828 protein-coding genes, 7 tRNA genes, 1 other RNA gene, 12 pseudogenes and 2 riboswitches (2 of these 850 cut by a window edge) are annotated in these 918,365 nt (G+C 58.7%); of the genes and pseudogenes, 356 read left to right on the top strand and 492 right to left on the bottom strand.

The genetic code is table 11. The features are described from left to right. Window positions 1-767, top strand: the 3' portion of a protein-coding gene (gene copD / locus ACA056_RS19185) for a copper homeostasis membrane protein CopD (RefSeq protein ID WP_497266942.1). It extends 166 nt beyond the left edge of the window; 767 of the gene's 933 nt are visible here — the last part of the coding sequence; its start codon lies beyond the left edge, outside the window; its stop codon occupies window positions 765-767. A gap of 120 nt (window positions 768-887) precedes the next feature. Beyond that, window positions 888-1,673: a transporter substrate-binding domain-containing protein gene (locus ACA056_RS19190; protein WP_497266944.1), complete on the top strand. Its 786-nt coding sequence runs from the start codon at window positions 888-890 to the stop codon at window positions 1,671-1,673. A 134-nt stretch (window positions 1,674-1,807) separates the two neighbouring features. Here ACA056_RS19190 and ACA056_RS19195 read toward each other — a convergent pair whose 3' ends face one another. Further along, the gene (locus ACA056_RS19195) at window positions 1,808-2,026 is read right to left on the bottom strand and encodes a hypothetical protein (RefSeq protein WP_497266946.1); all 219 of its coding nucleotides are present in this window, start codon (window positions 2,024-2,026) and stop codon (window positions 1,808-1,810) included. A 473-nt stretch (window positions 2,027-2,499) separates the two neighbouring features. On the opposite strand from ACA056_RS19195, the gene ACA056_RS19200 reads away from it, so the two are divergent. From ACA056_RS19200 to tal, 4 genes are all read left to right on the top strand, one after another. Further along, a complete protein-coding gene (locus tag ACA056_RS19200; RefSeq protein ID WP_497266949.1) occupies window positions 2,500-2,769 on the top strand; it encodes a short-chain dehydrogenase in 270 nt (89 codons plus the stop codon). A gap of 365 nt (window positions 2,770-3,134) precedes the next feature. Beyond that, complete coding sequence (locus ACA056_RS19205; protein ID WP_497266951.1) at window positions 3,135-3,881, top strand: hypothetical protein; 747 nt, start codon at window positions 3,135-3,137, stop codon at window positions 3,879-3,881. A 406-nt stretch (window positions 3,882-4,287) separates the two neighbouring features. Then, the gene (gene dusA / locus ACA056_RS19210; protein WP_497266953.1) at window positions 4,288-5,283 is read left to right on the top strand and encodes a tRNA dihydrouridine(20/20a) synthase DusA; all 996 of its coding nucleotides are present in this window, start codon (window positions 4,288-4,290) and stop codon (window positions 5,281-5,283) included. Window positions 5,284-5,461: 178 nt separating this feature from the next. Beyond that, a complete protein-coding gene (gene tal / locus ACA056_RS19215; RefSeq protein ID WP_140679686.1) occupies window positions 5,462-6,388 on the top strand; it encodes a transaldolase in 927 nt (308 codons plus the stop codon). 73 nt (window positions 6,389-6,461) lie between these two features. Here the strand turns inward: tal and rssC are convergent, their stop codons facing one another. The 3 genes from rssC to ACA056_RS19230 all read right to left on the bottom strand — a co-directional run bounded on the left by rssC (window position 6,462) and on the right by ACA056_RS19230 (window position 9,168). Beyond that, window positions 6,462-6,944, bottom strand: coding sequence for an anti-sigma factor antagonist RssC (rssC, locus tag ACA056_RS19220; RefSeq protein WP_007935262.1), 483 nt, complete (start codon window positions 6,942-6,944; stop codon window positions 6,462-6,464). Next, window positions 6,944-8,125, bottom strand: a complete 1,182-nt coding sequence (gene rssB / locus ACA056_RS19225; protein WP_010456296.1) for a two-component system response regulator RssB — start codon at window positions 8,123-8,125, stop codon at window positions 6,944-6,946. The genes rssC and rssB overlap by 1 nt, the downstream gene beginning before the upstream one ends. A 353-nt stretch (window positions 8,126-8,478) precedes the next feature. Beyond that, the gene (locus ACA056_RS19230; RefSeq protein WP_497266956.1) at window positions 8,479-9,168 is read right to left on the bottom strand and encodes an MlaA family lipoprotein; all 690 of its coding nucleotides are present in this window, start codon (window positions 9,166-9,168) and stop codon (window positions 8,479-8,481) included. Window positions 9,169-9,368: 200 nt separating this feature from the next. Between ACA056_RS19230 and pcrP the strand changes: the two genes are divergently transcribed. Together pcrP and ACA056_RS19240 are read left to right on the top strand one after the other, a co-directional pair. Next, the gene (pcrP, locus tag ACA056_RS19235) at window positions 9,369-9,989 is read left to right on the top strand and encodes an HAD superfamily inactivated hydrolase PcrP (protein ID WP_497266958.1); all 621 of its coding nucleotides are present in this window, start codon (window positions 9,369-9,371) and stop codon (window positions 9,987-9,989) included. A gap of 110 nt (window positions 9,990-10,099) precedes the next feature. Next, window positions 10,100-10,363, top strand: coding sequence for a DUF4404 family protein (locus ACA056_RS19240; RefSeq protein WP_462049288.1), 264 nt, complete (start codon window positions 10,100-10,102; stop codon window positions 10,361-10,363). A gap of 172 nt (window positions 10,364-10,535) precedes the next feature. Here the strand turns inward: ACA056_RS19240 and queF are convergent, their stop codons facing one another. Both queF and copI read right to left on the bottom strand, forming a co-directional pair. Then, window positions 10,536-11,366, bottom strand: a complete 831-nt coding sequence (gene queF / locus ACA056_RS19245; protein WP_403138621.1) for an NADPH-dependent 7-cyano-7-deazaguanine reductase QueF — start codon at window positions 11,364-11,366, stop codon at window positions 10,536-10,538. Window positions 11,367-11,427: 61 nt separating this feature from the next. Continuing rightward, window positions 11,428-11,958, bottom strand: a complete 531-nt coding sequence (copI, locus tag ACA056_RS19250; RefSeq protein ID WP_497266961.1) for a copper-resistant cuproprotein CopI — start codon at window positions 11,956-11,958, stop codon at window positions 11,428-11,430. A gap of 155 nt (window positions 11,959-12,113) precedes the next feature. Between copI and ACA056_RS19255 the strand changes: the two genes are divergently transcribed. Both ACA056_RS19255 and ACA056_RS19260 read left to right on the top strand, forming a co-directional pair. Further along, a complete protein-coding gene (locus ACA056_RS19255; RefSeq protein WP_497266963.1) occupies window positions 12,114-12,794 on the top strand; it encodes a heavy metal response regulator transcription factor in 681 nt (226 codons plus the stop codon). Then, window positions 12,794-14,143, top strand: a complete 1,350-nt coding sequence (locus ACA056_RS19260) for a heavy metal sensor histidine kinase (RefSeq protein WP_497266965.1) — start codon at window positions 12,794-12,796, stop codon at window positions 14,141-14,143. The genes ACA056_RS19255 and ACA056_RS19260 overlap by 1 nt, the downstream gene beginning before the upstream one ends. Window positions 14,144-14,249: 106 nt before the next feature. On the opposite strand, the gene ACA056_RS19265 is transcribed toward ACA056_RS19260, so the two are convergent. The 3 genes from ACA056_RS19265 to ACA056_RS19275 all read right to left on the bottom strand — a co-directional run bounded on the left by ACA056_RS19265 (window position 14,250) and on the right by ACA056_RS19275 (window position 17,502). Next, a complete protein-coding gene (locus ACA056_RS19265) occupies window positions 14,250-15,494 on the bottom strand; it encodes a lipoprotein-releasing ABC transporter permease subunit (protein ID WP_497266967.1) in 1,245 nt (414 codons plus the stop codon). Window positions 15,495-15,560: 66 nt separating this feature from the next. Continuing rightward, window positions 15,561-16,244, bottom strand: coding sequence for a lipoprotein-releasing ABC transporter ATP-binding protein LolD (gene lolD / locus ACA056_RS19270; protein ID WP_497266969.1), 684 nt, complete (start codon window positions 16,242-16,244; stop codon window positions 15,561-15,563). A 7-nt stretch (window positions 16,245-16,251) separates the two neighbouring features. After that, window positions 16,252-17,502 carry a lipoprotein-releasing ABC transporter permease subunit gene (locus tag ACA056_RS19275; RefSeq protein ID WP_109629005.1) on the bottom strand — a complete coding sequence of 417 codons (1,251 nt, stop codon included), beginning with the start codon at window positions 17,500-17,502 and terminating at the stop codon, window positions 16,252-16,254. A 94-nt stretch (window positions 17,503-17,596) separates the two neighbouring features. Here ACA056_RS19275 and ACA056_RS19280 point away from each other — a divergent pair, with 94 nt between their 5' ends. Beyond that, window positions 17,597-18,178: a PilZ domain-containing protein gene (locus ACA056_RS19280; protein WP_497266971.1), complete on the top strand. Its 582-nt coding sequence runs from the start codon at window positions 17,597-17,599 to the stop codon at window positions 18,176-18,178. Between the two features lie 14 nt (window positions 18,179-18,192). Then, window positions 18,193-18,915, top strand: coding sequence for a glycerophosphodiester phosphodiesterase (locus ACA056_RS19285; RefSeq protein ID WP_095128741.1), 723 nt, complete (start codon window positions 18,193-18,195; stop codon window positions 18,913-18,915). Between the two features lie 42 nt (window positions 18,916-18,957). Here the strand turns inward: ACA056_RS19285 and sthA are convergent, their stop codons facing one another. Next, window positions 18,958-20,352, bottom strand: a complete 1,395-nt coding sequence (gene sthA, locus ACA056_RS19290; RefSeq protein WP_347804296.1) for a Si-specific NAD(P)(+) transhydrogenase — start codon at window positions 20,350-20,352, stop codon at window positions 18,958-18,960. A gap of 207 nt (window positions 20,353-20,559) precedes the next feature. Continuing rightward, on the bottom strand, window positions 20,560-21,609 hold the full coding sequence (locus tag ACA056_RS19295; protein ID WP_497266974.1) for an FAD:protein FMN transferase: 1,050 nt from the start codon (window positions 21,607-21,609) through the stop codon (window positions 20,560-20,562). A 134-nt stretch (window positions 21,610-21,743) separates the two neighbouring features. Here ACA056_RS19295 and ACA056_RS19300 point away from each other — a divergent pair, with 134 nt between their 5' ends. Further along, window positions 21,744-23,042: an MFS transporter gene (locus tag ACA056_RS19300; protein ID WP_497266976.1), complete on the top strand. Its 1,299-nt coding sequence runs from the start codon at window positions 21,744-21,746 to the stop codon at window positions 23,040-23,042. Between the two features lie 179 nt (window positions 23,043-23,221). On the opposite strand, the gene ACA056_RS19305 is transcribed toward ACA056_RS19300, so the two are convergent. After that, window positions 23,222-24,685 carry a glyceraldehyde-3-phosphate dehydrogenase gene (locus ACA056_RS19305; RefSeq protein WP_095052060.1) on the bottom strand — a complete coding sequence of 488 codons (1,464 nt, stop codon included), beginning with the start codon at window positions 24,683-24,685 and terminating at the stop codon, window positions 23,222-23,224. A gap of 362 nt (window positions 24,686-25,047) precedes the next feature. Here ACA056_RS19305 and mfd point away from each other — a divergent pair, with 362 nt between their 5' ends. From mfd to ACA056_RS19320, 3 genes are read left to right on the top strand one after another with little or no spacing between them, the layout of a single operon-like run. Further along, window positions 25,048-28,497 carry a transcription-repair coupling factor gene (gene mfd, locus ACA056_RS19310; protein ID WP_497266978.1) on the top strand — a complete coding sequence of 1,150 codons (3,450 nt, stop codon included), beginning with the start codon at window positions 25,048-25,050 and terminating at the stop codon, window positions 28,495-28,497. A 10-nt stretch (window positions 28,498-28,507) separates the two neighbouring features. Further along, complete coding sequence (locus ACA056_RS19315) at window positions 28,508-29,074, top strand: CsiV family protein (protein ID WP_497266980.1); 567 nt, start codon at window positions 28,508-28,510, stop codon at window positions 29,072-29,074. Between the two features lie 10 nt (window positions 29,075-29,084). Beyond that, window positions 29,085-31,772, top strand: coding sequence for a DEAD/DEAH box helicase (locus tag ACA056_RS19320; RefSeq protein WP_497266982.1), 2,688 nt, complete (start codon window positions 29,085-29,087; stop codon window positions 31,770-31,772). A gap of 122 nt (window positions 31,773-31,894) precedes the next feature. Here the strand turns inward: ACA056_RS19320 and ACA056_RS19325 are convergent, their stop codons facing one another. The 3 genes from ACA056_RS19325 to ACA056_RS19335 form a co-directional block, all read right to left on the bottom strand. Beyond that, on the bottom strand, window positions 31,895-32,632 hold the full coding sequence (locus ACA056_RS19325) for an S-methyl-5'-thioinosine phosphorylase (protein ID WP_497266984.1): 738 nt from the start codon (window positions 32,630-32,632) through the stop codon (window positions 31,895-31,897). Window positions 32,633-32,644: 12 nt separating this feature from the next. Further along, window positions 32,645-33,643: a beta-N-acetylhexosaminidase gene (nagZ, locus tag ACA056_RS19330; RefSeq protein ID WP_497273569.1), complete on the bottom strand. Its 999-nt coding sequence runs from the start codon at window positions 33,641-33,643 to the stop codon at window positions 32,645-32,647. Window positions 33,644-33,813: 170 nt separating this feature from the next. Next, complete coding sequence (locus ACA056_RS19335) at window positions 33,814-34,521, bottom strand: TetR/AcrR family transcriptional regulator (protein WP_497266986.1); 708 nt, start codon at window positions 34,519-34,521, stop codon at window positions 33,814-33,816. 229 nt (window positions 34,522-34,750) lie between these two features. Here ACA056_RS19335 and lexA point away from each other — a divergent pair, with 229 nt between their 5' ends. Next, window positions 34,751-35,359, top strand: coding sequence for a transcriptional repressor LexA (lexA, locus tag ACA056_RS19340; protein WP_007933171.1), 609 nt, complete (start codon window positions 34,751-34,753; stop codon window positions 35,357-35,359). Window positions 35,360-35,369: 10 nt separating this feature from the next. Further along, a complete protein-coding gene (gene sulA, locus ACA056_RS19345) occupies window positions 35,370-35,843 on the top strand; it encodes an SOS-induced cell division inhibitor SulA (protein ID WP_008151409.1) in 474 nt (157 codons plus the stop codon). A 95-nt stretch (window positions 35,844-35,938) separates the two neighbouring features. On the opposite strand, the gene ACA056_RS19350 is transcribed toward sulA, so the two are convergent. From ACA056_RS19350 to ACA056_RS19390, 9 genes are all read right to left on the bottom strand, one after another. Beyond that, a complete protein-coding gene (locus ACA056_RS19350; protein ID WP_497266988.1) occupies window positions 35,939-36,172 on the bottom strand; it encodes a hypothetical protein in 234 nt (77 codons plus the stop codon). A gap of 144 nt (window positions 36,173-36,316) precedes the next feature. Beyond that, window positions 36,317-36,874 carry a LemA family protein gene (locus tag ACA056_RS19355; RefSeq protein ID WP_497266990.1) on the bottom strand — a complete coding sequence of 186 codons (558 nt, stop codon included), beginning with the start codon at window positions 36,872-36,874 and terminating at the stop codon, window positions 36,317-36,319. Between the two features lie 3 nt (window positions 36,875-36,877). Next, window positions 36,878-37,912, bottom strand: a complete 1,035-nt coding sequence (locus ACA056_RS19360; protein WP_497266992.1) for a hypothetical protein — start codon at window positions 37,910-37,912, stop codon at window positions 36,878-36,880. A 52-nt stretch (window positions 37,913-37,964) separates the two neighbouring features. Further along, window positions 37,965-38,489 carry a DUF6586 family protein gene (locus ACA056_RS19365; protein ID WP_497266994.1) on the bottom strand — a complete coding sequence of 175 codons (525 nt, stop codon included), beginning with the start codon at window positions 38,487-38,489 and terminating at the stop codon, window positions 37,965-37,967. Window positions 38,490-38,630: 141 nt separating this feature from the next. Next, the gene (gene topA / locus ACA056_RS19370; protein ID WP_497266996.1) at window positions 38,631-41,264 is read right to left on the bottom strand and encodes a type I DNA topoisomerase; all 2,634 of its coding nucleotides are present in this window, start codon (window positions 41,262-41,264) and stop codon (window positions 38,631-38,633) included. Window positions 41,265-41,378: 114 nt separating this feature from the next. After that, entirely contained in the window at window positions 41,379-41,615 is a 237-nt protein-coding gene (locus tag ACA056_RS19375; protein WP_046047845.1) for a DUF1653 domain-containing protein, read from the bottom strand. A 99-nt stretch (window positions 41,616-41,714) separates the two neighbouring features. Beyond that, window positions 41,715-42,890, bottom strand: coding sequence for an acetyl-CoA C-acyltransferase FadA (gene fadA / locus ACA056_RS19380; protein WP_008007076.1), 1,176 nt, complete (start codon window positions 42,888-42,890; stop codon window positions 41,715-41,717). 29 nt (window positions 42,891-42,919) lie between these two features. Next, window positions 42,920-45,067 carry a fatty acid oxidation complex subunit alpha FadB gene (fadB, locus tag ACA056_RS19385; RefSeq protein WP_347804304.1) on the bottom strand — a complete coding sequence of 716 codons (2,148 nt, stop codon included), beginning with the start codon at window positions 45,065-45,067 and terminating at the stop codon, window positions 42,920-42,922. A 541-nt stretch (window positions 45,068-45,608) separates the two neighbouring features. Beyond that, complete coding sequence (locus ACA056_RS19390) at window positions 45,609-46,046, bottom strand: hypothetical protein (protein WP_497266999.1); 438 nt, start codon at window positions 46,044-46,046, stop codon at window positions 45,609-45,611. A gap of 104 nt (window positions 46,047-46,150) precedes the next feature. Here ACA056_RS19390 and ACA056_RS19395 point away from each other — a divergent pair, with 104 nt between their 5' ends. Further along, window positions 46,151-46,588 (top strand): universal stress protein, encoded by a 438-nt coding sequence (locus ACA056_RS19395; protein WP_008151425.1) that lies wholly within the window; start codon window positions 46,151-46,153, stop codon window positions 46,586-46,588. Between the two features lie 66 nt (window positions 46,589-46,654). Here the strand turns inward: ACA056_RS19395 and ACA056_RS19400 are convergent, their stop codons facing one another. Continuing rightward, complete coding sequence (locus ACA056_RS19400; RefSeq protein ID WP_497267001.1) at window positions 46,655-48,574, bottom strand: ATP-binding cassette domain-containing protein; 1,920 nt, start codon at window positions 48,572-48,574, stop codon at window positions 46,655-46,657. Between the two features lie 213 nt (window positions 48,575-48,787). On the opposite strand from ACA056_RS19400, the gene ACA056_RS19405 reads away from it, so the two are divergent. Continuing rightward, window positions 48,788-50,716 carry a transglycosylase SLT domain-containing protein gene (locus ACA056_RS19405; protein WP_497267003.1) on the top strand — a complete coding sequence of 643 codons (1,929 nt, stop codon included), beginning with the start codon at window positions 48,788-48,790 and terminating at the stop codon, window positions 50,714-50,716. Between the two features lie 72 nt (window positions 50,717-50,788). Here ACA056_RS19405 and ACA056_RS19410 read toward each other — a convergent pair. Continuing rightward, window positions 50,789-51,819 (bottom strand): annotated as a pseudogene (locus tag ACA056_RS19410) (Fic family protein). 68 nt (window positions 51,820-51,887) lie between these two features. After that, on the bottom strand, window positions 51,888-53,663 hold the full coding sequence (locus tag ACA056_RS19415) for an ABC transporter transmembrane domain-containing protein (RefSeq protein WP_497267005.1): 1,776 nt from the start codon (window positions 53,661-53,663) through the stop codon (window positions 51,888-51,890). 261 nt (window positions 53,664-53,924) lie between these two features. On the opposite strand from ACA056_RS19415, the gene ACA056_RS19420 reads away from it, so the two are divergent. Beyond that, entirely contained in the window at window positions 53,925-54,104 is a 180-nt protein-coding gene (locus ACA056_RS19420) for a PA1571 family protein (RefSeq protein WP_497267007.1), read from the top strand. A 187-nt stretch (window positions 54,105-54,291) separates the two neighbouring features. Here ACA056_RS19420 and pdxB read toward each other — a convergent pair whose 3' ends face one another. Continuing rightward, a complete protein-coding gene (gene pdxB, locus ACA056_RS19425; RefSeq protein ID WP_497273570.1) occupies window positions 54,292-55,434 on the bottom strand; it encodes a 4-phosphoerythronate dehydrogenase PdxB in 1,143 nt (380 codons plus the stop codon). Window positions 55,435-55,767: 333 nt separating this feature from the next. On the opposite strand from pdxB, the gene ACA056_RS19430 reads away from it, so the two are divergent. Beyond that, on the top strand, window positions 55,768-57,177 hold the full coding sequence (locus tag ACA056_RS19430) for an MATE family efflux transporter (protein WP_497267009.1): 1,410 nt from the start codon (window positions 55,768-55,770) through the stop codon (window positions 57,175-57,177). Here the strand turns inward: ACA056_RS19430 and tusA are convergent. Both tusA and rlmM read right to left on the bottom strand, forming a co-directional pair. Continuing rightward, window positions 57,174-57,425 carry a sulfurtransferase TusA gene (gene tusA / locus ACA056_RS19435; protein ID WP_095052036.1) on the bottom strand — a complete coding sequence of 84 codons (252 nt, stop codon included), beginning with the start codon at window positions 57,423-57,425 and terminating at the stop codon, window positions 57,174-57,176. The genes ACA056_RS19430 and tusA overlap by 4 nt on opposite strands. 177 nt (window positions 57,426-57,602) lie before the next feature. After that, window positions 57,603-58,676, bottom strand: a complete 1,074-nt coding sequence (gene rlmM / locus ACA056_RS19440; protein ID WP_129442892.1) for a 23S rRNA (cytidine(2498)-2'-O)-methyltransferase RlmM — start codon at window positions 58,674-58,676, stop codon at window positions 57,603-57,605. Between the two features lie 222 nt (window positions 58,677-58,898). On the opposite strand from rlmM, the gene acnA reads away from it, so the two are divergent. The 7 genes from acnA to ACA056_RS19475 all read left to right on the top strand — a co-directional run bounded on the left by acnA (window position 58,899) and on the right by ACA056_RS19475 (window position 67,746). Then, window positions 58,899-61,640, top strand: a complete 2,742-nt coding sequence (acnA, locus tag ACA056_RS19445; RefSeq protein ID WP_497267012.1) for an aconitate hydratase AcnA — start codon at window positions 58,899-58,901, stop codon at window positions 61,638-61,640. 401 nt (window positions 61,641-62,041) lie between these two features. Beyond that, window positions 62,042-62,833, top strand: coding sequence for a CPBP family glutamic-type intramembrane protease (locus ACA056_RS19450; protein ID WP_497267014.1), 792 nt, complete (start codon window positions 62,042-62,044; stop codon window positions 62,831-62,833). Between the two features lie 237 nt (window positions 62,834-63,070). Further along, window positions 63,071-63,862 carry an ABC transporter permease gene (locus tag ACA056_RS19455; RefSeq protein ID WP_497267016.1) on the top strand — a complete coding sequence of 264 codons (792 nt, stop codon included), beginning with the start codon at window positions 63,071-63,073 and terminating at the stop codon, window positions 63,860-63,862. A gap of 13 nt (window positions 63,863-63,875) precedes the next feature. After that, complete coding sequence (locus ACA056_RS19460) at window positions 63,876-64,529, top strand: ABC transporter ATP-binding protein (RefSeq protein ID WP_497267018.1); 654 nt, start codon at window positions 63,876-63,878, stop codon at window positions 64,527-64,529. Window positions 64,530-64,577: 48 nt separating this feature from the next. Next, entirely contained in the window at window positions 64,578-65,684 is a 1,107-nt protein-coding gene (locus ACA056_RS19465; RefSeq protein WP_497267020.1) for a KpsE/RkpR family capsule polysaccharide export protein, read from the top strand. 40 nt (window positions 65,685-65,724) lie between these two features. Next, complete coding sequence (locus ACA056_RS19470; protein WP_497273571.1) at window positions 65,725-66,804, top strand: polysaccharide biosynthesis/export family protein; 1,080 nt, start codon at window positions 65,725-65,727, stop codon at window positions 66,802-66,804. 153 nt (window positions 66,805-66,957) lie between these two features. Then, the gene (locus tag ACA056_RS19475) at window positions 66,958-67,746 is read left to right on the top strand and encodes a YqiA/YcfP family alpha/beta fold hydrolase (RefSeq protein ID WP_497267022.1); all 789 of its coding nucleotides are present in this window, start codon (window positions 66,958-66,960) and stop codon (window positions 67,744-67,746) included. A gap of 157 nt (window positions 67,747-67,903) precedes the next feature. Here ACA056_RS19475 and ACA056_RS19480 read toward each other — a convergent pair whose 3' ends face one another. The 6 genes from ACA056_RS19480 to ACA056_RS19505 form a co-directional block, all read right to left on the bottom strand. Further along, a complete protein-coding gene (locus ACA056_RS19480) occupies window positions 67,904-68,926 on the bottom strand; it encodes an SGNH/GDSL hydrolase family protein (RefSeq protein WP_497267024.1) in 1,023 nt (340 codons plus the stop codon). A gap of 240 nt (window positions 68,927-69,166) precedes the next feature. Then, the gene (locus ACA056_RS19485) at window positions 69,167-70,093 is read right to left on the bottom strand and encodes an FkbM family methyltransferase (protein ID WP_497267026.1); all 927 of its coding nucleotides are present in this window, start codon (window positions 70,091-70,093) and stop codon (window positions 69,167-69,169) included. Then, complete coding sequence (locus ACA056_RS19490; RefSeq protein ID WP_497267028.1) at window positions 70,090-70,770, bottom strand: 6-hydroxymethylpterin diphosphokinase MptE-like protein; 681 nt, start codon at window positions 70,768-70,770, stop codon at window positions 70,090-70,092. Before ACA056_RS19490 ends, ACA056_RS19485 begins: the two co-directional genes overlap by 4 nt. Beyond that, window positions 70,757-71,722, bottom strand: a complete 966-nt coding sequence (locus ACA056_RS19495; RefSeq protein WP_497267030.1) for a glycosyltransferase family protein — start codon at window positions 71,720-71,722, stop codon at window positions 70,757-70,759. The genes ACA056_RS19490 and ACA056_RS19495 overlap by 14 nt, the downstream gene beginning before the upstream one ends. After that, window positions 71,706-73,871, bottom strand: coding sequence for a glycosyltransferase (locus ACA056_RS19500; RefSeq protein WP_497267032.1), 2,166 nt, complete (start codon window positions 73,869-73,871; stop codon window positions 71,706-71,708). Before ACA056_RS19500 ends, ACA056_RS19495 begins: the two co-directional genes overlap by 17 nt. A gap of 198 nt (window positions 73,872-74,069) precedes the next feature. Further along, window positions 74,070-75,005 (bottom strand): KpsF/GutQ family sugar-phosphate isomerase, encoded by a 936-nt coding sequence (locus ACA056_RS19505; RefSeq protein ID WP_497267034.1) that lies wholly within the window; start codon window positions 75,003-75,005, stop codon window positions 74,070-74,072. Window positions 75,006-75,272: 267 nt separating this feature from the next. On the opposite strand from ACA056_RS19505, the gene ACA056_RS19510 reads away from it, so the two are divergent. The 7 genes from ACA056_RS19510 (at window position 75,273) to ACA056_RS19540 (ending at window position 84,224) form a co-directional block, all read left to right on the top strand. After that, complete coding sequence (locus tag ACA056_RS19510) at window positions 75,273-76,358, top strand: phosphotransferase family protein (protein ID WP_497267036.1); 1,086 nt, start codon at window positions 75,273-75,275, stop codon at window positions 76,356-76,358. Window positions 76,359-76,503: 145 nt separating this feature from the next. Next, window positions 76,504-78,537, top strand: a complete 2,034-nt coding sequence (locus tag ACA056_RS19515; protein ID WP_497267038.1) for a capsule polysaccharide biogenesis protein — start codon at window positions 76,504-76,506, stop codon at window positions 78,535-78,537. A gap of 26 nt (window positions 78,538-78,563) precedes the next feature. Further along, the gene (locus ACA056_RS19520; RefSeq protein WP_497267040.1) at window positions 78,564-79,796 is read left to right on the top strand and encodes a capsule polysaccharide biogenesis protein; all 1,233 of its coding nucleotides are present in this window, start codon (window positions 78,564-78,566) and stop codon (window positions 79,794-79,796) included. Next, on the top strand, window positions 79,793-80,569 hold the full coding sequence (locus ACA056_RS19525) for an SDR family NAD(P)-dependent oxidoreductase (RefSeq protein WP_497267042.1): 777 nt from the start codon (window positions 79,793-79,795) through the stop codon (window positions 80,567-80,569). Before ACA056_RS19520 ends, ACA056_RS19525 begins: the two co-directional genes overlap by 4 nt. Before the next feature lie 4 nt (window positions 80,570-80,573). Beyond that, window positions 80,574-82,124 carry an LTA synthase family protein gene (locus ACA056_RS19530; protein ID WP_497267044.1) on the top strand — a complete coding sequence of 517 codons (1,551 nt, stop codon included), beginning with the start codon at window positions 80,574-80,576 and terminating at the stop codon, window positions 82,122-82,124. Next, window positions 82,117-82,728 (top strand): GNAT family N-acetyltransferase, encoded by a 612-nt coding sequence (locus ACA056_RS19535; protein WP_497267046.1) that lies wholly within the window; start codon window positions 82,117-82,119, stop codon window positions 82,726-82,728. Before ACA056_RS19530 ends, ACA056_RS19535 begins: the two co-directional genes overlap by 8 nt. Beyond that, window positions 82,725-84,224, top strand: a complete 1,500-nt coding sequence (locus ACA056_RS19540; protein WP_497267048.1) for a capsular polysaccharide export protein, LipB/KpsS family — start codon at window positions 82,725-82,727, stop codon at window positions 84,222-84,224. Before ACA056_RS19535 ends, ACA056_RS19540 begins: the two co-directional genes overlap by 4 nt. Here ACA056_RS19540 and ACA056_RS19545 read toward each other — a convergent pair. Next, window positions 84,219-85,568 (bottom strand): aminotransferase class I/II-fold pyridoxal phosphate-dependent enzyme, encoded by a 1,350-nt coding sequence (locus ACA056_RS19545; protein ID WP_497267050.1) that lies wholly within the window; start codon window positions 85,566-85,568, stop codon window positions 84,219-84,221. The genes ACA056_RS19540 and ACA056_RS19545 overlap by 6 nt on opposite strands. An 8-nt stretch (window positions 85,569-85,576) precedes the next feature. Continuing rightward, a complete protein-coding gene (locus ACA056_RS19550) occupies window positions 85,577-93,154 on the bottom strand; it encodes an SDR family NAD(P)-dependent oxidoreductase (protein ID WP_497267052.1) in 7,578 nt (2,525 codons plus the stop codon). Window positions 93,155-93,481: 327 nt separating this feature from the next. On the opposite strand from ACA056_RS19550, the gene ACA056_RS19555 reads away from it, so the two are divergent. Next, a complete protein-coding gene (locus ACA056_RS19555) occupies window positions 93,482-95,047 on the top strand; it encodes a methyl-accepting chemotaxis protein (RefSeq protein ID WP_497267054.1) in 1,566 nt (521 codons plus the stop codon). Window positions 95,048-95,279: 232 nt separating this feature from the next. Here the strand turns inward: ACA056_RS19555 and ACA056_RS19560 are convergent, their stop codons facing one another. After that, entirely contained in the window at window positions 95,280-95,981 is a 702-nt protein-coding gene (locus ACA056_RS19560) for an alpha/beta family hydrolase (protein ID WP_497267056.1), read from the bottom strand. Window positions 95,982-96,090: 109 nt separating this feature from the next. Here ACA056_RS19560 and ccoN (ACA056_RS19565) point away from each other — a divergent pair, with 109 nt between their 5' ends. From ccoN (ACA056_RS19565) to ccoP (ACA056_RS19600), 8 genes are all read left to right on the top strand, one after another. Next, on the top strand, window positions 96,091-97,515 hold the full coding sequence (gene ccoN, locus ACA056_RS19565) for a cytochrome-c oxidase, cbb3-type subunit I (RefSeq protein ID WP_046057047.1): 1,425 nt from the start codon (window positions 96,091-96,093) through the stop codon (window positions 97,513-97,515). A 10-nt stretch (window positions 97,516-97,525) separates the two neighbouring features. Beyond that, on the top strand, window positions 97,526-98,134 hold the full coding sequence (gene ccoO, locus ACA056_RS19570; protein ID WP_497267058.1) for a cytochrome-c oxidase, cbb3-type subunit II: 609 nt from the start codon (window positions 97,526-97,528) through the stop codon (window positions 98,132-98,134). Window positions 98,135-98,155: 21 nt separating this feature from the next. Further along, window positions 98,156-98,356 (top strand): cbb3-type cytochrome oxidase subunit 3, encoded by a 201-nt coding sequence (locus ACA056_RS19575; RefSeq protein ID WP_497273572.1) that lies wholly within the window; start codon window positions 98,156-98,158, stop codon window positions 98,354-98,356. After that, on the top strand, window positions 98,353-99,306 hold the full coding sequence (gene ccoP / locus ACA056_RS19580; RefSeq protein ID WP_497267060.1) for a cytochrome-c oxidase, cbb3-type subunit III: 954 nt from the start codon (window positions 98,353-98,355) through the stop codon (window positions 99,304-99,306). Before ACA056_RS19575 ends, ccoP (ACA056_RS19580) begins: the two co-directional genes overlap by 4 nt. A 483-nt stretch (window positions 99,307-99,789) precedes the next feature. Then, entirely contained in the window at window positions 99,790-101,232 is a 1,443-nt protein-coding gene (gene ccoN, locus ACA056_RS19585; RefSeq protein ID WP_008157290.1) for a cytochrome-c oxidase, cbb3-type subunit I, read from the top strand. Further along, on the top strand, window positions 101,232-101,840 hold the full coding sequence (gene ccoO, locus ACA056_RS19590) for a cytochrome-c oxidase, cbb3-type subunit II (protein WP_018925301.1): 609 nt from the start codon (window positions 101,232-101,234) through the stop codon (window positions 101,838-101,840). The genes ccoN (ACA056_RS19585) and ccoO (ACA056_RS19590) overlap by 1 nt, the downstream gene beginning before the upstream one ends. Window positions 101,841-101,845: 5 nt before the next feature. Continuing rightward, on the top strand, window positions 101,846-102,031 hold the full coding sequence (locus tag ACA056_RS19595; RefSeq protein WP_003175465.1) for a CcoQ/FixQ family Cbb3-type cytochrome c oxidase assembly chaperone: 186 nt from the start codon (window positions 101,846-101,848) through the stop codon (window positions 102,029-102,031). After that, window positions 102,028-103,011: a cytochrome-c oxidase, cbb3-type subunit III gene (ccoP, locus tag ACA056_RS19600; protein WP_497267063.1), complete on the top strand. Its 984-nt coding sequence runs from the start codon at window positions 102,028-102,030 to the stop codon at window positions 103,009-103,011. The genes ACA056_RS19595 and ccoP (ACA056_RS19600) overlap by 4 nt, the downstream gene beginning before the upstream one ends. 77 nt (window positions 103,012-103,088) lie before the next feature. On the opposite strand, the gene ACA056_RS19605 is transcribed toward ccoP (ACA056_RS19600), so the two are convergent. Next, window positions 103,089-104,111, bottom strand: coding sequence for a metallophosphoesterase family protein (locus ACA056_RS19605; protein ID WP_497267065.1), 1,023 nt, complete (start codon window positions 104,109-104,111; stop codon window positions 103,089-103,091). A 398-nt stretch (window positions 104,112-104,509) separates the two neighbouring features. Between ACA056_RS19605 and ccoG the strand changes: the two genes are divergently transcribed. The 8 genes from ccoG (at window position 104,510) to ACA056_RS19645 (ending at window position 113,033) form a co-directional block, all read left to right on the top strand. Further along, window positions 104,510-105,922, top strand: coding sequence for a cytochrome c oxidase accessory protein CcoG (gene ccoG / locus ACA056_RS19610; RefSeq protein WP_497267067.1), 1,413 nt, complete (start codon window positions 104,510-104,512; stop codon window positions 105,920-105,922). 11 nt (window positions 105,923-105,933) lie between these two features. Beyond that, the gene (locus ACA056_RS19615; protein WP_497267069.1) at window positions 105,934-106,473 is read left to right on the top strand and encodes a FixH family protein; all 540 of its coding nucleotides are present in this window, start codon (window positions 105,934-105,936) and stop codon (window positions 106,471-106,473) included. 124 nt (window positions 106,474-106,597) lie between these two features. Next, complete coding sequence (locus ACA056_RS19620) at window positions 106,598-109,048, top strand: heavy metal translocating P-type ATPase (RefSeq protein WP_497267071.1); 2,451 nt, start codon at window positions 106,598-106,600, stop codon at window positions 109,046-109,048. 22 nt (window positions 109,049-109,070) lie between these two features. Then, window positions 109,071-109,289 (top strand): cbb3-type cytochrome oxidase assembly protein CcoS, encoded by a 219-nt coding sequence (gene ccoS / locus ACA056_RS19625; protein WP_497267073.1) that lies wholly within the window; start codon window positions 109,071-109,073, stop codon window positions 109,287-109,289. Continuing rightward, window positions 109,282-109,965, top strand: a complete 684-nt coding sequence (locus tag ACA056_RS19630; RefSeq protein WP_497267075.1) for a sulfite exporter TauE/SafE family protein — start codon at window positions 109,282-109,284, stop codon at window positions 109,963-109,965. The genes ccoS and ACA056_RS19630 overlap by 8 nt, the downstream gene beginning before the upstream one ends. Window positions 109,966-110,156: 191 nt before the next feature. Further along, window positions 110,157-111,539, top strand: a complete 1,383-nt coding sequence (gene hemN, locus ACA056_RS19635; protein ID WP_497273573.1) for an oxygen-independent coproporphyrinogen III oxidase — start codon at window positions 110,157-110,159, stop codon at window positions 111,537-111,539. A gap of 131 nt (window positions 111,540-111,670) precedes the next feature. Next, window positions 111,671-112,405, top strand: coding sequence for a fumarate/nitrate reduction transcriptional regulator Fnr (gene fnr / locus ACA056_RS19640; protein WP_497267077.1), 735 nt, complete (start codon window positions 111,671-111,673; stop codon window positions 112,403-112,405). Between the two features lie 79 nt (window positions 112,406-112,484). Continuing rightward, a complete protein-coding gene (locus tag ACA056_RS19645; protein ID WP_497267079.1) occupies window positions 112,485-113,033 on the top strand; it encodes an adenine phosphoribosyltransferase in 549 nt (182 codons plus the stop codon). 151 nt (window positions 113,034-113,184) lie between these two features. On the opposite strand, the gene ACA056_RS19650 is transcribed toward ACA056_RS19645, so the two are convergent. From ACA056_RS19650 to dnaX, 5 genes are all read right to left on the bottom strand, one after another. Next, window positions 113,185-114,333, bottom strand: coding sequence for an acyl-CoA dehydrogenase family protein (locus ACA056_RS19650; RefSeq protein ID WP_497267081.1), 1,149 nt, complete (start codon window positions 114,331-114,333; stop codon window positions 113,185-113,187). Window positions 114,334-114,531: 198 nt separating this feature from the next. Further along, entirely contained in the window at window positions 114,532-115,134 is a 603-nt protein-coding gene (recR, locus tag ACA056_RS19655) for a recombination mediator RecR (protein ID WP_046047871.1), read from the bottom strand. A gap of 65 nt (window positions 115,135-115,199) precedes the next feature. Continuing rightward, window positions 115,200-116,234 (bottom strand): NADPH-dependent curcumin/dihydrocurcumin reductase, encoded by a 1,035-nt coding sequence (gene curA / locus ACA056_RS19660; protein WP_497267083.1) that lies wholly within the window; start codon window positions 116,232-116,234, stop codon window positions 115,200-115,202. A 262-nt stretch (window positions 116,235-116,496) separates the two neighbouring features. Beyond that, on the bottom strand, window positions 116,497-116,835 hold the full coding sequence (locus tag ACA056_RS19665) for a YbaB/EbfC family nucleoid-associated protein (RefSeq protein WP_008028561.1): 339 nt from the start codon (window positions 116,833-116,835) through the stop codon (window positions 116,497-116,499). 67 nt (window positions 116,836-116,902) lie between these two features. Further along, the gene (gene dnaX / locus ACA056_RS19670; RefSeq protein ID WP_497267086.1) at window positions 116,903-118,987 is read right to left on the bottom strand and encodes a DNA polymerase III subunit gamma/tau; all 2,085 of its coding nucleotides are present in this window, start codon (window positions 118,985-118,987) and stop codon (window positions 116,903-116,905) included. 144 nt (window positions 118,988-119,131) lie between these two features. Here dnaX and ACA056_RS19675 point away from each other — a divergent pair, with 144 nt between their 5' ends. After that, window positions 119,132-119,896 carry a substrate-binding periplasmic protein gene (locus ACA056_RS19675; RefSeq protein WP_497267088.1) on the top strand — a complete coding sequence of 255 codons (765 nt, stop codon included), beginning with the start codon at window positions 119,132-119,134 and terminating at the stop codon, window positions 119,894-119,896. Here ACA056_RS19675 and ACA056_RS19680 read toward each other — a convergent pair. Beyond that, entirely contained in the window at window positions 119,851-121,593 is a 1,743-nt protein-coding gene (locus ACA056_RS19680; RefSeq protein WP_497267090.1) for a putative bifunctional diguanylate cyclase/phosphodiesterase, read from the bottom strand. The genes ACA056_RS19675 and ACA056_RS19680 overlap by 46 nt on opposite strands. Before the next feature lie 283 nt (window positions 121,594-121,876). Between ACA056_RS19680 and ACA056_RS19685 the strand changes: the two genes are divergently transcribed. After that, window positions 121,877-122,191, top strand: a complete 315-nt coding sequence (locus ACA056_RS19685; protein ID WP_497267092.1) for a helix-turn-helix domain-containing protein — start codon at window positions 121,877-121,879, stop codon at window positions 122,189-122,191. Window positions 122,192-122,371: 180 nt separating this feature from the next. Here the strand turns inward: ACA056_RS19685 and ffs are convergent. From ffs to ACA056_RS19715, 6 genes are all read right to left on the bottom strand, one after another. Continuing rightward, an RNA gene (gene ffs / locus ACA056_RS19690) (signal recognition particle sRNA small type) lies at window positions 122,372-122,468 on the bottom strand. Window positions 122,469-122,624: 156 nt separating this feature from the next. After that, window positions 122,625-123,791 (bottom strand): zinc-binding metallopeptidase family protein, encoded by a 1,167-nt coding sequence (locus tag ACA056_RS19695; RefSeq protein WP_497267094.1) that lies wholly within the window; start codon window positions 123,789-123,791, stop codon window positions 122,625-122,627. A gap of 203 nt (window positions 123,792-123,994) precedes the next feature. Beyond that, complete coding sequence (gene ligA, locus ACA056_RS19700) at window positions 123,995-126,352, bottom strand: NAD-dependent DNA ligase LigA (RefSeq protein ID WP_497267096.1); 2,358 nt, start codon at window positions 126,350-126,352, stop codon at window positions 123,995-123,997. 91 nt (window positions 126,353-126,443) lie between these two features. Continuing rightward, window positions 126,444-127,298, bottom strand: coding sequence for a cell division protein ZipA (gene zipA / locus ACA056_RS19705; RefSeq protein WP_111450622.1), 855 nt, complete (start codon window positions 127,296-127,298; stop codon window positions 126,444-126,446). Window positions 127,299-127,556: 258 nt separating this feature from the next. Continuing rightward, on the bottom strand, window positions 127,557-131,045 hold the full coding sequence (gene smc, locus ACA056_RS19710) for a chromosome segregation protein SMC (protein ID WP_497267098.1): 3,489 nt from the start codon (window positions 131,043-131,045) through the stop codon (window positions 127,557-127,559). Between the two features lie 2 nt (window positions 131,046-131,047). Further along, complete coding sequence (locus ACA056_RS19715) at window positions 131,048-131,707, bottom strand: GntR family transcriptional regulator (protein WP_497267100.1); 660 nt, start codon at window positions 131,705-131,707, stop codon at window positions 131,048-131,050. A 267-nt stretch (window positions 131,708-131,974) separates the two neighbouring features. Between ACA056_RS19715 and xdhA the strand changes: the two genes are divergently transcribed. From xdhA to guaD, 4 genes are all read left to right on the top strand, one after another. Beyond that, window positions 131,975-133,429 (top strand): xanthine dehydrogenase small subunit, encoded by a 1,455-nt coding sequence (gene xdhA, locus ACA056_RS19720; protein WP_497267102.1) that lies wholly within the window; start codon window positions 131,975-131,977, stop codon window positions 133,427-133,429. Continuing rightward, window positions 133,422-135,821: a xanthine dehydrogenase molybdopterin binding subunit gene (gene xdhB, locus ACA056_RS19725; protein ID WP_497267104.1), complete on the top strand. Its 2,400-nt coding sequence runs from the start codon at window positions 133,422-133,424 to the stop codon at window positions 135,819-135,821. The genes xdhA and xdhB overlap by 8 nt, the downstream gene beginning before the upstream one ends. 117 nt (window positions 135,822-135,938) lie before the next feature. Next, window positions 135,939-136,784 carry a xanthine dehydrogenase accessory protein XdhC gene (xdhC, locus tag ACA056_RS19730; RefSeq protein ID WP_497267106.1) on the top strand — a complete coding sequence of 282 codons (846 nt, stop codon included), beginning with the start codon at window positions 135,939-135,941 and terminating at the stop codon, window positions 136,782-136,784. 8 nt (window positions 136,785-136,792) lie between these two features. Continuing rightward, the gene (gene guaD, locus ACA056_RS19735) at window positions 136,793-138,097 is read left to right on the top strand and encodes a guanine deaminase (protein WP_497267108.1); all 1,305 of its coding nucleotides are present in this window, start codon (window positions 136,793-136,795) and stop codon (window positions 138,095-138,097) included. Window positions 138,098-138,279: 182 nt separating this feature from the next. Here guaD and ACA056_RS19740 read toward each other — a convergent pair whose 3' ends face one another. Continuing rightward, window positions 138,280-139,044: a GntR family transcriptional regulator gene (locus ACA056_RS19740; RefSeq protein WP_497267110.1), complete on the bottom strand. Its 765-nt coding sequence runs from the start codon at window positions 139,042-139,044 to the stop codon at window positions 138,280-138,282. 250 nt (window positions 139,045-139,294) lie between these two features. Here ACA056_RS19740 and ACA056_RS19745 point away from each other — a divergent pair, with 250 nt between their 5' ends. Then, on the top strand, window positions 139,295-140,485 hold the full coding sequence (locus tag ACA056_RS19745; RefSeq protein WP_497267112.1) for a benzoate/H(+) symporter BenE family transporter: 1,191 nt from the start codon (window positions 139,295-139,297) through the stop codon (window positions 140,483-140,485). 43 nt (window positions 140,486-140,528) lie between these two features. Here ACA056_RS19745 and ACA056_RS19750 read toward each other — a convergent pair whose 3' ends face one another. Next, complete coding sequence (locus tag ACA056_RS19750; protein WP_007896965.1) at window positions 140,529-140,873, bottom strand: YggL family protein; 345 nt, start codon at window positions 140,871-140,873, stop codon at window positions 140,529-140,531. 233 nt (window positions 140,874-141,106) lie between these two features. Here ACA056_RS19750 and dacB point away from each other — a divergent pair, with 233 nt between their 5' ends. Then, entirely contained in the window at window positions 141,107-142,567 is a 1,461-nt protein-coding gene (gene dacB / locus ACA056_RS19755; RefSeq protein WP_497267114.1) for a D-alanyl-D-alanine carboxypeptidase/D-alanyl-D-alanine endopeptidase, read from the top strand. A gap of 149 nt (window positions 142,568-142,716) precedes the next feature. Here the strand turns inward: dacB and ACA056_RS19760 are convergent, their stop codons facing one another. Continuing rightward, window positions 142,717-145,104, bottom strand: a complete 2,388-nt coding sequence (locus ACA056_RS19760) for a sensor domain-containing diguanylate cyclase (protein WP_497267116.1) — start codon at window positions 145,102-145,104, stop codon at window positions 142,717-142,719. Window positions 145,105-145,246: 142 nt separating this feature from the next. Next, window positions 145,247-147,523, bottom strand: a complete 2,277-nt coding sequence (rlmKL, locus tag ACA056_RS19765; protein WP_497267118.1) for a bifunctional 23S rRNA (guanine(2069)-N(7))-methyltransferase RlmK/23S rRNA (guanine(2445)-N(2))-methyltransferase RlmL — start codon at window positions 147,521-147,523, stop codon at window positions 145,247-145,249. A gap of 530 nt (window positions 147,524-148,053) precedes the next feature. On the opposite strand from rlmKL, the gene rmf reads away from it, so the two are divergent. Continuing rightward, entirely contained in the window at window positions 148,054-148,269 is a 216-nt protein-coding gene (gene rmf / locus ACA056_RS19770) for a ribosome modulation factor (RefSeq protein WP_003223300.1), read from the top strand. Between the two features lie 156 nt (window positions 148,270-148,425). On the opposite strand, the gene ACA056_RS19775 is transcribed toward rmf, so the two are convergent. Next, window positions 148,426-149,445, bottom strand: coding sequence for a quinone-dependent dihydroorotate dehydrogenase (locus ACA056_RS19775; RefSeq protein ID WP_134421785.1), 1,020 nt, complete (start codon window positions 149,443-149,445; stop codon window positions 148,426-148,428). Window positions 149,446-149,675: 230 nt separating this feature from the next. Here ACA056_RS19775 and ACA056_RS19780 point away from each other — a divergent pair, with 230 nt between their 5' ends. The 8 genes from ACA056_RS19780 (at window position 149,676) to cobA (ending at window position 161,148) form a co-directional block, all read left to right on the top strand. Next, window positions 149,676-150,887, top strand: a complete 1,212-nt coding sequence (locus tag ACA056_RS19780) for a CmpA/NrtA family ABC transporter substrate-binding protein (protein ID WP_497267120.1) — start codon at window positions 149,676-149,678, stop codon at window positions 150,885-150,887. A gap of 15 nt (window positions 150,888-150,902) precedes the next feature. Continuing rightward, window positions 150,903-151,478, top strand: a complete 576-nt coding sequence (locus tag ACA056_RS19785; protein ID WP_008146285.1) for an ANTAR domain-containing response regulator — start codon at window positions 150,903-150,905, stop codon at window positions 151,476-151,478. Window positions 151,479-151,710: 232 nt separating this feature from the next. Next, window positions 151,711-152,922, top strand: coding sequence for a nitrate/nitrite transporter (locus ACA056_RS19790; protein WP_497267123.1), 1,212 nt, complete (start codon window positions 151,711-151,713; stop codon window positions 152,920-152,922). Window positions 152,923-152,929: 7 nt separating this feature from the next. Continuing rightward, window positions 152,930-154,597 carry a bifunctional protein-serine/threonine kinase/phosphatase gene (locus tag ACA056_RS19795; protein ID WP_497267125.1) on the top strand — a complete coding sequence of 556 codons (1,668 nt, stop codon included), beginning with the start codon at window positions 152,930-152,932 and terminating at the stop codon, window positions 154,595-154,597. Window positions 154,598-154,891: 294 nt separating this feature from the next. Then, the gene (nirB, locus tag ACA056_RS19800; protein WP_497267127.1) at window positions 154,892-157,345 is read left to right on the top strand and encodes a nitrite reductase large subunit NirB; all 2,454 of its coding nucleotides are present in this window, start codon (window positions 154,892-154,894) and stop codon (window positions 157,343-157,345) included. Then, complete coding sequence (gene nirD, locus ACA056_RS19805) at window positions 157,342-157,659, top strand: nitrite reductase small subunit NirD (RefSeq protein ID WP_008146292.1); 318 nt, start codon at window positions 157,342-157,344, stop codon at window positions 157,657-157,659. Before nirB ends, nirD begins: the two co-directional genes overlap by 4 nt. Beyond that, window positions 157,659-160,373 carry a nitrate reductase gene (locus ACA056_RS19810; RefSeq protein WP_497267129.1) on the top strand — a complete coding sequence of 905 codons (2,715 nt, stop codon included), beginning with the start codon at window positions 157,659-157,661 and terminating at the stop codon, window positions 160,371-160,373. The genes nirD and ACA056_RS19810 overlap by 1 nt, the downstream gene beginning before the upstream one ends. A 10-nt stretch (window positions 160,374-160,383) precedes the next feature. Beyond that, window positions 160,384-161,148, top strand: coding sequence for a uroporphyrinogen-III C-methyltransferase (gene cobA / locus ACA056_RS19815; protein WP_497267131.1), 765 nt, complete (start codon window positions 160,384-160,386; stop codon window positions 161,146-161,148). Between the two features lie 85 nt (window positions 161,149-161,233). On the opposite strand, the gene ACA056_RS19820 is transcribed toward cobA, so the two are convergent. The 8 genes from ACA056_RS19820 to ppsA form a co-directional block, all read right to left on the bottom strand. After that, on the bottom strand, window positions 161,234-162,268 hold the full coding sequence (locus tag ACA056_RS19820) for an OmpA family protein (RefSeq protein ID WP_347804622.1): 1,035 nt from the start codon (window positions 162,266-162,268) through the stop codon (window positions 161,234-161,236). Between the two features lie 107 nt (window positions 162,269-162,375). Next, window positions 162,376-162,966, bottom strand: coding sequence for an RNA polymerase sigma factor SigX (gene sigX, locus ACA056_RS19825; RefSeq protein ID WP_008146300.1), 591 nt, complete (start codon window positions 162,964-162,966; stop codon window positions 162,376-162,378). Between the two features lie 89 nt (window positions 162,967-163,055). Next, complete coding sequence (locus tag ACA056_RS19830; protein ID WP_008027407.1) at window positions 163,056-163,880, bottom strand: mechanosensitive ion channel family protein; 825 nt, start codon at window positions 163,878-163,880, stop codon at window positions 163,056-163,058. Window positions 163,881-163,882: 2 nt separating this feature from the next. Further along, window positions 163,883-164,131 (bottom strand): hypothetical protein, encoded by a 249-nt coding sequence (locus ACA056_RS19835; RefSeq protein WP_008146303.1) that lies wholly within the window; start codon window positions 164,129-164,131, stop codon window positions 163,883-163,885. A 63-nt stretch (window positions 164,132-164,194) separates the two neighbouring features. Continuing rightward, window positions 164,195-165,190 carry a divalent cation transporter CmaX gene (gene cmaX, locus ACA056_RS19840; RefSeq protein WP_497267134.1) on the bottom strand — a complete coding sequence of 332 codons (996 nt, stop codon included), beginning with the start codon at window positions 165,188-165,190 and terminating at the stop codon, window positions 164,195-164,197. A 27-nt stretch (window positions 165,191-165,217) separates the two neighbouring features. Next, window positions 165,218-165,709: a ribonuclease E activity regulator RraA gene (rraA, locus tag ACA056_RS19845; RefSeq protein ID WP_497267136.1), complete on the bottom strand. Its 492-nt coding sequence runs from the start codon at window positions 165,707-165,709 to the stop codon at window positions 165,218-165,220. A 121-nt stretch (window positions 165,710-165,830) separates the two neighbouring features. Continuing rightward, window positions 165,831-166,820 (bottom strand): alpha/beta fold hydrolase, encoded by a 990-nt coding sequence (locus ACA056_RS19850; RefSeq protein WP_497267138.1) that lies wholly within the window; start codon window positions 166,818-166,820, stop codon window positions 165,831-165,833. Between the two features lie 96 nt (window positions 166,821-166,916). Next, complete coding sequence (gene ppsA / locus ACA056_RS19855; protein WP_497267140.1) at window positions 166,917-169,292, bottom strand: phosphoenolpyruvate synthase; 2,376 nt, start codon at window positions 169,290-169,292, stop codon at window positions 166,917-166,919. Window positions 169,293-169,466: 174 nt separating this feature from the next. Here ppsA and ppsR point away from each other — a divergent pair, with 174 nt between their 5' ends. Then, window positions 169,467-170,285: a posphoenolpyruvate synthetase regulatory kinase/phosphorylase PpsR gene (gene ppsR, locus ACA056_RS19860; RefSeq protein ID WP_131062994.1), complete on the top strand. Its 819-nt coding sequence runs from the start codon at window positions 169,467-169,469 to the stop codon at window positions 170,283-170,285. Between the two features lie 123 nt (window positions 170,286-170,408). Here the strand turns inward: ppsR and ACA056_RS19865 are convergent, their stop codons facing one another. Further along, window positions 170,409-171,818, bottom strand: coding sequence for an aminotransferase-like domain-containing protein (locus ACA056_RS19865; protein WP_497267142.1), 1,410 nt, complete (start codon window positions 171,816-171,818; stop codon window positions 170,409-170,411). Between the two features lie 137 nt (window positions 171,819-171,955). Between ACA056_RS19865 and ACA056_RS19870 the strand changes: the two genes are divergently transcribed. Further along, a complete protein-coding gene (locus tag ACA056_RS19870; protein ID WP_497273574.1) occupies window positions 171,956-172,858 on the top strand; it encodes a DMT family transporter in 903 nt (300 codons plus the stop codon). A 7-nt stretch (window positions 172,859-172,865) separates the two neighbouring features. Here the strand turns inward: ACA056_RS19870 and prpD are convergent, their stop codons facing one another. The 6 genes from prpD to ACA056_RS19900 all read right to left on the bottom strand — a co-directional run bounded on the left by prpD (window position 172,866) and on the right by ACA056_RS19900 (window position 181,633). Beyond that, window positions 172,866-174,350, bottom strand: a complete 1,485-nt coding sequence (gene prpD, locus ACA056_RS19875) for a 2-methylcitrate dehydratase (RefSeq protein ID WP_497267144.1) — start codon at window positions 174,348-174,350, stop codon at window positions 172,866-172,868. A gap of 291 nt (window positions 174,351-174,641) precedes the next feature. Then, window positions 174,642-175,832, bottom strand: a complete 1,191-nt coding sequence (prpF, locus tag ACA056_RS19880; protein WP_497267146.1) for a 2-methylaconitate cis-trans isomerase PrpF — start codon at window positions 175,830-175,832, stop codon at window positions 174,642-174,644. Between the two features lie 55 nt (window positions 175,833-175,887). Next, window positions 175,888-178,479 carry a Fe/S-dependent 2-methylisocitrate dehydratase AcnD gene (gene acnD, locus ACA056_RS19885; protein ID WP_497267148.1) on the bottom strand — a complete coding sequence of 864 codons (2,592 nt, stop codon included), beginning with the start codon at window positions 178,477-178,479 and terminating at the stop codon, window positions 175,888-175,890. A 202-nt stretch (window positions 178,480-178,681) separates the two neighbouring features. Further along, a complete protein-coding gene (gene prpC / locus ACA056_RS19890; RefSeq protein ID WP_497267150.1) occupies window positions 178,682-179,809 on the bottom strand; it encodes a bifunctional 2-methylcitrate synthase/citrate synthase in 1,128 nt (375 codons plus the stop codon). 217 nt (window positions 179,810-180,026) lie between these two features. After that, the gene (gene prpB, locus ACA056_RS19895; protein WP_008146328.1) at window positions 180,027-180,917 is read right to left on the bottom strand and encodes a methylisocitrate lyase; all 891 of its coding nucleotides are present in this window, start codon (window positions 180,915-180,917) and stop codon (window positions 180,027-180,029) included. Next, window positions 180,914-181,633: a GntR family transcriptional regulator gene (locus ACA056_RS19900; RefSeq protein WP_177327884.1), complete on the bottom strand. Its 720-nt coding sequence runs from the start codon at window positions 181,631-181,633 to the stop codon at window positions 180,914-180,916. Before ACA056_RS19900 ends, prpB begins: the two co-directional genes overlap by 4 nt. Before the next feature lie 302 nt (window positions 181,634-181,935). On the opposite strand from ACA056_RS19900, the gene rloA reads away from it, so the two are divergent. The 4 genes from rloA (at window position 181,936) to pabB (ending at window position 186,649) form a co-directional block, all read left to right on the top strand. Further along, window positions 181,936-182,472, top strand: a complete 537-nt coding sequence (gene rloA / locus ACA056_RS19905; RefSeq protein ID WP_497267152.1) for a retropepsin-like aspartic peptidase RloA — start codon at window positions 181,936-181,938, stop codon at window positions 182,470-182,472. 5 nt (window positions 182,473-182,477) lie between these two features. Next, window positions 182,478-184,013, top strand: a complete 1,536-nt coding sequence (rloB, locus tag ACA056_RS19910) for an osmotic stress tolerance membrane protein RloB (RefSeq protein ID WP_497267154.1) — start codon at window positions 182,478-182,480, stop codon at window positions 184,011-184,013. Continuing rightward, on the top strand, window positions 184,013-184,999 hold the full coding sequence (locus ACA056_RS19915; protein WP_497267156.1) for an alpha-L-glutamate ligase-like protein: 987 nt from the start codon (window positions 184,013-184,015) through the stop codon (window positions 184,997-184,999). Before rloB ends, ACA056_RS19915 begins: the two co-directional genes overlap by 1 nt. A 312-nt stretch (window positions 185,000-185,311) precedes the next feature. Further along, complete coding sequence (gene pabB, locus ACA056_RS19920) at window positions 185,312-186,649, top strand: aminodeoxychorismate synthase component I (RefSeq protein ID WP_497267158.1); 1,338 nt, start codon at window positions 185,312-185,314, stop codon at window positions 186,647-186,649. 159 nt (window positions 186,650-186,808) lie between these two features. On the opposite strand, the gene thrH is transcribed toward pabB, so the two are convergent. Beyond that, the gene (thrH, locus tag ACA056_RS19925) at window positions 186,809-187,426 is read right to left on the bottom strand and encodes a bifunctional phosphoserine phosphatase/homoserine phosphotransferase ThrH (RefSeq protein WP_056744191.1); all 618 of its coding nucleotides are present in this window, start codon (window positions 187,424-187,426) and stop codon (window positions 186,809-186,811) included. 173 nt (window positions 187,427-187,599) lie between these two features. Between thrH and ACA056_RS19930 the strand changes: the two genes are divergently transcribed. The 3 genes from ACA056_RS19930 to ACA056_RS19940 all read left to right on the top strand — a co-directional run bounded on the left by ACA056_RS19930 (window position 187,600) and on the right by ACA056_RS19940 (window position 191,118). Beyond that, window positions 187,600-188,340 (top strand): phosphoadenylyl-sulfate reductase, encoded by a 741-nt coding sequence (locus ACA056_RS19930; protein WP_008027340.1) that lies wholly within the window; start codon window positions 187,600-187,602, stop codon window positions 188,338-188,340. Window positions 188,341-188,791: 451 nt separating this feature from the next. Continuing rightward, the gene (locus tag ACA056_RS19935; RefSeq protein WP_497267160.1) at window positions 188,792-190,333 is read left to right on the top strand and encodes an NCS1 family nucleobase:cation symporter-1; all 1,542 of its coding nucleotides are present in this window, start codon (window positions 188,792-188,794) and stop codon (window positions 190,331-190,333) included. A gap of 56 nt (window positions 190,334-190,389) precedes the next feature. Continuing rightward, complete coding sequence (locus ACA056_RS19940) at window positions 190,390-191,118, top strand: aspartate/glutamate racemase family protein (RefSeq protein WP_033055712.1); 729 nt, start codon at window positions 190,390-190,392, stop codon at window positions 191,116-191,118. 62 nt (window positions 191,119-191,180) lie between these two features. Here the strand turns inward: ACA056_RS19940 and ACA056_RS19945 are convergent, their stop codons facing one another. Then, on the bottom strand, window positions 191,181-192,104 hold the full coding sequence (locus ACA056_RS19945; RefSeq protein WP_497267163.1) for a LysR family transcriptional regulator: 924 nt from the start codon (window positions 192,102-192,104) through the stop codon (window positions 191,181-191,183). Window positions 192,105-192,229: 125 nt separating this feature from the next. On the opposite strand from ACA056_RS19945, the gene ACA056_RS19950 reads away from it, so the two are divergent. Beyond that, window positions 192,230-192,976: a 3-oxoacyl-ACP reductase family protein gene (locus ACA056_RS19950; RefSeq protein ID WP_497267165.1), complete on the top strand. Its 747-nt coding sequence runs from the start codon at window positions 192,230-192,232 to the stop codon at window positions 192,974-192,976. A 125-nt stretch (window positions 192,977-193,101) separates the two neighbouring features. Here ACA056_RS19950 and ACA056_RS19955 read toward each other — a convergent pair whose 3' ends face one another. Then, window positions 193,102-193,797, bottom strand: coding sequence for an HAD-IA family hydrolase (locus tag ACA056_RS19955; RefSeq protein ID WP_497267167.1), 696 nt, complete (start codon window positions 193,795-193,797; stop codon window positions 193,102-193,104). A gap of 263 nt (window positions 193,798-194,060) precedes the next feature. On the opposite strand from ACA056_RS19955, the gene ACA056_RS19960 reads away from it, so the two are divergent. The 3 genes from ACA056_RS19960 to ACA056_RS19970 all read left to right on the top strand — a co-directional run bounded on the left by ACA056_RS19960 (window position 194,061) and on the right by ACA056_RS19970 (window position 199,930). Next, window positions 194,061-198,929, top strand: a complete 4,869-nt coding sequence (locus ACA056_RS19960) for an RHS repeat-associated core domain-containing protein (RefSeq protein WP_497267169.1) — start codon at window positions 194,061-194,063, stop codon at window positions 198,927-198,929. A 2-nt stretch (window positions 198,930-198,931) separates the two neighbouring features. Further along, entirely contained in the window at window positions 198,932-199,324 is a 393-nt protein-coding gene (locus tag ACA056_RS19965) for a hypothetical protein (RefSeq protein ID WP_497267171.1), read from the top strand. 135 nt (window positions 199,325-199,459) lie between these two features. Continuing rightward, window positions 199,460-199,930 carry a hypothetical protein gene (locus ACA056_RS19970; protein WP_497267173.1) on the top strand — a complete coding sequence of 157 codons (471 nt, stop codon included), beginning with the start codon at window positions 199,460-199,462 and terminating at the stop codon, window positions 199,928-199,930. A gap of 576 nt (window positions 199,931-200,506) precedes the next feature. Here ACA056_RS19970 and ACA056_RS19975 read toward each other — a convergent pair. From ACA056_RS19975 to ACA056_RS20005, 7 genes are all read right to left on the bottom strand, one after another. Beyond that, entirely contained in the window at window positions 200,507-200,719 is a 213-nt protein-coding gene (locus tag ACA056_RS19975; protein ID WP_497267174.1) for a hypothetical protein, read from the bottom strand. 92 nt (window positions 200,720-200,811) lie between these two features. Next, window positions 200,812-200,994 (bottom strand): hypothetical protein, encoded by a 183-nt coding sequence (locus tag ACA056_RS19980; protein ID WP_497267176.1) that lies wholly within the window; start codon window positions 200,992-200,994, stop codon window positions 200,812-200,814. A 127-nt stretch (window positions 200,995-201,121) separates the two neighbouring features. Continuing rightward, the gene (locus tag ACA056_RS19985) at window positions 201,122-201,550 is read right to left on the bottom strand and encodes a glycine zipper domain-containing protein (protein WP_497267178.1); all 429 of its coding nucleotides are present in this window, start codon (window positions 201,548-201,550) and stop codon (window positions 201,122-201,124) included. Window positions 201,551-201,733: 183 nt separating this feature from the next. Then, window positions 201,734-202,105, bottom strand: coding sequence for a hypothetical protein (locus ACA056_RS19990; protein WP_017337435.1), 372 nt, complete (start codon window positions 202,103-202,105; stop codon window positions 201,734-201,736). Window positions 202,106-202,770: 665 nt separating this feature from the next. Further along, the gene (locus ACA056_RS19995) at window positions 202,771-203,091 is read right to left on the bottom strand and encodes a YbjQ family protein (RefSeq protein WP_497267180.1); all 321 of its coding nucleotides are present in this window, start codon (window positions 203,089-203,091) and stop codon (window positions 202,771-202,773) included. A gap of 234 nt (window positions 203,092-203,325) precedes the next feature. Next, window positions 203,326-203,508: a hypothetical protein gene (locus tag ACA056_RS20000; RefSeq protein WP_082459027.1), complete on the bottom strand. Its 183-nt coding sequence runs from the start codon at window positions 203,506-203,508 to the stop codon at window positions 203,326-203,328. A 328-nt stretch (window positions 203,509-203,836) separates the two neighbouring features. Beyond that, window positions 203,837-203,926 (bottom strand) — tRNA-Ser (locus tag ACA056_RS20005). A gap of 307 nt (window positions 203,927-204,233) precedes the next feature. On the opposite strand from ACA056_RS20005, the gene ACA056_RS20010 reads away from it, so the two are divergent. The 3 genes from ACA056_RS20010 to ACA056_RS20020 all read left to right on the top strand — a co-directional run bounded on the left by ACA056_RS20010 (window position 204,234) and on the right by ACA056_RS20020 (window position 206,994). Then, a complete protein-coding gene (locus ACA056_RS20010) occupies window positions 204,234-204,923 on the top strand; it encodes a crotonase/enoyl-CoA hydratase family protein (RefSeq protein WP_497267182.1) in 690 nt (229 codons plus the stop codon). 214 nt (window positions 204,924-205,137) lie between these two features. Continuing rightward, window positions 205,138-205,860, top strand: a complete 723-nt coding sequence (locus ACA056_RS20015; protein WP_497267184.1) for a 1-acylglycerol-3-phosphate O-acyltransferase — start codon at window positions 205,138-205,140, stop codon at window positions 205,858-205,860. Window positions 205,861-206,022: 162 nt separating this feature from the next. Continuing rightward, on the top strand, window positions 206,023-206,994 hold the full coding sequence (locus ACA056_RS20020; RefSeq protein WP_497267186.1) for a magnesium and cobalt transport protein CorA: 972 nt from the start codon (window positions 206,023-206,025) through the stop codon (window positions 206,992-206,994). 108 nt (window positions 206,995-207,102) lie between these two features. Here the strand turns inward: ACA056_RS20020 and ACA056_RS20025 are convergent, their stop codons facing one another. The 3 genes from ACA056_RS20025 to ACA056_RS20035 all read right to left on the bottom strand — a co-directional run bounded on the left by ACA056_RS20025 (window position 207,103) and on the right by ACA056_RS20035 (window position 211,309). Continuing rightward, window positions 207,103-207,831, bottom strand: coding sequence for an amidotransferase (locus ACA056_RS20025; RefSeq protein WP_497267188.1), 729 nt, complete (start codon window positions 207,829-207,831; stop codon window positions 207,103-207,105). 95 nt (window positions 207,832-207,926) lie between these two features. Beyond that, complete coding sequence (locus ACA056_RS20030) at window positions 207,927-210,071, bottom strand: 3-hydroxyacyl-CoA dehydrogenase NAD-binding domain-containing protein (protein WP_497267190.1); 2,145 nt, start codon at window positions 210,069-210,071, stop codon at window positions 207,927-207,929. 32 nt (window positions 210,072-210,103) lie between these two features. After that, the gene (locus tag ACA056_RS20035) at window positions 210,104-211,309 is read right to left on the bottom strand and encodes an acetyl-CoA C-acetyltransferase (RefSeq protein WP_497267192.1); all 1,206 of its coding nucleotides are present in this window, start codon (window positions 211,307-211,309) and stop codon (window positions 210,104-210,106) included. A gap of 596 nt (window positions 211,310-211,905) precedes the next feature. On the opposite strand from ACA056_RS20035, the gene ACA056_RS20040 reads away from it, so the two are divergent. Further along, complete coding sequence (locus tag ACA056_RS20040; protein ID WP_497273575.1) at window positions 211,906-212,727, top strand: c-type cytochrome; 822 nt, start codon at window positions 211,906-211,908, stop codon at window positions 212,725-212,727. 121 nt (window positions 212,728-212,848) lie between these two features. On the opposite strand, the gene ACA056_RS20045 is transcribed toward ACA056_RS20040, so the two are convergent. The 8 genes from ACA056_RS20045 to ACA056_RS20080 form a co-directional block, all read right to left on the bottom strand. Further along, on the bottom strand, window positions 212,849-213,658 hold the full coding sequence (locus ACA056_RS20045; protein WP_497267194.1) for a transglutaminase family protein: 810 nt from the start codon (window positions 213,656-213,658) through the stop codon (window positions 212,849-212,851). Next, a complete protein-coding gene (locus tag ACA056_RS20050) occupies window positions 213,655-214,605 on the bottom strand; it encodes an alpha-E domain-containing protein (RefSeq protein WP_033055742.1) in 951 nt (316 codons plus the stop codon). Before ACA056_RS20050 ends, ACA056_RS20045 begins: the two co-directional genes overlap by 4 nt. Window positions 214,606-214,617: 12 nt before the next feature. Continuing rightward, on the bottom strand, window positions 214,618-216,027 hold the full coding sequence (locus ACA056_RS20055; RefSeq protein WP_497267196.1) for a circularly permuted type 2 ATP-grasp protein: 1,410 nt from the start codon (window positions 216,025-216,027) through the stop codon (window positions 214,618-214,620). A gap of 394 nt (window positions 216,028-216,421) precedes the next feature. Then, window positions 216,422-216,763, bottom strand: a complete 342-nt coding sequence (locus tag ACA056_RS20060) for a ribonuclease E inhibitor RraB (protein WP_008148805.1) — start codon at window positions 216,761-216,763, stop codon at window positions 216,422-216,424. Between the two features lie 213 nt (window positions 216,764-216,976). Then, complete coding sequence (locus ACA056_RS20065; protein ID WP_497267198.1) at window positions 216,977-217,210, bottom strand: hypothetical protein; 234 nt, start codon at window positions 217,208-217,210, stop codon at window positions 216,977-216,979. A gap of 163 nt (window positions 217,211-217,373) precedes the next feature. Continuing rightward, window positions 217,374-218,249: a polyamine aminopropyltransferase gene (gene speE, locus ACA056_RS20070; protein ID WP_497267200.1), complete on the bottom strand. Its 876-nt coding sequence runs from the start codon at window positions 218,247-218,249 to the stop codon at window positions 217,374-217,376. A 212-nt stretch (window positions 218,250-218,461) separates the two neighbouring features. Beyond that, complete coding sequence (locus tag ACA056_RS20075) at window positions 218,462-218,653, bottom strand: PLDc N-terminal domain-containing protein (RefSeq protein ID WP_008148797.1); 192 nt, start codon at window positions 218,651-218,653, stop codon at window positions 218,462-218,464. Window positions 218,654-218,717: 64 nt separating this feature from the next. After that, entirely contained in the window at window positions 218,718-219,248 is a 531-nt protein-coding gene (locus ACA056_RS20080) for a hypothetical protein (protein WP_497267202.1), read from the bottom strand. A gap of 178 nt (window positions 219,249-219,426) precedes the next feature. Here ACA056_RS20080 and ACA056_RS20085 point away from each other — a divergent pair, with 178 nt between their 5' ends. Beyond that, on the top strand, window positions 219,427-220,908 hold the full coding sequence (locus ACA056_RS20085; RefSeq protein WP_497267204.1) for a methyl-accepting chemotaxis protein: 1,482 nt from the start codon (window positions 219,427-219,429) through the stop codon (window positions 220,906-220,908). 200 nt (window positions 220,909-221,108) lie between these two features. Beyond that, window positions 221,109-221,474 carry an Mpo1-like protein gene (locus tag ACA056_RS20090; RefSeq protein WP_129442530.1) on the top strand — a complete coding sequence of 122 codons (366 nt, stop codon included), beginning with the start codon at window positions 221,109-221,111 and terminating at the stop codon, window positions 221,472-221,474. On the opposite strand, the gene ACA056_RS20095 is transcribed toward ACA056_RS20090, so the two are convergent. The 3 genes from ACA056_RS20095 to ACA056_RS20105 all read right to left on the bottom strand — a co-directional run bounded on the left by ACA056_RS20095 (window position 221,475) and on the right by ACA056_RS20105 (window position 223,571). Then, entirely contained in the window at window positions 221,475-222,272 is a 798-nt protein-coding gene (locus ACA056_RS20095; protein WP_497267206.1) for an acyl-CoA thioesterase, read from the bottom strand. It lies immediately after the preceding gene. A gap of 173 nt (window positions 222,273-222,445) precedes the next feature. Continuing rightward, window positions 222,446-223,204, bottom strand: a complete 759-nt coding sequence (locus ACA056_RS20100) for a CHAD domain-containing protein (protein ID WP_497267208.1) — start codon at window positions 223,202-223,204, stop codon at window positions 222,446-222,448. Window positions 223,205-223,292: 88 nt separating this feature from the next. Then, complete coding sequence (locus ACA056_RS20105) at window positions 223,293-223,571, bottom strand: hypothetical protein (protein WP_017337340.1); 279 nt, start codon at window positions 223,569-223,571, stop codon at window positions 223,293-223,295. Window positions 223,572-223,793: 222 nt separating this feature from the next. Between ACA056_RS20105 and ACA056_RS20110 the strand changes: the two genes are divergently transcribed. Beyond that, window positions 223,794-224,834, top strand: coding sequence for a patatin-like phospholipase family protein (locus tag ACA056_RS20110; protein WP_497267210.1), 1,041 nt, complete (start codon window positions 223,794-223,796; stop codon window positions 224,832-224,834). Between the two features lie 99 nt (window positions 224,835-224,933). On the opposite strand, the gene ACA056_RS20115 is transcribed toward ACA056_RS20110, so the two are convergent. The 6 genes from ACA056_RS20115 to kdpF all read right to left on the bottom strand — a co-directional run bounded on the left by ACA056_RS20115 (window position 224,934) and on the right by kdpF (window position 233,113). After that, the gene (locus ACA056_RS20115; protein ID WP_497267212.1) at window positions 224,934-225,632 is read right to left on the bottom strand and encodes a response regulator; all 699 of its coding nucleotides are present in this window, start codon (window positions 225,630-225,632) and stop codon (window positions 224,934-224,936) included. 68 nt (window positions 225,633-225,700) lie between these two features. Further along, entirely contained in the window at window positions 225,701-228,346 is a 2,646-nt protein-coding gene (locus tag ACA056_RS20120) for a DUF4118 domain-containing protein (protein WP_497267214.1), read from the bottom strand. Between the two features lie 132 nt (window positions 228,347-228,478). Next, window positions 228,479-229,024: a potassium-transporting ATPase subunit KdpC gene (gene kdpC / locus ACA056_RS20125; RefSeq protein ID WP_497267216.1), complete on the bottom strand. Its 546-nt coding sequence runs from the start codon at window positions 229,022-229,024 to the stop codon at window positions 228,479-228,481. Window positions 229,025-229,252: 228 nt separating this feature from the next. After that, window positions 229,253-231,310 carry a potassium-transporting ATPase subunit KdpB gene (gene kdpB, locus ACA056_RS20130; protein ID WP_497267218.1) on the bottom strand — a complete coding sequence of 686 codons (2,058 nt, stop codon included), beginning with the start codon at window positions 231,308-231,310 and terminating at the stop codon, window positions 229,253-229,255. A 10-nt stretch (window positions 231,311-231,320) separates the two neighbouring features. Then, a complete protein-coding gene (gene kdpA, locus ACA056_RS20135; RefSeq protein ID WP_497267220.1) occupies window positions 231,321-233,015 on the bottom strand; it encodes a potassium-transporting ATPase subunit KdpA in 1,695 nt (564 codons plus the stop codon). Window positions 233,016-233,023: 8 nt separating this feature from the next. Beyond that, on the bottom strand, window positions 233,024-233,113 hold the full coding sequence (gene kdpF / locus ACA056_RS20140; protein WP_007899818.1) for a K(+)-transporting ATPase subunit F: 90 nt from the start codon (window positions 233,111-233,113) through the stop codon (window positions 233,024-233,026). Window positions 233,114-233,421: 308 nt separating this feature from the next. Here kdpF and rfbB point away from each other — a divergent pair, with 308 nt between their 5' ends. From rfbB to ACA056_RS20165, 5 genes are all read left to right on the top strand, one after another. Beyond that, window positions 233,422-234,504, top strand: a complete 1,083-nt coding sequence (gene rfbB / locus ACA056_RS20145) for a dTDP-glucose 4,6-dehydratase (RefSeq protein WP_497267222.1) — start codon at window positions 233,422-233,424, stop codon at window positions 234,502-234,504. Then, window positions 234,501-235,382, top strand: coding sequence for a glucose-1-phosphate thymidylyltransferase RfbA (rfbA, locus tag ACA056_RS20150; protein ID WP_497267224.1), 882 nt, complete (start codon window positions 234,501-234,503; stop codon window positions 235,380-235,382). Before rfbB ends, rfbA begins: the two co-directional genes overlap by 4 nt. Before the next feature lie 64 nt (window positions 235,383-235,446). Beyond that, window positions 235,447-236,316 (top strand): dTDP-4-dehydrorhamnose reductase, encoded by an 870-nt coding sequence (gene rfbD, locus ACA056_RS20155; RefSeq protein ID WP_497267226.1) that lies wholly within the window; start codon window positions 235,447-235,449, stop codon window positions 236,314-236,316. A 197-nt stretch (window positions 236,317-236,513) separates the two neighbouring features. Further along, window positions 236,514-237,878: an ethanolamine permease gene (gene eat / locus ACA056_RS20160; RefSeq protein ID WP_497267228.1), complete on the top strand. Its 1,365-nt coding sequence runs from the start codon at window positions 236,514-236,516 to the stop codon at window positions 237,876-237,878. 124 nt (window positions 237,879-238,002) lie between these two features. Further along, window positions 238,003-238,170: a DUF2897 family protein gene (locus ACA056_RS20165; protein WP_008006000.1), complete on the top strand. Its 168-nt coding sequence runs from the start codon at window positions 238,003-238,005 to the stop codon at window positions 238,168-238,170. Between the two features lie 46 nt (window positions 238,171-238,216). On the opposite strand, the gene ACA056_RS20170 is transcribed toward ACA056_RS20165, so the two are convergent. Both ACA056_RS20170 and ACA056_RS20175 read right to left on the bottom strand, forming a co-directional pair. Then, complete coding sequence (locus ACA056_RS20170) at window positions 238,217-239,068, bottom strand: urea carboxylase-associated family protein (RefSeq protein ID WP_497267230.1); 852 nt, start codon at window positions 239,066-239,068, stop codon at window positions 238,217-238,219. Between the two features lie 15 nt (window positions 239,069-239,083). Further along, entirely contained in the window at window positions 239,084-239,737 is a 654-nt protein-coding gene (locus ACA056_RS20175) for a GntR family transcriptional regulator (RefSeq protein ID WP_497267232.1), read from the bottom strand. Window positions 239,738-239,914: 177 nt separating this feature from the next. On the opposite strand from ACA056_RS20175, the gene ACA056_RS20180 reads away from it, so the two are divergent. Then, window positions 239,915-240,472 (top strand): TetR/AcrR family transcriptional regulator, encoded by a 558-nt coding sequence (locus ACA056_RS20180; protein ID WP_497267234.1) that lies wholly within the window; start codon window positions 239,915-239,917, stop codon window positions 240,470-240,472. On the opposite strand, the gene fabF is transcribed toward ACA056_RS20180, so the two are convergent. From fabF to ACA056_RS20205, 5 genes and pseudogenes are all read right to left on the bottom strand, one after another. After that, window positions 240,469-241,743 carry a beta-ketoacyl-ACP synthase II gene (fabF, locus tag ACA056_RS20185; RefSeq protein WP_497267236.1) on the bottom strand — a complete coding sequence of 425 codons (1,275 nt, stop codon included), beginning with the start codon at window positions 241,741-241,743 and terminating at the stop codon, window positions 240,469-240,471. The two genes, ACA056_RS20180 and fabF, sit on opposite strands and share 4 nt — an antisense overlap. 32 nt (window positions 241,744-241,775) lie before the next feature. Then, window positions 241,776-242,570, bottom strand: coding sequence for an SDR family NAD(P)-dependent oxidoreductase (locus ACA056_RS20190; protein ID WP_497267238.1), 795 nt, complete (start codon window positions 242,568-242,570; stop codon window positions 241,776-241,778). Between the two features lie 221 nt (window positions 242,571-242,791). Then, window positions 242,792-243,082 (bottom strand): annotated as a pseudogene (locus tag ACA056_RS20195) (integrase core domain-containing protein); the annotation flags it as partial. 4 nt (window positions 243,083-243,086) lie between these two features. Beyond that, a complete protein-coding gene (locus tag ACA056_RS20200; RefSeq protein WP_497267240.1) occupies window positions 243,087-244,463 on the bottom strand; it encodes an IS30 family transposase in 1,377 nt (458 codons plus the stop codon). A gap of 35 nt (window positions 244,464-244,498) precedes the next feature. Next, window positions 244,499-245,406, bottom strand: a pseudogene (locus tag ACA056_RS20205) (IS3 family transposase); the annotation flags it as partial. 186 nt (window positions 245,407-245,592) lie between these two features. Here ACA056_RS20205 and wzy point away from each other — a divergent pair. Then, window positions 245,593-247,035: an O-antigen polysaccharide polymerase Wzy gene (wzy, locus tag ACA056_RS20210; RefSeq protein WP_497267242.1), complete on the top strand. Its 1,443-nt coding sequence runs from the start codon at window positions 245,593-245,595 to the stop codon at window positions 247,033-247,035. Window positions 247,036-247,130: 95 nt separating this feature from the next. On the opposite strand, the gene ACA056_RS20215 is transcribed toward wzy, so the two are convergent. The 11 genes and pseudogenes from ACA056_RS20215 to ACA056_RS20265 all read right to left on the bottom strand — a co-directional run bounded on the left by ACA056_RS20215 (window position 247,131) and on the right by ACA056_RS20265 (window position 258,269). After that, a complete protein-coding gene (locus ACA056_RS20215; RefSeq protein WP_497267244.1) occupies window positions 247,131-247,712 on the bottom strand; it encodes a plasmid pRiA4b ORF-3 family protein in 582 nt (193 codons plus the stop codon). A gap of 3 nt (window positions 247,713-247,715) precedes the next feature. After that, a complete protein-coding gene (tnpC, locus tag ACA056_RS20220; protein ID WP_497267246.1) occupies window positions 247,716-249,221 on the bottom strand; it encodes an IS66 family transposase in 1,506 nt (501 codons plus the stop codon). A gap of 35 nt (window positions 249,222-249,256) precedes the next feature. After that, on the bottom strand, window positions 249,257-249,601 hold the full coding sequence (gene tnpB, locus ACA056_RS20225) for an IS66 family insertion sequence element accessory protein TnpB (protein WP_057395731.1): 345 nt from the start codon (window positions 249,599-249,601) through the stop codon (window positions 249,257-249,259). After that, entirely contained in the window at window positions 249,598-249,972 is a 375-nt protein-coding gene (tnpA, locus tag ACA056_RS20230) for an IS66-like element accessory protein TnpA (protein WP_497267248.1), read from the bottom strand. The genes tnpB and tnpA overlap by 4 nt, the downstream gene beginning before the upstream one ends. A gap of 100 nt (window positions 249,973-250,072) precedes the next feature. Beyond that, window positions 250,073-251,527, bottom strand: a complete 1,455-nt coding sequence (locus ACA056_RS20235; protein ID WP_497267250.1) for an O-antigen ligase family protein — start codon at window positions 251,525-251,527, stop codon at window positions 250,073-250,075. Between the two features lie 305 nt (window positions 251,528-251,832). Further along, window positions 251,833-252,980 (bottom strand): annotated as a pseudogene (locus ACA056_RS20240) (transposase). 140 nt (window positions 252,981-253,120) lie between these two features. Then, window positions 253,121-253,456, bottom strand: coding sequence for a ComEA family DNA-binding protein (locus ACA056_RS20245; protein ID WP_497267252.1), 336 nt, complete (start codon window positions 253,454-253,456; stop codon window positions 253,121-253,123). A 113-nt stretch (window positions 253,457-253,569) separates the two neighbouring features. After that, window positions 253,570-255,564 carry a polysaccharide biosynthesis protein gene (locus ACA056_RS20250; RefSeq protein ID WP_497267254.1) on the bottom strand — a complete coding sequence of 665 codons (1,995 nt, stop codon included), beginning with the start codon at window positions 255,562-255,564 and terminating at the stop codon, window positions 253,570-253,572. A gap of 216 nt (window positions 255,565-255,780) precedes the next feature. Next, the gene (locus ACA056_RS20255; RefSeq protein ID WP_497267256.1) at window positions 255,781-256,959 is read right to left on the bottom strand and encodes a DegT/DnrJ/EryC1/StrS family aminotransferase; all 1,179 of its coding nucleotides are present in this window, start codon (window positions 256,957-256,959) and stop codon (window positions 255,781-255,783) included. 72 nt (window positions 256,960-257,031) lie between these two features. Further along, a complete protein-coding gene (locus ACA056_RS20260; protein ID WP_497267258.1) occupies window positions 257,032-257,676 on the bottom strand; it encodes an acetyltransferase in 645 nt (214 codons plus the stop codon). Further along, window positions 257,673-258,269 (bottom strand): sugar transferase, encoded by a 597-nt coding sequence (locus ACA056_RS20265; RefSeq protein WP_497267260.1) that lies wholly within the window; start codon window positions 258,267-258,269, stop codon window positions 257,673-257,675. Before ACA056_RS20265 ends, ACA056_RS20260 begins: the two co-directional genes overlap by 4 nt. Before the next feature lie 872 nt (window positions 258,270-259,141). Here ACA056_RS20265 and ACA056_RS20270 point away from each other — a divergent pair. From ACA056_RS20270 to ACA056_RS20295, 6 genes are read left to right on the top strand one after another with little or no spacing between them, the layout of a single operon-like run. Beyond that, window positions 259,142-260,572 (top strand): lipopolysaccharide biosynthesis protein, encoded by a 1,431-nt coding sequence (locus tag ACA056_RS20270; protein WP_497267262.1) that lies wholly within the window; start codon window positions 259,142-259,144, stop codon window positions 260,570-260,572. Next, window positions 260,560-261,867, top strand: coding sequence for an O-antigen ligase family protein (locus tag ACA056_RS20275; protein WP_497267264.1), 1,308 nt, complete (start codon window positions 260,560-260,562; stop codon window positions 261,865-261,867). The genes ACA056_RS20270 and ACA056_RS20275 overlap by 13 nt, the downstream gene beginning before the upstream one ends. Window positions 261,868-261,885: 18 nt before the next feature. After that, the gene (asnB, locus tag ACA056_RS20280; protein WP_497267266.1) at window positions 261,886-263,829 is read left to right on the top strand and encodes an asparagine synthase (glutamine-hydrolyzing); all 1,944 of its coding nucleotides are present in this window, start codon (window positions 261,886-261,888) and stop codon (window positions 263,827-263,829) included. Between the two features lie 36 nt (window positions 263,830-263,865). Beyond that, the gene (locus ACA056_RS20285; RefSeq protein ID WP_497273576.1) at window positions 263,866-265,143 is read left to right on the top strand and encodes a nucleotide sugar dehydrogenase; all 1,278 of its coding nucleotides are present in this window, start codon (window positions 263,866-263,868) and stop codon (window positions 265,141-265,143) included. Between the two features lie 11 nt (window positions 265,144-265,154). Beyond that, complete coding sequence (locus ACA056_RS20290; protein WP_497267268.1) at window positions 265,155-266,195, top strand: NAD-dependent epimerase/dehydratase family protein; 1,041 nt, start codon at window positions 265,155-265,157, stop codon at window positions 266,193-266,195. Continuing rightward, the gene (locus tag ACA056_RS20295) at window positions 266,188-267,312 is read left to right on the top strand and encodes a glycosyltransferase family 4 protein (protein ID WP_497267270.1); all 1,125 of its coding nucleotides are present in this window, start codon (window positions 266,188-266,190) and stop codon (window positions 267,310-267,312) included. Before ACA056_RS20290 ends, ACA056_RS20295 begins: the two co-directional genes overlap by 8 nt. A gap of 68 nt (window positions 267,313-267,380) precedes the next feature. Here ACA056_RS20295 and ACA056_RS20300 read toward each other — a convergent pair whose 3' ends face one another. The 11 genes from ACA056_RS20300 to mtnA all read right to left on the bottom strand — a co-directional run bounded on the left by ACA056_RS20300 (window position 267,381) and on the right by mtnA (window position 281,049). After that, window positions 267,381-267,632 (bottom strand): lipopolysaccharide assembly protein LapA domain-containing protein, encoded by a 252-nt coding sequence (locus tag ACA056_RS20300; protein WP_497267272.1) that lies wholly within the window; start codon window positions 267,630-267,632, stop codon window positions 267,381-267,383. Window positions 267,633-267,659: 27 nt separating this feature from the next. Then, entirely contained in the window at window positions 267,660-267,956 is a 297-nt protein-coding gene (gene ihfB, locus ACA056_RS20305) for an integration host factor subunit beta (protein ID WP_003369729.1), read from the bottom strand. A 153-nt stretch (window positions 267,957-268,109) separates the two neighbouring features. Next, entirely contained in the window at window positions 268,110-268,388 is a 279-nt protein-coding gene (locus ACA056_RS20310) for a hypothetical protein (RefSeq protein ID WP_497267275.1), read from the bottom strand. Between the two features lie 218 nt (window positions 268,389-268,606). Next, window positions 268,607-270,298, bottom strand: coding sequence for a 30S ribosomal protein S1 (gene rpsA / locus ACA056_RS20315; protein ID WP_008148721.1), 1,692 nt, complete (start codon window positions 270,296-270,298; stop codon window positions 268,607-268,609). 120 nt (window positions 270,299-270,418) lie between these two features. Next, window positions 270,419-271,108 carry a (d)CMP kinase gene (gene cmk / locus ACA056_RS20320; protein WP_008148720.1) on the bottom strand — a complete coding sequence of 230 codons (690 nt, stop codon included), beginning with the start codon at window positions 271,106-271,108 and terminating at the stop codon, window positions 270,419-270,421. Next, window positions 271,105-273,312 (bottom strand): bifunctional prephenate dehydrogenase/3-phosphoshikimate 1-carboxyvinyltransferase, encoded by a 2,208-nt coding sequence (locus ACA056_RS20325; RefSeq protein WP_497273577.1) that lies wholly within the window; start codon window positions 273,310-273,312, stop codon window positions 271,105-271,107. Before ACA056_RS20325 ends, cmk begins: the two co-directional genes overlap by 4 nt. 28 nt (window positions 273,313-273,340) lie before the next feature. Further along, window positions 273,341-274,453, bottom strand: coding sequence for a histidinol-phosphate transaminase (gene hisC / locus ACA056_RS20330; protein ID WP_497267278.1), 1,113 nt, complete (start codon window positions 274,451-274,453; stop codon window positions 273,341-273,343). 12 nt (window positions 274,454-274,465) lie between these two features. Then, on the bottom strand, window positions 274,466-275,560 hold the full coding sequence (gene pheA / locus ACA056_RS20335) for a prephenate dehydratase (RefSeq protein WP_007899727.1): 1,095 nt from the start codon (window positions 275,558-275,560) through the stop codon (window positions 274,466-274,468). After that, a complete protein-coding gene (gene serC, locus ACA056_RS20340) occupies window positions 275,560-276,645 on the bottom strand; it encodes a 3-phosphoserine/phosphohydroxythreonine transaminase (protein WP_497267280.1) in 1,086 nt (361 codons plus the stop codon). Before serC ends, pheA begins: the two co-directional genes overlap by 1 nt. Window positions 276,646-276,895: 250 nt before the next feature. Continuing rightward, entirely contained in the window at window positions 276,896-279,553 is a 2,658-nt protein-coding gene (gyrA, locus tag ACA056_RS20345) for a DNA gyrase subunit A (RefSeq protein ID WP_008148713.1), read from the bottom strand. Between the two features lie 419 nt (window positions 279,554-279,972). Then, a complete protein-coding gene (mtnA, locus tag ACA056_RS20350) occupies window positions 279,973-281,049 on the bottom strand; it encodes an S-methyl-5-thioribose-1-phosphate isomerase (protein WP_497267282.1) in 1,077 nt (358 codons plus the stop codon). 108 nt (window positions 281,050-281,157) lie between these two features. Here mtnA and ACA056_RS20355 point away from each other — a divergent pair, with 108 nt between their 5' ends. From ACA056_RS20355 to ACA056_RS20375, 5 genes are all read left to right on the top strand, one after another. Then, window positions 281,158-282,492, top strand: a complete 1,335-nt coding sequence (locus ACA056_RS20355) for a TRZ/ATZ family hydrolase (RefSeq protein ID WP_497267284.1) — start codon at window positions 281,158-281,160, stop codon at window positions 282,490-282,492. Window positions 282,493-282,549: 57 nt separating this feature from the next. Then, on the top strand, window positions 282,550-283,248 hold the full coding sequence (gene ubiG / locus ACA056_RS20360) for a bifunctional 2-polyprenyl-6-hydroxyphenol methylase/3-demethylubiquinol 3-O-methyltransferase UbiG (protein ID WP_497267286.1): 699 nt from the start codon (window positions 282,550-282,552) through the stop codon (window positions 283,246-283,248). Between the two features lie 4 nt (window positions 283,249-283,252). Next, window positions 283,253-283,924 carry an N-acetylmuramic acid 6-phosphate phosphatase MupP gene (gene mupP / locus ACA056_RS20365; protein WP_150655183.1) on the top strand — a complete coding sequence of 224 codons (672 nt, stop codon included), beginning with the start codon at window positions 283,253-283,255 and terminating at the stop codon, window positions 283,922-283,924. Window positions 283,925-283,954: 30 nt separating this feature from the next. After that, the gene (locus tag ACA056_RS20370) at window positions 283,955-284,695 is read left to right on the top strand and encodes a YciK family oxidoreductase (RefSeq protein ID WP_403144956.1); all 741 of its coding nucleotides are present in this window, start codon (window positions 283,955-283,957) and stop codon (window positions 284,693-284,695) included. 373 nt (window positions 284,696-285,068) lie between these two features. Then, a complete protein-coding gene (locus tag ACA056_RS20375; protein ID WP_497267289.1) occupies window positions 285,069-285,995 on the top strand; it encodes a GGDEF domain-containing protein in 927 nt (308 codons plus the stop codon). Window positions 285,996-286,041: 46 nt separating this feature from the next. Here the strand turns inward: ACA056_RS20375 and ACA056_RS20380 are convergent, their stop codons facing one another. The 3 genes from ACA056_RS20380 to ACA056_RS20390 all read right to left on the bottom strand — a co-directional run bounded on the left by ACA056_RS20380 (window position 286,042) and on the right by ACA056_RS20390 (window position 290,453). Next, window positions 286,042-287,916: an MFS transporter gene (locus ACA056_RS20380; RefSeq protein WP_497267291.1), complete on the bottom strand. Its 1,875-nt coding sequence runs from the start codon at window positions 287,914-287,916 to the stop codon at window positions 286,042-286,044. A 98-nt stretch (window positions 287,917-288,014) separates the two neighbouring features. Then, window positions 288,015-289,166 carry a TDT family transporter gene (locus ACA056_RS20385; protein ID WP_497267293.1) on the bottom strand — a complete coding sequence of 384 codons (1,152 nt, stop codon included), beginning with the start codon at window positions 289,164-289,166 and terminating at the stop codon, window positions 288,015-288,017. A 105-nt stretch (window positions 289,167-289,271) separates the two neighbouring features. Next, on the bottom strand, window positions 289,272-290,453 hold the full coding sequence (locus ACA056_RS20390) for an MFS transporter (protein WP_497267295.1): 1,182 nt from the start codon (window positions 290,451-290,453) through the stop codon (window positions 289,272-289,274). Window positions 290,454-290,545: 92 nt separating this feature from the next. On the opposite strand from ACA056_RS20390, the gene ACA056_RS20395 reads away from it, so the two are divergent. Both ACA056_RS20395 and ACA056_RS20400 read left to right on the top strand, forming a co-directional pair. Continuing rightward, window positions 290,546-291,085 carry a TetR/AcrR family transcriptional regulator gene (locus ACA056_RS20395; RefSeq protein WP_497267297.1) on the top strand — a complete coding sequence of 180 codons (540 nt, stop codon included), beginning with the start codon at window positions 290,546-290,548 and terminating at the stop codon, window positions 291,083-291,085. A gap of 232 nt (window positions 291,086-291,317) precedes the next feature. Then, on the top strand, window positions 291,318-294,788 hold the full coding sequence (locus tag ACA056_RS20400) for a hybrid sensor histidine kinase/response regulator (RefSeq protein ID WP_497267299.1): 3,471 nt from the start codon (window positions 291,318-291,320) through the stop codon (window positions 294,786-294,788). Window positions 294,789-294,967: 179 nt separating this feature from the next. On the opposite strand, the gene ACA056_RS20405 is transcribed toward ACA056_RS20400, so the two are convergent. Both ACA056_RS20405 and ACA056_RS20410 read right to left on the bottom strand, forming a co-directional pair. Next, window positions 294,968-296,332 (bottom strand): DNA recombination protein RmuC, encoded by a 1,365-nt coding sequence (locus tag ACA056_RS20405; RefSeq protein ID WP_165353327.1) that lies wholly within the window; start codon window positions 296,330-296,332, stop codon window positions 294,968-294,970. A 175-nt stretch (window positions 296,333-296,507) separates the two neighbouring features. Further along, complete coding sequence (locus ACA056_RS20410) at window positions 296,508-296,831, bottom strand: SEL1-like repeat protein (RefSeq protein WP_415770488.1); 324 nt, start codon at window positions 296,829-296,831, stop codon at window positions 296,508-296,510. 998 nt (window positions 296,832-297,829) lie between these two features. On the opposite strand from ACA056_RS20410, the gene ACA056_RS20415 reads away from it, so the two are divergent. The 3 genes from ACA056_RS20415 to ACA056_RS20425 all read left to right on the top strand — a co-directional run bounded on the left by ACA056_RS20415 (window position 297,830) and on the right by ACA056_RS20425 (window position 300,230). Further along, the gene (locus tag ACA056_RS20415; protein ID WP_007898912.1) at window positions 297,830-298,054 is read left to right on the top strand and encodes a hypothetical protein; all 225 of its coding nucleotides are present in this window, start codon (window positions 297,830-297,832) and stop codon (window positions 298,052-298,054) included. 276 nt (window positions 298,055-298,330) lie between these two features. Continuing rightward, entirely contained in the window at window positions 298,331-298,813 is a 483-nt protein-coding gene (locus ACA056_RS20420) for a hypothetical protein (protein WP_046053293.1), read from the top strand. 145 nt (window positions 298,814-298,958) lie between these two features. Then, a complete protein-coding gene (locus ACA056_RS20425; protein WP_497267302.1) occupies window positions 298,959-300,230 on the top strand; it encodes an OmpP1/FadL family transporter in 1,272 nt (423 codons plus the stop codon). A gap of 89 nt (window positions 300,231-300,319) precedes the next feature. On the opposite strand, the gene ACA056_RS20430 is transcribed toward ACA056_RS20425, so the two are convergent. The 14 genes from ACA056_RS20430 to cobO all read right to left on the bottom strand — a co-directional run bounded on the left by ACA056_RS20430 (window position 300,320) and on the right by cobO (window position 311,745). After that, a complete protein-coding gene (locus ACA056_RS20430) occupies window positions 300,320-300,871 on the bottom strand; it encodes a glutathione peroxidase (RefSeq protein ID WP_056744048.1) in 552 nt (183 codons plus the stop codon). Between the two features lie 55 nt (window positions 300,872-300,926). Then, window positions 300,927-301,049, bottom strand: coding sequence for a hypothetical protein (locus ACA056_RS20435; RefSeq protein ID WP_008148682.1), 123 nt, complete (start codon window positions 301,047-301,049; stop codon window positions 300,927-300,929). After that, window positions 301,046-302,254: an MFS transporter gene (locus tag ACA056_RS20440; protein ID WP_497267304.1), complete on the bottom strand. Its 1,209-nt coding sequence runs from the start codon at window positions 302,252-302,254 to the stop codon at window positions 301,046-301,048. The genes ACA056_RS20435 and ACA056_RS20440 overlap by 4 nt, the downstream gene beginning before the upstream one ends. 52 nt (window positions 302,255-302,306) lie before the next feature. Then, window positions 302,307-302,711 carry a MarR family winged helix-turn-helix transcriptional regulator gene (locus ACA056_RS20445; protein ID WP_033055842.1) on the bottom strand — a complete coding sequence of 135 codons (405 nt, stop codon included), beginning with the start codon at window positions 302,709-302,711 and terminating at the stop codon, window positions 302,307-302,309. A gap of 54 nt (window positions 302,712-302,765) precedes the next feature. Then, entirely contained in the window at window positions 302,766-303,497 is a 732-nt protein-coding gene (locus tag ACA056_RS20450) for an adenosylcobinamide-GDP ribazoletransferase (RefSeq protein ID WP_497267307.1), read from the bottom strand. A gap of 2 nt (window positions 303,498-303,499) precedes the next feature. Then, window positions 303,500-304,075 (bottom strand): alpha-ribazole phosphatase family protein, encoded by a 576-nt coding sequence (gene cobC / locus ACA056_RS20455; RefSeq protein ID WP_497267309.1) that lies wholly within the window; start codon window positions 304,073-304,075, stop codon window positions 303,500-303,502. Further along, a complete protein-coding gene (cobT, locus tag ACA056_RS20460; RefSeq protein ID WP_497267311.1) occupies window positions 304,072-305,127 on the bottom strand; it encodes a nicotinate-nucleotide--dimethylbenzimidazole phosphoribosyltransferase in 1,056 nt (351 codons plus the stop codon). Before cobT ends, cobC begins: the two co-directional genes overlap by 4 nt. Further along, window positions 305,124-305,645 (bottom strand): bifunctional adenosylcobinamide kinase/adenosylcobinamide-phosphate guanylyltransferase, encoded by a 522-nt coding sequence (cobU, locus tag ACA056_RS20465; RefSeq protein WP_497267313.1) that lies wholly within the window; start codon window positions 305,643-305,645, stop codon window positions 305,124-305,126. Before cobU ends, cobT begins: the two co-directional genes overlap by 4 nt. A gap of 121 nt (window positions 305,646-305,766) precedes the next feature. Next, window positions 305,767-307,218, bottom strand: a complete 1,452-nt coding sequence (locus tag ACA056_RS20470; RefSeq protein ID WP_497267315.1) for a cobyric acid synthase — start codon at window positions 307,216-307,218, stop codon at window positions 305,767-305,769. After that, window positions 307,215-308,207 carry a threonine-phosphate decarboxylase CobD gene (cobD, locus tag ACA056_RS20475; RefSeq protein ID WP_497267317.1) on the bottom strand — a complete coding sequence of 331 codons (993 nt, stop codon included), beginning with the start codon at window positions 308,205-308,207 and terminating at the stop codon, window positions 307,215-307,217. Before cobD ends, ACA056_RS20470 begins: the two co-directional genes overlap by 4 nt. Further along, a complete protein-coding gene (gene cbiB / locus ACA056_RS20480; RefSeq protein ID WP_497267319.1) occupies window positions 308,200-309,108 on the bottom strand; it encodes an adenosylcobinamide-phosphate synthase CbiB in 909 nt (302 codons plus the stop codon). The genes cobD and cbiB overlap by 8 nt, the downstream gene beginning before the upstream one ends. Beyond that, window positions 309,105-309,755 carry a 5,6-dimethylbenzimidazole synthase gene (gene bluB / locus ACA056_RS20485; RefSeq protein ID WP_046048015.1) on the bottom strand — a complete coding sequence of 217 codons (651 nt, stop codon included), beginning with the start codon at window positions 309,753-309,755 and terminating at the stop codon, window positions 309,105-309,107. The genes cbiB and bluB overlap by 4 nt, the downstream gene beginning before the upstream one ends. Continuing rightward, a complete protein-coding gene (locus ACA056_RS20490) occupies window positions 309,752-311,137 on the bottom strand; it encodes a cobyrinic acid a,c-diamide synthase CobB (protein WP_497267321.1) in 1,386 nt (461 codons plus the stop codon). Before ACA056_RS20490 ends, bluB begins: the two co-directional genes overlap by 4 nt. Beyond that, on the bottom strand, window positions 311,134-311,745 hold the full coding sequence (cobO, locus tag ACA056_RS20495) for a cob(I)yrinic acid a,c-diamide adenosyltransferase (RefSeq protein WP_046048017.1): 612 nt from the start codon (window positions 311,743-311,745) through the stop codon (window positions 311,134-311,136). The genes ACA056_RS20490 and cobO overlap by 4 nt, the downstream gene beginning before the upstream one ends. 81 nt (window positions 311,746-311,826) lie before the next feature. Further along, window positions 311,827-312,060: riboswitch (cobalamin riboswitch) on the bottom strand. Window positions 312,061-312,214: 154 nt separating this feature from the next. Between cobO and ACA056_RS20500 the strand changes: the two genes are divergently transcribed. Together ACA056_RS20500 and ACA056_RS20505 are read left to right on the top strand one after the other, a co-directional pair. Continuing rightward, the gene (locus ACA056_RS20500) at window positions 312,215-312,799 is read left to right on the top strand and encodes a hypothetical protein (protein ID WP_497267323.1); all 585 of its coding nucleotides are present in this window, start codon (window positions 312,215-312,217) and stop codon (window positions 312,797-312,799) included. A gap of 68 nt (window positions 312,800-312,867) precedes the next feature. Next, the gene (locus ACA056_RS20505; protein ID WP_497267325.1) at window positions 312,868-314,181 is read left to right on the top strand and encodes a PQQ-dependent sugar dehydrogenase; all 1,314 of its coding nucleotides are present in this window, start codon (window positions 312,868-312,870) and stop codon (window positions 314,179-314,181) included. A 4-nt stretch (window positions 314,182-314,185) separates the two neighbouring features. Here ACA056_RS20505 and ACA056_RS20510 read toward each other — a convergent pair whose 3' ends face one another. The 6 genes from ACA056_RS20510 to ACA056_RS20535 form a co-directional block, all read right to left on the bottom strand. Next, complete coding sequence (locus ACA056_RS20510; RefSeq protein WP_497267327.1) at window positions 314,186-314,839, bottom strand: O-methyltransferase; 654 nt, start codon at window positions 314,837-314,839, stop codon at window positions 314,186-314,188. A 15-nt stretch (window positions 314,840-314,854) separates the two neighbouring features. Then, the gene (locus ACA056_RS20515) at window positions 314,855-315,391 is read right to left on the bottom strand and encodes a C40 family peptidase (RefSeq protein WP_497267329.1); all 537 of its coding nucleotides are present in this window, start codon (window positions 315,389-315,391) and stop codon (window positions 314,855-314,857) included. Between the two features lie 165 nt (window positions 315,392-315,556). Then, a complete protein-coding gene (locus ACA056_RS20520) occupies window positions 315,557-316,207 on the bottom strand; it encodes a C40 family peptidase (protein WP_497267331.1) in 651 nt (216 codons plus the stop codon). A gap of 214 nt (window positions 316,208-316,421) precedes the next feature. Beyond that, a complete protein-coding gene (hda, locus tag ACA056_RS20525; protein ID WP_008148645.1) occupies window positions 316,422-317,126 on the bottom strand; it encodes a DnaA regulatory inactivator Hda in 705 nt (234 codons plus the stop codon). A gap of 230 nt (window positions 317,127-317,356) precedes the next feature. Continuing rightward, window positions 317,357-318,430: an AI-2E family transporter gene (locus tag ACA056_RS20530; RefSeq protein WP_497267333.1), complete on the bottom strand. Its 1,074-nt coding sequence runs from the start codon at window positions 318,428-318,430 to the stop codon at window positions 317,357-317,359. A 38-nt stretch (window positions 318,431-318,468) separates the two neighbouring features. Next, complete coding sequence (locus ACA056_RS20535) at window positions 318,469-319,530, bottom strand: DUF8605 domain-containing protein (protein ID WP_497267335.1); 1,062 nt, start codon at window positions 319,528-319,530, stop codon at window positions 318,469-318,471. Between the two features lie 382 nt (window positions 319,531-319,912). Between ACA056_RS20535 and purM the strand changes: the two genes are divergently transcribed. The 3 genes from purM to ACA056_RS20550 are packed head-to-tail and all read left to right on the top strand — an operon-like array spanning window position 319,913 to window position 322,343. Further along, window positions 319,913-320,971, top strand: coding sequence for a phosphoribosylformylglycinamidine cyclo-ligase (gene purM, locus ACA056_RS20540; protein WP_008148639.1), 1,059 nt, complete (start codon window positions 319,913-319,915; stop codon window positions 320,969-320,971). Further along, entirely contained in the window at window positions 320,971-321,621 is a 651-nt protein-coding gene (gene purN / locus ACA056_RS20545; RefSeq protein WP_497267337.1) for a phosphoribosylglycinamide formyltransferase, read from the top strand. Before purM ends, purN begins: the two co-directional genes overlap by 1 nt. An 8-nt stretch (window positions 321,622-321,629) precedes the next feature. Further along, window positions 321,630-322,343: a DUF3108 domain-containing protein gene (locus ACA056_RS20550; protein WP_497267339.1), complete on the top strand. Its 714-nt coding sequence runs from the start codon at window positions 321,630-321,632 to the stop codon at window positions 322,341-322,343. A gap of 64 nt (window positions 322,344-322,407) precedes the next feature. On the opposite strand, the gene ACA056_RS20555 is transcribed toward ACA056_RS20550, so the two are convergent. From ACA056_RS20555 to ACA056_RS20565, 3 genes are all read right to left on the bottom strand, one after another. Continuing rightward, complete coding sequence (locus ACA056_RS20555; RefSeq protein WP_497267341.1) at window positions 322,408-323,586, bottom strand: cystathionine gamma-synthase; 1,179 nt, start codon at window positions 323,584-323,586, stop codon at window positions 322,408-322,410. Beyond that, the gene (locus tag ACA056_RS20560) at window positions 323,583-324,959 is read right to left on the bottom strand and encodes a pyridoxal-phosphate dependent enzyme (protein ID WP_497267343.1); all 1,377 of its coding nucleotides are present in this window, start codon (window positions 324,957-324,959) and stop codon (window positions 323,583-323,585) included. Before ACA056_RS20560 ends, ACA056_RS20555 begins: the two co-directional genes overlap by 4 nt. A 169-nt stretch (window positions 324,960-325,128) precedes the next feature. Beyond that, window positions 325,129-326,754 (bottom strand): methyl-accepting chemotaxis protein, encoded by a 1,626-nt coding sequence (locus ACA056_RS20565; protein ID WP_497267345.1) that lies wholly within the window; start codon window positions 326,752-326,754, stop codon window positions 325,129-325,131. Between the two features lie 253 nt (window positions 326,755-327,007). Here ACA056_RS20565 and ACA056_RS20570 point away from each other — a divergent pair, with 253 nt between their 5' ends. Then, on the top strand, window positions 327,008-327,424 hold the full coding sequence (locus tag ACA056_RS20570) for an OsmC family protein (RefSeq protein WP_497267347.1): 417 nt from the start codon (window positions 327,008-327,010) through the stop codon (window positions 327,422-327,424). Window positions 327,425-327,485: 61 nt separating this feature from the next. Further along, window positions 327,486-328,346, top strand: a complete 861-nt coding sequence (locus tag ACA056_RS20575) for a pirin family protein (RefSeq protein WP_497267349.1) — start codon at window positions 327,486-327,488, stop codon at window positions 328,344-328,346. A 130-nt stretch (window positions 328,347-328,476) separates the two neighbouring features. Here ACA056_RS20575 and ACA056_RS20580 read toward each other — a convergent pair whose 3' ends face one another. From ACA056_RS20580 to ACA056_RS20595, 4 genes are all read right to left on the bottom strand, one after another. Next, complete coding sequence (locus tag ACA056_RS20580; RefSeq protein ID WP_497267351.1) at window positions 328,477-329,205, bottom strand: dienelactone hydrolase family protein; 729 nt, start codon at window positions 329,203-329,205, stop codon at window positions 328,477-328,479. A gap of 66 nt (window positions 329,206-329,271) precedes the next feature. After that, on the bottom strand, window positions 329,272-331,176 hold the full coding sequence (gene htpG / locus ACA056_RS20585) for a molecular chaperone HtpG (protein WP_497267353.1): 1,905 nt from the start codon (window positions 331,174-331,176) through the stop codon (window positions 329,272-329,274). A gap of 81 nt (window positions 331,177-331,257) precedes the next feature. Then, window positions 331,258-331,710 (bottom strand): PaaI family thioesterase, encoded by a 453-nt coding sequence (locus ACA056_RS20590; protein WP_123364606.1) that lies wholly within the window; start codon window positions 331,708-331,710, stop codon window positions 331,258-331,260. Next, the gene (locus ACA056_RS20595) at window positions 331,707-332,183 is read right to left on the bottom strand and encodes a PaaI family thioesterase (RefSeq protein WP_497267355.1); all 477 of its coding nucleotides are present in this window, start codon (window positions 332,181-332,183) and stop codon (window positions 331,707-331,709) included. The genes ACA056_RS20590 and ACA056_RS20595 overlap by 4 nt, the downstream gene beginning before the upstream one ends. 158 nt (window positions 332,184-332,341) lie before the next feature. Between ACA056_RS20595 and ACA056_RS20600 the strand changes: the two genes are divergently transcribed. Next, a complete protein-coding gene (locus ACA056_RS20600) occupies window positions 332,342-332,575 on the top strand; it encodes a hypothetical protein (protein ID WP_497267357.1) in 234 nt (77 codons plus the stop codon). A gap of 78 nt (window positions 332,576-332,653) precedes the next feature. Here ACA056_RS20600 and ACA056_RS20605 read toward each other — a convergent pair whose 3' ends face one another. The 12 genes from ACA056_RS20605 to sdhC form a co-directional block, all read right to left on the bottom strand. Beyond that, complete coding sequence (locus tag ACA056_RS20605; protein ID WP_497267359.1) at window positions 332,654-333,055, bottom strand: MAPEG family protein; 402 nt, start codon at window positions 333,053-333,055, stop codon at window positions 332,654-332,656. After that, window positions 333,055-333,792, bottom strand: a complete 738-nt coding sequence (locus ACA056_RS20610; RefSeq protein WP_497267361.1) for a DUF599 domain-containing protein — start codon at window positions 333,790-333,792, stop codon at window positions 333,055-333,057. The genes ACA056_RS20605 and ACA056_RS20610 overlap by 1 nt, the downstream gene beginning before the upstream one ends. Before the next feature lie 158 nt (window positions 333,793-333,950). Continuing rightward, window positions 333,951-335,264: a branched-chain amino acid transport system II carrier protein gene (brnQ, locus tag ACA056_RS20615; RefSeq protein ID WP_462002182.1), complete on the bottom strand. Its 1,314-nt coding sequence runs from the start codon at window positions 335,262-335,264 to the stop codon at window positions 333,951-333,953. A gap of 404 nt (window positions 335,265-335,668) precedes the next feature. After that, window positions 335,669-336,550: a succinate--CoA ligase subunit alpha gene (gene sucD, locus ACA056_RS20620; RefSeq protein ID WP_008148605.1), complete on the bottom strand. Its 882-nt coding sequence runs from the start codon at window positions 336,548-336,550 to the stop codon at window positions 335,669-335,671. After that, window positions 336,550-337,716, bottom strand: coding sequence for an ADP-forming succinate--CoA ligase subunit beta (gene sucC, locus ACA056_RS20625; protein ID WP_008148602.1), 1,167 nt, complete (start codon window positions 337,714-337,716; stop codon window positions 336,550-336,552). Before sucC ends, sucD begins: the two co-directional genes overlap by 1 nt. A 200-nt stretch (window positions 337,717-337,916) precedes the next feature. Beyond that, window positions 337,917-339,353, bottom strand: coding sequence for a dihydrolipoyl dehydrogenase (lpdA, locus tag ACA056_RS20630; protein WP_497267364.1), 1,437 nt, complete (start codon window positions 339,351-339,353; stop codon window positions 337,917-337,919). Window positions 339,354-339,463: 110 nt separating this feature from the next. Beyond that, window positions 339,464-340,684, bottom strand: coding sequence for a 2-oxoglutarate dehydrogenase complex dihydrolipoyllysine-residue succinyltransferase (odhB, locus tag ACA056_RS20635; protein ID WP_010456848.1), 1,221 nt, complete (start codon window positions 340,682-340,684; stop codon window positions 339,464-339,466). Window positions 340,685-340,726: 42 nt separating this feature from the next. Continuing rightward, the gene (locus ACA056_RS20640) at window positions 340,727-343,558 is read right to left on the bottom strand and encodes a 2-oxoglutarate dehydrogenase E1 component (protein ID WP_497267366.1); all 2,832 of its coding nucleotides are present in this window, start codon (window positions 343,556-343,558) and stop codon (window positions 340,727-340,729) included. Between the two features lie 259 nt (window positions 343,559-343,817). Beyond that, on the bottom strand, window positions 343,818-344,522 hold the full coding sequence (locus tag ACA056_RS20645) for a succinate dehydrogenase iron-sulfur subunit (RefSeq protein WP_046048041.1): 705 nt from the start codon (window positions 344,520-344,522) through the stop codon (window positions 343,818-343,820). 11 nt (window positions 344,523-344,533) lie between these two features. After that, window positions 344,534-346,309 (bottom strand): succinate dehydrogenase flavoprotein subunit, encoded by a 1,776-nt coding sequence (sdhA, locus tag ACA056_RS20650; RefSeq protein ID WP_046048042.1) that lies wholly within the window; start codon window positions 346,307-346,309, stop codon window positions 344,534-344,536. Between the two features lie 3 nt (window positions 346,310-346,312). After that, entirely contained in the window at window positions 346,313-346,681 is a 369-nt protein-coding gene (sdhD, locus tag ACA056_RS20655; protein ID WP_007945134.1) for a succinate dehydrogenase, hydrophobic membrane anchor protein, read from the bottom strand. Next, window positions 346,675-347,049 carry a succinate dehydrogenase, cytochrome b556 subunit gene (gene sdhC, locus ACA056_RS20660; RefSeq protein ID WP_033053500.1) on the bottom strand — a complete coding sequence of 125 codons (375 nt, stop codon included), beginning with the start codon at window positions 347,047-347,049 and terminating at the stop codon, window positions 346,675-346,677. The genes sdhD and sdhC overlap by 7 nt, the downstream gene beginning before the upstream one ends. A 363-nt stretch (window positions 347,050-347,412) precedes the next feature. Here sdhC and gltA point away from each other — a divergent pair, with 363 nt between their 5' ends. Beyond that, complete coding sequence (gltA, locus tag ACA056_RS20665; protein ID WP_008148584.1) at window positions 347,413-348,702, top strand: citrate synthase; 1,290 nt, start codon at window positions 347,413-347,415, stop codon at window positions 348,700-348,702. 636 nt (window positions 348,703-349,338) lie between these two features. Here the strand turns inward: gltA and ACA056_RS20670 are convergent. The 3 genes from ACA056_RS20670 to ACA056_RS20680 all read right to left on the bottom strand — a co-directional run bounded on the left by ACA056_RS20670 (window position 349,339) and on the right by ACA056_RS20680 (window position 352,395). Next, entirely contained in the window at window positions 349,339-350,997 is a 1,659-nt protein-coding gene (locus ACA056_RS20670; RefSeq protein WP_497267369.1) for a cation acetate symporter, read from the bottom strand. Beyond that, a complete protein-coding gene (locus tag ACA056_RS20675) occupies window positions 350,994-351,305 on the bottom strand; it encodes a DUF485 domain-containing protein (RefSeq protein ID WP_497267371.1) in 312 nt (103 codons plus the stop codon). Before ACA056_RS20675 ends, ACA056_RS20670 begins: the two co-directional genes overlap by 4 nt. A 238-nt stretch (window positions 351,306-351,543) precedes the next feature. Beyond that, window positions 351,544-352,395, bottom strand: a complete 852-nt coding sequence (locus ACA056_RS20680; RefSeq protein WP_497267373.1) for a glycine betaine ABC transporter substrate-binding protein — start codon at window positions 352,393-352,395, stop codon at window positions 351,544-351,546. 300 nt (window positions 352,396-352,695) lie between these two features. On the opposite strand from ACA056_RS20680, the gene ACA056_RS20685 reads away from it, so the two are divergent. Beyond that, complete coding sequence (locus ACA056_RS20685; RefSeq protein WP_497267375.1) at window positions 352,696-354,291, top strand: glycoside hydrolase family 17 protein; 1,596 nt, start codon at window positions 352,696-352,698, stop codon at window positions 354,289-354,291. Window positions 354,292-354,416: 125 nt separating this feature from the next. Here ACA056_RS20685 and ACA056_RS20690 read toward each other — a convergent pair whose 3' ends face one another. After that, window positions 354,417-354,785, bottom strand: coding sequence for a hypothetical protein (locus tag ACA056_RS20690; RefSeq protein ID WP_497267377.1), 369 nt, complete (start codon window positions 354,783-354,785; stop codon window positions 354,417-354,419). Window positions 354,786-355,009: 224 nt separating this feature from the next. On the opposite strand from ACA056_RS20690, the gene ACA056_RS20695 reads away from it, so the two are divergent. After that, window positions 355,010-356,308, top strand: a complete 1,299-nt coding sequence (locus ACA056_RS20695; protein ID WP_497267379.1) for a serine/threonine protein kinase — start codon at window positions 355,010-355,012, stop codon at window positions 356,306-356,308. Continuing rightward, window positions 356,301-357,089, top strand: coding sequence for an MlaA family lipoprotein (locus ACA056_RS20700; RefSeq protein WP_497267381.1), 789 nt, complete (start codon window positions 356,301-356,303; stop codon window positions 357,087-357,089). Before ACA056_RS20695 ends, ACA056_RS20700 begins: the two co-directional genes overlap by 8 nt. A gap of 63 nt (window positions 357,090-357,152) precedes the next feature. On the opposite strand, the gene ACA056_RS20705 is transcribed toward ACA056_RS20700, so the two are convergent. Further along, on the bottom strand, window positions 357,153-358,067 hold the full coding sequence (locus ACA056_RS20705; protein WP_497267383.1) for a DUF808 domain-containing protein: 915 nt from the start codon (window positions 358,065-358,067) through the stop codon (window positions 357,153-357,155). Between the two features lie 134 nt (window positions 358,068-358,201). Here ACA056_RS20705 and ACA056_RS20710 point away from each other — a divergent pair, with 134 nt between their 5' ends. Then, the gene (locus tag ACA056_RS20710) at window positions 358,202-358,807 is read left to right on the top strand and encodes a TetR/AcrR family transcriptional regulator (protein WP_497267385.1); all 606 of its coding nucleotides are present in this window, start codon (window positions 358,202-358,204) and stop codon (window positions 358,805-358,807) included. Between the two features lie 113 nt (window positions 358,808-358,920). Here the strand turns inward: ACA056_RS20710 and ACA056_RS20715 are convergent, their stop codons facing one another. Both ACA056_RS20715 and ACA056_RS20720 read right to left on the bottom strand, forming a co-directional pair. Further along, window positions 358,921-359,379 carry an REP-associated tyrosine transposase gene (locus ACA056_RS20715; protein ID WP_497267387.1) on the bottom strand — a complete coding sequence of 153 codons (459 nt, stop codon included), beginning with the start codon at window positions 359,377-359,379 and terminating at the stop codon, window positions 358,921-358,923. A 215-nt stretch (window positions 359,380-359,594) separates the two neighbouring features. Continuing rightward, window positions 359,595-360,035, bottom strand: a complete 441-nt coding sequence (locus ACA056_RS20720; RefSeq protein ID WP_497267389.1) for a GlcG/HbpS family heme-binding protein — start codon at window positions 360,033-360,035, stop codon at window positions 359,595-359,597. A gap of 266 nt (window positions 360,036-360,301) precedes the next feature. Between ACA056_RS20720 and gcl the strand changes: the two genes are divergently transcribed. The 11 genes from gcl (at window position 360,302) to ACA056_RS20775 (ending at window position 373,472) form a co-directional block, all read left to right on the top strand. Next, a complete protein-coding gene (gcl, locus tag ACA056_RS20725) occupies window positions 360,302-362,077 on the top strand; it encodes a glyoxylate carboligase (RefSeq protein WP_497267391.1) in 1,776 nt (591 codons plus the stop codon). 177 nt (window positions 362,078-362,254) lie between these two features. Then, on the top strand, window positions 362,255-363,037 hold the full coding sequence (gene hyi, locus ACA056_RS20730) for a hydroxypyruvate isomerase (protein WP_497267393.1): 783 nt from the start codon (window positions 362,255-362,257) through the stop codon (window positions 363,035-363,037). Window positions 363,038-363,194: 157 nt separating this feature from the next. Beyond that, window positions 363,195-364,085 (top strand): 2-hydroxy-3-oxopropionate reductase, encoded by an 891-nt coding sequence (locus ACA056_RS20735; protein ID WP_497267395.1) that lies wholly within the window; start codon window positions 363,195-363,197, stop codon window positions 364,083-364,085. Between the two features lie 149 nt (window positions 364,086-364,234). After that, window positions 364,235-365,515 carry a glycerate kinase type-2 family protein gene (locus ACA056_RS20740; protein WP_497267397.1) on the top strand — a complete coding sequence of 427 codons (1,281 nt, stop codon included), beginning with the start codon at window positions 364,235-364,237 and terminating at the stop codon, window positions 365,513-365,515. Continuing rightward, a complete protein-coding gene (gene pyk, locus ACA056_RS20745; protein WP_497267399.1) occupies window positions 365,505-366,920 on the top strand; it encodes a pyruvate kinase in 1,416 nt (471 codons plus the stop codon). Before ACA056_RS20740 ends, pyk begins: the two co-directional genes overlap by 11 nt. Before the next feature lie 162 nt (window positions 366,921-367,082). Then, window positions 367,083-368,006, top strand: a complete 924-nt coding sequence (locus ACA056_RS20750; protein ID WP_497267401.1) for an urea transporter — start codon at window positions 367,083-367,085, stop codon at window positions 368,004-368,006. 21 nt (window positions 368,007-368,027) lie between these two features. Next, on the top strand, window positions 368,028-368,852 hold the full coding sequence (locus ACA056_RS20755; RefSeq protein ID WP_497267403.1) for an ion transporter: 825 nt from the start codon (window positions 368,028-368,030) through the stop codon (window positions 368,850-368,852). Window positions 368,853-368,956: 104 nt separating this feature from the next. Then, the gene (locus tag ACA056_RS20760; RefSeq protein ID WP_497267405.1) at window positions 368,957-369,955 is read left to right on the top strand and encodes a sulfate ABC transporter substrate-binding protein; all 999 of its coding nucleotides are present in this window, start codon (window positions 368,957-368,959) and stop codon (window positions 369,953-369,955) included. 490 nt (window positions 369,956-370,445) lie between these two features. Further along, window positions 370,446-371,651, top strand: coding sequence for an MFS transporter (locus ACA056_RS20765; protein ID WP_046046348.1), 1,206 nt, complete (start codon window positions 370,446-370,448; stop codon window positions 371,649-371,651). A 183-nt stretch (window positions 371,652-371,834) separates the two neighbouring features. Beyond that, window positions 371,835-372,554 carry an SDR family oxidoreductase gene (locus ACA056_RS20770; protein WP_497267408.1) on the top strand — a complete coding sequence of 240 codons (720 nt, stop codon included), beginning with the start codon at window positions 371,835-371,837 and terminating at the stop codon, window positions 372,552-372,554. 30 nt (window positions 372,555-372,584) lie between these two features. Continuing rightward, window positions 372,585-373,472 (top strand): LysR family transcriptional regulator, encoded by an 888-nt coding sequence (locus tag ACA056_RS20775; protein WP_497267410.1) that lies wholly within the window; start codon window positions 372,585-372,587, stop codon window positions 373,470-373,472. Window positions 373,473-373,519: 47 nt separating this feature from the next. On the opposite strand, the gene ACA056_RS20780 is transcribed toward ACA056_RS20775, so the two are convergent. The 10 genes from ACA056_RS20780 to ccmA all read right to left on the bottom strand — a co-directional run bounded on the left by ACA056_RS20780 (window position 373,520) and on the right by ccmA (window position 380,887). Beyond that, complete coding sequence (locus ACA056_RS20780; RefSeq protein WP_497267412.1) at window positions 373,520-373,924, bottom strand: hypothetical protein; 405 nt, start codon at window positions 373,922-373,924, stop codon at window positions 373,520-373,522. Between the two features lie 14 nt (window positions 373,925-373,938). Continuing rightward, entirely contained in the window at window positions 373,939-375,141 is a 1,203-nt protein-coding gene (ccmI, locus tag ACA056_RS20785) for a c-type cytochrome biogenesis protein CcmI (RefSeq protein WP_497267414.1), read from the bottom strand. Further along, window positions 375,134-375,607: a cytochrome c-type biogenesis protein gene (locus tag ACA056_RS20790; RefSeq protein WP_008145552.1), complete on the bottom strand. Its 474-nt coding sequence runs from the start codon at window positions 375,605-375,607 to the stop codon at window positions 375,134-375,136. The genes ccmI and ACA056_RS20790 overlap by 8 nt, the downstream gene beginning before the upstream one ends. Further along, on the bottom strand, window positions 375,604-376,140 hold the full coding sequence (locus ACA056_RS20795) for a DsbE family thiol:disulfide interchange protein (protein WP_429533766.1): 537 nt from the start codon (window positions 376,138-376,140) through the stop codon (window positions 375,604-375,606). Before ACA056_RS20795 ends, ACA056_RS20790 begins: the two co-directional genes overlap by 4 nt. Beyond that, complete coding sequence (locus ACA056_RS20800) at window positions 376,137-378,125, bottom strand: heme lyase CcmF/NrfE family subunit (protein ID WP_497267416.1); 1,989 nt, start codon at window positions 378,123-378,125, stop codon at window positions 376,137-376,139. Before ACA056_RS20800 ends, ACA056_RS20795 begins: the two co-directional genes overlap by 4 nt. A gap of 3 nt (window positions 378,126-378,128) precedes the next feature. Then, a complete protein-coding gene (ccmE, locus tag ACA056_RS20805) occupies window positions 378,129-378,584 on the bottom strand; it encodes a cytochrome c maturation protein CcmE (RefSeq protein ID WP_283183583.1) in 456 nt (151 codons plus the stop codon). Further along, window positions 378,581-378,757 carry a heme exporter protein CcmD gene (gene ccmD / locus ACA056_RS20810; protein ID WP_007894243.1) on the bottom strand — a complete coding sequence of 59 codons (177 nt, stop codon included), beginning with the start codon at window positions 378,755-378,757 and terminating at the stop codon, window positions 378,581-378,583. The genes ccmE and ccmD overlap by 4 nt, the downstream gene beginning before the upstream one ends. Next, entirely contained in the window at window positions 378,754-379,509 is a 756-nt protein-coding gene (locus ACA056_RS20815; RefSeq protein ID WP_497267419.1) for a heme ABC transporter permease, read from the bottom strand. The genes ccmD and ACA056_RS20815 overlap by 4 nt, the downstream gene beginning before the upstream one ends. Window positions 379,510-379,586: 77 nt before the next feature. Next, entirely contained in the window at window positions 379,587-380,255 is a 669-nt protein-coding gene (gene ccmB / locus ACA056_RS20820; RefSeq protein WP_008155797.1) for a heme exporter protein CcmB, read from the bottom strand. After that, on the bottom strand, window positions 380,252-380,887 hold the full coding sequence (gene ccmA, locus ACA056_RS20825) for a cytochrome c biogenesis heme-transporting ATPase CcmA (protein WP_007894233.1): 636 nt from the start codon (window positions 380,885-380,887) through the stop codon (window positions 380,252-380,254). Before ccmA ends, ccmB begins: the two co-directional genes overlap by 4 nt. Before the next feature lie 197 nt (window positions 380,888-381,084). Between ccmA and fliK the strand changes: the two genes are divergently transcribed. After that, complete coding sequence (gene fliK / locus ACA056_RS20830; RefSeq protein ID WP_497267421.1) at window positions 381,085-382,659, top strand: flagellar hook-length control protein FliK; 1,575 nt, start codon at window positions 381,085-381,087, stop codon at window positions 382,657-382,659. Further along, a complete protein-coding gene (locus tag ACA056_RS20835) occupies window positions 382,656-382,985 on the top strand; it encodes an EscU/YscU/HrcU family type III secretion system export apparatus switch protein (RefSeq protein WP_497267423.1) in 330 nt (109 codons plus the stop codon). The genes fliK and ACA056_RS20835 overlap by 4 nt, the downstream gene beginning before the upstream one ends. Window positions 382,986-383,099: 114 nt before the next feature. Here ACA056_RS20835 and ACA056_RS20840 read toward each other — a convergent pair whose 3' ends face one another. From ACA056_RS20840 to ACA056_RS21080, 49 genes are all read right to left on the bottom strand, one after another. Then, window positions 383,100-383,492 carry a DUF2802 domain-containing protein gene (locus ACA056_RS20840; protein ID WP_347804883.1) on the bottom strand — a complete coding sequence of 131 codons (393 nt, stop codon included), beginning with the start codon at window positions 383,490-383,492 and terminating at the stop codon, window positions 383,100-383,102. Next, window positions 383,493-383,978, bottom strand: coding sequence for a chemotaxis protein CheW (locus ACA056_RS20845; protein ID WP_008155806.1), 486 nt, complete (start codon window positions 383,976-383,978; stop codon window positions 383,493-383,495). An 88-nt stretch (window positions 383,979-384,066) separates the two neighbouring features. Further along, window positions 384,067-384,933 (bottom strand): CheW domain-containing protein, encoded by an 867-nt coding sequence (locus ACA056_RS20850; RefSeq protein WP_497267426.1) that lies wholly within the window; start codon window positions 384,931-384,933, stop codon window positions 384,067-384,069. Window position 384,934: 1 nt separating this feature from the next. Next, complete coding sequence (locus tag ACA056_RS20855) at window positions 384,935-385,723, bottom strand: ParA family protein (RefSeq protein ID WP_008155810.1); 789 nt, start codon at window positions 385,721-385,723, stop codon at window positions 384,935-384,937. A 43-nt stretch (window positions 385,724-385,766) separates the two neighbouring features. Next, complete coding sequence (gene motD, locus ACA056_RS20860) at window positions 385,767-386,657, bottom strand: flagellar motor protein MotD (RefSeq protein WP_008155811.1); 891 nt, start codon at window positions 386,655-386,657, stop codon at window positions 385,767-385,769. Between the two features lie 15 nt (window positions 386,658-386,672). Beyond that, complete coding sequence (locus ACA056_RS20865) at window positions 386,673-387,413, bottom strand: flagellar motor protein (RefSeq protein ID WP_497267428.1); 741 nt, start codon at window positions 387,411-387,413, stop codon at window positions 386,673-386,675. Beyond that, window positions 387,413-388,543, bottom strand: a complete 1,131-nt coding sequence (locus tag ACA056_RS20870; RefSeq protein WP_497267430.1) for a protein-glutamate methylesterase/protein-glutamine glutaminase — start codon at window positions 388,541-388,543, stop codon at window positions 387,413-387,415. Before ACA056_RS20870 ends, ACA056_RS20865 begins: the two co-directional genes overlap by 1 nt. 49 nt (window positions 388,544-388,592) lie before the next feature. Beyond that, on the bottom strand, window positions 388,593-390,830 hold the full coding sequence (locus tag ACA056_RS20875) for a chemotaxis protein CheA (RefSeq protein WP_497267432.1): 2,238 nt from the start codon (window positions 390,828-390,830) through the stop codon (window positions 388,593-388,595). A 37-nt stretch (window positions 390,831-390,867) separates the two neighbouring features. Beyond that, on the bottom strand, window positions 390,868-391,656 hold the full coding sequence (locus ACA056_RS20880) for a protein phosphatase CheZ (RefSeq protein ID WP_046046370.1): 789 nt from the start codon (window positions 391,654-391,656) through the stop codon (window positions 390,868-390,870). Window positions 391,657-391,686: 30 nt separating this feature from the next. Beyond that, on the bottom strand, window positions 391,687-392,058 hold the full coding sequence (locus tag ACA056_RS20885; protein ID WP_003183998.1) for a chemotaxis response regulator CheY: 372 nt from the start codon (window positions 392,056-392,058) through the stop codon (window positions 391,687-391,689). 167 nt (window positions 392,059-392,225) lie between these two features. Beyond that, window positions 392,226-392,966 carry an RNA polymerase sigma factor FliA gene (gene fliA, locus ACA056_RS20890; protein ID WP_074874576.1) on the bottom strand — a complete coding sequence of 247 codons (741 nt, stop codon included), beginning with the start codon at window positions 392,964-392,966 and terminating at the stop codon, window positions 392,226-392,228. Then, window positions 392,963-393,793: a flagellar synthesis regulator FleN gene (gene fleN / locus ACA056_RS20895; protein ID WP_007975361.1), complete on the bottom strand. Its 831-nt coding sequence runs from the start codon at window positions 393,791-393,793 to the stop codon at window positions 392,963-392,965. Before fleN ends, fliA begins: the two co-directional genes overlap by 4 nt. Window positions 393,794-393,909: 116 nt before the next feature. Beyond that, entirely contained in the window at window positions 393,910-395,238 is a 1,329-nt protein-coding gene (gene flhF / locus ACA056_RS20900; RefSeq protein ID WP_497267436.1) for a flagellar biosynthesis GTPase FlhF, read from the bottom strand. Window positions 395,239-395,249: 11 nt separating this feature from the next. Then, window positions 395,250-397,379: a flagellar biosynthesis protein FlhA gene (gene flhA, locus ACA056_RS20905; RefSeq protein WP_497267438.1), complete on the bottom strand. Its 2,130-nt coding sequence runs from the start codon at window positions 397,377-397,379 to the stop codon at window positions 395,250-395,252. Between the two features lie 129 nt (window positions 397,380-397,508). Next, a complete protein-coding gene (gene flhB, locus ACA056_RS20910) occupies window positions 397,509-398,648 on the bottom strand; it encodes a flagellar biosynthesis protein FlhB (RefSeq protein ID WP_497267440.1) in 1,140 nt (379 codons plus the stop codon). A 3-nt stretch (window positions 398,649-398,651) separates the two neighbouring features. Continuing rightward, entirely contained in the window at window positions 398,652-399,434 is a 783-nt protein-coding gene (fliR, locus tag ACA056_RS20915; protein ID WP_497267442.1) for a flagellar biosynthetic protein FliR, read from the bottom strand. 3 nt (window positions 399,435-399,437) lie between these two features. Beyond that, complete coding sequence (fliQ, locus tag ACA056_RS20920; RefSeq protein WP_007948918.1) at window positions 399,438-399,707, bottom strand: flagellar biosynthesis protein FliQ; 270 nt, start codon at window positions 399,705-399,707, stop codon at window positions 399,438-399,440. After that, on the bottom strand, window positions 399,704-400,462 hold the full coding sequence (gene fliP, locus ACA056_RS20925; protein WP_497267444.1) for a flagellar type III secretion system pore protein FliP: 759 nt from the start codon (window positions 400,460-400,462) through the stop codon (window positions 399,704-399,706). The genes fliQ and fliP overlap by 4 nt, the downstream gene beginning before the upstream one ends. After that, on the bottom strand, window positions 400,462-400,908 hold the full coding sequence (gene fliO, locus ACA056_RS20930) for a flagellar biosynthetic protein FliO (protein WP_309676313.1): 447 nt from the start codon (window positions 400,906-400,908) through the stop codon (window positions 400,462-400,464). Before fliO ends, fliP begins: the two co-directional genes overlap by 1 nt. Further along, window positions 400,909-401,367, bottom strand: coding sequence for a flagellar motor switch protein FliN (fliN, locus tag ACA056_RS20935; RefSeq protein WP_129442187.1), 459 nt, complete (start codon window positions 401,365-401,367; stop codon window positions 400,909-400,911). A 72-nt stretch (window positions 401,368-401,439) separates the two neighbouring features. Next, the gene (gene fliM, locus ACA056_RS20940; protein ID WP_497267447.1) at window positions 401,440-402,408 is read right to left on the bottom strand and encodes a flagellar motor switch protein FliM; all 969 of its coding nucleotides are present in this window, start codon (window positions 402,406-402,408) and stop codon (window positions 401,440-401,442) included. A 9-nt stretch (window positions 402,409-402,417) separates the two neighbouring features. Further along, a complete protein-coding gene (gene fliL / locus ACA056_RS20945; protein WP_282479817.1) occupies window positions 402,418-402,918 on the bottom strand; it encodes a flagellar basal body-associated protein FliL in 501 nt (166 codons plus the stop codon). A 229-nt stretch (window positions 402,919-403,147) separates the two neighbouring features. Then, window positions 403,148-404,512: a flagellar hook-length control protein FliK gene (locus ACA056_RS20950; protein ID WP_497267449.1), complete on the bottom strand. Its 1,365-nt coding sequence runs from the start codon at window positions 404,510-404,512 to the stop codon at window positions 403,148-403,150. A gap of 83 nt (window positions 404,513-404,595) precedes the next feature. Continuing rightward, entirely contained in the window at window positions 404,596-404,964 is a 369-nt protein-coding gene (locus ACA056_RS20955) for an Hpt domain-containing protein (RefSeq protein WP_497267451.1), read from the bottom strand. Window positions 404,965-404,994: 30 nt separating this feature from the next. Continuing rightward, window positions 404,995-406,701, bottom strand: a complete 1,707-nt coding sequence (locus tag ACA056_RS20960; protein ID WP_497267453.1) for an ATP-binding SpoIIE family protein phosphatase — start codon at window positions 406,699-406,701, stop codon at window positions 404,995-404,997. A 5-nt stretch (window positions 406,702-406,706) separates the two neighbouring features. Further along, complete coding sequence (locus ACA056_RS20965; RefSeq protein ID WP_123364550.1) at window positions 406,707-407,012, bottom strand: STAS domain-containing protein; 306 nt, start codon at window positions 407,010-407,012, stop codon at window positions 406,707-406,709. A gap of 96 nt (window positions 407,013-407,108) precedes the next feature. Then, window positions 407,109-407,558 (bottom strand): flagellar export protein FliJ, encoded by a 450-nt coding sequence (gene fliJ, locus ACA056_RS20970; RefSeq protein WP_497267455.1) that lies wholly within the window; start codon window positions 407,556-407,558, stop codon window positions 407,109-407,111. Window positions 407,559-407,564: 6 nt separating this feature from the next. Next, window positions 407,565-408,923: a flagellar protein export ATPase FliI gene (fliI, locus tag ACA056_RS20975; protein ID WP_046046383.1), complete on the bottom strand. Its 1,359-nt coding sequence runs from the start codon at window positions 408,921-408,923 to the stop codon at window positions 407,565-407,567. Beyond that, the gene (gene fliH / locus ACA056_RS20980) at window positions 408,913-409,722 is read right to left on the bottom strand and encodes a flagellar assembly protein FliH (protein WP_497267457.1); all 810 of its coding nucleotides are present in this window, start codon (window positions 409,720-409,722) and stop codon (window positions 408,913-408,915) included. The genes fliI and fliH overlap by 11 nt, the downstream gene beginning before the upstream one ends. A 7-nt stretch (window positions 409,723-409,729) precedes the next feature. Continuing rightward, window positions 409,730-410,749, bottom strand: coding sequence for a flagellar motor switch protein FliG (gene fliG / locus ACA056_RS20985; protein WP_007948903.1), 1,020 nt, complete (start codon window positions 410,747-410,749; stop codon window positions 409,730-409,732). Further along, a complete protein-coding gene (fliF, locus tag ACA056_RS20990; protein WP_497267459.1) occupies window positions 410,742-412,526 on the bottom strand; it encodes a flagellar basal-body MS-ring/collar protein FliF in 1,785 nt (594 codons plus the stop codon). The genes fliG and fliF overlap by 8 nt, the downstream gene beginning before the upstream one ends. A 14-nt stretch (window positions 412,527-412,540) precedes the next feature. Next, window positions 412,541-412,870 carry a flagellar hook-basal body complex protein FliE gene (fliE, locus tag ACA056_RS20995; RefSeq protein ID WP_140681984.1) on the bottom strand — a complete coding sequence of 110 codons (330 nt, stop codon included), beginning with the start codon at window positions 412,868-412,870 and terminating at the stop codon, window positions 412,541-412,543. 145 nt (window positions 412,871-413,015) lie between these two features. Next, window positions 413,016-414,401 carry a sigma-54-dependent response regulator transcription factor FleR gene (gene fleR / locus ACA056_RS21000; RefSeq protein WP_497267461.1) on the bottom strand — a complete coding sequence of 462 codons (1,386 nt, stop codon included), beginning with the start codon at window positions 414,399-414,401 and terminating at the stop codon, window positions 413,016-413,018. 5 nt (window positions 414,402-414,406) lie between these two features. Further along, a complete protein-coding gene (locus tag ACA056_RS21005; RefSeq protein ID WP_166675828.1) occupies window positions 414,407-415,612 on the bottom strand; it encodes a sensor histidine kinase in 1,206 nt (401 codons plus the stop codon). Between the two features lie 128 nt (window positions 415,613-415,740). Next, complete coding sequence (locus ACA056_RS21010) at window positions 415,741-417,216, bottom strand: sigma-54 dependent transcriptional regulator (protein ID WP_461997422.1); 1,476 nt, start codon at window positions 417,214-417,216, stop codon at window positions 415,741-415,743. A gap of 172 nt (window positions 417,217-417,388) precedes the next feature. Next, complete coding sequence (gene fliT / locus ACA056_RS21015; protein WP_497267463.1) at window positions 417,389-417,685, bottom strand: flagellar protein FliT; 297 nt, start codon at window positions 417,683-417,685, stop codon at window positions 417,389-417,391. Window positions 417,686-417,709: 24 nt separating this feature from the next. Continuing rightward, window positions 417,710-418,099 carry a flagellar export chaperone FliS gene (gene fliS / locus ACA056_RS21020; protein WP_033055968.1) on the bottom strand — a complete coding sequence of 130 codons (390 nt, stop codon included), beginning with the start codon at window positions 418,097-418,099 and terminating at the stop codon, window positions 417,710-417,712. A 153-nt stretch (window positions 418,100-418,252) separates the two neighbouring features. Further along, window positions 418,253-419,638, bottom strand: coding sequence for a flagellar filament capping protein FliD (gene fliD / locus ACA056_RS21025; RefSeq protein WP_497273578.1), 1,386 nt, complete (start codon window positions 419,636-419,638; stop codon window positions 418,253-418,255). 81 nt (window positions 419,639-419,719) lie between these two features. Further along, window positions 419,720-420,070: a flagellar protein FlaG gene (locus tag ACA056_RS21030; protein ID WP_497267465.1), complete on the bottom strand. Its 351-nt coding sequence runs from the start codon at window positions 420,068-420,070 to the stop codon at window positions 419,720-419,722. A 74-nt stretch (window positions 420,071-420,144) separates the two neighbouring features. Next, window positions 420,145-421,590, bottom strand: a complete 1,446-nt coding sequence (locus ACA056_RS21035; protein WP_497267467.1) for a flagellin N-terminal helical domain-containing protein — start codon at window positions 421,588-421,590, stop codon at window positions 420,145-420,147. Between the two features lie 253 nt (window positions 421,591-421,843). Continuing rightward, complete coding sequence (locus ACA056_RS21040) at window positions 421,844-422,773, bottom strand: ketoacyl-ACP synthase III (RefSeq protein ID WP_497267469.1); 930 nt, start codon at window positions 422,771-422,773, stop codon at window positions 421,844-421,846. Between the two features lie 312 nt (window positions 422,774-423,085). Continuing rightward, the gene (locus tag ACA056_RS21045) at window positions 423,086-424,663 is read right to left on the bottom strand and encodes a flagellar hook-associated protein 3 (RefSeq protein ID WP_497267471.1); all 1,578 of its coding nucleotides are present in this window, start codon (window positions 424,661-424,663) and stop codon (window positions 423,086-423,088) included. A 13-nt stretch (window positions 424,664-424,676) separates the two neighbouring features. Continuing rightward, window positions 424,677-426,686: a flagellar hook-associated protein FlgK gene (flgK, locus tag ACA056_RS21050; RefSeq protein ID WP_497267473.1), complete on the bottom strand. Its 2,010-nt coding sequence runs from the start codon at window positions 426,684-426,686 to the stop codon at window positions 424,677-424,679. 23 nt (window positions 426,687-426,709) lie between these two features. Next, window positions 426,710-427,990, bottom strand: a complete 1,281-nt coding sequence (flgJ, locus tag ACA056_RS21055) for a flagellar assembly peptidoglycan hydrolase FlgJ (protein WP_497267475.1) — start codon at window positions 427,988-427,990, stop codon at window positions 426,710-426,712. An 11-nt stretch (window positions 427,991-428,001) separates the two neighbouring features. Continuing rightward, window positions 428,002-429,090, bottom strand: a complete 1,089-nt coding sequence (locus tag ACA056_RS21060; RefSeq protein WP_309677798.1) for a flagellar basal body P-ring protein FlgI — start codon at window positions 429,088-429,090, stop codon at window positions 428,002-428,004. Between the two features lie 27 nt (window positions 429,091-429,117). Next, window positions 429,118-429,813, bottom strand: a complete 696-nt coding sequence (gene flgH, locus ACA056_RS21065) for a flagellar basal body L-ring protein FlgH (protein WP_309677797.1) — start codon at window positions 429,811-429,813, stop codon at window positions 429,118-429,120. Window positions 429,814-429,865: 52 nt separating this feature from the next. Next, window positions 429,866-430,651 (bottom strand): flagellar basal-body rod protein FlgG, encoded by a 786-nt coding sequence (flgG, locus tag ACA056_RS21070; protein WP_497267477.1) that lies wholly within the window; start codon window positions 430,649-430,651, stop codon window positions 429,866-429,868. Window positions 430,652-430,696: 45 nt separating this feature from the next. Continuing rightward, window positions 430,697-431,437, bottom strand: coding sequence for a flagellar basal body rod protein FlgF (locus tag ACA056_RS21075; RefSeq protein ID WP_150655070.1), 741 nt, complete (start codon window positions 431,435-431,437; stop codon window positions 430,697-430,699). A 365-nt stretch (window positions 431,438-431,802) separates the two neighbouring features. Then, complete coding sequence (locus ACA056_RS21080) at window positions 431,803-433,368, bottom strand: sigma-54-dependent transcriptional regulator (RefSeq protein ID WP_282479852.1); 1,566 nt, start codon at window positions 433,366-433,368, stop codon at window positions 431,803-431,805. A 280-nt stretch (window positions 433,369-433,648) separates the two neighbouring features. On the opposite strand from ACA056_RS21080, the gene phhA reads away from it, so the two are divergent. The 6 genes from phhA (at window position 433,649) to ACA056_RS21110 (ending at window position 438,097) form a co-directional block, all read left to right on the top strand. Continuing rightward, window positions 433,649-434,440, top strand: coding sequence for a phenylalanine 4-monooxygenase (phhA, locus tag ACA056_RS21085; RefSeq protein ID WP_497267479.1), 792 nt, complete (start codon window positions 433,649-433,651; stop codon window positions 434,438-434,440). A gap of 104 nt (window positions 434,441-434,544) precedes the next feature. Continuing rightward, a complete protein-coding gene (locus ACA056_RS21090) occupies window positions 434,545-434,901 on the top strand; it encodes a 4a-hydroxytetrahydrobiopterin dehydratase (protein WP_129442142.1) in 357 nt (118 codons plus the stop codon). Then, on the top strand, window positions 434,901-436,094 hold the full coding sequence (locus ACA056_RS21095; protein WP_497267481.1) for an amino acid aminotransferase: 1,194 nt from the start codon (window positions 434,901-434,903) through the stop codon (window positions 436,092-436,094). The genes ACA056_RS21090 and ACA056_RS21095 overlap by 1 nt, the downstream gene beginning before the upstream one ends. Window positions 436,095-436,371: 277 nt before the next feature. Then, entirely contained in the window at window positions 436,372-436,503 is a 132-nt protein-coding gene (locus tag ACA056_RS21100) for a hypothetical protein (RefSeq protein WP_008156098.1), read from the top strand. A 37-nt stretch (window positions 436,504-436,540) separates the two neighbouring features. Further along, window positions 436,541-436,777 (top strand): hypothetical protein, encoded by a 237-nt coding sequence (locus tag ACA056_RS21105; protein WP_497267483.1) that lies wholly within the window; start codon window positions 436,541-436,543, stop codon window positions 436,775-436,777. 105 nt (window positions 436,778-436,882) lie between these two features. After that, window positions 436,883-438,097, top strand: coding sequence for an MFS transporter (locus ACA056_RS21110; protein ID WP_497267485.1), 1,215 nt, complete (start codon window positions 436,883-436,885; stop codon window positions 438,095-438,097). Here the strand turns inward: ACA056_RS21110 and arfB are convergent. Both arfB and ACA056_RS21120 read right to left on the bottom strand, forming a co-directional pair. After that, window positions 438,094-438,507, bottom strand: a complete 414-nt coding sequence (arfB, locus tag ACA056_RS21115) for an alternative ribosome rescue aminoacyl-tRNA hydrolase ArfB (RefSeq protein ID WP_008010994.1) — start codon at window positions 438,505-438,507, stop codon at window positions 438,094-438,096. The two genes, ACA056_RS21110 and arfB, sit on opposite strands and share 4 nt — an antisense overlap. A 166-nt stretch (window positions 438,508-438,673) precedes the next feature. Beyond that, window positions 438,674-440,086 (bottom strand): amino acid permease, encoded by a 1,413-nt coding sequence (locus tag ACA056_RS21120; protein ID WP_497267487.1) that lies wholly within the window; start codon window positions 440,084-440,086, stop codon window positions 438,674-438,676. Between the two features lie 930 nt (window positions 440,087-441,016). On the opposite strand from ACA056_RS21120, the gene ACA056_RS21125 reads away from it, so the two are divergent. After that, on the top strand, window positions 441,017-441,154 hold the full coding sequence (locus ACA056_RS21125; RefSeq protein ID WP_497267489.1) for a hypothetical protein: 138 nt from the start codon (window positions 441,017-441,019) through the stop codon (window positions 441,152-441,154). Window positions 441,155-441,223: 69 nt separating this feature from the next. Beyond that, window positions 441,224-442,189 carry a M29 family metallopeptidase gene (locus ACA056_RS21130; protein ID WP_497267491.1) on the top strand — a complete coding sequence of 322 codons (966 nt, stop codon included), beginning with the start codon at window positions 441,224-441,226 and terminating at the stop codon, window positions 442,187-442,189. A 200-nt stretch (window positions 442,190-442,389) separates the two neighbouring features. Here the strand turns inward: ACA056_RS21130 and rluB are convergent, their stop codons facing one another. The 6 genes from rluB to ACA056_RS21160 form a co-directional block, all read right to left on the bottom strand. Continuing rightward, entirely contained in the window at window positions 442,390-443,682 is a 1,293-nt protein-coding gene (gene rluB / locus ACA056_RS21135) for a 23S rRNA pseudouridine(2605) synthase RluB (RefSeq protein ID WP_497267493.1), read from the bottom strand. 142 nt (window positions 443,683-443,824) lie between these two features. Beyond that, window positions 443,825-444,016 (bottom strand): DUF1289 domain-containing protein, encoded by a 192-nt coding sequence (locus tag ACA056_RS21140; protein ID WP_497267495.1) that lies wholly within the window; start codon window positions 444,014-444,016, stop codon window positions 443,825-443,827. Window positions 444,017-444,162: 146 nt separating this feature from the next. Then, a complete protein-coding gene (gene scpB, locus ACA056_RS21145) occupies window positions 444,163-445,155 on the bottom strand; it encodes an SMC-Scp complex subunit ScpB (RefSeq protein WP_497267497.1) in 993 nt (330 codons plus the stop codon). Window positions 445,156-445,166: 11 nt separating this feature from the next. Next, complete coding sequence (locus ACA056_RS21150) at window positions 445,167-445,988, bottom strand: segregation and condensation protein A (RefSeq protein WP_008156118.1); 822 nt, start codon at window positions 445,986-445,988, stop codon at window positions 445,167-445,169. After that, the gene (locus tag ACA056_RS21155; protein ID WP_348132717.1) at window positions 445,989-446,618 is read right to left on the bottom strand and encodes an L-threonylcarbamoyladenylate synthase; all 630 of its coding nucleotides are present in this window, start codon (window positions 446,616-446,618) and stop codon (window positions 445,989-445,991) included. A gap of 13 nt (window positions 446,619-446,631) precedes the next feature. Further along, window positions 446,632-447,495, bottom strand: coding sequence for a PHP domain-containing protein (locus ACA056_RS21160; RefSeq protein ID WP_046046431.1), 864 nt, complete (start codon window positions 447,493-447,495; stop codon window positions 446,632-446,634). An 87-nt stretch (window positions 447,496-447,582) separates the two neighbouring features. Between ACA056_RS21160 and ACA056_RS21165 the strand changes: the two genes are divergently transcribed. The 6 genes from ACA056_RS21165 to ACA056_RS21190 all read left to right on the top strand — a co-directional run bounded on the left by ACA056_RS21165 (window position 447,583) and on the right by ACA056_RS21190 (window position 451,779). After that, window positions 447,583-448,179 carry a septation protein A gene (locus ACA056_RS21165; RefSeq protein WP_497267500.1) on the top strand — a complete coding sequence of 199 codons (597 nt, stop codon included), beginning with the start codon at window positions 447,583-447,585 and terminating at the stop codon, window positions 448,177-448,179. 1 nt (window position 448,180) lies between these two features. Then, on the top strand, window positions 448,181-448,480 hold the full coding sequence (locus ACA056_RS21170) for a YciI family protein (RefSeq protein WP_497267502.1): 300 nt from the start codon (window positions 448,181-448,183) through the stop codon (window positions 448,478-448,480). 110 nt (window positions 448,481-448,590) lie between these two features. Beyond that, window positions 448,591-449,004, top strand: a complete 414-nt coding sequence (locus ACA056_RS21175; RefSeq protein WP_497267504.1) for an SH3 domain-containing protein — start codon at window positions 448,591-448,593, stop codon at window positions 449,002-449,004. A 7-nt stretch (window positions 449,005-449,011) separates the two neighbouring features. Continuing rightward, a complete protein-coding gene (locus ACA056_RS21180; protein WP_497267506.1) occupies window positions 449,012-449,689 on the top strand; it encodes a response regulator transcription factor in 678 nt (225 codons plus the stop codon). A gap of 125 nt (window positions 449,690-449,814) precedes the next feature. Then, window positions 449,815-450,264, top strand: coding sequence for an LTXXQ domain protein (locus ACA056_RS21185; protein WP_497267508.1), 450 nt, complete (start codon window positions 449,815-449,817; stop codon window positions 450,262-450,264). 174 nt (window positions 450,265-450,438) lie between these two features. Then, on the top strand, window positions 450,439-451,779 hold the full coding sequence (locus tag ACA056_RS21190; protein ID WP_497267510.1) for a sensor histidine kinase: 1,341 nt from the start codon (window positions 450,439-450,441) through the stop codon (window positions 451,777-451,779). A gap of 207 nt (window positions 451,780-451,986) precedes the next feature. Here the strand turns inward: ACA056_RS21190 and ACA056_RS21195 are convergent, their stop codons facing one another. Continuing rightward, entirely contained in the window at window positions 451,987-452,553 is a 567-nt protein-coding gene (locus ACA056_RS21195; RefSeq protein ID WP_497267512.1) for an NAD(P)H nitroreductase, read from the bottom strand. 122 nt (window positions 452,554-452,675) lie between these two features. On the opposite strand from ACA056_RS21195, the gene ACA056_RS21200 reads away from it, so the two are divergent. Then, window positions 452,676-454,130, top strand: coding sequence for a TrkH family potassium uptake protein (locus tag ACA056_RS21200; RefSeq protein WP_497267514.1), 1,455 nt, complete (start codon window positions 452,676-452,678; stop codon window positions 454,128-454,130). On the opposite strand, the gene ACA056_RS21205 is transcribed toward ACA056_RS21200, so the two are convergent. Further along, window positions 454,087-455,148 (bottom strand): AraC family transcriptional regulator, encoded by a 1,062-nt coding sequence (locus ACA056_RS21205; protein WP_497267516.1) that lies wholly within the window; start codon window positions 455,146-455,148, stop codon window positions 454,087-454,089. The genes ACA056_RS21200 and ACA056_RS21205 overlap by 44 nt on opposite strands. A 160-nt stretch (window positions 455,149-455,308) precedes the next feature. Between ACA056_RS21205 and ACA056_RS21210 the strand changes: the two genes are divergently transcribed. Both ACA056_RS21210 and ACA056_RS21215 read left to right on the top strand, forming a co-directional pair. After that, on the top strand, window positions 455,309-455,620 hold the full coding sequence (locus ACA056_RS21210) for an Mpo1-like protein (protein ID WP_497267518.1): 312 nt from the start codon (window positions 455,309-455,311) through the stop codon (window positions 455,618-455,620). A gap of 27 nt (window positions 455,621-455,647) precedes the next feature. Beyond that, a complete protein-coding gene (locus ACA056_RS21215; protein ID WP_497267520.1) occupies window positions 455,648-456,238 on the top strand; it encodes an HD domain-containing protein in 591 nt (196 codons plus the stop codon). On the opposite strand, the gene ACA056_RS21220 is transcribed toward ACA056_RS21215, so the two are convergent. Next, complete coding sequence (locus ACA056_RS21220; protein ID WP_201201647.1) at window positions 456,235-457,050, bottom strand: UDP-2,3-diacylglucosamine diphosphatase; 816 nt, start codon at window positions 457,048-457,050, stop codon at window positions 456,235-456,237. The genes ACA056_RS21215 and ACA056_RS21220 overlap by 4 nt on opposite strands. 136 nt (window positions 457,051-457,186) lie before the next feature. On the opposite strand from ACA056_RS21220, the gene ACA056_RS21225 reads away from it, so the two are divergent. Both ACA056_RS21225 and ACA056_RS21230 read left to right on the top strand, forming a co-directional pair. Next, window positions 457,187-457,951 carry a helix-turn-helix transcriptional regulator gene (locus ACA056_RS21225; protein WP_497267522.1) on the top strand — a complete coding sequence of 255 codons (765 nt, stop codon included), beginning with the start codon at window positions 457,187-457,189 and terminating at the stop codon, window positions 457,949-457,951. Window positions 457,952-458,046: 95 nt separating this feature from the next. Beyond that, the gene (locus ACA056_RS21230; protein ID WP_497267523.1) at window positions 458,047-458,940 is read left to right on the top strand and encodes a DMT family transporter; all 894 of its coding nucleotides are present in this window, start codon (window positions 458,047-458,049) and stop codon (window positions 458,938-458,940) included. Here ACA056_RS21230 and ACA056_RS21235 read toward each other — a convergent pair. From ACA056_RS21235 to recQ, 4 genes are all read right to left on the bottom strand, one after another. Beyond that, on the bottom strand, window positions 458,934-459,221 hold the full coding sequence (locus tag ACA056_RS21235) for an Rdx family protein (protein ID WP_497267524.1): 288 nt from the start codon (window positions 459,219-459,221) through the stop codon (window positions 458,934-458,936). The genes ACA056_RS21230 and ACA056_RS21235 overlap by 7 nt on opposite strands. 32 nt (window positions 459,222-459,253) lie before the next feature. Beyond that, window positions 459,254-461,044: a motility hub landmark protein FimV gene (locus ACA056_RS21240; protein WP_497267525.1), complete on the bottom strand. Its 1,791-nt coding sequence runs from the start codon at window positions 461,042-461,044 to the stop codon at window positions 459,254-459,256. A gap of 128 nt (window positions 461,045-461,172) precedes the next feature. Next, complete coding sequence (locus tag ACA056_RS21245; RefSeq protein ID WP_497267526.1) at window positions 461,173-461,607, bottom strand: MarR family transcriptional regulator; 435 nt, start codon at window positions 461,605-461,607, stop codon at window positions 461,173-461,175. A gap of 119 nt (window positions 461,608-461,726) precedes the next feature. After that, the gene (gene recQ / locus ACA056_RS21250; protein WP_046046447.1) at window positions 461,727-463,853 is read right to left on the bottom strand and encodes a DNA helicase RecQ; all 2,127 of its coding nucleotides are present in this window, start codon (window positions 463,851-463,853) and stop codon (window positions 461,727-461,729) included. A gap of 274 nt (window positions 463,854-464,127) precedes the next feature. Between recQ and ACA056_RS21255 the strand changes: the two genes are divergently transcribed. From ACA056_RS21255 to ACA056_RS21275, 5 genes are all read left to right on the top strand, one after another. Further along, complete coding sequence (locus tag ACA056_RS21255; protein ID WP_133839201.1) at window positions 464,128-464,715, top strand: UPF0149 family protein; 588 nt, start codon at window positions 464,128-464,130, stop codon at window positions 464,713-464,715. 10 nt (window positions 464,716-464,725) lie between these two features. After that, window positions 464,726-465,121 (top strand): YbaN family protein, encoded by a 396-nt coding sequence (locus tag ACA056_RS21260; RefSeq protein WP_462040735.1) that lies wholly within the window; start codon window positions 464,726-464,728, stop codon window positions 465,119-465,121. An 84-nt stretch (window positions 465,122-465,205) separates the two neighbouring features. Continuing rightward, entirely contained in the window at window positions 465,206-465,913 is a 708-nt protein-coding gene (gene lapG / locus ACA056_RS21265; RefSeq protein ID WP_497267527.1) for a cysteine protease LapG, read from the top strand. Between the two features lie 22 nt (window positions 465,914-465,935). Beyond that, window positions 465,936-467,876, top strand: a complete 1,941-nt coding sequence (gene lapD, locus ACA056_RS21270) for a cyclic di-GMP receptor LapD (RefSeq protein WP_497267528.1) — start codon at window positions 465,936-465,938, stop codon at window positions 467,874-467,876. A 720-nt stretch (window positions 467,877-468,596) separates the two neighbouring features. Continuing rightward, window positions 468,597-468,956: a DUF6124 family protein gene (locus ACA056_RS21275; protein WP_497267529.1), complete on the top strand. Its 360-nt coding sequence runs from the start codon at window positions 468,597-468,599 to the stop codon at window positions 468,954-468,956. 242 nt (window positions 468,957-469,198) lie between these two features. Here ACA056_RS21275 and ACA056_RS21280 read toward each other — a convergent pair whose 3' ends face one another. Continuing rightward, a complete protein-coding gene (locus tag ACA056_RS21280; RefSeq protein ID WP_497267530.1) occupies window positions 469,199-475,123 on the bottom strand; it encodes a retention module-containing protein in 5,925 nt (1,974 codons plus the stop codon). Window positions 475,124-475,715: 592 nt separating this feature from the next. Here ACA056_RS21280 and ACA056_RS21285 point away from each other — a divergent pair. From ACA056_RS21285 to ACA056_RS21295, 3 genes are read left to right on the top strand one after another with little or no spacing between them, the layout of a single operon-like run. Further along, a complete protein-coding gene (locus ACA056_RS21285; protein ID WP_497267531.1) occupies window positions 475,716-477,074 on the top strand; it encodes a TolC family outer membrane protein in 1,359 nt (452 codons plus the stop codon). Window positions 477,075-477,092: 18 nt separating this feature from the next. After that, a complete protein-coding gene (locus tag ACA056_RS21290; RefSeq protein ID WP_497267532.1) occupies window positions 477,093-479,252 on the top strand; it encodes a type I secretion system permease/ATPase in 2,160 nt (719 codons plus the stop codon). A gap of 9 nt (window positions 479,253-479,261) precedes the next feature. Continuing rightward, a complete protein-coding gene (locus ACA056_RS21295; protein ID WP_497267534.1) occupies window positions 479,262-480,629 on the top strand; it encodes an HlyD family type I secretion periplasmic adaptor subunit in 1,368 nt (455 codons plus the stop codon). A gap of 168 nt (window positions 480,630-480,797) precedes the next feature. Here the strand turns inward: ACA056_RS21295 and ACA056_RS21300 are convergent, their stop codons facing one another. Beyond that, window positions 480,798-481,391, bottom strand: coding sequence for a tRNA-uridine aminocarboxypropyltransferase (locus ACA056_RS21300; protein WP_497267539.1), 594 nt, complete (start codon window positions 481,389-481,391; stop codon window positions 480,798-480,800). 4 nt (window positions 481,392-481,395) lie between these two features. Continuing rightward, complete coding sequence (locus ACA056_RS21305; RefSeq protein WP_007945995.1) at window positions 481,396-482,289, bottom strand: LysR family transcriptional regulator; 894 nt, start codon at window positions 482,287-482,289, stop codon at window positions 481,396-481,398. 422 nt (window positions 482,290-482,711) lie between these two features. Here ACA056_RS21305 and speB point away from each other — a divergent pair, with 422 nt between their 5' ends. The 6 genes from speB (at window position 482,712) to ACA056_RS21335 (ending at window position 488,306) form a co-directional block, all read left to right on the top strand. Continuing rightward, a complete protein-coding gene (gene speB / locus ACA056_RS21310; RefSeq protein ID WP_283190208.1) occupies window positions 482,712-483,662 on the top strand; it encodes an agmatinase in 951 nt (316 codons plus the stop codon). Window positions 483,663-483,671: 9 nt separating this feature from the next. Beyond that, window positions 483,672-484,079, top strand: a complete 408-nt coding sequence (locus ACA056_RS21315; protein WP_150655039.1) for a YybH family protein — start codon at window positions 483,672-483,674, stop codon at window positions 484,077-484,079. Between the two features lie 54 nt (window positions 484,080-484,133). Continuing rightward, a complete protein-coding gene (locus ACA056_RS21320; protein WP_497267542.1) occupies window positions 484,134-485,645 on the top strand; it encodes a purine-cytosine permease family protein in 1,512 nt (503 codons plus the stop codon). A 164-nt stretch (window positions 485,646-485,809) separates the two neighbouring features. Next, window positions 485,810-487,189, top strand: coding sequence for a sodium:solute symporter family protein (locus ACA056_RS21325; RefSeq protein ID WP_497267544.1), 1,380 nt, complete (start codon window positions 485,810-485,812; stop codon window positions 487,187-487,189). Between the two features lie 85 nt (window positions 487,190-487,274). Beyond that, window positions 487,275-488,000, top strand: a complete 726-nt coding sequence (locus tag ACA056_RS21330) for an MBL fold metallo-hydrolase (protein ID WP_497267545.1) — start codon at window positions 487,275-487,277, stop codon at window positions 487,998-488,000. Window positions 488,001-488,054: 54 nt separating this feature from the next. After that, window positions 488,055-488,306 (top strand): acyl carrier protein, encoded by a 252-nt coding sequence (locus ACA056_RS21335; RefSeq protein WP_497267546.1) that lies wholly within the window; start codon window positions 488,055-488,057, stop codon window positions 488,304-488,306. 133 nt (window positions 488,307-488,439) lie between these two features. Here the strand turns inward: ACA056_RS21335 and ACA056_RS21340 are convergent, their stop codons facing one another. Both ACA056_RS21340 and ptrR read right to left on the bottom strand, forming a co-directional pair. Continuing rightward, on the bottom strand, window positions 488,440-488,568 hold the full coding sequence (locus ACA056_RS21340; RefSeq protein WP_007914492.1) for a PA1414 family protein: 129 nt from the start codon (window positions 488,566-488,568) through the stop codon (window positions 488,440-488,442). 138 nt (window positions 488,569-488,706) lie between these two features. Then, a complete protein-coding gene (gene ptrR / locus ACA056_RS21345; protein ID WP_497267549.1) occupies window positions 488,707-489,600 on the bottom strand; it encodes a putrescine utilization regulator PtrR in 894 nt (297 codons plus the stop codon). A 154-nt stretch (window positions 489,601-489,754) separates the two neighbouring features. Here ptrR and ACA056_RS21350 point away from each other — a divergent pair. After that, window positions 489,755-490,884: pseudogene (locus ACA056_RS21350) on the top strand (MFS transporter). Here ACA056_RS21350 and ACA056_RS21355 read toward each other — a convergent pair. Next, the gene (locus ACA056_RS21355; protein WP_497267551.1) at window positions 490,829-491,761 is read right to left on the bottom strand and encodes a DMT family transporter; all 933 of its coding nucleotides are present in this window, start codon (window positions 491,759-491,761) and stop codon (window positions 490,829-490,831) included. The pseudogene ACA056_RS21350 and the gene ACA056_RS21355 overlap by 56 nt on opposite strands. 57 nt (window positions 491,762-491,818) lie before the next feature. Then, window positions 491,819-492,655 (bottom strand): CvfB family protein, encoded by an 837-nt coding sequence (locus tag ACA056_RS21360; protein ID WP_449642469.1) that lies wholly within the window; start codon window positions 492,653-492,655, stop codon window positions 491,819-491,821. Between the two features lie 351 nt (window positions 492,656-493,006). Between ACA056_RS21360 and ACA056_RS21365 the strand changes: the two genes are divergently transcribed. From ACA056_RS21365 to ACA056_RS21375, 3 genes are all read left to right on the top strand, one after another. Next, window positions 493,007-493,195: a PFL_1563 family small protein gene (locus ACA056_RS21365; protein ID WP_017337097.1), complete on the top strand. Its 189-nt coding sequence runs from the start codon at window positions 493,007-493,009 to the stop codon at window positions 493,193-493,195. Between the two features lie 218 nt (window positions 493,196-493,413). After that, complete coding sequence (locus tag ACA056_RS21370; RefSeq protein WP_497267554.1) at window positions 493,414-494,130, top strand: TorF family putative porin; 717 nt, start codon at window positions 493,414-493,416, stop codon at window positions 494,128-494,130. Between the two features lie 79 nt (window positions 494,131-494,209). Continuing rightward, window positions 494,210-495,079, top strand: a complete 870-nt coding sequence (locus ACA056_RS21375; protein WP_497267556.1) for a DUF6279 family lipoprotein — start codon at window positions 494,210-494,212, stop codon at window positions 495,077-495,079. 124 nt (window positions 495,080-495,203) lie between these two features. Here the strand turns inward: ACA056_RS21375 and ACA056_RS21380 are convergent, their stop codons facing one another. After that, on the bottom strand, window positions 495,204-495,593 hold the full coding sequence (locus ACA056_RS21380; RefSeq protein ID WP_497267558.1) for a transcriptional regulator: 390 nt from the start codon (window positions 495,591-495,593) through the stop codon (window positions 495,204-495,206). A 176-nt stretch (window positions 495,594-495,769) separates the two neighbouring features. On the opposite strand from ACA056_RS21380, the gene ACA056_RS21385 reads away from it, so the two are divergent. Beyond that, complete coding sequence (locus tag ACA056_RS21385; RefSeq protein ID WP_497267560.1) at window positions 495,770-496,504, top strand: DUF899 domain-containing protein; 735 nt, start codon at window positions 495,770-495,772, stop codon at window positions 496,502-496,504. A 387-nt stretch (window positions 496,505-496,891) separates the two neighbouring features. Continuing rightward, entirely contained in the window at window positions 496,892-497,167 is a 276-nt protein-coding gene (locus ACA056_RS21390) for a hypothetical protein (protein ID WP_497267562.1), read from the top strand. A gap of 71 nt (window positions 497,168-497,238) precedes the next feature. Here ACA056_RS21390 and ACA056_RS21395 read toward each other — a convergent pair whose 3' ends face one another. After that, a complete protein-coding gene (locus ACA056_RS21395) occupies window positions 497,239-498,585 on the bottom strand; it encodes a DEAD/DEAH box helicase (RefSeq protein WP_008153197.1) in 1,347 nt (448 codons plus the stop codon). 193 nt (window positions 498,586-498,778) lie between these two features. On the opposite strand from ACA056_RS21395, the gene ACA056_RS21400 reads away from it, so the two are divergent. Then, window positions 498,779-500,077, top strand: a complete 1,299-nt coding sequence (locus ACA056_RS21400; RefSeq protein ID WP_497267564.1) for a mechanosensitive ion channel family protein — start codon at window positions 498,779-498,781, stop codon at window positions 500,075-500,077. A 22-nt stretch (window positions 500,078-500,099) separates the two neighbouring features. On the opposite strand, the gene ACA056_RS21405 is transcribed toward ACA056_RS21400, so the two are convergent. From ACA056_RS21405 to ACA056_RS21420, 4 genes are all read right to left on the bottom strand, one after another. Beyond that, a complete protein-coding gene (locus ACA056_RS21405; RefSeq protein ID WP_497267566.1) occupies window positions 500,100-500,600 on the bottom strand; it encodes a MepB family protein in 501 nt (166 codons plus the stop codon). After that, the gene (locus ACA056_RS21410) at window positions 500,597-501,475 is read right to left on the bottom strand and encodes a carboxylate/amino acid/amine transporter (protein ID WP_497267568.1); all 879 of its coding nucleotides are present in this window, start codon (window positions 501,473-501,475) and stop codon (window positions 500,597-500,599) included. Before ACA056_RS21410 ends, ACA056_RS21405 begins: the two co-directional genes overlap by 4 nt. 211 nt (window positions 501,476-501,686) lie before the next feature. Beyond that, window positions 501,687-502,286: an FMN-dependent NADH-azoreductase gene (locus ACA056_RS21415; RefSeq protein ID WP_497267570.1), complete on the bottom strand. Its 600-nt coding sequence runs from the start codon at window positions 502,284-502,286 to the stop codon at window positions 501,687-501,689. A gap of 150 nt (window positions 502,287-502,436) precedes the next feature. Next, the gene (locus tag ACA056_RS21420) at window positions 502,437-502,751 is read right to left on the bottom strand and encodes a 3-phosphoglycerate kinase (protein WP_129442039.1); all 315 of its coding nucleotides are present in this window, start codon (window positions 502,749-502,751) and stop codon (window positions 502,437-502,439) included. A gap of 49 nt (window positions 502,752-502,800) precedes the next feature. Between ACA056_RS21420 and ACA056_RS21425 the strand changes: the two genes are divergently transcribed. The 4 genes and pseudogenes from ACA056_RS21425 (at window position 502,801) to ACA056_RS21440 (ending at window position 507,020) form a co-directional block, all read left to right on the top strand. Beyond that, a complete protein-coding gene (locus ACA056_RS21425; RefSeq protein WP_033056127.1) occupies window positions 502,801-503,724 on the top strand; it encodes a PA3225 family LysR-type transcriptional regulator in 924 nt (307 codons plus the stop codon). 14 nt (window positions 503,725-503,738) lie between these two features. Then, a pseudogene (locus ACA056_RS21430) lies at window positions 503,739-504,544 on the top strand (alpha/beta fold hydrolase). Window positions 504,545-504,547: 3 nt separating this feature from the next. Beyond that, entirely contained in the window at window positions 504,548-505,105 is a 558-nt protein-coding gene (locus ACA056_RS21435; RefSeq protein ID WP_497267573.1) for a peptidylprolyl isomerase, read from the top strand. Window positions 505,106-505,187: 82 nt separating this feature from the next. Beyond that, entirely contained in the window at window positions 505,188-507,020 is a 1,833-nt protein-coding gene (locus ACA056_RS21440) for an ABC transporter ATP-binding protein (RefSeq protein ID WP_046048080.1), read from the top strand. 52 nt (window positions 507,021-507,072) lie between these two features. Here ACA056_RS21440 and ACA056_RS21445 read toward each other — a convergent pair whose 3' ends face one another. After that, window positions 507,073-508,197 carry a GNAT family N-acetyltransferase gene (locus ACA056_RS21445; protein WP_497267575.1) on the bottom strand — a complete coding sequence of 375 codons (1,125 nt, stop codon included), beginning with the start codon at window positions 508,195-508,197 and terminating at the stop codon, window positions 507,073-507,075. A gap of 282 nt (window positions 508,198-508,479) precedes the next feature. Between ACA056_RS21445 and ACA056_RS21450 the strand changes: the two genes are divergently transcribed. Beyond that, window positions 508,480-509,772: a putative porin gene (locus tag ACA056_RS21450; protein ID WP_497267577.1), complete on the top strand. Its 1,293-nt coding sequence runs from the start codon at window positions 508,480-508,482 to the stop codon at window positions 509,770-509,772. Window positions 509,773-509,998: 226 nt separating this feature from the next. Here the strand turns inward: ACA056_RS21450 and ACA056_RS21455 are convergent, their stop codons facing one another. The 3 genes from ACA056_RS21455 to aceK all read right to left on the bottom strand — a co-directional run bounded on the left by ACA056_RS21455 (window position 509,999) and on the right by aceK (window position 517,393). Further along, complete coding sequence (locus ACA056_RS21455) at window positions 509,999-511,120, bottom strand: beta-ketoacyl-ACP synthase III (RefSeq protein WP_497267579.1); 1,122 nt, start codon at window positions 511,118-511,120, stop codon at window positions 509,999-510,001. Between the two features lie 383 nt (window positions 511,121-511,503). Next, window positions 511,504-515,415: an ATP-dependent RNA helicase HrpA gene (hrpA, locus tag ACA056_RS21460; RefSeq protein ID WP_497267581.1), complete on the bottom strand. Its 3,912-nt coding sequence runs from the start codon at window positions 515,413-515,415 to the stop codon at window positions 511,504-511,506. A 259-nt stretch (window positions 515,416-515,674) separates the two neighbouring features. Further along, window positions 515,675-517,393 (bottom strand): bifunctional isocitrate dehydrogenase kinase/phosphatase, encoded by a 1,719-nt coding sequence (gene aceK, locus ACA056_RS21465; protein ID WP_497267583.1) that lies wholly within the window; start codon window positions 517,391-517,393, stop codon window positions 515,675-515,677. A gap of 130 nt (window positions 517,394-517,523) precedes the next feature. Between aceK and ACA056_RS21470 the strand changes: the two genes are divergently transcribed. After that, window positions 517,524-518,432 carry a DMT family transporter gene (locus tag ACA056_RS21470; protein WP_461962940.1) on the top strand — a complete coding sequence of 303 codons (909 nt, stop codon included), beginning with the start codon at window positions 517,524-517,526 and terminating at the stop codon, window positions 518,430-518,432. 75 nt (window positions 518,433-518,507) lie between these two features. Here the strand turns inward: ACA056_RS21470 and ACA056_RS21475 are convergent, their stop codons facing one another. The 4 genes from ACA056_RS21475 to cysK form a co-directional block, all read right to left on the bottom strand. Then, the gene (locus ACA056_RS21475) at window positions 518,508-519,371 is read right to left on the bottom strand and encodes a DMT family transporter (RefSeq protein ID WP_497267585.1); all 864 of its coding nucleotides are present in this window, start codon (window positions 519,369-519,371) and stop codon (window positions 518,508-518,510) included. Window positions 519,372-519,468: 97 nt separating this feature from the next. After that, complete coding sequence (locus ACA056_RS21480) at window positions 519,469-519,633, bottom strand: hypothetical protein (RefSeq protein WP_497267587.1); 165 nt, start codon at window positions 519,631-519,633, stop codon at window positions 519,469-519,471. A gap of 192 nt (window positions 519,634-519,825) precedes the next feature. After that, window positions 519,826-520,764, bottom strand: a complete 939-nt coding sequence (locus ACA056_RS21485) for an aspartyl/asparaginyl beta-hydroxylase domain-containing protein (protein WP_497267589.1) — start codon at window positions 520,762-520,764, stop codon at window positions 519,826-519,828. Window positions 520,765-520,974: 210 nt separating this feature from the next. Further along, on the bottom strand, window positions 520,975-521,949 hold the full coding sequence (gene cysK / locus ACA056_RS21490; RefSeq protein ID WP_497267591.1) for a cysteine synthase A: 975 nt from the start codon (window positions 521,947-521,949) through the stop codon (window positions 520,975-520,977). A gap of 126 nt (window positions 521,950-522,075) precedes the next feature. On the opposite strand from cysK, the gene ACA056_RS21495 reads away from it, so the two are divergent. Then, complete coding sequence (locus ACA056_RS21495) at window positions 522,076-523,152, top strand: DUF748 domain-containing protein (protein ID WP_497267593.1); 1,077 nt, start codon at window positions 522,076-522,078, stop codon at window positions 523,150-523,152. Here ACA056_RS21495 and ACA056_RS21500 read toward each other — a convergent pair. Together ACA056_RS21500 and ACA056_RS21505 are read right to left on the bottom strand one after the other, a co-directional pair. Next, on the bottom strand, window positions 523,149-523,652 hold the full coding sequence (locus ACA056_RS21500; RefSeq protein WP_497267595.1) for a DUF2442 domain-containing protein: 504 nt from the start codon (window positions 523,650-523,652) through the stop codon (window positions 523,149-523,151). The two genes, ACA056_RS21495 and ACA056_RS21500, sit on opposite strands and share 4 nt — an antisense overlap. Continuing rightward, the gene (locus tag ACA056_RS21505; RefSeq protein WP_497267597.1) at window positions 523,640-523,870 is read right to left on the bottom strand and encodes a DUF4160 domain-containing protein; all 231 of its coding nucleotides are present in this window, start codon (window positions 523,868-523,870) and stop codon (window positions 523,640-523,642) included. Before ACA056_RS21505 ends, ACA056_RS21500 begins: the two co-directional genes overlap by 13 nt. A 202-nt stretch (window positions 523,871-524,072) precedes the next feature. Here ACA056_RS21505 and ACA056_RS21510 point away from each other — a divergent pair, with 202 nt between their 5' ends. After that, complete coding sequence (locus tag ACA056_RS21510; RefSeq protein WP_140677330.1) at window positions 524,073-524,918, top strand: AAA family ATPase; 846 nt, start codon at window positions 524,073-524,075, stop codon at window positions 524,916-524,918. Window positions 524,919-524,951: 33 nt separating this feature from the next. Continuing rightward, a complete protein-coding gene (locus ACA056_RS21515; protein WP_008153157.1) occupies window positions 524,952-526,130 on the top strand; it encodes a vWA domain-containing protein in 1,179 nt (392 codons plus the stop codon). A 120-nt stretch (window positions 526,131-526,250) separates the two neighbouring features. On the opposite strand, the gene ACA056_RS21520 is transcribed toward ACA056_RS21515, so the two are convergent. The 4 genes from ACA056_RS21520 to ACA056_RS21535 are packed head-to-tail and all read right to left on the bottom strand — an operon-like array spanning window position 526,251 to window position 529,974. After that, entirely contained in the window at window positions 526,251-527,177 is a 927-nt protein-coding gene (locus ACA056_RS21520) for a 5-oxoprolinase subunit C family protein (protein WP_497267600.1), read from the bottom strand. Next, window positions 527,174-527,878 carry a 5-oxoprolinase subunit B family protein gene (locus ACA056_RS21525; RefSeq protein ID WP_497267602.1) on the bottom strand — a complete coding sequence of 235 codons (705 nt, stop codon included), beginning with the start codon at window positions 527,876-527,878 and terminating at the stop codon, window positions 527,174-527,176. The genes ACA056_RS21520 and ACA056_RS21525 overlap by 4 nt, the downstream gene beginning before the upstream one ends. After that, entirely contained in the window at window positions 527,875-528,627 is a 753-nt protein-coding gene (locus ACA056_RS21530) for a 5-oxoprolinase subunit PxpA (RefSeq protein WP_497267604.1), read from the bottom strand. Before ACA056_RS21530 ends, ACA056_RS21525 begins: the two co-directional genes overlap by 4 nt. Before the next feature lie 60 nt (window positions 528,628-528,687). After that, complete coding sequence (locus ACA056_RS21535; protein WP_497267606.1) at window positions 528,688-529,974, bottom strand: MFS transporter; 1,287 nt, start codon at window positions 529,972-529,974, stop codon at window positions 528,688-528,690. A gap of 160 nt (window positions 529,975-530,134) precedes the next feature. On the opposite strand from ACA056_RS21535, the gene ACA056_RS21540 reads away from it, so the two are divergent. From ACA056_RS21540 to ACA056_RS21555, 4 genes are all read left to right on the top strand, one after another. Continuing rightward, complete coding sequence (locus tag ACA056_RS21540; RefSeq protein ID WP_497267608.1) at window positions 530,135-531,064, top strand: LysR family transcriptional regulator; 930 nt, start codon at window positions 530,135-530,137, stop codon at window positions 531,062-531,064. 111 nt (window positions 531,065-531,175) lie between these two features. Next, entirely contained in the window at window positions 531,176-533,098 is a 1,923-nt protein-coding gene (locus ACA056_RS21545; protein WP_497267610.1) for an IucA/IucC family protein, read from the top strand. Further along, window positions 533,088-534,299, top strand: a complete 1,212-nt coding sequence (locus tag ACA056_RS21550; RefSeq protein WP_497267612.1) for an MFS transporter — start codon at window positions 533,088-533,090, stop codon at window positions 534,297-534,299. The genes ACA056_RS21545 and ACA056_RS21550 overlap by 11 nt, the downstream gene beginning before the upstream one ends. 13 nt (window positions 534,300-534,312) lie before the next feature. After that, a complete protein-coding gene (locus ACA056_RS21555) occupies window positions 534,313-536,424 on the top strand; it encodes a TonB-dependent receptor (RefSeq protein WP_497267614.1) in 2,112 nt (703 codons plus the stop codon). Between the two features lie 79 nt (window positions 536,425-536,503). Here the strand turns inward: ACA056_RS21555 and ACA056_RS21560 are convergent, their stop codons facing one another. Genes ACA056_RS21560 through ACA056_RS21570 form a run of 3 tightly spaced genes read right to left on the bottom strand, consistent with a single transcriptional unit; the run spans window position 536,504 to window position 538,365 of the window. Next, window positions 536,504-537,046 (bottom strand): DUF2937 family protein, encoded by a 543-nt coding sequence (locus ACA056_RS21560; protein WP_497267616.1) that lies wholly within the window; start codon window positions 537,044-537,046, stop codon window positions 536,504-536,506. 12 nt (window positions 537,047-537,058) lie between these two features. Then, window positions 537,059-537,835: a class II glutamine amidotransferase gene (locus ACA056_RS21565; protein WP_347802963.1), complete on the bottom strand. Its 777-nt coding sequence runs from the start codon at window positions 537,833-537,835 to the stop codon at window positions 537,059-537,061. Between the two features lie 32 nt (window positions 537,836-537,867). After that, window positions 537,868-538,365, bottom strand: coding sequence for a hypothetical protein (locus ACA056_RS21570; protein WP_046046096.1), 498 nt, complete (start codon window positions 538,363-538,365; stop codon window positions 537,868-537,870). A gap of 216 nt (window positions 538,366-538,581) precedes the next feature. On the opposite strand from ACA056_RS21570, the gene ACA056_RS21575 reads away from it, so the two are divergent. Both ACA056_RS21575 and ACA056_RS21580 read left to right on the top strand, forming a co-directional pair. Then, window positions 538,582-540,636, top strand: coding sequence for a S9 family peptidase (locus ACA056_RS21575; protein ID WP_497267619.1), 2,055 nt, complete (start codon window positions 538,582-538,584; stop codon window positions 540,634-540,636). Between the two features lie 210 nt (window positions 540,637-540,846). Continuing rightward, complete coding sequence (locus tag ACA056_RS21580) at window positions 540,847-541,320, top strand: cyclic nucleotide-binding domain-containing protein (protein ID WP_076031549.1); 474 nt, start codon at window positions 540,847-540,849, stop codon at window positions 541,318-541,320. Here ACA056_RS21580 and ACA056_RS21585 read toward each other — a convergent pair. Beyond that, complete coding sequence (locus tag ACA056_RS21585) at window positions 541,317-541,607, bottom strand: hypothetical protein (protein WP_497267621.1); 291 nt, start codon at window positions 541,605-541,607, stop codon at window positions 541,317-541,319. The two genes, ACA056_RS21580 and ACA056_RS21585, sit on opposite strands and share 4 nt — an antisense overlap. Before the next feature lie 98 nt (window positions 541,608-541,705). Between ACA056_RS21585 and ACA056_RS21590 the strand changes: the two genes are divergently transcribed. The 4 genes from ACA056_RS21590 to ACA056_RS21605 all read left to right on the top strand — a co-directional run bounded on the left by ACA056_RS21590 (window position 541,706) and on the right by ACA056_RS21605 (window position 543,964). Beyond that, window positions 541,706-542,392: a spermidine synthase gene (locus ACA056_RS21590; RefSeq protein WP_401174316.1), complete on the top strand. Its 687-nt coding sequence runs from the start codon at window positions 541,706-541,708 to the stop codon at window positions 542,390-542,392. 49 nt (window positions 542,393-542,441) lie between these two features. Beyond that, window positions 542,442-542,816 (top strand): YajD family HNH nuclease, encoded by a 375-nt coding sequence (locus ACA056_RS21595; RefSeq protein WP_056742523.1) that lies wholly within the window; start codon window positions 542,442-542,444, stop codon window positions 542,814-542,816. Between the two features lie 209 nt (window positions 542,817-543,025). Beyond that, a complete protein-coding gene (locus ACA056_RS21600) occupies window positions 543,026-543,496 on the top strand; it encodes an RNA methyltransferase (RefSeq protein WP_129441984.1) in 471 nt (156 codons plus the stop codon). Between the two features lie 90 nt (window positions 543,497-543,586). Beyond that, window positions 543,587-543,964, top strand: a complete 378-nt coding sequence (locus ACA056_RS21605; RefSeq protein ID WP_046046102.1) for a YgaP family membrane protein — start codon at window positions 543,587-543,589, stop codon at window positions 543,962-543,964. Between the two features lie 101 nt (window positions 543,965-544,065). Here the strand turns inward: ACA056_RS21605 and ACA056_RS21610 are convergent, their stop codons facing one another. After that, the gene (locus tag ACA056_RS21610) at window positions 544,066-545,295 is read right to left on the bottom strand and encodes a hypothetical protein (protein ID WP_497267624.1); all 1,230 of its coding nucleotides are present in this window, start codon (window positions 545,293-545,295) and stop codon (window positions 544,066-544,068) included. A 36-nt stretch (window positions 545,296-545,331) separates the two neighbouring features. Next, window positions 545,332-545,781 carry a YcgN family cysteine cluster protein gene (locus ACA056_RS21615; protein WP_007898698.1) on the bottom strand — a complete coding sequence of 150 codons (450 nt, stop codon included), beginning with the start codon at window positions 545,779-545,781 and terminating at the stop codon, window positions 545,332-545,334. A gap of 166 nt (window positions 545,782-545,947) precedes the next feature. On the opposite strand from ACA056_RS21615, the gene ACA056_RS21620 reads away from it, so the two are divergent. After that, window positions 545,948-546,541: a nitroreductase family protein gene (locus tag ACA056_RS21620; protein ID WP_033054040.1), complete on the top strand. Its 594-nt coding sequence runs from the start codon at window positions 545,948-545,950 to the stop codon at window positions 546,539-546,541. Between the two features lie 125 nt (window positions 546,542-546,666). On the opposite strand, the gene ACA056_RS21625 is transcribed toward ACA056_RS21620, so the two are convergent. From ACA056_RS21625 to ACA056_RS21650, 6 genes are all read right to left on the bottom strand, one after another. Continuing rightward, window positions 546,667-547,599, bottom strand: a complete 933-nt coding sequence (locus ACA056_RS21625; RefSeq protein WP_497267627.1) for a D-2-hydroxyacid dehydrogenase — start codon at window positions 547,597-547,599, stop codon at window positions 546,667-546,669. Between the two features lie 120 nt (window positions 547,600-547,719). Then, the gene (locus ACA056_RS21630; protein WP_007898694.1) at window positions 547,720-548,013 is read right to left on the bottom strand and encodes a YcgL domain-containing protein; all 294 of its coding nucleotides are present in this window, start codon (window positions 548,011-548,013) and stop codon (window positions 547,720-547,722) included. Next, entirely contained in the window at window positions 548,010-549,143 is a 1,134-nt protein-coding gene (rnd, locus tag ACA056_RS21635; RefSeq protein ID WP_129441972.1) for a ribonuclease D, read from the bottom strand. Before rnd ends, ACA056_RS21630 begins: the two co-directional genes overlap by 4 nt. Before the next feature lie 123 nt (window positions 549,144-549,266). Then, window positions 549,267-549,950, bottom strand: coding sequence for a class I SAM-dependent methyltransferase (locus ACA056_RS21640; protein ID WP_497267630.1), 684 nt, complete (start codon window positions 549,948-549,950; stop codon window positions 549,267-549,269). A 75-nt stretch (window positions 549,951-550,025) separates the two neighbouring features. Next, entirely contained in the window at window positions 550,026-551,675 is a 1,650-nt protein-coding gene (locus ACA056_RS21645) for a phosphoethanolamine transferase (RefSeq protein ID WP_497267632.1), read from the bottom strand. Between the two features lie 179 nt (window positions 551,676-551,854). Then, window positions 551,855-553,237: a glutamine synthetase family protein gene (locus ACA056_RS21650; protein WP_497267634.1), complete on the bottom strand. Its 1,383-nt coding sequence runs from the start codon at window positions 553,235-553,237 to the stop codon at window positions 551,855-551,857. 420 nt (window positions 553,238-553,657) lie between these two features. Here ACA056_RS21650 and ACA056_RS21655 point away from each other — a divergent pair, with 420 nt between their 5' ends. From ACA056_RS21655 to ACA056_RS21665, 3 genes are all read left to right on the top strand, one after another. Next, window positions 553,658-554,842: a cyanate transporter gene (locus tag ACA056_RS21655; RefSeq protein WP_497267636.1), complete on the top strand. Its 1,185-nt coding sequence runs from the start codon at window positions 553,658-553,660 to the stop codon at window positions 554,840-554,842. 16 nt (window positions 554,843-554,858) lie between these two features. Next, window positions 554,859-555,776, top strand: coding sequence for a DMT family transporter (locus ACA056_RS21660; RefSeq protein WP_497267638.1), 918 nt, complete (start codon window positions 554,859-554,861; stop codon window positions 555,774-555,776). A gap of 132 nt (window positions 555,777-555,908) precedes the next feature. Continuing rightward, the gene (locus tag ACA056_RS21665; RefSeq protein WP_497267640.1) at window positions 555,909-556,844 is read left to right on the top strand and encodes a LysR family transcriptional regulator; all 936 of its coding nucleotides are present in this window, start codon (window positions 555,909-555,911) and stop codon (window positions 556,842-556,844) included. Between the two features lie 3 nt (window positions 556,845-556,847). Here the strand turns inward: ACA056_RS21665 and ACA056_RS21670 are convergent, their stop codons facing one another. Further along, window positions 556,848-557,213 carry a 5-carboxymethyl-2-hydroxymuconate Delta-isomerase gene (locus tag ACA056_RS21670; protein WP_497267642.1) on the bottom strand — a complete coding sequence of 122 codons (366 nt, stop codon included), beginning with the start codon at window positions 557,211-557,213 and terminating at the stop codon, window positions 556,848-556,850. 55 nt (window positions 557,214-557,268) lie between these two features. Further along, on the bottom strand, window positions 557,269-558,195 hold the full coding sequence (locus tag ACA056_RS21675) for a LysR substrate-binding domain-containing protein (RefSeq protein WP_497267644.1): 927 nt from the start codon (window positions 558,193-558,195) through the stop codon (window positions 557,269-557,271). 235 nt (window positions 558,196-558,430) lie between these two features. On the opposite strand from ACA056_RS21675, the gene ACA056_RS21680 reads away from it, so the two are divergent. Further along, a complete protein-coding gene (locus ACA056_RS21680; RefSeq protein WP_497267646.1) occupies window positions 558,431-558,637 on the top strand; it encodes a hypothetical protein in 207 nt (68 codons plus the stop codon). 54 nt (window positions 558,638-558,691) lie between these two features. Here ACA056_RS21680 and ACA056_RS21685 read toward each other — a convergent pair whose 3' ends face one another. Both ACA056_RS21685 and ACA056_RS21690 read right to left on the bottom strand, forming a co-directional pair. Continuing rightward, window positions 558,692-558,883 (bottom strand): YegP family protein, encoded by a 192-nt coding sequence (locus tag ACA056_RS21685; protein ID WP_008074435.1) that lies wholly within the window; start codon window positions 558,881-558,883, stop codon window positions 558,692-558,694. A gap of 290 nt (window positions 558,884-559,173) precedes the next feature. Further along, on the bottom strand, window positions 559,174-559,518 hold the full coding sequence (locus ACA056_RS21690; protein ID WP_497267648.1) for a hypothetical protein: 345 nt from the start codon (window positions 559,516-559,518) through the stop codon (window positions 559,174-559,176). A 90-nt stretch (window positions 559,519-559,608) separates the two neighbouring features. Between ACA056_RS21690 and ACA056_RS21695 the strand changes: the two genes are divergently transcribed. After that, window positions 559,609-560,856: an MFS transporter gene (locus tag ACA056_RS21695; RefSeq protein WP_497273579.1), complete on the top strand. Its 1,248-nt coding sequence runs from the start codon at window positions 559,609-559,611 to the stop codon at window positions 560,854-560,856. Window positions 560,857-561,001: 145 nt separating this feature from the next. On the opposite strand, the gene ACA056_RS21700 is transcribed toward ACA056_RS21695, so the two are convergent. From ACA056_RS21700 to dapA, 5 genes are all read right to left on the bottom strand, one after another. After that, a tRNA-Ser gene (locus ACA056_RS21700) sits at window positions 561,002-561,091 on the bottom strand. Between the two features lie 83 nt (window positions 561,092-561,174). Continuing rightward, window positions 561,175-561,888 (bottom strand): phosphoribosylaminoimidazolesuccinocarboxamide synthase, encoded by a 714-nt coding sequence (gene purC, locus ACA056_RS21705; RefSeq protein WP_008034929.1) that lies wholly within the window; start codon window positions 561,886-561,888, stop codon window positions 561,175-561,177. Window positions 561,889-561,916: 28 nt separating this feature from the next. Continuing rightward, window positions 561,917-562,675 carry an MBL fold metallo-hydrolase gene (locus ACA056_RS21710; protein ID WP_282377197.1) on the bottom strand — a complete coding sequence of 253 codons (759 nt, stop codon included), beginning with the start codon at window positions 562,673-562,675 and terminating at the stop codon, window positions 561,917-561,919. A gap of 4 nt (window positions 562,676-562,679) precedes the next feature. Continuing rightward, the gene (gene bamC / locus ACA056_RS21715; protein WP_309677332.1) at window positions 562,680-563,795 is read right to left on the bottom strand and encodes an NlpB/DapX family lipoprotein; all 1,116 of its coding nucleotides are present in this window, start codon (window positions 563,793-563,795) and stop codon (window positions 562,680-562,682) included. Between the two features lie 17 nt (window positions 563,796-563,812). Beyond that, window positions 563,813-564,691 (bottom strand): 4-hydroxy-tetrahydrodipicolinate synthase, encoded by an 879-nt coding sequence (gene dapA / locus ACA056_RS21720; protein WP_497267651.1) that lies wholly within the window; start codon window positions 564,689-564,691, stop codon window positions 563,813-563,815. 328 nt (window positions 564,692-565,019) lie between these two features. Between dapA and ACA056_RS21725 the strand changes: the two genes are divergently transcribed. Both ACA056_RS21725 and ACA056_RS21730 read left to right on the top strand, forming a co-directional pair. After that, window positions 565,020-565,580 carry a glycine cleavage system transcriptional repressor gene (locus ACA056_RS21725; RefSeq protein WP_008034925.1) on the top strand — a complete coding sequence of 187 codons (561 nt, stop codon included), beginning with the start codon at window positions 565,020-565,022 and terminating at the stop codon, window positions 565,578-565,580. Window positions 565,581-565,590: 10 nt separating this feature from the next. Beyond that, entirely contained in the window at window positions 565,591-566,064 is a 474-nt protein-coding gene (locus ACA056_RS21730; protein WP_033054060.1) for a peroxiredoxin, read from the top strand. A gap of 37 nt (window positions 566,065-566,101) precedes the next feature. Here ACA056_RS21730 and ACA056_RS21735 read toward each other — a convergent pair whose 3' ends face one another. Next, entirely contained in the window at window positions 566,102-567,172 is a 1,071-nt protein-coding gene (locus ACA056_RS21735) for an AI-2E family transporter (protein ID WP_046055715.1), read from the bottom strand. A 31-nt stretch (window positions 567,173-567,203) separates the two neighbouring features. Next, the gene (locus ACA056_RS21740) at window positions 567,204-567,443 is read right to left on the bottom strand and encodes a sulfurtransferase TusA family protein (RefSeq protein ID WP_497267654.1); all 240 of its coding nucleotides are present in this window, start codon (window positions 567,441-567,443) and stop codon (window positions 567,204-567,206) included. A gap of 98 nt (window positions 567,444-567,541) precedes the next feature. Here ACA056_RS21740 and ACA056_RS21745 point away from each other — a divergent pair, with 98 nt between their 5' ends. Further along, a complete protein-coding gene (locus tag ACA056_RS21745) occupies window positions 567,542-568,975 on the top strand; it encodes a M48 family metalloprotease (RefSeq protein ID WP_497267656.1) in 1,434 nt (477 codons plus the stop codon). Window positions 568,976-569,041: 66 nt separating this feature from the next. Here the strand turns inward: ACA056_RS21745 and ACA056_RS21750 are convergent, their stop codons facing one another. The 4 genes from ACA056_RS21750 to rpoE form a co-directional block, all read right to left on the bottom strand. Next, window positions 569,042-570,469 carry a DegQ family serine endoprotease gene (locus ACA056_RS21750; RefSeq protein WP_497267658.1) on the bottom strand — a complete coding sequence of 476 codons (1,428 nt, stop codon included), beginning with the start codon at window positions 570,467-570,469 and terminating at the stop codon, window positions 569,042-569,044. A 181-nt stretch (window positions 570,470-570,650) separates the two neighbouring features. Beyond that, the gene (locus ACA056_RS21755; RefSeq protein WP_497267660.1) at window positions 570,651-571,607 is read right to left on the bottom strand and encodes a MucB/RseB C-terminal domain-containing protein; all 957 of its coding nucleotides are present in this window, start codon (window positions 571,605-571,607) and stop codon (window positions 570,651-570,653) included. 8 nt (window positions 571,608-571,615) lie between these two features. Further along, window positions 571,616-572,203 (bottom strand): sigma-E factor negative regulatory protein, encoded by a 588-nt coding sequence (locus ACA056_RS21760; protein WP_033054066.1) that lies wholly within the window; start codon window positions 572,201-572,203, stop codon window positions 571,616-571,618. Window positions 572,204-572,233: 30 nt separating this feature from the next. Beyond that, window positions 572,234-572,815 (bottom strand): RNA polymerase sigma factor RpoE/AlgU, encoded by a 582-nt coding sequence (rpoE, locus tag ACA056_RS21765; protein WP_007944079.1) that lies wholly within the window; start codon window positions 572,813-572,815, stop codon window positions 572,234-572,236. Window positions 572,816-573,373: 558 nt separating this feature from the next. Between rpoE and nadB the strand changes: the two genes are divergently transcribed. Continuing rightward, entirely contained in the window at window positions 573,374-574,990 is a 1,617-nt protein-coding gene (nadB, locus tag ACA056_RS21770) for an L-aspartate oxidase (protein WP_497267663.1), read from the top strand. Here nadB and ACA056_RS21775 read toward each other — a convergent pair. Both ACA056_RS21775 and ACA056_RS21780 read right to left on the bottom strand, forming a co-directional pair. Next, a complete protein-coding gene (locus ACA056_RS21775; protein ID WP_497267665.1) occupies window positions 574,959-575,411 on the bottom strand; it encodes a protein YgfX in 453 nt (150 codons plus the stop codon). The genes nadB and ACA056_RS21775 overlap by 32 nt on opposite strands. Beyond that, complete coding sequence (locus tag ACA056_RS21780) at window positions 575,395-575,649, bottom strand: FAD assembly factor SdhE (protein ID WP_007944081.1); 255 nt, start codon at window positions 575,647-575,649, stop codon at window positions 575,395-575,397. Before ACA056_RS21780 ends, ACA056_RS21775 begins: the two co-directional genes overlap by 17 nt. Window positions 575,650-575,797: 148 nt before the next feature. On the opposite strand from ACA056_RS21780, the gene ygfZ reads away from it, so the two are divergent. Both ygfZ and ACA056_RS21790 read left to right on the top strand, forming a co-directional pair. Beyond that, window positions 575,798-576,739 (top strand): CAF17-like 4Fe-4S cluster assembly/insertion protein YgfZ, encoded by a 942-nt coding sequence (gene ygfZ, locus ACA056_RS21785; protein WP_497267667.1) that lies wholly within the window; start codon window positions 575,798-575,800, stop codon window positions 576,737-576,739. 35 nt (window positions 576,740-576,774) lie between these two features. After that, the gene (locus ACA056_RS21790; protein ID WP_497267669.1) at window positions 576,775-577,596 is read left to right on the top strand and encodes an HDOD domain-containing protein; all 822 of its coding nucleotides are present in this window, start codon (window positions 576,775-576,777) and stop codon (window positions 577,594-577,596) included. Between the two features lie 122 nt (window positions 577,597-577,718). Here the strand turns inward: ACA056_RS21790 and ACA056_RS21795 are convergent, their stop codons facing one another. Together ACA056_RS21795 and ACA056_RS21800 are read right to left on the bottom strand one after the other, a co-directional pair. After that, entirely contained in the window at window positions 577,719-579,107 is a 1,389-nt protein-coding gene (locus ACA056_RS21795) for a sensor histidine kinase (protein WP_497267671.1), read from the bottom strand. Further along, the gene (locus ACA056_RS21800; RefSeq protein WP_123366793.1) at window positions 579,100-579,771 is read right to left on the bottom strand and encodes a response regulator; all 672 of its coding nucleotides are present in this window, start codon (window positions 579,769-579,771) and stop codon (window positions 579,100-579,102) included. Before ACA056_RS21800 ends, ACA056_RS21795 begins: the two co-directional genes overlap by 8 nt. Before the next feature lie 234 nt (window positions 579,772-580,005). Here ACA056_RS21800 and ACA056_RS21805 point away from each other — a divergent pair, with 234 nt between their 5' ends. The 5 genes from ACA056_RS21805 to ACA056_RS21825 are packed head-to-tail and all read left to right on the top strand — an operon-like array spanning window position 580,006 to window position 585,382. Continuing rightward, window positions 580,006-581,298 (top strand): OprD family porin, encoded by a 1,293-nt coding sequence (locus tag ACA056_RS21805; protein ID WP_497267673.1) that lies wholly within the window; start codon window positions 580,006-580,008, stop codon window positions 581,296-581,298. Window positions 581,299-581,337: 39 nt separating this feature from the next. Continuing rightward, the gene (locus ACA056_RS21810) at window positions 581,338-582,315 is read left to right on the top strand and encodes a Bug family tripartite tricarboxylate transporter substrate binding protein (RefSeq protein ID WP_283190139.1); all 978 of its coding nucleotides are present in this window, start codon (window positions 581,338-581,340) and stop codon (window positions 582,313-582,315) included. A 59-nt stretch (window positions 582,316-582,374) separates the two neighbouring features. Continuing rightward, window positions 582,375-582,833, top strand: a complete 459-nt coding sequence (locus tag ACA056_RS21815) for a tripartite tricarboxylate transporter TctB family protein (RefSeq protein ID WP_497267676.1) — start codon at window positions 582,375-582,377, stop codon at window positions 582,831-582,833. Window position 582,834: 1 nt separating this feature from the next. Then, window positions 582,835-584,349: a tripartite tricarboxylate transporter permease gene (locus tag ACA056_RS21820; protein ID WP_497267678.1), complete on the top strand. Its 1,515-nt coding sequence runs from the start codon at window positions 582,835-582,837 to the stop codon at window positions 584,347-584,349. Beyond that, window positions 584,342-585,382, top strand: a complete 1,041-nt coding sequence (locus ACA056_RS21825; protein WP_497267680.1) for an AbrB family transcriptional regulator — start codon at window positions 584,342-584,344, stop codon at window positions 585,380-585,382. The genes ACA056_RS21820 and ACA056_RS21825 overlap by 8 nt, the downstream gene beginning before the upstream one ends. A 102-nt stretch (window positions 585,383-585,484) precedes the next feature. On the opposite strand, the gene ung is transcribed toward ACA056_RS21825, so the two are convergent. Further along, window positions 585,485-586,177 carry a uracil-DNA glycosylase gene (ung, locus tag ACA056_RS21830; protein ID WP_497267682.1) on the bottom strand — a complete coding sequence of 231 codons (693 nt, stop codon included), beginning with the start codon at window positions 586,175-586,177 and terminating at the stop codon, window positions 585,485-585,487. A gap of 132 nt (window positions 586,178-586,309) precedes the next feature. Between ung and dspII the strand changes: the two genes are divergently transcribed. Then, complete coding sequence (dspII, locus tag ACA056_RS21835; RefSeq protein ID WP_497267684.1) at window positions 586,310-587,413, top strand: enoyl-CoA hydratase/isomerase DspII; 1,104 nt, start codon at window positions 586,310-586,312, stop codon at window positions 587,411-587,413. Window positions 587,414-587,472: 59 nt separating this feature from the next. On the opposite strand, the gene ACA056_RS21840 is transcribed toward dspII, so the two are convergent. Beyond that, window positions 587,473-587,931: a hypothetical protein gene (locus ACA056_RS21840; protein WP_497267686.1), complete on the bottom strand. Its 459-nt coding sequence runs from the start codon at window positions 587,929-587,931 to the stop codon at window positions 587,473-587,475. 167 nt (window positions 587,932-588,098) lie between these two features. Further along, the gene (locus tag ACA056_RS21845) at window positions 588,099-588,341 is read right to left on the bottom strand and encodes a hypothetical protein (protein ID WP_497273580.1); all 243 of its coding nucleotides are present in this window, start codon (window positions 588,339-588,341) and stop codon (window positions 588,099-588,101) included. A gap of 277 nt (window positions 588,342-588,618) precedes the next feature. Beyond that, window positions 588,619-588,719, top strand: a riboswitch (guanidine-I (ykkC/yxkD leader). A 63-nt stretch (window positions 588,720-588,782) separates the two neighbouring features. On the opposite strand from ACA056_RS21845, the gene ACA056_RS21850 reads away from it, so the two are divergent. From ACA056_RS21850 to ACA056_RS21920, 15 genes are all read left to right on the top strand, one after another. After that, a complete protein-coding gene (locus tag ACA056_RS21850; RefSeq protein WP_497267688.1) occupies window positions 588,783-589,850 on the top strand; it encodes a putative urea ABC transporter substrate-binding protein in 1,068 nt (355 codons plus the stop codon). A gap of 16 nt (window positions 589,851-589,866) precedes the next feature. Next, window positions 589,867-590,682 (top strand): ABC transporter permease, encoded by an 816-nt coding sequence (locus ACA056_RS21855; protein ID WP_429513913.1) that lies wholly within the window; start codon window positions 589,867-589,869, stop codon window positions 590,680-590,682. Then, window positions 590,679-591,467 carry an ABC transporter ATP-binding protein gene (locus ACA056_RS21860; RefSeq protein ID WP_497267690.1) on the top strand — a complete coding sequence of 263 codons (789 nt, stop codon included), beginning with the start codon at window positions 590,679-590,681 and terminating at the stop codon, window positions 591,465-591,467. The genes ACA056_RS21855 and ACA056_RS21860 overlap by 4 nt, the downstream gene beginning before the upstream one ends. A 12-nt stretch (window positions 591,468-591,479) precedes the next feature. Continuing rightward, window positions 591,480-592,205, top strand: coding sequence for an urea amidolyase associated protein UAAP1 (locus ACA056_RS21865; RefSeq protein ID WP_497267692.1), 726 nt, complete (start codon window positions 591,480-591,482; stop codon window positions 592,203-592,205). Window positions 592,206-592,216: 11 nt separating this feature from the next. Further along, complete coding sequence (locus ACA056_RS21870) at window positions 592,217-592,858, top strand: urea amidolyase associated protein UAAP2 (protein ID WP_497267694.1); 642 nt, start codon at window positions 592,217-592,219, stop codon at window positions 592,856-592,858. Window positions 592,859-593,164: 306 nt separating this feature from the next. Further along, entirely contained in the window at window positions 593,165-596,812 is a 3,648-nt protein-coding gene (gene uca / locus ACA056_RS21875) for an urea carboxylase (RefSeq protein ID WP_497267696.1), read from the top strand. A gap of 25 nt (window positions 596,813-596,837) precedes the next feature. After that, window positions 596,838-598,619, top strand: coding sequence for an allophanate hydrolase (atzF, locus tag ACA056_RS21880; protein WP_497267698.1), 1,782 nt, complete (start codon window positions 596,838-596,840; stop codon window positions 598,617-598,619). Window positions 598,620-598,865: 246 nt separating this feature from the next. Next, entirely contained in the window at window positions 598,866-600,353 is a 1,488-nt protein-coding gene (locus ACA056_RS21885; RefSeq protein WP_497267700.1) for a sensor domain-containing diguanylate cyclase, read from the top strand. A gap of 6 nt (window positions 600,354-600,359) precedes the next feature. Then, window positions 600,360-600,554 carry a cysteine-rich CWC family protein gene (locus ACA056_RS21890; protein WP_497267702.1) on the top strand — a complete coding sequence of 65 codons (195 nt, stop codon included), beginning with the start codon at window positions 600,360-600,362 and terminating at the stop codon, window positions 600,552-600,554. A gap of 56 nt (window positions 600,555-600,610) precedes the next feature. Then, window positions 600,611-601,303 (top strand): pseudouridine synthase, encoded by a 693-nt coding sequence (locus ACA056_RS21895; protein WP_046046153.1) that lies wholly within the window; start codon window positions 600,611-600,613, stop codon window positions 601,301-601,303. Between the two features lie 314 nt (window positions 601,304-601,617). Further along, complete coding sequence (locus tag ACA056_RS21900; RefSeq protein ID WP_497267704.1) at window positions 601,618-602,502, top strand: alpha/beta fold hydrolase; 885 nt, start codon at window positions 601,618-601,620, stop codon at window positions 602,500-602,502. Window positions 602,503-602,683: 181 nt separating this feature from the next. Then, a tRNA-Gly gene (locus ACA056_RS21905) sits at window positions 602,684-602,757 on the top strand. Between the two features lie 175 nt (window positions 602,758-602,932). Then, window positions 602,933-604,207: a tyrosine-type recombinase/integrase gene (locus tag ACA056_RS21910; RefSeq protein ID WP_497267706.1), complete on the top strand. Its 1,275-nt coding sequence runs from the start codon at window positions 602,933-602,935 to the stop codon at window positions 604,205-604,207. 94 nt (window positions 604,208-604,301) lie between these two features. Continuing rightward, window positions 604,302-604,631, top strand: a complete 330-nt coding sequence (locus tag ACA056_RS21915) for a helix-turn-helix transcriptional regulator (RefSeq protein ID WP_497267708.1) — start codon at window positions 604,302-604,304, stop codon at window positions 604,629-604,631. Between the two features lie 7 nt (window positions 604,632-604,638). Continuing rightward, window positions 604,639-606,399 carry a DUF927 domain-containing protein gene (locus ACA056_RS21920; protein WP_497267710.1) on the top strand — a complete coding sequence of 587 codons (1,761 nt, stop codon included), beginning with the start codon at window positions 604,639-604,641 and terminating at the stop codon, window positions 606,397-606,399. Window positions 606,400-606,634: 235 nt separating this feature from the next. Here ACA056_RS21920 and ACA056_RS21925 read toward each other — a convergent pair whose 3' ends face one another. After that, on the bottom strand, window positions 606,635-607,543 hold the full coding sequence (locus ACA056_RS21925) for a site-specific integrase (protein ID WP_497267712.1): 909 nt from the start codon (window positions 607,541-607,543) through the stop codon (window positions 606,635-606,637). Between the two features lie 1,247 nt (window positions 607,544-608,790). Here ACA056_RS21925 and ACA056_RS21930 point away from each other — a divergent pair. Continuing rightward, a complete protein-coding gene (locus ACA056_RS21930; protein ID WP_497267714.1) occupies window positions 608,791-609,162 on the top strand; it encodes a hypothetical protein in 372 nt (123 codons plus the stop codon). Window positions 609,163-609,514: 352 nt separating this feature from the next. Beyond that, a complete protein-coding gene (locus tag ACA056_RS21935; protein ID WP_497267716.1) occupies window positions 609,515-609,916 on the top strand; it encodes a hypothetical protein in 402 nt (133 codons plus the stop codon). A gap of 318 nt (window positions 609,917-610,234) precedes the next feature. Here the strand turns inward: ACA056_RS21935 and ACA056_RS21940 are convergent, their stop codons facing one another. The 5 genes from ACA056_RS21940 to ACA056_RS21960 form a co-directional block, all read right to left on the bottom strand. Then, window positions 610,235-610,534, bottom strand: coding sequence for a hypothetical protein (locus tag ACA056_RS21940; RefSeq protein ID WP_497267718.1), 300 nt, complete (start codon window positions 610,532-610,534; stop codon window positions 610,235-610,237). Window positions 610,535-610,796: 262 nt separating this feature from the next. Then, window positions 610,797-613,916: a type I restriction endonuclease subunit R gene (locus ACA056_RS21945; protein WP_497267720.1), complete on the bottom strand. Its 3,120-nt coding sequence runs from the start codon at window positions 613,914-613,916 to the stop codon at window positions 610,797-610,799. Continuing rightward, window positions 613,913-614,044 carry a hypothetical protein gene (locus tag ACA056_RS21950; RefSeq protein WP_497267722.1) on the bottom strand — a complete coding sequence of 44 codons (132 nt, stop codon included), beginning with the start codon at window positions 614,042-614,044 and terminating at the stop codon, window positions 613,913-613,915. Before ACA056_RS21950 ends, ACA056_RS21945 begins: the two co-directional genes overlap by 4 nt. Then, window positions 614,041-615,288, bottom strand: a complete 1,248-nt coding sequence (locus ACA056_RS21955; protein WP_497267724.1) for a restriction endonuclease subunit S — start codon at window positions 615,286-615,288, stop codon at window positions 614,041-614,043. The genes ACA056_RS21950 and ACA056_RS21955 overlap by 4 nt, the downstream gene beginning before the upstream one ends. Next, complete coding sequence (locus ACA056_RS21960; protein ID WP_497267726.1) at window positions 615,278-617,008, bottom strand: class I SAM-dependent DNA methyltransferase; 1,731 nt, start codon at window positions 617,006-617,008, stop codon at window positions 615,278-615,280. Before ACA056_RS21960 ends, ACA056_RS21955 begins: the two co-directional genes overlap by 11 nt. 197 nt (window positions 617,009-617,205) lie before the next feature. Between ACA056_RS21960 and ACA056_RS21965 the strand changes: the two genes are divergently transcribed. Further along, a tRNA-Ser gene (locus tag ACA056_RS21965) sits at window positions 617,206-617,280 on the top strand. A gap of 98 nt (window positions 617,281-617,378) precedes the next feature. Continuing rightward, window positions 617,379-618,689, top strand: coding sequence for an AAA family ATPase (locus tag ACA056_RS21970; RefSeq protein ID WP_497267728.1), 1,311 nt, complete (start codon window positions 617,379-617,381; stop codon window positions 618,687-618,689). On the opposite strand, the gene ACA056_RS21975 is transcribed toward ACA056_RS21970, so the two are convergent. The 5 genes from ACA056_RS21975 to ACA056_RS21995 form a co-directional block, all read right to left on the bottom strand. Next, complete coding sequence (locus tag ACA056_RS21975) at window positions 618,686-619,294, bottom strand: recombinase family protein (protein ID WP_497267730.1); 609 nt, start codon at window positions 619,292-619,294, stop codon at window positions 618,686-618,688. The genes ACA056_RS21970 and ACA056_RS21975 overlap by 4 nt on opposite strands. 426 nt (window positions 619,295-619,720) lie before the next feature. Further along, window positions 619,721-620,536 (bottom strand): hypothetical protein, encoded by an 816-nt coding sequence (locus ACA056_RS21980; protein WP_497267732.1) that lies wholly within the window; start codon window positions 620,534-620,536, stop codon window positions 619,721-619,723. A 25-nt stretch (window positions 620,537-620,561) separates the two neighbouring features. Continuing rightward, entirely contained in the window at window positions 620,562-621,227 is a 666-nt protein-coding gene (locus tag ACA056_RS21985; protein ID WP_497267734.1) for a lysozyme, read from the bottom strand. Between the two features lie 38 nt (window positions 621,228-621,265). After that, window positions 621,266-623,515 carry a caspase family protein gene (locus ACA056_RS21990; RefSeq protein ID WP_497267736.1) on the bottom strand — a complete coding sequence of 750 codons (2,250 nt, stop codon included), beginning with the start codon at window positions 623,513-623,515 and terminating at the stop codon, window positions 621,266-621,268. Window positions 623,516-623,585: 70 nt separating this feature from the next. Beyond that, on the bottom strand, window positions 623,586-627,191 hold the full coding sequence (locus ACA056_RS21995) for a hypothetical protein (protein ID WP_497267738.1): 3,606 nt from the start codon (window positions 627,189-627,191) through the stop codon (window positions 623,586-623,588). A gap of 449 nt (window positions 627,192-627,640) precedes the next feature. Here ACA056_RS21995 and ACA056_RS22000 point away from each other — a divergent pair, with 449 nt between their 5' ends. Further along, complete coding sequence (locus ACA056_RS22000; protein WP_497267740.1) at window positions 627,641-627,856, top strand: hypothetical protein; 216 nt, start codon at window positions 627,641-627,643, stop codon at window positions 627,854-627,856. A 739-nt stretch (window positions 627,857-628,595) separates the two neighbouring features. Continuing rightward, entirely contained in the window at window positions 628,596-629,156 is a 561-nt protein-coding gene (locus ACA056_RS22005) for a magnesium transporter (protein ID WP_497267742.1), read from the top strand. Between the two features lie 31 nt (window positions 629,157-629,187). Here the strand turns inward: ACA056_RS22005 and ACA056_RS22010 are convergent, their stop codons facing one another. The 5 genes from ACA056_RS22010 to ACA056_RS22030 are packed head-to-tail and all read right to left on the bottom strand — an operon-like array spanning window position 629,188 to window position 634,211. Continuing rightward, window positions 629,188-629,505, bottom strand: a complete 318-nt coding sequence (locus ACA056_RS22010) for a cytochrome C oxidase subunit IV family protein (protein WP_497267744.1) — start codon at window positions 629,503-629,505, stop codon at window positions 629,188-629,190. A gap of 13 nt (window positions 629,506-629,518) precedes the next feature. Beyond that, complete coding sequence (locus tag ACA056_RS22015; RefSeq protein ID WP_497267746.1) at window positions 629,519-630,223, bottom strand: heme-copper oxidase subunit III family protein; 705 nt, start codon at window positions 630,221-630,223, stop codon at window positions 629,519-629,521. Between the two features lie 6 nt (window positions 630,224-630,229). After that, window positions 630,230-630,922 (bottom strand): cytochrome c oxidase subunit 3, encoded by a 693-nt coding sequence (locus ACA056_RS22020; protein ID WP_497267748.1) that lies wholly within the window; start codon window positions 630,920-630,922, stop codon window positions 630,230-630,232. Next, window positions 630,919-632,694 (bottom strand): cytochrome c oxidase subunit I, encoded by a 1,776-nt coding sequence (gene ctaD, locus ACA056_RS22025; protein ID WP_497273581.1) that lies wholly within the window; start codon window positions 632,692-632,694, stop codon window positions 630,919-630,921. The genes ACA056_RS22020 and ctaD overlap by 4 nt, the downstream gene beginning before the upstream one ends. Before the next feature lie 50 nt (window positions 632,695-632,744). Continuing rightward, window positions 632,745-634,211 (bottom strand): c-type cytochrome, encoded by a 1,467-nt coding sequence (locus tag ACA056_RS22030; RefSeq protein WP_497267750.1) that lies wholly within the window; start codon window positions 634,209-634,211, stop codon window positions 632,745-632,747. Between the two features lie 441 nt (window positions 634,212-634,652). On the opposite strand from ACA056_RS22030, the gene ACA056_RS22035 reads away from it, so the two are divergent. Further along, window positions 634,653-634,994 (top strand): hypothetical protein, encoded by a 342-nt coding sequence (locus tag ACA056_RS22035; RefSeq protein WP_497267752.1) that lies wholly within the window; start codon window positions 634,653-634,655, stop codon window positions 634,992-634,994. Window positions 634,995-635,073: 79 nt separating this feature from the next. On the opposite strand, the gene tam is transcribed toward ACA056_RS22035, so the two are convergent. Then, entirely contained in the window at window positions 635,074-635,844 is a 771-nt protein-coding gene (tam, locus tag ACA056_RS22040; protein WP_497267754.1) for a trans-aconitate 2-methyltransferase, read from the bottom strand. Between the two features lie 436 nt (window positions 635,845-636,280). Here tam and ACA056_RS22045 point away from each other — a divergent pair, with 436 nt between their 5' ends. Both ACA056_RS22045 and ACA056_RS22050 read left to right on the top strand, forming a co-directional pair. After that, window positions 636,281-636,784 (top strand): inclusion body family protein, encoded by a 504-nt coding sequence (locus ACA056_RS22045; protein ID WP_347803664.1) that lies wholly within the window; start codon window positions 636,281-636,283, stop codon window positions 636,782-636,784. 124 nt (window positions 636,785-636,908) lie between these two features. Further along, a complete protein-coding gene (locus ACA056_RS22050) occupies window positions 636,909-637,448 on the top strand; it encodes an AidA/PixA family protein (RefSeq protein WP_497273582.1) in 540 nt (179 codons plus the stop codon). 62 nt (window positions 637,449-637,510) lie between these two features. Here the strand turns inward: ACA056_RS22050 and ACA056_RS22055 are convergent, their stop codons facing one another. Beyond that, window positions 637,511-638,596 carry a type I restriction endonuclease gene (locus ACA056_RS22055; protein WP_429512153.1) on the bottom strand — a complete coding sequence of 362 codons (1,086 nt, stop codon included), beginning with the start codon at window positions 638,594-638,596 and terminating at the stop codon, window positions 637,511-637,513. A gap of 301 nt (window positions 638,597-638,897) precedes the next feature. Here ACA056_RS22055 and ACA056_RS22060 point away from each other — a divergent pair, with 301 nt between their 5' ends. Continuing rightward, the gene (locus ACA056_RS22060; protein WP_497267757.1) at window positions 638,898-639,308 is read left to right on the top strand and encodes a low affinity iron permease family protein; all 411 of its coding nucleotides are present in this window, start codon (window positions 638,898-638,900) and stop codon (window positions 639,306-639,308) included. Window positions 639,309-639,353: 45 nt separating this feature from the next. Here ACA056_RS22060 and ACA056_RS22065 read toward each other — a convergent pair whose 3' ends face one another. The 5 genes from ACA056_RS22065 to ACA056_RS22085 all read right to left on the bottom strand — a co-directional run bounded on the left by ACA056_RS22065 (window position 639,354) and on the right by ACA056_RS22085 (window position 643,374). After that, a complete protein-coding gene (locus tag ACA056_RS22065) occupies window positions 639,354-639,857 on the bottom strand; it encodes a DUF4142 domain-containing protein (protein ID WP_497267759.1) in 504 nt (167 codons plus the stop codon). Between the two features lie 73 nt (window positions 639,858-639,930). After that, on the bottom strand, window positions 639,931-640,089 hold the full coding sequence (locus ACA056_RS22070) for a KGG domain-containing protein (protein WP_010462447.1): 159 nt from the start codon (window positions 640,087-640,089) through the stop codon (window positions 639,931-639,933). 117 nt (window positions 640,090-640,206) lie between these two features. Further along, the gene (locus tag ACA056_RS22075; RefSeq protein WP_497267761.1) at window positions 640,207-641,556 is read right to left on the bottom strand and encodes a sensor domain-containing protein; all 1,350 of its coding nucleotides are present in this window, start codon (window positions 641,554-641,556) and stop codon (window positions 640,207-640,209) included. Between the two features lie 85 nt (window positions 641,557-641,641). Beyond that, window positions 641,642-642,280, bottom strand: a complete 639-nt coding sequence (locus ACA056_RS22080) for a LysE family translocator (protein ID WP_497267763.1) — start codon at window positions 642,278-642,280, stop codon at window positions 641,642-641,644. A 140-nt stretch (window positions 642,281-642,420) separates the two neighbouring features. Next, window positions 642,421-643,374, bottom strand: coding sequence for a LysR substrate-binding domain-containing protein (locus tag ACA056_RS22085; RefSeq protein WP_497267765.1), 954 nt, complete (start codon window positions 643,372-643,374; stop codon window positions 642,421-642,423). Between the two features lie 77 nt (window positions 643,375-643,451). Between ACA056_RS22085 and ACA056_RS22090 the strand changes: the two genes are divergently transcribed. Further along, entirely contained in the window at window positions 643,452-643,940 is a 489-nt protein-coding gene (locus ACA056_RS22090; protein WP_497267767.1) for a DMT family transporter, read from the top strand. 75 nt (window positions 643,941-644,015) lie between these two features. Here the strand turns inward: ACA056_RS22090 and ACA056_RS22095 are convergent, their stop codons facing one another. From ACA056_RS22095 to ACA056_RS22110, 4 genes are all read right to left on the bottom strand, one after another. Continuing rightward, window positions 644,016-645,347, bottom strand: a complete 1,332-nt coding sequence (locus ACA056_RS22095; protein WP_497267769.1) for an MFS transporter — start codon at window positions 645,345-645,347, stop codon at window positions 644,016-644,018. Between the two features lie 186 nt (window positions 645,348-645,533). Then, entirely contained in the window at window positions 645,534-646,460 is a 927-nt protein-coding gene (locus tag ACA056_RS22100) for a hydroxymethylglutaryl-CoA lyase (RefSeq protein WP_497267771.1), read from the bottom strand. Then, the gene (locus ACA056_RS22105; protein WP_497267773.1) at window positions 646,457-647,650 is read right to left on the bottom strand and encodes a CaiB/BaiF CoA transferase family protein; all 1,194 of its coding nucleotides are present in this window, start codon (window positions 647,648-647,650) and stop codon (window positions 646,457-646,459) included. Before ACA056_RS22105 ends, ACA056_RS22100 begins: the two co-directional genes overlap by 4 nt. Window positions 647,651-647,756: 106 nt before the next feature. Next, complete coding sequence (locus ACA056_RS22110; RefSeq protein ID WP_497267775.1) at window positions 647,757-648,665, bottom strand: LysR family transcriptional regulator; 909 nt, start codon at window positions 648,663-648,665, stop codon at window positions 647,757-647,759. A gap of 239 nt (window positions 648,666-648,904) precedes the next feature. On the opposite strand from ACA056_RS22110, the gene ACA056_RS22115 reads away from it, so the two are divergent. Beyond that, on the top strand, window positions 648,905-650,140 hold the full coding sequence (locus ACA056_RS22115) for an aminotransferase class I/II-fold pyridoxal phosphate-dependent enzyme (RefSeq protein ID WP_497267777.1): 1,236 nt from the start codon (window positions 648,905-648,907) through the stop codon (window positions 650,138-650,140). A 21-nt stretch (window positions 650,141-650,161) separates the two neighbouring features. Next, window positions 650,162-651,328: an MFS transporter gene (locus ACA056_RS22120; RefSeq protein ID WP_497267779.1), complete on the top strand. Its 1,167-nt coding sequence runs from the start codon at window positions 650,162-650,164 to the stop codon at window positions 651,326-651,328. Here the strand turns inward: ACA056_RS22120 and yiaY are convergent. Next, window positions 651,325-652,473, bottom strand: coding sequence for an L-threonine dehydrogenase (yiaY, locus tag ACA056_RS22125; protein WP_497267781.1), 1,149 nt, complete (start codon window positions 652,471-652,473; stop codon window positions 651,325-651,327). The two genes, ACA056_RS22120 and yiaY, sit on opposite strands and share 4 nt — an antisense overlap. Window positions 652,474-652,629: 156 nt before the next feature. Between yiaY and ACA056_RS22130 the strand changes: the two genes are divergently transcribed. Then, a complete protein-coding gene (locus ACA056_RS22130; protein ID WP_497267783.1) occupies window positions 652,630-653,649 on the top strand; it encodes a DUF4917 family protein in 1,020 nt (339 codons plus the stop codon). Window positions 653,650-653,694: 45 nt separating this feature from the next. On the opposite strand, the gene ACA056_RS22135 is transcribed toward ACA056_RS22130, so the two are convergent. Beyond that, window positions 653,695-654,237, bottom strand: a complete 543-nt coding sequence (locus ACA056_RS22135; RefSeq protein ID WP_497267785.1) for a helix-turn-helix domain-containing protein — start codon at window positions 654,235-654,237, stop codon at window positions 653,695-653,697. A gap of 159 nt (window positions 654,238-654,396) precedes the next feature. Between ACA056_RS22135 and ACA056_RS22140 the strand changes: the two genes are divergently transcribed. Beyond that, a complete protein-coding gene (locus ACA056_RS22140; protein WP_095127978.1) occupies window positions 654,397-655,179 on the top strand; it encodes an aldolase in 783 nt (260 codons plus the stop codon). Between the two features lie 29 nt (window positions 655,180-655,208). Next, the gene (locus tag ACA056_RS22145; RefSeq protein ID WP_497267787.1) at window positions 655,209-656,096 is read left to right on the top strand and encodes a dihydrodipicolinate synthase family protein; all 888 of its coding nucleotides are present in this window, start codon (window positions 655,209-655,211) and stop codon (window positions 656,094-656,096) included. A gap of 52 nt (window positions 656,097-656,148) precedes the next feature. Here the strand turns inward: ACA056_RS22145 and ACA056_RS22150 are convergent, their stop codons facing one another. Genes ACA056_RS22150 through ACA056_RS22160 form a run of 3 tightly spaced genes read right to left on the bottom strand, consistent with a single transcriptional unit; the run spans window position 656,149 to window position 657,452 of the window. Further along, window positions 656,149-656,493 (bottom strand): YegP family protein, encoded by a 345-nt coding sequence (locus ACA056_RS22150; RefSeq protein ID WP_497267789.1) that lies wholly within the window; start codon window positions 656,491-656,493, stop codon window positions 656,149-656,151. A gap of 57 nt (window positions 656,494-656,550) precedes the next feature. Further along, window positions 656,551-656,856 carry a ribbon-helix-helix domain-containing protein gene (locus ACA056_RS22155; protein ID WP_008025707.1) on the bottom strand — a complete coding sequence of 102 codons (306 nt, stop codon included), beginning with the start codon at window positions 656,854-656,856 and terminating at the stop codon, window positions 656,551-656,553. Window positions 656,857-656,870: 14 nt separating this feature from the next. Continuing rightward, the gene (locus ACA056_RS22160; RefSeq protein WP_008152949.1) at window positions 656,871-657,452 is read right to left on the bottom strand and encodes a DJ-1/PfpI family protein; all 582 of its coding nucleotides are present in this window, start codon (window positions 657,450-657,452) and stop codon (window positions 656,871-656,873) included. Window positions 657,453-657,750: 298 nt separating this feature from the next. Between ACA056_RS22160 and ACA056_RS22165 the strand changes: the two genes are divergently transcribed. Continuing rightward, window positions 657,751-658,656 carry a DMT family transporter gene (locus ACA056_RS22165; protein WP_497267792.1) on the top strand — a complete coding sequence of 302 codons (906 nt, stop codon included), beginning with the start codon at window positions 657,751-657,753 and terminating at the stop codon, window positions 658,654-658,656. Between the two features lie 59 nt (window positions 658,657-658,715). Here ACA056_RS22165 and ACA056_RS22170 read toward each other — a convergent pair whose 3' ends face one another. From ACA056_RS22170 to ACA056_RS22185, 4 genes are all read right to left on the bottom strand, one after another. After that, window positions 658,716-659,930: a class I SAM-dependent methyltransferase gene (locus tag ACA056_RS22170; protein WP_497267794.1), complete on the bottom strand. Its 1,215-nt coding sequence runs from the start codon at window positions 659,928-659,930 to the stop codon at window positions 658,716-658,718. Between the two features lie 276 nt (window positions 659,931-660,206). Continuing rightward, window positions 660,207-660,824: a TPM domain-containing protein gene (locus ACA056_RS22175; protein ID WP_497267796.1), complete on the bottom strand. Its 618-nt coding sequence runs from the start codon at window positions 660,822-660,824 to the stop codon at window positions 660,207-660,209. A 33-nt stretch (window positions 660,825-660,857) separates the two neighbouring features. Next, window positions 660,858-661,613: a TPM domain-containing protein gene (locus tag ACA056_RS22180; protein ID WP_150654923.1), complete on the bottom strand. Its 756-nt coding sequence runs from the start codon at window positions 661,611-661,613 to the stop codon at window positions 660,858-660,860. A 43-nt stretch (window positions 661,614-661,656) separates the two neighbouring features. Continuing rightward, window positions 661,657-662,268: a LemA family protein gene (locus tag ACA056_RS22185; protein ID WP_497267798.1), complete on the bottom strand. Its 612-nt coding sequence runs from the start codon at window positions 662,266-662,268 to the stop codon at window positions 661,657-661,659. Window positions 662,269-662,507: 239 nt separating this feature from the next. On the opposite strand from ACA056_RS22185, the gene bglX reads away from it, so the two are divergent. Continuing rightward, on the top strand, window positions 662,508-664,799 hold the full coding sequence (gene bglX, locus ACA056_RS22190) for a beta-glucosidase BglX (RefSeq protein WP_497267800.1): 2,292 nt from the start codon (window positions 662,508-662,510) through the stop codon (window positions 664,797-664,799). 140 nt (window positions 664,800-664,939) lie between these two features. Here bglX and ACA056_RS22195 read toward each other — a convergent pair whose 3' ends face one another. From ACA056_RS22195 to ACA056_RS22215, 5 genes are all read right to left on the bottom strand, one after another. Continuing rightward, window positions 664,940-666,097 (bottom strand): phospholipase D-like domain-containing protein, encoded by a 1,158-nt coding sequence (locus ACA056_RS22195; protein ID WP_497267802.1) that lies wholly within the window; start codon window positions 666,095-666,097, stop codon window positions 664,940-664,942. A gap of 1 nt (window position 666,098) precedes the next feature. Next, window positions 666,099-666,689 carry a YceI family protein gene (locus ACA056_RS22200; protein ID WP_497267804.1) on the bottom strand — a complete coding sequence of 197 codons (591 nt, stop codon included), beginning with the start codon at window positions 666,687-666,689 and terminating at the stop codon, window positions 666,099-666,101. Window positions 666,690-666,793: 104 nt separating this feature from the next. Further along, the gene (locus ACA056_RS22205; RefSeq protein WP_497267806.1) at window positions 666,794-667,123 is read right to left on the bottom strand and encodes an amidase; all 330 of its coding nucleotides are present in this window, start codon (window positions 667,121-667,123) and stop codon (window positions 666,794-666,796) included. Next, complete coding sequence (locus tag ACA056_RS22210) at window positions 667,120-668,214, bottom strand: serine hydrolase domain-containing protein (RefSeq protein ID WP_497267808.1); 1,095 nt, start codon at window positions 668,212-668,214, stop codon at window positions 667,120-667,122. The genes ACA056_RS22205 and ACA056_RS22210 overlap by 4 nt, the downstream gene beginning before the upstream one ends. Window positions 668,215-668,371: 157 nt before the next feature. After that, window positions 668,372-669,259, bottom strand: coding sequence for an acyl-CoA dehydrogenase middle domain-containing protein (locus ACA056_RS22215; RefSeq protein ID WP_497267810.1), 888 nt, complete (start codon window positions 669,257-669,259; stop codon window positions 668,372-668,374). A gap of 154 nt (window positions 669,260-669,413) precedes the next feature. Here ACA056_RS22215 and olsB point away from each other — a divergent pair, with 154 nt between their 5' ends. The 4 genes from olsB to ACA056_RS22235 all read left to right on the top strand — a co-directional run bounded on the left by olsB (window position 669,414) and on the right by ACA056_RS22235 (window position 672,212). Then, window positions 669,414-670,169, top strand: coding sequence for an L-ornithine N(alpha)-acyltransferase (olsB, locus tag ACA056_RS22220; protein ID WP_149629023.1), 756 nt, complete (start codon window positions 669,414-669,416; stop codon window positions 670,167-670,169). Continuing rightward, window positions 670,169-670,960 (top strand): lysophospholipid acyltransferase family protein, encoded by a 792-nt coding sequence (locus ACA056_RS22225; protein WP_497273583.1) that lies wholly within the window; start codon window positions 670,169-670,171, stop codon window positions 670,958-670,960. Before olsB ends, ACA056_RS22225 begins: the two co-directional genes overlap by 1 nt. Window positions 670,961-671,070: 110 nt before the next feature. Beyond that, entirely contained in the window at window positions 671,071-671,379 is a 309-nt protein-coding gene (locus ACA056_RS22230; RefSeq protein ID WP_231987638.1) for a transposase, read from the top strand. 26 nt (window positions 671,380-671,405) lie between these two features. After that, the gene (locus ACA056_RS22235; protein ID WP_403108674.1) at window positions 671,406-672,212 is read left to right on the top strand and encodes an IS3 family transposase; all 807 of its coding nucleotides are present in this window, start codon (window positions 671,406-671,408) and stop codon (window positions 672,210-672,212) included. Between the two features lie 123 nt (window positions 672,213-672,335). On the opposite strand, the gene ACA056_RS22240 is transcribed toward ACA056_RS22235, so the two are convergent. Then, entirely contained in the window at window positions 672,336-672,914 is a 579-nt protein-coding gene (locus ACA056_RS22240) for an acyl carrier protein phosphodiesterase (RefSeq protein ID WP_497267813.1), read from the bottom strand. Window positions 672,915-673,085: 171 nt separating this feature from the next. Between ACA056_RS22240 and ACA056_RS22245 the strand changes: the two genes are divergently transcribed. From ACA056_RS22245 to ACA056_RS22260, 4 genes are all read left to right on the top strand, one after another. Further along, window positions 673,086-673,406 carry an ArsR/SmtB family transcription factor gene (locus ACA056_RS22245; protein WP_347802846.1) on the top strand — a complete coding sequence of 107 codons (321 nt, stop codon included), beginning with the start codon at window positions 673,086-673,088 and terminating at the stop codon, window positions 673,404-673,406. A gap of 3 nt (window positions 673,407-673,409) precedes the next feature. Beyond that, complete coding sequence (locus ACA056_RS22250; protein WP_415759430.1) at window positions 673,410-674,576, top strand: MFS transporter; 1,167 nt, start codon at window positions 673,410-673,412, stop codon at window positions 674,574-674,576. Window positions 674,577-674,597: 21 nt separating this feature from the next. Then, complete coding sequence (locus ACA056_RS22255) at window positions 674,598-675,647, top strand: alkene reductase (RefSeq protein WP_497267816.1); 1,050 nt, start codon at window positions 674,598-674,600, stop codon at window positions 675,645-675,647. A gap of 244 nt (window positions 675,648-675,891) precedes the next feature. Further along, window positions 675,892-676,521 carry a hypothetical protein gene (locus tag ACA056_RS22260; RefSeq protein ID WP_497267818.1) on the top strand — a complete coding sequence of 210 codons (630 nt, stop codon included), beginning with the start codon at window positions 675,892-675,894 and terminating at the stop codon, window positions 676,519-676,521. Between the two features lie 269 nt (window positions 676,522-676,790). Here ACA056_RS22260 and emhR read toward each other — a convergent pair whose 3' ends face one another. Next, window positions 676,791-677,429: an efflux system transcriptional repressor EmhR gene (gene emhR / locus ACA056_RS22265; protein WP_497267820.1), complete on the bottom strand. Its 639-nt coding sequence runs from the start codon at window positions 677,427-677,429 to the stop codon at window positions 676,791-676,793. A gap of 265 nt (window positions 677,430-677,694) precedes the next feature. On the opposite strand from emhR, the gene emhA reads away from it, so the two are divergent. From emhA to ACA056_RS22290, 5 genes are all read left to right on the top strand, one after another. Next, entirely contained in the window at window positions 677,695-678,852 is a 1,158-nt protein-coding gene (gene emhA, locus ACA056_RS22270) for an efflux RND transporter periplasmic adaptor subunit EmhA (protein WP_497267822.1), read from the top strand. Between the two features lie 3 nt (window positions 678,853-678,855). Continuing rightward, complete coding sequence (gene emhB / locus ACA056_RS22275; protein ID WP_497267824.1) at window positions 678,856-682,017, top strand: efflux RND transporter permease subunit EmhB; 3,162 nt, start codon at window positions 678,856-678,858, stop codon at window positions 682,015-682,017. Next, window positions 682,017-683,477 carry an efflux RND transporter outer membrane subunit EmhC gene (gene emhC / locus ACA056_RS22280; protein WP_497267826.1) on the top strand — a complete coding sequence of 487 codons (1,461 nt, stop codon included), beginning with the start codon at window positions 682,017-682,019 and terminating at the stop codon, window positions 683,475-683,477. The genes emhB and emhC overlap by 1 nt, the downstream gene beginning before the upstream one ends. Before the next feature lie 440 nt (window positions 683,478-683,917). After that, window positions 683,918-685,177 (top strand): OprD family porin, encoded by a 1,260-nt coding sequence (locus tag ACA056_RS22285; RefSeq protein ID WP_497267828.1) that lies wholly within the window; start codon window positions 683,918-683,920, stop codon window positions 685,175-685,177. 311 nt (window positions 685,178-685,488) lie between these two features. Beyond that, entirely contained in the window at window positions 685,489-686,304 is an 816-nt protein-coding gene (locus ACA056_RS22290) for a methyltransferase domain-containing protein (RefSeq protein ID WP_497267830.1), read from the top strand. Between the two features lie 162 nt (window positions 686,305-686,466). Here ACA056_RS22290 and pcaC read toward each other — a convergent pair whose 3' ends face one another. The 11 genes from pcaC to pcaR all read right to left on the bottom strand — a co-directional run bounded on the left by pcaC (window position 686,467) and on the right by pcaR (window position 697,327). Further along, window positions 686,467-686,859, bottom strand: coding sequence for a 4-carboxymuconolactone decarboxylase (pcaC, locus tag ACA056_RS22295; RefSeq protein ID WP_008147336.1), 393 nt, complete (start codon window positions 686,857-686,859; stop codon window positions 686,467-686,469). A 10-nt stretch (window positions 686,860-686,869) separates the two neighbouring features. Further along, a complete protein-coding gene (gene pcaD / locus ACA056_RS22300) occupies window positions 686,870-687,661 on the bottom strand; it encodes a 3-oxoadipate enol-lactonase (RefSeq protein WP_497267832.1) in 792 nt (263 codons plus the stop codon). A gap of 11 nt (window positions 687,662-687,672) precedes the next feature. Next, the gene (locus ACA056_RS22305) at window positions 687,673-689,037 is read right to left on the bottom strand and encodes a 3-carboxy-cis,cis-muconate cycloisomerase (protein ID WP_497267834.1); all 1,365 of its coding nucleotides are present in this window, start codon (window positions 689,035-689,037) and stop codon (window positions 687,673-687,675) included. Window positions 689,038-689,082: 45 nt separating this feature from the next. Further along, window positions 689,083-690,387: an MFS family transporter gene (locus tag ACA056_RS22310; RefSeq protein WP_497267836.1), complete on the bottom strand. Its 1,305-nt coding sequence runs from the start codon at window positions 690,385-690,387 to the stop codon at window positions 689,083-689,085. Window positions 690,388-690,580: 193 nt separating this feature from the next. Then, window positions 690,581-691,147 carry a protocatechuate 3,4-dioxygenase subunit alpha gene (gene pcaG, locus ACA056_RS22315; protein ID WP_497267838.1) on the bottom strand — a complete coding sequence of 189 codons (567 nt, stop codon included), beginning with the start codon at window positions 691,145-691,147 and terminating at the stop codon, window positions 690,581-690,583. Between the two features lies 1 nt (window position 691,148). Further along, window positions 691,149-691,853, bottom strand: coding sequence for a protocatechuate 3,4-dioxygenase subunit beta (pcaH, locus tag ACA056_RS22320; protein ID WP_497267840.1), 705 nt, complete (start codon window positions 691,851-691,853; stop codon window positions 691,149-691,151). Window positions 691,854-691,889: 36 nt separating this feature from the next. Further along, window positions 691,890-693,095 carry a 3-oxoadipyl-CoA thiolase gene (gene pcaF, locus ACA056_RS22325; RefSeq protein WP_497273584.1) on the bottom strand — a complete coding sequence of 402 codons (1,206 nt, stop codon included), beginning with the start codon at window positions 693,093-693,095 and terminating at the stop codon, window positions 691,890-691,892. After that, complete coding sequence (locus tag ACA056_RS22330) at window positions 693,092-693,871, bottom strand: CoA-transferase subunit beta (RefSeq protein WP_497267842.1); 780 nt, start codon at window positions 693,869-693,871, stop codon at window positions 693,092-693,094. Before ACA056_RS22330 ends, pcaF begins: the two co-directional genes overlap by 4 nt. Further along, window positions 693,871-694,728, bottom strand: a complete 858-nt coding sequence (locus tag ACA056_RS22335; protein WP_497267844.1) for a CoA transferase subunit A — start codon at window positions 694,726-694,728, stop codon at window positions 693,871-693,873. Before ACA056_RS22335 ends, ACA056_RS22330 begins: the two co-directional genes overlap by 1 nt. A 269-nt stretch (window positions 694,729-694,997) precedes the next feature. Further along, a complete protein-coding gene (pcaK, locus tag ACA056_RS22340; RefSeq protein WP_497267846.1) occupies window positions 694,998-696,344 on the bottom strand; it encodes a 4-hydroxybenzoate transporter PcaK in 1,347 nt (448 codons plus the stop codon). A gap of 140 nt (window positions 696,345-696,484) precedes the next feature. Beyond that, on the bottom strand, window positions 696,485-697,327 hold the full coding sequence (pcaR, locus tag ACA056_RS22345; RefSeq protein WP_008147316.1) for a pca regulon transcriptional regulator PcaR: 843 nt from the start codon (window positions 697,325-697,327) through the stop codon (window positions 696,485-696,487). A 492-nt stretch (window positions 697,328-697,819) separates the two neighbouring features. Between pcaR and ACA056_RS22350 the strand changes: the two genes are divergently transcribed. From ACA056_RS22350 to ACA056_RS22360, 3 genes are all read left to right on the top strand, one after another. Continuing rightward, window positions 697,820-697,948, top strand: a complete 129-nt coding sequence (locus ACA056_RS22350; RefSeq protein ID WP_256580458.1) for a hypothetical protein — start codon at window positions 697,820-697,822, stop codon at window positions 697,946-697,948. Window positions 697,949-697,995: 47 nt separating this feature from the next. Further along, on the top strand, window positions 697,996-698,196 hold the full coding sequence (locus ACA056_RS22355; protein ID WP_007935837.1) for a hypothetical protein: 201 nt from the start codon (window positions 697,996-697,998) through the stop codon (window positions 698,194-698,196). 376 nt (window positions 698,197-698,572) lie between these two features. Then, complete coding sequence (locus tag ACA056_RS22360; protein WP_154978998.1) at window positions 698,573-700,048, top strand: inorganic phosphate transporter; 1,476 nt, start codon at window positions 698,573-698,575, stop codon at window positions 700,046-700,048. A gap of 171 nt (window positions 700,049-700,219) precedes the next feature. On the opposite strand, the gene ltrA is transcribed toward ACA056_RS22360, so the two are convergent. The 4 genes from ltrA to ACA056_RS22380 all read right to left on the bottom strand — a co-directional run bounded on the left by ltrA (window position 700,220) and on the right by ACA056_RS22380 (window position 702,946). Continuing rightward, window positions 700,220-701,641 (bottom strand): group II intron reverse transcriptase/maturase, encoded by a 1,422-nt coding sequence (gene ltrA, locus ACA056_RS22365; protein ID WP_497267849.1) that lies wholly within the window; start codon window positions 701,639-701,641, stop codon window positions 700,220-700,222. A gap of 471 nt (window positions 701,642-702,112) precedes the next feature. After that, window positions 702,113-702,226 carry a cytochrome c oxidase subunit CcoM gene (gene ccoM / locus ACA056_RS22370; RefSeq protein WP_010462558.1) on the bottom strand — a complete coding sequence of 38 codons (114 nt, stop codon included), beginning with the start codon at window positions 702,224-702,226 and terminating at the stop codon, window positions 702,113-702,115. 144 nt (window positions 702,227-702,370) lie between these two features. Continuing rightward, on the bottom strand, window positions 702,371-702,532 hold the full coding sequence (locus ACA056_RS22375) for a hypothetical protein (protein ID WP_095128014.1): 162 nt from the start codon (window positions 702,530-702,532) through the stop codon (window positions 702,371-702,373). 72 nt (window positions 702,533-702,604) lie between these two features. Continuing rightward, window positions 702,605-702,946: an aspartate-semialdehyde dehydrogenase gene (locus ACA056_RS22380; RefSeq protein ID WP_095128015.1), complete on the bottom strand. Its 342-nt coding sequence runs from the start codon at window positions 702,944-702,946 to the stop codon at window positions 702,605-702,607. 218 nt (window positions 702,947-703,164) lie between these two features. Here ACA056_RS22380 and rapA point away from each other — a divergent pair, with 218 nt between their 5' ends. Continuing rightward, complete coding sequence (rapA, locus tag ACA056_RS22385) at window positions 703,165-706,011, top strand: RNA polymerase-associated protein RapA (protein ID WP_497267852.1); 2,847 nt, start codon at window positions 703,165-703,167, stop codon at window positions 706,009-706,011. Window positions 706,012-706,175: 164 nt separating this feature from the next. Here rapA and ACA056_RS22390 read toward each other — a convergent pair whose 3' ends face one another. Further along, a complete protein-coding gene (locus ACA056_RS22390) occupies window positions 706,176-707,525 on the bottom strand; it encodes a spinster family MFS transporter (protein WP_497267854.1) in 1,350 nt (449 codons plus the stop codon). A gap of 291 nt (window positions 707,526-707,816) precedes the next feature. Between ACA056_RS22390 and ACA056_RS22395 the strand changes: the two genes are divergently transcribed. Next, window positions 707,817-710,099 carry a putative bifunctional diguanylate cyclase/phosphodiesterase gene (locus ACA056_RS22395; RefSeq protein ID WP_497267856.1) on the top strand — a complete coding sequence of 761 codons (2,283 nt, stop codon included), beginning with the start codon at window positions 707,817-707,819 and terminating at the stop codon, window positions 710,097-710,099. Here the strand turns inward: ACA056_RS22395 and ACA056_RS22400 are convergent. Beyond that, a complete protein-coding gene (locus tag ACA056_RS22400; protein ID WP_497267858.1) occupies window positions 709,990-710,886 on the bottom strand; it encodes an NAD(P)-dependent oxidoreductase in 897 nt (298 codons plus the stop codon). The genes ACA056_RS22395 and ACA056_RS22400 overlap by 110 nt on opposite strands. A 196-nt stretch (window positions 710,887-711,082) precedes the next feature. Here ACA056_RS22400 and ACA056_RS22405 point away from each other — a divergent pair, with 196 nt between their 5' ends. Then, the gene (locus ACA056_RS22405) at window positions 711,083-713,278 is read left to right on the top strand and encodes a hypothetical protein (protein ID WP_497267860.1); all 2,196 of its coding nucleotides are present in this window, start codon (window positions 711,083-711,085) and stop codon (window positions 713,276-713,278) included. A 296-nt stretch (window positions 713,279-713,574) separates the two neighbouring features. On the opposite strand, the gene ACA056_RS22410 is transcribed toward ACA056_RS22405, so the two are convergent. After that, window positions 713,575-713,880, bottom strand: coding sequence for a DUF2288 domain-containing protein (locus ACA056_RS22410; RefSeq protein ID WP_033059033.1), 306 nt, complete (start codon window positions 713,878-713,880; stop codon window positions 713,575-713,577). Window positions 713,881-714,218: 338 nt separating this feature from the next. Here ACA056_RS22410 and ACA056_RS22415 point away from each other — a divergent pair, with 338 nt between their 5' ends. From ACA056_RS22415 to ACA056_RS22440, 6 genes are all read left to right on the top strand, one after another. Further along, the gene (locus tag ACA056_RS22415) at window positions 714,219-715,346 is read left to right on the top strand and encodes a branched-chain amino acid ABC transporter substrate-binding protein (protein WP_497267862.1); all 1,128 of its coding nucleotides are present in this window, start codon (window positions 714,219-714,221) and stop codon (window positions 715,344-715,346) included. A gap of 232 nt (window positions 715,347-715,578) precedes the next feature. Continuing rightward, window positions 715,579-716,502 carry a high-affinity branched-chain amino acid ABC transporter permease LivH gene (gene livH / locus ACA056_RS22420; protein ID WP_497267864.1) on the top strand — a complete coding sequence of 308 codons (924 nt, stop codon included), beginning with the start codon at window positions 715,579-715,581 and terminating at the stop codon, window positions 716,500-716,502. Continuing rightward, window positions 716,499-717,755 carry a high-affinity branched-chain amino acid ABC transporter permease LivM gene (locus ACA056_RS22425; protein ID WP_497267866.1) on the top strand — a complete coding sequence of 419 codons (1,257 nt, stop codon included), beginning with the start codon at window positions 716,499-716,501 and terminating at the stop codon, window positions 717,753-717,755. Before livH ends, ACA056_RS22425 begins: the two co-directional genes overlap by 4 nt. Further along, window positions 717,752-718,519 carry a high-affinity branched-chain amino acid ABC transporter ATP-binding protein LivG gene (livG, locus tag ACA056_RS22430; protein WP_348126016.1) on the top strand — a complete coding sequence of 256 codons (768 nt, stop codon included), beginning with the start codon at window positions 717,752-717,754 and terminating at the stop codon, window positions 718,517-718,519. The genes ACA056_RS22425 and livG overlap by 4 nt, the downstream gene beginning before the upstream one ends. Beyond that, window positions 718,520-719,221: an ABC transporter ATP-binding protein gene (locus ACA056_RS22435; RefSeq protein ID WP_083374874.1), complete on the top strand. Its 702-nt coding sequence runs from the start codon at window positions 718,520-718,522 to the stop codon at window positions 719,219-719,221. A 536-nt stretch (window positions 719,222-719,757) separates the two neighbouring features. Next, complete coding sequence (locus ACA056_RS22440) at window positions 719,758-720,009, top strand: DUF6124 family protein (RefSeq protein ID WP_497267869.1); 252 nt, start codon at window positions 719,758-719,760, stop codon at window positions 720,007-720,009. A 110-nt stretch (window positions 720,010-720,119) separates the two neighbouring features. Here ACA056_RS22440 and ACA056_RS22445 read toward each other — a convergent pair whose 3' ends face one another. Then, window positions 720,120-721,040, bottom strand: a complete 921-nt coding sequence (locus ACA056_RS22445) for a LysR family transcriptional regulator (protein ID WP_497267871.1) — start codon at window positions 721,038-721,040, stop codon at window positions 720,120-720,122. A 105-nt stretch (window positions 721,041-721,145) separates the two neighbouring features. Between ACA056_RS22445 and ACA056_RS22450 the strand changes: the two genes are divergently transcribed. The 3 genes from ACA056_RS22450 (at window position 721,146) to ACA056_RS22460 (ending at window position 724,167) form a co-directional block, all read left to right on the top strand. After that, a complete protein-coding gene (locus ACA056_RS22450) occupies window positions 721,146-721,745 on the top strand; it encodes a short chain dehydrogenase (protein ID WP_497267873.1) in 600 nt (199 codons plus the stop codon). Between the two features lie 59 nt (window positions 721,746-721,804). Next, window positions 721,805-722,458, top strand: a complete 654-nt coding sequence (locus ACA056_RS22455) for a COG3650 family protein (protein WP_497267875.1) — start codon at window positions 721,805-721,807, stop codon at window positions 722,456-722,458. 95 nt (window positions 722,459-722,553) lie between these two features. Next, window positions 722,554-724,167 (top strand): NAD(P)/FAD-dependent oxidoreductase, encoded by a 1,614-nt coding sequence (locus ACA056_RS22460; RefSeq protein WP_150654887.1) that lies wholly within the window; start codon window positions 722,554-722,556, stop codon window positions 724,165-724,167. Between the two features lie 143 nt (window positions 724,168-724,310). Here the strand turns inward: ACA056_RS22460 and ACA056_RS22465 are convergent, their stop codons facing one another. Then, window positions 724,311-725,405, bottom strand: a complete 1,095-nt coding sequence (locus ACA056_RS22465) for a PLP-dependent cysteine synthase family protein (RefSeq protein WP_497267877.1) — start codon at window positions 725,403-725,405, stop codon at window positions 724,311-724,313. A 239-nt stretch (window positions 725,406-725,644) separates the two neighbouring features. On the opposite strand from ACA056_RS22465, the gene nhaA reads away from it, so the two are divergent. From nhaA to ACA056_RS22485, 4 genes are all read left to right on the top strand, one after another. Then, a complete protein-coding gene (nhaA, locus tag ACA056_RS22470) occupies window positions 725,645-726,832 on the top strand; it encodes a Na+/H+ antiporter NhaA (protein ID WP_497267879.1) in 1,188 nt (395 codons plus the stop codon). Window positions 726,833-726,953: 121 nt separating this feature from the next. After that, window positions 726,954-728,141 (top strand): colicin E3/pyocin S6 family cytotoxin, encoded by a 1,188-nt coding sequence (locus ACA056_RS22475; protein ID WP_497267881.1) that lies wholly within the window; start codon window positions 726,954-726,956, stop codon window positions 728,139-728,141. Continuing rightward, window positions 728,138-728,368, top strand: a complete 231-nt coding sequence (locus ACA056_RS22480; RefSeq protein WP_253437452.1) for a DUF7683 domain-containing protein — start codon at window positions 728,138-728,140, stop codon at window positions 728,366-728,368. Before ACA056_RS22475 ends, ACA056_RS22480 begins: the two co-directional genes overlap by 4 nt. A gap of 70 nt (window positions 728,369-728,438) precedes the next feature. Continuing rightward, entirely contained in the window at window positions 728,439-728,621 is a 183-nt protein-coding gene (locus tag ACA056_RS22485) for a DUF7683 domain-containing protein (RefSeq protein WP_497273585.1), read from the top strand. A gap of 65 nt (window positions 728,622-728,686) precedes the next feature. Here ACA056_RS22485 and ACA056_RS22490 read toward each other — a convergent pair whose 3' ends face one another. Further along, window positions 728,687-729,151, bottom strand: a complete 465-nt coding sequence (locus tag ACA056_RS22490; RefSeq protein ID WP_017336812.1) for an outer membrane lipoprotein — start codon at window positions 729,149-729,151, stop codon at window positions 728,687-728,689. Between the two features lie 168 nt (window positions 729,152-729,319). Here ACA056_RS22490 and ACA056_RS22495 point away from each other — a divergent pair, with 168 nt between their 5' ends. Beyond that, window positions 729,320-729,556: a hypothetical protein gene (locus ACA056_RS22495; RefSeq protein ID WP_149419606.1), complete on the top strand. Its 237-nt coding sequence runs from the start codon at window positions 729,320-729,322 to the stop codon at window positions 729,554-729,556. 5 nt (window positions 729,557-729,561) lie between these two features. On the opposite strand, the gene pdxH is transcribed toward ACA056_RS22495, so the two are convergent. The 5 genes from pdxH to dinG all read right to left on the bottom strand — a co-directional run bounded on the left by pdxH (window position 729,562) and on the right by dinG (window position 737,507). Beyond that, window positions 729,562-730,209 carry a pyridoxamine 5'-phosphate oxidase gene (gene pdxH / locus ACA056_RS22500; RefSeq protein WP_497267884.1) on the bottom strand — a complete coding sequence of 216 codons (648 nt, stop codon included), beginning with the start codon at window positions 730,207-730,209 and terminating at the stop codon, window positions 729,562-729,564. Between the two features lie 24 nt (window positions 730,210-730,233). Beyond that, window positions 730,234-731,358: an OmpA family protein gene (locus tag ACA056_RS22505; protein ID WP_497267886.1), complete on the bottom strand. Its 1,125-nt coding sequence runs from the start codon at window positions 731,356-731,358 to the stop codon at window positions 730,234-730,236. 113 nt (window positions 731,359-731,471) lie between these two features. Further along, window positions 731,472-732,617: a serine hydrolase domain-containing protein gene (locus ACA056_RS22510; RefSeq protein ID WP_497267888.1), complete on the bottom strand. Its 1,146-nt coding sequence runs from the start codon at window positions 732,615-732,617 to the stop codon at window positions 731,472-731,474. A 139-nt stretch (window positions 732,618-732,756) separates the two neighbouring features. After that, a complete protein-coding gene (locus ACA056_RS22515; protein WP_497267890.1) occupies window positions 732,757-735,267 on the bottom strand; it encodes a beta-galactosidase in 2,511 nt (836 codons plus the stop codon). A gap of 95 nt (window positions 735,268-735,362) precedes the next feature. Further along, window positions 735,363-737,507 (bottom strand): ATP-dependent DNA helicase DinG, encoded by a 2,145-nt coding sequence (gene dinG, locus ACA056_RS22520; protein ID WP_497267892.1) that lies wholly within the window; start codon window positions 737,505-737,507, stop codon window positions 735,363-735,365. 99 nt (window positions 737,508-737,606) lie between these two features. On the opposite strand from dinG, the gene ACA056_RS22525 reads away from it, so the two are divergent. After that, a complete protein-coding gene (locus tag ACA056_RS22525; RefSeq protein WP_403142595.1) occupies window positions 737,607-738,071 on the top strand; it encodes a CopD family protein in 465 nt (154 codons plus the stop codon). A gap of 106 nt (window positions 738,072-738,177) precedes the next feature. Here ACA056_RS22525 and ACA056_RS22530 read toward each other — a convergent pair whose 3' ends face one another. From ACA056_RS22530 to ACA056_RS22545, 4 genes and pseudogenes are all read right to left on the bottom strand, one after another. Continuing rightward, on the bottom strand, window positions 738,178-738,936 hold the full coding sequence (locus tag ACA056_RS22530; RefSeq protein WP_497267894.1) for a collagen-like protein: 759 nt from the start codon (window positions 738,934-738,936) through the stop codon (window positions 738,178-738,180). After that, entirely contained in the window at window positions 738,929-739,207 is a 279-nt protein-coding gene (locus ACA056_RS22535; protein WP_134418797.1) for a DUF1145 domain-containing protein, read from the bottom strand. The genes ACA056_RS22530 and ACA056_RS22535 overlap by 8 nt, the downstream gene beginning before the upstream one ends. A gap of 148 nt (window positions 739,208-739,355) precedes the next feature. Beyond that, a pseudogene (locus ACA056_RS22540) lies at window positions 739,356-739,502 on the bottom strand (OmpA family protein); the annotation flags it as partial. A gap of 100 nt (window positions 739,503-739,602) precedes the next feature. Beyond that, complete coding sequence (locus ACA056_RS22545; RefSeq protein ID WP_497267896.1) at window positions 739,603-740,298, bottom strand: PA1041 family peptidoglycan-binding anchor lipoprotein; 696 nt, start codon at window positions 740,296-740,298, stop codon at window positions 739,603-739,605. 193 nt (window positions 740,299-740,491) lie between these two features. On the opposite strand from ACA056_RS22545, the gene ACA056_RS22550 reads away from it, so the two are divergent. The 4 genes from ACA056_RS22550 to ACA056_RS22565 are packed head-to-tail and all read left to right on the top strand — an operon-like array spanning window position 740,492 to window position 742,215. Continuing rightward, on the top strand, window positions 740,492-740,989 hold the full coding sequence (locus tag ACA056_RS22550; protein WP_497267898.1) for a DUF6231 family protein: 498 nt from the start codon (window positions 740,492-740,494) through the stop codon (window positions 740,987-740,989). Between the two features lie 4 nt (window positions 740,990-740,993). Continuing rightward, entirely contained in the window at window positions 740,994-741,470 is a 477-nt protein-coding gene (locus ACA056_RS22555; protein WP_497267900.1) for a YchJ family protein, read from the top strand. A 44-nt stretch (window positions 741,471-741,514) separates the two neighbouring features. Further along, window positions 741,515-742,009, top strand: a complete 495-nt coding sequence (locus ACA056_RS22560) for an LEA/WHy family protein (protein WP_497267902.1) — start codon at window positions 741,515-741,517, stop codon at window positions 742,007-742,009. Next, window positions 742,006-742,215: an SEC-C metal-binding domain-containing protein gene (locus ACA056_RS22565; protein WP_007906737.1), complete on the top strand. Its 210-nt coding sequence runs from the start codon at window positions 742,006-742,008 to the stop codon at window positions 742,213-742,215. The genes ACA056_RS22560 and ACA056_RS22565 overlap by 4 nt, the downstream gene beginning before the upstream one ends. Before the next feature lie 137 nt (window positions 742,216-742,352). On the opposite strand, the gene ACA056_RS22570 is transcribed toward ACA056_RS22565, so the two are convergent. Next, window positions 742,353-742,904: a cysteine hydrolase family protein gene (locus ACA056_RS22570; protein ID WP_497273586.1), complete on the bottom strand. Its 552-nt coding sequence runs from the start codon at window positions 742,902-742,904 to the stop codon at window positions 742,353-742,355. Between the two features lie 146 nt (window positions 742,905-743,050). On the opposite strand from ACA056_RS22570, the gene ACA056_RS22575 reads away from it, so the two are divergent. From ACA056_RS22575 to ACA056_RS22605, 7 genes are all read left to right on the top strand, one after another. Next, window positions 743,051-743,695, top strand: coding sequence for a glutathione S-transferase N-terminal domain-containing protein (locus tag ACA056_RS22575; RefSeq protein WP_497267904.1), 645 nt, complete (start codon window positions 743,051-743,053; stop codon window positions 743,693-743,695). A gap of 137 nt (window positions 743,696-743,832) precedes the next feature. Next, window positions 743,833-746,283, top strand: a complete 2,451-nt coding sequence (locus tag ACA056_RS22580; protein ID WP_497267906.1) for a penicillin acylase family protein — start codon at window positions 743,833-743,835, stop codon at window positions 746,281-746,283. A 323-nt stretch (window positions 746,284-746,606) separates the two neighbouring features. After that, window positions 746,607-747,389, top strand: coding sequence for a transporter substrate-binding domain-containing protein (locus ACA056_RS22585; protein ID WP_497267908.1), 783 nt, complete (start codon window positions 746,607-746,609; stop codon window positions 747,387-747,389). 56 nt (window positions 747,390-747,445) lie between these two features. Continuing rightward, on the top strand, window positions 747,446-748,174 hold the full coding sequence (locus tag ACA056_RS22590; RefSeq protein WP_008153927.1) for an ABC transporter permease: 729 nt from the start codon (window positions 747,446-747,448) through the stop codon (window positions 748,172-748,174). Further along, on the top strand, window positions 748,171-748,881 hold the full coding sequence (locus ACA056_RS22595; protein ID WP_497267911.1) for an ABC transporter permease: 711 nt from the start codon (window positions 748,171-748,173) through the stop codon (window positions 748,879-748,881). The genes ACA056_RS22590 and ACA056_RS22595 overlap by 4 nt, the downstream gene beginning before the upstream one ends. A gap of 24 nt (window positions 748,882-748,905) precedes the next feature. After that, window positions 748,906-750,024: a succinylglutamate desuccinylase/aspartoacylase family protein gene (locus ACA056_RS22600; protein ID WP_497267913.1), complete on the top strand. Its 1,119-nt coding sequence runs from the start codon at window positions 748,906-748,908 to the stop codon at window positions 750,022-750,024. Window positions 750,025-750,037: 13 nt separating this feature from the next. Beyond that, complete coding sequence (locus tag ACA056_RS22605; protein ID WP_497267915.1) at window positions 750,038-750,802, top strand: ABC transporter ATP-binding protein; 765 nt, start codon at window positions 750,038-750,040, stop codon at window positions 750,800-750,802. 93 nt (window positions 750,803-750,895) lie between these two features. On the opposite strand, the gene ACA056_RS22610 is transcribed toward ACA056_RS22605, so the two are convergent. Then, window positions 750,896-751,105, bottom strand: coding sequence for a hypothetical protein (locus tag ACA056_RS22610; protein WP_008153934.1), 210 nt, complete (start codon window positions 751,103-751,105; stop codon window positions 750,896-750,898). 106 nt (window positions 751,106-751,211) lie between these two features. Continuing rightward, window positions 751,212-751,778, bottom strand: coding sequence for a dCTP deaminase (dcd, locus tag ACA056_RS22615; protein WP_074874089.1), 567 nt, complete (start codon window positions 751,776-751,778; stop codon window positions 751,212-751,214). Window positions 751,779-752,132: 354 nt separating this feature from the next. Between dcd and ACA056_RS22620 the strand changes: the two genes are divergently transcribed. After that, window positions 752,133-752,342 carry a cold-shock protein gene (locus ACA056_RS22620; RefSeq protein WP_002554837.1) on the top strand — a complete coding sequence of 70 codons (210 nt, stop codon included), beginning with the start codon at window positions 752,133-752,135 and terminating at the stop codon, window positions 752,340-752,342. Between the two features lie 109 nt (window positions 752,343-752,451). On the opposite strand, the gene ACA056_RS22625 is transcribed toward ACA056_RS22620, so the two are convergent. Then, on the bottom strand, window positions 752,452-753,459 hold the full coding sequence (locus tag ACA056_RS22625) for a DUF481 domain-containing protein (RefSeq protein ID WP_497267918.1): 1,008 nt from the start codon (window positions 753,457-753,459) through the stop codon (window positions 752,452-752,454). Window positions 753,460-753,622: 163 nt separating this feature from the next. Here ACA056_RS22625 and ACA056_RS22630 point away from each other — a divergent pair, with 163 nt between their 5' ends. The 4 genes from ACA056_RS22630 (at window position 753,623) to ACA056_RS22645 (ending at window position 758,415) form a co-directional block, all read left to right on the top strand. Then, window positions 753,623-753,976 carry an MGMT family protein gene (locus tag ACA056_RS22630; protein ID WP_008153938.1) on the top strand — a complete coding sequence of 118 codons (354 nt, stop codon included), beginning with the start codon at window positions 753,623-753,625 and terminating at the stop codon, window positions 753,974-753,976. A 44-nt stretch (window positions 753,977-754,020) separates the two neighbouring features. Next, on the top strand, window positions 754,021-755,586 hold the full coding sequence (locus ACA056_RS22635; RefSeq protein WP_497267920.1) for an AmpG family muropeptide MFS transporter: 1,566 nt from the start codon (window positions 754,021-754,023) through the stop codon (window positions 755,584-755,586). A gap of 142 nt (window positions 755,587-755,728) precedes the next feature. Further along, the gene (locus tag ACA056_RS22640) at window positions 755,729-757,444 is read left to right on the top strand and encodes a proline--tRNA ligase (protein ID WP_497267922.1); all 1,716 of its coding nucleotides are present in this window, start codon (window positions 755,729-755,731) and stop codon (window positions 757,442-757,444) included. A gap of 17 nt (window positions 757,445-757,461) precedes the next feature. After that, window positions 757,462-758,415 (top strand): hypothetical protein, encoded by a 954-nt coding sequence (locus ACA056_RS22645; RefSeq protein WP_497267924.1) that lies wholly within the window; start codon window positions 757,462-757,464, stop codon window positions 758,413-758,415. Window positions 758,416-758,531: 116 nt separating this feature from the next. Here the strand turns inward: ACA056_RS22645 and dinB are convergent, their stop codons facing one another. Beyond that, complete coding sequence (dinB, locus tag ACA056_RS22650; RefSeq protein ID WP_497267926.1) at window positions 758,532-759,593, bottom strand: DNA polymerase IV; 1,062 nt, start codon at window positions 759,591-759,593, stop codon at window positions 758,532-758,534. Window positions 759,594-759,893: 300 nt separating this feature from the next. Here dinB and ACA056_RS22655 point away from each other — a divergent pair. The 5 genes from ACA056_RS22655 to ACA056_RS22675 all read left to right on the top strand — a co-directional run bounded on the left by ACA056_RS22655 (window position 759,894) and on the right by ACA056_RS22675 (window position 764,803). Further along, window positions 759,894-759,970 (top strand) — tRNA-Met (locus ACA056_RS22655). A gap of 231 nt (window positions 759,971-760,201) precedes the next feature. Beyond that, window positions 760,202-760,278 (top strand) — tRNA-Met (locus ACA056_RS22660). Window positions 760,279-760,510: 232 nt separating this feature from the next. Next, window positions 760,511-760,587: transfer RNA gene (locus ACA056_RS22665), tRNA-Met, on the top strand. A 278-nt stretch (window positions 760,588-760,865) separates the two neighbouring features. Then, window positions 760,866-763,508 carry a bifunctional lysylphosphatidylglycerol flippase/synthetase MprF gene (mprF, locus tag ACA056_RS22670; RefSeq protein ID WP_497267928.1) on the top strand — a complete coding sequence of 881 codons (2,643 nt, stop codon included), beginning with the start codon at window positions 760,866-760,868 and terminating at the stop codon, window positions 763,506-763,508. Then, on the top strand, window positions 763,508-764,803 hold the full coding sequence (locus tag ACA056_RS22675) for a virulence factor family protein (RefSeq protein WP_497267930.1): 1,296 nt from the start codon (window positions 763,508-763,510) through the stop codon (window positions 764,801-764,803). The genes mprF and ACA056_RS22675 overlap by 1 nt, the downstream gene beginning before the upstream one ends. Window positions 764,804-765,332: 529 nt before the next feature. On the opposite strand, the gene ACA056_RS22680 is transcribed toward ACA056_RS22675, so the two are convergent. Both ACA056_RS22680 and ACA056_RS22685 read right to left on the bottom strand, forming a co-directional pair. After that, window positions 765,333-765,620 carry a type II toxin-antitoxin system RelE family toxin gene (locus ACA056_RS22680; RefSeq protein WP_497267932.1) on the bottom strand — a complete coding sequence of 96 codons (288 nt, stop codon included), beginning with the start codon at window positions 765,618-765,620 and terminating at the stop codon, window positions 765,333-765,335. Between the two features lie 11 nt (window positions 765,621-765,631). Then, entirely contained in the window at window positions 765,632-765,922 is a 291-nt protein-coding gene (locus tag ACA056_RS22685; protein ID WP_027925020.1) for a Phd-YefM, read from the bottom strand. A 526-nt stretch (window positions 765,923-766,448) separates the two neighbouring features. Here ACA056_RS22685 and ACA056_RS22690 point away from each other — a divergent pair. Then, the gene (locus ACA056_RS22690) at window positions 766,449-766,757 is read left to right on the top strand and encodes a DUF3077 domain-containing protein (RefSeq protein WP_497267934.1); all 309 of its coding nucleotides are present in this window, start codon (window positions 766,449-766,451) and stop codon (window positions 766,755-766,757) included. A gap of 184 nt (window positions 766,758-766,941) precedes the next feature. Here the strand turns inward: ACA056_RS22690 and ACA056_RS22695 are convergent. Then, window positions 766,942-767,233, bottom strand: a pseudogene (locus ACA056_RS22695) (integrase core domain-containing protein); the annotation flags it as partial. 65 nt (window positions 767,234-767,298) lie between these two features. Between ACA056_RS22695 and ACA056_RS22700 the strand changes: the two are divergent. Continuing rightward, entirely contained in the window at window positions 767,299-768,675 is a 1,377-nt protein-coding gene (locus ACA056_RS22700) for an IS30 family transposase (RefSeq protein ID WP_497266487.1), read from the top strand. Between the two features lie 7 nt (window positions 768,676-768,682). Here ACA056_RS22700 and ACA056_RS22705 read toward each other — a convergent pair. Both ACA056_RS22705 and ACA056_RS22710 read right to left on the bottom strand, forming a co-directional pair. Next, window positions 768,683-769,644, bottom strand: a pseudogene (locus tag ACA056_RS22705) (IS3 family transposase); the annotation flags it as partial. Window positions 769,645-769,752: 108 nt separating this feature from the next. Next, window positions 769,753-771,654 carry a potassium transporter Kup gene (locus ACA056_RS22710; protein WP_497267936.1) on the bottom strand — a complete coding sequence of 634 codons (1,902 nt, stop codon included), beginning with the start codon at window positions 771,652-771,654 and terminating at the stop codon, window positions 769,753-769,755. A gap of 448 nt (window positions 771,655-772,102) precedes the next feature. Between ACA056_RS22710 and rimO the strand changes: the two genes are divergently transcribed. The 6 genes from rimO to tsaA all read left to right on the top strand — a co-directional run bounded on the left by rimO (window position 772,103) and on the right by tsaA (window position 777,292). Beyond that, a complete protein-coding gene (gene rimO / locus ACA056_RS22715) occupies window positions 772,103-773,440 on the top strand; it encodes a 30S ribosomal protein S12 methylthiotransferase RimO (RefSeq protein WP_064676142.1) in 1,338 nt (445 codons plus the stop codon). Between the two features lie 112 nt (window positions 773,441-773,552). Beyond that, window positions 773,553-774,026: a GNAT family N-acetyltransferase gene (locus ACA056_RS22720; RefSeq protein ID WP_497267938.1), complete on the top strand. Its 474-nt coding sequence runs from the start codon at window positions 773,553-773,555 to the stop codon at window positions 774,024-774,026. Between the two features lie 218 nt (window positions 774,027-774,244). Next, window positions 774,245-774,955: an rRNA pseudouridine synthase gene (locus ACA056_RS22725; RefSeq protein WP_008153970.1), complete on the top strand. Its 711-nt coding sequence runs from the start codon at window positions 774,245-774,247 to the stop codon at window positions 774,953-774,955. Window positions 774,956-775,030: 75 nt separating this feature from the next. Next, a complete protein-coding gene (locus ACA056_RS22730) occupies window positions 775,031-775,501 on the top strand; it encodes a YehS family protein (protein ID WP_150654848.1) in 471 nt (156 codons plus the stop codon). A gap of 136 nt (window positions 775,502-775,637) precedes the next feature. Beyond that, window positions 775,638-776,408, top strand: a complete 771-nt coding sequence (locus ACA056_RS22735; RefSeq protein WP_497267941.1) for an SDR family oxidoreductase — start codon at window positions 775,638-775,640, stop codon at window positions 776,406-776,408. 185 nt (window positions 776,409-776,593) lie between these two features. Beyond that, window positions 776,594-777,292, top strand: a complete 699-nt coding sequence (tsaA, locus tag ACA056_RS22740) for a tRNA (N6-threonylcarbamoyladenosine(37)-N6)-methyltransferase TrmO (protein WP_497267943.1) — start codon at window positions 776,594-776,596, stop codon at window positions 777,290-777,292. 132 nt (window positions 777,293-777,424) lie between these two features. Here tsaA and fpr read toward each other — a convergent pair whose 3' ends face one another. Then, on the bottom strand, window positions 777,425-778,204 hold the full coding sequence (gene fpr, locus ACA056_RS22745) for a ferredoxin-NADP reductase (RefSeq protein WP_030127957.1): 780 nt from the start codon (window positions 778,202-778,204) through the stop codon (window positions 777,425-777,427). Window positions 778,205-778,354: 150 nt separating this feature from the next. On the opposite strand from fpr, the gene ACA056_RS22750 reads away from it, so the two are divergent. Further along, window positions 778,355-779,281 (top strand): LysR family transcriptional regulator, encoded by a 927-nt coding sequence (locus ACA056_RS22750; protein ID WP_008153977.1) that lies wholly within the window; start codon window positions 778,355-778,357, stop codon window positions 779,279-779,281. On the opposite strand, the gene ACA056_RS22755 is transcribed toward ACA056_RS22750, so the two are convergent. From ACA056_RS22755 to ACA056_RS22765, 3 genes are all read right to left on the bottom strand, one after another. After that, a complete protein-coding gene (locus tag ACA056_RS22755) occupies window positions 779,278-779,640 on the bottom strand; it encodes a diacylglycerol kinase (protein WP_008010143.1) in 363 nt (120 codons plus the stop codon). The two genes, ACA056_RS22750 and ACA056_RS22755, sit on opposite strands and share 4 nt — an antisense overlap. A gap of 79 nt (window positions 779,641-779,719) precedes the next feature. Then, on the bottom strand, window positions 779,720-780,367 hold the full coding sequence (gene erdR / locus ACA056_RS22760; protein WP_497267946.1) for a response regulator transcription factor ErdR: 648 nt from the start codon (window positions 780,365-780,367) through the stop codon (window positions 779,720-779,722). Between the two features lie 240 nt (window positions 780,368-780,607). Beyond that, complete coding sequence (locus ACA056_RS22765) at window positions 780,608-781,366, bottom strand: tRNA-uridine aminocarboxypropyltransferase (protein WP_497267948.1); 759 nt, start codon at window positions 781,364-781,366, stop codon at window positions 780,608-780,610. A gap of 188 nt (window positions 781,367-781,554) precedes the next feature. Here ACA056_RS22765 and ACA056_RS22770 point away from each other — a divergent pair, with 188 nt between their 5' ends. Continuing rightward, window positions 781,555-781,980 carry a PA3611 family quorum-sensing-regulated virulence factor gene (locus ACA056_RS22770; RefSeq protein ID WP_008153984.1) on the top strand — a complete coding sequence of 142 codons (426 nt, stop codon included), beginning with the start codon at window positions 781,555-781,557 and terminating at the stop codon, window positions 781,978-781,980. On the opposite strand, the gene ACA056_RS22775 is transcribed toward ACA056_RS22770, so the two are convergent. Next, window positions 781,981-782,175, bottom strand: a complete 195-nt coding sequence (locus ACA056_RS22775; protein ID WP_095128071.1) for a hypothetical protein — start codon at window positions 782,173-782,175, stop codon at window positions 781,981-781,983. Between the two features lie 374 nt (window positions 782,176-782,549). Between ACA056_RS22775 and ACA056_RS22780 the strand changes: the two genes are divergently transcribed. Further along, window positions 782,550-783,668, top strand: coding sequence for an LOG family protein (locus tag ACA056_RS22780; protein ID WP_497267951.1), 1,119 nt, complete (start codon window positions 782,550-782,552; stop codon window positions 783,666-783,668). A gap of 42 nt (window positions 783,669-783,710) precedes the next feature. Here ACA056_RS22780 and recX read toward each other — a convergent pair whose 3' ends face one another. The 10 genes and pseudogenes from recX to ACA056_RS22830 all read right to left on the bottom strand — a co-directional run bounded on the left by recX (window position 783,711) and on the right by ACA056_RS22830 (window position 789,293). Further along, window positions 783,711-784,178 (bottom strand): recombination regulator RecX, encoded by a 468-nt coding sequence (recX, locus tag ACA056_RS22785; RefSeq protein ID WP_046046277.1) that lies wholly within the window; start codon window positions 784,176-784,178, stop codon window positions 783,711-783,713. A gap of 8 nt (window positions 784,179-784,186) precedes the next feature. Beyond that, window positions 784,187-785,239 (bottom strand): recombinase RecA, encoded by a 1,053-nt coding sequence (gene recA, locus ACA056_RS22790; RefSeq protein ID WP_007907270.1) that lies wholly within the window; start codon window positions 785,237-785,239, stop codon window positions 784,187-784,189. Window positions 785,240-785,322: 83 nt separating this feature from the next. Next, on the bottom strand, window positions 785,323-785,823 hold the full coding sequence (locus ACA056_RS22795; protein ID WP_497267954.1) for a CinA family protein: 501 nt from the start codon (window positions 785,821-785,823) through the stop codon (window positions 785,323-785,325). An 80-nt stretch (window positions 785,824-785,903) separates the two neighbouring features. After that, a pseudogene (locus ACA056_RS22800) lies at window positions 785,904-786,011 on the bottom strand (lysis protein); the annotation flags it as partial. Between the two features lie 13 nt (window positions 786,012-786,024). Then, entirely contained in the window at window positions 786,025-786,588 is a 564-nt protein-coding gene (locus ACA056_RS22805) for a glycoside hydrolase family 19 protein (protein WP_497267956.1), read from the bottom strand. Then, window positions 786,585-786,791: a hypothetical protein gene (locus ACA056_RS22810; RefSeq protein WP_497267958.1), complete on the bottom strand. Its 207-nt coding sequence runs from the start codon at window positions 786,789-786,791 to the stop codon at window positions 786,585-786,587. The genes ACA056_RS22805 and ACA056_RS22810 overlap by 4 nt, the downstream gene beginning before the upstream one ends. A 17-nt stretch (window positions 786,792-786,808) precedes the next feature. Continuing rightward, the gene (locus ACA056_RS22815) at window positions 786,809-787,156 is read right to left on the bottom strand and encodes a phage holin family protein (protein ID WP_008154001.1); all 348 of its coding nucleotides are present in this window, start codon (window positions 787,154-787,156) and stop codon (window positions 786,809-786,811) included. A 130-nt stretch (window positions 787,157-787,286) separates the two neighbouring features. After that, on the bottom strand, window positions 787,287-787,868 hold the full coding sequence (locus ACA056_RS22820; RefSeq protein WP_497267960.1) for a DUF642 domain-containing protein: 582 nt from the start codon (window positions 787,866-787,868) through the stop codon (window positions 787,287-787,289). Between the two features lie 7 nt (window positions 787,869-787,875). Next, the gene (locus ACA056_RS22825; RefSeq protein ID WP_497267962.1) at window positions 787,876-788,064 is read right to left on the bottom strand and encodes a Com family DNA-binding transcriptional regulator; all 189 of its coding nucleotides are present in this window, start codon (window positions 788,062-788,064) and stop codon (window positions 787,876-787,878) included. Window positions 788,065-788,558: 494 nt separating this feature from the next. Beyond that, on the bottom strand, window positions 788,559-789,293 hold the full coding sequence (locus ACA056_RS22830; RefSeq protein ID WP_033053549.1) for a LexA family transcriptional regulator: 735 nt from the start codon (window positions 789,291-789,293) through the stop codon (window positions 788,559-788,561). Between the two features lie 211 nt (window positions 789,294-789,504). On the opposite strand from ACA056_RS22830, the gene mutS reads away from it, so the two are divergent. Continuing rightward, a complete protein-coding gene (mutS, locus tag ACA056_RS22835; protein ID WP_497267964.1) occupies window positions 789,505-792,084 on the top strand; it encodes a DNA mismatch repair protein MutS in 2,580 nt (859 codons plus the stop codon). Window positions 792,085-792,226: 142 nt separating this feature from the next. After that, a complete protein-coding gene (gene fdxA, locus ACA056_RS22840) occupies window positions 792,227-792,550 on the top strand; it encodes a ferredoxin FdxA (protein ID WP_003222178.1) in 324 nt (107 codons plus the stop codon). Between the two features lie 482 nt (window positions 792,551-793,032). On the opposite strand, the gene rpoS is transcribed toward fdxA, so the two are convergent. From rpoS to ACA056_RS22880, 8 genes are all read right to left on the bottom strand, one after another. Beyond that, window positions 793,033-794,040: an RNA polymerase sigma factor RpoS gene (gene rpoS, locus ACA056_RS22845; RefSeq protein WP_008154012.1), complete on the bottom strand. Its 1,008-nt coding sequence runs from the start codon at window positions 794,038-794,040 to the stop codon at window positions 793,033-793,035. A 105-nt stretch (window positions 794,041-794,145) separates the two neighbouring features. After that, a complete protein-coding gene (locus tag ACA056_RS22850) occupies window positions 794,146-795,003 on the bottom strand; it encodes a peptidoglycan DD-metalloendopeptidase family protein (RefSeq protein ID WP_497267967.1) in 858 nt (285 codons plus the stop codon). A gap of 211 nt (window positions 795,004-795,214) precedes the next feature. Continuing rightward, a complete protein-coding gene (locus ACA056_RS22855) occupies window positions 795,215-795,850 on the bottom strand; it encodes a protein-L-isoaspartate(D-aspartate) O-methyltransferase (protein WP_497273587.1) in 636 nt (211 codons plus the stop codon). 41 nt (window positions 795,851-795,891) lie between these two features. After that, on the bottom strand, window positions 795,892-796,641 hold the full coding sequence (surE, locus tag ACA056_RS22860) for a 5'/3'-nucleotidase SurE (RefSeq protein WP_033059906.1): 750 nt from the start codon (window positions 796,639-796,641) through the stop codon (window positions 795,892-795,894). Next, on the bottom strand, window positions 796,629-797,687 hold the full coding sequence (truD, locus tag ACA056_RS22865; protein ID WP_223433028.1) for a tRNA pseudouridine(13) synthase TruD: 1,059 nt from the start codon (window positions 797,685-797,687) through the stop codon (window positions 796,629-796,631). Before truD ends, surE begins: the two co-directional genes overlap by 13 nt. Continuing rightward, a complete protein-coding gene (ispF, locus tag ACA056_RS22870) occupies window positions 797,684-798,157 on the bottom strand; it encodes a 2-C-methyl-D-erythritol 2,4-cyclodiphosphate synthase (protein ID WP_010462780.1) in 474 nt (157 codons plus the stop codon). The genes truD and ispF overlap by 4 nt, the downstream gene beginning before the upstream one ends. A gap of 44 nt (window positions 798,158-798,201) precedes the next feature. Continuing rightward, complete coding sequence (gene fghA / locus ACA056_RS22875) at window positions 798,202-799,047, bottom strand: S-formylglutathione hydrolase (protein WP_497267970.1); 846 nt, start codon at window positions 799,045-799,047, stop codon at window positions 798,202-798,204. 8 nt (window positions 799,048-799,055) lie between these two features. Continuing rightward, window positions 799,056-800,168 carry an S-(hydroxymethyl)glutathione dehydrogenase/class III alcohol dehydrogenase gene (locus ACA056_RS22880; protein WP_033059912.1) on the bottom strand — a complete coding sequence of 371 codons (1,113 nt, stop codon included), beginning with the start codon at window positions 800,166-800,168 and terminating at the stop codon, window positions 799,056-799,058. 107 nt (window positions 800,169-800,275) lie between these two features. Here ACA056_RS22880 and ACA056_RS22885 point away from each other — a divergent pair, with 107 nt between their 5' ends. After that, window positions 800,276-801,172 carry a LysR family transcriptional regulator gene (locus tag ACA056_RS22885; protein WP_497267972.1) on the top strand — a complete coding sequence of 299 codons (897 nt, stop codon included), beginning with the start codon at window positions 800,276-800,278 and terminating at the stop codon, window positions 801,170-801,172. Here ACA056_RS22885 and ispD read toward each other — a convergent pair. The 23 genes from ispD to rpsB all read right to left on the bottom strand — a co-directional run bounded on the left by ispD (window position 801,169) and on the right by rpsB (window position 827,338). Next, window positions 801,169-801,876: a 2-C-methyl-D-erythritol 4-phosphate cytidylyltransferase gene (gene ispD / locus ACA056_RS22890; protein ID WP_497267974.1), complete on the bottom strand. Its 708-nt coding sequence runs from the start codon at window positions 801,874-801,876 to the stop codon at window positions 801,169-801,171. The two genes, ACA056_RS22885 and ispD, sit on opposite strands and share 4 nt — an antisense overlap. Beyond that, window positions 801,873-802,151 (bottom strand): cell division protein FtsB, encoded by a 279-nt coding sequence (gene ftsB / locus ACA056_RS22895; RefSeq protein ID WP_008028992.1) that lies wholly within the window; start codon window positions 802,149-802,151, stop codon window positions 801,873-801,875. Before ftsB ends, ispD begins: the two co-directional genes overlap by 4 nt. A gap of 171 nt (window positions 802,152-802,322) precedes the next feature. Continuing rightward, window positions 802,323-803,612, bottom strand: a complete 1,290-nt coding sequence (gene eno / locus ACA056_RS22900) for a phosphopyruvate hydratase (protein ID WP_497267977.1) — start codon at window positions 803,610-803,612, stop codon at window positions 802,323-802,325. Window positions 803,613-803,768: 156 nt separating this feature from the next. Then, window positions 803,769-804,614 carry a 3-deoxy-8-phosphooctulonate synthase gene (gene kdsA, locus ACA056_RS22905; RefSeq protein WP_033059920.1) on the bottom strand — a complete coding sequence of 282 codons (846 nt, stop codon included), beginning with the start codon at window positions 804,612-804,614 and terminating at the stop codon, window positions 803,769-803,771. Window positions 804,615-804,619: 5 nt separating this feature from the next. Further along, window positions 804,620-806,251: a CTP synthase gene (pyrG, locus tag ACA056_RS22910; protein WP_497267979.1), complete on the bottom strand. Its 1,632-nt coding sequence runs from the start codon at window positions 806,249-806,251 to the stop codon at window positions 804,620-804,622. Between the two features lie 274 nt (window positions 806,252-806,525). After that, window positions 806,526-807,854 carry a tRNA lysidine(34) synthetase TilS gene (tilS, locus tag ACA056_RS22915; protein WP_497267981.1) on the bottom strand — a complete coding sequence of 443 codons (1,329 nt, stop codon included), beginning with the start codon at window positions 807,852-807,854 and terminating at the stop codon, window positions 806,526-806,528. Between the two features lie 146 nt (window positions 807,855-808,000). Continuing rightward, the gene (locus ACA056_RS22920) at window positions 808,001-808,948 is read right to left on the bottom strand and encodes an acetyl-CoA carboxylase carboxyltransferase subunit alpha (protein WP_008154040.1); all 948 of its coding nucleotides are present in this window, start codon (window positions 808,946-808,948) and stop codon (window positions 808,001-808,003) included. Window positions 808,949-809,098: 150 nt separating this feature from the next. Beyond that, entirely contained in the window at window positions 809,099-812,620 is a 3,522-nt protein-coding gene (gene dnaE, locus ACA056_RS22925; protein WP_497267983.1) for a DNA polymerase III subunit alpha, read from the bottom strand. A gap of 83 nt (window positions 812,621-812,703) precedes the next feature. After that, window positions 812,704-813,330, bottom strand: a complete 627-nt coding sequence (gene rnhB, locus ACA056_RS22930) for a ribonuclease HII (protein ID WP_161990825.1) — start codon at window positions 813,328-813,330, stop codon at window positions 812,704-812,706. An 11-nt stretch (window positions 813,331-813,341) separates the two neighbouring features. Next, window positions 813,342-814,472, bottom strand: coding sequence for a lipid-A-disaccharide synthase (gene lpxB, locus ACA056_RS22935; protein WP_497267985.1), 1,131 nt, complete (start codon window positions 814,470-814,472; stop codon window positions 813,342-813,344). Window positions 814,473-814,474: 2 nt separating this feature from the next. Continuing rightward, complete coding sequence (gene lpxA, locus ACA056_RS22940; RefSeq protein WP_282482280.1) at window positions 814,475-815,251, bottom strand: acyl-ACP--UDP-N-acetylglucosamine O-acyltransferase; 777 nt, start codon at window positions 815,249-815,251, stop codon at window positions 814,475-814,477. Then, window positions 815,248-815,688, bottom strand: a complete 441-nt coding sequence (gene fabZ / locus ACA056_RS22945) for a 3-hydroxyacyl-ACP dehydratase FabZ (RefSeq protein ID WP_017336708.1) — start codon at window positions 815,686-815,688, stop codon at window positions 815,248-815,250. Before fabZ ends, lpxA begins: the two co-directional genes overlap by 4 nt. Window positions 815,689-815,795: 107 nt before the next feature. Continuing rightward, window positions 815,796-816,851 (bottom strand): UDP-3-O-(3-hydroxymyristoyl)glucosamine N-acyltransferase, encoded by a 1,056-nt coding sequence (lpxD, locus tag ACA056_RS22950; protein WP_095128094.1) that lies wholly within the window; start codon window positions 816,849-816,851, stop codon window positions 815,796-815,798. Window positions 816,852-816,853: 2 nt separating this feature from the next. Next, window positions 816,854-817,357, bottom strand: a complete 504-nt coding sequence (locus tag ACA056_RS22955; protein ID WP_010462812.1) for an OmpH/Skp family outer membrane protein — start codon at window positions 817,355-817,357, stop codon at window positions 816,854-816,856. 45 nt (window positions 817,358-817,402) lie between these two features. Beyond that, a complete protein-coding gene (gene bamA / locus ACA056_RS22960; protein ID WP_497267988.1) occupies window positions 817,403-819,793 on the bottom strand; it encodes an outer membrane protein assembly factor BamA in 2,391 nt (796 codons plus the stop codon). 74 nt (window positions 819,794-819,867) lie between these two features. Continuing rightward, a complete protein-coding gene (gene rseP / locus ACA056_RS22965) occupies window positions 819,868-821,220 on the bottom strand; it encodes a sigma E protease regulator RseP (RefSeq protein ID WP_497267990.1) in 1,353 nt (450 codons plus the stop codon). Window positions 821,221-821,273: 53 nt separating this feature from the next. Next, window positions 821,274-822,464 (bottom strand): 1-deoxy-D-xylulose-5-phosphate reductoisomerase, encoded by a 1,191-nt coding sequence (gene ispC / locus ACA056_RS22970; RefSeq protein ID WP_497267992.1) that lies wholly within the window; start codon window positions 822,462-822,464, stop codon window positions 821,274-821,276. Next, window positions 822,461-823,267 carry a phosphatidate cytidylyltransferase gene (locus ACA056_RS22975; RefSeq protein ID WP_497267994.1) on the bottom strand — a complete coding sequence of 269 codons (807 nt, stop codon included), beginning with the start codon at window positions 823,265-823,267 and terminating at the stop codon, window positions 822,461-822,463. Before ACA056_RS22975 ends, ispC begins: the two co-directional genes overlap by 4 nt. Beyond that, window positions 823,267-824,022 carry a polyprenyl diphosphate synthase gene (gene uppS, locus ACA056_RS22980; RefSeq protein WP_497267996.1) on the bottom strand — a complete coding sequence of 252 codons (756 nt, stop codon included), beginning with the start codon at window positions 824,020-824,022 and terminating at the stop codon, window positions 823,267-823,269. The genes ACA056_RS22975 and uppS overlap by 1 nt, the downstream gene beginning before the upstream one ends. Window positions 824,023-824,035: 13 nt before the next feature. Beyond that, window positions 824,036-824,593, bottom strand: a complete 558-nt coding sequence (gene frr / locus ACA056_RS22985) for a ribosome recycling factor (RefSeq protein ID WP_008028968.1) — start codon at window positions 824,591-824,593, stop codon at window positions 824,036-824,038. After that, window positions 824,590-825,333 carry a UMP kinase gene (gene pyrH / locus ACA056_RS22990; RefSeq protein WP_048719949.1) on the bottom strand — a complete coding sequence of 248 codons (744 nt, stop codon included), beginning with the start codon at window positions 825,331-825,333 and terminating at the stop codon, window positions 824,590-824,592. The genes frr and pyrH overlap by 4 nt, the downstream gene beginning before the upstream one ends. A gap of 211 nt (window positions 825,334-825,544) precedes the next feature. Beyond that, window positions 825,545-826,408: a translation elongation factor Ts gene (tsf, locus tag ACA056_RS22995; RefSeq protein ID WP_033056302.1), complete on the bottom strand. Its 864-nt coding sequence runs from the start codon at window positions 826,406-826,408 to the stop codon at window positions 825,545-825,547. Window positions 826,409-826,600: 192 nt separating this feature from the next. Then, window positions 826,601-827,338, bottom strand: coding sequence for a 30S ribosomal protein S2 (gene rpsB, locus ACA056_RS23000; protein WP_003219330.1), 738 nt, complete (start codon window positions 827,336-827,338; stop codon window positions 826,601-826,603). 373 nt (window positions 827,339-827,711) lie between these two features. Between rpsB and map the strand changes: the two genes are divergently transcribed. The 5 genes from map to ACA056_RS23025 all read left to right on the top strand — a co-directional run bounded on the left by map (window position 827,712) and on the right by ACA056_RS23025 (window position 834,232). Beyond that, on the top strand, window positions 827,712-828,494 hold the full coding sequence (map, locus tag ACA056_RS23005; protein ID WP_149629932.1) for a type I methionyl aminopeptidase: 783 nt from the start codon (window positions 827,712-827,714) through the stop codon (window positions 828,492-828,494). Window positions 828,495-828,539: 45 nt separating this feature from the next. Continuing rightward, entirely contained in the window at window positions 828,540-831,242 is a 2,703-nt protein-coding gene (locus ACA056_RS23010) for a [protein-PII] uridylyltransferase (RefSeq protein ID WP_497268000.1), read from the top strand. Window positions 831,243-831,285: 43 nt separating this feature from the next. After that, window positions 831,286-832,485: a succinyldiaminopimelate transaminase gene (dapC, locus tag ACA056_RS23015; RefSeq protein ID WP_497268002.1), complete on the top strand. Its 1,200-nt coding sequence runs from the start codon at window positions 831,286-831,288 to the stop codon at window positions 832,483-832,485. A 161-nt stretch (window positions 832,486-832,646) separates the two neighbouring features. Continuing rightward, window positions 832,647-833,378 carry a M12 family metallopeptidase gene (locus ACA056_RS23020; RefSeq protein WP_497268004.1) on the top strand — a complete coding sequence of 244 codons (732 nt, stop codon included), beginning with the start codon at window positions 832,647-832,649 and terminating at the stop codon, window positions 833,376-833,378. A gap of 125 nt (window positions 833,379-833,503) precedes the next feature. Continuing rightward, window positions 833,504-834,232 (top strand): M12 family metallopeptidase, encoded by a 729-nt coding sequence (locus ACA056_RS23025; RefSeq protein ID WP_497268006.1) that lies wholly within the window; start codon window positions 833,504-833,506, stop codon window positions 834,230-834,232. A gap of 11 nt (window positions 834,233-834,243) precedes the next feature. Here the strand turns inward: ACA056_RS23025 and ACA056_RS23030 are convergent, their stop codons facing one another. Then, entirely contained in the window at window positions 834,244-834,381 is a 138-nt protein-coding gene (locus ACA056_RS23030; RefSeq protein ID WP_497273613.1) for a hypothetical protein, read from the bottom strand. Window positions 834,382-834,561: 180 nt separating this feature from the next. Between ACA056_RS23030 and ACA056_RS23035 the strand changes: the two genes are divergently transcribed. The 5 genes from ACA056_RS23035 (at window position 834,562) to ACA056_RS23055 (ending at window position 838,776) form a co-directional block, all read left to right on the top strand. Further along, window positions 834,562-835,305, top strand: a complete 744-nt coding sequence (locus tag ACA056_RS23035) for a zinc metalloprotease (protein ID WP_497268008.1) — start codon at window positions 834,562-834,564, stop codon at window positions 835,303-835,305. 295 nt (window positions 835,306-835,600) lie between these two features. Then, window positions 835,601-835,963 (top strand): ArsC family reductase, encoded by a 363-nt coding sequence (locus ACA056_RS23040; RefSeq protein WP_415771126.1) that lies wholly within the window; start codon window positions 835,601-835,603, stop codon window positions 835,961-835,963. A 33-nt stretch (window positions 835,964-835,996) separates the two neighbouring features. After that, window positions 835,997-837,031, top strand: a complete 1,035-nt coding sequence (dapD, locus tag ACA056_RS23045; protein WP_497268010.1) for a 2,3,4,5-tetrahydropyridine-2,6-dicarboxylate N-succinyltransferase — start codon at window positions 835,997-835,999, stop codon at window positions 837,029-837,031. A 138-nt stretch (window positions 837,032-837,169) separates the two neighbouring features. Next, on the top strand, window positions 837,170-838,375 hold the full coding sequence (locus tag ACA056_RS23050) for an aminotransferase class V-fold PLP-dependent enzyme (protein WP_497268012.1): 1,206 nt from the start codon (window positions 837,170-837,172) through the stop codon (window positions 838,373-838,375). Then, window positions 838,372-838,776, top strand: coding sequence for a SufE family protein (locus ACA056_RS23055; RefSeq protein WP_497268014.1), 405 nt, complete (start codon window positions 838,372-838,374; stop codon window positions 838,774-838,776). Before ACA056_RS23050 ends, ACA056_RS23055 begins: the two co-directional genes overlap by 4 nt. An 89-nt stretch (window positions 838,777-838,865) precedes the next feature. Here ACA056_RS23055 and tcdA read toward each other — a convergent pair whose 3' ends face one another. Continuing rightward, window positions 838,866-839,678 carry a tRNA cyclic N6-threonylcarbamoyladenosine(37) synthase TcdA gene (tcdA, locus tag ACA056_RS23060; protein WP_371918014.1) on the bottom strand — a complete coding sequence of 271 codons (813 nt, stop codon included), beginning with the start codon at window positions 839,676-839,678 and terminating at the stop codon, window positions 838,866-838,868. Window positions 839,679-839,967: 289 nt separating this feature from the next. Here tcdA and ACA056_RS23065 point away from each other — a divergent pair, with 289 nt between their 5' ends. The 4 genes from ACA056_RS23065 to ACA056_RS23080 all read left to right on the top strand — a co-directional run bounded on the left by ACA056_RS23065 (window position 839,968) and on the right by ACA056_RS23080 (window position 845,179). Beyond that, on the top strand, window positions 839,968-842,559 hold the full coding sequence (locus ACA056_RS23065; protein WP_497268016.1) for a glycosyltransferase: 2,592 nt from the start codon (window positions 839,968-839,970) through the stop codon (window positions 842,557-842,559). Between the two features lie 197 nt (window positions 842,560-842,756). Then, window positions 842,757-843,908 (top strand): succinyl-diaminopimelate desuccinylase, encoded by a 1,152-nt coding sequence (dapE, locus tag ACA056_RS23070; protein WP_497268018.1) that lies wholly within the window; start codon window positions 842,757-842,759, stop codon window positions 843,906-843,908. Then, on the top strand, window positions 843,908-844,717 hold the full coding sequence (locus ACA056_RS23075; RefSeq protein WP_497268020.1) for a putative RNA methyltransferase: 810 nt from the start codon (window positions 843,908-843,910) through the stop codon (window positions 844,715-844,717). The genes dapE and ACA056_RS23075 overlap by 1 nt, the downstream gene beginning before the upstream one ends. A gap of 84 nt (window positions 844,718-844,801) precedes the next feature. Next, entirely contained in the window at window positions 844,802-845,179 is a 378-nt protein-coding gene (locus tag ACA056_RS23080; protein ID WP_497268022.1) for a hypothetical protein, read from the top strand. A gap of 135 nt (window positions 845,180-845,314) precedes the next feature. On the opposite strand, the gene ACA056_RS23085 is transcribed toward ACA056_RS23080, so the two are convergent. Further along, window positions 845,315-845,524: a cold-shock protein gene (locus tag ACA056_RS23085; RefSeq protein ID WP_008146705.1), complete on the bottom strand. Its 210-nt coding sequence runs from the start codon at window positions 845,522-845,524 to the stop codon at window positions 845,315-845,317. Between the two features lie 164 nt (window positions 845,525-845,688). Here ACA056_RS23085 and plsB point away from each other — a divergent pair, with 164 nt between their 5' ends. The 3 genes from plsB to ACA056_RS23100 all read left to right on the top strand — a co-directional run bounded on the left by plsB (window position 845,689) and on the right by ACA056_RS23100 (window position 849,424). Next, window positions 845,689-848,190 (top strand): glycerol-3-phosphate 1-O-acyltransferase PlsB, encoded by a 2,502-nt coding sequence (plsB, locus tag ACA056_RS23090; RefSeq protein ID WP_497268024.1) that lies wholly within the window; start codon window positions 845,689-845,691, stop codon window positions 848,188-848,190. Window positions 848,191-848,306: 116 nt separating this feature from the next. Then, window positions 848,307-848,705, top strand: coding sequence for a YbaY family lipoprotein (locus ACA056_RS23095; protein ID WP_497268026.1), 399 nt, complete (start codon window positions 848,307-848,309; stop codon window positions 848,703-848,705). Between the two features lie 29 nt (window positions 848,706-848,734). Continuing rightward, window positions 848,735-849,424 carry a DUF4197 domain-containing protein gene (locus ACA056_RS23100; RefSeq protein WP_129441585.1) on the top strand — a complete coding sequence of 230 codons (690 nt, stop codon included), beginning with the start codon at window positions 848,735-848,737 and terminating at the stop codon, window positions 849,422-849,424. A 151-nt stretch (window positions 849,425-849,575) separates the two neighbouring features. Here ACA056_RS23100 and ACA056_RS23105 read toward each other — a convergent pair whose 3' ends face one another. Both ACA056_RS23105 and ACA056_RS23110 read right to left on the bottom strand, forming a co-directional pair. Further along, entirely contained in the window at window positions 849,576-852,647 is a 3,072-nt protein-coding gene (locus ACA056_RS23105) for an efflux RND transporter permease subunit (protein ID WP_497268028.1), read from the bottom strand. Between the two features lie 6 nt (window positions 852,648-852,653). Continuing rightward, window positions 852,654-853,754, bottom strand: coding sequence for an efflux RND transporter periplasmic adaptor subunit (locus ACA056_RS23110; RefSeq protein ID WP_497268030.1), 1,101 nt, complete (start codon window positions 853,752-853,754; stop codon window positions 852,654-852,656). 93 nt (window positions 853,755-853,847) lie between these two features. On the opposite strand from ACA056_RS23110, the gene ACA056_RS23115 reads away from it, so the two are divergent. Beyond that, window positions 853,848-854,492, top strand: coding sequence for a TetR/AcrR family transcriptional regulator (locus tag ACA056_RS23115; protein ID WP_497268032.1), 645 nt, complete (start codon window positions 853,848-853,850; stop codon window positions 854,490-854,492). 118 nt (window positions 854,493-854,610) lie between these two features. Here the strand turns inward: ACA056_RS23115 and ACA056_RS23120 are convergent, their stop codons facing one another. Next, window positions 854,611-855,393 (bottom strand): class I SAM-dependent methyltransferase, encoded by a 783-nt coding sequence (locus tag ACA056_RS23120; protein WP_033056325.1) that lies wholly within the window; start codon window positions 855,391-855,393, stop codon window positions 854,611-854,613. A 93-nt stretch (window positions 855,394-855,486) separates the two neighbouring features. Between ACA056_RS23120 and ACA056_RS23125 the strand changes: the two genes are divergently transcribed. Continuing rightward, on the top strand, window positions 855,487-856,107 hold the full coding sequence (locus ACA056_RS23125; RefSeq protein ID WP_497268034.1) for an energy transducer TonB: 621 nt from the start codon (window positions 855,487-855,489) through the stop codon (window positions 856,105-856,107). A 17-nt stretch (window positions 856,108-856,124) separates the two neighbouring features. Here ACA056_RS23125 and ACA056_RS23130 read toward each other — a convergent pair whose 3' ends face one another. From ACA056_RS23130 to ppc, 7 genes are all read right to left on the bottom strand, one after another. Continuing rightward, window positions 856,125-856,820, bottom strand: a complete 696-nt coding sequence (locus ACA056_RS23130; RefSeq protein ID WP_497268036.1) for an extensin-like domain-containing protein — start codon at window positions 856,818-856,820, stop codon at window positions 856,125-856,127. A 2-nt stretch (window positions 856,821-856,822) separates the two neighbouring features. Beyond that, window positions 856,823-857,644, bottom strand: coding sequence for an isocitrate lyase/PEP mutase family protein (locus ACA056_RS23135; RefSeq protein ID WP_497268038.1), 822 nt, complete (start codon window positions 857,642-857,644; stop codon window positions 856,823-856,825). 32 nt (window positions 857,645-857,676) lie between these two features. After that, window positions 857,677-858,537, bottom strand: coding sequence for a DUF72 domain-containing protein (locus tag ACA056_RS23140; protein ID WP_497273588.1), 861 nt, complete (start codon window positions 858,535-858,537; stop codon window positions 857,677-857,679). Continuing rightward, window positions 858,534-858,839: a hypothetical protein gene (locus ACA056_RS23145; protein WP_008156859.1), complete on the bottom strand. Its 306-nt coding sequence runs from the start codon at window positions 858,837-858,839 to the stop codon at window positions 858,534-858,536. The genes ACA056_RS23140 and ACA056_RS23145 overlap by 4 nt, the downstream gene beginning before the upstream one ends. Window positions 858,840-859,071: 232 nt before the next feature. Beyond that, window positions 859,072-859,746, bottom strand: coding sequence for a tRNA (adenosine(37)-N6)-threonylcarbamoyltransferase complex dimerization subunit type 1 TsaB (gene tsaB, locus ACA056_RS23150; protein ID WP_033056334.1), 675 nt, complete (start codon window positions 859,744-859,746; stop codon window positions 859,072-859,074). Window positions 859,747-859,833: 87 nt separating this feature from the next. After that, window positions 859,834-860,481: an adenylate kinase gene (adk, locus tag ACA056_RS23155; protein WP_129441569.1), complete on the bottom strand. Its 648-nt coding sequence runs from the start codon at window positions 860,479-860,481 to the stop codon at window positions 859,834-859,836. Window positions 860,482-860,769: 288 nt separating this feature from the next. Continuing rightward, window positions 860,770-863,400 carry a phosphoenolpyruvate carboxylase gene (ppc, locus tag ACA056_RS23160; protein WP_497268041.1) on the bottom strand — a complete coding sequence of 877 codons (2,631 nt, stop codon included), beginning with the start codon at window positions 863,398-863,400 and terminating at the stop codon, window positions 860,770-860,772. 999 nt (window positions 863,401-864,399) lie between these two features. Here ppc and ACA056_RS23165 point away from each other — a divergent pair. From ACA056_RS23165 to lptF, 3 genes are all read left to right on the top strand, one after another. Beyond that, on the top strand, window positions 864,400-864,744 hold the full coding sequence (locus ACA056_RS23165; protein ID WP_282482759.1) for a pilin assembly protein: 345 nt from the start codon (window positions 864,400-864,402) through the stop codon (window positions 864,742-864,744). 273 nt (window positions 864,745-865,017) lie between these two features. Further along, window positions 865,018-865,431: a DUF4398 domain-containing protein gene (locus ACA056_RS23170; protein WP_497268043.1), complete on the top strand. Its 414-nt coding sequence runs from the start codon at window positions 865,018-865,020 to the stop codon at window positions 865,429-865,431. A gap of 49 nt (window positions 865,432-865,480) precedes the next feature. After that, the gene (gene lptF, locus ACA056_RS23175; RefSeq protein WP_497268045.1) at window positions 865,481-866,269 is read left to right on the top strand and encodes a lipotoxin F family OmpA-related lipoprotein LptF; all 789 of its coding nucleotides are present in this window, start codon (window positions 865,481-865,483) and stop codon (window positions 866,267-866,269) included. A gap of 73 nt (window positions 866,270-866,342) precedes the next feature. On the opposite strand, the gene ACA056_RS23180 is transcribed toward lptF, so the two are convergent. The 15 genes from ACA056_RS23180 to ACA056_RS23250 all read right to left on the bottom strand — a co-directional run bounded on the left by ACA056_RS23180 (window position 866,343) and on the right by ACA056_RS23250 (window position 883,026). Then, a complete protein-coding gene (locus ACA056_RS23180) occupies window positions 866,343-866,672 on the bottom strand; it encodes a PA3694 family proteiin (RefSeq protein WP_497268047.1) in 330 nt (109 codons plus the stop codon). After that, window positions 866,669-867,583: an alpha/beta hydrolase gene (locus tag ACA056_RS23185; RefSeq protein WP_497268049.1), complete on the bottom strand. Its 915-nt coding sequence runs from the start codon at window positions 867,581-867,583 to the stop codon at window positions 866,669-866,671. The genes ACA056_RS23180 and ACA056_RS23185 overlap by 4 nt, the downstream gene beginning before the upstream one ends. 148 nt (window positions 867,584-867,731) lie before the next feature. Then, entirely contained in the window at window positions 867,732-869,009 is a 1,278-nt protein-coding gene (locus ACA056_RS23190) for a flavohemoglobin expression-modulating QEGLA motif protein (protein ID WP_497268051.1), read from the bottom strand. Between the two features lie 37 nt (window positions 869,010-869,046). Beyond that, on the bottom strand, window positions 869,047-869,601 hold the full coding sequence (locus ACA056_RS23195) for a hypothetical protein (RefSeq protein ID WP_497268053.1): 555 nt from the start codon (window positions 869,599-869,601) through the stop codon (window positions 869,047-869,049). Between the two features lie 161 nt (window positions 869,602-869,762). After that, complete coding sequence (locus ACA056_RS23200; protein WP_497273589.1) at window positions 869,763-870,473, bottom strand: TetR/AcrR family transcriptional regulator; 711 nt, start codon at window positions 870,471-870,473, stop codon at window positions 869,763-869,765. A 113-nt stretch (window positions 870,474-870,586) separates the two neighbouring features. Beyond that, window positions 870,587-872,089, bottom strand: coding sequence for a lysine--tRNA ligase (lysS, locus tag ACA056_RS23205; RefSeq protein WP_497268055.1), 1,503 nt, complete (start codon window positions 872,087-872,089; stop codon window positions 870,587-870,589). 71 nt (window positions 872,090-872,160) lie between these two features. Beyond that, window positions 872,161-873,256 (bottom strand): peptide chain release factor 2 gene (prfB, locus tag ACA056_RS23210; protein WP_497268057.1). Its coding sequence is split into 2 segments (ribosomal slippage): window positions 872,161-873,183 and window positions 873,185-873,256, totalling 1,095 coding nucleotides; the frame shifts between segments, so codons are not numbered across the junction. A gap of 315 nt (window positions 873,257-873,571) precedes the next feature. Then, complete coding sequence (locus tag ACA056_RS23215; protein ID WP_497268059.1) at window positions 873,572-874,573, bottom strand: diguanylate cyclase domain-containing protein; 1,002 nt, start codon at window positions 874,571-874,573, stop codon at window positions 873,572-873,574. Window positions 874,574-874,621: 48 nt separating this feature from the next. Further along, entirely contained in the window at window positions 874,622-875,632 is a 1,011-nt protein-coding gene (locus ACA056_RS23220; protein WP_497268061.1) for a chemotaxis response regulator protein-glutamate methylesterase, read from the bottom strand. Next, window positions 875,629-877,917: a hybrid sensor histidine kinase/response regulator gene (locus tag ACA056_RS23225; protein ID WP_497268063.1), complete on the bottom strand. Its 2,289-nt coding sequence runs from the start codon at window positions 877,915-877,917 to the stop codon at window positions 875,629-875,631. Before ACA056_RS23225 ends, ACA056_RS23220 begins: the two co-directional genes overlap by 4 nt. Continuing rightward, window positions 877,914-878,597, bottom strand: a complete 684-nt coding sequence (locus ACA056_RS23230; protein ID WP_497268065.1) for a chemotaxis protein CheW — start codon at window positions 878,595-878,597, stop codon at window positions 877,914-877,916. The genes ACA056_RS23225 and ACA056_RS23230 overlap by 4 nt, the downstream gene beginning before the upstream one ends. Further along, entirely contained in the window at window positions 878,594-879,868 is a 1,275-nt protein-coding gene (locus ACA056_RS23235) for a CheR family methyltransferase (RefSeq protein ID WP_497268067.1), read from the bottom strand. Before ACA056_RS23235 ends, ACA056_RS23230 begins: the two co-directional genes overlap by 4 nt. Next, window positions 879,865-880,401, bottom strand: a complete 537-nt coding sequence (locus ACA056_RS23240; RefSeq protein WP_497268069.1) for a chemotaxis protein CheW — start codon at window positions 880,399-880,401, stop codon at window positions 879,865-879,867. Before ACA056_RS23240 ends, ACA056_RS23235 begins: the two co-directional genes overlap by 4 nt. Next, window positions 880,401-882,080: a methyl-accepting chemotaxis protein gene (locus ACA056_RS23245; RefSeq protein ID WP_497268071.1), complete on the bottom strand. Its 1,680-nt coding sequence runs from the start codon at window positions 882,078-882,080 to the stop codon at window positions 880,401-880,403. The genes ACA056_RS23240 and ACA056_RS23245 overlap by 1 nt, the downstream gene beginning before the upstream one ends. 223 nt (window positions 882,081-882,303) lie before the next feature. Beyond that, window positions 882,304-883,026 carry a tellurite resistance TerB family protein gene (locus ACA056_RS23250; RefSeq protein WP_497268073.1) on the bottom strand — a complete coding sequence of 241 codons (723 nt, stop codon included), beginning with the start codon at window positions 883,024-883,026 and terminating at the stop codon, window positions 882,304-882,306. A gap of 187 nt (window positions 883,027-883,213) precedes the next feature. On the opposite strand from ACA056_RS23250, the gene ACA056_RS23255 reads away from it, so the two are divergent. From ACA056_RS23255 to ACA056_RS23290, 8 genes and pseudogenes are all read left to right on the top strand, one after another. Further along, entirely contained in the window at window positions 883,214-884,128 is a 915-nt protein-coding gene (locus ACA056_RS23255) for a LysR family transcriptional regulator (RefSeq protein ID WP_223486575.1), read from the top strand. A gap of 100 nt (window positions 884,129-884,228) precedes the next feature. Beyond that, the gene (locus ACA056_RS23260) at window positions 884,229-885,716 is read left to right on the top strand and encodes a gamma-aminobutyraldehyde dehydrogenase (RefSeq protein WP_497268075.1); all 1,488 of its coding nucleotides are present in this window, start codon (window positions 884,229-884,231) and stop codon (window positions 885,714-885,716) included. A gap of 82 nt (window positions 885,717-885,798) precedes the next feature. After that, window positions 885,799-886,950 carry a putative ABC transporter substrate-binding protein YdcS gene (ydcS, locus tag ACA056_RS23265; RefSeq protein ID WP_497268077.1) on the top strand — a complete coding sequence of 384 codons (1,152 nt, stop codon included), beginning with the start codon at window positions 885,799-885,801 and terminating at the stop codon, window positions 886,948-886,950. Window positions 886,951-887,209: 259 nt separating this feature from the next. Continuing rightward, a complete protein-coding gene (locus ACA056_RS23270; RefSeq protein WP_497268079.1) occupies window positions 887,210-888,247 on the top strand; it encodes an ABC transporter ATP-binding protein in 1,038 nt (345 codons plus the stop codon). A gap of 1 nt (window position 888,248) precedes the next feature. Beyond that, a complete protein-coding gene (locus ACA056_RS23275; protein WP_497268081.1) occupies window positions 888,249-889,196 on the top strand; it encodes an ABC transporter permease in 948 nt (315 codons plus the stop codon). Then, window positions 889,186-890,022 carry an ABC transporter permease gene (locus ACA056_RS23280; protein WP_140892599.1) on the top strand — a complete coding sequence of 279 codons (837 nt, stop codon included), beginning with the start codon at window positions 889,186-889,188 and terminating at the stop codon, window positions 890,020-890,022. Before ACA056_RS23275 ends, ACA056_RS23280 begins: the two co-directional genes overlap by 11 nt. A 160-nt stretch (window positions 890,023-890,182) precedes the next feature. After that, complete coding sequence (locus tag ACA056_RS23285; protein ID WP_497268083.1) at window positions 890,183-891,607, top strand: gamma-aminobutyraldehyde dehydrogenase; 1,425 nt, start codon at window positions 890,183-890,185, stop codon at window positions 891,605-891,607. 15 nt (window positions 891,608-891,622) lie between these two features. Beyond that, window positions 891,623-891,874, top strand: a pseudogene (locus ACA056_RS23290) (amino acid permease); the annotation flags it as partial. Window positions 891,875-891,918: 44 nt separating this feature from the next. Here ACA056_RS23290 and ACA056_RS23295 read toward each other — a convergent pair. Then, window positions 891,919-892,544: pseudogene (locus tag ACA056_RS23295) on the bottom strand (RloB family protein). A gap of 2 nt (window positions 892,545-892,546) precedes the next feature. Beyond that, a complete protein-coding gene (locus ACA056_RS23300) occupies window positions 892,547-893,800 on the bottom strand; it encodes an AAA family ATPase (RefSeq protein ID WP_497268085.1) in 1,254 nt (417 codons plus the stop codon). 301 nt (window positions 893,801-894,101) lie between these two features. Here ACA056_RS23300 and ACA056_RS23305 point away from each other — a divergent pair, with 301 nt between their 5' ends. Both ACA056_RS23305 and ACA056_RS23310 read left to right on the top strand, forming a co-directional pair. Further along, a complete protein-coding gene (locus tag ACA056_RS23305; RefSeq protein WP_497268087.1) occupies window positions 894,102-894,614 on the top strand; it encodes a BRO-N domain-containing protein in 513 nt (170 codons plus the stop codon). A gap of 96 nt (window positions 894,615-894,710) precedes the next feature. Beyond that, complete coding sequence (locus ACA056_RS23310; RefSeq protein ID WP_497268089.1) at window positions 894,711-894,914, top strand: hypothetical protein; 204 nt, start codon at window positions 894,711-894,713, stop codon at window positions 894,912-894,914. 10 nt (window positions 894,915-894,924) lie between these two features. Here the strand turns inward: ACA056_RS23310 and ACA056_RS23315 are convergent, their stop codons facing one another. Further along, window positions 894,925-895,110 (bottom strand): hypothetical protein, encoded by a 186-nt coding sequence (locus ACA056_RS23315; protein ID WP_008151642.1) that lies wholly within the window; start codon window positions 895,108-895,110, stop codon window positions 894,925-894,927. A 391-nt stretch (window positions 895,111-895,501) separates the two neighbouring features. Between ACA056_RS23315 and ACA056_RS23320 the strand changes: the two genes are divergently transcribed. After that, window positions 895,502-897,127, top strand: coding sequence for a glucan biosynthesis protein D (locus ACA056_RS23320; protein WP_497268091.1), 1,626 nt, complete (start codon window positions 895,502-895,504; stop codon window positions 897,125-897,127). 63 nt (window positions 897,128-897,190) lie between these two features. Here the strand turns inward: ACA056_RS23320 and ACA056_RS23325 are convergent, their stop codons facing one another. The 3 genes from ACA056_RS23325 to ACA056_RS23335 form a co-directional block, all read right to left on the bottom strand. Then, window positions 897,191-898,297 (bottom strand): NADH:flavin oxidoreductase/NADH oxidase, encoded by a 1,107-nt coding sequence (locus ACA056_RS23325; protein ID WP_497268093.1) that lies wholly within the window; start codon window positions 898,295-898,297, stop codon window positions 897,191-897,193. 199 nt (window positions 898,298-898,496) lie between these two features. Continuing rightward, entirely contained in the window at window positions 898,497-900,206 is a 1,710-nt protein-coding gene (gene recJ / locus ACA056_RS23330) for a single-stranded-DNA-specific exonuclease RecJ (protein ID WP_134101866.1), read from the bottom strand. A 66-nt stretch (window positions 900,207-900,272) separates the two neighbouring features. Beyond that, the gene (locus ACA056_RS23335; protein WP_007897614.1) at window positions 900,273-900,815 is read right to left on the bottom strand and encodes a YaeQ family protein; all 543 of its coding nucleotides are present in this window, start codon (window positions 900,813-900,815) and stop codon (window positions 900,273-900,275) included. Between the two features lie 147 nt (window positions 900,816-900,962). Here ACA056_RS23335 and ACA056_RS23340 point away from each other — a divergent pair, with 147 nt between their 5' ends. Next, complete coding sequence (locus ACA056_RS23340) at window positions 900,963-902,162, top strand: CaiB/BaiF CoA transferase family protein (protein ID WP_497268096.1); 1,200 nt, start codon at window positions 900,963-900,965, stop codon at window positions 902,160-902,162. Then, the gene (locus ACA056_RS23345; protein WP_497268098.1) at window positions 902,089-903,084 is read left to right on the top strand and encodes a TIGR02285 family protein; all 996 of its coding nucleotides are present in this window, start codon (window positions 902,089-902,091) and stop codon (window positions 903,082-903,084) included. Before ACA056_RS23340 ends, ACA056_RS23345 begins: the two co-directional genes overlap by 74 nt. Window positions 903,085-903,254: 170 nt before the next feature. Here the strand turns inward: ACA056_RS23345 and ACA056_RS23350 are convergent, their stop codons facing one another. The 11 genes from ACA056_RS23350 to ffh all read right to left on the bottom strand — a co-directional run bounded on the left by ACA056_RS23350 (window position 903,255) and on the right by ffh (window position 913,689). Then, window positions 903,255-903,542 carry a DUF3509 domain-containing protein gene (locus ACA056_RS23350; protein WP_033056390.1) on the bottom strand — a complete coding sequence of 96 codons (288 nt, stop codon included), beginning with the start codon at window positions 903,540-903,542 and terminating at the stop codon, window positions 903,255-903,257. 162 nt (window positions 903,543-903,704) lie between these two features. Then, complete coding sequence (locus ACA056_RS23355; RefSeq protein WP_497268100.1) at window positions 903,705-905,063, bottom strand: transporter substrate-binding domain-containing protein; 1,359 nt, start codon at window positions 905,061-905,063, stop codon at window positions 903,705-903,707. 120 nt (window positions 905,064-905,183) lie between these two features. Then, complete coding sequence (thrC, locus tag ACA056_RS23360) at window positions 905,184-906,593, bottom strand: threonine synthase (RefSeq protein ID WP_076029878.1); 1,410 nt, start codon at window positions 906,591-906,593, stop codon at window positions 905,184-905,186. A gap of 66 nt (window positions 906,594-906,659) precedes the next feature. Next, window positions 906,660-907,964 (bottom strand): homoserine dehydrogenase, encoded by a 1,305-nt coding sequence (locus tag ACA056_RS23365; RefSeq protein ID WP_046048339.1) that lies wholly within the window; start codon window positions 907,962-907,964, stop codon window positions 906,660-906,662. Window positions 907,965-908,098: 134 nt separating this feature from the next. Beyond that, window positions 908,099-908,830, bottom strand: coding sequence for a bifunctional protein-disulfide isomerase/oxidoreductase DsbC (dsbC, locus tag ACA056_RS23370; protein ID WP_497268103.1), 732 nt, complete (start codon window positions 908,828-908,830; stop codon window positions 908,099-908,101). Between the two features lie 256 nt (window positions 908,831-909,086). Beyond that, window positions 909,087-909,983 (bottom strand): site-specific tyrosine recombinase XerD, encoded by an 897-nt coding sequence (gene xerD, locus ACA056_RS23375; RefSeq protein ID WP_010462986.1) that lies wholly within the window; start codon window positions 909,981-909,983, stop codon window positions 909,087-909,089. A gap of 134 nt (window positions 909,984-910,117) precedes the next feature. Then, complete coding sequence (gene rplS / locus ACA056_RS23380) at window positions 910,118-910,468, bottom strand: 50S ribosomal protein L19 (protein ID WP_003175895.1); 351 nt, start codon at window positions 910,466-910,468, stop codon at window positions 910,118-910,120. Between the two features lie 45 nt (window positions 910,469-910,513). After that, on the bottom strand, window positions 910,514-911,287 hold the full coding sequence (gene trmD / locus ACA056_RS23385) for a tRNA (guanosine(37)-N1)-methyltransferase TrmD (RefSeq protein ID WP_154503229.1): 774 nt from the start codon (window positions 911,285-911,287) through the stop codon (window positions 910,514-910,516). Further along, window positions 911,269-911,805 carry a ribosome maturation factor RimM gene (gene rimM / locus ACA056_RS23390; RefSeq protein ID WP_497268106.1) on the bottom strand — a complete coding sequence of 179 codons (537 nt, stop codon included), beginning with the start codon at window positions 911,803-911,805 and terminating at the stop codon, window positions 911,269-911,271. Before rimM ends, trmD begins: the two co-directional genes overlap by 19 nt. 5 nt (window positions 911,806-911,810) lie before the next feature. Continuing rightward, window positions 911,811-912,062 carry a 30S ribosomal protein S16 gene (rpsP, locus tag ACA056_RS23395; RefSeq protein WP_010463010.1) on the bottom strand — a complete coding sequence of 84 codons (252 nt, stop codon included), beginning with the start codon at window positions 912,060-912,062 and terminating at the stop codon, window positions 911,811-911,813. Between the two features lie 250 nt (window positions 912,063-912,312). After that, window positions 912,313-913,689 carry a signal recognition particle protein gene (gene ffh, locus ACA056_RS23400; RefSeq protein ID WP_497268108.1) on the bottom strand — a complete coding sequence of 459 codons (1,377 nt, stop codon included), beginning with the start codon at window positions 913,687-913,689 and terminating at the stop codon, window positions 912,313-912,315. Between the two features lie 210 nt (window positions 913,690-913,899). Here ffh and ACA056_RS23405 point away from each other — a divergent pair, with 210 nt between their 5' ends. The 3 genes from ACA056_RS23405 (at window position 913,900) to ACA056_RS23415 (ending at window position 917,535) form a co-directional block, all read left to right on the top strand. Then, on the top strand, window positions 913,900-914,712 hold the full coding sequence (locus tag ACA056_RS23405; RefSeq protein WP_033053429.1) for a cytochrome C assembly family protein: 813 nt from the start codon (window positions 913,900-913,902) through the stop codon (window positions 914,710-914,712). A 12-nt stretch (window positions 914,713-914,724) separates the two neighbouring features. Continuing rightward, entirely contained in the window at window positions 914,725-915,969 is a 1,245-nt protein-coding gene (locus tag ACA056_RS23410; protein WP_497268110.1) for a transporter associated domain-containing protein, read from the top strand. Between the two features lie 249 nt (window positions 915,970-916,218). Beyond that, on the top strand, window positions 916,219-917,535 hold the full coding sequence (locus ACA056_RS23415) for an MFS transporter (protein WP_497268112.1): 1,317 nt from the start codon (window positions 916,219-916,221) through the stop codon (window positions 917,533-917,535). Window positions 917,536-917,654: 119 nt separating this feature from the next. Here ACA056_RS23415 and purT read toward each other — a convergent pair whose 3' ends face one another. Further along, a protein-coding gene (gene purT, locus ACA056_RS23420) for a formate-dependent phosphoribosylglycinamide formyltransferase (RefSeq protein WP_497268114.1) crosses the window boundary here: on the bottom strand, window positions 917,655-918,365 show its 3' portion. The gene runs 471 nt beyond the window's last position; the window shows 711 of its 1,182 coding nt (coding positions 472-1,182); the start codon falls outside the window, past its right edge — the gene reads right to left on this strand; the stop codon is at window positions 917,655-917,657.

The following is a 918,365-nucleotide window of genomic DNA, read 5'->3' on the forward strand; positions in this document are numbered from 1 at the left end:
TGCTGTTTTCCGTCGCCAGCATGGTGATGATGTCGAGCGCCATGAGCGGTGAGTCGGACTTTGCCGAGTTGCGCCCGCATATCGAGATGATGGTGTTTGAGACGGACGTGGGATTGGCCTGGGTCGTGCGCATTGTCGCGTTGGTTGTCGGCGGTTTGGTGGTGATGCTCAATCAACGTACGCCAGGATTCAGCCTGCTGATCGCGTCTTTTGCCGGCGCTATCGCCTTGGCCAGCCTGGCCTGGAGCGGTCATGGGGCGATGGATGAAGGCAGCCGTCGTTATTGGCATTTCATCACTGACATCTCGCATCTGCTGGCTTCGGGGGCCTGGTTCGGTGCGCTGGTCGCGCTTGCCTTGATGGCAAAGATCAACGATCTGCAAACCGAGGAACGCATCAGATTGCTAGCTCGGGCAGTCAGCCGATTTGAATGGGTGGGCGCGGTGATCGTGGTCGTCATCACGGTCACGGGAGTCGTGAATTACCTGTTCATCGTGGGCCCAACGCTCGACGATGTATTGCTCAGTACCTACGGGATTTTACTGTCCATCAAAATCGCGCTGTTTGCCGGGATGCTGGTGCTGGCCGCGTTCAACCGGTTTCACCTGGGGCCGTTTTTGGAGCGGTCGTTGCGGGGGGGTCAGTATCGGGTGGCAGCGAATACGTTGCGGCGCAGCGTGGTGGTTGAATTGGCGGCGGCGGTGTTGATTGTGGGGTTGGTGGCTTGGTTGGGGACGTTGAGTCCGGAAATGGAGATGGCGGGGTAATAGTTCTCTGCAAATACCGGTTGGGAATCGAGACTGATTTGAAAACTCAGGATGATGTTGAGCGGTGCAGCAGAAAGTAAGTACTCTCAGCCCCCACTCCATCATGGAAGCCGGATAACAATGAACAACCTGAAAAGCACAATGATTCTCGGTGGCCTACTCGCTCTATCGTTTGCCGCTCAGGCAGAGCAATCGCATCTGGACAGCGTCATCCAACAGGGCCAACTGCGCGTGTGTACGACGGGCGACTACAAACCCTATACCGTCAAAGCCGAAGACGGCGAATACTCGGGCATCGACATCGCCATGGCCCGCTCGCTGGCCGAGAGCCTGGGCGTCAAGGTCGAGTGGGTGCAGACCACCTGGAAAACCCTGATGCCCGACATGCTCGCAGGCAAATGCGACATCGGCGTCGGCGGCATCTCCGTCACGCTGGAGCGCCAGAAAAAGGCCTTCTTCAGCACCACGCTGGACGTCGACGGCAAAATCCCACTGGTGCGCTGCGAAGATCAGGCGCTGTACCAGACCGTCGAGCAAATCAACCAACCTTTGGTTCGTTTGGTCGAACCGGCAGGCGGCACCAACGAAGCCTTTGTTCACGCGTTTTTACCCAAGGCGCAATTACGGCTTCACGACAACGTGACCATCTTCCAGGAGCTGCTGGACAAGAAGGCTGACGTGATGATCACCGATGCTTCGGAAGCGCTCTATCAGCAGAAACTCAAACCCGGTCTGTGCGCGGTGAACCCGAAGCAATTCATGCAGTATGGCGAGAAGGCTTACTTGCTACCGCGTGATGACATGACTTGGAAGTTGTACGTCGATCAGTGGTTGCACCTGGCCAAAGTCACAGGCAACTACCAAAAAGTTTTGGGCCAATGGATAGCAACACCCGAGCCCAAATAACCGTCACCTACACAATCCCTGTAGCAGCTGGCGAAGCCTGCGTCCGATTGCGCAGCAGTCGCCAACCCAAAGCACACGGCACATCAGGCAAAACGCAAAACGCAAAACGCAAAACGGCAGAAACACTTCCGCCGTTAATCGTCGTGCAACAACCCCGAACTGTACTCGCCGAAGCTGTTGCCGAGCGCACTGCCATGGAAATTCATCTTATTGGGGTTGTTGGTAGGCCCCGGACCAAAACCGGCAGACGGCAGGGTGGCTTCCGAATATTCGCTATGGGTGCTTGCAATTGAACAGGCGCTCAATAGCAATGCACCGGCGATCAGAGCGACTTTGAAGAGGTTCGAGATCATTTTTCAGTTTCCTGTGGGTTGGAAGCGCGGTGACCTTAGGTAGTCATCCTATGCCGCAAGCCCGCCGGGAATTATGAAACTTTGCTGGGCGACAGCGTTTGTTCAGGTACTGATTTCTTGACGCACAAAAGGGTGTTCCCCAGACAAGCTGTTGAAAGAGCAACGTCCTACACGACTCTGGGAATTGTCCGTACACTTGTCCATTGCTGCGCTTTTGTCACGAGGCCTATAGTCCACCCAACGCCAAAATGGCGTGTCGGGTTTGGCGACTCGATGGCAATTGAACTGAAACCTTCGAGCATTTTCGGAGCGTTTCGGAACGCACTTAGCTGCCTGTTTTATGGTGGCTGTGCGCGGGAGACCTTAGGGTCTGCCGGTTTCTCCATTGCCCGGTTCGCCAACCCGCGTACGGCTACCACCCATTCGTTTGGCGACGATTGAGTAGTAGTTTTCTCAAATTAATGGAGCTTTACATGAAAGAATTTATGGCTTTAACCAGCAACGCCGACGATCTTCCCTCGCTGTATGTAAACACCACCCAACCGCTGCACTCACTGCTTAGCACCGCGCGCTACCGAATTGGCGCGGTAACGCAGATCCTGGAAAACCTCGCGATGCGCGGCGATATCACTACGGACTCGGTGATTCTCAGCGACTTCGCATTGCTTTGCTGCATACCCTTGCGCGATGGCTGTGATGTTCTAGATGTCATTGCGCGACGGATGGATGCGCAACCGTCCTGACGTCACAAAGGGGCGTCCTCCTCGGACGCCTCGTTGACCCATCTATCAGGTTCCTCGCTCGCCCCGATGATGGATTGGAACAACTTACGACAAAGCCCTTTAAGATAACGCCTTATGGCGAATCTCTACTCCCATCGTACCAATTCTGTACCACCGAGTTCCCTTTTACCGGCGTTTCCGGTGTGGCTAACTGCGTTACATAAGGCAGATAACCGCCAGGAACAGCCATGCGGACCACCTAAAAAACGTACGACTTGATGCATTCACTTATTCACCATGGGGTGAAAGCAATCCAACACAAAAAAAACAGCTATCGTCATAAGTGTCGGTCTGTTCTAGACCAGTAGAGTACTGATGGAGTTCTTATGAAAAGGACCAATCTTACTGCTGTTGTCACCACCCTTCTCGCGGGAACCGTCCCAACGTTTTCTAGCGCTACATCTCCTACAGACCCGGTTTTCGCCTTTGGCTTGCTGGGAAGCTATAGCGTTCTCGAATTCACAGGGCACAGAAGCACGAACACCGAACACATTCCGGAAGGCGGGTTATTTCTCAACTTTGGCAACAAAATGACGGCTCAAACCGGTTTTATCTATCATGCGGAAATAAGCGGGCAGTACTCTAAAAAAAAGAATCAGACAATAAAGGATGGCCAGGTCGACATGGATCTTGGATGGCGGACTGATTTAAACGCGCGTAACTTTTTAGATCTATTGCTGGGCGGAGGATACAAATGGAATCGATTTCAACCGGAGTCTAACAAGTACAACATTGATCTCACCAGCCGCACCCCCTTCGCTAAAGTTGCGGCTGGCTACAATCACCGGTTCGACACTACAACCCTGCGTTTTGAAGCGGGAATACGAAGGGTAATAAATGGTGATTCGCAGCTAAACCTCCATGGAGTCAACAGCGAGAGTCTGGATTTAAAAGATAACAACAATCCTTTTGCCGAGCTGAGTTTGCTATTTAATCAACGAGGATCAATTCCGGTCATAGCATCCCTATACTACACCCGCTTCAATTATGACCTAGATGGTCAATTTGCAGTGACTGACCTCGACAAACAAACCAGGGAGGAATATGGCGTGAAATTGGGCTTGGTTTTTTAACCCAATGACAAAGACAAAAAAAGACAAAGGGGACGGATCTATTTTTCTCATAGAAAATAAATCCGCCCCCTTTAGCTACTACTCCCTCACAGCCTTTCTAAACCGACAACAGTTCCAGTAACACTCAAACCAAACCAGTTTTTTTGAATTAATTTCTGAATAGACAGGACAACCAAGTTAAACCCAATCCGGCAACCATCATAAATATCAAACCTATCAGCATCGAATCTCTTTTAGTCGAAAGTGAAAAAAGGGGACTGACTTATTTACTCGTAGCTATCCAGTCGATTTCCTCCATGCGATTGCTCAGATCTCCTGAACCATCGCAGCAAGACTCGCCTAAGCCCCGCAACCCCAATCCTGATAAACTCCCCACCTCCAAGCCCCACCCATCTCAGAACCTCCAATGCCCCCAATCACCGCCACACCCGCCCCGCTCTCCCGCCGCTTCTCCGTCGCCCCGATGATGGATTGGACTGACAGGCATTGCCGTTTCTTCCTGCGCCTACTCTCCAAGCACGCGCTCCTCTACACAGAAATGGTCACCACCGGTGCGCTCCTCAACGGCGATCACGACCGTTTCCTGCGTCACAACGAAGCCGAGCACCCGCTAGCCCTGCAACTCGGCGGCAGTGTCCCCCTGGACCTGGCGATGTGCGCGCGCATGGCGCAGGAACACGGTTACGACGAGGTGAATCTGAATGTCGGCTGCCCGAGTGATCGGGTGCAGAACAATATGATCGGTGCGTGCCTGATGGGGCATCCGCAGTTGGTGGCTGATTGTGTGAAGGCGATGCGCGATGCGGTGGCGATTCCGGTGACGGTGAAGCATCGCATCGGGATTAATGGGCGGGACAGTTACGAGGAGTTGTGTGATTTCGTCGGCACGGTTCGGGATGCCGGGTGCACGAGTTTTACGGTGCATGCACGGATTGCGATTCTGGAGGGGTTGTCGCCGAAGGAGAACCGTGACATTCCGCCTCTGCGTTATGACGTGGCGGCGCGGTTGAAGACGGATTTTCCGGAGTTGGAGATTATTCTCAACGGCGGGATCAAGACGCTGGAGGCCTGTCACGAGCATTTGCAGACGTTCGACGGCGTGATGCTGGGTCGTGAGGCGTATCACAACCCTTATGTGATGGCTGAGGTGGATCAACAGCTGTTCGGCAGCACGGCGCCGGTGATTAGCCGGGCGGAGGCGCTGGCGCAGCTGCGGCCTTATATAGCGGCGCATATTGATGCGGGCGGCTCGATGCACCACATCACTCGGCATGTGCTGGGGCTGGGCACCGGGTTTCCGGGGGCGCGCAAGTTTCGGCAGTTGTTGTCGGTGGATATTCATAAGGCTAAAGAGCCTTTGGCGTTGCTGGATCAGGCGGCGGCGTTGCTTGAGGGGCGTTAACGGTCGCTTGGGTTGAACCTGTGGTCTGATTTGGCATCGTATTTACCGATACCGCGCCCCGCCTTTCAAACATCCGTTTTCCGGATGTTGCCGCTGGGGCCCTCGATACGTACACGCACCCTTGAGTGGCTGTCAGCGCTCGGGTAATGTCATTAGACCCATAGGACAGAGCACGCCCATGACTTCCAAGCTGGAACAACTCAAACAAATGACCACCGTGGTTGCCGACACCGGCGACTTCGAAGCTATCGCTCGCGTTAAACCGGTGGACGCTACCACCAACCCTTCCCTGCTGCTCAAAGCGGCGGCTATTCCCGGTTATGCCGAGTTGCTGAACGCATGCGTCAGCGACTGCAAGGGCGATGTTGGCCTGGCCAGCGACCGTTTTGGCGTTGCGGTAGGGCAAGAAATTCTGAAAGTGATCCCGGGCCGTATTTCCACCGAAGTGGATGCGCGCCTGTCGTTCGACACTGACGCCGTATTGAAGCGTGCGCACCGTCTGATCGAACTGTACGACAAGGCCGGCATCGGCCGCGATCGCGTGCTGATCAAGATCGCTTCCACCTGGGAAGGTATCCGCGCTGCCGAGATTCTGGAAAAGGAAGGCATTCAGTGCAACCTGACGCTGCTGTTCTCCTTCGCTCAAGCGGCGGCTTGTGCTGACGCAGGCGTATTCCTGATTTCGCCGTTCGTAGGCCGCATCTACGACTGGTACAAGAAGGCCAACGGCAACGACTACACCGGCGCGGATGATCCGGGCGTGCAGTCGGTGACGCGTATCTACAACTACTACAAGGCCAATGACTACAAGACTGTGGTCATGGGCGCGAGCTTCCGTAACCTGAATCAGATCGAGCAGCTAGCCGGTTGCGACCGTCTGACCATCAGCCCGGATCTGATTGATAAGCTGGCGGCGGATACTGGCAAGCTGGAGCGCAAATTGGCCCCGGGTCATGCCGGTGAAGCTCGTTTGAACTTGAATGAAGCGCAGTTCCGTTGGTTGTCCAACGAGGATGCGATGGCGACCGAGAAACTGGCTGAAGGTATTCGTCAGTTCGCTCGCGACCAGGAAAAACTCGAAGCATTGCTGCAAGCCAAGCTCTGATCCAGTAAGAGCAAAAGCAAAAAGGGCGAACCCTCACAGGTTCGCCCTTTTTTGTGCGCGGTCGCTTATGGAATCAGTGACGCTCGAGAGCATTCACCAGATCATGAAACGCTTCACGATTGGAGTCGTTCAGGCCCATGAGGATCTTGTGCGCTTCGAGCACTTTGATCCGCACCACTTCTTCGGACTGATCCTGGTCTGGCAGGTCGGTCAGGCACTCAGGACACGGGATCGGGCGGTCAACGATGTTGAACACTTGCTCGAAGCCCATGGACTGCAGCAGACGGGTGATGTCTTCGTGGGTGGTGACGACGGTCGGCAGCAAGCCGACCTTTTGCCGCGACAGGATCGACAGCTTGGCCAAAAGGCCAAGGGTGGTGCTGTCGATGCTGCGGGTTTCGGTCAGGTCGATCACGATCGCGTTGAAATTCAACGCCGTGAAGATCCGCTCAATAGTCGCATCCAACGCCGAACACAGGGTCAGGCGAACTTCACCGACGAACTTCAGGACGAAGGTGCCATCCTGCTCGGCGAACTGGATTCTACCGGTACTCATTAAAGATTCCTGCTCAACACCAACAGGGCGATATCATCCGGCATCTCCCCTAGCGTGGCCAATCCAAAAACCTGCCGCAGACCATCCAGGCTGCCGCCCGCTGCCTTGACCCGTTGGGGCAAAGCCGCTTCTTTTTCTTTGAGTGTAGGTTCTGGCAAAAGGTCCAGAATGCCATCGGACATCAGCGTCAGGCTGAACGTCGGCGGCAGCTCCAGTACGTGATCTTCGTAGGTGGCTTCATTGAAGAGGCCCACCGGCAGACCACGCCCTTCCAGATAACGAACACTGTCTGGCGTGTACAACACAGGCAACGGCAAATGACCACCGATGCTATAGGTCAACAAACCTGTCTCCTCGTCGATGACTCCACCGACCATTGTGACGTGTTTACCCAGCTTACAACTGATCAGGCCTCGGTTGATATGACCAAGGACCTCTGAAGGCTTGAATTCCGGCAATGTACCGCTGCGCTTGGATTCGAACAGCAAGCGCGTGGTCATGAACTTCAGCAGCACGGTAACGAAGGCTGAAGAGGCGCCATGACCGGAAACATCCGCCAGGTAGAAGGCTACCCGACGTTCGTCGACCCGAAAGTAGTCGACGAAATCACCCGACAGGTACAGCGACGGGATGATCTGGTGAGCAAACTGGAACTCGTCGATGGTCCAGGGGCTGACCGGCAGCATGTTCATCTGCACCTGGCGACCGGCGTTCTGGTCTTCCTGGAGCAGGTTCAGGCTGGCGGCGAGCTCGCGGTTGGCCTTTTCCAGCTTCTCGCGGTAGCGCTGGTTTTCCAGCAGCAGACGCGCACGATCCAGGGCCCGGCGCACAGAGTGCTCGAGCACAGCCAGATCTTCGAGAGGCTTGATCAGGTAGTCCGCCGCGCCCAGGCGCAGGGCCTCGACCGCGTCGTTCATCACGCCGGCGCCCGAAACCACAATCACCGGGGTTTGTGGTGACAGCTCGGTGACCTGGCGAATGAGTTCGAGTCCGCCCATCTGTGGCATGCGCAGATCGCAGATGACCAAGTCGGGCTTGTCTTGCTCGAATACCTGAAGACCCTGCTGGCCATTGCTGGCCTGCAGGACACTGAAACCACTGTCTTCCAAATAGGCGGCGAGGCTCGCGCGCACTACTTCGTCATCATCGATTATCAGCAGCGTGGCACTGGTTTTTGGCATGTGGGCAAACGGCGCCAGAATTAGGTTGGCGTAGCAGGCAGGGACTTTGTCCCGGCTCAAACTACTGGATTCGCTTTCTAGCCTCTCTACTGCACTGTTTTCGAGCGTTTGCCCTACACACAGGTACACCAGAGGTGCCCTTCTAAGGCGCAGACGGTACTCCCATCCGCGGGGCGTTTCAAGCTCACGCCGATGGTCGCTTGACGTCTTTCGATTTCAAATCACCGGGAGTTATAAGAACAGGCAAAACCGTAACGTAATGGAAGGTTCAAACCCATCAGTCAAACCAGCCCGGAAAGCCAAACGAAAGAAGGCGGCCCACTGGCCGCCTTCCTTCGTTTTATCGGTCGAGATCAAAAATCGTCTTCGACCTGGCCGTCTTTGACTTTGAATTCGCGGTTCTGCAAGTACGCATTACGGATGAAGACGTACTTGTCGCCGCTGATCAGCTTCTCGCTCGACAGCAGACTGGCGCGGGTATCGACAATGTTCAGGCCGAAGATCGAGTTACGCACAGGCACGTCGTGGATGTACCGGTACGGGCCGGTGTAGCCGTCGACATACTTGGACGGAGCGTCACGCAAGGTGCTTGGGCCCAGAAGCGGCAGCATCACGTACGGGCCACTGCCTACACCCCAGTAGCCGAGGGTCTGGCCGAAGTCTTCGTCATTGCGTTGCAGGCCCATTTTGGTGCCGACGTCGATAAAGCCCAGCAGGCCGAACGTGGTGTTGAAGATCAAGCGCGCGGTGTCGACGCCAGCGGCAGCCGGTTTGGCCTGCAAGATATCGTTGGCAAGGTTGGTGACATCACCGACGTTGCGGAACATGTTGTGGATGCCGTCTTCAAGGAACTGCGGCGTCACGAACTGATAACCCTGGGCCAAAGGCTTCAGCGCATAGGTGTCGAGCACGTCGTTGAACTTGTAGATCGGGCGGTTGATGCTTTCCCAAGGGTCGTCTTCCGAGGCTGCCTGGGCAACGAACGGAACCAGCAATACGCTGGTAAACACACAAAACTGAGCTAGATGATTGCTCCAGCGCATAGAAAAACTCCTTGGATTGTACTGGCGCGGGCGCTGGGCCCAAGCGTTAAGCGGGCTAGTATAAGACGGAAAAGCCGCTTTAGGCAGCACCGTGCGAGGCAGCCTGCGGATCATTCGTGATGATTGTGAGCGATTCACATCAGTGTCACTCAACTGTCACCGTCGCCCCCTAGCCTTGAGGCTATTTCAGGGACGTTGATATGCCGCACGCCGAAACCTTGCCCCACATTGCGCCCAGCCTGACCGCCGTCCTGTTCGGCCTCAGTGGTTGCCTGGTGGATTTCGGTGCCCGCACGCGCGCACATGGCATCCCCTCTGCCGTACACGCTGAGGCCACGCCCGGCGCGCTGGATAGCCTGCGCAGCTTGCAGCATCAGCAGATTCCCTGTGCCTGGCTCGATGAACTCCCCCCTGCCCTCAGCCATTCCCTGGCCGCTGCCTTACCTTCATGGATCAAATCCTCGCAACACCCCGAAACAATCAATCCATGGCCGGCACCGCATGCCTGCTGGCAAGCCTTGATGACGTTGAATGTTGAACGACTGGAGGGTTGCGTGCTGGTCAGCGGCGAACCGCGATTGCTGCAAGCGGGGCTCAATGCCGGATTGTGGACGATTGGGCTGGCGTCCTGCGGCTCACTCTGCGGCCTGGCGCCCAACGACTGGCAGGCGCTGACTCAGCAGGAACGGGAATTCAAACGCGGCAAGGCAACGATGCAACTGTTCGGTCTGGGTGTGCATTCGGTGATCGATCACCTCGGTGAACTCGACACCTGCCTGGCCGACATCAGTCTGCGCCGGCTCAAGGGCGAAAAGCCCTGATCGAGATCATGCAGGTTGCGCGCGAGTGGATTAATCTAAAGGTCAAGCCATAGACCTTTGGCGTGCTGCTGCGGTCTATGCCAGTGCCTATCGATAAAAGGAAGAACGCCATGCCTGCCCGCGAACTGCAACAACAACTCAATACTCTGCGCGAGCAATTGGAACAGAATCCACCGCTGACCGAAGCCGAGCGCGAAGACCTGCACGCGCTGATGCAACAGATCGAACTGGAACTTGAGCTCGAAACCAAAACCCAGGACTCCAGCCTCTCCGACAATGTGAACCTGGCCGTCGAGCGCTTCGAAATCGAACACCCGACCCTTGCTGGCACCTTGCGCAACATCGTGCAAGCCCTGGCCAACATGGGAATCTGAACCCGCCAGATACAAAAAAGCCCCGCTAGTGATAGCGGGGCTTTTTATTGTTTGCGACTTGCAATGCAATCCCCTGTGGGAGCGAGCTTGCTCGCGATGACTGAGTGTCAGCCAACATCAATGTTGAATGTGCCTGCCTCATCGCGAGCAAGCTCGCTCCCACATTAGAACTTCATTGACGGACCAGACGGTGGTTTGGCAGTTGAACGGTTTCAGTACTGCGATACGGGTTGATGTCCAACCCACCGCGCCGCACATACCGCGCATACACCGTTAACTTCTCCGGTTTCAACAACCGTTGCAGGTCGAGAAAAATCCGCTCCACGCACTGTTCGTGGAAGTCGGAGTGCTGACGGAAGCTCACGATGTATTCCAGCAAACTCGCGTGATCCAGCGCCGCGCCACGGTATTCCACCGCCACGCTACCCCAGTCCGGCTGGCTGGTGACCGGGCAGTTGGATTTGAGCAAATGACTGTGCACGCTCTCTTCCACGATGCGCGATTGATCGCAACGCAGCAGTTCCGGACGCGGATGTTCATAGTTGCTGACGCTGATATCCAGATCATCAATGCACACACCCGGCAACGCCACAACGCCTTCAGCTTCGACGTCCTTCAGGCTGCGAATCCGCACGCCGACCGGTTTACCGGCAGCGGCCGACAGGTCTTTCGCCAATGTCGCTTCTAGGCTCGCGGTGTCGGCAAACGGTGTCTGGTTCAGGGAGTTGAGGTACAGCTTGAACGACTTCGATTCGATGATATTCGGCGAATCCGCCGGGATACTGAATTCGCCAATCGCCACCACTGGCTTGCCGGACGGCAACAGCCACGACAGTTCGAAGCAGTTCCAGAAATCCACACCCTTGTATGGCAGGGTTTCAGCCGTCAGGCCCAGCTCGGCCCATTTCGCGGTGCGCGGGATCGGGAACAGCAAGGACGGCGTGTAGGTGGCGATGTATTCGCTGGATTTGCCCAGCGGCGAGTGTTCGGCTGCGGGATGCATGGCGGAAACCTGACTGAAGAATCAGCGGATTCTATCAGCCTTTGCTCCCGCCTTTGAGTGCTTACTGACTGACAGTCAACTTGCCGACCATGCCGGCCTGGTAATGACCGGGGATGTTGCAGGCAAATTCCAGGTTGGTGGCCTTGGTGAAGGTCCAGGTCAGTTCGCCGGTTTTGCCTGGTTCGACGAGCACACTGTTGGGGTCGTCGTGTTTCATTCCATGCCCCATACCGGCCATACCGGCCATGGCGCCGTGGTCCATTTCCTTCATGCCTGTAGGTATCAGCATGCCGCTCTGCTGCATCTTCATCATTTCCTGCTGATGTTTGGCGTGCATTGCCGCGTCACCGAGGTTGAATTCGTGCAACAACTGGCCTTTATTCACTAACACAAAACGAACCGTCTCACCGGCCTTGATATCAATAGCCTTGGCCGTGAATGACATGTCGCCCATGACGACTTCAACGTTGCGAGTCGCCTTGGCCGCCGGGGCCGGTTGGCCGAAATCGTAGGTATGCGCCGGGGAAGCCCACGCTGGCGAGCTCAGCGCCAGCAAACACGCAACCCGCACCAGTGATTTGCGCAAAAACATAGTCGTACTCCAACAAGATAAGGTTCAGCCTGTGGAAAACTCTAAACTGCTGCGACTGCCCGCAACCTGACAGCCAAATTACAACTTTGTCAGGTTGACCTGTATTAACGCCGCCCACGGTATAAAGCGTTCGTTCCATTTGCCTCGAGTCGCCCATGAAACTGCTGATCGTCGAAGACCAACCGAAAACCGGCCACTACCTGCGCCAGGGCCTGACCGAGGCCGGTTTCAATACTGAACTGGTGGCGGACGGCAGCACCGGCCAGCAACTGGCGCTGACCGGAGATTACGCGCTGTTGATTCTCGATGTGATGCTGCCCGGTCGCGATGGCTGGCAGATTCTGCAAGCGGTGCGCGGTGCCGGCCTCGACACGCCGGTACTGTTTCTTACAGCGCGAGACGCAGTGGAGGACAAGGTTCATGGCCTGGAACTGGGCGCCGACGATTACTTGGTCAAACCGTTCGCCTTCTCCGAACTGCTGGCCCGGGTCCGGAGCCTGTTGCGCCGTGGTAATGCCACACATCAGGAAACCAGCCTGCAACTGGCAGACTTGCGTCTAGACCTGATCCGCCGCCGGGTCGAACGCAGCGGTCAGCGCATCGACCTCACGGCCAAGGAATTCGCCCTGCTGGAAATGCTCCTGCGCAGGCAAGGCGAAGTCCTTCCCAAGTCGTTGATCGCTTCCCAGGTCTGGGACATGAATTTCGACAGTGACACCAACGTCATCGAAGTGGCGATCCGTCGTTTGCGCCTGAAGATCGACGATGAGTTCCCGAACAAGTTGATTCACACCGTGCGCGGCATGGGTTACGTCCTTGAAGAGCGCCCCGCCTGATGCGACGACTTTCGTTAAGCAGTCGCCTGGCGCTGCTGTTTGCGGCGTGCACCGCCGTGGTGTCGCTGTTCGCCGGGCTGTTGTTCAGCCGGGCCAGTGAAACGCATTTCGTTGAACTCGATCAACAGTTGCTGGACGGCAAGTTGATTGGTTTACGTCGGGCACTTCATGACATTCAGTCGAGTGAAAGCGAAGTCAAACTGGCCGATGAATTGAGCCGACAGGCTGACCTGTCGCTGCGGATCACTGGCAGCGACGGTAAACGCTGGTATGACAGCTCAACGCACCTGCCCCAGCCATTGCCGACCCATCCGGGGTTGTCCACGGTGAGCAGCGAAGGTACCGACTACCGCGTCCTCAACGCTCCGTTGTACCTCGACAAACCTGACTCACCGCAGTTGACCTTGCTGCTGGACATCACCCATCACCAGCACTTTCTGCAACGCATGCAACACCTGATCTGGCTGACGGTCGGTTTGTCAGCACTGGCCACTGCCCTGCTCGGTGCCTGGGCCGCGCGCAGTGGGTTGCGCCCGTTGCGGCGCATGAGCGCGGTCGCCAGCGGCGTTTCAGCGCAATCGCTCAATGCACGCTTGCCCGAAGAAAACATGCCGCCAGAACTCGCGGAAATGGCCCACAACTTCAACGCCATGCTCAGACGCCTTGACGACTCTTTTCAGCGGCTCTCGGCCTTCTCCGCAGACATCGCCCATGAATTGCGCACGCCGTTGTCGAATCTGTTGACCCACATCCAGGTCACCCTTACCCGCCCACGCCCCATTGAGGATTACCGAGAAGCACTGCACAGCAATCTCGAAGAACTGCAATGGATGGCGCAACTGGTCAACGACATGTTGTACCTGGCCAAGGCTGACCACGGGTTGTTGATGCCCAAGCGCGAACCGCTGGAGCTGGCGGAAGAAGCGGATCTGTTGCTGGAGTTTTTTGCGCCGTTGGCGGAGGACGCTCAGGTCAGGTTGAGTCGTGAAGGAAGTGCGTGCATGGAGGGCGATCGCAGCATGTTGCGTAGGGCGCTTTCCAATTTGCTGGACAATGCGTTGCGGTTTACCCCGGTCGAAGGCGAGGTTCGGGTGCGGATTGTTGATCAGCCCAAGGGGTTGAGCCTGACGGTCGAGAACAGCGGCGACGGAATTGACGGGGCGTTGCTGCCGCGTTTATTTGATCGCTTCTACCGGGCTGATCCGGCGCGCCAGGAAGGCAGTAGTGAACATGCGGGGTTGGGGTTGGCGATCACTCAGTCAATCATCCGCGCCCATGGCGGGCAGATTCGTTGCGAATCGGAAAACGGGTGGACGCGGTTTGTGATTGAGTTGCCCAAGGGAGATTGAGGCCAGCAGGTCTGGCCCCATCGCGAGCAAGCTCGCTCCCACATTGGATCTGAGTTGACTCGGTCAAATGTGGGAGCGAGCTTGCTCGCGATGGCGATTTCAGGAGTTACGAATACCGCAACGCGGTAGCCGGCTCGACTTTCGCTGCACGCCATGCCGGGTAAACCGTGGCTAGGAAGCTCAGAATGAACCCGGCGGAGCAGATCAACAGCACATCCGCCCCCTGCAGTTCGGACGGCAAGTTACTGACGAAGTACACGTCGGAACTGAAGATGTGCTGCCCGCTGACCCGCTCCATCCAGCCCACCAGTTCACTGACGTTCAGCGCCGCAATCACGCCAAGCACACCACCAATCAACGTACCGACAACCCCGATCACGGTGCCCTGCACCATGAAGATCGCCATGATCTGCCGCGGCGTAGCGCCAATGGTCCGCAGGATCGCGATGTCCGCGCCTTTGTCGTTCACCACCATGATCAGGGTTGCGATGATGTTGAACGCAGCCACGGCGACGATCATCAGCAACAGCAAACCGATCATGGTTTTTTCCATCTTCATCGCACTGAACAGACTGCCCTGTGTGTGAGTCCAGTCATCAGCCTTGTAAGCGGTGCCCAGCCCGCCAGCAATATCGCTGGAAACCTTCGGCGCAGCGTACAAATCCTTTACCGCCAGGCGCACGCTCTGTACCTGATTCGGCGCCCAGTGCTGCATCTGTGCGGCATCGGCCACGTGGATCAGTGCCATCGAACCGTCCAGTTCGGCGCCAACCTTGAACACGCCGACCACGTTCAACCGCTGCATGCGCGGGGTGATGCCGCCCGGTGCAGTGCTGACTTCCGGCACGATCAGGGTGATCTTGTCGCCAACGTTCAAGCGGAAACGGCGCGCCGTGATCTCGCCGATCACCACGCCGAACTCACCCGGTTTCAAGGCATCGAGACGGCCCTGAACAATGTGCTGGGCAACGATCGACACCTTGCCTTCCAGCGCCGGATCAACGCCGCTGACTTGGATCGGCTGCATTGTCCCCTTGTAGGACAGCATGCCTTCCATCTCGGTGAACGGCACGGCGGCTGTCACTTCAGGATTCTTCATGGCCGCCGCAGCGACGGGCTGCCAATCGTCGATCGGATTGACGCCGACGATAGTCGCGTGAGGCACCATGCCGAGGATGCGCGAGCTCATTTCACGCTGGAAGCCGTTCATGACCGACAGCACCACGATCATCGCCAGCACGCCCAGGGCGAGGCCGATCATCGAGGTCATCGAGATGAAGGAAACAAAGCGATTGCGGCGCTTGGCGCGGGTATAGCGCGCGCCGATAAAGATCGATAACGGTCTGAACATTCGCTAGGGCACCGTATAAAAATAAGAGACCCGACGTACTTTTCAGTCACGCCGGGTTTCGGCCAATCAGATGGGTGTCAGGCAACCTTCCTGCAAATGCAGGACGCGATCCATCTGGCGAGCCAGGTTCATGTCGTGAGTCACCACCAGGAACGCCGTGCGCATCGAGGTGCTGAGTTCCAGCATCAAATCCTGAATGCCCTGGGCGGTGTGGGAATCGAGGTTGCCAGTCGGCTCGTCGAGCATCACCAGGCCAGGCTTGTTCACCAGGGCGCGGGCGATGGCCACACGCTGACGCTCACCACCGGACAATTCGGAAGGTTTGTGTTCCAGGCGATGGCCCAGCCCTACCCGCTCCAGCAATGCCGTCGCACGCTGACGTGCTTCAGGGATTGAGGTTTTACCGATCAGCAGCGGCATGCAGACGTTTTCCAGCGCGGTGAACTCAGGCAGCAAGTGGTGGAACTGGTAAACGAAACCCAGCGACCGATTGCGCAGCAAACCGCGAGCCTTTTCGTTCAGCGCCGACAGCTCTTCACCGGCCAGCCAGACGCTGCCCTTGGTCGGCGTATCGAGGCCGCCCAGCAGGTTGAGCAAAGTGCTTTTGCCCGAACCCGAGGTGCCGACAATCGCCACGCGCTCACCCGGATGCAACTCCAGTTGCAGACCGGCCAGAACTTCTACCGATTCCGGGCCTTCCTCGTAGGATTTGCCCAGGTCGCGGCAGCTCAAGATTGCTTTATCACTCATGCCCAACTCACTCATAACGTAGCGCCTCCGCAGGCTGGGTGCGCGCGGCACGCCAGGCTGGATACAGGGTGGCGAGGAAACTCAGGACCAACGCGGCGGCGCAGACCATCAACACATCCTGGCTCTGCACTTGCGACGGCAGGTAATCAATGAAGTACACGTCGGCGTTGAGGAATTTGTGCCCGATCAGCCCTTCGAGCGCCGAGATCGCGGCGCTGACGTTCAGTGCGGCGAAGATCCCGACCACGGCGCCGATCAGCGTACCGATCACGCCAATGACCGTGCCCTGGACCATGAAGATCGCCATGATCTGCCCCGGCGTGGAGCCGAGGGTACGCAGAATCGCGATGTCGCCTTTCTTGTCGTTCACCACCATCACCAGCGTGGAAATGATATTGAACGCGGCGACGGCGACGATCAGCAGCAACAGCAGGCCGATCATGGCTTTTTCCATGCGGATCGCCTGATACAGATTGCCGTGGGTGCGCGTCCAGTCCCGGGCATAGAAATGGTCTTCGCCGAGTTGCTGGGCGATATTCCACGCCGTGCGCGGGGCCTGGAACAGGTCGTCGAACTTCAGACGGATGCCCTGGACCTGATCCGGTTTCCAGCGATGCAACTTTGCCAGATCCTGCAGGTTGGTCACGCCCAGATAGCCGTCGATCTCACCGGCGCCGACATGAAAGATGCCGACCACAGTAAAGCGTTTCATGCGTGGGAACATCCCGGCCGGGGTGACGGTGACTTCCGGCGCCACGAACGTCAGCTTGTCGCCGATGGCCGCGCCGAGCTTGGCGGCAGCCTTGTCGCCGATAACGATGCCAAAACTGCCCGGCGTGAGATCGTCGAGTTTGCCCTGCTGCATGAAGTTATCAATGATCGAGACCTGGCGTTCCAGCGCAGGGTCGATGGCATTGAGCAGGACTTTGGAGACCTTGCCGTTGTTGGTCAGCAAGCCCTGCATCTGGGTAAACGGCGCAACGGCCGTCACCTGCGGGTTCTGCTTGACCTTGGCGGCCAGGCTTTGCCAGTCGCTGATCGGTTCACCGGACTCGATGGTCGCGTGGGGCACCATGCCCAGCACGCGGGTGCGCATCTCATGATCGAAGCCGTTCATGACCGACAGCACCACGATCATCACGACCACGCCGAGGGCGAGTCCGATCATTGAAGTCAGGGAAATGAACGACACAAAATGATTGCGACGCTTTGCACGGGTATAACGCGTGCCAATAAATACGAAGAGAGGTCTGAACATGTCGGGGCTTGTTCGGAGGGAAAAGGAACGTCCTTGTGGCGGGGGTCGATAACCAGCTTTACACTCAGACCACCGCCGCTACCATGGGTTCGCCATGTCGACATTAGATGAAGAAGATCGCCGCGAATACTACCGTATCGAGGACACGATCGCACTGGAAATTCGGCCCCTGTCCGCTCCCGAAGCCGCAGGCCAGGAAGTGTTGCAGGATGCTTCCCCACTGTTCAACTTGCTCAGCGAACTGCACCTGAGCGAATTCGAGTCGCAACACCTGCTGCGCCAGATCAGTGAGCGCGACCGTAACCTCGCGGCGTTCCTGAAATCCCAGAATAAACGCATCGATTTGCTGAGCCAGGTGATCGCAATCACCGTGCTCGGACAGATCGGCGAGCCGCAGTCGGTGATCATTTCCGAAGGCGGGATCGATTTCCAGCATCCGACGCCCATTGCCGAGGGCGCACACCTGTCGGTCAAACTGGTGCTAATGCCGCAAGCCCTCGGACTGTTGTTGCGGGCTCGCGTCACCCATTGCGATCGTAAAGGCGACGGCTACGACGTCGGCACCGAGTTCGAATACCCGACCGATGCCCAGCGACAATTACTGGCCCGCTACATTTTGCAGAAGCAGGCCCAGGAACGACGCCTGGCCCGCGAACAAAACGAATCAGGCATTTAATTTAAGGAAGAACCGTGACTCTCATCTACGGCCATCGCGGCGCCAAGGGCGAAGCACCGGAAAATACGCTGACCAGTTTTCAGCAATGCCTCAAGCACGGCGTGCGCCGCTGCGAACTGGACCTGCACCTGTCCATGGACGGCGAGTTGATGGTCATCCACGACCCGACACTCAAGCGCACCACCGACCGTCGCGGCAAAGTCGTCGAACACACGGCGGCCGAGTTGGTGACCTACGACGCGCGCACTAGCGGCCCGGGCTGGATCAAACCGTGCCCGATTCCAACACTGGAAGAACTGTTCGAGAAATGCGATTTCGAGCACTGGCAACTGGAAGTCAAAAGCGCTTCACGCACCCGCGCTGCGACTACCGTGCTGGCGATTCGCGAAATGGCTCAGCGTTTCGGCTTGCTCGACAAGGTCACGATCACCTCGAGTTCGCGGGAAGTATTGAAAGCTGCGCTGGACTTCGTGCCGGATGTGTCCCGCGGATTGGTGGCCGAGTACGCCTGGCTCGACCCGTTGAAGGTCGCGCAAAGCTATGGTTGTGAGATTCTGGCGCTGAACTGGACCCTGTGTACGCCGGAACGCCTGCAGAAGGCGCAGCGTCAGGGGCTGCATGTGTCGGTATGGACAGTCAACGAGCCCGCGCTAATGCGCAGACTCGCCGACTTCGGCGTTGACAGCCTGATTACAGACTTTCCCGGTTTGGCCAGCGCCACGCTCGAGAATTGCTGAAATCGGTCTCCCCGGCCGGCTCAGGCCACCGGCCGGAGCCACTCAAAAAAGCCGGTTGAGGCCATCGTACGCCGCTACCCGATAGGCTTCGGCCATGGTCGGGTAGTTGAACGTCGTGTTGACGAAGTACTTCAGCGTGTTCAGTTCGCCCGGCTGGTTCATGATCGCCTGACCGATGTGAACGATCTCCGACGCCTGATAACCGAAGCAGTGAACGCCCAGCACTTCCAGGGTTTCGCGGTGGAACAGAATCTTCAGCATGCCCTGAGGCTCGCCGGCGATCTGTGCACGCGCCATGCTCTTGAAGAACGCCTTGCCCACTTCGTACGGCACCTTGGCCTGAGTCAGCTCCTGCTCGTTCTTGCCGATCGAGCTGATCTCCGGAATGGTGTAGATGCCGGTCGGCACGTCGTTGACGAAGCGCCAGCTATGGTTGTCAACGATGCTGCCAGCGGCCGAACGCCCCTGGTCGTGAGCAGCACTGGCCAGGCTCGGCCAACCAATCACGTCACCGGCGCCGTAGATGTTCGGCTTGCAGGTACGGTAGGCCTCGTCCACTTCGATCTGACCACGGCTGTTGACCTTCACGCCGATGTTTTCCAGACCCAACTGATCGGTGTTGCCGGTACGACCGTTACACCAGAGCAAGGCGTCGGCCTTGATCTTCTTGCCGGATTTGAGGTGCAGGATCACGCCGTTGTCCACGCCTTCGACGCGGTCGTAGTCTTCGTTGTGGCGAACCGTGATGTTGTTGTTGCTGAAGTGATAGCTCAGGGCCTGGGAAATTTCCGAGTCGAGGAAGCTCAGCAACTGACCGCGGTTATCCACCAGCTCAACCAGTACACCCAGACCGCTGAAGATCGAGGCGTATTCGCAACCGATCACGCCAGCGCCGTAAACGATGAGTTTGCGCGGGGTGTGGCCGAGGCTGAGGATGGTGTCGCTATCGTAGATACGCGGGTGGTGGAAATCGATGTCCGCCGGACGATACGGGCGCGAGCCGGTGGCGATGATGATGTGCTTGGCCACCAGTTTTTCAACCACGCCGTTGGCGCAGACCACTTCAATGGTTTGCTCGTCAGCGAAGCTGCCGGTGCCGAAGAACACGTCGACGCGGTTACGGGCGTAGTAGCCAGTGCGCGAAGCGACTTGTTTGGAGATGACTTTTTCGGCGCTTTTCAACACGTCCGGGAACGAGAACCAGCGTGGCTCACCAATGGCCCGGAACATCGGGTTGGTGTTGAACTGCATGATCTGCCGGACCGAGTGACGCAGTGCCTTGGACGGGATGGTGCCCAGGTGAGTGCAGTTGCCGCCGACCTGGCGACGGCTATCGACCATCGCCACCTTGCGCCCTGCTTTGGCGGCGTTCATTGCCGCGCCTTCTCCCGCCGGGCCGGAACCCAGCACCACCACGTCGTAGTTGTAGACAGCCATGCATACTCCTCAGAACAGGCCGCGGCGCCCTCGGCACCTGCGGCTAAATCACGCCGATCTGCGGCGTGAAGGAACAATTTGGGGCCAGTGCAGAACCCGGACACAGTCTATATAAGCGTCAACGCCGCGCACATTAACCCTTGGTCGCGTCGTAGGCTAGTTTTGCCTGCACTACAACGCCAGTCTTTGCTGCTTGAATCGCCGTGATCACTCGGTTTTTCCGCCACTCAGGCGTTCAAAAGCCTGCGTGGTTCGTGTGACGAATCCTGTATCGGCACGAATCACAAAGAATGCACCGATGTCATGCGTTTCGGCATAGTCCCAACCCCTTTCGGGACCCAGAATCAGCAACAGGGTTGATAAGCCATCGGCCATCAACGCTGAAGGATGAATCACCGTGACTGACGCCAGGGTGTGTAGGACCGGCGCCCCGGTGCGGGCATCGAAGGTGTGGGAATAACGCCGACCGTCCTGCTCGAAATAGTTGCGGTAGTCGCCGGAAGTGGAAACGCCATAGCCGTCGACGGCGATGATGCGCTCGGCCACTTGCTGGTCGTTGCGGGGTTCTTCCAGGGCGATGCGCCACGGTGAGCCGTCGAGTTTTTTGCCGGCAGCCTTGAGTTCACCGGTGGCTTCGGCGAGGTAACTGTCGATGCCCAAGGCCTCGAGCCTCCCGGCGATCCGGTCGACAGCATAGCCAGCGGCGAGACTGTTGAAGTCGACTTCCACCGGGGCATCTTTACACAACCGCTCGCCGTCGATACGTAAGTGACCATATCCAACGCGCTGTCGCGTCAGGGCCAAGGCGTCGGCGGTCGGCACTTTTTCTTTCCGGGACTGGGGCCCGAATCCCCACAGGTTGAGCAGCGGCTCCACCGTCAAGTCGAAGGAGCCGTCGCTTTGGGATGACAACTGCTCGCCCACACGGATCAATTCGAGCACAGGGCCAGGCATGACCTGACAGCGACCGGCCGGCAGTGCGTTGAAGCGTACGGTGTCCGAGTCACTGCGATAGGTCGAGAATTGTCGATCCACTTCGGCGAGGATATTTTCTACTTCGGCCTGCACCGCTTTCGGCCCGGGCGTGGAGGAATGTCTTACGTATTGAATGGAATAACGACTGCCCATGGTCGGGCCGTCGAAGCGTTCCAGGCTGTCGCCGTTGCCACAACCGGACAAAATGCCGGCCAGCACCACAAGTCCACTCCACCGTCCAGTTAACAAATCTTCATCTCCCCTCAAAACCGCGCCCGCCATTATGGGCCTCAGAGCGCATGAGAGCGAGGTCTGCCAGCGCCCGTCAGTCAAACGCAAAGCCTGTGGGAGCGAACCTTCCCGCCCCCACAGGCGCAACGTTTTCAAACAAGATTTACCAGCGTGAGTACCTACAAATGTCTTCCAATACGAGCAACGGCAAAGCAATTTTTCGCGTCGTCAGCGGAAACTTCCTGGAGATGTTCGACTTTATGGTCTACGGCTTTTACGCCACGGCCATTGCTAAAACCTTCTTCCCGGCCGACAGCGCTTTCGCTTCCCTGATGTTATCGCTGGCCACCTTCGGTGCCGGCTTCCTGATGCGCCCATTGGGGGCGATTTTCCTCGGCGCCTATATCGACCGTCACGGTCGACGCAAAGGCCTGATCATCACCTTGGCGATGATGGCTGCCGGTACTGTGTTGATTGCCTGCGTGCCGGGTTACGCCACGTTGGGCGTTGCGGCGCCGCTGATCGTACTGTTCGGTCGCCTGCTGCAAGGTTTCTCGGCCGGCGTGGAACTGGGCGGTGTGTCGGTCTACCTCGCCGAGATTTCCACCCCGGGTCGCAAAGGCTTCTTTGTCAGTTGGCAGTCCGCCAGTCAGCAAGCTGCGGTGGTATTCGCCGGCCTGCTCGGCGTGGGTTTGAACCATTGGCTCAGCCCGGAACAAATGGGTGACTGGGGCTGGCGCGTGCCATTCCTGATCGGCTGCATGATCGTGCCGGTGATCTTCGTGATTCGTCGCTCGCTGGAAGAAACCCCGGAATTCCAGGCGCGTAAGCACCGCCCTACCCTGCAAGACATCGTCCGCTCGATTGGTCAGAACTTCGGCATCGTCCTCGCCGGCATGGCGTTGGTGGTGATGACCACTGTGTCGTTCTATCTGATCACCGCCTACACCCCGACCTTCGGCAAAGCCGAACTGCATCTGTCGGATCTGGATACGTTGCTGGTGACCGTGTGCATTGGCCTGTCGAACTTCTTCTGGCTGCCGGTCATGGGGGCTGTGTCCGACAGGATCGGACGCAAACCCTTGCTGCTGGCGGCGACGATTCTGGCGATCCTCACCGCCTACCCCGCCCTGTCGTGGCTGGTAGCAAACCCGAGCTTCAGCCACTTGCTGATCGTCGAGTTGTGGCTGTCGTTCCTGTATGGCTCGTATAACGGCGCCATGGTTGTGGCGCTGACCGAGATAATGCCGGTGGAAGTTCGTACGACTGGATTCTCTTTGGCCTACAGCCTGGCGACAGCAACCTTCGGCGGGTTTACACCGGCAGCCTGTACGTACCTGATTCATGTGCTGGATAACAAGGCTGCACCAGGAATCTGGCTCAGCGGTGCGGCGGTACTGGGATTGATCGCAACATTGGCGTTGTTCCGCGGCAACCGTCATGAATTGCGGACGGCGCAAGCGGCGGTGGTCGGCGGCGCCTGAGAGATCGCTTTCGCGAGCAAGCCCGCTCCCACATTGGATTTGCGTGCGCCGCAGATCAAATGTGGGAGCGAGCTTGCTCGCGAAGAGGCCGGCCCAGACAACACACCTCCAACCGGCAAATCGCACACAAACAAAAACGCCCCGACCAAAGTCGGGGCGTTTTCATGTGCGGCTAAGGCTTAGCGCGGGAACGCTGGCGGGTTTACACCGGCCATGTCTTCCATCACGCGGACTACCTGGCAGCTGTAACCGAACTCGTTGTCGTACCAGACGTACAGAACAACGCGGTTGTCCTGAACGATGGTCGCTTCAGCGTCCACAACGCCTGCGTGGCGCGAGCCAACGAAGTCGGTGGAAACCACTTCCTGCGAATTGACATAGTCGATTTGCTTGTGCAGATCGGAGTGCAGCGCCATGTAGCGCAGGTACTCGTTCATCTCTTCACGGGTGGCGGCTTTCTCAAGGTTCAGGTTGAGAATGGCCATCGACACGTTCGGCGTCGGAACGCGGATCGCGTTACCGGTCAGCTTGCCGGCCAACTCAGGCAGCGCCTTGGCAGCAGCGGTGGCAGCACCGGTCTCCGTGATAACCATGTTCAGTGCGGCGCTACGGCCACGGCGATCACCCTTGTGGAAGTTGTCGATCAGGTTCTGGTCGTTGGTGTACGAGTGAACAGTTTCGACGTGACCGTTGATGATGCCGAACTTGTCATTCACAGCTTTCAGCACCGGCACGATGGCGTTGGTGGTGCAGGAAGCGGCGGACACGATCTTGTCGTCAGCAGTGATTTCACCGTGGTTGATACCGTGAACGATGTTCTTCAGCTTGCCTTTGCCAGGTGCGGTCAGAACAACGCGGTCGATACCCGGGCAGGCCAGGTGCTGGCCCAAGCCGTCGGCGTCACGCCATACACCGGTGTTGTCCACCAGCAGCGCATTTTTGATGCCGTACTGGGTGTAGTCCACTTCAGTCGGGTTCTTCGCGTAGATAACCTGGATCAGGTTGCCGTTGGCGGTGATGGTGTTGTTGGCTTCATCAATGGTGATGGTGCCATTGAAGGAACCGTGCACCGAGTCGCGACGCAGCAGGCTGGCACGCTTGACCAGATCGTTCTCGGCGCCCTTGCGGACAACGATGGCGCGCAGACGCAGGCCGTCGCCACCACCGGTTTTCTCGATCAGGATGCGCGCCAGCAGACGACCGATACGACCGAAGCCATACAGGACAACGTCGGTGCCGGTACGGCCGGAACCATTCTGCTTGCCGACCACATCGGCCAGTTCGTCACGGACGAACGCTTCGGCGGTACGGCCATTACCTTCGGCTTTGAATTTGACAGCCAGCTTGCCCAGATCTACCGAAGCAGCGCCGAGCTTGAGTTCGCTCATTGCCTTGAGCAGCGGGAATGTTTCGTGGACGGACAATTCGCTGTCATCGGACTGGCGATGGCGAGCAAAGCGGTGAGCTTTGAGAATCGCGATGACAGACTGGTTGATCAGACTGCGGCCATAGATCGAGCTCACCACGTTGTTATTGCGGTAGAGCTGACCGATAAGCGGAATCATCGCTTCTGCGAGTGCTTCACGGTCGATCCATTCACCAAGACACTGGTCGGGCTTCTGAGTCACGGGAACCTTCCACATGTAGGGGCAGAAAAAAGGGGCTACATTATGCCGCCGAGTGCCTCCCGTAGCAATGCGCGCCTGTCGCGTAGCCAGTAACAAAATCCTCTTCAAAAAAATAACGCACAGCTCAAGCCCAATGAAACCGGGGCCTGCAGCTCAGTCATTTTTTTGGAGACACCGCTGTCTTGTCTGTAACCCTCCGTAACACTCAGTCGTTTTGCCACTACATATTCAGTCTTTTTTACTAAAAAACGGGCCGATTTTGTCTTTACCACTACATTTCGCCCAACCTGCGTAATAGACACATCTGCAACTGACAGGCGGCACCCGGGACCGCTACAATTACCGACTTTGTCGCAACGCTTGGAGCTCAACCTTCCGTGCCCGTTCTGCGTCTACCGCTTCTCCCTGCCGCGGCAGGTAAACAGCACTGGGGCAACCTGCCCGGTGCCGCCCTGAGCCTGGCAATTGCCGAGGCCGCCAGCGCTGCCAAGCGCTTTACCCTGCTACTGACCGCCGACAGCCAAAGTGCCGAACGGCTGGAACAGGAGCTGAGTTTCTTCGCCCCGGATTTGCCGGTGCTGCATTTCCCGGACTGGGAAACCCTGCCCTACGATTTGTTTTCGCCGCACCAGGACATTATTTCCCAGCGAATCTCCGCGCTGTATCGATTGCCGGAGCTGAGTCATGGCGTTCTGGTCGTGCCGATCACGACGGCCCTGCATCGCCTGGCACCGACCAAATTCCTGCTCGGCAGCAGCCTGGTGCTGGACATCGGTCAGAAGCTCGATGTCGAGCAAATGCGCACCCGGCTTGAGGCCAGCGGCTATCGCTACGTCGATACGGTGTATGAGCACGGCGAATTTACCGTACGCGGCTCGCTGATCGATCTGTTCCCGATGGGCAGCAAACTGCCTTTCCGCATCGACCTGTTCGACGACGAAATCGAGACCCTTCGTACCTTCGATCCGGAAAACCAGCGTTCCATCGACAAGGTTGAAACGGTTCGCCTTCTGCCAGCGAGAGAGTTTCCGCTGCAAAAGGATGCGGTCACCCGCTTCAAGGCGCGCTTCCGTGAGCGTTTCGATGTCGACTTCCGTCGCTGCCCGATCTTCCAGGACTTGAGCAGCGGGATTACACCGGCGGGTATCGAGTACTACCTGCCGCTGTTCTTCGACGAAACCTCCACGCTGTTCGACTACCTGCCGCAGGACACGCAAGTGTTCTCACTGCCCGGCATCGAGCAGGCGGCGGAAAACTTCTGGAACGACGTGCGCAATCGCTATGAAGAGCGCCGCGTCGATCCGGCCCGTCCTTTATTGCCGCCCGCCGAGTTGTTCCTGCCGGTGGAAGATTGCTTCGCTCGGCTGAAGAACTGGCCGCGCGTAGTCGCCAGTCAACAGGACGTGGAAACCGGCGTCGGCCGCGAGCGCTTCCCCGCTCGGGAGCTGCCGAACCTGGCCATCGAAGCCAAGGCCACCCAACCGTTGGCGGCGCTTGCGGGTTTCCTCGACGAGTTCCCCGGTCGCGTGCTGTTTACCGCCGAATCCGCGGGCCGTCGTGAAGTGTTGCTGGAGTTGCTGGAACGCCTGAAGCTGCGACCGAAAACCGTCGACAGCTGGCCGGACTTCGTCGCGAGCAAGGAGCGCCTGGCAATCACCATCGCGCCGCTCGACGAAGGCCTGGTGCTTGACGACCCGGCCTTGGCCCTGGTCGCCGAAAGTCCGTTGTTCGGTCAGCGCGTGATGCAGCGCCGTCGCCGCGAGAAACGCGCCGACGCCAACAACGATGCCGTGATCAAAAACCTCACCGAACTGCGCGAAGGCGCGCCGGTGGTGCATATCGATCACGGCGTCGGTCGCTATCTCGGGCTGACGATTCTGGAAATTGATAGTCAGGCCGCCGAATTCCTGACCCTCGAATACGCCGAAAACGCCAAGCTTTACGTGCCGGTGGCCAACCTGCATCTGATCGCCCGATACACCGGCAGCGACGATGCCCTGGCCCCGCTGCACCGCCTAGGCTCCGAGACCTGGCAGAAAGCCAAACGCAAAGCTGCCGAACAAGTACGCGATGTGGCCGCCGAGTTGCTCGACATCTATGCCCGCCGCGCCGCTCGCGAAGGTTATGCGTTCGAAGACCCGAAAGCCGATTACGCGACGTTCAGCGCCGGTTTCCCGTTCGAAGAAACCCCGGACCAGCAAACCACCATCGATGCAGTGCGCGCCGACATGCTCGCACCGAAGCCGATGGACCGCCTGGTCTGCGGCGATGTGGGCTTCGGCAAGACCGAAGTGGCCATGCGCGCGGCGTTCATCGCGGTACACGGCGGTCGTCAGGTGGCGATCCTGGTGCCGACCACCCTCCTCGCCCAGCAGCATTACAACAGCTTCCGCGACCGCTTCGCCGACTGGCCGGTGAGCGTGGAAGTAATGAGCCGCTTCAAGTCGACCAAGGAAGTCAACGCCGCGGTCGCGGACCTCGCCGAAGGCAAGATCGACATCGTCATCGGCACGCACAAGCTGCTGCAAGACGACGTGAAGATCAAAAACCTCGGGCTGGTGATCATCGACGAAGAACACCGTTTTGGTGTCCGTCAGAAGGAGCAGCTCAAGGCCCTGCGCAGCGAAGTCGACATTCTCACGCTTACCGCCACGCCGATTCCACGCACGCTGAACATGGCGGTGTCGGGCATGCGCGACCTGTCGATCATCGCCACGCCGCCGGCCCGCCGCCTGTCGGTACGGACTTTCGTCATGGAACAGAACAAGAGCACGGTCAAAGAGGCCTTGCTCCGTGAGCTGTTGCGTGGCGGTCAGGTCTACTACCTGCACAACGACGTGAAGACCATCGAGAAATGCGCCGCCGACCTCGCCGAACTGGTGCCGGAAGCACGGATCGGCATCGGCCACGGGCAGATGCGCGAGCGCGATCTCGAACAAGTGATGAGCGACTTCTACCACAAGCGCTTCAACGTGCTGATCGCCTCGACCATCATCGAGACCGGCATTGACGTGCCGAGCGCCAACACCATCATCATCGAGCGTGCCGACAAGTTCGGCCTGGCACAGCTGCACCAGTTGCGCGGCCGGGTCGGTCGCAGTCACCACCAGGCTTATGCTTATTTGCTGACGCCGCCGCGCCAGCAAATCACGCCTGACGCCGAAAAACGTCTGGAAGCGATCGCCAATACACAGGACCTCGGTGCGGGCTTCGTGCTCGCCACCAACGACCTGGAAATCCGTGGCGCCGGCGAACTGCTCGGCGACGGGCAGAGCGGGCAGATCCAGGCCGTCGGTTTCACGCTGTACATGGAGATGCTCGAGCGCGCGGTGAAGTCGATCCGCAAGGGCGAACAACCGAACCTCGATCAACCGCTCGGCGGTGGTCCGGAAGTCAATCTGCGCGTACCGGCGTTGATTCCCGAGGACTATCTGCCGGACGTGCACGCCCGACTGATCCTCTACAAACGCATCGCCTCGGCCACCGACGAGGAAGGCCTCAAGGACTTGCAGGTGGAGATGATCGATCGTTTCGGTCTGTTGCCGGAACCGACCAAGAACCTGATGCGCATTACCGCGCTGAAATTGCAGGCCGAGCTACTGGGCATCAAGAAAGTCGACGGCGGCCCGCAAGGTGGCCGAATCGAGTTCGCGACGCAAACCCCGGTCGACCCGCTGACGCTGATCAAGCTGATCCAGAGCCAGCCCAAACGCTACAAATTCGAAGGCGCCACGATGTTTAAATTCCAGGTGCCGATGGAGCGCCCGGAAGAGCGCTTTAATACTGTAGAGGCGCTGTTTGAGCACCTCATTCCGAAAACTGCTTGAAGGACGCCGCATGCGCCTGTTTCGCTTACTGACCTTGTTGATAACCTTGGTCGCCCCTACGGCATTTGCCGATGACCTGTATCAGATTGAAATGATTCTGGTCCGCCAAAACGCCGTGCCCGCAATCGTCAGCCGCGCCGCGCCGGAAGACTGGGCGGCCGGAGCTCAGCCCATCAGCCCCGACAGCCTGCGCACACCGAGCCTCAATGCTGAAGTGGAAAAACTCACCGCCAGCAATGAATACACGGTGTTGCTGCACAAGGCCTGGCAACAGAACCTTGGCGAAGAAGCCAGCAAAGTTGCGATCAGCGAGGGCAAAGAACAGTTCGGCCAGTTCCCGATCGAGGGCACGCTGAGCATGAAACTGGGACGGTTCACCGATGTGGATGCAGATTTCTGGGTCAACCAGATCGACGCCAACGGCATGGTCACCGCCAGCGAACGTATGAAGCAGGAAAGCCACACCAAGAACGGCCAGCTGAACTTCCTCGACAATGGCCACCTCGGCCTGCTGATCAAGATCACCTCGCTGACTGCCCCTGCGCCTCGGCCAGTCCCCGATGAAATTCCGGACTGATTGAGTCCTTATGTCAGCGACCCTGAGCAAACCCCTGGCACCTTCCTGGGTCAGCCGATTCAAGGAACAGAGCCTGGAGCGTGGCCGTCGCTACGCTTTGGAGAACCGCGTCAGGATCGTCGAGGCTGGCGACGCCACGATCATTGCCGCCTGCGAGGGCTCTGGCGGAAACGTTTACCGTCAGACCATTCGCCTGCGCGAGTCAGCCAAAGCCACGTTGCTGATGATTGACGCCACCTGCACCTGCCCGGTCCACAGCAACTGCAAACACTGCGCAGCGGTGTTACTGAAAGTGCAGGAAACCCTGGCCTACCCAGCCGCAGCGCAAGACGCCGAGCTACTCGAGAAACTTCAAGCCGTACTGGAAAACCGTAGCCCGAAGGCGCCGCAAGTGCTGGTGGATAACGTGCAACCGGTGCCGCGCTTGTGGCTGGCGAGCATCGAGTTCAGCGCCTTCGAACCGCGCAATGGCAAGATGCAGCGTTACATTCAGCATCGCGCGGCGTTGTCATTCAGCTATCTGGATGAATACGTTTCCGGGCAGAAGAACGCCGACATTCTGATTCGTCAGGAGACGCAAACGTTACGGATAAAACGCCGCCCGGAAGTCGAACAGACCTACAGGGAACAGCTACGAATCCTCGGCTTCAAGGTCGCCACCCGGCAAAGCAAAGCCTTGCCGGAAAGTGCCGGCGAGCTTTTCGAGATGGTCAACGACAGCGCCTGGCTGACCTTCACCCTCAATGAACTGCCGAAGCTGCGTACCCAGGGTTGGGAGTTGCAGATCGACGAAGAATTCGGTTTCGACCTGACTGCCGTGGACGATTGGTACGCCACCGTAGAACAGGCACCGGAGCGTGACTGGTTCGATCTGGAACTGGGAATCATCGTCAACGGCGAACGGCTGAGTCTGCTGCCGATCCTGCTGAACCTGATGCGCTCTCACACCGAGATCCTCAACCCGGAACGCCTTGCACGACGTCGCGACGACGAGTTGATCCTGGTGAACATTCCCAATCGCCCGAACTCCGAGTACGGCCCGCTGCAAGTCGCCCTGCCCTTCGGCCGATTGAAACCGGTACTGGCGACCCTCGGCGAGTTCTACCTGCAAGGGCCCGGCGAAACGACGCTGCGCCTGAGCAAAGCCGATGCCACGCGACTGAATCCGCTGGAAGACCTGCCGTTGCTCTGGGAGGGTGGCGAGCAAATTCGCACCTTCGCCCAACGGCTGCGGGACATCAAGGACTTCACTGCGACCGCACCGGAAGGTCTGAACGCGACCTTGCGCCCCTATCAGCTGGAAGGCTTGAGCTGGATGCAGTCGTTGCGACAACTGGAAGTCGGCGGGATTCTCGCGGACGACATGGGTCTGGGCAAAACCCTACAGACCCTGGCGCACATTCTCAGTGAGAAGAACGCCGGACGCCTCGATCGGCCGTGCATGGTGGTGATGCCCACCAGCCTGATCCCCAACTGGCTGGATGAAGCGGCGCACTTCACACCGCAACTCAAAGTGCTGGCGCTGTACGGTGCCAGTCGCAAAAAGCATTTCGACACGCTGGCCGATTACGACCTGATCCTGACCACCTATGCGCTGCTGCCCAAGGACGTCGAACGTCTCGCCGCGCAGCCTTTGCACGTGTTGGTTCTGGACGAGGCGCAATACATCAAAAACCCCAACAGCAAGGCCGCCCACGCTGCCCGCGAATTGAATGCCCGTCAGCGTCTGTGCCTGAGCGGCACGCCGCTGGAAAACCACCTGGGTGAGCTGTGGTCGCTGTTTCACTTCCTGCTGCCCGGCTGGCTGGGTGACGTGAAAAGCTTTAACCGCGATTACCGCGTGCCGATCGAAAAGCGCGCCAGCGAAGTGCGACTTCAGCACCTCAACGGTCGGATAAAACCGTTCCTGCTACGTCGAACCAAGGAACAAGTGGCGACCGAGCTGCCGCCGAAAACCGAAATCATCCATTGGGTCGAGCTCAATGAAGCCCAGCGCGATGTGTACGAAACCATGCGCCTGGCGATGGACAAAAAAGTCCGCGACGAGATCACCCGCAAGGGCGTGGCGCGCAGCCAGATCATCATTCTTGAAGCGCTGCTGAAGCTGCGTCAGGTCTGCTGCGATTTGCGCCTGGTCAACGATGCCGCCCTACCCACTCGCGGCAGCACGTCGGGCAAGCTCGACAGCCTGATGGAAATGCTTGAGGAATTGTTCGATGAAGGTCGGCGGATCCTGCTGTTCTCGCAGTTCACTTCAATGCTGTCGTTGATTGAAGATGAGCTGAAAAAACGCGGAGTCGATTATGCGCTGCTGACCGGGCAGACCCGCGACCGCCGCGCACCGGTCAAAGACTTCCAGAGCGGCAAGCGTCAGATCTTTCTGATCAGCCTGAAGGCGGGTGGCGTCGGCCTGAACCTGACCGAAGCCGACACGGTGATTCACTACGATCCGTGGTGGAATCCGGCGACGGAAAATCAGGCCACTGACCGGGCGTATCGCATTGGTCAGGAGAAGCCGGTGTTCGTCTACAAGATGATTGCCAGGGGCACGGTGGAAGAGAAGATTCAGCATCTGCAGAAGGAAAAATCCGACTTGGCGGCTGGCGTGCTGGATGGGCGCAAGACCGGGGACTGGAAGTTGCAGAGTGATGATATTGAAGCGTTGTTTGCGCCGTTGCCGGATAAGTTGGAAAAATAGCGGCGACTATTAAATCGTCATCGCGAGCAAGCTCGCTCCCAGAGGGTTATCGCTGTACCTGTGGGAGCGAGCTTGCTCCGGGCGGCGTTCCGACGATGGGGTCAACTCGGAGTGACGACTGCTCAGCCTTTAAGCACCCGCGCCAACGTCGACTTCACCTTGCCCATCCCGTCATGCAGCGCGTTCTCGATCTCGGCCATGGTGATCACCGACGTGGACTTGCCCGCTGCCGGGTTTACTACCAGTGCCAGACAGGCGTAATCCAGTTCCAACTCGCGAGCCAACGCCGCTTCCGGCATTCCGGTCATGCCGACGATGTCGCATCCGTCGCGCTCCAGTCTGGCGATTTCAGCGACGGTTTCCAGACGTGGCCCCTGAGTGCAGGCGTACACGCCTTGACTGGCAAAACCAACGCCTTCAGCCGCCAATGCCGCGATTAGCTGCTGACGCAGGGCTTCGCTGTAGGGATAGCTGAAATCGATGTGGGTAACCTGTTCGAGATTATCGGCGAAATAGGTGTGTTCGCGACCACTGGTGTAGTCGATCAATTGATGCGGTACGCAGAAATATCCGGTGTCCATCACAGCATGAATCCCACCCACGGCATTGACCGCGAGAATCGCTTCGGCGCCAGCCTGTTTCAGCGCCCAGAGGTTGGCGCGGTAGTTCACCTGATGCGGCGGAAAACGGTGAGGATGACCGTGGCGCGCAAGAAACAGCACTTCCTTGCCGGCGTACTCACCGATCTGCACCTCGGCCGAAGGCGCGCCGTACGGCGTGTCCACCGCCAGAGACTGATGAATGCTCAAGCCTTCGAGTTGAGTCAGGCCGGTGCCACCGATAATCGCGTAAACCGTCATAACGAAAAGCCCCTAACCAATCAGTTGAGCTTCTTTGAGCGCACCGACGGCTGTCAGCCAGCGCGGATGCTGACGGTATTCGATGTTGGCGTACGACTGGCCGCGCATCCGCGCGATGCGCTCGGACGGCTTGACCTTCAGACGCTGGGCGGCGCTCAGGGCCAGTTCAGCGGCCGCGCGATCGTTGCACACCAGGCCCATGTCGCAACCGGCCGTCAGCGCCGCTTCGATACGGCTGGCAGCATCGCCGACCACGTGGGCGCCGGCCATGGACAGGTCATCGCTGAAGATCACGCCGTCGAATTGCAGCTCGCCACGCAGGATGTCCTGCAACCAGCGGCGGGAGAAGCCGGCGGGTTGGGAATCGACTTGCGGATAGATAACGTGGGCCGGCATGACCGCAGCCAATTGCTTGCTCAGTCGGGCGAACGGCACCAGGTCATTGGCGCGGATTTCGTCGAGACTGCGCTCATCAACAGGTATCGCAACGTGGGAATCGGCCTCGGCCCAGCCGTGACCGGGAAAGTGCTTGCCGGTGGCGGCCATGCCGGCGCTGTTCATGCCGCGAATGAAGGCACCCGCCAGCAACGCTGCACGCTCGGGATCACCTTCGAATGATCGGGTGCCGACCACGGCGCTGCGCTGGAAGTCGAGGTCCAGCACCGGAGCGAAACTCAGATCGAGGCCGACAGCCAGCACTTCAGTCGCCATGATCCAGCCGCACTGCTCGGCCAGGTACTCGGCATTCGGATTGTCAGCGATGGCGCGCATGGCTGGCAGTCGTACGAAGCCCTGACGCAAACGCTGAACCCGGCCACCCTCTTGGTCGACTGCCAGCAGCAGATCGGGGCGAATGGCGCGGATAGAGGCGCTCAACTCGCGCACCTGACGCGGGTGTTCGATATTGCGAGCAAAAATGATCAGGCCGCCCACTTCGGGTTGGCGCAACAGTTGGCGATCTTCAGCCGTCAGCCAGGTACCGGCGACGTCCACCATCAACGAGCCTTGCAGGCCAGCAGTCATAGAGATTCCTTGATAACGATAAACCCGGCTCGCACGAAATCGCCGCCATGGGCTATGCCCGGCAGGTCGGCGATACAAATGGGGAGCGGGTTCAGAACGAGAGTCGGCATGGGCGGCTAGCTTAGCGGATGTCAGCTGCCGCGCCCACCCATGTGCGGTTAAACCTTGGCGGCAACCGGGGTTGATTTGCTGCGCGGACGCAACTGCGCGGTGGCCATGGCTGCGTCGGTCACACCGGTTTCGGCGCGCATGCCTGCTGCCAGGAACGGCACCATCAGACGCATTACTTGCTCAATGGACGTGTTGACGCCGAAGTCGGTCTCGGCAATTGCGCGCAGGGCCTTGATACCGGACATGCTGAACGCAGCGGCGCCGAGCATGAAGTGCACACGCCAGAACAGCTCAATCGGCGGAATACGCGGTGCAGCTTCGTTGACCAACATCATATAGCGGCGGAACACCTTGCCGTACATGTCTTCCAGATAACGCCGCAAGTGCCCTTGGCTCTGACTGAAAGCCAGACCCAGCAAACGCATGAAAATCGACAGATCGTTGCCGCTGCGTGGCTGCACCACCAGGGCTTGCTCGACGAGGATTTCCAGCAGCTCTTCAAGTGTCGGCCTGTTCTCCGGCTTGGCCTGACGCCGCTCCAGCTCTTTATCAAGGCTTAAGCAGAACGGCCCGAGAAAGCGCGAGAAAACTGCCTGGATCAGCGCCTTCTTCGAACCGAAGTGATAGTTCACCGCCGCCAGATTGACACCGGCCTTGCTGGTGATCAGACGCAATGAGGTTTCAGCGAAACCTTTTTCCGCGAACAATTGCTCGGCAGCATCAAGAATGCGTTCAACGGTTTCCGACTGGGCCATGGCTACTCCGCCTGACAAACACTTGTTTGAAACATACGTTTCAGCCTGTGTCTTGTCAAGCCTGGCCGTTCGTTTTGGGAATGGTCGGTCAGCTATTTAACCATACAACTCTCAAGCGTGAATCAGCAGGCTGATCGACCGTCTGGCGGTCGACAAAAAAAGGGGCATTGCCAAGACCGTTTCACTGTATATAATCCCAGTCACTGTATAAAAAGACAGAGCGATCAATATGCTAAAGCTGACGCCACGCCAAGCAGAGATTCTGGCCTTCATCAAACGTTGCCTCGAAGACAACGGCTACCCGCCAACCCGTGCGGAAATCGCTCAGGAACTGGGTTTCAAGTCGCCCAATGCGGCGGAAGAACACCTCAAGGCGCTGGCCCGCAAGGGCGCGATCGAGATGACGCCCGGTGCTTCCCGTGGTATTCGCATCCCCGGCTTCGAAGCCAAGGCCGACGAGTCGACCCTGCCGATCATTGGCCGAGTGGCTGCCGGTGCTCCGATCCTCGCCCAGCAGCACATCGAAGAGTCTTGCAACATCAACCCGTCGTTCTTCCATCCTCGCGCCGACTATCTACTTCGGGTTCATGGCATGAGCATGAAGGATGTGGGCATTTTTGACGGTGACCTGCTGGCAGTGCACACCACCCGCGAAGCTCGCAACGGCCAGATCGTAGTAGCGCGGATCGGCGACGAAGTGACCGTCAAGCGTTTCAAGCGCGATGGTAGCAAGGTCTGGTTGATTGCCGAAAACCCTGAATTCGCCCCTATCGAAGTGAACCTGAAAGATCAGGAACTGGTGATCGAAGGCTTGAGTGTCGGCGTCATTCGCCGCTAAAGGAGGCTTTATGCAGTTCCCACACACATCACAGCAAGCCCAACTGCCGTTGTTCGAGGCTTTCATGGTGCAGCCATTGGCGCCGATCCTGAAAGACGTGGTCGAGTCACCCTGGAGCGCCGAGCCAGAAGTCTTCAGTGAGCTGTCGCTGCGTGGTGCAGCCGGGAACTGCCTAAACCTTCTTGCGCCGATTCTCAGGGAACTGAGTCAGGACCAGGACGCGCGCTGGCTGACGCTGATCGCTCCGCCCGCCAGCCTGACCCAGGCCTGGTTGCGGGACGCCGGCCTTAATCGCGAACGCATCCTGCTGCTGCAACCGCGCGGCACTCAGAGCGCTCAGCAGTTGACCTGCGAGGCCTTGCGCCTGGGCCGCAGCCACACGGTGGTCAGCTGGCTCAACCCCTTGAGCACAACCTCACGGCAACAGTTGATCAGCGCCGCCCGGATCGGGGACGCACAAAGCCTGAATATTCGATTGGGTTAACTGACAAACAATGCGCGCGTTGAACAGCGCGGGGCTTCTCCAAGGATAGAGAAGCCAACCTGTAGCGATATCAGCAAAAAAACCGACGGGCGGGATCAATGCAGAACCCGAGCCCCCTCGTCCGTATTGAATTCGCCTTCAACCAAGCGTCCGGCCATCTGAACGCCGACGCTCAACATCGCCTTGGCGACTTCCACGTGCTGGCCCTGCAGGAACGCTTTGGCATCCTCGGAGAAATCCAAAGTAACCAGAGAACCCTCGTCCTCAGCCCTGCGCAGCTCGATACGGCCGTCTGGTAACTCGACAATTTCTAGAAAGGACGTTGGCATAAAGGTCTGTTCTCCACGAAAGGCGGGGATTATATAGGCATCGGCCAGGCTTCGCTCGGGATCTTGAGGAACGGTAATCAACCAGCCGTTACAAAAAACCTTTTTGCGAACATTCCAGACCGACCGAGCCTGCGTCCTACACCTTTAAAAATTCGGCTTGTACTCAAATGCTGCGGAAGCCTGGGAGTCGGAAAATGGAATGATTACCGATTTTTTGTTGAGACAGCCATTAACAAAGGAGTTAGGAAACATCTGGATCGAGTTGTTGAACACCTCTACCGCGCCATTGAAGATGGTAATGGCCGCACCGATGTTTTCTTGCTGTTCAGTGATTTCCCGCATGAAGTTGTTAACCAACTCATTGGCCTTGAGCTCTGGATAAGCTTCAAATGCCACGGTCAATCCCGCCAGCAATTCCCGTGTTCCCTTTTGCACCGGCTGTAGAGCGTCCCCGTTCGCCTCTTGTGGCAGCTTGCCGATGGCCGAGCGCAGGCCCGTGATCTTTTCCTGCAGCGCACCTTCGTACTCCTTGAAACCTGCAACCTGCTGCTCAAGCAAATCGAGCACCCTGGTTTTCTGGCGCTCATAAACAAGGACATCGGCCCAGGCGCGCTGAGCGCGATTATGTCGCCCAATGATTCGGTTGTAACAGGTCCAGAAGGTAATCCCGACTACCACCGCGATAATCAATAACAACCCCATCGTCTAATACTCCATGCTTTTTAAAGGTTTCGGGGAAAGCGCGAAGTTATCGTCATGCAATTCGGCCAGTCGATGGACCCACGACAGCAAGAGGTCCAGACGAGGCAAGCGAATACCCGTCTCGACGAGCTGCTCAAAGGCCTGCAGATTTTGAAGCCCCTCGGTTGCGCTTGGCGCAAGCAATCCAGGATCGCTGAAACTCAGGCACAGCCGCCCATGTTCCGAGAACTCCAGATTGACGTCGCTCAATTGCTGATGGAGCTGCAGTAGGTGCAGCACCGTCGCGGGCTTGGCAAAAACGGCACAGGCCATCTGGGTACTGCCTGTCAGGTGGAACGCGCTATTGAATTCGCTGGAAGCTGTATCCAGAGTCTCCTCAAGAGCAACTTCCCAATGCCTGTCACCGCGCACGACGACATTCTCGACCCACGGAAACTCCAGCACCAAGCTATGCCGGGCAAACTCGCGGTCTATCGTTTTGGTTTCAACCTTGGTACCGCCCGCCCCGTCTGGCACGGTGGTCTTGTAACTTTCGCGATCAACATACTGCAAGTGCTGGTAAGTGAAGGGCAACTCATGAACCGCGCCAAGGTAGGTACCTTGAACCGATTTCAAGATCTGTCGACTGTAAGAGCCTCGATGAAAGTCTTTGAACTCCTCGCCCAACCTCTCCAGCACTTGTACATCCGGGTTGAACGACTCCCTTAACCCATGGGTGAGCAATGAAGATTTATGGGTGATTTTTTTGGAAAGTGCGTCGATCACCCCGGACCTGTGATCCATCACAAGCCAGCCACCCAATAGAAAAGCAATGCCCAGTACGACAAAAGGTATGAAAAGAAGGGTGGCGGCGATCAATCCCAAACCGATATTACGAAACAGTCTGGGTGTGGCATTATCGAACGCCAGCGGCGCACCAAAAGCCCTGAGCTGCTTTATCACCTCGAGCAGATCTGCGGTACTGGTCGCCGCTTCGACACGGGCGTCCGACTGTTCAAATAACTGACGCAGTTTTTTGTTGTGCAAAATGGAAGACATGCTTCATCCCTGAAGAGACCAACGTAACGCAGTGTCCGATGCGATTATGTGCTCAGCACTCGTTCAGACCTTCGCGAAACCGAATCGCCAGCCCTTTGAGGTTCTGACGCCAGCTTTCCAGCTCTTCCCGGCTCAGCTCTTGTGGAGCCTCTTCTTCATCCAGGTTAACGGCCAGGATCAGCGGCTGCGTCACGTCCCCCTTAGGCTTGTGCGGCGCCCGTGGCGGCTGAAACAGTGCAGCATGGGCCGCAAGCAGTTTGGCCAGCCAAGTTTCAGGATTTTGCGCCAACTCGACCATCTCGGCCATTTCCGGAATCGCGATGGCTTCAAGCACTTCGCGCGTCAGCAATAACTCGGCCCGAGGCGCATTGGCCTGAGGCAAGCGATAGAAACCGGCGATTTCATGGCATAGCCCCAGCAACGCACCGTACAGGTGAAACAGTGCCGACTCGCGTCCGGCCTGGATCAGCGCCAGGGAGTTCATCGCCCGCCCCTCTTCGGCTCTGGCGAGTGCTTCCAGCGACAGGCCGGCGAAGTAAATCTTCTGGTTGGTACGGGTATAGAGTTCGTGGGCCATGACGGCAGCCTCCACAACGAAATAATTGCTTCACGCAGGTCAGACAGTGTCGGGGATCACCCGAGTTCACCGCAAGCACAAAACAAAAAGGCCGCATGAAAACCAGAAGGTTGTCATGCGGCCTTTTCAGTACAGCACCTGTTAAGCCTTAGCGGTCTTCGCCGGGCGCTTGTCTTCAACCGTCCACTTGCCGCCGTCGTAGTACGCCTTCCAGCCAGTCGGCTTACCGTCGACTTCAGTCTGTACGTACTGCTCTTTGGTTTTACGGCTGTAACGGATCACAGCAGGCAGGCCGTCCGGATCTTTCTTCGGTGCTTCGCAGAGGAAGTGGTACTTCGGATCGATCTCATCCTTGTGCGGCACAATTTCCATGACCAGCGGAGCACGCGTCTCGCGGTTTTTCGGGAATTGACTGGCCGCCAGGAACAAGCCGGAAGCACCGTCGCGCAGGATGTAGGTGTCGTTGACCTTTTCGCATTTCAGCTCAGGCATCTTCACCGGATCCATCTTCGGCGGTGCTGCATCACCGCTTTTCAACAGTTTGCGGGTGTTCTTGCACGTCGCATTGGTGCAGCCGAAGAACTTGCCGAAACGGCCAGTCTTGAGCTGCATCTCGCTGCCGCACTTGTCGCATTCCAGGCTTGGACCTTCGTAGCCCTTGATGCGATAACTGCCTTCTTCGATTTCGTAACCGTCGCAATCCGGGTTGTTACCGCAGATGTGCAGCTTGCGCTTCTCATCCAGCAGGTATGCGTCCATCGCCGTGCTGCAGATCGGGCAACGGTGCTTGCCACGCAAGACCAGCGATTCCGATTCACCCTCGTCGTCCGCGGCGATTTCATCGCCCGGCACCAGGTTGACGGTGGCCTTGCAGCGTTCTTTCGGCGGCAGGCTGTAGCCCGAGCAGCCGAGGAACACGCCAGTCGAGGCGGTGCGAATTTGCATCGGACGACCACACACCACGCATGGAATGTCGGTCATCACTGGCTGGTTGGCACGCATGCCGCCTTCGGCGCTTTCGGCTACTTCGAGTTTTTTCTTGAAGTCGCCGTAGAACTCGTCGAGAACGTTTTTCCAGTCGCGTTCGCCCTGGGCCACGTCATCGAGGTTCTCTTCCATGCCGGCGGTGAAGCCGTAGTCCATGAGATTGGAGAAGCTCTCGGCCAGACGTTCGGTAACGATGTCGCCCATCTTTTCCGAGTAGAAACGACGGTTGTGCAGCGCTACGTAGCCACGATCCTGGATGGTCGAAATGATCGCCGCGTAGGTCGAAGGACGACCGATACCGCGTTTTTCCATTTCCTTAACCAGGCTCGCTTCCGAGTAACGCGCCGGCGGCTTGGTGAAGTGCTGGGTCGGATCAAGCTTGATCAGCTTCATCGCGTCGCCCTGAGCCATGTCCGGCAGCACGTCGTCATCACCAGGCTTGGCGATTTGCGGCATGACGCGGGTGTAACCGTCGAACTTCAAGATGCGGCCTTTGGCGCGCAACTCGAAGTCACCGGCACCGACGGTGACAGTGGTCGACAGGTATTGGGCCGGCAGCATCTGGCAAGCGAGGAACTGGCGCCAGATCAGCTCGTAGAGCCGCTCAGCATCACGCTCCATGCCCGACAGCTTGCTTGGCTCGGTATTGGCATCGGAGGGACGAATCGCTTCGTGAGCCTCTTGTGCGCCTTCCTTGCTGCTGTAGACGTTCGGGTTTTCCGGCAGGTATTTCTTGCCGAACTCACCTTCAATATAAGTACGCGCCATCGTCACGGCATCGACCGAGAGGTTGGTGGAGTCGGTACGCATGTAAGTGATGTAGCCGGCTTCGTACAGACGCTGGGCCATCATCATGGTTTTCTTCACGCCGAAGCCCAGGCGGTTACTTGCGGCCTGTTGCAGAGTGGACGTGATGAACGGTGCCGACGGCTTGCTGCTGGTCGGCTTGTCTTCGCGCTTGACGATGCTGTAACTGGAAGCCTTGAGCTTCTCCAGCGCGGCCATGGCCTGAGCTTCGTTGAGCGGCTTGAAGGCTTCGCCTTTCTCGCGAGCCACGTCAAAGCGCACGGTTGCGCCCTTGGCGGTGCCGAGGTCGGCGTGAACTTCCCAGTACTCTTCCGGGTTGAACGCACGGATTTCACGTTCACGCTCAACGACCAGCTTCACGGCAACCGATTGCACACGACCGGCGGACAGGCCACGAGCGACCTTGGCCCACAGCAGTGGCGAAACCATGTAACCCACAACACGGTCGAGGAAACGACGCGCTTGCTGGGCGTTTACACGATCAATGTCCAGCTCGCCCGGCTTGGAGAAAGCTTCCTGAATCGCCTTCTTGGTGATTTCGTTGAACACCACACGCTTGTAGCGGCTGTCATCACCACCGATGGCTTCGCGCAGGTGCCAGGCAATGGCTTCCCCCTCGCGATCCAAGTCGGTTGCGAGATAGATGGTGTCAGCATCTTTGGCGAGCCGGCGCAGCTCTTCGATGACCTTTTCCTTGCCCGGGAGGATCTCGTACTTGGCTTTCCAGCCATGATCGGGATCGACACCCATGCGCGAGACCAGCTGCTTGCGCGCTTTCTCTTTCGGCGTGAGCACCGGACCTTCACCCGCGGCGGCCTTGCCGCGCTTGGCGGCTGGCTCTTTGCTGGCGCTAGCCGAACCGCTGGTGGGCAGGTCTCGGATATGGCCGATACTCGACTTCACCACGTATTGGTTACCCAGATACTTGTTGATGGTCTTGGCCTTAGCCGGGGATTCCACAATGACCAGCGATTTGCCCATGGATCAGAAAATTCCTGAATTCTAGAAGTGAAAGGCGGTTGGCGCCTGACGCGGCACCGCTATATATAGTGGCTACAAGGTGAGGTCAAGCGCAGGGTTTTGCGCGCACTCAGCTTATGGCTTGGAAAAAAGGCTTGGTTCGGCTTGCACCAAAGCAAAGCGTGGCACCTGTTCGCCGTCAACCTCGACCGACTCCAGGAACATGCTCAAGGGACGCACCCAAAAGCCGTAATCGCCATACAGGGCTTGGTAGAAGACCACTTCTTCTTCGGTTTCCGAATGCCGCGCAATACTGAATACGCGGTACTGCGGACCTTTGTAATGTTGGTAGAGCCCAGGTTGTATCGGCATGGTTTGGCCCTCGCTCAAATCTTTTCAAAATAAAAACAAAAATAAATTCAGAAAAACAAAAACCGGGGCACTTGGCCCCGGCTTCCTTCAACGAAACGCTTAAACGCGTTCGAAGACGGTGGAGATGCCTTGGCCGAGACCAATGCACATGGTAGCTACCCCGAAGGTGCCGCCATTTTGCTTCATCACGTTCAGCAGAGTGCCGGAGATACGCGCACCGGAGCAACCAAATGGGTGACCCAGGGCGATGGCGCCGCCGTGCAGGTTAACCTTCTCGTTCATCTTGTCGAGTACTTTCAAATCTTTCAGCACTGGCAGGGCCTGTGCGGCGAAAGCTTCGTTGAGCTCGAAGAAGTCGATATCGTTAATGCCAAGACCCGCGCGCTTCAGTGCTTTTTGTGTGGCCGGTACTGGACCATAGCCCATGATTGCCGGGTCCACACCTGCCACTGCCATCGAACGAATCACCGCCATAGGCTGAATGCCCAGGTCCTGTGCACGCTGCGCCGACATCACGATCATGCACGAAGCACCATCGGTGATTTGCGACGAAGTACCGGCTGTCACGGTGCCGCCCTTAGGGTTGAACGCTGGCTTCAGAGCCGCCAGGCTTTCCAGGGTAGTTTCCGGACGAATGGTTTCGTCGTAGTCGAACAGTTTCAGGAAACCGTTCTCGTCATAGCCCTGCATCGGGATGATTTCGTCTTTGAACTTGCCTTCCAGAGTCGCCTTGTGAGCGAGCTGGTGGGAGCGCACGCCGAAAGCGTCCTGTTGTTCGCGAGTAATGCCGTGCATTTTACCCAGCATTTCAGCGGTCAAACCCATCATGCCCGAGGCTTTCGCCGCGTACAGGGACATGTGCGGGTTCGGATCGACACCGTGCATCATGCTGACGTGACCCATATGCTCGACGCCGCCAACCACGAACACGTCACCGTTGCCGGTCATGATCGCTTGCGCAGCAGTGTGCAGAGCGCTCATCGACGAACCACACAGACGGCTGACGGTCTGGCCGGCAGCGGTGTGCGGGATCTGAGTCATCAGGGACGCCATGCGGGCAATGTTCCAGCCCTGCTCCAGGGTCTGGTTTACGCAGCCCCAGATCACGTCTTCAACTTCGCTCGGGTCGACCTTGACGTTACGTTCCAGCAATTTGCTGATCAGGTGCGCCGACATGTCTTCAGCGCGGGTGTTGCGGTGCATGCCGCCCTTGGAGCGGCCCATCGGAGTACGACCGAAGTCGACAATCACGACGTCTCTAGGATTCAAGCTCATATATTCACTCTCACTCTAGTTGGGGGCGCTTAACCGAAGAACCGCTGGCCGGTTTTGGCCATTTCGCGCAGTTTTGCGGTCGGGTGGTACAGCGCGCCCAAATCAGCGTACTGGTCAGCCAGGGCAACGAACTCTGCAACACCGATCGAATCGATGTAGCGCAGCGCACCGCCACGGAATGGAGGGAAACCAATACCGTAGACCAGACCCATGTCGGCTTCGGCAGCGGTTTCGACAATGCCGTCTTCCAGGCAACGCACGGTTTCCAGGCACAGCGGGATCATCATCCAGTTGATGATGTCTTCGTCAGTGACTTCACGCTGTTCGAAGACGATCGGCTTGAGCACTTCCAGTACCGACGGATCGGCGACTTTCTTCTGCTTGCCGCGCTTGTCGGTCTCGTAGGCGTAGAAGCCCTTGCCGTTCTTCTGACCCAGGCGCTTGGCTTCGTAGAGCACGTCGATAGCCGAACGACGATCGTCTTTCATGCGATCCGGGAAGCCTTCAGCCATTACGTCACGACCGTGGTGACCGGTGTCGATGCCGACCACGTCCATCAGGTACGCCGGACCCATTGGCCAGCCGAATTTTTCCATGATCTTGTCGATACGGACGAAGTCCACACCGGCGCTGACCAGTTTGGCGAAACCGCCGAAGTACGGGAACAGCACGCGGTTGACCAGGAAGCCCGGGCAGTCGTTAACGACGATCGGGTTCTTGCCCATTTTCTTGGCGTAGGCAACGGTGGTGGCAACTGCCAGCTCGCTGGACTTCTCGCCACGGATTACTTCAACCAGCGGCATCATGTGCACCGGGTTGAAGAAGTGCATGCCGACGAAGTTTTCCGGACGCTTGAGGGCTTTAGCCAGCAAGGTGATGGAAATGGTCGAGGTGTTGGACGCGAGAATGGTGTCCTCTTTGACCTTGTCTTCGACTTCGGCCAGAACGGCTTGCTTGACCTTAGGGTTCTCGACGACCGCTTCAACGACCAGGTCGACGTGACCGAAATCACCGTAGGACAGGGTCGGACGAATGCCATTGAGCACTTCGGCCATTTTCGCCGGGGTCATGCGACCTTTATCAACGCGACCCACCAGCAATTTGGCAGCTTCAGCCAGACCTTGCTCGATGCCGTGCTCGTTGATGTCTTTCATCAGGATCGGCGTACCTTTGGAGGCCGACTGATAAGCGATACCGCCACCCATGATGCCAGCGCCCAATACGGCAGCCTGCTTCACGTCTTTGGCGATTTCGTCGTAGGCCTTGGCCTTTTTCTTCAGCTCCTGATCGTTCAGGAACAGACCGATCAAGCTCTGCGCGGCAGAGGTCTTGGCCAGTTTGACGAAACCGTTGGCTTCGACTTCCAGCGCCTTGTCGCGACCGAAGTTCGCAGCTTTCTGGATGGTCTTGATCGCTTCAACCGGTGCCGGGTAGTTCGGGCCTGCTTGACCGGCCACGAAACCCTTGGCGGTTTCGAACGACATCATTTGTTCGATGGCGTTGAGCTTGAGCTTTTCGAGCTTCGGCTGACGCTTGGCCTTGTAGTCGAACTCGCCGGAGATGGCGCGCTTGATCAGCTCCAGAGCAGCTTCCTGCAGTTTCTCAGGAGCAACCACTGCGTCGACTGCGCCGACTTTCAGCGCGTCTTCTGGACGGTTTTCCTTGCCAGCGGCAATCCATTCGATGGCGTTGTCAGCACCGATGATGCGCGGCAGGCGCACGGTACCGCCGAAGCCCGGGTAGATGCCCAGCTTGACTTCCGGCAGACCGATCTTGGCCTTGGTGGACATGACGCGGTAGTCCGCCGCCAGGCACATTTCCAGACCGCCACCCAGGGCGATGCCGTTGATCGCGGCGACAGTCGGGACGTTGAGGTCTTCGAAATCGCTGAAAATCTTGTTGGCTTCCAGGTTGCCAGCAACAAGCTCTGCATCAGGCAGCTTGAAGTTCTCGACAAATTCGGTGATGTCGGCGCCGACGATGAACACGTCCTTGCCACTGCTGACGATCACACCCTTGATCGAAGCATCTGCCTTGATGGTGTCTACGGCCTGACGCAGTTCGTTCAGGGTTAGACGGTTGAACTTGTTGACGGACTCACCCTTGAGGTCGAATTTCAATTCGACGATGCCACTTTCAAGAGCCTTAACCGTGATGGCTTTACCTTCGTAAATCATCAACTGATCTCCACGATATGGAAGCTGAACAGTACACGTCGGACGCAGGCGAATGGCTCGGCAGGGACGTTTAACGTCAATGCTACGCCCATCCACCCGGCACACCCGCCAACGCGATAGTCGGGATTCTGTAGGAGCGGTCTGTAATACAAACGCTCAATTCATACGCCCGTTTGATTTGGGTACGTCACCTTCACGGAATTTCCGACAATTGTCAATCGCCCAAAATACGGGTTGAAATGCGACTTTCCGGTCATTTCCGTAACACGAAGACCTGCAACACGCGGCTGCATGTGAGGCCATTCATAGGATCAATAGTTAGAAAAGTCGCCCTAATTCGCTGCAGCCTTTGTTTAACAAGCTACGCTGGCGGGACCTTGAGGAAAAAAACATTAACGCTTTTGGCGAATGCCCAGCGTAAGATCAGCGCCACACCGAATTACCGGCCTGCCTGGCCAACTCCAGCCCGATGATGATGTCGGGCTTTTTATTGCCTGTCTGCCGGACGTTTCGCGCCATTGCGGCGCGAAATTTCCGCGATTTATGCCAGCGCCTTAAGCACCGCGTCAATGTCCTGCAACACCGTCGCCTCGCCCTTCTCACCCCAGTACAACGTGATCATCTGCTTGTCTGCTTCGACCTTGTAAACGTTGTATGGCAACTTTTCGAAATGAATCAGCAACGCCGGTTCCTCGCAGACCTCCTGCCACTGATTGACCCACACACCCGGCGCTTTTTGCCAGTAACTCCAGCACGCCGGCCGATTGCCACGCCGCGGTCGATGGTACTGGGCGCAAGGGCTCGGCGGCTCGTGGCTCAGCCAGTGCGGCCAGTCCTGAGGCGCCAGTTGCATCGCCAATCCGATGCGTCGCGCTTCCATGCGCAGGGCCATGCGGCCGCTCTGGTGGCGCGACGGCCGCAACCATGCCAGCGGACTCAGTACCACCAACAGGATTGACACCACTATCCAGACCGTCATATCTGTACTCCCGATTCTTGATGAGCGCATTGAGTCACTTTGAAAACAATGCGCTTGAAACCAGCCATACTTACCAATATTGCAATCCTCAGGAGGAGCACCTCATGCCCTACAACCACATTCTGGTCGCTGTAGATCTAACCGAAGAGTGCGATCCTGTAATCCACCGCGCTCGCGAACTGTCGGTGAGCAACGGGGCGAAATTGTCCCTGGTGCACATTGTCGAGCCAATGGCCATGGCCTTTGGTGGCGACGTCCCCATGGACCTGTCACAACTGCAACAACAGCAGTTCGATCAGGCCAAGGAACGCCTGGACCGACTGATCGTGAAGTATCCGGAACTCTCCAAAGAATACAGCCACCTGACCTACGGCCAGCCACGCCAGGAGATCCACCACCTGGCGAAGGAACAAACCTGCGACCTGATCGTGGTGGGCAGCCATGGCCGACACGGCCTGGCATTGCTGCTGGGCTCGACTGCCAATGACGTGCTGCATGGTGCGCCTTGTGATGTGCTCGCCGTGCGCCTGATCAAAAGCTAAACCACAGCGCCTACGAAAAGCCCGGCGCTCATCACTGAACGCCGGGCTTTTTTATAGCAGGATCAATCAGGCATCCAGCTCGGCCCAGCGCTCGACCATTACATCGTGCTCAGCCTGCAACTGCTCCAACTGAGCGATCACTGCAGCGGTCTCGGCAGCAGGACGCTGATAGAAACCGGCATCGGCCATTTGCGCCTCAACGGTAGCGATCTGCTGCTCCATGACTTCGATCTGACCCGGCAACATTTCCAGCTCACGCTGCAACTTGTAGCTGAGCTTCTTCTTCGCCACCGGCGCTTCGACTACAGCAGCAACTGGCGCAGCTTCGGCCGTCACGACAGCGGAGGTCAGGTCGGCTTTGCCGGACTTGCTCTCGGTCACGCCCAACAGGCGCGGCGAGCCGCCCTGACGCAGCCAGTCCTGATAACCACCGACATATTCGCGAACCTTGCCTTCACCTTCGAAGACCAGGGTGCTGGTGACCACGTTGTCGAGGAATGCCCGGTCGTGGCTGACCATCAGCACGGTGCCGTTGAAGGTCAGCAAGACCTCTTCCAGCAACTCGAGGGTTTCGACGTCGAGGTCGTTGGTCGGTTCATCGAGGACCAGCAGGTTCGCCGGCTTGCTGAACAGTTTCGCCAGCAGCAGACGGGCACGCTCACCACCGGACAGCGCCTTCACCGGCGTGCGGGCACGCTGCGGGCTGAACAGGAAGTCGCCGAGGTAGCTCAGCACGTGACGGCTCTGACCATCGATATCGATGAAGTCGCGACCTTCTGCAACGTTGTCAATTACGGTCTTTTCCAGGTCCAACTGATGGCGCAACTGGTCGAAGTAGGCCACGTCGATGCGCGTCCCCTCTTCCACTGTGCCACTGGTTGGCTGCAGACCGCTGAGCATCAGCTTCAGCAGTGTGGTCTTGCCGGTACCGTTGGCGCCCAGCAGACCGATACGGTCGCCGCGCGTCAGGACCATCGAGAAATCCTTGATCAGGAACGGGCCGCCCGGGTGAGCAAAGCTCACGTTGTCGAGGACCATCACCTGCTTGCCGGACTTGTCAGCCGTATCCAGCTGAATGTTGGCCTTGCCGGTGCGCTCACGACGCTCGCTTCGCTCGTTGCGCAGGGCTTTGAGGGCGCGTACGCGGCCTTCGTTGCGGGTGCGGCGAGCCTTGATGCCCTGGCGGATCCAGACTTCTTCCTGGGCCAGTTTTTTGTCGAACAGCGCGTTGGCGGTATCTTCAGCGGCCAGCGAGGCCTCTTTGTGCACGAGGAAGCTGGCGTAGTCGCCGTTCCAGTCGATCAGGCCACCGCGATCCAGTTCGAGAATGCGGGTCGCGAGGTTCTGCAGGAATGAACGGTCGTGCGTGATGAACAGCACGGCGCCCTGGAAATCCTTCAACGCTTCTTCGAGCCAGGCAATTGCACCGATGTCCAGGTGGTTGGTCGGTTCGTCGAGCAGCAGCAGATCGGGTTCGGAAACCAGAGCCTGAGCCAGAAGGACGCGACGACGCCAGCCGCCGGACAATTCGGCGAGAGTCTTGTAGGCCGGCAACTGCAGACGGCTCAACGTGCTGTCGACCAATTGCTGCAAACGCCAGCCGTCACGGGCTTCGAGGTCGTGCTGGACGTGCATCAGTTTGTCCAGGTCGGCGTCGGTGACGATGTTCTGGCTGAGGTGGTGATACTGCGCGAGCAGCTCGCCGACACCGTCCAGGCCTTCGGCCACCACGTCGAACACGGTCCGCTCGTCGGCTACCGGCAATTCTTGCGGCAATTCGCCAATCTTGAGGCCAGGTGCGCGCCAAACGGAGCCTTCATCAGGCTTCTGGTCGCCCTTGACGAGCTTCATCATGCTGGACTTGCCAGTGCCATTGCGGCCGATGATGCACACCCGCTCACCACGGGCGATCTGCCAGGACACCTTGTCCAACAACGGCATAGCGCCGAAAGCAAGGGACACATCGCTGAATTTGAGCAGGGTCATGAGCTTCTCCAAAAACCGGGCGCGCATTCTACCTGATTTGAGGCTTCAGAAGGCCGGCAATTTCACCTTCGCGACACTCTGCATGACAAATGTTGCGAACTGATGCTGACAGGCCGGCAAAGCTTTCGCCCGCTGCTGGCAAAAGGCTAAGCTACAGACAATTCAGTGCGGGCCATGCCCGCACTTGTCATGATTTCTCTGCCCGGACGTCTCATGCGCAGTCGCCTTTTCAGTCTTTTATCCTGTTTTCTTCTTTCTGCCACTGCCGTTCAAACCGCCCAGGCGGTGGACCTGTCCACCCAGCGCCAGTATTACGACGAAGCCAAGCGTGCCCTCGCCAAGGGGGATACCGGTCCTTATTTCCGTTACAGCCAGGCCCTCAGCGATTACCCGCTGGAGCCGTACCTGGCGTATGACGAACTGACCGCTCGCCTTAAAACCGCGAGCAATGCCGAAATCGAGAAATTCCTCGCCGAGCACGGTGACCTGCCCCAGGCCAACTGGATGAAGTTGCGCTGGCTGCGTTGGCTGGCCGAACGCGGCGACTGGGCGACCTTCGTCAAGTACTACGACCCCAAACTCAATTTCACCGAACTGGACTGCCTGAATGCGCAGTATCAGATCGGGCATAACCAGAAAGCCGAAGGTTACGCCAACGCCAATAAACTCTGGCTGACCGGCAAATCCCAACCCGCCGCGTGCGATGCGCTGTTCGGGCAATGGGCTGCCGAAGGCCAGCTGACCGAACAGAAACGCTGGGAACGCACCAAACTTGCCGCCCAGGCACGCAACTATCCGCTGGCCAACAGCCTGGTCAACGGCCTGAGCACCCTCGCCCCTCGCGGTCGCTTGCTGATTGATGTGGCGCAGAAACCCGAACTGCTCAACCAGCCGTCGCGCTTCACCCCGGCCGATGAGCCGATGTCTGACATCGTCAGCCTCGGTCTGCGCCGCTTGGCCAAGCAAGATCCGGACAAGGCCATGGCCCTGCTCGACGGCTATGCCAGCAGCATGCACTTCTCCCGTGACGAAAAAGTGGCCATCGCCCGGGAAATCGGGCTGACTCTCGCCAAACGCTTCGACGGCCGCGCGCTGGACGTGATGACCAAGTACGACCCGGAACTGCGTGACAACACGGTTTCCGAATGGCGTATGCGTCTGCTGCTGCGCCTGGCCCGCTGGGACGATGCCTATCAGTTGACTCGCCGCCTGCCGCCGGACTTGGCGACCACTAACCGCTGGCGCTATTGGCAGGCCCGCAGTCTGGAACTGGCGCAGCCGCAGAACCCGGAAGCGCAGACGCTGTATCAGGGCCTCGCCCGCGAGCGTGATTTTTACGGTTTCCTCGCGGCGGATCGCTCGCAGTTGCCCTACTCGCTGAACAACAAACCGCTGGTGCTCAGCCAGGCGCTGATCAACAAGGTTCGCAATACCCCAGGCGTGCGTCGGGCGCTTGAGTTTCATGCTCGCGGACAGATCGTCGATGGTCGGCGCGAGTGGTACCACGTCAGCCGCCACTTCAGCCGCGACGAAATGGTCGCCCAGGCGAAACTGGCCTACGACCTGAAATGGTATTTCCCGGCGATCCGCACCATCAGTCAGGCGAAGTACTGGGACGACCTGGACATCCGCTTCCCGATGGCCCACCGCGAAACCCTGGTGCGCGAGGCCAAGGTTCGCGGTCTGCACTCGAGCTGGGTGTTCGCCATCACCCGCCAGGAAAGTGCCTTCATGGCCGACGCCCGCTCCGGCGTTGGCGCCAGCGGCCTCATGCAACTGATGCCCGGCACCGCCAAGGAAACTGCGCGCAAGTTCAGCATTCCACTGGCCTCGCCGCAGCAAGTGTTCGATCCGGACAAAAACATCCAGCTCGGTGCCGCTTACCTGAGCCAGGTCCACAGCCAGTTCAACGGCAACCGCGTCCTCGCCTCCGCCGCCTACAACGCCGGCCCGGGGCGCGTGCGTCAGTGGCTGCGCGGGGCGGACCACCTGAGCTTCGACGTCTGGGTGGAAAGCATCCCGTTCGACGAAACCCGCCAGTACGTGCAAAACGTGCTGTCGTACTCGGTGATCTACGGCCAGAAGCTCAACTCACCGCAGCCGCTGGTGGATTGGCATGAACGCTACTTTGACGATCAATGAGCCTGCTTTGAAGCACTGACAAAAATGCCCGCATCGATTGATGTGGGCATTTTTTATTCGCGCCCAGAACGTCTACGCCGACTTGAGCCGTGCCGCAATCCGTTTGCCATGCTGGGTCAGACGATATTTTTGAGCTGGGCTGCTTGGCGACTCGGGATTGGTCATTTCAATCAAATCGGCAGCCAATGCGGGCCTGAGGTAGTTAGCCCGAAAGGTCGCCTTGTGAGCCAAACCAACCTCGGTCATTAAGTCGCTGATTTTAAGCGGCCCGTTAACATCGAGCGCTGAAAGCAATTTCACTACTGGGTCGCTTACCAGGTCGGTTACTGGGTCGGTTACTGATTCGCTAAGGGCCGCTTCCTCAAGCGCGAGACTCAATGCTTGCAGCATGAACTCGACAAAAGGCGTCGACTCAGCCAACTGATCGGCCGCCGACAATGCCGCGTAATAAGCGTCCTGCTGCTCTCGAATCACTGCTTCAACCGGCAAATAAGCCAACACCGGTCGCCATTGACTGAGTATCAAGGTCTGCCAAAGACGCCCCATGCGTCCATTACCGTCAGCGAAGGGATGGATGAACTCGAATTCGTAATGGAAGACGCAGCTGATGATCAGCGGATGCCAATCAGAATCGCCAAGCCACGCCAACAAATCTTCAATCAATTGCGCAACGCGACTCGGCGGCGGGGCCATATTAACCAGTTTATCGCCACGGTAAATGCCCACACCGGCTCGACGAAACTGCCCGCAGTCGTCAATCAATCCATCAGCAACTCATGGGCATAAAGCAAGTCGGCTCGGCGACTCGGCTGCCACTCAGGCATGGCTTCATAAGCCGCAAAAGCGTTGCGCACTTCCTGAATTTCTCGCGGCAGACCAAGCACATGCTGCCCCGCCAGAACAGCCGTCACCTGCTCGATGTTCAGGGTGTTGTTCTCAATCGCTAAAGAAGCCTGAATCGTACGAATCCGATTGCTACGACGCAGTTGAGGCGTTTGCAGGCGTGCATCCACAGCCGCCAGGTGACCAATTTGTTCGCTTATCCCGGCGACCAACGCCAACATTCTGGTGGTCAGGGTCAACGGTGGTTGATAACGGCTCATATCCTTTTCCAGGCTCGCAACTGTGGCCGACATAATGCCCGACCCCGGCAGCATACAGCAGCTCTCATTCACGCGGCCTCATGTCCATCGTTAAACTGCAACGCCGCCAACCGTGCATACAGCGCGTTGCTCGCAATCAACTCCTGATGCGTACCCACCGCCACCAATTTCCCTTGGTCCATCACCGCGATCCGGTCAGCGTTTTTCACCGTGGCCAGCCGGTGGGCGATGACCAGCGTGGTGCGGTTTTTCATCAGGCTCGGCAGGGCTTGCTGGATCAGGTGTTCGCTCTGGGCGTCAAGGGCGCTGGTGGCTTCGTCCAGTAGCAGAATCGGCGCGTCCACCAGCAATGCCCGGGCGATGGCCAGGCGTTGGCGCTGACCGCCGGACAAACCGAGGCCACCGTCGCCAAGATGGGTCTGGTAGCCGTTGGGCATTTGTTCGATGAAGTCGTGGGCGTAAGCGATTTTCGCCGCTTCCTGGACCTGAGCAAGGGTTGCTATCGGATTGCCATAGCGGATGTTCTCTTCGATGCTGCCAAAGAACAGCGCCGGGGATTGCGAGACCAGGGCGAAGCAGCGGCGCAGGTCCAACGGATCGAGCTGAGTAAGCGGCACGCCATCGAGCAGGATGCGTCCTTCGGCGGGGTCGTAGAAGCGCAGCAGCAAGTCATACACCGTCGACTTGCCGGCACCGGACGGCCCGACCAACGCGAGGGTTTCGCCGGCATTGATCATCAGATTCAAACCATCGACCGCATAGCTTTCGGGACGCGACGGGTAGGAAAAGCGCACGTCTTGCAGCACCAGGTCACCCTTCACCCGTTCAGGCAAGGTCACCAGGCCAGTGGTCGGTGGCCGGATGATGTTCTCCGAACGCAGCAATTCGGCTATCCGCTCGGCGGCGCCGGCAGCACGCTGCAGCTCACCGATCACTTCGCTCAACGTGCCGAATGCGCTGCCGACGATCAGGCTGTAAAACACAAACGCCGCCAGCTCGCCCGCGGAAATCCGCCCGGCGATAACATCCATTCCGCCGACCCAGAGCATCACCCCGACCGCGCCAAGCACCAGCACGATCACCAGAGTAATCAGCCAGGCTCGCTGGAAGATCCGCTTGCGAGCGGTGTTGAAGGCCTCCTCCACCGTGGCGGCAAAGCGCTGCTCGTCCTGGACCTGATGGTTGTAGGCCTGCACGGTTTTGATCTGACCCAGGGTTTCGGAAACATAGCTGCCGATATCGGCAATCCGGTCCTGGCTCAGGCGCGACAGGCTACGCACCCGACGGCCGAAGATCAGGATCGGCGCGATCACCAGCGGCAACGCGACCACCACGATGCTCGTGAGTTTGGGGTTGGTGATAAACAGCAGGACGATTCCGCCGATCACCATCAACAGATTGCGCAAAAACAGCGACAGCGAAGAGCCGATCACCGATTGCAGCAGCGTGGTGTCAGCGGTCAACCGCGATTGGATCTCGGAACTGCGGTTGTCTTCGTAGAATCCTGGGTGCAGGTAGATCAGATGATTGAACACCTGACGACGGATGTCCGCGACAACGCGTTCGCCGATCCATGAGACCAGGTAAAAACGCGCGAAGGTGCCAATCGCCAGCCCGACCACCAGCAACATAAACAGACCGATGGACCGGTTGAGCAAATGCGGCGACTGGGTCATGAAACCCTGATCCACCAGCAGGCGAATCCCCTGCCCCATGGACAAGGTGATGCCCGCCGTGACGATCAATGCGAGCAAGGCACCGACGGCCGGCCAGCGATAAGGCGCGATGAAACGCAGGGCCAGGCGCATGGCGCGCCGTTGACGGGAAGAGAGGATGGAGATCATTCGATGGCGCAACCAGTAGGGTTTGACGCGATCAAGCCTACACCGGTCGATGGGCTTGAACGCTGTAAATCATAATGAGTCAGGTTAAATATGACCGCAAAGCCTAGGTCCTAGACGGTATTGGTCTAAAGTCCGGGTGGCAACGCCGCGGTATTTCTGGTGGACTGATGTTGCCGTCGTTGGAAAGATCGCAGGGAGTTGTCACAGCCCGGTCACCTGGCGGTTCTACAGTAAGCACACAACCTGATGAGGAGACAGGCAATGTCCTTGCAAAACAGCAGCGAAGACAAGATTGAAGTGATCCGCACGCAGCCAGACCAGTCTCTGGGTTGCTCAATTATCGATAAGGATGGGCACGAAGTACCGATCACTGAAGGCATGATCCAGGACGCTTGCCGCGAACTGGAAAAGCGATTGGTCAAGCCTGCCGAACAAAAGTGATATAGCCACCGTCTTCTTGACCCGGCCTCTGATGGCCGGGTTTTTTATGGGTGCTGATCCAGAATTGTGGTGCGGCCATTCGCGAGCAAGCCCGCTCCCACATTGGATCTCCAGCGAACACAGATCTTGTGTACGACAGAGATCCAATGTGGGAGCGGGCTTGCTCGCGAAAGGGTCGACGCGGTCTCTAGACAGCCGTTGCACCGAGTGCCGCCACTATCTTCAGCAACGCAGGCGAATCCCCATCAATGCGCACCTGCAACCCATCAATCTCACGCCGCAGCGGATAATGCTTGCGCAGTGAATCGAACGCCGCACGCTGTTCGTTCACATTGCCTACAAGGCTGCGACGGAAATCCGCATCGTCGCGGCGCGGGTCGTACACGCCACGGCACAACATGGCCAGCGACCAGGCCGGATCGCTGTTAGCGTTCAAGGTCACTTGCGACAACCAGGGTGCAGGCAGCAAATCGTTCAAGCTGACCTGGGCCGCTTGCCCGAGAAAATCGCAATAGGCCTGATAAATCTGCGCAGTCCCACGCTGCCTGCCGTCGAGGCTGTAACCGGCAATGTGCGGCGTCGCCAGCACGCAGAGTTCGGCCAGTGCCACATCGACCTCAGGCTCACCTTCCCAGACGTCCAGTACCGCTTGCAGGTCTTCGCGTTGCAGCAGCACCTGGCGCAGCGCGGCGTTGTCCACCACCGGGCCACGACTGGCGTTGATCAGCCAGGTGCCGGGTTTTAGCTGGTTCAAACGGTTTTTATCGAACAGATGCCAGGTTAACTGGGCGCCGTGTTTCTTCAACGGCGTGTGCAGACTGATGACATCGCACTGCTCGATGATCTGTTCAAGACTGACGTAATCGCCACCTTCTGCGGCTTGCCTTGGCGGATCGCAGACCAGCACGTTCCAGCCCAGACCTTGCAGAACCTTGACCAAGCGGCCGCCCACTTCACCGGCACCGACGATGCCGTAGGTGCGTTGAGTCAGGTCGGCGCCTTCGATTTCGGCCAGGGTCAACAGACTGCCGAGCACGTAGTCGACCACGCCCCGGGCGTTGCAGCCGGGTGCGCTGGACCAGGTGATGCCGGCCCGCTGAAAGTAATCCAGATCCAGGTGATCCGTGCCGATGGTGCAGGTGCCGACAAAGCGTACCTTGCTGCCTTCGAGCAACGCGCGGTTAACGTTGGTCACCGAGCGCACCAGCAGCACATCGGCCTGCTCGACGGTGGCGCGATCAATGGAACGTCCCGGCACCCGGCGGATTTCACCGAAACCTTCGAAGAAGGCATCGAGCAGCGGGATATTTTCGTCGGCAACAATCAGCATGGCAGGCTCCTTTGGCGGATCGGCAGTGTAGGCGGAGATGGCCGTGGTGGGCCAGCGGGCATTAGGCGTCATCACGCATCCTGTGGCGAGGGGACTTGTCCCCGTTCGGCTGCGCAGCAGTCGTCAAACCAGCGCACGCGGAGTGTCTGTAATAACGGAGACTCAGGAATAGGGGCCGCTTCGCAGCCCAACGGGGACAAGTCCCCTCGCCACAGGGAATGTCGCAACGTTCGAAAACTGATTACAAATCCCTAACACAGGACTTTTCCTGACCACTACGTCAGGGCGTAGAATGCGCCGCCTTGCGCATCAACATCTTTGGACGTTTCGCCCTTGAATTCCGTGACTGACCGCCCCGCCGCTACTTCCCTCACCCGTCCGGCCCGGGTTCGCCTGGAGCTGAAAAACCTGCTCGGCCTGGCCCTGCCGATCATGATCGCGCAACTGGCGACCACCGCCATGGGCTTCGTCGATGCGGTGATGGCGGGTCGGGTCGGGCCACGGGATCTGGCGGCGGTGGCGCTGGGCAACTCGATCTGGGTGCCGGTGTTTCTGTTGATGACCGGCACGCTGCTGGCTACTACCCCGAAAGTCGCCCAGCGTTTCGGCGCCGGCACCCACAGCGAAATCGGCCCGATCGTGCGCCAGGCACTGTGGCTGGCGTTGGTGGTGGGGTTGATGGCGACCGGCATGTTGTTCAGCGCCGAACCGATTCTGCACATCATGAAGGTCGATCCCGAACTGATCGGCCCGTGCATGCAATACCTGCATGGCATCGCCAGCGGTTTGCCCGCCGTTGCGTTCTACCATGTGCTGCGCTGCTTCAGTGACGGCCTGGGGCGTACGCGTCCGGCCATGGTGTTGGGTCTGTGCGGGCTGGCGCTGAACATTCCGCTGAACTACGTCTTCATCTATGGCCACTTCGGTGTGCCGGCCATGGGTGGTGTCGGTTGCGGCTGGGCCACGGCGATCGTGATGTGGGTGATGGCCCTGGGCATGGCCGGGTGGGAGCGCTGGGCGCCGGCGTATCAGTCGAGTGAATTGTTCAGCCGTTTCGACTGGCCGCAGTGGTCGGTGATCAAACGCCTGCTGGGCATCGGCCTGCCGATCGGCATCGCGGTGTTCGCCGAGTCGAGCATCTTCGCGGTGATTGCGCTGCTGATCGGCAGCCTCGGCGCGACCGTGGTGGCCGGGCATCAGATCGCGCTGAACTTCAGCTCGCTGGTGTTCATGATTCCTTACTCCCTTGGCATGGCCGTGACCGTGCGGGTCGGCCAGGCGCTTGGCCGTCAGGAGCCGCGCGAGGCCCGCTTCGCTGCCGGTGTCGGCATGGGCACGGCGCTGGCCTATGCGTGCATTTCCGCGAGCATGATGCTGTTGCTGCGTGAACACATCGCAACGATCTACACGGCCGACCCGACGGTGATTCAGGTCGCGGCGATGCTGATTGTGTATTCGGCGCTGTTCCAGTTTTCCGATGCGATCCAGGTGACGGCTGCCGGCGCGTTGCGCGGTTATCAGGACACTCGGGTGACGATGATCCTGACGCTGTTCGCTTACTGGGGGATTGGTTTGCCGGTGGGTTACGCACTGGGCCTGACCGATTGGTTCGGCGCGCCGAGCGGCCCGAGCGGGCTGTGGCAGGGTTTGATTGTCGGCTTGAGTTGCGCAGCGTTGATGCTGTCGATCCGCCTGACGCGCAGTGCACGCAAGCGGATTCGCATCAGCCATTCGGCGGGTTAAGCGAGTTTCTTGCGGATCCAGTAGAGGTAGGTACCTGCCTCTTCGTGCTGCGCCACCAGTTCATGGTCGAGAAACACGCAGAACTTGGGGATGTCGCGACGGGTCGACGGGTCGGTGGCAATCACCTTGAGCAGGCCGCCGGGCGCCAGGTCACGGATGTGCTGGTGCAGCATCATCACCGGTTCCGGGCAGTTGAGGCCGGTGGCGTCGAGGGTGCCGTCAACCGGCGTATCAATCATTTCACTCATGATTCACTCCTGAAACTTGCCGGCATTGTCGCGCATTGCCGGGTTTAACGTCATCTGTGTCGTACACCGGACCTGTGGGAGCGAGCTTGCTCGCGATTGCAATTACACATTCAACATTGATGTTGGCTGGTCGATCGCTATCGCGAGCAAGCTCGCTCCCACATGGGGCCGTGTGAATCAGCGGGACTTGGGTTTCTTAACATCCAGCCGACGCAAATGGCACGTCACTTCTTCACGGTCGTGATACAGCTGCTTACAGCCGATCTCGACCCGAATACCGCGCTCCTTGAACCCGTCGGCGATGCGCTCCAGTAAACGCTTCACTTCGGCGTAACGCTGTTTCATCGGCAGCTTGAGGTTGACCACCGCTTCGCGGCAATGCCCCTCGCCAATCCATTCTTCCAGCATCGCGGCGTTGCGCGCCGGTTTCTCGACGATGTCGCAGACCATCCAGTCCACCGGTTGCTTGGGCTTGAAGGTGAAACCGTCAGCCATCAAGTGTTGCACCAAACCGGTGTCCATCAGGCTTTCGGCCATCGGGCCGTTGTCGATCGCGGTCACCAGCATGCCGCGGTTGACCAGTTGCCAGGTCCAGCCGCCGGGAGCAGCGCCAAGGTCGACGCCAGTCATGTCGCTGTGCAGACGCTCATCCCACTGATCGCGCGGGATGAAGTGGTGCCACGCCTCTTCCAGTTTCAGCGTCGAACGGCTCGGCGCTTCACGCGGAAACTTCAGACGCGGAATGCCCATCGGCCACATCGCCGAATTGTTCGACTCGGCCAGCCCCATGAACACTTCACGGCCACTTTTGAAGGTCAGCAGCAGACGCGGTTTGTGCGCATCTTCAACCAGTTTGCCAGCGGCCATCAGCGCCTTGCGCAGGTGGCCTTCGAACTTCTTGCAGAAGTTCGACAGTTCCTTGCCATCGTTGGTGTCGACCATTTCCAGCCACAGGCTGCCGCACAGCGGGAAGTCCGCCATGTGCGCGAGGATCACGCTGATGCGGTCGGTTTCCGGCAGATCGATGAAGATCCCGCGAGCCCACTGGCGCGGGAAGATCAGATCGGCGAAACGCTGGCCACGCATCAGGCGCTCGGCACCGTCTTCTTCGGTGCAAATGAACTCGGCGCAGGCGCTGGCGGTCTTGGCCTTGGCATAACCGGCCACGTTCAGCCGCGCGGCGTGTTCGGAAATCTCGGAACAGACTTCGCTTTCGAAGCCCGGCCGGCAATGCATAAAGAGGGTGTTCATTCTTACTCCTGGGCAGTTGGCGAAGAATTCAGCCACTGCGCGATGCCCAGACTTGCGTTGAAGCAAAGCCTGTCACGAAAACGGGCGCATGATAGCCGAGTTCGGAACCTCGGACTTGTCGATAGAGTCCAGTTATTAGCCAGCTACTTAAAACAGGGCTAGTTTTAATGCTCTGTCCGTCCCGTCAGTCCGTAGCCGTGCGGACCCAAAGGAGTCATTTCAATGCCGTCCCTCGATAGCCTGAAAACCCTTAAAACCCTGCAAGTCGACGACAAGACCTACCATTATTTCAGCCTGCCGGATGCCGCCAAAAGCCTGGGCGACCTGGACAAGCTGCCAATGTCGTTGAAAGTGCTGCTGGAAAACCTGCTGCGCTGGGAAGATGAAAAAACCGTCACCGACGCCGACCTCAGGGCGATTGCCGCCTGGCTCAAGGAACGTCGCTCCGACCGTGAAATTCAATACCGTCCCGCGCGGGTATTGATGCAGGACTTTACCGGCGTTCCCGCCGTGGTCGACCTGGCCGCCATGCGTGCCGCGATGGCGAAGGCCGGCGGCGACCCGCAGCGAATCAATCCACTCTCCCCGGTGGATCTGGTGATCGACCACTCAGTGATGGTCGACAAGTTCGCCAGCAGCAGCGCCTTCGAACAGAACGTCGACATTGAAATGCAGCGCAACGGTGAACGTTATGCGTTCCTGCGCTGGGGCCAAAGCGCCTTCGACAATTTCAGCGTGGTACCGCCGGGCACCGGCATCTGTCACCAGGTGAATCTGGAGTACCTGGGGCGCACGGTCTGGACCAAAGACGAGGACGGCCGCACCTATGCCTTCCCCGACACCCTGGTCGGCACCGACTCCCACACCACCATGATCAACGGCCTCGGCGTGCTCGGCTGGGGCGTTGGCGGGATCGAAGCGGAAGCGGCGATGCTTGGCCAACCGGTGTCGATGCTGATCCCGGAAGTGATCGGCTTCAAACTCACCGGCAAGCTCAAGGAAGGCATCACCGCCACCGACCTGGTGCTGACCGTCACCCAAATGCTGCGCAAGAAAGGCGTGGTCGGCAAATTCGTCGAGTTCTACGGCGACGGCCTCGCCGACCTGCCGCTGGCCGACCGCGCGACCATCGCCAACATGGCCCCGGAATACGGCGCCACCTGCGGCTTCTTCCCGGTGGACGACATCACCCTGGACTATCTGCGTTTATCCGGTCGCCCCAGCGAAACCGTGAAACTGGTCGAGGCCTACAGCAAAGCCCAGGGCCTGTGGCGCCTGCCGGGCCAGGAACCGGCGTTCACCGACAGCCTGGCGCTGGACATGGGCAGCGTCGAAGCCAGCCTTGCCGGGCCGAAACGCCCACAGGACCGGGTATCACTGCCGAACGTCGCGCAAGCGTTCAGTGACTTCGTCGACCTGCAATTCAAACCCACCAGCAAGGAAGTCGGTCGTCTCGAAAGTGAAGGCGGCGGTGGCGTTGCGGTGGGCAATGCCGATCTGGCCGGTGAAGCCGACTACGAATACGACGGCCAGACCTATCGATTGAAAAACGGCGCGGTGGTGATCGCGGCGATCACCTCCTGCACCAACACCTCCAACCCGAGCGTGATGATGGCCGCCGGCCTGGTGGCGAAGAAAGCCGTGGAAAAAGGCCTCAAGCGCAAACCGTGGGTCAAGAGTTCGCTGGCCCCAGGCTCGAAAGTGGTCACCGACTACTACAAGGCTGCCGGCCTGACCCCGTACCTTGATGAACTGGGTTTTGCTTTGGTCGGTTACGGCTGCACCACGTGCATCGGCAACTCCGGGCCATTGGCGGAGCCGATCGAAAAAGCCATTCAGGCCGCCGACCTGACCGTCGCCTCGGTGTTGTCGGGCAACCGCAACTTCGAAGGTCGCGTGCATCCGCTGGTGAAAACCAACTGGCTGGCCTCCCCACCGCTGGTAGTCGCCTATGCGCTGGCCGGCACGGTGCGCATCGACATCAGCAGCGAGCCTTTGGGTACCGACAAAGAGGGCAATCTGGTTTATCTGCGGGATATCTGGCCGAGCACCAAAGAAATCGCCGACGCGGTGAACCAGGTCAACACCGCGATGTTCCACAAGGAATACGCCGAAGTGTTTGCCGGCGACGAGCAATGGCAGGCGATTGAAGTGCCGCAAGCGGCGACGTATGTCTGGCAGGACGATTCGACTTACATCCAGCACCCACCGTTCTTCGATGACATCGGCGGCCCGCCGCCGGTGGTCAAGGACGTCGCCGGTGCGAGAGTCCTAGCATTGCTCGGCGATTCGGTAACCACCGACCACATCTCCCCGGCCGGCAACATCAAGGCTGACAGCCCCGCAGGCCACTACCTGCGCGAGAAAGGTGTGGAACCACGGGACTTCAACTCCTACGGCTCGCGACGCGGCAACCACGAAGTGATGATGCGCGGCACCTTTGCCAACATCCGCATTCGTAACGAAATGCTCGGCGGCGAAGAAGGCGGCAATACGATTTACATTCCCACCGGGGAGAGGATGCCGATCTACGACGCAGCCATGCGCTATCAAGCCTCGGGCACGCCGCTGGTGGTGATTGCCGGGCAAGAATACGGCACCGGCTCGAGTCGCGACTGGGCGGCCAAGGGCACCAATCTGCTGGGGGTCAAAGCGGTCATCGCCGAGAGCTTCGAACGGATTCACCGCTCCAACCTGGTGGGCATGGGCGTGTTGCCGTTGCAGTTCAAGCTGGATCAAAACCGCAAGAGCCTGAACCTGACCGGCAAGGAGACGCTGGATATTCTGGGTTTGACCGGCGTCGAGCTGACGCCGCGGATGAACCTGACGCTGGTGATCACCCGTGAAAACGGCAGCCGCGAGAAAGTCGAGGTGTTGTGCCGGATCGATACCTTGAATGAGGTGGAGTACTTCAAATCGGGGGGGATTTTGCATTATGTGTTGCGACAGTTGATTGCGTCGTAACTGACGCACAAACAAAAACACCGCCATCGCAGGCGGTGTTTTTTTGTGCGCCCTTTAAAAGGACAGATACTTGGCAGAGCCGAAACTAATACTCAGTATTCCCTTCAATCTTGAAATGCTGAGCCCAACCATTCATCGAAGTAACAAAAGCCAAAACGGGTACCAGCATTAACAATGTCACAGCAATCACAGGCCACGTAATCATGTGCGTCCCCTGGTTCAGGATCATCCGGTAAAGCGCCATTCGAGCGAATGTCAGGCACTCATAGACATAGTCACACCCTGTGCTCTAAGCACTCCATCTTAAGGAAAAATATCAGTGCGCCAATTGCTGACTCGCGGGTATATCTGCCTAAATGCCCCACATTAGGTAGCGATGCCAGTCAATAAGGATGACCCTGATGCTCGTACTGCTCTGGCCGTACCTGACACTACTTTCTGCCGGCTATGTCCTCGCACTCACCTACGGGCAACTGACCGTCCAGGCAAGCATCGCTATCATCCTGCTGCTGCTCGCTGCTTTCGCCGTCCAGCAACAAAACTACCGCTTCGCTCGTTACCTCGGCCACACACTGTTCATCCTCCTGGCACTCGTCTTGGCATTCCATAGATGGCCGGGTTTTTACAATGCCAAAATGATCGTCCAGGAGCGCTTTACCGAGGGCGCCGTGCCGTTCTCGATGAACCTGAATCTGGACAAACCGCTGATTGGCTTCTGGCTGTTACTGGTGTGCCCATGGATCGTCGGCCGACACTCGTTGATGACGACGTTAAAAATAAGCGCTATTGCCTTGAGCCTGACGGCACTCGCCACGCTGGGAGGAGCCTGGCTGCTCGGGATCGTCGAGTGGGCACCGAAATGGCCGGATCAAGCCTGGCTCTGGACGAACAATAATCTTCTGCTGGTGACGCTGGTGGAAGAAGCGCTGTTTCGCGGCTATATCCAGGGTGGCCTGAGCCGACGCTTCAAAAATCTGCCCTACGGCGAAAACCTGGCACTGCTACTCGCTTCGTTGTTGTTCGGCCTGGCGCATCTTGGCGCTGGCTGGCAATGGGTGGTGCTGGCAAGTCTAGCGGGTGCTGGCTATGGCTTAGCCTATCGATTTGGCGGTTTGGGTGCTGCTATCGCGACCCACTTCGGTTTGAATCTGCTGCACTTTGGATTGTTCACTTACCCTATGCTCGCCAGCTAAAACAGCCTCGATGTTGAGCAAACTGATCAAGTCTTCAGCCTCGGCCAAAATGCCGCCAAAAAGGGCAAAATCAACTGCTCAGTGGTAGGGAACTAAGTGGCTTGACTCCTGTCGCCTACAGCGTTTAACCTCCCGCCCCACGAATGGAAGCGATCTGTCCTACATCGACAGATAGTCCTCTGAAAATGAATTCAAGCAACGCGTTTATCGCGCCGTTGTGCTGTGCGGTAACTACTCTTGAAGCCTCGCTCCTCCCTGCAGATCAAAAAATCCGTCATCTTTGCCCTGGTGCTGCGCGAAGCGCGCGCGCGTATCGGTGAAAGTCGATTGGGCGCGGTGTGGATGCTGCTTGAGCCGATTTGTCACCTGTTGATTCTCAGCGTGTTGTTCTCTTTGATTCGCGGCAGAAGCGTGGCAGGCCTGGACTTTCCTGTATTCGTGTTGGTGGGCCTCGCGCCTTTTCTACTGTTTCGCAACATTGCGCTGCGTCTGATGGACAGCCCCCGGGAAAACCGTTCGCTGTTTGCCTACAAACAGATCAAGCCACTCGACACTTTCATAGCCCGCGCACTCGTAGAGTTCAGTATTTCCGCCACGGTCTACGCCATTCTGGTGTTCGGCTTCGCCTGGTACGGCTTCGATATGTCGATCAAGGCCCCCATCCAATGGATACTGACCATCTTGCTGGGGGTGCTGTTTGCCTTTGGCCTGGGCATGCTGCTCTCCCTGATCGCACACGCCATTCCCGGCAGCAAGTTGTTCATCCGCATGATGTTCTTCCCGCTGTACTTCATCTCCGGAGTACTGATCCCGGCAGCCTATCTGCCACACGCGATGCTGCCGCTGTTGCTGCTCAATCCATTCCTGCATCTGCTGGAACTGATCCGCGCCGAGATCTTTCCTTACTACGTGCCGGTCGATGGCGTCTCACTCCATTACGTCGTTGCCGTCACCCTGGTTCTACTGTTTGTGTCGCTTGGCACCTACCGGGTTCGTCGACTGCATTTGATCTCCACCAAGAACGGCTAACCGCAGGCTTCCCGTGTTCGAGCTCAGAAACATCACCAAGTCGTACCTGACCCCAAAAGGCCGTCGTCACGTTTTCCGCGATTTGTCGCTAAAAATTCCGGCAGGGAAAAACATCGGCCTGATCGGTCGTAACGGGGCTGGCAAATCCACCCTCATGCGCTTGTTGGGTGGCGCCGATATGCCCGACTCCGGGACCGTTGCCACAGACAAAAGCATCTCCTGGCCCGTGGGTTTGTCTGGCGGCTTTCAGGGCAGCATGACCGGCCGCGAGAACATCAAGTTCGTCGCCCGCGTCTACGGCGCCGTGGGTGAAGCCATGCGCCAGAAAGTCCGCTATGTCGAAGACTTCGCCGAGATCGGCACCTGGATCGACGAGCCCGTCAAAACCTACTCATCGGGCATGCGCTCGCGCCTGGCTTTCGGCCTGAGCATGGCGTTCGACTTTGACTACTACCTGATTGACGAAGTCATGTCCGTGGGCGACGCACACTTCAAACGCAAGTGCGCCGAAGTCTTCGAAGAGCGACTGCAGAAGTCCAAGGTTGTGCTGGTCTCGCACAACATGAATGAAATTCAAAAACTCTGCGATGTCGTGCTGCTGGTGCGAGATGGCGGAGTGCAGATCTATGACGATGTCGCCGAAGGCATCAAGGCCTACAACACCTGATCGCCCTGACCATGGCGTGATTGTTTTATTTCAAGGATGCGTGTGCATATGAGCAGTACGGGTAAATTCAAGGGCTGGCGCCTGACTCTGGGGTTGATCGTGGTACCGCTGGCACTGGCCATCGTTTACTACAACTTCTTTGCCGTGGACCGCTATGTCAGTTCCGCGCAAGTCGTGGTTCGTCAGGAAGGCAGCAACCCTGGAGCTCAACTACCAGGTCTCGGCATGCTGCTCAGTGGTACTAACCCGGCATCCCGGGAAGAAACGCTGTACTTGCGCGAATACATCGTATCGATGGACATGATGCAACTGCTGGAAGATCGCCTGCACTGGGTTGAGCAATACACCGCACAACGCAATGACCCGTTCTTCTGGCTGAAGGCGGATACACCGCGAGAAGACCTGCTTGAATACTACAAGCGCATGGTCTCCGCTCACTACGACGAGACGACCGGCCTGCTCAAGGTTGAAGTACAGGCCTTCAGCCCTGAACTGGCCGAGCAAATGGTCAAGACCATTCTTGAAGCCAGTGAACACTTCGTGAACGAAGTCTCCCACAGCATCGCCCGCGAGCAGATGCGCTTCGCCCACGGCGAACTGGAAAGCGCGAAGAAGAACTACACCAAACGCAAAGAAGAGCTGCTGCGCTTCCAGAACGTGAACAAGGTACTGGACGGCAAAAGCTCTGCTCAGGGCCGTGCAAGCATTATCGACACACTGGAAGGCGAGTACTCCAAAGAGCGCGCCGTGCTGACCGAGATGCTCTACAAACTTCGTCAAGACTCTCCGCAAGTCAAACAGCAACAGCAGCGGGTCAATGCCATTCGCGAGCAACTGGCGACTGAAAAACGTTTGTTGGTGTCAGCTCCCGATGGAGACCAACTCAACGTGGTGGCCTCGCGCTTCCAGCAATTGATGCTGGACGCCGGCATCGCCGAAGAAACCTACAAAACCGCCGTCGCTGCACTGGATAACGCACGAATCGAAGCCAGCAAGAAGATTCGCACGCTGGTCACCGTGGTCACCCCTAATACTCCGCAGCTGGCCCTTTACCCAGAGCGCTTGTACAACCTGGCGACCATTTTCCTGGCACTGCTGCTGCTGTACGGCATTACTCGCTTCCTAATTGCATCGATCGAGGATCATCGTGATTAAATCCATTTCCAACCTGCCCCTTCGCCCCCTGAATTTGAGCATGCGAAACAGCGCAGTTGCGGGTTTGATGCTGGTGACTCTGACATTGGCAGGTTGCGGCGGCACCCTGTCCGGTGCTGGCCCCTACAAAGGCACCATTGAAAACAAGAACACCGCCTATGACCTGGTAGACATCAACGCAAACACAATTGCACCGTTCATGCGCTCACCGTCCAAGCCAGTCAAGGCAACCATTACCAGCCCAATGGCACAAAGCGTCCGCCTGATGGGCGGTGATGTGATTAGCGTGCTGATTACCGATAACGCCCCGGAAGGCTCCAGTCTGTTTGCGCCCCTCTCCACTGGCGGCACCCAACTTAAAGTGCGCATCGACTCGCAGGGCATGATTTCCCTGCCCTATGTCGGTCATCAGTTCGTAGCGGGCATGACCCTGATCCAGGTTGAAGACTTGATCCGACAAAAGCTCAAGGGCGTAACTTCCGACGTACAAGTGCACGTTGATCTGGTTGGCGACCTTTCCGGCTCCGTACTCGTTGCCGGGGCGGTGAAAGCTCCAGGGCGTTTTTCCACCCTGCAAGGACCGCTGACCCTTCTTGACGCCATCAACCAGGCTGGCGGTCCGCTCCTGGAGCCGCACCTGGTTAATGTCACTGTGCGCAATGGCGATCAGGCCAACACCTTCAACTACGAAGAAATACTTGCCGGCAATAACTTTGCCCTGAAACCCAACTCGGAAGTTGTTCTGGACCGCTCACGCCAGCGCTTCGTGGCAATGGGCGCCGTGGGCGAGCCTGGCTTGCACGATCTGCCGTCCCAAAATGCAAGCCTGCTCGATGCGTTGGGCTCCGTCGGAGGGCTGAAAGAGACCAGTGCGAACCCTCAAGGGGTCTTCGTGTTTCGAATGGGTGACTCCAGCCCGAAACAACCCGCAAAACCAATCGTCATGCGTATCGACATGCGTGATCCGGCAGCCATTTTTTATGCGCGCCAAGTCATGCTCAAACCTGACGATACGATTTATGTGACCAATGCTGCTGTCTATGAATGGCAAAAGATCATTGGCCCCATCGTACAGACCCTCCTACTTGGACGTGCAGTTGGTGTGAGCCCTACGAACTGACAATCAGCCCCTCGACGACTGTCGCCTCAACCGTAACGAGGCGACAGATGATCACACTCATCCGAACCAATTCCCCTCGTGGATACTCCCGCTCCAGGTACTTGTTGGTACCGTACCGCCATTGTTAATAGCCCACCCCAATGAGTGCCTCAGATGGAAGCCATCAGCAGCAAAACTGTCCCCTCTTTAATCGTTAGTCAATCTGCTGAGGATTGTGCAGAAACCAGCACCGGCAATGAGAGCGTCTCACCACCCTCTAATGTAGAAAGTGCTTTTCAACGATTTGCACATAAAGCCACTGGCATCGATGCACTTGTTATGTGCGGCAACAATCCAAAAAGAGCAGTGATCTCTTTCACGAGTATGAACCCGGGGAAATATGAGCGCTGGTCATGGTTCTACAATAGACATAAGGAGGGATGCGAAGATCTATACATTATCTTCAGGGACAATGACCACCGCTACTACATAGGCAGCGACACAGCCCCAACACAAGTCCGCTACCACAAATTCATTAGCGAACACCTACAGAAGCACAACCTCACAAGTAAAGACACGTTTTTGGTAGGCAGCTCCATGGGTGGGTATGCCGCACTCTATTTTGGCTTTTGGATGGATGTTGCAGGGGTAATTGTTACCAATCCTCAAGTTGACTACCAGAGTTCGCGCAGACATTCCTTACAAAACTGGGAGCGCCAGATTCGCGAAGCAGGTACGAACTGGGTTGATCTTAACGATTTTATTTATAGATTCCCATCCAAACCCAAGCTCTACATAGAGCATGGCGATTACCCGGCAGATGCAGCAGCAGCACAAAAGCTTTTCTCAACACTTGACGACTTGAAGCTTACATATACGCGCTGTTATGTAGGCGGCGATCATAGCTCGACAAATATGAACGCACATTCACTATTTAAAATCATTGATTTCTGGGGACAATAATTTAAATCTGTCTGCCGCAGGCCGCAACACGGATTAATCATGCACACCAGAGTCTCAGACACATGGATTGCTTACCCCTTGACCGCCCCTACCCGCCAATCTTGCATTTTATAAAAAATGCCAAGTAACTTACACACCCCTTGGCATTTACAATAGCTCAAACCTTCTTGATCACTTCAAGCGCAATGTTACTTACACTAACAAAGCACTCCTCATCAAAAACCCTGAGACCAACACGAAGTTGTTGCACATTGTCAGGTAGAATAATCGGTATGGAAAACTGCTGCCTGCAATCTGCAATCAGATCTACATAGAAATGCCATCCAGACGACCTGGAAAAGGAATATTTGTGCTCAGTGGAGAATATTGGCTCCTGATCAAACTCTACTTGAACCACTAAAGCTTTGTGTTTTCTGACCGATTTGGCCGTGCAGTCGATGTTAAGCGAAACAATATAACCTGACTGACCTTCACTTGGGAGTTCTTGCGACGCCAACCAGTGTAGATCTAAATGATTTAAACCAAACTCACTCACACTTAAAGACCGAGAAAAACTCACTGTCTCTTCAGTCAACAACGAATTCTTTATACGATCGAATATACTTTTAGCGGCTACAGAGGCCCCTATATGACTAACATGAAGCTTGTCGTAGTAATAAATATCATTCTTCATGATCAACTTATCTAAATCGACAAGCTCAACAGATTCATTTGCCGCAAAGACCCGAACCCTGGAATTTATAAGCTTTAAATCTTCGTTACTTTGAATCTCAGGATAAGTACAAACATACAACTTTATACCGTGAAGCTTACAGATAAAACTTACAACCTTCAGGTTGTCGACCAACTGATCTATATTTTCGCTTACGGATGATTTTGTCCAACTTTCACTTAAGTCTTCCGGAACAATATTTCCATGAAACTTACTGCGATTGCTGTAGCCACACTCATACCTTAACGCCGCAAGATCATTTGACGATGTAACAAACACAACTGCTTTCGGTGCATGATAAACAACTTTATTCAACAAAAGATTAGTTGCATTTAAATTGGTAGTACCTGAAACACCAGCATTTAAAACCTGATAGTCATACCCATTCGCCAAAAGCATTCTTTCTAGCTGCGAAGCTATTCTTTTATCCTCGTCAATATAAAGATTCTCCACAAATGAATCGCCCATCAAGACTATTGTCCGAGGCGAGCATTGGTGGGTACCACTGACGATGTATCCATTCTCATCCGTCCGAACGACGTAAGCAGTATTCTTATCGAGCCGCGGCCGATCATTCAAATACGACTCATCGGGAGTGTAAGTTTTGTGAATGTTTGGCTGAAATTCTTTTAGTCTTATTTGTCGCTTTGACATTGTCACACTCTCGAAATTGCAAACTTCCACTAACGACTGACAACAAGCTGCATATTAATTGAGCTCGATAATCTCAAACCCTGGAAGCAGGTTCAGCAGTTCACTGCCACTTTTCACACTTATAAATGTATTGTAATCCGGCGGATCTACAGAAACCGGCGGCGATACATGCTGCACAAGCTTCATTGAAGATTCGGATATTTTGTAGTACTTGTATCCAAGCGAACTGAAAAAAACAATAATATCATCGGTCTTCGCGGTAGGCAAAAGCTCACATATTATATCCGGCAAATATCTACCAATTGCCTTTCGTGCCCCCTTCATTATTAGATGCTCGGCTCCCTCTGCATCTATTTTTATTAACCCAACACCAGGAATTGCATTTGACTCAATGAAGGAATCAAGGGTAAGGGATCTGACTCTTTTTGACTCGTGAGGGGCACGCGTACAAGCATCAGGAACCATTGAAGATCCCGACACCAAAATATCCTGACCGGAATATATAAGTAAATCTATTTCCGAATCGCTATCTGATACAGCAAAATTAAAACAATTTATATTCGCGGCAGAATTAGCAGCTTTGTTTATCAAGAGCCTTGAGTACACTCGATCCAATGCTTCAACTGCGTAGATTTTAGATTTAGGACTGGCTTTGGATGCGGCGAGAGAATAAACACCAGAATAAGCACCAACGTCAAAAATGCTCACACTTCTTCGCGCCAATGCAGTCCACAATTTCAGGCTAGTACTTTCATACGCATCAATGCCTCTCCAGAAGTAAGCTTGCGCGACAAAATCGTCATTACTACTAAACATCGTAAAAGACGGCACACCAGAAATTTCTACATCAACAAAACCATAATAAGGCGATACTTTCGGATTTACCAACTGCTCCAATACATTCTGCGGCAAGTTATTTATGTACTGAAGTGCATTTTTTAAAGCGATTGCTCCTGCATTTTTTGAGTTTATGACATTCATGCGAAAGCATCACTTGATGTTACCGCCTGGGCAAAAGGCTCATATTCGATATAGGGCCGAAGAAACGACATCTCGCTGCAACTGACCAGTCTCTTGCCCTCACTTTCAAGCAGATTACTGGCGTTCACAATATTCCATATTTGAACACTAGTAAAACTATCTTCCAACTGCGGATTAGTTTCTGTATAAAATCTTGGCGACTCTACCTGATACCTTAGGTCGCACCCCAACAGGTATATATCGGATACACCTAAATAATAGGCCAGTTGAATCGCAAGCATCGTGGTCGTACAGCCAAAAAAATAACCAGCATGGAGATTTTTTGAGAAGCCGTCGCGCTGCAAGGCCGGAATGTAGTAAGTAGGGTTAGCCAACTCGCTGTGGTCTAGCTCTTTCAGCTCAGACCTGAGCACTCGAACTGTTTCTGGGTGAAGAGCTGTTGTCGCCAGATGCTTTTTTTCAGGATGGGCTATAAAGCGCGTATCAGATAATACATAGTAATTGGAATGGAAATTATGGCTAGCCTCCAGCAAAGTGGATGCATTCATTCCAATGGTCAACTCCCCCTTGAGAACAGAGAGATCTTCCTTCGCAATAGAAGGTCCATTTGCCAAAATAAAGGCGCGTCGCCCGGCCTCTTTATTTTTCAACGATTTGATGCTGTTAAATAATTTCATATGCTTTATCAAAGACCGTTGCCATTTTTTCTGGGGTAAGGTGGGCTTTAAAAAATTCGAAACTTTGCTCTTGGAGTTCAGCGGTTTTCTGCCAGTCATTGGCAAGATCTTCTAGCAAACCCGCAATACTTTCTCCGGTCGCATAGACGAACGGGGGAAACAGTCCGTCCGTGAAGTTCGAAAACACGGCTTTACAAAAAAAATCAGCCCTGTTAATGGTAACGTTGCCTGCTGCCAATCCCTCGATTGAAACCTGATGAAAACCGCCTGTGGCTATTTCATCAATGGTAACGTGACACGTCTTTCGCATAGCCATCAACGTTTTCGGCGCAACCGGTTCCGCGGGAATGATTGCTTCGATTTTTCCTAACTTCACAAGAGCATCTATAGCAACATCGAGCTTTTCAACGTACTTATTATTCCATCTACCAGGGCGCAGATGAGTAGGACTAAAAATCACACGAAGCTTTTGATTTTTTTGTCTTGGAGAAAAACTTGGAACATCATGGACTATGTTCGGTACGAAGATATGATCCTTATGAATCCTTGGCTGAAACTGCCCTACTACCAAATTGGCACTGAAGGGTAGATTGATTTCAGCATGCCTAGGCAAATATAGAGGCCCCTCTCTTAGCGGTGAATGCGCCTGATAGAAGTAACGCGCATTCTGATTACTATTTATCAAGCGCTCCGCCCATGCATCCGGTATATCATTATGCACATGTATAATGTCAGCCGCGTGAATAGCCGCATCAATTAGCGGCTTGGTAAACTCATTCTCTAGAATATATTCTTCTATGAATTTTCCAGCCAACGGTCCCTTGACCGGATAGTCATTCAGCGCCACCGCTATCGAGTCATGACCATTCAATCTTTGCGCAAGAGCAATTTTCGAAGGTGCTGCGACCAAAGGTGTCTGTGAAACATGAACAATCTTATACTTCTTTGACATCAAAAAGCCCCCCATCCATCAAACAAGCTTCAATCAGGTTCGTGGCGGGATGACCCGCTTCTACTGCTTCGCAAAGACTTCGATAACGCATGTAAGTCGACTCAAGCACTGCAATGCCCACGATTGAATTCGATGTTTTTTCGTAGATATCCATCATCGTTTTCGAATTTGTATAATCCGTCTTCCTTATTTTCAGGATTCCTTGGTGATGACGCTCGTCAAAATCAACGAAATCCACCTTATCGAAGGCAGATATCCCGCGAATATGCAAAGGCAACAACATATCGCGCTTTTTCGGAAAACCTTCTTGCAGAATTCGCCGCATAGCCAACGATATACCATCTACCGTTTCTATTTTAATAACACGCCTTAGCTTATTATTTTTTACATCTACAGCGTCCGTTGAAATAACACCATCTACAGAGTCTGGGTCGACAGACAAATCGTTGCGTGTTTTTATCAAGATTATCTTTTGTTCTACACCTGCATAACGCAGCGCGTTGCATACATTACTTGGGGCATTCAGCAAGAGAATAAAATTCAACAGAGATAGACTATTTTTATTCTTTACATCTATCCGATTTACAATTGACAAAGCCGATTGAGCTTCAGAAACATTAAACCTCCCAAACTTCATTCTTGAAGAATTCACATACTTAAAATCTTCAAATTGGTTGAGATCATCAATAATTTTTTGCACCAACGATTCATCTTCGAATTCGTGATGCATAAACGCGGTGGAGTAACCCGCTGGCTTCGACTCACTGACCCTAACTTCAATCCGCCCAGTTTGCTCTATAACAGTGCAATAGTCTCTGGACGGGACCAGGGCATTTGAATCCAAAACTACGCTCGGGCCAATTAAAGGCCCAGCAATCAAATCACTTACCGATGGGAGAACCATGAAGTCGGGGTGATCTTTAAACTCTTCTCTTAGCGCCATCAGCTTTTTTAGTTTGCGCTCAGAAATTTTCCTGCGCAAATACTTCGCTTCCGTCGAGTCTCGAAAAAAAGCGACCGGATGGAAAATTAATTTTTGAGTTTTCCTGACAAGTGTAGAGCTTTTCTTTTTTTTCATTTGTTCCTGCTGGCTTTGAACCAAGTCCTTTAGATAATTCTCTATGTTTACGTCGGGGCGGCGAATAATATTTTTTTTATTATCATTCTCAGCCAATAGCTGTGTTGTTCCTTCACGAAAGGCCTGGTTTAATTTGTCAGATACATTACCCTGATCTTTCCACGGTGTTTTCAGAGCACCTTCAATCTTCGATACGAACGATGCAATATCACCTGAGGGCACGGAAACCAAATTTGAGCCACCATCAAAATACTCCACCGCCCCCAAGTGCTGCCACAGTATTACTTTGCAACGAAATGCCAAGGCTTCTATGGCCACCATAGAGGCTGTTTCAAAAATACTAGGAACTATGACCACCGTTGAAAGTGAGTAAATCTCACTTTTCTGCATCAATCGACCATCAAAGAACGTTATATTTTTAAAACTATTCAGAACCGTACTGTCCGTGGGAGGACATACAATCGCGAACCGTAAGTGCGGAAGCCTGGAAATTATTTCTACCAGAGACAATATCCCCTTAAGCCGCTGAAATCGTCCGACGAAAGTCACATCAAATTTTTGTACATGATTCGTCGTAACAATTACCTTCGGTGCGGGATTAGGATAGGCATATGGAATTTTATTAAATTTGAATAGCGCACAACTGGCAAAATACGAAGCCCATGATGGAGAACTCAGATATCGAGCGCGTGATATTTCCTTTTGCTCTTTGCCAACAGCAGATTGGCAATAAGGCATACCCTGAACTGCCGCACCGAGACTTCTTGAACAATGCAACCGTATATGTATGGGATATGCTTCCGGCACCAAAAATGTAGCAGCGAGAGACTCGGGCGCCTCAATGCACATTATATTTTTTCTGAAACCCAGAATCTCAGCTTTCACTCTTATTCGAAAAGCCTCGATGGTTTCGAAGCTGCCGATCTGAATGACTCCCACCTCTAGCCCTAGCGCGGTTAATTGCTCCCCCGCCAAGCGGACATAGGCCGTGACGCCGCTGTCCGCTCGATTGAAAGGATCAACAAATAAGTAAATTCCGCCACTAGAGTTTGCCACTTGAAATCCTTTCATCAATTAGGTAACCGTTGTCACCTTATAATTACCCATGCAAACGTCTTTTAGTTGAATTACTAGAACGAACTACAGGCTCCCTGACCTAATCCACATCCTCATGTTAATGAAGTCGTTTGAAGCGGCGTATACGACCCACCTCCATAACGCAAACCTTCATTGGTCCAAAGGCTTGATCTAGGGTCGCAAGCAGAATGCTCAGTCAAAAATCTCCACAACCCCCACAACCTCATCACTCCCATCAGCCGTAACCGGCAACGCCCGAATCTTGTGATCCAGCATATAAGCCTCAGCCTCAGACAACTGAGCCGAAGCCTTCACCGTATGCGGGTTCGGCGTCAGGAAGGTCGCCACGGTTTCATTCACAACACCCGGATTGCTCAGCAGCGCACGGCGCAGGTCGCCGTCGGTGACGATGCCGATCAGTTTGTCTTGCTCCATCACCAGGGCCAGGCCCAAACGGCTGGAGGTCATGACCAGCAAGCAATCGTGGAACGAGGTGTCACGGGTTACTTTCGGCAAACCGGTGTGCATGACGTCGCTGACGCGGGTCAGCAGTTTGCGACCGAGGCTGCCGCCGGGGTGGTAGCGGGCGAAGTCCATCGGTTTGAAGTCCAGCGCGGCGATCAGTGCGACGGCGAGTGCGTCGCCCATGGCCATGGTGGCGAGGGTCGAGGTGGTTGGCGCCAGGTTGTTTGGGCAAACTTCGCGCTCGACGGAGATATCCAGCCAGATGTCGGCGTGTTTGGCCAGGGTCGATTGGCCGTTGCCGGTCATGGCGATGATCTTGTTGCCGAAGGACTTCAGGCTCGGGATCAGCTTGATGACTTCTTCGGTTTCGCCGCTGTAGGAAATCAGGATCAGCACGTCGCTCGGCTTGAGCATGCCGAGATCACCATGAAAGGCTTCGGCAGGATGCAGGAACAAGCTCGGGGTGCCGGTGGAGGCGAAGGTTGCGACCATTTTCTGGCCGATCAGCCCGGATTTACCCATGCCGCAGACCGCAGCGCGCCCCTTGCAACCGAGGATGAGTTCTACGGCGCGCTGGAACTCGCCATCGAGACGCTCTGCGAGTTGGCTAATGGCTTGTGCCTGGGCGCAGAGCGCATCTTTTGCGATTGGAAGGTGATTCATGGGGACGCTATCGTTCCTTGATTTGAGTGGCGCGTATGTTAACGGCTGAGTCGTCAGCAGGAAACGTTGGCGTGTGGGCTTTTCCGAATAATGCGTAGGAAATTTCGTCACCTCTGTTGTCATCCTGACCGCAAGCATGGCAATGCGTGGGTGGAATCCGTACTATCGCGCCTCCTCTGTTCGGCTGTTACGGAGGGTGGCAAGGACACTGCGCCCTTCACTTGTGTGTCAGGCCAGAAACAGGATGGATGTTTACAGTTGGAACGCATGAGCACCAAATCGAATACCGAAACATCAGTCAGCGGCAGGCATGCGTTCTGGTTAAGCCACGCCACCCTGGAAAAACGCTTGGGCTTTCTTTTGCCGGCGTACCGGGCGGACGGATTCAGCATCACCACCACTGATTTGGCGTCTAACGCTTCTTTCGTCAATTACGTCCGCCATCATCAACTGACAGACCTCGACACCGGAGCAACACTGGATGTCGTCGAGAAGTCGATTCGCAAAGTCGCGTTTATCACCAGTCTGGAGTCGCGTTTCTATCGAGAGCGGGATGTCCTGGCCGACAGTGTCCATTTCAAGCACCCCGCGTGCCTGGGTGTTATCGAAACGCCCTGGGAAAGCCTGATTTTTACCGATTACGTGCAAGGGCGAGCACCTCGAATGGCGGATATTGCCGTGAACGTGGCACGTGGGATTGCCGAAATCGAAACCTTGTCCAGTCTGCACGTGCAGCGGACTTCGCGGTGGCAAGCGCACAGGTTCTGGACCATGGATTTCTTTCGCCCCTGGTACCTCTTGAGGTCACGTTTTAATTTCGAGCGCTTTTTACCTTCCGTGGAAAAGCTGGCCAAACAGGATGACCACTTCATAGGGCTGGCCGATCGATTGCGGGCCTTGAGTCCAGCACTGCGCCGAGTGGCTGCTGAGGCCAGGAACAGCCATCGCTGCTTTTGCCATATGGACTATTTGCGCAAGAATCTCTTCCTCTCGCCCCAGGGGTTACAGTTGATCGACTGGAGCGAAGTCAAGGTCGGGCGAATTGGTTTCGATGGGGGCGCGTACCTGAGCGCGATCTTTCGGCGGAATGATTTGCCGGGGTTTCTGAAAATCCGCGATGAATTTCTGAAGGCTTATGTCGAAGCTCTGGATGAGCGATTCGACCGCCAGACGGCGATGCTCAACCTCAACTATATTTTCCTGCTGAACGCACTGTGGCACTGCTTGCGGCCAGAGACGATTGCCGAATACCAGAAAAAAGAAAAAATGCCCCTTTTACGGGCAAAGTACGACTATCTGCTGACGCTCCTACCTGCTTCCTGCACCGATCCTCGCGCGACAGTAGATTTGTAGGAAAATTCCCACAAATCTTCTATTTAACCAGTCCGTTTGTATTATCATTCGCGCCTCATTTTGGAAGAGCGTTGCCTGACGCGCTTTGTACTTTTTGCGCGTCTCGCACCCGAGTGCGTCCCCTACGGATATCCGCTGTTTTTTTATGGACAATGACCTCCTGAATCGGCCGTGCTTGCTGGTGCTGTCTAAAGGCGCTCAGCAAGTCACCACCCTGCCCGCCCTGTTGCCCGACTATCGATTGCTGCCTGGTTCGACGCGTGATGTCGCTCAGGCCGATGTGTTGCTGGCGTGGGGTCGCAAGCCAAGCGCCCTGGTCGCGCAACGGGAAGCGCAAAAAGCCGGTCTGCCTGTGTTGTCGGTAGAGGACGGTTTTTTGCGTTCGGTGGGCCTTGGTGCGGATGAGCCGCCGTTGTCGCTGATCGTCGATGACCTTGGCATTTATTTCGATGCCGAGACGCCGTCGCGCCTTGAAGTATTGATCCCGACAGCCTTGAGTGAAGCTCAAATTCTCCGCGCCCAGGCCTTGCAGGCGAGCTGGCGAGAAGAGCGCGTTTCCAAGTACAACAACGCCCGCATCGAGGCCTGCCCGTTGCCACAACCTTGCGTGCTGGTCGCTGACCAGACCAAGGGTGATGCCTCACTTCAGGGCGCCGGTGATGCTGATTTCGAGCGCATGCTCCAGGCTGCACTCGATGAGCATCCTCAGAGCACGGTGGTCGTCAAGGTTCATCCGGATGTCGTGGAAGGTCGCAAGCAGGGTCACTTTGATTTGGCTGCGCTGAGCAAGCGACCGCGCGTTCAGGTGATCAGCCGCAATGTTCATCCGGCCGAGTTACTGAGCGAAGTTCAGGCCGTGTACGTGATGACCTCGCAACTGGGTTTCGACGCGTTGCTGTGGGACGTGCCGGTACGAACTTTCGGCATGCCGTTTTATGCCGGTTGGGGTTTGACCCGGGATGCGCTGCCCGCGCCGATGCGTCGTCAACCGGTCAGCCTTGAACAGTTACTGCATGCGGCGCTGGTTGAATACCCGCGTTATGTCGACCCGGAATCCGGTCAGGCCTGTGAGCCTGAAGTGGTGCTGGCCTGGCTGGGTCTGCAACGACGGATGCGCAGTCGCTTGCCGGAACAGCTGCACATGTTTGGTTTTTCCAGATGGAAGCAGCCGCTGGTCACGGATTTTTTCAACGGTTCATCCATCCGTTTTGCCAAGCGTTCCGGTCATTTGAAAAAAGCCGGGGCAGTTGTGACGTGGGGCTGCGCCCATGACTCGGCCATGACCAGGCTTACCCACGGCAACCATGCAGGAAGAGTCGAAGACGGATTCCTGCGTTCAGTTGGCCTAGGCGCAAACAAGACTCGCCCACTGTCCTGGGTCTTCGACGACCTCGGCATCTACTACGACGCTACCCGCCCCTCGCGTCTGGAACACAACTTGCAGAACGATCCATGCAGCCCTGCCCTGCTCCATCGGGCAGGTGCTTTGCGGGAAGCGATTTGTGCGGCCGGCGTCACCAAGTACAACCTCCCCGGCACGCAGTGGAAACGGCCTGCCGGCGTGAGCAAGGTGATTCTGGTGCCGGGTCAGGTTGAGTCCGATGCCTCGATTCGCTACGGCGCTCACCGCATACGCCGCAACCTCGATTTGTTGCGAGCGGTGCGCGAGCGCCATCCGCAGGCATGGCTGCTCTACAAGCCGCATCCGGAAGTCGTGGCCGGTACACGCAAGCGCGGTGAAGACGAAGAGCTGACCGCCGACTGGTGCAACCAGGTGGTGGGCGACGTGCCCTTTCACCAGTTGCTGCAGGAAGTGGATGAAGTCCATGTACTGACCTCCCAGTCCGGCTTCGAAGCTTTGCTACGCGGGATACCGGTCACCACGTATGGCCAGCCGTTTTATGCCGGATGGGGTTTAACCACGGATGAGGGCATGCACCCTGACGTTCAGGCGCGTCGCAGCAGACGGTTGAGTCTGGACGAACTGGTGGCCGGCACCCTGATCAACTACCCGATTTATGTAAGCCGCATCACTCAAAAATTTACGACACCTGAACGAACTCTATTGGAACTGCAGAACTGGCATGAAGTACCAGCACAAGGAAGGAAGCCAAGATGGCGCGAAGTGATTCAACGTTTACTCCCCAGCGCTTTGAGAACATCGCAAAAGAACAGTTGAACCCCGCTGGTACTGCAAGACGCTCCGTGTCGACCAAACCGCGCAACTCCTTTTTGTTCCTGCAAGGTGTCAGTTCCCCCTTCTTCGCCCGTTTGGCTCAAGCCCTGCGTGCCGAAGGGCAATGGGTCAAATCCGTCAGCTTCAATATGGGTGACACCCTGTATGGCAAGGGTTCGCGCGTGTTTTACTCGGCCCGGCCCGAGCAGCTCGAAGACTTCTATACCCAGTGCTTCAAGGCGGAAGGCATCACCGATCTGGTGCTGTTCGGTGACCGTCGTCCCGTGCATTTGCCGGCCATTGCGCTGGCGAAGCGCCTGGGCGTGCGGGTGCATGTTTTCGAAGAAGGGTACTTCCGGCCTTACTGGGTCACGCTGGAACGTGATGGGGTGAACAACCATTCGTTGCTGCCACGGGACCCGGAATGGTATCGGGAAGTCGGCAAGCACATTCCGCGTTATCACAACGGCGACTCGTTCAAGTTGTCCTTCGCCTCCCGGGCCTTCCACGATGTGATGTATCACGTCGGCGGTGCCTTGAACAAAGTCTGCTTCCCGCACTACAAGACCCACGCGCCTTTTAACGCAGCGGTCGAGTATGCCGGCTACATCCGTCAGGGCATTCGTCTGGCGAGCGCCAAGGGCCGTGATTCATCGGTCATCAGTGAAGTGGCGCGCAATCGCCATCGCACTTTCTTGTTGCCACTGCAGCTGGACAGCGATGCGCAGATCCGCGATCACTCGCCGTTCAAGCACATGAAGGATGTGTTGAAGCATGTAATGGGTTCGTTCGCCCGCCATGCCGGCAGTGACACGCGCCTGGTGGTCAAGAATCATCCCCTGACCCCGGGCATCGTCAACTATGACCGTATCACCCGGCGCATTGCCCACAAACTCGGCATCGCCGATCGCGTGGACTTCCTCGAAAGCGGCCACATGCCAACGTTGCTGTCCCACGTCGCGGGCGTGATCACGGTCAACAGCACCGTCGGCGGTTCGTCACTGATGCACAACGTGCCGACCATCGCCCTCAGCGACCCGATCTACAACCTCAAGGGGCTCACCCACCAAGGCAGCCTCGACGATTTCTGGCACACGCCGGAACCGCCAGACACCACGCTGTTCCAGCGCTTTCGCAGCACAGTGATTCACACCACCCAGGTCAACGGCGGCTTCTATACGCGCTGCGGTATCGACATGGCCGTGAACAATTCGCTGGAAGTGCTGATGGCCAAAACCTCAAAGATTGAACGGTACCTATGACGCTGCACAAAAACCCACGCTGCATCCTTATCACCGGGGCCACGGGTGGCATCGGCGGCGCGCTGGCACCGGCGTATGCTGCGCCAGGTGTGACCCTGATTCTGCAAGGCCGGCGCACCGAGCGCCTGGAAGAAATGGCTGCGCAATGCCGCGCTGCCGGCGCTCGGGTCATCCTGCACGCGCTCGATGTCCAGGACCTGGTGGCGGTGCGCGAATGGATGACCCGGATCAGCCAAACCGAGCAGCCTGACCTGATCATTGTCGGTGCCGGGCTCAATACCGCTGCGGGTCCCAACTCGGAAGATGAAGTCTGGGAGCTGTCCCAGGCCGTGATCGAAGTGAACGTCATGGCGGCCATCGCCACCGTGCAGGCGGCGTTGCCGGCCATGCGCGCTCGTAAGCACGGCCAGATCGCGCTGTTCAGTTCCCTCGCCGGTTGGCGCGGGCTGCCCGCTACACCCAGCTACAGCGCCAGCAAAGCGGCAATGAAGGCTTATGGCGAAGCCATGCGCGACCTGGTCGCCGCTGACGGCGTGCGGATCAATGTGATCATGCCGGGTTATGTCGAATCGAAAATGTGCTTTGAAATGCCTGGGCCGAAACCGCTGCTGTGGAACCCGGACAAAGCCGCGCAGCGGATCCGTCGCGGCCTGGCAGCCAACCAGGCTCGAATCAGTTTCCCCTTCCCCTTGAACCTCGGATGCTGGGCCCTGGGCGTGATTCCCCCACGGATGTCATCTGTCATTTTGCGATGGCTGGACTACGGTGCCTGATTTCTTGAACAGTCCTTTTACCTGGGTCATCGCTGGCGGGTTTGTCCTGACCTGTCTTCTCGAAGCGTTGCTGATTCCCCGCCCGACCTTGCGTCGTCCACTGCGCAGCTGGCTGCTGCATGCCGGGGTGTGGCTATTTGCGGTGGCCGTGCTGTACACGATCACCGGGCGCCCTTATTTCAGCGCGGTGAACGCCCTCGCCCTGTGGCTGCTGATCGTGATGGTGAGCAACGCAAAGTATCACTCGCTGCGTGAACCGTTTGTGTGTGCAGACTTTGAATACTTCAGCGACGCGGTACGTTTTCCACGCCTGTACCTGCCCTTCTTCGGCATCGGCAAAACCATCGTGCTGGCCCTGGCGTTTGTCGCCTATCTTGCGTGCGGACTGTATTTCGAGCCTGCCGCTGCGCAGGCGATGCCCGTTGGCCTCGCTACGTTGGCGAGCGCCGTGCTGTTGCTGATTCTCGGCGGCATCAAGCCACTGCAACCGACTTACGATGCCAGCCTGGATTTGACCCGCTGGGGTCTGGCCGCCAGTTTGTGGACCTATTTTCGCGCAGCACGACGCAAGGTCGCTATCGACCAATTGCACTCGCCGTTCGCCCTCGATCCGCGTCAGGCGCCTGCCACGATGGGCACTGTGCTGCCGGATCTGGTGTCCGTGCAGAGCGAGTCGTTTTTCGATATTCGCCGGTTGTGGCCGGGCATCCGCGAGCAGGTGTTGAGTCACTACGACGTGTTGCGCGGTGAAGCGCTGGCACACGGTCGCCTGCAAGTCGCGGCCTGGGGCGCCAATACTGTGCGCACCGAGTTCGCCTTTCTGACCGGGATTGCAGGTGACAAGCTCGGCGTGCACCGCTTCAATCCGTATCGCCATCTGGCGCGCCAAGGGTTGCCGAGCATTGCCGCCGAAATGAAACGCAAGGGCTACCGCACCGTGTGCATTCACCCGTACGACGGTAGTTTTTACGGTCGCGACCAGGTGCTGCCGGCGCTGGGTTTTGATGAGTTCATCGACCAGCGCAGCTTCAACGATTCGCAAAAAGCCGGGCCGTTCATTGGCGATTGTGCGGTGGCCGACAAGATCACTGAATTGCTCAACGACAGCACCCGCACTCAGCCGTTGTACATCCACGCCGTGACCATGGAAAACCACGGCCCGCTGCAACTGGAAACCGTCGATGCCGCTGAGTTGCCGACTTGGTTCGACCGCCCGCTGCTGGATGACCTGCGCGATCTGGCGCCGTACCTTCGGCACGTTAGCAACGCCGATCGGATGCTCGGCCAATTGCGCGAGTGCCTGATGTCGCGACCGAACCCGACCGGACTGTGCTTTTTTGGCGACCACGTGCCGATTCTGCCCCAGGTGTATACCGCACTCGGTGCGCCGGATGGCGATACCGACTACTTCATCTGGTCCAACAAGGCGCTCAGCAGCCGCGCGGCCACGTCACTGGCAGTCGAACACCTGGCCAGGACGTTCGTCGACCAGTTGAGTCGCACCAAGGCTGCAAGCAAACCTTTGAGCCAGGCCCAGACCGCCCTCCATGACTGAGAATGCCTGCGAGCCGCTGCGGATCGTCCTCGGCTCCCGCTTGCCGGAGCGCGACGAGGCGATCGCGCGGCTGATCGCCTCGGGCCGTGGTTCGCTGGCCTTCATCCTCGGCGATGAAGCCTGCCGCTATCGGCTGCTGGCCCAGGCGATCAATTGGGACCGGATTCTGATTGCCTATCGCGGCCCCACTGCGCTCGGCTATGCCGCGTTCAAGCACCATCGGCGCGGGCCGTTCTCGCCGGGTTTCGGCCCCTTCCGGGGCGAGTTCGGCCGGCTTCGCGGCGGTGTGCGCTACCTGCTGTTTGTCATTACTGAATGCCGCGAGTGGTACTACGGGTTTTATCTGTATGGCTTGCGGGTGATCAAACCGGCGCGCCATCAAGGCATTGCTACCGCGCTGCTGACAGAGACATTCGAACAGGCTCGTCAAGCGGACTACGACAGGGTTGAGCTTGAGGTTCAAGTGAAAAATCAAGGCGCCCAACGGCTCTACACCCAGCAAGGTTTCGTCCGGGTGCGCACCACACCCGTGAATTGGCTCGGCCGGTTACTGCCCTTCCCTGCGGTGGTGAACATGCGCCGCTCACTGAAGCCCCAGCCATGAAGCGCGACGACATGAATCAATCGCTGGTCGAAGGCCCGGGCTGGATCGGCATCATGTCCCAGTGGGTCATGTGGCGGGTGTTTCACCTGACCGAATTTCTCGACCCGGAAGGCAAGCCGTCATGGCTGTGGCGGCGTGGCCCCAATAAGCCCAAGGGTCTCAAGGCGATTTCCGGGATTGGCTACAAGCGCTCGTCGGACCACGCCCGGGTGCTGTGCAAACGCTGGGACATTCCCTACATCGCACTAGAGGACGGTTTTCTGCGCTCCTCCTCCCTCGGGGTCGAGGGCGATACGCCGATGTCGATGGTGGTCGATCCAATCGGCATTCACTACCTGGCGGATCGTCCTTCACTGCTGGAAAACATCCTCCAGCAATCGCAGCAGCTGACGGCCGACGAACTGGCCACCGCCAACGAGCTGATGACGCTGATGCGCAGCAGTTGCATCGGCAAATACAACAACGCCCCGGACCTGAGCGATGATGACCCATTGGGTCGGGACACGCAGCTGGTGCTGGTGGTGGATCAAACCTACGGCGACTTTTCGATTCCGGGCGGCGGCTTGTGCGAGGCGGACTTCATTCGCATGCTTGATGCAGCGCTGGCAGAAAATCCCGGTGCCGACGTTCGCGTAAGGATTCATCCGGACTGCATGAGCGGGCACAAGAAAAGCTGCTTGCTCGACGCCGCGAAGGCGCGCGGCGTAACGCTGGAAAGTCGCCCGATATCTTGGGCTTCTCTGGCACGTCGGGCCGCGCGCGTCTACATCGCCACCAGCCAGGCCGGGCTCGAAGCCTTGATTCAGGGCGTGCCGGTAACGTGCTTCGGGCTGCCCTTTTATGCCGGCTGGGGTTTGACCGACGACCGTTTGGCCATCCCGCGCCGGCAGGCACGACCGACTCTCGAACAGCTGGTCGCCGCCGCCTACATTCGCTATTGCCGCTACGTGGATCCGTTGACTGATCAGCGCTGCGATGTCATGACCGTGGCCCGTCAATTGGCGCGGCAAAAACAACAGGATGCGCAATTTGCCGGCTCACTGACGGTGCTCGGCGTGCCTCGACGCCAACAACCGGCTATTCGCAGCTTTCTCAACAGCCGCTGGGGCCGGGTGAAGTTCACCCGTGACAACACCGAGCTGATGACGCAAGTAGTTCGCGAGGAAGGCAAACTGCTGGTGTGGGTTGCCGGTGAAGCGGTTGATTTGCACCAGCGCGCCGAGGCGCACGGTGTACCGCTGTGGCGCATAAGTCCGGACGTTTTGCAGGCACCGGGACGCCGCGCATCGGCCTCCCTGGTTGTGGATCGCAGACCGCACCATTCAGTAGTCGGGCAGCGGAAAATGGTGCCAGATGCAGATGTGCAGCGACTGGTGCACGTTCGCGGCATGCCCTGCAGCCCGGAACACAGTGCGTGTCCCGAGACTGGCCTGCTCGACAGTTACGCTCGTTATCGACAGATCCGACGCTACCTCAAGGGCATGCTCGGCCTATAGCTTTTGCAGTTCCTGCGCCACGGCGCTGACGGTTTCGGCGATTTGCTCCGGCGTGTGCAGGCACGACACGAAGAACCGGACACGGGCCGCTTTTTCCGGCACGGCCGGGTGCAGGATCGGCTGGGCGTTGATGCCTCGACGCGACAAGGCCCAAGACAGTTGCGTGGCTTTGAGCGAGCTGCCGGTAATCACCGGGATCACCGCCAGTCCCGTACTGGTGCCGGTGTCCAGGCCCGCCTCTTTGGCCAACTGCAAAAATTGTTGGCCTCGAGCCTGAAGCTTTGCCACCCGCTCGCGGTCTTCACGCAGGCAACGCAAGGCAGCCAGCGCCGCGGCGGCCACCGGTGCAGGCATGCCGACGCTGTACAAAAAACCCGGCGCAAGAAACTTCAGGTGCTCGACCAGCGCCGCTTCGCCGGCAATGTAGCCGCCACAACTGGCCAGGCTTTTACTTAAGGTGCCCATCCAGATATCCACGTCTCCGCCGGCCAGGCCGAAGTGTTCGCGGATGCCTTTGCCCGTCTGCCCCATGACACCCAGCGAGTGCGCCTCATCGACCATCAAAAACACTTTGTGTTTTTTCTTCAGCTGGACAAAACGCGGCAGGTCCGGGTAATCGCCGTCCATGCTGTAGATGCCTTCCAACACCACCAGCACCCGTTCGAAATGCTGACGCTGATCACTCAGCACACGGTCGAGGGCTTCCCAGTCGTTGTGGGCAAAACTCAGGCGTCGCGCGCCGGACAATTGCACACCTTGCAGCACGCTGTTGTGGATCAGTTCGTCATGCAGGATTAAATCCCGCGGGCCGAACAGGTAACCGATGGTCGTCACGTTGGTCGCATGACCGCTGACAAACGTAATGGCGTCTTCCACTTCGTACAGGTCGGCGAGCTCGCGCTCCAGCTCACGGTGGATCGGTCGGTCGCCCGAGACCGGACGGCTGGCGGACACCGACGTCCCATAGTGATCGATGGCCGCTTTCGCCGCCTCCGTCACCGCCGGGTGCCCGGAGTAACCCAGGTAGTTGTAGCTAGCGAAATTCACATAACTGGCGCCCTGGATTACGGTTTCCGCACCCGCCAGGCCTTCATGCAATTTGAAGAACGGATTGGCCAACCCGAAACGCGCCGCGCCATCGAGCATGATCCGCAGCTGCTGATAGCCGGGGTGCTGATCGAAACGATAAAACTGTTCCGGCACGCTGTGCACCGAACTGTTCACGCCCTCCAGCGAAGGTCCCGGCGCGACATTGGTCGTCTGGCGCAGGCGCCGTTCCAGGGCTTGCTGGATCAGCTTGTCTTTCATCGAAGCGGCAAGCCCGGGGGAGGATTTATTGGTCATAGTCCGAATCAGTTAATCAAACGAGTGAGGTTGGAATCCTGGCCATTGAGGCCATCGCTCAATTGCGCAATGTCCTCCCGGGACAGCTCCGCGCCGTGACGCGATAGCGCATCGGCTGCCCGCGTTTGCAGCGTGTCGGCGCTGGCCTGTGGCGCGTCATGCTCCTGGTTGCCGCGTAACAGTTCGAGAATCCGCCCGGTCAATTTGGCGATGCTGGAGGTTTCGCTGAGTTCCATCACCGGCAGGCGAATCCCGAAGCGTTCCTCGACTGCGACCACCAACTCGACGCTCATCAACGAGTCCAGCCCCAACTCTTGCAGGGGACGGGTGATGTCGAGTTTGTTGGTCGGCAAGCGCAGGATTTCGCTGATTTCCTGTTTGAGCATTTCACCAAACAGCTCCGTCAGTTCCTGTTCGTTCAGCTCGACCAGCAAACGCTGGATATCGTCGATGTCACTTTCCTCGTCCTGTTCACCACCATTGAGACGGGCCAGTTCGCTGAACTTCGGCGTGTTCGCCGCCGGCAGGAAACGCGACAGCGCTTTCCAGTCGAGCTCCAGCACACCGAGCCCGGAACGTTGCTGCAAGAGCAGTCGTTCGAGGGTGTCCAGCGCTACTTGCGAGAGCAACGCCGAGCCGCCCATGCGACTTTGCAGGGCGTCTTTGATGTCCTCGTTACGCGCGAGGAAACCCGCATCATCAATGGCGCCCCATAGCACGCTGGTCGCAGGTAGACCGAGAGCCAGGCGATGGCGGGCCAGGGCTTCGAGCCAATGGTTGGCCGCTACATAGTTGGCTTGACCCGGGTTGCCGAACAACGTGGTTGCCGAGGAAAACAGCACGAAGAAGTCCAGCGCCAGATGTGCGGTCATTTCATGCAGGTATTGCGCGCCCTTGGCTTTGGGCTCAAGTACCCGCTGCACTTGTTGTGAGGTCAGGTTGCGAATCAGCCCGTCGTCGAACACCGTGGCCGCGTGCACGACACCGCGCAACGGGTGGGCACTGGCTTCAATGCGCACCATGACCGACTTCAATTGCGCGACGTCGGTGATGTCGCACGCCAGCGCTTGAACCTCGATACCCTGCTCGCGCCAGACCGACAGCATTGGCTGCGCTTCTTCGGTGGCGGCGCCACGGCGCCCCAGCAACACCAGATGACGAGCGCCTTTTTCCACCAGCCATTGCGCGGTGCGCAGGCCAAATCCGCTGAGACCGCCGGTGACCAGATAAACGCCATCGGCCGACAGGTGCAACGTTGGCGACTGAGCCACCGGTGCGCTGAAGACCTGCTGAATCGGCGTGCGATAGGTGACGACAATTTTACCGATCTGCCGCGCCTGCTGCATGTAGCGGAACGCCTCGACGACTTCATTGGCATCGAAGGCGCGGTACGGCAGTGGCGTCAGGAAGCCGTCCTGGAACAACCCCATCATCTCGCTGAACAACCGGCGGGTCAGCTTTGGACGCTCGCTCATCAGTTGATCGGCATCGATGCCGAAGTAGCTGATGTTGTTGCGGAACGGCCGCAGGCCAATCTTGGTGTTCTGATAGAAATCGCGCTTGCCGAGCTCAAGGAAACGCCCGAACGGTTTAAGCACGCGCAGGTTGCGGTTGATTGCCTCGCCCGCCAGCGAGTTGAGCACCACGTCCACACCGCGACCATCGGTGATCGCCAGGATGTCGTCGGCATACGCCAGCGATCGGGAGTCGAACACGTGCTGGACGCCGAGCAGGCGCAGGAAGTCGCGCTTCTCGTCGCTGCCGGCCGTGGCGTAAATTTCGGCGCCGCACCATTTGGCGATCTGGATGGCGGCGATGCCCACACCACCGGCCGCGCCGTGGATCAGGATCTTCTCGCCAGGCTCCAGCCGCGCCAGGTAATGCACCGCGTAATATACGGTGAAGAACGTACTCGGAATGGTTGCCGCCGCTTCGAACGACATGCCTTCGGGAATGCGCGCGACGGCGTTGGCATTGGTCACCAGACGGTTGGCGAAGCTCGATGGACCGAACCCGACGACGCGGTCGCCCGGCTCGAAATCACCTTCGACCAACGCGCCTTTATCGCGCACCACTCCGGCGAATTCAAAGCCCAAGGTCGGGCCCGAAAAGCCGTTTTCAATGGCCTCATCGGAGAGCAGACCCAAGGCATACATGACGTCCCGGAAGTTCAAACCGGTGGCCTGGACTTCGATGTCCAGCTCATCATCGGCCGGCACTAACGGCGCCCGGGTTTCCCAGCGCAGATTGCGCAGCTGACCCGGCAAATCGAAGCCTAGTTTGACCTGAGTGGGCACATTCTTCAGCGTATCACCCGGCACGTCATTGGGCTGGATGCGCAAACGGGCGACGTAGCGATCACCGGCGGCGCTGATCGCCAGTTCGGTTTCGCCATCGGCCTGCAACAGCGCGGGCAGCAATGCGTCGACACCGGCATCGGCAGCCAGATCGAGCAAGCGCACGCGGCAACCGACCGCCTCGTTCGCCAGGGTCCGACCGAAGCCCCACAGGGCTGCATCGGCCAGCCCTTGCACAGTGCTTTCTGTTCGAGCGCTGCGGGGCAGCAAATGAACGGCGGCGCCGGAGGTCAGCAGCCAGCAATCCGGCGCAATGCCCACGGCCTCACAGGCTTGAGTGATCGCAGCGGCCAGCATGCATCGGTCTGCCTGAGCATCCAAACCTTGTGGGGCGAACAGACCGGCCAGCATCACCACGTGGTGCGGCGCCGCGTCGGTCTGACGCAGTTGGTCCGCCAATCCGACGGCAGAGGCCGGGGCCAGCAGCACTACGTCCTGACCCTGTTCACGCAAGCTCGACGCCAGGGCGCGGGCAAATGGCGCGTCCGCACCCTGTTCGCTGGCCACCAGCAACCAGTTTTGGCGCGCGTGCTCAGCCATAATTTCAAGTGCTTTTGGTGTGTGCGCAGCCGCCACCAACACGTAGCTGCCGCAAGCCGCGTGAGGGATCAGCTCCAACGGCTCGGACACGGCGAGGCCATGACGCTGCAATTCCTGCTGCCAGAAACTCGGACGCTGCTGCACCGACAGCCGTTGCTGTCCGTGCCCGGCCAGCCACCAGGACGCTTGCGCGCCAAAGGTAAAGTCCGCCCAACGCGCGGGGTGTTGCGCCAACAACAGCAGTTCACCGTGCGCGCGAAGGCGTGTAGCCACGTATTGCAGGCCTTGGCTGACCGCGTCCAACGGCGCCAGGTCAGTGGTGACCAGCGCCAGGTCGAACTCGTTGCCCGGCACCTTCGGCAATTGCGCGAAATCGGCGAGGGTCATGATCTGCAAGTGAGCAAAGTCCGCCTGGAGCATCGACACCTGCTCGGTGTTTTCCGCGCAGTACTGATAGTCGATGCGGTCGAAATCCAGCGTCGCCGCGAGGTCGGCGGCCAATGGTACCCCTTCAGAACCCAGCTCGATAATACGCAGACGCTGGCCGTCAGGCAGCACGCTCAGCCGCTCGGCGATGTGCGTGCGCACGCCGCCGAGCAAGGCGTGATAACCGGCGGCGCCGAGCACCTGGCGGGTCAATTGCGCTGGCGAGGTCTCCCGCGGCAGCAGTTGCGCGATGGTTACTTGCCCGCTCAACAGCGCCAGCAGGTGCACGCCGATACGGCCGACCGAATGAATGATCTGGAAGTGCTCGGGATAGCTGCGGAACAGCTCCTGCCAGATCTCTTGCGCGCGCGCACGCTCGCCTTGATCGGCCACCTGCCAGTTGCCTTCAGCGGTCAGGAGCAGACTGCCCTCTTCCACGGCCAGCGCCAGCAAATGATCGAGGTAGCCGGACACTGCGTGCGCCTCCGGGCCCCAACTCGAACGCTGCTGCCACGTGAGTTCACCGCCGAGTTGCTCGATCGCTTCCCAGAGGAAACTGCCGCACAGGTTGTCGAGCAGCGGGTCGACTTCATCGGCATAACGGGCCAGCGCCGGATCGTTCGCAATCGCGGCAATCTGTTGCTGCAAGGTCGCGCCCAGCAGTGAATCCGTCAGCGGCGAACGAGGACCATCGAGGGAGTAGGGTTTGGCAATCCCGACGAAGTCCACCAGCTTCAGGTCGCCGCTGCGATCCTTGTGCAGGCGCACACCGCGGAAACGCGCATCCTTGATGCAGATAACCGCACGGCCTTCATCGTCATACAGCGTGAAGTCCGCCAACAGCGAATGCTCTGAACGACGCACCAGCCGGACTTGTGCCAGGCACGGCGGCCGGCTACCCGTAGCGAACGAGATCCGTCCGAGTTTGACCGGTATGAACGCCAGGCCCTTACGGCTCTTGGCGTCGCTACGAAGCAGTTGGGTGATCAACTGGAAAGCACTGTCGAGCAATGCCGGATGCAAATGCAGGCTCGTGAGTTCCGCTTCGATCAACTGCGGAACGGTGAGTCGCGCCAACACTTGATTATCGTCAATCCAACCGTCCGCTACCGCCTGATAAGCCGGGCCGTAATTGAGACCGACCGCGCGGGTCAGCGCCAGATGATCCGCCGAGGTGAAGTCCGGTGCTCGGCTCGGCAAGGCCGGCGCGGTGCCAGCGAGCAAACCACCGCGGGCTTCGCCAGGAAATCTGGCGATCACATGCTGAACCCACGGTTCGGTCTGGGCCGTGCTACGCGAAACGATGGACAGCGCACCGTCGGTGCTGTCGACCACTACTCGGACTTTCTTGCTGGAATCGGCGTGTAGTAATAGCGGGCTGTGGATTTCCAGTTCTTCGACTTCTACGTATTCGCCTGGCTGATACTGCAATGCAGCGGCCAGCGCGACCTCGGTAAAACCGGCGCCAGGAAACAACACCGCGTCGCCGACCATGTGGTCGCCCAGCGATGGGAACAACTGGGTATCCAAGCGATTGTCCCAGGTCAGTTCATGCCCCGGCAGCGCGTAACCCAACAACGGATGAACCCGCTCGCGCTGAAGGCGACCAGAAGACTCGGGTGTCTCCGGATGCCAATGACGCTCGCGTTGCCATGCGTAATTAGGCAACTGCACGAATCGACCTGTGTGTGGAAACAGACATTCGTGTTGAATGTCCACGCCAGCGATCAAGACTTTCGCCACGGTGCGATCGATCAGTTGTGGGGTTTCCGCGCCACGCAGATCCGTCGCGATCACGACGGCTTGCCGTTCCTTACAGTTGTGCGCGTCGGCCAAGTACGAACGCAGAATCGGATGTGGACCAACCTCCACGAAAACGTTATAGCCCTGCTCGACGAGTTTTTCGCTGGCGGACTGGAACAGCACTGGAAGGCGGATGTTTTGCCACCAGTACTCGGCGCCCAGTAGTACACCGGCCAGTTCGTTACCAGTCACGGTCGAATACATCGGAATGCGCGATGGCCCCGGTACCACATCGCTCAACGCGTCGATCAGCGCATCACGGATCACGTCCATGGCCGGCGAGTGGAACGCGTAGTCGAGGCCCAGACGTCGAACGAAGATCTGACGCTCGGTCAGCGCCTGTTCCAGAACGTCCAGTGCTGTTTGCGGACCGGCGACGGTCGCGCCCTTGAAGCTGTTCTCACCGGCGACCACCAGGTCGTGGTGCAGGTTGAGCGTTTGCAGCAAGCTGGCGGTGTCTTCGCCGGAGAGACCGACCGCCGACATTTGCCCGCTGCCTTTGGTCAATCCTTGCAAGCGACTGCGGTGATAAATAACCCGAGTGGAGTCCTTGAGCGTCAGCGCACCGCAGGCCCAGGCGGCGGCGACTTCACCCACGCTGTGCCCAGTGACAGCCATCGGCAGAACACCTTTCGCGGCCAGCATCCGCGTGATACCGACCTGCAATGCAAACAGCGCCGGTTGAGCAATCTCGGTCAATTGATAGCGGTCTTCGCCATTGTCGCCGGCCAGTTCCGCCCGCAGCGAGTAACCCGCCAGCGGTTCGAAAATGGCGTCCACCTCGGCCACGGCCTGATGGAACACCGGGTCGGCGAGCAACGACTTGCCCATGCCTTGCCACTGCGAGCCATTACCGGAATAAACGAACACCGGGCCTTTCGGTTGCTCCAGCGCCAGACCGCTTTCGAGCACCGCCGACAGGGTTGGCACCCCGGGATCTGTCGCAAAATCGAGCAGTGCCTGAGCACTGTGTTGAGCATCGGCGCCAAACACCACGACCCGCTGCGGGTGCACGTCGCGACGCACCAGTGACTGATAGGCAACGTCGTAAAGGCTTCCCTCGCCGGACTCGGACAAAAACTCCGCGAACTGCTCCGACTGAGCGGCCAGACCTGCGCTGTCCTTGGCCGACACAATCAGCGGCACAGGGTGATCAGTCGAGGCTGGTGCCTCATCGGCCTGCGGTGGACTTTCCAGAATAACGTGCGCGTTCGCACCACCAAAACCGAACGAATTGACCCCGACCACTAGTTTGCCGGTGGGCTTGAGTGCCTGGGTTTCGGTGATGACCTGCAAGTTGAGGTCGGCGAACGGGATATTCGGATTGAGCCTGGTGATGCCGATGGTGGCCGGCACCTGGCGTTTAATCACGCAGAAAAGCGCCTTCATCAAACCGGCAACGCCGGACGCGGCTTCAAGGTGGCCAATGTTGCTTTTGATCGAGCCGATCAGCAGCGGCTGGTCGGCAGGGCGTTGCTGGCCGAGCGCTTCGCCAATGGCGCGGCTTTCAATCGGATCGCCGACCGGTGTGCCGGTGCCGTGCGCCTCAAGGTAATCGATCTGCGTGGCGTCGATGCCGGCTGTAGCATAAGCCTGTGTCATCAGTGCAATCTGCGCCTCGGCACTCGGTACAGTCAGACTCGACTTGTGGCCATCGGTGTTCGCCGCGGTGCCGGCTACTACGGCCAGGATCTGGTTACCGTCCGCGACCGCCTTGTCGTAATCCTTCAGATAGAACAGACCCGCCCCTTCGGACCGGACATAACCGTCGGCGGATTCATCGAACACATGGCATTGGCCTGTGCGTGAGAGCATCGACGCCTTGGAAAAAATCAGGAAGCCGAACGGATGAAGGTGCAGGCTGATACCACCGGCCAGCGCCTGTTCAATATCACCGTTCTGAATCGCCTGGCACGCCTGGTGAAACGCAATCAGAGAAGACGAGCACGCCGTGTCGATGGCCATGCTCGGACCTTGCAGGTCGTAGAAATAAGAGAGCCGGTTGGCCGCAATGCTGAAGGTGTTGCCCGTGGCGGTGGCCGCTTCGATCGCCGACAAGTCATGCGCCAACCTGTAGCTGTAATCGACGCTGGCAATGCCCAGGTAAACGCCACAATCGCTGCCGCGCAGGCTCGAAGGCTTGACGCCAGCGTTCTCGAACACTTCCCAGCCGAGCTCGAGCAACAGACGTTGCTGAGGGTCCATGATCGCGGCTTCGCGCGGAGAAATATTGAAAAAGCCTGCGTCGAAGGTGGAGATATCTCCAAGCGAGCCAGACGCGAACGTATAGGACGTTGCCGGGTTGGCCTTGTCCGGGTGCAGGAACTCGTCTTTGGACCAGCGAGAAAAATCTGCTTCGGTGATGAAGCTCCGCTGGTCTAACAGGTGCGGCCAAAAAGTTGCGGAAGTAGAGCCAGGAAAACGGAACGACGTCCCAATGATTGCAACTTTTTTACGCATTGCTACGAGCCCTTTTCATACCCGGACTTTTTTCAAAGGCTGGGCAACAATCAACTTCCATTAATATAAATGCTGGAGCACCGGCGACACTTTATGAAAGTCGTGTCGCTAAATCCTGCTTGTACCCAGCCAACGTCCTACATAAAACAGCGGCGAATCATACGCGCCCAGTCTCCTGAGGGAAACCTGAATAGCTCAACCACTGGGCGGGCCGGCCTTTTCAGCGCACTGCCGCAAATTTGAGACCCTCGTCCGATTTATAAAAAAGAATTCAATAAATTCGCGGCGCAGCCGACAACTTCTGAAAGCCTTGCGGATTGAAAAGCCATGCGTAACAACCAGCCTATTACACAACGCGAACGGACCTTCCCGGCTCAGCAACGGTTGATTTCCACCACCGATGCCAAGGGTGTGATCACCTACTGCAACGACGCTTTCGTCGAGATCAGCGGGTTTTCTCGTGAGGAACTGATCCGTGCGCCGCATAACCTGGTCCGTCACCCTGACGTCCCGGCCGCGGTGTTCGCGCACATGTGGGGCACATTGAAACAAGGCTTGCCATGGATGGGTATTGTCAAGAATCGCTGCAAGACCGGTGATCACTACTGGGTTAACGCCTATGTCACGCCGGTTTTCGAAGGCAATCAGGTGGTCGGTTACGAATCGGTGCGGGTCAAACCCACCGCCGAGCAGATCCGCCGTGCCGAAGCGCTCTACCAACGCATCAACCAGGGCAAGTCGGCGATTCCTTCAACGGACAAATGGCTGCCGGTGCTTCAGGACTGGCTGCCGTTCATTCTGGTCAGCCAGCTGAGCTTCATGATCGGTGCGTCGCTCAATTCCCAATGGGGTTTTGCGTTGGCCGCCGGCCTGTCGGTGCCATTGGGTCTGCTGGGGTTGAGCTGGCAACAGCGCGGCCTCAAGCGTCTGCTGCAGCTGGCCGGGCAGACGACCTCCGACCCGCTGATCGCGCAGATGTACACCGACAGTCGCGGCGCTCAAGCACGCCTGGAGATGTCGATCCTCAGCCAGGAAGCCCGCCTGAAAACCTGCCTGACCCGTCTGCAGGACACCGCCGAGCATTTGAGCGACCAGGCGAAACAGTCCGACACCCTGGCTCACAGCAGCTCCACCGGCCTGGAACGTCAGCGCGTCGAAACCGAGCAAGTGGCCACCGCCGTCAATCAGATGGCCGCCACCACTCAGGAAGTCGCCAGCCACGTACAGCGCACGGCCGATGCGACTCAGGAAGCCAATCGCCTGACCGGTCGCGGCCGCGACATCGCCGGGGAAACCCGCGAAGCGATCCAGCGCCTGTCGGTGGTGGTCGGTGAAACCGGCCTGACCGTGACCCAACTGGCCAAGGACAGCGACGAAATCGGTGGTGTGGTCGATGTGATCAAAGGCATCGCCGACCAGACCAACCTGCTGGCCTTGAACGCCGCCATCGAAGCGGCCCGTGCCGGTGAAATGGGTCGCGGGTTTGCGGTGGTCGCCGACGAAGTCCGTCAACTGGCGCAACGCACCAGCGAATCCACCGGGCAGATCCATGCGTTGATCGCCAAGCTCCAGCAAACCGCCAGCACGGCGGTGCAAACCATGGAGGCTGGCCATCGCCAGGCCGAAGAAGGTGTCGCGCGGGTTTTGGAAGCGGATCAGGCACTGGTGGGGATCAGTGAAGCGGTGGCCAACATTACCGACATGACTACACAGATTGCTGCTGCGACTGAAGAGCAAAGTGCTGTTGCCGAGGAAATCAGCCGCAACATCAGCAACATCTCGCACTTGGCGGATCAGACCTCGGAACAGGCGCAACACTCGGCGTTGTTGAGTGAAGAACTGACGAAGACGGCGAATACTCAGTATTCGTTGGTGGAGCGGTTTAACCGCTGATTGTTGCTAGAAGCTGATACTCGGACTGTGGGGCGGGTAGGGTTTGAGATATGTATCGTCTTGAAAATCCACCCCTCACCCCAACCCTCCCGAAACGTCGGACCGCCCCATAAGGGGGAGGGGGAAAGGGAGCCGATCTTTGTCGTTTCCGGAGCCTGAGTTCGACTCGATTTTTCAGGTCGATGCATCGCGAAAGACACCTCGATCAGTCCCCTCGCCCTCTGGGAGAGGGTTAGGGTGAGGGCTGTCCCTGAAGGAACGCAGCCACCCTGCCAGCCGCAGCCGCCAGATGCTGCTCATGGGTAAACCCCGAAGCCTTCAACGGCTTCAAGTCATGATCCCCCGCTACCAGCCACAACACCTCGATACTCGGTGCCAACGTGTAAGCCTGGACCGCCTCGCGATTGCCCAACGCATCCCGCTCGCCCTGAACAATCAACGTGCGCGTCTTTAACCCGGCCAAATGCTCAACCCGAGGTTTCTCCGGTTTACCGACGGCATAAAAGGGATAGCCAAGGCAAACCAACGCATCGACCTCCAGTTCATCTGCCAAAAGACTGGCCATCCGCCCGCCCATGGACTTGCCGCCAATAGCCAGACGCCCAGCGACATGGCGTCGCACCACGGCATAGACCTCGCGCCAGCATTCCAGCAATTTGGGGGCCGGATTGGGTGGGCGTTTACCGCCATCGATACGCCGTTGCGCCATATAGGGAAACTCGAAGCGCAACACGTTGACCCCATGCGCGGCAAGGCGCTCAGCCATGTCGCTCATCCAGCCACTGTCCATCGGCGCGCCGGCACCATGAGCGAGAATCAGCGTCACAGGTTCCGCCGAGGCCTTTGAAGCCGCCTCATTCCACAACCATCCATGATCCCGCACACACCGCGCCCATTGATCCCCGTCAATACTGGCCTTGTGCTCTTTGTCCATGCTTGCCTCGCTTTTAGTCTGCCTATAACTCCAGGCGAAGGGAGCGTCTGCCGTGCGACTTACTCGCAAAGGCGGGCCTTCACTTCGGCTGAACCGTGGATGGGGAACCATGAACACTTCTATCAGTACCGCCTACAACTACAAGGTGGTCCGCCAATTCGCCATTATGACGGTGGTGTGGGGCATCGTCGGTATGGGGCTCGGGGTTTTTCTCGCGGCTCAATTGGTCTGGCCTGAACTCAACTTCAATCTGCCGTGGACCAGCTTCGGGCGCCTGCGCCCGTTGCACACCAACGCAGTGATCTTCGCCTTCGGCGGTTGCGCCCTGTTCGCCAGTTCGTTCTATTCGGTGCAACGCACCTGCCAGACCCAACTGTTTGCGCCGAAAATCGCCGCGTTCTGCTTCTGGGGCTGGCAAGTAGTGATTCTGCTGGCGGCCATCAGCTTGCCGCTGGGTTACACCAGCTCCAAGGAATACGCCGAGCTGGAATGGCCGATCGACATCCTGATCACCATCGTCTGGGTCGCCTACGCCGTGGTGTTCTTCGGCACGATCATGCAGCGCAAGACCAAGCACATCTACGTCGGCAACTGGTTCTTCGGTGCGTTCATCATCACCGTGGCGATTCTGCACATCGTCAACAACCTTGAACTGCCGGTGAGTTTCACCAAGTCTTACTCGGTTTACGCCGGTGCGACCGATGCCATGGTTCAGTGGTGGTACGGGCACAACGCCGTCGGCTTTTTCCTCACCGCCGGTTTCCTCGGGATGATGTACTACTTCGTGCCGAAACAGGCCGAGCGTCCGGTGTATTCCTATCGCTTGTCGATCGTGCACTTCTGGGCGCTGATCACCCTGTACATCTGGGCCGGTCCGCACCACTTGCACTACACCGCGCTGCCGGACTGGGCGCAGTCGCTGGGCATGGTGATGTCGCTGATCCTGCTGGCGCCGAGCTGGGGCGGGATGATCAACGGGATGATGACGCTCTCGGGCGCCTGGCATAAGTTGCGCAGCGACCCGATCCTGCGCTTCCTCGTGGTCTCGCTGGCGTTCTACGGCATGTCGACCTTCGAAGGGCCGATGATGGCCATCAAAACGGTCAACGCCCTCTCCCACTACACCGACTGGACCATCGGCCACGTTCACGCCGGCGCCCTCGGTTGGGTGGCGATGATCTCCATCGGCGCGCTGTACCACATGATCCCGAAAATCTTCGGTCGCACGCAGATGCACAGCATCGGCCTGATCAACGCGCATTTCTGGCTCGCGACCATCGGCACCGTGCTGTACATCGCTTCGATGTGGGTCAACGGCATCGCCCAGGGCCTCATGTGGCGCGCAGTCAATGAAGACGGCACGCTGACCTACTCCTTCGTCGAAACCCTGGTGGCCAGCCACCCTGGCTTCGTCGTGCGCCTGGTAGGCGGTGCGATCTTCTTCAGCGGCATGTTGCTGATGGCCTACAACACCTGGCGCACCGTGCGGGCCTCGCAGCCTGCCGAAGTCGCCGCTGCTGCGCAGATCGCCTGAGGAGGCCGCCATGAAACACGAAACAATCGAGAAAAACGTCGGCCTGCTGATGTTGCTGATGGTGCTGGCCGTGAGCATTGGCGGCCTGACTCAAATCGTCCCGCTGTTCTTCCAGGACGTGACCAATAAACCGGTGGAAGGCATGAAGCCCTACACCGCGCTGCAACTGGAAGGTCGCGACATCTACATCCGCGAAGGCTGCGTCGGCTGCCATTCGCAGATGATCCGCCCGTTCCGCGCCGAGACCGAACGCTACGGCCACTACTCGGTGGCCGGTGAAAGCGTCTGGGATCACCCGTTCCTGTGGGGCTCGAAACGTACCGGTCCGGACCTGGCCCGGGTTGGCGGTCGCTACTCCGAAGACTGGCACCGTGCGCACTTGTACAACCCGCGCAACGTGGTGCCGGAATCGAAGATGCCCGGCTATCCGTGGCTGGTGGCCAATCAACTCGACAGCAGCCACACCGAAGGGAAGATCAAGGCGATGCGCACCCTCGGCGTGCCGTACACCGACGACGACATCACAGGCTCAGTCGCCTCGCTCAAGGGCAAGACCGAAATGGACGCCCTGGTCGCTTACCTGCAAGTGCTCGGCACATCCATCAAGAGCAAGAGGTGAGCCATGGCCATGCCCTTTGAAATCGTAAGCGAAATGAGCAGTGGAATGATCCGCGGCCTGGGCACGGTCGTGGTGTTCATGGCCTTCGTCGGCCTGACGTTGTGGGTGTTCAACAGCAAGCGCAATCCGGAATTCGCCGAAGCGCGTTTGCTGCCGTTCGCCGATGAACCCCTATCCGACGACGCCACCCAAGAACCTGAAACAAGGAGTACCCGGCCATGACCACCTTCTGGAGTACGTGGATCTGCGTACTGACCATTGGCAGCCTGATCGGCCTGACCTGGCTGCTGATCAGCACCCGCAAGGGCGAAACCAAGGGCAGCGTCGACCAGACCATGGGCCACAGCTTCGACGGCATCGAGGAGTACGACAACCCGCTGCCGCAGTGGTGGTTCATGCTGTTCGCCGGCACGCTGATATTTGCAGTGGGCTATCTGGTGCTTTACCCAGGGCTGGGCAACTGGAAAGGCATCCTGCCGGGTTACGAGGACGGTTGGACCGGCGTCCACGAGTGGGAAAAGGAGATGAACAAGGCCGATGCGAAGTTCGGGCCGATCTTCGCCAAATTCGCGGCAATGCCCGTGGAAGAAGTGGCTGCGGACCCGCTAGCGTTGAAAATGGGCGGTCGCCTGTTTGCCTCTAATTGCGCGGTCTGCCATGGCTCGGATGCCAAGGGCGCTTTTGGTTTCCCCAACCTGGCTGACAACAGCTGGCGCTGGGGCGGCAACGCCGACACCATCAAAACCACGATCATGGGTGGTCGCATGGCCGCGATGCCGGCCTGGGGTGAAATCCTCGGTGATGCCGGCGTGAAGAACGTCGCGGCTTATGTGCGCCATGACCTGGCCGGCCTGCCGTTGTCGGCCGACAACGGTGCCGACCTGCATGCCGGGCAGCAATCGTTCAGCACCATGTGCGTAGCCTGTCATGGGGCAAACGGCCAGGGCACTGAAGCAATGGGTGCGCCGAATCTGACGCAACCGGCCGGTTTTATCTATGGAACAGGCCTGACGCAGCTTGAACAAACGATTCGTCATGGTCGCCAGGGCCATATGCCGGCGCAGAACGAACTGCTCGGCAACGACAAGGTGCAATTGCTGGCCGCTTACGTTTACAGCCTGTCCCACGGGCTGAGCACCGAGCGTTTGCAGGCTGAAGGCAAACACGAATAAATCTCGACCGCTCTGCTGCCGCATTCTCCCGGATGCGGCAGTTCCCTGCCCCTTTGCGACCAAGTGTCGCACCCCTCCGTTGGTCCTCCTTTCGGTTCCCCGGATTCGGGTCTAAGCTTCCCCCGATGCGGACTGGCATGAGCCGGTTCCAGGTCGACCCAACCCGATGTGTTCGACGAATCTGCTCGATGACAAGCCGCAAAGGCTGGTAGATACCGGCTGTCGTGCCAATTGCCATCTGTCACCCGATCGTTGTGTTTGAACACACCCCGTTACATCCGACCTGACCCCCTCACCATTTTCGTCTGCTGCGACATTTTGCCCTTGGGCAATTTTGTCCCTACGCGGCGCATGGAAAGGCCGCAGAATCAGCTTTTGAAAGCATTGACCCAGGTCATGGCGCGTTGCAATGACCCCCCGCTTTCTCCATACTTGCGGCCGATTTTTACTCCTAATAAAACACCCAAACCGTGGAACCTTAGAATGAGCACAGCAATCAGTCCGACTGCTTATAACTATAAGGTAGTCCGCCAGTTCGCCATCATGACGGTGGTCTGGGGGATCCTTGGCATGGGGCTTGGTGTCTTCATCGCCTCACAGCTTGTATGGCCGGAATTGAACTTCGGTCTGCCGTGGACGACTTTTGGACGCTTACGCCCGTTGCACACCAACCTGGTGATTTTCGCCTTCGGTGGTTGTGCTCTGTTTGCCACTTCTTATTACGTCGTGCAGCGAACCTGCCAAACGCGACTGATTTCCGACAGCCTCGCCGCCTTCACCTTCTGGGGTTGGCAAGCGGTGATCGTCGGCGCGATCGTTACCTTGCCGCTGGGTTACACCACCACCAAGGAATACGCGGAACTGGAATGGCCCCTGGCTATTCTGCTGGCCATCGTCTGGGTTACTTACGGTCTGGTGTTCTTCGGTACCATCACCAAGCGCAAAACCAAGCACATCTATGTGGGTAACTGGTTCTACGGTGCTTTCATCGTTGTGACGGCGATGCTGCACATCGTCAACCACGCTTCCCTGCCGGTCAGCTTCTTCAAGTCCTACTCGGCCTACGCCGGTGCGACTGACGCGATGATCCAGTGGTGGTACGGCCACAACGCGGTGGGTTTCTTCCTGACCACTGGCTTCCTGGGGATGATGTACTACTTCGTTCCGAAGCAGGCCGAGCGTCCGATCTACTCCTATCGCCTGTCGATCGTGCACTTCTGGGCGCTGATCACCCTGTACATCTGGGCCGGTCCGCACCACCTGCACTACACCGCGCTGCCGGACTGGGCTCAGTCGCTGGGCATGGCGATGTCGATCATCCTGCTGGCGCCAAGCTGGGGCGGCATGATCAACGGCATGATGACCCTGTCGGGCGCCTGGCATAAGCTGCGCACCGACCCGATCCTGCGCTTCCTCGTTGTGTCGCTGGCCTTCTACGGCATGTCGACCTTCGAAGGCCCGATGATGGCCATCAAGACCGTCAACTCGCTGTCTCACTACACAGACTGGACCATCGGCCACGTACACGCCGGTGCCTTGGGCTGGGTGGCGATGATCTCGATCGGCGCCATCTACCACATGATCCCGAAACTGTTCGGTCGTGTGCAGATGCACAGTATCGGCCTGATCAACACGCACTTCTGGCTCGCGACCATCGGTACCGTTCTGTACATCGCTTCGATGTGGGTCAACGGCATTACCCAGGGTCTGATGTGGCGTGCAATCAACGACGACGGCACCCTCACCTACTCGTTCGTCGAAGCGCTGCAAGCCAGCCATCCTGGTTTCATCGTTCGCGCCCTGGGCGGTGCGTTCTTCGCCAGCGGCATGCTGTTCATGGCCTACAACGTATGGCGTACCGTACGTGCCTCGAACCCGGCTGAAGCCAAAGCTGCTGAACAGATTGCTGTAGTTGGAGCTCACTGATGAAGCATGAAGCAGTCGAGAAGAACATTGGCCTGCTGGCCTTCTTCATGGTTATCGCCGTCAGCATCGGCGGCCTGACCCAGATCGTTCCGCTGTTTTTCCAGGACGTCACCAACAAGCCGGTCGAAGGCATGAAGCCTCGCACCGCCCTTGAACTGGAAGGCCGCGACATCTACATCGCCAACGGTTGTGTCGGCTGCCACTCGCAGATGATCCGCCCGTTCCGCGCTGAAACCGAACGTTACGGCCACTACTCGGTCGCCGGTGAAAGCGTCTGGGACCACCCGTTCCTGTGGGGTTCCAAGCGTACCGGCCCGGACCTGGCCCGTGTTGGCGGTCGTTACTCCGATGACTGGCAGCGTGCGCATTTGTACAACCCGCGCAACGTTGTGCCTGAGTCGAAAATGCCGGCCTACCCGTTCCTCGTGGAAAACAAGCTCGACGGCAAAGACACCGCCAAGAAAATGGAAGTCTTGCGCACGCTCGGCGTTCCTTACACCGACGAAGACATCGCCGGCGCCAAGGATGCTGTGAAGGGCAAAACCGAAATGGACGCGCTGGTGGCCTATCTGCAAGGCCTGGGCACCATCATCAAAAGCAAACGGTGATTTAGATGGATATCGGGATGATTCGTGGCCTGGGCACCGTTGTTGTGATGGTGGCCTTCATCGGTCTGGCGTTGTGGGTATTCAGCCCCAAGCGCAAGTCGGAGTTTGAAGACGCGACCTTGCTGCCTTTCGCGGATGATCCCGAAGCCATCAAGCACGTCGAGCAAGCTTCTAGGAGTAACAAAGAATGACTACGTTCTGGAGTCTGTACGTCACAGTCCTCAGTCTCGGCACGATCTTCGCCCTGACCTGGCTGCTGCTGTCCACCCGCAAGGGCCAGCGCAGCGAAGCCACCGAAGAAACGGTTGGCCACTCCTTCGACGGGATCGAGGAGTACGACAACCCACTGCCGAAATGGTGGTTCATGTTGTTTGTGGGCACCATCATCTTCGCCCTGGGCTACCTGGTGCTGTACCCGGGCCTGGGTAACTGGAAAGGCCTGCTGCCGGGTTACAACTACCTCGACAACGACAAGCAGACCGCGTTCGCCAACGGCCAGAGCGGCTGGACCGGCGTTCACGAGTGGGAAAAGGAAATGGCCAAGTCGGACGCCAAGTTCGGCCCGATCTTCGCCAAGTTCGCTTCCATGCCGATTGAAGAAGTCGCCAAAGACCCGCAAGCCTTGAAGATGGGTGGCCGCCTGTTCGCCTCCAACTGCTCGGTCTGCCACGGTTCCGATGCCAAAGGCGCGTATGGCTTTCCTAACCTGACCGACGCCGACTGGCGCTGGGGCGGCGAAGCAGAAACCATCAAGACCACCATCATGGGTGGCCGTCACGCGGTCATGCCGGCGTGGGCTGAAGTGATCGGCGAGCAAGGCGTTGCGAACGTTGCCGCGTTCGTACTGACCAACCTCGATGGCCGCAAACTTCCGGAAGGCACCAAGGCTGACCCGGTTGCCGGCCAGAAACTGTTCGCCGCCAACTGCGCGGTGTGCCACGGTCCGGAAGGCAAAGGTACGCCAGCAATGGGCGCACCTGACCTGACCCACCCGGCAGCGTTCATCTACGGCTCGAGCTTCGCTCAACTGCAGCAGACCATCCGTTACGGCCGTCAGGGCCAGATGCCTGCGCAAGAACAGCTGCAAGGCAACGACAAGGTTCACCTGCTGGCCGCTTACGTCTACAGCCTCTCTCACGGTGAGAAAGCGCCAGTGGCGGACGCCCAGTAAGGCAAACGCTTGATGCAACAAAAAAACGGCCCCGCCATTTGACGGGGCCGTTTTCGTTCAAGCCTGAAGATCCCTGGTTAGCGGACCTGGATCGTCGCGATCGCCTTGCGGCTTGGCCAGTTGTTGCCGTTGACCTGATGCACCGTCAGTGTCTTGCGATCCTGCGCAAAACTGGCGATCAGGTAGGTTTGATTGGATGCTCCGCCGCTAAGAAAAACCGGAACATCACCGAAATAGTCTTCACGGTTCCATCCGTAATATTGCCCTGGCGAGTCGTGCAAATGCCCGGCGAACACCGCAGTGACTTCGTATTGTTTGATCATCGCTTTGAAACGGGCAATCTGCTCCGGGCTACCCTTCCAGCGATCCGGCTTGTGCATATTGAGTAAAATGATTTTGCCTTGATTACGCGCATTGTTCATATCGCGCTCGAGCCAATCCAGAGCATCCGAAATTTCAAAGCCAGCCCTGTCCCAGAAAAATCCCGAGGAAAAATTAACCGAATAAGTAGGCTCATTGTTTAACTGGATCAGGTGCACATCGCCAACGGACCTGGAATAAGCAAGACTGCCGTAATAGATCTTTATCCCATCATCAATTCGCGCTGCCAGGTCAAAACTTTCAACCTTCCCCCAGTACTTTTCTTTCAACGCCACAATGCTACCGGCCGCACAGTTGTTCTCGGGAAAACTGCAATCATCAACATTATTTTCATAATCGTGATTACCCAGGCCGTAGTCATAAACCCCGCCCAGCTGTTCATCCAGAATCGACTTGGTCGTGGAGCGCTCGCCGCCGTGGCCGAAAGCAGTCATGTCACCATTGATCATGATCGGGATACGGTCCGGGTATTGGTTAAAGTTCCTCCTGAAACTAGCGACATCCGAATACTGGGTTTCAATCAACCAGCGCGAGCGCTTTTCTTTATCCGAACTTGATTCATCCCAGCCATGATCCGAACTTTCGGTCCAGGGGAATTGAGGATCAGAGGTGAATATCAAATGTTCAGGCCAATAGTGATCTTGCGCTGAATAAACACCAAACGAGACAACACATAACAAAAGGCCAAATACCGACCTGATGTTTTTTATAATAAACATAGAAAATCCATTTCCATAAAATAAGTTAAGGCGGAGTCATTGCCCGCACCAACAACTTATGACAAGTTCAAAACCAAAACAAACCCTGACCGCGAACTTATTAATAACTGATATTTCGCGAATACTCCGCCCACTTACTTCCAGGTTTGCTGATTTGCCTGTCCGAAAGAATCCTGGCCTCTACGCTCTCCAAAATCGTCCATACTTCACAAGTCAATTGATCTGCATCACGTTTTGTTACATCTGCTACACCATTCATGATTTTTCCCCAACGCGACCAAAGGTCGCACCCTTGACCTAGAGCGACAGGCGTATCATTACGCCACTGCAACACCTCTTTTTGACCGCGGTTGGCATGTACTGACCGGGGCATTTTTCCACTGCCGTGGGATGCAATGATGAGCAACCAGATTCCGGTACACGACGTCACCCCTGCCAAGAACGCGAACAACAGCGTCGACCTCTACGCCTCTCGGGAAAAAATCTACACGCGCGCCTTCACCGGCCTGTTCCGCAACCTGCGGATGATGGGCGGTGCCGGGCTGTTTCTGCTGTACTTCGGTACGGTCTGGCTGAGCTGGGGCGGCCATCAGGCCGTCTGGTGGAACCTGCCGGAACGCAAATTCTTCATCTTTGGCGCAACCTTCTGGCCTCAGGACTTCATCCTGCTCTCGGGGATCCTGATCGTCAGCGCCTTCGGCCTGTTCTTCATTACCGTGTACGCCGGGCGGGTCTGGTGCGGCTATACCTGCCCACAGAGTGTCTGGACCTGGATTTTCATGTGGTGCGAGAAGGTCACCGAAGGCGACCGCAACCAGCGCATCAAGCTCGACAAAGCGCCCATGAGCGCCAACAAATTCCTGCGCAAACTCAGCAAACACTCGATGTGGCTGTTGATTGGTTTCGTGACCGGCATGACCTTCGTGGGTTACTTCTCGCCCATTCGCGAGCTGACCATCGACTTCTTCACCGGCGAAGCCGACGGCTGGTCGTATTTCTGGGTCGGCTTCTTCACCCTCGCCACCTACGGCAATGCCGGCTGGTTGCGCGAGCAGGTGTGTATTTACATGTGCCCGTACGCGCGCTTCCAGAGCGTGATGTTCGACAAAGACACCCTGATCGTTTCCTACGACCCGCGTCGTGGTGAAAGCCGCGGCCCGCGCAAGAAAGGCGTCGACTACAAGGCCATGGGCCTGGGCGACTGCATCGACTGCACCATGTGCGTCCAGGTCTGCCCGACCGGTATCGACATCCGCGACGGCCTGCAAGTCGAATGCATCGGCTGTGCGGCCTGCATCGATGCCTGCGACAGCATCATGGACAAGATGGATTACCCGCGAGGTCTGATCAGCTACACCACCGAGCACAACCTGTCCGGGCAAAAAACCAATAAACTGCGCCCGCGCCTGATCGGCTATGCCACGGTCCTGCTGGCGATGATCGCTTTGCTGATGACCGCATTCTTCATGCGTTCGCTGGTCGGTTTCGACGTCAGCAAAGACCGCGTGCTGTACCGCGAGAACGCCGAAGGCCGGATCGAAAACGTCTACAGCCTGAAGATCATGAACAAGGATCAGCGCGACCACACCTACGTGCTCGAAGCCACCGGCCTGCCGGACCTCAAGCTGCAAGGCAAGCGCGAGATCAAGGTCGCCGCCGGGGAGATTTTCAGCCAGCCGGTCGAACTGTCCAGCGCACCGGAGAAACTGCCATCGAGCACCAACGAGGTGAAATTCATCCTCAAGGATGCCGATGACGACAGCGTCCACATTGAAGCCAAGAGCCGGTTCATCGGCCCACAAGTTCGTTGAGAGAAGTGATCATGCCCACAGCAACTGCCGCAAGTCCCTGGTACAAGCACCTTTGGCCGTGGATCATCATCGCCATCCTGGCGTGTTCCGTGACCCTGACCTTGTCCATGGTGACGATCGCGGTGAACAACCCGGACAACCTGGTCAACGACAACTATTACGAGGCTGGCAAAGGCATCAACCGCTCCCTCGACCGTGAACTGCTGGCGCAGACCCTGCTGCTGCGCGCCAGTGTTCATCTGGACGACGTGACCGGTGAAGTCGACCTGCGCCTGAGCGGCAACAGCCAACCGAAAACCCTGGAGCTGAACCTGATCTCGCCGACCCAGCCGGAGAAGGATCGCAAGATCACCCTGGCACGCAGCGAAACCGAACAGGGCCGCTACATTGGCCAGTTGAGTGACAAGGTCGACGGTCGCCGCTTTGTAGAACTGCTGGGCGTACAGGACGACAAGACCTGGCGCATGTTCGAAGAAGAACAGGTCAGCCATGACAAGGATCTGCTGCTGGGTGATGAGCCGCTACAAGGTGCTGAAGATTTGAAGAAGTAAAAAGCCAGCGCTTCGCGCATCGCGAGCAAGCTCGCTCCCACAGGGTTTTGTGAACGCCACAAGTCCAATGCGGGAGCGAGCTTGCTCGCGATGAGGCCTTTCCGGACGATATAGACTCCACCTCATGACCACGCCACTCCCCTGCTACCACTGCGCCCTGCCCGTCCCGGCCGGCAGCCGCTTCACCGCTGCCGTCCTCGGTGAAACCCGCGAGTTCTGCTGCCCGGGTTGTCAGGCCGTGGCCGAAGCCATCGTGGCCGGTGGGCTGGAAACCTATTATCAGCATCGCAGCGAGTCATCGGCCAACCCCGAAGCCTTGCCGGTGCAGTTGGTGGACGAACTGGCGCTGTACGACCGCGCCGACGTGCAAGCCCCCTTCGTCCGCCACGAAGGCGATCTCGCAGAAACCACTCTGTTGATGGAAGGCATCAGTTGCGCCGCCTGCGGCTGGCTGATCGAGAAACACCTGCGAGGCTTGCCGGCGGTGGCCGAGGCGCGCCTGAACCTGTCCAACCATCGCCTGCACGTGCGCTGGGCTGACGCGCAACTGCCGCTGAGCCAGGTCCTCAGCGAATTGCGCCACATCGGTTACGCCGCGCACCCCTATCAGGCCGACCGCGCCAGCGAACAACTGGCCAGCGAAAACCGCCTGGCCCTGCGCCAACTCGGCGTCGCCGGGCTGCTGTGGTTCCAGGCAATGATGGCGACCATGGCCACCTGGCCGGAATTCAACATCGACCTCAGCCCCGAGCTGCACACCATCCTGCGCTGGGTCGCGCTGTTCCTCACCACCCCGATCGTGTTCTACAGCTGCGCGCCGTTCTTCAAAGGCGCGATGCGCGACTTGCGCACCCGCCACCTGACCATGGACGTCTCGGTGTCGCTGGCCATTGGCAGTGCCTACATCGCCGGGATCTGGACATCGATCACCGGTGTCGGCGAACTGTATTTCGATGCGGTGGGAATGTTCGCGCTGTTCCTGCTGGCCGGACGGTATCTGGAACGCCGTGCCCGCGAACGCACCGCCGCCGCCACCGCACAACTGGTCAATCTGTTACCCGCCTCGTGCCTGCGCCTGAGTGCCGACGGCCAGAGCGAGCGGATCCTGCTCAGCGAACTGCGTGTGGGCGATCAAGTGCTGGTGCATCCCGGCGCAATCCTCCCGGCTGACGGCAAGATCCTCGAAGGCCAGTCGAGCATCGACGAATCCCTGCTCACCGGCGAATACCTGCCGCAACCGCGCACGCCGGGCGATGCCGTCACCGCCGGCACCCTGAACGTCGAAGGTGCGCTGACCGTGGAAGTCCTGGCCCTCGGCCAGGACACCCGACTGTCCGCCATCGTCCGCCTGCTGGACCGCGCTCAGGCCGAGAAGCCGCGGCTGGCGGAAATTGCCGACCGCGCCGCGCAATGGTTCCTGCTGCTGTCGCTGATTGCCGCTGCCGTCATCGGCCTGATCTGGTGGGAACTGGATTCGTCGCGGGCCTTCTGGATTGTGTTGGCGATGCTCGTTGCGACGTGCCCGTGCGCCCTGTCCCTGGCCACGCCGACCGCCCTCACCGCCGCCACCGGCACGCTGCACAAACTTGGTTTGCTGCTGACTCGCGGCCATGTGCTTGAAGGTCTGAACCAGATCGACACGGTGATTTTCGACAAGACCGGCACGCTGACCGAAGGACGCCTAGCGTTGCGTTCGATCCGCCCGCTCGGCGCGCTCAATAGCGATCAATGCTTGAGCCTCGCCGCCGCCCTGGAAAACCGTTCCGAACATCCGATCGCCCGCGCGTTTGGCCGGGCGCCGCTGGCCGCCGAAGAAGTCCACAGCACGCCGGGACTTGGCCTTGAAGGACTGGTCGGCGAGCAACGCCTGCGCATCGGCCAACCGGGTTTTGTTTGTGAACTCAGTGACGCTGCCGTGCCGTTGATGCCGGATGAAGCCGGCCAATGGTTGCTGCTCGGTAACAGCCAGGGACCATTGGCATGGTTTGTTCTCGACGACCGCCTGCGTGCCGATGCACCTGCCCTGCTCGCCGCCTGCAAGGCTCGCGGCTGGCGCACGCTGCTGCTGTCCGGCGACAGCTCGCCGATGGTCGCCAGTGTCGCCGCGGAACTGGGCATCGATGAAGCCCGAGGCGGCTTGCGTCCGGACGATAAATTGCAGGTCCTGCAACAGCTGCACAAGGAAGGCCGCAAGGTGTTGATGCTCGGTGACGGCGTCAACGACGTGCCCGTGCTGGCCGCCGCCGACATCAGCGTGGCCATGGGTTCGGCCACCGATCTGGCGAAAACCAGTGCCGACGCCGTACTGCTGTCGAACCGCCTCGATGCACTGGTCCAAGCCTTCAGCCTGGCTCGACGCACCCGCCGGGTAATCATCGAGAACCTGCTGTGGGCCGGGCTGTACAATGGCCTCATGTTGCCGTTCGCCGCCCTCGGCTGGATCACGCCGGTATGGGCAGCGGTCGGCATGTCCATCAGTTCGTTGACCGTGGTGCTGAACGCCCTGCGCCTGACTCGCATGCCAAACACGCCTGCGGTCAGCGCCACGCCAGAAACCCGTCCGCTGCCGGCCTGAGCCGCGCGGGCATGGAGTCCAGATGCCAGCTCTCTACGTGATGATCCCGGCCGCGCTGCTGATCGTGGCCATCGCCATTTACATCTTCTTCTGGGCAGTCGACAGCGGTCAGTACGACGACCTCGACGGCCCGGCCCACAGCATCCTGTTCGACGACCAGGACCCGAACCACAAGGCCGCGGTCGACGAAGCCAGCGGCAATCCGGCCAAACCGGACGACAAGGCGCCACCTCATGCTTGAGTTGGCGCCGCTGCTGGTGTCTGCGGTGATTCTCGGTCTGCTCGGTGGCGGGCATTGCCTGGGCATGTGCGGCGGCTTGATGGGCGCGTTGACCCTGGCGATTCCCAAGGAACAACGCAGCCGGCGTTTTCGACTGCTGCTGGCCTACAACCTGGGGCGAATTCTCAGCTATGCAACGGCCGGCCTGCTGATCGGCCTGGCCGGGTGGGCGGTGGCCAACAGCCCGGCGGCGATGTTCATGCGCATCATCGCCGGATTGCTGTTGGTCGCCATGGGCCTGTACCTCGCCGGTTGGTGGAGCGGCCTGACCCGCATCGAAAGCCTCGGTCGCGGCCTGTGGCGGCACATCCAGCCCGTTGCCAACAAACTGCTGCCGGTGTCGAACGTACCCCGCGCGTTGCTGCTGGGCGCGCTCTGGGGCTGGCTGCCGTGCGGGTTGGTTTACAGCACGTTGCTGTGGTCGGCGAGTCAGGGCAATGCGCTGGACAGTGCGCTTTTGATGCTCGCGTTCGGGCTGGGCACTTGGCCGGTGTTGCTCGCCACGGGGCTGGCGGCTGAGCGGGTCACGGCGTTGTTGCGCAAGCGTAGCGTGAGGATGACTGGCGGATTACTGGTGATGCTGTTCGGCATCTGGACCTTGCCGGGGCCGCATCAGCATTGGTTGATGGGGCACTAGATCTGTGGAGCCCCCTTCGCGAGCAGGCTCGCTCCCACATTGAAATGCATTCCCTTGCGGGAGCGAGCCTGCTCGCGAAGAGGTCCTCACTAACGACACAAATCCTGACCGTTGATGCAAATCAAGATGCCTCACCGCGCCTCCCCCTAGACTCGCTGACACTGCCAGCCTATCCGGGGAATGCCCGCATGATGCTCGACGCCATTCGTTGGGACACCGATCTGATCCGCCGTTACGACCTGGCGGGACCGCGCTACACCTCCTACCCGACCGCGGTGCAATTCGATGGTCAGGTCGGCACGTTCGACCTGTTCCACGCCCTGCGCGACAGCCGTAAAGCCCTGCGCCCGTTATCGCTGTATGTGCACGTGCCGTTCTGCGCGAATATTTGCTACTACTGCGCCTGCAATAAAGTCATCACCAAGGACCGCGGCCGGGCCCAGCCCTATTTGCAACGCCTTGAGCAGGAAATCCAGCTGATCGCCTGCCATCTCGACCCCACGCAAAAAGTCGAGCAACTGCATTTTGGCGGCGGCACCCCGACCTTTCTCAGTCACGATGAACTGCGCCAGTTGATGGCCCAGTTGCGCAAAAGCTTCAACTTGCTGGACGACGATTCTGGCGACTACGGCATCGAAATCGACCCTCGCGAAGCCGACTGGTCGACCATGGGCCTGCTCCGTGAACTGGGTTTCAACCGGGTCAGTATCGGCCTGCAAGACCTCGATCCGGCGGTGCAACGGGCCGTCAATCGCCTGCAAAGCCTGGAAGAAACCCGCGCGGTGATCGACGCGGCCCGCACGCTGCAGTTTCGCTCGATCAACATTGACCTGATCTATGGATTGCCGAGGCAAACACCGGAAAGTTTCGCCCGCACCGTCGATGAAGTCATCAACCTGCAACCTGACCGCCTCTCGGTGTTCAACTACGCGCACCTGCCGGAACGCTTCATGCCGCAACGGCGAATCAACAGCGACGAACTGCCGACACCGGCGCAAAAACTGGAAATGCTCCAGGGCACCATCGAGCAGCTGACCCAAGCCGGTTACCGCTACATCGGCATGGACCACTTCGCGCTGCCCGACGATGAACTGGCGATTGCTCAGGAAGAATCGACCCTGCAACGCAACTTCCAGGGCTACACCACCCACGGTCACTGCGACCTGATTGGCCTGGGCGTGTCGGCCATCAGCCAGATCGGCGACTTGTATTGCCAGAACAGCAGCGACCTGAATCAGTACCAGAACACCCTGGCCAGCGCGCAGTTGGCCACCAGCCGTGGCCTGCTGTGCAACGCCGATGACCGCCTGCGACGTGCGGTCATCCAGCAACTGATCTGCACGTTCAGCCTGGAATTCGCGCAGATCGAACACGCCTTCAACATCGACTTTCAGGGTTACTTCGGCGAACTCTGGCCACAGTTGCAAGGAATGGCCGATGACGGCCTGATCGCACTTGATAACGAGCGGATCACCGTAATGCCCGCCGGACGATTACTGGTGCGTTCGGTATGCATGGTGTTCGACGCGTACCTGGAACAGCAAAATCGCCAGCGGTTTTCGCGAGTGATCTAGCCATCACCTCACTGGCCGGTCTACGAAACGCTGACTTTACGACCCTGCGACAAAATCGCCGCGTGCCTGAATGTCCTCCCGTGGGTTACCCTTACGGCTTATGTGTGTTTTTTCCCACAAGGATTGAAGAAATGTCCGAGCCAGTAAAGCTGCGCGCTCATAGCCAGACCCATTGCAAGGATTGCAGCCTGGCTCCCCTCTGCTTGCCACTTTCTTTGAATCTGGAAGACATGGATGCGCTGGACGAAATCGTTAAACGTGGCCGCCCGCTGAAAAAGGGCGAATTCCTGTTCCGCCAGGGCGACACCTTCGATTCCGTTTATGCAGTACGCTCTGGCGCCCTGAAGACCTTCAGCCTGAGCGATGGCGGCGAAGAACAACTCACCGGCTTCCACCTGCCGAGCGAACTGGTCGGCCTGTCGGGCATGGACACCGAAAAACACCCGGTCTCGGCGCAAGCCATGGAAACCACATCGGTGTGTGAAATCCCTTTCGAACGCCTCGACGAACTCGCGCTGCAACTGCCGCAATTGCGTCGTCAGTTGATGCGTGTGATGAGTCGCGAGATTCGCGACGATCAGCAAATGATGTTGCTGCTGTCGAAGAAAACCGCCGACGAGCGCATCGCCACGTTCCTGGTCAACCTGTCGGCCCGTTTCCGCGCCCGGGGTTTCTCGGCCAACCAGTTCCGCCTGAGCATGTCGCGCAACGAAATCGGCAATTACCTGGGCCTGGCGGTGGAAACCGTGTCCCGGGTGTTCACGCGCTTCCAGCAAAACGAACTGATTGCGGCTGAAGGCAAGGAAATCCATATCCTCGACCCGATCCAGCTCTGCGCCTTGGCCGGCGGCTCGCTAGACGGCTGATTTTGGCGATGGCGGCTGAGCGAAACGGTTCAGCCGCCGTTATACTGCGTCGTTTGCAGCCTGCCAGGACACCTTTACGATGGTCTTCGATTCCTTCGACATCAAATCCCTCATCCGCCCTGTGATCGATTTTCCCAAGCCGGGCGTGATCTTTCGCGACATTACCCCATTGTTCCAGTCGCCCACGGCCCTGCGCCTGGTGATGGACAGCTTCGCCCATCGTTATGTCGAGGCTGACTTCACCCACATCGGTGCGATGGACGCGCGTGGTTTTCTGATCGGTTCGGTCCTGGCCTATCAGCTGAACAAGCCGTTGGTGCTGTTCCGCAAGCAAGGCAAACTGCCGGCCGACGTACTGTCCGAGGGATATGCGACCGAATACGGCGAAGCCTTCCTCGAAGTCCACGCTGACAGCCTGTGCGAGGGCGATTCGGTGGTGATGTTCGATGACCTGATCGCCACCGGCGGGACGCTGATTGCGGCGGCAAACCTGGTTCGACGCATGGGCGCGCGGGTTCATGAAGCGGCGGCGATCATCGATTTGCCGGAGCTGGGCGGGTCGCAGCGTCTGGAAGACATGGGGATTCCGACGTTTTGCCTGACGCAGTTTGCGTTGAGCGAGCAGTAAGGCGGCGTCTGTACGGGCGCCTTCGTCGGAACGCCGCCCGGAGCAAGCTCGCTCCCACATTTGATCTATGTCGTTCACAGAGTTTGTGTACACAGGAGATCCCCTGTGGGAGCGAGCTTGCTCGCGATAGCGTCAGCCGCTACACCGCCGATTAAAGCCCCATCTGCTTGCTGATGATCTCGTTCATCACTTCTCGCGTGCCGCCGCCGATCGACAAGATCCGGTTATCCCGATACAGCCGCTCCACCAGACTCTCGCGCATGTAACCAAGGCCACCCAAAATCTGCACCGCATCGGTCGTAATGCGATCAGCCGTGTCGGTAGCAAAGTTCTTGGCCATGGAAATCTCCTTGATCACACTCTGCCCCACCGCCATTTTCGCCGCCTGGCGGTAGGTAAACTCCCGTGACACTTCCAGCGCCGTCGCCATTTCGGCGAGGCGATGCTTGAGCACCTGAAACTTGCCGATAGGTTTACCGAAGGCTTCACGCTGGCGAGCCCATTTCAGGCTCTCTTCCAGTGCCAGTTGTGCGGTCATGTTGGCCATTAGCGCCAGCGCCAGGCGTTCACTCTGGAAGTTGCCCATGATGCAGGCGAAACCCATGTTTTCGCCGCCAATCAGATTTCCTACCGGCACCCGGCAATCGTCGAAGAACAATTCGGCGGTGTCCGACGCCCACCAGCCCATTTTCTTCAACTGACGGCCTACGGTGAAACCGGGCATACCCTTCTCGATCAACAGCAGGCTGATGCCACCAAAACCCGGCGCACCGGTGCGCACCGCGACGGTGTAGAAATCCGCGCGGACGCCACTGGTGATAAAGGTTTTGCTGCCGCTGACCCGGTAGAACTCGCCGTCACGCACGGCACGGGTTTGCAGGTTGGCGACGTCAGAGCCGCCGCTGGGCTCGGTCACCGCCAGGGCGCTGATCTTCTCGCCGGCGAGCACCTGCGGCACAACGCGATCGCGGACTTCAGGCCTGGCCCACTTGAGGATCGGCGGCAGACCGATATCCAGCGAGCCGAGCCCCGCCACCAGACCACCGGCGCCACAGCGCATCAGCTCTTCGCTGGCGGCGACTTTGGCGAACAGATCACCTTCGTGGCTGCCACCCAGGGCTTCTGGATAACCGATTCCCAGAATGCCCGCCGCGCCGGCCTTGAGATAGAGCTCGCGGGGAAAGCTTTCAGCTTCTTCCCACTGGTCGATATCCGGCAAGATCTCGCGCTCGACGAAACGTCTGACGCTGTCGCGGACCAATTGGTGGCTGGGGTCGAAGTATTCCTGAAAAGCAGGCATCGGCGAGCTCCACTGAAGGTTCAGCGAAGTTAACCGAGCGCTTGCTTGGTTTTCAAGAGGATTGTGTGAATCAGATAAACCTAGGCGCGCCCTTCGCGAGCAAGCTCGCTCCCACAGGAGTTTTGTGAACACCACAAATCCAATGTGGGAGCGACGGTGCGACGATTCGACCTGCTCGCGAAGGCGTCAGTTCAAACACTACAAAACGATCGGCTTACGTCCGGCAAACGAATGCGCCAACGTCCCGCCATCCACCAATTCCAGCTCACCGCCCAACGGTACGCCGTGGGCGATGCGCGAGGCGATCAGGCCTTTGTTGCTGAGCAACTGGGCAATGTAATGCGCTGTGGCTTCACCTTCCACGGTCGGGTTGGTCGCGAGAATAACTTCAGTGAACGTGCCCGCCTCTTCGATCCGCGCCAGCAATTGCGGAATACCGATGGCTTCCGGTCCGAGTCCGTCGAGTGGTGACAGATGGCCCTTGAGCACAAAGTAGCGACCACGGAAGCCGGTCTGCTCCACCGCGTAGACGTCCATCGGCCCTTCCACCACGCAGAGCAAGGTGTCGTCGCGACGGGTATCTGCGCATTGCGGGCAGAGGTCGTCTTCGGTCAGCGTGCGACACAACCGGCAGTGACCCACCCCTTCCATGGCTTGGCTCAGTGCCAAGGCGAGCCGCGAGCCGCCGCTGCGATCACGCTCGAGCAGCTGCAACGCCATGCGTTGGGCAGTTTTCTGACCCACACCTGGCAAAATTCGCAGGGCGTCGATCAGTTGGCGAATCAAAGGGCTGAAGCTCATGGGGAAAAGTCCGACAAAACAACGAGACGCGGTTTATACCCGCGCCTCCGTTTAGCGTCAATTACTCAGTCCCGGGCGACCCGCACAACCAGTTTGCCGAAGTTGCGTCCTTCCAGCAGACCGATGAACGCTTCGGGTGCCTGCTCCAGGCCATCGACCACGTCTTCGCGGAACTTCACCTTGCCGTCGCGCACCCACGGCGCCATGGCGCTGACGAATTCCGGCTGACGATCGCCGTAGTCGTCGAACACGATGAAACCCTGGATTCGCACACGTTTGGTCAGCAGCGTACGCTGCAATTGCGGCAGGCGATCCGGGCCGGTCGGTGCTTCGTGAGCGTTGTAGGACGCGATCAGACCGCAGAGTGGAATTCGCGCTTTGGGCTTGAGCAGCGGCAGCACGGCATCGAACACCTTGCCACCGACGTTTTCGTAATAGATGTCGATGCCTTCGGAGCACGCCTTGGCCAATTCATCGGCGAAGTTCGGGCTCTTGTGATCGATGCAGGCATCAAAACCCAACTCATCGACCACATAACGACACTTGTCCGCACCGCCGGCCACGCCGACCACGCGCAGGCCCTTGATCTTCGCCACCTGACCGACCACCGAACCCACGGCGCCGGATGCAGCCGCAACCACCAGGGTTTCGCCGGCCTTGGGCTGACCGATATCCATCAGCCCCATATACGCAGTCATGCCGGGCATGCCCAACACGCCCAACGCCATTGACGGGCTCGGCAGCCCGGACGGCACCGGAATGATGTTGCGGCCGTCGCTGAGGCTGTGGCTCTGCCAACCGGTGGAACCGACCACCAGATCACCTTCGTGGAATTTCGGATTCAGCGAGCGCTCGACCCGGCTGACAGCGCCACCGGTCATCACCTCGCCGATTTCCACCGGTGCGGCGTAGGACGGCGCGTCGCTCATGCGTCCGCGCATGTAGGGATCGAGTGACAGGTAAAGGGTCTTGAGCAGCACCTGACCGTCGGCCAGGTCTGGCAGCGCAACGCGCTCCAGGCGGAAATTCTCCGGCGTCGGCGCGCCTGCCGGGCGGGACGCCAGGACGATACGTTGGTTGAGGGTCAATGCTTGTGGCATGTGAGCTTCTCCTTTGATCGATGAATTCGGCGGTATAGGGGAGCAGACCGTTGTGGTGGTGGCGCGTTCGATGTTTCGTCAGTTGTACCGAGGTGACTTCATCGCGGGCAAGCCACGCTCCCACAGGATTTAGGTGATCCCTGTGGGAGCGAGCTTGCTCGCGATGGCGATCGCACAGACGCTACATCCATCAGCCAGAAACAAAAATGCCAGGCGCGATGCCTGGCATTTTTTTGTAGCCCATCCGACGCGCTTTGGCGAATCAGAATGGCAGTTTCATACCCGGTGGCAGTTGCATGCCAGCGGTCATGCCGGACATTTTGTCCTGGCTGTTGGCTTCGATCTTGCGCACGGCATCGTTGACGGCGGCGGCGAACACAGCCTCCAGCATCTCTTTGTCGTCTTCGCTCAAGCCTTCGACCAGGCTTGGATCGATGGTCACGCGCTTGACGTCGTGACGACCGGTCATTACCACGGTGACCATATCGCCACCGGCTTTACCGGTGACTTCGGCGTTGGCCAGTTCTTCCTGCATCTTGGCCATTTTTTCCTGCATCTGCTGTGCCTGCTTCATCAGGCCGGCCATGCCACCTTTCATCATGGGAATCACCTCAAAAGTACTTGGATAAATACAGCGCCCGGCCCTTTTGGCCGAACGCCTTCAGTTATTAGCCCTGAGTGACCAGGGTCTCGACAGGTTCAATAGTATCGTTACGGACCACCGCACCGAACTGCTGCATCATTTGCTGGATGAACGGATCACCGTGGATCGACTCTTCGGCCTCGCGCTGACGGTTCGCACGGCGACGGGACGCAGCCTGGGCCGGGGTTTCCTGCTCGGGCTTGATCAACTCCATGCGCAGGGTCAGCGTACGCCCGTGAAACTGGTTCAACGCATCGTTCAAGCGACGCTGTTGAGTCGCGTTGAACAACGCGCTGTGGGCCGGGTCCAGGTGCATCAGCCAGTTGTCACCGTCGACGGCGATCAGCGTGCAGTTGGCGGCGATGCTGCCGGTCATGCCGGAGATCGGCAGTTTCGGGAACAACTCCAGCCATTGCAGCGCCAGCCCGGTGGCCGGCATGGCGGCCGGTTCAGGCTCGGCTTCCGGCACTGGCTCAGCGGTGTGTTCGCTGGCCAGTTCATCGAGGTAGCTGTAGGCCGACTCGATATCTGGCTCGATGTAGTCCTCGTCCAGCGGCGGCTCATCGTCCAGTTCCATGCCCGGTGTCGCGGCATCGACGTCGGCTACCGACGGCTCCGGGATCGGCGCTGCGGCCCACTCCGGTGCGTCCGGCACCACGCTGTCGGGGATCGGCAATGGCATCGGCGCCAAATCGGGTTGTTCGCTGGCGGTTTCCAGCATCGGCTCGACGGCGGGTTGCTGAACCACTTCGGGTTCTATCGGATCGTTCCAGGGCAGATCGACGACGACTTCGACCGCTGCTGCCTCAATGACAGGCTCAGGCGCAACGACGGACGCAACCGGATCAGGCTCGGGCGCATGCACTGGAGCAACCACCGCCGCAACTGGCGCAGGCGCGACGGGTGCAACTGCCGCAGCGACTACCGGCGCAACAACGGGCGCGGCAGCCACTGAATTTGCGGAATCAACTGTGGCTTGGCTGATCCCCACTGGCTTTAGCGGTTGCCTCGGAGCGTCCGCGGTGTCTGCCGGACGGAACGCGAGCATTCGCAGCAGGACCATTTCGAAGCCACCGCGCGGGTCCGGTGCCAGCGGTAAGTCGCGACGACCGATCAGGCCCATCTGGTAGTAGAACTGCACGTCTTCGGCCGGCAATGCCTGAGCCAGTGCCAGCACTCGGTCACGGTCGCCATGACCGTTGTCGACGCCCTCAGGCAGGGCCTGGGCGATGGCGACACGGTGCAGCACGTTGAGAATTTCCGAGAGCACGCCGTTCCAGTCCGGGCCTTGTTCAGCCAAATGACGGACGGCTTCGAGCAAGGCCTTGGCGTCGCCTTCGATCAGCGCATGCAGAACGTCGTAGACCTGACCGTGATCGAGCGTGCCGAGCATCGCCCGTACGTCGGCGGCCATGACTTTGCCCTCACCGAAGGCAATCGCCTGGTCGGTCAGGCTCATGGCGTCGCGCATCGAACCGTCGGCAGCACGGCCCAGCAGCCACAGCGCGTCGTCTTCGAACGGTACGTTCTCGACGCCCAGCACGTGGGTCAAATGCTCAACCACACGCTCCGGCGTCATGTTCTTCAGAGAGAACTGCAGGCACCGCGAAAGAATCGTTGCCGGAAGTTTCTGCGGATCGGTGGTCGCCAGGATGAACTTGACGTAGGGCGGCGGCTCTTCAAGGGTTTTCAACAGCGCATTGAAGGAATGGCTGGAGAGCATGTGCACTTCGTCGATCAGGTAGACCTTGAAGCGCCCGCGGCTCGGCGCGTACTGCACGTTGTCGAGCAGTTCGCGGGTGTCTTCGACCTTGGTCCGGCTCGCGGCGTCGATCTCGATCAGGTCGACAAAGCGACCTTCATCGATCTCGCGGCACACCGAACACTCGCCGCAAGGCGTTGAAGTGATACCTGTTTCACAGTTCAGGCATTTGGCGATGATCCGCGCGATGGTGGTCTTGCCGACCCCGCGGGTACCGGTAAACAGATAGGCGTGGTGCAGCCGCTGGCTGTCCAAGGCATTGATCAGAGCCTTGAGCACATGGGTCTGGCCGACCATTTCGCGGAACGAGCGCGGACGCCATTTACGTGCAAGAACCTGATAACTCATCGAAAACCGTCGCAACTAAGGAACAGAAGCGGCTAATGCTAGCGGAGCAAGGCCAAAATTGCATCCGGTGCGCTCGTCTAATCTGGCTAAGATGGTCTTTGGGGGGCTTTTATCGGCTCGGGGTTTATCAGTACCGGAGCGTTTATGCGGCTGGCCTTGGGGGCACTGCTGTTGATCAGCCTGAATGTCGCTGGCGCCGAGGCGCCGCTGCGCTTTGTGGTGCCCGACAGTTGGGCGATGCCGATGGTGCAACTGGACCGCGGCCACCCGACCCAAGGCATCCTGCACGACGTGATGGTCAGTCTCGCGACCCAGGTCGGTGTGCCTGCCGAATTTCACGTGCTGCCTCGGGCGCGGGTGCAAAACGCCATGGAGCACGGTGAGGTTGATATTCGCTGCTACGCGGCGCAGTCCTGGCAGCCGAATCAGTCCGGGGACTACATCTGGAGCATTCCACTTTGGTTTCAGCGCGACATGCTGATCAGCCGGCCAGATCCGCTGACCTCAGTGACGCCTGCGAACTTGCCACGACAATCCATCGGCACGGTACTCGGCTACAGCTACCCGACCCTGCAACCCCTGTTCGATACCGACCGCCTGCATCGCGAAGACGCGCGCAACCAGGAACAGGTGCTGGAAAAACTCCTGGCCGGACGCTATCACTACGCCGTGAGCAATCAGTGGACGCTGGACTGGTTCAATCAGCGCCTGCTGCCTGGCCGGCAACTGCAAGGCGTGGCGGTTTTGCAGGAACAGAGTGTCGGTTGTTATGTGCGCAACGATCCCAAGGTGCCCGTGCAGCGCATTTTGCGCACCTTGGTGCGAATGAAAATGTCCGGGGAAATCGACGACATTATCCGGCTCTACATTGGTGGCGAGCCACTCAAGGCGCCCAATGGCAAGCCTTGACCCGCCTGCTCCAGCACCTGCCATTGCGGCGGCGCTACAAAACCCTCGACCCAGCCCGGTACTTCTGCGGGCGGCATCGGCCGGGCAATGAAACAGCCTTGAGCAACTTCGCAACCCAGGCGCAGCAGCAATTCACCGTGCTCGATACTTTCCAGCCCTTCGGCGATCACCTGCCGGCCAAACGCCCGAGCCAGGCCAATGACCGCCTTGGTCAGCGCCAGATCATCCCGATCATTAAGGATGTCGCGCACGAACGACTTGTCGATCTTGATGGTTTGGGTTTGCAAACGCTTGAGGTAGCTCAGGGACGAATAACCGGTGCCGAAGTCCCCCAATGAAAACTGCACCCCCAGCGCCTGACAGGCCTGTAAACAGGCGCTGACATGCTGAATGTTCTCGATCGCCACCGACTCGACGATTTCCAGGTCGAGCATCTGCGGAGCCACCTCGGCATGCCGGGCGAGCACGTGCTTGAGCCGGTCGACGAAATCCGCGCGCTGGAAATGTCGTGCCGCAATATTAATGCTGACTGGCCAGCCCTGCCCCGCTTGCTGCCAATGGTGCAACTGCGACAGGACCTGATCCATCACCCACTCACCAATATCGATGATCAAGTCCGTTTCTTCCACCAGCGGCAAAAACTCCCGGGCCGGCATCATGCCGTGTTGCGGATGCTCCCACCGTAACAACGCCTCGAAGCCGACTACCTCGCCACGACGCATGTTCACCTTGGGCTGGAAATGCACACGCAACTCACCGGCAGCCAGCGCCTGACGCACTCGCTCGACCGTCTGGTGAGTGGCCTTGACCTCCTGATCCCGGGACACGTCGAACAAATGAAAGCGATTGCGACCGCGTTGTTTCGCCACGTACATGGCCTGATCGGCATGACGTAACAGGGTTTCGGCATCTTCGTTGTCGTCGGGGAATAAGGTGACGCCGATACTGGCAAATACATTGATGCCCTTGCCATGCAGCGAGTACGGCGCCGAAATAGCGCCGAGCATCCGGTTCAACGCCGCACGCAGTTCCGGCAGATCTCGCACGTATCGCAACACCAGCACAAACTCGTCACCGGCCAGCCGCGCCACCACATCTTCGCTGCGCACAATGGCGCGCAAACGCTTGGCCACCTCGACCAACAGCAGATCGCCACTGGCATGCCCGTAACCATCGTTGACCGCTTTGAAGCCGTCGAGGTCAAGCATGCACACCGCCAGCGGGATGTTTTCCCGCCGGGAGAACTCCAGCGCCTGATCCAGCAAATCCGAGAGGAACGCGCGATTCGGCAGCCCGGTCAGCACGTCATGCCCCACCCGCCATTGCAGTGAATGCAGCAATTGGTGTTTTTCGCTGATGTCGAAACGAATCGAAAGATAACGTTCAACCCGCCCGGTAGCGTCATCGAGCACCGGCACCATGGTGCTGTCGACCCAATACAGGCTGCCATCCTTGGCGCGATTACAAATCTCGCCTTTCCAGACCTCGCCCAAGGCGATGGTGCGCCACATGGCCGCGAAGAAATCGGCGGAGTGCAGACCCGAGTTGAGGAGACGATGGTTCTGCCCGAGCAGTTCTTCGCGGCTGTAGCCGGACACGGCACAGAACTGATCGTTGACGTGGGTGATCCGGCCGCTCAGATCGGTCTCGGAAAAAATCGCGGCGGCATCCACGGCCCTGCGGTATTTCTCATCCATGAGTCAGGCTCGCTGTGGCTAGCGGTGATACCGCTCGACCCGTGCAGGATGCCCGGAAGAGATGTTTTTATAGGTAATGCACAGAAACACGATGTCACTCCATGAACAGTGTTTGATGGCCTCCTGACAGCAGAGATCAACTAACCTTAAAGGCCCCAGATACCCATTTTGAGCGGCGATTCTACGAAACGCATCACATTTTGCAAATCAAGGTGATGGATTATGCAGTTGTCTAATGCAAAAATCTATCGTTAAGTTCTTGATTCTAAATGGGAATTAAGCGATGCAAATTTCAAGTTTGGGTGCGGCCATTCGGCGCTACCGCAAGGTCGCTGGGCTTACTCAGGCTGAACTCGGCGAAAAAACCGGTTTTGACCCCAAAACCATCAGCCGCTTTGAAACCGGCACCTACACCCCCAGCGTGGAAGCCTTGTTCCTACTTGCCGATGTGTTGGGCGTGAAGCTGAAAGCCTTTTTCGCAGATTTAGGCGATGAAGATGAACAGCGGGCGTATCTGTTCGGTGTCATACATAAAGCCACCCCGAAGGATCTGGGAAAGCTGATCGCAGCGGTTGACCTGGCCTTGTCCAAGCCTTAGTGCCAGAAATAAAAAAGGAGGCCGAGATGCCACATTCGACAGCTCGGCCTCCTTTAATGTGTTCGCTCTGAAAACCGGAAACGAAAAAACACCGCCCTGGATAAGATCCGTGGCAGAGCAACAAAATGTATTTTTAGACAGATAACGCGAGAGAGGACTCGCGGTGCGTTATGGAGGCAACCCCACCAGCCACACCCCGGCACACAATGTTCCCGCTGTGGCTGCTTCCTTCCGGATCTGACCAGGTTCACGGGTAATCGTTGCGGGGGGACCGATGGAGTCACCATAACGACGCTCACCTGACGGCGAGCCGCGCCATTGTACCTATCTGAGACGAAGTTACAACCGTTCGATCCAGATTAAAAATATGAATCAGGTCAAGGACATGCACAGGGCGCGAAGCACCATTGTCCGTAGCAGCGTTCAGCAGACTCTACAAGTCCTGCAACACCTCATCCGCCCGGCCGCCCTCTTGCTGGATCACCAGGTGGATGAAGTGCAGCTTGGCGATCACTGCCGGCGGCAGGACGAACGGATAGAAATCTGGCTGCCCCATGCTGCGGGACAGTTCATTCAGCATGCCGGCCAGTTCGATCCACGCATTGACGAACGACAGGAACGCCGCGCCGCCGGGATGCTGTGGATCATAGAGGGCGCTTGGAGGAAAGGGCTGATAGTCGAAGTCCATCTCCCTGGCACTCATTCCGAACCCCAACGCCGTATCCACCGCGTCCATCATGTGCAGGTAGTGTGCCCAGGTTTCGGCCCAATCTTCCCACGGATGCATGGTCGCGTAGGCGCTGACGTAATGAGGCTGCCAGTCGAGCGGCGCGCCTTGCTGGTAATGCCGTTCGAGGGCGTCGGCATAACTGGCGCGCTCGTCGCCGAACAGGCCACGGAACGGTTCCAGCCAATGACTGTTGGCGATCAGCCGATCCCAGTAGTAATGCCCGACTTCATGCCGAAAATGCCCGAGCAACGTGCGATAAGGTTCGTGCATCTGCACCCGAATCTGCTCGCGATGGGCGTCGTCGGCTTCTTTGATATCGAGGGTGATCAGACCGTTGGCGTGACCAGTGGTTGGCGGCTTGCCTTCGAGGTCGACACCAATGAAATCGAAAGCCAGCCCCGTCTCTTCGTCCACGGTTTTGGGAATCACCTGCAAACCCAGGCTGACCAACTGTGCGACCAGCCTTCGTTTGGCCGTTTCGACCTTGCGCCAGCGTTCGTGGTTTTCGGCAATCGACAGGTCGGGGATGGTGTGGTTCAGGCTACAGGCGATGCATAACGCATCGCGGTCATTGGCGGGCAACAGCCAATTACACGCAGCCGGAGAATCGAGGTTGGCGCAGCGGCGCACAACACCCGCTTCGGGATCAGCGTCGAGCAACCAGGTATCAGCCTGCACGCCGGGCTGCAGCGACGATAAACGACTCTGCTCCGGTTGATAACCCAACGCCGCCGAACACGCCAGGCACTGGCTGTTGCGAAAAAACAGCGACTGCCCACAGCGACACTGCCAGACCTTGCTGTTGCGCGAGCTTTCGCCGATGAAGGGTGCGGCGATGCGTGAACTGAGCTGTTCGAAGAAGCGGTACATGGCGATCTCTCCCTGGGGCTTGCCAAGACTAGATCATTGCCTGACAAAGATCGTTCCTACATTGTGGCGAGGGGGCTTGCCCCCGTTGGGTCGCGCAGCGGCCCCAAAACCGCCAACGGAACTCTTTCAGGCATACCGCGCAAGCAGATTTGCGACGGCTTCGCCGCCGAACGGGGGCAAGCCCCCTCGCCACAGATCCGGAGTCAGACAGAGATGCCGTGCTTACTCAGAAACTCGACAAACGCTTCTTCATCCAGAACCTTCAATCCCAACTCATTAGCCTTCGCCAACTTCGAGCCGGCACCCGGCCCGGCGACCACACAATGGGTCTTCGCCGATACCGAGCCCGCCACCTTGGCACCGAGGCTTTCAAGTTTGTCCTTGGCGATGTCGCGGCTCATCAACTCCAGCGAACCGGTCAGCACCCAGGTCTGCCCAGCCAGCGGCAAGCCTTCAACGACTTTCTTCTCGCTCTGCCAGTGCATGCCGAAATCGCGCAGCTGTTTTTCGGCGGCTTCAGCAATGTGGCGATTTTGCGCAACCGCAAAGAACTCGCGAACCGAAGTGGCTTGCTTCTCCGGCAGCGCCTGACGCATATCCAGCCAGTCGGCGCTGAAAACCCCTTCAAGCGAACCAAACTTGTCCGCCAGCTTCTGCGCCCCACCCGGTCCCACCGAAGGTATGTGCAACTTGTCGAGAAAACCACCCAACGTGGTGCTGGCAGCAAACTCGGCGCCCAACTCGCCCTGATCCTGAATCTGCAGGCCGTGCTTGAGCAGGTCCTTGATCACCTGCTGGTTATGCGCATCTTCAAAGAAGCTATGAATCTCATGAGCCACCTCCAGGCCGACATCCGGCAAGTACGTGAGCACTTGCGGCAAGGCCTGCTGAACCCGCTCCAGCGAGCCGAGAGAACGCGCCAGCACCTTCGCAGTCTCTTCGCCGACATCGGGAATCCCGAGGGCGTAGATGAAACGTGCCAGGCTCGGCTTCTTGCTGTCTTCGATGGCGCTGAGCAAGTTCTTGCTCGACAACTCGGCAAAGCCTTCCAGATCGACGATTTGTTCGAACGTCAGCGCGTACAAATCAGCCGGCGAACTCACCAGCCCTTCGTCCACCAGTTGCTCGACGCTCTTCTCGCCCAGGCCTTCGATGTCCATGGCGCGACGGGAGACGAAGTGAATGATTGCCTGCTTGAGTTGCGCACCGCAGGCCAGACGACCGACGCAGCGGTACACCGCGCCTTCGCTGACGGTCTCGCGACCTTTGCTGCGTTTGACCAGTTGCGTGCGCTCGACATGCGAGCCGCAGACCGGGCATTTCTCGGGAATCTGTACTGGCCGTGCGTTGTCCGGACGACGCTCGATGACCACTTGCACCACCTGCGGAATCACATCGCCCGCGCGGCGAATGATCACGGTGTCGCCAATCATCAGGCCCAGACGCGCCACTTCGTCCATGTTGTGCAGCGTTGCGTTGGCCACGGTGACGCCGGCCACCTTGACCGGTTTCAAGCGCGCCACGGGTGTCACCGCACCGGTACGACCGACCTGGAATTCCACGTCGAGCAATTCGGTGAGTTCTTCCATGGCCGGGAATTTGTGCGCGATCGCCCAGCGCGGTTCACGAGCACGGAAGCCCAACTCACGCTGAGAGGCAATGCTGTTCACCTTGAACACCACGCCGTCGATTTCGTAGGGCAGCGAATTTCGGCGCTCACCGATGTCACGGTAATAATCCAGACATTCAACGATGCCGTGAGCCAGTTTCAACTCATGACTGATCGGCATACCCCAAGCCTTGAGCTGCTTGAGATTGCCAATGTGCGTATCAGCAATATCGGCCGAAATCTGGCCGATGCCATAGCAGCAAAATTCCAGCGGACGGTTGGCCGTGATCTTCGAATCGAGCTGACGCAAGCTGCCGGCCGCCGCGTTGCGCGGATTGGCGAAGGTCTTGCCGCCGACTTCCAGCTGCGTGGCGTTGAGACGCTCGAAACCGGCCTTGGACATGAACACTTCGCCGCGCACTTCCAGGGTCGCTGGCCAGCCAGTACCGTGCAGCTTGAGCGGAATGTTGCGCACGGTACGGACGTTGACGCTGATGTCTTCGCCGGTGGTGCCGTCACCGCGAGTCGCGCCGCGTACCAGCACGCCGTCCTGATACAGCAAGCTGACCGCCAGGCCATCGAGCTTGGGTTCACAGCTGTATTCCACCGCCGCACCACCGCCAAACAAATCGCCGACCGGCAGATCCAGCCCTTCGGTTACCCGACGATCGAACTCGCGCATGTCGGTTTCTTCGAAGGCGTTGCCGAGGCTGAGCATCGGTACTTCGTGACGCACCTGAGTGAACGCCGACAGCGCCGCGCTGCCGACGCGCTGGGTCGGCGAGTCGCTGGTGATCAGTTCGGGATTGGCCGCTTCGAGGGCCTTGAGCTCGTGGAACAACCGATCGTATTCGGCGTCCGGAATGCTCGGCTCGTCCAGCACGTGGTAGCGATAGTTGTGCTGATCCAGCTCAGCACGCAGCTCTAGAATGCGATTTTTGGCGGCGGTCATGGGTGTTCTCTCATAAAGCAAAAGAGCAGCCGAGGCTGCTCAATCTATTTTGCTGATCGTCCCGCGCGCGGCGCGGGAACAACCTTTTGAATCAACGCTTCTGGGTCAGGGCGCGACGTTCGAACTCGACGATGCGCTGACGGTAATGCTCAATCGTCTGGGCAGTCAGCACGCTGCGCTGGTCGTCTTTCAGTTCGCCGTTCAGCTCCTGGGACAGTTTGCGCGCCGCGGCCACCATCACGTCGAAGGCTTGCTTCGGATGACGCGGGCCTGGCAGACCGAGGAAGAAGCTCACTGCCGGTGTGCTGAAGTGGTCGATGTCGTCCAGATCGAAGACGCCCGGCTTGACCGCATTGGCCATCGAGAACAGGACTTCGCCGTTGCCGGCCATGCTTTCGTGGCGGTGGAAGATGTCCATCTCGCCGAAACGCAGACCGCTTTCCAGAATGTTCTGCAACAGCGCCGGGCCTTTGAAGCCGGCAGCGTCGCGGCAAATCACGCTGATCACCAGCACTTCTTCGGCTTGCGGTTGTTCCTTGTCGCTGGCCGAACTCGAAGCCTTGGTGTCATCCGGGAAATCGTCGTCACGGCTGCTGAAGCTCGGGCCGCCGTCCAGATCCAGACTGAGATTCATGTCGCCCTGGGAGGGCTCGCCATGGCCACGCTTGCCGCGCTTGGAACCCGACTCACGCGGCTCACGGGCAGGCATGCTCACCGACGGCAGATCGTGCTCGTCCAGTTGCGGCTCTTTATGCGTATCCAGCACACGGGGCGGGCCCAACAGCTCGGCGCTGGTGTCCTCGTCCGGCAGGTTCGACAAACTTCGGTCGAGACGGAATTTCAGTTTCCCCTTGCCGCCGCGCATGCGACGCCAGCCATCGAAAAGAATACCGGCAATGACAATAATGCCGATGACGATCAGCCACTCGCGCAGACCGATTTCCATGTAATCCCGTGCCTCTATAAAAAATGCTGAAAAATAAGGGGTTTACAACTCGCAAACCGCTTTAAAACGTGGCGCCAACTCTATGTTCTGACAGGCGTTTTGCCCACGTATACGAAAAATTGACATTAAACTAGCACGACCAAAGGCAACTTTACACCGTCTGTCACAATGGCTTGCGCGAATATGTCGATTGGCCAGCAAGTAAAGGTGGGTAAAAAAGTCCTACAGACTAAAAATACTTGCCCTACAAGTGCCCCCTCACGCATCCACCATCGCCATCGCCTCCTCGACATCCACTGCCACCAGACGCGAGCAACCTGGCTCGTGCATCGTAACGCCCATCAGTTGCTCGGCCATTTCCATGGCAATCTTGTTGTGGGTGATATAGATGAACTGCACCGTCTGCGACATCTCTTTGACCAGCCGTGCGTAGCGTCCAACGTTAGCGTCATCCAATGGCGCGTCAACTTCATCGAGCATGCAGAACGGCGCCGGATTCAACTTGAAGATGGCAAAAACCAGAGCCAAGGCAGTCAGGGCTTTTTCGCCACCGGAGAGCAAATGGATGGTGCTGTTCTTCTTTCCTGGCGGCTGCGCCATGATCGTTACCCCTGTATCGAGTAGATCTTCGCCCGTCAGTTCCAAATAGGCGCGTCCTCCACCGAAAACTTTTGGGAAAAGGGCCTGTAAACCACCATTGATCTGATCAAAGGTATCTTTGAAGCGGTTTCGGGTTTCCTTGTCGATTTTGCGAATCACGTTCTCGAGCGTATCCAGCGCCTCTACCAAATCGTCGTTCTGCGCATCCAGATAACGTTTACGCTCGGATTGTTGCTGGTATTCGTCGATGGCCGCCAGGTTGATCGCACCGAGACGCTGAATCCGCGCGGCAATGCGTTCGAGTTCTTCTTCGGCGTCTTTCTCGTTGGCCTCGGCCACCAGCGTGGCGAGCACGCCATGAAGGTCGTAACCGTCTTCCAGCAACTGATCTTCCAAGGTCTTGCGGCGCACGGTCAGGGCTTGCCATTCCATGCGCTGGGTTTCCATCTGGCCGCGAATCAACTGGGATTGCTGTTCGGCCTGGCTGCGACGTTTTTCCGCATCACGCAATTCACGATCAGCGTCTTCCAGGGCGATCTGCGCAGTCTTGAGTTCTTCGTCGACGGTCATTCGCTTGTCGAGCAACTCTTCGAGCTTGAGGCGCAACTCTTCCAGCGGCGCCTCGCCCTCCTCCAGGTTGAGACTCAGCTGTTCGCGTTTTTCGGTCAGGCGCTCGGACTGCATTTCCAGACGCTCCAGCGCCTGACGCGTCGAGTCGTGTTGTGCCTTGAGCGAACCCAGACGCACCGCCAGCTGATGCGCGTGATCCTTGTGCTGCCGGGCCTCCTGGCGCACCCGATCAAGTCGCTCGCGCAAGCTGTCGCGCTGGGCCAGCAGCAACTCGCGTTGCTCGGTGTCCAGCGCCATGCTGTCGAGGGCTTCCTGCAATTGCAGACGCGCCTCGCCGATATTTTCGTGTTCCAGAGCGCGTTGCTCAGCCAATTCGGTGAGTTCTTCGTCCAGTCGTGTGCGACGCAGGGTCAGTTGTTCGGCCTTGGCTTTACCGGCGGACAATTGCGCTTTCAACTCACCTTGCTGACGCGCTTCGTCTTGCAGCAGACGGCGCAGATGTTCGCGACCGTTTTCCTGCTGACGCTGTTGCGCCCTAAGATTCTGAAGTTGGGTTTCCAGGGTTTCGACCGTGGCTTCGCGCTCTTCGCGTTCAAGGCCCAGACGCTGGATTTCCTGACCGCGGGCGAGCACACCGCTTTCCGCTTCGCTGGCCCGACGCACGCGCAAAAAGTGCCGACCGACCCAGTAACCATCGCGGCTGATCAGGCTCTGGCCGGCGGTCAATTGATTGCGCAGGGCCAATGCCTGTTCGAGGCTGTCGACCGGTTTAACCTGCCCCAACCATGGCGCCAGATCGATCTGCGCTTCAACTTTATCGAGCAAGCTGCCGGGCACGCGCACGCCATCAGTGGCCGGGCTGAGCAAGCGCAAATCGCCTTGGGCAAAACCGGCCAGATCGAAATCGCCGAAGTCATCCACCAGCACCGCTTGCAGGTCGGCGCCGAGTACGGTTTCCACCGCCAACTCCCAACCGGCTTCGACTTTCAGGCCTTCGGCCAGACGCGGACGGTCCGCCAAATGTTGTTCGCGCAGCCATTCAGCGGTACCGGTGCCCGGATCGAGTGCGGCTTGCTGCAAGGCTTCAAGAGAGGCGAGGCGACCGTTCAGACGCTGCAAGTCGCCCTGAGCCTGCTGCTGATTTTGCAGCGCTAATTGCAATTCCTGACGCAGTTGCTCGAGGCGTTCTACCTGGGCTTCTTCACTGGCCTGCAAATCTTCCAGCGTCGCTTCACTCGCGGCCAATTGCTCGCTGAGTTCCATGATCGCCGCGTCTTCCGGGTCCGCCGAGAGCAACGCGCGCTCTTCGCCGAGACGCTTCTGGCGATCGGCCAGGCGCTCCATGCTGGTTTCCAGCTGCTGGATGCGCGACTGCTGAACTTCGGATTGGCGACGCGGTTCGGCGGCCGTCAGGTTGAAGGTGTCCCACTGCTCCTGCCAGGCATGCATGGTGGTTTCGGATTCTTCCAACGCGGCGGCGGCTTCTTCGGCGGCGGCGCTGGTGACTTCCTGTTCGGGGGTGAGCATGTCCAGCTCTTCGCCCAACGTCAGGAGCAAGGTGCGGTCGTGGCCCAAGTGAGACTCGGTTTCCAGACGCGCGCGCTCGGCTTCTTTCAGATCGTCCTGCAACTGCCGCAAACGCTGCTGACCGTGCTGAATGCTCTGCTCGACCCGGGCGATGTCGCCGCCGACCGAATAGAAGCGCCCCTGCACCAGATTGAAGCGTTCGGACAGGTCGTGATGCCCGTCCCGCAGGCGTTCGATAGCCGCATCGGCATTGCGCTGCTCGGCCACCAGCGCTTCGAAGGTGACTTCCTGATTGCCAATGACCGCTTCGCGCTGACCGACCTGTTCATTCAAAGCCTGCCAGCGCAGGGCCGACAGTTGGGCTTTGAGCTGACGCTCCTCGCCCTTGTATTCCTGATACTTCTTGGCGGCCTCGGCCTGGCGGTACAAGCGCTCAAGCTGACGCTCGAGCTCTTCGCGCAGGTCGGTCAGTCGGGCAAGGTTTTCGTGGGTGCGACGAATGCGGTTTTCGGTCTCGCGCCGACGCTCCTTGTACTTGGAGATGCCCGCCGCTTCTTCAATAAAGTTGCGCAAGTCTTCGGGCTTGGACTCGATCAGCTTGGAGATCATCCCCTGCTCAATGATCGAATAGCTGCGCGGGCCCAGGCCTGTACCGAGAAAAATGTCGGTGATATCGCGGCGGCGGCATTTGGTGCCGTTGAGGTAGTAGGTGGTCTGGCTGTCGCGGGTCACTTTGCGGCGAATGGAAATTTCCGCGTAGGCCGCGTATTCGCCGAGCAGGGTGCCGTCGGAGTTGTCGAAAACCAGTTCGATACTCGCTTGGCTCACCGGTTTGCGGCTGGTGGAGCCGTTGAAGATGACGTCGGTCATCGACTCGCCGCGCAGGTTCTTGGCCGAACTCTCGCCCATCACCCAGCGGACGGCGTCGATGATGTTCGACTTGCCGCAACCATTGGGCCCGACCACCGCCGCCATGTTACTGGGGAAGTTCACCGTGGTCGGGTCAACGAAGGATTTGAACCCCGCCAGCTTGATGCACTTTAGCCGCACGCTTAAGCGTCCGTCAGGGCAGAAACCACCAGATCGCAGCTGCGCTGGGCATACGCCGTCAGCACGATGCGGATCTGCGGAAAATCACGGGCCAGCACGGCGGCGAGCAAGCGTTCGAACAATTCGAGGAACTCACTCATCGAGGCCTTGCGCTGCTCCAGGGCGAGGAAATACGCGCGGCTCATGGCCGGCTGCAGATTCTCGACGGTTTCCTGCAAGTACGGGTTGTTGGCGAACGGATACGCGGCGCGCATCACATTAAAGCTATCGTCGACGAAGGTGCGGATGTCCTGACGTTCGTAGCTGGCGGTCAGACGCTGCTGGATTTGCACGAACGGCGCCATGTCGGCCTGGACTTGCCAGCCGCTGGCCACTGCATTGCCCAGCAGAATGTAGAGCTCGCTCATCAGCGTGCACAGGCTCTGGACCTTGTGAGCCGTGAGCTCGGTCACGTGGGCGCCGCGTCGCGGCAGGATCGCGATCAGGTGGCGGCGTTCGAGGATCAACAAGGCCTCACGGACCGAGCCGCGGCTGACATTAAGGGCCAGCGTGACCTTCTGTTCCTGGATGCGCTCCCCGGGCTTCATTTCGCCACGAATGATGCGTTCGGCGAGGTGGTGAGCAATTTGCTCGGCGAGGCTGTCCGGCGCCTTGAACGTCATGGTTGTCCCTTAAAACTCTTCGATCTGCACAAGCGGCGCAGTGTACCGCACATAAAGGGTCATGGCGGAGTGCCCACTCAGCGGTTTTTGGCACGAATCCAGCAAAAAGCAGGCTATCCCGCGAGGGTCAATAATGAAGGAACGAGTCGTTGATCGACAAAATGCTATTTCCTGACCTTTAAGTCAGAAAATCATTGACCGGAAAGTCAGACCTGATAAATTCGGTTCAAGTCGGTTAACAACAATAATGAGTCTGCGAGGCCTTCCGTGATCCAGTTTTTACTTAACCAGGAACTCCGTAGCGAGCACGCCCTGGACCCAAACCTGACCGTGCTCAATTATCTGCGCGACCATGTGGGCAAACCCGGCACCAAAGAAGGCTGCGCCAGCGGTGACTGCGGTGCGTGCACCGTGGTGGTCGGCGAGCTGCAAACGGATGACGATAGCCGCGAACACATTCGCTATCGCAGCCTCAACTCGTGCCTGACGTTCGTTTCGTCACTGCACGGCAAACAACTGATCAGCGTCGAAGACCTCAAGCACCAGGGCCAACTGCACAGCGTGCAGAAAGCCATGGTCGAATGCCACGGCTCGCAATGCGGTTTCTGCACGCCAGGCTTTGTGATGTCGCTGTTCGCACTGCAAAAGAACAGCGATCAACCGGATGCTCATAAAGCCCACGAAGCCCTGGCCGGCAACCTCTGCCGCTGCACCGGCTATCGGCCGATTCTGGCTGCCGCCGAACAATCCTGCTGCGGCAAGCAAACCGACCAGTTCGACGCCCGTGAAGCCGACACCATCGCCCGCCTGAAGGCCATCGCCCCTACCGACATCGGCGAACTCAATAGTGGCGACAAGCGCTGCCTGGTGCCGCTGACCGTCGCCGATCTGGCTGACCTCTATGACGCTTATCCACAGGCTCGCCTGCTGGCCGGCGGTACGGACCTGGCGCTGGAAGTCACGCAATTCCACCGCACCCTGCCGGTGATGATTTACGTCGGCAATGTCACCGAAATGAAGCGCATTGAGCGTTTCGACGATCGCCTGGAAATCGGCGCCGCCACGGCCCTCTCCGATTGCTACGAGGCCTTGAAAGCCGAGTACCCGGACTTCGGCGAATTGCTGCAACGCTTTGCTTCCCTGCAGATCCGCAACCAGGGCACCCTCGGCGGCAACATCGGCAACGCCTCGCCGATCGGCGACTCCCCGCCCCTGCTGATTGCACTCGGCGCGCAGATTGTCCTGTGTAAAGGCGAAACCCGCCGAACGATGGCGCTGGAAGATTACTTCATCGATTACCGAGTCACCGCGCGCCAGGAAAGCGAGTTCATCGAAAAGATCATCGTGCCTCGCGCCAGCGCCGAACAACTGTTCCGCGCCTACAAAGTCTCCAAGCGTCTGGACGATGACATTTCCGCCGTCTGCGCCGCCTTCAACCTGCGCATCGACAACGGCGTGATCGCCGACGCCCGCGTCGCCTTCGGCGGCATGGCGGCTACGCCAAAACGTGCCAAGGCTTGCGAAGCCGTATTGCTCGGCGCCACCTGGAACAACGACACCGTCGAACGCGCCTGCGCCGCACTGGCCGAAGATTTCACGCCGCTCTCGGACTTCCGCGCCAGCAAGGAATACCGCCTGCTCAGCGCGCAGAACCTGCTGCGTAAATACTTCATCGAACTGCAAACACCGCACATCGAGACTCGGGTGACCGCTTATGTCTAATCATCACGCCGTAGAGAAGACCCAGGCCGAATTGGCTGAACTGTTCGCCAAGGACCTGACCACCGGTGTCGGCCGCAGCGTCAAGCACGACAGTGCTGCCAAGCACGTGTCCGGTGAAGCGCAGTACATCGACGACCGGCTGGAATTTCCGAACCAGTTGCATGTTTACGCACGCCTGTCGGACCGCGCCCACGCGAAAATCATCAGCATCGACACCCAACCTTGTTACGCCTTCGAAGGCGTGCGCATCGCTATCACCCACAAAGACGTGCCGGGACTGAAAGACATCGGGCCATTGCTGCCGGGCGACCCGTTGCTGGCCATCGACGACGTGCAGTTCGTCGGTCAACCGGTGCTCGCCGTGGCGGCGAAAGATCTGGAAACCGCGCGCAAAGCAGCGATGGCCGCGATCATCGAATACGAAGATCTGGAGCCGGTACTGGACGTAGTCGAAGCGCTGCGCAAACGCCACTTTGTGCTCGACAGTCACACGCATCAGCGCGGTGATTCGGCCGGTGCACTGGCGACTGCTGAGCATCGCATCCAGGGCACGCTGCACATTGGCGGACAGGAACACTTCTACCTCGAAACCCAGATCTCTTCGGTAATGCCGACCGAAGACGGCGGAATGATCGTCTACTGCTCGACGCAAAACCCCACCGAAGTGCAGAAACTGGTGGCCGAAGTGCTGGATGTGTCGATGAACAAAATCGTCGTCGACATGCGCCGCATGGGCGGTGGTTTCGGCGGCAAGGAAACCCAGGCCGCGAGCCCGGCGTGCCTGTGCGCAGTGATCGCGCACCTCACCGGCCAGCCGACCAAAATGCGCCTGCCGCGTGTCGAAGATATGCTGATGACCGGCAAGCGTCACCCGTTCTACGTCGAGTACGACGTGGGCTTCGACAGCACTGGCCGGCTGCACGGCATTGCCTTGGAACTGGCCGGTAACTGCGGTTGCTCGCCGGACCTCTCGGCGTCGATTGTCGACCGTGCGATGTTCCACGCCGACAACTCGTACTACCTGGGTGACGCGACCATCAACGGTCACCGCTGCAAAACCAACACCGCGTCGAACACCGCTTACCGTGGTTTCGGTGGCCCGCAAGGCATGGTCGCTATCGAAGAAGTGATGGACGCCATCGCCCGCCATCTGGCCCTCGATCCACTGGCCGTGCGCAAGGCCAACTACTACGGCAAGACCGAGCGCAACGTCACCCATTATTACCAGACCGTCGAGCACAACATGCTCGAGGAAATGACCGCCGAACTCGAAGAAAGCAGCCAGTACGCCGAGCGCCGCGAAGCGATCCGTCGCTACAACGCCAACAGCCCGATCCTGAAAAAAGGCCTGGCGCTAACCCCGGTGAAATTCGGTATTTCCTTCACCGCCAGCTTCCTCAACCAGGCCGGTGCGCTGATCCATGTCTACACCGACGGCAGCATCCACCTCAACCATGGCGGCACCGAAATGGGTCAGGGCCTGAACACCAAAGTCGCGCAGGTCGTGGCTGAAGTGTTCCAGGTGGAAATGGACCGCGTGCAGATCACCGCGACCAACACCGACAAGGTGCCGAACACCTCGCCGACCGCCGCTTCCAGTGGCGCCGACCTTAACGGTAAAGCCGCACAGAACGCGGCGGAAATCATCAAGAAACGCCTGGTTGAATTTGCTGCGCGGCAATACAAAGTCAGCGAAGAGGACGTGGAATTCCACAACGGCCACGTGCGGGTCCGTGATCACATCCTGACCTTCGAATCGCTGATCCAGCAGGCGTATTTCGCTCAGGTTTCGCTGTCGAGCACCGGGTTCTACAAGACCCCGAAAATCTTCTACGACCGTAGCCAGGCGCGGGGCCGACCGTTCTATTACTACGCCTTCGGCGCAGCGTGCTGCGAGGTGATCATCGACACCCTCACCGGCGAGTACAAAATGCTGCGCACCGACATCCTCCACGACGTCGGCGACTCACTGAACCCGGCGATCGACATCGGTCAGGTCGAGGGCGGTTTCATCCAGGGCATGGGGTGGCTGACCATGGAAGAACTGGTGTGGAACAACAAGGGCAAACTGATGACCAACGGCCCAGCCAGCTACAAGATTCCGGCGGTGGCGGACATGCCGCTGGACCTGCGGGTTAAGCTGGTGGAAAACCGCAAGAACCCGGAAGACACGGTGTTCCATTCCAAGGCCGTGGGCGAGCCGCCGTTCATGCTCGGCATCGCTGCGTGGTGTGCGATCAAGGACGCCGTGGCCAGTCTGGGCGACTACAAGCATCAACCGAAAATCGACGCACCGGCGACGCCGGAGCGGGTGTTGTGGGGCTGTGAGCAGATGCGCCAGTTGAAGGCGGCGAAGGCTGTTGCGGCTGAGCCTGAGTTGGCTTCGCTCTAGACCGAGGCGCGGCCATTCGCGAGCAGGCTCGCTCCCACAGGGGAATGCATTCCAAATGTGGGAGCGAGCTTGCTCGCGATGGCGGACTGATAGACAACAGAAATGTTGAGGTGAAACATGTACAACTGGATCGACGCCCTCGCCGACCTGCAATCCCAGGGTGAACCCTGCGTGCTGGTCACCATCATCGAAGAGCTCGGCTCGACGCCGCGTAACGCCGGCTCGAAGATGGTCATCAGCGCCACCCAGGCCTTCGACACCATCGGTGGCGGACACCTGGAATACAAGGCCATGCAGATCGGCCGCGAGATGCTTGCGAGCGGTAAGCAGGACACGCACCTTGAGCGCTTCAGCCTCGGCGCCAGCCTGGGTCAGTGCTGCGGCGGCGTGACGGTGTTGCTGTTCGAACCGATGGGCCAGGTCCAGGCGCAGATCGCCGTGTTCGGTGCCGGCCACGTCGGCCGGGCGCTGGTGCCGCTGCTCGCCAGCCTGCCCTGTCGGGTGCGCTGGATCGATTCGCGGGAAGCCGAATTCCCGGAACAGATCCCCCACGGCGTACGCAAAATCGTCGCCGAAGAACCGGTGGACGAAATCGATGACCTGCCCGCCGGCAGCTACTGCATCGTCATGACCCACAATCATCAGCTCGACCTCGAACTCACCGCCGCGATCCTCAAGCGCAACGACTTCGCCTACTTCGGCCTGATCGGTTCGAAGACCAAACGGGTGAAGTTCGAACACCGCCTGCGGGACCGTGGTTTCGACAGCGCCGTGCTGCAACGCATGCGCTGTCCGATGGGCATCGGCGAAGTCAAAGGCAAGTTGCCTGTGGAAATCGCCATCTCCATTGCCGGCGAAATCATCGCCACCTATAACGCCAATTTCGGCCAGCACACCGCCAGCGCCGGATCATCGATCGCCAAACTGCTGCCTGCCTCACGCCGCAGCCAAGCCACGAATTGAGAAATTTTATGCCTCTGACTCGCAAAGCCTACCGCGCCGCCATTCTGCACAGCATTGCCGACCCCGCCGAAGTCGGTATCGAAGCCTCTTACGAGTATTTCGAAGATGGCCTGCTGGTGGTCGATAACGGCCAGATCCGCGCCCTTGGTCACGCCAGCGACTTGCTGCCGACCCTGCCGGCCGATATCGAAATCACCCATTATCAGGACGCGCTGATCACCCCAGGCTTCATCGACACCCACATTCACTTGCCGCAAACCGGCATGGTCGGCGCCTACGGCGAGCAACTGCTGGACTGGCTCAACACTTACACCTTCCCGTGCGAAAGCCAGTTTGCCGACAAGGCTCACGCGGACGAAGTCGCGGGCATTTTCATCAAGGAACTGCTGCGCAACGGCACCACCACCGCGCTGGTCTTTGGCAGCGTGCATCCACAATCGGTGAACTCGTTTTTCGAAGCCGCCGAGCAGCTGGACCTGCGGATGATCGCCGGCAAGGTGATGATGGACCGCAACGCGCCGGACTACCTGACCGACACCGCCGAATCCAGCTATGTCGAAAGCAAGGCGCTGATCGAACGCTGGCACGGTAAGGGTCGCCTGCACTACGCGGTCACCCCGCGCTTCGCCCCGACCAGCACCCCGGAACAACTGACCCTCGCCGGCCAGTTGCTCAGCGAATTCCCTGACCTGTACATGCAGACCCACATCAGCGAAAACCTCAAGGAAGTCGAGTGGGTCAAGGAGCTGTTCCCGGAGCGCAAGGGCTACCTGGACGTCTACGACCACTACAAACTGCTCGGCGAGCGTTCGGTATTCGCCCACGGCGTGCATCTGTGCGATGACGAGTGTGCGCGGCTGGCGGAAACCGGCTCGGCGATCGCCTTCTGCCCAACTTCGAACTTCTTCCTCGGCAGCGGCCTGTTCAACCTGCCGATGGCCGAGAAGCACAAATTGAATGTCGGCCTCGGTACGGACGTCGGTGGCGGCACCAGTTTCTCGCTGCTGCAAACGTTGAACGAAGCGTACAAGGTCATGCAGATGCAAGGCGCACGGTTGAGCCCGTTCAAGTCGCTGTACCTGGCGACCCTCGGTGGTGCGCGTGCGCTGCGCCTGGAAGACAAGATCGGCACCCTGCAACCGGGCACTGATGCGGACTTCCTGGTGCTGGACTACAACGCCACGCCGCTGCTGAGCTATCGCTTGAAGCAGGCCAATAACATTGCCGAGACGTTGTTTGTGTTGATGACGCTGGGGGATGACCGGACGGTATTGCAGACGTATGCGGCGGGGAATCAGGTGCATCAGCGCTAGGTTTTCTTCGGCCATAAAAAATCCCCCGCACTCTTCAGTCCGGGGGATTTTTATTGCCTGTCAGATTGCTATCGCGAGCAGGCTCGCTCCCACAGTAGATCTCTAGTGGACACAGGATTTGCGTTCAACACAAATCCAATGTGGGAGTGAGCTTGCTCGCGATGGGCACGACGCGGTCTGGCTTAAAGCTTGGCCGCTGGCCGCCCTGGCTTCTTGGTCTGCAACAAATGCGAGAACACCGCATGCAAATCATCCGACGCGCTTTCTTCGTCGAGGTTGAGTTTGCTGTCGATGTGATCCATGTGATGCATCATCAGGTCCACCGCCAGCTCAGCGTTGCGTGCTTCGATGGCGTCGATCAACTGGGTGTGCTCGTCGTAGGAACAGTGGGAGCGATTGCCGCTTTCATACTGGGCAATGATCAACGACGTCTGGGACACCAGGCTGCGCTGGAAGCTGATCAGCGGCGCGTTTTTCGCCGCTTCGGCCAACTTCAAGTGGAACTCGCCCGACAGACGAATACCGGCGCCGCGATCGCCACGGGAGAAACTGTCGCGCTCGTCGTTGACCATCTGCCGCAATTCGGCGATCTGCTCGGCAGTGGCGTGTTGCACCGCCAGTTCAGTGATCGCCCGTTCCACCAGACGTCGTGCGAGGAACACCTGGCGAGCCTCTTCGACACTCGGGCTGGCGACGACAGCGCCACGGTTCGGCCGCAGCAGCACGACGCCTTCATGGGCCAAGCGCGACAGCGCACGGCGAATGATGGTGCGACTGACCCCGAAAATTTCCCCCAGCGCTTCTTCGCTCAACTTGGTACCGGGCGCCAGACGCTGTTCGAGGATGGCCTCGAAGATATGCGCATAGACAATATCGTCCTGGGTACCGCTGCGGCCGGCTTTGCCTGCTCGCGGTTGTTTCTTTAGGGGTTGCAACTGTTCGTTCATGGGCACTCGAGTCGGAAGAACTGCGGCGAATTGACCGTGACTGTAATACGGCACAGTGGGTCGCTGGCAAGTATCGCGTAAAAAACACTGCGATTGTACACAATGGAGGGTGGCAACACGACTGTACGGCTGTTTGTCACTTCCGCTGTATTGCAACGACTGGCTACTTTTGAGTTTAGGCTTGAACGCAGAATCCATTGGAAGACTTCACTTCGGAACATCTTCATACGTAAAAAGGAACACCGCTGTCATGAACGACGTCACGCACACGCAGCTCCGCCCTTTTGCCGATACGTCGCCTTCGGCCATCGTCGCCGGCTTCATTGCGATGATGACCGGTTACACCAGCTCGCTGGTCCTGATGTTCCAGGCCGGGCAAGCGGCGGGCCTGAACAGCGGGCAGATTTCCTCGTGGATCTGGGCGATCTCGATTGGCATGGCAGTGTGTTCGATTGGCCTGTCTCTGCGTTACCGCACGCCGATCACAATCGCCTGGTCGACCCCCGGCGCGGCGTTGCTGATCACCAGTCTGGGCGGTGTGACCTACGGCGAAGCCATTGGCGCCTACATTACCTGTGCGGTGCTGGTGACGATTTGTGGTTTGACCGGCAGCTTCGAACGGCTGGTGAAAAAGATTCCGGCGTCATTGGCCGCCGCCCTGCTGGCGGGGATTCTGTTCAAGATCGGCAGCGAAATCTTCGTCGCCGCCCAGCATCGCACCGCGCTGGTATTGGGCATGTTCTTCACTTATCTGGTGGTCAAACGCCTGTCGCCGCGTTATGCGGTACTCGCCGCGTTGCTGATCGGCACAGCGTTGTCAGGGTTCATGGGGCTGTTGGACTTCAGCGGTTTTCATCTGGAAGTGGCGACGCCGGTCTGGACCACGCCGCGCTTCTCCCTGGCCGCGACCATCAGCATCGGCATCCCGCTGTTTGTCGTGGCGATGACGTCGCAGAACATGCCCGGCATCGCCGTGCTGCGCGCCGACGGTTACACCGTGCCGGCCTCGCCGTTGATCACCACCACTGGCATCGCTTCGTTGCTGCTGGCGCCGTTCGGTTCCCACGGGATCAACCTGGCAGCCATCAGCGCGGCGATTTGCACCGGGCCGCATGCCCATGAGGATCGCAACAAGCGCTACACGGCGGCCGTCTGGTGCGGGATTTTCTACGGGATTGCCGGGGTGTTCGGCGCGACGCTGGCGGCGCTGTTTGCCGCGCTGCCGAAAGAGTTGGTGTTGTCGATTGCGGCGCTGGCGCTGTTCGGCTCGATCATCAATGGCTTGAGCATCGCCATGAGCGAAGTGAAGGAACGTGAGGCAGCACTGATTACCTTTATGGTCACGGCGTCGGGGCTAACGCTGTTTTCCATCGGCTCGGCGTTCTGGGGGATTGTGGCGGGGGTGCTGACGCTGGTGATTCTGAACTGGCGTAAAGCCTGAAGCAAAAAAAACGGCGACCCTTGGGTCGCCGTTTTTTACAACATCAAGCTACCGGATTGATCGGCTTTTCCGGGTACCAGACGTCGATCAGCGGGCTGACAGTCGCTTCAGTCAGTTCGCTGCGGCCTTTGAGCCAGGCTTCAACAGCGGCACGCTGCTCTTCGGACACCGAGCCACGCTTCTGCAAGCAAACCAGACCGAAGTCGTCGCCGCCAACATAGCCCAGACCGTTGGCTTCCATGGCTTCTTTCAGGAACGCGTCGAGGAAAGCATCAATGGCTTCATCAGCCAAATCTTCTTTGAAATCCAGGTTCAGTTCGAAACCCAGCTCTTGAAATTCATCGACGCACAGTTTTTTGCGCAGACGCTGGGAACGGTTAGTCGCCATTGGAACAATCCTCATAAGTAATAACGGGCGGCACTTTAGCAGTTTAAGGCGCCGATTGCCCGTCTCTCTGGGTTGCAAGCCCTACCGTCGGTAAAAAATAGCGGATTAGAAGGCCAGGGCACGGCACAAGCCGCTACACCTTGGGGCATAATGCCGACACTTTCATGACCACTGAGGGAATTTATCTTCATGCCCTCGTCTTTTTCCCCCTCGGCTGTAGGGTTTTATTTCACATGATCAAATCTTTGCGTCCATTGTTACTGGCCGGTTTCCTGCTCCCTCTGGCCTTCTCTGTTTCCGCCGCTTCGATCAACACCGCGCTGTCGCCCAACGTTGAAAAAGCCCTCAAGGCCAGCAAGATGCAGGACAACGCCCTGTCGCTGGTGATGATCCCGCTCAACGGCCCTGGCACCCCGACCATTTTCAACGCTGACGTCTCCGTCAATCCGGCCTCGACCATGAAACTGGTCACCACTTACGCGGCGCTGGAAATGCTCGGCCCGAACCACCAGTGGAAAACCGAGTTCTACACCGACGGCACGCTCAGCGGCGGCATCCTCAACGGTAACCTCTACCTCAAGGGTGGCGGCGATCCGAAGCTGAACATGGAAAAACTCTGGTTGCTGATGCGCGACCTGCGCGCCAACGGTGTGACGCAAATCACCGGCGACCTGGTGCTGGACCGCAATTTCTTCGTACAGCCGCAATTGCCGCAGTTCAACGACGACGGCAATGACGATAACAAGCCGTTCCTGGTCAAACCTGACGCGCTGATGGTCAACCTCAAGGCCCTGCGCTTTGTGGCGCGCAACGACAACGGCCGGGTGCTGGTGTCGGTGGAACCGCCGATTGCCACCATTCGCATCGAAAACCAGGTCAAAGCCGTCAACTCCAAGCAATGCACCGGTGGCGTGCGTTACAACCCGGTGACCCAGGCCGATGGCAGCGTGACCGTGACGGTTGGCGGCCAGTTGGGCGAGGGCTGCAGTTCCCAGACTTACCTGTCGCTGCTCGACCACGCGACCTACACCGCAGGCGCCGTGCGAGCGATCTGGAAGGAACTGGGCGGCAGCATTCAGGGCGTGGACCGTCTGGCGCCAACACCTAAAGGTGCCAAGGTCCTGGCTCGGGCCTTCTCGCCGGACCTGGCGGAAATCATCCGCGACATCAACAAATACAGTAACAACACCATGGCCCAGCAGCTGTTCCTGAGCCTGGGTGCGCAGTTCCGCACCGAGGCCGACGGTGACGATGCCAAGGCTGCACAGCGTGTGGTGCGTCAGTGGCTGGCGAAGAAAGGCATCACCGCGCCGCACCTGGTGATGGAAAACGGTTCCGGCCTGTCCCGTGCGGAACGGGTGAGTGCGCGTGAAATGGCCGGCATGCTGCAAGCGGCCTGGAAAAGCCCGTATTCGGCCGAGTTCATCAGCTCAATGCCGATTGCCGGCACCGACGGCACCATGCGCAAACGCCTGAAGACTACTGCGATGCGCGGTGAAGCCCACGTCAAGACCGGCACCTTGAATACCGTGCGGGCGATTGCCGGCTTCAGCCGCGACATCAACGGCAATACCTGGGCGGTGGTGGCGATCCTCAACGACAAGGCACCGTTTGGCGCATCGTCGGTGCTGGATCAAGTGCTGCTGGACCTGTATCGCCAGCCGAAACTGCCGGAAACGGCTTCGGTGCTGTAACCCCGAACCTCCAGTCACTGGAGATCAAATGTGGGAGCGAGCTTGCTCGCGATAGCGGTGTGACAGTCAACATCAATGTTGAATGTCAGGGCCTCATCGTCGGAGCGCCGCCCGGAGCAAGCTCGCTCCCACAGGGGGAGCATGCAGCTCTAGCTCATCTCTCCTTCTACCCGATCCCGTCCTGCCAGTTTCGCCGCATACACCCCCGAATCCGCCCGCAGCAGCAGCGCATCCGCGCCCTCCCCGACTCGCCAACTGGCAATCCCGAAACTGGCGGTCACTGTCCCGACGCCTTCGATCGGCGAACTGCGCAACCCTTGCCATAGCTGCAAGGCCAGGACATGGGCATGCTCGCCGTTGATATCCGGGCAGAGCACCATGAACTCCTCGCCACCCAGGCGACAGAACACATCGGTGCGGCGCAGCCGATGGCCGATGCGTTCGCACACGATCTGCAAAACCCGATCGCCGACAGCGTGGCCATGCTGGTCATTGATACGTTTGAAGTGGTCGATATCGAGCATGATCACCGACAGTTCGCCACCACCGCGTTCGACCCGGACCATTTCGGTGGTCAGGCGTTCCTGGAAATAGCGGCGGTTGTGGATCCCGGTCAGGGAGTCGGTGATCGATAGCGCCCGCAGTTCTTCTTCCACCCGTTTCAAGTCGGAAATGTCCGAGACATAGCCGTGCCAGAGCACGCCGCCACCGGGCAATTCCTCCGGTGTCGCCTCGCCACGAACCCAACGCAGGCCGCGCAGAGGCAGCTGCACGCGGTATTCCTCGCGCCAAGGGCTGAGGGTGTCCGCCGACGCCCGGATCGAAGCGCGGACCCGGGTGGTGTCCTGCGGATGAATCCGCGTGAAAATCGCTTCGGCGTTGAACAACAGCACATCCGGTTCAAGTTCGTAGATCTCGCGAATACCGTCGCTGGCGTAGATCACGCTGAAGCGCCCATCGAATTCCATTTTGAACTGGTAGATCCCGCCGGGCACATGGGCGCTGAGTTTCTTCAGCAACAGGTCCCGTGCCGCCAGGGCCTCGTGAACCCGCTTGCGTTCAGTGATGTCGATACAGATCGCCAGGTGCCCGACCCACAAACCTTGCTCGTCGAGGACCGGGGTCGCCAGCATGTTCACCGTCAAATGGCTGCCATCGCTACGCAGCAGCGTCCATTCCCGCGCTTCGTGACCGCCCTCCTCGCCGCCCTCGACCAACATCGCCTGGCAGGTCGGAATCGGTTTGCCATAGCGCGCACTCAACTCCGCCGAGCGTGCCAGGAGTTCTCGAGGCAGGTGCAGGTTTTCCAGGGTCATGTGGCCCACCACTTCGGCGCTGGTGTAGCCAAGCATTTGCTCGGCTCCGGCATTAAAGGTTTGGATAACCCCGCGCAGATCAGTGGCGATGATTGCCACCTGGGTCGCGGCATTCAGCACGCCGCGCAACTGGCCATGGGTGCCGCGCAACTCCTGCTCACGGGCGCGCAGTTCCTGTGTCCGTTGCTCGACCATTTTCAGCGCCCGTTGACGCTGACTGACCAGCACATAGAGCAAGGCACTGAGCAACAGACTGAGCAAGCCGCCCAGCACCACCAGGGTGGTCACCGAAGAGTGATTGGCTCGCAGGAAGGCATCGCTGGGCTGAATGTCGACTTGATAGTCATGGTCGGCAAGCCGCAGCAGCCGGGTCGCGGCCAACTCACTGGGGGCCGGCGTGTTGGGGGACTCATAAAGAACTTCGTGCTGATCGTCTGTGGATAAGTCGAGGATGCGCACCGAAAGATAGTCACGGCCAGCGTCCGGCAACCCGTCCGCCAGCAACTGACGCATGCTGATCACGGCCATGACATAACCGTACGGTTTCACCCCCGCCTTGCGCAGCAACACTGGTGCGACCAGCAGCACGCCGCGCGCATAGGCCGGTTCGATACTGACCAGATGCATCGGCTGTGATACCGCCATGTCGCCGTGCTGATCGGCCCGTTCAAGGGTGGAACGGCGCAAGGGTTGAGCCAGTAAGTCGTAGCCCAGCGGCGCACCCAGTTTGCTTTGGGTCTGGCTGTAAAGTACCGCCACGTACTCCTCCCGTTCAGCCGCCAGTTGCAGCTGGCCGTCGGCATTGAGTTCGCGCAGGGTGAACTCGGGTAAACCCTCTGCACGCACCTGACGTTCAAATTCCGCTCGTTCGGCACCGGTTACCCGCTTGGCGAAGGAATAGGCCTGAGTCCGGTGCAGCAGCGGTTGGGTGTAACCGTCGAATTCCGCGCGGGAGACCGAATCGGAATTGGCAAAGAACCGGCGCAGGCCATCGAGGCGCTGCTCCTGATCTTCGAAGCGTTCTTCGATACGGCTGTAACGTTCACTGGCCAGCAGTTGGAAACGTTGCCGCAATTGATGGTGGAACAGATTCAGCGTCGACCACGCCAGCAATCCCGTGAGAATTCCGCCGACAACCAATACCAGCAGTGCGACCAGCCAGGCCGAGACATCTTCACTGATAAAACCCAGGATCTTCGGGCGCACGGCGTGCAACGACATAGACGCAACTCAAAACGCCAGGTGCGGGAAAGCCCATTGGCCATGCGTTGAGTTATAGCTATTAGCCATCAATTTGACCAGCACAGAAAGAAGCCAAGAGCCTTTAAAAATCAAGGCTCTGTGGATCCAATCCCTTCAAGTGTCAACGAGCCGTGATTTTCCAGGCACGGTGGATCTTGCCATTACGGGCGAAATCCGGATCGATGGTCTGGGCGGTGATTTCCTCGACCGCATAACGCTCGGCAAGGTTTTCCTCGAGCTGGAACTTGCGGAAGTTGTTGGAGAAGTACAACACACCGCCCGGGGCCAGACGCGCCATGGCCAGGTCGATCAATTGCACCTGGTCACGCTGCACGTCGAAGATCCCTTCCATGCGTTTGGAGTTGGAGAACGTCGGCGGATCGATGAAGATCAGGTCGTATTCGTCACGGCAGGCATCGAGCCAGGCCATAACGTCGCCCTGCTCCAGACGGTTCTTCTCGGAGAAACCGTTCAGCGACAAGTTGCGACGCGCCCAGTCCAGATAGGTTTTCGACAGGTCGACGCTGGTGGTGCTGCGCGCGCCGCCCTTGGCTGCGTGAACACTGGCGGTTGCGGTGTAGCTATACAGGTTGAGGAAGCGCTTGCCGGCCGCCTCTTTCTGAATCCGCATGCGCATCGGGCGGTGATCGAGGAACAGCCCGGTGTCGAGGTAATCCGTGAGGTTCACCAGCAGCTTCACGCCACCTTCGTTGACCTCGACGAACTTGCCCTGTGCCGCTTGGCGTTCGTACTGCTTGGTGCCGCTCTGACGCTCGCGACGTTTGACCACCACGCGGCTCTTGTCGATGTTCAGGGCCTGCGGAATGGCAGCCAGGGCATCGAACATGCGCGCCGAGGCTTTTTCCGGATCGATGGATTTCGGCGCGGCGTATTCCTGGACGTGGACCCAATCCTGATACAGATCGATGGCCATCGAATATTCCGGCATGTCGGCATCGTAGACGCGGTAGCAGTCGATGCCTTCACGCTTGACCCACTTGCCGAGGGCCTTGAGGTTCTTTTGCAGGCGGTTGGCAAACATCTGCCCGCCTTCGCTCAAGCGCGGCTGCTCGATCACCACCGGTGCCGGTTTGATCGGGTTGCCGTTCTTGTTGTACTTCTCGTACTTGCCAGGTGCTACGTCGTTGTCTGCGACTTCGACTTCGGCTTGAACTTGTTCGCGCTCGACCTGACGCTGTTCCGGGGTGCGACGCTCGCCAGTGACGAACTGGTCCGGCGTGACCTTGATCAGCAACAATTTGCACGGCAACGCGCCGTTCCAGAACGAATACTGTTTGTGGCTGCGGATGCCCATGCGCTTGCCCAGGTCCGGGGCGCCGGTGAATACCGCGGCTTCCCAGTTCAGGCAGGCCTGACGCAGACGTTCGCCGAGATTCTGGTAGAGATAGAGCAAGCTCGCTTCGTCACCCAGACGTTCGCCGTACGGCGGGTTGCAGATCACCAGGCCTTTCTGGTTCTGGTCCGGACGCGGCTCGAACGTCCCGACTTCGCCTTGGTAGATCTTGATCCACTCGCTCAGGCCGGCACGTTCAACGTTGTTGCGGCCCGGTTGAATGAGGCGCGGATCGGCTTCGTAACCGCGAATCCACAGCGGTGGCTTGGCCAGACCGGCCGCGCAACGTTCAGTGGCTTCTTCGTGAAGCTTTTTCCACAGGGCCGGGACGTGACCGAGCCAGGCCGTGAAACCCCACTGCTCGCGACGCAGGTTCGGCGCCATGTCGGCGGCGATCATCGCGGCTTCGACGAGGAACGTACCGACACCGCACATCGGGTCAGCCAGCGCGCCGCCATCGGCCGCAATGCGTGGCCAGCCGGAACGGATCAGGATCGCGGCCGCGAGGTTTTCCTTCAGCGGCGCCGCACCCTGCTGCAAGCGATAACCGCGCTGGTGCAGGCTGTGGCCGGAGAGGTCGAGGGACAGGATCGCTTCGCCACGGTCCAGGCGCAGGTGAATGCGCAGGTCCGGGTTGAGCTTGTCGATGGACGGACGATCGCCCTGCGGCGTGCGCAGTTTGTCGACGATGGCGTCCTTGACCTTCAAGGCGCCGAAGTGAGTGTTGTCGATGCCCGAGCCGTGACCGCTGAACTCCACGGCCAGGGTGCCGTCGTTGAGCATGTGGTCTTGCCACTCAATATCCAGCACGCCGTGATAAAGGTCTTCGGCGTCCTTCATCGGGAAACGCTTGAGCACCAGCAACACCCGGTTCGCCAGACGCGACCACAGGCACAGGCGATAAGCGGTTTCCATGGTGGCCATGCCGCGCACGGCAGAGGTGTGCTCACGTGCTTCTTCAAGGCCAAGCCCGACGGCTTCCTCGATCAGCAGGCCTTCAAGGCCTTTAGGGCAGGTGAGGAAGATTTCGAATTGATCGGACATTGGAGTCTCAGAGCCTTTAGCTAAGTGAACCGGCAACGCATTGCCGGCCCGGTTTTCAATCAGGCGCTTTTCTAAAAGAGCGCCCGCGTGGCACGAAGGTGTGCCGTCCCACCCCTGCAAGCTCGGGTTAAAAGAGCTTAGATGCAAAGACAGATAAAAAAGTTGATGCAACAAAATGTCATAAGGCGACCCTTCGTCGAATAGTCCCCCTGCTCAACAGGAGGCATTCTCACTAAAGGATTAACCCCATCATGCAGCGCGGGGCTGATCATACCGGGGTTTTGCCAATAAACACGGGACAACATCGTGTTACTTATCGCCATACCATCTTTATCGTTACGTCCTTATGACAAAACGATCATTCCCTCGATGTGACGCATTGGTTAGAACTCAATACAGGTTGACGCCGCAATGACGTCAACACCTTGGCTCGCGACGCCGGCAGCGAGCCCCAACGGCAGGAGTTTTTCTGCCAGACCTCAATTGAGGTCGACGCGATAAATACAGTCAACAAGTGAGGGCAACACCCTATGAGAAGACTTAAGCGTGATCCGTTGGAAAGAGCATTTTTGCGCGGATATCAATATGGCGTTGGTGGCAAATCCCGTGAGCTTTGCCCATTTACTCTACCGTCGGTACGCCAAGCCTGGATTAACGGCTGGCGAGAAGGACGCGGCGACAACTGGGACGGTATGACCGGCACTGCGGGAATCCATAGACTCAACGAACTTCACGCCGTCGGCTAACACAGGGCACACACTCCGACACGACAATCTGATTACGTAACGACTTACCACGCACGCCCCATCCGGGCGGCGGGCTTCGGCCCAGGGGCTCCTTCGAGGAGCCCTTTTTTATGCCTGTTCTAAACTTCGCGATGAACCCCCTTGCCACAAAAGCCCTCAGCGCAGGGCTGCTATTGCGTCTACGGATTCACGAATCAGCGCCGGGCCTTTATAGATGAAGCCGGAATAGAGCTGCACCAGGCTGGCGCCCGCAGCGATTTTCTCAGCCGCGTGCTTGCCTTCGGTGATGCCACCCACGGCGATGATCGGCAAGCGACCGGCCAACTCGGCCGCCAGCACCTTCACGGTGTGGGTGCTCTTGTCGCGAACCGGTGCGCCGGACAGGCCGCCCGCCTCGTCACCATGCTCCATGCCTTCAACGCCGACGCGGCTCAGGGTGGTATTGGTGGCGATTACCGCGTCCATCCCGGTTTCGATCAGCGCTTGCGCGACCTGAGCGGTTTCTTCGTCGGTCATGTCCGGCGCAATCTTGATCGCCAGTGGTACATGTTTGCCGTGGCGCAGCGCCAGTTCTGCGCGGCGCGTCGCCAGGTCGGCCAACAGTTGCTTCAGCGAATCGCCGAATTGCAGGCTGCGCAGGCCCGGGGTGTTTGGCGAACTGACGTTGACCGTTACATAGCTGGCGTGGGCATAGACCTTGTCCAGACAGATCAGGTAGTCGTCGACTGCCCGCTCAACCGGGGTATCGAAGTTCTTGCCGATATTGATGCCCAGCACGCCCTTGAACTTGGCTGCCGCCACTCGGGCCAGCAGGTGATCGACGCCGAGGTTATTGAACCCCATGCGGTTGATGATCGCCTCGGCTTCCGGCAGACGGAAAATGCGTGGCTTCGGATTGCCCGGCTGCGGACGCGGGGTGATGGTGCCGATTTCGACAAAACCAAAACCCAGTTGCGCAAAACCGTCGATGGCCGCGCCGTTCTTGTCCAGACCGGCCGCCAGGCCCACCGGGTTCGGGAAGTCCAGGCCCATGACGGTCACCGGCATTTTCGCCGGCGCCTTGCACAGCAAGCCGTTGAGGCCCAAACGTCCGCCCGCGCCGATCAGGTCCAGGGACAGATCGTGGGAGGTTTCCGGGGAAAGTTTGAACAACAGCTGACGGGCCAGGGTGTACATGGGCGGCTTTGACTCGAATGGCGGCGAAATGAGGCGGCGATTATAGCCGGGCATCGGGGTTGCAGGCGAGGCGCGCGACAAAATCAGCGAGCGATGGCATATGCCTTGCACCAGCACACCTATCAGCACTCATGCCAACGGCGGGATGAGTCGAAAGACAATGGCGTCGTCACCCGGCCTTGCTCGCTTGAAGGTCTGGGACGACGCTTTTTTTTGGAAGGTGTTTAGCCATGAATGAAACCACAGCGGGCCCCCTGGCCTGGGTCAACGGCAGCGATGCCCCGGAAAAGACCGAAATCAACCTTGGCTTCATGGCCCTGAGCGACTGCGCCTCGGTAGTGGTCGCGGCCACGCAGGGCTTCGCCCAACCTTATGGCCTGACCCTGAACCTCAAGCGCCAGTCGTCCTGGGCCAACCTTCGGGACAAACTGGTCAGTGGCGAACTCGATGCCGCCCACAGCCTGTACGGTTTGATCTACGCCGTGCATTTGGGCATCGGCGGTGTCGCGCCGACCGACATGGCGGTGCTCATGGGCCTGAATCAGAATGGCCAGAGCATCAATCTCTCCCATGGCTTGCAGGCTCTGGGAGTGACCAGTCCTGAAGCACTGGACCGGCACGTGCACCAAAGTCGCCCAAAACTCACCTTCGCCCAGACATTTCCTACGGGCACCCACGCCATGTGGCTGTATTACTGGCTCGCGAGTCAGGGTATCCACCCGTTGCAGGACGTCGACAGCGTGGTGGTGCCGCCGCCGCAAATGGTCGCGCACCTGCAAGCCGGGCGCATCGACGGCTTCTGCGTCGGCGAGCCATGGTCCGCCAGCGCGGTGCAGCAAAATCTGGGGTTCACGATGGCAACCACCCAGACTATCTGGCCCGATCATCCGGAAAAAGTCCTCGGCTGCACCCGCGCCTTTGTCGAGCAATACCCCAACACCGCAAGGGCGCTGGTGATGGCGATTCTGGAGGCCAGCCGCTTCATCGAAGAAAGCACCGAGAATCGCCGCAGCACCGCGAAGCTGTTGAGTGCCCCGCAATACCTCGACGCACCGCTCGACTGCATCGAACCGCGATTGCTCGGTGACTACGCCGATGGCCTGGGTAATCGCTGGCAAGACCCGCACGCACTGCGCTTCCATGGTGATGGCGAGGTCAATCTGCCGTATCTGTCCGATGGCATGTGGTTCATGACCCAGTTCCGCCGCTGGGGTTTGTTGCGCGACGACCCGGACTACCTCGGCGTGGCCCGTCAGGTCCAGCAACTAGACTTGTATCGAGAGGCCGCCACCGCTGTAGGTGTGACCGCTAGTGATCAGCAAATGCGCAGCAGCCAGTTGATCGACGGCAAGGTCTGGGATGGCCTGGACCCCGCCGGCTATGCCCGCAGCTTCAAGCTGCACGCCATGAGCGACAGCTCGCCCCTTCTCGCCAGCCGCTGACAGGAGACTGCGAATATGTTGCGTATCCTGCTGATCAACGACACCGCGAAGAAAGTCGGTCGCCTGAAAGCGGCCTTGACCGAAGCCGGGTTCGAGGTGATCGACGAGTCGGGCCTGACCATCGACCTGCCCGCACGCGTCGAAACAGTGCGTCCGGACGTTATTTTGATCGATACCGAGTCACCGAGCCGCGATGTGATGGAACAAGTGGTGCTGGTGAGCCGCGACCAACCGCGGCCGATCGTGATGTTTACCGATGAACATGACCCCGATGTGATGCGTCAGGCGATCAAGTCCGGCGTCAGTGCCTACATCGTCGAAGGCATCCACGCACAGCGCTTGCAGCCGATTCTCGACGTGGCCATGGCGCGTTTTGAAAGCGACCAGGCCCTGCGAGCCCAGCTCAACGCCCGTGACCAGCAACTGGCCGAGCGCAAACGCATCGAGCTGGCCAAAGGGCTGCTGATGAAAATGAAGGACTGCAACGAGGAAGAGGCCTACACCCTGATGCGCCGCCAGGCCATGAGCCGTCAGCAGAAGCTGATTCAGGTGGCGGAGCAGATCATTGCCATGAGTGAGCTACTTGGCTGAACGATCATCCTGAACATGGCACAGATCTCGCAAAGTAATCGCTACAGGTAACCAACGGCGGTTGCCCCACCTACGACAAAGACGTCGCTCACCTCATTTGCCTTTTGGCGAATCCGGTGGCGGCGTTTTTTTGTTTTGGCCCCACAGACCGGGGCCGGTGGTGCGGCCGATGCGGCGCCCCACCTGCAAGCTCATGACTCCTTCTCGAGACTCCTAACAGCTGAGGTGCGCGATGAATTCAAGCTTCTGGAAATCTGGCCATACCCCGACATTGTTCGCGGCCTTCCTCTATTTCGACCTGAGTTTCATGGTCTGGTACCTGCTCGGCCCACTGGCAGTGCAGATCGCCGCCGACCTGCACCTGACCACCCAACAGCGTGGACTGGTGGTGGCCACGCCGATTCTGGCCGGGGCGGTATTGCGCTTTGTAATGGGCTTGCTGGCTGATCGCCTGTCGCCGAAAACCGCCGGGCTGATTGGCCAGGTGATCGTCATCTGTGCCCTGTTTGGCGCCTGGAAACTCGGCATCCACAGTTACGAACAAGCGCTGGTGCTGGGCCTGTTCCTCGGCATGGCCGGCGCGTCCTTCGCCGTCGCCCTGCCGCTGGCCTCGCAATGGTATCCACCCCAGCACCAAGGCAAAGCCATGGGCATCGCCGGTGCCGGTAACTCGGGCACCGTGCTCGCCGCACTGATCGCCCCTGTGCTGGCGGCTGCGGTTGGCTGGAGCAACGTGTTCGGCTTCGCGCTGATCCCGCTGATCCTGACCATCATCGTCTTCGCCTGGCTGGCCAAAAACGCGCCAGAGCGGCCGAAAGCCAAGTCCATGTCCGACTACTTCAAGGCCTTGGGCGACCGCGACAGCTGGTGGTTCATGTTTTTCTACAGCGTGACCTTCGGCGGCTTCATCGGCCTGGCCAGCGCCCTGCCCGGCTATTTCAACGACCAATATGGCCTGAGCCCGGTGACCGCCGGTTACTACACCGCCGCCTGTGTGTTCGGTGGCAGCTTGATGCGTCCGTTGGGCGGCGCTCTGGCCGACCGCTTCGGTGGCATTCGCACCCTCTTGGGGATGTACACGGTGGCAGCGGTCTGCATCGCAGCGGTGGGTTTCAATCTGCCGAGTTCCTACGCGGCACTGGCACTTTTCGTCTGCACCATGCTCGGTTTGGGTGCCGGTAACGGCGCTGTTTTCCAATTGGTGCCGCAGCGTTTTCGTCGGGAGATCGGTGTGATGACCGGTTTGATCGGCATGGCCGGCGGTATCGGTGGGTTTGCACTGGCTGCGGGCATGGGCGCGATCAAGCAAAGCACCGGCAGTTATCAACTGGCCTTGTGGTTGTTCGCCAGCCTTGGCGTTCTGGCCTGGTTCGGTCTGCACGGCGTGAAACGTCGCTGGAGAACCACCTGGGGTTCGGCAGCCGTGACCGCCGCTCGGGTCTGAGACCTCAATGAGCCTGCAACTGAGTTTTGCCGAAGCGAGTGCCATTGGCCCTCGCGAGGAGAATCAGGACGCCCTGCGCCTGGTGACGCCAGCCCCGGCGCTGGCGGCGAGCAAGGGTTACCTGTTCGCCATCGCCGATGGCGTCAGCCAGTGCGCCGATGGTGGCCTCGCCGCCCGCTCGACGTTGCAGGCCCTGGCGCTGGATTACTACGTCACGCCGGAAACCTGGGGCGTCGCGCAGGCACTGGATCGTCTGCTGCTGGCACAAAATCGCTGGTTGCAGGCCAATGGCGGTGGGCAACCGTTGCTCACCACTGTCAGTGCTTTGGTCATGCGCGGTAGGCGTTTTACCTTGGCCCATGTCGGCGATTGCCGGGTTTATCGCTGGCACGCCGACAACTTGCAACGGGTCAGCGAGGATCACGTCTGGGACCAACCGGGCATGCAGCATGTGCTCAAGCGAGCGTTGGGGCTCGATCAGCATTTGGTGCTGGATTTTCTCGATGGCGAACTGCGGTTGAACGAAAGTTTCGTACTGCTCAGCGACGGCATTTGGGCCGTGCTGGGCGACACCGCGATTGCGGCAATTCTGCGCGATCAACCGGATTTGAACAGCGCTGCGCAGACCTTGGTCAGTGCGGCGCATCTGGCCGGCAGCCAGGACAACGCCAGCGCCTTGCTGGTGCGGGTCGATGCCCTCGGTGAAACGAGCATCGGCGATGCGTTGATTCATTTGCAGCAATGGCCACTGCCGCCAGCCTTGAAAGCAGGTCAGGCTTTCGAAGGCTGGCAGGTCGAAGGGATACTCGGCCAGAGCCAGCAGTCGCTGCTCTATCGAGTGCGCGATGGCCAACAACAACCCTGGCTGCTGAAAACCTTGCCGGGCGCGCTGCGTGACGATCACCTCGCAGGGCAGGCGTTGCTGTCAGAAGAATGGTTTCTCAAGCGCGTGGCCGGGCGGCATTTCCCTGAAGTCCATGCCGCCAGTCAGCGTCAGCATTTGTACTACGTGATGCGGGAATATTCCGGATCCACCTTGGCGGAGCTGCACGCCGATGTCGGACCGCTGCCTCTGCCTCAATGGCAGGATCTGGCCGAACGCCTGCTGCGAGCCGTTGGCATGCTGCATCGACGGCAGATTCTCCATCGCGATATCAAACCGGAGAATCTGCTGCTGGGGGACGACGGCGAATTACGCCTGCTGGACTTCGGTCTCGCCTACTGCCCCGGCCTGTCCGAAGACCAGCCTTCTGCCCTGCCCGGAACGCCCAGCTATATCGCGCCGGAAGCCTTTCGCGGAGAAGCGCCGACACCGCAACAGGATCTGTATGCCGTGGGCGTGACCCTATATTTCCTGCTCACCGGGCATTATCCCTACGGCGAAATCGAAGCCTTCCAGCGCCCACGGTTCGGGGTTCCTGTCAGCGCCAGTCGCTATCGACCCGATCTGCCGGAATGGATTGCGCAAAGTCTCGAGCGCGCCGTGGCGGCGGATCCGGGTCAACGTTTTGAAACGGCGGAAGAATGGTTGCTGCTGCTGGAACAAGGCGAGCGGCGCAGTTTGAGCGTGCGACCCAGACCGCTGCTGGAGCGCGAACCGTTGAAGGTCTGGCGGACCTTGGCGCTGGTGTCGTTGCTGGTGAACCTGGTGCTGCTGGTTTTGGCGCTCCATTAATGGGCAATGCGCGTTGATTCGGTGCAATAAATCACGGACCTCGGTTTTAGACCGCGACCCAACCCCAGCAAATTCGGGCATCTGAAGCACTTGGCACAACCACTGCATTACCTCTCTCACCATACATAAAGCCCAGCCTTCAACGTAGAAGGCTGCGCTGCCCGAGAGAACGGGACAAGGACAAAGGCGTCCTCGCTAGGCAACTAGCGGGACGCCTTTTTTTGTTTGCGCAAAATTTGTCGAGCAAGACCTGAAAGCCCTGATGAGGCGGGTCCGAGCTCCCCGGAGAACCTGATGAAAAAACTAAAACTGGTGATGATCGGCAACGGCATGGCCGGGGTTCGCACCCTGGAAGAACTGCTCAAGCTGAGCAATGAGCTGTACGACATCACGGTCTTCGGCGCCGAACCTCATACCAACTACAATCGCATTCTGCTGTCACCCGTACTGGCCGGCGAACAGACTTTCGAAGAGATCGTGCTCAACGATCTGGACTGGTACCTGGACAACAACATCAAGCTGCTGCTCAACCGCAAAGTGGTGGAGATCGACCGGGTCAAACGCCGGGTCATCGCCGAAGACGGCAGCGAGGCCGAATATGATCGTCTGCTGATCGCCACCGGCTCGACGCCGTTCATCCTGCCGATCCCCGGCAACACCTTGGACGGCGTGATCGGCTACCGCGACATCGCCGACACCCAGGCAATGATCGACACCGCGAAAACCCACAAGCACGCCGTTGTGATCGGTGGCGGCCTGCTCGGTCTGGAAGCCGCCAACGGCCTGATGCTGCGCGGCATGCACGTCACCGTGGTGCACATTGGCGAATGGTTGCTGGAACGGCAACTGGACAAAACCAGCGGCCAGTTGCTGCAAACTGCCCTGGAAGCCCGCGGCCTGCACTTTCGTCTTTGCGAGCAAACCCAAGCCCTGCACGATGCCGGCAGTGGCCGGGTCGGCTCGGTTGAATTCAAGAACGGCGACATCATCCCCGCCGACCTGGTGGTGATGGCCGCCGGTATTCGCCCCAACACCGAACTCGCGGAAAAATCCGGCATCCCCTGCAACCGCGGGATTCTGGTCAACGACACCCTGCAAACCTACGACCCGCGCATCTACGCCATCGGCGAATGCGCCAGCCACCGCGGCATCGCTTACGGCCTGGTGGCGCCGCTGTTCGAACAGGCCAAGGTCTGCGCCAACCACCTCGCCCAACTGGGCTTCGCCACCTACAAAGGCTCGGTGACGTCGACCAAATTGAAAGTCACCGGCATCGACCTGTTCTCCGCCGGCGACTTTATGGGCGGCGAAGGCACCGAAACCATCACCCTCTCCGACCCTATCGGCGGGGTCTACAAAAAACTGGTGGTCAAGGATGACGTGCTGGTCGGGGCCTGTCTGTACGGCGATACGGCAGACGGTGGCTGGTATTTCCGGCAGATCCGTGAGAATCACGACATCGCGCAGATCCGCGATCACCTGATGTTCGGTGAAAATGCTTTAGGCGATGTAGGACACCAGGGTCAGGACAAAGCCATGAGCATGGCCGACACCGCCGAAGTTTGCGGCTGCAACGGTGTGTGCAAAGGCACCATCGTCAAGGCGATTCAGAAACACGGGCTGTTCAGCGTCGACGACGTCAAGAAACACACCAAGGCCGCCAGCTCCTGCGGTTCCTGCGCAGGGTTGGTGGAACAGATCCTGATCAACACCGTGGGCGGCGCAGCAGACGTTAAACCGAAAAGCGAAAAAGCCATTTGCGGTTGCAGCGACCTCAACCACGGGCAAATCCGCCAGGCCATCCGCGAGCAGCACCTGCTGACCATCGCCGGCACCATGAGCTATTTGAACTGGCGCACGCCGAACGGCTGCGCCACGTGCCGCCCGGCGCTCAACTACTACCTGATTTCCACCTGGCCGGGCGAAGCCAAGGACGACCCGCAATCGCGCCTGATCAACGAACGCGCCCACGCCAACATTCAGAAAGACGGCACGTACTCTGTAGTCCCTCGGATGTGGGGCGGTGTGACCAATCCTTCGCAGCTGCGACGCATTGCCGATGTTGCCGACAAATACAACGTGCCAATGGTCAAGGTCACCGGCGGTCAGCGTATCGATTTGCTGGGGATCAAGAAGCAGGACTTGCCGGGCGTCTGGAAGGACCTCGACATGCCATCCGGCCACGCCTATGGCAAATCCATCCGCACCGTGAAGACTTGCGTCGGCAGTGAGTTCTGCCGCTTCGGCACCCAGAATTCCACGCAACTGGGCATCGAGCTTGAGCACGACCTGTTCAACATGTGGTCGCCGCACAAAGTGAAACTGGCCGTCTCCGGTTGCCCTCGCAACTGTTCGGAAGCGGGCATCAAGGACGTCGGAATTATCGGCGTGGATTCGGGCTGGGAGATGTACATCGGCGGCAACGGCGGGATCAAAACCGAAGTCGCAGAATTCTTCGTCAAGCTCAAGACCGCCGAAGAAGTGCGTGAATACAACGGCGCGTTCCTGCAGCTCTATCGCGAAGAAGCTTTCTACCTCGAACGCACCGTGCATTACCTGCAACGGGTCGGTATGGAACACATCAAGAAAGCCGTGCTGGAAGACCCGGAGCGGCGCAAGGCGCTCAACGATCGCCTGCAATTCTCCTTGTCGTTCGAACAGGACCCGTGGAAGGAACGCCTGGAACAACCGTTGCTGAAGAAAGAATTCGACGTCATCGCAGTGAAGAACCTGGAGGTGCCGGCATGAACTGGCTGGATATCTGCGCACTGGAAGAAATCAATGCCCTCGGCTCCCGGATCATCGCCGGCCCGAAGGGTGACATCGCGATTTTTCGTACCAGCGACGATGAGGTTTTCGCACTCGATGACCGCTGCCCGCACAAGGGCGGGCCACTGTCCCAAGGTTTGATCTACGGCAAACGGGTCGCCTGCCCGCTGCATAACTGGCAGATCGACCTGGAAACCGGCGAAGCCCAGGCCCCGGACATCGGCTGCGCTCACCACCATTCGGCACGGGTCGAGAATGGCCGTGTGTTGCTGGCCCTGCGGGAAGCAAGCTGATGAACCAGATCACCGCTTCCACCTGCTGCTACTGCGGGGTCGGCTGCGGTGTGCTGATCGAGCATGACGGCGAGCGCATTCTCGGCGTCAGCGGCGATCCGGCCCACCCGGCCAACTTCGGCAAACTGTGCAGTAAAGGCTCTACATTACACCTGACCGGCGACCTCGCCGCCCGGGCGTTGTATCCCGAGCTGCGCCTGGGCAAAGACCTGGCCCGCAGCCGCACCGACTGGGACACCGCCCTCGATCATGCCGCCAGCGTTTTTGCCGAGACCATCGCCGAACACGGCCCGGACAGCGTGGCGTTCTACATCTCCGGGCAATTGCTGACCGAGGATTACTACGCCTTCAACAAACTGGCGCGAGCGCTGGTAGGCACCAACAACATCGACAGCAATTCGCGCCTGTGCATGTCTTCGGCAGTAGTCGGTTACAAGCGCAGCCTGGGCGCCGACGCACCGCCGTGCAGCTACGAAGACCTGGAATTGAGCGACTGCGTGATGATCGTCGGCAGCAACATGGCCTACGCCCACCCGATACTTTTCCGCCGCCTGGAGGAAGCGAAATCCCGGCGGCCGCAGATGAAAGTAATCGTCATCGACCCGCGTCGTACCGACACCTGCGATCTGGCTGACCTGCACCTGGCGATTCTGCCAGGCACCGATGTCGCCTTGTTCCATGGGATTTTGCACCTGCTGCTGTGGGAAGACTGGGTCGACCGCGACTTCATCAAGGCCCACACCGAAGGCTTGGCCGAACTGAAAAACCTGGTGCGCGATTACACGCCGCAGATGGTTTCGCAGCTCTGCGGGATCAGTGTCGAGCAACTGCAGCAATGCGCCAAATGGGTCGGCACCTCGCCGAGCGTCCTGTCGCTGTGGTGCATGGGCTTGAACCAGTCCACCGCCGGCAGCGCGAAGAACAGCGCACTGATCAACCTGCACCTGGCCACCGGGCAAATCGGCCGCCCCGGTGCAGGACCTTTCTCCCTGACCGGTCAGCCAAATGCCATGGGTGGCCGCGAAACCGGCAGCTTGTCGAACCTGCTGCCAGGCCATCGCGAGGCCGCCAATGCCGAACATCGCGCGGAAGTGGCAGCCTATTGGGGCATTGAACAACTCCCCGAAAACACCGGGCTTACCGCCATTGAACTGTTTGAAGAGGTGCGCAGCGGCAAGATCAAGGCGCTGTGGATCGCTTGCACCAACCCCGCGCAATCAATGCCGGATCAAACCGCCGTGCGCGCAGCATTGGAAGCCTGCCCGTTCGTGGTGTTGCAGGAAGCCTTCCGCACCACCGAAACCGCCGCCTTCGCTGACCTGCTGCTGCCTGCCGCCAGTTGGGGCGAAAAGGACGGCACGGTGACCAACTCCGAACGGCGCATTTCCCACGTTCGCCGGGCGATTTTCGCACCCGGCGAAGCCCGCTCTGACTGGGCGATCACCGTGGATTTCGCACAGCGCCTGGAAAAATATCTGCGTCCCGGGCAAATCAGCCTGTTTGCCTTTGAAAATCCGGCGCAGGTCTTCGACGAGTACAAGCAATTGACCCGCGGGCGTGATCTGGACTTGTCCGGTATCAGTCATGAACTGATCGACCGCCTCGGCCCGCAGCAATGGCCCTTCCCCACTGGCGCCAGCGAAGGTACGGCCCGGCTGTACCTGGACGGAGTTTTCCCGACAGCCAGTGGACGTGCGCAATTCGTGGCCGACCCGTACCGCGCCGCCAAGGAACAGCGCGACGCGCGCTTCCCGCTGACCCTGATCACCGGCCGCCTGCGGGATCAATGGCATGGCATGAGCCGCACCGGCACCGCCGCGCAGCTATTTGGCCATGTCAGCGAAGCTGTGTTGAGTTTGCACCCGGATGAACTGCGCCGGCATCGGCTGCAATCGGGCGACCTGGTCAGCCTGAAAAGTCGCCGTGGCGCGGTGATTGTCGCCGTCGGCGGTGACGACAGCGTGCGACCCGGTCAGGCTTTTCTGCCCATGCATTGGGGTGACCGCTTCCTCAAGGGTGGCGTAAATACCCTCACTCTTCCCGCCTTCGACCCGCTATCGAAACAGCCCGAACTCAAGCACAGCGGCGTGCGTCTGGAACCGATGCAACTGCCGTGGAACCTGTTCGCCCTGATCGAGGGCGATGTTCAACAGCATTTTGAGACGCTACGACCGCTCTGTGAGGCGTTTTCCTACGCCAGCCTCAGCTTGGCCGGCCGCGAACGACCCGCGCTTCTGATACGCGCTGCCAGCGCCTGCGCGCCGGATCCGCAACTGCTGCGTGATATCGATCAATGCCTGGACCTCAACGACGGCCCGGTTTTAGCCTACGACGACCCACGGCGCTCCATCGGCAAACGCGTCCGGATCGAGAACGGCCGGATCACCGCGATTCGTCTGGCAGGCGAAACCCTTGCCCAACACTGGCTGCAAAGCCTGTGGCTGGAAGGTCGCGCTGACGAACAGCTGCGGCGCTGGCTACTGGCACCGCTGAGCGCACCGCCAGGCAACACCAGTACGCCGGCCATCGGTAACAAAACCCTGTGCAACTGCAAAGACGTCAGCCAAAGCGCGGTCTGCGCCGGCATTAGCCGCGGTCTGGACCTGCAGGGTTTGAAACAAGAATTGGGCTGCGGCACGCAATGCGGCTCCTGCGTCCCGGAAATCAAGCGATTGCTGGCCGCCACTGCGCAGCCGGTCGCCGTCACCTCGTGAGGAAAACACTATGAGCGCAAAAGTCTGGCTGGTGGGTGCGGGTCCTGGCGATCCGGAATTGTTGACCCTCAAGGCCGTGCGGGCGTTGAGCGAAGCGGATGTGGTGCTGATCGATGACCTGGTCAACGATGCGGTGCTGGAGCATTGCCCGCAGGCGCGGATCATTCCCGTGGGCAAGCGCGGCGGCTGTCGCTCCACGCCTCAGGCGTTCATTCATCGCCAGATGCTGCGTTACTCCCGCCACGGTAAATGCGTGGTGCGGCTCAAGGGTGGCGACCCGTGCATTTTTGGCCGGGGCGGCGAAGAGGCGCAGTGGCTGCGTGAGCATGGGGTCGAAGTGGAACTGGTCAACGGCATCACTGCCGGGCTTGCCGGCGCAACGCAATGCGATATTCCGTTGACCCTGCGAGGCGTTGCGCGCGGCGTGACGCTGGTCACCGCCCACACTCAGGATGGCAGCAGCCTGAACTGGCAAGCCCTGGCCCAAGGTGGCACGGCGCTGGTGGTGTATATGGGTGTCGCAAAACTGAGCGAGATTCGTGAGCAATTGCTCGCCGGAGGAATGGCGGCGGATACACCGGTGGCAATGATTGAAAACGCTTCCCTGCCATGCCAACGGGAATGTCGGAGCAACCTGACAGCGATGGAAGAAGATGCCTACAGCTTCGAACTCAAAAGCCCGGCGATCCTGGTGATCGGTGCCGTGGCAGCCTGTGCGAAAGTATCCATTCTGGAACATGACTTGCCCGCAACTGCGGTCAATCAGTCAGCCTGACTCTCCCCGCTTCAACCCTGCCTTCACTAAATCGCAGACAAAGAAAAGCCCGGCCTAAGCCGGGCTTTTCAGAGCTGCGCGCTAATTACTTAGCGTTAGCTTCAACCTGCGCTTCTACGCGACGGTTTACAGCGCGGCCAGCGTCAGTTTTGTTGTCAGCAACTGGGCGGGATTCGCCGTAGCCAACAGACTGAACGCGGGACGATTCAACACCGTACTGGTTGGTCAGAACTTGCTTAACGGCGTTTGCACGACGCTCGGACAGTTTCTGGTTGTAAGCGTCAGGACCGACGGAGTCAGTGTGACCTTCAACAGTAGTGCTGGTGGATGGGTACTGCTTCATGAAGTCAGCGAGGTTTTTGATGTCGCCGTAGCTGTTAGGCTTGACTACCGACTTGTCGAAGTCGAATTTCACGTCCAGCTCAACACGAACAACTTCAGCAACTGCTGGGCAGCCATCAGCGTCAACAGTTACGTTGGCTGGGGTGTCCGGGCACTTGTCAACGTTGTCGCAAACGCCATCGTTGTCGCTGTCGGAGCAGACTTCAGCTGGTGCTGGAACTGGAGCAGCAGCAGGCTTGGAGCCGCCACCGAAGTTCACACCGATACCGACGCTTGGAGCCCACTCGGTGTCGCCCTGGTCGATGTTGTATTGAGCTTCAACGCCAGCACGGGCGTAGAAGTTCTCGGTGAAGTACAGCTTGGCACCGCCGCCAACGTTGGCGAAAGTGGAACGGTTACGACCGCCGGAGCCGTTCTGACCGATGCTTTGATCGGAGAAGCCAGCCGATACGTACGGACGCAGCATGTCGCCCGGGTTGTTGAAGTGGTACAGAGCGTCCAGAGCGGTGTTAGCGCCCTTGATGTTACGACCGTCGTCGGAACGCACGTTGTGCACTTCGTCGTAGCCCAGACGCAGTTCAACGTCGTCAGTCAGGAAGTAACCAACCGAACCACCGAAGAGGTTGCCGTTGTTCTTGAAGTTACGAGCGCTGTCGAATTGTTCTTTCTTGGCGAAGCCTTCGATTTCAACTGCGCCTTGGCCTTGTGCCAGAGCGCCGAACGAAGTGGCGGCAATCAAAGAACCAATGGCCAAGCCCAAGGTGTTTTTCAGTTTCATCCGTTAAATCCCCATCTGGTGATTGTGAAGCAGTCCCGCAAACCGGGGGACAACTCGGCGGCAAGTCTATCAGAACTTGCCTACACGTAAGAGATATTTGCGCCGAACTAAGTTTCAGCAATGCCTGCAAATTTCTCACGCAATTTATCTAGAGCACGTTTGTAACGCATTTTTGTCGCACTCAAACCCATGTGCATGATATCCGCGATCTCTTGAAATTCCAGCTCTGCGACAAATCGTAGCACCAGAATTTCACGGTCAATCGGGTTCACATACACTAACCAGCGATCAAGTCCACCCTTATCCTCGGGTTTCGGCGCCTTTTCTTCAGACGCTTCCTCGAGGGGATCCAGACTCAAAGCATCCATCAAGCGACGCTTTCGCCGTTCTTTCCGATACTGCGTGATGCACTCGTTGTACGTGATGCTATATAGCCATGTCTTGAACTTCGATTTGCCCTCGAAGTTCTTCAGGCCATACAGCACCTTCAACATCACTTCCTGACAGACATCGTCTGCGTCACGATCGTTCCCAAGATACCGTGCACAGACGTTAAATAATGTTCGCTGGTAACGCCGCATCAGTTCTTCATAGGCGCGCGTTACGTGAAACAGCTCGGTATGCGAGCGCGCGACCAACTCCTCATCAGAGAGCTCGCGGGGGTCGTAGCGCGTGGACAGCGATTGAGCTTTATTCAAAACAAGTCGGGCCGACAGTCAGGTCAATGTCCGCCGCAACCCTTTTCAGGGCATTTTTGCGGCGGCATACATTAGCAGGGTTTGCCGGGTTAGCGGCTACTCACATGCTGTTCCAGGAGGATCCGATTGGAGAGAGAGACTAGCTCACCCTCATCGGTCAGCAATGTGGTTTTAACCGTGCCGATCTCTTCGATCTGACCTTCGACCTCGCCAACACGCACTTGTTGCCCAACCTGATACAACTCACGCACATAGATTCCCGCAAGAATCTGACCGGCAATTTCCCGGCTTCCCAACCCCATGGCCAGCGCAACCGCCAGACCAACGGTAATCAATACAATCACAATCACGTGGTTGAGCAGGTCAGTCTTGACCTCCAACTGGCTGATTGCGACCGAAATACTGATGATAATCACCAGGCCCTGAGCAATTCTCCCCAGGCCCGCAGCGTAATCCAGCCCTACGCCCTCTGCCGCACCCCGCACCAGCCCATTGGCCAGTTGCGCGAGCAATACACCCACCAGCAGCACCAGCGCGGCGCCGAATACTTTCGGCAAATACAGCGCAAGCATGTCAAGCGTAGCCGAAACTCGCTCAAGTCCAAGGGATTCTGCGGCAGAAACCAGAAAAATCAGCAGAACGAACCAATAGACAATCTTGCCAATCAGGGTCGAGATCGGCACTTGAAGGCCGGCCCGGGACAGCAATTTTGTCAGACCGGTGCCGCCCATCAGGCGATCGAGCCCCAGCTTGGCGAGCAACTTGGACAACAAAGTGTCCAAAAGTTTCGCAACGACGAAACCCAACAGCAGCACAACCAGCGCGCCGAACAGGTTCGGGATGAAATTTGCAACCTTGGTCCATAACGCAGTCATTGCAGTGACGAGGCTCTGAGTCCAGAGATCAAGTTCCATATTCAATCAGCCTTATCAGCAGTGCGAACGGTAGGTTTACGGTGGCGGGAAACCGGAGCGACATGGGCCGATCCGTTATTCAGGGCGATCATCAGCGCGGGCAGCCAGCGGCCCAGCAGGCTGAACAGATCACCGGCGCCGACCTGGCGGTTGGCGGTTTTCAGTACACGCCCAAGGCACGCATCGTCGTCCCGGGTGGACGGTGATGCCTTGAGCATGTCACGCAAAGACTGTTCAAACGGATCGTGCATACGCACCTCTCGTGATGTCTGTGAAAGACGCGGTCAAATTTGCTCGGGTCACATGGCTCACCCTCAGACCCAGCGCAAACGTCGGAATAACCACCACTGTCCCAGCGCCACCGAGACCATCATCAGACACGCAATCAGGAAGCCATAGGGGCTCGCAGAGAACGGAATCCCACCGACATTGATACCCAAAAGACCCGCCAGAAAACTCATCGGCAAAAAGATCCCGGTGATGATCCCGAAGCGGTACATCGTGCGGTTCATTCGCACGCTCAAACGTCTATCTTCGGCCTCGAGGACCAACCCCACCCGCTCCCGGGTCAATTCCAGCTCCTCGAGATACCGGGTCAGGCTGTTGTTCAATTCGTTCCAGTAATCACCGTCGTCTTCGACGAACCAAGGCAGTTTTATCCGTGTCAGCTGTCCGAATATTTCCCGCTGCGGCGCAAGAAAACGTTTCAGCGCAGCGGCCCTTCGACGGATCTGCAAAACAGCTCCGTGCTCGGGTGTATACCGTTCGTCGGCATCCAGCTTTTCTTCCTCCTCATCGACCACTTCCGAGAGGCAACTGACCAGATCCTGCACCTTATGGGTGAGGAATTGCGCCATATAAAGGATGAGTTCTGACGCCGTTATCGGTCCTTTGCCTTCGGCGAGCTGCACCAGCAACTCATCGGTGGCGCGCAACGGACGCAAACGCAGGGAAATAACCCGCTGGGCCGACGCAAAAATCCGCACCGAGACCATGTCTTCCGGCTCGGCGCCCGGGTTCAGGTTGACCCCACGCAAAAATAGCAGCAGTTCGCTGTCGGAAAGCTGTAAAAGACGCGGTCGGGTGTTTTCTTCAAGTAACAGATCACAGCTGAATTCGCTCAGACCGCTGGATTTTCGCAACCAGGTCCGGGTTTGCGGGTGACTGCGATCCCAGTGCAGCCACAGGCTTTCATGGGCCTGCAACTGCAAGTCATCGAGTTCAGTCCGGGCTATCGAACGCGCACCGCCTTTACCGTCCAGCACCAGGGCATGCACCAGCCCCCACTGCGCGTTTTCTTCCTCGAACATCCTCACCCCTTTGGTTGACTCAACGCTTTATTCAGGCATTTTCAGCGGGCTTGGCGAAATGATCACGCCGTTATTGTCCGCATAGATGTAGTGGCCTGGGTGGAACGTCACACCGGCAAAAGTGACCGCAACGTTGAGATCGCCGAGCCCGCGCCGGTCGGACTTCCGCGGGTGGCTGGCTAGGGCCTGAACGCCCAGATCGGTCTGCGCGATGATATCTACGTCGCGGATGCAACCGTAGATCACCAGCCCTTCCCAACCGTTTTTCGCGGCTTTCTCGGCCAGCATGTCACCCAGCAACGCATGACGCAGGGAACCGCCACCGTCGACCACCAGCACCTTGCCATTCCCATTGAGCTCGACCTGCTCCTTGACCCGCGAATTGTCTTCGAAACATTTGATGGTCACGATTTCGCCACCGAAAGAATCACGGCCGCCGAAATTGTTGAACATCGGTTCCAGCACCTGCACCAGCTCCGGATAGGCGTCGCAAAGGTCAGGCGTGATGTAATGGTTCATCGAGAAACTCCTGTAGAGAGGAAGACAATCGAGGATGTCGCAAAGTGACCAGAAAAGCTCAATGCGTCATATCTTAGCCGCAAGCCGATCAGAGCGAAATGCCCCTGTTAGAGCATCTGGCTCAGCTTGCCGTAGCAAGATCCGGCTTTTCACCCAGCAACGGTGTCTGTTGATCCACCAACCAGCGCGCCACCAGCGGCCAGACTTCAGTCTGGGCGGCTTTGCTGACGAGCATCTCCACATGACCGAAATTATCGCCAAAGCCCTGCTCGCGACCCAGGCTGATGAATTGCTTTTGCTCGGAACCCACCTGATCGAACAGCTTGCGACAAGCCCAGGTCGGGTCCTGATGGTCACCTGCGGCACTCACGGCCAATACCGGTAACTGAACGTCGGCCAATCCGGCCCACCAATCCTTGTCGGCATCGCCAAATCGCCCGAACAGGCCATACCAGCGCATGCTTTCCAGGGCCAGGCCAATGGGCTCGTCCTCAGGGCCGCGCTTGAGCCGTGAACCGGACAGCTGGGCAAAGCGTTTGAGAATGAAGCGCCCGCTCCACTCCACCGGCGGAATCTTCAACGGCCAGTAGGTGCGGCTGACTTGCGTACCGAAAAACGCCGCGGAAGCCACTACCGGCTCCCCGATGTACTCACCACCCAATGCCGCCGCCAGGGTAATCCCGCCCAGCGAGTGACCGATCCAGTGCGGGATCTGGCCGCTCTGCTCGCGCACGAACGCGCCAATGGCCGGCAAATCGTAACGGGCGTAGTCGGCGACGCGGTTCTTGCGGTAGTTCTGGTTACGCTGAGACAGGCCATGGCCACGCATTTCGGGAATCCATACATCGAATCCCAGACGCGTCAGATAGGCGCCCAGTCCAAGCCCCTTCGGGGAAAACCAGAACCGGCGATTGGAAAAGCTGCCGTGAAGCAAAATAACCGGAACGCCACGCGCGTCTGAGCCATCCGCCATGCCCAGGCGCGTCACAGCCAGTTCGACGGTGCCGTCAGGGCTGTTGCCGGGTTTCAGACGATAGACGTCTTCGCTCAGATCGCCGCGCCGCTCGGCGCTGATCAGGGCGACAGGAAATAGGTTGCTGCTGCTTTGCATAATGCTCTTGCACAAAAAAGGGCGGCGTCCAGAGGAGCCCGCCCTACTTGAATCTCTAAAAGGGCCGATCACTGATCGGCCCTTTCACTCACACCATCAAGCCGGAGCTTGACCTTCAGCCAGGAAGAACCAGGTTTCCAGTACGGAATCGGGGTTCAACGAAACGCTTTCGATGCCCTGCTCCATCAGCCATTTGGCCAGATCAGGGTGGTCCGAAGGACCCTGACCGCAAATGCCGATGTACTTGCCAGCCTTGTTGCAGGCCTGAATCGCGTTGGCCAGCAGCTTCTTGACCGCCGGATTACGCTCGTCGAACAGGTGCGCGATGATCCCGGAGTCACGGTCCAGACCCAATGTCAGCTGGGTCAGGTCGTTGGAGCCGATGGAGAAGCCGTCAAAGAACTCGAGGAATTCTTCGGCCAGAATGGCGTTGGACGGCAGTTCGCACATCATGATGATGCGCAGACCGTTTTCGCCGCGCTTCAGACCGTTCTCCGCCAACAGGTCGATGACCTGGCTCGCTTCGCCCAAGGTACGGACGAACGGCACCATGATTTCGACGTTGGTCAGGCCCATCTCGTTGCGCACGCGCTTAAGGGCACGGCATTCGAGTTCGAAGCAGTCACGGAACGATTCACTGATGTAACGCGAAGCGCCACGGAAGCCCAGCATCGGGTTTTCTTCTTCCGGCTCGTAGAGCTTGCCACCGATCAGGTTGGCGTATTCGTTGGACTTGAAGTCCGACAGACGCACGATGACCTTTTTCGGCGTAAATGCAGCGGCCAGGGTGCTGATGCCTTCAACCAGCTTCTCGACATAGAAACCGACCGGATCGTCGTAACCGGCGATGCGCTTGTCGACGCTGTCCTTGATGTCCTGCGGCAGCCCGGCGTAGTTCAAAAGCGCTTTCGGGTGAACACCGATCATGCGGTTGATGATGAACTCCAGACGGGCCAGGCCCACACCAGCGTTCGGCAACTGCGCGAAGTCGAAGGCGCGATCCGGGTTGCCGACGTTCATCATGATCTTGAACGGCAGATCAGGCATGGCGTCCACGGAGTTTTTCTTGATGTCGAAGCCCAGTTCGCCTTCGAAGATGTAACCGGTGTCGCCTTCAGCGCAGGAAACGGTCACGCCCTGGCCGTCTTTCAACAGCTGGGTGGCGTTGCCGCAACCGACCACGGCCGGGATGCCCAGTTCGCGAGCGATGATCGCCGCGTGGCAAGTACGGCCGCCACGGTTGGTGACAATGGCGCTGGCGCGCTTCATGACCGGCTCCCAGTCCGGGTCGGTCATGTCGGAGACCAGAACGTCGCCGGGCTGGACTTTGTCCATCTCGGACACGTCCTTGATGATGCGGACCTTGCCGGCACCGATGCGCTGGCCGATGGCGCGACCTTCAACCAGCACGGTGCCGGTTTCTTTCAACAGGTAGCGTTCCATGACGTTGGCCGAGGTACGGCTCTTCACGGTTTCAGGACGGGCCTGAACGATGTAGAGCTTGCCGTCGTCGCCGTCTTTGGCCCATTCGATGTCCATCGGGCACTTGTAGTGCTTCTCGATGATCATCGCTTGTTTGGCCAGTTCGCTGACTTCGGCGTCGCTCAGGCAGAAACGTGCGCGATCAGCCTTGTCCACGTCGATGGTCTTGACCGATTTACCGGCCGTGGCCACTTCGCCGTAGATCATCTTGATGGCTTTGCTGCCCAGGTTGCGACGCAGGATGGCCGGACGACCGGCTGCCAGCGTGCCTTTGTGGACGTAGAACTCATCCGGGTTCACCGCGCCTTGTACGACGGTTTCACCCAGGCCGTAGGCGCCGGTGATGAACACCACGTCACGGAAGCCCGATTCGGTATCGAGGGTGAACATCACGCCGGCGGTGCCGGTTTCGGAACGGACCATGCGCTGAACACCAGCCGACAGGGCAACCAGCTTGTGGTCGAACCCCTGGTGGACGCGGTAGGAAATCGCGCGGTCGTTAAACAGCGAAGCGAACACCTCTTTGGCGGCGCGAATAACGTTTTCGACACCACGGATGTTCAGGAAGGTTTCCTGCTGACCGGCAAAGGAAGCGTCCGGCAGGTCTTCGGCGGTAGCGGAAGAGCGCACGGCCACGGCCATGTCAGGGTTGCCGGCCGACAGCGTGGCGAACGCGGTGCGGATCTCGGCGTTGAGCTTCTCGGGGAATTCGGCTTCCATGATCCATTGACGGATCTGGGCGCCGGTCTTGGCCAGGGCGTTGACATCGTCGACGTCCAGGGCGTCGAGGGCGGCGTGGATCTGATCGTTCAGGCCGCTCAGCTCGAGAAAATCACGATAAGCCTGAGCTGTCGTGGCGAAGCCACCGGGCACCGATACACCGGCACCTGCAAGGTTACTGATCATCTCGCCCAGGGATGCGTTCTTGCCCCCTACGTGCTCTACATCATGGACGCCGAGCTTATCGAGGGAAACTACGTACTCTACCAAGGTGATCTCTCCACTAACTGTGTTGGAAAAGCTCAGAAGCCGGCTGCTCTATGGAGCGTTTGCCAGCTGTATGGCCTGGACCTGGAAAATAAGTGAGAATGCGAGCCACTGGCGGCCGGCAAATCGCGCCTATCATATCCAAGATTCGTCACTAGCTTAAGGCCCAAGGTGCAAATGAAACGATCTGCTTTCTTTATCTCCGATGGCACCGGCATCACAGCCGAGACCCTCGGCCAAAGCCTCCTGGCGCAGTTCGAAAACATTACCTTCAGCAAATTCACGCGGCCCTACATCGACAACGTGGATAAAGCGCGGGCCATGGTACAACAAATCAACAAAGCCGCCGAAAACGACGGCTTTCGGCCGATCATCTTCGACACCATCGTCAATCAGGACATCCGTGAGATCCTCGCAACGTCCAATGGTTTCATGATCGACATTTTCTCGACCTTCCTGGCGCCTCTCGAACAGGAACTGACCGAGCATTCTTCCTACACCGTCGGTAAGTCCCACTCGATTGGCAGCAACTCCAATTACATGGAGCGGATCGAGGCGGTGAACTTCGCCCTCGACAACGACGACGGTGCGCGCACGCATTATTACGACAAGGCCGACCTGATCCTAGTGGGCGTGTCGCGTTGTGGTAAGACGCCGACGTGCCTGTACATGGCCATGCAATTCGGCATCCGCGCGGCCAACTACCCGTTGACCGAAGACGACATGGAACGCCTGCAACTGCCAGGCACCCTGCGTGCCCATCAACACAAACTGTTCGGCCTGACCATCGACCCGGACCGCCTCACCGCGATCCGCAACGAGCGCAAGCCCAACAGCCGCTATTCGAGCTACGCCCAGTGCGAATTCGAAGTGCGTGAGGTGGAGAATCTGTTCCGCCGCGAGAACATTCCGCACATCAATTCCACGCATTTTTCGGTGGAAGAGATTTCGGCGAAGATCCTGGTGGAGAAAGGCGTGGAGCGGCGGTTCAAGTAGTTCTGCGGCGCCCGTTACACCGCTTTCGCGAGCAGGCTCGCTCCCACAGTTGATCTCCAGTGGACACAAAGTTTGTGTACGACAGAGATCCACTGTGGGAGCGAGCTTGCTCGCGAAGAACAATTACACGGTCTCTGCCAATGCTGCCGCCAATGCGTCAAACCCACCCTGCAACAACCGATCATCCCCTGCTGAATTACACACACTCGCCCTGATGAACTGCGGCACGGCCCCATGCCCGACCGCAAACATCTCGGCAGTAGCCACCAGAAAATTATTCGCCTTGAGCTCCTCAGCAATCTGCGAGGCCCGCCAAGGCTCGGGCACTTCGAGCCAGAAGTGCGGGCTATGGGAATGGGTTTTGTACGCCAAGCCCTCCAGCACACCGCTCACCAACGCCTTGCGCCGACCGATCTCGGCAATCTGCTGGCCCAGCAACCGCTCGGCAATGCCGTTTTCTATCCACAGACTCGCCACCTCCAGCGACAACGGGTTGGCCATCCAGCACGTCCCGCGCACTGCTGCGCTCAAGCGTCCGATCAACGGTTGCGGCGCATGCAGGTAACCGACTCGCAAACCCGCCGAAACCGCCTTGCTCAGACTGCCGATCAGCACCGCGCGCTCCGGGGCGAAATGGCTCAAGGGTAACGGTCGCTGCTGAGCCAATACCGCGTGGGCTTCATCTTCAAAGATCAACAGATTGTGCCGCCGACAGACTTCTACAATCGCCTCCCGCCGTGGGACGGACATCACTGCAGCGGTAGGATTCTGGATCGTCGGCGTGCAATACAGCGCCGACACACGGTGGTTGCGGCAAACCTCCTCCAGCGCATCGGGCATCAGTCCTTCATCATCCATCCCGACGCCGATGAGTTTTATCCCGAGCTGGCGTGCGACGCTGATCAACCCCGGGTAGGTCAGGTGCTCCGTCACCAACGTATCGCCCGCCTTGAGCAACCCCATCAAGGCACACAACAGACCGTGCTGGCCGCCGTTCACGCAAACGATCTGCTCGGTGTTCGGGACAAACTCTTTATGCCTGAGCCAGTGCGCGCCCGCCGCACGGTAGCGCAGCAACCCAGCCTCGGCGGTGTAGCCCCCGAGGTGTTGCAAGGCCTCAGGATCAAGGGACAACGCTTGCAGGCTCTGACTCAAAAAAAGCGCTTCCTGCCCCGGAATCGGTTGATTGCGGCTCATGTCAAAAAACGCCCGCGGTTCATCACTGACGTTGCGAAAGCCACCGTCCCGCGGTCGTTCCATCCCGCGCTGACGCACATAGGTGCCGTCTCCTACTCGCGCGACCACCAATCCCACACGCTCGAGTTCACCGTAAGCGCGGCTGATGGTACCGATGGTCACGCCGAGGCTATCCGCTAGCAACCGATGAGGCGGCAATTTGCAGCCGGGCTCGATCAGCCCTTCAGCGATGCTTTTTTCGATCGCGTCGGCGAGGCGTTTGTATTTCACACCCAGTCCGTTCGCCAGGCCGTCGCGCAGGATTGACACCATGGCAATACTTGTTTTGACAGTCATTACAGCCCCGAATAGCGTGCTTGAAACAGGTTCAATCAGGGATAGACCTTTTGCAGATGAAGGTCAATTCCGAACATAAAAGGAGCTCGCTCATGTCCATTGCCGTCAGTGCACCTTCACGTATTGCTAAACCCTGGATGGCCGCCCTGGTCACCAGTGTGCTGTTCCTGATCGTGTGCCTGAGCTGGGGCACCACGTGGCTCGGGATCAAGATTGCCGTTGAAAGCGTGCCGCCGCTGACCGCCGCCGGCCTGCGGTTCCTCATCGCCTTCCCGTTGTTTCTCGGCTTCGCCCTGATCCGTCGTGAACCGCTGCGGTTTCCCAGGGAGAGGCGTTGGTTTTTTGTCTTTGTCACGCTGTCGTATTTCAGCCTGCCGTACTACTTGCTCAACTACGGCGAGATGCACGTTTCGTCCGGCCTGACGGCGCTGCTGTTCAGCTGCATGCCAGTGTTCATCCTGCTGTTTTCCGCGCTGTTTCTGCGGGAGAAAATCTACCCCTCGCAAGTGCTCGGCATCGCCATCGGTTTCGGCAGCCTGTTCATGATCATCCGCAGCCAAGGGTTGCATCTGGACCATGCCGAAATGTTCGGGGTGTTGGCGATTCTCTGCGCGGCGGTGATGCATGCGCTGTGCTACGTGGTGACGAAAAAACACGGTACTGCGATCAGCGTCATCACCTACAACACGCTGCCCATAGGCATTGCCGGGGTGATGCTGTTTGTCGCCGGATTGAGTGTCGAAGCACCGGTGTTCGATGCCATCACCGCGCGTTCGTGGAGCGCCCTGCTCTACCTGGGGCTGGTGGCGTCGGTGGGCGGGTTTATCGTTTACTTCCTGCTACTCAAACGGCTGAGCCCGATCATTCTGTCGTTTGTGTTCATCATTTTTCCGGTGTTCGCGGTGATCATCGGTGCCTGGTACGAGGGGCAAACCTTGTCCCGGGAACTGATGATGTACTCGGCGATTTTGCTGACGGGGTTTGCGATCACCAAATTGCCTGTGGAAAAGTGGCTCATCGGCAAAAAAACAAACCCCTGAACAACGGTCAGATCACAAACAAATCCACAAACCGATTCACCGGCGTCGCCTCAAGCGCAGCCTGATCCTTGCACAACGCAAAGATCTCGGCGCATCGCTGGGCGGTGAAGCGCGTCGCCAGGTTCGCCTTGAACTTGTCTTCCAGCAGCGGAATGCCGTCGGTGCGGCGACGGCGATGGCCGATCGGGTACTCCACCAACACGTTTTCGGTGCTGGAGCCGTCCTTGAAGAACACCTGTATCGCATTGGCGATGGAGCGTTTGTCGGCCTCCAGGTATTCGCGGGTGTAGCGTGGATCTTCGACGATGACCATTTTTTCGCGCAGCACGTCGATGATCGGATGCGCCGCATGGAAGTCGTCCTCGTACTGCTCGGCCACCAGATTGCCAAACGCCAGCGGCACGGCGGTCATGTACTGGATGCAATGGTCACGGTCCGCAGCGTTGGCCAGCGGGCCGACCTTGGAGATGATGCGGATCGCCGATTCGTGGGTGGTGATGACGATTTTGTCGATTTCGTGCAGGCGATTTCTGACTTGTGGATGTAACGTCACCGCCGCTTCGCACGCCGTTTGCGCGTGGAATTCGGCCGGGAAACTGATTTTGAACAGCACGTTTTCCATCACGTAACTGCCGTACGGTCGGGAGAAACTGAACGTGCGCTTGTCTTCGGGCTTGAGCGCCAGGTCGTTGTTGGTGTGGCTGAACAGCACGTCGTAGAAGCCCCATTGTTTAGCGGTCAGTACGCCGGGGATACCCATCTCGCCACGCATTGCGATGTCCGCCAGTCGCACGCCACGGCTGGACGCATCGCCGGCCGCCCAGGATTTACGCGATCCGGCATTTGGCGCATGACGGTAAGTGCGCAGGGCCTGACCGTCGGCGAACGCATGGGACAACGCGGACAACAACTGCTCGCGATTGGCGCCCATGAGTTTGGCGGTGACAGCAGTCGAGGCGACTTTCACCAGAATGACGTGATCCAGGCCTACACGATTGAAGGAGTTTTCCAGCGCGATCACCCCCTGAATTTCGTGAGCCATGATCATGGCTTCGAGTACCACGCGAACGGTCAGTGGTGTATCGCCATTGGCGAGGCGCTTTTGTGACAAGTGATCGGCCACCGCGAGAATGCCGCCTAGGTTATCGGACGGATGGCCCCACTCGGCGGCGAGCCAGGTGTCGTTGTAGTCGAGCCAGCGGACGATGCAACCGATATCCCACGCTGCTTTGACCGGGTCGAGGCGATAACTGGTGCCGGGGACGCGGGCGCCGAACGGGACGACGGTGCCTTCCACCATGGGGCCCAGGTGTTTGGTGCACTCGGGGAAGCGCAGGGCCAGCAGGCCACAGCCCAACGTGTCCATCAGGCAGTTGCGGGCGGTGTCGAGGGCTTCGACGGATTGGATCTTGAAGTTGAGGACGTAGTCGGCAATGTCCTGCAGGACCGTGTCGTAGTCGGGGCGGTTGTTCTGGTCGACGTTGGTGCTCATGCTCGATTCACTCCAGTTCAGGATTGTTGAGTGGTGGTGTTCTTCCTCAGGGGCAGGTTTGGTTTTGATTTTTGCAGGTCTGGGGTGCCTGCTTGATTTGTATTTATTCAGGTAGATCCACCCCTCACCCCAGCCCTCTCCCCACGGGGGAGAGGGGAAAGGGAGCAGATCTTCAAGCTGTTTAAAGCCTGAGCTCGACTCTAGCTTCCAGGTCGCAGCGGATCGAAATACACCTCGGTCAGCCCCCTCTCCCCTCTGGGGAGAGGGTTGGGGTGAGGGGTGGATTTCAGATCAGAACGAATCACCCGGCACACGGACGTAACCTTCCATCAACACCCGCGCACTGCGGCTCATGATGGCCTTGTTCACTTTCCACTCACCGTCCACCAGGCTCGCCTCAGCACCAACACGCAAGGTGCCGGACGGATGCCCAAAGCGCACAGCATTGCGTTCGATACCACCCGCCGCAAGATTCACCAACGTGCCGGAAATCGCCGCAGCCGTACCAATCGCCACCGCCGCCGTGCCCATCATCGCGTGGTGCAACTTGCCCATGGACAGCGCCCGCACCAGCAGATCGACATCACCCGCCGCAATCGCTTTGCCACTCGAAGCAACGTAGTCCGCAGGCTTGGCCACAAAGGCAACCTTAGGCGTGTGCTGACGCTTGGCCGCTTCGTCCAGATCCTTGATCAGGCCCATGCGCAATGCGCCGTAAGCCCGAATGGTTTCAAACATCAGCAGCGCTTTCGGATCGCTGTTGATCGCGCCTTGCAGCTCGGTGCCGGTGTAACCGATGTCTTCGGCATTGACGAAAATGGTCGGAATACCGGCATTGATCATGGTCGCCTTGAAGGTTCCGACACCGGGCACTTCGAGGTCATCGACCAGGTTGCCGGTAGGAAACATCGAACCACCGCCACCCTCTTCTTCCGCTGCCGGATCCATGAATTCGACCTGCACTTCAGCGGCCGGAAAGGTCACGCCGTCGAGTTCAAAATCGCCGGTTTCCTGGACTTCACCGTTGGTGATCGGCACGTGGGCGATGATGGTCTTGCCGATGTTGGCCTGCCACACGCGTACCACGGCAACGCCGTTGTGCGGGATGCGGCTGGCGTCCACCAAACCATTGCTGATGGCAAACGAACCGACCGCCGCCGACAGGTTGCCGCAGTTGCCGCTCCAGTCGACGAAAGGTTTGTCGATGGACACCTGACCGAACAGGTAATCGACGTCGTGATCGGCCTTGATGCTTTTCGACAGGATCACGGTTTTGCTGGTACTGGAGGTCGCGCCGCCCATGCCGTCGATTTGCTTGTCGTACGGGTCGGGGCTGCCAATCACGCGCAGCAACAAGGCATCGCGAGCAGGCCCTGGAATCTGTGCCGCTTCGGGCAGGTCTTTCAGGCTGAAGAACACGCCTTTGCTGGTGCCGCCACGCATGTAGGTGGCGGGGATTTTAATTTGAGGTGCGTGAGCCATGGTGCTCCTTCAAAGCAGACACGGGACTCAACATCCCGTGCCCGCACGTCGTGATTTAGACGGCTACTGCCGATTCAAGGAAGTCCTGAGCAAAGCGTTGCAACACACCGCCGGCCTCGTAGATCGACACTTCTTCGGCGGTGTCGAGGCGGCAGGTCACCGGCACTTCGACGCGTTCGCCGTTCTTGCGGTTGATCACCAGCGTCAGTTCGGCACGCGGGGTGCGCTCGCCGATCACGTCGTAGGTTTCGCTGCCGTCGATGCCCAATGTCTTGCGGTCGGTGCCCGGTTTGAATTCCAGCGGCAACACGCCCATGCCCACCAGGTTGGTGCGGTGAATGCGCTCGAAGCCTTCGGCTGCAATCGCTTCCACACCTGCCAGACGCACGCCTTTCGCTGCCCAGTCGCGGGACGAACCCTGACCGTAGTCGGCGCCGGCAATGATGATCAGCGGTTGTTTGCGCTCCATGTAGGTTTCGATGGCTTCCCACATGCGCATCACTTGGCCTTCCGGCTCGACACGCGCCAGCGAACCCTGTTTGACCTTGCCGTTTTCCTGAACCATTTCATTGAACAGTTTCGGGTTGGCGAAGGTGGCGCGTTGCGCGGTCAAGTGATCACCGCGGTGCGTTGCGTAAGAGTTGAAGTCCTCTTCCGGCAAGCCCATTTTCGCCAGGTATTCGCCAGCGGCGCTGTCGAGCATGATCGCGTTCGACGGCGACAGGTGATCGGTGGTGATGTTGTCCGGCAGCACCGCCAATGGGCGCATGCCCTTGAGCGGACGAGCCCCGGCCAGCGCGCCTTCCCAGTACGGCGGACGGCGGATGTAGGTACTCATCTCGCGCCAGTCGTACAACGGCGTCACTTTCGGACCGGTGTCTTCGTGGATGGCGAACATCGGGATGTAGACCTGACGGAACTGCTCCGGCTTGACCGACGCTTTCACCACCGCGTCGATTTCTTCGTCGCTCGGCCAGATGTCTTTCAGGCGGATTTCCTTGCCATCAACCACGCCCAACACATCTTTTTCGATGTCGAAACGGATGGTCCCGGCGATGGCGTAAGCCACGACCAACGGTGGCGAAGCGAGGAAGGCGTTCTTGGCGTACGGGTGAATCCGCCCGTCGAAGTTGCGGTTGCCGGACAGCACAGCGGTGGCGTACAGGTCGCGGTCGATGATCTCTTGCTGGATCACCGGGTCCAGCGCACCGGACATGCCGTTGCACGTGGTGCAGGCGAAAGCGACGATGCCGAAACCGAGTTGCTCCAGTTCGCTGGTCAGGCCGGCTTCGTCCAGGTACAGCGCGACGGTTTTCGAACCCGGCGCCAGGGACGATTTGACCCACGGCTTGCGGGTCAATCCGAGCTTGTTGGCATTGCGCGCCAGCAGACCGGCGGCGATGACGTTGCGCGGGTTGCTGGTGTTGGTGCAACTGGTGATGGCGGCAATGATCACTGCGCCGTCCGGCATCTGGCCGGGCACTTCGGTCCACTGACCGGAGATGCCTTGGGCGGCGAGATCGGAAGTGGCGACGCGGGCGTGCGGGTTGCTCGGGCCGGCCATGTTGCGCACTACCGAAGACAGGTTGAAGGTCAACCCGCGCTCGTATTGCGCCTGCTTCAAGCTGTCAGCCCAGAGGCCGGTGGTCTTGGCGTAGTTCTCGACCAACTGCACTTGCTCGTCTTCACGGCCGGTGAGTTTGAGGTAGTCGATGGTTTGCTGGTCGATGTAGAACATCGCCGCCGTGGCGCCGTATTCCGGGGCCATGTTGGAGATGGTCGCGCGGTCGCCGAGGGTCAACGCGGAGGCGCCTTCGCCGAAGAACTCCAGCCACGCACCGACGACTTTTTGCTGACGCAGGAACTCGGTCAGCGCCAGCACCATGTCGGTGGCGGTGATGCCCGGTTGCAGCTTGCCAGTCAATTCGACGCCGACGCTTTCCGGCAGACGCATCCACGACGCGCGGCCGAGCATCACGCTTTCAGCTTCCAGGCCGCCGACACCGATGGCGATCACGCCCAGCGCGTCGACGTGCGGAGTGTGGCTGTCGGTGCCGACGCAAGTGTCGGGGAACGCCACGCCGTCGCGCACCTGGATCACCGGAGACATTTTCTCCAGGTTGATCTGGTGCATGATCCCGTTGCCCGGCGGAATCACATCAACGTTCTTGAAGGCTTTTTTGGTCCAGTTGATGAAGTGGAAACGGTCTTCGTTGCGACGGTCTTCGATGGCGCGGTTCTTCTCGAACGCCTCCGGATCGAAGCCACCGCGCTCGACGGCCAGGGAGTGGTCGACGATCAATTGCGTCGGCACCACCGGGTTCACTTGCGCCGGATCGCCGCCTTGCAGAGCGATGGCGTCACGCAGGCCGGCGAGGTCGACCAGCGCAGTCTGGCCGAGAATGTCGTGGCACACCACACGGGCCGGGAACCATGGGAAGTCGAGGTCGCGTTTGCGCTCGATGAATTGCTTCAGGGATTCGGTGAGCGTAGCCGGGTCGCAGCGACGCACCAGGTTTTCCGCCAGCACGCGGGAGGTGTACGGCAGGGTGTCGTAGGCGCCGGGCTGGATGGCCTCGACAGCCGCACGGACGTCGAAGTAATCCAGATGGCTGCCGGGCAGCGGTTTACGGAATTCAGTGTTCATCGTCAGGACTCGGTCACGGTGATTACAAAGGGGGGCACCCGGCGCGGACTTGAAGTAAACACATTCCACTGTGGGAGCGAGCCTGCTCGCGATAGCGGTGTATCTGTCGACATTGATGTTGAATGTCAGTCCGTCATCGCGAGCAGGCTCGCTCCCACAGGGTTTCAGGTTCCTTCAGTAACCAGCGTCAGCGCCCTCCCGGTCAGCGTTGTTCGATTGGCACGAACTTGCGCTGTTCGACGCCGACGTACTCGGCGCTCGGGCGGATGATGCGGTTGTTGGCACGTTGTTCGAACACGTGCGCCGCCCAGCCGGTCAGGCGCGAGCAGACGAAAATCGGTGTGAACAACTTGGTCGGGATGCCCATGAAGTGGTACGTCGACGCATGGTAGAAGTCGGCGTTCGGGAACAGCTTCTTCTGTTCCCACATGGTCTTGTCGATGGCTTCGGAAACCGGGAACAACACGGTGTCGCCCACTTCGTCAGCGAGTTTTTTCGACCAGCCCTTGATCACCTCGTTGCGCGGATCGTTGTCCTTATAGATCGCGTGGCCGAAGCCCATGATCTTGTCCTTGCGCTCAAGCATGCCGAGGGTGCCTTTGATCGCCTCTTCCGGCGAGCTGAAGCGCTCGATCATTTCCATCGCCGCCTCGTTGGCGCCGCCATGCAGCGGACCACGCAGCGTGCCAATGGCCGCCGTGACGCAGGAAAACATGTCCGACAGGGTCGAGGCGCACACCCGTGCGGCGAACGTCGACGCGTTGAACTCGTGTTCCGCGTAGAGGATCAGCGAAACGTTCATCACTTTGACGTGCAACTCGCTCGGCTTCTTGTCGTGCAGCAGGTGCAGGAAGTGGCCGCCGATGGATTGTTCGTCGCTCACGCAGCTGATGCGTTTGCCATCGTGGCTGAAGCGATACCAGTAGCACATGATCGCCGGGAACGCGGCGAGCAAACGGTCAGTCACGTCGTGTTGTTCGGAGAAGTCTTTCTCCGGCTCGATGTTGCCCAGGAACGAGCAACCGGTGCGCATCACGTCCATCGGGTGGGCGTCGGCGGGGATGCGTTCCAGCACTTCTTTCAGCGCTTGCGGCAGGTCGCGCAGCTTGCTCAGTTTGCTGATGTAAGCGGCGAGTTGGGTTTTGGTCGGCAGTTCGCCGTACAGCAGCAGGTAGGCCACTTCTTCGAATTGTGCGTCAGCCGCCAGTTCGCGAACGTCGTAGCCACGATAGGTCAGGCCTGCGCCCGACTGGCCCACGGTGGACAGTGCGGTTTGCCCGGCAACCTGGCCACGGAGCCCGGCGCCACTGAGTACTTTTGCTTCGGCCATTGCTGTCTCCAATCTTGAATTTGTTAGGGAATCTGCAATTTCTACACGGTTATCTTGTTTTCGTAGCAGCTCGTCCGCTCGTAGCAGCTGTCGAGCAGCGCGAGGCTGCGTTCGGCTGCGAAGCAGTCGTAAAACCTGCTTACGCGATCGACAGGCTTGGCGAGTCCTTCGGCCTCGAACGCAGCCTCGCGCTGCTCGGCAGCTGCTACATAAACCTCTACTTCTTCGCGGCGAACAACGCATCGAGCTTCTGCTCGAAGGTGTGGTAATCAATGCGATCGTAAAGCTCCATGCGGGTCTGCATGGTGTCGATGACGTTCTGTTGCGTGCCGTCGCGGCGGATCGCGGTGTAGACGTTTTCCGCAGCTTTGTTCATCGCGCGGAACGCCGACAGCGGGTACAACACCAGCGACACATCAGCAGCGGCGAGCTGCTCGGTGGTGTACAGCGGCGTTGCACCGAATTCGGTGATGTTGGCCAGGATCGGCGCTTTCACGCGGCTGGCGAACAATTTGTACATGTCCAGTTCGGTGATGGCTTCCGGGAAGATCATGTCGGCGCCGGCCTCGATGCACGCGGCGGCGCGATCCAAAGCGGATTCCAGACCTTCCACTGCGAGGGCGTCGGTACGGGCCATGATCACGAAGCTGTCATCGGTGCGCGCATCGACGGCTGCCTTGATCCGATCAACCATTTCCTGCAGGGACACGATCTCTTTATTAGGACGGTGACCGCAGCGCTTGGCGCCGACCTGGTCTTCGATGTGAATCGCCGCCGCGCCGAACTTGATCATCGACTTGACGGTACGCGCGACGTTGAACGCCGAGGAACCGAAACCGGTGTCCACGTCCACCAGCAGCGGCAGATCGCAGACGTCAGTGATGCGGCGCACGTCGGTCAGCACGTCGTCCAGGCCGGTGATGCCCAGGTCCGGCACGCCGAGGGAGCCAGCAGCCACCCCGCCACCCGACAGATAAATAGCCTTGAAACCGGCGCGCTTGGCCAGCAGCGCGTGGTTGGCGTTGATCGCGCCGACCACTTGCAGCGGATGTTCGCTGGCGACCGCATCGCGGAAACGCTGGCCTGGAGTGCTCTTGTTGGAACTCATGACTCACCTCGTTCAGTGGCTGTCTGGTTAGCGCCGTCCTGGTAGTGACGGGCGATATTGCGTTTGGAGGCGCCGATGTGGCGGCGCATCAACAACTCGGCTAGCTCACCGTCACGGTCGGCGATGGCGTCGAGAATTCGGTGGTGCTCGGCAAAGGCCTGACGCGGACGATTGGGCGTGGTGGAAAACTGGATGCGGTACATGCGCACCAGTTGATAGAGCTCGCCGCAGAGCATCTGCGTCAGGGTGCGGTTGCCGCTGCCCTGGATGATTCGGTAATGGAAGTCGAAATCGCCTTCCTGCTGGTAGTAGCCGACACCGGCCTGAAACGCCGCATCGCGCTCATGGGTTTCGAGGACCCGGCGCAGTTCGTCGATTTCTTCGAGCGTCATGCGCTCGGCCGCCAGACGGCAGGCCATGCCTTCGAGGGATTCGCGGATTTCGTAGAGTTCCAGCAGCTCGGCATGGCTCAACGAAACCACCCGCGCCCCGACGTGCGGCACGCGAACCAGCAGGCGCTGGCCTTCCAGTCGGTGGATCGCCTCACGCAACGGCCCGCGGCTGATGCCATAGGTGCGCGCCAGTTCCGGCTCGGAGATCTTGCTGCCCGGGGCGATCTCGCCCTTGACGATGGCCGCCTGAATGCGCCGGAAGACGTTCTCGGAAAGTGTCTCCGAATCGTCTTGGGCTATTACCGGGGGATCGAGTTGATCCAGCATATTGTCGACACCTTGAAAGCTGATGCCGCAAAAACTAGCGAATACAGACCTTTTAGTCAAAGGATAAATAGATATTGTCGACAATCGTCTAATAACCGACTGCACCAGAACGACGCAGTCCCTCTGTTTATAGCCGCCTCCCGGCGCTGGCGCCATAAAACCACCGTGCTAGAATGCCGGCCGCATTTGTTTGTGACATCTGCACTGCTTGTCATAAACAGTTGATAGGCATACGAGGGAGCTTGCGCAGCGATGCCAGGGCCTTGAATCGAAGTACGGACCGCTGCGCACCAGGATTTATGAGACTCAAGCCCTTCCCCACCTTCCTTTATCTTCTTTGCCTGCCCGGTTTCGCCGCGGCGGGGGAAAAGACTGTTTACGGCCTCAACGAGTACGCCTCCCTGGGCGGCATCGACCTGGAAGTCGCCGCCAAACTCGACACCGGGGCGAAAACCGCGTCCCTGAGTGCCCGTGACATCAAACGCTTCAAACGCAATGGCGAATCCTGGGTGCGCTTCTATCTGGCGATCGACGCTGCGCACTCGCACCCGATCGAACGGCCACTGGCCCGCGTCAGCAAGATCAAGCGCCGGGCCGGCGACTACGACCCGGAAGAAGGCAAGAAGTACACCGCCCGTCCGGTGATCGAGCTGAATATCTGCATGGGTTCGGCTTTACGCAGTATCGAAGTGAACTTGACCGACCGCAGCGCCTTCCAATACCCGCTCCTGATCGGCTCCGAAGCGCTGAAACGCTTCGATGCGCTGGTCGACCCCAGTCTTAAATACGCTGCTGGCAAACCCGCCTGCGCCACCGACGCTCATACCGCAGAGTAATTCCAATGCGCTCTCTTACCCTTCACCTGAAATTCCTGATCGCCATCCTGGTGGTGCTGGGTATTTCAGTCACGGCCTATCAGATCTTCGTGCTCGGCATCCCCGTGACCGAAGACGCCACCGACGACTTGTGGAACATCGACGCCAAAGTCGAGTTCGTCGCCAGTACCAAGGACCCGGTCAAGATCCAGATGTTCGTGCCGCCGCTGAGCCGCGATTTCGTCAGCCTCAACGAGAGCTTCATTTCCAATAACTACGGCGTGGCCGTGAACCGTGCCGACGGCAACCGCAAAGTCACTTGGTCGGCACGTCGGGCCAAGGGCAATCAGACCCTTTATTACCGCCTGGTACTGACCAAGCGCTACACCGGTGAAAAATCCAAGATCAAAGGGCCGACCTTCCGCGACAGCATCCCCGTCGAAGGTGCGGAAAAAATCGCCGCCGAAGCCCTGCTCGCACCGATCCGCCAGCACTCGGCCGACGTTGAAACCTTCATTGGCGAAGCCATCAAGCGGGTCAATAACCTCAACGACGACAACGTGAAACTGCTGCTGGGCGGTGATCCGTCCGCCGGTCACAAGGCGAAAATCGTCGAATTGGTGCTGTCCATCGCGCACGTGCCGGTGGAAAAGGTCCACACCATTCGTCTGGTGGCCGACCAGCCGCAAACACCGGAACTCTGGCTGCGCAGTTTCAACGGCACCGACTGGCTGTACTTCAACCCGGAAACCGGAGAACAGGGCCTGCCGACCGACCGCCTGCTGTGGTGGACCGGCGACGAAAACCTGATCACCGTCGATGGCGGCAAGAAGGCCAACGTGACCTTCAGCCTGAACAACAGCGAAATGAACGCCATTCGCCTGGCCAAGCTGACCGACGAAAACACCGACGCCAATTTCCTCGAATACTCGCTGTACGGTTTGCCGCTGCAAACCCAGCAGACCTTCATGATCATGGTGATGATCCCGATCGGTGTGCTGGTGATTTTGATCCTGCGTAACCTGATCGGCATTCAGACCCTCGGCACCTTTACTCCGGTGCTGATCGCCCTCGCCTTCCGCGAAACCCAGCTTGGCTTCGGGATCGTGCTGTTTACGATCATCACGGCGCTGGGGTTGTCACTGCGTTCCTACCTTGAACACTTGAAGTTGCAGATGCTGCCGAGGCTGTCGGTGGTGCTGACTTTCGTGGTGGTGCTGATCGCGGCGATCAGCCTGCTCAGCCATAAACTCGGCCTGGAGCGCGGGTTGTCGGTGGCACTGTTCCCGATGGTGATTCTGACCATGACCATCGAACGCCTGTCGATTACCTGGGAAGAACGCGGTTCCGGCCACGCCATGAAAGTGGCGATCGGTACGCTGTTCGCCGCATCGCTGGCGCACCTGATCATGAGCGTTCCGGAGCTGGTTTACTTCGTGTTCACCTTCCCGGCGATCCTGTTGATCCTGGTGGGCTTCATGCTGGCGATGGGTCGCTATCGCGGCTACCGCCTGACCGAACTGGTGCGCTTCAAGGCGTTCCTGAATAAGGCTGACTCCTGATGTTCGGCTTCTGGAAGACCTGGAAGGCCCTGGAAGCCCGGGGCATCATGGGGATCAATCGGCGTAACGCGGACTACGTGCTCAAGTACAACAAGCGCAATCTGTACCCGATTGTCGATGACAAGATCATCACCAAGGAACGCGCCATCGCCGCCGGCATTCATGTGCCGGAACTGTATGGCGTGATTTCCACCGAGAAAGAAATCGACAACCTCAATGACATCATCGGCGGGCGCAACGACTTCGTGATCAAACCGGCCCAGGGCGCGGGCGGTGACGGCATCATTGTGGTTGCCGACCGTTTTGAGGGCCGCTATCGCACGGTGTCCGGCAAGATCGTCGACCATGAGGAACTCGAGCACCATATCTCCAGCATCCTGACCGGCCTCTACTCCCTGGGCGGTCACCGGGATCGGGCGCTGATCGAGTACCGCGTGACCCCGGACCAGATCTTCAAGAGCATCAGCTATGAAGGCGTGCCGGACATTCGGATCATCGTGCTGATGGGCTATCCGGTGATGGCCATGCTGCGGCTGCCAACCCGCCAGTCCGGCGGTAAGGCCAACCTGCACCAGGGCGCCATTGGCGTGGGCGTGGACTTGGCCACCGGCCTGACATTGCGCGGCACCTGGCTGAACAACATCATCACCAAACACCCGGACACCACCAACGCAGTGGATGGCGTGCAACTGCCCTACTGGGACGGTTTCATGAAACTTGCCGCGGGCTGCTATGAGCTGTGCGGGCTGGGTTACATCGGTGTCGACATGGTGCTGGACCAGGAGAAAGGGCCGCTGATTCTTGAGCTCAACGCCCGGCCTGGGTTGAACATTCAGATTGCCAATGATTGCGGACTGACGTTGCGCACGCATGCGGTTGAAGCGCGCCTGGAGGAGTTGAAGGCTCGTGGGGTTGTTGAGACGGTTCAGGAGCGGGTTGAGTTTGTTCAGGAAATGTTTGGGCATATTCCTGCGGTTGAAGGTTGAAATCCACCCCTCACCCTAACCCTCCCGAAACGTCGGACCGCCCCAGAGGGGCGAGGGGACTGACCGATGCGCTCTTAGAGCTACATTGACCTGAAAGTCCGTGCCGAACTTAGATTCTGAAAAGCTTGAAGATCTGCCCCCTTTCCCCCTCTCCCCATTGGGGAGAGGGCTGGGGTGAGGGGTGGATTTGGAGTCAGACTCAATTCTTCAAAACCCTGCCCCAATCTGCTGATCCCCGACATCCCCTCTAGGAGCAATTCCCCGAGGAGACTACAATCGCCCCCCCGCCTCGATGGCTGATCTGCCCCGCCCATGTTGACCTGTTCCGTACACCCGCTCCCCTATCGCGCCAACCCCGCCGAGTACTTCGCGGCGATTCGTCACGCCCCCGGCGCCGTGCTGCTCGACAGTGGCCGGCCGAGTGCCGAGCGTGGACGTTTTGACCTGCTCAGTGCCTGGCCGCTGGAGCAAATAGCAGTATTGCCTGACGAAAGTGGCAGCGATTTCCTGCAACGTCTTCGCGACCATCTGACACGACTCGGTGAAGCGGCTGTTCCTTACGATTTGCCCTTCGCTGGCGGCCTCATCGGTTACCTGAGCTACGACTTCGGTCGGCATCTGGAAAACCTGCCGAGTCAGGCGCAGGACGATCTGCAATTGCCCGACGCACGTTTCGGGCTGTATGACTGGGCACTGATCACCGATCACCCACTGAGTACCAGTCAGTTGGTCTTCCACCCGTCGCTGATCGACAGCGAACGTCAGCGTCTGATCACGCTATTCAGTGAGCCTACGGCTGAAGCAGTCGAGTCTTTCAAGTTGAAAGCTCCGATGAAGGCCGACCTGAGCGCTGACGAATATCGCCACGCGCTAGAACGCATTCAGCAGTACATCCAGGCCGGCGACTGCTACCAGGTCAATTTCGCCCAGCGTTTCCGGGCTCAGTGCCAGGGCGATCCATGGGCCGCGTATTGCGCGCTGCGGGCGGCGTGCCCGACGCCGTTTTCGGGTTTCCAGAGCCTGCCCGACGGCGGTGCGGTACTGAGTCTGTCGCCAGAACGCTTCGTCAAAGTCAGCGAACGCCATGTGGAAACCCGCCCGATCAAAGGCACCCGCCCTCGCGGACTGACCGCTGCCGAAGATGCGGCAAACGCCGCCGAACTGCTGGCCAGCCCCAAGGACCGCGCAGAAAACCTGATGATCGTCGACTTGCTGCGCAATGACCTCGGCCGCACTTGCCGTATCGGTTCGGTGCGGGTGCCGGAGTTGTTCAGCCTGGAAAGCTACCCGAACGTGCATCACTTGGTGAGCAGCGTCACCGGAGAACTGGCAGATGATCGGGACGCGCTGGACCTGATCGCCGGCAGCTTCCCTGGCGGCTCGATTACCGGTGCACCGAAAATTCGCGCGATGCAAATCATCGACGAGCTGGAGCCGACGCGTCGTGGGTTGTACTGCGGGTCTTTGCTCTATCTGGACGTGCGCGGCGAGATGGACAGCTCCATCGCCATTCGCAGTTTGCTGGTCAAGGATGGGCAGGTGTGCTGCTGGGGCGGTGGCGGGATCGTCGCGGATTCCGAGTGGCAGGCCGAGTATCAGGAATCGATTACCAAGGTGAAGGTGTTGCTCGATACCCTGCAAAACCTTTAGCTTTTGTGGCGAGGGGGCTTGTCGGAACGCCGCATCGCCCCGTTCGGTTGCGCAGCAGTCGTAAACCGGCATATGCGTTGCATCTGAAAACTCGCGGTGTCCGATTTTGGGGCCGCTCCGCGACCCAACGGGGGCAAGCCCCTCGCCACAGGTATCGGTTTACAAACTCAACGCCCGATTCGAAGCCTTGATGAACTCCTGCTTCAGCTCTTCAAAGCTGTGCACCGCCGGGAACTGCGGAAACTCGCGAATCACATTGTCCGGCGCATGGAACAGAATCCCCGCATCCGCCTCACCCAGCATCGTGGTGTCGTTGTAGGAATCCCCCGCCGCGATCACCCGGTAGTAAAGGCTCTTGAAGGCCAAAACCGACTGGCGCTTGGGATCTTTCTGACGCAACTGATAGCTCGTCACCCGACCGGAATCGTCAGTAATCAGACGATGACAGAGCAAGGTCGGGAAGCCCAGTTGACGCATCAACGGCTGGGAGAACTCGTAGAACGTGTCCGACAGAATCACCACCTGAAAGCGCTCACGCAGCCAGTTGACGAACTCGATGGCGCCATCCAGCGGCTTGAGCGTGGCGATCACTTCCTGGATGTCGGTGAGTTTCAAGCCGTGCTCGTCGAGAATCCGCAGACGCTGCTTCATCAGCACGTCGTAGTCGGGGATGTCCCGGGTGGTAGCCCTGAGGGATTCAATCCCGGTTTTTTCGGCGAAGGCGATCCAGATTTCCGGGACCAGTACACCTTCAAGATCCAGACAGGCAATTTCCACAAGACACTCCCATTTGTATTGATTATTGAGTCGAGCGAGCAAAAGGACTGCCGAACTCTAGCGACTCAGGCCGGCCGGTGCAACGCAGAGGGCGCGCCAGCGGCTGCAGGATTTTGTTACCATCAGACCCATATAGAGCGCCCAGCGCCACCGACCTGTAGGAAGCCGCCCTGATGAGCCCAACGTTCGACGTCGTGGAACTCGCCACGACCTATGCCAACAAATCCGCACAGGACATCCTGAAACTCGCGTTCGCCGAGTTTGGCGATGACCTGTGGATATCTTTCAGCGGTGCCGAAGACGTGGTGCTGGTGGACATGGCCTGGAAACTGAACAAGAACGTCAAAGTGTTCAGCCTCGACACCGGCCGCTTGCACCCCGAGACCTACCGCTTCATCGATCAGGTGCGCGAGCACTACAAGATCGACATCGAACTGGTGTCGCCGGACTACACCAAGCTCGAACCTTTCGTGAAGGAAAAAGGCCTGTTCAGTTTCTACAAGGACGGCCATGGCGAATGCTGCGGCATCCGCAAGATCGAGCCACTACGTCGCAAGCTCTCGGGAGTGACGGCCTGGGCCACCGGCCAGCGTCGGGATCAGAGCCCTGGGACACGCAGCGCCGTCGCGGTGCTGGAAATCGACACCGCGTTCTCCACCCCGGAACGCACCCTGTACAAATTCAACCCGCTCGCGCAAATGACCAGTGAAGAGATCTGGGGTTACATCCGCATGCTGGAGCTGCCATACAACAGCCTGCACGAACGCGGGTTCATCAGCATCGGCTGCGAGCCCTGCACCCGTCCGGTGTTGCCGAACCAGCACGAGCGCGAAGGTCGTTGGTGGTGGGAAGAAGCGACGCAAAAAGAATGCGGTCTGCATGCGGGCAACATCATCAGCAAATCCAAGGCATAACCTCCAGCCTCGAAAATGTGTACACACTAATGTCACCATAGGTGCCATTTGTGTGTGCACTTTTCATTTCAGCGCCCCAAAAAGTTACACGCCCCTGCCCTGACTTCCTCAGTCGACCTTTCGTACAAATCCCGCTGAAAAATTAATACCTGTTCAAACAGTCAATTTATATCGCCTTTATTTCAGTTACTTATCGCATACCGATAACAAAACGAAATTAGCGGCAAAATTCATAGATCGCTGACTGGCATGGATCTGGCTTAAGTGCATACATGTTTTGTATACAATCACATCAAAACATACACACACTTTAGATCCGCAAGCCTGAAGCGCCCTATCCCGTACAGGCTGCAGATGCCCGTAACCAATGATGCTGACTGCCCGCGACGAAGATTTGTCGAGCCAACGCTCATGCACAGTCATCGCGACGCCAAGCTCGGAGCCTGCCGGAATGCGTACTAGCCTCTCCAATACCAACATCGCGCTGGATCTGCCCTCCTTCCCTCCCACTTCAACCCCTCACGACCAAACGTTTCAAGAACCCGTCGTACTCAGCCCTCGCCTGCACAACAAGGACCTGGCGCCGACCAAAGCCGAAGGTCGACGCTGGGGCCGCTACAGCATCTTCGCCCTGTGGACCAACGACGTTCACAACATCGCCAATTACTCATTCGCCATCGGGCTGTATGCCCTCGGACTGGGCGGATGGCAAATCCTGCTGTCCCTGGGGATCGGTGCGGCGTTGGTGTATAGCTTCATGAACCTCTCCGGTTACATGGGGCAAAAGACCGGCGTGCCGTTTCCTGTCATCAGCCGGATCAGTTTCGGCATTCACGGGGCGCAGTTTCCTGCATTGATCCGCGCCGTTATCGCCATCGCCTGGTTCGGGATTCAGACATACCTGGCCTCGGTGGTCTTTCGGGTACTGCTGACAGCGGTTCATCCAGGCTTCGCTGACTACGACCATGACTCGATCCTCGGTCTATCGAGCCTGGGCTGGGTGTGCTTTGTGGCGATCTGGTTCGTGCAACTGGCGATTCTCGCCTATGGCATGGAGATGGTGCGGCGTTACGAGGCGTTCGCCGGGCCAGTGATTCTGCTGACCGTCGCCGCCCTCGCCGCGTGGATGTACTTTCAGGCAAACGCGACCATCGCCTGGTCGATCCGCGAACCACTGACCGGCGGTGAGATGTGGCGCAACATCTTTGCCGGTGGTGCGTTGTGGCTGTCGATCTACGGCACGCTGATCCTCAACTTCTGCGACTTCGCTCGCTCGTCACCGTGCCGCAAGACCATCAAGGTCGGCAATTTCTGGGGCCTGCCGGTGAATATTCTGGTGTTCGCCAGCATCACCGTCCTGCTCTGCGGCGCGCAATTTCAGATCAATGGACGGATCATCGAAAGCCCGACCGAGATCATTGCCTCGATCCCCAACACCTTCTTTCTGGTGCTCGGCTGCCTGGCGTTCTTGATCGTCACCGTGGCGGTGAACATCATGGCCAACTTCGTCGCCCCGGCCTTCGTACTGAGCAACCTGGCGCCGAAGTACCTGACGTTCCGCCGCGCCGGGCTGATCAGCGCGACCATCGCGGTGCTGATCCTGCCGTGGAACCTCTACAACAGCCCGTTGGTGATCGTGTATTTCCTGTCCGGCCTCGGTGCCCTGCTCGGCCCGTTGTACGGCGTGATCATGGTCGACTACTGGTTTGTACGAAAAGGTCAGGTCAACGTACCGCAGTTGTACAGCGAGGATCCCAACGGTCCTTATTACTACAGCCACGGAGTCAATTTACGCGCCGTCGCGGCGTTCATTCCTGCCGCGTTGATCGCCATCATCCTGGCACTGGTACCGGGCTTCGACAGCGTATCGCCCTTCTCCTGGCTGATTGGTGCCGGGATTGCCGGGATGCTCTACCTGATCATCGCCAAACGGCAACCTCATTACGCAGACGTCAGCGGTGAAGCCATCGCGGTCGATAACGTCAGCCATTAATCCCTTGGCGGCCCGGCACCGTCGGGCCGCAGAACCACCCGCTATAAGGACTTCCCATGCGAATTCTCGTGGTCAACGTCAACACCACCGAATCCATCACCCAGGCCATCGCGCGTTCGGCTCAGTCCGTGGCCGCGCCGGGCACGGAAATCATCGGCCTGACGCCCTACTTCGGTGCTGACTCCATCGAAGGCAATTTCGAAAGTTATCTGGCCGCCATCGCGGTGATGGATCGGGTGATGGCTTACGACCAACCCTTCGACGCCGTGATCCAGGCCGGTTACGGCGAACACGGCCGCGAGGGTTTGCAGGAGTTGCTCAACGTGCCGGTGGTGGACATCACCGATGCGGCGGCCAGCACCGCCATGTTCCTCGGCCATGCCTACTCGGTGGTCACCACGCTGGACCGCACCGTGCCGCTGATCGAGGATCGCCTCAAACTGTCCGGACTCTGGGACCGTTGCGCATCGGTGCGGGCCAGTGGTTTGGCGGTGCTGGAACTGGAATCCGATCCTGAGCGTGCGCTGGAGGCAATTATTCGTCAGGCGGAATTGGCCGTGCTTGAAGACAAGGCCGAGGTGATTTGCCTGGGCTGCGGCGGCATGGCCGGGCTGGATGAACAGATTCGCCGGCGCACTGGCGTGCCGGTGGTGGATGGTGTGACGGCGGCGGTAACGATTGCCGAGTCGTTGGTGCGGTTGGGGTTGTCGACGTCCAAAGTGCGGACTTATGCGACACCGCGACCGAAGAAAATTATCGGGTGGCCCGGGCGGTTTGGCAGGTAGACCGCGTTATCGTTCATCGCGAGCAGGCTCGCGATGAACGATAACGCGGTCTCAAGCCAGGCTCAAAGAGCACTAAACCGCGACCCCAACCCCTGCTCCGCAAACTGCTCAATGATGAAATCCACAAACGCCCGGGTCTTGCCGGGCAGCAGTTTGTGTTCAGCGTAATAGATGGAAATGTTGCCATCGTCGACGTACCAGTCCGGCAGCACCCGCTGCAAGTTCCCGGCCTCCAGATAGCCCACGGCAAACGGCATGCTCACCAGCGCAATGCCCAACCCTTGGGCGGCCGTGGCGCAGGCCGCCTCCGAATCACTCATGGTCATTCGCGCCTTGAGCGTCAGCGGGCTGTGTTGCTGGGTGTGACTGGTCAATTGCCAGGAACGCACACGTCCCGTCTGCGGCGACCGAATCAGGATGCCATCGTGATGCTTCAGATCATCGGGCTCGGCAATCACCTCACGCCTCGCAAGGTAGTCAGCTGACGCCACCAACACCCGATGGGCCGGTGTCAGCTTGCGCGCCACCACCCCCTGCGGCAGCTCGAATCCCCCACCAATCGCCGCATCGAAACCCTGAGCGATCAGATCGACCTGACGATTATCGAAATGCCAGTCCGGGTTGATCGCCGGAAAGCGTCGCAGAAATTCCCCGAGCAACGGCACGATGTACAAACGCCCGAACACCGTGCCCATGCTGACCTTCAACGTCCCCGCTGGTAGCCCCTCGGCGCTGGCCAGATTGGCCACGGCATTCTGGATCGTGTGAAGACTGGAACTCACTTCGCCGAGAAACCGATGACCCGCTTCAGTGAGCGTCAGGCTGCGAGTGCTGCGCTGAAACAGCCGCACACCCAGCCGCGCCTCAAGTTTGGCAACACTCTTGCCCACCGCCGCGGGGGTCAGACTCAGGCGGCGCGCGGCTTCGGCGAAGCTGCCGACCTCGGCACTGCGCACGAAGCATTCGATACTGCTGAAGGTTTCCATAAGCGCCACTATAAACTTTTGGTTTACACAGACTATCGCAATTACCGTCTACACAGACTCTAATCCTGAATCAATACTAGGCTCCATCAACCGAGACATCTCGCCTCGGGACTTTGGAGATCGATATGACTACTCAGAACCTCAGCGGCAAAGTGGCTTTGATTCAAGGCGGATCCCGCGGTATCGGCGCCGCCATTGTCAAACGCCTGGCCGCTGAAGGCGCGACAGTTGCCTTCACCTACGTCAGCTCCACGGCCAAAGCCGAAGAATTGCAAAACAGCATCACCGGTAACGGCGGCAAAGCCCTCGCGATCAAGGCTGACAGCGCCGACGCCGAGGCCATCCGCAACGCCGTGACCGCCACCGTAAAAGCCTTTGGTCGCCTGGACATTCTGGTCAACAACGCTGGCGTGCTGGCTGTTGCACCGCTGGAAGATTTCAAACTCGAAGACTTCGACCAGACCCTCGCGATCAACGTGCGCAGCGTATTCATCGCCACTCAGGCCGCTGCTAAACACATGACCGAAGGCGGTCGGATCATAAACATCGGCAGCACCAACGCCGACCGCATGCCCTTCGCCGGTGGCGGCCCGTACGCCATGAGCAAAGCGGCGCTGGTCGGCCTGACCAAAGGCCTGTCCCGCGACCTCGGCCCGCGCGGCATCACCATCAACAACGTGCAACCGGGCCCGGTCGACACTGACATGAACCCGGCCAGTGGTGACTTCGCCGAAAGCCTGATCCCGTTGATGGCGGTAGGTCGTTACGGTAAAGCGGAAGAAATCGCCAGTTTCGTCGCCTACCTCGTCAGTCCCGAAGCCGCCTACATCACCGGTGCCAGCCTGACCATCGACGGTGGTTTCGGCGCCTGATACGGGTCAGCCAAACGCAAATCAAATGTGGGAGCGAGCCTGCTCGCGAAGAGGGAATATCAGACGACATCAATGCCGCCTGACACACCGCCTTCGCGAGCAGGCTCGCTCCCACATTTTCTGTATCAAGCCCATTCGAGCGCTGGCAAACCGCAAGCGCTCGGTTTGAACGCTTTCAACGTACGAAGAATGCCATCGGCGTGTGCGTATTTTTCGTCAGCCATCGCCGCATCCGGGATCGCAATCGCGGTCATCCCGGCCGCTTTCGCCGCCGTGACACCGAACGGCGAATCCTCGAACACCAGGCAATCCTCGGGCGCGACACCCAGGCGTCGCGCCGCCGTGAGGAAGATGTCCGGCGCCGGTTTGGCCGCGCCGACTTCCGGATCGTCAGCCGTCACGATGAAATCGAACAGCGCGAACCAGTCGCGGTGCAAGGTGGTTTTCTGGCCAAACGACTGACGCGAAGAACTGGTGCCCACCGCGATCGGAATGTTGTTGGCCTTCAAGTGTCGAACCAGCTCCTGCGCGCCAGGCATCGCCAGCGCTTTAGGAAAACGCTCGCGCATCAGCGGTTCGCGAATCACCAGAAACTCTTCGGCGGTAATCGGCAGGTCCAGCGCCTCGACCACATAACGCGCCAGATCACCCGCGCCACGGCCGATGATGTTCTGTTTGACGCTCCAGTCGAAGACGCGACCGTAACGCGCGGCAATCATGGACGTGACCTCGGTGTAAATGCCCTCGGTGTCCAGCAACAAGCCGTCCATATCGAAAATCACGGCCTTGATCGGGCCGAATTCATTCAGTGGTGCATTCATCGCATCTGATCCGTTTTCTAATGACATCCCAGAGGCGGCTCAGGTACGGCCGGGTCCGCGATCGATTAAAGGATTCAGCAGCATAGCGAGCGCGGCGGGCATAGGGCAACGGGCAATGCCTGATCGGTACTAAAACCTGCGCCGAAGTGCTCTCCGTCATTTAGCGATTTCCCCTACACCAAACACTTACTTTCCCGACTTCTTTCCCCGCCGATCCCACGCAAAGTCTCGCGCTCTGAATTGATCCGCGCGAGGGACTGCGAATGTTCATACCTGACAACCTCCTGGCCTTGAACAACACCATCGGGCTGCTGGTGGTCGCCGCCATGGACCCTGAGCAGCCGAATGTCGAAGCGCTGCTCGATGACTTTCGGCTCTGCCTCAATGACTACGACACCTGGGCTGAAAGCTTCTGGACCGGTAGGGCACTGGATGTCGAGCAAGTGTTCAAGGTCGGCAATGAAGTCCGTCTAAGCGCGCCGAAGCATTCGACCACGCCTGTCAGTGCGACAGTCGCCGCGTGCCCGGCCAGCGGTCCGTTGACCCTGGTGCATATGTTTGAGGCAGCGCGTTTCGTGCCGATCGGCAATACGCCGGTGATGCTTGAACCTTTGCTTTCCGACGTGGCGGGTGAGCAGACGTTTGGCGAGCCGATCTACGACGAAATCGGCCCCAGCGGCATCCTGGAAATCCCCGATTGCCAGCGCGGCCAGCGTTATCGCATCACCTTCTTTCCCGATGTATCCGCTGATCACGTCAAAGCACTTTACGCCTCCTATCAGGGCGTCATCGGCGAGCTGGAACGCTGGTTGCGCAGCGAATGGACGACCGAGTTCGAACCAGCGTGGGCCGGGTTCTCCCAGGCCGGTTTCATCAAGCGCTACGGCATGCTGCAAAAGGCCGACTGGCGCGGCTTCGAGAACTCGCTGAACGGTTTGTGGGATGACGTGAAACAGATTTATGCCCTGATCGCGGACCTGCAGGCCAACAGCGAAAAACTCCTTGAATACCTGACCCGATCCGAACTTGAAACGCTGTTGAACGCTTCGGCGGAGTCCATCGCCAATGTGTTGCTGATGCTGAGCGACGAGCCGTTGATGTTCATTCATCTCGCGGCGTTCACCAGTTGGCTGAGGATGCTTCCGCCGCAGTACATCGCCGAGGTCGTGGCGGAAATTCGTACGGAGATATTGATCAGTTTCTTACTCATGTGCCTTACCGGTCCTGCAGGACTGGAATTGCGTCTGAGTGAGAAGGTGCTGTCCAGGATCAAGTCCCCGCAGACCCGGCAATGGCTGGCGGCCGCCACTTTGCGATTGGCTGAGCTCACCGCCAGGTCCGACCGGACAGCCCACGCTGGCGCGCTCAAACCGCTGATGGTCAATGCCCGGAATGCACCGATCAAACCTGCGCCCGCCGTGTCATTGCAGATCACTGCGGGGGGTGCGTCGGTTTTGTTGGTGAAGAATCCGGTGGCCATTGCTCGCGACAAGTCTGAAGCCATGACCAGGATTGGCAGGCAGGAACATCGCGACGATGCCCCGGATCAGGCGAAGAACCCCAACGGTGACAGCGCCGATTGCGGACCGTTGACCTGTACCAATGGCTGTCCGGTATCGATGGTCACGGGCGAGGAACTGCTGACCTTGACCGACGGTGCGCTGGACGGGATTTTGCCGTTCGACTTCATTCGGCTCTATCGCACCAGTGCGGTGGAGATCGATTGTGGGCTCGGATTTGGCTGGAGTCATTCTCTCGCGCATCACCTGGAAATCGATGGCGACACCGTCATCTGGATCGACCACGAAAACCGTCGTACGACCTTTCCGTTACCCAGTATCGAGCGCCCGACGATTCACAACAGCCTGTCGCGGGCAGCGATTTATCTAGGTGACGAGCCGGAAGAACTGATCCTCGCCCTGGCAGGCGAAAAAACGCGATTTTTCCACTTTCGTGCTGGACGTCTGACGGCGATCAGCGATGCCTACGGCAATCGGCTGACGGTGCAGCGGGACACGTCTGACAGGATCAAGCGCCTCGATAACGGCGCAGGGCGCTCCCTTCTATTGCGCTATGAGCGCCGGCATATGATCGCCGTCGAGTATCAGCGTTTTCATCCGGCCGACACCCTGGAAGACGCCTGGCGTACTGAGCAGACGCTGGTTGCCTACCGCTACGACGCTTGTCATCGCTTGATCGAAGCAACCAATGCCGCCGGCGAAAGCGAGCGCTACGACTACGACGAGCAGCACGTGATTCTGCAGCGGCAACTGGCCGGTGGGGCGAGTTTCTTCTGGGAGTGGGAAAGGTCCGGCAAGGCTGCCCGATGTATCCGCCATTGGGCGTCGTTTTCGCAGATGGACACGCGTTATGTCTGGGATGACAACGCCAGTGTGGTGGTTAAAAACGCCGACGGCAGCGAGGAAGTGTATGTCCATGACGATAAGGCGCGGCTGGTACGCCGGGTCAACCTGGATGGAGGTGAACATCTCAAGGCCTACGACGACAAGGGACGATTGGTTGCCGAGCAGGGTCCGTTAGGGGCGATTACCCAATACCGCTATGACGAGATCGGGCGCCTGATTGCCCTGATTCCACCCGAAGACGAGCCAACGTCCTACGAATATCGCAATGGTTTCCTGCATACGCGGTATCGCGGTAAAGCGGTGTGGAAGTTTCAGCGCAATGTTCAGGGTGACGTCACGGAAGCGACCGATCCTGACGGTCATGTCACTCACTATCACTACGACGCTCAAGGACGGGTGCTGTCGATCCGTTATCCAGACAACAGTCGGCATGTCTTCGGGTGGAATGCATTAGGACAACTGCTCGAAGAAACGTTGCCGGATGGTGGTCAGCGGCGGTTTTCCTACGACGCGCTGGGGCGGCAGATTACCCGTCAGGACGAACACGGCGCCGTTACTCACTACCAATGGGATGCCGTTGGACGACTGATCCAGACGACGCTTCCTACAGGCGCCAGCCGCGCGTTCAGCTACAACGCCTACGGCAAGATTACCGCCGAACGCGATGAACTGGGCCGCGTCACCCGTTTTGAGTACGACGATGACCTGCATTTGGTCAGTCGCCGGATCAACCCTGACGGGACACAACTGCGTTATCGCTACGACAACGCGCAGCTACTGCTGACGGAAATCGAAAACGAATCCGGCGAACACTATCGACTGGACTACACACCCAACGGATTGATCCGACAGGAAACCGGCTTCGATGGCCGACGCACGGCGTACGCCTACGACCTCAATGGCCATCTGCTGGAGAAAACCGAGTTTGGCGAGGACGGTTCGCAGCTGTTTACGAGTTACCAACGGGATTCGGCTGGACGACTGCTGGTCAAAAACCTGCCCGATGGCGTCAACGTCGAGTATCGCTATGACAGCCTCGGCCGGTTGGTCAGCGTCGATGACAGCAACGATCACCCGCTGGAGTTCGAGTACGACAAACAGAATCGCCTGATCACTGAGCATCAGGGTTGGGGCACTTTGCGCTATGCCTACGACACCTGCGGCCAGCTCAATCGCCTGCGCCTGCCGGACAACAGCAAACTCGATTACCACCACGCCAAGGGCGGTGCACTGACGGCCATCGACCTCAACGGCACCCGACTCACCACCCACCACTTCGCCTTCGGCCGCGAACAGCAACGCCAGCAAGGCCTGTTGCTCAGCGAATATGCCTACGACGATCAGGGTCGCCTGAAGGCTCACGCCGGCAGCCAACAGCAACAACCGCTGTATCGCCGCGACTATGCCTACAGCGCCAACGGCAACCTCGACAGCCTCGCCGACACCCGTCATGGCCAACGCAGCTACCAATACGATCCACTCGACCGCCTGATCCGCGTCCGCCACTCCCGCGATCAACAACCGGAAACCTTCGCCCACGACCCGGCGGGCAACCTGCTGATGCAGGATCGTCCCGGCCCGTCCACCGTCAAAGGCAATCGCCTGTTCATGCAAGGCGACCGCCACTACGACTACGACGCCTTTGGCAACCTCATCCGCGAGCGCCGCGGCACCGGGCAAAAACTGGTCACCGAGTACAGCTACGACTGCCAGCACCGATTGGTCGGCGTCACGACCCCGGACGGCCGCAGCGCCAGCTACCGCTACGACGCCTTCGGCCGCCGCATCAGCAAAACCGTCGACGGCAAAACCACCGAGTTCTTCTGGCAAGGCGACAACCTCATCGCCGAAAGCAGCCGCGAGCATTACCGCAGCTACGTCTACGAACCGGGCAGCTTCCGCCCACTGGCCATGCTCGACGGCAAAGGACCACGCAAGGCCTGCCCGTTTTACTACCAACTCGACCACCTCGGCACACCGCAAGAACTCACCGACTACAGCGGCGACATCATCTGGGCCGCCCGGTACACAGCCTATGGCCGCCTGACTCGCCTCAACCGCGACACCCATCAGGTGCTTGACCAGCCATTGAGGTTTCAGGGGCAGTATTTCGATGCGGAGACTGGCCTGCATTACAACCGGCATCGCTACTACAATCCGGATGTTGGACGGTATTTGACGCCGGATCCGAGCAAGTTGGCGGGTGGGTTAAACGGGTATCAGTACACGCGGAACCCGACTGGGTGGGTTGATCCGTTGGGGTTGAGTGAGTGTCCGGGTGGGGATGGGTGTAAGAAGCCGTCGTTTGGGGATGAGGATCCGTCGGGGAAGGTTGGGGTTGATGAGGGGGAGCCCGGCGCTCCATCCACGAAACCAAAAAATCGGTACTTGTACCGCGGAGACTCCCGAGAAGACTGGGAGATTTTTGAAGCGGGGTTTGAGCCCTTGGGAGACAGCATGGATCTCTACTTACATGCCTTGGACAACCGGAACCCTCCCAGTTTTTTTGTCAGCACTTCGACCTCAGAAAAGGAGGCCATAAAGTTCGCAACGGGATACGGTTTTGATGATGGCTTCGTCTATGTAATAAAAAACATTCGCGGAATAGATGTGAATAAAAGGCTCGGCATGATTTCGCCTCACCGCAAGGAGGTTGAAATTGCGTTTCCAGGAGGAATAGATAGCCACGACATCCTCGGCGTTACCCCCGTCAACGCCGATGGCAGCTATAAGGGCTACTCAACCCCTAACCCGCGCAGGAAATAGTCATGAAAACAATAGAAATATCTATCAACGCCCACGGAGTTACTCAGAAGGCCGCTATCGAATGCGATCGACAAAACCGGACCTTAACTTACATATTGGAAAACGGCTTAAGAAAAACATATACAGCCCATGATATTTACGTATGCCTTGGACTGTTACGAGCCGATTTTCCAGAAACAAATTTTTTATGCAAAGGGGCCAAACTCAACGTTTACCCCTCACGTATGTCATCGCAAATGTCTGCTGGGGTAGTGGCATATGAACTACACATGGGCAAACCCGCCGAACTGGAAGATATCGTAAATATTTTCGACTATGAAGAAAACGACATCACACAGGATATTCAACAACAAATGGATTACTACAAGCGATGGATTGAGTCACTTACAGAATAAATCTGACTTATATCTGCCTAAAATCACCCAACACAAAAAGGTAATTGATGGCGTTGAATGGCAAGTGATCAAAGAAACGATCAGATCACCTCATCCTATCCAACGGGAGGTAAACCGTGAGGAAAGAAGATAAGAATGGCACTTTTCAGAAGCTTGAGGCCTGTACTGGTGATTCAGAAAACTCCACGCCAAACCCAAGCAGGAGATAAAATGGAAACCACCAAAATATCCATAGTCATTGACGGCCATAAGGAGCAGGCACAACTGCAATATGATGCTGCCAAAATATTTATAATCTTCACAATGAAAAATGGTTTCCGTAAAAAATATGAAAGCGAAGATCTCTACTTATGCCTGGCAAAAATCAGACATGATCTTCCACATATAAAATCCCTATGCAAAGTATCCAAACTTAATGTAACCCCATCCAGAATGTGTTCTCAAATGAGTGGTGGATTCGTCGCATACGAACTAACAATGGGAAAACCCGCAACATTCAACGACATAGTTCACATATTCAATTACGAGGAAAATGATATTGCACAAACATTGGAAGAGCAGAAAGAATTTTATAAAACCTGGCTACAATCGCTAAAGGCGGAATAATAAAAAACAAAATGGACAGATCTTTTTATTATGTCCATCGAGCTAAGCGCCCTGATCGCCGTTCAAAACATAATCAACAAGGATTATTCTCTGCGGTCAAAATCCATCTTGGCGCCACGAAAGCCCAGCAATTTGCTGGGCTTCAAATTGAGATGCCTGACAACTTAACCCCCAGAACTACCGGATCCTCCAGACCCGCTCCCAGAACCGCTCCCACTCGAATCTCCACCACTCATCGCCCCGCTTCCCTTCTCCGGGCTGGTGCTACTTCCATTTGCATCACCACCATTCCCACCCTTAATAGTGCCAGGCGGAAGCGCCTTCTCGTCCGCGGAACCCGCATTCATTTCTGAATAAGGCGGCATCCCGCCCTTATCCACAGGTGCATCGTTGCCGGAGGACTGAGCAAACGCCGACATTGAACCAGCCAACAACACGCCGATCACCGTCAGGGCCGTCAATTTTGACCTGATCATGGTGTATCTCCTTTAACAAGGTGCGTACCTGAACTCTGGCAGCCATCGCTTTTTTAAGGTGCCGCACAATCGACGAGCGGCGCAGCGCCACAGCGTAAGTTCAGATCGGTTCGTTTGAGCCGTCTTCACCGGCAATGTCCGGGTCGTGAGGGTGACCTTCCACATCCCCACGCTTCACTTCATCAGACGGCAACTGCTCTACAGCCGTGTCGTCATCAGGCGGACGTTGATCACGACTTAGGGGATCGGTCGGTGAAGGCAGCGGATATTCGGGAGTTTCGTCAATGTCGGAGTCTTTCGGATCAGCGTTCATAAAGCACCTCTCGAAGGGCCTGAAAAGCAGGCCCTGAAGTTTCGAGGATTGCGCCATGCATTGCGTTCGATCAGAGAGACGATCGGTCGAGGTCAATCTTCGTCCTCTTCCTCGTCTTCGAACTCAACATTTCCGACGTCGCCCGCATCATCGGAATCATTGAGCGGCACTGTTGCGTCATCCATCAGTGAGCCTGGGTCTTCGTTTCCTGGATCGTTAATGAACGGAAGCCCGCTTGTGCCTTTTTCTTCCTTGCCTTCGGTTTCAGGAGTCATGGCATACCTCACAACATTCTGGGTGTATGAAGTTCGAGGCGACGGACGACCAAACGTTCCAGAATCCTACGACCAGAAACGAAAAACCCGGCGCTAGGCCGGGTTTCTGGTGTAGTTCGATGTCGAATCAGTGATGTTTATTCTTGTGCTTGTTTTTATGCTTATGCTTGTGGCCGCTACCGGAATGTGAACTGCCGCTGTCGCTACCCAAGTTGTTGCCTACCGCCCCACCCGCCGCGCCGCCCAGGCCTGCGCCAATGGTCGAACCGGTAGAACCACCGAGGCTATTGCCGATCACCGAGCCACCGGCCGACCCCAGACCACCACCAATAGCCGCTTCTGTGCGACTGCCTTTGTTCGCGCCGACCGCGCTACCTGCCGCGCCGCCTACACCGGCGCCAATCGCGGCACCCGTGCTGCCGCCCATTTGCTGGCCGACCACGTTACCTAGCGCACCGCCAATACCACCGCCAACTGCAGCGGTGCCGTCACCGGCGGCCATTGCACCTTGAGCGACCAAAAGTCCCAGAACCAACGTGGACAATGTCAAACGCATGATATGAACCTCTAAATTCCGTATCGGGGGTAAGAGAACGCGTTACGGATGGCGTGAGTCTAGCTTTTTCATCACACCAACGCTGATCGTTGGACAGCGGTAGAGTCAAAGAGCGTGAAGAAGAAATATCCAGATACGAAAAACCCGGCATCAAGCCGGGCTTTTTGAGCTGATCGATCAAGATCAGTGACGCTTGTGACCTTTGGCCAGGTTGCTGCCCACGCCGCCGCCCAATGCGCCGCCCAAGCCTGCACCGATGGTGGAACCGGTTTTGCCGCCCAGGCTGTTGCCAATGACCGAACCGCCGGCCGCGCCGACACCACCACCAATGGCTGCTTTAGTGCGGCTGCCTTTGCGTGCTGCAACAGCACTGCCGGCCGCGCCCGCTACACCAGCACCAATCGCTGCCCCGGTGCTGCCGCCCATGCTCTGGCCGACCACATTACCCAGCGCGCCACCCAAACCACCACCGAGGGCGGCAGTGCCATCACCCGCAGCCATCGCACCTTGAGCAACCAAAAGCCCCAGAACCAAAGCAGGCAGTGTTAAACGCATGACAAGAACCTCAAAAAAAGGGGTAACCGAAAGGGGCGAGATTGAATGCTTTCGGGGAGACAAAGTCCAGACACGCACGGGTACAACCTCGCAATAGGCGACGGTTGGACAGCGTTTTTAGAAAAGGTTTTATGACAGGCAAAAAAAAGCCCGCTGGGGAACGGGCCAGGTACTGCTTTCTAACGGATGAGTTGAGCCTACGTAGGTAGGTGTGAAAAGTTTGTGAAAAAAAATACCAACAGTGGGTTGTACATCTGTAGTCAAAATCCCAACAGCCAACCTTGTGAAAATAAAAACCCCGCTCAATGGCGGGGGGTGTCCGGTTGACGGTTACTTCCTGGAAGACGGCATCCTCTTGGGCAAGAATTTCGACTTTACAGTTCGGGGCGCCTTGGATTTCAATTTGGCGACCTGGGTTCGATCTTCACCAAAGCCCGACACGTACTCCGCTTGACCACACTGCACGCAACTGTTGATCGGAAACTCAGACCCGTCGTCTTCGATATACGAATCAGCCATACCTTTCCCCTCTCAAAAAAGGGTCGACACCGGCAAGCCCTATTTGCCTTAAAAATATCGACCTTCAACGCTTTTGAGACTAGTCAGTCATTACCGGACTTGTAGTTCAGATCATTGCATCCCCGACGAACGGCCTCGTGACTCACTCACCTCAACTTCACCGCCGTCCCGGTCACGAACACCACCACCATCCCGCCCTTCCCGGCCGGCATGCTGATCTCATAATCAAGCCCCACCACCGCATCAGCCTGAAGTTCCCGCGCACGCTCCTTCAACTCGTCGGTTGCCTGAATCCTTGCTTCCTTCAACGCCCGCTCCAATGTCTGAGAGCGCCCACCGAAAAAATCCCGCATCCCGGTGAACATATCGCGGATAACGTTGACACCCTGCACCGACTCGGCACTGACGATGTCCAGATAGGCGGTGATTTGTCGGCCTTCGATGGTGTGGGTTGTGGTGGTGATCATTAAATTTCCCTCTTCATGGCTCGGGGGATAATTACTCGTAGATGCAACACGGCGGTGAGGGAAATAGCTATGCGGCGGGAAGCGGCGCGAGGGTGAGACATTGTGTCGATTCCATTCGAGAGGGTTTGGGTAGTCCAACAGGTGAAACGAAGAAACTGAAGATCGTGCTTTTCAGAGGATTGAACAGATCGTCCCGAAAAAGGAGCCAAGAGATGCAAAGTCGTCGCCAAGGTATTAGAGCAGCTTGACCAACACAGTTGTGACAGTGGCCACCGTGCCAATCAACCCAGTCGCCACAGCCACCGGATACCAAAAAGTTTCACGGGTCATCTTCCCGGCCTCGGCGTTCAGCTTGCGCTGCTCAGCCATCAGTTTGACGATCTCCACATGAACCTTTTCCAGCTCTGCCTGTTCCATGGTGAATTCCTGCATAACGTGCGTTCGACCTTCCAGATAATAGGCCGCGTCATGTGCTTTGCCCGTTGATTCATTGTGTCCTCAAAAGGCGCAAAGCGAATATCCCTTCCGAAACGGCTCGTGTCAGGTGCTAAAACTTATGGAAGCACCCAACTACCTGGCTTTCCAGCATTACTTCCCACATGCCTATCACCCGTCCTACATAAATTTCGGAAGCACCTCCGCCAATGGGCTTGGGTCAATAACATGCCACCCACGAAATCCAGACGCCAGAAACCACAAAACCCCTGACTTCTCTCGAAATCAGGGGTTTTGGTTACATCGAATTTGGCGGTGAAGGAGAGATTCGAACTCTCGATACAATTTCTTGTATACACACTTTCCAGGCGTGCTCCTTAAGCCACTCGGACACTTCACCGTATCTCGTCAAACATGTTCTGTCTGTCGAGGCGCGCTAATGTAGTCGAAAGCTTTTCCGATGGCAAACTTTTTTTGCAGAATTTTCATGCGCTTAGCGTTTTAGTCGTTCGAGCAGGTTCCAGTCCATGGCAAACACGCCAATCTCCGGCTTCGCGCCCGCATCTATATAGAGGGGAATGCGCGGCTGACGTGGCGGGCGGCGCTTGCCGGGCGGGGAAAGGGTGACTGGGCGGTCAGTCACGGCGCTTTACCTGGCCTGCGGCGGTGGGTAACGTCTGCCCTACTTTATTGAAAGGAATAGCGTCATGAGTGAGTTGATTTCCTACCATCTCGAAGACGGTATCGCGACCCTGACCTTGAGCAATGGCAAGGTCAATGCCATCTCTCCGGACGTGATTGCTGCGTTTAACACCGCGCTGGATCAGGCGGTGACTGATCGTGCGGTGGTGATCATTACCGGTACGCCCGGGATTCTGTCGGGCGGTTATGACTTGAAGGTGATGACCTCCGGCCCTAAAGAAGCCGTGGCGCTGGTGACTGCCGGTTCGACGCTGGCCCGTCGTCTGTTGGCGCACCCATTCCCGGTGATCGTCGCGTGCCCTGGGCATGCGGTGGCCAAGGGCGCGTTCCTGCTGTTGTCGGTGGATTACCGCATTGGTGTCGACGGCCCGTTCACCATTGGTTTGAACGAAGTGCAGATCGGCATGACCATGCACCACGCCGGTATCGAGCTGGCCCGTGACCGTCTGCGCAAGTCGGCGTTCCACCGCTCTGTGATCAACGCTGAGATGTTTAATCCGCAGAGCGCCATGGATGCCGGGTTCCTCGACCTGGTAGTGTCAGCCGAAGAGCTGCAAGGCGCGGCGCTGGCGGCGGCTCGTCAGTTGAAGAAGATCAACATGACCGCTCACAAGAACACCAAGCTCAAAGTGCGCAAAGCGCTGCTGGAGAGGCTGGACAACGCGATCATCCAGGATCAGGATTTTTTGGTTTAAACCCAAACGTGCCGCACCGAAAAGCCCGACCGTCGTGTCGGGCTTTTTCTTACGCGCTCCGTTGAAAAGCCTACAACCGCTCTAGATCGCGTCTGACCCATAAGTCGGAAACATGCGCTCAAACATCGCCCATCTCCCACCTCTATTGTGGTAATTGCCGAAAACAGTGCACATCCGTACACTGCGCCACCTTTTGTCCCGGTGGGGCCAGTAAATGCTGTTTGTGTTTCGTATGTTATTGATGGGCCTGCACTTTATCCTGGCCGGTGTACTTGGGGTGATGCTCGGCCTGTGCCGACCGTTCAATCCGGACAACAGCCGATTGTGTGCGCGTCTTTATGCGTGGCCGGCGATGTGCATTTTGCGTCTGCGGGTGAAGGCCGACGTCGGACCGCTGATGGATAAACCCGACAGCTGCGTGATCATCGCCAACCACCAGTCCAACTACGATCTGTTTGTGTTCGGCAACGTGGTGCCCCGCCGCACTGTATGTATCGGCAAGAAGAGTCTGAAGTGGGTGCCGCTGTTTGGTCAGTTGTTCTGGCTGGCGGGCAATGTGCTGATCGATCGCGGCAATGCGCAGAAAGCGCGCCAGTCGATGCTGACCACTACCCACACGTTACAGAATGAAGACACTTCGATCTGGGTCTTCCCGGAAGGCACGCGCAACCTGGGCGAAGAGTTGCTGCCGTTCAAGAAAGGCGCCTTTCAAATGGCCATTGCCGCCGGCGTGCCGATTGTTCCGGTGTGTGTCAGCAGTTACGTTAAACACATGCGATTGAACCGTTGGCGCAGTGGGAAGATTCTGATCCGCTCGTTACCGGCAATTCCTACAGCTGGATTGAGCCTGGATGACATGCCGCTGTTGATTGCCCAGTGCCGCGAGCAGATGCGCGAGTGCATCGCTTCGATGGATCGGCAACTCCAAGCCGCGTAAAAGAAACCCGCCTTGTGCGGGTTTTCTTTTGCCTGCGAGCTTTTGCCTGCGAACTCAGCAGATTTCACTGACTCTCAAGCAGCAGACAGGGCTAAGCTGGACACTGCCTGCCACTGCCATCTTCGCTAATAGAAAGCTGCCAATAAGAAGTGAATCACTATCATGGGTAGAGTTGTTGCTGCTGCGGTTTACAGCGCCGGTAAGAAAGTCACCAATATCACCCTCGACGAAGGCGCCGCCTGGGCTGCAAAGCCTGGCCACTTTGTCTGGATCGGCCTCGAAGAGCCGAACGCCCAGGAGCTGTTCAATCTGCAACGCCAGTTCAACCTGCACGAACTGGCCATCGAAGACGCCCTGGAAAAACACAGTCGACCGAAACTGGAAACCTTCGGCGACGCGCTGTTCATCGTCACGTATTCGCCGATCAGGAATGAAGGCAAACTGGAGTTCATCGAGACTCACATCTTTGCTGGCAACGGCTACATCATTACCGCACGCAATGGTCATTCAGCGTCCTACGCCTATGTCCGACAGCGTTGTGAGGCGCGTCCGCTGTTGCTGGAGCACGGGGAAGATTTCGTACTCTATGCCATCCTCGATTTCGTGATTGAAAACTACCAGCCCATGGGCGAAGCGATCCATGCCGAGATCGATGAGCTCGAGAGCAACGTCATGTGTAGCTCCCTGAACGAGCGCGACATTCAAAAACTCCATAGTCTGCGCCGAGATGTATTGCGTTTGCGTCGTTATGCGGCGCCGATGGTAGAGATTGGCGAGGAACTGCAAAAGCTCAACTTTCCGTTCATCGACAAAAACATGCGGCCGTACTTTCGCGATGTGCAGATCCACGTGACGCGGCAGATGGAAGACCTGACGACCCTGGCGGACATTGCCAGCCAGACCATTCAGGTTGGGGTATTGCTGGAGGCGTCACGCCAAAGCGTGGTGCAGCGCAAGTTTGCGGCGTGGGCGGCGATTCTGGCGTTCCCGACGGCGGTGGCCGGGATATACGGGATGAACTTCCAGAACATGCCGGAGTTGAGTTGGCATTACGGGTATTTCGGGGTGTTGGGGTTTATTGCAGTGGGCTGTGTGAGTTTGTGGGCGAGCTTCAAGAAATCGGGGTGGTTGTAGCCATTACCGCGGTGCCTGTGACATTCGCGAACAAGCCCGCTCCCGCAATGATCTCTGCAACACCGGAGATCCACTGTGCGAGCGGGCTTGCTCGCGAAGCTTTGGACTTTAAAGCGCTTCAGTTGATGGCTTATGCGCCACAAACCGCATCATCCACTCCGCAACGGTAGTGCCGTGATGGTCGTGCTCAAGGCTCGCCATACCTTTCGAATAAATCTGCTCGCCCAGCGCTTCCTGACGAATATCCAACAATGCACGCGAGTAATCGTGAATGAACTCCGGATGTCCCTGGAAGCACAGCACCTGATCGTTGATGTGGTACGCGGCGAACGGGCAGAAATCGCTGGAAGCGATGACCGTGGCGTTTTCCGGGAGCGCGGTGACCTGGTCCTGATGGCTGATCAACAAAGTCAGTTCTTCCCTCACCGGGCTCATCCATGGCGCCTTGGCGGCGAGTTTGTAGTTGTGGGTGCCGACGCCCCAGCCTTGGGTCGCACGCTCACTCTTGCCGCCCAGCAGCAGCGCCAGCAGTTGATGGCCGAAGCACACGCCCAGCAGTTTGTCGCCACGCTCGTAGCGGGTCAGCAGGTAAGCCCTGAGGGTTTCAATCCACGGGTCGGTGCCGAAGGAATCGGCCTTGCTGCCGGTGACCAGGTAGGCGTCGAAGGTCAGCTCATCGCCGGGATATTCGCCCTGCATCACGTTGTACACGGTGAACTCGGCAGCGATGGGTTGCTGCGAAAACAGACGCTGGAACATCTGCCCGTAACCCTGATATTGATCGACCAGTTCCGGACGCAGGATGTCGGTTTCCAGAATGCAGATGCGTAACGACATAAAAAATACCTGACACGTGATGGGAATAATGCACACCCCAGAGCCTGCCTTGAAACACAGTGGCAAGGCAAGCCCCGGAATGCGTCACCCGTCCCCTAGAACGCCTCCCCTTTAGCCGCTTTCTCCAGCAATAGCGCAGGGGGTGCGAATCGCTCGCCATACTGCTCCGCCAGGTACTGGGCGCGGGCGACGAAGTCTTTCACGCCGTACTGGTTGATGAATTGCAGCGCGCCGCCAGTCCAGGTGGCGAAGCCGATCCCGAAGATCGAGCCGACGTTGGCGTCCGCCGTCGAGGTCAACACACCCTCTTCCACACAGCGCACGGTTTCGATGGCTTGCACGAACAGCAGTCGATCACGCACGTCCTTCGGCGAAATCTGCCCGTCAGCCTTCTCGAAACGGCTTTTCAGCTCTGGCCACAGATGCTTCTGCCCATGGGCCGGATAATCGTAGAAACCACCACCAGCAGCCTTGCCCGGACGCTTGTATTCGTTGAGCAGCAAGTCAATCACGGCGAACGCCGGGTGCTCAATCAGCGGTTTCCCTTCTGCTTGCAGGTCTTTGGCGGTTTGCTGACGGATATGGCTCATCAGGCTGAGGGAAACTTCGTCGGAGATCGCCAGAGGTCCGATCGGCATGCCGGCCTTGCGCGCTTCGGTCTCGATCATCGGCGCGCTCACGCCTTCGCCCAGCATGGCGATACCTTCATTGGTGAATGTGCCGAACACCCGCGAGGTGAAGAAACCGCGACTGTCGTTGACCACAATCGGCGTTTTCTTGATTTGCAGGACGAAATCGAACCCGCGAGCCAGGGTTTCGTCGCTGGTGTGGGCGCCTTTGATGATTTCCACCAAGGGCATTTTCTCCACGGGGCTGAAGAAATGCAGACCGATGAATTTGCTCTGATCCGGCACGGCGGTCGCGAGGCCGCTGATTGGCAAGGTCGACGTGTTGGAAGCAATCACCGCATCCGGGCCAACGACTTTTTGCGCCGCCGAAGAGACGCTGGCTTTCAAATCGCGATCTTCAAACACCGCTTCAATGATCAGATCACAACCAGCCAGGTCGGCATCGCTTTCAGTGGGGTGAATTCGCGCCAGCGTTGCATCGCGCTGATCGGCACTCAATTGACCACGAGCAACCTTCTTGTCCAGCAGCGCCGCCGAATGAGCCTTGCCTTTCTGTGCCGCCGCAAGATTGATGTCCTTGAGCACCACATCGATGCCGGCCGACGCGCTGACAAAGGCGATGCCGGCGCCCATCATGCCTGCGCCCAGCACGCCCACCCGACGCGTCACGTAAGGTGCAAAGCCCTGGGGCCGCGAGCCGCCGGCATTGATTTCGTTGAGCTGGAACCAGAACGTGCCGATCAGGTTTTTCGACACCTGGCCGGTGGTCAATTCGGTGAAGTAACGGGTTTCGATCAAGTGTGCGGTGTCGAAATCTACCTGAGCACCTTCCACCACGGCGCAGAGGATTTTCTCTGGCGCCGGCATGCAGCCCTGGGTTTTGCTGCGCAGGATCGACGGCGCAATGGCCAGCATTTGCGCGACTTTCGGATTCGATGGCGTACCGCCCGGAATCTGATAACCCTTCCTGTCCCAGCGCTGCACAACCGAAGGGTTGGCGATGATCCAGGCGCGAGCCTTGGCCAGCAGTTCATCACGATCCGCCGCCAGCTCATCAATCAAACCTGCCTGCAACGCTTGCTGTGGCCGGACTTTCTTGCCTTCGAGCAGGTACGGCAAGGCTTTTTCAATACCCAGCATCCGCACCATGCGCACCACCCCGCCGCCGCCTGGCAGCAGGCCGAGGGTCACTTCCGGCAGGCCGAGTTGCACCGAAGAATCGTCCAGCGCAACCCGGTGATGGCACGCCAGGCAGATTTCCCAACCGCCGCCCAACGCGGCGCCGTTGATCGCGGCGACCACCGGTTTACCGAGGGTTTCCAGGGTGCGCAGCTGCCCTTTGAGCGCCAGCACCATGTCATAGAAGGCTTTGGCTTCGGGCTTGCCGACCTTGATCAGTTCATTGAGGTCGCCGCCGGCGAAAAAGGTTTTCTTGGCCGAGGTGATGATCACGCCGGCGAGGGTGTCTTTGTCGGCAACTAGTCTGGTAACACACGCGGCCATGGCTTCGCGGTAGACCGCGTTCATGGTGTTGGCGCTCTGGCCCGGCATGTCGATGGTCAGGACGACGATCTGGTCCTGACCTTTTTCGTAACGAATGGCTTCAGTCATGATGAAAGTGCTTCCTTGAAGTCGGTCGGGGCTCAGAGGCGTTCGATGATGGTGGCAATGCCCATGCCGCCGCCGACACACAGCGTCGCGAGGCCATAGCGCAGGCGCCGGGTTTCCAGTTCATCGAGCAAGGTGCCGAGGATCGCGCAGCCGGTGGCACCCAGCGGGTGACCCATGGCGATGGAGCCGCCGTTGACGTTGACCTTGTCCGGGTCGATTGCCATGTCCTTGATGAATTTCAGCACCACCGAGGCGAAGGCTTCGTTAACCTCGAACAAGTCAATGTCTTCAACCCGCAGCCCGGCCTTGGCCAGAGCCTTGCGGGTGGCCGGCGCGGGACCGGTGAGCATGATGGTCGGGTCGGTACTGGTGACCGCCGTGGCGACGATCCGCGCCCGCGGTTGCAAACCCAGCGCCCGGCCCTTGGCCTCGGAGCCGATCAGCATCAGCGCCGCGCCATCGACGATCCCGGAACTGTTACCCGCCGTGTGCACATGGTTGATCCGCTCAACATGGCTGAAGACCCGAAGCGCGGTGGCATCGAAGCCCATTTTCCCGATCATCTCGAAGCTCGGCTTGAGCTGGCCCAAGCCTTCCATGGTCGATCCGGCGCGGATGAATTCATCGTGATCGAGCAGGATGATGCCGTTCTGGTCCTGCACTGGCACCAGCGATTTGTTGAACGAACCGTCGGCCCTTGCCCGCGCAGCCTTTTGCTGGGAGTGCAGCGCATAGGCATCAACGTCCTGACGGCTAAAGCCTTCGATCGTGGCGATCAGGTCAGCGCCCACGCCTTGAGGGGCGAAATGGCTGTGAAAACTGGTTTCCGGGTCCTGTGCCCAGGCGCCGCCATCGCTGCCCATCGGCACGCGAGACATGGACTCGACGCCGCCGACCACCACCAGGTCTTCGAAGCCGGAACGCACCTTCATCGCGCCGAGGTTCACCGCCTCCAGCCCCGAGGCGCAGAAGCGGTTGATCTGCAAACCCGCCACGCTGACGTCCCAATCCGCCACCTGAGTCGCGGTTTTGGCGATGTCGGAACCCTGGTCGCCGATGGGCGTCACGCAGCCAAGTACCACATCGTCGACCTGACTGGTATCGAGGGACGTGCGCTGTTGCAACGCCGTGAGCAGCCCGGCTACCAGGTTTACCGGTTTGACGCTGTGCAAGGCGCCATTGGCCTTGCCTTTGCCGCGGGGCGTGCGTAACGCGTCGAAAATTAAAGCTTGGGTCATGACGTCCTCGAACCTGAGCGGGGAGTAAATGCAGAGTCCCCACCTTAGGCCGAGCAGGCCTGGATTCAATGACCGCAGTGCTCACAGACGTTGACGGTCACGCTCAGACGGACGGTAGGCAGCGACCGAATTAACCGATTCAGGACACCAAGCTGTCTAGCAAACGGGCGCCCAAGAAGCTGGCAATAGGCCTCATGCCTTTTTAAGAGCAATTTATGTGAACTCCATACGAAATGGATCTAAACCAAGCGTGACGCGGGCTCTAAGGTGAACTTGTACGAAGTTGTCGTCGGGTTTTGCCGAGGCGCTCGTCAAACAGGAAGTGCAACGCTCTGCCGTCATGGAGAAATGCAGGCAGGCATCAGGAAATAACAATAAAGGCGGTCAAGCCATGTTCAAACAATCGAAAGTACGTCAAGCCGGGCTCATTCTTTTCGCCACTACGCTGTTGTTGATTTTGCCGAACCTGACCAAGGTGATCGGCTAGTCGGTCAATAAAAAATACGGCGCCAGGTTTTATATCGCCCTCTAAAAATGTGACTGGTTCGCTACCCGGGCCAGCGTGGGTGTGCCAACCTTTGCGGCACTTCCACGACATGGACGGCGATCACTTGAAAACGCTCATTCTGCTCGGGGCCTTGCTGCTCAGCACGCCTCTGTCTGCCGCACAACTGAACCTTGAGCTGGGCGCGAGCAGTCGCACCTGGCAAACCGAGGAATTGCTCAAGCATCCTCAGGTTCAGACCATCACCATCAGCAACGACGTTTCCTACAAACGGGACATGCGCTATCGCGCTGTTCCGGTGGCTGCGTTGTTGACGGGCATCAAGCCTGAAGACCATTTACAGGCAGTAGCCCTGGATGGTTTTGCCGCAGAACTGTCGGCTGCGCCGTTGCTCAACACCCAGGGTGCGCGTGCGTGGCTGGCGATTGAAGAACCCGCCAAGCCGTGGTCAGCGCTGTCGGAAGGCAAACCCGGCGCCGGGCCGTTCTATCTGGTCTGGACCGATCCGCAGGCGGGCGACATCAGCCCCGAGCAATGGCCATTTCAAGTGGCGAGTATCAAGCGCATGGCACCGGTGGCCGAGCGCTTCCCTGCCCTGCTGCCCGATCCGGCGTTGAAGGCTGACGATCCGGTGAACAAGGGCTTTGCGCTGTTTCAGAAGAATTGCCTGGCGTGTCATCGATTGAACGGCGCCGGGGATGCGCAGTTTGGGCCGGACCTGAATATTCCGTTTAACCCGACCGAGTACTTCGGCGCGGACTTCCTCAAGCGCTACATTCGTGATCCGCAGAGCTTGCGCCAGTGGCCACAGGCGAAGATGCCGGGGTTTTCGGCGACGGTGTTGCCGGACGGGGATCTGGAGCGGTTGGTGGGGTATTTGAAGCATATGGCTGGGCGCAAGGTTAAGCCGTAACACTATCCCTCTGTGGGAGCGAGCCTGCTCGCGATGGCGCCTGTTCAGTCAGAACTGCTGCGACTGACACACCGCTATCGCGAGCAGGCTCGCTCCCACAGGGGAATTGTGGAGTTCCGGATTATTGCTGTTGGACTGAGATAATCGGCATCGGTGTTGGCGAAACAAACACCTTCGCATGCATCTGCTCGCAACCACCACCACGCCGCATGCCACGCACCGGGCAGGCATCCAGGTAATCCAGGCCCACCGCCAGTTTCAGATGACGCTCAGGCCGCGCCAGTTCATTGGTCACGTCAAAGCTGTACCAGGCGTCATCGAGCCAGGCTTCCGCCCAGGCGTGACTGGCCAGGTGTTCGCAGTTCTCGCTGTACAAATAGCCCGACACATAACGCGAAGGAATGCCCAGGCTGCGAGCGCAGGCAAGAAACGCGTGGGTGTGGTCCTGACAAACACCCGAACGCCCGGCGAAGGCCTGGGCGGCGCTGGTGTCCACTTCGGTGGAGCCCGGCGTGTAGGTCATGTGCTGGTTCAGGCCATGCATCAAGTCGATCAGCGCCGTGCGATCCCGGCGCTGCTTGCATTCTTTCTCGGCGAACGCACGCAAGGCTTCGTCGGCTTCGGTCAGGCGCGTGAAGCGCAAGAACGGCAGCGCCGACTGGCTTTCATGCTCCGCCTCACGCAATTCGTCGATGTCCACCTGGCCCCGGGCGCCGATGATGATCGCCTCATGGGGCTCGTCCATGGTCAGCACATGCAGAATGTTGCCGAACGGATCGAGTTGCGCGCGCACCGGGCGCGGCAAGTCGAGCTGCCAGCTGAGCACATGCTGGCGCTCGCTGTCGTGGGGTGTCAATCGCAGGTACTGGATGCTCGCCCGCACCTGATCTTCGTAGTGATAGGTGGTCTCGTGGCTAATGGAAAGTCTCATGCAGCCTCCAGGTAGGAACTGTGTATGGCGTTACCCAACTGGCGCACCAGCGGGATGAACTCGGTCAGCCAGGCGTGCAGGCCTTCGTCGAGAATTTCGGTGATGCCGGTGTAGCGCAGGCGTGCGTCCATTTCCGCTGCCAGGCGTTGCGCGGGACGGCCGTTGGCCCCCGGCAATTGGGCAAGGATCTGGTCGATTTCTTCAGTGCAGGCGCGCAATGAACGCGGCACGTCAGCACGCAGCAACAGCAACTCAGCCACATGCCGGGCGCCGGGCGCATCGCGGTAGATCTCGGTGTAGGCCTCGAACGAGGACAACGCCCGCAGCAAAGCACTCCACTGGTAATACGCGTGAGCGGTGCCATCGCTGACCGCCTCTGCCTGATCGCCAGCCATTTCGTAGCGGGCGTCGAGCAGGCGCAACGTGTTGTCGGCCCTTTCGATAAACGTCCCCAGACGAATAAAGCGGAACGCATCGTTACGCATGATCGTGCCGTAGGACGCGCCGCGGAACAGGTGGGAACGTTCCTTGATCCACTCGCAGAATCGACTCATGCCGTAGCGACTCAAGCCTTGATCCGCTATCCCGCGGATTTCCAGCCAAGTGGCATTGATGTTTTCCCACATGTCGGCGGTGATTCGCCCACGCACCGCATGGGCACTGGCCCGCGCGGCGCCGAGGCAACTGTAGATGCTCGCCGGGTTGGCCGCGTCCAGGGCGAAGAAATGCAGCAGCCGTTCAGCATGCAAATCACCGTGGCGCTCCAGATAATCGTCCAGGGTGCCAGTGATCAGCAACGGCATGGCGAGTTCGTGCAGACCGTCACCGCGACCATCCTGCGGCATCAGCGAAAGCGAATAACTGATGTCGAGCATCCGTGCGAGGTTTTCCGCCCGCTCCAGGTAACGCGACATCCAATACAAATCCGAGGCAGTTCTACTTAACATGGCAGGCTTCCTTCAATCCTCGACCACCCAGGTGTCCTTGGTTCCACCGCCCTGGGATGAATTCACCACCAGAGAGCCTTCGCGCAGGGCAACACGGGTCAAACCGCCGGGCACAACCCGGGTTTCGCGGCCAGACAATACAAACGGACGCAGGTCGATGTGGCGTGGAGCGATGCCGTTTTCGACAAAGGTCGGACAGGTCGACAGGGACAACGTCGGTTGGGCGATGTACGCGTGGGGCTTGGCTTTGATCCGCGCGCGGAAAGATTCGATTTCCGCCGCCGTCGCCGCCGGTCCGACCAGCATTCCGTAACCACCGGAGCCCTGGGTTTCCTTGACCACCAGCTCTGGAAGATTGGCCAGTACATGGGACAGTTCGGAGGGATTACGACACTGCCACGTCGGCACATTCTTCAGAATCGGCTCTTCATCCAGGTAGAAACGGATCATGTCCGTGACGAATGGATACACCGACTTGTCGTCCGCGACCCCGGTGCCGATGGCATTTGCCAGCACGACATTGCCGGAGCGGTATGACGACAGCAGCCCTGGAACGCCGAGCATCGAGTCCGGGTTGAACGCCAACGGATCAAGGAATGCATCGTCGAGGCGCCGGTAGATCACGTCGACGGCTTTCGGCCCGTCCGTGGTGCGCATGAACACCTTGTCATCGCGCACGAACAGGTCCGCGCCTTCCACCAGCTCAACGCCCATTTCCCGCGCCAGAAACGCATGTTCAAAGAACGCGCTGTTGAAACGACCCGGCGTCAGCACCACCACGCTCGGGTTATCAATCGGGCTGGAGCTTTTCAGGGTGTCGAGCAACAGGTTCGGATAATGATCGATAGGGGCAATGCGCTGGGCCGCGAACAACTCGGGGAACAACCGCATCATCATCTTGCGGTCTTCGAGCATGTAGCTCACGCCGCTCGGTGTACGAAGGTTGTCTTCGAGCACGTAGTACGTGCCGTCGCCATCGCGCACCAGATCGACCCCAGAGATGTGGGAATAGATATCGCGGTGCAGATCGAGCCCTTGCATCGCCAACTGGTATTGCTCGTTGGCCAGCACCTGCTCGGCCGGAATGATGCCGGCCTTGATGATGCGCTGCTCGTGATAGAGGTCGGCGAGGAACATGTTCAACGCCTTGACCCGCTGAATACAGCCGCGCTCGACAACTCGCCATTCACTGGCGGGGATGCTGCGGGGGATGGTGTCGAAGGGAATCAGGCGCTCTGTCCCTTGCTCATCACCATAGAGCGTGAATGTAATCCCGGCGCGATGAAATAACAGATCGGCCTCGCGTCGCCGTTGTGCCAAAAGCTCGTCAGGCGTTTCGGCCAGCCAACGGGCAAACTCCCGATAATGCGGGCGGACCAGGCCGCCGGCATCGTACATCTCATCAAAATAGGTGCGGATCATGCCGTACTCCTTGTCACCCGGACATCTGGGCTTCGCAAAGCCCGTGCCATCGGCATAAACGCTTTGATATCAATCAGTTGGATAATCGCACTGCACGCTCCGCACCAATCCTGTGCGGTAAATGCCCCCACCTGATCGCCCCCGCTTCATTGCGAAGCAATGTTGTCGCCTATCACCAGCATAGCCAGAGTTGATTTCACTGCCCGGGAGTCGATGCGGATAATCCGCGCATTCGCTGAAAATCTTGACGAACTTCCCTTTAGCCGCCTGCTCAGGCGGTTTTTTTTGCGCCGGATTCTTGCTTCAGGGTTTTGCCAGGTGAGTTTTCTGGCGCACAAACGAAAACGGCCAACCCGAAGGTCAGCCGTTGCTGAGTGTTGTCACTGTTCATAAGTTATGCGAGTCGCCCTCGTACCTCCTGCTTGACGCCCCATCCTTCGATGATGCCGCCCAAAGGCTCGACCACCGCCTCGAAATCCTGCTCAAAATCGCCGATGCCGTCATAAGTGGCGTACATCACTTTGCTCAGTTCCAGGTACCACGCGCCGTCGTCGCGCACGCTGATTTGTGCATTCAAGGATTCACCACAGTAATGCCCTGCCGCCCTGCGTGCCCGCTCCTCGTCCGGGAAAATGGCGTAGAACTCGATGGGATGGAATCGTGAAAAGTCGAAGCCGCCTTCTTTCATGCGGCGCAAGACGCTGGTGCTGATGTCTTCTTGATAGGCTGTGCTCATGAAACGTCCCCCTCAGACTGATGGATAGACTTTCCGTATTCCCGGCACTCGCAACCGAATGGGGCGAGCGATGCGGCAACAACGTTGCCGGTGGGAAGCAAGCATGTAGCTGACAAGACCAGACCTTAGCGATCCGTTCGCTGATCTCGATTGCAGAGTAGCCTCAAGATAGAGCCGCTGCCAAGGCCTGGTTAGGAATGTGACAGGAGATGTTCAGATTGGCGTGATGCTGAGGATTTCAATGCTGCACTGGGTCTTCAGACTTTTGACAGTCGGATCATCGGTGCGCCCTTCCAGATCGTTTAGGTCCAGTTCGGCAGCCACAGGCAGACGCCGGGCGCGAATAAGTTTCGCGGCTTGCTCGTTGTTCGGGCACTCCTCGCTCTCGAACACCTCGTCAACTTGCTCACCGTGATCATCAACGAAAGTGACTTTCCACTTTTGCATCAGGTGCCTCCTCGATAAAACCCATGGATGGGCTTACATGTATCTCGACCTTGTACCCCGGCCAATCGTTCAACCGGTCCTTCTATAAGTGAAGCATGAAAAAAGGGCCATCTCCGGTGTGTTTTCACACAACCTGAGAGGGCCCTTTCTGGCTTGCTCGATATCAGTCGTTGCTAGGCTTGTTCACAGCCTGCAGAACGTATTGCGGCAAGGCGAAGGCGCCGATGTGGATTTCCGGGTTGTAGTAGCGGGTGATGATGCCGCTGCCGGCGAAGCGCTGCTGCAGGGTTTCGCGGGACAATTTGCGATAGGCGGTATTGGTCGCGCCCCAGGCGAAGGTCATGGCGCCGCCGATGTAGGTCGGCACGGCCGCCTGATAGAAGTGCCAGTCCGGGAACAGGCTGCGCAGGCGCCCGGCGGTGGTTTTGACTACTTCGATTTGCATGAACGGCGTGCCGTTCTGGGTCACCAGGATGCCGCCTTCGTTCAGGCAGCGACGGCAAGCCTGGTAGAAGTTTTCCGAGAACAACACTTCGCCCGGGCCGATCGGGTCGGTGGAGTCGGAAATGATCACGTCGAATTTTTCGGTGGTGGTGGCGACGAAACGCATGCCGTCGTCGATCACCAGGTTCAGGCGTGGATCAGCGAACGCACCCTTGGAGTGGTTCGGCAGGAATTCCTTGCACATGTCGACCACGGTGCCGTCGATCTCGACCATGGTGATGTGCTCGATACTGCGGTGCTTGGCCACTTCACGCAGCATGCCGCCGTCGCCGCCACCGATGATCAGCACGCGCCTGGCAGCGCCATGCGCCAGGATCGGCACATGGGTCAACATCTCGTGGTAGATGAATTCGTCGGCTTCGGTGGTCTGGATCACGCCGTCCAGCGCCATGACGCGACCCATGCGCGGATTTTCGAAAATTACCAGGTGTTGGTGTTCGGTGTGCACTTCGTGCAACAGTTTTTCCATGCGAAAACGCTGGCCGTAGCCTTCGTAGAGGGTTTCCAGGTACTCGCTGGTCGGGGTGTTGCTCATGGGAAGTGCTCCGATGAATGCGGGTGGCAAGCCGCGAATTCTACGTCGCGGGACATGACAGGTCGAACCTTCGTCTGTCGGGTAGGCATAGAACAGTGTGGGAGCGAGCCTGCTCGCGATAAACGATAACGCGGTTTACAGGGAAACCGCGGCGTCTGCATCGCGAGCAGGCTCGCTCCCACAGGGGAAAGGTGTCGGCTTTGGGTGCGTATTCAGATTCGGACGTTGCCTCGTGGCCCGGCGATGGCCCAGATGATCAGGCCCAGCACCGGCAGCAGCAGGATCAGCAGCACCCAGATGATTTTCATCCCTGTGTCGGCACCACTTTTGAGCACGTTGATGATTGCCCAGATGTCCAGGGCAAGAATAATCAGGCCAATCAGACCGTTGAACGTGGAACCCATGGTGTCGCTCCCAAAGAGTGGTGTGCACTCTTAGGATAGCCGGGCCTTGCGAGGGTTCCGTTTTTTAAACGTGGACGGCAATTTTGAGGGCTTCCAGCGAGGGTGCGGCAGTAATGCCGACTTTAGCGCACAACTCGAGCACGCGCGGCACGTCGTTGCCGTAGACCAGCACCACTTGCAGTTCGTCGTCGAGCAACTGACTGAAGTTCATCAGCGTGTAGCCGCCGTTTTCCTTGTTCATGCTGCCCATCTGCACCTGAATGCGATTGAGTGCGGTCAGGGCTTCAGTCTTGGCCAGTTGCTTGGGTTTGATATTGAAATCAACGCCGGGCCCGAACGAGGAAACGATCTGGGCGAACAGGTCCATGTAGGTGTCGGCCTGGAACAGCACGGTCTCCGGCAAACTGCCGACGACGACCCACTCGCCCAGCGGAATCGGGAACGTTTCGTCGTAGTTGATATCCGGATTGGCCGTCAGAAAAGCCTCGGGATCGGCGTAGGCCTGGGCCGCTTCGTCAGCGACTTTCAGGATTTCGTCATCGCTCATGCACCCGGAGCTGATTTTGCTGATGAGTTCGACGAGTGCGGCTTTCATGGGGCGGAATCCTGTAGCGAGGGAATTTTGAAGGCGCGAAGAATAACGCATTACGCCCCGCAATTCCTGCGCGCGAGCATGGCCGGGATTGTTGACCCACATCAAGATCCAGCGCCCTGAGTAGCGGCACAATACTGGCACCTTGCCGAAACTGTTTCCGCTATCAGAGAAGACCTCCATGGGTGCCTGGCTTAGCAATATCTCGCTGAAATACAAATTCTGGGCGGTCAACGCCGTCGCCTTCGTCACCACTTTGCTGCTGGTGTTGTACGCCGTACAGCTCGAACAACAGGCCCGCAGCCATGCTTATCAGGCATCGGCACAAGCCCAGGCGCGACTGCTCAACGCCTGGCCCGCCGGCCAGCCGCTCCCCAAAGCCGATAACGTGCTGACGTTCAGTCGCGGGCAGGCACCGTTGCTGAACGGTCAGCCGGTATTGGAACTGGTCGATTCCAACGGCTGGGTCGAAATCAATGCCATGCCGCTGTTCGGCAACAACCCGTTGATGGGTGCCGAAGTGTTTACGCGCACGGATGGCAATCAGATCGCGGTGATTGCCCATGGCCCGAGTCTGACCCAGGTCTTTGGCGAGCGTTTTCCCAACTATGCCGTGGCGGTGGCGATCCTGATGCTGGCGATGCTCGGCGCTTCGCAATTGTTGATCCGCTTCCTGCTCAGCCAGCTCAATACGCTGAAGGACGTGATGCTCCACGTCGAGAAAACCGGTGACCTGTCGGCCCGTGTGCCGCTGGCCTGCACTGACGAAGTCGGGCAGATGGCCAATGCCTTCAACGCCATGCAGGCCGGTTACCAGCGAGTGGTCAACACCGTTGCCAGCACCGCCCGGCAACTGGATGTCGGCGCGGCGCGGCTGGCGTCGAGCATGAACGAGGTGCGTCACGGCATGCTAGGCCAGCAAAGCGAAACCGATCAGGCCGCCACGGCGATCAACGAAATGACTGCCACGGTCTATCACATTGCCCAGCACGCCGGCGCCACCCGCGATCTCTCGCAAACCGCCGACACCCTGGCCGGCAGCGGGCAGGAAGTGGTCAGTCGGGTGCAGAAGTCGATTGCCGGTTTGTCCAGCGGGGTGCAGCAGACTGCCGAGATGATTCAGCGTCTGGCCGAGGACAGTCAGAAGATCAACGGCGTGGTCAGTGTGATTCACAGCATCGCCGAGCAGACCAATCTGCTGGCGCTGAACGCAGCGATTGAAGCGGCCCGTGCCGGTGAAATGGGTCGCGGTTTTGCGGTGGTCGCCGATGAAGTGCGTAACCTGGCCAAACGTGTCCAGACCTCCACTGACGAGATCACGATCATGGTTTCCGCGTTGCAGGCCGGGACTCGGGACGCGGTGGATTTCATGCAGGAAAGCTCGTTCAAGGCCGACGATTGCGTGCAGCAGGCTCAGGAGGCCGGCGCAGCCTTGGCAGAGATCACCAGCGCCGTGGCACAGATGCGTGAAAGCAACACGCAGATCGCCGTGGCGGCCGAGCAACAGAGCCACGTGGCGGAAGAGATGAATCGGGCGGTGGTGAGCATTCGGGATGTGACCGAGAACACCGTGCAGCAGACCGTGGATTCGGCGACTACCAGCAATGAGCTGGCGGCGTTGGCGGGGGAATTGAGCAAGGCTATCGGTCAGCTGAAGCTTTGACGGCCCCTTCGCGAGCAGGCTCGCTCCCACATTTGATCGCATTCCAATGTGGGAGCGAGCCTGCTCGCGATGGCATCAGCTCAATCAACATCAATTCCGAACATGACACCTATCACTCCGATAGCCAGCCTTGATTCGCCGACTGGTTTGGCCCGGCCTATTCTTTGTTCAAGAGCCTCAACGAACCAAGGATTACCATCATGGGCAAACGTCACCCCAACCTTCCCGCCTGGCAATGGCGAGCGTACCCGAACAATCACCAGCACCCGACCAATCTGGTGCTGCACCTGATTGCCGTGCCGCTGTTCATCGTGGCGTTTCTGCTGATTGTCTCGGGGGTGTTCAGTCTGAGTTTCGCGAATGTCGCGATTGGCGTCATCGGCCTGCTCGCCGCCCTCGGCCTGCAACGCCACGGTCACCGCCTGGAAGCGCAAGCCTCCGAACCGTTCAGTGATCGCAAAGATGCAGTGTCGCGCTTGCTGGTCGAGCAGTTCCTGACCTTCCCACGGTTCTTCCTGAGCGGCGGCTGGTGGCGCGCCTGGCGTGAGCGCCACCGTCGTCACTGATCAGGCGAAAATCGTCACCGTCTGCCGGCTCATGGCAATCAACTGACCGTCCGCGTTCCACAATTTCGCGGCCGCATGACCGTAGCCGTCAGTGGCATGCTCGATCTCGACGAGGTATTTGCACCAGTCCAGCGTGCTCAGTTCGAGCAACGGTTGGACGAATTCGATGGTCCAGGTCAGCGTGCTGCCCATCGCCGGTTTTTTCAGGTGCGGCAACAGCGCCGGAGGCCAGGCATCGACCAGCGCCAGGATATGCGACTCGCTGACGGCCTCTTGCTTCACGTCCCCACGCAAGCGCACCCAGCCGCCCATCTCGCGGGATTTGTTACCCGTGAATGGCAGGCCGCCGACGCTCCAGCGCATCGCCAGATGCCGCATGAATTCCGGGGTCACGCCTTTGATGTAAGGCAATTCCTGGCAGTCGTCCCAGTGCTTCATCTCGGGTGCCGGTTCGGCAATCACCGCCACTTCCGACGGCCGCGAGGCGCCGAAGCTGCCCTGGACCAACGTCACCACCTGGCCCTTCTGCATCGCCCGCCCCAGCACCTGGCTGACAGCCTTGCCTTCACGCAACACATCGACTTCAAAACTGACTGGCACTTCAGGCTCGACCGGGCCGACAAAGGTGATCGCCAGCGAACGCACCGGACGATCCGCCGGGACTTTTGCGCGCATGGCTTCGTACTGCAAGGCGGCCACCAGGCCACCGAAACTGGCACGCCCCTGAGCCCATTCGGCCGGGATTGACAGCTCCAGCGGCTGGCTGCGGACAGCGTCGAGCAGATCGGAAAAGCGCATGGAAACCTCAGAGTGGGAAAAGGATGAAGGGATCTTAACCAGCCCGCGAGGATGGTACAGCGCTTATTCCGGCCAAATTGACTGACAGATAAGCCGGAAAGCACCGCCATCTCTGTAGCAGCAGCCGAAGGTTGCGTTCGGCTGCTGCTACATAGATCTGTCTTGTGGTGGTTTCAGGATTTGAAGCAAGCGGCGCTGAGTTTGTCGAGGACGCGGTCGGCGCGGCCTTCGGCCTTGGCCATGGCAGTTTTCCAGGCCCCGACGCAGGGATGCAAATCGGCTTCCTGTTCGGCCCTGGCCAGCCATTGCCAGCAATCGTGCCAATCGCCCAAGGCACCTTGCGCGGACTTCAAGCGCGGCATCGCCGCTTTCGGCAGTCGATCCAGTTCGGGATAGGCTTCGATGCCATAGCGCACGCGCTTGATCAGCAGGCGCAAACGGTGGCGATCATGCGCCGGATCGTGCAGGGCTTGATCGAGTTTCTTCCATTGTTTGGCCAAACGTTTTTCGATGCACTGACGCAAGCCCTTGAGCAAGCCCTGACGCTGAGAAGCCCGCAGAAAGCGCGGAAAGGCGTCGAGGATCATCAGCAACTGCGCCACTTCAGGACTCGTCGCGACCGCCGGGTAAGCCACGGCCATCTGCGCCATACGCCGATGGGCAGCCTCGGGTTGATCATGCTCGAGCAGGTACGCCGCCAGCACTTCGCGATCGCGCAATGGCGTGGTCAAGTCACCGACCCGGGACGCCGCCGCTTCCAGCTGTTCGACCCCGGGCAAGCCACGCAATGGCCGCAGCAGACTGCGCAAACGGCGAACCGTGGTACGCAGATCGTGCAGCGCTTCAGGGTCGGTGCGGGCACTCAAGCGTGCCTGACAGGCCAGCAAACGGACTTCCAGGCCCAGGACATGGGCCACCAACCGGTTAATCATGGGGTTTACTCCATAAACAGCTGCAAGCCGCCAGCCGAAATCTGGGGCGACCGACTTATTGCTTGCAGCTTAGAGCTTAGAGCTGCTTTCAGCGCCCCGCGCGCGATTCACGAATATAAAAACGCGCCTTCTCGGCCTTCTTGGTGCAGCCTTCGAACGCTTCGAATTGCTGCTGGGTCTTGGCGCCGGTCAGCAGCGACAGAGCCTTGGAATAGCTGACAGTTCCGGCAAAACCTTCAGCCTTGGCCAGATCCAGTTCACGCCACGCGGCATCGATCCCGCTACCGCAGCTGTCACGGTAAGCGGTTTTGCCGGCACATCCGGCGAGTGCCAGGGCAATCAAAGGCACACAGATCCAGGCTTTCATTACTCACACCTCAAAGTTAGGTAAACAGTCGTGCAGTTAAGACGGTCTGGCGCGTGAAAAGTGCCTTGGCCCCGCCTCGGAAACTCTAGCGCTCGCGAGAATACCCATCTGCCGCCATGGAGTGTCGAAAAAACGACGCCCTCGCCTCGCGGAACGACCTTAGCGATTGAAGCGCGCCCCTCGATGGGTGCATTGTTGAACCTTGTCAGACGAGGGCGATTCATGAAAAAGCGTGTCGCGCTGGTGCTGGGCTCAGGTGGGGCCCGGGGCTACGCCCATATCGGGGTCATTGAAGAGATCGAACGGCGTGGCTACGACATCGCCTGCATTGCCGGTTGTTCAATGGGCGCGGTGGTTGGCGGGATCTATGCTGCCGGTAAACTCGATGAATATCGCAACTGGATCGAAAGCCTCGATTACCTCGATGTCTTGCGCCTGGTGGACGTCAGTTTTCGTCTGGGTGCGATTCGCGGGGAGAAGGTTTTCGGGCAAATCCGCAAGATCGTCGGCGAGATCAATATCGAAGACTTGCGCATCCCCTACACGGCGGTGGCCACCGACCTGACCAACCAACAGGAAATCTGGTTTCAGGAAGGTTGTCTGCACCAGGCCATGCGCGCTTCGGCGGCGATTCCCAGCCTGTTCACCCCGGTGATGCAGGGCAACCGCATGCTGGTGGACGGCGGCATCCTCAACCCTTTACCGATCGTGCCGGTGGTGTCGAGTCATTGCGACCTGATCATCGCGGTCAACCTCAACTCCACCAACCAGCGCCACTATCAACTGCCGGTGATCCAGCGCCCGGCGGCGTTCAAGACCCGCTTCGACAGCCTGATCAACTCGCTCGGTTCAAAATTGCCCTTCCGCCGCAAACAGGCGGAACAATTGCTGCTGCTGGAAAAGGAAGCGTTGATGGCAGAAGCGGCCGAGATCAACCCCTGGATCGAATCCGCCGAACCCGAAGCCCAGCAACCGGCAGCCGCCCCTGAACGCGACGGCGCACCGAAGTCCGCCACCGGTTCGTTCATCATCGATAACGTCGGGCCGGCGTCTTTGCTGGACCTGATTAACCAGAGTTTCGAGGTGATGCAAACCTCATTGGCGCAGTACAAGATCGCTGGTTATCCGCCGGATATTCTGATCAACGTGCCAAAGCGGGTGTGCCGGTTTTTCGAGTTTTACAAGGCGCCGGAATTGATCGCGCTGGGGCGGGAGATTGCGCGGGATACGCTGGATCGGTATGAAAGTGAACGGGATTCCTGAAATTCTCGGGTGAATGAAAAGACCCCATCGCGAGCAAGATCGTATTCCAATGTGGGAGCGAGCTTGCTCGCGATGGGGCCGGATCATTCAACACAAAACCTAAAGACCACCCTCACTCAACAACCGATACCCGACCCCAGCCTCGGTGACGATAAACCGCGGCTGCGTCGGGTCGTCCGCCAGTTTCTGGCGCAGGTGCCCGACCACAATCCGCAAATAGTGAGTGTCCTCGGTATGGGTCGGCCCCCAAATATCCTTGAGCAATTGCTGCTGGGTGATGACCCGCCCCGGATGTCGCGCCAGTTGCGCCAGCACCGCGTATTCCTTGCGGGTCAGCGCGACTTCGGTGCCGTCGAGCAACACCCGGCGGTACGCCAGATCCACGGTCAACGGGCCGAACGTCAGCGCCGCTTGCTGCGCTTCTCCCGCAGGCGCCTGACGCAACAAGGCACGCACCCGTGCAAGAAACTCCTGAATACCAAACGGCTTGGTCACGTAGTCGTTGGCGCCGTTGTCGAGCGCTTCGACTTTCTGCCCTTCACTGGCGCGCACCGAGAGCACCAGCACCGGCACCGTCGACCACTCGCGAAACTCGCGCAGCACTTGCTGGCCGTCCATGTCCGGCAGGCCGAGGTCGAGTACCAGCAGGTCCGATTTATTCAGTGCCGCCTGGGCCAGGCCTTCGGTGCCAGTGCCGGCCTCCAGCACTTTGTAGCCTTGGGAAACAAGGCTGATGCGCAGAAATTTACGGATCTGCGGTTCGTCGTCGATGACCAAAATGGTCGCGGTCTGGCTCATGAATTCACATCAACACAAAGAAGTGGCAAGAGAGTAGCGCAAGCGCGATCAGGCTTCACTTTCGGCTCTTAATTTTCAAAGGCCGGCTGAGCCTGCAACGGCAGGTGCAAGGTGATGCAGGTGCCGCGCCCCTCGATGCCATCGGCGACGCTGATCCGCCCGCCATGGGCACCGACCATGCCCTGACAGATCGCCAGCCCCAGCCCCGTGCCTTGCCCGCCACGATCACCGCGCGCGGCGGTGTAGAACATGTCGAAAATCTTCGCCCGCTCCTCCTCTGGAATCCCTGGCCCCTCGTCGCTGACCGAGAAAAACAGTTCGCTGTCGTCGACCCCGGCGCGTAATTGCAAACGCCCGTGAGACGGTGAAAAACGCGCAGCGTTTTCCAGGACGTTGACCAGCGCCTGTTCGATCAGCGCGGCGTGAACGTACAGCAGCGGCAATTCGGGTGGCACTTCGGTACTGACCTGCAACGGCGCCAGCACCGCACGCAGGCGATTGAGTGAGCTGCCGACGATGTCTGCCGGCGATACCCAATCCCGCGCCAGCTTCAGGGCACCATGACCGAGGCGGGTCATGTCCAGCAGGTTTTGAATGTAGCGATCGAGGCGCTCGGCTTCATCGCGAGTGCCTTCGAGCAGTTCGCGGCGATCCTCCAGCGGGATGGCTTCACCGAGGGCCAACAGGCTGTCGATGCTGCCGCGCATGGAGGTCAGCGGCGTGCGCAAATCGTGGGACACCGAGGCCAGCAAGGCACTGCGCAGTTGCTCGGTTTCGCCGTGCAACCGGGCGGCTTCCAGGTCTTCGGCCAATTGAGCCCGGGCCAGCGCCTGGGCCAGTGGCTGGCTCAGCGCAGTCAGCAAACGCCGACGCTGGCCGCTCAAGGTCTGGCCTTCTTTGGCGCACACGCCGAGCAGCGCCAACGGCCCGTCTTCCACCGACAACGGCCACCACCACCAACGTCCGAACGGCAGCGTGCCGGTGCCCGCGCCGGCCGGTTGATCGTGTTGCCAGGCCCAATCGGCAGCAGCGCGCTCGGCTTCGGAGAATTCCAGCGGGCCACCGGTTTCGACTTTCCAGCCGCCCTGCCCGTCTTGATTGAGCAGGCAGAGTTGCAGATCACTCCAGCCATCGAGGTGCTGGGCCGCTGCGCTGACCACCGCCTGGCGGTCGGTGGCGGCAGTGAGTTTGCGCGACAGGTCGAGCAATTCGGTGGTCTCTTCCTGAGTGTCGCGCAGCGCCTGCAATTGCCGCCGTTGCCGGGCCGCGAGGTTACCGGTGAGCGCCGCCATCAGCAGGAAGAACAGCAAGGTCAGCACGTCTTCTTCGCGCTGGATGCTGAAGGAGAAAGTCGGCGGAATGAACAGAAAGTCATAGGTCAGAAACGACAGCGCCGCACAAGCCAGCGCCGGGCCCAGGCTGCTGCGCACCGCCACCAGCAACACCGCGGCGAGGAACACCAACGAGATATTCGGCAGCGGCAAGACACTCGCCACCGCCCAGGCCAAGGCACTGGCGAGCACCGTCGCCATCAACGCCAGCGCGTAGTCGAACCACACCAGCGACTGCGCCGAACGCTGGCGCGGCTGATGCTGTTCGTGGTCGCTGTCGAGGACGTTGATTTCCAGCCCGCGCGCATCGCGCAGCAATCGTGACGCCAGACCGCCGCCGAACAACCGCCGATGCAAACGCTGCCGGGATTGACCGACCAACACCAGACTGGCGCGGCGTTCGGCGGCGTGCTGAATTAAGGTTTTTGCCACCTCACCGGCCCGCAACAACACCACTTCGCCGCCGAGGCGTTCGGCCAATTGCTGGGCACTTTGCAGACGTAGCCGTGACTGCTCGTCACGCACACTGCCGTTGTCCACATGCACCAGGCTCCACGGCAAATGCCGACGCTGGGCGACGCGACTGGCGTGACGCACCAGGCGTTCGGCCTGTGCATCGCCATCGACGCCGACTAGCAAGCGACCGCGTACCGCTGGCGCCGCTTGGCCGAGCTGGCGATAGCCCTGGGCCAAATCATCATCGACCTGAGCGGCGGCGGTTTGCATCGCCAGTTCCCGCAGGGCCGTGAGGTTGGTCTGGGTGAAAAAGGCGTCGATCGCCGCCCTCGCCTGCTCCGGCACGTAAACCTTGCCATCGCGCAAACGCTCGAGCAGCTCACGCGGCGGCAGGTCGATCAGCAGCAGTTCGTAGGCTTCTTGCAGCACCCAGTCCGGCAGGGTTTCGCGGACCTGCACGCCCGTGATCCCACGCACTTTGTCGTTAAGACTTTCCAGGTGCTGGACGTTGACTGTGGTGAACACGTCAATGCCTGCAGAGAGCAGTTCCTGAATGTCTTGCCAGCGTTTGGTGTGGCGACTGCCGGGGGCGTTGCTGTGGGCCAGTTCGTCCACCAGCACCAGTTTCGGTTTGGCAGCGAGCAGGCCGTCGAGGTCCATTTCTTCGAGCATCACACCGCGGTATTCCGAACGCACCAACGGCTGCTGCGGCAAGCCGCCGAGCAGCGCTTCGGTTTCGGCGCGACCGTGGGTTTCGACCACGCCGGCAATGACTTTCACGCCTTGGCGCAGTTGGGTGTGGGCCGCTTGCAGCATGGCGTAAGTCTTGCCGACACCGGGCGCGGCGCCGAGAAAAACCTTGAGCCGGCCACGGCCATCGCGGGGCAGGTCTGCTAACAGCGCGTCGGCGCGGCCGGAGTCACTCATGGTTGAAGCTCACTTTATTCAGATGTTGATGTGGTGTCTGTGAGGCCGCCTTCGCGAGCAAGCCCGCTCCCACATTTTGGAATGCATTCCCCTGTGGGAGCGAGCTTGCTCGCGATTAGCGGCGCCACCGATTTACAGGTTTTCCAGCGCCATATTCAGCGCCAACACGTTCACCACCGGTGGTCCCACCAATGGCTGCTCGATGTGCGCATCCATCAATTGTTGAAGGGTCGCCACCGGCAGATTACGTGCCGCCGCAACACGCGCCAGTTGATAGGCAATCGCGGCCGGTGGCAAGTGTGGATCGAGGCCGCTGCCGGAGGTGGTCACCAACGCCAACGGTACTGCCCCCTGACCGGGCACCAGCAGTTTGTTGGCATCGTCAATCACACGAGTTGCAAGGGCCGGATTGCTCGGCGACAGGTTGCTGGCGCTACTCGACACGGTGGCAAACGCACCGGCCGATGGCCGTGGATGGAACCAGGCGTCGCCGACGAAATCCTGGGCGATCAGTGAGGAACCGCGAACCTTGCCGTCGGCATCGTGTACGAGGCTGCCGTTGGCCTGGTCCGGGAATGCAACCTGGGCGACACCGGTGACCACCAGTGGATAGGCGACGCCGGTGATCAGGGTCATCAGGACAAGCAGGCTCAGGGCCGGGCGTATCATTGTGGACATTTCTGAATCCTCGAAATTGGGGAGTTTAAAACTGTGGTGTGTCATGGAGATCCACCCCCTCACCCCAGCCCTCTCCCCACGGGGGAGAGGGGGAAAGGGAGCCGATCTTTGTGCCTTTCAGAACCTGAGTTCGACTCGGTCTTTCAGGTCGATGTAGCTCCAAGAACACCTCGATCAGTCCCCTCTACCCCTTGGGGAGAGGGTTAGGGTGAGGGGGCGATCTCAAAGTCAAACCAAATGCAGTGCAGTGAGCAACATGTCGATCGCCTTGATCCCCACAAACGGCACCACAATCCCGCCCAATCCATAGATCAACAGATTGCGTCGCAGCAACGCCGCCGCACTCGCCGCCTGCACCCGCACACCGCGCAATGCCAATGGAATCAGCACCACAATAATCAAGGCGTTAAACACGATCGCCGAGAGAATCGCGCTCTGCGGACTGCTCAGGTGCATGACGTTCAGCACGCCCAGTTGCGGGTAGATCGAGGCGAACAACGCCGGCAAAATCGCGAAGTACTTGGCCACGTCGTTGGCGATGGAAAACGTCGTCAGCGCACCGCGGGTCACCAGCAATTCCTTGCCGATCTGCACCACGTCCAGCAGTTTGGTTGGATCGCTGTCGAGGTCGACCATGTTCGCCGCCTCGCGTGCCGCTTGCGTGCCGTCGTTCATCGCCATGCCCACGTCCGCCTGGGCCAGGGCCGGGGCGTCGTTGGCGCCGTCGCCACACATGGCGACCAGGCGACCGTCGTTCTGCTCGTGGCGAATGCGCGCCAGTTTTTTCTCCGGGGTGGCTTCGGCCAGCACGTCATCGACGCCCGCTTCTGCCGCAATCGCTGCAGCGGTCAGCGGGTTGTCGCCGGTCACCATGACGGTGCGAATCCCCAGCTTGCGCAGTTCGGCGAAACGCTCGCGGATGCCGGGTTTGACCACGTCTTTGAGGTGGATCGCGCCGAGCAATTTACCATCGGCGCACACCAGCAACGGAGTGCCGCCGCTCTGGGCGATCTTGTCGATTTCCCGGGACAGCGGCGCGGCCAGATCGGCGCGTTTCAGGCCAACGAAGGCCAACAACGAATCCACCGCGCCTTTGCGATACACCCGGCCCTGATAGTCGACACCGGACAGACGAGTTTCGGCACTGAACGGTACGGCAGTCAGCAGCTCGGCACTTGGCTCAGGCTGCGGATGCAGACCGCGCAGGTACTCAACGATGGATTTGCCTTCAGCGGTGTCATCGGCCAGCGAGGCGAACAATGCACCCTCGGCGAGTTCCTTGGCGGTGACGCCAGGTGCCGCGTAAACCGCGGTGCAACGACGGTTACCGAAGGTGATGGTGCCGGTTTTGTCCAGCAGCAGGACGTGTACGTCCCCCGCCGCTTCCACGGCGCGACCGGATTTGGCGATCACATTCAGGCGCACCAGACGGTCCATCCCGGCGATACCGATGGCCGACAACAGACCGCCAATGGTGGTCGGAATCAGCGTGACCAACAACGCCACCAGGAACACCAGCGGCAGGCTGCCGTTGGCGAAGTGGGCGAACGGTTGCAGGGTGACAACCACCAGCAGGAAGATCAGGGTCAGGCCGATCAGCAGGATGTCGAGCGCCACTTCGTTCGGGGTTTTCTGGCGTTTGGCGCCTTCGACCAGGGCGATCATGCGATCGAGTGTCGACTCGCCCGGGTTGGCGGTGATGCGCACCAACAGCCAGTCGGACACCAGTCGGGTGTTACCGGTGACGGCCGAACGGTCGCCGCCGGACTCGCGAATCACTGGCGCGGATTCACCGGTAATCGCCGCTTCGTTGACCGCTGCGATGCCTTCGATCACCTCGCCGTCACCGGGGATCATTTCCCCCGCTTCAACGCGGACCACATCGCCCTTGCGCAGGCTGGTGGCCGGCACGACTTGAAAGGCGCCGTTGCTGGTTTTGCGGCGAGCACTCAAGCCTTCGCTACCGGCCTTGAGGCTGTCGGCGCGGGCCTTGCCGCGACCTTCGGCCAGTGCTTCGGCGAAGTTGGCGAACAGCACGGTGAACCACAACCACAAGGCGATTTGCGCGGCGACAAAGGTCGGCACGCTGCTGTCGGGAATGAAGCACAGCACGGTGGTCAGGATCGCGGTCAGTTCGACCACCAGCATCACCGGCGCACGCTGCAATTGCCGAGGGTCGAGCTTGACGAAGGCTTGCACCAGCGCCGGACGCCAGAGGGCCGAGATCGCGGTTTTCGGTTGTTCCGGCGCCTTGACGGTGGCGGTTTTAGTTGCGGGCATATTCATCATTGATTCCTCAGAAGCCCAAGCTCAAATGTTCAGCAATAGGACCCAGCGCCAATGTCGGCAGGAAGGTCAAACCACCCACCAGCAAAATGGTCACAGTCAGCAAGGTCACGAACAGCGGGCCATGGGTCGGGAAGCTGTTCTGGCCGATCGGTGCGGTTTTCTTCATCGCCAGGCTGCCGGCCAACGCCAGTACCGGGAGGATGTAACCGAAGCGACCGATCAACATGCCCAGACCCAGCATCAGGTTGTGGAACGCGGTGTTGGCACCGAAGCCGCCAAACGCCGAACCGTTGTTGGCGCTGGCCGAGGTGTAGGCGTACAGCAACTGGCTGAAACCGTGGGCACCGGGGTTGCTCACCGCCGCGACCGGGCCGGGCAGGCTCGCGGCAATCGCGCCAAGTACCAGGACACCGACCGGCATCACCAGCAAGGTCACGACCAGCAACTGGACTTCTTTGGCTTGCAGCTTTTTGCCGAGGTATTCCGGGGTGCGGCCGATCATCAGGCCGGCGAGGAACACCGCGATCAACACGTTCAACAACATGCCGTAGAGCCCGGCACCGACGCCGCCGAAGATCACTTCGCCGACCATCATGTTGACCAGCGCGACCATGCCACTCAGCGGGTTGAGGCTGTCGTGCATGCCGTTGACCGAACCGTTGGACGCCGCGGTGGTGGTCACCGACCACAGCACCGTGGCGGTCGTGCCGAAGCGTGCTTCCTTGCCTTCCAGCGGCGCGGTCTGTTCGACGGCGGCATTGTTCAGGGTCGGGTTCGGCTGGTATTCAGCCCACAGCGACGTCGCGCCGCCGATCAGGAACAGCGCCAACATGCAAGCGATGATCGCGCGGCTCTGTCGCAGGTCTTTCACGTAGTGGCCGAAGGTGAACACCAACGCCACCGGGATCAGAATGATCGAACCGACTTCAAACAGGTTGCTCCACGCCGTCGGGTTCTCGAACGGGTGCGCCGAGTTGACGCCAAAGAAGCCACCACCGTTGGTGCCCAGTTGCTTGATCGCAATCTGGCTGGCGGCCGGGCCGAGCGGGATCACCTGATCGACGCCTTGCATCGTCACGGCATTCACATACTGAGCGAAGGTTTGTGGCACGCCCTGCCAGACCAGATACAGCGCCAGCAGCAAGCACAGCGGCAGCAAGCCGTAGAGGGTGGCGCGGGTCATGTCGACCCAGAAGTTGCCGAGGGTCTTGCTCGACTTGCGACCGATACCGCGACACAGAGCTACCAATACGGCGAGGCCGGTGGCGGCGCTGACGAAGTTTTGCACGGTGAGGCCGACCATCTGACTCAGGTAGCTCAGGGTCGCTTCGCCGCTGTAAGACTGCCAGTTGGTATTGGTCATGAAGCTGACGGCGGTGTTGAACGCTTGCGTCCACTCCTGACCCGGCAGGTTTTGCGGGTTCAGCGGCAAGTGGTCCTGGAACAACAGGATCGCGAACAACAGCAAGAAGCCCGCGAGGTTGAAGGCGAGCAAGGCCAGGGTGTATTTCTGCCAGCTCTGTTCGGCCTGCGGATCTACGCCGGCCACCCGATAACATCCACGCTCTACCGGGCCGAGGATCGGAGTCAGCCAGGTGCGCTGACCTTCCATCACCTTGTAGTAAAAGCGCCCCAGAAACGGTGCCGGAATCAGCACCAGGGCGAAGAAGGCGAGGATCAGCCAATAGTCATAACTGTGCATAGCCGCTCCTAGTTCCGGTCCGCGCGCAACAGCGCAACCAACAGATAAATGAACAGCCCCACTGCCAGTAGCAGTGACACCCCGTCCAGAACGCTCATGGAAGTTCTCCGTGTTACGGCGTATTGCCGCGTGTGGAGTCATTGTCGGTAGGGAGGCTGTAAAGGAACGAGATCGAGGGGTGTGGCGGGGCATAAAAAAAGCGTAAAGAGTGGGTTTACGCTAGGGTTACGGTGGTGTCTGGGGGCATACAACACCTTTCGGGTTTTATCAGGCGTCTCTATCGTCCTGCATCGATGGATAAGACTCCACAAAACCAAAGTTGGATGAACAATCTATTGCACCACCCAGCTCCTGCCGACAAGATATGACCGTTTGCGTTTTCGACTACTGAAAAAGGCTGGCCACCATGCGTATCCTCATCACCGGCGGTGCCGGTTTCATTGGCTCTGCCTTGATTCGCGAGCTGATCCGGCACACCGAACATGAAGTGCTCAACCTGGACAAGCTGACCTACGCCGGCAATCTCGAATCGCTGACCGGCATTGCCAACGACACTCGCTACGAGTTCGTTCAAGCCGATATCGTTGATCAGGCGAACGTCAGCGCGGTGCTGACACGTTTCCAGCCGCAGGCGATCATGCACCTGGCAGCGGAATCCCACGTAGACCGCTCCATCGACGGACCTTCGGATTTCATCCAGACCAACATCGTCGGCACCTACAGCCTGCTGGAGGCCACCCGCGCCTATTGGCAAACCCTCGCCGAGCCGGAAAAAAGCGCCTTCCGTTTCCATCACATCTCCACTGACGAGGTCTATGGCGACCTGCATGGCGCCGATGATCTGTTTACGGAAACGACGCCCTACGCCCCGAGTTCGCCGTACTCCGCCAGCAAAGCGGCATCCGACCACCTGGTCCGTGCCTGGCAGCGAACCTATGGCCTGCCGGTGCTGTTGACCAACTGCTCGAACAATTACGGGCCGTTTCACTTCCCCGAAAAATTGATCCCGCTGGTCATCCTCAATGCCTTGGCCGGCAAGCCGCTGCCGGTGTACGGCGATGGCCTGCAAATCCGCGACTGGCTGTTCGTCGAAGATCACGCCCGGGCGCTGCTCAAAGTGGTGACCACCGGCATCGTCGGCGAGACCTACAACATCGGCGGGCACAACGAACAAAAGAATATCGACGTGGTGCGTGGCCTATGCGCCCTGCTTGAAGAACTGGCACCGCGCAAGCCCGAGGGTGTCGCGCACTACGCCGACCTGATCACGTTCGTCCAGGATCGTCCTGGCCATGACCTGCGCTACGCGATCGATGCCAGCAAGATCGAACACGAACTGGGCTGGGTACCCGAAGAGACCTTCGAAACCGGCCTTCGCAAAACCGTTCAGTGGTACTTGAACAACCTTGAGTGGTGCCGTCGCGTTCAGGATGGCAGCTACCAGGGTGAACGCCTTGGCGCCATCAATCCCCAGGAGCTTCATGCATGATGAAAGGTATCGTTTTGGCGGGCGGCTCGGGCACACGCCTGCATCCGATCACGCTCGGGGTGTCCAAACAGCTGTTGCCGGTCTACGACAAACCGATGATCTATTACCCGATTTCGGTCCTGATGCTGGCCGGCATCAAAGACATTTTAGTGATCTCTACTCCCCAGGATCTGCCCCAGTACCGCAATCTGCTGGGTGATGGCAGTCAGTTCGGGGTCAATTTCAGCTATGCCGAGCAGCCGTCACCGGATGGTCTGGCCCAGGCTTTTCTGATTGGCGAAAGGTTCATCGGCAATGATCCTGTGTGCCTGATCCTCGGCGACAACATTTTCCATGGTCAACACTTTGGAGAGCAGTTGCAAAACGCCGCAACACGCACTTCTGGCGCTACCGTGTTCGGCTATTGGGTCAAAGACCCGGAGCGATTCGGCGTAATTGATTTCGACAGCCAGGGCCGTGCCCTGTCGATCGAAGAAAAGCCGAAAACACCGAAATCCAGCTATGCCGTCACCGGCCTGTATTTCTACGACAACGATGTAATCAGCATCGCCAAAGCGGTAAAGCCTTCGCCTCGCGGCGAGCTGGAAATCACCGACGTCAACAATGCGTATCTCAAACGGGGAGACCTGCAAGTCGAGCGCTTCGGCCGTGGTTTCGCCTGGCTCGACACCGGCACCCACGACAGCTTGCTCGATGCCTCTCAGTACGTGCAGACCATCGAACGTCGACAAGGCTTGAAAGTCGCCTGCCTCGAAGAGATCGCTTATGAAAAGAACTGGATCAACCGCGAACAGCTGCTGGAGCGTGCCCGCTACTTCGGCAAGACCGGGTATGGCCAGTACCTGGCCAAGCTCGCCGGGGATAAACAATGGATGTGAATGAAACCGGTCTGCGCGGCGAAGTGATCATCGGTAAAAGGCTGCAAGAGGCTGATCTGCTCCCATGAGAGTTCTCATCAGCGGCCAGCATGGTCAGGTCTCGCGAGAACTGCAGCGTCGACTGGGGGGTGTCGGCGAGTTGATCGTGCTGGGTCGCGATCAACTCGATCTGGCACAACCCGAGCAGATTCGCCAACAGGTACAAAAGGTTCGTCCGGATCTGATCATCAACGCGGCGGCCCACACAGCGGTCGATCTGGCTGAAAGCGAGCCAGAAACAGCCTTTGCCATCAACGCCGTGGCCCCTGGCATCTTTGCCGAAGAAGCACTGAAGCTTGGCATCCCGCTGATTCACTACTCCACCGATTATGTATTCGACGGCATGAAGGTCGGGCCTTATAACGAAGACGACACGCCAAACCCGCTCGGGGTTTACGGCAAGAGCAAACTGGCCGGTGAACGGGCGATCACTGACGTGCAAGGCAAACATCTTGTCCTGCGTACCAGTTGGGTCTATTCGACCCATGGCCGCAATTTCCTGCTGACGATGCAACGCTTGCTGCAAGAGAGACCGGAAGTACGCATTGTCGCCGATCAGATCGGCGCACCTACCTGGGCAGGCACTATTGCCAATAGCACCCTTGCCCTGATCGAACGCTGGCAGGCCGGTAAGGCCCCTGCCTGGGGTACATATCATCTGACCGCACAGGGGGAAACCTCCTGGTTCGGCTTCGCCCAGGCCATTGGCGAAGCGTTACGGCAACAGGGAAAGCCCTGCGCAAACCTGCTGCCGATTCCCTCCAGCGATTACCCGACACCGGCGGCCCGACCGCTCAACTCATGCCTTGATTGCAGTCGCCTGCAACGTGAATGGGGCATCAGCCAACCTGACTGGCAACTTGCGCTGCGCGAATGTCTTGCCGAGCAAGGCTAAACCTACAAGCAGGACTTGCCCACGAAGACGGCAAAACCGCCATCAGCGCCCCCAACTGGCGCACCCATTTGCGCACATCGAGCGGCAAACATCCCCGATACGACAGCTTTCGGCGCTTTACGACGCGTCAACACACAATGGCACGCCCACTGCAAACGCCCTCCCCCGAGCTTTCCAAACCGTTCAGGGAGCAAGGCATGAACACACAACTCAAACCCACGCTGGGCACGCTGCACCTGTGGGGCATTGCGGTCGGGCTGGTGATTTCCGGTGAATACTTCGGCTGGAGTTACGGCTGGGGCGTCGCGGGCACACTCGGTTTTCTGGTGACGTCCTTCATGGTCGCCACCATGTACACCTGCTTCATCTTCAGTTTCACCGAGCTGACCACCGCGATTCCCCATGCCGGCGGTCCCTTTGCCTACAGCCGCCGCGCCTTTGGCGAGAAAGGCGGATTGATCGCGGGACTGGCGACACTGATTGAATTTGTCTTCGCTCCGCCGGCCATCGCACTAGCGATCGGTGCGTATCTGAACGTGCAGTTTCCAGCGCTTGATCCGAAACACGCAGCGGTCGGCGCCTACATCGTGTTCATGGGCCTGAACATCCTCGGGGTGAAACTGGCCGCAACTTTCGAGTTGGTGGTTTGCGTGCTGGCGGTCGCCGAACTGCTGGTGTTCATGGGCGTGGTCGCTCCGGCGTTCAGCTTCAGTAACTTCGCGCTGAACGGCTGGGCCGGTTCCGATGTGTTTGGCGCGCAGGCGATTGCCGGGATGTTCGCGGCGATTCCGTTCGCTATTTGGTTTTTCCTGGCCATCGAAGGCGCGGCCATGGCCGCCGAAGAAGCCAAGGACCCGAAACGCACCATTCCGAAGGCCTACATCAGCGGCATTCTGACGCTGGTTTTGCTGGCGATGGGCGTGATGTTCTTTGCCGGCGGTGTCGGTGACTGGCGCACATTATCGAACATCAACGACCCGCTGCCGCAAGCGATGAAAACCGTGGTCGGCGAAAGCTCGGGCTGGTTGCACATGCTGGTGTGGATCGGCCTGTTCGGCCTGGTGGCGAGTTTCCACGGCATCATCCTCGGCTACTCGCGGCAGTTCTTCGCCCTCGCCCGGGCCGGTTACCTGCCGGCGTCCCTGGCCAAATTGTCACGCTTTCAGACACCGCACCGGGCAATCATCGCCGGGGGCGTGATTGGCATTGCCGCGATCTACAGTGATGGTTTGATTAACCTGGGCGGCATGACGCTGACGGCGGCGATGATCACGATGGCGGTCTTCGGGGCAATCGTGATGTACATCATGAGCATGCTCAGCCTGTTCAAACTGCGCAAAACCGAACCGAATCTGGAGCGCACCTTTCGCGCGCCGTGCTATCCGTTGGTGCCGCTCATTGCGCTGGTGCTGGCGGTGGTGTGCCTGGTGGCAATGGCCTGGTTCAACACGTTGATCGGGTTGATCTTCCTGGGCTTCATGGCGGTGGGGTTCGTGTACTTCATGCTGACGGCGCAACTGCGTGCCGATGCACCGGCGGACGCGATGCTGACCGGGCTCTAAACAGGCGAAGTACGGCTGTCAGAACAGGCATAGAATGGAACCACTGCGAAAATTAATCGCTCAAAGTGGTATGCACGATCGATTGGCAAAACCCGCCAATCGGCCTGCCCTCAAGGAGAGCCCTATGCCCTGGTATGCCTGGTTGATTCTGATCGTTGCAATCGGCTCGATCGTTGGTGGTTTGATGATGTTGCGTGACACCGCCAACAAGGTCGAACTGACCGAGGAGCAACGTAAACGCGTCGCTGAACGCAACGCGGAAGCGGATGCCAAGGATGCGCAGGACCGCTAACAGAACAAACCCCGCCATTCTCATCAAATGACGGGGTTTTGCGTTTCTACTTTTCCCAATCGGCCTTGGCGATGTGCAGGCCATGCAGCCCTTTGTATGCCGCGCGTTCCGGCTGGCTCCAGCCCTCAAGCAACGAATCCTCCAACCGATAAATCTCTACTCCAAGCGGGCGACACACGCTTAGCGGGTCCTGTGCATCCGGCCCCCACATGGCCAGCGACAGATCACCGCCCGGGCAGGTCGAGAGCGCGCAGAGCAGATCGATTTCGGCAAAGAATTCCAGGTAATCGCCCTTCTGCGCCGGACAGGCTTTCATGAAGTACATGTCGTCGTGATTCAGACCCGTGCACTGGAAAATGTTCAGCACGTCATGCACGTCGAATTCGGTCAGCCCATGAGGTAGCACTGCGCGGGTAAGGTTCGAGTGGCAGTGATGGTGGAAGTCTTCGCCGGTGAGCATTTTGTTCACATAAGGGTCGCAGCGGGTGCCCAGCAAGTCGTGCAAGCGACCGCCATGTTCGTCGATCCCGTAACCAGCCAGGCTGTCATCGGTGATGGTTACCAGCGGCCGCAAAAAAGGCAGGTTCGACCAGAGCCGGTCATGGGTGCTGACGTGTGCGCCCTGTAACTGTCGGGTCCGTGCCGCCCACAAACGCTCCCGTGGATCGTTGGCATTCCAGACGTTGAAATCCCCGACTTGCGGCCCGACGGGGGTGGTCACGCGAAACACATGCCCGGCCGGTACCTTCCAGGCGCGACCGGTGCGGATCGGCACCTCGAATGCCTCGATCAGCGTGCGCCCCTCCTTCGCATCGCGAATCCGCTCGTAGAAGGCTTTGTCCACCTGCAATGCGGAACCTTTGCTGACTTGATAGGCCGCCGGATAGTCTTTGTACATGGCACGAATCCTCGATCAGTGATGGGAAACTGGGGCAAGCATTTGCAACAGGAGGTGTTCGGAATCGTCGAGATACAGGCTCATGGCATCCTCGGCCGCACGTTTGTCGCCCTCGGCCAACAAATCATGAATCTGCCGGTCACGCGCCAGCCAGGGCGCCTGAAAACGTGACTCATCGGGAGCAGTGCAGAACACCAGGCGCAATTGCGCTACGACGTTGGTGAAGAACTCGTCGAACAATGGACTGCGCAGCAATCCGACAATGTGCTGATGAAAGGCCAGGCTGTGGGTGCCGACGGCGCGCCAGTCTTCGCGCTCCCGGGCAAGCTCGGTGGCTTCCAGGGCCTCGAGCATCCGGTCGGATTGATAGTCGCGCAGCGGCTGACTTGCGCTGATGGCCTGCAGCTCCAGGGTGCGCCTGACCTTGAACAGATCCCGCACGTCCTCGACGCCCAGCCTGCGCACCATCACACCCTTGTTGCGCACATAACGGGTCAGACCTTCCTGCCCTAGGCGATGCAGCGCTTCGCGAATGGTATTGCGGGATGCGTTATAGGCGGACACCAGATCGTTTTCCACCAACGCCATGCCGGGCAGCAAACGGCCGCCAATGATATCGGCGCGCAACTCAAGTGTGATGTGGTCGGCCAGGGACAGTCCGCTGTTCATACTCATTGCCTCATGATTGTTCAACAATCGTCAGCTAATGAGTAATCACTATTCGTGCCATTTGCTGAAAACGGCGTTCTACCAAGATCGACGCATCTGCATGCTTTTTAGAAGTAGAAGTACAATCACCATCCCATTTTCATTGGTTAATATGGCGCATTGTTGCGGAGATACCCGATGCGTTACTCGCAGGACCATAAAGCCCAGACCCACCAACGCATCATCAAGGAAGCGTCAGCACGCTTTCGCCGCGATGGCATTGGCGCGACAGGTCTGCAACCGCTGATGAAAGCACTGGGGTTGACTCACGGCGGCTTCTACTCGCACTTCAAATCCAAAGACGAACTGGTGGAAAAGGCGTTGCAAGCCGCGGGCGAGCAGGTCGATGTGATTTGCGCCGAACTCTTCGCTCAAGATCGTCCGCTGGAAGCGTTCATCGATACCTATTTGTCCGAATGGCACCAGACTTCACCCGATGAGGGTTGCCCGTTGCCGACCATGTCATCGGAACTCGGCCTGCGCGGGCAGCAGAGCCCGACCACTGACGTGGTGCTCAACGCACGGCTCGAACAAGTGCAAGGCACTCTTGAAGACGAGGACGCCGCCGACCAAAGCATCGTCATCATGTCGACACTGGTCGGGGCTTTATTGCTGTCACGCAGTGTCGAAAACCCCGAGCTGGCTCAGCGGATTCTCGACGTAACTCGCGCTTATCTCAAACAGTCCCGGGACTAGCCCTCCCAACGCTTGAACAGCACGCTGGCATTCACCCCACCAAACCCGAAGCCATTGGACAGCGCGTATTCGATAGCCATCGGCCGCGCCTGACCGTGGACGATGTCCACGCCTTGGGCGGCGGGGTCCGGCGTATCGAAGTTGAGGGTGGCCGGCACGACCTGATCGCGAATCGCCAACAACGTGAAGATCGCCTCGATACCGCCTGCTGCACCGAGCAAATGCCCGGTGGCCGATTTGGTCGATGTCACGGCGATTTTGTTATCCGTGCCGAACAACGCCTTGATGGCCGCCAACTCTCCCAAGTCCCCAACCGGGGTCGAGGTTGCGTGAGCATTGAGATGCTGCACCTGCGCCGGCGAAATGCCCGCCTGGGCCAATGCCAGCGACATCGCCCGTTGTGCACCACTGCCATCCTCGGGACCTGCCGTCAGGTGATAGGCGTCGGCACTGGTGCCGTAACCGACCAGTTCCGCCAGCGGCTGAGCACCGCGGGCCAAGGCATGTTCCAGGGATTCGATCACCAGAAGGCCCGCGCCCTCCCCCATGACGAAGCCATCGCGGCCACTGTCGAACGGCCGCGAGGCTCGCTCCGGGGTATCGTTATAACCGCTGGACAAGGCGCGAGCCGCGGCAAACCCGGCGAGACTGACACGATCAATCGCCGCTTCCGCGCCGCCACACACCGCAATGTCTGCCTCGCCACACCGAATCAGCCGCGCCGCATCACCAATCGCCTGCACCCCGGCCGCGCAAGCCGTCACCGGTGCACCCAATGGCCCCTTGAAACCGTGCTGAATCGACACATGACCCGCGGCGAGGTTGACCAGAAATGAAGGAATGGTGAACGGCGACAGGCGTCGCGGCCCACGGCTGTCCGTGGTGCGCACCGCATCCGCTATCGCACCGAAACCACCCACGCCGGAACCGATAATGGTTGCCGTACGCTCCTGGGCATTGGCGTCCGCCGCTTGCCAACCGGCCTGCTCCAGCGCCTGACGCGCCGCTTCCATGGCAAACATAATGAAGCGGTCCATCTTCTTCTGCTCTTTGGGCGCCGTCGCCCGATCCGGGTCAAAACCCGCCTCGGGATCGTCAGCCAGCGTCGGCACTGCGCCACCGACCTTGGCCGGCAAATCGGCAACCACCTCATCCGGCAAATTGCGTAACCCGGAACGCCCGGCCAACAAACGCGACCAGACGGCTTCGACACCAGAGCCCAATGGAGACACCAGGCCCATGCCCGTTACAACTATTCGACGATTACTCATACTGCAAATACCTCAAGCCGATTCATGACGCCTCACGTGTAACGCGCGGCGGCCTTACTTTTGGAAAGATTCGGCGCCATTACATGACGCGCCGCAACGAAGGCGTCCCAGTCAGCCGCATCCGGCAATGAAGGAATGGTGATCAACTCACCCTGGTCCAGACCCGACAACGCCGCATCGACCATCTCCCCGGCTTCCATAACCATATCCGCCGGAATCTGGGTCGCGTCGATACCGGAGCGTTCCCAGATTTCGGTGCGTGTGACGCCTGGCAATACTGCTTGCACCTTGACCCCAGTGCCCTCCAGTTCAGCGTTCAACGACTGCGTCAGACTTAACACATAGGCCTTGCTGGCACTGTAAGTCGCGTTGAAGCGCTCGGGAAACAACGCCACCACTGACCCGATATTGATGATCGTCCCCCGACCCGCCTTGGCAAAACTGGCGGCCGCTGCCGATGCCAACCGCGTAACCGTTGTCACGTTCAGTTGAATCAAACGCTCCAGCTGATCCATGTCGGAATTGGCCAACAAACCATCCGCAGCAACACCGGCGTTGTTCAGCAACAGGCTGATACTTGAATCACTGCGAAGACGCTGCTCAAGCTTCAGCACATCATCCTTTTGCGTCAGATCCGCCTTCAGCACCTCGACCTGAACGCCATGCTCGGCGCGCAATTTGGTCGCCGCCGCTTCCAGCCGCTCTTGATCACGGGCGACCAATAACAAATCAAAACCACGTGCCGCCAAACGCTCAGCGTAGATCGCGCCGATACCGGAAGAGGCTCCGGTGACGAGGGCCGTACCTTGAGTTTGAACAGAATTCATGAGAGTGCTCCTGGGAGAGGCTTGGGAAGAAGGCTAGCGCATGAGGCAACCGCATCAGCGAAGTGAATTATTATAGGCATAATCCAACGCCAATATTATAGTCGTAATTTTTACTGGGCCGACAGACGGTCGTCGCCGTCGTTCAAGAACCAGTTAAGGCCACTTATCACACGCTCGCCTCAGTAGCCGGCGCTTCTATCCAGGATTGGGTGTTGTAGTGGTCAACTAATCCCGGACACGACGTTAAGTTTTTCTTCGGCCCGAGCTGGCGCCAGTCCATCGTTGAATTGATGGGGCCGAATCCAGTTGTACCGATGCATCAAAAAATCACTGATATCGCGTTGGGCTTCTTGAGCAGTCCTGTAGCCCGTGGTCGGTATCCATTCTGTTTTCAAGCTGCGGAACACGCGCTCCATCGGCGCGTTGTCCCAGCAATTTCCCCGACGACTCATGCTCTGACGCATTCGATAACGCCACAGTCGCTGGCGAAATAAACGACTCGCGTACTGGGCGGATTCAACCGGTCGTCGCAACACTGGATTGTTGAATTGATTTTAGATACTTGTTTAGTGCTTCGGCAGGTGTTTTCCAGCCGAGTGTTTTCCGAGGCCTTGTGTTCAGCGCATGGGCTACGGCTTGGATCTCTTGGGCACTCCAGCGAGACAGGTCGGTACCTTTCGGGAAGTATTGGCGCAGAAGACCGTTCGTATTCTCGTTCGTGCCGCGCTGCCATGGACTATGAGGGTCAGCAAAAAAGACCTTCACTCCGGATTCGATGGTAAATCGAGCGTGATCAGATAGTTCCTTTCCACGATCCCAAGTCAAAGATTGCCACAATTCGATGGGTAGGTCAGTCACCGTCTTCTTCAGTGCATTGGCCATAGTGACAGCCCCGTAGCCGGCCAGCGCCGGGCCGTTCTTCGTTCGAGGAATTAGCCCATAACCTTCCTCGCGAGGCAGGTGGACGAGCATGGTGAATCGAGTTGAGCGCTCGACCAGGGTTCCAATCGCAGATCGGTTCAGACCGATGATCAGGTCTCCCTCCCTATGCCCTGGTACAGCCCGGTCTTCCACCTCAGCAGGGCGACTGGAGATCATGACATCCTCGCTGACGTGCGCCCATGTTTTGGCCTGCGCCCTAGCTCTCGGCACACGCAATGCTCGCCCTGTGCGCAGGCAGCTCACTAGCTCGCGCTTAAGAGCTCCTCGCCCCTGAATATAGAGGGCCTGATATATGGCTTCGTGAGAGATGCGCATGGATTCATCGTCCGGAAAATCGATCTTTAACCGGTTGGTAATCTGTTCGGGCGACCAGCCATTGACCCATTTACGGTCACTGCGATGTGGTTTATTTCGGCCTTTGAAGGGAGCTTGTCGAGGCCCAACAATCTCGCGACCATTAGCGCCGTGAACTTTACCCTCCAGACGGTCTTGCACGTAGTGACACAGCCGCGGGTTAGTCAACAGTTTCGCTGGCTTCGGTCTTTTGGCAACCAGTTCTGCCTTCCATTGTGCGACTGAAGCACGATACTCAAGCCGACCGCAACGAGTTGCAGCATTACGTGTCAGTTCCCGTGAAACTGTCGACGGGCTTCGTCCAAGGAGACGCGCAATCTCACGTACGCCAACACCTTTCGCCCGAAGCAGCCCAATCTCTTCTCGCTCTGCGAACGATAAGTACCTTCCGGATATTTGGTTAGACATGAACAATGGCATCCCGCCCCGATGACGGAACCAGCGTGTGCCTACCGCTGATGATACGCCAGTCGCCTCCGCTGCCTTTTCGCTTGTGATCCCGGTTGCGATTTGTTTCCAGAATAGCCGCTCGATTTCATTACGAAGTGACGGCGCACCTGGCGAACGCATCGCTCCACGCCCCGTCAACTTTTGCATCCAGCCTGCAGACCGTCCCATAAACACCTCGATCAAAGGTGTTGCGACGACCGGTTGAATCCGCCCTGCGACCCTTGATCAGAGTGAAACAGCAGGCCCTGAGGCCTTCCTCGTTGTTCGTAGGCCATATCCAGCGCCTTGATAACCAGCTCGGCGTCCGGCTTTTCCGACAACGCCCAGCCCACCACCCGGCGCGCGCAAAGATCCATCACGACCGCCAGATAATGCCATTTCCCCTGAGCCCAAATGTAGGTGATGTCGCCGCACCACACTTGGTTGGGTGCCGGGACATCGAACTCCCGATTCAAGATGTTCGGGATATCCAACCGCTCAACCGTCGCCCGTTTATAAGCATGAGACCCTGGCTGTTTGCTCACGAGATCAAGCTCACGCATCAAGCTGCGTACTTTGAACCGACCGAGTTGCTCACCATCGTCACGCATCAACGAGAGAATGCTACGGCTGCCGGCAGCACTGCGACTTTGCGAAAACAACTCGCTCACCCGGCTGCGTAGCCGAAGCCGTTCGACATCAGGCGTTCGACGCTTGAGGCGGTGGGCGTAGTAACTTGAGCGGTTGATTTCAAACACTTGGCACAGCCAATCAACCGGCTCGTGGACGCTCAGCTGATTGATCAGCGCGTACGCTCGTGATCTTCCGACATCAAGAGCGCGGTAGCCTTTTTTAGTATCGATTTCTCCCGTTCAAGGCGGGCGATCCGGGCTTCCAGCTCCTGGATTTTCTGCTGCTCTGATGTCAGCGCTTTGCTCTGCGGAGTAACGCCTTGGCGTTCCTTCTGAACCTGGTCAACCCAACGGCGCAGGGCCGACTCGCCGACGCCGAGTGAACGGCTGGCTTCGATGTAGCTGTAGTTTTGCTTGAGCACGAGGTCGGCAGCCTCGCGTTTGAACTCAGCGGAAAAGGAACGGCGTTGTTTGGTCATCTGACACCTCGATCTGGCGAGCATTCTCGCCTAAATGGGTGTCCGGTTTCATTAGACCACTACATGTGGAGATGAACGGACCGGCGGCCCCCGCAAGAGATCGCCAGTGGCATCGGTGACATAGACGCGTTCGATTACGTGTGTCTATGGCATCATACCGCCGTTCTCAGACACGAAGAAAACAGCATGACCCTGAATCACATCATTTTCGATAGATTATCCAACCCGCGGAATATCGCCTTAACTTCCCTAGGGCTTGTACCGCTTTTCTTCTTCCTTTGGTTTATTGCCCCCGTCAATCCGACGATGCAGCAGGCGGAAAGTTGGTCAACATTAAGTATGGTCGGTTCACTCGCCTACTTAGCTATATCGAGCATCCTCGTCCATCGAACCTTCGTACATACCTATGTGTTCTTTATAGGTTGTATGTCTTTATTTATTGGAGGCCGATTTATAGCGCATGCAATGGGGTTCGATCTTTCGATTCTGGAAATGGAGAGCAGCTTCTTCTCGGTTCACCGACCAGACTTCGTCACTATCGATCTGAGCGCAAATGAAGGGCTTCACTTATCGCTATATATAGTGACCTGCCTGCATGCAATGCATGCCGGGTATATGCTTTTCATATGGAAAAAAACGAAAGGGATAACGCCCACCATTGATTTAGAGTGGACAAAAAACCTGAAAATCCCCGCTATCCTGCTTGCTACAGTTTCGTCTTTGGCTTTTTTGATCAGTTTCCCAGAAGTCTATCGAAGCGTTCACAGTGACGGGTATATATCATTGTACAAAGCAGCGTCTTCAGATTTTACGACGCGCGGAATTACTGCGGCTCAATATGGACTCTTGCTAGCGCTCGGCCTGGCTTTTGCTTCGCGCAGCAAATGGCTGGGATGGTGCATATTGGGGTTGTTGGCAATCTATTACACGGCCAATCTACAACTGGGAGTACGCGGCGGAATTATGGGATTTGCGTTACTCTTCGTTTGGCTGTTCCACACTAAAATCAAACGCATTGATCGTATTGCATTGGTGGGAATTCCTATTATTCTTGCCGGCTTGCTGATACTGGCAGCGATAGGTCCTCGTGCGGCTCACTTCGGAGAAAACACTGCAGTTTACTTACCGTGGTTCATTGATAATCAAGGATTGACGGCACTTTATATCCATGCAGCCATGCAGATTGACACATACCCATCCCTTGCCTATCTGCACAGCTTTTTTCCCGCGACACCGACTATTGCCGCACTCCTGGGCATTACTGTGCCCTTGGATCAACTGTACTTCGGGCAGTTTCTATCCAAAACAACCCTTTCAGGTGATGCCTATCAGCAAGGGTTTGGCATGGGGTGGTCGTTATTGTCGGACTTCTACGCGTACACCCTATGGATCCCCGGGTTGTATTTGATTGCAGCAGCCGGGTTTGGTGTTGCTTTGGCCAAGCTTGTGAGTTCCACGAACCCACTCGTTTTCGGCGCACATGTGATGATATTTGTGAAAATCATGTTGCTGCCACGCACAGGGCTTTACAGCATTTTCCCATTCCTGCTCGTTTATGTGGCGATCCTGGCCGCTTGCTACCTGGGCAGCCGCATCATGCGACGAAAACTGGAAGTATCCCTGAAGTGAGGTTGTGGGAGGTTGCGCCACACCCTGGCGCCCTCCCACATCCTAATCCTGACTCTGTTTGGTTCGTAAGCGTCCGCCCGACACCCTCTTGCTGATCAGGCCTTCGCTTGCTTCAACCATTGATTGACCCTCTCGCAGTCAAACGTCGTCGGATCGAACCCATCATCCCCATACCATTCCAACATTGCCTCATGCACAGGGTGATTCGGATCCGCCAACGCTGCCAGAAAATCTTCATACCCTGGCGCGCCACCGATGTCCTCCGGCGGGCGAGCATTGGCTCCATCGATGCAACACGGCACTTGCGGGAAAATAATCGCGGGCAACGTTTTCTCGACTTTAATTCGCAGTTCCCAGTTGTCGCCGAAGTCATAGACATAGCGAAACGTCTTCTTCCCGTACAACACGCTGATCAGCTTTTTGCGCTGCTCCGAAATCACTGGCGGGCCCCATTCCGCGTCCGGCATACCATAACTTTCACCATCAATTTCAAACTCGTGCAGGTGCGTATCGCTCCAGCCAAAAACGGCCTGGATTACGCGATGCAACTTGCTCAAGGTGATGTTTTCAGGCACCGCCACCCGACGCCAGATCGAAGGTTTTATCCATTTAAATTCCATGTGCAGTATCAGCACACGGTCGGTTTCAACCACGGACAGATGGGATGTTTTTGGCATGGATCAAGCAGCCTCGCAGTGTTCGAGAGGATTAAGAGAAACGTTCCAGGGCAGTAGTTCGCCCACCCGATTGATCGGGTGGGCGGCGATCCGCTCCAGCACATGGGTCAAATAGGCTTGCGGGTTCAGGTCGTTGAGTTTGGCCGAGCCTACCAGGCTGTAAATTGCAGCGGCTCGCTCTCCACAGGCATCGGAACCCACGAACAGATAATTTTTGCGACCCAAAGCGACGGCGCGCAGCGCGCGTTCGGCAGCGTTGTTGTCGATTTCGATTCGCCCGTCATCGCAGTAGCGCGCCAAGGCCTGCCATCGATTCAGGGCATAGAGAATCGCTCTGCCCAATGCCGACTTTTTCGACAATTGAGTCAGCGTCTGGTTAAGCCACGCGTGCAACTGTTCCAGCAGCGGGCTTGCCCGGCTTTGCCGAGCGGCTTTTCGCAGGTCGGGTGGTTGGCCTCGAATCTCGCTTTCGATGGCATATAAGGCAGCGATTCGTTGCAGAACTTCGGCGGCAAGTGGTGAGGACTGATCTTTATAAACGTCGTAAAACTTACGCAGGGCGTGAGCCCAGCAGGCAGCTTCTTGAACACTACCCGAGCTATACAACTGAGCAAAACCGGCGTAGCCGTCGGCCTGCAAGATCCCGCTGAAGTTTTTGAGATGAGCACGGGGATGTTGCCCCTTGCGATCCGGCGAGTAAGCAAACCATACCGCCGCCGGCGTCGTGTAGCCGGCGGGTCGGTCATCGCGCACATACGTCCACAGGCGTGCCGTTTTTGTTTTGCCGGTGCCCGGTGCGAGTGCGCCAATCGGCGTGTCGTCGGCGTGGACTTTATGGCCACTCATGACGTGGCTCTTGAGAGCGTTGATCAGCGGCCTGAGCAACTGGCTGCTCTGACCGACCCAGTCGGCCAAGGTCGAGCGCTCCAGATCCACGCCCTCGCGGGCGTAGATCTCGGACTGTCGATACAAAGGAAGATGGTCAACGAATTTGGAGACCAATACATGGGCCAGTAGCCCAGGGCCTGCCAGGCCCCGGGCTATCGGGCGGCTCGGCGCAGGTACTTGGGCGATGTGCTCGCAGCAGCGGCAAACCAGCTTGGGGCGAACATGGCGAATCACCTTGAAACGTGCAGGAACGTACTCCAGCACCTCAGACACATCCTCCCCCAACTGACGAAGCGTCCCACCACAACCGGAGCATTGCGACTCGGGCTGATGGACATGGATTTCGCGGGGGAGATGTTCAGGCAATGGTTTACGGCGGGAAACTGTACGAGGTGCTGGCTCAGTGATTGGCATCACTTCGGCCTGGCTGACCTCCAGCTCTTCAAGGCTCAACTGGAGTTGGTCGATCATCGCGTCCAGTTGCTCGGAACTGCGACCGAACTGCGTGCGCCGCAATTTGGCGATCATCATTTTCAGGCGCTCAATCTCTGCCCGCTGGGTAGAGACCCGCGCCTTTAAGGTTTGGAGATCATTGGGCAAGGAGTCGGTCACGTGAGTCATGGCCGAATGTTACTAAGAATTTTCAGCGCGTAAAGTCAGACCGCGAGGACGGGTGCTGTACGAATTGGCCTGCGCCAATCAATGCCCTCCAACAGCATCGACAACTGCGCCGCCGTCAGCGACACGCTGCCGCTGTTCGCCTGCGGCCAAACAAAACGGCCTTGCTCCAGGCGTTTGCAGAACAGGCATAAACCGTCGCCGTCCCACCACAGCAATTTGATCCGATCACCGCGTCGTCCGCGAAAGGCAAAGATCTGGCCGGAGAAGGGATCGGCTTCCAGCTGTGTTTGTACCAATGCTGCCAATCCGTCGAAGCCACGGCGCATGTCGGTGACGCCGGCGGCGATCCAGATACGAGTTCCAGCGGGAGGTGCAATCATCGCAGCAACTGCTGCAAGGTGAGTTGCAAGGTCTGCGGGTCAGGTGTGCCGGTGATGCGTAGCTTGGCTTTTCCTACTTCTATAAGGATCTCGGAATGGGATTCTTGCGGCAGCGGCGCTGCTGACGGCAAGTCGATGGGTGCTTTGATCACCTCGACTTGCAAGAACGTTGCGCTCTGGCTGACCGGGCCGAATGCCCCGTCCTGGTATTGCTGCCGCCAGCGAAAAACCATGTTGGCATTGACGTCGTGCTCGCGAGCAATCATCGACACTGAAGTGCCGGGTTGGTATGAGGCTTCGACGACCTTGCGTTTGAATACGGTTGGGAAGTTCGGGCGGCGACCGGGGCGACGAGCGGGAGCTATATCCAAGATAGTGTCCACTAAAAAATGGTGTCCACTATCTTGGCTAATTTGGAGAACGGTCAGGAGTGGGTGCTGACCGGACGGTTACTTTGGTTCTACCGGCGCTTCAAGACTGCGGAGACGACCGCTGAGTCACTTGAACATCGCCCACATCGCCCCCCAGTTTCTCAAACAGCCGATTTTTTATCACCACAGCACAAATCACCATATACAACGTGAACATTGGCTGACGAAGCATGAAATGCGCACCAGAAAAAACCATCAAGACCACGAGCAGTGTTATCGAATACGGATCGCGCGCCTTGATCGCTCCAATAATCAGCCAAATATACAAAGCAGCAAATAGGACAACGCCTACGATACCCACTTGGGTAAGCATGTCTAAAAGAAGATTGTGGGCTTCTTGCCTTACGTCAGGCGAGTCCAGATAGGAAAATGCGCCTGGTCCATGGCCGACTATCGGGGACAATTTCCATACATCAAAAGCGTGAACCCAAAGGGTCTTGCGCACTCCTGCTTTGTTTGGATCCAGGCCGACCCCAAGTGCTGAATCAGATCTACCAAAAGCTGGAGGGGCTGGAGCTTCCTCGATCACAGCATCTTGATCCGAACTTTTCCTTTTGGAAGTCGGATCAAATCCAAGATCAGTGAGAAGGCTTAACATTTTTGAAGCCTGCCCATCAACTACTTGCTCGCCCCTATCAACAATTCCGTTCAGCCCGGTTGACGACATTTTTTCCGAGATTTCTGCCCGGACCGTCTCGAAGGTTTGCTGGCCATAACCATCAAAGAAAAATTTAAACGAGACAAATGCGAGCACGAAGGCGGCGATCATTGTCGCAAAGAACCTCCAATTAATATTTCCCAACCAGCACCAAGCTATTACTGTCAATAACGGCAGACCAATGCACCATGCCAAGAGCAGCGCATCGCTTCTCACGCAGAATCCTAGAAAGAAAAAGAACCAAAGAAAAAAGAACTTCTTAACAAACCGCCATCCTTGCCAATGGGTATTTTGGGAAATAGCCGCCAGCCAGATCGGAACCGGCAGTAAAAATAACGCAAGCTGGTTAGGATTCGTTGACCATGCCGCGACGCGGGACGGGTAAAACGTTGTATTTATGTCCAACAAATCCGAGAGCCAGACACTGCCAATCAGAAAAATAAATAGCGGAACGGCGAGCAGCAGGACAGGAATGGTTCCCATGGCTCTAATGAATCGTTGGAACTCAGCTTTATTCAAATCGCCGACGTAAGTTAGAACGATCAGAGTAAAACCAGCTGCGTATAGATAGGCAATCGCAGTATGTATCGTTCCCGCGCCGTGCACGGAGCCCATGAAATAACCAACTATTGCAGTGGCTATGAATGAGATCCAAAACAACATGAGCGGATGTTTCAGATTCTGCAGGAATCCACTATGACGAAAAAATCCAAACGCCGCCAAGAACACAATGAGCTCACCCACCCCCATAGGCAGACCTGGAAAACGAAGCATGGTTGAAACCGACAAGAAGGCGACCAACGCCGCTATTACAGGTGCAACACTGTTCTTATGCATTTGCAAACGACACTCTCTTATCAACGACGAGCAAAGCTGGTGCCTATTCGGAAAAGTTGCATGCGCCAGCTAGAGAGAGCGAGTATGCCATAAGCTCATATTTAGTAACTGTTTTCACGAGTAAGCTCGGGCGAGATTCTTTCTGCTGCCCTGGGATCCTACATCGCATCGGGGCGCCTACTACGCTCCCAATGGGGTATTTAGCGGGCTTTCACCCCAAATCACCCGCGACCACCATACCCAGGCTGGCTGCACTTATTACGCAACGTGGATTTGCCCCTACAAAACCGGACACCAACTCCCTGTTAAATTAATGCGGCTGCCAAGCGCCTGAACTCTCTCCGTGAGCGATAGTTCAAGGCGCTGTGCGGATGCTGCTCGTTGTAGTGTTCGAAGGCAATCGCCAGGTTACGCAACGCCGTTTCTCGATCTGGCTTGGGCATGTGCGCCACACAGTCACGCTTGATCGTCTTCACGAAGCTCTCGACCATGCCGTTGCTCTGCGGGCTGCGAACTGAGGTGGTCACCGGTTGCAAACCGATCTGCCGAGCAAACAGGCGTGTCTGTTCGGCGGTGTACGCCGAGCCGTTGTCGCTTAGCCATTGCACCGGCGTGGCGGGCAGTTGATCACCAAAGCGCTTCTCCACGCTTTCCAGCATCAAATCGCGAATATCATCGCCGCTGTACCCGGTCGGGCTCGCAGCGGAACTCAAAGCCGTCCGAGCACCAACGCGTATCCCTGGTTTCCACGGCAATACGGCCTTCGTGCCGACGCGGCACGTCGGCTGTTTGATCCGGCGTTCAAGCAAAAGGTTGTGGTCACGCATCACCCGGTAAACCCGCTTCACATTGAACGCGGGCAGCAACCGGGCTTCACGGGCGCGACGCAGCAATCCCCAGACACGGCGGTAGCCATAGCTGGGAAGCTCGCTGACCTGTTGCTGGATTTCGACCACCAGCGCAGCATCGTCCACAGGCCTGCTTCGCCGTACTTTGGGCGATACCGATTGCTTGATTCGAACCGTTAATTGCGAGCGCGCCACACCGAGACATTCGCTGACCAGCGTCACTGGTCGTCCCCCGGCAACAAGGGTAAGTGCGCAATCCATTTTCGCGACCGGGCGATCTCCACGGCGTCTTTGAGGATTTCTGCTTCCATCGTTTTCTTGCCCAGCATCCGTTGCAGTTCACGGATCTGCTTTAGCGCGTCGCTCAGCTCGGACGCAGGCACCACCGCTTCACCGGCACTGACCGCCGACAGGCTGCCGTCCTGATAAAGCTTGCGCCACAGGAATAGCTGATTGGCATTGATGCCGTTGCGCCGAGCCACCACCGAAACGCTTTACCCTGGCTCAAGACTCTCGCGAACCATGGTCAATTTTTGCTCTGGGCTACAGCGGCGACGCCGCTCCTGGCCCAAAAGCTCCCCACTCTTATCGTTGCTGTTAGTCATAAACATAACCGTTTGCCTATCCCTTATCGTAAGGGGGAAACGGTGTCCTGTCTTTCATGGGGCTCGTTCACAACGCACCCTGCCTGACGTATCAAGAAAAAAGGCCGGTCAATGACCGGCCTCTGGCGTAATCTACGAGCTTACTTCACCTCGAGCTTCTCGCGGTTCTTATCGAGAATCGCCTTACCGATCCCCTTCACCTCAAGCAACTCATCCGCAGACCCAAACGGGCCATTAATATCACGATATGCAACAATCGCCTGAGCCTTCGCCTCACCCACCCCGACCAGCCTTAGCTGCAACGTCGACGCATCAGCGCTGTTCAGATCGACCTTGCCGGACTGAGTCTTGGGGGCAGCTTCCATTACCACCGGTGCATTGACAGCTTCGGTTTTTGCCGCCGGGGCTGCTGCGACAGCAATAGAGATGCTGGTGAGAAGGGCAAAAACCAGAGAGTATAAATGGCCAGTACGCATATGTGACGCTCCATGACATCGATTTAAGAAAGCAGCTTTTCCGAAGCTGCTCTCTAAACGTAGGTGATGTTTGGAGCCTGTCAAAAATGCGCTTGTTACTGAATATGAAACAATCAGGGCTCAAGGCGACGTTGCTGATAGATCCAGTCGACGATTTCACCATCGGGTGCATAGCCGCTAACAGAGTCTCGCAAGAGCTGGCGCACGCGCGCGTAGTCGTCTTGTTCGACAGCAGCCAAGAGATCCTTCAACCTCGCTTTAAGCACATCCCATGGCAGATGGTCTTCGTTGGCGCTCATGATCATCGGGTGGGAAGTGGCCACAACGCCATCGCCGATCAGCAACTCTTCATACAATTTCTCACCTGGACGCAAACCACTGAACTCGATGGCTATATCGCCATGAGGATTGCGATCCGAGCGAATGCTCAAGCCGGAAAGGTGAATCATTTTCTCGGCCAGCTCGGCAATTTTCACCGGTTCACCCATATCAAGTACGAAAACGTCACCACCTTGCCCCATTGAACCGGCCTGGATCACCAGTTGCGCAGCTTCGGGAATGGTCATGAAGTAGCGCGTGATTTTCGGATGTGTAACCGTCAACGGCCCACCCGACTTGATCTGCTGGTGGAACAGCGGAATCACCGAGCCCGACGAACCCAGCACGTTACCGAATCGCACCATGGTAAATCGAGTCTTGTTGACCTGAGATACGTTACTGACATCACCAAAAAGTACCGGTGCAGCTTCGCGACTGAGCGCTTGCAATGTCATCTCGGCCAAGCGCTTGGTGCTGCCCATGACATTAGTCGGGCGAACGGCCTTGTCGGTGGAAATCAGGACGAAATTGGAGACTCCGGCTTGCAAAGCCGCTTGTGCGGTATTGAGTGTGCCGATGACGTTGTTGAGAACGCCTTCGGCGATGTTGTGCTCGACCATCGGGACATGTTTGTAGGCCGCTGCATGGTAGACCGTATCAACATGCCAGGTTTTCATTACATCCAGCAGCTTAGCCTCATGACGTACCGATCCCAATATCGGCAGTAGCTTGACCGACAGCGATTCGCGGCTGATACGCTGTTCCAACTCGGACAGAATGCTGTAGAGATTGAACTCACTGTGCTCGAATAGCAGCAATGTCTTCGGCCGCGCGCCCAGAATCTGACGACAAAGCTCTGATCCGATAGAACCGCCCGCCCCTGTCACCAGAACACATTGATCCTCAATGCAACGGGAGAACAGGTCTTCCTGCGCAGGAACAGTGTCGCGGCCAAGCAAGTCGGCAATATCCACTTCCTGAATATCGTCGACCTTGACCCGTCCACTGGCCAGGTCCATGAAACCCGGAACGGTACGCACGTGCAGCGGAAAATTCTCGAGAAAACTAAGTATCTCTCGACGCCGAGCTCGGGTTGCCGAGGGTACTGCCAGTAAAATTTCCTGCGCGCCCGTCGAATCGATCAACTGCTGTATATGTTTAGGGGTGTAAACCTGCAGTCCCGCAATAACCCTGCCAGCGATGCTGCGGTCATCGTCTATGAACGCAACCGGACGCATCAGCCGTCCCATCCGCAGGGCGACCACTAGCTGATTGCCGGCAGACCCTGCGCCATAAATGGCCACCTTGGGCAAGCCGTCATCGCGACTGGTGAAGGGCACATGCTGAGCAGCTGCAAACCAATCGCCCAAAAAGTACTGGCGCATCGCCAAGCGCAAGCCGCCGATCATCACCAGGCTCAGCCACCAATAGTTGAAAATAACCGAGCGCGGAACGACCGGCTTATGATTGCTGTACCCATAAACGATGACTGCGAGTAACAGCGCAGAAAGGCTGACCGCCTTGATGATAGCGATCAACGCATCGTTGCCGAAATAACGCATGACGGCACGATACAAACCAAAACGAATGAACAACGGAATAGCAACAATCGGAGCACTGATAAACAGCCAGCGATGTTCTTCCCAAGGATTGATCAGGTCATCGATGCCAAGGCGCACGACAAATGCCATCCATAGCGCAAGCCAGACTAGCAAAATGTCGCAGATGACCTGAATCAGTCGTTTTTTCCTACGCGACAGGCCTAGCAGGAATGCTCGTGCTCTTTCCATAAATCCCTCGTAAAACCTAGACCGTTCTTTGACCGAATAGCGACCTGCGGACCGTCAGTTCCAAAGTCAAAAGGCATGCCATTACGGTTCGACCTCTACTCAAAATAAACCTGCTGCCAGCCCATCCTATGCGACTCTGCTTTTGACACGCTTTTGCTCTAAACGAGACTCAAAACTCTGAACGAACTCGGTAGAACGAAAAGCGTGATCGAAAGTTCAACCGCGCTGCGCTTCTTGCATGACTTCGCGCAAGACTTGACACGTCTTGTCAATTTCCAAGGACGTCAATGTCGGATGCACCATGAACATCAAACTGGTCTCACCCAACTGCATGGCAACCGGCAAACGCTCCTTCGGACGCCATTGCGTATTGTCGAATGCCTTTTCCAGATAGACCTCAGAGCACGAACCTGAAAAGCAGGGAACTCCGCGCGCAACAATCTCATTGAGAATACGGTCGCGGGTCCAATCTGCTTTCAACGCCTGTGGCTCGACGAATACATAGCACTTGTAAGCAGCATGCAAGCAATCCTCCGGGATGGCAGGCACTCGCAATCCGGCTAATTGATCAGCGGCGGCCCAGATTCTACGAGCATTGGTCAAACGCGCCTCGTGCCATTGATCCATACGCCGCAGTTGAATGCGCCCCAATACTCCCTGCGCTTCCAGCATCCGCCAGTTGGTACCGAAACTTTCGTGCAACCAACGAAAACCGGGGGCGTGCTCACGCTCGTAGACTGCCTCCCAGCTCTTGCCATGATCCTTGTACGACCACATGTCCGACCACAAATCGCGATCATTGGTAGTGACCATCCCGCCTTCGCCACCGGTAGTCATGATCTTGTCCTGGCAGAAAGACCAGGCGCCGACATGACCGATAGAGCCGACCGGGCGCCCTTTGTATTTTGCGCCATGGGCCTGGGCACAGTCTTCGATCACCCTGAGATCATGCTTCTCGGCCAAGGCCATGATCGGATCCATGTCACAAGGCCAACCCGCCAGATGGACGCAGACAATTGCCCGGGTGCGCGGTGTCAACACAGCGGCAACGGTCTGTGCGGTAATATTCTGCGAATCCGGGTCCACATCGGCAAAAACAGGTATCGCACCGGCATTGACGATGCTGGACACCGATGCAAGGAAAGTTCGGGAGGTCACAACAACCTCGTCCCCGGTCCCAATGCCCAATGCCTGGAATGCGAGGTCCAAAGCGACCGTGCCGTTTGTCAAGGCGACAGCATGGTGCGTTCCACTCCAGGCAGCGAATTCTTTCTCGAATTCACGGCACTCCTGCCCGGTCCAGTAATTGACCTTGTTGGATAGAATGACGTCACGTACTGCGTTGGCTTCTTCTTCGGTAAAAGAAGGCCAAGGAGAAAAAGGAGAGTTCAGCACAGCCCACACCCATTGGTTTCAAGATGAAAATTCAGAAAAATCACTCGTTTACATCCAATTCGACGCATGCCTCTAGCATAGTCGATCTGTGCTCACCGTTGAAATGACCTTGGCGGGCACACCAACAACCACTACTCCATCAGACACATCAGTTACCACTGACGCCCCAGCCCCGACAACGACGTCACTGCCAATCCTGATCATTTGCCTCACACTGGCACCTATTCCGATCCAACTCCGCTCACCTACGCTGACAGCACCGGCCAACCTGGCGCCCGGGCTGACATGGACAGCGTCCCCCAAAACACAATCATGGTCGACGCTACATCCAGTATTGAGAATCGCTCCGAGTCCAACCTTTGCATCGGCATTGACCACCGCCCCAGCGAAAACGACGGAGCCAGGACCAATGGTGGCATATTGACTAACGACCGCCATCGGATGAATCAACGACACCGTTGGAGCGGTCGCGCCGATCAGGGATGCCAGCTTCATATGGCGGACCTTGTTATTTCCAATTGCAACAACGACACCCTGGTAATTCTGGAGTCGAGCGTACATCGCCGCCGAATCACCCACTACGAGCCAACTGCCATTACGCGTGAGGCCGGGCCATGCATCGTCGTAAAAGTCCACCTGGTCCCAGCCGCAGCATTGCGCGGTATCGGCCACGACTTTTCCATGACCGCTGGCCCCCAGAACCGCCAGTTTTTTCATGGTTTATTACCGGTGAATTTGGACATGGTGACATTGTCGTCCGCACTGATACCTTCTTTGACAACCACCTTCTTCACCGTCATGAAAATGATCTTGAGGTCAAGCCGAAAGGATTGATTCTCTACATACCAGACATCCAGTTTGAATTTTTCGTCCCAACTCAACGCATTGCGGCCATTGACTTGCGCCCACCCGGTCACACCTGGACGAACTTCATGGCGGCGGTTCTGCTCCGCGCTGTATAGGGGCAGATACTCCATTAGCAACGGACGTGGCCCGACCAGGCTCATTTCTCCCTTAAGAACATTCCACAGCTCCGGCAACTCATCCAGACTGCTGGCACGGAGGAAGCTGCCGAAAGGGGTCATTCGCTCTGAATCCGCCAGAGGATGGCCATCGGAATCCACGGCATCGCGCATCGTCCGAAACTTCACCATTTCGAAGGGTTTCCCATCACGTCCCGGGCGGACCTGCCTGAACAGTACCGGTGAGCCGAGTTTTTTGCGGATATTCCAGGCAACTATAGCCATCACAGGAGCCAGGAGTATGAGGGCGCATAATGAAGCACTGATATCAATGAACCGTTTGAACATTAGTTAACCCGAATGTTGATTAGATGCGCGTGTGTATCAATGCTGCTCGCGCCTGCGACCGAGAGTATTCCACCAAGCGATCAGTGCGCAGCGTCTTGGTTGCGTGTATGCCGATTCATCATGGAAAGCCACCGATAGCGGCAAAATGTGGCCCTATGCGCGTTCAAAACCTGGAAGCAACACACAATGATCGAAAACGGGTCCCGCTTACAGGTGTCACGACAGGTGCTAAAAACGACCCAATAACTCTCAAGTTAGACACCAACGGTAAAAACTCGACCCCAACCAGTTGCCGGTATCGTTACATCATTTCCGGCACCATCGTTCAGACAGGAGATGCAGGTACCAAAAGCGAAAAATTTTGACAACCATAATTTCACCCGTCAAGCAATGAATAGCACTGGCCACTATTCACATTGTTCCTGAAAGTAAAGTATCGCCTGGCGAGCCGGCATCGGCCGAATCAACCATTGCAGCCTCGGGCTTTTTTTGCGCCAGTCTATTCGCACACACCCCGGACAAACCGATGATGACTGGTAGCTTCTTGCCTTGCGCATTGGTGCAATCGAGGCGCCTGCAAGAGCTAAGCATCCGGCCCGCCAGTGCCCATCAACTTATGCTACTTGCCAGAGCCGATCTATCCAGTATCATTCCCCACCTTCCAGCCTACGTGCCTTGCTGCTCGCAGCCCTGTCTGCTTCCTCGATGGCCTAGAGTCCTGCATCTGCAGCTAGTACTCACACGAGGGGGGCGGACCAGCCAGGAAATCGCTTCCGATGGTTCACAAACCACAACATTCCTGCGATCCAGACTATTCCCGGATGGAAACCGGAACGTTGAGATCATTACGCATTCAGCATAGGGAGATGGAATTGAATAGTTGGCTGAAAAAATCCCTTGCGCTGTATTCAGCAAATGGTCTGAATTTCCTACTGAATATTCTGATTATCCCTATCCTTGTTTACTACATCGGCTTTCAAGGTTATGGATTCTATTCTGTATATATCATTCTCTCGAGCACCCTGCTGTTCCTTGATTCGGCATTATCAAAGTCGGCGGTCAGCAGCATTTACTCGGTAAAGGAAGAGCAGCGCGCTCAGCTCGTCAGTTCCACTCAAGCGGCTTACATCACCGCAGGTATTGTGCTGCTACTGGCGACCCCGATGATTTCCAAGGGCATCTCGGCCCTGTTCCCGCTGCGTACCGACCAACTGGACCTGGCGTATTGGATCGGCGCCGCGGCGGTCGTCGAATACGTACTGGCGCTGCCTGGCCAGTATTTCCAGATGCTCAATGTTCTACGGTCACGACACTTTGCCTACGCGCAGTATCAATTGTGCATCCAGTTAAGCCGTTTCTTTGCGGTGGCGATTGTTGCCGCCGCGACACATCAGATCGAGTGGGTGCTGGCCGCCGTTGTTCTCAGGAAGATTCCCGACTACCTGATTCTGTGGCTGTTCTGGCGCAAACAGGAAGCCGAACCCCGCACCCCGGTCGCATGGCCCTTGGTAAGTGCGCTCTATCGACAGGCGGCGCCGATCATCGGAGTCGCTCTCTTGCAAGTGCTCGCGACCGAATTCATATCCATTTATGTCAGCCACGCCTACGGCGCTGAAACACTGGGCAAGTACAGATCCGTCTACGACGTGCTGAACAAGATCTGGTTCGTTGCGACCCTTTATCCGGTCCTGGTCTATCCAAAGATTTGCGAGTGGCTGGCCGATACGCACAAAAAGGCGTGGCTCAAGGACATGATGTCGTACCTGACCCTGGGAAGTGCGCTGATTTACGGTGCTCTCACGCTCACGGGTCTCGCCATCTACCCGTTTTTGGCTCAATGGTTTCCACCGCTGCAAGAGGCCGCTCCATTCGTTGCGGGACTGCTTGCCGGGATCTGCATGTCCGGACATGTCCGCCTCGGATATGAATTTTTGCAGGCGCAAAAAGATGCAGGCGCTGCACTTCTGATCAACCTGCTCTCACTGGGAGCCGGTGCCGCCACCCTGTTCGCTTTCTACGGCCATGCAACAAGAGAGATCGGCTGGGCCTGGTTCACTTCTCAATTGCTGGCTGTCGTAATTGTCGACATACGTAACGCTATACTCTTGTCTTCCTCACTCCGTAAATCAGCAATCGGACTATTGCCCTGGCTCGGTGTAGGTATTGCGGTATTTATAACAACGTCACTCCACGGCATTGAAGGTGCAGTTGTTTCACTGCTTCTGCTTGCTGCTTTCATGAGCTGCCTCGCCTTTCTAGCGAAGCGTTTGCGTGACCTAAGGCAGGTAAAATGCGCAAAATAAACTACATCTCGATCGGCGCCGCGCTGATCGTTTTTGCCTCCGTGGCGACAGTGCTGCGCTTCGGCAATCTGCCAATCGGCATCGGCGAGCTTGCTGTCATTCTGCTATTTCTCTGGGCCCTGCGTTACAGGCATGCCCTGCGCTACCTGACACACCCCATCATGCTCTTCTGGATGGGCTTCATTGCGATTGCGACAGTAGCGGCGCTACTCAGCCCTCTCCAGGGAGCCAGCTCTGCCCACACGGCTGCTGCCTATGTGTATACGGGTTGTTTCTCACTCATGGCGCTGGCCTGCATCGAGCAGACGACAGAACAGGAGTTCACTAGTTTCATCAAGGCTCTGGGCGTGATCCCGGTCGTGTTGCTGGTTATCCCGTTCCTCTGTTTCCTGACGGACTCCAACGAGCTGGCTGAATTGTTCAGGATCAATACGGATTACCCTTCACGCCTTTCCGCCTGGTCTACCAACCCCAACCAGCTCGCACTGCTGCTGCTACCGATTCCAATCTGGCTAATGGCGGTTTACCGTGACTCGAACTGGCAAGGCGCCCGCTGGCTATGCAACTTCCTGCTTCTGTGGGCGTTTTTCTTCCTCGGAATATGCGTGCGCAGTGATGCACTACTGCTCGCCTGGTGCATTGGATTGCCGCTCCTGACGGTCGTAGCGGCTCTTTGGGTGAAACGGATCAACTGGAAAATGTTCGCAACGATGCTCGTCGCTTTCGTTCTGGCATTTGGCACATTCAAAGTCATGATCGATGGGCCGGGCCGGCAACAGCTCCTCAAGGCCGAGTCAGTTATCGTCAGCGCCGTTTCCTCGATGTTTGGTGAAGCCAGTCCGGAAAAACCCAAAAAAGCGTTCGCTCCGGGCAAATCGGACTCCGTCATCGGTGTCGGCTTCGACGAGAACAAGGGCGGCGTGCGCAAAACCCTATGGATCCATGCCTATGAAGCATGGCTGCAATCCCCCATCATCGGACATGGTCCAGGCGCATTCTCCTATCTGGAAGACTCATCAAAGAAGGAAGAGGCCCACAACCTTGGTTTCGACATGCTGACCCAGGTCGGAATCGCAGGCGTGCTACTGTTTGCCGCTTTGTACCTGTGGCTTCTCCTCAAGGCGTATCAAGCCCGAGACCCTTACTCGCTGGCGGTACTGATCGTTCTGATGCTTTTCTCCGGGGCTCACTTCATGCTTCGGCAGCCTGTGTTCAGTCTCTACATGATCATCTGTGCGCTAGCGATCAAAAATGGCAGCTTCACTGCGTTGCGCGAGAAGCCTCAATCCAACTGATTACAATGAGATTGTTCGATGTGCGGTATTTCAGGGTTCTGGCACCCTAACAGCCAAGGCAGGTACGACGGGCCAACAGCTCTCACCCGCATGACCAACGCTATTGTCCACCGTGGTCCCGATGATGCTGGCGCCTGGGACAATGGCGCCGGACTGTTCCTGGGCCACCGACGACTTGCGATCGTCGACCTGAGTTCGGCCGGGCACCAGCCAATGGCATCGCCAACAGGCCGATACGTCATTGTCTTCAATGGTGAAATCTACAATTTCCAGGCACTGCGCAAAGCGCTCGATGCGGCACATCAGAGCCCATTGCCATGGCGTGGCCACTCGGATACCGAGGTCATGCTGGCGGCATTCGAACATTGGGGTATCCAAGAGACCTTGCGCAGACTGGTCGGCATGTTTGCACTGGCGGTATGGGATCGCACACGAGAAACCCTGACACTTGCGCGAGACCGGATCGGCGAAAAACCGCTTTATTACGGCCTGAAGAAAGGCGTACTGCTCTTCGCATCGGAATTGCAGGCGCTCGAGGCGCACCCGAGTTTTGACGCAGAAATTTCACGCGACAGTTTGGCCTTGCTCCTGAAGTATGCGTATGTGCCGTCGCCACACTCCATTTATGAAGGCATTCACAAATTGCCACCCGGCACGTGGATCGAACTCAACCGCGCCGCCCTGGACAGTGGCACAATGGGAACGCCTCAAGCCTATTGGGAGCTGCCCACTTCGCAGCCCCTGAGCAATGCATCGCTTTCCGACGCCGAAGCAATCGACCAGCTCCACGAACTGATGCGCACAACGATACGCGACCAAATGGTCGCCGATGTCCCCCTCGGTGCATTCCTGTCCGGAGGCATCGACTCGACGCTAATCGTCAGTTTGATGCAATCGCTGTCAGCTCAAAAGGTAAAGACCTTTACCATCGGTTTCGACAACCCCGGCTACAACGAGGCCGAGCACGCAAAAGCTGTGGCCCGCCATCTTGGCACCGACCATACCGAACTCTATGTGTCTGGCACGGATGCTCTGAATGTTGTACCGAAACTGCCTGACATCTACGGCGAACCCTTTGCCGACTCGTCGCAGATACCCACCTATCTTGTTTCTCAAATGGCACGTAGCCACGTCACAGTGAGTTTGTCTGGAGACGCCGGTGATGAACTGTTCGGCGGATACAATCGCTATCAGTACTTGCCCAACGTATGGCGCAAGCTGAGCCGCGTTCCAGGACCTGCACGCAAGCTGGCTGCCCGAATGATCGAGTCCGCCTCGCCGAATCGCTGGGATTCCATCGCCAACGGATTGAATCCGGTTACCCCGGCAAGCCTGCGTGTCCGCTTGCCTGGCGAGAAGCTGCACAAACTCGCGGGTGTCATGCGGCACGACTCTGCCAGCCAGATGTATGACCACGTGGTATCCCAGTGGCAAAATGCGTCCGATGTGGTCATTGGCGCAAACTTGCCTGGCCTGGCATCCGTTGGTAGCAGCGATTTCGCCTCCTGGATGATGCGCCAGGACACCCTGACCTATCTGCCGGATGACATACTGGCCAAAGTCGATCGCGCAGCAATGGCGGTCAGCCTGGAAACCCGTGTGCCGTTTCTGGACCATCGAATCGTCGAATTCGCCTCAACATTGCCCATGTCGCTGAAAATCCGCAATGGCAGCACCAAGTGGATACTGCGCCAGCTACTCTATCGCTATGTTCCACGTGAACTCATCGAACGCCCGAAAATGGGCTTCGGTATCCCGCTACACGATTGGCTCCGCGGTCCATTGCGCGACTGGGCCGAATCCCTGCTGGACCCACAACGATTGGCAAGCGAAGGTTATTTCGCAACTGGACCTGTTCGCGCCGTTTGGGAAAGACACCTTCGAGGGCAGGGAAACTACCAGCAGCAGCTTTGGCCTGTGCTGATGTTCCAGGCATGGCTCGATCGAAAACGAATCATCTGAATAAAAGCTTCCATTAATAGAGGAAAATCCATGCATCTGAGAAAGATATCTGTGGTCGGGCTGGGTTATGTAGGACTGCCGGTGGCTGTAGCGTTTGGCAAGCACGGACCGGTAATTGGCTTCGATATCAACGAAGGCCGTCTGCAGGAACTTCGCGCGGGAAAGGATCGTACAAACGAGATCACCAGTGATGAGCTGGCACAGACGCAAATCGAATTCACCAGCAAGACAGATGTCCTTGCCAAGGCAGATTTTCATATCGTAGCGGTCCCTACGCCAATCGACGATGCTCACCAGCCCGATCTGACGCCGGTGGTAAAGTCATCCGAAACCGTTGGTAAAGCGCTCAAAAAGGGCGATATCGTCGTTTATGAATCGACTGTTTACCCCGGTGTCACAGAGGATATCTGCGTTCCGATCCTCGAGCGCGTCTCAGGCTTGAAATGCGGCACAGACTTCACCGTGGGCTATAGCCCGGAGCGCATCAACCCGGGCGACAAGGAGCACACGTTCACCAAGATCAAGAAGGTGGTCTCCGGACAAGACGCCGCCACACTTGAAATTGTCGCCGACGTGTACTCCTCCGTGGTCACGGCTGGCGTTTACAAAGCCGCATCCATCAAAGTCGCCGAAGCCGCCAAGGTGATCGAAAATACACAGCGCGACCTGAACATCGCACTGATGAATGAACTGGCACTGATCTTTGACCGCATGGGCATCGATACCCTCGACGTTCTGGAAGCAGCCGGGACCAAGTGGAACTTCCTTAAATTCAAACCCGGACTAGTAGGCGGGCACTGCATCGGCGTGGACCCTTACTACCTGACGCACAAGGCCGAGAAGCTCGGTTACATCCCTCAGGTCATTCTGGCCGGTCGTCGCATCAATGACAGCATGGGAGCCTTTATTGCCCAGCAGACGATCAAGCAGATGATCCATGCCGGTCACCCGATTGCTGGTGCCGTAGTCACAGTGCTTGGCCTGACCTTCAAAGAGAACTGCCCCGACCTGCGCAACTCCCGCGTCATCGACATCATTCGTGAACTCGAGGATTTCGGTGTCAAGGTACAAGTCTTCGACCCCGAGGCGGCGTCGGCAGAGGCCCTGCACGAGTATGGCGTCTCGCTCCTCAAACTTGACGAACTGCAGCCTGCTGCAGCAGTCGTAGTCGCCGTTGCACATGAAGCCTATGCACGCTGGACACACGACGAGTACCTGAAGCTTATGCATAACGCCCCTGTCGTCATCGATGTCAAAGGTGTTTGCGACGGTCCGGCCCTGGAAAGGGCTGGAGCACGATTCTGGCGCCTTTAAGGGAGACTGGCATGAACACATACGAAACACTGCGTAAAGAGTTAGCGGCCGCGCCGCGCACCTGGCTCGTAACTGGCGTGGCGGGCTTCATCGGCTCGAACTTGCTCGAGACGCTGCTCCACCTGAACCAGCGCGTGATCGGCCTGGATAACTTTGAAACCGGCCACCAAAGCAATCTTGATTTGGTGCAGCAGGCTGTTCCAGACACAGATTGGGCACAGTTCAAGTTCGTGCAAGGCGACATTCGCAAACTGGAAGACTGCCAGCGTGCCCTTGAAGAAGGCGTCGACTACGTTCTTCACCAGGCAGCGCTGGGCAGTGTCCCCCGCTCGCTGGAAGACCCGATCCGTACCAACAGCACAAACATCGATGGCTTCCTGAACATGCTCGTCGCCAGCCGCGATGCCGGTGTCAAGCGCTTCGTCTATGCCGCTTCAAGCTCCACGTATGGCGACCATCCTGACCTGCCCAAGGTAGAGGATCGAATAGGTCGGCCGCTATCACCCTATGCCGTCACCAAATACGTTAATGAGTTGTATGCAGATGTGTTTGCACGCTGCTATGGATTACAGACCATTGGGCTGCGGTACTTCAACGTATTCGGCCCAAGGCAGGATCCTGATGGCGCGTATGCGGCTGTCATTCCAAAGTGGTTTGGTGCCCTGCTCCGCGACGAAGCCATTCAAATCAACGGCGACGGCGAAACCAGTCGAGACTTTTGCTTCGTTGCCAATGCTGTCCAGGCCAATCTGCTGGCGGCAACGACCCAAGACACCGAGGCTGTAAATCAGGTGTACAACGTAGCTGTTGGTGACCGCACTACATTGAACGAACTGTTTTCCCATATCCGTGATCTTGTCTCTGCCAACAAGCCCGAGCTCAAAAACGTGAACCCGGTATACCGCGACTTCAGAGCCGCCGATGTGCGCCACTCTCAAGCGGACATCAGCAAGGCGCAATCATTGCTCGGCTATACGCCAACACATCGCATTGCAGCCGGACTGCAAGATTCTGCGGCCTATTACACAACCCACGTAGGCAAGCATGTCTAAGATTGTTGTCATTGCCGGGCTTGCCGAATCACTGATTCGGTTTCGCGGGGATCTTCTGGATGCAATGCGAGCGAATGGTCACGAAGTCGCCGCCATTGCCCCTGAGGATGATGATTCTGTTCGTCAACGACTCGCCGAGAAAGGTATTGCTTACCATGTCGTGCCGATGGCACGCGCAGGGTTGAATCCATTCGCGGATCTGCGTTACCTGCTGCAGCTTAGCCGGTGCCTGCGCAAGATAAAGCCCGACGTGGTACTCGCCTATACGATAAAGCCAGTGGTCTATGGCTTACCTGCTGCGCGCCTGGCGGGGGTCCGGCGGCGCTACGCGCTGATTACCGGGCTAGGCTATGCCTTCACCGACGCGGAGAAAAGCTTCAGTCGTAGCCTCGTAAATCGTGTTGCATCGAGCTTGTACCGGTTTGGATTGCGCTTCGCCAATGGTTTGTTCTTCCAGAATCCGGACGACCGACAACTCTTCAAGGACCAGGGACTTTTCAACTCGAACCTCCCGACCTGGATCGTCAATGGTTCCGGGGTCGACACCGAAAGCTTCCCGGTCGCTCCCCTCCCGTATCACCCGAGCTTTTTGTTTGTGGGCAGAGTGCTGCGGGATAAGGGTGTAATTGAGTATGTAGAAGCCGCTCGTGCGTTGAAATCCACCTACCCGCAAGCTGCTTTCCACTTGGTCGGGCCACTGGACTCCAACCCCTCGGGCATTAACGCCGATATCGTTTCAGGCTGGGTAAAAGAGGGAGTCGTCCAGTATCACGGAGCAGTCAGCGATGTGAAGCCATTCCTCGCCGCCTGCAGCATATTCGTACTGCCGTCATACCGTGAGGGGACACCGCGCTCGGTGCTCGAAGCCATGTCTTGTGGCCGGGCCATCATTACCACTGACGCTCCCGGTTGCCGTGAGACGGTTCAGGACGGGGTCAACGGCTTTCTCGTCAGGCCGCGCGACTCGGCCGATCTGGCTACGGCAATGACACGCCTGGCAGGTTCAAATGAGTTGCGTGAGCAAATGGGCCGCACAAGTCGCGAACTGGCTGAGCAAAAGTATGACGTACATCGCGTGAACGCAGCCATGATTGAAGCAATGGAGTTGCGCAGATAGGCGGCTGACCCGGTCCGCCGCGCTGCCAACATCCTGCGCCGGACCTTCCAGACAACGAAACCCACCTCTCATCCGAGATGAGAGGTGCTCTTCCCAAGCCGGTGGTTATTACGTCGGGACATGATCAACCCTAGCAGAGGTCCAACCGCCAACCCCAGCAACAAGGCCCCTAAAATGTAAACTGAGACGGCCAATTGTGGGGTAGACCAGCCAACAAACACCAAAGAAACCGACTGTTGATTCTCGAGAACGAACGCCAGGATCGCCAGAACCAGCAACAGGACTAATACAGCGAGCAGTACGCGCTTGAGATTACGCATGAGCGGATCCTTGAATTGCAGCGACTATCAAAGCCCCTCCTCCTCATCCTCATTCACCCGATCCCTAAGCTCTTTCCCCGGTTTGAAATGCGGCACAAACTTGCCATCGAGACTGACGGACTGTCCGGTTTTTGGATTGCGACCTACGCGCGGTGCGCGGTAGTGCAAGGAGAAGCTGCCAAACCCACGGATCTCGATGCGATCACCGGTGGCCAGACATTGGGACATTTGTTCGAGCATGGTCTTGATGGCCAGCTCTACATCCTTGGATGAGAGCAGCCCTTGATGGGTGACAATTCGTTCGATCAACTCCGACTTCGTCATATTTTTCCCTTCTTTTTCAAGCAGCTAGGAAAATTGCTATCAAGGTTTTAGCATGACCGGAGGAATTTGAACAGCCCATGTTTTTACGTATATCTGCCAGCATCGGGATGCTGGACACGAAAGGCTCTGAAACACTGTCGCGCCATTACCCACTCATCTACAGATAACCAGCATGGTCCGCGCCAGGTAGCCTGCGGGATTGAAGCCAAAGGGGAACTCATCCTCATCTTTGACATCATCGGACCTGGCTACAACGTTGTAGCCCGCTGCCTTGCACTCCTTGTTCGCTCGCTTGCGACACTTTTCCCACCCCGAGCCCAGCCCGGAACAATCGATCTCGATGCCACTGACCCCACGCACCGCGTGAGTCTTGGCATTAGTGCCACAGCCTGCCAGTGTCAGTACCGCTATGACGACAATGAGCTTGTTCATTCACTTCCTTAGGCTGGACACGCCGCCCGACGGTCGTTCGCTTCAAGCTAAAGACTAGCTTTAAATAAACGATTGATCCGATTAAAGAAAGAGACAACTTGCCGGGAGGTTTGGTTTCACGGCAAACAATTGCAGCGCCACGAAACCATCAAAATCACCAAATCACAGGCACAAAAAAGGGCGACCGAAGTCACCCTTTTTCTATGGTCTGACAGAACTTAGTTCTGTTTTTCCATTTGTGCACGCAACAGGTCGCCCAGAGTGGTAGGACCAGCAGCGATGCTATCCGAAGGCTTGTCTTTCAAGCTCTGGATTGCTTCTTTCTCTTCAGCATCGTCTTTCGACTTGATGGAGAGCTGGATTACGCGGCTCTTGCGGTCAACGCTGATGATCTTGGCTTCTACTTCCTGGCCTTCTTTCAGAACGTTGCGCGCGTCTTCAACGCGGTCACGGCTGATTTCGGAGGCTTTCAGAGTCGCTTCGATATCGTCGGCCAGAGTGATGATGGCGCCTTTAGCGTCAACTTCTTTCACGATGCCTTTAACGATTGCGCCTTTGTCGTTCTCTTGAACGTACTCGGAGAACGGATCGCTTTCCAGTTGCTTGATACCCAGGGAGATACGCTCGCGCTCTGGGTCAACCGACAGGATAACGGTGTCCAGCTCGTCGCCCTTCTTGAAGCGGCGAACGGCTTCTTCGCCCACTTCGTTCCAGGAGATGTCGGACAGGTGAACCAGACCGTCGATGCCGCCGTCCAGACCAATGAAGATACCGAAATCGGTGATCGACTTGATGGTGCCGGAGATTTTATCGCCCTTGTTGAACTGGCCAGAGAAATCTTCCCATGGGTTAGATTTGCACTGTTTGATGCCGAGGGAGATACGACGACGCTCTTCGTCGATGTCCAGAACCATAACTTCCACTTCGTCGCCGACTTGTACGACTTTCGAAGGGTGGATGTTCTTGTTGGTCCAGTCCATTTCGGAAACGTGTACCAGGCCTTCAACGCCTTCTTCCAGCTCAGCGAAGCAGCCGTAGTCGGTCAGGTTGGTTACACGAGCGGTAACGCGAGTGCTTTCTGGGTAACGGGCTTTGATAGCAACCCATGGATCTTCGCCCAGTTGCTTGAGGCCCAGGGAAACACGATTGCGTTCGCGATCGTACTTCAGAACCTTGACATCGATCTCGTCGCCAACGTTGACGATTTCGGAAGGATGCTTGATACGTTTCCAAGCCATGTCGGTAATGTGCAGCAGGCCATCGACGCCACCCAGATCGACGAATGCGCCGTAATCGGTGAGGTTTTTGACGATACCTTTGACTTGTTGGCCTTCCTGCAGGGATTCCAGCAGAGCTTCACGCTCAGCGGAGTTCTCGGCTTCGAGGACGCTACGACGGGAAACGACAACGTTGTTGCGTTTCTGGTCAAGCTTGATGACCTTGAATTCCAGCTCTTTGCCTTCCAGGTGCGTGGTGTCGCGCACAGGACGGACGTCAACCAGAGAACCTGGCAGGAACGCACGGATGCCGTTAACGTCGACAGTGAAGCCGCCTTTAACCTTACCGTTGATAACGCCCTTGACCACTTCTTCGGCTGCGAAGGCTGCTTCCAGAACAATCCAGCATTCAGCGCGCTTGGCTTTTTCACGGGACAGCTTGGTTTCACCAAAGCCGTCTTCAACCGAGTCCAGAGCAACGTGAACTTCGTCACCGACGTTGATAGTCAGTTCGCCAGCATCGTTGTAGAACTGCTCAAGCGGGATGAGTGCTTCAGACTTCAGGCCAGCGTGAACGGTTACCCAGCGAGCTTGGTAATCGATATCAACGATAACACCGGTGATGATGGAGCCTGCCTGAAGGTTCAGGGTTTTTAGGCTTTCTTCAAAGAGTTCCGCAAAGCTTTCGCTCATTTTAATTCCTGTTGAATAAGGGCGAAGGATACGCCCATCTCCACGTCCCAGACGACGTGGGTTATGTTCATTAGAAGAAACACCGCAAGACTATGACTGGTCCCCTACGGAGTTTCTTGGTCACCCGGCGATATCGCGAATGGCGATCTCGCTCATGATGCGTTCCAGCACCTGATCGATGGATAATTCCGTGGAATCCAGCTGTATGGCGTCAGCCGCCGGCTTGAGCGGGGCTACCGCTCGCTGGGTGTCACGCTCATCGCGGACACGTATCTCATCTAGCAGACTCGACAGACTAACACCATCGACTTTGCCCTTCAACTGCAAGTATCGACGGCGCGCACGCTCCTCGGCACTGGCAGTGAGGAATATCTTCAGCGGTGCATCGGGGAAAACCACCGTGCCCATGTCGCGACCATCGGCCACCAGACCCGGAGCCTCCTGAAACGCCCGCTGGCGCTGAAGCAGCGCATCACGCACTGCCGGCAGTGCAGCGACCTGTGAAGCCCAGGCGCCGACTTGTTCGTTGCGCAAATCATCAGTGACATCGTCACCTTCGAGAATGATCCGCTGCGGATGACCTTCGGTCGCACCGACGAACTGCACGTCCAGATGAGCGGCCAACAGCTTCAGCGACTCTTCATTGGTCAGATCGACGCCATGATTACGCGCGGCGAATGCCAGCAGACGGTACAGCGCACCGGAATCCAGCAGGCACCAGCCCAGGCGCTTGGCCAGAATCCCGGCAATAGTGCCTTTGCCCGAACCGCTAGGCCCGTCGATGGTGATGACCGGTGGCTTGATGATCACGACTGAGCCTCTTGTGCAACACGGATACCGACCTGCGCGCACAGCGCGAGGAAGTTCGGGAACGACGTCGCGACGTTGGCGCAGTCATGGATGCGGATCGGTGCAGTGGCGCGCAGCGAAGCAACGCTGAATGCCATGGCAATCCGGTGATCGCCGTGCCCGTGCACTTCGCCGCCGCCGATCTGGCCGCCGTCGATGATGATGCCGTCCGGGGTCGGTTCGCATTTGACACCCAGTACCAGCAAGCCATCAGCCATGACCTGAATCCGGTCCGACTCTTTAACCCGCAGCTCTTCGGCGCCACGCAGGATGGTGCGCCCTTCGGCACAGGCTGCGGCCACGAACAGCACCGGGAATTCGTCGATGGCCAGCGGAACCAGCGCTTCGGGAATCTCGATACCTTTGAGTTTAGCTGCACGTACGCGCAGGTCTGCTACCGGCTCACCGCCGACTTCACGCTGGTTTTCCAGGGTGATATCAGCGCCCATCAGACGCAGGATGTCGATCACGCCGGTACGGGTCGGGTTGATGCCGACGTGCTCAAGCACCAGCTCCGAACCTTCGGCGATCGACGCGGCCACCAGGAAGAACGCCGACGACGAGATGTCGCCCGGCACTTCAATGTGGGTCGCGGTCAGCTTGTGGCCGGACTCGACCGAAGCGGTCGCGCCATTGACGGAGACCGGGTAGCCGAAGCCACGCAGCATGCGCTCGGTGTGGTCGCGGGTTGGAGCCGGCTCAGTGACGGTGGTCTTGCCTTCAGCGTACAAACCCGCCAGCAGCAGGCAGGATTTAACCTGGGCACTGGCCATCGGCATGGTGTAGGTCAGGCCTTTGAGCTTGTTGCCGCCGCGAATGGTCATCGGCGGACGACCTTCAGCAGCGGTCTCGATCACAGCGCCCATTTCACGCAGCGGATTGGCCACGCGATTCATCGGACGCTTGGACAGCGAAGCATCGCCCGTCAGCGTGCTATCGAAGTTCTGCGCAGCCAACAGGCCAGACAGCAGACGCATCGACGTGCCGGAGTTGCCCAGATAGATCGGGCCCGGCGCAGGCTTCAAGCCATGCAGGCCGACGCCGTGAATTGTCACGCGACCGTGGTGCGGACCTTCGATCACGACGCCCATGTCGCGGAAAGCCTGCAAGGTTGCCAGGGCGTCTTCGCCCTCGAGGAAACCTTCCACTTCGGTGACGCCTTCAGCCAGGGAGCCGAGCATGATCGAACGGTGGGAAATCGATTTGTCGCCCGGTACTCGAATCCGCCCAGTCAGGCGGCCACCAGGTTGTGCCAGGAAAATCAGGTCGTTGGAATTCATAGCGTCCACATAAGCCCGGCGGGCCAGGATTTTACTGAAATGTTCGCGGGCAACCCGGGCGCGAGTGAAAACGCCCAACAATTGGTGCCCATCCCCTGCATCGACCGCGTCGCGCAAGGCGTCGAGGTCGCTGCGAAATGTATCGAGTGTGCGCAGGACAGCTTCGCGGTTGGCGAGGAAGATGTCGTGCCACATGACCGGGTCGCTACCCGCGATTCTTGTGAAATCGCGGAAACCGCCCGCAGCGTAACGGAAGATCTCAAGGTTTTCATTGCGCTTGGCCAACGAATCGACCAAACCGAACGCCAACAAGTGCGGCAAATGGCTGGTCGCCGCCAACACTTCGTCATGACGCTCGACCTGCATGTGCTCGACATCGGCGCCCAATTCGCGCCACAACCGGTCGACCACTGCCAGGGCTGCCGGATCAGTCTGATCCAGCGGCGTCAGAATCACTTTGTGGCGACGGAACAGCTCTGAGTTAGAGGCTTCCACCCCGCTCTGCTCGGAACCGGCAATCGGATGCCCCGGCACGAAACGCGTCGGCATGCCGCCAAACGCCTCGGTTGCCGCCCGCACCACATTGCCTTTGGCGCTGCCGACGTCGGTCAGAATCGCTTGCCCCAGATCCATGCTGGCCAAGCGGCCGAGCATTTTTTCCATGGCGAGGATCGGTACCGCCAGCTGAATCACGTCGGCGCCCTGACAAGCAACGGCCAGGTCTTCTTCGCAGCGATCCACCACACCCAATTCAACCGCCAGTTTGCGCGACTGCGGGTCGAGATCGACCCCGACCACTTCGCGGCACAGGCCGCTTTCACGCAAACCCTTGGCAAACGAACCGCCGATCAGCCCCAGACCGACCACCACCAGGCGACCGATCATAGGTTCAGCAGATTGCAGTGCAGTGACATCAACCACGAGCCAGAACCTTGGTCAGCGCTTCAAGGAAGCGGCTGTTTTCCGCCGGCAAACCGATGGTGATGCGCAAGTGGTTCGGCATGCCGTAATTGGCCACCGGACGCACGATCACGCCTTCGCGCAGCAAGCCCTGGAAGACTGGCGCCGCAACGCGACCCAGATCGACGCAGATGAAGTTGCCCTTGGACGGAATCCAGCTCAACCCCAGCTCGCGGAAACCCGCTTCCAGTTGCTGCATGCCGGATTCGTTCAGGCGACGGCTTTCAGCCAGGTACTCGGCGTCTTGCAGCGCAGCGCATGCAGCGGCGAGAGCCAGGCTGTTGACGTTGAACGGCTGACGCACGCGGTTCAGCACATCCGCAACCACCGCCGTGGACAAACCATAACCGACCCGCAACGCCGCCAGACCGTAAGCCTTGGAGAACGTGCGCGAAACCAACAGATTCGGATAGGCCGCGAGGAAATCCAGACCATCCGGCAAGTCGCTGCCTTCGGCGTATTCGATGTAGGCCTCGTCCAGCACCACCAGCACGTGTTCCGGTACGTCCTGCAGGAATTCGTCCAGCGCTTCAGCGCCGAACCAGGTCCCGGTCGGGTTGTTCGGGTTGGCGATGAACACCACGCGGGTATCGGCATCGATCGCGGCCAGCATGGCCGACAGATCATGACCCCAGTCTTTCGCAGGAATCACCCGCGCATCAGCACCAACGGCCTGGGTCACGATCGGGTATACCGCGAACGCGTGCTCACTGAACACGGCGTTCAGACCCGGCGCCAGATAGGCACGGGCGACCAGTTCCAGAATGTCGTTGGAACCGTTGCCCAGCGTCACTTGATTGAGCTCGACGCGGCACTGTTCGGCCAGCAGGGTCTTGAGCGCAAAACCGTTGCCGTCCGGATAGCGGGTCAGCTCGGCCAGCGCTTCGTGAATGGCTGCCAGAGCCTTGGGACTGGCGCCCAACGGGTTTTCGTTGCTGGCCAGTTTGACGATGCTGGCCGGATCGATGTCCAGCTCGCGCGCCAGTTCGTCCACGGGCTTGCCCGGAACGTAAGGCGAAAGTTGTTGCACGCCCGGCTGTGCCAGAGCGAGGAAGTCACCACTCATTTGCTACCGCCCTTAGAGAACTGCTTTCGGGTAGGAACCCAGCACTTTGAGTGCCACTGCTTCCTGACTGATCTTTTCCAGCACACCTTTGACCAGCGGGTCGCGGTGGTGGCCGACGAAGTCGATGAAGAACACGTAGGTCCATTTACCGCTGCGCGACGGACGCGTCTCGATTCGCGTCAGGTCGATGCCGTTGTCGTGGAACGGCACCAGCAACTCGTGAAGTGCGCCAGGTTTGTTGCTCATGGAGACGATGATCGAGGTCTTGTCGTCGCCGGTCGGCGGTACTTCCTGGCTGCCGATCATCAGGAATCGCGTGGAGTTGTCCGGACGATCCTCGATTTTCTCGGCCAGACGGGTCAGCCCGTACAAACCTGCCGCCATGTCGCCGGCAATCGCCGCCGAGTTCCACTCACCCTTGACCCGTTTGGCCGCTTCAGCGTTGCTGGACACCGCCACGCGCTCGACATTCGGATAATGGGCGTCCAGCCACTTGCGGCACTGGGCCAGGGACTGGGCGTGGGAATAAATACGACTGATGCTGTCGGTCTTGGTGTTTTCACCGACCAACAGGTGGTGGTGAATCCGCAGCTCGACTTCGCCACAGATCACCATGTCATGTTCGAGGAAGCTGTCGAGGGTGTGGTTGACCGCGCCCTCAGTGGAGTTTTCCACCGGGACCACGCCAAAGTTCACCGCACCGGCCGCCACTTCACGGAACACTTCGTCAATCGCCGCCATCGGCTTGCTGATCACGGCGTGACCGAAGTGCTTCATGGCCGCAGCCTGGGTGAAGGTGCCTTCAGGGCCGAGGTACGCCACTTTCAGCGGCTGCTCGAGGGCCAGGCACGAGGACATGATTTCGCGGAACAACCGCGCCATCTCTTCGTTACCCAGCGGGCCCTGATTACGCTCCATGACACGCTTGAGCACCTGAGCTTCACGCTCAGGACGATAGAACACCGGCACTTCGCCTTCGGCCAGCGAGGCCATCTTTACTCGCGCAACTTCCTGGGCGCAGCGTGCGCGCTCACTGATCAGCTCCAGGACTTTCTCGTCCAGGGCATCAATGCGCAGGCGCAGTGCCTTGAGTTCTTGCTCAGACATTAGCCGTGTTCCTTCTCGAACTCTGCCATGTACGAAATCAGTGCGTTGACCGCAACGATGTCGACGGCGTTATAGATGGAGGCACGCATGCCACCCACGGAACGGTGCCCCTTGAGGTTCAACAGGCCACGCTCTTCGGCACCGGCCAGGAATGGCTTGTCGAGACGGTCGTCAGCCAAACGGAACGGCACGTTCATCCACGAGCGATCCGACTTGTTGATCGGGTTGCTGTACAAGCCGCTGGCGTCGATGAAGTCGTACAGCGTGCGCTGTTTCACTTCGTTGAGCTTGCCGATGGCTTCAACACCACCCTGCTCTTTCAGCCACTCGAATACCAGACCCGAGAGATACCAGGCCAGGGTTGGCGGGGTGTTGTACATCGAGCCGTTGTCGGCCGCGACCTTGTAGTTGAGCATGGTCGGGCACAGGGAACGGGCGTGACCCAGCAGGTCTTCGCGAATGATGTTGACGACGACGCCGCTCGGGCCGATGTTCTTCTGGGCGCCGGCGTAGATCATGCCAAAGCGCGAAACATCGATCGGACGCGAGAGAATATCGGAAGACATGTCGGCGACCAGCGGAACATCACCGGTTTCCGGGACCCAGTTGAATTCCAGGCCACCGATGGTTTCGTTCGGCGCGTAGTGAACGTAGGCCGCGTCTTTCGACAGGTTCCATTCGTTCTGACCGGGAATAGCGAAATAGTCGTAAGGCTTGGCGGTAGCGGCAACGTTGACGTTTCCGTAGCGCGAAGCTTCTTCGATGGCTTTCTGCGACCAGATACCGGTGTCGATATAGTCGGCGGTGCCGCTTTCCGGCAACAGGTTCAGGGGAATCTGAGCAAATTGCTGGCTGGCGCCACCTTGCAGAAACAGCACTTTATAGTTCGAGGGGATATTCAGCAGATCACGCAGATCCTGCTCGGCCTTGGTGGCGATGGACACGAACTCATCGCTGCGATGGCTCATTTCCATGACCGACAGGCCCTTGCCGTGCCAATCAAGGAGTTCACCCTGGGCGCGCTGCAGGACAGCTTCGGGAAGTGCCGCAGGACCGGCACAGAAGTTATAGGCTCTCTTGCTCACATCCAATCTCGCTCTGATTTGGTGGTATCACGCAATAAATCACAACATCAATCGACACAGGGTCCCTGCTGAAGCACAGCTTTTGTGGGAGTGAGCCTGCTCGCGATGCAGGCGCCGCGGTATGTCTGAAACTTCGCGGTGATGCGATCGCGAGCAGGCTCACTCCTACAGAGATCTCCATGGGTGTCGATATTTTCATACAGGACAAACAACAAGGGGGCGAATTCTCATCCGCCCCCTGTCTGTCCGCTTACTCCTGCGGTTCTTCGTCAGCGGCGGCGTCGAGTTGCTGATCTTCGACAACGTCGTCGATCACGACTTCGCCGTCGAACACTGCACCCTCTTCACCTTCTTCCAGCTCTTCACCTTCGACTTCCGACGGCTCCTGAACCCGCTCCAGACCTACCAGTGTTTCATCGCTGGCCAGTTTGATGAGGGTCACGCCCTGGGTGTTACGACCCAGGCTGGAAACTTCGTCGACACGCGTACGCACCAGGGTGCCCTGGTCGGAAATCAGCATGATTTCCTCGCCGTCGAGCACCTGGACTGCACCGACCAGACGGCCGTTACGGTCGTTGCTGACCATGGCGATAACGCCCTGACCGCCACGTTTGTACTCAGGGAACTCGGTGATCGCCGTGCGCTTGCCGAAACCACGGGCCGAAGCGGTCAGGATCTGGCTGCCTTCTTCCGGGATCAGCATGGAAATCAGCTTCTGGCCTTCCGGCAGACGCATGCCGCGGACACCGCGAGCGGTACGGCCCATGGCGCGAACGTCGGTTTCCTTGAAGCGAGTGACCTTGCCGCCGTCGGAGAACAGCATGACTTCACGTTCGCCATCAGTGATAGCAGCAGAAATCAGTACGTCACCTTCATCCAGCTCCAGTGCGATCAGACCGACGCTGCGTTGACGGCTGAAGGATTCCAGCGGGGTCTTCTTCACGGTGCCTTTGGCAGTGGCCATGAAGATGAAGTGACCTTCGGTGTATTCGTCGACCGGCAACATGGTGGTGATGTATTCATCACTGTCCAGCGGCAGCAGGTTGACCAACGGACGGCCACGGGCAGCGCGGGACGCTTCCGGGATTTCGTAGGTTTTCAACCAGTACACTTTGCCTTTGCTGGAGAACAGCAGCAGCGTGGTGTGGCTGTTGGCGACCAGCAGGTGAGCGATGTAGTCCTCATCCTTCACGCCAGTAGCCGATTTGCCTTTACCGCCACGACGCTGAGCCTGGTACGCAGCCAATGGCTGGGTCTTGGCGTAGCCACCGTGGGAAATGGTCACGACGCGCTCTTCTTCCGGGATCATGTCACCCAGGGTCAGGTCGAGACGGGCATCGAGAATCTCGGTGCGACGCACATCGCCGTATTCGGCGCGGATCACTTCCAGTTCTTCGCGGATCACTTCCATCAGGCGAGTGGCGCTGCTGAGGATGCGGATCAGCTCGCCGATCTGGTTAAGAATCTCTTGATACTCGGCCAGCAGCTTTTCGTGCTCCAGACCGGTCAGGCGGTGCAGACGCAGTTCCAGAATGGCTTGCGCCTGTTCCGGCGACAGGAAGTACTTGCCTTCGCGCAGACCGTATTGCGGGTCCAGGGTCTCTGGACGGCACGAGTCGGCACCGGCACGCTCAACCATCGCGACCACGGCGGAGGATTCCCACGCAGTCTTGATCAGCGCTTCCTTGGCTTCCGACGGCGTTGGCGAGGCTTTGATCAGGGCGATGACCGGGTCGATGTTCGACAGGGCAACCGCTTGACCTTCCAGAATGTGGCCACGTTCGCGGGCTTTACGCAGTTCGAACACGGTGCGGCGGGTGACGACTTCGCGACGGTGACGAACGAAGGCTTCCAGCAGGTCCTTGAGGTTCAGGATCCGCGGACGGCCGTCGATCAGCGCGACGATGTTGATACCGAACACCGCTTGCAGCTGGGTCTGGGCGTAGAGGTTGTTGAGGATCACCTCAGGCACTTCGCCGCGACGCAGTTCGATCACGACGCGCATACCGTCCTTGTCGGACTCGTCGCGCAGTTCGGTGATGCCTTCGAGCTTCTTCTCTTTTACCAGCTCGGCGATCTTCTCGATCAGACGGGCCTTATTCAACTGGTAAGGGAGTTCGGTGATGACGATCTGCTGACGGCCACCGACCTTGTCGATGTCTTCGATCATCGAGCGGGCACGCATGTAAATGCGGCCGCGACCGGTGCGGTAGGCTTCGATGATGCCGGCGCGACCGTTGATGATCGCAGCGGTCGGGAAGTCCGGACCTGGGATGTATTGCATCAGCTCATCGATGGTCAACTCAGGGTTGTCGATGAGTGCCAGGCAACCGTCGATGACTTCACCGAGGTTGTGCGGCGGGATGTTGGTCGCCATGCCCACGGCGATACCGCTGGAGCCGTTGACCAACAGGTTGGGAATACGGGTCGGCATGACGGCCGGGATCATTTCGGTGCCGTCGTAGTTCGGCACCCAGTCCACGGTTTCTTTATGCAGGTCAGCCAGCAGCTCGTGCGCCAGCTTGGTCATGCGCACTTCGGTGTATCGCATGGCGGCGGCGTTGTCGCCGTCCACGGAACCGAAGTTGCCTTGACCGTCTACCAGCAGGTAGCGCAGCGAGAATGGCTGCGCCATCCGAACGATGGTGTCGTACACCGCGGTATCACCGTGAGGGTGATACTTACCGATCACGTCACCGACAACACGGGCAGATTTCTTGTACGGCTTGTTGAAGTCGTTGCCCAGCTCGCTCATCGCGAACAGCACACGCCGGTGCACGGGCTTCAAGCCATCGCGCGCATCCGGCAGTGCCCGCCCGACAATTACGCTCATCGCGTAGTCGAGGTAGGACTGCTTCAGCTCGTCTTCGATATTGACCGGGAGGATTTCTTTGGCCAGTTCGCCCATGAGAAGCCTGATTCCTTTTTCTGGTGAAACTTCGTCACATCCATATGGGACGAACGAAGCTCGCCGCTGCAGGCTGAGTGCCATGCACCGACTTACGACAAATCAGCAAGTTGAACCATGGATTTGCGCAGTAAAGACAACCCCGTGGGACTGCCTCGGAAAACGCCGGATGTTATCACAAGAGCCGCCACGCACCTATCCCCCAGATGCGCATGGAGCATAGTTAGTTGACCGGTGACAGGCTGATAGGGGACGAGAGAGGCTTAGAGGAAAATTTCAGGGGTGAATGAAGCATATTTGTTGACTACCAGGGCCGCTATCGCGAGCAGGCTCGCTCCCACACTGGATCTTGGGCGGTCACAAACCCCCTGTGGGAGCGAGCCTGCTCGCGATAGCGACCTATCAGGCGCCAGAAATCTTTAATGCAGACGCTTACGACACATCAACTGCGCCATTTTCGCGGTGTCCGGGCGCTCGACGATGCCTTTTTCGGTGACGATCGCATCGATCAAGTCAGCCGGGGTCACGTCGAACACCGGGTTGAACGCATCGACATCCGCCCCAACTCGCTTGCCGCCGACTTCCAGCAACTCGCGACCATCGCGCTCTTCAATCGGAATGTCATCACCGCTAGCCAGGTTCATGTCGATGGTCGAACTCGGCGCCACCACCATGAAGCGCACGCCGTGGTGCATGGCGTTCACCGCCAGCTGATAGGTGCCGATCTTGTTGGCCACGTCACCATTGGCGGTGATCCGGTCAGCGCCGACGATCACCCAGGTAATGCCCTTGGTCTTCATGATGTGGGCGGCGGCGGAGTCGGCATTGAGCGTGACGGGAATGCCTTCGTTGGCCAGTTCCCATGCGGTCAGCCGCGAACCTTGCAGCCATGGTCGGGTTTCGTCGGCGTAGACGCGCTCGACCATGCCTTCAATGAAAGCGCCACGAATGACGCCAAGCGCCGTGCCAAAGCCGCCGGTGGCCAGTGCGCCGGTGTTGCAGTGGGTCAGAATCGCCTGGGCGTTGCCCTGGTGCTTGCGGATCAGGTCCACACCCAGTTGCGCCATGGTCAGGTTGGCTTCGCGATCACTCTCGTGAATGGCGATAGCCTCGGCTTCCAGCAGCGCCAGCGGATCGGCGTGATGCTTCAGACGCACAAGCCGGTCGCGCATGCGGCCCAGGGCCCAGAACAGGTTGACTGCGGTCGGACGAGAATCGGCGAGCAACGCGAAATCCTCTTCCAACGCTGCCTGCCAGTCACCGCCCTCGGCAAACCGCGCGCGGGCCGCCAGCACAACACCATAGGCGGCACTGATGCCAATCGCCGGCGCGCCACGCACCACCATCGAACGAATGGCCTCGGCCACGCCAGCGGCGCTGGTGTAGGCGATCCAGGTTTCTTCGAACGGCAAAATACGCTGATCCAGCAGGTAAAGGGCGCCATCACGCCAATCGATGGCCTTTACCTTCTCCGCAGCCAACAGTCGATCGCGCATCCCTCACCCCGCACACATGAACAAAAGCCGTCGATTATAGCGATCCCCCTGCGAAGACGCTCGGGTATACTTCGCCATCCTTTACAAAAGCTCTGGAACCGACTCTCGATGCCGAACACTGCCGCTGCGCTCGACTTGCTATTGCTGCCGACCTGGCTGGTACCCGTCGAACCCGCTGGCGTTGTCCTCAAAGAGCACGCCCTGGGCATCCGCGACGGACGCATCGTATTCATTGGCCCGCGCTCGGCTGCGCTGAAGCTTAACGCAACCGAAGTCCGCGAACTGCCGGACATGTTGCTCTGCCCTGGTTTGATCAATGCCCACGGGCATGCGGCGATGACGCTGTTCCGCGGTCTGGCCGATGATCTGCCCCTGATGACCTGGCTGGAAAACCACATCTGGCCGGCCGAAGCCAAGTGGGTCGATGAAGCTTTCGTCCGTGACGGCACCGACCTGGCGATCGCCGAGCAGATCAAAGGTGGCATCACCTGCTTCTCTGACATGTATTTCTTCCCGAAGGTTGCCAGCGAGCGCGTCCATAACAGCGGCATTCGCGCGCAAATCGCAATTCCGATCCTCGATTTCCCGATTCCAGGCGCCAGCACGGCGGATGAAGCCATTCGTCAGGGCGTCGAATTGTTTGGCGATCTCAAGCACCACGAGCGCATCAAAGTCACGTTCGGCCCCCACGCACCCTACACCGTGGGCGACGAGAACCTGGAGAAAATCCGGGTGATCACCGAAGAGCTGGACGCCTCGATCCATATGCACGTACATGAAACGGCATATGAAGTGCAGCAGTCCGTCGAGCAGCGCGGCGAGCGCCCGTTGGCCCGCCTCGGGCGCCTGGGTTTGCTGGGGCCACGCTTCCAGGCCGTCCACATGACTCAGATCAGCGACGAAGACCTGGTGTTGCTGGTAGAAAGTAACACCAACGTGATTCATTGCCCGGAGTCGAACCTGAAGCTGGCCAGCGGGTTCTGCCCGGTGGAGCGCTTGTGGCAGGCTGGCGTCAATGTGGCGGTCGGCACGGATGGCTCGGCCAGCAACAATGACCTGGACCTGCTCGGCGAAACCCGCACCGCCGCTTTACTGGCCAAAGCCGTCGCCGGCTCTGCCACCGCCCTGGACGCCCATCGCGCCCTGCGCATGGCCACGCTCAATGGCGCCCGCGCGCTGGGCATTGAATCCGAAGTGGGATCGCTGGAAGTCGGCAAAGCCGCTGACATCGTCGCGTTCGACCTCTCCGGCCTGGCGCAGCAACCGGTCTACGACCCGGTTTCGCAGCTTATATATGCCACCGGCCGTGATTGCGTGAAACACCTTTGGGTCGCTGGCAAGCAACTGCTCGACGACCGTCGCCTGACTCGCCTGGATGAAGAACAGCTCTGCGCCACTGCCAAGGCCTGGGGCCAGCGCATCAGCGGCTATACCGAATCGTAAGCACCCCGGACTCACCACCGGGGCAACAGGATTTTTCAAGTTTTAGAGGACTTAACCATGAGCAACGTCGACTACGCCGAAATCGCCAAATTCGAAGCCCTGGCCCATCGCTGGTGGGACCGCGAAAGCGAGTTCAAACCGCTGCACGACATCAACCCGCTGCGGGTCAACTGGATTGACGAACGGGTCAACCTGGCCGGCAAGAAAGTCCTCGACGTCGGTTGCGGCGGCGGCATTCTCAGCGAAGCCATGGCCCAGCGCGGCGCGACCGTCATGGGCATCGACATGGGCGAAGCGCCGCTGGCGGTCGCGCAACTGCATCAACTGGAATCCGGCGTGAGCGTCGAATACCGGCAGACCACCGCCGAAGCGCTGGCTGAAGAAATGCCCGAGCAGTTCGACGTGGTCACTTGCCTGGAAATGCTCGAGCACGTGCCGGACCCCTCCTCGGTGATCCGCGCCTGCTTCCGTATGGTCAAACCCGGTGGCCAGGTGTTCTTCTCCACCATCAACCGCAACCCGAAGGCGTACCTGTTCGCCATCGTCGGCGCGGAATACATCATGAAGCTGCTGCCGCGCGGCACCCACGATTTCAAGAAATTCATCCGCCCTTCGGAGTTGGGTGCCTGGAGCCGCATGGCTGGCCTGACCGTCAAGGACATCATCGGCCTGACCTACAACCCGCTGACCAAGCACTACAAACTGGCCTCCGACGTGGACGTCAACTACATGATCCAGACCCTGCGCGAGGAGTAAGCCGATGCGTATCAGAGCAGTTCTTTTCGACATGGACGGCACCCTGCTCGACACCGCGCCGGACTTCATTGCGATCTGTCAGGCGATGCGTGCCGACCGCGGCCTGCCGCCGATGAACGACCAGCACATTCGCGACGAGATCTCCGGCGGCGCCAAGGCGATGGTCGCCGTGACCTTCTCCATGGACCCGGAATCACCGGGTTTCGAGGAATTACGCCTGGAATTTCTGGAGCGTTACCTCGCCGGTTGCGCGGTTCACAGCAAACTCTTCGACGGCATGGGCGAACTGCTGGCCGACATCGAAAAGGCCAACCTGATCTGGGGCGTGGTCACAAACAAGCCGCTGCGGTTCGCCGAGCCGATCATGCAGCAGCTTGGCCTGGCCGAGCGCTCGGCGTTGTTGATCTGCCCGGACCATGTGAAGAACAGCAAACCGGACCCCGAGCCGTTGATCCTGGCGTGCAAGATGCTCGACCTGGACCCGGCCAGCGTGTTGTTCGTGGGTGATGACTTGCGCGATATCGAATCCGGGCGCGATGCCGGCACCAAAACGGCCGCCGTGACCTATGGCTACATTCATCCGGACGATAACCCGCGGCATTGGGGCGCGGATGTGGTGGTCGATCATCCGCTGGAGTTGCGCAAGGTGCTGGATAGCGCCTTGTGTGGTTGCTGAGCCTGTTTTCTGATTTGTTGAGGGTTTTTTATGTTTGATTATTCCGCCCGCCCAGAATTGCTCAAGGACCGGGTCATCCTGGTCACCGGCGCTGGCCGTGGCATCGGCGCTGCCGCCGCGAAAACCTTTGCCGCGCACGGCGCCACTGTGCTGCTGCTGGGCAAGACCGAAGCCAACCTGACTCAGATCTACGACGAAATCGAAGCCGCCGGCCATCCACAACCGGCCGTGATCCCGTTCAACCTGGAAACCGCCCTGCCCCATCAATACGATGAGCTGGCCGCGATGATCGAAACCGAATTCGGCCATCTCGACGGTTTGCTGCACAACGCGTCGATCATTGGCCCGCGTACGCCGATCGAGCAGCTGTCCGGCGAAAACTTCATGCGTGTCATGCAAGTCAACGTCAATGCCATGTTCATGCTCACCAGCACCCTGCTGCCGCTGCTCAAGCTGTCCCAGGACGCCTCGGTGGTATTCACCTCCAGCAGCGTCGGCCGCAAGGGGCGTGCGTATTGGGGCGCTTACGGCGTCTCCAAGTTCGCCACCGAAGGCTTGATGCAAACCCTGGCCGACGAAGTCGACACCGTGGCACCGGTGCGCTCCAACAGCATCAACCCGGGCGCCACCCGCACCAGCATGCGCGCCCAGGCTTACCCGGGTGAAAACCCGCTGAACAACCCGACGCCCGAGGAGATCATGCCGGTCTACCTCTACCTGATGGGTCCGGACAGCACCGGCATCAACGGGCAGGCGTTCAACGCTCAGTAACGCCCGCGCGTCGCTTTTGTGCCGCGACAGCTTCCTGTCGCGGCATTCAAAGTGCGTCGTAACTCCCCCATCACAAGTCAAACAACTGTCACCGAACTCGGCGACATTCTTCAACAACAGCTTCAATACTTTGATTTAGAACGCTTTTTATCCGAATGAACCGAATGGCACGACTTTCGCTCTAAATTTGCTCAGACACGCAGTGTGAAAGCAAACGGGCGGACGCCTGAGCCGACAGGTTACTTATCGTCGGCAAAGCGGACTAAACTTGGGCCAAATGTCCTACGGGACTGATGGACCAGTATGACGCGCAGCCCAAAGCCGCTCTCACCCAGCCTGTAAGACAGACTTACTGCTTAGGGGCGCACTCCATATGAAATCACCTTCCCAGACCAACGCAATTGACTTCGATAGCGCCAAATTGCAACGCCTGGGCTTTGGTCAGCAGCCTACCCTCATCGAGAGGTCCCTCAGTCTTGCGCAACTGCGCCAGCAACTGAGCCTGCAGCTGCAAACCAGTCTTGAGCCGCAACGCATTCTCGGGCTCTTCTTTCGTGAGATTCAGCGACTTGTACCGCTTGACGCCTTGACGTACGAGCACACGTCCAGCGACTTGCGCCTGGAATTCGGCCTGCGCGGCCATCATTCGATCAGCTACAGCCTCAGCCACGAAGGCGAGCATCTGGGTGAACTGGTATTCCGCCGCAATCAACGGTTCAGTGAGCAGGAACAAGGCAACCTCGAGTCACTGCTGTCCGCATTGCTGTACCCGATGCGCAATGCCCTGCTCTACCGCGCCGCTACCCAAAGCGCCTTGCGCGATCCGCTCACGGATACCGGCAACCGCATTGCCATGGATCAGACCCTGCAACGGGAAATCGAGATGTCGCGTCGGCATCTGCAACCTCTTTCGCTGCTGATGCTGGACATCGATCACTTCAAACGCATCAACGACAACCACGGACACAGCGCCGGCGATGACGTGCTCAAGGCCGTTGCAGCCTCGATCAAAAACCAGTTGCGCAACGTGGACATGGTCTTCCGCTTTGGTGGCGAAGAGTTCCTGATCCTGCTGTCCAACACGAGTCGTGAGGCGGCAGCCATGGTTGGCGAACGGCTACGATTTGCAGTGCAGGCAGAGGAATATTCGGCCGACGGCCATGCGATCGAGCTGACGGTCAGCCTTGGCTGCTCGACGCTATTGCCCGGTGAGTCTGCCGAGAGCCTGTTGCGACGGGCCGACAGTGCGTTGTATGTGGCCAAGCGCGAGGGGCGTAACCGGTTGGCGATGGCGGGCTGAATGCCCGGAGCGGGCACGCTTGGTTAGCGGCCCGCAACGAAAGGAACTAGCGCACAGCGCCGCGCAATTCCCCCACCATCCCTTGCAACCTGGCTGGCTCTGCCGCCTCAACCGACACCGCAGGCCCTGCCACCAGCGTCACCCGTGACCACAACCGGCGAAACACGCCCTTTTGCGGATCGCGGCTGAAGAAACTCCCCCACAAACCCTGCAAGGCCAACGGAATCACCGGCACCGGCGACTCTTCGAGAATCCGCTTCAGCCCACCCTTGAACTCGTTGATCTCGCCATCGGCGGTCAATTTGCCCTCAGGGAAAATGCACACCAACTCGCCGTCCTTCAGATACTGAGCAATGCGCGTGAAGGCTTTTTCGTAGATCTGAATATCTTCCTGACGCCCCGCGATCGGAATGGTCCCGGCCGTGCGAAAGATAAAGTTCAGCACTGGCAAGTTGTAGATCTTGTAATACATCACAAAGCGAATCGGCCGACGTACCGCGCCGCCAATCAGTAAGGCATCGACGAAGGACACGTGATTGCACACCAGCAACGCCGCGCCTTCATCGGGAATCAGCTGCAGATTGCGATGCTCCACGCGGTACATGGAATGGCTGAGCAGCCAGATCATGAAACGCATGCTGAACTCGGGGACGATGCTGAAGATGTAGGCGTTGACGCCGATGTTCAGCAGCGACACCACCAGGAACAGTTGCGGGATCGACAACTTGACCATGCTCAGCAAGACGATCGAGACAATCGCCGAGACCACCATAAACAGCGCGTTGAGAATATTGTTGGCGGCAATCACCCGCGCCCGCTCGTTCTCGGGGGTACGTGACTGAATCAGCGCGTACAGCGGCACGATGTAGAAACCGCCGAACACCCCAAGCCCCAGAATGTCGATCAACACCAGCCAGGCGTGGCCAAAACCCAGGACTTCGATCCAGCCATGGCCCGCAACGCTGTCTGGAATTCCGCCGGAATGCCACCACAAAAGCAAACCAAACACGGTCAGACCGAACGAGCCGAACGGCACCAGACCGATCTCGACTTTGCGGCCGGACAGTTTCTCGCAGAGCATCGAACCGAGTGCGATACCGACCGAGAACACCGTAAGGATCAGCGTCACTACGGTTTCGTCGCCGTGCATCCACTCTTTGGCATAGGCCGGGATCTGCGTCAGATAAATCGCCCCGACAAACCAGAACCACGAGTTACCGACAATCGAACGCGACACCGCTGGCGTCTGCCCCAAGCCCAGTTTCAACGTGGCCCAGGACTGGCTGAAAATGTTCCAGTTCAGACGCATTTCCGGGGAGGCGGCCGCGGCCCGTGGAATGCTGCGGCTGGCCAGATAGCCGAGCACCGCCACACCGATGATCGCGGTGGAGACGATCGGCGCGTAATGACTGGAGGACATCATGATCCCGGCGCCGATGGTCCCGGCGAGGATTGCCAGGAAGGTGCCCATTTCCACGAGGCCGTTGCCACCCACCAGCTCTTCGTCACGCAAGGCCTGCGGCAGGATCGAGTATTTCACCGGCCCGAACAGCGCCGAGTGAGTGCCCATGGCAAACAGCGCCACCAGCATCAGCGACAGGTGATCGAACATGAAACCGACCGCGCCTACCGCCATGATGGCGATTTCCCCGAGCTTGATCAGACGAATCAGCGCGTCCTTGGCGAACTTTTCCCCGAACTGCCCGGCCAGTGCCGAGAACAGGAAGAACGGCAGGATGAACAGCAGCGCGCACAGGTTGACCCAAATCGAGCGATCACCCTCGATGGTCAACTTGTAGAGAATGGCGAGAATCAGCGACTGCTTGAAGATGTTGTCGTTGAACGCCCCGAGCGACTGTGTGACGAAGAACGGCAGGAAGCGCCGGGTGCGAAGCAAGGTGAACTGTGAGGGGTGACTCATCTTCCATGTGTCCCTGATGTTGGGTAGAGAGTGGCGTGGATGCAGTGATTGGAATATCTAACGGCGATCCAGGCCACACATTACCTAAAACTTGCAGGTTATTTCTTTAATCCTGCAATGCACGGCGAGACAAACAACTCGCCCCGCCAGGCGCCCTGCACGGTCCGTTTGGCGACGATCAGCCACATCACCGCCAGCAACACCACCAGCACGCAGCCGAAGGCACTGAAAAACGTGAGGTTCAAGGTGCTGGCCAGTTTCAACGTCGCCAGGGAATAGACGCCCAACGGGAAGGTGAAACCCCACCAGCCGAGATTGAACGGAATACCGATGCGCAGGTAACGCAGAGTGATGAGCACCGCGATCAGCATCCACCACAGACCAAAACCCCATAGGGTGATCCCGGCCACCAACCCCAGCCCTGCGGCGATGTCACCGATGCCCGGCAGACCGTTGGCCGCAAAGATCGCCGGCGCGTCGGCGCCCAGCAGCAACATGCCCAGCGCCCCGGTGCCGATCGGGCCGAGCGCCAGCCAGCTGGAAGCGGCCATGTTTTCGTGGGGCAATTTATGCAGCGCCATGCGCAGCAACAGAATGGTCAGAATGCTGAACGCAACCGGTAGGGAAAATGCCCAAAGCACGTAGCTGGTCACCAGCACCACCAGTTGCGAATGGGCGTCGGCCAGGTGCGGCGCCAACAGACCACCGCTGGCGGCCGCCACTTCTGCCGCCACCACCGGCAACAGCCAGACGGCGGTCATCTGGTCGATGCTGTGCTCCTGACGGGTGAACATCAGGTAGGGAATCAGTACGCCGCACGCCACAGACATCGCCACGTCCAGCCACCACAGCACCTCGGCGACATGAATCACGCCCTCGCCCCAACGCGGCAGACCGAACAACAAGAAACCATTAATGATGGTCGCCAGGCCCATGGGAATGGTGCCAAAAAACATAGAGACCGTGGAGTGACCGAAAATCCGCCGCGCCTCATCGAAAAACAGCGCCCAACGCGCCGCGTATAGCGCAGTGAACAAAACGAACAGCACAATATTGAGCAGCCAAAGGGCTTCAGCAATTGCGTGCAAACCGGCATTTGCGCCCGGCAGCTGCGCCAGCGCCAACGCCAGCACGCCGGTGCCCATGGTGGCGGCGAACCAGTTCGGCGTGAACTGGCGGATGACTTCACGCGGATGCTGCAAATGACTGAAGGGTTTGAAACCGGCTGGGGCAGTGTTGGGGCATGTCATGGTGAACTCCTGTCCTCTGTTGAGGTGGAGCTCATGGTAGATCCGAATCGAATATCGATATAACGGGTAATATCTCTAACTGTTATCTGTTTTGCAGATATGACGTCAGGCGCAGACTTTCACGGACCGCTGACGCATCAACGCGAGCAGAGCGCCGACCGAGAGAGTAATCAGCACCACGCCGTAACCATCGGTGGTGGCCACCAGCCCGAAGGTCCGGGTCAAGTTTCCGGCCAGCAACGACGGCAAGCAGAACGCCAGATAACTGAGCACGTAGTAAGCCGACATCAACCCTGCCCGTTCATGGGGTAAGGCCAGCGGCACGACGCTGCGCAATGCACCGAGGAAACCGGCGCCGAAACCGCCACCGGCCAACAGCGTCCCGACGAAAAACAGCGTAAGGCTGGCGCTGTGCACCGCCATCAGAATCAGCGCGACGCCGGCGGGCAGCAGACTGCCGCCCAAGCGCAAAACCTTGTCGGCCGGCCGATCGCGCAGGGTGTAGATCATCAACGCGCCGGTCACCGTCAACACGGCCACTGTCGCACCGCCAATCAGATTGGAGGTCGATCCCGTGGCCGTGCGCACCAGAGACGGAGCCAAAGAAGCGTAAAAACCACCGAGCGCCCACACCGCGATATTGATCGGCAGCACCAGCCACAACGCGCGTCGCGCCTGGATCGGCACATGCAGCGTAGGGCGCAACGAGGCCCAGGCTCCCGGTTGGGGACTGACGCTTTCCGGCAAACGCCAGACGTACAGCGCTTGCATCACAAACAGCGCGAACAGCACCCAATAGGTCAACTGCAATGGCAGTGGTGCAAACTCAGCCAACAAGCCGCAGCCCATGGCGCCCACCGCCATGCCCAGCAACGGCGCCACACTGTTGACCAGCGGCCCTTGCTGGCGATCGGTATCCAACAGCGCCGCACTCAGTACGGCAGTGGCCATCCCCGTAGCAAAACCTTGAAGCACTCGTGCGCTGATCAACCAGGCGACACTGTCTGCATTGATAAACAGCAGCATCGCCAGCATGTTCAACATCACAGCGGTAAAAATCACCGGTTTGCGCCCCAGGTAATCCGAGAGCGAACCGACCGTGAGCAATGCCGCCAGCAAGCTGATGGCGTACACGCCGAAAATCAGGGTCAGGGTCGCAGCCGAGAATTGCAGGTGTTCCTGGTACAAGTGATACAACGGCGTCGGCGCCGTGGAAGCGGCAAGAAAACTGAGTAAGGTGATTGCCAGAAACCACAGGCTTGAACGATTAGACGTTGAACTGGACATTGAGCACACTCCGCAAAAGCTAACTTTTTGCTTTTGCGGAGTGTGCGACTGGCCGACGCTTAAAGCAAATTCTTTGTGTTAAGGTCCGATGCATGGCTATTAAAGAAGGTTTACGCCCGGGCGGTCGCAGTGCCCGGGTGCAAGAGTCGGTTCATTCGGCAGTCCGCGATCTTCTCGAAGAGCAGGACCGCACCACCGTGACTGTTCCGCAAATCGCTGCGCGCGCTGGCGTCACGCCGTCGACCATCTACCGGCGCTGGGGCGATTTGTCAGTGTTGTTGGCGGACGTCGCCCTCGCCCGCATGCGCCCCGAGAGCGAGCCGGCCAATACCGGCAGCCTGCGCGGTGACGTGCGCGCCTGGGCCGAGCAGTACCTGGACGAGATGAGTTCCGAGCCCGGCCGCAACATCTTGCGCGACGTGCAATGCAGCACCACGCCAGCCCTTTGCGCGACGATCATTGGCGGGCAGCTGCAAACGATTCTGGATCGTTACCCCGATCAGCCGAAACCGAACGTTGATCGGCTGATCAACATGGTGGCGGCGCCGACGGTGTTTCGGATCCTGTTTTCAGCGACGCCGCTGGAGGTTGAGGAATTGCATCGGTTGATCGAGATTGCTCTGAATCAGTGATAACGCCATCGCGAGCAAGCTCGCTCCCACAGGGGATTTGTGAACGACACAGATGCAATGTGGGAGCGAGCTTGCTCGCGATGGGGCCGGAAAAAACACCCAAGATCCAACTGGCACACCGCCTGCGACACCCCGCCACGCCGCGACCTTGGTCGACACTGACTAACCCCGGCCATCGTGCGAGACTGTCTGTCCGGGCGGGAGTCCCGGGTGTCTTTTGTCTGGAGTTCCCATGTCGCTGTCCAGCGGGCTGATCGCCGCCGTCGCCCTGGCCTATATGGCCATCATGTTCGCCATCGCCTTCTACGGCGACCGTCGCAGCACGCCATTGCCGCCGCGAGTGCGCGCCTGGGTGTACAGCCTGTCGCTGGCCGTCTATTGCACCAGCTGGACCTTCTTTGGCGCCGTGGGCCAGGCCGCCGAACAGCTCTGGTCTTTCCTGCCGATCTACCTCGGGCCGATCCTGCTGCTGGTGTGCGCGCCGTGGGTCCTGCAAAAAATGGTGATGATCAGCAAGCAGGAGAACATCACCTCCATCGCCGACTTCATCGCCGCGCGTTACGGCAAATCCCAGTCGCTGGCGGTGGTGGTGGCGCTGATCTGCCTGGTCGGCGTGTTGCCCTACATCGCGTTGCAACTCAAGGGCATCGTGCTCGGGGTGAACTTGCTGATCGGGGCCGGTGCCGACGCCATGGGCACTCGCGCCCAGGACACGGCGTTGATCGTGTCGCTGGTGCTGGCGTTGTTCACCATCGTTTTCGGTACCCGCAACCTCGACGCCACCGAACACCACCGCGGCATGGTGCTGGCGATTGCGTTCGAATCGCTGGTCAAGCTGTTCGCGTTTCTCGCGGTCGGCGCGTTCGTGACTTACGGCCTGTACGACGGTTTCGAAGACCTGTTCGACCAGGCCATGCTCGCCCCGCGTCTGGAAGAATACTGGAAGGAAACCATCAACTGGCCGTCGATGGTGGTGCAGACCGGCGTGGCAATGATGGCAATCATCTGCCTGCCCCGGCAGTTCCACGTGACGGTGGTGGAAAACATCGACCCTCAGGATCTGCGCCTGGCCAAATGGGTGTTTCCAGCCTATCTGGCGCTGGCGGCGCTGTTCGTCGTTCCTATCGCCCTCGCCGGTCAGATGCTGCTGCCGAGCTCGGTACTGCCGGACTCGTTTGTCATCAGCCTGCCGCTGGCCCAATCCCATCCTGCCCTGGCGATGCTGGCGTTTATCGGTGGCGCCTCAGCGGCGACCGGCATGGTGATTGTCGCTAGCGTGGCGCTGTCGACCATGGTCTCCAACGACATGCTGTTGCCATGGTTGCTGCGGCGCAACAACGCCGAGCGGCCGTTCGAAGTGTTCCGCCAGTGGATGCTCTCGGTGCGCCGAGTGAGCATTGTGGTGATTCTGCTGCTGGCCTACGTCAGTTATCGCCTGCTCGGCTCGACGGCGAGCCTGGCAACCATCGGCCAGATCGCTTTCGCCGCCGTGACCCAACTGGCCCCGGCCATGCTCGGCGCGCTGTACTGGAAACAGGCCAATCGTCGCGGTGTGTTCGCCGGTCTCGCTGCCGGGACGTTCCTGTGGTTCTACACCTTGATCCTGCCGATTGCCGCCAACAGCCTTGGCTTGTCCTTGAGCAGTTTCCCCGGCCTGGCCTGGCTACACAGCAACCCGTTGAACCTGCCGATTACCCCGCTGACCCAAGGCGTGGTGCTGTCTCTTGCGGGCAACTTCACGCTGTTCGCCTGGGTGTCGGTGCTGTCGCGTACGAGGGTTTCGGAACATTGGCAGGCGGGTCGCTTCATCGGTCAGGAAATCAGCGCCCGCCCCAACGCCCGTTCGATGCTGTCGGTGCAGATTGACGATTTATTGCAGCTGGCCGCACGCTTCGTCGGCGAAGAACGCGCCCGTCAGAGTTTTATCCGCTTCGCCTACCGTCAGGGCAAAGGCTTCAACCCGAACCAGAACGCCGACAGTGAATGGATCGCCCATACCGAACGTTTGCTGGCCGGTGTGCTCGGTGCTTCTTCGACCCGGGCGGTGGTAAAGGCCGCCATCGAAGGTAGGGAAATGCAACTCGAGGACGTCGTCCGAATCGCCGACGAAGCCTCGGAAGTGCTGCAATTCAACCGCGCGCTGCTGCAAGGCGCGATCGAGAACATCACCCAGGGCATCAGTGTGGTCGACCAGTCGCTGAAACTGGTGGCCTGGAACCGGCGCTATCTGGAGCTGTTCAACTACCCGGATGGACTGATCAGGCTTGGCCGCCCGATTGCCGACATCATTCGCTACAACGCCGAGCGCGGCCTGTGCGGTCCCGGCGAAGCCGAAGTGCACGTCGCACGGCGCTTGCACTGGATGCGTCAAGGCCGCGCCCACACTTCTGAAAGACTTTTCCCCAATGGCCGTGTGATCGAGCTGATCGGCAACCCGATGCCGGGCGGCGGTTTCGTCATGAGTTTCACCGACATCACCGCGTTCCGCGAGGCTGAGCAGGCGCTGACCGAAGCCAACGAGGGCCTGGAGCGTCGGGTCACCGAGCGGACCCACGAACTGTCGCAACTCAACGTCGCCCTGACCGAAGCCAAGGGCACCGCGGAGTCGGCCAACCAGTCGAAAACCCGTTTCCTGGCGGCGGTCAGCCACGACTTGATGCAACCGTTGAACGCTGCGCGACTGTTCTCGGCCGCCCTTTCCCACCAAGACGACGGCCTCTCCGGCGAGGCGCAGAAACTGGTCCATCATCTGGACACGTCACTGCGCTCGGCCGAAGACTTGATCAGCGACCTGCTGGACATTTCCCGCCTGGAAAACGGCAAGATCAACCCCGATCCCAAACCGTTCGTGCTCAATGAGTTGTTCGACGTCCTCGGAGCCGAGTTCAAGGCGCTGGCCCGCGACCAGGGGCTGAAATTCCGCGTCAGGGGCAGTACGTTGCGCGTCGACAGCGACATCAAACTGTTGCGACGAATCCTGCAGAACTTCCTGACCAATGCCTTCCGCTACGCCAAAGGGCCGGTGCTGCTGGGAGTTCGCCGACGCAAGGGCGAGCTGTGCCTGGAAGTCTGGGACCGTGGTCCGGGCATTCCGCTGGATAAACAGCAAGTCATTTTCGAAGAATTCAAGCGCCTAGACAGCCACCAGACGCGCGCTGAGAAAGGCCTGGGACTGGGCCTGGCGATCGCCGACGGGTTGTGTCGCGTGCTCGGTCATACCTTGCGCGTACGCTCCTGGCCGGGGCGCGGCAGCGTGTTCAGCGTCAGCGTACCGTTGGCTCGGGCGCAATCCGCGGTCCCGACCAAGGTCGCCGAACTCAATGGCAAATTGCTGAGCGGCGCGCAGGTACTGTGCATCGACAACGAAGACAGCATCCTGATCGGCATGAACAGCTTGCTCACGCGCTGGGGTTGTCAGGTCTGGACCGCGCGCAACCGCGATGAATGCGCGGCGCTGCTCAGTGACGGAGTGAGACCTCAATTGGCGCTGGTGGATTACCACCTGGACGATGGCGAGACCGGGACCGAACTGATGGCATGGCTGCGAACCCGATTGGGTGAGCCAGTACCAGGGGTAGTGATCAGCGCCGATGGGCGACCGGAGATGGTGGCCCAAGTGCATGCGGCGGGGCTGGATTACCTGGCTAAACCGGTGAAACCGGCGGCGTTGCGGGCGTTGCTGAGCCGGCATTTGCCGTTGTAACCCTGCAGATTTCGATACACACCACTGTGGCGAGGGGGCTTGCCCCCGCTCGGCTGCGCAGCAGTCGTAAATCAGGCAACGCGCTCTTACCTGAAGAAATCGGGTGAATGGTTTTGGGGCCGCTTCGCAGCCCAACGGGGGCAAGCCCCCTCGCCACAAATATCAGCGGCAACAGAAGTCTATTCGGGTAATTCGGCCAATCCATCCACATCCGTCATCGCCCGCTCCAGCAAGTCTGCCGGCAGGCTCTTGCTCGCCCGCGCGCCAAGCAACTTGAGTTGCTCGCTACGGCTGACCAGATTGCCGCGGCCTTCTGTCAGCTTGTTGCGCGCCGAGCTGTAGGCTTTGTCCAGTTGCTGTAAGCGATTGCCAACTTCATCCAGATCCTGGATGAACAACACGAACTTGTCGTACAGCCACCCGGCCCGCTCGGCGATTTCCCGGGCGTTCTGGCTTTGGCGCTCCTGCTTCCACAGGCTGTCGATGACGCGCAGGGTCGCCAGCAGAGTGGTCGGGCTGACGATCACGATGTTGCGGTCGAAGGCCTCCTGAAACAGCGTCGGCTCAGCCTGCAATGCGGCGGAAAACGCCGCTTCAATCGGTACGAAGAGCAGGACGAAATCCAGGCTGTGCAAACCGTCGAGACGCTTGTAATCCTTGCCGGCGAGTCCTTTGACGTGAGTGCGCAGGGATAGAACGTGCTGCTTGATGGCGATCTGGCCGATGGCATCGTCTTCGGCCGCGACGTATTGCTGATAGGCCGTGAGGCTGACCTTGGAGTCGACCACCACCTGTTTGTCGCCCGGCAGATAAATGATCACGTCCGGCTGGAAACGCTCACCGTCCGGGCCCTTGAGATTGACCTGGGTCTGGTACTCGCGCCCCTTCTCCAGGCCCGCATGTTCAAGCACTCGCTCAAGAATCAGCTCGCCCCAGTTACCTTGGGTTTTCTGCCCTTTCAAGGCGCGGGTCAGGTTGGTGGCTTCGTCGCTCAGGCGCAGGTTCAGCTGTTGCAGCCGCTCCAGTTCCTTGGCCAGGGAAAAACGTTCGCGGGCTTCAGCCTGATAACTTTCTTCGACGCGCTTTTCGAAGGACTGGATGCGTTCCTTCAACGGATCGAGCAACTGACCGAGGCGTTGTTGGCTGGTTTCGGCAAAACGCTGCTCGCGCTCGTCGAAGATCTTGCCTGCCAGCTCCGCGAACTGCGCTCGCAGCTCGTCTCGCGAGCCCTGAAGGTCGTTGAGGCGCTGCTGATGGCTTTCCTGCTGCTCACGTAGCTCGGCGTTGAGCGAAGCGGCCTGGGCGTCCAGACGACGCAACTCAGCCTCTTTGCCGGCGCGCTCCAGATTCCAGGCGTGGGCGGCATCGCGGGCGTCGTCACGTTCGATCTGTAGCAGTTCGACTTCACGGCGCACGGCGGCGAGGTCTGCCTGTTTGGCGGCGTTGGCCTGGCCCAGATCACCGATTTCATCGCGGCAGGCTTCGAGTTGGGCGTTCAATCCATCCTGAGCCAGATGGGCCGTGGCCAGACGCTCTTCCAGCAGCGCAACCTCTGACTGCGTGGCGCTCGCTCGCCGTTGAAGTTGCCAGGCCAGTACCAGTAACGGCAGCGCAGCGCCCGCCAGACCGAGCAATGCGCTGGTCAAGTCCATAGCCATAGCCACTCCTGCCAATGAAATAAAGCTTGAAGGTTAACCAAGGCGTCAGGTCTTGGACAGCTCAGTCTTCGATCAGACCCAGTTCCTGCTGGGCTCGCCGATCCCCTGCCCGCGCGGCCGAACGCAAAAGGTCCTGGCCGATACGGCGATCCCGGGCATTCCCGCATTCACGGCACATCAGCTGACCGAGACGGCTTTGCGCGGCCACGACCCCTTCACGGGCTGGCTGCTTGAGCAAACGTCCGGCGAAGTGTTTGACGTTGTGGTTTTCGCCCAGACGCGGGCTGTCCAGCAGCCACTCGGCCACACGCATCGAAAAGCGCTTGGGCGGGGTAATACTGGGAGGTGTGGAGGTTGCAGAAACTGATACTGAGCGAAACTTCATAAAGCACTGTGGGGCAGATCGGAAGGCGCGCCACTCTACTCTTTTTTTCTTACAGGTAAAGCCTAAAAAAACCCGGCACGCCCGTCCTAGAGCAAGCGCTCGGGACAATCCACAGAAGCTGTGGATAACTCAGTGGACAACCGCCCTTGAACTCTCGCAAAGCCCTATGGAATGGGGCTCGCAGTCAAACTGACGATTTTTTCACCAGTAAAAAAAAGCGATGTTTTTCATTGACTTAAATTTTGGTTGCAGGCACCCACTGCGTTTGAAGGGAAGATGACAGCGGCGTGACACCCTCCGCGACTTATGTGCACAAGTACATTCGAGGCAGTTATATCGATGCGCTTTTTCGGCGCATTTTTTGCCTGCACTTGGGGATAAACCTTGGCAAACCCATGATCCAGGCTGGTCCTGGCCCGATGAGCAGTGACTACCAATAGTCGGAATGTGTGCTATTACAGGGCAAGTCTGCGGGTCATGGCTTTTTCCGAGTGCCAATCCGGACGTTGAATGAGGGCGTTCAGAGAACTTTTTTGCTAACACACTTCCCTTCAGCAATTCAATCCGTTAGTATCCGCGGCGTTAGTACCAAGCTGAAAGTCAATTCTGGTCGAACAAATCCCCCCGGTCAGCCTTCCCAAAGGAAGCCTCCACCGACAAAGCGGGATCGACCACCTCGATGGTTTCCAGGTAAATCTTGCGTCAACACAGCCTTTGATTCGAAAGCAAAGGGTGTTGCCAAGCTCACTTACTCTGACCGAACCAACCTGCAAATTGATCAGGATCTTCACCCTGGGCCCAGAACCTTTGCCCTTGATGTGTTGCCTGCCCTCCTAAGTACCTACCTGCCAGCCCAAGCGCGCCAATTTATCAGCGCTTCAAACTGGCTGCTTTGTTCCAGTCGGGTTCTTCGTTCGACCAATGGTGGTCGTCGTCACTGGAACGTTTTAACTTTGCACGGTTCTTATCCGTGTCGCTTGTAGGAACACCCAATGACTATGTCTACTCAAATCCACACCCAGGATGCCATTCGCACCCTAACCAATGCTTTTGCACCAATGAACTGCCTGATCATGGCTGCTCGCAAAGGCTGCTTCAGCTTCACTCTGGTCAACGAACACGGCATCGCTCGTCACAGCGAACGTCTGTACCCCGATCAATACTCCAGCGCCGAGCCGCTGCAGGCCGTGATCGAGCGTACCCGTCAGGCACTGGTTGCCTGATACGCCAGAAAGACTGAAAACCTCAAAAGCCTCGCTCAAAAAGCGGGGCTTTTTATTGCCCGAAATTTCTCTTTTCGCCGCCGCCGCCTAAGCACTAACCGATATAACGGTTATAACTGGCAGCCGGAAATATTTTAAAAACAGGCCTTTACGGCGCGAATATGACACTACACTTCAACTCAAGCGGCTTGAGCCGCTTCCGGCGAGCCTGAGTCGATTCACCCGCTGCCAAGGCCCCTTCAGGTATCGCCGACCATTTCACGTTTCGAGGGCTTTATGGGTATCGCTGCCAGCGAACTGTGCCGTTATGTGATCCGCCCGACATTGATTTACCTCGGGTGCCATAGCGCAACTGCCGAATCCCTGCTGCTGGGCGTCGCCGCCAGCCAGTCAGCTCTTGGTACCGCCCTGCATGACCGCCGTGGACACGGCCTGTACCGAATCGCCGAACCCCGCCATCAAGCACTTTGGGACCACTACCTGGCACTTGACCCGGAACGCGCAAGCCTGGTTCGCGGCCTGGCCAGCCAACATGCTTTCCTGAGTGGTCCGCACCTCGAATTGACCGTCAACCTGCGTTACGCCACAGCCATCGCCTGGCTGCTGGTAGAAGAACAGAACACCCCCCTCCCCGAAGCAGACGACTTGCTGGGCATGGCCCGTATCTGGCGCCAGACCTTCCAGCCTCAAGGACGCCTGAGAGACTTCACCTGCGCCTGGCAAACCTGTGTTTCACCGCTGAATCAGGTCGCCTGCTGATCTGCTGTTTCCACAAGATCGCGAAACTGCTGCGATTTTGGTCGGATTGTCCTACAAAACCGCTCTAAATCAAGCCTCACAGCCTATAGCGCTGGGACGAAAATGTTGGTAATTTTCGCCCCGGTGATCACCAGGAGTTCTAATAATGAAAAAAGTAATGCTCAAAACCACCCTTAGCCTCGCCGTTACCTTGGCATCCACTCAAATCTTCGCGAGTGGCTTCGCCCTCAACGAACAAAGCATCAGCGGGATGGGGACAGGTTTTGCCGGGCGATCTTCTTCTGCCGACGACGCATCCACCGTTTTTGGCAACCCTGCCGGCATGTCTCGCCTCAAGCGCGAACAAGTAACCGGTGGTGTTGCATTTATCGACGCGCACGCTGATATCAGTGATGCGAGCTCCAGCCCGAATAGTGGTACCAACAAAGGTGACATGGTTCCTTTCATGGGCGTTCCCATGGGTTACTACGTAAAACCAATCGATGACCATTGGGCAGTCGGTTTCGGCGTCTACGCTCCATTCGGCCTGGTGACCGACTACGAGAACGGCTTCGCCGGCAAATACTTCGGCAGCAAGAGCGAAGTCAAAATCGTGACTCTCCAGCCAACCGTCAGCTACGCCTTCAACGACAAGGTGTCGATCGGTTTCGGTCCGACCATCAACCGCATCGACGGTACCCTGGAATCGAACCTGTCGCTGAACCCTCGCGCAGCGGACGGCACCGTCAAGATCAAGGGTGACGACACCGCGCTGGGCTACAACATCGGCATCATGGTTCAAGCCCTCGAAAGCACTCGCCTCGGCCTGACCTATCACTCGAAAGTGAAGTACAAGCTCGAAGGTGACACCAAGGTCAACTACGGCGTGCTCGCGGCGCTGGGCCAGAACCCGAACCAGAAGTTCGACGCTTCGCTGGACATCACCACGCCTGAGTCGGTGGACTTTTCGGTCACTCACCAGCTGAACGACCAGTGGACCCTCTACGCAGGCAGCACCTGGACTCGCTGGAGCCGCCTGAAAGAGATCTCCGTCGAGAACGAAGGCGTTCCTGCCGCCCTGGCCGCACGCGGCTTTGGCACCATCACTGAAGAGCAGAACTGGCACGACACCTGGGCTCACGCCATCGGTGCTTCGTACCAGCTGAACAAGCAGTGGGTGCTGCGTACCGGCCTGTCGGTTGACCAGTCGCCGACCAACAACGAAAACCGCTCTCCACGCATCCCGACTGGCGATCGCAAGATTTTCAGCCTGGGCGCTGGCTGGAGCCCGACCGACGACCTGACCATCGACGTGGCGTACTCGTACCTGCGCGAAGAGTCGGTCAAGGTCAACAACAGCAACGGCCGTCAGAACTACAGCGCAGAGTATGAAAACTATGCGAACGGTTTCGGTGTTGGCGCAACCTACCGCTTCTGATGATTCACGGCGAGCCTGAACCTCTGGCCGCCTGAATTGAAAAAGCCCCGCTCTCTTGTACAGAGGCGGGGCTTTTTAACGGGCGTCGATCAGGGTTGCGAGGCCAGGGCTTTCTCCACTGCTTCGATGAACTCGGGATCATCAGGCTTGGTCAGGCTGGAGAAACTGGCGATCACCTTGCCCTTGCGATCGACCACATATTTGTAGAAGTTCCACTTCGGCGCGGTGCTCTGCTTGGCGATGATCTTGAACAAGTGCGTCGCGTCATTACCACGGACTTTCTGCGGTTCAGTCATGGTGAACGTCACGCCGTAGTTCACGTAGCAGACCTTGGCAGTCTCTTCGCCATCCTTGGACTCTTGCTTGAAGTCGTTGGACGGAACACCGATCACCTCCAGCCCCTGATCCTTGTAACGCTGATTCAGCGCCTCAAGGCTTTTGAACTGCGGGGCGAAACCACAGAAGCTCGCGGTATTGACCACCACCAGCGGTTTGCCAGCGAAGCGCTGGCACAGGTCGATGGATTCCTTGGCGCGCAACTTGGGCAACGAGCCTTGCAAAAGCTCCGGGCACTCAGCCGCTTGAGCCAATCCACTAAACGCTACCAGTAACGCGGGAACTGCGAGCCAACGCATCAGCATGTCGGTGCATCCTTGAGAAATCGTCAAAAACGAAGTTACTCGCCCTCCTATCCTGCTAGCAAGCACCCATGCCCAGTTGCATCAACGCCAGCCCGCCCTGATGCCAGCCCCACCACGACAGGGCCAGCAGCAAGGCGCAGACAGCGACGACAGCGATCCGCGGCCAGAGACTGTTCATATCGCACTCATCTGTGTTTGCAGGCGCGCCACCGGCTGCTCACGCACCGGCCAGTTCAGGGCTGCGGCCAACAGGCTCAAGAGAATCGCCACTTGCCAGATCAAGTCATAGCTCCCGGTTCGGTCATACACCACCCCGCCCAACCAGCCGCCGAGGAACGATCCGAGCTGGTGAAACAGGAAAACAATCCCACCGAGCATGGACAGATTTCGTACGCCGAACAAGGTCGCGACGGTGCCGTTGGTCAAGGGCACGGTCGACAGCCACAGAAAACCCATGGCCATGCCAAACAGGTACGCGGTGGTCGTCGTGACGGGCGCCCACAGGAACAACCCGATCACCACTGCCCGCAGCAGATACAGACCAGTAAGCAAACGTGGCTTGGACATCCGTCCGCCAAGCCAGCCCGCCGTGTAGGTACCGAAAATATTGAACAGCCCGATCAGCGCCAGCACCGTCGTACCGACGCTCGCCGGGAGGTGCTGATCCACCAGATAAGCCGGCAAGTGCACGCCGATGAATACCACCTGGAAGCCGCAGACAAAAAAGCCGAACGCCAGCAGCCAGAATCCCGAATGGGAACAGGCCTCGCGCAGTGCCTCGGACAGCGTTTGCTCATGACCGAACACCGGCAGCGGTTTGTCTTTGAGCATGCTCACCAGCGGCACAATCAGCGCCACCAGCAGCCCCAACACCAGTAATGCGGCTGACCAGCCCAGCCAGCCGATCAACCCCAGCGTTCCGGGCAACATGGCGAACTGACCGAAAGAGCCGGCTGCGCTGGCAATGCCCATGCCCATGCTGCGCTTCTCTGGCGGCACTGCGCGGCCGACCACGCCGAGGATCACCGAGAACGAAGTGCCGGACAGGCCAATACCGATCAACAGGCCGGCACTCAGGGACAAGGTAACGGCCGAATCCGACAGGCCCATGAACACCAGACCCAATGCATACAAGACACCGCCGACCAGCACCACTTTCGCGGCGCCAAAGCGGTCGGCCAGCGCGCCGGTGAATGGCTGCGCCAGGCCCCAGATCAGGTTCTGCAAGGCAATGGCGAAGGCAAACGTCTCACGCCCCCAGCCGAACTCGGCACTCATCGGTGCCAGAAACAGCCCGAAGCCGTGCCGTACGCCCAAGGACAACGCGAGAATCAGCGCACTCCCCACCAACACCCAACCGCACGTACGCCACATCGATGTCATTCTTATTCTCCGGTAGCGGGTATATACCCGCTTAAGATCGGAAAAACCGGCATCACGCCAGTTCGTCCAGCAGTCGCAGCAAGGTTTCACGTTTCTCGGCACCCAGACGGTCGATCAACCGCTGTTGCGCCGCTTCCCACGCGGGTAAGGCCGCTTTCAGGCGTTCAACACCGGCCTCGGTGAGCATGACGATGCGATTACGCATGTCTTCGCCCTCGACCAGCATCAGCAGGCCTTCGCCTTCCAGCACCCGCAGATTGCGCCCCAAGGTGCTGCGATCCAGCCCCATGGCCTCGGCCAACGTGGAAATACTCGGTTTATCCAGACGCTGCAGATTACACAGCAGAGAATACTGGGCAACGTTGATCCCGAAGCCGTCGAGAGCGCCGTCGTAGTGCCTGCTGACGCCACGGGCGGCACGACGCAGGTTGATGCATAAACATTGGGAGTCGAGCATGGTGCGTGTATATACCCGCGGTTGTGTTAAATCAAGTTACATGATGTGGGAAGTTCAGCAGATCGCCAATCCCACCAGCACCGCGACCTCAAGGATTTCCAGCAACGCCCCCGCCGTATCGCCCGTCGTGCCGCCCAATCGGCGCAGCATCACTTGCCGCAACCAGACAAACACCAGCGCCGACAGCACGACTGCCAACACGCCGCTGAGGCCGGCAATCAAGACACACGCCAACGCACTCACCGCCAACACCTGCTTGCCCGCCAAACGCGGCAAATGATCGGCCAGCGCTTGCCCCAAGCCACCGGCACGCACATAAGGCGTGGTCAGGAACAAGCCCAGCATCGCGCTGCGTCCAATCAACGGAACGATGATCAGGACAACGGCGTGTTGCTGCTCGATCAATGCCAGTAACGCGGCGAACTTGAGCAGCAACACCACCACCAGCGTCACGACCGCAATCGGTCCGCTGCGCGGGTCCTTCATGATCGTTAATGTGCGCTCGCGGTCGCCGAACCCACCGAGCCACGCATCGGCGCTGTCGGCCAGGCCGTCCAGGTGCAACGCGCCGCTGAGCAATACCCAAACCGTCAGCAACAGCGCGGCGTGTAGCAACAACGGGGTGCCGAGCAGCAGCCAGTTGAACGCCCACAAAATCCCGCCAAACAGCAGGCCGACCAGCGGATAAAACAGCAGCGACCGCCCCAATTCCTGTGGCTCCGGCATGCCCGGCAGACGAATCGGCAGACTGCTCAAAAATTGCAGGGCGATCCAGAACGGCAACATGGTCAGATCGCTTCCTTTAACAACACGCCAGATTCGACCGTCAGCGAAAACAACGCCCCATGCCCGACTTCGACGTTGAGCAACTGCTCACGAGGCAATCTCCGCGCCTGAGCCAGCAACAAGCGCATGACGCCGCCGTGACTGATCAGCAACACTCGCTCGCCGGCGTAGGCAGCCTGCAAGCGCTCAACGGCTGCCAACACCCGCGTCGAAAAATCCACCACCGGCTCACCCTGAGGCGGCGTAAACGAATAAGGGTCGGCCCAAAACAATCCCAACGCTTCGGCATCGGTTTCCATCAGCGCTGCTGCGCTCTGCCCTTCCCAGGCGCCGAAGTGCAGCTCTTGCAGGTCCTTATCCAACTGCACCGGCAAACCCAGCTGTGTGCCGAGTTCTTCGGCGAACCGCGCACACCGCTGCAGTGGCGAGCTGACTAAACGATCCCAAGGCCCCTGCTCGACCACCGCCGCGCGCATCTGTGCCCAGCCCTTGTCGGTCAGCGCATCGTCGAGGCTGCCGCGCAGGCCGCCGCCGAGTTCGGTTTCACCGTGGCGCAACAGGTCCAGGCGCAAGGTCATGCCGGACGATCCGCCACCGCGGCCTCGGCGAACGTCGCCATCTGCCCGTGAAGGTCGCACGCCAGACGCAGCAACGGCACGGCCAACGCCGCGCCACTGCCCTCGCCCAGACGCAGGCCGAGGTCCAGCAGCGGTTCGGCGTTCAGGGTTTCCAGTACATGACGATGACCCGGCTCGGCGCCGCGATGACCGAACAACAGCCACTGACGGCATTCAGGGTTCAAGCGCACCGCCACCAACGCCGCGACGCTGCAAATGAAACCGTCCACCAATACCGCGACGCCTTCCTGGGCACACGCCAGATACGCGCCGACCAGTGCAGCGATTTCAAAACCGCCGAGGTTGAACAGAGTTTGCAGCGCATCGCCACGTTGAGCGCTGTGCAACGCCAAAGCGCGCTCGATGACCTGGGCTTTATGGCTGACACCCGCCGCATTCAAACCCGTGCCCGGCCCGGCCAGATGCACCACCGGGCAATCGAGCAAGGCACAGGCCAACGCGCTGGCCGCGGTGGTGTTGCCGATGCCCATCTCGCCACCGATAAACAACTGCGCACCCGCTGCGATGGCGCGCTGTACGCTGTCGCGGCCGGCCTGCAAAGCGAGCTCGCCTTGAGCCGGCGTCATCGCCGCCCCCTCGACGAAATTCGCCGTGCCCAGGCCGATGTTCAAGTGCCGCACCCCCGGTAAATTCAACGACGGCGTCACCGTGCCGAGGTCGACGACTTCAAGGGATGCCCCAAGTTGCCGCGCCAGCACGCTGATCGCCGCCCCACCACTGACGAAGTTGTGCAGCATCTGCCCAGTGACTTCCTGGGGAAATGCCGACACCCCTTCAGCGACCACGCCGTGATCACCGGCGAAAATCGCGATCCACAGCTGATCCAGTCTCGGCTTGACCTGCCCTTGTAACCCAGCCAATTGAACGGCCACCGACTCAAGCCGACCGAGGGAACCGGCCGGTTTGGTCAGCTGCTGTTGACGGGCCTGCGCCTGCTCGACCGCTTGAGCATCGATCGGCTTGCACGGGTTAAGCCACCAGGATTGAGTCATAACGCAGTTCCTTTCAAAGTCAGGGGCAGACCGGCGACGGTCAGGACGACGCGCTGACAGCGCTCGGCCAACGCTTGATGCAGCCAACCGGCTTCATCGACATAGCGGCGAGTCAATTCGCCCAGCGGTACGACACCCATTCCGGTCTCGTTGCTGACAAAAATGATTTCACCCGGCAACCGCGCCAGGCAGTCCAGCAGCGCATCACGTTCAGCCGACAGGCGCTCGGCGTCATCGAGCATCAGCAGGTTGGTCAGCCACAGCGTCAGGCAATCCACCAGCAGGCAACGTTCGGTACCGGCGGATTCTCGCAGGATGCGGGCGAGTTGCACCGGCTCTTCGATCAACGCCCATTCGGCCGGACGACGGGCGCGGTGATGGGCCACCCGTTCGTTCATTTCACCGTCGAGGGGTTGGCTGGTGGCGATGTAAGTCACTGCCAGACCGCTGTCGGAGGCGAGTTTTTCGGCCAGGCGACTTTTGCCGGAACGGGCGCCGCCGAGGATCAGTTGCAGCATGGTTCATTCCTTCAAATTGGCGGTGTGGTGTCGGGCCTCATCGCGAGCAAGCTCGCTCCCACATTGGAATGCGATCACCTGTGGGAGCGAGCTTGCTCGCGATGAGGCCGGCGCAGCCACCTCAAATCCCGCAGAGTTCACGCAACAGTCGGGTATCCAGATGCTTCTCCACCAGATCCGCCAGCCGCTCGATATCGCGTTCACGCAACGCGTGATAATCCACGTCCTGCACCGCCTGCAAACCTGCCCAGCGCAACAGCGCACTGCACGCCGCGGGCGATTCAAACAGGCCATGCAGATAGGTGCCGAAAATCTGCCCATCCACGCTTTGCGCACCGTCGCAGCGACCATCGTCCAGTTGCACCGCGGCATTTTCCAACGCCGGCCCGGTGGTCACGCCGGCATGAATTTCATAGCCGCTGACCGGCGCGTCTTCGAGCGCCAGACGCCCGCGCACATTGCGCAACTGCTTCTCTTCTTCGAGCTGGGTTTCGAACGCCAACAAGCCCAAACCGGCGCTGGAACCCGGTGCGCCTTCGAGGCCCAGCGGGTCGTGTACCTGTTCACCGAGCATTTGCAGACCGCCGCAAATCCCCAGCACCTTTCCGCCGTACCGCAGATGACGACTGATCGCGGTGTCCCAGCCATTGGTCCGCAGGTACGCGAGGTCGCTGCGCACGCTTTTCGAGCCGGGAAGAATGATCAGGTCCGCCGGTGGAATCGCCTGACCGGGGCCGACAAATTGCAGATCCACCTGCGGATGCAAGCGCAGCGGATCGAAATCGGTGTGGTTGCTGATGCGCGGCAGCACCGGCACCACCACTTTCAGCACCTGGTCAGCCTTGTCGGTCTGACGCTGGTCGATGCCGTCCTCGGCTTCCAGGTGCAGGTCCATCACGTAAGGCAGAACGCCGATCACCGGTTTTCCGGTGCGCGCTTCCAGCCAGTCCAGCCCCGGTTGCAGCAAAGCGATATCGCCGCGGAAACGGTTGATGATGAAGCCTTTGACTCGTGCCTGCTCGCTGGGCGACAGCAGTTCCAGCGTGCCCACCAGATGCGCAAAAACCCCGCCGCGATTGATGTCGGCGATCAACACCACCGGACAATCCACCGCCTCGGCAAAGCCCATGTTGGCGATGTCACCGGCACGCAGATTGATCTCGGCCGGCGAACCCGCGCCTTCGACCATGACCACTGGATAAGCCGCGCTCAGCCGTTCATGGGAGGCCAGCACTGCTTGCATGGCGATGGCTTTGTAGTCGTGATACGCGACCGCGTTCATCGTCGTGACCGCACGGCCATGGATGATCACTTGAGCGCCGGTGTCGCTGTTGGGTTTGAGCAGCACCGGGTTCATGTCGGTATGAGGCTCAAGGTTGGCGGCTTGGGCTTGCACCGCTTGCGCACGACCGATCTCGCCACCGTCGGCGGTCACGGCACTGTTAAGCGCCATGTTCTGCGGCTTGAACGGCACGACGCTGACGCCCTGACGCGTGACCCAGCGGCATAACGCTGTCACCAGCGTGCTTTTACCGGCGTCGGAAGTGGTGCCCTGCACCATCAACGTAGTCATTGGGTTTCCTTGGCGTAGGCTTGCAGGGCTTTTTCGAGACGGGTGAAATCCGCGTCATCGGAGGGCAAACCGAAACGCACGCTGCTGTTGTGCGTGAACAACCGCAGCAGAATGCCGCGCCGGGCCATGAACTCATGCAGGGCTTCGGCGCGTTCGGTGATCAACCATTGAAACAACGCGCAGCCACCCTGGGGTTTGAAACCGTGGTGTTCAAGCAGCAGCGCCAGACGTTCACTGGCTTCATCAGCGCGAACCCGTTGCCGGGCATGCCCTTCGGTATCCAGCAGGCAGGCCTGACCCAGCACCCGCGTCGGCCCGCTGACCGCCCACGGCCCCACTTGCTCGGCGAGCAACTTGAGCAACTTGCGCTCGGCCAGCACGAAACCCAGGCGCACACCGGCCAGGCCAAAAAACTTGCCGAAGGAGCGCAGCACGATCAACCCGACCTGATTGGCAAAAGGTGCCAGGCTCAGCTGCGGCGTGTTGTCCATGAACGCCTCGTCCACCACCAGCCAGCCACCGCGCTGGGCCAGCCGCGAGTGCCAGTCGAGCAGGCGACTCGGCGTCAGGCTCAGGCCGGTTGGGTTGTTCGGGTTGACCACCACCAACACGTCGAGGCTGTCGAGAAAGAAGTCGACTTCCTGCTCCAGCACTTCACGCACGATGTAGCCATTACGGCGCCACGCTTCGGCGTGTTCGGCGTAACACGGCGAGAGCACGCCGACCTTGCCCGCCCGGCGCAAACGCGGCAGCAACTGGATCGCCATTTGCGAGCCGGCCACCGGCAGCACCTGAGCGGCGCCGTAATAATCACAGGCCGCCTGCTCCAGACCGTCATCGGTTTCCGGCAATCGCGCCCAGGCCCGCAACGGAATCTCCGGGACCGGAAACGGCCAGGGCGCGAGGCCGCTGGACAGGTCGAGCCAATCGGCTTCGGCGATGCCGTAATCGAGCGCCGCCTTGCGTAACCGACCACCGTGTTCAAGCATAAAATTCAGCCCCCACGCAGAGGATCAGCAACCATAACCATACCCCGCGCTGGACCAATTGCCAGCCACGGTCGATGGAGTCGGCGTCCGCCGGCATGCCTTCGCCCAGTTGCGGACGCTGATGCAGTTCACCGTGATAAATCGCCGCCCCGCCCAACTCGACGCCGAGCGCACCGGCACCGGCCGCCATCACAGGACCGGCATTCGGGCTGTCCCAGGTCGGACCCTGGGTACGCCAGCATTTCAGCGCCAGTCGGGTTTTGCCCAGCAGCGCGTAGGTCAGCGCCACTAGGCGTGCAGGAATATAGTTGAGGACGTCGTCGATCTTTGCCGCCGCCCAGCCGAAACGCTCGAAGCGTTCATTGCGGTAACCCCACATCGCATCCAGCGTGTTGCTCAAACGGTAGAGCACCACGCCAGGCGCGCCGGCCACGGCAAACCAGAACAGCGCAGCGAATACCGCGTCGCTGCCGTTCTCCAATACAGATTCGGTAGCCGCGCGGGCAACTTCAGTTTTATCCAGTTCGCTGGTCTGGCGGCTGACCAGATAACTGACACGTTTGCGCGCCTCGTCCAGATCATCGCTGCGCAGCGCCTTGGCCACCGGCTCGACGTGTTCACCGAGGCTGCGCATGCCGAGGGCGCAATAGAGCACGAGAATCTCGACGATCCAGCCGACATAGGGAGCCCAGGAAAACGCCGTGGCCAGCAGGGTCAGCGGCAACACCGCGATCACCCAGGCAGTGACGCCATGACTGCGCCAGCCGCGACCTTCACCATTGAAACGTTGCTCGATGCGGTCGGCAAAACGGCCGAACGCCACCAGCGGATGCCAGCGTTTGGGTTCACCCAGCAGCGCATCCAGCGCAACCGCGGCGACACTCAACAACGCCACACTCATTGACTCACTCCCCAATAATTTTCATACAGCAACTCACTGAGCGGACGCGCCTGCGCCCAGCCTTCGAGTACCAGCATCGGCGCCGGATAAAATTCCTTGACCGGGCCGAGACAAAGAACAGCCAACGGCTTGGCTCCGGCGGGCAAACCCAGCAGGTCCGCCAGGGCTTGCGGCTCGAACAGCGAGACCCAGCCCATACCCAATCCTTCAGCGCGGGAGGCCAGCCAGAGGTTCTGAATCGCGCAGGACAACGAGGCCATGTCCATTTCCGGCATCGTCCGACGGCCGAAGATGTGACGCTCGCGATCGTCCATCAGCGCAGCGACCAGCACCTCGGCGCAGTCGTTGATGCCTTCGACTTTCAGCTTCATGAATTCATCGGTGCGCTCGCCGAGGGCTTCGGCGGTGCGGATGCGTTCTTCTTCCACCAGTAGCTGGATCTTGCCGCGCAGGGCCCGATCGCTGATGCGGATGAATCGCCAGGGCTGCATCAGGCCGACACTCGGCGCCTGATGCGCGGCTTCAAGCAGGCGCCGCAGCAACTCGGGCTCGACCGTGCCGCCGCTGAAATGACGCATGTCACGCCGTTCGCCGATGGCTCGGTAGACCGCTGCGCGCTCAGCTTCGGAGAAGGCGTTGTCAGTCATGGCCTCTTCGCGAGCAAGCTCGCTCCCACAGTGGATCGCGTTTCGTTCAATGTAGGAGCGAGCCTGCTCGCGAAGGCGTCCTTAAGGTCTGGCGCAAACAGCGCGGCAATCGCCGATGGATTAGACGGGAAATAGAAGTGCACGTAGGAAGCCGTCATCCGCCCCTCACGATAAACCGCCTCTGCCCCTCGCCCACCGTTAGGGCTCAGGCCACGAGCGATGGGCTCAAGCTCGGTACTGGTCAGCGAGTGGTGATAGGTGTGGCCGCGCAACGAACCTTCCGGCAACTCGACCGCCTGCAACGCTAACGCGGCCAGACGCTTTTGCATCACCGCATCACCGGCCAGCAAGCCGACCAGTTCCGCGCGAGTGCCCTCGACATCGGTCAACGAATCGAGCAGATAAAGCATGCCGCCGCACTCGGCCAACAACGGTTTGCCCGCCGCATGGTGAGCGCGGATTGCGGCCAGCATCGTGGTGTTCTGTGACAGCGCCACATGATGCAATTCGGGATAACCACCCGGCAGATAAAGACTGTCTGCCTCCGGCAATTGCGTGTCACGGATCGGCGAGAAAAACGACAACTCGGCGCCCATGGCTCGCAGCAAATCCAGGCTCGCGCCGTAGGTGAAGGCAAACGCTTCGTCACGGGCCACGGCGATACGCACGCCGGCCAGCAACGGTTCTGCAGCGATCACATCAGGCGCGGCGAATTCCACCGCCGGTGGCAGCGCGACCTCACAGCTGCTGGCCAGCGCATCGGCCGCCGCATCGAGGCGCAGATCGAGATCGTTCAACTCACTGGCCTGAACCAGACCTAAATGACGACTCGGCAACTCGATCCCGGTTTCCCGGGACAAGGCGCCGTACCAGCGCAAGCCTTCAGTGAGGCTGCCTTCGAGTAATTGTGCGTGACGCAGGGTGCCGACGCGGTTGGCCAACACACCGGCAAACGGCAAGTCCGGCTGATAACGCGCTAGCCCCAGGGCCAGTGCGCCAAAGGTCTGGGCCATGGCGGTGCCGTCGATCACACCGAGCACCGGCACACCGAAGTGTCGCGCCAGATCAGCGCTGGACGGCGTACCGTCGAACAACCCCATGACGCCTTCGATGAGGATCAGGTCCGCTTCGCCGGCGGCTTCCCACAACAGCCGACGACTTTCCTGCTCGCCGACCATCCACATGTCCAGTTGATAAACCGGTGCACCGCTGGCGCGCTCGAGAATCATCGGGTCGAGAAAATCCGGGCCGCATTTGAACACGCGAACCTTGCGCCCTTGATTGCGATGCAAACGGGCCAGCGCGGCGGTCACGGTGGTCTTGCCCTGACCGGAGGCCGGCGCGGCAATCAATACCGCCGGGCAATGACGTGGCTGACTCACAATTCGACGCCTTTTTGCGCTTTGATCCCGGCCTGGAACGCGTGCTTGATCACGCCCATTTCGGTGACGGTGTCGGCCAGTTCGATCATCTCCGGCTTGGCGCCGCGACCGGTCACCACCACGTGCTGCATCGGTGGGCGGGCCTGCAAGTCGCTGAGCACTTGGTCGAGATCCAGATAGCCGTGCTTGAGCGCAATGTTCAATTCATCCAGCACCACCAGGCCGATCGACGGATCACGCAGCAATTCGCGAGACACAGCCCACGCGGCTTCAGCGGCGGCGATGTCACGCTGGCGATCCTGGGTTTCCCAGGTGAAGCCCTCGCCCATCACATGAAAACGCACCTGTTCCGGGAAGCGCCGGAAGAACAATTCTTCGCCAGTGCTGCTGCGCCCTTTAATGAACTGCACCACGCCACACTGCATGCCGTGGCCCATCGACCGGGCAAGCATGCCGAAGGCCGAGCTGCTTTTGCCTTTGCCGTTGCCGGTCAGCACCAGCAGCAGGCCACATTCATTCGGGGAATTGGCGATGCGTTCGTCGATCACGGCTTTTTTGCGCAGCATGCGCGCCAGATGACGTTCGTCACGATCGGGGGTATCAGTCATGGGGGAGCTCTCCGTTGAGGCTGGATAACGGCGGGCAGGCACAAGAATAGACGGCAAGAAGCCTGGCATCGCCCACCGTGATGCCGCTGGATGGATCAGGCCGGTCTCCGGGCTCATGAGCGGCGCTGGCCTGACTGCGCGCCTTCCCATGTCGAACATCAACACAGTGGCTCAAGGCGCAGCCTTCACTCATTTACCGTTGCGGGGGCAGCGCCGGGATCATGGCTCTTCGTCGCTTGAAGAGAGTCACTCACCGGCTTCCCTGTTTCACTCTGTCGACCAAGGTCACAGAGCACCTGAAACAAGCCGCGAAGGTTAGAGGGTTGGGGATGGAGCGTCAATTGAAGACGGGCAGCGTGCGGGCGAATAACTGCCGTCGATCAATTATCTGACGCCAATCTTGTGCCACACTCTCAGCGGTGATATCAAAGAGCCACAATCTCACAACACAATAACAAGGGTGAGCCACATGCAAGGCATGATCATCAGCAATCCGAAGCTGGAATTCCTGCGCCCGGTGCTGGAACGCTGGTTTGACTGTATCGACCGCTACAACGCCGTGCGCGGCGATAACGACACGCCTTACTGGTTCGACGAAAAAGCCAACCTGAGCCTGCTGTCCGCCGCGGCCTGGACGGCGGAAATGGTTACGCTGCAACAAACACCGACCCGTAAACAGACCGAAGAAGGCGAACGCAATGGCCGCGCCGATCTGTTTATCGCGACCAGCGAAGAACGCGCTTACCTTCAGGCGACCCAGCGCTGGCCACGCGTCAACAGCCTGAACCTGACTCAAGCACTGCAAGACATCACCAGCGATGCCAAACGCATCAGCTACGCCAGCGACCTGAAACTCGGCTGCCTGTTCGTTGCGCCGCAAAAAGCCCAACAAAGCGCCACCCCGGAAGAACTCCAGGACATGGTCGACGATCTGCAAAAGGAACACACCTGCGCCGTGGCCTGGTACTTCCCCTATGCCTATCGCAAGTTGCGCAACGAAGCCGGCAACTATCACCCCGGCATTGCCGTGCTGTTCAAGGAAGCCCGCGGCTGACCGGTTGAACCATCGCGCACCTGCGCTTCTCTATTGATTAGGTCAATGCATTCATAGGGAAGATCAGCATGCGCAAGCCCCCGCTCGTTCTCGTCATCGTGCTCGCCGGAGGGCTTGCCGCCTGTGGTGAAACCTCCAGGTTGCAAGTCTCCGACGGCTACGGCCCGTCACCCAAACTGCCAGAACCGAACAAGACCCTGATCCCGACGGTGAACATCGCCCCGGCGATCGGCTGGCCGGACGGCACGAAACCCATCGCCGCGACGGGGACTCAGGTGGCGGCTTTTGCCGAAGGTCTCGATCACCCGCGCTGGCTCTACGTGTTGCCTAACGGCGATGTGCTGGTCGCCGAAACCAACGCACCGCCTAAACCCGATGACGGCAAAGGCATTCGTGGCTGGGTCATGGGCAAAGTCATGGGCCGTGCCGGCGCCGGCGTACCGAGCCCGAACCGCATCACGCTGCTACGGGACAAGGACCACGACGGCATCGCCGAAACCCGCACGGTGTTCCTGGAAAACCTCAACTCGCCCTTCGGTATGACCTTGGTCGGCAATGACCTGTATGTCGCCGACACGGACCGCTTGCTGCGCTTCCATTATGAAAATGGCGAGACGGCGATCAAGTCGCAGCCGATGAAGGTGATCGACCTGCCGGGCGGTACGCTGAATCACCACTGGACCAAAAACGTCATTGCCAGCAAGGACGGCAGCAAGCTGTACGTCACGGTGGGCTCCAACAGCAACGTGGCCGAAAACGGCATGGACAAGGAAGAAGGTCGCGCGGCGATCTGGGAAGTGGATCGCGCCACCGGTAACCATCGAATCTTCGCCTCGGGGATTCGTAATCCAAACGGGCTGGCCTGGGAACCTCGGAGCGGCGCACTGTGGACGGCGGTCAACGAGCGCGACGAAATCGGCAGCGATCTGGTGCCGGACTACATCACGTCAGTGAAGGACGGCGGGTTCTACGGCTGGCCTTACAGTTACTACGGTCAGCACGTCGACATTCGCGTCGAGCCGCAAAACCCCGACCTGGTGGCCAAGGCCATCGCGCCGGACTATGCGGTCGGCCCGCATACCGCATCGCTGGGCCTGACGTTTGCTGAAGGCAACAGACTGCCAGCGCAGTTCAAGGAAGGGGCATTCATCGGCCAGCACGGCTCGTGGAACCGTAAACCGCACAGTGGCTACAAAGTGATTTTCGTACCGTTCAGCGCAGGGAAACCGATCGGGCAGCCGGTGGATGTGCTCACCGGCTTCCTCAATGACGAGGAAAAAGCCATGGGCCGGCCTGTGGGTGTGGTGGTTGATCAGCAGGGTGATTTGTTGGTGGCGGATGACGTGGGCAATAAGGTGTGGCGCGTATCGGCGGCCAAGTAAGCGATTAGCGCTTGCGGCACAGAGTTAACCCATCGCCCAACGGCAACAACGACAGGTCCACACGCGAGTCATCCTTCAAGGCGCGATTGAGCGCCTGGATGGCTCGGGTGTCTTCGCTCTCGGGATTGTCCTCAAGCACCCGTCCGCTCCACAGCGTGTTATCAAACACCGCCAGACCGCCGACGCGCAGCAGACGCAATGCGTGCTCCAGATAGCGTGGGTAGCTGGCTTTGTCGGCATCGATGAAGATCAGGTCGAATGGCTCTTGCTGATCCAGCTGAGCCAGGGTTTCCAGCGCGGGCGCCAGACGCAGATCGATCCGTTCGGCAAGCCCCGCCTCCTGCCAGTAACGGCGCGCGGTGGCGTTGTAGTCGCCGGGAATGTCACAGCAGATCAGCGAACCGTCATCCGGCAATGCAGCCGCCATGCACAACGCGCTGTAACCGGTGAAGGTGCCCACTTCCAGCAGACGCTTGGCGCCGGTGAGTTTCACCAGAAGCGCGAGGAACTGACCTTGCTCGGGCGCTACCTGCCAGCGAGCCATGGGTAGCGCTTGGGTTTCGTCACGCAAACGCTTGAGCAACGGCGTTTCGCGCAGGGAAACGTCGAGCAGGTATTGATACAGGGAATCGTCGAGATTGAGTGTGCGAGCGGTCATGACAACCTCTGCCATTTAGGGGTTGCGTGCCAAGTGCTCCGGTTGCAAGACGCGCTTGGCGCTCAGATAGGCTTTCTGCCAGTAAGCTTTGGACAAGCTGTCGAGCTTCACCGTGCCACCGGTGGCGGGCGCATGGACGAAGCGACCTTCGCCGACGTAGATCCCGGCGTGACTGACCTGAGAACCGCCATTGGTGGCGAAGAAGAGCAGGTCACCGGTTTGCAGGCCTTCCTTGCCCACGCTGGCCGCCTGCATGCTGATCATCTCGCGCGTGGTACGCGGCAGGGAAATGCCGGCGACGTCACGGTAGACATAACCGATCAGCCCGCTGCAATCGAAACCCGAATCCGGCGTGTTGCCACCCCAGCGATACGGCGTGCCCACCAGGCCGAGCGCGCGGAACAAGACGTCTTCTGCCTCAGGGGAGAATGCTTGGGAGGAACCGAAAACAATGGGCGCGCGAACCACCGGTGCAGGTGGCGGTGTACGGCTGGCGCAGGCGCTGAGCAGCGCTGCGAAGAACATGATTGCGAGGCGGGCCGACGTCGACATATGCAGAGCATCCTGATCTGGCTGCGGCTTTTTCTGCAGGGGGCGCAGAAAAGAAAACCGCCTGCGCAGGACGCAGGCGGTTTGCCATCAATAATAGATCAGGATTCTAGCTGCTACGTGGCAAACTTCAAGTAAGACTTTAAGTTCACCTTACAAAACGTCCGCTTACTTGCGAGCCGTGACGATCGCCGGGGCAGCAGTCGGTGCCATCGCGAGTGCGCGCTTGGCTTCGATGAAGGTTTTGCTCCAGTAGCTGTCGCCCAGGCTATCGATCCGGACACCACCACTACGGCGGCTGCTGGAATGGATGAACTGGTTGTCACCCAGGTAGATCCCGGCGTGACTGACGCGGCCGCGACGGCCATTGGTGGCGAAAAACAACAAGTCGCCCGGCTCCAGTTTGCTGCGAGAAACCAGCGGAGCGTCGACGTTGATCATTTCGCGAGTGGAACGTGGAAGGTTCAGGCCGGCTTCTTCACGAAACAGGTAACCGATGAAGCCGCTGCAATCAAAGCCAGCTTCGGAGGTGCCGCCGAAACGGTAACGGGTACCGATCAGGGACATGCCGCGTTCGAGGATGCTGTCAGCCAGAACTGGAAGCTGGTAGGACTTGCCGCCGGCGAAGTCTGCCAGTTCTTTTTCGGTGGCCGCCTCTTCTTGAAAAAGAGCTTGCTGATAAAGAGCAGAAGACTGGGCGGTAGCAGAATTTTTAACCTGCTGTTGTTGCTCTTGCTGGGACACTGGAGAGTGAGCAGCGCAACCGAACAACAGGGTGACGAGTGCGAGAGGCACGAGGGGTGCAAAGCGATTTAGCATGGGCACGACCGTGGCTGATAGTTCTAAAGAAGCCGAGACTATGCCCGCTATCATCCTCATTTGCAAATTCAATCGAACTTTATGTGACTTCTTGGTTTCGCGTTTACATCTAAGCGCTTAAGCCCGTTTTAGACGTTCGCGCAGCCTGCAACCTTGTAGGAAAGCGGATTTCTTGGCGCCTGGAATATGCCAAAACCCGCTACTGGCCTTGGCTTTACCAGCCCAGGGTTTCTTTCAGGAAGGGAATTGTCAGCTTGCGCTGAGCTTGAAGGGAGGCCTGATCGAGACGCTCAAGCAGCTCGAAAAGTGCACTCATGCTGCGCGTACCGCGGGTCAAAATAAAATGCCCGACTTCATCGGTCAGGTGCAGACCGCGGCGAGATGCGCGCAGTTGCAAGGCACGCAACTTGTCTTCGTCGGAGAGCGGACGCATCTGAAAGATCAGCGCCAACGTCAGTCGGGATTTGAGGTCCGCCAGCTTCACCGGCAGTTCACGCGGGGATGTCGACGCGGCGATCAGCAGGCGTCGACCGCTGTCACGCAGACGGTTGAACAGATGGAACAACGCCTCTTCCCAATCCGCCCGACCGGCCACCGCCTGCAAATCATCCAGGCAGACCAGTTCGTACTGTTCGAGGTTGTCGAGGATGGCGATGCCGCGATCAAGCAGTTCGGCCAACGGCAAATACACCGCCGGCTCCCCCAGCTGTTCGAAGCGCAGGCAGGCCGCCTGCAACAAGTGCGTACGCCCTACCCCGTCCTTGCCCCAGAGATAAATCAGGCTTTCGGTCCAGCCGGCGTCGGCTTCGCATAGCCGCTCGACATAGCCGAGTGCAGCGGCATTGGCGCCTGGATAGTAATTGATAAAGGTAGCGTCATCACGCAGACGCACACCTAGGGGCAGCTGAATCGGTTTCATGCTGACTGAACAGTTCCAAAGGAACCGTTAGTGGCCTCTGTGTAAAGTTTGCGAAGTTTATACCCGTGAGGCGGGTCGCACAATGCGACAGACCACAAGCAAAATCAAAGGTTTGCGTTAACACCCTGGTTTTATGACAGTTTCTTTGGCGGCGCATGTGACAGCCGCGCGAGGGATTCGGGTCAGCCTGGCAATGAACCAGGCTGCCCGCGATGCTTGATCAGGCCCTCTTAAATCTCGGGCTCATCAACGCCGCTGTACATACCAGAATCTTTATACAAATCATGCACATGGCGCACCAGCACCATGATCACCGCCGCCACCGGCAGCGCCAGTAGCACGCCGGTAAATCCGAACAGCTCGCCCCCTGCCAGAATCGCGAAGATCACCGCCACCGGGTGTAGACCGATCTTGTCCCCCACCAACAATGGCGTCAGCACCATGCCTTCCAGCGCCTGCCCCACCATGAACACCGCGACGATACCGAACATGGGATACAGATCGCCGCCGAACTGGAACAACCCGGCAATCAAGGCCGCACCGATACCGATAACGAACCCCATGTACGGCACGATCGCCGCCAGACCGGCAATCAACCCGATCAACAGCCCCAGCTCCAGCCCTACCAACATCAGGCCGGCCGCGTAGATCACGCCCAGCGCCACCATCACCAGCAACTGCCCGCGCACGAATGCACCCAGCACTTCATGGCACTCACCTGCCAGGGTCACAACGCGCTCTTCGCGATCACGGGGCAGCAGGCTGCGGATCTTGGCCATCATCAGGTCCCAGTCCCGCAGCAAATAGAAGACCACCACCGGGATCAGCACCAGATTCGCCAGCAAGCCAATCAATGCGAGGCCGGAGGCCGTTGCCTGACTCAGCACAACACCGACAATGTCAGTGGTTTGGCCCATGTGCTCACTGATCGCAGCCTTGAGCTTGTCGAACTTCCAGAAATTATCCGACAGTCCAAATTTCGATTGCGCCCACGGCAGTGCGGTGTGCTGCAACCAATCGAGCATCTGCGGCGTCAGTTCGTACAAACGAAACAACTGCTTGGCGAGCATCGGCACCAACACCAACAGCAGTGCCGTGAAGATAAAGGTAAACAGCGCAAACACCGCCACCACGCCCCAGGTCCGAGACAAACCGGCCTTCTCCAGCCGATCCACCAATGGATCGAACATATAAGCCAACAGCAGTGCCACCAGAAACGGCGTCAGAATCGGATGCAACAACCAGACAAACACGCAGAGCAGAACCACCCCACCCAACCAGAACCAACGCCGCGTATCGGCCATGTACCACTCCATATGCATCTATATAAAGAAAGAAAACCTTACCAACGGAAACGCAACTGCGGCGTCGGTGCCGGCGCTGGCGCTACGGCCGGTGTCGAACCGTCGACTGCAGGTTGAACGGGGGCGGCGGGGGCTGGCGCCTCACCCGCTGGAACTTCCTGCAATCTGGCCAGCGACAACTGCGCCTTCAACTGTTCGGCGCTGCCATTGACCCGATAGAGAATGCGCTCACCGTCGACACTTTGCAGACGCGCACCAAACGGCTCCAGCAAACGCCCAAGCGCCGCGTAGCGCTCCAGGTTCATGCCCTGCACTTCGAGTAATTGCTCGCCCGAAGCACCCGGTTTGACGACAAAACGGGGCGCCAGCCGCTCACTGACCGCCAGCATCACCGCATCGGCCACCACGGCCTGATCCGCGCCCTGCACGCTGCCCGCCTCCTTCTTGTCGCCGAGCCACAGATTCCACTTGGCCTGCCACTGTCCGCCCTCTTCACGGGCATGCACCGCGAGCAAGGCATCAGCGTTGTAACGCTCCGATACCCCGCGCAGTGGCGTCGCGTCCGTACCTTCCAGATTCGGTGCAGTGGCGACGATTTGCTCACTCAGATCGGCCAGCGGCAAGCGCAGCGGCAAACCGCGGTGTTGAGCCGCTCGGCGCAACGGCGCAGCACTGGCCTGGCCATCGCCGACCAGGCTCGAACCCTCGGTGGAGTCGTTCAACCACCAGCCGAGGATCGAAGGCCGGTTCGCCCCCCACAACGACAACCCGGCACGGCGCAACGCTTGCTCGGTGGTGGCCGGATCGAAATCGACCTTCAGCACTTCCGGCGGGCCGGCGTCAAAGCCGTACTGACTGATGATTTGCTGCGGGTCCTTGCGCAGTGCCGCCAACCCCGGACTTTGCGCAGCCTTGGGATCGCCGGTCAGACGCAACACCAACGTATCCAGCGCTTGCTGGGTCGCTTGATCGCGCACTTCCGGGGTTTGACCACTGACAGGCTGACGCACCTGATACAGATTTTTGACGGTTTCGGCATGACTCGCCAGGCTGACCAATGACATACAGCCCGCAAACAAAAATCTAGAAAAAAAACGCATGGAGGATTCCTGACGACAAGAGCGGCTGGAACAGGCCGCGTGAACCGGATTGAGCAAGGCTGTGACCACGCCCCCAAGCAAAACATTCACCTGACCCTGGTAAGTTTTTGCACTGTCCTAACGATAGACGGTTAATAGCGATACCTTATACAGCCATGAAGGATGCGACCAACACGGGCAATGAAGGTTTTTTTAAGCTGATATGCCCCTGCCGTCGGCCTGAGGATGGCCGCTGCCCCTCAAGCCTGATAAAATCGCGCGCCTTCGCAGACCGGCAACAGCCGGGCACCCTGAAATTCGCGGATGGCAATCGCCTTCGTCAGTTTCGGTGGTCCCACTGAACTCGGTCGTTACCCCTGAATCCCCCCTAAAGGCCTGGATCATGAGCAAGCAACCCTCCCTGAGCTACAAGGACGCCGGTGTAGACATCGACGCCGGTGAAGCATTGGTCGAACGCATCAAGAGCGTCGCCAAGCGCACTGCGCGCCCGGAAGTCATGGGCGGCCTGGGCGGTTTCGGCGCCCTCTGCGAAATCCCGGCCGGCTACAAACAGCCAGTGCTGGTTTCCGGTACTGACGGCGTGGGCACCAAGCTGCGTCTGGCGCTGAACCTGAACAAGCACGACAGCATCGGCATCGACCTGGTGGCCATGTGCGTGAACGACCTGGTGGTCTGCGGCGCCGAGCCGCTGTTCTTCCTCGACTACTACGCCACCGGCAAACTCAACGTCGAAACCGCGACCCAGGTCGTGACCGGCATTGGCGCTGGCTGTGAATTGTCCGGCTGCTCCCTGGTTGGCGGCGAAACCGCTGAAATGCCTGGCATGTACGAAGGCGAAGACTACGACCTGGCCGGCTTCTGCGTCGGCGTCGTGGAAAAATCCGAAATCATCGACGGCTCCAAAGTCGCTGCCGGCGATGCCCTGCTCGCCCTGCCGTCTTCCGGCCCGCACTCCAACGGCTACTCGCTGATCCGCAAGATCATCGAAGTGTCCGGTGCCGACATCGAAAACATCCAGCTCGACGGCAAACCATTGACCGACCTGCTGATGGCCCCGACCCGTATCTACGTGAAGCCGCTGCTCAAGCTGATCAAGGAAACCGGCGCCGTCAAAGCCATGGCCCACATCACCGGTGGTGGCCTGCTGGACAACATCCCGCGCGTTCTGCCAAAAGGCGCACAAGCCGTGGTTGACGTTGCGAGCTGGACCCGTCCTGCCGTGTTCGACTGGCTGCAAGAGAAAGGCAACGTCGACGAAAACGAAATGCACCGCGTGCTGAACTGCGGCGTGGGCATGGTCATCTGCGTTGCTCAAGAGCACGTCGAAACCGCCCTGAACGTCCTGCGCGAAGCCGGCGAGCAGCCTTGGGTCATCGGTCAGATCTCCACCGCTGCCGAAGGCGCGGCTCAGGTTGAACTGAAGAACCTCAAGGCTCATTGATGTCCCAGACCTGTGATGTGGTGGTGCTGTTGTCCGGCACCGGCAGTAACTTGCAGGCCTTGATCGACAGCACGCGGACCGGCGACAGCCCGGCCCGCATCGCTGCGGTGATTTCCAACCGCGCCGACGCCTACGGCCTGCAACGCGCCAGGGACGCGGGTATTGACACCCGCACCCTGGATCACAAGGCTTTCGAAGGCCGCGAGGCCTTCGATGCCGCGCTGATCGAACTGATCGACGCGTTCAACCCCAAACTCGTGGTACTGGCCGGTTTCATGCGCATTCTCAGCGCTGACTTCGTGCGCCACTACGCGGGTCGCCTGCTCAACATCCATCCCTCGCTGCTGCCCAAATACAAGGGGTTACACACCCATCAGCGCGCGCTGGAGGCCGGCGACACTGAACACGGCTGTTCCGTGCACTTCGTCACCGAGGAACTCGATGGCGGACCACTGGTCGTACAGGCAGTAATACCGGTAGAGTTACACGATTCGCCGCAGAGTCTGGCGCAGCGAGTTCATACCCAGGAACACCTGATCTACCCGCTGGCTGTACGCTGGTTTGCCGAAGGTCGTGTATCACTCGGCGAGCAAGGTGCTTTACTGGATGGAAAGTTACTCGCGGCCAGCGGCCACTTGATTCGAACCTAGGAGATTTTATGCGTCGCGCCCTGCTCTTCGCTTGCGCTCTGCTCGCACTGCCTTTTGCGCAGGCTGCAGAACTTCAACCTTTCTCCGCCAGCTACACCGCTGACTGGAAGCAGTTGCCCATGAGCGGCACCGCTGAACGCAGCCTGACCAAGCAAGCCAACGGCACCTGGAAGCTCAGCTTCAAGGCCTCGATGATGATCGCCAGCCTGACCGAAGAAAGCACCCTGACCCTGGACAAGGACACGCTGCTGCCACAGTCCTACCACTTCGAACGTGGTGGCCTGGGTAAAGCCAAGAAGGCTGACCTGGATTTCGACTGGACCAACAAAATGGTCACCGGCACCGATCGCGGTGACCCGGTCAAGATCCCGCTCAACCGCGGCATGGTCGACAAATCCACTTATCAGCTCGCCCTGCAGCACGACGTGGCCGCTGGCAAGAAAAGCATGAGCTATCAAGTCGTCGACGATGGTGAAGTCGATACCTATGATTTCCGCGTGCTGGGTTCGGAAAAGGTTGACACCAAAGCTGGCCAGATCGATGCCATCAAGGTCGAGCGCGTGCGCGACCCGACACAAAGCAAGCGCATCACCGTCCTGTGGTTCGCCAAGGACTGGGATTACCTGCTGGTTCGTCTGCAACAGGTTGAAACCGACGGCAAGGAGTACAACATCATGCTCCTCGACGGTACGGTCAACGGCAAGGCTGTCAAAGGCAGCTGATCCGGCTCGACACAAAAATCCGGAATCCGATAAGGGTTCCGGATTTTTTTTTGCCTGCTGACATTCAGATCCGCGCCAGCGCCTGTGCCAGGTCGTCGCGCAGGTCTTCGACATCCTCGACCCCCACGGACAACCGCACCAACGCATCGCCGATGCCGAGTTGCGCACGGGTGTCTGCGGGGATGCTGGCGTGGGTCATGATCGCCGGGTGCTCGATCAGGCTTTCCACCCCGCCCAGGCTCTCGGCCAAGGCGAAGATCCGAACACTCTCGAGGAAGCGCGTGGCACCGGCCAGATCGCTGTTCAGGTCGAGGGATATCATCCCGCCGAAACCACGCATCTGCCGCTGCGCCAGTGCGTGCTGCGGGTGCGACGGCAGGCCCGGATAATAGACACGCGCCACCTGCGGCTGACGCTCCAGCCATTGCGCCAGGTCCAGCGCGTTGTTGCAGTGGCGCTCCATGCGCAGCGCCAGGGTCTTCACGCCGCGCAGGGTGAGGAAAGCGTCGAACGGCCCGGCGATCGCGCCTACCGAGTTCTGTAGGAAGCCCAGACGCTCCGCCAGGTCTGCGTTTTGTCCGATCACCGCGATGCCGCCAATCACGTCGGAGTGGCCGTTCAGGTACTTGGTCGTCGAGTGCAGCACGATGTCGAAGCCCTGCTCCAGCGGGCGTTGTATCCAGGGACTGGCAAAGGTGTTGTCGGCGACACAAATGATGCCTCGCGAGCGACAGATGCGTCCGACGGCGGCGAGGTCCGTCAGACTCAGCAAGGGATTGCTTGGCGTCTCAACCCAAACCATCTTCGTGTCGGGCTGCAGTGCCGCTTCGAATCCCTCCAGGTCAGTCAGATCGACGAAGCTGAAGCGATGCCCGGCGCTGCGTTTGCGCACCTTGTCGAACAGCCGAAAGGTGCCGCCGTACAAATCATTGCCAGAGACGATGTGCGAGCCCGCGTCGAGCAGTTCGAGCACGGTGGAGATCGCCGCCAGCCCGGACGCGAACGCGAAGGCCTGGGTGCCGCCTTCGAGGTCTGCAACGCAACGCTCCAGCGCAAAGCGCGTCGGGTTGTGCGAGCGCCCGTAGTCGAAGCCCTTGTGCACACCGGGGCTCTGCTGCAAATAGGTGGAATTGGCGTAAATCGGCGGCATCAGCGCCCCGGTGGTAGGGTCGGGCGTTTGCCCGGCATGGATCACACGGGTGGCGAAGGCACGTGGCACAGCGTTTTCATCGTGTTGACTCATGTAAGGGATCTCCGTAGGTGAATGAGCATGTCGACTCGAGTAATCAAGCCGTAGAAGCCCGAAGCATCGGCGATGATCGCCACCAGCCCACGGTCGAGCTCTGCCCGTAGATCCGCCAGACTGGCGCTTGGTGGCAGGGTTTGCAGCTTATCGGTCATCGCGCTGGCCACGCTCGCGCGAAAGTGCGAAGCATCTTCTTGCATGCCCAGCAGAATGTCGGATTCGTCGATCACGCCGACCAGCCGCTGCCCGCCCTCCAGCACTGGCAGTTGCGACACATCCGCCAGGCGCATGCGCTGGAAAGCGGTGAGCAGCGTATCGTCCGGGCCCACGCTGACCACCCGGCCATCCTCGAAGCGTCGTGAGATCAGATCGCGCAGATCGCCGTAATGTTTGTACTGCAGCAAGCCCTGATCGTTCATCCACTGGTCGTTGTAGACCTTCGACAGATAGCGCGTGCCGGTGTCGCAGACGAAGCTGACGACCCGCTTCGGCTCGGTCTGCTCGCGGCAGTAACGCAGCGCCGCCGCCAGCAGTGTGCCGGTCGAAGAGCCGCCGAGTATGCCTTCGGCGCGCAACAGTTGGCGGGCATGATCGAAGCTTTCCTCGTCGCTGATCGAGTAGGCGTGGCGCACGCTGGACAGGTCGGCGATCGACGGAATGAAGTCCTCGCCGATGCCCTCCACCGCCCAGGAGCCGGGCGTGTTCATGGTGCCGCTGCGGCTGTATTCGGCCATCACTGAGCCGACCGGATCGGCCAGCACCATGACCAGCTCCGGTTGCACGCGGCGAAAGAAGCGGGTCAGCCCGGTCAGCGTGCCGGCCGACCCGACGCCGACAACAATGGCGTCCACATCATGCTGAGTCTGCGCCCAGATTTCCGGCGCGGTGCTGCATTCGTGGGCCAGCGGGTTGGCCGGGTTGTTGAATTGATCGGCGAAGAAGGCATCGGGAATTTCCTGCGCCAGCCGCGCCGCAACGTCCTGGTAGTAATCGGGATGGCCCTTGCCGACGTCGGAGCGGGTGATGTGCACCTCGGCGCCCATCGCCTTGAGGTGCAAGACCTTCTCGGTGGACATCTTGTCCGGCACCACCAACACCACTCGGTAACCCTTGGCACGGCCGACCAGGGCCAGACCAAGACCGGTGTTGCCGGCGGTGGCCTCGACGATGGTGCCGCCGGGTCGCAGGCTGCCATCGCGCTCGGCGGCGTCGATCATCGCCAGGCCGATGCGATCCTTGATCGAGCCGCCGGGGTTCTGCGATTCGAGCTTGAGGAACAGCGTGCACGGGCCGGTATCGAAACGGCTGACGCGCACCAGCGGCGTATTGCCGATCAGTTCGAGCACGGCGGGTCGGGAGTCGGTGGGCATGTCGTCACCTCGCTATGGAAATCAGCACTGGATGGACAGCAACCGACCGCGAGTCATCGCGCGCCAGTCGCAGGCAAAGTATCGCTTGGACCATAGGCCGGGATGGCGCCACCCGCAACCTTGCACAGCCAGCCGGTAGCGTCGCCGGAACAACAAAGCCGCTCGGCGCTCAGACCGAGAACCGCGCCACCATCGTATTCAGATCGACCGCCAACCGAGACAGCTCCTGGCTCGCGGCACTGGTTTGATTCGCCCCGGCCGACGTCTGCAACGCCAGATCGCGAATGTTCATCAGATTGCGATCCACCTCTCGCGCGACAGCCGCTTGCTCCTCCGAGGCGCTGGCGATCACCAGGTTGCGCTCATTGATCAGGGTAAACGCCGTGGCGATTTCTTCCAGCGCCGTGCCCGCTGCTTTCGCCACTTCCAGGGTCGAACGCGCGCGCGTGTTGCTCTGCTGCATCGAGCTGACCGCAGCATCGGTGCCTTTCTGGATACCGGAAATCATCTGTTCGATTTCCTGGGTCGATTGCTGCGTCCGGTGCGCCAGCGCCCGCACTTCATCGGCCACCACCGCAAAGCCGCGCCCGGCACTCCCGGCCCGCGCCGCTTCGATGGCCGCGTTCAGGGCCAGCAAGTTCGTCTGCTCGGCAATCGATCGAATCACATCCAGGACTTTGCTGATGCCATAGACTTTCTGCGCCAGGTCCTCGACCTGGGTCGCATTGGCCGTGACATCGTCGGCCAGGGACTCGATGGACAACACGGTCTGATGCACCTGCTCACGACCGTGCTGGGCGATCCGGTCGGATTCCCGAGACGCTTCGGATGTGGCCACCGCATTGCTCGCGACCTCCTCGACCGCCGCGGTCATCTGATTCACCGCCGTGGCGGCCTGGTCGATTTCCAGGCTCTGCTGATGCAGGCCCCGGGTGGCCTCTTCGGTCACACAACTGAGTTCTTCCGAAGCCGAGGCCAATTGGCTGGACGAGTCGGAAATACGCCGGAGGGTTTCGCGCAAACTCCCCTGCATACTCTTGAGCGCGTGCAACAGCCGCGCCGGCTCGTCCTTGCCGGTGATGCTGATATCACCGGTGAGATCGCCGCCAGCCACCCCTTCAGCCACCTTCAACGATTGGGAAAGCGGCACGACGATGCTGCGGGTCAGCAGCAGCGCCAGGCCGATGGTCATCAGCGCCGTCAGGCCGATCATCACCCCGACCCAGACTCGCGAATGGCTAAACACCTGGCGCCCCGCTTCCGTCGCCAGGTTGGCGTTGTGCTTGTTCAGTTCGACCAATGACTTGAGGGTGACGGCGATTTCATCGGCCAACGGACTCATCTCGCCATTGAGCATGGCGGCCGCCTCATCCACCCGTCCCTGAGCAGACAGCGTCATCACCTGAGCCTGGAACTGCAGGTATTGTTGCTCCGAGGCTTTGAAGCGGTCGAACAGCACACGCTCTTCGGGCAGCACGATCAGCGCGTCATAACGCTGCTGAGGCTCACTGAGGTTGCCTTTGAGTTCGTTGAGTTTGCTGACGTTTTGCGCCAGCGCCTGCGGGTCCCGATTGATCAGCAGGCGCATGGTCAATGCCCGCAGCCGCAGCATGTCCTGATTCATCTCCCCGACCGCCATCACGCTGGGCAGCCAGTTGTCATCAACCTGATCGGACTGCGCGCGCATGTTCGACATTTGCAGCAGGGCGAACGCCCCCAATCCAAACACCATCAACGCCAGCAGACCAAAACCCAGGCCCGCGCGCGACGCAATATTGAGACTTCTGATACTCATTAATCTGGTTCCTTCCAAAAGGGCCGCCCCAATCCTGCAGCGGGTTGCCTTAGAAGGTATCGGCCCTGAGAGATTTTGCGTAAGACGAAAAAGTGATATCAAAACGCCTTACTACTTCGATCGTCGGGCGGTAACGATTCAGCGCACGGCAATGGGCGAGTGAGAAAGTGGAACGCGTCATGGGAGGAATGCTCTATACCTTCAAGGTCTTTTTTGACCGAATGACTTTTTCCTGTTGCCTGCGAGGTTTCCCATGACTGTCACCGTCAATACCGTTTCCGCCGAAGGTTTTCGTCACAGCGTACAGATCGATGATCACGAACTCTTTGCCGATGTACCGACACTCGCCGGCGGCGAAGGCTCGGCGCCCGAGCCGCACGATTACTTCGACGCGGCCCTGGGTGCCTGCAAGGCCCTGACCCTGAAGATGTACGCGAAGAAGAAAGACATCCCGCTGACCGGTGTCACAGTCGAAGTCAAACGTGACAACAGCGAAGAGCAGAAAGGTAAATATGCCCTGCACGTCAAATTGACCCTCAAGGGTGTGCTCACCGACGCTCAGCGCGATGAGCTGCACCGCGTGGCCGACCGTTGCCCGGTCCACAAGCTGATGACCACCACCGAGGTCAGCATCGAAACGCACCTGTCTGAAGGTACCTTCAGCCAATAGCGGCAAGGGCTGCGCAAGCGGGTTATGCTCCACGCATTACCCGCTCAGCCTGGAATGCAGCATGAACACTCCGCTCGTGATCCGTCCCCGCGCCGAAGATGTCGAAGGCCAGCCAATTCTTCGCCCGTTGCCGTCAGCCAAATGCCGCAGCGTCGGGCCTTTCGTGTTTTTCGACCACATGCTCGAAACCCGTTATGAGGCGGGAAAAGGCATGAACATCCGTCAGCATCCGCATATTGGTCTGTCGACTCTTACGTACTTGTTCGAAGGAAAAATCCAGCACAAGGACAGCCTCGGCTCCGACCAAGTGGTGGACGCCGGTGATGTCAGCTGGATGACGGCGGGCAGCGCGATTGCTCACGTCGAGCGCACGCCTGAGGCGTTGAAGGACAGCGGCTTCACCCTGCATGGTTTGCAGATTTGGCTGGCCTCACCGAAAGATAAAGAGCACGGCCCCGGACACTACAGTCACCATCCCGCGGCCACGCTGCCGGTCAGCGATAACCTGGGGGTGAAGATCCGGATGATTGCCGGGTCAGGCTTTTGCCTGGAATCACCGGTCCCGGTGCTTTCTCCGACGCTGTATGCCGAATTGAACCTGCAAACGGCGACCACATTGCTGATTCCAACCGAGCATGAAGAGCGGGCGTTGTATGTGCTGGACGGCGAGGTGCAACTGGATGGCGAGCTGATAGAGCCGCTTTCGCTGGTGGTGTTGCCGGTCGGGGAAGAGATGACGCTGTTCGCTGAAAGCGACTGTCATGCCGTGCTGTTTGGTGGTGCGCCGCTGGATGGGCCGCGGCGGATCAACTGGAACTTCGTGGCGAGCGATCCGGCGTTGATCGATGAGGCGCGGCGACGCTGGGCGGCCGGGGATTGGCCGACGGTGCCGGGGGAAAGTGAGCGGATCGAATTGCCCTGAGATCTTCAGTGCCAGTTAAACCGCCATCGCGAGCAAGCTCGCTCCCACATTGGAACGCGGCACCCTGTGGGAGCGAGCTTGCTCGCGATGAGGCCAGACCTAACACCAACGATGTCAGCCTAAGCAGCACTCAGCCCTTAAACACTTCATCCAGCAAGTTGTACATCGAGGTAAACGCACGCCCCGCCGTCTTCGCGTCATACATCATCATGCCCGGCACATTGGCGTGCGGATCGGTGAAGGAATGCACCGCGCCGCCGTAGCTCAGCAGTTGCCAATCCACACCCGCCGCATTCATTTCAGCTTCAAACGCCGGCAGTTGCTCTTTCGGCACCAATGGATCGGATGCGCCGTGCAGCACCAGCACCGAGCCATTGATGTTTTTGGCGTCCCCCGGGCTCGGCGAATCCAGCGTTCCGTGGAACGACACCGCCGCCTTCACCGGCGCTCCGGTGCGAGCCAGATCCAGCGCGCAGCAACCACCGAAGCAGAAACCAAAGGTCGCCAGTTTCGAGCTATCGACCGCCGCTTCGTCCTGGATTTGCAGCTGATCGAACGCTGCTTGCATGCGTTTGCGCAACAACGGCCGGTCATGCTTGAGCGGCATCATGGCTGCACCCGCCTCGTCGCCGTTCTTCGGACGGATCGACTGGCCGTAGAGGTCCGCGATCAGCACCACATAACCCTTGGACGCCACGGACTTGGCGATCTCCTCCGCACCGGCGCTGACGCCCATCCAGTTCGGCGCCATCAACAGGCCGGGACGTGGGCCTTTGTGGTCGGCATCGAACGCCAGACGGCTTTCATACGACTGGCCATCAATCTGATAAACGACGGAACGAACAGTGATCTGGCTCATGACTAACTCCCAGTAAAAGACACCAGAATAAAAAAACCCGCCGAAGCGGGTTTTTGTACAACGTAGTTAAACCGACAGTTCAACCAGCAGCTTGTTGAGACGGCGCACGTATGCGGCCGGGTCTTTCAAGCTGTCGCCGGCGGCCAGGGCCGCCTGATCGAAGAGAATGTGCGACAGGTCGCCGAAGCGCTCGTCGCTCTGCTCGTTGTCGAGCTTCTCGATCAACGGGTGAGCCGGGTTGAATTCGAAGATCGGCTTCGATTCCGGAACCTTCTGACCGCTGGCTTCCAGGATCTGACGCATCTGCATGCCCAGGTCCTGCTCGCCGATGGCCAGAATCGCCGGGGAATCGGTCAGACGGTGCGAAACCCGCACTTCAGCAACGGAGTCGCCCAGTGCAGTTTTCAGACGCTCAACCAGACCTTCTTTGGACTTGGCGACTTCTTCCGCAGCTTTCTTGTCCTCTTCCGAGTCCAGGTTGCCCAGGTCCAGGTCACCGCGCGCCACGTCGACAAAGCTCTTGCCGTCGAAGTCGCTGAGGTAGCTCATCAGCCACTCGTCGATGCGGTCGGTCAGCAGCAGCACTTCGATGCCTTTCTTGCGGAAGACTTCCAGGTGCGGGCTGTTTTTGACTTGCGCGTAGGTTTCGCCGGTCAGGTAGTAGATCTTGTCCTGACCTTCCTTGGCGCGAGCCAGGTATTCGGCCAGACCCACCACTTGCTCGCCTTCATCACCGCTGGTCGATGCGAAACGCAGCAGGCCTGCGATTTTCTCTTTGTTGGCGAAGTCTTCTGCCGGGCCTTCTTTCATGACCTGGCCAAAGTTTTTCCAGAAGCTCTTGTATTGCTCAGGCTCGTTCTTCGCCAGCTTTTCCAGCATGTCGAGAACGCGCTTGGTCAGCGCCGACTTCATGGAATCGATGATCGGATCTTTCTGCAGGATTTCCCGCGACACGTTCAGCGACAGGTCGTTGGAATCGACCACGCCTTTGATGAAGCGCAGGTACAGCGGCAGGAACGACTCTGCCTGATCCATCACGAACACGCGCTGCACGTACAGCTTCAGGCCTTTCGGCGCTTCACGCTGGTACAGATCGAATGGAGCACGGGCCGGCACGTAGAGCAGCGAGCTGTATTCGAGCTTGCCTTCGACCTTGTTGTGGCTCCAGCTCAGCGGGTTCTCGAAGTCGTGAGCGACGTGTTTGTAGAACTCCTGGTATTCCTCGTCTTTCACTTCAGTGCGAGGGCGAGTCCACAGGGCGCTGGCGCGGTTGACGGTTTCCCATTCAACGGCCGGTTGCTCTTCGCCTTCAGCGGCGGCCACTTCTTTCGGCAACTCGATCGGCAGAGCGATGTGGTCGGAGTACTTCTTGATGATGTTGCGCAGACGCCAGCCATCGGCGAATTCGTCTTCACCGGATTTCAGGTGCAGGACGATACGGGTGCCGCGCTCGGCTTTATCAACGGTGGCAACTTCAAAATCGCCTTCACCCTTGGACGACCAGTGCACGCCTTCGCTGGCAGCAGCACCGGCACGCCGGCTGAACACGTCGACTTTATCGGCGACGATGAATGCAGAGTAGAAACCCACACCGAATTGACCGATCAGGTGCGAGTCTTTTTTCTGATCGCCGGAGAGATGTTTCATGAAATCGGCGGTGCCGGATTTGGCGATGGTACCCAGGTGGGTGATCGCATCTTCACGGCTCATGCCGATGCCGTTGTCTTCGAGGGTGACGGTTTTAGCGTCCTTGTCGAAGCTCACACGGATTTTCAGTTCGGCGCCACCTTCCAGCAACTCAGGCTTGGACAGGGCTTCGAAACGTAATTTGTCGACAGCGTCAGAGGCGTTCGAGATCAATTCGCGAAGGAAAATTTCCTTGTTGGAATACAGCGAATGGATCATGAGGTGCAGCAGTTGCTTCACCTCGGTCTGGAAGCCCAGGGTTTCCTTTTGAGTTTCCACACTCATGGTCATCAAACTCCAATCAGATGGCAGTGGCCGCGACCTGAAGGGTCGGCGGCGGGTTGTCATCAAAGTTGGGGGCTGAGTTCAGGATTTCAAGGGCTCTTCAATTTTGAAATGGGCGCGGGCTGTGGCAATCGGTTCGGCTTCGGTGCTTTGCCAGGCCGTAATCGCAACGTTGGCGACCCGGCGACCCTGCCGGCAAACCTGGCATCTGGCCCAGGTGTCGCGAAACTGCCCGGCGCGCAGATAGTCGAGGGAGAAATCGATGATCTTCGGCACACCCGGCGAACCGGTGAAAATCAGCAGGTGCAGCGCTGCGGACAGCTCCATGAACCCGGCGATCACGCCACCATGAATCGCCGGCAATAAAGGGTTACCAATGTTGTCCTTGTTGGCCGGCAAGCGAAACAGCAGATCATCCCCCACCCGCGAACATTCGATGCCGATCAATTTGGCGTAGGGAATCAGGTGCAGCAGCGACGCGTAGTCGCCCTGCTCATGTGCCTGCTGAAGTTGTTCCTTGAACGCGTCGGTCATTTCGTACCTCCGGCGATGACGCCGCCAAAGCCTTTGGTGCCCTTGATGGCTTTGCCCATGCGCATGAAGGTGCCCACCACGTGGGCGATGGGCTGCTCGGGATCGTCCTGGTAGGCGAAACCGCGAGCAAAGATCACATCCGTGGTCACCCGGTAGCACTGGGCAAAACCATAGACATCTTTATGCGGCTCGGCGGCGTGCATGTAGTCGATGCGCAGGTCGAGGGTCGGACAAACTTCGAACTCGGGCAGCACGCAGAGGGTGGACATGCCGCAGGCAGTGTCCATCAGCGAGGTCAGCGCCCCGCCATGAATCACGCCGGTTTGCGGGTTGCCAACAATTTGAGGACTGTATGGCAAGATGACCGTCAGGCCTTCGCTGCTGGCACTGTGAACCCGCAGCCCAAGAACCTGACAATGTCGCAGCGCCGATAGAAATCGTGTAGCGCGCTCAAAAACGGGGGTTTCGGCCATTTTCATAAACTCTTTTAGTGTTCAGGCAACGCACTAGGCGTTTTTAGTAAAAGTTCCCGTCGGAATAAACTTATATATCTGTATGAATTGAGGAACTTAACGCTATGGGCTGTGCTCGAAAGGCCAGTAGATATATTTTCCATAAGGAGAAACACCCCATGCGTAAGACTTTAGCTATTGCCTTGATGTTGACCGCTTCCCTCGGTCTCGCAGCCTGCGATAAAAAATCCGAGGACAAAGCTCAAGATGCTAACCAACATGCCGAGCAAGCTCAGCAAGACATGAGCAAAGCTCAGGATAAAGTGAACGACGCGGCGAAAGAAAACGCCGAAGCCGCCAAAGCTCAGGCTGAATCGGATGCAGCGGCAGCAAAAGAAGCACCTAAAAACTAAAACAGTTTTTAGCGTGATAAAGAAAACCCGCCAAGTGCGGGTTTTCTTTTGCCTTTTTTTTTGTTTGCAAAGCAGGCGTTACAGCAAAATAGTTTTAAAAGTCGGACTAATCATCAACAGCAACGAACACACTAGTCCGATGCCCCATACCAGGCTCCGCTGCCAGGCCAGATCAACCCAATAGCACAGCAAATAAATGATTCGCGTGATCACGAAGATGATTGCCAGCAAGTCGATCAACCACCCCGCTGTCTGCGTGGTGTGCGCCATCAACCCCCCCACCGCGAACAGAATGAACGCCTCAAAACAGTTTTGATGAGCCGCCAACGCACGGGCACCAAAGCCAGTCAGTTGCGCCTGTTGCTGACGCGGCAGATGGTTGTCATAACCACCCTGGTCATTCATCGCCTTGGCCACGGGAATTTTTGCCACAAAAATCAGCAAGGCACTGATAAACACACACCAGAACGGAATACTCATCAAACAGCCTCTTTAATCGCCTCGGGCAATGGCGCCTCTGTAGGTGTATAGACCATCACGTCGAGAACGTCGGAATGAAATTCCCGGCGATACAACACCAGCACCACGCCGGTACTCATCAACATGAACAACCACGGGCTGACGAACCAGGCCAGCATGGTCATGCCGAAGTAGTAAGAGCGCAGTCCGAAGTTGAACTGGTTGGCGGCCATGGAAATGACGCGGGCCGCCCTGGCAGCAAAGGCTTTGCGCTCTTGTTCGGAAACGTGACGCTCACCGACCATAGGTGCCGAGCCCACAAGAATTGCCGCAAAGTTGTACTGGCGCATGCACCAGCTGAACGTAAAGAACGCATAGACAAACACCAGCGCCAGACACAGCAACTTGATCTCGGACATCCCCTGGGATGCCTGTTGCACCATCGGGATATCCGCCAACAACGAGACCGCCCTTTCGGAGGCTCCGAGCACCGTGAGAATGCCGGCCAGGATAATCAGTGTGCTGGAGGCGAAGAACGAGGCGTTGCGCTCCAGGTTACCGATCACGCTGGCGTCAGCGATGCGGTTGTCGCGCAACAGCATGCGGCGCATCCAGTCTTCGCGATAAAGGTGCAGCACGCTGGCCAGGCACGCGGTGTCGCGGCCCTTCCACGTCGCATAACGGGTGTAGCCGCCCCAGCAGATGGCGAACCAGAACGCGGCGAGGATGTGGATCATGTTGGCGTGGATGAACGACATGCAGGTCCTTGTGATGTGTTTGGCAAAGCAAGTAGTGCTTCGACGTTAGTTCAAGGAAAAAGACACTGCACCGACTCCAAAAAAAATGCCCCGTATCGATTGATACGGGGCATTTCCATGTGTGTTCACGACCCGCTTGTGGCGGGCCATGAAGCGGCTTAAGCCAGTGCTTCTTCGCGTTTGCCCAGCAGGCGATCGCAAACCACCGCGACGACCAGGGTCATGACCGACGGCACCAGCCAGGCCAGGCCTTGCTCGCTCAGCGGCAGGTGGGACAACTGAGTCGGCATCCAGTCGGCCAGACCCGCGCCCTTGAGGGCGTCGATCAAACCGAAGATGAACGACACCAGCATCACCGGACCGACGATTCGGCCCTGCTCATGCCAGAAGTCCTTGCAGAAGCTCAGGGCGACCAGGGCAATGCACGGCGGGTAGATCGCGGTCAGCACCGGGATCGAGAACGCAATCAGCTTGGTGAGGCCCAGGTTGGACACCAGCAGGGAAAACGCGGCCAGGATGATGACCAATGTCTTGTAGGAAAGCGGCAGCACACGGCTGAAGTATTCAGCGCAGGCGCAGGTCAGCCCCACCGCCGTCACCAGACAGGCCAGGGAAATCAGCACCGCCAGAAATCCGCTACCCAGAGAGCCGAAGGTGTGTTGCACGTAAGCGTGCAAGACCGCCGCGCCGTTGGTGGCACCTGCGGCCACTTCATGGCTGCCCGAACCGAGACGGAACAGGCTGACGTAAACCAGCGCCAGGCCCACGCCGGCAATCAGCCCGGCGATGATCGCGTAACGGGTGATCAACACCGGCGACTCGACGCCACGGGAACGGATCGCGTTGACGATGACAATGCCAAACACCAGCGCGCCCAAGGTATCCATGGTCAGGTAACCATTGATGAAGCCTTGGGAGAACGGTGCCGCCACGTATTCCGGGGTGGCCACGCCGACATCACCGGCCGGCAATGCAAACGCTGCGATGCCGAGCGCGGCCAGGGCGATGATCTTCAGCGGTGCGAGGAAACGTCCTACGGTATCCAGCAACCGGCCCGGATAGAGCGAGATGAAAAACACCAGCAGGAAGTACACCGAGCTGTAGAGGAACAGCGCCAGCGGGCTCTCGCCAGTCAGTGGTGCCAAGCCGACTTCGAATGACACGGTGGCGGTGCGCGGTGTCGCGAACAGCGGGCCGACAGCGAGGTAGCACGCGGCCGCCAGCAGGCCACCGGCGACTTTGCCGATCGGGCTGCTCAAGGCATCCATGGCGCCACCGACCTTGGCCAGGGCGACAACGGTGATCACCGGCAGACCGACCGCGGTGATCAGAAAGCCCAGCGCCGCCATCCAGACATGTGGACCGGACTGCAGACCGACGATAGGCGGGAAGATGATGTTGCCAGCCCCGACAAACAGAGCAAACGTCATAAAACCAAGTGCCAGGATGTCCTGGCCTTTCAACACTTTCATTAAGGAAATACCACACTACTGAATCGGAATTTAGAGAGGGATTTCCCTGAGGGGTGAGGGAAATGCTGTCGGTCCGTATAGGACTGACCCGTTTAGCGCGTAGCAACCTTGTGGGCCGCGGAAGCAAAAATGGCTGCTAGCCTAACGAATTTGCCCGACAAACGCACTGTTAGGGTGCGATCTATCCGATACGCGACATTTCCGTGTCGCGTTTTTGCATGTAATTGGTTGTCGCCCTTAAGTCAGCCATCGCGAGCAAGCTCGCTCCCACAGGTTCTGTGGGATCCCTGTGGGAGCGAGCGTGCTCGCGATGAGGTCCTCACTGACGACACACAAACGCCGGAAACGACAAAGGCCACCCGAAGGTGGCCTTTGTTTGGTGAAGCGTCAGATAAGCGCGAGGCTTACTTGATCGCCCAACCGGTCAGCTCGGACAAAGCCTTGCCGATGTCTGCCAGCGAACGCACGGTTTTAACGCCTGCGTCTTCCAGGGCAGCAAACTTCTCGTCTGCAGTGCCTTTGCCGCCAGAGATGATTGCGCCAGCATGGCCCATGCGCTTGCCCGCAGGGGCAGTCACACCAGCGATGTAGGAAACAACCGGCTTGGTCACATGTGCCTTGATGTAGGCAGCCGCTTCTTCTTCAGCCGAACCGCCGATCTCACCGATCATAACGATCGCTTCGGTCTTCGGGTCTTCCTGGAACAGCTTCAGGATGTCGATGAAGTTCGAGCCCGGGATCGGGTCACCGCCGATGCCGACGCAAGTCGACTGACCGAAACCGGCGTCAGTAGTCTGCTTCACAGCTTCGTAGGTCAGGGTGCCGGAACGGGAAACGATACCGACCTTGCCTGGCAAGTGAATGTGACCTGGCATGATGCCGATCTTGCATTCGCCTGGAGTGATCACGCCTGGGCAGTTAGGACCGATCAGGACTACGCCCAGCTCGTCGCACTTGACCTTGGCATCCAGCATGTCCAGGGTAGGAATGCCTTCAGTGATGCAAACGATCAGCTTGATGCCGCCGAATGCTGCTTCCAGGATGGAGTCCTTGCAGAAAGGAGCTGGAACATAGATCACGCTGGCGGTGGCGCCAGTGGCAGCTACAGCATCTTTCACGGTGTTGAACACTGGCAGACCCAGGTGCTCGGTGCCGCCTTTGCCGGGAGTAACACCACCAACCATCTTGGTGCCGTATTCGATGGCTTGCTGGGTGTGGAAACTACCTTGCGAACCGGTAATACCCTGGCAGATAACTTTGGTGTCTTTATTGATCAGGACGCTCATTATTTGCCCTCCGCAGCTTTGACAACTTGTTGAGCAGCGTCGGTCAGGCTGGTAGCAGCGATGATGTTCAAACCGCTTTCTGCCAGTACTTTAGCGCCCAGCTCAGCGTTGTTGCCTTCAAGGCGAACAACAACCGGGATTTTCACGCCGACTTCTTTCACAGCGCCGATGATGCCTTCGGCAATCATGTCGCAACGAACGATGCCGCCGAAGATGTTGACCAATACTGCAGCGACGTTAGTGTCGGACAGGATGATCTTGAACGCTTCGGTAACGCGTTCTTTGGTAGCACCGCCGCCCACGTCGAGGAAGTTGGCTGGTTTGCCGCCATGCAGGTTGACGATGTCCATGGTACCCATGGCCAGGCCAGCACCGTTGACCATGCAACCGATATTGCCTTCCAGCGCTACGTAGTTCAGTTCGAACTTGGCAGCGTGCGCTTCGCGCGGATCGTCTTGCGACGGATCGTGGAAAGTCTTCAGCTTAGGCTGACGGTACATGGCGTTGGCGTCGATGTTGATCTTGGCGTCGAGGCAATGCAGATCGCCGTCAGCCTTGATCACCAGCGGGTTCACTTCCAGCAGAGCCAGGTCGTGATCCTTGAACAGCTTGGCCAGACCTACGAAGATCTTGGCGAACTGAGCAACTTGCTTGCCTTCCAGACCCAGCTGGAATGCCAGCTCGCGACCCTGGAATGGCTGAGCGCCAACCAGTGGATCGATAGTGGCCTTGAGGATTTTCTCAGGAGTGTCGTGAGCGATTTTCTCGATGTCCACGCCACCTTCGGTGGAAGCCATGAACACGATGCGACGGCTCGAACGGTCAACGACAGCGCCCAGGTACAGCTCTTTAGCGATATCAGTGCACGATTCAACCAGGATCTTGGTGACTGGCTGACCATTGGCATCAGTCTGGTAAGTCACCAGACGCTTGCCCAACCACTGTTGAGCGAATGCTTTGGCGTCTTCTTTGCTGCGAACCAGCTTAACGCCGCCCGCTTTACCGCGACCACCTGCGTGAACCTGGGCTTTGACAACCCATTCGGTCCCGCCGATTTTGTCGCACGCTTCTGCTGCTGCTTCCGGGGTGTCTACGGCGAAACCCTGGGATACTGGCAGGCCGTATTCAGCGAACAGCTGCTTACCCTGATACTCGTGAAGATTCATGCTTATTACCGTCTTCGTTAGGTACTGCGCATTCGGTGCTGCACTTGTTCAAGTGCCGCACCACCTGTGACTGCTGCTTGCGTAGGTGTTCCGGGTAACCGGTGAGACTACGCAAGGCTGCGTCCGGCGGACATTCCGCGGTGAGTCTTGCACGCAAGGCTCACGACGGGCCTTCCGCCGTGGTTTCTTATTGTCTTGTCTTAACGCTTCTTGCGGTTGGCAATGTGGATGGCGCCGCCATTCACAGCCAGAGCTGCTTCGTGCAAAGCTTCGGACAGGGTCGGATGGGAGAAAACCATCATGCCCAGGTCTTCCGCGCTGGTGCCGAATTCCATACCGATCGCTCCCTGCTGAACCAGTTCTGCAGCGCTCGGGCCAATTACGTGGACGCCCAGTACGCGGTCAGTCTTGGCATCAGCAATTACTTTCACGAAACCGCCGGTGTCGTTGGCTGCCATGGCACGGCCACTGGCTGCGAACGGGAAGGTGCCAACGTTAACTTCAACGCCTTCAGCCTTCAAGACCTGCTCGGTTTTGCCGACCCACGCGATTTCCGGGTGAGTATAAATAACAGACGGGATCAGGTCATAGTTGATTTGGGCTTTGTGGCCCTTGATGCGCTCAACCACCATGATGCCTTCTTCGGACGCCTTGTGCGCCAGCATCATGCCGCGAACCACGTCACCGATTGCGAAAACGCCCGGAACGCTGGTGGCGCACTGGTCGTCAACGAAAACGAAGCCACGTTCGTCGATGTTCACACCGCTGTCAGCTGCCAGCAGCTCGGTGGTCACCGGACGGCGACCAACGGCAACGATCAGCTTGTCGAACGTGATGTTCTGTTCGCCATTGGCATCGGTGTAGTTCACGACAACTTCGTTGCCATTCACTTTGGAACCGGTGACGCGAGCGCCCAGCTTGATGTCCAGACCTTGTTTGGTCAGGGTCTTGTAGGCTTCTTTGGAAACGGCGTCGTCAGCAGCTGGCAGGAACTTCTCCAGGGCTTCCAGAACAACCACTTCGGAACCCAGACGGGACCAGACCGAACCCAGTTCCAGACCGATTACGCCAGCGCCGATAACGCCCAGACGCTTAGGTACGGCCGGGAATTCCAGTGCGCCCGTCGAATCGACGATCACGTTCTGGTCAACCGGAGCCGGTGGAATGTCGATCGGACGCGAGCCCGAAGCCAGAATCACGTTCTCGGCTTCGATGATTTCGACGGTGCCGTCTGGCTTGGTCAGCTCGACTTTCTTGCCGGCCAGCAATTTGCCGTGGCCTTGCAGGGAAGTAACGCCGTTCGCCTTGAACAGGGTGGCAACGCCAGAGGTCAGGCCTTTGACGATGTTGGCTTTACGGCCAACCATTGCCGCCACGTCCATGGTCACGCCAGCGTGATTGATACCGTGGATCGCGAAGCCTTCTTTGGCTTCCTTGTATTTCCAGGAGCTGTCCAGCAGCGCCTTGGATGGAATGCAACCGACGTTCAGGCAAGTACCGCCGAGGGCCAGTTTGCCTTCCTTGTCGGTGTATTTCTCGATGCAGGCAGTGGAGAGGCCCAGTTGCGCTGCTTTAATGGCAGCCACGTAACCGCCAGGGCCCGCGCCAATCACTACCACGTCGAATTTCTGAGTCATGTGTCATTCCTTCTCGAATCAAACCGGACAATCCCTTTTGGGGATTGTCGTGGGACGAAGCTGGTCATTACAGGAGGGCCGCCCATCACTGGCCGGCCCGTGCAACGAAATCAGATATCCAGCAGCAAACGAGCCGGGTCTTCCAGCAGGTTCTTGATGGTAACCAGGAAGGTCACAGCTTCTTTGCCATCGATCAGACGGTGATCGTAGGACAGAGCCAGGTACATCATCGGACGGATAACAACCTGACCGTTGATCGCCATAGGACGCTGCAGAATGTTGTGCATGCCCAGGATGGCCGCTTGCGGCGGGTTAACGATCGGCGTCGACATCATCGAACCGAAAGTACCACCGTTAGTAATTGTGAAAGTACCGCCGGTCATCTCGTCCATCGACAGCTTGCCGTCACGAGCCTTCTTGCCGAAGGTGGCGATGCCGCCTTCGATTTCAGCCAGGCTCATCAGTTCGGCGTTACGCAGAACCGGAACAACCAGGCCGCGGTCGCTGGAAACAGCAACACCGACGTCAGCGTAGCCGTGATAAACGATGTCAGCCCCGTCGATCGACGCGTTGACAGCCGGGAAGCGTTTCAGCGCTTCGGTGGCAGCCTTGACGAAGAACGACATGAAGCCCAGACGCACGCCGTTGTGGGACTTCTCGAACAGGTCCTTGTACTTCGAACGCAGGGCCATGACTTCGGTCATGTCGACTTCGTTGAAAGTGGTCAGCATCGCCATGTTCGATTGAGCTTCAACCAGACGCTTGGCGACGGTGGCCCGCACGCGGGTCATCGGTACGCGCTTCTCGATACGATCGCCGGCAGCGAACACTGGAGCAGCAGCGGCAGGAGCAGCAGCCTTGGCAGGCGCGGCAGCCGGAGCGGCTTTCTTGGCAGCTACAGCGGCAACAACGTCTTCCTTGGTCACACGACCGCCTTTGCCAGTGCCGGCAACGGAAGCGATGTTGATACCGTTTTCTTCAGCCAGCTTGCGAGCAGCCGGTGCAGCAACAGGATCATCTTCGCCTTCAGCGGCTGGCGCAGCAGCTTGTGCAGCGGCCGGAGCAGCGGCAGCAGCTGGAGCGGCAGCAGCGCCGCCCGCTTCGATGGAGCCCAGGACTTCGTCGGACAGAACGGTGTCGCCTTCGTTCTTGACGATAGCGCCCAGCACGCCATCAGCGGTGGCCAACACTTCCAATACGACTTTGTCAGTTTCGATGTCGACGATCAGGTCATCGCGCTTGACGGCGTCGCCCGGCTTTTTGTGCCAGGTGGCAACGGTGCCATCGGCAACCGATTCCGGGAAAGTGGGGGCTTTGATTTCGATAGCCATTATCTGTGGGTCCTTAAATTCGGTTTCAGGTGCGCGAAGGCGTTAAACAGTAAAGGCGTCTTGCAGCAGTTTTTCCTGCTGCTCAGCGTGCATCGATGCATAACCACAAGCAGGTGCAGCGGAAGCATCACGACCGGCGTACTCGAGAAAGAGTGCTTTGTTGTGATTGCCAACGATGCGGCGCATGTGGTGTTGGCTGCAGTACCAGGCACCCTGGTTCATCGGCTCTTCCTGACACCAAACGATATGTTTGAGGTTGGTGTACGGAGCCAGGACTTCGTTCAAGTCGTCCTCAGGGAATGGGTACAGCTGCTCGATACGCACGACGGCGATGTCGTCACGACCTTCGGCACGGCGTTTTTCCAGCAGGTCGTAGTAGACCTTGCCGCTACACAGAACAATGCGCTCGACCTTTTTCGGGTCTTGAACATCGATTTCCGGGATAACGGTCTGGAACGAACCTTCGGCCAGATCTTCCAGAGTCGAGATGGCCAGTTTATGACGCAGCAGCGACTTCGGCGTCAGGACTATCAATGGCTTGCGCAGCGGGCGAATCACCTGACGACGCAGCAAGTGGTAGATCTGGGCCGGCGTAGTCGGCACGGCTACCTGAATGTTGTGCTCGGCGCACAGCTGCAGGTAACGCTCCAGACGAGCCGAAGAGTGCTCCGGCCCCTGACCTTCATAACCGTGCGGCAGCAGCATGGTCAGACCGCAGAGACGGCCCCACTTGTGCTCGCCACTGGTGATGAACTGGTCGATAACCACCTGGGCACCGTTGGCGAAGTCGCCGAACTGGGCTTCCCAGATCACCAGCGCCTCAGGCGTGGTGGTCGAGTAACCGTATTCGAACGCCAGCACGGCCTCTTCGGACAGGAACGAATCGTACAGGTCGAAACGTGGCTGGCCCTTGTACAGGTTTTGCAGCGGGATGTAGGTACCCGTGTCTTTCTGGTTGTGCAAAACAGCGTGACGGTGCGAGAACGTACCGCGGCCGATGTCCTGACCGGTCATGCGAATCGGGTGACCTTCGAACGCCAGGGTCGCGTACGCCATGGTTTCGGCGTAACCCCAGTTGATCGGCAGGCCGCCGGCTTGCATTTTCTGACGGTCTTCGTAGATTTTCGAGACCTGGCGCTGAACCACGAAGCCTTCCGGAATTTCCAGCAGCTTGGCGGACAGTTCCTGCAAGGTTTTCAGATCGAAGCGAGTGTCGTGACGTGCAGTCCAGGCGTGGCCCAGATACGGACGCCAGTCCACGAACAGCTCTTTGTTCGGCTCTTTGACCAGGCTTTTTACAACATGCAGGCCGTTGTCCAGCGCGTTGCGGTACTCATCGATTTTCGCCTGAACACGCTCAACGTCCAGCACACCGCTCTGGGTCAGACGGTCGGCGTACAGTTCACGGGTAGTGCGCTGTTTGGCGATCTGCTGATACATCAGAGGCTGGGTACCGCTTGGCTCGTCGGCCTCGTTGTGGCCGCGACGACGGTAGCAGACCAGGTCGATCACCACGTCGCGCTTGTACTGCATGCGGTAGTCGATGGCCAACTGGGTCACGAACAATACGGCTTCCGGATCATCACCATTCACATGGAGGATCGGCGCCTGGATCATCTTCGCAACGTCAGTCGCGTACTCGGTGGAGCGCGAGTCCAGCGGGTTGCTGATGGTGAAACCGACCTGGTTGTTGATCACGATGTGCACGGTGCCGCCGGTTTTGAAACCGCGGGTCTGCGACATCTGGAAGGTTTCCATCACCACGCCCTGACCGGCGAATGCCGCGTCACCGTGGATGGAGATCGGCAGAACCTTCTCGCCGGTAGGGTCGTTACGACGATCCTGACGGGCGCGAACCGAACCCTCGACCACCGGGGAAACGATTTCCAGGTGGGACGGGTTGAACGCCATGGCCAGGTGAACTTCACCGCCGGTGGTCATCACGTTGGACGAGAAGCCCTGGTGATATTTAACGTCACCGGAACCCAGCTCGACCTTCTTCTTGCCTTCGAACTCGTCGAACAGCTCGCGCGGGTTCTTGCCGAAGGTGTTGACCAGTACGTTCAGACGACCACGGTGGGCCATGCCGATGACGATTTCCTTGGTGCCGTAGGAACCGGAACGCTGGATCAGTTCGTCGAGCATCGGAATCAGGCTCTCGCCGCCTTCCAGACCGAAACGCTTGGTACCCGGGTATTTGGTACCGAGGTATTTTTCCAGACCTTCGCCCGCGGTGACACGCTCAAGCAGGTGGCTCTTGATGTCGGCGGAGTACGTTGGACGGCCGCGCACGCTTTCCAGACGCTGCTGGAACCACTGGCGCTGCTCGGAATCGGTGATATGCGTAAATTCAGCGCCGATGGTGCGGCAATATGTCTGCTGCAACGCTTCGTGAATTTCGCGTAGGCTCGCCTCCTCTTTGCCGATGAACAGGTCGCCGGCACGGAAGGTCGTATCAAGATCGGCATTGGTCAAGCCGTAATGATTGATCGACAGGTCTGCAGGTGCAGGACGCTGCCACAGCCCCAGCGGGTCAAGCTGGGCTGCCTGGTGGCCACGCATACGGTAGGCCTGGATCAATCGCAGCACTTCAACTTGCTTCTTCTCGTGCTCACTGCTCACGCTGCCGGCGGAAACCGGTTGGGCGCGGCGCTGGTTCTTTGCCAGCAAGACGAAATGATCGCGAATTGTGGAGTGCGAAACATCGGTGGCAGTGTTGCCGTCAGCAGGCAACTTCTGAAAGTAGGTGCGCCACTCTTCTGGCACAGCGTTAGGGTCGTGCAGGTAGAGCTCATAGAGCTCTTCCACATAGGCAGCGTTACTACCGGATAGGTAGGCGCTGTTCCACATGCGCTGCATCACGCTTTCTTGCATGCTTGGTCACCCTCGGTTAGGGGAACACCACCGGCGTCGACACCGAGCACGCTTGCAGAAGTCCGAATGCAGCGACTAAAACAAGCCACTTAGGATCACGCTGATAGTCCGGGTACCAGCCCGGATGCCCCTGCTTGTCTCATTTCTTCAAAATAAGAGCCGCAGCCTTATAAGCTGCTGCTCAGGTTAAGACTACGGCGCCGGTTGAAGCCTGCGCCGTAGCATCTACGGGTACAGCGGTACTACAGATACTGCTGAATCACACGCCGCTTTGCAGCAACATGTTACGTACGTGACCGATGGCCTTAGTCGGGTTCAGGCCTTTCGGGCAGACGTTGACGCAGTTCATGATCCCGCGGCAGCGGAATACGCTGAACGGATCATCCAGCGAAGCCAGACGCTCGGCAGTCTTGGTGTCGCGGCTGTCTGCCAGGAAGCGATACGCTTGCAGCAGAGCAGCTGGACCCAGGAACTTGTCCGGGTTCCACCAGAAGGACGGGCAAGAGGTCGAGCAGCAAGCGCACAGGATGCACTCGTACAGACCGTCGAGCTTTTCACGTTCTTCAGGGGTCTGCAGACGCTCGATGGCCGGAGCCGGCGTGTCGTTCTGCAGGTATGGCTTAACCTTTTCGTATTGCTTGTAGAAGATGCTCATATCGACGACCAGGTCACGGATTACCGGCAAACCTGGCAGAGGACGAACGATCAGCTTGTTACCTTTTACGACAGCGGACAGCGGCGTGACGCACGCCAGAGCGTTTTTGCCGTTGATGTTCATGCCGTCGGAACCGCAAACACCTTCACGGCAAGAGCGACGATAGGAGAAACCTTCGTCCTGCTCTTTGATCAGGGCCAGCACGTCCAGCACCATCAGGTCTTTACCACCGGTATCGACCGAAAATTCCTGCATGAACGGCGCAGCGTCCTGATCAGGGTTGTAGCGATAAACACTGACTTGCAACATGGCGGCCACCCTTAATAAGTCCGAATCTTAGGTTCAAAAGTCGGAACAGTCTTCGGCGAGAAGTTCACAGCACGCTTGGTTACGCGCTTGTCACCCGGGAAGTACAGGGTGTGGCACAGCCAGTTTTCGTCGTCGCGGTCTTCGTAGTCTTCACGGGCGTGAGCGCCGCGGGACTCTTTGCGGATCTCTGCGGCGATGGCGGTAGCTTCGGCCACTTCCAGCAGGTTCTGCAATTCCAGCGCTTCGATACGAGCGGTGTTGAACGCCTGGCTCTTGTCGTTGATCTTGACGTTGGCGATACGGCCACGCAGATCAGCCAGCTGAGCAATACCCTTCTGCATGTATTCGCCGGTACGGAACACACCGAAGTAGTTCTGCATGCAGCTTTGCAGCTCTTTACGCAGGGTGGCGACGTCTTCGCCCTCGGTACGCGAGTTCAGGCCATCGAGACGCGCCAGGGCAGCGTCGATGTCGGACTGGCGAGCGCGAGTGTAATCGACGCCTTCTTTCAGGGTCTGTTCCAGGAACAGGCCGGCCGCACGGCCGAATACCACCAGGTCGAGCAGCGAGTTGCCGCCCAGACGGTTGGCACCGTGAACCGATACGCAGGCCACTTCGCCTACTGCGAACAGACCCGGGATGATCTGATCAACGCCGTCGGCGTCCTGAGTGATTGCCTGACCGTGAATGTTGGTCGGCACGCCGCCCATCATATAGTGGCAGGTTGGAACGACCGGGATCGGCGACACGGCTGGATCGACGTGAGCGAAGGTCTTGGACAGTTCCATGATGCCTGGCAGACGGCTGTGCAGAACTTCTTCACCGAGGTGATCGAGTTTCAGCATTACGTGGTCGCCATCCGGACCGCAACCGTTGCCGGCGATGATTTCTTTAACCATCGAGCGAGCAACCACGTCACGACCAGCAAGGTCTTTGGCGTTCGGAGCATAACGCTCCATGAAACGCTCGCCGTGCTTGTTGATCAGGTAACCGCCTTCACCGCGGCAGCCTTCAGTCACCAGTACACCGGCGCCGGCGATGCCGGTCGGGTGGAACTGCCACATTTCGATGTCTTGTACCGGCACGCCAGCACGCAGAGCCATGCCGACGCCGTCACCGGTGTTGATCAGGGCATTGGTGGTGGACGAGTAGATACGACCTGCACCGCCGGTCGCCAGTACAGTGGCGTTAGCGCGGACGTAGGAAGTTTCGCCGGTTTCGATGCAGATGACGATCATGCCGACAAAGGCACCATCTTCGTTCTTCACCAGGTCGACGCCGTAGTATTCGTTGAGGAATACGGTGCCGGCCTTGAGGTTGGCCTGGTACAGAGTGTGCAGCAGTGCGTGACCGGTACGGTCGGCAGCGGCACAAGTACGTGCAGCCTGGCCACCTTTACCGAAGTCTTTCGACTGACCGCCGAATGGACGCTGATAGATGCGGCCTTGCTCGGTACGGGAGAAAGGCAAGCCCATGTGCTCGAGCTCGAAGACCGCTTCCGGGCCTACGGAACACATGTATTCGATAGCGTCCTGGTCACCGATATAGTCGGAACCCTTGACGGTATCGTACATGTGCCAGCGCCAGTCATCGTTCGGATCTGCCGAAGCGATAGCGCAGGTGATGCCACCCTGGGCGGATACAGTGTGCGAGCGAGTCGGGAAAACCTTGGTTACCACGGCAGTCTTGTGACCACCTTGTGCCAGCTGCAGCGCAGCGCGCATGCCAGCACCGCCGCCGCCAATGATGATGGCGTCGAACGAAAGCGTATTAACTGTAGTAGACATGAATCAGATACCCCAAAGAATCTGCACACCCCAGACGAAGTACGCGAACATCGCGACGCCGCATACCGCCTGGAAGAGGAAACGTATTGCAGTCGCGGACTTGCCGAACGCCATTGGCGTCAGGTAGTCGGTCGCGATGGTCCACATGCCGACCCAGGCGTGAGCGCCGAGGGCAACGAGGGCCAGGAGACTGAAGATACGCATCCAGTTGCTTGCGAACAGTTCATGCCATTGGGCGTAGCCGATGCCAGGGTTGGCGACGACGTATCCGATCAGGAAGATGAAGTAAGCCGCGAGAACGACCGCAGACACACGTTGTGCCATCCAGTCATAGAGGCCCGAACGCGACAGGTTCGTGACGTTAGTTACCATATCCAAACTCCTGCCAGAACGATTACCACCACAGAAACGGCGATAACGATTTTCGAGCCCAGTTTGCCGCCCTCAAGCGACTCGCCGATGCCCATGTCCATCATCAAGTGGCGCACACCGGCAACCAAGTGATACAGCAAGGCGGACAGGATGCCCCATGTCACTAGCTTGGCTAGCGGACTGGTCAGACACGCTTTCACCTGACCGAAGCCTTCTTCCGAGTCGAGCGACTTGTCCAATGCATAAAGCATGATGGCCAGGCTGACAAAGAGGATGATTCCGGAGATTCGGTGAAGAATGGACGTGTAAGCAGTGACTGGGAGTTTGATGGTCCTTAGGTCTAGGTTTACAGGTCGTTGGCTATTCACGGCTTTTTTTCACACTGAAGAGCCCCTAACAATCAGGGCAAAGTTGTTGGGGAGTGCACTGGTCAGGTACCCACCACCCAGGGAGTGCGACCCCCAGTAAAGCAGGCCCAAAAGCCCCTGGCGGTCGGAGGCCGAGTATAGACAGTTAGGCTACTAATGACAACGCAATCGCCTTCCCCTAATAGCTCATTGCGCAAGTCGTATAAAAGGCGTAAATGGCAGTCAATTTCGAGGAAAAAGTCCGGTTAAAGCCTTCTGGAGCAAGACTTTAGGCAAATTGACATTCGAATTTATCTCACTATAGTGGTGCGGGCCCTGCGTGGGGGGTCTGTCTGATGATTTCAAGCATAAATAGGAGGCCACATGGCTGACAAAAAAGCGCAGTTGATCATCGAGGGCGCAGCCCCCGTCGAGCTGCCCATTTTAACCGGCACCGTTGGTCCCGATGTTATCGATGTTCGGGGCCTGACGGCCACGGGCCGTTTCACCTTTGACCCTGGTTTCATGTCGACAGCTTCCTGCGAGTCGAAGATCACCTATATCGACGGCGACAACGGCATTCTGCTGCACCGCGGTTACCCGATCGAACAGCTGGCTGAAAAATCGGACTACCTGGAAACCTGCTATCTGCTGCTCAACGGCGAATTGCCGACCGCAGAACAGAAGGCCCAGTTCGTCAGCACCGTGAAGAACCACACCATGGTTCACGAGCAGTTGAAGACCTTCTTCAACGGTTTCCGTCGCGACGCCCACCCGATGGCCGTCATGTGCGGCGTAGTCGGCGCCCTCTCGGCCTTCTACCACGACTCCCTGGACATCAATAACCCGCAGCATCGCGAAATCTCCGCGATCCGCCTGGTTGCCAAGATGCCGACCCTGGCAGCGATGGTTTACAAGTACTCGATGGGGCAACCCATGATGTACCCGCGCAACGACCTGACGTACGCGGAAAACTTCCTGCACATGATGTTCAACACCCCGTGCGAGATCAAACCGATCAGCCCGGTACTCGCCAACGCCATGGACAAAATCTTCATCCTCCATGCCGACCACGAGCAGAACGCATCGACGTCCACCGTACGCCTGGCCGGCTCTTCGGGTGCCAACCCGTTCGCCTGTATCGCCGCCGGCATCGCTGCACTGTGGGGCCCTGCCCACGGCGGCGCGAACGAAGCTGTTCTGACCATGCTCGATGAAATTGGCGATGTCTCGAACATCGACAAGTACATCGCCAAGGCCAAGGACAAGAACGATCCGTTCAAACTGATGGGCTTCGGTCACCGGGTTTACAAAAACCGCGACCCACGCGCAACAGTCATGAAGCAGACCTGCGACGAAGTGCTGAAAGAACTGGGCATCACCAACGATCCGCAACTCGAACTGGCCATGCGCCTGGAAGAGATCGCCCTGACCGATCCGTACTTCATCGAACGCTCGCTGTACCCGAACGTCGACTTCTACTCGGGGATCATCCTCAAGGCGATCGGCATTCCAACCAGCATGTTCACCGTGATCTTCGCTTTGGCGCGGACCGTCGGCTGGATCTCCCACTGGAAAGAAATGCTCTCCAGCCCGTACAAGATTGGCCGTCCGCGCCAGCTGTACACCGGCTACGAGTCGCGCGACATCACCAAGCTGGAAGACCGCAAATAAGACCTGTCTTGCGATAACGTCTTAAAGTTGCACCGGGAACGGCCTCTATTTATATAGAGGCCGTTTTTGTTTGTGCGATGAACCTGATCGTTCCCACGCGCAGCAAAGGAATGCCGCTGGGGACGCTCCGCGTCCCGCTGTCGACACAAGGCTCGAGCCCTGCGCAGGGGTGACGCGGAGCGTCACGGGATGCATTCCTTTGCTGCGCGTGGGAACGATCAGTGAGCGGCGGGCTGTTGATCTGGCTTTGGCTTTTGATGTTGATCCTGCTTTTGATCTTTCGCCCCTTCGGCAAGCCGAGCGTAGGTGTTCATCAGGGGGTCAGGCGCGTAGCGCCGTTCGGCGAAGCCGAACACATCGAGAGGAGGTCGTCGCGAAGCAGACCGTAGGCGATGCCCCCTGATGGACACCGGAGCGAGGGAACGCGGAGCTTTAGCGAGGCGCCGTACGCCGGGGCGAAGCCTTTTGGTTCCTTTTTGGCGTTTGAAAAAGGGACTCGCTGTAAAAGCGAAACCATAATCAGCCGTTACCGCAGCAACGGATATGTACACAATCAAACCACCCAACCAAAAATGCCCCGATCTCTCGACCGGGGCATTTCTGTTTAACGCAACTTACAAAAGCAAACCTGAAGCCTTAGTGAGCAACCGCCCCACTCGCCCCCAAGCCCGTCTGCGAACGAACAAACTGAGGGAAGAACAGCGCCCGCTCATTGTCAGCCGCGGTCGACTTGTCAGTGATCGAGAAGAACCAGATCCCGACAAACGCAATGGCCATGGAGAACAGCGCCGGGTACTCATACGGGAAGATAGCCTTCTCGTGATGCAGGATCTGCACCCAAATGGTTGGCCCAAGGACCATCAAACCAACGGCACTGATCAGACCCAACCAGCCGCCGATCATCGCACCACGTGTGGTCAGCTTCTTCCAGTACATGGAAAGCAGCAGCACGGGGAAGTTACAGCTCGCCGCGATGGAGAACGCCAGGCCTACCATGAACGCGATGTTCTGGCTTTCGAACAGAATACCCAGACCGATCGCCAGCACGCCCAGACAGACCGTGGTGATTTTCGAGACGCGGATCTCGTCCTTGTCGTTGGCCTTGCCCTTCTTGATCACGCTGGCGTAAAGGTCGTGAGACACCGCCGTAGCGCCGGCCAGCGTCAAACCAGCCACCACAGCCAGAATGGTTGCGAACGCGACTGCCGAGATGAAGCCCAAGAAGATACTGCCACCCACCGCGTTGGACAGGTGCACCGCCGCCATGTTGTTGCCGCCCAACAGCGCGCCAGCAGCATCTTTAAAGGCAGGGTTGGTGCTGACCAGCAGGATCGCGCCGAAGCCGATGATGAACGTCAGGATGTAGAAGTAGCCAATGAAGCCGGTTGCATACAGCACGCTCTTGCGAGCTTCTTTCGCGTCACTCACGGTGAAGAAGCGCATCAGAATGTGCGGCAGGCCAGCGGTACCGAACATCAGTGCCAGGCCAAGCGAGAATGCCGAGACCGGATCTTTCACCAGACCGCCCGGGCTCATGATCGCTTCACCTTTAGGGTGAACCTTGATCGCCTCGGAAAACAGCAAGCTGAAGTCGAAGTTGACGTGCTTCATGACCATCAGCGCCATGAACGAAGCACCTGACAGCAACAACACTGCCTTGATGATCTGCACCCAAGTGGTCGCCAACATGCCGCCGAACAACACGTACATGCACATCAGGATACCGACCAGGATCACGGCAACGTAGTAGTCGAGACCGAACAGCAGCTGAATCAGCTTGCCGGCACCAACCATTTGCGCGATCAGGTAGAACGCCACCACCACCAGCGAGCCGCAAGCGGACAGCGTGCGGATCTGGGTTTGCCCAAGGCGGTAGGACGCCACGTCGGCAAAGGTGTATTTACCCAGGTTACGCAGACGCTCGGCGATCAGGAACAGAATGATCGGCCAGCCCACCAGGAACCCGATCGAGTAGATCAGGCCGTCGTAGCCGGAGGTGAACACCAGGGCGGAAATACCCAGGAAGGACGCCGCTGACATGTAGTCACCGGCAATCGCCAGACCGTTCTGGAAGCCGGTGATCTTGCCACCCGCCGCATAGTAGTCGGCTGCCGAATTATTGCGCTTGGAAGCCCAGTAGGTGATGCACAAGGTCAGACCAACGAACGCGACGAACATCAGGATCGCGGAAACGTTGAGCGGTTGTTTGTGCACTTCGCCGGTCAGGGCTTCACCTGCCCAGACGACAGGTGCAAAGGCTGCGATGCTCAATAGAGCCATTAGACGCCGGATCATTGCTGAGCCTCCTTGAGAATCGCATTGTTCAGGTCGTCGAATTCGCCATTGGCGCGTCGTACGTAGATTGCAGTCAGGACAAAGGCCGAGAGAATCAGCCCGACACCAATCGGTATCCCCCAGGTAATCGAAGACTCCGGGCTGATTTTCGCCCCCAGAATATGCGGCCCGTAAGCAATCAAAAGGATGAATCCGGAGTAAAGCCCAAGCATGATCGCCGAAAGAATCCAGGCGAACCTTTCTCGCTTACTAACCAGCTCCTTGAAGAGCGGGCTGTTTTGAATCGAGAGGTAAATGCTGTCGTTCATTGTTTTTATCCTCGCAGCACAGATGAAGTTGGAACGTTATCCACTCTATGCGGCTACGGAACTGGTTCCAGACGACCTTAGTATTAGAACGACATGACGGTGTTGCCATTTTTCAGCAAATAATAATTAGCCTGCTTTGCACCCATCTTCTCTCTACAAGAACGCAGGAACGCAAAAGGCCGCTTGGCAGTGATACCAAGCGGCCCTGTAAGGTGCTGACTAGACGCGTCAGCTCAAATCATTTGGTCCAGTCTGCAACGCGTTCCGGGTGTTTGGCCACCCAATCCTTCGCGGCGGCTTCAGGTTTGGCACCATCTTGAATGGCCAACATGACTTCGCCGATTTCGTCTTTCGACGCCCACTGGAAGTTCTTCAGGAACTTGGCAACTTCCGGAGCCTTGGTTGCCAGTTCTTTGCTGCCGATGTTGTTTACGGTTTCAGCCGCGCCATAAACGCCTTTCGGGTCGTCCAGGAAGCGCAGTTTCCACTTGGCGAACATCCAGTGCGGCACCCAACCGGTGACAGCAATGGATTCGTTTTTCTTCTCGGCACGGGTCAGCTCGGCAATCATGCCGGCGCCGGAACTGGCCTTGAGTTGATACCCGGTCAGATCGTAGTCCTTGATTGCCTGTTCGGATTTGAGCATTACGCCCGAGCCGGCGTCGATGCCGACGATGCGACTTTTGAAGCTGTCGTCGGTTTTCAGATCGGCAATACTTTTAGCTTTGACGTACTCCGGCACGATCAGGCCAATTCTCGCGTCCTTGAAGTTCGGACCGTAATCGACGACTTGATCCTTGTTCTTGGTCCAGTATTCACCATGAGTCACAGGCAGCCACGCAGACATCATGGCATCGAGTTTGCCAGTGGCCACGCCCTGCCACATGATCCCGGTGGCGACTGCTTGCAGTTTCACGTCATAACCGAGTTTCTGCCTGATCACTTCAGCGGCCACGTTGGTCGTGGCGACACTGTCCGACCAGCCGTCGACATAACCGATAGTCACTGCCTTGCCTTCGGCGCTGGCTACAGTAGAACTGATCGCCAGCACCAAAGCGGCACCTGCGCCCAAGAGTCGTCGCATCTTCATCGTTACTTCCCCGAAAGTGCTGCGCTCGACGGATGCCGAGTCGCGTCAACGTATTGTTATGGTGCACAGCGCCCCCATCACGCCCACCGCAAACTCATCCGAACATCAGCGCGATTTATCAATGAGAGCACTGATGCGTCGATAATCAACCTCCAGACAATGGCGACCTTCTCTGCTAGCGACCTCAAGGCATCGAGAAACGACATCAGAACGCCATTAATCTAGACCACCGGAAGCCCGCCGGCCAATCCGCCCAAACTTTGCATGTCAAAAGTATGCAGGCCACCAAGCACGTGGCAAATGAAGGTAACATGCGCGGCTTTGCTCCCAGACGGCCTGACCATGCCCGCGACATCCCGCTTTCCTTTTTTTGCTTATCTATTCGCCTGCCTGCTGGGGCTTTTTGCCCTTGGTGGCTTCTGGTATGGCCTCGGCAAACCGGTGATGCTGCCGGACGTGGCCAGTGCGACGCACAAGCTGCAATGCGCCTCCTACACCCCGTTCGACAAGGACCAATCGCCGTTCGATCAGCCGTTCAAGCTGCGCCCCGAGCGCATGGACGCCGACCTCGCGCTGCTGGCCAAAAGCTTCGAATGCATCCGCACCTATTCCATGACCGGCCTCGAGGCCCTGCCCGACCTGGCGCGCAAGCACGGGCTGAAACTGATGATCGGTGCCTGGGTCAACAGCAACCCGGTGGACACCGCCAAGGAAGTCGACCTGCTGATTGCCTCGGCCAACGCCAACGCGGACGTAGTGACCTCGGTGATCGTCGGCAACGAAACCCTGTTGCGCAAGGAAGTCACTGGCGCGCAGCTGGCCAAGCTCATTAACAAAGTCAAAAGCCAGGTCAAACAACCTGTCACTTACGCCGACGTCTGGGAGTTCTGGCTCCAGCACCCGGAAGTTGCCCCGGCGGTGGATTTCCTGACTATCCACTTGTTGCCGTACTGGGAAGATGACCCGTCGAATATCGACGCCGCTCTGCAGCATGTGGCCGAAGTACGTCAGGTGTTCGGCAACAAGTTCGCACCCAAGGACGTGATGATTGGTGAAACCGGCTGGCCCAGTGAAGGCCGTCAGCGTGAGACCGCCCTGCCGAGCCGGGTCAATGAAGCCAAGTTCATTCGCTCTTTTGTCATCATGGCGGAGCAGCAAGGCTGGCATTACAACCTGATCGAAGCCTTCGACCAACCGTGGAAACGCGCCAGCGAAGGTGCGGTCGGTGGTTATTGGGGGCTGTTCGATGCCGATCGCCAGGACAAGGGCGTGCTCGCCGGTCCGGTGTCGAACGTGCCTTACTGGACGCAGTGGCTGGTGGTGGGTGGTTTGATCTTCCTTGGCACGTTGATCCTCGGCGGCCGTGTACGCAGCACTCGCGCAGCGCTGGTTCTACCGCTGCTCGGTGCGCTGGCCGCTTGCTCGATTGGCGCCTGGGGCGACCTGGCCCGTGTCACTACGCGGTTTACCAGTGAATGGTTGTGGGTCGCTTTGCTGACGGCTTTGAATGTGTTGGTGCTGGCCCATGCGGCACTGACGCTGAGCGCTCGCACTGGTTGGCGTGGACAAGCGTTCAACACGCTGGAACGTCGGGCGGGCTGGTTGCTCGCCGCGGCCGGTTTTGCCGCTGCGGTGACGATGCTGGAGCTGGTGTTCGATCCGCGTTATCGCAGCTTCCCGAGTGTCGCATTCATCCTGCCGGCGCTGGTCTATCTGTGCCGCCCGGTGAGCGTGCCGCGTCGGGAGATTGCCCTGCTGACCTTCATCATCGGTGCCGGTATTGCGCCGCAGCTTTACCGTGAAGGGTTGCAGAATCAACAGGCCTGGGGTTGGGCGCTGGTGAGTGTGTTGATGGTTGCAGCGTTGTGGCGCAGTTTGCGGGTTCGCAAGGCCTGATCTTCAGGGCCGATGCCGGCCTCTTCGCGAGCAGGCTCGCTCCCACAATAGATCTTCAGTGAGCACAAAATCTGTGTACGACGAAGATCAAATGTGGGAGCGAGCCTGCTCGCGAAGACTGACTATCAGGCGCCGCGGGCTTGCCGGACCAACCGCAACCCGGCAATCACCACCGCAAAAACAGCCAAAGTCGTGTTGTACAACGCCAACGCCGGAAACCCGAACACCAGCGCAAGCACGGCCAACCACCACCCGGCCCGGCCCGGTAGCACAAAACCGATAACGGCTGCCGCCAATGCCGCGAAGCCCAAGACATTGAAGTGAATCATCAGGCCCAGGCTCGAACGAACCTGGCATTCCCAGCGACTCGCTTCGTCCACGCAGATGCCGACCCATTGAGCATCCTCCATGAAGCCATAACGCGCGCCATAACTGGCGGCCAGCCATAACGGCAGGAGAACGAGCAGCAGAATCACAGGCAGACGGCGGGACATGAAGCACTCCAATAAACGAAAACGGCGGCCAGCTTAATCCCCCGCCACCGGTAAGCAAACGCGTGTAAGAGATAATTGGTCACGAAATAGCTGCAAAGTGTATCGTCCAGCTACTATTACTCCGAAATTAGGCCTGATTGGTGCCGATCCATGGCACTTTGGCGCAAACCCCGTGGTCATAGCCTGCGAACTTCATTCGGCACCTTTCTCTAAGGGATCTAGTCATGCTCCGTTCCTTGCGCTTCGCCGCCCTGTTTGGCGGCCTTATTTTGAGTGCGTCCGCACTGGCCGTCGATATCGACGCTGCCAGCTATGGCTACCCCTTGACCAACCCGTTCGAGGCGACCATCGCCACGACACCGCCGCACTTGCGCCCGGAGTTACCGCTGGATGACGACATCGATCAGCAGACACGCAGCGTTACCTTGCGCCCGGAGCGTGCATTCGAACTGCCGGACAACTTCTGGCCGGTCAAAAAGCTGACCTACCGCATCGCCACGCAAGACAAGGCAGCACCGCTGATCTTTCTGATCGCCGGCACCGGCGCGCGCTATGACAGCAGCCTTAACGAATACCTGAAGAAGCTCTACTACAAGGCTGGCTACCACGTGGTGCAACTGTCGTCGCCCACCAGCTTCGACTTCATGAGCGCCGCCTCACGCTTTGCCACGCCCGGCATCACCAAGGAAGACGCCGAAGACATGTACCGGGTGATGCAGGCCGTGCGGGCGCAAAACCCGAACGTCGCCGTCACCGATTATTACCTGACCGGCTACAGCCTGGGCGCACTGGACGCGGCATTTGTCGCACACCTGGACGAAACCCGCCGCAGCTTCAACTTCAAGAAAGTCTTGCTGCTCAACCCGCCGGTCAACCTCTACACCTCGATTACCAACCTGGACAAGCTGGTCCAGACCGAGGTCAAAGGCATCAACAACAGCACAACGTTCTATGAACTGGTGCTGGACAAACTGACCCGCTACTTCCAGCAGAAAGGCTACATCGACCTCAACGATGCCCTGCTCTACGACTTCCAGCAGTCCAAGCAGCACCTGAGCAATGAACAGATGGCCATGCTGATCGGCACTTCGTTCCGCTTCTCGGCAGCCGACATTGCCTTCACCTCGGACCTGATCAACCGTCGCGGCCTGATCATTCCACAGAAATACCCGATCACCGAAGGCACCAGCCTCACGCCGTTCCTCAAGCGTGCGCTGCAATGCGACTTCGACTGCTACATCACCGAGCAAGTCATCCCGATGTGGCGTGCCCGCACCGACGGCGGCAGCCTGCTGCAACTGATCGACCAGGTCAGTTTGTATGCACTCAAGGATTACCTGCACGACAGCCCGAAAATCGCCGTCATGCACAACGCCGACGACGTGATTCTCGGCCCTGGCGACCTCGGCTTCCTGCGCAAGACCTTTGGCGATCGTTTGACCGTTTATCCACTGGGCGGCCATTGCGGCAACCTTAATTACCGCGTCAACAGCGACGCCATGCTGGAGTTCTTCCGTGGCTAAATACCTCCTGCTTATCGCAGCGTTACTCTGTGCAGGCGTCGCCAATGCCGACAACAGCAAAGCCAACGCACCGGTTGTGATTGACAGTGACGGCTTCAAGGAGCCGCTGAGCAAACTCAAATTCAACCCGGGGCTGGATCAGCGCGAGTTCGAACGTTCGACGCTTAACGCGCTGAACGTCTACGACCCGCTGGAAGAATGGAACCGCCGCGTCTATCACTTCAACTACCGCTTCGACCAATGGGTGTTCCTGCCAGTGGTCGATGGCTATCGCTACATCACGCCGAGTTTCCTGCGCACCGGTGTCAGCAACTTCTTCAATAACCTCGGTGACGTGCCGAACCTGTTGAACAGCTTGCTGCAGTTCAAGGGGCAGCGCTCGATGGAAACCACCGCGCGCCTGCTGCTCAACACCACCGTCGGCATCGCCGGCCTGTGGGACCCGGCCACAGCCATGGGTCTGCCGCGCCAGAGCGAAGACTTCGGCCAGACGCTGGGCTTCTACGGTGTACCGAGCGGCGCCTACTTCGTGTTGCCGATCCTCGGCCCTTCGAACATCCGCGACACTGGTGGCCTGGTGGTGGACTTCAGCGCGGAATCGGCAATCAACTTCCTGAACGTCTCCGAAGTCAGCTCCAACCATCCTGAGGTCTGGGTCCTGCGTGGCGTCGACAAGCGCTATCAGAACAGCTTCCGCTACGGCCAGCTGAACTCGCCGTTCGAGTACGAGAAAGTGCGCTACGTGTACACCGAGTCACGCAAGTTGCAGATCGCCGAGTAAATCCATCGGCGACAAAAAAGGCCATTCGATGCGGATCGAATGGCCTTTTTCATTTCTCACACATTAACTTTTAACGGTGCGCCAGATCTTGCTAACGAGCATCACACCCGCCAACACCACCGCACCGGCCACAATCCCCGCCACCGCATTCAGCAACGTCGGCACGATAAACCCGGCACCGCCCGCCCCTGCGCTGACGCTCTCAATCCAGTGATGAACCACCGGCACGCCATGGGTCAGAATCCCGCCGCCTACCAGGAACATCGCCGCCGTGCCGATCACCGACAGGCTTTTCATCATGTACGGAGCAGCACGCAGGATCCCGGCGCCGATACTTTTGGCCATCTGGCCAGGCTTCTGGGTCAGCCACAAACCGAGGTCGTCGAGTTTGACAATGCCGGCCACCAGGCCATAAACGCCGATGGTCATGACGATGGCAATGCCCGAGAGGACGATGACTTGCTGGGTCAGCGGAGCATCTGCCACGGTACCGAGGGTGATGGCGATGATTTCTGCCGAGAGAATGAAGTCGGTTCGGATGGCACCCTTGATCTTGTCTTTCTCGAACGCCACCAGATCGACCGCCGGATCGGCCACGGCTTCGACCAGCTCTGCATGCTCGGCCTGGTCTTCAGCCTTGCTGTGCAGGAATTTATGGGCCAGTTTCTCGAAACCTTCGAAACACAGGTACGCGCCGCCGATCATCAACAACGGCGTGACCAGCCACGGAATGAATGCACTGATGGCCAAGGCCGACGGCACCAGGATCAGCTTGTTGAGAAACGAGCCCTTGGCCACCGCCCACACCACCGGGATTTCCCGCTCGGCACGCACACCGGAAACCTGTTGGGCATTGAGCGCCAGATCGTCGCCGAGCACGCCAGCAGTCTTCTTGGCGGCCATTTTGGTCATCAACGCCACATCATCGAGTACCGCGGCGATGTCGTCGATCAGCAACAGTAAACTGCTTCCTGCCATGAATCAGGTTTCCTTCTTGAATGGATGCCGCGCAGCATAGCGCGGCCGGGGGCCGTACGGGGCATTCTTGAGCGCCGCGCGAGGCCGGTGCTACCATGCGCAACCGCCAGAACAGGCAAGGAACCCCCTGGTTTATGAGCACTATCCGCGAGCGCAACAAAGAACTGATCCTGCGTGCCGCCAGTGAAGAATTTGCCGACAAGGGCTTCGCTGCGACCAAAACCAGTGACATCGCAGCCAAGGCGGGATTGCCCAAGCCCAACGTCTACTACTACTTCAAATCCAAGGAAAACCTCTACCGCGAGGTCCTGGAAAGCATCATCGAACCGATTCTGCAGGCCTCGACACCGTTCAACGCCGACGGCGTGCCCAGTGAAGTGCTGAGCGGCTACATCCGCTCGAAAATCCGCATCTCCCGCGACCTGCCCTTCGCCTCCAAGGTTTTTGCCAGCGAAATCATGCACGGCGCCCCGCACCTGAGCGCCGACCTGGTGGAACGGCTCAACGGCCAGGCCAAGCACAACATCGACTGCATCCAGACCTGGATCGACCGCGGCCAGATTGCCCCGATCGACCCCAATCACCTGATGTTCAGCATCTGGGCCGCGACCCAGACCTATGCCGACTTCGACTGGCAGATTTCCGCGGTGACCGGGAAGGCCAATCTCGATGAGGCGGATTATGAGGCGGCGGCGCAGACGATTATCCGGTTGGTGCTTAAAGGGTGTGAGCCGGACTGATACACCGCGGTGCCCTCTTCGCGAGGAAGCCCGCTCCCACACTCGATTTCTGATATTCACAAATCCCTTGTGGGAGCGGGCTTCCTCGCGAAGGGGGCAACGCAGTCCTGAGACTAAAACCAAATGGCGTCCCAAAGCGGATAGTCGCCAAGCTTCTCCACCAGCCTCGCCCGCAATGGGTTGGCGACAACATATCGAGCAAGCTTCACCAAATCCTCCTCTCGCCGCACCGCATGATCATGAAAGCTCTGCTGCCAAAGACTGCCCGTCCTGCCGGTCACCGCATTGATAGATCGAGTACTCAACGATTTGGTCTGGCACATCAATTGCCCCAGCGACCCTCTTTGTAGCTGAATCAACCAGTGAAAATGATCGGGCATGACGACAAAGGCCAAAGAATCAGCAAAACCTTGCTCCTGAGCTTGTTTGAATTGCTGTACGACCATCCTGCCCAAGGTGTAATCCCTGAAAACAGGCTCTCGTTTGAGGGTATTGGCAGTCAGAAGATAGATGCGGTTTTGCTCGGCATATCGGCCGATGCGCAGACGGTGCGAAGCTGACAGCTCAGGCATTCCTTTGCCTCTCTCATGGATGAATTCATGAAAAGGCTAGATCAGTGAATTGAAGACTGAGGGGCGGACTTTTAGCTGGATGTGTCCGGGAGATTGCCTTCGCGAGCAAGCCCGCTCCCACAGTGGGTTGGCGGTGTTCAGACATTTTGTGTCTACCACCGAACCAATGTGGGAGCGGGCTTGCTCGCGAAAGCGGTAGATCAGTCACTACAAAATCAAGCAGTCACCCCCGCATCCGCCCGCAACCCCAACGCCTCAATCGCGTTGATCGCACATTGCTCATCAACATCAGAAAGATCACCGCTGATACCAACAGCCCCTAGCACATTCCCTTCCTGATCCCGAATCAAAACGCCGCCCGGTGCCGGCACAACACTGCCCTGCCCCAGACTGTTCAAAGCGGCGATAAACGCCGGTCGTTGTTGTGCATCCAGCGCCAGCAGGCGTGAGCCTTTGCCCAGGGCGATGGCGCCCCAGGCTTTGCCGATGGCGATCTGCGGGCGCAGCAGGCTGGCGCCGTCTTCACGCTGCAGGGTGACCAAGTGTCCACCCGCATCCAGTACTGCAATGGTCAATGGAGCCGCCGAGATTGCACGCCCTGCGGAAATAGCCTGATTGGTCAGGTTGACTGCAACTTTCAAGGTTAAAGCGCTCATGGTGCCGTCCTCATTTTGTTATAGGGAAAGCTGTTGGACTGCTTTTCGTTCAGAAGTCCGATGCAACAAATAGAACACAATGAGTTATTTTTTTGTATACAATAATTCTCGAAAAGCGCCACATGCGACGAAAAGCCACAGTAGATCGAGCTTCCGACGAATGAAACGGCCGCTTGAGAAAATGGATTGACCTGCGCCGTCCGCCGTGAATACACTCTGCGCAAAGCCACTTGTATACAATTACAAAACGTAAGAGGCACAAAACCATGAGCAAAATGAGAGCAATCGAAGCCGCCGTTCTGGTGATGCGCCGTGAAGGGGTTGATACCGCTTTTGGCATCCCCGGCGCCGCGATCAACCCGCTGTACTCCGCCTTGCAGAAGGTCGGTGGCATCGATCACGTCCTTGCTCGCCACGTTGAAGGCGCCTCGCACATGGCCGAGGGCTACACCCGCACCAAGGCCGGCAACATCGGCGTGTGCATCGGCACTTCGGGACCTGCCGGTACCGACATGGTCACCGGGCTCTACAGCGCCTCGGCCGACTCGATCCCGATTCTTTGCATTACCGGCCAGGCACCCCGCGCCCGTATGCACAAGGAAGACTTCCAGGCTGTCGACATCACCGCGATCGTCAAACCAGTGACCAAGTGGGCAACCACCGTCATGGAACCGGGCCAGGTGCCTTACGCGTTCCAGAAAGCCTTCTACGAAATGCGCTCCGGCCGTCCAGGCCCGGTGCTGATCGATCTGCCGTTCGACGTGCAGATGGCTGAAATCGAATTCGACATCGATGCCTATGAACCACTGCCGCTGGCCAAGCCAACCGCCAACCGCGTACAAATCGAGAAGGCCTTGGCCATGCTCGATCAGGCCGAGCGCCCATTGCTGGTCGCCGGTGGCGGCATCATCAATGCCGACGCCAGCGAATTGCTGGTGGAATTCGCCGAACTGACCGGTATCCCGGTGATCCCGACCCTGATGGGCTGGGGCACCATCCCGGACGATCACCCGTTGATGGTCGGCATGGTTGGCTTGCAGACGTCGCACCGATACGGCAACGCCACCCTGCTCAAGTCCGACGTGGTGTTGGGTGTCGGTAACCGTTGGGCTAACCGCCACACCGGTTCGATCGACGTGTACACCGAAGGTCGCAAGTTCATCCACGTCGACATCGAGCCGACGCAAATCGGCCGCGTGTTCAACCCCGACCTGGGCATCGTTTCCGACGCTGCTGCCGCGCTGACCGTGTTCATCGAAGTCGCTCGCGAATGGCAAGCCGCCGGCAAGCTGAAAAACCGTAGCGCCTGGCTGCAAGACTGCCAGCAGCGCAAAGCCAGCCTGCAGCGCAAGACTCACTTCGACAACGTGCCGGTCAAGCCGCAGCGCGTTTACGAAGAGATGAACCAGGTGTTCGGCAAGGACACTTGCTACGTCAGCACCATCGGTCTGTCGCAGATTGCCGGCGCGCAGTTCCTGCACGTCTACAAACCGCGTCACTGGATCAACTGCGGTCAGGCAGGTCCTCTGGGCTGGACCATTCCCGCAGCGCTGGGCGTGGTCAAGGCTGATCCGACCCGCAAAGTTGTGGCGTTGTCGGGCGACTATGACTTCCAGTTCATGATCGAAGAATTGGCGGTGGGCGCGCAGTTCAAGCTGCCGTACATCCACGTGGTGGTGAACAACTCGTACCTGGGGCTGATCCGTCAGGCTCAGCGCGGTTTCGACATGGACTATTGCGTGCAGCTGTCCTTCGACAACCTCAATGCTCCGGAACTCAACGGTTACGGCGTCGACCACGTCGCGGTCGCCGAAGGCCTGGGCTGCAAGGCGCTGCGTGTGTTCGAACCGGGACAAATCCAGCCTGCCCTGCGCAGAGCTCAGGAGCTGATCGAAGAGTTCAAGGTGCCGGTGATCGTCGAGATTATTCTGGAGCGTGTGACCAACATTTCCATGGGCACCGAGATCAACGCCGTCAACGAATTCGAAGACCTGGCGCTGGTCGGCAACGATGCGCCAACGGCGATTTCGTTGCTCGATTAACCCGGTCTGGCTCCCTCTCCCTCCGGGAGAGGGCTGGGGTGAGGGAAAGGTTTTGCGGCGCTCGCATTATCGGGATCAGACTTCAGATTCCCCCTCACCCTAACCCTCTCCCCCAGGAGAGGGGACTGATCGCGTTTTACCGGGCCATCTGTATTTAATCTGCACGAGGAGACCACCATGCCGCGTTTCGCAGCCAACCTGTCCATGCTGTTCACCGAGCAGGATTTTCTTGCCCGTTTTGAAGCCGCCGCCAAGGCTGGCTTCAGTGGTGTCGAATACCTGTTCCCTTACGACTTCAGCTCCGCCGACATCAAAGCCAAGCTCGACGCCAATGGCTTGACCCAAGTGCTGTTCAACCTGCCGGCCGGTGACTGGGCCAAGGGCGAACGCGGTATCGCGTGCCTGCCGGACCGGGTTGAAGAGTTCCGCGCTGGTGTCGACCTCGCGATTGCCTACGCGAAAGTGTTGGGCAACACCCAGGTCAACTGCCTGGCCGGTATTCGTCCCCAAGGCGTCGACGATGCCACCGTGGAAAAAACATTCGTTGCCAACCTCATGTACGCGGCCGACAAGCTGCAAGCGGCGGGCATCAAACTGGTGATGGAAGCGATCAACACCCGCGACATCCCGGGTTTCTACCTGAACAACACCGCACAAGCCCTGTCGATTCGCGAACAGGTCGGCAGCGCCAATCTGTTCCTGCAATACGACATCTACCACATGCAAATCATGGAGGGCGACCTGGCCCGCACCATGGCTGCGCACCTGGGCGAGATCAACCACATCCAGTTGGCCGATAACCCTGGGCGCAACGAACCGGGCACCGGTGAAATCAACTACCGCTTCCTGTTCGAACACCTGGACCGCATCGGTTATCAGGGTTGGGTCGGTTGCGAATACAAGCCGCTGACTACTACTGAAGCGGGCCTGGGCTGGCTGAAAACCCACAACGCGATCTGACGCAGATCCCTGTGGGAGCGAGCCTGCTCGCGATAGCGGTGTAACAGGCAACAGAGATGTCGAATGTTACGGCCTCATCGCGAGCAGGCTCACTCCTACCAAAAAGCAGTGCTCACCTATTTGCTTGAAGCAGCAATAAAAACAAGAGGATTTTCTCATGGCTAAAATCGGATTTATCGGCACCGGCATCATGGGCCACCCAATGGCGTTGAACCTGCAGAAAGCCGGTCACAGCCTGTTCCTGTCGGCGCACCACGACCCCGCGCCTGCTGACCTGATTTCCGGTGGCGCCGTCGCCCTGGCGAACCCGAAAGAAGTCGCGCAAGAAGCCGAATTCATCATCGTCATGGTGCCGGATACCCCGCAGGTCGATGACGTGCTGTTCCGCGCCGACGGTGTTGCGGCCGGTGTTGGCAAAGGCAAAGTCGTGATCGACATGAGCTCGATCTCGCCAACCGCCACCAAAGCCTTCGCTGCCAAAATCAACGAAAAAGGTGCTCAGTACCTCGACGCGCCAGTGTCCGGCGGTGAAGTCGGCGCCAAGGCCGCGACCTTGAGCATCATGGTCGGCGGTGAGGCCGATGCCTTCGAACGCGCTCTGCCGCTGTTCCAGGCGATGGGCAAGAACATCACTCTGGTGGGCGGTAACGGCGACGGTCAAACCGCGAAAGTGGCGAACCAGATCATCGTGGCGCTGAACATTCAGGCCGTGGCCGAAGCCCTGCTGTTTGCGTCGAAAAACGGTGCCGATCCGGCCAAGGTGCGCGAAGCACTGATGGGCGGCTTCGCATCCTCGAAGATCCTCGAAGTGCACGGCGAGCGCATGATCAAAGGCACCTTCGACCCAGGCTTCCGCATCAGCCTGCACCAGAAGGACCTGAACCTGGCCCTGGCCGGCGCACGCGAGCTGGGCATCAACCTGCCAAACACCGCCAACACCCAGCAAGTGTTCAGCACCTGCGCAGCCATCGGTGGCAGCAACTGGGACCACTCGGCGCTGATCAAGGGCCTGGAACACATGGCGAACTTCTCGATTCGCGATAAGTAAGCCCCGCTGACCTGTGGGAGCCAGCCTGCTGGCGATGAAATCGACGCGGTGTGTCTGATAGACCCCGGCGCCTGAATCGCCAGCAGGCTGGCTCCCACAAGGATCCGGGTTGCTCCACCCTCCAATAACAAGAAATCCGGGAGCCCGCCATGTCGGTCAATCCGCAACAATTCCTGCGCGAGCTGTTTGCCACAGCCATCGACGCGGCCCATCCGCAGCAAGTCCTCGAAGCCCATTTGCCGAAAGACCGCAGCGGTCGGGTGATCGTCATCGGCGCCGGCAAAGCCGCCGCGGCCATGGCCCAAGTGGTGGAGCGTTGCTGGCTGGGTGAAGTATCAGGTTTAGTGGTCACCCGTTACGGCCACGGCGCCCCGTGTGAAAAAATCGAAGTGGTTGAAGCCGCTCACCCGGTGCCTGACGCTGCCGGTCTGGCGGTCGCCAAACGCGTGTTGGAACTGGTCAGCAATCTGACTGAAGACGACCGTGTGATCTTCCTGCTCTCGGGCGGCGGCTCTGCCCTACTGGCTTTGCCCGCGGCCGGCATCACCCTGGCCGACAAGCAGTCGATCAACAAAGCCCTGCTCAAATCCGGCGCCACCATTGGCGAAATGAATTGCGTGCGCAAGCACCTCTCGGCGATCAAGGGCGGCCGCCTCGGCAAAGCCTGCTGGCCGGCCACTGTTTATACCTACGCGATTTCCGATGTACCGGGCGACCTCGCCACCGTCATCGCCTCCGGTCCCACCGTGGCCGACCCGAGCACCTCCGCCGAAGCGTTGGCGATCCTCAAGCGTTACGCCATTGAAGTCCCGGCCTCGGTGCGCAACTGGCTGCAAAGTCCGGAATCGGAGACGGTCAAACCCGGCGATCCGAGCCTGGCGCGCAGTCACTTTCAGCTGATCGCTCGTCCACAACAATCGCTTGAAGCCGCTGCGGTGAAAGCGCGTCAGGCCGGTTTCAGCCCGCTGATCCTTGGCGACCTGGAAGGCGAATCCCGCGAAGTGGCCAAGGTTCACGCCGGTATCGCCCGTCAGGTCGTGCTGCACGGTCAGCCATTGGCGGCGCCCTGCGTGATCCTCTCGGGTGGTGAAACCACGGTAACCGTACGCGGCAATGGCCGTGGCGGACGCAACGCCGAATTCCTGCTGAGCCTGACCGACAGCCTCAAAGGCCTGCCCGGCGTCTACGCGCTGGCCGGCGACACCGATGGCATCGATGGCTCCGAAGACAACGCCGGCGCAATCATGACCCCGGACAGCTACGCCCGCGCTGTAGCACTCGGTCTGAGCGCCAGCGACGAGTTGGACAACAACAATGGCTACGGCTATTTCGAGGCGCTGGACGCGCTGATCGTCACTGAACCGACCCGCACCAACGTCAATGACTTCCGTGCCATCCTGATTCTCGAGAGCCCTAAAAATGACGCCTGACAAGAAGGTCAAAATCCTCGCCACCCTCGGTCCTGCCACTAACGGGATCGACGACATCCGTGAGCTGGTGCAGGCCGGGGTCAACATCTTTCGCCTGAACTTCAGCCACGGCGATCACGCCGACCACGCTCAGCGCTATCAGTGGATTCGCGAAGTCGAGCGCCAGCTGAATTATCCGCTGGGCATTCTGATGGACCTGCAAGGCCCGAAACTGCGGGTCGGCAAGTTCGCCGAGGGCAAGGTGCAATTGCATCGTGGCCAGGCTCTGCGTCTGGATCTTGACCCGACGCCGGGGGATGAGCGTCGGGTCAACCTGCCTCACCCGGAAATCATCGCGGCGCTGGAACCGGGCATGGACCTGTTGCTGGACGACGGCAAGCTGCGTCTACGCGTGGTCACCAAGTATTCCGACGCCATCGACACCACCGTGCTCAATGGCGGCGAACTCTCGGATCGCAAAGGCGTGAACGTACCGCAAGCGGTGCTGGAACTGAGCCCGCTGACCGCCAAGGACCGTCGCGATTTGAGCTTCGGTCTGGAGCTGGGTGTGGACTGGGTCGCGCTGTCGTTTGTGCAGCGTCCGCAAGACATCCGCGAGGCGCGCGAACTGATTGGCGACAAAGCATTTTTGATGGCCAAGATCGAGAAGCCTTCGGCCGTGACGCAACTGCGCGAAATCGCTGAGTTGAGCGATGCGATCATGGTTGCTCGCGGTGACCTGGGCGTGGAAGTGCCGGCCGAAAGCGTGCCGCAAATCCAGAAAAACATCATCTCCATCTGCCGCCAGCTCGGCAAACCGGTGGTGGTGGCGACGCAGATGCTGGAGTCGATGCGCTTCTCCCCTGCCCCGACCCGTGCCGAGGTGACCGATGTTGCCAACGCCGTGGCCGAAGGTGCGGATGCAGTGATGCTGTCGGCGGAAACCGCGTCCGGTGAGTACCCGCTGGAAGCCGTGCAGATGATGAGCAAGATCATTCGTCAGGTAGAAAATGGTCCGGACTATCAGGCGCAACTGGACGTCAGCCGGCCTAAGGCTGAGGCGACGGTTTCCGATGCGATCAGCTGCGCGATTCGTCGCATCAGCAATGTGCTGCCGGTGGCGGTACTGGTGAATTACAGCGAGTCCGGTACGTCGAGTTTGCGTGCAGCGCGGGAGCGGCCGACGGTGCCGATCCTCAACCTGACGCCGAACCTGCAAACCGCTCGCCGGTTGACGGTGGCGTGGGGCGTGCACTCGGTGGTCAATGATCGGCTGCGGCAGGTGGATGAGGTGTGTTCGACAGCGCTGGAGATTGCCCAGGCGCAGGGCATGGCCAAGCGTGGCGACACGTTGTTGATCACCGCGGGTGTGCCGTTTGGGCAACCGGGGTCGACTAACTCCTTGCGTATCGAGACGTTGATCTAGAGCGCCCATACCGGTCTCATCGCCAGCAGGCTGGCTCCCACATTGGTTTTGTGTCGATCACGGAATCAAGACTGAACTGAGATTCAGTGTGGGAGCCAGCCTGCTGGCGATCAGCCGGGGTCGCGCTCGACCGACTCGCTCCCTTTGACTTTCAGAACTGCCATGCCTGCCAACCACTTCAACACCCACTGCCCCGATTGGGCGACTGCCCTGCTCAACGGATTCAGCCAGATCTTCCTCCAGCGCCATCCGCTGTGCGGTCTGCTGTGCCTGTTGGCCATTCTTTTCACCGCGCCCACCCTGCTCGGCGGTGCGCTGCTGGGCGGTGTCGCCGGTTTGCTCACCGCGCAACGTCGTAACTACGCAAAATCCGATCGCCAGGCCGGGTTGTTCAGCTACAACGGTGTCTTGCTCGGCTTGCTGCTGAGCCTCTACTTCCCCTGGTCAGCGATGTTGCCGCCGCTGATCATTGCTGCGGGCGGCCTGAGCGCGATGGTCACTCAACAATGGCTCAAACGCGTCCGGGTCAGCCAATACCTGCCTGCCTATACGGCGCCCTTCGTGGGGCTGGGCTGGTTGCTGCTGTGCTTCGCCACGCCCTCGACAAATGCGCACTTGATCGAAATCAATACGCTGAACATGCTCGCCGCACCACTCAAAGGCCTCGGCCAGGTGATGTTCCTCGGTCATCCGCTGGCCGGTGCGATGATTGCCGTGGGTTTGCTGATCGCTGATCGCCGCGCATTCTGCTGGGCGTTGTTGGCGTCTGTCGCGGGCATGGGCTGGAGCATGCTGCATCACGACTTCTATACCGCATTGATCGGCCTCGGTGGCTATAACGCCGTACTCGCCGCCCTCGCCTTCAGCTCGCAGCACCAGAAGCCTTGGCTGCCGTGGCTGCCGCTCATCGGTATTGCATCAGCGCTGTTGCTGACGCCGGTGTTTGCCGCCATCGGTCTGCCAACGCTGACCGCGCCGTTCATCCTCGGTTGCTGGCTGATCCGCACGGTTGTTCAAATGCTCGGCAAGACCACTGTCGCCCGTACGCCTTGCACTCTGGAGGAGAATCACCCTAGGCTGCGCTGATTCTCGGTTCAGGCGTTTTCCATGGACAGCAGCAAAAACTGGCGTGAAGAGCTTTACGTCATGGTTTTCCACAGCGACACCAAGGCCGGTCGGCGCTTCGACGGCATCCTGTTGTTGATCATCCTCGCCAGTATTGTGATCGTGATGCTCGACAGCATCGACGCGGTTCACCAGAACTACGCCAACGTGCTGGCGTACATCGAGTGGGGCTTCACCGTCATCTTCGCCATCGAATACGGCCTGCGCCTGTACTGCTCGCCCAAGCCGTTGCGCTACGCGTTCAGCTTCTATGGACTGGTGGATTTGCTGGCGATCGTGCCCGGCATTCTTGCGCTGTATTACGCCGATGCGCAGTACCTGCTGATTATCCGGATCATTCGGATGCTGCGGATTTTCCGCGTGCTCAAGCTCAGCCCGTATCTGAAGCAAGCCAACTATCTGATGTCCGCATTGCGCGGCAGCAAGCAGAAGATCGTGGTGTTTCTGGTCAGCGTCTGCACCTTGGTGACAGTGTTCGGCACCTTGATGTACGTGATCGAAGGCCCGGAGCACGGTTTCACCAGCATTCCCAAAGGCATCTATTGGGCTATCGTCACGCTGACCACTGTGGGCTTCGGCGACATCGTGCCGAAAACGCCGTTGGGTCAGGTGATTTCGTCGCTGGTGATGATCACTGGTTACTCGATCATCGCCGTGCCGACGGGGATTTTTACCGCCGAATTGGCCAACGCGATGCGCGGCGAACAATTGCAAACTGACTGCCCGGTGTGCAAGAAAAACAGCCACGAGCATGGGGCGGCGTTCTGCTCCCGATGCGGGAATGCGTTATTCAAGAAAATGGAATAAGCACAGAGCTTTTTAATCTTTAAAGGACTATGCGCGCCCCGCTATAGTCGCTGGCAAATTGCCTCACTTTTTAAATAAAAACTTTATAGAACAAGGAATGCGCAGTGAAAAAACTCTTTGGCGCCTCACTTCTGGCCGCTGGTCTGGCTCTGTCCAGCGTGGCTCAGGCCGCACCGACCCTGCTTAACGTTTCCTACGACGTGATGCGCGATTTCTACAAGGACTACAACACTGCCTTCCAGAAACACTGGCAAGCCGAGCACAACGAAAACATCACCCTGCAGATGTCCTTCGGCGGCTCCAGCAAACAGGCGCGTTCGGTGATCGATGGCCTACCGGCTGACGTCATCACCATGAACATGGCCACCGACATCAACGCCCTGGCGGACAACGGCAAACTGGTCCCGGATAACTGGGTCACCCGCCTGCCGAACAACAGCGCGCCGTTCACCTCGGCCACCGTGTTCATCGTCCGCAAAGGCAACCCGAAAGCCCTGAAAGACTGGCCCGACTTGCTCAAGGACGGCGTGCAGGTGATCGTGCCAAACCCGAAAACGTCGGGTAACGGCCGCTACACCTACCTCTCGGCCTGGGGTTATGTGCTGAAAAACGGTGGTGACGAAAGCAAAGCCAAAGACTTCGTCGGCAAGCTGTTCAAACAAGCGCCGGTCCTCGACACCGGTGGCCGCGCAGCCACTACGACCTTCATGACCAACCAGATTGGCGACGTGCTGGTGACCTTCGAAAACGAAGCGGAAATGATTGCCCGGGAGTTTGGTCGTGATCAGTTTGAAGTGATCTACCCAAGTGTTTCCGCCGAAGCCGAACCGCCGGTGTCAGTGGTCGATAAAACCGTCGACAAGAAAGGCACCCGCGCTGCTGCCGAGGAATACCTGAAGTACCTGTGGTCGCCGGAAGGTCAAGAGATTGCAGCGGCGAACTACCTGCGTCCGCGTGATCCGGCGGTGCTGTCCAAGTACACCGATCGTTTCCCGAAAGTGGATTTCCTGTCGGTAGAGAAGACCTTTGGTGACTGGCGGACTGTACAGAAGACTCACTTCAATGATGGTGGGATCTTTGATCAGATCTACAGCGGTCAGTAATTCCTGAGTCCAATGAAAAGGCGACCTGAGACGGTCGCCTTTTTTGTGGGCGGTCAGCTACCCCAGCGCTGAATATGCCACCGTCATCGCCAGCAAGCTCGCTCCCACATTTGTCTACCGTCGGTCACAGGATGTGTGTTCGCTGAGGATTCCCTGTGGGAGCGAGCTTGCTCCGGGCGGCGATCCGACGATAGCGGCCTCGCGACGCCATCGTCGATCCTGCGTTACATGGGGTCACAAACGTCACAATCTTCATGGAAGTGCCTTCCGGTTATGAAACGTGAGGAGAGAACATAAGCACGCTATCGAACAGGATGTAAGTGAATGTATCATCGGACCTCAATGTTTTGACGCAAGGTTCCTCGATGGACATCACACACGTCCGTCACTCATTCCGCAACGGAATGATTGCTATCACTCCAAGCCCTCTTCCGCCGTTCCGGTCAGCCCAATAGCCTGCGCGCATTCCCTTTTGTCAGCGAGACCCGTTATGAACCCAGCAACCCAAGTGCCCCACGGCACCGCAACAATGACCCGAGGCATGGTGCTGCTATTCGCTTTCTGCTGCGGCGCCATCGTTGCCAACATTTACTACGCCCAACCGATCATCGGCCTGATCGCACCGGACATCGGCCTGACCAGCACCATGGCCAGCCTGATCGTTTCGCTGACCCAGATCGGTTACGCGTTGGGTCTGTTCTTCCTGGTGCCGCTGGGCGATCTGCTGGAAAACCGCCGTTTGATGATCATTACGACCGTGGTGGCGATTGCCAGTCTGTTGGGCGCCGCGTTTACCGATCAGCCAAATGTGTTTTTGCTGATCTCGTTGCTGGTGGGGTTCAGTTCGGTGTCGGTGCAGATCCTGATTCCGCTGGCCGCGCATCTGGCGCCAGAGGAGTCTCGTGGCCGTGTGGTCGGCGGGATCATGGGCGGTTTGCTGCTGGGAATTCTGTTGGCGCGACCGGTGTCCAGCGTGGTGGCTGACCATTTTGGCTGGCGTGCGATGTTTGTGATTGCGGCGGTGTTGATGGCGGCGATCAGCATCGTGCTGGCGCTGACGATTCCCAAGCGCCAGCCTGATCACAGTGCGTCTTACGGGCAGTTGTTGGGTTCCCTGTGGACCCTGTTGCGTCAACAGCCGGTGTTGCGTCAGCGCGCGTTTTATCAGGGGTGCATGTTCGCCACGTTCAGCCTGTTCTGGACCGCAGTGCCGCTGGAACTGGCGCGCAATCATGGCTTGTCGCAAACCCAGATCGCGATCTTCGCCCTGGTCGGGGCCATCGGCGCCATCGCTGCACCCATTGCCGGTCGACTGGCCGATGCCGGCCACACCCGTATTGCTTCACTGCTGGCCCTGCTGTTTGCCAGCCTGAGTTTCCTGCCGGCGTTCATCCACCCGGTCTACAGCGTCATCGGCCTCGCCGTCACCGGCGTGGTGCTCGACTTCTGCGTGCAGATGAACATGGTCCTCGGCCAACGTGCGGTCTACGCCCTCGACGCCAAAAGCCGCAGCCGGTTGAATGCGCTGTACATGACCAGCATCTTTATCGGCGGCGCGTTTGGTTCCTCGGTGGCCAGTGCGGTGTATGAACATGGCGGCTGGTTGTGGATCGTGATTGTGGGTAGTGCGTTTCCGCTGTTGGCGTTGTTGCGGTTCTTGAGTGTTTCAGAAAAGCGTTCGTTGGCGACGGCGTAATCATTAAAAGCATCGCGGGCAAGCCACGCTCCCACAGGAATCAGGATCTCGCCTGATCCATTACGCCAAGGTCAACCCGGATTACACTCAGCGTCCTGAGCCTGACGCGATGCTGGATGCGATTCGCGGCTGAACCGATCAAATGTCGCCTGACCCGCGGCATGTTCTTTCAAGGAGTGTGCAATGACCCGACGTACCTTTCTCATCACCGGCGCCAGCAAAGGCATCGGCCGCGCGATCGCCGAGCACCTGGACCGCGCGGGTCATCGGGTGGTCGGAGTCGCCCGATCGCCCGACCTGAGCTTTCCCGGCATCCTGTTTCCGCTGGATCTAAGCGACAGGGCACTGACTCAGGAAGTGCTGGCGGATCTGGCCAGGACTTACGAATTTGATGGGCTGGTGAATAACGTCGGTCTGGTACGCCCCCAGGTGTTGGGGGAAATCGACCTCGACACGTTCGACGACGTGATGCGGGTCAACCTGCATTCGGCGTTGCAGGCCACTCAGGCGCTGCTGCCGAACATGCGCGTCAAGGGTTGGGGTCGGGTGGTGAACATCTCCAGTTTGACCGTGCTTGGCATCACCCAACGCACGGCGTATGCGGCGGCCAAAGCGGCGCTGATCAGCTTCACGCGATCCTGGGCGCTTGAGCTGGCGCAAACCGGCGTGACAGTGAACGCCGTGGCACCGGGGCCGACCGAAACCGAATTGTTCCGCGCCAACAATCCGCCGGGCAGCGAAGGTGAAGCGCGGTATCTGGCCGGCGTGCCGATGGGCCGTTTGGGGCAGCCGCAGGAGATCGCCGCGGCGATTGCGTTTTTGTTGTCCGAGCAGAGCGGGTTTATCACCGGGCAAACCTTGTTTGTCGATGGTGGGTCTTCGATAGGCAAAGCGGCTTTCTGAGCCGAACATTGATCAAAACAAGGACCCACGATGGACCGCCTCGCCGCAATGGAAACCTTCGTCTACGTGGTGGAAACCGGTTCGTTTTCCGCCGCCGCCCGGCGCCTGAATATCGGCCAGCCCGCCGTCTCGAAAGCCATCGCGCAGTTGGAGGCGCGCCTCGCGGTCAGGCTGCTGTTGCGCTCAACCCGAGGCCTGACATCCACCGAAGCTGGCCTGGCCTTTTTCGAACGGTCCAAGCGTGCCATCGAAGAAGTGGACGAGGCTGACAACGCCGCTTGCGGTGCCGCCAGCGGCCTGACCGGCGACCTACGCATCTGCGCCGCCGTGACCTTCGGCCGGCTGCATATCGTTCCGCACCTCGGGCCTTTCCTAGATCAGAATCCGGACCTGAACATCGATTTGATGCTGGACGATCGCAACGTCAACCTGGTGGAAGAAGGCGTCGACATCGCCCTGCGCATGGGCGCCCTGAGCGACTCCGGCCTCACCGCCCGCAAGATCGCCGAGTGTCGGCGCGTGGTGTTGGGCACGCCCGCCTATTTCGAAAAACACGGCGAGCCCACCTGCCCCGCCGATCTGAGTAAACACCAAGCAGTCATCTACACCTTGAGCGGTGGTGCCAGTTGGCAATTCCGCAATGGGACAGATGATCAGTCAGTCATCATCAGCGGGCGAATCCGCGTCAACGCCGCCGAAGGTCTGCGTGCAGCCGTACTCACCCATCAAGGGCTGACCATGGCATCCGAATGGATGTTTGCACCGGAACTGGCCAACGGCGCGGTCAGGGAAGTGATGAAGGATTGGACGTTGCCGATTCAGGAGCTTTGGGCAGTGTTTCCCACGGGCAGAATGGCCAGTGCGAAGGCCCGGGCGTTTGTGGAGTATGTGCAGGGATTGCTGACACAGGAGGTCTGAGAAACGCTCAGAAAGCAAAACGGCGATCCAAGGATCGCCGTTTCTATTTACTGCCCGAATTGCCGTCCCAACCCGCCCGGCACGCCTTGGATATCTGTCTCTTCCCATGGCCCGTTCGGACTGATCGACCGGCTCCAACCGTTATCCCAGCGGTAGTACGTGCGCTGGCGGTAGAAGGTGTTGGTCTGATCATCAAGTACGTACACGCCGAGCTTGGCGTCCCAATGGCTGTTGCCACCCGGTGGCGGCGCGAAGCTGGCGGAGGTGCGTGGCAGCGGTTTGGCGGGCTTGGCCGGAATACTCGGCTTGCCCGGTGTCGGTGTCGGGGACGGCGTCGGACGCGGCTGCGACGGCGGGATCGGTGGCAGCCGTTCAGGCTGCTGCGGTTGGACCACACAAGCGCTTAACCCCAAAACCATACTGAGCAGGGTGATACGAGCGATGGCGGTCATAGTGGCGTTTCCTGTCATTTGTCCGGGCTGTCGATGGTCAGTGTTTGCTGCGTCGTGGTGCTGCTGGCCAGAGGCTGGCTGCGACCGATCCATTCGCCGGCAGTGGGTTGGCCGGCGCGGGAGATGCGCGCAACCAGTTGGACTTCAGGGAAGTTCGACAGTTTCAACTGCGGCATCATTGCATCGGCGTCGCCCAGCTCAACGGTCGCTGGCAAGTCGGCCACGGTCAGGCGCTTGGCGGCCAATGGCGCAGGAGGCCCTGCGGTGGCGCGGGCGAAGATGAATACGCTGTCGCCCGGCTGGACCTTGGCTTTCAGCTCTGGTGCCAGATCCACTCGCACCTTGAGCAGTGCCGCCACCTTGGCGGCGGGCGCCTGGGCCACCTTGCCGCCGCTGGCTTCGAGTTTCTCGGTGGCCCGGGTGATGCCGCCTTGCAGCGCGGCGCGGGAACTGTCCTCCGGTGGCAGTTGCACCAGCAGGCGATTCCAGTAGTCGATGGCGTCCTGATAACGCTGGCTTTCAAAGGCAGCAATACCGAGCAAGCCAAGGCTGGTGACTTCTTTCGGATCGGCTTTCAGTGCTTCGTCGGTCAGGGCCTGAACCTTGTCCGACCACTTCTTGCCGTCGGCGAAGTACTGGGCCTGCGCCCATTGGCCCAACAGTTCCGGCTGACGACCGGCCAGGTTCACCGTGCGTTCGAAGATCTTCGCCGCATCGCCAGGGCGATCCTGAGCCATGTAAGTGCGACCGAGAAAATACAGGCCTTCAGCCGAATCAGGCTGAGCCGCAACCGCACGTTCCAGGCGACGGGTCATCTCTTCCATCGACTGTGGCGCCTGGGAGAATTCACGGGTCAGTTCGACCTTGTCGCTGGCGCCGAAATGCAAGTACAGGCCAAGACCCAGCACCGGCACCAGAATCGCCGCCAGCAAGGGCCACGGTTTGCCCAGGCGGGACACGCGCGGTGCCTCGACGCCTTCGGTGTCGGCGAGCAACTCACGGGCGGCTTCGGCGCGGCCGGTGTCCATTTGCGCGGCATCGAGAACGCCCTCTTCCTGCTGAGTCTGCAACTCAGCCACGCGCTCCTGATACAGCGCGACGTTCAGGGCCGTACGGTCCTCTTCAAGCTGGGCGCGACGACCACGCAGAACGGGAATCAACAGAAAACTCAGGGCAACCAGAAGTAGCAGACCTGCAGCGAGCCAGAAATCAATCATTCTTGGTTTTATCCAACAGGTGGTCGAGGCGCTCACGCTCCTCGGCAGAGAGCTCATCCTTGGTGTCAGCGCGTTGCACGCGACGACGGCGGACGATCACGGCGATGATCACAAAACCGCCCAGCAGCAGGCCGGCAGGGCCGAACCAGAGCACAGCAGTCTTGGCGTTCAGAGCGGGTTTGTAGCGGACGAAATCACCGTAGCGGTCGACCATGAAGTCGATGATCTGCTGGTTGTCCTTGCCCTCGCCGAGCATGCGAAAAATCTCTTTGCGCAGGTCGGCGGCGATCGGTGCATTGGAATCGGCAATGTCCTGATTCTGGCACTTGGGGCAACGCAGCTCTTTGGTCAGCTCACGAAAACGCTCGCGATCACCTTCTTTGGCGAACTCATAGGTGTCGATGGCCGCGTGTGCCACGCCGGCCATGCTCAAACCCAATACCGCGGCGGCTATCCAGCGCTTCATGGCTTGGCCTCATCAACCAGCGCCTGATACTTGGCCGCCAGTTTTTCGCGCCAGACCTGTTCGTCGATCACGCCAACGAACTTGTCGCGGATGATGCCCTTGGCGTCGATGAAGAAGGTTTCCGGAGCGCCATAAACGCCGAGGTTCAGGCCCAAGGTGCCTTCATCGTCACGGATGTCCAGCTGGTACGGATTGTGGAATTCCACCAGCCACTTCAAGGCGTCAGCGTTGACGTCCTTGTAGTTGATGCCGTAGATCACCACGCCCTTCTCGGCTAGTTTATTCAGCACCGGGTGCTCGACCCGGCAGGAAATGCACCAGGTGCCCCAGACGTTGACCAGCGCCGGTTTACCCAAAATGTCCGCCTTGGTCAGGGTTTTGTCGCCCTGCACGGCCGGCAGGGAAAACTCCGGGAACGGCTTGTTGATCATCGCCGAGGGCAACTCGGCCGGGTTCAGGAACAGACCGCGATAAAGGAAAACAGCCACCACCAGAAAAATCACCAGGGGCAACAGCATCAACCAACGTCTCATGCCGTGGCTCCCGTCATGCCCAGTGCTTCACGCACACGGCTATTCACCTTGACCCGGTAACGGCGGTCCAATGCCGCCAGCAACCCGCCCAAACCGGTGAGCAGACCGCCGAACCAGATCCAGCGTACGAACGGTTTGACGTGGACGCGAACGGCCCAGGCGCCATCGCCCAACGGTTCGCCGAGTGCGACGTAGAGGTCGCGGGTGAAACCGGCGTCGATCCCGGCTTCGGTCATCACCGAATTCTGCACGGTGTAGAGGCGTTTTTCCGGGTGCAGCACGCTGACTTCCTTGCCGTTGCGGATCACCCGAACGGTGCCCTTGTCGGAGGTGAAGTTCGGGCCTTCGAAATGCTTGGCGCCTTCGAACACGAACTGGTAACCGCCCAGGTCCATGGACTCACCCGGCGCCAGACGCAGGTCGCGCTCGGCACTGTTTTGGCTCGACAGCACGACGCCGAGGGCACACACAGCGATGCCGAGGTGAGCGACCTGCATGCCCCAATAACTGCGGGTCAGGGTCGGCAGGCCTTTGATCAAGCCTTTGTGGCGAGTCTTGTCGAAGATGTCACGCACACCGGCCAACAACACCCAAGCCGCGAGCATGAAGGTCGCGATCACTGCCCAATTGAAATCGCCATAAGCAACACCAGCTACCACGGCCAAAGCGGCGCTGCCGAGCAACACCGGGGTCAGCATGCTCAACAGCCATTTGACCGGGGTGTCTTTCCAGCGCACCAGCATGCCGACTGCCATCACCATCATCAGCAAGGCCATCAACGGAATGAACAGTGCGTTGAAGTACGGCGGGCCGACCGACAACTTGGCGCCGGTCATTGCATCGAGGATCAACGGATACAACGTGCCGAGCAGAATCATCGACGCCGCCACCACCAGCACCAGGTTGTTACCCAGCAGCAGGGTTTCCCTGGACCAGAGGTTGAAGCCGACGTGGCTCTTCACCACGGGAGCGCGCAGGGCAAACAGCGTCAGCGAGCCACCGACCACGAACAGCAGGAAGATCAGAATGAACACGCCGCGCTCAGGGTCGGACGCAAAGGCGTGAACCGAGGTCAACACGCCGGAACGCACGAGGAAGGTCCCCAGCAAGCTCAGCGAGAACGCGGCGATGGCCAGCAACACGGTCCAGCTCTTGAACACGCCACGTTTTTCCGTGACCGCCAAGGAGTGAATCAGCGCCGTACCCACCAGCCATGGCATGAACGAGGCATTTTCCACCGGGTCCCAGAACCACCAGCCGCCCCAGCCGAGTTCGTAGTACGCCCACCATGAACCGAGGGTGATGCCGATACCGAGGAAGGCCCAGGCGACGATGGTCCACGGACGGGACCAGCGAGCCCACGCCGCATCAAGACGACCGCCCAGCAGAGCAGCGATAGCGAAAGCGAAGGCCACGGAGAAACCGACATAGCCCATGTATAGCATCGGCGGGTGAACGATCAGGCCGATGTCTTGCAGCAAGGGATTGAGGTCACGACCGTCCGCAGGAATTTGCGGCAGGATCCGTGCAAACGGGTTGGACGTGAGGATCAGGAACAACAGGAACCCCGTGCTGATCATGCCCATCACCGCCAGCACGCGAGCCAGCATCACTTGCGGCAACTGCCGGGAGAACACCGACACCGCGAAGGTCCAGCCGCCGAGGATCAACGCCCAGAGCAGCAACGACCCTTCGTGAGCGCCCCAAACCGCGCTGAACTTGTAGTACCACGGCAACGCGCTGTTGGAGTTGCTGGCAACGTAGGCGACGGAGAAATCGTCAGCCATGAAGGCGTAAGTCAGGCAACCGAAGGCGAACAGCAGAAACGCGAATTGCCCCCAAGCGGCCGGTTGGGCGAGGCTCATCCACAAGCGGTCACCGCGCCAGGCGCCGAGCAACGGCACGATGGCCTGAACCAGCGCGAAACACAGCGCCAGAATCATGGCCAGGTGGCCGAGTTCAGGAATATAGAGTCCAGACGTCATCGATCAACCCTCCTTCGCGGGCGTTGGAGCAGATTGACCACTGTCTTTCAAAGCCTTGGTCACTTCCGGCGGCATGTACTTCTCGTCGTGCTTGGCCAGCACTTCGTCGGCCACCACCACGCCATCAGCGTTGAGTTTGCCCAGGGCAACGATGCCCTGCCCTTCGCGGAACAGGTCCGGAAGGATGCCGCGGTAGCTGATGGTCACGGATTTACTGAAGTCGGTGACGATGAATTTCACATCCAGCGAATCGCCGGAGCGTTGCAGCGAACCCTTCTCGACCATGCCGCCAGCGCGGATGCGCGTATCTTGCGGGGCTTCGCCGTTGGCGATCTGGGTCGGGGTGTAAAACAGATTGATGTTCTGCTGCAGGGCGCTCAGGGCCAGACCGACGGCAGCGCCGACACCAACCAGGATCGCGAGAATGATGATAAGACGCTTTTTGCGCAGCGGATTCACTTGCCGTTCTCCCGGCGCAGACGACGCGCCTCTTGTTGCAGATACCGCTTGCGGGCCAGGATCGGCGCCGCCACGTTGAGAGCCAGCACCGCCAGGCTAATGCCATAGGCTGACCAGACATACAGGCCGTGATGGCCCATGGCGAGGAAATCGCCGAATGAAGCGAAACTCATCGAGCGACCTCCAGACTGTTCTGCACTTCGGCCTTGACCCAACTGGCGCGGGCTTCGCGCTTGAGCACTTCAAGACGCATGCGCAGCAGCAACACCGTGCCGAAGAAACAGTAGAAACCCAGTACCGTCAGCAGCAGTGGCAGCCACATCTCGGCGGGCATCGCCGGTTTTTCAGTGAGGGTGAACGTCGCGCCCTGGTGCAGGGTGTTCCACCACTCCACCGAGTATTTGATGATCGGGATGTTGATCACGCCGACAATCGCCAAGACCGCGCAGGCCTTGGCGGCACTGTCACGATTGCTGATGGCGTTGCCCAGCGCAATAAGACCGAAGTACAGAAACAGCAGAATAAGCATGGACGTTAGTCGTGCATCCCAGACCCACCACGAGCCCCAGGTCGGTTTGCCCCAGATCGCGCCGGTGACCAGCGCCACGGCGGTCATCCAGGCACCAATGGGCGCCGCGCATTGCAGGGCGACGTCGGCCAGCTTCATCTTCCACACCAGCCCGACGATGCCGCACACGGCCAGCATCACGTAGATGGACTGGGCCAGCATGGCGGCCGGAACGTGGATATAAATGATGCGAAAGCTGTTGCCTTGCTGGTAGTCCGGCGGCGCGAAGGCCAGGCCCCACACTACACCAACGCTGATCAGCAGCAACGCCGCGACGCTCAGCCACGGCAGCAGTTTGCCGCTGATGCCGTAAAACCATTTGGGCGAGCCGAGCTTATGAAACCAAGTCCAGTTCATTACTGTTTCCATCACGGTTGCTGCTCGCCATCACGAGCAGCCAGGGTCTTTACTGGTTAAAAAACAACCAGACCTCATTATTCGCCGACGCTGATCTTCAGGCCAGCAGCTATTGCAAAAGGTGTCAGGGTTATCGCCAGAGCGGTCAGGCTACCAAGCCACAGGAGATAACCGGTCGCCGGCATGCCCTGCAATGCCGCCTGCAAGGCGCCACTGCCGAGAATCAACACCGGGATGTACAACGGCAGAATCAGCAGCGCCAGCAACAGGCCGCCGCGCTTCAATCCCACCGTCAGGGCTGCGCCCACCGCACCGAGCAGGCTCAGCACCGGTGTACCCAGCAACAAAGAAAGCAGCAACACCGGCAGACAGGCGGTTGGCAAACCGAGCATCAATGCCAGTAATGGAGCGAGCAAAACCAGTGCCAGGCCAGAGAAGGACCAGTGTGCCAGTACCTTGGCCAAAACCAGAAGGGGCAGGGGGTGCGACGAAAGGACCCACTGTTCAAGCGATCCGTCTTCGAAATCACTGCGGAAAAGCCCGTCCAGCGAGAGCAAAACCGATAAAAGGGCCGCTACCCAGACCAGTCCCGGAGACAAGGTTTGCAACAATTGAGACTCGGGTCCAACCGCCAACGGGAACAGGGAAACGACGATCGCGAAGAATACCAGCGGATTGGCCAACTCCGCCGGACGGCGGAACAACAATCGGGCTTCACGGGCGACCAACAGGCCGAAAACACTCATACGGCCCAGTTCCCCAGATCAATGTCGCGATAGCCGGCCGGCATCCGGGTCAGCGTGTGGTGAGTGGTCAAGACCACCATACCGCCGCGTTCGCAGTGGGCGGCCAGGTGTTCTTCAAGTTGCGCGACGCCTTGTTTGTCGAGCGCGGTGAACGGCTCATCGAGGATCCATAGCGGCGGGCTTTCCAGATACAGCCGCGCCAACGCCACCCGGCGTTGCTGTCCGGCAGACAGTGTATGGCAAGGAACATCCTCGAAACCGCGCAGTCCGACTGCCGTCAGCGCCTGCCAGATCGCCTCATGGGAGGCCGGTTGATGCAGGGCGCAAAGCCAGCTCAAATTCTCTTCCGGCGTGAGCAAATCCTTGATCCCGGCAGCATGACCGATCCACAGCAGGTTACGCGCCAGCTCAAAGCGTTGCTCGTTCAATGGCTGGCCGTTGAGCAGCACTTGACCGGCAGTCGGCTGCATCAGACCGCAAAGCAGACGTAAAAGGCTGGTTTTGCCACTGCCGTTGGGGCCGCTGATTTGCAACATTTCGCCACTGGCCAGTCTCAATTCGAGATTTTCGAAGAGCAGCCGAAGGTCTCGCTCACAGGCGAGGGCAACGGTTTGCAGGACAGGACTGGTCAAGAGATCACGGGCCTTTTGGGTTCAAGTCGGCAGTGGAGCGGCCGTTAAAGATATGCAGGATAAATGCATTGGCGGCCCGTTCTAAGGAGCTGGATCAAGTATTTGAAATGTTTTCAGCGCCCCGGATACAACGGGGCGGCATTATACATGCCATGCCCTACTCTTAAGAGGGCAATTTCCTCAGGTTGTGACCGCGTATGACAGGCGAAATGAACATCCTTCCGCTACCGCAAACCACGCCCGCGACTTCGCGACCGCTGGTGGTGAGTGGCGACCTGCTGAAGTTACTGACGCCAATGGAGGGCCTGATCACTGCCGGTCAGACCGCCAAGGCCGAAGTGCTGTCGCTCAAGCAGGCGGATCAAACCTTTCAACTGTTGCTCAAGGTCACCCTCGACAGCGGCCGTCAGACCACGGTCCAGGCCACCAGCACGCAACCGCTGCCTCAGGGCACCAGCCTGGCGATCACTCAGCCATCGGCGGGTAATCTGGCCGTCACCGTGCAACAGGCCATCGCCTCCAGCGTCGCCACTCTCACTCGTATCGACACGGCGCAACTGCCCGTCGGCACCCTGCTGCAAGGCAAAGTACTGACCTCTCAGGTGTTGCCGCAGGTGCCGGGCCAGCCGACGGTGTTTCGCTCGATGGTGAGCTTGCTCAACACCGCGTTGAGCGGCAGCACCCTGAGCATCGACAGCCCGACGCCACTGCGCATCGGCACTTTGCTGAGTGCGCTGGTGCAGGACACCCAGACGCTGAAGTTCGTGCCGTTGAGCAGTCGTCAGGAGCAATTGGCGGTGACCCAACAACTGGTCAGTCAACAGAGCCGCCAGGGTTCGTTGGATGGCCTGCTCAAACTCCTGCAAAACCTGCCGTCCTCGAATCAGACGTCCAGTGATCTGCGTGCTGCCGTCGACAAGTTGCTCGCCGGCCTGCCCGATGTTCAACAACTCAGCACGCCAAAGGGGCTGGCCCAGGCACTGGCCAATAGCGGGCTGTTCCTTGAAGCCAAACTGCTCAGCGGTCAGAACCCGACACTGGCCCCGGACATGAAAGGCGATCTGCTCAAGCTGATCGCGCAACTGACGCCTGGCCTGCCGGCCAACACCAATCTCAACGCGATCATTGCCGCCAACACACTGGCCCAGGCCATGCCGCACTTCGTGCGCAGCGCCCTCGGCATGCTCGGTCAGGTCAGCGCCAAACCGCAGCCAACCAGCTTCCCGCTGCCCGAACGGCTGTTACAAAGCATGGACGGTGAAGGGGATCTCGAGCACTTACTGCGTTTGGCTGCCGCGGCGGTTTCGCGCCTGCAAAGCCATCAACTGTCGAGCCTGGAACAGACCGGCGTCACTGACGACGGACGGTTGATGAGCACCTGGCAACTGGAAATCCCGATGCGCAATCTGCAGGACATCGTGCCGTTGCAGGTCAAGTTCCAGCGCGAAGAAGCGCCCGAAAAAGAACAGCAAAACGAACGCCGCGACGAGCGCGAACCCAAACAACAATTGTGGCGCGTGGACCTGGCGTTCGACATGGAGCCATTGGGCCCGTTGCAGATTCAGGCACAACTGATCAAAGGCAGCCTGTCCAGCCAGCTGTGGGCCGAACGCCCGTACACCGCCAGCCTGATCGAAAGTCATCTGGCCGAATTGCGCCAGCGCCTGCTGGCGTCCGGCCTGAATGTCGGCGATCTCGATTGCCACCTCGGCACACCGCCACAAGGCCCCCAAACCCGCCTCGAACAACGCTGGGTCGACGAAACCGCATGAAAAACCCCAACACCCCGCGCCAGGCCATCGCCCTCAAATACGACGGCAGCCACGCCCCTACCCTCACGGCCAAAGGCGATGAAGCACTGGCCGAAGCCATTCTGAAGATTGCCCGCGAATGCGAAGTGCCGATCTATGAGAATCCGGAGTTGGTGAAGCTGCTGGCTCGGATGGAACTGGGGGAGAGTATTCCAGAGGAGTTGTATCGCACGATTGCCGAGATTATTGCGTTTGCGTGGAATTTGAAGGGGAAGTTCCCCAAGGGGCAAGATCCGGATGCGCCGATGGTCGAGAAGGACATCACCGATCGCGGGGATGATTATTGATGTGTGTTGAATGCAAAAGATCGCAGCCTCGTTGCACTCGACAGCTCCTACAGGGTGTATTCCATCCCAAGTAGGAGCTGTCGAGTGCAACGAGGCTGCGATCTTTTGATCTTCTCAGTTCTTGTGCAACTTGCTCATCAACTCCGCCTCAGCCTGGGTCAAGCCGCAGGACTGAGTCAGTTCATCGACGCTCGCGCCCATACCGACCAGTTTTGCCGCCTGGGCAAACGACAAGCTCGACGGATCGCGCTGTTCCAGCTGAGCCAGTTTGTCCGGCAACGGGCCAACCACCGCGCGCAGTTCGTGCAGGTCTTCACCCATGCGCACGTTGCCGCTCTGGTAGTCCTCGACACGCCGGGACAGGTCCTTGATGCGCTGATCGCGCAGCGCATCGCCCTGGGCCTGTTGCGCGGCGATCAGTCGTTGGCCTCGTATGTACGCCAGAAACATCGCCAGCGTGCCTGCCCAAAAGAGGAACAGGACAATGACCGCCACCTCAAGAATCAATCAAATGTTCTCCAGGTCCGACCATTCTTCTTCGCTCATCATCTTGTCCAGCTCGACCAGGATCAGCAGTTCGTTGTTCTTGTTGCACACGCCTTGGATGAACTTGGCGGACTCTTCGTTACCGACGTTCGGCGCGGTCTCGATTTCCGACTGACGCAGGTAAACCACTTCGGCGACGCTGTCGACCATGATCCCGACCACTTGCTTGTCGGCTTCGATGATGACGATACGGGTGTTGTCGCTGATTTCGGCGTTCATCAGGCCGAAGCGCTGACGGGTGTCGATCACGGTGACCACGTTACCGCGCAGGTTGATGATGCCCAGCACGTAGCTCGGGGCACCCGGGACCGGGGCGATTTCGGTGTAACGCAGGACTTCCTGAACGCGCATCACGTTGATGCCGTAGGTTTCATTGTCCAGTTTGAAGGTCACCCATTGCAGGATCGGATCTTCAGAACCTTTTGCATTCGTCGCTTGATTACTCATACCCTGACCCCTCGAAAAACCGCTTCTGGCGGCGTGTGTTCTGTTGGCGGCATTCAACAATGCCGTCGCGTACTTGTTATGTCGGCAGCTATGTCGGTTTGTGTAGCGGCTTGCTGCCGCCCATGTGCTTTGCCCCGCCGCTGGCGATCAACTCGGCCAGGGCGGAAACGTCCAGCAGCGCACACATGTGCTCAATCACCGTGCCGGCTAGCCATGGCCGCTGACCTCGATGACTTCTCCATTTGATTTCGTTCGGGTCCAGGCGCAACGAGCGGCTGACCTGATGCACCGCCAGCCCCCATTCGTAGCCCTGAACCGAAATAACGTATTGCAGGCCCTGACGGAAATCGTCGCGGTAACGGTCGGGCATGACCCAACGCGCGGTGTCCAATACTTTCAAGTTGCCGGCCTGGCTCGGCAGGATCCCGAGGAACCACTCCGGCTGACCGAACAGCGGTGTCAGCTCGTGGCCGGCCAACGAATAAATCGAGCCCAGACACACCAGCGGCACCGCCAGGGTCAACCCGGCGACGTCGAACAACAGGCATTCGAATGGCTCGGCTGCCCATGACGGACGGCCGTCGGTTTCCACCGGTGGTGGCGTGTTGCTCGGTGGCAGATGGACTTCAACGACCGGTGGCACAAGAGCTTGCAGCAACGGTGCGATGGTCGAGACCGGCGCCAACACCGGTGCCGCTGCTTCGACCAGCGCCACTGGGGCCTTCACCACCGGTGCTACCACCGGCGCGGTAACCACTGCGGTTTTTTGTGCATCGCGAGCCTGCTCTTCAAGCACCGCCGCCTGGAACTCGTCCAGCGCAGCTTCAACCTCGACCACTTCGGGCAGCGCTTCGATTTGCGGCGGTAGTTCTTCAGTCGCCTCCATCAGCAAGCTGTCCAGATAAGACTGGAGAGCCAGTTGCGGGCGCGAGGTGATTTTTACCGGGCGGTTCATCTCACGCCACCTGCGGGACAAGTTGTGCTGCCAGCAAATGCTTGAGCAACGCGCGATAAGCCAACACCCCACGGCTCTTGCCGTCGAACTGCGAAGGCGTCACGCCGGCACGGCTGGCGTCACGCAAGCGGGTGTCGACCGGGATGTAGCCCTGCCAGATTTCTTCCGGGTATTTGTCGCGCAACACCCGAAGCGTGCTGAGGGAAGCCTGCGTGCGGCGATCGAACAAAGTCGGCACGATGCTGAACGGCAGCGCCTGTTTACGCGAACGGTTGATCATCGCCAGGGTATTGACCATGCGTTCCAGGCCTTTGACCGCCAGGTGTTCGGTCTGCACCGGAATCACCAATTGCTGGCTCGCCGCCAAGGCATTGACCATCAGCACGCCGAGCAACGGCGGACTGTCGATCACGGCGTAATCGAAGTCCTGCCAAAGTTGCGCCAGGCTCTTGGCAATCACCAGGCCCAAGCCACTCTGCCCCGGCGACTGGCGCTCCAGAGTCGCGAGCGCGGTGCTCGACGGCAACAAGGAAATACTCTCGTGGCTGGTGGGCAACAACAACTGACCAGGCAAGCCTTGCGGCACACTGCCCTTGTGCAGGAACAGGTCGTAGCTGCTGTGTTCCAGGCTGTCGGGGTCGTAACCGAAGTAGCTGGTCATGGAGCCGTGGGGGTCGAGATCGACCACGACCACGCGCTTGCCCGCCTCGGCCAGTAAACCGGCTAAAGCGATAGAGGAAGTGGTTTTACCAACACCACCCTTTTGATTGGCGACTGCCCAGACTCTCATTCGGATTGTTCCTCCCGGTCGAAATGGTCGACCGAGGAAAAGCTCAACGTATTAATGCGGGTGACGGAGAATTGACGGCACTCTCTCGTCCCGGCGACTTGACCGGGGTCGGTGCAGTTTGTGTGCCAGCACGCTTCAACGCTGCATCCGGTTTCGCATTGGCGGTTCCGGTACCCGTGAGGCTGCGGCGTACATCGAGATTTCGTGACACCACCAGCACCACGCGACGGTTACGCGCCCGGCCCTCGGCAGTCGCGTTGTTGGCCACTGGCTGGAACTCGCCGTAACCCACCGACGCCAGGCGACCGGGGTTCACACCCTGCATCGCCAGCATGCGCACGATGCTCGCTGACCGGGCCGAGGACAGTTCCCAGTTGGTCGGGTATTGCGCGGTGCGGATCGGTTGATCGTCAGTGAAACCTTCGACGTGAATCGGGTTGTCGAACGGCTTCAGAATCGCGGCAACCTTGTCGATGATGTTGAACGCGATGTCACTGGGCATGGCGTCGCCGCTGCCGAACAACAGGCTGGAATTGAGTTCGATCTCGACCCACAGTTCGTTGCCGCGAATGGTCATCTGGTTGGAGCTGATCAAGTCGCCGAACGCGGCGCTGATGTCGTCGGCGATGCTTTTGAGCGGATCGCTGGCACCCGCGATACCGGCGTCGACCTGCTCGGCGTCTTTAACCAGCGGCTTGGCCGGGGTCACGGTCTTCGGTCGCTCATCGCCGATCGGGATCGGCTTGAGGGCGCGGTCGGAATCGGTAAACACCCCGATCAACGCTTCGGAAATAACCTTGTACTTGCCTTCGTTGATCGAAGAGATCGAGTACATCACCACGAAAAAGGCGAAGAGCAAGGTGATGAAGTCCGCGTATGACACCAGCCAGCGCTCGTGATTAACGTGTTCTTCAGGTTGGCGACGACGTGCCATGGTCCATGTCTCCCATCAATCCATGAAGCCCTGAAGCTTCAACTCAATAGAGCGAGGGTTTTCACCTTCGGCGATCGACAGAATGCCTTCCAACAACATTTCGCGATAACGCGACTGCCGCATAGCGACGGACTTGAGTTTGGCGGCAATCGGCAGCAGCACCAGGTTGGCACTGGCCACGCCGTAGATGGTCGCGACGAAGGCCACGGCAATGCCGCTACCCAGTTGCGATGGATCGGCCAGGTTGCCCATCACGTGGATCAGACCCATCACAGCACCGATGATGCCGATAGTCGGCGCGTAGCCGCCCATGCTTTCGAAGACTTTGGCGGCTTCGATGTCGCGGCTTTCCTGGGTGTAGAAATCCACTTCCAGGATGCTGCGAATCGCTTCCGGCTCGGCGCCGTCCACCAGCAGTTGCAGGCCTTTGCGCGAGTAATTGTCAGGTTCGGCGTCGGCCACCCCTTCCAGACCGAGCAGGCCTTCCTTGCGTGCGGTCAGACTCCAGTTGACGACGCGATCAACGCCACCGGCGAGGTCGATGCGTGGAGGGAACAGGATCCAGGCCAGAATCTGCATGGCACGCTTGAAGGCGCTCATCGGTGACTGCAGCAGCGCCGCACCGACGGTTCCGCCGATAACGATCAACGCCGCCGGGCCGTTGGCCAGGGCGCCGAGGTGACCGCCTTCAAGGTAGTTGCCGCCAATGATGGCGACAAACGCCAGGATGATCCCGATAAGGCTTAAAACATCCATCAGATACAAGCCTCGACCAGATGCTTGCCAATATCGTCCAGGCCGTACACCGCGTCGGCGAGTTCAGCTTTGACGATGGCCATCGGCATGCCGTAGATCACGCAGCTGGCTTCATCCTGAGCCCAGATTGCACTGCCGCCCTGCTTGAGCAGACGCGCGCCTTCGCGACCATCGGCGCCCATGCCGGTCAACACGACCGCCAGAACTTTGTCACCGTAAGACTTGGCCGCGGAACCGAAGGTGATGTCCACACACGGCTTATAGTTCAGACGTTCGTCGCCCGGGAGGATTTTCACCGCGCCACGGCCGTCGATCATCATTTGCTTGCCACCCGGCGCCAGCAACGCCAGGCCCGGACGCAGGATGTCGCCATCCTCGGCTTCCTTGACGCTGATGCGGCAGAGCTTGTCCAGACGCTCGGCGAAGGCCTTGGTAAAGGCAGCCGGCATATGCTGGATCAATACGATCGGTGCGGGAAAGTTGGCCGGCAATTGGGTCAGAACCCGCTGCAAGGCAACCGGGCCGCCAGTGGATGTACCGATGGCGACCAGTTTGTAGGCTTTGCGTTTCGGCGTTGGCGACGACGAGGCTGGCGCGTACGTACGTGCCGGAATCGGAGCCGGTGCCGGACGCGCAGGCGCGCTGCTGCCGTAGCTGCTGACGCTCGAAGGTGCAGGCGTCGGGGCGGGTGCGGCGACAGGTGCCGGAGCGCTGTAGGTGTTGGCGCGACGGTTACTGCGCGAGATGCTGAGAATCTTCTCGCACAGCAGTTGCTTGACCTTCTCCGGGTTGCGGGAGATGTCTTCGAAATTCTTCGGCAGGAAATCCACCGCGCCGGCGTCCAGCGCGTCAAGGGTTACCCGAGCACCTTCGTGGGTCAGCGAGGAGAACATCAACACCGGGGTCGGGCAGCGCTGCATGATGTGCCGCACCGCCGTGATGCCATCCATCATCGGCATCTCGTAGTCCATGGTGATCACGTCTGGCTTGAGGGCCAGCGCCTGATCAATCGCCTCTTTTCCGTTGGTCGCCGTGCCGACGACCTGGATATTCGGATCCGCTGAAAGAATTTCCGAGACGCGGCGGCGGAAAAACCCCGAATCGTCCACCACCAGGACTTTAACTGCCATAAACACTCCGTTAGACGGAGCGAGGCTCAGTCGCCCCGCCCCACCAGAATCAAATACGCCGTGCGGCGTAACGCTTGAGCATGCTCGGAACATCGAGAATCAGCGCAATGCGGCCGTCACCGGTGATGGTGGCGCCGGACATGCCCGGGGTTCCCTGGAGCATTTTGCCCAATGGCTTGATGACCACTTCTTCCTGGCCCACCAGTTGATCGACGACGAAGCCGATCCGCTGAGTGCCCACCGAAAGGATCACCACATGGCCTTCGCGCTGCTCTTCGTGAGCGGCGGAGCTGACCAGCCAGCGTTTGAGGTAGAACAATGGCAGCGCCTTGTCCCGCACGATCACCACTTCCTGGCCGTCCACCACGTTGGTGCGCGACAGGTCGAGGTGGAAGATCTCGTTGACGTTCACCAGCGGGAACGCAAACGCCTGGTTGCCGAGCATGACCATCAGCGTGGGCATGATCGCCAGGGTCAACGGGACCTTGATGACGATCTTCGAGCCCTTGCCCTTGGTCGAATAGATATTGATGGTGCCGTTGAGCTGGGCGATTTTGGTTTTCACCACGTCCATACCCACGCCGCGTCCGGAGACATCGGAAATTTCGGTCTTGGTCGAGAAACCCGGCGCGAAGATCAGGTTGAAGCAATCGGATTCGCTGAGGCGATCCGCTGCATCCTTGTCCATCAAGCCTTTCTTCACGGCAATGCCGCGCAGAACATCGGCGTCCATGCCCTTGCCGTCATCGGAGATGGACAGCAGGATGTGGTCGCCTTCCTGTTCAGCGGACAGGATCACCTTGCCGCTGCGAGGCTTGCCCATCGCTTCACGCTCGGCCGGCTCTTCAATACCGTGGTCGACCGAGTTGCGCACCAAGTGGACCAGCGGATCGGCCAGGGCCTCGACGAGGTTCTTGTCGAGGTCGGTTTCTTCGCCGACCAGTTCCAGGTTGATCTCTTTCTTGAGTTGGCGAGCCAGGTCGCGAACCAGACGCGGGAAGCGCCCGAAGACCTTCTTGATCGGTTGCATCCGGGTCTTCATGACCGCGGTTTGCAGGTCGGCCGTGACCACGTCGAGGTTCGACACGGCCTTGGACATGGCTTCGTCGCCGCTGTTGAGGCCCAGACGGACCAAGCGGTTACGCACCAGTACCAACTCGCCGACCATGTTCATGATTTCGTCGAGACGAGCGGTATCGACCCGTACGGTGGTCTCGGCTTCGCTGGCCGGTTTTTCCGGTGGCGGCGCGGACGGGGCACGGGCCGGGGCAGCAGCAGCGGCAGGCTTCGGCGCTTCGGCTTTAGGCTCGGGCGCTTTGGCAACGGGTTTCGCAGCCGGTGCTGGCGCCTTGGCGACAGGAGCAGAAACCACTGCGCCAGTGCCAACCTCGGTGAACTTGCCTTTGCCGTGCAATTCGTCGAGCAGCGATTCGAACTCGTGATCGGAGATCAGATCGCCGCCAGCCGCTTTAGCGGTTGGCGCAGCCGGGGCCGGGACCGCAGCAATGGCCGATTCCAGCGCATCAACGGCAAAGTTACCCTTGCCGTGCAGCTGATCGAGCAGTGCTTCGAACTCGTCGTCGGTGATATCGGAGCTGTCGCCTGCCGCTTTCGGGGCAGCCGGTGCGGCTGGCGCCGGGGCTACCGCATCGACGGCGAACTGGCCTTTACCGTGCAGTTGATCGAGCAACGACTCGAACTCGGCATCGGTTATTTCGTCGCTGGCCGACGCATTACTGCTCGGCGCTGGCACAGCTGCCGGGGCTTCTGCCTGAGCCTTGACGGCGTTCAGCGAGTCCAGCAGTTGTTCGAATTCGTTATCGGTGATGTCACCCGATTCGCTCTCGGCGGCAGGTTGTTCCACCACCTCGGCGACCGGTGCCGTTTCATCGGCGGTTTGCGGCTCGGCCAGGCGGGCCAGTGCCGCAAGCAATTCTGGCGTGGCAGCCGTGATCGGGCTGCGCTCGCGGACTTCGGTAAACATGCCGTTCACCGCATCCAGCGCTTCGAGAACCACGTCCATCAGTTCCGAGTCGACGCGACGTTCACCCTTGCGCAGGATGTCGAACACGTTCTCGGCGATGTGACAGCACTCCACCAGCTCGTTGAGCTGGAGGAAGCCGGCGCCTCCTTTTACAGTGTGAAAACCGCGAAAAATTGCATTGAGCAAGTCCGCATCATCGGGTCGGCTTTCAAGCTCGACCAGCTGTTCGGACAGTTGCTCTAGAATCTCGCCGGCCTCAACCAGGAAATCCTGAAGGATCTCTTCATCGGCGCCGAAGCTCATTAAGGGGGTGCTCCTAAAGGTCTAAAAACCTAAAAACCTAAAATCCAAGACTGGATAGCAAATCGTCCACATCGTCCTGACCGGACACAACGTCTTCTCTTTTATCGGCATGAATCTGCGGACCTTCACCCTGAGAGAGATGTTTTTGCGGATCTTTTTCTGCCAGCATCGCTTCACGGTCATGTTCGATGCCCGCAAAGCGGTCCACCTGACTGGCCATAAGCACGAGCTTGAGCAGGTTGCTTTCAACTTCGGTGACCAATTGGGTCACACGCTTGATCACCTGACCGGTGAGGTCCTGGTAATCCTGAGCGAGCAGAATGTCGTTGAGGTTGCTCGACACAACGCGATTGTCTTCGCTGCTGCGTGTCAGGAAACCGTCGACTCGCCGGGCCAGTTCGCGGAACTCTTCAGCCCCGACTTCGCGACGCATGAACCGTCCCCAATCGGTGCTCAAGGCCTGGGCTTCGTTGCTCAGGCCGTTGACCAGCGGCGTGGCGTTTTCCACCAGGTCCATGGTGCGGTTGGCAGCAGCCTCGGTCAGCTTGACCACATAACCCAGACGCTCGGTGGCATCCGTGATCTGCGAGACTTCCTCCGCTTGCGGCATGTGCGGGTCAATCTGGAAATTGACGATCGCGCTATGCAGCTCGCGGGTGAGCTTGCCCACTTCCTGATACAGGCCACGGTCACGGGTCTGATTGAGCTCATGGATCAGTTGCACAGCGTCGCCGAACCTGCCTTTTTCAAGGCTTTCGACCAGTTCGACCGCGTGTTTTTTCAGAGTCGATTCGAAATCGCCCTGTGAAGACTCGTTATGCTCCATAGCTCCCCCGTGGCGCAGTGGCTTCGCACATCAACCGATGCGTTCGAAAATCTTCTCGATTTTTTCTTTTAACGCCTGGGCCGTGAAGGGCTTGACCACATAGCCGTTAACACCGGCCTGGGCTGCCTCGATGATCTGCTCGCGCTTGGCTTCAGCGGTCACCATCAGCACCGGCAGGTGCTTGAGCTTTTCATCGGCACGCACGTGGCGCAGCAGGTCGATACCGGTCATGCCAGGCATGTTCCAGTCTGTTACCAGAAAGTCGATGCTGCCGCTGTTGAGAACCGGAATGGCGGTAGTGCCATCGTCGGCCTCGACCGTGTTGGTGAACCCAAGGTCACGCAACAGGTTTTTAATGATCCGCCGCATCGTTGAGAAGTCATCAACGATGAGGATTTTCATGTTCTTGTCCAATTCGACCTCCAAGCAGTCTTAAACGCGCCCAGCACCTGGACGCGCCATTTCAATCAATCCGGCAAAGCACTCAATGACTGTCTGGAGCACAACAGATCGGGACCGGTAAGGTTCAACACCCCACCAGCCGCGTTCGCAGTGTCCCCACACTGCCTTCAGCGCGCTCGCCACTCCCCCAAACGCCCCCGCAAACGGGCCGCGCACTGGCTGTGTAACTGGCTGACCCGAGATTCGCTGACCCCCAGGACCTCACCGATTTCCTTGAGATTCAACTCTTCGTCGTAGTACAGCGCCAACACCAGTCGCTCACGCTCCGGCAAATTGGCAATCGCGTCCGCCAGCGCCGCCTGGAAGCGTTCATCTTCCAGATCGCGTGACGGCTCGAGATGAGCACTGGCGCCATCCTCGTGCAGCCCTTCGTGTTCGCCGTCCTGCAACAGATCGTCGAAACTGAATAACCGGCTGCCCAGGGTGTCGTTCAAAATCCCGTAATAATCGTCGAGACTCAATTGGAGTTCGGCCGCAACCTCGTGATCTTTAGCGTCACGACCGGTTTTAGCTTCAATCGAGCGAATCGCGTCGCTGACCATCCGGGTATTGCGGTGGACCGAACGTGGCGCCCAGTCCCCCTTGCGTACTTCATCGAGCATCGCGCCGCGGATTCGAATGCCCGCGTACGTCTCGAAACTCGCGCCTTTGCTGGCGTCGTATTTGGTCGACACTTCAAGCAGGCCGATCATCCCGGCTTGGATCAGGTCTTCGACCTGGACACTGGCTGGCAGACGCGCCAGCAAGTGGTAGGCAATGCGTTTAACCAGTGGCGCGTAACGCTCGATCAGCTCGTACTGCGCGTCACGTGCCGACTTCTTGTAGAGGTTATAGCCACCGGCTGTCATAGCACAGGTCCTGCGGTTTGTTGCACGAGGCGCTCGACGAAAAACTCCAGGTGCCCACGCGGGTTGGCAGGTAGCGGCCAGGTATCGACCTTCTGTGCAATGGCCTTGAACGCCAGTGAGCACTTGGACCGCGGGAAGGCTTCGTAAACGGCGCGCTGCTTCTGCACAGCCTTGCGCACGCTTTCGTCGTAAGGCACCGCGCCGACGTATTGTAAGGCGACGTCAAGGAAGCGATCCGTGACCTTGGTCAACTTGGCGAATAGGTTGCGCCCTTCCTGCGGACTCTGGGCCATGTTGGCCAGGACGCGGAAGCGGTTCATGCCGTAATCGCGGTTCAGCAGTTTGATCAGTGCGTAGGCGTCGGTAATCGAGGTCGGTTCGTCGCAGACCACCAGCAAGACTTCTTGCGCTGCGCGAACGAAACTGACGACCGATTCACCAATGCCCGCCGCGGTGTCGATCACCAGCACGTCGAGGTTGTCACCGATATCGCTGAACGCCTGGATCAGGCCGGCGTGTTGCGCCGGGCTCAAATGAACCATGCTCTGTGTGCCGGACGCGGCCGGGACGATGCGAATGCCGCCAGGGCCCTGCAACAGTACGTCGCGCAGCTCGCAGCGGCCTTCGATCACGTCGGCCAAAGTTCGTTTGGGTGTCAGTCCCAGCAGGACGTCGACGTTCGCCAGCCCCAGATCGGCGTCCAACAGCATGACGCGTCGACCGAGCTCTGCTAGAGCCAGGGACAAGTTCACTGACACGTTAGTCTTCCCGACGCCACCTTTGCCGCCGGTCACCGCGATCACCTGTACGGGATGCATGCTGCCCATGAATTTTCTTTACCTTGTCTTACTTAGACGGAGGCCACATTACTGGCTGCGCGTTCACTAACTGAACAATGCATGGCAGACCATCGATGTAGGTACAAAAACTGTTCATTAATACCTCAGCCGACCTGCTTGGTCGGGCTGTGGTAAATATCAGCGAACATGTCGGCCATGGCTTCTTCGCTGGGTTCTTCTTGCATTTGCACGCTGACGGCGCGACTGACCAACTGATGACGACGCGGTAGATGCAAATCATCCGGAATCCGCGGGCCATCGGTCAGGTAGGCCACCGGCAATTCATGACTGATGGCCAAGCTCAACACCTCGCCCAGACTTGCCGTTTCATCCAGTTTAGTCAGGATGCAGCCAGCGAGCCCACAACGCTTGTAACTGTGATAAGCGGCCGTTAGAACCTGTTTCTGGCTGGTGGTTGCCAAAACCAGATAATTTTTCGATTTGATGCCACGACCGGCCAGGCTTTCGAGCTGCATGCGCAGTGCCGGATCGCTGGCCTGAAGGCCCGCGGTATCGATCAGCACCACGCGTTTGCGCAGCAAAGGCTCCATCGCCTGCACCAGCGATTGGCCCGGATCGACATGCGTCACCGACACATTGAGAATCCGGCCCAACGTCTTGAGTTGTTCCTGAGCACCAATGCGGTAGCTGTCCATGCTCACCAACGCGATATTCTGCGCGCCGTACTTGAGCACGTAACGGGCGGCGAGTTTGGCCAGGGTGGTGGTCTTGCCCATGCCGGCAGGGCCGACCATGGCAATCACGCCGCCCTCTTCCAGAGGCTCGATTTCCGGTGTGGCGATCATCCGCGCCAGGTGCGCCAGCAACATGCGCCAGGCCTGACGAGGTTCTTCAATATCGGTAATCAGCGCCAGCAAATCGCGTGACAACGGGCCGGACAGACCAATGCGTTGCAGGCGACGCCAAAGGTTGGCCTGGGCCGGACGGCTGCCTTGCAGCTGATTCCAGGCCAGAGAGCCGAGTTGCACTTCCATCAGTTCGCGCAGGCTGTTGAGTTCGAAACGCATCGAGTCGAACGCCCGTGGGTCGACGCCACCAGAGACAGGTGCCGCAGCCGGTGCAGGACGACGGGGCTCGGTGTAGGTCGGCTCGATCAGCGGCTCGGCGGCGGTCAGTGGCAGGCCGGCGAACAATTGGCGATTGGTGGACTTGTCGCTCTCGCCATCGCTGCGCAGGCTCAGTTCGGCCTGGGCGGTGACGATCCGCGATTGGGTCTTGCGCAGCTCGTCTTCGAGTTCCATGTTCGGAACGCGCGGAGCCAGCGCCGACAATTTGTAATCCAGGGCAGCCGTCAGCTCGACACCACCGGCGATCCGGCGGTTGCCAATGATGGCGGCATCAGCGCCCAGCTCATCACGAACCAGCTTCATGGCCTGACGCATATCGGCGGCGAAAAAACGCTTAACTTGCATAAACCACTACCTCAGCCGTTGGGCCCTACTGTCGCAACGATGGTCACTTGCTTGTTGTCAGGAATTTCCTGGTAAGCCAACACATGCAAACCCGGGACTGCCAATCGGCCGAATCGCGACAGCATCGCGCGAACCGGACCGGCTACCAGCAGAATCACCGGCTGACCTTGCATTTCCTGACGCTGCGCCGCATCGATCAACGAGCGTTGCAGTTTCTCAGCCATGCTTGGCTCCAGCAGAACGCCCTCTTCCGAGCCTTGTCCTGCCTTCTGAAGACTATTGAGCAATATTTGTTCCAACCTTGGCTCCAGAGTGATCACTGGTAGCTCGGAGTCAGTGCCTACAATGCTTTGGACGATTGCGCGGGATACGCCGACGCGCACCGCGGCCACCAGCGCGGCAGTATCTTGACTCTTGCTGGCATTGTTGGCGATGGCTTCGGCAATGCTGCGAATGTCCCGTACTGGCACCTGTTCGGCCAGCAAAGCCTGCAAAACCTTGAGCAACTGCGACAGCGACACCACGCCCGGCACCAGCTCTTCAGCCAGCTTCGGCGAGCTTTTGGCCAGCAATTGCATGAGTTGCTGCACTTCTTCGTGACCGATCAACTCGCTCGAGTGCTTGTACAGAATCTGGTTCAAGTGGGTTGCCACTACCGTACTGGCATCGACCACGGTGTAACCGAGGGATTGTGCCTGGGCACGCTGGCTGATTTCGATCCAGACCGCCTCCAGACCGAAAGCCGGATCTTTGGCGGTAATGCCATTGAGCGTGCCGTAGACCTGGCCCGGATTGATTGCCAGTTCGCGGTCCGGGTAAATTTCCGCCTCAGCGAGGATCACCCCCATCAGGGTCAGGCGATAGGCACTCGGCGCCAGGTCGAGGTTGTCACGAATATGCACGGTCGGCATCAGGAAGCCCAGATCCTGGGACAGCTTCTTGCGCACGCCCTTGATCCGCGCCAGCAACTGACCACCCTGATTGCGGTCCACCAGCGGAATCAGCCGGTAGCCGACTTCCAGGCCGATCATGTCGATCGGAGTGACGTCATCCCAGCCAAGCTCCTTGGTTTCCTGAGCGCGGGCTGGCGATGGCAGCAGTTCCTGTTGTCGCTTGACCTCTTGCAGTGCCTGAACCTTGACCACGTTCTGCTTCTTCCAGAACAGGTACGCGCCGCCAGCCGCCAGGGCTGCCATGCTGAGAAAGGAAAAGTGCGGCATGCCCGGCACGAGGCCCATTACCGCCATCAAACCCGCCGCCACGGCCAACGCTTTGGGCGAGGCGAACATCTGGCGATTGATCTGCTTGCCCATGTCTTCCGAACCGGAAGCACGGGTCACCATGATCGCTGCAGCTGTAGATAAAAGCAGTGATGGCAATTGCGCCACCAAACCGTCACCGATGGTCAACAAGGCGTACACCCGACCGGCATCGCCGAAGGTCATGCCGTGCTGGAAGATACCGACCGCCATGCCGCCGATCAGGTTGATGAACAGAATCAGCAGGCCGGCAATGGCGTCACCGCGGACGAACTTGCTGGCACCGTCCATGGAACCGTAGAACTCGGCTTCCTGTGCCACTTCCATCCGGCGCAGTTTGGCTTGGTTCTGGTCGATCAGGCCGGCGTTCAAGTCGGCGTCGATGGCCATTTGTTTACCGGGCATCGCATCGAGGGTGAAACGCGCGCTCACCTCGGAAATCCGCCCGGCGCCTTTGGTCACCACGACGAAGTTGATGATCATCAAAATCGCGAAGACGACGATACCGACCACGTAGTTACCGCCGATCACCACCTCGCCAAAGGCCTGGATCACCTTACCGGCGGAGGCGTGACCGTCCTGACCGTGGAGCATCACCACTCGCGTGGAGGCGACGTTCAGCGCCAGGCGCAACAGAGTCGCCACCAGCAGAATGGTCGGGAACACCGCGAAATCCAGCGGCCGCAACGCGTAAACACAGACCAGCAACACCACGATCGACAAGGCAATGTTGAACGTGAAGAACACGTCCAGCAGGAACGGCGGGATCGGCAACATCATCATCGCCAGCATGACCAGCAGCAACAACGGCACACCCAGATTGCCTCGACTTAAGTCGGCAACGTTTGTGCGAGCACTGTTGAATAACTGAGAGCGATCCACCGGTTTTCCCCGTTCCTTTAAAGCAAACTTTTGACGCCTGAAGCAGGCGCAGAGCCGCTACTGCAAGAAGCCTTCCAACTTTTGCAGAGACGCGAAACAGAGGGGTTTAATGAGTACCCGTAGCAGCCATCAGGAATCGCGCCGCAGATCCGGCGGAATCGGCAAATCATGCTTGAGCGGATCCGGGCGTTTACCCTTGCCGGCGCGGTGCTGGCGGATCTGGTAGACGTAAGCGAGCACCTGGGCGACGGCAAGGTAGAGCCCGCCAGGGATTTCCTGATCAAGTTCGGTGGAGTAGTAGATCGAACGCGCCAGTGCCGGCGACTCAAGCAGCAGCACTTCGTTGGCCACAGCGATTTCACGAATCTTCAAGGCCAGGAAATCGCTGCCCTTGGCGATCAGCATCGGCGCCCCACCCTTGTCCGGATCGTACTTGAGCGCTACGGCGTAGTGAGTCGGGTTGGTGATCACCACATCGGCGTCGGGGATCGCCGCCATCATCCGGCGCTGGGACATTTCGCGCTGCAGCTGGCGAATCCGTTGTTTGACCTCCGGCCGTCCTTCCTGGTCCTTGTGCTCGTCGCGCACTTCCTGCTTGGTCATCTTCAGTTTCTTGATGCTTTCCCAGAGCTGTATCGGCACGTCCACGGCGGCGATGATGATCAGCCCGCAGGCCATCCACAGGGTGCTCCAGCCGACCACTTGCAGGCTGTGAATGATCGCCATGTCCAAGGGTTCATGGGCGATGCGCAGCAGGTCATCGATGTCCGAGGACAACACCGCCAGGGCTACGAACAACACGATGAAAAATTTTGCGAGGGCCTTAAGCAGTTCAGCTATGGCCTTGGACGAGAACATGCGCTTGAGGCCGGCACCGGGGTTCATGCGGCTGAACTTGGGCGCCATGGTGCCGGCGGAGAACAGCCAACCACCCAGCGAAATCGGCCCGATCAGAGCGGCGAGCAATAAAGTGATCATCACTGGCTGAATCGCCAACAAGGCAATCTGCCCCGAATGCAGCAGGTAGGTGCCCATGGAGCGCTGATCCAACAGCACCTCCCGCGACAGCGAGAAGTTCAGGCGCATCAGTTCCATCAGGTCCTGCGCCAGCGCACCACCGAAAATCAACAGACCACCAGCGCCGGCGAGCATGATCGCCAGGGTATTCAGCTCTTTGGAGCGCGCAATCTCTCCCTTCTCACGGGCGTCCTTTTTCTTTTTGTCCGTGGGGTCTTCTGTTTTGTCCTGACCGCTTTCGCTCTCAGCCATGACTCAGCGCGCCTTTGCCAGTTCGCGTAGCCACTGCAAGGCCTCGGAGGCCAGCGGTTGGTACTGATTAATGATATCCGCCAGCCCGACCCAGACGATGAATAACCCGAGCACCAGGGTCAACGGGAAGCCGATGGAGAAAATGTTGAGTTGCGGTGCCGCCCGGGTCATCACGCCAAACGCGATGTTGACCACCAGCAGCGCGGTGATTGCCGGCAGCACCAGCATCAGCGCCGCCCCGAGAACCCAACCCAGTTTGCCGGCCAGTTCCCAGAAATGATTGACCATCAATCCGCTGCCGACCGGCAGCGTGGTGAAGCTTTCGGTGAGGACTTCGAAGACCACCAGATGGCCATTCATGGCCAGGAACAGCAGCGTCACAAGCATGGTGAAGAACTGCCCGATCACCGCCACCGAAACGCCGTTGGTAGGATCGACCATCGAAGCGAAGCCCATGCCCATCTGAATGGAGACGATCTGCCCGGCGACCACGAAGGCCTGGAAGAACAGCTGCAAGGAGAAACCCAGCACTGCACCGACGAGGATCTGCTCGGCAATCAGCAGCAGCCCGCTCAAGTCCAGCGCGTTGACCGGCGGCATCGGCGGCAACCCGGGGGCAATCACTACCGTGATCGCGAGGGCGAAATAAAGGCGCACTCGCGTGGGTACCAGGCTCGTACCGAAAACCGGCATGACCATCAGCAAGGCACCGATACGAAACAGCGGCAGCATGAACGTCGCCACCCAGGTACTGATCTGGGTATCGGTCAGCTGGAGCAGCGACATGGTTTAACCGATGACCTGAGGAATACTGCCGTACAACTGCAGGATGTATTCCATGAAGGTCTGCACCAGCCACGGACCGGCGACGATCAACGTCACCAGCATCACCAGCAGGCGCGGCAGGAAGCTCAGGGTCTGTTCGTTGATCTGGGTGGCAGCCTGGAACATCGCCACCAACAGACCCACGAGCAAACTCGGAATCACCAGCACGGCAACCATCATGGTGGTCAGCCACAGTGCTTCCCGGAAGATGTCTACCGCAACTTCTGGCGTCATGGCGATACACCGCCGAAGCTGCTCGCCAGCGTACCGATGATCAACGCCCAGCCATCCACCAGCACGAACAGCATGATCTTGAATGGCAGGGAAATGATCAGCGGCGAGAGCATCATCATACCCATCGCCATCAGCACACTGGCCACGACCAGATCGATGATCAGGAACGGAATGAAGATCATGAAGCCAATCTGGAACGCGGTTTTCAGCTCCGACGTGACGAACGCCGGAACCAGAATCGTCAGCGGCGCCTGATCCGGCGACGCGATATCAGTGCGTTTGGACAAGCGCATGAACAACTCCAGATCGCTGCTGCGAGTCTGGGCGAGCATGAAATCCTTGATCGGCACTTGAGCCTTGGCCACGGCGTCTTGAGCGGTGAGTTTCTCCGCCAGATACGGCTGCAAGGCATCCTGATTAACCCGGTCGAATACCGGCGCCATGATGAACAGGGTCAGGAACAGCGCCATGCCCGTGAGGATCTGGTTCGACGGCGTTTGTTGCAGGCCGAGGGCCTGACGCAGGATCGAGAAGACGATGATGATCCGGGTGAAACTGGTCATCAGCATGACGAACGCCGGGATAAAACTCAGCGCAGTCATGATCAGCAGGATTTGCAGGCTGACCGAATACTCCTGAGCGCCTTCGGCATTGGTACCCAGGGTAATCGCCGGGATCGACAACGGATCGGCGGCGAACGCCAGCGGCGCGCCCAGCATCAGGGCCAGCGTCAAGACGATGCGTAGCGCACCCATTACTTCTTATCCTTATGATCCTTGCCCATCAGCTCCATCAGGCGCTGGGCAAACTCGGGGGTCGCTTTTTCAGTCCCGCCGGGCACTTGCACCGGCTCCTTGAGCACGTGCAACGCGGTGATGGTGCCGGGGCTCAAGCCAAGCAGAATCTGCTCGTTACCGACCTGCACCAGCATCAACCGGTCGCGAGGGCCCAGCGCGCGGGAACCGATCAGCTCGATCACCTGCCCCTTGCCGGCTGGTCCGGCCTGCTGGACCCGACGCAGCAACCAGGCGAGGAAAAAGATCAACCCCAGCACCAGCAGCAAACCGAACACCAACTGCGTCAATTGCCCGGCCACACCGCTGCTGACCGCCGGCGCGGCAGCCGCAGTAGCGGTCGCTACCGGCTCGGCAGCCAGAACACTGAACGGCAACGCCAGCACAAACCCCAGAACCTTTTTCACTCAGCGCAGCTTCTTGATGCGTTCGCTTGGGCTGATCACGTCAGTCAGGCGGATGCCGAACTTCTCGTTGACCACCACTACTTCACCGTGAGCGATGAGCGTGCCGTTGACCAGCACGTCCAGCGGTTCACCGGCCAGACGATCGAGCTCGATCACCGAACCCTGGTTAAGCTGCAGCAGGTTACGGATGTTGATATCAGTGCTGCCGACTTCCATGGAAATCGACACCGGGATATCGAGAATCACGTCCAGGTTCGGACCGTCGAGGGTGACCGGTTCGTTGTTTTTCGGCACGCTGCCGAACTCTTCCATCGGCAGACGGTTGGACGGCGAACTGGCGGCGTCAGCGGCCAGCAAGGCGTCGATGTCGTCCTGCCCGGCGTCGCCGGTTTCTTCCAGGGCAGCAGCCCATTCATCGGCCAGCGCCTGGTCGTCCTGGGTGTTCATATCGTTAGCCATCAATTTGTCCTCGGCGGGCATCCATTCAATCAGGAGCCGTCAGTTAAAAGCACAGGGGGTTTGGAGCGCCGGTCAGCGGCGCTCGATCGGCTCGATCACTTGCAACGCGAGGTTGCCTTTGTGCGACCCCATCTTGACCTTGAACGCAGGCACGCCGTTGGCGCGCATGATCATCTCGTCCGGCATCTCGACCGGGATAATGTCCCCCGGCTGCATGTGCAGAATGTCCCGCAGGCGCAACTGGCGACGGGCAACCGTGGCACCGATCGGTACGTCAACGTCCAGCACGTCCTGACGCAAGGCGTTGACCCAGCGTTCGTCCTGATCGTCGAGGTCCGACTGGAAGCCGGCGTCGAGCATTTCGCGCACTGGCTCGATCATCGAGTACGGCATGGTTATGTGCAGGTCACCGCCACCGCCATCGAGTTCAATGTGGAAGGTCGACACCACAATCGCTTCGCTCGGGCCGACGATATTGGCCATGGCCGGGTTCACTTCCGAGTTGATGTACTCGAAGTTCACTTCCATGATCGCCTGCCAGGCTTCTTTCAAATCGACGAAGGCCTGTTCCAGCACCATGCGTACCACACGCAGTTCAGTGGGGGTGAATTCACGCCCTTCGATCTTCGCGTGACGGCCGTCGCCGCCGAAGAAGTTGTCCACCAGTTTGAACACCAGTTTGGCGTCGAGGATGAACAACGCGGTACCGCGCAACGGTTTGATCTTGACCAGGTTGAGGCTGGTCGGCACGTACAGCGAGTGCACGTATTCGCCGAACTTCATCACCTGCACGCCACCGACGGCAACGTCCGCCGAGCGGCGCAGCATGTTGAACATGCTGATGCGGGTGTAACGGGCGAAACGTTCGTTGATCATTTCCAGGGTCGGCATGCGTCCACGGACGATGCGATCCTGGCTGGTCAGGTCGTAACTTTTGACACTGCCGGGTTCGGCAGCGGTATCGGTCTGTACCAGACCATCGTCGACACCATGCAACAGCGCATCGATCTCATCCTGGGACAGCAGGTCCTGCACGGCCATGTCGTGTTCCTACTGCAGTACGAAATTAGTGAAAAGCAACTGTTCGATGACCACTTTGCCGAGTTCTTTCTGCGCTACTTCCTGGACGCTGGCCGTGGCTTTCTGACGCAACATCTCCTGCCCGACCGGCGACGCCAGGGTGGCGAAGTCCTGGCCGGAGAACAGCATGACCAGGTTGTTGCGGATGACAGGCATGTGGACTTTGAGCGCTTCCAGATCGGCCTGATTGCGACCCTGCATGGTGATGCTCACCTGCATGTAGCGCTGACGGCCGTTCTGGTTGTAATTGGCCACGAAGGCCGGCGCCATGGGCTCGAAAATCGCTGGCTGCTTGCCGACCGGGGCGGTTTCAGCCGCGGCGGCAGGCTTGCTCTGGGCGCTGTGCATGAAGAACCAGGTCGCTCCCACGGACAAACCGATCGCCAGCAGCAGGGCCACCACGACCGCGATGATCAGCTTGAGTTTGCCTTTGGTTGCGGGGTCTTTTACTGCTGCTTCGCTCTTCGCCATGCCAATAATCCGTCACTATTCGGGTTTTCACAGTCGCACGGCAAGGCAAGAGCAAGTGTTATGCCAGAAGTGTCTGTAGGGAGATGGTGACGGCAATCTGAAGAACATCGCAAATCCCCTGTGGGAGCGAGCTTGCTCGCGATGAGGCCATAACATTCAACATCGTCGTTGACTGTTGCGCCCCCATCGCGAGCAAGCTCGCTCCCACAGGGATTGGTGTCGGGCTTTATCAGGCGTAATAATCGACGGCGCTGGAGCCGATGACGCTGGTAGTGCTGGCCGCTACTTCGGCAACTGTTGGCGCAAGCTCTTCATCCATCGAGTCGAGACGACCACCGCTGGCGTTGGTGCGCCCACCCTGGCTTTGACCCTGTTGAGCCTGTTCCTGCCCCTGCCAGCCACGGGACTGGTCGGACACATTGACGTCGACCTGGCCCATGCCCTGCTGCGCAAACATGTCACGCAAGCGATGCATCTGCCCGTCCAGCGCTTCGCGAACGCTTGGATGGGCACTCATGAACGTCACCTGGGTCTGCTGATCCGGAACCATGTTCACCCGAATGTCCAGGCGCCCCAGTTCAGCCGGTTGCAACTGGATGTCGGCCGCCTTGAGATTGGCACTGGACAGGTACATGACCCGGTTCACTACTTCTTCGGTCCAGCCGCTCTGATGCATGGCGATCGGTTGATTCACCGGCAATGCGTTGGCGGTTTTCGGCGTGGCCGCCTGGGTCAGTGCCGCCAGACGGTTGGCGAAATCGTCGACCCGGGTATCGCTACTCGCGGACTTCAGGTCCTTGAGACCGTCATCGATAAGACCACTGAAGGCCTTGTCGCTGCCCTGGCCGGTGCTGTCCTTGTCGGCTTGCACATCGAGCATGCTTGCCATGCCTGCGGCGAAGGTCTGCGCCGAGGTTGACTCGCCGTCAGCCTGGGCCTGGGCCGAGGTCGGTGCCGCTTTGGGCTGGGCCTGACTCGCAGCCGAAATATGGCCGCCCTGCTCCATGGCCATACGCACGGCCGGCAATGCATCGAGAGGATCCGCTTCGGGGTCGAAATCGCTATCCGCCGTTGCAGCAGCAGCTGGCGCCGCCGTCACTGCCGCAGCCACTGGCGCTTCGACCTGCGGCTGCACGGTGGCGACCACTGGCGGAGCTTCCGGAACGGGGGTTGTCACCACTGCCTGCAACGGTGGCAGTAACGAAGGATCGAGGGTTGGATCAACAGACGCGGTGTCGACCACATGCGTTTCGCCAACCTCCGACGCATCATCGCTGGCAGCCTTGTCGTCAGCCTGCGCCGGTTTATCGGCGGGCAAGGATTTGCCGCTATCGGCAACCGCAGGTTCCGGGGCGGCAGACTTGTCGTTGCTGACGTCCTTTTTATCGGGGCTGTCCGGCGCTTTATCGCGTATCGGCTTGGCCGATCCATCACCCACCGCAGAGGGTTTGTTCCGGGCTTGATTGGCGTAGACCTGAGCGAAGCTGGATGCCTTGTCCCCAGGCTCAGCGGCCAGCGCCGGTGTATTGGCGGAAGCGACTTGAGTCTTGGCCTGCGCGGCGGCCTGAAGAAGCATATTGGGGGTAACGGGCATGGAACGGTCTCCGCTGCACTGGGATCGTAGGTACAGTTGGCGGAGATTAGTGCAAAGGTCGCGCCAGGTTTTAGTGACAGGCGCTAAAAGCGCCGGACGGTCTCATTGGCAGAGAGAGAACGCTGACGCTCGGCCTCATAGAGCGGCCGGACAAACGCAAATTCGTCATCAATTTCGCCCACCAGTTTTTCAATGCCGGCGAGGCTTTTTTGCTTGGCGCGCAGCTCCAGCTCATGGCACAACTCAGCCAGGCGAATGGCACCCATGTTGCTGCTGCTGCCCTTGAAGCTATGGGCTGCATTCATGAGTTGCGCGGCATCTTCAGCCTTTCGCAAGATGCGTAAACGCTCTTCGGAATCGGCGAGAAAGGTATCCAGCAACATCGGATACTCATCCTCCATGACCTCTTGCAACGCGTTCAGCACGTCGCGGTCCAGGTGTGTGTCAGCCACTTGCTCACTCCTTGATCAAGAATGCGTGGATTATGCCAGAGCCTCCCAGAAAAACTCCACGCGGGCACTCCGACCATCGTCGGACCAACTCGCATTGTGGCCCAGCTGACGGATCAGACTGACGCCACGTCCCGACAGACGGACACCATCGACAGGCCGCTCCATCACCCGCGCGACATCAAAACCCTTGCCACTGTCTTCAACCCGAACAGTCAGGCACCCGCCCTCGCCCTTGGGTGTCACCTGCAAATGCACCCGCACAAAGCCGTCCTGCAACTCGTCCAGGCGTGTATTGCGTTGTTGATAATAGCGGGTAAAACCCGAGGCATCGCGCTTGAGCGCCGAATCCAGCCCCAGTACCCCATGCTCCAGGGCATTGGAATACAGTTCAGCCAAAACACTGTAGAGCGCCCCGCTCTGAGCCCGCAAACCGTGGACCTCAAGCAGCAATTGCAGAAGATACGGCAGCGGATTGAAGCGTTTGAGCGTGGCGGCGCGAAATTCGAAACTCACTGACCAGTCCAGCGGGCAGGACTGACCACTGTCGGAATACACCAGCGCCGGCGGGCTCAGTTGTGCGGCCTCCAGCAGACTGACCTCGACCATGCTCACGTCATCTCGGGCCTCGCCGCGAAAGTCCCGCAACGCCTGCTCGATATCTTCGAACAGCTCATCAGGCTGACGATTGGCCGCAAACACCTGCTGCAATCGCTCCACACCAAACAACTGTTCGTTGGCATCGCAGGTATCGATCACCCCGTCGGACAACAGGAAGACCCGATCCCCGACCGCCATCGGAAACACCTCGGTGCGGTAATCAAAGGATTGCGGGCTCAGCACGCCGAGCGGCAAATGCCGAGCCGTCAGCGGCGTTCGCTCACCGCTGGCGACGCTGTGCAGGTAACCGTCCGGCATTCCGCCGTTCCAGACCTCCACCGAGCGTCGCTGAAAACTCAGGCACAGCAGCGTTGCACAACAGAACATGTCCACCGGCAGGATGCGCTTGAGCTTGGCATTCATCTCGCGCAGGGTTTCTGACAGGCCGTAACCCTTGGCGGTCATGCCATAGAAAACTTCGGCCAAGGGCATGGCACCGACCGCGGCCGGCAAACCATGACCGGTAAAATCGCCGAGCAGCACGTGCATGTCGCCGGCCGGGGTAAACGCGGCCAGCAGCAGATCGCCGTTGAACAACGCATAGGGCGATTGCAGGTAGCGAATATTCGGTGCACTCAGGCAGCCGGAGTGGGCCACCTTGTCGAACACGGCCTTGGCCACCCGCTGCTCGTTGAGCAGGTAGTCGTGGTGTCTGGCGATCTGGTCACGCTGTTGCAACACCGTGGCCTGCAACCGCCGCAAGCGGTCCATCGCCTTGATCTTGGCGGCGAGGATCACCTGGTTGTAGGGTTTTGCCAGAAAGTCGTCGCCCCCGGCCTCCAGACAGCGGGCCAGCGCTTCGCTTTCGGTCAGCGAGGTGAGGAAGATGATCGGCACCAGGGTTTCCCCTGCCAACACCTTGATCTGCCGCGCCGCCTCAAAACCGTCCATCACCGGCATCATCGCGTCCATGAGCACCAGTTGCGGTCTCTGCTGGCGAAACGCTTCAACGGCTTCGGCACCGTTGGCGGCCGTCAGCACCTCATGCCCCTGGCGACGGACGATGGTCGACAGCAGCATGCGATCGGCCGCGCTGTCTTCGGCGATCAGGATCGTCAGCGGTTCGAACAAGGACTGCATGGCGGTCACGCCACGTCGAAGATTTGTTCGAAGTTGGAGATGGCGAGGATCTTGCGCACATCTGCGTTAGCGTTGGTCAACGTGATCTCGGCATTCTCGCCACCAGCGTGATCACGCAATAGCAACAGCATGCCGAGCGCTGAGCTGTCGAGGTAGGTGGCGTCTTTCAGATCTACTTCGAAGGACTCGGGTTTTGGCTGAAGATTTTCGTAGGACTCACGAAATTCCTGATGCTTGGCGAAATCGAATCGTCCCTTGACCGATATCGTCAGCTTTTGCCCATCTTGGGATACTTCTGTAACAACTGACATTTAACGGCTTCCTTGTCATGGGTGAACGTACGTGTACAAGGTTTAGCACTTGGCGAGGGCAGGAGCAAGGCGGGAAAACGGTTGAAACCTGCCTGATCAATACGGATCCTGACGCGGCAACCGCTGGGACAACTCATCCAGCAGCTTTTGCTCACGCCGGTCTTCCAGCCGCCGCGCCTCATCCATGTAGCGCAACACCAGTTTGCGCAAGCCTTCGACCCGTGCAAACGCCTGCTGCCAGGATTCCCGCGCCTTGTTCAGGTTGTTTTCATGCCATACCAGGCTTTGTCGCTGCTGGTCGATGGCGGTCCCCAGTTGCGCCAGGAAACCTTGATAACCCAGCAGCCATTGGCCCGACACGCCGCTGCTGCCGCGCACGATCCATTGTTCTTGATAGTCGAGACGAAAGGCTTCGAGGTCGGCAAGTTTGCTTTCGGCCAGACGGACTTGCCCCTGAAAGTGGCCCAGACGCAGGACCGCGGTTTTCTCGGCCTTTTCGGCCATTTCGACCACGGGGGCCAGGCGCGAGGCTCGGCTCTGGGCCATGGCCGGTTAGCCGCCGGCCGCGGGGGCGAAGATAGTGCCGAGATAGGCTTCGCTTTCGCCCAGGCTGATGCTGTCGTTCAGGCCCTGGCGCAGGTATTTCACCAGCTGCGGTTGCAGGGAGATCGCCAGGTCGGTTTCCCGATCACCACCCGCGACATAGGCGCCGACGCTGATCAAGTCTCGACTCTGCTGGTAACGCGACCACAGCTGCTTGAAATACTGGGCGCGCATCATGTGTTCCGGCGTAACCACCGACGGCATGACCCGGCTGATGGACGCTTCGATATCGATGGCCGGGTAATGACCTTCCTCGGCGAGGCGCCGGGACAGCACGATGTGCCCGTCGAGCACGCCTCGTGCGGCGTCGGCAATCGGATCCTGCTGGTCATCGCCTTCGGACAGTACGGTGTAGAACGCGGTGATCGAACCACCGCCCTTCTCCGCGTTACCGGCCCGCTCCACCAGTTTCGGCAGTTTGGCGAACACCGATGGCGGATAACCCTTGGTCGCCGGCGGCTCGCCGATGGCCAGGGCGATTTCCCGCTGGGCCTGGGCGAAACGGGTCAGGGAGTCCATGAGCAACAGGACGTTCTTGCCCTTATCGCGGAAATACTCAGCGATTCGGGTGCAGTACATCGCCGCGCGCAGACGCATCAGCGGCGCATCGTCCGCCGGGGACGCCACCACGACCGAACGCTTGAGGCCTTCTTCGCCGAGGATGTGCTCGATGAATTCTTTAACTTCACGACCCCGCTCACCGATCAGCCCGACGACGATGATGTCGGCCTCGGTGAAGCGGGTCATCATGCCCAGCAGCACACTCTTGCCCACGCCAGTACCGGCGAACAGGCCCAGACGCTGACCGCGACCGACCGTCAACAAACCGTTGATGCTGCGAATGCCCACGTCCAGCGGCTCGCTGATCGGTTCGCGCTTGAGCGGGTTGATGGTCGGGCCGTCCATCGGCACCCAGTCTTCGGCCTTCATCCCGCCCTTGCCGTCCAGCGCACGACCGGCGCCATCGAGCACCCGCCCGAGCATGCTCATGCCCATTGGCAGACGGCCGGTATCAGCCAGAGGAACCACACGGGCACCGGGAGCGATGCCGGCAACACTGCCGACCGGCATCAGAAACACCTTGCTGCCGGAGAAGCCCATGACTTCGGCTTCGACCTGCACCGGGTGATAACTGTCGTCGTTGATGACCATGCAGCGGCTGCCCATGGCGGCGCGCAAGCCCTCGGCTTCGAGGGTCAGGCCGACCATGCGCAGCAAGCGGCCTTCAAGGATCGGCGCGCCTTCCAGCTCCGTAGCCTCGGCGTAGCTGCCGAGGCGCTTGGCGAAGCTGGTGCGATCAAGGCGCATCGGGAACGTCCAGTTCGGGTTCGACCGGTGCGACCGCTGGCTTGTCACTGATCGGCAGTTCCAGGCTCAAATCCGGCTCGGCCGGGTGCAAGGCCTGTTCATGCAACTGATCGAAGAGCTTGTCCATGACCCGCGCAACGCGGGTTTCGACCGTGGCGTCGATACGGCTGTGTTCAGTTTCGACCCGGCAACCGCCGGGCAACAATGCCTCGTCCTCGACGATGCGCCAGCTTTCTTCATGGCGCTCGCGCAGGGCTTTGACCTGTTCGAAATCTTGCGGATTGATGTACAGCCGCACATTGCCCACGCCCAGCGGCAAGAGCTTGAGGGCTTCACGCATGACGTGTTCGATCTGCGTCGAGTCAATGGCGAGTTCGCGCTGAATTACCTGTTTGGTGATGTGCTGCACCAGGTCGACCAGGGACTTTTCGATCAAGGTGTCCTGCTCGGCGATAGGCTCGAACAAATGCCCCATCAGCTGCTCCAGAGCGGCAATCTTGGCGGCCAGGGCCACCTCGGCTTCCTGACGGACCTTGAGCGTGGTGCTGTGGAAACCTTCTTTTTCGCCCGTGGCGAAGCCCTCGTTGTAGGCCTCCTGACGAATGCTTTCGAGCTCTTCGAGGGTCAGTGGCTGGACTTCATCCAGTGGCACTTCTTCCATCTCCGGCGGCTCGGGCTCAGGTTCCGGCTCGGGTTCCGGCACGAACGGATCGAAACTGGGCAGCGACCAGACGTCGAAACCACCGACGTCCTTGCCACGGATCAGGTCGGTGTTGGACTCATCATGTTTGGACGACATAGTGACCTTAGATCATCTCTTCGCCGCCCTTCCCGCCGAGAACGATTTCTCCGGCTTCGGCCATACGGCGGGCAATGGTGAGGATTTCTTTTTGCGCCGTTTCCACGTCGCTGACGCGCACCGGGCCTTTGGCCTCGAGGTCGTCGCGCAATAGTTCGGCCGCCCGTTTGGACATGTTCTTGAAAATCTTCTCTTTGACGCCTTCGTCCGAACCCTTGAGGGCCAGCACCAGCACGTCGGAGGACACTTCGCGCAGCAGCGCCTGAATGCCGCGATCGTCGACATCGGACAGGTTGTTGAACACGAACATGAGGTCTTCGATCTGACCGGACAGGTCTTCGTCGACTTCGCGAATCGAGTCCATCAGCTGACCTTCGATCGAGCTGTCGAGGAAGTTCATGATATCCGCCGCGCGCTTGATGCCACCCAGGGTGGTGCGCGAGGCATTCGAGTTGCCGGAGAACTGCTTCTCGAGAATCTGGTTGAGTTCTTTCAGGGCCGCTGGCTGCACAGTGTTCAGCGAGGAAACCCGCAGAATGATGTCCAGACGCACCTTGTGGTCAAAGTTACCCAGAACTTCACCGGCCTGGTCCGGATCGAGATACGCCACCACGATCGCCTGGATCTGCGGGTGCTCGTAACGGATCACGTCGGCGACGGCGCGTGGCTCCATCCACTTCAGGCTGTCGAGGCCACTGGTGTTGCCGCCCAGCAGGATCCGGTCGATCAGGCCGTTGGCCTTGTCTTCGCCCAGCGCCTGGGTGAGCATTTTGCGCACGTAGTCGTCGGAGCCGACGCCGAGGCTGGTCTGGTCGCCGACGATGTCGACGAACTCGCTCATCACCTGCTCGACCTGCTCGCGGTGCACGTTACCCATCTGGGCCATGGCCACACCCACACGCTGGACCTCTTTGGGCCCCATGTGGCGCAGCACTTGGGCGGCGTCGGTAGAACCCAGGGACAGCAGCAGGATCGCGGCTTTGTCGACCTTGGACAGTTTGGCGGCAACGGCTCGGTTATCACTCATCTGCGTTAATCCACTCTTTCACGACCTGGGCCACGCGACCCGGATCTTCTGCCACCAGACTCTTGATTGCGTTCAACTGTGCGTCATAGCCTTCGCTCGGGCTCGGCAGCAGAATGCTGGTCGGGCCACCGAGACTGACGCGGTCGTTGGCCAGTTCGCCGTCCAGGCCGCCCATGCCACCCAGCTCGACGTCGCTGCCGATGCCTAGCTGTTTGTCTTTGCCGCCGCCGGTGATGTTGTTGAGCACCGGACGCAGCACACCGAACACCAGCACCAGAATGAACAAGACACCCAGCACTTGCTTGACGATGTCCCAGAACCAAGGCTGGGAGTAGAACGGAATATCGGCAATCACTTCACCGCGCTCGGCGGAGAACGGCATGTTGATCACGCTGACGCTGTCGCCACGGCTGGCGTCAAAGCCGACGGCGTCCTGTACCAGGCGAGTGAAGCGCGCCAATTCATCGGCGGTCCACGGCGCACGGGTGGTTTCACCGTTGGCCGCGTTGATCTTGACCTGGTCATCCACCACCACCGACACCGAGAGGCGATTCAAACGGCCCTGCTGTTGTTTGGTGTGGCTGATGGAACGGTCGAGTTCGAAGTTCTTGGTGGACTGTTGACGCTTGTCCGCCGGGTACGGTGCAAGCATAGGCTGGCCGGTGGCCGGGTCCATGATTTGCTGACCGTTGGCATCCAGCAGTGGCTGGCCTGGCTGCACCATGCCGGCCGACGCGGTAGCGCCACCGGTGGTTTGCGGTGCGGAGGCAGGCGACGGCGGCTGGTTGCTCAGGGCACCCGGCACACCTTGTGGGCCATTACTGGCGGTACGTTGTTCGTTGACCGACTGCTCGCTGCGCAACGCCGGTTGGTCCGGGTTGAATTGCTCGGAGGTCGACTCGACGGCACTGAAATCCACATCGGCCGAGACTTCGGCTTTATAGCGATCGTTGCCCAGCACCGGTTGCAGAATGTTGTGCACGCGCTGGGTCAGCATGCTTTCCATGCGACGGCTGTAATCGAATTGCTTGCCGGCCATGGTCAGCTCGGAGTTTTCCGCCTGATCCGAGAGCAGCGTGCCCTTCTGGTCGACGACGGTAATCTGGGATTTGCTGAGTTCAGGAACACTGGTGGCCACCAGGTTGATGATCGCCAGTACCTGGCCCGGCTCCAGCGAACGTCCGGAATACAGCTCCACCAAAACCGAGGCGCTCGGCTTGCGCTCATCGCGCACGAACACCGAACTTTTCGGAATCGCCAAGTGCACGCGAGCACCCTTGACGTTGTTCAGGCTGGAGATGGTGCGGGCCAGTTCGCCTTCGAGACCCCGACGATAACGGGTCGCTTCCATGAACTGGCTGGTGCCCAGGCCCTGGTCCTTGTCGAGAATTTCAAAACCGATGTTGCCATCGCTGGGAGTGACACCAGCGCCCGCGAGTTTGATTCGCGCACGGGACAGGTCATCGGCCTTGACCAGCAAGGCACCGGAGTTCGGTTCAACGGTATAGGGAATGTCGGCTGCGGCCAGGGTATCCATGACCTGTTTGGCGTCCATACCGGCAAGACTGCCGTACAGAGGCCGGTAGTCCGGCTGCTGGGACCACAACACCACGGCAAAGCCAATCGCCACGCTCGCAGCCAGGCCGACCAACAGGCCTACCTGACGCAACATGGTCATCTCGGAGAGGTTTTCCAGGAAGGACAACCCGAACAGCGGCGGCTTGCCGTCTATTGGAGTGGCCTTGGCCGGAACATTATCAGCGACTGCTTCTGCCATGACTCAATTCGTCCTTAAACCGGCATCTGCATGATGTCTTGGTACGCCTGAACCAGCTTGTTGCGTACTTGGGTCAACGCTTGAAAAGACACGCTGGCCTTCTGCGATGAAATCATCACGTCCGTCAGGTCGACGCCACTTTTGCCAATCTCGAAGGCACTGGCCAACTGACTGGACGCCTGCTGCGTCTCGTTCACTTTATTGACGGCCTGACCGAGCATGTCGGAAAAGCTGCTGCCACCCAGTTCAGGAACAGCGGCAGTCGATTTCGACGCAGACATGGCATCCATTTGCATGGAACGCATGTCCAGCATCAATCGATTGAATTCAATACCTTGGCTCATGGCTTCTCTCTTTGACGAGCTACGTCTTTGGCGACCCGCAATTTTTTGACACTCACTCGGCGGGTAGTGAGGTGTTAGCAACAAGGGTGCCAGCTCCGTGGCCGCTCTAAACAAAAGCTGTCCCGGGCTTTGCATTGCAAACGGATCAGGTGGCGAACAAATAAGCTTCCACGTCCATTCCGGCATCACGCATTTGCGCCAGCTTGTAACGCAGGGTGCGCGGACTGATGCCCAAACGCTCGGCGGCCTCTTTGCGACGACCGCGTTCGGAACGCAAGGTGTCGATGATCATCTGGAATTCACGGCGACGCAGATCATCACCCAGCGCCCCGGCCGACTCGGATTCGACCTCCACGGTTCGCACGGACGTTGGCGCCAAGGCTGGCAACGGCGCACAGGCGACCGGCCCGGCCAGGCAGAAATCCTCAGGCTGTATCAATCCACCCTGCTGCAGGATCAGCGCCCGCTGAATCGCGTTATCCAGCTCACGCACATTACCCGGCCACGGATAACCGATCAGGCACGCCTGAGCCTCGGGCGACAGCTTTGCCGCGGCATGCTTCATTTTATTGACGTACTTGGCCAGAAGACGCTCGGCCAATGGCAGGATGTCGGCGGTACGTTCGCGCAACGGACGCCAGGCCAGCGGAAACACCGACAGGCGATAGTAAAGGTCTTCACGAAAACGCCCCGCCGCCACTTCACCGGCCAGGTCACGGTTGGTGGTGGCGACCACTCGAATGTCCAGCGTGATCGGCTTGCGAGCGCCGACTCGCTCGACTTCGCGCTCCTGCAAAACTCGCAGCAACTTGGCCTGGAGCCCAAGGGGCATTTCGGAAATCTCGTCGAGCAGGATAGTCCCGCCATCAGCCTGTTCGAACTTGCCGGCCTGCGCCGCGATGGCGCCGGTAAACGAGCCCTTTTCGTGACCGAACAGCGTGGCTTCGAGCATGTTGTCGGGGATGGCTGCGCAGTTGATCGCAATGAACGGCTGACTGGCGCGATGGGAATGCTGATGGATGTACCGCGCCAGCACTTCCTTACCGGTCCCGGACTCACCGGAGATCAACACCGTGGAATCACTGCGCGCCACCCGTGCGGCCAATTCCAGCAATTGCGCACTGGCCGGCTCGAACGCTACAGGCCCCTCGCCCTCGGTCGCGCCGAGACTGCCCAGCGCATGACGCGCCACCAGATCGAGCAATGCCTTGGGCTCGAACGGTTTGACCAGGTAATCCGCCGCGCCCTGGCGCATCGCATCGACTGCCCGCTCCACGGCACCGTGAGCCGTCATCAGCAACACCGGCAACTGCGGCTGACGAGTGCGCAGCAATCCGAGCAGTTGATGGCCGTCCATGCCCGGCATGTTGACGTCACTCAGCACCAGGTTGAACGCCTCGGCACCGACCGCTGCCAGCGCTTCTTCCGCCGAACCGACGGCTTTGAAATCGTGCCCGGCGAGCAACAGCGTATCGGCCAATGCTTCGCGTAGCGCGCGGTCATCCTCGACCAGTAAAACCTTGATTGCCATGTCCTTCACTCCGCTCCCTGAGCGCTGGGCTTTTCACCAGAAAAAAGTGGCAGGATCACCTGCGCACACGTGCCGCGACCGAGCCGCGAGCGCAGCTGCAATTCTCCTTGATGAGCACGCGTCACTGCCTTGACCACGGTCAGGCCGAGGCCGGTTCCGGTGGTTTTAGTGGTAAAAAATGGCTCACCCAGACGCGCCAGCACTTTCGTATCGATGCCGCTACCGCTGTCGCTGACCGCTACACGCAGGTTGTTGTCACGGGTATAGAAATGGACTTTCAAACGCACATCGCCGGCGCTGGCCTGGATGGCGTTCTCGATCAGGTTCAGGATCGCCCCGACCAGCGTGTCGCGATTGCACAGCAACTCGCCGGAATGACTGTCGCATTGCCAGCGAATCGGCAGGTCCTGCACATGAGTCAATGCTGCCGCCTGCAACGACTGCATCAGCACTTTGGGCGTGACGCGATCGGTCAGCGGCAGCTCGCCGCGCGCAAACACCAGCATGTCGCGAACCTGATGTTCCAACTCATGCAGACGCTCTTTCAGGCGCCCGGCAAAACGTTGCTGGGTCTCGACCGGCAACGCTTGCTCAGTCAAATGACTGGCGTAGAGCAAGGCGGCGGACAAGGGGGTACGAATCTGATGAGCCAGCGAAGCGACCATTCGGCCGAGGGACGACAGACGTTCGTGACGGGCCAGCTGATCTTGCAGATGACGGGTTTCAGTCAGGTCGTTGAGCAACACCAACTGACCGGGCTCGGCATCCAGCGAGCGCGTGGAGATCGACAAGCGCCGACCGTCCTTGAGCGAGATTTCGTGACCGTCGTCTTCTCGGGGCGCAAAGCAGCGGGCAATGACATGACGCCACAGCTCGCCTTCGAGGGGCAGCCCAAGCAGTTCGCAGGCAGCGGGATTGGCTTCGCGCACGATGCCTTGGGCATCGATGACGATGACGCCGCCGGGCAACAGATCGAGGAGGTTTTGCAGCCGGTTGGCCAGGCGTTCTTTTTCCGCCAGCTCCTGCATGCGCTGCGCGCTGACCACCGCCAGCTCCCCCTTGAGCTCGGTGACCCGGGCTTCGAGCATGCTGTAGGAATCGGTCAATTGGCTCGACATCTGGTTGAACAGTGCAAACGCCTGCTCAAGGCCAAGCCGGCTCGCCTGCTCTACGGACGACGGTTGTCCCGAAGCGTCAGGGACAGGAGACATCTGGGCGGCTTGGGGCATCGTGCTCTCTCGCTTGGCTGACCGTCAGTTAAACGGAACGTTGCGAGGGATGTAGCAATACCCGTGCCTAAAAAAAACCGCCTATAAATGAAGGACTTGAAAAACAGGCGTCAATCATCCGCCTGTTCATCTCCATCACGACGGCTCATGCCGTACTTGCGCATCTTTTCCACCAGTGTGGTGCGACGAATACGCAGCCGCTCTGCCGCGCGCGCCACGATGCCATTGGCATCATCCAGTGCCTGCTGAATCAGCCCTTGTTCCAGACCACCGAGGTAGTCCTTCAGGTCCAGACCTTCCGGCGGCAGCATGGCACCGGCAGAGAAGTCCGGAGTATGACCGTTGATGGCCACGCGCTCTTCAAGATCGCTGCGCAAGCTGTCGACCAGTTGCTCGTCTTCGTCATCGACGTAACGGAATTTCTTCGGCAACTCGACCACGCCGATCACCCCATACGGATGCATGATCGCCATGCGCTCCACCAGGTTGGCGAGTTCGCGGACGTTGCCCGGCCAGCCGTGGCGGCACAGCGACATGATCGCCGCCGAGTTGAAACGGATCGACCCACGCTTCTCGTGCTCCATGCGCGAGATCAACTCGTTCATCAGCAGCGGAATGTCTTCGACACGCTCGCGCAGTGGCGCCATTTCGATCGGGAACACGTTCAGGCGGTAGTACAAGTCTTCGCGGAAGGTGCCGATCTCGATCATGCTTTCGAGATTCTTGTGGGTCGCCGCGATGATCCGCACATCGACGCTCTGGGTCTTGTTGCTGCCCACGCGCTCGAAGGTGCGTTCCTGCAATACGCGCAGTAACTTCACCTGCATCGGCAACGGCATGTCGCCGATTTCATCGAGGAACAGCGTGCCGCCATTGGCCAGTTCGAAACGCCCGGCGCGGCTGGTGATTGCCCCGGTGAAGGCGCCCTTCTCGTGGCCAAACAGTTCGCTTTCCAGCAATTCGGCCGGGATCGCCCCGCAGTTGACCGGTACGAACGGCGCGTCACGTCGCTTGGAGTGATAGTGCAGGTTGCGCGCGACCACTTCCTTGCCGGTCCCGGACTCACCGAGGATCAGCACACTGGCGTCGGTGTCGGCGACTTGCTGCATCATCTGACGGACGTGTTGAATCGCCCGGCTGGTGCCGACAAGGCTGCGGAAAAGATTGGGTTCACGGTGACGGCCGCGCTCGCGGGCCTGGTCGTACATCTCGCGATAAACCTGGGCTCGGTGCAGGGAGTCGAGCAATTTGCTGTAGCTGGGCGGCATCTCTAGGGTCGAAAGCACTCGGCGACGCTGGTCTTCTGGCAAGTCAACGGAAGAATTATCGCCCATTAACAAAACCGGAAGGAACTCATCCCAGGTTGAGAGTGTCTTTAACAAGCCCACGAGTGCGCCAGGAGCATTGACCGTCCCGATCAGGACACAGATTACTTCACGACTTGATGACAATGAGCCGACAGCCTGCTGCCAGTCATGGCTACCGCAGGGTAAATTTTCTTCGCCAAGAAAATTTAAAATCACCGCCAAGTCGCGGCGACGGACGCTATCGTCATCAATCAGCAGAATTTTGGTTTCACGCCACATGCAATAGCAACTTCCCTAGTCAACTCAATGCCCAAATGCTGGGGCAAGCTAGACGCTTGCAGACACGTTATGCCTGTAGACGCCTGAAATCTGGAATCAGCCACTAGTTAAGTCAAAAAACCGTGCACAGTCAAATTTATGGCGCACTATGTTTGGATTAACCGGGGATTAATTAACCGAACAGATGGTAAACCTTTGCCGCGCTCTGCGCTTGGTGGATCTGCGACATCTCATCAACTATCGCTTGGCGCTCTCCCATCGTCGCCGTCAGCAAATCCTTGTACACCGCCAGCAGCCCCTCCAGATTGGTCCGCAACGCTTCTTCGTCGATCGGCGCCTCGCTCAGCACCTCATCGACGCATTCGCGACAGGCCACATCCAGTTCGCTGATCGCATCCCAATTGCGCGCCGCCAAGGCGTCAACCAAGGCTTCCCGCGTTTCTTCAATCCGCTGCAGTGCTTGACTCATGGCGCTATCCTCAGACCCGCAGGCCTATTGGTTTGCAATTGCATCCCAGCCGCTTTTCAGGGTATCGAGCAAACCCGATACTTCGTCGATGATCGCTGCATCGTTGTTGCGGTTAGCTTCCATCAGCCGCGTCATCATATAGGCGTACAAGTTGTCGAGCTGTTGAAGCGAAGCCGGGTCTTCAGTCTTCTCCGGATTCAGACCGTCACGCAGGCCAATGATGATGTCCACGGCCTTGCCGAGCATCAATCCCTTGAGTGCGATGTCACCCCGCTCCATTGCGCCCTTGGCTTGAGCCATGCGGTCCAACCCACCCTCCATCAGCAACTGAACCAGGCGATGGGGATTGGCTTCAGAGATCTGAGCATGGGAATTGACCTTCTGGTACTGGCGAAGGGCTCTCATGGGATTCATGTTTCTACCTCGTGACAGACAACAAGTGAAATAGGTTTGCTCTGATCATTATGTCGACTGGTCGACATAAAACTTTAATCCCGACTCGCTACCAAAGAAAAAACCCAGGCGCTGTTATTACAGCCGGCCTGGGTTTTTTATGCCTGATCCGGATCAGTCGGACTTCGGATTGTTCAGTGCGTTGAGCGTGGTCATGATGCTGTCGCTCTGCGCGCGCAGTCTGGCCACAAGGGAGTCCATGGCGGTGTACTTGGCGGTCAGACTCAACTGCAGGCTGGTCATCCGCGAATCGAGGGTGTCCTGCTGCTTTTTCAAGTCGTTCAGGCTGTCGGTCAGGCTCGCCGAGCGCGCGGCGAACACACCGGTCTTGCTCAGGGCGAAGCTGTCAGTCGCGGTTTTCATACGCGCCAGCAAACCGGTGTCGCCGGTGAAGATGCCGTTGATGTCGGCGGCATTGGTGATGACCGCTGCATCGAACAGTTTGTCGTCGATTGATAGTGTCCCGGTTTTCTGGTCGGTCTTGACACCGAACTGAGCGAGAGACTTCATCTGACCGGTGCCACCCATCGCATTCAGCTCAGTACGCACCGCCGACAGCATTGAGCGCAGAGAGGCATCGCCTGTCAGGGCGCCGGACGTTACCGAACCATCGGCATTGGTGATGACCTGGGTTTCAGCGTTGGCCACCTTGATCAATGCGTTGTAGGTATCGACAAAACCTTTGACCGCCGACTTCAGCGTCGTACTACTGGCAGACACTGTGATAGTGGCCGGTGTCGCCGCACCGCCACCTGACGGAACAGGAGACACCCCTGTCAGTTTGACGGTGATCCCGCTCACAGCATCTGCAATGGTATTGGTTTTGGAGCTCATCGACACGCCGTCGAGAACGTACTCGGCATTTTGCGGTGTAGCGAGGACCGAGGTGCCAACATTCAGACCAGAGCTGCCACTCAGGATCAAGTCCGAACCTACACCTGTCGTAGTCGAGGTCAGCACCATTCGAGAACCGCTGGCGTCGGTCAGAATGTTGGCACTCAAGCCTTGGTTGGCGTACTGCGAGTTGATCGAGTCGCGGACCTGTTGCAACGTCGCGCCAGCAGGAATGCTGACGTCGAACGTGTTAGTGCCCTGCTTAATGGTCAACGTGGTCGGGGTTGCGCCGGCGTTAACCACTGAAGAAGCGCCGTCGGCAAAGACCTTGGTCGAAATTTTCGACGCTGTCGCCAACTTGGTCACCAACAGCGAGAAACTGCCGGCAGCTGCGCCTGTACCGGTGGTCACAGTTGCGACTTTCTCGTCGGACGACGAACCAGCCAGCCCACTGAAGGTGGCGGTCGTCTTCATGGTGTCCAACGCTCCACGGAAGGCATCCAGCGCCGCCTGGATTTTGCCGATAGACGACAGCGAGGTAGTCGCTTTCAGCGTCTGGCTATTGATCTGTGTCTGCTTCGGTGCCCTTTCGGAGTCGACCAAAGACTTCACGATCGCCTGGGTATCGATGTTCGAACCAATACCGCTAACCGTTGAACCCGCCATCATCTCTCTCCTTATCCAGTGGCTGCCGTTTTCTTGACTAAGAGCGCCTTAACCAGCGACAGCAACAAAATTCATGCCAGCTCAAGCCTTGGCGTCAAACAGCAAGCTGCTGGCGTCCGTCAGGCTCTGTGCAAGCTTCAATGCGGTTTCCGAAGGGATCTGGCGAATCACGTCACCGGTTTCGGTGGCGATGACCTTGACCACGACCCGGCCGGTGGAATCATCAATGGTAAAATCCAGCTTGCGCTGGGCAGCCTGGACGAATTCCCGAATATCGGTCACGGCTTTTTCCAGATCATCACGCTTGGGCTCGGAGCCGGATTTCGCGACGAGCTCAGCCTTGGGCTGTTCCTGTTTGGCAGTGACGGTCGGCGTTACACCCTGAAGGGCAACGGCCGGATAAGACAGGTTCAACTTAACGCTCATGTCCATGCTAAATCTCCTCATCACGGAAAAGACGAAAGGGCACGTAAACGCGCCCTTCCGTCAGTCACCAAGCGCTGGAATTACTGAAGCAGTTTCAGTACAGCGGATGGCAGCTGGTTAGCCTGGGACAGGATCGCAGTGGACGCCTGTTGCAGGGTTTGTTGCTTGGTCAGCTGGGCAGTTTCGGACGCGAAGTCGACGTCCTGGATCACGCCACGAGCAGCGGTGGAGTTGTCCGAGATGCTGCGCAGGTTCGACACGGTGCTGTCGAAACGGTTTTGTACGGCACCGAGGTCAGCACGCTGGGAGTCGATGTTGGCGATCGCTTGCGAGATCACGTCAACAGCGTTTTGTGCGTTGGCAGCGGTGGTCACGTCAGTGTTGCTGACCACGGTTTTGGCCGAGCTCACGGTAGTACCGGCAGCAACGAACAGGCCAGTTGCACCAGCGCCGTTCATCGAGTAGCTGTTGGTGGAGTTCAGGGAAACTGCGCCAGTCACTTGGACTGCAGTGGCAGCGGCAGGAACAGCAGCACCGTAGGCACCGGCACCGTCTTTGGCCTGAACCGAGATACCGGCGATGGCGCTGGCGTCACCAGCGTTCAGGATGATGTTTTCGCCGGAGTCGGATTTGACTTCCAGGCTGTTGGTAGTGGCGTTGAAGTTAACGCTGATGCCCAGCTTGGCAGCGTTGGACTTCAGTTGGTCAGCCAGGCCAGCCGTGTCGGTTACGCCGACCATGTTGACTGCGGCGCCAGCGCCTACCTTGATGGTGAAGTTCGCAGTACCTGGCGCAGCACCAGTGATCGCTGCAGTGTTTACAGTGAACTTGGCTTCAGTGCTGGCAGTAGCCGACAGGCCGCCGATAACGCCGTTCAGTTGGGAAGCGGTGGTTTTGGCAGATTGACCAGTAACGGTGGTGATGCTAGCGGTTTGGCCGCCACCGGTAATGGCGATGGCACCACCGGTCACACCGGCCAGGCTTGGCGCAATGGCCACGCTTTTCAGCTGCTGGGAGCCAATGTTGTTAGCCGATACGTCGCCCAGAGTCATGTTGATGGTCTGGTTGGCGTTAGCGCCGACTTGGAAAGCAGTAGTACCGAAAGAACCGTCCAGCAGGTTACGACCACCGAAGGTAGTGGTGCTAGCGATACGCGACAGCTCGGAAGTCAGAGCCGAGTACTCGGCGTTGTTCGACTTACGGTCTTCAGCGCTTGGCGAGCCGTTCGCGGAAGCCAGAGCCAGGGTACGCATTTTCTGCAGGATGTTGGTGGATTCCTGCATCGCGCCTTCAGCAGTTTGCGCGATGGAGATGCCGTCACCGGCGTTCTTGATGGCAGTGCCCAGGCCGTTGATCTGGCTGGTCAGACGGTTGGAGATTTGCAGGCCGGCCGCATCGTCTTTAGCGCTGTTGATACGCAGGCCGGAAGACAGACGTTGCATCGAAGTTTGCAGATTGTTGGAAGCTTTGTTCAGGTTGTTCTGAACGGTCAACGATGCAAGGTTGGTGTTTACTGTTAAAGCCATGACGAAATCCTCGTTGGATGGATACTGCGGCTTCCGGCCCTGACATCCGTCGGGTGTGGCCTAGAGAACCTACGTAATAGTTATCGTCGTGAAGAGGCTTTGCTTGAGGGGTTTTTTGGAAATTTTTAGTGGCAGCTTGCCAGCCCTTTAGTTTCAAGGCTTTAGAGCCAGAATTTCGTCGCCAGTAAAACGCAAAACGCCCGGAAACTTTCGTTCCCGGGCGTTTTTTATAGCGTCATTGCTACACAGCCGATCAGCCGCGAAAGAGAATCGCCGAGCCCCACGACAGGCCTACACCGAAACCGCTGATGGCCACACGGGTCCACTTGGAATCGAACACGTGGTTCTGCAACAGCAGCGGAATACTCGAAGACACCGTGTTACCGGTTTCGAGCATGTCCTTGATGAACTTCTCCGGCTCGCCTTCTTCGAAGCGACGCGCAACGGCATCGACAATCGCCGCACTGCCCTGGTGAATGCAGAAAGCGTCAATATCGTGCGCCTGCAAGTTGGACTCATCCAGCAGCTCGTGCAAATGGGCCGGGACTTTCAGCAAAGCGAAGTTGAAGACCTGGCGGCCGTTCATGAAGAACACGCCATCGGTGACCTTGAGGTGCGGTGCACCGGAACCGTCGGTGCCGAACTTCGATTTGCCGAGCTGCCAGACAGCGTTTTCGCCCATCCAGGTCGCGGTGGCGGCATCGCCGAACAGCATGGTGGTGTTGCGGTCTTCCGGGTCGACAATCTTCGAGTACGGATCCGCTGTCACCAGCAGACCATTTTTCAGCCCCGTCGCTTCCATGAATCCCTTGAGGGCATAGATGCCGTAAACGTAACCGGAACAGCCCAGGGAGATATCAAAAGCGGCGACATGGGTTGGCAGACCCAGTTTGTCCTGAACGATCGCAGCGGTATGCGGCAGGCCTTCCTCGTCACCGTTCTGGGTGACGACGATCAGGCAATCGATGGATTCACGCTTGAGTTCGGGACTGGCGGCGAACAGGGCATTGACTGCTTCGACGCACAGATCCGAAGTTTCCTGATCGGCCCCCTTGCGCGGCAAAAACGCCGAGCCGATCTTGCCAAGGATAAAGGTTTCGTCCTTGTCGAACTTTGCACCCTGGGCGTAGTTGTCAACCCCGGCTGCCGGCACATAACTCGCTATGTTTTTTATGCCAATCATTATGGCTTCCCAATAATAAACAGCTGAATATCGCCGCTCGCTGAATCGAGGGCGTTTACAGTCAGGGCTCAGCCCCCAGAGGAGGCAACGTTGGGACTCAAGGATTACCTTGAGCAGGCCCACCACCTTCACCGCCCGCAGACAGGATACAGTGAAGATGCGCGTTTTGACTGGCGGGTCACTCAGAGATCGGTGCTTTATTTGATTTTGTAACCCCAGCGCAGTCCGGACCTGCCTCGATCTTCTCAAAAAAAACGCAAAAAAAAGCCAGCCCCTTATCACAGGGACTGGCCGCGAGCGGTCAAGACCGACTCAAAGCTTGTTGAACAGGCCCAACTGGGAAATCTTCGAGAACGCCAGTTGCGCCGCTTGCAGCATGGTCTGCTGCAAGGTCAGACGCGTCAGCACTTCCGCAGGATCGGTGTTCTTGATTCCGTTCTGCGTTGAATCGTTGATCAGGCTAGTGCTCTGGTTTTGTTCGGCCTGCATATCCATCACGTTACCCCGGGCACCGATAGCGCCACGGGCCAGGTCGACCTGGTTCTTGGCATTGCCCAGGTTGGCAATTGCCGAAGCTACGGTGTCTTCCAGAAAGCGCTGCGCGGTCGGGTTGCCCTGGGTCGGTGAGTTAAGCGCCTGACGCAGCTGGCTGATGGTATCCAGCACATTCTGGGTCTGGTGAGTATTGACCGCGATATCGAATTGATCGCCCGCAGCGGGTGCCCCCCCACTGAGGGTAAAGCTGACACCGGCCGCTGTCGCTACACCCGCCGCCACGGTCCCGGAGGTTACCGGTGTGCTACTGCTGGTCAACGGACGGGCGTACAAGTCGAAGGTCGTTGGGCTGGCGAATTTCAGAACCGCACCGCCCTCAGGAAAATAGCTCTTGTAGTCAGCAGCATTGGTCACCGAAGACTGGCTCACCAAAGCCGTCGACCCATTGCTCGGCGCACGGTTGCTGACGAAGCTGTCCGGCTTGGCCGCCAACTGGAAACTGTGACCGGCGATCACCGCGTCGGCGTTGGTGGCGTTGTCACCGGCCTGGAAAGTGATATCCAGTTTAAAGGTCACACCACGAAAGTTGACGTCGGAGCCGCCCTTGGCATTTGGGTCAAACACCCCGCCCTGACTCGCCTCGGCGGTCACGTCATTCCCCAAGGCATCCGTGATCGAAAACTGGGTGCTGCTGGTGAAGGCCAGGGTATACGGCTGACCACTGCGGAAACTTGCATCGAAAGCCGGGCCGGAACTCACCAGGCCTGGCGACAAGGCCACACGCCCGTCATTGACGGCCGGCGCGGTCATGGTGGTCGAACTTCGGGCGGCATTGATCGCCTGCTGAAACACATCCCAACCGGTATCGTTAAGACCCAGCGACATCGAGTCACCGATCTTCAATTGCAGCTGCGTCTGGTCACCCTGATAGCTGTAGGTACCGTCGCTGTTGCGTGTAAAAGGCTGAGTATTGTTGCTGGCGCCGGAAAAAATGTACTTGCCGTTGGCATCCTTACTGTTCATCAGGCTCAGCAGTTGATCTTCAGCCTGACCGAGTTCTGCCGCAATGGATTTACGGTCGTCGTCGTTCAACGAACCGCCACCGGCACGTACCGTCAACTCGCTGACTTTCTGCAGCACGTTGTTGATGCTGTCCAGCACGCTTTCTTCCTGCGCCTGAGCGGTGTTCAAGGCGCTGATGTTGGTGGTGTACTGACCCAGCATCGCTTTTTGCTGATCGAGTTGCAGCAGGCGGGCCGCACCGACCGGATCATCCGCCGCTGTCTCAAGCTTCACACCACTACTGGCCTGCTCGGCCGACTTCAGCAGGTTATTGAAGTTGCGCTGATAGTTGGCAGCCGTCGTCGCATAATACTGTGCAGTAGAAATACGCATGTTCTACGGCTCCTTAAAGGGCATTGATCAGAGTGCTGAAGATTTCCTGCGCAGTCTTGATGATCTGCGAAGAGGCCGAATAGTACTGCTGGAATTTGATCAGGTTGCCGGTCTCTTCATCGAGATCAACGCCCGACAGCGAGTCGCGCGAGTTCCTGGCCTGGGTCAGGATGGTGTCAGTCGCCGTGGCATCCAGTTGACCCTGCTTGGTCATGGAGCCGACCGAGGAGACAAGTCCGCCGTAGGCCTCAGTGAAGCTCACGCCCGGACTGGTAGTGTTAGCACCAACCGTGGCCTTGGTTTGCAGACCGAGCAGCGCTTGGGCGTTGCGGTTGTCAGTACTGCCGGACGCCGTCATCGAGATATTGAAACTGTCGTCCTTGGCGGGGCTGCCGCTGACGGTCATTGCGACCTTGAAGGTTTTCGCAGCGCCCCCGGCGTCCGTGTAAGGCACCGAAATACTCAGATCGTTGTTCTGACCAGGCACGATGCTGCCGGTCCCGATGCTGGTGCCTTTGGCGTCGAACACCTCGTAAGCGGTGCTGCTGGTCATGAGCAGGCGAACCGGCATCGCCGCCTTGACCGCCGTCTGTACTTCCAGGCGCTGTACCGGATCGTAGATATCCAGTGCAGTACTCAACGTTGGCTGGCTGACAGCACCGGTGCCGTCATTGCCCGAGGCTTTGGTGGATGTCAGCGGAGCGGCTGTAGCCAAGGTCTTGGCGTCAGTCATGACGGTGGTCATGTCCGCCGCTGAACTGCGTGTCGGGGTAATTTTGAAGGTATCGCCAGCGCTCACCGGGCCAGCGTTGAGGCTCAGGCTGAAGCCGTCGATGACCGGTGCCGGGGTAGCGCCCAGCGTGAAGCTGCCCATGTCGGTATTGTCCGACAGACGACGCACGCTGTAGCCGGTGGCGCTGGTGAAGGTCACTTGGTAATCGCTGGCCGCCAGCTTGCTGGTGTCTTTGATGGTGACGTTGAGATTGCCGGACGTCGGGTCGTTGTTGCCATTGGCGATACTGCGCTGGCTGATGGCCTTTAGGCTATTGATGTCGTTAAACAACGCCGAGCCGAAATTGCCGTTCTGATCCAGCCCCTGCCCCAACTGTTTGTTGACCTGATCGGCCACCACCATGGCGATGCGACCCAGCCCGTTGACGGCTGGCGTCAGCACATCGTCGCGGTAACGCAACAGGCCACCCATCTCGCCGCCGCTGACCCGGGAAGTGATATCAATCGTCGAACTGCCGCGATCCAGGATGATCGAGGACCGGGTAGGGTCATTCTTGTCGGCCGCCACGCGCAACGTATTGGCCGTATCACCGATGACCAGCGGCTGACCGCTGCCCAGATAAATATCCAGCCTGCCGTTGGTTTCGGTGACCTGCGTGCCCACCAGCTCGGAGAGCTGGCGAACGGTCTCGTTGCGCTGGTCCAGCAGGTCGTTGGGCATGCCGCCCGAACCACTGACCTCACTGATTTTCTTGTTGTAGGCCGCTACAGTCGCCGCCAGCTTATTGACCTGCTCAGCCATCGAGCCCAGCTGATCGTTGATGTACGTGCCTTGCTGATTCAATTGCTGGGAGATGGCATTGAAACGACTGCTCAACCCCTGGGCATTGGTCAACAACGCTTGACGTGCAGCGCTGTCATTGGAGTTGGCGGACAGCGTTTGCAACGACGAGAAGAACGATTGCAGCGTTTTGGAAATACCGGTGCCGCTGTCGGACAACAGCTTGTCCACTTGCGTGGCTTGCCCCAGATACGCTTGCGCATCGCTATTGAGCGAAGTGGTGGTCTGCAACTGAGCATCGAGGTAACTGTTGTACACCCGGCGCACATCGGCCAGCGTCGTACCGGTGCCAATGAATACATTGCCGTACTGCTGCGAGGCTTTGGTGCCCTGCACGGTCTGCTGACGCGAGTAACCCGCGGTATCGACGTTGGCGATGTTGTTACCCGTCGTCATCAACGACGATTGGCTGGCTGACAGCCCCGACATCCCGATATTGAGCAAACTCATGGTTCAGACCTTATAGCTTGTGCCTATAAAGGCGTGGTGGTAGCGCCCGCCGCAGCGTAGTTCTGGTAACTCGTCATCTGCTTGGCTATCTGCGAAATCTTGCTTGCGTAGTCCGGGTCGGTTGCGTAACCGGCCTTTTGCAACTCACGCACAAACTGTTCTGGGTTATCGGCCGACTTCACGACATCTTGATAGCGATTGTTGGTTTGCAGCAGCGTCACAAGGTCATGAAAGCTGTCCTTGTAAGAGTCATAGGAACGGAACTGAGCCGTCTCCTTGACCATCTCGCCATTCCTGAATTCGCTGGTAATTGCCCGCGCCGATTCGCCTTTCCAACTGTTCCCAGCTTTGATGCCGAACAGGTTGTGGCTACTGCTGCCATCCTGGGCGCGCATGACCGATTTGCCCCAACCGGTTTCCAGGGCGGCCTGTGCCACCAGGTAACGCGGATCGACACCAATGCGTTCGGCGGCCTCTTTGGCCATCGGCAGCATGGTGTTGACGAATTCGTCGGAGGAACTGAAGGCTTTCTTCGCCGGAGCCAAGGGAATTTGTGCGACGGCACGCCCATGAATCTGCAAGCCTGGATTCGAAGCCGCTTGCGCATTCGCCAGCCAATCACCATTGAACAAAGGCCCTGAACCGGTGGACGCCACGCGCTCCGGCAACGGAGTCTTGTTGACCGTCGCGGCTATCGTCGTGGTGGCGGTCGTCGTGACGGAAGGCACGAGACCAGCCAGCAAACGATCAGCCAGTTTTGGCGGCAAGGCCAGGCGCCGTTGATTGATCAGCGCCATGTCATTGCGATGAGCGCCCTCGCCCGCATTTGCCGGCGACTTCACCGAGCGCGAAGCCCACAACGGACGCTCGCCATTGAGGCGCGACAGCGGCCCGTTGGTGCCGACCGTACCGGCGGCAATCGGGGTTTCCACGGCGGCTTTCGCGGCAGCGGCCTCGCCCGGGGCCAGCGGTTTGTTCTTCGACATCTGACGCATCAGCACGTCAGCCAGACCAATACCGCCACCCTCTCGGGACATGGAAACGGCCAACTGCTGGTCGTACATTTCCTGGTATTGCTTGGCTGCCGGCGTGTTGAGCGGATTGTCCTGGCCCAGCGCGTCGGTGGCCGAGCGCATGGACTTGAGCATTTCACCGAGAAACAGCGACTCGAATTCCTGCGCAACCTTGCGCATGTTCGCGTCACTGTCCTTGTCGCCGACCTTGAGTTGGTTCAAGCGATTCAGGTCCGAATAGGAACCCGAATCGTTGCTGCTGACCCCCAAACCGCCCTTGCGCATATCCATGGTCGCCGTCCTCAGATCACGATCAGGTCGGCTTGCAATGCGCCGGCCTGTTTCAGTGCTTCGAGGATCGCCATCAAGTCACCCGGTGCCGCGCCGACCTGGTTCACCGCACGCACGATTTCGTCGAGGGTGGTGCCCGGGCCGAACTTGAACATCGGCTTGGCTTCCTGCTGGGCGTTGACCCGCGAGCGCGGCACGACCGCCGTCTGCCCATTGGACAGAGGGCCGGGCTGGCTGACGATCGGGTCTTCGGTGATGGTCACGGTCAGGCTGCCATGGGTCACGGCGGCCGGGGAAACCTTGACGTTCTGGCCGATCACGATGGTGCCGGTCCGCGAGTTGATGATGACTTTCGCCACCGCCTGACCCGGGTCGACTTCAAGGTTCTCGATGATCGACAAATAGTCGACGCGCTGGCTCGGATCAAGTGGCGCACTGACGCGAATCGAACCGCCGTCGATGGCCTGGGCAACGCCAGGGCCGAGCATATTGTTGATCTTGTCGACGATGCGCTTGGCGGTGGTGAAGTCCGAACGATTGAGGTTCAGCGTCAGGCTGTTGCCCTGGTTGAAACCGCTCGGCACCGAACGCTCAACCGACGCACCGCCCGGGATACGACCGGCCGACGGAACGTTGACGGTGATCTTCGAACCGTCACGACCTTCGGCATCAAAACCGCCGACCACCAGATTGCCCTGGGCGATCGCGTAAACGTTGCCGTCGATACCCTTGAGCGGCGTCAGCAACAAGGTGCCGCCACGCAGGCTCTTGGAGTTACCGATGGACGCCACGGTGATATCCACCTGCTGACCCGGCTTGGCGAACGCCGGCAAATCAGCACTGATCGACACCGCCGCGACGTTCTTCAATTGCACGTTGCCCGAACCCGGCGGCACCTTGATACCGAACTGCGAGAGCATGTTGTTGAAGGTCTGCAGGGTGAACGGCGTTTGCGTCGTCTGGTCACCGGTGCCGTTAAGCCCGACCACCAGGCCGTAGCCGATCAATTGGTTGGAACGCACGCCGGAAATACTGGCGATATCCTTCAGCCGCTCGGCTTGCGCATTGAACGCTGCGGACAGCATCAGGGCGGCCACCATCAGGTGTTTAAGATTCAACGTAGCCACCTAGAAAGGGAACAGCGGGCTGAGGAAGAAACGGTCGAACCAGCCTGGCTGACTCGCATCGGCAAATGCACCGGTGCCCGAATAGGTGATGCGCGCATCGGCGACACGGGTCGACGAAACGGTGTTGTCGGTGGCGATGTCATCGGCGCGAACGAGCCCGGCAATCCGCACCAGCTCATCACCGGTGTTGAGGGTCAGCCACTTCTCGCCACGCACGGCGATGATGCCGTTGGGCAACACATCAGCGACGGTCACGGTGATCGAACCGGTCAGGCTGTTGCTCTGGCCGGACTTGCTGTCGCCCTTGGTTGCGCGGTCACCTTCGTAACCGACGTCCAGACTCAGGCTACCGCTGCCCACTGGATCGCTGGTGCTCAGGCCGCCCCCGAAAAACGAGCTCAGGCCGATGTCGGTCTTGCTGTTCTTGGCCATTTGCGAATTGGCGTTCTTGCTGGCCTGGGTGCGTTCGTTCAGGGTGATGGTAATGATGTCACCGACCCGGAACGCCTTGCGGTCGCTGTACAGGTTCTGTTCGAAGCCAGCCTGGTAGATCGAGCCATTATTGGCGGCAGCCGGCAATGGCGTGCGCGGCAACACCGGGGCGTAGTAAGGGTCATTGGGCTTGGGCGGCGGGGCAACGCAGCCCGCGAGCACAACGGCCCCACTCAGTGCCAGAACAGATACGAAGCGATTCATGACCCTACCTCACGGTGTTGCAGGCGACCTGATGGCCGCCTCATAGACTTGATTACAGATTCTGCGTTACGAACGAGAGCATCTGGTCGGCGGTGGAGATCACCTTGGAGTTCATCTCGTAGGCGCGCTGAGTGGTGATCATGTTGACCATCTCTTCAACGGTGCTGACGTTCGAGGTTTCCAGGGTGTTCTGCAGCGTGGTGCCGAAACCGGCCAGGCCCGGGGTACCGACTTGCGGCGCGCCGCTGGCTGCGGTTTCCAGGAACAGGTTGTTGCCCACAGCCTGCAGGCCGGCCGGGTTGATGAAGTCGGCGGTTTGCAGGTTGCCGATCACCTGGGATGCCGGGTTGCCGGCAACGGTGACGGACACGGTGCCGTCGCGACCGACCGTGAAGGTCTGGGCATCGTTCGGGATGACAATGGCCGGTTCCAGAGCGAAGCCGCTGGAGTTCACGATCTGACCGTTGGAGTCAAGGTGGAACGTACCGTCACGGGTGTAGGAAGTCGTGCCGTCCGGCTGCAGAATCTGGAAGAAACCGCGACCGTCGATGGCCATGTCCAACGGCTGCTCGGTGGTTTGCAGGCTGCCGGCGGTGAAGTTTTTCTGGGTACCGACGATGCGCACACCGGTACCCACCTGCAGACCCGACGGCAGTTCGCTGTCCTGGGTCGACTGGGCGCCTGGCTGGCGTTTGATCTGATAGAGCAAGTCCTGGAACTCGGCGCGGTCACGTTTGAAACCCGTGGTCGACACGTTGGCCAGGTTGTTGGAAATGGTCGTCAGGTTGGTGTCCTGGGCGGACAGACCTGTTTTGGCAACCCATAGAGCCGGAAGCATTCGATTCTCCTCGTGCGCCTGTTTTACGGCGCGACGTTCTGATAATTAGCTGATCTGCAAGACCCGAGCCATGGCCTGGTCATCGTCTTTGGCGGTGTTCATCATCTTGATGTGCAGCTCGAACTGCTTGGCCAGGGCCAGCACCGAGGTCATCTCTTCCACGGCGTTGACGTTGCTCGACTCAAGGAAACCGGACACCAGTTTGACGTCGGCATCGGCTTGCGCCGGCTTGCCGTCCTTGGTGTGGATCGAACCGTCCAGGCCTTTGGTCATGTTCTTGAAGTCAGGATTAACCAGTTTGATGCGGTCGACTTCCGCCATCACGCGCGGACCTTCGCCCATCGCACGAATGCTGATGGTGCCGTCTTCGCCCACTTCGATTTGCTGCTCGGGCGGCACGGCAATCGGCCCGCCATTGCCCATCACCGGCATACCGTTGCCGGCCCGCAGCACGCCCAGGGCGTCGACGTTCAGGCTGCCGGTGCGCACGTAGCTTTCGCCGCCGTCAGGGTTCTGCACGGCGATCCAGCCATTGCCTTGCACCGCGACATCGAGGTCGCGACCGGTTTCCACCAATGCGCCAGGGGAAAAATCGGTGGCCGGACGTTCGGACAGGGCAAACGCACGCGCCGGAAAGCTGTCACCGAACACCGGCATTGAACGCGCCTGTTCCAGGTCTTTCTGGAAGCCGTTGGTGGAGATGTTCGCCAGGTTGTTCGCATGAGCCTTCTGCGCCAGTGCATTCTGGCTGGCGCCGGTCATTGCCACATAAAGGTACTTGTCCACACTCTTTCCTCTGCATGCCGGACGTTTGCCGCCCACTGCTGTACTGCTGAGCGATAAGCAATTTGCAGACCAACTTTTTTCTGGCGGCGCAGGGCCCGGCAAACAAAGGACTTGAGGGGTTCAGGAGGGATTAGAGGATTGTGTCGAAGACGAAAAACCGGCGGTGTTATGCCGGTAAGTGGCAAGAGCCGACCTCTCCGGCTCAACACCGTCCTGTAGCAGCTGTCGAGCCTGCGAGGCTGCGTTCGGCTGCGCAGCAGTCGTGAATTCAGACGCCGCGATCGTTTAGGTAAACCGCATACATAGGGTTTACGACTGCTGCGCAGCCGAACGCAGCCTCGCAGGCTCGGCAGCTGCTACAACGACTATGCGCTGCCGGGTTCTTTGCCGACCTCGTACTCACGCAACTTGTTGGCAATGGTCGTATGCGAAACCCCCAACCGCTTGCCCAGTTGGCGACTGCTCGGATGCTCGGAGTACAAACGCTCCAGCACCGCCTTCTCGAAACGCCCGACAATCTCGTCCAGCCCGCCCTCGAGCGAGAAATCGCCAAGTGGCTGGCGCACGCCGTAGTCCGGCAGGCGAATATGTTCGGCCTTGACGGTCCCGCCCTCGCACAAGGAAACCGCCTGGAACAACACGTTCTCCAATTGCCGGACATTGCCCGGCCAGTGGTAATGACTGAGCCGTTCCATCGCCGCCGGCGCCAGTTTCGGCAGCGGGCAACCGATCTGCCGACTGGCCTGATCGAGGAAGTGTTCCACCAGCGGCGTCAAACCATCGAGGCATTCGCGCAGTGGCGGGATGTGCAGTGAAAGCACGTTCAAGCGGTGATACAAATCCTGGCGAAACTCACCGCGCGCGCACAACTCGGACAGGTCGACCTGCGTCGCGCAGATCACCCGCACATCCAGATAAACCTCTTCATCGCTGCCCACACGACGGAAGCAACCGTCCTGCAGGAAACGCAGCAATTTCACCTGCAAACGCGGGCTCATTTCCCCGACGCCATCGAGAAACAGCGTACCGCCCGCCGTCAGCTCCAGCAGCCCGAGCTTGCCTTCGGCCCGCGCCCCTTCGAAAGCGCCGGGGCCGTAGCCGAACAGCTCCGTCTCGGCCATGGATTCCGGCAGGCCGGCGCAATTGAGCGCCATTAAAGGTGACTGCCCCCGCGGACTCGCCAGATGGCAGGCGCGCGCCAACAACTCTTTACCGGTACCGGTTTCGCCTTCTATTAATAGCGGCGCATCCAGCGGCGCCATGCGTCGGGCTTCGCGCACCACCGCGGCCATCACCTTCGAGCTTTGGAAAATGCTGTCGAAACCTCGCAGCTCCTGCTTGCGCACGTTATAGATGCGTTCACCGACCCGGTCGGCGCGGTGCAGCGTGAGTACTGCGCCAGCCATGGCTTCGCTGTCGTCATGCTCCGATTGCAGTGGCGCGATGTCGGCGAGAAACACATCACCTTTTACCTTCACCCGCAGGCCGTTGATCCGCGACTTGTTGGCGCGCACCAGTTCCGGCAAGTCGAAATCCTCGGCGTATCGCGACAGCGGAATCCCCGGCACCTCATCTACCCGCACGCCGAGCAACTGCGCCGCCGCGCGGTTGGCCGCGACGATCGAGCCGCCCATGTCGATCGACAGCACCGGAAACTCCAAGGCACCGAGCAACGCATTGAGCTCCATGTGCCGACGCTCGCTGGGCATCAGACCTACACGCTTGACGCCAAAAACCCCGGCAATCGATTCGAATTTCGGCCGCAACGCCTGGAACTGAATGTTGATCAGGTTCGGGCAATGCAGGTAGATCGCATTGCCATGCTCACCGCCGACCTCGCCGCGAGCGACGTTGATCCCGTACTCCACCAGCAGGTTGAGAATGTCGCGCAGGATACCGATGCGGTTCTGGCAGTGGACTTTGATACGCATATAAAGGCCCGAAACAGGAGAGATCGAGGGCCTGAGCAAGGATTTTTCTGCACAGGCACCAACTTAGTCGTCAAGATTATGTGACACCTGCACGCCATTTCAAACCCGCAAATCTCAATCCCTACGCCATAGCGGCCGATCCGTAACGAATACTTTACAAAAATCGACGATTTTTCCTACGCATAGCGCGACTCACGTGCTGCAACGCCGCATTTCTTGAGGTATTTCTAGGTCCATAGCAGGACATAACAAGAACGAAATCCCCTAGCAGGAGAGCAGCATGAAGCAGACGCAATACGTGGCCCGCGAGCCCGATGCGCAAGGTTTTATCGACTACCCCGCCGAAGAACACGCGGTGTGGAACACGCTGATTACTCGCCAACTGAAAGTGATCGAGGGTCGTGCGTGCCAGGAATACCTGGACGGTATCGAAAAACTCGGTCTGCCCCACGACCGCATTCCGCAACTCGGTGAGATCAACAAGGTCCTCGGTGAAACCACCGGGTGGCAGGTCGCCCGGGTACCCGCACTGATCCCCTTCCAGACCTTTTTCGAATTGCTCGCCAACAAGCAGTTTCCGGTAGCGACGTTTATTCGTACCCGCGAAGAGCTGGATTACCTGCAAGAGCCGGACATTTTCCACGAAATTTTTGGCCACTGCCCGCTGCTGACCAACCCTTGGTTCGCCGAATTCACCCACACCTACGGCAAACTTGGCCTACAGGCTTCCAAGGAAGAACGCGTGTACCTGGCGCGTCTGTATTGGATGACCATCGAGTTTGGCCTGGTTGATACCGCTGAAGGTCTGCGCATTTACGGCGGCGGCATTCTCTCCTCGCCGAAAGAAACCGTTTACTGCCTGTCGGACGAACCTGAGCATCAGGCCTTCGATCCGCTGGAATGCATGCGCACGCCGTACCGCATCGACATCCTGCAACCGCTGTACTTTGCCCTGCCGAACCTGAAGCGCCTGTTCGACCTCGCCCACGAAGACATCATGGGGATGGTCAAGCAAGGCATGCAGCTGGGTTTGCGCGCACCAAAGTTTCCGCCAAAACCAAAAGCTGCGTGATCCGCGACTTTTACGATCAAGTGAGTCTGTCAGGAACCGACGCTTTGCTTTAGCGTGGTGACACTGACGGCCGATTTCCAATCATTCGATTTCAGGAACCCATCATGTCCACATTGAACCAAGCCCACTGCGAAGCCTGCCAAGCCGGCGCTCCTCAGGTCAGCGATGAAGAACTGCCGGTACTGATCAAGCAGATCCCGGACTGGAACATTGAAGTGCGCGACAGCGTGATGCAGCTGGAAAAAGTTTTCCTGTTCAAGAACTTCAAGCACGCGTTGGCGTTCACCAACGCCGTCGGTGAAATCTCCGAGGCGGAAGGTCACCATCCTGGCCTGCTGACCGAGTGGGGAAAAGTCACCGTGACCTGGTGGAGCCACTCCATCAAAGGTCTGCATCGCAACGACTTCATCATGGCCGCGCGCACTGACGAAGTGGCCAAGGACGCCGAGGGCCGCAAATAATGCATTTCGACGCCATCGGTCGAGTACCCGGCGACCCGATTCTCGGCCTGATGGAGGCCTATGCGCAGGACTCCAACCCGCGCAAATTCGACCTCGGCGTGGGCGTCTATAAAGATGCCCAGGGCCTGACACCGATTCCTCAGGCCGTGAAGCTCGCCGAGCAGCGCCTGGTGGATCGTCAGACCACCAAGACTTACATCGGTGGTCACGGCGAACCGGCGTTCGGCAAGGCCATCGTTGAATTGGTGCTGGGTGCCGATTCCCCGCTGATCGCCGAACAACGGACCGGCGCGACGCAAACGCCGGGCGGTACTGGTGCGCTGCGTTTGAGCGCGGACTTCATCGCCCAATGCCTACCGGGCCGTGGCGTGTGGCTGAGCAATCCGACCTGGCCGATCCACGAAACCATCTTCGCGGCGGCCGGGGTCAAGGTCAGTCATTACCCGTACGTCGGCAGCGATAACCGCCTCGACGTCGAAGCGATGCTCGCGGTACTCAATGAAGCGCCGAAGGGCGATGTGGTGCTGCTGCACGCCTGCTGCCATAACCCGACCGGTTTCGATCTGTCCCATGACGACTGGCGCCGGGTGCTGGACGTGGTGCGCAGTCGCGATTTGGTGCCGCTGATCGACTTCGCCTACCAGGGCTTCGGCGATGGCCTGGAACAGGATGCATGGTCGACGCGGTTGTTCACTGCCGCGTTGCCGGAAGTGCTGATCACCAGCTCCTGCTCGAAGAACTTCGGCCTGTACCGCGACCGCACCGGCGCGCTGATTGTCTGCGCAAAAACCGCTGACAAGCTGGTGGATATCCGCAGCCAACTGGCCAACATCGCCCGCAACCTGTGGTCGACACCGCCGGATCACGGCGCTGCTGTGGTAGCAACCATCCTCGGTGATCCAGAGCTGAAAAGCCTCTGGGCCGACGAAGTGGAAGCCATGCGTTTGCGTATCGCTCAACTGCGTAGCGGTTTGGTTGAAGCGCTTGAACCTCATGGTTTGCGCGAGCGCTTTGCGCACATCGGTGTGCAGCGCGGGATGTTTTCCTACACCGGCTTGACGCCGGATCAGGTCAAACAACTGCGTGATCATCACAGCGTTTACATGGTCAACTCAGGCCGGGCCAACGTGGCCGGGATTGATGCGACGCGTCTGGACCTGCTGGCCGAAGCTATCGCTGACGTCTGCAAGTAACCATCAAGCACTGCAAGTCCCCCTGTGGGAGCGAGCCTGCTCGCGAATGCGGAGTGTCAGTCGACATCAACATTGACTGATCCACCGCATTCGCGAGCAGGCTCGCTCCCACATTTGTTTTGTGTCGCCCCCTCTTCCAGACCTGTCTAGACAATCCCATCCGTCGCAACAATTGGATATAAAAGTCTATTTGTCATTTCTTCTGCTGTATCCTCCCCAAGCTTTTTAAAAGCGCGGATCTACCAGATCTATCAACAGACTTTGCGAGGAGCGCGATATGCACGAGATCCCTAATCTCCCCTTCCCAAGCCTGCACGAAACTGAGCAGACGCCCACGCAACAAGCCGGTGCCCAACAGCCCGAGCCGAAAGAAGCCACTGAACGCCGCAAGGCCGACAGCGAAGACTGATTCACCTGCAATGCCAGACCGTGTGGAAAGCGCTAACATGCGCTTTCCACACCGCCTGAACCCCGAGCCCCACACCATGACCGATGACTTCTCCCCTACTTTTGACGAAGCTCAGCAGGCCAGCGTCTTGATCGGCACCACCGAGAAGATGATCGAGATCTGGAATCGCCTTTCCCCGGAGAAACGCGCCGCGCTGCTCGCCCGCTTCGGTACCGAAGAAAACGCCCTGGCCGCCCTGGTCACCACGCACCTGGTCGCTCCCGCCAAACCCTGATTCATCCCCGCCCGGCAAATAGTTTTACTTTTTCCACGACCAGTAGCCGCTCGCGCCGCTATCATAAGCAGCCTATCTATCCTGCTTCCCCGTGGATCTTTACCCATGTCTGAAAACCAGCGCCCCCTGGCGGTCACGCTGCAAGTCGTTTCCATCGTCCTGTTCACCTTCATCGGCTACCTGAATATCGGCATTCCCCTGGCCGTGTTGCCGGGCTACGTCCACAGCGATCTGGGCTTCGGTGCCGTAATCGCCGGCCTGGTGATCAGCGTGCAATACCTGGCCACCCTGCTCAGCCGTCCTTATGCCGGGAAAATCATCGACAACAAGGGCAGCAAACTCGCCGTGATGTACGGCCTCGCCGGCTGTGGGTTGAGCGGCGTGTTCATGCTGATTTCGGCCTGGACCCAGAGCCTGCCGACCTTGAGCCTGATCAGCCTGTTGATCGGCCGGCTGGTGCTCGGCAGCGCGGAAAGCCTGGTGGGCTCCGGTTCGATCGGCTGGGGCATCGGCCGGGTCGGCGCGGCGAATACCGCCAAGGTCATTTCCTGGAACGGCATCGCCAGCTATGGCGCACTGGCGGTCGGCGCACCGCTGGGCGTGCTGCTGGTCAGTCAATTGGGTTTGTGGAGCATGGGCGTGAGCATCGTGTTGCTGGCCGTCCTCGGCCTGGTGCTGGCCTGGCCGAAGACCGCCGCGCCGATTGTGGTCGGTGAGCGTTTGCCGTTCATGCATGTGCTGGGGCGCGTGCTGCCACATGGTTGCGGCTTGGCGCTGGGTTCCATCGGTTTCGGCACTATCGCGACTTTCATCACGTTGTATTACGCCACGCAACACTGGGACAACGCGGTGCTGTGCCTGAGCCTGTTCGGTGCCAGTTTCATCGGTGCGCGGCTGCTGTTCGGCAACCTGATCAACCGCCTCGGCGGCTTTCGCGTGGCGATTGCCTGCCTGTCGGTAGAAACACTGGGACTGTTGCTGCTGTGGCTGGCGCCGGACGCTCATTGGGCATTGGCCGGTGCGGCGCTAAGCGGGTTCGGTTTCTCGCTGGTGTTCCCCGCGCTGGGGGTGGAAGCGGTCAACCTGGTGCCGGCCTCAAGTCGTGGCGCGGCAGTCGGGGCTTATTCGCTGTTCATCGATTTGTCGCTGGGGATCACCGGGCCGCTGGCCGGTGCGATTGCGGCAGGTTTTGGCTTTGCCTCGATCTTCCTGTTCGCTGCGCTCGCCGCGTTGAGCGGTCTGGCACTGAGTGTTTACTTGTACCGGCAGGCGCCGAAGCATCTAAATGAAAAGTACCGGGAAGAGCGCCAAGCCCGCTAGAAATCGACCTTGCCACGCCCGGCCTTGATGCTGCCGCGCTTGGTCTTGGATTCGAGCCGACGCTTCTTCGAACCGAGGGTCGGTTTGGTCGGGCGACGTTTCTTTTCGACCTTGGTGGCGCTGAGGATCAACTCGGTCAGCCGCTCCAGGGCATCTGCGCGATTGGCTTCTTGCGTGCGGTATTGCTGGGCCTTGATGATCAATACGCCTTCGCTGGTGATGCGACTGTCACGCAGCGCCAGCAGCCGCTCCTTGTAGAACTCAGGCAAGGACGAGGCCGGAATATCGAAACGCAGGTGCACCGCGCTGGAGACCTTGTTGACGTTCTGCCCACCGGCGCCCTGGGCGCGGATGGCGGTCAACTCGATCTCGGCATCCGGCAGATGCACGTTGTTGGAAATCACCAGCATGGAAAAGCGTCCGTATTCAGAACGCGCAGGATACCGCGAATCAGATCCCCGGCACGCCAAAGATCCCCTGTGGGAGCGGGCTTGCTCGCTCCCACAGGGGATTTGTGTAAATCCCGAAAACAACAAACCCGGCACATGGCCGGGTTTGTTGTTTCTACGCCCCGCGTTATTTCACTGCGGCCTGCAACGCATGTTGCGCACTGCGCTTGTTCTTGATGCCGTAGCAAACCCACATGAACGCGACCCACACCGGAATCGCATACACCGAGATCTGAATCCCCGGAATCAGCAGCATGACGCCCAGAATGAACACCACGAACGCCAGGCAGATGTAGTTCCCGTACGGGTACCAGAAGGCCTTGAACAGCGGCGTCTGCTTGGTCTTGTTCATGTGCTGGCGGAACTTGAAGTGCGAGAAGCTGATCATCGCCCAGTTGATCACGAGGGTGGCAACCACCAGCGACATCAACAGTTCCAGCGCGTTTTGCGGGATCAGGTAGTTCAGCAATACGGCAATCAATGTCACCGCCGCCGAAGCAAGGATCGAACGCACTGGCACGCCGCGCTTGTCGATCTTCGACAAGGCTTTCGGCGCATCGCCCTGCTCGGCCATGCCCAGCAGCATGCGGCTGTTGCAGTAGGTGCCGCTGTTGTACACCGACAATGCCGCGGTCAAAACCACAAAGTTGAGGATGTGCGCAGCGGTGTCGCTGCCAAGCATGGAGAACACTTGAACGAACGGGCTGCCGCTGTAGGAATCACCCGACGCGTTCAGGGTCGCCAACAGGCTGTCCCATGGCGTCAGCGAAAGCAGGATAACCAACGCACCGATGTAGAAAATCAGGATCCGGTAGATCACCTGGTTGATGGCTTTCGGGATCACGGTTTTCGGCTTGTCGGCTTCCGCTGCGGTGAAACCGAGCATTTCCAGGCCGCCGAAGGAGAACATGATGATCGCCATGGCCATCACCAAACCGCTGACGCCATTCGGGAAGAAGCCGCCGTGGGCCCACAGATTGGTCACCGACGCTTGCGGGCCGCCGTCGCCGCTGACCAGCAGGTAGCTACCCAGCGCAATCATGCCGACAATGGCCACGACCTTGATGATCGCGAACCAGAACTCGGCCTCACCAAAGACTTTGACGTTGGCCAGGTTGATCAAGTTGATCAAGACGAAGAAGCCGGCTGCCGAGACCCAGGTCGGGATGTGTGGCGCCCAGTAGTGGATGTATTTGCCGACCGCGGTCAGCTCCGACATGCCCACCAGAATGTACAGAATCCAGCAGTTCCAGCCCGACAGGAAGCCGGCGAAACCGCCCCAGTATTTATGGGCGAAGTGGCTGAAGGAACCGGCCACCGGCTCTTCGACGATCATTTCGCCGAGCTGGCGCATGATCATGAAAGCGATGAAGCCGCAGATGGCGTAGCCGAGGATCATCGACGGGCCGGCGGATTTCAGGACGCCGGCCGAGCCGAGGAACAGCCCGGTGCCGATCGCGCCACCGAGGGCGATCAGTTGAATATGGCGATTTTTCAGGCCGCGTTTCAGCTCGCCTGAATGCGAGTTTTGTCCACTCATGAAAAGGGTCTCACGCAAGGTTTGATGATGTTCGTTAGACGTTGCTGCTCGGTTGCGATTTCAAGCAGCGCCGATCAAACCCCAGCGAAGGCAAAAGGAGTTCAGCGTTTTTACAACGGTCATGCGTCACCTGTTTGTTTTTATCTGTGACGAAATCGAACCCGACACGCTTGTGGCGCGGCGGAGTGAACAAGGCGGATAGCCTTGAGGTTTGCGCAGATGCGCAGGAGGTCACAGCTAAAACGCGGCGCATTGTACACCTGTAACCCCCTGCTGCCAGACACTGCTGGATCAGCGTGTCATTTGCCGGGATTGCCTGTGTCCGCCTCGAGAGTCTCGAGCGGCTGCAAAAAAAGAGTCAGACCTTTGCGGGTCATCGACGGGAGCGACGGAAAAGTCGCTCCACGGGGAGAGATGGAGATGAGTCACGGCGTACATTGCGCCTCCTTCTTGTTATGCACCTGCACGACAGGCATGGGGCGCATCTCACCCTTCAACCGCGCCTGAAACAAGCGGGCCAGAGCCCTGCGGAAGGGTTAACTGGATGTCAGGCGGAAGGTTTTCCTTACACCCCTTCCGCAAGCGTCAAACCATGGGCTTTGAGGCTTGATTTCGTCAGGATTTCTTTACATGCCGTAACGTAAGTTTGCCGAATCAGATCTGACTGTAGGCTGACTGCAAATTGACGGTAGGACGTTTCCGTAGGGAAAGGTCGAGTTAGTTTTTTGTTTTTTATTAACAAATTGCTTAATTGAAAACAGAATAAAAAATCCAAACAAATCTTATTTGATTATTTTTTTGCAATTTAAAAACCTGTGAACTAGGTTTTCAGCGACTTGCCGAGACGCATCAATCAGCAAGTTGGCGGGTTATTCAATGACTGAAAACGCGCCGCTGCACTTACCGAAAAAGTCATCTAGGAGATTCACAATGCAAGCACTTGAAAAAGACTTGGAAACTGAACTGCAACTGGACGATTGGTTTGAAGCACCGACCCATGAAGCCGCCGTTGAAATGATGCAAGCCGACGCGATTGTTCCATTCGGCACGGCGATGTGGCCTCTGTAAGACATCCCGGCAGGTACGATCCGGCCGGTTGTGCCTGCCACTTTTTCTCGGTTTGTCAGGGAGGACTACATGGATAAGCAACGCGCCATTTCGCATTTCCTTTACTACCTCGAACATCACCCTGCCCTTGCCGGCATCAACCCGGCGAAGGTCTTGCTCGGCTACACGGCTGATTACCAGGCACTGACGGGCGCCATCGCCGAACAGGCCGGTGCCAGCCCACGGTTCAGCTTCAGCGCGATGCGACTGGATCTGGAACCCACGGAATTGCTGGCCCAGGCGATTGCCGACAGCGATCTGTACATTTTCTTCTACGACTCTTCCACCCTGCCCAACCCACGCCCCGACGGCCCGGAATTTGTCCGCGCGCTGCAAGGCGTCATGGCCGAGAACTGGAAGAAGTCGCTGCTGTTCAAGGATTACGGCGATTACTTCTACGACACGTTCAGTGTCACCCCGCAACGCATTGCCGGGTTGAACAGCCACTTGATCCAGCGCATGTCCCATGCCACCACGTTAAGTTTCAAAGATGATCACGGCTCGTGGTTCGAAACACCGTTGAGCAGTATCAAGAAGTGGACCGACATCAACGGTGTCGGCAACTTCGATCTGGCGCCTGGTGAAATTGCCACGCACAGCGAAGCCATTAACGGCAGGGTCAAGTTCATGGGGACTTTTCTCAGCACCATTCCATTTGCCCGCAAATACGGGGTGCTGGAGTCGCCGCTAGAGTTGTGGATCGAGAATTCGACCATCAGCAAAATCGCCACCGATGTGCCGGGGCTGGAACATGACTTCAACAAGTACCTGGAGGCCAATCCATCCAACCGGCGCATCGAGGAGCTGGGGATCGGCACCAATGAAGGCGTTAAAGCGTTGTATGCGCGCAATGCCGGGTTTGAGGAGCGCCATTGCGGGCTGCATCTGGGATTGGGTGGTGGCGCGAAGGGTAGCCATCATCTGGACCTGATCTTCTCCAGCGGCGTGTTGGCGCTGGACGATGAGCCGTTGTTTGATGGGCGGTTTGTCTTTTAATCGCGAAATGGCGGTGTTGCTACTGCCGCCTTCGCGAGCAGGCTCGCTCCCACAGTGGACCGAGACTTCAGGAAGGAATGCGATCTAATGTGGGAGCGAGCCTGCTCGCGAAGAGGCCCGAACAGTCACCACCTTACTTAAAGCCAGACCAAAAAAAACGCCAACCCGAGGGTTGGCGTTTTTTATGTGGCGCTTACCGATTACTCAGGCTTGCGACGACCGAAGCCCGGACGCTGACCTGAACCGGCTGGCGCACCACGGCGTTTACCCGATGGCGCGTCCTTGTCGACCAGGACGATGCCTGGACGCTTCTTCGCCGGTGCCTTGGCCGGGCGCTTGGTGTCGGAAGGACGATCTGCCACTGGCGTACCGCGACTCGAATCACCACGAGCCTCACCACGAGGAGCACCGCGATCGCTACGACCACCGCTCGGCGCACCACGGCCTTCGCCACGCTCGGTGCGACCATTGGCCGGACGCGGCGTGCGTGGACCGCGCTCGCCATCAGCGCGTGGCGCTGCTGGTTTGCGGGCTGGACGCTCGCCTTCGATTTGCGGTTCACGGGAGTCACGCGGCGTAGCAGCGGTCTGGTTACCGATGGCTGGACGCAACGAACGCACGCGCTCGGTCTTGCCCATCGGACGCGACGATTTACGCTGCATGCGGTCGAGCTTGTCTTTGCTCTTGGCGTTCATCTGCGGCATGGCCACTGGGGTCAGGCCGACTTCAGCACTCAGAATGTCGACTTCGTACTGGCTCATTTCGCGCCAGCGGCCCATTGGCAGGTCGGAGTTGAGGAATACCGGACCGAAACGCACGCGCTTCAGACGGCTGACCACCAGGCCCTGGGATTCCCACAGACGACGAACTTCGCGGTTGCGACCTTCCATCACCACGCAGTGGTACCAGTGGTTGAAACCTTCGCCACCTGGCGCCTGCTTGATGTCGGTGAACTTGGCCGGGCCGTCTTCGAGGACGACGCCTGCTTTCAAGCGCTCGATCATCTCGTCATCGACTTCGCCACGTACACGCACCGCGTATTCACGGTCCATCTCATAGGAAGGGTGCATCAGGCGGTTGGCCAACTCACCGTCGGTGGTGAACATCAGCAGGCCGGTGGTGTTGATGTCCAGACGACCGATGTTGATCCAGCGACCTTCTTTCGGGCGCGGCATCTTGTCGAAAACGGTAGGACGGCCTTCCGGATCAAGGCGGGTGCAGATTTCGCCGTCAGGCTTGTTGTACATGATCACGCGGCGTACCGACTCGGCGGCTTCTTCGCGCTTGATCACCTTGCCATCAATGGTGATGGCGTCGTGCATGTCGACGCGCTGCCCAAGGGTGGCGTCTTTGCCATTGACCTTGATGCGGCCGTGGCTGATCCAGGCTTCTACGTCACGGCGCGAGCCGACGCCAATACGGGCGAGGACTTTCTGCAGTTTCTCGCCTGCTGGGCCGATTTCCTGGTCGTCTTTCTGGTCTTTGATACTCATCTGGGCACCTCCCGGTGTGGTCTGTTCAGGCCTGGCCTGAAGAGTTGAAAGCTGGTACTTGGGCGAAGGGATCGCCGAAGGGTCGCGAATCATACGCTCATGGGAGCGTTCGCGCATCAGAGACTAGCTGATCAATGGAGAGTTACCTGGATTTCCGCCGACCGGTGGTACCGAGCTTGATCAATCGCAGCGAGGCTTCGGCGAGGACTGTGCGCTTGTCAGTCTTGTCGAGTTTCTTCCAGGCCTTGATTTCGCGCTTGCTGCGGCCGCAGCCCAGGCAGATGTCGTCGGTGAATTTGCAGACGCTGATGCAGGGGTCTTTGGTTGAGCTCATTAAACACTCCAGACCACACAAACCCCCTGTAGGAGCGAGCCTGCTCGCGAAGAGGGAGTGTCAGTCGACATCATTGTTGCCTTGACCCACCGCTATCGCGAGCAGGCTCACTCCCACAGGGGGATTCGGCGTCCACAAGATCCGGCTCAGTCGTCGAATTCGCGGCGTTCGGCTTCGATTGCTTCGGCCAGGGCGCGGGCCTCGGCTTCTTCGTCGCTCAATTCGGGATCGGGTTTCGGTTGTTCGAGAGCGGCAACAGCGGCCAGGAGCTTTTCTCGCGCTTCGGCTACACCAAGCACGTCATCCTCAAGCTCTTCTTCCGGCTCTTCTTCGACTGTGGCTTCGGGCTCGACCTGAAGTTCAACTTCGATCTCGGGCTCGGGCTCAGGCTGATCCAGCACCTCTTCAGTATCCGTCACCACGCTATCGCGCAGAATGTCGTCGAAGTCGGTCTTGAGCCCCTCCTCCATGGTGTCCAGCTCCAGCAACAACGTGTGGAAACTGGTTTCTTCCTTCGGCTCTTCCGGCTCGGCGCTGGCGTCGGCCAACTCCTGCAGTCCGGCAGGCACCGGCGCGTCGTCGAAATCGAGCACCGGATCAGGCTCAAGCTCGCGCAATTCGGCCAGCGGTGGCAAATCGTCGAGGTTTTTCAAGTTGAAGTGATCGAGAAACGCCTTGGTGGTCGCAAACATTGCCGGCTTACCCGGCACGTCACGGTAACCGACGATGCGGATCCACTCGCGCTCCAGCAAGGTTTTGACAATGTGACTGTTGACCGCCACGCCCCGCACATCTTCGATCTCGCCCCGGGTGATCGGCTGGCGATAGGCGATCAGCGCAATGGTTTCGAGCATGGCACGGGAATAGCGCTGCGGCCGCTCTTCCCATAAACGTCCTACCCACGGCGAAAACTTTTCGCGGATCTGCAAGCGATACCCGGAGGCCACTTCCTTCAGCTCGAAGGCGCGGCCGTCGCAGGACTTGGCGAGAATCGTCAGGGCTTTCTTGAAGACTGGCGGCTCCGGGCGCTCGCCCTCTTCGAAGAGTTCGAACAGGCGTTCAAGCGATTGCGGTTTTCCCGAGGCCAACAGAAAGGCTTCAAGCAATGGCGCCAGCTCGCGGGGTTCAGTCAGGTTCATGATTCAACTCGTTATTCGGCTCGGGCCCGCACGTGGATCGCTGCGAACGGCTCATTCTGCACCAGCTCGACCAAGGATTCCTTGACCAGTTCGAGAATCGCCATAAAGGTTACCACCACCCCCAGACGTCCTTCTTCAGCGGTGAACAGCTCGGCAAAGGGCACGAAACCGCCGCCCTTGAGGCGCTCCAACACATCACTCATGCGTTCGCGCGTGGACAGCGCCTCGCGGCTGACCTGGTGACTTTCGAACATGTCGCCACGGCGCAACACTTCTGCCATGGACAACAACAGCTCTGAAAGACGCACGTCTGGCAACAGCTTGCGTGCCCGGGCTTCCGGGGCGTCGAGTTTGGGGACGACCACGTCCCGCCCCACACGGCTCAGGCCATCGATGCCTTCGGCTGCGGCCTTGAAGCGTTCGTACTCTTGCAAGCGGCGGATCAGTTCAGCGCGGGGGTCGTCTTCTTCGGCTTCGATCGTTTCGGCACGCGGCAGCAGCATCCGCGATTTGATCTCGGCCAGCATCGCGGCCATGACCAGGTACTCGGCGGCCAGTTCCAGACGCACCGATTGCATCAACTCGACATAGCCCATGTACTGACGGGTGATTTCCGCCACCGGGATGTCGAGGATATTGATGTTCTGCTTGCGGATCAGGTACAGCAGCAGGTCGAGGGGGCCTTCGAAGGCTTCGAGAAAGACTTCAAGCGCATCCGGGGGAATGTACAGGTCCAGCGGCATTTCCATGACCGCCTGGCCATAGACCATCGCGAAGGGCAGCTCTTGCTGGGCTCCGGCCTGACTGTCGACAACGGGTTCTACTGCAGACATCTACGCCTCGGCCATGAACGGCGTCGGGTCGCCGCAACCAACGCGGATCACTTCCGGCTCGCCGTCGGCGAGGTTGATCACGGTGGACGCCTTGATCCCGCCGAAACCGCCATCGATGATCAGGTCGACCTGATGCTCGAGTATCTGGCGCATTTCGTAAGGATCGGTCATCGGGTCGGTTTCGCCAGGCAGGATCAGGGTCACGCTCATCAGCGGCTCACCGAGCTCCTCAAGTAGCGCCAGGGCTATCGGATGGCTAGGCACGCGCAGGCCGATGGTGCGTTTTTTCGGGTGCAGCAACAGCCGTGGGACTTCGCGGGTGGCATTGAGAATGAAAGTGTACGGTCCCGGCAGGTGGGCCTTGAGCAAGCGGAAAAGGCCGGTGTCAATCTTGGCGAACAGGCCCAGTTGCGACAGATCGCTGCAAATCAGCGCGAAATTGTGCTTGTCGTCCAGCCCGCGCAAACGGCGCACGCGCTCCACGGCATTCTTGTCGCCGATCTGGCAACCAATGGCGTAGGACGAGTCTGTGGGATAAATCACCACCCCGCCGCTGCGGATGATCTCGACAGCCTGTTTGATCAGGCGCGCTTGCGGGTTTTCCGGATGAATCTGGAAAAATTGACTCACATTCTCTACCTGTTCAGACGGCGGCAATAATTGGGTCATGTTTGAATCGACACCACAGTGGCGGCAGATCCTCCGGGAGCGGGCGGTACTCACCGATCTCGGACCAGCCTCCAGGGCCATGAAAATCACTGCCGGCGCTGACCAGCAGACCGAACTCACGGGCGAGAATCGCCAGGCTGCCCACTTGCTCGGCGGGCTGATGGCCATTGACCACTTCGATCGCGTGGCCCCCTGCTTGAATATAGTCGGCAATCAGCCGGCGACGTTTGCTGCGAGTGAAATCGTAGTGCCACGGATGCGCCAGGCTGACCCAGGCTTTGGCGGCGCGCAGGGTTTCGACCGTGTCTTCCAGGGTCGGCCAGTGTTGCTTGACGTCCCCCAGCTTGCCGGCGCCCAGCCATTTGCGGAACGCTTCGGCGCGATCCTTGACGAAACCTTCACGCACCATCCAGTCGGCGAAATGCGGGCGGGCCGGCGCGTTGCCGCTGTCGCCCAGTTCCTGCTGGATGGCCCGAGCCCCTTCGAGCGCGCCCGGCATGCCTTTAAGCGCCAACTTGCGGCTAATTTCTTCGGACCGTAACCAGCGGCCATCGTGCAATTTTGCGATGGCCTCGACCAACGGTGCGGCGTTGACGTCGAAACCATAGCCCAGCACATGAATGGTCGCGCCGCCCCAGGTGCAGGACAATTCGACGCCATTGACCAGTTGCATCCCCAGCGCAGTCGCAGTGCTGCGGGCCTCATCGAGGCCTTCGAGGGTGTCGTGATCGGTCAGGGCCAGGACTCGCACGCCTTTCTCGAACGCACGCGCAACCAGTACTGCAGGCGCGAGAGCGCCATCGGAGGCCGTGCTATGGCAGTGCAAATCAACATTCACAGGACTTTTTTACCTCAAATCAGCTGGCGCTATCGCGCGCCCATATGTTTGTTATTATGCCGCCACATCCTGCTTCTGGCTGCCACTGTGAAACAATTCATCGATTTCATCCCGCTTCTGCTGTTTTTCATCGTCTTCAAAATCGACCCACGGGTCGTCGACATTGCCGGCCACGAGGTCACTGTAGGCGGTATCTACAGCGCCACCGCCATGCTGATCATCAGCTCCCTGGTGGTTTACGGTGCGCTCTTCATCAAGCAGCGCAAGCTGGAGAAGAGCCAGTGGCTGACCCTCATCGCCTGCCTGGTCTTCGGTAGCCTGACCCTGGCGTTCCACAGCGAGACCTTCCTGAAATGGAAAGCCCCGGTGGTGAACTGGCTGTTCGCCCTGGCGTTCATTGGCAGCCACTTCATCGGCGACCAATTGCTGATCAAGCGCATCATGGGCCACGCACTGACCCTGCCGGACCAGGTCTGGACGCGCCTGAACATCGCCTGGATCGGTTTTTTCCTGTTTTGCGGTGCCGCCAACCTGTTCGTCGCGTTCACGTTCCAGAGCTACTGGGTCGACTTCAAAGTCTTCGGCAGCCTGGGCATGACGTTGCTGTTCCTGGTCGCTCAGGGCATTTACCTGTCCCGCCACCTGCACGACGCCGATACCACAACGCCAAAAACCGAGGACTGACATGCTTTACGCAATCATTGCCACAGACGTCGCCAACTCCCTGGAAGCCCGCCTGGCCGTACGGCCTGCACACCTTGAGCGCCTGCAAGTGCTCAAAGGTGAAGGTCGCATCGTTTTGGCCGGCCCACATCCGGCGGTCGACAGCAATGATCCGGGCGCTGCGGGTTTCACCGGCAGCCTGATCGTCGCCGAATTCGATTCCCTGAGCGCCGCCCAGGCTTGGGCCGACGCCGATCCGTATATCGCTGCAGGCGTCTACGCCAACGTTTCGGTCAAGCCGTTCAAGCAAGTCCTTCCGTAATATCCCTCCAGCGCGATGAATCTTATCGGTTCATCGCGCTCTCAACGCTCATTATTCTCGTTTACCGGCCGACAACCTGCCCAATACTCGTATTGGAATCAGGAGTGGCGATGCGCAAAGGTCCGTTGTGTCTGATGTTGGTGACGTTGTCGATTGTGGCCCCCGCCCACGGTGAAGAAAGCGCCGAGGGCGGCAGCTCGACGCCGCTGTCGCTGAGCGCCGGCAGCCAGATCACCGAGTTGCAACAGCGCTTGAAGGTAAGCGAACAGCAACGAGAAGTACTGAGCAAACAACTGCAAAATACCGATGGCGAAGGCGAAAGTGCCCAGCTGAGCCGGTTGCGCCAAGAGAATCAGCGCCTCAAGCTGCAGCTCAAGGAAGCCCAGGCCAGCAGCCCGCTGCCGCGTCTATTGACCGATCAGCAACAGTGGTTCGTCATCGGCGCCGCAGTAGCGCTATTGGCGCTGCTCTGCGGTATCTTCGCCAGTGGTGCCACCAGAAAACGTAGGCAATGGCTAAATTGAGTGAGTCATGAGCGAGCTGTTATTAATTGATGATGACCAGGAGCTGTGTGAGCTCCTGAGCAGTTGGCTAAGCCAGGAAGGCTTCCAGGTCCGCGCCTGCCACGACGGTCAGAGCGCCCGTCGTGCACTGGCTGAAACATCGCCGGCAGCCGTGGTACTGGACGTGATGCTGCCTGACGGCAGCGGCCTGGAATTGCTCAAGCAATTGCGCAGCGACCACCCGGACTTGCCGGTGCTGATGCTTTCGGCCCGCGGCGAGCCGCTGGACCGCATCCTCGGCCTGGAACTCGGCGCCGACGATTACCTGGCCAAACCGTGCGACCCACGGGAACTGACAGCCCGCCTGCGCGCCGTGTTGCGCCGCAGTCATCCGGCTGCAGTCTCCAGTCAGCTGGAACTGGGCGACCTGAGTTTCAGTCCGGTGCGTGGCGTGGTCAGCATCGATGAACAGGAATTCACCCTCACCGTCTCCGAAAGCCGTTTGCTCGAAGCCCTGCTCAAGCAACCCGGCGAGCCGCTGGACAAACAGGAACTGGCGCAAATCGCCCTCGGCCGCAAACTGACGCTGTACGACCGCAGCCTGGACATGCACGTCAGCAACCTGCGCAAAAAAATCGGCCCGCACCCCGACGGCCGCCCGCGCATCGTGGCCCTGCGCAGCCGCGGCTACTACTACAGCCTGTAAGTTTTGTCAGGTCGGCGAGAAATCGTCTTTACCCAAGCTTTACGCTCCGCTGACCGCCGCTGACCTTGATCTCCGTAATCTGTACTCATCCGGAACGTACCGGGAACGAGACAAGGAGATTCACCATGCGCAAGACTCTTATCGCTCTGATGTTCGCTGCCGCCCTGCCGACCGTTGCCATGGCCATGCCTGAAGGTGCCGGCCCGATGGGTGGCCCGATGGACGGCTCACGCCATGGCGGTCAGATGCACGGTATGCACGGCAAAGGCCCGTACAGCCAGCTGGACCTGAGCCGCGAACAGCGCGAACAGATCCGCAAAATCATGGGCGAGCAGATGCATGAGCGTAAGCAAGTGGTCGACAAGTACCTGGAAAAACTCTCGCCAGCCGACCAGAAGGCCATGAAAGATGAAATGGCGGCCAACCACAAGAAAGCTGAAGCCGACGTGCGTGCCTTGCTGAAACCGGGTCAACAGAAGCAATTCGACGAGATCCAGAAAAAACAGGCTGAGCGTCGCGCCGAATGGGCCGAGTTCAAGGCCTGGAAAGCGCAACAGCCGCAAAAGGCGCAATAATGCGTTAACCCCGGACCCGACGGCTAACACCGTTGGGTCTGATGCCACTCAGTCTAATGTGGGAGCGAGCTTGCTCGCGATGGCGGTCTTTCAGTTACGTTGATGCTGAATGTGCTGACGCTATCGCGAGCAAGCTCGCTCCCACACTGGTTTGTGTTTGTTTGAGGATTTTCTGTGCGCTCATTGTTCTGGCGTATTCTGGCCAGCTTCTGGTTGGCCATCGCTCTGGTTGCAGGGCTCTCCATTCTGCTGGGGCACATGCTCAACCAGGACGCGTGGATTCTCAGTCGCCATCCCGGCCTCAATACCTTGGCCGAACAGTGGACCCAAACCTACGAATCACAGGGTGAAGACGCGGCCCAGGACATTCTGGAACAGCGCAAGCGCCAGTATCACATCGACGTTCAAGTGCTCAATGAGAGCGGCGATCCGGTAGTGCGCGGCACCTTCCCACGTCGGGCGGCGGCCTTCGAAGCGCGACAGAACAACGACGACCGTCGCCTGCCATGGCGCCGGCTGACCGATGAGTACACCAGCGCAAAAACCGGCGACACCTACCTGCTGATCTACCGCATTCCGCACCCTGAACTGGACGCCTGGCACCGCGAAAGCCTGCTCTGGCCGTTGAGTGCGCTGGGTATTGCGCTGGTGGTGCTGACCTTGTTCAGTCTGTTCGTGACGATGTCCATTACTCGCCCACTCAACCGCTTACGCGGCGCGGTGCATGATCTGGGGCAAACCACCTACCAACAAAACAGCCTGGTGAAACTGGCCAACCGCCGCGATGAGTTCGGCGTGCTGGCCAACGACTTCAACCGCATGGGCGCGCGTCTGCAAAGTTTGATCGGCAGTCAGCGGCAGTTGCTGCGGGATGTGTCCCATGAACTGCGTTCACCACTTGCCCGGCTGCGCATTGCGCTGGCACTGGCCGAGCGAGCCAACCCTGAAGAACGGCAAAAACTCTGGCCGCGCCTCACTCGGGAGTGCGACCGACTGGAAGCACTGATCAGCGAAATCCTGGTTCTGGCGCGGGTCGATGCCGACAACGCCAGCGCTGAAGAAGTTGATCTCAATGCGCTGCTCAACACTCTGCAAAAGGATGCTCAACTGGGTTCACCGGAACAGAACGTGCGCCTTGAGGCCGAGCCGCAGCTGAACCTCAAAGGCTGGCCGACGATGATCGAGCGCGCCGTCGACAACCTGCTGCGCAATGCTCAGCGGTTCAACCCGGTGGGGCAATCGATTGAAATGCAGGCGGTGCGTCAGGGTGAGCGGATTGTGGTCAGTGTGCGTGACCATGGGCCGGGCGTAGAGGCTGCGCATTTGAGCCAGTTGGGCGAGCCGTTCTACCGGGCGCCGGGGCAGACGGCGGCCGGGCATGGTTTGGGATTGGCGATTGCGCGCCGTGCGGCAGAGCGTCACGGTGGGAGTCTGGTGTTGGCTAATCACCCGCAGGGAGGGTTTATCGCCAGTCTCGAATTGCCGTTGGTGCCTGGGGCTGTGGTGCAGCTCTGAAATCCACCCCTCACCCCAACCCTCTCCCCACGGGGGAGAGGGGGAAAGGGAGCAGATCGGGGCGTTTCATATCCTGAGTTCGACCTGATTTTTCAGGTCGATGCAGCTCCAAGAACACCTCGATCAGTTCCCTCTACCCTCTGGGGAGAGGGTTAGGGTGAGGGGGGGGATCCTAATGATTCACACCGTACTCATGAACAACAAGCCTTAGCCCTTGGAAGGCCAGGCGCTGACAAATTCAGCCAGATCGACTTTCTCCGCCACGCGCGGCTCTTTCTGCGGCGTGCCGAGGTAAAGAAACGCGATCACCTCTTCCCCTTCCGCCAAACCCAACCCCTTGGCCACATGCGCCGAATACGCCAGTTCACCCGTGCGCCACACCGCGCCAATCCCTTGCGCATAAGCCGCCAGCAAAATCCCGTGAGCCGCACAGCCCGCCGCCAGCAGTTGTTCGGACTTCGGATATTTAACGTGATCCTGCAACCGCGCGATCACCACAACCACCAGTGGCGCGCGCAGTGGACCATTACGCGCCTTGTCCAGCGCCGCCTCGGACACCTCACTGTCCTGCAGCTTCGCTGCTTCGGCCAGCAACTCGCCCATTTGCTCCCGCGCCGCGCCTTCGACTGTCAGGAAGCGCCAAGGCTGCAAATGGCCGTGGTCCGGCGCACGCATCGCAGCAGAAAACAGCACTTCGCGCTGTTCTGCGGTGGGTGCCGGTTCGAGCAGTCGTGGAACGGAAACACGGTTGAGCAAAGCGTCGAGAGCCTGCATCGGCCACCTCCTGAAAAATATGTGCGGCTATTCTAGCTTCAACTGCAGTGGAGGTGCCGGTTTACATGCCCTGCCCCGCAGGTAGAATGGCGGCCTTCCCTTCTTCAGCCCGAGCGGACTTCATGGCGTTGCCGACCTTACGGATCATTGGTTTCATCATCGGCATCTTCCTGATCACATTGGCCATCGCCATGGTCGTGCCCATGGCCACACTGGTAATTTTCGACCGCACCAGCGACCTGCCATCGTTCCTCTGGGCCAGCATGATCACCTTCGTCGCCGGCCTGGCCCTGGTCATCCCCGGTCGTCCCGAACACATACACCTGCGCCCGCGAGACATGTACTTGCTGACCGTCAGCAGCTGGGTGGTGGTGTGCATCTTCGCTGCGCTGCCATTTCTGCTGACCCAGCGCATCAGCTACACCGACTCGTTCTTCGAAAGCATGTCCGGCATCACCGCCACCGGTGCGACGGTGCTCACGGGCCTGGACAACATGTCTCCCGGCATCCTGATGTGGCGCTCATTGCTGCACTGGATCGGTGGCATCGGTTTTATCGGCATGGCGGTAGCGATTCTGCCACTGCTGCGCATCGGTGGCATGCGGCTGTTTCAGACCGAGTCGTCGGACCGTTCCGAAAAAGTCATGCCCCGTTCGCACATGGTGGCGCGTTTGATCGTTGCGGCCTACGTCGGCATCACCATTATCGGCAGCCTGGCGTTCTGGTGGGCGGGGATGAGCCCGTTCGATGCGATCAACCACGCGATGTCAGCGATTTCCACCGGCGGTTTCTCAACGTCCGACCAGTCTCTGGCCAAGTGGCCGGAGCCTGCAGTGCATTGGGTCGCGATCGTCATCATGATTCTTGGTGCCCTGCCGTTCACCCTGTATGTAGCGACCTTGCGCGGTAACCGCAAAGCACTGATCAAGGATGAACAGGTTCAGGGGCTGCTCGGCATGTTGCTGGTGACCTGGCTGGTGCTCGGCACCTGGTATTGGTGGACCACCCAGCTGCATTGGCTGGAAGCCCTGCGACATGTAGCGCTGAACGTGACCTCGGTGGTAACGACTACAGGCTTCGCGTTGGGGGACTACAGCCTCTGGGGCAATTTCTCGCTGATGCTGTTCTTCTATCTGGGCTTTATCGGCGGCTGCTCAGGCTCAACCGCTGGAGGGATCAAGATTTTCCGCTTCCAGGTCGCGTACATCCTGCTCAAGGCCAACCTTAACCAGCTGATTCACCCGCGCGCGGTGATCAAGCAGAAGTACAACGGTCACCGCCTCGACGAAGAGATCGTGCGTTCGATTCTGACCTTTTCCTTCTTCTTCGCCATCACCATCTGCGTGATCGCGCTGCTGTTGTCGCTGCTCGGCGTGGACTGGATGACCGCCCTCACCGGCGCGGCCGCCACGGTGTCCGGTGTCGGTCCGGGACTGGGCGAGACGATTGGCCCGGCGGGCAACTTTGCCACCCTGCCGGACGCCGCCAAGTGGATTCTCTCGTTCGGCATGCTACTGGGCCGACTCGAAATCATTACGGTGTTTGTTCTGTGTATTCCGGCGTTCTGGCGTCACTGACAGGCGCAGGCGCTTCCATCAGTCGCATCCGGTACTCGCCGGGGGTGGCATCGAACCAGCGTCGGAAGGCGCGGAAGAAGTTACTCGGATCGGCGAACCCCAGCAGGTAGGCAATTTCCAGCAGGGTCATGGTTGGCTGCGCCAGGTATTGCTCGGCCAGTTCACGCCGGGTGTCGTCCAGCAACGTCTGAAAACTCGTGCCCTCTTCCTGCAAGCGTCGCTGCAAGGTGCGTTGCGACAGATGCAGCGTCTGCGCCACGGTATCGCGCTTGGGTTCGCCCTGGGGCAGCAAACGGCACAGCACCTGCCGCGCCTTGTGGGTCACGCGACTCTCGGAAAACCGCGCCAGGTATTCACCGGCAAACCGGTCATGCAACAACGCCATCGCCTCGTTGGCGGTTGGCAGCGGTGCCTCCATGTCAGCGCGCTCGAAGATCAAGGCGTCATAAGGCGCGTTGAACACCAAAGGCGCATGAAAGGCTTGTTTATAGGGTTCGAGATCGGCGGGCTGATCGCCCTGCACCAGCACTTTGCGCGGCTGCAGGGTGCGCCCGGTCAACCAGCCGCACAGCGCCAGGGCACAGGCCAGTGACGCTTCGGCACTCTGCCGGGTCGGTGGCAGGTGGTCGCCGTGGACCGTCAGAATCAGCGCGTAGCCTTCCTCCAACAACCGAAAACTCAGGTCGGCACTTTCCGCAATGATCCGCTGATAGCGCACCAGCCGTTGAAAGCCTTCAGCCAGGGTCTGGCTGGACATCAAGGCGTAGCCCGCCACATGGAAAGAGGCCGGTCGCACCACCTTGCCCATGTTCAGGCCAATCGCCGGGTTGCCGGACAGCTCAACCGCGCGTTGCCACAGTCGTGTCATGGAATCTTGCGGGAAGCGCGCGTCCGGATCATCCAGTGCCGCGTAGTCGAGCCCTAGCTGTTTGAACAGAACCCGGCAATCCAGGCCGTCCATCTCCAGTGCTTTGACAATCCCCATCGTCCAGCTTGCAGAAGTCGTTCGTTCGCTCATGTCGTCCACTTACATGATGAGCCGCATGCTACGGCCAATGTCCGAAGGATACTAAAGTGGCGCCTATTGTCACTGGCTGATGCCAATGATCACTCTAGACTCAAATAAGCTACCCGCAGAACAACTTGCAGTCAGAACAATAACCACAGAGATCGCAGTCGTGGAAAACATCAAACGTTTCAACAGCTTCGCTGATTTCTACCCGTATTACCTCAGCGAACACAGCAACAGTACCTGCCGACGATTGCACTTTATCGGCACGACGCTGGTTATTTTCATCCTGGCCCTGACCATCGGTAAAGGCGCCTGGCTGCTGTTATGGGCCCTTCCGCTGGCGGGTTACAGCTTCGCCTGGGCCGGGCATTTCTTCTTCGAGAGGAATCGTCCTGCGACCTTTCAACATCCGTTTTACAGCCTGCTCGGCGATTTCGTCATGTACCGAGACATGATTCTGGGTCGCGTGCCGTTCTAGGCGCAATGAACCACAGGAGGACAGCCGATGAATGCCAACGCCCGTTTCACCCACATGCAGGACGGCACGCAGGAAGACTGGGCGATCATCGCTGCTGACTTCAGTGCCTATGCGAGGCAATTGCCGACACGGATTGTGGCGCACCTGACATTACTGGAGGGTGACTTTGGCGGCTTCCCGGTGGATCGTCTGACCCATTCCCTGCAAACCGCCAGCCGTGCCTGGCGTGATGGCCGCGATGAAGAATACGTAGTCTGCGCGCTGCTTCACGACATCGGCGACACCTTGGGTTCCTACAACCACCCGGACATCGCTGCGGCAATCCTCAAGCCGTTCGTCAGCGCCGAGAACCTGTGGATGGTCGAGAAGCACGGAATTTTCCAGGGGTATTACTTCTTCCATCATCTAGGGATGGACCGGCATTTGCGCGAGCAATTCAGCGGGCATCCGCAGTATCAGGCGACCATTGAGTTCTGTGCCAAATATGACGCAGCGGCGTTCGATCCAGCGTATGACACGCTGCCGCTGAGCTTCTTTGAACCGATGATGGAACGGTTGTTTGCTCAGCCGAAGCATTCAATTTACAAGGCGGCGATGGAAAAACATGCGCCAGCTTAAGCTGGCTCCGCGACCTTGACGGCTTTCAACTCGGCCTCCCGCGCCTGGGCATCCGCCAATCGATACAACTCGATCGATCCGTCCCAATGCTCGATCAGCGCAGTGCACGACTCCACCCAATCTCCGCAATTGAGGTAATCCACCCCGCCGACCTTGCGAATCTCGGCATGGTGAATGTGCCCGCACACCACGCCGTGCAACTCGCGCTTGACGCACTCGTGAGCGATGGCTTCTTCGAAATCGCTGATGAAGCTGACCGCGGTTTTGACCTTGTGCTTGAGGTACGCCGACAGCGACCAGTAACCGTAGCCATAGCGTGCGCGCCAATGGTTGAGCCAGCGGTTGAGGGTCAGGGTGAATTCGTAGGCCGAGTCGCCGAGAAAGGCCAGCCAGCGGTGATAGCGGGTGATCACGTCAAACTGATCGCCGTGGATCACCAACAAATGTCGGCCATCGGCGGTCACGTGCACCGCCTCGTCCACTAATTGGATATTGCCCAGAATCAGCTTCGAATAGCGGCGCAGGAATTCGTCGTGGTTGCCGGTGACGTAGATCACCTCGGTACCGCGCTTGCTCATGGTCAGCAAGCGGCGGATCACATTGGTGTGCGCCTGAGGCCAGTACATGCCGCCGCGCAGCTTCCAGCCATCGATGATGTCGCCGACCAGGTAGATCTTGTCCGCGTGGTAGCCCTTGAGAAACTGCGACAGGTGTTCGGCCTGGCAATCCCGGGTGCCCAGATGCACGTCGGAAATCCACAAGGTCCGCACACGTTGCTTACGACTGGGTTTGGCGAGCTCGGCGCTGGTCATGGGCAACCCTCTGCAAAAGTTTTTGCAACTTTGCGCCGGTCGGGTTAATTGCCCATGACAGTGGCGAGTCAGTCCTGTGACAGCGCCCCAAGATTGCCCTCGGTGTAGACTGGCAGCCTTGCCCGGGAGACCTGCGATGAGACCGATCCTCACGCTACGCCAATACACTCATGACCTGATCGTCCACAGCCACGACCATGCGCAGCTGGTGTTCGGGCTGTCGGGTGCGCTGGATTTCGAGGTCGACGGGCGTGGCAGCCAGGTGGTCCAGCAGAGTTTCGTGGTGGTGCCGTCCGGTTTCCATCACGCCTGCGGTAGCGCCAATGGCAGCCGTTGCCTGGTGCTGGATGTGCCCAGCGACCAATGGGTTTCTCAGTCCCTGGGTGATCACGCCGAAGCCAGTCGTCGCTTGCTCGACAACGCCGGTCGCCTGTCGCTGGATGCCGGGCAAAGCCAATTGGTCAGTTGGCTGGCGGGGAGTCAGGTCAGCGATCCACTGATCGCGCAACAAGGCGCGGTGTTATTGCTGGCCAGCCTCAACAACGCCAAACCCGAGATCGTCGGCGGTCGGCGCCTGCCTTATGCGGCGCTGAATGCGCACATCGATCAGTACGCAGCCTATCCACTTCAAGTCGCCGATCTGGCGCGCGTCGCCGGTCTGTCCAGCGCTCGGCTGCACGCGCGGTTCGTTGCTGAATGCGGGCAGACGCCGATGGATTACATCCGCAGTCGACGTTTGCACATGGCCGTGGGCTTGTTGCGGGATTCGGCGCTACCGATCGGCGAGATTGCCAGTCGGGTCGGTTACAGTTCGCAGAGCGCCTTCGCGGCGGCGGTGTTGCGGGAGTTCGGTGCCTCACCCGGCAAATTGCGGCGCGAGGTTGGCGACAAAAGGCAATAGTTTGCCGACAGACATAACTGGGGGTTTCACGGTTCAATGCAGGAGCTGCCAAACGCTGCTCCTACATCTTTGTTCGCTTGTTGTTAAGGATTGCAATGACTCCCCGTACCGCCCTTGGCGCCCTGCATATCGGCGCACTGATGTTCGGCTTGACCGGTGTGTTCGGCAAACTTGCTGCGGCTTCCCCCGCCATTATCGTTTTTGGTCGTGCCGCGTTCGCTGTGCTGGCGTTAGCCGTTTTTGCGCGGTTCGCCAGCACTACTCGCTGGCAGAAACTCGAGGCGGTGGACTGGCGCCGACTGTTGCTCAGCGGCTTACTGCTGGCCGGACACTGGGTGAGTTTTTTCATTGCAGTGAAGGTCGCAGGCGTGGCAATCGCGACCCTGGGTTTCGCCAGCTTCCCGGCGTTTACCGTGATCCTTGAAGGGTTGATCTTCCGCGAGCGAATTCGCGCCAACGAAATCCTGCTGGTGGTGCTGGTCAGTGTCGGGCTGGTGCTGGTCACCCCTGATTTCGATCTGGCCAGCGGCGCCACAATGGGTCTGCTGTGGGCGGTGGGCTCAGGTTTGCTGTTCTCTCTGCTATCGCTGACCAACCGCGCCAGCTCCGGGCGAATCCCGGCGGTGCAGGCTGCGCTGTGTCAGAACGTGGTGGTCGCGTTGTGCCTGTTGCCGGTGGCGGCACCGCAGTTGAGCGAAGTGCGCGCCATCGACTGGTTGTGGATCGGATTGCTCGGGGTGTTCTGCACTGGCGTCGCTCACAGTCTTTTTGTCGCCAGCCTGGCAGTGATCAAGGCGCGAACCGCGGCCGTGGTTTTCGCCCTGGAGCCGGTTTACGGCATCACCATGGCCTGGCTGCTGTTCGATGAAAATCCGACACTGCGCATGCTGCTCGGTGGCGCGTTGATCATCGTGGCGATCGTGGTCTCCAGCCGACTCTCGGGCGGCTCAAGCAAGAAGACCGTTGCGGCAGAAGCCGCCTCTCACTGAGTACGGTCGTTGTGCCCCAGATCGCGGTCCGGATCAATTTGATCGCGGACCCGCTGCTTCAGCGCTTTGGCCTCCGGAAAACCGCCATCAGCCTTGCGCTCCCAGATCTGAACGTCGTCACAGAAAATGTGAAACACCCCACCGGTGCCAGGCACCAGCGACACTTTGCCGAGGTCGTCGCCAAACGTGCTGAGCAGTTCCTGGGCCAGCCAGGCAGCACGCAACAGCCACTGGCATTGCGTGCAATACGTGATGATGATTTCCGGTTTGCGTGCAGTCATGATCGGCGAAACTCCTGAACAAGAGGGCGCCGCTATGATAGCCCGGCTAGCAGGTTCCGGGCGGTCTGCTTAAGCGGCTCGTTACCTTCTTTGAGCAACTCGTTGAGCAGTTCGATTGCGCTGTCCACATCGCCATCATCAATGCAGGTCTGGGCTTGCTCGAGTTTGTCGGCACTGTTCGGCTCGGCTGGTTCCAGGTTCAGCGGCTCCAGTTCCAATGACTGGCCGGGATCGCTGAATTCGTTGAGAAAGGTGTCATCCAGAGACTGGGAATCAGGCTCGGCAACCCATTCAAGATCGGGCTCGTCCAGCGTCGAGTCGTCGGGCATTTCAAACACCTCGGGCAAGACGTGCAGGTTCGAGATAAACGGCGGCTCGACCGGCGCCGATTCGCTCGATGGCTTCGCGGCGGACGGCGATTGTTCAAAAGGGCTGACCAGGTCCCAACTCGAATCCATCGACAGGTCATCCAGGTTCAACTGGAACTCATCGTTGGGCGCTGCTTCGAGTATCGCAGCCTTGGGGGGAGTGATTGACGCTGCGACAGCCAACGGTACCGCACGGCTCAGTTTCGGGTGTTGGGCGCGAATATTCTGAAGTTTTTGCAGGTCGTATCCGGTGTCACGCAGGTTATTTTCCTGTGCTTCATAGGCGGGTACGTCACCCTGTTTACCCAAGACCTCCAACAGCTGAACGGCTAGATCCGTGCGTTGCGGCTCCTTGATCAGCGCCTCTCGCAACAAACCGGCCGCTTCGGAAAAACGGCCATAGGCCAGATAGATGCCCACCCCTTCGAGCACATCGCCTGCGGGCGACTCTTCACTCGATTCAGTTGCCGGTTGCAACTCTGTCGATTGGGCAACCGGTTCTGCAGTGCGATTGAGCGCCGGTTCATGCCGTGACGGCAGAACAGGTAAAGCGTCGGGCAATGCCTGAACCTGTTGTCGTTGACGCCGAACGAATACCCCCAGCAACACCAGAACCACCACCGCCAGCAACCCGAAAATCAGCCCCCAGTTGGTGGCCTCAGGCTCTTTAACAATGGCCGGCGCGGGAGCCGCAACGGCGGGTGCAACCGGCTCTACCGCTGCGGTTTTTATTTCCGCCAATTGGGTTTGCAGTTCAGTCACCTGCTTTTTCTGACCGACGACCTGCTCCTCCTGGGCCTGAAGCTTCGCAGTCAATTCATCGATGGTTGCTTGCAGCTGCTGGTTTTGCAGCACGCTGGCGGCCAGTTGTTCGGCAACCGGATCACTCACAGGCGTGGCCGGAGGTTGATCGACGCGAGGGGATGGCGGCTTTTTACCCTTCGCCGGAGGTGGTTTCGCAACGGCCGGCTCAACCGTCGGGAATCCGGAGGACTGAACGTCGGAAACCGGTTCGTCAGTGACGGGAACAATCCCTGGCGAACCCGGCGGATCGATCAGCACCGTGTACTCGCGCAGCACGCGCCCGTTGGGCTGATTGAGCTGCACCAGGAAATTCAGGAAAGGTTCATTGACCGGTTTGCTTGAGCTCACCCGGATCAGGCTGCGGTTGCCGCGCATGATCGGCGTGAATTTCAGATTATTGAGAAAGAACACCCGATCGATGCCGGCGCGGCTGAACTCCTCCGCCGTCGCCAGACTGACCGAGAGCTCGCCCTCCTCCAGACCTGCGGCATCTTCGAGTACGATGTCGGCGCGCAACGGCTGATTCAGCGCCGAATGCAGGGTGATATCACCCAAGCCCAACGCGGGCGCCAATGCCGAGAAAGTGACAGCACCACCGACCAGAAGCAGCCTGGCGCAACACCGCAAAACCATATGCCAACTCTCGAGCATGAGCATCCCTTAGATAACCAGAACCATCTTGTACGCGTTCGCACATCCGGTACGAACACGATATTGCCAAGTAGTTCTTTATAGTCTGCCCAACGGGGTATCTCAAAAGTCCTGGGTACGTTTATGCCTCAAGACTTTTCCAGGTTGGTCAGAATGTGCCCGTGGACACGCATGCAGACCTTCAAATCCGCCTCATCGACGCCGTCGAACAATTCGTGGCGCAGTTGGGTGGCAATGGTTTCAATTTGTTCGATCAACGGAAGGGCCGGAGCACAGAGGACGATTTTCTTCGCCCGGCGGTCTTCCAGCACCGATTGACGTTGCACCAGTCCCTGGCTTTCGAGGCTGTCGAGCAGACGAGCCAGGGTCGGCCCTTCAACGCCGACGCTCTGCGCCAGCTCACGTTGGGTCGGGGCCTCGTCAAAACGCGCCAGGTGCAGCAGCACCAGCCAGCGCGCCTGGGACAGCCCCAGACCAGCCAGACGGCGGTCCAGTTCGGCACGCCAGCCGCGCGACATCTGGGCCAGTTGCATGCCAAAGCGGTGTTGGTCGGTTAACGGCATAAAACACTCATGATTAGACTGAAATAAAGAAAAACTAATTATTAGTCAGCTAAGCATGACCCTTGGCTGGAGGCAAGGCTTGCTCTGTACTGAATCGTTACATCTATGTGACAGGTCACCTAAATCTCGAATTCGGATTGCAGCGCCGCCCGAACACAGTACAAAACGCCTTCCGGCACTCTCCCGGCAAACAGTGCGGCAATCTCCGACACGGGCGGCAATTCGCCTTCGCCGTCGAGGAACGCATCCTGGATTTCGCCCATCAACTCTTCGGGCAGATCCAGCGCTTGCTCCAGCGACAACTGCTGCTTGCCAATCGCTTCGGCGAGCAGGGTGTAGACGTTCTTTTCCGAGCATTGCAGCTGACCGGCGATCTGCAACGGTGTCATGCCGGCTCGGGCCAGGGTGATCAGTTCGTGGCGCAGGTCGGCCACCACTTTCGGTGCCTCGACCTGCCCGCCGAGGACTTCGAGGAAAGCCTCGCCGTAACGCTCCAGCTTGCGCGCGCCAACGCCGCTGACCGTGGCCATTTCCGACAGCGAGGTCGGTTGGCTGCGGAGCATTTCCAGCAGTGTCGAGTCGGGGAAGATGACGTACGGCGGCACGCCATGTTCCTCGGCGAGTTTGCGACGCAGGGCGCGCAGGGCTTCCCACTGTTCGCGCTCTTCGCCGCGAACCAGTTGGCTCGCCTGGCTCTTGCTGCTTTTGGCCGTGGTTTGCGGCTTGAGGTCGCGACGCAGCTCCAGGGTTACTTCGCCCTTGAGCAGTGGCCGGCACGTGTCGCTCAGGCGCAGGCCGCCGTAGCCTTCCAGGTCGATGTCCGCCAGACCGCGGGCAACCAGCTGACGGAACAAGGAGCGCCATTCGCTCTCTCCCATCGCCTTGCCTACGCCAAATACTGACAGGTGCTGATGGCCGAAGCTGCGAACCTTTTCGTTGTCCTTGCCCAGTAACACATCGACCAAATGCCCGACACCGTAACGCTGGCCGGTGCGGTAGATCGCCGAAAGCGCCTGACGGGCCGGCTCGGTGGCGTCCCAGGTCTGCACGCCATCGACGCAGTTGTCGCAATGGCCGCACGGCTCGGGCATGTCTTCGTCGAAGTAGGCCAGCAGCGTCTGGCGACGGCAGCGGGTTTCTTCGCAGAGCGAGAGCATGGCGTCGAGCTTGTGTTGCTCCAGACGCTTGTGACGCTCGTCGCCCTCGGAGTTCTGCAACATCTGCTTGAGCATCACCACGTCTTGCAGGCCGTAAGCCATCCAGGCGTCTGCCGGCAGACCGTCTCGGCCGCCGCGACCGGTTTCCTGGTAATAAGCCTCAAGGGATTTTGGCAAGTCGAGGTGAGCGACAAAGCGCACGTTGGGCTTGTCGATGCCCATGCCGAACGCCACGGTGGCGACCATGATCAGGCCTTCCTCATTAAGGAAGCGCTTCTGGTGGTGAGCCCGGGTATCGTTGGGCAGACCGGCGTGGTACGGCAGTGCCGGGAAGCCTTGCTCGCTGAGAAACACCGCCACTTCGTCGACTTTCTTGCGCGACAGGCAATAAACGATACCGGCATCGCTGCGCCGCTCGGCGAGGAACGCCAGCAACTGCTTGCGCGGCTGCTCTTTGGGCACGATGCGATAGAAGATGTTGGGACGGTCGAAACTCGACAGGAAGCGCTCGGCATCCTGAAGATGAAGGCGGTCGACGATTTCTTCCCGGGTACGCTTGTCGGCGGTCGCGGTCAGGGCGATACGCGGGACGTTGGGGAACAATTCCGCCAACTGGCCCAATTGCAGGTATTCGCGGCGGAAGTCGTGGCCCCATTGGGACACGCAGTGGGCTTCGTCGATGGCGAACAGGGAAATTTCAAGACTTTGAAGGAAAGCCAGCATCCGCGGCTGAACCAGACGCTCGGGCGCGAGATAAAGCATTTTCACTTCACCGCGCTTGATCCGTGCAGCCAAATCGCGCTGCTGCTCGGCGCTGAGCGTGGAATTCAATGCAGCGGCAGCGACTCCGAGCTCCTCGAGGGTCGCAACCTGGTCGTCCATCAGCGCGATCAGCGGCGACACCACCACCGCAAGGCCTTCGCGCAACAGCGCCGGCACCTGGAAGCACAAGGACTTGCCGCCACCGGTAGGCATCAGTACCAGGGCGTCGCCGCCACTGGCCACGCGCTCAATGATTGCACCCTGACGGCCACGGAAACTGTCGTAGCCGAAGATGTCCTTGAGGACGCGTTGAGCCTGTTCGAGCATAGAAACTCCAAAAATCACAAAAACATCCCTGCAAGGCTGGTTCAGAACCACGAAGGCTGCACCGACAAATCGTAAGTGCGCATTGCATGACGCTTCACATTTCAGCCGCGACGCCGGCAGGGCATCACAAAACGCGCGAGTATACCCGACCCCTGTCCGGCAAAGGGCGCCGCTGATAAGAGGCTTGTGGGCGCAAATATGCCGCGCGGCTGGCCTGAGTGCTCAAGAAGGCCTAGAATTCCCGCATCTGTTTAATTCCCAAGGTAGCCCTTTAATGTCCTTCGCTGAGCAACTAACCCGCCTGCAAGTCTTCCTCGACGCCGACGAACTGCATGACGAGGCGCTGGACTACGTGGCCGCCCACGGCTACCTCACTGCGCTGTCGATCTGTTCCGAAAACGTTCCCGACCGTGAATGGATCGACGCCCTCTTCGCCGAAGAGCCGCATTACGCCGACGACACCGAGCGTGAAGCGATCGAATCCACCCTGCTGGCCCTCAAGGCTCACATCGCTCGCCAACTGGCGTCCGACGAAGAGTTCGAGCTGCCGTGCGACCTGGACCTGGGCGAAGAGCCGGACGATTCCGACCTGCGCGGCTGGTGCATCGGTTTCATGGAAGGCGTGTTCCTGCGCGAAGCGGCCTGGTTCGAAACCGCCGAAGACGAAGTCAGCGAAATGCTGCTGCCGATCATGGTCGGTTCGGGTCTGTTCGACGAACAGCCTGAGTTCGAAGACATCGCCAAAGACGCCAACCTGATGGACGACATGATCGTGCAGATCCCGGAAGCCCTGACCGCGCTGTACCTGCTGTGCCAGGCGCCAGACGAAAAACCGGCGATCCTCAAGCCTCGTCACCACTAAGGTTTTGCCTATGGACAACCCCATAGGCAACCGCTCCCTGATGTTGCGTTACGTACTGCTGGCCATCGGCTGGCTGAGCGTAGCGCTGGGGGTGATCGGGATTTTCCTGCCGGTGTTGCCCACCACGCCCTTCCTGCTGCTGGCGGCCGCCTGCTTCGCCCGCAGTTCGCCGCGCTTTTATCATTGGCTGGTTGAACATCCGCGGCTTGGGCCGTGGGTTCGCGACTACCTGAGCGGCAACGGTATCCCGCTCAAAGGCAAGGTCTACGCCATCGGCCTGATGTGGGCGAGCATCCTGCTCTCCTGCTATCTGGTGCCCCTGCCGTGGGCGCGGGGGTTCATGCTGACCAGCGCCGTCCTGGTAACCCTCTACATCCTCAAACAGAAAACCCTGCAAAAGCCCTGATCGCTGATCGTTCCTCCGACGATCAACCCTCCCTTTCAAAAAACACCGCCTAGACTTCAGGCATCTGCACCCGAGCGGCCAGACATGTCCCGCAGTCCGCGTAGTCCAGGATGGTCAACGCTCCGACTTCGGCTCGGAGGATGGCTGTTGCTGATCACTTTTCTGTTGGCCGGGCTGGACAGTGTCGGGGCCAACTGGAGTTTTACGCAGATTCTGCAAACCGCCGAACAACGCTACGGCACCCTCGGCCCGGGACGGGGAAGGATCGAGGCCTGGAGTCAGATGCTGCAAGGCGAAGTCAATGCCCCCGAGCGCGAGCAACTGAACGCGGTCAATCGCTTCTTCAATCAGCAACTGAGCTTTCTGGACGACACCCGCATCTGGCATCAGACCGATTACTGGGCCACGCCCGTCGAATCCCTGATCAAGGGCGCCGCTGACTGCGAGGACTACGCACTGGCGAAATATTTCAGCCTGCGCCACCTCGGGATTCCCAGCGAGAAACTGCGCATCACCTACGTGAAAGCCCTGACCCAGAACCAGGCGCACATGGTGCTGACTTTCTACAACAGCCCCACAGCCGATCCGCTGGTGCTGGACAACTTGATCGGCGAGGTCCGCCCCGCCTCCCAACGCAAAGACTTGCTGCCGGTGTACGCCTTCAACGCAGAAGGCCTGTACTTGCTTGGAGCCAATGGCGGCAAACGCAGCAGCGACTCGAAAAAACTGTCGCGCTGGCAGGACGTACTGAAAAAGATGCAGGCCGAAGGGTTCGCCGTGGGCGACGGCTAGCCGCCTGAGCAAGGAGCGATTTATGTCACTGCGTAAACAGTTGTTTCTCGCCATCTGCCTGTTCTTGCTGGTGGCGTTCAGCGGCAGTTTTTTTGTCAGCCTGGAAAGCTCTCGCGACCAGATGCTCGGCCAGTTGCGCTCCCACGCCCAAGACGCCGCCACCGCGTTGGGTTTGTCATTGACGGCACAAATCGATGACCCGGCCATGATCGAATTAATGGTCAGCTCGATTTTCGACAGCGGTTATTTCAGCAGCATTCGAATCATCAACATCGAGGATGCGCAGGTGCTGGTGGAGCGCAGTGCGCCGGGTCAAATCGAGGGTGTTCCCGCCTGGTTTGTGAACCTGGTCAACCTGCACCCACCCGGTGGCGAAGCGCTGATCATGCGCGGCTGGGTGCAGGCGGCACGGGTCGAAGTGTTGAGCAATCCGCAGTTCGCCCTGGCCAAACTCTGGGACAGCACCCTCGGCAGTCTGATCTGGTTACTAGTGTGCGGCCTGCTCAGTGCCGTGTTTGGTGGCTGGTTGCTGCGCCGGCAATTTCGCCCACTCGACACGATGGTCAAACAAGCCGAAGCCATCAGCAAACGCGAGTTCCTCAGCCTGCCGAAACTGCCGCGCACACCGGAGTTGAAACGCGTGGTATTGGCCATGAACCAGATGGTCGAGAAGCTCAAGGCGCTGTTCGCCGAAGAGGTCGCACGCAGTGAAAAACTGCGGGCCGAGTCGTATCAGGACAGCCTCACAGGCCTAGCCAATCGACGCTTGCTGGATGAAGAATTGGCCGACGAGTTGCTGATCTCCGAGCAGAGCAGCGACGGCCATTTGCTGATGCTGCGGATCAACGATCTGGTCGGTCTCAACCAACGCTTGGGCGGCCAGCGCACCGATGCGCTGATCAGCGCCGTCGGTGAACTGCTCAAGCGCCTGACCCAGCCACCGGAACGTCGCACCTGGCTAGCCGCGCGCAATCGTGGCGGTGAATTCAGCCTGCTGACGCCAGGGCTGGACAGCTCCGACGCCGCACGCCTGGCCTGCGAAATCAGCGCCACCCTGGAAAACCTGCGCCTGACCGGTGCCAGCGACTCCATGCCGGTGGCGCATTTGGGGATCGTCCCCTACCACCCCGGTGAGCCGGCCAGTGACGTGCTGCTGCGACTGGATCAAGCGTTGACCGAAGCCCGGCAACATCCCGAACGCCCGTGGGTTCACTTGGCCGATTCCATCACCGCGCCGAACCCGTCCCAAAACGACTGGCAAACCTGGATCGACGACGCCCTGAACCAAGGCAAGATGCAACTGTATTTCCAACCGGTGGTGCAATGCGCCGACACCAGCCAGGTGCTGCATCACAAAGTCCTCGCGCGCCTGCTCGACCCGCAGGGCGAGGCCATTGCCGCCGGGCACTTCCTGCCGTGGATCGAGCGACTCGGCTGGTCGGCGCGGTTCGACCTGGCCATGCTCGAAGCCACCCTCGACTACCTCATCGTCAATCGTTGGCCCCTGGCGTTAAGCCTGTCCGGCAGCACCCTGCGCGATCCAGCGCAGCTGCAACACATTCTCGACATGCTCGAATCGCTGCCCGAACTCGCGCCGTTGCTGATTCTGGAAATCGACGAACGCCAACTACCGCCTCAGGAAGAACTGCAACGCCTGAGCCACAGCCTGCTCAACACCGGTTACCGCATCGGTCTGCAGCATTTCGGCGGCAGCTTCGGCCAGATCGGCAACCTGACTCAACTGGGGCTGGCTTACTTGAAAATCGATGGTGCTTACATCCGTCACATTGATGAGCAGAGTGATAAACGGCTATTTATCGAAGCGATATTTCGGGCAACCAACAGCATTGATTTGCCGTTGATTGCGGAGATGGTGGAGACCAAGGGGGAGCTGGAGGTGCTCAGGGAATTGGGGGTGTTTGGGGTGATGGGGCGGTTGATTGGGCCACCGGAGCCGATGTGAGTGATCCGACCGTTCGTCGAAAAGGTGGGTTTATCTGTCAGATATGACAGTAGGCAAACACTCACACCGACTGTCTAATCCATCCATATCGGTGCCGCCCATTCGGGAGTCCAGGCGCCTCTATGGAAGGTACGCATTCATGAACAGCCCAATGACAAACGCGGCCCCCGCGTCCAGTGGACAAGTCGTTGTATTTCCGCCCGATCGCGGCATCGGCGCTCTGGCAGTCGTCCCTCCCTACCAAAAGGATAAGGGGACGGATCTATTTAATATTGAGCGTTTAAAAAGATCGCAGCCTGCGACAGTTCATACAGCGGATTGCATTTGATCCTGCTGGAGTTGCCGGGGGCTGTGATCTTTTGCTTTTAAACTATGGCGTTTAAAAACACTTCCGGACACGCCTCCCAGGCTACACATCCTTGCGCCATTGCCTACAGCTACGCCAGAATCCGCCGGCTTGTGCGCCTTGGGGGTGGGTTCTATTGTGGTCCGGTCGCTGACGAATCAGCGATCGGGTTTGGTAGCCCGGCTTAGACTTGGCGCATAGCGTCACCCGATACAGGCCCTTCCGGGGCTGTGTATTTATGGTGGTCATGCGCAGGGCGTCTTCGGGCGCGCCGGTTTTCCAAGTCACCGGTCTACCAACCTTCGTATGGCCACCACCCCTTCGTTTGGTAGCGAAAGATGATGGCTCCTTTTCTATGATTTGGAGATTCATCCATGTTCAAACCCACACCCAACCCGCCCGAAACCGCCCCCACCTCCCCCTACGACTCCCTCGATTCGAAAAAACTCCACGAAGCCGCTGACCGCGCGCTCGACCACTACCTCTGCCCGCCCGGCTCCACGCCGCCCCCACGTAAAACCCGCGGGATGTATGCCGTGACCGCGGACACAAAAAACGAGGAACTGTTGACCGATGCCTGCGAAACTCTCGCTTCGGCAAAGACCATCGCCCAGGACTTCGCCGGCCAGTTGCCGGGGCCGCAGCGCCGGACGGTGTTGGGGATTGCGCAATTGATCATGCTCGGGGAACTGGCGGTGAATCGGGTGCTGGATAATCTGGAGTTGCCGGGCTGACCAAGGCCTGAGGAACACTTACTGATTGATTCGGTGTCCATTCCGGCCTCTTCGCGAGCAAGCCCGCACACATTGGATCGTTGTCGAACACAAAATCTGTGATCGCTGAGGATCAACTGTGGGAGCGGGCTTGCTCGCAAAGGCTGACTCACCGACAACACATCTCTTCAGACAGAAAAAACCCGTCGCCCCGTTTGATCGGGCGGCGGGTTTTGTCGTTTCAGGCTCGAATCAAAAGCCGATCACACCGTATCCACCTTCAACGAATGATCATTCAACATCCCGTTGATAATCGTCGCCGTATCGTGCCCCCCCGCAATCACCCCACCCGCCCCCGGCGTTACGCCGTAATGGCTGGCCAGATTCACACCCGCCAGGTCGATGGTTTGATTCGGCGCGGCGCCAGCCATAGCGCTGACGTCGATGCTGGTGACCAGTGAGTCGCCGCTGCCGGTGACTTTGAAGTGCAGGTAGTCATCCAGCGACGCCGCGGTGCTGTTCTCCCCTTGCAGCAGTTGCGACAGGTCGAGTTTGTCGATGCCCGGCGTGAAGTCGGTGACCACGTCGTGGCCGCTGTTGCCTTTGAGCCACTGGAAGGTGTCGGCACCGCTGCCACCGGTGAGGGTGTTGTTGCCCAGGCCGCCGATGAGGAAGTCGTCGCCGCCCCCGCCATTGAGCATGTCGTTACCCAGGCCGCCGTTGATGATGTTGCTGTTGTTGTCGCCGGTGAGGGCGTCGTTGAAGTTCGAGCCGGTGAGGTTTTCGATCGCCGTCAGGGTGTCGGTCCCGGCGCCCCCGGTGTTCTGCGCACCGAGCACACCCAGATTGACCGTGACGCCGGCCGTGGCGTGGGCATAACTCGCGATGTCGACGCCGGTGCCGCCGTCGAGCAGGTCATTGCCCGCACCGCTGTACAGCAAGTCATTGCCGGCGCCGCCGTGCATTTCGTTGTTGCCGGAACCGGCGGTGAGCACGTCGTTACCGTCGCCGGCATTGATCACGTTATTACCGGCGCCCGCCACCAGTACATCGTCGCCCGCCGTGCCGGTTAGGGTGTGGCCGTCCTGATAGGTGATGGTCACGGCGGCGTTGTCGCTGCCGCCATGGCTGTCGCTGGCGGTGTAGGTGCCGTGGGCATCTGGCGTGATGTCGTGGGCCCCGGCGTAGTTGACGGTCATGGTCAGCTGGTAGTTTTCCGCCCCCTTCCCGCTGTTGCCCGGACCACCGTTGTCGATGTTGGTGATGTGGATCTGGTAGGTGCTGTCCGATGTTGCAGTGAGGGATTGCCCGTCCGCGAGGGCGATCCATGCGCCGCCGTTGATTGAGTACTCCATGGCGACATGACCGGCCACCAGATTGTGATCCAGGTTAAGGGTCTCACCCTGTTTGAGGTCAACCGTGATGCGGTCCTCATCGTGGGGGTTGTTGACCGCTCCCAGCGCCCCGCTGACCACCAACACCGCCGTCATGGCTGCCGTGTTGGCGACGAATGCACTGCGGGCGAGGGTCACCGCCTGCGCGTTACCGCCGGTGAAGCTGAAGTTTTGATGGGTGCCGGTGAAGTCCGCGCCTTTGGCAATCCAGCCGGTGTTGACGGTGGTCGGCGAAGCGGTCAGCGGATCGCCATTCGGATCGGTGTCGTTGGCCAGCAACAACTCGCCCGGTACCACGATGTTGCCCGACAGCACGTTAGTGATGACGTGGTCATCGACCACCACCGGTGGCGCGTTCGCAATGACTGGGTCCGTCAACGTCGAACTGGCCAGGTTGCCGTCGTTGTCGCTGATGCAGCTATTGTTCACGTCGATGGTGATGGTGGTGGTCCTCTCGTCGCCATCGCCATCGCGCAAGGTGTAGGTGAACACGTCGGTCGCACCGGGACCGTTCACGGCGTCCGGGTTGCTGTGGTAGACCGCGTTGCCCGCTGCATCCAGCGTCAGGTAACCGTAGGTGCCATTGATCTGGCTGTTCAGGCCGCCGATGGCCGAGGTCGAGGTGTCTGAACCGGCACGCACGCCGACCACCCCAACTCCATCGGCATCGCCGAAGTCGTTCGCCAGCACGTTGCCACTGACGATGCCGCCCTCCGCTACCGAGGCTGAGTCGGGGTTGGCGGTCGGCAGGTCATCGACGATTTTGACCACGATGGTGCTGGTGGTGGAATGGCCCAGGGCGTCGGTGGCTTTGTAGGTGAAACTTTCGCTGAGGGTGTTGGCGCCGTCGTTCGCCTGCGGCGTGGTGCTTGGCGCCGATGTCAGCGTGTAGGTGTAGGAGCCGTCGGGATTGAGCAGGATTTGCCCGTAGGTGCCGGTGGCGCTGCCGACCAGGGTGTAGGTGATTGCGCCGACCGCGCCGCTGACCGAACCGACCAGGGTGCCACTGGCAGTTTCAAGTGTGTGGCCCGGCTGACTCCCGGTAACGGTACCGGGCGCCAGATCCTGGCCGTCCTGGTTCAGGTCGAGGGCTTTTTCGTAGACGGTCACGTCGCTGTCGCTGACCGCGCTGATGCAGCTGTTGATCACGTCGATGGTGATGGTGGTGGTGCTTTGGTCACCGTCGGCATCGCGCACGGTGTAGGTGAACACGTCGGTCGCCCCGGGGTCGCTCACGGCGTTCGGGTTGCTGTGGTACACGGCGTTGCCGTTGGCATCCAGCGTCAGGTAACCGTAGGTGCCATTGATCTGACTGTTGAGGCCGCCAACGGCTGAGGTCGAGGTGTCTGAGCCGGCACGCACGCCGACCACCGCGCCTCCTGCGGCGAGGCCATCGGCGCCGCCAACGTCGTTCCACAGCACGTTGCCACTGACGATGCCGCCTTCGGCGACCGAAGTCTCGTCGGCATGAGCCGTCGGCAGGTCATCGACGATGTTGACCACGATGGTGCTGGTGGTGGAATTGCCCAGGGCGTCGGTGGCTTTGTAGGTGAAGCTTTCGCTGAGGGTGTTCGGCCCGTCGTTGGCGTTCGGCGTGGTGCTTGGCGCCGACGTCAGCGTGTAGGTGTAGGAGCCATCGGGGTTGAGCAGGATTTGGCCAAAGGTGCCGGTGGCGCTGCCGACCAAGGTGTAGGTGATTGCGCCGACCGCGCCGCTGACCGAACCGACCAGCGTGCCACTGGCAGTTTCGCCAGTGCCGGGCAGGCTCCCGGTAACGGTGCCGGGCGCCAGATCCTGACCGTCCTGGTTCAGGTCGAGGGCTTTTTCGTAGACGGTCACGTCGCTGTCGCTGACCGCGCTGATGCAGCTGTTGATCACGTCGATGGTGATGGTGGTGGTGCTTTGGTCACCGTCGGCATCGCGCAGGGTGTAGGTGAAGACGTCGGTAGCCCCGGGGCCGCTCACGGCGTTCGGGTTGCTGTGGTAGACCGCGTTGCCATTGGCGTCCAGCGTCAGGTAACCGTAGGTGCCATTGATCTGAGTGTTCAGGCCGCCAACGGCCGAGGTGGTGGTATCTGAACCGGCCCGCACGCCGACGACCGCCCCTCCTGCGGCGAGGCCATCGGCGCCGCCGACGTCATTCCATAGCACGTTGCCACTGACGATGCCGCCCTCCGCGACCGAAGTCTCGTCGGCATGAGCGGTCGGCAAGTCATCGACAATGTTGACCACGATGGTGCTGGTGGTGCTGTTGCCCAGGGCGTCGGTGGCTTTGTAGGTGAAGCTTTCACTCAACGTGTTGGCGCCGTCGTTTGCATGCGGCGTGGTGCTTGGCGCCGACGTCAGCGTGTAGGTGTAGGAGCCATCGGGGTTGAGCAGGATTTGGCCAAAGGTGCCGGTGGCGCTGCCGACCAGGGTGTAAGTGATCACGCCGACCGCGCCGCTGACCGAACCGACCAGCGTGCCACTGGCAGTTTCGCCAGTGCCGGGCAGGCTCCCGGTAACAGTGCCGGGCGCCAGATCCTGGCCATCCTGGTTCAGGTCGAGGGCTTTTTCGTAGACGGTCACGTCGTTGTCGCTGACCGCGACGATGCAGCTGTTGTTCACGTCGATGGTGATGGTGGTGGTGCTTTGGTCACCGTCGGCATCGCGCAGGGTGTAGGTGAAGACGTCGGTAGCCCCGGGGCCGCTCACGGCGTTCGGGTTGCTGTGGTAGACCGCGTTGCCATTGGCGTCCAGCGTCAGGTAACCGTAGGTGCCATTGATCTGAGTGTTCAGGCCGCCAACGGCCGAGGTGGTGGTATCTGAACCGGCCCGCACGCCGACGACCGCCCCTCCTGCGGCGAGGCCATCGGCGCCGCCGACGTCATTCCATAGCACGTTGCCACTGACGATGCCGCCCTCCGCGACCGAAGTCTCGTCGGCATGAGCGGTCGGCAAGTCATCGACGATGTTGACCACGATGGTGCTGGTGGTGCTGTTGCCCAGGGCGTCGGTGGCTTTGTAGGTGAAGCTTTCACTCAACGTGTTGGCGCCGTCGTTTGCATGCGGCGTGGTGCTTGGCGCCGACGTCAGCGTGTAGGTGTAGGAGCCATCGGGGTTGAGCAGGATTTGGCCAAAGGTGCCGGTGGCGCTGCCGACCAGGGTGTAAGTGATCACGCCGACCGCGCCGCTGACCGAACCGACCAGCGTGCCACTGGCGGTTTCGCCCGTATTGCCCGGCAGGCTCCCGGTAACGGTGCCGGGCGCCAGATCCTGACCGTCCTGGTTCAGGTCGAGGGCTTTTTCGTAGACGGTCACGTCGTTGTCGCTGACCGCTATGATGCCGCTGTTGTTCACGTCGATGGTGATGGTGGTGGTGCTTTCATCACCGTCGGCATCGCGCAGGGTGTAGGTGAAGACGTCGGTAGCCCCGGGGCCGCTCACGGCGTTCGGGTTGCTGTGGTAGACCGCGTTGCCGTGGGCGTCCAGCGTCAGGTAACCGTAGGTGCCATTGATCTGACTGTTCAGGCCGCCGATGACCGGGGTGGAGGTGTCTGAACCGGCACGCACGCCGACCACCGCGCCCCCTGCGGCGGGGCCATCGGCGCCAGTGACATCGTTCCACATCACGTTGCCACTGACGATGCCGCCCTCCGCGACCGAGGTCGAGTCGGAGTTGGCGGTCGGCAAGTCATCGACGATGTTGACGTTGATTTGCCCGGTCGCCGTGCTGCCGTCGGTATCGGTGGCAACGACGTCGAAATTCTCGGTGATGCTGTTGGCGCCGTCACCGGCCGGATGGGTTTCATTGTCGTTGAGGGTGTAGCTGTAACTAACAACCCCCGTGGCCGGGTTGTAGCCGGTGACGGTCAGGGAGTTGCCCAACGGGGTGGTGATCGACTGCGGGAAGCCTGCGGCAACGCCGCCGCTGATCACGTTGACCCCTGCGATGCTCAGGCTGGTCAGCCCGTCAGGAGCAGACACGCTGAACGTGCCGGTCTTGGTCAGTGCCCCAGGGTTGGGGGCCGAACCGTCGGCCAGGTTGGCCTCATTGAGGGTCAGTTCGCCCCCTGCCACCGACAGGCCGGTGAGGGTCACCGGATTGTTCGGCACTTCAGGAACAACCGGTGTTACAGGAAGATCGCCTGAACCTCCTGAACCTCCTGAACCTCCTGAACCACCCGAACCTCCTGAACCTCCTGAACCACCCGAACCACCTGAATCGCCTGAACCGCCTGAACCGCCTGCACCATTGTCGCCGTTGTCGCCGTTGTCGCCGTTGTCGCCGTTGTCACCGTTGTCCGGGTTTCCGGCCAGCCGTTCCAGGGGAAATTCGGGAATGCCGTTGAAGCCTGCGGTAGGAAAACCAATAGTCGGATCGACCCGCCCGCCCACCTCTTCAAGCATGACAAACGTGTGGCCGCCACCCAGTGCACCAGGTGCGCCGGTCGAACCCGGTCCGGCCGCCGTAGCTTCAGCAGTCTGGGTCGGGTCGTCGCCGGCAGCGATCGCTTTTTGCAGTTGTTCGACATCGGTCAGTTGCGCTTGAGTCGGGGTCACCGCTTCAGCGGTGTCTACATGGGGTGCCTGATGCGCGAGTAACTGGGGCGTCATCTCCATACTGCTGTCACGCCCAAGTGTCAGTTCCTGGCCATTCTGCAGATGAACCGCCACCGCGCCTTCGGCCCCGGTGACCAGTTGATCGCCGGCGAATAACCGGTCCCCCTCGACCAGCGCGCGTCGGGTGCCATCGCTCGCAACCGCGAACACCTGACCAATGACCTTACTGACAATACCGATGAGCGTAGCCATGTGCACTTCCTCCGCTGCCAACCTCTGTCGGCATCCTGTTTTTGCGAAGAACGTGCTCATGGCTCTAACGGGTTGCCTGGCGCAATCGCCTGCTGGCAGCGGTTACCTGAAGTAGCCACTGCCCTGGCGCCGTTCTCGCCAAGCGTGCCGCTCGCGGGCGACCTGTTCTGCTGCGGGATAAAAACCCTCTGCAATCAATGGCATCGGGATCCACTTGCGCAACAAGTCGCCCTTTGAGCGATGCGTAACGGTTTTGATCCACCAAGGTGACAAAAAACCGTCACCAGAAAACCGTCCGCTTCCCTCCCCTCCAGCACTTCCCCGCCCTATGTCGATATGTGGTCTGGAACTTTCCTCAAGCCCCGTCGAGCGCCCTAACGCTCATAAATCAAGGGCTTTCGGAGTGAACAATGTGCTGGATTTTGCGGAGCGCATAAGTTTTTTTCGGCATAAACCTTATGAAAAATTCTTCTATGGTTTTCTCCAGAATGTTCTTAGCTCTGTTGTTACAAGCATGAAACGGTTTTCACTATAAATGCCGTCAAATATTTGGCGACTAATAAGCACCATTAGGAATCAGGGAGAGGCATCCATGCGCGTATTAACCCCCCTCTGCAGCGCAATTCTGCTGGCCATGGCCTGCACTTCACAGGCTCAGGCCATGTCAGTGACGGAGGCAATCCAGAGCACCATCGCGACCCACCCGGAGCTAGCTTCGCGCGTGGACAGCCGCCTCTCGGCCGATGAGCTAGTGAAAGTCGCCAAAGGGGGCTTTTATCCATCGGTTGATCTGAATGCCGCCTACGGGCGCGGGTACAGCGATAACACCAACACCCGGGCACTCGGCAATCACCACACCGAAATCCTGACCTACACCCAATCGGAATTGCGTCTGCGGCAGATGCTCTTCGATGGTTTCAACACCTCCAACGAAGTCCAGCGCACCAAAGGTGTGGTCAATTCCCGGGCCTATTACGCTCAGGGCACCGCCCAGGATCTGGCCCTGCGCACCATCGAGGTCTACCTCGAAGTGCTCAAGCGCCGCGAACTGGTGACCCTGGCCACGAACAACCTGCAAGCTCACATGCGGGTGAACGATCAGATCGGTCTGCGTACTCAGCGTGGTATCGGCAGCACCGCCGACTCCGATCAGTCCGTCGCTCGTCGGGCACTGGCACAAAACAACCTCGATACCGCTGAAGTCGATCTGGCGGATGCCGAATCGAACTTCTACGCCGTCGTGGGGCGTCTGCCCGATGAACTCGAAGCCCCGCCCTCGACCCGCGGCGAACTGCCCGCCACCCTGCAGGAAGCCCAGCAAAGCATGGTGGAAAACAACCCATACCTGAAATCCGCCCAGGCCGATGTGCAATCGGCCGAGAGCCAGTACGAAGTTGCCAAGTCGCCGTTCTACCCTCGTTTCGATGCCGAAGCCGCCGTGGGTGCGAACAACAACGTGCAGGGCGATGAAGGCCACGACAACGAATGGCGAGTCGGCGTGGTGATGAACTACAACCTGTTCCGCGGTGGCAGCGACAAGGCTCGCCTGGCCTCCAATGCGCACCAGATCAACCAGGCCATGGACATCCGCAACAATGCCCTGCGCCAACTCAACGAGAACATTCACCTGGCCTGGAACGCCATGGTCAATGCCAAGAAACAAACCCCGACCGCCCGCGAATACGCGGATACCAGCCGACGCGTGCGCGTGGCGTATCAGGATCAGTTCGGCCTCGGCCAACGCACCCTTCTCGACTTGCTGGACAGTGAAAACGAGCTCTACAACGCCAACCGCCGCTACACCGAAGTGCGCTACACCGAGGAGTTCTCGATGTACCGCGTGCTGGCAAACATGGGTCAGTTGCTGAGCAAACAACGGGTGGTGTTGCCCGCCGATGCGATCGCCTCCACGGAAGTAAAAAACGAAGCCCGTTTGCCTGAACTGAAGTAGGCCTATGGAGAGATCAATGTGACCAGCATGGAACCCGGCAACATCGGTGTCGATCCGCGCCTGAGCTTCGATGACCCGCTTCTGGACGGTCTGTTGATCCTCTGCAAACTCCACGGCGCGACGGTCAGTCGCGCCAGCCTGAGTGCCGGGCTCCCTCTGAACAAACAACGCTTGAGCCTGGACCTGCTGCCTCGCGCAGCGGCCCGGGCCAGTTTGCAGGCACGATTGCTGCGCCGTGAACTGGCGGACATTTCCGCCCTCAACCTGCCTGTAATGCTGATCCTCAACAACGGCCGTACGGCCGTTTTACGACGCTTCGGCGATGACGGGCAGTTGCTGATTTTGCCGAGCGAAGCCGACGGCGGTGAACAATGGGTCAGCCGCGATGAACTGGCCGAGAATTACAGCGGCCAGGCCTTGTTCGCGCGGCCTCGGCATGAACTCGAAGACTTGCGCTCACCGCTGGTGCCGCGGGTTGAGGCGTGGTTTCGCGACACGTTGAAGCTGTCGAAGTGGCTGTACAGCGATGCGATTCTGGCGAGTTTTCTGATCAACCTACTGGGGTTGATGGTGCCGCTGTTCGTGATGCAGACCTACGATCGAGTGGTGCCGAACCAGGCCACGTCGACCTTGTGGGTGCTGTCCATTGGCTTGCTGATCGGCACCGGATTCGAACTGGTGCTGCGGGTGGTCCGCGCGCACCTGCTGGACACCGCCGGGAAGAAAACCGACGTGATCCTTTCGGCCACGTTGTTCGAACGCATTACCGGCATGGCGATGAAAGCGCGGCCGGCGACCATTGGCGGTTTCGCCCAGAGCATCCATGACTTCCAGGGCCTGCGGGAATTCCTCACCGCAGTGACGCTGACGAGCCTGATCGACCTGCCCTTTGCCGTGCTGATGCTGGTGGTGATCGGCCTGCTCGGCGGCTGGCTGGTGGTGATTCCGTTACTGGCGTTTCCGATCACGATCATCTTCGCAATGGTGATCCAGGTGCGCCTGCGCGACACCGTACAGAAAAGCCTGACCCTGGGCGCCGAACGCCAGGCGCTGCTGATCGAAACCCTCGGCGGTCTGGAAACGCTCAAGGCCTGCAGCGCCGAAAGCGAACGCCAGCACAAATGGGAAAGCACCCACGGCGCCCTCACCCGCCTCGACAGCCATGCGCGCAACCTCTCGGCGCTGGCCACCAACGGCACGCTGTTCATCCAGCAATTCTCCGGCATGGCGACCATCGTCGCCGGGGTCTATAGCATCATCGCCGGCAACCTCAGCGTCGGCGCGCTAGTGGCGACCTACATGCTCGGCAGCCGGGTGCTCGCGCCGCTGGGGCAGATTGCCGGTTTGATCACCCGCTACCAGCAAGCGCAACTGACCATGAAAAGCACCGATGCGCTGATGTCCTTGCCGCAGGAACGCGACGCCAAACAACGGCCGCTGGAGCGCACGCAACTGCAAGGCGCGCTGGACATCAGCAGTGTGACGTTCCACTACAACGGCCAGAACGCTCCGGCCTTGGCCAACATCAGCTTCAGCGTGAAACCCGGCGAGCGGATCGGCATCATCGGCCGCAGCGGCTCAGGCAAAAGTACGCTGGCGCGGCTGGTAATGGGTTTCTACGCACCGGAAGAAGGCCAGCTGCTGCTCGATGGCCTGGACTTGCGGCAACTGGACGTCGCCGACCTGCGCCAGCAGATCGGTTACGTCGCCCATGACCTGCCACTGTTGGCCGGCAGCCTGCGCGACAACCTGACCCTCGGCGCACGCTACATCAGCGATTCACGGATGCTCGAAGTCGCCGAACTGACCGGCGTCACCGAGCTGGCCCGTCAGCATCCGCAAGGCTTCGACCGGCCGGTGGGTGAACGCGGACAACTGCTGTCCGGCGGTCAACGTCAGGCGGTGTTGCTGGCCCGCGCCTTGTTGCTGGATCCGCCGATCATGTTGCTCGACGAACCCACCAGTGCCATGGACAACAGCAGCGAAGACGTTCTGCGGCAAAAACTCCACCGCTGGGTCCAGGGCAAAACCCTCCTGCTGGTGACCCACCGTACCTCAATGCTCAGCCTGGTGGATCGCCTGGTGGTGCTGGACAACGGGCGGATCGTCGCCGACGGCCCGAAAGAAGTGGTCATCGATGCACTGCGCAAGGGCCGTGTCGGCTCTGCGGCTGTCTAGGAGCTAGCCATGGCCCGTTCATCATCCGACGTTTCAAAGGATCGCGGCTATTTCGGCAGTTTCAGCAAAAGCGCCGAAAGCGAATTCATGCCGGAAACCGCCGGCGCCTCGTTGCAGGACTCACCACGCTGGTCGCGGATCACCGTGTGGCTGGCGGCTGCGCTGATTATCACTGCGGTGGTCTGGGCCAAGTTCGCGGTGCTGCAGGAAGTGACCATGGGCGAAGGCAAGGCGATTCCGTCGAGCAAGGTTCAAGTGATCCAGAACCTAGAGGGCGGCATCGTCACTGAGATCTTCGTCCGCGAAGGACAAATGGTGAACAAGGGCGACACCTTGCTGCGCCTCGATGACACTCGATTCCTGTCGAATAAGGGCGAAAGCGAAGCGGATCGTTATGCGCTGACCGCGCAGGTCGAACGGCTGTCGGCCGAAGCGGAAGGCCGGCCGTTCAAGCTCTCCCCCGAAGTGATCGCCAAGGCGCCGCAAGTGGCCGAAGACGAGCGCTCGCTGTACGAGCAACGACAACGGCGACTGGCCAGCGAACAGCGCACCTTGAGTGAGCAACTTCGGCAGAAAACCCAGGAGCTGGCGGAGTTCCGCTCGAAGCAGGGCCAATTCAGTTCAAGCCTGGCATTGCTGCAACAAGAAATGAACATGTCCGCGCCGCTGGTGGGTTCCGGGGCGGTTTCGCCGGTGGAAATCTTGCGACTCAAACGCAGCGCGGTGGAGATTCGCGGTTCATTGAACGCCACGACCCTGGCGATTCCCCGTGCGGAATCGGCGATCAATGAGATCAAAAGCAAGATTGACGAGTCCGAACAATCCTTCCGCTCCGACGCAGCGAAAGAGCTGAATGAAAAACGCACCGACCTGTCGAAAATCACGGCATCGAGCATTGCTATCGATGACCGCGTGACCCGCACCACGGTGGTGTCGCCGGTTCACGGGATTATCAAAGTGCTGAAGGTCAACACCATCGGCGGCGTGGTCCAGCCGGGCAGCGACATGGTGGAAATCGTGCCCATTGAAGAGAACTTGCTGATCGAAGCCAAAGTCCGGCCGCAGGACGTGGCTTTTCTGCACCCCGGGCAGAAAGCGATGGTCAAGTTCAGTGCTTACGACTACACGATTTATGGGGGGTTGAGTGCGAAGCTGGAGTTGATCGGAGCGGACACGATTACGGATGACAAGGGCAACAGCTTCTACCTGATTCAGGTGAGGACGGATAAGAATCACTTGGGCGGGGATGTGAAACCGTTGCTGATCATTCCGGGGATGGTGGCGACGGTGGACATCATCACCGGGGAGAAAAGCGTGCTGGATTACTTGCTCAAACCGGTGCTCAAAGCCCGGACCGAGGCGATGCGCGAACGTTAAACCGACGCGGTCCCTGTGGCGAGGGGGCTTGCCCCCGTTCGGCGGCGAAGCCGTCGTAAAACCGGCTGATGCGATCTGCCTGAAACAACCGGGTCGAATGGTTTTGGGGCCGCTTCGCGACCCAACGGGGCGGTGCGGCGTTCCGACAAGCCCCCTCGCCACAAGTCATCACCGGCCGTGATTCTTCTGGTAGGTCTCTTCCCCCATCGCCGCAATCTGCCCCTCGATCAATGCTTCGAACGGCCGTAGCAACGGCTCGAAAGTGGTCGGTGCTTCGAGGGTCTGCAACGCCTGAACAATCGCCTCCACCGTCGACAACGCGCCCGGCCCTGGGGCCTTGCGCAATCGATATCTCGACACCCCGCCCTGTGCCAACGTCACCCTCGGCAGTGCCGCCAGCAGCGGGTTGAGGTGCAGCATCTTGCGCGCTTTACGCCAGGTGCCGTCCGGGACGACCAGCAATAACGGCTGATCATTTGCCGCGTAAGCCTGCAACGGCTGCGCATCATCGGCGGGAAACAGCAGCCGCGCCTGATAACCCGGCTGATTCAACAATGCCGGCAAATCCTCGAACACCTCGCCCACTATCAACTCGGCATTCTTCAACCCCAACGCCGCCAACCGTGCGGTGTTCAGCGCATGGTTCACTTCGCTGGGATGCTGCAACAACAGCACTCGGGTGCGGCTGTCGAGGCTCGGAATCAGCGGGCACAGGCAATGGGTTTGCGGACGCAGGCAGCGCGGACATTGGATTCTGGACATTTTTTCAAGCCTGATTCAGTTGTGCTTTAAGCAGGTCGCGAAAGGTCTGGATCAACGGCTCGCGGCTGCGGCCACGACGCACGATCATCGAAAACGGCGCCTGATAACCGAAAGTCGCCGGCAGCAGCACTCGCAAATCGCCCTTATCCGCCCAAGCCTGCGCGTAGTGCTCCGGCAGGTAACCGATATAGGCACCGGACAGCACTAGAATCAGCTGCGCCTCCATACTTTCCACCGTCGCCGCGCTGTGCTTGAAACCGTGACGTGCCAGTTCCGCCTGGCTCCAGTAACCACGGCCGACCATGCGCTGCTGGGTGATCACTTGTTCAGGGATGCGCCGCTCGGTGAACAGCGGATGACGACTGCTGCAATACAACCAGTGTTGTTCGCGGTAGAGCGGCATGTAGACCAGACCGCTCATGCGCGTGGAGAACGCGCCGATGGCCAGGTCGAGACGGTTGTCCTGCACTCCGAGTTGCAGCTCGTAAGGGCTCATGACCGACAAATGCAAATGCACGGCCGGGTGTTCCTGGCTGTAGGCGCCAATGGCTTCGGCGAACGGCAAGGCCTTGTCGCTGACGGTGGAGTCGATGACTCCGAGGTTCAAGGTGCCGCGCAGTTCACCTTTGAGGGCGGCAGCGTATTGCTCGAAGCCTTCGAGTTCGCCGAGCAGGCGCAGGGTTTCCTGATGGAACAGCTCACCCTTGCTGGTCAGGCTGAAACCACCGCGACCGCGATGGCAGAGAACCAGGCCGAGGGCGGCTTCGAGCTGGCTCATGTAAGTGCTGATGGCCGAGGTCGAGAGGTTGAGCTCTTGCTGGGCGTTGGCAAACCCCTGATGGCGAACCACGCTGACGAAGATGCGCAAAAGTTTCAGGTCGGGTAATGCGTTGGCCATGGGGGCTCCGGGCTTTGGAAATGTGTTGTCTGTTGAATCCACCCCTCACCCCAACGCTCTCCCCACGGGGTAGAGGGGGAAAGGGAGCCGATCTCCATGGCTTTCAAATCCTGAGTTCGACTCGATATTTCAGGTCGATGTAATTCCCGAGAACACCTCGGTCAGTCCCCTCTCCCCTCTGGGGCGGTCCGACGTTTCGGGAGGGTTAGGGTGAGGGGTCGTTCTTGAGACGAGCACAAATCTCAATGCCGCAAAGTCTAATCCCCCTCCAGCCATTAGTTTAGAAAAATCTGAACTAAGTATTTGCCCGTAGCGATTCTTCCCGGCCACTACATTTCGCAGAATCGGCCCCACAGCGGTGCCTGCGTCTCCCCGACCTGCGCAACCGACATAAATAAAACAACGACGATGAGGCCTTACCCGTGGACAAGATTCTTCACCAACCACTGGGCGGCAATGAAATGCCGCGCTTCGGCGGCATCGCCACCATGATGCGACTTCCCCATTTGCCAACCGCTGCCGGTCTGGATGCTGCCTTCGTTGGCGTCCCTCTGGACATCGGTACTTCCCTGCGCCCTGGCACCCGTTTCGGACCTCGCGAAATCCGCGCTGAATCGGTGATGATCCGCCCGTACAACATGGCTACCGGCGCTGCACCCTTCGACTCGCTGTCGGTTGCCGACATCGGCGACGTGGCAATCAACACGTTCAACCTGCTGGACGCGGTACGGATCATCGAAGAGTCCTACCACAAAATCCTCGAACACAATGTGATCCCCTTGACCCTGGGCGGCGACCACACCATCACCCTGCCCATCCTGCGTGCGATCCATAAGAAGCACGGCAAGGTCGGCCTGGTGCATATCGACGCTCACGCCGATGTGAACGATCACATGTTCGGCGAGAAAATCGCCCACGGCACCACCTTCCGTCGCGCCGTTGAAGAAGGCCTTCTGGATCCGGACCGCGTGGTGCAAATCGGCCTGCGCGCTCAGGGCTACACCGCTGACGACTTCAACTGGAGCCGCAACCAGGGCTTCCGTGTAGTTCAGGCCGAAGAGTGCTGGCACAAATCCCTGGCCCCATTGATGGCCGAAGTTCGCGAGAAAGTCGGCGGCGGTCCGGTGTACCTGAGTTTCGACATCGACGGCATCGACCCAGCTTGGGCGCCAGGTACCGGCACCCCGGAAATCGGTGGTCTGACGACCATTCAGGCGATTGAAATCGTTCGCGGCTGCCAAGGCCTCGACCTGGTCGGCTGCGATCTGGTAGAAGTCTCGCCCGCTTACGACACCACCGGCAACACCTCGCTGCTGGCCGCCAACCTGCTGTACGAAATGCTCTGCGTACTGCCTGGCGTGGTCCACCGCTGAGGATTGGTCGTGAACGAACGTGATCAGGTACTCAAGGCCGCTGCCGATCTGGTAACTGCCTTTGCCCGTAACGATCGCGAAGCTTACTTCGGCGCCTTCAGCACCGACGCTAGCTTCGTGTTCTACACCCTCGAACAGCCCCTGCTGTCGCGCGATGCCTATCAGGCGTTGTGGGACACCTGGCGCTCGGAGGATGGCTTCGAGGTGCTTTCGTGCACCTCGAGCAACGCCTTCGTCAGCCTGCAGGGTGATGTGGCGATTTTCATCCATGACGTGGCCACCGAGCTGCGCATGCAAGGGGAGCAACACTTCAGCCAGGAGCGCGAGACGATTGTGTTTCGCCGACAACAACAAGGCCTATGGCTGGCCTGCCACGAACATTTGTCCGCGATGCCGGAAGGGCTGCCAACCCCTTAGCCAAACAGGTGACGCTCACACACGATGAGCGCGCCTTTATGATCGGAGCTGATCATGAATAACAACAACAAAGAAAAAAGCCTTAGCAGCATCGAAACAAACGGGGTCGAACAGATCCCGGATCATGAGCGCGACGCCCGACCCAGCGACCTGTTTCGCTTGATCTTCGGCGGCGCCAACACTTTTGCCACCGCGGTGCTCGGCAGTTTTCCCGTGCTGTTCGGCCTGTCGTTCCAGGCCGGGGTCTGGGCGATTGTGCTGGGCGTGTTGCTCGGTGCGCTGATCCTTGCGCCGATGGGTCTGTTCGGCCCGCTCAACGGCACCAACAACGCCGTTTCCTCTGGTGCGCACTTCGGCGTGCACGGGCGGATCGTCGGCTCCTTCCTGTCGCTTCTGACCGCTATCGCATTCTTCTCGCTCTCCGTCTGGAGCTCGGGTGATGCATTGGTGGGTGGTGCCAAACGCCTGATCGGCCTTCCGGAAACCGACCTGACGCTGGGCCTGGCCTACGGGTTGTTCGCGATCCTGGTGCTGACGGTGTGCATCTACGGCTTTCGCTTCATGCTGTGGGTCAATCGCATCGCGGTGTGGGCCGCCAGCCTGCTGTTCCTGCTCGGCATCTTCGCCTTCGCCCCGACCTTCGACAGCCAGTTCGCCGGCACCGTAGCCATGGGTCAGGCCGGTTTCTGGGCAGCGTTCATCGGCGCCGCGCTGGTGGCCATGAGCAACCCGATTTCCTTCGGCGCGTTCCTCGGTGACTGGTCGCGCTACATCCCGCGCGAAACCCCGAAAGGCCGAATCATGCTGGCGGTGATCGCAGCACAAATCGCAACCTTGATTCCCTTCCTCTTCGGCCTCGCCACCGCCACCATCGTAGCGATCAAGGCGCCGGACTACATCGCCGCCAACAACTACGTCGGCGGCCTGCTGGCCGTTTCGCCGAGCTGGTTCTTCCTGCCGGTGTGCCTGATTGCGGTGATCGGCGGCATGTCCACCGGCACCACCTCGCTCTATGGCACCGGGCTGGACATGTCCAGCGTGTTCCCACGGGTACTGTCGCGGGTCAAGGCCACGCTGCTGATCGGTGTGATGTCGATTGCCTTCATCTTCATCGGCCGCTTTGCGGCGAACCTGGTGCAGAGCGTGTCGACCTTCGCCGTGCTGATCATCACCTGCACCACCCCGTGGATGGTGATCATGATCATCGGTCTGCTGGTGCGTCGCGGCTTCTACTGCCCGGATGACCTGCAAGTGTTCACCCGCGGCGAGAAAGGTGGTCGCTACTGGTTCACGCACGGCTGGAACTGGCGTGGTCTGGGTGCCTGGATCCCGAGCGCTGCAGTGGGCTTGTGCTTTGTGAACCTGCCTGGGCAGTTCGTGGGTCCGCTCGGTGAACTGGCCGGCGGCATCGACATCAGCTTGCCGGTCACCCTTGGCCTGGCGTCGCTGGTGTACTTGGCGCTGTTGAGCCTGTTCCCGGAATCGGCCGCGGTGTTCGGTCCAAACGATCCACGCAGCAAGGGCTCGAGCAACACGACAAAAAATGAACTGCGTCAGCCAGCCTGACACCGTTCTCCCTGTGGGAGCGAGCCTGCTCGCGATGACGGCGGCACATCCAACATTGATGTGACTGCAAGACCGCTATCGCGAGCAGGCTCACTCCCACAGAGGGATGCCCCACAGAAATATTTTTGTTTCACCATAAAAAAGACAATCGGAGACACGCCATCATGGCTTTGGATTTATTCGTCGTACTCATCTACGCCGCCGCGATGCTGATACTCGGCTACTACGGCATGCGCAAGGCCAAGACCAACGAAGACTTTTTGGTCGCCGGTCGTAACCTCGGCCCGAGCCTGTACATGGGCACCATGGCCGCTACGGTTCTGGGCGGCGCATCTACCGTCGGCACCGTGCGCCTGGGCTACGTCCATGGCATCTCCGGTTTCTGGCTCTGCGCGGCCCTCGGTTGCGGGATCGTCGCGCTGAACCTGTTCCTCGCCAAACCGCTGCTGAAACTGAAGATCTACACCGTTACCCAGGTGCTGGAAAAACGCTATAACCCGATGGCCCGCTCCGCGAGCGCGGTGATCATGCTGGCGTACGCGCTGATGATCGGCGTGGTCTCGATCCTGGCCATTGGCACCGTGCTGCAAGTGCTGTTCGACCTGCCGTTCTGGCTGTCGGTATTGGTTGGCGGTGGCGTGGTGGTGATTTATTCGGCGATCGGCGGTATGTGGTCCCTGACCCTGACCGACATCGTCCAGTTCGTCATCAAGACCGTGGGCCTGATGTTCATCCTGTTGCCAATCTGTCTGTACCGCGTCGGCGGCTGGGATGAGTTGGTGTTGAAACTGCCGGCCACTGCCTTCAGCTTCACCACGATTGGCTGGGACACCATCATCACCTACTTCATGATCTACTTCTTCGGGATCCTGATCGGCCAGGACATCTGGCAGCGTGTGTTCACCGTCAAGAGCGCCAAAGTGGCTCAAGTCGCCGGCACATTCGCAGGCTTCTACTGCATCCTTTACGGACTGGCCTGCGCCCTGATCGGCATGGCCGCACATGTGCTGATCCCGGACCTGGACAACGTCAACAACGCCTTCGCCGCCATCGTCAAACTGTCCCTGCCGGACGGTATCCGTGGCCTGGTGATTGCGGCTGCCCTGGCGGCCATGATGTCCACCGCCAGCGCCGGCCTGCTCGCCGCTGCCACCACCCTGACCGAAGACCTGCTGCCGAAACTGCGCGGCGGTAAACAGTCGACTCTGGGCATCAATCGCCTGTTCACCCTGCTGACCGGCATCGTGGTACTTGGCATTGCATTGGTCGTGAACGACGTGATCAGCGCCCTGACACTGGCGTACAACCTGCTGGTGGGCGGCATGCTGATCCCGCTGATCGGTGCGATTTTCTGGAAACGCGCAAACACCGCCGGCGCTATCGCCAGCATGGGCATGGGCTTCGCCACAGCGTTGCTGTTCATGTTCAAAGACGGTCTGGATGCCAACACCCCGATCTACTACAGCCTCGGCGTAGGTCTGGTGAGTTTCGTGGTGGTCAGCTTGCTGTCCCCTCGTCCGGCAGCGGTGACCAGCGCCGCCTAAGCTGAACATAACGACTTGATGCTTTCTTCGACGGGTGTGGCGTCGGTTGCCACACCCGTTTTTTTTCGTCTGGAGAAAATCGTTTATGAAGATCGTCAGCCGCGATCAGTGGTTCGAGGTGAAACAGCTCAGTGACGGCATTCGCCTGATTCACGAGCCTTACATCCGCCCCTTCTATCGCTGCAATCTCTGGCACATCCAGGGCCGCGACAAGGACTTGCTGCTCGACAGCGGTTCCGGGCTGGTCAGCCTGCGCGAACAATTGCCGTGGATCACCGAACGGCCGCTGGTCGCCGTGGCCAGTCATTGCCATTTCGACCACATCGCCGGGCATCACGAATTTCCTGAACGGCTGGTGCACCCGGCTGAGGCGGACATCCTCGCCGCACCGGACGGCGACAACGATTTGAGCAAAGCCTTTGTCGGCGACGACATGTTCGAGGCTCACCCCGATTGCCCGTTGTGCTACGCCGAATACCGGGTCAAAGCTGCCCCAGCCACCGGTTTGATCGAAGAAGGCGACGTGCTGGATCTGGGCAACCGCACGCTGCAAGTGCTGCATACGCCGGGGCATTCACCGGGCGGCATCAGCCTGTACGAAGCGGCGACCCAGACCCTGTTCAGCGGCGACATCATCTACGACGGGCCACTGATCGAAGACGCCTACCACTCCAACCTCGACAACTACGCCCGCAGCCTGCAGCGTTTGCGCGAGTTGCCGATCCGCACGGTGCATGGAGGGCATTTCGGGAGTTTTTCCGGGGAACATTTACGCACGATGATTGACGAGTGGCAGCGCTTGCACGCCTGAAGCCTGCTGTACTCAGCCCCAGGGACAACAATAATAACGCCCTGAAGAACCACCATGAAAAGAGCTGCCGTTCGTGCTGCCGTGCATCGTTTCATCCGCCGCCTGCTGGAGAGTCAGGATGACTTCGACGACAACGCGAGTCTGGCACAATTGGGATTGGACAAAGAAGATATCGAAGAGCTGATCTTCCATCTGGAAGATGAGCTGGGTTTGACGGCGTTTACGGCTGAGGAAGATCAGATGCTCAAGACCGCCAGGACGGCGAATGACTTGAGTCGGTTTTTGATCGAGATCGAAAGGCATTGACCTGTAGACCGCCAAGATCGTCCGAACGCGGCCCGAGCCTTCGACAACTCCTACAGGTACACGGGCAATCGCAGCATTGGCGCTACTCCCTGTAGGAGCTGCCGAAGGCTGCGATCATTTGGACCTTGACGCGTTACCGGCGTCGCTGTTGGCGGCGGCGCTGTTCGTCGTCAGTGCGAATAGGCACAGGTTGCAGAGGCGGTTCGATCAAACCGAGTGCAACACCCAGGTCGTGCAGCCAGTTTTGGATTTTCTCTTTCATGGTGCCCCCTTCAGGGTAGTGCCGAGTGGCCAAAATTCTGTAGCCACTTCGCACTGATAATAGTCCGAAGTCCTACGTAATGCTCGCCCAAAGTCGCAATGAGTGTTACTGAATGGATCAAAATACCTGACCGATAGTTCAAGCTATCGCCCGAGCCTGACTTGGCGCCGACGGATAAACCAATTGTTGCTGCTCAAGCCAGGCATTCAAGTTCGCTCCGAGCATGCCTTTGCGCCACATCAGCCACGTGGTGGCACTGGCAAATGGCTCGGCCAACGGATGCACCGCCACGCTTTCGCGGCCCGGCAGGCTGGCGAGCATCGACTCCGACATCAGCGCCACGCCTGAGCCGGCGATCACGCAGGCAAGCATCCCCGGATAAGACTCGATTTCCATCGCCCGGCCCATGGCCGCATGGTAATGGGCAAACCAGGCTTCCAGGCGCATCCGGTAGGAACACCCCTGGCGAAACGTGAACACCGACCGCCCTTCTACATCCAGTGCGCTGAGGATCGGCGGGTGATCGGCCTCGCTGATCAGCACCAGCCGTTCGTCGCACAACGGCACGCCGTCGAGCCCGGCCAGTTCCAGCGGCCCGTCCACCAGCGCCGCATCGAGACGCCCGGTGAGCAAACCTTCAAGCAATTCGCCGCTTGGCCCGGACTGCACTTGCAGGTTCACCGCCGGATAAGTGCGGTGATAACGCGCCAACAACCCCGGCAGATGAATCGCCGCCGTGCTGTACATAGTGCCGAGTACGAAGTCCCCGGCTGGCTGCCCGCCCTGCACCGCCGCTTGAGCTTCGTCGCGCAGATTGAACAACTTGGCGGTGTAGTCCAGCAGGACTTTTCCCGCAGGCGACAACTGCAAACGCTGACGTTCACGCACGAACAGTTCTACGCCGAGTTGCTCTTCCAACTGTTTAAGCCGGGTCGACAGGTTCGATGGCACTCGGTGCAGGCGTTCGGCAGCGCGGGTGATGGAACCCTCCTCCGCTACCGCCTGGAAAATCCGCAATTGGCTGAATTCCACGCAATTCTCCAAATCAGAACAAGTTACTCACTATTATTCATTTTAAAAGAAAGTCAATCAGTCCTAGCCTGACGGTCATTGATCCTCTGCTGGAATTCAGACTATGTCTCCTCTGATTCGCTTACTCGCCAGTTTCATCGCCCTGATGATGGCCATGGGTATCGGGCGTTTCGCCCTCACGCCTCAGTTGCCGCACCTGCTCAGCGAAGGTCAGATCGACCTGACCGCCGCCGGTCTGATTGCGGCAGCCAACTACCTGGGCTACTTCGTCGGTGCGGTGGACGCGATGTTCTCTCGCCGCCCCGAGCAAGTCCGCCGGCGTTTGCTGGGCGGTTTATGGCTCTGTGTATTGCTAACGTTGGCCTCGTTCTGGGCCAACGGGTTTTGGTCCCATCTGGTGCTGCGGTTCGGCACCGGAGTGGCCAGCGCCTGGGTGCTGGTGATGATCACTGCGTTGAGCCAGCCACTGGCCGCGGCGGCCGGTCGCCCACGGCTTGGCGCACTGGTATTTGCCGGACCGGGTTTGGGGATTTTTCTGACGGGCTTGTTGGCCTTGGGATCGAACCTGCTGGGGCAGACTTCTGCAGCCTTGTGGCTGGTATATGCCGGCGTCGGGCTGGCGATGCTGCTGGGGATTCTGCCGTTCCTGCCGCAACCGGCCACGACCGTAGCCACCGCCCCCAGCGTCACTGGCTCGGGCAATCATGGCATAGGCCGTTTAGGCGTGGTCTATGGGCTGTACGGTTTGGGCTACATCATTCCGGCCACTTCCTCTCGCAAATGGCCAACGCGCAGTTCCATGGCCAATGGCAGGCCGATCTGTTCTGGCCTTGCTTCGGTCTTGCTTCGGCCATCGGGGTGGTGCTGGTAAGTCTGCGTCGACAGCACCCGCATGGCACTCGTTACTGGCTGATGGCGACGTTGTGGCTGCAAGCCGCCGGGGTCTTCGCCTGCTTGTTGGGCAGCGGCCCAGGTCTGGCCTTGGGCGTGGTCCTCTGCGGCACGCCGTTCCTGGCCTGCATGCAGCTGGTGATGCAACGCTCCCGGGAGCTGGCGCCCCACGCCACCCAGCGCAACGCCGGACTGCTGACGGCGTGCTTTGCCGTAGGCCAGCTCTGCGGGCCGTTGCTGGCGGCGTTGAGCAGCCACTTCAGTGGTGGATTGCAGCCAGCACTGATATTCGCTGGTTGTGGTTTGCTGGTGGCTGGCGGTTTGCTGCTAAGCCCGGTCAGCTCTGCCCAAGGGCTTTGCGCAAGCGACGGCGCACCCACTGCTCAGCGCTGACAAACGTGATACCCAGCAGCACCAGCACCGCACCGATGACGAAGTTGAAGCTCAACTCTTCGCCCAGCAGCACCACGCCGAACGTGACGCCGAACAGCGGCGTCATGAACGAAAACACCGCCAGGTTCGCCGCCAGATAACGGCGCAACAGCCAGAACCAGGTCAGGTAACTGAAGAACGACACCACCAATCCCTGAAACAACACACTGGCCACCGCGACGGTGGTCAGGCTGACGTGGGTGACCTGGCCGCTGAGGATCGCGATCAGCAACAGGCCGACGAAACCGACAATCAATTGATAGAACAGCGTCAGGGTCACCGGGGCTTCCGACAGACGCGAAGCGCGCACCACCACCGTGGTTGCCCCCCATGACGCGCCAGCCAGCACGCCCAAGGCATCGCCCATCAACATGCGGTGATCGAGGTTGTCCCACGACACCCCGCCGGCAAAGGCGATGGCGATCCCGACGAAAGCGAGGAAAATCCCCAGCCACTGGACCGGCCTTAAACGCTCACTCGGCAACAACCAATGAACGCCCAATGCGGTGAAGATCGGCGCGGTGTAAAGGAACACCGACATGTGCGCGGCCGTGGTCAGTTGCAGGCCTTCGGAAATGAAGAAGAACTCCAGGCCAAAAAGCGCGCCCGCCAGTAATCCACCGCGCCAGGTGTTGCCCACTTGATCCCAGCCGCCCTTCCAGCAGATCAACAATCCTACGAGCAACGCGGAAATACCGGAGCGCCCGGCGGCCTGCATGACCGGCGCGATGTCTGGCGCCGCCCATTTGATCATCACTTGCTGAATACCCCAGATCAGGCACAACCCAATCATCACTTGCAGGGCAAACCCATCGGCGCTGCGCCGGGTGGCGCTCACCGGAACACCTCGACAACACAAAACATGGCAGTACTCGCAACAGGGGCCGGCGCGAGGTCAGCTCAGTTCAATGCGATCGGCATGAATGACGATCTGGCCGTTCTTGTACAACGCACCGATGGCCTTTTTGAAGTTGCCCTTGCTCACGCCAAACATACTGCTGATCACCGTCGGGTCGCTCTTGTCGCTGACCGGCAGGCTGCCATTGTTGTCGCGCAACTTGGCGAGAATCTTCGAGTTCAGGCTGGTGGCGGCTTCTTCGCCGACCGGTTGCAGGCTCAGGCTGATCTTGCCGTCGGCACGGACTTCTTTGATAAAGCCCTTCTCTTCTTTACCGGCGCGCATGAACTTGAAGATTTCGTTCTTGTGGATCAGGCCCCAGTGCTTGTTGTTGATGATCGCCTTGAAGCCCATATCGGTGGCTTCGGCAACCAGCAAATCAACTTCCTGGCCAGGGGTGTAGGTGCCCGGGGTCTTGTCGAGGTAGCGGTCCAGACGCGCCGTCGCGGTGATGCGGCGGGTGTGCTTGTCGAGGTAGACGTGCACCACCACATACTCGCCGGCGGTCATCTGGCGCTTTTCTTCGGAGTACGGCAGCAACAGATCCTTCGGCAAACCCCAATCCAGGAAAACACCGATGCTGTTGACTTCAACGACTTTTAAACTGGCGAATTCACCGACTTGAACTTTCGGCTTTTCGGTAGTTGCGATGAGTTTGTCATCGCTGTCCAGATAAATAAAAACGTTGAGCCAGTCTTCATCTTCGCTGGGAATATCTTTGGGAATATAACGATTAGGCAGGAGGATTTCGCCATCCGCGCCACCGTCCAGATATAAACCGAAGTTAGTGTGTTTAACCACTTGCAAACTGTTGTAGCGCCCGACTAAAGCCATTTCCAATACCCTCATTGCGTGGGCGGCATTCTACCCGGTTTTGCGGGCCGCGTTCGCTGGCCAGCCCGGTGGCGCAAGAAAATCCTCTGAAGGGCTTAATTTTCCTGGGCTTTACCGCACGCGCCAGGCCGCTCGTCAGGCCGTCCTGGCGATTTTCGCACCTGTCCGCCGGGCTGAAAACTGTAATTTTTCACGATCGTTCTTAGTTAAAACAGCAGCTTAGAGGTCTATTCAGAATAATAACTTGTGATTAATTCTTCATCTGCCCTGTGTATTTCGGGGGGATATTTACCAAGCAATTGTCAAGTATTTCCTGTACGATGCCTGGCCAAGTTAATTTTCTATAGGTTAATGGCCGCCATGCGTGTAAAAGCATCCAACAGCAAAGCAAAGCCAGCTCCAGCCGTTGAAACCAGCGAATCGATCAACAACCAGATTGCTGCGTTCCTCAAGTCCGGCGGAGAGATCCAGCAAATTGCCAAAGGCGTCAGCGGCCAGACGTTCGGCCCGTCCAAGCAGATCACCCTGGGCAAGAAGTAACTTCCCCAAGATCCGCCGCGTCACCTGGTCCCTAAGCGCTTTGAGCTTCGAAGCGCTTGGACTGGAACCCTCCTCGCAACACCCCCGCAAACAAACCAATATTTCAAAAATCGACGAACGGCCCTCGATGCCGAGCATTCGCCGGTATGCTTGCACACGTCTAGATCAAGCGTTTCAGTAGGTTTCAGTTCCTGCTCCTCGCTGTCATGGAGTGACGCATGCTCAAACCCTCCTATTTATTACTCGGCACCCTGCTGTCGTGTTCGGTCGCCAGTGCGCAAATCTTTCAGCGTGAACTGGGCGACTTCGATCTCAAACTCGGCACCACCCCCAGCCGCAGCATGGCCCAGGGACTGGTCAAACCTTCCAGCACCGGCTCGTTCCACGGTGGTCTCGACCTGAGTCACGACAGCGGTTTTTACGTAGGCCAATGGGCACCGAGCATGGGTTTAACGCCAGGGGCCAATCTAGAAGTCGACTCCTACATGGGCTTTAAACAGCCTTTCGATAATACCCTCGGGTACGAAGTCGGCATGATCCGTTACAGCTACCCGAAAGTAGACACCCTCGACAGCCAGGAGCTTTTCGGTGGCCTGACCTTTCTGGGCAGCCGTTTCGGCGCAGCCTTCAGCAACGACCCGGACAAGCAGAACAGCACCGTGTTCGCCGACCTCGGTGGCAATCAGCCGTTTGGCATCGGGATCAGCATGAAATACACCACCCACCAGCTCAACACGCCGGTGTCCGTCGACGGTGGGTATGTAGGCAGTTTCACCGACTGGTCAGTGCAACTTTCCCGCCCGTTCATGGGCGTCGATCTGGACCTGATCTACAGTGATTCCAGCTTGAGCGGCAACAGCTGCTCCGCCTATTCCGGGCACAACAGCCAATGCGACGGGCTAATCACCCTCAAGGCCGTACGCGCCTTTTATTGATCGGCTGAACTGCGAGGCTCATCCTGCGTTCACATAGAAAAGCCCATTAAAAAGCCAGGCCTTCGCAAAGGATTCGCCCATGTCGCGCTGGTTGAAGTATCTCGCCATCGTTATCACCCTCAGTCTCGCCCTCGGTGCGTGCAGCCGCGTGGGCCTGGCCTATCGCAACCTCGACGTGATCATTCCGTGGACGCTCAGCGACTACCTGGACATGAACGGCGAGCAGAAAGGCTGGTTCAACGAGCGCCTCAAGGAACACCTGAGCTGGCACTGCACCACGCAACTGCCGGGCTACCTCGACTGGCTGGATCGCTTGCAAGTCATGGTCGAGACCAACCAGGTCACCGACGCTGCGCTGCAAACCCGCACCCAGGAAGCCAAACAGGCCATCGCCCAGACCGCCCGGGAAATCACGCCCTCAACTATCGAGTTGTTGCAGGGGCTGGATGACAAGCAAGTCGCGGAAATGAACGATGCCTTCGCCAAGGATCAGCGCAAACGCCAGGAGGATTACCTCAAACCGTCTCTCGATCAGCAGATCAAGGCGCGAGGCGAGCGCATGGAAAAACGTCTGAATGACTGGCTTGGTCCGCTCAGCCCGACACAGCAACAACGGGTGGTCACATGGTCGAACGCCTTGGGTGACCAGAACACGGAATGGATCGCCAACCGCGTCCATTGGCAGAAGCAGTTCAGTGCGGCGATTGAGCAGCGCCAGAGTCCGGAGTTCCCACAGCGAATCGAGACGCTTCTGGTGAATCGCGAGAGCTTGTGGACGCCCGCTTATCGCCAGGCCTACGCCAGCACTGAAGCGCAGGCACGGGCGTTATTTGTGGATTTGATGGCAGAAAGCACGCCGGAACAGCGCCAGCGGTTGTTGAAGAAAATAGAAGGGGTGCGCAAGGACTTCAATGATTTGAAGTGCCTGAAGGCGGCCAAACAAAGCTAAGCGCAACGCAAATCCCTGTGGGAGCGAGCCTGCTCGCGATTGCGGCGTATCAGTAAACAATGATGTTACTGGTGTACCGCAATCGCGAGCAGGCTCGCTCCCACAATGGGTTAGGGGGTGATCTTCAGGCGATCTGCGCCTTCGACGCCACCCCATCAAACGTCACCTCATCCAGCGCATCTTCCTGCTCATCCAACACCTGCCGTGGATGGTCATTCCCCGGAATACTGCTGTCGATCAGGCTCAACAAACTCGAGCCACGCAGCGTCAAATTGTAATTCGATCCGGTGCCACCCTGTTCCTCAGGCCGAGGCTCGATATAACCACGCGCCAACAGTAACTTTTCATACTCACCGGCCACCGCTTTCAGATGATCCAGGTTTTCCGTCTCCTCCCCCTCCGCCGACTTCTCCGCCGCATACTGTTCGGCATAGGGCCGTGGCGTGAAGCTACTTGCACCGTTCTGCACCTCGTGCAGCAAGCGTTCAATCAAATCCCAGTTATAAGTCGTCATCCTGATCAACCTCCAGTACCCGCGAGTGAAATGGCCTTCATAGGTTGTGACCGGCACGGTTCGTAGCCGTTCAGCCGAGGTTTTTGCCTGTACCGACCGGCGGCATGTCGAATTGGGCGTAGGCCAAACGACTAGGCTGTGTAAGTCACCTCCCAGCACGCCGCAGGAGAAACCCAATGAACATTCAGAATCATCCCGTCGTCTCCCGAGAAGAATGGCTCGCCGCCCGCAAACAACACCTGGCCCACGAAAAAGCCTTCACCAAAGAACGGGACAAACTCAGCGCCGAACGTCGCGCCCTGCCTTGGGTGAAAATCGACAAGGACTACCATTTCCAGGGCCCGAACGGCGAACTGAAACTGGCTGACCTGTTCGGCGGCCGCAGCCAGTTGGTCATCTACCACTTCATGTTTGGCAAAGGCTGGGACGAAGGCTGCTCCGGTTGCTCGTTCCTGTCCGACCACATCGACGGCGCCAACCAACACCTGGCCCACCATGACGTTGCCGTAGTGGCGGTTTCCCACGCACCGTTCGCCGAATTCCAGGCCTTCAAACGACGCATGGGCTGGAAATTCGATTGGGTGTCGTCCGAAGGCTGCGACTTCAATTACGACTTCGGCGTCTCGGCCCGCGCAGAAGACGTCGCCGCCGGTAAAGCCACCTACAACTACGAAAAAACCGACGGCGCCGAAGAAGAACTCCCCGGCATCAGCGTGTTTTATCGCAACGAAGCGGGCGAGATTTTCCACACCTATTCCACTTATGCCCGAGGCCTGGACATGTTGGTCGGGGCTTACAACTACCTTGACCTCACGCCCAAGGGGCGTAATGAAGAGGAAATCATGGAATGGGTAAGGCTTCACGATCAGTATGACGACAAGGCCCCAACCGGTTGCTGCCATGGGGGATAGACCACAGAGCACATTAGATTTGTGCCGAACACACGATCCCCAAACACTGCAAATCCACTGTGGGAGCGAGCCTGCTCGCGATGACTGACAAACATTCAACACTGATATCGACTGATACACCGCTATCGTCGGATCGCCGCCCGGAGCAAGCTCGCTCCCACAGATGTTGGCAGTGTTTAGTCATCAGCAAATTGCCTGAGACTGTCCGACAGCTCCAAGACATTTCCCCTACATCAAGTTCAGAACCGGCGCTCTGTACCACTGGGTGGCTGATCCTTATAGTCAAACCGTCGCCCAAAAGGCGACCGGGTTTGGCGACTCTGAACTTTTTACGCCCTTCAACCCTCAACCGGATAACCCGCCTTAACCGGAACTGAGGCCCAACCTATGAAAACCCTGCTAAAACTCACCCTCGCCGCCACCCTCGCCTGCGCCCTCCCCGTTTGGGCCTGCACGCCCGAAGAAGCCACCATTAAGCGCGAACAACTGGCCAAGGAAGTCGCCAAGCTCACGGAGCAAAACCCAGCCAAAGCCAAGGAGATCAACGATGAGCTGCAGAAGATGGATCTGGGGACGGCGAGCGCCGATCTGCCGGACAAGTGCCAGTTGATTGATCAGCGATTGAAGGAACTGAGTTCGGCGGAAAAGAAAGCCGAGAGTTAATCAAACTCAGGAATTTCAGGCATAAAAAAACCGGACATTGGTCCGGTTTTTTTATTGGTCGCTAGAACTGCTTATTCAGCAGCTGGCGCTTCCGGCTTGCGGCGTTTCAGCGGCGCCATACCGTCCTTGCTGACCAGCGACAGGGCGTCGGTCTTCGGGCGGTTGGCGATTTTGCGTTTGGTCGGTGCCTTGGCGCCGGTTTTCTTCTTGTCGCCTTTGGCGTCGACTTTTTTCTTCTTCACGCCAACGGCTTTGCCCGAGGCCTTGACCTTTTTCGGGCCGCCGTAGGTGCCTTTGACTTCCTTGATGGTGCGGCGCTCGAAGCTCTGCTTGAGGTAGCGCTCGACGCTCGACATCAGGTTCCAGTCGCCGTGGCAGATCAGCGAGATGGCCAGGCCATCGTTGCCGGCGCGGCCGGTGCGACCGATGCGGTGAACGTATTCGTCGCCGCTGCGCGGCATGTCGAAGTTGATCACCAGGTCCAGGCCTTCCACGTCGAGGCCGCGAGCGGCGACGTCGGTGGCGACGAGGATTTTCACGCCGCCCTGCTTCAGGCGGTCGATGGCCAGCTTGCGATCCTTCTGGTCTTTGTCACCGTGCAGGACGAACGCTTTGTATTCCTGCGCCACCAGGCGGCCGTAGATACGGTCGGCCATGGCCCGGGTGTTGGTGAACACGATGGCCTTCTGGTAGGTCTCGTTGGCCAGCAGCCAGTTCACGATCTGTTCTTTGTGCTGGTTGTGGTCAGCGGTGATGATCTGCTGACGGGTGGTCGCATTCAGATCGCTGACGTTGTTGAGCTGCAGGTGCTCAGGGTTGTTTAGCACCTTGGCGACCATCTCGCGCAGGCCCGAACCACCGGTGGTGGCGGAGAACAGCATGGTCTGCTGGCGGTTGGTGCACTCTTCCACCAGACGCTGGACGTCTTCGGCAAAGCCCATGTCGAGCATGCGGTCGGCTTCGTCTAGGACCAGTACTTCGACTTCTTTGAGGTCGAGGTTGCCGGCGTTCAGTTGCTCGATCATCCGGCCCGGCGTACCGATCAGGATGTCCGGCACCTTGCGCAGCATGGCAGCCTGGACCTTGAAGTCTTCACCGCCGGTAATCAGGCCGGACTTGATGAAGGTGAACTGAGCGAAACGCTCAACTTCCTTGATGGTCTGCTGGGCCAGCTCGCGGGTCGGCAGCAGGATCAGGGTCTTGATGCTGACGCGGACTTTAGCCGGGCCGATCAGACGGTTGAGGATCGGCAAAACGAATGCAGCGGTTTTGCCGCTACCGGTTTGCGCTGTCACCCGCAGGTCACGCCCTTGGAGCGCCAGCGGAATAGCCGCTGCTTGCACAGGCGTTGGCTCGACAAATTTAAGCTCGGCCACGGCTTTGAGCAGGCGTTCGTGCAGGGCGAATTGGGAAAACACGGGTGCTACCTCGAAGAAATACAAAAAAACAGCTGCATAGGGTAACGGTTTCGAGCGCTCAGGCCGAGTTTCTTTATACAAACGGCGCTAAACAGTGGCTTTTTTGTTGCGTCTTTTGTCCTCAAACGTCATCCAAAGCGTCTTAAATGCTCTAATCGCCCCGTCGCGGCCTACAGAAGAACCGTTTTTACCCATGGATATCAAACAGCTCTGGCTCAACGTCCAAGACCTCTGGGGTGCCCTTGATCAGCACCCACTCCTGCATTCCAGCCTGGCGTTGATGGTGTTGCTGGTGATTGCGCTGGTCCTCGGACGAGTGGCGCGCTACCTCATTCTGCATGCGACCAAAATGCTCGGTCGCCAGCCGGCATTGCACTGGATCAACGACTTTCGGCATAACAAGGTCTTTCATCGTCTGGCGCAGATCACCCCCTCGCTGGTGATCCAGTTCGGCTTGCACCTGGTGCCGGAGTTGGGCAAGACCAGTCTGATCTTCCTCGGAAACGTCGCGCTGGCATTCACTATTCTGTTCCTGCTATTGGCGGTCAGTGCCCTGCTCAGCGCCCTGCTCGACATCTACGCGCGCACCGAACATGCCCGTACCCGCTCGATCAAAGGCTACATACAACTGGCGAAAATGGTCTTGTACGTATTTGGCGCGATCATCATCGTCGCCACGCTGATCGACCGCTCGCCGCTATTGCTGCTGTCAGGGCTGGGCGCCATGTCGGCGGTAATTCTTTTGGTCTACAAGGACACCCTGCTGTCGTTCGTCGCCAGCGTGCAGCTGACCAGCAATGACATGCTGCGGGTCGGCGACTGGATCGAGATGCCGCAAGTCGGTGCCGACGGAGACGTGGTGGACATCACGCTGCACACGGTCAAGGTGCAGAATTTCGACAAGACCATCGTTTCGATCCCGACCTGGCGCCTGATGTCCGAGTCGTTCAAGAACTGGCGCGGCATGCAGCAATCCGGTGGACGACGGATCAAGCGCAGCCTGTTCATCGACGCCAGTGGCGTGCGATTTATCCGCGATGACGAAGAGCAGAAGCTGTCCCAGGTGCATCTGCTGACCGACTACATCAGCCGCAAGCAGGCTGAGCTCAAGGCCTGGAACGAAGCTCAGGGTAATGTGGCGGCGATGTCGGCCAACCGTCGGCGGATGACCAATATCGGGACTTTCCGCGCCTATGCACTGGCGTATTTGAAAAGCCACCCGGAGATCCAGCCGAACATGACCTGCATGGTGCGCCAGATGCAGACCACCGCCCAGGGCATTCCGCTGGAAATCTACTGTTTCACCCGCACCACCGCGTGGGCCGATTACGAGCGGATCCAGGGGGATATTTTCGATTACCTGCTGGCGGTGCTGCCGGAGTTTGGCTTGAGCCTGTATCAGCAGCCAAGTGGCGGGGATTTGCGGGCGGGGTTGTTGCCTGCGGTGTTGGGTGCAAGCCACATTCCCGAGCCGGAAAAACACCTTATGTAACCGCTCCCACAGGGTTAGGTGTCTATGTTCTGAAGAGCCGGCGCACCTGAACGGGATCCGCATTACCGCTTTGGTCAAGCGCAAGGAAGTATTTTAGCTGCCATTGCTGCGTTTTCACCGCTTGTTTGGCGACGGGTCTTGACCATGGCGGATAGACACGAATCGCCCGCTTGCCACCTTCGCCATCAATCGACATGACACCTTTGGCGGCGAGTATCTTCTGGTCAAACACAAACTGCCCGCGATGGGTTTCATCAGCAACGCTCACCACCACAAAGGCGACGCCATCGCCGGTGTCGAGCGGTGCAATCTCGCAGGCTGGCGTTGGCCGCTTCCAGAGCGTGACGAATTGGCCAATCTTGGTCGGCGTGGTTTTCGCTACGCGAAAGACCATCGCCTGGCCATCGAGGCCAAAGCGGTAGGCGCCGTAGTCAGCACTCTCCTCCTCGCGCCGAGCTTCATCCGTTAATGTCATGCCTGCGGGCTTGTAGATCTGCTCGATGGCGGCGATCAGGTCCGTCATGGCCGTTCCCGCAACGGCAGCACTTCTCGCCTGACGCCCAACCGACTGATCCACACCGCCAGCAAAATCACCGACCCGCCGAGGAACAACCGCCCCAGCTCTTCATGCTGATTCCAGATCAGCAAATTGATCAACAACCCCACCGGCACATGCAGGTTGTTCATCACCGCGAGCGTCCCGCCACTCACCAGGCACGCGCCTTTGTTCCACCAGTACAAACCGAGCGCAGTCGAGACCAGGCCGAGGAACACCAGCACGCCCCATTGCAGAGGCGCTTCGGGCAGGAAGTTCTGTTTGCCGAACAGCAGGAATGCCGGCAACGCCACCGCCAATGCCCCCAGGTAGAAGTAACCAAAGCGCCGGTAATGCGGCAAATCGCTCGGATGGCGGGCCACCAGATGCTTATAGAGCACCTGCCCGGCGGCGTAGGTGAAGTTGGCCAGTTGCAATAGCAGGAAGCCCATGAAGAAATCGGGGTTGATCCGGTCGTAGCGAATCACCGCCGCGCCCATCACCGCCACCAATGCCGCGATCAATGCCCACGGATTGAAGCGCCGGTTCAGCGCATCTTCGATCAGGGTCACGTGCAGCGGCGTAAGTATGGTGAACAGCAGCACTTCCGGCACCGTCAGCACCCGGAAGCTCAGGTACAGGCAGACGTAGGTCACGCCGAACTGCAACGCGCCGATCAGCAACATGCCGCGCATGAACGCCGGCTCGACCGAACGCCAGCGGGTCAACGGAATGAACACCAGCCCCGCCAGCAGCACTCGCACCAGCACCGCGAAGTAACTGTCGACATGACCGGCCAGGTATTCGCCGATCAAGCTGAAGGAAAACGCCTGAATCAGCGTGACAAAAAGTAGATAGCCCATACTCGCCTCGTTTCGAATGGCGGCGACGATAGCGGTTTTTGCCGGCCTTCGCTAAATCCCGGGCAAAAAAAAGCCCGATCTCGCTAAAGCGTTCAATCGGGCTACAGCACTCAGGAGCAACAAGTGCAAAGGGAGGTTCGATGCGCGTAAAGCCATGAAGGGGTTGCGCCAGGTCACTTGAACATCAAGGGATTATCTGGCGATTAAAGCCTCAGACGACGAGGGAAAGCTTGGCGTTGGCCTGGCTCAGACCTTTCTCCTGGAAGTCACCGCCCAGATTCATACCTTCGGCGTGAATGAACGTCACGTCGTGAATCCCGATGAAGCCCATGACCTGTCGCAGGTAGGGTTCCTGGTGATCCGCCGGGCTGCCGGCGTAGATTCCGCCGCGGGCAGTCAGCACGTAGGCACGCTTGCCGCTGAGCAAGCCTTGCGGGCCGGTGTCGGTGTACTTGAAAGTCACGCCGGCACGCAGCACATGGTCGAGCCAGGCTTTAAGGGTGCTCGGGATGGCGAAGTTGTACATCGGCGCGGCCATGACCAGTACATCGGCGGCCAGCAATTCGTCGGTCAACTGGTTGGAGCGTTCCAGGGAAACCTGTTCGATGTCGTTGCGCTGCTCGGCAGGTTTCATCCAGCCGCCCAGCAGGTTGATGTCCAGGTGCGGCACCGGGTTGACGGCCAGGTCACGAACAGTGATTTGGTCGTTCGGGTGCGCGGTTTGCCACTGGCTGATGAAGGTCTGGGTCAGTTGACGCGAAACCGAGTCTTGCTGACGAGCGCTGCTTTCGATGATCAGAACGCGGGACATGGGATGTAGCCTCCATCTGAGAATGCTGTAAGTCGATGGAGTGAAGGTTAAACAGAGTCAAATCGATGAAAAAGCGCAAATAACTGCTATAAACCATCAATAAATTCGTTTATAAGCGGAGCATGCCTGGCGGGCGTGCTCCGCTTGAGGTCATTTGGGGGTGCAGGTCAATTTGATACGCATCTTGATGATGCTTCGGTTGAACTTGGCGGTGGCATTTTTGTGTTTACCAGCGGCCACTTCGATATTGCGGGTGCGTGGTGCTTCCGGGCCATTGTTGAAAACGACCTTACAGGCCGCATCAGTGGTGCCGTAGTTGTTCACCTGAATGGAGGCGATGTCGCTATCCGTGTCATAGGCGTTGTAGTCGATGCTCAAGCCGTTCAGCTGTTTTTCGACGTCGATCGGATAGGCAAACGCCGTCAGCGGCAGCATTGCCAACAGCACGCAACAGAATTTTTTCATTCAGCAGTCTCCAATAAGGACTGCCAGCTTAGGACAAGAGGAGCTATTCATGAAAGCGCCCCGCGTGACCCTTGATCAATGGCGAACGTTACAGGCCGTGGTCGACCACGGCGGTTTCGCCCAGGCCGCCGAAGCGCTGCACCGCTCGCAATCATCGGTGAGCTACACCGTGGCGCGCATGCAGGACCAGCTCGGCGTGCCGCTGCTGCGCATCGACGGCCGCAAAGCGGTGCTGACCGAAGCCGGCGGCGTACTGCTGCGCCGCTCGCGGCAACTGGTGAAACAGGCCAGCCAGCTGGAAGACCTTGCCCATCACATGGAACAAGGCTGGGAAGCGGAAGTGCGGCTGGTGGTTGACGCCGCGTATCCGAGCGCCCGTCTCGTCCGCGCCTTGACCGCATTCATGCCACAGAGCCGCGGATGCCGGGTGCGTCTGCGTGAAGAGGTGTTGTCGGGCGTTGAAGAAGTACTGCTCGAAGGCGTGGCCGATCTGGCCATCAGTGGTTTCAGCATCCCGGGTTACCTGGGCGCGGAATTAAGCGACGTCGAGTTCGTCGCGGTCGCCCACCCCGAGCATCCCTTGCATCGCCTCAATCGCGAACTGAATTTCCAGGACCTGGAAAGCCAGCTGCAAGTGGTCATCCGCGACTCCGGTCGCCAGCAACCACGGGACGTCGGCTGGCTCGGCGCGGAACAACGCTGGACCGTCGGCAGCCTGGCCACCGCGGCAACTTTTGTCAGCAGCGGTCTGGGTTTCGCCTGGTTGCCTCGGCACATGATCGAACGGGAACTCAAGGAAGGTCTGCTCAAGCTGCTACCGTTGGACCAGGGTGGCAGCCGCAACCCGAGCTTCTATCTGTACTCGAACAAGGACAAACCCTTGGGTCCGGCCACGCAGATTCTTATCGAACTGCTGCGCACTTTCGACACTGCGCCGCTGGATGCACCTTTCGCCGCCCCTGAACAAGCCTGACACGGAGTGTACGCATGGCCTATTTCGAACACGAAGGTTGCAACCTGCACTATGAGGAATATGGCCACGGTACGCCGTTGCTGCTGGTCCACGGGCTGGGTTCCAGCACCCTGGACTGGGAAAAGCAGATCCCGGCGCTGTCGACCCGCTACCGGGTGATCGTGCCGGATGTACGCGGCCACGGTCGCTCCGACAAACCCCGCGAGCGCTACAGCATCGCCGGGTTCAGCGCTGACCTGATCGCCCTCATTGAACACCTGAACCTCGGCCCCACTCATTACGTGGGCCTGTCCATGGGCGGCATGATCGGTTTTCAACTGGCCGTGGATCAGCCGCAATTGCTCAAAAGCCTGTGCATCGTCAACAGCGCGCCCGAGGTCAAACTGCGCAGCCGCGACGATTACTGGCAGTGGTTCAAGCGCTGGAGCCTGATGCGTGTCCTCAGTCTGGGCGCCATCGGTACGGCTCTGGGCGGCAAGCTGTTCCCCAAACCCGAACAGGGTGACTTGCGTCAAAAAATGGCCGAGCGCTGGGCAAAAAACGACAAACATGCTTATCTCGCCAGCTTCGATGCGATCGTTGGCTGGGGGGTTCAGGAACGACTTTCGAGGGTCTCCTGTCCAACCCTCATCGTCAGCGCCGACCGTGACTACACACCGGTCTCGCTGAAAGAGACCTATGTAAAACTGCTGCCCGATGCGCGGCTGGTGGTGATCGCCGATTCTCGCCACGCCACCCCGCTGGATCAACCCGAAATGTTCAACCAAACGCTGCTCGAGTTTCTCACCGCAGTCGACACCACCTCACTCAGGATCACTGACCCATGCTGAAAAAAATCGCCCTCGTCGCCGGCTCCGTTCTGTTTGCCGCCAACCTGATGGCCGCAACGCCCACCAAGGCGCCGCACGTGCTGCTGGAAACTACTAACGGCCAGATCGAGATCGAACTGGACCCGGTCAAGGCGCCGATCAGTACCAAGAACTTCCTTGATTACGTCAACAGCGGCTTCTACAACAACACGATTTTTCACCGTGTGATTCCAGGGTTCATGATCCAGGGCGGTGGTTTCACTCAACAAATGCAGCAGAAAGAAACCAAGGCACCGATCAAGAACGAGTCCAAAAACGGTCTGCATAACGTCCGTGGCACGCTGTCCATGGCCCGCACCTCTAATCCTGATTCGGCCACTAGCCAGTTCTTCGTGAACGTCAAGGACAACGACTTCCTCGACAGCGGTGACGGCTATGCGGTCTTCGGTAAAGTCGTGAAAGGCATGGACGTGGTGGACGTCATCGTCAACTCGCAAACCACCACCCGTGGCGGCATGAAAGATGTGCCAGCCGACCCTGTGTTCATCAAGTCGGCCAAAGTCATCGACTAAGCTACACAGGAAGTCTTGAGCGGCTGCCGGAGTGCGCCGCTCACACTGTTCAAAGGAGAGCCCGTGCGCGGGCGGAGAACTGATGCTTTATCGCCGTTTCGAGAAACTGATCGACATTTTCCGTGATGCCCCGACGGCCGCTCCGCCGGATCGGGTTCTCCCTTTTTATACCTATTACCTGAAGCAGGTCTGGCCGAGTTTCGCCGTCCTGCTGTTCGTCGGTCTGATCGGTGCGCTGATCGAAGTGGCGCTGTTCAGTTACCTGAGTCGCATCATCGACCTGACCCAAGGCACGCCTAACGTCGATTTCTTCAAGGAACATGGCATCGAGCTGGCCTGGATGGCGGTGGTAGCCCTGGTTTTTCGGCCGATTTTTGTTGGCCTGCATGACCTGCTGGTGCACCAGACCCTGAGCCCCAGCATGACCAGCCTGATTCGCTGGCAGAACCACAGTTATGTGCTCAAACAGAGCCTGAATTTTTTCCAGAACGACTTCGCCGGGCGCATCGCCCAACGCATCATGCAGACCGGCAACTCGCTGCGCGATTCGGCTGTGCAAGCGGTGGACGCGCTGTGGCACGTGCTGATCTACGCGATCAGTTCGCTGGTGCTGTTCGCCGAAGCCGACTGGCGCCTGATGATCCCGCTACTGACCTGGATCGTCGCCTTCATCAGTGCCCTGTACTACTTCGTGCCACGGGTCAAGGAACGTTCGGTGGTGTCCTCCGATGCGCGCTCCAAACTCATGGGGCGGATTGTCGATGGCTATACCAACATCACTACCCTGAAGCTGTTCGCCCACACCAACTTCGAGCAGCAATACGCTCGCGAAGCGATCAAGGAACAAACCGAAAAAGCCCAACTGGCCGGCCGGGTGGTCACCAGCATGGACGTGGTCATCACCAGCATGAACGGCTTGCTGATCGTCGGCACCACCGGCCTGGCCCTGTGGCTGTGGACGCAGTCGCTGATCACCGTAGGCGCGATTGCCCTGGCCACCGGTCTGGTGATCCGTATCGTCAACATGTCCGGCTGGATCATGTGGGTGGTCACCGGCATTTTCGAAAACATCGGCATGGTTCAGGACGGTTTGCAGACCATTTCCCAACCGGTCAGCGTCACCGATCGCGAGCAGGCCAAACCGTTGCTGGTAACCCGTGGCGAAGTGCGTTTCGAGCATGTGGATTTCCACTACGGCAAGAAGAGCGGGATCATTGGCGACCTCAACCTGACCATCAAGCCCGGTGAGAAAATCGGCCTGATCGGTCCGTCCGGCGCAGGCAAGTCAACCCTGGTCAACCTGCTGCTGCGCCTCTATGACGTGGAGGGTGGACGCATCCTCATCGATGGCCAGAACATCGCCGAAGTCGGCCAGGAAAGCCTGCGCGAGCGCATCGGCATGATCACCCAGGACACGTCCCTGCTGCATCGCTCGATCCGCGACAATTTGTTGTACGGCAAACCCGACGCCACCGACGCCGAACTCTGGGAAGCAGTGCACAAGGCCCGCGCCGACGAGTTCATCCCATTGTTGTCGGACTCCGAAGGTCGCACCGGTTTTGATGCCCACGTCGGTGAACGCGGGGTGAAACTCTCCGGCGGTCAGCGTCAGCGGATTGCGATTGCTCGCGTGCTGCTCAAGGACGCGCCGATCCTGATCATGGACGAGGCGACCTCGGCGCTGGATTCGGAAGTCGAAGCCGCGATCCAGGAAAGTCTCGAAACCCTGATGCAGGGCAAAACCGTGATTGCCATCGCTCACCGGCTCTCGACCATCGCCCGCATGGACCGGCTGGTAGTGCTGGAAAAAGGCAAGATCGCCGAAACCGGCAGCCACGCCGAACTGCTGGCCCATGGCGGGTTGTATGCGCGGTTGTGGCAGCACCAGACGGGTGGATTTGTCGGGATCGATTGAATCGTCCTGCCTGATCGTTCCCACGCTCGGCGTGGGAACGATCTTGCCCCCTTCAGTCTTGCCGGTAAGGCAAGGCCGTCCTCGCTTCCTCGGCATACGCCAGCACGCCAACGCGCTCTTGCTGCAGGAAGTCTTTGACGGCAGCTTTCAGGCCGGGATGACGCAAGTAGTGCCATGAATGAGTGATCACGGGTTCGAACCCGCGAATCAACTTGTGCTCGCCCTGGGCACCGGCATCGAAACGCTGGAAGCCATTGGCAATCGCGTAGTCCATGCCCTGGTAGAAACAGGTCTCGAAGTGCAGACGGTCGAACTCCGCCAGGCAGCCCCAGTAACGACCGTAAAAACTGTCGCCACCCACAAGACTGAAGGCCATGGCCACCGGCCGTGAGCCTTGCTTGGCCAACACCACACGAATCGACTCGGGCATGCGCTCGGCCAGCAAACTGAAAAACTCCCGCGTCAGATAGGGCGCTTGCCGACGCACTGCGTAGGTGTTGGCGTAGCAGGCATAGACAAAATCCCACTGCGCCTGATCGAGTTGCCTACCTTCAAGCCATTCGAAATCAATGCCCTGCCCCGCCACTTGTTCGCGTTCCTTGCGCATCTGCTTGCGCTTGCGCGAACTGAGGACGTCGAGGAAGTCCTGAAAATCCCGATAGCCACGATTCTGCCAGTGGTACTGACAGCCGATTCGCTGCAACCAGCCTGGCTGCTCGGTCAAGGCTGCGTCAGTGAACGGGTCGGTGAAGTTGATGTGGGCACTGGAGAGTTGTTCGATTTCAAGGTAGCCCGGCAGGCTTTTCAACAGTTCGAAACCGTCCTCGAGCGTGGCCGCCAGCAAACGCGGGCCGCTGACCGGACTGAACGGCACAGCCGTCAGCAGCTTGGGGTAGTAATCGATACCGGCACGCTCACAGGCATCGGCCCAGGCGTGATCGAACACGTACTCGCCGTAGGAGTGCCATTTGCGGTAACTGGGCAGCGCGGCCATCAGGCGATCGCCTTCGATGTGCAGCAAATGCTCGGGTTGCCAGCCGGAATGAGGGCCGACGCTGCCGCTGTCTTCCAGCGCGCTGAGAAAGGCGTGGCGCAGAAAGGGCTGATTCTCGGGCACCAGGGCATCCCATGTCTGCGACGCGATTTCGGACAGACTTTCCAGACGTTGCAGCGGCATCAGTTCTTCCCTACTTCTTTGCGTGAAAGCCCGGCGAGTATCGCCCATTGCCAAAAAATCCACACGAGCAATCCGCCGACAGGGCTCTGGATAAGGGTGTACGACATATTTGTATCGTCATCGAGATGCCATCACTTTGCCACCGCTCTGTCATAAACCATCGCGATACTGGCGCCTGTTTTTAGAGCGCCGGGTTCTATACCTGGTCACTGTTTTCCGTCCGTCAACGGTCGGTTGTGTCCTGGATGGCTCAGTCATCCCATTACATCTTCGGAGATTGATATGCGTCTTGCTTCCACGAAAACTGCGGCGGCCTTGTGTGGTGGGTTGCTGCTGGCCATGAGTGTTCCGGCCAGCGCCGCAGTCGACGCCAAACTGCTCGACATGCTCAAGGCAAACGGCTCTATTTCGCCTGCGCAGTACACCGAACTGCAAGCCGAGCTGGCCAGGGATCAGAAAGACCAGCAAATCGCCCGCCAGGCTCAACAAGAGACCAACGAGCAGATCGCGGCGACTGCGAAGAAAACCAATGAACTGAGTACCTTCGACCAGAAACTGGCGTGGGCCGCCAAGACCCAATTCAAGGGCGACGTGCGTTTCCGTCAGGAAACGGTCAAGAACGATGGCGTACCGAACACCGGCGACCAGGATCGTCAACGTATTCGTGTCCGCCTGGGTGCCTACACCGAAATCAATCCGCAAGTGGACACCGGCATTCGTATCGCCACTGGCAACAACAACGATGCTCGCTCCACCAACCAGAGCTTGGAAGGCAACTTCTCCAAGAAAGATATCTGGCTGGACCAGGGCTACGTCGACTACCACCCGACTGCCATCAAGAATCTGCACTTGATCGGCGGCAAGATGCCGCAACCATGGGTGAGCATGGGTGACATCATCTGGGATAACGACATCAGCCCGGAAGGTCTGGCCCTGACTTACAAATACCCGCTAGGCAGCACGGCCGAGCTGTTCGGTAGCGCCGGCCACTACACCCTCCAGGACAACGTCGACGGCGAAGGCAAGCAGTTCCGTCATGACCTGCGTCTGTACGCTGGCCAGTTGGGCGCGCGCTTCGCGATCACTGATAACCTGAAAATGACGCTGGGTGGCAGTGTCTACGCTTACGACAACGACGAGGACACCGCCACACTGGCCATCAACGGCAACAGCGCGGGCGAAGAGTTCAAAGTGTACGAAGGCTTTGGTCAGATCGACATCGGCGGCCTGCCAATGCCGCTGTCGTTGTACGGTCAAATTGCCAACAACGACAGTGCGAGCAACGATCAGGACATGGGCTGGCTGGCTGGCGTCAAGACCAAGTTCTACGGCTTCGGAGTGGACTACAACTACCGCGACGTACAGCGTAACGCGGTGGTTGGCGCCTTCACCGACTCCGACTTCGCCAACGGTTTCACCGGTTCGCGTGGCAGCAAGTTGAAAGTGAGTTACGAGATCGACAAGAACTTCGCCCTCGGCGCGACGTACTTCATGGCTGACTCCGACTACACCAACGCCACCCTTCGGGATTCGAAGATCAACACCCTACAACTGGATGCAGAAGCCAAGTTCTGATCCCCGCTATACGGCTAGGGCAAGGAAGCCCGAGCTGCTTTTACAAACTCGTGTTGTGGTATCGGTCCCCATCATCCGTCCGATACTGCAGCGCGAGTTTTTTTTGGCGCAAAAAAAGATCGCAGCCTTCGGCAGCTCCTACACCGACCGTATTCCAACCGCGATATCGCGTTGAAATCCAATCCCGTGTAGGAGCTGCCGCAGGCTGCGATCTTTTAAGGCGAACTCAACGCTTACGCAGAATCACGCTGCCAATCGAGTAACCGGCGCCGAACGAGCTGAGCACTGCCAGCGAACCGGCGGCCAGATCGTCCTGGTTCTTGTGAAACGCGATCACGGAACCGGCGGAGCTGGTGTTGGCGTAGGTGTCGAGAATCACCGGGGCTTCTTCTTCGGTGGCTTCGCGGCCCAGCAGCTTCTTGACGATCAGATGGTTCATGCTGAGGTTGGCCTGGTGCAGCCAGAAGCGTTTCACGTCGCTGATGTTGAGCGTGTTCTCCTCCAGGTGCGTAGCGATCAGCTCGGCGACCATCGGGCAGACATCGCGGAACACCTTGCGGCCTTCCTGTACGAACAGTTTGTCCTTGGCACCGATGCCCTCTTCCGCCGCACGGTTGAGGAAGCCGAAGTTGTTGCGGATGTTGTTGGAGAACTTGGTCAGCAGCTTGGTGCTGACGATGTCGAACTGGTACTTGGACGTTGCCAGGTCAGCACGTTCGATGATCACCGCAGTCGCGGCGTCGCCGAAGATGAAGTGGCTGTCACGGTCGCGGAAGTTCAGGTGACCGGTGCAGACTTCCGGGTTGACCATCAAAATCGCCCGGGCCTGGCCCAGTTGCACGCTGTTGGCCGCCGCCTGAATGCCGAAGGTTGCCGAGGAGCAGGCGACGTTCATGTCGAAACCGAAACCCTGGATGCCCAAGGCTTCCTGGACTTCGATGGCGATGGCCGGATAGGCCCGTTGCAGGTTGGAGCAGGCGACGATCACGCCGTCGATGTCCGCGGCGGTCTTGCCGGCACGCTGCAAGGCTTGTTCGGCGGCGCCGATGGCCATTTGGCAAAGCACCGACCACTCGTCATTCGAGCGTTCCGGCAGGCGTGGCGCCATGCGTTGCGGGTCGAGAATGCCGTCCTTGTCCATGACAAAGCGGCTTTTGATACCGGACGCTTTTTCGATGAACGCTGCGCTCGACTCGGTCAATGCTTCGACTTCGCCACGGGCGATGGCGTCGGCATTCTCGGCGTTGAATTGCGCGACGTAAGCATTGAAAGACTGCACCAGCTCTTCGTTGGAGATGCTGTTGGCCGGGGTGTACAGGCCGGTGCCGCTGATGACGACGTTATGCATGGTCGTTTCTCTAATCTGTTCAGGCAGAAAGTGTTGGCACCGACGTACCAACACACAAAGGATCTGCTCCCGTCAGGGGACGCAAACCTGGCATCGCTTTATTCCGATCCGCCCAGACCTGTGAAGGCTCAAAACCGCGGGGCCGGCGTTTATAGGCGCGAAGTTTGCCATAAACGTTGGGGTTTGGCGCCTTTTTGCGAGAGTAACGGCACACCTATTGTGGGAGCTTGTGTGGCGAGGGGGCTTGCCCCCGTTCGGCTGCGAAGCAGTCGTAAAACCAGCGCACTCGGTGCAACTGATGCACCGAGGTTGCAGGTTTTGGGGCGGCTTCGCCACCCAACGGGGGCAAGCCCCCTCGCCACACAAGCTCGCTCCCACAGGGTTTACGGCTCGACTTGGGTCCATTGCTTGTTCAGGCGCTTGTCGGAGATCGGTACCTTGGTCCCCAATTGTTGGGCGAACAGGGAAACCCTGTATTCCTCCAGCCACCAGCGATAGAGTTCCAGCTGCGGATCGCGTTTGCCTTCCTGGGCATGTTTGTTGGCTCGGGTTTGATATTGCGTCCACAGGCCAGACAACTCGCCACTCCAGACCCGGTCCCTCTGCACCTGAGCGCCGATTTTCTCGAAGCGCTGCTCGACCGCTTTCAGATAACGCGGCAACTCCTTGAGCCACTGCATCGGGGTTTCCCGGACAAACCCTGGATACACCAGATGACTGAGCTGCTGCTTGATGTCATTCAGGGCCACGGCTTGCGCCAGATCAATCTTGCCCTTGAAGCGTTTTTGCAGGCCGTGCCAGAGCTTGAGGATTTCCAGCGTCAGCTTGGCCAGGCGCTCGGCGTGCTCGGTCCAGCCGCCGCGCTTGCGTTCGGCCAGTGAGGCCAACCCGGCGCCATCGCGAGGCAACGGATCTTCGCCATCGAGAATGCAGCTGTCGAGGCTGGCCAGCAGGATGTCTTCGACCAGACTGTCGATGCGCCCCATGTCGCGGTACATCAGCCCCAGCTCGGTCAGCCCCGGCAACTTGCTGCGCAGGAACTTCGCCGGTTCGGCCAGTTGCTGCATCAGCAAACGCTGCAAGGCGCGGCGATGCTGGAATTCGGCTTCGGCCGGCGTCGAGAAACGTCCTTCCTTGACCGTACCGCTCTCTTCCACCAGCGCCGGATACACCGTCATCGATAGCCCGGCGATCTTCTGCTGGGTTTTCTCGGCGACGGCGGCAAACACTTTCGGCTCCACCGGTTGCTGGTTTTTCGCCGTTTGCGGCACGGCCAACGCGGCCTGACTGGCTTCGGCAAAGCGTGCGGTCAGTTCCGCCAGATCACGCCCTTCGCCAAGGAACTTGCCCTGGCCGTCGACGATTTCCAGGTTCATCCGCAAATGACTGTCGACCTGCTGCGACGCTTCGACCCAGGCTTCATCGCTAACCCGCGCACCGGTCATGCGCAACAGTTCACGGCCCAGCGCTTGAGGCAACGAGCCCTCGGCGAAGGTCATGCGTTGCAACGCGGCTTTGACGAAGTCCGGCACCGGTACGAAATTCTTGCGCAGGGCTTTAGGCAGGTTGCGGACCAAAGCAATGCACTTGGCCTCGATCACACCCGGCACCAGCCATTCCAGGCGCTCCGGCGGCAGCATAGGCAACAACGGCGCCGGCACACGCAGGGTCACGCCGTCACGCGGGTGGTTCGGCTCGAAGTGATAACTCAGCGCCAACTCCAGATCACCGATGTGCAAGGTGTCCGGGTAATGCAAAGCGGTGACTTCACTCGCCTCGCGGGCCAGCACGTCTTCTTCGCGCATGATCAGCAGCTGCGGGTCTTTGTGGCTGTTGACCCGATACCAGCTGTCGAAGGTCGCAGTCTGGTGGATCTCCGCCGGCAGTCGCGCATCGTAGAAGGCGAACAGGGTTTCTTCGTCGGCCAGAATGTCGCGACGGCGAGCCTTGGCTTCCAGTTCGTCGAGCTGTTCCAGCAATTGCGCATTGGCCGTCAGGCACTTGGCCTTGGACTGAATCTCGCCGCGTACCAGGCCTTCGCGAATGAAAAACTCACGAGACACCACCGGATCGATCGGCCCGTAATGCACCGGCCGGCGACCGACCACGATCAGCCCGAACAAAGTGATCTGCTCGAACGCCACGACTTGACCGCGCTTCTTCTCCCAATGGGGTTCGAAGTGGTTTTTCTTGATCAGGTGCCCGGCCAAGGGCTCGATCCAGTCGGCGTCGATCTTGGCGACCATGCGCGCGTAGAGCTTGGTGGTTTCCACCAGTTCGGCGGCCATCAGCCATTGCGGACGCTTTTTACCGAGGCCCGATGACGGGTGAATCCAGAAGCGCCGCTGGCGGGCGCCGAGGTAGTCGCCGTCTTCGGTTTTCTGACCGATCTGACTGAGCAGCCCCGAGAGCACGGCTTTGTGCAATTTCGGGTAATCCGCCGGCTCTTTGTTAAGGCTCAACTGCATGTCGCGGCAGATCAGGCTCAACTGCCGATGGGAGTCGCGCCATTCGCGCAGGCGCAGGTAATTCAGGAAGTTCTTGCGGCACCAATTGCGCAGCGGGCTGGCGGTCAGCGCTTGGCGCTGTTCTTCGAAACCGCGCCACAGATTGACCAGCCCGGCGAAGTCCGAGTCCACGTCTTTCCATTGCGCGTGGGCCTGATCCGCCGCTTGCTGACGTTCCGGCGGACGCTCGCGCGGGTCTTGAATCGACATGGCGCTGGCGACGATCAGCACTTCCTGCAAACTGCCGAGTTTTGCCGCTTCCAGCAGCATGCGACCCATCCGCGGGTCCACCGGCAACCGCGCCAATTGGCGACCGAGCGGCGTCAGCTGGCTGTTGCGGTCGACCGCCGAGAGTTCTTGCAGCAGGTTGAAACCGTCACTGATGGCCTTGCCATCTGGCGGCTCGATAAACGGGAAATCGGTGATCTCGCCTAGGCGCAGATGCAGCATCTGCAAAATCACCGCCGCGAGGTTGGTCCGCAGAATTTCCGGGTCGGTAAATTCCGGGCGACCGATGAAATCATCTTCGCCGTATAGACGAATACAAATACCCGGCTCGACCCGCCCGCAGCGACCTTTACGCTGGTTGGCGCTGGCCTGGGAAATCGCTTCGATGGGCAGGCGCTGGACCTTGGCGCGGTAGCTGTAACGGCTGATGCGCGCGGTGCCGCTGTCGATCACGTAACGAATGCCCGGCACGGTCAGCGAGGTTTCCGCGACGTTGGTCGCCAGGACCACGCGACGACCTGGGTGCGACTGGAAAATCCGCTGCTGCTCGGCCGGCGACAACCGCGCGTACAACGGCAGGATTTCGGTGTGCTTGAGCTGAGCCTTGCGCAGCATGTCCGCCGCGTCGCGAATCTCGCGCTCTCCGGGCAGGAACACCAGCACGTCGCCGGGGCTCTTGCGCTCGCTGCGTTCGAACGCGGCGATTTCGTCGAGGGTCGCGAGGATTGCCTGATCCACGGTCAGGTCGTCCTCGACACGGTTGCCCTCTTCGTCCTGTTCAAGGGTCAGCGGGCGATACCAGGTGTCCACCGGGAAGGTGCGACCCGAGACTTCGACAATCGGCGCATCGTCGAAGTGCTTGGAAAAGCGCTCCAGGTCGATGGTCGCCGAGGTGATGATGACTTTCAGGTCCGGACGACGCGGCAGCAGGGTTTTCAGGTAACCGAGCAGGAAGTCGATGTTCAGGCTGCGTTCGTGGGCTTCGTCGACGATGATCGTGTCGTAGCGTTCGAGGTAGCGGTCGTTCTGGGTTTCCGCCAGCAGGATGCCGTCGGTCATCAGTTTGATCAGGGTGTTGGAATCGCTCTGATCCTCGAACCGCACCTGATAGCCGACCAGTGCGCCCAAGGGCGTCGCCAGTTCTTCGGCGACCCGGCTGGCCACACTGCGGGCGGCGATTCGACGGGGCTGGGTGTGGCCGATCAGGCCATGCTGACCGCGACCGATTTCCAGGCAGATCTTCGGCAACTGGGTGGTTTTACCCGAACCGGTTTCACCGGCAATGATCAGCACCTGATGCTTGAGCAGCGCTTCTTTGATTTCGTCGCGCTTGGCGGCGATCGGCAGACTGTCGTCGTAACGAATCACCGGCAAGCTGGCACGCCGCGCCAGCACCTGATCACAAGACGCCTGCATGCGCGTCACCCACTGAGCCAGCTTGGCCTCGTCAGGTTTTTTGCGCAGCTCAAGCAACTGCCGCCGCAGCCGGTGGCGGTCGGCGAGCATGGCGTGATCGAGGTTTTTCAGCAGTTTGTCGATGGAAGGCGATTCGTCAGTCATCAGGTACGCAATAAGTTGTCTGGTGGCGCAGGGGGCGGATTGTCGCAGATTTGCGGGGTGTTTGGCGTGTCAGTTGGGGCCCCAATCCCCTCACCCTAGCCCTCTCCCGGAGGGCGAGGGGACTGACCGAGGTGTTTTATCGAGGTACATCGACCTGAAATATCGAGTCGAACTCAGAATCTGAAAAGCACGATTATCTGCTCCCTTTCCCCCTCTCCCCTCTGGGGAGAGGGCTGGGGTGAGGGGTGGTTTTCAGCCGTTACTCGTTATCCAGTCCTTTGCGCCGATACGGGAACACGTCAATCACTTTGCCGGCGCGAATGGCCTCCTGAAGACTTTTCCAGTAATCCGCGTTGTAAAGCTCACCATGCAACTGATCAAACAACTTCCTTTGCCCCGCGTCGGCAAACAAAAACGGCGGAAACTCTTCAGGAAACACATCCAGCGGTCCGATCGAATACCACGGTTCCGACGCCATCTCGTCTTCCGGCGTACGCGGTAGCGGGATATGCCGGAAGTTGGCTTCAGTCAGGAAGCAGATCTCGTCATAGTCATAAAACACCACCCGCCCGTGACGAGTGACGCCGAAGTTCTTCAGCAGCATGTCGCCGGGAAAGATGTTCGCCGCCGCCAGTTGCTTGATCGCCAGGCCGTAATCTTCCAGCGCCTCGCGGACCTGAGCGTCGTTGGCGTTCTCCAGATACAGGTTCAACGGCGTCATCCGCCGCTCGGTCCAGCAGTGGCGGATCAGCACGGTGTCGTCCTCTACCGACACGGTGGACGCGGCCACTTCAAGCAGCTCTTCCAGGCACGCCGGGTCGAACTTGCTCAACGGGAAGCGGAAGTCGGCAAATTCCTGGGTGTCGGCCAGGCGCCCGACCCGGTCGACGCTTTTCACCAAACGGTACTTCTCGATCACCGTGGCTCGGTCGACGTTCTTTGACGGCGAGAAGCGGTCCTTGATGATTTTGAATACGGTGTTGAAGCCCGGCAGGGTAAACACGCTCATCACCATGCCGCGCACGCCCGGGGCCATGATGAACTGGTCGTCGGTGTTGGCCAGGTGATTGATCAGCGCCCGGTAGAACTCGGATTTTCCGTGTTTGTAAAAGCCGATCGAGGTGTACAACTCGGCGATGTGCTTGCCCGGCAGGATGCGTTTGAGGAAACCGATGAACTCAGCCGGTACCGGCACGTCGACCATGAAATACGAACGGGTGAACGAGAAGATGATCGACACGTCCGCTTCATCGGTGATCAACGCATCGATCTGAATCCCGCGACCTTCACGGTGCAGCAGCGGAATCACCAGCGGCCATTGTTCGTCCTGGGTATAGATGCGCCCGACCAGGTACGCGCCTTTGTTGCGGTAAAGCACCGAGGAAAACAGTTCGACGCTCAATTCCGGGTCCTTACAGACCCAGTCCGGCAGGTTCTCGCGCAATTGCCCTTCGAGACGACTCAGGTCGCCCGCCAGGTTGGCGTAATCCTCGCTGAAGCGGTAGTCGGCAAAAATGCTTGCCAGCATCCCGGACAACTGGCCCTGGGGCTTGTACGTGCGGGTTTGTGCGGCACGGGCCCGACGCAGGCTCGGCCGGGTGGTGTGGATGAACATGCAGCCGTCGCTGATCAGGTCGTGGCTGAACAGCCCGCAGAAAATCGAGTTGTACCAGGTTTCGGACAGTTCATCGTCGAAGCGCAGGTCGATCAGCGTGATGTAAGCGCTTTTGACCAGCGGCCAGCAGCTGACATCCAGCGTGTCGGCGTCGAAAGCGATGCGCAGCCGTTGCACCGTTTCGCTGACTTTTTCTTCGTAGAGATTGATCCGCGCAGCCGACGCCGTTTGCGTCTCCTGCCACTTGGCCTGCTCGAAGCGAGCCCGGGCGCCGTCGGTGATCTGGCGGAAATGCTCGCGATAATCGTCAAAGCCATCGAGGATCATTCGGGCGATGTCGGCGGCTGGCCATTGCTGCGGCATAGGTAAAACCTCGGCGGCTGAATCTTATCGTTGGGGGCTGAGCTTAGTGGCCCTTTGTTACGCAACGCAACCATTGCCTTGCGTCCTGACTGGCGCGACACTTGCTCGCCAATCAAGGAAGGAATGTGTTGTGAACCCCGTCGATACTCTGCGTTTGCTATCGCTTGCCGCCATTTGGGGCGCGAGCTTTCTGTTCATGCGCATCATTGCCCCGGTGATTGGCACAATCCCCACTGCTTTTTTCCGCGTATCGATTGCCGCGGTCGGCCTGTTGGTGATTCTCGGGCTGATGCGCATCAGCTGGGATTTCAAAGGCAAACTCAAAACGGTGATGCTGCTCGGAGTGATCAACTCCGGAATTCCGGCGACCCTCTATTCGGTGGCTGCGCAAGTGTTACCGGCTGGTTATTCGGCGATTTTCAACGCCACCACGCCACTTATGGGCGTGCTGATCGGCGGTCTGTTCTTCCATGAAAGGCTCACCGCCGCCAAACTTGGCGGCGTGTTCCTCGGGCTGTTGGGCGTGGGCATCCTGACCCGAGCCGGTCCGGTGGCGTTCGACATGGAACTGCTGATGGGCGCCCTCGCCTGCCTGCTCGCCACGACCTGCTACGGTTTCGCCGGGTTCCTCGCGCGACGCTGGCTTGATCAGGCCGGTGGTCTCGACAGTCGTCTATCGGCGGTGGGCAGCATGCTCGGCGCAACCTTATTTTTGCTGCCTCTGTTTGGCTACAGCGTGATCAGCCAGCCACCGGAAAGCTGGGGCGGCTGGAGTGTCTGGTTATCGTTGCTGGGGTTGGGGCTGGTATGTACCGCGTTGGCGTACATTATTTACTTCCGCCTGCTCAGCTCGGTCGGGCCGGTGAAGTCGATGACCACGACCTTCCTGATCCCGCCGTTCGGGGTGTTGTGGGGGGCGTTGTTGCTGGATGAGCCGTTGTCGATGGCGCATATCTATGGCGGGGTGTTGATTGCGGCGGCGTTGTGGTTGGTGTTGAAGACGGCGGTGGTGAAGTCGAAAGAGGTGGTTGCCAGGTAGTTTTGTGGTGCGGGCCGAGCATGCGCTGACCAAATAAAAAAGGCCTGGAACTCATGCCCCAGGCCTTGTTTTGTTTCAAGCGTTTTTACGGAACACGAACACCAGACCGACGATGATCAGCAGCATGCCGAGCATGCTCAATGCCGCCAGCCGGTTGCCGAAAATCAGGTAGTCCATCACTGCCGTCACCGCCGGCACCAGGTAAAACAGGCTGGTGACGTTCACCAGATTGCCCCGTGCAATCAGCCGATACAGCAACAACGTCGCCAGCACCGACACCACCAATCCCATCCACAACACCGGCACGATGAAACCGGTGCTGTGTTCGAAATGAAAGGGCTGGAACGGCACGAATACTCCGCAGAGCAACAGTCCCGCCAGGTACTGCACTGGCAGCGTGCCGAGGGGATTGTCGGTGATGCGCTTCTGCATGATCGAACCGAACGTCATGCTCGCCAGCGCCAGCAATCCGAAGAGCATACCGGCCAATGACATACCGGCCAGACCGATGCCTTGGTAAACCACCATGATTAAGCCGGCCAAACCCAGTGCCAGACCAAACATTCTGCTGGTTGATCGCTGACGTTCCATGATGACCACCGTGAGAATCGGTTGCACGCCCATGATCGTCGCCATCACTCCCGGGGTGACTTTCAGATCCAGGGCCAGCAGATAGAAAATCTGATAAGCCCCCAGCAACACCACGCCCGTGGCCATCGCATACAACATCGGCTTGCCGCCCTTGGGCAGTTTCAGCTTGAGTAACGGCACCAGCAGCACCAATCCGCAGATTGCGATAGCGAAGCGAATCAACAGAAAAGCAAAGGGTGACGCGTGGGCCAGGCCCCATTTGGAGAAGATCGCCCCGCTGCTCCACAGCAGAACGAACAGGCTCGTGGACGCCGCCGCGAGCGCGGATTGTTTCGAAAGGACAAACATGAATACCACCTGTAGTCAGGCAAAAAGCCAACTCAGCCGAAGCTGAAATTCAGTAGTTTTTTTCAGGCGGGCAGAGCGAACAGCAAAAAGAAGCTGATCAGCCCGAGAAGCCAACGCCTGGCGGTGATACGACTGCGCACACCGGCGAGCTACTGACAGGTGGGGGGTAATGACTGATCTGCGCAGGCTGCTGATTCCCGCACGGCACGACGCCAGCGTTGACCGCTGAATCGACTACCGCGTTGATGAGGGAAGCAGGCATGGGCTGATCTTTTTTGATGGATTGGACGGTGGGTAGAAACCACCGAGCGCCGACTATAACCAGCGTGTGAGATGGATTGCAATGACTTAGCTGGAAGAACCAATAAGCAAGAGTCTTACACCAATCCCAGTGGCGAACAGGTGCATAAAAAAAACGCTCCCAGGGAGCGGTTTCTTCATTCAGGAATCGGAATCACCCAAACATCCAATACCCCAACAACGTCAGCACCACCACCGCCAACACCGGTCGCAGCACGCGGTAGGCCTTGGGATTGCGACGCTTCCATTGTTTGATCGCACCACTGAACTTGTCACTGGAGTTCTTGCTCCATGCGTAAACATAATTAATCCCACCAACACGTTCATCATCAAGATTCTGCGGTGCAGTGGCGCGACCCAAAAAGCCACTGACCCAGCGGTTGATGCTGGTCATCAGGCGGTTGCTCAGCGGTCGTTCGATGTCGCAAAAAAGGATGACCCGAGTCTCGTCGGTTTCATTCTTGACCCAATGCACGTAGGTTTCGTCGAACATCACGTCTTCGCCATCACGCCAGGCGTAGACCTGACCGTCGACGAAGATCCGGCAATCGTCGGAGTTCGGCGTCGACAACCCCAAGTGATAACGCAGGGAACCGCCGAACGGATCACGGTGCGGGTTGAGGTGGCTGCCGCCTGGCAGCAACGCGAACATGGCGCCTTTGACGTTGGGAATTCTGCTGAGCAGTGCCACGGTTTTCGGGCACAGGGTTTCGGCCGATGGCAGTGGTTTGTCGTACCACTTGAGGTAGAAGCGCTTCCAGCCTTTCTTGAAGAACGAACCGAAGCCGGCGTCGTTGTTACTTTCGGCGGCGCGGATGTAACCCTCGTCGAACAAATGCATCGCTTCGTCGCGGATGACTTCCCAGTTGTCCTTGAGCACATCCAGTTCCGGGAACTTGCTGCGGTCAAGATAGGGTTTGGATGGCACGCTGGAGAACAGGTACATCAAGGCGTTATAGGGCGCGAACAAAGCCGAGTGGTTGACTAACTGACGCAAGACCGGCAAACGCGCCTTGCCGCGCAAATGCACATAGAGAGTGCTGCCGAAGAACAGCAGCAAAAGCGACGCCTTTGCGGCAAGGGAAACGGTCATCAACAACTCCTTGATAGTAGACAACTTTGCACCACGCCATTTACCCGACGTGGCAGCCGGCCATCATAAACACTACCGGCCTCGGGAAGAACCCGCATAACTCAACATTCAGTGTTAAGGCGTGCGCAATAAAGCACTTCTTAACATAAGGTTCCTGAACAGGGGCTGACCTGAATCACCCCCTCCCACTGGATCAAAAAATCGAAATGCCTATTGCTGATTCTCCTGCTCGGTAAACAGATCACTGAACAGCATGCTCGACAGGTAGCGTTCACCGGAGTCCGGCAGGATCACCACGATGGTCTTGCCCTGCATTTCCGGGGTTTCCGCCAGGCGGACGGCCACCGCCATGGCGGCGCCGCAGGAAATACCGCTCAAAATCCCTTCTTCCTGCATCAGGCGCAGGGCCATGGCCTTGGATTCTTCATCGCTGACCAACTCAACCCGATCGACCATCGACAGATCAAGATTCTTCGGCACAAAACCGGCACCAATACCCTGGATCTTGTGAGGGCTCGGCTTGATCTCTTCACCGGCCATTGCCTGGGTGATGACCGGCGACACCACTGGCTCCACCGCCACCGAAATAATCGGCTTGCCCTGGGTATTCTTGATATACCGCGAAACCCCGGTAATGGTTCCACCCGTTCCGACGCCAGCCACCAGTACGTCGACTGCACCGTCGGTGTCGTTCCAGATTTCCGGACCGGTCGTTTTTTCGTGGATGGCGGGGTTGGCCGGGTTGTCGAACTGCGACGGCATGAAGTAGGCAGTCGGGTCGCTGGCGACAATTTCAGCAGCCTTCTCGATTGCTCCTTTCATGCCCTTGGCCGGTTCGGTCAGTACCAGATCGGCCCCCAGTGCCTTGAGCACTTTGCGGCGCTCGATACTCATGGACGCCGGCATGGTCAGAATCAGCTTGTACCCGCGAGCCGCAGCAACGAACGCCAGACCGATACCGGTATTGCCTGAGGTCGGTTCGACGATGGTCATGCCAGGCTTGAGTTTGCCGGTGCTTTCGGCGTCCCAGATCATGCTTGCACCGATCCGGCACTTGACCGAGTAACCGGGGTTACGCCCTTCGATCTTGGCCAGGATGGTCACGCCGCGCGGGGCGATACGGTTGATCTGCACCAGCGGCGTATTGCCGATGGAATGGGCGTTGTCAGCGTAGATACGGCTCATGGCTGGGTCCTTATACAGCGTTAAATAAGCTCTCCAAGGTATGCCTGTTGCCCTTGGGCGTCCAGTCAGTCGAACGTCCCGTAACCGCAGCAGTCAATTGCTTTACAACGCCAGAGATTTGCCATCATGAAACGCAGATACAGTTGGCCCCTGTGGACCCTCGCCGGCCTCGTTGTGCTGCTGATTGCCCTGCACATCGCCCTGCCCTACGTGGTTCGCGACTACCTGAATGACAAGCTGGCGAACATGGGCGACTACCGTGGCCAGATCACTGATGTGGACCTGGCCCTGTGGCGCGGTGCGTACAAAATCAACGGGCTGAAAATCGTCAAGGTCGAGGGCAAGGTCCCGGTGCCTTTCGTCAACGCGCCGCTGATAGACCTCTCGGTCAGTTGGCACTCGCTCTGGCACGACCACGCGGTCGTGGCCGAGGCGCAGTTCTTCAAACCTGAGGTGAACTTCGTCGACGGTGGCGCCAACAAGAAAAATTCCCAAACAGGTGAAGGCACCGACTGGCGTGCCCAATTGAGCAAACTGGCGCCGATCACCTTTGACGAAGTGCGGATCTACGATGGCAAGATCAGTTTCCGTAACTTCAACTCCAAGCCCCCCGTGAACATGAACGCCACTCAGGTCAATGCCAGCATTTACAACCTGACCAACGTGGTCGACACCAAAGGTAAACGCGACGCTCGCTTCGACGGCAAGGCGCTGCTACTTGGGCACGCGCCGCTGGAAACCACCGCCACGTTCGACCCATTCAGCAACTTTGAAGATTTCGAGTTCCGCCTGCGGGTCAAAGACATCGAGCTCAAACGAATGAACGACTTTGCCTCCGCCTATGGCAAGTTCGACTTCAATGCCGGTCACGGTGATGTGGTCATTGAAGCGCAGGCTAAAAAAGCTCAATTAACGGGTTACATCAAACCGCTGCTAAAGGACGTCGACGTGTTCAATTGGCAGCAGGACGTCGAGAACAAGAACAAAGGGATTTTCCGCTCCATTTGGGAGGCCATCGTCGGTGGCTCCGAAACGGTGCTGAAAAACCAGGGCAAGAACCAGTTTGCGACTCGCGTGGAACTGAGCGGCAATGTGCATCGCCGAGATATCAGCGCATTCGAGGCTTTTTTGCAGATTTTACGCAACGGCTTCATCCAGGCGTTCAATGCCCAATACGAACGGCCCAAGCCGGACGCCGGTTAAGACTTACGCATGACGGTGTAACGACCGGTTTCTTCCGCCGCCCGTGCCGGGTTCGATTGCAGCTGCAAGAAGTCCCAGCCCAGGCAGGCCAGTGCCAGTGATCGCGGTACGGCTTCACGACCACTGCTGTAGCGCGTGATGCTGCGGGCACTGACCCCCAACGCTTCGGCCGCCTGCTTGAGCGGCAACCCGGTGCGAGCGCGCCAGTCGATGAAGATCCGGGTATTTTCGTCCACTGCATTTTGTGCGAGAGCATCCAGATACAAGGTGTCTGCGCCGATCTGGATGTCCAGTTCAGGCCACTCGACACTCCAACCATCATCGCCCAGGGTTGCCCTTTCGAAAGCGCCAGTCTCCAGCAATGGCTGCAACCCTGGATAGGCGCGCAGGTCCCGGCTCAAATCGAGGTTCAGTTGCTGACCGTCGATAAAGGACAGCATAAGGCGGTGATCCGGCAACGCCTGCACGACCGACAGCCGTGGTCGTTTCATGGGTAACATCGTTTCCAATCCTCCAGCAATTGCACTTGATGGGCCCTGACCCTCTCCAGCGCTTCCTTGATAATCAGCGGCGGTGCCTTGCCCACCATCACTTCGACGGTTTCAAGGCTCAACATGACATCCAGCCCGCCACCCGTCAGGTGGACATGGGGCGGCGGATGATCTTTCTCGCGCAACTGAATGCGGTACGTATCGCGAAATCGGTATTTAGTAGACATGCCCCGCAAGCTATCGCCAAAATGGCGATAGCTCAATACTGGCTAGCGGCCGAGACTGAGTCAAGATGTGACGCCCCATTCAGAGACTGAATAAGCCGTCTGCGTTCACAGTCGACCGGGCACCGCGCTATAGTCGGGTACTACAATTATTGCGCTCCGCCCTGCTTCGTTCAGGTCGGCGTTACCGTTCGAGGATTAGCAGATGAAGTTCGAAGGCACCCCGGCCTACGTCGCCACCGATGACCTGAAGCTGGCGGTCAACGCCGCCATCACCCTGGAGCGTCCGCTGCTGGTCAAGGGCGAGCCGGGCACTGGCAAAACCATGCTCGCCGAGCAACTGGCCGAGTCCTTCGGCGCCAAATTGATCACCTGGCACATCAAGTCCACCACCAAGGCGCATCAGGGCCTGTACGAGTACGACGCGGTCAGCCGTCTGCGCGACTCGCAACTGGGCACGGAAAAGGTTCACGACGTTCGCAACTACCTGAAAAAGGGCAAGCTGTGGGAAGCCTTCGAATCCGAAGAGCGGGTGATCCTGCTGATCGACGAAATCGACAAGGCCGACATCGAGTTCCCGAACGACTTGCTGCAAGAACTCGACAAGATGGAGTTCTACGTTTACGAGATCGACGAAACCATCAAGGCCAAGAAACGCCCGATCATCATCATTACCTCCAACAATGAGAAAGAACTGCCGGACGCCTTCCTGCGCCGTTGCTTCTTCCACTACATAGCGTTCCCCGACCGCGTCACGCTGCAGAAAATCGTCGATGTGCATTACCCGAACATCAAGAAGGACCTAGTCAGCGAAGCGCTGGACGTGTTCTTCGACGTGCGCAAGGTGCCAGGCCTGAAGAAGAAGCCGTCGACCTCCGAACTGGTGGACTGGCTGAAGCTGCTGATGGCCGACAACATCGGCGAAGCGGTACTGCGCGAACGCGATCCGACCAAGGCTATTCCGCCGCTGGCCGGCGCTTTGGTGAAGAACGAACAGGACGTGCAATTGCTTGAACGTCTGGCGTTCATGAGCCGTCGCGGCACTCGCTGATCCCTCTTTTTAACAAGATAGAGGGCGATAGCCATGCTGCTTAACCTGTTCAATGAAATGCGCGCAGCCAAAGTACCGGTCTCGGTACGGGAACTGCTGGACCTGATCAACGCGCTGAAACAGCGCGTGACCTTCGCCGACATGGACGAGTTTTATTACCTGTCCCGGGCGATTCTGGTGAAGGACGAAAAGCATTTCGACAAGTTCGACCGGGCGTTCGGTGCCTATTTCAACGGACTGGAAAAACTCGACGATCACCTTCAGGCCTTGATCCCGGAAGACTGGCTGCGCAAGGAATTCGAGCGTTCGCTGACCGACGAAGAGCGGGCGGCGATCCAGTCCCTCGGCGGCCTGGACAAGCTGATCGAAGAGTTCAAGAAACGCCTCGAAGAACAGAAAGAACGCCATGCCGGCGGTAACAAGTGGATCGGCACCGGCGGCACCAGCCCGTTCGGCTCCGGCGGCTTCAACCCGGAAGGCATTCGGGTCGGCGATGCAGGCAAGCGCCAGGGCAAAGCGGTCAAGGTCTGGGATCAGCGCGAGTACAAGAACCTCGACGATTCGGTGGAGCTGGGCACGCGCAACATCAAGGTCGCCCTGCGACGATTGCGTAAATTCGCGCGCCAGGGTGCGGCGGAAGAGCTGGACATTGATGGCACCATCGACCACACCGCGCGCGATGCCGGGCTGCTGAATATCCAGATGCGGCCCGAGCGGCGCAACACCGTCAAGCTGTTGCTGCTATTCGACATCGGTGGCTCGATGGACGCCCACGTGAAGATCTGCGAAGAGCTGTTCTCGGCCTGCAAGACCGAGTTCAAGCACCTGGAGTACTTCTACTTCCATAACTTCGTTTATGAATCGGTGTGGAAGAACAACATGCGCCGCACGTCCGAGCGCACCTCGACCCAGGACCTGCTGCACAAATACGGCGCCGACTACAAAGTGATCTTCATCGGTGACGCCGCCATGGCGCCGTATGAAATCACCCAGGCCGGCGGCAGCGTCGAGCACTGGAACGAAGAAGCGGGTTATGTGTGGATGCAGCGGTTCATGGAGAAGTACAAGAAGGTCATCTGGATCAACCCATATCCGAAAGATACGTGGGGCTATACGTCTTCGACCAACATCGTGCGGGACTTGATTAACGACCAGATGTACCCGCTGACGTTGCGGGGGTTGGAAGAAGGGATGCGGTTTCTTTCCAAATAATCTCTGTTGTCTGGTCTGACGCTATCGCGAGCAGGCTCGCTCCCACAGTTGATCTCAAGCGAACACATTATTTGTGTACGACCAAAATCCATTGTGGGAGCGAGCCTGCTCGCGATGCTTTTAGCGGCTGACGAATCGCTGAAGATATTCGACCTGCTCCCGATGCGCGACATCCTGCACCACCGGCCGAAATCGCACCGTTGCCCCCGGCAAACACTGCGCCAGTCGCGCCAGCGCCAACGGCGTCAACGCCCCCAATCGCGGATAACCACCAATGGTCTGCCGATCATTAAGCAACACAATCGGCTGCCCGTCCGGCGGCACTTGAACCGCACCCAGCGGGATGCCTTCGGAGATCATCGGCTTACCCTGATACTGCAACGCCATTCCCAGCAAGCGGATGCCCATCCGGTCGGCACGGCTGTCGAGGGTCCAGATGCTGTTGAACGCGTCAAACGAACTCTGTCCACTGAACTCGCCGATCTGGGCACCGAGCACCAGGTCCAGTGGCGCGTTGAGTTTGAAATCCGGCACCTGCTCGCGCGCCAACTCCCGCAGCAGAAGCAGCGAGCTGCCCGAGTAGCTCAACTGCGCATCTTTGGCCAACGCCCGGCCCATGCCATCCAGCCCGCCGAGTTCCTCACGGACCACCGTTGCGCTGCTGCCCAACACCTTTGGCGCATCAAATCCGCCCGGGGCCGCCAAATAAGCCCGGGCCCCAAGCAGCGGTTGAGTGAATTGCAATTGCTGACCTTTGTTCAGCCTGAAACTGCGCCACGGCACCATCGCCTCGCCATCCACCTTCGCCCCCAGATCCGCCCCCGCCAACGCCAGCACGCAATCCTCTTCGGCAGCGACGGTGAACCCGCCAAGGGTGATTTCAATCACCGGAGCATCCAGACCGTTGCCCAGCAACCAATTGGCCCAAGACATCGATCGCCAATCCGCCGCCCCGCCCTGGGTCACGCCCAGATGCCGCACGCCAAAACGGCCAGCGTCCTGCAACAGGCACAGCGGTGTACTCGCTTCTATTGATAGACGGCTCATGCCTGCGCCTCCAACGGCGTGTCATCACCGCCCAGATTGATGAATTCGGCATGGCTGACGGCTTCGAAGCGTACCGTGTCGCCTGGTTGCATCAGGCTGTAGCCGTCGCGTTCGCGGTCGAACAATTTGGCCGGGGTGCGGCCGATCAGATTCCAGCCACCGGGGGACACCACCGGGTAAGCGGCCGTTTGGCGTTCGGCGATGCCGACGCTACCCGCAGCCACTTTTTTACGCGGGGTATTCAGACGCGGCGCCGCCAGCGCTTCTTCCACCAGTCCCATGAAGGCGAAACCCGGCGCAAAACCCAAGGCGAACACCTGATATTCGCGCTCGCTGTGGCGGCGGATCACTTCATCCACTGTTAATCCGCTGCGCTGGGACAACAGGCTCAACTCCGGGCCGACGCTCAAGTCATACCAGACCGGCAGCACATGACATTTGCCGCGGGTGCAGGCGTTGGGCGACAGATCGATCAAGGCCTCGGCGATCAGCTCCCGAGCCTGGGCCGGACTCAACGCGGTCAGATCGTAATGCACCATCAACGTCGTATAGGACGGCACCAGATCGATCAGATGCCCGGCAAATGCACCACGCAGACTTTCACTGGCTGCGAGCATCCACGGCATGTTGGCCTCGGCAATTTCATCGAACAGACGCACCATCAGGCAATCCAGCGCCGCCACTTCGACCCGGATTTTCATGACGCACTCTGCTGATCAAGTGCTTCGCGAATACGCCGCACGGCAGCTACCGAACTGGCATTGTCGCCATGTACGCAAAGGGTGTTCGCCTGCAAGTGCAAGGCACTGCCATCGCTGGCCGTAAGGTTGCCACCGCGGGCAATGGTCAGCGCCTGCTCAATGATTGTTTCGGGATCGTGATGCACCGCGCCTGGCAGTTGCCGCGAGACCAGCATTCCCGCACTGTCGTAAGCGCGATCGGCGAAGGCTTCAAACCACAGGGTCACGCCGTATTCATCGCCCAATTGCTGGGCGGCGCTGTTGTCGCGAGTGGCCATCAACATCAGCGGTAACTCACGATCATAGGACGCCACAGCCTGAAGCACCGCGCGCAATTGCGCCGGGTTGGCCATCATGTCGTTGTACATCGCACCGTGCGGCTTGACGTAACTCACCCGCCCGCCCTGAGCCCGGCAAATGCCGTCGAGGGCGCCGATCTGGTAATGCACAATGTCCTGAAGTTCCTGGGCGGTGTAGGCCATGGAACGGCGGCCGAAGCCGACTAGATCCTGATATGCCGGATGTGCGCCGATCTGCACGCCGTTGCTCAGGGCCAGGCTGACGGTCTTGCGCATGATGCTCGGGTCGCCGGCATGGAAGCCGCAGGCGATGTTGGCGCAATCGATGAAGGGCATGACCTCGGTGTCCAGACCCATGGTCCAGTTGCCGAAACTCTCGCCGATGTCGCAGTTCAATAGCAGGCGGTTCACGGTGAACACTCCTGTGGGTTTTATTCTTTTAGCTGTAGGCATTTGCCCGCAGATTATCAGTTACTCGGCCTCGAGTTGCTTGCCACGGGTTTCCGGCAGGCTCAGCGCCGCAAGAATCACCACCCCGTAGGACACCGCCGCAAAAGCACCGATTCCCACACTCAATGGCACCTTCTGGCTCATCACACCGATCAACAGCGGGAACAACGCCGCCAGCGCCCGGCCGATGTTGTAGCAAAAGCCCTGACCCGAACCGCGAATCCGCGTCGGAAACAGCTCGGTCAAAAACGCGCCCATGCCACTGAAAATCCCCGAGGCGAAGAAGCCCAGAGGAAAGCCCAGCCAGAGCATCACGCCATTGCTGACCGGCAATTGGGTGTAGAGCAGAACGATGGTGAACGAGCCGACCGCGAACAGAATGAAGTTCTTTTTACGCCCGAGGATGTCAGTCAAATACGCGCTGATGACATAGCCGACGTAGGAACCGACGATCACCATTGCCAGATAACCGCCCGTACCGAGTACGCTCAAACCGCGTTCGTTCTTCAGAAACGTCGGCAACCAGGAGGTGATCGCGTAGTAACCGCCCAGAGCACCGGTGGTCAGCACCGACGCGCGAATCGTGGTGAAAAGGATGCCGGGAGCGAATATCTCGTAGAATTTTGCCGGATTGCTGGGTTCTTCCTTAGCCTTGGCTTCGCGATAGATTTCCGGGTCCTTGACCAGTCGGCGGACGAAGATCACAAAAATCGCCGGCACGATGCCAAGGATGAACAGAGCGCGCCAGGCGTCTTCCGGTGGCAGCACCGAGAACAGCAGCGCATACAAAATCGCCGTCATCCCCCAACCCAATGCCCAGCCGGATTGCACCATGCCAACAGCCTTGCCGCGGTCCTTGGCGCGAATCACTTCACCCATCAGCACCGCGCCGGCGGTCCATTCGCCGCCGAAACCGAAGCCCATCAGCGTGCGGCTGATCAGCAGTTGTTCGTAGTTTTGGGCGAAACCGCAGAGGAAGGTGAAGAAAGCAAACCACAGAACGGTCAGTTGCAGAGTGCGTACGCGACCGATGCGGTCGGAGAGAATCCCCGCCACCCAACCGCCGATGGCCGAGGCGATCAGGGTGCTGGTGTGAATCAACCCGGCCTCGCCGGTGGTGATGCCCCACATCGCAATCAGGGTCGGCACCACGAAGCTGAGCATCTGGGTGTCCATGCCGTCCAGGCCATAGCCGATCTTGCAGCTCCAGAAGGTGCGGCGCTCCTGCTTATTGATGTTGCGGTACCAGTCGAAAGGTCCTGGGCGAACCGTGGCTTTGGGGATGTCGAGCGTGTCGGGCGCACTCATGGCAAATCTCCGCGCTAATTTTTATTGGTATTGTTCTGAGCCCCGACGACGCCTATCGTGGGAACCGGATGGCCTGATTTTTGGGCTCCCGGCCCTGCTGCGTCCAACTAATAAAAACCCGCCCTAGACATAAGAAAACTTTGTCGCAAGAGCTGACCCCATGAACCTGAAGTTTCTCGAGACCTTTGTCTGGGTCGCCCGACTCAAGAGTTTTCGCCTGACGGCAGACAAGCTCTTCACCACCCAGGCGTCGATTTCCAGCCGCATTGCCGTGCTCGAAGGCGAGCTCGGGGTGAAGCTGTTCCTGCGCGATTCACGTGGCGTGAGCCTGACGCCCGAAGGCTTGAAAGTGCTCGAATACGCCGAGCAAATGATGGACACCATGCAAGCCCTCAAGCAGTCGATCGAAACCCGCTCGAGCAAGGTCGGACGGGTTCGTATCGGCGTGATGGACACGGTCATCCATACCTGGCTGAGCCCGTTGGTGGCGCAAATGATGGATCACTATCCGCTGGTGGAAATCGAGTTAGTGGCCGATACCGCGCTCAACCTCTGCGATCAGCTGCAAAAAGGCTTTCTCGATCTGATCCTGCAAACCGACCTGTTGCGTCAGGAAAGTGTGCGCAGCCTTGAGCTGGCCAGTCACCCGATGGGCTGGATTGTGGCGACTAACTCGATCTACAACCGAGAGTATTCCGGCATTGCCGACCTGGCGCGGGAACGGATCATTACCTATTCGAAAAACTCCCATCCGCATCAGGAGATTCTCGCCCTGATGCAGGCCAACGGCATCATGACGCCACGGTTGAACTGCGTGAACTCAGTATCGGCGATCACCCGGTTGCTGCGGGACGGATTTGGTATTGGCGCGCTGCCACCGGTGCTGGTAGCCGAGGAACTGGCGCGGGGGGAATTGACCTTGCTGGCCATCGATCAACGGCCACCGAATTTGCAGGTGGTAGTGTCGTGGCGGGTTGGCGTGGAGTGGGTCGAAGAAATCGTGACGTTGTGTCAGCAAGTCGTGGAGCGCTATGCGCAGAAAGTGGGCGAGCACCACATCGTTTTGAGCAAACCCACGGCCAGTATCTGAAGGACATTTCCCAAGTTTTAAATATGAACCACTATCATTTGCATTATTTTTTCAGAACGGTATTCTCTGCGCGCTTTCAGCTAACCAACTGTCCACAAGGAATCGGACTTGATGCGCGCCTACACGCAAAAACAGCAGCAATTGCTCGCTCACTGGAGCGAAGCCCTCGGCACTGAGGCTTTCCAGTCCCACCGCATCACCCTCGATCATTTGAGCAATGCGCTGGAGCCCGCCGCACAGCGCTGCTTCCAACGCCTGATCCAGGCGCTGTTTCGTGAAGGTCTGATCAACCCCGACGCTTGCGAATACGACGACAATAACCATTGCTGGCTGCCACTTGGCGATGGCGCGTCTCTTTGCTTCGAGCACTTGTCCGGCGGAAGAATGAACAGCTGGGACGTGCGCGGCAGCATCGTCCTGCACACCCCCGACAGACTGCCCCACAAAATCCAGCTGCCCAGCGAATTGCTCGCTCACCTCAGCACTCAGCTCAACCCGCCAGCCTCACCGCATGTACTGGAACGTCTGGCCCTGGAACTGGATGACAGCTTCAGCAACGACACCCTGTGCCTGGCGTTTCACCATGGATGGACCGAGCGCCTGAGAGAGCAGATCGACACCGAGTACGACAACAACCTGCTCGCTTGGCTCAAAGCCGGCACCAGCCACCAGAACCCTACGTCATTGCTCGAACAGTGGGGCACTCTCGGCCATCCGTGGCACCCGAATTACAAGACAAAACTGGGTTTGAGCGCCGCTCAGGTCATCGCATTCTCGCCAGAATTCGAAGCGAGTTTTCCGATTGTCCTGTGCGCCCTGCACCGCCAGCACGCACACGTCGAGACGCTGGCGGGTACCGCCGATTACCGGGACTGGTGGCAAGGTCACTTCCCACAGGCCGCCGAACAATTGCAGCGCCATTTGCTGCAACGGGGTCTGGACGAAAAGGACTACCTCCCGCTCCCGTCGCACCCATGGCAAGCCCATGAAGAGCTGCCACATTCGTTCGCCAACGAGATCGCCGACAACCTGCTGATCGTCACTGACATCGTCGCGTTTACCGGTCACCCGACCATGTCCTTCCGCACAGTCCTGCCGGAGGCCAGTCGCGTTGCGCCGATGATCAAACTGCCGGTGGCTCTGCGACTGACCAGCGTGCAGCGCACCGTGTCGCCGCGCTCCGCCCGGATGGGGCCGCGCATCAGCCAACTGATACTGAATATTCTCGCTCAGGAGCCGCAGATTCAGCGTCTGCTGAACATCGTTCCAGAACGCATCGGCGTGCACTACGCACCATTACCGGCCGATGACGAGCGCTCCCGGCATGCTGCCGTGTTGTATCGCGACAACCCGCTTACCCTTCTGCAAGAAGGCGAGTTGGCGGTGCCGGTCGGCAGTCTGTTCGCCGTCAACGAATTCGAACAACCGTTACTGCGTGATTGGGTAAGACTGGCTCAGGGCCGTGACGACAGCGAGGTCATGTTGGCGTTCTTCGACGATTACCTGTCGATTGCCGTACCGAGTCTGTTGGGCATTTACCTGATGTATGGCGTGGCGTTCGAAGCACATCAGCAAAACAGTTTCATGGTGATGGGTGCTGACGGTCAGTTGAATCGGCTGCTGTTGCGTGACTTCGGCGACGTTCGTATCGATCGCAAAACCCTGCACGCCAAGGGCCTGGATATCCAGTTGCACGATCCGAAAATGACCCTGTATGACGAGTCCGGTTTTGTCCGCGACAAACTCCTGCACACCACATTCATGTGCCACCTCGGTGAGCTGACTTTGCTCTGTGCCCGCCACTGGAATGTGCCGGAAAGTATCCTTTGGGAGCGATTGGCATCGCACGTTGCACAGTGCTTCGAGACCTTGCGCGAACGCGTTGAACCGGCACGCTGGGAAAGCGAGCGCCAGGCTTTACTGGAACAGGATTGGCCCGCCAAATCGTTCATGCGCATGCGTTTGCTCGACAGTCATGCCGACATCGTCGGGCGCCTGAGTAACCCGCTGCGACCAAGCGCCCATGCTTGCTGACGGTCGCGCCTTGCGACTGCTGATCGTCATCCAGTTTGTCTCCATGGGTGCCATGGAAATGAGCGGCCCGTTCTGGCCCTTGCAGATCCAGCATCTGCTCGGGCCGGAGGGCGCTGGCTACACCGCGCTGTTATCGGCGATGGTCTATGCCGGTCCGATGCTGGCGGCCATGCTCCTGACTCCCATGTGGGGCCGGTTGGGGGATCGCACCGGACACAAACCGATGATTGTTCGGGCGTTGCTGGCACTCGCGCTGTGCCAAGGGTTGGCGGCCATCACCCTCGACCCGTGGCTGCTGGTGGGTATTCGCGTGATGCAAGGCGCATTGGCCGGTTTTCTCGCTGCCGCACAAGCCTATGCCTTGGCCTGCTGCGACAGTTCCAGACGTGGTCACACCCTGGCTCGCCTGCAATCGGCGACTGCCGTCGGCTCGTTGATCGGCCCGGTACTGGGCGGCTGGCTGATGGACGTCTCGGGGTTTGCCTTGCTCTGTTATGGCGCGACGGCGATTTGCCTGCTGTGCGCACTGGGGAGTTTTTTCCTGCCGGCCGACAAGGCTCGGGCCTCGAAGAAAAAAGCTGTTGAACCAGTGGCTTTGCCCAAAGGCTGGCTCGGTGGAATCCTGTTGGTGATCGTGTTGATTCAGGCCGCGAAGATGATGCCGCAGTCGTTCTACGCGCTGTACGTCGCGAACATTCTGCATGCCCCAAGCTGGCTGATCGGCGCCACCTACGCGGCGAGCGCCGCGACCCTGGCCATTTCCGCACCACTGTGGGGACGCCTGTTCGACCGCTGGCAGCCGGCCTACACCTTGCGCGTCATTGAAGGCGTGGCCTGGCTGTGTGCCCTGACGCTGGCGGCCACGGCATTGGCCAACGAATGGCTGGGGTTTCTCGTCAGTCGACTCGTCTGGGGTATCTGGCAAGGCGCCCTGCTGCCCGTCGCCTATGCACTGATCGCCAACACCATCTCCGTAAACCAGCAGGGCTTCGCGCTCGGCCTCGGCAACAGCGCGGCAAAGGCGGGTGCTCTGATCGGTGTCGTCCTTGGCGGGATCGGCATGGGTCTGGTCGGCCTGGCTCACAGTTTCTGGCTGGTGGCGCTGACCTACGCCATTGCCGCCATCGGCATCCGCTGGGTGCGGTCGTTCAACTCCGCGCCTGATCGCTCGACCTTATCGCCGCACACTTATCACAACTAAAAAAGACAACTTCATGACCCGAACCAAACTCTCCCTGCTGATCCCGCTGCTCGGTACCTTCAGCGCCCAGACCTGGGCCGAGGACACCGAGCAGCAACCCGGCACCTTGAACATGCAAGCCACCGTCGTCTCCGCTACTCGCAGCGAAGCGAGCATTGCTTCGATTCCGGGCTCGGTCCAGGTGATCGACGAACAGCAGGTCCGTGAACAGAGCGGCGCGGGTCGCCGGGTCGCCGATATCCTCGGGCAACTGGTCCCCGGTCTTGCGCCGTCCAGTGGCGGGATGAGCAACTTCGGTCAGACCCTGCGCGGACGCAACATGCTGGTGTTGATCGACGGCGTATCGCAGAACGCCACGCGCGACAACTTCCGCCAGCTCAACAGCATCGCCCCGGCCAGCATCGAACGTATCGAAGTGATTTCCGGCGCCAGCAGCATCTACGGTGCCGGTGCTTCAGGCGGCATCATCAACATCATCACCAAGCGCAATCAGGGCCAGGAAATTGCCTACAGCAGCAAACTGGGCCTGACCAGCGGCAACAACCTCAACCGCAAAGGCTTCGCCTACGAAGCCTTCCAGAGTGCAACCGGGCGCAAGGATGCCCTGGACTGGTACGTCTCCGCCGACCTGACCCAACGTAACGATCAGTACGATGGCAACGGCAACCGCATCCCTCAGGACACCTCCCAGGGCAGCAACATGGACACCGAAACCTATGACCTGCAAGGTCGTTTCGGTTACGAACTGGATGCCGACAAAAAACTCAGCCTGTCGCTGCAGGACTACAAGGATCAACAGGACACTGGCTATACCAAAGACCCGACAAACCGGCAGCAAGCCGTGGCAGTCAAAGGGCTGAAACTCGACGACCAACCCTATACCCATAACCAGTCGGTCAACCTCAATTACACCGACAAGGACCTCTACGGCCAGGGCCTGCAACTGGAAAGCTACTGGCGTCGCGCCGATGCACTGTTCTTTCCGGACCTGTCGCGAGGCAGGGCCGGGATCTCCGACAACAACAGTGTCCAGGATGTCTACGGCCTGCGCGCGGCCATCGACACGCCGCTGCCGGCCATCGGCAGTGCCACGGGTAATCTGGTCTGGGGCGCCGACTATGATCATGAGCGCTCCCGCCAACGAGGTGATCAATACACGCTCAAGGGCCTGACCTACACCAAGACCGGCACCACCTACGAGCTGGGCCCGGACATCGAAACCACCACCAAATCGCTGTTCGGGCAGATGTCCTGGGACATCGGTGACTGGACCTTGCGTGGCGGTGTGCGCCGTGAATGGATCGAAAGCGACGTCTCCGACAGCATCGCTTATGGTCAGATCGTCCAGACCGGCATACGCGCAACGCTGCCTGGCGACACCCTCAAATACGACGCCACGCTGTATAATCTGGGGGCGGTCTACCATCTGAGTGAAAACCAGGACGTCTTCGCCAATTACAGCCAGGGGTTTTCGCTGCCGGATATCCAGCGCTTCATGCGTGACGTCAGCAGCACCTTCGACATTCAGAGCCTCAACGCCCAGGCCATCAAGGTCGACAGTTACGAGCTGGGCTGGCGCGGTAACTGGGACCAATGGCAGGCCGACGTCTCCGTGTACGAAAACACCTCGGACGTGACCCAGTTCTACGATGCCAATGATCGCGTATTGCGCCTGATCAACCAGAAAGAGCGAGTTCGCGGCATCGAAAACAGCCTGACCTACCGCGCGACCGATCACTGGTCGGTGGGTGGCACATACGCCTGGGCCAAAGGCGAGACCGAGCAGAACGGCAAATGGATCGATCTGCCGGCTACGCGCATCTCACCGGCCAAGACCACACTGTTCGTCGGTTACATCGAAGACGACTACACCCTGCGCCTGCAAGGCATGCATTTATCCAGTTACGACGCCGCCGCCAAGGACAACAACGGGCGCGACATCGAAGGCTATACGCTGGTGGACCTGCTCGGCTCCGTGCAACTGCCGGTCGGTCGTCTTGAAGGCGGGGTGTACAACCTGACCAACCGCACCTACCAGAACCTGTTCACCCAGGCCAACGCCAGAGCGCCGTACGCCAATGCCGAAGGTCGGACGTTGAGCATGAGCTACTCGGTCGACTGGTAAAAACAGGAGCCGGCTTGCCAGCGATGCGATCTGCCAGGCATAACGTGTCGCGGCAATCGCCGGCAAGTCGGCTCCAGTGTTAAAGCCCGCGCACATCCCGATCTTCGATCGGCCGGCTCTGGCGCAGGCGTTTGCCGCCCAGCACCACCCAGTCGATCAGACGGAACAGGCATTCAATGCCAAACGACAACAGCAACGCCCCGCTCATGCCCCAGATCATCGCTTCCGGCGTCAGCAGGATCTGGTAGCTATAGCCATTCCAGGTTTCCTTGCGAATATCCGGATCAGCCGCCATTGCAACCTGCAGGAAGCGGATGTACCACGGGCCCTGCATGGCCTGGAACTGTTTATCGAGCGCCAGCTGACGGGTCAGCAAGGTGCTCAGGCTGTCGGCATCGCTGCGAAAGATCGGGTCTTCGCTGGCGCGGTAATGGGCCACCAACGCCTGCATGTCACCCTTGAAGAACTGATTCGCCGTGCCCTGAAAACCGCTCAGGCCGGTCTGCGCCTCAATCAGATGCGCTTCGACCCGTTTCGCGTAATCGCTGATGAACCCCGGCACCTGGACACCGATCAACAGGCCCGCCGCAAACAACACCAGCCGTAGATAACTGAGCAACATCGGGTGAGATCCTTATTCGGTCTTGCCCTGGCTGACGCATTCACCGCGTCGCCAGAGGCTCCATTGGCCCGGTTCGTAGCGGGTCCAGGTTTCGTTTTCGGTCAAAGGTTCGGTGGCGATCACCGTGACCACATCGTTGGGCGTGGTTTCGGCCTGGAAATCGACAATCACATCGACGTCCTTCAAGCGCGCCGGACCGAATGGCGCGCGACGGGTGATTTGCGCCAGTTTGGTCGAGCAATAGCAGAACAACCAGTCGCCATCGCTGAGCAGGCAGTTGAACACGCCTTTGCTGCGGTATTCGGCGCAGGCGGCCACCAGGTCTGGCAGCAGTTCTTCGACCTCTACCGGTTCCGGGAACGCGGCGCGCACGCGGTTGAGCAAATCGCAGAACGCCGCTTCGCTGTCGGTATCGCCGACCGGGCGGTAAAAACTCTTGATCGGTTGAAACTCCGCGAGCTGGCCGTTGTGGGCGAAACACCAGTTACGGCCCCACAGCTCACGCACGAATGGATGGGTATTGGACAGGCAGACCTTGCCGACATTGGCCTGGCGGATGTGCCCGATCACCACTTCGCTCTTGATCGGATAGCGTTGCACCAGGTTCGCGACCTCGGACTCACTGCTCGCCGCCGGGTCCTGAAACAGGCGCAGGCCACGGCCCTCGTAAAAGGCGATGCCCCAGCCGTCACGGTGCGGACCGGTGCGGCCACCGCGCTGCATCAGTCCGGTGAAGCTGAACACGATATCGGTCGGCACATTGGCGCTCATGCCCAATAACTCACACATGCTCGGATTCTCGTTGAAAGGCAGGGGCAAGGTTACAGACGCGGTTCGACCCGCAATCGCTGAGGGTTGCTCGGCACCGGTGGACGACCGTAACGATCATCACCCGCACCGCCAAAAGGATGATCCTCTTCAGCTTCATCGGCCCGGGCCGCAGCCTTGGCAGCGGCAGCCTGTTCCTTGCGAGCGTTGGACGCCCGTTCGATAGGAAACCGGATCGCCACGAACACCAGGTAAATGCCGAAGGCGATCATGCCGTACATGAACAGGTCGGAAACCGCCCGCCAGGCGTTGTTGCCGACCTTGAACAATAGATCAAGGGCAGTAATGGCGATGGCCGGGGCAACCTTTTCCTTCACCGGATCAATGATGGTCGGACTGAACAGCAACACCGCAACCAATAGCCGTAACGGCTCACGCAGCCATCGCCACATCCAGCGGGTGATACGCATCCACACCAACAGGCAGCCCAAAGCGGCGAAGGCGTAGAGGCCCCAAGCGATCAGATAGTCGTTCTCGGTCATGGTGTCCATGGCAAGGCAGGCAAAGAGGCGCTTATAGTAACGACTTTTCGCACGTCAGGCTTGCTCCAATGCCAGTCGGTCAACACTCAGAACCTGTGGGAGCGAGCTTGCTCGCGATGAGGCCAGTACATTCAACATCAATGTTGCATGGCCGTCCGTCATCGCGAGCAAGCTCGCTCCCACAGGTGCGAAGTCCCTATTTCGTACATTGTCCGAGAGCCATTCATGCCCGTATCCGCCAACGTCTCCAGCGCCCCGATCGCCCACAAGGCTGACGGTTCTGACCCGTATGCCTGGCTGCAGGAGCGCGACACCGACGCGGTGCTCGACTACCTGAAAGCGGAAAACCGCTACCAAGAGGCGCAAACCGCCGATCAGGCCGGGTTGCGTGAAACCCTGTTCGAAGAGATCAAGGCCCGGATTCTCGAAACCGACCTGTCCTTGCCCTCCCCTTGGGGTCCGTACCTGTATTACACGCGCACTACAGCCGGTGACGAGTACGCCCGTCACTACCGCTGCCCGCGCCCTGCCGATGACAGCCTGCAGCTCGACGAAAGCCAGGAACAGCTGCTGCTGGACCCGAATGAACTGGCCAACGGCGGCTTCTTTTCCCTGGGCGCCTTCAGTATCAGCCCGGACCACCAGCGTCTGGCCTACAGCATCGACGCCACGGGCGATGAGATTTACACGCTATTCGTGAAGGAATTGTCCAACGGCCGTGTCAGTGAACTGGAATTCCAGGATTGCGACGGCAGCATGACCTGGGCCAACGACAGCCTGACGCTGTTCTTCGGCGAACTGGACGACACCCATCGCCCGCACAAACTGTTCCGCTATCGGCTGGACGGTACGGCGGCTGAAGAAGTGTTCCATGAGCCGGACGGTCGATTCTTCATGCATTGCTACCGCTCCAGTTCCGAGCAGCAATTACTGCTGTCCCTGGGCAGCAAAACCACCAGCGAAGTCTGGGTGCTCGACGCGTTCCAGCCGCAGCAGGCTTTTACCTGCATCGCACCGAGGGTTGAAGACCATGAGTACGACGTCGACCACGGCGCGCTCGACGGTCAATGGACCTGGTTCATTCGCACCAACCGCGACGGCATCAACTTTGCCCTGTACCACGCAGTAGACACCGGCGTGGCGCCGACCGAGGCCGACTGGCAGAACCTGATCCCCCACAGCGACACGGTGATGATCGAAGGCATGAGCCTGAACGCCGGGGCAATGACCCTGAGCTTGCGTGAGGGTGGCTTGCCGATCATCGAAGTTCATCCGCAAGACCTGCCGAGCTACCGTGTGCAATTACCGGATGCGGCCTACAGCCTGCACGTGCAGAACAGTCTGGAGTTCGTCAGTGACAGGATCCGTCTGCGCTACGAAGCGCTGAACCGTCCGGCACAAATCCGCCAACTGGTATTGGGCAGCGGCGAGCAGACAGTCCTCAAGGAAACCCCGGTGCTCGGTCCGTTCGATGCCGATGCCTACGTCAGTCAGCGCCTGTGGGCGACGGCACCTGACGGTACGAAAGTGCCGATCAGCCTCGTCGTCAAACGCGAAGCACTCGGTAAGCCGACGCCACTTTATCTGTACGGCTACGGCGCTTACGGCGAAAGCCTCGACCCTTGGTTCTCCCACGCCCGTTTGAGCCTGCTGGATCGTGGCGTGGCGTTCGCCATCGCTCACGTGCGTGGCGGCGGAGAACTGGGCGAGGCCTGGTATCGCGCTGGCAAGCAGGAACACAAACACAACACCTTCAGCGACTTCATCGCCTGCGCCGAACACCTGATCGCCAACGGTTTCACTACTTCTCGGCAATTGGCGATCAGCGGTGGCAGCGCCGGCGGTCTGCTGATCGGCGCGGTGCTCAATCAGCGGCCGGAGCTGTTCGGTGCGGCGATTGCCGAAGTGCCGTTCGTCGACGTGCTGAACACCATGCTCGACCCGGATCTGCCGTTGACCGTCACCGAATACGACGAGTGGGGCAATCCTGAAGAACCGGACGTCTATGAGCGGATCAAGGCCTACGCCCCGTACGAAAACGTCACCGCGCAAGCCTATCCGGCGACCCTGGTGATCGCCGGCTACAACGACAGTCGGGTGCAGTACTGGGAAGCGGCCAAGTGGGTGGCGAAGTTACGCGCGACCAAAACCGACGCCAATCCTCTGCTGCTCAAGACCGAATTGGGTGCCGGGCACGGCGGGATGAGCGGTCGTTATCAGGGATTACGTGACGTAGCACTCGAATACGCATTTGTTTTCAAGGTTTTGGGCATCGCCTGAGGAACTTGGCCCGGCGTGTCGGTCTTAACACCGAACACCGGGCCCGAGGCGACACAACTCCACTGTGGGAGCGAGCCTGCTCGCGAAAGCGGTCGATCAGTCGACATTGATGTTGAATGTACTGGCCTCTTCGCGAGCAGGCTCGCTCCCACAGGGGATTGGGGACGTCCAGAAAACCGGAACCAGACACAAGAAAAAGACCGTGACGACATGTCAGAACCGACCTTACTGAACAACGAAATTCGCGATTGGCTGATGGACTGTGGCCTGTTCGATCAACTGCTGCCGGCGGACTTCGCCACGGCCTCGGGCTACTTCAGCATCAGCACCATTGCTCAGGGCGAAGAGATTTTCCATGAGGGTGATGCCGGCAGCTTCATGTGCATCATCCACACTGGCCAGGTGGCGGTGCAGAAAACCAACAGCGACGGGCACCTGGTGACCATGGCAACGTTACGCAGCGGTCGGGCGTTCGGCGAAATGGCCGTACTCGACGGCGAGCGCCGCTCGGCCAGTTGCGTGGCCGCGAGCAATTGTCAGTTGCTCAATCTGGGCAAGGACTCGTTGGAAAAGATGCTCAACGATGCGCCGAAAATCGCCGCCAAAATCATCCGCGCCCTCGCCGTCTCCCTCTCCAAACGCTTGCGCATGGCCGATGGGCAACTGCTCTCGCAGCAGGTTTAACCGCCGGGTGATTTGGCTTTCGACGAGTTTTGCTCCAGCCCCGGCAGTGGTTGGTCCTTGGTGGGCGGGCTAGGCATTTCAATGGGCACCAACGGTGGACCGCCACTGCCGGGTCCGACCTTGGGCGCGCTGGTCGGGGTGATTTGCGGGTATGGCGTCGGGGTCGCGGTGCCGGGCGAACCGGGCTGCGGCGCAGGGCTGGTCGGAATGGATTGCAACTGCTGGGCCTGCACTGCAGTTATCGAGAGCGCGGCCAAGGCAATGACCGTTAGAATGGTGCGCTTCATCAATGGCTCCGTTGGCCTTGTTGTCTTTTTGCAGGCTACTCCCAACTGCGCGTGTTTGCCTTCCCCCTCTTATGCCAATTTCTCCTCAAGTGAGTCCCATGAAACGTTTCGTTCTGCTCGACACCACTCCAATTCCTGAAAATGGCGGTGCCTTGTGCCTGTTCGAATACGGTGAGGATTTCGTCATCAAGATCCAGGGCGGCGACGGCGGGCAACTGATGAACACCCGCATGCACGGCTCGGAAGACGCTCTTGCGGAGATCCCGTGCCGTAAAGTGGCTGGCCGGCCGAATTCGCGCGTGCTGATCGGCGGCCTGGGCATGGGCTTCACCCTCGCCTCGGCCCTCAAGCATCTGGGCAAGACCGCTGAAGTGGTGGTCGCCGAACTGGTGCCGGGCGTGGTGGAGTGGAACCGTGGACCGCTGGGCGAGAAAGCCGGGAACCCGCTGTTCGACCCGCGTACGGTCATTCGCATGGAAGACGTGGCCAAAGTCCTGCAAGCCGAGCCGCAAGGTTTCGACGCGATCATGCTCGACGTCGACAACGGCCCCGAAGGCCTTACCCAGAAGGCCAACAGCTGGCTCTACTCCGCCGGCGGCCTGAGCGCCTGCGCCAAGGCCCTGCGGCCCAAAGGCGTGCTGGCCGTCTGGTCCGCGAGCGCTGACCGACAGTTTTCCGACAAACTGAAGAAGGCCGGTTTCAAGGCCGAGGAAGTCCAGGTCTTCGCCCATGGCAACAAAGGCACCCGCCACACCATCTGGATTGCCGAGAAGCTCAAGGGCTGAGCTAAACTCACGTCATAACCGTCATTAGTCTTTTTACAAAGGTGAACCCATGAGTTCGTCAACACCTCCGACCAACACGTCGAAACTGGACCGCATCCTTGCCGACAATCAGCGCGACAAGGAAATGGGATACCGCGACAAAGCCCTGAAAATGTACCCGCACGTATGCGGCCGCTGCGCCCGTGAGTTTTCCGGCAAGCGCCTGAGCGAACTGACCGTGCACCACCGCGACCACAACCACGACAACAACCCTCAGGACGGCTCGAACTGGGAATTGTTGTGCCTGTATTGCCACGACAACGAACACTCGCGGTACACCGATCAACAGTATTTCGGTGAAGGCTCGCTGAGCTCGCCGAAAATCGCCAAGGCGACGCACAACCCGTTTGCGGCGTTGGCCGGCCTGATGAAGAAAGACGAGTAATATCTTCAGCGCCTCGACCGGCCCCTTCGCGAGCAGGCTCGCTCCCACAGGGGATCTTCTGTGAACACAACATTTGTGAACACTCCGGATCCATTGTGGGAGCGAGCCTGCTCGCGAAGGCGGCTGACCAGACACCACCAATCTCCAAACCGAACACCCCTCCCCCAATCCCCGTATAATCGCCGTTTTTTCCCCGAAGGCACCCGCTCGTGGCAGACAAACGGTACAGCTGCATTGGTTTGTATAACCCCAAATCACCGGAGAACGTCGGTTCGGTGATGCGCGCCGCTGGCTGCTATGGCGTGGCGTCCGTGTTCTACACCGGCAAACGTTATGAACGCGCCGCCGACTTCGTCACCGATACCAAGCGCGTCCACTACGACATTCCGCTGATCGGCATCGACGACCTGAAGAAAATCCTGCCGCTGGGCTGCGTTCCGGTCGCAGTGGAACTGGTGGACGGCGCCCGTTCGCTGCCGGAATACACGCACCCGGACCGCGCGCTGTACATCTTCGGCCCGGAAGACGGCTCGCTGGATAAAGAGATTCGCGACTGGTGCGAAGACGTCGTCTACATCCCGACCACCGGTTGCATGAACCTGGCGGCCACCGTCAACGTCGTGCTCTATGACCGCCTGTCCAAGGGACTCAACACCCGCTCCGGGGCGAAGTTTCGCTGATTCACCGCACATCCAATGGAACAAGCCGCCCGCCTCGGCAGTCAGCTTAATTATCTATTCTTGAAAGCCGTTCAAGCCAGGAGACAGATAATGAGCGAACTCAAACGCGTAGAACGCATCGAATCCACCCCGTTCCAGACTCACACTGAGCAGAACGTGCAGGGTTGGGAGCGTATTGGTTCCCTGGCCGGCGGCGTGGTGATGGTCGGCAAGGGCCTGCGTCGCGGTGGTGTATTCGGGTTGATTCAAGTGGCGATTGGCGGCGTGGCCCTGGCGCGCGGTATTACCGGGCACAGTTCGGCAAAAAGCCTGCTGGAGAAAAGCCGTCAGGACATGAACAACGTGCGGGCGAAGATTCAGCGGGCCGGGGAAGAGTTGAACCGGTTGAAGGCGAATGCTGAAGCGGCGACCAATACCGCTACCGTGACCGGTAATGATTCTTTGAAGTCGCCGAAAACCGGGGTTTAACCCGAGATTTTCATTGAGGCTTAGGGCCCCTTCGCGAGCAGGCTCGCTCCCACATCGGAATGCGGTCACCTGTGGGAGCGAGCCTGCTCGCGAAGGCGGTGTTACTGAAGTAGCTCGGTATCGAGGACCTTTGAAGATTCACCAATAATACTGTCCGCAAGCTGAACAAATTCCTTGGTATCCACACTCTCCAAATGCATCGCCCCGCGCAACACATCATCCAGCGAACGCTTGTTGCGGGTCTTCAGGCGAATCTCGCGATCCAGTTCCTGCAATAACACGACCGCTTTCGACACCTGCGCCGGGCTGACCTGCTCACCGCGCAATGTGCTGACCTTCTGGCTGTCCTTGGCCAACTTCTTCTGCAAACTCTCATACCGCTCATCACTCATGCCGCCAGCGCGGCGCACCAGCTCGATGGCGTAATACTCGGCAAATCCTTCGCTGATCCAGTCACTGCGCTGCTGATCGTTGATCCGCCCAAACACCTGCGCCAATTCCCGCACCAGCGCACTGGTGCCGCTTTCGCTGATCAGCGGCAGACGCGTGTTCAGATAGATCGATTCGCGCGCGCCCAGACTGCCACGCCACATCGGCTCATTGGCACCGACGATCAACAGTTTGGTGGGATGACGGGGATACACCGCCTGCACTTGCGGCCAGACAAAGGTCAGCAATGTCAGCACATCCATGCGGCGCATGCCCTGGCCCTGAGGCGAGGCGACGGTGACCTCGGTTTCCCCAAGCCGCGTGCGACGGCTGCCGAGGTGGCCGGCGAGCATCCAGCCCGTGGGCCGGTCGAACAAGCGAGAAACGTTATCGACCCGAAATTTGTTCTTGCCGATTCGCGGCCAGGCGGTTTCAACGCTTTTCCAGCCGGTGGGCAATTCGAATTCAAGGCGTGAAACCAACTCAATGCCGTCCTGCTGATCGAGTTTGGCCGCCGGCACTAGATCGTCGCCGCGCATCAGCGCCCAAGTTGGCGTCATGCGTGTATCGAAGCTGCCGCTCTTGCGCCCGTGGCTGATGCGTACGCGGTAGGTCAGGCTGGCCTTGTCGGCGGCCGGACGCCAGACACCACGGGCCTGCTTGCCTGGCGTGAGCTGCCATTGGCCGTCGGCTTTGAAATCGCTGTAGTGGCTGCCATCGCCCAGGTCGAAATCCAGACTGCGCACCGCCGAACCCTGAGCGAGGGTCAGCCGCACTTCAGCCTGATCGCTTTGCGGCAACAGGCGCACGTGGTAATCCAGATCGACCTTCTTCGCCGCCCACACGGGCGAACTCAGGACTAATAGTCCAAGGGTCAACGCCAGCCGCAATCCCACAGCCATACACACTCCTTCGTGAAACGTTAATACGCTTGGCGTTTAACCCGCACGGAAAATCAGATGGTCTTCCCAATCGTCTTCGGCCACGCTGCCTTCGGCGAGCATGCGCCCGGACTGGGAAATACGTTCGTGGTGCACCGCATCGCGATCACCGCACACCAGATGGTGCCAGAGCGGCAGGTCCTTGCCTTCGCTGACCAGTCGATAGCCGCAGGTCGGCGGCAGCCATTTGAACTCATCGGCCTTGCCTGGCGTGAGCTGGATGCAGTCGGGGACGAAGTCGCGACGGTTCGGGTAATCGGTGCACTGACAGGTTTTCAGGTCCAGCAGTTTGCAGGCGATACGCGTGTAATAGACGCTGTTGTCGTCTTCATCTTCGAGCTTTTGCAGGCAGCACAGGCCACAGCCGTCGCACAGCGATTCCCATTCCTCTTGATCGAGTTGATCGAGGGTTTTACGTATCCAGAACGGTTCGACTTTGGCGGCCATGGCTCAAGCATCAACATCAGGTGGTGAAAAGGCCGCCAGTCTAGTGCCAAGGCCCTTGTGGGCCAAGCGTTGGCGACTGCCGGTAAGAACGAGCTTGTCAGATACTGTGCCGCCCAGTAGGGTTTTGCATCGCCCCTCGCCTTCAAACGTAGCAAGGAATCTCTTGATGAGTGCCAATCCACGCGTTGCCGACTATGCCATCCACCCGCAGTTCACCGACCGCTGGTCGCCCCGCGCCTTCACTGGCGAAGCGATCTCCGAAGAAACCCTGCTGAGCTTCTTCGAAGCCGCACGCTGGGCGCCATCGGCCTACAACTCGCAGCCTTGGCGGTTTCTGTATGCGCGTCGCGACACGCCAAACTGGGAGCGCTATCTGGGGCTGCTGAACGAATTCAACCGCAGCTGGGCGCAACACGCTTCGGCATTGGTGATCGTGATTTCGAAAACCACCTTCGCGGTGCCTGGCGCCACCGAAGAAACCCCAGCCTTGTGGCACACCTTCGACACCGGTTCGGCCTGGGGTCATCTGGCGCTGCAAGCGAGCATCAGCGGCTGGCACACCCACGGCATGGCCGGTTTCGACCAGGACCTGACCCGCAAGGAGCTGAATATTCCTGAGGGTTATGCACTGCACGCGGCGGTGGCGGTGGGCAAACTGGGCGACAAGGCGACGCTGGCGGACTACCTGCAAGCACGTGAAGAACCGAGCCCGCGTCGTCCGCTGAGCGAGTTGGCCGCCGAAGGCGACTTCACCCTCTAAGCACAACACAGATCCCCTGTGGGAGCGAGCTTGCTCGCGATGGCGGTGTAACAGTCAACGTAGGTGTTGAATGCACTGGCGCTATCGCGAGCAAGCTCGCTCCCACAGGTTTTGCACCGGTGGTTTCAATACCCGCGCGAGAAATCCACTTCCCCGCGCAACGCCTCACCCGCCTGATACGCCCGCAGGTTCTCGACAAACAGGTTCACCATCATCGATGGCGAGGTCGGTGCCGAGCTGTGGCCGGTCAGCAGCAGGCCCCAGGCGGTCCAGAACGGATGACGTTGCGGCAGCGGCTCCTGACGGCAGACGTCGATCACAGCGCCGGCCAGATGCCCTTCTTTCAAGGCTTCCACCAGGTCCGCATCGACCACTGCCACGCCGCGCCCGACGTTAATGAACAACCCGGTCGGCTTGAACTGCTTGAACAGCGCCGCGTCGTACAGGTCGTGGGTGTTCGGCGTATTCGGCAGCAGATTGATCACGTAATCCACTTCACCCACCAGACGCGGCAAATCAGCCAGCGCCCCGACTTCGACAAACGGCGCCTGCTCGCGGGCTTCGCTGGCGATGCCATACAACTCGACGCCAAACGGCACAAGGAACTGCGCTACGGTCTGGCCGATGTCACCGGTGCCGACGATCAACACTTTGCGCCCGGCCAGGCTTTGGCCCTGGCGACTGTCCCACTTGCGCTCGACCTGGCTGACCAGCCGCGGCAGCACTTCGCGCTCGTGGCCGAGCATGTAGGTCAGCACGTATTCGGCCATGACCTGCCCGAAAATCCCTACTGCCCGAGTCAGGCGATAGTGCCGAGGCAAGCCGTCGGCCAGCAGCGGCGTAATGCCCGCCCAGGTCGATTGCAGCCATTGTGGCTCGTGGCCTTGACGCAGCAAGGTCGCCAGCAGGTCCGGCTGACCGAGCCAGATCGGACAATCAGCGGCCTGGCTGGCCAGTTCGGCGGAGTCGCCGCTGGTCAGCACTTCCAGGTCGGGCGCTGCTTGACGCAACAGCTGGGCGTACACCGGGTGGTCGTGTTCAGCAATCAGCACGCGCATGGTTCAAACCTTTCAAAAACAGTGCAAACGGCCGCCGATGGAGTAACGCTCCATCGCCCTGGCCATCGCCAAAATCATTCCAGTGTTTCATAAAGGCTCCGAACAGAGCCTGTCTGCCGATCACATCGGGTCGTTGCGGCGCAGCAATTCTTCCGGCAAGTGTTCGATGTATTCGTCTTCGGCCGGCGGCATTTGCAAGTGGTAACCCTGCTTCTCAAGGTTTTCCAGCACCACGGTGATGTCCTCGCGCGACAGTTTGCGCTCGGGGGTCAGCACCAGGTCGAAGGCGTGATGCGGTTTGCCGAAGGCGGCCATCAGACTTTCCGGGACGCGCTCCAGTGCATCGCTTTTGAGCACATAGAGGTACATCTCGTTTTTCTTCAAGCTTCGATAGATGGAACAAATACGTTTCAAGGCTGTTCTCCGGCGGTGGCCAGGCTGTCGAGCAGCGCCTGGCCCATCAATTCGCGGCGCCAGCCACGCAGCGAATCAGGCAATTGGTAAGGACCGTTGGGATAGCCGCTCTTGAGCAGCGCTTCCAGGGTTTTCTTGCGCAGCATCAGCTCCGGCGCAATGTTCAGGCGCTCGGCTTCGGCCTGGCCGATCGCACGCAGCTGTTTGACCAGCGTGGCGGCGTCCACCGGCAATGGCTCCGGTACCGCTGGCGGCCATTGATCTGGCGACACACTGCCAGAGCGTTTGATCAGATCAAGCAGAAATTCGCCGTCCTGACGCACGGTACGCGGGTGCATGTCTTCGATTTTCGCCAACGCGCCGAGGTTGTCCGGCTGAGTCCGCGCCAGCGGCCACAGGGAATGCTCACGCACGATGCGGTTACGCGGCAGATCACGGGCGCGGGCTTCGCGCTCGCGCCAGGCGCACAGTTCACGTAATACGACGAGTTGGGCACGGGAGAGCTTCCAGGCCAGCTTGGCTTCGCGATAGACCTCATACGGATCAACTTCGCGACGCAGGTTGGCCACCAGCTCGGCGCCGTCTTCCAGGACCCAGGCGTACTTGTCGTCAGAAAGCTTCGGACGAAGCTGTACGAAAACTTCCGCCAAGTGCAAAGCATCTTCGGCGGCGTAGCTGATTTGGGTGTCGGAAAGTGGACGTTGCAGCCAGTCGGAACGGGTCTCGCCCTTGGGCAGGTCGATGCCGAGCACTTCCTGCACCAGCCGCGAATACCCCATGGAAAAACCGAGGTTCAGGTAAGCGGCGGCCAACTGAGTGTCGAACAACGGTGCCGGCAGGCTGCCGGTCAGGCGCAGCAGGACTTCGAGGTCTTCGCTGCACGCATGGACGACTTTGACCACGGCCGGGTTTTCCAGCAACGCGGCCAGAGGCTGCCAGTTGTCGATGCTCAGCGGGTCAATCAGGTAAGCGCGTACGCCATCGCCGATCTGCAGCAGTCCTGCAATCGGATAAAAGGTGTCGACCCGCATGAATTCGGTGTCGAGGGCAACGAATGGCAGCTGCTGCCACTCGGCGCAAAACTGACCGAGGCTATCGTTGTCGCGAATCCAGTGAATATCGATGGCCACACGGCTCTCCCTTGAAGAATGGCGCGCAGTATATATCGCCCCCGGCGATTTCCGCGCATCCACTGAACAAGAGCTTTAGCGAAAATGCCTGCCAAACAGCAAGAAATGTCTGACAAGCGGAGACTAGCCGGCCTTACGCAGTACGTAGACGCGCATCCGCGCACAGCCGGGCAGGAAGTCCTGATGACTGAGCAAGCGCAAACCTGCGCGCTTGAACTCGGCTTCCACGTCGGCCTTGCTGGCCAACGGTCGGGCCGGAACGCCCTGTGCATCCGTGCGCCGGCCTTTGAAATGAGCATCGACCCGTACCGCCACAATCACCGTATCGCGACTGACCCGATGGAATTCCTTAAGCATGGCCAAACGATGCTCGGGGCAGGCGATGTGTTGAAACAGCTGCATGCAAAAAATGCAGTCAACCGCATTCGTGGACAAGCCGATGGTGAACGCTGAACTCTGAAAGGTCTTGACCCGTTTCAGCAGGCACTGCGGATGGTGGGTGCGGGCATGATCGAGTATGTCCTGCGACGGGTCGGCCGCGAGAATCACCCGGTTTGCATGCTCGGCCAGTACCGGCCAGAAGCGCCCGACACCACAGGCCAAATCGAGAACCAGGCCCGGGTCGCCAGCAGCCTTGAGCGCGTTGCGCACCAGTTGCTCGTCACGCCAGAACGTCAACCGCCTGGCCAGTCCACGCGATCGCGGCTGAAGACAGACGCGGGCGTGCTCCTGATCGTAGCGCCGGGCGATCTCAAGCTCGATGGCGGATGGCGGATGGCGGATGGCGGATGGCGATTGAGCGGACATGTGCAATGGTTCTCGGGGAAAAACTCTAACCGGCCGCAGGATAGCGACCGGTGCGTGGAAAAAAGGTTGAAGCACTCACTCTTTGGCCAACACGCCGTCAATCACCGCTCCGCGACATCCGGCAAACAAATCCAGGTCCTGGTTGTAGACCTTGCTCTTGACCTCCAGCAAACCGAGCATCGAATGGAACAGGTTGTCCTGGCTCAAGGGCTTTTCGCGACTCAGTTGCAGACAATGGGTGTCCACCGAGAACGACTTTTGATAGCTGTCGGAAAACCAGGCCAGCATAGCGACATGCTTTTGTTGTTCCGGCGCCAGCATGTAAGGCGTGCCATGCAGGAACAAGTTGTACTCGCCCAGGGATTCGCCATGGTCCGACAGATAGAGCATCGCGGTGTCGACTTTGTCCTGATTGTTACGCAACAAATCGATCAGGGTGGACAGCACGTGGTCGGTATACACCAGGGTGTTGTCGTAGCCATTGACGATACTTTCGCGACTGCAATTGTTCAGGGCGTTACTTTCACAAACCGGGGTGAAGCGCTCGTATTCTTTCGGGTAGCGCTTGAAGTATTCCGGACCGTGACTGCCCATCTGGTGCAACACCAGTACCGTGTCTTTATCCAGGGTATCGATGAAGTGCTGCAAACCCTGCAGCAGGATTTCATCGCGGCATTCGCTATTGGCGCACAGCACCGGGTCTTTCAGGTTACTGACGTCATCAAGGGTGACCCGATCGCAAGTGCCTTTGCAGCCCGATTGGTTATCGCGCCAGATCACGTCGAGACCCGCGCGCTTGAGTACATCCAGCAGGCCTTCCTGGTTCTTTGCCTTGCTGGCGTTGTAATCCTTGCGGCCCATGTCGGAGAACATGCATGGCACCGACACAGCGGTTTCTGTCCCGCAGGAATGCACGTCGGTGAAAGCGATCAGGCCCGCCTCTTTATCCAGTTTGGGTGTGGTGTCACGGTCATACCCCAGGATGCCGAAGTTCTCGGCCCGGGCACTTTCGCCCACCACCAGCACGGTCAGGGATTTGCGGCCGTGGGTTTGCCAGGCGGGATTTCGCTGGGCATCTTCGCCCAGCGTGACGAAGGGTTGCCGCGCAGATGCGACCTGCTCACGCAGATAGCCGGCCGAGGCGCCGATGTAGTTGCTCGGCACCACCATCAGGCGCAACTCATGGTGATTGCGAAACAATGAGGACAAGCCTTGATAGTTAACCAGCGCAACGCCACCGATCACAGCAACTGATGCGACACTCACGAGAACTTTACTGAGTAGCTCACGGTGCCAGCGACGGTAACTAACCGGCGTCCTCCATAACAAACAGGACGGCAAAACACCGAGCAGAACAATATAAACAATCAACTTAATCGAGAGTAAGTCACGCACTTCCGTCACATTGGTTTGAGCAAAGTTACGCAACATCCCGGTGTCAATCAAAACACCATATTGGCTCATGAAATACGCCACCCCGGCGCTGATCATAAAGATCAGGGTCAAGACCGGTTTGAGCACAGGCCGGAACGCCAGCAGGGTCAGCACAATGTTGAAGGCGGCCAGAATCATCAACCCGAAAGCCAAGCGCATGACGATGCCTTCACCGTCCGATGCCGTGATTTCAAACAGGTGTTGCCAGAGAACAAGATTGAAGCCCGTTAATAGAAAGGCGCTGGCAATCAGTGTCACCCACTCGGGGCGCACGGCTTTAATCTTCAACATGATGATCGGCTGTTCCTGAAAAGAAGTGCCTTCGGTAAATGTGAAAATTTCATTTATCGCGACAGCACTAACTTTAGGCAGCCAACCATCAATTTTTTGTGAAAAAGAAGCCAACGATTAGTTGGCTCATGGCACTAGGCCAAAACTTTCAACTTATTTGAGAATGGTTCAGGTTCTGTTCAGGCTTGATTCAAATACCAACGCCAGTCCTGTTCGCCGACCTCGCCCATGAACTGTCGATACTCGGCACGTTTTACCGCCAGGTACACGCCGAGGAACTCACAGCCGAACGCTTCCCGTGCCCAGCTCGAACCTTCCAGCGCCCGCAACGTAGTCAGCCAGTCAGTCGGCAACAGTTCCGTGGCCTGGGCGTAGCCATTGCCCTCCACCGGCGCGCCAGGATCAAGTTGTTCGCGTATACCGCGATGGATCCCGGCCAGAATCGCCGCGGCCGCCAGATACGGATTGGCGTCGGCGCCACAGATGCGGTGTTCAATATGCCGGGAAAACGCCGGCCCGCCGGGCACGCGCAAACTCACGGTGCGATTGTCCACACCCCACGTGGGTGCCAGCGGCGCATAGCTGTTGGTCTGAAAGCGACGGTAAGAGTTGGCGTTCGGACAGAACAGCAGCAACGAATCGAGCAACGTACTGAGCATCCCGCCGACCGCTTGCTTGAGCAGCGGCGTACCTTCCGGGGCTTCGCTGGCGAACAGGTTGTTGCCCTCCTTGTCCGCCAGGCTGACGTGCATGTGCATGCCAGTGCCCGCCAGGTCATCGAACGGTTTGGCCATGAAGCACGCCGTCATCCCGTGCTTGTGTGCCACACCCTTGACCAGTCGTTTGTAGCGCACCGCTTCGTCCATCGCCTGCAAGGCGTCGGTGCGGTGTTCGAGGGTGATTTCCACTTGCCCCGGCGCGTATTCGGAAATCGCCGTGCGCGCCGGAATGCCCTGGAGTTTGCAGGCGCTGTAGAGATCGGCCAGAAACGGCTCGATCTGTTCCAGTTCACGCAATCCGTAGACCTGAGTGCCCCGTGGCCGCCCGCCATCGACATCCCGTGCCGGTTGCGGCCGACCGTTGCTGTCGCGCTGCTGATCCAGCAGGTAGAACTCCAGCTCCGCCGCCATCACCGGGTAATACCCGTCGGCCTGCAAACCCTCGATGACTTTCGCCAGCAGATGCCGTGGATCGGCAATTGTCGCGGGCATGCCCTCCTTCGGGTGCATGCTGACCTGCACCGCCGCCGTAGGAATCAGCCGCCACGGCATGCGCGTCAAACTGCCGCTGATCGGGTACGCCCGGCAGTCGATATCGCCAACGTCCCAGACCAGGCCGGAGTTTTCCACGTCATCGCCGTTGATGGTCAGGCCAAGAATGGTGCTCGGCAATGGCCGCCCGCTTTCGTACACCGCCAGCAGCTCATCGCGATGCAGCAACTTGCCCCGAGGTACACCGTTGTTGTCGAGGATGAACAACTCGAACATCTCGATATCCGGGTTCTGTTCCAGAAAGGTCAGGGCTTCTTGCTTGGAGGCGAAAGATGTCGTGGCAACACTCATGGGAATTCTCTTATTTCCGCGTCAGGCAAACGCACAGGCGTCGCCGTTTTGATCCCGGCGTAGTGCGCGGGACCTGTAAGAACAATCAACGGGAAATGCAGGAATCCGGTGGGCGCGCGTGACGGCAGTGCCACAGCGCCCAAAAGGCTAACTCGGAGGGAAGTGCGACGGGACAACCGTCCATAGAAATAACCACAGGAAACAGATGAGCCGCAGCGTCACACGGGTAGTTAAGTCGTTAAATCAGGATTTGAAGAACTTTGGTTGTGGTATGGCTAAACAATCAATCTCCCAGACACCACCTAACCAATGTGGGAGCGGAAGAGATATTTAATTTCTAAATACTGCTCCGGACTTTCTGATTTGCGGCCCGCAGGCCTCGCGCGCCTAATCGGCTCCTTGTCATTCAAGGTCCGATAGATGGAAAACGTTCGTGCAACCTCCCGCCCCGCCCTTTGGCTGATGTTCAGCATCATTCTTGTCGCCCTGAACCTGCGGCCTTCCATGGCCGCCGTCGGTCCTTTGCTGTCGGCGATTCGCGGTGACATAGCACTGAGTTTCAGCCTGGCCTCTCTGTTGACCATGCTGCCAGTGATGGCAATGGGGCTGGCGATGTTCTTTGGGTTGAGCGTCAGCCAACGAATCGGCGAACAACGCACCGTGGTGCTCTCGCTGTTGATCATCGGCGTGGCCACAGTGTCGCGGTTATTCCTCGATTCGGCGGCCGAACTGATCCTCAGCGCCGCGCTGGCGGGTATCGGTATCGCGCTGATCCAGGCATTGATGCCGGCGCTGATCAAATCCCGCTTCAGCGATAACGTTTCCGTGTGCATGGGGCTCTACGTCACGTCGATCATGGGCGGCGCAGCGATTGCGGCGTCGTTTGCGCCGCTGGTGATGATCCGCACTGGCAGCTGGCGCGTAGGCCTGGCGATCTGGGCGGCGCTGGCGCTGGTAGCGTTGCTGTTTTGGTGCGTGCAACGTGAAAGGCTGCCGGCGCAGTCTGCTCAGACGCAGCGCAATGGCTCCTTCTTCGGCAATTCCCGCGCCTGGTTACTCGCCATCTTCTTCGGCCTGGGCACGGCGTCCTACACCTGTGTGCTGGCCTGGCTGGCGCCGTACTACGTGGAAAAGGGCTGGAGCGAACAAAACGCCGGGTTGCTGCTGGGTTTCTTGACCGCCATGGAAGTGTTGTCCGGCCTGCTGACACCGGCCATCGCCAACCGCAGCCGTGACCGGCGCGTGGTGCTGGTAGTGTTGCTGGCGCTGATCATGGCCGGTTTCAGCGGGCTTATTCTCAGCCCGCAACACCTGAGTCTGTTGTGGCCATGTCTGTTGGGGCTCGGCATCGGCGGACTGTTCCCGATGAGCCTGATCGTGTCCCTGGATCATCTGGAAAATCCCCAGCGTGCCGGCGGCCTGACCGCGTTCGTGCAAGGCATCGGCTACCTGATCGCCGGTTTCTCGCCGCTGATTGCCGGGTTGATCCGCGATCAGCTCGGCAGCTTCGAATGGGCCTGGTGGTCACTGACCGGCGTTATGGCACTGATGATCCTGATGGTCTTGCGCTTCGATCCGCGGCATTACGCCCAACACATTCACTGACCCAGGAACCCACATCATGAAACACACCGGTTTTGCCGCCGCTCACGTCGGCATGCTGCTCTGGGCACTGTTGATCGCTGCATCGTTTTCTGCGGCAGCACAGGTCAGCCAGGCCATCGACCCGATCCTGCTGACCGGTTTGCGCCTGCTGTTCTGCGCCCTGGTGTTTTTGCCGCTGCTGCTGCTCAAGGGCGATACCGCCATGACCGCCCGCGGACTGTTCGGCCATGCCGTACTTGGCTTACTGCTGGCGGTGTATTTCGGCTCGCTGTTCGAGGCACTGCGCTACACCTCGGCCGTCAATACCGGAACGATGTTCACCTTGGTGCCACTGCTGACATTGCTGTTCGAAGCCATATTGATGCCCGACAGCAACCTTAAACAGCGGGTGCTGCCGATGCTGATTGCCGCTGCCGGGGCCGTATTGCTGGTTTTGAAAGGCGCAGGCCCCGGTGAGCTGCCTTCGCCGTATGCAGTGTCGGTGTATGGCGTCGGTTGCCTGGCGATGGCGCTCTACTCGCCCCTGAGTCAACGGCTCAAGGCCAGCAGCCTCAAGGGTCGCGGCCCGGTGGGCATGACTTTCTGGAACATGCTCTTCGGCGCGCTGTTTCTGCTGGCGTTCTGTGGGTTCAGCGGCGGCTGGCGATCGGCGTCATTGCTGACCGTGAGCGATTTCTGGTGGCTGATTTACCTGGCAGTGTTCGCCACGCTGGCGACCTTCTGGTTGCTGCATCGGGCCATCGGCGTCATCGCCCCTTCCTCGGTCATTTCCTACATTTACCTGAGCACGCTGTTCCTCACATTGTTTCACTGGCTCTGGTTACGTCAGTCGCCACTGTCGCTGGAAATCATCGGCGCGCTGCTGGTGGGAGTCGGTATGTGGGCACTGCTGATGTCCAGCCGCCGCGGGGTGCCTGCAGCCGTTCAGGGCTGAAGGCCTCTGGAACCGCCCCACAACTTTCCATGAAAACTCCTACAAGGCATTCTCCTGGCACCATCGTTCCGTTAGGATCACTCGCACAAGTTTGCGCACAGTCAGCGCAAGGAGCACAGCGAGACGGAACAGATGTTGAACAGTAACTTGCTTAGAAAGCTCGATATGCAGGACCTCATGGTGTTTATCGCCGTGTATGAGCAAAGCAGCGTCAGCGGTGTATCCGAGGCGCTCTGCGTCAGCCAGTCCACCGTGAGTTACTGCCTGAAAAAACTGCGTACCAGTTTCGAAGACGAGCTGTTCATCAATACCCGCTCGGGCATGCGCCCCACCTACAAGGCCAGCACCATGTACGCCCACGTGCTGAAGATCCTCGAAAGCATCAACCTGTGTCACGCCGGTGCGCCAGCATTCGACCCCACCCTGCAACCCGTCACCTTCAATATCTGCGCACCGGAATACTTCGAGCAGTTGATCTTGCCGCATTTGTTGAAAAGCTTCGATTTCGCCGACCTGCCAGTCATGGTCAACATGCACAAGTTCGAAACCGACATCCCGGCCGAAGAACTGCGCGACGGCAGCCTTGACCTGGTGATTTGCTTCGGCCCTAATTTCCATCGCAGTCACGGCGACTTCAAATCCCGGATGCTGCTGGAGGACGACCTGGTCTGTGTCTTCGATAAACGTGCCACACCACCGGAACCACGTTTAAGTCTGCAAGCCTTCGTCGAACGCAGGCATGTGTTCCCGACACCCTGGACCTCCACCACCAACATGGTCGACGGCTGGCTGGCGCAGCAGGCGCAAAAACGGCAGATCGTCGCGCGTTCCAACAGCTACAGCGCGGCACTGAAGATGATCACCGGCACCGACTTCATCCTGACCCTGCCTCGGCGTATCCAGCAATTGCTGGCCAACGACGCGATCTTCAATCATTGCGAAGCGCCTGACGGCTTGCCGGGGTTCACCTTGGACATGCAATGGACTCAAAGCGCCGATCAGGACAGCGCCAACGCCTGGTTACGTGAGCAAGTGGTCAAGGCCTGCGCCGAGCAGGAAATGGCCTGAAACTCAGTGGCTGATGGCGACCTTGGTGTAGGACTCTCGATCGATGTCGAGGATTTCCACGGCCAGCTGGACCTCAACATCCGCTGGCCATTCACACAGGTCCTGTACCACCGCCAGCAAGCTCTCGGACAACTGCTTCTTGATCTGAGGTGAACGACCGCTCAACAGTGCCAGTTTCACATGCACGAAGGCCCGTTCACCCAGCGCCGTGCCGACCTTGAACGTCTCGACCTTCACCGCCCGGCTCTTGATGTCGTATTCGGCAGCAAACTGACCGGAAGCCACCAATGCATTGTTGAGCCGGATCAACGCCACGTCGGCATTAAGCTCGAGCAGGTTGGCGGTGTATTCCATGTGCAGGTGAGGCATGACTGAGCTCCTGAAAGTGGGCAGAAAAGGTCGTACATATAACACGGCACTGCCCTCACTCGGGCAGTGGTAACTCCGCGCGCTCACTCATAAAAGCCTCCAGCCTCGACCTCAACCAGCGCTCGGCGGGGTCGGTATCGACATGACTGAGCCAGACCATAGACAGATCCAGGGTTGGCGCCTTGAACGGGAACGGCTCCTTGAACAGCTGGCCGGACGCGGCCATCGCTTCGGCGGCGTAGTCCGGCAGACTGGCGATCAGATCGGTCCCGGCTAGCAAGGCCGGTAGCGAGCTGTATTGCGGCACGGAAAGGACGACGTGGCGCGTACGACCAATCTCCGCCAGCCACTCATCGGCGTAACCACTGACATTGGCGGTGTGGGAAACCAGCACGTGCGGTCGCGCGCAATACTCATCGAGCGTCAATGGTGTGTCCGATGCGTCCGCGCGCAAAATGCTGGGCAGGATGTGCCGCAACAACTTGCGCTTGGCGTTGGCCGGCAGCCCGCGAGTCTGGCTGATACCCACGGTGATATCGCCCGACGCCAGCAAATCCGGAATCCGCCAATAATCGACATGCTGCACCACGAACACCACCTTTGGTGCTTCATGGCGCAAGGCTCGCAGCAACGGCGGCAGCAGGCCAAACTCGACATCGTCCGACAGCCCGATACGAAAGGTCATGGTGCTGCTGGCGGGGTCGAAATCATGGGTCAGGCTCAACGCCACCGACAACGAATCCAGCGCCGGAGACAGGTGCAGAATAATCTCCTCGGCCCGCGCCGTTGGCTCCATACGATGCCCGACACGTATGAACAGTGGGTCGTTGAACATCGTGCGCAAGCGATTGAGCGCCGAACTGATGGTCGGTTGGCCGAGAAACAATTTCTCCGCCACCCGGGTGACGTTGCGTTCGAGCATCAGCGTTTCAAACACCACCATCAGGTTGATGTCGGCCTTGCGTAGTTCGTTACGATTCATCCACTGACCCCGCTCCCCCAAATCTGCTGACAGTTTAGGTAGGTGTCGCAATCGGCGTCTATGCGACACAGGTACATTGCGTTTAACGCAAATGCAGACACCTGACCAATCCTACATCCCGTTCCTGATTTCGTTGCTCGTATGGCGGGACTCGCTTGCGCCTCTAAGCTCAGCAACGATTGGGGCAAAACGGCCCTGGCCATCGAAAACCATTTGAACTCAAAGGAGCCGACCAATGACTAGAGATAAAGCAAAAGACGACAAACACTTCAACTGCACCCAGGACCATGAAGCCGACTACGTCGCCGGCCTTTACCCTCACGCCAAAGAAGAGGTTAAAACGTTCCTCAGGTCGGCCTGCAAGGATAAATCCCTGCACAACTCCACCCACAAGGATGTCTACGATCTGATCAAACGAAAACTGGGCCACTCACAACCATAAAGCCGCCCGATTAAAACGAAGCTGCTCTGACTGAGCAGCTTCACCGCCTGAAGCCTAGATTTCCTTGACCGGTGTCTGATCGTGGGTCCCTTTGATCAAACTGATGGCATGCACACAATCAGACTTGTTGACGTAAGCCTCCCCGCTGGCAATCGTTTCATGATTTCCCGCCCTCAAACGCCACCGCCATTGACCTTTGCCGGTCTGTGCGATGCCACGGGTTTGCCTGTAAATCTCAAAATACATTGCTCGCTCCTTGCGATTGCTGATGACGGCAGATCAGTGATCTGCGAAGCGAGAGTAGATGAGGATTTTTTGCGGCAGGGTCTTTCAATGTCAGGGGATGTTTCGCAGATACAGCCTTGATTGGCGTGACGACCAACAGATTCGGGGGGCGGTAAATTGGGTGACTGGGCTGAGTAACTTTTCCCTTGAAGAGGCATATTTTTCTTACGCTGCCATGCTGTCTGGTCCGACGCAAAAACTCTAATTCGAGCCTTTGTTGATCGCCCAGTAATACATGCCTTACAGACTGTTCACTGATTTTTCTGCTGAGTGGAATTGTCAGCTGACAGGGCCAAAGGCTGTTCTTCCATCAGCACGGCATCTTCCTCAAGTTCTGTTTGAGGTTGAGCCGCTACCGTGGTGGTGATTGGGTCAGGATGGGGCAGTAAACCCCGCCCGGCCCTTTCAATCAGTGAAAGGATTCCATAGGTGATGAAGCCAAAGATCAGTCCAACAACCAAAATGCTCAAAGGGTGAATTTGCACTGCATCGGGGCTTTCCAACATGTAGCTAAAAGCCTGGACAGCAACGGTCAGGCATGCCGCAAATGCTGCCACCAGCTTCACAAACACCCAAATCCGTCGCCATCTGTTCATGCATTCCCCCGTCATCCGGTGATTTGCTCTGTAATTGCATGATAGCTAATGACCAGGGTTACACCGCCAAACAGGCTTTCGAGGCTCATGATGAAAACCACTGACAAGTCGGGTGGCACTTCGACTACTGCGCCAATCGAGAAGGCGTCAACCGGCAACGTCTGGCGCACCATGCCTGGCGGCATCTGGGCGTTGGGCTTCGTCTCGATGCTGATGGACATCTCCTCAGAGATGATCCATGCATTGTTGCCGCTCTATATGGTCACAGTACTGGGCACCTCCGTTTTGGCGGTGGGCCTCATCGAAGGCATAGCCGAGGCTACGGCCTCGATCACCAAGGTATTCTCCGGGGCACTCAGTGATCGATTGGGCAAGCGCAAACTGCTCGCGGCGCTGGGCTATGGGCTGGGGGCACTGTCCAAACCGATCTTTCCTTTGGCGGGCTCGCTGGACTGGCTGATCGGGGCTCGCTTTATCGACCGCATTGGCAAAGGTATTCGCGGCGCCCCGCGCGATGCGTTGGTGGCCGACATCACGCCGCCCGAGATACGGGGGGCAGCTTTCGGCCTGCGGCAAACTCTGGATACCGTGGGTGCATTCCTGGGACCGTTGCTGGCGATCGGATTGATGTGGCTAACCGCGAACCACTTCCAGACTGTGTTCTGGGTGGCCGTCATCCCGGCCTTCCTTGCCGTCGCGGTGCTGCTGGTGTTCGTTCATGAGCCCAAACAAGTGGAAGGGACGCACCGGGTGCGTGCGCCTTTGAGCCGGCGGGAATTAGCCCGACTGGGCGCTGGCTACTGGTGGGTGGTGGGTGTCGCTGCGGTGTTCACCCTGGCGCGCTTCAGTGAAGCCTTTCTGATTCTGCGCGGTCAGGCCGTCGGGCTGGCGCCGATGTGGGCGCCAGCAGTGCTTGTCCTGATGGGGGTGGCGTACTCACTGTCAGCCTATCCCGCCGGAGCCTTGTCTGATCGTGTCAGCCGCGTGGCGGTGCTCGGCGTAGGTCTGATATTGCTGATTGCTGCCGACCTGACTCTGGCGTTCGCGCCGGGTATCGAAGGCCTGATCGTCGGCGTCGTTCTATGGGGGCTGCACATGGGGTTTACCCAAGGGGTATTCGCCGCCCTGATCGCCGATTGCGCGCCGGCTGAACTGCGCGGAACGGCATTTGGCATGTTCAATCTGTTGACCGGGTTGGCCTTGCTGCTGGCCAGCGTCATCGCTGGGGCGCTGTGGGACACGGTAGGCTTCCAAGGCACTTTCTTGATGGGTGGGGGCTTTGCTGTTTTGACTTTGCTGGGATTGTGGGTGATCCAGGCGAGAGTTCAGGTTCGATAGCAGAGAGCGATACCGCCGATGTTTCGCGAGAAGGTCGTACCGTTCGCCGAGAAAACAGGCGGAAAATTTGCCCTAAACGAAACGCCAGAAACGAAAAAGCCCCTGAAATCTTTAACAATTTCAGAGGCTTAGTCTTATTCAATAATGGCGGAGAGATAGGGATTCGAACCCTAGGTACCGGTGAAGGTACAACGGATTTCGAATCCGTCCCATTCGGCCACTCTGGCATCTCTCCAACGGCGCGCATCATAACAACACTTTTGCCGGAAGCGAACCCCCTAAGCGAAATTTTTCCGTGCTATCAGATGCTTGCGTCGATTAAAGCGGTACGCCCAGACGATTGGCGACTTCTTCGTAGGCTTCGATGACGTCACCGAGGCCCTGACGGAAGCGGTCCTTGTCCATTTTTTTGCCGGTGGCCTTGTCCCACAGACGGCAGCCGTCCGGGCTGAATTCGTCGCCCAGGACGATGGAGCCGTCGGAGAACACGCCGAATTCCAGTTTGAAGTCGACCAGCAGCAGGCCGGCGTCGTCGAACAGTTTGCTCAGGACTTCGTTGACCTTGAGCGACAGTTCTTTCATGCGAACCAGTTGCTCGGCGGTGCCCCAACCGAACGCCACGACGTGGGATTCGTTGATGAACGGGTCGCCCTTGGCATCGTCCTTCAGGAACAGTTCGAAGGTGTAAGGGTTGAGCTTCATGCCCTCTTCGACGCCCAGGCGCTTGACCAGGCTGCCGGCGGCGTAGTTACGCACGACGCATTCGACCGGGATCATGTCGAGCTTCTTCACCAGGCATTCGTTGTCGCCCAGCAGTTTGTCGAATTGGGTCGGCACGCCGGCTGCTTCGAGTTTCTGCATGATGAAGGCGTTGAACTTGTTGTTCACCATGCCTTTGCGGTCGAGCTGCTCGATGCGCTTGCCGTCGAACGCCGAAGTGTCGTTGCGAAACAGCAGGATCAAGCGGTCAGCGTCGTCGGTCTTGAAAACCGATTTGGCTTTGCCGCGGTAGAGTTCTTCACGTTTTTCCATGATGGGCTCCGCTTGCTAAGTAGGTGGGCTAGGCGATGTGTCGCCAGTCGAGCCCTGAATCTTGATCGGCCAGTTGCAGCCAGTCCGGGTCGCACCCGAGGGTGTCGACAAAACATTGCCGGGCCAGCTGCGGCAGGTTGTTCTTGCTGCTCAGATGGGCCAGGACCAGGTGTTGCAGGCCTTGCCAGCCCAACTCGGACACCAGGAATGCCGCCTGATGGTTGTTCAAATGCCCCAGTTCACCGCCTACCCGTTGCTTGAGAAAGTACGGGTAGTGACCGCGAGCCAGCATGTCACGGCAATGATTGGACTCGATCATCAACGCATCGAGATCCCGATAGCCGTCCAGCACCTTGTTGCAATACGAGCCCAGGTCGGTCAACAGGCCGAAACGCCGCTCACCGTCACTGAAGACGTATTGCGTCGGTTCCTGTGCATCATGGGCCACGGCAATGACGCCGATGCTCAGTGCGCCGATCTGCAGTTGCTCGCCGCCGGCCAGAAGGCCAGCCGGTTCAATTGGTTTGCGCATCCCGCGCAGGGTACCGCGACTGAGGTAGACAGGCAGATTGTAGCGCCGAGACAGCAAACCCACGCCATGCACGTGATCGGCATGTTCGTGGGTCACGAGTATCGCGCTCAGCTGCGCAGGGCTCACACCCAGGCGCAGCAGGCGTTTTTCGGTTTCCCGCAGGGAAAAACCACAATCCACCAGCACATACGTGTCAGCGCTGGCTATCAGCGTGCCGTTCCCTTGGCTACCGCTGCCGAGAACGGCAAAACGCATGAGATCAGCCCAGATTGTCCTGAATCACGCTCAATACCTTGCGCGCCACATCTGCCGGCGCCACGGTGTTGATGTTTTTCTCGACGGTGACCTGGACGTTGTCGCCAACCTTGCTCAGGCGAACCTGATAACGCTCGGCACGGGCTTCAACTTCTTCCTTGTCCGGCTTGCTGCCGAACAGACCACTGAAGAAACCTGGCTTCTCGTCCTTCTTCTCGGCTTTTTCGGCCAGGTTGATGTAGTACAGACCCAGGCTACGGTTGATGTCTTCAACGCGCCATTCGCCCTGTTCCAACGCACGACCGACGCTCGACCAGGCACGATCCAGGTCGGTGCCGACGTTCAGGACAGGGTTACCGCTGCCGTCTTCGCTCAGGCTGACACGACTCGGCGTATCGGAATCACGCGAAGCCAGCATGGAGACCGAACCGCCCTTCTCCGAGGTGCGGCTCATGCTCGCGAGCATGTCGTCGACCAGTGCCGCGTCCAGGCCAGTGTTGACCGAACGGTTGGTGAAGGCCACGTCGGAGGTGCTACCGGCAGGACGCTCGGCACTGACCACGTAGATTTCACTGGTGTTGCGCTGCACGCCTGGCTCGATGCGGACCCGCACGCGGGTTTCGCTGTCAGCGCCGACACCGGCTGCGCTCAGGCGCTTGGCCATCGCCGCGGACAGTTCGTCGGAATGCTGCCAGGTGGTGGTGAATTCGCCGGTTTGCGGACGCTGTTCGTCCAGACGGAAACCGTTGTCCTGGAAGAACTGCACAGCCACTGGCCAGGCTTCGGCTGGCGGGTTCTGGGCTACGATCCAACGCGAATCACCGGTCTTTTGCAGAGAGTAAGCGCTGGCGTCGGCCCCTGCCGACAACGGCTGCGGACGAGGCACGATGTACTCGCCCTTGACGGTGTCATCGGCCACGTTGCGCGGGATCGGCAACAGCGGATCCAGACGTTTGGCGGTGCTGACATCCGACGGCAGTTGCATGGGTGCAGTCTGTTGCGCTTCCAGGTAATCGCTACCGCGGTCACGGAAATAACCTTCCGGGCCCCAGACCCATCCGCAGCCACTGGTGCTGGAGATGATCAAGGCAAGTGCGGAAAGTCCGGCCAATCGCTTCATGCGTAGTACTTCCTCAATTAAACCAGGACGCCGGACTGGCGCATGGCCTGCCGCAGCGGTTCGTGACAGGCAGCACTGAGCCAGGTGAGCGGCAGACGGATACCGTCCGGCATCAAGCCCATTTCATGCAGTGCCCATTTCACGGGGATAGGGTTGGATTCGATAAACAGGGTTTTATTGAGTGGCATCAGCTTTTCGTGAATCGCGCGGGCCGTCACGGCATCGCCTTTCAGAGCAGCGTTGCACAGGTCGGCCATGTCGCGCGGCGCAACGTTGGCGGTCACTGAAATGTTGCCTTTGCCGCCAAGCAGCATCAGCTCGACTGCGGTGGCGTCATCACCGGAGATCACCAGGAAATCTTTGCTCACGCCGTCGATGATGGCCTTGGCACGGGACAGGTCGCCGGTGGCTTCCTTGATGCCGATGATGTTTTTCACGGTCGACAGGCGGATCACGGTTTCGGCCAGCATGTCGCACGCCGTACGGCCGGGCACGTTATAAAGGATCTGCGGGATGTCGACGGCTTCGGCGATGGCCTTGAAGTGCTGGTACAAGCCTTCCTGGGTCGGCTTGTTGTAATACGGCGTCACCAGCAGGCAAGCATCGGCGCCGGCGGTCTTCGCATTGGTGGTCAGCTCGATGGCTTCGCGCGTCGAGTTGGCGCCGGTACCGGCGATCACAGGAATGCGCCCTGCAACCTGCTTCACCACGTAACGAATCACTTCGATGTGCTCGTTCACGTCAAGGGTGGCCGATTCACCTGTAGTGCCGACCGCCACGATCGCGTGGGTGCCGTTCTGCAGGTGAAAGTCCACCAGTTTGCTCAGGCTGTCCCAGTCGAGACGACCTTGTGCATCCATGGGTGTGACCAGTGCCACCATACTGCCCGCAATCATGCAACCGCTCCTGCCGGAAAAAGAGAGCGGTAATGGTACTGGCGCCAAGATGCTTGTACAAGCGAAGTACTGCGCTGCTGCCATTCCCCTTGGCGCTGCTTTTCGCTACCCTTCAGACTTTGATCGGTACTGATAAGCTCGTACGCCGGGTTCCAGCCTCCATTTTCGGCATCACAAGCCCCGATCCAGCGTTGCCACCCCTCGCTCCTGTCACTCTGGAGCACGTTGCAACCTTCGGCCCGGGTTTTCTGAATTCGCATCCGCAGGCTCGCCCCCGGTAAAAAAAGCCCGTAGAAGTATCGACCGCTCATCGCTTTAGGAATGCTGCATGTCCACCCCCACAGTTCGCGAACAATTCCTTGTCATCAGTGCCCTCGGCGCCAACCCCATGGAGCTGACTAACGTCCTGTGCCGCGCCAGCCATGAAAACCGCTGCGCCGTTGTCACCTCTCGCCTGACGCGTCATGGCGAGTGCAGTGCGTTGATCCTCGAGATCTCCGGCAGCTGGGACGCCCTGGCTCGCCTCGAAGGGAGCCTGCCGAGCCTCGCCAAGAAGCACGCCTTCACCGTTAATGTTGTGCGCAGCGCGGCACTGGAGAATCGTCCTCAGGCCCTGCCATACGTCGCCTATGTCAGCTCGGCTTACCGCTCGGACATCATCAACGAGCTGTGCCAGTTCTTCATGGACCACAACGTCGAGCTGGAAAACCTGACCTGCGACACCTATCAGGCTCCGCAAACCGGCGGCACCATGCTCAATGCCACGTTTACCGTGACCTTGCCGGCCGGTGTGCAGATCAGCTGGCTGCGCGATCAGTTCCTGGATTTCGCCGACGCGCTGAACCTGGATGCCCTGATCGAACCGTGGCGCCCACAAAACCCAATGTAAGGAAGCTTTCATGGCCGTTGCCATCGACCAACCGGTTGCCGACTTCGAAGCACCCGCCACCAGCGGGCAGACCGTCAGCCTCGCGAGCCTCAAAGGCAAGCAGGTGGTGATTTACTTCTATCCGAAGGACAGCACGCCAGGCTGCACCACCCAGGGTCAGGGCTTTCGTGACCAGCTCGATGCCTTTAAAGCCGCCAATACCGAAGTCTTTGGCGTGTCCCGCGACAGCCTTAAATCACACGAAAACTTCAAGGCCAAGCAGGCGTTCACCTTCGAGCTGATCAGCGACAAGGAAGAAGCACTCTGCCAGCAGTTCGACGTGATCAAGCTGAAAAAACTCTACGGCAAAGAATATATGGGCGTTGATCGCAGCACGTTCCTGATCGACAAGGACGGTGTGCTGCGTCAGGAATGGCGTGGTGTGAAGGTGCCAGGCCATGTGGATGCGGTCTTGGCTGCGGCTCAGGCGCTGAACAAGGCCTGATCGTTGACGTCTGTGGGAGCCAGCTCCCACAGACGCTTCACAACAGCGGTGCCACCACCGGCTCTTTGCGCGGCCACGCGTCCAGCACAGCTTTGAACAGGGTCGCCAACGGAATCGCAAAGAACACGCCCCAAAAGCCCCACAGCCCGCCAAACAACAATACCGCGCAGATGATCGCTACCGGATGCAGATTGACCGCTTCCGAGAACAGCAGCGGCACCAGCACGTTGCCGTCCAGCGTCTGGATGATCCCGTAGACCGCCATCAAATAGATGAACTGATCGCTCCAGCCCCACTGGAACAGCGCAATCAACATGACCGGCACGGTCACCACCACTGCGCCGACGTAAGGCACCACCACCGACACGCCCACCAGTAATGCCAGCAGCGCCGCGTAGTTGAGGCCCAGAACAACGAAACCGATGTAGGTCACGCCACCGCAAATGAAAATCTCGATGACCTTGCCGCGAATGTAATTGGCAATCTGCCGGTTCATCTCATGAGCGACGCGGGTGATCAGCGCCCGCTCACGGGGCAAGTAGCCACGCACCCACTGACCGATCATCTCCCGGTCCTTGAGAAAGAAAAACACCAGGATCGGCACCAGCACCAGGTAGATCATGATGTTCACCAGCAGCGGCAGACTCGACAGCGAAAACGTCAGCGCCCACTGACCGAACTTGCCAATCTCGCCCCGCGCCACTTCGATGGCTTGCAGCACCTGCTCATCGGACACCAGATGCGGATAGCGCTCGGGCAGCAGCAGTAACAGCGACTGCCATTTGGCGAGCATGCCGGGTAACTCGTTGAACAGCGTAATCAACTGATGCCAGAGCAACGGCACCACAACCACGATGAACACCAGCAATAGCCCCATGAACAACGCAAAGACTAATCCCACCGCCACCCCGCCCGGCATGCGCAGGCGTTCGAGAGTGACGACCAACCCTTGCATCAGATACGCCAGCACCATCCCGGCCAGCACTGGCGCAAGCATGCCGCCCAGCGTTAGCACGGCGGTAAACGCCAGAAACAGCAGGACCGCCAGCACCACGGCCTCTTCATCGGAGAAGTAGCGCTGAATCCAGTCGCGTAACACTTTGAACATCAATAATCCTTAGAAACGAACGCAGCAGAATTCAGGCTTTTTTCAACCAGTAGCGATAAACACCCGAGTCATCTTCTTCACGAAGCAGCGTATGACCAGCCAATCGGGCAAAGGTGCGGAAGTCGCGCTGTGAGCCCGCATCGGTGGCGATTACCTTCAGCACTGCCCCGCTGGCCAGTCGATTGAGTTCCATCTTGGCCTTGAGCAACGGCAAGGGGCAATTCAAGCCGCTGGCGTCGAGCTCGGCGTCATGGGCTACAGCGTCGGTCATTGCATCACTCCGGGGGCAGGTGGTCGAGCGGCTAGAATATCTGGTCCGAAGCGTAGTGTCCGGCTACAGTAAGGTCTTTGTCGACTAAGGCTTTGTGCATGACTTTTTTGCGCCCTACCCTGCTGACGCTCGCTTGCCTGCTCGCCTCACCGGGCTTCGCCGACGACCTGCCGTCACTCGGCGACGCCAGTTCTGCCATCGTCTCGCCGCAACAGGAACATCAGTTGGGCCGTGCCTGGCTGGCGCTGTTGCGCAGCCAGGTTTCGCAGCTCAACGATCCACAGCTCAAGGACTACGTCGAATCCAGCGTCTACAGGCTGGTAGAGACCAGCCAGGTCAATGACCGGCGCCTGGAATTCATCCTGATCAACAGCCCGCAACTCAACGCCTTCGCCGCACCGGGCGGCATTGTCGGGGTTAACGGCGGCTTGTTCCTCAATGCCCAGACCGAAGGCGAATATGCCTCGGTCCTCGCTCACGAATTGGCTCACTTGTCGCAGCGCCACTTCGCCCGTGGCGTCGAAGCCCAACAGCGCATGCAGGTGCCGATGATGGCCGCGCTGCTGGCCGGGATCGTGATTGCCGCAGCTGGCGCCGGCGATGCCGGGATCGCGGCCATTGCGGGCACGCAGGCGGCAGCCATCCAGGAACAACGGCGTTTCTCACGCCAGAACGAACAGGAAGCTGACCGCATTGGCATCCTCAATCTGGAAAAGGCCGGTTACGATCCGCGCTCGATGCCGACCATGTTCGAGCGATTGGCGCGCCAATACCGCTTTGACGCCAAGCCACCGGAATTTCTGCTGACTCACCCGGTGACCGAGTCGCGGATCGCTGACACGCGCAATCGCGCCGAGCAGGCCAAAGCGGGCGGTATCGAAGACACGGTGCGTTATCAGTTGATTCGTGCACGGGTCCAGTTGATCTATGAAGAAACCCCAGGCCTGGGCGCCAAACGCTTTCGCGCCCAGCTTGATGAAAACCCGAAAAATGATGTCGCTCGCTATGGCCTGGCCATCGCCCAGATCAAGGGCGGCCAGCTGAATGAAGCACGGGAAAACCTCAAGCTGCTTCTGGCCAAGTCGCCGAACGAGATCATCTACAATCTGGCGCAGGTCGATCTGGACATTACCAATAATCGCCTGCCGGACGCCCAGTCCCGGGTTGACCGGATGTTGACGCAGTATCCCGGCAACTATCCGCTGAATTCGGTGCGTGTTGACCTGCTGCTCAAGCAGAACCGTGCGCCCGACGCGGAAAAAGCACTGGAGAATCTGCTCAAGAGCCGTCCTGACGATCCGGACGTCTGGTACATGGTGGCCGAGACTCGCGGCCTGTCAGGCAACATCATCGGACTGCATCAGGCCCGCGCCGAGTATTTCGCCCTGGTCGGGGATTACCGTCAGGCCATTCAGCAACTGGACTTCGCCAAGCGCAAGGCAGGCACCAACTTCCCGCTGTCGTCGCGGATCGATGCACGGCAACGAGAGCTGATGGAACAGGAGCGCATGATCAAGGACATGATGGGCTGACACTTTTCAGCAGGCACAAAAAAACCGCCTCTTTCGAGGCGGTTTTTTATTGAACCGACAACCGGATTATTCAGCCAGTTTGAAGGTGATGAAGCTGGCGCGTCCTTGACGCAGAACCCGCATCGACACCGAGCGGTTCTTCGGCAGCGCCTTGGCGATATCCGTGAACTCCTTGGCGGAACCGATTGCCTGATTATTCAGGTGAGTGATCACATCGCCTGGCTGCAGGCCAATCAGAGAAGCAGGACCGTCCTGGACTTCCTTGATCACGACGCCGCCTTTGAGGTCGTAGGTTTTCTTCTGCTCATCAGTCAACTCTGCCACGGAAACACCCAGGCGATTGCTGCTGCGCTCGGTAGAAGATTTCGGCAGCGCATCCAGCTCTTTGCCTTCTTCCGGGATAGCGCCGACAGTCAACTCGACATTCTTGCGCTTGCCTTCGCGAATCACTTCCAGATCAGCTTTCGAGCCGGCCTTTAGCGCGCCCACCAGGTGTGGCAGATCGGCGGACATGACGATCGGTTGGCCGTTCATGCTCAGGATCACGTCCCCTACTTGCAGGCCACCCTTGGCAGCCGGGCCGTCATCCTGGATCTGAGCCACCAGCGCGCCGGCTGGCTTATCCAGACCGAAAGATTCGGCCAGGTCCTTGTTCACTTCCTGAATCACCACACCCAACCAGCCACGGCTGACTTTGCCACCGCTTTTGAGCTGATTGGAAACGTCCATGGCTACGTCGATTGGGATCGCGAACGACACGCCCATGAAGCCGCCGGAACGGGTGTAGATCTGCGAGTTGATGCCCACCACTTCACCGGCCAGGTTGAACAGCGGACCACCAGAGTTACCTGGGTTGATCGGCACGTCGGTCTGGATGAACGGCACATAATTTTCGTTCGGCAGGCTGCGACCGATGGCGCTGACGATACCTTGGGTCACGGTATGGTCGAAACCGAATGGCGAGCCAATAGCCACGACCCACTGGCCGGCTTTCAGATCCTGAGATTTGCCCAGTTTCAGGACCGGCAGATCCTTGCCTTCGATTTTCAACAACGCCACGTCGGAACGTGGATCGGTACCAACCAGTTTGGCTTTCAATTCGCTGCGGTCAGCGAGGCGGACGAGGATTTCGTCTGCATCGGCAATCACATGGTTGTTGGTCAGGATGTAGCCATCAGACGAGATGATGAAACCCGACCCCAAGGATTGGGCTTCACGCTGACGATCACCGCGGGGCGTACGCGGCTGTGGCGGCATACCGCGTTCGAAGAACTCGCGCAACATGGGCGGCAAGCCTTCAAGGTCGGGCATCTGCTCATTGACTTTGCGATCCGGCAGTTTCTGCGTGGTACTGATGTTTACCACCGCGGGTGAGGCCTGCTCGACCAACTGAGTGAAGTCAGGCAACTCGGCCGCCTGAACAGCGACCGCCTGACCAAGCACCAGCACGGTGGCAAAAATAGAAAGATAAGATTTCAAGCGTGGTATCGACATACGGCTCCCGTTACGACGAGCATGGTTAAGCGATATGGAGCAAGGAACACCGGGAACGATACGCCGGTATTTTTGTTCCGGGAACAACAAACAAGGCCAGAGCCGAGGGGCTCTGACCTATAGAAAAAATCGGGGATGATTGCAAGTTGAAATGCTCACCAAACATTTCGATTTCAGCTCACTACTTGGTTGCAGTGGCGTCGCTGCGCATGGATAGCGCAATCCGTTCAGCGGTGCCAATTGGAATCTCACCGACTACGGTCACCATCATCTCGCCTTGCGGGGTAGTCAAGCGTCGGGAAACTGCAACGGTCGGCCCCAACTGGGTGCGAGTGTCAGTAATTGTTGCGCCATTCAACGGCTCAAGGAAAACCGAGAAACGGGCCAGACCATCGTCATACATCAGACTGTTGACTTGGGTTTTGGTCTCTGGATCCTTGCGGGAGGTACTGCTGGTCAGCTCGAAACCAGGTGGTAACCAGTCCGAACGCCATACTTGCGCGGCCTTGATTGCAGAAGCCTTGTCACTGTCGAGAGCAACCGTTTTGCAATCGGCGCCAGGCTGCAAGTCGCTGTCGGACGGAATATCGGCGGTATCCAGTTGCGTGAACTGGAATCGCTCCAGCAACTGCCCTCGTTCATTCAGAAGCAATGATTTGAGAGGCAGGCCGGTTTCTTTATCCAGATGCAATTCAAAACCGTAGCGGTGTTGATCGCGAGGTTTCAGTGAAACGATTACTGCCGCACGCCCGGCCACACGCGACTTGCCAATGACGGCAAGGTCGTACCAATTCTTTAGCTTTTGTGGATCAAGTGCACGAGCAGCGGAGCTGGGGGAATCTCCAAGCCCTGCTATCAGAATGCCGCTGACGCATTGAGTACGCCCATCAATGCGCACGACTTCCTGTGCCGAGCCGTCGAGCTGGAGTAAACGCTCGCGGACCTTGCCATCCTGGACGCGGTGCCAGATGTTGTGGGTAGAAAAACTACCGTTACGCTCGTAGACGAATGTACCGTGAAAGCTTTGCTGTTGCTCGGCTTGGCCCAGACGGGTCAACCAGTCCTGGGCTTCATCAGCATGGGCTGGAACAACAAACCAGCCACCGAGCAGAAGCGTAAGTAGAGGGATGGCGCGCATGATCCTCCTTAACGGTTTTCCAGACTTGCTGCACGAGCGTAAGGCAGAGCGCTCTCAGTACCTTTCAGTGCAGCCTGTTGAGCATGTTGGCGCAAGTAGCCTGGCAGACGCTGATCGTGCCAGCCTGGCTGACCTTGCAATACGCCGTTGGCCATAGGGCCAGTGGCTTCCGAACTCTCATTGTAGCCTGCTAATACAGCTGGACCCTTGACCTGAGGAACGGCCAGACCCGGTTGACTGGATTGTTGAGCCAGTTCGACCCCAGCGATCTCGTCCTGGTTATACAGACGAACACCTGCCAGCACGGCGAGGGTTACCGAAGCAGCGACCGCCAGACGACCCAGGCTGCGCCATGGACCACGGGAGGCTTTTGCAGGTACAGCTTCGTCAGCCAGCGCAGCAGAGACTGCCGCAGCGATATCCAGACGTGGAAGCAGCAAATCCTTGTGCATAACTGCCCGAGCGATTTGATAACGAGCCCAGGTATCACGGGTTTCAACATCGTCAAAGGCATTCAATACCCGACGCAATTCCAATTCGTCCGCTTCGTTATCCATCACTGCGGACAGCGATTCCTGCAGGGCTTCACGACTCATGGCGTTCCTCTCTTGGCTGTCGCCGCTGTCTCAGTTTTCCTGCAACAACGGCTGCAGGGCTTTATCGATGGCTTCCCGAGCGCGGAAAATCCGGGAGCGCACGGTACCCACCGGACATTGCATGACGGCCGCAATGTCCTCGTAACTCAGACCATCGAATTCACGTAAAGTTAAAGCCGTACGCAAATCTTCTGGCAGTTGCTGAATGGTTCGATGGACGGTGCCTTCGATCTCATCCCGCAGCAATGCACGTTCTGGCGACTCGAGATCCTTGAGGCCATGATCGCCATCGTAGAACTCTGCATCCTCGGAACTGACATCGCTATCCGGCGGCCGACGGCCGCGTGAAACCAGATAGTTTTTCGCCGTGTTGATGGCGATGCGGTAAAGCCACGTATAAAACGCGCTGTCCCCGCGAAAATTTCCAAGTGCACGGTACGCCTTGATAAAGGCTTCCTGCGCCACATCCTGGGCTTCATGGGTGTCGTGCACGAAACGCACGATCAACCCGAGAATTTTGTGCTGGTATTTCAGCACTAGCAGATCGAAAGCTCGCTTGTCGCCGCGCTGAACGCGTTCGACCAGCTGCTGATCCTCTTCCTGGGTTAGCATGAACACTCCTCGATAAGCTCGGAGGAGGCTTGCATAACTAAACAATCAGACTTGCAAACATAGACTCGGGCTTTTCGCAAAAGTTCTCCCCCTCCAAGCAAGTTTCCTGCGGGCTCTGATTTGGCACGCACGAAAAGCGCAGCGCGGGTCAACCCGGCTGCGCGAATAATCTTGTCATCGGATTCGCCGGCAAGGATCAAATCACAGATCCCGCGTTGAAGCCGACACTGTCCCTTGAATCAGGCAACGGTCTATTGATCTTGGGCCTTTGGCAAAAGTTCCAAATATTTATAGCTGCGCAAGATCGACATTGTGCAACCGTGAATAGAAAAAGACTGTTAAATCGTTGATACAGTCGTCTTGTCGCCGAACCGGCCAAAAAACCATCCGACGAAGCGTCAGGTATTTTCCGTCACAGTAGTTTCACAATGCCATGCGTGCTCGCTATTGTGCCGCTCCCCCCCTCTATATACTAGTGGGCTGTGTGGCTGTCTTGACTCGCCGATCCAGGTGTCTTGCGCCAACCCCGACCCGGGTCGCTTTGAGCGGAATCCTGAAATGAGCCAACAGTTTCAACACGATGTTCTGGTAATTGGCAGCGGTGCTGCCGGCTTGAGCCTTGCGCTGACCTTGCCCGGTCATTTGCGCATCGCCGTACTGAGCAAAGGCGACCTCGCCAATGGCTCGACTTTCTGGGCGCAGGGTGGCGTCGCTGCCGTCCTGGATGACACCGACACCGTTGAATCACATGTCGATGACACCCTCAATGCTGGCGGGGGTCTGTGCCACGAAGACGCCGTGCGCTTTACCGTCGAGCACAGTAAAGAGGCGATTCAATGGCTGATCGATCAAGGCGTGCCCTTCACCCGCGATGAGCAGTCCGGCACCGAAGATGGCGGATTCGAGTTCCACCTGACCCGCGAAGGCGGTCACAGCCATCGGCGCATCATCCATGCCGCCGATGCCACGGGCGCAGCGATTTTCAGAACCTTGCTCGACAAGGCCAGGCAACGACCGAACATCGAACTGCTGGAGCAGCGAGTCGCGATCGACCTGATCACCGAAAAGCGCCTGGGCCTTGAAGGTGATCGCTGCCTCGGCGCCTACGTCCTCAATCGCGGGACCGGTGAAGTCGACACCTACGGCGCTCGCTTCGTGATCCTCGCATCGGGCGGCGCAGCAAAGGTCTACCTCTATACCAGCAACCCCGACGGCGCCTGCGGTGATGGCATTGCCATGGCCTGGCGTTCGGGCTGCCGGGTGGCGAATCTGGAGTTCAACCAGTTCCACCCCACTTGCCTGTATCACCCGCAAGCCAAGAGTTTCCTGATCACCGAAGCCCTGCGCGGCGAAGGCGCACACTTGAAGCTGCCCAACGGCGAACGCTTCATGCAACGCTTCGACCCTCGCGCCGAGCTGGCCCCGCGCGACATCGTCGCCCGGGCCATCGACCATGAAATGAAGCGCCTGGGCGTCGATTGTGTCTATCTGGACATCAGCCACAAGCCGGAAGCGTTCATCAAGACTCACTTCCCGACGGTGTACGAACGCTGCCTCGAATTCTCCATCGACATCACCAAGCAACCGATTCCAGTGGTTCCGGCGGCGCACTACACCTGCGGCGGCGTGATGGTCGACCAGCATGGTCGCACCGATGTGCCGGGGCTATATGCCATTGGCGAAACCAGCTTCACCGGCCTGCACGGCGCCAACCGCATGGCCAGCAACTCGTTACTCGAGTGTTTCGTTTACGCGCGTTCGGCGGCGGCGGACATTCTTGAGCAGCTGCCGCAGGTTTCGGTTCCGATCGCCCTGCCCGTCTGGGATGCGAGCCAGGTCACCGACTCCGATGAGGACGTGATCATTGCGCACAACTGGGACGAACTGCGGCGATTCATGTGGGACTACGTCGGCATCGTGCGCACCAACAAGCGCTTGCAACGGGCACAGCACCGCGTGCGTCTGTTGCTGGATGAAATCGACGAGTTCTACAGCAACTACAAGGTCAGTCGGGACTTGATCGAATTGCGTAACCTGGCCCAAGTGGCCGAGCTGATGATCCAGTCAGCCATGGAACGCAAGGAAAGTCGCGGTCTGCATTACACCCTCGACTATCCGAACATGCTGCCGATTGCCCTGGACACTATTCTGGTGCCGCCCACCTACGTCGACTGAACGTGAGCCGAACCCGCAGGCGCCGGTGCAGATCCGCCGCCTGCGAGTCGCGGGGAACGCAGATTGATCTGACCCGCCGCTCGTCTCGCAGTCGAAAACGCAGCACCACAATCAATGGCAATGCCAAGCTGTCCGGTCGCAACTGCACTGGCTGCCAACCTGTAGCCTGATTCCACAATTGCCAGCCATCGGCATCGCGACGCAAGCCGCGAAATGCCTGAGGGTGCGTCAGTAGAATATGCCTCGGCAACGCCCAAAAGCCGTGAATCACGCACAGCACAACGCCGAGCAGACTGGCCCAGACCGGTATAGAGAGTAGGCACAGCGAACCCAGCGCGAACAGCTGGGCCAGAAGATACGCCGCCAGCAAATGCCGTGAGGCATGCCAGCGGCATTCGAACGCATTACTTGGGCTGGACACGATCCAGGATCATGCGAACCATGCGCTGAAGCTCCGGATCTTCCGATTCGGCGCGCTCCATGAACCAGCCGAACATGTCCTGATCTTCGCATTCGAGCAGCTTGCGGTAGCAATCGCGGTCGACATCATTGAGGTGCGGATAGACCTCTTTGACGAACGGTACCAGCAACACGTCAAGCTCAAGCATGCCGCGGCGGCTGTGCCAGTAGAGGCGATTCAGTTCAACATCTTCGACCATGGAGCGCTCCTCAAATAGGCGGCAAGTATACAGCCCCAGGCGGAGTCGAACACTCGGCTTTGGTCGGCCACCACGATCCTTTGTGAACTACCCATTTCAAGAGCGCCCCCTTATGATGTCCCCCAGACTCTTTACCCTGCGATGACCCATGGCCGATTCTGCTTTTTTCTGCACCCTGTCTCACGAAGGCGTTCTCGCAGTACGCGGCGCGGATGCCGGCAAATTCCTGCAAGGCCAATTGACCTGCAACCTCAATTACCTGAGTGACACCCAGGCCAGCCTCGGCGCCCGCTGCACACAGAAGGGCCGGATGCAGTCGAGTTTCCGCATCCTGCTGGAAGGCGACGGTGTTCTGATGGCCATGGCCACCGAACTGCTGGAACCGCAACTGGCGGACCTGAAAAAGTACGCAGTGTTTTCCAAATCCAAACTGACCGACGAAAGAGCCGCCTGGGTCCGCTTCGGCGTCGACCATGGCGATGCGGCACTGATCAGCCTCGGTCTTGAGCTTCCGGCTGATACCGACAGCGTCGCGCGCAATGACGGCTTGATCGCCATTCGCGTCTCGCCGGACCGCGCCGAACTCTGGGTCGCCGCCGACCAGGCCGATGTCATCAAGGGCAAGCTGTCCGCCGTATTGGCCGAAGGCGATCTGAATCAATGGCTGTTGGGCCAGATCCGCGCAGGGATCGGCCAGGTCATGCCGAGCACTCGCGAGTTGTTCATCCCGCAGATGCTCAATCTGCAAGCCGTGGGTGGCGTGAGCTTCAAGAAAGGTTGCTACACCGGCCAGGAAATCGTCGCGCGCATGCAGTACCTGGGCAAACTCAAGCGCCGCTTGTATCGCCTGACACTGGATGCCAGCGAATTGCCTGAACCTGGCACACCACTGTTCTCCCCTACCCACGGCAGCTCTATCGGCGAAGTGGTGCTGGCCGCCAACGCCGGGAAAAACATTGAACTTCTGGCCGTGCTGCAAGCCGAAGCAGCGGAAGGAGGTGATATCCATCTGGGCGCGCTCGAAGGGCCAGCCCTGCACCTGCTCGACCTGCCTTATCAACTGGATCGCGATCGCGAAATTCAGCGTTAACCGCAGCACTTGTTGCAACACCCTAGAGAAAAGAAATGAGCGAGCTGGCGGATAAGGTCCAACAGGATTTGGTTGAGGCCATCGATAACGATGACCTGGTTCTGCCAACGTTACCGGAAGTGGCCCTGCAGATTCGCAAGGCCGCTGAAGACCCGGAAATCAGTGTCAGCACCCTGAGCAAAGTGATCGGCCGCGATACCGCGCTGTCGGCGCGTCTGATCAAAGTGGTCAATAGCCCGCTGTTGCGCGCGACACAGGAAGTCACTGACCTGCACACGGCGATTACTCGACTGGGCATCAATTACAGCAGCAACCTGGCCATTGGTCTGGTCATGGAACAGATTTTCCATGCCCGCTCCGAGGTGGTAGAACAGAAAATGCGCGATGTCTGGCGCAAAAGCCTGGAAATCGCCGGGATCAGCTATGCATTGTGCCGCAGGTACACGCAACTCAAGCCCGATCAGGCAGCCCTTGGCGGACTGGTGCATCAGATCGGTGTGTTGCCGATCCTGACCTACGCCGAAGATCACTATGAACTGCTGGCTGACCCGGTCAGCCTCAACCATGTGATTGATCACATTCATCCATTGCTCGGCGACAAACTGCTCAGGGTCTGGGAGTTTCCGGAAATGCTGGTACAGGTGCCGGGACTTTATCTGGACTTCAATCGACAGTCCGAGCGGGTCGATTATGTCGATCTGGTGCAAGTAGCCAGCCTGTATTGCCACAAGGACACCGACCATCCCCTCGCGCGCATCGACGCATTCAGCGTGCCGGCGTTCAAAAAGCTGGGGATTGATCCAGAGAACGAGGCGATGTGCCGCGATCTGGAAGAGTCGCGGTCGATGTTTTACTGATAATTGTGGCGAGGGGGCTTGCCCCCGTTGGACCGCATAGCGGTCCCAAAAGCCGCGACTGCTGCGCAGCCGAACGGGGCGATGCGGCGTTCCGACAAGCCCCCTCGCCACAGAGAATGCGTTCACTCCCCAGCGATAAAACTCACCCGCACCTTCAACCCGGCCTGCTCGCCATCGTGCAGGCTGATTTGAGCCAAGTGCGCGCGGCAGATTTCGCCAACAATCGCCAGTCCCAACCCCGAACCGGCCACCTGCTGGTTGCGCCGGTAAAAGCGCTCGAACACCCGATCGCGCTCTTCAAGAGGAATGCCTGGGCCATCGTCCTCGACCTCCAACACGGCCGGTGCCGTGACCCGAAGAATCACGTTGCCACCCGATGGCGTGTGCGCCAGCGCGTTATCCACCAGATTGCTCAACAGTTCGTTCAACAGCGTTGGCTCGCCGCGCAACCACACCGGTTCGTCCGCTTCCAGCGCCAGCGCCACACCGCGTGCGTGGGCCAGCGGTGCCATGGCCATGCCGAGTTCGCGAGCCAGCTGACTGAGATCAAGCAACTGCGCGCCACCCTCGGCGATGGCCCGGGCACCATTTTCGACCCGTGCCAGCGAGAGCAATTGATTGGCAAGGTGGGTCAGACGATCCGTGCCTTGGGCGGCGGTTTCCAACGTATTGCGCCAGGTTTCAGGTTCGGTCGAGCGCAAACCCAGTTCCAGTCGTGCCTTGAGCGCCGCCAGGGGCGTACGCAGCTCATGGGCGGCATCGGCGATGAACTGCGCCTGACGCTCGAACTGCCCGCGCAGGCGCTCGGTAAAGTGATTGAGCGCGCGCACCAGCGGCCATAATTCGTGCTGCACTTCCACCAACGGTAATGGCCGCAGATCGTCCGGCTGACGTTCTTCCACCGCGGTGCGCAAGCGTTCCAGCGGACGCAACGCGGCGCTGACAGCAAACCACACCAACAACAACGCACCCACCGCCAGCATGCCCAGACGCAATAACGTGTCCGCCGCCAGGCTGCGGGCCATGCTGACCCGCGCTTCATCGGTTTCCGCCACGCGGATTTCCGCCATGCCGTTCATGTTCGGCTCGCTCACGGGTTTGAGCAGGCTCACCACGCGCACGTTCTGCCCCTGGTACTTGGCGTTATAGAAACGCGCCAGTGCCGGATAGTCATCGGTGCGCGGCGTGCCCGGCGGCGGAGGCGGAAGGTTTTCGTAACCGGAGATCAGCTTCTGATTGATGTCGTTGACCAGGTAAAAAATCCGTCCCGCACTGTCGTACGCGAACGTGTCGAGGGCCACGTACGGCACGTCGGCGCTCAGCGAGCCGTCGCGCTGGGAAACACCAGCAGCGATGGTCCGCGCCGAGGCCAGCAAGGTCCGGTCATAGGCGGTGTCGGCGGCTTCGCGACCGTTCCAGTAAGCGCTCAAACCACTGGCCAACATCAACACCACCAGCAACAACGCCAGATTCCACAGCAACCGCCAGCGCAGGCTGCTGGGCTTATGCATCGCGGCTTTCCAGCAAGTAGCCGAGACCGCGGAAGGTCACGATGACCACCGGTTGGCCATCGAGCTTTTTGCGCAGGCGATGGACATAGATCTCGATGGCGTCGGGGCTGGCCTCTTCGTCCAGACCGAACACTTGCGAGGCCAGTTGCTCCTTGCTCATCACCCGACCGGGACGGGCGATCAGGGCTTCGAGCACGGCCTGCTCGCGGGAAGTCAGGGTCAGCAATTCTTCGCCGAGGGTGAAGCGCCGAGTGTCCAGGTCATAGGCCAGCACACCGCAGCGCTGCTGGCGTTCACCGCCGAGCACACTGCGGCGCAGCAAGGCTTTGACCCGGGCTTCGAGTTCGGTCAGTTCGAAAGGTTTGGCCAGGTAATCGTCGGCGCCGAGGTTCAGGCCGTGGACCCGGTCCTTGACGTCGCTGCGGGCGGTCAACATCAACACCGGCAGGTTCTTGCCCCGCGCCCGCAGGCGCGCCAGCACTTCGAAACCATCCATGCGCGGCAGGCCGACGTCGAGGATCGCCATGGCGTATTCCTCGCTGCTCAACGCCAGGTCGGCCGCCACTCCGTCGTGCAGCACATCCACGGTCAACCCGGTGCTCTTGAGCGCCTGGGCGACACTTTCGGCGAGCTGCAGGTGGTCTTCGACGAGCAGAACACGCATGGATCTTTACCTCATTCAGGGATGGTCGACGCCATTCTTTGGCGCGGAGTTTACAGCCGCAACCGCCGCTGTGAAGCCCGAAAACCGTGAAAGTCAGCTGAAAGGTTAGCGAAAGGTTCGCCGGTTAGAGTCCAGCCACGGACAGTTTCGACTGCCCGTCGCTACCGCACATAGCGTACGAAAAACGCCTCGAAGCGTTTTCGCCAATAAGAACAATAAACGGAGTACTTCAAGATGCTGTCCATGCAGCTTCAGGCTTGCCCGCCTGCTCGCTTTTCCCGCCTCAGCCACACCGCCCTTGCCAGTGCCGCCGCCCTCGCCGGCTTTTCGCCGTTGAGCCAGGCTGCCTTCTTTGAAGACAGTACGGCAACCCTTGAAACCCGCAACATGTATTTCAACCGCGACTTTCGCGACGGTACCAGCGCCCAGCAATCCAAGCGGGACGAATGGGCTCAGGGGTTCATGCTCAATCTGCAATCGGGTTACACCGACGGCGCCGTGGGGTTCGGTGTCGATGCGCTGGGCATGCTGGGGGTCAAACTCGATTCGAGTCCCGACCGCACCGGCACCGGCCTGCTGCCAACCCATGACGACGGCCGCGCAGCCGATGAGTACTCCAAGCTTGGCCTGACCGGCAAAGTGAAGATCTCCGCCACCGAACTGAAAATCGGCAGCCTGATTCCGGAACTGCCGATCCTCAAGCCCAACGACGGGCGCATCCTGCCGCAGACCTTCGAAGGCGGCCTGCTGACCTCCAAAGAGATCAAGAACCTGACCTTCACCGGCGGGCGTCTGGAGAAAGCCAAGGACCGCGACAGCACCGATTTCGAGGACATTGCCCTCAACAACAAGAACAGCCGCTTCGCTGGCACCGCAGCCGGCAAGCATTTCGACTTTGGCGGCGTGGACTACAAGTTCACCGACAAAATCACCGGCAGCTACCACTTCGCGCAACTCGATGAAGTCTACAACCAGCACTTCCTCGGCATGGTCGCCTCGCAGCCGTTCGGCCCGGGGACGTTCGGCACCGACCTGCGACTGGCCATCAGTGACGACCAGGGCGCGGCCCGTGGCGGCAAGATCGACAACAAATCCCTCAATGGCCTGGCGAGCTATGCCTTGAGCGGGCATAAATTCAGCGCCGGCTACCAGCACATGTCCGGCGACAGCGCGTTCCCTTATGTCGATGGCAGTGACCCGTACTTGGTCAACTTCGTTCAGATCAACGACTTTGCCGGCGCCGAAGAGCGCTCCTGGCAGGCACGTTACGACTTTGACTTCGCCAAGCTTGGGGTTCCCGGCCTGAGTTTCATGAGCCGTTACCTGAGCGGTGACAACATCAAGCTCAAGAACGGTGACGAAGGCAAAGAGTGGGAACGCAACACCGAAATCAAATACGTCGTACAAAGCGGCGCGCTCAAGGATGTCGCCGTGCGCCTGCGCAATGCCACTTACCGTTCCAACTACTCCGCTCGCGATGCCAATGAAGTGCGTCTGCTGGTGAGCTATAGCGTTGCCCTTTGGTAATTCAGTACACCTATAACAACAACTCCCAAGGAGACTTGAATGAACTTATCACTGCGTAAAGTTGCTCTCACCGCCAGCGCCCTGCTGTTCGCCGGCCAATTGCTCGCCGAACCCAAACGCCCGGAATGCATCGCCCCGGCCTCGCCAGGCGGCGGTTTCGACCTGACCTGCAAGCTGGCGCAAAGCGCGCTGGTGAATCAGAAACTGCTGACTAAACCAATGCGCGTGACCTACATGCCCGGCGGTGTTGGCGCGGTGGCGTACAACGCGGTGGTCGCTCAGCGTCCAGCCGATGCCGGCACGTTGGTGGCGTGGTCCAGCGGTTCGCTGTTGAACCTGGCCCAAGGCAAGTTCGGCCGTTTCGATGAAAACGCCGTGCGCTGGCTGGCGGCGGTTGGAACAAGCTACGGCGCCATCGCGGTGAAAAGCGATTCGCCTTACAAGACCCTGGACGATCTGGTTCAGGCGTTGAAGAAAGATCCGAGCAAAGTGGTGATCGGCTCCGGCGGCACCGTTGGCAGCCAGGACTGGATGCAGACCGCGCTGATCGCCAAGGCTGCCGGGATCAACCCGCGTGACCTGCGTTACGTCGCCCTCGAAGGCGGCGGTGAAATCGCCACCGCCCTGCTCGGCGGCCACATCCAGGTTGGCAGCACCGACATCTCCGACTCCATGCCGCACATCCAGAGCGGGGACATGCGCCTGCTGGCCGTGTTCTCCGAGAAGCGTCTGGACGAGCCGGAAATGAAAGACATTCCGACCGCCAAAGAACAAGGCTACGACATCGTCTGGCCAGTGGTTCGCGGCTTCTACCTCGGGCCAAAGGTCAGCGACGAAGACTACGCCTGGTGGAAAGACGCTTTCGACAAGCTGCTGGCTTCTGAAGAGTTCGCCAAGTTGCGCGATCAACGTGAGCTCTTCCCGTTCGCCATGACCGGCCCGGAGCTGGACACCTACGTGAAGAAGCAGGTTGCGGACTACAAAGTGCTGGCCAAAGAGTTCGGCCTGATTCAGTGATCGCCTCTGTCTAGCGGCTGCGGCCCCCGTTCTGGAGGGCTGTGGCACAGGAGTTTCCCATGCTCTTACAACGCATTTTTGCTTCGATGCTGTTGGTGGCCTGTCTCAGCCTGGTGCTGATGGCCTGGCCCTACCAGGCACCTTTTTCCTACGAACCGATCGGCCCACGGGCCTTCCCCCTGTTGATGCTGGGGCTGATGGGCCTGGGGTTGGTTTATATGGTGTATCGCCCTTCGCCGATCAAACACACCGATGAAGATCCGCCGATGGATCGCGAAACCCTGAACAAAATCGGCCTTTGCGTGCTGTTGTTGCTGATCTTTGCCGGGCTGTTCGAACCACTGGGCTTCATCCTCAGCAGCATGCTGATTGGCATTCCGATGGCACGCCTGTATGGCGGACGCTGGTTGCCGAGCGCAGTGATCATCAGCCTGATGAGCATCGGTCTGTACCTGCTGTTCGACAAAGTCATGGACGTGCCACTGCCTCTGGGCCTGCTCGACGTTCTGGAGAACTGATATGGATACGCTTGGTTATTTGAGTCACGGCTTCGGCGTCGCATTGACCCCTTACAACTTGGTGACCGCACTCAGCGGTACGCTGATCGGTACCGTCGTCGGCCTGCTCCCCGGCCTGGGTCCGATCAACGGCGTGGCGTTGCTGATCCCGATCGCCTTCGCCCTCGGCCTGCCACCGGAGTCAGCGTTGATCCTGCTGGCCGCGGTTTATCTGGGTTGCGAGTACGGCGGCCGGATCAGTTCGATTCTGCTGAACATTCCGGGCGAAGCCTCTACCGTGATGACCACCCTCGACGGCTACCCAATGGCCCGTCAGGGGATGGCCGGGGTTGCGTTATCACTTTCGGCGTGGAGTTCGTTCATCGGCGCTTTCATTGCGACCTGCGGGATGGTGGTGTTCGCACCGATTCTGGCGAAATGGGCGATTGCCTTCGGTCCGGCGGAATATTTCGTACTGATGGTGTTCGCGATTGTCTGCCTCGGCGGCATGGCGGGTGATCGACCGCTCAAGACGTTTATTGCGGCGCTGATCGGTCTGTTCCTGTCGACGGTTGGCATTGATGCCAACAGCGGTGTCTACCGCTTCACCGGTGACAATATCCACCTCACCGATGGCATTCAGTTCGTGGTGCTGGTGCTGGGTCTGTTCTCGATCAGTGAAATCCTCTTGCTGCTGGAAAAAACCCACCGTGGCCAGGAAGCGTTCCAGGCCACTGGCCGCATGATGTTCAACTTCAAGGAGGCCGCTTCGGTGTTCTGGGTGAACATTCGTTGCGGTGTGCTCGGCTTCATCATGGGCGTGTTGCCCGGTGCTGGCGCGACACTGGCCAGCGCCGTGGCTTACATGACCGAGAAACGCATCGCGGGTCCAAGCGGAAAATTCGGACAAGGCGACAAGCGTGGTCTCGCCGCTCCGGAAACCGCCATCGGCGCTGAAGCCTGCGGCGCTCTGGTGCCAATGCTGACGCTGGGTGTTCCGGGTTCGGGCACGACGGCGGTGATGATCGGCGCACTGTCGCTGTACAACATCACCCCTGGCCCACTGCTGTTTCAACAGCAACCGGACATCGTCTGGGGCCTGATCGCTTCGTTGTTTGTCGCCAACATCATGCTGGTGATCCTCAACATTCCAATGATCCGCATCTTCACCCGCATCCTCGCCGTGCCGAACTGGGCGCTGGTGCCGATGATCGCGATCATTACCGCCATCGGCGTTTTCGCGGTGCATGCCACCACCTTCGACCTGTTCCTGATGATCGGCATCGGCATCTTCGGCTACATTCTGCGTAAGCTGGATTTTCCGCTGTCACCCGTGTTGCTGGGCTTTATCCTCGGTGGCTTGATGGAACAGAACCTGCGCCGAGCCTTGTCGATCTCCAACGGTTCACTGGAGATTCTCTGGTCGAGCGGGATCACCATGGGTGTCTGGGCGTTGATCGCCGTGATGCTGCTGGTGCCGATCCTGCGAATCTGGCGCAAACGTTCAGTCGCCCGGCGCGTTATCGTCGATGTCTGATCGAGTGCCCTTCAAAGCCTGGTGGGGAACTCCGCTGGTCGGTCTGCTGGGCGGTTACCTGGCCAGCCAGATCGGCTGGCCACTGCCGTGGATGGTCGGCTCGTTGCTGGCGATCATCCTGGTGCGTTGCCTGACACCCTGGCAATTGGCGGAAATCCCTGGCGGCCGCAAGTGCGGCCAGTGGATTGTCGGTATCGGTATCGGCCTGCACTTCACCCCGGTGGTGATGGAGCAGGTCCTGAGCCACTTCGGTCTGATCTTCTTCGGTGCGTTGGTCACCAGCCTGTCGGCCGTGGTCGGGGTCTGGTTGATGCGGCGTACCGGTGAAGATCGCGCCACCGCGTTCTTTTCCAGCATGCCGGGCGGCTCCGGGGAGATGGTCAACCTCGGCGCGCGTAACGGCGCCGTGCTCAGTCGTGTTGCGGCGGGGCAAAGTCTGCGGGTGTTGGTGGTGGTGCTTTGTGTGCCGGCAGCGTTCAAGTATTTGTTGGGTGACGGCGCACCGATTTTTCATCCGTCCACCGTCAATTGGTGGTGGCTCGCTCTTCTCTTCCCAGCGGGCGCCTTGGCGGCGTGGCTCTGGGAACGTCTGCGTCAACCCAATCCGTGGCTGTTCGGACCGTTGCTTGTGAGTGCGGCGGTGAGTATTGGCGGGGATCTGCACATCGGATTGCCCAACGGCGGCAGCCAGATCGGGCAATGGCTGATTGGCAGCGGGTTGGGGTGTCACTTCAATCGGCAGTTTTTTCGGCGTGCGCCTTCATTCATGGGCCGGACCTTGATCGGCACGGTGTTGACCATGTTGATCGCCACGCTGGCGGCATTGGGGTTGAGTGCGCTGACGCACCTGGATTTGCGTTCTCTGACGTTAGGCATGATGCCCGGCGGGATTGCGGAGATGAGCCTGACGGCGGAGACGTTGCAGTTGTCGGTGCCGCTGGTGACGGCGATGCAGGTGATGCGGCTGTTGTTTGTGTTGTTTCTGGCGGAGCCGTTGTTCAAGTATTGGAATCGGCAACCGGATTCTGTCTGAAAGACCGAGTCGACCCCTTCGCGAGCAAGCTCGCTCCCACAGGGTTCGCGTGATACTTGTGGGAGCGAGCTTGCTCGCGAAGGGGCCAACTCGGTCAACGCATCAAACTGGCGGCAACCGCCACTCGATCGGCGTTTCGCCATTCTGCTCCAGATATTTATTGGTTCGACTAAAGTGCCCGCACCCGAGGAAGCCCCGATAAGCGGACAGCGGTGACGGATGCACCGACGTCAGCACCAGATGCTTGGTGGCATCGATCAGTTTCTGCTTGCTCTGTGCATGGGCGCCCCACAGCATGAACACCAGATGCGGCTGATGTTCGCTGACCACTTCAATGATCCGATCGGTGAAATACTGCCAGCCCTTGTCCTTGTGCGCATTGGCGTTGGCGCGTTCCACGGTCATGGTGGTGTTGATCATCAGCACGCCCTGGTCCGCCCAGCTTTGCAGGCAACCGTGGGTCGGGATGTCGATGTTCAGGTCGCGTTTCAACTCTTTATAGATGTTCACCAGCGACGGCGGCGCCGGTACGCCCGGTTGCACCGAAAAGCACAAGCCGTGGGCCTGTCCCGGACCGTGGTACGGGTCCTGGCCGAGGATGACGACTTTGACTTTATCCAGCGGCGTCGAATTGAGTGCATTGAAAATCATCGGTCCCGGGGGGTAGATTTCCTTGCCTGCCGCGCGCTCCTCTTGCAGGAAGTTGCGCAACTCTGCCATGTAGGGCTGGTCGAATTCGGCACGCAGTGCCTCCTTCCAGCTCGGTTCGAGTTTGATACGGTCGTCAGCAGTCATGGTTACATCCGGCAAAAACAATGGGGCGAACCCTAGGAAAGCCCATCACGCTTGTCAATTGATCTGACGCAGATCCGGCACTTTCCTACATAGCGATCATACTGAACGCTCAAATTCCCGATCGAGGTCACGATGAATCTGCACTTCGAAGAACTCACGGGCACCGACGGCGCACGCATCGGAGTCGCCAGCCTGGAGGCCGAAAAATCCCTCAATGCCCTGTCCTTGCCGATGATCAACGCCTTGCGCGATCAACTGGACGTCTGGGCCAAAGAACCGCAAATCGTCTGCGTCGTGTTGCGCGGCAACGGTGCCAAAGCCTTTTGCGCCGGTGGCGAAGTACGCAGCCTGGTGGAAGCCTGTCGCGCCCATCCCGGCGAAGTGCCGCCGCTGGCCGCGCATTTCTTTGCGGCGGAATATCGCCTGGACTTCAATCTGCACACTTACCCTAAACCACTGATCTGCTGGGGGCATGGCTATGTGCTCGGCGGTGGCATGGGGCTGCTGCAAGGGGCGAGCATCCGGATTGTTACGCCGAGCAGCCGCCTGGCGATGCCGGAGATCAGTATCGGTTTGTACCCGGATGTCGGGGCCAGTTGGTTTCTGTCTCGCCTCCCCGGCAAGCTCGGATTGTTTCTCGGCCTGACCGGCGCCCATATGAACGGTCGCGATGCGATCGATCTCGACCTGGCCGACCGTTTCCTGCTCGATGAACAGCAGGAAGAGCTGATGGAAGGTCTGCTGCAGTTGAACTGGCAGGAACAGACGCCGATGCAGCTGAACAGCCTGCTCAAAGCCCTGCAGCAGGAAGCCATCGCGCAAATGCCCGAAGCCCAGTGGCTACCGCGACGCCAGCAGATCGATGAGCTACTGGATGTCAGTGACGTGCGCTGCGCCTGGAAGGCCATCAGCCAGCTGCGCGACAACACGGATCTGCTGCTCAGCCGTGCCGCGAAAACCATGAGCGAAGGGTCGCCCCTGACTGCTCATCTGGTGTGGGAACAGATCGCCCGCGCCCGGCACATGTCGCTGGCTCAAGTCTTTCAGATGGAATACACCATGAGCCTCAACTGCTGCCGTCATCCGGAGTTCAGCGAAGGCGTGCGCGCACGGTTGATCGACAAGGATCAAAAACCGCATTGGCACTGGCCGGACATCAATAACCTGCCGGATGCGGTGGTAGACGCGCATTTCCACAAGGCCTGGGAAGGCCGACATCCTCTGGCCGATCTGTAGTAATACTGAAATTCGGGCATAAAAAAGCGGCGCTTCATGCGCCGCTTTTTTATGAGTGTTTAACGGTGGCCGCCTCGGCCATCGTGATTTCCGCGACCGTTGTGGTCGCCTCGTCCGCCACGGTTGTCGCGTCCGCCATGGCCGCCGCGATAGTCGTTGTTTCCACCGCGGTTACGTCCGTCCCAACCGCCACGGTTACGGCCATCCCAGCCGCGATTCTGATGAGCCCGGTAATCGGCTCGTGGCGACGACTGGTAATAACGTGGTGCCGGTTGATAAACCCGCGGCTGGTGGTAATACCGCGGCGTTGGCTGGTAATACCGCGCTGGCGGTGCGTAGTACCGGCGTGGTTGCGTGTAATAACCCCCGCCACCTGAGTAGTAAGGCCCGCCACCGGAATAATAGGCTGGCGAGGTATAGACCTCGGAACTGTAGTAGCTGGCTCCTCCATCGGAATAGGGCACGCATGCACCAAGTAACAATCCCAATACAGCAATCAGAAGAATTCGGCGATACATAGCGGCCTCCTGGACCGCGAGTGAGCCATACCAGCGACGCTGGCAGGCGACAGTCAATTATTCGGTGACTGTCGAAAGATCAGACATCGTTTTCCAAATCTGGTGCGTTCGCGAAACAGATTGAAACAAGTCGCCGATGAAAGGTTTTTCATCCATTCACCCGCTGATTAATGGTGGCCACCGCGATATCCACCACCGTAATGACGTGGCCCGTGCCCGCCCCAATAGTAGTAGCGATAGCCACCATAAAAGCGAGGGCCGTAGTAATAACGCGGTCCGTAATAGTAGGAATAGGGCGAATAACCGGGGTAGTAATAAGGCGCGGAATACACATCATAGCCACCGGCATAGTAGTAGCAGCCGGATATCCCAAGACCCAGAACAACACCAAGCAACAGTCGACGAAACATGGCGGCCTCCTGAAAGACCCACAACCGGAACAGGCCGGCTGACACCTGTTTTGACTGGAAATGCTCCATCGAGTGCCGAGCCGCCTGGACCTTCAGATCAGCGGCCGGCCCGATCCATTGCGGTGCACCCATGCACCATCACAAGGCAACGCCGCCACCTATCCCCAACGCGCCAATGGCGTAATCGCCCACGCTAGAGCGCTCAAGCCGACTTGGCACGGCTCTCGCTTTAGCAAAGACGTGCAGGAGTCATCACAGGTTCGCGGCACCACAATTTGCAATGGCTGACTAGGGTTCCGGCTCGCTAAGGCGAGTGGCTGGTCCGAGAGTTGGCGACCTCCAGTTGAGGTTACACGGCGGGACAAAAGCCCGGGAGACAAGCCACCGTTCGCGGTGCCGCGTTGACTCCTGCCCGCCCTTGATCAACTGGAGAACCACCCCATGCTCAAGCATCGTTTACCCGCCCTGCTCGCCGCTGCATTCGCAGCCTTCGTGAGCGTCTCGTCCCAGGCCGCCCAGAAAGACCACTTCAGCGTCTGCTGGACCATCTACGCCGGCTGGATGCCCTGGGAATACGCTGGCAGCCAAGGCATCGTCGACAAATGGGCGAAGAAGTACGGCATCAAGATTGATGTGGTGCAGCTCAATGACTATGTCGAATCCATCAACCAATACACCGCTGGCCAATTCGACGGCTGCACCATGACCAACATGGATGCGCTGACCATTCCGGCGGCCGGCGGCGTCGACAGCACCGCGCTGATCGTCAGCGACTTCTCCAACGGCAACGACGGCATCGTGCTCAAGGGCGACGGCAAAAAAGTCACCGACCTCAAGGGCATGGACGTCAATCTGGTGGAACTCTCTGTCTCCCACTACCTGCTGGCCCGGGCCCTGGATTCGGTCGATCTCACCGAGAAAGACCTGAAAGTGGTCAACACCTCCGACGCCGACATCTCGGCTGCCTTCAACACCGATCAGGTCAACGCCGTCACCACCTGGAACCCGATGCTTTCGGACATCAAGGCCAAGCCTGCGGTGACCGAAGTGTTCAACTCCAGCCAGATCCCCGGCGAAATCATGGACATGATGGTGGTCAACAGCGCCACCCTCAAAGACAACCCGGCCCTGGGCAAAGCCCTGACCGGCGCTTGGTTCGAAGTGGTCGAGTTGATGAACGCGAAAAACGCTGCCAGCAAGGTCGCGCTCGAACACATGGCCAAAGCTTCCGGCACCGATCTGGCCGGTTTCCAGTCGCAACTGGACACCACCAAATTGTTCGCCACACCCAAAGAAGCCCTGGCGTTCTCCACCAGCAAGCAACTGCCGGAAACCATGCGCAAGGTGGCCGAGTTTTCGTTCCAGCACGGCTTGCTGGGTGAAGGCGCCAAGGACACCAGCGCGGTCGGCATGGCCTTCGCCAATGGCGTGACCAGCGGCGACAAAACCAACCTCAAGCTGCGCTTCGACCCGACCTACGTGCAGATGGCCGCCGACGCGAAGCTGTAATCAGGAGGACCTGGCCATGCGCCTGATCAATCGCCACCCGGATCGCCCGAGTCGCCTGCTGTTGGTGATCCTGCCGTTCGCCCTGGTGCTGTTCGCCTACTTCATGGGCTCGGCCGAGCGGCTGACGGACAACCCCAACGACAAGCTGCTGCCGAGCGCCGTGCAGATGACCGACGCGGTCAAACGTCTGGCGTTCACCGCCGACACCCGCACCGGCGACTATTTACTTTGGCAAGACACCGCGTCCAGCCTGCGACGCCTGGCTATCGGTCTCGGCATCAGTGCGCTGGCCGGGCTGTGCCTAGGCATCGCCGCCGGGACGTTGCCGCTGTTCGGCGCGCCGTTGTCGCCGTTGCTGACGGTGCTGTCGATGGTGCCGCCGCTGGCGATTCTGCCGATTCTGTTCATCGTGTTCGGGCTGGGGGAATTGTCGAAAGTGATGCTGATCGTGATCGGTATCACCCCGTGTCTTGCTCGCGATCTGGAACAACGTGCCCGTGAGATACCGGTCGAGTTGCTGATCAAGGCCCAGACCCTCGGCGCCTCGACCTGGACGCTGATGCTGCGGGTAGTGCTGCCGCAATTGCTCCCGCGCCTGCTGATCTCGCTACGACTGATGCTCGGCTCGGCGTGGTTGTTCCTGATCGCCGCCGAAGCCATCGCCTCCACCGACGGCCTCGGCTACCGGATTTTCCTGGTGCGCCGTTACCTGGCGATGGACGTGATTCTGCCCTACGTGGTCTGGATCACCCTGCTCGCCTGGCTGATGGATTGGGGCCTGAAACGCCTGACCCAACGGGCGTTCCCTTGGTATGAGGGGGCCCGCGCATGAGCTTCATCACAGTGAAAAATGTCTGGCAGCAATACGCCGATCAGGTGGTGCTCGAAGGGCTGAACCTGAACGTCAACGAGGGTGAGTTCTGCACCTTGGTCGGTGCGTCGGGTTGCGGCAAGTCGACCTTCCTGCGGCTATTGCTGGGCCAGGAACGCGCCAGTCGCGGCGAGATTCTGTTGGATGGCCAGGCCTTGGCCGGCGAACCGGATTCGAGCCGTGGCGTGGTGTTCCAGCGCTACTCGGTGTTCCCGCACTTGAGCGTGCTGGACAACGTCGCCCTGGGCCTTGAACTGCCGCGTTCACCGTTGCTCGGGCGCTTGTTCGGCAGCGCAAAAAAAGACGCACGCGAACAGGCCTCAGTGCTGCTGCACAAAGTCGGCCTCGGCCACTCGCTGGACAAGTACCCGGCGCAGCTCTCCGGCGGCATGCAACAACGACTGGCGATTGCCCAGGCGCTGATCATGAAGCCGCGCGTGTTGCTGCTCGACGAACCGTTCGGCGCCCTCGATCCAGGCATCCGCAAGGACATGCACGGTTTACTGCTGGAGCTGTGGCGCGAGACGCAACTGACGGTGTTCATGGTCACCCACGACTTGTCCGAAGGCTTCAGCCTCGGCACGCGCCTGCTGGTGTTCGACAAGGTCCGAGTCGACCCGCACGCCCCCGGCGCCTATGGCGCGCGCATCACTTACGACATCCCTTTGAACAGCGACCGCCGCGCCCATCGCGCCGCCGTCGACGCCCTGCCGGCTGAGCTGGCAGGCACGCTTCGTACCGCTTAAGAGGATTTTCATATGACTGATTCGACCCAACTGTTCCCGCCCTTCGCCGAAGAAATGCTCCCCGGCGGCGGCCATCGCTCCTTCGTGTTGAAACGCGGCCAGTTGCTGCGCCTGACCGACCTGCGCGGCGGCGCCAACGTCAGCCTGACGCTGCTCAACGCCAACGAAAAAACCGAACGCCTGAACCTGCCCGACAGCCTCAAATGCCAACACACGGCCAAGCTCACCACTGGCCATTGCCTGTACTCGGACATGGGTCGCGTGCTGGCCGCCATCACTGCTGACACCTGCGGCTGGAGCGACAGCCTCGGCGGTGTGCTCTGCGCTGAAGAGGTCGCGGAAAAATACGGCCAGGGCCGCTATCAGGAACTGCGCAACGGCTTCTTCCGCAACGGCACCGACAACCTGTTGGTGGAGCTGGGCAAGTGGGGTTTGGGCCTGTCCGATTTGCTGATGACCCTCAATTTGTTCAGCCGCGTGAACGTCGATGAGGCCGGGCGTTTTCACTTCGTCGAAGGCAATTCCAAGGCCGGCGACTACATCGAGTTGTATGCGCCGATGGACACGCTGGTGGTGCTCACCGCGCTGCAACATCCGATGGACCCTTCGCCTGAATACGCGCCAAAACCGCTGAAGCTCAGCTGGATGAACGCTGACGCCAGCGTCGCCGAACACTGCCGCACCTCGCGCCCGGAAAACGAGCGCGGCTTCATCAACACCGACTGTCTGTTCGCCTGAGGATCGCTGCCATGTCACTTGCAATCGCTACTGCTCAACAGCAACCAGAAACTGCGATCTACCGCGCCACCATCCCGGCCGGCGAACCGTGGTTGATGGAGGTCAAGGCTGGCCAGACTTTGCGCATCCTCGATCTGGAAGGCAATCAGGCCGTCGACACGTTGTTCTACAGCGTTGCCAATCCGAAGGAGCGCTACGACGTGCAACGTACGTTGCGCCGACAGAACAGCGTCTACCTGAGCACCGGCAGCGTGCTCTATTCCAACCTCGGCAAACCGATGCTGACCATCGTCGCCGACACCTGCGGCCGTCACGACACCCTCGGCGGTGCGTGCGCGCAAGAGAGCAACACCGTGCGTTATGCGTTGGAGAAACGCTACATGCACAGCTGCCGCGACAACTACCTGCGAGCCTGCGTCCACGACGGGCGATTGGGCAAGGGCGACATCGGGCCGAACATCAACTTCTTCATGAACGTGCCGGTCACGGCGGATGGCGGGCTAACGTTTGAGGACGGGATTTCGGCGCCGGGCAAATACGTCGACCTGCGGGCCGAGATGGACGTGATCGTGCTGATCTCCAATTGCCCGCAACTGAACAACCCGTGCAATGCCTACAACCCCACCCCTGCGGAGCTGCTGGTATGGAACTGACATTCGTGCGGTTGCGTCGATGGTTGTTTGCCCTGTGCCAGGCTCGCTCCGGGCAGTGCCTCAAACAGCAAGAACACCACTAAACCCTGTGGGAGCGAGCCTGCTCGCGAAGGCGTCAGCACATTCAACATAGATGTCGACTGACTCACCGCTATCGCGAGCAAGCTCACTCCTACAAGGGTTCGGTGTTGTTTTTGAGTGAAGTGATTTTGCCGTCGGGGACGACCCCGGCGCCTATCGAAAAACTGCGGGACGGCCCGCATCCCAGGTCGAGGCTGATGCGCTATCGCCTCCAGGGGTTATGCCATGTTCGAAAAAGTCCTGATTGCCAACCGTGGCGCCATTGCCTGCCGCATCCTGCGTACCCTGCGTGAGTTGCAGGTCCAGGGCGTTGCCGTTTACTCCGAAGCCGATGCCGCCAGTTTGCATATCTTGCAGGCCGATGAAGCCCACAGCCTCGGTGAAGGTGCAGCCGCCGGCACCTATCTGGCCGTCGAAAAAATCCTCAGCATCGCCACATCCACCGGCGCCACGGCGATTCATCCCGGCTACGGTTTTCTCTCGGAAAACGCCGCGTTCGCCGAAGCGTGCGAAGCCGCCAACATCGCCTTCATCGGCCCGACGCCAGAGCAACTGCGCGTGTTCGGCCTCAAGCACACCGCCCGGGCCTTGGCCAAGCAACACGGCGTACCGATGCTCGAAGGCACCGAGTTGCTCGACAGCCTCGACGCGGCGCTGATTGCTGGCGAACAGGTCGGCTACCCGGTGATGCTCAAAAGCACCGCCGGTGGTGGTGGCATCGGCATGCGCGTGTGCCGCAGTGCGGCCGAGTTGAGCGAATCCTTTGAGGCCGTCAAACGTCTCGGCCAGAACAACTTCAGCGACGCCGGGGTGTTCATCGAAAAGTACATCCAGCGCGCCCGACATCTGGAAGTCCAGGTGTTCGGCGACGGCCAGGGCGAAGTCATTGCCCTCGGCGTGCGCGACTGTTCAGTGCAGCGGCGCAACCAGAAAGTCCTTGAAGAAACCCCGGCACCGAACCTGCCCGAGGGCATGGCTGAGGAGTTGTGTGCGGCGGCGATCAAACTGGCGAAAGCGGTGAATTACCGCAGCGCCGGCACCGTTGAGTTCGTCTTCGACAGCGAGGCTCAGCGGTTCTACTTTCTCGAAGTGAACACCCGTTTGCAGGTGGAGCACGGCGTCACCGAGCAAGTCTGGGGCGTGGATCTGGTGCGCTGGATGGTCGAATTGGCGGCAGGTGATTTGCCGCCGTTGAGCGAGTTGAGCCAAGGTTTGAAAGCCGATGGTCATGCGATTCAGGCACGGCTTTACGCGGAAGATCCGGGTCGGGATTTTCAGCCGAGCCCGGGGTTGCTGACCGCCGTGAACTTCCCTGCCGCCGATGGCAAACACCTGCGCATCGACACCTGGGTCGAGGCCGGTTGCGAGATTCCAGCGTATTTCGATCCGATGATCGCCAAGGTCATCAGCTGGGCGCCGACCCGCGAAGAGGCCGCTGCTGATCTGCATCAGGTGTTGGGCGACAGCCTGCTCTACGGGGTGGAAACCAACCGCGATTATCTGCGGCAGATTCTGCTGGATGCGCCCTTCGCCAACGGTCAGCCGTGGACGCGTTGCCTGGAAGGTTTGGTGTATCAGGCCAACACGTTTGAAGTGCTCAGCGCCGGCACTCAAACCAGCGTGCAGGACTATCCCGGCCGCCTCGGTTATTGGGCCGTGGGCGTGCCGCCGTCGGGGCCGATGGACAGTCGCGCGTTGCGTTCTGGCAATCGTCTGCTGGGTAACGATGAAGGTTCAGCGGCACTGGAAATCACCATGAGCGGGCCGTTGCTGCGCTTCAATTGCGATGCGGTGGTGGCGGTGACCGGGGCAGTGATTCCACTGACCCTTAATGGTGAAGTGGTGCCGATGAACACGGCTTTGCTGGTAACGGCGGGCACTACTTTGAGCCTCGGCACGATTGCCGGAGCAGGCGCTCGCAGTTATTTGTGCCTGCGTGGTGGCCTGCAAGTGCCGGATTATCTGGGCAGCAAAAGCACCTTCACCCTCGGCCAGTTTGGTGGGCATGGTGGTCGCGCATTGCGAGCCGGCGACGTGTTGCATCTCCCTGCTTTGAACGACCGCAGCGCGGGTCAACAACTGGCTGCAGAACAGGTCAGCGAGTTACCCGACCTGCGGCAGATCCGGGTGATCTACGGCCCTCATGGCGCACCGGAATACTTCACCGAAAACTACATTGGCACCTTCTTCGCCACCCAGTGGGAAGTACATTTCAACTCCAGCCGAACCGGTGTGCGGTTGATCGGGCCGAAGCCTGAATGGGTGCGTGCCGATGGTGGCGAGGCTGGTCTGCATCCGTCGAATATCCATGACAATCCGTACGCCATTGGGGCGGTGGATTTTACCGGTGACATGCCGGTGATTCTTGGCCCGGATGGCCCGAGCCTGGGTGGTTTTGTTTGCCCGGTGACGGTGATCGAAGCCGACCTCTGGCAGCTTGGGCAACTCAAGGCCGGGGACAAAGTGCAGTTCCTCCCAGTCGACCTGAAGACCGCCCGCAACCTCGCCCTGAAATGGAATACCCCCTGTAGGAGTGAGCCTGCTCGCGATGGCGGCAGTACAGCCAACATTGATGTGACTGACACACCGAGATCGCGAGCAGGCTCACTCCTACAAGGGATTGAGTCGCCTGTTGTGTTGGATTTGGGTCTGGGGGATACGCGGCTGGTCGCGAGATTGTCTGGGGACACTCACCTGCTGCTGGAAATCGGCGCCCCCGAACTCGACCTCGTCCTGCGCTTCCGCGCCCATGCACTGATGCAAGCACTGGAAAGCCAAAACCTGCACGGCGTCATCGACCTGACCCCCGGCATCCGCTCGCTGCAAGTGCACTACCAACCCGAACAACTGCCGCTGGCCGATCTGCTCGGCATCGTCGCCGGCGAATGGGACGCCGTGTGCGCCGCCAAGGACCTGCAAGTGCCCTCGCGCATCGTCCATCTGCCGCTGTCCTGGGACGACCCGGCCTGCCAGTTGGCGATCGAAAAATACATGACCACCGTGCGCAAGGACGCCCCGTGGTGCCCAAGTAATCTGGAGTTCATCCGCCGCATCAATGACCTGCCCAACCTCGACGAAGTGCAGCGCACGGTGTTCGACGCCAGCTACCTGGTGATGGGCCTGGGCGACGTCTACCTCGGTGCGCCGGTCGCCACGCCACTCGACCCGCGGCATCGCCTGGTGACCACCAAATACAACCCGGCCCGCACCTGGACCGCGGAAAACTCGGTGGGCATCGGTGGCGCCTACATGTGCGTGTACGGCATGGAAGGCCCTGGCGGTTATCAGTTCGTCGGCCGCACTTTGCAGATGTGGAATCGCTATCGCGAGGTCGCCGCATTCGATGGCAAACCGTGGCTGCTGCGCTTCTTCGATCAGATCCGTTTCTACCCGGTCAGTGCCGATGAACTGCTGCGCATTCGACGGGATTTCCCACTCGGGCGCTTCGATCTGAACATCGAGCACAGTCAGCTGAATCTGGCGGATTACCAAGCCTTCCTGACGAAGGAAGCCGAGAGCATTGCCGCGTTTCGCGATCAGCAAAAAGGTGCGTTCAACGCCGAGCGCGAGCGCTGGATCGCCAGTGGCCAGGCGCACTTCGACAGTGAAGAGCTGACCCCGGAGGTGACCGAAGACGCGCCGCTGGCCAGCGGTCAACAGAGCGTCGACAGCCACATCGCCGGCAACCTTTGGCAGGTTCAGGTTGAAACCGGCAGCCGGGTTGCCGCGGGTGATGTGCTGGTGATTCTGGAGTCGATGAAGATGGAAATCCCATTGCTCGCACCCATGGCCGGTGTGGTACGCGAGATTCGCGTGCAACCGGGTTCGGCCGTGCGCGCCGGACAGCGCGTCGTGGTGCTGGAACTCGACTGAACCCACTTTGAAAAGGACTAACGCCATGAACATCAATCTGCAACTCGACGCCCTGCGCAGCGCTTATCGCCTCGGCAACATCACGCCCCGTCAATTGCTGCCGAGCCTGCGCGATAAAGCCGCGGCGCTGAACCCGGATTATCACCTGTTCATCCACTTGCTCAGTGTTGAAGAACTGGAACCGTACCTTGCCGCGCTCGACGGTCGCGACCCTGACAGCTTGCCGCTGTTCGGCGTGCCGTTCGCGATCAAGGACAACATCGACCTGGTGGGCATTCCGACGACCGCGGCGTGCCCTGCATTTGCCTATGTGCCGGAGCGTTCGGCGACCATCGTCGAGCAGTTGCTGGCGCTGGGCGCGATTCCGTTGGGCAAGACCAATCTTGATCAATTCGCCACCGGGCTTAACGGCAGTCGCTCGCCGTATGGTGCGTGCCCGAACAGCGTGTTGCCGGAGTATCCGTCGGGCGGTTCCAGTGCCGGCTCTTCGCTGGCGGTGGCGCTCGGCGTGGCGAGTTTTTCCTTGGGTACGGATACGGCAGGGTCCGGGCGTGTGCCGGCGGCGCTGAACAATCTGGTGGGGTTGAAAGCCACCAAAGGGTTGATCTCCACGGCCGGTGTGGTTCCGGCCTGCCGCACCCTCGATTGTGTGACCACGTTCACCGCGACTGCTCGGGAAGCCAGTCAGTTGCTCGCGCTCACTGCGCACCTTGATCCCCGCGATGAATACAGCCGTAGCAATCCGTTGTGGAATGACGGCTCGGCATTTGGTGCACCTCGCCCCTTCCGCTTCGGCGTGCCGCGTGCTCAGGATCTGGAGTTCTTCGGCTGCCCTGAAGGCCCGCTGCTGTTCGGTGATGCCATCGATCAACTCAAGGCTTTGGGCGGTGAAGCCGTGGAGCTGGATTTGTCGCCGTTCCTTGAAGCGGCGCGGTTGCTCTATGACGGGCCGTGGGTGGCCGAGCGCTACAGCGTCGCCGGCGAATTGATGGAGCAAAATCCTCAAGCCGTACTGCCGGTGATTCGCGCGGTGCTGGCCAAGGCGCCGGCGGTGAACGGCGTGCAAACCTTCCGCGCCCAGTACCGGCTTCAAGCCCTGAAAGCCCTGTGCGACCAGGCGCTGGACGGCCTCGACTGCGTGCTCACACCCACCATTGGCCGCCCCGTCACGCTGGCGGAACTGAACGCCGAGCCGGTACTGCGCAATTCGGAACTGGGCTACTACACCAACTTCATGAACCTGCTCGATTACGCCGCCGTCGCCGTGCCCAGCGGTTTCATGGGCAATGGTTTGCCTTGGGGCGTGACGTTGTTTGGCCGGGCATTCACCGATCAATATTTGTTGAGCGTCGCGGATGCCTTGCAGCGCCAGCAAGGTTTGGCAACACCGGTTCCGTCGTCTGTCGCACGTAATGACCGGACGCGATTGGTGGTGTGTGGCGCGCATCTGGATGGGCTGGCGCTGAATTGGCAGCTCAAGCAGCGCGGGGCTCGACTGGTCGAGACGACGTTCAGCTCGCCGGACTATCAACTGTATGCCTTGGCCGGTGGTCCGCCGTTTCGCCCCGGGATGGTTCGCGTGAAGGACGGGGGTGTGGCGATTGCCGTGGAGGTTTGGGAATTGCCGAGCCGTGAGTTGGGGTCGTTTTTGACCGGAATTCCGGCACCGCTGGGGTTGGGCAAGGTGCAATTGGCAGATGGGCGTTGGGAGAGTGGGTTTATTTGTGAGGCGTATGGGTTGGAAGGGGCGGTGGATATCAGTCACCTTGGTGGATGGCGTGCGTACGCGTACGCGCCCTCACCCTAACCCTCTCCCGGAGGGAGAGGGGACTGACCGAGGTGCTTGAACGAAATGCTGTGACCTGAAATTTCGAAGTCGAACTCAAGTTTGAGAAGCATGGAGATCGGCCCCCCTTTCCCCCTCTCCCCCGTGGGGAGAGGGCTGGGGTGAGGGGTGGCCCTACCTGACACCATTCCCCCCACAAATGCAGCAGTTATTTCCCCGCTGTGCCATTAGAATGCCTGCCATCGGGTCACTGCCAACGGAATCGTCATGCCGCTTCGCTCGCCGCTGTATTCGCAACGTTCGTTGGTCCTCACGCTGATCGCGTTGCTGGGCGCAGGCTTTCTCGCCACATCCTTCCTCAGTTACTACGCCTCGCGAGCGTCGATACGCGACAACATCGTCAACACCGAACTGCCGCTGACGTCGGACACGGTCTACTCGGAAATCCAGAAAGACCTCGTCAGACCGATCCTGATTTCCTCGATGATGTCCCGCGACACCTTCATGCGTGACTGGGTGGTAAACGGCGAGCAAGATCCCGAAAAAATGACCCGCTACCTCAACGAGGTCATGACCCACTACGGCGCCTACACCGCATTTTTCGTCTCCAACACCAGCCTCACCTACTACCACGCCAAGGGCGTACTCAAACAGGTCAAAGTCACTGAACCCCGCGATGCGTGGTATTTCCGCGTACGAGACATGGCCGATCCCTACGAGATCAATGTCGACCCGGACCTTGCCAACAAGGACAACCTGACCTTCTTCATCAACTACAAGGTCTACGACTACAACAACCGTTTCATTGGCGCGGCCGGCGTCGGTCTGACAGTCGATGCGGTGATCAAGCTGATCGACAAGTATCAGCAGCGTTATCAACGCAGCGTGTTTTTCGTCGACAACTTCGGGCGCCTGGTACTGACGGGCGCCGAGGGTGGCCCAGAAGGCGCGCGGATCGGGCGGACCCTCGGCGAACTCGACAGCATGAAGGACCTGGTCAGCCAACTGCCCAAACCTCACAGCGGTAGCTACGAATATTCCGTCCGGGGCCAGGGACATTTCCTCAATGTGCGTTTCATTCCGGAGCTGAACTGGTACTTGTTCGTCGACAAACGCGAAGACGGCGCCCTCAGTGAAATCCGCCAATCGCTGTACCTCAACCTCTTGATCTGCCTGATCGTCACGCTGATCGTGCTGGCCCTGCTCAACCGGGTGATCAAGCGCTACCAGGGCAAGATCCAGGCCCAGGCGATCCTCGACAGCCTGACCGAATTGCCGAACCGCCGCGGTTTCGATCTGTTGGCGGCGCAAGCCATGCACGAAGCCCGGCGCGAGCCCAAACCGCTGACCGCGTTGCTGCTGGATCTGGACCATTTCAAGGTCTTGAACGACACCTACGGTCACCTTGCCGGCGATCAGGTACTGATCGGCTTTGCACGGGATCTGGAGAGTTGCCTGCGGCACTCCGACATCGTCTGCCGTTGGGGCGGGGAGGAATTTATCGTGCTACTCAAGGACACTGATGGTGAGACCGGTCTGATGGTCGCCGAGAAAATTCGTCAGCATGTCGAGCAACAGCGTTATGCCTACAACGATAAGGCCTTGCAGCTGACCGTGAGCATCGGCCTGACCACCCTGCAGACCGATGACACCTTGCACACGCTGCTCTCGAGAGCGGATCATGCGATGTACCGGGCCAAGCAAGCCGGCCGTAACCGCACCTGCGTGGAAATGCCTCACTCCAGTTATGAATAACCCTACATGAATAATCCAGACTTCTGCCCGGCCTGCGGCGCCTCCAACGACTGTACCCTGGCCGACCCACGAACCGCCGATCGGGCCTGCTGGTGTTATGGCGTCAGCATCGACCCGGCGGTACTCGAAGCGCTGCCGCCCGAACTGCGCGACAAATCCTGTTTGTGCCCACGTTGCGCGCAAGTCGAGGCGCAGCTGTAAGCAACCGCACAACCGATCACGTAAGATACGCGCCCCTTTCCTACCGATCCCTCGTCATGCGCATTGACCGTTTCCTCAGCAACCTGCCGCGCTTCAACCGTAAGCAGGTGCGTCTGTTGCTGGTGGAAAAGCGCGTCAGGATCGACGGAAAAATCGTCAGCGACCCGCACGCCGATGTACTGGAATTCAGCCGCGTGGAAGTCGACGATGAGCTGCTGCAAATCGGCAAGCCTGCACGCTACTTCATGCTGCACAAACCGTCTGGCTGCGTCAGTGCCACCCGCGATCCGCAACACCCGACCGTGCTCGACCTGATCCATGAGCCGGACAAGGAGGACCTGCACATTGCCGGGCGCCTGGACTTCAACACCACCGGCCTGATGCTGATCACCAACGACGGCAGTTGGTCGCGACGCCTCACCCAGCCGCAAACCAAACTGCCCAAGGTCTACTACGTCGAGACCGAGCAAGAGATTGGCCCGGAATACGCATTGAAATTCACCGAAGGCTTGTACTTCGCCTTCGAAGACCTCACCACCCAACCCGCCGAGCTGGCCGTACTCGGACCAACATCCGCACGCCTGAGCATCGTCGAGGGCCGTTATCACCAGGTGAAGCGGATGTTCGGCCATTTCGACAACAAGGTGCTGCGCCTGCACCGCGAAAGCATGGGCCCGCTGGTGCTCGACAGTGCCCTGAAACCGGGCGAGTACCGCGCATTACGCACCGAAGAGATTCAATTGATCTAAGCAGGCGACCGCTCAGCAGAAGTTGTCGAACAATTTGCCAAAGATACTTGCGCGATGACGTGACCCCTGCTTGAATCAGGACGTCGGCCGAAATGTGACCGACGAGTCACAACATACTTCTAAGAAACTTTTTGCCGGTAGAGAACCCTCAGGTTCCGCTTTCCCCCCGGCAGACTGCCCGCCAATAACAATACCCGTCGACCGGACTGCAATGGATCGACATGGGCCTCTCAAATTCCAGGCGTATGCCTACCTGTCACAAAGCTCGTGCAATCTGATTTGCACGCATACCCGCTTGCCAGGAGTCTTATGACATGAGGCCAGAAATCGCTGTGCTGGATATACAGGGTCAGTACCGGGTTTACACGGAGTTCTATCGCGCAGACGCCGCTGAGAAGACCATTATTCTGGTCAACGGCTCGATGGCCACGACTGCGTCGTTTGCACAAACCGTGAAAAACCTTCACCCGCAGTTCAATGTGGTTTGCTACGACCAGCCCTACGCGGGCAAGTCGAAAGCCCACAACCTGCACGAGAAATTGCTGACCAAGGAAGTCGAAGGGCAGATCCTCCTGGAGCTGATCGACCACTTCGCTGCCGAACACGTGCTGTCGTTTTCCTGGGGTGGCGCCGCGACCTTGGTCGCCCTGGCCCAACAGCCACGACGCATCGAAAAAGCCGTAATCAGCTCGTTCTCTCCGGAGATCAACTCGCACATGCTCGACTATCTGGAGCGCGGCATCGATTACCTCGGCAGCCGGGACGGTGACCGGGTCGGCAACCTGGTGAACAGCACCATTGGCAAACACCTGCCGACACTGTTCAAGCGCTTCAATTATCGGCACGTCAGTTCTCTGGCCGAGCATGAATACGGGCAGATGCACTTCCACATCAGCGATCTGCTGCACAGTGATCGCCAGTGCTTCTTCAAAGCCGCGGAGAAAATCAATGTGCCGGTGCTGTTCATGAACGGCGAATGGGACGAGTACACCGCCGCCGACGGTGCTCAACTGTTCGCCAACCACGTGCAGGACGCCACCTTCAGCACCCTGCAGGCCACCGGCCACTTTCTCGACATGGAACACAAAGCTGCTTGCCGAGATAGCCGCAACGCATTGCTGGGCTTTCTGAAACCTTCGCAACACGAAAGTCGACCGCGTTATCACTACGTCCAGGACCAACATGCATTGGCCATCTGAAACAGCGTCATCGCGAGCAAGCTTCGCCCTACAGTGTTGAATGCATTCCTGTAGGGGCGAGGCTTGCCCGCGATAGACCGTCATGCGGTCTCTGCTTTTGTTTCATCTGCGCTAAAGCCGTCCCACGCAAAGAAAAACTTCATTTCCACGCCCACATCTGGTACAAAGTCAGCCGCTCTGAGCGGGTGTCGTATAATGGCATTACTCCAGCTTCCCAAGCTGATAACGAGGGTTCGATTCCCTTCACCCGCTCCACTTTCTTGTTCCAGCATGTTCCCGCATATTCCGGCGAGCAGCTGAGAGCCAAATAAACCGGCCTTCTAAGCCGGTTTTTTTGTGTCCGCATGATTTTCATTGAAGCCCCATACGGTTGTGGTCCGTGTACACCCATCTGTACACTGAAAAAAACCCATAACTCTGGTGTACAAAAATGAAGCGTGCAGACATCAAAAAGCGCCCCATATCTGACACTGCGCTCGCTAGCCTAGAGCCGGAAGCCAAGGAGTATCGGGAGCTTGATGGCCATGGCTTGTATTTTCGCGTGAAGCCAAACGGTCAGAAAGGTTGGCTACTTCGCCATAAAAAACCTGATGGTCGATGGGGCTGGCATGGGCTCGGTGCTTACCCGGACACCCCGGCTAAAATCGCACGCCAGAAAGCCATCCAATTACGCGAATTAGTGGCCAAGGGTATCGACCCAGTCGAACATAAGGCGAAGGAGCGCGCCGCGAAATCTGCGGGCACACTCAATCCGTTTCGAGATTCAGTAGCCTATTGGTATCAACGCAAGATTGATGACGGACTTGCGGAAAGCACGCTACGTCTGATGCGAGGATATCTGGACAACGATATCTTGCCCGCATTAGGGGAGCGGCCAATAGCCGAAATCACACCTAGGGAATGCGCCCTCCTTCAAGAGAAAATCGAAGCTCGAGGCGCAACAAACACCAGAGATAAAATTCGCGTGGCTTTGCGTCAAATTTTCAGCCAAGCGATTGCAAGAGGGCTATGTGAAGTAAATCCGGCCGCCGAGCTCGTAACAATTGCCACAAAAACTCCACCGGCTGTTCCGCACCCGCATTTGTTAGAAGCCGAGCTGCCTACTTTCTTGAAAGCCCTTCGCGGTAGCACCAGCCGTACTCCCGCGCGTACAGCAACGTGGTTGTGTCTGTGGACCGCATCTCGCCCCGGGATGGTGAGGTGGGCCGAGTGGTCAGAAATTGATTTAGACAAAAGCACGTGGTCGATCTCAGCCGCCAAAATGAAAAGTAAACGCGACCATGTCGTACCACTTTCTTCGCAAGCCGTTGAGGCGCTACGAGAGCTTCACCGGAGTACCGGGCGGGGTCGTTATTTATTCCCTGGAATTGGGTCAAAAAAAGCAGTCATCAGCGAAAACACCATCAACCTGACACTCAAAAAAATTGGATACAAGGGCAAGCTTGTAGGCCATGGCACCCGTCACACAGCCAGCACCCTTCTGAGGGAGCATGGTTGGGACAAGTCACATGTTGAAGCCCAGCTGGCGCACACCGAAGCCGGAGTAGCGGGCATTTACAACAAAGCGCAATACCTCTCACAACGCCAATTCATGATGCAGTGGTACGGCGACTACTTAGACGGCCTAGAAAAAGGCATGACTCCCCCTCAACGTGCCGAATTTGATGACCGCGTCCAATCTGGAATTCGCCGGTTCGACAAATGAGTAAATGTCAGCTGAAAAACTAAGGGTCATTATGGCTTTGAAAAACAGATGGTCTCTATACAGTAGGAATCCGTGATCAAACGGAGACCTTCAGATGCACACCGACACACCAATCCAAATGCTGAGCTTGGCCGAGATTTGCAAGATTCTTTGTAAATCGCGAAGCGGCTTGTACAAGCTCCTAGCTGCCGACCCCTCATTCCCTCGCCCAATCAAGGACGGCACCGCCCGCCAAGCGCGTGTCGTTTTCGTATCGTCAGAATTGGCTGCTTGGCAGCAATCAAAATTGACTGCTCGTGAACGTACGCTGAGTTCGCTTTACCTTACTGAAAATGGCACGCCGGGATCGTTAGATACGGCAGCTTCAGGCGCCGTCGGTCATACCATGAATACCATTCCGTCCACATCAAATGATCAAGCTTGAGGTATCAATGGGTATTCGTATGATCACACCGGAGCGCCCTTGCTGGGCCGTGTATGAGGACTCAGTAATCAATGAGAACGGTCGCGTGCTGCGTCCTGGGGTTTACTGGCACAGCTATAAGGAAACCGCCGCCGATTTTCGTGAAGCATCAGAGGGTAGTAAAGATCGCCGCATCTCTGATGAGTGGATCGCTACTCCAATTACAGTGATCGCTCGCACCATCAACAGTGACAACGGCAGTGCAGGACGGCTGCTGCGGCTGTTAACCGAAAGTGGCCCCAAGGAATGGACCATTGCTATGGAGGTCTTCGGTGGTAGCGGTGAGGAAGTACGACGCGCTCTTTTTGCTATGGGCGCTATCATCGCTCTTAAGAAGCGAAGCGCATTTATGGAGTACCTACTCGAGCAACACCCGTCAGACGTGATCGCGACTACCAGCCGACTGGGATGGCACGAATCAGGAGCATTTGTCCTGCCTGACCGCACGATAGGCAACAGCAACGTGCGCTTTCAAGCGAGTCAAATTGCTCAGCTACCATTTAGCTCCCACGGTGAACTGTTCATCTGGCAGCACGACGTGGCTGCAAAGTGCGTTGGAAACCCAGTGCTCACTTTGGCAGTCAGCATCTCACTGGCTGGACCACTGTTGAATCTGCTCAGCATCTTGGGCGGCGGTATTCACCTTGTTGGTGGTAGCTCCAGCGGTAAGACTCTCGCACAACTGATTGGGGCATCTATATGGGGCAATCCCAAAGAGTTCATCGTCAATTGGAATGTGACGCCGGGTGGACTAGAGATTGCTGCTAAAAATCGAAACGATACATTTTTGCCGCTTGATGAGATCTCGCAAGCCGATGCGTACCAGATACAGGAGATGGTTTACACACTCGCTAATGGGCATGGCAAAACCACAATGACTCGAGAGCGGGCCGGGCGGGACAGGTTGAGCTGGCGCCTCTTGTCACTTTCGAGTGGAGAACACTCACTATCGGAGCATGCGGTTAAATCCGGAAGTTCGACCAACGCTGGCGCGGAATTGCGACTGGTCGATGTTAATGCAGGCTCGCGCAAGTACCGCGCATTCGATGAGCTGCACGGTTTATCAGGTGCAGAGTTCCATCACCGTCTATCCGTGAGTGTAGGTTCTCACTATGGGCACCTTGGACCTGCATTCGTCGAAATGCTGCTCGGACTAGACCGTATCGAATTGCTGAAGGAATTCGCCGACCTACGGGCGAACTTCATTTCTGACAACTCCCAGGCTGGGCGTGTGGCCGATCGTTTTGCCGTAATTGCGTTCGCGGGTGAAAAGGCGATCTCATTCGGACTTTTACCATGGCGACCCGGTAGCGCGCTCGCCGACTGCCAGCAACTTTATGGGGAATGGCTCTGCAAAGCTGGCAAAAGCGATGCTGAAGACCGCAAGGTTCTGAATGGCATCCAAGATTTCATTGACCGTCATGGCAGCAGTCGCTTCTCCGCACTGGAAGACAAAACTTCGGAAATCAGAGTGATAAATCGCGCGGGCTATTGGCAGCAAGTCGGCGAAAATCGGCATTATCTATTCTATAAATCCGCGCTCATCGAGGCTGCGGGCGAACACAATTTGCCACGCATCATAAAAGCATTGGAAGGAGCGAAAGCTCTCGCGCTTCGGGACAACGAACGTAATACAAAAAACTACCGGCTAGCCGGTGGTGAGCAAGTGCGTCTTTATGTCGTGAATCCACGCGCCTTTGATCCCGAGCCCATGGGTGCATGCCCTTAATACTCCAATCAACTACTGGATTGAACAGAAACATCGAAACACTGGCAACACTGGCAACACTGGCAACGGATTGCCTCCGGTCCCTCCATCATCAGACAACTAGTGCAGACCTTGGGGTCATTCAGAGGGGGGCCTAACGGCAATTGCCCCAATACCCTGATTCGCCCATCGACGCCGCTGTTGCCGCTGTTGCCGCTGTTGCCGCCACTTTTCAATCTTAGAAAACTGGAAAAAGTTAGCGTAAATACGTTTCCGTGATTTCCGCTCTGAAATGACCTAATTCCTGGCTGACTATTTTTTTTGAACGCTCAGCATCTCCCGTTTTTACTTGGACCTCCCTGTGGCGAGACTGGGCGTAAGAGTGCCTAAGACCATGAGCACCATTGCTAAATCCGAGGGCACGACTGGAAGCGTCTGTAAATGATTGTGACCAAGACTGGCCTCCGCCTAGATCGTAATGGCTTCTATAATGAATTTTGCGATCTACGCAGTCGATGGCCTTTGCCAGCCGCCTCAATTCCAGTCTTTCGACGAGGTGATGAGGGACACTGACCTCGCGACACAACCCCCCCTTCCCAACTACGGTATACCTAACTCCATCCCGGAATTTTTCTGAATCAGCTGGTCGCTCACTCATTGGGCGTTCAGTTGCAGGAAGAATTGTCAGTAATTCATGTGCACGTAGCCCGGCTTCATATGCTAGCTCCGTTGAAAACCCGTTTCGCTCGGTCTGACATGCAATGATTCGTAGGACTTGTTCTGCAGAGTAATTGCGACTAATCAGAACCTGCTGACGTTCCGCCTTGATCACCGAAAGTCTTCCTGACTCGTTAAATCGTCCAATGTGTCGGAGCACTGCTTGCAGTGCTTGCCGATCACGATCAAGCGTTTTTTGGCCTACTATTTTTGCGCGCTCCAATAGAAATGTTTTCGCTGTTTTCGGAGAAAGTTCGAACAACGAGCCACGACCCGTACTTCTCAACCAGCTAGCGACCAAAGCCAAGCTATTTTCATAGCTGCGGGATGTACCTAGGCTGGCTAACCGATTGGAGTTGAACATAGCTTTGCTCATTATTTGAGCCTGGGTCGTTGACTTTGCAAAGGTTCGCCTCAGACTTTTTTGTATGAGTTTTTTGTCTTCCATTGATAATCCTCAGTGCGCGATGTACCGAACTAAGTGATGTGTCCAAGCCGTCAGAGATCAAGTGTTCTAATATTTTCCCACCACTGTATCCATGTACCTGATGGAGGTGCTCAATGACCCCAATCATGCCACTCAGACGACGCTTATAGTTTCTAACTTGAAAGCTGGAATCAACCTTCAACCTATAATAATAATATTCCGCATCAGGATCGAGACGCTGATTCGACTTCGAGACACTTAATGATTTTTTTATCGATCTTGATATGGAGGATTTGCAGACAGAAATAGCGTACATGTCTTGCAGCCAGAGCCGCATCATTTCTAGCGTGTATCGTTGTAGATAACGCTTCAGGATTTCTTCGCGAAAGCGGAAAACTTTATTATTCATAGAGATATTTTACGCTGTAAGTTAAAGCCACTACTTAAGCATTATGGATATTGAGCTGCAAGCCAAAAGCGCGCTCGAAATTTCCTAACCAGTAGTTCCGACATCCAATGGATGCCTAGCCCCGTTTTACAGTCGGACTTATCAGCTGACAATTGGCAATTTACGCCAACGCAACGATGCGCTTGAAAGCACTCTCACTGTTTGCTTCTAACCATTAAACTTGCATTCGTATGAGCTAGCGCGCCCTTGCGACAGCTAAACCGCACGCCAATGCTAGATAGTTATTTCATTGAAAATCATCAGATGAAGCGTTCTGATAATCGGGCATTACAGTAACCTGGTTAGGCGCCCAACCAATCCAGGCTTTGCTACTGACTGCGTTGGTGAAATGCACCAACGCAGTCAGTCGCTCAGCGAGGCAAGCCAGAAATAGCTGTGCTCACCTCACACTTCCCACGGATCAGATCACATCGAAATGTCGCAGTTATCTGAACCACACCAGCAAGAAATAAACCTGACAGTGATTGGGTTAAGCTCTCGGAAGAACTCATAGGTGCGACTTGATAGTGAATCGCCAAAGGTAACGGGTCAAGAGCACATTTGTTGTGTCACATCGATGTTGCTTTTCAAAGCGGAACGCGGCTCTGTACGGGGGTTGGAGCGAAGCGAAACACCCTGACAGAGCCGCGCGGGAACCACGCTGCAGCGCGCAGAGCGCTGCTCCGATCAGCGCAAGCGCCAAGTTCAGAACCAAGGTTGGAATCGAGTTTCGATCCCAATCTGAGGGAATACGAAAGGGGGTTCTGGCACGCATCAACGTCCCTGAACATTCGGTCTCCAACTAAATAGGAGACCGCTGATGAGCCTGACATTTGATGATGATCTGACCGCGGATTGGTCCGCGACTTGGGACAACCCGATCGACTTGCGATGGATGTTCGACAGCCTAGCCCCTTGGCCAGGTCTGTGCTGGGTTATGCGCGGCGATCCCAATTATCGGCATCCCCAACTGAGCGGGGTACCAGCCTTTAATTGGGAAGAGTCAACAGCAATTGAGATCCGGTTGGTAGAAACACCCCACCTGGATGCGGTCACGTTTTTTCTGATTTTAAGCGAACTGAATAAACGCAATCACATGGATGCCCGTCTTGAGGAAATCCATTTGTGCTGGTACCAAAAATTGGTGGACCAGTTACCGGTGATCAATGTGCCGTATATCGGGAGGGCTTAACAATGACCTCCGACCGAATTCGATTTGTATGGCTGACTACCGTGCTCCTGAGTATCCCCCCCATAGCATCCGTGTCGGTTTGGCCAGGGTTTCTGACTGCACAACTGGTATGGGGTGCCCTGGCCTTACTCGCGACTGCACTTGCTATCCGTAGTTTATTAAGACGGCAAGAACGGCGTTTGGCTAGAGAGTTGTTCAGTGTATTGGTCGGCCTTGGCATCGGTCTGATCGCATCACAGATTTTTCCCACCACGTAGGAGCGTTCCAACTTCTAGGATCGCTCTATGAACTTAAAACCAAGCACTGAATAAAACTCCTGCCAGTCTAACTAGATAAATCAACGGAAAATATCATGAATAAAATAGTTTACGTAAAAGCTTATTTCCGACCTATGGGTGAAGAGGTAGAAATTGAAGTACCTACAGGACAATTTGAAAAAGGTTTTTTTGGCAATGAAAAGGAAATAACCACCAAAGTCGTAGAATGGAGACAGACTGGCTGGTCAGACGCACTAATTGATGGCGAATTATTGACTGATAAAATTAATGATGCGGTGACATTACTCAATGAAGATGGGTACGAAGTTCAATCCATCCTTCCTATTATTTCAGGTTCTTATGCTTTCAAGTCCGAATATAAAGCAGCACATGGCTCCGGGAGCATATTCGAAGGTGGAGGATGGGGGTATGGATACGGCTATGGATATAGCTTTACCGAGGGCGTAACCATTGTTGCGCGAAAAATTCAGCCGTAAGAAAGCCACGCCAATAATCACATCGCCTCTGAGGCCATCGCCTCGCTGAGCTTGTCGAGAGGCACCTCCTTGCAAGGGGCATCAAAACTTGTCGCCGGCAAAAGTAGGGAGGTTGCCGAGGTCGATCAATGCTGTTGAACAGACATAGAAAATTCGATGCCAGAGGTCTGGCATCGGATTGTCGAGTGGGCCTTGCTGAGCACTCAGGTGCATGGTGAATCGATGGTTTCGCATCGTTGACCCGTATCACGCAGCTCTATGATCGCCGCAGCGACGGAATCAGCCTGGACAGGTGGAACAGATTCGGGGGTGATTGAGTTATTCGGGGGCCGAACTTAAATGGATATCTCTGATTAGAGCTTTGCGATACCGCAACGGTGTTCCATTGAGCTCGATAAATAACAATCGATTTGCTGCGCTCACCAGCATGGGCATCTGATCGCTGGGAATACACACATAGCCCGTCAACTGTTTGTCATTGATGTGGAACGAGCCGATGGCCGCTGGTTGCTCTACCAAGGTATCCAGCCATGGATCCGCTACTAAGCGCAGAAGTGCTACTGGATATTTGAATTCCTCCGGATCAATAACACGCCCCTCCAAGGTCAAGGTGGCCATCTCCTTAAAGTGGCTTTTCCCTTGCCACCGGTCCGTAGGACTAGATAGGTAGAACGACCAGCTAAAATCCCAGCTTGTGATCTATATTTCATACCGAGCGAACAGCGTCTCTAACCGAGGCCGGCCACGTTTTTTTGAAAGCTTACTCAGAGGAATTTTTGCCATAGCCTTTCCGTTTATGCGACAAGCCATGATCTCTGTATTCGTTGGCTATGATTTGTCGCATAAATCTGTCTCGCTGACAGGCTCGATGAGCTCACGCCTATAGCCAGGCCTCACACAGCGTTTCTGCTTGGTTGAGAATTAGCTGAGCCGCGTCCTCGGCTTGATCCGGCGGGTACTTGTACTTGCGCAGAATCCGCCGTACCAGAATGCGCAGTTTGGCCCTCACGCTTTCACGGCTGTTCCAGTCAACGCTGACATTAGCCCGTAGGCTAGCGGTCAGTTCGTGGGCAATTTTGGCGAGGATATCATCACCCAATTCACGCACCGAAGCTTCGTTATTAGCTAGAGCATCGTAAAATGCTAGCTCGTCATCGTTGAGCCCCAGCGCATCACCACGCTGGCTCGCAGCCGCGAACTTCTTGGCCATTTCGATCAGTTCTTCGATGACCTGAGCGGTTTCGATCGAACGGTTTTGGTAGCGTTTGATCACATTGGCCAGTAGCTCGGAAAACTTCTTCTCCTGAGCTAGGTTGGTGCTGTAACGGCTCTTTATTTCGCCTTCGAGCAAGCGCTCCAACAGCTCTACGGCTAGGTTCTTTTCGGGAAGGTTGCGCACCTCAGCGAGAAACGCGTCGTCGAGCAGGCCGATATTGGGCTTATCCAGGCCCACGGCCTGGAAAATGTCCACCACCTCGCCGGAGACCACGGCATTGCCGATGATCTGACGGATGGCCAACTCACGCTCTTCGTCGGTCTTTTTCTGTTGGCTGACTTCACGCTTGATCAAGATCACCTTGATCGCCTGGAAGAACGCCACTTCCTCGCGGACGGCTTTGGCTTCATCCAAGGTGCAGCACAGCGTGAAGGCCTTGCTCATGGCCAGTGCAGTATCGGCATAGCGCTTCTTACCGTCTTCCAAGCCCAACACATGGTTGGCGGCCCCGGCGAGCAGCTTGTGCCCGCCGGTGAGAAAATCGCTGCAGTCGAAGCCATGCAGCAGGCTGCGCAAAACGTCGAGCTTCTCCTCCAGTACCGAATAGGCTTCATGGGCATCCACGGTCGGCCGTCCCCTGCCCTTGCTGCCGGTGTACTCCTTGAGCGCGGCTTTCAGCTCATTGGCGATACCGATGTAGTCCACCACCAGACCGCCCTGCTTGTCCTTGAACACGCGGTTAACTCGGGCAATGGCCTGCATCAGGTTGTGGCCTTTCATGGGTTTGTCCACGTACAGGGTGTGAACGCACGGCGCATCGAAACCGGTTAGCCACATGTCACGGACGATCACCAGCTTGAGTGGATCAAGCGGATCCTTGAAGCGTTTTTCCAGGCGTTTTTTGAGCTGTCCTGAATAGATGTGCGGTCGCAACAAGGCCTTGTCCGACGCGCTGCCGGTCATGATGACTTTGATCGCACCTTTCTCTGGATCTTCGTCGTGCCACTCTGGACGCAAAGCGACGATCTCGTTGTATAGGTGCACACAGATCTCGCGACTCATGCCCACCACCATGGCCTTGCCGGGCATCTGCCCCATGCTCACAAGCCCCTGATTACGCTCCTCAAAGTGTGTGACCAGGTCGGCCGCCACGCTTTGAATCCGAGGCTCGGCCCCGACCACCTTTTCCAGGGCGGCCCAACGGCTTTTCAGCCGCGACTGCTGGTCGTCTTCTTCATCTTCGGCCAGCTCATCGACCTGATCGTCAAGCGCGGGCAGTTCGCTGTCTTTCAAGGACAACTTGGCCAGCCGAGATTCGTAATAAATGGCGACGGTCGCACCGTCTTCGGTGGCCTGCTGCATGTCGTAGACGTGAATGTATTCACCAAACACCGAACGGGTGTCACGGTCTTCGCTGGACACCGGGGTGCCGGTAAAGGCCACGAAAGTGGCGTTCGGCAGTGCATCGCGCAGGTGCTGGGCATAGCCCACCTGGTAACGGGTCTGGCTCTCGGCAGTCTGCCCCTCTGACGTCTTCAGCTCGGCGCCAAAGCCATACTGGGTGCGGTGGGCTTCGTCAGCGATGACCACGATATTCGAGCGGTCGGACAGCACTGGAAAGGTGTCTTCATCCACTCCAGGCATGAACTTCTGGATCGTGGCGAACACAATGCCGCCACTGGGCCGGTTGGCCAGCTTGGTGCGCAAGTCACCGCGTGACTCCACTTGGACTGGCTGTTCGCGCAGTAGATCCTGGGACAGCGAGAACACCCCGAACAACTGGCCATCCAGGTCGTTGCGATCGGTGATCACCACGATGGTTGGGTTCTCCATTGCCGCTTCCTGCATCACCCGGGCGGCGAAACAGGTCATGGTGATGCTCTTGCCCGAACCCTGAGTGTGCCAGACCACCCCGCCTTTATGGGTGCCGCCGGGACGCGAGGCACTGACCACCTGCTGAATGGCGGCGCGCACGGCGTGGAATTGGTGATAGCCGGCAATCTTCTTTACCAGCCGGCCGTCATCCTCGAACAACACGAAGTAGCGCAGGTAATCGAGCAGCATATTCGGCGCCAGGGCACCGCGTACCAGCGTCTCCAGCTCGTTGAATTGACCCAGCGGGTCAAGATCTTTGCCGTCGATGGTGCGCCAGTTCATGAAGCGTTCGGCATCGGCCGACAAGGAGCCCATGCGCGCCTCGCTGCCGTCGGCGATCACCAGGATTTCGTTGTATTGGAACAGGTCCGGGATCTGTTCCTTGTAGGTTTGGATCTGGTCGAAGGCTTTGCCCAGGTCAGCCTTCACATCCGCCGGATTTTTCAGTTCCAGCAACACCAACGGCAAGCCGTTGACGAACAGGAGGATGTCCGGACGCCGGGTATGTTTCGGCCCCTGGATGCTGAACTGATTGATGGCCAGCCAATCGTTGGCTTTCACCTCAACCCAGTCGATCAGGCGCACGAAGTCGCCGCGAGTTTCGCCGTCTTTTTGGTACTGCACCGGTACGCCGCTGACCAACAGGCGATGGAACAGGCGGTTGGCCGACAGCTGTACGGGCAGGCCCAGCTCGAGCACCTGCTTGAGCGCATCTTCGCGCGCGGCCAGTGGCACCTTGGGATTGAGCTTGGCCATGGCGCTGCGCAGCCGCTCGACCAAGACCACCTGACGGTAGTTGTCACGCTCAGGGCTCTCGCCGTCATAGGCGATAGTCGGGCCGTACACATGGGTGTAGCCCACCTCTGCCAGCCAGCCGAGGGTTTCCTGTTCCAATTGGTCTTCGGTCATTCCACTTCACTTCCTGTGTCCAGTTCACCGGCCAGCTCCGCCTCAATCTCGGCAATGCTCGGCAGATTGCGGCCCAAGGTGTCGGGCAAGTCGCGCAGCAATTGGTATTCGGCGACGCCGATGCTCATGCACAAATTTCCTCGACCATCACCTCGGCTTCCGGCAGACGCAGCTGGCCGGAGATCAGGCGCGGCAGTAGGGTGTCGCGGAGTTGGGTAAGGGTTTGGGTGTGCTGGCTGTTTGAGAACATCTTGTTTCGCAATGAGGAAACGATCTCGTCAAAAGACTCAAGAATAGATGTCGTCGCCACTACCACTGGTAACCTGTAGGCATTGTTTCGGTTTAGGCCAGGCACAGCACCATCGGTGTTCATGTCTTCAAGGCCTAGTGTTTGTAGTAGGTAGTAACAGTACGTCAGGGGGTTATCCGTCCTGACGTAAAAAACGGTATCGATAGGAAAGAACGGTCGATCTTCCCAATACAGGCTACCGACAGTCCCTTTCCGTCCAACGATGACTGATGGGCCATTGACCAGTGATTCATTGTGGCAGCCGGTGATTCCGCCTGAACCATATACGGGAACTGGGCCGTCCACCCGATCAGTTGCTTTCAATGCTTTCCCGTAGGGCAACTCCATCAGGTCTTCGACTTTACCTACCTTCCACCCACTGGGTACCAATCCCAGTTCTGACTCTTCAAATCGGTCAGGAAACAGCGCGGCTGTGTCTGCGTCCATACCTTTCGACTCAAACCCTTCAGCTTTGGCCCGCACCGGGTCGAAATCGACAAACCAGGATTTGAACAGCGCCTGAGCGATCGCTTCCAGGGTAGCGTTGGTTTCGCGCAATAGAGTGATGCGATCATCGATGGCGCCCAGGAGTTCAGCGACTCCCTTTTGAACATCAAGCGGTGGTAGTGAAATTTTAAATTTGAAGCAGTCGCCTACTCGTATATGGCTAACCACAGACCCCGAGCCTTCGTGACTTCCAAACTGATGCTGGAGTGAAGGTGACAGAAATGAATAATGTAAAAAGCGAGGATGCAGAACCCTTATATCCGCTCTGTACTGCATGACCCTTTGCCCAAGAAATAGCCCTTCAGGCACATCAACAAAACCAATCTCGCCGATGGGAGCCTCACGGGTCAACAAAACATCTCCATATTGCAACTTTGCCCGCCGAGTCCACTTTTTGTAAGTGTCCTCATCGACATACCGACAGCTCTCGAGGCTAATTCGACCTTCACGGATGTTTGTAGTACGAATCATCCTGTATGGGGTCGCATAGGCTACGACAGGTGCAGTTTTGTTTACACAGTCAACGATCAGTTCGCAAATCTCATCAACCGTAACAACCGGCCACTCAGAACTCATAGCCCAGTCTCCCCAGCTTCTGCCGGATCAATTGATCAAGCTCTGCGCCCTTGGCCAGCTGTTCACCCAACAGGGCGGTGAGATTCTGCATCTTGTCAGCAAAGGCTTCGTTGTCGTCTTCCACTGCTTCCGCCCCAACATAACGGCCAGGGGTCAGCACATGCCCGTGCTCGGCAATTTCAGCCAGGGTCACGCTGCGGCAGAAGCCAGGAATATCGGCGTACTCAGCAATCTCGCCGCCGACATCCAGCGGCACCCCGCGCCAATTGGCCACGGTCTGCGCAATGCGTTCGATGTCGCTGTCCAGCAGCTCGATCTGCACCCGGCTGACGTTGCTACCGAGCTTGCGCGCGTCGATAAACAGCACCTCACCGGGACGGGCGACTTTCTGCTTGGTCAAAAACCACAGGCAGGCCGGGATCTGGGTGTTGAAGAATAGCTGACCGGGTAGCGCGACCATCACTTCCACCACATCGGCCTCGACCATGGCCTTGCGAATATCGCCTTCGCTGTTCTGACTGGAACTCATCGAGCCATTGGCCAGGACAATGCCCGCACGGCCGCTGGACTTGAGGTGAAACAGCATATGCTGCAGCCAGGCATAGTTGGCATTGCCTGGCGGCGGTGTGCCGTATACCCAGCGCGGGTCGCCTTCGAGGCTGCCGTGCCACCAGTCGCTGATGTTGAACGGCGGGTTGGCCAGGACGAAGTCGGCGCGCAGGTCTGAGTGTTGGTTACGGATAAAGGTGTCGGCCGGCTCACGGCCGAGGTTGAAGTCGATACCACGGATGGCCAGGTTCATCGCCGCCAGGCGCCAGGTGGTCGGGTTGGATTCCTGGCCGTAAATGGAGACGTCGCCGAGTTTACCGCCATGGGCTTCGATGAATTTTTCCGACTGCACAAACATACCGCCTGAGCCACAGCAGGGGTCGTAGACCTTGCCATGGTGCGGGTTAAGTACGGCCACCAGGGTTTTGACGATGCTGGCCGGGGTGTAGAACTGCCCGCCGCGCTTACCTTCGGCGCTGGCGAATTGGCCAAGGAAGTACTCGTAGACCTGGCCTAGCAGGTCACGGGCTTTATTGGCGTCGCTGCTAAAACCAATGATGGAAATCATATCGACCAGCTCGCCGAGCTTGCCATCCGGCAACTGGGCGCGGGCATAGCGCTTGTCGAGGATGTTTTTTAACTGCGGGTTTTCTGCTTCGATATCGGCCAGGGCGTCATCAATACGCTTGCCGATATCGACTTGCTTGGCGTTAGCACGGATGGATTCCCAACGCGCGGCTTCCGGTACCCAGAACACATTCACTTCTTTGTAGTAGTCGCGTTCTTCGAGTTCTGCGGCCAGATACGTCGGGTCGTCACTGCCTAGGTAATAATCGTCACCGGCGTCGGCAAATTTGCGTCCCAGCTCGGCGCGGCGGCCACCAAAGCTGTCGGAGATGTACTTGAGGAAGATCAGGCCGAGCACAATGTGCTTGTACTCGGCTGGATCCATGTTGGCCCGCATCTTATCGGCGGTGGCCCACAGGGTCTTTTCCAAGTCTTGCAGGGTGCTGCTGGTGGAGCTGGCAGCGGCTTTACGCCCCGGCTTCTTCTTTGGCTCAGGTTCTGCGCTGGGGGCGGTCTCGTTTGGCGCATAACGGGCACGGGCCTGGTTGAGTGCCTGTTCAGCGAGGCTGCTTGTGGCCTGTTCGGCACCCTTTTGATCCGTCATGCACTGCTCCTACATCCCACGCCGATGAATTGCGCGGTAAAAAAATGAACATCCGGCCGCCGAAGCGCCGGGCGAAGATGGGCTGCATGATAACGGGTCGATGGCTTTTCGTCTGACTTCCTCGGCGCCGGGGTAGCCGTTGGCCATCTCTGGTTTCTATGTGTGATAATGTCCTTTATCACACGTAAATACGCCAGGTCGTGAAGCGAGTGATGACAGCACCCCCCCTCCTAAGGGGAAGGTTGGCAGTTCGAACCTGCCCTGGGACACCATATTTTTAAGGCTTTTCACACGCTATCTGCTTCTGAGATTTTTTCATGGGTGCACAGCGGGTGCATTCGTACCTGGCAAGCCCAAGGAGTGGATCATTGTGAATGCTGCCTACGAACCTATAGTCGCCGAATTAGCAGCTGTTGCAGAAGCAGTGAAAGCCGCCTTCTCGAGTAATTCGCCGATTAGTATTTTGCATGGAAACTGGGAATTACCAGGGGTCACTAAGAGTGAGCTGCTTTTTCATGTGACAGACCTGTCTGAAAGAATTTCAAGCGCTGGTACTAATCCCTCGACAGCGGCTATCCCCGTCCTTACAGGATTAACAGAACGACTTGCGTTTCTCAGAACGCATACAATTCCGCATTTGCCCTCGCAAGGTGCTGCAACGTCCTCTTTTCTAATCACCATGGCTGCGATCGAGCGGGTTTTGCTCCCGCTTTTGGTGGACTCGAAGGCGCAAGCTCAAAAACAATCCTTGGATCTAAAACGCGCTGGTGGCCAGATACGCGGAATGGAAACTCGCATCAAAGATCTGAGCTCTCGTGCTTCCGATATAGACGAGATGGTCAAGCAGATTGAGAGTGCGCATGAGGCAGCTGATCAGTTGCCCACAGATCTCGAGACTCTCAAGGAGTCTCAGAAAAAAGTAAACGTACTACTGGGTGAGTCCGAAAGAGATAGAGCTCATATTGCAACTGTCAGGGAGTCCTTGGATGACCTCGACGAGAAAATGGAAAAAAGCGCGGCTGAGGCTTCAGCAGTATTGGCAAGATGTGAATCAGCTTACTCATCTGCAACGAGCTTAGGGTTAGCTGCCGCATTTTCTGAGCGGTCTAAGGCTTTGGATAACTCAATGTGGGGCTGGGTTGGTGGGCTGGTTACTTCGCTATTAATTGGTGGGGTTTTCGGCTCGTGGCAGCTGAGAAATCTGGCGGAAGACCTTGCGAATCCACAATCGCAAAGCCTCAATGTCGGTATCAATCTGGTGCTCTCGATCTTATCTGTTGGCGGCCCTATATGGTTTGCCTGGCTCTCAACCAAGCAAATCGGTCAACGTTTCAGGTTGTCGGAAGATTATGCCTTTAAAGCTTCTATCTCCCGAGCGTATGAAGGATACCGGCGCGAAGCCGCACGAATTGATCCGGAGCTGGAGAAGCAGTTGCTTGGATCTGCACTATCCAGACTTGATGAACAGCCATTACGACTGGTAGAAAACGACAGCTTCGGTAGTCCTTGGCATGAGTTTCTTGCTTCTGACGTAGTGAAAGATGCTGTTAAAAGTGTGCCCGGGTTTGTAGAAAAGGTAACCGCGTTGGCAAGCGCAGCGCTTCACAAAAAGAGCGCACCGGCCGCACCACCCATTGCATCCAATGACTCATCATCCGAACAAGCTGAGGCGAAAGTTTAGAGATCGCGAATTCTCAGGACTGTCGTCGTGGAGCAATTAGCGTGACGGGCAGTCGCTCGAATACCCAGGCCAGCCTCAAGCAATTCTTTCACGCGCTTGTGTAGATTGGTATCCACCGGGCGTCCGTTATACTTGCCTTGGGCTTTCGCCTTTTCTATGCCTTGGGCCTGGCGCTCGCGCCGCTGCTCATAATCCTTGCGGGCAATGGCGGCCATCATTTCCACCAGCATCGAGTTGATTGCGCCTAGCATCCGGCCAGTGAACTCGTCCCCCTTAGTGTCCTGCATTCCCTGGTGACTCGTTGGCAAGTCGAGCGCTACGATGCGCAGCCCCTTGGAATCAATCGTGGCCTTGAGCTTCTGCCAGTCCTCCACCGGCAAGCGGGAAAGCCGGTCTATTGACTCCACCAGCAGCACGTCACCCTTGCGCGCATCTTTAAGCAGACGCAGCAACTCGGGCCGGTCTGCGGAGGCGCCGCTGGCATTCTCCAGATACACGCTCGCAATGTCCTTGTTATGGTCGCTGGCGAACTGTTCAAGCGAGGCCTGGGCGCGGCTGGCGTCTTGCTCTTCGGTTGATGCTCGGAGATATGCGCGGATGAACATGATGTGCCTCACGTATCAGTTAGGGTGTTCTACTAATACTGTTGCACTATGGGTGTCACTTATCAAGCGGAAAGGGCAAATAAATTTGAATATGCCCGTATCAGCTAAGGCATACGCATTTGGGCTCTATCATTTCCCTTGAGCTCATTTGGACAAAAAAGGACTTAAAAGATCCCGCTCAGAAACACACACCCAAATGCGTCAGCTTGTGGTCTATTTTACCAACTTTATGCGCGACAGTCCGCTCTCGGTTTGGCCCATCAGAGGCAGTAGCAGGTGAGCAGGTAGCTCGTTACGATTTGCAAAATTATGACTAGATGATGGAGGATTTGAAGCGGCTTGTGCTCCAAAATAATAAAATTCCAAAAAGTCGAATTTAATATGCACTGGCCGACAATCGAACTCAGTTTATTAAGTGTTCCAGATTCATTGTTTCGACTTATATGGTAGAACCCAACGATCACCCAAATCGGAAATGCTGCCGCTTCCTCTGGTAGACGTCCACTCTCCATTAGTTATTTGCGCAAACTCCCCCGCTACATACACGCTATCAGCAGCCACTAACTCCAAGTTATTGCCGCCAGACCAGGTAGCACTCAATTCCGCACCAACATCACCAACAGTTTCCTTCCGAAGTATTTTTCCTGAGTATTTAGTTTTTATCTCCGACGCTACAGAGCTATCGAACTCTAACGTAACTCGATAGCCATCTAATCTTAGCGCACGCCGTAAGATAATTCGATTGACACCTGATACATCTGTGCGAATTTCGGGATCAACAACAGACTTGAGTTGTGCAACGTACAAACCTCCAACCAAGGTATCCCAGGCAGCTCCTGTAGTTGAAACTTTAACTACCCTAGCATGTGAGAAATCTGCCTTGGCCTCTGCGGAAGCGCTTGCAACTGAGCTAATTACGCTCAGACTGGCACTAGTTACAAATTTTGTGTTTTGGCTGAGGTCACACGAAAAACTCTTTCCTACGTCGATCACGCGGCTGTCCATACCAAGATCCTGAAGTCGCCATTGAGGTTGATAACCACCAGACGAGCCAAGTCGACTCCATACAGATCCAGGTCCAATTTGGTTGGACGGACCGAAATAGAGTACTGACTTACTATTGATATCGCTATCCGCACATCCCTTCAGGAGTGACTCACTAGCGTCTTTGCTCGCAGGATAAAGCCCACAAGCAGTTAGTGCAAATATTGCAATTATCAATACTCCGCCTGAAAATTTCATCGTAGCGCCTCAAATTGTTGTTTTATTATTGACCAACACGTATATCAATCGGTGACAAATCAATATCCAGTGGCGCAACTGTGCGCGGTGTCGGCTCTCCATCAAAGAAAAGTTTAATCTCCCGCTCACGGCGATTCTTAAGTCCGTAAATTTCTTTGCCTCCCGCTAATATCCAGCGTCGCATCTCCAATGGAACATTGGCAAACCGCTTTTCGTTAACGACTTTCAACAATGTAGATTTTTTGAAATTTGAAGGCCCCACGTTATAAACGAAATCACATAAAGCAGCGTATTGCGAATCTGTAAGAGTTATATGTACGACGGATTGCACAGTGCGTTGGGCGCCGATCATATCTCGTTTCAATAGATCAGACGCCTCTAACTCTGAGAGCCCGCGACGAAACTCAATAGGCTCTGATCCGTCGCATGGTCCAAGTTTCACCAAGTGGCCGTAAGCTATAGAACAGTAATTGGCAACATCATTGTAAAGTCGGCTTCGAAAGCCTTCCGATATTTTCGTGACCTCTAATCCCTTTGGATACACAGGCCGCAACTCTACGCCTAATGGCAGTACGTCTCGACTCTGCGGCTCAAGAAATATACCAGGCGTTAAACTATCTGTAGCCTGCTCCACTAAATGACTTGAGCATCCGACAAGTATTGTCGATAAAAAAATTGCTAATAAGCGCATATTTAACCCCTCTTCTTTATTTAGCCACAAACATGTGATTAATTTTTTTTAATAAAAAATTCTTTACTAATAGCACCCCACTCAGATATTGACTCGACTTCCCCTTTTCCTTTCGAGGCTGCGGCGAGTATGCTCTCTAAAGCCGAATTTGAAACTCCTCTCGAGCCTCCTTGGTTTAAGCTATGGGCGTTGAATGGGCTATCGCTAACAAAAAGGATAATGGTTTCTTTGCCTGTTTGGTTTAAGCGATAAAATAATTTATCCTCTTTCAAGCTTTCTCCAGGCTGTATCCGCGCTTCGTCACTGTTAGCTTCAGGTTTTGGAAGAACAGTTCGTACGGCGTAGTCAGGGCCAACTGCAACTATATAGCCGTACCAAGTATGTTCATTATCTTGATTGTCGATTTGAAAGGATAGGCAATCACCAAACTTGGCCGGTATTGCTGAATCCTGCATTGAATAAGGACCAAAGTGAGTCCAGTTCGAGCCTGGTGATTGGCTGGATTCGCAGGTAAGTCCAGGCTGGGGAGGACGATAAATTGAGATTTTTGCCTTGACTTTCGTATTGTTGCCATGGACGGCTAACCCCCGAACCTCCCGCGACCATGCAAGCAATCGCAAATTATTCTTTAGACGAGCCATCTCACTCTGAAAGTTTGCCAAATCAAAATGCATATTTTGATCCAGCAGCATGCCCTGTCTTGAAACGACCCACAGTTGTGGTGGTGGGCAATGAGCCGTGCATTTAAAACTGGGAGGCAGCTGCTTGGCTTCATCCACGTTACTAACGGACTTTTTTGATGGCTTTGGGCGTATGAGTGTCAGAATCCAATCTGCATCCTTCGGACTGGTATTCACAATAAAACCCGAAAGATTACTGCTTTCCGTATCATTGAACTCAGAGTGGATACGTGTGAGCCAATTTTCGCCATCCAACATATCCACTGTAAGCACGCCGAGCTGGATTTTCGGCGTACTATATAAATGGACGCTTTCAGTAACTGTATCGCCTGCGAGAATTGCACCGCTAACAATTATCGCCTCACTCGTGCTAGATTTAACTAAAGTTATGCGCAATACAGCTTTGGATGCATTGGAATTACTCTGATACTGCGAACCTACAGTTACACCGTTAATAGCTCCCGCATTTAATATTACAGTACTGTCGCCTCTTACTTCCGTAATTTCTACTTCTTGACTAAAAGGAGAAAAATGCCCACCAAATACTGCTCGATTAGGACGTCCCTCCATCTGGGGTCGCTGAGATGCACTCGGAATTGTGATGATCTTAGCATTCGCCCGTTGAAATACATCGCCCCAAGATTCTCCAGGGCGACTTTCAGCGAGTGATTTAGCCCAGTACCAAGTAAATAGGCCATAGCAATACTTGTTATCCTCGCAACTCCCTCCTGTTCGTTGATCTAATTCTACTGCGGGCTCAAAATCTCGTGCTGCACCAATTCGCAGTCCCACACTTGGAGCTGGTGCTTTGGGCAGTTTACCAAGCAGTGGATGGACTTGCGGGTCAGATCTAACACTTCTTACGCCCTTATTTTGAAAGCCTCGTGAAACACTTGCTGAGTTACAGGAGTCGGATACGAAAACTACATCCTCAGTGAGTGTGTATATCGGTTGCAACCAGACAGCGATTTCTTTATCGAGTACATCTACTTGATTAACTCCTTTAATAGCTTTGTTACGAGCTCCATAACTTACCCATGTTTGATCCCAACCTCTTCGATCTAACTTGTCAGTAGCAACGGACCCATGCCCTGAGTAATGAATGTATACTTGATCATTACGATTTATCCTACTCGCAAGAGCTGAAAACTCATCCCTTAACACTTCATGATTAGGGTTACGCAATATCTTGATGTTGCCTGCTGGAACTTTAAAACGGTTTATCAAAACGCTTTGAATTAATGCAATATCATTAGGAGGACCATAAAGTTCAGGTAGCCCTGCCTCGCCGTACTTATTTATGCTTATGAGTAAAGCCTGTACATTTTTAGACTTTGATGCGTCACCAGGCGACACTTCAGTTTGTGATACCGCCTGCGGCATGGTGAGAACAAAGCCTGCAATAAGCAATGTGTTTGTCACCCATTTAACGATTGCACACATAGCGCCTCCATCAAAATAGTTTGACTTGGCTAAAGTTATGGTATGGCGGAGGGAATCAAAATAACTTAAATTAACTATATCTGCACAAGCAGAAATGTCAAGAAAGTAACAAGACAACGTAATTTTTTCAGTGCTTTTAGTATCAATATTGAATACCTCAATCACGACACTTCCGTTGCACGACGCTCTCTATCTATCGAATCAGCCTCATACAAAACTCTCTATTAGTTACTCATTAAGGCGTCTTGATTGGAAAATCAATACCCCTGGAGAAGTTAAAATACGTTGGTTGCTGTACAGATGCTCTCCGGGCTTCATCTGTTTCAGGAGTTGAGTTGAACTCTATCGTGCCTCTGCTACCTTTGAGTCTTCCTTTACTTATTTCTTTATAAAGATACGGCACAGTTTGGCTAGCATACCGCAGCCAGTCAGAAGTTAATGTGATTCGCTCATCATAGGGGGACGAGCTTCCTGCTTTTCCTTTATTTAAACCTTGGTCAATCAACGCGTATGTAAGCAATCCCATTTTAATGTTTTTTTGCTCTATTGCGGCTTGATCTGCTTGTGACGCGACTATGACTTGCATCGCTTTGTCATATGCGAGTTGTCCAAATCCCTTAGCTCCAAACGGTCCAGGCTTGAAGTCATTCTCTTCGATGCTTGCAGCACTATGGCAAGCATCTATTACAAGAATCTGAGAAATAGCATCAAGTCCGATCATCCATGACTTTAGTTCTTCGCTAGAAATGGCGCGAGAAAAATTCTCTTTTGTTTTGTCAGAGTTTTTAATTTTGAAAACAGAGCCAGTATCAGATGGTAGAAAATAGAACTGCCCTTCATAATCGATAAATCCATGCGTTGATATTGTTAAAAAAAATGAATCATGTGGGGAAACGCGCTGAAGTTTTCCTCCGGTAACATCAATGTCGCCAGGGAGATCAGTGCTTAATTTTTGCCCTGACAACGTTTTTATAACATTCTCAATTGTTAATTTGTCGCCGTGCGATTTTAGATTATCGACAGAAGCATCACTAGTAAGCAGCACACTAACGACGTGATCATACAGCAAACTTCCATCTGAGAGCTTCACTGTTTTTAACGACTTATATAGCGCATCTGCTGACTGACGAGCGTCGTTAGCTGCCCAATTTAAATCCCAAGATTTATCCTGAAAGCTATTTATTCCGATAGATACAATATATGCAACTCTTTTAAGCTTTGCATAGTTCCCCTTCAACTCAAAATCTAAAGTACTGGTCTCGCTTTTTATACCACTCTCATTAAATGCATAGGCGGAAAAAAGTGCTTTTTGATAATCTGGGTCCGCTGCGACGCGAACATTCTCGAATACTAATTCCGATGGTGGTTTATCACGATCAGCAACGATATTTTTTTTAAGCCAGTTCTGCCTTCCTGAGGGAGATAGATCGACAAAGCTCGAACTGTCGTCTGGCTTCTGACCAACTAATTGATGGTCTCTAAATAACTTCAAATCATATGCAGACGAGCAGTCTGTCCTATTTTTTGATACGTTATCGCACCTCCCTGAAACTTTAACGGTTACATCTACTAATATTACCCCGTTTTCGTCCTGATTTTTACGAGGTGTAACGCTCAATATTTCAACATCCGGACGGGCCAAATTTAACTCCTCAATAGGCGGAGTATCTGAGAAACTATCTCCAAGGAATATACGAGGCAAAAGAAATGGCTCGAAATAGTCTCGTGCGAGAATTTCGAATGAGAGTGGTATTGTCGGGGCTTCCGGGAGAACCCAGTGAGCGTAATTATTATTCTCTAAGGACGGGACTGAAAATCTACCTCGTGCATCTGTTATAATTGGCTCTCCATCACCGCTTATAGAAATTTGAGCTATTGGAGTACACTGCTGAGCATCAAAAATCCTAAGCGTGCCATCCTTGCTGCCACTGAAAATTAATTTCCCATCACGCGAGACAGCCGTTTTCACTACGCTGTCCGTATGCTCGTTAAATCGGCATATTTCTTCGTTATGTAATACATCGAACAGAAGCACACTGCTTTCGTCTAATTTTCGCTCCGTCAATTCTGAATTCCCTTCGAAACCTATAATAAGCAAGCCTCTATCTTGTGAGTAATATATAGAGGCGATTGAGGACGAGTTTTTCGGGAGGCTTGCAAGCTTTAGTATTTTGTTTCCATTTCGTGAAACTAAAATTATCTCATTGGCATAAGAAGAACCTACGATATCTGACCCACTAATCGTGATATTGGGTGAACCTCCAATTGGTCGGCTATCAAATCCACCATAAGTACTGGCTTCTAAATATTTTGTCAGGTTACATGTTTTAAGAGAAAAATAGCGAATGCCATCTAAACTCACAGACACTAACTCGTTGCGACCGGATGAAAAAAAAATTTTCTGGAGAAATGTGGATGTAGGTATTTTGCAGATCTTTTTTTTGTTTTTTAATAGAAGCACATTTATTGCTTCTCCCCTCGGAAAGGCAATGAGGTCTCCATCTATCGAAATAGCTGGCCGCGCTACGGGTAGTGGTTTGTTATACGGCCCGCCACTTGAATTCATTTCAAAATCATCTACAGTCCATTCATTTTTTTTAAATAAATGAGTGCTTACTATTTCAGAGTCGTCATAACTAATTGCGTATCCATCTTTTGAGGTGGAAATATTCTGGTCGTAACCATAAGTGGTGCCTTTCATTTTCAGCGTAACTGATGAGCCTGTTCGCAGGTTGAGGCGTAAAATCCCATGAGGTGTAGGCATTATCAATATATCATTATCATCGATAGAGAAACTTCCATAAATATGTGAGATAACCTGGTTTTGGTTTATAATCTTATAGCACTTTGGTGTGTAATCACGAGCAGTGTCTGGAGCGTCTATCTGATATCTCATTATTGAAGACTCCGTTGTCGCAAGAAAAAACTCCTTTCCATTTGGGCTTATAGTTCCTGCTGTAATGTGCTCATCAAAAACATCATCCTTACAGATATCTACCTGTCGATCTAAGTCAAATATACTAAAAGACCTCCCATTATATTCGTGACGCAGCATCAAACGTCCTGAGTCATCAAGTGAAATTACTTCGCCGTCCAGAGTGGTGATGTATTTTTCGTTTACAATATCTTTTGATGATCGAGCAAACACATTTCCGTCTTTTGACAATAAAATAACTTTTTCACCGCCGTCTTTAACCAAAATATCACTATAGCTGTTGCTTTTTTCTTTTAACGGCGTTGAAGCTATAACTTCCCCGCTCCTTGTAATCACTTGTAAGTCCCCATCATTGGTAAGGATTGCAAGTTTTTCGCCAGAAAATGAAATTGATGCTTTCTTTACAGGTTGCAATTTTTTGTCTAGCCGCACTCCATCACTTGAAAAAGTAATTATCGATCCAGCTGTAGTTAATGCAAGAGTGTCTGCCTCCACGGCCTTAGTTTTCACTATGTCTAAAACTCCAGGCTCCTCGATGTAAATGGATTTATCACTGCCGGGCTCAAGAAAGCGTACTTCATTGAACCCGTAATCTGTCCTTGTTATTATGCAATCATTATTTTGGCAAAAATTAATGTTGTGCGATGATATGTCGGTGGAAATAGTTATTCGCTTTATTTCGAGCATTGATTCCGTCTGATATATTCGAATGAATCCTCTGTTATAGTTTCCAGAGGAAAAACTTAATGTCGCGACTAATTTACCATCAGAGGATACGGCGATACCCTTGACTTGGGCATCCACAGTTGGTGGGATTATCAAGACTGGTTGTTGCCCGAACGTGAGAAAAGAGCAACTCGCAAATAATAACAATGCTGCTAGTTTAAAATAGGAAAGCCAATTCATATGCTCGGCCTCCTAAAATAGGCCGAACTGATGACTTTAAATTCTCACTAAATATTTTATTGATTTTCATTGTCGATCACTTTTTAACAGGTTGAGCAACTTCGATTCGCTAAAATTAGATTAGTAGCGCCGATGCTCCGCAACCACCTTTCTGACGAACGGTGTACAAGTCGTTTTTTTTAGAACTTCCCCGATGCTTTCCTAGGTCTTCAAGCTGTAGCAGACTCGCCCTTTACGCGCGTTATTTTCTGAGTTCGTCATGTAAATCAGCAAAATACGTATAGATTAAATTGTTGCGGCTAGACGAAAACTGATGGGGTGATCATCGACGTTACTCACTTGGGCGTTGTCTACATGCCCATGCACAACTCCCATCGATCTTGATCCGGCGCGTCACAATACATTGCATATGCTAGGCGTGCATATGATCGAGCACTAAGGTTGGCTGTATGCCATTCAGTATCCAGCAGCGTCGGGCCGCACAACATAGGAATACGTCAAAAAATGCCCTTTACATGATGGCATTCGAAGCAATCAACTCACATAGTTGTGCCCTTTTGATTGCTGTAGACGAAGGTATTGGCAACACGCCTACATTTATTGGAGCCGAAGGTCGTCATGGACTCTTTATGCCCGCACAAGCAGGATTTTTATCCAACAAGTGACCTGTTAGGCGACGTCCTGACGGTTTTCTTCAATTTACCGCCACAACTCTACCTCGATGAGTTCCGCGTATTTTTCCGCGACCGCAGCGCAAGAGTGCGTCCAGCACCGTTGGCGTTCCCGTCTTCGTCATAGTTCTGCCCCGAGACCACATCAAACTCAATGTCCCGATAGCCTTAGGCGTCCCAATCGCCCATGGTCTGGCTGACATGTCCGCAGGTAGGTCACTTCGTTTGTCATCAAGGAAGCACCCAAGCATGTGATATCGAGCATTTTCGGTATTGGAGATGTGCCGAAGAAAAAACAGCCTCGCCTCGACCGTAACGACAACCGTAGCTCGCACCTACTAGTGGAAATAATTTTTGTACACCCACCTGTACACCAGCATCATAGAACACCCTAAACGCCCCGTATTCTATAAATACTTCTGCTCCCTTCACCCGCTCCAATCGAATTTGATCTCACGTCAGGAGGGTTTTGACGGGAGATGCAGGAACAAAAAAACCGGTCCGTTGTGACCGGTTTTTTTGTGCCCTGAATTTGGGGTGCCGGGGAACCTGCCGGGAGCATCAGACCGCATGCATCCCGTCCCCATGCCTGAATGATATGCAGTGCTATACTTTTTTATGGCTTGAATGAAGCGCACAACGTTGCCCACGGGTACTGATACCGACTGCAAATCTCGACCGGCAGTTGCAAGACAAAGGAGGTCTACGGCAAGCACGAGATGGGAGGTGTGGCATGAACCGACACTATTACATCAGCAACAATCTCGACGATCTTGAAGCCGTTGAAGATGAACTGGAAGCCAGCGGCATCAATTCCGAACAAATTCATGTGCTCAGTCAACACGTTGCCGATGTTGAACAACATCACCTTCACGAAATCAACTCGTTAATGGAGCAGGATGTTGTCCGCTCCGGCGAAATTGGTGCAGTGATCGGTGTGCCTCTCGCGGCGCTGGTTCTTGGCGTCGCCTATTGGCTGGGCTGGACCGAATCCGCTGCAGGCTGGATGCCTTTTATCTTTCTTGCCATTGTTGTATGTGGCTTCTGCATCTGGGAAGGCGGTTTTTTTGGTATCCAGGTGCCAAACGCTCACTTCCGCAGTTTTAAACAGGTGGTAGAAGAGGGAAAACATATTTTCTTCGTAGATGTCGAGCCGGCTCAGGAGTCGGTATTGGACGGGGTTATCGGACATCACCCAGCGCTGGAGATTGCCGGAACGGGAGCGGCAGCCCCCCATTGGACAGTCGCCTGGCAGCACAAATGGCATCAGTTCAAGCGAGTGATATCGGGTTAGCCTCTGAGACTGAAGGCCATCCGGAAGCGGCTTATTGGCCGAAGGAAATGACCCGGCTGAGGAAAACATAGTCCGCTTCGGTGGCCATCAGTCCAATGAGCACCAGCAAACACAACGGTGGCACCAGTATGGCGTAGACCATGGCCAACCGTTCCCAGGCCATATGCATGAAGATGGAGACAATTAAACCGGCCTTCAACAACATGAAAGTGATAATCAGGGACCACCGAAGGTAACCATGGAAGTGGAAATAGTCGACAAGGTACGACAGCGTGCTGAGGACGAATAACAGCCCCCAGATTTTAAGGTACAAGCTGATTGGATGTTGCTGACCCTGAGCATGTGCCATCACCAGCGCTCCTCTACCATAAATAGAAGAAAGCAAAAATAAACACCCACACCAAATCCACGAAGTGCCAGTAAAGCCCGGCTATCTCGACGTTCTGATAGTTTCCGGAGCGCTCATAATCTCCCCGCATTACTTTCAGCGCCACAATGCTGAGGTAGATGGCGCCGATTGACACATGCAGTCCGTGGAAACCGGTAATCATGAAAAAGCTGGCACCAAACTGCGCCGCCCCCATGGGGTTCCCCCAGGGACGCACCCCTTCTGCGATGAGCTTGCTCCATTCGAATGCCTGCATGCCGACGAAGGCCACACCCAAGGCAGCGGTCGCCAGCATAAGGGCAGCGGTTTTCGCACGATCACGGCGATAGGCGAAATTGACTGCCATGGCCATGGTGCCGCTGCTACTGATCAGCACAAAGGTCATGATGGCGATCAAAATAAGTGGGATCGCCTGACCGCCGATCGTCAATGCGAACACTTCACTGGGGTTCGGCCAGGCAGTGGTGATGGTCATGCGTACCGACATGTAGCCGGTTAAAAAACAGGTGAATATAAAAGTATCGCTGAGCAGGAATATCCACATCATCGCCTTGCCCCAAGGGACCTGCTTGAAGACCTCTCTATCCGAGGCCCAGTCGCTGGCGATGCCCTGCCATCCCGGAGCAGGCTGTGAGTCTGGTGGATTGGATTCACCTGGGGCAAGTGGGTGCGATGCCATGGCTTTTCACCTCAGGCCGCAGAATCGGGCGATGGCTTCATAGGTTTCCGGCGTGCTGGTCAGCAGAGCGAATAGCACGAACCAAAGACCCAGTAAGTAATGCCAATAGATGGCACACAGCTCTACGCTGGCGCTGAGTTGCGGTAACGGCACGCGCTGCAGGAATTTAGCAACGATTATGCCCCAGGCTATCAGCCCGCCCAGCAGGTGGAGCGCATGCAGGCCGGTCAACAGGTAGAAGAAGCTGTTGGCCGGATTGCTGGCGAGAAAGTAACCCCAGGCGACAAACTGCTGCCAGACCCAGAACTGTCCCGCCAGAAAAGCAATGGCGAATACGCCCCCCAATGCAAAACCAATCACAGTTGCACCCAGTCGAGCCTTTCGGGCGGCCATACGCGACCACTGCAGTGCGACGCAACTGAGTACCAGAAAAGCCGAGTTCAGCCATAACTGCGAGAGATTGGCTAACGGCGCCAAAGGCTCTGTCAGTGGTAGCCAGTCGGTCATTTGTGAACGGGCGATAAAAGCGAGCAAGAAGAGAAAGAACAACGAACTCACCACAACCAGGAACAAGCGCAGGCCTGTTTTGGCGATTTGGTTTCGATCGGGCCCCTCGCCGGCCCCGATACCCTGTGGATCGCGATTCCAGCTGCCGCCGGGGTCAGCGCCGTCGGCGTTTCTCAATAGCAGCCTGCTCATGGTTTAACGTCCGCTATCGTGGTTCCGGCACTCAGTTGCCGCATCTGCTCCAGCTCCTCGGCGGAGACTGTTTGCGGAACGAAATCCTGTTCTATCCCCGGCACACTGTAGTCATAGGCCCAGCGATGCACGACCGGCAGCTTCGCTCCCCAGTTACCGTGTATCGGCGGGGTGTTCGGCGTTTGCCATTCCAGACTGGCCGAGCCCCAGGGATTACTGCCTGCGGGTTTACCTTTAAACGTGCTCCAGGCCAGGTTAAACAGGAACAGCAACTGGGAAACGCCGACGGCCAATGCAACCACCGTAATGAAGGCATTCAAATCTTGCGCCGACTGCGGGATGAACGCGTAGTTTTCATAGGCGTAATAACGGCGTGGCATGCCCTGGAAACCCAGGTAGTGCATGGGAAAGAAGATGGCGTAGGTGCCCAGGAAGGTAATCCAGAAATGCAGCTTGCCCAGGGTGTCATTCAACATGCGCCCGGTTACTTTCGGGAACCAATGATAAATGCCGCCGAACACCACCAGTACCGGTGCGACACCCATCACCATATGAAAATGAGCCACAACGAAATAGGTGTCCGAGAGCGGAATATCCACGATCACATTGCCGAGAAACAAGCCAGTCAGACCGCCGACCAGAAAGGTGACGATAAAGGCCAGGGCAAACAGCATCGGCACGGTCAGATGAATGTCGCCGCGCCACAGGGTCAGCACCCAGTTGTAGACTTTCAGTGCGGTCGGCACTGCGATGATCAAGGTGGTGACGGCGAAGAAAAAGCCAAAGTACGGGTTCATTCCGCTGACATACATATGGTGCGCCCAGACCACAAAGCTGAGTACGCCAATCGCAATAATGGCCCACACCATCATTCGGTAGCCGAAGATGTTTTTACGCGCATGCGTGCTGATCAAGTCGGAGACCAGGCCAAACGCAGGGAGAGCAACAATGTAGACCTCCGGGTGGCCGAAGAACCAGAACAGGTGCTGGAATAATATTGGACTGCCACCCTGGTGATCGAGCTGCTGCCCCAGCGAGATCATCGCCGGCATAAAGAAGCTGGTGCCCAACAGCTTGTCAAACAGCATCATGACCGCGCTGACGAACAACGCCGGGAAGGCCAGCAAAGCCATGATCGAGGCCATGAAGATTCCCCATACGGAGAGCGGCATGCGAAACAATGTCATGCCGTGCGTGCGCGCCTGCAACACCGTGGTGACGTAGTTCAACCCGCCCATGGTGGCTGCGACAATAAAAATCGCCAGTGAGACGAGCATCAGGACGATGCCCCACTCGACCCCCGGTGTCCCCTGAGAAATGGACTGTGGCGGATAGAGCGTCCAGCCCGAACCGGTGGGGCCGCCAGGGACAAAGAAACTGGAGAGCAACACCACTACCGCCAGCAGGTAGAACCAGTAGCTCAGCATGTTGACGTAGGGGAAGACCATGTCGCGGGCGCCCACCATCAGCGGGATCAGATAGTTACCGAAGCCACCCAGAAACAAGGCCGTCAGTAAGTAAATGACCATGATCATGCCGTGCATGGTCATCGCCTGATAGTAAGCACTGGCGTCCATGAACTCCAAAGTGCCGGGGAAGCCAAGCTGTATACGCATCAAGCCGGACAACACCACGGCGATAACGCCCACGAATATAGCCGTCAAGGAATATTGAATGGCGATGACCTTGTGGTCCTGACTCCAGATATATTTGGTCAGGAAGCTTTTGGGCTCGTGCAGTGCTTCTGTTTCGGCTTGCTCCGCATAGGCCATCACGTCATCCTCCGGTTCGAAGTTTCGGTGCATTCCTGGCTGCTTTACGGCTACTTCCCTGGCTCCGCCTTGCTCGCATCAGCGTCGGCATTCGCTTTGGATTTGATAAAAGCGATCAGTGCGTTCAACTCCTGATCACTCGGGGTAAAGGCCGGCATGACGGCTGCGTAGCCTTTGACGATTTTGGCACCGGGATTAAGAATCGAATCCTTTATATAGCCCTCGTCGGCCTTTATCGTCGAACCGTCGGCAAGGGTTACGGACTCGCCATACAGGCCCTGCCAGCTGGGGCCGATACCCTTGCTGCCATCGACACTGTGGCAGGCCAGACAGCCGAGCGACTGAGCCAACCCCTGCCCCTGTGCCGCCAAATCGTCACCTGGGCTCGACGCTTCGCCAGGTTCAACGTCTTGCTGCCCGGCACCGAGCGATTTGATCAGGGCGACGACAGCACCCAGTTCATCTTCAGTGAGAGTATAGGCCACCATGACTGGCGGGTAGCCCTGTACCAGTCGGGCCCTCGGATCGAGGATCGACTCTTTCAGGTAGGCCTCATCGACCAGTGCACTGGTGCCATCGGCAAACTGTTCAGTGCGGCCGTACAGCCCCTTCCATCCCGGGCCGAGACTGGTACTGCCATCCTGGCTGTGGCAGGCACCGCAGCCGTATTTTTCGGCCAACAAGCGACCTTTTTCCAGCACGCTGTCCTGACTGGGTTTGGCAGCTGTCGTTAATGTCTGCGCAAAAGTCGGTTGGCTGTTCAGCCATTGATCGAAGGCGCCCTGCTCTTCCACGATCATATGGCCGCGCATGTTGTAATGACCTACGCCACAATACTCAGCACAAAGGACTTCGTACTTCCCGATGACAGTCGGCGTAAACCAAAAGTACGACACCATCCCAGGCACCATGTCCATCTTGCTGCGAATCTGCGGTATATAGAAATTGTGCAGTACATCTTTGGAACGCAATAAGACTTTCACCGGCTGATCGAGCGGAAGGTGAACTTCATTGCTTCTTATAAGTACATCGTCCTGCCCAAGAGGATCCTTGGGGTCGAGGCCGAAGGGATTGGTGGAATTAACAAACTTAATATCCGATTTGCCCAGCTTCCCGTCCTGGCCGGGAAAACGATAGGCCCATTGCCACTGCTGGGCGACCACTTCAAGTTCATAAGCATTTTTTGGCACGCTGATGAAGTCACTGTAAACAACCAGGCCTGGCGCCAACATCGCGGCAATACCTACCGAGGTCACGATAATCAACCATGTTTCCAGTTTTTTGTTTTCTGGCTGATAGTGCGCCCTGGCGCCCTCCTTGTGACGAAAACGCATCACGGCTACCGCCATAAATACCGTGATGGCGATGAAAAATATTCCGCTGATGATCAGGGTGATGAACAGGGTGGTGTCGATTGACCCCCAGTTGGAAGCTGCCGGTGTCGCATGCCAAGGCGCTAGTATATGGAACAGCACAGATGCAATAACGATTAGTACAAGAATAATTGCCATTGCCATTTTGCTTTCATCCTATTCCTGTTACTCATCGGTATGCCTAAGCATCGCCACAGAACAACATCGTCAAATCAATACTAATCTGACGCCAAAACAGGCTAGACAAGTACCACCTATCTTTGTGGCAAAGTCCGCAGGAAGTATAGTTCATGGCCGGAACAAACGCTTTTCCTGAAAAGCCTTGTTGCCTGGATATTCCAACTTCAGCGTCAACTTGATCACTTAAAATCTATTCGCTATATATAACTGTAACTATTCAGCAACACATCTCGCCTGGACGACACGTCGAGCAAGCGAGGTCCGGTTGCCAGCTATAATCAGGTCTGATTACGGAAGGCAAAGATCGTCTAAAAGCGCCCGCGAAGATCCTTGCCTATGCATTGCGGTCAGACAAGTGACGGCCAAGAGCTATAGCGTCCAGCCGTCCACAACGGAGATTTCGTCATGAGTGCCTTGACGATCGAAGGCTGGTGCAAAGTCAACGGACAACAAAAGTCGACCCCGATGGGTGAAATCCATTTTTACGTCGATGGCCCCCTCCATAAGAGTCTGGAGGACGCTGAAGAACGCCTGCAGAAGACCCATGAACGTGAAGCCATGGTCGATGTTGACATGGACACACTGGAGTTGAAATTGCCAGAGGGATACGCCCCTTTGTCCGACTGCCAGATGCGCGTCTATATACACAACGAGCGCGGTCAGTTCCATTTGGTCGGGCATCGAGCGAGTGATGGAAGCTTGATCTATAGCAACGCGGTTTTGATCGATCAGCTGATTGACGCCTAGCTACGACGGAGTTCTCGGCCATTGGTACGCGAAAGGGACAGACGAAAAGAGCGGAATGTGTCCCTTTTTCATTAATGCATCAACGCGTCGCAACGATAAACAACCGTGGGAACGGCAGCAGCACTGAACCATCGGCCAACGGCGGATAGGCCAGTTCGATTGCCGCTTGATACTGTTTGAGATACTGCGCCCGCTCCTCCTCATCCAGCGGATCAAGAAACGGTCGCAATCCGCTGCCCTTGAACCACTCGACCACACCTGACGCGCCACCCGCGAGCGGGTGATGGTAGGTGGTGCGCCAGATATCGACCCGTGAGCAGTGCGGGCGCAGCATCGAGTAGTAACCGCTGGCACTCTCCATTTCCGTTCGCTGGCCAGCGGCCCCAGCCAGTCTTTCGGCCCACGGGCCATTGGCTGCGACTTCGCGCATCAAACGGTGCGACGGCTCATTGAGGTTGTCAGGCATTTGAATCGCCAAGCAGCCGCCGGGTGCGAGCCTGGCCACCAGTGACGGCAGCAACTGGGCGTGATCGGGAACCCACTGCAACACCGCGTTGGCGAAAATCACATCAAACGGGCCGTTTTCGTTCCAGGTATCAATATCAGCCGTATCGAATTGCACCTGCGGCAAGCGCTTGCGGGCGGCGTCGATCATATCGGTCGAACTGTCCAAGCCACGCACCGTGGCATTGGCGAAGCGCTCAACCAGCAACTCGGTCGAATTGCCGGGGCCGCAACCGATGTCGATTGCCGAGCGCGCGTCCACAGCAGGGATCGCGGCCAGCAGGTCACGGGCGGGACGTGTGCGTTCATCTTCAAAAGCGACGTATTGTTTGGCGGACCAACTCATTGCGTTCTCCTGTCGGTGCGTTGTTGTAGCAAGAGGCGGAAAACCGGTTCGCTACGATACCTCGACCGGTGCGCTCTGCCCTATCCGACCTATGGCGAAAGCGGTCAATTAACCCGCCAATACCCATGGGACCAAACGTACAAAGAGGATTTGAATGAGCATTTTTTATCGCAAAATCTTCTGAAGCCATAACCAAACCGACCGTTCGTCGAACTAGAAGCCAAGCAATTTTGACAGCCAAAAATTCACATCTATAGTCCAATCGCGGCCCGTCGGAAGGAACCCGAACCCGTTAGTTTGCACGCAAGGAGCAAGGCCAGCTCATGCCCGTGACAGGTGGGTTCCGCCCGTAGTGTGTTCGCAACGGCCGTAAGGCAAGCAAGCGTTGTTGTGCCTGGAAGATGCCAGGCATTCACTATGAACAAGGAGCTTTACTATGTCTCGAGTCACGGATGTACTTGTTTCAATCGACACTGAAACCATTCTGAAAAACTACCCGAACATCAGCAAAAACCCTGCCTCGCCGACGTTAATCGACGTCAATCATGTGTACATGGTGACCAATCAGAACAACGTGGTCAGCGGCCAGGCCGGTGGCGAACTTAACTTGAGAGCCCAGGTAGGCGACTTGATTCGCTGGCGTGAAACCAGTCTGTCGCAGAGCTTCGAGACTGCAGTGATTTTCTACAAGTTTGTTGGCAACGTCGGCAACGAGTTGATCTCCACACCCACGCCCCGCAAGGCCACAGCGTGCGTTGCCGTCCCCAACACCAGCAACCCGTCGGTGCCGAGCTGCCAGAAAGTCGATAACCATTATTGGTCTTCGGAAACACTTTCGTGCGGTAGCGTGACCTACCACTTCCATTTCCTGATCGTCGATCGCGACTGCAAGATCGTAGGCTGCTGCTCGTGGGATCCGTTCATTACCATCCGTAACTGACGATGACCAGGCCCCTTGGCAACGAGGGGCCTACCGAGTTCGTTGCCGCTTCGGCCGGGACGGGATGTCTTGCTTGAACCGATGCGGCTGCCGTCTTGAATCAACATCATGAAAGGAATCCATGGTGACTTCCGAACCGATTGCCTCCCCTTCGAAAAGTATCGCGCCAGTCAATAATGTGCTGCTGATCGTCGATGCCGAATCGCTACTTTTACGTTATCCGCAACCCAGTCTTGAGCCGCAAAACCCGACCATGATTGAGGAAGGTTTGATCTTTTCCATCAGCGGTACAAAACCAACACAAAGTACAATTAATGACAGCTTAATGACGCTTACCGCCAATAACGGAAAGAACTTCCAAATCCGTGGCAGGACCGTCAGCTTGCTCGCCGAACACAGCGTGGTGTTCTACGAGATACATGTAGGTAATCCCGGGGTCCTTTCACCGCCTGAATTGGTGGTCCACACAGACTTGACAGTCCCCGCACCCGATCCCGAAAACCCGACCCAACCAGGCAGCCACCTGGCCGATGATCACTACTGGCATTGCACGCAATTGGCGGCTGGGGTGGCTGCGTGCGAACTGAAATTCATGCTGATCAATAAAAGCTGCGAGGCATTGGGGTACTTCAGTTGGTCGGTGGACGTGACGTTGGCGGAGTGAACAGAAATCCAAAAAAAAGCCGGCCTCAAGGGCCGGTTTCTTCTGCCAATCGATCATCGTGGTTAGTCGTAATATCCAACAGTCTTCTTCAAGTGATCCGAGTATTCGTAGATGTCGTCTATCGAGTTTATTGCGTGCCGGGTTTCATTCTTTTCTTCGTCAAAAATACCGATGTACTTCTGTGAACGATTGAAGTGCAGACGACAGATCGGTTTGCGGTTGTTGTCGTCGAGCAAAATGCCGAAGTAACTCTGGGTGTCGCGCTGAACAATCCGCTTTGCATCGACAACAGACCGAACGACGGCACGGACGATGTGATACCCCTCCAGTTCTTCCAGCGTTGTCAGAACCTTGTCCTCTGACTCGTCTCGCAAGTCCGGCTGCTCAGCACCACTGGAAGAAACCGGCAAAGAGGCTAACGCGGGTTGAATAGCACCGCTCATGGCCGACTTGAGCCTGTCGTTGATTTGGTCGTTGAGAAACTGCACCACGGCCTTTCTCGTTAGCTCATGGAACTGTTCACGGACCTTCTGAGTAATCACCCCGTCGTATACACGCGACGCGAACACCTTCACAAAGTCGTCATCAGGCTTGCTGACCTGCGAAGCAATGACCTTTTTGATTTGGCTGACGTACTTCAGCTCACCTGCGGCGCTGATGATCGAATCCACGTCGAAGGCTGACTTGGTGAGCTTGACCAATTCGGGGACGGAATACTCGTCGATATCCAGAAGGTCGAGCTCAAGAAATGGCTTCTCATCCATCTTGTTGGGCGCATCCAGGTCGGTGAAAAACTTGTAGACCTGACCGTTGGTAAGGATAGAGATTCGGGCACTGGTGACGTGGAAGTAGCGAAACAACTGGGAGGCGTGATTGATGTGCAACGGCTCACCAATTTTTTTGCACTCGATGAGGATTTGAACCTCTCCTCCCTTCATGATTGCGTAATCAATTTTTTCACCCTTTTTCGTTCCAATATCGCAAACGAATTCGGGAGTTACTTCCGTCGGATCGAAGACATCGTAGCCCAGCACCGTACTGATAAATGGCATGACAAACGCGTTCTTGGTCGCTTCTTCCGTCTTAATGGCAGCGCCTTGCAAACGAACTTTGGCGGCTAAGCTTGCTAACTTTTCGAAGAATTCCATGAGTGGCCTCTTATCTGGTTCGATCCGTGTGTTTGCATGCTGGCAAATTGATTGCCTTTGATACTAGACACAAACCGGCACAAAGAAAGAATCCAACCAAGAATTGGGAACAACAGAGATTTCTTCCATCCAGATCTGGGTCAATTTGTCCTATAAGATCGCCAGATCGCAGCCTTCGTCAGCTCCTCCGGCCTACCGAGGTACGAGCTACCGGCTTTTCATTGAACCCAGAATTTAATCAGAATTTTCATCATGCCCGTGCTGTCTGAAAATCAGGCGCATCCCTATAAGGAACACGGCAATGAAATTCGCAAAAGTCGCTCAGAAACTTGCCCTGTGGGCGGGCAGCCCCAAGACGTTCATGGGGGCGATCATTCTGATTTTTCTGTGGGGTCTGAGTGGGCCGATTTTTCACTTTAACGACACCTGGCAGCTGATCATCAATACCTCGACCACCATCATCACCTTCCTGATGGTGTTCCTGATCCAGAACACCCAGAACCGCGACACGGACATTTTGCATTTGAAGATCGATGAGTTGCTGCGGGTGACGAAGGATGCGCAGAACGCGATGCTGGGGCTCGAAGCGCTGGATCTCAAGCAGTTGGAAGCGCTGAGAAAGCAGTATCGGCAACTTGGCGAGGGCGAAACGATTTCCCTGGACGGCACCGTCGTCCAGGAAAAAGGTAAGCAGGATTTGAATGAATGCTGATCGGGACATCGCGGGTGGCCCGAGGTCACCCGCGCACTTCGTGGGTTAGCGACTGGCTTGCAGCGCCTTGGCCATTTGCAGGTGGTTCTGCAGTTTGGGCAACGTTTCTTCCGCGAAGGCTTTGATTTCAGGCACGTCGGTGGTCTGCGCTTCCTGTTGAAGCTGTTCGATGGCTTCCTGGGTGGTTTTCACCTGACTGGCCGCGTAGGCCTGGTCGAAGCTCGCGCCGTCCTGCACTTGCGGCATCAAGCCTTTGGCTTTATCGACTACCTCTTCACGCGGAGCCACCGGTAAATCCAGTTGCTTGGCGATTTTCGCCAGATGCTGGTTGGCGGTGGTGCGGTCGTTGATGACGACGATGGTGTAGTCCTTGACCTCTTTGGATTCGGTTTTCTGGTGCGCCAGGCGGCTGGCTTCGATATCGGCCATGCCTTTGGCCGATGCATCGTTGATGAATTCAGCGGGGGACTGGGCAAAGGCACTGCTGGCGCACAGGCCCAGCAACGTGGCAAAACTGGCATTGCGTAATCGGGTGGCCATCCGGCTCATGGTCGCGCCCTCCTCGTAAAAAATTCAAACGGGAGCTTACGCTCCCGCCTCTCGATCAAAACTACCTTCACCGTTACTTCGATTTCTGACCACCTTTGCGGCCCATATCGGGTTTCGCAGGGTCTTTATCGACGGTCGTGGTGGTAGTTTTCCCACCTTTGCGACCGGCTTCAGACGCCTTCGTTCGATCGTTGGCGAAGTTTCCCGAGTTCGAGTTTCTTGAATTAGGCATGATTCTCTACCTCTTGGTGATGATCGCGGCGAGCAGGAGCCCGCATAGGATCAGAATTTCGATCACCGCAAAGGTTTAGAAAAGTTGAAATCGCGGCGACGAACGGTGGCAGATTTTTCAGGCCTCGAGGCGCTGGTGATGTTCGCGCTTGACGGCATACATGGCCTCATCGGCATGCCTGAACAGCTGCTTTTCCTCGGTGCCGTGCTCGGGGTAATGAGCGACGCCGATACTCGGCAGGATGTTCACGCTGTGCCCATCCAGGCGCAGGGGTTGAGCCAGAACCTGACGGATTTTTCCTGCCACGCTGTTGGCGTCTTCCGACGCGTGGATGCTGTGCAACAACACCACAAATTCATCACCACCGATTCGCGCCACGGTGTCGGTTTCACGCACGCAGCCCTTGAGCCGATTGGCGACCGCTTGCAACAGCATGTCGCCGACTGCATGGCCGTGAGTGTCGTTGACTTCTTTGAAGCGGTCGAGGTCGACATACAGCAATGCCATACGCCCGGAATCCGCCCGAGCCAGCGTCAGTGAGTCTTTAAGCCGGTCACGGAGCAACTCTCGGTTGGGCAGTTGAGTCAGCGGGTCGTACTGTGCCATCCGTTGCAGTCGGGCATGCAATTGCTTGCGCTCGATCGCTGTCGCGACTTGGGCACAGACGTATTGCAGCAGTTCCTTGTCCTGCTCGGTGTAGCGCTCGCCGCCCGGTACGCTTTTGACGATCAACGCGCCGATGGTGCCGTTTTGCGAGTTCAACGGCACACCTAGCCAGCAAGGTGAATGCTGGCCTGCGACCAGCGCCTCAAACCCCGTCGGTGGATTGTCCTGATCCGGGGTCAGTAGAATCGGCTGGCCGCTGCGAATCACCTCGGCGCAGAGACGTCCGGTGATCGTTCCGGGCTGCTCGGGTTGCAGCTCCAGGTCGTCCACGTGATAAGGGAAATTCAGCTGTGCACAGTGTTCGTCATACAGCGCCACGGAGAAATTCAGCGCCGGCAGCCATTCGCCGATGATCAAATGGATGCGTTTGAACAGCGCCAGTAAATCTTCCGCCGCGTGGGCCGCTTCAGAGATCGCATACAACGCCGCTTGCCGGGACTCGGCCTGCTTGCGCTCGGTGATGTCGCGTGCAACGGCGATGCGCAGTTGGTCGACCTCCGACCAGCGCGCCGACCAGAGGATGTGCGCCACTCGGCCATCCTTGCGCAGGTAGCGGTTTTCGAAATTGAGCTTGGGGTCGCCGCCCATGATCTCCCGCGCGGCATCGAGGGTGCGCTGACGATCGGCGGGATGCACCAGATCGATCATCGGCTGGCCGATCAGCTCTTCGGGGGTATAACCGAAAATACGCTCGCAGGCCGCGCTGACAAATACGAAGCGACCTTGTTTGTCGACCGCACAGACGGCGTCCAGCAAGAGATCAATGTAACTCGCCAACGGCGCGGAATTTCTGGTTGCCATAGTGCGGTGAGCGTGTCCGGCTAATGCAGCAATAAAGAACCTTCCCTGCCCCATCAGTACAACTGACGCCTCCTTGCAATCAGTCTCAAGCCTTGTTCGTCACCAACCCCGGCAATGCATGCGCCAGGGCATTGATGGCGAATCCGATAAACATCACCCCACACAACCGGGTGATCAACAGTTCATGACGCTGGTACACGGTGCGTACCTGGCGCGCACCGACAATGCCAATGAGGATAGCGTAGGCCATGAGGCCACCAACGAAGCTCAGGACAATCAGCCACGGCAGCATCGACCAGTGCAGCAATTCGGCACGGCTGGACAGCAGCGCCGTAAAAGTCGCTACCGCCACCGGGTAAGCCTTCGGATTGGTCAGGCCAAACAGAATGCCGTGCCAGAACGGCTGCCGCGCAGGGCCCTGTGGCGCTTCGACACTGCTGCGACGGGCACGAACCGCGCGCAGACCGAGCCAGAACAGGTACAGCCCGCTGAGTACACCCAGCACATCGAACGCGGTACTGCCGATTTCCCGCGCACCGACAATCGCGATCAACGCGGTGCTGCACCAGACCACATCCCCCAGCAAATGCCCGCAGAGAAACCCCGCCCCGGCCCTCCGACCACGCGCCGCACCGATGCCGAACACCGCCAACACACCCGGCCCCGGCGTAATGCCGTAGATAAAGCCCGAGGCGAGAACAGCCATTAGCAGCGATGGGGTCATTGGAAGTCCTGTTAGCCTTGGTGAATGCACGCAAGTCTATCTCAGGTCCCTGCGGCCCGACTGACTGATCGTCGAAGAACTTCATTCCCGCATACGGCCGCTGCCGACAGGCTGCCAGGTCCAACCACAATGCTATTCGCTTAAGAAAATCTTGAGGTGAGTGAGAAATCTGTGGTGAGGGGGCTTGTCGGTCCAATCCCCTCCCCAATCCGCCCATTCAACCAGTTCAACGCCTGATCCCCGCCCCGCCGCTTGTGCCAGACCAACACAAACGTAAACGACGGAATATGAAACGGCGGCGGGACCACGATCAACGACTGCTCATCGATATTGAGCAACCCTCGGGAAGCAACCGTGAGGATCAGGTCGGTGCCGCTGATGAATTCCGGGGCGACGCTCCAGTGCGGCAGGCTGATTGCCACGCGACGGCGTTCACGCAGGGCTGTCAGGGCCCGTTCGATTTCCGGGGTGCCGCTGCCGCGCATTTCCAGCAGGACGTGGGGTCGGGCGAGGTAGGTCGGCAAGTCGAGCACGCCATCGGCGGGCAGGCTGTTGCGGTCAACCAGACAGGCGTAGTGCTCTTCGAACAGCGGGGTGCTGCGCAACTCGTTCGGCAACTCTGGAAAGACGCCTGCCGCTACGTCGATGTCGCCGTTGAGCACCCCCTCGAGCATGCCTTCGCGGCTGGCATGGCTGATTTGCAGATCGATGCCCGGCGCTTCCCGGCGCAAGGCCCGTATCAACCCCGGCAGGACGATTGCAGCGCCATAGTCAGACATCGCCAGCCGAAACGTGCGCTTGGCGGTGGCCGGATCGAAGGCATTCGGTGCCAGCAGCGATTGCACCTGAGCCAGGGCTTCGGCCAAAGGTGCCATCAACTCCAGGGCTCGCGGGGTAGGCAGGAGGCTGGCGCCCGCCCGGACCAGCAAAGGATCGCCAAGCAGATCACGCAATCGCGCCAAGGCATGACTGACGGCCGGCTGACTCAGGTGCAGGCGCTCGGCGGCACGGGTCACGTGTTGCTCGCTGAGCAAGGCGTCGAGGATCACCAGTAAATTGAGGTCGACGCGCCGAAGATCATTCATCTGATGCATGTTCTTGATAGCAATTTGGAATTTAAATCTGCGCGACGAATACTCTAGAGTCCAGCAAAACCTGTTGGAGAATCTTCATGAGTACGTTGCATTGGGCCGGGCTGTTGCTGCTGGCCGTGATAGCAGGGGCGGTGGTGCCTTTTCAAAGCGCTATCAACGCCAACCTCGGTCGCGGTTTGGGCCATCCGTTGTGGGCAACCCTCGCGTCGTTGTTGGTGAGTATTGTGGTGTTGTTGCCGGTTATGTTGGCGCTGCGTTTGCCGTTGCCGTCGCTGGCGTTCATCAGCAAGGCGCCGCTGTGGATGTGGGCTGGCGGAGCGTTTGGGGTGTGTTTCATTTCGCTGGCGCTGGTGCTGCTGCCCAAGCTCGGGGCGTCGGGGTTTATGGCGTTGGCGCTGGCCGGGCAAGTGGTTGCGTCGCTGGTGCTGGATCACTTCGCAATGTTTGGATTGGTCGAGCGGCAGATGACCGTGTCGCGGGGGGTTGGCGCTTTGTTGCTAGTGGCGGGAGTGGTGTTGATTCAGTTCAGCGCTACACCGGCCAAAGCGGTGATTGCAGCCTCTTGAAAATCAAAAGATCGCAGCCTCCGGCAGCTCCAACAGGGATGCGTGGTCCCAGGAGCTGCCGAAGGCTGCGATCTTTTAAAACTTGTCCAGTGTGCGCAGCTTCTGCGGCAACCCCCACAACAGCAGCGCGACGGCGATCAGCGCGGCGACGCCGATGACATACAGTGCCGGCGTGGTGCTGCCGGTCAGGTCTTTGATCCGCCCCACCATCACCGGGCTGACAATGCCGCCGAACTGGCCGAGGGTGTTGATGACCGCAATCCCGCCCGCAGCCCCTGCACCAGCACCGGCCAGCAGTTTTGGCGGCAGGGTCCAGAAGCTCGGGATGGACGCGATGATCCCGGCGCCGAGCAAGCCCAGCGCGACAATCAGGAAGGTCGTGTGGTCAGCAAAGATCCCCGCACAGAAGAACCCCACCGCGCCCACCGCCACTAAACCTGCGACAAACTTGCGCCGTTCACCGGTCGAGTCGGACAACCGCCCGATCACCACCATGCTGATGGCGCCGCAGATATAAGGGATGGCGGTCAGCAACCCAATCATCACCGGGCTCTCGGTGCCGGCGCTGCGAATCAGTTGCGGGGCCCAGAAGTTCAAGCCGTAGGACGCCACCTGAATCAGGAAGTAAATCAGCCCGAGAGTCAGGAAACCCGGAATCCGCAGTGCGGCGAGTAACGAGCCGCCACTCTTGTGCGGTTCATGGTGCGCGATGCGGCTGGCCAGCAGCGTTTTCTCTGACGGTGTCAGCCAATGGGCGTCTTCGATGCGGTCCTTGAGCAACGTCAGCACCAGCAAGCCGAGGCCGATGCAAGGCACGCCACCCAGCAGAAACAGCCAGTGCCAGCCGCGCATGTCCATAAAGCCGTCGAGGTGTTGCAGCACCAGCCCGGAGAACGGTGCGCCGACCAGACCGGCAAACGCCGACGACAGAAACAACATCGACGTGATGCGCCCGCGATAGTGCTGCGGGAACCACAGCGTCAGGTAATACAGCACACCCGGCGCAAAACCGGCCTCCATCGCGCCAATCACAAAGCGCAGCGCGTAGAACTGCCATTCGCTATTGACGAAGACCATTGCCGCAGTAGCGAGGCCCCAGGACATCATGATCCGGGCGATCCAGCGCCGGGCGCCGACCTTGTAGAGCATCATGTTGCTCGGCACTTCAAAGATCACATAACCCACCACAAACAGCCCGGCGCCGAGACCGTAAGCGGTGTCGCTCAGGCTCAGGTCGGTCTGCAACTGGAACTTGGCGAAGCTGATGTTGATGCGGTCGAAAAACGCGAACAGGTAGCACACCATGATCAACGGCATCAGGCGCCAGGCGACTTTGCTGACCAGGGCTTTTTCTTCGTCGTGGCTAACGGACGGGCTCGCGCCCGCCTCCAGTACATTAAGGCTCATGATGGTTCTCCAGGCGGACTGCCCGTGGGTGTCCGATTGTTTTTGTTGTCTGGTTGAGATGCTCGGTGTGAGTGCTTTTACTGTGGGAGCGAGCCTGCTCGCGATAGCGGTGGTTCAGTCGACATTTATGTTGGATGTGACTCAGTCATCGCGAGCAGGCTCACTCCCACAGGGGGATCCGGGGTGTCAGGAAGGGCTTGGGTGCAAATCGCAATTGCGTCCAGCCTTGGCCAGTTGACCGGGCACTTCGTGGCCCAGCAGCGCGGGGAATCCTCGCGACAATTGCAGCAACAGCGGCAGATCGATGCCGGTATGAATGCCGATTTCATCGCACAGGTTGACCAAATCTTCGGTGCAAATATTGCCCGAGGCACCCGGCGCGAACGGGCAACCGCCGAGCCCGCCGAGGGCGGCGTCGAAGCGTCGGGCACCGGCCTCGTAGGCGGCCAGCACGTTGCACAGACCGAGCCCGCGGGTGTTGTGGAAATGCAGGGTCAGATCAGCCGGCGAAACCCGCTGCAAGACCCGCCGCACCAGACGATCAACCTGCCGCGGATTGGCCATGCCGGTGGTGTCGGCCAGGGTGATGCCCTGAATCCCGAGTTCCTGATAAGCCTCGACGATTTGCAGCACGCGATCCTCATCGATCTTGCCTTCAAACGGGCAGCCGAAGGTGGTGGCGATGCTGGCGTTGAGTCGCACCGTCGTCCCGCGAACGTATTGCACGATCTCGCCGAACGCAGCCAATGAGCCTTCGCAATGCATGCGCATGTTGGCCAGGTTGTGGGTCTGGCTGGCGGACATCACCAGATTCAACTCGTCGGCCCTCGTCGCCAGTGCTCGTTGCGCGCCTTTCAGGTTGGGGATCAACGCGACGTAAATCACCCCCGGTTGCCGGGTGATGCCCTTGAACACCTGTTCACCATCGCGCAGCGCCGGAATCGCCTTGGGGGAAACGAACGAGCCTGCTTCGATGCGGCTGAAACCTGCCAGCGACAGCTGATCGATCAAGGCAATCTTGTCGACGGTTTCGACCCAGGTCGGCTCGATCTGCAAGCCGTCGCGGGGGGAGACTTCCTGAACAATCAGGGTCTCGGAAAAATCAGTGATCATTGCACCACCCCTTGAGCTTTCAGCCGTTCGATGTCTGACCCCGTAAGACCCAGTCCCGCGAGGATACCGTCGGTGTGCTGGCCCAACGTAGGTCCGGACCAGTTCACGCCACCGGGCGTCTCGGACATTTTCGGCACAATGCCGGGCATCTTCACCGTGGCACCTCCGGGCAGGTCGGCGTTGAGCAGCATGTCCCGCGCCTGATAGTGCGGATCGGCGACGATGTCGGCGACTGAATAGATGCGCCCGGCCGGGACTTCGGCAGCCTCCAGTGCCGACAACACATCGTCGATCGGCAGGCTGCTGGTCCAGTGAGTGATCGCCGCATCGAGCACGTTGCTCTTGGCGGCACGCCCGTCGTTATGGGCAAACTCCGGCGCATCGGCCAGATCACGGCGACCGATGACGTCCATCAAGCGCTTGTAGATCGGGTCGCTGTTGCCGGCGATCACCACGTAGGCGCCATCGGCCGTCAGATAGGTGTTGGAGGGCGCGATGCCCGGCAAGGCCCCGCCGCTGCGCTCACGAACATGGCCGAGCATGTCGTATTCCGGCACCAGGCTTTCCATGACGTTGAACACACTTTCAGCCAGCGACACATCGACGACTTGCCCACCGCCCTGCCCGGTCTTGACCCGCAGTAGCGACATCAAGGCACCGATCACCGCGTGCAACGAAGCCAGGGAATCGCCGAGGCTGACGCCCACCCGGGCCGGTGGTGAACCGGGGGTGCCGGTGGTGTAGCGGATCCCGCCCATGGCCTCGCCGATCGCACCGAATCCCGGACGATCGCGGTACGGGCCGGTCTGGCCGTAACCGGAAATACGCACCAGCGTCAGGTTGGGATTGAGGGCGTGCAACACGTCCCAGCCCAAACCGAGCTTCTCCAGGGTGCCGGGACGCAGGTTTTCGATGAGCACATCGGCGCTGGTCGCCAGTTGCTTGACCAGTTCAATGCCTTCGGGGGATTTCAGATTCAGCGCCAGGGACTTCTTGTTTCGCGATTGCAGGTACCACCACAGCGAGGTGCCTTCGTGCAGCTTGCGCCATTTGCGCAGCGGGTCGCCCTGACCCATGGCTTCGATCTTGATCACTTCGGCGCCGAACTCGGCAAGCATGCGCGCGGCGAACGGCGCGGCGATCAGCGTGCCGATCTCGATCACTTTGATTGCACTCAAGGGGGCAGTCATCGCGGGGTACCTCATGTTGTTCTTGGAATATGTGCCAAGGCTAGAGGACCACGGGGGCTGGAATCCAACCTTCAGTTGGCAACGAGCGTTCGCGAAACGCGAACGCTCAATCCGCTCCGCGCAACTGCTCGAACAACATCCGGCTCACCGGCGACAGCGCCGCTTCATCGCGCAAAACCAGAACCAATGCGCGATCCGACCAGTCATCCGTCAACGGCACCGCGTGCAAGCCCAACGCCCGACCAAACAGCTCATAGGCCTTTTGCGGCAGGATGCCGATGCCCATGTTGGCCTGGACCATCCGGCACATGGCGTCGAAACCCGGTACATGAATCCGCAGCCGCAGCACTTTGCCGGCCTCTCGCGCGGCTGCGTGGGTGCGCATATTGATCGAACTGGCGGAATGCAGACCGACGTAATCGCTGCCCAGCGTATCGGCGAAAGCCAGGCTGGAACGACTCGCCAACGGATGATCGGGCAGCATCAACACCACCAGTTTGTCCTGTCGATAAAGCACGCTGTGCAGACCCTTGACGTCGCTGTCACTGGAGCAGATTCCCAGGTCCGCCACGCCATCCAGCACACCCTGAATCACCCCGCTGCTGGGCCGCTCTTCGAGGTCGGTCTTAACCTGAGGGTGACGCTCGGAAAAGTCCCGCAGGTCTTCGGGCAGAAACTGAATGATCGCCGACAGGTTGGCGAGCATTCGCACATAACCGCGGATACCGTGGCTGTGCTCGCCCAGTTCGAGCCCCATTTTCTCGACGTTGAACAGCATCTGCCGGGCATGGTGCAACAAGGTTTCACCGGCCGGCGTCAGGGTCATGCCCTTGGCCTGGCGCACGAACAGACTAATGCCCAGCGCTTCTTCCAACTCCATCAACCGCTTGCTGGCCGCCGACACAGCGATGGCTTCACGCGCGGCGGCACGGGTCAGCGTGCCCTCCTCATGAACGGCGACAAACAGCTGGAGAGTGATCAGGTCGAGGCGGCGGATCAGGCTTTTTTGCAGCATGGAGGGCTCGATGACTTCTGTTCGACTGAGTCGGCAGGATAGCCCGGTTTCTACGCGACTCGGCAAAGCAAATTGCCCACAACATCACGAGGCATCGCCCTACACATAAATCTCTTGTAACACTCAGCCGTACCGGAAACAGCCGATTCAAAGCCTCCGCCGCGCTCTGTAAAGTCTGGAAACACACACGAACTGCAACAAACCCATGGATCGTTTCACTCAAGGAAAGTCATTTTCATATGGACCAGACAGCACAGGCGGCAAACCGCTACACCAACTACCGCAAAGTCATCGCGTTGGCCGATCACGATTGGGAGAGCGCTGAAGCCGGGAAAATTTCAGGGCTTAACGTTGAAATCAAAAGTGCCAACCGGATGCTCGATCAGCACGGGCGCGCCTTTCATCATTTCTGTACAACGTCTTACCTGGGCCTGGATCACCATCCCGACATTCTCGATGGAGCCATAAACACACTGTGGGAAGCCGGCACCCTTCGCGTCGCCAATTCAAAGAACCGCTGCAAGCTGGCAATTCTGGAACAGTATGAAACCGAACTGTCCGAGTTGTTCGGCGCCAGCTGCCTGAGCACCTTGTCGTGCAGTGCGGCGAGTGCCGCAATCCTGCCGTTGCTGGCCAGCGGCGTGTTCACGGAAAACCGCCCTCCCGTGATGGTCTTTGACCGGTTAGCGCACTACTCGATGAATCACCTCAAAGCCGCCTGCGCGGATGAAACCACGGTCGTGACCTGCCCTCATAACGACATGGATTTTCTCGAGAAGCAGTGTCAGCAACACCGCACAGTCACGTATGTCGCGGACAGCGCCTACAGCATGGGCGGGGTCGCGGACATGGACAGTCTTTTGTACCTGAAGGACCGCTATGGGTTGTTTCTCTATCTGGACGATTCCCACGCGCTGTCCGCCGTCGGAAAAATGGGCGCTGGCCTCGTGCGCCCCAGGATGCATGCCCTGGAGGATGACTGCCTGATCGTCGCCTCGCTGGCCAAGTCGTTTGGCGCCAGCGGTGGTCTGGTGATGCTGGGCAATGAACGGCAGAAGAAGCTCATTGCGCGTTATGGCGGCCCCAGCAATTGGTCGCAAAGCCTGAACAGTGCAGCCATTGGTGCGGGCAGAGCGTCCATCCAACTTCATTGCACGCCGGAATTTGCCGCCTTGCAGGAAAAACTTCAGGTTAATATCCGCCTGTTCGACGGCCTAATACGTACCGATCAACACAACAGCAACATGGCCATTCGACTGGTCAACTGCGGCGAAGCAGCGTTGGCCAACAGCATCGCCATGGAACTGGCCAATCACGGTTTCTTCACCTCGGCCGTGTTTTTTCCGGTGGTCGCACAAGGCAAGGCGGCCATCAGAATCACCCTGCGCGCCGACATGGAGCCGACGCTGATCCGCCACTTTTGTGAACTGATTACCGAGCTTTTACGCACTCGAGGTCGGGAAATCGGCTGTTGAACTGAAACCAGGGAAGATTCAATGAAGAGCAGCACCACCCTCCTTGTCACCTGCTGCACGGTTTTCCTCGCCCAATTGGGCATGAGCATTTACCTGCCGGCGTTGCCGGAGATTGCCCGGGATCTGTCCGCCGACGCCTCGCAGGTTTCCTGGGGGCTGGCGGTGTATCTGATCGGCATGGCGTTGCCGATGTTGTTCTGGGGCAGCCTTGGCCAGCGCATCGGTCGCAAACCGGTGCTGCTCGCCGCGCTGGGCATCTACGGGTTGGGCAATCTGGCGCTGCCTCTGGGCCAGACGCTTGAATCGTTCCTGGCGTTTCGACTGGTTCAGGGCATTGGCGCCAGCGGCATTTCGGTCATGGCCCGGGTGCTGATCCGCGACAGTTTCCGCGGCGACCTGCTGGCCAAGGCGTTGTCCTGGATTTCAGTTTCCTTTGTGGTGGCGCTGGGGATCGGTCAATACCTGGGGTCGATCATCCAGGTGGCGCTGGGCTGGCCGGCGATTTTCTACCTGTTGGGGGGTGTGAGTCTGATGGTGGGGCTGGTCGTGGCTCGGGTGACATTCCCGATGCTGGCCGAGGAAAATACCCCGTCATCCGCCTGGCCGAGTTACTGGCGCATTTTGCGTCATCGAGCCTTTCTGTTGCCGGCCCTCACCGGCGGCCTTGGGTACGGGGTGATTGTGGCGTTCAACACCGCAGCGCCGCTGATTCTGCAAGGACCGTTCAACTGGTCGGCCGTGGAATACGGGTTGTTGGGCTGGCCGATCAGCGCGGCCTACTTTCTGGGGGCTTTGGCGGTCAATGGTTTTGTACTTCGTACCGGTCAACGCGGGTTGATGACAGCGGGGGTAGGGCTGGTGCTGGCCGGCAGCGCGGTGATGTTGCTGGGGAGTTTGGCGGGCACTTCAGTGGCGCTGCTGTTCTGGTTGCCCTATTGCATTGCGGTGTTCGGCCAGTCTTTGACTTATCCGATCAGCCTGTCCCTGGCCAATGACGGTTCGCCGGTCGGCGGTGCATATGCGATGGCGCTGAGCGGTTTCATTCATCAACTGATGGCCGCGGTTATCGGCGGGATCGCCAGTTTTATCGCGAGCCCGCAAGCATGGCCGTTGTCACTGTTGTGTACCTTGCTGGCGTTGGGCGCGATGCTTTGCGTAATGCTCGCGCCCGGCCGTAAAACCTCCTAAAAGGCGTTGCGGAAAATTTCCTCGATCTGGCGCTGATCCGCCACGCGAGGATTGGTCAGGCCACACGCATCTTTCAAGGCATTGCTGGCGAGGGTCGGGATGTCGTTGAGCTTGGCGCCGAGCTCACGCAAACCGGCGGGAATTTCCACGTCTTTGGACAGGCTGCGGATCGCCACGATGGCCGCCTTGGCGCCCGCTTCCGGAGTGAGACCGTGAACATCGACGCCCATCGCAAGGGCAACATCGGTAAGGCGATCGGCGCAAACCAGCGCGTTAAAGCTTTGTACGTGGGGCAGCAGGATCGCGTTGCACACACCATGAGGCAAGTCGTAAAACCCGCCCAGCTGGTGAGCCATGGCGTGGACATAACCCAGGGATGCGTTATTGAACGCCATGCCGGCGAGGAACTGTGCGTAGGCCATGTTTTCCCGCGCGGCCATGTCACTGCCGTCGCGGACCGCTAGACGCAGGTTGTTGCTGATCAACGTGATCGCCTTCAGTGCGCAGGCATCGGTGATCGGATTGGCCGCCGTGGAAACGTAGGCTTCGATGGCATGGGTCAGTGCGTCCATGCCAGTGGCGGCCGTCAGGCCCTTGGGCATGGCGACCATCAGCGCCGGGTCGTTGACCGACAGCAGCGGCGTGACGTTGCGATCGACAATGGCCATTTTCACGTGACGGGATTCGTCGGTGATGATGCAAAAACGGGTCATCTCGCTGGCCGTGCCGGCGGTGGTGTTGATCGCGATCAGCGGCAGCTGCGGTTGGGTCGATCGGTCGACGCCTTCGTAGTCGCGGATCTGTCCGCCGTTGGTCGCACACAACGCGATGCCCTTGGCGCAGTCATGGGGTGAGCCACCACCGAGAGACACCACAAAATCACAGCGACTTTCCTTGAGCAGGCCCAGACCGCGCTCGACGTTGGCCGTGCTCGGGTTCGGTTTGGCGCCGTCGAAGATCACCGAGTCGATGTCTTGCATTGCCAGTTTTTCAGCAATCATCTTCGCCACACCGGCCTTGGCCAGCCCGACATCGGTCACGATCAGCGCCTTGCGAAAACCATACTTGCGAATGGCGTCCATGGCTTCGTCGAGGCAACCGATGCCCATGATGTTCACGGAGGGGATGAAAAACGTGCTGCTCATGAGCGAGTCTCCTGGCTGAGGCCGAATCGGCAGCGCCGATCTGGCGGGTACCCACAGGATCGACCTATCGGTCATGAAGTAACTTGATCTGGCTCAAGTCTCGGTCGTGATAAAGTCGCCGCCCATCAGACCTTTTGCTTTGAGACTTTGACCGCAATGACCGATTTCCAGGATGTTGATGCCCAACTTGAAGACTGGAACGCCTTGCGCGCCACCGCCTCGTTCAGTGGCCTGCTGGTGGGCAACGGCGCCAGTCGCGCCGTGTGGGACGACTTCGGCTACGACTCGCTGTTCGAAAACGCCCGTACCGTCGAAGAAAAACCGCTGAGCCAGTCCGAGCTGAGCGTGTTTGACGCCCTGCAGACGCACAGCTTCGAGCAGGTGCTCAGCGCACTGAAAACCACCAGCCGGGTCAACAAGGCCCTGGCCGTGAGTTCCGCCGCGCCGCGCAATCGTTACTACGCGATCAAGGAAGCGCTGATCAACACCGTGCACGCGGTGCACATCCCGTGGCGGCTGGTGGTGCCTTCGACGCTGGCGACGATCAATCAGGAACTGGGCCGCTACCGGACTGTGTTCACCACCAACTACGATCTGCTCAATTACTGGGCGACTCAGCACCAGCCTGATGCGATCAGCGACCTGTTTCAGGGTGCAGAATCAAGCTTTGATCTGAGCGCCACGACGACCGATAAAACCCGCCTGCTTTACCTGCATGGCGGGTTGCATCTGGTGCGGAATCAGGACGGCACGGCGCGCAAACTGATGTCGACCGAGGGCACGTTGCTCGGCAGTTTCGCGATCAACAATACGATCAAGACCCTCGACGACGTGCCGCTGTTCGTCAATGAAGGTCCGGCGCAGGACAAGCTCAAGACCATTCGCAGCTCGGACTATCTGTCGTTCTGCTACGACCAGTTACTTGGCCATGGCGACGGGTTGTGCCTGTTCGGTCATGCATTGGGTGAGCAGGACAGCCACATCATCCACGCCTTGCGCCAGGCGAAACCGCAGGTGGTGGCGATCTCGATTTATCCGCGCAGCAAGGCGTTCATTCAGCACCAGAAGCGGCATTACGCGAAGGTGTTTGAGGGCACCGGGAGTGAGTTGCGGTTTTTTGATTCGAAGACGCATGCGTTGGGCAGTCCGAAGCTGACGGTTCCGGTCGAGGTTTAGGTCAAGATCGTTCCCACGCTCTGCGTGGGAACGATCGGGGTCAGCTCATTCCTCGGCGCTATGCACCACCACCAACAACTGCGCCTGCACCTCCCCCACTGACCGTATCCGGTGCGGTTTCTGCGCATTGAAATGCAGCGCGTCCCCACGATTGAGCAGCACCCGCTCGTTCATGAAGTCCACTTCCACCTGCCCCTCATGCACGAACAGAAACTCCTCCCCCAAATGTTCCTTGAAGGTCTTGTCGGCGAACTCGGTCGGCGGGTAAATCATGAACGGCAGCAAGCTGCGCTCACTGACCTGATGAGCCAGCACCGCGTAACCAGGGCTTTCATCGTTGGACGCCAGAGACTGGCGTTCATCGCTGCGCACCAGGCTGTAGCTGTCGAGGCTGACGCTGTCTTCAGAGAACAACTCCTCGACCTTCACGTTCAGCGCCTTGGCCAGTTTCAGCGCGGCAGCAATCGACGGGGTGTTGAGCCCGCGTTCGACTTTCGACAGATAGCTCTTGGTCATGCCGGATTTTTCGGCCAAGGCCTCCAGCGTCACGCCGAGTTTTTTTCTCAGTAATTTCAAACGGATAGACATGTAGAGCGATTAATCCATCAAGGGAGCAACGATTTTTCCTTGCTTATGACACAAAGTGTCATATAGCATCACTTGTGTCATTTGCATTCACCCATGACCTTGCGAGCACCGAGTGAACGGCAAATCCGACGTCCATTGAACGACCCAAAGGACACCGATATGGCCAAGACCTTAGCACTACCCAAAGAGCAACTGGTCAAGCAAGCGCTGACCCAGATGCAAAATACCCTGGCGGATAATACGTGGACCGACCGGCAAAAGCTGGCCCTGACCTGCCGGATTCTGTTCGAAAACGGCCACGACTCTGGCCTGGCCGGGCAGATTACCGCCCGCGGCCCGCAACCGGGCACCTACTACACTCAACAACTGGGCCTGGGTTTCGACGAAATCACCGCCAGCAATCTGCTGTTGGTCAACGAAGACCTGGACGTGCTTGAAGGCCACGGCATGCCCAACCCGGCCAACCGTTTCCACAGCTGGGTGTACCGCGCGCGACCAGACGTGAACTGCATCATTCACACGCACCCGACCCACGTTGCCGCGCTATCGATGCTCGAAGTGCCGCTGCAGATTTCCCACATGGACCTCTGCCCGCTCTACGACGATTGCGCGTTTCTCGAAGGCTGGCCGGGCGTGCCGGTGGGTAACGAGGAAGGTGAACTGATTGCCGCAGCCCTGGGCGACAAACGGGCGATCCTGCTTTCGCACCACGGCCAATTGTCCACAGGCGCGACCATCGAAGAAGCCTGTGTCATTGCGCAACTGATTGAACGAGCGGCCAAACTGCAATTGCTGGCCATGAGCGCCGGGACCATCAAGCCGATCCTGCCAGAGCTGGGCCGCGAAGCCCATGACTGGATCGCCAGGCCGAAACGTCACGCCGCCGCTTTCAACTACTACGCTCGGCAGAACCTGCGTCAACACGCCGATTGCCTGAACTGAAACCACTCATTTTCAAGAGGAGAGTCGCCATGTCGACCCCAACCATTCACGGCATCATCGGCTACACCATCACTCCGTTCACCGCCAACGGTGAGGGCGTTGATCTCGAAGCCCTCGGGCGTTCCATCGATCGCCTGATCGACGGCGGCGTCCACGCCATCGCACCGCTGGGCAGCACCGGCGAAGGTGCTTACCTGAGCGACGCGGAATGGGATCAGGTCAGCGAATTCAGCATCAAACACGTAGCCAAACGCGTGCCGACCATCGTCAGCGTGTCTGACCTGACCACCGCCAAAGCGGTGCGCCGCGCACGTTTCGCCGAAGCCCACGGCGCCGACGTGGTGATGGTGCTGCCTACGTCCTACTGGAAACTCAGCGAAGCGGAAATCCTCGCTCACTACCGCGCCATCGGCGAGAACATCGGCGTGCCGATCATGCTCTACAACAACCCGGCGACCAGCGGCACCGACATGTCGGTGGACCTGATCCTGCGGATTTTCAATGCCGTGGACAACGTAACGATGGTCAAGGAAAGCACCGGCGACATCCAGCGCATGCACCAGCTGCAACGGCTGGGCGAAGGTCAGGTGCCGTTCTACAACGGCTGTAATCCATTGGCGCTGGAAGCCTTTGCTGCAGGCGCGAAAGGCTGGTGCACGGCGGCACCGAACCTGATCCCGCAGCTCAATCTTGATTTGTATGAAGCGGTATTGGCCAACGATCTGGGCAAGGCACGCGAACTGTTTTATCGCCAGTTGCCCCTGTTGGATTTCATTCTGAAAGGTGGCTTGCCGGCAACGATCAAGGCCGGCTTGCGCGCCACCGGGCTGGAAGCGGGCGATCCGCGGTTGCCGGTGTTTCCACTCGGCGATGCGGGTTGCAGTCAGTTGCAGGAATTGTTGAAAGCATTGCGCTGATCTTGCGTCCGATGATCGTTCCCGCGCTCTGCGTGGGAACGATCACGAACAGTCAGAGCACCGGCAAGGTCTTGTCCTTGATTACCGTGGTCGGCCCGTTGGCCTTTACGCTGGTGATGCCTTTCTCCAGCGCAGCAGCGGAGGTGTAAGCCTCGCTGCTACCGATGATCTCGTGGTTACCGGCCTTGAGGTTGAAGTAAGGATGGCCATCCTTGGTGGTTTTCTTCTCGTAGCGTTCATCCTTCGGGCTGTTGCTCTGAACCGACACGATGCCTTTGTCAGCGGCAGCGCGGGTGGTGTACAGCTCGCTGGTCAGAATGGTTTCCGCGTTAGCGGCCTTCAGTACAAATTTGAACTGACCATTGCTGCTTTTGCTCACTTCATACCATCCAGACATGCTCTTTCTCCTTGGCAATTGAGAGGTTTCGCGCTTCAGAGTAAAGACCAACCTGCCCTACTTCACCACCGCACGTACCACCGATAACTCCGGCGCCTGCACCCGTCGCTGACTCAGATACCGTGTACAACTGACCCGCAAAAACGAGGCAAAATTCACCACCTCGCCGCGGTAGTCCATCACCTCTTCATACAGCTTGGCGATCAACTGGTTGGTGGTCATGCCGTCGACCTCGGCGATTTCGCTGAGGATGTCCCAGAACTGATTCTCCAGCCGCAGGGTGGTGACCACCCCACAGATGCGCAGCGAGCGGGAGCGCGATTCGTAGAGAATCGGATCGGCTTTGACGTAGAGCTCGCACATGGACAGGTCCCTCGTTACAGCGTGATTTTGGTGCCCAGCAACCCGAGGAAACCGGCGAGCCAGCTCGGGTGCGCCGGCCAGGCCGGAGCAGTGGCCAGATTGCCCTGAACGTGACCTTCCGTCACCGGGATATCGATGAACGTACCGCCCGCCAGGCGAACTTCCGGGGCACAGGCCGGGTAAGCGCTGCACTCGCGACCTTCGAGAATCCCCGCGGCCGCCAGCAATTGAGCACCGTGACACACGGCGGCGATCGGTTTGCCGGCCTTGTCGAACGCGCGCACCAGTTCCAGGACTTTTTCGTTCAGGCGCAGGTACTCCGGCGCACGACCACCCGGTACCAACAGGGCGTCGTAGTCCTCGGACTTGACCTTGGCGAAGTCGAAGTTCAGGGCAAACAGGTGACCGGGTTTTTCGCTGTAGGTCTGGTCGCCTTCGAAGTCATGGATGGCCGTGCGCACGGTCTGACCAGCGGTTTTGTCCGGGCAAACGGCGTGCACCGTGTGGCCAACCATCAGCAGCGCCTGAAACGGCACCATCACTTCGTAGTCTTCGACGTAATCGCCGACCAGCATCAGAATTTTTTTAGCCGCCATGGGGAGGACTCCTCTGGGAAATACGTGGGCCTGCAGGAGTATTCAAGGTAGTCCTTATCCGCAGGGTCGGGTAATAACCAGCTACTACCTGAAGACCGCGTCATCGTTCATCGCGAGCAGGTCGGATCGCCGCACCGTCGCTCCCACATTGGAATGCGTTCCCATGTGGGAGCGAGCTTGCTCGCGAAGGCGTCCTTAAACTGTACGGATAACTCTGCGCCTAGCTGTAACAGAGCGATTCCTGCGGTTTATGGCTAGATGAAGACTCTTCCCGCCACCCTAGATTCTGGTTGCCATCATGTCCTCGCGCGAAAACACCGGCATGGCCCTCGGCCTGCTCGGCGTTGTGATCTTCAGCCTCACCCTGCCCTTCACACGGATCGTCGTGCAGGAACTCCATCCGCTGCTCAACGGCCTGGGCCGTGCGCTGTTCGCGGCGGTTCCGGCGGCGTTGCTGTTGCTCTGGCGCCGGGAGAAGTGGCCAACGTGGAAACAAGTCAAAGGCCTGAGCCTGGTGATTGCCGGGGTAATCCTCGGCTTCCCGGTGTTGTCGGCCTGGGCCATGCAAACCTTGCCGGCGTCCCACGGCGCACTGGTCAACGGCTTACAGCCGTTGTGCGTGGCGCTGTACGCCGCGTGGTTGTCCCACGAACGACCATCGAAAGCCTTCTGGGCCTGCGCTGCGCTGGGCAGCGCGCTGGTGCTGGGTTATGCGTTGATCAGCGGGGCAGGCAGCATTCAGGCCGGTGATTTGCTGATGCTCGGGGCGATTGCCGTGGGCGGTTTGGGATACGCCGAGGGCGGCCGATTGGCCAAGGAGATGGGCGGTTGGCAAGTGATCTGCTGGGCGTTGGTGTTGTCGACGCCGTTGCTGATCGGGCCGGTGGTGTACCTGGCGCTGCAACATCAAGGCGAGATTTCGGCCAAGACCTGGTGGGCCTTCGGTTACGTCTCGCTGTTCTCGCAGTTCATCGGCTTCTTCGCCTGGTACGCCGGGCTGGCGATGGGCGGCATTGCCCGGGTCAGTCAGATCCAGCTGTTGCAGATCTTCTTCACCATCGCTTTTTCGGCGCTGTTCTTCGGCGAACACATCGAGCCGATCACCTGGCTGTTTGCCGCCGGGGTGATCGTGACCGTGATGTTGGGACGCAAGACGGCCATCAAACCTCATGTGGGAGCGAGCTTGCTCGCGAAGGGGCCGTAACATTCAACATCTTCATTGACTGTTAATCCGCCATCGCGAGCAAGCTCGCTCCCACAGGATCAGAGGAGACCGTCAGCCCGCAGCAGGGTTTCAAGGCAATGTTCGCTGATGTGGTAGAAATCCTTCAGTTCCTGAATCTTCACCAACAGCTGGGCCGGATCAACCGGCTCGGCACGTTTGACCGCCAGGATCATCTTGTTCTTGTTGGTGTGGTCCAGTGAGATGAACTCAAAGACCTTGGTCTCATAACCGCAGGCTTCCAGGAACAACGCGCGCAAACTGTCGGTGACCATTTCTGCCTGCTGGCCCAAATGCAGACCGTATTGCAGCATCGGCTTGAGCAGCGCCGGGCTCTGGATTTGCAGGCGGATCTGCTTGTGGCAGCACGGCGAACACATGATGATCGAGGCGCCGGAACGAATGCCGGTGTGAATCGCGTAGTCGGTGGCGACGTCGCAGGCATGCAGCGCGATCATCACGTCCAGCTCGCTCGGCGCGACGCTGCGCACGTCACCGCACTTGAACACCAGCCCCGGATGTTCCAGCTTTGCGGCCGCGGCATTGCACAAATCCACCATCTCTTCGCGCAACTCGACGCCGGTCACCACGCCTTCGGCCTTCAAGGTGTTGCGCAGATAGTCATGGATCGCGAACGTCAGGTAACCCTTGCCCGAACCGAAGTCTGCCACCTGAACCGGCTTGTCCAGCGCCAGCGGTGAGGTGGTCAGCGCATGGCTGAAGACCTCGATGAACTTGTTGATCTGCTTCCACTTGCGCGACATCGCCGGGATCAGCTCATGCTGCTTGTTGGTCACGCCGAGGTCGGCGAGGAACGGCCGGCTCAGGTCGAGAAAGCGGTTCTTCTCGCGGTTGTGCTCAGCGGACGGCACTTCACGCAATTGCTGAGGTTTGCTCTTGAACAGCGAAGACTTGCCCTTTTTGCTGTATTCCAGCTGAGCTTCATCCGTCAGCGACAGCAAATGCGCATTTTTGAACGATGCCGGCAAGAGTGCGGCAATGGTCGCTACGCCCTCGGCAATCGGCAAATTCTTGGTGATATCGCGCGTCTTGTAGCGGTAAACGAAGGACAGGCAGGGCTGATCCTTGACCGTCAGCTGCTTGATGATCAGCCGCTGCAAGTCCACTTCAGTGCCGACGTACTTGGCCAGCACCAGTTTGATGAAGGCGTTGTCGTCGAGACTGGTTTGCAGCAGGTCGATGAACTGGGCGTGATGATCCGGCGCGAGGCTGGCGGGAGTGGCGGTGACAGACATGGGAAAAACGGCCTCGGGCGGTGCGGATCGGGGAATGGCGGGTATTTTAGGGGGGATGGGGGTTGGGGACACGCAGTTATTTACCGAACGGTTTGAAAACCACCCCAGCCCTCCCGAAACGTCGGACCGCCCCATAGGGGAGAGGGGGAAAGGGAGCCGATCTTCAAGCTTTTCAAACCTGAGTTCGACTCGATTTCCTCAGTCGAAAAATATCTAGAGAACACATCGGTCAGTCCCCTCGCCCCTCGGGGAGAGGGTTAGGGTGAGGGGGGACTTTTAACCCAACACCACCAACCGATTCGGCAACTCATTCCTCACATGCGTCACCGGCACATGCACTTTGAGCAATTCGCCACACGCCTCCACACACGTCACAAACCCCTGCAACGTCTGCCCTTGCTTCACCTGCTGAGTGAACGCCGCAACAATTCCATCCCAGTTCTTGTTGTCCAGCCGTTTCGAAATCCCTTCATCCACCAGAATTTCCACATAGCGTTCAGCCTCACAGACAAAAATCAGCATCCCGGTGCTGCCCACTGTGTGGTGCAGGTTCTGCTCCAGAAACTGCCGGCGCGCCAGGTTCGAGGCGCGCCAATGACGCACCGAGCGCGGGATCAGGTGTGTGGTGATTTTCGGAATACGGAACACCAGGCACAGCACGATGAACGTGATCCATTGCACCAGCAGCAAGCTGTGCATGGTCAACCAGCCGGTCAGGTAATGCACGACACCCGGCACGACCAGCGCCAGCAGGCTGGCCCAGAGCAGCGGGATGTATGTGTAGTCGTCGGCGCGGGCCGCGAGCACGGTCACCAGTTCGGCGTCGGTGTCGCGCTCGACCCGGGCAATCGCCTCGGCGACTTTGCGTTGTTCGTGTTCGGTCAGTAATGCCATGTTTAAGAATGCCCACTCGCTATTGTTGTGTGATCACCAGCCGCCCGATGAACCGCCGCCCCCGAAACTGCCCCCGCCGCCGCTGAAGCCCCCGCCTCCACCGCCACCACCAAAACCTCCACCGCCGAACCCGCCGCTCGAACCACCTCGACCACCGCCGCCGCTGGGCAGGATCCCGAGCATCTGGCAGACAAACATCGTCAGGATGAACAGCATCACCAGAAACACGAAGATCCCCGGATGCCGTGAGACGAAGTCGCTTTCCTGATTGCCGCCGGAGTCATACACCGTGGACGGCTCATCCAGCGGATTGCCGCCCAGCACCACGAGCATTGCCGCGACCCCGTCGCTGATGCCCTTGCTGAAGTTGCCGGTCTTGAACGCCGGGGTGATCACCTGATTGATGATCACCGAGCTTTGCGCATCGGTCAGCCGATCTTCCAGGCCATAACCGACTTCAATCCGCAGCTTGCGATCGTCACGCGCAACGATCAACAACGCGCCAGTGTTCTTGTCCTTCTGGCCGATGCCCCAGTAGCGCCCCAGTTGATAACCGAAGTCCGCAATGTCAGTGCCCTGTAAATCCGGCAACGTGACCACCACCAGCTGCTCGCCAGTGGCTTTTTCATGGGCCTGAAGCTGTTGCGTCAGCTGCTCACGCACCGCAGGCTCGATCATCTGGGCGTTATCGACCACCCGCCCGGTCAGTTCCGGAAACTTCAACGCAGCCTGGGCCGTCAGGGCAAACACCCAGAGCAACAGCACCAGGCCAACTTTCAACACGCGCATTGGCAACCTCATCCGTGGTGATGCTTCGAGCCCCTTGCGGCGCTTACTGGAACTTCACTTGAGGCGCTTTTTCCGCATCGGGGCTGGTGGCCTCGAAGGTTTCGCGGATCGGCAAATCGCTGTACATCACGCTATGCCACAGGCGACCGGGGAAGGTACGCAGTTCCGTGTTGTATTTCTGCACCGCGAGGATGAAGTCCCGACGCGCCACGGCAATGCGGTTCTCGGTGCCTTCAAGTTGCGATTGCAGCGCCAGGAAGTTCTGGTTGGCCTTGAGGTCCGGGTAACGCTCGGACACCACCATCAAACGGCTCAAGGCACCGGTCAGCTGATCCTGGGCCTGCTGGAACTGCTTGAGCTTTTCTGGGTTGTCCAGCGTGCTGGCGTCCACCTGAATCGACGTGGCCTTGGCCCGGGCTTCGATCACCGCGGTCAGGGTTTCCTGCTCATGCTGGGCATAGCCCTTGACGGTTTCCACCAGGTTGGGAATCAGGTCGGCACGACGCTGGTACTGGTTCTGCACCTGGCCCCAGGCGGCCTTGGCCTGCTCGTCGAGCGTCGGGATCGTGTTAATGCCGCAGCCGGCCAGCAGTGTGGTCAGCAACATCAAGACTGCAACCTGCAGGCTCGACCGATAGTGGTGTCGTACATTCATCTGGTTGATGCTCCCTTGCACATTCCGTTGAAAAACAACCTTCGAACTTTGAACCCGGCTCTTGGGGCATAATCTGCCGCCGCCACTGGATTGCATCGAGCCAATGGGCTAAAAGATGCCCCAGCGCAAAAAACACTGCGCAAGTGTGCCTGCATTTACCTGAACAACAATAGTCGCTCCCTAAATTTTGGCTGACCGGCGCGTATTCACTGCCGTTTAGGCTTTTGAGAAAACTATTCATGAAGAAGCTGTGTTTGCTGGGCCTGTTCGTCAGCCTGGCCAGTCATAACGTATTGGCCGCCACGACGCCCGCACCTCTGGAAAACAAGGACGCGTTCATCAGCAACCTGATGAAGCAGATGACCCTCGATGAAAAAATCGGCCAGTTGCGCCTGATCAGCATCGGCCCGGAAATGCCTCGGGAGCTGATCCGCAAGGAAATCGCCGCCGGCAACATCGGTGGCACGTTCAACTCGATCACCCGCCCGGAAAACCGTCCGATGCAGGACGCGGCCATGCGCAGCCGGCTGAAGATCCCGATGTTCTTCGCCTATGACGTGATCCACGGCCACCGCACCATTTTCCCGATTCCGCTGGCTCTGGCCTCTAGCTGGGACATGGACGCCATCGGCCTGTCCGGGCGCATCGCCGCCAAGGAAGCCGCGTCGGACAGCCTCGACATCACCTTCGCGCCGATGGTCGACATCTCCCGCGACCCGCGCTGGGGCCGGACTTCCGAAGGCTTCGGCGAAGACACTTATCTGGTTTCGCGCATCGCTGGCGTGATGGTCAAAGCCTTCCAGGGCACGGGCGCGAACGCGGCCGACAGCATCATGGCCAGCGTCAAGCACTTTGCCCTGTACGGCGCGGTCGAGGGCGGTCGCGACTACAACGTCGTCGACATGAGCCCGGTCAAGATGTTCCAGGACTACCTGCCACCGTACCGCGCGGCTATCGACGCCGGTGCTGGCGGGGTGATGGTCGCGCTGAACTCGATCAACGGCGTGCCGGCCACCGCCAACACCTGGCTGATGAACGACCTGTTGCGCAAGCAATGGGGCTTCAAAGGCCTGGCCGTCAGCGACCACGGGGCGATTTTCGAGCTGATCAAACACGGTGTTGCTCGCGATGGCCGCGAAGCCGCGAAGCTGGCAATCAAGGCCGGCATCCACATGAGCATGAACGACACGCTCTACGGCAAGGAACTGCCAGGTCTGCTGAAGGCCGGTGAGATCCAGCAGAGCGACATCGACAACGCCGTGCGTGCGGTGCTCGACGCCAAGTACGACATGGGCCTGTTCAAGGACCCGTACCTGCGTATCGGCAAGGCTGAAGATGATCCGGCCGACACTAACGCCGACAGCCGCCTGCACCGCACCGAGGCCCGTGATGTTGCGCGCCGCAGCATGGTGTTGCTGAAGAACCAGGGCGAAACCCTGCCGTTGAAGAAAACTGCAAAAATCGCCCTGGTCGGCCCGCTGGCCAAGGCACCGATCGACATGATGGGCAGTTGGGCCGCCAACGGTCGCCCCGCGCAATCGGTAACGCTGTTCGACGGCATGACCGCTGCACTGGGCGCGCAATCGACGCTGATCTACGCTCGCGGCGCCAACATCACCAACGACAAGAAGGTCCTGGATTACCTGAACTTCCTCAACTTCGATGCGCCGGAAGTGGTGGACGATCCGCGCTCGGCGCAAGTGCTGATCGACGAAGCGGTGAAAGCCGCCAAAGATGCCGATGTGGTGGTGGCCGCAGTGGGCGAATCCCGTGGCATGTCCCACGAATCGTCGAGCCGCACCGATATCAACATCCCGGCCAACCAGCGCGAGCTGATCAAGGCCCTGAAAGCCACGGGTAAACCGCTGGTTTTGGTGTTGATGAACGGCCGTCCACTGTCGATTCTCGAAGAGAAGGAACAGGCTGACGCGATTCTGGAAACCTGGTTCAGCGGCACCGAAGGCGGCAACGCCATCGCCGACGTGCTGTTCGGCGACTACAACCCGTCGGGCAAATTGCCGATCACCTTCCCGCGTTCGGTGGGTCAGATTCCGACCTACTACAACCACTTGAGCATTGGCCGGCCGTTCACGCCGGGCAAACCGGGCAACTACACCTCGCAGTATTTCGATGACACCACAGGTCCCCTGTTCCCGTTTGGTTTCGGCCTGAGCTACACCAATTTCAGCCTGAGCGACATGGCGCTGTCGTCGACCACGCTGAACAAAACCGGCAAGCTCGACGCCAGCGTCATGGTGAAAAACACCGGCAAGCGTGACGGCGAAACCGTGGTGCAGTTGTACATCCAGGACGTGACCGGCTCGATGATCCGCCCGATCAAGGAATTGAAGAACTTCCAGAAAATCACACTGAAGGCCGGCGAACAGAAAGTCGTGCACTTCACCATCACCGAGGATGACCTGAAGTTCTTCAATACACAGCTCAAGTACGCGGCAGAACCGGGCAAGTTCAACGTGGAGATCGGCCTGGATTCACAGGACGTGACGCAGCAGAGTTTTGAATTGCTGTAACCCTGACACACCGCAATAAAACTGTGGGAGCGAGCCTGCTCGCGATGAGGTCATAACATCCAACATCGTTGTTGACTGTTACACCGCCATCGCGAGCAGGCTCGCTCCCACAGTGGTTCTGGGGTGTTGCGGAAATTGGGTTAGCCCCGTCGATCCAGCAGATTCACCACCAGCCGATCCACCCATCCCCAAATCCTTTGCTTCACCCGCCGCCACAGCGGCCGGCGTTGCCATGCCTCCAGGCTGACTTCCTGGCTCTGCGCAAAGTCCCTATCGAAACTCGCCGCCACCGCACGCGTCAGCCCCGGGTCCAGCGCTTCAAGGTTGGCTTCCAGGTTGAAGCGCAAATTCCAGTGATCGAAATTGCACGAGCCGATGCTCACCCAGTCGTCGATCAGGACCATTTTCAAATGCAGGAAACACGGCTGGTATTCGAAGATCGTCACCCCGGCCTTGAGCAATCGCGGGTAGTAGCGATGCCCGGCGTAGCGCACCGACGGGTGATCGGTGCGCGGCCCGGTCAGCAGCAGGCGCACATCGACACCTCGGGCGGCAGCCCGGCGCAGTGAGCGACGGACTTTCCAGGTCGGCAGGAAGTACGGCGTCGCCAGCCAGATCCGCCGCTGGCCGCTGTTCAGCGCGCGAATCAATGATTGCAGGATATCCCGGTGCTGACGGGCGTCGGCATAGGCAACCCGGCCCATGCCCTCGCCCATGGACGGCACGCGTGGCAGGCGCGGCAAGCCGAAATGCGAAGCGGGTTTCCAGGCACGCCGATGCCGGTTGGCGATCCATTGGCGGTCGAACAGCAACTGCCAGTCGATGACCAAGGGACCGGTGATTTCCACCATCACTTCGTGCCATTCGCTGGTGTCTTCGCCCGGCGTCCAGAATTCATCGGTCACCCCGGTGCCGCCCACCACGGCCATGCTCTGATCGACCAGCAACAGCTTGCGGTGATCGCGGTAGAAGTTACCCACCCAGCGCCGCCAGTTCAGGCGATTGTAGAAACGCAGCTCCACGCCCGCCACCATCAATCGCTGACGCAAAGTCAGGGTGAACGCGAGGCTGCCGTAATCATCGAACAGGCAGCGCACGCGCACGCCACGTTCGGCAGCCTGGACTAACGCCTGAACCATCGCTTCGGCACAGGCACCCGCCTCCACCAGGTACAACTCCAGCTCGACCTGCTCTTCGGCGCGGGCAATCGCGACCAACATCCGTGGAAAAAACTGCGGACCGTCGATCAACAGTTCAAAACGGTTGCCTTCACGCCAGGGGAAAATCGCGCCGGCCATGTCAGCGCGCCGTGAAAATCAGTACCGCACTCACCGGCACTGACAGACTGATGGCCGACAAACCGGCGACCTTGCGCAAGCTTTCCAGGCCGGGGGCCAGGTCGAAATCCGCGGCATTGATGATCAGCGGTTCGAGGGTCACCACCTGGAAGCGTCGGTCATCGAGACGGGTTGCCAGCAGTTCGGCGTTGTATTCGTGTTGTTTGCCATGCAGGTTGACGGTCAGCGGCAGGCGCAATTCAAGTTGCGCGCCGGGCGCCAGATCGTTGATCGGGCGTAGATCAATCTGCGCGGTGATCAGTGCTTCGGGGAAAGTCTGGATTTCAAACAGGTCCTTGCGCATGCGTTCATCGCGCAGCGGGATGCCACTGTTGACCGAGTCCATCTCGACTTCCACCTCGGCCAGGCCTTTGGGGTCGACCTTGCCGTGCAGCACCAGAAAGCGTTGCACTTCGGAAATGTTGGCGTTTTTGGTGCTGATGAACGACAGCCGCGAGGACTCGCCATCCAGATACCAATCGGCGTGGGCCGACAGGGTGGCACCAGCCAGCAGCAGGAAGGCGAGGGTTTTGCAGAGGAAGCGGTTGAACATAGAGACTCGTGGGGCAGATAAACCTGCACGAACCTTAACCGCCCGTGAGCCAATTGCAAACTTGTAGCTGCTGGCAAAGCCTGCTGCTGCAAGAACAGTGGTGCTCAGGGATTCAGGCGGCAGCCTTGGCGTTCGCCGACCCACACGGCGCTGTTGCTGCGGCCCATGCCGCTGACGGTGACGCGCTTGCTGACGGCGTCATCGGTAAAGCCACTGGTCGGCAGCCACTGCTTCACATAGCTACGACAGTACTCGACGTCGTTATTCATCACGTAACGGCACGAACAATACTCCTTGGCGGTGTAGGCGCTGATGATGTCCGGGAACGCCCACAGCGCCACGCGCTCCTGCCAGATCCAGCCAAGCAAGGCGATCAGCAGGACCGACAACAGCGTGCTGAACGGTCGGCGACGAACAAAATTGCGACGCTTCATGGCTGCCCCTTCGCGGCAAATGCCTTGAGTGCGAGTTTGAGCAAATCGTTATGCCGGTAGCTGCCGTCGCGGTCATCGCCGTAGCGCACGATCACCAGGTTTTCGCTGGGAATCACGTACATCGCCTGACCCCAATGACCCCGCGCGGCGAAGGTATCGTCGGGTGCATCGGGCCAGGGTTTTGCCGCGCCATCCAGCGAGCGGTTAAGCCACCAATGACCGCCGGGCACGGCGTCGTCCTGATTGGCTTGATAGCGGGCGAATGGTTCGCGGTTGAACGTGACCCAATCCTTGGGCAGCAATTGGTGCTCGCCCCAACGACCATCGCGAGCCATCAACAGACCGACTCGCGCGAGGTCCCGGGCGGTGAGATAGGCGTAGGACGAAGCGACGAAGGTTCCCGTGGCATCGCTTTCCCAGACGGCGTGACGAATGCCCAAGGGTTCGAACAGAGCAGTCCATGGATAGTCCGGATATCGGTTCGGCCCGACGATGGTTTTCAGCGAGGCGGACAACAGATTGCTGTCGCCACTGGAGTAACGGAATGCCTGACCGGGTTTGGCGTATTCAGCGTGATCGGCGGTGAACGCGGCCATGTCCGGGTGACCGCGGGTGTAGAGCATCGCGACCACCGAGGATTTCAACGGCGCGTATTCATAGTCTTCCTGCCAGTCCAGGCCCGAGGCCCAATGCAGCAGGTCGGCCATGGTCATCGTCGGGTGCTTTTCCAGCAGTGGATAAAACTTCAGGACCGGGTCCTGGAGCTTGAACAGTCCTTCGCCATAGGCGACGCCGAGGACCGCGGCCATCAGGCTTTTGCTGATGGACCAGGTCAGGTGCGGGGTGTCGGCGGTGGTCGGACCGGCGTAGCGTTCGTAGATCAACTGGCCGTCGCGGATCACCAGCAAGGCGTCAGTGCGGATGCCTTTTCGGGTGGCCTCATCACGGGGTGGGAAGGCATAAGTCTCCAGGGCTTGAAGCGCCGGCCCGCTGACTGTCGGGCCGGTTGACCATTGCTCGGCAGGCCAGTATTCGGCGTGGGCCGTGAGGCTGAGCAACAGCCCGACAATCAGGGACACGCCTTTGAACATGGTGGGGGCTCGGCGGGATGGACTTGCAGAGCCTAGCCGAGGTTGATGACAGTTCCGGGATTTGTGTCATGAATGCGGCCGCCTTCGCGAGCAGGCTCGCTCCCACCTTTGAAATGCATTCCCCCTGTGGGAGCGAGCCTGCTCGCGAAGGGGCCAGTCAATCCAGCGAAGATCCCGCGAGCGCCTTGGCCAACCGCTTCCCCCGCGCACCCGCCGCCAAATCCATCACGCCCTGATCACGCTGCCACATCGCGGCCCAATGCTGCGGGCCATCGGCCAGTGCCTGAGCCACCTCAGCCTTGAGCCCATCGAACTGCGCAAACAAGCCTGCGAGCAACACATGCCCGGACGGATTATTCGGCGCCTGCCGGCTGACTTCCGCACACCCGGCCAGCAGCGCCAGCAAACGCAGTTGCAAGGCTTGCGGCCAGTCGTTGTCCTGACCGATGCCGTACAGCCAGGCGGTCATGGCGCTCAGAACGTAAATGTCCTCAAGGGTGCGGAACGGTTTGATGTAAGCATCCCAGCCATCCCCCGCCAACAGTTCGCACTGAGCGTTATCGAGAAACAGCCGACCATGGCTGATGTCTGGCATCAACGGGATCGCCGGTAACTTTTCCAGACGCACACCCGGTTCATCGGGATAGACCACCGCCAGACTCAGGCGCGGTTTTTCGTCAGGTGCTTCGCTGCGAGCAGCGATCAGCAGCCAATCGGCGGCATCGCCTGCGGTGACAAAATCCTTGCGCCCGCTCAGACGCAAATCGCTGAGACGGGTCTGCATGTCCGCCACCCGCAGGCTGCGCTGTTCGGTCGCGCACAACGCGCCGAGGCTCAGCGGCGCGCTCGGCCAGAGCATGCGCAACGCCGCCTGATAGCCCACCAGAAACGCCAGGCCCGGCGTCGACATCAAACGCCCGCCGGCCACCGCCAGTTCGAACGGCGTGACGTTGCCCAACTGGTGCAACAAGGTCGCGAACGCCTCGCCCAGGTCCGGGTTGGCGGGCAGGCGATCGCGGCGACGCAGCAGGTTTTGCCAGGGCATAAAAGGCTCCTCGTGGGCTGTCATATAAGCATCACCAAAGCTTCATGGCGATGACACCGGGGCTACATAGCCTGACTTTGCACAACACGGCAGCATAAAGAAAGTCGATCGGCTGCAACCCAAGACGGGTGACCGGCCCGTATGGAGATTCGCAATGACTCAGATCGCCCGCATCAGCGACACCGGCAATGAACGCCGCCTGCAAGCCGAACGCCTGGTGGGCGCCGAGGCCTTGCAGGAAGCCCAGGCCTTGCGCTTCAACGTGTTCAGCGGCGAATTCAACGCCAAGCTGAAAGGCGCGGAGCTGGGTCTGGACATGGATGACTATGATGTTCACTGCGCCCACATCGGCGTGCGTGACTTGAACACCGGGCGTCTGGTGGCGACCACCCGTTTGCTCGACCACACCGCCGCCAGCAGCCTGGGCAAATTCTACAGCGAAGAAGAATTCAGCCTGCATGGCCTGCTCCATCTGAAAGGCCCGATTCTGGAAATCGGCCGCACTTGCGTCGATCCGGCCTACCGCAACGGCGGCACCATCGCCGTACTCTGGGGCGAACTGGCCGAAGTGCTGAACCAGGGTGGCTACAGCTATTTGATGGGTTGCGCGAGCATCCCGATGCAGGACGGCGGCATCCAGGCCCACGCGATCATGCAGCGCCTGCGCGAACGTTATCTGTGTACGGAACACCTGCGGGCCGAACCGAAAAAACCACTGCCGAGCCTCGACATTCCGTCCAACGTCATCGCCGAAATGCCACCGCTGCTCAAGGCCTACATGCGCCTCGGCGCGAAAATCTGCGGCGAGCCGTGCTGGGACGAAGACTTCCAGGTCGCCGACGTGTTCATCCTGCTCAAGCGCGACGAACTCTGCCCGCGTTATGCCAAGCACTTCAAGGCGGCCGTATGATGAGTCGGTTACGGGTATACGCGCGGATTGCGCGAGTGTTGGTGGTGGTGGCGCTGGGTTTGAGCATGGCTGGAGTGTTTGGGCTATTCGAGCGTTTGGGGATTGCTCATTCGATGGTCCGTCGCCAGCGCTGGTCGCGATTTTTCATGGCGCGCCTGAGCAATGCCCTGCCCTTTCGCGTGACCCTGCACGGTGAATTGCCGAAGGCGCCGATGCTCTGGGTCAGCAACCATGTGTCCTGGACCGACATTCCGCTGCTGGGCATGCTCACTCCGCTGTCGTTCCTGTCCAAGGCCGAAGTGCGCACCTGGCCGGTGGCGGGCTGGCTGGCGGCCAAGGCCGGCAGTTTGTTCATTCGTCGAGGGTCGGGCGACAGCCAGTTGATTCGCAAACAGATGACCCGTCATCTGGAGCAGGAACATCCGCTGCTGATGTTCCCGGAAGGCACTACCACTGATGGCCGTTCGTTGCGCACTTTCCACGGTCGATTGCTGTCTGCGGCGATCGACTCCGAAGTGAAGTTGCAGCCAGTGGCGATTCGTTATCTGCGCGATGGAGCGCTCGATTCGCTGGCGCCGTTCATTGGCGATGATGATTTGCTCTCGCACTTGATGCGCTTGTTTGCCCATGATCGGGGTGAGGTGGAGATTCATCTGCTCAAGCCGATCGCGTGTGAAGGTCGCGAGCGTGCGGCACTTGCGTTCGAGGCACAGCAGGCGGTGCAGAAGGCGTTGTTTGGGGCGATTCCAGAAACACAGCAAGTCCCAATGCGCCCAGCGATTGCGGCCTGACACACATCCACTGAAGGAACAAGAATCCCTGTGGGAGCGAGCCTGATCTGGCCTAATGAATTTGGACACATCAATAGGGCGCTATGATGGCGCCCAAATCTGAGGTGTGCATGATGATGCGAAAATCCTATTCCAGTGAGTTCAAACTCAAAGCTGCAAGCATGGTGCTCGATGAGGATCAGCCGATTCCCGAGATCTGTGCCAGCTTGGATATCGGCCCAACAGCTTTGCGCCGCTGGGTCGAGCAGGTGCGAAAAGAGCGCGCCGGATCGACGCTTGTGGGTACCAAGGCGATCACCGCCGACCAGAAGCAAATCCAGGAACTCAAAGCCCTGCTGAGGCAGAAAGACCGGGATATCGAAATCCTAAAAAAGGCCAGTGCTCTCCTGCTTTTGGACTCCAAAGATCATTCCCTCTGATCAGTGAGCTGGGCGAGCAGTACGGCATTACAGACTGCTGCCGCGTGTTTGAAGTCAACCGCAGCAGCTATTACGCCTGGCGCCAGCGCCAAGGTAAAACCAACCCGAAGCGCGAAGCGCTCAAGGTTGTTTTGATTAAATACCACAAGGCATCAAGAGGCTCGGCAGGTGCACGAACCCTCTCCGAAGATCTGCGGGGTGACGGCCATCAGGTGGGCCGCTACATGGCCCGCGGTTTGATGAAGGAAGCTGGGATCGCTAGCCGTCAGCGCAGACCTCACAAGTACAAGTCATCGGGCGTTGAGTCGCTGGTGGCTGAGCATGAGCTGGAGCGTGAGTTTTACGTAGCTGATATCAATAAGGTTTGGTGCGCGGATATCACCTATATCCAGCTGGGCAAGCGCTGGCTCTACTTCTCAGTCGTTCTGGATCTATTTGCGCGACGAGTGGTGGGCTGGTCGTTTTCACTGGTCGCCGACGCGACGCTGGCACGCGAATCACTGCGAATGGCCGTCGAATTGAGAGGGCAACCCAAAGGCGTACTGTTCCATTCTGACCAGGGATGTCAGTACACCAGCCATAAATTCAGGGACGAACTGATGGCGCACGAGCTTAGGCAAAGCATGAGTCGAAAAGGCCAATGCTGGGATAACGCCCCGATGGAGCGTTTTTTTGGAAGTTTGAAGTCCGAATGGGTGCCTGAAGACGGCTACAACTCGGAACACGAAGCCCGAGTTGATATAAACCGCTATGTGACGCGCTACAACAATGTCAGGCGCCACAGTTACAACGGTTACCACTCACCTGTAGCAGCGGAAAAGCTGGCGGCGTGAGAACCGAAAAAAATGTCCAAAATTACTGGACCAGTTCAGCCTGCTCGCGAAAGCGATATTCCATTCAGCATCTTCGTTGAATGTTATGCCGCTATCGCGAGCAGGCTCGCTCCCACAATGGGTTTATGTCTTTGAGTAGTTCTGCGCGAAATCCTGAAGCTGGGGATAGAACAACCGAAAGTCATCGCTCAACGGTTCATACAACACCCGCAATTCCTGCATCGCTGCGGCCAGCTCCTCCGGTCGCGTCAGCCTCCGTGAAATCCCCCGCAGCACCTGCTCAAGCACCGCAAATTCCCGATAAGAACCCAACCAATCATTAGCCACCATGTGCGGCGCGATCTGCGCCAGCCGTTCCGGCAATTGCGCCTCGGCGGACAACACCCGATACACCCCCGAAGTGAATTGCTCCAGCGGCTGATCGGCGTACAGCGTCCAGTCCCGGGCCAGGCAATGGTCGAAAAACACGTCAAGCACGATCCCGGCGTAACGCCTGCGGGTCATGGAAAACCGTGACAACGAAACGTCCACCAACGGATGGCGGTCGGTAAAGACATCAATGCTGCGATGCAGCTGGATGGCCGCTTCGATCTCCGGATCGAACTGCCCTTGCAGCCGCCCTTTGACGAAATCGCCATACAGACTGCCGAGCAATTGACCGGGGCGCTGGCCACCGAGGTGCAGATGTGCGAGATAGTTCATGCCGCGCAGCTTAGCACTGCGCCTTTGTATCGTTACACCCCGCATATCGTTATAACTCGATATACCGAATTACTCGGTCGTCAAACCAAAATCATATTGGTATATCGCGAAGTACCGATTTAAAGTTCGCCTCATCGCGATATAGCGTTTTACTCATCACGAGCCCAAACCATGACCATCGACCTCGACGAAATAATAAAAGCCCTGGCACACCCAGTACGCCGAGACATCCTCATCTGGCTGAAAGATCCCAAAGTCCAATTCCCGGAACAGATCCACAACCACGAGTACGGCATTTGCGCCGGACAGATCGATCAACGCTGCGGCCTGTCGCAGTCGACCGTGTCCGCCCATTTGGCGAACTTGCAACGTGCGGGACTGATCAGCAGCCAGAAAGCCGGTCAATGGCACTTTTTCAAACGCAACGAGGACGTGATTCAGGCGTTCCTCGACGCCATCGTCAAGGAGCTCAGCGCTCCGACAAGGAACTGAACAATGCCCCTCTCGCTACTCATTCTGGCCTTGAGCGCCTTCGCCATCGGCACCACCGAGTTCGTCATCATGGGCTTGCTGCCCGATGTGGCGGCGGACCTCGGTGTATCGATCCCCGGCGCCGGCTGGCTGGTGACCGGTTACGCCCTGGGCGTGGCCATCGGTGCGCCGTTCATGGCACTGGCGACCTCTCGATTGCCGCGCAAGGCCGCGCTGGTAGCGCTGATGGGCATCTTCATCGTCGGCAACCTGCTCTGTGCAATGGCGACCGACTACAACGTGCTGATGTTTGCCCGTGTGGTGACCGCCCTCTGCCACGGTGCGTTCTTCGGCATTGGCTCAGTGGTGGCAGCGGGTCTGGTTCCGGCGAACAAGCGCGCTTCGGCCGTGGCTCTGATGTTCACCGGCCTGACCCTGGCCAACGTGCTCGGCGTTCCGCTGGGCACCGCGCTCGGTCAGGAAGCCGGCTGGCGTTCGACCTTCTGGGCGGTGACCGTGATTGGTGTGATCGCGTTGATCGGCCTGATCCGCTTCCTGCCGGCCAAGCGTGATGAAGAGAAACTCGACATGCGCGCCGAACTGCGCGCGCTCAAAGGTGCCGGGATCTGGCTGTCCCTGAGCATGACTGCGTTGTTCGCGGCTTCCGTATTCACCCTGTTTACCTATGTCGCCCCGCTGCTCGGTGATGTCACTGGCGTCTCGCCCAAAGGTGTGACCTGGACCCTGATGCTCATCGGCCTGGGCCTGACGGTCGGCAACATCATCGGCGGCAAGCTGGCGGACAAAAGCATGGCCGCCACGTTGATCGGCGTCTTTATCTCGATGGCCGTGATCTCAACCGTACTGACCTGGACCAGCGTTGCGTTGATTCCGACCGAAATCACCCTGTTCCTCTGGGCCACCGCGTGCTTTGCCGCCGTGCCCGCCCTGCAAGTGAACGTGGTGACCTACGGCAAAGCCGCACCGAACCTGGTGTCGACCCTGAATATAGGCGCTTTCAATATCGGCAACGCACTGGGTGCCTGGGTCGGTGGCAGCGTCATCGCCCACGGTTTCGGCTTGACCAGCGTTCCTCTCGCGGCAGCAGCACTGGCGGTACTCGCCCTGCTGGTGACCCTGATTACCTTCCGTCAGAGCGGCAATCCCGAACTGGCCCCTGCTACCAACTGATCTCTACAAGAGAGCTATTTCATGACGACTATTTTCGATCCGATCAAACTGGGCGACCTTGAGTTGGCCAACCGCATCATCATGGCGCCGCTGACCCGCTGCCGCGCCGACGAAGGCCGCGTGCCAAACGCGCTGATGGCCGAGTACTACGTACAACGCGCCTCGGCCGGCCTGATCCTCAGCGAGGCCACTTCGGTCACGCCGATGGGCGTCGGCTACCCGGACACCCCGGGTATCTGGTCCAACGATCAAGTGCGTGGCTGGGCCAATGTGACCAAAGCAATCCACGGCGCGGGCGGCAAGATTTTCCTGCAACTGTGGCACGTCGGTCGTATTTCCCACGGGTCGTACCTGGGCGGTGAAGCACCGGTGGCACCAAGCGCCATTCAGCCAAAAGGCCATGTCAGCCTGGTTCGCCCACTGGCCGACTTCCCAACCCCACGCGCCCTGGAAATCGCTGAAATCGCCGACATCGTCGACGCCTACCGCGTCGGTGCCGAGAACGCCAAGGCGGCCGGTTTCGACGGTGTGGAAATCCACGGCGCCAACGGTTACCTGCTCGACCAGTTCCTGCAAACCAGCACCAACCAGCGCACCGACAACTACGGCGGTTCCGTGGAAAATCGTGCGCGCCTGTTGCTGGAAGTGACCGATGCCGCGATCGAAGTCTGGGGCGCGGGCCGCGTGGGTGTGCACCTGTCACCCCGTGCCGATCTCCATGACATGGGTGACGACAACCTGTCCGAGACCTTCACTTACGTCGCTCGCGAACTGGGCAAACGTGGCATCGCCTTCATCTGCTCCCGCGAGAAAGAAGATGGCGACAGCCTGGGTCCACAATTGAAAGAAGCGTTCGGCGGCCCGTACATCGTCAACGAACGCTTCACCAAGGACAGCGCCAACGCCTGGCTCGCCAGCGGCAAGGCTGATGCGGTCGCCTTCGGTGTGCCGTTCATTGCCAACCCGGACCTGCCGGCACGCTTGAAGGCCGATGCGCCGTTGAATGAGCCACGTCCTGAGCTGTTTTATTCCAAGGGCGCGGTCGGCTACATCGACTACCCGGTGTTGTAAGCGTCCCCCCTTGAAACGAAAAAGCCCCGACTCGAAAGAGCCGGGGTTTTTTATTATTAATAACTACCACACCCCAGCTAACTTATCGCAACCTTATTAACAACAACCCTTCCAACCCAACAATAACAATTAGAAAAAAATATTAACTATTAAACAAACCCACCAACATCGATACTCAACCCGCCGCAACCAACCCCTGACAAAGATAATCAACAACACATACATCCCATCAAAAGGAATTGACATGATTAACGACCGCACTGGATCTTCTGAGCAGTACCACGAGAATGGACGATCACCAGAAAGCTATCTGTGGGAGCACGAGCAAAAAGAAGCAGAACGTAAAGAAAAGGAGATCAACGACGAGAATGAACGTCTAGACAATGAAAAAAAAGAAATTAACGCTGAAAATGAAAAACGTAAAAATGCGCACTGGAAACAATTTAGCCAAAGCAATAATGAAATAAGGTTATTGACCTTCGTCCATAACAATACTGATGAAACGATCCAGCTAATTGATACAGACTTCGAAGTCGAGAATATGTCCGAATGCGACATTCCGCCCTACTCAATCGCCACGATGGATGCAAAAAAGCACTTTAACTCCAACAGACTTTCAGCTGTTACTGGCCGTGACCAAACGTTTATCAAAAAGTTTTTCACTTATGGCGCAGGCGACATGAAATGTCGTTTTGATACAAGCATGGTAGTGAAGGTTTCGTTCGGTATTATTGCGGCCACATTGACACCGACCTGGAACCATCAGGCACGCTCCATAGGCCGCAAGAAACTGGTATGCACATCCCGATTGAGAGCGAACGCACCCGAAACGCCATACAGTTACTGCCTGGATATCCATATCGGAGAGGAGTAGTCGCCCATCCAGTAACGCAGCCTACCTCGTACATCGAGTAGAACCTGAACAACCTTCAAAAAACAGGACGCCGTTGGTTGGCAGCACGGCGCCCTCGAAAACGGGATCGCTCACACTCGTTCACAGACTCGCAACAAATCACCTACAAAATACGTAGCTCACTACCTATCAACCCGACCAGCATCCATATATAACAGCTGCCTATGGCGAGAAGGCGAGCGAAGGCATGAACCTTCGCTCGCCTAAAGTGTTGACACAACCGGACTCAATTACGCATTTTGTCGAAGGCTTGGACTCAAGCGCAGCATGTCCAACCCTGTATCGGCCCAACGCTCGGCGTCGATGTGCAGTTCAAAGCTGTCGGGCGCCAACAGCCACTGATACAGGATGCCGTCGATGTACGCATGCAGGCTGATGGCCGCTCGTGCAGTGTCGAGGTCTTCCGGCAACTGCCCCCGATTCACCGCATTATTCAGGGCCAGGGCGATTCGCACATTGCAATCAAGGCTGACCTTTCGGCGCTGCTGACGCAGGTCGCACATTTCATCGGTGAATTCGCACTTATGAAACAGAATCTCATTGATGCGTCGGGTTTTCGGGTCCAGGGCAACTTGATGAAACAAATGAATCAGCAGCTTGCGCATGCAGCCGAGGGGGTCGATTTCATCTTCGCTTTCACTGGCCTTGGCCATTTCATCCAGCGGCTCTTGCAAGGTATCAAGCATGGCCTGCACCAAATCCGCCTTGTTGCTGAAATGCCAGTAGATGGCCCCGCGCGTGACCCCGGCCAGGGTAGCGATATCCGCCAGTGTCGTGCGCGCCACGCCTCTTTCGTAAAAGGCCTTTTCTGCCGCTTCCAGTATCTGGCTGCGGGTTTCTTGAGCTTCCTCTTTGGTGCGACGGACCATGGCAGTACAACCTCAATCAGGATGCTTCAGCGATGTCTGAACATCAGCTGAATAAAAGTGGGGCGATCGCTCTCGGGCGTCGTCCCCGGCCTACAATTCGAACCCTTGAACGGCTTTTGTAATGGTGTGGATACGCGGTCAAGGTATTTACAAACAACCATGAACGTAAGTATATTCCTTAGCAAGCTACTTATCCACTCAGCGCACATTTTTTACCTTTCCACCTTTCTAGTGCGCAATTTGCGCGCCTGACCCGAGGATTTTCATGCAATTCAAGCCAGCTGTTACCGCTCTGGTCACCGCCCTCGCCTTGGCATCGCTGCTCAGCGGATGCAAAAAGGAAGAGGCGGCACCTGCCGCACCACCACCTCAGGTCGGCGTCGTTACTCTGCAACCTCAAGCCTTCACCCTGACCTCCGAGCTTCCGGGCCGTACCAGCGCGTACCGCATCGCCGAAGTTCGCCCTCAGGTCAACGGCATCATTCTCAAGCGCCTGTTCAAGGAAGGCGGCGAGGTCAAGTCCGGCCAGCAGCTGTATCAGATCGATCCGGCGGTTTATGACGCCACTCTGAAAAGCGCCGAAGCCAATCTGCAACAGACCAAATCGATCTCCGACCGCTACAAGCAGTTGGTCAACGAGCAAGCCGTCAGCCGTCAGGAATACGACACGGCCCTGGCCAACCGGTTGCAATCGGAAGCCGCCCTGCAAAGCGCCCAAATCAATGTGCGTTACACCAAGGTTTACGCTCCACTCTCCGGCCGCATCGGCCGTTCTACCGTGACCGAAGGCGCGCTGGTCACCAGCGGCCAGGTCGAAGCGATGGCGGTGATTCAGCAACTCGACCCGATCTACGTCGACGTGACCCAGTCTTCGGTAGAGCTGCTAGAGCTGCGCCGCGAACTGGAAAGCGGTCGTCTGCAAAAATCTGGCGATAACGCGGCCAAGGTCAAGCTGACCCTCGAAGACGGCAGCGAGTACAAACAGGAAGGCAAGCTCGAGTTCTCCGAAGTCTCGGTGGACCAGACCACCGGTTCCGTGACCTTGCGTGCGGTGTTCCCGAACCCTGACCACACCCTGCTGCCAGGCATGTTTGTACACGCCCAATTGCAGGCCGGTGTGAACAGCGCGGCGATCCTCGCCCCGCAACAAGGCGTGACCCGTGATCTCAAAGGCACCCCGACCGCGCTGGTCGTCGGTCCGGACAACAAGGTCGAACTGCGTCAGCTCAAGGCCAGCCGTACTATCGGCAGCCAGTGGCTGATTGAAGACGGTCTGAAGGCCGGCGATCGACTGATCACCGAAGGGCTGCAATACGTCAAACCTGGCATTGAAGTAAAAGCCAGTGAAGCGACTAACGTTGGCGCAAAGAACCCGGCCCCCGCACAGGCAGCTAACAAGGCTTCCAGCGGCAAAGGGGAGTAAATCATGTCGAAATTTTTTATCGACCGTCCGATTTTTGCCTGGGTAATTGCCCTGGTAATCATGCTGGTCGGGGCACTATCGATCCTCAAACTCCCGATCAACCAATACCCGAGCATTGCGCCTCCGGCCATTGCAATCCAGGTGACCTACCCGGGCGCGTCCGCACAAACCGTGCAGGACACCGTGGTGCAGGTGATCGAGCAACAACTCAACGGTATCGATAACCTGCGTTATGTCTCCTCGGAAAGTAACTCCGACGGCAGCATGACCATTACCGCGACCTTCGAGCAGGGCACCAACTCCGATACCGCGCAGGTTCAGGTCCAGAACAAGCTGAACCTGGCCACCCCGCTGCTGCCGCAAGAAGTGCAGCAACAAGGTATCCGCGTGACCAAGGCAGTGAAAAACTTCCTGATGGTGATCGGCGTGGTGTCGCGCGACGGCAGCATGACCAAGGACGACTTGTCCAACTACATCGTGTCGAACATGCAGGATCCGATCTCGCGGACCGCCGGTGTCGGTGACTTCCAGGTCTTCGGTGCGCAATACGCGATGCGGATTTGGCTCGACCCGGCCAAGTTGAACAACTTCAACCTGACCCCGGTGGACGTGAAAACCGCCATCGCCGCGCAGAACGTCCAGGTGTCATCCGGTCAACTCGGTGGTTTGCCTGCTGTCGCCGGCCAACAGCTGAACGCGACGATCATCGGCAAGACCCGCCTGCAGACCGCCGAGCAGTTCAAGGCGATCCTGCTCAAGGTCAACAAGGACGGCTCGCAAGTGCGTGTCGGCGACGTGGCGGATGTCGGTCTGGGCGGTGAAAACTACTCGATCAGCGCCCAGTTCAACGGCAGCCCGGCCTCCGGTCTGGCGGTGAAACTGGCCAACGGTGCCAACGCCCTCGACACTGCAAAAGCCCTGCGCAAAACCATCGAAACCCTCAAGCCGTTCTTCCCGCAAGGGATGGAAGTGGTGTTCCCGTACGACACCACGCCGGTGGTGACCGAGTCGATCAAGGGTGTGGTGGAAACCCTGGTCGAAGCGATCGTGCTGGTGTTCCTGGTGATGTTCCTGTTCCTGCAAAACTTCCGCGCCACCGTCATCACCACGATGACCGTGCCAGTGGTATTGCTGGGTACCTTCGGGATCCTCGCGGCGTTCGGTTTCAGCATCAACACCCTGACCATGTTCGGCATGGTGCTGGCCATCGGCTTGCTGGTGGACGACGCCATCGTCGTGGTGGAAAACGTCGAACGGGTCATGAGCGAAGAAGGCCTGTCACCCAAGGAGGCCACCAAGAAATCCATGGGGCAGATCCAGGGAGCACTGGTCGGTATCGCCCTGGTGCTGTCAGCGGTACTGCTGCCGATGGCGTTCTTCAGCGGTTCCACCGGTGTGATCTACAAGCAGTTCTCGATCACCATCGTCTCGGCCATGGCCCTGTCGGTACTGGTCGCGCTGATCTTCACCCCGGCGCTTTGCGCGACCATGCTCAAGGCGATTCCGAAAGGCGAGCACGGCACGCCGAAACGCGGCTTCTTCGGCTGGTTCAACCGCAATTTCGACCGTGGCGTCAAAAGCTACGAGCGTGGCGTGGGCAACATGCTCGCGAACAAGGCCCCGTACTTGCTGGCCTACCTCATCATCCTGGTCGGCATGATCTGGCTGTTCACCCGCATCCCAACCGCGTTCCTGCCAGAAGAAGACCAGGGCGTATTGTTTGCCCAGGTGCAAACCCCGGCCGGTTCCAGTGCCCAGCGCACGCAAGTGGTCGTGGACGAAATGCGTGAATTCCTGCTGCGTCCGAGCAAGGACGGTGGTGAAGGCGACGCGGTGGCCTCGGTGTTTACCGTGACCGGCTTCAACTTCGCCGGCCGTGGCCAGAGCTCAGGTATGGCGTTCATCATGCTCAAACCGTGGGACGAACGTAACGCCGAAAACAGCGTGTTCAAACTCGCGGCCCGAGCCCAGCAGCACTTCTTCACCTTCCGTGACGCCATGGTGTTTGCTTTCGCACCGCCGGCGGTACTGGAACTGGGTAACGCCACCGGTTTCGACGTGTTCCTGCAAGACCGCGCCGGTATCGGTCACGACAAGCTGATGGAAGCGCGTAACCAGTTCCTCGGTATGGCGGCGCAAAGCAAGATTCTGTCGCAAGTGCGTCCCAACGGCCTGAACGACGAACCGCAATACCAGCTGGAAATCGATGACGAGAAAGCCAGTGCCCTGGGCATCACCCTCACCGACATCAACAACACCCTGTCGATTGCCTTGGGCAGTAGTTACGTCAACGACTTCATCGACCGCGGTCGGGTGAAGAAGGTGTACGTGCAAGGCGAGCCAGGCGCGCGCATGAGTCCTGAAGACGTGAAGAAATGGTATGTGCGCAACAGCGCCGGCACCATGGTTCCGTTCTCGGCGTTCGCCAAGGGTGAGTGGATTTACGGTGCACCGAAGCTGTCGCGTTACAACGGCGTCGAAGCAATGGAAATCCTCGGTGCTCCGGCGCCCGGTTATTCCACAGGTGAAGCCATGGCCGAAGTCGAAGCCCTGGCCAAGAAGCTGCCGGCCGGTGTCGGTATTTCCTGGACCGGTCTGTCATACGAGGAACGGTTGTCCGGCTCGCAAGCGCCAGCGTTGTACGCCCTGTCGCTGCTGATGGTGTTCCTGTGTCTGGCGGCGCTGTACGAAAGCTGGTCGATCCCGATCGCGGTGATGTTGGTGGTACCGCTGGGGATCATCGGTGCGCTGATGGCAACCAGCCTGCGCGGCCTGTCCAATGACGTATATTTCCAGGTGGGCCTGTTGACGACCATTGGTCTGGCGGCAAAAAACGCCATTTTGATTGTCGAATTTGCCAAGGAACTGCATGAACAAGGGCGTAGCCTGCGCGATGCCGCAGTCGAAGCCTGCCGGATGCGTTTGCGACCGATCATCATGACGTCGCTCGCTTTCGTCCTCGGTGTGGTACCACTGGCAATTTCCACGGGTGCAGGTTCGGGTAGCCAACATGCGATCGGTACCGGGGTGATTGGCGGTATGCTCACGGCCACGATCCTGGCGATCTTCTGGGTCCCACTGTTTTTCGTCACCGTGTCGGCCATGGGGCAGCGCAAAACCGCTGACCAGGACGACGCTATTGAACCTTCTAAAGAGGCTGGCTAATGAGCAAGTCGCTACTCTCCCTGGCTGTTGCCGCTTTCGTGCTCGGCGGCTGCTCGCTGATTCCCGATTATCAGCAGCCTGAAGCACCGGTGGCGGGCCAGTACCCGCAAGGTCCGGCGTATTCGTCGGCCCAGGCGCCTGCCCAGGCTGCCGCCGAACAGGGCTGGAAGCAGTTTTTCCATGACCCGGCGCTGCAACAGCTGATCCAGGTCGCCCTGGAAAACAACCGTGATCTGCGTGTCGCGGCGTTGAACATCGACGCCTTTGCGGCTCAATACCGCATCCAGCGTGCCGATCTGTTCCCGGCCGTGTCGGCCAACGGCACCGGCAGCCGTCAGCGGGTCCCGGCTCGGGCCTCGCAAACCGGCGAAGCGGGCATCACCAGTTCCTACTCGGCCACGGTCGGCATCAGCGCCTATGAACTCGACCTGTTCGGTCGGGTTCGCAGCCTGAGCGAAGAAGCGCTGCAGAAGTACTTCGCCACTGAAGAAGCGCGCCGCAGCACCCAGATCAGCCTGGTGGCCAGTGTGGCCAACGCCTATCTGACCTGGCAGGCCGACAAGGAACTGCTGAAACTGACCCAGGACACCCTGGGTGCGTTCGAGGAGAGCTACAAGCTCACCGCCCGCAGCAACGAAGTGGGTGTCGCCTCGGCCCTGGACCTGGCCCAGTCGCGTACCTCGGTGGAAAACGCCCGCGCGCAAATGGCCAAGTACACCCGTCAAGTCGCCCAGGATGAAAACAGCCTGGTGTTGCTGCTCGGCACTGGCGTCCCGGCCAATCTGCAAGCGGCCAAGCCATTGGCTGACGATCTGCTGAGCGAAGTGCCGGCCGGTCTGCCATCGGACTTGCTGCAACGTCGTCCGGACATCCTCCAGGCCGAATACGACCTGAAAGCGGCCAACGCCAACATCGGCGCTGCACGGGCGGCGTTCTTCCCGAGCATCAGCCTGACGGCCAATGCCGGGACCCTCAGCCCGGACCTGTCCGGTCTGTTCAAGGGCGGCTCGGGCACCTGGCTGTTCCAGCCGCAGATCAACCTGCCGATCTTCAACGCCGGCAGCCTGCGCGCCAGCCTGGATTATTCAAAAATCCAGAAAGACATCGGCGTCGCGAACTACGAGAAGTCCATTCAAACGGCCTTCCAGGAAGTCGCCGACGGCTTGGCCGCCCGCCAGACCTACACCGATCAGTTGCAGGCCCAGCGTGATTTCGTCACCGCGAACCAGGACTACTACCGTCTGGCCGAGCGTCGTTATCGCATTGGTGTCGACAGTAACCTGACCTTCCTCGATGCCCAGCGTCAGCTGTTCAGTGCTGAACAGGTACTGATCACCGACCGTTTGGCGCAACTGGTCAGTGCCGTCAATCTGTACAAGGCACTGGGCGGTGGCTGGAACGAGCAGACGGCGAAGAACGAGCCGTTGAAAGAAGAAGCGCCGAAGCTGAAGTTGTTCTGATAGCGCTGTAAAACAAGAAGCCCACCGGTTGGTGGGCTTTTTGTTGTCTGCGGGAAAAGTTGTGTTGTCAGCTCTGACGCCATCGCGAGCAAGCTCGCTCCCACAGTTGATCTCTGCTGGTCATCAATATTGTGTTCACCCTAGATCCCCTGTGGGAGCGAGCTTGCTCGCGATGAGGCAGGAACAGACAACACAAATCCCCAGACAATCTTATGTTCGATAATCGCCCAAAACCCACTTTCCCCGATTGAACCATCCCGCCCATCCCCCGCACCATTCGTCGCACAAGACCAATAACAACAGGTTCGACACCATGCCCCCGCGCCCTGCCCTGTCCGGCTGATCCCGTTCGTTTTCGTCCTGATTTCAAATTTTTGTCTGCGACCCCAGGTTGCGGCAGCGCCCTGTTTCACACCTAAAAATTAGAGAGACCCGAGCACATGAAGCCTTCCACCGCGCAGTACGTGTTTCCCAGCCTCATCGCCGCAACACTGGCCGCCACCGCGTTGCCCGCTATAGCCGAGGAGTCGGGCTTTGTCGAAGGTGCCAAGGTCAACCTGAACCTGCGCAACTTCTACATCAACCGCAACTTCACCAACCCGACCAAAGCCCAGGGCAAGGCAGAAGAGTGGACGCAAAGCTTCATCCTCGACGCCAAGTCCGGGTTCACTCAGGGCACCGTCGGGTTCGGTATGGATGTGCTGGGGTTGTACTCGGTAAAACTCGACGGCGGTAAAGGCACTGGCGGAACGCAGTTGCTGCCGCTGGATCACGACGGGCGCCCGGCGGACAACTTCGGGCGCACCAACGTGGCGTTCAAGGCCAAGCTGTCGCAGACCGAAGTGAAGGTCGGCGAATGGATGCCGGTGCTGCCGATCCTGCGTTCGGACGACGGTCGTTCCCTGCCGCAAACGTTCCGTGGCGGCCAGATCACCTCGAAGGAAATCGACGGCCTGACGCTCTACGGCGGTCAGTTCCGCGCCAACAGTCCGCGCGACGACAGCAGCATGAACGACATTTCGATGACCGGAAAACCAGCGTTCACCTCCGACCGCTTCAACTTTCAGGGCGGCGAATACGCCTTTAACGAGAAGCGCACCCAGATCGGTTTGTGGAACGCCGAACTCAAGGACATCTACAGCCAGCAGTACGTGAATCTGATCCACAGCCAGCCCATCGGCGACTGGACCCTGGGTGCGAACCTCGGTTTCTTCTACGGCAAGGATGACGGCGGCGCCCGGGCCGGCGAGTTGGACAACAAGACGTGGTCGGGCCTGTTCTCGGCCAAATACGGCGGCAACACCTTCTATGTCGGCCTGCAAAAACTCACCGGCGACAACGCCTGGATGCGGGTCAACGGCACCAGCGGCGGCACCCTGGCCAACGACAGTTACAACGCCAGTTATGACAATGCGAAAGAAAAATCCTGGCAGGTACGACATGACTACAACTTCGTCGCCCTCGGCATTCCCGGCCTGACCCTGATGAACCGCTACATCAGCGGCGACAACGTCCACACCGGCACCATCACCGACGGCAAGGAATGGGGCCGCGAAAGCGAACTGGGCTACACCGTGCAGAGCGGCGCGCTCAAAGACCTCAACGTCAAATGGCGCAACTCGACCATTCGCCGTGACTTCAGCAACAACGAGTTCGATGAGAACCGGTTGATCGTCAGCTATCCGATCAGCTTGCTTTAAACATCACATCAAATGTGGGAGCGAGCCGGCTCCGGGCGGCGTTCCGACGAAGACGGCGGCACATCCAGCACAGGTGTGACTGACAGACCGCTTTCGTCGGAACGCCGCCCGGAGCCGGCTCGCTCCCACACTGGATCTGCGCCGCCCGTCAGGCTGGCTGGCGCTTTGTCGAGCTTCACTTACAGTGAAAAAACCTGACAGGACTCAGGCGATTCAGCCCTCCCCAACTTCCGTTATCTGTTGATGTTGGTCCCCAAGACTTGAGCCAGGCTGTCATCGGAAGACACCACTGATCACCAGAGGACCACCTCATGATCGCTCGACTCAAATCCGCACCCGCCGCTACCGACTGGGACGCCAAGGCATACCAACAATTCTCGCGTCTTCGACAACGACCGGTGAACGAGCTGCTTGATCGCATGGACCTCAAACAACCCAAGCGCATTTACGACCTGGGTTGCGGCACCGGCATTGCGACTCAACTCTTGGCCAAGCGCTGGCCCCGTGCACGCCTGATGGGCGTCGACAGCTCCGAACAGATGCTCCAGGAAGCCCGATGTTTGCCGATCAAGGCGCTCTGGAAACAGTGCGACCTGAAGAGTTGGCAACCTGAGCAACCCGCCGATCTGCTATTCGCCGCCGCCGTACTGCACTTCATCAACGACCACGAACAGCTACTGCCACGCTTGCTCAAGCTCCTCAATCCGGGGGGATGCCTGGCGGCGCACATGCCCGACTGGCGAGATGCGCTGTGGTATCAACTGATGCTCGACACCCTTGAAGAGGCGGGCCCCGGTGGCAAACCACTCGGCACCCCGCAGTTGCGCGAGGCCATGGCTGCACGGCCGCTGTTGTCTTTGGAAAATTACTACCGGTTGCTCTCGCCGATCACCCGGACACTGGATATCTGGGAGACCGAACAGTTACAGGTTGTCGACGGCAAGTCGCCGATCTATGACTGGGTCAAAGTCTCGGCGCTAAGGCCGGTGATGCAGGGACTGAAAGATGATGAACAGGCGCGGTTCATTTACCACTACCTGATGCGCGTGCATGCGCATTACCCGCCGGAGAGCGACGGGCACACGTTGTTTCCGTTCAAGCGGGTCTTCATTGTGGCCACGGTTTGAATACGTTCGGGCGAATGAAGTATCAAGGCCACTATCGCCATCGCGAGCAAGCTCGCTCCCACAGGGATTTTCTGTGAACACAAGATTTGCGTTCAAACCGGATCACTGTGGGAGCGAGCTTGCTCGCGATGGCGTCAGCTCAGACACCGAAAATCCCGAAGATCACTCCCGCGATTCAACCCCAAGCTCATCCCACACCGATTCCGCCAGGTGGAACGTCGCGTTCGCTGCCGGAATGCCGCAGTAGATCGCGCTCTGCATGATCACTTCCTTGATCTCGCCGCGGGTCACGCCGTTGTTGGCGGCGGCGCGCAGGTGCAGTTTGAGTTCTTCGTTGCGGTTCATGCCGATCAGCATGGCAATCGTGATCAGGCTGCGGGTATGGCGTGGCAGCCCTGGACGGGTCCAGATGTCGCCCCAGGCGTGACGGGTGATCATCTCCTGAAACTCCGAGTTGAACTCGGTCAGCGCGTTCAGGCTGCGGTCGACATGGGCGTCGCCGAGTACCGCGCGACGGACTTTCAGGCCTTCGTCGTAACGTTGTTTCTCGTCCACAACAATCCCCTTAATGAGCTGACAAAAACGTCACTACCCGGTCACTGAACCCAGCACCGGCCTGGACGTTGGACAAGTGCGCGGCGTAGAACTCGGCGTACTCGGCGCCCTGCACGTGTTCCTGAATGAAGTGCCCGCCGGACGGCGGCGTGACCGCGTCTTCGGTGCCGGCGATGACCAGCAGCGGCACCTTGATCGAGGACAGCTGATCGCGGAAATCGGCATCGCGCACGGCGGCACAGTTCGCGGCATACCCTTCAGGCGAGGTGGCGGCCAGCATGTCAGTAATTTTTTTCGCGGCAGCAGGATTGGCTTCAGCAAAATCCGCGGTGAACCAGCGCGCAATCGACGCATCACGCAGCGCGACCATGGCGGCCGGGCCGTCACGCAGCACGGTTTCAATGCGCGGGTTCCACACCGACGGATCACCGATTTTCGCCGCGGTATTGCACACCACCAGTTTGCTGAGGCGATCACCAGCATTGATCCCCAGCCACTGGCCAATCAGCCCGCCCATGGACAGACCGCAGAAATGCGCGCGTTCGATGTGCAACGCATCCAGCAGCGCCAACACGTCATGACCCAGTTGTTCGATGCTGTACGGCCCCGGCGTGACCAGCGATTTGCCATGACCTCGGGTGTCAAAACGCAGCACCCGGAAATGCTCAGTGAACGCCGCAATCTGCGCGTCCCACATATGCAGATCAGTGCCCAGCGAGTTGGACAGCACCAGCACCGGCGCATCCGCCGGGCCATCAAGTTGGTAATGCAGTTCGCCCTCGGCGAGTTGTACGAAAGCCACAGCAATCTCCTTCAGGCAGTCAACGCAATATGTTCAGCCACCGCTCGCTCGACCCAGGTATGGGCCTGACCGAGGTAATGGGCGGGGTCCAGCAGATGATCGAGTTCAGCAGGCGAGAGTTCGGCAGTCACTTGCGGCTCGTCGCCGAGCACCGCTCGCAGATGACGTTGTTCAGCCACTGCGCGCTTGCAGCATTGCTCCAGCAAATGGTGCGCAGTGTCGCGCCCCACTCGTTGAGCGAGGACGATGCTCACCGCTTCGGCGAGCACCAGGCCTTGGGTCAGATCGAGGTTGCGGGTCATGCGCTCGGCGTCCACTTCCAATCCAGCCGCCACCAGCAACGCTTGTTTCAGGCTGCCAGACACCAGGCAGCAAATCTCCGGCAGGGTTTCCCACTCGGCATGCCACAGACCCAGGCTGCGTTCATGTTCTTGAGGCATGGCGCTGAACAGGGTCGAGAGCAAACCCGGAACGCGCGTCGCAGCACCGATCAACACCGCCGCGCCCACCGGGTTGCGTTTGTGCGGCATGGTCGAAGAACCGCCCTTGCCCGGCGCGGAAGGTTCGAACACTTCAGCGGCTTCGGTCTGCATCAACAGACTGATGTCACGGCCCAGTTTGCCGAGGCTGCCGGCGATCAATCCCAGTACCGAGCCGAACTCCACCAAGCGATCTCGCTGGGTGTGCCAAGGTTGATCCGGCAGTGTCAGTTTCAATTCCTCAGCCAGCGCTTGGGCAATCGGCATCGCCTGCTCGCCGAGGGCCGCGAGGGTTCCGGAGGCGCCGCCGAATTGCAGCACCAGCAGTCGAGGTTTGAGTTGTTGCAGTCGTTGACGGCTGCGAGTGACAGCGCCCAGCCAACCGGCGATTTTCATGCCGAGGGTGACGGGTGTCGCGTGCTGCAACCAGGTGCGCCCGGCCAGCGGTGTGGCGACGTAGCGCAACGCCAGGGTCGCCAGCGTTTCGCCCAGTTGCGCCAGATCGCTTTCGATCAGCTCCAGCGCACCACGCAGTTGCAACACCAGACCGGTGTCCATCACGTCCTGGCTGGTCGCGCCAAGATGCACATAGCGCTCGGCTTCGGGATGGTTGGCCGCGATCTGTTTACCCAGCGCCTTGACCAACGGAATTGCCGAATTGCCGGCCATGGCAATCGCCTCGCCGAGAGCAGCGAAGTCGTAATGCCCGGCCTGACAGGCCGCTTCAATCGGCGCGACAGCCGTTTGCGGAATCAGCCCGACTCGCGCCTCGGCCCGGGCCAGCGCCGCTTCAAAATCAAGCATCGCTTGAACCCGACCCTGATCGCAGAACACCTCACGCATGTCGCGGGCAGTGAAATAGGCATCGAACAATTGATTGCCCGGTCGCTCGTTCATAAAAAGTCCCTGGAGGCGTGGGCCGGTCAGGCCCACGGGTAAAGATCAAAGGTCGTGGTGCAAGTACTTCGCCTGTTTCGGCAAGCGCAGGCTGAACAGGAACGCCACCGCCATCATCACCGTCACGTACCAGTAGAAGGCGTTTTCCATGCCCACGGCCTTGAGGCTCAGAGCCACATATTCCGCCGAACCACCGAAGATTGCATTCGCCACCGCATAAGCCAGGCCGACGCCTAATGCGCGCACTTCCGGCGGGAACATTTCGGCTTTTACCAGACCGCTGATGGAGGTGTAAAAACTGACGATCGCCAGCGCCACGGTTATCAGCACGAAGGCCAGGAACGGACTGCTGACGCTTTTCAGGCTCAGCAGGATCGGCACGGTGAACAACGTCCCCAGAGCGCCGAACCACAGCATCGAGTTACGTCGGCCGATCTTGTCCGCGAGCATGCCGAACAGCGGCTGCATGCACATATAAAGGAACAGTGCGCCGGTCATGATGTAGCTGGCGGTCTTGGCGTGCATGCCGGCGGTGTTCACCAGGTACTTCTGCATGTACGTGGTGAAGGTGTAGAAAATCAGCGAGCCACCGGCGGTGTAACCGAGCACGGTAATGAACGCAGTTTTGTGGTCGCGGAACAGTGCACGGATGCTGCCGGCGTCCTTGTTTTCGCGCATTTCCTTGCTGGTGGTTTCCTTGAGCGAACGACGCAGGAACAGCGAGATCAACGCCGCCAACGCACCGACGACAAACGGGATCCGCCAGCCATAGGCACGCAAATCATCCTCAGTGAGGAACTGTTGCAGGACCACCACCAGCGACACCGCCAACAACTGCCCGCCAATCAGCGTCACGTACTGGAACGAGGCGAAGAAACCGCGCTGTCCTTTGAGGGCCACTTCACTCATGTAGGTCGCAGTGGTGCCGTACTCACCGCCCACTGACAGGCCCTGGATCAAGCGGGCGAACAACAGCATGATCGGCGCCCAGACACCAATGTCCTTGTAGGTCGGCAGGCAGGCGATGAGCAACGAACCGAAGCACATCATCAGAATCGAGATCAACATCGAATTTTTGCGCCCGTGCTTGTCCGCGACACGGCCGAAGATCCAGCCGCCGATGGGCCGCATCAGGAACCCGGCGGCGAATACGCCAGCCGTATTCACAAGCTGCACAGTGGGGTTATCGGACGGAAAAAAGGCAGGGGCGAAATAGATCGCACAGAAGGCGTAGACGTAGAAGTCGAACCATTCGACGAGGTTGCCGGATGAGGCGCCAACAATCGCAAAGATCCTTTTGCTGCGCTCTTCACCGGTGTAGTGCGCTGTAGTAGCGGTGTTAGTTGTCATTGTTTTTCACTCAATGGGGACTGTGAGTGTCTAGACACACTTTGCAACAGTCCCGTTCCACAGATAAATCAGCAACACATACCCCCTGTGGGAGCGAGCTTGCTCGCGATGGCGGTGTGTCATTCAACATAGATGGCACTGATGTACCGCTATCGCGAGCAAGCTCGCTCCCACAGGGTTGAGCTGTGATCAATCAGTAATCGAAGAACACTGTCTCGGCATCGGTGCCCTGCAGGATCACATCCCACTGGTAAACACCCGATGCATCCTGCTTCGCCAGCAATGTGCTGCGGCGCTCGGCCGGAACACACTCCAACAGCGGATCCGCGACATTGGCCGGTTCGCCATCAAAGTAAATCCGGGTCAGCAAGTGCTTCACCAACCCGCGAGCAAACACCAGCACCACCAGATGCGGCGCCTGAGTCGTGCCTTTCAAGCCTTCCACCGTGCCCGGCTTGATCGTGGTGAAACGAAAGCGCCCTTCGGCATCTACCGGCACCCGGCCAAACCCTTCGAAGTTCGGGTCCAGGGGTTTGTCCTGATCGTCTTCGGGGTGGTCATACTTGCCGGCGGCGTTGGCTTGCCAGACTTCCAGCATCGCGTCGTTGACGACGTCGCCGTTGCCATCGATGACTTGCCCGGTGATCGCCACGCGCTCGCCCAGAGTTTGTTCGACGGTCAGGTCTTCGCGGTTCAGCCAGGTCAAACCGATGTGGTAATACGGCCCGACGGTGTGGGATGTGGTCGCGTTCAGCGTCATCTTATTTCTCCATCGGCGTGGCTTCGCGGCCGCGCAAGACGATGTCCCAGCGATAACCGAGGGCATAGGAAGGGATGGTTTTTTCCAGATCGAAACTGGCGATCAAACGTTCTTTGGCGCTGGTATCCGGTACGCAGTTGTAGATCGGGTCATAGGCCAGCAACGGGTCGCCCGGGAAATACATCTGCGTGACCAGGCGCGTCAGAATGCTCGGCCCGAACAGTGAGAAATGGATGTGCGCCGGGCGCCACGCGTTGTGGTGGTTGCCCCACGGATAGGCGCCGGGCTTGATGGTCTGGAACTGGTACCAGCCCTCGGCGTCGGTCACGGTGCGGCCAGTGCCGGTGAAATTCGGGTCCAGCGGCGCATCGTGCAGGTCACGGTCATGGTTGTAGCGACCGGCGGCGTTGGCCTGCCAGATCTCCACCAGAATGCCCGGCACCGGCAAACCATCTTCATCCAGCACGCGGCCGTGAATGATGATGCGCTCCCCCAGTGGCTCACCCTTGTGCTGGGCGGTCAGGTCGTTGTCCTTCTCGTGCACACGCTCGGCGCCGATGGTCGGACCGGTAATTTCCGACAGCGAATGGGGCAAAAACACCAACGGCTTGGACGGCGAGCGACGGTTGGTGGATTGATAGGCCGGGTGCAGGTAGTCCGGCTGGGTGCCCTCTTGCGGGCGGCGGTAACCAGGCTTGTCAGTCATGAAGCATTCCTCAGTTCTTATTAGTCACGCTGCGCGTCAGACGCGTTCGATCGCCAAGGCCAGACCCTGACCGACACCCACGCACATGGTCGCCAGACCTTTCTTGCCACCGGTCTTTTCCAGTTGATGCAGCGCGGTCAGCACCAGGCGCGCGCCGCTCATGCCCAACGGATGGCCCAAGGCAATGGCACCACCGTTCGGGTTGACCTGGGCCGCGTCGTCCGCCAAGCCGAGTTCACGCAGCACCGCTAACCCTTGGCTGGCGAATGCTTCGTTAAGTTCGATCACGTCGAAATCGCTGACGGCCAGGCCGAGACGTTCAGTCAGTTTGCGCACCGCCGGCACCGGGCCAATGCCCATCACCCGGGGTGAGACACCGGCACTGGACATGCCCAGTACTTTGGCCCGGGCGGTCAGACCGTGCTTTTTCACGGCGTCGCCGGAGGCCAGAATCAATGCGGCCGCACCGTCGTTCACACCGGAAGCATTGCCGGCGGTGACGGTTTTGTCGGGACCATTGACCGGTTTCAGTTTGGCCAGGGTTTCCAGCGTGGTGTCGGCGCGAGGATGCTCATCCTGGCTGACGACACTTTCACCCTTCTTGTGGGCAATGCGCACTTCAACGATTTCTTCGGCGAAAAATCCTGCGGCTTGCGCGGCGGCTGTCCGCTGCTGACTGCGCAGCGCGAAAGCGTCCTGATCCTCGCGGGAAATTTCGTAATCGTCAGCCACGTTGTCGGCGGTCTGCGGCATCGCATCCACGCCGTATTGGGCTTTCATCAACGGGTTGATGAAACGCCAGCCGATGGTAGTGTCTTCCAGCTTCATGTTGCGCGAGAACGCGGCATCAGCCTTGCCCATCACAAACGGTGCGCGGGACATCGACTCGACGCCGCCGGCAATCGCCAGCTCCATCTCGCCACTGGCGATCGCCCGAAACGCGGTGCCGATGGCGTCCATACCCGAGGCGCAGAGGCGATTGAGGGTCACGCCCGGAATGGTTTCCGGCAGGCCCGCCAGCAACAACGCCATGCGCGCCACGTTGCGGTTGTCTTCGCCGGCCTGGTTGGCGCAACCGAGGAACACCTCGTCCACTGCGTTCCAGTCCACCGACGGGTTGCGCTCCATCAACGCCTTGATCGGTACGGCGGCCAGGTCGTCGGCGCGAACCGCCGACAGGCCACCGCCGAAACGGCCGATGGGGGTGCGGATCGCGTCGCAGATATAAACGTCGCGCATCAGGCTTCTCCGGGTGCTTGGCCGTGGGCCGCGGCAGTGCGGGCTTCCAGATCCCTGAGCGCTTTCAGTTCGACCTCGGTCGGCTCGGCAGTGTTTTCAACATGGTCGGCGAAGCGAATCGCCCAACCGGTTGCGGCGACCACTTGTTCACGCGTCACGCCTGGGTGCAGCGCGGTGACCACGAATTCATGGGTGTCGGCCTCCGGTTCCATGATGCACAGGTCAGTGATGATGCCGACCGGGCCTGCGCCCGGCAGACCGAGACGCTTGCGTGAGTCACCGCCCTCGCCGTGGCCGACCGAAGTGATGAAGTCGAGTTTGTCGACAAAGGAACGCGCCGACTGCTTGAGGATGATCAGTACGCTCTTGGCGGAACCGGCGATCTCCGGTGCGCCACCGGCACCCGGCAGGCGTACTTTCGGTGCGAAGTAATCGCCCACCACAGTGGTATTGATGTTGCCGAAGCGGTCGACTTGCGCGGCACCGAGGAAACCGACGTCGATGCGCCCGCCCTGCAACCAATAGCGAAAAATCTCACCGGTCGGGACGACGGTGTCAGCGGTTTCCGCCAACTCACCGTCACCGATCGACAGCGGCAGTACGCTCGGCTTGGCACCGATCGGACCCGATTCATAGATAAGGACTACATCCGGCGAGGAAGTCAGACGCGCCAGGTTGGCGGCTTTCGACGGCAGGCCAATGCCGACGAAACACACCGAACCGTTTTTCAGACGGCGGGCAGCGGCGACGGTCATCATTTCATTGGTGGTGTAAGTCATTACTTGGCCCCCGAAGCAGCGGCCAGCTTGGCCTGGAACTCGCTGAAGTCAGCGCAGCCGTGGATGTACTCGTTGATCCACGCGGTGAAGGTTTCACGGTCGCGGGCAATCGGGTCCCAGGCCTGGTAGAAACGGTTATCGCGCTCGTTGTAACCGTGAGCGTAGGACGGATGCGCACCGCCAGGGACGTGGCAGACCGCGCTCAAGGCCCAGGTCGGCAGAACACAAGAGTTCATCGGTGCATTGAGGTCGCCGACGATCTCCTCGACGGTAACGATGCAACGCTTGGCGGCCAGTGCGGCTTCTTTCTGCACGCCGAGAATGCCCCACAACAGTACGTTGCCTTTGCGGTCAGCCTTCTGCGCGTGAATCACGGTGATATCCGGGCGCACCGAAGGCACGGCCGCCAATACTTCACCGGTGAATGGGCAGGTGACGGTTTTGATCAGCGGGTTGACCTTCGGCAGGTCGGAGCCGGCGTAGGCACGCAGCACCGCGAACGGTAGGCCGGAAGCGCCAGCGACGTAGGCATTGGCCAGGTCGGCGTGGCTGTGTTCTTCGATTTCCAGGGCGTGCGGCCACTGTTTCTCGACGGCGTCACGCAGACGGTGCAGCGAACCGACACCCGGGTTGCCGCCCCAGGAGAAAATCAGCTTGCGGGCACAACCGGCGCCGATCAACTGATCGTAGATCAGGTCAGGCGTCATCCGCACCAGGGTCAGGTCTTTCTTGCCCTGGCGAATGATTTCGTGACCCGCCGCCGTAGGGATCAGGTGAGTGAAGCCTTCGAGCGCGACGGTATCGCCGTCATTTACGAATTGCTTCACCGCGTCGTGCAGCGAAAGGATTTCAGCCATGGGGCAGGCTCCCGTTTTGTTATGAACCGACAGTGGAAGAAAAAGGCGCGATGCGCAGCGCCGGAATGACTGAAGAGTAAGCCCCTGAAAAACGCCAAACAATCCGATAATCGACTGAGTGTTCGTTTATCGAACAGATTGTTGTCTGGCTACCTATCCCAAAAAGCTTCGCGAGCAGGCTCGCTCCCACAGGAGAACGCGATCAACTGTGGGAGCGAGCCTGCTCGCGAAGAGGCCCGCCAATTCAACAACGATTCCGGAAACTGCTGTCAGGTCGCATCCGCATGACTAACCATGCCCTTGATCACCACTGCCGTGGTCGCCAATGCCGCTGGAATCACCAGCGCTGTCAGTACCTGCTCGAAGTTCCAACCCAGCCCCAGCAGCGTTGCGCCCATCCATGCGCCGAGAATCGCGCCAAAGCGGCCAATCCCGAGCATCCACGACACCCCGGTCGCCCGCCCCTGCGTCGGATAAAACCGCGCCGCCAATGAAGGCATCGCCGATTGCGCGCCGTTGACGCACATCCCGGCCACGAGCACCAACGTCGCCAATAGCGTGATGTTGCCCAGGCTCTGCCCTACCGCGTAGGCAAATACCCCGGCGAATAGATAGAAAATGCCGATAACCTTGTGCGGATTGAACCGGTCCATCGCCCAGCCCACGTCCACCGCGCTCAATACCCCGCCAAACTGGAACAACGCGCCGATGAATGCCGCCTGCTCCATGCTCGCGCCACTGTCACGCATCAGCGTCGGCAGCCAACTGGTCAGCAGATAAACGATCACCAGCCCCATGAAGTAGGTCAGCCACAGCAACAAGGTGCCGGTGCTGTAGGTGCCGGAGAAGATCACCGCGAACACGTTGCGGGCCTTCACGGTTTTCTGTTCCGGCACGCTGAAGCTGGAAGCCTGGGCGACGACGGTTGGATCGATGGGCGCCAGGGTCTTGCGCACTTTGTCAGTGCCGCGATTGCGAACGACGAGGTAGCGCGCCGATTCCGGCAGCCAGAACAGCAATACGACGGCGAGGATCAGCGGCAAAATCCCGCCGATCAGCAGCAGGCTGTGCCAACCAAAGGCCGGAATCAGTTTGGCGGAAATGAAACCGCCGCCCGCCATGCCGAGGTTGAAGCCGCAGAACATGCTGGTCACCAGCAGGGATTTCTTGCGCTCCGGGGTGTATTCGGACAGCAGCGTCGTGGCGTTCGGCATGCCGGCGCCAAGGCCCAGGCCGGTGAGGAAACGCAGTACCAGCAGCTGATCGACGTTGGTGCTGTAAGCCGAAGCCAGGCTGAACGCGCCGAACAACAGCACCGCGCCCACCAGTACGATTTTTCGCCCGAAGCGGTCAGCCAATGGGCCAGAACCCAGTGCGCCAAAGACCATACCGATCAACGCCGCGCTCATCACCGGGCCGAGACTGGCGCGGTCGATGCCCCAATCCTGTGACAGGGCGGGCGCGATGAAACCCATGGCCGCCGTGTCGAGGCCATCGAGGAAAACAATCAAGAAACACAGGATCACCACTCGCCATTGGTAGCGCGAAATGGGTTGAGCATTGATGAAGGACTGCACGTCGAGGCAGTTTCCTACAGCAGACTGGGGCTGGTTCATTATTTTTATTCCACGCAAGAACGCAGTCGGACAGGAGCCAGTCAAAGCTGGCGCTGCCGCGACATTAGTGATCTTGGGGAAAGAGCGTCAATTCGATAAACGCGACTCTGTGCGTTTATCGAACAGCTTAGGCGAAAGGCTTACGCAAAGAGTTGCGCGCTGAGGTCGCGACTCGCGCTCAGAAGGCCGGGCAGGAAACGTTGTTCCAGCTCGTTGCGGCTGACTCGGCCGGCGTGGGTACTGACATTTAGCGCCGCGACCACTTGGCCGGAAGCGTCGTACACCGGAACGGCAATCGAGCGCAGACCCTGCTCCAGTTCCTGATCGACGATGCACCAGCCTTGCTGCCGCACCTCTTGCAGGCATTCGAGCAACGCTTCGGGGGTGTGCAAGGTTCGGCTGGTCTTGGCTTGCAGCTCTGCATGGTCGAGGTACTCGCGCAGTGACGTATCGTCCAGCGCCGCGAGAAGAATCCGACCCATCGAAGTGCAATAGGCGGGCAGACGTCCACCCACCGACAGATCGACGGAAATCAGTCGCTGGGTGGTGGCCGAACGAGCGATGTACAAGATGTCATCGCCTTCCAGAGTGGCCATGTTGCAGGCCTCATGAAGTTGCTCACTCATGCGGTCCAGGTACGGCTGGGCGGAAACCGCCAGCGGCGTCGAGGACACATAGGCATGGCCAAGCGTCAGCACTTTAGGCAGCAGCGAATACGTGCGGCCGTCGGTGGTGGCGTAGCCGAGTTTGATCAGCGTGTGCAGGCAACGTCGCACGGCGGCGCGGGGAATTTCCGTGCGGTGACTGATCTGAGCGATGGTGAGGTGACGTTTGCGCTCCTGGAACGCTTGCACCACAGCCAGGCCACGGGCCAGGGATGTCATGAAATCCGGGTCGCCGGTAAGTGCCTGGATCCGCTTGGCGGGCGAGGCAACGATCGGCGGCGCCACTGAAGCGAAGGAATTGCGCATTTGATCGTTCATATAAGGTCCTTTTCCCACACGGTTCAGCGGCTATTACAAGCGTCAGCCGGTCCCTCACACAACCCCGGGCAGCCAAGACTGTTCGATTATCGAACCATCGAGCGATAATCGCAATCGGACCGGCCGATTATTGAACGGGCTTGCACCTGTTTTTACACTGACTCTGTCGCAGATTAGAAGGACCGATGTAATTGTCCTAACTTGTTCGACTTAATGGCGTCAGAAAGACATCACTGTAAAGTCGTGCCGCCGAACGACCTAGTTAGCCGTATAAAGTTGCGAGTAACAAAACAATCACACATCAAGACCCACTTTTAACTCTTTGGCGATAGTGTTCTTCGAATCGACCGCTATAATGCAATTCAGTGGTGTCCGGTTTTTAATTGCCGATTCCGCCACCCGGTAGCGCGATGTTCCATCGCCGTTACCCGCAGCAAGCGCCTGACACTATTTCATATGCTTAGCCAAGGCGTTCGCTGAAACAGGACACTGATGCTACGTCAGCTGTTTATCTCTGGTGTCGTGGCCGCCTGCAACATGGAAGTAATTGATCGCAATGCCGTAAAAAATGATGCCTTTGCGGGCCTTGTCCATTCGGCGAGCGTGGTCAAATACATTTGATGCAGCGCGTTTCACCAGAATTTATCTCAACTCAATCAGGTAGCACTGTGACGAAAGACGAACTGCGCGCGGAACTTGAGCGCCAGGAACAACGTTACAAGGAAGTTTACGGCGGGGAAGTCACCACCTACGCCGCTCAGCCCGAACCGGAACGCAAACCCTGGCGTAAACGCGCCACCGTTCAGGATCAGGCTTTCACTCAAGAATTGCAGAAAATGGAAAAGGAACTCAAAGCCGAAGAGCCCTAAGCCCTCGGCCTGAATCCTTTCAAGGGTCTGTGTCTGCACCCGTTAAAAACGGGATGTATCGATGATGCCTTTCGCGCCCGCTACGAGCGGGCAGCGGCCACCTCACCCACCGGATGAGGCAAATGGCGCATGTCTGGCCCTCTTTTCAGATATTTCACACAAGCGTTAAAACCTCTTGCTCCTACGAGAGGACGCCTTGTGGCTGCGGCCTTTTCAAAGAAATTCAATGACTTGCAAAACCCAGTAAAAACCTGGGGCTTGGGCTGCTGCCACAAATTAATTCGTTGAAGAATGTTACCGATGAGCACCTAGTGCATCGATTAGCAGTCTTTTCTGGCATAATCGCGCCCCCTTACGACCGGGTCAGAAAACCTTCATGATCGATTTATTCAGCGGACTAGATGCTTGGGTGCTTGTGAGCCTCTTGCTCGCCCTGGCCTTTGTCCTCGCCTTCGAGTTCATCAACGGCTTTCATGACACCGCTAACGCGGTGGCCACTGTTATCTACACCAAAGCCATGCCGCCCCATCTGGCGGTGTTCTTTTCCGGTGTGTTCAACTTTCTCGGCGTGCTGCTGGGCGGTGTCGGCGTGGCGTATGCCATCGTCCACCTGCTGCCGGTAGAGCTGCTGATCAATGTGAACACCGGTCACGGGCTGGCCATGGTGTTCTCGCTGCTCGCCGCCGCCATTACCTGGAACCTGGGCACTTGGTACTTCGGCATCCCGGCTTCCAGCTCCCACACACTGATCGGTTCGATCCTCGGTGTTGGTCTGGCCAACGCGTTGATCAACGATATTCCGTTGGCCGATGGTGTGAACTGGCAGAAAGCGATCGATATCGGTGCCTCCCTGGTGTTCTCGCCGATGGCGGGCTTCCTGGTCGCCGCTCTGATACTGATCGGTCTTAAATGGTGGCGTCCACTGTCGAAGATGCACAAGACGCCGGAACAACGCCGCAAGATCGACGACAAGAAACACCCGCCGTTCTGGAACCGCCTGGTGCTGGTCATTTCGGCTATGGCGGTGAGCTTCGTGCACGGCTCCAACGATGGCCAGAAAGGTATCGGCCTGATCATGCTGGTGCTGATCGGTATCGTACCGGCGCAGTTCGTTCTCGACCTGGGCAGCACGACTTACCAGATCGAACGGACTCGCGACGCGACCCTGCACCTGAGCCAGTTCTACAAGCGCAATGCCGATACGCTGGGTGAATACCTGGCCCTGGGCAAAAGCGTGGAAGGTGATCTGCCGGAGAAATTCCGTTGCAACCCGCAACAAACTGAACCGACCATCACCGCCCTGCTCGGCACCCTTAAAGGTGTAGCCGACTACCACTCGCTGCCGTCGGAAAGCCGCATCGAAGTGCGTCGCTACCTGCTCTGCCTGGACGACACGGCGAAGAAAGTCGGCAAGCTGCCAGGCCTCGCGCCCCGTGAAAAGGCTGATCTGGACAAGCTGCGCAAAGACTTGACCACCACCACCGAATACGCCCCGTTCTGGGTGATCCTGGCGGTCGCCCTGGCCCTCGGCCTGGGTACCATGGTCGGCTGGAAACGCGTGGTACTGACCATCGGCGAGAAGATCGGCAAGCAGGGCATGACTTACTCCCAAGGCATGTCGGCTCAGATCACTACCGCAAGCCTGATCGGCATGGCCAACATCTTCAGCCTGCCGGTGTCCACCACCCACGTCCTGTCCTCGGGTGTGGCCGGCACCATGGTCGCCAACAAAAGCGGCCTGCAAGGCGGCACCGTCAGAACCATCCTGCTGGCCTGGGTCCTGACCCTGCCAGCCACAGTGGCTCTGTCGGCCGGCCTGTTCTGGCTGGCGTCGAAGGCACTGGGCAGCTGATATACCGCAGCTAAAAAAGGCGCGTTCCGTGAGGTTCGCGCCTTTTTTATTGCTGCCGGAACGATCAGGCACAAGCAAGCCAGCGCCCGCAAACTGCAGGATCGAGTAGGAGGCGGATTTACATCCGCCGTCCTCTCACACCACCGTACGTACGGTTCCGTATACGGCGGTTCAGGCTGTGCGGTTAAGCCGGTTTATCGTATCCAGTATCGAGACCAGACCCAGTCGATCCCACAGCTTCTTCGGTAGCGCCTGATTCATGTGTGGTGCTCCCGAGTTCCACCATGGGCCTCGGCCATTAGAGGCTGATGCGCAGGCGCGCCCTTCGCCGATTCCCAGACGTATCAAGTTGCGAGCCCTCGTCGAGGGTCGCTTCCATTGACGCCATACAATGCAGCGAAGTTTGTGACGTACCCAGCCATCAAGCTTCTCCAGCGCTCGCTTGCCTTGAGTTAACTTGAAGTAGCCCGCCCAACCGCGCAGCACGGGGTTTATCCGCTCGATGACATTCGCCATCTTGTGGCCCCGCGCTCCGCGCAACAAGCCTGTGAGTCGGTCGCGCAAGCGACCCAGGCTTATCGTTGCCACTCTAAGCCTTGGCTGTTGATGCCAGCTCATCCCATACCCCAAGTAATCACACACCCAAGATCCTGCTACCCGACTCTTTTCCCGATTCAGCGTCAGTTTCAGCCGCAGACTCAGGAAGCGCTCGACACCGGCTATCACTCGCTCGCCGGCACGACGACTACGTACATAAATGTTGGCATCGTCGGCATAGCGCACGAAACGATGGCCCCGCCGTTCCAGTTCGCGGTCGAATTCGTTGAGCAGGATGTTCGACAGCAGCGGCGAGAGCGGGCCGCCTTGCGGCGTGCCCTCTTGCCGTTGGCTGACGATCCCGCCCGACATCACACCGGCTTCGAGGTAACGGCGGATTAGCCTCAGCACACGCTTGTCTTCGATTTGACGCTCTACACAGGCCATCAATACATCGTGGTTGACCCGATCAAAGAACTTCTCCAGGTCGAGTTCCACGCACCAGCGGTGACCCGCAGCCACATGGGCACGGGCGGTTTCGATGGCTTGGTGAGCGCTTCTGCTTGGACGAAAGCCATAGCTGTAGTCCGAGAACAGAGGGTCGAAGATCGGCGTGAGCTGTTGCAACAGAGCTTGCTGGATCAGGCGATCCATCACATTGGGGATACCCAACTGACGGGTTCCGCCTTTGGGTTTTTGGATTTCGACGGCGCGTACACCTTGCGGGTGATACTCACCGGCCAGCAACCGAGCCTTGAGGATAGGCCAATACTGTTTCACGTAATCCGCCAATTGGTCGACTGTCATGCCATCGGCACCCGGTGCGCCCTTGTTGCTGACTACGCGTTGATACGCACGCTTGAGGTTGGCCGGTGCAAGCACCCGCTCCATCAGCGTGTCCGGCTCCGCTTTCGTCCACGCCCCAGACGCCGCCAATACCTTTGCGCTGTCAGCCGTCATCCTCGGATTCTGTCCGAGACTCGGAGTAACAGTCTTCTCTGGGAAAAGTTTCTGCATTTCGGTATTCAACGAGACTCTGACGCCTACCGGCGGCACAACCTGTTCGGCCCTTGGTGACGCGGTTAACCGCCACTTACTACGGCTTCGGCTGACTTCTGCACGTTCACTCGGTAGGACACTGGCAAACGGGCAGATCTCCCAGGGTAATTCGCGCGACCTTCCTGCTTATGCCTGTCGGATCTACGTCATAGCGTTCCGTGCAAGTACTGGGCTGTGGCAATTTTGGCTACCTCACCCCGCTACGCCGCCTAATCCGCTTCCTGTTCGTCAGGCCAGCATTTTGCCTCGGGCTTCCTTCGGATTCGCAGTCACCCGCGACACCCTTGCCTCTGGCTAACACTTCCCCTTGCCGGGTGTGTAGAGGTCTTTCACCTCCAAGTCACCAGCGTGGCCACCACAGCCAAACTGGTTGCGCTTGCGCGCAACGCGCCATGCCTGGTGCACCAAAAAAAAAGGGCAACCGAAGTTGCCCAAAATGCCTTGCGTGCTCATTACATCCAGAAAGAACTACGGTTTACGCTTATGCGAATCCTTCCAGATAAAAAATCCAAACCCTGCAAAAAACAGAACCATGAGGCCGACTGTCAGCACTCCGGCGATCACCACGTTGTCGAAAAACATGACTGGCCTCCTGCACTTGCCTTGTTGCGATGGGGCTAAGTTAACCAATCAGGCAGGAGAAGAAATTGACCGGGATCAATGTCGCCCGAGACTGGGCGTAAAGGAGGGGAAATAACTGACCTGCATCAACCGATGCAGGGTGTTTCAACGCTTTTTCGGTTTGTTCTTCGGCTTTTTCTTCGCTTTACCCAACGGCATGGCGTGCTCGAACGCCTGACGCACTTCGTTCAGGCGCTTTTCATTAAGGTCATGAACCCGCTTGGCGCGTTCGGCGTTGAGGTCGATCAGCTTGTCGTCTTGGCTCATGGTGCTCAGTACATCGTTCGGCAGGTTTATCGCAATAATGCGGTCTGGCGCCAGCGCTGACCAGCCGCAACCTCAAATCTGGATATCGACCCACAAACCCTGCCGTGGCTGATCTTCCATCAATGGCGCCACTGGCACGGTATTGTCAGCATTGAGCTCGTCACCGGGAATCGCCAGGTGCTCTTCAGGATCTTCATCGGCTTCGCGGCGGCGCCTTTGCTGTTCCTGCTTGCGGCGCTGTTCCTCGCGCAGCTGAAACGCCGCCTCTTCCGGATCGCGCTGTTGCAGGTCGATGGTGCTTTCGTTGGAGCTTTCCTGCACCGGCACCACGGGCGGAATATCCGGCCGCTGACGAATCGGATCCTGCTGTGAGGTGATTGGCACGGCACTCAAGGGGAGCATCGGTGGCAGCATAATTATTAGTCTCCTGTCAGCAGGCTGTCGGCTGCGGGGATGGCGACTTGAGCCATCGGTCGCAAACTGTGACCCGTTTGGCACGAATAGGTGCCCCAACCCACAAGCGCTGCATCGTTGGACTAACGTAAGACTGTGAGTTTTTATGAGAGTCCTTTGGCCCTGAAGCCCTCATTCCGTTAAGATAGCCCGCTTTTTCAAGGTGGGAGTCAGGCAGCATGGCGCAGCAGTATCAACCGGGGCAACGCTGGATCAGTGACAGCGAAGCCGAGCTGGGTTTAGGCACCGTTCTGGCACAGGACGGCCGCTTGTTGACCGTGCTCTACCCGGCCACTGGCGAGACTCGCCAGTACGCGCTACGGAATGCGCCCCTCACCCGCGTGCGGTTTTCGCCGGGTGACTCGATCACTCACTTCGAAGGCTGGAAACTGACCGTACAAGAAGTCGACGACGTCGACGGCTTGCTGGTTTACCACGGCCTCAACGGGCATAACGAAGTGGTTACCCTGCCGGAAACCCAACTGTCGAACTTCATTCAGTTCCGTCTGGCCAGCGATCGTTTGTTCGCCGGGCAGATCGACCCGCTGGCCTGGTTCTCCCTGCGATACAACACCCTGGAACACACCAGCCGCCAGTTGCAGTCCGCGCTTTGGGGCCTCGGTGGCGTGCGTGCGCAACCGATCGCGCACCAGCTGCACATCGCCCGTGAAGTCGCCGACCGCATTGCGCCGCGGGTTTTGCTGGCAGACGAAGTGGGCCTGGGCAAAACCATCGAAGCCGGTCTGGTGATCCATCGCCAACTGCTCTCGGGCCGCGCCAACCGCGTGCTGATCCTGGTTCCGGAGAACCTGCAGCACCAGTGGCTGGTGGAGATGCGCCGCCGCTTCAACCTGCAAGTTGCGCTGTTCGACGAAGAACGCTTCATCGAAAGCGATGCCGCCAACCCGTTCGAAGACACCCAGCTCGCGCTGGTTGCACTCGAGTGGCTGGTGGAAGACGAGAAGGCCCAGGACGCACTGTTCGCCGCCGGTTGGGACCTGATGGTCGTCGACGAAGCGCACCACCTGGTGTGGCACGAAGACAAGGCCAGCCCTGAATATTCGCTGGTCGAGCAACTGGCCGAAGTCATTCCCGGCGTGCTGCTGCTGACCGCGACCCCGGAACAACTGGGCCAGGACAGCCACTTTGCGCGTCTGCGCCTGCTCGATCCAAACCGTTTCCATGACCTGCACGCCTTCCGGGCCGAGAGCGAAAACTATCGCCCGGTGGCCGAAGCCGTCCAGGAGCTGCTGGACAAGGGGCGTCTGTCGCCTGAAGCGCACAAGACCATTCACGGTTTCCTCGGCAACGAAGGCGAAGCCCTGCTGACCGCAGTCAACGATGGCGACATCGAAGCCAGCGCCCGTCTGGTCCGCGAACTGCTGGACCGCCACGGCACCGGCCGCGTGCTGTTTCGCAACACCCGCGCGGCCGTGCAGGGTTTCCCGGAGCGCAAGCTGCACCCGTACCCGCTGCCGTGCCCGGACGAATACCTCGAACTGCCGCTGGGCGATCACGCCGAGCTATACCCGGAAGTCAGTTTCCAGGCCCAGCCGGACGCCAACGAAGAAGAACGTTGGTGGAAATTCGACCCGCGCGTCGAGTGGCTGATCGATCAGTTGAAGATGCTCAAGCGCACCAAAGTGCTGGTGATCTGCGCCCACGCTGAAACCGCCATGGACCTGGAAGACGCTCTGCGCGTTCGTTCCGGCATCCCGGCAACGGTTTTCCACGAAGGCATGAACATCCTCGAGCGTGACCGCGCCGCTGCCTACTTCGCCGACGAAGAATTTGGCGCGCAAGTGTTGATTTGCTCGGAAATCGGCAGTGAAGGTCGTAACTTCCAGTTCTCGCACCACTTGGTGCTGTTCGATCTGCCCTCGCACCCGGACCTGCTGGAGCAGCGTATCGGTCGTCTGGACCGGATCGGCCAGAAGCACATCATCGAACTGCATGTGCCGTACCTGGAAACCAGCCCGCAAGAGCGCCTGTTCCAGTGGTACCACGAAGCGCTGAACGCGTTCCTCAACACCTGCCCGACCGGCAACGCCCTGCAGCATCAGTTCGGCCCGCGCCTGCTGCCGCTGCTGGAAAATGCCGACGACGGCGAGTGGCAAGCGCTGATCGACGAAGCCCGCGCCGAGCGTGAACGTCTGGAAGCCGAGCTGCACACCGGCCGCGACCGCTTGCTGGAGCTCAACTCCGGCGGCGCTGGCGAAGGTGATGCGCTGGTCGAGGACATCCTTGAGCAAGACGACCAGTTCGCGCTGCCGATCTACATGGAAACCCTGTTCGACGCCTTCGGCATCGACAGCGAAGACCATTCGGAAAACGCGCTGATCCTAAAGCCGAGCGAAAAAATGCTCGACGCCAGCTTCCCGCTGGGCGACGACGAAGGCGTGACCATCACTTACGACCGCACCCAGGCGCTGTCTCGCGAAGACATGCAGTTCATTACCTGGGAACACCCGATGGTTCAGGGCGGCATGGACCTGGTCTTGTCCGGCTCCATGGGCAACACCGCCGTGGCGCTGATCAAGAACAAGGCGCTGAAACCTGGCACCGTGTTGCTGGAACTGCTCTACGTCAGCGAAGTGGTTGCCCCGCGCTCGCTGCAACTGGGCCGTTACTTGCCACCGGCCGCCCTGCGCTGCCTGCTCGATGCCAATGGCAACGACCTGTCGGCCCGCGTGTCGTTCGAAACCCTTAACGATCAGCTGGAAAGCGTGCCGCGTGCCAGCGCCAACAAGTTCATCCAGGCCCAGCGCGATCAGCTGACGCCACGGATCAACGCCGGTGAAGAGAAGATCTTCCCGCGTCACGCCGAGCGCGTGGCTGAGGCGCAGCGTCGTCTGGCCGCCGACACCGACGAAGAACTGGCGCGCCTGACCGCGTTGCAAGCGGTCAACCCGACCGTGCGCGACAGCGAACTGGTGGCACTGCGCAAGCAACGCGAACAGGGCCTGGCCATGCTCGACAAGGCTGCGCTGCGACTGGAAGCGATTCGGGTGTTGGTGGCGGGTTAAGTCCCCCTGCTCCACCTTGCTAAATAAAGAAGGCCCGCAGCGATGCGGGCCTTTTTTTTGTCTGGCTGATTGTTGCTGTGCTGCTGATGGCCCCATCGCGAGCAGGCTCGCTCCCACATTTGGAATGCATACCCCTGTGGGAGCGAGCCTGCTCGCGATGGCGGTTAAGCAGTCGCCACAGAAACCCCAGGTTCAACCACCGCCACCAACCCTTCTTTCATCCGCTTGGCATCGCGCACAAAACACCGCGAAGCCAAAAACAAAAACACCATGGTGAAAAACAGCGCCACCGGGATCAAATACATCGCGTCATGCAAGCCGACAGCCTTGAACGCTTCGGTCATCTGGCCAGCACCGGCCGAGAGCATCGCCGTATGTGCAAAGTGGTCGGACAATGCGCCCACTACCACCGGCCCCAAACCACCACCCAGCAAATACAACCCGGCAAAGAACAGCGCCATGGCCGTAGCCCGCAAGCGCGGCTCGACTACGTCCTGAATGGCGGTGTAAACGCAGGTGTAGAAGTTGTAGGCAAACAACCAGCCCACACTGAACACAGCCACAAATACCCCAATCTCGATCCGCCCGGCATGCAGCGCCCAAGCCGTGCACACCGTCGAGATGATCAAGCTGAACGCGGCAAACAGCAGTCGCCCATTGGCCACCCGCTGGTGAATCTTGTCCGCGACCCAACCGCCCAGTGTCAGGCCGAACAACCCGGTCACGCCGACGATCACCCCGGTCGCCACCGCCGCTTCCTGTAGCGGCATCAGGAAATACCGCTGCAGCATCGGCACCAGAAACGAGTTGCAGGCATACGTGGCAAAGTTGAAACACAGCCCTGCCATCACCAGCCACAGGAAAGTCGGCACCGCCAGTACCCGACGGATTGGCCGGTCTACGCGCTCCTGCGAGACTTGCACACTCTCCGCGGCACCGCGTTTCGGTTCTTTGATGTAGAACATGAAGACCGCCAGGATCAGTCCCGGCACTGCTGCGATGAAGAACGGCGCGCGCCAGCTGTCGAAGGCCTTGACCATGGCACCGATGGTGAAGAACGCCAGCAGCAGCCCCAACGGCAGCCCCAGCATGAAAATACCCATCGCTCGCGCCCGGCGGTGGGCCGGGAACAGGTCGCCGATCAGCGAGTTGGCGGCCGGTGCGTAACTGGCTTCACCGATGCCGATGCCCATGCGCACGATCAGGAAAGCCCAGAAACTCCCCACCAGTCCGTTGACCGCTGTCAGGCCGCTCCACGCCGCCAGGCCCCAGCCCATCAATTTACTGCGTGAACCGGTGTCGGCCATCCGTCCCAGAGGCAGGCCGGCAATGGCATAAACGAGGGTGAATGCGGTACCGATGATCCCCAGCTGAAAGTCGCTGAGGTGCCATTCCATGCGGATCGGTTCGATGATGATGGCCGGAATGGTGCGGTCGAAGAAGTTGAACAGGTTGGCCAGGAACAGCAGGAACAGAATGCGCCAGGCATTCGCCGCTTGGGTCGAGTTCTGCATGGGTCCGTCTCTTTTATTGTTATTGGGGCTTCACTACCAGCGCATCCGAGCCCGGAACCTGCAATCTAGTCAGGCCCGCCAGAGCTGTCTGTAATTATTCGTAAAGGTGATAGCACCCCATGTAATGAGGCACCGCCCATGCAACATTTTACTTCTAAACATTCAGCGGCTCATTCCAAAATCATTAAGATCAATATGCCACTACCGCTTGCACTCTGTGCATGACACCTATACTCCAACGCATTCACCAGGTTCATGGTGTCGGCCAGAAAGATGGATGCGGGGCGTACGATGGAGTGGCCTGCTTTATATTTCACTACCCAACTGCCAGAGACCGGGCAGGTCATACTCAATTGCGCTCATAACCCCTTTCTGGTGTTACTGGCCTATGTGGTCGCCTGTGTGGCCGGCTTCGCCACGCTGGACATAACCGAACGGGTTGGCCATGCAGAAAAATCAGGATCCCAACGTCTCTGGTGCTGGGTCGGTGCCGGGTGTCTGGCGGGCGGTATCTGGGCCATGCACTTCATCAGCATGCTGGCGTTCCAGGCGCCGATCGAAATCCACTACCAGCTGCCCATCACTCTGATCTCACTGTTGTTCGCGCTGACGGCCTCGTGGCTGGCGATGCATACCCTCAGCCATCCTCATCTGAGTTTCTGGCAATACTTGCGCGCCGCCGTGTGGATAGGCCTGGGCATCGCGACCATGCATTACGTGGGCATGGCCGCCATGCGGTCGGATGCGACGGCCTATTACCAACCCGTCCTGTTTGCCCTCTCCATCGTGATCGCAATTGGCGCAAGCCTGGCCGCATTGTTGATTTCCAGTCACCTGCGCGAAGGCAGCGGTGTGTTACATCAACTACTCAAATACACCGCCAGCCTGGTGCTCGGGGCCGGCATCGTCAGCATGCACTTCACCGGCATGGCGGCGCTCAACCTGGTGCTGCCTGACGCCAGCCTTCAGCCGCTGCCCGACGTAAACAATCATCTGCAACTGGGTCTGACGGTGGCGGTCATGACGCTGCTGATCATCGGTAGCAGCATCAGCGCGGCGATGGCGGACAAGAAGCTGCAAAACAAGGAACACGATCTGCAGCGGGTCAACGCCCTGCTCAGTCAACTGGACCAGGCGAGGATGTCGTTACAACAGGTGGCGCACTACGACCCCTTGACCAACCTGATCAACCGCCGTGGCTTCAACCAGATTTTTGCCGAAAAACTCATCGAGAAAACCAACGAAGGCGGCATGCTGGCGGTGCTGTTCCTCGACATCGACCATTTCAAGCGGATCAACGACAGCCTCGGGCATGATGCCGGCGACGAATTGCTCAAAGTCCTGGCCAACCACATAAAGTGCTCGGTGCGCAGCCACGAAGATGTGGTTGCGCGCTTCGGAGGCGACGAGTTTTGCATCCTCATCGGCCTGCATGATCGTGATGAAGCGCGGCACATGGCCCAGCGCATCATGGCGAAAATGAAGGAGCCCATCGAGCTGTCCGGGCGGCGCATGGTCATGACCACCAGTATCGGCATCAGCGTGTTTCCGGAAGATGGCAAGACCTGTGAAGAGTTGCTGAAAAACGCTGACCTGGCGCTGTATCAGTCCAAGGACAGCGGGCGCAACGGCCTGAATTTCTTCAGCGAAAACCTGAAAACCCGCGCGACGCTGGAACTGCAACTCGAAGAAGAACTGCGCCACGCCCTGCGCGAAAACACCGGGCTGATGCTCTATTACCAACCGATCTACGACCTGAAAAACGCTCAGGTCAGCAAGCTTGAAGCGCTGGTCCGCTGGCAACATCCGGTTCACGGACTGCTGGCACCGGACCGGTTCATTGCCATCGCCGAGGCCAACGGCCTGATCGCCGAACTGGACAACTGGGTCCTGCGCAAAGCCTGTGAGGATCTGGGCGAGTTGTCGCGTCAGGGTTGCGAAGAACTCCACATCGCCGTGAACTGCTCGCCCCTGAACCTGGCACGCGAAGAATTGGCCGATGAAATCGAACACGCGCTGCGGGTCGCCGGAGTGGCGCCACAGCGGCTGGAACTGGAAGTGACCGAAAATGCGCTGATGGGCAACATCGCCGATACGCTGGTGTTGCTGCGCCAGATTCGTGCCCTCGGCGTGTCGCTGTCGATTGATGACTTCGGCACCGGTTACTCATCACTGGCCTATCTCAAACGGCTGCCACTCAACACGCTGAAGATCGACCGCTCGTTCATCCAGGACATTCCCAAGGCCACCCAGGACATGGAAATCGTTCAAGCGATCATCGTCATGGCCCACACGCTGCATTTGCAGGTGGTGACCGAAGGCGTCGAAACCCTTGAGCAATACGAGTTTCTGGAGCGTAACGGCTGCGACTTCGTGCAGGGCTACCTGCTCAGTCGTCCGGTACCGCTGGCGCAATTGCGTCCCGTGCTGAGCGAAATCAACCAGCGCAAGCACTCGCACACGGTCAGCCCTTTGAGTCTGGTTCGCGGTACATCTGCACTAACGTCGACGGATCTTTTTCCAGAAACCCCTGGCCCCCATGCAGGCGCATCAGTTGTGCGGCCAGTCCACTGATCGGCGTGGCCGAGCCTTGCTCACGGGAAAATTTCACCGCTGTGTCGAGGTCCTTGAGCAGCGTGCGCACATGCCATTTCACCGGTTCGAAACGGCTTTCGGCCATTTGCGGAACAAGGATCTGCAACGGCTTTGAATCGGCGAAACCACCGGCCAGCGCCTCGGCGATCAGACGGGCGTCGACGCCGGAACGCTCGGCCAACGCCACCACTTCGGCGATGACCAGCGCATTGCAGGCGACAATCATCTGATTACAAGCCTTGGTCACCTGCCCCGCTCCGACGGCGCCCATGTGGGTCACGCGCTGGCCGAGGCTCAACAGCACAGGCCTGACGCGCTCAAGATCCGCCGTTTCACCGCCCACCATGATCGCCAGGCTGCCGGCCTCGGCGCCGACCACTCCACCGGACACTGGTGCATCCAGCCAGCTCATACCGGTTTGGCTGACCAGCGCTGTCGCCATTTCCCGCGTCGCGGTAGGTTCCAGGCTGGAAAAATCCACCAGCAATTGACCGCTTTTCGCACCTTGCGCAATCCCTGCCGCGCCAAACACCACCTCACGAACCACCGACGTGTCCGCCAGGCACAACATCACCACGTCGGCGTGCTGGCACAGCTCAGCCGGCGTGGCGACCTGTCGTGCGCCGGCCTCGACCAGCGGCGCGCACTTGGCTGGATTGCGGTTCCACACCGTCAGCGGATAACCCGCGGCCAGCAGGCGCTGGCACATCGGCAAGCCCATCAGGCCCACCCCGGCAAACCCGAGTGAAGGTAACGCTGCCATCATTTGGCCTCCTTTTGATTAAAGATCGGTAAATATTGGCCGATTCATCATGACTTAGGAAAGGATTCCCCCGAGCGATGCTCAGGCCAAGGCCCTGACGCTTGGGCCAAACACGCGCTGAAAAAGACGCGAGATCCCATCCGTGATGGTTCGACGACATCGTGTCGCCCAACCAACCAGCCCAGGTACATGGCGCACAATGACTTCTAAAAATAATCCGGCCACTGCGATATCCGATCTGACGTTGAGCCCCGCGGCAAACAGCTCCACACCGTCGAAGCCATTAATGCCATCGCGCCCGCTGGCAACTCAGCAATACCTTTACTTCACCGAAACCAATACCGACCGCATCCTCGACAACCTCGACGGTCTGCGCGACATGGTATTCCCGCGCCCACCGCATCTGGAAGGCGACAGCGAACAGCACAGCGATCAGGAGTTCCCGTCGGTGTGCCTGATCGGCCTGGGCCGCTGCGGCTCGAACATCGCGCTGGACGTCGCGGAGCTGGTGTACAACGCCCGCAAGTTCTACCTCAACGAATTCAACAACGAAGATCGCCTGTCGCCGGACAAGCGCTTCGCCGAAAAGGGCTACAGCCCGGCACAGTGGATTCGCAACAACCTGCGTCTGGGGCCGAACAAGGCCACCAAACCGGTGTTCCTGGTAGAACCGCTGGTCATGCTCGGCGACCTGGACAAAGACATCGCCGGCCGCATCCGTTTCTCGCGCAAGGGCGAAAAAAGCGGTTTCCTGCGCGACTACAGCAAAATGAAGATCATGGACTTGTCGGAAGTCCACGCCGGTGGCGCCGGTAACGCCCCGATCCTCGGTCAGTACCTGGCCAAGATCATCCTGAACAAGGACACCCAGCGTTTCTCCAGCCCAGACTGGAAGATGATTCACTCGTACCTGATCGACAGCTGCGGGATCAAGGCCAACCAGTCGCGCCTGTATTTCTCGATCTTCAGTGCCGGTGGCGGTACCGGTTCGGGCATGGCCTCGGAGTTCGGTCTGGCCCAGCAGCACTCGTATATGAACAAGACGTTCGACACCAAGCCGATGGACGAGCACGACGGCAAAAGCGGTCATTCCTTCGTCTTCGAGCCGATCTTCACCAGCGGCATTTGCGTGTTACCGAACATTTCCGATCACCGCAGCGAAATGTCCGAGGCGCTGCACATCAACGCCGGTCGTCTGCTGTGTAAATACCTGTCGGAAGAGTGGGACTTCTCCTACAACTTCGCCAACGAAGACAGCAGCGAAGCCAGTGTCATGGGCCGTATTCGCCCATGGAACGCCATGATGCTGATCTCCAACGACATCATGCGTTACGCCGAAGAAAGCGATGACGGCAACATCCAGAACATCGACGTCAACGCGATGGAAAAGCACGCCAACCAGTACATCTCACAGCAGATCTTCAACATTCTGACGGCGCAAGCGGTGACCACCGATTACGACCAGAACTATTTCCGTCGGGCTGGCATCGACATTGGCGAAACCATTCGCCTGGACGCCAACGACCTGTTCATGAGCCTGGCCGGCCCTGTAGCCATTGCCTATGCCGAGTCCGTGGTGCCGGAAACTCCGCCACCGAGCAGCGACAAGTTCAAGGTGTTCGAGAAAGAACCGCAGCGCCTGAACATCGACGACCTGTTCTTCCGCTCCATCGACTTGCCGCACTTCAACAAAGTGACCCAGGCAATCGAAGGCATCAGCCTGTTGCCGATCGAATCCAAGCGCTATCGCGCCTCGCTGGAGCAGTACAAGAATTCGGGATACGACGCGGCCGCGTTGCACGACCTGCACTTCTTCAAGAACTGCTCGTCGGTGGTCTCGATTGTTTCGCTGCCGAAGGACTACAAGCTGTCCTACATGGACTTGAACCGGTTGAAGACTCACCTTAACAGCCTGTTCCCGAACACCACGCTCAAGCGGTATGCGCTGGTCATCGGCGCCTCGGCCAACCTGTCGCTGACCACCCTGATCGCCAAGAGCCCGTGCCTGTCGGACGATTTCCTGACGCTGATCGTGGCCTTCATCAAGCGTTGTTTCGCGAAAAACCCGTACCGCTTTGACGAGACTCTGGATAACTCGATCCTGGACTTCATCATTAATGAAGAGTTCGACGAAGACCGTATCGACGAACTGCTGAATGAGTTCGAGAACCCGGCGAAGATCCTCGATACCAACTGGTACGCGATCAAACCGATGTACGAGAAGAAGTACCGCGAGCTGATCAACGACAAAGACAAGTTCGTCTCGATCAATGACATTCGTCTGTCCCGGGACTGCGTGAAGAAGTCGATCAAGTACTTGCGCGAGATCTATCGTCACCGGATTGGCAAGACCAAGGTTATTTCGCTGAATAACCATACCGGTAGAACTGCTTAACCAGCGGCGCCCCAATCGCGAGCAAGCTCGCTCCCACATTTGATCGCATTCTTCTGAAAGAACGCGGTCCCCTGTGGGAGCGAGCTTGCTCGCGATGGTGGCATCAGATTCATACTAAATCCCAACATTCAGAAACAATTAAGCAACCACAAGGCTGCTCAATAAACTGTTCCCGTTACGTTTACGTCACCCTCGCCAAGACCCTTCTGTGGCCTTTCTCTACGGCAACATGCCATCACGCTACTCGGCTACACACTTTTGCCCGACAAAGCCACGCACCAATAGAGTGCAAGCCTTCAGCTCGTCGCCCTTTCCTGGATCAGAATCCACGGCGAAACGACCACTGCCCACAGCTCCGGATCGCGTTCAAAAAGATCCAGCGCCCGCGTTTCAGACAGCTTGGCGACCTTGTCGGCGGCCAGCCAGGCAGCCACTTTCTCGCCTTCATCGGTCGCGACTGCCTCCGCTGCAGCAATCAAATCCAGGCCGGGGTCGACCCACAATAGGGCACCCTTGGCGAAGAACGGCTCAAGCTCCTTCCAGGTAATAGATGCGGTTTCACCAAGCAGCTTGGCATAGAGGGTGCTAGGTTCTTGAGTCATGGGTCCTGTCCGGAAAAGAAATCGACGTAATCATAACGTTGGTGGTCTGGCAGAAAAACCCGGATGCAATTGAGTTACCGATTGAAAACAGCAGGAAAGCCAAGGAATGCTGATATTTCAGCTATAACCCCCGCCGCCATTCTGTCTTTTTCTTTCAAAAAAGCGACACCCTCAGGTTTTGCCCCCTGGCGCCAGCTTCCCAGGCTAACAATTGGCGCTCTACACTGTACCGGTACAGTTGCCGGGGGCATTTTCCGGAGGATATCGAAGATATCTGACCCGGTTCTGCTGCTACGGCGCCAGGACTATAAAAACTACAACAGTAAGAGTGGAGCACTATGACTAAGGCTACTAAGCAGATTTCCAAACTGTTTGCCGCTATGGTTCTGGCCGGGGTTGCCAGCCATTCGTTCGCAGCTGACACCATCAAGATCGGCATCGCCGGCCCTAAAACCGGCCCTGTAGCCCAATACGGCGACATGCAGTTCAGTGGCGCCAAAATGGCCATCGAACAGATCAACGCCAAAGGCGGCGTAGACGGCAAGAAACTCGAAGCCGTTGAATACGATGACGCCTGTGATCCAAAACAAGCGGTAGCGGTCGCGAACAAAGTCGTCAACGACGGCGTCAAGTTCGTGGTCGGTCACCTGTGCTCCAGCTCCACCCAACCGGCTTCGGACATCTACGAAGACGAAGGCGTGATCATGATCACCCCGGCTGCCACCAGCCCGGACATCACCGCCCGTGGTTACAAAATGATCTTCCGTACCATCGGTCTGGACAGCGCCCAAGGCCCTGCCGCCGGTAACTACATTGCCGACTTCGTAAAACCGAAGATCGTTGCTGTTCTGCACGACAAACAGCAATACGGTGAAGGCATCGCCACCGCCGTGAAGAAAACCCTGGAAGGCAAAAACGTCAAGGTTGCCGTGTTCGAAGGCATCAACGCCGGCGACAAAGACTTCTCTTCGATGATCTCCAAGCTCAAGCAAGCCAACGTCGACTTCGTCTACTACGGCGGCTACCACCCAGAGCTGGGTCTGATCCTGCGCCAAGCACAGGAAAAAGGCCTGAAAGCCAAGTTCATGGGTCCGGAAGGCGTGGGTAACGACTCCATTTCGCAGATCGCCAAAGACGCTTCCGAAGGTCTGCTGGTGACCCTGCCGAAATCCTTCGACCAGGATCCGGCCAACATCGCCCTGGCTGACGCGTTCAAAGCCAAGAAAGAAGACCCGAGCGGTCCGTTCGTGTTCCCGGCCTACTCGGCTGTGACCGTGATTGCCGACGGTATCAAGGCTGCCAAGTCCGAAGATACTGCCAAGGTGGCTGCTGCCATCCACGCAGGCACCTTCAAGACTCCGACCGGCGACCTGAGCTTCGACGACAAAGGCGACTTGAAAGACTTCAAATTTGTGGTTTACGAGTGGCACTTCGGCAAACCTAAAACTGAAGCCAAGCCTCAGTAAGGCGTTGCCTGACTGACTGCCAATAAAGCCCACGGCGTGCCGTGGGCTTTGTTTTACGAACGTATTGGGCCGCGCTGGCGTGATCCGCCAGTCTCCCCACCTGAAAATCTCAAAACCGTCATCAGCGGTTCGCTGGCAAACCTCGCGTTCGAAGTGGATGCAGATCCACGGGGCTCGAGCGGGAAAATGACTCCACCAGTGAAATGCGTATCAGGTTTTTAGGAGCGCTGTAATGCCTGACATCTATCACTTCTTCCAACAGCTGGTTAATGGTCTGACCATTGGCAGCACATATGCCCTGATCGCCATCGGCTATACGATGGTTTACGGCATCATTGGAATGATCAACTTCGCCCACGGCGAGGTGTACATGATTGGTTCCTACGTGGCGTTCATCGCCATCGCCGGGCTGGCCATGCTGGGACTCGACAGTGTTCCGCTGTTGATGACCGCCGCTTTTCTCGCGACCATCGTCGTGACCAGTGCCTATGGCTACAGCATCGAACGGATCGCCTACCGCCCCTTGCGCGGCAGCAACCGTCTGATCCCGCTGATTTCCGCCATCGGCATGTCGATCTTCCTGCAGAACACGGTTCTGCTGGCGCAAGACTCCAAGGACAAATCCATCCCCAACCTGATTCCGGGCAACATTGCTTTCGGGCCAGGTGGCGCACATGAAGTGCTGATTTCCTACATGCAAATCGTGGTGTTCGTGGTGACGTTGCTCGCCATGCTCGGCCTGACGCTGTTCATCTCCCGCTCTCGCCTGGGTCGCGCCTGCCGCGCCTGTGCCGAAGACATCAAGATGGCCAACCTGCTGGGTATCAACACCAACAACATCATCGCCCTGACCTTCGTCATCGGTGCTGCCCTGGCGGCCATCGCGGCCGTGCTGTTGAGCATGCAATACGGCGTGATCAACCCGAACGCCGGTTTCCTAGTCGGCCTCAAGGCCTTCACCGCCGCGGTACTGGGCGGTATCGGCAGCATCCCCGGCGCCATGCTCGGCGGGCTGGTGCTCGGTGTGGCGGAAGCCTTCGGTGCCGATATCTTCGGCGACCAGTACAAGGACGTTGTCGCGTTCGGCCTATTGGTTCTGGTGTTGTTGTTCCGGCCAACCGGCCTGCTGGGCCGTCCGGAGGTTGAGAAAGTATGACTAGGAATCTTAAACAGGCGTTGTTCAGCGCCTTGCTGGTGTGGGCGGTTGCCTACCCGGTACTGGGTCTGAAGCTGACCATCGTCGGCATCAACCTCGAAGTCCATGGCACCAGCAATGCAACGCTGATCACCATCGCCGTGTGCTCGGTCCTGATGTTCCTGCGTGTGCTGTTCGATCAGCAGATCAGCTCGGCCTGGCGTTCTTCGCCAAACATGCCGCTGATTCCGGCCAAGGCCAGTAACTTCCTGACCCTGCCGACCACTCAGCGCTGGATCATCATTGCGTTGATCGCCGGCGCCCTGGTCTGGCCGTTCTTCGGCTCTCGCGGTGCGGTGGATATCGCCACCCTGGTGCTGATCTACGTGATGCTCGGCCTGGGCCTGAACATCGTGGTCGGTCTGGCCGGTCTGCTCGACCTCGGTTACGTCGGTTTCTACGCCGTCGGTGCCTACAGTTATGCGCTGCTGTCGCACTACTACGGTCTGAGCTTCTGGATCTGCCTGCCGATCGCCGGCCTGATGGCGGCCACCTTCGGCTTCCTGCTCGGCTTCCCGGTACTGCGCCTGCGCGGTGACTACCTGGCGATCGTGACCCTGGGTTTCGGTGAAATCATCCGTCTGTTCCTGCGTAACCTGACCGGTCTCACCGGTGGCCCGAACGGCATCAGCAACATCGAGAAACCAACGTTCTTCGGCCTGACCTTCGAACGTAAAGCTGCCGAAGGCATGCAGACGTTCCACGAGTACTTCGGCTTGGCATACAACTCGATCAACAAGGTGATTTTCCTGTACCTGGTTGCGCTGTTGCTGGCCCTCGGTGCGCTGTTCGTCATCAACCGCTTGCTGCGCATGCCGCTGGGTCGAGCCTGGGAAGCGTTGCGTGAAGACGAAATCGCCTGCCGTGCTCTGGGTCTCAATCCTACGGTCATCAAGCTGTCGGCCTTCACACTGGGCGCCAGTTTCGCCGGTTTTGCCGGCAGCTTCTTCGCTGCCCGTCAGGGTCTGGTGACACCGGAGTCGTTCACCTTCATCGAGTCGGCGATCATTCTCGCCATCGTCGTATTGGGTGGCATGGGCTCGCAGCTGGGCGTGATACTCGCTGCCGTAGTGATGATCCTGCTGCCGGAAATGATGCGTGAGTTCAGCGAATACCGCATGTTGATGTTCGGCGCCTTGATGGTGCTGATGATGATCTGGCGTCCTCAAGGCCTGCTGCCCATGCAACGTCCTCACATGGAGCTGCGCAAATGAGCCGCGAGATCCTTAAAGTCGAAAATCTGAGCATGCGCTTCGGCGGTTTGCTGGCGGTCAACGGCGTGGCCCTGACTGTTAAAGAAAAACAAGTGGTTGCACTGATCGGCCCTAACGGCGCCGGCAAAACCACGGTGTTCAACTGCCTGACCGGTTTCTACAAGCCGAGTGGCGGCAGCATCCTTTTGGACGGCGAGCCGATCGAAGGCCTGCCGGGTCACAAGATCGCCCTCAAAGGCGTGGTGCGGACCTTCCAGAACGTACGGTTGTTCAAGGACATGACCGCGGTCGAGAACCTCTTGATCGCGCAGCACCGTCACCTGAACACCAACTTCCTGTCCGGCCTGTTCAAGACCCCGGGGTTCCGCAAAAGCGAACGCGAGGCCATGGAATTCGCCGAATTCTGGCTGGACAAGGTCAACCTCACGCAGTTCGCCAACCGCCCGGCCGGCACCCTGGCCTACGGTCAGCAACGTCGTCTGGAAATCGCTCGCTGCATGATGACCCGTCCGCGGATCCTCATGCTCGACGAACCGGCCGCCGGCCTGAACCCGAAGGAAACCGAAGACCTGAAGGCGCTGATCAGCATGCTGCGTGAAGAGCACAACGTCACCGTGCTGCTGATCGAACACGACATGAAACTGGTCATGAGCATTTCCGACCACATCGTCGTGATCAACCAGGGCACGCCTCTGGCCAACGGCACGCCGGAACAGATCCGCGACAATCCTGAAGTGATCAAAGCCTACCTGGGGGAAGCGTAAATGCTGCAATTCGAAAACGTTTCCACCTTCTACGGCAAGATCCAGGCCCTGCACAGCGTCAACGTCGAAGTCCGCCAAGGCGAGATCGTGACGCTGATCGGTGCCAACGGTGCCGGCAAGTCGACCTTGCTGATGACCCTCTGCGGTTCGCCGCAAGCCCACAGCGGCAGCATCCGCTACATGGGTGAAGAGCTCGTCGGCCAGGACTCGTCGCAGATCATGCGTAAAAGTATCGCGGTCGTGCCGGAAGGTCGTCGGGTGTTCGCCCGCTTGACCGTGGAAGAGAACCTGTCCATGGGCGGATTCTTTACCAACAAGGGCGACTATCAGGAACAGATGGACAAGGTTCTCGGACTTTTCCCACGCCTGAAAGAACGCTTTGCCCAACGCGGCGGCACCATGTCCGGCGGCGAACAGCAAATGCTCGCCATCGGCCGAGCGCTGATGAGCAAGCCCAAGCTGTTGCTGCTCGACGAACCTTCGTTGGGCCTGGCACCGATCATCATCCAGCAGATCTTCGACATCATCGAACAGCTGCGCAAGGACGGTGTAACGGTGTTTTTGGTGGAGCAGAACGCCAACCAGGCGCTGAAAATTGCCGACCGCGCGTACGTTCTGGAGAACGGCCGGGTGGTGATGACAGGCACGGGTGAAGCGCTGCTGACTGATCCGAAGGTGCGTGAAGCGTACTTGGGTGGTTGAGTCTTTGCGGTAAACAAAAAAACGGCCTTCGGGCCGTTTTTTTATGCCCGCCATAACCTCAACAACAATGAAGATCCCCTGTGGGAGCGAGCTTGCTCGCGATTGCGGTTTTACATTCAGCATTTAAGTTGACTGACACGGCCTCATCGCGAGCAAGCTCGCTCCCACAGGGGATTTGTGGAGTTTTGGGCAGCGTGTTTAATCAGTGTCAGTGTTACTTCCTGCAAGCTACATCGCCTTGCGTCGTTGCCTACAGGTACGCCAGAATCCGCCGGCTTGTGCGCCCGGGGCCCGGTCTCTATCGTTTCCCTGCCACTGCTCATCAGTGGTCGGGTTTAGTCGCTCGGTTGTTTTGCACAGAAACGCATAAGCGCCAAAAAGTCAGGTATCCCTTCCCTGCACTTGATGGCGGCTGTGTGCAGGGCGCCTTCGGGCGCGCCGAGTTTCTGTGCTCATCGGTCGACTAACCTGCATACAGCTGCCACCCATTCGTTTAGTCGCGAACCGGGCGTAGCCCTTACAGCGAGCACAAACTTATGTTCAAGAACTCACCCAATCCCCCACACAATCCCAGCTCGATGTTTGTCGTCGCGCCTGGTATCGATGTGCAAACCCTGCTGGGCCATGCCTGCGAATCACTGGCATCGGCGAGCGTGATGGCCAGCAATTTCGCCGCTTTCCTGGAAGGTTCGCACCGCAACATGCTGCTCGGCATCCAGCAAAGCATCATGCTTGGCGAACTGGCGGTGAATAGGGCGCTGGATCAAATCGACCCACAAGAATCCTGACCACGAAGATCACCCTGTGGGAGCGAGCCTGCTCGCGAATGCAATTTCACATTCAACAGAAATGTTGTCTGCCCTACCGTTTTCGCGAGCAGGCTCGCTCCCACAGGGATCTATGTGGTGTGCTGGAGTCGATCCAGCGCTTCACCGCTGCGCTTGAACCAGCCGATCAGGTAATCCGCCAGCACTTGGGTGCGTTTCGGTAACCCTCCCTGATACGGGTGAACCAGGTACATCGGCATGCAGCGGGTCTGATAGTCACGCAGGAGCCAGCGCAAACGTCCGTCAGCCAATTCCGCTTGCAGCAAGTAGGACGGCAACCGCGCAATGCCGGCGCCGGCCAGTGCCGCTTTTTTCAGCAGGCTGTAATGGTTGCTGGCGAACGGTCCCGACACGCGAACCCGCAACAACTCGTGTTGCTGGTGATAGAGCCACTCTTCGCGGCCACTGTAATGACTGTTGAGCAGACAGCGGTGATCAGCGAGAGCTTGAGGCGTCAACGGTTCGCCGTATTGCTCAAGGTAAGCCGGGCTGGCGCAGGTCATTTCGTGCCAGGCCAATAGCGGCCGGGCCACCAGGCGCTCGTCATTGCCCACCTCGGAGCGAACCGCGAGATCAAACCCGTCGCGGGACAAATCACGGTAACTGTTGCTCAGGTCCAGCTCGATCTGCACCTCGGGATATTTGCCAGAGAACTCCAGCAACAAGCCATCGAAGAAGGTTTCCCCCAGCGATACCGGAACCGTCATACGCACCGGCCCGGCCATGTCGTCCTTCAGCCGCGCCAATGCCTGACGCGCCCTCTCGACTTGGACTACGAGCGCCTGGGCTTGCGGCAACAGCGCCGCACCCGCGGCCGTCAGGCTCAAACGGCGGGTGGTGCGTTGCAGCAGCACCACTGAAAACCGCGATTCCAGTTGGCTGATGCGCTTGGATAACTGACCTTTGCTGCACCCCAACTGCTGCGCCGCCAGTGTGAAACTTCCTGCTTCAATCAATATCGCGAACGCCGCCAGATCATCCATTTCGCTCATGGATTGTTTCCATTTGAAAACCAAAGGTTGCCTATTAGCGCGCTTATCAATGAAAAAAACCACTCTAGACTTCAACCTCGTTTAACCACTTCGAGGAACAGCACGATGAAAATTCTTTTGATAGGCGCAGGCGGCACCATCGGTTCGGCGGTCGACAAGGAGCTGTCCGAGCGTCACGAGATCATCCGCATCGGTCGCAACAGCGGGGACTTCAATGTGGATATCAGCGACAGCGCTTCGATACGCAAGCTGTTCGAGAAAACCGGCAAGTTCGATGCACTGGTCTGCGCCGCCGGCAACGTGACCTTCGCACCCCTCGGTGAAATGACCGAAGAAAGCTTCGCGCTGGGCCTCAAAGACAAGTTGATGGGTCAGGTCAATTTGCTGCTGATCGGCCGCGAGTTCGCCAATGACGGCGCCTCGTTCACCTTCACCACCGGCGTGCTCAGCCACGACCCGATTCGCAGCGGCGCCTCGGCAGCGCTGGTCAACGGCGCCCTCGACAGCTTTGTTCGTGCTGCAGCGATCGAACTGCCTCGCGGTCTGCGCGTCAATTCGGTGAGCCCGAACGTACTGGTCGAAGCCATGGGTAAGTACGCGCCGTACTTCCGTGGTTACAAACCGGTTCCGGCAGCGGATGTGGCATTGGCCTACGCCAAAAGTGTGGAAGGCCTGCAAACAGGCCAGACCTTTCACGTGGGCTAAACCCTTGTGATGAACGGTCAGGCTGAGTAACGTGGCGGCACTTGTCTGGAGACTCAAAGATGCGTGTTGCCCGTTCCTTAGTCCTTGTTGCCCTGCTTCCGTTGTTCACCGCTTGCCAGTTGCTCGACGGCCCGCGTGAAAGTGCCTCCCACGTGGGCCAGACCCGCATGCAGGGCCAGTTGACGGCGGCCGACGGCAAGCTGTTGTTCCAGCCGTGCAATGAACAGCGCAGTTATGTGGTCAACGACACCGGTGGCACCAGCGTCCTGCAAGAGGCCGCGACCCTGGCCGATGACCAGGGCAAGCTGTTTGCTGACGTACGCGGGCAGGTCGTCGACAGCCGCCTGGATCTTGCGCAGCTGTACCGCGTTGAGCGCTCGGGCACTGCATGCAACGATCCGAATTTCAAATTGCTTATCCTGCGCGCCGCCGGCCATGGGCCTGAGTGGAACGTGAAAGTCAGTGGCAAAGGCATGGTCATCGAGCGCGCCGGTCAGCCGCCATTGGCCGTGCCCTACGTTGAAGAGCAATTGGGCGATGGCCGCTTCAACCTCAGCACCGAAGCCAATAACCAGCACATCGAACTGTGGGTCGCGCCGCAACGTTGCGTCGACAGCACCACCGGTAGCGTCCAGCACATGAGCGCCGAACTGCGCGTCGACGGCCAGGTTCAGCGTGGCTGCGGGTATTTCGGCGGATCGCGTAACGACTGATCGTTTTAGCCTCACGGGAATCATTCTTTGAGGCTTATAATCGCGGGCTTCAAACGCCTTGGCGCAGTTGTGCGCCCCGCGAACCGGATCCTGTCATGTTACGAATCACCGAACTCAAGCTGCCGATCGACCATCCCGAAGAAGACCTGCGCCCTGCCATCGTGCAGCGCCTGGGCATCACCAGTGATGACCTGCTCGATTTCACCTTGTTCAAGCGCAGCTACGATGCGCGCAAAAAGTCCTCCGAACTGTGCTTCATCTACACCATCGACCTCAACGTTCGCGATGAGGCAGCGGTGCTGCACACGTTCGCCGATGACCGTAACGTCAACGTGGCGCCGGATGTCAGCTACAAAGCGGTCGGCCAGGCGCCGGCGGATCTTGAGCAACGTCCTGTCGTCGTGGGTTTCGGTCCGTGCGGGATTTTCGCCGGGCTGCTGCTCGCGCAAATGGGCTTCAAGCCGATCATCCTCGAGCGCGGCACCGAAGTGCGCCAGCGCACCAAGGACACCTGGGGCCTGTGGCGTAAAGGCGTGCTTAACCCGGAATCCAACGTGCAGTTCGGTGAAGGTGGCGCGGGGACATTCTCTGACGGCAAGCTCTACAGCCAGATCAAGGACCCGAAATTCATCGGTCGCAAAGTCCTGCATGAGTTCGTAAAAGCAGGTGCGCCGGAAGAAATCCTCTACGTCAGCAAACCGCACATCGGTACGTTCCGTCTGACCGGCGTTGTGGAAAACATGCGTGAGCAGATTCGTGCGCTGGGTGGCGAAGTGCGCTTTCAGCAGCGGGTGACCGATGTGTTGATCGAGGACGGCCAACTGGTCGGTGTCGAGCTCAATGGCGGCGAGCAGATCCACTCGAAACACGTGATTCTTGCCCTCGGCCATAGCGCCCGGGACACTTTCCGCATGCTGCATGGCCGTGGCGTGTTCATGGAAGCCAAGCCGTTTTCGGTGGGTTTCCGCATCGAACACCCGCAGTCGCTGATCGACCGCGCACGCTTGGGCAAGTACGCCGGCCACCCGAAACTCGGGGCCGCCGACTACAAACTGGTGCACCACGCCAGCAACGGACGTTCGGTCTACAGCTTCTGCATGTGCCCGGGCGGCACCGTGGTGGCGGCGACGTCCGAGCCGGGTCGCGTGGTCACCAATGGCATGAGCCAATACTCGCGTAACGAGCGCAACGCCAACTCCGGGATCGTCGTCGGGATCACCCCGGAAGTCGATTATCCGGGCGGCCCGCTGGCGGGTATCGAGTTGCAGGAACGCCTGGAATCCCACGCCTTTGTGCTGGGCGGCAGCAACTACGAAGCGCCGGCGCAACTGGTCGGCGACTTCATTGCCGGCAAGCCGTCCACCGAGTTGGGCAGCGTAGAACCGTCCTACAAACCGGGGGTTGCCTTGGGTGATTTGGCGCTGGCCTTGCCGGCGTTTGCCATCGAAGCGATTCGTGAAGCGCTGCCGGCGTTCGAGAAGCAGATTCGCGGTTACTCGCTGCACGACGCCGTGTTGACCGGGATCGAGACACGTACGTCGTCACCGCTGCGGATTACCCGTGACGAGTCGATGCAGAGCCTGAACGTGAAAGGCTTGTTCCCGGCGGGTGAAGGCGCGGGTTATGCGGGCGGGATTCTGTCGGCAGGTGTGGACGGGATTCGGATTGCAGAAGCTGTGGCCCGCGACATCCTCGGCCTCGAAGCCTGATACGCATTCTTTGACACAGCACAAAACCTGTGGGAGCGAGCCTGCTCGCGATGACGGAGCAACAGTCAGCAGAGATGTTGACTGATCTACCGCTATCGCGAGCAGGCTCACTCCCACATTGGATCTTCAGTGTTTGAACAATCTCAGATGTTTGCGCGTAGAACGGTGGCCGGCAGCGGCTCACCGCGCTCGACACTCCCCGCCACGGCATCCATCAAACCGCTCAACTCATACCCCTGGGCCTTGAGCCAACCCTGATCGTAATAGGTGGTGGCATAACGCTCGCCGCCATCACACAAAATCGCCACGATTGACCCCGACTCCCCCGCCGCCGCCATCTGCTGGGCCGCCATCAAGGCGCCGATCAGGTTGGTCCCGCTCGACCCGCCAACCCGACGTCCCAAACGCTTCGCCAGATAATGCATGGCCGCCAGAGACAACGCGTCCGGCACTTTGACCATCGCATCGATTACTTTGGGCAGGAACGACGCTTCCACCCGAGGCCGACCAATGCCTTCAATCCGCGAACCGCAATCCAGGCGCAGACTGGCGTCGCCGGTCTGGTAGTAATCGAAGAACACCGAGCGCTCGGCATCGGCGCAGAGCACGCGGGTGCAATGTTGGCGGTAACGCACATAACGGCCCAGCGTCGCGGTGGTGCCGCCAGTGCCGGGGCTGGAAATCAGCCAGCTCGGCTCGGGGTGCAGCTCGAAGCGCATTTGCTGGAAGATCGACTCGGCGATGTTGTTGTTCGCCCGCCAATCGGTAGCACGCTCGGCATAGGTGAACTGGTCGATGAAATGCCCATCGTGTTCGCGAGCCAGCCGCTCGGATTCGGCGTAGATCTGCGTCGGATCATCGACCAAATGACTCTTGCCGCCGTAGAAAGCGATCTGCGCGATCTTCTCTTTGGACGTGCTCGCCGGCATCACTGCAATAAACGGCAAGCCCAGCAAACTGGCGAAGTACGCCTCGGAAATCGCCGTCGAACCGCTGGATGCTTCAATGACCGGCGCACCGGGTTTGAGCCAGCCATTACACAGCGCATACAGAAACAGCGAACGCGCCAGCCGGTGCTTCAGGCTGCCGGTGGGATGGCTGGACTCATCCTTGAAATACAACTCGATGCCCGGAAAGCCCGGCAGCGGCAAGGGGATCAGGTGGGTGTCGGCGCTGCGCTGGAAGTCGGCCTCGATGATCCGGATGGCTTCGCGGGCCCACTGTCGATTGTCGCTCATGGTGGTTTTCTCGTTGAGTCGGCCTTGTTGCAAGGCTCAGCTAACAAGCTTAGGAAAAAACCTACATCACGCACAGATACAGCTGAGGTTCAATCCGCCCGACAACTGCTAGGCTCAGGTCCCTGCTGATCGTTCACGTTGTAACGGTATATAACAAAAAAGAATATAACTTTTGTTTTAACAACTAACGGTACGGGTTAGGGTGTGCCACCTTTTGAATTCATCGATGGAGAGCGACCTTGCCTCTGCGTAGCACTTTCACGCGTTTCTTCCAGTTGGAAGCTGCCAGCGGACTGTTATTGATCGCCGCTGCTGCCCTGGCTTTGATCATCAACAATTCCCCGCTGTCGTGGCTTTACAGCAGTTTTCTGGACACTCCTGTAGTGGCGCAGGTCGGAGCGTTGCAAATCGCCAAACCGGCGCTGCTGTGGATCAACGATGGCCTGATGGCCCTGTTCTTCCTGCTGATCGGGCTAGAGGTAAAGCGCGAAGTCCTCGACGGCCAGCTGTCGAAACCGTCGCAAATCGTCCTGCCCGGCGCGGCGGCGATCGGCGGCATGGTGGTTCCGGCGCTGCTCTACTGGTTTCTGAACCGTGAAGACCCGGCAGCGGTGGGTGGCTGGGCCATCCCGATGGCCACCGACATCGCCTTCGCCCTCGGCGTACTGGCCCTGCTGGGTAAGCGGGTACCGGTGTCGCTGAAGCTTTTCCTGATGACTTTGGCGATCATTGACGACCTCGGCGCAATCATCGTCATTGCGATCTTCTACTCGGGTACGCTCTCGACCCTTTCGCTGTCTCTGGCCGCGACATGCATCGTGGCACTGATCGCAATGAACCGGCTCGGGGTGGTCAAGCTCGGGCCATACATGATCATTGGCCTGATCCTTTGGGTTTGCGTGCTCAAGAGCGGCGTCCACGCGACACTGGCCGGTGTGACTCTGGCCTTCTGCATCCCCCTGCGCACGAAAAACGCCGAACCTTCGCCGCTGCTGACCCTCGAACACGCCCTGCATCCATGGGTGGCCTACGGCATCCTGCCGCTGTTCGCCTTCGCCAACGCCGGCCTGTCCCTGAGCGGCGTAACCGTCGAAAGCTTCACCCACCACGTGCCGATGGGCATCGCGGTCGGCCTGCTGCTGGGCAAGACCCTCGGCGTCTTCGGCCTGACCTGGCTGGCCGTGAAAATCGGCATCGCCGCCCTGCCCCAAGGCGCCAACTGGGGCCAGGTGATGGGCGTGGCAATCCTCTGCGGCATCGGCTTCACCATGAGCCTGTTTGTCGGCTCCCTGGCGTTTGTGCCGGGTGCCAGTGAATACGCCGGGATGGATCGGATGGGGATTTTGACCGGTTCGATACTGGCGGCATTGATTGGTTATGCGGTGACGGCAGCGGCGAGTCGCAAGAGCACCGCTCTGCAATCCTGATAAACAGAGACAACTCTTAGAGTCATTCAAGACTCGTCCTACAGCCACGATTAGTCTCGTTCGTTAACGTCGCACAGCCCCTTTTTTGGAGGCTGTCGACGTACGAACGCAAGGAAGACCAGTGGCTGGCAATAAGGACATTCCCCGGGTTCAGAACCCACCGTCAGGCGACGGTCATCACGTCACTCACCGCTTTATGACGGCTACCGAACTGGCCGCACGGGAGGCCAGACAAAACGCTTACGACGCCATGCTCGCAAGGCAAGACGCCTTCGAACGGAGTCGTGAGGTTGTCGCAAAAAAGCACGAAGCCACTCGCGCAGGATGCGTATTCGCCAAGTCCTGCAAGCTTCCCGACGCCATCATCGATTACTCGAATCCTTCGGGAATGGTGCCTACCGACAGCCTCAAGGACTACGGTGAAGTCGCCTGGCTCGGTGCTCGCGAAGTAGACGATGACGGTCTGCTGAATCTCGAAACCTTCAGCGGCAGCACCGTCTCACTCTGCATCGGTCGAATGGCTCTTCGCGCCCCGACTATCGCCGTTCCCACCGCAGCACTCGGTGCTGCTGGAACCGCCATATTGGCCGGCCTGGTCGCGTTTTTCTGGACGCCGAGCCTGGGCGACAGCGCGCTCTATACCGAAGATCAGTTGCGCGCCCTGAAACAGGCTCGAACTCGTGTTCGGCTAAGAGTCGAGCAACAGGCTGACGGCAGTCTCAAGGGATACGGTTTCTACACCGGCAAGAACCGCGATTGGGAAATGGTCGATGTCGCGCAGTTCAGTTTGCGCGGCAGTCAGCAGGTGGCGGATCTGGGGGATGGTGTTGAACTGATCTGGACACCGGCTGTGGATGGTTCCGACATCCTCGGTATTCCCGCGCTGGAAGCTGCGCCGCAAGCGCCGCATATTTGGGTTTATCCGCCGACGAAAGCGGCGGATAGCATTATCGTGAATCCGGTTTACCCGCCTGAGTACAAGGATTTCATTCTTGTGTTTCCGGTGGGGTCGGGGGTGCAGCCGGTTTACATCGTTCTGAGTGTCCCGGGAGACCTGAAGTACCACCCTGCGCCAACAGCATTACCAGCTTTTCCAGATATAAAACCTGCGCCGATGAAAACTTCCGTGCGGGGCGGCGGAAAAAAACGCAGACGCTGGAAGGATCCGTCAGGGAAAATTTATGAATGGGACTCACAACATGGCAAGGTTGAGTTGTACACGAAACAAGGAAAACATCTGGGAGAGTACAACCCGGAAACCGGAGAGCAGACAAAACCTGCCGATCCGGCAAGGAGAGTAGAAAAATGAAACATGTAATAGAGGTTTTCGACCGTCAGACTGAAGATCTGCTTCTTACCGTAGATGTCCCTGGCAGTCGACGTAAAGCTTTGAGAGTTCTGATGAACTGGCAGCAACCGGACGACGAATTCGACGGTCACGACTTGTCTCCAGAACAAGTAAAGGTATTGGAAGACTGGACAGGAAAATCCCTCATGGGTGCAAATAACATCGTACAACTGGTATGCACAGAATGACTCGGAGCTATCCAGCGGTACGCCATGCAGTTGAAGCTTTTGATAAAAAACAGAATTTTTAGTGTTTGAAGTGCCCATCCCCAGGGAGAATATTGAACAGCTGAGAATAATAATGAAGTGGAGCGAACCAGAAGACGAAATCTATGGTTACGATCTTGATAGTGCTCAGATAACGCAGTTGGAAGCTTTGATCGGCATTACGTTCTACGACCCGAAGTACGATTTTCAGATCGGAAGTCATGCAAGCAAGTAATTTTCTACTCGCATAAAAAACCCCGACCAGTCACCTGATCGGGGTTTTCTTTTACCCGTTCCCGCTTAATGCGAAACGCGGCTAGTCCCATCTACAGTAGCAATCCGCACCCGCTCGCCAACACGGAACACTTCGTTCTCCTGAACCTGTTGCACGTAGGCGCGCATGCTGCCGTCGTCTTCGCGAACGGTGATTTCCACGCCTTGGGCGCGGGTCAGGCCTTCTTCTGTGGCCGAGCCGATCAGGCCGCCAGCGACGGCGCCGATAACCGCAGCAACGATGCTGCCGCGACCGCCACCGATAGCGCTGCCGCCAACACCGCCAACCGCCGCACCGGCAAGGCCGCCGATCGGGGTTTTGGTGCCTTCGATTTTGACCGGTCGCAGGGATTCGATGGTGCCCATGCGAACGGTCTGCACGCGACGCGCTTCGTCACGGGAGTAGGAGTCACCGGTCAGGCTGGACTGGCAACCAGTGAGCAACATCGCCATCGTGGAAAAAGAAGCAACCAGCAGAACAGACTTACGCATAGCATCAACTCCAAAGGACAGGTATTCATTAAACTCCGCAGCTTGACGCCTGTCACGGCCTCGCCCGGATAAAATTGGTTTGATTCAGGCCCGGTACAGGCACCTCCACGAACTCACCACACAGTAGCGGCAAATTCCGGGATCTACGCCGCTGACCCAAGGATTGTCATGGATTACTTCATCATTGTCGTCACTACCGTTGCCGGATTGTATTTCCACTGGTGGCTATACGTGCGGATCAAACGCTGGATGGACCGCGATCTGGCGTTGGCACTGGCGGGTAAAGACGAGCAGAAAAAGGCTTTCATGCTCCAGCAACTGGCGAACGCTCAAGCGCAGAAGATCAAGCGGCGAGACCTGCCCCAGTGGCTTGAAGCCGCTGCGGCAGGTTATCCCAATCGGTAGACGGCTTACGGTGCCAGACGTTCAAGAATCCAGTCGGCGCCCTGAGAACGGTAGTTGAGGCGATCGTGCAGGCGGCTCGGACGGCCTTGCCAGAACTCGATGCGCTCCGGTAACAAACGATAACCGCCCCAGTGCTCAGGGCAATGAGGTTGCGTGTCGCTGAAACGTTGCTCGGTGTTCTTGAGCAGCGCTTCCAGCTCGGCACGATCGGCGATCACCCGGCTCTGGGGCGAAGCCCAGGCACCGAGACGACTGCCCAGCGGCCGGACCTGGAAGTAGGCGTCGGACTCTTCAGGCGTAACCTTCACCACCCGCCCTTCGATGCGCACCTGGCGCTCAAGGGCCGGCCAGAAAAAGGTCATGGCCGCGAACGGGTTCGCGGCCAGATGCTGGCCCTTGGCGCTGTCGTAGTTGGTGAAGAAGGTGAAACCCTGCTCGTCCAACCCCTTGAGCAGCAGAATGCGGCAATGCGGCCGACCGTCCTGATCGACGGTGGCCAGGGTCATGGCGTTGGCTTCCACCGGCGCCTGCTCGGTTTTCACCGCGTCGGCGAACCACTGATGGAACAGCGCGAATGGCTCGGCCGGGGCTTGCGCCTCGGTCAGGCCATCACGGGTGTAGTCGCGACGCATATCAGCCAGGCCCTGGGTCATGGCGCATTCCTTTTGGTTAACGAATCACTTTTTTACAGTATCGGCGGCGTCGGCGACTTTTTTCGTGTCGGCAGCGGCTTTGGCCGGCGCAGTCTTTTTCGCCGGAGTCGCGGTTTTAGCCGGTGCCTTCTTGGCGGCGGCTTTCTTGGCCGGGGCTTTTTTCGCGGCAGGCACATCGGCTTTCTTCGCAGCAGGTGCAGGGGTAACCGGTTTGACCACTGGCTTGACGTCCTGGGCAGCGACCAACTTCACTGGCGCCGGGGCTGGCATGTTGTACTTGCTCAGCAACGCGACCATGGTGTTTTGCGGGGTTACCAGCAGTTCGACGCGACGGTTCAAGGCACGGCCTTCATTGCTGTCGTTGGCAGCACGCGGAGCTTCGCCACCCATACCGCGCAGCATCAGACGATCACGCTGCAGACCGCTGAGGCGGAAAATCGCTGCCACGGCCTGGGCACGCTCCTGGCTCAGTTTCACGTTGGCCGGGGCGGCGCCCGACGTATCACTGTGGCCGAGCACCAGCACGGCAGTCTTTGGATCGACTTCGAGGATTTTCGCGACGCGAGTGAACGGGCCGAGGGTCACCGGCAGCAGCATGGCCGGACGGTCAGGGTTGAACGAGCCTTCTACCGGCGCGGTCACCACCAATACGTTTTCACGGCGCTCGAGTTGCAGGTTGCTGCCCTTGATCGCTTCGCGCAGACGCGGTTCGTAGTCGTCGAGCCAGGCCTGGGTGACTTTAGGATCAGGCATTGGTACGGCTTTAGCGGTGCTTTGCTCTTTACCACCGAACGGCCACCACCATTTGCCACCTGCATCGGCCTCAGCCTTGGCCTTGGCCACCTCGACCGGTTTGGCTTCAGGCTTGGCTTCAGCTTTCACTTCAGGCTTGGCAGGCGTCTTGCCGGCGCCGTCATCGGAACCGAACGGCCAGTACCAAGGGTTGGAGCTTTCAGCCTTGGCCACCGGAGCGGTCGCTGCAGGCTTCAAAGGTGCCGGGGCTGGGGCCGGAGCCGGGGTTTTAGCGGCGACTTTGTCGGAGGACCCGAACGGCCACCAGCTGCTGCCATCCGAGTCATTTTGTGGAGTTTGTGCGCAACCGGTAATAGCGAAGCACAGGGCCAAAGCGAGGGTTTTATTGGAAGACATTGGATATCCACAAAATGAAGTAATGAACTATCAGGCCGGATTGACCCGGATAAACAGACGCTTGGAAATCAAAAAGGCCTTGGGGTTCCGGCCCTGGAACCCTTGAGCGCGTTTTACAGACAAGTGGCCAGTGCTTGCACAAGCTTTTGTGCGCGCGGATCCATCAAGACGTACGGCCCTAATGTATTTGTCACAAAGCCGAAGGCCACATCGTGTTCCGGGTCAGCAAAACCGGTGGAACCGCCCGCACCCGGATGACCGAACGCACGAGGGCCGAGGCCGTAGGTGGCGTTGGGGACGTCCGGTTGATCGAGCATGCAACCCAGGCCGAAACGGGTTCGGGTCAGTAAAGTCTTGTCCTCGCCGAGACTGTGCTCGCGCGTCAGTTCCTCGAGCATTTCGCTTTCCAGCAAGCTGCCATCGAGCAGACCGGCATAGAACCCGGCCAGACTGCGGGCATTACCGTGACCATTGGCGGCCGGCTGCTGCATGCGTCGCCACTCGGGTTTGTTGGTGCTGGTCATGATCGACGGCGGGTTAGTGAACGCCCTCGTGGTCATGGCCGTCGGCTCGCGCATGGTCACTTGCAGCAAGCGCTGGGCGGCGGCATCGCCGACATTGCCCTTGCCACGGGCGATGTGCGCCACGCGATGGAACTCCTGGTCCGCCAGGCCGACGTGGAAATCCAGACCCAAAGGCTTCGCGACCCGCGCCACGATGGACTCACCCGGCCCACGACCGTCCGCACGACGCAGCAACTCACCGACCAGCCAGCCGTAGGTGATAGCCGCATAACCGTGACCAATCCCCGGCGTCCACCACGGTTCTTCGGCGGCCAGGGCGTCAACCATGGTTTGCCAGTCGTAAAGGGCTTCCGGGGCCAACAGCTCACGCAGTGCCGGCAGACCGGCCTGATGGCAGAGCAATTGACGCAGGGTCACGGACTCTTTGCCGGCGGCGGCGAACTCTGGCCAGTAGCGGGCAACCGGTGCATCCAGTTGCAGCTTGCCTTCGGCCACCAGTTGCAGGGCGGTCACCGCGGTAAAAGTCTTGGTGCAGGAAAACAGATTGGCGATGGTGTCGCTGTGCCAGGCTTCGGTGCCATCCTTGTCAGCGCTGCCGGCCCAAAGGTCGACCACGGTTTCACCGCCAATCTGGATGCACAACGCTGCACCACGTTCCTGAGGATCGTCGAAAAGCGCCGCGAAAGCCTCACGCACCGCTTCGAACTTCAGCTCGTAAAAACCCTGAATCTGCACCCGCAACTCCTCTGGATAAACGCTCTACAAAGTGGCCGCATTGTTCCAGCCATTGACGGTTTTGGGAACAGGGCCGGGCCGGGCGGTCGCCATCCCGCCCAGGTGAAACACTCAGAAAATCTTACGTGCCTGTCAGCACTCAGTGGCCATTGCCGGAATGCCCACCCGCATGGCCAGCGCCCTGCCCTGCACCTTTGCCAGCCTCACCTTTTCTGCCGCCCTCAGCTTCGTGGCCGGCTTTATCCGCCTCAGCCTTGGCCTTCTCGGCTTCTTTACCGAGCTGATCGACGGTCTGCAAATTGCTCTTGCGAACGCTGTCGACGAACCCCTGGAACGGCAGATCGGTAATGCCCACCAGCCCGAAGTGACCGTTCTCGCCATCCAGCAGGCGACCGGTCACCGGTTGGTCAAGGTATTGGAACCAGTGCACGCCGACGATCGACGGTTCGCTCATCGCCTGTTTGAGAAAATTGGCGTAAGCCGAGCCACGGTCTTCTTCCTTGGCCAATTGCGTCACACCACCCCAGAACGGGCCGCGATCCGCGGAGCCGAAGTTGAACTCGGTGATCAGCACCGGTTTATCCAGGCTGCGCAGCGTGGCGAAGTCGTAGCCGTCCTGCGGTTGCAGGGTGTACATGTTGAAGCTCAGCACGTCGCAATACTGGGCGCAGGACTCAACCGCTTCCGGGGTGCTGATGGCAAAACGGCCGCCCAGCAACAGCTGATTTGGCGCGTGCCACTTGAGCGAATCGGAGAGGGTCTTGAAGTACGTGTCGGCGAAAACCTTCTGGAAGTATTTGAAGTCGGCTTCGATTTCCGGGTGTTCGGCGCTTGGCAGCGGCGGCACGAAGCCCGGGTCTTCCATCAATTCCCAGGCCGGCAAATCAATGCCCCAGGCTTTGGAAAGGCCCGCCTGATTGCGGTACTTGTCCCGTAATTGCTTGAGGAACGCGCGTTTGGCCGGCACGTCGGTGGTCATTTTCAAGGTGCCGTAGGCCAAGGCGTAACGGGCTTTCGGGTCGTCGCCGGGACCGGCCCAGGCCAATTCGTTGTCGGCAAAGTAGCCGATCAGCCATGGATCGTCGCGATGGTCGCGCGCGGCGATGGCCACGGCACGTTCGGTGGCCATGGCGAATCGTGGGTCAAACGGGTCAGGCATTCCGCCCCACCAGTCGGTGCCGGTGCTGATGCTGGCGTAATCGCCGACGATCGACAGCGGCAAGGTGTACGGCACGCGATCAGCGTTGGCCAGCGCTGAGGCACTCCAGTTGCCGATAGTGTTGAAACCCCAGGCTTGCAGGCGATCAAGGGTGTGGCTGGCCCAGCGCTGTTCATCAACCACCGCTTTGCAGGGTTCGGCAGGTGTTTGCTCAGCTGCTTTCGCGGCGGTCGCTTCAACGGCGCCGGTCTTGGCGGCTTCGGCGACACCGGATTCGGCCGTCGAAGGAACGACAGGTTGCTCAGCAGCCTTCTCCACCGTTGCCGCAACCGCGTCAGCCTTGGCCGCTTCGGCGACACCGGCCTTGGTGTCGCTACCCTGGGCGCAAGGTGCGCCATACAGACGCTGCAAGTTGGCGCCATAGAAGTCGTACCAGCGACCGGCATTGTAGCCACGGCCCTGATCGGCGCCGTTGCCGCCACGGTTATCGCCTTCGCCATAATGGCTGGCCAGCGGCTCGTCGGGCTTGGGCAGCGATTCAAACATCCACTCGCGGCCGGCGACGTAGGTCTGGTCGACGTCCGGGGTGACGGTGTTGACCCCGAGTGAATAGAACGGATGGCCTTCCGGGGTCACCAGGTACCAGCGACCGTCGCGCTTCTCAGTGCGGAAAAAGCCGCTGGCCTTGAATGCCGGGCCTTTGTTCCAGCCACCAAACTTGTCCAGGGACGACTTCTCGCGCTCGGCCAGCCAGGTTTTCAGTTGCTGATGTTCCTTGGCAGCGGCGCTTTTCAGTTGCTCGTCGCTGCTGACTTTCTCTGGCCATTTGGCCCGGGTCGACTGGCCGTAAGCGTCTACAAGGCCGCCAAAAGCCGCTTGGGTAACCGCATCGCCGTCCTGCACGCCAAAGCGCTCAAGCAGAATGCTTTGCGCGACTTTCGGCTGATCCATCGACAAGGTCACCGACACCACCTGGCTGCGCTCCAGCTCACCGGCGCTGCTGGCCAGCAATACGCGCTGCCCCTCAAACGTCATCGGCATTGGCGGGCCGGCTTTCAGGCCAAGGCTCAATGGCGTAAATGGCTGCAGCGGCACCAATAAGGTTTGCGCAGGGCCAGCCGGCAAGTCGACGCGGCTGACCAACGTCTTGCCGTCGTTGCTCTGGATTTTCACGTACAGGGTCACAGCCCAGTTCATTGCGCTCTGAATGCGCAAACTCATGAAGCCCGACTGGGACCAGTCCCAGGCGCCCGTCTGCGGGGTCAGACGCAAGGTCGGTTGTGCCACCGGGTTGAACGTCACCCGACGCAGCACTTCGCCTTCGGCCGTTTGCTCGGCGTTGGATTGCGGCAGGCTGGCGTCCTGAGTCGCCACCTGGACCACATCGGCGGGGCGCACAAAGTTGAACAGCGTCTGTTGGCCGGCAGGAGCCGCCAGCAAAGGGGCTGCGAACATCAGAGCGAAAACAGCGGGCAACGAACGGCGGATCATAAGAACGAAGTTCTCCCTAACGACCAGCAATGGTCAGTGGAAAAGCGATGGTAGAGAGATAGACAACGCGGTGGGCAAATTTGCCCACCGGTGTATCAGGAAATTTCACGACGGAAGGGTGGCAACGCATTGAGGATTGCCTTGCCGTAACGCTGAGTGACCAGACGTCGATCGAGCAAGGTGATGGTGCCGCGGTCTTCTTCGGTACGCAGCAAGCGACCGCAGGCCTGGACCAGCTTCAGCGAAGCATCCGGCACGGAGATTTCCATGAACGGATTACCACCCCGAGCCTCGATCCACTCGGCCAGGGCCGCTTCGACCGGATCGTCGGGCACTGAGAATGGAATCTTCGCGATCACCACGTGTTCGCAGTACGCACCGGGCAAGTCGACCCCTTCGGCGAAACTCGCCAGGCCGAACAACACGCTGGAATCACCACCATCGACCCGCGCCTTGTGCTTGTTCAGGGTTTCCTGTTTCGACAGGTTGCCTTGAATGAACACTTGCTTGCGCCAGTCGCGGTCGAGGCCGTCGAACACGTCCTGCATCTGTTTGCGCGAGGAGAACAGCACCAGGGTGCCGCGCGAACCTTCCACCAATGCCGGCAAGTCACGGATGATCGCTGCGGTGTGGGCCGGCGCGTCACGCGGATCGGCCTTCAGATCCGGCACTCGCAGCACGCCAGCGTCAGCATGATGAAACGGGCTTGGAACCACCGCGGTCACGGCTTTTTTCGGCAGACCGGCGCGCATGCGGAAGCGATCGAAGGTACCGAGCGCCGTCAGGGTCGCGGAGGTCACCAGAGCGCCGTAGGCCACGTTCCACAAATTGCGACGGAGCATTTCCGCCGCGAGGATCGGGCTGGCGTTGACCTCGATGTCGAACAGCGAGCCGCTTTCGGCCAGGGTCAGCCAGCGGGCCATCGGCGGGTTGTCTTCCGGGTCTTCAGCGGTGAACGCGCCCCACAACTCCCAATTGCCCGAAGAACGGGACAACAGGCTACCGAACAGCGGATACCACTCTTCGGCCTGGTTACTGGCGATGCCAATGTTGACCTCGCCGTCCATGCCTTCCTTGAGCAGTTCGGTCAGTCGGGTGAACAGGTCGGTGAGACGGGCAAAGCCTTTCTTCAGCTCGACGCCCATTTCGCGCATGTGCTCGGGAATAACTCCGCCGACGAAGCGATGACGCGGTCGCTCGCGACCTTCGACGTCTTCGCCGGGCTTGAAATCAGCGACCTGCTCGCAGGCGGTGAACATGAATTGCTGCTGGGTCTTGATCTCCCGTGCCAGTTCCGGCACCTGTTCGATCAACTTGCCCAGATCGCCCGGCAGCGGATGCTGGGCCAGCAATTTGGTGAGGTTCTTGGCGGTGGTTTCCAGCCAGTCGGCGGTGGAACGCAGACGCGTGTAATGGGCGAAATGGCCGATGGCCTTGTCCGGCAGGTGGTGGCCTTCATCGAACACGTAGATGGTGTCGCGCGGGTCCGGCAACACGGCCCCGCCGCCCAGCGCCAGGTCGGCCAGGACCATGTCGTGGTTGGTGACGATCACGTCGACCTTGCCCATGCCTTCGCGGGCCTTGTAGAAGGCGCACTGGCCGAAGTTCGGGCAATGGCGATTGGTGCATTGGCTGTGATCGGTGGTCAGGCGCGCCCAGTCGGCGTCTTCCAGGGCGGTGGACCAACTGTCGCGGTCGCCGTCCCACTTATTGCCGGCGAGTTTCTCGATCATGCTGGTGAACAGCTTCTGACTGGCCTCGTCGATCTCGATCTTGAAACCTTCTTCTTCAAACAGCTGCGCCGTGGCGGTTTGCGCGTGACCTTCCTGGAGCAACATGTCGAGCTTGGACAGGCACATGTAGCGCCCGCGCCCCTTGGCCAGGGCGAAAGTGAAGCTCAGCCCGCTGTTGCGCATCAGGTCGGGCAAATCCTTGTAGACGATCTGTTCTTGCAGGGCCACGGTGGCCGTGGCAATCACCAGGCGTTTGCCGGCGGCCTTGGCCGTGGGGATGGCGGCCAGGCTGTAGGCCACGGTTTTTCCGGTACCGGTGCCGGCTTCCACCGCGACAATCGCGGGGTCGCCACTGCGCCGGCCTTCGTCGTCGGTGTCGATGTCACCGAGGACCTTGGCAATTTCGGCGATCATCAGGCGTTGGCCGTAGCGCGGCTTGAGGCTCTTGGCTTCGAGAAAACGCGTGTAGGCGCCCTGGATCGTGGTTTTGAGTTCGGTGCTGATCATGGATTGTCGGGCGCAAAAAACGCTGGATAAATTTTCAGTGGTTCGGATCGGCGGCTATCATACCGCGCTAATTAATCCCGCGCAGAACGGAGTACCTCAATGACACCTTTTGGCCTTGTTTATACCCTGCATGTCCTGTCCGCCCTGGTGTGGGTGGGCGGCATGTTTTTCGCGTGGATGGTCTTGCGCCCCGCGGCGATGAAGGCTTTGGAAGGCCCTGCCCGTTTGAAGCTGTGGGTAGAAGTGTTTCAAGGTTTTTTCCGCTGGGTCTGGGTCGCGGTGGTGCTGTTGCCGATCAGCGGTGTGGGCATGATTCATTTGCAGTACAGCGGTTTTGAAGCGGCGCCGCGGTATGTGCAGGTGATGATGGGGTTGTACGTGGTGATGACGGCGCTGTTTATCCGGATTCAGGCGTTGTTGTTGCCAGAGTTGCGCACGGCAGTGGCGGCGCAGGACTGGCCGACCGGGGCTGCTACGCTTGGGAAAATTCGCAAGTTGGTGGGGATTAATCTGATTGTCGGGTTGGTGCTGGTGGCGATTGCTGCGGCCCGGCCGATGTTCTAAAAGCATCGCGAGCAAGCTCGCTCCCACAATGGATCAGTGCAATCCCTGTGGGAGCGAGCTTGCTCGCGATAGCGATCGATCTGGCGACCAAAACCTCGGAAATTGCTTACAACCGCTGCACGGTCACCGAACCCGCCGCACCGGCAGACCCCGGCTGACCGTCAGCGCCAGGGCGGCCGCTCTTGCCGCCATCGGCCTTGTAAACGAAACAGCCCTTGGCCTTGCCACCCGCGCCCGGTTTACCGCCAGGCCCGGCCACACCACCGTCACCGCCGGCCACCTGAACCTTGATCAGTTCCGCCGGGTAATCGCGTGGCACTTCCAACCGAACCAGTGCACCCGGAGCGCCGGCCTGACCGTCGCTGCCATCACTGCCGTCGGCACCACGACCGGCCTGGCCCCAGGTACAACCCGGTGCCTGACCGTTGGCCCCATCGAGACCGACGAAACCCGGTGCGCCCGCACCGCCGCGAGCGTCCACCAACAACAGCGGCGCACTCAGTGCCTTGATCTGCAAGTTCAGGTTACGCCCGGAGCGGGCGGCCTTGAGGTAAGTTCCCGGCGCGCCGCGAGCCGTGATCTGGCTGCCTTCCGACAACTGCGCACGGCTGACCTTCAGTTCAAGCGGCTGCTCGCCGGGTACGATGGCGATACGCGCTTCACGACCCAGACGCAATTCACCGACGGATACCTCCGTCACATTCGAGGGGATCAACAACGTGCCGTAGTCGGCCACTTCCAGGCGTTCCAGCTGCAAGGTGCTGGCGGTGTTGGGTAAACGCATCAGCGAGTTGGTTTCGACGCTCACCACCTGGGCGCAGGCCAACGGGCTGATGAGTGCAGCAAGCAGACAGAGTTTACGCATGGGAAGCCTTAGGCGCGGTCGGAGCCGGGATGGTTTGCAGGTGGAAAACGCCGAAAAAGAGGATCTTCAGGCGATCAAGCCAAGGGTGAGCGCGACCTCTGAGGCTGCGGAAACAGAACACCGCCTCAAGAAGATGAAGGCATGCCAGCAGGCTGCCGGCCAGATCGACCAGCAGATGCAGAGGATTGACAAACGGCATGAGCTGATTGACCAGCACCACCAGCCAGAACAGCAGGGTCAACAACTTCCCCAGCCCCCAAAACACGTTCATACGCTCCCCCGTTGAGAATTATTCTTTGCGCGCACAGTACCGGCTTCCACGCGGGATAAGCCAGAGGGCAACGGAAAATTCTTCATGAAGGCCGCCGAACGGCCGCCGGAGCGACTTCAATTGCCATCCGACAGCTCTATCTCGGGGCTCAGCGATTGATGTGCAACTCCACCCGACGGTTTTTGGCCCGTCCTTCTTCCGTTTCGTTATCGGCCACCGGCTGACTTTGACCCTTGCCCTCGCTGGTGAGCTTGTTCGGCGCCAGGCCCTGACTCAACAGGTAGGCCGCGTGTGAGAACACTCATGGTGAAAGCTCCTGTGTTACCGGCCAACGCCGGTTACACAGGAGTAAAGAGCCGCATCCGCGACTGCACAAGCCGCGGAGTACGAGGGGGTTAGCGGTTGATTTTGATTTCCGTGCGACGGTTCATCGAGCGGCCATCAGCGGTTTTGTTATCGGCAACCGGCTGGCTTTCACCGGCACCGGTGACAGAGACGAAGCTGCTGCGTGGTACACCTTGGGAAATCAGGTATTCAACTACCGAGTGCGCACGACGATCCGACAGTTTCTGGTTATAGGTATCGCTGCCCACGCTGTCGGTGTGACCGGTTACAGTCAGTTGGGCGTTAGGCGCTTCCCCCTTCAAGCGAGTGGCGATTTTATCGAGTACCACTTTGTCGGCCGGGGTCAGTGTGGCCTTGTCAAACTGGAAGTGAACATCGCGAATGACGATGACTTCTTCTCTAACCACGGCCGCTTCTTCGACCACTGGCGCAGGCACCGGTGGAGGGCAACCGTCGGCATCGACGCGCACGCCTCTAGGTGTACCCGGGCACTTGTCGCGGCTATCCGGCACGCCATCGCCGTCTTCGTCGCCATCACCGTGAACCCAGCAATAGGCCGCAGCCATGCCGCCGACGAACAGCGCGCCATACCCCGCCCATGCCGAACTCTCGGTCGCGCCGAGACCTGCACCCACGACACCACCGACCGCCGCACAGGTCGGCCAGTCGGTTTTCTGCAAACCTGCGCAACCAGTCAACACACTGGTTAGCAGAACCAAGGGTAATGCTGTGCGAACTATGCTCATCGAGTTTTCTCCTGAGGGGATCGGCTTAGAACCGATTCAGGTAGTAAAGACCCGAGTTTTAATCTCCGCCAGCAATAGGCCATTGCAGTTTTAACCCCGTGTTCACGGCACATCGGCGCTTTTGGGACAAACCACCTCTAGGCCCGGTCCCTTGAGCAGGCTAGTCTTGGCAGAGACTGATTGAGGATCTTCGATGATTGCAGGTATTTCTTCGCGCACGCCCCAGCAGGCGTTGGCCGCTTTGCTTGATCGTTACGCCCCCGCGCGCCTGTTGCTGATTGGCGCCAGCGAGTTCCCCGCGCTTGAGGCCTTCAAGCTGGCGCACCCGGACACTTGTGTGGCCCATGCGGCACCCGGGGTGTTGCCGACCGAGTTGGCGGCGCGCCGGTTTGACCTGGCGCTGGTGGTCGATTGCCTCGAACACTTGCCAAAACGCGAAGGCCTGAACCTGCTTGGCGGGATCCGTAACCTCAACGCCAGTCGCATCGCGGTGCTGGCGGACTTGCCGGCCAGCGGCTGGCAGGAGACCGATTTTTTCTCCCTGGCCCTGCAAGCCAGCGAGCGCTTCCAGCGTGACGATCAAGTGCTGACCCTGTTCACCTATGATCTGCTTGACTACAAACAAGTCCCCGACTGGCTCAACTCACGGTTCTGGGCCAATCCGGAAAACTTCGGGAAATATTGGTGGTAACGCAATGAGTACATCCATTTGCCCCTGCGGTAGCGGCACCCCGCTTGATGCCTGCTGCGGTCATTACCATGCCGGCCATCCGGCGCCTTGTGCCGAAGCTTTGATGCGTTCGCGCTACAGCGCCTACGTACTGGGGCTGATCGATTATCTGGTGGCGACCACCCTGCCCGCACAACAGGCAGTCCTGGATCGGCAGTCCATCAGCGACTGGAGCGCCCAAAGCACCTGGCTGGGCCTTGAAGTGGAAAGCTCCGAGGTCTTGGGCGGTCAGCCGGAACATGCCTTCGTGACCTTTACCGCGCGCTGGCACGACGGCAGCGGTGAACACAGCCACCGCGAGCGCTCGTCGTTCGTGCAGAACGCCGGCCACTGGTACTTCATCGACCCCACCGTACAACTCAAGGCCGGGCGCAACGATGCGTGCCCTTGCGCCAGCGGGCAGAAGTTCAAGAAGTGTTGTGCGGGTTATTTCAGCAGTTGAGGTAATCGCAAGAGGCTAGACTGGGCATCAAAGGGAGTCACTCCATGCTCAGTCAGCGGCGCGTCTTTCAAACCCTCACCCTGCTCCTGTTTCTGGGGCTCGGCGGTTGCGTGTCCTGGTTCGGCGACGATGAACCGGAGCCGCAGGTGCATCTGGTCAAGGTCGAAGTGGTCCAGGCCAAACTGATGCAGCAGCGATTCCTTTTGCACTTTCGCGTCGACAACCCCAACGACAGTGACCTGACGGTGCGGGGCATCGAGTACCGCATTCACTTGGGCGACATGCTGCTGACCGAAGGCGAGCACGAACATTGGTTTACGGTCGGCCCCAAACGCAGTGCCTACTTTAAAGTACCGATCCGCACCAACCTGTGGCCCAAGGTGCGGGATCTGGTGAAACTGCTGAAAAAACCCAAGCAGCCCATCCCCTATCGTCTGGAAGGTGAACTGGAAACCGGTTTATTCATCGCGCACTACGTGCACCTGGCGCGCAATGGCGTGATAATCCCCGCCGATTTAATTCCGGAGCAAAACCGATGACCCAGCAACCCCATGTCCATGGCCCTGACTGCAACCACGATCATGACCATCACGACCACCATGATCACGACCATGGCCATGTCCACGGCCCGAACTGCGGCCACGCCCACCAGGAACCGGTGCGCAACGCCCTGAAAGACGTCGGCCGCAACGACCCTTGCCCCTGCGGCAACGGCAAGAAATTCAAGAAGTGCCACGGCGCTTGATGCTTCGGGCGAATATCTTTTTCGCCTGTTGAATCGCTATCGCGAGCAGGTCGAATCGTCGCACCGTCGCTCCCACATTGGACCGGTGAGTCCCTGTGGGAGCGAGCCTGCTCGCGAAGACGGACGGTTAGTCACCATCAATTCAGGATCTGCACGGTGCTCACGACCGTCGCATACTCGCCCTGCAGATTGCCCAACGACATCGCATGCACTTCCTCGGCTGTATGGGCTTTACCAAAGTAGTCAGCCTTGTCGAACGTAAAGCACGCATCCTCCGCCACCCATGCATCAAACCCAAGATTACCGGCCGTTCGCGCCGTGGATTCCACTGAGTTATTGGTCGCTACGCCGACAATGACCAACTGATCGATCCCCGCCTCTCGCAAACTCGTCTCAAGCCCCGTCGAACAAAACGCATCCGGCACCTGCTTTTGAATAAGCTGCTCACCGGTCTGTGGCTGAAACCGCTCCTGAAATTCCACCCCCGATTGCTGCGGCCAGAACACCGAGTCAGGTGAACGGGACAAGTGTTGCACGTGAATGATCGGTCGCCCGGTTCGACGCCAATGCGCTAGCAAATCGAGGATTCGCTCCTCGGCCTGAAGATTATTTCGGCGACCGAGTTTGGGATGCAGAATGCCTTTTTGTTGATCGATGATGATCAGCACCGCGTTTGTTTTGAGCTCCATACCGGTTTTTCTCATGCGGGGTCATTGAATTTCCTGCACTTCAGCATCACCTCTTCCTACAGGCAAGCTATCGAACGCAAACAGGACGACCTGATGCCGGCGTTTGCTGTCCGCAAGTAACGACATCTTTTGATTTGGAGTACTCCATGATCGACCTGTATTACTGGACCACCCCCAACGGCCACAAAATCTCGATATTCCTGGAAGAAGCCGGCCTGCCCTACAACGTCCACCCGATCAACATCAGCCAGAACGACCAGTTCAAACCCGAATTCCTGAAAATTTCCCCGAACAACAAAATTCCGGCCATCGTTGATCCAGAACCGGCCGATGGCGGTGGGCCGCTGGCACTGTTCGAGTCCGGGGCGATTCTGTTGTACCTGGCAGAGAAAACCGGCAAGTTCTTGCCCAAAGACCTGCGCGGTCGCCAACAAGCGCTGCAATGGTTGTTCTGGCAGATGGGCGGCCTGGGGCCGATGGCCGGTCAGAATCATCACTTCAGTCGGTTCGCGCCGGAGAAAATCCCCTACGCGATCAAGCGCTACATCGACGAGACCGCCCGCCTCTACGGGGTCCTCGACAAACAGCTGGCCGATAAAGACTTCGTCGCCGGCAGCGAATACAGCATTGCCGACATGGCGATCTACCCGTGGATCGTTTCCCACAAGTGGCAGAGCCAGAATCTGGAAGATTTCCCCAATGTGCTGCGCTGGTTCAACCACATCCAGAGCCGTCCGGCGACGGTGAAGGCGTATGCCCTGGTGGCCAAAATCAACCCGCCTAAATCCTGACCCGTTCTCCCGATCGCTCCCACGCAGAGCGTGGGAATGATCATGGAGAAGAAATAACCCCGCCGCCGCTTGCGCGGGCACCTCCTGCTCACTAACGTAGCGCCTTTAATGACGCTACCCCCCGCAGGAGCTTTGCCATGGCCTCGCCAGCCCTTACACATTTTCTTCCCCGGTTCGGCGTTGCCGCAGCAGTGGCCGGTGTTTTGAGCCTGACCGGTTGTCAGACCTGGAACACCCAGGACACCCTCCCGCCGACCACCGGTGTGCAGCCGCTCAAGGGCCTGGCGCAGAACGTTTCGGTACGCCGCAATGCCATGGGCATGCCGTTGATCGAAAGCAACACCTTCCACGACGCGCTGTTCACCCTGGGGTACGTCCACGCCACCGACCGCATCACGCAAATGGTCACCCTGCGCCTGCTGGCCCAGGGCCGTTTGTCGGAGATGTCCGGTTCGGACCTGCTGGACGCTGACCGCTACATGCGCGCCGTCAATCTGAAGAAAAGCGCCGGCGAGCTGTACAAGGCGTCTTCGCCGCGCCTCAAGCGCTTCTTCGAAGTCTATGCCCGCGGCGTTAACGCCTACCTGTTCCGCTATCGCGACAAGCTGCCGGCGGACCTCGCGGCCACCGGCTACAAACCTGAATACTGGAAGCCGGAAGACTCGGCGCTGATTTTCTGCCTGCTGAACTTCAGCCAGTCGGCCAACCTGCCGGAAGAGATTGCTTCGTTGATGCTGGCCCAGACCGTCAGCACCGACAAACTCCCGTGGCTGACGCCGTCTGCTCCCGATGAAAAACTGCCGCTGGCCGAAGCTGAAAAACTTCAGGGCATCAAGCTCAACGGGCAAATCCCGGGCCTGGCCGAGATCAGCAAAGCCACGAGCCAACTGTCCGATCTGAATCTGCTGGGCGCCACCTCGTCGAACAGCTGGGCGATCGGCCCGCAACGTAGCCGCAGCGGCAAAAGCCTGCTGGCCAGCGACAGCCATGGCCCACTGGGCGTGCCATCGTTGTTCAGCTACGTGCAGATTCGCGCGCCGAAGTACCAGGCCTCTGGCGTAACCATTGCCGGTTTGCCGATGGTGCTTGGCGGTTTCAACGGCAAAGTGGCGTGGAGCATGACCACGGTCATGGGCGACAACCAGGACCTGTTCCTGGAAAAAATCAAACGCCAGGGCAATGGTCTTTCCTACGAGGTTGGCGGCAAATGGCAGCCAGCGATCGTGCGTAACGAAACCTACTTCGTCAAAGGCCAGCGGCCGATTCGCGAAGTGGTGTACGAAACCCGCCATGGCCCCCTGCTCAACAGTGCCCAAGGCACGACGCTGGCCAACGGTTTTGGCCTGGCCTTGCAGACGCCGAACTTCACCGATGACAAGACCCTGGACGCGTTTTTCGACCTGTCCCGCGCCCAGACCGTCGAGAAAGCCTCGGACGCCAGCCGCGAAATCCGCGCCATCGCGCTGAACCTAGTATTTGCCGACGCCAGCAATATCGGCTGGCAAGTCACCGGTCGCTTCCCGAACCGTCGCGAAGGCGAAGGCCTGCTGCCGTCGCCGGGCTGGGAAGGTCGTTATGACTGGGATGGTTACGCCGATCCGATGCTCCATCCCTATGACCAGGATCCGGCCCAAGGCTGGCTCGGCACCGCCAACCAGCGAGTCATTCCCCATGGCTACGGCATGCAGTTGTCCAACTCCTGGTCGGCGCCGGAGCGTGGCGAACGCTTGGCCGAACTGGCAGGCGTGGGCAAACACGACACGCGCAGCCTGATCGCCATGCAATACGACCAGACCACCACTTTCGCTGCCAAGCTGAAGAAAATGTTTGAAGCGCCGGGCATGGCCCAGCCGCTCAAGCAGGCCATCGAAGCGTTACCTGTGGCGGATCGTGGCAAGGCTCGCGAGGCGTATACCCGCCTGATGGCCTTCGACGGCAAACTCAGCCCGACCTCCGCTGATGCAGCGATTTACGAATTGTTCTTGCAGCAAAGCACCCAGCAAATCTTCCTCGACGAACTGGGCCCGGAAAGCAGCCCGGCATGGAAAGCCTTTATCGCCAACGGTAAGTTGTCCTACGCGGCCCAGGCCGATCACCTGCTGGGGCGTGAGGACAGTCCGTTCTGGGATGACGCTCGCACACCGCAGAAAGAAGATAAACCGGCGATCCTCGCCCGCAGCCTGGCAGCCGCGATCAGCGCGGGCGACAGCCAGTTGGGCGGCGATCACAAAGCCTGGCAGTGGGGCAAACTGCACCGCTACGAATGGAAAAACGCCAGTGGCCAGACCGTGCGTGGTCCGCTTGCGGCCGGTGGCGACCACACCACGCTGAATACCGCAGCATTCGCCTGGGGTCAGGATTTCAACACCACCCTGGCGCCGGCCATGCGCTTTATCGTCGACTTCGGCCAGGCCGAACCGCTGATGGGGCAGAACGGTACGGGGCAATCCGGTAATCCGGCAAGTCCGAACTACCTCGACAGCATTGATCCTTGGCTGAAGGGGCAATACATGAGCCTGCCGATGCAGCCGCAGAACTTTGACAAGGTGTATGGCAACAAGCGGTTGACTCTTACCCCTGGTAAGTAACCCCATCCCTGTGGGAGCGAGCTTGCTCGCGATGAGGCCATGTCAGACACAATGTTGGTGACTGACATACCGCTATCGTCGGAACGCCGCCCGGAGCAAGCTTGCTCCCACAGGTTTTTGTGGTGATCTGATCCATGTTGGTGCAACCAGACTGCGGCGCCCGTTTTCGTGCACAAATCCCTCCTTGCCATTTCTTGAATCACCTTTTAAAACACTTGTTCGGGACTCTGGTTCGGAAATTGCTACTTTCATAAGGTCTTACGCTTTCCAGTAACAATAATTCTGCGCCATAAGCGCTCATATTGGTTTTTAGGGATTGAATAATGAAAAAAGCATTGCTGACCCTTTCTGCACTGGCGTTGTGCATGGCAGCCGGTTCCGCGCTGGCCAAGGAATACAAGGAATTGCGTTTTGGCGTTGATCCTTCCTACGCCCCGTTTGAGTCAAAAGCGGCTGACGGTAGCCTGGTAGGCTTCGACATCGATCTGGGTAACGCGATCTGCGCCGAGCTGAAGGTCAAGTGCAAATGGGTCGAAAGCGATTTCGACGGCATGATTCCGGGCCTGAAGGCCAATAAATTCGACGGTGTGATCTCTTCGATGACCGTCACCCCGGCCCGCGAAAAAGTCATCGACTTCTCCAACGAGCTGTTCTCCGGTCCAACCGCTTACGTGTCCAAGAAAGGTTCTGGCGTAACCGCAGACGTCGCTTCGCTCAAGGGCAAAACCGTCGGCTACGAACAAGGCACCATCCAGGAAGCCTATGCCAAAGCCGTTCTGGACAAGGCGGGCGTGAAAACCCAGGCCTATCAGAACCAGGATCAGGTGTATTCCGACCTGACTTCCGGTCGTCTCGACGCCGGCATCCAGGACATGCTGCAAGCCGAACTGGGCTTTTTGAAGTCGCCAAAAGGCGAGGGCTACGAAGTCAGCAAGCCGGTGGACAGCGAATTGCTGCCAGCCAAAACAGCTATCGGTATCTCTAAAGGTAACAAAGACCTCAAAGACCTTTTGAATAAAGGTATCAAAGCGTTACACGACGATGGCACCTACGCCACCATTCAGAAGAAACACTTTGGCGATCTGAATCTGTACAGCGGCAAATAATGCCCGGCGCCCATCTTGCGATGGGCGCTTTTTTCACCCGATCAGGTTGCTGATTTATGTTCGAAAACCTACTACAAAACCTGGGGCTCTCAGCCTTCAGCCTCCAGGGCTTCGGTCCGTTGCTGATGGAAGGCACCTGGATGACCATCAAATTGTCGGTGTTGTCGCTGTTGGTGGCCGTTTTGCTCGGGCTGCTCGGCGCCAGTGCCAAGCTGTCAAAAGTCAAACTGGTGCGCGTACCGGCCCAGCTCTACACCACGCTGATTCGTGGTGTGCCGGACCTGGTGCTGATGCTGTTGATCTTCTACAGCCTGCAAACCTGGCTGACGTCGTTTACCGATTTCATGGAATGGGAATACATCGAGATCAACCCGTTCAGCGCCGGGGTCATCACCCTGGGCTTCATTTATGGCGCGTATTTCACCGAAACCTTCCGTGGCGCGATTCTCGCGGTGCCACGGGGCCAGGTCGAAGCGGCGACTGCGTATGGCCTCAAACGCGGCCAGCGTTTCTGGATCGTGGTGTTCCCGCAGATGATGCGTTTTGCCCTGCCGGGTATCGGTAACAACTGGATGGTGATGCTCAAGGCCACCGCACTGGTCTCGATCATCGGCCTCGCCGACCTGGTCAAGGCGGCGCAGGATGCCGGTAAAAGCACTTATCAGCTGTTCTACTTCCTGGTGCTTGCAGCGTTGATTTACCTGCTGATCACCAGCGCCTCCAACTTCGTCCTGCGCTGGCTCGAACGCCGTTACGCCGCCGGTTCCCGGGAGGCCGTACGATGATCGAGCTCTTGCAGGAATACTGGAAACCCTTCCTTTATACCGACGGCTACAACATCACCGGCCTGGCCATGACCATGTGGCTGCTCAGTGCGTCGATCTTCATCGGTTTCCTGGTGTCGATCCCGCTGTCCATCGCCCGGGTTTCGCCGCATTTCTACATCCGCTGGCCGGTTCAGTTCTTCACCTATCTGTTCCGGGGTACGCCTCTCTATATTCAGTTGCTGATCTGCTACACCGGGATTTACAGTCTGGCCGCCGTGCGCGCCCAACCTGTACTGGATGCGTTCTTTCGCGATGCGATGAACTGCACGATCCTGGCCTTCGCCCTGAACACCTGCGCCTACACCACGGAGATTTTCGCCGGGGCGATTCGCAGCATGGCGCATGGTGAAGTCGAAGCGGCCAAGGCTTACGGTCTGACAGGCTGGAAGCTTTATGCCTACGTGATCATGCCTTCGGCCCTGCGTCGTTCGTTGCCTTATTACAGCAACGAAGTGATTTTGATGCTGCACTCGACCACCGTGGCATTCACCGCGACCATCCCGGACATCTTGAAAGTCGCGCGGGACGCCAACTCGGCGACCTTCCTGACCTTCCAGTCGTTCGGCATCGCTGCGCTGATCTACCTGACCGTTACCTTTGCGCTGGTCGGCCTGTTCCGCCTCGCCGAACGCCGATGGCTAGCCTTCCTCGGGCCGACCCACTAGGACCCGCTTTAGGGATAAAGAGACATGCGCCACCAGATTCATGACCTGCTGGCCCCGCTGCCGGGGACCGCTCGACAGATTCACAGCTTTCACTTCGGCCCATCATCGGCCAAAGGCAAGATCTACATTCAGTCATCCCTGCATGCCGACGAAATGCCCGGCATGCTGGTTGCCTGGCACCTCAAGCAACGTCTGGCGGAACTCGAAGCCGCCGGCCGTCTGCGCAGCGAAATCGTGCTGGTGCCGGTGGCCAACCCGGTCGGCCTCGAACAAGTGCTGATGGATGTGCCGCTGGGTCGTTACGATCTCGAAAGCGGGCAGAACTTCAATCGCTGGTTCGTCGATCTGAGCGAAGCCGTTGGCAACGAGATCGAAGGCCTGCTCGGCGACGATCCGCAGCACAACCTCGAACTGATTCGCCGCAGCCTGCGCAATGCCCTCGCCAAACAGACTGCCAGCACGCAACTGCAATCCCAGCGCCTGGCACTGCAACGGCTGGCCTGCGATGCCGACATGGTGCTGGACCTGCATTGCGATTTCGAAGCGGTCACCCACCTTTACACCACGCCCGAGGCCTGGCCGCAGGTCGAGCCGTTGGCGCGGTACATCGGTGCCGAAGCCAGCCTGCTGGCTACCGACTCCGGCGGTCAGTCGTTCGATGAATGCTTCACCCTGCTCTGGTGGCAGTTGAAGGAACGCTTCGGCGAACACTTCGATATTCCGCTGGGCAGTTTTTCTGTCACCGTCGAATTGCGCGGCCAGGGTGACGTCAATCACCCGTTGGCCAGCCTCGATTGCCAGGCGCTGATCAATTACCTGATTCAGTTCGGCGCCATCGCTGGCGAACCCGCTTCGCTGCCTGAACTGCCCTACCCGGCTACGCCGCTGGCGGGTGTTGAACCGGTGGCAACACCGGTCGGCGGGCTGCTGGTGTTCACCGCGCTACCAGGGGAATACCTCGAAGCCGGGCAACTGATCGCTGAAATCATCGACCCGATCCTTGACCGCGTCACCCCCGTTCATTGCACCGTCGCCGGGTTGATGTACGCCCGCTCGCTACGGCGCATGGCCACTGCCGGCATGGTGATCGCCCACATTGCGGGCACCGAAGCCTATCGCAGCGGCTACCTACTTTCGCCTTGAGGATGCATGCCCCATGTACAAACTGACCATTGAAGGCCTGCATAAAAGCTATGGCGATCATGAAGTACTCAAAGGCGTTTCGCTCAAGGCCAACACCGGCGACGTCATCAGCCTGATCGGCGCCAGCGGCTCGGGCAAAAGCACCTTCCTGCGTTGCATCAACTTTCTTGAGCAGCCGAACGACGGCGCCATGAGCCTGGATGGCCAGAACATCCGCATGATCAAGGATCGCCACGGCATGCACGTGGCCGATGCCGACGAACTGCAAAAGATCCGCACGCGCCTGGCCATGGTGTTCCAGCACTTCAACCTATGGAGCCACATGACGGTGCTGGAAAACATCACCATGGCCCCGCGCCGGGTGTTGGGTTGCAGCAAGCAGGAAGCCGAAGACCGCGCCCGACGCTATCTCGACAAGGTGGGCCTGGCCTCCCGCGTGGCGGATCAATACCCGGCGTTTCTTTCCGGTGGCCAGCAGCAACGGGTCGCCATCGCTCGGGCGTTGGCCATGGAACCAGAAGTCATGCTGTTCGACGAACCCACCTCGGCCCTCGATCCCGAACTGGTGGGTGAGGTGCTCAGGGTGATCCAGGGTCTGGCCGAGGAAGGCCGGACCATGATCATGGTGACCCACGAAATGAGCTTCGCCCGCAAGGTCTCGAGTCAGGTGTTGTTCCTGCACCAAGGGCTGGTCGAGGAAGAAGGTGCGCCTGACGACGTGTTGGGCAATCCGAAAAGTGAGCGGTTGAAGCAGTTCCTGAGCGGCAACCTGAAATAGCCTCACTTCCGACCTCTGTAACGAAATATGGCCAGTCAGCTGAAATCTTTGAAGACATCAGCTGACTGGCCATTCGTTTTTCGCAGGCGGCGATCAAGCAACGGGCGCGGGAGGCGGCTCATCCGGCAGTGTAGGTTCACCGGGCTCGGTGGGTTGTTCGTTGGGGGTATCGGGATCAGGCTGACCGGGGATGCCCCCTGCCATGTTGATAGGTGGATGTGCCAACAAGGACCAGGCCAAAACGCCAACCTGATTGGGCTCAAGCCTTGCCAGTTCGGCACTTATTCGCGGATCGATCTTCATAGGGCACTCCTGAGCGATGGCCCCGTCCGCGTTGCGCGAACCGGGCAGTACACCCAATAGAGTGTCTACCCGCTCAAGAATTCCCACGACTTGCCAGACGAACGGATCAGGTGCGTGGCAGGGTGACGCCGCGCTGACCCTGATACTTGCCGCCACGGTCCTTGTAGGACACTTCGCACTCTTCGTCGGATTCGAAGAACAGCATCTGAGCTACACCTTCGTTGGCATAGATTTTTGCCGGCAGCGTGGTGGTGTTGGAGAACTCCAGGGTCACGTGGCCTTCCCACTCGGGCTCGAGCGGCGTCACGTTGACGATAATGCCGCAACGCGCGTAGGTGCTTTTACCCAGGCAGATCGTCAGCACATTGCGCGGAATACGGAAGAATTCCACTGTGCGTGCCAAGGCAAAGGAGTTCGGCGGGATGATGCAGACATCGCTCTTGACGTCGACGAAGCTCTTCTCGTCGAAGTTCTTCGGATCAACGGTCGCCGAATTGATGTTGGTGAACACTTTGAATTCATCGGCGCAGCGTACGTCGTAGCCATAGCTCGACACGCCGTAGGAAATCACTCGGTCGGCGCCTTCGCCGCGCATCTGGCGCTCTACGAAGGGCTCGATCATGCCGTGCTCTTGCGCCATGCGGCGAATCCACTTGTCCGATTTGATGCTCATGGCGGGTGTCCTGAATAGCGAGGTGGAAAAAATCTGTCCGGCATCTTACCGGGCGCGCGCTTCGGGTTCAAAGTCCGGGTCACAAATCTTGCCGATCCCCCGTAATTTCCGGCCCTTGCGGGTAAACCGGCGGACCGTCAGTCATGAAAACAGAGAAACCTTCACAGGAAGCATTGGCACGTTCCGGAAAAAGGGTTAAGGTGGCGCCACTGTGCTGCTTGTGTCACTGAGAATCTCTACACGATATGTTGAATTTCGATCCAACCATCTACAAGAATTTTTCCTGCTCTTTGCACTCAGTCTCGGCCAGGGTTCTTCCTGCGTCGCAGTTATCTTTGTTCAAGGAGTTACACCATGTCTAATCGCCAAACTGGTACCGTTAAGTGGTTCAACGATGAAAAAGGCTTCGGCTTCATCACTCCACAATCCGGTGACGACCTGTTCGTTCACTTCAAAGCTATCCAATCCGACGGCTTCAAAAGCCTGAAAGAAGGCCAACAGGTTTCTTTCATCGCTACCCGCGGTCAGAAAGGCATGCAAGCTGAAGAAGTTCAAGTTATCTAACTTGTACTTGCTTTAGTAAAAAGCCCCGCCCTCAAAAGCGGGGCTTTTTTGTGCCCGTCTGTTTTGCAGGCAAAAAAAATCGCAGCCCATGGCTGCGATTTTTTGCGTCTTACCAAGTCACGCCAAACCCCGCGGTGTAACGGGTCTTGTCCAAATCAGCATCGTCGGTGCCGCTAATGATGTCTCTTTCGGCCTTCAGATTAAGCGATGCCCAATCGGTCACTTTGTAGCGCAAGCCCATTTCGGCATCGAGCGCGTAATCCGCTACGCCCGACAACGGCTTGCCCACTTCGCCGTTCGTGAAGAACTCCACCTTCTTACCGATCAGGTAGCGGTTGTAGTCCCACTTCATCGCCAGGGAATAGAAGTTTTCTTTGCTGCCGTCAGCGAACTCATAGTCCGTGCGGTTGACCAGCGAACCCAGGGAAAATGCGCCCAGTTCGTCGTCCCAGAATTGATAGCCGGGGCCGGTACCGACTGTACGCTGGCGGGACAGGTTTTCGACCTTGTCGCGCTTATAGACAGCGCGCCCTTGCCAGAACCATTTTTCGGTCAGGAAGCGGTCGAGCGAGTATTCGCCCCGCCAGTTGTCGGTAGTGACCACGTCATCCTGAAATTCGCGGTTGTACTCGCCTTCTGCGGTGTGTCGCCATCTGCCATGACGCGCACTAGTCTTGAAGTCGATATCGTAATCATCGGTGTCATTCTCGGCCCGCTGATAATCCAGCGCTGCATCGACATTACCCTTCCATACCAAATCCTCGACGACAGGCTTGGGCTTGAGAATCTGCTGGATACTTGCCAGCTCCACAGTCTTGGGCGTCTCGCCGTTGGCCAGGGTGACCTTGCCGTCTTCTGCCGCATGCAGCGCCTTGGCCTTTTCACCGGTGTAGGCATCCTGCTTGACCAGCAACTGCTGATCGCTTTCCAGGGTTTTGACCTGCTTCCAGTCGATCGGGACGGCACCGGCGTATTCGGTCTGGATCAACAGTTTGCCGCCATCGAAAACGGTGATCTTGCCGCTCAGCTTGTCACCGTTCTTCAACCAGACGGTATCGGCGAGCAAGGGCGTAGAGGCGCTGACAACAGCGAGGCACAGCAGGGTTCTGGACAACATAAGCAAATACAGGCTCAAGTTAGCGAAAAAAAGTCGGCATTATCCATACGAATAAGACCCTAGCAAGGACTGACCCGACTATTTCTATTGAGTTCATTTCTCAATAGGTGATCCAGGATTTACTCTACAGACGGTAAGGCGAACTTTTTCAGGAACTGCCGACGTGACCGACTCAACCACTGAAACCGATAGTCCGGCGCAAATCCGACGCACGGCGCTGTACCTGACACTGGCGCAAGTCCCAGAGGGCAAAGTCGTGAGTTACGGTCAACTCGCCGAGTTGGCGGGACTGGGCCGCGCCGCCCGCTTCGTCGGGCGGACACTGAGCCAACTGCCGGGCGACAGCAAATTACCCTGGCACCGCGTGCTCGGCGCCGGCGGGCGTATCAGCCTGCCTGCAGGCAGCCCTTCGGGGGATGAACAACGCGCGCGTTTGCGCATGGAGGGCATCAGTATCCTGAACAATCGTGTTGATATTCAGCGCCATGGCTGGCGCCCGGTAGAGCACAGCGGTTAGAGTGCGCGCTTTGTTTCCGTATTTCTTGAGGCAGACTCCAGCCCATGCCCCGTAAAACCTGGCGCGCCGCGCTCGCCGCCTATGCCAGCCCCTCGACGCTTGTACTGTTGCTGCTTGGTTTCGCCGCCGGCCTGCCCTACATGCTGGTGTTTTCGACACTTTCGGTCTGGCTGCGCGAAGCCGGCGTAGCTCGCGAAACCATTGGCTATGCAAGCCTGATCGGCCTGGCCTACGCCTTTAAATGGGTCTGGTCACCGCTGCTCGACCAATGGCGCCTGCCATTTCTCGGCAAGCTCGGTCGCCGACGTTCCTGGCTGGTGCTTTCCCAGGCACTGGTCATTCTCGGCCTGATCGGGATGGGTTTCTGCGACCCGCAAAAGCATTTGTCCTGGCTGATCGCTATTGCTGTGGTTGTCGCCTTCGCTTCGGCGACGCAAGACATCGCGGTCGACGCCTATCGCCTGGAAATCGCCGACGACACCCGCCAGGCCGCCCTCGCCGCCAGTTACATGTCCGGTTATCGGATCGCCGCGCTGCTGGCCACCGCCGGCGCCCTGTTCTTCGCTGAAGGTTTCGGTTCCACCGGTTTCAACTATAAGCATTCGGCATGGGCCGGCACCTACATCCTGTTCGGTGCCTTGATGGTTCCGGCGCTGCTGACCTCCTTTTTCATGCGCGAACCGCCGGTGCCGCTGCGCACGCAGCTTCAGGCCGGGCGCTACAGCTTTGTGCATCAACTGGCATCGGTGTTTGTGCTGATCGTGCTGCTGGTTTCCGTGCCGGCCATGTTCACTCAGTTGTACAACACCGATTTCGCCAGCGTGTTGTTCGAAGGCGTGAGCGTGCTCGACCTGCTGCTCGAAGACCGCGCGTTCCTGCGGGCAATTCTCTACACCACGCTCACCGCAATGTGCCTGTCGGCCATTGGCCGCCGTGGCCTGGCGCCGGTGCTGACGCCGATAAACGACTTCATTCTGCGCTACCGCTGGCAAGCGTTTCTGTTGCTCGGTCTGATCGCCACCTATCGGATGTCCGATACGGTCATGGGCGTGATGGCCAACGTGTTCTACATCGACCAGGGCTTTACCAAGGATCAGATTGCCAGCGTCAGCAAAGTCTTTGGCCTGATCATGACCCTGGTCGGCGCCGGCATGGGCGGCCTGCTGATTGTGCGCTTTGGCATCTTGCCGATTCTGCTCATCGGCGGCATCTCATCAGCCGGCACCAACCTGCTGTTCCTGATGCTCGCCGACATGGGCGCCAACCTGAACATGCTGATCCTCACCATTTCCCTGGATAACTTCAGTTCGGGCCTGGCGACCTCGGCGTTTGTCGCCTACCTGTCGAGCCTGACCAACTTGAAGTTCTCCGCGACCCAGTACGCCCTGCTCAGCTCGATCATGCTCTTGCTGCCACGCCTGATCGGCGGCTACTCGGGGGTCATGGTGGAGAAATTCGGTTATCACGACTTCTTCCTGATCACCGCCCTGCTCGGCGTGCCGACGCTGCTCTTGATCGCGTTGCACTGGTTCCAGGAGAGCCGCCGCGAAGGCCCGACGCCAACGCCGACGCCAGAACCGGTTCCGACCCAGGTCGCAGAAGAGTCATAGGTTCTTTACGCAGGAAGCAGCCCGGAGGGCGCGGGATTCCCGCCCTCGCGCCACCCCGCCGACCGCACGCCTGTACGCCAGCAGATCTCGCCCGTACAATGCTCCGTCATTTCTCGTCATCAGCAACCGACAACGGCCAACCATGCGCACCAGTCAATTTTTGCTCGCCACACAGAAAGAAACGCCTTCCGACGCGGTCGTGATCAGCCATCAGCTGATGCTGCGCGCCGGCATGATCCGCAAACTCGCCTCGGGCCTGTACACCTGGCTGCCGATGGGCTTGCGAGTGATGCGCAAGGTCGAAGCCGTCGTTCGTGAAGAAATGAACGCCGCGGGCTCTCTCGAAGTGTTGATGCCGAGCACCCAACCGGCTGAGCTGTGGCAGGAATCCGGTCGCTGGGAAGAATACGGCCCTGAGTTGTTGCGCTTCAAGGATCGCCACGGTCGCGATTTCTGCGCCGGCCCGACTCACGAAGAAGTCATCACCGACCTGATGCGCAACGAGTTGAGCAGCTACAAACAGCTGCCGATCAACCTGTACCAGATCCAGACCAAATTCCGTGACGAAATCCGTCCGCGCTTCGGTTTGATGCGCGGTCGCGAATTCATCATGAAGGACGCCTACTCCTTCCACGCCGACCAGCCATCGCTGCAGGTCACCTATGACCGCATGCACCTGGCGTACTGCAATATCTTCACTCGCCTGGGCCTGAAATTCCGCCCGGTTGAAGCCGACAACGGCTCGATCGGTGGTGCAGGCTCCCACGAGTTCCACGTGCTGGCCGAATCCGGCGAAGACGATATCGTCTTCAGCAACGGTTCCGACTACGCCGCGAACATCGAGAAAGCCGAAGCCGTGCCACGCGAGACCTCCCGCGCCACACCTGCCGAAGAGCTGCGCCTGGTCGACACGCCGAACGCCAAGACCATTGCGCAACTGGTCGAAGGCTTCAATCTGCCGATCGAAAAAACCATCAAGACCCTCGTGGTGCACGCCGAAGAAGCGGGCAAGCTGATTGCCCTGATCATTCGTGGCGACCACGAGCTGAACGAAATCAAGGCCGCCAACCAGCCAGGCGTTGCCAGCCCGCTGGTCATGGCTTCGGAAAGCGAATTGCGTGACGCGATTGGCGCCGGTGCCGGCTCCCTCGGCCCGTTGAACCTGCCGCTGCCAATCATCATCGACCGCTCGGTCGAGCTGATGAGCGACTTCGGTATTGGTGCCAACATCGACGACAAGCACTACTTCGGCGTGAACTGGGAGCGTGATCTGCCGGTTCCGACCGTTGCCGACCTGCGCAACGTAGTCGCCGGCGACCCGAGCCCGGATGGCAAGGGCACCCTGGAAATCAAGCGCGGCATCGAAGTCGGGCACATCTTCCAGCTGGGCAACAAGTACAGCAAAGCGATGAAGTGCGAAGTGCTGGGCGAGAATGGCAAGCCAGTCACCCTGGAAATGGGTTGCTACGGCATCGGCGTTTCCCGCGTGGTGGCTGCGGCCATCGAGCAGAACAACGACGCCAACGGGATCATCTGGAGCGACACACTGGCCCCGTTCCAGATCGCTCTGGTACCGCTGCGCTACGAAACCGAACAGGTTCGCGAAGCCACCGACAAGCTGTATGCAGAATTGACTGCCGCCGGCTTCGAAGTACTGCTGGACGACCGCGACAAGAAAACCAGCCCGGGCATCAAGTTCGCGGACATGGAGCTGATCGGCATTCCTCACCGGATCGTGGTCAGTGACCGCGGCCTCGCCGAAGGCAATCTTGAATACAAGAGCCGCACTGAGCCCGAAGCGCAAGCGCTGCCGGTCGCAGACGTGCTGTCCTTCCTTCAGTCCCGTATCCGCCGCTGACATCAGATAGAGAAGTCATGTTCAAGCGAAACACCTTAGGCCTCGGTGGTGCCGCCCTGTGCGGCACCCTGTTGGTCAGCGGCTGTGCCAATCAAATGTCACAACGCAGCGAGCACGAGGAACGTGTCGAGCGTAAATTGCTCGATCACAGCCTGCAGATTGATGTCGGCGAGCCAAAGGTGCTTGAGCTGCCGCAACGTCGGGTGAAGATCCACGAGCAGAAGACTTTCGAAGTCACCGAATTCGAAGTCACGCGTCACTACGATCGCTACACGCCTTACCAACCCTGGCGGGAGGCTTACGAGATTCCGCTGGGAGCGGTGGCCGTGGTGGCCGGTGTCGGTGCGAACGTGGTCAACGTGTTCGCCCTCGGCAACCTGCCGGACAGCGTGACGAAAGACTGGTTGAGCTACGGTTTCGCCGGGCTCAACCCGTTCATGAATGTGCAGTCTCATGGTCGTGCGCAACAGAACCTGGCGGGAATCGACGAGGTTCAGCTCGACAAGCGCACCGAATACTCGAGCCTGCCATGGAGCGAGCGTCCGGTTGAGGTCAAGGCCGGCAAGGAAACGTTCGAGATGAGCACCGACAAAAACGGTGTATTGCGCGTGAACTTGCTGGACAGCCCGTTCGCCGAACACGACATCAATCATCTGAGCCGGCTGCTGATCAGTGTCCAGGATGCTCAGGACGACGTGCACTCCAATTCGTCCCTGGCGGTCAGTAGCTCCTTGCGTGGCAAGCTGCTCGAAGCTCACGGGCTGATTTACGACGACCTCGAAGACGACGAAGTGAGCCAGTGGGTACACCGGGTCAAACGTTTGTCGGAACTGGGCCTGGAAGAAGAAGCCACCGAGCTGGAACAAAGCCTGATCGAACTGACGCGCAACGATCCCGAGTTGCAGACCGAATTCCTCAAGTCTTTGACCAAGGATGCCGGGCGACTGGTTGCGGATCCGGGACCGAATTAAAGCCTAAAAGCATCGCGAGCAAGCTCGCCCCCACAGTTGACCGCGCTATTCAGACGAATGCGGTTTAATGTGGGAGCGAGCTTGCTCGCGATGAGGCCCTTAGAATCATCACTGAACTACCGCTCAAACAACTCCATCTGCTCAAACCCGCCCCGCAAATCCTCCAGCCGCACCCCAATCCCCAACAACCGCACCGGTTTCCCGCCACGGTTGAAGGCCTGGGTCAGCAACAGCTGATAACTCCCCAAGTCCCGCCCTGCCCCGGCCTGCTCCAGAGTGGTCTGGGTGAAGTCATGGAATTTCACTTTGACGAACGGCTTGCCCGGTCGATAGCTGCTGTCGATTCGCGCCATGCGGCCGGTCAGGGTTTCCAGTAACTCGGGTAATTTATCGAGGCAGCTCACCAGATCCGGCAAGTCCACGTCGTAGGTGTTTTCGACACTGATTGACTGCCGACGACTGTCGTTGTGCACCAACCGGTCATCGATCCCACGGGCCAGGCTCCAGAGTCGCTCGCCGAAGCTGCCGAATTCCCGCACAAGCGCCAACTTGTCCCATTCGCGCAGATGCGAACAATCGACGATGCCGAGCCTGCCTAATTTGTCTGCGGTCACTTTGCCAACGCCGTGCAACTTGCTCACCGGCAAACCACTGACAAAATCCTCGACCTGATCCGGCGTAATGACGAACAAGCCGTTGGGCTTCTTCCAGTCGCTGGCGATCTTGGCCAGAAACTTGTTCGGCGCAACGCCCGCCGAAACGGTGATGTGCAGCTGATTAGAGACGCGACGCCGAATATCCTGGGCAATCCGCGTGGCGCTGCCACCGAAATGCGCGCTGTCCGACACGTCGAGGTAGGCTTCATCCAGGGAAAGCGGCTCGATCAAGTCGGTGTAATCGCGAAAGATCGAGTGAATTTCCTTGGAGGCCTCTCTATAGGCCTCCATGCGTGGCTTGACGATGGTCAGGTCCGGGCACAGCTTCAAGGCATGTCCGGAAGACATGGCCGAGCGCACCCCATAAGCCCGCGCTTCATAATTGCAGGTGGCGATCACTCCACGTCGATCCGCCGAACCACCCACCGCCAGGGGCTTACCGGCCAGGCGCGGGTCGTCACGCATCTCGATGGCAGCGTAGAAGCAGTCACAATCGACGTGGATGATTTTTCGCTGCGTCATATAAAAGCAGTGTTCATGGTGAAGAAATGGAGTACTGGCGAGTCAGATCGGCAGTATCTCACTGACACCTGTATATAGCACCAGTACTCTGAATGTTCTTTTCTACTTGTAGGAAAAGTGCCGATGAATTTATTTTCTTAATCGAAAAGCTTCACCCGATAGAGCTGAAAGCCTTGCCACACCACCCTTACAGCCAATCACCCAGCCCTATTTTCAAGCTAAGCGATTGAACGGGAAGAGGTTTTCTCTGGACTGAAGGTTGACAGCCTGCCGATCCTCTGTAGAATGCCGACACACAGACGCGGGATGGAGCAGTCTGGTAGCTCGTCGGGCTCATAACCCGAAGGTCGTCGGTTCAAATCCGGCTCCCGCAACCAAACATCAAAAAAGGCTACTCGAAAGAGTGGCCTTTTTTGTGCGCGTCTCTTTTGTAAACACGAGATAGGATTGAGCGGGTAACGGCTGACGGTGCAGGATTGAAAAATCGTTCTGATTCCGAAACTTAAGTCTCCCCCACCACCGCTCGCCGCTCATTTATGCTTATTTGTCACTATTCAGGATTAACGGTAGACACTCCGGCGTTCGCCTGTAGAATGCCGCCACACAGACGCGGGATGGAGCAGTCTGGTAGCTCGTCGGGCTCATAACCCGAAGGTCGTCGGTTCAAATCCGGCTCCCGCAACCAAACATCAAAAAAGGCCACTCGAAAGAGCGGCCTTTTTTGTGCGCGTCTCTTTTGTAAATATGAGCATAGATACGAGCGGGCTACGGCTCACGGTGCAGAATTGAGAAATCGTTCTGATTCCAAAACTTAAGCCTTCCCCTCGACCGTTCGCCGCTCATTTACGCTTATTTGACCCTATTCAGGATTAACGGTTGACTCTCCGGCGTTCGCCTGTAGAATGCCGCCACACAGACGCGGGATGGAGCAGTCTGGTAGCTCGTCGGGCTCATAACCCGAAGGTCGTCGGTTCAAATCCGGCTCCCGCAACCAAACATCAAAAAAGGCTACTCGAAAGAGTGGCCTTTTTTGTATCTGTTGAAAAAGTCCTTTCGCAACAATGACCTGCCACTGTGTAGCGAGCCGTTCGGGATCCCCAATGCTCTGAGCCCAGACTATGCTGAGCCACAGACAGAACCCTCTACGACTGATGACGTACCATCGCCGATACCCGGTGAGAGGCGTTAATATTTGTGATTATTTTTTTCTACAGGGATTGGTAACTTGGCTGGATACCCCCATCCTGTCGCGCACAATCCAAGAGGTGATTGATGCGCGCCAACTCGTCTGATCCACAAGACACCGTCACAGCAACACAACCGATCAAGGCCGAGCGTCTGCGCTTGCTTGATCGAATCAGCAAATACCGCCAGCCCATCGGCCTGGCAGTCACTTTGCTGTTGTTCGCTATCGCGCTGATTGCCTGTCGCCACCTGCTGAGCGAACTCGATCTGTACGCTCTGCACGACTCGATTCTCGACGTTCCGAAACCGGCATTATTGGGCGCGCTGGGCGCGACCGTGGTCGGCTTCATTATCCTGCTGGGCTACGAATGGTCGGCCAGCCGCTACGCAGGCGTGACACTGGCGCCACGAATCCTGGCTCTGGGCGGGTTCACCGCATTTGCCATCGGCAATGCCATTGGCCTTTCGATGCTCTCAGGGGGCTCGGTTCGCTACCGTTTATATGCACGTCATGGTCTGGGCGCTTCTGAAGTCGCGCACATGACGCTATTCGCCAGCCTCTCGCTCGGCTGCGCCCTGCCCCCACTGGCCGCCCTCGCCACCCTCAGCAACCTGCCTGGCGCCTCTGCCGCCCTGGGTTTGTCCGAGACGTTGCTGGGCACCATCGCCGCGGCCGTTTTGCTGTTGTTCACGGTACTGGCCATCGGCATTTACCGCCGCCGTCTGCCAGATCAGCCTTACCCGGACAACTTGCTGGTCAAAGTCGGACGCCGGACGTTGCGCCTGCCGGGGCGTCGTCTGACGTTTCTGCAACTGATCATCACTGCCCTGGACGTCGCCGCCGCGGCTACCGTGCTCTATCTGCTGCTGCCTGAAGCACCGCCCTTCGGCGCGTTCCTGTTGGTGTACCTGCTGGCACTGGCCGCTGGTGTGCTCAGCCATGTTCCCGGCGGCGTCGGAGTATTCGAAGCGATTCTGCTGGCTGCCTTCTCCGACACACTCGGCGCCGCGCCACTCGCTGCCGCCCTGCTGCTCTATCGCCTGATTTACGTGGTGCTGCCGTTGCTGGTGGCCTGCGTATTTCTGCTGATCAATGAAGGTCAGCGCCTGTTTCAATCGCGTCAGTCCTTAAGGGTGGCGTCCGGCCTGGCCGCGCCGATTCTGGCGGTGCTGGTCTTTCTATCCGGCGTGGTGCTGCTGTTCTCTGGTGCCACCCCGGAAATCGACACACGCCTGGAGCACATCGGCTTTCTGATCCCGCATCGACTGGTCGACGCCTCGCACTTCGGTGCCAGCCTGATCGGTGTGCTTTGCTTGCTGCTGGCCCAAGGGCTGCGCCGCCGACTGTCGGCCGCCTGGATGCTGACCACCATATTGTTGCTGGTGGCTGCCCTGCTCTCTCTGCTCAAGGGTTTCGACTGGGAAGAAGCGTGTCTGCTGACCCTGACTGCAAGCCTGCTGGGGGTTTTCCGCAGCTCGTTCTATCGCCCCAGCCGCCTGACCGAACTGCCGTTCTCGCCGCTGTATCTGGTGGCGAGCCTGTGCGTACTCGGTGCGTCGATCTGGCTGTTGCTGTTCGCCTATCAGGACGTCCCGTACAGCCATCAGCTCTGGTGGCAGTTCACCCTCGACGCCGATGCCCCGCGTGGCTTGCGCTCGCTGCTGGGTGCTGCGGTGTTGCTGGTAGTGGTGTCCCTGACCTGGCTGCTGCGCACCGCACGCCCGGTGATCCATCTGCCAACGCCCGATGAACTGGGCCGTGCGGTAAAGATCCTCATGGCCTCCGCCCAACCGGATGGCGGCCTCGCCCTGACCGGCGACAAGGCGCTGCTGTTTCACCCCAACGACGAGGCGTTCCTGATGTACGCCCGCCGTGGTCGCAGCCTGGTGGCCTTGTATGACCCGATCGGCCCGACCCAACAACGGGCGGAAATGATCTGGCAGTTCCGCGACCTCTGCGACATCCACCACGCCCGTCCTGTGTTCTATCAAGTGCGCGCCGAGAACCTGCCGTACTACATGGACATCGGCCTGACCGCGATCAAGCTCGGCGAAGAAGCCCGGGTCGATCTGCTTCGCTTTGATCTCGACGCCAAGGGCAAAGAGATGAAAGACCTGCGCTACACCTGGAACCGTGGCACTCGCGATGGTCTGTCGCTGGAGATCTTTGATCCGGGACAAGCGCCGATGGATGAGCTCAAGGTGATTTCCGATGCCTGGCTGACCGGCAAGAACGTGCGCGAGAAAGGTTTCTCCCTCGGCCGCTTCAGCGATGACTACCTCAAGCATTTTCGCGTCGCGGTGATTCGTTTCGAAGGGCGTCCAGTGGCATTCGCCAACTTGCTCGAGACTTACGGCCATGACCTGGCCAGCCTCGACCTGATGCGCGCGCACCCGGACGCGCCCAAGTTGACCATGGAGTTCATGATGGTCGGCCTGATCCAACATTATAAAAATCATGGATACGCGCGCTTCAGCCTGGGCATGGTGCCGCTGTCGGGGTTGCAACCCCGTCGTGGTGCACCACTGACCCAGCGTCTGGGCTCGATGGTTTTCCGCCGTGGTGAGCAGCTCTACAACTTCCAAGGCTTGCGCCGCTTCAAAGACAAATTCCAGCCTGACTGGGAACCCCGTTATATGGCCGTACCTGCCGGACTCGATCCGCTGGTTGCCCTGGCCGACACTGCTGCCCTGATTGCGGGCGGCTTGACTGGATTGGTGAAACGCTGATGATTCAACGCTCCTTGCGGTACGTACTGGGCACGCTGGTCGTGCTGGCCCTGATTCTCGGTGGCGGTTACTGGTACCTGAAACGCCCGGCACCCGAACCGACCCTCGAACAGCTGACACCGGCCGATGGCGCCGCGATGACCCGCGTCATCCCCGGCAACACGCCACGCGCCCAGGTGCTGGTGGCGGTCAATGAAGACCAGAAGCTCAGCAACAAACAGTTGTTGACCCTGAGCCGCACCGGTTCGGCGCAGATTGTTCAGGTGATCCTGCCCAAAGACTGCCTGCTGCAAAGTCGCGCCCTGCAATCGGCCCTGAGAGAACTCAAAGGCCCGGCGACCCTGGTCAGCGGCATCGGTCCTGGCGCTGTGCTGGCATGGCGCTGGTTGTCCGAGCAGAAGGACGACAAGGCTCAAGCCGTCTCGGTGGACCTGGCCCTGGAAAAACCCGGCTGCACCCACCTGCTACCGAAAAGCGCCGCTCACGGTCACTGGCTGGTGGCCTGGAACGACAACCCGGACGACACCAGCGCCGGCTTCGTGCGCGACCAACCCAACGCCGAAACCAGCATCAGCGACTACGACATCAACCTGCCGCAAGTGCTGAATAACGAACTGCGCAAGATCCTCGTTGGCGGCGATAAAGCCGCTGGCGGCCTGCAAATCCCGGTAGTCGAAGTGCCCGCCGGCCAAGCCAAGGACACCGTGACCCTGTTCCTGTCCGGTGACGGCGGCTGGCGCGACCTTGACCGCGACGTAGCGGGCGAGATGGCCAAGATCGGCTACCCGGTCGTCGGCATCGACACCCTGCGCTACTACTGGCAACACAAGAGTCCGGAGCAAAGCGCTCTGGACCTCGCCGAGCTGATGCAGCACTACCGGCAGAAATGGGGCACAAAGCGCTTCATCCTGACCGGTTACTCGTTTGGCGCCGACGTCCTCCCGGCGATCTACAACCGCCTGGAACCAGCAGAACAGCAACGCGTCGACGCGATCATCCTGCTGGCCTTCGCCCGCACCGGCAGCTTCGAAATCGAAGTCGAAGGCTGGCTCGGCAACGCCGGCAAAGAAGCCGCCACCGGCCCGGAAATGGCCAAGCTGCCCCCGGAGAAAGTGGTGTGCATCTACGGTGAAGAAGAAGTCGACGAGAGCGGCTGCACCGACAAGACTGCGGTTGGTGAAGCGATGAAATTACCTGGCGGCCATCACTTCGACGAGAACTACCCGAAACTGGCACAGCGGTTGGTGGATATCATCGAGAAGCGACAAGCCAAGGGTGAGACGGCTCAGGAGTGACCTGAGCCTCGCCCACAAGAAAGCCCCCGCAGCCGTTTGGTTGCGGGGGCTTTTTTACATGTGCAAACATGTAGCACTTCCAGCGAGCCGGACGTTATGTCGAGTTCGACTCAGATTCCATTTCCCCAAAAAGTTTTTCTTCTTGGGCGTGCAGGCTGGCCATCTTGAACAAAAGCAAAATGTCTTGACTCTTCATCTAGCTAGAAACTCCAAGTGTCCACATTCCATAAAACGTGGACACTTTTTTCATTGAAAATATCGAGCCGTCAAGACCGTTCGATAGGTCCTGACCTCGCGACCAGCCCGGACAAAGACCGAATCTGAAGAAGAACTACCTGAAAGCAAGTAACACCGCCGTTCCCCTGTGGGAGCGAGCCTGCTCGCGATGGCGGACTGAGATTCGCTATTGGTGTTGCCTGACAGACCGCTATCGCGAGCAGGCTCACTCCCACAGGGATGGTCAGTGGATTCAAAATCCATCGGACACAAAAAAGCCCCCGCTACCTTCACGGCAACGGGGGCTTCCTACTTATAGGCGGCGCTCTGCGGCGCCGTATACCTCTTCGTCACGTCGGGCCCCGACTGCGACGATCAATACCTGAATAGCGTTGCCATCGACTCGATAAACAATCCGCGTGTCGCCTGTCCGGATCCGTCTACAGCCTGCAAGACTGGCTCTTAGGGGCTTGCCGCTCTTGTCCGGCTCACCATTGATAATCCGCTCTTCGATAACATCAAGAATGCGGTTCGCCGCCACAGCTCCCAGCAGATCCAGATCCTTCTGGACCTCCGGATGATAGATAACGCCCCAAACCATCCACAGCTCCTTTAGTCTTTCTTGGCGTACCGCGCCCGCATATCGTCGTGGCTGACAGCCTTGGCCTGATCAAAACCGATCAGTCGCTCTCGAGCCGCTGCTTCAACCCGAAGGTCCTCAAGCTCGTCGAGCATTTCCTGATACGCATCGACATTGATAATGACCGCTGCGGGTTGGTTGTCTTTGAAAATGACCAGTCGTTCGGTGGCTCGGCTGGAAATCTCCTTTAGCCTCGCACTAAACCCCCTGACCATCGCAGTCACCGAAATCGCTTGGTCAGCACGCTCCAGTAATGCCGTCATACTCACCTCTCTACACAATCATGCAAATTTGAACACACAGTTCTACGCAGAGTATTGCGTCGAATTAGACATACAGCAAGCTACAAAAAGCGCGTATTTATCATCCAACGTTTTTCACCCTGAGAAAAAGTGAGCCGAAGGACGTGTAAATACTCACTCCGCGTTTAGTTCTGTTTACTTAAGGTGTCGCAATATCGGATGACGCCCGCAGACCTTGTAGGCAAACTCCGAATCTTGCGTTTGGGCACTTTGATGCCTTGTTGCGCTTTTCTTCGACGGGATACTCTCCGGCCGTCGCTGACCATTCAGCGATCGGGTGTGGTAACCCGGTTAGGCAAAGTGCAACACCGCTCCCATCACGATTTCGTGCGTTTTTACGTCTGTAATCCTGTGTTATGGCGGCTGTGCGTGGGAGACCTTCGGGTCTGCCGGTTCCTTTGCTCCTCCGGTTTACCACCCTGCGTACAGCTGCCACCCATTCGTGTGGTAACGAATGCGGCAGTTCCTCGTTTTAAGGAGCGAAACAATGAGCAAAACAAATCCGTCCACACCCTCAGAACTGAAAACCATCGGCCTCACCCCCTTCATCTACTGCTCGAACCAGGCACTGTTCCGTGTCAGTCGAGACGTACCCCTCGGTGATGCGCTAGCCATGGCCTCTGATTTCCTGTTCCTTGCCAAGGAGCTGACCAAAGATGCTGCCTACGCCCGAGACACCGACCGACATGCCTGGGCCGCGCATTACCTGACGGCAATGAGTAAGGCCGTAATTGATGATGTGGTGAAGGTACTGACGCCGCCACCTGCCCGGACAAAAACCGAATCTAAAAAATAGCTGCCCGAAAGCAAGTAAAGGAGCAGAGACGGAATACGTGCAAACACCGCACATCCCCTGTGGGAGCGAGCTTGCTCGCGATGACGGACTAGCAATCACAATCGATGTCGACTGACAGATCGCCATCGCGAGCAAGCTCGCTCCCACAAGGGATCTTCATTGCCTTCAGGGGATTGCACCGTGTCTAGTCCTGAAATAGGTTTACACCTGTTTCACCCTAACGCCCGATGCACCGCATCGGGCGTTTTGTATTTTAAGGACAGGTGCGGACGCTCCTGGTTGTAGATCGTAATTGCTTCTCTCACCATCCGTTCAGCCTGTGCCAGATTTGTTGGCCGGTAGAGCAGCAGTTCCGTTTTCAAAATGCCGTTTACCCGCTCTGCCAAGGCGTTTTGGTAGCAGTCGTAGCCATCGGTCATCGAGCATGTAACTCCGCTTTTCGCGTGCAGTTTTTGGTAGAGATCGGAGCAGTACTGGGCGGATTCAACCGGTCGTCGCAACACCTTTGATCGAGGTGTTTATGGGACGGTCTGCAGGCTGGATGCAAAAGTTGACGGGGCGTGGAGCGATGCGTTCGCCAGGTGCGCCGTCACTTCGTAATGAAATCGAGCGGCTGTTCTGGAAACAAATCGCAACCGGGATCACAAGCGAAAAGGCAGCGGAGGCGACTGGCGTATCATCAGCGGTAGGCACACGCTGGTTCCGTCATCGGGGCGGGATGCCATTGTTCATGTCTAACCAAATATCCGGAAGGTACTTATCGTTCGCAGAGCGAGAAGAGATTGGGCTGCTTCGGGCGAAAGGTGTTGGCGTACGTGAGATTGCGCGTCTCCTTGGACGAAGCCCGTCGACAGTTTCACGGGAACTGACACGTAATGCTGCAACTCGTTGCGGTCGGCTTGAGTATCGTGCTTCAGTCGCACAATGGAAGGCAGAACTGGTTGCCAAAAGACCGAAGCCAGCGAAACTGTTGACTAACCCGCGGCTGTGTCACTACGTGCAAGACCGTCTGGAGGGTAAAGTTCACGGCGCTAATGGTCGCGAGATTGTTGGGCCTCGACAAGCTCCCTTCAAAGGCCGAAATAAACCACATCGCAGTGACCGTAAATGGGTCAATGGCTGGTCGCCCGAACAGATTACCAACCGGTTAAAGATCGATTTTCCGGACGATGAATCCATGCGCATCTCTCACGAAGCCATATATCAGGCCCTCTATATTCAGGGGCGAGGAGCTCTTAAGCGCGAGCTAGTGAGCTGCCTGCGCACAGGGCGAGCATTGCGTGTGCCGAGAGCTAGGGCGCAGGCCAAAACATGGGCGCACGTCAGCGAGGATGTCATGATCTCCAGTCGCCCTGCTGAGGTGGAAGACCGGGCTGTACCAGGGCATTGGGAGGGAGACCTGATCATCGGTCTGAACCGATCTGCGATTGGAACCCTGGTCGAGCGCTCAACTCGATTCACCATGCTCGTCCACCTGCCTCGCGAGGAAGGTTATGGGCTAATTCCTCGAACGAAGAACGGCCCGGCGCTGGCCGGCTACGGGGCTGTCACTATGGCCAATGCACTGAAGAAGACGGTGACTGACCTACCCATCGAATTGTGGCAATCTTTGACTTGGGATCGTGGAAAGGAACTATCTGATCACGCTCGATTTACCATCGAATCCGGAGTGAAGGTCTTTTTTGCTGACCCTCATAGTCCATGGCAGCGCGGCACGAACGAGAATACGAACGGTCTTCTGCGCCAATACTTCCCGAAAGGTACCGACCTGTCTCGCTGGAGTGCCCAAGAGATCCAAGCCGTAGCCCATGCGCTGAACACAAGGCCTCGGAAAACACTCGGCTGGAAAACACCTGCCGAAGCACTAAACAAGTATCTAAAATCAATTCAACAATCCAGTGTTGCGACGACCGGTTGAATCCGCCCTGCGCACCTCGATCAGAGTGATGTACCAGTTTCTGGTTCGTTCGACGCGTCTTTAAGGCCATGCGAAAGGCTTGAGCCACGGATTTGGCATGCAAGCTGTCATGCACGTGGTAGCCGACAATCTTTCTCGAGTAGGCATCCGTCACCAAACTCAAATAGGCGGGGCCTTCTCGCGTGGAGAGATAGGTGATATCAGCCACCCAGACCTGTTCCGGACCTGTGGCAACCACTTGCAGTGGGCCCGGCTTCAGGAGATTGGGATGACAGCGGAAGCGATGATGACTGTCGGTTGTCTTGTGATACGCCCGTTTTCTGCGAACCAGCTGGCGGTGATCGCGCAACACCTCGAACAAGCGATCCCGGCCGACATGCAGCTCCTGCCTGTCTTGTTTGGCGTTCATCATCGAGTGCAGCTTGCGAGCGCCTATGCAGGGCTGGCGCACGCGGATTTCCTGCACAAATTGGATGAGTTTTTGATCTTGCTCGACCCGGGCTCGATAGACCCGATCACGCTTGTAATAAGCTTGGCGGCTGATTCCCATGAACTGGCAAGCCCTGCTGACACTCAGGGTTTGGGTTTGCGCAACGACTTGCCGGGCCGCTTTTTTACGACAGATACGCCGTAGTCGTTTTTCAGAACCTCGACCACGTCTTCAAAGAACTTGGCTTTCTGATTGGCCAGCGCCAACTGTTCCTCAAGCTCTTTAATTCTCTGCTCGGGGGTCAATGGCAGGGTGGGCTCGTCCATTGCTCGGCTCCTCTGCGTTCGAATTGAGGCGCCCTGGCTCCAGTCCTGTCGACCATGCTTGCGTAACCAGACCAGCACCGTCGAGCGGCCCTGGATCCCGTAGCGCCGTTGAGCCTCTTTATAACTCAACTCGCCTTTTTCAACCTGATCGACGACCGACAATTTAAAAGTCAGTGTGTAATCGCGCTGACTGCGTTTTGCGCCCGTATCCATTGCACCGTCCTGATAAGAAGCCAGAAGGTGTAAACCTTATTCAGGACGAGACACCGGTCACAAAAAAGCCCCCGCCGCCTTACGGCAACGGGGGCTTTTTGTTGTGGCTTACATCTCTACCTGCGTCCCCAGCTCAATCACCCGGTTCAGCGGCAGATTGAAGAACCGCAAATTACCGTTGGCGTTCTGCAACATGAAGGCGAACAGCGCCTCACGCCAGCGTGCCATGCCTTCGAGCTTGGAAGCGATGACCGTCTCGCGGCTGAGGAAGTAGGTAGTGCGCATTGGGCTGAAGTCCAGGTCATCGAGATGACACAGTTTCAGCGCTTGCGGCACGTCCGGCTCGTCGACGAAGCCGAAGTGCAGGATCACCCGGAAGAACCCCTCGCCGTAGGAATCCACCTCGAAACGCCGTGATGCCGGCACCCTCGGGATGTCTTCGTACACCACCGTCAGCAGCACCACTTGCTCGTGCAGCACCTGGTTATGCAGCAGGTTGTGCAACAGCGCATGGGGCACGGCGTCCGGGCGCGCGGTCAGAAACACGGCGGTGCCCTGAACGCGATGCGGCGGTTGCACGGCGATGCTGCTGATGAAGATCGGCAACGGCAATCCACCTTCATCGAGACGATCGACCAGCAATTGCTTGCCGCGTTTCCAGGTGGTCATCAGCACAAACAGCACGATACCGGCGATCACCGGGAACGCCCCACCCTGAATGATTTTCGGCACGTTGGCAGCGAAGTACAGACCGTCCACCAAGAGGAATCCGAGCAACAGCGGAACCGCGAGGACCGGAGGCCATTTCCACAGCAGCAATATCACCGCCGACACCAGGATGGTGGTCATCAGCATCGTGCCCGTCACGGCCACACCGTAAGCCGCAGCCAGCGCGCCGGAGGACTCGAAGCCCAGCACCAACAGGATGACGCCGACCATCAGCGCCCAGTTCACCGCGCCGATGTAGATCTGGCCTTGTTCGGCACTGGAGGTGTGCTGAATGTGCATGCGCGGTATGTAACCGAGCTGAATCGCCTGACGAGTCAGGGAGAACGCACCGGAAATCACCGCCTGAGAAGCAATGACCGTGGCCAGGGTCGACAACCCCACCAACGGAATCAGCGCCCAGCTCGGTGCCAACAAGTAGAACGGGTTGCGAGCGGCTTCCGGGTCACCGAGCAGCAACGCGCCTTGACCGAAGTAGTTCAGCACCAGCGCCGGCAGCACGAGGATGAACCAGGCGCGAGCGATCGGCTTGCGACCGAAGTGCCCCATGTCGGCGTACAGCGCTTCGGCGCCGGTCAGTGCCAGCACCACCGCGCCGAGGATCGCCACACCCATGCCCGGGTGCACGATGAAGAAGCGCACGCCCCACACCGGGTTCATCGCCTGCAACACTTCCGGGTGCTGCATGATCCCGTAGACGCCCAGCGCCCCCAGCACCACAAACCAGGTCACCATGATCGGTCCGAACAGAATGCCGATTCGCGCGGTACCGTGACTCTGAATCAGGAACAGCGCCACCAGCACGACCAACGACAGCGGCACCACCCAATGGTCGATACCCTCGAATGCCAGCCCCAATCCTTCAATCGCCGAGAGCACGGAAATCGCCGGGGTGATCATACTGTCGCCGTAAAATAACGCCGCACCGATCAGCCCGCAGACCACCAGCAACCCCCTCAACTTCGGATGCCCGGCCGCCGCCCGCCGGGCCAGTGCGGTCAAGGCCATGATCCCGCCTTCGCCCTGGTTGTCGGCACGCAGCACGAACAGCACATATTTGATTGAGACAACCCATATCAGCGACCAGAAAATCAGCGCCAGAATCCCGAACACGCCGTCATGGTCGACCGGTACACCATAGTGCCCGGAAAACACTTCTTTGAGGGTGTACAGCGGGCTTGTGCCGATATCGCCATAAACCACCCCGACCGCCGCGACCAGCATGCCGATCGGCTTTGCCGCAGAATGCTCGGCACCCGCTGCCTGACTACTTGCCTGACCCATCCAACACTCCTACTACTCAGACCCGGACTTCTTATAAGAAGCACTATGCTTTGTCGTGCAGCATGCGCTGTTTTACTTCACGTTACAGACGTTTTGTTGACTGTAAAAAATCGGTAAAGCGTAAAGGCGCGAAGCATAGCGCAGCACTCGTCGTATTTCCCTGCATAAAGCTGGTCAAGTGCGCCTCTCATCGCTAGAATTGCGCACTTTTTGATCAGAGGCGCAGAAAACGTCCTGTCTCGCGAATCACTGCTGCTTTTTGACGGCGCCTGTTGTCGCCATGCTGCGTTGCCGCTTCTCGCCATAGCCAGCTATGACTCGGCGCGGCGCCTTGCCTGGCAACAACAGTCACTCGTCAAAAAACAGCGTATTCACGAGACAGGACGTAAGCGCCCGTCTGTCGCCTTGCCGTCTTCGGCTGGAGGCGTCACAAATACCGAGGTTAGACATGTCCACCACTCCTGCGCCGGCCAATCCAAAGGTTGGCTTCGTATCCCTGGGTTGCCCCAAAGCACTGGTCGACTCCGAGCGCATCCTTACCCAGCTGCGCATGGAAGGCTATGACGTTGTGTCCACTTATCAGGACGCTGATGTCGTGGTGGTCAACACCTGCGGCTTCATCGACTCTGCCAAGGCTGAGTCTTTGGAAGTGATCGGCGAAGCCATCAAGGAAAACGGCAAGGTCATCGTGACCGGCTGCATGGGCGTCGAAGAAGGCAACATTCGCAAGGTGCATCCAAGTGTGCTGGCCGTGACCGGTCCGCAGCAGTACGAGCAAGTGGTCAACGCCGTGCACGACGCCGTGCCGCCGCGTCAGGATCACAACCCGCTGATCGACCTGGTACCGCCGCAGGGGATCAAACTGACCCCGCGCCACTACGCCTACCTTAAGATTTCCGAAGGCTGCAACCACAGCTGCAGCTTCTGCATCATCCCGTCGATGCGCGGCAAACTGGTCAGCCGTCCGGTCGGTGATGTATTGGACGAGGCTCAGCGCCTGGTCAAGGCCGGCGTCAAAGAGCTGCTGGTGATCTCCCAGGACACCAGCGCCTACGGCGTCGACGTGAAATACCGCACCGGTTTCTGGAACGGCGCGCCGGTGAAAACCCGCATGACCGAACTCTGCGAAGCCCTGAGCACCCTCGGCGTCTGGGTGCGTCTGCACTACGTTTACCCGTACCCGCACGTCGACGAGCTGATCCCGCTGATGGCCGCCGGGAAAATCCTGCCGTACCTGGACATCCCGTTCCAGCACGCCAGCCCGAAAGTCCTGAAAGCGATGAAACGCCCGGCCTTCGAAGACAAGACTCTGGCGCGCATCAAGAACTGGCGCGAGATCTGCCCGGACTTGATCATCCGCTCGACCTTCATCGTCGGCTTCCCGGGCGAAACCGAAGAAGACTTCCAATACCTGCTGAACTGGCTGACCGAAGCGCAACTCGATCGCGTCGGCTGCTTCCAGTATTCGCCAGTCGAAGGCGCACCGGCCAACCTGCTGGACGCGGCCATCGTGCCGGACGACGTCAAGCAGGACCGTTGGGACCGCTTCATGGCGCACCAACAGGCCATCAGCTCGGCGCGCCTGCAAATGCGCGTCGGCCGTGAAATCGAAGTGCTGGTCGATGAAGTCGACGAGCAAGGCGCGGTCGGCCGCTGCTTCTTCGATGCCCCGGAAATCGACGGCAACGTGTTCATCGACAACGGCAGCAACCTGAAACCAGGCGATAAAGTCTGGTGCAAAGTGACCGACGCCGACGAATACGACCTGTGGGCTGAACAGATCTAAACGCAAAAAATACGAAAAGCCCCGCTCTCTTGACGAGATGCGGGGCTTTTTTACGTCTATCGTTTTGTGAGGAACGGATTCTCGACATTCACAGGAAAAGGGGCAGCCGGCCATGCGCCAACATTCGGTCATCCACACGCCGAAACAGAGCGACTACCAAGAACTCACTCAAGTCTGGGAAGCCTCGGTGCGCGCCACCCATGACTTTCTGCCGGACAGCTACATCGACCTGCTGAAGAATCTGGTGCTGACCCGCTACCTCGATGCGGTGATGCTGATCTGCATCAAAGACCCGCGCCAGCGCATCACCGGGTTCGCCGGGGTCGCGGCGGGCAAGATCGAAATGCTCTTCATCGACCCGGCTCACCGCGGCCAGGGCTTAGGCAAGCAGTTGCTGCGCTATGCCATGGAACACCTGAATGCCGATGAACTGGACGTCAACGAGCAGAACCCGCAAGCCCTGGGTTTCTACTTCAAACAGGGCTTCGAAGTGATCGGTCGTTCGGAAGTCGATGGCATGGGCCAGCCTTATCCGCTGCTGCACATGCGCCTGCGGCAAAACCAGCAACATTCACAGCATGGCTGACACAACACGGATCAAGTGTGGGAGTGAGCCGGCTCCGGGCGGCGTTCCGACGATAGCGGTGTGTCATTCAACAGATAAATTGACTGAACTATCGCTATCGTCGGAACGCCGCCCGGAGCCGGCTCACTCCCACAAAAAGCCGAACCTCGCAAATGGACCCGCGATTAACCGGCGCCAGGCAGGTACAATGCCCACCCCTTTTTTGTTACGGCCCTGTCATGACTGACCCGATTCGTCTCTCCAAACGCCTCATCGAACTCGTCGGCTGTTCCCGTCGGGAGGCTGAGCTGTTCATCGAGGGCGGCTGGGTCACCGTGGACGGTGAAGTCATCGACGAGCCGCAGTTCAAGGTCGAGAACCAGAAAGTCGAGCTTGATCCAGAAGCCAAGGCCACTGCGCCGGAACCGGTGACCATCCTGCTGAACGTGCCCGTGGGCATGGATGCGGAAACGGCCATGGCAACGATCAGCGCCGAGACCTTGAGCGAAGAACACCGCTTCAGCAAACGTCCGCTCAAGGGCCACTTCCTGCGGCTGACTGCCAGCACCGACCTGCAGGCCAACGCCAGCGGTCTTCTGGTGTTCACCCAGGACTGGAAGATCCTGCGCAAGCTCACTGCCGACTCCGCCAAGATCGAGCAAGAGTATGTGGTCGAAGTTGAAGGCGACATGGTGGCTCATGGCCTCAACCGCCTGAACCACGGGCTGACCTACAAAGGCAAGGAACTGCCGCCGGTCAAAGCCAGCTGGCAGAACGAAAACCGCCTGCGTTTTGCGATGAAGAACCCACAACCGGGCGTCATCGCCCTGTTCTGCCAGGCCGTAGGCCTGAAGGTTGTCGCCATCCGCCGCATCCGCATTGGCGGCGTGTCCATCGGCAAAGTGCCGTTGGGGCAATGGCGTTACCTGTCCGGCAAAGAGAAGTTCTAAGACTTTTCACGCCGCCACACATATTGGCGCCGCTGTTTATGCGGCGCCCACTGCTGAATATCAGGATTGCACACCATGATTCATAACGACGTACTGCGCAGCGTGCGCTACATGCTGGACATCAGCGACAAGAAAGTCATCGAGATCATCAAGCTCGGCGGCATGGACGTGACCCTGGAAGACCTGGTGACGTACCTCGACAAAAAAGAGGAAGACGAGGAAGGCTTCGTACGCTGCCCGGATGAGGTCATTGCGCATTTCCTCGATGGCCTGGTGATCTTCAAGCGCGGCAAGGACGAAAGCCGTCCGCCGCAGCCGATCGAAGTGCCGGTGACCAACAACATCATCCTGAAGAAACTGCGTGTGGCTTTCGAACTGAAAGAAGACGACATGCACGCGATCCTCAAGGCCTCCGAGTTCCCGGTGTCCAAGCCTGAGCTGAGCGCGCTGTTCCGCAAGTTCGGCCACACCAACTACCGCCCGTGCGGCGACCAGTTGCTGCGCAACTTCCTCAAGGGCCTGACCCTGCGCGTTCGCCCGCAATAAGTGCCCGCCGGCCTTGAGCTGCGAACCTGCAGCTCAAGGTCAGGCTGTATAGACCCTCATTCCTCGCAAAAATAGTGGCTCCGCTTCTGGCGGCTGACGACTAGGGTGTATTGACCCTCAGCTCTCAGGACTCGCCATGCACCCGTACTTTTCCCTGCAAGGCCGCACCGCTCTGGTGACCGGCGGCACCCGTGGTATCGGCAAAATGATCGCCAAGGCTTATGTCGAGGCTGGCGCCACCGTGTATGTCTGCGCCCGGGATGCCGAAGCCTGTCAGCAAACGGCTGATGAACTGAGCGCATTCGGTCGTTGCCACGGAGTGGCGGCCAACCTGGCCACCGAAGAAGGCGTACTTGAGCTGGCTACGCGACTGGGCGAGCAGATCACTCATCTGGATATTCTGGTGAACAACGCAGGCACCACGTGGGGCGCGCCGCTGGAGAGCTACCCTGTCAAGGGCTGGGAAAAGGTCATGCAGCTGAACGTGACCTCGGTGTTCAACTGCATTCAGCAGTTTTTGCCGCTGCTGCGCAAGGCCGGTTCGGCAGCGAATCCGGCGCGGATCATCAACATCGGCTCGGTGGCGGGGATTTCTTCCTTTGGTGAACAGGCTTATGCCTACGGGCCGAGTAAAGCTGCCTTACATCAACTGTCGCGGATTCTGGCGCGGGAGCTGGTGAGCCAGCACATCAACGTCAACGTCATCGCACCGGGGCGTTTTCCGAGCAAGATGACGCAGCACATCGGCAATGATGAGCAGGCGTTGGCCGACGACACGGCGTTGATTCCAATGAAACGCTGGGGCCGGGAGGAAGAGATGGCGGCGCTGGCGATCAGCCTGGCGAGTACGGCGGGGGCTTATATGACCGGGAATATCATTCCGCTGGATGGCGGGTTCAGTCTCTAAAGTCGGCGGTGCGGCCATCGCGAGCAAGCTCGCTCCCACAGGGATTTTCTGTGTTCACAAAATCTGTGACCGACCGAGATCTACTGTGGGAGCGAGCCTGCTCGCGAAGGCGTCCTCACAGCCGCCCCGATGCAGTGGTCGATCGGGTTATCATGCCCACCCTCACCCCGCCTCGACCCCAAACCATGACCTACAGCGTTTCCCCCATCGGCTTTGTGCGCTCCTGTTTCAAGGAGAAGTTCGCCATCCCGCGCCAGCCACAACTGGCCCCGGCCGCTCGCGGCGTGCTGGAACTGGTGGCGCCGTTCGATCAGGGCGATGCGGTGCAAGGTCTGGAACAGGTCAGCCACGTGTGGCTGCTGTTCCTGTTTCACCAGGCCCTGGAAGAAAAGCCACGGCTGAAAGTCCGCCCTCCTCGTCTCGGCGGTAACAAATCCATGGGTGTGTTCGCCACCCGCGCGACCCATCGGCCCAATGGCATCGGCCAATCCGTGGTGAAGCTGGACAAGGTTGAAGCCAATCGCCTGTGGATATCCGGCATCGACCTGCTGGACGGCACGCCGATTCTCGACATCAAACCCTACGTGCCTTACGCCGACATCATTGATACGGCCTCCAACAGCATCGCCAGCGCTGCGCCGCAGTTGATTCCCGTGCAGTGGACGGACTCAGCGCTGCAACAGGCTCACGGCCATGCTCAGCGCCTTGAAGAACCGCTGGTGGAGTTGATCGAGCAATGCCTGGCACAAGACCCACGTCCGGCGTACCAGATTCCTACACCCGAACGGGAATACGGCGCGCAGTTCTGGGACCTGGACGTGCGCTGGCACTATCCCGAGGCGGGTGTGATCCGCGTACTTGAAGTCATTCCCGCAAAAGCCTGAACGCCAGAAACCACTGTGGGAGCGAGCCTGCTCGCGAAGGCGGTATGACAGTCAACTTCAATGTCGACTGACACACCGCCTTCGCGAGCAGGCTCGCTCCCACAGAGAAAGCAAAGCCGTCAGGCGTTGTGTTTACTTCTCGACGAACGCACGCTCGATCAGGTAATCACCCGGCTCACGCATCCGCGGTGACACTTTAAGGCCGAAGCTGTTCAACACTTCGCTGGTCTCGTCGAGCATGCTCGGGCTGCCACACAGCATGGCGCGGTCGTCTTGCGGGTTGATCGGTGGCAGACCGATGTCGCTGAACAGCTTGCCGCTGCGCATCAGGTCGGTCAGGCGACCTTCGTTCTCGAACGGCTCTCGGGTCACGGTCGGGTAGTAGATCAACTTGTCACTCAGGGCCTCGCCGAAGAACTCGTTCTGCGGCAGGTGCTCGGTGATGAACTCGCGGTAAGCGACTTCGTTGACGTAACGTACGCCGTGGCACAGGATCACTTTTTCGAAACGCTCGTAGGTTTCCGGGTCCTGGATGACGCTCATGAACGGCGCCAGACCGGTACCGGTGCTGAGCAGGTACAAATGTTTGCCAGGCTTCAAGTCATCCAGCACCAGCGTGCCGGTAGGCTTCTTGCTGATGATGATCTCGTCGCCTTCCTTCAGATGCTGCAGCTGGGAAGTCAGCGGGCCATCAGGCACCTTGATGCTGAAGAACTCGAGATGCTCTTCCCAGTTCGGGCTGGCAATCGAGTAAGCGCGCATGAGCGGCCGGCCGTTGGGCTGTTGCAGGCCGATCATCACGAACTGACCGTTCTCGAAGCGCAGGCCCGGATCGCGGGTGCACTTGAAGCTGAACAGAGTGTCGTTCCAGTGATGAACACTGAGGACACGCTCGTGGTTCATGTTGCTCATGTACGTGGGACTCCTGGAGATTTGGTCTGCGCGTGCTCTGCGCCTGCTCTGCGAAAAATGAGCTGCTGTGCGCAATTGCATCGCATTCTAATGGCAGCGACAATATCTGTTAACTGGATTATTAAGATAAGGGTTATCGGTTATATCGATATGCGATTTACTCTCCGTCAACTTCAAGTATTCGTCGCCGTCGCCCAGCAGGAAAGCGTATCCCGTGCTGCGGGTCTGCTCAACCTCTCGCAATCGGCGGCGAGCACCTCGATCACCGAGCTAGAGCGTCAGTCCAGCTGTCAGCTGTTCGACCGCGCCGGCAAACGGCTGAGCCTCAACGCCCTCGGCAAACAGCTGCTGCCGCAAGCGGTGGCGCTGCTCGACCAGTCCAAAGAAATCGAAGACTTGCTCAATGGCAAGTCGGGATTCGGCTCTCTGGCGGTCGGCGCGACCCTGACCATCGGCAATTACTTGGCCACCTTGCTGATCGGCAGCTTCATGCAGCGTCATCCGGAAAGCCAGGTGAAGCTGCACGTGCAAAACACTGCCAACATTGTGCAGCAGGTCGCCCACTATGAAATTGATCTGGGTCTAATCGAAGGTGACTGCAGCCATCCGGACATCGAAGTGCAGAGCTGGGTCGAGGATGAACTGGTGGTGTTCTGCGCGCCCCAGCATCCACTGGCCAAGCGCGGCACGGCGACCATGGAAGAGCTGACCCACGAGGCCTGGATTCTGCGGGAACAGGGCTCTGGCACGCGACTGACCTTTGACCAGGCCATGCGTCACCATCGCAGTTCGCTGAATATCCGGCTGGAACTGGAACACACCGAAGCGATCAAGCGTGCGGTGGAGTCCGGGTTGGGGATTGGCTGCATTTCTCGCCTGGCACTGCGCGACGCTTTCCGTCGCGGCAGCTTGGTGCCCGTAGAGACACCGGATCTGGATCTGGCGCGGCAGTTCTATTTCATCTGGCACAAACAGAAATATCAGACGTCGGCGATGCGTGAATTCCTCGACCTGTGTCGCGCTTTCACCGCCGGGGTTCAGCGCAGCGACGAGATCGTTCTGCCCACCATCGCTTAAAGCAGGATGACTGCCCAGACCAGCGCGATCATGCTCAAGGCGACGAACTGAGCGGCGCTGCCCATGTCCTTGGCGTTCTTGGACAGCGGGTGCAATTCAAGGGAAATGCGGTCGATGGCCGCTTCCACTGCCGAATTGAGCAATTCGACAATCAATGCCAGCAGACACACTGCAATCAACAACGCCTGCTCGACACGACTGACGTTCAGGAAGAACGACAGCGGGATCAATATCACGTTGAGCAATACCAATTGCCGAAAGGCCGCTTCGCCGGTAAAGGCTGCGCGCAGACCGTCCAGCGAATAACCGGAGGCGTTGAGGATGCGTTTGAGGCCGGTTTGGCCTTTGAAAGGTGACATAAAGTAGGCAACTGACCAAAAAGGAAGTGGGAAAGCTAGAGTAAGCAAAGTCAAAAAAGCGTGAACGAGCCGCGCCTGATTAGCTCGAAATTGACTCAAGCTGTTGCAGAAGCAACGCCGCCTGGGTCCGAGTCCGTACATTCAGCTTGCGAAAAATCGCCGTCACGTGGGCCTTGATCGTCGCTTCGGAAACGCTCAGCTCGTAGGCAATCTGCTTATTCAACAAGCCTTCACAGACCATGGTCAGAACACGAAACTGCTGAGGCGTCAGGCTCGCAAGGCCTTCGCTGGCGGCCTTCGCTTCGGCGGAAACGCTGACCGCCTCGAACGCCTGGGGCGGCCAGAACACATCACCATCGAGCACCGCGCGTACGGCTTTCTGGATGACGCTCAGATCACTGGATTTTGGGATGAAGCCGCTGGCGCCGAATTCACGGGACTTGACCATTATCGAGGCTTCTTCCTGGGCCGACACCATGACCACCGGAATCTGCGGATACTGACCGCGCAGCAACACCAGCCCTGAAAAACCGTAGGCCCCCGGCATGTTCAGATCCAGCAGCACCAGATCCCAGTCGGACTTCTCGTCCAGACGGGTTTCCAGCTCGGCAATGCTTGCCACTTCCACCAGACGGGCTTCCGGGCCCAGGCCCAGGGTCAACGCTTGATGCAGGGCGCTACGAAAAAGAGGGTGGTCATCGGCAATCAGGATTTCGTATGTGGCCATTTTTCAAATGATCCTGTTTTTTATGGGACGCCCGATGCATTCAGGCCTCACCAAAACAACTCGAGGTACAGCCACGGAGCTGTACCAACAGGGCACGTTCAACGCCAATCACGTGGCTCTTCACGTAAAAAATTCGGCGTATCAAACTTGGCCGCGCCCTAATCGGCGCCAAGCATGCCCAGCGAAGTCGGGGTGGTCAAGGTGCATGGCCAGTACAGTTCTTTGCAGTATGGGCGACAATCAGCTCAGGGCAGACGCAACGTTCTCAACGAAGGGCATCAGCTCGGCGTGTGCCGGTGTTGAAACATTCATTTCAAGCTGATGTTTGGCATCGAGGTAATGTTGGCTGAACACGTCGAAATAAGCGTCCAGTGCCGACGCAGCCTCGGTATCACCCGCCAAATCGAGACACAACGCCGCCACTTCGGCTGTGCATAAATGCTCGCTGCGGGTCGATCGGCGCAACCGGTACCGCGACAACTTCTCGGGCAACAGGCTCAGGATCGGAAGCCGATCAAAGTAGGGGCTTTTGCGGAAAATCTTCCGGGCTTCTGTCCAGGTGGCATCCAGCAGAATGAACAGCGGACGCCTCGAACTGTCGGCATCGACGCTGTTTGTGACACGCTCGGGTTCGACGTACTCACCCGGAAACACCAGATAGGGCTGCCATTGCGGATCGGCGAGCAGCGCCAGCAATTGCTCATCAACCTCCGTACGCGACCAGATGAATGCATGGTTGTCGCGTACCACATCGGCGATCAGCCAACCGGTGTTGCTCGGCTTGAACACTTCCTTGTTGGTCATGATCAGGCACACGCCAGAGCGGGCCTCGACTTGCGGGCGCCAGGCGCACAGGCAGTGGCTCTCGATCACGCGGCAGGCTCGGCAACGCGGTGCCCTCCAGCCTCGGGCCTGAATCGGCTTGATGCCCTCTTCCTCTCGCTCATCGCGCAAGCGGGCTACTGCGTTTGCAGCAAAGCGTGGGGTTGAAGGGTTCATCGCAGGCAACGCCGGCAGGGGAAGAAAATCGACACGAAAAACACTCGGCAGGGCAGAAAGTGGGGCAGTTTATCAGAGCAGCCGGCGCAAGCCTGTACCGTCCAGGCCTCGTCCCCTATAATTCGCCGCCACTGAACGCACAGTCATGTGACGGGTCGAACCACCAGTCACTGAACCAGGAGAGTTTCATGCTGCGCCTTATCGTTCCCACCGCTGCCATTTTGCTGGCGTCGTCCTTCAGCGCTCAGGCTGCTTCCTTGAGTGAGCAGAATCTCAACAGAGAGCTGCGAAACGTCGCCACACAAAGCAGTGTTGGTACTCCACGGGCGATCAACGAAGACATTCTTGATCAGGGCTACACCGTCGAAGGCAACACGCTGATCAACCATCTAAGCGTACAAAGCAGCCACGCCAACAAGATGCGTGCCGACCCGAAAGCCGTGTATTTCCAGCTTGGCGCCTCTGTATGCAACAACCCATCGTTCCGCAAACTGATGGCCAAGGGTGCGGTCATGCGTTACGACTTCACTGAGGTGAAGACCAACCGCTCAGTCGGCTCCGCCAGCTATCAGGAATCGGACTGCCCGAAAGCGGCTCCGGCCAAGAAGAAGTAATCATCGGGAAGTGGCGCGCCGCTGTTCATCCTCGGCGCGCAGTTCTGCCAACAACGCCTGCAAATAACGTGAACGTCGGTCGGCCCCCTCCAGACGCCGGCAGCACTCTTCTTCGAGACTCAAATGATTGGTCTCGGCTGATGATTTCAGTAATCGATACAGTTGCGTATCGATCTCCAGAATGACTCTGGCCATAGCTTCCCGCCTCCCGCCTCCCTGCACCTCGCCCTTGCTTGAGAGCGATAAGATCCTTGAACCGCTTGTGCCGTACGTCCTCCTTTGACGCAAAGTTGTCGTGTCGTGCCTGTAATTTAGTAAATCAGACTGTCGGACACTCGCCTTGCGTTCAGACGAGCGGTGTAAGCACCTTGCAAATCGCCAATAAGCGGTTGCCAGGAAAGACTTTGCGGCGCAATGATCAAGTCAGCGAAAATCTCCGCGAGGGTCTAGATTCATAGTGTTCACGTTTACTTTTCAGGGCAGGAAAGGGGCTGCCCATTGCGCGTCTTGTTGTGCGAATGTTTCCTTCACCCAAGGGAAAAACAGAGCCTGTATGGAAGGAGAAGTTGATGCCTTACCAACCGAATGACCTCCTGAGCCGTCATTTTGAAGAAAGCGGCCACGACCTCATCAGCAAGGTCGAAGAGCAACTCAATCTGGTTTCACCCAACAGCCCGAACATCCCGATCTACCGCGACATGATCCTGACCGTGCTGCGCATGGCCCAGGAAGATCACAACCGCTGGAATGCCAAGATTACCCTTCAAGCCCTGCGTGAACTGGAGCACGCTTTCCGTGCTCTGGAGCAATTCAGGGGGCGGCGCAAGGTCACCGTTTTTGGCTCGGCCCGAACACCTATAGAACATCCGCTATACGGTCTGGCCCGGGAACTTGGCGCCACGCTGGCGCGCTCAGACCTGATGGTCATCACCGGTGCCGGTGGTGGCATCATGGCGGCGGCCCACGAAGGTGCTGGCCTGGCACACAGTTTGGGATTCAATATCACCCTGCCCTTCGAGCAGCATGCCAATCCCACCGTGAATGGCACCACCAATCTGCTGCCCTTTCACTTCTTCTTTACCCGCAAGCTGTTCTTCGTCAAGGAAGCCGATGCGCTGGTCCTGTGCCCTGGCGGTTTCGGTACCCTGGATGAAGCGCTGGAAGTGCTGACACTGATCCAGACTGGCAAAAGCCCGCTGGTGCCCGTGATATTGCTGGACGCTCCCGGCGGCAAGTTCTGGCAAGGTGCGCTGGACTTCATCCACCATCAACTGGAGGAAAATCGCTACATCCTGCCGACCGATATGAAACTCGTGAGTCTGGTCTACAGCGCGGAAGAGGCTGTGGAGCAGATCAACCAGTTCTACAGCAACTTCCACTCCAGCCGCTGGCTCAAGCATCAATTCGTGATCCGCATGAATCACAAGCTCAGCGACCAGGCGCTCGAACACATGCAGGAGGCATTTGCCGACCTGTGCCTGAGCGATCATTTCCATCAACATGCTTACAGCGGAGAGGAACACGACGAACCGCAGTTCAGCCACCTGGCGCGACTCGCTTTCACCTTCAACGCCCGTGATCATGGACGCCTGCGGGAACTGGTGGACTACATCAACCTGCCGGAAAACTGGGCGCAAGCCCAACCCCAGGCGCAACAGCGCTCGCGGGAACCGTCCAAGGTTACGTAAGCAAAAAAAACGGCCCGCTATCGAAATAGCGAGCCGTTTCAATCAGTCGTCCATCCCTCGGCCGCTGAACAAGCGGCTGATCATTTCCATGGAATATCCCCGATAACTCAGGAACCTGCCTTGTTTGGCACGTTCCCGGGCGTCTATCGGTAAATGCCCGGAAAACTTTCGCCGCCAGGTGTCTTCCAGTTGTTCCTGCCAGTTGATACCGCTCTCGCGTAAAGCGAGTTCGATATCGGTACGTTGCAGGCCGCGCTGGCTCAACTCTTCGCGAATACGCAAAGGGCCATAACCGGAACGGGAACGGTAGGAAACAAAGCTTTCGAGATAACGGGATTCGGACAGCAGGCCTTCTTCCGTCAAGCGGTCGAGTGCCGTGTCGATCATTTCAGGGAGGGCGCCGCGTTGACGCAGTTTGCGCGTCAACTCGACTCGACCGTGCTCGCGTCGTGCGAGCAGGTCCATGGCGGTTCGCCGCACCGCGACGAGTGTATCGAGTACGGCGGTCATCGGATCAATCAGATATCAGCGTCAGCCAGGTCATCAGCAGTCTCTTTGACTGGCGATGCTTTGACGTCCGGCGCTGGGGTCAGCAGTTTGTCACGCAACTGCTTCTCGAGCTTCGCGGCGATTTCCGGATTGTCTGCCAGGAACTTGGCCGAGTTGGCCTTGCCCTGACCGATCTTGGTGCCTTCATAGGCGTACCAGGCACCGGACTTCTCGACAAAACCGTGCAGAACACCCAGGTCGATCATCTCACCGTTAAGGTAGATGCCCTTGCCGTAAAGAATCTGGAACTCGGCCTGACGGAACGGCGAAGCCACTTTGTTCTTCACAACCTTGACGCGGGTTTCGCTACCGACAACCTCGTCACCTTCTTTCACCGCGCCAGTACGGCGGATGTCCAGACGAACCGAAGCGTAGAACTTCAGCGCGTTACCACCGGTGGTGGTTTCCGGGCTGCCGAACATCACGCCGATTTTCATACGGATCTGGTTGATGAAGATAACCAGGCAGTTGGCGTTCTTGATGTTACCGGTGATTTTACGCAGCGCCTGGGACATCAGACGGGCTTGCAGGCCCACGTGCATGTCACCCATTTCGCCTTCGATTTCAGCCTTTGGAACCAGAGCTGCCACGGAGTCGACGATGATCACGTCAACCGCGTTGGAACGCACCAGCATGTCGGTGATTTCCAGGGCTTGCTCGCCGGTGTCCGGCTGCGAAACCAGCAGGTCGTCGACGTTGACGCCCAGTTTGCCAGCGTATTCAGGGTCGAGGGCGTGCTCGGCGTCGACGAATGCGCAGGTCGCGCCGGCTTTTTGAGCCTGAGCGATCACCGACAGTGTCAGCGTGGTTTTACCGGAGGATTCAGGACCGTAGATTTCAACGATACGGCCTTTTGGCAGACCACCAATGCCGAGCGCGATGTCCAGACCCAGAGAGCCAGTGGAGATAGCCGGGATCGCCTGACGGTCCTGATCGCCCATACGCATTACGGCACCCTTGCCGAATTGACGTTCGATCTGACCCAGGGCCGCAGCCAAGGCTTTCTTCTTGTTGTCGTCCATTAAAGTCCTCACGTAATCAATAAGGCCTGACGGCCAACACCTGTATAAGTAGCCAGTATTATTCCACAGCGTTTCAGGATCGCCTACCCCTGATTTGAGATTTCTCCAGCGGCATGGCGCAGCAGCCCCTCTAGCGCGGCCTTCACCGTTTGTCGGCGGACCTCGTCACGGTTGCCGGGAAAGTACTGCACCTCGCTGAACACCTGTTCACCAACGCCCCAGGCCAGCCACACGGAGCCCACCGGCTTGCTCGGCGAACCGCCATCCGGTCCCGCCACACCGCTGACCGCCACGGCAAATCGCGCCCGGCTTTTCTCCTGCGCGCCTCGGACCATGGCCTCGACGACCTCGCGACTGACCGCCCCCACCGTCGAAAACAACTCGACCGGGACATTCAATTGCTCGGTTTTCTGGCGGTTGGAGTAAGTGACATAACCGGCCTCAAACCACGCCGAACTCCCCGGAATCCGGGTGATCGCCTCGCTGATCCCGCCGCCGGTGCAGGACTCGGCGGCGGTAACGTGGGCATTGAGAACCTGCAAGCGCCTGCCAAGTTCAGCGGCCAGTTGGGTGATTTCTTTCACGGTCATCTCCTGAGCAAGCGGAATGAGAACTACCGTACACGACCGTAACGCGCTTGCAAGGCGCAGGATCGATCAAAATGTTAGCGAGCGAGGGCTCTGATATAAGCCTGACAGGCCTGCAAGGCAATCAGTCCGCGGTCGCCGGCGTCGGTGATGGCGACAATTCGTTGAGCATGCGCCGGGTCAGTCGAGCGCGCGGGATCAAACCGAAGGCTGGCATAACACCGCCCTCGCCCGCGCCCAGAGTTGCAAGCGATCCTGCAAACCGTTCAGGCCGCCGTTGATGCGGCGGGTGATGCTGTTGAACTGATCGCGGTCGGCCAGTTCGTTGAAGCCATTTTGCTCCCAGAACCACGCGGCCGATTCGGCTGCCCACCGGGCCTTTTCCAGAAGTCCTGGCAAAAACAGTAAACGATCATCACCAAAGAGTCCGAGACTGCACTGACGGTAATTGTCGCGACCAGTGATCTGAATCAGGCCTCGTCCACGGTATTTTTGACCGTCGCCGTCGGGCTCTGGCGTATTACCCAGGCGCACAGCCAGTGCGCCAGTGTCGTATTCGCTCAAGTATTGAGCGCTGCCCAACTCACGCACGTACTGTAACTGCCCCGACTCGTGACCGACTTGCGCAAGGAACGCAGCGATGCGTTTCGGGGTGTTGATGTTCCGGTGGATCATGGCGGTGTTGAGTGCAGAGATGAAAACGCCCGCTTGGGAGCGGGCGTTGGGCATAACGATCTGTAGTTGTTGCTGCGTAACGGTCATATAGCCTCCAGAATGCCGGCGGCGACACGATCGGCAAGACTTGGGCAGTGATCACGTAATTGAGTGATCAGCGGGGTGATCTTCATGGTGTTTTCACCGGGCAATAAAAAACCCGCTTGTTGGCGGGTTTGAGTGAAAGGTACTGGCCTTGGGAAACCCGCGTCCTTGCGGGTCGGATGCCGGTCGGCACCGCTGTTCGCCATTCCATTGGGCTTTTTGTTCAGTGGTCTTGGCGGCTATCTCGCGGCGGCACTTCGCAAACGCCAATCCGCTTGGCCGCCCAACGTTCATAAAGGCCAATGGCAACATCTGCCCCGGCCATCGCCGTCAGGCAACCGAACGCGCAAGCCGTCCAGATCGACACGCCGGCGGCATACAGCAGCATGATTGCCGAGACCCCGCAGACCATGCAGGCCCCGGATCGCAAGGCCAGGCGCCGCAGCAATGACCAGCCGCGAGCGCCCTCCTTGTCGGCCCGCCACATTTCGCCAGACACCCCACCCACCAGGGCGAGAACGATGACCAGCCAGATAGGCATATCCAGCAACGCTTGTTGCTCGTTTGTCATGTCACGCCTCCTGGGGATGATTAATGAGTAATGGGATGGTGTGTTTCGGATGCAGCCTTGGTGATCAGCAGTCGCCGCTCAAGCGCAGAGAAACGACTGCAAGTCCTGTTGATGGCAGGCGACCAGGGGGTTAAATAGGCTCAACGATTACGTTGTCGATGAAGGCAAAGTTGGCGTACGGGTTCTGCTCGTTGGAGAAGGCCAGGGTCGTTTGAGCCGTGGTGGCAGTGAAGTCGTACGTGATGGTGCTCCACTCGACTGTTCCACCGTTAGCGGACGGGGTGTTGAAGGTGGCGGTTTGCCCCGCCACTTTCACCTGGATGACACCGTCGCCGGAGCGACTGGCATAGCGCGAATTACCCGCACTGAAGGTCAATCGGTAATTGGCGCCGACCGTGGTGGCAAAGTTCTGCTGAATGCCGCCGCCGTTGCCATAAACGTTGTTGGCCAAGTCGACAATCACAATGCCATCCGCGGCGACAGAGCCGCCGATCGAGGCGGGCATATTGAAGTACTCGGCACCGGACAGAAACGTCGTCCAACCTGTGATGAAGTTGGCTTTCTGCGTGGTATCCAGTATGCAACTACCGCTGCAGCCTGGCTGTTCAAAGCTGCCGTTGACCAAAAGGTTGGCGGCAACAGCGTTGCCCCCAGCGCAGAGCAGAGCAGCGGACAGCAACAGCGGGGCAACATATTTCTTGAAACCGTTCATGGTTCACCTATTGAGTTAATTGAGTTATTTGCGCTGCTGATGCAGCGCTCATGTCGCTCACAGGCGATCGCTCGAGGCTCGTTGCCTTCACATGATTCAGCGTCCCGCATCGGGAACATTTGATCTGGAGCTCGATGTACTCACCCACTCGGGCGAGAAGTCTTTTGCACTGCCCACATCTGCAATCTTTCAACATCGAGATGCCTCCTGGCTTCTGCCGAATCCTTTCTGTAGTTGAGGTTGATAAACCTCGGACGAGGTGGGTATTCCAAAAAGCCCGGCGCTAACCGGGCTTTTCAGAATGCGGTCCTTCGCATTGACCTTTCGGCGCTACTGGCGCGGTACGGATCGATTCACATTGTTTTTCCGACCGCGGTCCCTGCCCGCCGGATAACTGTTTGTGGTGCTTTACGCTGCACACCCGGGTCAGTTGCCAACCCTCTGAACCGTTGAGGCCGGTTCATCGCTGCCTTTGTGGTGGAACTAAAGAGCTTCGTTTCGAGCTGCTTTGTTGAGCGGCTTGAGACAAAGAATATGCATGGATGCATATACAGTCAATGCGTTAATGCATTTATTTATGCACATGTAATGCGTAAACGCATGAAAGTCCCGCAGACAAAGGCGCTGACAGCTTTTCGGCAGGCGAAAAAAAACCCGCTCGGTGGCGGGTTTTATCTGTCAGCGGTGAGGTTAACGGGCGTACATGCCCCACCAGAAGACGTGACCTAGGATGACAATCTGCTCTTCCTGGATTTCCTGGAAAGTGTAGTCCTCGTCCGGATGTTCATCGCGATTGAAGCTGCGCAGGCGTATCCCGGTAGGCAGGCGATACAGCTGTTTCACCCGCAGCTGGCCGTTGTGGTTGATGGCATAAAGGTCGCCATCCACGATATCGCCGATCCCGCACTTGCCGGCATTAACGCCGACGGTGGCGCCGTCGCGCAGTACCGGCAACATACTGTTGCCGCGCACCGTCACGCATTTGGCCTGGTCGAATTGAACGCCGTTGTGGCGCAGACTCCGCTTGCCGAAGCGCAGGCTAGAGCGTTCGCTCTCTTCGATGACGAACCTTCCTGATCCTGCAGCCAATTCAACCTCGCGAAGAAAGGGGACCGATACCTCGTCATCATCGACGGGCGTATCGTCGTCCCACAGACTTATGTCCTTGAGTTCCGAATGCAATTGATCGCGCCCGGTGCTGGCTGCCGGCGCGACATCCGCACGGCCCCGCAACTGGTCGGTGCTGACGGCGAAGTACTCGGCGATCTTCGAGATGTGTTTATCCGAGGGATCGACGATCTTCCCGCTGAGGATCCGCGAGAGAGTGGATTGAGGCACGCCGGTGCGACGGTGAAGCTCCGTGGGGGAGATCCCGTGCTGATCGAGCAGCGCTCTTAATACGGTAGAAACATTGCGTTTTTGCATAAAGCGCATAGTGCTTGTTCTTTTCGCGGAAGACAAATGCCAAATTGCATAAATTGCGCATATGTCGTGCATAGACAGAAGAAATGTATCGCAGGGCTTTCATGCCTGCGTCGGGTGGACCGCCCATGTTAACCTTGCGCCCATCGCGGAAAAGCCGGGCCGATGCCCCTCCTTTGCCCTACACCTTTCAACGAATTTGCCTGATTATCCGATGAATAAAGCGCTCTCTGATCTGTCCTCCCACACGCCAATGATGCAGCAGTACTGGCGCCTGAAAAACCAGCACCCAGACCAGCTGATGTTCTATCGCATGGGCGACTTCTACGAGATCTTCTACGAAGACGCGAAGAAAGCCGCCAAATTGCTGGACATCACCCTGACTGCCCGCGGGCAGTCGGCGGGTCAGGCGATACCGATGTGTGGGATTCCTTACCACGCCGCGGAAGGCTACCTGGCGAAACTGGTCAAGCTCGGCGAGTCGGTGGTGATCTGTGAACAAGTCGGCGACCCGGCGACCAGCAAGGGGCCGGTGGATCGTCAGGTGGTGCGGATCATCACGCCGGGTACGGTCAGTGACGAAGCGCTGCTGGATGAGCGTCGGGATAACCTGATCGCGGCGGTGTTGGGTGACGAGCGCCTGTTCGGCCTGGCGGTGCTGGATATCACCAGCGGCAACTTCACCGTGCTGGAGATCAAGGGCTGGGAAAACCTGCTGGCAGAACTGGAGCGGGTCAATCCGGTGGAGCTGATGATCCCGGACGACTGGCCGAAAGATCTGCCGGCGGAGAAACGTCGTGGGGTTCGTCGCCGTGCGCCGTGGGATTTCGAACGTGATTCTGCGCTGAAAAGTCTTTGCCAGCAGTTTTCCACCCAGGACCTGAAAGGTTTCGGCTGCGAGAACCTGACCCTGGCCATCGGCGCCGCCGGTTGCCTGCTCAGCTACGCCAAGGAAACCCAGCGCACCGCCCTGCCCCATTTGCGCAGCCTGCGTCATGAACGCCTGGACGACACCGTGGTGCTGGACGGCGCGAGCCGTCGCAACCTGGAACTGGACACCAACCTGGCTGGCGGTCGCGACAACACGTTGCAATCGGTGGTCGATCGCTGCCAGACCGCCATGGGCAGCCGCCTGCTGACCCGCTGGCTGAACCGTCCGCTGCGGGATCTGACCGTATTGCTGGCGCGCCAGACCTCGATCACCTGCCTGCTCGACGGTTACCGCTTCGAGAAACTGCAACCGCAACTCAAGGAAATCGGCGACATCGAGCGAATCCTGGCGCGGATCGGCCTGCGCAATGCCCGCCCTCGTGACCTGGCTCGCCTGCGCGATGCGCTTGGTGCCTTGCCTGAGTTGCAGGTTGCGATGACCGAGCTGGAAGCTCCGCACATTATTCAACTGGCGAAGACCACCAGCACCTACCCGGAACTGGCGGCGCTGCTGGCAAAAGCCATCATCGACAACCCACCAGCCGTCATCCGTGACGGCGGCGTGTTGAAAACCGGTTACGACGCCGAGTTGGACGATTTGCAATCGCTCAGCGAAAACGCCGGGCAGTTTCTGATCGACCTCGAAGCCCGCGAGAAGGCCCGCACCGGCCTGTCTCATCTGAAAGTCGGTTACAACCGCATTCATGGCTACTTCATCGAGTTGCCAAGCAAGCAGGCTGAATCGGCGCCGGCAGACTATATCCGTCGCCAGACGTTGAAAGGTGCCGAGCGCTTCATTACGCCGGAACTGAAGGCGTTCGAGGACAAGGCCCTGTCGGCGAAGAGCCGCGCCCTGGCGCGCGAGAAGATGCTCTACGAAGCACTGCTCGAAGATTTGATCGCCCAGTTGCCACCGCTGCAAGACACCGCCGCGGCACTGGCCGAGCTGGACGTGCTGAGCAACCTTGCCGAACGCGCGCTGAACCTCGATCTGAACTGTCCGCGCTTCGTCAGTGAGCCGTGCATGCGCATCAGCCAGGGTCGTCACCCGGTGGTCGAGCAAGTGCTGACCACACCTTTCGTGGCCAACGACCTGAGCCTCGACGACAACACCCGCATGCTGGTGATCACCGGTCCGAACATGGGCGGTAAATCCACCTACATGCGCCAGACCGCTCTGATCGTGCTGCTGGCACACATCGGCAGCTTCGTGCCAGCGGCCAGTTGCGAGTTGTCTCTGGTGGACCGGATCTTTACCCGGATCGGTTCCAGCGATGACCTGGCCGGCGGGCGCTCGACCTTCATGGTCGAAATGAGCGAAACCGCGAACATATTGCACAACGCCACCGAGCGCAGCCTGGTGCTGATGGACGAAGTCGGTCGTGGAACCAGCACCTTTGACGGTTTGTCCCTGGCCTGGGCGGCGGCCGAACGCCTGGCGCATCTGCGGGCTTATACGCTGTTCGCCACCCACTACTTCGAGCTGACGGTGCTACCGGAGGCGCAACCGCTGGTGGCCAACGTTCACCTTAATGCCACCGAGCACAACGAACGCATCGTGTTCCTGCACCACGTGCTACCAGGGCCTGCCAGCCAGAGCTACGGCCTTGCGGTTGCGCAATTGGCCGGTGTGCCAAGCGAAGTGATCGTGCGCGCTCGCGAACACCTGGGCCGGCTGGAAGCGACCGCGCTGCCTCATGAAGTTCCCAAGTCTGCCAAAGGCAAACCGGCCGCGCCGCAGCAGAGCGACATGTTTGCCAGCCTGCCGCACCCGGTGCTGGATGATCTGGCCAAACTTGATCTGGACGATATGACACCGCGTCGGGCGCTCGAAATGCTCTATACACTAAAGACACGGATCTAACGCACTTGCCTGCAAGCTGTTAGAATCTCGCGCGGTTTGGGATGCTGCTGGCTTATAGCCTGACCAGCAGACTATCGCTCCCAAACCTGGCGACCCCAACGTGAAGGGGCTCCGCTGCCGCCGCCTGAGGAGAAAATTAGAAATGACCTTCGTCGTCACCGACAACTGCATCAAGTGCAAGTACACCGACTGCGTAGAAGTCTGTCCGGTGGACTGCTTTTACGAAGGCCCGAACTTCCTGGTGATTCACCCGGATGAGTGCATCGACTGCGCACTGTGCGAACCAGAATGCCCTGCCGTGGCCATCTTCTCCGAAGATGAAGTCCCGGAAGACATGCAGGAATTTATTCAGCTGAACGTTGAGCTGGCGGAAATCTGGCCCAACATCACCGAGAAGAAAGAATCGTTGCCCGATGCCGAAGAGTGGGATGGCGTCAAAGGCAAGATCAAAGACCTCGAACGCTGATTACCCCCGCGTTCTCGAAAAGGCCCCTAGCGGGCCTTTTTGCTTTTCTGCAGGCAAAAAAAGGGGCGGTTTGACCCGCCCACATTTTTCCCTATTCCCTGTGTTCCTTTTCATCGTCCTGATGAATCGCTTCCTGCGATATCCTTCCCCCTCATCCTTGAAGGGTGTGTCTGTCCGTCGACACAGTTCAGATACTAGAGAATTCCCTACCAAGAGCAATCACCCCCGTTAGCTGAAACTGGCTGTCACAAGCTATTAATCTTAAAAAATAAGTATATAAATCAATTAGTTAATCATAGCTCACGTAGGAATATGTACGACTGCTACTCATTGAATTAGCGAACACTTACGAAAGAGTAAGCAAACACTTACAGCGAGAGACTACAAACCAGAGGTGATGACGGAGGGAACTCCAACCTGTCTCTGAGGCAATAAAAAACCCCGAACCAGTCGGGGCTTCTTAATGCCAGCGAGCCAATTACTTATTGAAACAGCGACTCGCTCGACAGGCCATTCTTCTCGAGAATCTCCCGAAGACGCTTCAGGCCTTCAACCTGAATCTGTCTGACCCGCTCCCGGGTCAGGCCAATTTCCAGGCCTACATCTTCAAGCGTGCTGCTCTCGTGACCGCGCAGGCCGAAGCGGCGTATCACCACTTCGCGTTGCTTGTCGGTCAGCTCCGAGAGCCATTGATCGATGCTCTGGGACAGGTCGTCATCCTGCAACAGCTCACATGGATCGGTTGGACGGTCATCGGTAAGGGTGTCCAGCAGGGTTTTATCCGAATCCGGACCCAGTGAGACGTCGACCGAAGAAACCCGCTCGTTCAGGCCGAGCATGCGCTTGACCTCTCCCACTGGTTTTTCCAGCAGGTTGGCAATTTCTTCGGGGGAGGGTTCGTGATCGAGTTTTTGCGTCAGCTCCCGTGCAGCCCGCAGGTACACGTTGAGCTCTTTGACCACATGAATCGGCAACCGGATGGTCCGGGTCTGATTCATGATCGCGCGCTCGATGGTCTGACGAATCCACCAGGTCGCGTAGGTCGAAAAGCGGAAGCCGCGTTCGGGGTCGAACTTTTCTACCGCCCGAATAAGACCGAGGTTGCCCTCTTCGATCAGGTCAAGCAGCGACAGACCACGATTGACGTAACGCCGGGCGATTTTCACCACCAGCCGCAGGTTACTTTCAATCATGCGTTTGCGCCCGGCCGGATCTCCACTTTGCGACAAGCGCGCAAAATGAACTTCTTCTTCGGGGGATAGCAGAGGGGAAAAACCAATCTCATTGAGGTACAGCTGCGTGGCATCGAGCGCACGCGTGTAGTCAATGTACTTGTGTTGCTTTAACGAGGCGGAGTGTTTGGATTTGGCACGAACGGAAGGTGGAGCAGCCCCTTCATCATTCGACATCGAATCCGTACCGATGCCGGTCTCCATCAGGAGAACCTCATCGTCGATGTCAAACTCCGGCACTTCTTTACTGAGAGCCATTGTTATAGTCCTTTGGTGAGTTCGACCTCAGGCTCAAGCGGCGCCTTTATCCTTGGCAACGCTAGAACCTGTTCCCTCTACGCGACGGAACAGGCTGGAAAGCGATCAACGACGTGGCAGGAATTGCAGCGGATCTACAGGTTTACCTTGTCGGCGAATCTCAAAATGCAGCTTCACCCGGTCTGTACCCGTTGACCCCATTTCGGCAATTGTCTGTCCGACCTTGACCTGCTGCCCCTCCCGAACCAACAGCCTGCGGTTATGTCCGTAGGCACTGACGTAGGTATCGCTGTGTTTGATGATGACTAATTCGCCGTAGCCCCTTAAGCCACTCCCGGCGTATACCACCGTCCCATCAGACGCAGCTAAAACAGGCTGTCCCAAATCCCCGGCGATATCAATTCCTTTATTCAAACTGCCGTTTGAAGAGAATTTACCAATCAGAATGCCATTAGATGGCCATCCCCAGCCGGTCGGGGCCGGGCCGGCAGGAGGCATCGGAGCAGGGGTCGGCTTGTTGGCGACGGACGGTGCAACCACCGCTGTGCTCGTGGTTGCGCCATTCGGCTGGCGCCGGATAACCGTGGTTTTCAGCGACGAAGAAGGCGTTGAATCGGTGGAGCTTACCACCGGCGTCGGCGTTGAACCGGTGCGACCATCAAAGCGAATCGTCTGACCCGGATGGATCGTATAAGGCGTAGGAATGTTGTTGCGTGCCGCGAGGGCTTTGTAGTCCCAGCCGTAGCGAAAGGCAATGGAGAACAAGGTGTCTTTAGGTCGGACGACGTATTGACCCGTGGTCACTGCCGGACGCTGGGCGACGGCGTTGTTGCGATCGAGGACGCGTACATCGCTCGATTTGTTGCTGGAGCAACCGACTAGCAAGGTGCTAAAGACAAGGCCAGTCACCAGGCGCTGAAAGCTCGTTTTACCCATTCGCTGCGCAATGACTGTGAGACTCACCCGCCGCTCCCTTTGTGGTGGCTGAAAATGTGGATTGCCGTGTTCCGGCATGAAATGTCGCAAGTATAACGGGCCGTGCAGGCTTTACCTTTAATGAAGCGAAATGGCTTCACGCACACGTTTGCTGCCTGACGATGAATCCCGTTTAACTGATCGATGCCGCTGTAAGACAGAAGCAATCGAAGAGAATTCAGCGCGCTGAAACAAATGCTCAGGCGAGCGGCCCATTGAGTAACGGGACGAAGCGTACAGCCCCCAGAACACGCCTGGAAAAGCCCTGCTCTTCCCGGATGATCAGCATCAATTGTTGAACCTCACCCGATCCGACCGGGATCACCAGCCGCCCTCCCGGCGCCAATTGATCAAGCAGCGCCTGAGGTACATCGGTCGCCACCGCGGTCACGATAATGCCGTTGTACGACGCCAGCGCCGGCCAGCCTTCCCAACCATCGCCCCAGCGGAACACCACGTTGCGCAGGTTCAGTTCCACCAGGCGTTCCTTGGCCCGATCCTGCAGAACCTTGATGCGCTCGACGGAAAATACCCGCTCGACCAGTTGCGACAGCACCGCCGTCTGATAGCCCGAGCCGGTGCCGATTTCCATCACCTTGTCGAGAGGACCTGCCTCCAGCAGCAACTCGCTCATGCGAGCCACCATATAAGGCTGCGAGATGGTCTGGTTATTGCCGATTGGCAGCGCCGTGTCTTCATAGGCACGGTGAGCCAGCGCCTCGTCGACGAACAGGTGACGCGGTGTACGGCGAATGACTTCCAGCACCTTGGCGTTGGAAATTCCCTCTTCATACAGGCGCTGAATAAGGCGCTCACGGGTCCGTTGTGAGGTCATCCCGATGCCACGACGCAGAATATCGTCTTGTTCACGAGCCATTAGTTCAGCCCCTCCAGCCAGCCATCGAGACTTCTGAAGGCATCATTAAAGGTGCGATCCAGTTGCAGCGGGGTGATTGAAACATAGCCTTGCATCACCGCATGAAAATCGGTGCCCGGGCCGCCGTCTTCGGCATCCCCCGCCGCCGCAATCCAGTAACCGGATTTACCGCGCGGATCGACCACTTTCATCGGCGCTGCAGCACGTGCGCGATGGCCGAGGCGGGTCAGTTGAATACCGCGGATGTGGTCCAGCGGCAAATTGGGAATGTTCACGTTCAGTACCGTACGCGGTGGCAGTTCAAGGTCCGCGTGAGCCTCTACCAGTTTGCGCGCAAAGTACGCGGCTGTGGGAAGGTTCTCCACTTGCCGTGAGGCCAACGAAAAGGCAAACGAAGGAAGCGCCAGGAAACGTCCCTCAAGGGCCGCGGCCACGGTGCCGGAATACAACACGTCATCACCCAGGTTGGCGCCCAGGTTGATGCCCGAAACCACCATGTCCGGCTCGCGCTCCAGCAAGCCATTAAGGCCCAGGTGCACGCAATCGGTCGGTGTGCCATTGAGGCTGATAAAGCCGTTGGCCAGGGTTTGCGGGTGTAACGGACGGTCGAGTGTCAGCGAGCTGCTGGCGCCGCTTTTGTCTTGGTCCGGGGCGATAACCACGCACTCGGTGTAATCCGCCAGCGCAGCATAAAGCGCGGCGAGACCGGGTGCGGTTACCCCATCGTCGTTAGAAATCAGAATACGCATGGGCTGTCCGTCTGCCCCACCGGCACCAGATCAACGAGCTCGCGCACCAATACGGTGGCGAAGCATCCGGCCGGGAGGACGAATTCCAGTTGCAGAATGTCAGGCTCGGGATAATGCCACGTCAACCCACCAATGGGCAGCCGCAGGATGCGACGTTCGTGGCTCATACCGGCGTTAATCAACCAATCACGCAAGTCCGCTTCGCGAGTGGCGATTGCCTGCTCCAGTTCATGGACAGCGCCAGTGGCCGGCGAGTCACCTTCGCCCCACTGCGGACCGGTCGGGTGCAGATCGAGAATCGCCAGACGCGGGTCGCTGCACTCGGCTTCACCGGCTGGAAAGAAACTGCGACTGTCGGTGAAGGCCAGCAGATCGCCAACCTGGGCACGCTGCCAGCTGCCATCGGCGACACGCGCCGCCAACACCTGATTGAATAGAAAACTGCGCGCCGTAGAGAGCAGACGCGAACGCACGTTGCGCTGCTCCGGCAATGCTTTACGCGCCGCCCAGGCACGGGCATCGACCACGTTACCGCCGTCAAACCCAAAACGCTGGGCGCCGAAATAATTGGGAATACCTTGCTTGGCGATCAGTTGCAGACGCTCGTCGATCGCCGCTTTGTCGCCAGCGAATTGCGTCAGTCGCAACGTGAAGCCATTGGCCGAGTGAGCACCGCGCTGCAGCTTGCGTTTGTGTCGGCCGGTCTTGAGGATCTTCAGCGTATCGTTTTCCGCCGCCGACAGATCAGGATCAGCCTTGCCCGGCAGCTGCACGCTGAACCACTGGCGAGTCAGCGCCTGACGATCCTTGAGGCCCGCGTAACTGACGGTGCGCAATGGCACCCCCGCCGCTTTGGCGATCCGCCGGGCTGCTTCTTCGGTATTCAGACCGCGCTTTTCCACCCAGATCCACAAGTGTTCGCCGTCGCCACTGAGGGGGATATTGAGGACTTCATCGACTTGAAAATCTTCCGCCGTGGCTTTCAGTACCGCGGTGCCGAGGGCTTCGCCATAGGCCCGCGGGCCGAGCAATTGCAGTTCGTTCATGCGCGCAGCAACAAGGCAACAGAGTGCACGGCAATGCCTTCTTCGCGACCGACAAAGCCGAGCTTTTCGGTGGTGGTAGCTTTCACGTTCACTTGATCCAACTCAACTTGAAGATCCGCGGCAATCAGCGCGCGCATCGATTCGATATGCGGGGCCATTTTCGGCGCCTGGGCGACAATGGTGTTATCGACGTTGCCGACTTTCCAGCCCTTGGCATGGATCAGTGCGACGACGTGACGCAACAGCACTCGGCTGTCGGCGCCCTTGAATGTCGGGTCGGTGTCCGGAAAATGTTTGCCGATATCACCTAGCGCAGCGGCGCCGAGCAAGGCATCGCTCAAGGCGTGCAGCAGGACGTCACCGTCGGAGTGAGCGAGTAGCCCGAAGCCGTGTGCAATGCGCACGCCGCCCAGAGTAATGAAATCGCCTTCAGCGAAACGGTGCACATCATAGCCGTGGCCAATACGCATAAAAAAAACGCCCCGATTTTTGTCAGGGCGTGATTCTACCTGCATTAGACGCCTAGAGCGCGTCCATGATGTTGCAAGTGGTCGTCGATAAAACTGGCGATGAAGAAATAGCTATGGTCGTAGCCGGGTTGCAAGCGCAACGTCAGCGGATGGCCGGCCAGTTTGGCGGCCTGTTGCAAGGCTTCAGGTTTGAGCTGGGTGGCCAGGAAATCGTCGCGATCACCTTGGTCGACCAACAACGGCAACTTCTCATTCGCTTCGGCCATCAGGACGCAGGCATCCCACTCACGCCATTTCGATCGGTCTTCCCCGAGGTAGCGGGAAAAGGCCTTCTGACCCCAAGGACAATCCATCGGATTGTTGATCGGCGAGAACGCCGACACCGACTGATAACTCCCCGGATTTCGCAATGCGCAGACCAGCGCGCCGTGGCCGCCCATGGAGTGACCGCTGATGCCACGTTTGTCCGACGCCGGGAAATGAGCTTCGACCAATGCGGGCAATTCCTGCACGACATAGTCATGCATCCGATAGTGCCGGGACCAGGGTTCCTGCGTGGCATTCAGATAAAACCCGGCGCCGAGACCGAAGTCCCAGGCGCCATCCGGATCACCCGGCACATCAGTGCCGCGCGGACTGGTGTCCGGCGCAACGATGATCAATCCCAACTCGGCGGCCATGCGCATGGCGCCGGCCTTTTGCATGAAGTTTTCGTCGGTGCAGGTCAGGCCGGACAACCAGTACAGCACCGGCAACTTGCCGCCCTGCTCCGCTTGCGGCGGCAGGTACACGGCAAACACCATGTCGCAGCCGAGCATATCGGAGCGGTGCCGATAGCGTTTGTGCCAGCCGCCGAAGCTTTTCTGGCAGGAAATATTTTCCAGGCTCATGACCGACCTCAGAAATGGATGACGGAACGGATGCTCTTGCCTTCATGCATCAGGTCGAACGCCTTGTTGATATCTTCCAGGCCCATCGTGTGGGTGATGAAAGTATCCAGCGGGATTTCGCCGGTTTCAGCCATCTCGACATAGCTTGGCAACTCGGTACGGCCACGCACGCCGCCGAACGCCGAACCGCGCCAGACGCGACCGGTGACCAACTGGAATGGACGCGTGGAGATTTCCTGGCCGGCACCGGCAACACCGATGATCACCGACTCGCCCCAACCCTTGTGGCAGCACTCAAGTGCGGCACGCATCAATTGCACATTGCCGATGCACTCGAAGGAAAAGTCGACGCCGCCGTCGGTCATGTCGACGATGACTTCCTGGATCGGACGATCGAAATCTTTCGGGTTCACACAATCGGTTGCACCTAACTGTTTGGCGATCTCGAATTTTGCCGGGTTGATGTCGATGGCGATGATCCGCGCAGCCTTGGCTTTGACGGCGCCGATCACCGCCGACAGACCGATACCGCCGAGTCCGAAAATGGCGACGGTATCACCTGGTTTCACCTTGGCGGTATTGAGGACTGCACCGATGCCGGTGGTGACACCGCAGCCCAGCAGGCAGACCTTTTCCAGTGGCGCTTCTTTTGGAATTTTGGCGACGGAGATTTCCGGAAGCACGGTGTACTCGGAGAACGTCGACGTCCCCATGTAGTGGAAAATTGGTTGGCCCTTGTAGGAAAAGCGCGAAGTGCCGTCCGGCATCAGGCCTTTGCCCTGCGTCGCGCGAATCGCCTGACACAGGTTGGTTTTGCCCGACAGGCAGAATTTGCACTGACGGCACTCCGGGGTGTACAGCGGGATCACATGGTCGCCGACGGCGACAGAGGTCACGCCCTCGCCGATTGCCTCAACCACCGCCCCACCTTCGTGACCGAGGATCGACGGGAAGATACCTTCCGGGTCCGCGCCCGACAGCGTGTAGGCATCGGTATGACAAACACCGGAGGCAACCACACGCAGCAGGACTTCACCGGCCTTGGGCATGGCGACATCGACTTCAACGATCTCGAGGGGTTTCTTGGCCTCGAAGGCAACGGCAGCGCGCGACTTGATCATGTGGGTTCTCCAGTGAATAAAAACGAGACAGGGAGTGTAATACACCGCCTGACGGTGAATAATCCGGACAAAAGCAAAACATTATTGCCATACAGGGATAATCCTTGATGTCCGAGAATCGCTGGGAAGGTATCGACGAGTTCGTCGCCGTGGCCGAGTGCAGTCAGTTCACGGCTGCCGCGGAACGCCTCGGGGTTTCGTCCTCCCACATCAGTCGACAAATAGTACGCCTCGAAGAGCGACTTCAGACGCGACTGCTTTATCGCAGCACCCGCCGGGTCACTCTGACCGAAGCCGGGCAAACATTTCTGCAACATTGCCAGCGCTTGCAGGACGGCCGCGAAGAAGCCTTGCGCGCAGTCGGCGACCTGACCAGTGAACCCAAAGGCATGCTGCGCATGACCTGCGCCGTGGCATACGGCGAACGATTCATCGTGCCGCTGGTAACCCGTTTCATGGGGCTCTATCCGCAACTGCGAATCGACATCGAACTGAGTAATCGTCAACTCGATCTGGTCCATGAAGGCCTGGACCTGGCAATCCGTCTCGGCCGCCTTCAGGACTCGCGGCTGGTAGCGACACGCCTGGCACCACGCCGCATGTACCTGTGTGCGTCACCGTCCTACCTGGAACGGTATGGTCGCCCACACAGTCTGTCGGAACTCAGCCGCCACAACTGCCTCATCGGCAGCTCGGACATCTGGCAACTGGAACAGAACGGGCGGGAATTTTCCCAGCGGGTACAGGGAAACTGGCGCTGCAACAGTGGGCAAGCCGTGTTAGATGCGGCGCTACAAGGGGTTGGACTGTGCCAACTGCCGGACTACTACGTGCTGGAGCATCTGAAAAACGGCGAATTGATTTCGCTGCTGGAAGCCCACCAACCGCCGAACACCGCCGTGTGGGCGCTTTATCCACAGCAACGGCATCTGTCGCCCAAGGTGCGCAAGTTGGTGGATTATTTGAAGGAAGGATTGGCGCAAAGGCCAGAGTATGCAGCTTAACGACGGTTGGACCAGCGCTGGCGCAACCATTCGAGGTCTTCGGGGCGCGTGACCTTGAGGTTGTCGGATCGACCTTCAATCAGTCGCGGCGCCAGGCCTGCCCACTCCATCGCCGAAGCTTCATCAGTGATGACCGCATCAGCCACAAGACTATCGGCCAACGCCCGATGCAACGCGCCAAGGCGAAACATCTGCGGCGTATAGGCTTGCCAGATCACACTGCGATCCACGGTTTCGACCACGCGACCCTGCTTATCGACCCGTTTGAGGGTATCGCGTGCCGGAACCGCCAGCAGTCCACCAACTGGATCATCTGCGAGTTCACCCAGCAACTTGTCCAGATCATCACGGCTCAGATTCGGCCGCGCGGCATCGTGAACCAGCACCCAATCCTCATCGTCAGCGCCTTGCGCATGCAAATGCAGCAACGCATTGAGCACCGACCCGGAACGCTCGGAGCCGCCTTCAACCCGCTGAATTCGCGGATCGCAAGCACACGCCAGGTTCGGCCAATAAGGATCATCAACAGCAATACTGACCACCAACCCTTTCAGGGAAGGATGATCAAGGAAACAGCCGAGGCTGTGTTCGAGAATTGTGCGCCCGCCCAGTTGCAAGTATTGCTTGGGACGGTCCGCGGCCATACGGGCACCGACACCCGCGGCAGGAATTACAGCCCAGAAGGCCGGTAACGAGGGGTTCATTGGGCCAACTGGTAAAGGGTTTCACCGTCCTTGACCATGCCCAACTCATGACGAGCCCGCTCTTCAACGGTCTCCATGCCCTTTTTCAATTCACTGACTTCAGCGTCCATCACCCGATTGCGCTCAAGCAGACCCTCGTTCTCAGCGTGTTGATCTGCGATCTGCTGAGTCAGTTCGGCCACTTGCGCCAGACTGCCATTACCCACCCACAGGCGGTATTGCAGGCCAGCCAGCAGCAGGAGCAAGACGAGGAACAACCAATTGGGACTGCGCATCGAATATCAGGTATCCAGTGAAAAAAGACAGCCATGCCAAAACTTTGAAGCTTCTGATAGCACGAAGCCTGGAAGACCCAGGCTTGTGCTTATAAGGCATCAGATTAGTGGCAAATCCATCGCTGTCGCGATTTTTCCGACACAATCCGGTGTCTTTTTACCAATTAACGATTAACCGCGGAATTCGCTGCGACCGTTGTACTTGGCTTTGCCATTCAACTGCTCTTCGATACGCAGCAGTTGGTTGTACTTGGAAACACGGTCCGAACGGCACAGGGAGCCGGTCTTGATCTGGCCAGCCGAAGTGCCCACGGCCAGGTCGGCAATGGTCGAATCTTCGGTTTCGCCGGAGCGGTGCGAGATAACGGCAGTGTAACCAGCGGCCTTGGCCATCTGGATGGCTTCCAGGGTTTCGGTCAGGGTGCCGATCTGGTTGAACTTGATCAGGATCGAGTTGGCGATCCTTTTATCGATGCCTTCTTTCAGGATCTTGGTGTTGGTTACGAACAGGTCGTCGCCTACCAGTTGGACTTTCTCGCCGATCTTGTCGGTGAGGATTTTCCAGCCAGCCCAGTCGGACTCGTCCAGACCGTCTTCGATCGAGATGATCGGATAACGCTCGGTCAGGCCTTTCAGGTAGTCAGCGAAACCTTCAGCGGTGAACACCTGGCCTTCGCCGGACAGGTTGTATTTACCGTCTTCGTAGAATTCACTGGCCGCGCAATCCAGCGCCAGAGTCACGTCGGTGCCCAGCTTGTAACCGGCGTTGGCTACAGCTTCGGAGATCACTTTCAAAGCGTCTTCGTTGGAGGCCAGGTTCGGTGCGAAACCACCTTCGTCACCCACAGCAGTGCTCAGGCCACGGGACTTCAGAACAGCTTTCAGGTGATGGAAAATCTCGGTGCCCATGCGCAGACCTTCCGAGAAAGACTTGGCGCCTACTGGCTGAACCATGAATTCCTGGATGTCGACGTTGTTATCGGCGTGCTCGCCACCGTTGATGATGTTCATCATCGGAACCGGCATCGAGTAAACACCCGGGGTGCCGTTCAGGTTGGCGATGTGAGCGTACAGCGGCAGGTCCTGGTCCTGTGCGGCTGCCTTGGCGGCGGCCAGGGAAACGGCGAGGATCGCGTTGGCGCCCAGGGAACCTTTGTTTTCAGTGCCGTCGAGCTTGATCATCGCGTGATCCAGCGCTTTCTGGTCGCTTGGATCTGCACCTTTCAACAGGTCGCGGATCGGACCGTTGATGTTGGCGACGGCTTTCAGAACGCCTTTGCCCAGGTAACGGCTCTTGTCGCCATCACGCAGCTCGAGCGCTTCACGCGAGCCAGTGGAAGCACCGGACGGCGCGCAAGCACTGCCGATGATGCCGTTATCGAGAAGCACATCCGCTTCCACGGTGGGGTTGCCACGGGAGTCGAGAACTTCACGACCTTTGATGTCGACGATTTTTGCCATTGTTGTAAACACTCCAAAGTTGACGAAAACGACGCAGCTGAAGGAAATCTTGTATCGCCGGCAAGTAATGTGCAGCGGGCAGACTTGCGGACGATAAGGCCCAGACCCGAGGGCCTGAGCATTAATTCGTGCGGTACTTTACCGGAGAAATGAGGATTACGCGGTTTCTACCGTCGGAAAACTCTTCACCAGTTCGTCCAAAGCTTTGAGCTGGGCCAGGAATGGCTCCAGTTTGTCCAGACGCAAGGCGCAAGGGCCGTCGCATTTGGCGTTGTCCGGGTCCGGGTGCGCTTCGAGGAACAAACCGGCCAGCGACTGGCTCATGCCAGCCTTGGCCAGATCGAGGACCTGAGCACGACGGCCGCCGGCGGAATCAGAGCGACCGCCGGGCATTTGCAGCGCGTGGGTCACGTCGAAGAACACCGGATATTCGAACTGCTTCATGATGCCGAAGCCGAGCATGTCGACGACCAGGTTGTTGTAGCCGAAGCTCGAACCGCGTTCGCAGAGGATCAACTGATCGTTACCCGCTTCCACGCATTTGCTCAGGATGTGTTTCATTTCCTGAGGTGCGAGGAACTGGGCTTTCTTGATGTTGATCACCGCACCGGTCTTGGCCATCGCGACCACAAGGTCGGTCTGGCGCGACAAGAAGGCCGGCAGCTGGATGATATCGCAGACTTCAGCGACGACCGCGGCCTGATCAGGTTCGTGGACGTCGGTGATGATCGGCACGCCGAACGCTTGCTTGATGTCCTGGAAAATCCGCATGCCCTCTTCCAGGCCGGGGCCACGGTAAGAGGTCACGGAGGAACGGTTGGCCTTGTCGAAGCTGGCCTTGAACACGTAAGGGATACCGAGTTTCTCGGTGACCTTCACGTACTCTTCGCAGACCTGCATCGCCATGTCGCGGCTTTCCAGCACGTTCATGCCACCGAAAAGCACCATTGGCTTGTCGTTGGCAATCTCGATATCGCCTACGCGGATGATCTTCTGGGCCATTGGATTTACGCCTTCTTCTGGTGTTGAACCAAAGCTGCTTTAACGAAACCGCTGAACAACGGGTGACCGTCGCGTGGTGTCGAGGTGAACTCAGGGTGGAACTGGCAAGCGACGAACCATGGATGATCCGGAGCTTCAATCACCTCAACCAGCGCGCCATCGCCGGAACGACCGGTGATTTTCAGACCGGCTTCCATGATTTGCGGCAGCAGGTTGTTGTTCACTTCGTAGCGGTGACGGTGACGCTCGACAATCACGTCCTTGGCGTAGCAATCGTGCACCAGGGAACCCTGCTCCAGCAGGCAATCCTGAGCGCCAAGGCGCATGGTGCCGCCCAGATCGGACGCTTCGGTACGGGTTTCGACTGCGCCGGTGGCATCTTCCCACTCGGTAATCAGACCCACGACCGGATGACCGCTGGCACGATCGAACTCGGTGGAGTTGGCGTCTTTCCAGCCCAGCACGTTACGAGCGAACTCGATCACGGCCACTTGCATGCCCAGGCAGATGCCCAGGTACGGAACCTTGTTTTCGCGAGCGTATTGAACGGCAGTGATCTTGCCTTCCACGCCACGCAGACCGAAGCCGCCTGGTACCAGGATCGCGTCGACACCTTCCAGGAGCGCAGTGCCCTGGTTTTCGATGTCTTCGGAGTCGATGTAGCGCAGGTTGACCTTGGTGCGGTTGCTGATGCCGGCGTGACTCATCGCTTCGATCAGCGACTTGTAGGCGTCCAGCAATTCCATGTACTTGCCGACCATGGCGATGGTGACTTCATGCTCAGGGTTGAGCTTGGCGTCGACCACGGCTTCCCACTCGGACAGATCGGCGCCGCCACATTGCAGGCCGAAACGCTCGACAACGAAATCATCCAGGCCCTGGGCGTGCAGAATGCCCGGGATCTTGTAGATGGTGTCGGCGTCTTCCAGCGCAATCACCGCACGTTCTTCAACGTTGGTGAACTGAGCGATCTTGCGACGCGAGGAGATGTCGATCGGGTGATCGGAACGGCAGACCAGCACGTCAGGCTGCAGGCCGATGGAACGCAGTTCCTTGACCGAGTGCTGAGTAGGCTTGGTTTTGGTTTCGCCGGCAGTGGCGATGTACGGCACCAGAGTCAGGTGCATCAGCATCGCGCGCTTGGCGCCGACTTCGAAACGCAATTGACGGATGGCTTCGAGGAAAGGCTGGGATTCGATGTCACCCACGGTGCCACCGATCTCGACCATGGCCACGTCAGCATCGCCGGCACCCTTGATGATCCGGCGCTTGATTTCGTCGGTGATGTGCGGGATCACCTGAATGGTGGCGCCCAGGTAATCACCACGGCGCTCTTTGCGCAGGACGTGTTCGTAGACACGGCCGGTGGTGAAGTTGTTGTTCTGGGTCATGGTCGTGCGGATGAACCGCTCGTAGTGGCCCAGGTCCAGGTCGGTCTCGGCGCCGTCGTGGGTGACGAACACTTCACCGTGCTGGAACGGGCTCATGGTGCCCGGGTCAACGTTGATGTACGGGTCCAGCTTCAGCATGGTGACCTTAAGTCCCCGCGCCTCCAGGATGGCCGCCAATGAAGCCGATGCGATGCCTTTCCCCAATGAAGAAACAACACCGCCCGTGACGAATATGTAGCGCGTCATGAAAAACCCTAGAAGTCTGCGTTAAAGCGGTCCGAGCCGCCGGGGAAAGCGAAGGAAGGCCGAAGCCCCCGATCACCTGCATTAATCACAGTGCACCTTTCAAAAAAACCGCCGCGTTGGGACAGACCGGAAGATGAAACACCGGTACGTTGCTCGCTACACATTTTTTGGAATCGCCCAGCAAAGACTGCTTGGTAATCGGCAACTCCTGCAATTCAGGCGAATCCACAGAAGTTGTATCAAGAAGGGAGCGTAGTCTACCGGAAAGCCCCTTTCAGCTCAAACCTTGATCTTCGGTCGGTGGCTGCCAATGCAAATTCCAACAGTCCTTTGCACTGCCGTCCAAGCCCCGCAGGTTGGCTACCGCCAGCAATTGCTCGCCTCGGTAGAGCAGCGGCAATCTGCCACGGACAAAACCCGGCACGCCGCTTTCATTGAGCAATCGCTTCAGATCGCGATGGCCGCGACCGGGCAAATTCATCACTTCACCTCCCTCACGATAGCGGATATGCAGCAGGCCATCGGGGATTTGGCCGGTGAGTGTGAGCACGCCGTTGTCCGGCAACACCAGCGATAGCGAGGGGTCGGGCCAGTTTCCGACGGCGGGCGACGTGCGCAACCAACTGCCGGACAACCACCAGATACGCCCACCCGCCCGATGCAGTTCGCCATCCGCCAGCCGCCAGATCGGGCAGGCATCGCCGGTGGCATCACGTAAATTCTCCCAACCCGACCAATGGTCACTGTCCGGCAGTCGCGTCAGCGGTTCGAGCCAATGACTTAACGCATTACGCTGACGAGCAGCGGACAGCGTTTCCAATGCCCCCAGCTCCAGGGACGGCAATCCCAGCCAATCAAAGTCGTTGGCAGCGCTGGCGTCAGCCAGGTCGATTTGCGCAAGCTCATCGAGCAGTCCCTGCGCTTCACTCAGATGTGCAGCGCTGCGGGCCATGGTCGTTACCGCTTGCGGCCAGCGCTTGGTCAATACCGGGAATACCTGATGGCGCAGGTAATTTCGCGAGAATTGCCGATCCTGGTTCGATGGGTCTTCGATCCAGCTCAGCCGATGCTCCGCCGCATAAGCTTCAAGTTCAGCCCGCGTGACATCGAGCAATGGCCGCAGCAGCTGCCCTTTACCGAGTGGGCGCTGGCGTGGCATCCCCGACAACCCCCTCACCCCTGCCCCACGCAACAGCCGAAACAACAACGTTTCCGCCTGATCGTCACGGTGCTGGGCGGTCAGCAACACTTCATTGCCCTGAGTCGCCTCGATGAACGCGGCATATCGCGCATCCCGGGCTGCACGCTCAAGGCTGGCGCCGGGGTGAACCTGCACACGAACAACCTGCAACGGCACACCCAGCGCATCACAGACCGACTGACAATGGTCCGGCCACGCATCAGCCACAGCCTGAAGGCCATGATGAACATGGATGGCGCTTAGCGCCGGCAGGGATTCGGTTTTTGCGAGGTGTACGAGAAGGTGCAGCAGAACGGTGGAGTCGAGGCCACCAGAGAAGGCGATGCGCCAGGTTGTGGCGTTGCGCCATGGCATCAGGTTCAGAAGGAGCTTGGCAGGAAGATCAATCATGGGTCGATTCATATCGATCACTCCGCATAAATCAAATGTGGGAGCGAGCCTGCTCGCGAAAGCTGCTTAACATTCAACAAATTTGCTGACTGTTGTACCGCTATCGCGAGCAGGCTCGCTCCCACATTGGTTACATCATTTGCCGAAGCAGCGTCAGATCAGAGACCGTAGCTCATCAGACGCTCGTAGCGACGAGCCAACAGCGCTTCGTTATCGAACTTCTTCAACATCGCCAGCTGCGAGCTCAGCTCGGCACGGATCGATGCGGCCGCAGCGGCCGGATTACGGTGCGCGCCGCCCAAAGGCTCGCTGATCACTTTATCCACAATACCCAGGCCTTTGAGGCGCTCGGCAGTGATGCCCATGGCTTCAGCGGCGTCCGGTGCTTTTTCGGCGGTCTTCCACAGAATCGAGGCGCAACCTTCCGGCGAAATCACTGCGTAAGTCGAGTACTGCAGCATGTTCAATTGATCGCAAACGCCGATCGCCAGAGCACCACCGGAACCACCTTCACCGATCACGGTGGCGATGATTGGGGTTTTCAGGCGTGCCATGACGCGCAGGTTCCAGGCAATCGCTTCGCTCTGGTTGCGCTCTTCAGCGTCGATACCAGGGTAAGCACCCGGGGTGTCGATGAAGGTCAGGATCGGCATTTTGAAACGTTCGGCCATTTCCATCAGGCGGCAAGCCTTGCGGTAGCCTTCCGGACGCGGCATGCCGAAGTTGCGGCGAACTTTCTCGCGCACTTCACGGCCTTTCTGGTGACCGATGATCATTACTGGCTGGTCGTCCAGACGGGCAATGCCGCCCACGATCGCAGCGTCGTCGGAGAAGTGACGGTCGCCGTGCAGCTCGTCGAACTCGGTGAAGATGTGTTCGATGTAGTCCAGGGTATACGGACGTTTCGGGTGACGCGCCAGACGCGCGATCTGCCAGCTGGTCAGCTTGCCGAAGATGTCTTCGGTCAGCGTGCTGCTTTTGTCCTGCAGGCGGGAGATCTCATCGCCGATATTCAGCGAATTGTCATTACCGACCAAGCGCAACTCTTCGATCTTGGCTTGCAGGTCGGCGATCGGCTGTTCGAAATCTAGAAAATTCGGGTTCATAGGCGTCCGTCTTGGGTCGACATCCAAGAGAGCTTGGGTCGGCCGGTTGTCTATTCGCGCCCTACCTTAAGGGAGAGGCGCGTTCAGGTCGAGATTAAAAATTGGGTCGAGATCAGAGCTGCTCCCTTTTGGAAGAGCGGCACCTGACCGTCAACGGTATTGGAGGAAGACGTTGTCTCGCCCGAACTGGTCACGCAGGGCTTGAATCAAGGCATCCGCCGGGTCAATCCGCCAGGTCTCGCCGAACTGCAGCAAGGCCTTCGCATCGGGACTGGTGTACTCCATGGTGATCGGACACGCCCCGCGGTGACGCTTGAACAGCTCACCGAGCCAGCGTAGCTGATCGCCTTTCAAATCCTGGGTCTGCAGCTTCAAGCGCAGGCTTTCGGCCAGGTTGGTGCGCGCATCTTCCATGCTCATCACCCGCTTGACCCGCAGCCGCAAGCCACCGGAGAAATCATCGTTGCTGACTTCGCCTTCGACCACCACCATCGCGTCGGTCTGCAACAAGGACTGCGCCGAATGGAATGCTTCGGCGAACAGCGACGCTTCGATCCGCCCGGAGCGGTCGTCGAGGGTGATGAAACCCATCTTGTCGCCCTTTTTGTTCTTCATCACCCGCAAGGCGATGATCATGCCCGCGACGGTCTGGGTATCACGGGCCGGTTTCAAGTCGATGATGCGCTGACGGGCGAAACGGCGGATCTCACCTTCGTATTCGTCGATCGGGTGACCGGTCAGGTACAGGCCCAGGGTGTCTTTCTCCCCTTTCAGGCGTTCCTTGAGGGTCAGCTCTTTGGCTTTGCGGTGATTGGCGTAGACATCGGCGTCTTCTTCGACGAACAGACCGCCAAACAGGTCGACATGACCGCTGTCGTGGGTACGCGCGGTTTGTTCGGCCGCCTTGATCGCCCCTTCCATGGCGTTCAGCAAGACCGCTCGGTTGCGGTCGATATTGGCTTGATAAGCTTTCTGCTCGTCATGGAAGTAAGGCCCCAGACGATCCAGCGCACCGCTGCGGATCAAACCGTCCAGGGTGCGCTTGTTGATACGTTTGAGGTCGACACGGGCGCAGAAATCGAACAGATCCTTGAACGGACCTTCCTGACGCGCCTCAGTGATGGCTTCCACCGGACCTTCGCCCACCCCTTTGATCGCGCCGAGGCCGTAAATAATTCGGCCTTCGTCATTCACCGTGAACTTGAACTCCGAAGTATTCACATCCGGCGCGTCGAGACGCAGCTTCATGGTGCGAATTTCTTCGATCAAGGTCACGACCTTGTCGGTGTTGTGCATATCCGCCGACAGTACCGCGGCCATGAATGGCGCCGGGTAGTGCGTTTTCAGCCAAGCGGTCTGGTATGACACCAGGCCATAAGCGGCGGAGTGGGATTTGTTGAAGCCGTAACCGGCGAATTTTTCTACCAGGTCGAAAATGTTACCTGCCAGGTCGGCGTCGATATTGTTAGCGGTGCAACCTTCAATGAAACCGCCGCGCTGCTTGGCCATTTCTTCGGGTTTTTTCTTACCCATGGCTCGGCGCAGCATGTCCGCGCCGCCGAGGGTGTAACCGGCCATGACCTGGGCAATCTGCATCACCTGTTCCTGATACAGGATGATGCCGTAAGTCGGTGCCAGAACCGGCTTGAGGCCTTCGTACTGGTAGTCCGAGTGCGGGTACGCGAGCTCGGCGCGACCGTGCTTACGGTTGATAAAGTCGTCCACCATGCCCGATTGCAAAGGGCCCGGACGGAACAGGGCCACCAGTGCGATCAAGTCTTCCAGGCAGTCGGGCTTGAGCTTTTTGATCAGCTCTTTCATGCCGCGCGACTCCAGCTGGAACACCGCGGTGGTTTCAGCTTTTTGCAGCAACTGGTAAGTCGGCTTGTCATCCAGCGGGATGAACGCGATATCCAGCGGCGGCTCATCGACCTTGGCGCGATCACGGTTGATGGTTTTCAGCGCCCAGTCGATGACCGTGAGGGTCCGCAGACCGAGGAAGTCGAACTTCACCAGACCAGCGGCTTCAACGTCGTCCTTGTCGAACTGGGTGACCAGACCATCACCGGCCTCATCGCAATAAATCGGCGAGAAGTCAGTCAGTTTGGTCGGGGCAATAACAACACCACCGGCGTGCTTACCGACGTTACGCACAACGCCTTCAAGCTTGCGGGCCATTTCCCAGATTTCCGCGGCCTCTTCATCAACCTTGATGAAGTCACGCAGGATTTCTTCCTGTTCGTAGGCCTTTTCCAGGGTCATGCCGACTTCGAACGGAATCATCTTCGACAGACGATCCGCCAAACCGTAGGACTTGCCCTGCACCCGCGCCACGTCACGCACCACAGCCTTGGCCGCCATGGAACCGAAGGTGATGATCTGGCTTACGGCGTTGCGACCGTATTTCTCGGCCACGTAGTCGATTACGCGGTCACGACCGTCCATGCAGAAGTCGACGTCGAAGTCGGGCATGGATACCCGTTCCGGGTTAAGGAAACGTTCGAACAGCAGGTCATATTCCAGCGGATCGAGGTCGGTGATCTTCTGCACGTAGGCCACCAGCGACCCGGCACCCGATCCACGGCCTGGACCTACCGGCACGCCGTTACTCTTGGCCCACTGGATAAAGTCCATAACGATCAGGAAGTAACCGGGGAAACCCATCTGGATGATGATATCCAGCTCGAAATTCAGCCGGTCGACGTAGACCTGACGCTTGGTTTCGTAGTCTTCGGTGGTGTCCTTGGGCAGCAGAACGCTGAGGCGATCTTCCAGACCATCGAAGGAAACCTTGCGGAAATACTCGTCGATGGTCATGCCATCGGGGATCGGGAAGTTGGGCAGGAAGTGAGTGCCCAGCTTCACTTCGATGTTGCAGCGCTTGGCAATCTCAACGGTGTTTTCCAGCGCTTCGGGAATGTCGCTGAACAGCTCGGCCATTTCCTCGGCGCTTTTGAGGTATTGCTGATCGCTGTAATTCTTCGAACGCCGCGGATCGTCGAGGGCACGGCCCTCACCGATGCAAACGCGGGTTTCGTGGGCGGCGAAGTCTTCCTGCTTGATGAAGCGCACGTCGTTGGTCGCGACCAGCGGCGCACCGATTTTTTCAGCCAGGGCCACGGCACCGTGCAACTGTTCTTCGTCGTTGGGGCGGTTGGTGCGCTGGATTTCCAGGTAAAAGCGATCCGGGAACACGGCCATCCATTCGCGCGCCAGGTTTTCCGCTTCGGCCGGGTTGCCACTGAGCATCGCCAGACCGATCTCGCCTTCTTTTGCCGCCGACAACATGATCAAGCCTTCGCTGGCTTCGGCCACCCACTCGCGTTCGATGATGACCGAGCCATTGCGCTGGCCGTCGATGAAGCCGCGGGAGATCAGTTCGGTGAGATTGCGATAACCCACGGCGTTCATCGCCAGCAGGCTGATCCGGCTCAGAGCGTTATCCGGATCCTTGTTCGACAGCCACAGGTCGGCGCCACAGATCGGCTTGATCCCGGCGCCCATGGCAGCTTTATAGAACTTGACCAGGGAACACATGTTGTTCTGGTCGGTGACCGCTACGGCAGGCATGTTCATGCCGACCAGGGTCTTGACCAGCGGTTTGATCCGCACCAGACCGTCGACCAGGGAATACTCAGTGTGCAGGCGTAGATGAACGAATGAAGCCGGCATAGTGATCCTGTCTAGAAACTAGAAACGTGAAGACAACAAGGCCCGGATTGTACCGGGCCTTGGCAAAAACATCAGCCTTGCGACTAACTCTCGATCAGGTTTTCCCGCGCCTCGTAAGCCAGGCGTACCGGGGCGAACGAGCGGCGGTGAATCGGCGTTGGCCCCAAGCGGGCCAGCGCTTCCAGATGAACGGGCGTCGGGTAGCCTTTGTGGCCACCGATGCCGTACCCCGGGTAAATCAATTCGAACGCTGCCATCTCGCGGTCGCGGCTGACCTTGGCCAGAATCGACGCTGCTGCGATGGCCGGTACCTTACCGTCACCCTGCACCACCGCTTCGGCACGCATCGACAGCTTCGGGCAACGATTACCGTCGATCATCGCCAGTTTCGGCGTGATGTGCAGGCCTTCGACCGCACGCTGCATGGCCAGCATGGTGGCGTGGAGAATGTTCAGCTCGTCGATTTCTTCGACTTCAGCGCGAGCGATGCACCAGCTCAGGGCCTTTTCGCAGATCTCGTCGTAGAGCTTTTCGCGGCGTGCTTCGGTGAGCTTCTTCGAGTCGTTCAAGCCGAGGATCGGACGGTTCGGATCGAGGATCACCGCGGCTGTCACCACCGCACCACAAAGCGGGCCGCGACCAACTTCGTCAACGCCGGCGACCAAATCTTCAACTTCGGCGACCAGGGTGAAGTCCAGGCCCATCTGAATGCTTGCTTTGCTCATTGTGTTTTGCCGATCAGGTTCAGTACCGCATCCGCCGCCTGATTGGAGGCGTCCAGACGTAAGGTACGGTGAATTTCATCGAAGCCGCGGGTCTGTTCTTCACCGCCTTCGATCAGTGGCGACAGCGTCTGGGCCAAGGCTTCAACGGTCGCATCGTCCTGCAACAACTCGGGCACCAACAGGCGCTGGGCCAGCAGGTTCGGCAACGAGATGTAGGGACTTTTCACCATGCGCTTGAGAATCCAGAACGTCAGCGGTGCCAAGCGGTACGCGACCACCATCGGCCGTTTGTACAACAACGCTTCAAGCGTAGCGGTCCCGGAGGCAATCAGTACCGCGTCGCAGGCCGCCAGAGCCAGATGAGATTTGCCATCGAGCAATGTCAGCGGCAGATCTCGGCCTGCCAGCAGCTCTTCAAGTTGCTTGCGGCGCTCGGGGCCGGCGCAAGGCATGACGAACCGCACACCAGGGCGCAGGGCTCGCAGACGCTGGGCCGTATCGAGAAACAACGCGCCGAGCCGGCCAACTTCGCCACCGCGACTGCCGGGCATCAGAGCAACCAGCGGCCCGTCGGGCAAACCGAGTTCAGCCCGCGCGGCGGCGCGATCGGCTTCAAGCGGGATCGCATCGGCCAGTGAGTGCCCGACAAACCGCACCGGCACGCCCTTCTCTTCATAGAATTTCGCTTCGAACGGGAACAGCGTCAGCATCAGATCGCAACCTTCGCGAATCTTCAGCACCCGTTTCTGCCGCCACGCCCAAACCGACGGGCTAACGTAATGCACGGTCTTGATCCCGGCCTGACGCAGCTTGAGTTCGATATTGAGGGTGAAGTCCGGGGCATCGATACCAATGAACACATCCGGCTTCTCGGCGATCAGGTCGGCGATCAACTTCTTGCGGCGAGCCATCAGCTCACGCAAGCGGCCCAGCACTTCCACCAGGCCCATGACCGAAAGACGCTCCATCGGGAAATACGAGGTCAGGCCTTCGGCCTGCATCAGCGGACCGCCGACACCGATGAACTCGACTGCCGGGTGCTGAGCCTTGAGTGCGCGCATCAGACCCGCGCCCAGAATGTCACCGGAAGCCTCGCCCGCCACCAGCGCAATACGCAGATTAGCCATGATTAACGAGTGATGCCGCGGGTCGAAGACTGGATGGAATCACGGAACACCGCGACTTCCGGAAACTGGGCCGACGGTTCAGCCAGTTCGGCGAGTGCCTGTTCGACCGTCAGCCCTTGGCGGTAAACCACCTTGTAGGCACGACGCAGCGCGTGGATCGCATCTTCGCTGAAACCGCGACGACGCATGCCTTCGAAGTTCATGCTGCGAGCTTCGGCCGGATTGCCGAACACCGTAACGTACGCCGGGACGTCCTTGCCGATGGCGGTGCCCATACCGGAAAAGCTGTGGGCGCCGATATGGCAATACTGATGAACCAGGGTAAAACCGGACAGGATTGCCCAGTCTTCAACGTGCACATGGCCCGCCAACGCGGTGTTGTTGACCAGGATGCAGTGGTTGCCGATGACGCTGTCGTGGCCGATGTGGGCATAGGCCATGATCAGATTGTGATCGCCCAGGGTTGTTTCAGAACGGTCCTGAACGGTCCCACGGTGAATCGTCACGCCTTCACGGATGACGTTGTGGTCACCGATGACCAGCCGGGTTTCTTCACCCTTGTATTTCAGATCGGGCGTGTCCTCGCCTACCGAAGAAAACTGGTAGATGCGGTTGTGCTTTCCGATTCGGGTCGGGCCTTTGAGAATCACATGCGGCCCGATCACTGTCCCCTCGCCGATTTCCACACCTGCACCGATGATCGACCAGGGGCCGACCTCGACGCCGTCGGCCAGGATAGCCGTCGGATCGATGATTGCGCGAGGGTCAATCAAACTCATAGTTTGCGTTCCGCGCAGATGATTTCAGCAGAGCAGACTGGCTTGCCATCGACCGAAGCCTGGCACTCGAACTTCCAGATCTGACGCTTGCAGCTGATGAAGCGGGCTTCGAGGATCAACTGATCGCCTGGGGTGACGGGCTGGCGAAAACGCAGCTTGTCGGAGCCGACGAAGTAGTAGAGCGTGCCGTCGGCAGGCTTCACGTCGAGCATTTTGAAGCCAAGGATGCCGGCAGCCTGAGCCATCGCTTCGATGATCAATACGCCCGGCATGATTGGGTGCGCGGGGAAGTGACCATTGAAGAAGGGTTCGTTGATGCTGACATTCTTGTAGGCGCGAATGCGCTTGCCTTCCACATCCAGTTCCACGACTCGGTCCACCAGCAGGAACGGGTAACGGTGGGGCAGGTATTCGCGAATCTCGTTGATGTCCATCATTTCGGGGGGAAGCCTATGTAAAGATTGGGAGGCGCGACTGACGCGCACCCCTCTAGCAAATCAAGGAGGCAGTCTAGCGGCTGTGCACACTTGATATGGAAATGGTATCAGCCATCTGATGAAGCATTACCGTCAGGGGTCACTTCCCCTACACGCTTTTCCAGCTGTCGCAGACGCCGCGCGATGTCATCGAGCTGACGGATGCGTGCCGCGCTTTTGCGCCATTCGGCAGCCGGTTGCATGGCTGTACCGGAAGAATAGGAACCCTTTTCGGTAATCGAGTGGGTCACCATGGTCATCCCGGTGATAAACACGTTGTCGCAAATTTCGATATGCCCCACCAGCCCTACGCCACCGGCGAGCATGCAATGCTTACCGATTTTGGTGCTGCCGGAGATCCCCACGCACGCGGCCATGGCGGTGTGATCACCGACCTGGACGTTGTGGGCGATCTGAATCTGGTTATCGAGTTTCACCCCGTTACCCAGAACGGTATCGGCCAGTGCACCGCGATCGATAGCGGTATTCACGCCAATCTCCACGTCGTCACCGACCAGCACACCACCGATCTGAGCGATCTTCTGCCAGACACCTTTCTCGTTGGCAAAACCGAAACCTTCGCCACCGAGTACGGCACCCGATTGAATCACCACCCGTTTACCGATGCGAACATCGTGGTACAGCGTGACTCGCGGGGCCAGCCAGCCGCCCTCGCCAATCTCGCAGCGGGCACCGATAAAGCAGTGCGCGCCAACGGTCACACCCGCAGCAATGCGCGCGCAGCTTTCGATCACCGCAAAAGCACCAATGCTCGCCGCTGGATCGACCACTGCATCCGCTGCCACAACGGCTGTCGGATGAACACCGACAGCGGCCTTTGGCTTGGGATCAAACAGATGGGAAATCCGCGCGTAGGCCAGATACGGATCTGGCACGACCAGCGCATTACCTGCAAAACCTTCAGCGTCAGCGGCCTTCAGCAACAGCGCTGCGGCCCGGCTGTCAGCCAGGTATTTACGGTATTGGGGGTTTGCGAGAAAGCTCAACTGAGCTGGGCCAGCCTCTTGCAAAGTGGCTAGCCCAGTAATTTCTTTCTCCGGGTCGCCACGCAGTGTGGCGCCGAGGAACTCGGCCAATTGGCCGAGCTTTATAGTCGCTGTCATGGTTACTTCAGCTGATTCATGCGCTCGATAACCTGGCGAGTGATGTCGTACTGAGGTTTGACATCAATCACTGCGCCACGCTCGAAGACCAGGTCAAAAGCACCTTTCTTGATGACTTCTTCCACAGCGCTGTCCAGTTTCGGCTTGAGCTGCTTCAGCATTTCACGGTCAGCAACGGCTTTGGCTTCGTTCAGTTCCTTGGACTGGAACTGGAAGTCACGGGCCTTTTGCTTGAACTCGAGTTCCAGGCGTTCACGCTCACCTTGCTGCATCTTGTCGCCGCCCGCCATCAGACGATCCTGGATACCTTTGGCACTGCTTTCCAGAGTCTTGAGCTTGGACAGCTGTGGACCGAACTTCTTCTCGGCATCAACGGCGTACTTCTTGGCCGCATCGGATTCCAGCAGAGCCATCTGATAGTTCAGAACGGCGATTTTCATGTCGGCAAAAGCCGGACCTGCTACCAGTACGGTCGCCAGGAGAACCAATTGAGTCAACTTACGCACGATGCACTCCTACAAAATCCATTGTCGTTATCTTGGGTCAGACGCTTAGAACGTCTGGCCGAGGGAGAATTGGAACACTTGAGTCTCAGCGTCATCCGGTTTCTTGACCGGCATGGCCAACGCGAAGCTCAGAGGACCCAGTGCGGTAACCCAGGTCACGCCTACACCGACGGAGCTGGCCACGTTGCTCAGGCTGATGTCGTTACACTCTGTTTGAGCGGCTGAACCGACATTTGCGTTCGTGGTTTTTTCGCAATTGGAGTCGAATACGTTACCCACATCCCAGAATACCGAAGTACGCAGGGAACGCTGATCCTTGACGAATGGCAGCGGGAACAGAACCTCGACACCACCCTGGATCAAAACGTTACCACCGAACGGCAGCGGATCCTGGTCCGGGTCGGCGAGCGTGCCGGTGTTACCCGTCACAGCCGCACCGCGACTTGGGGTACTGCGAGGACCGAGGGTGCTGTCCTTGAAGCCACGAACCGAGTTGAAACCACCAGCATAGTAGTTTTCATAGAACGGCAAGCCATCGGTAGAACCATAACCATCGCCATAGCCCAGTTCGGTGTGCAGGCGCATGGTGTAGTTTTCAGACAATGGCTGGAACAACTGGCCACGGTAATCAAGCTTGAAGAACGACAGGTCGCTGCCAGGCGTGGTGGTTTCCAGTGTCAGGCTTTGGGAATGACCACGGGTCGCCAATACGCCTTTGTTCAGTGTGGATTCGGACCAGCCGGCCGAAGCCTTGAAGTTCAGGTAGTTGTCGCCTTCCTTGTTAACGAAGTCGAAGATCTCGTCAACAGTGTATTGACCGGTCTTGATCTTGTCTTGTTGCGCAGTCAGGCCGAAGGTCAGACGCGAAGTCTCGCTGATCGGATAACCGACGCTCACGCCCGCACCCAGGCTGTCTACGGCATAGCTGGCTACATCGACGTCAAGGTCGTCATAGTCGGTGGTGCGATAGAACGCGTTGTAACCCAGGCTCACGCCATCAGCAGTCCAGTACGGGTCGACATAACCGAAGTTATAACGGCTCTGGTATTCACTGCGAGTCAAGCCGATGCTGACCTTGTTACCCGTACCCAGGAAGTTGTTCTGGGTGATCGAACCACCGAGGATCAAACCGGCGCTCTGGGCAAAACCAACGCTGGCGGTAATCGAACCGGAAGCCTGCTCTTCAACGCTGTAGTTCACGTCTACCTGGTCGTCGACGCCCGGCACGGCCGGTGTTTCGACGTTGACTTCCTTGAAGAAGCCCAGACGTTCAAGACGAGTCTTGGATTGGTCGATCAAGTAAGTCGAAGCCCAGCCGCCTTCCATCTGACGCATTTCACGGCGCAGCACTTCGTCTTCGGACTTGGTGTTGCCACGGAAGTTGATGCGGTTCACGTAAGCACGCTTGCCCGGATCGACGGCGAACGTGATGTCGACGGTGTGGTCTTCATCGTGAGGTTGAGGCACGCCATTGACGTTGGCGAAGGTGTAACCCTCGTTGCCCAGACGGCGGGTGATCAGTTCGGACGTGGTGGTCATAAGCTTGCGCGAGAACACCTGGCCTTTCTGGACCAGCAGCAGAGACTTGACCTGGTCTTCAGGGACTTTCAGGTCGCCGCTCAATTTGACGTCACGGACGGTGTACTTCTCGCCTTCATTGACGTTGACGGTGATATAGACGTGCTTCTTGTCCGGAGTGATGGACACCTGGGTCGAAGCGATATCCATGTTGATATAGCCACGGTCCAGGTAGTAGGAGCGCAGACGCTCCAGGTCACCGGAAAGTTTTTCACGAGCATACTTGTCATCGTTCTTGAAGAACGACAGCCAGTTGGTGGTCTTGAGTTCAAACAGGTCGATCAGGTCTTCATCAGGGAAGACGGTGTTACCCACCACGTTGATGTGCTGGATAGCAGCAACGGTGCCTTCGTTGATATTGACCTTCAACGCAACGCGGTTACGCGGCTGCGGCACCACTTCAGTGTCGACGGTAGCCGAGTAGCGACCCTGAGCGACGTATTGGCGCTGCAGCTCGTTACGCACACCTTCGAGGGTGGCGCGCTGGAAGATCTCGCCTTCGGCCAGACCGGATTGTTTGAGGCCTTTCATCAGGTCTTCAGTGGAGATCGCCTTGTTACCCTCGATCTCGATACTGGCGACTGACGGGCGCTCGACTACCGTGATGACCAGGACGTTGCCATCTCTGCCCAGCTGGATATCTTGAAAGAAACCGGTTTTGAACAACGCACGAGTGGATTCCACCAGGCGACGATCATCCGCCTGTTCACCGACGTTCAACGGCAAAGCACCAAAGACGCTACCCGCGGAGACCCGCTGGAGGCCATTGACGCGAATATCAGAGATAGTGAAGGACTCGGCGTGAACTTCGGCGATCATCAATACGGTGAGAACCGCAGTTAGCAGCAGACGTTTCATGAAGTCCTTTCTTATTCCAACTGGCAATAAACAAACTGCCGCAAAATGCGGCAGATTCGCAATTCAGCGAAGCGTTACAGTCGACCCAGATCATTGACAAGAGCAAGCAACATCACCCCGATCACCAAACTGATACCGATCTGTATCCCCCAACCCTGCACCCGATCTGACAAGGGGCGACCACGCGCCCACTCGATCAGATAAAACAACAAATGCCCCCCATCCAACACAGGAATGGGCAACAAATTCAGAACCCCCAAGCTAATACTCAGATAAGCAAGGAAATTCAGGAAATCAGCGACGCCCGACTGGGCAGAAGCGCCCGCCACTTTAGCAATGGTTATCGGTCCACTCAAGTTTTTTACCGAGAGCTCACCGAACAACATTTTCTTGAGCGAATCGAGGGTCAGTACGCTCATGGTCCAGGTGCGTCGAGCACCCTCCCCAATCGCTGCCACAGGACCGTAACTCACTTCGCGAATCATCTCTGGCGGCCAATCAACTGCTTTCACCCCAGCGCCCAGATAACCACTGGGTGCCTTCTTCTCGCCGCGAGCGGCCAGCGTCACAGGGACGTCGATTTGAGCACCATCACGCTCGACGCGCAGCATGATTTTGGTATCAGGGTGCATACGGACCGTGTCCACCACCTGCTGCCAGTCATCAAGCGACTTGCCATCCAGAGCCAACAGTCGGTCACCGGTCTTCAGGCCAGCAGCCTGTGCCGGGCCTTTCGGGTCAAGTTCGGCCAGGACCGGTGGCAGCGCCGGACGCCAAGGGCGTAAACCCAGCGAACGAATCGGATCTGGCTCATCGGCACCTTTGAGCCATTTATCCAGCATCAGCTCACGGGGCGAATCCGCTGTGGAACCCTGATCACGGACCAGCAACTGCAGGGAACCGCTCTCCCCAAGACGACGGACCAACTGCAGGTTCACCGCGGCCCAGCCGGAAGTTGGCTCGCCATCGATGGCAATGATTTCCTGGCCCGCGCTCAAACCAGCCTTGGCGGCGATACTGCCGGATTCGACTGCACCAATGACCGGGCGCACTTGCTCGCTGCCGAGCATGGCGAGCACCCAGAAAAAAAACATCGCCAGTAAAAAGTTGGCAATCGGACCCGCCGATACGATAGCGATACGCTGGCGGACGGATTTGCGATTGAAGGATTGATCAAGCTGATCGGCGGGCACTTCACCTTCGCGCTCGTCGAGCATTTTCACGTAACCGCCCAGCGGGATCGCGGCGACGACGAACTCAGTGCCTTTCTTGTCGTGCCAGCGCAGCAACGGCATACCGAAGCCCACGGAGAAACGCAGCACTTTGACCCCACAGCGACGTGCGACCCAAAAATGGCCGAATTCGTGGAAGGTGACCAGCACACCCAAAGCCACCAGGGTGCCGACAATCATATAGAGCGCGCTCATCTACTTTCTCCGCAATCCTGTCCAGTGCCGCATGGGTCAACGTATTGCAGCACTTACCGCCCGTGACGACTCAACCATTGTTCGGCCAGTACTCGCGCTTTCGCGTCGGCCGTGAACACTGCCTCGAGATCGCCAACCACAACCACGGGCTCGAGATTTAACACTTCTTCGATGATACTCGCGATTTCCGGGTAGCGAACCCGCCCGTCGAGAAAGGCCGCGACCGCCACTTCATTCGCCGCATTCAGCATGGCCGGCGCGCTATTGCCGGATTCGGCTGCCTGACGCGCAAGACGCAGACACGGGAATCGCTCTTCATCAGGCGACTGGAAGTCCAGCCGCGCAATTGCAAACAGGTCCAGCGGCGCAACGCCCGAGTCGATTCGCTCCGGCCAGGCCAGCGCGTTGGCGATCGGCGTGCGCATGTCAGGGTTACCTAACTGGGCCAATACCGAACCGTCGATGTAATCGACCAGCGAATGAATCACGCTTTGAGGATGAATCACCACTTCGACCTGGGACGGCTTGGCATCAAACAGCCAGCAGGCTTCGATTAACTCCAGCCCCTTGTTCATCATGCTGGCCGAATCCACCGAAATCTTGCGCCCCATGGACCAGTTCGGGTGGGCACACGCTTGCTCAGGGGAAACATGCACCAGTTCAGCCATAGGTGTCTGTCGGAACGGACCGCCAGAGGCCGTGAGTAAAATCCGACGCACCCCGACGGCACTCAGCCCACGAGCGAAATCCTGTGGCATGCACTGGAAAATCGCGTTGTGCTCGCTGTCGATCGGCAGCAACACCGAACCACTCTTGCGCACCGCCTGCATGAACAGCGCACCGGACATCACCAGTGCTTCTTTGTTGGCCAGGAGGATTTTCTTGCCGGCTTCGACCGCCGCCAGAGTCGGTCGCAAGCCCGCAGCGCCAACGATGGCCGCCATGACCGCATCGACCTCAGGATCGGAAGCAACCTGACACAGGCCTTCCTCACCCACCAGCACGCGAGTCGGCAGTCCTGCGGCGCGCAAGTCGTCCTGCAAGCCTCGGGCAGCACCCGCCTCAGGTACCACGGCGAACCGCGGCGTATGACGAACACACAGCGCCAGCAGCTCGCTCAGACGGGTGAAACCGCTCAAGGCGAAAACCTGATAACGCTCGGGATGACGAGCAATGACGTCAAGCGTGCTCAGACCAATCGAACCGGTCGCCCCCAGGACGGTAATCTGCTGCGGGCGGCTCACGGTGCCGCCATCCACAGCAGCACGGCAAACACTGGAATCGCTGCGGTCAAGCTGTCGATTCGGTCCAGCACGCCGCCGTGACCCGGCAGCAGATTACTGCTGTCCTTGATCCCGGACTGACGCTTGAACATGCTTTCGGTGAGATCACCTACCACCGAGATAAACACGATGATGGCTGCACCAATCAGACCTTTGAACAACTGCGCCACTGTCCAGTCTCGAACCAGACCGACAATGACAGTAATGACCAGACTCACCGCGAGGCCGCCATAGACGCCCTCCCAGCTTTTGCCGGGACTGACCTGTGGCGCCAGTTTGCGCTTGCCAAAGGCCCGGCCGGAGAAGTAAGCACCGATATCAGCGCCCCAGACCAGCACCATCACCGCCATGATCAGCCAGTTGCCCAAAGGCTCCTGTTTGATCTGAACCAGACCTTGCCAGGCGGGCAGCAGGATCAGCAGACCGATCACCAGCTTGCAGGCAGCGCTGGACCAAAGTTCGCTGGAGCGCGGATAAGTCAGCACCAAATAGGTTGCAACGCCCCACCAAAGCACCGAAGCACCCAACACCCAAGGCGCGAGCCCAGGCAGGATATGCATGACAAACAGCATCAACGCGACCACAGCCGCATAGGCAACGCGAATCGGCTGCTCAGTGAAGCCCGCCAGGCGAGCCCACTCCCATGCACCGAGGGTCACGACCAGCCCGATGAACAGCGCAAAACCGGTACCTTCGAGCAGGAAAAACCCGCACAAGGCAATCGGTAGCAGGATCAGCGCGGTGATGATTCGTTGTTTAAGCATTAAACCCGGGCTCCAGCCTCGACCTGCTCGCTCGTTTTACCGAAGCGGCGTTGCCGAGAAGCAAAATCGGCCAACGCAGTACGCATGGCATCGTGTTTGAAGTCCGGCCAGAACAGGTCGGAGAAGTACAACTCGGCGTAAGCCAGTTGCCACAGCAGGAAGTTACTGATGCGGTGCTCGCCACCGGTACGGATGCACAAGTCCGGCAACGGCAAATCGCCGGTAGCCAGACAGGTTTGCAACAGTTCCGGGGTAATGTCTTCCGGACGCAGGTGCCCGGCCTGAACTTCCCGCGCCAGCCGCTGTGCGGCCTGCGCGATATCCCACTGTCCGCCATAGTTGGCAGCGATCTGCAGAACGAAGCGATTGGCGCCCGCCGTCATTGCTTCTGCTTCACGCATGGCAGCCTGAAGCTCTGGATGAAAGCGCGAACGGTCGCCAATGATGCGCAAACTGATGTTGTTTTCGTTCAGGCGCTTGGCCTCGCGACGCAATGCCTTGAAGAACAGATCCATCAAGGCACTGACCTCGTCGGCCGGGCGCTGCCAGTTCTCGCTGGAGAAGGCGAACAGGGTCAATACTTCAACCTTGGCCTCCGCACACACCTCGATCACCGCACGAACCGCATCCACGCCCGCTTTATGACCGGCGACACCCGGCATAAAGCGTTTTTTCGCCCAGCGATTATTACCATCCATGATGATCGCGACATGGCGCGGCACCGCGGACGGCGCAGTCTGCTTGGTCTTATCCATTAAAACGCGACCCTTATACGGCCATCAGGTCTTTTTCTTTCTGCGCCAAATTCGCGTCGATTTCAGCCACGTATTTTTTGGTCAGATCATCGATCTCGCCAGTGGCGCGACGCTCTTCGTCTTCGCTGATTTCCTTTTCCTTGACCAGATCCTTGAGCTGGCTGTTCGCATCACGACGGATGTTGCGCACCGCAACACGGGCATCTTCAGCGACATCGCGAGCCTGCTTGGTGAAGCCCTTACGGGTTTCTTCGGTCAGGGCCGGCATGGAGATCAGCAGCAATTCACCCAGGTTGGTCGGGTTGAGGTTCAGACCCGCGCTACCGATGGCTTTGTCGACGGCACCCAGCATGTTGCGCTCAAAGGCAACGACTTGCAGGGTACGGGCGTCTTTGACGGTGATGTTCGCCACCTGCTTGATCGGAGTGTCGGAACCGTAATACGGCACCATCACGCCTTCCAGAATGCTTGGATGCGCCTGGCCCGTACGAATACGGCCGAAGTTGTGCATCAGCGACTCGACGGATTTCTGCATACGCTCTTTAGCGTCTTTCTTGATTTCGTTGATCATTGTTGGCCTTCCTCGATCAGGGTCCCTTCAGCGCCGCCATGCACGATATTCAGCAGGGCGCCGGGCTTGTTCATGTTAAATACGCGCAACGGCATCTTGTGGTCGCGGCACAGGCAAATGGCGGTCAGATCCATCACGCCCAGCTTGCGATCCAGCACTTCATCGTAAGTCAGATGATCGAACTTCTCGGCATGCGGGTCTTTGAATGGGTCAGCGGTGTAAACACCATCAACCTTGGTGGCCTTGAGCACCACGTCCGCGTTGATTTCGATGCCGCGCAGGCAAGCTGCCGAATCGGTGGTGAAGAACGGGTTGCCGGTACCGGCAGCAAAAATCACAACTTCCTTGGCATCCAGGTGGCGCATGGCTTTGCGCCGATCATAGTGATCGGTTACGCCGACCATGGAAATAGCCGACATCACGATAGCGGTGATATTGGCTCGTTCCAGGGCGTCTCGCATGGCCAGGGCGTTCATCACAGTGGCCAGCATGCCCATGTGGTCGCCGGTGACCCGATCCATGCCGGCCGCGCTCAGCGCTGCACCGCGAAACAGGTTGCCACCGCCGATCACCAGACCGACCTGAACACCGATGCCGACCAGTTGGCCGACTTCCAGTGCCATGCGATCCAGCACCTTGGGATCGATCCCAAACTCTTCGGACCCCATCAGGGCCTCGCCGCTAAGTTTGAGTAGAATGCGTTTATAGCGAGCCTGATAACCACTGCCCTGCTGAGCCATTGCGAATCTCTCCTGCGGCGTATTTTAAAAATTCTTTGCTAGCTGTTTACAGCTGGCTGTTCACTCTAGCTTGGCGCTGCTTCAGCGCCATCGGAACATGGCTTTGTAAGCCAGTTCCAAAGGGAAACCAATTAAAAATTGGTGCCCCATCTGAAAAGAGGCTGCGCGCGTAAGCGGGCAGCCTCTTCAGGGCGACAGTTAAAAAACCGTCTTATTGCTTGGCGGCAGCCAGCTGAGCAGCAACTTCTTCAGCGAAGTTGTCGACCGGCTTCTCGATGCCGTCGCCTACTTTGAAGTAGGTGAAGGAGACGATTTCAGCACCGGCTTTCTTGGCCAGTTCGCCAACCTTGATTTCAGGGTTCTTGACGAACGCCTGCTCAACCAGGCTCGCTTCAGCCAGGAACTTGCTGATACGGCCTTTGACCATGTTTTCAACGATGTTTTCCGGCTTGCCGGCGATCTTGTCAGCGTTGAGGGTCAGGAACACGCCTTTCTCGCGCTCGACCGCTTCAGCGGAAACTTCCGATGGCAGCAGGAATTCAGGGTTGGTCGCCGCTACGTGCATGGCGATGTCTTTGGCCAGCTCAACGCTGCCGCCTTTAAGGGCAACCACAACGCCGATCTTGTTGCCGTGCAGGTAACCACCAACAACGTCACCTTCAACGCGAGCCAGGCGACGGATGTTGACGTTTTCGCCAACCTTGCCGACCAGAACCAGACGATCGGCTTCTTGAGCAGCGATCAGCGGAGCAACGTCAGTCAGTTTGTCAGCGAACGCTTTTTCAACGCTGGAAGCGACAAATGCCTTGAAGTCGTCCTGCAGAGCCAGGAAGTCGGTCTGCGAGTTCACTTCCAGCAGAACGGCGGATTTACCGTCTTCCTTCAGAGCGATCGCGCCTTCAGCGGCAACGTTGCCCGCTTTTTTGGCAGCCTTGATGGCGCCCGAAGCACGCATGTCATCAATGGCTTTTTCGATGTCGCCGCCAGCCTTGGTCAAGGCCTTTTTGCAGTCCATCATGCCTTCGCCAGTACGCTCGCGCAGTTCTTTGACCAACGCTGCAGTAATCTCTGCCATTTCAAAATTCCTCTTGGATAGGTTTTCAACCATTCCACCCGATCGAACGGGCGATCAATTCTTCCCGAACCACCCTAGCTGGCTGCTGCAGGCTACAAAGGCTGTAACTGCGCTGCCGACAAACGGTTTTCGAGGTGGCAAAAAGGGGGCCAAGCCCCCTTTTTGCTTACTGAGTCAACGCCTAGGCGTCAATTACTCAGCTGCTGCTACCGGAGCTTCTTCAACGAACTGCTCGGTGCCGCCAGCAACGTGGTTGCGACCGCGGATGACAGCGTCAGCCATCGAACCCATGTACAACTGGATAGCGCGGATTGCGTCATCGTTGCCTGGGATGATGTAGTCAACGCCTTCCGGGCTGCTGTTGGTATCGACTACGCCGATAACCGGGATGCCCAGCTTGTTGGCTTCGGTGATCGCGATGCGCTCGTGATCAACGTCGATAACGAACAGAGCGTCTGGCAGACCGCCCATGTCCTTGATACCACCCAGGGAACGATCGAGCTTCTCAAGATCGCGAGTGCGCATCAGCGCTTCTTTCTTGGTCAGCTTGGCGAAAGTACCGTCTTCGGCTTGCACTTCAAGGTCACGCAGACGCTTGATGGAAGCACGGATGGTTTTGAAGTTGGTCAGCATGCCGCCCAACCAGCGGTGATCGACGTACGGCGAACCGCAACGTGCTGCTTCTTCAGCAACGATCTTGCCAGCGGAACGCTTGGTGCCGACGAACAGAATCTTGTTTTTGCCCTGGGCCAGACGCTCTACGAAAGTCAGAGCTTCGTTGAACATTGGCAGGGTTTTTTCAAGGTTGATGATGTGGATCTTGTTACGCGCGCCGAAAATGTATTTACCCATTTTCGGGTTCCAGTAACGGGTCTGGTGACCGAAGTGCACACCGGCCTTCAGCATATCGCGCATGTTGACTTGGGACATGATAGTTCCTTAATAAGTCGGGTTTGGCCTCCACGTATCCCAATGACCAACCAGCAGCATCAGCTGAAGGCACCCAGGTCATCGTGTCGACACGTGTGTGGATTTAGGCTTTTCAGGGGATCCCCGGAAAGCGGCGCATTTTATATCACAAGGCTGAAAAAAACGGAACCCGGATTGTTAAATCCTGGCGCGTGCTTTGGTTCCGTCCCTTGGAATCCTCCAAGAATGCGCCATTCTATAAGGAGAAGCGATGCACAGAGGCTCAGATTTGCGCTGCTCGTCTGTTAGAATCGCGTTTTTCAGGGCCGCGAAGATCGACCGCGCAACGCCCATTCCGTTTTAGAAGGCGCCATCGAGCGCAGAGAGAGCCTGTATGACCGTCACCCTCAAAACCCCAGAGGACATCGCAAAAATGCGCATCGCCGGCAAACTGGCCGCCGATGTGCTGGAAATGATTGCCGAACATGTCAAGCCGGGCATTACCACTGAAGAACTGGACCGCATCTGCCACGACTACATCGTCAACGAGCAGAAAGCCATCCCTGCCCCGCTCAACTACAAGGGTTTCCCGAAGTCGATCTGCACCTCGATCAATCACGTGGTCTGCCACGGCATTCCGAACGAGAAGGCCTTGAAGGATGGCGATACGCTGAATATCGACGTCACCGTCATCAAGGACGGCTACCACGGCGACACCAGCCGCATGTTCCACGTCGGCACCGTGCCGGTCTGGGCCGAGCGCCTGTCGCAAATCACCCAGGAATGCATGTACAAGGCCATCGAAATCGTCAAACCCGGCTGCCGTCTGGGCGACATCGGTGAAGTGATCCAGAAGCACGCTGAAAAGAACGGTTTTTCCGTGGTTCGCGAATTCTGCGGTCACGGTATCGGCAAGGTATTCCACGAAGAACCGCAGATCCTGCACTACGGCCGCGCCGGCACCGGCATGGAACTGAAAGCCGGCATGACCTTTACCATCGAGCCGATGATCAACCAGGGCAAAGCCGACACCAAGGTATTGGGCGACGGCTGGACCGCGATCACCAAGGACCGCAAGCTGTCGGCACAGTGGGAACACACCCTGCTGGTAACCGAAACCGGTTACGAGATCTTCACCCTGCGCGCCGACGACACCATCCCGCGCGTTTCGGCCTGATCCGGGCGCGCAGCTCCTCAGCCATATAGACAGGAAAGCCAATCGATGCCGCAGGTGGATCCCGAACTCTTCGACCGTGGCCAGTTCCAGGCTGAACTGGCCCTGAAGGCAAGCCCGATCGCGGCCTTCAAGAAGGCGATTCGCCAGGCCCGCGAGGTGCTCGACGAGCGCTTTCGCAGCGGCCGCGACATTCGTCGGCTGATCGAGGATCGCGCCTGGTTCGTCGATAACATCCTGCAAAAGGCCTGGGAGCAGTTCAATTGGAGCGAAGACGCCGACATCGCGCTGGTCGCGGTCGGCGGCTACGGTCGCGGTGAGTTGCACCCTTATTCCGACATCGATTTGCTGATCTTGCTGGACAGCGCCGATCACGAAGTTTTCCGCGATTCCATCGAGCGTTTTCTGACGCTGCTGTGGGACATCGGCCTTGAAGTGGGCCAGAGCGTTCGCTCGGTGGACGAATGCGTCCAGGAGGCCCGCGCCGACCTGACGGTCGTCACCAACCTGATGGAAAGCCGTACCATCTGCGGCCCCGAGCGCTTGCGCCAGCGCATGCTGGACGTCACCAGCACCGCGCACATGTGGCCGAGCAAGGACTTCTTCCTGGCCAAACGCGCCGAGCAGAAGGCCCGTCACCACAAATACAACGACACCGAATACAACCTGGAACCCAACGTCAAAGGCTCTCCCGGCGGCCTACGGGATATTCAGACGATTCTGTGGGTGGCCCGTCGCGAGTACGGCACCCTGAATCTGCGGGCCCTGGCCGGCGAAGGTTTCCTGGTCGAGAGCGAAAACGCCCTGCTGGCCTCCTCCCAGGAATTCCTGTGGAAGGTTCGCTACGCCCTGCACATGCTCGCTGGCCGCTCCGAAGACCGCTTGCTGTTTGATCACCAGCGCACCATTGCCGGGTTGCTGGGCTTCAAAGGCGATGACGCCAAGCAAGCCATCGAAAATTTCATGCAGCAGTATTACCGGGTGGTCATGAGCATTGCCCAGCTCAGCGACCTGATCATCCAGCACTTCGAGGAAGTCATCCTCGCGCCGGAAGACGAAGCGCCGCCGCAGCCGATCAACTCGCGATTCCAGCTGCACGACGGTTACATCGAGGCGCGCAACGACAACGTATTCCGCCGAACTCCGTTCGCCATGCTGGAAATCTTCGTACTGATGGCCCAGCAGCCGGAAATCAAAGGCGTGCGCGCCGACACCATTCGTCTGCTGCGAGAAAATCGCCACCTGATCGACGACGATTTCCGCAACGACATCCGCAATACCAGCCTGTTTATCGAACTGTTCAAGTGCAAGATCGGCATCCACCGCAACCTGCGACGGATGAACCGCTACGGCATCCTCGGGCGCTACTTGCCGGAGTTCGGCCTCATCGTCGGGCAGATGCAGCACGACCTGTTTCACATCTATACCGTCGACGCTCACACCCTGAACCTGATCAAACATCTGCGTAAGTTGCAGTACACCCAGGTGTCGGAAAAATTCCCGCTGGCCAGCAAGCTCATGGGCAAATTGCCCAAACCCGAGCTGATCTATCTGGCCGGTCTGTACCACGACATCGGCAAGGGCCGGCATGGCGACCACTCGGAAATTGGCGCGGTGGATGCCGAAGCCTTTTGCCAGCGCCACCAGTTGCCGGTGTGGGACAGCCGCCTGATCGTCTGGCTGGTGCAGAACCATTTGCTGATGTCGACAACCGCCCAGCGCAAGGATTTGTCCGACCCGCAGGTCATCCACGATTTCGCACAGACTGTCGGCGACGAAACCCACCTCGACTATCTGTATGTGCTGACCGTCGCCGACATCAACGCCACCAACCCGACGCTGTGGAATTCCTGGCGCGCCAGCCTTTTGCGCCAGCTCTACACCGAGACCAAGCGTGCCTTGCGTCGCGGCCTGGAAAACCCGGTGGACCGTGAAGAGCAGATTCGCCAGACCCAGAGCGCAGCACTGGACATTCTGGTGCGCGGCGGCACCGATCCAGATGATGTCGAGCAGCTGTGGGCGCAATTGGGGGATGACTATTTCCTGCGTCACACCGCCGGCGACGTGGCTTGGCACAGCGACGCGATCCTCCAGCAGCCGGCCGACGGCGGGCCGCTGGTGCTGATCAAGGAAACCACCCAACGCGAGTTCGAAGGCGGCACGCAGATCTTCATTTACGCCCCGGACCAGCACGACTTCTTCGCCGTGACCGTGGCCGCGATGGACCAGCTCAACCTGAACATTCACGACGCCCGGGTCATCACCTCCAGCAGCCAGTTCACCCTCGACACCTACATCGTGCTCGACACCGACGGCGACTCGATCGGCGATAACCCGGCACGGGTCAAACAGATTCGCGAGGGCCTGACCGACGCCCTGCGCAACCCGGACGACTACCCGACCATCATTCAGCGTCGGGTACCGCGCCAGCTCAAGCATTTCGCGTTTGCGCCACAGGTGACGATCCACAACGACGCCCAGCGTCCGGTGACCGTGCTGGAACTTAGCGCGCCCGATCGCCCGGGCCTGCTCGCGCGCATCGGCACGATCTTCCTGGAATTCGACTTGTCGCTACAGAACGCCAAGATCGCTACCTTGGGCGAGCGCGTGGAAGACGTGTTCTTCATCACCGATGCGAACAACCAGCCGTTGTCCGACCCATTGCTGTGCAGCCGCTTGCAGGATGCAATCGTGGAACAGTTGACCGTCAGCAACGAACCCGATATCAAACTGTCGCGCATCAGCATCTGATTGCGCGTCAGGATTCAGCCGCTTTGAACGAGACCCCGTACCGATGAACAACGCTCTGAACCAGTTGCAGCCCTACCCGTTCGAGAAGCTCCGCGCCCTGCTCGGCAGCGTCACGCCAAACCCGGACAAGCGTGCCATCGCGCTGTCCATCGGCGAGCCGAAACACCGTTCGCCAAGCTTTGTCGCCGAAGCCCTGGCAAGCAATCTGGATCAGATGGCCGTGTACCCGACCACCCTCGGGATTCCGGCCCTGCGTGAAGCCATCGCCGCGTGGTGCGAACGTCGTTTCAGCGTTCCGAACGGCTGGCTCGACCCGGCGCGCAATGTACTGCCGGTCAACGGTACCCGCGAAGCGCTGTTCGCGTTCACCCAGACCGTGGTCAACCGTGGCGACGATGCACTGGTGGTCAGCCCGAACCCGTTCTATCAGATCTACGAAGGCGCCGCGTTCCTTGCCGGGGCCAAGCCGCATTACCTGCCGTGCCTGGATGAAAACGGCTTCAACCCGGATTTCGACGCCGTTTCCCCGGACATCTGGAAACGCTGCCAGATCCTGTTCCTGTGCTCGCCGGGCAACCCGACCGGCGCGCTGATCCCGATCGAAACCCTGAAGAAGCTGATCGCCCTGGCCGACGAGTACGACTTCGTGATAGCCGCCGACGAGTGCTACAGCGAACTGTACTTCGACGAACAAACCCCGCCGGCCGGCCTGCTCAGCGCCTGCGTGGAACTGGGCCGCAAAGACTTCAAGCGTTGCGTGGTGTTTCATAGCCTGTCCAAGCGTTCCAACCTGCCGGGCCTGCGTTCGGGCTTCGTGGCCGGAGATGCGGACATTCTCAAAGGCTTCCTGCTGTACCGCACCTACCACGGCTGCGCGATGCCGGTTCAGACCCAATTGGCCAGCGTTGCCGCGTGGAATGACGAAGTGCACGTGCGCGCCAACCGTGCGCTGTACCGCGAGAAGTACGATGCCGTGTTGGAAATCCTCGGTCCGGTGATGGACGTGCAGCGTCCGGATGGCGGTTTCTACTTGTGGCCGAGCGTTGACGGTGATGATGAGGCGTTCTGCCGTGATCTGTTCATTGAAGAACATGTGACCGTGGTGCCGGGTTCTTATCTGTCCCGAGAAGTGGAGGGTTTCAATCCAGGCGCTGGTCGTGTGCGCATGGCACTAGTCGCCCCGCTGGCCGAATGTGTGGAAGCGGCCAAGAGAATTCGCGAGTTTATTACCCGCAACAAGTAAATATCCCAGCCCGCACTGTGCAACGCAGCGCGGGCACTCTTATATAGCCAGTTACACTTCATCCGAAATTAAAGTTCACCGAACTGCAGAGTTCCCCTTACTCTCATGCAGCGCATTAGCGTGCGCATTCACACAACCTTACTTCAAGGAAGAAGTAGCCAATGAACAGTATTGAAGACTGCACCCTTATCCAATGGCCCGACGATCAACAATCCTATGAAGCCGCCATCAACGAGAACCCTGAAAATTCCGGCACCGGCGGCGGCACTCGTCGAAAACGCTCTCTGATCAACTACTCAAAGCTGTGGGCAAACGGACGCACACTCAAGATCGCGTTTATCGACGGTCCCGACGATGAACACAAACAGAAGATCATCAAAGCAGCACGCCAATGGCTGCCCCATATCAATCTGAGCTTCGACTTCGTTGACGGGCTCGAAGGTGATATCCGAATCGCCACAAAAAACAATGACAACAGCTCAATGCTGGGCACCGACGCGTTGTTGATTCATCCCGACTGGCCGACCATGAACCTGGGGGTTAAACCCGAGCATGAAGACTTCGAGGTGATCGTGACTCACGAATTTGGTCACGCCTTGGGAGCAATGCACGAACACCAACACCCCGATGCGAATATTCCCTGGGATAAACCGAAGGTGTATGAGTTCTACCAGAATAGAGAGATGAATCCGTTGACCAAAGAGCAGGTCGATAGAAATCTCTTTGAGCCGTTCAATACAATCGAAGCGATTTATACGCGGTACGACAGAAAATCCATCATGCACCACCCGGTCGCTAACACACTGACACTGGGCCAATGGGAAATCCCTATCAACCGCAAAATCAGTAAAAAAGACAAACAAATGATGAAAAAGCTTTATCCAAAGCGGTGAAACACCCACCGGGTTAAACTTCACATCACCCACACCTCCGACTAACCTCCCCTTTCAATACGCAACACCTTTCAAGTTTGAACACATTCAGATATCACATCGCACCCTAAACAAGGATGTTGAAAATGCGCACACTCCACTGCTGCAAAGTATCCCAACCACTTGATCAACTGGCTTCATACCAGGCAGCCATAGAAGAAAATCCGAAGAACGCCGAAACTTCATCCACCGGGGGACGCCGTAAACGCGCCGTCGGCCAGTGGAGCAAGTTCTGGGGCAATGGCCGGACATTAACTATCGCCTTTATGTACGACCTACCCGACGCCCTCCAAACCCGAATAGAAAAAATCATCAGGCAGTGGGAGCCCTCAACCAACCTGACGTTCAAGTTTGTTGAAGGTGTTGCAGGCGATATCAGAATTGCTACCCACACATCGCACAATCAATCCGATGTTGGCACAGACGCATTGCTCACGCCGCTAGACGAACCGACCCTCACCCTGGCCACGTCACCTGATGACTCAAACTTTGAAACGGTGGTACTTCACGAGTTCGGTCATGCGCTGGGCCTGCAGCACGAACACCTGCACCCCAAGGCCAACATTCCGTGGGACAGGCCAAAAGTCTACGATTTCTATAAGTCAAACTTCGGATGGAGCACGGAAGAGATCGACTTCAATCTGTTCACCCCCTTAGAAACCAGCGATTTACTTCGTGGACCCTACGACAGAGACTCGATCATGCACTACAAAATAGAGAATGAACTTACTGTGGGCGATTGGGAGGTTGGCCTTAATACAAAGATCAGCATGCTGGACAGACGCAACATGCGCAAAGCCTACCCCAAGCGCTGAGGCTAACTCACCTACTTCACCGCCCCCGGGTTCGCCTCGCTCAAGTCCAATTCTCCCAACACCTCACGCAGCACGTCATCACCAATCTGGTGATGACGGCTGAGCTTGTATAACTCCAGGCGTTGCGCTCGCAGCGCCTTCAATCGCATGGCCGTTTCGGCGGCTTTTAGTTCTCGCCTGCGCTGCCCAACGCAGTGCAGGCCGAACTTAACCACCCAGTAACAAACACTAAGAAATCACAACTTTACCCCATACCCCTCCAACGACTAACTTCCAACTTGACCGCAACTTCCGAACTTTCTCGGCAACGGCCAACAAGGACACAGTCAATGCCAAACTTTAAACCCTGTAAAATCATCAAAAATATTCATGAACTGACTTCCTATGAAGCAGCAACTTCTGAACGCCTCGACAATTCCACTCAACACGAATTAAACCGAAAAAAACGAAGCGTCGCTGAACACACGAAATACTGGAAACCTGGCAGAACATTAAAGATCGCAATCACCCGACATGACGAGGACTTGTTCCAGGCAGTAAAGGCTGCTGCCAGCAAATGGCTACCCTACGTCAACCTCACGTTCGATTTTGTGGAGCTTTCTGAGAACGAAACGGAATACGAGGGGGATATCCGCGTTTACTTGTCTCATCACTATGATGGGACCGGGGGGTCTAAAATCGGAACAGATGCTCTGGCGGTTCCAGCTCATCGTCCAACCATGTTCCTGGGAACCGACTACTCCTCGCCCCGCTTTGAATTCACCGTTATTCATGAGTTCGGACACGCTTTGGGCTTGATGCACGCGCATCAACATCCTGAGGCAACCATTCCTTGGGACAAGGAAACAACCTACGACTTGTACCGACAAAAATTTGGTTGGTCGAGGGCGGAGGTGGACCAGAACGTCTTTCCTCTCCCCCGCGATACCAGCCGGACTTATGCGGCGTATGACCGACATTCGGTCATGCACTATGAGATATCCAACGAATACACCCTGGGTAATTGGAAGCAAACAGAAAACCCACATATCAGCGCAGCCGACATCGCGTTTATTCGTCGAATTTACCCCTAAGTGTCTATCCAGCCAAACACCCCGCCAACTTGACCAGCGATGCATGCACAAGATCTATCCAGACTAAGGTATTACCCAGCCGAAGCGGCACACTTCAGGCAGCAGGCAGCAGGCAGCAGTGAAAGTGCCAAATTCGCCGCTTAGACTGGAGGCTGGGCGCTGCACAAAGGTCGCACCCGACCCGGTCGCCGCTCAGGCCGCCGGGTAACACCTGGACGTGGCTGAGGCCGAAACCGTCCGGTCATGGCATAATCCGTCACCTTTAATTTCCAGCACCTGCAAAGGGGGCAATTCCTTGACCGTTTCAAGCAAAACGTTGCACCTTTTCGGCATCAAAGCCTGCGACACCATGAAAAAGGCGCGCACCTGGCTCGATGAACACGCTGTCAGCTATGACTTTCATGATTACAAAGCGGCCGGAATCGACCGTGAACACCTGACCCAATGGTGCGACGAGCACGGCTGGCAAGTGGTGTTGAACCGTGCAGGCACGACCTTTCGCAAGCTCGACGACGAACGCAAAGCCGATCTCGACCAGCCGAAAGCCATCGAGCTGATGCTCGCACAACCCTCGATGATCAAGCGCCCGGTGCTTGATCTCGGTGACCGAACCCTGATTGGCTTCAAGCCAGATATCTACGCGGCAGCGCTCAAGTAAGGCAGCCCGTTCCATTTTGTTAGAGGTATCAACATGTCCACTACCCTGTTCAGCCTGGCCTTTGGTGTCGGCACTCAAAACCGTCAAGGCGCATGGCTGGAAGTGTTTTACGCGCAGCCACTGCTCAACCCGTCGGCCGAACTGATCGCGGCCATCGCGCCTGTTCTGGGCTACACCGAAGGCAATCAGGCCATCGCCTTCACCACCGCTCAGGCGTCGCAACTGGCTGAAGCCCTGAAAAGCGTCGACGCTGCCCAGGCTGCCTTGCTGACGCGTCTGGCCGAGAGTCACAAGCCGCTGGTCGCGACCATTCTGGCCGAAGACGCTCAGTTGACCTCCACCCCTGAGGCCTACCTCAAGCTGCACCTGCTGTCCCATCGTCTGGTCAAGCCGCACGGCCTGAACCTGGCCGGTGTGTTCCCGCTGCTGCCGAACGTGGCATGGACCAGCCAGGGCGCAATCGACCTGGCCGAACTGGCCGAGCATCAACTGGAAGCCCGTCTGCGCGGCGAGCTGCTGGAAGTGTTCTCGGTGGACAAGTTCCCGAAAATGACCGACTACGTGGTTCCGGCCGGCGTGCGTATCGCTGACGCGGCACGTATTCGTCTAGGCGCTTACGTGGGCGAAGGCACCACCGTGATGCACGAAGGTTTCGTCAACTTCAACGCCGGTACCGAAGGCCCAGGCATGATCGAAGGCCGCGTTTCCGCTGGCGTATTCGTCGGCAAGGGTTCGGACCTGGGCGGCGGTTGCTCGACCATGGGTACCCTGTCGGGCGGTGGCAACATCGTGATCAAGGTCGGCGAAGGCTGCCTGATCGGCGCGAACGCCGGTATCGGCATTCCGTTGGGCGATCGCAACACCGTTGAGTCGGGCCTGTACGTGACCGCTGGTACCAAAGTGGCGCTGCTGGACGAAAACAACAAACTGGTCAAAGTGGTCAAGGCCCGTGAGCTGGCCGGTCAACCTGACCTGCTGTTCCGTCGCAATTCGGAGACCGGTGCCGTGGAATGCAAAACCCACAAATCGGCTATCGAATTGAACGAAGCGCTGCACGCTCACAACTAAGCAGAGCGTCAAACGATCACCTGTAGGAGCTGAGCTTGCTCGCGATGGGGCCCTTGAGGCCGCCAAGAGCTTCGCGAGCAAGCTTTGCTCCTACAGGCTCAGGCGTACACCCGCCCATGTTTAACAGGGCTCGATAGCATGATGATTCCCTCTCCCTGGCGCGCCGATTTTCCGGCCATCGCCGCATTGCAACGGCAAGACCAGACCTATCTGGACAACGCCGCCACCACGCAAAAACCTCAAGCCCTGCTGGATGCCCTGGCGCATTACTACGCCAACGGCGCGGCCAACGTGCATCGAGCGCAACACCTGCCCGGCGCCCACGCCACCCAAGCGTTCGAGGCCAGCCGCAGCAAAGTCGCCCATTGGCTCAATGCCGGCGATTGCGGGCAGATCATATTTACCCATGGCGCAACCTCTGCGCTGAACCTCTTGGCTTATGGCCTGGAACATCTTTTCAACCCGGGCGATGAAGTTGTCATCAGCGCCCTGGAGCATCACGCCAATCTGTTGCCTTGGCAGCAACTGGCCCACCGTCGCGACCTGAAGCTGGTGATCCTGCCACTGGACGCTGACGGTTTGATCGACCTTGATACCGCCGCGCAGTTGATCGGTCCGCAAACCCGCCTGCTGGCGGTCAGTCAGCTGTCCAACGTGCTCGGCGCCTGGCAGCCGTTGCCCGCCCTCCTGACGATGGCCAAAGCACATAACGCGCTGACCGTGGTCGATGGCGCCCAAGGCGTGGTTCATGGTCGGCATGACGTGCAGGCGCTGGGCTGCGACTTCTATGTGTTTTCCAGCCACAAGCTCTACGGCCCCGATGGTCTGGGCGTGCTGTTCGGGCGCAACGAAGCGCTTGAACAACTGCGCCATTGGCAATTCGGCGGCGAAATGGTGCTGGATACGGATTACCACAGCGCACGGTTCCGCCCGGCGCCACTGGGTTTCGAGGCGGGTACGCCGCCAATTGCCGGTGTGATTGGTCTGGGGGCGACGCTGGATTATCTGGCGGGGCTTGATCAGGACGCCGTGTCCGCCCATGAAGCAGCGCTGCATGACTATTTGCTCAAAGGCCTTGAAGCACGCAACGGCATTCGGTTGCTGGGCAAGCCGCAACTGGCGCTGGCCAGTTTTGTCGTCGAGGGTGTGCATAACGCTGATTTGGCGCATTTGCTGACAGAACAGGGGATCGCGGTGCGCGCCGGTCATCACTGCGCCATGCCGTTGCTCAAGCGTTTTGAGCTGGCTGGGGCCATCCGGGTGTCGTTGGCGCTGTACAACGATTCCGAAGATCTGGAGCGGTTCTTTGAAGCGCTGGATCAGGCGCTGGAGTTGTTGCGATGAACTTGCCTGCCGATGCGGCTATGGCGCTGGAGACTTTTCAGAATGCTGCCGGCTGGGAACAACGGGCGCGATTGCTGATGCAATGGGGCGACCGTCTGCCGGCGTTGGGCGATGTGGATAAGGTCGATGCCAACCGCGTGCATGGCTGTGAAAGCCAGGTGTGGCTGGTGGGCGAGTTGCTGGATGGTCACTGGCAGTTTGCCGCCAGCAGCGATGCACGGTTGATTCGCGGGTTGGTGGCGTTGCTGCTGGCGCGGGTTAACGGGTTGTCGGCGGTTGAGCTGCAGCAGGTGGATTTGCCGGATTGGTTCAATCAGCTTGGACTGAGCAGACAGTTATCCCCGTCGCGCAGTAATGGCCTCAATGCCGTGTTGCAGCGCATGAATGAGTTGGCTGGTTAATCGCCATCGCGAGCAAGCTCGCTCCCACCTTGGAATGCATTCCCCTGTGGGAGCGAGCTTGCTCGCGATGAGGCCGCCAGCAGCCACCTCTAAACCTCAGGCTTAACCCGATCCGCCGGGCGCCGCACACCCGCCACAATCTTATCCACAGCCTTGGTCGCCGCGACCATGCCAAACGTCGCCGTCACCATCATCACCGCACCAAACCCTCCGGCGCAGTCGAGCTTCACACCGTCACCGACAAAACTCTTCTGCAAGCAAATGCTGCCATCCGGTTTCGGGTAGCGCAGTTGTTCGGTTGAAAACACGCACGGCACGCTGTAATGGCGGGTCACGGTGCGTGAGAAGTTGTAATCCCGGCGCAAGGTCGAGCGCACTTTCGAAGCCAACGGATCATTGAAGGTCCGATTCAAATCGCACACCTGAATCAGCGTCGGATCAATCTGACCGCCCGCACCGCCGGTGGTGATGATCTGAATCTTGCGGCGCTTGCACCAGGCGATCAGCGCCGCCTTGGCGTTGACGCTATCGATGCAATCAATGACGCAGTCGATGTTCGGCGTGATGTACTCGGCCATGGTCTCGCGGGTGACGAAGTCCGCGACCGCGTGCACGGTGCAGTCCGGGTTGATCCCGCGAAGGCGCTCGGCCATCACGTCAACCTTGGGTTTGCCGACGGTGCTGTCCAGCGCGTGCAACTGACGGTTGGCGTTGCTGACGCAGACGTCATCCAGGTCGAACAGCGAAATCTCGCCCACGCCACAACGGGCGACGGCTTCCGCCGCCCAGGAACCGACGCCACCGACGCCGACGATCGCCACGTGGGCCGCGCGCAAACGCTCCAGGCCGTCGATGCCATACAAACGGGCGATGCCTGCAAACCGCGGATCTTCTGTACTCATGACCATTACCCCAAAAACCGGCGCGCATTATAGGGCCGTCAGCGGCCAAGAGCATCTTTGGGCTATGAACGGGCGTCTTGACCGTTTTGAACAGGCTACACAGAACCAAGATTTAACCTACAAGGTCCAACGAAAGAACTTAAACCGAGTTGGATTGCCCAACGTCCGGCATTTCCCTGTCCGCTGTACGGTCAGTGAACGCCCGGTGTAGGATGCGCGCCCCCTGCCCCTTTAGCAGCCAGCCGCAGACCGTTCCTTCGTTCCACAGCCTCCGGAACCTGAAAAAGCTATGTCATCGCGTAAATTTGGACTCAACCTGGTCGTGGTGCTCGCCATCGCAGCCTTGTTTACCGGCTTCTGGGCGCTGATCAATCGCCCGGTCACCGCCCCCAACTGGCCTGAACAGATCTCCGGCTTTTCGTACTCGCCGTTCCAGCAAGGGCAGTACCCGCAAAAAGAGCAATATCCGACCGACGATGAAATGCGTCGCGATCTGGAGATCATGAGCAAGCTGACGGACAACATCCGTACTTACTCGGTCGATGGCAGCCTGGGCGATATTCCCAAGCTCGCCGAAGAATTCGGTTTGCGCGTGACGCTGGGTATCTGGATCAGCCCGGACCTTGAGCGCAACGAGCGTGAAATCCTGCGCGCCATTGACCTGGCCAATACCTCCCGCAGCGTGGTTCGCGTGGTGGTGGGTAACGAGGCGATCTTCCGTAAGGAAATTACCGCCGCCGAACTGAGCGTGATCCTTGATCGCGTCCGCGCAGCAGTGAAAGTACCGGTGACGACCTCCGAGCAATGGCACGTCTGGGAAGAAAACCCGAGCCTGGCCAAGCACGTCGACCTGATCGCTGCCCACGTCCTGCCGTACTGGGAACATGTTCCGATGGAGCAGTCCGGGCAGTTCGTACTCGACCGCGCCCGTGACCTGAAAAAGATGTTCCCGAAAAAACCGTTGCTGCTGTCGGAAGTCGGCTGGCCGAGCAACGGCCGCATGCGCGGTGGCGCCGATGCGTCGCCGGCAGACCAGGCGATTTATCTGCGGACCTTGGTCAACAAGCTCAATCGTCAGGGCTTCAACTACTTTGTGATCGAAGCCTTCGACCAACCGTGGAAGGCCAGTGATGAAGGTTCCGTGGGCGCTTACTGGGGTGTTTTCAACGCCGCGCGCCAGCAGAAATTCAACTTTGAAGGCCCGGTCGTCGCGATCCCGCAATGGCGCGTGCTGGCCATCGGTTCAGTGGTATTGGCTCTGCTGTCCCTGACCCTGCTGATGATCGACGGCTCGGCCCTGCGTCAACGTGGCCGCACCTTCCTGACCTTCATCGCGTTCCTCTGTGGTTCGGTGCTGGTGTGGATCGGTTACGACTACAGTCAGCAATACAGCACCTGGTTCAGCCTGACGGTGGGCTTCTTGCTTGCCCTCGGCGCACTCGGGGTGTTTATCGTTCTGCTGACCGAGGCGCATGAACTGGCCGAAGCGGTCTGGACCCACAAGCGTCGGCGTGAATTCCTGCCGGTGGTCGGCGATTCGGACTACCGACCGAAAGTCTCGATTCACGTGCCTTGCTACAACGAGCCACCGGAGATGGTCAAACAGACCCTCAATGCCCTGGCCAATCTCGACTATCCGGACTTCGAAGTCCTGATCATCGACAACAACACCAAGGACCCGGCGGTCTGGGAACCGGTGCGCGATTATTGCGAAACCCTCGGCCCGCGCTTCAAGTTCTTCCACGTCGCACCGTTGGCCGGCTTCAAGGGTGGCGCGCTGAATTACCTGATTCCGCACACCGCCAAGGATGCCGAAGTGATTGCGGTGATCGACTCGGACTACTGCGTCGACCCGAACTGGCTCAAGCACATGGTGCCGCACTTCGCCGATCCGAAAATCGCCGTGGTGCAGTCGCCGCAGGATTACCGCGACCAGAACGAAAGCACCTTCAAGAAGCTCTGCTACGCGGAATACAAAGGTTTCTTCCACATCGGCATGGTCACTCGTAACGACCGTGACGCGATCATCCAGCACGGCACCATGACCATGACCCGGCGCTCGGTGCTCGAGGAACTGGGCTGGGCTGACTGGTGCATCTGTGAAGACGCCGAGTTGGGTCTGCGCGTGTTCGAAAAAGGCTTGTCGGCTGCGTATTACCACACCAGCTACGGCAAAGGCCTGATGCCCGATACCTTTATCGACTTCAAGAAACAGCGTTTCCGCTGGGCTTACGGTGCGATTCAGATAATCAAGCGTCACACCGCCAGTTTGCTGCGCGGCAAGGACACCGAGCTGACCCGTGGCCAGCGTTACCACTTCCTCGCGGGCTGGTTGCCGTGGGTGGCGGATGGCATGAACATCTTCTTCACCGTCGGCGCCCTGTTGTGGTCGGCGGCGATGATCATCGTGCCGCAGCGGGTCGATCCACCGTTGTTGATTTTCGCGATCCCGCCATTGGCGCTGTTCGTGTTCAAGGTTGGCAAGATCATCTTCCTGTACCGCCGTGCGGTGGGGGTCAACCTGAAGGATGCGTTCTGCGCGGCATTGGCCGGACTGGCGTTGTCGCACACCATCGCCAAAGCGGTGCTGTACGGCTTCTTCACCAGCAGCATTCCGTTCTTCCGCACCCCGAAAAACGCCGATAACCACGGTTTCTGGGTGGCGATTTCGGAAGCTCGCGAAGAAATGTTCATCATGCTGCTGTTGTGGAGCGCGGCACTGGGGATTTTCCTGGTGAACGGCCTGCCGAGCAACGACATGCGCTTCTGGGTGACGATGTTGCTCGTGCAATCATTGCCGTACCTGGCGGCGCTGATCATGGCGTTCTTGTCTTCGCTGCCGAAACCTTCCGTCGAGGCCGAACCGGCACCGGCGGTCTAAATCGTTCCAGATGCACTAAACGGCGGCCAATGGCCGCCGTTTTGCTTTAAGATAACCGCCATTTTGCAGCCCCAGCCCCAATTCCTGTGGGAGCGAGCCTGCTCGCGATGAGTCCGTCACATTCAGCATCTATGTTGGCTGTCAGTAAGTCATCGCGAGCAGGCTCGCTCCCACATTAAAAGCTTCCGGAGTTTTCCATGACGGCCCACGCCGACCTTTCGCCGACCCTTCAACTCGCCATCGACCTGATCCGCCGTCCGTCCGTGACGCCGGTCGACGCCGATTGCCAGAAGCAGATGATGCAGCGCCTGGGCGATGCCGGTTTTGCGCTTGAGCCAATGCGCATCGAAGATGTGGATAACTTCTGGGCGACCCACGGTAAACACGATGGTCCGGTGCTGTGCTTTGCCGGTCACACCGACGTGGTGCCGACCGGCCCGGTGACTGCCTGGCAGATCGACCCGTTCAACGCGCTGATCGACGAACACGGCATGCTCTGCGGCCGTGGCGCAGCAGACATGAAAGGCAGCCTCGCGTCCATGACCGTGGCGGCCGAACGTTTCGTCACCGACTACCCGGATCACAAGGGCAAGGTTGCTTTCCTGATCACCAGCGACGAAGAAGGCCCGGCGCACCACGGCACCAAAGCTGTGATCGAACGCCTTGCTGCCCGTAAGGAGCGTCTGGACTGGTGCATCGTCGGCGAACCGTCGAGCACCACCCTGGTGGGCGACGTAGTCAAGAACGGCCGTCGCGGCTCCCTCGGCGCCAAACTGACCGTGCGCGGTGTGCAGGGCCATGTTGCCTATCCGCACCTGGCAAAGAACCCGATCCACCTCGCCGCCCCGGCACTGGCCGAACTGGCCGCCGAGCATTGGGACCACGGCAACAATTTCTTCCCGCCAACCAGCTTCCAGATCTCCAACGTGAACTCTGGCACTGGCGCGACCAACGTGATTCCGGGTGATCTGGTGGCGGTGTTCAACTTCCGCTTTTCTACCGAATCGACCGTGGAAGGCCTGCAAAAGCGCGTCGCTGACATCCTCGACAAGCATGGCCTGGACTGGCACATCGACTGGGCGCTGTCCGGCCTGCCGTTCCTCACTGAACCGGGCGCCCTGCTGGATGCCGTCGCGTCGAGCATCAAGGACATCACCGGTCGCGAAACCAAAGCCTCCACCAGCGGCGGCACCTCCGACGGGCGCTTCATCGCGACCATGGGCACACAAGTGGTTGAACTGGGCCCGGTCAACGCGACGATCCACCAGGTCAACGAGCGTGTGCTGGCTGCCGACCTCGACGTGCTGACCGAAATCTACTACCAGACCCTGATCAAGTTGCTCGCCTGATGCTGGCCTGCCCGATCTGCAGTGAACCGCTGAACGCGGTGGACAACGGCGTGGCCTGCCCCGCCGGGCATCGTTTCGACCGTGCGCGTCAGGGTTATCTGAACCTGTTGCCGGTGCAGCACAAGAACAGCCGCGACCCTGGGGATAACCTGGCGATGGTCGAAGCCCGACGCGATTTTTTGAACGCCGGCCATTACGCGCCGGTGGCCAAGCGTCTGGCAGAACTGGCAGCTCAGTACGCACCGCAGCGCTGGCTGGACATCGGTTGTGGCGAGGGTTACTACACCGCGCAAATCGCCGAGGCTTTGCCGAGCACCGACGGTTACGCGCTGGACATCTCCCGGGAAGCGGTCAAACGCGCCTGCAAACGCAACCCGCAGCTGACCTGGTTGATCGCCAGCATGGCGCGGGTGCCGCTGGCGTCCGGCAGCTGCCAGTTTCTCGCCAGCGTGTTCAGCCCGCTGGACTGGGAGGAAGCCAAACGCTTGCTCAGCCCCGGTGGCGGTTTGATGAAAGTCGGGCCGACCAGCGGCCATCTGATGGAATTGCGCGAACGTCTGTACGACGAAGTCCGTGAATACACCGACGACAAGCATTTGGCCTTGGTGCCGGAAGGCATGGCGTTGCAACACAGCGAAACCCTGGAGTTCAAACTGACGCTGGAAAGTGGTCAGGACCGGGCGAACCTGTTGGCCATGACGCCCCACGGTTGGCGCGCCAGTGCCGAACGCCGGGCGGCGGTCATCGAACAGGTCGAGCCGTTCGAGGTCACTATTTCAATGCGCTACGATTACTTTGTTCTTCAATAACTCTTTAATTTTTTGGTCTTCGGCAGTTGCCGTAGGCCGGCTAAATCCGCGAATGGATTTTTCAGACCCGCAGTGAGGACATCCATGCGCCAACCCGATATCGAGATTTACCTGAAAGACGCCGACGTCGACTACAAGGCCGTCGCGGCCTGGCTCGGCACTGCTTTGGGTACATGCACCGACTGGGTCCAGAAAGGCCAAACCTACAAGTGCAAGGCCGGCAACGTGTCGGTCACCTGGCTGCCGAAAGCCGTGGGCAAATGGAACAGCCTGTTCCTGGACAGCGACCAGACCCCGTGGGAAGACGACATCGCCTGCGCCCGCGCAGCCTTTGCCGCGCTGAACGTCGAAGTACGTTGCGCGCCGGGTACGTGGGTCGAGGAAGAAGGTGAAGAGACCGCGGATCGCTGGATGCGCATCAGCGCGGATGGTGAAGAAGAGATCACCTGGAAAACTGTCTAAAAGCTGTACACAAACCTGTGGGAGCGAGCTTGCTCGCGATGAGGCCCTTTCAGTCAACATCAATGTTGAATGTCAGTTCGCTATCGCGAGCAAGCTCGCTCCCACAGTGGTTTTGGGTGATCCGTAAGATGCGGATTACAGACCTACAACATCCTCTGCCTGCAAACCCTTCTCGCCGGTCACCACGCCGTATTCAACCTGCTGGCCCTCAGCCAACGAGCGATGCCCTTCGCCGCGAATCGCGCGGTAGTGCACGAACACGTCCACCCCGTCCTCGCGCTGAATGAAGCCGTAGCCCTTGGCATCGTTGAACCACTTCACATTGCCGGTTTCGCGCGTAGCCATGTCAGTACCCCCCTTGTTTTTATTTTGAACGGCCGAGTATATGACAGCCGCCAAAACTCTCAACTCACTTTACTTAGCCGCTTTTTTGCCGATTTTCGGCGAATACGGCACACTATCGGCCGCCCGAGCATTTGCTCGGTTTTATTCACTCACGCAGAAGCCGTATGACCCGTTCCCCGTTCCGCCGTCTTGTGTTTGGCACCCTGCGCCGACTGTTGTACCTCTGGGTTCGCTCGGAGACGATCAATCAGTCGTCGTTCACCCTCAACCTCGACCGCAGCCGTCCGGTGTTCTACGTCCTGCAAAACCCTTCGCTGACCGACCTGGCCGTGGTCGATACCGAGTGCAGCAAGGCCGGTTTGCCCCGCCCGGTGTTGCCGGTCTCGGTAGGTACGCTGGAGGAACCCGCGGCGTTCTTTTACCTGACGCCGGAGCCCGACTGGCTCGGCCGACAGGACAAACGTGGTGCACCGCCGACCTTGACTCGCCTGGTCAGCGCCCTGAGCCAGAACGCCGCCGAAGACGCGCAGATCATTCCGGTCAGCGTGTTCTGGGGTCAGTCACCGGACAGCGAATCGAGCCCGTGGAAACTGCTCTTCGCCGACAGCTGGGCGGTCACCGGGCGCCTGCGCCGGTTGCTGAGCATCATCGTTCTAGGGCGCAAAACCCGGGTGCAGTTCTCGGCGCCGATCCACCTGCGCGAGCTGATCGACCACAACAAGGGCCACGAGCGCACCGTGCGCATGGCCCAGCGGATTCTGCGGGTGCACTTCCGCAATCTGAAAGCAGCGGTGATCGGTCCGGACATTTCCCACCGTCGCAACCTGGTCAAAGGCCTGCTCAATCAGCCGCTGGTCAAACAAGCGATCCTCGACGAAGCCGAGCGTGAAAACATCTCCCCGGAGAAAGCCAAGGCCCAGGCCCTGCGCTACGGCAACGAGATCGCCTCCGACTACACCTACACCGCGATCCGCTTTCTGGAAGTGGTGCTGAGCTGGTTCTGGAACAAGATCTACGACGGGATCAAGGTCAACCACATCGAAGGCGTGCAGAAGGCCGCTCAGGGTCACGAAGTGATCTACGTGCCATGCCATCGCAGCCACATCGACTATCTGCTGCTGTCCTATTTGCTGTTCCGCAACGGCCTGACTCCGCCGCACATCGCCGCCGGGATCAACCTCAACATGCCGGTGATCGGCAGCCTGCTGCGGCGTGGCGGTGCGTTTTTCATGCGCCGCACCTTCAAGGGCAACCCGCTCTACACCTCGGTGTTCAACGAATACCTGCATACCCTGTTTACCAAAGGCTTCCCGGTGGAGTACTTCGTCGAGGGCGGCCGTTCGCGCACCGGGCGCATGCTGCAACCGAAAACCGGGATGCTCGCAATCACCCTGCGCAGCTTCCTGCGTTCGTCGCGGATGCCGATCGTCTTCATCCCGGTCTACATCGGCTACGAGCGCGTGCTGGAAGGCCGGACCTACCTCGGCGAACTGCGTGGCGCGACCAAGAAGAAAGAATCGATCTTCGACATCTTCAAAGTCATCGGCGCGCTCAAGCAGCGTTTCGGTCAGGTGGCGGTGAACTTCGGCGAACCGATCAAACTGGCGGAATTCCTCGACAGCGAACAGCCGGACTGGCGTCAACAGGAACTCGGCCCGCAGTTCAAACCGGCATGGCTCAACGAAACCACCAACCGTTTGGGCGAGAAAGTCGCGCAGCATCTGAACGAAGCGGCGGCGATCAACCCGGTCAACCTCGTGGCCCTGGCGCTGCTATCCACCAGCCGTCTCGCGCTGGATGATCGCGCCATGGCGCGAGTGCTCGATCTGTACCTGGCGTTGTTGCGCAAAGTCCCGTACTCGCCGCACACCACGTTGCCGGAAGGTGACGGCCGGGCGTTGATCGAGCATGTGAAGGACATGGATCTGCTGTCCGAGCAGAGCGATGCCCTGGGCAAAATTCTGTATCTGGACGAGCAGAACGCCGTCCTGATGACCTACTACCGTAACAACGTTTTGCACATCTTCGCCTTGCCGGCGTTGCTGGCGAGTTTCTTCCAGAGCGCCTCGCGCATGAGCCGCGAACAGATCCTGCGCTACACCCGCGCACTGTATCCGTACCTGCAATCGGAGTTGTTCATTCGCTGGTCGCTGGAGGAACTGGATGCGGTGATCGATCAATGGCTCGAAGCCTTCGTAGAGCAAGGTCTGCTGCGTTTTGAGAATGATGTCTACGTGCGGCCGGCACCGAGCTCGCGGCATTTCGTACTGCTGACCCTGCTGTCGAAAAGCATCGCCCAGACCCTGCAACGTTTCTACATGACCGTTTCCCTGCTGCTCAACAGCGGCCAGAACAGCATCAGCGCCGAAGAGCTGGAAGACTTGTGCACGGTCATGGCCCAGCGCCTGTCGATTCTGCATGGCCTCAACGCCCCGGAGTTCTTCGACAAGAGCCTGTTCCGCCACTTCATCCAGACCATGCTCGACCTCGACGTGCTCAAGCGAGACGAGGCCGGCAAGCTGAGCTACCACGAACTGCTCGGCGAACTGGCCGAAGGCGCGGCCAAGCGAGTGTTGCCGGCGGAGATTCGTTTGTCGATCCGTCAGGTGGCGTTGCATCGCAGTGAAGATGCGGCGGATCAGGTCGCCACAAAGCCCGAGGCCTGATGAAATCCCTGTGGGAGCGAGCCTGCTCGCGAATGCGGTTTAACATTCAACATTTCAGTTGTCTGGCACACCGCTTTCGCGAGCAGGCTCACTCCCACATTAATTGGAGATCTCCGATGAAAAAACTCTCTTTATTGGCCATGACCACCCTGCTGGGCGCCTGTCAGTCGATGCAACCCGCCGCTAAAACCTCCCTCGATGGCGAAGTGTTCTACCTGCAACGCATTGCCCTGCCGCCCAGCGCCATCTTAAGCGTCAGCTTGCAGGACGTTTCCCTGGCCGATGCGCCTGCCGTGGTCCTCGACGAACAGAAAGGCCCGGTCAAAGGCCAGGTGCCGCTGCCATTTCATCTGAGTTACGATCCAACGCAGGTCAAACCGGGTCATCGTTACTCGGTCAGCGCCCGTATCGAAGTGAATGGCGAACTGATGTTCATCACCACCGAACATCACGCCGTGCAGCTGGATGGCAGCGATCCGCAACCACTGAAAATCCGCGTAGACGCCGCTCGCTAACTCTCAATTTTTGAACAAAGGAAGCTGCCATGTTCCGCCCTACCCTTCGCTTCGCCGGCCTGTGCGCAGGCTTGATGATCTCCGCCAGCGCCTTGGCGCTATCGCTCAACGACCTGTCACAAAAAGACGCCACCGGCGGCCTCAAGGATGCCCTGACCCAAGGCGCGCAGCTGGCCGTGAAACAACTCGGCACGCCGGGCGGCTTCAGCAACAACCCGGACGTGAAAATCGAACTGCCGGGAAAACTGGGAAAAGTCGCCAGCAAGATGAAACAGTTCGGCATGGGCGACCAGGTTGACCAGCTGGAAACCAGCATGAACAAAGCGGCTGAAACCGCCGTGACGCAAGCCCAGCCGATCCTGGTGGACGCGGTGAAGAAGATGAGCGTGGAGGATGCCAAGGGCATTCTCAGCGGCGGCAAGGACTCGGCCACTCAGTACCTGAGCAAAACCAGCCGCGAACAGATCCGCGTCAAGTTCCTGCCAATCGTCAAGCAAGCCACCGACCAGGTGGGCCTGGCCAAGCAGTACAACTCGTTCGCCGGGCAAGCCGCGACGATGGGTGTGGTGGATGCGAAGAGCGCCAACATCGAAAGCTACGTGACCGAGCAAGCGTTGAACGGTTTGTTCGAGATGATTGGTAAACAGGAAGAAGCCATTCGCCAGAATCCTGCAGCAGCAGCGACGAGTTTGGCGAAGAAGGTGTTTGGAACGTTGTAGTTTTTGAGCGACTGAAACCCACAAAAAGCCCGCTGACCTTTACAGGTTCAGCGGGCTTTTTCGTTTGCGCTATTGCTGCTGCGCTCTTTTGATCCTGATCGAGGAATTCAAGCTCAAAAGCTCGCAGCCTTTGGTAGTTCCTACAGCGTGTTCAAGCTGATTCCTTTTTTACTCGGAACCACGCCGCATACAGCGCCGGCAAAAACAGCAACGTCAGCGCCGTTGCCACAATCAACCCGCCCATGATCGCCACCGCCATCGGCCCGAAAAACACGCTGCGCGACAGCGGAATCATCGCCAGCACCGCCGCGAGTGCAGTCAACACAATCGGCCGGAAACGCCGCACCGTGGCTTCAATAATCGCCTGCCAAGGTTTGAGCCCGGAAGCAATGTCCTGCTCGATCTGGTCCACCAGAATCACCGAGTTGCGCATGATCATCCCGGACAGCGCGATGGTGCCGAGCATCGCGACGAAGCCGAACGGCTGACGGAACACCATCAGGAACAAGGTCACACCGATCAAGCCCAAAGGCGCCGTCAGAAACACCATTACCGTGCGTGAGAAACTGCGCAGTTGCAGCATCAGTAACGTCAGCACCACCACGATGAAAAGCGGCACACCGGCCTTCACCGAATTCTGCCCGCGAGCCGAGTCTTCCACCGTGCCGCCGACCTCCAGCAAATACCCGTCCGGCAGTTCGGCGCGAATCGGATCGAGGGTCGGCATGATCTGCTTCACCAGCGTCGCCGGTTGTTCCTTGCCGTAGATGTCGGCGCGGACCGTCACATTCGGCAAGCGGTTGCGGTGCCAGATGATGCCTTCTTCGAAGCCGTATTCCAGGGTCGCGATCTGCGACAACGCTACGCTGCGACCGTTGTCAGTGGGCACCGCCAGGCTTGGCAGCAGCGACAGTTCGGTGCGCTCGTGCAATGTGCCGCGCAACAGAATCTCGATCAACTCGTTGTCTTCACGGTACTGGCTGACGCTGGAACCGGTCAGAGAGCTTTGCAGGAACTTCGACAGGTTCGCGGTGCTCACGCCAAGCGCCCGGGCGCGGTCCTGATCGACGTTCAGGTAAACGACTTTGCTCGGTTCTTCCCAATCCAGATGGACGTTGACCACGTGCGGGTTCTCGCGAACCTTGGCCGCGACTTTACGGGCCAGCGCGCGAACTTCCTCGATGTGCTCACCGGTCACCCGGAACTGCATCGGATAACCAACCGGCGGCCCGTTCTCCAGACGTGTCACCCGCGCACGCAGGGCCGGGAATTGTTCCTTGAGAGCTTCGATCAGCCAGGTGCGCAGGGTTTCACGCTCTTCGATGGTTTTGGCCAGGACTACAAACTGCGCGAAGCTCGCTGCAGGAAGTTGTTGATCCAGCGGCAGGTAAAAACGTGGCGAACCGGTGCCAACGTAAGCGACATAGTTATCGATACCGGCGTGATCCTTCAGCAGTGCTTCGAGCCGTCTGACCTCATCGCGGGTGTTGCTCAACGAGGCGCCTTCGGCCAGTTTCAGATCGACCATCAATTCCAGACGACCCGATGCCGGGAAGAACTGTTGCGGCACAAAGCGAAACAGGATGACAGAACCGATAAACAGCACGACTGTCAGGACAATGACCGTCTTGCGCCGGCGTACGCACCACTCCACCAGGCGTCTGACGCGCTGATAGAACGGCGTGCCGTAAGGGTCGGGCTGGCCGTCGCCGGCGCCATGTTTGGCTGCATGAATCTTCGCCAGATCCGGCAGGAGTTTTTCCCCCAGATAAGGCACAAACACAACAGCGGCCACCCACGAGGCCAGCAACGCGATGGTCACCACCTGGAAGATCGAGCGGGTGTATTCACCCGTGCCTGATTGCGCAGTGGCAATCGGCAGGAAGCCGGCCGCGGTGATCAGCGTACCGGTGAGCATAGGGAATGCGGTGCTGGTCCAGGCGTAACTGGCCGCCTTGATCCGGTCGAAGCCTTGCTCCATTTTGATCGCCATCATTTCCACGGCGATGATCGCGTCGTCCACCAACAAGCCCAGCGCCAGTACCAATGCCCCGAGGGAAATCTTGTGCAGGCCGATTCCCAGGTAATACATGCAGGCGAACGTCATCGCCAATACCAAAGGAATCGCCAGCGCGACCACCATGCCGGTGCGCACGCCGAGGGAGAAGAAGCTCACCAGCAAGACGATTGCCAGTGCTTCCACCAGCACCTGAACAAACTCACCAACACTGCTTTTCACGGCGGCAGGCTGGTCGGAGACCTTGCGCAACTGCATACCGGCAGGGAGATTTTTCTGGATCCGGTCGAACTCGATTTCCAATGCCTTGCCCAGCACCAGAATGTCGCCACCGTCCTTCATGGCCACGGCCAGACCGATGGCGTTTTCCGCCATGAAGCGCATGCTCGGCGCTGGCGGATCGTTGAACCCACGACGCACATCCGCCACATCGGCGATGCGGAACGTACGATCACCGACGCGGATCGGGAAGCTCTTGATCTCTTCGACCGTCTGAAAATTCCCCGAGACCCGTAGCTGCAATCGCTCACTGCTGGTTTCAAAGAACCCGGCGGTGGACACTGCGTTTTGCTCTTCAAGGGCTTGCTGCACCGCCGACAAAGGCAGGCCGAGGGTGGCGAGTTTGACGTTGGAGAGTTCGATCCAGATCTTCTCGTCCTGTAACCCGAGCAGATCGACCTTGCCCACATCCTTGACCCGTTGCAGCTGAATCTGCACGCGGTCGGCGTAGTCTTTGAGCACCGCGTAATCAAAACCTTCGCCGGTCAGCGCGTAGATATTGCCAAACGTTGTGCCGAACTCATCATTGAAGAATGGTCCCTGAATGCCCGGTGGCAAGGTGTGGCGAATGTCGCTGATCTTCTTGCGAACCTGATACCAGAGGTCCGGGATTTCCACCGAGTGCATGGAATCACGGGCGACGAACGTCACTTGGGATTCGCCCGGACGGGAGAACGAAACGATGCGTTCGTACTCGCCGGTTTCCATCAGTTTCTTTTCAATACGCTCGGTGACCTGCCGCGACACCTCCTGCGCCGTGGCCCCCGGCCAGTTGGTCCGAATCACCATGGCCTTGAAGGTGAACGGCGGGTCTTCACTTTGGCCGAGCTTGGTGTAGGACAGTGCGCCGACAACTGCCAGCAAGAGCATCAGGAACAGTACGATCTGGCGATTACGCAGCGCCCATGCGGAAAGATTGAAACCCATCGGGGATTACTCCTTGTCCGCCAGATTGACCACGCGGTTGGAGCGATCCACCGGGCGCACCTGCTGCCCTTCAAGCAGCACATGGACGCCAGCGGCCACCACCCAATCGCTGGCGTTCAGTCCTTCGAGTACCGGTACGGTTTTCTCGCCGAAGGCACCGACCCGTACCGGGGTTTTCTTCAGGGTGTTGTTGTCATTGACGACCCAGACGTAGGTCGCGCCGTTTTCCGCTGTCAGTGCGGAGAGCGGCACCGACAGCGGCACCACATCGGAGGTCTGAACGAACACCCGGGCACTCTGGCCGAGTTCAGCGGGAACCTTGCCGGCGGTGAAGGCGATGCGGGCGGCAAAGGTGCGTGATTTTGGATCGGCAGCGGGCGACAGCTCACGGATGCGCCCGGCGAAACGTTGGTCGGGTTGGGTCCACAGTTCCACCGACACTGGCTGACCGACCTTGAAGCGGCCAAAGCTCTGCTCCGGCAAGCTGATCAACACTTCGCGCTCGCCATCGGTGGCGAGGGTAAATACGGTTTGCCCCGCCGCCACCACTTGCCCGACTTCAACCGCGCGTTTAGCCACCACGCCATCCTGCGGCGCACGCAGCACGGCGTAACTGGCCTGATTGGTCGAGACGTTGAATTCGGCTTTGATTTGCTTGAGGCGTGCTTCACCGGATCGGTAAAGGTTTTCGGAATTGTCGTACTGCGAACGGCTGACCATCTGACGGTCCATCAGGGTCTTGTAGCGATCACGTTCGGCACGCACCAGGTTCAGGTTGGCCTCGGCAGCGGCGACCTGGGCACGGGTGGCTTCCAGTTGCAGGCGCACGTCCTGAGGATCGAGTTCCGCCAGAGGTTGATCGGCCTTGACCCGCTGCCCCTCTTCGACCAGTCGTCGACTGACTTTACCGCCAATGCGAAACGCCAACTCCGGCTCATACCGTGCGCGGACTTCACCGGGAAAACTTTCCATCGCCTGGGCCGAAGGCTCTGGCTGCACGACCATGGCCGGGCGAACGGTGACTTGGGGCGCCTCTTCGTGACCACACGCAGACAATAAAAACGCCAGACTGACTGGCAACGCGAGGGGCAAGGCATAGCGGAACATGGTGAAGGACCTTTCGCTAATGGTGCTTTGAATAATTATACTGAGCAGTATGTTATTAATAGCAAACTCACCAGTCCAGTAATAAAAGCGCATATGCCTAACAATCTTTCAGTACCCAACGGCCCGGGCCGCCCAAAGGATCTGGCCAAACGCCAGGCGATCCTCGATGCGGCGAAAATTCTGTTTCTGAGCAAGGGTTATGCGAATACCAGCATGGACGCCGTGGCGGCCGAGGCCGGTGTGTCGAAGCTGACGGTCTACAGCCATTTCAACGACAAGGAGACGCTGTTCTCCGCCGCCGTGATGGCCAAGTGCGAAGAGCAATTGCCGACGCTGTTTTTCGAGTTGCCAGACGGCACTGCCGTAGAAACGGTGCTGTTGAACATCGCGCGCGGCTTTCATCAGCTGATCAACAGCGACGAATCGGTCAACCTGCATCGGCTGATGATGACGCTGGGCAGCCAGGACCCGAAACTCTCGCTGATCTTCTTCGAGGCCGGGCCTGAGCGCATGCTGCATGGCATGGAGCGGTTGCTGATCAAGGTTGATCAGACCGGTGCCTTGAGCATCGACAAACCGCGCAATGCGGCCGAGCATTTCTTCTGCCTGCTCAAGGGTGCGGGGAATTTCCGGCTGCTTTATGGCTGTGGCGAGCCGCTGACCGGGGATGCGGCCGAGAGCCATGTGCAGGAAGTGGTGGAGTTGTTTATGCGGGCGTATCGGCCTGAGTCAGCCTGATAGATATTGGTCGTCTGATCTGACGCCATCGCGAGCAAGCTCGCTCCCACAGGGGATCTACGGTGTTGCATAGATCCAGTGTGGGAGCGAGCTTGCTCGCGAAGGGGGCGACGCGGTCTTAAGGCTTGAGCGCTTTCTTCGGGTAAATGTCATACCGGCTGGATTTACCATCCAGCGCATGACTCGGCTTCGGCCCTTCAATACACGGCGCCTTGCGCGGGCGCTTGACCACCACTCGATGGCTGGCCAACGCCAACGCCGCTTCGAGCAGTGCAGGTGCATCCGGGTCATCGCCTACCAGCGGCCGGAACAGGCGCATTTCCTTCTTCACCAAGGCCGTTTTCTCACGATGGGGAAACATCGGGTCGAGGTAGATCACCTGCGGCGGCTCGCCTTCCCAATTGCGCATCACCTCGATCGAATTGCCCTTGAGCAAGCGCATCCGCGCCACGATCGGCGCCACGTCAAAGTCTTCCGCGCCGCGTGCCAGGCCATCTTCAAGCAAAGCGCCAATCAGCGGCTGACGCTCGATCAGGCTCATCTCGCAGCCCAGGCTCGCCAGCACGAACGCATCTTTGCCCAACCCCGCCGTGGCATCCAGCACGCGCGGACGCACGCCTTGGGCAACCCCGACAGCCTTGGCGATCATCTGACCGCTACCGCCGCCGTACAAGCGGCGATGGGCCGCACCGCCCTCGACAAAGTCCACCCGCACCGGCCCCGGTGCGTCCGGGCCCAGTTGCTGCAGCTGCAAACCCTGGTCGCCGACCTGCAAGGCAAACTCACCGTCATCCACCTGCATCGGCAAACCCAGGCGCTCGGCCCATTGTTCGGCCTGTGGCTGAAAAGTCGCGGCCAGGGCCTCGACATGGATGCGGCAGGCCGCAGGTTGCTCAATCATGGGAAAACACGCTCAAAAAATTAATGATCGGCAAAAACGGCCGATAACAAAACTATCGAGCATTTTGCCAGAGCTGAGCGTCGACCGAGAGAAATGTCAGACATTCGAAGCACATCCGTAGGCTATATATCGCGTCATGGCGATTATGGTCTGCGAAACTCCCAAGCACTGAGCGGCGTCAGTCACCTGTGGCAGGATTTTTTTGCCCAGGCCCTGGCCGATCAGTCGGGCGATGTCGTACCGGCTTCTCTCAACTTTCCACCGGTCGATCTCGACAGCCCGGTCGAACCCACCGTTGGCAGCGAACTGCTGGCACATATCATTTCCCAGCGCGAATGCGATGTGAAAGAAACCGAGGTCCGTCCGCCCGAGCCACTGTTCCTGCCGATTGCCGAGTTTGAAATGGACTTGGCCGACAAACCTTTCCCACCGTTCCCCGCACAAGAAATCGTCGCTCAACAGAAGCAACAGGACTTCGAAAGCCGCTGGGTCCGTCCGATCGTGCTCACGGCCGGTCAACCGCTGCCAGAGCCTGGCGCCGCACCGCAACCGCGTCCGCTGCACCTGCCGATCGCCGAGTTCGAACTCGATCTGCTGGACAAGCCATTCCCGCCGTTCTCGCCCGAAGAGCTGGTGGAGCAACAGAAACAACTCGATTTCGATAACGGCTGGGCTCGCCCGATCGTCCTGCAAAACCTGTGTATCGCCGCCTGACCTTCAATAACAGGCCCTCAGCGACACACCCACCACGGCCCGACATCCACATGAAAGTGATTGCGATGGGCGGCGTTGTAATCCGGACTCAAGACCACACTGAACATGTCGCAGGCGCCATCGCGGACCTGACGTAAAAACCGTGCGTCCTGATTATCCTTCGGCCAATCCTTGAGCACGTTGATGGATCGGCCATCGGCCAAGCGAAAACCGGCGATGTCCAGCGCATCGGCGCTGGCATGCTGGCTGCGCCTGCCGTTTTCGCGGCTATAGACGTTGCGACAGGCAAAGCTGCCGAGATGATCGACACGCGTTACCGCTTGGCCGTAGACCGCTTGTGCGGCGGGTTGCAGGGCGTGGTGTTCGAACAGGGCGAACGACACCGCCAGGCGGCAACTGGCGAGGAAACTGCTGCTCAGGGCCACCTCGCCGCCCTGCACACGCAAGGTGTTGATCAACGGGCACGTCGCGTCGGGGCTGTCGGCCTGATGGGTTACGCGCAATCCGGAGCTGCTCAGGGCTTGATCGCACAGCTGCGGATCATCGCGCAGGCGCATCAGCTTGTAGCGCGTCAGAAAATTGGGCGCGGCCTTCACGTCCAGCGGCGCCCAAGGGTTCCACTGTGATGGCAGAGAGATCCAGCCACGCCAGACGCTCATCGCCGCCGTGCCGATGATTAACAGCATCAACAGCAGCCACCACCGAAACCGCATCGTCAGCCTTTGAACAATTGATTGGCCTGGGCGTAGGGCATGGATCGCGATGTGAAGCCGAACGTGCCCGACGTCTTGATCTCTTCGGCAGCGCGGAAGAACTCGCCATATGCCGCCAGGGCTAGCGCCGAACCGACACTGATACGTTTGACGCCCATTTCGCTCAACTGCTCGACCGTCAATTTCAGTCCGCCAGACATCAACACATTGACCGGTTTCGGCGCCACGGCACGGACCACCGCCAACACATCTTCAGCACTGCGCAGACCCGGCGCATAAAGTACGTCGGCACCCGCCTCGGCAAACGCCTGCAAGCGGCGAATGGTATCGGCGAGATCAGGATTGCCGTGCAGAAAGTTTTCGGCCCGGGCTGTCAGCACAAAGGGGAACGGCAAGCTGCGAGCCGCTGCCACGGCAGCCTCAATGCGTGCGACAGCATGTTCGAAGCAGTAGATCGGCGCTTCTTCACGACCCGTGGCATCTTCGATCGAGCCGCCGACAGCGCCGGCCTCTGCCGCACGCAAAATACTCTGTGCGCATTCGGCGGGATCGTCAGCGAAGCCGTTTTCCAGATCGACGGCGACGGGCAGATCAGTTGCCGCAACAATCGCCCGAACGTTTGCCAGGGTGTCGTCCAGCGTCAGCGCACCATCGGGGCGGGCGTTGGAAAAGGCGTAACCGGCACTGGTGGTCGCCAGCGCCTCGAAACCAAGGCTGGCGAGCATTTTCGCCGAGCCGGCATCCCATGGGTTGGGAATGACAAAAGCCCCCGCGCGTTCGTGCAGTGCTTTGAACGCTTGGGCTCGAAGGGTTTGCGCATCCATTGGCAGGCTCCTGAAAGGGCAGGGAATCCGCTTCAGAGCAGGCCAAGTTGCTCGGCAGCGGGCTCTCTGTATAGCTCAGGCAGCGGCGGCAGGCCAGGCAAACGCAGCATCAGTTTTGCGTGGAAACGTTGCGCCAGTTTGGCGGCCAGCAGGTTGTCGGCGGTGTGCAGGAAAATATAGGGCGTACGACCCTCTTCGATCCACACAGCGATTTTCTCAACCCACGGCAGCAAAAACGGGTCGTTGGTCTCAAGTTGCGGATGGCCGATGAAGCGCACCTGCGGACATTGCGTGAAGGCTGCCGGACGGGGCGGCACCCTGGGCTTTTTCGATTGGGCGTGAAGGACCGAGGGATCGGTCGATGTGCAACTGAACAGCGCTCGGGGATCGAGGCAGATACGCTCGACACCGCGATCCAGTAGCAGGCGATTGAGCCTTCTCTCGGCATCGCCCTTGGCGAAGAAGTCGTCATGCCGCACTTCAACCGCCAGAGGCCGGTCCACTGCATCAATAAAACCGGCAAGCTCCGACAGTCGCTGCGGCGTAAAGCTTTTGGACAGTTGCAGCCACAGCGGTGAAACCCGTTCGCCGAGGGGGCTGAGCAATTGCAGGAAGGTTTCGGCAGCGGTCAATTGTTCGCGCAGGTCACCGCTGTGGCTGATGTCACCGGGGAACTTGGCAGTGAAGCGAAAGTGTTCGGGCATGGTCTCGGCCCAGCGCTGCACGGTGGTCGCAGCCGGGCTCGCGTAGAAGGTCGTATTGCCTTCAACGGCGTTAAACACTTGGGAATAGAGATTCAGAAACTCAGCGGGTTTGGCGTCCGGCGGATAAAGATAATCGCGCCAGGCGTTTTCACTCCAGGACGGACAGCCCAGGTAGTAAGGCAGCATCAGATGTACAGGTCGAGGCCCAGCACATCCGAATCCCAATCGACAAAACCGGCGGTGCTCAGGTAGCTGGCCAGGGCCTTCGCGACACTGCTGCTCATGGCACGGTGATAAAGCATGTCTTGTTGACGGGCGGGGAGATTACTCAAGCGTTGCGCAGAGGCTTTGGCAGCGCGGGCAGCCATTTGCTCTTCGGATGGAATTTCCAGCTCGCCGTCGATATCGACGTAGTCGTCATCCGCCACAGGCCCTTTGCGAGGCTTGCGCTTGATGGGGTAGGACTGAGAGGGAACGCCGTCTATACGCATGAGTACATGTCCGGGATCAATGATGGCAGTTTAGTGGCGCGTAGGCCGCTTCGCAAACCGCCGAGTGATAACTAGAACACAGAAAATGGAAAAGGTTTAAAAGCCGGTGCATAAAGTGACGATTGGCTGCGTTGCGCAGGCCGCCATCGCGAGCAAGCTCGCTCCCACAGGGGTTAGCGTAAACCCTGTGGGAGCGAGCTTGCTCGCGATTGGGCCAACTCGGTGCTATGAATTAACGCGCTTTCGGTGTCGCAACCTTATCGCGCAGGTACACCGGCTGAGCCTCATCAGCCACGATCGCCTCACCACGCGCCCAGGCAAAACGCGCCAGGGTCAGCAGGTCCTCAGCGTGAGGCAACATGCCCGCATCCTGCCCGGTCAGGCTGACGGCGATTCGCTCGGCATAACCCCAGCCAGTGCCGGCGCCAAACCACTCACCGCTGGCGTCAGCCGGCAACGCGGCCACTTCCGGCGCAAGCACCGCTTCATTGCCGACCAGCCGCATCTCCCCCGCCGTTTCGCGGTAGCAACCCCAATACACCTCATCCATCCGCGCATCGATGGCAGCCGCAACCTGGCTCACGCCATGTTCGCGATAGGCCCGCTGCGCCAGCACGGCCAGGTTCGATACCGGCAATACCGGGCGATCCAGCGCAAACGCCAGCCCCTGCACCACGCCAATGGCGATCCGCACGCCGGTGAAGGCACCCGGACCACGTCCGAAAGCGATTGCATCGACCGCTTGCAGGGTGGTCCCGGCATCCGCCAGCAACTGCTGAATCATCGGCAGCAGCTTCTGCGCATGCAGGCGCGGGATCACCTCGTAATGGCTCGTGACTTTACCGTCATGCAGCAAGGCAACGGAGCAAGCTTCAGTCGCGGTGTCCAGGGCCAGCAAGGTGCTCATCGATGTTTCCGTAAGAGAGGTCAGAAAAAGTGCGCCAGTATAAACAACTACGGCCCGCAAGCGGGCCGTAGAAGATGAAGCGTTTTTTTAGCTCAGTGCTTCAAGCACTTTGCCGGTGATCGCTTCAACCGAGCCAACACCTTCGATGTGGCTGTACTTCGGTTTGCCCAGATCAGCGGCCAGGTTCTGGTAAAACGCTACCAGAGGCTTGGTTTGGGAATGGTAGACCGAAAGCCGATGACGCACGGTTTCTTCGGTGTCGTCCTTGCGCTGCACCAGTGCTTCACCGGTGATGTCGTCCTTGCCGGCGATTTTCGGCGGGTTGTAGACGGTGTGGTACACGCGGCCGCTGGCCTCGTGAACGCGGCGACCGGCGATACGCTGAACGATTTCTTCGTCGTCGACGGCGATTTCGACCACGTGATCCAGCTCCACGCCGGCTTTCACCAGGGCTTCAGCCTGAGGAATGGTGCGCGGGAAACCGTCGAACAGGAAACCGTTGGCGCAATCGGCTTGGCTGATGCGTTCCTTGACCAGATTGATGATCAGGTCATCGGAAACCAGACCACCGCTGTCCATGACGCTCTTGGCGATCAGGCCCAGCTCGGTGCCAGCCTTGACCGCGGCACGCAGCATGTCGCCGGTGGAGATTTGCGGAATGCCGAATTTTTCGGTGATGAACTTAGCCTGAGTACCTTTACCGGCCCCGGGAGCTCCCAGCAGAATGACGCGCATCGATGTGCTCCTCAATTTTTTATATAGATAACGTCAGATTCGCCTCGTGGGGCCAATCTCAAAAAAAGGGTCGTGACCGCCCAAACGGTCAAAGGCTGCTCAAGATACACAGCAGGCCCAGACCACACAAGCCGCCGAAAGTCGGAGAAACCCGCGCCTGATGTGACCTTTAGAAGGGGTACCCCAAGTCGCAACCCCATCACTAACTGTCGCCTGCCAGCACTTTTCAGCCCCTCGTCCACAGGCACTCGACGCTCGTACCGAGTGCCTTGCCCCACGACGAGAACCTTAGCCGGTATTACGCAAACCGGCGGCAATCCCCGCCACAGACACCAGCAGCGCCTGTTCTACCGGGCTGCCCTGTGCCACTTCCTGTTGTCGCGAACGCGCCAACAACTCGGCCTGCAATAGATGAAGAGGGTCGAGGTAAGTGTTGCGCAAGCGGATGAATTCAAGCGTGGCTGGGCTATGTGCCAGTAGCTGCGACTGACCGGTCAGCCCCAGGACCACCGAGCAGGCCTGCGACAATAGGTCGCGTAAATGCGCACCTAAAGGGAGCAGATCCGGCTCGACCAGGCGCTCATCGTAGGACCGGGCGATATCGGCATCGGCCTTGGCCAACACCATTTCCAGCATATCGATGCGCGTGCGGAAGAACGGCCACTGCTCGCGCATCTGCCCCAGCAGCTCACCTTCGCCGCGCTCCAGCGCCTTGCTCAACGCTGCTTCCCAGCCGAGCCATGCCGGCAACATCAGACGCGTCTGGGTCCAGCCGAAGATCCACGGGATCGCCCGCAGGCTTTCAATCCCGCCGGCGCGGCGCTTGGCCGGGCGACTGCCCAGCGGCAAGCGCCCCAGTTCCTGCTCCGGAGTGGACTGGCGGAAATACTCGACGAACTGCGGGTTTTCCCGCACCACGGCGCGATAAGCGCTGACACCGTCAGCAGCCAATTCGTCCATCAGATTGCGCCAGGCAGGCTCCGGTGGCGGCGGCGGCAACAAGGTCGCTTCCAGCACCGCTGCCAGGTACAGATTGAGGTTTTGTTCGGCGATGTCTGGTAGGCCGAATTTGAAACGAATCATTTCTCCCTGCTCGGTAGTACGAAAACGCCCCGCCACCGAACCCGGCGGCTGCGACAGAATCGCCGCGTGTGCCGGGCCGCCGCCGCGTCCCACGGTGCCACCGCGACCATGGAACAACAGCAGTTCCACTTGCTGCTCGCGGCAGATGTCGACCAAGCGCTCCTGCGCCCGATACTGCGCCCAGGCCGCTGCCGTCGTGCCGGCGTCCTTGGCCGAGTCGGAGTAGCCGATCATCACTTCCTGCGGCCCTTGCAAGCGCGCGCGATAACCCGGAAGCAACAAGAGCTTTTCAATCACCGGGCCGGCGTTGTCGAGGTCGGCAAGGGTTTCGAACAGCGGCACCACGCGCATCGGCCGCAACACGCCAGACTCTTTGAGCAGCAGTTGCACGGCCAGCACGTCGGAAGCGGCGCCGGCCATGGAGATCACATAAGAACCGAGCGATGCGCCCGGTGCGGCAGCGATTTCCTGGCAGGTCGCCAACACTTCAGCGGTGTCCGCCGATGGCTTGAAGTACGTCGGCAGCAACGGCCGGCGGTTGTTCAGCTCACGCATCAGGAAGGCGATGCGCTCTTCCTCGCTCCAGTCCTCGTAGCGCCCCAGACCCAGGTAATCGGTGATCTCGTTCATGGCTGCGGTATGTCGCGTCGAGTCCTGACGCACATCGAGCCGCACCAGGAACAGCCCGAACGTCACCGCCCGGCGCAGGCAATCGAGCAGCGGACCATCAGCGATCACGCCCATGCCGCACTCATGCAGCGAGTGGTAGCACAGCTCCAGCGGATCGAGCAGTTCGCGGTTGTTTTGCAACACATCGGCGGGTGCCGGCGTGGTCTTCGTCAAGGAGGCGTGAGCCCAGTTACGCGTCGCGCGCAGGCGTTCACGCAGCTGTTTAAGCACCGCACGGTAAGGTTCGGCGCTGTCCCCGGCCTTGGCCTTCAAGTCGTCGCTGGCCTGCTGCATCGACAACTCGGCCGCCAGGTGATCGACATCGCGCAGATACAAGTCCGCGGCCATCCACCGCGCCAGCAGCAAGACTTCACGGGTCACGGCAGCGGTCACGTTGGGGTTGCCATCGCGGTCACCGCCCATCCACGAGGCAAAGCGAATCGGCGCTGCCTCCAGTGGGAGGTGCAGGCCAGTGGCGTCATGCAGGGCTTTATCAGCCTTGCGCAAATAGTTGGGGATCGCCTGCCACAGCGAATGTTCGATCACCGCGAAGCCCCACTTGGCTTCATCCACGGGGGTTGGGCGGGTGCGACGGATTTCTTCGGTGTGCCAGGCTTCGGCGATCAGGCGCTGCAACTTGGTTTGGATCTGCTCGCGTTCGGCAGTGGTCAGGTCGCGATGGTCCTGGGCAGCCAGTTGAGCGGCAATGGCGTCGTACTTCTGGATCAGCGTGCGGCGCGCGACTTCGGTCGGGTGCGCGGTGAGGACCAACTCAATCTCCAACCGTCCCAGTTGCCGGGCCAGGGATTCAGCGCCATGACCTTCAGCACTCAGGCGGGCGAGCAGTTCCGGCAGTACCCGCGCTTCGAACGGCGCCGGCTGTGACTCTTCGCGACGGTGAATCAGCTGATATTGCTCGGCGATATTGGCCAGGTTGAGAAACTGGTTGAACGCCCGCGCTACGGGCAGCAACTCTTCTTCACTCAATTGGTTGAGGCTGGCGCTCAGTTCAGCGTCCATCGAACCGCGACGGTCGGCCTTGGCGCCTTTGCGGATCTGCTCGATCTTGTCGAGAAAACCGTCCCCGTACTGTTCACGAATGGTGTTGCCCAACAGCTCACCCAACAGGTGAACATCTTCGCGCAAGCGTGCATCAATATCGGTCATCAGCAGTTCTCCAGCGAAAATCCGGGTGACTTGGTGTCCATGCTCTTGAGTTAGAGAGTGCCGCTGTAAAGCGGTTCTTACAAGCGAACGACGAGGGGAATGGTGTTCGCCCGAGAAAGTTTGGGATTGGGGATTGGGATTGGTGGGGTACATATCCGTTTCTGCGGTAACGGCCGCTTATGGTTTCGCTCTTACAGCGACTCACTTTTCCAAACGCCGAAAAGTAAGCAAAAGGCTTTGCCCCTCCATTCGGTGCCTCGCCTAGGCTCGGCATGCCCTCACTCCGGCATTGCTCCGGGGGCCCGCCGCCATCGGCCATCCATGGCCGGGGGCGGCTACCGCGGCATCCTTGCCGCGGTGCCCCCTGCGCAACGCCTGCGTTCGGCCTCTGGGAAAGGGGCAACAGATCAAAATCAAAAGCCACAGCCACAGCCACAGCAAGAGCAAAAGATCGCAGCCTCGTTTCACTCGACAGCTCCTACAGGGGGAGGCGGTGTATGCACGCTCCTCACCACTCAACAGGCCGAGCGTTAGCTCGCCTGCAGCTTTTGATCTTGATGCACCGCCGCCTCGAGAGGCCGAGTGGAGGTTCTGCGCAGTGGGCAACCCGGCATGGATGCCGGGTTAGCCGCCCCCGGCCATGGATGGCCGATGGCGGCGGGCCCACGGAGCAGGACCGGAGCGAGGGCATGCCGAGCCTAGGCGAGGCACCGAACGAAAGTGGCAAGAGCCCTTGGTTACTTGGGGCTTTTCCAAGTGACTCGCTGTAAAAGCGAAACCGCCAGCAGCCATCACCGCAGAAACGGATATACACCCAATCCCCCCGCCACAAATGAGCGTGAACGCCTGAAGCACCAAGGCGTTCACCATAAGACGACGAAGGGACTTTAAACCTTGGGCGATAAAGCTAGTCTGAAGAGTAAGCCGTACAACGGCTGCCGCCGGCGATTGCCGGACTCTGACACTGCCTGCCACGAGCAGGTGCGCATTGAGGTCACTATGAAAATCCGCGAGCTTGCCCATCACTGGGAAGAAAACGCCAAGGGTCGTCTGACCGATACCGGATACTCGATTCATCTGGATGTGGAGGCCGCCGCACGGCTGGCGGCCATTATCGATATGTACCCCAAACGGCAGCCCGAAGAACTGCTCGGCGAACTGATCGGCGCGGCCTTGGAAGAGCTCGAAAAAAGCTTCCCTTACGTGAAGGGCTCGACCGTCGTGGCCACCGACGAAGAAGGTGATCCGCTGTACGAAGACGTCGGTCCGACTCCGCGTTTTCTCGCATTGTCCCGTCGTCATTTGCACGATTTGTCGGCCGTCGACGACAAACAGAAACACTGATTACCGCGCGTCTCTCCCCTCCAAAAATGCGTATTCCTGGCCCCTACAGGGCCGGGAATACTGCTGCTTGCGGTAAGAATTCCCGGTTTAGAGCCTTGTCCGCCCGGTCAAAGTTTTTTCGGGCAATGGGCCATATTCTCTGAACTTTCGAAAAACGCCTCGGGTCACACCCATTAACCACGCCTGGGACGGCCGTTTTAAAACACCCCCGGAAATTGAAGGTTGCGGCTCCTTGCCCAGGATGGATGTTTAAGTTTTTCAGGAGCTATTCCAATGGAGTTGAAAACCATGAAAACCCGAACTGCCAAATCCTCGTTCCCTCCTCTGCGTAGCCTGAAACTGGCTGCACTGGCCATCGGCAGCTGCTTCGTTCTGGCCGGTTGTGCCGGCAACCCGCCAAGCGAGCAATTCGCCGTGACGGAATCGGCGGTCAACAGCGCCGTCAGTGCCGGCGGTACCGAATTCGCGGCAGTGGAAATGAAATCCGCCCGGGACAAGCTCAAACAAGCCGAAATCGCCATGCACGACAAAAAGTATGACGAAGCCAAAATCCTGGCAGAACAGGCCGAGTGGGACGCTCGCGTGGCTGAGCGCAAAGCCCAGGCGTTGAAAGCTGAACAGGCTGTGAAGGACTCTCAGAAAGGTGTTCAAGAACTGCGTCAGGAAAGCCAGCGCACCGTGCAGTAAGCGGCGCGGCACGACGTACTTCTTACTCGACTAAAAGGACGAAACCACCATGCGTAAACAATTGATGATCCCTGCCCTGCTGGCCGCAAGCGTTGCACTGGCTGCCTGCTCCACGCCGCCGAACGCGAACCTGGAACAGGCCCGTAGCAACTACACCGGCCTGCAAACCAACCCGCAAGCCAGCAAAGTCGCGGCGCTGGAAACCAAAGAAGCCAGCGACTACCTGGACAAGGCCGACAAGGCTTACCAGGACAAAGAGGCCCAGGCCAAGGTCGACCAACTGGCTTACCTGACCAATCAACGTGTTGAAGTGGCGAAGCAGACCATCGCCCTGCGCAACGCCGAAGCCAATCTGAAAAATGCTTCCGCGCAGCGTGCCCAGGCTCGTCTGGATGCCCGCGACGCGCAGATCAAACAATTGCAGGACAGCCTGAACGCCAAGCAGACCGATCGCGGTACCTTGGTGACGTTCGGTGATGTGTTGTTTGCCACTGACAGGGCTGATCTGAAGTCCAGCGGTCTGGTAAACATCAACAAACTGGCGCAGTTCCTCTCGGAAAACCCTGATCGCAAAGTGATCGTTGAGGGCTACACCGACAGCACGGGCACCGCGAACCACAACCAGTCGCTGTCCGAGCGTCGTGCCGGTTCCGTGCGCATGGCGCTGGTGAAAATGGGCGTTGATCCCGCACGTGTCGTGGCGCAGGGTTACGGCAAGGAATACCCGGTGGCCGAGAACAGCAGCGTCTCCGGTCGTGCGATGAACCGTCGGGTGGAAGTGACCATTTCCAATGACAACCAGCCGGTGATCCCGCGTTCGGCGGTTAGCTCGAACTAAGCTTCGTCTGCTGAAACACAAAAGCCCCGCCTGATCTGATCAGGCGGGGCTTTTGTTTTTAAGATCGGGAGCGCTACGGTTGCAGCTTCTGCGGGGTTTCCTCGCCCATGCAGCGCACGGCTTTTTTCTTGTTGTTGATCAACACGCCGCTCAGGCCTTTCTGTTCGGTGTCGAACATCACCAGCACACCATCGATGCACTGCGCGACTTGCGGCGCCGGTTCCAGGGAGACTTTGTAGTCTTCGCCCGGCACCGTCTTGAGCATGGTGAAGTCGCTGAGCAGCAGCGCATCTTCGGGTTTGGCGAAGTGCAGGTAGCCGTAGAACCACAGGGCCCCAACGGTGCCGAGGATGCTGCAGATACCGGTGATGATCAGCGGGATGGCGTTACGTTCTTCACTCATTGCGGACTCTCTGGTGGTTCATCTTCAGAATTTTTCGGCGCCGGGTAATTCGGGACTTCGCCCAGGCGGCGCAGACCGTTGAAATGCTGCGGGTCATCGAGAAAACGCAGCATGACTTTGCGCCAGACCGGGTCGGCGAACGTCTGCACATGACCGCCACGGGTCAGTTGCAGCACCCGCGGCGGCGGCGCAGCTTGATACAGACGGATGCCGTTGGAAAGGGGCACGATCGGATCATCGATGCTGTGGTAGATCAGTTTCGGTACGCCGTTGAGCTGCGCCATCGAATTGATCGCGCTGTCGCCGTCCGGCACCAGCCAGGACAGTGGCACCTGGAACGTCCAGAACACCCATGAGTTGCTCAACGCAAAGCGACCGACACTGCGGTAACTGGCAGGCACGCCATCCATGACAAATGCCTTGAGCTGTTTCTGCCGCTCGGGATGCTGCACGAGGTAGTGCACGGCCATCGAACCGCCAAGGCTTTGGCCCAGGAGGATCAGCGGCTTGCCCTTGACCTCCGGCGCCTGATCGAGCCATTTGAACGCGGCGTCGATGTCCTGATAAATCTCCGGCAGCGTCGGTTCACCCTCGGACAAACCGTAGCCTCGATAGTCCAGCAGCAGCACTTGATACCCTTCTTTCGGTAACCACCAGCTCCCCCCAAGGTGCATGGGCAGGTTGCCGCCGTTACCGTGCAAATGCAGCACCGTGCCTTTGACCTCGACACCTTGTTTGGCCGGCAACCACCAGCCGTGCAGCTTGAGGCCATCGGCGGTGGTCAGGGTGACGTCGCGGTATTCGAGTTTGGCTTTTTCCGGGGTAAACAGCTGGCCGGGCTCGGGGTAGAACAGCAGCGAGCTGCAGCCGCTCAAGGTCAGGAGAAGGCAGAAGAAGCCGAGGATTCTCATCCGATGAAACCTCGCGAAAATGGAGTTGGAACACGGATCAATTGTAGGAGCGAGCCTGCTCGCGAAAGCGGTGTGTCAGCCAACAGGAGTGCTGAATGTTAAACCGCATTCGCGAGCAGGCTCGCTCCCACAAGGGGTCTCACTGGACCTAAAGGATGTTGGAATAGTCCGCTTCGATCCGGTCCAGGCTCAGGTGATTGAGGAAGTTGGAGAAGCACATCCAAGCCGACAGCGCGTTCAGGTCACGGAACTGATCCGGTAAATACTTCGGTGGCACCACCAGCCCTTCATCCACCAACTGGCGCAAGGTCCGCATGTCTTCCAGCGTGGTCTTGCCGCAAAACAGTAGCGGTATCTGCTCAAGCTTGCCTTTACGCACGGCCAACTGAATGTAGTTGTAAACCATGATAAAGCCCTTGAGGTAGGACAAGTCTTTGGTAAATGGCAGACCTGTCGGCACCGAGCCACGGAAAACCCGACTGGCGTTGCCGTAGCTTTCGGCCATTTCAAAGCCTTGCTCGCGGAAGAACTCGAAGATCTGCAGGAAGTCCGCACCCTCTTCCACCATGTGAATAGCACGGGTGCGGTTGGTCAGTTTGCGCAGGCGACTGGGGTAGGAGGCAAAGGTGATGATTTCCATCAGGATCGCCAGGCCTTCCTGAGTCACCGTCGACGAGGGCGGACCTTTGGAGAGGAAGGTGCAGATCGGCTGGTTCAGACCATTGAGCGTGGTCCCCACATGCACCAGCCCTTCGTGGACTTCCAGAGCGCGCACGTCACGGTCGTTGAACATCGCGTCGGCGCGGATCTTGATGTAGTCGGCGCCAGCCGCCGCATCGGCGACGATCCCGTCGGACTCGAATACGCGAATGGTTTCCTCGGCCTCGCCGAACACCTTGTTCAAGCGGGTTTGCAGCAGGTGAACGGCTTCCTTGGCGGTGAGGATTTTCGGTTCGTCCTTCAGGTCGCCACGGCCATCGATATTGTTCAGGTAATCCGAGAGCATCAGGCCCAGGTCGGAAAGGGTCGGATCGCCGGCGTGGAACGCGTCGGAAGCGGCACCGTAAAGCTCCTGTGAAATCAGCCCGAAATCCTCGGTGCCGCGCGCTTCGAGCATGCGCACCACCATCCGGTATTCCTTGCACATGCGGCGCATGATCTGACCAACCGGGTTGAACTGTCCGAGCTGACGGGTGATGTCGCGTTCGATGTTCTGGAATTCCAGCTTCACCTTGCTGGAGTCGAACGCCAGCGGCCGGTTCAGGTAGTAATCGCGGTCCACCGCCGGCATTTCCTTGCCCTTGGCCTTGAGGAAACCCGTGCGGATGCTGTCGTCCCACTTGACTGCATCGAGGACGCGAATCGGCGTCTGCGCCAGCACAATGCGATCGGACAAAATGCGTATCGACTGCTGGTAATCGTCCACCCGAAACTCCTGTAGAAAAACCGTTTACGTGCTGGGTTTATTTGGCTTTGGCCAGGCGCTGATAGCGCACGGCCTCGACGAACACATCGGAATTGGCCGGGTCGTCAAGGTAGGCGAAGACCTGGTCCAGATTGTTGTTGATCAACACGCCGTCGCCGTCGTCGGTCTGGAAGCCTTCGCCGCTGAGGACTTTTTGATTCAGGGCCTGGTTGATCTGCTCGAGATCGAGGTTGTAGACCACCAGTTCATGTTTATCGGTCAGTTCAAAACCGAAGAGAGTGAAGTGCCCACCGAATTGCGCCGGCACCTTCGCCGACAAGTACCAGCGACTGCCATGGCGGGTCACCGTGAAGGGATAGGCTTCACGTTCCTTGGGTTTAGCCTTGAAGTAGCTGACCGCCTGATAGTGATTGTCGCCGAGGCGTGTCAGCTCCAGATTCAGCGGCTCGCCCCAGGCGTTGGTGCTGGTCCATTTGCCGAGCAACCCTTTAGGCGCGGGCTCGCTCGAGGGCAGCGGCTCCTTGAAGGTCACCAGACAGCCGCTGAGCAGCAGGAACGACAAGGCGATCACAACGACACGCCAGGCTTTCATTCAACACTCCCTATCGATACACCGCGATCTCAAACCGACCACGGACCCTGTGGGAGCGAGCTTGCTCGCGATAGCGGAGTGTCAGGCGACATCTATGTCGAATGTTAAACCGTAATCGCGAGCAAGCTCGCTCCCACAGGGTTGTGGGTTCCCACTAGGGGTTACACCGACGCCAATACCAGGTGCATATATCGCGTGAGGATGCCGAGCATTTCGGCTTCGGCTTCGGCGACAGGCTCGGCGTCGTTGAGCAGGCCCTGATATTCCATCCGTCCGATAATCGCCGTCAACACTTTGGCATCCTGTTGTGGTTCGCGGGAACCCAATACCTCGAAAAAATGGCAGGTGCCTTGCAGAAGAATTTGCTGATGCGAGCGCACCAACATCGCCAGGCGCGGGTTTAACAGGGCCTCCTGACGGAACGCCTGCTCGGCCATCAAGTGTTCGCGACGGTTGTGCAATTGGCGCTGCACATAATCGGCAGTCAGGCGTGCGATATCGTCGGCCAGCTGTGAACGGGACTCGGGGCTGCCATCGCCATAAGCAACCATCTCACGCAGCAGGCCTTCGTTGTTGGCCCACAACTTGGCCATGAACGCCGCGCTGCGTTCCACGTATTGGGCAAAGGTATCGGTGAGCAGGTCATCGATGTCCTTGAAATAGTAAGTGGTGGCCGACAGCGGCACACCAGCCTCGGCGGCCACCGCGCGGTGACGCACGGCCCGCACGCCATCGCGCACAACAATGCGCATCGCCGCATCGAGAATGTCCTGTCGACGCTGCTCGCTGCCCTGTCGGCTGGCCTTGCGACCCTGGTACTGAACACTTTCAGCGACCGCAGTGGCGACGTCCGCTGCACCCTCTTGAGCAATTGCACGGTTCACGACAGGTATTCCTCTCTACTTCAAAAGTAACCAATTGATACGTTTGTACCAGACAGGCAATAAAAAGCCGCCTGTTTTAGGCGGCTTTTTAATTGAAACATTTACGCTTGCGGCCGCATGTGCGGGAACAGGATCACGTCGCGGATCGACGGGGAGTTGGTCAGCAGCATCACCAGACGGTCGATGCCGATACCTTCACCGGCGGTTGGCGGCATGCCGTACTCCAGCGCGCGAACGAAGTCGGCGTCGTAATGCATGGCCTCGTCGTCGCCGGCGTCCTTGTCAGCCACCTGAGCCATGAAGCGCTCGGCCTGGTCTTCCGCGTCGTTCAACTCGGAATAGGCGTTGGCGATTTCGCGGCCACCGATGAACAGTTCGAAACGGTCGGTGACGTTCGGGTTGTCGTCGTTACGACGGGCCAGCGGCGACACTTCGAACGGGTACTGAGTGATGAAGTGCGGCTGTTCCAGCTTGTGCTCGACCAGCTCTTCGAAAATCATCACCTGCAATTTGCCCAGACCTTCGAAGCCCAGCACCTTGGCGCCGGCCTTCTTGGCGATGGCGCGGGCCTTGTCGATGTCGGTCAGGTCGTCAGCGGTCAGCTCAGGGTTGTACTTGAGGATCGAATCGAACACCGACAGACGCACGAACGGTTCGCCGAAGTGGAACACTTTGTCGCCGTAAGGCACGTCGGTGCTGCCCAGAACCAGCTGTGCCAGTTCGCGGAACAGCTCTTCGGTCAGGTCCATGTTGTCTTCGTAGTCGGCGTAAGCCTGGTAGAACTCCAACATGGTGAATTCAGGGTTGTGACGAGTCGAAACGCCTTCGTTACGGAAGTTGCGGTTGATCTCGAACACTTTTTCAAAACCACCGACCACCAGACGCTTGAGGTACAGCTCCGGCGCGATCCGCAGGTACATGCCCATGTCCAGCGCGTTGTGGTGCGTTTCGAACGGCTTGGCCGCCGCACCACCGGGAATGGTTTGCAGCATCGGCGTTTCGACTTCGAGGAAGTCACGCTTCATCAGGAAGGCGCGGGTGTGTGCAATCACTTGCGAACGCACGCGGAACGTCTGGCGCACGTCTTCGTTGACGATCAGGTCAACGTAACGCTGGCGATAGCGCTGCTCGGTGTCGGACAAGCCGTGGTGCTTGTCCGGCAGTGGACGCAGGGATTTGGTCAGCAGGCGCACGTTGGTCATTTCGACGTACAGGTCGCCTTTGCCGGAACGGGCCAAGGTGCCTTCGGCGGCGATGATGTCGCCCAGGTCCCAGGTTTTCACCGCGGCCAGGGTTTCTTCGGACAGGGTTTTACGGTTGACGTAAACCTGAATGCGCCCGGACATGTCCTGGATCACCATGAACGAGCCACGGTTGAGCATGAGACGACCGGCAACCTTGACCGGAATTGCAGCCTCTGCCAGCTCTTCCTTGGTCTTGTCCGCGTACTGTTTCTGCAAGTCTTCGCAGTAGTTGTCGCGGCGGAAGTCGTTCGGGAAGGCATTGCCCTTGGCGCGCTCGGCAGCCAGCTTTTCCTTGCGCAGGGCGATCAGGGAGTTTTCTTCCTGTTGCAGGGCTTGCGGGTCGAGTTCTAGGTCGCTCATGTCTTTAAAAATTCCATCACAGGTTCGTTGCCCCCACCGATGGCAGGGGACTTAAGGTCTTGACTGGCGGTTTACAGGCCTTGCTTCAGGCTGGCCACCAGGTATTCGTCGATGTCGCCGTCGAGCACCTTGTCGCAGTCACTGCGTTCGACGTTAGTACGCAAATCCTTGATTCGCGACTGGTCGAGCACGTAAGAGCGAATCTGGTGACCCCAGCCGATGTCCGACTTGGTATCTTCCAGGGCCTGGGAAGCGGCGTTGCGTTTCTGCACTTCCTGCTCGTACAAGCGCGCCCGCAACATTTTCATCGCGGTGTCTTTGTTGGCGTGCTGGGAGCGTTCGTTCTGGCAGCTGACCACGGTGTTGGTCGGTACGTGCGTAATACGGACGGCCGAGTCGGTGGTGTTTACGTGCTGACCACCGGCACCGGAGGAGCGGTAGGTATCGATGCGCAGGTCCGACGGGTTGATGTCGATTTCGATGTTGTCATCGATTTCCGGCGACACGAACACGGCCGAGAACGAGGTGTGGCGACGGTTACCGGAGTCGTACGGGCTCTTGCGCACCAGACGGTGCACGCCGATTTCGGTACGCAACCAGCCAAAGGCGTATTCGCCCTTGATGTGAATTGTGGCGCCCTTGATCCCGGCGACTTCACCGGCCGACAGCTCCATGATGGTTGCGTCGAAACCGCGTTTGTCAGCCCAGCGCAGGTACATGCGCAGCAGGATGTTGGCCCAGTCCTGGGCCTCGGTGCCGCCGGAGCCGGCCTGGATGTCCAGGTAGGCGTTGTTGGCGTCCATCTCACCGCTGAACATGCGACGGAATTCGAGTTTTTCCAGGGACTCGCGCAAACGCTCGACTTCGGCAGCGACGTCATCGACGGCGGCCTGGTCTTCTTCTTCGGCGGACATCAGCAGCAGGTCTTTGGCGTCGGCCAGGCCTGTGTGCATTTCGTCGAGGGTTTCGACGATCTGAGCCAGCAGGGACCGCTCGCGGCCCAGTTCCTGAGCGTACGCCGGGTTGTTCCAGACATTCGGATCTTCAAGCTCGCGATTGACTTCAGTCAGACGCTCATGCTTTTGATCGTAGTCAAAGATACCCCCGAATAGTTTCGGAGCGCTCGGACAGGTCCTTGATACTGTTAAGGATCGGGTTGATTTCCATGGCGGGCAGCACTCGTTGGCGAACTTTTGAAAGCCGGCGAGTATAACGTAATCAGGCTGTCACGGCAGCCCGCCTGGCGGCTTTAGGGGCGAATGGATTGAGGTTATTTGCCTGGCTTGAGATCGCGCCCCTCACCCTAACCCTCTCCCCAGAGGGTAGAGGGGACTGACCGAGGTGTTCTTCGTGCTACATCGACCTGAATTACCGAGCCGAACTCAGGACTCGAAAACCATGGAGATCGGCTCCCTTTCCCACTCTCCCCCGTGGGGAGAGGGATGGGCGGGCGGCGTTCCGATGAGGGGTCGATTCTGAATTTCACTCAATCCCCACCTGATTACGCCCATTGTTCTTCGCCAGGTACAGCCCCTTGTCCGCCGCCGAGATTAATTGACGGCAGTCCCCGCCCGGTTGCGGGATCATGGTCGACAGGCCGATGCTGATGGTCAGGCTCGAGCCTTCGGCCGGGGAAACATGCGGAATCTTTAGCGAAGCTACGGTCTGGCGCAGTTTTTCCGCGACCAGTCGCGCGCCGCCCGGCGACGTATTGGGCAGCACCAGGGCGAATTCTTCGCCACCGTAACGGGCCGGCAGGTCCGAAGGACGGGCGCTGGCATCACGAATTGCCGTGGCCACTTTGCGCAGGGCCTCATCGCCTTCAAGATGGCCGAAGCTGTCGTTGTAGGACTTGAAGTAGTCGACATCAATCATCAGCAGCGACAGTTGACTCTGGTCACGCAGTGAACGGCGCCACTCAAGCTCCAGGTATTCGTCGAAATGCCGGCGGTTCGACAGCCCGGTCAGGCCGTCTGAGTTCATCAAGCGTTGCAGCACCAGGTTGGTGTCGAGCAACTGCTGCTGGCTGACCCGCAGCGCGCGATACGCGGCGTCGCGCTGCAGCAACGTCATGTAGGAACGCGAGTGATAGCGGATGCGCGCCACCAGTTCGATGTTGTCCGGTAACTTCACCAGGTAATCATTGGCCCCGGCCGCAAACGCCGCGCTCTTGATCAGCGGGTCTTCCTTGGTCGACAGGACAATGATCGGGATGTCCTTGGTCGCCGGATGGTTGCGGTACTCGCGCACCAGGCTCAAGCCGTCAAGACCGGGCATCACCAGATCCTGGAGGATCACCGTCGGTTTGATGCGGATCGCCTGGGCGATGGCCTGGTGCGGGTCCGCGCAGAAGTGGAAGTCGATGTTATCTTCGTTCGACAACCCGCGGCGCACCGCCTCGCCGATCATTGCCTGATCGTCCACCAACAACACCATGGCGGCGTTTTCGTCGGTTTTGAAGTCGTCGAGCTGTAATTCATTCATGGGCAGTCACCTGAGTACTACTTGGTCCAGGATTGCTGTGAAAACTCTTCATTTGGGGAATATCTCCAGCAATCGTGGCGCTATCTTGTCCAGTGGGCGGATTTCCATCGCTGCATCGATGGCCGCTGCCGCCTTCGGCATTCCGTACACCGCACTACTGTTCTGATCCTGAGCGATGGTCAGGTAGCCCTGTTGGCGCATGAGTTTAAGCCCCTGTGCGCCATCGCGTCCCATGCCGGTGAGCAAAACACCCACGGCATCGCCGTTCCAGTAATTGGCCACGCTCTCGAAGAACACATCGATCGAGGGCCGGTAGATCTCGTTGACCGGTTCGGCGGTGTAGGCCAGCGTGCCGTTTTTCAACAAACGAATATGGTGGTTGGTACCGGCCAACAGCACCGTGCCAGCCTGCGGCGGCTCGCCTTCCTGGGCCAGGCGCACATTCAGGCCGCTGGCGCTGCTGAGCCATTCAGCCATGCCGGCGGCAAACACCTGGTCAACATGCTGCACCAGCACGATGGCGGCCGAAAAATCTCGCGGCAACCCCTTGAGCAATACTTCCAGCGCGGCCGGCCCACCGGCCGATGAGCCAATGGCAATCAGGCGCTGGCGCGAAGCCGAACTGCGCAGCGGGCTCGGAGCCGATCGCTCCCGATTGCCCCGGTCACCGATCAGCCAACCGATGTTGATGATCTTGCGCAGTAACGGGGCCGCTGCCTCTTGGGCATTGCCGGCACCGATGGCCGGCGTATCGACCACATCCAGCGCGCCGTGGCCCATGGCCTCAAACACCCGATGCACGTTCTGCTCGCGGTCGACCGTAACGATGACAATCGCGCACGGCGTATCAGCCATGATCCGCCGGGTCGCCTCCACGCCATCCATCACGGGCATGATCAGGTCCATCAGAATCAGATCCGGCGTATTTTCAGCGCAACGCTGCACCGCCTCGGCCCCATTACTGGCGACCCAGACCACCTCGTGCGCCGGATCGAATGCCAAGGCGCGGCGCAGGGCCTCCACCGCCATAGGCATGTCGTTGACGATCGCTATTTTCATGCACGTGCTCCTCCAATGAGCTCAACCACCGCGTCAAGCAGGGCGTCGTCATGAAAACTGGCTTTGGCTAGATAATAGTCGGCTCCAGCGTCCAGTCCACGGCGACGGTCCTCTTCACGATCCTTGTAAGACACCACCATAACTGGAAGGGATTGCAGGCGATTGTCCCGGCGCAACAAAGACACCAGTTCGATGCCATCCATGCGTGGCATATCGATGTCGGTGATCAGCAGATCGAAATTCTCCGAACGCAGGGCGTTCCAGCCGTCCATACCGTCCACCGCCACCGCCACGTCGTAGCCACGATTGAGTAGCAACTTGCGTTGCAGCTCACGCACGGTCAGCGAATCGTCGACCACCAAAATCCTTTTTCGAGCCGCTTCAACCGCCTGGCTGCCCTGACGGGCAATGCGCTCAAGACGCCCGGTATTGAGCAGTTTGTCCACCGACCGCAGCATGTCTTCGACGTCGACGATCAGCACTACCGAACCATCGTCAAGCAGGGCCCCGGCGGAAATGTCCTGCACCTTGCCCAGACGCTCGTCCAGCGGCAAAACGACCAACGTCCGCTCGCCGATAAAGCGCTCGACCGCTACGCCGTAAATCGCCTCGCGCTCGCGAATCACCACCACTTTGAGGGTTTGCTGACTGTTCTGGCTCGCCGGACGCTGCAACAGCTGACTGGCCGCGACCAGCCCGACATGCCGGCCTTCGTGCCAGAAATGCTGACGGCCTTCGACCTGGACAATGTCCGCCGGCTCCAGATCGCACATCCGTTCGATGTGGGCCAGAGGAAAGGCATACGCCTCGTCACCGACTTCCACCACCAGACTGCGCACCACCGACAGGGTCAGCGGCACTTCGAGATGGAAACGACTGCCCTCACCCGCCACCTGTTCCAGCACGACCGCGCCGCGCACCTGGCGGACCATGTGCTGGACCGCGTCCAGACCGACGCCGCGCCCGGAGACCTCGGTGACCGTGTCGCGCAGGCTGAAACCCGGTAGAAACAGGAAGGTCAGCAGCTCTTCTTCACTCAATTGCGCGGCGGTTTCGGCCGGGGACAATTGGCGCTCGATGATGCTGCGGCGGACCTTTTCCAGATCGACGCCATTGCCGTCATCGCTCAGCTCCAGCACCAGCAGACCGGCCTGATGAGAAGCGCGCAAACGGATCAGGCCTTCAGCGGATTTGCCCGCCAATAGCCGTTGCTCCGGGGATTCGATGCCGTGATCCACGGCATTGCGCAGCAGGTGAGTCAGCGGCGCTTCAAGTTTTTCCAACACGTCGCGGTCAACCTGGGTTTTCTCACCCTCGATCTCCAGTCGCACCTGTTTGCCAAGGCTGCGGCCGAGGTCTCGGACCATGCGCTCTTGCCCGGTCAACACATCGGCAAACGGCCGCATGCGGCAGGCCAGCGCGGTGTCGTACAACACTTGCGCCCGTTGACTGGCCTGCCAGGCGAACTCATCCAGTTCGGCGTTCTTTTCCACCAGCAATTGCTGAGACTCAGCCAGTAGCCGACGAGCGACTTCGAGGGCTTCTTGTGCTTCCAGACTCAAGGCATGCCCCTTGAGGTGGACGTTGAGGTTTTCCAGGGCCCGCAGGCCGTTGTTCTGCATACGCTTGAGGCGTTGCATGGTGGCCAGGTGCGGTTTGAGCCGCAGGGTTTCCACCAGGGATTTGCTCGACAGATCAAGCAGGCTGTTCAGGCGTTCGGCCGTGACTCGCAGTACCCGCTCGCCGTTTTCGGTGGTGCGTTTGGCCTTGCGCGGCGGCTCTGCGGGTTGCAGTTCGGCGACCGGGATTAGCGCCTCGACCTTGGGCGTCGGTGGTTCGAGCTGAAGTTCCGCCATCACTGGGGCGACAGACGCAGTGACCGGCGCGGGTGCCGCCATCGGATCCAGCAACCGCGCCATCAAGACCACATAGGCCTCGATTACCGCAGGTTCAGGGTTGTTGTCCGGCGTCGCAATGCGCATCAGCAAATCGGTGCCTTGCAACAAGGCATCGATGTGCTCGGGCCGCAAGTACAGGCGCCCCTCCTGGGCACTGACCAGGCAATCTTCCATCACATGCGCAACGCTGACCCCGGCATCGACGCCGACAATCCGCGCCGCGCCCTTGAGCGAATGCGCCGCGCGCATGCACGATTCGAGGTGATCGGCCTGGGTCGGGTCGCGCTCCAGCGCCAAAAGACCTGCGCTCAGTACCAGCGTCTGGGCCTCGGCTTCCAGACTGAACAGCTCCAGCAAAGAGGCGTCGCGCATTTGCTCGGGGGTCATGTGAGGCTCCGGGTCACGGCGGACAGCAGCTGTTCTTCATCCAGCCACCGTAGGCTGCGACCTTTGAATTGCAACACGCCACGGGTGTATTGGGCGCTGGCCTGAGTGCCAGAGCGGGACGCCGCCTCGAGGATGCGCTCGTCGATGGCGTGAATCCCGTCCACTTCATCCACCGGTACCACCACCGGTCCGCCGTGGGCGGCGATGATCAGCATTCGCGGCATGACCCGCGCGCCGGACGCCACGCTGCTGGCACCGTCGAGCCCCAGCAGCTCCACCATAGACAGGCACGCCACCAACGCGCCGCGCACATTCGCCACGCCGAGCAAGGCCCGGGAGCGTTGGTGCGGCAAGGAATGAATCGCTTGCAATGGCGCCACTTCCACCAGACTGCGAGTGGCCAGGGCCAGCCATTCTTCGCCCAGACGGAACATCAGCAATGAACGGGTTTTCACCTCGCTCTCGACCACTGTGGAGACTTGCCCGCAGTCTTCCTGCTGCAACGCGTAGCGGTCGAGCAAGCGCGTCGCCGCGGCCGAATACACCGCGCAATTGCGGCAGTGAATGTGATCGCTCAGCAGCGGGCAGGACTTGTCGCCGTGGATACCGATACGGTTCCAGCAGTCGTCGATGGCCTGGGCATCTTCATGGGTAAGGCTAAAGGTGTCGACGGCGTTCATCGTTTACGCTCACTGTCAGCGGCGCGCTCGCTGCGGGCGGCGCGGTCCTGCAATCGTCTGGCTCCCGCCGTGTCGCCCAAGGATTGCAGCAACGCCGCCAGGTGCATCAACGCGTCGGGATGTTGCGGGTCGAGGTACAACGCCTTGCGATAAAAACCCTGAGCCTCAAGGACTCTGCCGGCGACATCGCTGAGCAAGCCCAGCCAGTAGAAGACTTGGGCCACTGGCTCATGACTGCGCAAATAGCTATCGCACGCGGCGCGAGCCTCGGCACTTTTGCCTTCGTTGGCCAGCGCGGCGATGTTTGCCAGCAGCGCGGCGGTGTCCGGGTTGGCGACTTTCGTCACGACAGGCAGCGGAGCCACCGTGGCGAAGGGCCTGTTGCGAACGGGCGGCGGTGTAACGCTGCGCACCGGTTGGCGCACGGGCAGAGGCGTCGGAACGAACGTCGCGATGGGCGCAGGCTCTGGTGCGTTCTGACGACTGAACGCAAAGGACTGCGGGATACCGATCGATCGCATGCCGAAACGGCCGAGCAAACTGCCCTCGGCCGGGCCGATAAACAGCACGCCATCCACATGGGTCAAACGCTTGAGCACTTCGAACACTTGCTGCTGGGTCGGCTGATCGAAATAGATCAGCAGGTTGCGGCAAAACACAAAGTCATAGGGTGGTTCGTTGGCCAGCAACTTCGGATCCAGCAGATTGCCGACCTGCAAATGCACTTGTTCGAGCACTCGCCCGCTGAGTCGATAGCCCTCCTCGCCTTCGGCGGTGAAATGCCGGTCGCGAAAGGCGATGTCCTGGCCCCGGAACGAATTCTTGCCGTACAGCGCGCGCCGGGCTTTTTCCACCGACAACGGGCTGACGTCCATGCCTTCGACCTTGAACTGGTGCGGCTGTAACCCGGCATCAAGCAATGCCATGGCGATGGAATACGGTTCTTCACCGGTGGAACACGGCAGGCTGAGAATCCGCAGCGCGCGCATATTGTTGATGTCGCTCAGGCGTTTGGTGGCCAGTTTCGCCAAGGTGGCGAAGGATTCCGGGTAACGGAAAAACCAGGTCTCGGGGACAATCACCGCTTCGATCAGCGCCTGCTGCTCGTCCTGCGAACCCTGCAAGGTGTGCCAGTACTCATCGGCCGTCAGCGCTTTGGAGGCGGTGCTGCGCTGGCGCACCGCACGCTCGATGATCGCGGGGCCCACCGAGGTCACGTCGAGACCGATGCGCTCTTTGAGGAAATCGAAAAACCGCTGATCGCTGCTCATGGCCGCTCCTCAAGCAGCGCCAGGTTCAGAGGCTGCAACGGAAACAGCAGCGCGCGAACCTGATCGTCGAGCAAGTCGGCGACCCGCACCCATTGCAGCAAACCCTGGGCATCTTCACGCACCGGCCCGAGGTACGGCGCCTGACGATTGTCCAGGCCATAGGGCTGAAAATCCGCCGGGTTGCAGCGCAAGGTATCGGTGGCCTGTTCCAGAATCAGCCCGAGCAATTGCGCCTCAGCGGATTCATCCGGACGGTAATTGACCAGCACCAAGCGGGTGCTGGTGCGGGCCTGGGCCGGCTGGCCGAACGTCAGCGCACTGAGGTCGATCACCGGCACCACCGCGCCCCGGTAGGCGAACACCCCGGCGACCCAGTCCGGCGCGCGGGGAATCGGTTTCAATGGCAGACGCGGCAGCACTTCCGCCACCTCGATGGCCTGCAGGGCATAGCGCTCGTTGCCGATGCGGAACACCAGAAACAATGATTGCAGCGCCGGCTTCACAGCGATGCGTTTGGCCGTGGGTTCGCTCATCAGACTTTGAATCGCGAAACGCCACTGCGCAGCCCTACGGCCACCTGGCTCAGTTCGTCGATGGCGAAACTGGCCTGGCGCAGGGACTCGACGGTCTGGCTGCTGGCATCGCCCAACTGCACCAGTGCGTGGTTGATCTGTTCGGCGCCCGTAGCCTGGGCCTGCATGCCTTCGTTGACCATCAACACCCGCGGCGCCAATGCCTGAACCTGATGGATGATCTGCGACAACTGCTCGCCGATTTGCTGCACCTCGGACATGCCGCGGCGCACTTCTTCAGAGAATTTGTCCATGCCCATCACCCCGGCCGACACCGCCGACTGGATCTCGCGCACCATCTGCTCGATGTCGTACGTGGCGACGGCGGTCTGGTCCGCCAGACGCCGCACTTCGGTGGCGACCACGGCAAAACCGCGGCCGTATTCACCGGCCTTTTCGGCCTCAATCGCCGCGTTGAGCGACAGCAGATTGGTCTGGTCGGCGACCTTGACGATGGTCACTACCACCTGGTTGATGTTGCCGGCCTTCTCATTGAGGATCGCCAGTTTGGCGTTGACCAGATCGGCCGCGCCCATCACCGAGTGCATGGTCTCTTCCATCCGCGCCAGGCCTTGCTGCCCGGAACCGGCGAGCACCGAGGCCTGATCGGCGGCGGTGGAGACTTCGATCATCGTGCGCACCAGATCCCGCGAAGTGGCCGCAATCTCACGGGACGTCGCGCCGATTTCGGTGGTGGTGGCGGCGGTTTCGGTGGCGGTCGCTTGCTGTTGCTTGGAGGTGGCAGCAATCTCGGTCACCGAGGTGGTGACCTGCACCGAGGAGCGCTGGGCCTGGGACACCAGGGACGTCAGCTCGGTCATCATGTCGTTGAAGCCGGTTTCCACGGCGCCGAATTCGTCCTTGCGCGCCAGGTTCAGACGACCGCTGAGATCGCCGGTACGCATTATTTCGAGGATCTGCACAATGCGGTTCATCGGCGCCATGATCGCGCGCATCAACAAAAGACCACACAACCCGGCACAAATGACTGCGACCAGCAACGAAATGCCCATGATCAGCTTCGCCACCGCGACCGATGAAATGATCGAGTCAGTGGCCGCCTCAGCCGCCTCCCTGTTGAATTCAATGAGTTCGTCCAGCTGTTTGCGGCCGGCAGCCCATGCCGGGGTCAACTGTTCGGCGAGTAGGCGACGGGCCTGTTCGAAGTCCTTTTGCTGGTAGGCATCGAGTACCTCTTCGAGCAGCTTGTCATATTGATCGTGCAGCTTTTCAAACTCGTCGAATCTTACCTGATCATCTTTCTCGAAGATGGTACCCCGGTAGCTGGCCATCGAGCGTTGCAGCCTTTCCTCAATACCCTGGTACATATCCTTGTCAGCCTGGGTCATGCCCCGACCGCCACCCAGCCCGATCAGTTGCTGGGTCAGCACGTAATCATCGACCCAGGCACCGCGAATCAGGGAGCTGTAGTGAATCCCGGGAACACTGTCCGAGCGCACAACGTTCTCACTGGACTCAATCGACAGTAAACGGGAATACGACACGACGACCATCAGCAACATGATGGCGATAATCACCGCAAAGCTCGCCAAGATGCGTTGGCGCAACGTCCAGTTCTTCACAGTCAATCCTCGGGGGGGTGATTCAAATGCTGCGGAGTATAGCTGAGGGTGTTTCATTTATAAGACGAGGGTTTGCCAGTTCTCGACCTTGTGCGCGAAAACGGCAGGAGAGCCTCTGGGGGAGGGCTTTGCGTTGGATCGGGTGGCGATTGCCATTGGAATTTGTGGCGCTGCTGACAATGCCTTCGCGAGCAGGCTCGCTCCCACAGTTGACCCGTTGTCCATGTGGGAGCGAGCCTGCTCGCGAAAAACGATGACGCGGTTTAACTGACCGCAAACTTTACAGGGAAGCCTGCCGAACCTGCTTCTCCAGCTCTGTCTTCAACCCCGGCTCCAGCTTCAACTGCCGCGCCAGTTCATCCAGGTAGGACTTCTCCATGAAGCTCTCTTCATCTACCAACATCACACTGGCGATGTACATCTCTGCGGCCATTTCCGGCGTACTGGCAGCGCGGGCGACTTCTGTCGGGTCGAGCGGCTTGCTGAGTTCGGCATGCAGCCACTGCTGCAATTCCTGATCGTTGTCGAGTTTGGTGAATTCGCCTTCTATCAATGCACGCTCGCGTTCATCAACGTGGCCATCGGCTTTGGCCGCCGCAACCAGCGCCTTGAGTATCGCCTGGCTATGCAACTCGACTTGCGCTGGAGGCAGACGGTCGAGTGTTTGCGGTTCAGTCTTCGGTGCGGTGCCCTGCTGGGCCTGCCAATTACCGTAGGCCTTGTAGGCAATGACGCCGAGCGCCGCGAGGCCGCCGTAGATGGCGACTTTGCCGCCGACGTTGCGCGCCTTTTTGCTGCCGAGCAACAGGCCCATGGCGCCGGCCGCCAACGCCCCGCCGCCTGCGCCCGAAAGCAAACTGCCGAGGCCGCCCGAGCCACCGCTGCCGCCGAGCAATCCGCCCAAACCACCGCTGGAGGTCTTGTTTTGTGAGCCGCCGGCCTTGTTCTGCAACATGTCCTGACCGGACTTGAGTAGCTGATCGAGCAATCCACGCGTGTTCATTTGCCGCCTCCAAAAAAGGGGTTAACCGGATCAATAAGGCCATCAGCCTAGATCGAAAGTGCCCGGCATCCGGTAGCGAGAGTGCTTCGAGATGTTGCGCAGCGCCGTTCATCTGACCACGGCCCTTCAGAAAAATGGATATACACTCAAGCAAATCTATAAAAACCGCCCACCGGGTACTTTCTCCATGATGACCTTGCGTCAGATCCGTCACTTCATCGCCGTGGCCGAGACCGGCTCAATCTCTGCCGCCGCGCAAACCGCGTTCATTTCTCAGTCCACCTTGACCCTGGCCATCCAGCAACTGGAGCAGGAAATCGGCGTCGGCCTGTTCAACCGTCACGCCAAGGGCATGACGCTGACCCACCAGGGCCACCAATTCCTACGCCAGGCGCACCTGATTCTGGCGACGGTGGACAACGCCAAACGCAGCCTGCAACAGAGCACCGATCAGGTCGCCGGGCAGTTGATCATCGGCGTGACCAGCCTGGTGGCCGGTTACTACCTCGCCGATCTACTCACCCGCTTCCAGCGCGCCTACCCCAATGTCGAGCTCCGGGTGATGGAGGACGAGCGCCCTTACATCGAGCATTTGCTGGTCAGCGGTGAGATCGATGTCGGCGTGTTGATCCTCTCCAACCTCGAGGACCGCCACGCCTTGCAGACCGAAGTGCTGACCCATTCGCCCCATCGGTTATGGCTGCCGGCCCAGCATCCGCTGCTGGAACACGACAGCATCAACCTCGCAGACGTGGCCCGCGAGCCGTTGATTCAGCTGAACGTCGATGAAATGGACCGCAACGCGCAACGCATGTGGTCGGCGGCCTCGCTGCAGCCGCGCATCACATTAAGAACGGCGTCGACGGAAGCGGTGCGAAGCCTGGTGGCAGCGGGTTTGGGCGTGTCGATCCAGCCTGACATGACTTATCGCCCATGGTCACTGGAGGGCGACATCATCGAAGCGCGCCCGATCGCAGACCTGAGCCAGACCCTCGACGTTGGCCTGGCCTGGCGTCGCGGCACCGCGCGCCCGGCGCTGGTGGACCCATTCCTGACCGTTGCCCGCGAACAGCCCCACGGCGGACGCAAGCCATCTATTTAATCGAACGCCACCTTCAGTATTTAGTATTTGTCGACCTCGGGTGCGGCGCCTAGTCTTGCTACATCTATAAGACGGCCGGGCCCCAGTCACAGGGAGCAGCATGGCCACACAAGAAAAGAGAACCCGAAAAATGGCTGGCGCGCAGACCCCGTTGTTCACCGCGTTGTTGATCGATGGCGAATTGGTCGCGGGCCAGGGGTTTGTCGAACAAATCCTCAACCCGGCCACCGGTGAAGTGTTGACGCACATTGCCGAAGCGAGCACCGAGCAGGTTGAAGCCGCGATCCTCGCCGCTCACCGTGCCTTTGCCGGTTGGTCGCGCACCACGCCGCAGCAACGCTCGAACCTGTTGCTGGACATCGCCAACGCCATCGAAAAACAAGCCGACCTCCTCGCCCGCCTCGAATCCCTTAACTGTGGCAAGCCCTTGCACCTGGCCCGTCAGGATGACTTGAGTGCCACGGTCGATGTGTTCCGCTTCTTCGCTGGCGCCGTGCGTTGCCAGACCGGCCAGCTCAGTGGCGAATACCTTCCGGGTTACACCAGCATGGTTCGCCGCGATCCGATTGGTGTGGTGGCGTCGATTGCGCCGTGGAACTACCCGATCATGATGGCCGCGTGGAAAATCGCCCCGGCCCTGGCCGCTGGCAACACGCTGGTGTTCAAGCCGTCCGAACACACGCCGCTGTCGATTCTGGCCCTGGCGCCAGCGCTGGTCGAGATCCTGCCGCGCGGCGTGATCAACATTGTCTGCGGTGGCGGTGAAGGCGTCGGCAGCCACTTGGTCAGTCATCCTAAAGTGCGCATGGTGTCGTTGACCGGCGATATCGTCACCGGGCAAAAAATCCTGCAAGCCGCGGCGAAAACCCTGAAACGCACTCACCTCGAACTCGGTGGCAAAGCGCCGGTGATCGTTTGCAACGATGCCGACATTCAAGCCGTGGTCGAAGGCGTGCGTACTTATGGCTACTACAACGCCGGCCAGGATTGCACCGCGGCTTGCCGGATTTATGCACAGGCCGGGATTCATGATCGCTTGGTGGCCGAACTCGGCGCAGCGGTCAGCAGCCTGCGGTTCGCCGGCAAGCGCGACGCCGACAACGAAATCGGCCCGCTGATCAGCACCCGCCAACGTGATCGCGTGGCCAGTTTCGTCGAACGCGCCCTCGGCCAGCCGCACATCGAACGAGTGACCGGCGCGGCGGTGCATTCCGGCGCCGGCTTCTATTACCAGCCAACACTGCTGGCCGGTTGCAAGCAGAGCGATGAGATCGTCCAGCGCGAAGTGTTCGGGCCGGTGGTCACCGTGACCCGTTTCGATCAGCTCGAACAAGCCGTGGACTGGGCCAACGACTCGGAATACGGCCTCGCCTCCTCGGTCTGGACCCAGAACCTGGACAAGGCAATGCAGGTCGCGGCGCGCTTGCAGTACGGCTGCACCTGGATCAACAGCCATTTCATGCTGGTCAGCGAAATGCCCCACGGCGGCCTGAAGCGTTCGGGCTATGGCAAGGACTTATCCAGCGATTCGCTACAGGACTACAGCGTGGTGCGGCACATCATGGCCCGTCACGGACAGCATCTCTGACTACGCTTATAACAAGCCGCTAACGGCATGCTTCACCACGTTCAAAACTGCCCCGACCATAATTAAAGAAGAGGGAAACCCCATGTTCGTGCACAAGACCGCACTGCTCAGTGCAATCACCACCGCGCTGCTGGCCAGTGCCAGTATCCAGGCTGCCGAACCGCTGAAAGCCGTTGGCGCCGGCGAAGGTCAGCTGGATATTGTGGCCTGGCCTGGCTACATCGAACGTGGCGAAAGCGACAAGGCCTACGACTGGGTCACCGGCTTCGAAAAGGAAACCGGCTGCAAGGTCAACGTCAAGACAGCCGCCACTTCCGATGAGATGGTCAGCCTGATGTCCAAGGGTGGTTACGACCTGGTGACGGCATCCGGCGATGCCTCCCTGCGGTTGATCGCCGGCAAGCGTGTGCAGCCGATCAACACGGCGTTGATCCCGAACTGGAAGACCATTGACCCTCGCCTCAAGGACGGCCCGTGGTACGTCGTCAATAAGCAAACCTACGGCACCCCGTACCAATGGGGCCCGAACGTGTTGATGTACAACACCAATATCTTCAAAACAGCGCCGGACAGCTGGAGTGTGGTGTTCGAAGAACAGACCCTGCCGGACGGCAAGTCCAACAAGGGTCGGGTCCAGGCCTACGACGGCCCGATCTATATCGCCGATGCGGCGCTTTACCTCAAATCGAAACAGCCGGAGCTGGGCATCAAAGACCCGTACCAGCTCAACGAAGCGCAATACAAAGCGGCGCTGGACCTGCTTCGCAAGCAACAGCCCTTGATCCACCGCTACTGGCATGACGCAACGGTCCAGATGAGTGACGTCAAAAACGAAGGCGTGGCGGCGTCCAGCACTTGGGGTTACATGGTCAACGGTCTGGTGGCGGACAAGCAGCCGGTTGCCTCTGTTATCCCGAAAGAAGGCGCTACGGGCTGGGTGGACACCACCATGATGCACGTTGAAGCCAAGCACCCAAACTGTGCTTACAAGTGGATGGACTGGTCGCTGCAGCCAAAAGTACAGGGGGACGTATCGGCCTGGTTCGGCGCTTTGCCAGCAGTGCCTGAAGGTTGCAAGGCCAGCGAGTTACTAGGCGCCGAAGGGTGCGCGGCCAATGGTTACGATCAATTCGCCAACCTGGCCTTCTGGAAAACCCCGCAGGCTGAGGGCGGCAAATTCGTGCCGTACAGCCGCTGGACCCAGGACTACATCGCGATCATGGGCGGTCGCTAATCCCTCAAGCACGACACGGTCAACTCCCTTTCCCCCTCTCCCCTGTGGGGCGGTCCGACGTTTCGGGAGGGCTGGGGTGAGGGGTGGCTTTTGACTCCGCCTCGACTCTTGGGAATGACCGACACCGCGGCCCTCACCCCCCGCCCTCTCCCGGAGGGAGAGGGAGCTAAAAGCAGGTCGCGTACACCGCAACGATTCAGATTTTCAGAAGTCCAGGCAAGGCCGCCGCGAGACCCTCGCCTTTTTGGAGCACCGCACCATGACGCTTGCAGTCCAGTTCACCAACGTTTCCCGTCAGTTCGGCGAAGTGAAGGCCGTTGACCGGGTTTCCATCGATATCCAGGACGGCGAGTTCTTTTCCATGCTGGGCCCTTCCGGCTCGGGCAAAACCACCTGTCTGCGCCTGATCGCCGGTTTCGAACAACCGAGTGCAGGCTCTATCCGTATTCACGGCGAAGAAGCCGCCGGGCTGCCGCCATATCAGCGTGACGTGAACACCGTGTTCCAGGATTACGCGTTGTTTCCGCACATGAACGTACTCGACAACGTCGCCTACGGTTTGAAAGTCAAAGGCGTCGGCAAGTCCGAACGCCAGAAACGCGCCGAAGAAGCCCTCGACATGGTCGCCCTCGGCGGTTACGGCGAGCGCAAACCGGTGCAGCTATCCGGCGGCCAGCGCCAGCGTGTCGCCCTGGCCCGCGCCCTGGTCAATCGTCCGCGAGTGCTGCTGCTCGATGAGCCGTTGGGCGCTCTCGACTTGAAACTGCGCGAGCAAATGCAGGGTGAACTGAAGAAGCTGCAACGCCAGCTCGGCATCACCTTCATCTTCGTCACCCATGACCAGACCGAAGCGCTGTCGATGTCGGACCGTGTGGCGGTGTTCAACAAGGGGCGCATCGAGCAGGTCGACACCCCGCGCAACCTCTATATGAAACCGGCTACAACGTTTGTGGCGGAATTCGTTGGCACCTCCAACGTGATTCGCGGCGATCTGGCGAAACAATTGAGCGGCAATCCACAGCCGTTTTCGATTCGCCCGGAACACGTGCGTTTCGCCGAAGGGCCGCTGGCCGGCCATGAAATCGAAGTCAGCGGTTTGCTCCATGACATTCAGTACCAAGGCAGCGCCACGCGCTATGAACTGAAACTGGAAAACGGCCAGACCCTGAACATCAGCCAGGCCAACGTCCAGTGGCTGGACGTCAGCGCGCAACATCAGACCGGACAACGCATCAGCGCACGCTGGGCACGGGAAGCGATGATCCAGCTGCACGACAACGTTGTCGGCGGGGTGTGAGATGAACAGCGTGGCCATCCCTCAAACCCCGGCCGGCGGCTCGCCGTTGCGCAGGTTTTCCAATCTGCTGTATCGCCGGCCGAACCTGTACCTGTCGATGCTGCTGATACCGCCGCTGCTGTGGTTCGGCGCGATCTACCTCGGTTCGCTGCTGGTTCTGCTGTGGCAAGGTTTCTACACCTTCGATGACTTCACCATGGCGGTCACGCCCGACCTGACCCTGGTGAACTTCGCTGCCCTGTTCCAGCCGTCGAACTTCGACATCATCCTGCGCACCTTGAGCATGGCCGTCGTCGTGTCGATCGCCAGCGCCATCGTCGCGTTCCCGATTGCCTACTACATGGCGCGCTACACCACCGGCAAAACCAAGGCGTTTTTCTACATCGCGGTGATGATGCCGATGTGGGCCAGTTACATCGTCAAGGCGTATGCCTGGACCTTGCTGCTGGCCAAGGGCGGCGTGGCGCAATGGTTCGTTCAACACCTGGGGCTTGAGCCGGTTTTGCAGTTCATTCTGGGCATTCCAGGCGTCGGCGGCAGCACCTTGTCGACCTCGCACCTGGGGCGTTTCATGGTGTTCGTCTACATCTGGCTGCCGTTCATGATCCTGCCGATCCAGGCCTCGCTGGAACGTCTGCCGCCGTCCTTGCTGCAAGCCTCGGCCGACCTCGGCGCCAAGCCTCGCCAGACCTTCATGCAAGTGACGCTTCCGCTGTCGATTCCGGGCATCGCGGCCGGTTCGATCTTCACCTTTTCGCTGACCCTGGGCGACTTCATCGTGCCGCAATTGGTGGGCCCACCGGGCTACTTCGTCGGCAGCATGGTGTACGCCCAGCAAGGCGCGATCGGCAACATGCCAATGGCCGCGGCCTTCACGTTGGTGCCGATTGTGTTGATCGCCATTTACCTGACTATCGTGAAACGACTGGGGGCCTTCGATGCGCTCTAAAAAACAAAGGCCAGAAACCCACGGTGAAAAAGCCTCGCTCGGCCTGCGCATCGCAGCCTGGGGCGGGTTGGTGTTTCTACACTTCCCGATCCTGATCATCTTCCTGTACGCCTTCAACACCGAAGACGCAGCGTTCAGCTTTCCGCCCAAGGGCTTCACCCTGAAGTGGATCGGCGTGGCGTTCTCCCGTCCCGACGTACTGGAAGCAATCAAGCTGTCGCTGCAAATCGCCTCCGTCGCAACGTTGATTGCGTTGGTTCTCGGCACCCTTGCGTCGGCGGCGTTGTACCGCCGGGATTTCTTCGGCAAGCAAGGCATCTCGCTGATGCTGATCCTGCCGATTGCCTTGCCGGGGATCATCACCGGTATCGCCTTGCTGGCGACCTTCAAGACGCTGGGCATCGAGCCGGGAATGTTCACCATCATCGTCGGCCACGCGACCTTCTGTGTGGTGATCGTCTACAACAACGTCATCGCCCGCTTGCGTCGCACTTCTCACAGTTTGATCGAGGCGTCGATGGATCTCGGCGCCGACGGCTGGCAGACCTTCCGCTACATCGTCCTGCCGAACCTCGGCTCGGCAATGCTGGCCGGCGGCATGTTGGCGTTTGCCCTGTCGTTCGACGAAATCATCGTCACCACCTTCACCGCCGGCCATGAACGCACCCTGCCGCTGTGGCTGCTCAACCAGCTCAGCCGCCCACGGGACGTGCCGGTGACCAACGTCGTCGCGATGCTGGTGATGATGGTGACCATGCTGCCGATCCTCGGCGCCTATTACCTGACCCGTGGCGGCGAGAGTGTGGCCGGTAGCGGCGGGAAATAACTGAATAACTGGAGGAACCGGATCCCTGTGGGAGCGAGCCTGCTCGCGAAGAGGCCATCACATCCAATATCAATGTTGGATGACCCACCGCTTTCGCGAGCAGGCTCGCTCCCACAGGGGCCGGTTTCATAACAAGAACTGCTTTAGTGAGGACAAAGCCATGCAAACCAAACTCTTGATCAATGGCCAACTGATCGATGGCGAAGGCCCCGCCCAACCGGTGTTCAACCCGGCCCTCGGTCGTGTGTTGGTGGAAATCAACGAAGCCAGTGAAGCCCAGGTCGATGCTGCCGTGCGCGCTGCCGACAGCGCCTTCGAAGGCTGGTCGCAAACCACGCCGAAAGAACGTTCGCTGCTGCTGCTCAAACTCGCCGACGCCATCGAAGCCCACGGCGAAGAGCTGGCCAAACTGGAGTCGGACAACTGCGGCAAGCCTTACAACGCCGCGCTGAACGACGAGATCCCGGCAATTGCCGACGTGTTCCGTTTCTTCGCCGGCGCCAGCCGTTGCATGAGCGGTTCGGCGGGCGGTGAATACCTGCACGGCCACACTTCGATGATCCGCCGCGACCCGGTCGGCGTGATCGCGTCCATCGCACCGTGGAACTACCCGCTGATGATGGTCGCCTGGAAAATCGCCCCGGCCCTCGCGGCGGGTAATACCGTGGTGCTCAAGCCGTCGGAACAAACCCCGCTGACCGCGCTGCGTCTGGCGGAACTGGCGTCGGAGATTTTCCCGGCCGGCGTGCTTAACCTGGTGTTCGGTCGTGGTTCTACGGTTGGTAATCCACTGGTCACACACCCGAAAGTGCGCATGGTCTCGTTGACCGGTTCGATCGCCACGGGTTCGAACATCATTTCCAGCACCGCTGACAGCGTCAAACGCATGCACATGGAACTGGGCGGCAAGGCCCCGGTGATCATCTTCGACGACGCCGACATCGATGCTGCCGTGGAAGGCATTCGCACCTTCGGCTTCTACAACGCCGGCCAGGACTGCACCGCCGCCTGCCGCATCTACGCGCAGGAAGGCATCTACGACACGTTCGTCGAGAAGCTCGGCGAAGCGGTCAGCAGCATCAAGTACGGTATGCAGGATGATCCGTCGACCGAGTTGGGCCCATTGATCACCGCGCAACATCGCGACCGTGTGGCCGGGTTTGTCGAGCGTGCCGTGGCGCAGCCGCATATCCGTTTGATCACCGGCGGCAAAGCTGTGGAAGGCAATGGCTTCTTCTTCGAACCAACGGTGTTGGCCGACGCGCAACAGGACGATGAAATCGTCCGTCGCGAAGTGTTCGGGCCGGTGGTGTCGGTGACCAAATTCACCGATGAAGCACAGGTGTTGGGCTGGGCCAACGATTCGAACTACGGCCTGGCGTCGTCGGTCTGGACCTCGGACGTCGGTCGTGCGCATCGCTTGTCCGCACGCTTGCAGTACGGCTGCACCTGGGTGAATACACACTTCATGCTGGTCAGCGAAATGCCGCACGGCGGTCAGAAACTGTCCGGTTATGGCAAGGACATGTCCATGTACGGGTTGGAGGACTACACCGTTGTTCGGCATGTGATGTTCAAGCATTAAAAGCATCGCGGCAGCTGGAAGCCGAGCGGCAAGTTCACCCTCGGCGCCTGGGGCTGGATCGTGAACATCGGCGCGCTGGTCTATGGCGTCGGCGCGATCATCAACATGGCCTGGCCGCGCACGCCGGATACGGCGTGGTACATCAACTACGCGATGGTGTTGAGCACTGCGATCGTGATTGGGTTGGGGTTGATTTACATGTGGCTGGCCAAGCCGTATGACCATGGGACTGCGCCTGCGGGGGATGCTTGGAAGGTTAGTCGATAAGGGTAATTACCCTGCCCGCAGTGATTCGGGCTGGGTTGGAGGTGTTAGATCGGTAGGGGTTTGGAGAGAATTTCGAATTCGTCCATTAGCAGATGGATTTCGGTACTGGGGTTGGGTTCGCCGCTGATAGCGACGTCCTCGATAATCTTTGGCGCTAAATCTCTCGCCCTTTGGAATGGCTCACCTAAAGGTGTGCGAAATAGTTGGTGTCTTCGCCTTTCTCGTATTTATCCATGCTGGGTTTTTCTCTGAGGCTCTTGGCCACCAAGTCGCCTGGAGAGTGCTTCCCAACCGCTCGAAATGGCTTTCGATTGAAACCGAAGTGCAGAAGTAACCAAAACTCAAAACAGGGATACGAAGCGATGACTTTGATTTTCGGATGAGGCCTCGCCAGATTTATTGCTCGTTCAAAACACAGATGTGTATCGCGATCCAATGCACAAAAAACCTTATCGAAGCATTTCTGGCGGGCTATCGCTGCTTCTACAATGCCACTTGGGTGTGTGACACCACAGTGGGCAATTTCCACTTGAGCTTTGGCGCGAAAATGAATTGCAGCCTCCTCCAGATATCATTTTCCTGACTTGCTGTCTTCACAGATGATCAACACTTTGGGTTGAGGCTTGAACCGCGGTGCCTTTCGATCAAATAGCCGTATCGAACGCGCCATGATCAACCCCGCCTTATCAGTGGCAACCCGCGATAACGGCCTTCAAAGTAACGTTTCTCGACATCCTCCCCTTCCCGTCCTTCAAAGTCGTAAACAGAAAAAAGGCAGGTTGCACCGTTAGCGTCTCTTTCGGTGATCCAGAACTGATCGCGCCGAAGCGCTTTGGCGTTCATTAGATGAGTGTCGTGAGTGGTAAAAATCAGTTGAGTCTCCAACCCACTGTCCAGGTGTTTCTCAATCAAATCCGCGACTATTGAGGGATGAAGGCTGCTGTCCAACTCATCGACAGAAAGTATCCCGCTACCATCGGCGTGATTGATCATGAACCAGGGCAGCCAGAATCCAACCAGGTTTTTCGTACCGCCTGACTCCTCGGAAAAATCGAACTCCGCCTGGCCTAAAAGACTCGTATGCGTCAGGGTCACTTTGTCTTTTTGGGCTGCTGCGAAGAACTCTTTCAGTGTGAGTTTTTTGGTGCGTTGAACAAACTCTGCGTCTTCGGTGTTGAGCCGGATCGCTGACACCGGGATATCCACTTCTTTTAGAAAGTCTCGTAAATCATGTGTGTAATCCGATGCCATCCGAAGAAATCTGATGGACGCTGCCGACAGCCCCATCATGTTGTTCTGCTCAATAACGAGTAGACCGGTTTGAAACCAGCTAAACGGCCCCCGCAACTGAGTCAACTCTTCGCTACTGTTCGCAACCGCCTGCGAAATAAACAACATCTTGGGGCTCGTCAGACGCCGCCAAGCGTTGTGCACGTCTTTACCACCCTCAAGGCTTGAGCCAAAAACATATTGCTCCCCCTCATCAACAAAACGACGCGAATACAACAGCGTTTCCTTACCTTTGGGATAGGAATCCAATTGTTCCTCGATAATCCGCTGCGCAGTCATGCGCAGAACATACCGATATCGGACCCCGCGTTGAATGAAGTTGTACTCAAAAGAACTGGGTTCGTTTTGAAGTTGCGGGTCAAAACGAAACGGCGAGACCGGTAGCGGTTCATCATTTGATGTCGGTATCGAAGCGAGCAAACTCCCCATTACCCCCATTGCCCGGATAAGCGAAGATTTACCGGATGCGTTCGGTCCGTAAATCGCCGCCACCTTCAATAAATCGGGCAGTTTTTCTCCATTTACGATGGGTGTGAACACGTTGCGCTTTTTGCTCAAGCGCGGCGTCGCAGCCATGGACAGGGTTTGTTTGTCACGGAAGGAGCGATAATTGGAAACTGAAAATTCGATCAACATGTATCAAACCTGCAGTTCGTTCCTGAATGCGGAAAAACTATAGGAAAAACCACGGCTGTGATGCTGCTTGACTGCACTTCAGGCAAAAACAGGCAATTCCTACAGATCGAACCTTCCGGCATAGACACCGATTCCTACAGCACGCGGCGCCAAGGTAGACTTGGCGCCGCGAGCGCCTGAACGATAGGCTTTACCTCGTCGCTGCCAAATCAGCGACCCGGGGTCGAAGCCGGAACACTATCAATACGGCGCGACCGCGCTCCTCTGAGTGGCGGCTCCCTTTTCAACTAGGAGTCGAAAAATGCTTAAGCACATACTAGATCCGTCTGAAATTCCTCCTCATTTCACCCCTACCGTCTTCCCCCGCCACAACCGCTTCCTCCATGCCTTCATGCAGGACAACCAAGCCTGGTTCTGCGTCCAGGATCTCGGTCGCTTGATGGGCCGCCCGATGGACCAACGCCTTACCCTGAAACTTGATCCGGACCAGCGTCGATACGTCTGGTTGCTGAAGAACGGTAAAACAGTCGAATCACTGATGGTCAGCGAATCAGGGATGTATGCCCTTCTGGTGCACCACTTCGTCCCTGAAAACCGAAACCTGCGCCAATGGTTGAGCAACGTGGTCATCCCAATGCTGCGTGATGCAGACGCGACACCTGTGGATAACATTCCAAGCCTGAGTTCGTTGCAGTGGGCCGGGATCTCGGTGCCGCTGCTGCATTGGCAGCATCAGGCCTGGATCAAGTGGCGGGACATGCCTGATCTGATGCAGGCACAACGGCCGTTCACGATCGTAGGCACTTGCAGTTGAAGGTAGAGTGAAAAAATGAAAAAGGGGCAGACTTCACAGTCCACCCCTTTGGTTTGAATACATCTGTTCAATCTCCCGCAAGAGCAATCCGCAGCCATGAGCAAACCGCGCATCACCAGCCAAAGCGTCACTGAAGTGATTCCAAGTGATAGCGCCTTTTCAGACAAGTATCTGCAACAAACCATCGAGCAAAAAAGTATCGCGGCTCGTCGCCAAGCAATCCACGAAAGCATCATCGACGCCGATGCTGGCAAGCTGACCCGCCTGGCCACCGTAAAAGCCAAATGGCCTTCACGGTAACCATCCTCGGTCAAAACCGCGAAACACTCCTCATCGCATCCACCAGATACCGCATCGCAATCTGGTCGCTTTCCGACAGCTCCCGATAACGCTCCAACAACTTCATCTCGTCCGAGCTGACCCGACGCCTTCGGCGCACAGTGGTCAGGCAAGGAAGGATTCCCAGCAACTGGGTGATGCCTTGTACTTTCGTCATGGACGATGTCCTTCTATAAGCCCGAGAAAACTTCAAAAACCGCATCGCCCTCTCCTTTTTGTAGTCGCCGGCCTGAAGGGCAGAGGTCGGTCATGAACACAGAATAGGAACTATCGCGGCGGTGAAAAGCGATTTTTAGAGTAATTAGTCAAAAAAAGCAGAAATGCCCTATAAATCAGAAAGCACTGTCAGAAAACTTAACCGACATTTCTTGTTTCATTGCCAAGAAGCCAAAGTGCTACCAATCATTTTTTCTACGCGACCGAACGGTTTAAGCTATTTGTTATCTGTTTAATGTCCGTTGCGTTTGGCCGAAGGCATGTCCGAACCTTTATTTTTGATCCAGCACGTGCCAGGAACGGCGCGGGATTGTTCACGACAGGTTGAACTTATGCACCGCAGGAATTTGCTCAAAGCATCCATGGCCATCGCTGCCTACACCGGATTATCAGCCACCGGCCTCCTGGCTGCGCGGGCCTGGGCCGGTACCGGCGCGGCGGATGGCGAGGCTCAGGCGTTCGACTTCGAAGCGCTGAAGATCCAGGCCAAGCAGCTCGCTGGCAACCGCTATCAGGACACCAAGCAGGTGTTGCCGCCGACCCTGGCGACCATGACCCCGCAAAACTTCAATGCGATCCGCTACGACGGCAACCATTCGCTGTGGAATGATTTGAACGGTCAGCTGGATGTGCAGTTCTTCCACGTGGGCATGGGTTTCAAACAACCGGTGCGCATGTACAGCGTCGACACCAAGACGCGTCAGGCGCGAGAGGTGCATTTCCGCCCTTCCCTGTTCAACTATGAAAAAACCACGGTCGACACCAAACAGCTCACGGGCGACCTGGGGTTTTCCGGGTTCAAGCTGTTCAAGGCCCCGGAGCTGCACCAGCACGACGTGCTGTCCTTCCTCGGCGCCAGCTATTTCCGTGCGGTCGATGCCTCAGGCCAGTACGGTCTGTCAGCACGCGGTCTGGCGATCGATACCTATGCCAAGAAACGTGAAGAATTCCCGGACTTCACCAAGTTCTGGTTCGAGACCCCGGACAAGGACAGCACCCGCTTCGTGGTCTACGCCCTGCTGGACTCGCCGAGCGCCACCGGTGCCTACCGTTTCGACATCGATTGTCAGGCCAGCCAGGTCGTCATGGGCATCGATGCCCACATCAACGCACGTACCGCGATCGAACAACTGGGCATCGCGCCGATGACCAGCATGTTCAGCTGCGGCACCCATGAACGACGCATGTGCGACACGATTCACCCGCAAATCCACGACTCGGATCGCCTGGCCATGTGGCGCGGCAACGGCGAGTGGATCTGCCGCCCGCTGAACAACCCGGCCACCCTGCAATTCAATGCCTTCGCCGACACCGACCCGAAAGGTTTCGGTCTGGTGCAGACCGATCATGAGTTCGACAGTTATCAAGACACCGTCGACTGGTACAGCAAGCGTCCGAGCCTGTGGGTAGAACCTACGACCGCGTGGGGCGAAGGCTCTATTGATCTGATGGAAATTCCTACAACCGGTGAAACCCTCGATAACATCGTCGCGTTCTGGACCCCGAAGAAGCCGGTCGCGGCCGGCGACTCCCTGAACTACGGCTACAAGCTGTACTGGAGCGCACTGCCACCGGTCGGCACGCCGCTGGCGCGGGTCAACGCCACTCGTTCGGGCATGGGCGGCTTCATCGAAGGCTGGGCGCCTGGCGAACATTACCCGGAGGTTTGGGCTCGACGGTTTGCCGTGGACTTCACGGGCGGCGGTCTGGACCGCTTGCCTGAAGGCGCGGGGATCGAGCCGGTGGTCACGTGCTCGAATGGGCAGGTCAAGGATTTCAACGTGCTGGTGCTGGATGACATCAAGGGTTACCGCATTACCTTTGACTGGTACCCGACCAATGATAGCGTGGCGCCGGTGGAGCTGCGGTTGTTCATTCGCACCAATGACCGGACGTTGAGTGAGACCTGGTTGTACCAGTATTTCCCGCCCGCACCTGAGAAGCGCAAATACACCTGACAGCTGTAGAAACGCAAAAGCCCCGGTCAACTCGACCGGGGCTTTTTGGTTTTACAGCGTCAATCAGTCGCGTAAATCCGACTCATGAATCGGCTGTTCACGATGGGTGGCCCGCTGATACTGCGCTGGCCAGATGGCCTTGCGTCCACCCAGGTCATCATCGGCATGCAGCGGCCAGTACGGATCACGCAACAGCTCACGGGCAAGGAAGATGATGTCAGCCTGGCAGGTGCGCAGAATGTGCTCGGCCTGTGCCGGCTCGGTGATCATTCCTACCGTGCCGGTGGCAATACCTGACTCTTTGCGCACACGTTCAGCGAAGCGGGTCTGATAACCGGGACCTGTAGGAATCTCGGCGTTGGCCGCCGTACCGCCCGACGAGACGTCAATCAGGTCTACGCCCAACGCGTGGAGGCGTCGCGCCAGCTCCACGGTTTCATCCGGATTCCAGCCGTCTTCCACCCAATCGGTGGCTGACACCCGCACGAACAGCGGGAGCTCTTCAGGCCACACCGCCCGCACCGCTTCGGTGACTTGCAGCACCAGCCGAATGCGATTCTCGAACGAACCACCATATTGATCGCGCCGCTGATTGCTCAGGGGCGAAAGAAACTGATGCAACAGGTAACCGTGGGCGGCGTGTATTTCCACCACTTTGAAACCGGCGGTCAGTGCTCGCTGGGCCGAAGCGACAAAGGCCTGAATGACCTCAGCGATCTCGCCTTCATCGAGCTGCTTGGGATGTGTGTGCTGCGGGTCGAAAGCAATCGGCGAAGGGCCCACCGGAACCCAGCCACCATCTTCGGGTTTGACGCTGCCATGTTTGCCGATCCACGGCCGATGGGTGCTGGCCTTACGCCCGGCGTGAGCCAACTGAATGCCGGCCACAGCGCCTTGCGCCGCAATGAAGCGAGTGATGCGTTGCAACGGTTCGATCTGTTCATCGTTCCACAGGCCGAGGTCCTCGGCGGTGATGCGCCCGTCGGCCGTGACCGCCGTGGCTTCGGTAAACACCAGACCGGCGCCGCCGACAGCGCGGCTGCCGAGGTGGACCAGGTGCCAGTCATTGGCCAGTCCATCAACGCTGGAGTACTGGCACATCGGCGACACCGCAATGCGGTTGAGCAGGGTCAATTGGCGAAGGGTATAGGGTTCAAGCAGCAGACTCATGGGGCACCTCTCGAATCAGTGGGCAGGCTCCAGGGTTCTGTTTGAAAAGTCGACGAGTGACAGGAAAAAGGTGCAGCACCCGCCCCCGCGGGCAAAAAATTCGACAAGACGTCACAAGGATTATCAAGCAGTGCTTAGAGACTAGTCGACAACGGGGGATGGTGGAGGGTTCAGATGGACTGGGTGCCAGAAGGTCCCATCAACGCGGTTCGATGTGGGCAATCATCAACTGCACCGTCTCGTTGCCACGAAACTCGTTGAGGTCGAGTTTGTAGGCTAATTCCACCCATTTGATGGTCGGATTCGGCCAGATGTCGCGGTCAATTCCGAAGGCAATGCCATCCAGTTTTACCGAACCACATTCACTCTTCAGCACCACTTTGAGGTGCCGCTCGCCGACCACCCGCTGCTCGACCAACTGGAACACGCCGTGGAACAGCGGCTCCGGGAAGTGCTGCCCCCAAGGTCCGGCATGACGCAGGGCGCGGGCCAGTTCCAGGTGGAATTCCTCGACCGCCAACGTGCCGTCTGACAGCAATCGCCCGGTCAGGTCTTCTTCGCGTAATTGCCTACGCACTTCCGCGTCAAAGGCTTCGGCGAACAACGGAAAATTCGCTTCCGGCAGCGTCAGGCCGGCGGCCATCGCATGGCCGCCGTATTTGCTGATCAGATTCGGATGCTGCGCCGCCACCACGCTCAACGCGTCGCGAATATGAAAACCCTGAACCGAACGCCCCGAGCCCTTGAGCAAGCCATCGCCGGCATCGGCAAAGGCAATGGTCGGGCGGAAATAGCGTTCTTTCATACGCGATGCGAGAATTCCGATGACACCCTGGTGCCACTCGGGATCGAACAGGCACAAGCCGAACGGCATCGACTCGACCGGCAAATCCTTCAGTTGAGCCAGCGCTTCACGCTGCATGCCCTGCTCAATGGATTTACGGTCCTGGTTCATGCCGTCGAGTTGAGCGGCCATTTCACGCGCCAGACCGGCGTCTTCGGTGAGCAGGCATTCGATGCCCAGGCTCATGTCATCCAGTCGCCCAGCCGCGTTCAGACGTGGGCCGACAATGAAACCCAGGTCGGTAGAGGTGATGCGCGTGTGGTCACGTTTGGCGACTTCGAGGATCGCCTTGATCCCCGGCCGAGCACGCCCGGCGCGAATCCGCTCCAGGCCTTGGTGCACCAGAATCCGGTTGTTGGCATCCAGCGGTACCACGTCGGCGACGCTGCCCAAGGCCACAAGGTCCAGCAACTCGCCGATGTTCGGCTGCGGCTTGCTCTCGTACCAACCGAGGCTGCGCAAACGCGCACGCAGGGCCATCAGCACATAGAAAATCACCCCGACGCCGGCCAGCGCCTTGCTCGGAAACTCGCAACCCGGCTGGTTCGGATTGACGATGGCATCGGCCAACGGCAACTCGTCACCGGGCAAGTGGTGGTCGGTGACCAGCACTTGGAGCCCGGCCTTTTTCGCCGCTGCCACGCCTTCAACGCTGGAGATACCGTTGTCCACAGTGATCAGCAACTGGGGTGTACGGGTCAGCGCCACTTCGACGATTTCCGGCGTCAGGCCGTAGCCATACTCGAACCGGTTCGGCACCAAGTAGTCGACGTGCGCCGCGCCCAGCAGGCGCAAGCCCAACATGCCCACGGTGCTGGCCGTCGCGCCATCAGCGTCGAAGTCACCGACGATCAGAATCCGCTGACGCTGCTCGAGCGCCGTCACCAGCAAATCCACCGCTGCATCGATGCCTTTGAGTTGCTGGAATGGAATCAACCGCGCCAGGCTCTTGTCCAGTTCAGCCTCGGACAGCACGCCCCGCGCCGCGTACAGACGGGTCAGCAGCGGCGGCAGATCACCGAGGAATGGCAGGGTGTCGGGCAACAGGCGAGGTTCGATGCGCATGGGGTGACAGGTGCTTCTCTTGAATACGTAGGATAAAAGCGGGTAACGCTGACCAGCGGCGAATAATCAGCCGCGTTCGCCGCTCAACCACTGCAACTGGACTTCATGCTGACCACGGTCGTCGGTGACGAAAATCGTCCCTTCGCTGATCATCACGTCCCACTTGATAACGCGGGGCATGTCCTTGGCCAGGGTTTCCAGCACTTCCTGAGGAACAGCAGCGATGTGCACGTTTTTCAGATTTTTGATCGCCGGGATCACTTTGGTCTCCCAGACGCGCAGGCTGCCGTAAGCCAGCAAGCTGGTGCGCTCGGTGCGACGCGAGCACCAGGTCAGGCGATCGGCGTCTGGCTGGCCGACTTCGATCCAGTGCAGAACGCGGTCGTCCAGGCTCTTTTCCCACAGGGCAGGTTCGTCCACGTCTGACAGACCGCGACCGAACGACAGCTGCTCGTTGTACCAGAAGGCGTAGGCCAGCAGCCGCACGGTCATGCGTTCTTCGGTTTCCGAAGGGTGACGGGCGATGGTCTGCTTCACGCTCTCGTACACGCTGCGATCGAGGTCGGTAAGGTTCAGTTCAAACTTGTAGGTCGTGGACGGCTGGGCCATGAACGGGCTTCTTGATACGGGGAAAGGCGGCAAGTCTAACCGATGCGGTAGGCAATCCACGAATTGAAGGCGATCAACCTTGGTCGTCTGACGTTCGGCTATGTTAAAACCCTGTATTCGCTCAGCCTTTGTCCTACAGGATCCAGTATGCCGCTCACCGGAAAACCGCTCTCAGGTCTGAAAGTCATTGAATTGGGTACGCTGATCGCCGGGCCGTTTGCCTCGCGCATTTGCGGCGAGTTCGGTGCCGAGGTGATCAAAATCGAGTCCCCCGATGGCGGCGATCCGTTGCGCAAATGGCGAAAACTGTATGAAGGCACCTCGCTGTGGTGGTTCGTCCAGGCGCGCAACAAGAAGTCCCTGACCCTGAACCTCAAACACCCCGACGGCCTGGCGATCCTGAAAAAACTGCTCAGCGAGGCGGACATACTGATCGAGAACTTTCGCCCTGGCGTGTTGGAAAAACTCGGTTTGAGTTGGGAAGTCTTGCACGCACTGAACCCGAAACTGGTGATGGTGCGCCTCTCGGGTTTCGGTCAGACCGGGCCGATGAAAGATCAGCCAGGCTTTGGCGCGGTCGGTGAATCCATGGGCGGCTTGCGCTACATCACAGGGTTCGAAGACCGACCACCGGTGCGCACCGGGATCTCCATTGGCGACTCGATTGCCGCGCTCTGGGGCGTGATCGGTGCGCTGATGGCGTTGCGTCATCGCGAGGTCAACGGTGGCCTCGGCCAAGTGGTGGATGTGGCGCTGTATGAAGCGATTTTCGCCATGATGGAAAGCATGGTCCCCGAGTTCGACGTGTTCGGCTTCATCCGCGAGCGCACGGGCAACATCATGCCGGGCATCACGCCCTCCTCGATCCACACCAGTGCCGACGGCAAACATGTGCAGATCGGCGCCAATGGTGATGCGATCTTCAAACGCTTCATGCTGATCATTGGTCGCGAGGACCTGGCCAATGACCCTGCGTTGGCGAGCAACGACGGACGCGATAGCCGTCGCGACGAGATTTATGGGGTGATTGATCGCTGGGTCAACTCGCTGCCGCTGGACACCATCATCGAGCAGTTGAATCAGGCCGACGTACCGGCCAGCCGGATCTTCAGTGCGGAAGATATGTTCAGTGATCCGCAGTACCTGGCCCGGGAAATGTTCCTGAAGGCCAAGTTGCCGGACGGCAAAGATTTCAAGATGCCGGGAATCGTGCCGAAACTCTCTGAGACACCCGGCACTTCGGAATGGGTCGGGCCGCAGTTGGGCGAACACAATGCGCAGGTACTCAACGATCTTGGTTACGACAAGGAACAGATCGCAAAGCTGCGTGAAGATGGGGCCATCTAAGCTGAGGCGCCTGCTTGCGCGGCCCATCGACCACTGCCTGACGTGCGGCGGACGAGTATTGTGCGCGTTCGCGTTTTTCCTGTTGCTCGCCGGCCAGGCTCAGCCAACGTTGGCGCAACCGAAGGAAACCCTGGTCTGGTTATTGCGAGACCTTCCACCTCTGATGATTTTCGAAGGATCGAAAAAGGGCCAGGGAGTCATCGATCAACTGTTACCGCTGCTGATCGCCCGCATGCCGCAATACGAACATGCCCTGATGCGAGTCAATCGCGCTCGCGGCTTGCAAATGCTCCACGAGCCATCCCTCACGTGCGATGCGGCGCTGAATTGGAGCAAGGAGCGCGATGACTGGATCGCGTTTTCCATCCCGGTCTTTCGGGCCATGAGTAATGGCCTGGCAGTGCGGCGCGTTGATCGGGAGGTGCTGGCGCCCTTTATCAAGGATGGCGAAGTGGACCTGGCGGCCCTGCTGGCCAGTGGCCGCGAGAAACTGGGCATTATTGCCGAGCGCAACTACGGCGAATATCTCGACGCGCTGCTCAAACAAGCGCCAGCCAACTCACTGACCCTCCACTACGGTAACGATGCCTTGGGCAGCCTGTTGCAAATGCAACGCCTGGGGCGCTTGCGGATGCTGTTGGGTTACCGCTCGGAGATCCGCTACCAGGCCCAGCAGCAAGGGATCGCGGAGGATGAATTGCAGTTCTACCCGATTCGCGGCACGGGCAAATACCTGTCCGGTTACATTGGCTGTACCGACACCCCCCAGGGCCGGCAGGCGATCATCGAGATCAACCAACTGCTGCGCACCCTGCCCCACGCTCACTTGAGCGAGGCATACGCCACCTGGCTGGACCCCGAAAGTCGCAGCGACTACCTGGAAGCCAGCCGGGCATTTTTCCTGCAGCAGAGCGAGCAATGACAAATCGCAGGCAAAAAGAAACCCCGAGAAGTGGGGAGACGACTCGGGGTTAAACGTGGCCTACATAAAGACCAGTGGCAGCAAGCTACAAGCACCGGAGCACAATGCTTGATCCTGCTGTTACATGGTCTGACTGACCTAAACGCAGGAAGGTTCCCACAAAAAACAATTCAATTTCGGTTGGCCAGGATTTTGTCCTGAGCAGCATTACGCAACGCCGCGATGACGCAGGGCTCCAGCCTGCCTTCGGCGATCAGCACGTCGCGATGCAATCCGTCGACGACATCCGTCAGCAGACGTTTGCTGGTCAACTGGGCCTGATTGAACGCCCGCTCGACCACGATAGCGCCGGTCGCATTTTTCAGTGTCACCAGGCATTCGCCATGGGTTCCCGACGGGGTCAACGTTACCTGATACGGGCTCAGAGCTTCACCGAGCAATAGACTGATACTTTCCATCTCGATCACCACTCAATAGTCCGAAAACAAAGTGCCTGGGGCGTGCCTACAGTAAATGACCACGGGCTCGAGAAGAAAGTTCTGGATACCGACTGCTGGGGAACCTGCGCCTCTGGTCAATAGAGCATGCACGGCCAAGATGACAGATAAAAAACAGCCGCGTCATGCCTGCTGCTTGCGCTTGCCGATATCGGTCCATCCACCCAGCAGGCCCCGCAATTGTCCGTCGGCACTGTAAAACGGCACCGTCCACTGATAGACATGCCTGACGCCGTTCTTGAACATCAATTGACGCTCACTGAAGCGGGTCTTGCGCGTACCGAGCTGGGCCATGAACTCTGCATGCAGCAGTTCGGCGGTCTCTTTGGGCATGACCTCCAGTTCAATCAGCTGTCGTCCCTGAACCTGGTCGAAACGGGTCGACAAGCTCTCTTCATAACTTTTGTTGCACATGATCAAACGCCCCTCCAGATCACGAACAAACATCGGATCGGGCATGGCGTCCATCAACGCATGCTGGAAGGCGAGCTGATCACTCAGACTTTTCTCGGCATCCAGGCGTTGCTGGATCAATACCGTGAGCCGTCGGTTCCAGAGCAGGGACAACAGGCCGAACAGACTGACGATAAACATTCCCCAGCAGCCCCACTCGGCGAGTCGGTGCCAGACGCCGGGCACCTTGACCGGGGCAATCCCATTGAGCCATTTCAGGCGAATGGCGCGCAATTCAGCAGGATCAAGCGCTTCAAGCGCCTTGTTGAGGATGCTCGACAGCTGAGGCTGACCTTTGCGTACGGCCAGGTGGTCCGCCTCCCATTTGCCCTCGACCGTATACCCGACCTTGAGCTGCCCGGACGGATAGAGTTGTGCTCCGGTTTCGTTTTCGATGGTGGCATAGGCCTCACCGCTCTCGACCAGCGCCCGGGCCTCCGCATAGGTTTTAACCGAGCGCAGGTCGATGTCCGGATAGTCGCGGCGAATCGTGGCTTCCAGTGCATGCCGGGTCGGCAACACCAGAACCCTTCCCGACAGCTGCTCCAGAGACTGCACCTCTGGCGCCCCGGCCCGCCCGACGAACACCCAGCCAGCGCCACCGAACGCATGACTGAAATCCAGAAACATCTTGCGTTCGTCACTCATTGCCAGCGTCGTGCTCATGTCCGCTGCGCCACTTTCCAGTCGCCCGAGCAACTGATCGGTGGAAAACGACTCTTCGTGAACAAACTGCAATCCCGTCATCGCGCTGATGCGGTTGAGCAGATCATTGTTCAAGCCGTTCCATTGGCCGTGCTCATCCTTGAACAGGTACAGCGGGTATTGCACCGATGCGACGATGACTTTCGAATGCTCGGCAATCCATTTCAACTCCTGAGCATTCAGGTCGATCCTTTGGCCAGCAACCGATCCTTTGGAATCGGTCGCCGCCAATTGCGACGCGCTCACCCATTGAGCAAAGCCCAGGGTGCCGACTAAAAAAAACATCCAGCACGTGGCTGGTTTTAACCCTCTGAAAAACAGCATTACCACTTCCTTCGTAATCAACTCGCCCGTCCTTCTTAGGCGAAAACCCGACAAGTGTGGCATGCAGAAATGAGAAAGCCCGTCAGGAGACGGGCTTCAAAATGTGACAGTTTTAATTGGTTACAGAGGCTTGCCGCGGTTGCCATGCTTGCTGACAAAGGCCTGGACGGCTTTCAGGTCATTTGGCAGCACGGTGCAGCGCTCATCTCGCTCAAACAAATCAGAAAGATGTGCAGGTAGTTCGAGCGCTTTTCCTACGCCAGCTTTTTCCACTGCGTCCGGGAATTTGACCGGATGCGCCGTACCGAGGATCACCATCGGGATATCCAGGCTGCGACGGCACTCGCGCGCCGCCTTCACGCCGATGGCAGTGTGCGGATCCAGCAGTTCGCCGGTTTGCTCAAAAACTTCGGCAATGGTTTCGCAGGTTTGAGCGTCATCCACGGCCAGCGAATCGAACAGCTTGCGGGCTTCGGTCCAACGTTCCTGTTCGACGCTGAAACCGCCACCTTGTTTGAAGGTATCCATCAGCCCGGCAATCGCTGCGCCGTTGCGACCGTGCAGGTCGAACAGCAGGCGTTCGAAGTTCGACGACACCATGATGTCCATCGACGGCGACAGCGTGGCGTGCAGCGTGTCCTTGACGTACTGATTGCCGCTCATGAAACGGTGCAGGATGTCGTTGCGGTTGGTGGCGACGATCAACTGGTTGATCGGCAGGCCCATGTTGCGCGCCAGGTAACCGGCGAAAATGTCGCCGAAGTTGCCGGTCGGCACCGAGAACGACACCGAACGCGCCGGGCCGCCCAACTGCAAGGCTGCGTGGAAGTAGTAAACGATCTGGGCCATGATCCGCGCCCAGTTGATCGAGTTCACGGCGACCAGACGGGTGCCTTTGAGGAAGCTCTGGTCAGCGAAGCTGGCCTTGACCATTTCCTGGCAGTCATCGAAGTTGCCTTCGATGGCGATGTTATGGATGTTCTCGCCGAAGATGGTAGTCATCTGGCGACGCTGCACTTCGGACACACGGTTGTGCGGGTGCAGGATGAAGATGTCGACGTTTTCGCAGTGCTTGCAGCCTTCGATGGCGGCCGAACCGGTGTCGCCGGAGGTGGCGCCGACAATCACTACGCGCTCACCACGTTTTTCCAGCACGTAGTCGAGCAGGCGACCAAGCAGCTGCAAGGCGAAGTCTTTGAACGCGAGGGTCGGGCCGTGGAACAGCTCCAGCACCCACTCGTTGCCGTTCAGCTGACGCAATGGTGCCACGGCGTTGTGGGAAAACACGCCATACGTTTCTTCAAGAATCTTTTTGAAATCGGCATCGGGAATGCTGCCGGTCACGAACGGGCGCATCACCCGAAAGGCCAACTCGTGATACGGCAGGCCGGCCCAGGAAGCGATTTCTTCCTGGGTGAAACGTGGCAGGTTTTCCGGGACGTACAGACCACCGTCCGTGGCCAGACCGGCCAGCAGGACGTCTTCGAAATTCAGGGCCGGTGCCTGGCCGCGGGTACTGATATAACGCATGACTGGCTCCAATAGACAGTGTTCGCAAACCCGGGCTCGCAGGCGAGCCCGGTGAACGATAACGGCTTAGTTCAGGTGCTCGACGCGGATCCGTACGACCGGACCGACTACACCCGCCAAGGCTTCCAGGGCGGCGATCGCGTCGTTCATGTGCTGTTCCAGCACGCGGTGAGTCAGCAGGATCATCGGCACCAGGCCGTCGTGTTCTTCGACTTCCTTCTGCATGATCGATTCGATGTTGATGCCGCGCTCCGACAGGATGCTCGCCACCTGCGCCAACACGCCCGGATGGTCCTTGGCCTGGATGCGCAGGTAATAGGAGCTTTCGCAGGCCTCGATCGGCAGGATCGGGTGGGCCGACAGCGAATCCGGCTGAAAGGCCAGGTGCGGTACGCGGTTTTCCGGGTCGGAAGTCATGGCGCGAACCACGTCCACCAGGTCGGCGATCACCGACGAAGCGGTCGGCTCCATGCCAGCGCCAGCGCCGTAGAACAGGGTCGAACCGGCGGCATCACCGTTGACCATCACCGCGTTCATCACGCCGTTGACGTTGGCGATCAGGCGATCGGCCGGGATCAGCGTCGGGTGTACGCGCAGTTCGATACCGGCCGCGGTGCTGCGCGCCACGCCCAGGTGCTTGATGCGATAGCCCAGCGCTTCGGCGTAGTTCACGTCAGCGGTGGTCAGCTTGGTGATGCCTTCGGTGTAGGCCTTGTCGAACTGCAGCGGAATACCGAACGCGATGGACGCCAGGATCGTCAGCTTGTGGGCCGCGTCGATGCCTTCAACGTCGAAGGTCGGATCGGCCTCGGCGTAACCCAGGGCTTGCGCCTCGGCGAGTACGTCTTCGAAAGTGCGACCCTTCTCACGCATTTCGGTGAGGATGAAGTTGCCGGTGCCGTTGATGATGCCGGCGACCCAGTTGATGCGGTTGGCCGACAGGCCTTCACGGATCGCCTTGATCACCGGAATGCCACCGGCCACGGCGGCTTCGAACGCCACAATCACGCCCTTCTCCCGGGCCTTGGCGAAAATTTCATTACCGTGAACGGCGATCAACGCCTTGTTCGCGGTCACAACATGTTTTCCGTTCTCGATCGCTTTGAGTACCAGCTCGCGGGCAACGGTGTAGCCGCCCATCAGCTCTATGACGATGTCGATCTCAGGGTTCGTGGCCACTTCGAAGACATCGTTGGTAATCGCAATACCGGTCGTCTGGAACTGAGGCTTTGGCGTGCGCATGGCAATTTGTGCCACTTCGATTCCACGCCCGGCACGACGAGCAATTTCCTCGGCGTTACGCTGAAGTACGTTGAAGGTACCGCCACCGACGGTCCCTAACCCACAGATGCCTACTTTGACCGGTTTCACTGTGAACTCCCCATAAAACGGCCGACTCAAGGCCGGCCGTGAAAACAACCGCATACTCGCGGTTCTCTATTAATGGCTCGGCGAATGCTAACGCCGAACCATGATCGTCAATGGCTGACCGTGACGATGCGAATTTACTTCGCGCCCAGCGCCAGTTTGGCGACTTGTGGCGCAGGCTGGTAGCCCGGAATGACCTGGCCGTCGGCCAAAACGATGGCCGGTGTACCGTTCACGCCGATCGACTGACCGAGGGCGAACTGTTTGGCAACCGGGTTATCGCACTTGGCGGCCTTGATTTCCTTGCCGTCGACCATCTTGTCCATGGCGGCTTTCTTGTCTTTCGAGCACCAGACCGCTTGCAGCTGTTCGTCACCCGGCGAGCCAAGGCCCTGGCGCGGGAACGCGACGTAACGCACTTCGATGCCGCGTTTGTTCAGCTCAGGCACTTCGGCGTGCAGCTTGTGGCAATACGGGCAGGTGGTGTCGGTGAATACAGTGATGTGCGATTTGGTTTCGCCGATCGCCGGGTAGACCACGGTTTCCGCCACTGGAATGGCGTTGACCAATTTGGACACGCCCAGACGTTCGGTCTTCTCGGTCAGGTTGATCGGCTTGCCGTCCTTGAGCTGGAACATGTAGCCCTGCACCACGTATTGGCCATCGGCGCTGGCGTAGAGCACGCGGCTACCTTGTAGCTTGACTTCGTACAGGCCCGGCAGCGGACTGGCGGAGATGCTTTCTACCGGCACTTCGAGCTGGAGGTTTTCCAGGCTTTTACGAATCGCTTTGTCGGCCGCGTCATCGGCGACGGCAAAGGTGCTGACCAACGCAATGGCTGCGGCGGCGAAAATATGGGTCAGACGCATGAGAACTCCTGAAGGCGGACAAATGGGACGATCAGAACGCCCGTGCCGAAACACCGGGTCATAAACGCCCATCGTGCAAACCGGCAAAGCCTACCACATAAGGCCCCTGTGGCCGAATGCGGGTGACGCAGGACATTGATGACGCCGTCAGCTTTTCTGTGGGAGCGAGCTTGCTCGCGATAGCGGTGTGTCAGGCGCCATTAAAATTGGATGTGCTGGCCTCATCGCGAGCAAGCTCGCTCCCACAGGGTTTGCGCTAGCCGCGCGGGTGGTGTTTGGCGTGCAGGTCCTGCAAGCGTGCGCGGGCGACATGAGTGTAGATCTGTGTGGTCGACAGATCGCTGTGGCCGAGCAGCATTTGCACTACCCGCAGGTCGGCGCCGTGGTTGAGCAAGTGGGTGGCGAAGGCATGGCGCAAGGTGTGCGGCGACAGCGACTTGCCGATCCCGGCAACCTTGGCCTGGTGCTTGATGCGATGCCAGAAGGTCTGCCGAGTCATCTGCTCGCCGCGCTGGCTGGGGAACATGACATCGCTGGGACGCCCGCCAAGCAGCTCCTGGCGGCCATCGCGCATGTAACGCTCGACCCAGACAATCGCCTCCTCGCCCATCGGCACCAGCCGCTCCTTGCTGCCCTTGCCCATCACTCGCAGCACGCCTTGGCGCAGATTGACCTGCTCCAGCGTCAGGCTGATCAGTTCCGTCACACGCAAGCCGCAGGCATAAAGCACTTCGAGCATGGCGCGGTCGCGCTGGCCGATGGCTTCGCTCAGGTCGGGGGCTTTTAACAAGGCCTCCACATCCGCTTCCGACAAGGATTTAGGCAGCGGCCGACCCAACTGCGGCATATCGACACGCAAGGTCGGATCGACGGCAATCAGCTTTTCCCGCAGCAAATAGCGATAGAAGCCACGCACACCGGAGAGAAATCGCGCCGTCGAGCGGGGTTTGTAGTTTTGCTCCAGACGCCAGGCCAAGTGATCGAGGATCAATTCGCGGCCGGCATTGATCAACTCCAGGCCTTTCTCCTGCAGCCAGCCGTTGAACAGGGCCAGGTCGCTGCGATAGGCATCGCGGGTGTTATCGGAAAGACCTTTCTCCAGCCACAGAGCGTCGAGGAATTGGTCTATCAGTGGGTGATCGATGGCGGGCATAAAGGCTCAGGCAAGACAAGTTACGACTGGACAGTCTTTCATAGCGCGTCCGCCTGCGGAACCATTGCACGCATAAATCGCAGGCAACAAAAAAGCAGCCCGTAGGCTGCTTTTTTCTGCATCGGAAGCTGGACTTAAGCCAGTTTTTCCTTGATGCGAGCTGCTTTACCGGACAGGTCACGCAGGTAGTACAGCTTGGCTTTACGTACGTCACCGCGACGTTTAACGGCCATGCTGTCGATTTGCGGGCTGTAGGTCTGGAAAGTACGCTCTACGCCAACACCGTTGGAGATTTTACGAACGGTGAAAGCACTGTTTACGCCGCGGTTACGCTTGGCGATAACAACACCTTCGAACGCTTGCAGACGCGAACGGTCGCCTTCCTTCACTTTCACCTGAACGACAATGGTGTCGCCCGGGGCAAAGGTAGGGATCTCTTTGGTCATCTGCTCTGCTTCGAGTGCAAGGATGATTTTGTTAGTCATGCTGTGCTCCTAAGGTAAATCGTCGGATCTACCATCGATACGTTGTTAACTATCGTCCCGCTCGCGGATGTATTCCTCGAGCAGCTTCTTCTCTTCTCCAGAAAGCGAGCGGCTTTCCAGAAGATCGGCGCGTCGTTCAAAGGTCCTACCAAGGGACTGCTGTAAACGCCAACGCCGGATATGCGCGTGATTGCCACTTAGCAACACGTCGGGAACACGCTGATCCGCATACACCTCCGGTCGGGTGTAGTGCGGGCAATCCAGCAAACCATCCGTAAAGGAATCTTCCTCGGCGGAGTCCGCATGCCCTAAAGCTCCAGGCAGCAGTCGTGTAACCGCATCGATCAGGACCATCGCCGGCAGCTCGCCGCCAGACAGTACATAGTCGCCAATCGACCACTCTTCATCGACATGAGCCTCTATAAAACGCTCGTCAATGCCTTCATAGCGGCCGGCAATCAGGATCAATGCATCCAGATTCGCCAACTCGCGTACCGCCGACTGAGTCAGTTGACGGCCTTGGGGGGACAGGTAAATTACCTTCGCCGCCTCCCCGGCTGCTGCCTTGGCCTGAACCAACGCATCTTCCAGGGGCTTGATCTTCATCACCATGCCCGGACCACCGCCAAATGGGCGATCGTCCACAGTGTGATGTCGATCCGTCGTGTAGTCTCGCGGATTCCAACAGGTGAGCTGCAAGAGCCCCTGTTTCACCGCACGACTGGTGATGCCGTACTCGCTGATGGCGGAGAACATCTCGGGAAACAAACTGATCACTTCTACGCGCAAGTTAGCCACGCTTAGAAGTCCGCATCCCATTCCACCTTCATCTCGCCTGCGGCAAGGTCGACGGCCAACACGCATTGCTCCGTATAGGGCAACAGGCGTTCGCGATCATCCAGGCTGCCAGCGCAAGGCTTGATCACCATTACATCATTGGCGCCGGTTTCCAGAAGATGATCGATTTTCCCGAGCAATTGCCCGAGTTGATCAATAACCTTCAGACCTTCCAGCTGGTACCAGTAGTACTCGCCGTCGGTCAATTCAGGGAACAGGTTGCGCGGCACGCAGATCTCATAACCGGCCAGAAGACGCGCTTCTTCACGATCATCAAGACCCTTGAGCTTTGCGACCAGGAACTTGTCGTTCCCGCGTCCGCTGACCAGCTCGACCTGTTTCACATTGCCTTCGCGCTTGAGCGTCCAGGTTTTGTACTGCAACAGGTTTTCAGTCGGATCAGTAAAGGAGTAAACCTTCACTTCGCCGCGAACGCCATGAACAGAATAAATCTTGCCGATAACGATCAAATCATCAGCAATGGCTGGCGTCGCGTTCATATTGCTCAGGCCGCAGCCTTAGATGCATCCTTCAACAACTGAGCAACACGCTCAGAAGGTTGTGCACCAACGCTCAGCCAGTAGGCTACGCGCTCTTGGTTCACGGACAGACGGACTTCTTGACCACGAGCAACAGGGTTGAAGAAACCAACCTGTTCCTTGTGCGAACCGTCGCGCGGGTTGCGGCTGTCGGTTACGGTCAAGTGGTAAAACGGGCGCTTTTTGGAGCCGCCAAGGGCAAGACGGATTGTTAGCATGTGAACATCGTTCCTGTAGTCGGTGCTGCAAATCTAAAGGCACAGCGGGCATAGGTGCCCGAAAGGCCGCATATTCTAAGGAATATCCGGACTTTTGCAAATGTCTTTTTCCGGCGGCCTTTCAGTCGCCATCAAGATTTGCTATAGAGCCGTCGTTGAAAACGGCCAGTCAGCTCCCGCCAAGTGCGGGTTTGCTGGAGATCCCACGTCCATGTGGGGCTGCGTCGACATCGCTGCCGACGCGGATTCTTTACATTCTCGGCATGCCGCCGCCGGGCAACATACCGCCCATGCCGCGCATCATTTTGGCCATTCCGCCTTTCGCGGAGAACTTCTTCATCATCTTCTGCATCTGCTTGTGCTGCTTGATCAAGCGACCGATGTCCTGCACCTGAGTGCCGGAACCCATGGCGATCCGGCGTTTGCGCGAACCGCTGATCAGCTCAGGGTCGCGGCGCTCGGCCGGGGTCATGGAATTGATGATGGCTTCCATCTGCTTGAATTGTTTCTCTGCCGCGCCCTGGGCGTTGCCCATCTGCGCCAGGTTCATGCCGCCGATATTTGGCAGTTTGTCCATGAGGCCGCCGAGGCCGCCCATGTTTTTCATCTGTTGCAGCTGATCGCGGAAGTCTTCGAGGTCGAAGCCCTTGCCCTTCTTCAGCTTCTTGGCCAGTTTGTCGGCCTTGTCCTTGTCGAGGGTCTGTTCGGCCTGCTCGATCAGACTGAGCACGTCGCCCATACCGAGGATGCGTGAAGCAATACGCTCAGGATGGAACGGCTCGAGCGCGTCGCTCTTCTCGCCCATACCGATGAACTTGATCGGCTTGCCGGTGATGGCGCGCACCGACAGTGCAGCACCGCCACGGGCGTCGCCGTCGACCTTGGTCAGGATCACACCGGTTAGCGGCAGCGCGTCGCCAAAGGCCTTGGCCGTGTTGGCGGCGTCCTGACCGGTCATGGCGTCGACCACGAACAGCGTTTCGACCGGGTTGATCGCAGCATGCAGCGCCTTGATCTCGCCCATCATCTCTTCATCGATGTGCAGGCGACCGGCGGTATCGACGATGACCACGTCGATGAATTTCAGTTTTGCTTCTTTAATAGCCGCTTGCGCGATGTCGACCGGCTTCTGGCTCAGGTCGGACGGGAAGAAGGTTACGCCGACTTCACCCGCGAGCATTTCCAGCTGTTTGATCGCCGCCGGACGGTAAACGTCCGCAGACACGACCATGACCGACTTCTTCTTGCGCTCTTTAAGGAAGCGCGCGAGTTTGCCGGCGGTGGTGGTTTTACCCGCACCCTGCAAACCGGCCATCAGCACGACTGCCGGAGGAACGGCGCTCAGGTTCAAGTCTTCGTTGGCCGCGCCCATCAGGCTTTCGAGTTCGGCCTGGACGATCTTCACGAAGGCCTGGCCCGGCGTCAGGCTGCGCGACACCTCGGCGCCGACGGCGCGTTCCTTGACCGAATTGACGAAGTCTTTCACCACCGGCAAGGCGACGTCAGCTTCGAGCAACGCCATGCGCACTTCACGCAGGGTGTCTTTGATGTTGTCCTCGGTCAGCTTGGCCTTGCCGGTGACATGGCGCAGCGTCTGCGAGAGACGGTCGGTTAAGTTTTCAAACATTGCGCGATCCTTTCAGGCCCTGTGTAGACCGGGATAATGGCGGCCCAGACCGGAATAAACATGTGCTCGGCGAGCCTGCGGCGTGGGCAGGTCGCGGATTATAGCGAAGACTGCGTCTGGCGGACACCTCGTCGTCAGGTTGCATGGTCTTTCGTGCTGCGGGGGTTCTATGCCAAACTCAGCGCCTTTCGGGCTTGCCTAACAGGATTTATGCTCCCCTTGTCACCCAGTTTGCTAGCTACCCTCGCCGCCGCCTGCTTATATGCCGCTGCGACCCTCTATCAGGGCACTCGTCTGGCCACCGGCGCCAAGGCGAACAAACGCCTGCTGGTCACGCTCGGCGTGCTCGCCGTGCTGGCTCATAGCGCCAGCCTGTTCACCCACCTGCTGACACCGATTGGCCTGGGCCTGGATTTCTTCAGCGCCGCCAGCCTGATTGCCGCTGCGGTCATTGCCTTGACCCTGCTGGCCTGCTCACGGATCCCGGTGGAAAACCTGCTTATATTGCTGTTCCCGCTCGGCGCCGCCACCGTGCTGCTCGCACAGTTCGCCCCCGCCGGCACGGTACAGATCATCGACGAAGAACCGGGCATCCTCGCCCACATCCTGCTGTCGATCCTCGCCTACGGCATGTTCACCATCGCGGTGTTCCAAGCGTTGCTGCTGCTGGTTCAGGACCATCAGCTCAAGCACAAGCACCCGTCCGGCCTGATCAAGAACTTCCCGCCGCTGCAAACCATGGAAAGCCTGCTGTTCGGTTTCCTCTGGGCCGGCTGGACCCTGCTGTCGCTATCACTGATCTCCGGCTGGCTGTTCGTCGACAACCTGTTCGCCCAGCATCTGGTGCACAAAACCTTGCTGGCCTGCCTGGCCTGGATCGTCTTCAGCGTGCTGCTCTGGGGCCGTAACCGTCTCGGCTGGCGCGGACACAAGGCCATTCGCTGGACCCTCGCCGGTTTCTGCCTGCTGATGCTGGCCTATTTCGGCAGTAAGCTGGTTCGTGAATACATCCTGCATATCTGACGGGCGGCATTAATGGACGACTTGCCCATAGGGCCGATGCTCGCGGTAGTGGCCCTGCTGATTTTATGGTCGGGGCTGTTTACCGCCATCGAAGCTGCGCAACAGTACTTGCTCGCCCAGCGGACCGCTTCGCGTTCAAGCGACAAGCCGGTGGCAAAGCTGAGCTTTTCGCTCAATAGCCTGATCCTCTGCAACACTCTGTGCCGCGCACTGGTCGTGGTCATCAGCACCTTGCTGGCGATTTTCACTTGGGCGGAAAACGGTCCATGGGTGGCCTGCCTGGGGGCTGGCGCCGTGCTTCTGGTGTTCGCCGACTACCTGCCGCGCACCCTCGCCGTCCGTTATCCGGACGCCGTCCTGGCCCTGGGCAATACCTTGCTTGGCGCACCACTGAAAATCATCTATCCCGCCGCCTGGTTGCTCAATGGCATAAGCCAGCTGCTGATGCGACCGTTCGCCCGCAAAGTCAACGTGGTGCAGCAGAGCGAAGATGAGGTGCCGAACGATCGGCACGACGATCACGAACACGCCGTCTGCCGCCCACATCCGCTGTCAGGCATCCATGCGCTGGACAACATCACGGTCAACGACATTCTGGTGCCGCGCAGTGACGTCGACGGGGTCAATCTGGACGACTCCCTCTCAGACATCATCGAGCAGCTTCGCGCCAATAAACGCACACGCTTGCCGGTTTTCCACAGCGACATCAACCAGGTCGAGGCGGTACTCAATACCCGGCAGATCCGCCATCTGCTGTCCGACGCCAGCCTGACCCGAGAGGCATTGCTGGCAGCCTGTCACGCCCCCTACTTCGTGCCGGAAAGCACCCCGTTGCAACTGCAGCTGTTGAATTTCCACAAACAACAGCGACGCCTGGGCATGGTGGTCGACGAGTACGGCGAAGTGCTCGGTGTCGTGACCCTGGAAGACATTCTCGAAGAAATCGTCGGCGAGTTCGAAAGCCAGCACAGCCTGGATAACCCGCACATCCATCCACAGGCCGATGGCCGCCTGGTGATCGAAGGTGCGGCGTCGATTCGCGAATTGAACAAGAGCCTGGGCTGGCACTTGCCGAGCGACGGTCCGAAAACCCTCAACGGGTTGGTGACCGAGGCGCTGGAGACGATTCCGGACAGTGCGGTATGCCTGAAGATCGGGCGTTATCGGCTGGAGATTCTGGAGACTGAAGACAATCGCGTCAGTCGCGTACTGATCTGGCATACAAGTTCGGCCCCAGCGGTTGTACCAGCCCGATAGATCGCTGCGATCTTTTTGCCCTTGTTGAATCGTTAGCCGCCTTTCTACAATCGAGCCGCTTACCCAAGCCCCCGCCGAACCACGTGCTTACCCCGCACGCAGCAGGTCCGGCCAGACCATCGGCAATATCCGCACCACACCGACGACTGTTCCTACCTTGAACAGCGGCCGCGCCTCACTCCCACATCCCTGGGTGTTCGACCATAATAATTCGCTCCACTGGGGCACATGACTGTCAGGGATAACCGCATGACGACCAGCACGACTTATAACGACACCGCGCCTGCGCAACCGACGAACTCAGCCACCCGCGTGGCGACCGCGAGCTTCATCGGCACCGCCATCGAGTTCTACGACTTCTACGTCTATGCCACTGCCGCTGCGCTGGTGATCGGTCCGGTATTCTTTCCGCAGACCTCCGGCACGGCCCAGATGCTGTCGGCGTTTCTCACCTTCGGCATCGCCTTCCTGGCTCGACCACTGGGATCGGCGCTTTTCGGCCACTTCGGTGACCGTATCGGGCGCAAATCGACACTGGTTGCCTCGCTGCTGCTGATGGGCGTATGCACCACGCTGATCGGCGTGCTACCGGGTTACGACAGCATCGGGGCCTGGGCGCCGATCCTGCTCTGCGTGCTGCGCTTCGGCCAAGGCCTGGGGCTGGGCGGCGAATGGGGCGGCGCGGCGTTGCTGGCGACGGAGAATGCGCCGAAGGGCAAACGCGCCTGGTTCGGCATGTTCCCGCAGCTCGGCCCCTCGATTGGCTTCCTCGCAGCCAACGGCCTGTTTCTGACGCTGGCAATGACCCTGAACGATGAGCAGTTCCGCTCGTGGGGCTGGCGGATTCCGTTCCTGCTCAGTGCCGCGCTGGTGATGGTCGGTCTGTACGTGCGCCTCAAGCTTCACGAAACTCCAGTGTTTGCCAACGCAATGGCTCGCCAGGAGCGGGTAAAAATCCCGCTGGTCGAGCTGTTCAGCCAATACTGGGCGCCGATGTTGCTGGGTGCCGGGGCGATGGTGGTGTGCTACGCGCTGTTCTATATCTCGACGGTGTTTTCGCTGAGCTATGGCGTATCGACGCTCGGCTACACCCGCGAAACCTTCCTCGCGCTGCTGTGCTTCGCCGTGCTGTTCATGGCCGCCGCTACGCCGCTGTCGGCTTGGGCCAGCGATCGATACGGGCGCAAACCGGTGCTGATCATCGGCGGTGTGCTGGCGATTCTGTCCGGCTTCCTGATGGAACCGCTGTTGACCCAAGGTTCGACCTGGGGCGTGGCGCTGTTCCTGTGCATCGAGCTGTTTCTGATGGGCGTGACGTTTGCGCCGATGGGCGCGCTGCTGCCGGAGCTGTTTCCAACTCACGTTCGCTATACCGGTGCATCGGCGGCCTACAACCTGGGCGGCATTGTCGGGGCCTCGGCGGCGCCGTTCTTCGCACAGAAACTGGTGGCGATGGGTGGTTTGAGTTATGTCGGCGGGTATGTGTCGGGGGCGGCGGTGCTGAGTTTGATTGCTGTGCTGTGCCTGAAGGAGACGCGCGATAACGATCTGAATCGGGTTGCCTGAAGAAAAAGCTTCGTCGGATCGCCGCCCGGAGCAAGCTCGCTCCCACAGGGGACCGCGTTCTAACAGAAAGAATGCGATTAAATGTGGGAGCGAGCCTGCTCGCGAATGCCGCGCCGCGGTTAAAGCTCTACAACAACAGCTTGAGAAGCGCGGGTTGCTTTAGCACGAGCAGCGTCAATCGACTCATCCCGCGCCAACGCCACACCCATCCGACGCTGGCCATTGACCTCAGGCTTGCCGAACAGACGCAACGCCGTATCCGGCTCGATCAACGCAGCACCGAGATTGGCGAACGCCGTCTGAGTCGACTGCCCTTCCACCAGAATCACCGCCGAAGCCGATGGGCCGAACTGACGGATCAATGGAATCGGCAGGCCCAAAATCGCCCGTGCGTGCAGCGCGAACTGCGACAGGTCCTGGGAAATCAACGTCACCAGACCCGTGTCATGTGGACGCGGCGAGACTTCGCTGAACCAGACCTGATCACCTTTGATGAACAGCTCAACGCCAAACAGACCACGGCCACCCAAGGCTTCAGTGACGGCTTTGGCAACGCGTTCGGATTCGGCCAGGGCAATCGGGCTCATGGCTTGTGGCTGCCAGGATTCCTGATAGTCGCCCTTCTCCTGACGGTGGCCGACTGGCGCGCAGAACGTAGTGCCGCCAACGTGACGCACGGTCAACAGGGTGATTTCGTAGTCGAAATCGATAAAGCCTTCGACGATCACGCGGCCTTTACCGGCCCGGCCGCCTTCTTGAGCGTAATCCCAGGCTTTGCGCACGTCATCGACGCTACGCAGCAGGCTCTGGCCTTTGCCCGACGAGCTCAT

It is taken from the genome of Pseudomonas sp. LBUM1666 (genome assembly GCF_059695775.1).

Bases quoted from the DNA above. Each gene is read 5' to 3' on its own strand.
- ACA056_RS20965 (WP_123364550.1), bottom strand. From the start codon at position 407,012: ATGTCAGTTGTTACAGAAGTATCCCAAGATGGGCAAAAGCTGACGATA.
- ACA056_RS19295 (WP_497266974.1), bottom strand. From the start codon at position 21,609: ATGGCGGGCGCGGTTTTGAGGGGAGATGAAGATTTGTTAACTGGACGG.
- ACA056_RS22015 (WP_497267746.1), bottom strand. From the start codon at position 630,223: ATGGCATCGCACCCACTTGCCCCAGGTGAATCCAATCCACCAGACTCA.
- pcaH (WP_497267840.1), bottom strand. From the start codon at position 691,853: ATGACTGACAAGCCTGGTTACCGCCGCCCGCAAGAGGGCACCCAGCCG.
- htpG (WP_497267353.1), bottom strand. From the start codon at position 331,176: ATGAGTGTGGAAACTCAAAAGGAAACCCTGGGCTTCCAGACCGAGGTG.
- hemN (WP_497273573.1), top strand. From the start codon at position 110,157: ATGCTCGACGCCATTCGTTGGGACACCGATCTGATCCGCCGTTACGAC.
- ACA056_RS21565 (WP_347802963.1), bottom strand. From the start codon at position 537,835: ATGTGTGAGTTATTGGGCATGAGCGCCAATGTGCCGACCGATATCGTG.
- ACA056_RS20415 (WP_007898912.1), top strand. From the start codon at position 297,830: ATGTCTACTCAAATCCACACCCAGGATGCCATTCGCACCCTAACCAAT.
- cobO (WP_046048017.1), bottom strand. From the start codon at position 311,745: ATGACTGATACCCCCGATCGTGACGAACGTCATCTGGCGCGCATGCTG.
- ACA056_RS22335 (WP_497267844.1), bottom strand. From the start codon at position 694,728: ATGGCTGAAATCCTTTCGCTGCACGACGCGGTGAAGCAATTCGTAAAT.
- ACA056_RS23030 (WP_497273613.1), bottom strand. From the start codon at position 834,381: ATGCGATTGAAGGCGCTGCGAGCGCAACGCCTGGAGTTATACAAGCTC.
- ACA056_RS21485 (WP_497267589.1), bottom strand. From the start codon at position 520,764: ATGACCGTTTCCCTTGCCGCAAAGGCGTCGCTTTTGCTGCTGTTCTTC.
- ACA056_RS19630 (WP_497267075.1), top strand. From the start codon at position 109,282: ATGCTTGAGTTGGCGCCGCTGCTGGTGTCTGCGGTGATTCTCGGTCTG.
- ygfZ (WP_497267667.1), top strand. From the start codon at position 575,798: ATGGCCGATTCTGCTTTTTTCTGCACCCTGTCTCACGAAGGCGTTCTC.
- ACA056_RS23055 (WP_497268014.1), top strand. From the start codon at position 838,372: ATGAACTTGCCTGCCGATGCGGCTATGGCGCTGGAGACTTTTCAGAAT.
- ACA056_RS23280 (WP_140892599.1), top strand. From the start codon at position 889,186: ATGCGCTCTAAAAAACAAAGGCCAGAAACCCACGGTGAAAAAGCCTCG.
- ACA056_RS22165 (WP_497267792.1), top strand. From the start codon at position 657,751: ATGTCCTCGCGCGAAAACACCGGCATGGCCCTCGGCCTGCTCGGCGTT.
- ACA056_RS20575 (WP_497267349.1), top strand. From the start codon at position 327,486: ATGAACACTCCGCTCGTGATCCGTCCCCGCGCCGAAGATGTCGAAGGC.
- ACA056_RS22440 (WP_497267869.1), top strand. From the start codon at position 719,758: ATGTTCAAGAACTCACCCAATCCCCCACACAATCCCAGCTCGATGTTT.
- dapC (WP_497268002.1), top strand. From the start codon at position 831,286: ATGAACAACGCTCTGAACCAGTTGCAGCCCTACCCGTTCGAGAAGCTC.
- fadB (WP_347804304.1), bottom strand. From the start codon at position 45,067: ATGATTTACGAAGGTAAAGCCATCACGGTTAAGGCTCTTGAAAGTGGC.
- ACA056_RS19395 (WP_008151425.1), top strand. From the start codon at position 46,151: ATGCCCTACAACCACATTCTGGTCGCTGTAGATCTAACCGAAGAGTGC.
- ACA056_RS22175 (WP_497267796.1), bottom strand. From the start codon at position 660,824: ATGGCATTACTGACCGAACACGAACAACGCAAAGTCGCCGAGGCGATT.
- ACA056_RS21340 (WP_007914492.1), bottom strand. From the start codon at position 488,568: ATGAAAGAGAAAATCCAAAACTGGCTGCACGACCTGGGTGTTGCACTC.
- frr (WP_008028968.1), bottom strand. From the start codon at position 824,593: ATGATCAACGAAATCAAGAAAGACGCTAAAGAGCGTATGCAGAAATCC.
- ACA056_RS22305 (WP_497267834.1), bottom strand. From the start codon at position 689,037: ATGAACGAGCGACCGGGCAATCAATTGTTCGATGCCTATTTCACTGCC.
- ACA056_RS22070 (WP_010462447.1), bottom strand. From the start codon at position 640,089: ATGCCTAATTCAAGAAACTCGAACTCGGGAAACTTCGCCAACGATCGA.
- ACA056_RS22805 (WP_497267956.1), bottom strand. From the start codon at position 786,588: ATGACCGTTACGCAGCAACAACTACAGATCGTTATGCCCAACGCCCGC.
- ACA056_RS23185 (WP_497268049.1), bottom strand. From the start codon at position 867,583: ATGAGAATCCTCGGCTTCTTCTGCCTTCTCCTGACCTTGAGCGGCTGC.
- ACA056_RS23170 (WP_497268043.1), top strand. From the start codon at position 865,018: ATGGAGTTGAAAACCATGAAAACCCGAACTGCCAAATCCTCGTTCCCT.
- ACA056_RS23350 (WP_033056390.1), bottom strand. From the start codon at position 903,542: ATGGAAAGTATCAGTCTATTGCTCGGTGAAGCTCTGAGCCCGTATCAG.
- ACA056_RS21515 (WP_008153157.1), top strand. From the start codon at position 524,952: ATGCTGCTTAACCTGTTCAATGAAATGCGCGCAGCCAAAGTACCGGTC.
- ACA056_RS20505 (WP_497267325.1), top strand. From the start codon at position 312,868: ATGCGCAAGCCCCCGCTCGTTCTCGTCATCGTGCTCGCCGGAGGGCTT.
- ccoS (WP_497267073.1), top strand. From the start codon at position 109,071: ATGCCAGCTCTCTACGTGATGATCCCGGCCGCGCTGCTGATCGTGGCC.
- pheA (WP_007899727.1), bottom strand. From the start codon at position 275,560: ATGTCTGAGCAAGAACTCAAGGCACTGCGCCTGCGCATTGATGCCCTG.
- ACA056_RS20020 (WP_497267186.1), top strand. From the start codon at position 206,023: ATGGGTAGAGTTGTTGCTGCTGCGGTTTACAGCGCCGGTAAGAAAGTC.
- ACA056_RS21435 (WP_497267573.1), top strand. From the start codon at position 504,548: ATGCTGAAAAAAATCGCCCTCGTCGCCGGCTCCGTTCTGTTTGCCGCC.
- gltA (WP_008148584.1), top strand. From the start codon at position 347,413: ATGGCTGACAAAAAAGCGCAGTTGATCATCGAGGGCGCAGCCCCCGTC.
- ACA056_RS20035 (WP_497267192.1), bottom strand. From the start codon at position 211,309: ATGACCCAAGCTTTAATTTTCGACGCGTTACGCACGCCCCGCGGCAAA.
- ACA056_RS22435 (WP_083374874.1), top strand. From the start codon at position 718,520: ATGCTGCAATTCGAAAACGTTTCCACCTTCTACGGCAAGATCCAGGCC.
- ACA056_RS21910 (WP_497267706.1), top strand. From the start codon at position 602,933: ATGAAGCGTGCAGACATCAAAAAGCGCCCCATATCTGACACTGCGCTC.
- sucC (WP_008148602.1), bottom strand. From the start codon at position 337,716: ATGAATCTTCACGAGTATCAGGGTAAGCAGCTGTTCGCTGAATACGGC.
- ACA056_RS21105 (WP_497267483.1), top strand. From the start codon at position 436,541: ATGCGCTTTCCACACCGCCTGAACCCCGAGCCCCACACCATGACCGAT.
- ACA056_RS20115 (WP_497267212.1), bottom strand. From the start codon at position 225,632: ATGAGCCAGACCGCGACCATTTTGGTCATCGACGACGAACCGCAGATC.
- ACA056_RS22110 (WP_497267775.1), bottom strand. From the start codon at position 648,665: ATGCTGCAAAAAAGCCTGATCCGCCGCCTCGACCTGATCACTCTCCAG.
- ACA056_RS22495 (WP_149419606.1), top strand. From the start codon at position 729,320: ATGGATTACTTCATCATTGTCGTCACTACCGTTGCCGGATTGTATTTC.
- ACA056_RS21440 (WP_046048080.1), top strand. From the start codon at position 505,188: ATGCTTTATCGCCGTTTCGAGAAACTGATCGACATTTTCCGTGATGCC.
- ACA056_RS21545 (WP_497267610.1), top strand. From the start codon at position 531,176: ATGCGCGCCTACACGCAAAAACAGCAGCAATTGCTCGCTCACTGGAGC.
- ACA056_RS19355 (WP_497266990.1), bottom strand. From the start codon at position 36,874: ATGGGGTTGTTATTGATTATCGCGGTGGTAGTCGGGATTACCTTCTGG.
- ACA056_RS22595 (WP_497267911.1), top strand. From the start codon at position 748,171: ATGATCGAGCTCTTGCAGGAATACTGGAAACCCTTCCTTTATACCGAC.
- ACA056_RS22395 (WP_497267856.1), top strand. From the start codon at position 707,817: ATGGAGTGGCCTGCTTTATATTTCACTACCCAACTGCCAGAGACCGGG.
- ACA056_RS20710 (WP_497267385.1), top strand. From the start codon at position 358,202: ATGAGCACTATCCGCGAGCGCAACAAAGAACTGATCCTGCGTGCCGCC.
- ACA056_RS19535 (WP_497267046.1), top strand. From the start codon at position 82,117: ATGACTGAGAATGCCTGCGAGCCGCTGCGGATCGTCCTCGGCTCCCGC.
- ACA056_RS21945 (WP_497267720.1), bottom strand. From the start codon at position 613,916: ATGACCGAAGACCAATTGGAACAGGAAACCCTCGGCTGGCTGGCAGAG.
- ACA056_RS23180 (WP_497268047.1), bottom strand. From the start codon at position 866,672: ATGAGTGAAGAACGTAACGCCATCCCGCTGATCATCACCGGTATCTGC.
- flgG (WP_497267477.1), bottom strand. From the start codon at position 430,651: ATGCTTCCGGCTCTATGGGTTGCCAAAACAGGTCTGTCCGCCCAGGAC.
- pyrG (WP_497267979.1), bottom strand. From the start codon at position 806,251: ATGACGCGCTACATATTCGTCACGGGCGGTGTTGTTTCTTCATTGGGG.
- ACA056_RS23080 (WP_497268022.1), top strand. From the start codon at position 844,802: ATGCGCCAACCCGATATCGAGATTTACCTGAAAGACGCCGACGTCGAC.
- ACA056_RS19830 (WP_008027407.1), bottom strand. From the start codon at position 163,880: ATGGAACTTGATCTCTGGACTCAGAGCCTCGTCACTGCAATGACTGCG.
- ACA056_RS22150 (WP_497267789.1), bottom strand. From the start codon at position 656,493: ATGTCTGGATGGTATGAAGTGAGCAAAAGCAGCAATGGTCAGTTCAAA.
- fliP (WP_497267444.1), bottom strand. From the start codon at position 400,462: ATGGGTGCGCTACGCATCGTCTTGACGCTGGCCCTGATGCTGGGCGCG.
- ACA056_RS21680 (WP_497267646.1), top strand. From the start codon at position 558,431: ATGACTAGAGATAAAGCAAAAGACGACAAACACTTCAACTGCACCCAG.
- ACA056_RS19495 (WP_497267030.1), bottom strand. From the start codon at position 71,722: ATGTCAAAGAAGTATAAGATTGTTCATGTTTCACAGACACCTTTGGTC.
- ACA056_RS21675 (WP_497267644.1), bottom strand. From the start codon at position 558,195: ATGAATCGTAACGAACTACGCAAGGCCGACATCAACCTGATGGTGGTG.
- ACA056_RS21390 (WP_497267562.1), top strand. From the start codon at position 496,892: ATGAAAACCCTGCTAAAACTCACCCTCGCCGCCACCCTCGCCTGCGCC.
- ACA056_RS22035 (WP_497267752.1), top strand. From the start codon at position 634,653: ATGAGTGCCTTGACGATCGAAGGCTGGTGCAAAGTCAACGGACAACAA.
- ACA056_RS22075 (WP_497267761.1), bottom strand. From the start codon at position 641,556: ATGGCAACCAGAAATTCCGCGCCGTTGGCGAGTTACATTGATCTCTTG.
- ACA056_RS19745 (WP_497267112.1), top strand. From the start codon at position 139,295: ATGAACGACGTCACGCACACGCAGCTCCGCCCTTTTGCCGATACGTCG.
- rpoS (WP_008154012.1), bottom strand. From the start codon at position 794,040: ATGGCTCTCAGTAAAGAAGTGCCGGAGTTTGACATCGACGATGAGGTT.
- ACA056_RS21620 (WP_033054040.1), top strand. From the start codon at position 545,948: ATGAGTGCCAATCCACGCGTTGCCGACTATGCCATCCACCCGCAGTTC.
- ACA056_RS22810 (WP_497267958.1), bottom strand. From the start codon at position 786,791: ATGGCGAACAGCGGTGCCGACCGGCATCCGACCCGCAAGGACGCGGGT.
- brnQ (WP_462002182.1), bottom strand. From the start codon at position 335,264: ATGAAAGTGTTGAAAGGCCAGGACATCCTGGCACTTGGTTTTATGACG.
- ccoG (WP_497267067.1), top strand. From the start codon at position 104,510: ATGAGCAACCAGATTCCGGTACACGACGTCACCCCTGCCAAGAACGCG.
- ACA056_RS20450 (WP_497267307.1), bottom strand. From the start codon at position 303,497: ATGTTGCCGTTCTGGATCGCCCTGCAATTTTTGAGCAGTCTGCCGATT.
- flgJ (WP_497267475.1), bottom strand. From the start codon at position 427,990: ATGGATATGCGCAAGGGCGGTTTGGGGGTCAGCAGCAACGATTCGGGT.
- ACA056_RS22020 (WP_497267748.1), bottom strand. From the start codon at position 630,922: ATGAGCAGGCTGCTATTGAGAAACGCCGACGGCGCTGACCCCGGCGGC.
- ACA056_RS19405 (WP_497267003.1), top strand. From the start codon at position 48,788: ATGCGCAGTCGCCTTTTCAGTCTTTTATCCTGTTTTCTTCTTTCTGCC.
- ACA056_RS19940 (WP_033055712.1), top strand. From the start codon at position 190,390: ATGCGAATTCTCGTGGTCAACGTCAACACCACCGAATCCATCACCCAG.
- dapE (WP_497268018.1), top strand. From the start codon at position 842,757: ATGACGGCCCACGCCGACCTTTCGCCGACCCTTCAACTCGCCATCGAC.
- ACA056_RS21745 (WP_497267656.1), top strand. From the start codon at position 567,542: ATGACTTTTTTGCGCCCTACCCTGCTGACGCTCGCTTGCCTGCTCGCC.
- ACA056_RS22735 (WP_497267941.1), top strand. From the start codon at position 775,638: ATGCACCCGTACTTTTCCCTGCAAGGCCGCACCGCTCTGGTGACCGGC.
- ACA056_RS20430 (WP_056744048.1), bottom strand. From the start codon at position 300,871: ATGCTGATGCGTTGGCTCGCAGTTCCCGCGTTACTGGTAGCGTTTAGT.
- ACA056_RS23145 (WP_008156859.1), bottom strand. From the start codon at position 858,839: ATGCGTATAGACGGCGTTCCCTCTCAGTCCTACCCCATCAAGCGCAAG.
- ACA056_RS21410 (WP_497267568.1), bottom strand. From the start codon at position 501,475: ATGGGCTATCTACTTTTTGTCACGCTGATTCAGGCGTTTTCCTTCAGC.
- arfB (WP_008010994.1), bottom strand. From the start codon at position 438,507: ATGCTGGTGATTTCCAACAACGTGCATCTGCCGGATGCCGAGATCGAG.
- ACA056_RS20880 (WP_046046370.1), bottom strand. From the start codon at position 391,656: ATGGAGCATAACGAGTCTTCACAGGGCGATTTCGAATCGACTCTGAAA.
- ACA056_RS22765 (WP_497267948.1), bottom strand. From the start codon at position 781,366: ATGAACCCTTCAACCCCACGCTTTGCTGCAAACGCAGTAGCCCGCTTG.
- ACA056_RS21255 (WP_133839201.1), top strand. From the start codon at position 464,128: ATGTCCTTCGCTGAGCAACTAACCCGCCTGCAAGTCTTCCTCGACGCC.
- acnA (WP_497267012.1), top strand. From the start codon at position 58,899: ATGCCGTCCCTCGATAGCCTGAAAACCCTTAAAACCCTGCAAGTCGAC.
- ACA056_RS22775 (WP_095128071.1), bottom strand. From the start codon at position 782,175: ATGGCCAGAGTCATTCTGGAGATCGATACGCAACTGTATCGATTACTG.
- ACA056_RS23250 (WP_497268073.1), bottom strand. From the start codon at position 883,026: ATGAACACGCGTGGATTGCTCGATCAGCTACTCAAGTCCGGTCAGGAC.
- flhF (WP_497267436.1), bottom strand. From the start codon at position 395,238: ATGCAAGTTAAGCGTTTTTTCGCCGCCGATATGCGTCAGGCCATGAAG.
- ubiG (WP_497267286.1), top strand. From the start codon at position 282,550: ATGAGCAACGTCGACTACGCCGAAATCGCCAAATTCGAAGCCCTGGCC.
- ACA056_RS21195 (WP_497267512.1), bottom strand. From the start codon at position 452,553: ATGCAGGCTCTCGACGCTTTGCTCAACCGTGTTTCCGTTCCACGACTG.
- pyk (WP_497267399.1), top strand. From the start codon at position 365,505: ATGACGCCTGACAAGAAGGTCAAAATCCTCGCCACCCTCGGTCCTGCC.
- ACA056_RS20685 (WP_497267375.1), top strand. From the start codon at position 352,696: ATGAAGGTAACATGCGCGGCTTTGCTCCCAGACGGCCTGACCATGCCC.
- ACA056_RS21130 (WP_497267491.1), top strand. From the start codon at position 441,224: ATGGATAAGCAACGCGCCATTTCGCATTTCCTTTACTACCTCGAACAT.
- dspII (WP_497267684.1), top strand. From the start codon at position 586,310: ATGAATCTGCACTTCGAAGAACTCACGGGCACCGACGGCGCACGCATC.
- ACA056_RS19645 (WP_497267079.1), top strand. From the start codon at position 112,485: ATGGTCTTCGATTCCTTCGACATCAAATCCCTCATCCGCCCTGTGATC.
- ACA056_RS20765 (WP_046046348.1), top strand. From the start codon at position 370,446: ATGAACCCAGCAACCCAAGTGCCCCACGGCACCGCAACAATGACCCGA.
- ACA056_RS22065 (WP_497267759.1), bottom strand. From the start codon at position 639,857: ATGAGCCGGATGGCCACCCGATTACGCAATGCCAGTTTTGCCACGTTG.
- flhB (WP_497267440.1), bottom strand. From the start codon at position 398,648: ATGGCTGAGAGCGAAAGCGGTCAGGACAAAACAGAAGACCCCACGGAC.
- ACA056_RS22160 (WP_008152949.1), bottom strand. From the start codon at position 657,452: ATGGCGGCTAAAAAAATTCTGATGCTGGTCGGCGATTACGTCGAAGAC.
- ACA056_RS20800 (WP_497267416.1), bottom strand. From the start codon at position 378,125: ATGACGTCTGGACTCTATATTCCTGAACTCGGCCACCTGGCCATGATT.
- ACA056_RS20580 (WP_497267351.1), bottom strand. From the start codon at position 329,205: ATGAGCCAGATCACTGTTCGTTCCGTCGTTTATCAGATTGATGGCCAG.
- rpoE (WP_007944079.1), bottom strand. From the start codon at position 572,815: ATGCTAACCCAGGAAGAGGATCAGCAGCTGGTCGAACGCGTTCAGCGC.
- prpD (WP_497267144.1), bottom strand. From the start codon at position 174,350: ATGAGCACCAACGTCGACCAGAACAACCGCCCCGACTACGACACGGTC.
- ACA056_RS21725 (WP_008034925.1), top strand. From the start codon at position 565,020: ATGTCCACCCCCACAGTTCGCGAACAATTCCTTGTCATCAGTGCCCTC.
- fliQ (WP_007948918.1), bottom strand. From the start codon at position 399,707: ATGACGCCAGAAGTTGCGGTAGACATCTTCCGGGAAGCACTGTGGCTG.
- ACA056_RS22115 (WP_497267777.1), top strand. From the start codon at position 648,905: ATGGACCAGACAGCACAGGCGGCAAACCGCTACACCAACTACCGCAAA.
- fliD (WP_497273578.1), bottom strand. From the start codon at position 419,638: ATGGCGGGTTCAACGGTTAGCGGTATTGGTTCGAACATCGATACCCAG.
- kdpA (WP_497267220.1), bottom strand. From the start codon at position 233,015: ATGCACAGTTATGACTATTGGCTGATCCTCGCCTTCTTCGCCCTGGTG.
- dinG (WP_497267892.1), bottom strand. From the start codon at position 737,507: ATGATCAGCACCGAACTCAAAACCACGATCCAGGGCGCCTACACGCGT.
- ACA056_RS21885 (WP_497267700.1), top strand. From the start codon at position 598,866: ATGCCGCTTCGCTCGCCGCTGTATTCGCAACGTTCGTTGGTCCTCACG.
- ACA056_RS20590 (WP_123364606.1), bottom strand. From the start codon at position 331,710: ATGACCGACGCGTTCAAGGAACAACTTCAGCAGGCACATGAGCAGGGC.
- dapA (WP_497267651.1), bottom strand. From the start codon at position 564,691: ATGATTGCGGGCAGTATGGTGGCACTGGTCACACCCATGGATGCACAA.
- ACA056_RS22920 (WP_008154040.1), bottom strand. From the start codon at position 808,948: ATGAACCCGAATTTTCTAGATTTCGAACAGCCGATCGCCGACCTGCAA.
- ACA056_RS20375 (WP_497267289.1), top strand. From the start codon at position 285,069: ATGAAATCACCTTCCCAGACCAACGCAATTGACTTCGATAGCGCCAAA.
- mupP (WP_150655183.1), top strand. From the start codon at position 283,253: ATGCGTATCAGAGCAGTTCTTTTCGACATGGACGGCACCCTGCTCGAC.
- ACA056_RS22120 (WP_497267779.1), top strand. From the start codon at position 650,162: ATGAAGAGCAGCACCACCCTCCTTGTCACCTGCTGCACGGTTTTCCTC.
- ACA056_RS21960 (WP_497267726.1), bottom strand. From the start codon at position 617,008: ATGACGGATCAAAAGGGTGCCGAACAGGCCACAAGCAGCCTCGCTGAA.
- pdxH (WP_497267884.1), bottom strand. From the start codon at position 730,209: ATGACCCAGGGCCTGGCTGATATGCGTCGCGACTACACCCGTGATGGC.
- ACA056_RS23165 (WP_282482759.1), top strand. From the start codon at position 864,400: ATGAAAATCCGCGAGCTTGCCCATCACTGGGAAGAAAACGCCAAGGGT.
- ACA056_RS19230 (WP_497266956.1), bottom strand. From the start codon at position 9,168: ATGCGCTGGAGCAATCATCTAGCTCAGTTTTGTGTGTTTACCAGCGTA.
- ACA056_RS23300 (WP_497268085.1), bottom strand. From the start codon at position 893,800: ATGTTGATCGAATTTTCAGTTTCCAATTATCGCTCCTTCCGTGACAAA.
- ACA056_RS21840 (WP_497267686.1), bottom strand. From the start codon at position 587,931: ATGTATCGCCGAATTCTTCTGATTGCTGTATTGGGATTGTTACTTGGT.
- ACA056_RS22625 (WP_497267918.1), bottom strand. From the start codon at position 753,459: ATGTTGTCCAGAACCCTGCTGTGCCTCGCTGTTGTCAGCGCCTCTACG.
- ACA056_RS22720 (WP_497267938.1), top strand. From the start codon at position 773,553: ATGCGCCAACATTCGGTCATCCACACGCCGAAACAGAGCGACTACCAA.
- ACA056_RS22550 (WP_497267898.1), top strand. From the start codon at position 740,492: ATGATTGCAGGTATTTCTTCGCGCACGCCCCAGCAGGCGTTGGCCGCT.
- ACA056_RS19365 (WP_497266994.1), bottom strand. From the start codon at position 38,489: ATGGCCCACGAACTCTATACCCGTACCAACCAGAAGATTTACTTCGCC.
- tnpC (WP_497267246.1), bottom strand. From the start codon at position 249,221: ATGACTCACGTGACCGACTCCTTGCCCAATGATCTCCAAACCTTAAAG.
- ACA056_RS21900 (WP_497267704.1), top strand. From the start codon at position 601,618: ATGAGGCCAGAAATCGCTGTGCTGGATATACAGGGTCAGTACCGGGTT.
- ACA056_RS23010 (WP_497268000.1), top strand. From the start codon at position 828,540: ATGCCGCAGGTGGATCCCGAACTCTTCGACCGTGGCCAGTTCCAGGCT.
- fliM (WP_497267447.1), bottom strand. From the start codon at position 402,408: ATGGCCGTGCAGGACCTGCTGTCCCAGGATGAGATCGATGCGCTGTTG.
- ACA056_RS22515 (WP_497267890.1), bottom strand. From the start codon at position 735,267: ATGATCCGCCGTTCGTTGCCCGCTGTTTTCGCTCTGATGTTCGCAGCC.
- ACA056_RS20775 (WP_497267410.1), top strand. From the start codon at position 372,585: ATGGACCGCCTCGCCGCAATGGAAACCTTCGTCTACGTGGTGGAAACC.
- uppS (WP_497267996.1), bottom strand. From the start codon at position 824,022: ATGGATAAGACCAAGCAGACTGCGCCGTCCGCGGTGCCGCGCCATGTC.
- ACA056_RS19315 (WP_497266980.1), top strand. From the start codon at position 28,508: ATGCGCCTGTTTCGCTTACTGACCTTGTTGATAACCTTGGTCGCCCCT.
- ctaD (WP_497273581.1), bottom strand. From the start codon at position 632,694: ATGGCCTATGCGGAGCAAGCCGAAACAGAAGCACTGCACGAGCCCAAA.
- ACA056_RS22145 (WP_497267787.1), top strand. From the start codon at position 655,209: ATGTCGACCCCAACCATTCACGGCATCATCGGCTACACCATCACTCCG.
- ACA056_RS20680 (WP_497267373.1), bottom strand. From the start codon at position 352,395: ATGAAGATGCGACGACTCTTGGGCGCAGGTGCCGCTTTGGTGCTGGCG.
- nirD (WP_008146292.1), top strand. From the start codon at position 157,342: ATGAACTGGCTGGATATCTGCGCACTGGAAGAAATCAATGCCCTCGGC.
- ACA056_RS20065 (WP_497267198.1), bottom strand. From the start codon at position 217,210: ATGCAAAAGTGGAAAGTCACTTTCGTTGATGATCACGGTGAGCAAGTT.
- rimO (WP_064676142.1), top strand. From the start codon at position 772,103: ATGTCCACCACTCCTGCGCCGGCCAATCCAAAGGTTGGCTTCGTATCC.
- ACA056_RS19715 (WP_497267100.1), bottom strand. From the start codon at position 131,707: ATGACGTTCAAGGCGCCGGACAGCCTCGCCGAGCAAATTGCTCACCAC.
- ACA056_RS19545 (WP_497267050.1), bottom strand. From the start codon at position 85,568: ATGACCAATAAATCCTCCCCCGGGCTTGCCGCTTCGATGAAAGACAAG.
- fabF (WP_497267236.1), bottom strand. From the start codon at position 241,743: ATGAGTAATCGTCGAATAGTTGTAACGGGCATGGGCCTGGTGTCTCCA.
- ACA056_RS21275 (WP_497267529.1), top strand. From the start codon at position 468,597: ATGTTCAAACCCACACCCAACCCGCCCGAAACCGCCCCCACCTCCCCC.
- ACA056_RS23255 (WP_223486575.1), top strand. From the start codon at position 883,214: ATGATGACCTTGCGTCAGATCCGTCACTTCATCGCCGTGGCCGAGACC.
- ACA056_RS21380 (WP_497267558.1), bottom strand. From the start codon at position 495,593: ATGACGACTTATAACTGGGATTTGATTGAACGCTTGCTGCACGAGGTG.
- ccmI (WP_497267414.1), bottom strand. From the start codon at position 375,141: ATGATTGATTTCTGGCTCGCTGCAGGTCTGCTACTTCTGGTTGCCCTG.
- ACA056_RS23130 (WP_497268036.1), bottom strand. From the start codon at position 856,820: ATGCGGTTTCGGTGGTGGCTGCTGTTGATGCTGTTAATCATCGGCACG.
- mprF (WP_497267928.1), top strand. From the start codon at position 760,866: ATGCGCGCCAACTCGTCTGATCCACAAGACACCGTCACAGCAACACAA.
- tam (WP_497267754.1), bottom strand. From the start codon at position 635,844: ATGAGTTGGTCCGCCAAACAATACGTCGCTTTTGAAGATGAACGCACA.
- ACA056_RS23410 (WP_497268110.1), top strand. From the start codon at position 914,725: ATGGACGACTTGCCCATAGGGCCGATGCTCGCGGTAGTGGCCCTGCTG.
- fleR (WP_497267461.1), bottom strand. From the start codon at position 414,401: ATGGCAATCAAGGTTTTACTGGTCGAGGATGACCGCGCGCTACGCGAA.
- ftsB (WP_008028992.1), bottom strand. From the start codon at position 802,151: ATGCGCAGTCCCAATTGGTTGTTCCTCGTCTTGCTCCTGCTGCTGGCT.
- ACA056_RS23405 (WP_033053429.1), top strand. From the start codon at position 913,900: ATGCTCCCCTTGTCACCCAGTTTGCTAGCTACCCTCGCCGCCGCCTGC.
- fliE (WP_140681984.1), bottom strand. From the start codon at position 412,870: ATGAGCCAAGGTATTGAATTCAATCGATTGATGCTGGACATGCGTTCC.
- fpr (WP_030127957.1), bottom strand. From the start codon at position 778,204: ATGAGCAACATGAACCACGAGCGTGTCCTCAGTGTTCATCACTGGAAC.
- ACA056_RS20550 (WP_497267339.1), top strand. From the start codon at position 321,630: ATGCGTCGCGCCCTGCTCTTCGCTTGCGCTCTGCTCGCACTGCCTTTT.
- ACA056_RS21170 (WP_497267502.1), top strand. From the start codon at position 448,181: ATGCTTTACGCAATCATTGCCACAGACGTCGCCAACTCCCTGGAAGCC.
- tilS (WP_497267981.1), bottom strand. From the start codon at position 807,854: ATGAATCGACCCATGATTGATCTTCCTGCCAAGCTCCTTCTGAACCTG.
- ACA056_RS23305 (WP_497268087.1), top strand. From the start codon at position 894,102: ATGCTTAAGCACATACTAGATCCGTCTGAAATTCCTCCTCATTTCACC.
- rimM (WP_497268106.1), bottom strand. From the start codon at position 911,805: ATGAACGCGACGCCAGCCATTGCTGATGATTTGATCGTTATCGGCAAG.
- ACA056_RS19205 (WP_497266951.1), top strand. From the start codon at position 3,135: ATGAAAAGGACCAATCTTACTGCTGTTGTCACCACCCTTCTCGCGGGA.
- ispF (WP_010462780.1), bottom strand. From the start codon at position 798,157: ATGCGTATTGGCCACGGCTATGATGTGCACCGTTTCGCTGAAGGCGAT.
- ACA056_RS20045 (WP_497267194.1), bottom strand. From the start codon at position 213,658: ATGAGACTTTCCATTAGCCACGAGACCACCTATCACTACGAAGATCAG.
- ACA056_RS20875 (WP_497267432.1), bottom strand. From the start codon at position 390,830: ATGAGCTTCGGCGCCGATGAAGAGATCCTTCAGGATTTCCTGGTTGAG.
- ACA056_RS20030 (WP_497267190.1), bottom strand. From the start codon at position 210,071: ATGACTGAAGCCATTCGTTACGAAAAAGGTCAGGACCAGATCGTCGTC.
- ACA056_RS22045 (WP_347803664.1), top strand. From the start codon at position 636,281: ATGTCTCGAGTCACGGATGTACTTGTTTCAATCGACACTGAAACCATT.
- motD (WP_008155811.1), bottom strand. From the start codon at position 386,657: ATGGCACGTCGTCGCCAACCTGAAGAACACGTTAATCACGAGCGCTGG.
- ACA056_RS19785 (WP_008146285.1), top strand. From the start codon at position 150,903: ATGTTGCGTATCCTGCTGATCAACGACACCGCGAAGAAAGTCGGTCGC.
- ACA056_RS19515 (WP_497267038.1), top strand. From the start codon at position 76,504: ATGGACAATGACCTCCTGAATCGGCCGTGCTTGCTGGTGCTGTCTAAA.
- ACA056_RS21740 (WP_497267654.1), bottom strand. From the start codon at position 567,443: ATGACCGACGCTGTAGCCCATGACGCCGAGCTCGACGCCAGCGGCTTG.
- ACA056_RS19870 (WP_497273574.1), top strand. From the start codon at position 171,956: ATGGCCGCCCTGGTCACCAGTGTGCTGTTCCTGATCGTGTGCCTGAGC.
- ACA056_RS19850 (WP_497267138.1), bottom strand. From the start codon at position 166,820: ATGCAAAGCAGCAGCAACCTATTTCCTGTCGCCCTGATCAGCGCCGAG.
- pyrH (WP_048719949.1), bottom strand. From the start codon at position 825,333: ATGGCTCAGCAGGGCAGTGGTTATCAGGCTCGCTATAAACGCATTCTA.
- ACA056_RS20000 (WP_082459027.1), bottom strand. From the start codon at position 203,508: ATGGAACAGGCAGAGCTGGAAAAGGTTCATGTGGAGATCGTCAAACTG.
- ACA056_RS20740 (WP_497267397.1), top strand. From the start codon at position 364,235: ATGTCGGTCAATCCGCAACAATTCCTGCGCGAGCTGTTTGCCACAGCC.
- ACA056_RS21090 (WP_129442142.1), top strand. From the start codon at position 434,545: ATGTCCACATTGAACCAAGCCCACTGCGAAGCCTGCCAAGCCGGCGCT.
- ACA056_RS19950 (WP_497267165.1), top strand. From the start codon at position 192,230: ATGACTACTCAGAACCTCAGCGGCAAAGTGGCTTTGATTCAAGGCGGA.
- gcl (WP_497267391.1), top strand. From the start codon at position 360,302: ATGAGCAAAATGAGAGCAATCGAAGCCGCCGTTCTGGTGATGCGCCGT.
- ACA056_RS21615 (WP_007898698.1), bottom strand. From the start codon at position 545,781: ATGGCCGCCAAAGTCGAACCGTTCTGGATACGTAAAACCCTCGATCAA.
- ACA056_RS21375 (WP_497267556.1), top strand. From the start codon at position 494,210: ATGTCGCGCTGGTTGAAGTATCTCGCCATCGTTATCACCCTCAGTCTC.
- ispD (WP_497267974.1), bottom strand. From the start codon at position 801,876: ATGAACCCCTCGTTACCGGCCTTCTGGGCTGTAATTCCTGCCGCGGGT.
- tsaB (WP_033056334.1), bottom strand. From the start codon at position 859,746: ATGAGCACCTTGCTGGCCCTGGACACCGCGACTGAAGCTTGCTCCGTT.
- ACA056_RS20815 (WP_497267419.1), bottom strand. From the start codon at position 379,509: ATGAACTGGACTTGGTTTCATAAGCTCGGCTCGCCCAAATGGTTTTAC.
- ACA056_RS19960 (WP_497267169.1), top strand. From the start codon at position 194,061: ATGTTCATACCTGACAACCTCCTGGCCTTGAACAACACCATCGGGCTG.
- ACA056_RS23085 (WP_008146705.1), bottom strand. From the start codon at position 845,524: ATGGCTACGCGCGAAACCGGCAATGTGAAGTGGTTCAACGATGCCAAG.
- ACA056_RS22505 (WP_497267886.1), bottom strand. From the start codon at position 731,358: ATGTCTTCCAATAAAACCCTCGCTTTGGCCCTGTGCTTCGCTATTACC.
- ACA056_RS22525 (WP_403142595.1), top strand. From the start codon at position 737,607: ATGACACCTTTTGGCCTTGTTTATACCCTGCATGTCCTGTCCGCCCTG.
- ACA056_RS21325 (WP_497267544.1), top strand. From the start codon at position 485,810: ATGGCTTTGGATTTATTCGTCGTACTCATCTACGCCGCCGCGATGCTG.
- ACA056_RS20440 (WP_497267304.1), bottom strand. From the start codon at position 302,254: ATGACATCGATGTGGCGTACGTGCGGTTGGGTGTTGGTGGGGAGTGCG.
- ACA056_RS22645 (WP_497267924.1), top strand. From the start codon at position 757,462: ATGTTCAAGCGAAACACCTTAGGCCTCGGTGGTGCCGCCCTGTGCGGC.
- ACA056_RS20050 (WP_033055742.1), bottom strand. From the start codon at position 214,605: ATGTTAAGTAGAACTGCCTCGGATTTGTATTGGATGTCGCGTTACCTG.
- ACA056_RS19485 (WP_497267026.1), bottom strand. From the start codon at position 70,093: ATGAATGTCATAAACTCAAAAAATGCAGGAGCAATCGCTTTAAAAAAT.
- odhB (WP_010456848.1), bottom strand. From the start codon at position 340,684: ATGGCTATCGAAATCAAAGCCCCCACTTTCCCGGAATCGGTTGCCGAT.
- ACA056_RS21140 (WP_497267495.1), bottom strand. From the start codon at position 444,016: ATGAGCTCAACCAAAGACCCCTGCATCAGCGTCTGCAAATTCACCGAC.
- ACA056_RS21940 (WP_497267718.1), bottom strand. From the start codon at position 610,534: ATGGCCACCTTGACCTTGGAGGGGCGTGTTATTGATCCGGAGGAATTC.
- ihfB (WP_003369729.1), bottom strand. From the start codon at position 267,956: ATGACGAAGTCGGAGTTGATCGAACGAATTGTCACCCATCAAGGGCTG.
- ACA056_RS21580 (WP_076031549.1), top strand. From the start codon at position 540,847: ATGTCAGAACCGACCTTACTGAACAACGAAATTCGCGATTGGCTGATG.
- ACA056_RS21110 (WP_497267485.1), top strand. From the start codon at position 436,883: ATGTCTGAAAACCAGCGCCCCCTGGCGGTCACGCTGCAAGTCGTTTCC.
- ACA056_RS22465 (WP_497267877.1), bottom strand. From the start codon at position 725,405: ATGAGCGACAATCGACAGTGGGCCCGCGAAGCCATCCGGATCATCGAG.
- ACA056_RS20640 (WP_497267366.1), bottom strand. From the start codon at position 343,558: ATGCAAGAAAGCGTGATGCAGCGCATGTGGAACAGCGCCTACCTATCC.
- mutS (WP_497267964.1), top strand. From the start codon at position 789,505: ATGAATAAAGCGCTCTCTGATCTGTCCTCCCACACGCCAATGATGCAG.
- ACA056_RS21660 (WP_497267638.1), top strand. From the start codon at position 554,859: ATGAAACACACCGGTTTTGCCGCCGCTCACGTCGGCATGCTGCTCTGG.
- ACA056_RS19970 (WP_497267173.1), top strand. From the start codon at position 199,460: ATGGCACTTTTCAGAAGCTTGAGGCCTGTACTGGTGATTCAGAAAACT.
- ACA056_RS20795 (WP_429533766.1), bottom strand. From the start codon at position 376,140: ATGAGACGTTGGTTGATGCTGTTGCCCCTGGTGATTTTTCTGGTGGTG.
- ACA056_RS22000 (WP_497267740.1), top strand. From the start codon at position 627,641: ATGCCATTCAGTATCCAGCAGCGTCGGGCCGCACAACATAGGAATACG.
- ACA056_RS23115 (WP_497268032.1), top strand. From the start codon at position 853,848: ATGCCTAACAATCTTTCAGTACCCAACGGCCCGGGCCGCCCAAAGGAT.
- ACA056_RS22640 (WP_497267922.1), top strand. From the start codon at position 755,729: ATGCGCACCAGTCAATTTTTGCTCGCCACACAGAAAGAAACGCCTTCC.
- ACA056_RS20080 (WP_497267202.1), bottom strand. From the start codon at position 219,248: ATGAAAGCCGCACTCGTCGAACTCATCAGCAAAATCAGCTCCGGGTGC.
- ACA056_RS22685 (WP_027925020.1), bottom strand. From the start codon at position 765,922: ATGACGGCATTACTGGAGCGTGCTGACCAAGCGATTTCGGTGACTGCG.
- asnB (WP_497267266.1), top strand. From the start codon at position 261,886: ATGTGCGGTATTTCAGGGTTCTGGCACCCTAACAGCCAAGGCAGGTAC.
- cmaX (WP_497267134.1), bottom strand. From the start codon at position 165,190: ATGTTCGAGGAAGAAAACGCGCAGTGGGGGCTGGTGCATGCCCTGGTG.
- ung (WP_497267682.1), bottom strand. From the start codon at position 586,177: ATGACTGCTGACGACCGTATCAAACTCGAACCGAGCTGGAAGGAGGCA.
- ACA056_RS23065 (WP_497268016.1), top strand. From the start codon at position 839,968: ATGTCATCGCGTAAATTTGGACTCAACCTGGTCGTGGTGCTCGCCATC.
- ACA056_RS22005 (WP_497267742.1), top strand. From the start codon at position 628,596: ATGAACCGACACTATTACATCAGCAACAATCTCGACGATCTTGAAGCC.
- ACA056_RS20695 (WP_497267379.1), top strand. From the start codon at position 355,010: ATGCTCCGTTCCTTGCGCTTCGCCGCCCTGTTTGGCGGCCTTATTTTG.
- ACA056_RS21825 (WP_497267680.1), top strand. From the start codon at position 584,342: ATGTCTGATCGAGTGCCCTTCAAAGCCTGGTGGGGAACTCCGCTGGTC.
- ACA056_RS22425 (WP_497267866.1), top strand. From the start codon at position 716,499: ATGACTAGGAATCTTAAACAGGCGTTGTTCAGCGCCTTGCTGGTGTGG.
- dsbC (WP_497268103.1), bottom strand. From the start codon at position 908,830: ATGCGTCTGACCCATATTTTCGCCGCCGCAGCCATTGCGTTGGTCAGC.
- ACA056_RS19200 (WP_497266949.1), top strand. From the start codon at position 2,500: ATGAAAGAATTTATGGCTTTAACCAGCAACGCCGACGATCTTCCCTCG.
- ACA056_RS21980 (WP_497267732.1), bottom strand. From the start codon at position 620,536: ATGAAATTTTCAGGCGGAGTATTGATAATTGCAATATTTGCACTAACT.
- ACA056_RS19560 (WP_497267056.1), bottom strand. From the start codon at position 95,981: ATGGACAAAGAGCACAAGGCCAGTATTGACGGGGATCAATGGGCGCGG.
- pcaG (WP_497267838.1), bottom strand. From the start codon at position 691,147: ATGACGCTGAACGCGACCACATCCCACACCGTCGGGCCGTATTACCAC.
- ACA056_RS19790 (WP_497267123.1), top strand. From the start codon at position 151,711: ATGAATTCAAGCTTCTGGAAATCTGGCCATACCCCGACATTGTTCGCG.
- ACA056_RS20675 (WP_497267371.1), bottom strand. From the start codon at position 351,305: ATGAACGACAGCATTTACCTCTCGATTCAAAACAGCCCGCTCTTCAAG.
- rloB (WP_497267154.1), top strand. From the start codon at position 182,478: ATGCGCTCTCTTACCCTTCACCTGAAATTCCTGATCGCCATCCTGGTG.
- ACA056_RS19470 (WP_497273571.1), top strand. From the start codon at position 65,725: ATGCGAAACAGCGCAGTTGCGGGTTTGATGCTGGTGACTCTGACATTG.
- ACA056_RS21445 (WP_497267575.1), bottom strand. From the start codon at position 508,197: ATGCCGCTGCAACGTCTGGAAAGTCTGTCCGAAATCGCGTCGCAGACA.
- ACA056_RS19615 (WP_497267069.1), top strand. From the start codon at position 105,934: ATGCCCACAGCAACTGCCGCAAGTCCCTGGTACAAGCACCTTTGGCCG.
- ACA056_RS19990 (WP_017337435.1), bottom strand. From the start codon at position 202,105: ATGCGTTTAACACTGCCTGCTTTGGTTCTGGGGCTTTTGGTTGCTCAA.
- ACA056_RS19305 (WP_095052060.1), bottom strand. From the start codon at position 24,685: ATGTGGAAGGTTCCCGTGACTCAGAAGCCCGACCAGTGTCTTGGTGAA.
- ACA056_RS20850 (WP_497267426.1), bottom strand. From the start codon at position 384,933: ATGAACCGCCCGGTAAAAATCACCTCGCGCCCGCAACTGGCTCTCCAG.
- hisC (WP_497267278.1), bottom strand. From the start codon at position 274,453: ATGAGTGGTGACTTCCTCGCTCTGGCACAGCCGGGCGTGCAACAACTT.
- ACA056_RS22245 (WP_347802846.1), top strand. From the start codon at position 673,086: ATGACCATCGACCTCGACGAAATAATAAAAGCCCTGGCACACCCAGTA.
- dcd (WP_074874089.1), bottom strand. From the start codon at position 751,778: ATGAGCATCAAATCGGACAAGTGGATTCGCCGCATGGCGCAAGAGCAC.
- ACA056_RS21750 (WP_497267658.1), bottom strand. From the start codon at position 570,469: ATGTCGATACCACGCTTGAAATCTTATCTTTCTATTTTTGCCACCGTG.
- rlmM (WP_129442892.1), bottom strand. From the start codon at position 58,676: ATGAACACCCTCTTTATGCATTGCCGGCCGGGCTTCGAAAGCGAAGTC.
- ACA056_RS21685 (WP_008074435.1), bottom strand. From the start codon at position 558,883: ATGTATTTTGAGATTTACAGGCAAACCCGTGGCATCGCACAGACCGGC.
- ACA056_RS20395 (WP_497267297.1), top strand. From the start codon at position 290,546: ATGGCTATTAAAGAAGGTTTACGCCCGGGCGGTCGCAGTGCCCGGGTG.
- ACA056_RS20025 (WP_497267188.1), bottom strand. From the start codon at position 207,831: ATGTCGTTACGCATCTGCATTCTGGAAACCGACATCCTGCGTCCGGAA.
- ACA056_RS20645 (WP_046048041.1), bottom strand. From the start codon at position 344,522: ATGTTGCAAGTCAGTGTTTATCGCTACAACCCTGATCAGGACGCTGCG.
- ACA056_RS20855 (WP_008155810.1), bottom strand. From the start codon at position 385,723: ATGAGAGTCTGGGCAGTCGCCAATCAAAAGGGTGGTGTTGGTAAAACC.
- ACA056_RS19680 (WP_497267090.1), bottom strand. From the start codon at position 121,593: ATGGATGAGAAATACCGCAGGGCCGTGGATGCCGCCGCGATTTTTTCC.
- ACA056_RS19360 (WP_497266992.1), bottom strand. From the start codon at position 37,912: ATGTCTTCCATTTTGCACAACAAAAAACTGCGTCAGTTATTTGAACAG.
- ACA056_RS22140 (WP_095127978.1), top strand. From the start codon at position 654,397: ATGGCCAAGACCTTAGCACTACCCAAAGAGCAACTGGTCAAGCAAGCG.
- ACA056_RS21595 (WP_056742523.1), top strand. From the start codon at position 542,442: ATGAGTTCGTCAACACCTCCGACCAACACGTCGAAACTGGACCGCATC.
- ACA056_RS20400 (WP_497267299.1), top strand. From the start codon at position 291,318: ATGTCGCTGTCCAGCGGGCTGATCGCCGCCGTCGCCCTGGCCTATATG.
- nadB (WP_497267663.1), top strand. From the start codon at position 573,374: ATGAGCCAACAGTTTCAACACGATGTTCTGGTAATTGGCAGCGGTGCT.
- recA (WP_007907270.1), bottom strand. From the start codon at position 785,239: ATGGACGACAACAAGAAGAAAGCCTTGGCTGCGGCCCTGGGTCAGATC.
- ACA056_RS22725 (WP_008153970.1), top strand. From the start codon at position 774,245: ATGACTGACCCGATTCGTCTCTCCAAACGCCTCATCGAACTCGTCGGC.
- ACA056_RS20385 (WP_497267293.1), bottom strand. From the start codon at position 289,166: ATGACATGCCCCAACACTGCCCCAGCCGGTTTCAAACCCTTCAGTCAT.
- ACA056_RS21080 (WP_282479852.1), bottom strand. From the start codon at position 433,368: ATGCGTATCAAAGTCCACTGCCAGAACCGCATCGGTATCCTGCGCGAC.
- ACA056_RS21185 (WP_497267508.1), top strand. From the start codon at position 449,815: ATGCGCAAGACTCTTATCGCTCTGATGTTCGCTGCCGCCCTGCCGACC.
- ACA056_RS19835 (WP_008146303.1), bottom strand. From the start codon at position 164,131: ATGCACGATCCGTTTGAACAGTCTTTGCGTGACATGCTCAAGGCATCA.
- ACA056_RS21795 (WP_497267671.1), bottom strand. From the start codon at position 579,107: ATGCATAAGCCCAGCAGCCTGCGCTGGCGGTTGCTGTGGAATCTGGCG.
- ACA056_RS20245 (WP_497267252.1), bottom strand. From the start codon at position 253,456: ATGCGTACTGGCCATTTATACTCTCTGGTTTTTGCCCTTCTCACCAGC.
- hda (WP_008148645.1), bottom strand. From the start codon at position 317,126: ATGAAACCGATTCAGCTGCCCCTAGGTGTGCGTCTGCGTGATGACGCT.
- ACA056_RS22585 (WP_497267908.1), top strand. From the start codon at position 746,607: ATGAAAAAAGCATTGCTGACCCTTTCTGCACTGGCGTTGTGCATGGCA.
- ACA056_RS23340 (WP_497268096.1), top strand. From the start codon at position 900,963: ATGCCGCTCACCGGAAAACCGCTCTCAGGTCTGAAAGTCATTGAATTG.
- ACA056_RS20200 (WP_497267240.1), bottom strand. From the start codon at position 244,463: ATGCAAAAGTTGACGGGGCGTGGAGCGATGCGTTCGCCAGGTGCGCCG.
- ACA056_RS19810 (WP_497267129.1), top strand. From the start codon at position 157,659: ATGAACCAGATCACCGCTTCCACCTGCTGCTACTGCGGGGTCGGCTGC.
- ACA056_RS22750 (WP_008153977.1), top strand. From the start codon at position 778,355: ATGCGATTTACTCTCCGTCAACTTCAAGTATTCGTCGCCGTCGCCCAG.
- ACA056_RS20190 (WP_497267238.1), bottom strand. From the start codon at position 242,570: ATGAATTCTGTTCAAACTCAAGGTACGGCCCTCGTCACCGGAGCCTCT.
- ACA056_RS19465 (WP_497267020.1), top strand. From the start codon at position 64,578: ATGAGCAGTACGGGTAAATTCAAGGGCTGGCGCCTGACTCTGGGGTTG.
- ACA056_RS20565 (WP_497267345.1), bottom strand. From the start codon at position 326,754: ATGAGTATCAGAAGTCTCAATATTGCGTCGCGCGCGGGCCTGGGTTTT.
- ACA056_RS21535 (WP_497267606.1), bottom strand. From the start codon at position 529,974: ATGAGTGCGCCCGACACGCTCGACATCCCCAAAGCCACGGTTCGCCCA.
- emhC (WP_497267826.1), top strand. From the start codon at position 682,017: ATGAGCAAGTCGCTACTCTCCCTGGCTGTTGCCGCTTTCGTGCTCGGC.
- topA (WP_497266996.1), bottom strand. From the start codon at position 41,264: ATGGGCAAATCGCTGGTCATTGTGGAATCCCCGGCTAAGGCCAAGACC.
- ACA056_RS20010 (WP_497267182.1), top strand. From the start codon at position 204,234: ATGAGTGAGTTGATTTCCTACCATCTCGAAGACGGTATCGCGACCCTG.
- ACA056_RS22530 (WP_497267894.1), bottom strand. From the start codon at position 738,936: ATGCGTAAACTCTGTCTGCTTGCTGCACTCATCAGCCCGTTGGCCTGC.
- ACA056_RS22090 (WP_497267767.1), top strand. From the start codon at position 643,452: ATGAGTACGTTGCATTGGGCCGGGCTGTTGCTGCTGGCCGTGATAGCA.
- ACA056_RS20040 (WP_497273575.1), top strand. From the start codon at position 211,906: ATGGACGGCGATCACTTGAAAACGCTCATTCTGCTCGGGGCCTTGCTG.
- emhB (WP_497267824.1), top strand. From the start codon at position 678,856: ATGTCGAAATTTTTTATCGACCGTCCGATTTTTGCCTGGGTAATTGCC.
- ACA056_RS22210 (WP_497267808.1), bottom strand. From the start codon at position 668,214: ATGTTCAAAGGCGTGTCCCTGATTGTCGGGCTGTTGCTCAGCCTCACG.
- ACA056_RS20515 (WP_497267329.1), bottom strand. From the start codon at position 315,391: ATGTCGACGTCGGCCCGCCTCGCAATCATGTTCTTCGCAGCGCTGCTC.
- kdpF (WP_007899818.1), bottom strand. From the start codon at position 233,113: ATGAGCGTTCTGGACGGGGTGTCACTGCTACTGGCAGTGGGGCTGTTC.
- fadA (WP_008007076.1), bottom strand. From the start codon at position 42,890: ATGAGCTTGAATCCTAGAGACGTCGTGATTGTCGACTTCGGTCGTACT.
- ffh (WP_497268108.1), bottom strand. From the start codon at position 913,689: ATGTTTGAAAACTTAACCGACCGTCTCTCGCAGACGCTGCGCCATGTC.
- fliF (WP_497267459.1), bottom strand. From the start codon at position 412,526: ATGGCAGAAGCAGTCGCTGATAATGTTCCGGCCAAGGCCACTCCAATA.
- ACA056_RS21995 (WP_497267738.1), bottom strand. From the start codon at position 627,191: ATGAATTGGCTTTCCTATTTTAAACTAGCAGCATTGTTATTATTTGCG.
- ccoO (WP_497267058.1), top strand. From the start codon at position 97,526: ATGAAACACGAAACAATCGAGAAAAACGTCGGCCTGCTGATGTTGCTG.
- ccoN (WP_046057047.1), top strand. From the start codon at position 96,091: ATGAACACTTCTATCAGTACCGCCTACAACTACAAGGTGGTCCGCCAA.
- ACA056_RS23415 (WP_497268112.1), top strand. From the start codon at position 916,219: ATGACGACCAGCACGACTTATAACGACACCGCGCCTGCGCAACCGACG.
- ACA056_RS22030 (WP_497267750.1), bottom strand. From the start codon at position 634,211: ATGGCAATGGCAATTATTCTTGTACTAATCGTTATTGCATCTGTGCTG.
- ACA056_RS19955 (WP_497267167.1), bottom strand. From the start codon at position 193,797: ATGAATGCACCACTGAATGAATTCGGCCCGATCAAGGCCGTGATTTTC.
- ACA056_RS21005 (WP_166675828.1), bottom strand. From the start codon at position 415,612: ATGTCTCCTGTCCCTGACGCTTCGGGACAACCGTCGTCCGTAGAGCAG.
- ACA056_RS21455 (WP_497267579.1), bottom strand. From the start codon at position 511,120: ATGCATAACGTCGTCATCAGCGGCACCGGCCTGTACACCCCGGCCAAC.
- ACA056_RS22250 (WP_415759430.1), top strand. From the start codon at position 673,410: ATGCCCCTCTCGCTACTCATTCTGGCCTTGAGCGCCTTCGCCATCGGC.
- ACA056_RS22350 (WP_256580458.1), top strand. From the start codon at position 697,820: ATGCTACGTCAGCTGTTTATCTCTGGTGTCGTGGCCGCCTGCAACATG.
- ydcS (WP_497268077.1), top strand. From the start codon at position 885,799: ATGTTCGTGCACAAGACCGCACTGCTCAGTGCAATCACCACCGCGCTG.
- ACA056_RS21605 (WP_046046102.1), top strand. From the start codon at position 543,587: ATGAGCGAACTCAAACGCGTAGAACGCATCGAATCCACCCCGTTCCAG.
- fliT (WP_497267463.1), bottom strand. From the start codon at position 417,685: ATGAGTCAAGCACTGCAGCGGATTGAAGAAACGCGGGAAGCCTTGGTT.
- ACA056_RS23310 (WP_497268089.1), top strand. From the start codon at position 894,711: ATGAGCAAACCGCGCATCACCAGCCAAAGCGTCACTGAAGTGATTCCA.
- emhR (WP_497267820.1), bottom strand. From the start codon at position 677,429: ATGGTCCGTCGCACCAAAGAGGAAGCTCAAGAAACCCGCAGCCAGATA.
- ACA056_RS21610 (WP_497267624.1), bottom strand. From the start codon at position 545,295: ATGGCTGTGGGATTGCGGCTGGCGTTGACCCTTGGACTATTAGTCCTG.
- ACA056_RS20090 (WP_129442530.1), top strand. From the start codon at position 221,109: ATGGGCAAACGTCACCCCAACCTTCCCGCCTGGCAATGGCGAGCGTAC.
- ACA056_RS21950 (WP_497267722.1), bottom strand. From the start codon at position 614,044: ATGAGCATCGGCGTCGCCGAATACCAATTGCTGCGCGACTTGCCCGAC.
- ACA056_RS22400 (WP_497267858.1), bottom strand. From the start codon at position 710,886: ATGATGGCAGCGTTACCTTCACTCGGGTTTGCCGGGGTGGGCCTGATG.
- lapD (WP_497267528.1), top strand. From the start codon at position 465,936: ATGTCACTGCGTAAACAGTTGTTTCTCGCCATCTGCCTGTTCTTGCTG.
- ACA056_RS19780 (WP_497267120.1), top strand. From the start codon at position 149,676: ATGAATGAAACCACAGCGGGCCCCCTGGCCTGGGTCAACGGCAGCGAT.
- kdpC (WP_497267216.1), bottom strand. From the start codon at position 229,024: ATGTCCACAATGATACGCCCGGCCCTGAGCCTGCTTGTCCTGATGACC.
- ACA056_RS20790 (WP_008145552.1), bottom strand. From the start codon at position 375,607: ATGAAGCGCTGGATAGCCGCCGCGGTATTGGGTTTGAGCATGGCCGGC.
- ACA056_RS20560 (WP_497267343.1), bottom strand. From the start codon at position 324,959: ATGCCCACCGACTCCCGACCCGCCGTGCTCGAACTGATCGGCAATACG.
- ACA056_RS22580 (WP_497267906.1), top strand. From the start codon at position 743,833: ATGGCCTCGCCAGCCCTTACACATTTTCTTCCCCGGTTCGGCGTTGCC.
- xdhB (WP_497267104.1), top strand. From the start codon at position 133,422: ATGTCTAATCATCACGCCGTAGAGAAGACCCAGGCCGAATTGGCTGAA.
- ACA056_RS19275 (WP_109629005.1), bottom strand. From the start codon at position 17,502: ATGTTCAGACCTCTCTTCGTATTTATTGGCACGCGTTATACCCGTGCA.
- ACA056_RS20215 (WP_497267244.1), bottom strand. From the start codon at position 247,712: ATGCCAAAAACATCCCATCTGTCCGTGGTTGAAACCGACCGTGTGCTG.
- ACA056_RS20555 (WP_497267341.1), bottom strand. From the start codon at position 323,586: ATGAGTCAACACGATGAAAACGCTGTGCCACGTGCCTTCGCCACCCGT.
- ACA056_RS20290 (WP_497267268.1), top strand. From the start codon at position 265,155: ATGAACACATACGAAACACTGCGTAAAGAGTTAGCGGCCGCGCCGCGC.
- dacB (WP_497267114.1), top strand. From the start codon at position 141,107: ATGATCAAATCTTTGCGTCCATTGTTACTGGCCGGTTTCCTGCTCCCT.
- ACA056_RS19280 (WP_497266971.1), top strand. From the start codon at position 17,597: ATGTCGACATTAGATGAAGAAGATCGCCGCGAATACTACCGTATCGAG.
- ACA056_RS22620 (WP_002554837.1), top strand. From the start codon at position 752,133: ATGTCTAATCGCCAAACTGGTACCGTTAAGTGGTTCAACGATGAAAAA.
- ACA056_RS23095 (WP_497268026.1), top strand. From the start codon at position 848,307: ATGAAAAAACTCTCTTTATTGGCCATGACCACCCTGCTGGGCGCCTGT.
- ACA056_RS21175 (WP_497267504.1), top strand. From the start codon at position 448,591: ATGCGCAAAGGTCCGTTGTGTCTGATGTTGGTGACGTTGTCGATTGTG.
- ACA056_RS21320 (WP_497267542.1), top strand. From the start codon at position 484,134: ATGAATAACAACAACAAAGAAAAAAGCCTTAGCAGCATCGAAACAAAC.
- ACA056_RS21695 (WP_497273579.1), top strand. From the start codon at position 559,609: ATGAAAACCACTGACAAGTCGGGTGGCACTTCGACTACTGCGCCAATC.
- ACA056_RS19480 (WP_497267024.1), bottom strand. From the start codon at position 68,926: ATGGGCGATTCATTTGTGGAGAATCTTTATATTGACGAGGATAAAAGA.
- gyrA (WP_008148713.1), bottom strand. From the start codon at position 279,553: ATGGGCGAACTGGCCAAAGAAATCCTCCCGGTCAATATCGAAGACGAG.
- ACA056_RS23320 (WP_497268091.1), top strand. From the start codon at position 895,502: ATGCACCGCAGGAATTTGCTCAAAGCATCCATGGCCATCGCTGCCTAC.
- hrpA (WP_497267581.1), bottom strand. From the start codon at position 515,415: ATGACTGACGAATCGCCTTCCATCGACAAACTGCTGAAAAACCTCGAT.
- ACA056_RS21645 (WP_497267632.1), bottom strand. From the start codon at position 551,675: ATGTTGAAGATTAAAGCCGTGCGCCCCGAGTGGGTGACACTGATTGCC.
- ACA056_RS22635 (WP_497267920.1), top strand. From the start codon at position 754,021: ATGCCCCGTAAAACCTGGCGCGCCGCGCTCGCCGCCTATGCCAGCCCC.
- ACA056_RS21205 (WP_497267516.1), bottom strand. From the start codon at position 455,148: ATGAGCGAACGAACGACTTCTGCAAGCTGGACGATGGGGATTGTCAAA.
- ACA056_RS21895 (WP_046046153.1), top strand. From the start codon at position 600,611: ATGCGCATTGACCGTTTCCTCAGCAACCTGCCGCGCTTCAACCGTAAG.
- ACA056_RS22880 (WP_033059912.1), bottom strand. From the start codon at position 800,168: ATGATCAAGTCGCGCGCTGCCGTTGCCTTCGAGGCCAAGAAACCCCTC.
- ACA056_RS20355 (WP_497267284.1), top strand. From the start codon at position 281,158: ATGCCGAACACTGCCGCTGCGCTCGACTTGCTATTGCTGCCGACCTGG.
- ACA056_RS22770 (WP_008153984.1), top strand. From the start codon at position 781,555: ATGCTGCGCCTTATCGTTCCCACCGCTGCCATTTTGCTGGCGTCGTCC.
- ACA056_RS20670 (WP_497267369.1), bottom strand. From the start codon at position 350,997: ATGATCCGGCGTCTAATGGCTCTATTGAGCATCGCAGCCTTTGCACCT.
- cbiB (WP_497267319.1), bottom strand. From the start codon at position 309,108: ATGAGTGTGGCGTTGTTGAGTGTCGCCGCGGTTGCGCTGGATGCGCTG.
- ACA056_RS22185 (WP_497267798.1), bottom strand. From the start codon at position 662,268: ATGAATGTACGACACCACTATCGGTCGAGCCTGCAGGTTGCAGTCTTG.
- ACA056_RS21815 (WP_497267676.1), top strand. From the start codon at position 582,375: ATGCTCTTACAACGCATTTTTGCTTCGATGCTGTTGGTGGCCTGTCTC.
- prpB (WP_008146328.1), bottom strand. From the start codon at position 180,917: ATGAGTTCCAACAAGAGCACTCCAGGCCAGCGTTTCCGCGATGCGGTC.
- ACA056_RS22780 (WP_497267951.1), top strand. From the start codon at position 782,550: ATGCCTTACCAACCGAATGACCTCCTGAGCCGTCATTTTGAAGAAAGC.
- ACA056_RS22285 (WP_497267828.1), top strand. From the start codon at position 683,918: ATGAAGCCTTCCACCGCGCAGTACGTGTTTCCCAGCCTCATCGCCGCA.
- bluB (WP_046048015.1), bottom strand. From the start codon at position 309,755: ATGACTGACAACGCCTTCTCCGAAGCTGAGCGCGCAGCGGTCTACCGA.
- ACA056_RS21955 (WP_497267724.1), bottom strand. From the start codon at position 615,288: ATGAGTTCTGAGTGGCCGGTTGTTACGGTTGATGAGATTTGCGAACTG.
- ACA056_RS23235 (WP_497268067.1), bottom strand. From the start codon at position 879,868: ATGAGCAGCGATCAGCGGTTTTTCGATTTCCTCAAAGAGCGCATCGGT.
- ACA056_RS19915 (WP_497267156.1), top strand. From the start codon at position 184,013: ATGTTCGGCTTCTGGAAGACCTGGAAGGCCCTGGAAGCCCGGGGCATC.
- ACA056_RS21230 (WP_497267523.1), top strand. From the start codon at position 458,047: ATGACTCCCCGTACCGCCCTTGGCGCCCTGCATATCGGCGCACTGATG.
- ACA056_RS20060 (WP_008148805.1), bottom strand. From the start codon at position 216,763: ATGAGCACAGCCTATCAAGAAGACATCAGCACCAGCGTCTTGCGCCGC.
- ACA056_RS21125 (WP_497267489.1), top strand. From the start codon at position 441,017: ATGCAAGCACTTGAAAAAGACTTGGAAACTGAACTGCAACTGGACGAT.
- ACA056_RS20885 (WP_003183998.1), bottom strand. From the start codon at position 392,058: ATGAAAATCCTCATCGTTGATGACTTCTCAACGATGCGGCGGATCATT.
- acnD (WP_497267148.1), bottom strand. From the start codon at position 178,479: ATGAACACTGAATTCCGTAAACCGCTGCCCGGCAGCCATCTGGATTAC.
- bamC (WP_309677332.1), bottom strand. From the start codon at position 563,795: ATGAAGCGATTGGCCGGACTTTCCGCACTTGCCTTGATCATCTCCAGC.
- fliJ (WP_497267455.1), bottom strand. From the start codon at position 407,558: ATGGCCCAGAGCCGAGCCTCGCGCCTGGCCCCCGTGGTCGAAATGGCC.
- emhA (WP_497267822.1), top strand. From the start codon at position 677,695: ATGCAATTCAAGCCAGCTGTTACCGCTCTGGTCACCGCCCTCGCCTTG.
- ACA056_RS20075 (WP_008148797.1), bottom strand. From the start codon at position 218,653: ATGGGTTCCACGTTCAACGGTCTGATTGGCCTGATTATTCTTGCCCTG.
- bamA (WP_497267988.1), bottom strand. From the start codon at position 819,793: ATGAAACGTCTGCTGCTAACTGCGGTTCTCACCGTATTGATGATCGCC.
- hyi (WP_497267393.1), top strand. From the start codon at position 362,255: ATGCCGCGTTTCGCAGCCAACCTGTCCATGCTGTTCACCGAGCAGGAT.
- rraA (WP_497267136.1), bottom strand. From the start codon at position 165,709: ATGAACCATTACATCACGCCTGACCTTTGCGACGCCTATCCGGAGCTG.
- fghA (WP_497267970.1), bottom strand. From the start codon at position 799,047: ATGAGCCTGGAAAATATTTCCTGCCAGAAAAGCTTCGGCGGCTGGCAC.
- ACA056_RS19945 (WP_497267163.1), bottom strand. From the start codon at position 192,104: ATGGAAACCTTCAGCAGTATCGAATGCTTCGTGCGCAGTGCCGAGGTC.
- lpxA (WP_282482280.1), bottom strand. From the start codon at position 815,251: ATGAGTTTGATTGACCCTCGCGCAATCATCGATCCGACGGCTATCCTG.
- ACA056_RS21525 (WP_497267602.1), bottom strand. From the start codon at position 527,878: ATGAAAATCCGGGTCGAAGTGGCGGCGCTGGATTGCCTGATGGTGCGT.
- rssB (WP_010456296.1), bottom strand. From the start codon at position 8,125: ATGCCAAAAACCAGTGCCACGCTGCTGATAATCGATGATGACGAAGTA.
- fliH (WP_497267457.1), bottom strand. From the start codon at position 409,722: ATGTCGTCCAAACATGATGAGTCCAACACCGACCTGATCCGTGGCAAG.
- ACA056_RS21540 (WP_497267608.1), top strand. From the start codon at position 530,135: ATGAACCTGAAGTTTCTCGAGACCTTTGTCTGGGTCGCCCGACTCAAG.
- sthA (WP_347804296.1), bottom strand. From the start codon at position 20,352: ATGGCTGTCTACAACTACGACGTGGTGGTGCTGGGTTCCGGCCCGGCG.
- ACA056_RS22730 (WP_150654848.1), top strand. From the start codon at position 775,031: ATGATTCATAACGACGTACTGCGCAGCGTGCGCTACATGCTGGACATC.
- ccoN (WP_008157290.1), top strand. From the start codon at position 99,790: ATGAGCACAGCAATCAGTCCGACTGCTTATAACTATAAGGTAGTCCGC.
- ACA056_RS21670 (WP_497267642.1), bottom strand. From the start codon at position 557,213: ATGCCTCACCTGCACATGGAATACACCGCCAACCTGCTCGAGCTTAAT.
- ACA056_RS22710 (WP_497267936.1), bottom strand. From the start codon at position 771,654: ATGGGTCAGGCAAGTAGTCAGGCAGCGGGTGCCGAGCATTCTGCGGCA.
- ACA056_RS21330 (WP_497267545.1), top strand. From the start codon at position 487,275: ATGAAGATCGTCAGCCGCGATCAGTGGTTCGAGGTGAAACAGCTCAGT.
- ACA056_RS20425 (WP_497267302.1), top strand. From the start codon at position 298,959: ATGAAAAAAGTAATGCTCAAAACCACCCTTAGCCTCGCCGTTACCTTG.
- ACA056_RS20755 (WP_497267403.1), top strand. From the start codon at position 368,028: ATGGACAGCAGCAAAAACTGGCGTGAAGAGCTTTACGTCATGGTTTTC.
- ACA056_RS22135 (WP_497267785.1), bottom strand. From the start codon at position 654,237: ATGTCTATCCGTTTGAAATTACTGAGAAAAAAACTCGGCGTGACGCTG.
- ACA056_RS21260 (WP_462040735.1), top strand. From the start codon at position 464,726: ATGGACAACCCCATAGGCAACCGCTCCCTGATGTTGCGTTACGTACTG.
- ACA056_RS22490 (WP_017336812.1), bottom strand. From the start codon at position 729,151: ATGCGTAAGTCTGTTCTGCTGGTTGCTTCTTTTTCCACGATGGCGATG.
- tal (WP_140679686.1), top strand. From the start codon at position 5,462: ATGACTTCCAAGCTGGAACAACTCAAACAAATGACCACCGTGGTTGCC.
- sucD (WP_008148605.1), bottom strand. From the start codon at position 336,550: ATGAGCGTCCTGATCAATAAAGACACCAAAGTTATCTGCCAGGGTATT.
- ACA056_RS21650 (WP_497267634.1), bottom strand. From the start codon at position 553,237: ATGAGTGTTGCCACGACATCTTTCGCCTCCAAGCAAGAAGCCCTGACC.
- dnaE (WP_497267983.1), bottom strand. From the start codon at position 812,620: ATGCCGGCTTCATTCGTTCATCTACGCCTGCACACTGAGTATTCCCTG.
- ACA056_RS21120 (WP_497267487.1), bottom strand. From the start codon at position 440,086: ATGAGTGGACAAAACTCGCATTCAGGCGAGCTGAAACGCGGCCTGAAA.
- ACA056_RS19985 (WP_497267178.1), bottom strand. From the start codon at position 201,550: ATGCGTTTGACATTGTCCACGTTGGTTCTGGGACTTTTGGTCGCTCAA.
- ACA056_RS21180 (WP_497267506.1), top strand. From the start codon at position 449,012: ATGAGCGAGCTGTTATTAATTGATGATGACCAGGAGCTGTGTGAGCTC.
- sdhA (WP_046048042.1), bottom strand. From the start codon at position 346,309: ATGTCTACTACAGTTAATACGCTTTCGTTCGACGCCATCATCATTGGC.
- recJ (WP_134101866.1), bottom strand. From the start codon at position 900,206: ATGCGCATCGAACCTCGCCTGTTGCCCGACACCCTGCCATTCCTCGGT.
- ACA056_RS19775 (WP_134421785.1), bottom strand. From the start codon at position 149,445: ATGTACACCCTGGCCCGTCAGCTGTTGTTCAAACTTTCCCCGGAAACC.
- ACA056_RS21500 (WP_497267595.1), bottom strand. From the start codon at position 523,652: ATGTTACCCATGAAACGACCACGGCTGTCGGTCGTGCAGGCGTTGCCG.
- ACA056_RS23270 (WP_497268079.1), top strand. From the start codon at position 887,210: ATGACGCTTGCAGTCCAGTTCACCAACGTTTCCCGTCAGTTCGGCGAA.
- ACA056_RS23260 (WP_497268075.1), top strand. From the start codon at position 884,229: ATGGCCACACAAGAAAAGAGAACCCGAAAAATGGCTGGCGCGCAGACC.
- ACA056_RS21890 (WP_497267702.1), top strand. From the start codon at position 600,360: ATGAATAATCCAGACTTCTGCCCGGCCTGCGGCGCCTCCAACGACTGT.
- sdhD (WP_007945134.1), bottom strand. From the start codon at position 346,681: ATGGTAACTAACGTCACGAACCTGTCGCGTTCGGGCCTCTATGACTGG.
- tnpB (WP_057395731.1), bottom strand. From the start codon at position 249,601: ATGATTGCACCTCCCGCTGGAACTCGTATCTGGATCGCCGCCGGCGTC.
- ACA056_RS23125 (WP_497268034.1), top strand. From the start codon at position 855,487: ATGTCAGACATTCGAAGCACATCCGTAGGCTATATATCGCGTCATGGC.
- ACA056_RS22310 (WP_497267836.1), bottom strand. From the start codon at position 690,387: ATGACAACTAACACCGCTACTACAGCGCACTACACCGGTGAAGAGCGC.
- ACA056_RS22085 (WP_497267765.1), bottom strand. From the start codon at position 643,374: ATGCATCAGATGAATGATCTTCGGCGCGTCGACCTCAATTTACTGGTG.
- ACA056_RS21060 (WP_309677798.1), bottom strand. From the start codon at position 429,090: ATGGTGGCCGCCCTGATGCTGTCCGCAGCGTTCAATGCGCAAGCCGAG.
- ccmD (WP_007894243.1), bottom strand. From the start codon at position 378,757: ATGAGTTTCGCTTCATTCGGCGATTTCCTCGCCATGGGCCATCACGGC.
- ACA056_RS20015 (WP_497267184.1), top strand. From the start codon at position 205,138: ATGCTGTTTGTGTTTCGTATGTTATTGATGGGCCTGCACTTTATCCTG.
- trmD (WP_154503229.1), bottom strand. From the start codon at position 911,287: ATGGGATGCGGACTTCTAAGCGTGGCTAACTTGCGCGTAGAAGTGATC.
- ACA056_RS19450 (WP_497267014.1), top strand. From the start codon at position 62,042: ATGCTCGTACTGCTCTGGCCGTACCTGACACTACTTTCTGCCGGCTAT.
- fnr (WP_497267077.1), top strand. From the start codon at position 111,671: ATGTCCGAGCCAGTAAAGCTGCGCGCTCATAGCCAGACCCATTGCAAG.
- ACA056_RS20235 (WP_497267250.1), bottom strand. From the start codon at position 251,527: ATGCATAAGAACAGTGTTGCACCTGTAATAGCGGCGTTGGTCGCCTTC.
- ACA056_RS21915 (WP_497267708.1), top strand. From the start codon at position 604,302: ATGCACACCGACACACCAATCCAAATGCTGAGCTTGGCCGAGATTTGC.
- ACA056_RS22205 (WP_497267806.1), bottom strand. From the start codon at position 667,123: ATGAAGCGTCGCAATTTTGTTCGTCGCCGACCGTTCAGCACGCTGTTG.
- ACA056_RS23075 (WP_497268020.1), top strand. From the start codon at position 843,908: ATGCTGGCCTGCCCGATCTGCAGTGAACCGCTGAACGCGGTGGACAAC.
- ACA056_RS21810 (WP_283190139.1), top strand. From the start codon at position 581,338: ATGAACTTATCACTGCGTAAAGTTGCTCTCACCGCCAGCGCCCTGCTG.
- ACA056_RS21225 (WP_497267522.1), top strand. From the start codon at position 457,187: ATGAGACCGATCCTCACGCTACGCCAATACACTCATGACCTGATCGTC.
- ACA056_RS21760 (WP_033054066.1), bottom strand. From the start codon at position 572,203: ATGAGTCGTGAAGCCCTGCAGGAATCGCTGTCCGCAGTGATGGATAAC.
- ACA056_RS19555 (WP_497267054.1), top strand. From the start codon at position 93,482: ATGCGTAACAACCAGCCTATTACACAACGCGAACGGACCTTCCCGGCT.
- ACA056_RS21480 (WP_497267587.1), bottom strand. From the start codon at position 519,633: ATGCCTGCTTCCCTCATCAACGCGGTAGTCGATTCAGCGGTCAACGCT.
- ACA056_RS21975 (WP_497267730.1), bottom strand. From the start codon at position 619,294: ATGTTCATCCGCGCATATCTCCGAGCATCAACCGAAGAGCAAGACGCC.
- ACA056_RS21365 (WP_017337097.1), top strand. From the start codon at position 493,007: ATGGCCGCCATGCGTGTAAAAGCATCCAACAGCAAAGCAAAGCCAGCT.
- ACA056_RS22445 (WP_497267871.1), bottom strand. From the start codon at position 721,040: ATGAGCGAAATGGATGATCTGGCGGCGTTCGCGATATTGATTGAAGCA.
- ACA056_RS23025 (WP_497268006.1), top strand. From the start codon at position 833,504: ATGCGCACACTCCACTGCTGCAAAGTATCCCAACCACTTGATCAACTG.
- ACA056_RS23275 (WP_497268081.1), top strand. From the start codon at position 888,249: ATGAACAGCGTGGCCATCCCTCAAACCCCGGCCGGCGGCTCGCCGTTG.
- ACA056_RS19605 (WP_497267065.1), bottom strand. From the start codon at position 104,111: ATGTTTATTATAAAAAACATCAGGTCGGTATTTGGCCTTTTGTTATGT.
- ACA056_RS20605 (WP_497267359.1), bottom strand. From the start codon at position 333,055: ATGAGTATTCCGTTCTGGTGTGTGTTTATCAGTGCCTTGCTGATTTTT.
- ACA056_RS20180 (WP_497267234.1), top strand. From the start codon at position 239,915: ATGCGTTACTCGCAGGACCATAAAGCCCAGACCCACCAACGCATCATC.
- ACA056_RS19620 (WP_497267071.1), top strand. From the start codon at position 106,598: ATGACCACGCCACTCCCCTGCTACCACTGCGCCCTGCCCGTCCCGGCC.
- ACA056_RS20960 (WP_497267453.1), bottom strand. From the start codon at position 406,701: ATGCAGTCCTTGTTCGAACCGCTGACGATCCTGATCGCCGAAGACAGC.
- ACA056_RS21655 (WP_497267636.1), top strand. From the start codon at position 553,658: ATGGAAAACGTTCGTGCAACCTCCCGCCCCGCCCTTTGGCTGATGTTC.
- ACA056_RS21590 (WP_401174316.1), top strand. From the start codon at position 541,706: ATGAAACGTTTCGTTCTGCTCGACACCACTCCAATTCCTGAAAATGGC.
- ACA056_RS19935 (WP_497267160.1), top strand. From the start codon at position 188,792: ATGCGTACTAGCCTCTCCAATACCAACATCGCGCTGGATCTGCCCTCC.
- ACA056_RS22240 (WP_497267813.1), bottom strand. From the start codon at position 672,914: ATGAACTATCTCGCACATCTGCACCTCGGTGGCCAGCGCCCCGGTCAA.
- ACA056_RS21360 (WP_449642469.1), bottom strand. From the start codon at position 492,655: ATGGCTTTAGTCGGGCGCTACAACAGTTTGCAAGTGGTTAAACACACT.
- ACA056_RS22225 (WP_497273583.1), top strand. From the start codon at position 670,169: ATGAGTCGGTTACGGGTATACGCGCGGATTGCGCGAGTGTTGGTGGTG.
- yiaY (WP_497267781.1), bottom strand. From the start codon at position 652,473: ATGAGCAGCACGTTTTTCATCCCCTCCGTGAACATCATGGGCATCGGT.
- purC (WP_008034929.1), bottom strand. From the start codon at position 561,888: ATGGAAAAACGTGAAGAACTCTACCGCGGCAAAGCCAAATCGGTTTTC.
- ACA056_RS20720 (WP_497267389.1), bottom strand. From the start codon at position 360,035: ATGAGCGCTTTAACCTTGAAAGTTGCAGTCAACCTGACCAATCAGGCT.
- ACA056_RS21855 (WP_429513913.1), top strand. From the start codon at position 589,867: ATGCGCCTGATCAATCGCCACCCGGATCGCCCGAGTCGCCTGCTGTTG.
- ACA056_RS20530 (WP_497267333.1), bottom strand. From the start codon at position 318,430: ATGGCCGATACGCGGCGTTGGTTCTGGTTGGGTGGGGTGGTTCTGCTC.
- fliI (WP_046046383.1), bottom strand. From the start codon at position 408,923: ATGCGCCTTGATCGCACCAGCTTCGCCAAGCGCCTCGGCAGCTACGCC.
- ACA056_RS23135 (WP_497268038.1), bottom strand. From the start codon at position 857,644: ATGGATGCGCAAACCCTTCGAGCCCAAGCGTTCAAAGCACTGCACGAA.
- ACA056_RS23225 (WP_497268063.1), bottom strand. From the start codon at position 877,917: ATGACCCCCGAGCAAATGCGCGACGCCTCTTTGCTGGAGCTGTTCAGT.
- rpsB (WP_003219330.1), bottom strand. From the start codon at position 827,338: ATGTCCCAAGTCAACATGCGCGATATGCTGAAGGCCGGTGTGCACTTC.
- tcdA (WP_371918014.1), bottom strand. From the start codon at position 839,678: ATGAGTACAGAAGATCCGCGGTTTGCAGGCATCGCCCGTTTGTATGGC.
- ACA056_RS20445 (WP_033055842.1), bottom strand. From the start codon at position 302,711: ATGCTCGACTCCCAATGTTTATGCATCAACCTGCGTCGTGCCGCCCGT.
- rssC (WP_007935262.1), bottom strand. From the start codon at position 6,944: ATGAGTACCGGTAGAATCCAGTTCGCCGAGCAGGATGGCACCTTCGTC.
- ACA056_RS22260 (WP_497267818.1), top strand. From the start codon at position 675,892: ATGATTAACGACCGCACTGGATCTTCTGAGCAGTACCACGAGAATGGA.
- dnaX (WP_497267086.1), bottom strand. From the start codon at position 118,987: ATGAGTTATCAGGTTCTTGCACGTAAATGGCGTCCGCGCTCGTTCCGC.
- ACA056_RS20260 (WP_497267258.1), bottom strand. From the start codon at position 257,676: ATGAAAAAACTGGCGGTTCTGGGGGCCAGCGGTCATGGAAAAGTCGTG.
- ACA056_RS21865 (WP_497267692.1), top strand. From the start codon at position 591,480: ATGACTGATTCGACCCAACTGTTCCCGCCCTTCGCCGAAGAAATGCTC.
- ACA056_RS19420 (WP_497267007.1), top strand. From the start codon at position 53,925: ATGTCCTTGCAAAACAGCAGCGAAGACAAGATTGAAGTGATCCGCACG.
- ACA056_RS21280 (WP_497267530.1), bottom strand. From the start codon at position 475,123: ATGGCTACGCTCATCGGTATTGTCAGTAAGGTCATTGGTCAGGTGTTC.
- ACA056_RS22565 (WP_007906737.1), top strand. From the start codon at position 742,006: ATGACCCAGCAACCCCATGTCCATGGCCCTGACTGCAACCACGATCAT.
- ACA056_RS19760 (WP_497267116.1), bottom strand. From the start codon at position 145,104: ATGTCGTTGCACGCCGTGCGCCCGAAGATCCTGGGTTTTATCAGTGAA.
- ACA056_RS23285 (WP_497268083.1), top strand. From the start codon at position 890,183: ATGCAAACCAAACTCTTGATCAATGGCCAACTGATCGATGGCGAAGGC.
- ACA056_RS21640 (WP_497267630.1), bottom strand. From the start codon at position 549,950: ATGTCCGCTCAATCGCCATCCGCCATCCGCCATCCGCCATCCGCCATC.
- ACA056_RS20175 (WP_497267232.1), bottom strand. From the start codon at position 239,737: ATGAACAGCGGACTGTCCCTGGCCGACCACATCACACTTGAGTTGCGC.
- ACA056_RS19980 (WP_497267176.1), bottom strand. From the start codon at position 200,994: ATGACTCCTGAAACCGAAGGCAAGGAAGAAAAAGGCACAAGCGGGCTT.
- ACA056_RS19685 (WP_497267092.1), top strand. From the start codon at position 121,877: ATGCAAATTTCAAGTTTGGGTGCGGCCATTCGGCGCTACCGCAAGGTC.
- ACA056_RS20165 (WP_008006000.1), top strand. From the start codon at position 238,003: ATGCCCTGGTATGCCTGGTTGATTCTGATCGTTGCAATCGGCTCGATC.
- tsf (WP_033056302.1), bottom strand. From the start codon at position 826,408: ATGGCAGAGATTACTGCAGCGTTGGTCAAAGAACTGCGCGAGCGTACT.
- ACA056_RS20600 (WP_497267357.1), top strand. From the start codon at position 332,342: ATGCGTAAGACTTTAGCTATTGCCTTGATGTTGACCGCTTCCCTCGGT.
- lexA (WP_007933171.1), top strand. From the start codon at position 34,751: ATGCTAAAGCTGACGCCACGCCAAGCAGAGATTCTGGCCTTCATCAAA.
- rseP (WP_497267990.1), bottom strand. From the start codon at position 821,220: ATGAGCGCGCTCTATATGATTGTCGGCACCCTGGTGGCTTTGGGTGTG.
- ACA056_RS23240 (WP_497268069.1), bottom strand. From the start codon at position 880,401: ATGAGCGAACCCACGGCCAAACGCATCGCTGTGAAGCCGGCGCTGCAA.
- cobC (WP_497267309.1), bottom strand. From the start codon at position 304,075: ATGACCTTGCGCCTGGACCTGTTGCGCCACGGTGAAACCGAACTCGGC.
- nirB (WP_497267127.1), top strand. From the start codon at position 154,892: ATGAAAAAACTAAAACTGGTGATGATCGGCAACGGCATGGCCGGGGTT.
- lpdA (WP_497267364.1), bottom strand. From the start codon at position 339,353: ATGACTCAGAAATTCGACGTGGTAGTGATTGGCGCGGGCCCTGGCGGT.
- ACA056_RS22590 (WP_008153927.1), top strand. From the start codon at position 747,446: ATGTTCGAAAACCTACTACAAAACCTGGGGCTCTCAGCCTTCAGCCTC.
- ACA056_RS20780 (WP_497267412.1), bottom strand. From the start codon at position 373,924: ATGACCGCCATCGCTCGTATCACCCTGCTCAGTATGGTTTTGGGGTTA.
- ACA056_RS20520 (WP_497267331.1), bottom strand. From the start codon at position 316,207: ATGCTAAATCGCTTTGCACCCCTCGTGCCTCTCGCACTCGTCACCCTG.
- ACA056_RS23345 (WP_497268098.1), top strand. From the start codon at position 902,089: ATGCGCAGGTACTCAACGATCTTGGTTACGACAAGGAACAGATCGCAA.
- ACA056_RS22545 (WP_497267896.1), bottom strand. From the start codon at position 740,298: ATGAGCATAGTTCGCACAGCATTACCCTTGGTTCTGCTAACCAGTGTG.
- ACA056_RS22755 (WP_008010143.1), bottom strand. From the start codon at position 779,640: ATGTCACCTTTCAAAGGCCAAACCGGCCTCAAACGCATCCTCAACGCC.
- ACA056_RS23110 (WP_497268030.1), bottom strand. From the start codon at position 853,754: ATGTTCCGCTATGCCTTGCCCCTCGCGTTGCCAGTCAGTCTGGCGTTT.
- ACA056_RS23035 (WP_497268008.1), top strand. From the start codon at position 834,562: ATGCCAAACTTTAAACCCTGTAAAATCATCAAAAATATTCATGAACTG.
- ACA056_RS23245 (WP_497268071.1), bottom strand. From the start codon at position 882,080: ATGAAACACCCTCAGCTATACTCCGCAGCATTTGAATCACCCCCCCGA.
- rluB (WP_497267493.1), bottom strand. From the start codon at position 443,682: ATGAGTATCAAAGACCAGAAAGACGACCAGGAAATCGGCCCAGCAGGC.
- ACA056_RS21985 (WP_497267734.1), bottom strand. From the start codon at position 621,227: ATGCGCTTATTAGCAATTTTTTTATCGACAATACTTGTCGGATGCTCA.
- ACA056_RS21710 (WP_282377197.1), bottom strand. From the start codon at position 562,675: ATGCGTTTTGCCGTTCTCGGCAGCGGTAGCCAAGGGAACGGCACGCTG.
- ACA056_RS20705 (WP_497267383.1), bottom strand. From the start codon at position 358,067: ATGGCAGGAAGCAGTTTACTGTTGCTGATCGACGACATCGCCGCGGTA.
- ACA056_RS19325 (WP_497266984.1), bottom strand. From the start codon at position 32,632: ATGACGGTTTACGCGATTATCGGTGGCACCGGCCTGACTCAACTCGAA.
- ACA056_RS22885 (WP_497267972.1), top strand. From the start codon at position 800,276: ATGTCCGAGAATCGCTGGGAAGGTATCGACGAGTTCGTCGCCGTGGCC.
- ACA056_RS21860 (WP_497267690.1), top strand. From the start codon at position 590,679: ATGAGCTTCATCACAGTGAAAAATGTCTGGCAGCAATACGCCGATCAG.
- ACA056_RS22410 (WP_033059033.1), bottom strand. From the start codon at position 713,880: ATGACTCAAGAACCTAGCACCCTCTATGCCAAGCTGCTTGGTGAAACC.
- ACA056_RS20120 (WP_497267214.1), bottom strand. From the start codon at position 228,346: ATGAGTGACTCCGGCCGCGCCGACGCGCTGTTAGCAGACCTGCCCCGC.
- ACA056_RS21215 (WP_497267520.1), top strand. From the start codon at position 455,648: ATGAATGCCAACGCCCGTTTCACCCACATGCAGGACGGCACGCAGGAA.
- aceK (WP_497267583.1), bottom strand. From the start codon at position 517,393: ATGCCGCAGCAATGGCCAGCCGCCGACATCGCCCGAATGATCCTCGAT.
- guaD (WP_497267108.1), top strand. From the start codon at position 136,793: ATGCCTCTGACTCGCAAAGCCTACCGCGCCGCCATTCTGCACAGCATT.
- map (WP_149629932.1), top strand. From the start codon at position 827,712: ATGACCGTCACCCTCAAAACCCCAGAGGACATCGCAAAAATGCGCATC.
- ACA056_RS23230 (WP_497268065.1), bottom strand. From the start codon at position 878,597: ATGAACGCCGTCGACACCTTTAGCCTTACCCATGAAGATGCCCAGGCC.
- pcaR (WP_008147316.1), bottom strand. From the start codon at position 697,327: ATGAACGATCAAATGCGCAATTCCTTCGCTTCAGTGGCGCCGCCGATC.
- ACA056_RS21510 (WP_140677330.1), top strand. From the start codon at position 524,073: ATGAAGTTCGAAGGCACCCCGGCCTACGTCGCCACCGATGACCTGAAG.
- zipA (WP_111450622.1), bottom strand. From the start codon at position 127,298: ATGGAAATCGGTCTGCGCGAGTGGCTGATCGTCATCGGCATTATTGTC.
- ACA056_RS22180 (WP_150654923.1), bottom strand. From the start codon at position 661,613: ATGCGCGTGTTGAAAGTTGGCCTGGTGCTGTTGCTCTGGGTGTTTGCC.
- fabZ (WP_017336708.1), bottom strand. From the start codon at position 815,688: ATGATGGACATCAACGAGATTCGCGAATACCTGCCCCACCGTTACCCG.
- ACA056_RS21625 (WP_497267627.1), bottom strand. From the start codon at position 547,599: ATGCGCGTGCTGATTGCTGAACACGACCACCCGGTGTACGCCCAGCTG.
- livG (WP_348126016.1), top strand. From the start codon at position 717,752: ATGAGCCGCGAGATCCTTAAAGTCGAAAATCTGAGCATGCGCTTCGGC.
- ACA056_RS23195 (WP_497268053.1), bottom strand. From the start codon at position 869,601: ATGAAAGCCTGGCGTGTCGTTGTGATCGCCTTGTCGTTCCTGCTGCTC.
- fliS (WP_033055968.1), bottom strand. From the start codon at position 418,099: ATGAATCCCATGAGAGCCCTTCGCCAGTACCAGAAGGTCAATTCCCAT.
- ACA056_RS22105 (WP_497267773.1), bottom strand. From the start codon at position 647,650: ATGACTGCCCCCTTGAGTGCAATCAAAGTGATCGAGATCGGCACGCTG.
- ACA056_RS21100 (WP_008156098.1), top strand. From the start codon at position 436,372: ATGCACGAGATCCCTAATCTCCCCTTCCCAAGCCTGCACGAAACTGAG.
- ACA056_RS21585 (WP_497267621.1), bottom strand. From the start codon at position 541,607: ATGAAGCGCACCATTCTAACGGTCATTGCCTTGGCCGCGCTCTCGATA.
- copI (WP_497266961.1), bottom strand. From the start codon at position 11,958: ATGTTTTTGCGCAAATCACTGGTGCGGGTTGCGTGTTTGCTGGCGCTG.
- rlmKL (WP_497267118.1), bottom strand. From the start codon at position 147,523: ATGTCCGATCAATTCGAAATCTTCCTCACCTGCCCTAAAGGCCTTGAA.
- ACA056_RS19190 (WP_497266944.1), top strand. From the start codon at position 888: ATGAACAACCTGAAAAGCACAATGATTCTCGGTGGCCTACTCGCTCTA.
- eat (WP_497267228.1), top strand. From the start codon at position 236,514: ATGAACACACAACTCAAACCCACGCTGGGCACGCTGCACCTGTGGGGC.
- ACA056_RS22480 (WP_253437452.1), top strand. From the start codon at position 728,138: ATGAAACATGTAATAGAGGTTTTCGACCGTCAGACTGAAGATCTGCTT.
- ACA056_RS22450 (WP_497267873.1), top strand. From the start codon at position 721,146: ATGAAAATTCTTTTGATAGGCGCAGGCGGCACCATCGGTTCGGCGGTC.
- ACA056_RS19695 (WP_497267094.1), bottom strand. From the start codon at position 123,791: ATGTACCGCTTCTTCGAACAGCTCAGTTCACGCATCGCCGCACCCTTC.
- ACA056_RS21690 (WP_497267648.1), bottom strand. From the start codon at position 559,518: ATGAACAGATGGCGACGGATTTGGGTGTTTGTGAAGCTGGTGGCAGCA.
- atzF (WP_497267698.1), top strand. From the start codon at position 596,838: ATGAACATCAATCTGCAACTCGACGCCCTGCGCAGCGCTTATCGCCTC.
- ACA056_RS22855 (WP_497273587.1), bottom strand. From the start codon at position 795,850: ATGACCTCACAACGGACCCGTGAGCGCCTTATTCAGCGCCTGTATGAA.
- lysS (WP_497268055.1), bottom strand. From the start codon at position 872,089: ATGAGCGACCTAGAACTCGACCCGCAAGCCCTGCAACAGGAAGAAAAC.
- ACA056_RS19320 (WP_497266982.1), top strand. From the start codon at position 29,085: ATGTCAGCGACCCTGAGCAAACCCCTGGCACCTTCCTGGGTCAGCCGA.
- ACA056_RS22535 (WP_134418797.1), bottom strand. From the start codon at position 739,207: ATGAACGTGTTTTGGGGGCTGGGGAAGTTGTTGACCCTGCTGTTCTGG.
- ACA056_RS19550 (WP_497267052.1), bottom strand. From the start codon at position 93,154: ATGCGTAAAAAAGTTGCAATCATTGGGACGTCGTTCCGTTTTCCTGGC.
- ACA056_RS20510 (WP_497267327.1), bottom strand. From the start codon at position 314,839: ATGACCGCTCGCACACTCAATCTCGACGATTCCCTGTATCAATACCTG.
- ACA056_RS20535 (WP_497267335.1), bottom strand. From the start codon at position 319,530: ATGCGTTTTTTTTCTAGATTTTTGTTTGCGGGCTGTATGTCATTGGTC.
- ACA056_RS23335 (WP_007897614.1), bottom strand. From the start codon at position 900,815: ATGGCCCAGCCGTCCACGACCTACAAGTTTGAACTGAACCTTACCGAC.
- ACA056_RS22360 (WP_154978998.1), top strand. From the start codon at position 698,573: ATGATCGATTTATTCAGCGGACTAGATGCTTGGGTGCTTGTGAGCCTC.
- ACA056_RS21935 (WP_497267716.1), top strand. From the start codon at position 609,515: ATGAATAAAATAGTTTACGTAAAAGCTTATTTCCGACCTATGGGTGAA.
- ACA056_RS19675 (WP_497267088.1), top strand. From the start codon at position 119,132: ATGCGGCTGGCCTTGGGGGCACTGCTGTTGATCAGCCTGAATGTCGCT.
- ACA056_RS19595 (WP_003175465.1), top strand. From the start codon at position 101,846: ATGGATATCGGGATGATTCGTGGCCTGGGCACCGTTGTTGTGATGGTG.
- ACA056_RS21925 (WP_497267712.1), bottom strand. From the start codon at position 607,543: ATGGAAGACAAAAAACTCATACAAAAAAGTCTGAGGCGAACCTTTGCA.
- bglX (WP_497267800.1), top strand. From the start codon at position 662,508: ATGAAGAAGCTGTGTTTGCTGGGCCTGTTCGTCAGCCTGGCCAGTCAT.
- cobT (WP_497267311.1), bottom strand. From the start codon at position 305,127: ATGACTCAATCCTGGTGGCTTAACCCGTGCAAGCCGATCGATGCTCAA.
- ACA056_RS20435 (WP_008148682.1), bottom strand. From the start codon at position 301,049: ATGAACAGTCTCTGGCCGCGGATCGCTGTCGTCGCTGTCTGCGCCTTG.
- ACA056_RS19995 (WP_497267180.1), bottom strand. From the start codon at position 203,091: ATGATCACCACCACAACCCACACCATCGAAGGCCGACAAATCACCGCC.
- ACA056_RS20170 (WP_497267230.1), bottom strand. From the start codon at position 239,068: ATGTACAAAGACTATCCGGCGGCCTATCAAGTCAGCAAAGGTTCCGCA.
- fleN (WP_007975361.1), bottom strand. From the start codon at position 393,793: ATGGGCAGCATGCATCCCGTACAGGTGATCGCGGTGACCGGCGGCAAA.
- livH (WP_497267864.1), top strand. From the start codon at position 715,579: ATGCCTGACATCTATCACTTCTTCCAACAGCTGGTTAATGGTCTGACC.
- ACA056_RS21010 (WP_461997422.1), bottom strand. From the start codon at position 417,216: ATGTGGCGTGAAACCAAAATTCTGCTGATTGATGACGATAGCGTCCGT.
- ACA056_RS23220 (WP_497268061.1), bottom strand. From the start codon at position 875,632: ATGAAAATAGCGATCGTCAACGACATGCCTATGGCGGTGGAGGCCCTG.
- ACA056_RS21370 (WP_497267554.1), top strand. From the start codon at position 493,414: ATGCTCAAACCCTCCTATTTATTACTCGGCACCCTGCTGTCGTGTTCG.
- ACA056_RS20390 (WP_497267295.1), bottom strand. From the start codon at position 290,453: ATGTCCAGTTCAACGTCTAATCGTTCAAGCCTGTGGTTTCTGGCAATC.
- ACA056_RS19930 (WP_008027340.1), top strand. From the start codon at position 187,600: ATGAGCCCAACGTTCGACGTCGTGGAACTCGCCACGACCTATGCCAAC.
- ACA056_RS20250 (WP_497267254.1), bottom strand. From the start codon at position 255,564: ATGGAAAGAGCACGAGCATTCCTGCTAGGCCTGTCGCGTAGGAAAAAA.
- ACA056_RS22610 (WP_008153934.1), bottom strand. From the start codon at position 751,105: ATGAAGATCGATCCGCGAATAAGTGCCGAACTGGCAAGGCTTGAGCCC.
- speE (WP_497267200.1), bottom strand. From the start codon at position 218,249: ATGAGCAACACCCCGACCAGCGAGTACCTGGAAACCCTCTACGAAGGC.
- ACA056_RS19750 (WP_007896965.1), bottom strand. From the start codon at position 140,873: ATGGCGACTAACCGTTCCCAGCGTCTGCGCAAAAAACTGTGCGTCGAT.
- ACA056_RS19390 (WP_497266999.1), bottom strand. From the start codon at position 46,046: ATGACGGTCTGGATAGTGGTGTCAATCCTGTTGGTGGTACTGAGTCCG.
- ACA056_RS19505 (WP_497267034.1), bottom strand. From the start codon at position 75,005: ATGAATCACCTTCCAATCGCAAAAGATGCGCTCTGCGCCCAGGCACAA.
- rmf (WP_003223300.1), top strand. From the start codon at position 148,054: ATGAGAAGACTTAAGCGTGATCCGTTGGAAAGAGCATTTTTGCGCGGA.
- lolD (WP_497266969.1), bottom strand. From the start codon at position 16,244: ATGAGTGATAAAGCAATCTTGAGCTGCCGCGACCTGGGCAAATCCTAC.
- ligA (WP_497267096.1), bottom strand. From the start codon at position 126,352: ATGACCGCCGCCAAAAATCGCATTCTAGAGCTGCGTGCTGAGCTGGAT.
- ACA056_RS22155 (WP_008025707.1), bottom strand. From the start codon at position 656,856: ATGTGCGAGCTCTACGTCAAAGCCGATCCGATTCTCTACGAATCGCGC.
- lpxD (WP_095128094.1), bottom strand. From the start codon at position 816,851: ATGACAGCGACTATAAAGCTCGGCCAATTGGCCGAGTTCCTCGGCGCC.
- recQ (WP_046046447.1), bottom strand. From the start codon at position 463,853: ATGCTCGAACAGGCTCAACGCGTCCTCAAGGACATCTTCGGCTACGAC.
- ACA056_RS20865 (WP_497267428.1), bottom strand. From the start codon at position 387,413: ATGGATGTTTTAAGCCTTATCGGGATCATCCTGGCGTTTGTCGCCATC.
- ACA056_RS20295 (WP_497267270.1), top strand. From the start codon at position 266,188: ATGTCTAAGATTGTTGTCATTGCCGGGCTTGCCGAATCACTGATTCGG.
- ACA056_RS20715 (WP_497267387.1), bottom strand. From the start codon at position 359,379: ATGCCTGAGCTGTCAGCTTCGCACCGTCTGCGCATCGGCCGATATGCC.
- ACA056_RS22080 (WP_497267763.1), bottom strand. From the start codon at position 642,280: ATGACCCCATCGCTGCTAATGGCTGTTCTCGCCTCGGGCTTTATCTAC.
- ACA056_RS20420 (WP_046053293.1), top strand. From the start codon at position 298,331: ATGGGTATCGCTGCCAGCGAACTGTGCCGTTATGTGATCCGCCCGACA.
- prpC (WP_497267150.1), bottom strand. From the start codon at position 179,809: ATGGCCGAAGCAAAAGTACTCAGTGGCGCCGGGCTCCGTGGCCAGGTT.
- ACA056_RS21520 (WP_497267600.1), bottom strand. From the start codon at position 527,177: ATGAGCCGTCTATCAATAGAAGCGAGTACACCGCTGTGCCTGTTGCAG.
- xdhC (WP_497267106.1), top strand. From the start codon at position 135,939: ATGTACAACTGGATCGACGCCCTCGCCGACCTGCAATCCCAGGGTGAA.
- ACA056_RS20370 (WP_403144956.1), top strand. From the start codon at position 283,955: ATGTTTGATTATTCCGCCCGCCCAGAATTGCTCAAGGACCGGGTCATC.
- ACA056_RS19795 (WP_497267125.1), top strand. From the start codon at position 152,930: ATGAGCCTGCAACTGAGTTTTGCCGAAGCGAGTGCCATTGGCCCTCGC.
- ACA056_RS22405 (WP_497267860.1), top strand. From the start codon at position 711,083: ATGACTTCTAAAAATAATCCGGCCACTGCGATATCCGATCTGACGTTG.
- ACA056_RS20085 (WP_497267204.1), top strand. From the start codon at position 219,427: ATGGGTGCCTGGCTTAGCAATATCTCGCTGAAATACAAATTCTGGGCG.
- ACA056_RS21820 (WP_497267678.1), top strand. From the start codon at position 582,835: ATGGATACGCTTGGTTATTTGAGTCACGGCTTCGGCGTCGCATTGACC.
- ACA056_RS21550 (WP_497267612.1), top strand. From the start codon at position 533,088: ATGCTTGCTGACGGTCGCGCCTTGCGACTGCTGATCGTCATCCAGTTT.
- ACA056_RS23315 (WP_008151642.1), bottom strand. From the start codon at position 895,110: ATGACGAAAGTACAAGGCATCACCCAGTTGCTGGGAATCCTTCCTTGC.
- rapA (WP_497267852.1), top strand. From the start codon at position 703,165: ATGGCGCAGCAGTATCAACCGGGGCAACGCTGGATCAGTGACAGCGAA.
- ACA056_RS22555 (WP_497267900.1), top strand. From the start codon at position 740,994: ATGAGTACATCCATTTGCCCCTGCGGTAGCGGCACCCCGCTTGATGCC.
- fliN (WP_129442187.1), bottom strand. From the start codon at position 401,367: ATGGCTAACGATATGAACACCCAGGACGACCAGGCGCTGGCCGATGAA.
- phhA (WP_497267479.1), top strand. From the start codon at position 433,649: ATGAAGCAGACGCAATACGTGGCCCGCGAGCCCGATGCGCAAGGTTTT.
- purN (WP_497267337.1), top strand. From the start codon at position 320,971: ATGTCCCAGACCTGTGATGTGGTGGTGCTGTTGTCCGGCACCGGCAGT.
- ACA056_RS21150 (WP_008156118.1), bottom strand. From the start codon at position 445,988: ATGTCTGCAGTAGAACCCGTTGTCGACAGTCAGGCCGGAGCCCAGCAA.
- fliL (WP_282479817.1), bottom strand. From the start codon at position 402,918: ATGGCGAAGAGCGAAGCAGCAGTAAAAGACCCCGCAACCAAAGGCAAA.
- ACA056_RS21285 (WP_497267531.1), top strand. From the start codon at position 475,716: ATGCGCGTATTAACCCCCCTCTGCAGCGCAATTCTGCTGGCCATGGCC.
- ccoO (WP_018925301.1), top strand. From the start codon at position 101,232: ATGAAGCATGAAGCAGTCGAGAAGAACATTGGCCTGCTGGCCTTCTTC.
- ACA056_RS22170 (WP_497267794.1), bottom strand. From the start codon at position 659,930: ATGTCTGTCACCGCCACTCCCGCCAGCCTCGCGCCGGATCATCACGCC.
- purM (WP_008148639.1), top strand. From the start codon at position 319,913: ATGAGCAAGCAACCCTCCCTGAGCTACAAGGACGCCGGTGTAGACATC.
- cobD (WP_497267317.1), bottom strand. From the start codon at position 308,207: ATGCTTGAACACGGTGGTCGGTTACGCAAGGCGGCGCTCGATTACGGC.
- ACA056_RS22010 (WP_497267744.1), bottom strand. From the start codon at position 629,505: ATGGCACATGCTCAGGGTCAGCAACATCCAATCAGCTTGTACCTTAAA.
- ACA056_RS22230 (WP_231987638.1), top strand. From the start codon at position 671,071: ATGATGATGCGAAAATCCTATTCCAGTGAGTTCAAACTCAAAGCTGCA.
- lptF (WP_497268045.1), top strand. From the start codon at position 865,481: ATGCGTAAACAATTGATGATCCCTGCCCTGCTGGCCGCAAGCGTTGCA.
- ccmB (WP_008155797.1), bottom strand. From the start codon at position 380,255: ATGAGTGTTTTCGGCCTGTTGGTCGCCCGTGAAGCCCGATTGTTGTTC.
- ACA056_RS22195 (WP_497267802.1), bottom strand. From the start codon at position 666,097: ATGGCCGGCGCGATTTTCCCCTGGCGTGAAGGCAACCGTTTTGAACTG.
- truD (WP_223433028.1), bottom strand. From the start codon at position 797,687: ATGAACGAACTGCAATTGCTCGGCCCGCGGGCCTATGGCGAAGCCCTC.
- ACA056_RS21735 (WP_046055715.1), bottom strand. From the start codon at position 567,172: ATGTTCAAAGTGTTACGCGACTGGATTCAGCGCTACTTCTCCGATGAA.
- pcrP (WP_497266958.1), top strand. From the start codon at position 9,369: ATGCCGCACGCCGAAACCTTGCCCCACATTGCGCCCAGCCTGACCGCC.
- ACA056_RS22380 (WP_095128015.1), bottom strand. From the start codon at position 702,946: ATGCTGCCACCGATGCTCCCCTTGAGTGCCGTGCCAATCACCTCACAG.
- ACA056_RS20750 (WP_497267401.1), top strand. From the start codon at position 367,083: ATGCCTGCCAACCACTTCAACACCCACTGCCCCGATTGGGCGACTGCC.
- ACA056_RS20265 (WP_497267260.1), bottom strand. From the start codon at position 258,269: ATGTTCAAACGGTTCATTGATATCAGTGCTTCATTATGCGCCCTCATA.
- ACA056_RS22560 (WP_497267902.1), top strand. From the start codon at position 741,515: ATGCTCAGTCAGCGGCGCGTCTTTCAAACCCTCACCCTGCTCCTGTTT.
- erdR (WP_497267946.1), bottom strand. From the start codon at position 780,367: ATGGCCACATACGAAATCCTGATTGCCGATGACCACCCTCTTTTTCGT.
- rfbB (WP_497267222.1), top strand. From the start codon at position 233,422: ATGCGTATCCTCATCACCGGCGGTGCCGGTTTCATTGGCTCTGCCTTG.
- ACA056_RS21420 (WP_129442039.1), bottom strand. From the start codon at position 502,751: ATGAAAAAATTCTGTTGCGTGCTGTTGGCAATGCTGCCGCTGACGGCG.
- rpsP (WP_010463010.1), bottom strand. From the start codon at position 912,062: ATGCTAACAATCCGTCTTGCCCTTGGCGGCTCCAAAAAGCGCCCGTTT.
- ACA056_RS21560 (WP_497267616.1), bottom strand. From the start codon at position 537,046: ATGTTGCTCAGTTATCTACGGCTGGTGTTGTTTGCGGCGGGCCTGTTG.
- ACA056_RS19740 (WP_497267110.1), bottom strand. From the start codon at position 139,044: ATGAACGAACAGTTGCAACCCCTAAAGAAACAACCGCGAGCAGGCAAA.
- ACA056_RS20570 (WP_497267347.1), top strand. From the start codon at position 327,008: ATGACTGTCACCGTCAATACCGTTTCCGCCGAAGGTTTTCGTCACAGC.
- ACA056_RS21570 (WP_046046096.1), bottom strand. From the start codon at position 538,365: ATGGACACCATGACCGAGAACGACTATCTGATCGCTTGGGGCCTCTAC.
- ACA056_RS21035 (WP_497267467.1), bottom strand. From the start codon at position 421,590: ATGGCTTTAACAGTAAACACCAACCTTGCATCGTTGACCGTTCAGAAC.
- ACA056_RS21200 (WP_497267514.1), top strand. From the start codon at position 452,676: ATGGCGTTGCCGACCTTACGGATCATTGGTTTCATCATCGGCATCTTC.
- ACA056_RS19375 (WP_046047845.1), bottom strand. From the start codon at position 41,615: ATGCCGATACAACCTGGGCTCTACCAACATTACAAAGGTCCGCAGTAC.
- ACA056_RS19490 (WP_497267028.1), bottom strand. From the start codon at position 70,770: ATGAAATTATTTAACAGCATCAAATCGTTGAAAAATAAAGAGGCCGGG.
- ACA056_RS21850 (WP_497267688.1), top strand. From the start codon at position 588,783: ATGCTCAAGCATCGTTTACCCGCCCTGCTCGCCGCTGCATTCGCAGCC.
- ACA056_RS22815 (WP_008154001.1), bottom strand. From the start codon at position 787,156: ATGACAAACGAGCAACAAGCGTTGCTGGATATGCCTATCTGGCTGGTC.
- rfbA (WP_497267224.1), top strand. From the start codon at position 234,501: ATGATGAAAGGTATCGTTTTGGCGGGCGGCTCGGGCACACGCCTGCAT.
- ACA056_RS22830 (WP_033053549.1), bottom strand. From the start codon at position 789,293: ATGCAAAAACGCAATGTTTCTACCGTATTAAGAGCGCTGCTCGATCAG.
- ACA056_RS22825 (WP_497267962.1), bottom strand. From the start codon at position 788,064: ATGTTGAAAGATTGCAGATGTGGGCAGTGCAAAAGACTTCTCGCCCGA.
- ACA056_RS20610 (WP_497267361.1), bottom strand. From the start codon at position 333,792: ATGTCGTTCATCCACGCCAACATGATCCACATCCTCGCCGCGTTCTGG.
- ACA056_RS23020 (WP_497268004.1), top strand. From the start codon at position 832,647: ATGAACAGTATTGAAGACTGCACCCTTATCCAATGGCCCGACGATCAA.
- cysK (WP_497267591.1), bottom strand. From the start codon at position 521,949: ATGAGCCGTATCTACGCTGACAACGCCCATTCCATCGGCAATACGCCG.
- recR (WP_046047871.1), bottom strand. From the start codon at position 115,134: ATGAGCTTCAGCCCTTTGATTCGCCAACTGATCGACGCCCTGCGAATT.
- fliG (WP_007948903.1), bottom strand. From the start codon at position 410,749: ATGAGTGATAACCGAGCCGTTGCCGCCAAACTGTCCAAGGTCGACAAA.
- ACA056_RS19240 (WP_462049288.1), top strand. From the start codon at position 10,100: ATGCCTGCCCGCGAACTGCAACAACAACTCAATACTCTGCGCGAGCAA.
- ACA056_RS21040 (WP_497267469.1), bottom strand. From the start codon at position 422,773: ATGATTGGCATAAAAAACATAGCGAGTTATGTGCCGGCAGCCGGGGTT.
- wzy (WP_497267242.1), top strand. From the start codon at position 245,593: ATGACCCTGAATCACATCATTTTCGATAGATTATCCAACCCGCGGAAT.
- ACA056_RS23120 (WP_033056325.1), bottom strand. From the start codon at position 855,393: ATGATTGAGCAACCTGCGGCCTGCCGCATCCATGTCGAGGCCCTGGCC.
- tusA (WP_095052036.1), bottom strand. From the start codon at position 57,425: ATGAGTGAAATGATTGATACGCCGGTTGACGGCACCCTCGACGCCACC.
- kdpB (WP_497267218.1), bottom strand. From the start codon at position 231,310: ATGAATATGCCCGCAACTAAAACCGCCACCGTCAAGGCGCCGGAACAA.
- ACA056_RS19195 (WP_497266946.1), bottom strand. From the start codon at position 2,026: ATGATCTCGAACCTCTTCAAAGTCGCTCTGATCGCCGGTGCATTGCTA.
- ACA056_RS19300 (WP_497266976.1), top strand. From the start codon at position 21,744: ATGTCTTCCAATACGAGCAACGGCAAAGCAATTTTTCGCGTCGTCAGC.
- ACA056_RS21665 (WP_497267640.1), top strand. From the start codon at position 555,909: ATGTTGAACAGTAACTTGCTTAGAAAGCTCGATATGCAGGACCTCATG.
- ACA056_RS22415 (WP_497267862.1), top strand. From the start codon at position 714,219: ATGACTAAGGCTACTAAGCAGATTTCCAAACTGTTTGCCGCTATGGTT.
- ACA056_RS22575 (WP_497267904.1), top strand. From the start codon at position 743,051: ATGATCGACCTGTATTACTGGACCACCCCCAACGGCCACAAAATCTCG.
- ACA056_RS22390 (WP_497267854.1), bottom strand. From the start codon at position 707,525: ATGCAGAACTCGACCCAAGCGGCGAATGCCTGGCGCATTCTGTTCCTG.
- ACA056_RS21305 (WP_007945995.1), bottom strand. From the start codon at position 482,289: ATGGCCAACGCATTACCCGACCTGAAACTTTTGCGCATCTTCGTCAGC.
- ACA056_RS19475 (WP_497267022.1), top strand. From the start codon at position 66,958: ATGGAAGCCATCAGCAGCAAAACTGTCCCCTCTTTAATCGTTAGTCAA.
- sulA (WP_008151409.1), top strand. From the start codon at position 35,370: ATGCAGTTCCCACACACATCACAGCAAGCCCAACTGCCGTTGTTCGAG.
- ACA056_RS23355 (WP_497268100.1), bottom strand. From the start codon at position 905,063: ATGCTGTTTTTCAGAGGGTTAAAACCAGCCACGTGCTGGATGTTTTTT.
- ACA056_RS22690 (WP_497267934.1), top strand. From the start codon at position 766,449: ATGAGCAAAACAAATCCGTCCACACCCTCAGAACTGAAAACCATCGGC.
- ACA056_RS20595 (WP_497267355.1), bottom strand. From the start codon at position 332,183: ATGGCCGAAACCCCCGTTTTTGAGCGCGCTACACGATTTCTATCGGCG.
- ACA056_RS19525 (WP_497267042.1), top strand. From the start codon at position 79,793: ATGACGCTGCACAAAAACCCACGCTGCATCCTTATCACCGGGGCCACG.
- prpF (WP_497267146.1), bottom strand. From the start codon at position 175,832: ATGGCTCACGCACCTCAAATTAAAATCCCCGCCACCTACATGCGTGGC.
- ACA056_RS21555 (WP_497267614.1), top strand. From the start codon at position 534,313: ATGACCCGAACCAAACTCTCCCTGCTGATCCCGCTGCTCGGTACCTTC.
- ACA056_RS22975 (WP_497267994.1), bottom strand. From the start codon at position 823,267: ATGCTTAAACAACGAATCATCACCGCGCTGATCCTGCTACCGATTGCC.
- ACA056_RS23105 (WP_497268028.1), bottom strand. From the start codon at position 852,647: ATGGGTTTCAATCTTTCCGCATGGGCGCTGCGTAATCGCCAGATCGTA.
- flgH (WP_309677797.1), bottom strand. From the start codon at position 429,813: ATGAATCGCTTCGTATCTGTTCTGGCACTGAGTGGGGCCGTTGTGCTC.
- ACA056_RS23215 (WP_497268059.1), bottom strand. From the start codon at position 874,573: ATGAATGAATTACAGCTCGACGACTTCAAAACCGACGAAAACGCCGCC.
- cobU (WP_497267313.1), bottom strand. From the start codon at position 305,645: ATGCTGCAACTGATCCTCGGCGGCGCCCGTTCCGGCAAAAGTCGCCTG.
- ACA056_RS19500 (WP_497267032.1), bottom strand. From the start codon at position 73,871: ATGAAAGGATTTCAAGTGGCAAACTCTAGTGGCGGAATTTACTTATTT.
- ACA056_RS19965 (WP_497267171.1), top strand. From the start codon at position 198,932: ATGAAAACAATAGAAATATCTATCAACGCCCACGGAGTTACTCAGAAG.
- ACA056_RS22215 (WP_497267810.1), bottom strand. From the start codon at position 669,259: ATGCCCTGGCAAAACCTGCTGCGTCGCCGCGATCGCCTGCCCGCCAAC.
- ACA056_RS22130 (WP_497267783.1), top strand. From the start codon at position 652,630: ATGACCGATTTCCAGGATGTTGATGCCCAACTTGAAGACTGGAACGCC.
- ccoM (WP_010462558.1), bottom strand. From the start codon at position 702,226: ATGTTTTTCGACAACGTGGTGATCGCCGGAGTGCTGACAGTCGGCCTC.
- recX (WP_046046277.1), bottom strand. From the start codon at position 784,178: ATGACCGCCGTACTCGATACACTCGTCGCGGTGCGGCGAACCGCCATG.
- ACA056_RS21575 (WP_497267619.1), top strand. From the start codon at position 538,582: ATGCCCGTATCCGCCAACGTCTCCAGCGCCCCGATCGCCCACAAGGCT.
- ACA056_RS21385 (WP_497267560.1), top strand. From the start codon at position 495,770: ATGAACATTCAGAATCATCCCGTCGTCTCCCGAGAAGAATGGCTCGCC.
- ACA056_RS20095 (WP_497267206.1), bottom strand. From the start codon at position 222,272: ATGCGCTTTTCCGATCTGCTCGACGCTGTCCGCAGCCAGCCGCTGGAG.
- pdxB (WP_497273570.1), bottom strand. From the start codon at position 55,434: ATGCTGATTGTTGCCGACGAAAATATCCCGCTGCTCGATGCCTTCTTC.
- ACA056_RS20380 (WP_497267291.1), bottom strand. From the start codon at position 287,916: ATGAGTCACCCCTCACAGTTCACCTTGCTTCGCACCCGGCGCTTCCTG.
- plsB (WP_497268024.1), top strand. From the start codon at position 845,689: ATGACCCGTTCCCCGTTCCGCCGTCTTGTGTTTGGCACCCTGCGCCGA.
- fliA (WP_074874576.1), bottom strand. From the start codon at position 392,966: ATGACAGCCGGTGGCTATAACCTCTACAAGAAGTCGGCACGTGACGCG.
- uca (WP_497267696.1), top strand. From the start codon at position 593,165: ATGTTCGAAAAAGTCCTGATTGCCAACCGTGGCGCCATTGCCTGCCGC.
- ACA056_RS21505 (WP_497267597.1), bottom strand. From the start codon at position 523,870: ATGTCTACTAAATACCGATTTCGCGATACGTACCGCATTCAGTTGCGC.
- ACA056_RS23100 (WP_129441585.1), top strand. From the start codon at position 848,735: ATGTTCCGCCCTACCCTTCGCTTCGCCGGCCTGTGCGCAGGCTTGATG.
- ACA056_RS19665 (WP_008028561.1), bottom strand. From the start codon at position 116,835: ATGATGAAAGGTGGCATGGCCGGCCTGATGAAGCAGGCACAGCAGATG.
- ACA056_RS22055 (WP_429512153.1), bottom strand. From the start codon at position 638,596: ATGGAATTCTTCGAAAAGTTAGCAAGCTTAGCCGCCAAAGTTCGTTTG.
- ACA056_RS21495 (WP_497267593.1), top strand. From the start codon at position 522,076: ATGAAACGCAGATACAGTTGGCCCCTGTGGACCCTCGCCGGCCTCGTT.
- ACA056_RS20690 (WP_497267377.1), bottom strand. From the start codon at position 354,785: ATGTCCCGCCGTCTGCCTGTGATTCTGCTGCTCGTTCTCCTGCCGTTA.
- ACA056_RS21405 (WP_497267566.1), bottom strand. From the start codon at position 500,600: ATGACGGACCTGATCGCCGCCATCGAGCAGATCTACAAGCCCGCAGGC.
- scpB (WP_497267497.1), bottom strand. From the start codon at position 445,155: ATGAACCTGACTGAACCCCGCGAGCTGGCGCCATTGCTTGAAGCCTTT.
- dapD (WP_497268010.1), top strand. From the start codon at position 835,997: ATGTCCACTACCCTGTTCAGCCTGGCCTTTGGTGTCGGCACTCAAAAC.
- ACA056_RS20845 (WP_008155806.1), bottom strand. From the start codon at position 383,978: ATGAGTAATCAAGCGACGAATGCAAAAGGTTCTGAAGATCCGATCCTG.
- fliK (WP_497267421.1), top strand. From the start codon at position 381,085: ATGACAGGCGAAATGAACATCCTTCCGCTACCGCAAACCACGCCCGCG.
- ACA056_RS19350 (WP_497266988.1), bottom strand. From the start codon at position 36,172: ATGCCAACGTCCTTTCTAGAAATTGTCGAGTTACCAGACGGCCGTATC.
- ACA056_RS21235 (WP_497267524.1), bottom strand. From the start codon at position 459,221: ATGACTGCACGCAAACCGGAAATCATCATCACGTATTGCACGCAATGC.
- surE (WP_033059906.1), bottom strand. From the start codon at position 796,641: ATGCGTATTCTGATTTCTAACGACGATGGGGTAACCGCACCCGGTCTC.
- thrC (WP_076029878.1), bottom strand. From the start codon at position 906,593: ATGCGTTATATCAGTACCCGCGGCCAGGCACCGGCCCTGAATTTCGAA.
- ACA056_RS22675 (WP_497267930.1), top strand. From the start codon at position 763,508: ATGATTCAACGCTCCTTGCGGTACGTACTGGGCACGCTGGTCGTGCTG.
- ACA056_RS20055 (WP_497267196.1), bottom strand. From the start codon at position 216,027: ATGATCCGCACCTATTTTGATGAGATGTACGATGCCGGCGGCCTGGTC.
- rpsA (WP_008148721.1), bottom strand. From the start codon at position 270,298: ATGAGCGAAAGCTTTGCGGAACTCTTTGAAGAAAGCCTAAAAACCCTG.
- ACA056_RS21805 (WP_497267673.1), top strand. From the start codon at position 580,006: ATGCTGTCCATGCAGCTTCAGGCTTGCCCGCCTGCTCGCTTTTCCCGC.
- ACA056_RS21295 (WP_497267534.1), top strand. From the start codon at position 479,262: ATGGCCCGTTCATCATCCGACGTTTCAAAGGATCGCGGCTATTTCGGC.
- ACA056_RS22700 (WP_497266487.1), top strand. From the start codon at position 767,299: ATGCAAAAGTTGACGGGGCGTGGAGCGATGCGTTCGCCAGGTGCGCCG.
- ACA056_RS21045 (WP_497267471.1), bottom strand. From the start codon at position 424,663: ATGCGTATTTCTACTGCACAGTATTATGCGACGACGGCTGCCAACTAT.
- ACA056_RS21800 (WP_123366793.1), bottom strand. From the start codon at position 579,771: ATGCGTGTTCTGCTCGTCGAAGACCACCTGCAGCTCGCCGAAAGTGTC.
- ACA056_RS20110 (WP_497267210.1), top strand. From the start codon at position 223,794: ATGAAAAAGCGTGTCGCGCTGGTGCTGGGCTCAGGTGGGGCCCGGGGC.
- ACA056_RS23050 (WP_497268012.1), top strand. From the start codon at position 837,170: ATGATGATTCCCTCTCCCTGGCGCGCCGATTTTCCGGCCATCGCCGCA.
- ACA056_RS19415 (WP_497267005.1), bottom strand. From the start codon at position 53,663: ATGATCTCCATCCTCTCTTCCCGTCAACGGCGCGCCATGCGCCTGGCC.
- ACA056_RS19265 (WP_497266967.1), bottom strand. From the start codon at position 15,494: ATGTTCAGACCGTTATCGATCTTTATCGGCGCGCGCTATACCCGCGCC.
- adk (WP_129441569.1), bottom strand. From the start codon at position 860,481: ATGCGCGTCATTCTGCTGGGAGCTCCCGGGGCCGGTAAAGGTACTCAG.
- ACA056_RS22820 (WP_497267960.1), bottom strand. From the start codon at position 787,868: ATGAACGGTTTCAAGAAATATGTTGCCCCGCTGTTGCTGTCCGCTGCT.
- queF (WP_403138621.1), bottom strand. From the start codon at position 11,366: ATGCATCCCGCAGCCGAACACTCGCCGCTGGGCAAATCCAGCGAATAC.
- ACA056_RS20105 (WP_017337340.1), bottom strand. From the start codon at position 223,571: ATGAAAGCCTGGATCTGTGTGCCTTTGATTGCCCTGGCACTCGCCGGA.
- ACA056_RS22570 (WP_497273586.1), bottom strand. From the start codon at position 742,904: ATGGAGCTCAAAACAAACGCGGTGCTGATCATCATCGATCAACAAAAA.
- ACA056_RS20325 (WP_497273577.1), bottom strand. From the start codon at position 273,312: ATGATCGGTCGCCTGGTGGTGGTCGGTCTGGGGCTGATCGGCGGTTCG.
- ACA056_RS20835 (WP_497267423.1), top strand. From the start codon at position 382,656: ATGAAAAACCCCAACACCCCGCGCCAGGCCATCGCCCTCAAATACGAC.
- ACA056_RS22330 (WP_497267842.1), bottom strand. From the start codon at position 693,871: ATGACTTACACCACCAATGAAATGATGACCGTCGCCGCTGCCCGCCGT.
- ACA056_RS20275 (WP_497267264.1), top strand. From the start codon at position 260,560: ATGCGCAAAATAAACTACATCTCGATCGGCGCCGCGCTGATCGTTTTT.
- fliR (WP_497267442.1), bottom strand. From the start codon at position 399,434: ATGTCGCTGCTCCAGCTGACCGATACCCAGATCAGTACCTGGGTGGCG.
- ACA056_RS21095 (WP_497267481.1), top strand. From the start codon at position 434,901: ATGCATTTCGACGCCATCGGTCGAGTACCCGGCGACCCGATTCTCGGC.
- tsaA (WP_497267943.1), top strand. From the start codon at position 776,594: ATGACCTACAGCGTTTCCCCCATCGGCTTTGTGCGCTCCTGTTTCAAG.
- ACA056_RS20870 (WP_497267430.1), bottom strand. From the start codon at position 388,543: ATGGCAGTTAAAGTCCTGGTGGTGGACGATTCGGGGTTTTTCCGCCGC.
- ACA056_RS22680 (WP_497267932.1), bottom strand. From the start codon at position 765,620: ATGGTTTGGGGCGTTATCTATCATCCGGAGGTCCAGAAGGATCTGGAT.
- ACA056_RS22605 (WP_497267915.1), top strand. From the start codon at position 750,038: ATGTACAAACTGACCATTGAAGGCCTGCATAAAAGCTATGGCGATCAT.
- ACA056_RS20100 (WP_497267208.1), bottom strand. From the start codon at position 223,204: ATGATTAACCGGTTGGTGGCCCATGTCCTGGGCCTGGAAGTCCGTTTG.
- ACA056_RS19400 (WP_497267001.1), bottom strand. From the start codon at position 48,574: ATGACCCTGCTCAAATTCAGCGATGTGTCCCTTGCTTTCGGCGCTATG.
- flgK (WP_497267473.1), bottom strand. From the start codon at position 426,686: ATGAGTTTGCTCAATATCGGGATGTCGGGGCTGTCAGCCAGCCAATCG.
- rfbD (WP_497267226.1), top strand. From the start codon at position 235,447: ATGAGAGTTCTCATCAGCGGCCAGCATGGTCAGGTCTCGCGAGAACTG.
- ACA056_RS19820 (WP_347804622.1), bottom strand. From the start codon at position 162,268: ATGAAACTGAAAAACACCTTGGGCTTGGCCATTGGTTCTTTGATTGCC.
- olsB (WP_149629023.1), top strand. From the start codon at position 669,414: ATGACTCAGATCGCCCGCATCAGCGACACCGGCAATGAACGCCGCCTG.
- ACA056_RS20735 (WP_497267395.1), top strand. From the start codon at position 363,195: ATGGCTAAAATCGGATTTATCGGCACCGGCATCATGGGCCACCCAATG.
- ACA056_RS21300 (WP_497267539.1), bottom strand. From the start codon at position 481,391: ATGTCCAGAATCCAATGTCCGCGCTGCCTGCGTCCGCAAACCCATTGC.
- ACA056_RS21920 (WP_497267710.1), top strand. From the start codon at position 604,639: ATGGGTATTCGTATGATCACACCGGAGCGCCCTTGCTGGGCCGTGTAT.
- ACA056_RS21730 (WP_033054060.1), top strand. From the start codon at position 565,591: ATGGCCGTTGCCATCGACCAACCGGTTGCCGACTTCGAAGCACCCGCC.
- ACA056_RS21870 (WP_497267694.1), top strand. From the start codon at position 592,217: ATGTCACTTGCAATCGCTACTGCTCAACAGCAACCAGAAACTGCGATC.
- ACA056_RS20410 (WP_415770488.1), bottom strand. From the start codon at position 296,831: ATGAAGTTTCGCTCAGTATCAGTTTCTGCAACCTCCACACCTCCCAGT.
- dusA (WP_497266953.1), top strand. From the start codon at position 4,288: ATGCCCCCAATCACCGCCACACCCGCCCCGCTCTCCCGCCGCTTCTCC.
- ACA056_RS21845 (WP_497273580.1), bottom strand. From the start codon at position 588,341: ATGTTTCGTCGACTGTTGCTTGGTGTTGTTCTGGGTCTTGGGATATCC.
- ACA056_RS21450 (WP_497267577.1), top strand. From the start codon at position 508,480: ATGCGTCTTGCTTCCACGAAAACTGCGGCGGCCTTGTGTGGTGGGTTG.
- ACA056_RS22290 (WP_497267830.1), top strand. From the start codon at position 685,489: ATGATCGCTCGACTCAAATCCGCACCCGCCGCTACCGACTGGGACGCC.
- ACA056_RS22095 (WP_497267769.1), bottom strand. From the start codon at position 645,347: ATGAGCCTTAATGTACTGGAGGCGGGCGCGAGCCCGTCCGTTAGCCAC.
- pabB (WP_497267158.1), top strand. From the start codon at position 185,312: ATGTTGACCTGTTCCGTACACCCGCTCCCCTATCGCGCCAACCCCGCC.
- ACA056_RS22060 (WP_497267757.1), top strand. From the start codon at position 638,898: ATGAAATTCGCAAAAGTCGCTCAGAAACTTGCCCTGTGGGCGGGCAGC.
- ACA056_RS20950 (WP_497267449.1), bottom strand. From the start codon at position 404,512: ATGCCCGTTACCCCCAATATGCTTCTTCAGGCCGCCGCGCAGGCCAAG.
- ACA056_RS20310 (WP_497267275.1), bottom strand. From the start codon at position 268,388: ATGAACAAGCTCATTGTCGTCATAGCGGTACTGACACTGGCAGGCTGT.
- rplS (WP_003175895.1), bottom strand. From the start codon at position 910,468: ATGACTAACAAAATCATCCTTGCACTCGAAGCAGAGCAGATGACCAAA.
- curA (WP_497267083.1), bottom strand. From the start codon at position 116,234: ATGCCACAAGCATTGACCCTCAACCAACGTATCGTCCTGGCGTCCCGC.
- ACA056_RS21475 (WP_497267585.1), bottom strand. From the start codon at position 519,371: ATGTTTGTCCTTTCGAAACAATCCGCGCTCGCGGCGGCGTCCACGAGC.
- lapG (WP_497267527.1), top strand. From the start codon at position 465,206: ATGTCCCGCAGTCCGCGTAGTCCAGGATGGTCAACGCTCCGACTTCGG.
- ACA056_RS21415 (WP_497267570.1), bottom strand. From the start codon at position 502,286: ATGTCCCGCGTTCTGATCATCGAAAGCAGCGCTCGTCAGCAAGACTCG.
- ACA056_RS19255 (WP_497266963.1), top strand. From the start codon at position 12,114: ATGAAACTGCTGATCGTCGAAGACCAACCGAAAACCGGCCACTACCTG.
- xerD (WP_010462986.1), bottom strand. From the start codon at position 909,983: ATGCCCGCCATCGATCACCCACTGATAGACCAATTCCTCGACGCTCTG.
- ACA056_RS21930 (WP_497267714.1), top strand. From the start codon at position 608,791: ATGAGCCTGACATTTGATGATGATCTGACCGCGGATTGGTCCGCGACT.
- ccoP (WP_497267060.1), top strand. From the start codon at position 98,353: ATGACCACCTTCTGGAGTACGTGGATCTGCGTACTGACCATTGGCAGC.
- ACA056_RS21335 (WP_497267546.1), top strand. From the start codon at position 488,055: ATGAAAAGAGCTGCCGTTCGTGCTGCCGTGCATCGTTTCATCCGCCGC.
- ACA056_RS22460 (WP_150654887.1), top strand. From the start codon at position 722,554: ATGTTACGAATCACCGAACTCAAGCTGCCGATCGACCATCCCGAAGAA.
- ACA056_RS21780 (WP_007944081.1), bottom strand. From the start codon at position 575,649: ATGGTCGAAGATGTTGAACTGAATCGCCTCTACTGGCACAGCCGCCGC.
- ACA056_RS19260 (WP_497266965.1), top strand. From the start codon at position 12,794: ATGCGACGACTTTCGTTAAGCAGTCGCCTGGCGCTGCTGTTTGCGGCG.
- ppc (WP_497268041.1), bottom strand. From the start codon at position 863,400: ATGACCGATATTGATGCACGCTTGCGCGAAGATGTTCACCTGTTGGGT.
- ACA056_RS21755 (WP_497267660.1), bottom strand. From the start codon at position 571,607: ATGCGCGCCATCCCTCTACTTACGCTTCTGCTCGGTGGCTGGTTTGTT.
- ACA056_RS22200 (WP_497267804.1), bottom strand. From the start codon at position 666,689: ATGTTCAACCGCTTCCTCTGCAAAACCCTCGCCTTCCTGCTGCTGGCT.
- ACA056_RS19650 (WP_497267081.1), bottom strand. From the start codon at position 114,333: ATGCCTGCTTTTCAGGAATACTTCGACCCCAGCCACCAATTGGTCCGC.
- ppsR (WP_131062994.1), top strand. From the start codon at position 169,467: ATGAAACGATCTGCTTTCTTTATCTCCGATGGCACCGGCATCACAGCC.
- ACA056_RS19975 (WP_497267174.1), bottom strand. From the start codon at position 200,719: ATGAACGCTGATCCGAAAGACTCCGACATTGACGAAACTCCCGAATAT.
- ACA056_RS21240 (WP_497267525.1), bottom strand. From the start codon at position 461,044: ATGCTCGAGAGTTGGCATATGGTTTTGCGGTGTTGCGCCAGGCTGCTT.
- ACA056_RS20500 (WP_497267323.1), top strand. From the start codon at position 312,215: ATGCAAGGCATGATCATCAGCAATCCGAAGCTGGAATTCCTGCGCCCG.
- ACA056_RS23325 (WP_497268093.1), bottom strand. From the start codon at position 898,297: ATGAGTCTGCTGCTTGAACCCTATACCCTTCGCCAATTGACCCTGCTC.
- cobA (WP_497267131.1), top strand. From the start codon at position 160,384: ATGAGCGCAAAAGTCTGGCTGGTGGGTGCGGGTCCTGGCGATCCGGAA.
- ACA056_RS21220 (WP_201201647.1), bottom strand. From the start codon at position 457,050: ATGACCAGCGCCGAGCTCGCCAAACCCAGTCGTAAGCAACGTGTGCGG.
- ACA056_RS21400 (WP_497267564.1), top strand. From the start codon at position 498,779: ATGGATATCAAACAGCTCTGGCTCAACGTCCAAGACCTCTGGGGTGCC.
- ACA056_RS22455 (WP_497267875.1), top strand. From the start codon at position 721,805: ATGCGTGTTGCCCGTTCCTTAGTCCTTGTTGCCCTGCTTCCGTTGTTC.
- dinB (WP_497267926.1), bottom strand. From the start codon at position 759,593: ATGACGCAGCGAAAAATCATCCACGTCGATTGTGACTGCTTCTACGCT.
- ACA056_RS22100 (WP_497267771.1), bottom strand. From the start codon at position 646,460: ATGATCACTGATTTTTCCGAGACCCTGATTGTTCAGGAAGTCTCCCCC.
- ACA056_RS21245 (WP_497267526.1), bottom strand. From the start codon at position 461,607: ATGCCGTTAACCGACCAACACCGCTTTGGCATGCAACTGGCCCAGATG.
- lpxB (WP_497267985.1), bottom strand. From the start codon at position 814,472: ATGGCTAATCTGCGTATTGCGCTGGTGGCGGGCGAGGCTTCCGGTGAC.
- kdsA (WP_033059920.1), bottom strand. From the start codon at position 804,614: ATGGCCCAGAAGATCATCCGCGTAGGCGATATCGAGATTGCCAACGAC.
- rloA (WP_497267152.1), top strand. From the start codon at position 181,936: ATGAGACTCAAGCCCTTCCCCACCTTCCTTTATCTTCTTTGCCTGCCC.
- ACA056_RS19510 (WP_497267036.1), top strand. From the start codon at position 75,273: ATGAGCACCAAATCGAATACCGAAACATCAGTCAGCGGCAGGCATGCG.
- eno (WP_497267977.1), bottom strand. From the start codon at position 803,612: ATGGCAAAAATCGTCGACATCAAAGGTCGTGAAGTTCTCGACTCCCGT.
- ACA056_RS20300 (WP_497267272.1), bottom strand. From the start codon at position 267,632: ATGCGTAATCTCAAGCGCGTACTGCTCGCTGTATTAGTCCTGTTGCTG.
- ccoP (WP_497267063.1), top strand. From the start codon at position 102,028: ATGACTACGTTCTGGAGTCTGTACGTCACAGTCCTCAGTCTCGGCACG.
- ACA056_RS21790 (WP_497267669.1), top strand. From the start codon at position 576,775: ATGAGCGAGCTGGCGGATAAGGTCCAACAGGATTTGGTTGAGGCCATC.
- ACA056_RS19865 (WP_497267142.1), bottom strand. From the start codon at position 171,818: ATGACTGTCAAAACAAGTATTGCCATGGTGTCAATCCTGCGCGACGGC.
- ACA056_RS22375 (WP_095128014.1), bottom strand. From the start codon at position 702,532: ATGAGCCAAGACGACAAGCTGATCGACCTCAACGCCGAACGCGCCAAG.
- ACA056_RS20770 (WP_497267408.1), top strand. From the start codon at position 371,835: ATGACCCGACGTACCTTTCTCATCACCGGCGCCAGCAAAGGCATCGGC.
- ACA056_RS19335 (WP_497266986.1), bottom strand. From the start codon at position 34,521: ATGGCCCAGTCGGAAACCGTTGAACGCATTCTTGATGCTGCCGAGCAA.
- ACA056_RS22600 (WP_497267913.1), top strand. From the start codon at position 748,906: ATGCGCCACCAGATTCATGACCTGCTGGCCCCGCTGCCGGGGACCGCT.
- ACA056_RS20470 (WP_497267315.1), bottom strand. From the start codon at position 307,218: ATGACTACGTTGATGGTGCAGGGCACCACTTCCGACGCCGGTAAAAGC.
- ACA056_RS21030 (WP_497267465.1), bottom strand. From the start codon at position 420,070: ATGGACATGAGCGTTAAGTTGAACCTGTCTTATCCGGCCGTTGCCCTT.
- ACA056_RS22255 (WP_497267816.1), top strand. From the start codon at position 674,598: ATGACGACTATTTTCGATCCGATCAAACTGGGCGACCTTGAGTTGGCC.
- mtnA (WP_497267282.1), bottom strand. From the start codon at position 281,049: ATGCGCGATCGACTGTTGGCTGCGGAGAAGGTAAAGGCCATCGATTGG.
- ACA056_RS19540 (WP_497267048.1), top strand. From the start codon at position 82,725: ATGAAGCGCGACGACATGAATCAATCGCTGGTCGAAGGCCCGGGCTGG.
- ACA056_RS21425 (WP_033056127.1), top strand. From the start codon at position 502,801: ATGAAAGCGCCCCGCGTGACCCTTGATCAATGGCGAACGTTACAGGCC.
- fdxA (WP_003222178.1), top strand. From the start codon at position 792,227: ATGACCTTCGTCGTCACCGACAACTGCATCAAGTGCAAGTACACCGAC.
- pcaK (WP_497267846.1), bottom strand. From the start codon at position 696,344: ATGAACCAGCCCCAGTCTGCTGTAGGAAACTGCCTCGACGTGCAGTCC.